Below are 912095 nucleotides of genomic sequence, written 5' to 3'. Positions count from 1 at the left end.
TTGCGGCTGACCATGTCGACGCGGCCGGCGGTGCGGATGCGCTTGCTGCCGGCGCGCGGGCCGACCGGTTCGGCGTCGGTGCGGGTGAGCGCCCCGGCCTTCTCGAAGGCCGCGCGGACCTGGCGGACGACCTTGTTGTGGTCGACGTTGCCGGCGGCGGCCACGACCAGGCGGGTCGGGTCGTAGTGCTTCTTGTAGAAGCGGCGGATCCGGTCGGCGCCCAGGGCGTTGATGGTGTCCACGGTGCCGAGGACGGGCCGGCCGAGGGGGGTGTCGCCGTACATGGTCTGCGCGAACAGGTCGTGTACGCAGTCGCCGGGGTCGTCCTCGGTCATCGCGATCTCTTCGAGGATGACTCCGCGTTCGGCGTCGACGTCCTCCTCGCGGATCAGCGAGCCGGTGAGCATGTCGCAGACCACGTCGATGGCCAGCGGCAGGTCGGTGTCGAGCACCCGTGCGTAGTAGCAGGTGTACTCCTTCGCCGTGAAGGCGTTCATCTCTCCGCCGACCGCGTCGATCGCGGAGGAGATGTCGAGGGCGCTGCGCTTGTCGGTGCCCTTGAAGAGGAGGTGCTCCAGGTAGTGCGTGGTGCCGCCGAGGGTGGGCGTCTCGTCACGGGAGCCGACGTTCGCCCAGATGCCGAAGGTGGCCGAGCGGACGGAGGGCAGGGTCTCGGTGACGATGCGCAGACCGCCGGGCAGGACGGTACGGCGGACGGTGCCGATGCCGTTCTGCCCCTTGAGCAGGGTTTGGGTACGGGCGACGGCCCGCCCCTCGGAAGAGGGGCGGGCCGTCACACGGGAACTACGCGACGTCACTTGTCGGAGTCGTCCTTCTCGGCGTCGGCAGCGTCTTCGCCCTCGATCACGGGGACGAGGGAGAGCTTGCCACGGGAGTCGATCTCGGCGATCTCGACCTGCACCTTGGTGCCGACCGCGAGCACGTCCTCGACGTTCTCCACGCGCTTGCCACCGGCGAGCTTGCGGATCTGCGAGATGTGCAGCAGACCGTCCTTGCCGGGCATGAGGGAGACGAAGGCACCGAAGGTGGTGGTCTTGACGACCGTACCCAGGTAGCGCTCGCCAACCTCCGGCATGGTCGGGTTGGCGATCTGGTTGATCGTGGCGCGGGCGGCCTCGGCGGCCGGGCCGTCGGCGGCACCGATGTAGATGGTGCCGTCGTCCTCGATCGTGATCTCGGCGCCGGTGTCCTCCTGGATCTGGTTGATCATCTTGCCCTTCGGGCCGATGACCTCGCCGATCTTGTCCACGGGGATCTTGACGGTGATGATCCGCGGGGCGTTGGGGGACATCTCGTCCGGCGTGTCGATCGCTTCCATCATCACGTCGAGGATGTGGAGGCGGGCGTCGCGGGCCTGCTTGAGGGCGGCGGCCAGGACGGAGGCCGGGATGCCGTCGAGCTTGGTGTCCAGCTGGAGCGCGGTGACGAACTCCTTGGTGCCGGCGACCTTGAAGTCCATGTCGCCGAACGCGTCCTCCGCACCGAGGATGTCGGTGAGGGCGACGTAGTGGGTCTTGCCGTCGATCTCCTGGGAGATCAGACCCATGGCGATACCGGCGACGGGGGCCTTGAGCGGCACACCGGCGTTCAGCAGCGACATGGTGGAGGCGCAGACCGAGCCCATGGACGTCGAACCGTTGGAGCCGAGGGCCTCGGACACCTGGCGGATCGCGTAGGGGAACTCCTCGCGCGTCGGCAGGACCGGCACGATCGCGCGCTCGGCGAGCGCGCCGTGGCCGATCTCGCGGCGCTTGGGGGAACCCACGCGGCCGGTCTCGCCGACCGAGTACGGCGGGAAGTTGTAGTTGTGCATGTAGCGCTTGCGGGTCACCGGGGAGAGGGTGTCCAGCTGCTGCTCCATGCGGAGCATGTTGAGGGTGGTGACGCCCAGGATCTGGGTCTCGCCACGCTCGAACAGCGCCGAGCCGTGCACGCGCGGGATGGCCTCGACCTCGGCGGCGAGGGTACGGATGTCCGTGATCCCGCGGCCGTCGATGCGGACCTTGTCCTTGATGACGCGCTCGCGCACCAGGGCCTTGGTCAGGCTGCGGTAGGCGGCGGAGATCTCCTTCTCGCGGCCCTCGAAGGCCGGGAGGAGCTTCTCGGCGGCGATGTCCTTGACGCGGTCCAGCTCGGCCTCGCGGTCCTGCTTGCCCGCGATGGTCAGCGCCTGGGAGAGGTCGCCCTTGACGGCGGCCGCGAGGGCCTCGTACACGTCGTCCTGGTAGTCCAGGAAGACCGGGAACTCGCCCTCGGGCTTGGCGGCCTTGGCGGCGAGGTCGGCCTGCGCCTTGCACAGGACCTTGATGAACGGCTTCGCGGCTTCGAGGCCGGCGGCCACGATCTCCTCGGTCGGCGCCTCGGCGCCGCCCTTGACGAGGGCGATGGTCTTCTCGGTGGCCTCGGCCTCGACCATCATGATCGCGACGTCGCCGTCCTCGAGGGTGCGACCGGCGACGACCATGTCGAAGACGGCGTCCTCGAGCTCGGTGTGCGTCGGGAACGCGACCCACTGACCGCGGATCAGCGCGACGCGGACGCCGCCGATCGGGCCGGAGAAGGGCAGACCGGCCAGCTGGGTGGACGCCGAGGCGGCGTTGATCGCCACGACGTCGTACAGGTGGTCGGGGTTGAGCGCCATGATCGTGGCGACGACCTGGATCTCGTTGCGCAGGCCCTTCTTGAAGGACGGGCGCAGCGGGCGGTCGATCAGGCGGCAGGTGAGGATCGCGTCCTCGGAGGGGCGGCCCTCGCGGCGGAAGAAGGAACCGGGGATCTTGCCGGCCGCGTACTGGCGCTCCTCGACGTCCACCGTCAGGGGGAAGAAGTCGAGCTGGTCCTTGGGCTTCTTCGACGCGGTGGTCGCGGAAAGCACCATCGTGTCGTCGTCCAGGTAGGCAACGGCGGAGCCGGCGGCCTGGCGGGCCAGACGGCCCGTCTCGAAGCGGATGGTGCGGGTGCCGAAGGAACCGTTGTCAATGACGGCCTCGGCGTAGTGGGTCTCGTTCTCCACTAGCGTTTTCTCCATTTTCGTCGTCTCCGTCCGCCACCCGTGTGGTGGTGGACGGTTGCGGAGAAGCGCTCCTGGCGTGCGGGCCGGTCTTCGATCGAAGCACCCGGTTCGTAGCCTTCCGGGGCTTTCCGGATGCCACTACCGAGGACCGGCGGCGTAGGGAGGGCGCTCCTCCTCTTCAGTTGTGCACCTGCGACCAGACTACAAAGCGTCCGGTACGTCTCGCACGTACAGCAAAGGGAGCGGCCCACTCAGTGTGGGAACCGCTCCCTTCACAGCGTCTTTACTTGGCGCCGGCCGCACCGCGGCGGATGCCGAGGCGCTCGACCAGCGTACGGAAGCGCTGGATGTCCTTCTTGGCCAGGTACTGCAGCAGGCGGCGACGCTGGCCGACCAGGATCAGCAGACCACGACGGGAGTGGTGGTCGTGCTTGTGGGTCTTGAGGTGCTCGGTCAGGTCCGAGATGCGCTTCGAGAGCATGGCGACCTGGACCTCGGGGGAGCCGGTGTCGCCCTCCTTGGCACCAAACTCTGCGATGATCTGCTTCTTCGTAGCGGCGTCGAGCGGCACGCGTACTCCTCGTTTAGGTCTTCGTAGCCACCGAGTGCCCCAGGTCGAATTCTCTGGGGATCTTCCGTAACTCGGGAGGCGGGGTCCGCTGAGCGCAGCCTCCAGAGGATCTCCGGGGGCGCGTACACAAACGGCCGTCACACAGCGTACCAGGCTGCCGGGCCGGGACCGTCTCAGCTGGTGAGGGAGCGGGCCCGGGAGTAGACGTCGAGCACGGCCAGGGTCAGCGGGACCAGGCTGAGCAGTACCGCCGCCTCGGTGAGGTCGAGCAGCCGTCCCCAGAAGGGTGACAGGCCCTTGCGGGGGATGACAAGCGCAATTCCGGCGAGGAGGGCCGCGCCTGCGGCGACGGCGGCGGAGAGCCAGATCGTGCGCAGGTCCAGCCCGCTGCGGTCGTGGTACTTGACGAGCTCCGCGAGCAGGTCGGCCGGCGGGTGCAGGGCCAGGCCCAGGACGAGCAGGGCGATCGCGCCGAACCCGGCCACCAGGGCGCACACGACCTGGGAGGTGTAGCGGAAGAGCCTGGCGCGCAGCAGCATCGCGAGGCCGGTGGCGAGGGCCAGCAGCCGGCCCCAGGTGTTGTCGGAGAAGCCGAGGACGGCGGCGGAGGCGACGACGACGGCGGCGCAGCCGCCCGCCAGGCCCAGCAGCATTTCGTGGCCGCGCCGGGCCTGGGCGGCGATGGCTTCAGCGTCGAGGGAGGCGCCCTGGTCGGAGCGGCCGTCGCCGGCCGGGTCCGCGGGGTCACCGTACGGGGTGGTGTCGTGACCGTCGGGCAGCTCGTAGTCGCTGGTCGAGCTCTGCGGGGCGGCGTAGCCGATGGGCAGGCGGGCGAAGCGGGCGGAGAGGCCGGGCAGGAAGGCGACGAGGCATATCGCGACGGGCGCGCAGACGGCGGCGGTGGCCGTCGCGGAGCCTGCGGTGGCGATGGCCGCGAAGGTGGCGAGGGTCCCGGTGGCGGCGAGGAAGGTGGCCGCGACGAAGGGGGCGTCGCCGTGCGGGGTGAGGGCGACCAGCGCGACGGAGGCGACGAGGGCGCAGACGCAGCCGAGCAGGAACTGCAGGCGGCCCGGTCCGTGGCCCGCGGCGGGGGCGACGATGCCGGAGCCGGCGATCAGCAGGTGCGGGAGCGCGGCGAGGCCGAGGGCGATGGCGGAGCCGCCGTCGCGGTAGACGCGGGCGCGGACGCCGGCCGCGGCGGTGAGCAGGACGGCGACGGCGGCGGCGATGACGCCGGGCAGGCCGTGGGTGTCGTGGCGGACCGGGTCGGCGTACCAGAGGACGAAGCCGAGCAGGACGAGCAGGACCGCGGAGCCGGCCAGGCCCGCGCCGCGCAGCATGTCGTCGCTCCAGCGGTGCCGGTCGCGGACGACGGCGGACGCGACGGCGTCGGAGACGTCGTCGAAGACGGCCGGCGGCAGGGACTCGGCGAAGGGGCGCAGGCTGAGCACCTCGCCGTCGAGCACCTGCTGGGCGGCGAGGGTGCGGGCGCCGTCGAGGACGGTGCCGGAGCGGCGTACGAGGTGGAAGCCGGTGGGGGCGCCGACGGGCTGGGTCTGGCCGGTCAGGCGCAGGAGTTCCGGGTAGACGTCCGCGACGGCGATGTCCTCGGGGAGGGCTACGTCGATACGGCTGTCCGGTGCCACGACGGTGACCCTGCAGAAGCCGGTCGCCTCGGCCGTACTCACCTGTGTGCTCCCCTGTTTGCCGTTCCGGCGCCCGCAGGTGCGGGGGGCGGATCCGCGGATGCGCAGACCGCGCGGGCCACCCTACCGGGCTTATGACGGACTGTAGGCAAGTAGGATCACCTCCCCCGGCCAGGCCGGGGAGTTGAGGGCGCCGGTTGGGACGTCCGTCTGTTTTCGAGGGATTGATGCTCCGGTGAGCCAGATCGTCGTGAAACGCCCGCCCAGGTCGCTGCCCCCGGAGGTGCCGTCGGACGAGGTGAGGCTGGAGGCTCCGCCGGAACTCCCGCGGGGGCAGCAGGAGGGCATGCTGATGCAGCTCCTGCCGATGCTCGGCATGGGCTCTTCGGTCGTCTTCTTCTTCATGCCGGGTGCGGCCCCGTTCATGCGCATCATGGGTGTGCTGATGCTGGTGTCCACGGTGGGCATGGTGATCGCCCAGCTGGTGCGTTACCGGCGCGGTACGCAGGGGCAGATGGCGGACGTGCGCCGTGACTACCTCAAGTACCTTGCGCAGACACGGCGTCAGGTGCGACGGACCGCGCGGGCGCAGCGCGACGCGCAGCTGTACCTGCACCCGGCCCCGGACCAGTTGTGGTCGGTGGTGGCGGAGGGCTCGCGGCTGTGGGAGCGGCGGGTCGGCGACGAGGACTTCGGGCAGGCCCGGCTGGGGCTTGGCGCACAGCGCCTGGCGACTGCGCTGGTGGCTCCGGACACCGCTCCGGTGGAGGAACTGGAGCCGTTGACGGCCGGGGCGATGCAGCGCTTCCTCAAGGTGCACTCCTCACTGGACGGGCTGCCGGTGGCGGTGTCGATCCGGGCGTTCTACCACGTGACGGTGTCCGGGGAGCCGGAGTCGGCGCGCGGTACGGCGCGGGCGCTGGTGGCACAGCTGGCGACGCTGCACTCCCCCGAGGACCTGATGGTCGCGGTGGTGGCGGCGCCGGGCGCGGTGCCCTCGTGGGACTGGACGAAGTGGCTGCCGCACACGCAGCTGCCCGGGCAGGTCGACGGGGCGGGCACCAAGCGGCTGTTCGGGGACGACCTGGGCGAGCTGGAGGGGCTGCTGGGGTCCCGGCTGGAGGGGCGGCCGCGGTTCAGCCGGGACGTTTCGCCGGTGCTGGACCAGCCGCACCTGGTGGTCGTGCTCGATGGCGGGATGGTGCCCCCGGACTCGGTGTTCGCGGCCGTCGAGGGCTTGCAGGGCGTAACCATCGTCGAGGTGGTTGCGGGCGAGCTCGACGAGCAGCGGGGCGGGCTCTCGGTCGTCGTGCGGCCGGGCCGGCTGCGGCTGGAGTCGGGCTCGGGCGTCGCGTACGAGGGGGTCCCGGACACGCTGTCGCTGCCGGCGGCGGAGGCCCTGGCACGGCAGTTGGCGCCGCTGCGGACCGGTGGCGGTGACGACGACGAGCCGCTGCTGGCGAACCTGGACTTCACGGACCTGCTGAACCTGGGCGACGCGGCGCAGGTCGACGTGTCGCGCACCTGGCGGCCGCGGTCGGCCGGCGAGCGGCTGCGCGTGCCGATCGGCGTCGGCGAGGACGGCACGCCGGTCATGCTGGACCTCAAGGAGGCCGCGCAGGAGGGCATGGGCCCGCACGGCCTGTGCGTGGGCGCGACGGGTTCGGGCAAGTCGGAGCTGCTGCGCACGCTGGTGCTGGGGCTGGCGGTCACGCACACCTCGGAGACGCTGAACTTCGTCCTCGCCGACTTCAAGGGCGGTGCGACGTTCACGGGCATGGGGCAACTGCCGCACGTGGCGGCCGTGATCACCAACCTGGCGGACGACCTGACGCTCGTGGACCGCATGGGCGACTCGATCCGCGGCGAGTTGCAGCGCCGCCAGGAGCTGCTGCGCTCGGCGGGCAACTACGCGAACATCCACGACTACGAGAAGGCGCGCGCGGCGGGTGCCCCGCTGGAGCCGCTGGCCTCGCTGGTGCTGGTCATCGACGAGTTCAGCGAGCTGCTGACGGCGAAGCCGGACTTCATCGACATGTTCATCCAGATCGGCCGGATCGGCCGTTCGCTGGGCGTGCACCTGCTGCTGGCCTCGCAGCGGCTGGAGGAGGGCAAGCTGCGCGGCCTGGACACGTACCTGTCGTACCGGATCGGTCTGCGGACGTTCTCGGCGGCGGAGTCCCGGACGGCGATCGGCGTGCCGGACGCGTACCACCTGCCGTCGGTCCCGGGTTCGGGGTACTTGAAGTTCGGCACCGACGAGATGACCCGCTTCAAGGCGGCGTACGTCTCGGGCACCTACCGCTCGGGCGGCCCGGACCTGGCGGTGGGGCCGTTCCCGGTGGAGCGGCGGCCCGCGCTGTTCACGGCGGCGCCGGTGCCGGTGGTGTACGCGGCTCCGGACCCGGCGTACCTCGCGGCGCAGGAGACGCGGGGCGACGACGCGCTCGCGGACACGGTGCTGGACGTGATCGTGGGCCGGCTGGAGGGGCAGGGCGTGCCGGCGCACCAGGTGTGGCTGCCGCCGCTCGACCAGGCGCCGCCGCTGGACCAGTTGCTGCCGGCGCTGGCGCCCAGCGGGACGAGGGGCCTGCACGCGCAGGGGTACACGCGGCCCGGCGGCCTCGTCGTACCGCTCGGCCTCATCGACAAGCCGTTCGAGCAGCGGCGCGAGGTGCTGTACCGGGACTTCTCGGGGGCGGCGGGCCACATGATGGTGGTCGGCGGCCCGCAGTCGGGCAAGTCGACGCTGATGCGGACGCTGATCTCCTCGTTCGCGCTGACGCACACCCCCGCAGAGGTGCAGTTCTACGGGCTGGACTTCGGCGGCGGCTCCCTCTCGTCGGTCGCGGACCTGCCGCACGTGGGCGGGATCGCCTCACGGCTGGACCCGGAACGGGTGCGGCGTACGGTCGCGGAGGTGGCGGGGGTGCTGAACCGCCGCGAGGAATTCTTCCGCGCCAACGGCATCGACTCGATCGGCACCTACCGGCGCCGGCGCGCGGCCGGGGAGCTGCCGGGCGAGGCGTGGGGCGACGTGTTCCTCGTGGTCGACGGCTGGGGCGGTTTCCGGGGCGAGTACGAGGGCCTGGAGCAGGTCGTCACGGACATCGCGTCCCGGGGTCTGGGATACGGCATCCACGTGGTGGTCACGGCAGCGCGGTACATGGAGGTCCGGGCCGCGCTCAAGGACCAGATCCTGAGCCGGCTGGAGCTGCGGCTCGGTGACGTCATGGACTCCGAGTTCGACCGCAGGGTCGCCGCGAACGTCCCGACGGGGATGCCGGGCCGCGGTCAGGTGCCGGAGAAGCTGCACTTCCTGGGCGCGCTGCCGCGCATCGACGGGTCGCACAGCGCGGAGGACCTCTCGGAGGGCACGGCCGCGTTCGTGGCGGCGGTCAAGGAGACCTGGGCGGGGCCCTCGGCCCCGGGGGTGCGGCTGCTGCCGAGGCTGCTGCACGCGGACCAGCTGCCCAAGGGCGGCGAGTTCCCGGGGCAGGGGATCTCGATCGGTGTGGACGAGACGGACCTGGAGCCGGTGTTCATCGACTTCGAGACCGACCCGTTCTTCCTGGTCTTCGGCGAGAGCGAGTCGGGCAAGACGAACCTGCTGCGGCTCATCGCGCAGCGGATCGCCGAGCGGTACAGCCCCGACCAGGCCAAGCTGGTCGTCGGCGACTACCGGCGCAGTCTGCTCGGGGCGCTGCCGGAGGAGCACCTCCTGGAGTACGCGCCGATGGCGAACTCGCTGCAGATGCACATGGAGGCGCTGGGCGGGGTGTTCTCCCGCAGGCAGCCGCCGGACGACGTCACCCCGCAGCAGCTGCGCGACCGCAGCTGGTGGACGGGCCCCGACGTCTTCATCATCATCGACGACTACGACCTCGTGGCCACCAGCCAGGGCAATCCGCTCACGCAGCTGGTGGAGTTCCTGCCCTTCGCCCGGGACACGGGCGTGCGCTTCATCATCGCGCGCAATTCCGCCGGTGCCTCGCGGGCGCTGTACGAGCCGTTCATGCAGCGGATCAAGGAGCTGGGGGCGCAGGGCGTGGTGCTCTCCGGCGACCCGTCCGAAGGGGACCTGCTGGGCAACGTCAGGCCGCGTCCGCTGCCTCCGGGGCGGGGCTACTCCGTCTCGCGCAGGCGCGGTACGTCACTGGTCCAGATCGGGCGGCTGCCCGTCCAGGGGGCGTGAGAAGCGCGAACGTCGCCCACTGCGCCGCCCCGGCACCGATAATCGGGGCAGAACGCTGCACCGCAGTCGCACGAAGGGAAGGCCGCGCCATGGGGTCCCAGCAGGAGAAGGACGAGCTGTACGCGCTCGACATCAGCGGCGTCGAGTGGGAGGGCCCGCCCGGGACCAGCCCCGACGAGGAGCGCGTGGAGATCGCGAAGCTGCCCGACGGGGCGGTGGCGATGCGGTCGTCGCTGGACCGGGAGACCGTGCTGCGGTACACGGCGGCCGAGTGGGAGGCGTTCGTGCTCGGCGCCCGGGACGGCGAGTTCGACCTGCGCTGACCCGGTTCGGGACGGCTCGGAACGCGCGAAGGGGCGCGCCCGGTGCGGGCGCGCCCCTTCGGGGTGTGGCGGGGGACTCAGTAGGCCTCGGTGAACAGGCGCGAGGCCTTGATGTCCGTGGCGTGGTAGTCGCCCTTGCCGCGCTCGATGAGCTGGGCGACGGTCTCCAGCTGCTTGTGCATGTGGTCGGCGGCGGCCTTGTACTTCTTCTGGAGGGCGACGTACTCGCGGTGCGCCTCACCGTCCCAGGTGTCCGTGACGACCTTGACGGCGGTGTCCATCTCGTCCAGGTCCTTGAGGATGTTCTGCGACACCACGCGGATGCGGTCCGCCATCTGCTGGACGCTTTCGTACCTGACCTTGGTGTGGCCGTCGTTACCGGACATGGTCTACTCCTTCGCGCTGGGGCGTTGTGGGCAACGGGGCCTTGATCAGAGGTTGTTGAGGCCGGACTTGTTGGCGGCGGCGAAAGCCTGACGCACGTCCTCGTCCTGGGCGTTGCTCAGGTTCTTCGTCTCCGACACCGCGTGGTGCAGGACGCCGAGCAGCCGGCGGATCTTGTCGTGGTCGGTGTTGATGTCCTCCTGCGCCTTGACGAAGCCTCCGGCGCCCACGCCGGTCCAGCCCGCGCTCACCGTCGCGATGATGTCGGCCAGTTCACGCGACTGCCGCGACACGGCCTCGGCCGTCTCGGAGATCCTGTTGGCCGCCTTGACGACCGGATCGTCCGCAAGTCCGAAATTGCTCGTCATCCGAAGCTCCTCACTTCTCAATTCGCCGGCCGAACCGGCGGACTGCGTGGCGGAGCGGGTGTTCCCGGCGCGGAAACGAGCACGCGCCCACGGAAATCCCCCTCCGCTCCACGCCATCCCCCGATCACAGTCGTGAAGCCTGCCGTCACTCTAGCCAGTTCACCGCGGGGCCCCAACACCGGTACTGCGTAGCGCCGGTGAACCGGTAGGCGGTCACCGCACGGGGCGTCGGCGCCTGCGGGCGTCGCGCATGACGGTGGCGGTACCCGCGATGACGGCGATGAGTACGACGGCGGTTCCCAGGGCGTACGTACCGAACCGCTCCTCCCGCTCCTGCACGGTCTCGGTGAGGTGCAGCCCGGCCGCTTGGGGCGCGGCCGCGGGCGGCGGGCCCGGGTCCGGGACGGGGGCCTTGGGGGCTTCGCCGTCCTGGGTGAGGGCCCGTACCGGGTCGACCACGCCCCAGCCGACGTAGTCGTCGTGGCCGTTCACGGAGCGTTCGGCGGTGTTCTCGATCTGCCAGACGATCTGCTGCACGCTCCAGTCCGGGTGCGCGGCCCGCAGCAGGGCGGCGACTCCGGCGACGTAGGGGGCGGAGAAGCTCGTGCCGTTGTCCAGGCACTGGCCGAAGCCGGGGACGGTGGAGACCATGTCGACGCCGGGGGCCGCGACGCCGATGAAGTCGCCGGGCTGGGAGAAGGCGGCCCGCTCGTTGTTGCGGTCGGAGGCGGCGACGGCGAGGACCCCGGGGAAGGCCGCCGGGTAGGTCTTGCGCTTCTGCCCGGTGAGGCCGTCGTTGCCGGCGGAGGCGACGACCACGACCTTCGCTTCGATGGCCCGCTGGACCGCCTTGGCGAGGTCGGAGTCCGCGCTCAGCGGGACGTCGGTGTCCTGGGAGATGTTGATGACCTGGGCGCCCTTGGACACCGCGTGGTCGATCGCCTGGGCGAGGGTGGCGGCGTTGCCGTTGCCCTGCCCGTCGTTCTGCCGGATCGGGATGACGGTGGCTTCCGGGGCGAGACCCACGAAGCCGGTGCCGGCCTGGGGTCGGGCGGCGATCAGGCCGGCGACCCTGGTGCCGTGACCCACGGTGTCGTTGGTGCCGTCACCGCCCTTGGGGTCGACGAAGTCCTTGCCCGCGCCGGTGTCGAGGGCGCCGCCGAGCTGCGGGTTGACCCGGTCCACGCCGGTGTCGATCACCGCGACGCGGACGCCCTTGCCGCGGGTGCGGGCCCACAGGGCGTCCAGGAGCAGCCGTTGCAGGGCCCAGGGCCGGTCGGCGATCTGCTGCTTCATCGGGAAGGTGCACTCGCCCCCGCCGGCGAGGGACAGCGCGCCCGGGGACCCCGGGGCGGCGGGGCCCGTACCGCACGCCGCGACGAGGGCCAGGACTGAGCTCAGGAGCAGGCTCCGCACGGCCGTGGCGCGGCGCCCGGACGGTTGCTGTGGCATCGGCGGCATCCTCACGAACCCTGCGGCTGACGGGCGGAGTTGGTGTCCAGGCGCGGCCCCTTGGAGAGGAACTCCGACCAGGCGATGGGCACCATGGCCGGGGTGACCCCGCCGTAGCCCAGCCGGATCTGCGCCTGGCTCGCCTCGGGCCGGCCGTCGCCCGCGCCCGGCTGCTTGGGGCCGCCGGCGCCGATCCCGGACTGCTCCGCGTCACTGTCGCCGTTGGCCTGGACGGCGTACCGCAGACCCGTGTCGGTGACCAGGAACGTGGAGCCGCCGGCCGTGGTCTGGCGGCCCTGGACCTGGGTGTAGAGCAGGCCCGAGCCCGGGGTGACGTACGCGCCGGTACCGCCGGCGGTGATGTCGACGGGGAAGCCGGTGCCCGCCCAGGTGCTCAGCGTGGGGTTGCCCTGGCCGTCGACGGAGCGCAGCACCGCGCAGACCGTGTCGCGCAGGGCGGCGCCGGACGCCGGGCCGGGGGCGGCGGTCACCCGGTTGACCTGGGAGACCCTGCGCTGGGGCCACTTGGCGTCGTTCTTGAACGGGGTGGCGTCCGGGTTGAGGGACTGCAGGTCCACCTCGTGGGCCTTGCCGTGCATGTCGAGGCCGTCGGCCGCGGGCGCCGAGATCAGCAGCCAGGCCACGAACTCCGAGACGGGTGCGACCCGGTCGGGCAGGACGACGTAGTACTGGGTGCCGGAACCGGTCTGGGCGGTCAGCACCATGCCGACCTTGCTGTCGGCGGTGCCCAGACCCTGCACGGCGGCCTTCTCGCCCGCCCTGCCGGGCAGTTGCGGGAAGGCCAGGTCGTCGCCGGGGGTGAGGGTGGCGAGCCACTGTTCGGTGACCGGCTGGGGAGTGGCGCCGGTGCCGACCAGGGCCGTCGTGATCGTCGCCGCGTCGGCGTTGCCCTCGGGGAACCGGTACTTGGTGCCGGCCGCGTCGACCAGGTAGCGCTCCTTGGCGCCGCCGGTGTTCTGCACGTACAGCACCTGCGTCTCGGTGGTCTTGCGGCCGTCGTCCATCAGACGCGCCTCCCGGTCGGCGAGGACGAACGCGGCGGTCTGGACGCCCTTGCCGTTGCCGCCGGGCTGCTGGCAGACGGCCCAGCGCTTGGCCTTGCCCGCGTCGGCCGGGGCGGGCAGCCGGTCGGGGGCGTAGGGGATGCCTATGATCGGGCCCCGCGGCGGCTTGCCCGCGTCAAGGATCTTGTCGTCGATCTGGACGACCTTGAACTTCGCGGGATCCAGCAGCAGTCGGGCGGACGCCAGGTTCAGCACGGGGTGCAGCCTGGTCTGGTCCTTGCCGTTGACCTTCGTGGTCAGGACCACGTACCGGGTGGTCGACTGCTTGCCGACGATGACCTGCGTGCCGGGCTCGTCCCAGCCCTTGGGCGCCTGCGGTTTGAACATCCCCCAGGCGCCGAAGCCCGCGACCACGAGGGCGCCGACCACCAGGCCGGGGACCACGGCGCGCAGCGGGCGGGGCGCGCCTTCCTCGGTACCGGTGGCGGAGGGCTGGAGGAACGCTGCCACCGTGCGCCGCTTCGCGAAGGTGTACGCGTTGAGTTCATCACGCCGTGATGCCATGACCGCCTGCTTCTCGCCGCACGGCCCGGCGGACTCCCGTGCCCCGGGCCTCGATGATCGGACCGGGGACCTACTATGCCTCTTGACGGACGGTATGCACGGCCCGGGTAGGCTCGGTCGGCCGCCGCGCGGCCTGCGGACCGGCGCGGTCAGGGCTCTTCGGGGCGGATCCGGCAGACTTCGAGAGGGCGGCGGCGACCCGCCGCGCCGCAGCGTACGGGGCCCGCCCCCGGGATGGGGAGGTGCGCGAGTGACGGCCACCGCGACGCAGCCACGAACGGCCCCGGCGGCACCGGCCACACCGGCGCGCACCGGGGTCACACCGCATCCGCGGTCCACCCCGGGCCGGTTCGGGCCGTTCCGGCTGCAACAGCTGGTGCTCCTCCAGATCGCGGCCGCCGCCCTGCTGGTGGCCTGGGTGGTGGAACCGCTGCTGCTGGTGCCCGCCGGGGTACTGGCGCTGGTCCTGGTGCCGCTCGCGCTCGTACGCCGGCACCAGCGCTCCCTGCCCGAGTGGATCGGGGGCGCGCTCGCCCTGCGCACGCGGCGCCGCCGGGCCGCGGCACGCTCCGTACCGGCCGGCGTCGAGCCGGGGCTGGCTCCGCTGGTCGAGGCCGAACCCGCCCTGCGGACGCTGACGTTCAGCGACCGTGACCGCCGGCCGGTCGGCATGGTCGGCGACGGCACGTTCCTGACGGCCGTCGTCCAGGTGGACATGGACGCCACCGCCCTGCGGCCCGACCGGGGGACGCGCCCGCTGCCGCTGGGGCTCGTCCGGGACGTCCTCGAAGTCGACGGGATCCGGCTGGAGAGCGCCCAGTTGGTGCAGCACACGCAGCCGGCGCCCGCCCCGCACCTGCCGCCCCAGGCGATGGCCACCCGCAACTACGCCCCGCTCCAGGCCAGTACGGGCGCGCCGGCGGTACGGCTGACGTGGATCGCGCTCAAGCTCGACCCGGAGCTGTGCCCGGAGGCGGTCACGGCGCGCGGCGGCGGACTGGGCGGCGCGCAGCGGTGCCTGGTGCGGATCGCGGACCAGCTGGCGAGCCGGCTGACCGGCGCCGGGTTCCGGGCGGTGGTGCTGACCGAGCAGGAGCTGACGGGCGCGCTGGCCACGTCCTCCTGCGCGAATCCGATGGCGATCACCCAGGCCGGCCGGTCCTCGGGCACGGGCCGCCGCACGGAGGAGACGGCGCGCACGTGGCGCTGCGACGACCGGCGGCACACGACGTACTGGATAGGCCGCTGGCCGCAGTTGGGCGGGGCGGGCGCGGCGGCGCTGCCGCAGTTCGTGGCGCTGCTCACGTCACTGCCCGCGCTCGCGACGAACTTCAGCCTGACGATCGCCCCCGCCGAGCGGCAGGGCGTGACGCTGACCGGGCACGTTCGGGTGACGGGGCGCAGCGACGAGGAACTGGTGGCCGCCCGCCGCGAACTGGAGCGGACGGCGCGCGGCATCAGGACCGGGCTCGTCCGGCTGGACCGCGAACAGGTACCGGGCCTGCTGGCCTCGCTGCCACTGGGAGGAGCACGATGAGGGGCGGTTTCGGGCTGATCGGGCCGCGCCGCGAACGGCACGTGGTCCCGGCGGCCGACCTGGACGCGCTGGCCCTGCCCGTCGCCGACGACGGCGTCGTCATCGGCGTGGACGCCGAGGGCCGTCCGGCGGTGCTGGGCGTCAACCGGCCCACGCCGTACGAGGTCACGCTGATCGGCGGCCTGTGGACGGCGCAGGTACTGGCGCTGCGCGCGGCGGCCACGGGGGCCCGGGTCGCGGTGGAGACCGGGCGCGGGCAGGCCTGGTCGGGGCTGGCCCAGGCCGCTGGCGGCGGCCAGCAGTGCGTGACCCTGCACGATGTGGGGCGGGTGCCGCCGCAGGGCGCGTCGGCCGGCAGCCCGGTGCTGGTGGTCCGGGACTGCGGGATGCGGCCGCCGCGCGGGCGGGTGGTGGCGGGGCCCTGGCAGTCGGTGCTGACGCTGCTGCCGTACCTGAGCCCGGCGGCGCCCCGGCTGATGGGCAACGCCTCGCTGGTGGGGGTGCAGCGGGTGTCGCCGGACGAGGCGGGGCAGGTCGGCCGCCTGATGCACCTTCCGCGGGCGGCGGTGGAGTCGCTGCCGACGCTGGGTGACGGGGTGACGCTGTGGTGCACGCCGAGGGACCGCAAGTTCGTCATGACGCAGGGCACGGACACCGAGACCGGCCTGTTGGGCGCCGCGCGGCGGATCGACTGACGGCCGGGGCGGCGGCGCCGTGGGGGCCGTGAGCCCGGACACGGGGTCGGGCGGGGCGACGCGGCGCGATTAGGCTGAGCGTGGGCGCGGCGTCGAGGTGGGCGCCTGACCGGTGTTCGACAGACCAGGAGGACTCAGTGAGCGGCGATCGGAACGAGAGGCGCGGCGGGACGTGGGACGTCCCGACGGACGATCAGTCCGATGCGGAGCCCGAGGTGACGGGCGAGTTCACCATCGACTACACCCCTCCGGCCTGGTACACCCAGGGTGCGGCGCAGGCTCCTGCCGCGTCCGTGCCGGGGCTGCCGGAGGGCAGCGGCTTCGAACCGCACCGCCCGTCGGACGTGACCTCGCCGCCGACGATGCGGATCGCCCCCTCGGCCCCGCGTACGCCGTCGGCCGACGCCGTGGTGCCGCCGCAGGTGTTCACGACCGCTCCCCCGGCGGCACCGGCCGACCGGGCGCCGGTCGCCACCGCCGACCCGGTGGCGGCCCCGGCGCCTGCTCCGCAACAGGGGCCGCCGGCCGCTCCGGCTCCCGCCGCGGACCAGGTGGCCGTTCCGGCTGCCGACCCGGCTGCGGTGGCTGCTCCGGCTCCCGCCGCGGACCAGGCGCCGGTCGCGGACCAGGCACCGGTCGCGGACCAGGTGCCGGTCGCGCCTGCGCCTGCGGCCGAAGACGCGGCCGCGCCGGCGGTGTTCACGATCGCTCCCCCGGCGGTCCCGGAGCCGGTGTTCCCCCCGGCGCCCGCTCCCGCGCCGCCGGTCGCCCAGGCACCGGATCCGGTGGTCCCCGCCGCTCCGGCCCCCGCCCCGGACCCGGTGGCCGCTCCCGCGCCGGTGGAGCCGACCCCGCCCCAGGCGGCGGCCCCCGCTCCCGCCCCGGTCGACGCGGCTGCGGCAGATGCCGTGCCGCCCGTACAGCTGTACCGGACCGCCACGCCGCCCGAGGGGACACCCGTGCCCCCCGCCGCGTACGCCCCGGCCCCGCCCGGGCCCTACGCGCCGCCCGCCACCCCCGCGGAGACCGCCGTACCCGCCGCCGAGCCCCCGTTCGCCGAAGCGGGGGGCGGGCTGCCGGCGCTGCCGCCCACGTACCAGGCCCCGGACGGCTACGGGTTCCCGCCGCCGGCCCCCGCTCCGGCGCAGCCCGCGCCGCAGCCCCAGCCCGCGCCGCAGCCCCAGCCGTCGCACGACCCCCGTTCCGGCGGCCAGTGGCCCCAGCCCCCGTACCAGGCCGGCCCGGCCACCGGCGGGGCGCCGCTCGGTTACACCGCCGCCGTCGAGCTGTCCTCCGAGCGCCTGCTGCGCGCCAAGCAGAAGCCCAAGCCCGCCCGCTCCGGCTTCCGCTTCGGCGGCAAGGCCGCCGAGGCCGAGCGCCTGCGCAAGCTCGAACTCATCCGTACCCCGGTCATGTCCTGCTACCGCATCGCCGTGATCAGCCTCAAGGGCGGTGTCGGCAAGACCACCACGACCACCGCGCTCGGCGCGACCCTCGCCACCGAGCGCCAGGACAAGATCCTGGCCATCGACGCGAACCCGGACGCCGGAACCCTCGGCCGCCGCGTCCGGCGCGAGACCGGGGCGACCATCCGCGACCTCGTCCAGGCGATCCCGTACCTCAACTCGTACATGGACATCCGGCGGTTCACCTCGCAGGCGCCCTCCGGCCTGGAGATCATCGCCAACGACGTGGACCCGGCCGTCTCGACCACGTTCAACGACGAGGACTACCGCCGCGCCATCGAGACGCTGGGCCGCCAGTACCCGATCATCCTCACCGACTCCGGCACGGGTCTGCTCTACTCCGCCATGCGCGGCGTCCTGGACCTCGCCGATCAGCTGATCATCATCTCGACCCCCTCCGTGGACGGTGCGAGCAGCGCCAGCACCACCCTCGACTGGCTGTCCGCACACGGGTACGGCGACCTCGTCTCCCGCTCCCTCACCGTCATCTCGGGGGTCCGCGAGACCAGCAAGATGATCAAGATCGAGGACATCGTGCAGCACTTCGAGACCCGCTGCCGCGGCGTCGTCGTGGTGCCGTTCGACGAGCACCTCGCGGCCGGCGCCGAAGTGGACCTCGACCTGATGCGGCCCAAGACCCGCGAGGCGTACTTCAACCTCTCCGCGCTGGTCGCCGAGGACTTCATCCGCGCCCAGCAGCAGGCCCCGCAAGGCCACTGGGGAGCGCCCCAGCCCGCCGCCCAGCCGCACGCCGCCCCGCCACAGCAACAGCCGCCGTACCAGCAGCCGCAGGCACCCCAGCCCTACGGCCAGCCGTACCCACAGCCCGGCCAGCCCTGGCAGCCCGCGCAGCAACAGCCCCCGCAACACCAGCCGCAGCCCGGTCAGCCGCCGCGCGACCCCCGGCTGGGCTGACCCGCCCGCGCCGGCCCCGGCGTGCGAAAGGGCCCGTACCGCCCCAGAGGGAGGTACGGGCCCTTTCGCGTCGTCCGGGCAGCCGCTCAGCGCTGCGCGTCGTAGCCTTCCGTCAGCACCCGGGCCCGCTTCACGTCGTCGGCGATGGCCTCCAGCAGCCCGTCCAGCGACTCGAACTTCGCCATCCCCCGCACGTAGGCGAGGAAGTCGACGGCCACGTGCATGCCGTACAGGTCCAGCCCGACGCGGTCGATCGCGTACGCCTCCACGGTCCGCTCGGTGGCGTCGAACTGCACGTTCGTGCCGACCGAGATGGCCGCCGGCATCCGCTCGCCGTCCGCCGTCAGCCAGCCCGCGTACACCCCGTCCGCCGGGATCGCGGTGTGCGGCTGCGTCTCGACGTTGGCCGTCGGGTAGCCGAGCTCCCGTCCGCGCTGCGCCCCGCGCACCACGACGCCCTCGACCCGGTGCGGGCGGCCGAGGATTTCCGCGACGCCCTCCATGTCCCCTTCGGCGACGAGCCTGCGCGCGAGCGTCGACGAGAACGGCACGCCGCCGCCCGCCTCTCCCCGCACCACCAGGTCCACGACCTCGACCTCGTAGTCGTACGTGGCGCCCAGCTCGCGCAGGAAGTCGACGTTCCCGGCGGCCTTGTGGCCGAAGCGGAAGTTCGGGCCTTCGATGACGGCGCGTGCGTGCAGCTTGTCGACCAGCACCTTCACGATGAAGTCGGCCGGGGACAGCTGGGAGAACTCGGCCGTGAACGGCAGGATCAGCAGCGCGTCGACGCCCAGCTCCGCCATCAGCTCGGCCCGCCGCTCGTAGGTGGCCAGGATCGGCGGGTGGCTGCCGGGGCGCACGACCTCGCTCGGGTGCGGGCTGAACGTCACGACGACCGACGGCACGCCGAGTTCGCGTGCCTGGGCCACGGCCCGTCCGATGATCAGCTGATGGCCGCGGTGCACTCCGTCGTAGGAGCCGATGGTGACGACGCTGCGTCCCCAGTCATCGGGGATGTCCTCCAAGCCACGCCAGCGCTGCACTGTGACCGCTCCTCGCCCGAACCCGTGGGTAGACCCTGTACTGATTGCCGATTGCAGGTCTAAGACTGCCATGCCACCCGCCGCGGCCCCGCATCGGCGTCGGACTCGCGGCCTTCCCCGCTCAGGTGATGTCCGGGGCGCCCCGCCCGAGGGTCTCGACCGTGCGCCGGGCGCCCGGCCCGAGCAGCGCGGCAGCCTCCGCCGTCGCCTCGCCCAGCCAGCGCGCGGTCACCGCGCCGAACGCCGGGTCCGCCCGTGACAGCTCCACGGTCCGCTGCTCGAACAGCGCGGGCCCGCCGGGGAGCCGCAGCAGTTGCCGGCCGGTACGCCTCAGCAGGTCACGGGTGCGCCGGTGCGGGCGGTCGGCGGCCCCGGACGCGACGGCCCCGAGGAACGCGTCGAGGACCGCCGGATCGGTCTCCTCACGCAGCAGTACGTCGGCCAGCTCGGCCCGCAAGGGGTACGAGGGCTCCCCGCCGGGCGCGGCCAGCACCGCGGCCAGGGCGGCCCGGACCGCCGTCGGCGCCGACCGCAGCAGCTCCAGGACGAGGGGGCGCAGCACGGGTTCGGCCGCCGGACCCTGCTCCAGGCGCCGGTCCACGAACGCGGCGGCGTGCGGGGCGTCCGACGGGCACCGCGCCAGGTGCCCCCGTACGAGGTCTCCCGCCCGCCGGGCCAGGGCCGGCGTGGTGAGCGCGGCCAGGGCGCGCAGCACCTCCCCGTCGGCCCGGGCGCGCAGGGCGGCGAAGACGGCGTCCGGATCCGGCAGCACCGGCAGGGCCGCCACCAGGGCCTCGGCGGGAAGCCGGGCGCCGCACCCGGGGTCGCGGAAGCAGGCCAGGGCGTCCGGCAGGTAGCGGGCGCGCACCTGGGGGTCGCGGAGCAGCGTCGCGAGGGCGCCGCCGTGCAGGGCGGCGTCGGCGGGGCGGGTGAGCAGCGCCTGGGCGGCCCGGCGCAGGAGCTCCCGGTCGGCGGGGGTGCGCACGTGCAGGGCGGTGGCCTGGCCGTAGGCGGCGGCCGCGACGCGGCGCCCCGGCTGCTCGTCGTGCGCCCAGCGGTGGACGGCCCGGCACAGTGCGGAGGGCTCGTCCTCGGCGAGTACGGCGAGCAGCTCGTCGGCGCGGGGGTGCGCGGCGGTGACGAGGGCCTCGGTGAGGTCGTCCACGGCGAGCCCGCGGTGGGTGTGCAGCAGGGCCTGGGCAGCGGTGGCCACGGTCGCGCCGGGGCGGCCCCGCAGCCGGCGTTCGTCGCCGAACCAGGCGCAGAGCAGGGGCTGGACGTACCGGGGGTCGCGGACCAGGCGGCGGCCCGCGGCTTCGAGGTAGCGGTGGTCCGAGGGCAGCAGGCTGCGCAGCAGGTCCAGCCGGTCGGGCTCGGGGAGCCGGAGCCGGTTCCAGAACCGGCCGTCGAAGTGGCCGGGGTCGCCGGGGTCCCGGACTGCGCACCCCCGCCCGGACAGGTGCTCCGCGAGGGCGTGCAGGACCGGCAGGTGCGGCGTGGCGTCGGGAACTCGCAGCAGGGTCTCGCGCAGCAGCCGGGCGGCCCACCAGGCCCGGTCCCCCTCCGGGGCCGGGACGGTGTCGGGGGCCGGGACGGTGTCGGAGGCCGCCACGGTGTCGGAGGCCGGGACGCCGTCGGGGGCCGAGACGGTGTCGGGGGCCGGTCCGAAGGCGTTCAGGGCCTCCAGCAGCCCGGTGAGCACCTTGCGCGCCTGGTCGGGCGGGAGCCTGCGCAGAGCTTCCAGGACGGGGCCGACGCGGTGGCGGGGCACGGGCGGGCCGGTGGTGGCCGGCCCCCGGTGCACGAGGGAGTCCAGCGCGGTCGGCACGTCGAGGCGACCGGCCTGGAGCCAGTCGGAAAGCTCCTCATGGGCGAAGCGGTAGCCGGACCCCGAAGGGACCAGCAGCCCCTCGGCCAGCGCGGCCGAGGCCCAGCCGGTGCGCCAGGGGAACAGCTCCTCGAAGGCGGCCCGGTCCAGCCTGCCCTGTCCCGGACCCAGGCACCGCCGGGCGGCCTCGTGCACCCGTCCCGAGACGCGCGCCGCCAGCCGTCGCACCCCGGGCGCGTGCACCCCGGCGCCCTGGGCGTCGGCGGCCGAGGCGGCGATGCGCACCGCCACCCGCAGGGCGAGGAGGTCCAGGTGGGCGGCGAACACCTCGTCGCGGCCCGGACGGCCCCCGGTGGCCCCGGCGGCCCGTACCCCGGCCAGCAGGCGCAGGGTCAACGGGTGCCGGGCGTCGGCCTCCCGGACGGCGTCGTCCGGGATACCGAGGCGGGCCCGCAGGGCAGCGGCCTCGGCCCGGGTCAGGTCTGCGACGGGCAGCGCGGGCGGCAGGCCTGGGGCGGGCCGCGCGGGGCGGTACAGCGCCTCGGGCGGGTAGAGGGCGCCGGCCCGCTCCCAGAACTCGGGCCGGGCGACGACGACCAGCCGGGCCCCGATCCCGCCGAGCCACCGGGCGGTGGCAGCCGTCCACGGCCCGAGGCCCTGCGCGAGTCCCGGCGGCATCTCCTCGGGCGCGTCCAGCACGACCACCAGCCTCCGCCCGGCCCCGGCGGCCAGCACCGCCACCGCCTCTCCGGACCCGCCCCACGCCTCCGCGGCGGCCGCCCCGGAACCGCCCGTACCCCCGGGCGCAGCCGCCTCGCCCGACCCCCCGACCACGGGCCCCGCCCCCGGCGTACCGGCCCGGGCCGAGCCCTCCGCGGCACGGGCCGCCCCTGCACCGCCCCGGGCGAAGTCCCCCGCCGGCGTGGCGCCACCGGCCCCTGCCCGGACACCGGCACTGGCACTGGCACCCATACCCGCGCCCACGCCCGCGCCGACGCCCGCCGCCACGATCCGTCCCGCCCCGGCCAGCGCCCGCGACACCGCGTCGGCCAGCGATCCGTCGCCCTCCCGGAGCTCCGCACCGCGCAGCCACAGCGTCGGCGCCGGGCGCTCCCCGCGCGCCCGGGCGGCGGCCAGGGCGCCGAGGGCGGTGGTCCGGCCGGTGCCGGGGTCGCCGACCACCCCGAGCACGAGCCGGTCCCCGGCGGTGAACGCCTCGAGCTCGGCGGCGATCCGGGGGCGCGCGACGGGACCCGGCCCGCCCGGCCCCGTGCCCAGCACCGGCCCGAGCGTCGTCCCGGTGAGTTCCAGTGCGCCCGCGAGGTTCAGTTCCGCCCCGTACCCCGGCACGGTGGCGGCGTTGCGCTCCAGCACCGCACGCAGCGGGCCCCCGCCGTCCGCCCCCGCCGCCGCGCGCAGCGGCACGGCGAAGGTGCCCCCGGCGACCACGACCGCGAGCACCGCCCCCGTCGTCGCGTCCAGGACCGGTGCTCCGCAGGCTTCACCGCCGCCCCGCAGGGCGTCCCGCCCGTCCGTCCCGATGGCCAGCTCCACCGCGGCCGGCAGCCCGTCGCACCGCTGCCCCGACCGGTGCACGACCTCCGCCCCGGCCGCGAGCACCCGCGCCTGGCGCCAGCCCCGCGCGGGCAGCCGTACGTACGTACCGGGCTCGACCACCTCGCGCCGGGCCGCCGGCAGCGGGCGGACCCCGAGCCCGTCGGTCCGTACGAGGGCCAGCGCGAGCCCCGGCAGGGCGGTCACATCGGCGGCACCGGCGAGCCAGGTCCGGCCCCCGGGCCCGTGCAGGACCAGCCGGTCCGATCCGTCGACGGCCTCGTGACCGGTGATCACCGTCCCGCGGTCGTCGGCGACGAAGCCGCTGCCCCGCACCCGCCCGGCGAGATCGCAGATCGTGACGAGCTCCGCCATTGCCGCACCACTTCCCGCCGCTTCCGTGCTCCGACGGTAGGCAGGTGAAGATCAGCGGCAAAAGCACACGAGGCGAAAGCGCCCCCTTGTGCTCCCTCCATTCACTCCGAGCGCCTGCTCGGACGGGTGAATAGAGGGCCCCGGGTGGATAAACACCTACCCGAGGGGGTCGTGGAGCGGTGAGCAGCGTCCATGTGCGCTCACCGCTCCACGTCAAGGCATCAACCTCAGGCATCAGACATCAGGCATCAGCCGTGCAGGGTCAGGCGTGAGGCGTCAGGCCTCACGGATCATCACGTCAGACGAAGACGGCGAGCGACTTCGCCTTCCCGCCCTTGTTCTCGGCCAGTCCGAGCAGCTGCCCCTGCGGGCCGAACACCGCGACCGTCCGGCCTTCGCCGTACTCGTCCGGCATCTCGATCCGCACGCCGTTGGCGAGCAGCGAGGCCCGCCGCGCATCCAGGTCCCAGCGCGGGAACGCCGCCGCGGCCGCCTCGCCGATCGGCATGACGGTCAACTCCTCCTGGAGCTGGTCGAGCGTCCGCGCCCGGTCCAGCTTGTACGGGCCCACCCGCGTGCGCCGCAGCGCGGTGAGGTGTCCGCCGACGCCGAGGTCGGCCCCCAGGTCGCGGGCGAGGGCGCGGATGTACGTACCGCTGGAGCAGACGACGGAGACGACGAGGTCGACGACCTTGGTGCCGTCCTCGGCTTCCGCGTCCCGCATGTCGTACACCTGGAACGAGGAGACGGTCACCGGCCGGGCCGGGATCTCGAAGTCCTCGCCGTCCCGCGCGCGCTTGTAGGAGCGCACGCCCTTGATCTTGATGGCGCTGACCTTCGACGGGACCTGCATGATCTCGCCGGTCAGCTTGGCGATGCCCTTGTCGACCGCCTCACGGGTCACCGCGGACGCGTCCGTCGAGGAGGTGATCTCGCCCTCGGCGTCGTCCGTCAGCGAGTTCTGGCCGAGGCGGATCGTGCCGAGGTACTCCTTCTCCGTCAGCGCGAGGTGGCCCAGCAGCTTGGTGGCCTTCTCGACGCCCAGGACGAGGACGCCCGTCGCCATCGGGTCCAGCGTGCCGGCGTGGCCGACGCGGCGGGTCTTGGCGATACCGCGCATCTTGGCGACCACGTCGTGCGAAGTGAATCCGGACGGCTTGTCGACGACGATCAGGCCGTCCGGAGTCTTCCCTGCCTGCGTGCTCATTCCGCCGCTGCGTCCTCGTCGTCGTCGCCCGGCTTCTTGTACGGGTCGGCGTCACCGGCGTAGGTGGCGCCGGAGGAGGCCTCGCGCACCTCGGCGTCCGAGGCGCGCACCTTGTCGAGGAGGTCCTCGATGGTCTTGGCGTTCTCCGGGAGGGCGTCCGCCACGAAGGTCAGGGTGGGCGTGAACTTGGTCCCCGCCGCCCGGCCGACCGCGGAGCGCAGTACGCCCTTGGCGCTCTCCAGGCCCGCTGCCGCGCTGGCCCGGTCCTCGTCGTCGCCGTAGACCGTGTAGAAGACCGTGGCCTCCCGCAGGTCGCCGGTGACGCGGGTGTCCGTGATGGTCACGTGCGTACCCAGGCGCGGGTCCTTGACGCCGCGCTGCAGCTTCTCGGCCACCACCTCCCGGATGAGGTCCGCCAGCTTCTTCGCCCGCGCATTGTCGGCCACTGGTCCGTCTCCTTCTTTTCTTGCAGACAAGCAATCAGTCTTCATCACCGTGCAGCCGCCGTCTCGCCGACAGCAGCTCCACTTCCGGACGCGCCGCGACCAGCCGCTCGCAGCGGTCGAGTACGTCCGACACGAACCCCGCGTCCCCGCTCACCAGGGCGACCCCGATACGGGCCCTGCGGTGCAGGTCCTGGTCGCCCACTTCGGCCGCGCTCACGGAGAACTTGCGCTGGAGCTCGGCGACGATGGGCCGGACGACGGAGCGTTTCTCCTTCAACGAGTGGACGTCGCCGAGGAGCAGATCGAAGGACAGAGTCCCCACGTACATGCAGTTCCGGATATCCCGCCGGTGCGGGTTCGGTGGCCTGCCGGCCAGACGCTCGGCAGGGTCACCTGAACCGTACACGCAACGGCCGGGGCCGATCGACGGATATTCCGCCGACCGGCCCCGGTGGTGCCCGTACGACCAACGGCCGTACGGGCCTTACGACACGGCGCGAACCGCCTCGCGCTTACGCGCGGGGCTTCTCGCGCATCTCGTACGTCGCGATGACGTCGTCGATCTTGATGTCGTTGAAGGAGCCGAGGTTGATACCGCCCTCGAAGCCTTCGCGGATCTCGGTGACGTCGTCCTTGAAGCGGCGCAGACCGGAGATGGTGAGGTTCTCGGCGATGACCTTGCCATCGCGCAGGAGCCGCGCCTTGGTGTTGCGCTTGACCTCGCCGGAGCGGATGAGGACACCGGCGATGTTGCCCAGCTTGGACGAGCGGAAGATCTCGCGGACCTCCGCCGTACCGAGCTCGACCTCTTCGTACTCGGGCTTGAGGAGACCCTTGAGGGCCGCCTCGATCTCCTCGATGGCCTGGTAGATCACCGAGTAGTAGCGGACGTCGACACCCTCGCGGTCCGCCATCTGCGCGGCACGGCCGGCCGCACGGACGTTGTAACCGATGACGATGGCGTCGGAGCCCATCGCCAGGGCGATGTCGGACTCGGTGACCGCACCCACACCGCGGTGCAGGACGCGGATGTCGACCTCTTCACCGACGTCGAGCTGGAGCAGCGAGGACTCGAGGGCCTCGACCGCACCGGACGCGTCGCCCTTGATGATGAGGTTGAGTTCCTGGACAAGACCGGCCTTGAGGACCGAGTCGAGGTCTTCCAGGGACACCCGGCGGACGCGCTTGGCGAAGTTGGCGTTGCGCTCACGCGCAGCACGCTTCTCGGCGATCTGACGGGCCGTACGGTCCTCGTCCACGACGAGGAAGTTGTCGCCGGCGCCGGGGACGTTGGTGAGACCCAGGACCAGGACGGGGGTCGAGGGACCCGCTTCCTCGACGTTGTTGCCCTTGTCGTCGAGCATGGCGCGCACTCGGCCGTAGGCGTCGCCCACGACCATCGTGTCGCCGACGCGGAGGGTACCGCGCTGGACGAGGACGGTGGCGACGGCACCGCGGCCGCGGTCGAGGTGGGACTCGATCGCAATACCCTGAGCGTCCTGCTCGGGGTTGGCGCGCAGGTCGAGCGAGGCGTCGGCGGTGAGGACGACGGCCTCCAGCAGGGAGTCGATGTGCAGACCCTGCTTGGCGGAGATGTCGACGAACATCGTGTCGCCGCCGTACTCCTCGGCGACCAGACCGAACTCGGTGAGCTGACCGCGCACCTTGACCGGGTCGGCACCCTCGACGTCGATCTTGTTGACCGCGACGACGATCGGGACGCCGGCGGCCTTGGCGTGGTTGAGCGCCTCGATCGTCTGCGGCATGACGCCGTCGTTGGCCGCGACCACGAGGATCGCGATGTCGGTCGACTTGGCACCACGGGCACGCATGGCGGTGAACGCCTCGTGACCCGGGGTGTCGATGAAGGTGATCTTGCGCTCTTCACCGTTGACCTCGGTACCGACCTGGTAGGCACCGATGTGCTGGGTGATGCCGCCGGCCTCGCCCGCAACGACGTTCGTCTTGCGGATGGCGTCGAGCAGTCGGGTCTTACCGTGGTCGACGTGACCCATGACGGTGACGACCGGGGGACGCGGCATGAGGTATTCCTCGCCGCCCTCGTCCTCGCCGAACTCGATGTCGAAGGTCTCGAGGAGCTCGCGGTCCTCCTCCTCCGGGCTGACGATCTGAACCTGGTAGTTCATCTCGCCCGCGAGGAGCTGGAGGGTCTCGTCGGACACGGACTGCGTGGCCGTGACCATCTCGCCGAGGTTCATCATCACGGCGACGAGCGACGCCGGGTTGGCGTTGATCTTCTCCGCGAAGTCGGTGAGCGAAGCACCGCGCGACAGGCGAACGGTCTCGCCGTTGCCGCGGGGCAGCATCACGCCGCCGACGGACGGGGCCTGCATGGCCTCGTACTCCTGGCGCCTCTGGCGCTTGGACTTGCGACCACGACGGGCCGGACCGCCGGGACGACCGAAGGCACCCTGCGTGCCACCACGGGCACCGGGACCACCGGGACGCCCGCCGAAGCCGGGACGACCGCCGCCACCGGCACCGGCCGGACCGCCGCCGAAGCCGCCGCCACCCGGACGGGGACCGCCGAAGCCGCCACCGCCGCCGGGACGCGAGCCGGGACCGGCCGGACGGCCGGCGAAGCCGCCGCCCGCGGGACGACCGGCGCCACCGGGACGCGGGCCACCCGCACCGGGACCACGGCCACCGGGGCCGCCGCCGGGACGCGGACCGGGACCACCCGCAGCGGGACGCTGCGGCATCATGCCCGGGTTCGGACGGTTACCACCGGGGGCACCGCCCGGACGCGGGGCGCCGCCCTGCGGACGGGGCATGCCACCGGGGGTGGGACGAGCACCGCCGGGACCCTGCGGACGCGGAGCGCCGGCCGGGCCGCCCTGCGGACGGGGAGCACCCTGGCCGCCGCCGGCGCCGGGGGCACCGGGACGGGGAGCGCCGGCCGGACGGGGCGCCTGCGGGCGCGCCATGCCGGTGGAGCCACCAGAGGTGAACGGGTTGTTGCCCGGACGGGGACCGGCCGGACGGGCGCCCTGCGGACGCGGGGCACCGGTGCCACCGGAAGGGCGCTGACCCTGGCCACCGGGGGCGGTGCCGGCCGGGCGCGGGGCGCCGGGACGGGCGCCCGACTGCGGGGCCTGACCACCCTGGGCCGCCGGGCGCTGCTGCGCCGGACGGGGACCGGGGGCGCCGGGACCGGCGGGACGGTCGGTACGCGCCGGGGCAGCGGCCGGAGCCGGTGCGGGCGCGGAGAACTCGGTCGCCACGGGCGCCGCCGGAGCGGGCTTCGGGGCGGCCGGAGCCTTGGGACCGGGACGCGGGCCGGGGGCGGCCGGAGTCACCGGGCCACCCGCGGCCGGGGCCTCGGCGGCGGCGGGCTTGGGGGCCACCGGTGCGCCGGGCTTGGGGGCGGCGGGACGTGCCGCGGCGGCCGGGGACGGCGCTGCGGACGTGGGGGAACCCGCGCGGCCTGCCGCTGCGGGGGAAGGCGCGGCCTTGCGGGGCGCGCCGGGCTTCGCAGCGGACTTGCCGGCGTTGCCGCCGGGCCCCTGCAGTGCGTCGGTCAACTTGCGTACAACCGGCGCCTCGATCGTCGAGGACGCCGAACGGACGAACTCACCGAGTTCCTGGAGCTTGGCCATGACGACCTTGCTCTCAACTCCGAACTCCTTGGCGAGTTCGTATACCCGGACCTTAGCCACTTCGCTCCTTTTAGGTCCGGGTTACGCCGGACCGTCGCTACTTCATGGGCGTACTCATCGCGTACTCATCGAGTGCTCATCGCAATCTCGACCTACTTCCAACTCGCGAGGTACCTGACCGCACGGGGTATCCGTGCCGTACTACTTCTTCTTACGGTGTCGCCCCGGCCTCACCGGCCAGGGCTTTGCGCAGTGCCTCCGTGTCGAGCGCTCCTGCGGACCTGAGGGCCCGGGGGAACGCCCGGCGGCGGACCGCCTGGTCGAGACAGACCACGGCGGGGTGCAGGTAGGCACCCCGGCCGGGCAGCGTACCGCGTGGATCGGGGACGCATTCGTCCTCGATCGCCACGATCCGCAGCAGATCGCTCTTGGCCGCTCGCTCCCGGCACCCCACACAGGTGCGTTCGGGGCATGCGCGGGCTTGCGTCCGGCCAGACACGCCTAAGTCTACCTCCCCGTACCGACCTCACCCCTTCAGGCGAAAAATCGAACGGACGTTGTCGTGATCCATTCGGAAACCTCCGGGCGGACCCGGAGCAGCTCCCGCGTGCCGGGGACCCCGGTTCCCGGGGTCCCTGTCTACCGGCCGGTGAGCACCGGCCGGTAATGGTTTTATTCCCCGCGCCGCTCGGCGTGCTCACCGTCACGGGCGCCGCGGCCGTCGCGGTCGGCGTCCCGGTCCGCGGGCTCCTCGGTGTCGGGGCGGATGTCGATGCGCCAGCCGGTGAGCCGCGCGGCGAGGCGGGCGTTCTGGCCCTCCTTGCCGATCGCGAGCGACAGCTGGTAGTCGGGCACGGTCACCCGTGCGGAGCGGGAGTCCCAGTCGACGACGTCGACCGCGCTCACCCGGGCGGGTGAGAGGGCGTTCGCGACCATCTCGGCCGGGTCGTCCGACCAGTCCACGATGTCGATCTTCTCGCCGTGCAGCTCCGCCATCACGTTGCGCACGCGGCTGCCCATCGGGCCGATGCAGGCACCCTTCGGGTTCAGGCCGGAGCGGGTGGAGCGGACGGCGATCTTGGTGCGGTGACCGGCCTCGCGGGCGATCGCCGAGATCTCGACGCTGCCGTCGGCGATCTCCGGGACCTCCAGCGCGAACAGCTTCTTCACCAGGTTGGGGTGGGTGCGCGACAGCGTCACCGAGGGGCCGCGGACGCCCTTCGCCACACGGACGACGTACGCCTTGAGGCGCAGGCCGTGCGTGTACTCCTCGCCCGGGACCTGCTCCTGCACGGGCAGGATGGCCTCCAGCTTGCCGATGTCGACGAGGACGTTCTTGGGGTCCTTGCCCTGCTGCACCACTCCGGTGATGACGTCGCCCTCACGGCCGGCGAACTCGCCGAAGGTCAGGTCGTCCTCGGCGTCGCGCAGACGCTGGAGGATCACCTGCTTGGCGGTCGTCGCGGCGATCCGGCCGAAGTCCGACGGGGTGTCGTCGAACTCCTTGGGCTCCTGGCCCTCTTCGAGATCCCTCGGGTCTTCCGTCGCCCACACGACCACGTGACCGTTGCTGCGGTCGAGCACGACGCGGGCACGCCGGTAGCTGCCCTCGGTGCGGTGGTACGCGATGAGGAGGGCCGACTCGATCGCCTCGACGAGCAGGTCGAAGGAGATCTCCTTCTCCCGGACCAGACCCCGCAGGGCACTCATGTCGATGTCCACGGCTACGCCTCCTCTTCCTTCTTGTCCTTGCGGTTGAACTCGATCTCGACACGCGCCTTGGCGATGTCGGTGAACGCGATGCGGCGGGCGGTCGCCTTGCGGCCCTTCACGCCCGGAACTTCGAGGTCCATGCCCTCGTCGTCGACGTCGAGGATGCGGGCGACCAGTTCGCCGCCCTCTGCAAGCTGGAACTTCACGAGACGGCCGGTTGCCCGGACGTAGTGACGGTGCTCGGTCAACGGACGGTCGGCGCCCGGAGAGCTCACTTCGAGGACGTACTCGTCGTCGCCCATCACGTCGGATTGGTCGAGCAGGTCGGAGACCTCACGGCTCAGCTCGGCGCATGCGTCCAGCTCCACGCCCTCGTCGGAATCCACGATGACCCGCAGCATCCGTCGCTTGCCCGCCTTCGACAGCTCGATCTCTTCGAGGTCCAGGCCCTTGGCGGCGACGAGCGGCTCCAGCAGCCCGCGCAGCCTGTCGCTCTGGGTGGTGCTCATCCGGGTGACTCCTCGGCCGCGTGTGCTGTTGTGGTTTTCCGTCGCGTGTCAGGTCAAAGGGTATCCGGTCGCGGAGGGTGTTGCCGTCCGCGCGCCCGGCGGGGGCCCCGGGTACGGTGATCACACCCTGCCCCGCCAGCACCTCCGGAGGTCGTCGCCGTGCCCTGGACCATGCCTTCGTTGCCCGCAGCGCCCCACGGGCCCTCACGACGCAGCGTGCTCGCCGGAGCCGCCGGGGCGGCCGGGGCCGCGCTGCTCACCGGATGCACGGGCGAAAGCGGCGCGAACCCCGAGGACAACGGGATTCCACTCGAACGGCGGATGCGGGAGAACGCCGTACGTGACACGGAGCGGCTGCTGGAACGTTACGACGCCACCACCGCCGCCCATCCGGACCTGGCGGGGCGGCTCGCGCCGCTGCGCGCGGCCGTCGCGGCGCACCACGCGGCGCTGGCCGTTTCCGGGTCCGCTCCCCCGGCCGGGGCCGGCGCCCCCTCCGCCTCGTCCTCCGGTTCGGCCCCCTCGGCCGGGACCCCGGCGCCGCGCTCCGCGCCCGTACCGGCGACGGCGGCCGAGGCGCTGACGGAGCTCGCTGACACCGAGCGGAGCCTGTCCGAGGCACGGACCATCGCGCTGGCGGGCGCGCCGGGGGAGCTGGCCCGGCTGCTGGCCTCGGTGGCGGCCTGCGGGGCCGTCCACGCGTACCTGCTGACCTCGACCACCCCCGGAGCCGCCTCGTGAAGCCCTCGCCCTCCCCCGCGAGCCGTCCGCTGGAAGCCGCGCAGTCGGCGCTGGCCGCCGAACACGCCGCCGCGTACGGCTACGGGGTGATCGGCGCGCGCACCTCGCCGGAGCGGGCGGCCGAGGCCCGGGAGGCGTACGGGAACCACCTCGCGCGGCGTGACGCGCTGACCCGGACGGTGCGGGAGATGGGCGGGGCCCCGCGGGCCGCGGAGGCCGCGTACGCGCTTCCGTACGAGGTGCGCGGCCCGGCCGACGCCGAGCGGCTGGCCGCCGAGATCGAGGAGCGCGTCGCGGGCGCCTACTCCGATCTGGTGCGGGCCGCGGACGGCCCGCTGCGCCGCGAGGCGGCCGACGCGCTGAGCGCCGCCGCGGTGCGGGCGGCACGGTGGCGCGGCGGCGGCGTAGCCTTCCCTGGGCTCGCCGAACGCGCGGACCGCGCCCAGACCGGCTGAAAGGGATCACGCACGCATGGCTTTCGAACCGCCGCAGCGGCTTGTACGGGCGCTCGGCGAGACGCCGGAACCGGCGCGGGACGCCGACTGGCTGGAGCGGCTGCCGCGGCTCGCCGAGGAGGCGATGACCCGGCGCGGGGTGGCGGCCCAGCGGGTGCAGGCACCCGGCGGACGCAGCAGCCTCGTGGTCCTCGTGCGGTACTCCGACGGGACTCCGGCGGCTTTGAAGCTCGCCCCGCCCGCGGCCCGGCCGGACCTCGAACTCGCGGCGCTCGCGCACTGGGGCGGCTTCGGCGCGGTCCGGATCCTCGACTCCCGCCACCACGAGCAGGACGGCGGGCTGCTGCTGGAGCGGCTGCACCCGGAGGTGTCGCTGCGCTCGCTCCCGGAGGCGAAGGCCCTGCTGGAGGCCTGCGGCACCCTGCGCCGGCTGTGGGTGGCGCCGGGCGCCGGGCACGGCTGGGAGACGGTGGCTCAGCGCACCGCCCGCCAGGCCGAGGCGCTGCGCAAGGCCCCGCCCGAGACGGAGGCGCTGGCGGCCGAAGCCCTCGCGGTCCGGGAGGAGCTGACGGCCGCCCCCGCCGAGGAGCTGCTGCTGCACGGCAACTTCCGGCAGGGCAAGGTACTGGCGGGCGAGCGGGCGCCGTGGCTGACGGTGGGCCCGGATCCGCTGGTCGGGGAGCGGGCGTACGACCTGGCCCGGCTGGTACGGGACCGGCTGGAGGACCAGGTCGCCTCCTCAGCGGGAGCCTCGGGTGCCCGGCGCCGGGTGAACAAGCTGGCGGATGCGCTGGACGTGGACCGGGACCGGCTGCGCGGCTGGACGGTCTTCCGCGCGGTGGAGTCCGGGAACCGGGCGCTGGCGGCCGGACGACGGCGCGACGCCGAGCTGTTGCTGGAATTCGCGGCCTGGCTGTAGGGCATACCGTAGATATCAGGATGTGTCCGCAGGGAGGCCGTCATGGTCCAGGAACTGCTGACAGCGATCATCGCGGCCGGCCTGGGCGCCGCCGCGGTCTCGGCCGCCGCCGCGCGGGTGGTCAGGCAGTACGAGCGGGGCGTGGTCTTCCGCTTCGGCCGGCTGCGTGAGGGCGTCCGCGGCCCGGGCTTCACCATGATCGTCCCGGGCGTCGACCGGCTGCGCAAGGTGAACATGCAGATCGTGACGATGCCGGTGCCCGCGCAGGAGGGCATCACGCGGGACAACGTCACGGTGCGGGTGGACGCGGTCGTGTACTTCAAGGTCGTCGACGCGGCCAGCGCGATCATCGAGGTCGAGGACTACCGTTTCGCGGTCTCGCAGATGGCGCAGACCTCGCTGCGGTCGATCATCGGCAAGTCGGACCTGGACGATCTGCTGTCGAACCGGGAGCAGCTCAACCAGGGCCTGGAGCTGATGATCGACAGTCCGGCGGTCGGGTGGGGCGTGCAGATCGACCGGGTGGAGATCAAGGACGTCTCCCTGCCGGAGACCATGAAGCGGTCGATGGCGCGGCAGGCGGAGGCGGACCGGGAGCGCCGGGCGCGGGTCATCAACGCGGACGCCGAACTGCAGGCGTCGAAGAAGCTGGCCGAGGCCGCCGAGGTGATGTCGGAGCAGCCCGCGGCGCTCCAGCTGCGGCTGCTCCAGACGGTGGTGGCGGTGGCCGCGGAGAAGAACTCGACGCTGGTGCTGCCCTTCCCGGTGGAGCTGCTCCGCTTCCTCGAACGCGCCGCCCCGGCGCCGCCGGACGCCGCCGCACCCCCGCCGGCACCCCGCCCGGCGCGGCCCGTGAAGGACGCGGACCCGCCGCAGGCCCTGGCGGCCGGGTCCGCCGCCGACCGTGTGAACGGCTCGCCGGAGCGCCCGGACCCGCAGGAACCCCCGGCACCCGGGCCCGGCTCCGACCGCGTGAACGGCTCGCCGGACCCGGACCCCGTCCTGCCTCCCGGCGACCCCGTGCCCCCGCCGTCGGCGCCGGACGAACCCGACGCCTGACGGGGGGTGCGGAGGGTCGTCTCCCGTCCGCGGCTGCCCGCGGCCACCCGCAGGTGCCGCCGCTGCCGGGGCAGGAGCACGCCGTCCGCAGGGGCCGCCCGGAACGTCCTGCGCGGGGCCGGGCCCTGCGCCGCACCGGGTCCGCCGGTGCGGCCCGTTCCCCCGGGCCGCCCGGACCGGCTCAGGCCAGGCGTGCCAGGGCTTCGGCGAGGGGGAGTTCCTCGCGGGTGCCGGTGGCGCGGTCCTGGAGCTCGACCACGCCGTCGGCGGAGCGGCGTCCCGCGACCAGGATCCACGGCACGCCGATCAGCTCCGCGTCCGTGAGCTTGACGCCGGGCGACAGGCCGGGCCGGTCGTCCAGCAGCACGCGGCGGCCGGCCTCCGCCAGGGCCGTGGCCGCCGATTCGGCCAGTGCCAGCGGAACGGCCTTGCCCGCCGCCACCACGTGGACGTCGGCGGGGGCGACCGAAGACGGCCAGCACAGCCCCCGCTCGTCGGCGGTCTGCTCGGCCAGCGCGGCGACCACGCGGGAGACGCCGATCCCGTAGGAGCCCATGGTCACCCGCACCGGCTTGCCCTCGCGGCCGAGCACGTCGAGCCCGAAGGCGTCTGCGTACTTGCGGCCCAGCTGGAAGATGTGCCCGATCTCGATCGCCCGGTCCAGGGTGAGTCCGCTCCCGCAGGCCGGGCAGGGGTCACCCGGCTCGACCACCACGACGTCCAGGTACCGGTCGACTTCGAAGTCCCGCCCGCAGACCACGTTACGGGCGTGCGTGTCCGGCTTGTTGGCGCCCGTCACCCAGGAAGTCCCGGGCGCGACACGGGGGTCGGCCAGGTAGCGCACCTTCTCCAGGCCCTGCGGGCCCACGTAGCCGCGTACCAGGTCGGGGCGGTCGGTGAAGTCCTCCGCCGTCACCAACTCCACGACGGCCGGGGCGAGGTGCTCGCCGAGCTTGCCCAGGTCCACTTCCCGGTCGCCGGGCACGCCGACGGCGACGATCTCGCCGTCCACCTTGACGAGGAGGTTCTTGAGCGTGGCCGAGGCGGGCACGCCCAGGTGCGCCGCCAGCGTCTCGATGGTCGGGGTGTCGGGGGTGGGGATCTCCTCCAGCGGGCCGTGCTGCGCCTCCACCGGGGTCAGGGCGAAGGTCACCGCCTCGGTGTTGGCCGCGTAGTCGCAGGAGGGGCAGTCCGCGAAGGTGTCCTCCCCCGCGGCCGCAGGCGCGAGGAACTCCTCGGACGCCGAGCCGCCCATCGCGCCGGAGACCGCCGAGACGATGCGGTGGTCCAGGCCGAGCCGCTCGAAGATCCGCTGGTAGGCGGCGCGGTGGAGGGCGTACGACTGCGCGAGCCCCTCGTCGCTGACGTCGAAGGAGTACGAGTCCTTCATCTGGAACTCGCGGCCCCGCAGCACGCCGGAGCGCGGCCGGGCCTCGTCGCGGTACTTGGTCTGGATCTGGTAGAGCATGACCGGCAGGTCCTTGTAGGACGTGCACTGGTCCTTCACGAGCAGGGTGAAGATCTCCTCGTGGGTGGGCCCGAGCAGGTAGTCCGCGCCCTTGCGGTCCTTGAGCCGGAAGAGCAGGTCCCCGTACTCCGACCAGCGGCCGCTCACCTCGTAGGGCTCCCTCGGCAGCAGCGCCGGCAGCAGCACCTCCTGCGCCCCGATGGCGTCCATCTCCTCGCGGACGATGCGGGAGACGTTCTCCAGGACCCGCTTGCCGAGCGGCAGCCAGGTCCACACGCCGGCGGAGCTGCGCCGGACGTAGCCCGCGCGGACGAGGAGGCGGTGGCTGAGGGTCTCCGCGTCGGCCGGGTCTTCGCGGAGGGTCTTGGCCAGGAGGCGGGACATGCGCTGCACGTGTTGCGTTGACATGGAGCGAGCCTACCGAGGCACCCCCCGGGTCGGTCACCGCATTCCGGGCCTGCGCAGCGGCAGCGGGGCGCCCATCACGGCGTACGGGAGGCTCGCGCTCGGGAAGTACACGCGGCGGGCCAGGTCGGTGTAGCCCAGCGCGCGGTACAGGGCGCGGGCCGGGCTGTCGGTGTCGATGGCGGACAGGATGGAGCGGGGTTCGGCGGCGGCGTCCGTGATCCTGGTGATCAGCTCCCGGCCGACGCCGTGGCCCTGGAAGCCGGGGTGCACGTGCAGTTCGGTGATGACGAAGGAGCCGTCGAGCCAGCCCTCGTTGTCACCGGCGCGCAGGTAGGGCTCGACGACGGTGGACCACCAGTGGTCGCGGTCGTTCGGCATGCCGTAGACGAAGCCGGCGAGCGCGCCGTCGTCGGTGTACGCGCCGAGCGCGCGGGCTCCCGGGCAGGTCATGTGGCGCTGGACGATGTAGCGCCGGATGCCGACTTCCTCGTCGCTGAGCCCGAAGGCGACGGCCTGCACGCGCAGGGCCTCGTCCACGCGGCCGGCGAGGTCGAGGGGGCCGATGCGGAGTCCGGCGGGCCGGTGGGGGCCGTCGCCTTCGGGGGTAGGCATCATGCGGTGACCTTACTCGGCGGTAGCGGCGAGGGGTACGGGGCCGGCGCCGGGTCTTGTGGCCCCCGGGCGGCGCGCAGGAGCACTCCCCGACGGGTCGCAAGAGCAGGCTGACGGGTCAGAAGAGCACGCTCATGAAGGCGCCGACCTCACGGAAGCCCACGCGCCGGTAGGCCGCCCGCGCGGCGGTGTTGTAGTCGTTGACGTAGAGGCTGACCACCGGGGCCACGTCGCGCAGCGCGTACTCCACGACGGCGGCCATCCCCGCCTCGGAGTGCCCGCGTCCGCGGAACTCGGGGTCGACCCACACGCCCTGGATCTGGCAGGCGCGCGGGGTGGCCGCGCCGATCTCGGCCTTGAAGACGACCCTGCCGTCGTCGACGCGGGCGAAGGAGCGGCCGGTGCCGACGAGTTCCGCGACGCGGGCCTGGTAGAGCAGTCCGCCGTCCCCGGCGAGCGGGGAGATGCCGACCTCTTCGGTGAACATGGCCACGCAGGCGGGCATGATCAGGTCCATCTCGTCCTTGCGGACGCGGCGGACCAGGGGGTCGGGCCGCACCTCGGCGGACGACTGTTCGGTGATCATCAGGGGCTGGTGGGAACGGACGTCGCGGGCGGGTCCCCAGCTGGGCTCCAGGAGGCGCCACAGCAGCCGGGTGGCTTCGGCGGGGCCGACGATGGAGGAACAGCGGCGGCCGGTGCGGCGGGCCCGGTCGGCGAAGGCGCGAACGGCGTCGGGGCCGGCGCAGACGGGGACGAGGTTGGCGCCCGCGTAGCAGAGGGAACGCAGCTCGCCGTCGCGGTACCAGCCCCACATCTCGCCGCCCAGGCGCCAGGGGTCGAGGCCTGCGACCTGGACCCGGGAGGTGACGAAGGCGTTCTCGACCGGCTCGCGTCCGAGGACTTCGAGCGCCAGGTCGAGATCACCGGGTTCAAGGACCCGGGTGGTGGTCTGCGTCAACACTGGGGGCCTCACCGTGCAAGTCTGCTGATCTCCGCACTGTACCCGGCGCCGCTCGGGGATGCCCGGTCCCACAGGTCACGAAAAACCCCGTCCCCGCCCCCCCTGCAGCGGGGGCGGGGACGGGGACGCGGGCGGGGGACGGCGGGAAACCGCGAGGTGCCCCGGGGTGCCTCAGACGCCGATGGCGACGGTGGGCTCGCCGGAGGGGATGCCGTCCTTCTCCATCTGCTCGGCGATCTTCATGGCCTCTTCGATGAGCGTCTCCACGATCTTCGACTCGGGGACGGTCTTGATGACCTCGCCCTTGACGAAGATCTGGCCCTTGCCGTTGCCGGAGGCGACACCGAGGTCGGCCTCACGGGCCTCGCCGGGGCCGTTCACGACGCAGCCCATGACCGCGACGCGCAGCGGGACCTCCATGCCCTCCAGGCCCGCGGTGACCTCCTCGGCCAGCTTGTACACGTCGACCTGGGCGCGGCCGCAGGAGGGGCAGGAGACGATCTCCAGGCGGCGGGGCTTGAGGTTCAGCGACTCCAGGATCTGGATGCCGACCTTGACCTCCTCGACCGGCGGCGCGGAGAGCGAGACGCGGATGGTGTCGCCGATGCCCTCGGAGAGCAGCGCGCCGAAGGCGACGGCGGACTTGATGGTGCCCTGGAAGGCGGGGCCGGCCTCGGTGACGCCCAGGTGCAGCGGGTAGTCGCACGCGGCGGCGAGCTGGCGGTAGGCGTTGACCATGACGACCGGGTCGTTGTGCTTGACCGAGATCTTGATGTCGCTGAAACCGTGCTCCTCGAAGAGGGAGGCCTCCCACAGCGCGGACTCGACCAGCGCCTCGGGGGTGGCCTTGCCGTACTTCTTGAGCAGCCGGGCGTCGAGCGAGCCCGCGTTGACGCCGATCCGGATCGGGGTGCGGGTCTCGTTGGCGGCCCGCGCGATCTCCTTGACCTTGTCGTCGAACTGCTTGATGTTGCCGGGGTTGACGCGGACGGCCGCGCAGCCGGCGTCGATGGCCGCGAACACGTACTTCGGCTGGAAGTGGATGTCGGCGATCACCGGGATCTGGGACTTCTTGGCGATCGTCGCGAGTGCGTCGGCGTCGTCCTGCGTGGGGCAGGCCACGCGGACGATGTTGCAGCCGGAGGCGGTCAGCTCGGCGATCTGCTGGAGCGTGGCGCCGATGTCGGAGGTGCGGGTCGTGGTCATGGACTGCACCGAGATGGGTGCGTCGCCGCCGACGGCCACGGAGCCGACCTGGATCTTGCGGCTGACCCGGCGGTCGGCAAGCTTCGTCGGCACGGACGGCATTCCGAGAGAGATGGCAGTCATCTGCTGTGCAACCCCAAGGTGTGGTTCAAGGTCCCGAGATCGGCGGGCTCCAGGCTTCGAGATTACGCCAAGGCGCGGGTGACCCACGCATCGCAGGGGTCCGCGCCACCCGAACGCGGGGAGCCGGGCACGGTGTGTGCCCGGCTCCGCAGGTGTGCCCGCGCGGCGGGCGCGCGCTAGCTGATCTTGATCGGGTTGACCACGTCGGCCACGAGCACCAGCAGCGTGAAGCAGACGAACAGTCCGGCGACGACGTACGCGGCGGGCATCAGCTTCGCCACGTCGAACGGGCCGGGGTCGGCGCGCCGGAAGACGCGGGCGACGCCCCGCCGCACGGACTCCCACAGGGCGCCGGCGATGTGGCCGCCGTCCAGCGGCAGCAGCGGCAGCATGTTGAACAGGAACAGCGAGAGGTTGAACATCCCGAGGACGCTCAGCATCGTGGCGAGGCGCTGCTCGCCGGGGATGTCGAGGGTGGCGATCTCACCGCTGATGCGGGCGGCGCCGACGATGCCCATCGGGGAGTCGGGCTGCCGTTCGGCGCCGTTGAAGGCCGCGTCCCACAGGGCGGGGATCTTCTCGGGCAGCCGCAGGAGGCCCTGCACGCTGCTCTGCGCGACGTCGCCCATGTGGTCCACGGACTCGCCGAAGGTGAGCGGCGCGATCACTTCCTTGGGGCCGAAGCCGAGCCAGCCGGCCGTCACGTACTGGCCCTTGACGTACCCGCCGTGACCGTCGGTCTTGGCGACCTTGTTCTCGATGAGCGTCGCCCGCAGGGTCAGCTCGTGCCCGTCCCGCACGACGGTGACGGTGGCCGGGCCGACGGTGTCGCGGATCTTCTTCTGGAGCACGGACCAGTCGGTCACCCGCTTGCCGTCGAAGGCCACGATCTTGTCGCCCGTCTGGAGGCCCGCCTTCTTGGCGGGGGCGACCGGGTCCCCGTCCTTGCAGACCTCGCGCTTCTCGCTCTGCTGGATGACACAGGGCGAGACGGACGCCACCTGGGTGGTGGTCTGGTTGACGCCGAAGGTCATCCACAGCCCGAAGAAGATCGCCAGCGCCAGGACGAGGTTCATGAACGGCCCGGCGAACATGACGATCACGCGCTTCCAGGGCTTGCGCGTGTAGAACAGCCGGCTCTCGTCCCCGGGCTGGAGTTCCTCGTACGCGGCCGAGCGCGCGTCCTCGATCATCGAGCGGAACGGGGAGGTCGAACGGGCGGTGACCTTGCCGTCCTCGCCGGGCGGGAACATCCCGATCATGCGGATGTAGCCGCCCATCGGGATGGCCTTGATGCCGTACTCCGTCTCGCCCTTCTTGCGGGACCAGACGGTGCGGCCGAAGCCGACCATGTACTGGGGCACGCGGATGCCGAAGAGCTTGGCCGTCGAGAGGTGGCCGAGCTCGTGCCAGGCGATGGAGAACAGCAGGCCGAACACGAAGACGACCACACCGATCAAGGTCAGCAAGATCGTCATGCGCGTGCCTCCACGGCGGCCCGTGCCGCCATCTCCCGTGCCCGGGCCCTGGCCCAGGTCTCCGCTTCAAGGACGTCCCGGACGGTGAGGGAAGTTCCCGCGTCCGGCGTTCCGTGCTCATCGACCACGGCAGAGACCGTATCCATGATTGCTGTGAACGGCAGCCGACCGGCCAGGAAGGCCGCCACGCACTCCTCGTTCGCCGCATTGAACACGGCGGGCGCGGTGGAGCCGAGGGTACCGACGTGGCGGGCCAGGCCGACCGCCGGGAAGGCCTCGGTGTCCAGCGGGAAGAACTCCCAGCCCATCGCCTTGGTCCAGTCGAAGGCGGGGGCCGCGTCGGGGATCCGCTCGGGCCAGCCGAGGCCGATCGCGATCGGGCCGCGCATGTCGGGCGGGGTGGCCTGGGCCAGGGTCGAACCGTCGGTGAACTCGACCATCGAGTGGACGTACGACTGGGGGTGGACCACGACCTCGATGCGGTCGAAGGGGATGTCGTAGAGCAGGTGCGCCTCGATGACCTCCAGCCCCTTGTTGACCAGCGTCGCCGAGTTGACGGTGATCACCGGGCCCATCGCCCAGGTCGGGTGGGCGAGGGCGTCCTCGACGGTGACCTTCGCCAGATCGGCGCGGGTACGGCCGCGGAAGGGGCCGCCCGAGGCCGTGACCACGAGCTTGCGGACATCGGCCCGGGTCCCGGCGGCCAGCGCCTGGAAGAGCGCGGCGTGCTCGGAGTCCACCGGGATGATCTGGCCCGGCCTCGCGAGGGCCTTGACCAGCGGGCCGCCGACGATCAGCGACTCCTTGTTGGCCAGGGCCAGGGTCCGGCCCGCACGCAGCGCGGCGAGGGTGGGCGCCAGGCCGATGGAACCGGTGATGCCGTTGAGGACGGTGTGGCACGGGGAAGCGGCGAGCGCGGCTGCCGCGTCCGGCCCGGCCAGGAGCTCGGGCAGCGGCTCGGACCCGCCGTACTGGGCGCCCAGCGCCTCTTTCAGCGCGGGGACGGCGTCCTCGTCGGCCACCGCGACCGCCTGGACCCGCAGCCTCCGGGCCTGCTCGGCCAGCAGTGCGACGCGGCCGCCGGCGGCGGAGAGCGCCGTGACCCGGAAGCGGTCCGGGTTGCGCAGGGCGAGGTCGATGGCCTGGGTGCCGATGGAGCCGGTGGAGCCGAGGATGACGATGTCCCGGCGGCCGACCGCGGGGTCGAAGAGGAGGTGCGGGTCGGCCAGGGGGGCTGGGCTGTCGGTCATGCCCCCCATTGTTGCCGCAACTCAGGAGCGGTTGGACACGGAGTCCCCCTGAACGACACCGGCCAGCAACTCCGGGAGGGTCCCGACGAAGTCGGGGAGCGTCAGGGCGGCCCGCCACCACGCTCCGGCGTCGGCGCCGAGGGCCGCCGTGAGCAGCCGGCCGGCCTCGGCGCGGGAGGCGAGCACGGCCGCCGGCCGATCGTGCCGGTCGGGGTAGTCGTCGTCGCCGAGCCAGTGGTCCTCGTCCAGGGCCCAGGCGGCGGGGGCCTTGTGCCGCAGTACGTCGGCGCCCGTGAGCAGGCCCGAGTCCAGACAGGCGCGGACCCAGCGGATGTCCTCGTGGAGGTCGCCCATCGCGTTGGGCACCGCCAGGCTGGCGAGGGCCAGCTCCCGGTCCACGCTGGGCTCGGGTTCCCGTACGGCGCCCGGCGCGAGGGCGTCGACGGCTTCGGCGAGGCCCTCCGGCGCGGGCCCGGGGTGCGTCGGCGCGCCGCCGCGGGCCACGGCCGCCGCCAGCTCGGGGAGGGTGCCGGCGAAACCGGGGGCGCTGCGGCGCAGTTGCGTCCACAGGCCGGGGTCGTCGCCGAGCACCGGGTGCAGGACGCGGACCAGGGCGGCCCGCATCCCGGCCCACTCGGCGAGGTTCCAGGCGAAGCGCCCGATCGCGTGGGCCTGTCCGAGCAGCAGGGTCCGGTGGGCGGGTGCGACGGCCGCCGCGAGTTCGTCGAAGGTCAGGGTTCCGGTGCGGACGGCCCGGACGGCGGGGCGGTGCCAGTGGGGCCCGTACGTGTCCTGCGCGCGGGTGTCGAGCAGGGCGAGGACGGCCGCCCGGTCCAGCCCGGCCACCAGGAGCAGCGCCTCGACCGAGCCGGGCGGGAGCGGGGCGCGGGAGTGCTCGCGCAGCAGGGTGTCCGGGTCGAGCTCGTACGGCAGGGTCAGCACGTCGAGCGGTATCCGTGGGCGGCGGCTGCCGTGGCGGCGCAGCAGGGCGATCAGTTCCGCGCTGCTCAGTGGCGGTCCGGGCTCCCCGGGCGCCGTGGGGGTGTGGCCCAGTTCGGCGCCGAGGGTGGCGAGGAGGCGCGGCGAGGGCCCGGGACGGCGCCGGTAGCGGGCGGGCCCGGGCAGGCCGGGCAGGGGGCGGCCGAGCACGTGCGGGTTGCGGGCGACGTGGCGGCGGTCCTCGTCGGTGCCGTCGCGTAGCAGCAGGGTGACGGCACCGGCGGGGAGGTGCTCGTCCCGGCACAGGTAGCGGCGGGCGGCCGGGTCGAGCCGGCCGAGGATCCCGGCCGCGACCGGGTCCGGTGCGTGGCGCAGCAGCAGTGCCACGCACCAGGCCAGCCGTCGGCTGTAGCGGTCTTCCTCGGCCGTCGCCATCGCTGTGCCGCCTCGTACTCGTGCCGGTTCCCGGGTCCGGGACCCGTGGCTCCCGTACACCAGTCTGACTGCACGCCGATCATGGCAGGTCAGCGCAGTGGACGGTGCACGTTTTCCTTCTGTGAGGGGCCGGGGGTGGCGTCCGCGATCCACGGGCCGTCGCCCGAGGGGTCGAGGACGCCCTCCTCCAGCCAGGTGTAGGTGCCGGAGAGGACTCCCGCGACGACCTTGCGGTCCAGGTCGTCGGTGTTGGACCAGAGCCGGCCGAAGAGTTCCTCGACGCGGATCCGGGACTGGCGGCAGAACGCGTCGGCGAGCTGGTAGGCCTCGCGGCCGTGTTCGCCGGTGGCCCGCAGGTGCTCGGCGCGGACGCAGGCCGCGCTCATCGCGAAGAGTTCCGCCCCGATGTCGACGATACGGCCGAGGAAGCCCTGCTTGGTCTCCATGCGGCCCTGCCAGCGGGCCATCGCCATGAACGTCATCCGGGCGAGTTTGCGGGCGCTGCGTTCGACGTACCGCAGGTGGGTGGCGAGGTCGGGGTGGCCGGCCGGGTGGAACTCCCGGTAGGTGCCGGGCACCTGCCCCGCGCCGGTGGCGAGCTGGGGCAGCCAGCGGGCGTAGAACCCGGCGGCGCGGGCTCCTGCCCTGGCCTTGTCGCCGAGGTCCTTCTCCGGGTCGATCAGGTCACCGGCGACCGACAGGTGGGCGTCGACGGCTTCCCGGGCGATCAGCAGGTGCATGATCTCGGTCGAGCCCTCGAAGATGCGGTTGATGCGCAGGTCCCGCAGCAGCTGCTCGGCGGGAACGGCCCGTTCACCACGCGCGGCGAGCGACTCGGCGGTCTCGAAGCCGCGTCCGCCGCGGATCTGGACCAGCTCGTCGGCCATCAGGCAGGCCATCTCGGAGCCGTAGAGCTTGGCGAGGGCGGCTTCGATGCGGATGTCGTTGCGGTCCTCGTCGGCCATCTGGGAGGCGAGGTCGACCACGGCCTCCAGGGCGAAGGTGGTCGCCGCGATGAAGGAGATCTTCGCGCCCACCGCCTCGTGCCGTGCGACCGGCCGGCCCCACTGCTCGCGGACCCCCGACCACTCACGGGCGATCTTGAGGCACCACTTCCCGGCGCCGACGCACATCGCGGGCAGCGAGAGGCGTCCGGTGTTCAGCGTGGTGAGCGCGATCTTCAGGCCGGCGCCCTCGGCGCCGATCCGCTGCGCGGCCGGGACCCGTACGCGGTGGAAGCGCGTGACGCCGTTCTCCAGACCGCGCAGGCCCATGAAGGCGTTGCGGTTCTCGACGGTGATGCCGGGCGAGTCGGCCTCCACGACGAAGGCGGTGATCCCGCCGCGGTGGTTCTCGCTCTTGGGGACCCGGGCCATAACCACGAGCAGGTCGGCCACGACCCCGTTGGTGGTCCAGAGCTTCACCCCGTCGAGTACGTACGCCTCCTCCCCGTCCTCCGTGACCGGGACCGCCGTGGTGGCCAGGCGGGCCGGGTCGGAGCCCACGTCGGGCTCGGTGAGGAGGAAGGCGCTGATGGCGCTGGTGGCACAGCGGGGCAGGTAGGCGTCCTTCTGCTCCTGGGTGCCGAACATCTTGAGCGGCTGGGGCACGCCGATCGACTGGTGGGCGGACAGGAGCGCCCCGATGGCGGGGCTGACGGAGCCGACGAGCGCGAGCGCCTTGTTGTAGTACACCTGGGTGAGGCCGAGCCCCCCGTACTTGGGGTCGATCTTCATCCCGAGGGCGCCGAGCTCCTTGAGGCCGCGCACGGTCTCGTCGGGGATCTTCGCCTCGCGCTCGATGCGCGGGCCGTCGATCTCGCGCTCGCAGAAGTCCCGCAACCGGGCGAGGAAGGCCTCGCCGCGCCGGACGTCCTCGTCGGCGGGAAGCGGGTGGGGGTGGATCAGGTCGAGCCGGAACCGTCCCAGGAACAGTTCCTTGGCGAAGCTGGGCTTGCGCCAGTCCTGCTGCCGGGCCGCTTCCGCGACCTGCCTGGCCTCGCGCTCGGTCACCTTGGGCTGTGTTGCGGACATGCGGGGACTCACCTCGCCGCCGAGTCGGATGACTTTCCGGAATACCGGTCGGTGCTACCTGTCAGTCGTACCCCCTCGGGGGCACCAGGAAAAGCGGGGCGGGGCAGGGTGGGGGAACGGGCGTGGGAAAAGGGGGACGGCCGGAGCCCCGCACGTGCGCTCTTCAGACCGCTTCCGACCGGTGGCGACCCCGGGCCTGCACGGATGATCCGCGCACCGGCCGGATCCTCAGCTCGCCCGCACCTTCCCTCCCGCCGGCCGCCTGCGTCCCGTGCGAACACGGCCTGGAGTACGGGAACACCGTCGGGAACGGCTGCGGAGGCCCGCCACGGCGGCAGATCTCGTGGCGAACGGCTCCGCCCTATCCGGCCACGTATCCCCGGCCCACGAATGCGCAGGGCCCCGCGCCCGGGTAGACGCCGCGAAATATCGGGTGTGAACTATATCTAGGGGCGGAGGTGGATTGAATGAAGGGTCTACCGTTCCAGCTCGAAATCATTGAAGCCGACACCAGCTGGATCGTGTCGTGCGCTTCCGAGTGCGGCGAAGCACTGATCCGCGTGCCGGCACCATATTCCGAGACCGACCTGCAATCCGCCCTTTCCAGGGTGGAGCTGTCACTTACCAAATCGTACAGTTCCCTGCCCGTTCGCGGCGCTCCCGCTACCGAAAGACCGGTCCGCGAATTCGGGGAACGCCTCACGCAGACCGTCTTCCAGAACGACATTTCCACTCAGTTCGACCTGTGCCGCCGCGAGGCGCGCAGGCATGGCGTCCCGGTGCGGATCCTGCTGCGGACGAACGGCCCGCATGTTGCGTCCATTCCGTGGGAGTACCTCGTCGATCCGTCTCGCGATGACTACCTGGCGCTTCGTGTCCCCATCGTCCGGTACTTGCGGCTGATGAACCCGGCACCGCCACTTCCCCTTACGCTCCCCTTGCGCGTACTGGGCATTACGGCGAATCCGCGCGACCTTCCCCTGCTGGACGGAAAACGGGAGGAGGGGCAGATATCGCAGGCGCTCGAACGGTACAGCTCCGACAACGTGGACGTCCACTGGCTGCCCGGGGATCAATGGCAGGATCTGGCGAGAGAGCTGCGGTTTGGCTCCTGGCACGTCCTGCACTGCGTCAGCCACGGCGGATTCGACGAGGAAAGGAATGCCGGTTTCATTCAGTTGTCCGGTGCCGACGGGGCTGCCAAAAAGATATATGCCAGTGACTTTGAGAGGCTGATCACCGACAGCCCGAACCTCCGTCTCATCGTGCTGAATTCCTGTGAATCCGCAGTCAGCGGGTCCGACGACGTCTTCGCGGGTACCGCCGCCAATCTCGTCCGTGCCGGCGTGCCGGCCGTCGTCGCCATGCAGTACGAGATCACCGACAGGGCCGCCCTCGTCTTCGCCTCCTCGTTCTACGAGCGGATCGCAGCAGGACTTCCCGTGGACCGCGCGGTGACCCTCGCGCGTGAAGACGTGAAGATGGACTTGGACAGCCTTGAGTGGGCCACTCCCGTGTTGTTCCTCGCATCCGACGAAACCCGGATCTTCTCGCTGCCGCACGCACCGCCGAACTCACAAGGGCCGCATCTGCGGACCACGGTGAACGTGCCCCCGCCCCCGGCCGCGCCGACGGCCCCCACGCGAGGACCCAGCCTCTCCCACCGCGCTCTGCTCGCGGAGATCGGTCCGTGCAACGACCTGGCGCTCGGACCGTCCGACCTCCTTGCCGCCGCTTGCCGCGATGGCGTGGTCCGCGTCGTGGACGGAGTCCATGGCGGCCTCGTGGCGCAGTGCCTGCCCGTGCAGCGCGAGAGCCCGATCCGTGTGGTCTGGGGCCCTTGGCGACGGCATGTGGCCAGTCGGCACAACGACGGAACCGTAATCGTGTGGGACCTCCAGACCTCGAACCCGGTGCGCGTGATGAACGTGGGAGGAGTGGGCTCCGCCGTGGCATTCAGCGCGGACGGCCACTGGCTCGCCGCGACCGTCCGGGACCACATCTACATCTACAACTCGTGGGGTGCCCGCGTACGGGATTTGGCGGCCTGGCCGGGGAAGGAGCCCAAAGGCTGGCAGCGCCGGGGTGGCCGCGGCAGGCTCGGCGCCCTTCGTTTCGCGCCGGGAGACCGGCATGTGGTCGTGGCGACCGGTGACGGCGTGGTACGCCAATTGGACGTGGCCGGGCAGCCGGTGATGACCTGGCCGCAACCCCACCCCATACTCTGCCTCGCGCTCACCGAACACCTCCTCGCCACCGGCTGCACGGACGGCCGGGTACGCCTCTGGTCCTGGGACGGCCGTCTCTTGCGGCGCACGGAGTACGGGCGCCAACCCTCCCATCTGGCCTTCTCCCCCGACTCCTCGGCGCTGGCCATCTCCGACGACGAGGGAATGGTCACCTTGTGGGACCTGAAGACGGGGGAGTTGACCGTTGCGGCGCAGCTGCCGCACCGGCTCGCGGGGCTGGCCTTCCTCGACGGTGGAAAAGGTCTGGTGACGGGCACCGGGGCGGGTGCCGTCGAGCGCTGGACGCTGCCTCATCGGGGATAGAGGGAGAAAGTCATGGAAAGTCCCGAGGTCGAGATCTTCTGGCCCTCGTCGCTCCCCGCCGAACCGGCCCTGGAAGGGCAAGATGCACTGCGCGAGGCCGGTGTTCCGACGACGTGCATGCTGCGGCCCACCCGGAGGGGGGCGGGCGACGTCGTTACGGTCCTGGTAACGACCGCTGTCATGCAGCCGTTCCTCAGCACTCTGTTCCAGCTCCTCGCCAAAGAGGCCCACACGGGATTGAAGACCTTCGTGGACCGACTGCTGGCAGGCCACTCGGAAAGAGAACAGGCACCCGAGGGCGTCGTGTTCGAGTCGGCAACCGGTGGGCGGGTCACCTTCGGCGCAGGTCTGCCCGAGCGGGCCTACGAGGAGGCGGTCCGTCTGGACGCCTACGGCGACAGCTGGATCTGGGACCCACGACGCTCGATGTGGACCCCTGCCTGAGGGGTCCGGACGCAGAGAGGTGCGCAGCCATGGCAGACCAACACCAGCCTCCTCCCCACGACGACAACTGGGGTCCGGAGACCCCTTGGCAGGAGCCGTTCATCGCACCGCAGCAGCCCCCGCCGTCCCAGTCTTCGCCTCCTTCGTCACCTCCTCCTGACGCGGAAGGCCGCCAGCAGCAGTGGGGAGCGGGAGTGCACAAAGGCCGCGCAGGAGCGCCGAGCTCCTACTTGACCCCTGCCATCCTCGTCACGCTCTTCTGCTTCCTGCCGACGGGGATCGCCGCCATCGTCTTCGCCTCACAGGTCCAAAGCAAATGGACCGTGGGTGACTTCGCGGGAGCCGCCGAAGCTTCGCGGAAGGCGAGGCTCTTCGTCATCGTGAGTGTCGCGGTCGGCTTCCTGGCGTGGGTGGTCTTTCTTGCCATCGGCTTCGCCAGTGGGCCGAGCACAACCACCGCGCCGACGCCGTGACCTCCCCACACGTCCGGGCCACCGGGCCGGCTCCCCGGGCTCCGACGGCGAAGACCCTCCGTGATGCCTGGCTGGGCGCGGCGATCTTCACAGCGGTCGCCGTCATCGTGGGGCTCGTGGACCCCACCCGACCGGGACGGTTCCCGAGCTGTCCGTTCCGATCCCTTACGGGCTTCGACTGTCCGGGCTGCGGCAGCCTGCGCGCACTCCACGAGCTCATTCACGCCCACGTGGCAGCCGCGGCCGACTACAACCTGCTGCTGGTCGCGTTCTTGCCCTACGCCGCTGTCGTGTGGCTGCGTGCCGTCACCGGCCGGACCGGCCGCAGAGGCATCCCCCGGTGGTGGGGGCCGCGCCTTGCGCTCATCGTGGTCGTCCTGTGGACGGTGCTGCGCAATCTTCCCGTCTTCGGAGGTGTGCTTGCCGCTTGACCTCCGGGGAGCGGGCGCGTCTCGGCCACCCCGGTCCGCCGGCGGCAGTCATCAGGCCGGGCAAGTCCGCGCCCGTTGTGCCGTGGAGAACAAACCGATACCCCGTTCTCACAGGTGAGAACGGGGTAGAGGGGGACGGCCGGAGCCCCCGCACAGTAGGCTCCGGCCGTCGGCTTTGGGCCGTACGAGTCGGCTCAGATGTCCAGGCCGGTGAGGACCAGGACGCGCTCGTAGGTGTAGTCGTCCATCGCGTAGCGGACGCCCTCGCGGCCGACACCCGACTGCTTGACGCCGCCGTAGGGCATCTGGTCGGCGCGGTAGGACGGCGCGTCGCCGACGATCACGCCGCCGACCTCCAGCTCCCGGTGGGCGCGGAACGCGGTCTGGATGTCGCGGGTGAAGACGCCGGTCTGGAGACCGAACTTCGAGTCGTTGACAGCGGCGAAGGCCTCGTCGGTGTTCTCGACCCTCTGCAGCGTCAGGACCGGCCCGAAGATCTCCTCGACGGCGAGCTTCACGCCGTCCGGCAGGTCGGCGACGACGGTGGGCTCGTACGAGGCACCCTCGCGCTTGCCGCCGGTCAGCAGCTTGGCGCCGGCCGAGACGGCCTCTTCGACCCAGGACTCGACGCGCTTGGCGGCGTCCTCGGAGACCAGGGGGCCGACGTCGGTCGCGGAGTCGGAGGGGTCACCGGTGACCTGCGCCTGGACCTTGGCGACGACCTTCTCCACGAGGCGGTCGTACACGGAGGCGTCGGCGATCACGCGCTGCACGGAGATGCAGGACTGGCCGGCCTGGTAGTTCGAGAAGGTCGCGATACGGGTCGCGGCCCAGTCGAGGTCGGCCTCGGAGGACCAGTCGGCCAGGACCACGGCCGCGGCGTTGCCGCCGAGCTCCAGGGTGCAGTGCTTGTGGGGCACCGACTGCTGGATGGCGTAGCCGACGGTGTCGGAGCCGGTGAAGGAGATGACGGGCAGGCGCTCGTCCTTCACCAGGGCCGGCATCTTGTCGTTCGCGACCGGCAGGACCGACCAGGAGCCGGCCGGCAGGTCGGTCTCGGCGAGCAGCTCGCCCAGGATCAGACCGGAGAGCGGGGTCGCCGGGGCCGGCTTGAGGATGATCGGCGCGCCGACGGCGATGGCGGGGGCCACCTTGTGGGCGCACAGGTTCAGCGGGAAGTTGAACGGGGCGATGCCGAGGACCGGGCCCTTGACGAAGCGGCGGGTCAGGGCGAGACGGCCGACGCCACCGGCGTCGGTGTCCAGGCGCTGGGCCTCTCCGCCGTTGAAGCGGCGGGCCTCTTCGGCGGCGAAGCGGAACACGGACACCGCACGGCCGACCTCACCGCGGGCCCACTTGATGGGCTTGCCGTTCTCGGCCGAGATCAGCTGGGCGATCTCCTCGGTGCGCTCGGCGAGGCGCTTCGAGACGTGGTCCAGGGCGGCGGCGCGCACGTGCGCGGGGGTCGCGGAGAACTCCGCCGTCACGGCGTGCGCCGCGGCCACGGCCTCTTCGACCTGGGCGTCGGTGGGCACGCTGACCGTGCCGACCAGCCGGCCGTCCCACGGGGAGTGGACGTCGAAGCTGTCCTCGCCGGTGGCCTGGCGGCCGGCGAGCCAGAAGGCGTGGGTGGAAGTCATGCGAATCCCGGCCCTTCGGGTTGTGCGGGTCCTTGTCCCCTCCACCGTAGGACTCCCTCCGGGATTCGGCGTTTAGCCGGGGTGGAGTACGCGCAGCCCCGGCCGCTCCGCTTTGTCACTGTCGCATCGGTCCACTCCGGCCCCGCGGGGCGAGTGGGGCGCGGGGCCCGGGCGGAGCTCCCCGGGAACGGGGAAAGGGCGGGCGGGGGGCGAGCCCCCGCGCGGCGGCACCCCGGAGCTACGCCGCGGGCGGGCTGGCCTTGAGGGCGAGCCACAGCTCCATGCGGACGTCCGGGTCGTCCAGGGAGCGCCCCAGGATCTCCTCCACCCTCCGCATCCGGTACCGCAGCGTGTGCCGGTGCACGCCGAGGTCGACCGCGGCGGCGTCCCACTGCCCGTGGCGCGACAGCCACGCGTACAGCGAGGCCACCAGGTCGCCCCGCCCCTTCGCGTCGTGCTCGCGCAGCGCCCGCAGCGTGCCGTCCGCGAAGGCCCGTACCGCGTCGTCGGCCAGCAGCGGGAGCACGGAGCCCGCCGCGAGGTCCTCGTGCTCCACCAGGGGCCGTCCGCGCCGCCGGGCCACCGCGAGGGCCTGGTCGGCCTGCTTGCAGGCGGCCGCCACCCCCGGGGGCCCCGCCGGGGCGGACAGGCCCACCACCAGTTCGTCCGGTTCCGGCCCGGCCGCGTCCCGCCCGCGCCGCCCCTCCAGCGCCTCCGCGTACTGCGCGCAGGCCTGCACCGCTGAGCCGGCCTCCGCCGCCAGGACCACCAACCGCCCGTCCTCGGGGACCACCAGCAGCGCCTCCCCCGTCCGGGCCGCCGCCGACTCGACCGCGTCGGCCAGCTGCGCGAGCCCCTCCGGCTGCGCCGTCCCCGCCAGCGCCGGCTCGGCGACGACGATGCGGAACGGGGCGTCCAGCAGGGCCCCGTACAGGTCCCCCGCCACGGCCCGGGCATGCTCCGCCTCGCCGGTCATCAGCATCCGCAGCACGGCCGCGCCGAGCCGTGACTCGGCGTCGTGCAGCGAGCGCGACCGCTCGGTGGTGAGGGTGAGCAGGGCCACCGCGGAGTGCACGGCGTACCGTTCGGCGGTGCCCAGCGGCGCTCCCGTGCCCACGGCCAGCGCGCCCCGGGGCCGCCGCCCGGTGCCGAGCGACTGGAGCTCGACGCGGTCCTCCGTCCCGCCCACCACGGCGCTCGCGGGCGCGGGCCGCTCCCGCAGCCGCTCCACGTCCGGGGTCAGCCGGGCGGCCCGGCGCGCGGCCCAGTCCGGCGCGGCGGCGACGACCGCGCCGGAGGTGTCGTAGAGCGCGGCCCAGCCGTGCACGTGGGCGGCCAGCTTCGCCAGCAGCTCGGCGGGCCCGTCGGCGGACAGCGCGGCCCGGGTCAGCTCCCGCTGCGCCTCGAAGCCGGCCGTCACGGCCCGGTACTGGTCGGCCGCCAGCGCCGCCGAGACGGCCTTGCTGATGGCGAGGAACGGGGTCCGGCGCGGTACCTCCAGCAGCGGCAGGTCCTCCGCCCGCGCCGCGTCGACCAGCGCCTCGGGGATCGCCTCGTAGTTGACGCCGATCGCGAAGCCGATGCCGACGACGCCGGCCGCCGCGAGCCGCCGTACGTAGCGGCGCATCTCCTCGGGGTCCTCCGCGTCCAGCTTCATGGCGGTGATCAGCAGCAGCTCGCCGCCCTCCATGTACGGGACGGGGTCGGCGAGCTCGCTGACGTGGGCCCAGCGCACGGGGGTGTCGAGGCGGCCCTCCCCCGCCCGGACGCCGAGTTTGAGGGCCGAGTGCTGGACGAGCGAGGCGAGGGTGAGCGGCATCGGTTTCCAGGGGCCTTGGGAGGGTGGGCGGAGGCGAGGAGGCGAGGCCACGGGGGCCCGCCCATTTCGCCGTGTCGTATGAACGACTCCCCTCGATTCTGCCACCTCGTACGGGTCCGCTCAGCTCGTTCCGGCCAGCCTGACCAGAAGCGGAGCTGCCCGTTCCCCTCGGACGGAGGTCAGTGACAGCACCGCGTGCCCCGGCGGCACCGCGTGCGCGAGCTCCGACGCCGACCACCGCTCCCGCTCCACCTGCCGCACGGTCACCGCGTCCGTGGTGACGGCCTTGCCGGTGATCAGCTTGCGGAAGGCGTGTACCGCCCGGGTCAGCGGCTGGTCCGCGAAGACCGTCCGGTGGGTCACGTCCCGCGTCTCGACCCACTCGGTGCCCCAGGCCTCGGCGAAGCGCTTGCCGTCCCAGGTGGTCACCCCCGAGAAGGCCATCCGGCAGCCGACCGCGCCGAGCAGCGGCGTCCGGAGCGCCTCCGGTACGTCGTCCAGCGTGCGCAGCGCCAGCAGCACCCCGGCGTTGGCCGAGCGCAGCCGCTGGATGCCGCGCACGGTCTCGGGGGTCAGGGTGTGGGAGGCGTCGTCGAAGGCGAGGAAGGCGAAGAGCGAGCGGTCGGTACGGGCCGCGGCGGAGGCGTTGAACTGGGCGAGCAGCAGCCGGGCCAGGACCCGGGAGGCCTCGGCGTGCGCCCGCTCGGGCAGGTCGACGCGCACCCGCAGCGGGTGTTCCAGCGAGCGCAGGGAGAACGGCCGTCCCTGCCCGGTGGTGTCGAAGAAGCCGGCGAAGGCGGGCCGGTCCAGCAGCGCCACCCGGTCGGCGAGCAGCGGCCCGGGGTCGCCGGGGGTGCCGTACTGGCGGGCGCGGGCGTCGAGCTCGCGGAGCATCACGTGCCGGCCAGTGTCCTCCAGGGCGGTGCGCAGGGCGTCGAGCGCGGCGGGCACCTGGTCGAGGAGCTCGCGCAGCTCGGGCACTCCGGGGAAGCGGCCGTAAGCGGCGTGGAAGGGGCCCAGCAGCTGGGCGAGGGCGGTCGCGGCCCGGCGGACCTCCGTCCCGGGGACGTCACCGGCGAAGGCCTCGGCGAGCAGGGAGGCGGCCTCGTCGGGGTCGGTGGTGCCGCCGTAGAGGTCGAGGTCGTAGACGGAGTCGGGGTCGCCGACGCGCACCACGACGTCGTAGGCGGTGTCGGGGCCCAGGGCGGTTCCGGCGGAGGCCACGACGATGACCGCGGCCTGGCCGGCCAGTGCCTGGAGGGCGAGCGTCTCCACGACGGGGCGGACCAGCCGCCGGGTCTTGCCGGAGCCGGAGGGGCCGACGGCGAGCAGGGAGGTGCCGAGCACGTCGGGGTCGAGCGCGAGCCCCGTCCCGCGGCGGGCCCAGGGGTTGCGCTCGCCGTCCTCCACGGTGCCCAGCAGCACCTGCCGGGCGGGCAGGTCGTGCCGCGCGGCCCGCGCGGGCAGGTCCCGCGCGCCGGACGGGTGCACGCACGCCGCCGCCCCCTTGTCCCGCACGGCCTGCGCGAAGGCCCGGGCACGCCCCGGGTCGGCCCGTACGCTCTCCCACGCCCGCCGGATCCGCGCGTAGTCCACGTCGTTCATCCGCCCGGCGCCGATCTCCCCGGCGAGCCGCTCGGCGGCCTCCGGGAGCCCGGCCGCGCGCAGCTCGTTCCAGGCGACCGGGTCCTCGGCGACGGGGGCGGCGACGGGGTCCGCCGGCCCGCGCCGCGCCCCGTCCGTCCGCCGGGCCAGCCGGACGAAGAAGACCACGACGGGCAGCCCGGTCACCACGTAGACGAGGTAGGCGACCAGGGTCTGCGTGCCCGCGCTCATGTCCTCGTACGGCAGGTGGTCGCCGACCAGGCCGAGCACCGTCAGCGTCTTCGTCCAGATGAGCATCAGGACGAACAGCGCCCCGGCCGTCGCGCCCGCCACCCGCGCCACCGGGCCGCGCGCGGCGACGAGCCGTTCGAAGGCCGGCCGCCAGGAGCCCAGGCGGCTGAACCACACCACGAGCACACCGGTGATCAGCAGCGCGTACGCCTGGAGCGCGGCGACGCCCCGGCCGTCGACCGGGTCGTCACCGAGCCGCCACCAGCTCTGCGGGGTGAGCGCCTTCACGGGCACGTCGACCTTCGGGATGTACCCGTTCGTCAGCAGGGACCAGACCAGCACGCACGCGAGGAACGAGATCACGGCCCCGCTCAGCAGCGCCCGGTCCTGGGCGGGTTCCGCCTCGGCCCTCGCGGGCGGCCGGTGACCGAACCGCCAGGTGCCGGGTTCTGCCTTCGGCCGCGGGACCCGCAGCCACTCGGCGAACGCGGGACCGGCGCCCGGGGCGTACCCGGGCTTCGGCGGCGCGGCCGGGGGGGCTGCGGGCATGGGCGGAGGACCGGCGGGCCTCGGCACGCGGCCGCCCCCCACCCGCTGCTCCTGGTACGCGCCGTCGGTGTCCATGAACCCTGCCCCCTGCCCGTGCCTGCGCTGCGTCGCTCAATGTAGTTGCCCGGCGGCGGCCGCGGGGGGCTACCGGTGCAGCGGAATCGTGTCCTTCCTATGTCCGTCACGGACAAGGACACGCGGGGACCACTCCCGAACGGAGCATGCCCTCGCCCCTCCCCCGGGCCTAGCCTGCGGACAAAGACACAAGTGCGTCCGAAAACACCCCCCAGGAGCCCCCTATGACCGCTGTCCCGCAGGAGCGCCGCATCGTCACCGCGATCCCCGGCCCCAAGTCGCAGGAGCTGCAGGCCCGCCGCCTCGAGACGGTGGCCGGCGGCGTGGGCTCCGTGCTCCCCGTCTTCACCGCCCGCGCGGGCGGCGGCATCATCGAGGACGTCGACGGCAACCGCCTGATCGACTTCGGTTCCGGCATCGCCGTGACCTCCGTCGGCGCCTCCGCCGAGGCCGTCGTGCGCCGCGCCTCCGCGCAGCTCGCCGACTTCACCCACACCTGCTTCATGGTCACCCCCTACGAGGGCTACGTGGAGGTCTGCGAGGCGCTCGCCGAGCTGACCCCGGGCGACCACGCGAAGAAGTCGGCGCTGTTCAACTCCGGCGCCGAGGCCGTCGAGAACGCCGTCAAGATCGCCCGTGCGTACACCAAGCGCCAGGCCGTCGTCGTCTTCGACCACGGCTACCACGGCCGTACGAACCTGACGATGGCGCTGACCTCGAAGAACATGCCGTACAAGAACGGCTTCGGCCCGTTCGCCCCCGAGGTCTACCGCGTCCCGGTCGCCTACGGCTACCGCTGGCCCACCGGCGCCGAGAACTGCGGCCCCGAGGCCGCCGCCCAGGCGATCGACCAGATCACCAAGCAGATCGGCGCCGACAACGTCGCCGCGATCATCATCGAGCCGGTCCTCGGCGAGGGCGGCTTCATCGAGCCGGCCAAGGGCTTCCTGCCGGAGATCGTGAAGTTCGCCAACGAGAACGGCATCGTCTTCGTCGCCGACGAGATCCAGTCCGGCTTCTGCCGTACCGGCCAGTGGTTCGCGTGCGAGGACGAGGGCATCGTCCCCGACCTGATCACCACCGCGAAGGGCATCGCGGGCGGTCTGCCGCTCGCCGCCGTGACCGGCCGCGCCGAGATCATGGACGCCGCGCACGCGGGTGGCCTGGGCGGCACCTACGGCGGCAACCCGGTGGCGTGCGCCGGTGCGCTCGGTTCCATCGAGACCATGAAGGAGCTCGACCTCAACGCCGCGGCGAAGAAGATCGAGAACGTCATGAAGGCCCGTCTGACGGCCATGCAGGAGAAGTACGACATCATCGGCGACATCCGCGGCCGCGGCGCCATGATCGCCATCGAGCTGGTCAAGGACCCCGCGTCCAAGACCCCGTTCCCGGAGGCGGCCGGCGCCCTCGCCAAGGCCTGCCACGCCGAGGGCCTGCTCGTCCTCACCTGTGGCACCTACGGCAACGTGCTCCGCTTCCTGCCGCCGATCGTCATCGGCGAGGACCTCCTGAACGAGGGCCTGGACATCATCGAGGCCGCTTTCGCGGGCATCTGAGCGAACGTCCGAACACGGGGACCCACCGGTACCGCCGGTAACGGTCGGGCGCTGTGAAGAAGATGTGGGGGGCCGATGGCAGGAGCGCGTTCCTGCTGTCGGTCCCCTTTTCGCTGCCGTACGGTTTCTGCAGATGAGTGAGACACCCCGCTCCCGGGAAACCGGGGGCGACACCAGTACCGGGCTTCCCCAGCGCCGCACTGGGCATGCGTTCGCGCACACTCCTCACCGATCGGACGGCCGTACGCCCCAAACCCCCCGGGGCGCACGGCAACCCGATCCGGGCGGCCGTCCCGGAACCACCCCCCCTGTTCCGGGACGGCCGGCCATTCTCCGAGCCGCGCTCTGCGCGCTCCTCTTCGCCCTGACCACCTGGCAGGTCCTGGTCTCGGGTCCGCTGCTCGCCCCGGACGCCCGGCTGAGCCGCGCGCTCGTCCGTACGGTCCCCGACCCCGTCACCGAACGCCTCGCGGACCTCGGCAACGTCCCCGTCGCCCTGCCCGTGCTCCTCCTCGCGCTCTGCTACGCCCTGTGGCGCGGCGACCGCGGAGGCGCCGCCGCAGCGGCGGTGGCCATGGCCGTGGTGCCGGCGCTGATCGTCCCGCTCAAGGAGTGGACCGGCCGCCCCGGCCCCCTGGAGCCGTGGGCCGCCGGCTACTACCCCTCGGGGCACACGGCGACGGCCCTCGTGGCGTACGGGGGCGCAGCCCTGCTCGTACGCCCGTACACCCGCGGCCCCTGGCCCACGGTGCTCGCCGTCCTCCTGGCGGGGCTGACGGCGGCGGGCCTGGTCGTGCGGGGCTTCCACTGGCCCTTGGACGTCCTGGCGAGCCTGCTGCTGTGCGCGCCGCTGCTGCTCGGGGTGCGGTGGGCCGTGGGCCGGTCCCGGTCCCGGTCCCGGGGGTAGCGCCGCCTCAGGGCGCCGGGTCCTCGCGCGCCGCCGACCGGGCCGCCGCCTCGTGCATGGCGAGTTCCAGCACCGCCGGGTCGGTGAGGGTGCCCCGGCCGTCCGGGGCCACGAGCCAGCGCAGGCCGCCCGTCGCCCGGCCCGGGTACGGGACCGCGATCCAGGTTCCGGGTCCTGCCCCCCGCACCCCCGTACCGACCCAGTGGCAGGCGGTGCCGGGGGGTACGAAGAAGCCGAGCCGGGTCATCGCCGTGCGGCCCCGCCGGGCGTCGGGGAAGTCGCCGAGCACCGGGCCGGGCCGCTCCACGAGCCGTGTCAGCACGTCGAGGGCGGGCCGGCCCAGGCAGCCGGGGGTGATCAGTACGTCCCAGTGCCGCCCGGCGGGCAGGAGGACGACCCCGAGGGGGTTGCGCTCCCATTCCCACCGGCAGGCGTCCGGGTCCGGCGCCACCGACACCAGCCATTCCACTGCCGTCTTGTCCCCCGGGAACGTCATCGCCCGGCCTCCGTTCGCTCCAGCTCGGTCAAGGTCCCTCGAACGGGGCCTCCGGCTGGAGAGAGCGGGGCGGGGCGCGGCTATGACGCGGGTTCGGCGACACCGTGGTGGTGAACCGGGCCACCGGTGCGGTGACGGTCGGCGCCGGGCGCGCGCCCGGCAGCCGCAGCCCCGGTCGCGCAGCCGGTCGGCTGTCGAATCCGTTCAGCCGCGCGTCCGTTCAGCTGTCGGGTCGGCTGTCGGGCCGGTCAGCTGTCGAAGCCCAGGCCGAAGCGGTCGAGCACCTTGAGCCAGAGGTTGCGGCGCCCGCCCCGGGCGTCGGCCCGGGCCAGCGACCACTTGGTGAGGGCGATGCCGGTCCAGGCGAAGGGCTCCGGCGGGAACGGCATCGGCTTGGACTTCACCATCTCCAGCTCGGTCCGCTCGGTGCGCGCGCCGTCCAGCAGGTCGAGCATCACGTCCGCGCCGAAGCGGGTGGCGCCGACGCCCAGTCCGGTGAACCCGGCCGCGTAGGCCACCTTGCCGGAGTGCGCGGTGCCGAAGAAGGCGGAGAACCGGGAGCAGGTGTCGATCGCCCCGCCCCAGGCGTGGCTGAACTTGATGCCTTCCAGCTGCGGGAAGGCGGTGAAGAAGTGCTGCGCGAGCTTGAGGTACGTCTCGGGGCGGTGGTCGTACTCGGAGTCCAGCTTGCCCTTGTAGGGGTAGATGGCGTCGTACCCGCCCCACAGGATGCGGTTCTCCGGGGTGATGCGGAAGTAGTGGAACTGGTTGGCGCTGTCGCCGAGGCCCTGGCGCTTGCCCCAGCCGATGGCCTTGAGCTGCTCGGGGGTGAGCGGCTCGGTCATCAGCGCGTAGTCGTAGACGGGGACGGTGAACGGCCGGATCCGCTTGACCAGCGACGGGAAGATGTTGGTCCCCAGCGCGACCCGGCGGGCGAAGATCCGCCCGTACGGGGTGCGTACGGCCATGCCGGCGCCGGAGGCGGTCAGCGAGAGCCCGCGGGTGTTCTCGTAGATCCGCACGCCGAGGCCCAGGCAGGCCCGCTTGAGGCCCCAGGCGAGCTTCGCGGGGTTGAGCATGGCGACGCCGTCGGTGTCCCACAGCCCCGCGAGGAAGGTCGGGGAGTCGACCTCGGCGCGGACCGCGTCGCGGTCCAGCCAGCGCGAGCCGTCGGCGAGACCCAGCTTGCGGGCCTCCTCGTACAGTTCGCGCAGTTCCTCGACCTGGTGGGGCTCGGTCGCCACGTCGATCTCGCCGGTGCGCTCGAAGTCGCAGTCGATGCCGTAACGGGCGATGGCCGCCTCGATCTCGTCGAGGTTGCGGGCGCCCAGCTCCTCCAGCTTCGCCAGCTCGCCGGGCCAGCGGGCCAGGCCGTTGGCGAAGCCGTGGGTGAGGGAGGCGGCGCAGAAACCGCCGTTGCGGCCGGAGGCGGCCCAGCCCGCCTCCTTGCCCTCGATCAGGACGACGTCCCGGGCGGGGTCGCGCTCCTTGGCGATGAGCGCGGTCCACAGACCGCTGTAGCCCCCGCCGATGACCAGCAGGTCGCAGGCCTCGTCGGAGGTCAGCGCCGGCTCGGCGGCGGGCTTGCCCGGGTCGTCCAGCCAGTACGAGACCGGCAGTGCTTCGGAAAGGGATTGCGCAACGCTTCGCATGGCGACTGGGGCCATGTCTTCCAACTCCCTACAGAGTTACTCGGGCTGTGCCTTCTTGCGGCGGTTGCCGATCGTCTGACCGGCGAGGACCACCAGCACCGCGATGACGAACATCGCCGTGCCGATGACGTTGATCTGGACGGGCGTACCGCGCTGCGCCGATCCCCACACGAACATGGGGAAGGTGACGGTGTTGCCCGAGTTGAAGTTGGTGATGATGAAGTCGTCGAAGGAGAGCGCGAAGGAGAGCAGCGCACCCGCCGCGATACCGGGGGCCGCGATCGGCAGGGTGACGCGCAGGAAGGTCTGCACCGGTCCCGCGTAGAGGTCGCGCGCGGCCTCCTCCAGCCGCGGGTCCATGGACAGGACGCGCGCCTTGACCGCGGCGACGACGAAGCTGAGGCAGAACATGATGTGGGCGATCAGGATCGTCCAGAAGCCCAGCCTGATGCCCATGTTGAGGAAGAGGGCCAGCAGCGAGGCGGCCATCACGATCTCGGGCATCGCCATGGGCAGGAAGATCAGCGAGTTGACCGCGCCGCGCGCCCGGAAGCGGTAGCGCACGAGCGCGAAGGCGATCGCCGTGCCGAGGACGGTGGCTCCGAGGGTGGCCCACACGGCGATCTGGAGCGAGAGCGACAGGGAGCCGCACAGGTCCGCGACCCCGCAGGGGTCCTTCCAGGCGTCGAGCGAGAACTCCTGCCAGGCGTAGTTGAAGCGCCCGGTGGGGTTGTTGAAGGAGAACACCGTCACGACGACGTTCGGCAGGATCAGGTAGGCGAGGGTGCCCAGACCCGCGATCACGACGAGGTTGCGGCGCAGCCACGCGATGGGGGTACGCATCAGACCAGGTCCTCCGTCCCCGCTCGGCGGATGTAGATGGTGACCATGATCAGCACGATGGCCATGAGGATGAAGGACAGCGCGGCCGCCGTCGGGTAGTCGAGGATGCGCAGGTACTGCGACTGGATGACGTTGCCGATCATCCGGGTGTCGGCCGAGCCGAGCAGTTCGGCGTTGACGTAGTCGCCGCTCGCCGGGATGAAGGTCAGCAGGGTCCCGGAGACCACGCCCGGCATCGAGAGCGGGAAGGTCACCTTCCGGAACACCGTGGCGGGACGGGCGTACAGGTCGCCGGCCGCCTCGTGGAGGCGGGTGTCGATGCGCTCCAGCGAGGTGTACAGCGGAAGGATCATGAAGGGGAGGAAGTTGTACGTCAGACCGCAGACCACCGCGAGCGGCGTGGCCAGGACCCGGTCGCCCTCGGTCATGCCCAGCCAGCTGGTGACGTCCAGGAAGCCGATCTTGTTGAGCACGCCGACGACCGGGCCGCCGTCGGCCAGGATCGTCTTCCAGGCCAGCGTGCGGATCAGGAAGCTGGTGAAGAACGGGGCGATGACCAGCACCAGCAGGAGGTTGCGCCAGCGGCCCGCCTTGAAGGCGATCAGGTAGGCGAGCGGGTACCCGAGCAGCAGGCACAGGACGGTCGCGGTGCCGGCGTACAGGAGCGAGCGGAGGAACTGCGGGACGTAGTCGGTGAAGGCGTCCCAGTACGTCTGGAAGTGCCAGGTGACCTTGAAGCCCTCTTCGAGGGAGCCGGTCTGTACCGAGGTCGAGGCCTGGTAGACCATCGGCAGGACGAAGAACACCAGCAGCCACAGGATGCCGGGCAGCAGCAGCCAGTACGGGACCAGCCGCTTGCGCATCGACGGCTTGTGGACCGGGGGGTCGGTCGCAGGGGCGGCCTGGGGCGGCGCGGTGGTGGCGCTCACGCGGACTCCTCGACCGTCTCGATGCCCGCGTCGATGTCCTGCGCCGCGTCGAGGCCGAACGTGTGGTCCGGGTTCCAGTGCAGGACGACCCGGGCTCCCGGGGTCAGGCGGACGTCGCGCTCGATGTTCTGGACGTAGACCTCGAGCTCCGGGCAGACGGGGCTGTCGATGACGAACTGGGTGGAGACCCCGATGAAGGAGGAGTCGGCGATCGTTCCGGTGATCTTGTTGCGGCCGGCCGCGATGGTGTCCTCCTCGTCCGCGTGGACCAGGGATATCTTCTCGGGGCGCACCCCGACCAGCAGCTTTCCGCCGGCCCGGGGCGTGGTCGAACATCGCGCGGCGGGCAGCCTGAGCTTCGCGCCCGCGCTGGAGACGACGACGTCGCCGGACCCGGACTCCAGCACCTCGGCCTCGATGAGGTTGGAGGTGCCGAGGAAGTTGGCCACGAAGGTGGTCTTCGGGTTCTCGTACAGCTCGGCGGGGGCGCCCAGCTGCTCCACCCGTCCGCCGTTCATCACCGCGACGGTGTCGGCCATCGTCATGGCCTCCTCCTGGTCGTGCGTGACGTGGACGAAGGTGATGCCGACCTCGGTCTGGATCCGCTTGAGCTCCAGCTGCATCTGGCGGCGCAGCTTGAGGTCGAGGGCGCCGAGCGGCTCGTCCAGGAGCAGCACCTGGGGGTGGTTGATCAGGGCGCGGGCGACCGCGACGCGCTGCTGCTGGCCGCCGGAGAGCTGGTGCGGTTTGCGCTCGGCGAACTGGCCGAGCTGGACCAGTTCCAGCATGTCGTCGACCTGCTTCTTGACCGACTTCACGCCGCGGCGGCGCAGCCCGAAGGCGACGTTCTCGTAGATGTTCAGGTGTGGGAAGAGCGCGTAGCTCTGGAAGACGGTGTTCACCGGGCGCTTGTACGGGGGCAGCTGGGTGACCTCGCGGTCACCGAGGCTGACGGTGCCGGTGGAGGGCTCCTCCAGACCGGCGATCATGCGCAGGGTGGTGGTCTTCCCGCAGCCCGAGGCGCCGAGCAGGGCGAAGAAGGAGCCCTGGGGGATGGTGAGATCGAGCGGGTGCACGGCGGTGAAGGATCCGTAGTGCTTGCTGATCCCGGCGAGGCGGACGTCGCCGCCCGCGGTCTTGTCAGTCATGGGCCTGGGCCTTCGGTGGTGGTGTCGTCAAAAAGGGCGGGGGCGCGGGTGCCGGTCGGGCCCCGTCAGGCGCCGATGAGCTTGGTGAACTTCTCCTCGTACGCCGTCTCTTCCTCGCTGGTGAGCGAGCGGAAGGCGTGCGATTTGGCGGCCATTTCCTTGTCCGGGACGATCAGTACGTTGTCCGCGAGGGCCGGGTCGATCTTGGCGAGGTCTTCCTTGACGCCGTCGACCGGGCAGACGTAGCTGATGAAGGCCGCGAGCTGGGCGGCCACCGCCGGCTCGTAGTAGTAGTCGATGAGCTTCTCGGCGTTGGCCTTGTGCCGGGCGTGCGCGGGGACCAGCAGGTTGTCGCTGGAGGAGAGGTAACCGGCGGCGGGGATCGCGTACTTGATGTCCGGGTTGCCGGCCTGGAGCTGGATGACGTCGCCCGCCCAGGCGAGGCAGGCCGCGAGGTCGCCCTTGTCGAGGTCCGCCGTGTAGTCGTTGCCGGTGAAGCGGCGGATCTGCTTGGTGTCGACGCCCTTCTGGAGCCGGCCGATGGCGCCGTCGAAGTCGGCGGTGGTGAAGTTCGCCGGGTCCTTGCCCTGGTCGAGCAGGGTCATGCCGACGCTGTCGCGCATCTCGGTGAGGAAGCCGACCCGGCCCTTGAGGGTGGGGTCGTCGAGCAGCTGCGTGACGGAGTCGACCTTCCTGCCGCCGGTGGCCTTGGCGTTGTAGGCGATGACGGTGTCGATGCCGGTCCAGGGGTAGCTGTGGGCGCGGCCGGGGTCCCAGTCGGGGTTGCGGAACTGGGGGATCAGGTTCGCGTAGGCGTGCGGGAGGTTGGCGGGGTCCAGTTTCTGCGCCCAGCCGAGGCGGATGATGCGGGCGGCGAGCCAGTCGGTGACGACGATCAGGTCCCGGCCGGTGTCCTGGCCGGCGGCCAGCTGGGGGCGTATCTTGCCGAAGAACTCGACGTTGTCGTTGATGTCCTCCGTGTACTTGACCTGGATTCCCGTGCGCTTGGTGAACGCCTCTAGCGTGGGCCGGGACTTCTCGTCGTCACTGGTGTCCATGTACTCGGTCCAGTTGGAGAAGTTGATCTCCTTCTCCGAGGCCGAGTGGTCGTCGGAGGCCGTCCCCGCGTCGCCTTCCCGCTTGGCGGGCGGGATGCCGCAGCCGGTCAGCCCGTACAGGCCGCCGACAGTGAGCGCCCCGATGCCGCAGGCGCGCAGCAGCGAACGCCGGGTGAGGGCGCCGCGGCCGCTGGTGAGGCTGCGTCGTATCGCGGCGAGTTGCGGCGGCGAGAGGCTGCCGGGCTCGAACTGCTCCATGCGCTGTGCCCTTTCGGGTGGTGTGCCGCTCGGTCGGGCGGTCTCGGCTATCGGTCCCCGAAGATCGTGCGGTGCCAGTCCTTCGCGGCGACCGCGGTGTTGTCGTACATCACGTGCTTGACCTGTGTGTACTCCTCGAAGGAGTAGGCACTCATGTCCTTGCCGAAGCCGCTCGCCTTGTAGCCCCCGTGCGGCATCTCGCTGATGATCGGAATGTGGTCGTTGACCCAGACGCAGCCGGCCTTGAGCTCGCGGGTGGCGCGGCCCGCCCGGTAGACGTCGCGGCTCCAGGCGGAGGCCGCGAGCCCGTAGGGGGTGTCGTTGGCCAGCGCGATGCCCTCGTCGTCGGTGTCGAAGGGCAGGACGACGAGGACCGGCCCGAAGATCTCGGACTGCACGACCTCGCTGTCCTGCGCGGCGCCGGAGATCAGGGTGGGCCGGTAGTAGGCGCCGTCGGCAAGGTCGCCCGAGGGGGACCCGCCGCCAGTGACGACGGTCGCGTACGCGCGGGCGCGCTCGACGAAGCCGGCGACGCGGTCGCGCTGGGCGTGGGAGACGAGCGGGCCGAGGTCGGTGTCCGGCGCGAAGGGGTCGCCGAGGCGGACGGTGTCCATCAGTTCGGCGACGCGGGCGACGAAGGCGTCGTGCAGGGGCCGCTGGACGTAGGCGCGGGTGGCGGCGGTGCAGTCCTGCCCGGTGTTGATGAGGGATGCGGCGACCGCGCCGTGCGCGGCGGCCTCCAGGTCGGCGTCGTCGAAGACGAGGAAGGGGGCCTTGCCGCCGAGCTCCAGGTGGAGGCGCTTGACGGTGGCGGTGGCGATCTCGGCGACGCGCTTGCCGACGGCGGTGGAGCCGGTGAAGGAGGTCATCACCACGTCCGGGTGCCCGACGAGGTGCTCGCCCGCGTCCCGGCCCGCACCGGTGACGATGTTGATCACACCGTCCGGGAGGCCCGCCTCCTTGGCCGCCTGCGCGAACATCAGCGAGGTCAGCGGCGTGAGCTCGGCGGGCTTGAGCACGATCGTGTTGCCCGCGGCGATCGCCGGGAGGATCTTCCAAGCCGCCATCTGGAGCGGATAGTTCCAGGGGGCGATCGAGCCGACGACGCCGATGGCCTCGCGGCGTACGTAGGAGGTGTGATCGCCCGAGTACTCGCCGGCCGCCTGGCCCTGGAGGTGACGGGCGGCGCCCGCGAAGAAGGCGGTGTTGTCGATGGTCCCCGGTACGTCGAACTCCGTGGACAGCTTGATGGGCTTGCCGCACTGGAGGGATTCCGCGTACGCGAAGTCGTCGGCCTGCTCGGCCAGTACGGCGGCCAGCCGGTGGAGCGCGTCCGAACGCTCGCCGGGAGCGGCGGCGGACCAGCCGGGGAAGGCCCGCTTCGCGGCGGCGACCGCCTCGTCCACGTCCGCCGGGCCCGCGAGCTCGTAGGTGAGCACGTCGGCGCCGGTGGCGGGGTCCACGACGGTGTGCGACCGCCCCGAGGTGCCGGGCCGGAGCCGGCCGTCGATGTACTGCGCGCCTTCTGCGAAGCGCTCCTTGACCTGGAAGCGGTTGCCCATCACGCTCTCACGCTCTCCGTAGCTACAGTTCGGGTAGACCCGAATTGAGTGCCGATCCTGACAGAGGTGCCCCTCTCGGCCAAGTGATTCCGTTGTTGCCTTTTGATTACGCGACGGAATCGGTCGACCATGTGTCGAGGCACACCCGAAATCCCGTACGAAGTGTCCGTGGCGACTGCCAGACTCGCGTGCATGGAGAAGATCGACGAACTGATCGGCCTGGTCAGCCGTGGTGAGCGGGTGAAGTACCTGCCTTTCTGGGGCCACCGCCCGAGGCCCGACGGCAGCCTGGGACCGAGCTGTCTCAGCCAGTGGTGGCCCGCGCCCTTCACTGTCGGTGAGGTCCGCTACGCCTCGGCGGAGCACTGGATGATGGCCGGGAAGGCCCGCCTGTTCGGGGACGCCGGAGCGGAGCGCGCCGCGGTGGGGGCGAAGACCGCGGCGGAGGCGAAGAAGGCCGGGCGGCTGGTGCGCGGCTTCGACGAAGGGGTCTGGGAGCGGGAGCGGTACGCGCTGGTCGTGGAGGGCAGCGTGCACAAGTTCGGCTCCGACCCCGCGCTGCGGGCGTACCTGCTGGGCACCGGCGACCGGGTCCTGGTCGAGGCGAGCCCGCTCGACCGGATCTGGGGCATCGGGCTGGCCGCGGACGACGAACGCGTGGGCGACCCGGCGCGCTGGCAGGGCCTCAACCTGCTGGGCTTCGCCCTGATGGACGCCCGGGAGCGGCTGCGGGCGGCGTGCCGCGCGTGAGCGGCGTGCCGCGCGTGAGCGGCGTGCCGCGCGTGAGCGGCGTGCCGGCGGACCGGCGCCGGGTCGCCGCGGTGATCATCAGGGACGGCCTGCTGCTCATGGTCCGCGAGCGCGGCCGCAGCCCTTCGGGGCGGCACGACGGGCCCGAGTACTGGACCCTGCCGGGCGGCGGCCTGGAGCCCGGGGAGGATCCGCAGGACGCCGTCCGGCGGGAGGTGGCCGAGGAGACGGGCCTGCGCCCCGTCGCCGTGCGGTACGCCTACGAGGCGCCCTACCCCTCCGGATGGACGTCCTGTTACCGCGTCGAGGTGGGCCCCGGTGAGCCCCGGCTCGGCGTGGACCCGGATCTGGAGTGTGACTGCCCCCGCATGGTGGGCCTGATCTGGGTCCCGCTCACCCGAGCCTTCGCCGCCACTGCGGACACGGCCGAGGTGATGGTCCCGACGCTGCTCATGCCGGCGCCGGTGTGACCCTGCCGCGCCGACGGGCCGGGGCCCGCCGACCGCGTCGACGGCCCGTCGGCGCCGTCATATCTTCTCTTGCACCTGGGAGTCCGACGACGGGCCGTGGTAGTCGCCGTCACCGGAACCGGGACCGAAGAACGGGCCCGGGCTGAACAGGAGGAGCAGGGTCAGGGCGGCGCCGATCACGATGCCCACCGCGCCGCAGATGAGGCCGGCCAGGGCGACACCGCCGTTGGTGGCCTCGCCGCGGCGGGCCTTGCCCCGGCCCAGCGCACCGAACACGACCGCCGTGATGCCGAACATGACGGACCCGATCATGGTGGGGCACGCCACGATCGCCAGTATCCCGAGGACCAGCGCGGCGATCCCGAAGCCGTTGCTGGGCTGGGCGTGGGGGTAGCCGGGATACCCCGGAGCGTAACCCTGGTAACCGGGCGCGTACCCGGGGTAGGCCCCGTACCCGGGCTGGGCCGGCGGCGTCGGCGGACCCGGGTGGGCGTAGCCTCCGGGGGCCGGCGGGGCCGGGTAGCCGTAGGCCGGCGGTGCCGGGTATCCGTAGGCAGGCGGCGGGCTGTCCGCCCCCGGCGTCTGCGACACCGTCGGGTGCTCGTGCGCCCCCGGGCCGCCCGGCGCGCCCCCTGGCGGCGGCGGTGCCCACGGGTCCCTCGGCTCAGGGCTCTGCTGTTCGGTCATACGGCGCCCCCCTCTCGTACGGCCATGCTATGCGCCGGCACGGACACCGCCCGGGCCTGCCTACGATGAAGCCGACCTGCCCGCACCCGTGTCCTCCCGGAGGCCTCCATGCCCGACCTGCACCCCTTCATCGCGGGGCTCCCCAAGGCCGAACTGCACGTCCACCACGTGGGGTCCGCCTCCCCCCGCATCGTGGCCGAACTCGCCGCCCGCCACCCCGACTCGAAGGTCCCCACCGACCCCGAGGCCCTCGTCGACTACTTCACCTTCACCGACTTCGCCCACTTCATCGAGGTCTACCTGTCGGTCGTCGACCTCGTCCGCACCCCCGACGACGTGCGCACCCTCACCTTCGAGGTTGCCCGCGACATGGCACGGCAGAACATCCGCTACGCCGAGCTGACCATCACCCCCTACTCCTCCACCCGCCGCGGCATCGACGAGGACGCCTTCATGGCGGCCATCGAGGACGCCCGCAAGGCGGCCGAGGCCGAGCTCGGCGTCGTCCTGCGCTGGTGCTTCGACATCCCCGGCGAGGCCGGCCTGGAGGCCGCCGCGGAGACCGCCCGGCTCGCCGTCGACCTGCGCCCGGAGGGCCTGGTCTCCTTCGGCCTCGGCGGCCCCGAGATCGGCGTGCCGCGTCCGCAGTTCAAGCCGTACTTCGACCGCGCCCGCGCGGCCGGCCTGCACAGCGTCCCGCACGCCGGCGAGACCACCGGCCCGGAGACGATCTGGGACGCCGTCAACGAGCTGGGCGCCCAGCGCATCGGCCACGGCACCAGTGCCACCCAGGACCCGGCGCTGCTCGCGTACCTCGCCGAGCACCGCATCGCGCTGGAGGTGTGCCCGACCTCGAACATCGCGACGCGCGCCGTCACCGATCTGGATCGGCACCCGATCAAGGAGATGGTGCAGGCCGGAGTGCTCGTCACCATCAACAGCGACGACCCGCCGATGTTCGGCACCGACCTCAACAACGAGTACGCGGTCGCCGCCCGGCTCCTCGACCTCGACGAGCGCGGGCTCGCCTCCCTCGCGAAGAACGCCGTCGAGGCCTCCTTCCTGGACCCGGCGGGCAAGGCGAGGCTCAGCGCGGAGATCGACACGTACACCGAGGCGTGGCTGGCTTCCTGACGCCCCAGCAGAATGGGGGCCATGCGCACCCTGACTGCCGTCGGCCACCGCGGCGATCCCTACCGAGTCCGTGAGAACACCCTCAACTCGATCCGCTCCGCCTTCGCCCGCGGGGCGGACGCGGTGGAGATCGACGTACGGCTGACCCGCGACGGGACCCCGGTCCTGCTCCACGACGAGACGCTCCGGCGGCTGTGGGGCCACGACGTACGGCTCGACGCCGTCACCGCCGCGCAGCTCAGGGAGCTGACGCAGGGCGGGGTCCCGGCCCTGCGGGAGGCGCTGGCGGTGGCGGGCTCCGGCCGGCTGATGCTGGACCTGCCGGGTGCCACGCCGGAAGCCGTACGGGCGGTCGTGGACGAGGTCCGCGCCTGCGGCGCGCGCGAGCGCACGTACTACTGCGCGGGCCCGAACTCGATGCTGGCCGTCCGCGCCGCCGATCCGGACGCGGAGATCGCCCTGACCTGGACCACGCTGTCCCCGCCGCGCCGGGTACTGATCGACGCGGTGCGGCCGGCCTGGCTCAACTACCGGTTCGGGCTCGTCAGCCGGGAGCTGACCGACGCCGTACACCGGGACGGGCTGAAGGTGTCCGCCTGGACGGCGGACACGAAGCGGACGATGCGCGCGCTGCTCCTGGCCGGCGTGGACTCCGTGACCACGAACCGGGTGGACGCGCTGGCCGCGGTACGGGCCGGGGCCGGGCGGTGATACGCACCTGGGGGCAGTGGATCCGGCGGGCCGATCCGCGGTGGCAGGACGTGGGGCTGACCCTGCTCGTGCAGCTGGCCGTCACGATGCCGTTCGTGGTGCCCCGGGCCGCGGACCTGCCGACGGCCGACTGGGCCTCGTACGGGATGACCACGCTCGGGGTGCTGCCGCTGGTCTGGCGGCGGCGGGCACCCGTGACGGTGCTGCTGGCCGTCCTCGCGGTCGGCGCGGTGTACGACCAGGCGCTCGACGGGCCGGGCCAGCCGCTGCCGTACGCGGGCCTGATCGCCTTCTACACGGTGGCCCTGCTGTGCACGGCCCGGCTGCGGCTGGCGGTGGCGCTGTTCACGGTGGTGGCGGTCGCCCTGTCGGTGTGGTGGAACACGGGGACGGCCCGCGAGTTGCTGTTCACGCTGTTCGTGTCGGTCGCCGCGTACGTGCTCGGCCGCCTCCAGGACACGCGCCAGGCGTACACGCGGGCCGTCGAGGCGCGGGCGGCGGAGCTGGAGCGGGCGAACCGGATCGAGGCGGAGCAGGCGGCGGCGCGCGAACGGGCGCGGATCGCCCGGGAGATGCACGACATCCTCTCGCACGCGGTCAGCATCATGATCGTGCAGGCGGAGGCCGGTCCGGTGGCGGTGCGCCGGGCCCCCGAGCGGGCGGAGGCGGCGTTCGACGCGATAGCCGGGACGGGGCGGGAGGCGATGACGCAGTTGCGTTCGATGCTGGGCGTGCTGCGCACGCAGGAAGCGGCGCCCCGCAGGCCGCAGCCGGGGGTGCAGGAGCTGGCGGGCCTGCTGGAGCGGGTGCGGGGCAGCGGCCTGGAGGTGTCGTACGCGCGCACCGGCGAGGTGCGTCCCCTGCCGGCCGCGCTGGAGGCGACGGTGCACCGCGTCGTGCAGGAGGCGCTGACCAATGTGGTGAAGCACGCCCGGGCGTCGCGGGCCGCGGTACGGCTCCACTACGCCCCGCGTGAGCTGACCGTGTCGGTGACGGACGACGGACGGGGGCCGGGCAGCGGCCCGTCGGGCGGCCACGGCCTGATCGGGATCCGCGAGCGGGCGGCCGCGCACGGCGGGACGGCCGAGTGCGGTCCGGGGCCCGGCGGCCGCGGGTTCCGGGTCCGGGCCACGCTCGTCATGTCGGTGCAGGAGGTGGCGGGTTGACGATCCGTGTGGTGGTGGCCGACGACCAGGAGCTGGTGCGCAGCGGTTTCGCGATGATCCTGGACGCGCAGGACGACGTCGAGGTCGTCGCGGAGGCCGGGGACGGCGCCGCGGCGGTGGCGGCGGTCCGGGAGCTGCGGCCGGACGTGGCGCTGCTGGACATCCGGATGCCGGTGACGGACGGGATCGAGGCGTGCCGGATGATCTCGGCGCAGAGCACCTGCCGGACGGTGATGCTGACGACCTTCGACTCCGACGAGTACGTGTACGAGGCGCTGCACGCGGGGGCGAGCGGGTTCCTGTTGAAGGACGTGCGGCGCGACGACCTGGTGCACGCGGTACGGGTGGTGGCGGCGGGCGACTCCCTGCTGGCGCCTTCGGTGGCGCGGCGCCTGATCGAGGAGTACACGGCGGTGACGGCGCGTCCGGCGGCCGGGGCGGCCCTTTCCGCGGGCCGGCTGGAGGCGCTGACGGCGCGGGAGCGGGAGACGCTGCTGCACCTGGGGCGGGGGCGGTCGAACGCGGAGATCGCGGCGGCGCTGACGGTGAGCGAGCACACGGTGAAGTCGCACGTGGGGAACGTGCTGGCCAAGCTGGGTCTGCGGGACCGGATCCAGGCGGTGATCTGCGCGTACGAGACGGGGCTGATCTCGGCGGGGGCGTGGTCCCCCGTGAGGGGTACTCGCTCTCGGGAGTGAGGTGCGGGGTGTCGGCTCCCTCGCGCCGGTGAGTCGTCGTACCGCAGAAGACCCCTCTTGTCGGGGATCCGTGACTACCCCTGTGACCGGGAGCATGGGTGTCACCGGAGCGGAAGTCGCCCGGGGAACGACAAGGGGGATCCCTCATGAACGCGCGTACCCGCACGCTGGTCGCCGCCACTTTGCTGCTGGGCATCGTGTCCGGCCCGGCCGTGGCCCAGGCCGCGCCGCGGCAGGTCGCCGTCCCGGCACGGGCACCGGTGTCGGCACCGGTCTACTCCCACGCGCCGGACGCGAAGGCGCTGACGGAGGCACTGGAGGGGGTCGGCGCCCACGACAAGGACGCGACCGCCGCCCTGGTACGGATCGGCGGGTCGAGCGGCGGCTGGCAGGGCGCCTTCGGCGTCGCGGACGTCGGCAGTGGGCGCCCGGCGCTGGAGCAGGGCCGGTTCCGGGCGGGGTCGGTGACCAAGACCTTCACCGCGGCGGTGGTCCTCCAGCTCGCCGCCGAGGGGAAGCTGGACCTTGACGAGCCGGTCCAGCAGTACCTGCCCGGGACCTTCCCGGACCGGTTCGAGCCCGTCTCCGTACGCCAGTTGCTGAACCACACGAGCGGCATCAAGCCGGCCGACGGCCCGGGGGACGACTTCGAGGCGCAGTGGCGGCACCGGTTCGATGTCGTCGATCCGCACGACCAGATCGCGGGCGCGCTCGCCCAGGGGCCGGAGTTCGTCCCGGGCCGGGCGCAGCACTACCTGAACATCAACTACACCGTGCTGGGCGTCCTCATAGAGAAGCTGACGGGCACGACGTACGAGGAGCAGGTCGACCGGCGGATCCTGCGTCCGCTGGGTCTGCGCCAGACCTCGTTCCCGGGGCGGACGCAGACCCGGATGGCCGGCCCCTACAACCACGGCTACCAGGCGGTGCCGCGCCCGGACGGCTCGACCGAACTGAGGGACGTGTCGGTGTGGAACAGCTCCGACCGCTGGGCGGCGGGCGACATCATCTCGACCACCGCGGACCTGGAGCGGTTCACCGTGGCCCTGTTCAGCGGCCGGGTCGTACCGCGGGCCCAGCTGGAGGAGATGTTCACCGTCCCGGCGGTGAAGGACATCGAGACCGGAAAGAAAGCCGTGTTGACGGCGGGTCTGTCGAGGATCGTGATGCCCGACGGCACCGAGCTGTGGGGCAAGACCGGCAGCCGCCTCGGTTACAGCACCGGTATGGGCGCCGCCCGCGACCTCTCCCGGACCCTGGTCTACTCGGTCAACTCCACTGACGCGAAGGGGGAGAACACCAATCCGGTGATCGATCGCCTCGTGCTGGCCGCCCTCGACCGTCGGCAGTCGTAGCCGGCCCGGCCCTAGGGGCGGTCGGCGGGCATCGCTTCCAGTCGCTTGATCAGGCGGCGCAGGACCAGCAGCGGGAGGACCCCGAAGACTCCGAACGACATGTCGATGACGCTCCAGCCGAAGGGGATGCCCCGGATCGGCCCGCAGATCAGGGCCAGGGGGATCACGCCGGCGCAGGCGATCATGCCGGCTTCCACGACCCAGACGTTGCGTACCGGGTCGCGGTGGACCCCGTAGAAGAAGACGGCGATCACCAGGTGGGCGAAGGCGAGCCAGTCGTTGCCGTAGAGGAGGAAGGGGTACTGCGCGTCGGCCTGGTCCAGCCCGTCGCCCACCCGCCGCAGCCATTCGTGGGACACCACGGAGTTCGCCCAGTGGAGCTCACTGACCAGGGGGAACGCCGTGAGCCCGCTGAGTACGAGGCAGACGATGAACAGGACCAGCCAGGCACGGATCCGCCGCTGGAGGGCGCTTCTCTCGCTCATGGGAGGAAGCGTACGCAGAATTCTGAACGCGTTCAGCCATATCGCTGAACACGTTCAGTTCTGTGGCCGTACCGTGACGTCGGCTCAGCGCCCGGAGTTCACAGGCCGACGATGCCGTTCCAGCGCTTGGCGAAGGACTGGCGCTCCGCGGAGGAGATGTCCCGGGCCACCACGAGCCGCTTGCGCATCTCGTCGTCCGGGAAGATCAGCGGGTTCTCGGCGAGTTCGGCGGTCTCCCTGTCCGGGGAGGCGGCCAGTACGTCGCGGGCGGCCGGGACGGGGCAGACGTAGTTGACGGCGGCGGCGAGTTCCGCGGCCACCGCCGGGTCGTAGTAGTAGTCGACCAGCGCCTCCGCATTGGCCTTGTGCAGGGCCAGGTTGGGCACCAGCAGGCTCTCCGCCCAGAGTTCGGCGCCCTCCTGCGGGACCACGAACTCGATGTCGGGGTTGTCGGCCTGCAGTTGCACGACGTCACCGGAGTAGGCCTGGCAGGCCAGCACGTCGCCCTTGCTGAGGTCGGAGGTGTAGTCGTTGCCCGTGAAGCGGCGGATGTGCTTCTTCTTCACCAGGGCCTCGACCTGGTCGCACATCCGGTGGAAGTCGCTCTCGGTCCAGCGGGTGACGTCCACGCCGTTGCCCTGCATCAGCAGGGCGAACGACTCGTCGAGTCCGGAGAAGAGCGTCACCCGGCCCGCCAGGTCCGGCTGCCACAGGTCTTTGACGGACTTGATCTCCCGGCCCATCGCCTTGCGGTTGTAGGCGATGCCGGTGATCCCCGACTGCCACGGCACGGTGTGCAGCCTGGCCGCGTCGAAGGCGGGGGAACGCAGCTGCGGGTCGAGGAACTTGGCGACGTTCGGCTGCGCCGAGCGGTCCATCTTCTGCGCCCAGCCCAGGCGGACGAAGCGGGCCGCCATCCAGTCGCTGACCACCACCAGGTCGTGGCCGGTCCGCTGGTGGTTCATGAGGGCCGGGCTGATCTTGCCGAAGAACTCGTCGTTGTCGTTGATCTCCTCCGTGTACCGGACCTCGATACCGGTCTTCTCGGAGAAGGCGTCCAGCGTCGGACGGCGCTGTTCGTCCTCGTCGTCGGTGTCGATGTAGAGCGGCCAGTTGGAGAAGGCGAGGCTGCGCTCACCGGCGGAGTGGTCCGGGCCCTCCCGGCGGTCCTCGGGGACGTAGGCGGCGGGCACGCCGCAGCCACTGAGGGCGGCCAGCAGGCCCGCGGCGCCGATGCCGCGCAGCGCGGCGCGGCGGGAGAAGGGGAGTTCAGGCATGCCCAAAGCCTCGGACAAGGCGAGGGGGCGGACAATAGACAACGTGTCTACTGCCCGCCCCCTCAGCCTTCTGCGCTGATCAGTGCGGAACGCCCGCCGGAACGGCCCCCGGAACAGCCGCCGGGACGGCCGCCGGCGCCATCGCCGTGGCTCAGCCGTCGAGCGAGGTCATCACGTGCTTGATGCGGGTGTAGTCCTCGAAGCCGTAGGCGGAGAGGTCCTTGCCGTAGCCGGACTTCTTGAAACCGCCGTGGGGCATCTCGGCGACGAGCGGGATGTGGGTGTTGATCCACACGCAGCCGAAGTCGAGGTTCTTGGACATCCGCATCGCGCGGCCGTGGTCCTTGGTCCACACGGAGGAGGCGAGGGCGAACTCGACGCCGTTCGCGTACTCCAGGGCCTGGGCCTCGTCCGTGAAGGACTGCACCGTGATGACGGGGCCGAAGACCTCGTTCTGGATGATCTCGTCGTCCTGCTTGAGGCCGGTGACCACGGTCGGCGCGTAGAAGTAGCCCTTCTCGCCGACCTGGTGGCCGCCCGCCTCGACCTTGGCGTGGGCGGGGAGGCGCTCGATGAAGCCCGCGACCTGCTTGAGCTGGTTCGGGTTGTTCAGCGGGCCGTACAGCACGTCCTCGTCGTCCGGCTGGCCGGTCTTGGTGTCGGCGGCGGCCTTGGCGAGCGCGGCCACGAACTCGTCGTGGATGGACTGGTGCACGAGCACGCGGGTGGCGGCGGTGCAGTCCTGGCCGGCGTTGAAGTAGCCGGCGACGGCGATGTCCTCGACGGCCTTGGCGAGGTCGGCGTCCTCGAAGACCACGACCGGGGCCTTGCCGCCCAGCTCCAGGTGGACGCGCTTGACGTCCTTGGAGGCGCTCTCGGCGACCTGCATGCCCGCGCGCACCGAGCCGGTGATGGAGGCCATCGCCGGGGTGGAGTGCTCGACCATGGCCTTGCCGGTCTCGCGGTCACCGCAGACGACGTTGAAGACGCCCTTGGGCAGGATCGAGTCGATGATCTCGGCCATCAGCACGGTCGAGGCCGGGGTGGTGTCGGAGGGCTTGAGCACCACGGTGTTGCCCGCGGCGATGGCCGGGGCGAACTTCCACACCGCCATCATCATCGGGTAGTTCCACGGCGCGACCTGGGCGCAGACGCCGACCGGCTCACGGCGGATGATCGAGGTCATCCCGTCCATGTACTCACCGGCGGAGCGGCCCTCCAGCAGGCGCGCGGCGCCCGCGAAGAAGCGGATCTGGTCCACCATCGGCGGCAGCTCCTCGCTGGCCGTCAGGCCCAGCGGCTTGCCGGTGTTCTCCGACTCGGCGGCCACCAGCTCGTCCGCGCGCGCCTCGAAGGCGTCCGCGATCTTGAGCAGGGCCTTCTGCCGCTCGGAGGGAGTGGTGTCGCGCCAGCCCGGGAAGGCGGCGGCCGCGGCCGCCATGGCCGCGTCCACATCGGCCTGGCCGGAGAGCGGGGCGGTGGCGTACACCTCGCCGGTGGCGGGGTTGACCACATCGGTGGTCCGGCCGTCGGCGGCGTCCTTGAACTCTCCGCCGATGTAGTTGCGCAGACGACGCAGTTCGGTGGTCACTACAGCCACTCTCCTGATCACATGTCCAACGATTGAGACGAAGCCCCAGCCTATCTCGTCCGCTGACGCTTTCGACAGGGCCGGATGCCACGAGCTGCGAAATCCGTGCAATCGGAGAGTCAAGACAACGAATTTCATCGGTTACGGGTTGCGGAACCGACGACTCCTCGTGCACAGTGAGGTCGTGGTCAGTCGAAGCGCAGATTCCAGGAACAGACAACCGTCCCCTTCGGTCGATGCTGTGTCCCTGGCGATCATCGAGCAACTGCAAGAGGACGGACGCCGTCCCTACGCGGCGATCGGCAAGGCCGTGGGCCTGTCGGAGGCAGCCGTACGCCAACGCGTACAGAAACTCCTCGACCAGGGCGTCATGCAGATCGTCGCCGTCACCGACCCGCTCACCGTGGGCCTGCGCCGTCAGGCCATGGTCGGCATCAACGTCGAGGGAGACCTCGACCCGGTGGCCGACGCGCTGACCGCGATGGCCGAATGCGAGTACGTGGTGATGACCGCGGGCTCCTTCGACCTGATGGTGGAGATCGTCTGCGAGGACGACGACCACCTGCTGGAGACGATCAACAAGAAGATCCGCGCGCTCCCCGGCGTGCGATCAACCGAAAGCTTCGTTTACTTGAAGCTGAAGAAGCAGACCTACATGTGGGGAACTCGATAGCCCGTGAGCCAAGACCTCTCCAAGACCGCGTACGACCACCTGTGGATGCACTTCACCCGCATGTCGTCGTACGAGAACTCCCCCGTCCCCACCATCGTGCGGGGTGAGGGCACTTACATCTTCGACGACAAGGGCAAGCGCTACCTGGACGGTCTCGCCGGACTGTTCGTGGTCAACGCCGGTCACGGCCGCAAGGAACTGGCCGAGGTCGCCTACAAGCAGGCGCAGAAGCTCGCGTTCTTCCCCATCTGGTCGTACGCACACCCGCAGGCCGTCGAGCTCGCCGAGCGTCTGGCCGGCTACGCCCCCGGCGACCTGAACAAGGTCTTCTTCACCACCGGTGGCGGCGAGGCCGTCGAGACCGCGTGGAAGCTCGCCAAGCAGTACTTCAAGCTGCAGGGCAAGCACACCAAGTACAAGGTCATCTCGCGCGCGGTCGCCTACCACGGCACCCCGCAGGGCGCCCTGTCCATCACCGGCCTGCCCGCCCTCAAGGCCCCCTTCGAGCCGCTGGTCCCCGGCGCGCACAAGGTGCCGAACACCAACATCTACCGCGCCCCGATCTACGGCGACGACCCCGAGGCCTTCGGCCGCTGGTGCGCCGACCAGATCGAGCAGGAGATCCTGTTCGAGGGCGCCGACACCGTCGCCGCCGTCTTCCTGGAGCCCGTGCAGAACGCCGGCGGCTGCTTCCCGCCGCCGCCCGGGTACTTCCAGCGGGTCCGCGAAATCTGCGACGAGTACGACGTGCTGCTCGTCTCCGACGAGACGATCTGTGCCTTCGGCCGCCTCGGCACGATGTTCGCCTGTGACAAGTTCGACTACGTGCCGGACATGATCACCTGCGCCAAGGGCATGACCTCGGGCTACTCCCCGATCGGTGCCTGCATCGTCTCGGACCGCATCGCCGAGCCGTTCTACAAGGGTGACAACACCTTCCTGCACGGCTACACCTTCGGCGGCCACCCGGTCTCCTCGGCGGTCGCGCTGGCCAACCTCGACATCTTCGACAAGGAAGGCCTCAACCAGCACGTGCTGGACAACGAGGGCGCCTTCCTGTCGACGCTGCAGAAGCTGCACGACCTGCCGATCGTCGGCGACGTCCGCGGCAACGGCTACTTCTACGGCATCGAGCTCGTCAAGGACAAGGTCACCAAGGAGTCCTTCACGGACGAGGAGACCGAGCGCGTGCTCTACGGCTTCCTCTCCAAGGCGCTCTTCGACAACGGCCTGTACTGCCGTGCCGACGACCGTGGCGACCCGGTCATCCAGCTGGCCCCGCCGCTGATCGCGGACCAGGGCACCTTCGACGAGATCGAAGGCATCCTGCGCTCGGTGCTCACCGAGGCGTGGACCAAGCTGTAACCAGCGGCTTCCACCGGCGGCACCGCCGACGGCAACCAGCGCCGCCACCGGCCCCGGCCTGGCAGTAAATAGTCCGAACCACACGGCCCGGATCCCCCGTTCGAGTGAGACCGCGGTGGTCCGGGCCGTGTGCTGTCACCATCCGGGCCGTTCGTCTCTTTACATCTCCTTGCGGCGCCAGTGACCGACGGGGCTCCGCTTCGTTCCCCCGGACGGAGGTGTACGCCATGGTGGCTCCCGCAGACGATGCCCCGCCCGACAATGACGTCTTGTGGGCACGGTCCCTTCACCACTCCCACGATGGCTCGCCCGGACTCATCGGCGTTTCCGTCGGCGTCCGCCAGGGCGAGATCCTGGCGCTGACCGGCCCGCGCGGAAGCGGCAAGACCACGCTGCTGCGCTGCCTGTCCGGCTCGCTCAAACCGGAGCAGGGCGAGGTCTGGTTCAACAGCGTCCCCGTCCACACCATGGGGGCCCTGGCCCGCGAACGGCTGCGCCGGGACCGGTTCGGCTGGATCGGCCCCGAGCCGCACCTCGTGCCCGAGCTCAGGGTGTGGGAGAACGCCGCCCTGCCCCTGCTGATCGCCGGCGCCTCGCACCGTACCGCCAAGCACACCGCCTGCGAATGGCTGGAGCGGCTCGACATCGCCGCCTTCGCCCGCAAGCGGCCCCGCGCGCTGACCCGCGCCGAGGCGCAGCGCGTCGCCCTGGCCCGGGCCCTGGTCAACGAGCCCGCGGTGATCTTCGCCGACGAGCCGACGGCCCCGCTGCACCGCGCCGAGCGGGCACTGCTGCTGCGGACGCTGACCACCGCGGCCCGCTCCCACGAGATCACCGTGCTGCTCGCCACCCACGACGAGGAGAGCGCGGCCGTGGCCGACCGCCGGTTCGCCCTGCTCGACGGCCGTACCGCCGGGGCCGCCGCCCCGGCCGGTCCCGCCGAGACCACGGAGGACCAGGCCGCGTGCTCGCTCTCCGCCTAGTCCGCGGCTCCGGCCCGCTGGTCCAGCTGCGCCGGCTCCTCGTCGCCGCCGCCTCGGCCTGCGCCGGGTTCCTGCTGCTGTACGTCCTCGCGGAGGCGACTGCCCGGCCCGCCGGATCGTTCCCTCGGCTGCTGTGGGCGCTGGTTCCGCTCGCCGCCACCGTCCAGTTCGCGGTCGCCGTGGCCCGGACCGACCCCGCGACCCGGCCCCGCGAGGGGATGGACGCCGCCGGGCTGGGTCCCCTGCGGCTCACCCTGGCCGCGGCCGTGTCCACCGCCGTCGCCTGCACCCTGGGCAGCGCCCTGGCCCTGGCCGTCTTCCTCCACCTGCGGGGCGAGCTGTCGGGGCTGCCCTTCGACGGGGCCGGCTCCGGGCTGCTGCACGCCGAGCAGCCGCTCCCCGTGGCGGCCGCGCTGACCCTGCTGACGCTGGTCCCGGTGGCCGCCTCCGCCGCGACGGCCCTGATCCTGCGCCCGCGCCCGACGGCGGCGGGGCTCTCGCCGCAGACCGGGGTGCCGTGGGGGGTCGCCCTGGGCGCCTGCGGACTCGCCCTCCAGGCGTACGCCGGGCAGGGCAGCCCCGCGCTGCCGTTCGGGTGGGCGCTGATCGCGCTCGGGCTGGCCCTCGCCGGCCCGGGCCTGACCTACGCCTGCGGGACCCTGGTGCTGGCCGTCCGCCCGGGCGCGCTGCGCCTGCTCGCCGGACGGGCGCTCCAGGAGGAAGCCCCCCGGCTGGGCCGCCCCCTCGGGATGCTGTGCGCGGTCGGGGCGGCCGCCCTCACGGCGCTGGCCCTGCGCGAGCGGGGCACGGTCTTCGCCCCGCTCGGCCCGCTGACCGGGGCCGCCGCTGCGCTCGTGGCGCTGTGCGCGGCCGCGACACTTCTCACATCGGCGGTGGAGTCCCGGCAGGCCCGGGCGGCCACCCGCGCGACCCTGAGCGGCCTCGGCGCGCCGGGCACGGTCCTGCGTACGGCCGCCACTTTGCGGGCTTCCGCGCTGGTCGTGGTGTGCGTACCGCTCAGCTGGGGTGTGGCACAACTGACGTCGCTCGCGCTGACCCGCTGACCCGGCCAGCCCTTAGGGTGGGCCGAATGGTCAACGCAGACATCGAGATCGAGACGCTCGCCGAATTCGACCAGGTCGTCGCCCGGGGCTCGCTGAACGGCTACCGCATCCAGTCGGTCAACCTGCTGGAGCGGACCTTCGCCCTGCTGTCCGCCGACACCTCGGCCACCGTCTTCCTGGGCTGCGCGATGGAACCCGACGCCGCGGCCAAGGTGCGCGCCGACGGCGCGCTGGTCTTCCCGCCGGTACCGGACCTGCCCTTCAACCCCTACCGGGGCCTGCTCTACACCGCCGACGAGCTGTTCGCCGGGCTGCCGCAGGGCTACGAAGCCACGCCGGACGCGCAGGCGTACGCCTGGTTGCAGGAGACGAAGTCGGACGGCGACGTCCTGTCCTCGATGCTGCGCTCCATCCACGACGACGCGATCTCCGACGCCCTCGACGAGCACCTCGCCGGCGCCCGGGTGGTCGGCGTGATGGGCGGCCATGCCATGACCCGCGGCGCCGTCGACTACCGGGGCGCGGCCGAGCTCGGCCGCACGCTGGCCCGGTCCGGGCTGACGGTGGCCACCGGCGGCGGCCCGGGTGCGATGGAGGCGGCCAACCTCGGCGCCTACCTGGCCCCCGCCCCCGACGACATCCTCCCCGAGGCCCTGGCACTGCTGGCCAAGGCACCGTCCTTCGTGCCGTCGGTGTCCGACTGGGCGCGGGCCGCCTTCGCCGTGCGGGAACTCTGGCCCGCCGGCGGTGACTCGGTGGGGATCCCGACCTGGTTCTACGGGCACGAGCCGCCGAACGCCTTCGCCGGCCACATAGCCAAGTACTTCGCGAACGCCACCCGCGAGGACGGGCTGCTCGCGCGCTCGAACGCGGGCGTGGTGTTCCTGCCGGGAGCGGCCGGGACGGTGCAGGAGATCTTCGACAACGCGACGCCGAACTACTACTCCTCGCGCGGCGAGCCGACGCCGATGGTCCTGGTCGACCGCCGGCACTGGACCGAGCAGCTGCCCGCCTGGCCCCTGCTCCAGGCGCTGGCGCGCGGCCGCGCCATGGAGTCGAAGATCGCCCTGGTCGAATCGGTGTCCGAGGTCCCGGCGGCGCTCGCCGCGATGAGCTGACCGGCCGAGGCAACTTCCCGGCCCGTATCGACGTCTGCCTTAGGTAATCAGACCGCAAAATCTGCCAGACGTGAACGGAGCCCCCGGTGCTCATAGGACTGCTGACCGCCATCGCGGCGTCCCTCTGCTACGGCACGGGCTCCGTCCTGCAAGCCGTGGGTTCCCGGCGGGCGGCCCGCTCGTCGGCGGCGGCCGCCGGGGTGACCGCGCACGGCGGCCCCAACCTGTCCTCGACCGCGAAAGCGGCGATGACCTGGGAGTTCATCGTCGGCACGGTCCTGGACTTCGTGGGCTTCGGACTGGGCGCGCTCGCCGCGCGGCTGCTTCCGCTGTTCCTGTCGCAGACGGTGATCAGCGCCAACCTGGTGATCACCGCGGTGCTGAGCGTCAAGCTGCTGGGCATCCGGCTCTCGCGCAAGGAGTGGACCTCCATCGGGGTCGTCTGCGCGGCGCTGGTGCTGCTGGCGACGGCCGCGGGCCACGAGGGCGGCCACCACGCGGCGACGTCCACGCACTGGTGGCTGCTGGCGGTCACCCTGCTGATCATCGTGGGCGGCACGGTGGCCGTACGTCTCCTCGGCGCGCGGGCCGCGATCCTGGCGGGCCTGTTGTCGGGCCTCGCCTTCGGCGCGCTGGGAGTCGGCGTACGGATCCTCGACGGGATCGAGCCGTTCTCGCTCGGAGGGCTCCTCGGCGACCCGGCCCTGTACGCGATCGTGCTGGCGGGCGTCGGCGGCATGTACCTGCACACGGTCGCGCTGCAGATCGGTTCGGTGAACGGGGCCACGGCCGCGCTGGTGGTCGGCGAGACCGTCCTGCCGGGCGCGATCGGCGTGCTGTGGCTGGGCGACGCGTCCCGCCCGGGTCTCGCCTGGCTGGCGGCCCTGGGCTTCGTCCTGGCGGTGACGGGCGCCGTGGCGGTGGCCTGGTACGGCAACCACGACGCGGCGGAACCCGCCGCGGAGGAACCCGTCCCCGCCGGCGTCTGAGCCGCGGGTCCGCTCAGCCCGTCCGGCGCCCCAGGACCGGGTCCGGGCCCGGGTCGGGATCCGGGCCCGGGTCCGCCCGCGCCCGCGCCCGCGCCCGGCGAACGGGAGAAGGGCGGGGGGACCGAGGCCCCGCGCAGCGGCTACGCCGTCGGCAGGACGACCACCTCCGACGGCGTGAAGGACACCGCGACCCGGTCCCCCACCGCCGGCGCCCCGGCCAGCCCCCACTCGGCTTCCAGCACCGGCCCCGCCTCCGGCCGCAGCAGCAGCGCGACGTGCGTGCCCCGGAAGGTGCGGGACAGCACCTCGCAGCGGAGCCCCCGCCCGTCCGCACCCGGCGTCACCCCGGCGGGCCGGACCAACAGCCGCTGCGGCCCCTCCGGCGTCCCGGCCGGCACCGGGACCTTGCCCCACGCCGTGTCCGCGACCCCGCCCGACACCACCGCCGGCACCACGTTCTCGAAGCCCAGGAACCGCGCCACGAACTCCGAAGCCGGCCGCTGCCAGACCTCCAGCGGGGTCCCTGCCTGCGCGATCCGCCCGTCCCGCATCACCACCACCCGGTCGGCCAGCGCGAAGGCCTCCCCCTGGTCGTGGGTCACGGCCAGCACGGTCGTCCCCAGCCGGGCGAACAGCCCCCGCAACTCGACCACCAGCCGCTCCCGCAGCCCCCGGTCCAGCTGTCCCAGCGGCTCGTCCAGCATCAGCAGCCTCGGCGACGGCGCCAGCGCCCGGGCCAGCGCCACCCGCTGCTGCTCGCCCCCGGACAGGGAGGCCACGGCCCGGTCCTGCGCCCCGGGCAGCCCGACCAGCTCCAGCAACTCCGCGACGCGGTCCCCGTAGGAACCCCGCCCGGCGCCCCGCGCAGCGCCCCGCATCCGCAGCCCGAACCCGACGTTCCCGCCCACGTCCCGGTGCGGGAACAGCTGGTGGTCCTGGAACATCAGGCCCACCCCCCGCCGGTGCACGGGCACCCCGGCCTGGTCCGCGCCGTCCAGCAGCACCCGCCCCCCGGACACCGGCTGGAGCCCGGCCACCACCCGCAGCAGCGTGGACTTGCCGCTGCCGCTCGGCCCCAGTACGCACACGGTCTCGTGCTCGGCGACCTCCAGGTCGACGCGGTCCACGGCGGCCCGCCCGCCGAAGCGGACCGACACCCCCTCCAACCGGAGCAACGTCATCAGAACTCTCCCGAGGTCTCGTCGGGCCGCAGCCGCTCCAGCACCAGCAGGGACACCGCGCACACCAGCATCAAGATCGTGCTCAGGGCCATCGCCTGCCCGTAGTTCATCTCCCCCGCCCGCCCCAGCAGCCGCGCCACGGCCACCGGCAGCGTCGGCCGGTCCGGGCGTGCGATGAAGACGGTCGCCCCGAACTCACCCAGGGACACGGCGAATGCGAACCCGGCCGCGATCAGCAGCGCCCGCCGCACCAGCGGCAGGTCCACCTCCCGCCACGCCCGCCACGGCGACGCCCCGAGTACCGCGGCCGCCTCCCGCAGCCGCCCGTCCACCGCGCGCAGCACCGGCAGCATGGTCCGTACGACGAACGGGACGCCCACCAGCGCCTGTGCGAGCGGTACCAGGATCCACGAGGTCCGCAGGTCCAGCGGCGGCTCGTCCAGGGTGATCAGGAAACCGAAGCCCACCGTCACCGCCGACACCCCGAGCGGCAGCATCAGCAGCGCATCGAACCCGCGCACGAACCGCCCCGCGCGCCGGGTGAGCGCTCCCGCCGCGAGCCCGCCGATCACCAGGGCGATGGCCGTCGCGGCCAGCGCGTACTCCAGCGAGTTGCCGATCGACTCCAGCGGCGGCACGAGGAACGTCCCGGAGCCGGCCTCCTCCAGTGCCCGGTAGAAACCGAGCCCGTACCCGCCGGGGGCGTCGAGGGAGCGCTCCACCAGCACACCGAGCGGGAGCACGATCAGCAGCGCCACCGTCAGCAGCACCCCGCCCAGCAGCACCCGCTCCCCCGGCCCGTGCGGCCGGTGCGCGGTCCGGCCGGGGTCCACCAGCCGCAGGGCGGTCTCCCGGCGGCGCACGGTCCGGGCGTGCACGGCCAGGACCAGCCCCATCGCGACGAACTGGACCATGGTCAGCACGGCGGCCGTCGGCAGGTCCAGCAGCTGCGCGGTCTGCCGGTAGACCTCCACCTCCAGCGTGGAGTACGAGGGGCCGCCCAGGATCTGCACGACGCCGAAGGAGGAGAAGGTGAACAGGAACACCATCAGCGCCGCCGCGGCCACCGCCGGGGCCAGCGCGGGCAGCGTCACCCTGCGCCACGCCGCGAACCGCCCGGCGCCCAGCACCCGCGCGGCCTCCTCCTGCCGCGGGTCGAGCTGCGCCCAGAGCCCCCCGACCGTCCGCACGACGACGGCGTAGTTGAAGAAGACGTGCGCGAGGAGGATCGCCCAGACGGTGGTGTCGAGCCGGATCCCCCACAGTTCGTCCAGCAGCCCGTTCCGGCCGACCAGCGCGAGGAAGGCCGTACCGACCACCACGGTCGGCAGTACGAACGGAACGGTGACCACCGCCCGCAGCAGACCCTTGCCCGGGAAGTCGAAGCGCGCGAAGGCGTACGCGCCGGGGAGCGCGATCAGCAAAGTCAGCCCCGTCGAGGCGAACGCCTGCCAGGTCGTGAACCACAGCACGCCGGCGATGTCCGGCCGGGCGAGCACCTCGCCGATGCGGCCGAACTGCCAGCCCGCGTCGGTCTTGAGCCCGCGCCCGACGATCGCGGCGACGGGATAGGCGAAGAACAGCCCGAAGAAGGCGAGCGGGACGGCCATCAGGGCGAACCTGACGACCGTGGCCCGCACGCCCTCTCGGGGGGAGTCGCGTACTACTTCACGACGAGCGAGGACCATGCCTTGACCCACTGCTCACGGTTCTTGGCGATGGTGTCCGGCGCGACGTTCTCCGGCTTGTCGATCACCACGCCGTGCTTCGTGAACAGTTCCGGCAGCTTGGCGTCCTTGACCACCGGATTCACGAACATCTGGAGCGGCATGTCCTCCTGGAACTTCTTGCTCACCAGGAAGTCGAGGAGCGCCTTGCCGCCCGCCTCGTTCTTCGCTCCCTTGAGCAGGCCCGCGAACTCGACCTGGCGGAAGCAGGTGCCGGTGGAGACGCCCGTGGGCGCCTCGGCCGGCTGCGGCTCGCCGTACAGGACCTCGACCGGCGGGCTGGAGGCGTAGGAGACGACCAGCGGACGGTCGCCCTTGGCCTTCTTGCCTCCGGCGGAACCGGAGAACCGCTCGTTGTAGGCCTGCTCCCAGCCGTCGACGACCTCGACGCCGTTGGCCTTGAGCTTGCTCCAGTAGTCCTTCCAGCCCGCGTCGCCGTACTTGCCGACGGAGGCGAGGAGGAAGCCGAGACCGGGCGAGGAGGTCGCGGCGTTCTCGGTGACCAGCAGGTTCTTGTACTCGGGCTTGATCAGGTCGTCCAGCGTCTGCGGCGGGGTGAGCTTCTTGTCCGCGAAGTACTGCTTGTCGTAGTTGACGCAGATGTCGCCGGAGTCCACCGGGGTGACCCGGTGCTTCTCGTCCAGCACGAACTCGGGCTTCACCTCGGCCAGGCCCTTGGCCTCGTACGGCGTGAAGATGCCGTTGTCGAGGGCGCGCGAGAGGAGCGTGTTGTCCACGCCGAAGAAGACGTCGCCGCGCGGCGAGCCCTTGGTGAGGATCTCCTGGTTGAGGGCGGCGCCGGCGTCGCCGGACTTGAGTACCTTGACGGTGTAGCCGCTCTGCTGCTCGAACTCCTTGAGGACCGGCTCGCTCACGGCGAAGGAGTCGTGGGAGACGAGGGTGACGGTCTTGGACTTCGGCGCCCCGCTCGCGCCCGCCGCGGGCTTGTCCTTGCCGTCGCCACAGGCGCCGAGCGTGGTGACGCCCAGCGCCGTCACGAGCAGGGCGCCCGCGAACTTCTTGGTGGTGCTCACTGGTGAATTCCTCCTGGGATGTCCAGGAGAAGACGCGGCCCCGCCCGGCGCTCGGTGGAGCGGTCGCCGGGCAGGGCGCAACAGCTTGAGTGAATGACCGAACTTCCTACCCCGAATGACCGGGGCGAGGTTCAGAGGGTCTGCGGATGACGGTTACCGCACTCTCAGCGCTGTGGCGCTCCCCTGTCGGAATATGCAATTGGTTCGGCCACAGGGTACCCCGTGGCCGATTCGGCCCCCAGGAGAGTCCACCGGGCTCCGTGCGGGCCCGCGCGACGCCGGGCCCGCGCGGGAAAACGGGCCGTCCTAGCGCTCGGACGCGGCGAGCTGCCCGCACGCGCCGTCGATCTCCTGGCCGCGGGTGTCGCGCACGGTCACCGGCACGCCGTGCCGGGCGATCGCCTCGACGAACGCCTTCTCGTCCTCGGGCCGCGAGGCGGTCCACTTCGAGCCGGGCGTCGGGTTCAGCGGGATGAGGTTGACGTGCACGCGCTTGCCCTTGAGCAGCCTGCCGAGCAGGTCACCTCGCCAGGCCTGGTCGTTGATGTCGCGGATCAGGGCGTACTCGATCGAGACCCGGCGACCGGACTTCTCGGCGTACTCCCACGCCGCGTCCAGCACCTCGCGCACCTTCCAGCGGGTGTTCACCGGCACCAGGGTGTCGCGCAGCTCGTCGTCGGGCGCGTGCAGCGAGACGGCGAGGCGGCACTTGAAGCCCTCGTCGGCGAAGCGCAGCATGGCCGGGACCAGGCCGACGGTGGAGACGGTGATCCCGCGCTGCGAAAGGCCCAGGCCGTCGGGCTCCGGGTCGGTCAGGCGGCGGATGGCGCCGACGACGCGGTTGTAGTTGGCCAGCGGTTCGCCCATGCCCATGAAGACGATGTTCGAGAGCCGGGCGGGGCCTCCGGGGACCTCCCCGTCGCGCAGGGCGCGCATGCCGTCGACGATCTGGTGCACGATCTCGGCGGTCGACAGGTTCCGGTCGAGCCCGGCCTGGCCCGTGGCGCAGAACGGGCAGTTCATCCCGCAGCCGGCCTGGGAGGAGATGCACATGGTGACCCGGTCGGGGTAGCGCATCAGCACCGACTCGACGAGGGTGCCGTCGTGCAGCTTCCACAGGGTCTTGCGGGTGGTGTCGTCGTCGCACGAGATGTGCCGCACGACGCTCATCAGGTCGGGCAGCAGCTCCTGCTGGAGCTTCTCCCGCGAGCCGGCCGGGATGTCGGTCCACTCGGCGGGGTCGTGGGCGTAGCGCGCGAAGTAGTGCTGTGAGAGCTGCTTGGCCCGGAACGGCTTCTCGCCGATCGCGGCGACCGCCTCGCGGCGTTCGGCCGGGGTCATGTCGGCGAGGTGCCGGGGCGGCTTCTTCGCCCCGCGAGGGGCGACGAAAGTGAGCTCTCCCGGAACGGGGCGGGCCATGGCGGGTACTCCTTGTAAGACGAAAGGCGCGCCGCAGAAGCAGCGCGCCTTCCAAGAGTAACCGCCCGGACCCACCCGAGGCCTTCGCACGTACGTCGCCCCTGCTCAGCAGGGGCTTTCCGGAGGAACGGCCCGCGGACCGGGTCCCCGGGAGCCCGTGTCAGCCGGTGCCGACGAACGCGGCCAGCAGCAGCCACACCACCGGGGCGGTCGGCAGCAGCGAGTCGAGCCGGTCCATGATGCCGCCGTGCCCGGGCAGCAGGGTGCCCATGTCCTTGATGCCCAGGTCCCGCTTGATCATGGACTCGCCCAGGTCGCCCAGGGTGGCACTGACCGCGACGGCCAGGCCCAGCAGCAGCCCCTGCCACCAGACACCGTCGTCGATGAGGAACTCCATGCACAGTGCGCCGGCCGCCATCGCGAACGCCACCGCGCCGACCAGCCCCTCGCGGGTCTTGCCGGGGCTGATGCGCGGCGCGAGCTTCGTCTTGCCGAAGCGCCAGCCCACGGCGTAGGCCCCGGTGTCACTGACCACGGTCAGCAGCAGGAAGGTCACGACCCGCTGGGGGCCGTCGTCGGCGGTGAGCAGCATCACCACGAAGGTGGCGAGGAACGGCACGTAGAACGCGGCGAAGACGCCCGCCGTGACGTCCTTGAGGTAGTCCTCGGGCGGCTCGGTCATCCGCCAGACCAGCACCGCCAGGGCGGTCAGCGCCATCGCCACCCAGGCGCCCTCGGCCCCCCGGACGTATCCGGCGATGACCATGGCGGCGCCACCGACCGCGAGCGGTACGAGGGGCGCCTTGATGCCCTTCTTCTCCTGGAGCCGGGAGGTGAGCTCCCACAGGCCGACCACGACCGCGACGACGATGACACCGACGAACACGGCCTTGACGATGAAGAGCGAGGCGAAGATCACCGCTCCGAGGCCGACGCCGACCCCTATGGCGGCCCGCAGGTCCCGCCCCGCGCGCTTCTTCGGCGGCGGGGAGGCGTCCTGGGGTGCCTGGGAAGGCGGGGGCGGGGGGCTGGGCATGGGCTCCTGCGGCGGCGTCTCGGCGCGGAAGAGGGGGCCGCTGTAGGCGGCGACCCCCCGATCGCGTGCTTCCCGGTCGTCGAAGTCACGGCCGGCGGCATCGGGCACGATGGGCATGGGCCGAGTCTGCGGGCCCACCTGCGCATCGTATGCGGGACCCGCCGGAACGGGCTCCGGCTGCCAGGAAGAGTCGTTCATCAGACTTCGAGGAGCTCGGCTTCCTTGTGCTTGAGCAGCTCGTCCACCTGCGTGACGTACTTCGCGGTGGTGTCGTCGAGCTCCTTCTCCGCGCGGCGCACCTCGTCCTCGCCGGACTCCTTGTCCTTGACGAGCTTGTCGAGGGCGTCCTTCGCCTTGCGGCGGATGGAGCGGATCGAGACCTTGGAGTCCTCGGCCTTGGTGCGCGCGACCTTGACGTACTCCTTGCGGCGCTCCTGCGTCAGCTCGGGGAAGGTCACCCGGATGATGCGGCCGTCGTTGCTCGGGTTGACGCCGAGGTCGGAGTCGCGGATGGCCTGCTCGATGTTGCGCAGCGCGGACGAGTCGAACGGCGTCACGACGGCCATGCGCGGCTCGGGCACCGCGAAGGAGGCGAGCTGGTTGATGGGCGTGATGGCACCGTAGTAGTCCGCCACGATCTTGTTGAACATCGCCGGGTGCGCACGGCCCGTGCGAATCGCGGCGAAGTCTTCCTTGGCGACGACGACGGCCTTCTCCATCTTCTCCTCGGCCTCGAGGAGGATTTCTTCGATCACCACGTGCTCCTGCATGTCAGATTTGGATGGTTCAGGCGGGGCGGCCCGGCCGGGCCGGTCCGCTGCGGGCCGGGCCCGGCGGCGGAGGTCAGACGCGGGTGCCCTGGTCGCTCACGAGCGTGCCGATCTTCTCACCCTTGACGGCGCGGGCGATATTGCCCTCGGCGAGGAGCTCGAAGACCAGGATCGGAAGCCGGTTGTCGCGGCACAGCGTGATGGCGGTGGCATCGGCGACCTTGAGGTCCCGGGACAGCACCTCGCTGTACTCCAGCGCGTCGAACTTCACCGCGTCGGGGTTGGTCTTCGGGTCGGAGTCGTAGACCCCGTCGACGCCGTTCTTGCCCATGAGCAGGGCTTCCGCGTCGATCTCCAGGGCGCGCTGGGCGGCCGTGGTGTCGGTGGAGAAGTACGGCATGCCCATGCCGGCGCCGAAGATGACGACGCGGCCCTTCTCCAGGTGCCGCACGGCACGCAGCGGGATGTACGGCTCCGCGACCTGGCCCATCGTGATGGCGGTCTGGACGCGGCTGTCGATGCCCTCCTTCTCCAGGAAGTCCTGGAGGGCGAGGCAGTTCATGACCGTGCCGAGCATGCCCATGTAGTCGGAACGGGCACGGTCCATGCCGCGCTGCTGGAGCTCGGCGCCGCGGAAGAAGTTGCCGCCGCCGATGACGATCGCGATCTCCGCGCCGTCACGGACCACGGCAGCGATCTCACGCGCGATGGCGTGCACGACGTCAGGGTCGACGCCCAGCCCGCCGCCGCCGGAGAAGGCCTCGCCCGACAGCTTCAGCATGAAGCGGCGGCCCTTCTTGTCGTGGTCGCTCTTGTCGTCGGAAGCGGTGTGGGGGTCCACGCCCTGATTCATGGGATCTCCTCGTGCACATACGAAGAAGGCCATTGCCGGTGGGTCCTCGCGGTTCCCTCTACGGCAATGGCCTCCTCGTCAGATCTGCGGTCGCCCTGCGCGAGCGCGGACGACTGCTTCAGACCCTACCGGGGTCCGGTGTCCGTCGCGTACGGACGGACTCAGATGCCGACCTTGATGCGGGTGAAGCGCACCAGGGTGACACCGGCCTCGTCCAGGACCTTCTGGACGGACTTCTTGTTGTCCAGCGCGTACGGCTGGCCGAGGAGCGTGGCTTCCTTGAAGAAGCCGTTGACGCGACCCTCGACGATCTTCGGCAGGGCAGCCTCGGGCTTGCCCTCCGCGCGGGTGGTCTCCTCGGCGACGCGACGCTCGCTCTCGACGACCTCGGCCGGGACGTCCTCCTTGGAGAGGTACTTCGGCGCGAAGGCGGCGATGTGCTGGGCGATGCCCTTGGCCAGGTCGGCGTCGGCCTTGTCCAGCTCGACCAGGACACCGATCTGCGGGGGCAGGTCGGGCATGGTGCGGTGCATGTACGCGGAGACGAAGGCACCCTGGTACTGCGCGAAGCGGTCCAGGACGATCTTCTCGCCGAGGTTGGCGTTGGCCTCGTCCACGAACGCCTGCACGGTCTGGCCGGGCTTGATCTCGGAGGCGAGCAGCGCCTCGATGTCCGCCGGGTTGGTGGCGGCCACGTGCTGGGCCAGCTCGTCGGCGACGGCGAGGAACTTCGGGCTCTTCGCGACGAAGTCGGTCTCGCACTTGAGCTCGAGCAGCACGCCGGAGGTGTTGTCGGCGGCGATGAGGGAGGCGACCGCGCCGTTCTCGGCGGAGCGGCCCTCACGCTTGGCAACGCCCTTGAGGCCCTTGACGCGCAGGATCTCGTTGGCCTTCTCGACGTCGCCGTCGGCCTCGACGAGCGCGTTCTTGCAGTCCAGCATGCCGGCGCCGGTGAGCTCGCGGAGCTTCTTGACGTCAGCGGCGGTGTAGTTCGCCATGAGTCTTGGATTCTCTCTCGAAGTCGTAGATCCAGGGTGAGCGGCGGAGGAGTCGCGCTCGTGGCGCGGCTCCCCCGCCGTCATCGTCCGTGCTGTGAGTGCCCGGCGCGTGAACGCCGGGCGCCCCCAGTGGGTCAGGCCTGCTCGGCGTCGGCGGCCGGAGCCTCGACGACGGTCTCGGCCTCGGCCTCGGCGGCCGGAGCCTCGACAGCGGCCTCGGCCGGGGCGGCCTCGGCGGCCGGCTCGTCGGCCTTCTTCTCGCCCTCGAGCAGGTCGCGCTCCCACTCGGCGAGCGGCTCGGCGGCGGCCTTCTCGCCCGGCTTCGAGTCACCGGTCGCAGCGCCGGAACGGGCGATGAGGCCCTCGGCGACGGCGTCGGCGATCACGCGGGTGAGCAGGGTGACGGAGCGGATCGCGTCGTCGTTGCCCGGGATCTTGTAGTCGACCTCGTCGGGGTCGCAGTTGGTGTCGAGGATCGCGACGACCGGGATGTGGAGCTTGCGCGCCTCACCGACGGCGATGTGCTCCTTCTTGGTGTCGACGATCCAGACGGCGCTGGGGACCTTCGACATCTCGCGGATACCACCGAGGGTCTTCTCCAGCTTGATCTTCTCGCGGGAGAGGACCAGGAGCTCCTTCTTGGTGAGACCCGAGGCGGCGACGTCCTCGAAGTCGATCGCCTCAAGCTCCTTCAGACGCTGGAGGCGCTTGTAGACGGTGGAGAAGTTGGTGAGCATGCCACCGAGCCAGCGCTGGTTGACGTACGGCATGCCGACGCGCGTCGCCTGCTCGGCGATCGCTTCCTGCGCCTGCTTCTTGGTACCGACGAACATGATGGAGCCACCGTGCGCGACGGTCTCCTTCACGAACTCGTAGGCGCGGTCGATGTACGACAGCGACTGGAGCAGGTCGATGATGTAGATGCCGTTGCGCTCGGTGAAGATGAAGCGCTTCATCTTCGGGTTCCAGCGACGGGTCTGGTGACCGAAGTGGACGCCGCTTTCCAGCAGCTCCCGCATCGTTACGACGGCCATGGCCATCTCCTTGTTTTCTCGGTTTGGTTCCTGACGCCCCGACGCGCCCTGCCCCCGAAGAAGGGGACCGAGAGACGCTCTCACCTGGCCTGACGGGCCGGTGCTGGGGCGTGCGAAGTCGACCCGGTGACCCGGATCGCCACAAGAAGTGTACGGGACCCGGCGGTATGCCGGGTGACGCGCTTGTCCACACCGTCCGGGTTGTCCACAGGCCCGGACGCCGCCCGGAGGCGGCGCGGGAGGCTGTCCCGCATGACGACACTGCTGCTCACCCTGCTCGTGGCGCTGTCCCAGGCGCTCACCTCCGCCGTCCGCCCGCTGCCGCCGCCCCTGGTGGTGGCGCGGTGGTGGGACCCGCCCCCGACGCCGTACGCGGCCGGTCACCGGGGGGTGGACCTGGCGGCGCCCGTGGGGGCGCGGCTGCGCGCCGTGGGGCCCGGCCGGGTGTACTACGCCGGGCAGGTCGCGGGGCGCGGGGTGCTGTCCCTGACCCTGCCGGGCGGCCTGCGCACCACGTACGAGCCGGTCCGGCCGCTCGTGGCGGAGGGCGAGGAGGTCGCGGCGGGGCAGGTGGTGGCGGTGCTGACGGAGGGCGCCCACTGCCAGGAGCCCTGCCTGCACTGGGGGCTGCTGGCGGGCGGTACGTACCTCAACCCGCTGACCCTGCTCCCGCGCCCGGCCCCGAGGCTGCTCCCGACGTCGCCGCCGGGCGGCGGCTGAGACCGGCGCCGCTCGGGCCCGGACCGCTCGGGCCACGACCGCTCGGGCCACGACCGCTCGGGCCACGACCGCTCAGGCCCGGACCGCCCAGCCCCGGACCGCCCAGCCCCGGACCGCCCAGCCCCGGACCGCTCAGCCCCGGACGCCGCGCAGGGCCATCGCGACCGCCGCCTCCGTCACCACGGCCGGGTCCTCGGCGGCGCCGAGCTCGATCCGCCGGACCGCCGCGTCCACGACCCCCTGGAGCAGCATCGCGGCCAGCTTCGGCTCCGCCTGGCCGAGGGCGCCCAGCGCCTCGACGATCATCGCGACCAGTCCGCCGTGCGCCGCGCGGATCTTCTCCCGCGCACCGGCGTCCAGCTCACTGGCCGAGATCGCCACCACCGCCCGGTGGCGGCGGTCCCCGACCAGCCCGAGCTGGCTGCGGACGTAGGCCTCGATCTTCGTCTCGGGCGTCGGGGCCGCCTCCATCGCCGCTTCGATCTCGGCGGCCCAGACGGGGAAGTCCACCGCGCACAGCTCCTCGACGACCGCCGCGCGGGAGCGGAAGTACTCGTACACGGAGGACCGGGCGAGCCCGGTGCGCTGGGCCAGGGCGGGGAAGGTCAGGGCCTCCGTACCGCCTTCGGACAGCAGGGAACGGGCGGCGTCCAACAGGGCGTCGCGCTGCATCGACCGGTGCTCGGCCACGGAGGCCGCTCGAATCCTTGGCACCCGACCACTCTACGGAGCAACGGCCGCCAGGACACGGGTCATCGACGCAAGGGGCGGCCGGCCGCGCCGCCGACCGTGCCCGTCGTCACCGGCCGACGTCCGCGAGCTTGGCCCGCAGCTGGAGCACGGACTTGGTGTGGATCTGGCTGACCCGGCTCTCGGTGACGCCCAGCACGTTGCCGATCTCCGCGAGGGTGAGGCCCTCGTAGTAGTACAGGGTGACGACCGTCTTCTCCCGCTCGGGCAGCGTGTTGATCGCGCGGGCCAGCAGTCTGCGCAGCTCGCGGTCCTCGGCCACCTCCACCGGGTCGTCGGCGGCGTGGTCCTCCAGGGTGTCCATGAGCGAGAGGCGGTCCCCGCCTTCGCCGCCGACGTGCAGCAGCTCCTCCAGGGCGACCACGTTCGCCAGCGACAGCTGGCTGAACACGGTGTGGAGCTCCTCCACCCCGATCCCCATCTCCCCGGCCACCTCGTGCTCGGTCGGGGTGCGCCGCAGCTGGGCCTCCAGCGTGGCGTACGCGCGCTCCACGGCCCGCGCCTTCTGCCGGACCGAGCGGGGGATCCAGTCCAGCGCCCGCAGTTCGTCGATCATCGCGCCGCGGATCCGGGTGATGGCGTACGTCTCGAACTTGATGGACCGCTCGATGTCGAACTTCTCGATGGCGTCGATGAGCCCGAAGACGCCGGAGGAGACGAAGTCGGCCTGTTCGACGTTGGGCGGCAGGCCCACGCTGACCCGGCCGGCCACGTACTTCACCAGCGGTGAGTAGTGCAGGATCAGCTGCTCCCGCAGCCTCTCGTCACCCGAGTCCTTGTACGAGCGCCACAGCACCTCCAGGGACGAGGGCGCGGTGGACCGCACACTGCCGCCGCGGGCAGCGGGGGGCACCGCAGCGCGGTCAGACCCTGAGGTGTGCTGGGGCATGCTTCGCCTTTGCCGGAGCCGGATTCCTTGGGAGCGTAGCGTGACGGAAGTGTCGCGGTGCGCGAAGAGTACGGGATGGCGCGGGGCCGCAAGAGCGCCCCGAACGGCACGGACGGGCCGGGACCGGCGCTTGGCGCACGGTCCCGGCGACCGCCCCCGGGAAGACCGCGTCTCTCATCGGCGTCACTCTTTCACCGGAACGCCCCAGGTCAACGACCGCCTCGCCGGGTGCCACCGGTTCGAGTGCCTCCCCGGGGCGTGCGCGCGGTCAACTGCCAGGCGTCGCCCTGCCGTTCGACGAACCCCAGAGAGTGAAGTTCGTACAGTCTGCCGATGACTTCATCGGTGCCGGTGCCGGCGGCGAGGGCCACCTCCGCCAACTGCGCCGGGCGGCCCGCCGGGAGGGCTTCGAGCACCCGGGCGGCGGCCGGGTCCAGCAGGTCCCGGGGCAACACCGGGCCCCGCCGTTCGGGGGCCAGCTCGCCCATGCCGCCGACCAGCTCGACCACCTCGGCCGCGTCCGTGACGAGCACCGCCTCGCCGCGCAGCAGTTCGTGGACACCGGCCGACAGGGAGCTGGTCGCGGGGCCCGGGACGCCCATCGTGAAGCGCCCCAGCTCACGGGCCCGTCTGGCGGTGACCAGGGAGCCGCTGCGCACGGCCGCCTCCACGACCACCGTGCCCCTGGTGAGGGCGGCGATGACCCGGTTGCGGAGCACGAACCGGCTCGGCGTGGGGTGGCTGCCGGGCGGCAGCTCGCCCAGCACCACACCTTGGCCCGCGATCCGGCCGAGCAGCCCGGCGTGGCCGCGCGGGTAGGCCACGTCCGCCCCGCAGGCCAGCACCGCGACCGTGGCTCCGCCCGAGGCGAGGGCCCCGCGGTGGGCCGCTCCGTCGATCCCGTAGGCCGCCCCGGAGACCACCACCCAGCCGCGCTCGGCGAGACCGGCCGCCAGGGTCTGCGCCATGTGGGCCCCGTACGGGGTGCAGGCCCGGGCCCCGACCAGGGCGACCGAGCGCAGCGCCCAGGTCCGCAGGTCCGCCCCGCCGCGCACCCACAGCCCGACCGGCCGGGCGTCACCGAGGTCGTCCAGCTGGGTCGGCCACTGCGCCGACCCGGGGCAGATGAACCGCACCCCTGCTTCGGCGGCCTCCGCCAGGTCGCGCCGGGGGTCGGCGAGGGCGGCCCGTCTGCGGTATCCGGCGAGCCGCTCCGGCCCCACCCCGGTCGGGCGCCGCTCCCCCGGCTCCGGGTCCGTTCCGGTCAGCAGCCGTATCAGGCCCACGGCGCCGAACTCCCGCAGCCAGCGCCCGCCGTGCTCGTCCCCGGGCTCCAGCACCCGGGTCAGCGCGGCCCGCGCCAACAGCTCCGCCCCGGGGCCGCCCGACCCCGCCGCACCGGGTTCCCGGGTCTCCGGCTCCGCCCCCTCCGCTCCGGCCGCCCGGGACCCACCGCCCGACTCCGGCTCCGCCGCTCCCGCCTGCCCGGGCCCGGCGTCCGGCTCTTCCCCGGGACTCATGACCCTGCCGCCATCGCCAGCGTCGCCCCGCGGGCGATCCCGGTGCGCAGCTCCAGCGCGACGGCCACGTCCAGGGCGTCGGGGCGCTCGTTGCCGCGCAGGTCGGCCACGGTCCAGGCGACCCGCAGCACCCGGTCCAGCCCCCGCGCCGTGAGCAGCCCCCGCTCCATGTCCCGCTCGGCCTGGGCCAGCGCGCCCGGGCCTGCCTGCCAGCGGGTGCGCAGCTCGTGCCCGGGCACCTCCGAGTTGAGCCGCCACGGGGTGCCGTCGAGCCGGGCGGCGGCCCGGTCGCGGGCTTCTCGGACCCGGTCGGCGACCACCGCGGTGGCTTCGCCCCGGCCGCCGTGCCCCAGCAGGTCGGAGCGGGTGACGGGTTCCACCTCCACGCGCAGGTCGACCCGGTCGAGCAGCGGCCCGGACAGTCTCGCCTGGTAGCGCCGGATCACCGAGGCCGGGCATTCGCAGCCGGCCCCTTGGAGCGTGTGCCGCCCGCACGGGCAGGGGTTGGCGGCGAGGACCATCAGGAAGCGGGCCGGCAGCCTTACCACCCCGGCGGCCCGGGCGATGACCACGTGCCCCGCTTCGAGGGGCTGGCGCAGCGCGTCCAGCGCCTTCGCGCCGAACTCGGCCGCCTCGTCCAGGAACAGCACGCCCCGGTGGGCCAGGGAGACCGCCCCGGGCCTGGGCACCCCCGCCCCGCCGCCGACCAGGGACTGCATGGTCGCGGAGTGGTGCGGGGCGCAGTAGGGCGGCCGGGCGAGCAGGGGTTCACCGGGCGGCAGGATTCCCGCGACCGAGTGGACAGCCGTCACCTCCAGGGAATCCTGTCGGGTGAGCGGCGGAAGGATCCAGGGCAGCCTTTCGGCGAGCATCGTCTTGCCCGCGCCCGGAGGCCCGCTGAGGAAGAGGTGGTGCCCTCCTGAGGCCGCCACCTCCAGGGCCCGGCGTGCCGCGTGCTGCCCGGCGACATCGGCGAGGTCCGGGAGGTCGGGGCCGTCCCCGCCGCCCCCGCGGGAGATTCCGGTGCCCAGCCCCGCGCCCGGTACCAGCAGCCCTGCCAGCATCGGATCGGGGCGCCCGGCGGCCGGGTCCTCTTCCTCGGGCACGACCCCGTCGGTCAGGACGGCGATCAGCTGCCGCAGGCTCCGTACCCCGAGCACCGAGACGTCCGGGACGAGCATCGCCTCGGCGGCGCACTGTTGCGGGACCACCACCTGCCGGTACCCGGCCTCGGCGGCGGCCAGGACGGCGGGCAGGACTCCCCGCACGGGCCGCACCCGGCCGTCCAGACCGAGCTCCCCGATCAGGACCAGATCGGCGATGGCGCCCGGGTCGACCACCTCGGCGGCACCGAGCACGGCCGCCGCCACCGCCAGGTCGAAGCCGGCCCCGGACTTGGGTACGGAGGCCGGACTGAGTCCGACCGTGAGCTTCTTCTGCGGCCAGGACGCGCCGGAGTTGACCACCGCGGCCCGCACCCGGTCCCGGCTCTCGACCAGCGTCTTGTCGGGAAGCCCCACCAGGGTGAAGGCCGCGACGCCCGGCTCCAGGTCGGCCTGGACCTCGACCACCACGCCCTCGACCCCCACCAGCGCCACCGAGCAGGCCCGCGCGAACCCCATCAGGCGGCCCCCCTGACGTGTTCCACCACGGGCGCACCGCGCCGCGGCAGCAGGATCCCGACGAGGTCGATCCGCACGCCGCCCGGAGGGGGTCCCCCGTGATCGGCCAGCCAGCGCCCCGCGAGCCGGCGCAGCCGCTCGGCCTTGCCGGGCCGGACCGCGGCCATGGGGTGCTCGAACACCCCCTGCCCGGCCTCCCCCGCCCTGCGCGTCTTCACCTCGCACACGACGAGGCAGTCACCGTCCCGCGCGACGATGTCGATCTCCCCGCTGCGGCACCGCCAGTTCCGGGCGATCACCGACATCCCGGACTCGGTGAGCCGCCGTACCGCCAGTTCCTCGCCGTACCGGCCCAATGCCTGCTGCTGCGCCACGCTCTTCGCGTTCATCCGGCACCACCTCCGGCACCGACGATCGCGCGTCCCCGTCCCCCGTGTGGATCTTGGTGGACAACAGGGGCGTTGTGGAAAACACGCTCACCCCTGCGGGTGACACGAGGCCCCCGGGCCGGCCCCGCCGCGGCTCCGGCGGCGGGCCGATCAGCTGCCGGGAAGTTCGAGGTCGCTCTTGTTGAGCTCCTCGATGTTCACGTCCTTGAAGGTCAGCACGCGCACCTGCTTGACGAAGCGGGCCGGACGGTACATGTCCCAGACCCACGCGTCGGCCATGGTGACCTCGAAGAAGACCTCCCCCTGGACCGAGTGCACCTGCATCTCGTAGTCGTTGGTGAGGTAGAAACGGCGTTCCGTCTCGATCACGTACTTGAACAGACCGACGACGTCGCGGTACTCCCGATAGAGCTTCAGCTCCATCTCGGTCTCGTACTTTTCGAGGTCCTCGGCACTCATGGCATGTTCCCCTTCAGCCGTGCGTCCCCCTATTGTGCGCCAGAGCCCCGGGCCCCTAAACGATTTCGGGGGCCAGGACCACCGGCGCACCCGGAGGACCGTCGTCGAGCAGCGTACGGAGCAACCCGGCGAGTCTGGTCGGGTACACCGTCTCACGTGCCGAGAGAAGTTCCTCGGAGGTCCACCACCTCGCTCCCGTGACGGTGCGCCGCTCCAGCTCCGTGAACCCGGTCGTCACCGTCGCGGTCCGGCTCGTCCGGGCGAGGAAGTACCACTCGTCCTGTTCCCAGCGCCGTCCGTCGAAGGGGAAGGCGCAGTACCGGTGCCACAGGACCGGCCCCAGCTCCACGTCGGTGATGCCGGTCTCCTCCGCGAGTTCCCGCAGTGCGGCCTCCGCACGCGTCTCGGTGCCCTCCACCCCGCCGCCGGGGGTGAACCACCAGTCGTTCGCGGGGTCGCCCGGTTCGAAGCCGTGCAGCAGCAGGATCCGGTCCTGCGGGTCCAGCAGGATGACCCGGGACACCTTGCGGACCTCGTCAGCGGGCATCGACGCGCTCCCGCCGGCGCCCGCGGCCCAGCACCCGCGTGACGGGCCCGTAGGCGGCCCCCAGCACCACGAGTGCGGCCCCGGCGACCACCGCGGCGAGCTGGAGCCGCAGCGGCCCCGGCCGGGAGGTCCCGCCGGGGAGCGCGGCGTACGTCCCGGGCCGCTCCACCATCGCCATCGACGGCCACGCCAGCGCGTCCACCCGGGCACTGACCGCCGAGCGGGCCACGGTCCCCTGTCCGCTCTCCTGGAGGTGGGCCCGGGAGTCCAGCGAGCCCGCGCGGTGGTCACCGAGCAGGAAGAGGTTGTCCTCGGGGACCTTCACCTCGAAGGTGGTGTCGGACGCGCCCCCGGGCACCGGGACGGTCGCCGGATCCAGGGGGGTGGGCCGGGCGTCGTCGAGGTAGGGCTCGTCCAGTTCCTTGCCGTTCACCGTGAGCTTGCCGCCCGTGCCGCAGCACTTCACGGTGTCGCCGCCGACCGCGACCACCCGCTTGACCATGGGCGAGTCACTCCACATGGAATCAGTGAAGATGACCACGTCGCCGCGGCGCACCTGGTCGCCGTCGATCCGCTGTGCAAGCACCCGGTCGCCGGGCCGCACGGTCGGCACCATCGAGTCGGTCGGCACCGTGTACGGCTGGTAGGTCAGCGCCCCCCAGACGAAACCTCCGAGGAAGAGCACAAAGCCGATGGCCACGGCGATTCCCGACAACACGTTGCCGAGACCACCGTGGCCCTTGCCGCCGGCCCGTATGCCGTGCGTACCGCTCGCTCTTGTTCCGCCCATTGCAGCAGCCCCCACACTCGGGATCGTCGACCTGGGCGGCACCCTACCCGGCGGTACGGCCGCCGGTCAGCTTCCGCCTGCGCCACAGGACGACGGGGACCGCGCCCGTCAGCCCCAGGGCCGCCGGCGCGAGTCCGACCGGCGCCAGCCCCGAGGCGTCGAGACCGAGTGCGGCGGCCTTGGCCTGGTGGCCGATGCCGGGCTGGTCGAAGGTGTCCGGAACCGGGAGGGTGGCCCAGCGGGTGACGGGCCACGCGACCACCACGGCCCGGCCGACGACGTCCTTGACCGGCACGAAGCCCTGGGTGGAGTCCTGCATGTGGTAGCGGGAGTCTTGCGAGTTCTGCCGGTGGTCGCCCATCACCCAGATCTTGCCCTTGGGGACGGTGATCGGGCCGAACGGGGCGTCGTCGCAGGGCGTGTTGCCGGGGTAGATGTACGGCTCGTCGAGCGCCTTGCCGTTGACGACGACCGGGCCGCCCCGCTTGCACTCGACCGTGTCACCGCCGATGGCGATGGTCCGCTTGATCAGGTCCTTCTCCTCGGCGGACGGCATCAGGCCGATCCAGCTGAGGGCCTTCTGCGCGAAGTTCGGCTCCGGGGTGGCCTCGCCCGCGAGCCAGTTGGCGGGGTCGTGGAAGACCACGACCTCACCGCGCTCGGGCTCCGAGCCGAACCACGGGGTCAGCTTGTCCACGAGCACCCGGTCACCGCGCTGGAGGGTGTTCTGCATCGACTCCGACGGGATCGAGAACGCCTGCACCAGGAAGGTCTTGATCAGCAGGGCCAGCAGCAGGGCGATGCCGATGAGGAGCGGCAGCTCCTTCCAGAACGAACGCTGGGGGCGCGCCCCGGCTCCGCCCTTCTCGGTCTCGCTCTCGACGCCGTCCTCCGGCCGCTCGGCACCTTCGTCGCGTCCGGACCGCGCGCCTACCGCCACATCCCCCACATCCACTCCCTCACTCGCAATCGCCGCCCGTGCCGGTACGGACACGGGCCCTCCCCTCCCTTAACGAGCGGGAGTTCCCTAAGGCGCGGGAGACCGAGGACACACTATGCGAACCGCGTGCCCCGACGCCGTCCACCGCGGCCGCGCCGTCCGCGCCGCGCCTGATCGGGCACCGTGAGGAAGGTGGCGGGCTGTTCCAGCTGCCGCCAGTGGGCGTAGGGCCAGGCGATCACCACGGCCCGCCCCACCACCCCGTTCTCGTCGATCGTGCCCTGGAACCCCTCGTCGAGGTGGTAGCGGGAATCGGCCGAGTTGGCCCGGTGGTCACCCATCACGAAGAGCCGGCCCTGCGGCACCTTCACCTCGAACGGGATCTCCGACGGGGCGTTGCCGGGATTCACGTAAGGCTCATCAAGCGGCGTCCCGTTGACGGTGATCCGCCCCCGGGAGTCGCAGCACTTGACGGTGTCGCCGCCGACGCCGATGACCCGCTTGATCAGGTCCTGTTCGTCCGCCGAGGGCAGCAGGCCGATGAAGGTCAGGGTCTCCTTGATCTGCTTGACGACGACCGGGTCCTTGCCCGGCCGGGCCGCCTCGCCCTTGAGCCAGCCGCCCGGGTCCTTGAACACCACGACGTCGCCCCGCTCCACCTTGGAGCCGAACCACGGCGTGAGCTTGTCCACCAGGACCCGGTCGCCGATCCGGATCGTCTGCTCCATGGAGCCCGACGGGATGAAGAAGGCCTGTACCAGGAAGGTCTTGAGGAGCAGGGCGATGCACAGCGCGACGACCACCAGCAGGGGCAGTTCCCCCGCCCTGCGGGTCCGTCTGCGCCGGCGGACCCGGCGCGCCAGCCGGCGGCGCTCGGCCCGGCCGCCCTCCGGTTGCGGCGGCGCCTGCGCCGCCCGTTCGGGCTCCGGCTCCGGCTCGGGGTCCCGCCCGCGGTCCTGCCTGCCCCTCGGCCGCCCCCGGCTACCCATGTCCGCCCCCCGCGGTTCCCGCCGCGCCCCAGCGCGACACGGGCCAGCCGATCCAGTCGGCCCGTCCGATCACCTCGTCCACCGGCACCATTCCCCCGCCCGGCTCGCCCAGGTGGTCCCGGGAGTCCCTCGACTGGGACCGGTGATCGCCCATGACCCACAGGGTCCCAAGGGGCACGACGATCCGGAAGGGCACCTTCGAGGAGGTGTCGCCCGGGTAGAGGTACGGCTCGTCCACCGGAACCCCGTTCACCTTCATCCGGCCGTTCTCGTCGCAGACCACGTCGTCGCCGCCGACGCCGATGACCCGCTTCACGAAATCGGTGTCGGAGGGCTCCGCCAGCCCGAGCACCGAGGCCGCGTCATGCAGGGCCGAGCCGATCGGATCGCCCTGCGGCCCCTCCGGGACGAAGGAGCCCCTGCCGTCGAAGACGACCACGTCCCCGCGCTTCGGCTGGTCGCCGAAACGGTACGCCAGCTTGTTGACCAGCACCCGGTCCCCGACCCGGAGCGTCGGCTCCATCGACCGGCTGGGGATCAGGAAGGGCTGCAGGACGAAGTTGCCGAGCAGCAGCACGAAGACCGTGCAGGCCAGCCCCAGCAGCCCGGCCCGCCGCCAGGTCAGCCCACGGGGGGCCAACGCACGGCGCGGCCGCCCCTCCCCCTGGTCGGGGGAAGGGCGGCCGCGCTGGGTGAGCTCTGCTTCGGTGTCCATCGTGGGGGAGCCTATCCGGCCGCCCCCGGGACCCGGAGGGGAGATCAGCGGTCGCGCTTCTCCTTGATCTTCGCGGCCTTGCCGCGGAGCTCACGGAGGAAGTACAGCTTGGCGCGACGCACGTCACCGCGGGTGACGACCTCGATCTTCTCGAAGATCGGGGAGTTCACCGGGAAGGTGCGCTCGACACCGACGCTGAAGGAGACCTTGCGAACGGTGAAGGTCTCGGAGACGCCAGAGCCCTGGCGACGGATGACAACACCCTTGAACTGCTGGATACGGGAGCGGTTGCCCTCGATGACGCGGACGTGCACGTTGATCGTGTCACCCGGGCGGAAGGCCGGGACGTCGGAGCGGATCGAGGCGGCGTTGACGCCATCGAGCAGGTGAGACATGTTCTTCGTCTGCTTTCTTCGCACGACGCCACAGGCCGCCGGTGCGGATTTCCGTAGAGAATTCGGGAGCTGCGCCCTCTCGCGGACGACGGTCCCCCTGTGGCAGGGGCGTACGCGAGCACACAACAGCCGCCTATTCTTCCACGGTCTGCGGCCTATGCCAAAACCGGCCGTCGGGGGTCGGCTTCCAGCCCAGGAGACTGAGGATCTCGCGGTCCTTCTTGTCGAAGGCGGAGGCCTCGCAGCGCTCGATCAGGTCGGGCCGGTTGCGGGCCGTCCTGCGGAAGGCCTCGTCCCGCCGCCACCGGGCGATCTTGCCGTGGTGCCCGCTCAGCAGGACGTCGGGGATGCCCCGGCCGCGCCACTGCGGGGGCTTGGTGTAGACGGGCCCCTCCAGCAGGTTCGCCATCTCACCGGGGGCGAAGGAGTCGTCCCGGTGAGATTCGGCGTTGCCGAGCACCCCGGGCAGCAGCCGGGCCACGGCCTCGGTGACGACGAGTACGGCCGCCTCGCCGCCCGCCAGCACGTAGTCGCCGATGGAGACCTCGTACACCGGCATCCGCGTCGCGTACTCGTCGATGACGCGGCGGTCGATGCCCTCGTACCGGGCCGGGGTGAAGATCAGCCACGGCCGCTCGGACAGTTCGACGGCCAGTTCCTGGGTGAACGGGCGCCCGCTGGGCGTGGGGACGACCAGGACCGGGCCGTGGGCGCCGGCCTCGTACCCGTCGGCCAGCGCCGCGTCCAGGGCCTCGCCCCACGGCTCGGTCTTCATGACCATGCCCGGCCCGCCGCCGTAGGGGGTGTCGTCGACCGTGTTGTGGCGGTCGTACGTCCAGTCCCGCAGGTCGTGGACGTGGACGTCGAGCTGGCCGCGCGCCCGCGCCTTGCCGACGAGCGAGACGTTCAGCGGCTCCAGGTATTCGGGGAAGATCGTGACGACGTCGAGACGCATCAGGCGTCGTCCCCGGCGGCCGCGGCCTCTTCGTCACGGCTCGAAACGACCTCGGCGCGGTCGTCGATCAGGCCGGGCGGCGGCGTGATGACGCAGCGCTGCTCCTCCAGGTCGATCTCGGCGACGATCTCCTCCACGAAGGGGATCATCACCTCGCTGCCGTCGGGCCGTTCCACGATGAAGAGGTCCTGCGAGGGCAGGTGCGAGATCTCGGTGATCCGGCCGATCTCCGTACCGTCCTCCAGCACTACGTCCAGGTCCATCAGCTGGTGGTCGTAGTACTCGTCCTCCTCCTCCGGAAGCTCCGTGGGGTCCACCTCGGCGATGAGCAGGATGTTGCGCAGCGCCTCGGCACCGGTGCGGTCCTTGACGCCCTCGAAGCGCAGCAGCAGCCGCCCGCTGTGCACCCGGCCCGTCTCGATGGTCAGCGGGCCCGCCGACGCCGGCTCCGTCTGGAGCACCGCGCCCGGTCCCAGCCGCAGTTCGGGCTCGTCGGTCCGCACCTCGACGGTGACCTCACCCTTGATCCCGTGGGCGCGGCCGATCCGCGCGACTACCAGCTGCACTGTCTTGTCTCCTGTTCAGACGACGACGGGCCGGGGCGGGCGCATTCGCCCTCCCCGGCCCGTGCCGGTGGTTCAACTCTTCAGCGGACCTGGTCCACGTCGACGAGGTCGACGCGGATCCCCCGCCCGCCGATCGCGCCCACGACGGTGCGCAGCGCACGTGCGGTGCGGCCGTTGCGGCCGATCACCTTCCCGAGGTCATCCGGGTGGACCCGGACCTCGAGCACCTGTCCGCGGCGCAGGTTGCGCGAGGCGACCTGCACTTCGTCGGGGTTGTCCACGATGCCCTTCACGAGGTGCTCAAGAGCCTCCTCGAGCATGATCAGGCCTCGGTCGACTCGGCGGCGGCCTCAGCCTCGTCCGCCTTCTTGTCGGCCTTCTTCGCCTTCTGGGTGATGGCCTCGCCCTTGCCCTCGCCGATGCCCTCGAGGGCCTTGGCGAACTCGTCGAAGGAGCGACGCTTGCTCTCCTTCGTCTCCGGCTGGAGCAGCGGCGCGGGGGCGGGGAGACCCTTGTGGGCCTGCCAGTCACCGGTCAGCTTCAGGATGGCGAGCACAGCCTCGGTGGGCTGGGCGCCGACGGACAGCCAGTACTGCGCACGCTCGGCGTTGACCTCGATGCGCGACGGGTTGTAGGTCGGCTGGTAGATACCGATCTCCTCGATCGCGCGACCGTCCCGGCGGGTGCGGGCGTCGGCGACGATGATGCGGTAGTGCGGCTGGCGAATCTTGCCGAGGCGCTTGAGCTTGATCTTGACTGCCACTGGAGTGGTGTCTCCTGAACTTGACGTGGTTGGGCACATGAGATGCCACGTGGGGTTGCGGTACTCGGGTGCCCGATGGACGCGTCAGCCGGAGGAGAGAGGGGTCCTGTGCGACTGTCGAGTACAGCTAGCCATTGTGCCACATGCCTGCGGCGCGCTCAGCCGTGAGGGGTGCCGGACGGAGGCCGGACGGAGCGTCCGGCGGGGGAACGGGCTCAGCCGCACGCGGCGGCCCGTTCGCGGCCGGACGGCCGGGCCCGTCGGCACGACTGTCCGTACGGCCGCGCCCGCGGCTCAGGAGGCGGCGGCCGAGACGGCCACCTCGGGGATGCGGAACGGCTTCATGCAGCCGCCGCAGACGATGGGCGCCTGGGCCAGCACCGACGGGACGACCCGCACGTTGCGCCCGCAGTCGCAGACCGCCTTGACCCGGACGCCGCCACCCGAGGAGCCGTGCCGCGCGGCCGGCCCGCGGAAGCTGCGCTTGGTGTCGGCGGCCGTGGCGACGGTGTGCGCCTTGAGCGCCCGCTGCAACCGCTCCATCGTGGGGCGGTAGCGCTTCTTCGCCTCGGGACTGAGCGAGACCAGCGAGAAACCGCTGCTGGCGTGCGGCTCTTCGGAGTGGTCCAGCCCCATCTCCTCGGCGATCGCGAGGAATCTGCGGTTGTGGTAGCGGCCGGCCCGCGAGGTGTCGCGGACTCCACGGGCGGCGGCGATGCCGTGGACTGCCTCGTGCAGCAGTCGCTCGAAGGAGAGTTCGGCGCCGCAAGCGGACGACGACTCTCCGATCAGGGACTCGGGCGCGGCAAGGTCAGGCAGCTCGGGGTGGTACCGCTGAATATCGGCCCACGCCTGCGCCAGCTCTGCGGCGAGAACAGGTGGTGTCGTGCTCACGTCGTGACAACGAGCCGAGGTGCCCTGGTGTTCCGATTCCGGGCCATTCCAAATTTTTTGCACGTACCAGTCAGTTCAGTCTGATGCGTCCCGACGAGGACGTGTGCGCATATCCCCGGAGGAGTCGGTACGTAACGAGGACCAAGTACGGCCACGCCCCCGGCGCGCGGCCGGGGCCGCACGCCGGGGGCGTGGCTGCGATCAACGGGCGATCAGTACGAGCGCGCCACGATGGCGAGGGTACCGGGAGCGTCGTCCGCCTCCGGGACCGAACCGTCCGCGGCGATCAGGCAGCGCACGGAGACGGCCTGCTCGGCCAGCTTCGCCTCGCCCTCCGGGCCGAGGTCCGCCCACGGGATGCGCGCCCAGCCACCGGCGACGGCGGCCTCGGCGGCCTCCTCGATCGTCGTGACGTCACAGGTGCGGGCCTCACGGCGCTCGCGGGACTCGCGCAGCAGCTGCGCCTGGTCCTCCTCCAGCACCTTGGGCAGGAGGTCGGCCAGCGCGGAGATCTGCACGGCCTCCTTGCCGCCGGGGATCCGGCGGGCCAGCATCGCGGTGCCGTTCTCCAGGTCGCGCGGGCCGATCTCGACGCGCACCGGCACGCCCTTGAGCTCCCAGTCCACGGCGCGGCGCCCGAAGGGCGTGTCCACGCGGTCGTCGACCTGGACGCGGATTCCGGCGGCCTTGAGCTGGGCCCCCAGCTCGCGGACCTTGGCCACGGCCTCGTCGCCCTTGATCGCCATGACGACGACCTGGACGTGCGCGAGGCGCGGCGGCACCCGCAGCCCGTTGTCGTCGCCGTGGGACATGATCAGACCGCCGACCATGCGGGTCGATACGCCCCACGAGGTCTGCCAGACGAGCTCCTGCTTGCCTTCCTTCGACAGGTACTGGGTGTGGAAGGCCTTGGCGAAGTTGGTGCCGAGCTCGTGGCTCGTGCCCAGCTGCAGGGCCTTGCCGTCGCCCATCATCCCCTCCAGCGTGAGGGTGTTGATGGCGCCGGCGAAGCGCTCCTTGGCGGTCTTGCGGCCGAGCACGACGTCGATGCCGAGCACGTTCGTCATGAAGTCGCCGTACACGTCGGTGTGGATGCGCGCCGCGTAGTCGCGGGCGTCCTCGTAGGTGGCGTGGGCGGTGTGGCCCTCCTGCCAGAGGAACTCGCTCGTACGCAGGAACACGCGCGGGCGCATCTCCCAGCGGACCACGTTGGCCCACTGGTTGATCAGCAGGGGCAGGTCCCGGTAGCTCTGGACCCACTTGGAGAAGTAGTCGTTGATGATCGTCTCGGAGGTGGGCCGGACGACGACCGGCTCTTCCAGCTCCTTGCCGCCGCCGTGCGTGACGACCGCGAGCTCGGGGGCGAAGCCCTCGACGTGCTCGGCTTCCTTCGTCAGGTAGGACTGCGGGATGAACAGCGGGAAGTACGCGTTCTGGGCACCCGCGTCCTTGATGCGCGCGTCCATCTCCTGCTGCATCCGCTCCCACAGCCCGTAGCCGTACGGCCGGATGACCATGGTGCCGCGTACCGGACCGTTGTCGGCCAGCTCGGCCTTGTTGATCAGATCCTGGTACCAGCGGGGGAAATCCTCCGCCTGGGGGGTGAGAACGGGTGCCTTTGCCATGGCGCGAATGGTACGGCGCCGGGCGCTCGATGCGTGAATCGGGTGGCGCACTCCTCTGGACGCGGGGGCCGATGGGGAGTTCCCTGGCAACGGGGGCAAGGGGGCGACATGGAATCAGGAGCGCTCATTCGATGACACCGATGCCGACGACGACGCTCGTCGCCCGGGACTGGGCCGAGATCCAGGAACGGATGCTGGTACCGCTGTACGAGGCGGTCTACGACCGGCTGGAGGTCGGGCCCGGGGCCCGGCTGCTCGGCCTGGGGTGCGGGGCCGGGCTGGCCCTCCTGCTGGCGCAGCGGCGCGGGGCCGCCGTCACGGGCGTGGAGGCGGATGCGGCGCGGCGTGCGCTGGCCCGTGAGCGGCTGCTGGAAGTGCGGGCGGACCCGCCGGCGGGTGCGCGGCCGTACGACGTCCTGCTGGCCTTCTCGCCCGGCTCCGGGGATCTGGGCGCGGCCGCCCCGGCGGTCCGCCGGGGCGGCGCGGTGGTCCTGGCGGGCTGGGGGCCCTCGGAACGGTGCACGGTTCCGGTGGTGCTCGGCGCCGGGCCCGCGCCGCGGGACCTGGACGCGCTGGTGGCCGGGGCGGGTCTGGTCCCGGACGGGTCGGGGCGGGTGTTCTGCCCGTTCGGCTACGCGGACGTGGACAGCGCCGTGCGCGGGCTGCTGTCGACGGGGCTGTACGAGTCGGCGTCCGACCCGGCGCAGGTGGAGAAGGAGCTGACCGAGGCGCTTCACCCGTACGAGCGGCCGGACGGCGCGGTGTGGCTGCCGAACATCTTCCGCTACGTCATCGCCCGCGTCCGCTGACCCGGCGGTTCCGCGCCTGACGCTCACTTCGACAGGCGCGGGATGCCGGCGGCGGCGTAGGCGGCGGCTTCGTCCAGGGTCTCGGCGGCGAGCAGGGCCTCGGCGAGGTCGTCGAGCTGCGAGCGGTGCTCCCGCAGGAGGCGGCAGGCCTCCACGTAGCACTCGTCCACGATCCGCCGCATCTCGGCGTCGACGGCGTCGAGCGTCGCGGGCGCGGCGGAGAGCCCGTAGGCGCTCTGTCCGTCGGAGGGGATCGCGGTCAGGCGGCCGACGCGTTCGCTCATCCCCCACCGGCCGACCATGCCGCGCACGAGGTTGGTGACCTGTTCGAGGTCGTTCTCGGCGCCCGTGGTGATCACGTCGTAGACGACCTGCTCGGCCGCCATGCCCCCGAGCGCGCCGATGATGCGCCCGCGCAGGTACTCCTCCGTGTACGCGTACCGGTCGGCGTCGGGGGTGGAAAGGGTGACGCCCAGGGCCCGCCCGCGCGGAACGATGGTGATCTTGCGGACGGGGTCGGCGCCCGGATGGAGCATGCCCAGCAGGGCGTGGCCGCTCTCGTGGTAGGCCGTGCGGCGGCGTTCCTCCAGCGGCATGACCAGCGGGCGTTCCGCGCCGAGCTGCACCTTCTCCAGGGCCTCGGAGAGGTCGGCCTGGGTGACCTCGGTCTGCTTGCGCTTGACGGCCAGCAGGGCGGCCTCGTTGGCCAGGTTGGCCAGTTCGGCGCCCGTCATGCCGGGAGTCGTACTGGCGACCCGGCCCAGGTCCACGCCCTCGGCGAGCGGGATCTCGCGGGTGTGGATGCGCAGGATCGCCTCGCGGCCGCTCTTGTCGGGCGGGGAGACCTGCACCAGGCGGTCGAAGCGGCCCGGCCGGGTCAGCGCCGGGTCCAGGACGTCGGCGCGGTTGGTGGCGGCGAGGACGACGACGCCCTCCGAGCCGGAGAAGCCGTCCATCTCGGTGAGGATCTGGTTCAGGGTCTGTTCGCGTTCGTCGTGGCCGCCGAGTCCGCCGCCGGCGCCGCGCACCCGCCCGATGGTGTCGATCTCGTCGATGAAGATGATCGCGGGGGCGACCTTGCGCGCCTCGGTGAACAGTTCGCGGACCCGCGAGGCGCCGACTCCGACGATCATCTCGATGAACTCGGACGCGGAGGCGGAGAAGAAGGGGACCCCGGCCTCCCCGGCGACGGCGCGGGCGAGCAGGGTCTTGCCGGTGCCGGGCAGGCCCGCGAGGAGGACCCCGCCGGGCATGCGGGCGCCCATCCGGCGGTAGGCCTGCGGGTTCTTGAGGAAGTCGACGACGTCGTTGAGCTCGCCCGCCACCTCGTCGATGCCCGCCACGTCCTCGAAGGTGGTGCGTTTGGCGCCCGTCTCCAGCTCCACCGGTTTCGGCGGGGCCTTGCGGCCCAGGCCGCCGAGGCCGCCGCCCATGGCCGAGCCCATCCGGCGGGCGATGACCACCCACAGCAGGACCAGCAGCAGCATGGGGGCGAGCGAGATGAGGAGGTTGGCGAGGAAGCTGCGCTGCACGACGACGGGCGAGGCGGTCACCGTGACCTGGTGTTTGGTGAGGTTGGCCCACAGGTCGTCGTCGGCGAAGGCGGGGCGCTGGGTGACGAACTTGGTGTAGTCGCCCTTGCCGCCGTCCGGCTTGGGCGCCTTGGCCTTGAGCTGCCCCTGGATGGCGTCGCCCTTGGAGTAGATCTTCGAGACGTTGCCGTCCGCGACCTGCCTGCTGAATTCGGTGTAGGAGACCGTCGGCTCGTCGCCCTCGTTGTAGAACGACAGCACCAGGTTGGCGACCAGGAAGACGATCAGGGCGGCGAGGATCAGCCCGCGCCATCCGCCGGGCATCTTCTTCCTCGGCGGCGGGGTGGGAGGCGCGCCCTCGGAACGCCAGGGGGTGTCGGCCCGGTCGCGGGGCGGTGCGGGGGTGGGGCTGGGCACGGGGCCTCCTTACTGCCGTCCTCCCGGCCGACCATAAGGGAGATACCGGACCATTGCCCCCTGGGGAGCCGCGCCCGGGAACGGCGCAGGGCCCCGGCCGGCTGGTCCCGCTCGGGCCGGCCAGGGCCCTTCCGGCGCGGTGCTCCGCGCACCGCGCCGCCGTCACGTGGCGAAGCGCGTCAGCTTCTTCACTTCATGAACTTCTTGAACTCGTCCGGAAGGTCGAAGTCCTGACCGGGCTGGGCCCCGCCCGCGGGCAGACCGAACGGGTTGCCGCCGGCGGCCGGCTCGGCCGCCTGCGGTCCCTGCTCGCGCCGGGCCGCAGCCGCGGCCTCCTCCTGCTTGCGCTTCATCGGGTTGCCGCTCTTGCGCTTGCCCTTGGCCTGCTTGACCTGCTTCTTCTGCCGGCCGGGTCCGCCGCCCATCCCGGGGATGCCGGGCATGCCCGGCATGCCGCCGCCCTGGGCCATGCGGGACATCATCTTGCGCGCCTCGAAGAACCGCTCGACCAGGTTCTTGACCGCGCTGACCTCGACGCCGGAACCCTTGGCCACACGGGCGCGGCGGGAGCCGTTGATGATGTGCGGGTCCTGGCGCTCTGCCGGGGTCATCGACTTGATGATGGCGGCCATGCGGTCGACGTCACGCTCGTCGATGTTGTTGATCTGCTCCTTGATCTGCCCCATGCCGGGCAGCATGCCGAGCAGCTTGGAGATGGAGCCCATCTTGCGGACCTGCTCCATCTGGGCCAGGAAGTCGTCGAGCGTGAACTCCTTGGGGCCCTTCGCCAGCTTGGCCGCCATCTTCTCGGCCTCGGCCTGCGAGAAGGTCTTCTCGGCCTGCTCGATGAGGGTGAGCATGTCACCCATGTCGAGGATCCGGCCCGCCATGCGGTCGGGGTGGAAGGCGTCGAACTCGTCGAGCTTCTCACCGTTCGAGGCGAACATGATCTGCTTGCCGGTGACGTGCGCGATGGAGAGCGCGGCACCGCCCCGGGCGTCGCCGTCGAGCTTGGAGAGCACCACGCCGTCGAAGCCGACGCCGTCGCGGAAGGCCTCGGCGGTGTTGACCGCGTCCTGGCCGATCATGGCGTCGACCACGAAGAGGATCTCGTCGGGGCTGACGGCGTCGCGGATGTCCGCGGCCTGCTGCATCAGCTCCTGGTCGATGCCGAGGCGGCCGGCGGTGTCGACGATGACGATGTCGTGCTGCCGGCTCCGCGCGTACTCGACGGAGTCCTTCGCGACCTGGACCGGGTCGCCGACGCCGTTGCCCGGCTGGGGGCCGTAGAACGCGACCCCGGCCCGCTCGGCGACGATGCTCAGCTGGTTGACGGCGTTGGGGCGCTGGAGGTCGCAGGCGACGAGCAGCGGGGTGTGGCCCTGCCCCTTGAGCCAGAGGCCGAGCTTTCCGGCGAGGGTGGTTTTACCGGCACCCTGGAGACCGGCGAGCATGATCACGGTGGGCGCGGTCTTGGCGTAGCGCAGCCGCCGGGTCTCGCCACCGAGGATCGAGACGAGCTCGTCGTTGACGATCTTGAGGACCTGCTGGCCGGGGTTGAGGGCCTTGCTGACCTCTTCGCCGCGGGCGCGTTCCTTGACGTTCGCGATGAAGGAACGGACGACGGGAAGCGCGACGTCGGCCTCGAGGAGGGCGATACGGATTTCCCGCGCCGCAGCGTCGATGTCCTGCTCGGAGAGGCGACCTTTGCCCCGGAGGGACTTGAAGGTCGCGCTGAGGCGGTCGGAAAGCGTATCGAACACGGTGGTCGCGATTCCTCGGGTCGGGGGCGTGTGGTCGTCCCCCAGGGTATCGGCCCTTTCCCGGTGGTGGGCCCTGCGGTCCGTCACCGGTCCGGGGCCCACCGCCGGGCGCGCTCAGTGCAGGGCGGTCCCGACCGCGCGGGCGAGGGAGGCGGCGGCCCCGGGAGACAGGGGTTTGCCGTCCGGGTCGGTCACGTACAGGGTGTCCACCGCGTTCGCGCCGAGCGTGGAGACGTGCGCGCTGCGGACCCGGACGCCGCCCGCGTCCAGCGCCCGGCCGATCCGGTGGAGCAGTCCCACGGCGTCGGGGGCCCGCACCTCCAGGACGGTGGCCAGCGAGGAGACGTCCGGCACCACCGTCACCCGGGGCGGCGGCGGGACCACCCCGCGCCGCCGCGGGTACGCGGCCTCGCGGTCGGCCAGCTTCGCCGGGACGTCCAGCGAGCCGTCCAGCGCCCGGACCAGGTCGGTGCGCAGCCGGGCGGCCTCCGGCAGGGCCCCGTACTCGGCGGCCACCCGCCAGCGGAACACGAGCACCTCCCCCAGCAGGTCCGGCAGCTCCAGCGAGCGCAGGTCGGCCGCCCGGACGGTGAGCCGGTGCAGCGCCAGCACCCCGGCCAGCGCGGGCAGCACCCCGGGCTGGTCGGGAACGGCGACGACCAGGTCCACCCCGACCGAATCCTCCTCGTGGCGGGCTTCCAGGGCCAGCACCGGCTCCCCGGTGCGCAGCGCCTCCACCGCCAGGCGTTCCTGTTCGGTGACCGGGATGCCCAGCTCGGTGGTCGCGGGGGCCGCGCCCGTGAGGACCGCTCCGACCCGGGCCACCAGGTCCGCCACGAGCGAACCCCGCCAGGAGCTCCACGCCGCCGGGCCGGTGGCCAGGGCGTCGGCCTCGGTGAGGGCGTGCAGGAGCTCCAGGGTGCCCGCCGACCCGACGGCTTCGGCAACGGACCGGACCGTGGCCGGGTCGTCCAGGTCGCGCCGGGTGGCGGTCTCGATGAGCAGCAGGTGGTGGCGTACGAGGACGCCGAGCACCGCCACGTCCTCGGCGTCGAAGCCGACCCGGGCGGCCATGTCGCGGGCGATGGTCTCCCCGGCCAGCGAGTGGTCGCCGGGCCAGCCCTTGCCGATGTCGTGGAGCAGGGCGGCCATCAGGAGCAGGTCCGGGCGGCTGACGCGGCGGGTGAGGGCGGCGGCCCGGACCGCCGTCTCCACCAGGTGCCGGTCCACCGTCCAGGTGTGCACGGGGTTGCGCTGCGGCCTGCAGCGCACCCGTTCCCAGTCGGGCAGCAGCCGGGTGATCAGCCCCTCCGCTTCGAGCGCCTCCCACACCCCGACCGTCGGCTCGCCCGCCCCCAGCAGGGTGACCAGCTGCTCCCGCGCCTCCGCGGGCCAGGGCACCGGGAGCGGCTTGCCTTGGGCGGCGAGGCGGCGTACGGAGTGCAGCGAGACCGGCAGACCGGCCTGTGCGGCGGCCGCCCCGAAGCGCAGCGCGAGCACCGGGTCCCGGTCGGGCCGGGCGGCGAGGGCCAGCACGGCCTCGCCGTCGGACTCCACGACGCCCTCGGCGAGCGGTGCCCGCTGCACGGCGGGCCCGCGCGTGCCCAGCAGCAGGCCGCGCAGCCTCGGCCGGGCCGCCCGGGAGCGCAGTACCCGCCCGACCTCCCGCCAGGTGACGTCGCCGGCGTACGAGATGACCCGGGCGGCCTCGTACACCTCGCGCAGCAGCGCGTCCGCGTCGAGCAGCCCGAGCCGGGCGGCGACCTGGTCCTGTTCCTGGAGGGAGAGCCGGTCGGTGGCCCGGCCCGTCACCAGGTGCAGGGCGTCCCGGGCGTCCAGGAGCCGCCGGCGCGCCTCCGCCAGCCCCTCGCGCGGGGCGTCGGCCAGCCACGACGCGGCGACGGCCCGCAGGGCGGCGGCGTCGCGGAGCCCGCCGCGCGCCTCCTTGAGGTCGGGCTCCAGCAGGAAGCGCAGCTCCCCGGCCTTCTCGGCCCGGTCCCGGCACAGGGCGTGCAGCTGCGGGAGCCGTCTGGCCGCCTGGTTGCGCCAGTCGGCCAGGACGGCGGTGCGCAGCCCGGCGAGGAGTCCCGCGTCGCCGGCGACGGGCCGCGCGTCGAGCAGCCCGAGCTGGACCTTGAGGTCCTCGGCGGCGGTCTTGCGGGCCTCGGCCGGGGTGCGCACGGAGTGGTCCAGGGCCACGCCGAGGTCCCACACGGGGTACCAGAGGCGGTCGGCGAGCGTGGCCAGTGCCTTGGTGCCGGTCTTGCCGTCGTGCAGGAGCAGCAGGTCGAGGTCGCTGCGCGGGGAGAGTTCCGCCCGGCCGTAGCCGCCGACCGCCACCAGGGCCGCCCCGCGCACGCCGGTCTCGCGTACGGCCCGCGCGAAGAGGGCGCCGAGCCAGTCATCGGTCAGTGCGGCCAGGGCGGAACGCCGGGAAGGCCCGGACCGCGCCTCCTCCTGGAGGAGGCGCAGCCGGGCCGCGGCGTAGCCGCCGGGTCCCGAGCCGTCCTGGCCGGACGGTTCGGCGGTCGTGTTCTCCACACTCGTCACCCGGGGCTCCCGTCGCTTAGAGCGCGTCCGCGCCGCGCTCGCCGGTGCGGACCCTGATGATCGAGTCCACGGGGACGCTCCACACCTTGCCGTCACCGATCTTGCCGGTGTGCGCCGCGGTGACCAGCACGTTCATCACGTCCTCGGCCGTGTCGTCCTCGACGACGACCTCGATGCGGATCTTCGGTACGAGGTCCACGGTGTACTCGGCGCCGCGGTAGACCTCGGTGTGGCCGCGCTGGCGGCCGTAGCCACTGGCCTCGGAGACGGTCAGTCCCTGGACCCCGAACCGCTGGAGGGCGTCCTTGATCTCGTCGAGGCGGTGCGGCTTGACGATCGCGGTGATCAGCTTCATGCGTCAACCTTCTTGGTCGCGGCGGCGGCGTGGGCGGGTACGGCGGTGCTCCGGGAGGAGGCGCCGCCGCCCGCCCCGCTGAAGTCGTAGGCGGTCTCGGCGTGCTCGACCTGGTCGATGCCCGAGACCTCGTCGTCCTCGGTGACCCTCATCCCGATCGTCTTGTCGAGCAGGAAGGCGAGGAGTGCGGAGGCGAGGAGAGAGTAGGCGAGGACGGCGAAGACGCCGATGGCCTGCTTGCCGAGCTGGTCCAGGCCGCCGCCGTAGAAGAGGCCCTTGGCGTCGGACTGGACGCCTCCGGTGGCGAAGAGGCCGACGAGGAGGGAGCCGATGATCCCGCCGACGAGGTGGACGCCGACCACGTCGAGGGAGTCGTCGAAGTTGAACCTGTACTTGAGGCCGACGGCCATGGCGCAGACGACGCCGGCGATGGCGCCGATGGCGATCGCGCCGAGCGGGGAGCAGGAGCCGCCGGAGGGGGTGATCGCGACGAGACCGGCGACCGCGCCGGACGCGGCGCCCAGGGTGGTGAAGGAGCCGTGGCGCAGCTTCTCGTAGCCGAGCCAGGCGAGCATGGCGGCGGCGGTGGCGACCTGGGTGTTGACGAACATGACGGCGCCGACGCCGTCGTCGTTGCCGAGCCAGGAGCCGGCGTTGAAGCCGAACCAGCCGAACCAGAGGAGACCGGCCCCGAGCATGACCAGCGGGAGGCTGTGCGGGCGCATCAGGTCCTTCTTGAAGCCCACGCGCTTGCCGATGACGAGGATCACGCCGAGGGCGGCGGCGCCGGCGTTGATGTGGACGGCGGTGCCGCCCGCGAAGTCGATGACGCCGAGCTTGAAGAGCCAGCCGCCGGTGCCCCAGACCCAGTGGGCGACGGGGAAGTAGACGAGGCTCACCCACAGGGCGGTGAACAGGGCCCAGGCGCTGAACTTGACGCGGTCGGCGAGGGCGCCGCTGATCAGGGCCGGGGTGATGACGGCGAACATCAGCTGGAAGACGGCGAAGACGTAGACCGGGATGGTGTAGCCGTCCCAGAGCTCGGTGATGCCGATGCCGCTGAGTCCGACGTAGTCGGAGTTCCATCCGATGAGCGAGCCCGCGTCGGTCCCGAAGGCGAGGCTGAATCCGTAGAGGACCCACAGGATCGTGACGATCCCGAGGCTGATGAAGCTCATCATGAGCATGTTGAGGCTGCTCTTGACGCGGACCATGCCCCCGTAGAAGAAGGCCAGTCCCGGGGTCATCAGCATGACCAGGGCGGAGCAGATGAGCATGAACCCGGTGTTCGCGGCAGACAGGGCCGGGGCGTCTGCCGCGAGGGTCGTGATGGCTGATGCCATCGGCGTCTCCTCGTCGTCGGTACGTTCGCGTGCGGGCGATCGTGGCTACCTAAGCGGCGCGGGGCATAAGGCCTGCTGGTGTGGGCCTAGAGGCTGGCCGGTTAATGACCCTGAGATTCGCGCAGCCCGGTTTCCGGCGCCACCGCTCGATGTTTCGCCGCCGTGACGAAGACGTCCGGGCTGTTACGGCACGATGAACACGGCAAGCATCATGTGAGGAGCCACGACGGCGAGCCGGCGCCTCCGCGAGAGCTGCGCCGGTTCAGGCACAAAGGCAGGCCGGCCGCGGCGGGGACCCGGGTGGCCTGGCTGGGGGAGCCTGTTCGGGCTTCACGGGGTCGGCCGCCGCGGCCGGGGCTTCGAAGGGACGGCTGCCAGGGCCGTCAGACGGCCTCCGCGGCTTCGGGGAGCCGGGAGGCGAGGTGGTCGGTCAGCCTGACCACGTCGGCGACGTCGCCGTACTCACGGGCCGCGGTGTCGACGGTCTTGCGCAGGCGGGTGTTCACCCGTTCGGACCGTACTTTTCGCGCCACGTCCAGGGCCTGGTCGACCAGGACGGTCGCCTGCTCGGGCTCGCGCTGGAGGAGGTGGACGGTGGCCATGCCGATGAGGTTCAGGGCGTACGAGCGCTGGTGCTCGGGGTCCTTGGCGAACAGCTCGACGGCCCGTTCCATGACGGGTTCGGCGAGGGAGGCGTAGGTGGGGCTGCGCCCGGCCACGTACGCCAGGTCCCGGTAGGAGTGGGAGTTCTCGCCGTTGAGCTCGGCTTCGGAGAAGAAACGGATCCAGTCGGGCTCGGGCTCGTCGCCGCCGAGACCGACGTCGCCGAAGGTGTCCTCGGCCATCCGCACGGCGCGCTTGCAGCGGCTGGGCTGGCCCATGTTGGCGTAGGCGCGGGCCTCCATCGCATACAGCATGGCCTGGGTGCGGGGCCCGGCGCAGTCGCGGCTTCCGTACTGGGCGAGGTGGATGAGTTCCAGGGCGTCCTCGGGGCGTCCGAGGTGGATCATCTGGCGGCCCATGTTGGAGAGGATGTACGAGCCGAGGGGCTTGTCACCGCCCTCCTTGGCGGCGTGCAGCGCGAGGACGAAGTACTTCTGCGCGGTGGGGTGCAGTCCGATGTCGTAGCTCATCCAGCCGGCCAGTTCGGCGAGTTCGGCCGCGACCTTGAACAGTCGTTTCATCACGGGGGCCGGGTGGCTCTCCTGGAGCAGGTCGGTGACCTCGTGGAGCTGTCCGACGACCGCCTTGCGGCGCAGACCACCGCCGCACTGGGCGTCCCACTGGCGGAACATCACGGTGGTGGCTTCGAGCAGGTCGAGTTCCGGATCGGAGAGCCCGGCCGGCCGGTAGCCCGCGAGGGCCGCGGGCCCGCTCTCGGTGCGCGATCCGGGGTCGGCGGCCGGGACCGGCACGAGCCAGCGCTGCATGGGCTCGATGAGGGCGGGACCTGCGGAAAGGGCGAGCGAGGTCCCGAGGAAGCCGCGGCGGGCGAGCATCAGGTCGCTGCGGGAGAACTCGCTGAGCAGCTCGACGGTCTGCGGTCCGGCCCAGGGCAGGTCGACGCCGGACACGGAGGGGGTCTGGTGCGCGGTGCGCAGGCCGAGCTGTTCGATGGCGACGACGGAGCCGAAGCGTTCGGAGAACAGTTCGGACAGGATGCGCGGGACGGGTTCGCGGGGCTGTTCGCCGTCGAGCCAGCGCCGCACGCGCGAGGTGTCGGTGCTGATGTGGTGGGCGCCCATCTGGCGGGCCCGGCGGTTGACCTGGCGGGCGAGTTCGCCCTTGGACCAGCCGCTGCGCACGAACCAGGAGGTCAACTGCTCGTTGCGGACGACCGTCTCGCAGGACGCCTCCGAAGGCGCGGGCGACTGCCCGTTCGTTCCGCTTGCGCCGTTGCCGCTCACTGGAACGCCCCCATCCGTTAAGCCTCTTCCGCACAAACCCTGGCCGGTTCGGCGGTCGCCGCCAGGGACTTCACAAGTCCTTCACCCATTGCCTCCGGCATAACCACGGATGGGCTTGCCGACGGGGTTCGTGCACCGAAAGTAATCCTACGATCACCCCTCGCGCGAGGCGGGCCGTGGAAACGCCACCATTCGCCACCCCTTCGAATGAACTCGCCACCGGCCAGGCGCGATTCACTTGACAGGAAGGCGAAACGGAATGGTTGGACGGGAGTGCGGCCGGGGCGCGCGCGGCGAGGAGTGCGCCGGGCGGCCCGGAGGCGAGCCGCACCCCCGCCCCACCGGACAGCAGGTCTCGCCGGCGTCGTAACCACCGGCGCGTCCGACCCGTTGGAGGGGGCATGGGCATGGGCTTCACGATCGGCATCAGCCGCAGCACCAAGGAGTTCCGTTCCGGCTCGCGGCGGCGCGGACGGGCCTCGGAGTGCACGGCGGTAGCGGAGTACACCGGACTGTGGGGCTGGGACGCGGTCCCCGGCGCCCGCGCCGCGGCGCCCGGCCGTGACTGCTCCTGCGGTCATACGAATTGCCCCGCGCCGGGGGCGCACCCGCTGGACTTCGCCCCCACCGTGCCCGCGGGGGCGACCCTGGACGAGGTCGCCGAGATCTGGGACGAATACCCGGGCGCCGCGGTCCTGCTCCCCGTCGGCCGCGTCTTCGACGTCATCGAGGTGTCCGAGGAGGCCGGCCGGCGCGCGCTGGTCCGGCTGGAGCGGATGGGCCTGCCGCTCGGACCGGTCACCGTGACCCCGGACGGCCGCGCGCAGTTCTTCGTGGCGCCGGGGGCGTCGGCCGGGCTGCCGCAGCTGCTCTACCGGATGGGCTGGGACGACGCCGATCTGGACCTGCGCGCCCTGGGGACCGGTGCCTTCCTGACGGCCCCGCCCTCCGACCACGCGGGCCTCGGCCCGGCGCTGTGGCTGCGCGCGCCCGCGCTCGACTGCGTGGGCGGCCCGCCGCAGGCCCGGCTGCTGCTCGGGACGCTCGCGTACATCTGCCACCGCTTCCGCCGCTGAACCCCGTCCGCAGACCAGTGCCCCCGCGTCCGGACCGGATGCGGGGGCACTGGCTGCGAGCGTACGGCGGTGCGGGCGCGGGCCCTCAGTCGCCGATCAGGGCGTCGACGAACGCCTGGGGCTCGAAGGGGGCCAGGTCGTCCGGGCCCTCGCCGAGGCCGATGAGCTTGACCGGGACGCCCAGCTCGCGCTGGACGGCCACGACGATGCCGCCCTTCGCGGTGCCGTCGAGCTTGGTCAGCACGATGCCGGTGATGTCCACGACCTCGGCGAACACGCGCGCCTGGGTCAGGCCGTTCTGCCCGGTGGTCGCGTCCAGGACCAGCAGGACCTCGTCCAGCGGCCCGTGCTTCTCCACGACGCGCTTGACCTTGCCGAGCTCGTCCATGAGCCCGGTCTTGGTGTGCAGCCGGCCGGCGGTGTCGATGAGCACGACGTCCGCACCCTCGGCGATGCCCTCCTTGACCGCGTCGTAGGCGATCGAGGCGGGGTCGCCCCCCTCGGGGCCGCGGATGGTGCGGGCGCCGACCCGGTCGCCCCAGGTCTGCAGCTGGTCGGCGGCGGCGGCGCGGAAGGTGTCGGCCGCGCCGAGCACGACGCTGCGGCCGTCGGCGACCAGCACCCGGGCCAGCTTGCCGGTGGTCGTGGTCTTGCCGGTGCCGTTGACGCCGACGACCATCACGACGCCGGGGGTGTCGACGCCGCTCTCGGTCTTCACCGCGCGGTCGAAGTCGGTGCCGACCAGGGTCAGCAGCTCCTCCTTCAACAGCGTGCGCAGTTCGGCGGGGGTGCGGGTGCCGAGCACCCGGACCCGCTCACGGAGCCGGTCGACCAGTTCCTGGGTCGGGACGACACCGACGTCGGCGATGAGGAGCGTCTCCTCGATCTCCTCCCAGGTGTCCTCGTCGAGGTGCTCGCGGGAGAGCAGCGTGAGCAGCCCCTTGCCGAGCGAGTTCTGCGAACGGGCGAGCCGCGCGCGCAGCCGGACCAGGCGGCCGGCGGTGGGCTCGGGCACCTCGATCTCGGGGGCGGGCGCCAGCCCGACCACGGGGTCCTCGACGGCGACCGGCGACTCGACGGCGGTCTGCGCGTCGGGGAGCTCGACCTCCTCGATCGTGCGGCGCGGCTCTTCCGCCGTCGGTGCGGCGTCCTCGCCCACCTGCGGTTCGGCGGGCGGGGCAGTGATGGTCGGCGTGCTCGGCGGCGCCGTGGGCGGCAGCTGCTTCTTCTTGCGGCTGCTGACCACGAGCCCGCTGATCGCGCCGACCGCGACCAGGGCGATGACTACAGCGAGAATGAGGATTTCCATAACCCACCCAGTATGGCGTGAGCCGCCCCGGGGCCCGTGAGCCGGAGCTGCGCCCGGGGTGCGAATCCTCAATTTGTGCTTTTCCGGACGAAAATACGATGATGTACGACTTCCCCACACCCCCCGGAGTCGTACATGCCTGCCGAGCCCGCAGAGTCCGCGGTGGAGACCCGCGGCCTGGAGCCCGTCCCCGACAGCGAGCGCGGCGGCCGTGTCCGCGAACTCGTCCCCACCTGGGTCGCCGCGAACATCAGCGTGCTGCTGCTGACCATGGGCGCCGGGCTGGTGATCTTCAACAAGCTGAACATCTGGCAGGTGCTCGTCGTCGCGCTCGCCGCGCCCGTCGTCTCGTACGGGCTGGTCGGGCTGATATCGATCGCGGGCAAGCGCGGCGGCGCCCCCGGCATGGCGCTCTCGCGGGCCGTTTTCGGGCAGCGCGGCAACCTCTTCCCCGGCGCGCTGATCTGGGTGGCCCGCTGGGGCTGGGAGACCATCAACGCGGTGAGCGGCGCCTACGCCGTCCTGACCGTGCTCGACCTGCTCTTCGGCGTGCGGGCGGGCACCCCGCTGATCGTCGTGACGCTGCTGTTCTTCGTGACCTGCACGTTCGTGGTCTCGGGGCTCGGCATCAACGCGCTGAGGGTCTGCTCGAAGTGGTCGACGTACCTCTTCGGCGCGTTCAGCCTGCTCGTGCTCGGCTACCTGGCCGTGACGACCGAATGGGCCGCCGTCTTCGACAAGCCGGCCGGCTCCACCGCCATGATGATCGCGGGTATCGGCACGATCGCGGCCGGCGGTATCAGCTGGGTCCCCTCCGGCCCGGACTTCACCCGCTACCTGCCGCGCACCGCCTCCGCGAAGGGCATGGTCGGCGCGACGATCGGCGGTGCGGGGATCGTCGTCCTGCCGATGGTGCTGATGGGCGCCGTGATGGCGGTCGGCACCCCCGACCTGGCCGGCGCCGCGGACCCGGTCTCCTTCATCGGGGAGCTGCTGCCGGTCTGGCTGGCGGTCCCGTACCTGCTCATCGCCCTCGTCGGCATGCTGCTGATCAACTCGATGTCCATGTACTCGGCCGGCTTCACCGCGCAGACGCTGGGCATCAAGGTGCCGCGCGCCTGGGCCGTGAGCGTCAACGCCGTCATCAGTCTGGTGTTCGGCTTCCTGCTGATGGTGGTGGCGAAGAGCTTCTTCGGTTCGTTCATCTCCTTCCTGACGCTGCTGGCCGTGGCCTTCTCCGCGTGGATCGGCGTCTTCGGCGTGGACATGCTGCGGCGGGGGAGCTATGACGGCCCCGCGCTGCTGGACACGACGCCGAGCAGTGCCTACTGGTACCGGGGCGGTTTCGCCTGGCAGGCCATGACGGCCTGGGGCGCGGCGCTGGTCGTGGGCCTGTTGTTCACCAAGGTGGACTGGTTCGCCGGACCGCTGTCCGACAGCTGGGCCGGGCGCAACGGACTCGGCTGGGTGGCTGGCATCCTCACCTCCGGCGCGCTGTACGCCGTACTGCCGCGGACCGCGCCGGCGGCGGGGGGCGAGGCGCAGGAGCCGGCGCTCGCCGGATCCCTGTCCAACTGACGCCACGTCAGCTAACGTCCCCCTTCGCCCGCGCATCCCACCGGCGAAGGGGGACTCCGCCATGCCCGTCACCGTGGCCCGGTTCAATCTGGTCGACCCGAACGGCACTCCCGAGAGCCTGCGCGCCCGCTACCGGGCCGCGCTGGAGATGGCCCGGTACGCGGACGACCGCGGGGTCGACACCATCCAGACCGAGGAGCACCACGGCACCGGCAACAACTGGCTGCCCTCGCCCTTCGCCTTCGCCGGCGCCCTGTTCGGGGCCACGCGCCGGATCGCCGTCACCGTCTCGGCGATCATCGGACCGCTCCACGACCCGTTGAAGGTGGCGGAGGACATCGCCGTCCTCGACCTGCTGGGCGGCGGCCGGCTGGTGACCGTCGCGGGCATCGGCTACCGCCCGCAGGAGTACGAGCAGCACGGGGTGGAGTGGGGCCGGCGCGGCAAGCTCCAGGACGAGCTGCTGGAGACGCTGCTCAAAGCGTGGACCGGCGAGCCCTTCACCTTCCGCGGCCGCACGGTACGGGTCACCCCGCGGCCGTTCACGCAGCCGCACCCGCTGCTGCTGGTCGGCGGCAGCTCCGAAGCGGCGGCCCGGCGCGCGGCCCGGCTGGGACTGCCGTTCTTCCCGAGCGCCCACCTCCCGGAGCTGGAGGCGTACTACCGGTCGAAGCTCGCGGAGTACGGCACGGAGGGCTTCTGCATGATGCCCGCCGCCGAGACCCCGCTGCTGCACGTCGCCGAGGACCCGGACCGCGTCTGGGCCGAGCACGGCGAGTGCTTCCTGCACGAGGCGGCCACGTACGCGTCCTGGCAGTCCAAGGACATCCGCAGCGCGGTGCGCTCGGCGGCGCGGTCGGTGGCGGAGCTGCGCGCGGAGGGCGTGTACCGGGTCCTGACCCCGGAGCAGGCGCTGGCGTACGCCCGTAGCGCGGGCGAGGCGGGGAACCTGGTGCTGCACCCGCTGTGCGGTGGGATGCCCGTCGACGAGGGCTGGCGCAGCCTGCAGCTGCTGTGCGAACAGGTACTGCCCCGGCTCAAGGGCTGAGCGGGGCAGTACCTGTCGAAGAGGAGAGGGGTGGTGGCGGGGAGGATTACCCCATCTCCTCCAACGCCTTGCCCTTGGTCTCCGGCACCCACTTGAGGATGAACGGGATCGAGAGCGCGGCGAAGACCGCGTAGATGACGTACGCCCCGGACAGGCTCCAGTCGGCCAGCGAGGGGAACGTGACGGTGATGAGCCAGTTGGCGATCCACTGGGCGGAGGCGGCGACACCGAGCGCGGCGGCGCGGATGCGGTTGGGGAACATCTCGCCGAGCAGCACCCAGACCACCACGCCCCAGGACAGGGCGAAGAAGAGGACGAACGAGTGCGCGGCGACCAGCGCCACCGTGCCCTGGGTGTCGGGCAGGGTGATGTTGTCCCCGGTGCCCTCCTTGAAGGAGAACGCCCACGCGGCGGTACCGAGGGAGATCGCCATGCCCACGGAGCCGATCAGGGCGAGCGGCTTGCGGCCGAGCCGGTCCACGAAGATCATCGCGATCACCGTGCCGACGATGTTGATCATCGAGGTGGTGAACGAGTAGAGGAACGAGCTGCTCGGGTCGATACCGACGGACTGCCACAGCGCGGAGCTGTAGTAGAAGATCACGTTGATGCCGACGAGCTGCTGGAAGACGGAGAGGCCGATACCGATCCAGACGATGGGCAGGAAGCCGAAGCGGCCGCCGAGCAGGTCCCGGAAGGTGGACTTGTGCTCGGAGCGCATCGCGTGCTCGATCTCGGCGGCCCGGGCGTCGAGGTCGACGCCGGAACCCTCGACCTCGCCCAACACCTTCTTGGCCTCGTCGGTACGGCCGACCGAGATCAGGAAGCGCGGGGACTCCGGGATGACGAAGGACATCAGCCCGTAGAGCACGGCCGGGACGACCATCACACCGAGCATCCACTGCCAGGCCTCCAGGCCCGCGATCTCGCCGCGCTGGTCGCCGCCGGCCAGGTTCAGGATGCCCCAGTTGACGAGCTGCGAGACGGCGATGCCGATGACGATGGCCGCCTGCTGGAAGGAGGCCAGCCGGCCGCGGTAGGCGGCCGGGGAGACCTCGGCGATGTAGGCGGGACCGATGACCGAGGCCATACCGATGCCGAAGCCGCCGATGACGCGCCACATGGCGAGGTCCCACAGGGCGAACGGCAGGGCGGAGCCGACGGCGCTGACGGTGAAGAGGGTGGCGGCGATCTGCATGCAGCGGATCCGGCCGATCCGGTCGGCGATGCGGCCGGCGGTGGCCGCGCCGATGGCGCAGCCGATCAGGGCCGCCGCGATCACCTGCGCGAGGGTTCCGGAACCCACGTCGAAGCGGTCGCGGATCGCGACGACGGCGCCGTTGATCACCGAGCTGTCGTATCCGAAGAGGAAGCCGCCCATGGCCGCGGCCGCGGTGATGAAGATGACGTGCCCGAGGTGGTCGGGGTGGGGCGCGCGTCCGCCGCCCGAGGCCGACGCCTGCTCTGTGCTGCTGGTCAAGGTCTGCTCCTGCGTGCCCGGCTGCGATGGCGGGTGGGGTGGTTCCTTCCAGTGGCGCACAGGTGGGGAACCGGCACCACCCGAAGGGAAAAGGCAGCGGAGCAGAGCTTATGTGTTCAGTTCATGAAGTCAACACCCCGGCAGAAGTGCATAGAGATGAGTGGACCTTCACTTCTTGAATGAACAGCGATCGGCTGCGACGATCCCGTCAGCGCAGCCGCTGGCTGATGACCTTCGACACGCCGTCGCCCTGCATCGAGACGCCGTAGAGGGCGTCCGCGATCTCCATCGTCCGCTTCTGGTGCGTGATGACGATCAGCTGGGAGCTCTCCTGGAGCTCCGCCATGATGCGGATGAGCCGCTGCAGGTTGGTGTCGTCAAGGGCTGCCTCCACTTCGTCCATCACGTAGAACGGGCTGGGCCGGGCCTTGAAGATGGAGACCAGCAGGGCCACGGCCGTCAGCGAACGCTCCCCGCCGGAGAGCAGGGAGAGCCGCTTGACCTTCTTGCCCGGCGGCCGGGCCTCCACGTCCACCCCGGTGGCCAGCATGTCGTCCGGATCAGTGAGGACGAGCCTGCCCTCGCCGCCCGGGAACAAACGCGCGAAGACGCCCTCGAACTCCCTGGCCGTGTCCTGGTACGCCTCGGTGAAGACCTGCTCCACCCGCTTGTCGACTTCCTTCACGACTTGAAGGAGGTCCGCCCGGGTCTTGCGGAGGTCCTCGAGCTGCTCGCTGAGGAACTTGTGGCGCTCCTCCAAGGCCGCGAACTCCTCCAGCGCGAGCGGGTTGACCTTGCCGAGCTGCTGGTACGCGCGCTCGGCCGCCTTGAGGCGTTTCTCCTGGCGGGCGCGGTCGAAGGGGCCGGGGCGGTTGCGGGGGTGCTCAGGGTCCTCGGGGAGCTCCTCGCCCTCGGCGGGCGGCGACGGGGGGACGGGCTGGTCCGGCCCGTACTCGGCCACCAGACCGGCCGCCTCCACCCCGAACTCCTCCAGGGCCCGGCTCTCCACCTGCTCGATCCGCATCCGCTTCTCGGCGCCGAGCACCTCGCCCCGGTGCACGGAGTCGGTGAGCTTGTCCAGCTCCCCCTTGAGGTCGCGCCCCCGGGCGCGGGCATCGGCCAGTTCCCGTTCCCGCAGGCCCTTGGCCTGCTCGGCGAGGGTGCGCTCCAGCTCCGCGCGCCCGATCGACACCTCCAGGTGCGCGAGCAGCTGCCGGGCCCCGTCGGTCACCGCCCGGCCCACCTCGGCCTCGTGGCGCAGCCGGCGGCGGCGGCGTTCCGCCCGGGTGCGGGCCTCGCGTTCGGCGCGGGCCGCGCGGTCGAGGGAGTCGGCGCGGCCGGCCAGGCCCTTGACCCGTTCCTCGTGGGTCCGCAGCTGGAGCCGTGCCTCCATCTCGGTCTGCCGGGCGTTGGCGCCATCGGCGGCGAGCCGGTCCCGGGAGGAGGTGTCGGGCTCTTCGTCCACCGGCGTCTCCTCGGCGATCGCGAGCCGCTCTGCGCACTCCTCGACCTCCAGGCGGGCCTGGTCCAGCGCGTCCTGCGCCCGGGCCGCGGCGGCGGCGCTGCGCTCGGCCTCGCCCGCGGCGCCCTTGGCCTGCCCGGCGAGCCGGCCGAGCTGCTGCGCGACCTGGGCCCTGGCCTGCTCCCCGGCGCGGCGCCGCTCGGCCAGCTCCTCCACGAGGGCTGCCGCGGCGCGGCGCCGGTCCTGCGCGGCGGCCTGGGCGGCGCCGAGTTCCGCGCAGGCGGCGTCCAGGCGGGTGAGCTCGGCGTCTGCCTCGTCGACGGCGGCCTGCACTTCGAGGAGGCTCGGCGCGCCGGCGGAGCCGCCGTGGGCGATGTGGGTCCCGAGCACGTCCCCGTCGGCGGTCACCGCGACCAGCTCGGGATGCTCGGCGACGACCGCCTCGGCCTGCGCCAGGGTCCCCACGACGACGTACCCCCGCAACACCCACCCCACGGCCCGCACGACCCCGGCGTCCCCGTCCACCAACTCCGCGGCGGGCACGGCCTGCTGCGTCCCCGCGTCCACCCGCACGCCGCCCGCCGGGCACGGCGCGCAGGCCCCGCCGGGGGCATGGGCCGCAGGACCGGCCTGCGGCGCGGACTGCGCCGGAGCCCCGTCGCGGGTCTCGACGCCCGCCCCGCCGGCGATCTCACCGGGGGCGTCGCCTCCGGCGCTGGGGCGCGGCCCGGAGGCGGCCGGGGGCCGCCCGCCGGGGGCGTCGCAGGCGGGGTCGCCGGCGGGGTCGCCCTCCGGCGCGCGCTGCGCCGGGGCTGCGCCCGGGGTGGCGGCCCGGGGGGCGGCGCCGGTCGCGGTGGCGGCGGGGGTGGCCGACTGGGGCGGGACCGTGGCAGGGGGCTGAGGGGTGATCAGGAGGGTGGCGCGGCCGGCGTCGCAGTCGCGCAGGTGGCGGAGGGCGTCGGCCGCCGCGGACGGGGAGGCGACCGCCACCGCGTCGGCCGCCGCGCCCAGCGCCGCCGCCACCGCGACCTCGTACCCCGCAGCCACCCGCACCCGTTCGGCCGCCGGCCCCAGCAGCCCGCCCAGCCGGGCCGCCAGCAGCGCTCCCGTACCGTCCTTGCGCCGCAGCCCCAGCGCCAGCGCGTCCCGCCGCGCCGACACCGCCGCCCGCGACCGCTCCGCCGCTGTCAGCGCCTCGCGCGCCGCGGCCAGCGCCGCCTCCGCCTGTTCCAGCCCGGTCCGCGCCGCCTGGTACTCCGCCTGCTCCGACGGTTCGTCCCCGCCCGCGACCTCCTCGGCCAGCGCCTCGTACTCCGCCTGCGCGGCCTCCGCCCGGCGGTGCGCCTCGTCCCGCGCCGCGACCAGCCGGTCGATCTCCGCCTGCGCCGCACCCGCCCGCGACCGCGCGGCGCCCAGCCGTCCGGTCAGCCGGGCCAGGCCCTCGCGCCGGTCGGCGATGGCCCGCGCCGCGTCCCGCAGCCGCCGCTCCTCCTCGGCCAGCGCCCGCTCCAGCTCCGCCCGGTGCTCGACGGTGTCCTCCAGCGCCCGCGACGCCGCCTCCAGCGCCGCCGTCAGCTCCGCCTCCTGCTCGCGGATCCGCTCGGCCTCCCGTTCCAGCTCCTCGGGGTCGCGGCCGCGCCGTTCCTCCTCCACCGGCGCCGAGGCCGACTTGACCCGTGCCTCGGCCAGCGACGCCGTCCCCCGTACCCGTTCGGCGAGCTGGGACAGCTCGTACCAGGTGCGCTGCGCCCGCTGCAGCCGTGGCGCGAGGTCACGTACCGCTTCCTCCAGCTCCGCCTCGCGCCGCACCGCACCCGCGAGTTCCCGCTCCGCCGACTCCTTGCGCTCCTTGAGCGCGGCCTCGTCGGCGATCTCCGCTTCCAGCGCCCCCCGCAGCGCGACGAGGTCGTCGGCGAGCAGCCTCAGCCGCGCGTCCCGCAGGTCCGCCTGGATCACCGCTGCCCGGCGGGCCACCGCCGCCTGCCGCCCGAGCGGCTTCAACTGGCGGCGCAGCTCGTCCCCCAGGTCCTGCACGCGGGCGAGGTTGGCCTGCATCGCGTCCAGCTTCCGCAGCGCCTTTTCCTTGCGCTTGCGGTGCTTCAACACCCCGGCCGCCTCCTCGATGAAGGCGCGGCGGCCCATCGGGTCGGCGTGCAGGACGGAGTCCAGCTGCCCCTGTCCGACGATCACGTGCATCTCGCGGCCGATGCCGGAGTCGGAGAGCAGCTCCTGGATGTCGAGCAGGCGGCAGGTGTCCCCGTTGATCTGGTACTCGCTGCTGCCGCCGCGGAACATGATCCGGGTGAGGGTGACCTCGGCGTACTCGATGGGCAGGGCGCCGTCGGAGTTGTCGATGGTCAGGGACACCTCGGCGCGGCCGAGCGGCGGCCGGCCCGTCGTGCCGGCGAAGATGACGTCCTCCATCTTTCCGCCGCGCAGGGACTTGGCCCCCTGTTCCCCCATGACCCAGGACAGCGCGTCCACCACGTTGGACTTGCCCGACCCGTTCGGGCCCACGACGCAGGTGATCCCGGGTTCGAACCGCAGGGTGGTGGCGGATGCGAAGGACTTGAAGCCACGCAGGGTCAGGGACTTGAGGTGCACGCCGCCGGACTCTACCTTTCACCTTCGGTTTCGCCCCGGAAGGTCTCGGGCAGATCAGACGCTGAAGGAAACGGCCCCCATCCGGCCCAGTGCCCCCGATCGGCGCACGGGTCACCGGCCCGGGACGGCTGCGCAGAGGAAGGGACGGCCGCGGAAGGGAAGAGGCGAGGGCGAAGAGGCCGCGGCGAAGAGGCGGCGGCAAGGAAGAAGGGACGCCGAAGCGTCCCTTGCAGATCGTGCTTGCTGGAGTCGAGCGTCGACGCGAGAGCGCGGATCAGGTGAGCGCAGGCTCCGCCTGGGATACGTCGAGGGTGTCCAGCAACGTGTCTCCGTGCTGAGCGGCGGCCGCATTCAGTGCGTCGTTTTCGGACTGGATCCGTCCGAGTTCGGACTCGAGGTCCTGGACGCGCTGCTGAAGCCGTCGCATCTCGGCGAGGAGTCGCGGGTCAGAACCGCCGACGTAACCGAGAAGCGCCTTTGCCATGATGGATGGTCCTCCACACTGAGTGACCGACCGAAGCGGTGTGGGTCGTGAGGGAATCGCACCCGCGGCGGTCCGGCAGCGACTGTCAGTCACTGCGCTTACTACTGTCAGCGCTGCCAAACAGCTCAGGTGCGCGGGGCTTCCAGCGTCTCACCAAAAAGTTTGACGGTCAACACGATCACGCCCTGTATCGGCGCGCAGCCCTGCCCTGGCACGGGAGGCGGAGATCGTCCACATCTCCGAGCCTTCCACGTTTCACCGGGCGCGGCAACGCCTCCGCGAGGAATCCGCAGTTCCGAGGCGGTGCGACCCGCCCGCGGATCCGATCAGCCCATGATCGGCTGATCGGTCACCGGATGGCGAAACCGTCGTAGCCACCGCGCGGTGTGCCCCAGATCTCTGTTACTCCGTCCACCCGCCCGGGCGTGTCGCCCGACCGCAGCCAGTCCAGCAGCCGGTGGCAATTCTCACGTTGACCCTCGGCCACGACCTGCACTCGGCCGTCGTCCAGGTTCAGTGCGAAGCCGACCACGCCTCCGATCTCCAGCGCATAGGCCCTGGTGAACCAGCGGAAGCCCACTCCCTGTACTCGGCCGCGCACCCATGCGGTCAGCCGGACGTCTTCGTTCATGCGTGAAAGCTAACCGGACGATCACTTTCCAGGCACATCACCCCCCTGGGCCCATGGCGTACAGTCGCGCACCAATGAACTCACCCATTTGGGTGTGTTAGGGATGATCTTGCAAGGAAGGCCAGCCGGATGGGACGCCACCGACTCCACGCCGCACCGCCCGGCGGCGGCAAGCGCCGCACCCTCGTGCGCAACGGTCTGCTGGGCGTCTCCGTGGCCGTGGTCCTCGGCACGGCGGCCGTCACCACCGGTCTCGTACCGGTCGGCGACTCCTTCCCCTACGTGGGTACGGACTCCGCCTCCAAGACGGAGGCCAAGGCTTCGCCGACGCCGGACGCCGGGAGCTCCCTCCAGCAGCAGGGCGGCCTCACCGGACTGCCGGGCCGGGCCGTTCCCTCCGCCGAAGCGAGCAGCGCCTCCCCCACCCCGTCCGCTTCGCCATCCCCCTCGGTCTCCGCCTCCCCCTCGCCCACGCCCTCGCCGTCCACCAAGGCCCCGGAGCCGGTGAAGACCACCGCCGCCCCCAAGCCCGCGGCACCCAAGCCCGCGGCACCCAAGCCCGCGGCTCCCAAGCCGGCCGCGCCCAAGCCCGTCGTCCCGGTCCCCGCGACGGGTGACGGCCACTCCTCGGAAGAGGCGGCCGTCCTCGCCCTGGTGAACCAGGAGCGCGCCCAGGCGGGGTGCGGCCCGGTCCGGGCGAACCCCCCGCTCGCCTCCCTGGCCGCGGCGTTCAGCAAGGACATGGCAGTACGGGGCTTCTTCGACCACACCGACCCCGACGGGCGCACCCCCTGGGACCGGGCCCAGGCCGCCGGCATCTCCGGCCTCGGCGGCGAGAACATAGCCCGGGGCCAGGGCGACGCGGCGTCGGTGATGAACGCCTGGATGAACAGCCCGGGCCACAAGGCGAACATCCTCAACTGTGAGTTCCGCACCCTGGGCGTCGGCGCCTACTTCGGCGCCGGCGGCCCCTGGTGGACCCAGGACTTCGGCTTCTAGCCCCGGCGCCCGGCCCCGGCCCGGCGCCCACCTCCGCCCGGGGATCCTTCCCCGAGCGGACTCAGGCGGCCAGCGCCGCGCGCCCCGCCACGATCACGCGCGCGTGCTGCGCAACGCGGCGGCCGAGGTGCTCGGCGGTGGCTATGTCGGCCTTGTGGACGTCCTCCACACCGTGGTCGGTGTGCGTCTGGGCGGCCGCACCGGCGAAGAAGCCGAGCCGGTTGAGGTCGTTCTCGGAGGCGGTGCTGGTGTTCCAGCCCGGCTTGAGACCGAGGTTGACCCAGCTCATGGCGTGCTGCGCGGCCAGGGTCTGGAAGTAGCCCAGCGTGCCGGACTTGTCGCCGCTCTTGGAACCGGAGTTCGTGAAGCCGGCGGCCACCTTGTCCTGCCAGACGTCCCCGAACCAGCGCTTCGCGGTGGCCTCGGCGAAGGTGTGGAAGGCCCCCGAGGCGGTGCCCATGTAGGTCGGCGAGCCGAAGACGATCGCGTCGGAGGCGTCGAGGAGCGCCCACTGGGCGTCGTCGATCTCATCGACCTTGATCAGGTGGACCGTGGCTCCGGCCTCGGCGGCGCCCGCCCGTACGGCCTCGGCGAGGACCGCGGTGTGCCCGTATCCGGAGTGGTAGGCGATGGAGACGACGGGGGCGTGGGCGAGAGCGGACATGACGGTTCTCCTCAGAAGTGCTCGCGGGACGTGCTCGTGGCGCCCGCCCCGCGGGGAGCGGTGGCGGCGAACACCAGAGAAGCACTAACTTTTGGAAAGCGCAAGCATTCGGTTAGCGCTGTGGAGGGGTACGCTGCTCCCATGGAGAAACCCCTCTGCCCCGAGACGACGTACACGGACCTCCCGTTCGACGTCTTCGCGCGTACGTGTCCCTCGCGGGAAACCCTGGAGCACGTCACCGGCCGCTGGGGCAGCCTCACTGTGGGCGCCCTGCGCGAAGGCCCCTGCCGGTTCAACGAGCTGCGCCGCCGGGTCGCCGGCGTGAGCGAGAAGATGCTCTCGCAGACGCTGCACGCGCTGGAGCGGGACGGCATCGTCAGCCGTGACGCCCAGCCCACCAACCCGCCCCGCGTGGACTACGAGCTGACCCCGCTCGGCCGGGAGGTGGCCGACCGGCTGCTGTCGCTGATCCACTTCGTGGAGGGCAGCATGCCCGAGGTCCTGGCCTCCCGGCAGTCCTACGACGGCAGCCGCGGCGGCCGCTGACAGCGCGGGCAGAAGTAGCTCGACCGGTTCATCCACGGCCGGCGCCGCATCGGCGTGCCGCAGCGCCGGCAGGGCTCGTCCTCGCGCCCGTACGCGTCGAGCGAGCGGTCGAAGTAGCCGGACTCCCCGTTCACGTTGACGTAGAGACTGTCGAAGCTGGTCCCGCCGACGTCGAGGGCGGCGTTCATGACGTCCCGGACGTGCGTGAGGAGTTCCGCGCTCCGGGGGCGCGTGAGCGTGGCGGTGGGGCGCTCGTAGTGCAGCCTCGCGCGCCACAGCGCCTCGTCCGCGTAGATGTTGCCGACCCCGCTGATCAGGGACTGGTCCAGCAGCGCCCGCTTGAGGGTGGTCCGCTTGGCCCGCAGGGCGAGGTGGTAGGAGGGCTCGTCGAAGAGGGGGTCCAGCGGGTCGCGTGCGATGTGCGCGATGACGTCGGGGAGCCCCTCGGCGCTCCCGGGGACACTCTCGTGCAGCGAGAGTCCGCCGAAGGTGCGCTGGTCGACGAAGCGCAGCTCGGTCCCGGCGTCGTCCGCGAAGCGCACCCGGATCCGCAGGTGCTTCTCGTCGGGCGCTCCGGTCGGCTGCACCAGCAGCTGCCCGCTCATCCCGAGGTGCCCGAGCACCGACAGGTCCCGGCCCTCCAGGGGCAGCCACAGGTACTTTCCGCGCCGCATCGGCACGCCGAAGGTCTGGCCGGTCAGCCGGGCGACGAAATCGGCCCCGCCGCCCGGGTGGCGGCGTACGGCGCGCGGATGCAGTACCTCCACGGCACCGACCGTCCGCCCGGCCACCCAGCGCTCCAACCCCCGCCGCACCACTTCGACTTCGGGAAGCTCGGGCACGGTGTTCCTCCGACGGGTGCGTTCTTGCGGCTCACTCGCGAGCCTACCGGCCTCCCCGCCGGCCCTCCCCCGAGGGCTCCGGAGGAGGGGTGCGAGGGCAAGACCCCGGAAAACAGGACGCCCGCCCCTGCGAGGCAGGGGCGGGCGGTGGTTCCCGAAGGAAACGTCAGGAGGAAGCGTCAGGCGCCCGACGCCGGACCGGCGGGCGTCGGCGCCCCGCCGTCCACGGCCGTGGCGTCGTCGGTCACGGCCGTGGCCGTGGCCGCCGCCGGAGCGGCTGCAGCCGCGGCCTGCGCCGCGATCCGCTCGTCCGCCGCGGCACGGATACCGCGCCACGCGGATTCCGCCGCCTGCTGTTCCGCTTCCTTCTTGCTGCGGCCGGTGCCGGTGCCGTACGAGACACCACCGACGCGAGCGGCAGCTGTGAAGGTCTTCTCGTGGTCCGGTCCGGTCTCGGTGACCAGGTACTCCGGTACACCAAGGCCTTCGGCCGCCGTGAGCTCCTGGAGACTGGTCTTCCAGTCCAGGCCGGCCCCGAGGTTGGAGGACTTCTCGATGAGCGGGTCGAAGAGCCGGTGCACCAGCTCCGAGGCCGCGTCGAGGCCCTTGTCGAGGTAGACCGCGCCGATCACCGCTTCAAGGGTGTCGGCGAGGATGGAGGCCTTGTCCCGGCCGCCCGTGCCCTCTTCGCCCCGGCCGAGCCGGATGAAGGAGCCGAGGTCGAGGCCGCGCCCGACCTCCGCCAGTGCGCGCGAGTTGACCACCGCGGCCCGCAGTTTGGCCAGCTGGCCTTCCGGCAGGTCGGGGTGGGTCGTGTACAGCGTGTCCGTGACCACCAGGCCGAGCACGGAGTCCCCGAGGAACTCCAGGCGCTCGTTGGTGGGCAGACCGCCGTTCTCGTACGCGTACGAGCGGTGGGTCAGCGCACGCACCAGAAGGGCGGACTCGAGTTGGTACCCGAGCCGCCCTTCCAGAAGCACGTGGGACGAGGCCGCGTTGTTACTGTCTGCCTGCTTCTCAGCGTTGGACAGCTCAGACATTGCGCCTCTCACCAGCCGCTCAGACCTCGAGGACCTGGCGCTTGTTGTAGGTGCCGCAGCTCGGGCACGCAATGTGCTGGAGCTTCGGCTCCTGGCAACGCTCACACGAAACCAGGGTGGGGACCGCAGCCTTCCACTGCGACCGGCGGTGGCGCGTGTTGCTGCGCGACATCTTCCGCTTCGGAACAGCCACGGCTACTTCTCCTGCTTCTCGGCGGCGCTCTGAACTCCGTCAGATGCAGTGCCGCTCATGTTGTCCTTCTCGTCGTCCTGATCGGTCACGACGAGTTCCTGCAGAGCCGCCCAACGGATGTCGACGGCGTCATGGTGGTGGTCCGGGTCCTCGTTCAGATTGAGCCCGCATTCGGGGCACAGTCCGAGACAGTCCTCCCGGCACACCGGCTGCAGCGGCAGTGCGAGCACCACCACGTCACGCAGCACGGGTTCGAGGTCGAACAAGCCGTCCTCAAGGTGGAGCGTGTCCTCGTCGTCCTCGGCGTCGTCGGCCGGCTCCGCCTTGGAGCGGGTCCGGTCGTCGGCGTCAGGGTACGAGAACATCTCCTGGAAGTCCGCCTTGAGCTCGCGCTCGACGGTCTCCAGACACCTTACGCACTCCCCCACGGCCCGGCCACGAGCGGTGCCTGTGACAAGCACCCCTTCCATGACCGACTCCATCCGGAGGTTGACCTTCAGCGGGGCGCCTTCCGGCACTCCGATGACGTCGGCGAGACCGAGGTCCGCCGGCGCCGCGATCTCGCGGGACAGCCGCTGCATGGCACCAGGACGCCGACCCAGCTCGTGCGTGTCGAACACGAGGGGGTTGCGGTGGTCGAGGTGGGTGTTCAGGGCCGGTTCCTGCTTTCACAGATCGCTGAAGAGCAAAGACTGCGCCACAAGTGGAGCACTTGAGGGCAGCATGGATCGCGGTGCATACGCGCGACCGAACAGCCAGGATACCCGGCGCCGCGCCCAGCGCCCAATCCGGCCTAGCGGTCCTGCTCGTACTGCCGCAGCTGGTCCAGGTTGATCATGCTCGTGTCGAAGAAGCTGGTCTCGTCGAGCGCGGGCTGCTGGGGGGCCTGGGGCTGCTGGTACGCCGCGTAAGGGTCGGGCTGCTGCTGGTAGGGCACCCCGTACGGGTCCGGCTGCTGGACCTGCTGCTGGTAGCCGTACGGGTCCTGGTAGCCGGAGTACGGGTCCTGCTGCGGCTGCTGCCCTTCGTAGGCGTAGGCGTCGTAGGCCGGTTCCTGCCGGGTCTGGGCGGGGACCGGGGCCGCGGCGGGTACGGGTACGGGTTCGGCGAGGCCCGCCAGGAAGTCCGCGTCGCTCGCCGAGCGGGACTGCGAGGCGTCCGCGGCGTCCTGGGCGGCCATGTGCGCGCCCAGGTCGTCCGTCGGCACCCGGCCCAGCAGCTTCTGGCGGCCCCGGCCGACGGCCTCCAGGGTCTTGGAGAGCACCGCCTCGAAGGTCGCCAGCTTGGTGTCGACGTACGCGTCCGCCTGCTCGCGCTGCGTCTGCGGGTCGCTGCTGCGCTCGGGGGCGTCGGTTTCGGGGTACCCGTGTTCGTCCAGCCCCGGGCCGCGGCCCAGCAGCTTCTCCCGGCCGCGGTCCACGGAGCCGATGGTCTTGCTGAGGACGACCTCGAAGTTCGCGAGCTTGCTGTCGACGTAGTCGTCCGCCTCGGCCCGGATCTCCCCGGCCTCCCGGCGGGCGTCCGCGAGGATCCGGTCGGCCTCGGCCTGCGCCCGCCGCGCGATCTCGGTGTCGGAGATCAGCGAACCGCGCTGGGCGTGGGCGGACTCGATGATGCGGTCCGCCTCCCGGCGTGCCTCCTCGACCATCTGGTCCCGGCCGCCGATGAGCTCCTGTGCCTGGGCGAGGGAGCCGGGGAGCGCCTTGCGGACCTCTTCCAGCTCGGCGAGCAGCTCCGCGCGGTTGATCACGCAGGAAGCCGACATGGGCATGGACCGGGCGCCGCTGACGGCCGCGACGATCTCGTCGAGCTTCTTCTGCACGTCCATGGGGGCTCGCACTCTCTCGGCCTCGGGCGGTTCCCGAGTCGGACGGGACGACTTTAAGGCCGCCGGGTGGACGCGCGGGACCGGCTGGGGGAACGCCCTGCGGTCAGCGCTCGGCGAGCCGCGCCAGGAGCGCCGCGTGTACGTGCGCGGGAAGCAGGTGGGCGACGTCGCCGCCCCAGGCCGCGACCTCCTTGACCAGCGAGGAGGACAGGAAGCTGTAGGTGGGGATGGTCGGGACGAACAGCGTCTCGACGCCCGACAGGCCCATGTTCATCTGCGCCATCTGGAGCTCGTAGTCGAAGTCGCTGACCGCGCGCAGGCCCTTGACGATGGCCGGGATGTCCCGCTGCTTGCAGAAGTCGACGAGCAGGCCGTGGAAGGCCTCGACCTGGATGTTGCCGTAGTCGGCCGTCGCCTCGCGGATCAGCTCGATCCGCTCCTCGACGGTGAACAGGCCCTGCTTCGACCGGTTGATCATCACGGCGACGTGCACGACGTCGTACAGCCTGGAGGCGCGTCCGATGATGTCGAGGTGTCCGTTGTGGATGGGATCGAAGGACCCCGGACAGACTGCGCGGCGCAACTGAACTCCCTCGTTCATGAGTCTTCGCTGGTGAAAGCGGCGCGTCCGTACCAAAGGGTGCCCTCACCGTACTTGCGCGACCGGAGCGGCTCGAAGCCCTCGGGCCACGGGAAGGCGCCGCTCCTGGTGCTGCGCTCCACGGTGACGAGCGCATCGTCCGTGATCCAGCCATTGGCCCGGAGTGTGAGGAGGATCTCCCGGAGATCATCGTGGCCCACGGCGTACGGGGGGTCGAGGAACACGACGTCGTAGGGCTCCCCCTGGGGGGCCGCCGCGACGATCTGTTCCGCCTTCCCGGCCCGGAAGTCGGCGCCCGGCAGGCCGACCGCCTTGATGTTGTCGCGGATCGCCTTGGCGGCCTTGGCGTCGGGCTCGACCAGCAGTGCGTGGTCGGCGCCGCGCGAGAGCGCCTCCAGGCCGACCGCGCCGGAGCCGGCGTACAGGTCCAGCACCCGGGACCCCTCGACGCCGTGCAGCGACTCCCAGGTGGAGAAGAGCCCTTCGCGCATCCGGTCCGAGGTCGGGCGGGTGCCGGTGCCGGGGGGCACGGCCAGCCGTCGCCCGCCGGCGCTGCCGGCGATCACGCGCGTCATCTGGGTCCTTCGGGTGGGGAATGCGGGAATGCCTGTGGGCTCCCACGATATGTCGTACCGGTCAGCCCTTCTCCAGGTACTGCTCGCGCTCGGTGTCCAGCAGGGCGTCGAGCGCGGTGCGCAGGCCCGGCAGACCGGTCAGTTCGGGGTCTTCGGCGACCACGCGGGTGGCTTCCTCGCGGGCCTGCGCGATGACCTCCTCGTCCTCGATGACCGCGAGCATCCGCAGCGAGGAGCGCACGCCCGACTGGGCCTGGCCGAGGACGTCGCCCTCGCGGCGCTGCTCCAGGTCGATCCGGGACAGCTCGAACCCGTCGAGGGTGGCGGCGACGGCGGCGAGGCGGGCCCGGGCGGGGCTGGCCTCGTGCATCTCGCTGACCAGGAGGCACAGCCCGGGCGCGGAGCCACGGCCGACCCGGCCGCGCAGCTGGTGGAGCTGCGAGACGCCGAACCGGTCGGCATCCATGATCACCATCACGGTGGAGTTCGGGACGTTCACCCCGACCTCGATGACGGTGGTGGCGACGAGCACCTTGACCTCGCCGGCGGCGAAGCGGCGCATCACGTCGTCCTTGTCGGCGGGGTCCATCCGGCCGTGGAGCACCTCGACCGACAGCCCGGCGAGCGGGCCCTTGACCAGCTGTTCGGCGATCTCCAGGACGGCCAGCGGAGGCCGCTTCTCGCTCTCGTCCTCGGCGGACTTCTTCTTCTCGTCCGCCTCGTCGCCGATCCGCGGGCACACCACGTACGCCTGGTGGCCCTTGTCGACCTCCTCGCGGACCCGTTCCCAGGCCCGGGCGAGGAAGTGCGGCTTGTCCTTGGCGGGGACCACGTGCGTGGCGATCGGGGAGCGGCCGGCGGGCAGCTGGTCCAGGACGGAGGTCTCCAGGTCGCCGAAGACGGTCATGGCGACCGTGCGCGGGATCGGGGTCGCCGTCATCACCAGCAGGTGCGGGGGCTGCTTCCCCTTGGAGCGCAGCGCGTCGCGCTGCTCCACCCCGAAACGGTGCTGCTCGTCCACGACGACCAGGCCGAGGTCGTGGAACTGCACCTTGTCCTCGATGAGCGCGTGGGTGCCGATGACGATGCCGGCCTCGCCGGTGACCAGGTCGAGGAGCGCCTGCCGCCGCGCGGGCATCCCCATCGAGCCGGTCAGCAGCACCACTTTGGTGCCCTGGTCGCAGCCGCCCAGCATCCCGCCCTCGGCGAGCTCGCCCATCATCTCGGTGATGGAGCGGTGGTGTTGCTGGGCGAGCACCTCGGTGGGCGCGAGCATCGCGGCCTGCCCGCCGGAGCCGACGACGGCGAGCATGGCCCGCAGCGCGACCAGCGTCTTGCCGGAGCCGACCTCGCCCTGCAGGAGGCGGTGCATGGGGTGTTCGGTGGCGAGGTCGTCGAAGATCTCCTTGGAGACGGTCTGCTGGCCCGCGGTGAGGGTGAAGGGCAGCTTCGCGTCGAAGGCGTCGAGCAGTCCGCCGGGGGCGGCGCGGCGCGGCACGGCGGGGAGCTGGGAGTCGGCGTGCCGGCGGCGGGCGAGGGCGACCTGGAGGACGAAGGCCTCGTCCCACTTGAGTCGCTGCCGGGCGTCCTCGATGTCGGCCTTGGTTCCCGGCCGGTGGATCTTGAGCAGCGCTTCGGGGAGCGGGACCAGGCCCCGGCCCTCGCGCAGCGCCGCGGGGAGCGGGTCCACGGTCTCCCGGGCCCGGGGCAGTACGGCGTCCACACACTTGGCGATCTTCCAGGACTCCAGCTTGGCGCAGGCCGGGTAGATCGGGATGAGCTGGTTGGCGAAGGCGGTGGCCGCGTCCCGGTCGGAGGCGTCGGCGCCGAGGGGCTCGTAGGCGGGGTGGGAGAGCTGGAGCTTGCGGTTGAACATGCCGACCTTGCCCGCGAACATGGCGCGGCTGCCGGGGAGCAGGTCCTTGTGCGGTTTGTGGACGCCCGCGCCGAAGAAGACGAGCTGGAGCCGGCCGCTGCCGTCGGTGATGGTGACTTCGAGGCGCTTGCCGCCGCCCCGGCTGCCCTGGTAGGTGAGGAGCCTCGCGTCGGCGACCTGTGCGACGACCGTCACGTGCTCGTCGATCTGGTCGGCGAGGTCGGCGAGGGGCGTGAGCTCGCCCCGCTCCGCGTACCGCCGCGGGTAGTGGTGGAGCAGGTCCAGGGCCGTGTGCAGGCCGAGCTGCTCGGCCAGCACCTTCGCGGTGGCGGGGCCGAGCGTCTTCTTGAGGTCTTCGTCGAGCGCGGGCACGTGTTCCATTGCACACCATGGCGCCGACAACGCGGCTATTCGACCCCGATGAGCAGCGGCGCCGAATACCGGCCGCCCCGGTAGGTGACGGTGTCGACGGCCAGGTGCCCGTGCTGGACGTACGCCTCCAGGCGCGCGGCGAGCGCGTCGGGGACCTCCGGTCCCAGGACGAGCGTGACGAGTTCGCCGCCGGAGCCCAGCATCCGCGCCAGGACGGCCTCCGCGGTCTCGGGCAGGCCGGATCCGATGACGGCGACGTCGCCGTCGATGAGGCCGAGCACGTCGCCTTCCTGGCAGATGCCGGCGGAGGTGAAGGACTGCCGTTCGGCGACGGCCAGTTCCCCGTAGCGGGTGGCGCCCGCGGCGGCGGTCATGGCCACCACGTCCTCGTCGAAGCTGGCGTCCCCGTCGTGCACGGCGAGGGCGGCCAGGCCCTGGACCGCCGAGCGCGTGGGGATCACGGCGACGCGTACGCCGTCGGCGCGGACCTCCTCGGCGGCCGCCGAGGCCGCCGCGCGCCATTCGCTGTCGTTGGGCAGCACGACCACCTCGCGGGCGTGGGCCCGCCGGATCGCGTCGGCCAGTTGCGCGACCGCCGGCGCCTCCCCGGGCCGGGCCAGGACGGTCGTCGCGCCCGCCTCCCCGCACAGACCGGCCAGCCCCTCGCCCGGGACCACGGCGACCACGGCCCGCTGGACGCGCTCGGTCCGCGCGCGGCGCCGCTCGTCGCCGAAGTGGGTGATGCGGATGCGGTAGGGCCGCCCGGCGACCACCCCGGCCTCCACGGCCGCCCCGGGATCGTCGACGTGGACGTGGACGTTCCAGAGCCCCTCGCCACCGACCACCACCAGCGAGTCGCCGAGCCCGTCGAGCCGGGTCCGCAGCGTGGCAACGGCGGCTTCGGTGGCCTCGAGCAGGTAGATCACCTCGTACGCGGGTCCGCCCTGGTCCTGCGCGTCGCAGGGCTGCGGCGGCTGCGGTACGGGCACGGCCCGCCCCCGGACGGGTTCCGGCGCGGGTTCCTGACCGGACAGCGCCTGCCACAGCGCCCCGAGTACGGCGACCACCCCGCAGCCTCCGGCATCGACCACGCCGGCCCGGCCCAGCGCGGCCAGCTGCCCGGGGGTCTCGGCGAGGGCCGCACGGGCCCCGTCGTAGGCGGCGCGGGCCACGTCGGCGGCGGTCCCGGCGGCGGCGCCCGCCGCCCGTGCCGCGGCGGTCGCCACGGTGAGCATGGTGCCCTCGACGGGGTGTGCGACGGCCTGGTACGCCTCTTCGGCGGCCCGGGCCAGCGCCTGCGCGAGCATCGGGCCGGGCGCCCGTTCCCCCGGTTCGGCGCCGAGGACGTCCGCCACCCCGCGCAGCAGCTGCGCCAGGATGGTGCCGGAGTTGCCCCGGGCGCCTATGAGGGCGCCGTGCGCGAAGGCCCGTACGGCTTCGGGGAGGGAGGGGGCGGCAGTGGTCCGCGTCTCGTCCTCGAAGGCGGCGGCCAGCTCGCGGTCGGCGGACTCGGCGGTGAGGTAGAGGTTGGTGCCGGTGTCGGCGTCGGCGACGGGGTAGACGTTGATGGCGTCGATGTCCTCGCGGGCCCGGTCCAGGGCGGCCAGGGCCAGCGAACTCCAGGCGCGCACCGCTTCGGCGTCGAGCTCGTCGGCGGACTGCGGCGCAGGCTCGTGCGGCACCGGGCGTTCCTCCTTGTGCGGGCCGGGGTTCACCGCAGGGTAACCAAGGCCGGCCGTCCGGGCGGGGCCGGCGGAGCCCATGGTAGTTTTCTTGGACGGGCGCAGTCGTTGTATGCTGCTCCGGTTGCCCGATGAGAGTCGGGCCATTCCCCCGGCAAACCACTTCGGATCTCTGATTCCGGTGCGCCGGATTCACTGTAAGTGCATCTGAAGTCTTTGGAGTGACCTGTGGCTGCCAACTGCGACGTTTGCGCCAAGGGGCCGAGCTTCGGCAACAACATCTCCCACTCGCACCGCCGCACCTCGCGTCGCTGGAACCCGAACATCCAGCGCGTCCGTGCCGTGGTCAATGGGACGCCGAAGCGCCTCAACGCCTGCACCTCGTGCATCAAGGCCGGCAAGGTCTCGCGCTGACGCCTTCCGTCGTCGTAGCGCAGCCCTTTCCGGTTGCCAAGAAGGCCGGTCCACCTCGTGGACCGGCCTTTTGCCTTTCCCGCGCGCGGTCCGGTGAGTTCACCGGCCCCGCGCGTCGTTGCCGGGCGGCCTAGGGGCGCCACCGCCAGGCGTGGTCCACGGGGCCGATGCCCGCGCCGAGCGCGAAGCCGGCCGCGAGGGCGCCGGTGACGTACTCCTTGGCCGCCTTGACGGCCGCGGGTACGTCCAGGCCCTGGGCGAGGCCCGCCGCGACGGCGCTGGCCAGGGTGCAGCCCGTGCCGTGGGTGTGCCGGTTGTCGTACCGGGGGGCGCGCAGCCAGTGTTCCGCGGCGCCGTCGGTCAGCAGGTCCACGGCCTCGTCGCCGTGTGCCGTCAGGTGGCCGCCCTTGATCAGGGCCCAGCGCGGGCCGTAACCGAGGACCGCGTCGGCGGCCCGGCGCATGTCGTCCTCGTTCTCGACGACGACCCCGGTGAGCTGCGTCACCTCGTCGAGGTTCGGTGTCGCCACCGTGGCCCTGGGCAGCAGTTCCCCGCGTACGGCGTCCAGCGCCGAGGCGGCGAGCAGCGCGTCGCCGTGCTTGGAGACCCCGACGGGGTCCACGACCGCAGGGGCCGCGGTGGAGGCGAGGAGTTCGGCCACCGTCTCCACGAGGGCCGCCGAGGACAGCATCCCGGTCTTGACGGCCTGCACCCCGATGTCGTCCACCACGGCCCGGTACTGGGCCCTGACGGCTTCGGCGGGCAGCTCCCAGACACCCTGCACGCCGAGCGAGTTCTGGGCGGTCACGGCGGTGACGACGCTCATCCCGTGCACGCCGAGCGCCAGCATCGTCTTGAGGTCCGCCTGGATGCCGGCGCCGCCGCCGGAGTCGGATCCGGCGACGGTCAGGCACAGCGGCGGGCGGTTCACCGGGAAGGCTCCTCGGCGGCCGGGTCGGCGCCGAAGTGGTCCCACCCGCCGGTGCTGGTCCAGGGGGCGCCGTCGACGGTCACCTGGGGCAGCGCGGAGCGGTTCTGCACCTCGCCGATGACCTTCCAGCGGGCGGGCAGTTTCACGTCGGGCGGGAAGGTCGCCACGATGGCGTGGTCCTCGCCTCCGGTGAGGACCCACTGGAGCGGGTCCACGCCGACGGCCTGGCCGATGTCGTACATCTGGCTCGGGATGTCGACGGCCGCCGAGCGCAGGTCGATCCGTACCTTGCTGGCCTCGGCGATGTGACCGAGGTCGGCGACCAGGCCGTCGCTGACGTCCGTCATGGCGGTGGCGCCGAGGCCGGCCGCGGCGGGACCGGCGTGGTAGGGCGGCTCGGGACGCCGGTGGGCCTCCACGAAGGCCCGCGGGGAGCGGAAGCCGCGCGAGAGCACGGCGAACCCGGCCGCGGACCAGCCCAGCCAGCCGGTGACGGCGACCACGTCGCCGGGCCGGGCGCCGGAGCGCAGCACGGGTTCGTGGTTGCGCAGGTCGCCGAGGGCGGTGATGGCGACGGTGATGGTGTCACCGCGTACGACGTCGCCGCCGACCACGGCCGCCCCGGCGACCTGGCACTCGTCGCGGATGCCGTCCATCAGCTCGGTGGGCCAGGTCACCGGCAGTTCCGCCGGTACCACGAGGCCGAGCAGGAGCGCGGTCGGCACCGCGCCCATGGCGGCGATGTCGGCGAGGTTCTGGGCGGCGGCCTTGCGGCCGACGTCGTAGGCCGTGGACCAGTCGCGCCGGAAGTGCCGGCCTTCCAGGAGGATGTCCGTACTCGCCACGACCCGTCGGTCGGGGGCCGACACCACCGCGGCGTCGTCCCCGGGTCCGAGCCGGACCGCCGGGGTGGTGGTGAGCCGTGAGGTGAGCTCCCGAATGAGCCCGAACTCCCCCAGCTCGCCCACAGTGCCCTTCATCGCTGTGCCCCTTCTTGCCCAGTCCGCTTGCGGTCGCGAGCCGTCACAGCTCTGGGTACCGTCAACAGATACGTCAACTTCTGCTCCATGTGCGCCCCGCCGTGCGTGGTGCCGGGCTCGCGGGTCTCCCCGCGGCGCTCGGCGACGCGGTACCGTGGCGTCCCTTCTTCCCCGGGCCCACCCGCAGTTCCAGGGCCCAACCGAAGGTTAGGGGAAATGATCCTCGTGGCCGCCCTGGAGGTTCCGTGGTACAGGCGTACATCCTCATCCAGACCGAGGTGGGCAAGGCGTCGTTCGTCGCCGAGTCCATCGGCCGGATCCCGGGGGTGATCCAAGCCGAGGACGTGACGGGCCCGTACGACGTGATCGTGCGCGCCCAGGCCGACACCGTCGACGATCTCGGCCGCATGGTGGTCGCCAAGGTCCAGCAGGTGGAGGGGATCACCCGCACCTTGACCTGCCCCGTGGTCCATCTGTAGCCCCGTCTACTCTTGGCCGGTGATGTCTGACCACCGCCGGCCGCTGCGTCTCCTGGCCCTGCCTGCCTGCACCGCCCTGCTGGCCCTCACGGGCTGCGCTCCGGACGGTTCGCCGGTCCGGCTGGAGCCACCGCCCACGCCGCCCGCCGAGGTCGCGGGACTCTGTGCGGCACTGCACGAGGAGCTCCCGGACACGGTGGCCGGTCTGGAGCGGACCGGCACCACACCGCAGTCGCCGCTGACCGCCGCGTGGGGCGGCTCGGCGATCGTACTGCGGTGCGGTATCCCCAAGCCGCCGCGGATGGCCGATCCGAAGCAGGACGGCGTCGAGGTCAACGGAGTGGGCTGGTTGGTGGAGAAGCTGCCCGACGGCGAGGGCGGCGGTTACCGGTTCACGACCGGGCTGCGGCTGGCGTACACCGAAGTCCGGGTGGACAAGGAACACGCCACCGACGCGCAGATGCTCGTCGGGCTCTCGGGGGCGGTAGCCAAGACCGTTCCGGAGGGCATCTCCTCCTACTGAGGCACCGCCCGCCCCCCGTTCCCACGAGGACCGCCCGCCGGAGATCCGGCGGGCGGTCCTTTCGTGCGTACGGCCTGGCCGGGCTCAGCGCAGTCCGGTGGAGCGGCGCAGGGCGGCCTGGATCAGGAGGTCGACCAGCTCCGGGTACTCGACGCCCGACTCCTGCCACATGCGGGGGTACATGGAGATCGGGGTGAAGCCCGGCATCGTGTTGATCTCGTTGATGACGAAGGTGCCGTCCTCGGTGAGGAAGAAGTCGGCGCGCACCAGTCCCTCGCAGGACGCTGCCTCGAAGGCCTCGATCGCGAGCCGCTGCACCTCGGCGGTCTGCTCGGGGGTGAGCGGGGCGGGCACGATCCCGGAAGCGGAGTCGATGTACTTCGCCTCGAAGTCGTAGAAGTCGTGGCTGGAGACCGGCGGGATCTCCGCCGGGGCGCTCGCACGGGGCCCGTCCTCGAATTCCAGCACGCCGCACTCGATCTCGCGGCCGCGCAGCAGCGCCTCGACGATGATCTTCGGGTCGTGGCGCTGGGCCTCGGCGACGGCCGCGTCGAGGGCGGCGGCGTCGTCGACCTTGGTGATGCCGATCGAGGATCCGGCCCGGGCGGGCTTGATGAACAGCGGCCAGCCGTGTTCGGCGGCGAAGTCCAGGATCTTGCCGCGGGCGGCGTCCGGGTCGGACCACTCGCGGGGGCGGATGGTCACGTACGGGCCGACGTTCAGCCCGAAGGAGGTGAACACCCGCTTCATGTAGTCCTTGTCCTGGCCGACGGCCGAGGCGAGGACTCCGGAGCCGACGTAGGGGACCCCGGCGAGTTCCAGGAGCCCCTGGAGGGTGCCGTCCTCTCCGTACGGGCCGTGCAGCACGGGGAAGACGACGTCGACCTCGCCCAGGGCCTTGGGAACGGCGCCCGGCTCGGTGTAGACGACCTCGCGGTTCGCCGGGTCGACGGAGAGGACGACGGCGCCGTCCTCGGAGTCCGCGAGCTCGTCGACGTTCGGGAGCTTCCGGTCGGCGATGGCCATCCGGGAGGGCTCGTCGGCGGTCAGCGCCCACCGGCCGTCCGTGGTGATGCCGATGGGCAGCACCTCGTACTTGGACCGGTCGATGGAGCGCAGCACGGCGCCGGCCGTGACGACCGAGATGGCGTGTTCCGAGCTGCGGCCGCCGAACACGACGGCCACGCGGGGCTTGCGGCCCTGCTGCTCAGGGGTCTGGGGGAGGTTCTCGCTGCTCATATCGCCACGAGAGTACCCGCTCGGACGTCCGGAAAGGACTCAGCGGCGTTCCGGTTTGGCGCTGCGGCCCATGAGTTCCTTCAATGCGACCAGCGTGGGCTTGCCGTGGTGCACGATGTCGACGACCGTCTCGGTGATCGGCATGTCCACTCCGTGCCGGTGGGCCAGATCCGCCACGGACTGGCAGGACTTGACCCCTTCCGCGGTCTGCTTGGTGACCGCGATGGTCTCCTCCAGGGTCATCCCGCGGCCGAGGTTGGTGCCGAAGGTGTGGTTCCGGGAGAGCGGCGAGGAGCAGGTGGCGACCAGGTCGCCGAGGCCGGCCAGGCCGGAGAAGGTGAGCGGGTCCGCGCCCATGGCGAGGCCGAGGCGGGTCGTCTCGGCGAGGCCGCGGGTGATGAGCGAGCCCTTGGTGTTGTCGCCCAGGCCCATGCCGTCCGCGATGCCGACGGCGAGGCCGATGACGTTCTTGACGGCGCCGCCGAGCTCGCAGCCGACCACGTCGGTGTTGGTGTAGGGGCGGAAGTAAGGGGTGTGGCAGGCGGCCTGGAGGCGCTGGGCGACGGCTTCGTCCACGCAGGCGACCACGGACGCGGCGGGCTGGCGGGCGGCGATCTCGCGGGCCAGGTTGGGGCCGGTGACCACGGCGACGCGCGCGGCCGGGACTCCGGCGACCTCTTCGATGACCTCGCTCATCCGCTTGGCGGTGCCGAGTTCGATGCCCTTCATCAGGGAGACGAGCACGGTGTCGGGGGCCAGCAGCGGCGCCCAGGCGGCCAGGTTGCCGCGCAGGGTCTGGGAGGGCACGGCGAGGACCGTGAAGTCGGCCCCCTCGGCGGCTTCGGCGGCGTCGGTGGTGGCCCGGATGCCGGCGGGGAGCTCGACGCCGGGCAGGTAGTCCGGGTTGCTCCGGCCGGTGTTGACGGCGTCGGCCAGCTCCTTGCGGCGGCCCCAGAGGGTCACCTCGCAGCCGGCGTCGGCGAGGACCATGGCGAACGCCGTGCCCCAGGAGCCGGTTCCGTACACGGCTGCCTTCACGGGACGTGTCACTTCATGCCCTCCCCCGCGGCCTTGCGCCGCTGTTCCGCCCTGGCCCTGCGGTGGTCGTACGGCTGCTCGGGCGCCTTCTCGCCGCGCAGCTCCTCCAGCAGCCCGGTGACCGCCGCCATGATGGCCTCGGTGGCCGCCTTGAGCACGTCGGGGGTGGGCTCGTGGTCGTAGAACTCGGAGAGGTCCACGGGCGGCCCGGCGAGCACCTGGAGGGTCTTGCGCGGGAAGAGGCTGACCTTGTTCTCCTTGGCGTACGGCGGCATCGCGAGGTTCGCGCCCCACTGGGCCACCGGGATGACGGGGGCCTTGGTCACCAGCGCCACCCTGGCCACTCCGGTCTTGCCGGCCATGGGCCACATCCCCGGGTCGCGGGTCAAAGTGCCCTCCGGGTAAAAGGCCACGCATTCCCCGCGTTCGATGGCGGCGACGGCCGCCCGGAACGCGTCGAGGGCGTTGGTGGTCTCCCGGTAGACGGGGATCTGTCCCGAGCCGCGCAGGATCATGCCGACGAAAGGCACCTTGAACAGGGCGGCCTTCGCGAGCAGCCGCGGAACCCGGCCGGTGTTGTACTGGAAGTGCGCGTAGGAGAGCGGGTCCAGATACGAGTTGTGATTGACGGCGGTGATAAAGCCGCCGTCGGCCGGAATGTGCTCCATTCCCCGCCAGTCCCGCTTGAAGAGCACTACCAGCGGCGGTTTCGCGATGACCGCCGCCAGGCGGTACCAGAAGCCGATTCTGCGGCGGGACACTCGGACACCTTCCTCTAAGACCGGGGCGCGCGGGCACCTCGCGGGCCGGACAAGTGTCGCCCCAGGTCCGGTCTCTGTCGAGAACACCGTACGCCCCGCTCAGGCCGCCCGACCCACCCGTGCCCGGGCTGAGGTGACAATAGGGCGACTGATGACCGGGCCGTGACCTGACCACGGCCCGAGCGCGTGCGGGGGCGCACCGGAGGGAAGGGGGGCCGTGACGAACGCCGTCTGGAGTCTGGTGGTCCCGTTGAAGCCGCTCGCGCTGGCCAAGAGCCGGCTCGCGGCGGCCGTCGGCGGCTGGCGCCCGGCGCTCGCCCTGGCCTTCGCCCAGGACACCGTGGCGGGGGCGCTGGCCTGCGCGGCGGTGGCCGATGTGGTGGTCGTCACGGACGACGCGGTGGCGGGCGCGGAACTGGCGCGGCTGGGGGCGCGGATAGTCCCCGACGCCCCCGGCGCCGGGCTCAACGCGGCGCTGGCCCACGGGGCACGGGCGGTGCGGTCGGGGCGGCCCGGGGCGGCGGTGGCCGCGCTGAACGCGGACCTGCCCGCGCTGCGGCCGCCGGAATTGCTACGCGTGCTCGATACCGCTTCGGTATTTCCGCGGGCTTTTCTGGCCGATGCGGCGGGAATCGGGACGACCCTGCTTTCCGCTGCGCCGGACGTGGAATTGGCGCCCTCGTTCGGCGGCCCGTCGCGGGCCCGGCATTCGGCGTCCGGGGCGGTGGAAATCGCCCTGACCGGCGTCGACAGCATCCGCCGGGACGTGGACACGGGCGCGGACCTGCGCACGGCCCTCGCCCTCGGGGTCGGCCGTCACACGGCCCGATACAGTGCCGGTATGCAGGCGACCGCGTACACGTACGACTCCCAGACCCGCAGCGGCAGTGTGCTGCTGGACGACGGCACCCCGGTGCCCTTCGAGGCCGCGGCGTTCGACGCGGGCGGCCTGCGGCTGCTGCGTCCGGGACAGCGCGTGCGGATCGAGACGGAGGGTTCGGGGACGGACCTGCGCATCACCCTGGTCACCCTGCAGACGTTCTGACGGGGCTGCGCGCCCACCACCGGGCCGTGCGGACGCACCGCGGGCCGGCTTCCCCGCCCTGGGGAAGCCGGCCCGGCGTGTGTGACTCGCGCCCCCGCTACTTCTTGCGGGCGGTGGTCTTCTTCGCGGTGGTCTTGCGCGCCGTCGTCTTCTTGGCGGGCGCCGTGGTCTTCGCGGTGGTCTTCTTGGCCGCCGGAGCCGTCTTCTTGGCCGTGGACGTGGCCTTCTTGGCGGTGGTCTTCTTCGCCGCGGCCGTGGTGGAGCCGGCCGCCGTCTTCTTCGTGGCGGGGGAGGTCTTCTTTGCGGCCGCGGTCGTCTTCTTGGCGGCGGCCTTCTTGGTGGTGGCGGCGGTCGTGGTCTTGCGCGCGGAGGTCGACTTGGCGGCCGTCTTCTTCGCGGTGGCCTTCTTGCCGACGGCCTTGGCGACGGTGGGCGGCGCGCCCGTGAGGCTGCCCTTCGGCGCCTTCTTGACGGCGACCTCTCCACCCTTGGGGAGCTTCTTGGTGCCGCTGACCAGGTCCTTGAAGCCCTGACCCGCGCGGAAACGGGGAACCGAGGTCTTCTTGACCCGGACGCGCTCACCCGTCTGCGGGTTGCGGGCGTAGCGGGCCGGACGGTCGACCTTCTCGAACGAGCCGAAGCCGGTGACCGAGACCCGGTCGCCCGCGACGACCGCGCGGACCATGGCGTCCAGTACCGCGTCGACCGCGTCCGCGGCCTGCTGGCGGCCGCCGAGCTTGTCGGCAATCGCTTCTACGAGCTGCGCCTTGTTCACGTCTTCCCCTTCGGAGACTTCGCCAGAACGAATGTGTTCAAGCTTATTTCGCACGTTAGGCGGATATATACCGCAAATCAAACACGAAACGGGCTAATCACCCTAGTGCCGCAACGTTGTAAGCCGTTACGGAGTTCCTTCGCATCAGTCGCCTTCAGGGAATCGACCCTCGTCGAGGTCCTTCATCAACCTGTCCAGGCGCCTTGCCGCATCGGCGAGATCATGCTTCGCCGCAGCCGTGACGACCAACAGCTTCCGGGACAGCGCCATCCGTACGCCCTCCGGGACTTGCAGCGTGCGCACCCTTGCGTGTGCTTCTTTCAGTCGGATCGCGACGACTTCGTAGAGCTCAAGTTGACTGTCGCGTTCCATGCACAGATTGTGCCATCTGGGGCGAGTTGTCGCCTCACGGGGCCTCAACACACGACTGTGCCCCCCGCCGGGAGGCGGAGGGCACAGTGGGGGCGTCGTGATCACCCGAGGGCGAATAAGCGCTGATCAGGCTGGAATCACGCCTGAATCGTGCGCGGCTTGAACGTGGGCCGGGTGCTTTCGTACGTGGCGATGTCCGCTTCGTTCTGAAGGGTGAGGGAGATGTCGTCCAGACCCTCCAGCAGGCGCCAGCGGGCGTTGTCGTCGAGTTCGAACTCCGCCTCGACGCCTTCGGCTCGGACCTTGCGGTCCACGAGGTCGACCGTGATCTCGGCGGTGGGGTCGGCCTCGGTCAGCTGCCACAGCCGCTCGACCGTCTCCTGGGGCAGGACGACGGTCAGCAAGCCGTTCTTCAACGAGTTGCCGCGGAAGATGTCGGCGAAGCGCGAGGAGATGACGGTCTTGAAGCCGAAGTTCTGCAGGGCCCAGACGGCGTGCTCGCGCGAGGAGCCGGTACCGAAGTCGGGGCCGGCGACCAGCACGGTCGCGCCGGCGCGCTCCGGACGGTTGGTGACGAACTCCGGGTCCTTGCGCCAGGCCTCGAAGAGCCCGTCCTCGAACCCGTCGCGGGTGATCTTCTTCAGCCAGTGCGCCGGGATGATCTGGTCGGTGTCGACGTTGCTGCGGCGCAGCGGCACGGCCCGGCCGGTGTGGGTGGTGAAAGCTTCCATGATTCAGACTCCGGCGGGGGCGGTGGCGTCGGACAGGTCGGCGGGCGAGGCCAGGTGGCCCAGTACCGCGGTCGCGGCGGCCACCTGCGGGGAGACCAGGTGGGTGCGCCCGCCCTTGCCCTGGCGGCCCTCGAAGTTGCGGTTGGAGGTGGACGCGGAACGCTCACCGGGGGCCAGTTGGTCGGGGTTCATGCCCAGACACATCGAGCAGCCCGCGTGCCGCCATTCGGCCCCGGCCTCCTTGAAGACCTTGTCCAGGCCCTCCTCCACGGCCTGGAGCGCGACGCGGACCGAGCCGGGGACGACCAGCATCCGTACGCCGTCGGCGACTTTGCGGCCCTCGACGATGCCCGCGACGGCGCGCAGGTCCTCGATCCGGCCGTTGGTGCAGGAACCTACGAAGACGGTGTCGACCTTGATGTCGCGCAGCGGCTGTCCGGCCGTCAACCCCATGTACTCCAGGGCCTTTTCGGCGGCGAGGCGCTCCGAAGCGTCCTCGTACGAAGCCGGGTCGGGGACGCTGGCCGACAGCGGCGCGCCCTGGCCCGGGTTGGTGCCCCAGGTGACGAACGGCGACAGCGAGGCGCCGTCGATGACGACCTCGGCGTCGAAGACGGCGTCGTCGTCGGTGCGCAGCGTCTTCCAGTAGGCGACCGCCGCGTCCCAGTCCTCGCCCTCGGGGGCGTGGTCGCGGCCCTGGAGGTAGTCGAAGGTGGTCTGGTCGGGGGCGATCATGCCCGCGCGGGCGCCGGCCTCGATCGACATGTTGCAGATGGTCATGCGGGCTTCCATCGAGAGCTCCTCGATGGCCTCGCCGCGGTATTCCAGGATGTAGCCCTGGCCGCCGCCGGTGCCGATCTTCGCGATGATCGCCAGGATCAGGTCCTTGGCGGTGACGCCCTCGGCCAGCGCGCCGGTGACGGTGATCGCCATCGTCTTGGGGCGGGCCAGAGGCAGCGTCTGGGTCGCCAGCACGTGCTCGACCTGGCTGGTGCCGATGCCGAAGGCCAGCGCACCGAAGGCGCCGTGCGTGGAGGTGTGCGAGTCGCCGCAGACCACGGTGGTGCCGGGCTGGGTCAGTCCGAGCTGCGGTCCCACCACGTGGACGACGCCCTGCTCGACGTCGCCCAGCGAGTGCAGGCGGACCCCGAACTCGGCGCAGTTGCGCCGCAGCGTCTCCAGCTGGGCCCGGGAAACCGGGTCCGCGATCGGCTTGTCGATGTCGATGGTGGGGGTGTTGTGGTCCTCGGTCGCGATGGTGAGGTCCAGGCGACGGACCTTGCGGCCGGCCTGGCGCAGACCCTCGAAGGCCTGGGGGCTGGTCACCTCGTGCAGCAGGTGCAGATCGATGAAGAGGAGGTCGGGCTCGCCCTCGGCGCGCCGGACGACATGGTCGTCCCAGACCTTCTCCGCGAGTGTCCTACCCATCGCTTTCCCTCCGGCTCACCGTCCCGGACCCAGTGGTTCGTGGACCCGTACATACAGACTCGCTGTTTCTTGGAAAAATTGAACTTGCGTTTCACAGTGTGAGACGTGAATATCGTTTCATGGACAACTCTAGCGGCGTCGGCGTTCTCGACAAGGCAGCTCTGGTACTGAGCGCACTGGAGTCCGGTCCGGCCACCCTCGCCGGGCTGGTCGCGGCGACAGGGCTCGCACGACCCACGGCACATCGCCTTGCCGTGGCACTGGAACACCACCGGATGGTGGCGAGGGACATGCAGGGCCGGTTCATCCTCGGCCCGCGGCTGGCAGAGCTTGCCGCCGCGGCCGGCGAGGACCGCCTGCTGGCCACGGCCGGACCGGTGCTCACCCACCTCCGCGACGTGACGGGCGAGAGCGCGCAGCTCTACCGGCGTCAGGGCGACATGCGCATCTGCGTGGCGGCGGCCGAGCGGCTGTCGGGCCTGCGGGACACCGTCCCGGTGGGCTCCACGCTCCCGATGAAGGCCGGCTCGGCCGCGCAGATCCTGATGGCCTGGGAGGAGCCCGAGCGGCTCCACCGCGGGCTCCAGGGCGCGCGCTTCACCGCGACGGCCCTGTCGGGCGTACGGCGCCGCGGCTGGGCCCAGTCGATCGGCGAACGGGAGCCCGGTGTGGCCTCCGTCTCGGCGCCGGTGCGCGGGCCCTCGAACCGGGTGGTGGCCGCGGTGTCGGTCTCCGGCCCGATCGAGCGCCTGACCCGCCACCCGGGCCGGATGCACGCACAGGCGGTCATCGATGCCGCGGGCCGGCTCACGGAGGCCCTGCGCCGCTCCGGCTGACCTTTCCCCGCCCTTCCCCCCGTCCCTCCGGGCCCGGGGCGCGTACGACGCCGCACACGTCCGAACACGCGCCCCCGGGCCCGTACTTATAGGCCCGCGCGGGTCCTCGCCAGACCCCGCACGCTTCCCGACATGACGAGTCCCGGACATGCGAAGAGGCCCTCCGCGATGATCGCGGAGGGCCTCTCCCGTACGTACCCCCGACCGGATTCGAACCGGCGCTACCGCCTTGAGAGGGCGGCGTGCTAGGCCGCTACACAACGGGGGCAAAGCACTGCGTTACTGCTGCACTGCGCTGGGCTACCAGGACTCGAACCTAGAATAAGGGAACCAGAAACCCTCGTGTTGCCAATTACACTATAGCCCATAGTGGTCTAGACCATGCTAGACGTAGTACCCCCGACCGGATTCGAACCGGCGCTACCGCCTTGAGAGGGCGGCGTGCTAGGCCGCTACACAACGGGGGCCCTAGCGATCCTGCATCAAGACGTCCGGGAGCTACCCAAGTGGAGGTCTTGCGGGAAGGATCTGTACCCCCGACCGGATTCGAACCGGCGCTACCGCCTTGAGAGGGCGGCGTGCTAGGCCGCTACACAACGGGGGCAAAGCACTGCGTTACTGCTGCACTGCGCTGGGCTACCAGGACTCGAACCTAGAATAAGGGAACCAGAAACCCTCGTGTTGCCAATTACACTATAGCCCACCAAAATGCAAGCCCCGGGGGGACTTTCATTCGGTTAGCGCCTCCGTCCGGCCTTCCGGCCCGCTCGGGCGGCGCAGAAAGAACATTACCGGATGGCTGACCGTGCTCCAAAACGGGTATCGGCGGCCAGGAGTGCGGGGAGCTGGGCAAGACCGGAGATCCGGTGCACTCCTTCGGGCGCCGGTCCTGGCGCGCCGTACCGGTCGAGCCACACGGCCACGAGACCGGCGTCCCGGGCTCCGCGGGCGTCGATCTCCGGTTGGTCGCCGACGTACGCCACCTCCTGCGGCGGGAGCCCGAGCGCCTCGCAGGCGCCGAGGAAGGCGGCGGCGTCCGGCTTGCTGACACCGAGCTCCGCGGCGCAGACCAGCACTTCGAAGCGCTCGCGCAGCCCGAGCCGGCGCAGCTTGGGGTCCTGGTTGGCCGTGGAGGAGTTCGAGAGCACTCCGTGCCGGTAGTCGCGGGCCAGGGCGTCCAGTACGGGCAGCACGTCCGGGAAGAGCGCCCAGGCCGCCTGGTAGTGCACGACGTACCGGTCGAACCAGCCGTCGGCCTCGGCGTCGCTCATCTCCGGGGCGCCCAGGAAGTCGCGTACCCGGTCCTGGCGCTGGGCCCGGAAGGTCGTCTCACCGGCGGCGAAGCGGGCCCAGTGGCGTTCGGTCGCGGCGCGCCACAGCGCGAGGGCCGCCGCCGGGGACCCGTAGCGTTCGGCCAGCCCGTTCTCGGCCAGGTGCCGCGCGAGACCGGCGGTGTCGGCCCCGGTGTAGTCGAACAGGGTGTCGTCGACGTCCCACAAAAACGCGCGGATCGGCATGCCGCCGACACTACGCCGGGCAGCCGCCTCGCGAAGGCGTGACGCAGAAGTCCGTCAGGTGCGCGTCCGGCAACGCCGAAGGGGCGGCTGCGCGGAGGCGGCCGCCCCTTCGGGGGGTGGTGCGGGTCAGGCGGCGAGCTTGGCCAGGGCCGCGTCGATCCGGGTCAGCGAGCGGTCCTTGCCCAGGATCTGGAGGGACTCGAAGAGCGGCAGGCCGACCGTACGGCCGGTGACCGCGACGCGGACCGGGGCCTGGGCCTTGCCCAGCTTGAGGCCGTGGGCCTCACCGGCGGTCAGCACGGCCTGCTTGAGCGACTCCGGGTCGCTCCAGTCGGCCGTCTCCAGATTGGCGCGGACGGTGGTCAGCAGGGCCGCGGGCTCGCCCTTCATCGCCTTGTCCCAGGACGCCTGGTCCTCGACCGGCTCCTTGCGGAAGAGGAAGTCGACGTTCGCGGTGATGTCCGACAGGACCGTCACCCGGGTCTGGGCGTAGGGCGCGATGGCCTCCCACGCCTGCGCGTCGAAGTCCTGCGGCTCCCAGTTGGCGTGCGGCGCCCGCAGCCACGGGGTGCACGCGTCGGCGAAGGCCTTCGGGTCCATCCGGCGGATGTGGTCGGCGTTGATCGCCTCGGCCTTCTTCAGGTCGAAGCGGGCCGGGTTGGCGTTCACGTCCGGGATGTCGAACTTCGCCACCATCTCCTCGATGGTGAAGATGTCCTGGTCCTTGGAGAACGACCAGCCGAGGAGCGAGAGGTAGTTCAGCAGGCCCTCGGGGAGGAAGCCGCGCTCGCGGTACAGGTTGAGCGAGGCCTCCGGGTCGCGCTTGGAGAGCTTCTTGTTCCCCTCGCCCATGACGTACGGCAGGTGGCCGAACTCCGGGACGCCGGTGGCGATGCCCAGCTCCATCAGGGCCTTGTACAGCGCGATCTGGCGCGGGGTGGAGGAGAGCAGGTCCTCGCCGCGCAGCACGTGCGTGATCTGCATCAGCGCGTCGTCGACCGGGTTGACGAGCGTGTACAGCGGAGCGCCGTTGGCCCGCAGGATGCCGAAGTCCGGGACGTTCTCCGGGGTGAAGGTCAGCTCGCCGCGGACCAGGTCGGTGAAGGTGATCGGCTCGTCGGGCATCCGGAAGCGGACGATCGAGAGCCGGCCCTCGGCCTGGTACGCGGCCACCTGCTCGGCGCTCAGGTCACGGCAGTGGCCGTCGTAGCCGGAGGGCTTGCCGGCCGCGCGGGCGGCGTTGCGGCGCTCCTCCAGCTCCTCCGTCGTGCAGTAGCAGTCGTAGGCGTAGCCGCCGTCCCGCAGGCGCTGGGCGACGTCCGCGTAGATGTCCATTCGCTGCGACTGGCGGTACGGGGCGTGCGGGCCGCCGACCTCGGGGCCCTCGTCCCAGGTGAAGCCCAGCCAGCGCAGCGAGTCGAGCAGCTGGCGGTAGGACTCCTCGGAGTCGCGGGCCGCGTCGGTGTCCTCGATGCGGAAGACGAACGTACCGCCGTGATGGCGGGCGAACGCCCAGTTGAACAGGGCGGTCCGGACCAGGCCCACGTGGGGGTTGCCGGTCGGGGAGGGACAGAAACGTACGCGGACGGGTCCGTTAGCCACGCTTGATCACCTTGTTGGTGAGAGTGCCGATGCCTTCGATGGTGACGGCGACCTCGTCGCCGACGCTGAGGGGGCCGACTCCGGCCGGGGTCCCCGTGAGGATGACGTCGCCCGGGAGCAGCGTCATGGCCTCGGTGATGTGCACGACCAGGTCCTCGATCGAGCGGACCATGTCGCTGGTGCGGCCGAGCTGGCGCTGTTCGCCGTTGACGGTGCACTGGATGGTCAGATCGGACGGGTCGAGGTCGGTCTCGATCCAGGGGCCCAGCGGGCAGGAGCTGTCGAAGCCCTTGGCGCGGGCCCACTGCTTCTCGCGCTGCTGGACGTCGCGCGCGGTGACGTCGTTGGCGCAGGTGTAGCCGAGGATCACGTCCTTGACGCGCTCCTTGGGGACCTCCCGGCACATCCGGCCGATGACCACGGCGAGCTCGGCCTCGTGGTGGAGGTCCTGGGAGAAGGAGGGGTACGTGATGGGGTCGCCCGGGCCGACCACCGAGGTGGAGGGCTTGAAGAAGGTGATGGGCGTCTCGGGGACCGTGTTGCCGAGCTCCGCCGCGTGCTCCGCGTAGTTGCGGCCGACGGCCACGACCTTGTTCGGGAGCACGGGCGGCAGGAGCCGGACCTTGTCCAGGGGGACCTTGGTGCCCGAGAGTTCGAAGTCCGCGAACGGGATGCCCTTGATGATGTCGAGGACGAGCTCGCCTTCGGCGCCGGGGGCAGTGCTGCCCTCGACCGCGCCGAACGCGACGTTGCCGTCGATCGAGAACCTGGCGATGCGCACCTGTTGCGTCTGCCCCTCTGTATTGCCCTACGTGTTTGCGCAGGCCGGAGTCTGCGGACTCCAGGCTAACGCGGTGGGCGGGGGCGCTTCGCGTCCTTCGGGGCGGGTCCTACTGCGCGGCGGCGGCGACCGGCGCGTCCATCAGGACGGTGCGGCGGGGGTTCGCGGTCTGCGCGGGGAGCTCGACGGAGTGTTCCGGAGCCGTGGCCGGCTGCAGTTCCTCGGCGTCCTGGAGGTGCGCCAGGGTGGTGCGGCGGGGGTTGGCTATGTTGCGGAACATCAGAGTCGTCTTCTGCGCGTTCATGGGAGTTCTGGGCCCTCGGCTCGCTCGTCGGTGTGGTGGTTGTCGGATGCGCCAACCCTGCAAAGGGAAAGGCTAAACATCTGAATCCCCCACCGAACCGGGAAGTAATGGCCACGGCTGTGTGAGTTTCCTCACCCGTCACCGGGCATTACGGGCATAATGGGCAGTCAATTCGGCGCCGCGAAACGGACATTGCGCCACTGAACGCTCCATTCCGCTCCTGATCATCTCGACTGGGACACCTTGACAGGCACGATGTTTGGTCGGTGTAAGTCCGGTTTAGCCCGAAAGGACATCCACGTCGCGTAGCGCCCCCGTCACGAGCCGTGACGGGCTCGCCGCGGCGACGCGCGCACCTTGTTGGAGATCCCCCACTGTGCTGGAATTCGCGGGACCGCCGCGGGAATCAGCCGGCGCGCAGGTGGCGCGACTCAGCGCCGAGCGCGGTGGCAAGGAGAGGGAGACGCGCCGGTCACCGACGACCACCATGGGGCCGTCAGTGCCCCACGACTCGACACCGTCCCACCGCTCCACCGGCGGGACGCCTGGTCCAGAGGTTGCGACGCTAGTGCAGGGACGATTCAAGAGGGATGGCAAGGGTTCTCCCCAGGCCCACGAGGGCCGAGGGGAAGCTGCGTCGGAGCAGGAGCCGCGCGGCGGGACCGACCGTGGCTCCTCGCCCCAGCACGCCCAGAACCGAGGGCCGGCTGTCGAAGGAGCGGGCCCCGATGCCGCCGGCCCCGTGAAGGGGAAGGCCAAGGGCCGGGCCAAGCCCAAGGGCATGGTGCGGACCAAGGGCAAGGGCGAGCCGGCTCCCGAGCAGGACGTGGCGATACCGAAGGCCCCCAGCGGGCCCGGCTCACGCCTCGCCATGCAGAACTGGCGCATCAGCACGCGACTGGTGTCGCTGCTGACCCTGCCGGTCGTCGCCGCCACCACGCTCGGTGGCTTCCGCATCAACGACTCGCTCAACGACATCGCACAGCTGGAGCACATGCAGCTGCTGACGACCATGACCCGGCAGGCCACCAACCTGGCCGCCGCGCTCCAGGAAGAGCGCGACAAGTCGGCCGGTCCGCTGTCGGTCGACAAGTCGGGCAAGTCGAACTCCCTCGTCGAGGGCGTCCGCGACCAGACGGACGTCGCCAAGAAGGCCTTCGACGCCGCGACCGACAAGGTCGACAGCACGCAGGACAAGGACGAGACCCTCAAGTCCATCCGCAACAACATCCTGCAGATCGGCCGCCAGCTCACCGGCATCGAGGACATCCGCAAGAAGGCGTACCAGAGCAGCGCCCAGCAGACGGTCACCGAGTACAACGCGCTGATCGTCTCGCTGCTCTCCCTCTCGCAGGACATGGCCCAGGCCACCTCCAACCCCGAGATGATCAAGCGTACGCGTGCCCTGGCGGCGTTCTCCTCCGCCAAGGAGTACGCCTCCATCCAGCGCGCGATGATCGCCGCCTCGCTCCCCGAGAGCGGCGACCACCCCGGCACGCTGTCCGAGAACGACCGCCTGTACGCGATGTCCGCGCTGCGCGGCGAGAGCCAGGCGAAGAAGACCTTCGAACTCGTCTACCAGGGCAAGCCCGAGGAACTCCTCGCGAGCCTCGGCGACGGCAACGCGGAGATCAGCAAGGCGGACCACTACACCCGCCGCGTGCTGTCCTCTCCCGGTCAGTTCTCCAAGGAGCAGGAGTACCGCTCCTGGATGGACTGGTACGACTCCGACGGCACCAAGCTGACGGCGATGAAGGTCATCGAGCTCACCCTCCTCGAGGACATGGAACAAAAGGCCCGCGAGCTCAAGAGCGAGTCCCAGCAGGACGCCATCATCAACGGTGCCCTGATCCTCCTCGTCCTCGGTGTCTCCCTCGTCGGCGCCTTCGTCATGGCCCGCTCCATGATCCGCTCGCTGCGCCGCCTCCAGGACACGGCGACCCGCGTCGCCCAGGACCGCCTGCCCGAGCTCGTCAAGCAGCTGTCCGAGACCGACCCGCAGGACGTCGACACCACGGTGGAGTCGGTCGGTCTGCACACCCGCGACGAGATCGGCCAGGTGGCCGCGGCCTTCGACGACGTGCACCGCGAGGCCGTCCGCCTCGCCGCCGAGCAGGCACTGCTGCGTGGCAACGTCAACGCGATGTTCACCAACCTCTCGCGCCGCTCGCAGGGTCTGATCCAGCGCCAGCTCTCGCTCATCTCCGAGCTGGAGTCGCGCGAGGCCGACCCGGACCAGCTGTCCTCGCTCTTCAAGCTCGACCACCTCGCGACCCGAATGCGCCGTAACGGCGAAAACCTCCTCGTCCTCGCGGGCGAGGAGCCGGGCCGCCGGTGGACCCGCCCCGTCCCGCTCGTCGACGTGCTCCGCGCCGCGGCGTCCGAGGTGGAGCAGTACGAGCGCATCGAACTGTCGTCGGTGCCCGGCACCGATGTCGCCGGCCGCGTCGTCAACGACCTCGTGCACCTCCTCGCCGAGCTGCTGGAGAACGCCACCTCGTTCTCCTCCCCGCAGACCAAGGTCAAGGTCACCGGTCACGCCCTGCCGGACGGCCGGGTGCTCGTCGAGATCCACGACACCGGTATCGGCCTCTCCCCCGAGGACCTCGCCGCGATCAACGAGCGGCTCGCGTCGCCGCCTACCGTGGACGTCTCCGTCTCCCGCCGCATGGGCCTGTTCGTGGTCGGCCGCCTGTCCCTGCGACACGGCATCCGGATCCAGCTGCGCCCCTCCGACTCGGGCGGTACCACCGCGCTCGTCATGCTGCCGGTGGACGTCGCCCAGGGCGCCAAGAAGCCCGGGCCGATGCCCGGCCAGGGCGGCCAGGGCGGTCCCGGTTCCGGCGCTCCCCAGGGCGGTCCGACCGGTTCCGCGGGCCAGGCTCCCGTCGGCGGCCCGGGCGGGCGTCCCCCCGTGGGCGCCGGTCCGCAGCGCGGTCAGGTCTCCGGCGCCGGACAGCGTGCCGCGCTGCCCGGGCGGGACGGTTCCGCAGGTCCGAAGGGCCGGCCCCAGGGCCAGGGCCCCGGCCCGCAGGGCGGTCAGGGTGGCCGGCCCCAGCAGGGCGGCCCGATGGCCCGACCGCAGGCCGGTCCGGGTGTCCCGACGGGACAGGGCGCGGGCGGTTTCACCCCCGGTGCCCCGCTCCCGGGCCGCAACCCGAACGGTGGCCCGGCGGGCGGTCCGCTCGGTGCGCCCGGCGGTCCGCAGCAGCGGCCCGGTGCCGGTCCCGCCGCCTTCCCGCAGGGCAACGGCTTCGAGCGGCCGCAGCAGCAGCCCGCTCCGGCCACCGCCCAGGGCCAGTTCCAGGGTCAGGGTCAGGGTCAGGGTCAGGCTCCCGTCCAGCGCAAGCGGCCGCAGCTGCCGCCGCGCGGCGGCGCCCCGCGTCCGGAGCTCCCGGGTGCGGGTACCGCGCCCGCCGGGGCTCCGCAGAGCACCAGCTGGGGCGCCGGCCAGGGCGGCCACGAGGTCCCGCGGGGCCACGACGAGCTGTCGGGCCCCGGTGCGACGGCGGAGTTCCCGCGGCCGGACTTCAACGCCCCGGCCCCGCGTGCCACCGGCGGCAACCCCGCGGGCAGCACCACCGGTCAGTTCGAGCGCCCCGACGTACGCGGTCCCCTGGATCCGTCCGCCACCGGGCAGTTCGAGCGCCCCGGGGACTTCCAGGCACCCCGCGGCGGCGGTCCGGGCGTGGGCGGCTACAACGGCCGCCAGGTCCAGACTCCCCAGAGCGGCGGCTACTCCCCGGCGCAGCGTCCGCAGCCGGAGGCACTGCCGCCGGCCACGGGCCCCGGTGAGGCCCGCAGCCCCATCTTCGACACGCTGGAGTCGAACTGGACCCGCCAGGACGGCGGTCCCTCCGTACCCCAGCAGCCGCAGCAGCAGTTCCAGCAGCAGGCTCCCGCCGCGCCGGCTCATCAGCAGCCGCTCCCCCAGCGCGGTCAGGAACTCGCGGCCGACCAGACGGCGACCGGCGCGGTGCCGACCGTCAGCTGGCGGTCCTCGCCGAACGACGAGCTGATGCGGCAGGCCGAGCGGGTGCGCCAGCCCGCCGCCGGCGGTATCACCACCTCGGGCCTGCCCAAGCGGGTGCCGCGGGCGAACCTCGTGGCCGGCACCGCCCAGCAGCAGGCCGAGTCCCAGACCGGCCCGCAGGTCTCGCGCGCCCCGGACGACGTCCGCGGCCGCCTCACCAACCTCCGACGCGGTATTCAGCAGGGGCGCCAGGCCGGCACCACCGGCCCCGCGACCGGCAGTTACCAGATCGACCCCACTTACCAGCAGGAGCGATAGTTGAGTTCGATGAGCCAGGCGGCACAGAACCTGAACTGGTTGATCACCAACTTCGTGGACAACACCCCCGGGGTGTCCCACACGGTGGTGGTCTCCGCCGACGGACTCCTTCTGGCGATGTCGGAAGGTTTCCCCCGTGACCGGGCCGATCAGCTGGCGGCCGTGGCCTCCGGCCTGACCTCGCTGACCGCCGGGGCCTCCCGCATCTTCGAGGGTGGCGCCGTCAACCAGACCGTGGTGGAGATGGACCGGGGATTCCTGTTCCTCATGTCCGTCTCCGACGGGTCCTCGCTGGCCGTACTGGCGCACCCCGAGTGCGACATCGGCCTCGTGGGCTACGAGATGGCCCTCCTCGTGGACCGGGCCGGCAGCGTCCTCACCCCGGAACTGCGCTCGGAACTCCAGGGCAGCCTCCTCGGCTGACCGTGACCCTCCCGGCCGGACGGTACTTCCGGCCGGGGGGCCGGGGCCCCCGCCCCGCAACCAAGTACCACCGCCAGGCCGTCATACCGTCCCCCCCACCGGCCGCCCCGTGAGACGGCACGCTGACCACTGCTGTCCAGCCCGGAGGATCAATGACCCCGCCCCCCGCCTACCCGGACTCGTACGGAGACTCGTACTCGGAAGGCGACCAGCCGCTGGTACGTCCGTACGCGATGACCGGCGGCCGGACCCGGCCCCGCTATCAGCTCGCCATAGAGGCGCTGGTCAGCACCACGGCCGATCCGATGCACCTGTCCGGCCTGCTGCCGGAGCACCAGCGCATCTGCACCCTGTGCCGTGAGGTGAAGTCGGTCGCGGAGGTCTCCGCACTGCTGTCGATGCCGCTCGGTGTCGCCCGGATCCTCGTCGCCGACCTGGCCGAGGCCGGAATGGTGGCCATCCACCAGCCGGGCAATGGAGAGGCCGGCGGAACGCCGGATGTAACGCTGCTCGAGAGGGTTCTCAGTGGACTTCGCAAGATCTGACGGCGGAGCGGCTCCTCGCTCCACCACCTCCGCGAAGATCGTGGTGGCGGGCGGCTTCGGCGTCGGCAAGACCACGTTCGTCGGCGCGGTCTCCGAGATCAATCCGCTGCGTACCGAGGCCGTGATGACGTCCGCGAGCGCGGGCATCGACGACCTGACCCACACCGGGGACAAGACGACCACCACGGTCGCCATGGACTTCGGCCGCATCACCTTGGACCAGGACCTGATCCTGTACCTCTTCGGTACCCCCGGTCAGGACCGCTTCTGGTTCATGTGGGACGACCTGGTCCGTGGCGCCATCGGCGCCATCGTCCTGGTCGACACCCGCCGCCTGGCCGACTGCTTCCCCGCGGTCGACTACTTCGAGAACAGCGGGCTGCCGTTCGTCGTGGCCCTCAACGGTTTCGAGGGGCACCAGCCGTACACCCCGGAGGAAGTCCGCGAGGCCCTGCAGATCGGCCCGGACGCCCCCATCATCACCACCGACGCCCGCCACCGCGCGGACGCCAAGAGCGCGCTCATCACGCTCGTGGAGCACGCGTTGATGGCGCGGCTCAAGTAGCGCCGCTCGCATGTCGGTTCCGGAGAGGGCGGGTTGTGTCATAGAACACGGCCCGCCCTCCTCGTTCATAACGTTTCGACAGACAATTGGCGCCAGTTGGGCACAGGGTGCGTTCACGCGGTACCGCTGCGCTCACAACCGGCCCGGTTTTTGCCGCAGGACGCTCTCTATGTCCGTTTTATGTGTGACATAAGGTTGTCGGAATGGCTGATTCCAACTGTTTGGAACAGGGCCGTCAACCGTGCTGGAATTCAACGAACTAGCTAGTAGCACCGCCGAGAGGTTGTTGGACGAGTGAGGCGAAGCAACGCGAGCCCCGGGGTCGAACCCGCGCGGGGCAACTTCACCCCGCCGCCGCGAGCGGCCGCGTCGCCCGTTGACGTACCCGTGGAGCCACCCACCGCCCAGGGCAGCGGCAGCAAGTTCGCCCCGCGCAACTGGCGTGTGCCGACCAAGCTGAACGCCATCCTCCTCGTGCCCGTCCTCGTCGGACTGGTCATGGGCGGGTTCCAGGTCAAGGGCTCGGTCGACAGCTGGAACGAGGCCAAGGACGCCGAGAAGACCGCCCGCATCGTCCAGGCGGCGGCCGAATACGGCCAGGCCCTCCTCAACGAACGTGACCTCACCGCCGAGCCGCTCCTCAAGGGCGACCGCAACAGCCCGGTCGTGCAGAAGGCGTACGCGGCCACGGACGCGGCCAAGGAGAAGTTCGCCGAGGCCTCCAAGGACCTTCCGAAGAACCAGGGCCTCGAACACCGCCTGGCGCTCTTCCACCAGGAAGAGCCCAAGCTGGAGCAGGTCCGCAAGACGGCCTACATAGCGCCGGAGACGCCGAAGAAGGCGCTGCCCAACTCGGCGGGTCCCATCCCGACCGAAGAGGGATACGTGCTGGTCCAGCACTACCTCATGACGTTCTCCAACGAACTGGGCCTGGGCACCGGCAACGTCACCAGCTACGGCCGCATGGTCTACGCGGTCGAGCTGGCCAAGGCCGCCAACTCGCTCCAGCGGTCGGTGGGTACGCACCTGCTGGTCCGCCCCAACGAGAACGAGGACACCCGCAAGGGCCAGCTCGTCGCGTTCTCCTCCTACGCCTACCTCGAAGAGATCGCCATCGGCGAGTACGTCGCCGCCGGCACCGACGCGGACACCAACCGCCTCAAAGAGGTCATGGCGGAGAAGTCCAAGGACGGCGCCGCCAAGCTGACCGCCGCCAAGCTGGCGGCCGAGCAGGCCGGTACCCCCTTCAAGGCCCCGCCCGTCGTCAACGGCTCCGCCCTCACCGGCATGACCGAGGCGATAGCCAGCGGCGTCAGCAAGGACAAGCTCGCCGCCGCCGGCACCACCGCCCCCGCCTGGCAGGCCGCCGCCACCGCCAAGTTCGACGGCTACGCCGAGATCGAGAAGGAACTGCTCGGCAAGGCCGTGCAGGACTCCGTCGCGCTCTCCGACGCCGCCCGCAACGACGCCATCATCACCGGTGCCGCCGTGGTCGTGGCCCTGCTCGCCGCCTTCATCCTGGCCGGCATGATGGCCCGGCAGATGAGCCGCTCCATGCGCCGCCTGCGCAGCGCCGCCTTCGACGTCGCCGAGCAGCGTCTGCCGACGCTCGTCGACCAGCTCTCGCGCACCGACCCCGGCAAGGTCGACACCCGCGTGACGCCGATCCCGATCAACTCCCAGGACGAGATCGGCGAGGTCGCCCGCGCCTTCGACCAGGTCCACCGGGAAGCGGTCCGGCTCGCCGCCGAGCAGGCGCTCCTGCGAGGGAACGTCAACGCGATCTTCACGAACCTCTCCATGCGCAACCAGTCGCTGATCGAGGGCCAGCTGACCCTCATCACCGACCTGGAGAACAACGAGGCCGACCCGGACCAGCTGGAGAACCTCTTCCGGCTGGACCACCTGGCCACCCGTATGCGCCGCAACGGCGAGAACCTCCTCATCCTCGCGGGTGAGGAGCCCGGCCGCCGCTGGGACCAGCCGGTGCCCCTCGTCGACGTGCTGCGCGCCGCCTCCTCCGAGGTGGAGCAGTACGAGCGCATCGAGCTCTCGGGCGTCTCCGAGGCGGAGATCCACGGCCAGGCCGTGACCGACCTCGTGCACCTGCTCGCCGAGCTGCTGGAGAACGCGACCACGTTCTCCTCCCCCCAGACCAAGGTCCGCGTCAACGCCACGCGTCTGCCCGACGGCCGCGTCATGGTGGAGATCCACGACAAGGGCATCGGCCTCACCGCCGAGGACTTCGCGGACATCAACCACAAGCTGGCCAACCCGCCGACCGTGGACGCCGCGATCTCGCAGCGCATGGGCCTGTTCGTGGTCGGCCGGCTGGCGGACCGCCACGGCATCCGCGTCCAGCTGCGTCCCTCCGGCGAAGCGGCCGGCACGACCTCGCTGGTCATGCTGCCGGACGCCATCACCCACGGTGGCGGTGGCGAGGGCATACCGGAGGACGACTTCACGGTCTCCTCGATCATCCCCGAGCAGCAGGCCCAGCTGGCCCCGCCGCTGCGCACGGCCGCCGAACTCGGCTTCGACGACTCGCGCTACGACGCCCAGGGCGACGGCGCGCAGGGCGGCGAGGAGCGCTCGCTCGACCCGGTCGGGCGGTCCCTGACCCAGCAGGAGCGCCGGGCCGCGCTGGCGGCCCAGGTGGGCTACCCGCAGGAGCAGGACCAGGACCAGCAGTCCGGGCCCGCCTCGCAGGAGTATCCGGAACCGCAGCCCGAGCACGGGTACCAGGAGTACCAGGGCTACGAGCAGCAGTCCGAGCAGGGCTACGAGTCCTCGTACGAAGAGCCGGCCGCCGAGCAGTCCTACGAGGGCTACCCGCAGCAGGGTTATGCGTATCCGGAAGCGGAATACCAGGACCAGGACCAGGGCGGACAGTCCTACGACGACGGTTACGGATCTCAGTCCCAGCAGGCCCAGTGGCCCGAACAGAACACCTACTCGGGCGCCTACCAGCAGGATTACGGGACCGAATCGGAATCCCAGGCCGCTCCCGAAGCGGCTCCGGACCGCGTAGGCTTCGATCGTCCGGGTGCCGCTGCCGACACCGGCCACCACATGACCGGGGCGGGCCTGCCGCGCCGCGGCAGCCAGCAGTGGCAGTCGGGACAGCAGAAAGCGGAGTCCACCGGATCCCTCTTCGAGCAGCGGCCGCAGCGTCAGCAGCAACCGGCCGGCGCGGAGCTGGAGCCGGAGGAGACGGCAGGCAGCGCGGCATGGCGTTCGAACAACGACGAGCGCTGGCAGCAGGCCGCCAAGCTCCGTGAGCCGAAGGCGGGCGGGGTCACCCCGTCCGGTCTCCCTCGGCGGGTGCCCAAGGCCAACCTGGTCGAGGGTGCTGCGGAGACGACCCCGCAGGGCGGCCCCCAGGTCTCCCGCGCCCCGGAGGACGTCCGCGGCAGGTTGAGCAACCTGCGGCGGGGTGTCCAGCAGGGACGCAGCGCGGGTTCCGAGCAGTCAAGTAACAGCTATGACCAGGAGCGTTAGTGTGAGCCCGATGAGCCAGGCGGCACAGAACCTGAACTGGTTGATCACCAACTTCGTGGACAACACCCCCGGGGTGTCCCACACGGTGGTGGTCTCCGCCGACGGCCTTCTTCTGGCGATGTCCGACGGATTCCCGCGCGACCGCGCCGATCAGCTGGCGGCCGTGGCCTCCGGTCTGACCTCGCTGACCGCCGGGGCCTCCCGCATCTTCGAGGGTGGCGCCGTCAACCAGACCGTGGTGGAGATGGACCGGGGATTCCTGTTCCTCATGTCCGTCTCCGACGGTTCGTCGCTCGCGGTGCTCGCGCACCCCGAGTGCGACATCGGCCTCGTGGGCTACGAGATGGCCCTCCTCGTGGACCGAGCCGGCAGTGTCCTCACCCCGGAACTGCGTTCGGAGCTGCAGGGAAGTCTTCTCAACTAGCAAACAGGCAGTGCGTTTCGCGTCATCGCACCATAGGGTGCGGTGGCGCGGTTCTACAGGGAGTACTGCGTTCTTGGAGCAGGAGGAGGAAGCGTGACAACACCCGGAGGACATCCTTATGGCGGCGCGCAGCAGCCGCAGGGTGGGCACGACCAGAACCGCTTCAACTTTCCCTCCGCTCCCAGCCGGCCCGTGCCGGAGCACAACCCCTACCAGCAGCAGCCGTACGGACAGCAGCCCCAACAGCCGCAGCAACCGCAGCAACCGCAGGCTCCGCACCGGCTTCCGCAGCAGCAGCCGCGGGCCTCGCGTCCGCAGGCCCCCAAGGCGCACAACCCGCTGGTGCGTCCGTACGCGATGACCGGCGGCCGTACCCGGCCGCGCTACCAGCTCGCCATCGAGGCGCTGGTCAGTACCACGGCCGATCCCGCTCGGCTGCAAGGGCAGTTGCCCGAGCACCAGCGCATCTGCCGTCTGTGCCAGGAGATCAAATCCGTCGCGGAGATCTCGGCACTCCTCTCCATTCCTCTTGGTGTCGCCCGCATCCTCGTCGCCGACCTGGCGGAGGCGGGCCTTGTCGCCATTCATCAGCCCGGCGGCGACGAGTCTGCCGGCGGCCAGCCAGATGTGACACTGCTCGAAAGGGTGCTCAGTGGACTTCGCAAGCTCTAACGGCGGAGCGGCTCCCCGCTCCACCACCTCCGCGAAGATCGTGGTGGCGGGCGGCTTCGGCGTGGGCAAGACCACGTTCGTCGGCGCGGTCTCCGAGATCAATCCGCTGCGTACCGAAGCCGTCATGACCAGCGCTTCCGCCGGTATCGACGACCTGACCCACACCGGGGACAAGACGACCACCACGGTCGCCATGGACTTCGGCCGCATCACCTTGGACCAGGACCTGATCCTGTACCTCTTCGGTACCCCCGGTCAGGACCGCTTCTGGTTCATGTGGGACGACCTGGTCCGTGGCGCCATCGGCGCCGTGGTGCTGGTCGACACGCGCCGTCTCGCGGACTGCTTCCCCGCGGTCGACTACTTCGAGAACAGCGGCCTGCCGTTCGTCATCGCCCTCAACGGCTTCGACGGCCACCAGCCGTACACCCCGGAGGAAGTCCGCGAGGCCCTGCAGATCGGCCCGGACGCCCCCATCATCACCACCGACGCCCGCCACCGCGGCGACGCCAAGAGCGCGCTCATCACCCTGGTCGAGCACGCCCTGATGGCCCGCCTGCGCTAGCCGGCCCGCCCGGCCCGCACGAAAGGGCCCCCGCACTCCGGGAGGAGTGCGGGGGCCCTTTCGTCGTTGTGCCGCTGCTGCTCGCGGTGCTAGCCGCGCCAGCTGTGGGCGGAGCGGAAGCCGGGGCTGCGCTCCAGACGCCGCCAGCGGGCCTGGGAGCCGATGCGGTGCACCGGGGCGGCCGCGGGGGTGGAGGCGGCGCGGGCCAGCAGGATGGCGGTGATCGCGGCCAGTTCCTCGGGCTCGGCGTGGCCCTTCTCGACCTTGAGCAGCGTGTCTGCGGTGACGCTCATGGGTGGCAGGTCTCCTTCGCTCTTACTGAGGCGGGTTGCCGTGCTTGCGGGACGGCAGATCGGCGTGCTTGGTGCGGAGCATCGCCAGCGCGCTGACGAGGACCTCACGGGTCTCGGCGGGGTCGATGACGTCGTCCACGAGACCGCGTTCGGCCGCGTAGTACGGGTGCATCAGTTCGGCCTTGTACTCCTTGACCATGCGGGCGCGCATGGCCTCGGGGTCCTCGGCGTCCGCGATCTGCCGGCGGAAGATGACGTTGGCCGCGCCCTCGGCGCCCATAACGGCGATCTCGTTGGTCGGCCAGGCGTAGGTGAGGTCGGCGCCGATGGACTGGGAGTCCATGACGATGTACGCGCCGCCGTACGCCTTGCGCAGGATCAGCGAGATCCGCGGAACGGTGGCGTTGCAGTACGCGTACAGCAGCTTGGCGCCGTGGCGGATGATGCCGCCGTGTTCCTGGTCGACGCCCGGCAGGAAGCCGGGGACGTCGAGCAGGGTGACGATCGGGATGTTGAAGGCGTCGCACATCTGGACGAAGCGGGCCGCCTTCTCGGAGGCCTCGATGTCCAGGACGCCGGCCAGGTGGCCGGGCTGGTTGGCGACGATGCCCGCGACCTGACCGTCGAGGCGGGCGAGCGCGCAGATGATGTTGCGGGCCCAGCGCTCGTGGACTTCGAGGACGTCGCCGTCGTCGACGAGCTCCTCGATGACCTTGAGCATGTCGTAGGGGCGGTTGCCGTCGGCGGGCACCAGGTCCAGCAGCACCTCCGAGCGGCGGTCGGCCGGGTCGGAGGTCGGGTGGAGCGGCGGGTTCTCCCGGTTGTTGGAGGGCAGCATCGTGATGAGGTAGCGGACCTCGGAGATGCAGGTCTCCTCGTCGTCGTACGCGAAGTGCGCGACGCCCGAGGTCTCGGCGTGCACGTCGGCGCCGCCGAGCCCGTTCTGGGTGATCTCCTCGCCGGTCACCGCGCGGACCACGTCAGGGCCGGTGATGAACATCTGCGAGGTCTCGCGGACCATGAAGACGAAGTCCGTCAGGGCCGGGGAGTACGCGGCACCGCCGGCGCAGGGGCCCAGCATGACCGAGATCTGCGGGATGACGCCGGAGGCCTTGGTGTTGCGCTGGAAGATGCCGCCGTAACCCGCGAGGGCGGAGACGCCCTCCTGGATACGGGCACCCGCGCCGTCGTTGAGGGAGACCAGCGGGGCACCGGCCGCGATGGCCATGTCCATGATCTTGTGGATCTTCGTGGCGTGGGCCTCGCCCAGTGCACCGCCGAAGATCCGGAAGTCGTGCGCGTAGACGAAGACCGTGCGGCCCTCGACGGTGCCCCAGCCGGTGATGACACCGTCGGTGTAGGGCTTCTTCCCCTCCAGGCCGAAGCCGCTCGCCCGGTGACGGCGCAGCTGCTCGACCTCCTTGAAGGAACCCTCGTCGAGCAGCAGCGCGATGCGCTCGCGCGCGGTCAGCTTGCCCTTGGCGTGCTGTGCCTCGGTCGCCCGGTCGCTCGGGCCGCGCCGCGCCTGCTCCCTGAGGGAGTGCAGTTCGGCCACGCGCCCGCGGGCGTCCGTCGGCTCGCTCGGAGTCTGGTCCACAACGGTCATGTACCGACCTTACGAAGTGACGGGCCGAAAACCCTCCGTTGGTTCCGCACAGTCTCGGGAGCGATCCGCTGTCCGGCCCGGACAGAACCGTCCGAAGATGCGCGGACTCCACCAGACGGGGGGTCCGGCCGTTGTGGAGATCCTATAAATCACTCCGCCGGAGGCAGAGAGGTTGAAATTTGAACCGAATAGGCCTAACGTCAATGTCGTTGAAACTTAAACGAAGTTTCGACCGTCGACGGACCCGCCGGCGCAGCAGTCACCAAAGGAGCGATCATGGGCATCTTCACCCGCCGGAGCAGCAGCCAGAACACCGCCACCGCAGCCGCCACCCCGGCAGCTGTCGCCACGCTGGACGTGGACCCGGCGCTCGCGGCACTCACCGGCGACTACGCCATCGACGCGGCGCACAGCAGCATCGGCTTCACCGTCCGGCACGCCATGGTCACCAACGTCCGCGGCGCCTTCACCGACCACGAGGGCGTCCTGCACCTGGACGGCGCCGACCCGGCCCGCTCGACGGCCACCATCGACGTGAAGACGGCCTCCGTGGACACCGGCATCGCCGACCGCGACGGCCACCTGCGCGGCGCCGACTTCTTCGACGCCGAGACCTTCCCGCTGATGAGCTTCCGCTCGACCGGGGCGGCCGCGCTCGGCGGCGACACGTACCGCATCACGGGCGACCTGACGATCAAGGACGTCACCCGTCCGCTCTCGATCGACCTGGAGTTCAACGGCTCCGCCACCGACGTCTACGGCAATCAGCGCGTCGGCTTCGAGGGGTCCGCGCAGATCCTGCGCTCCGACTGGGGCCTGACGTGGAACGCCGCCCTGGAGGCCGGCGGCGTGATGGTCAGCGACAAGGTGAAGCTGACCTTCGACATCTCGGCCGTCAAGCAGGCCTGACCCGGTCTGCGGACCGCCCGGTGGCGGCCCTGGGCCGTCTCTTCCGGATCTTGCCCGACCCGCAGGGTCCGGAAGAGAGGGCCTAGAAGCCGCCGCCGCCGTCGAAGCCGCCGCCGCCCCCGTCGAACCCGCCGCCCCCGTCGAACCCCCCGCCGAAGTCGCCCGGGTTGAAGTCGGCACCCGACACGTCCCCGCCTTCGAACCCGCCCGCCCCGCCGAAGTCGGACGCGTACGCGGGACCGGACATCATCGAACCGAGCACCGTGCCCACGAGCAGCCCCGGCAGGATGCCGCCGCCGAAGTACCCGCCGGCCCAGGGGCCGTACGCCGGGCCCGCGTCGTAGTAGGGCCGCGGGCCGTAGTCGGTGTCGACCGTGCGCACCGCCGGGTCCAGGCCGTCGCGCAGCCGCACGGCGTCAGCCGTGCAGACGGGCACGGTACGGGCCGTCCCGCCCGCCGGGGCCCAGGTGGCGTCCTCGGTGCTCGGGCCGTGCCGCGGGTCGAAGAAGCAGGGCGCCCGGCGCTCGGGCAGCGGCCTGCCCTGACGGCGCGCGTCGAGGCGGGCCAGGGCGAAGCGGCCGTCCTCCAGCGCCTGCGTGACTCCCTGCACCTCCTCCGGGTAGCGGACCTGCGCCATGATCTGCTTGGCCTTCTCGTACGCGTCCAGGGCCTGCGCGTAGTCCGCGCGCATGGCGTCGTCGGCGCCGGGCTCACCGGGCCGGAAGTCCAGCCGGTCGAGTTCCTCGCCGAAGGCGGTGATGTCCTCGTCCACCACCACGCCGAGGCGGGCGATCGCGTCGCGCCGCGCCTCCTCCTTCTTCTTCCGGTTGCGCCGGACCAGCGCGTAGGCGCCGCCGCCGCCGAGGACGGCCACCGCGCCCAGCGTGACCAGGCCGCCGACCGGGGTCCCGCCGTCCGCGCCCGTGTCGCCCCAGGAGGCCGGGGCCCTGCCCTTGGCCTGGGTGAGGGCCTGGTCGACGAAGTTGTTCAGCTCGGTCACGGCGTCGACCGGTCCGCCCGCCTTCACGGCGTCGGTGAGGTTGCGTACCGCGACCCTCGGCATGACGGAGGCGTCGGCCCCGGCGTCGAAGCCGTTGCCGAGGCGGATCGCGTACAGCCCCGTGATCCCCGTCTGGGCCCGGACGGCGCTCAACAGCCCCTGGGGCGGGAACTCGTCGGTGGCCGGGAGGACCGCGACGAAGACCGGCTTCCCGGCCTTCTCGATCTTCTGGGCCAGCGCGTCGGCCTGCGCCTTCGGCAGTTGCCCCGCGGCGCGGGGGTCGACGTAGACCGGGCCCTTCTTGAGGGCCTGCGCGACCTCTGCGGTTCCGGTGGCGGCGGACGCCTGCGGTACGCCCACGAAGGCGACCGAGAACAGTGCCAGCAGCAGACCGGACAATACGGACATGAGCCTGGTCCTCATGGTCCCGACGCTACCGGAACCCGGCTCGTGCCGTGTGAACGGGAAATAAGGACCGCGGGGAGGTGGGAGGGGCCGCGCCCCTCCCACCGTGCGGCTACTCGGCCGGTTCCACTCCCGCACGCAGGAGGCCGTAGGTGAAGGCGTCCTCCAGGGCCTGCCAGGAGGCAGCGATGACGTTCGGGGCGACGCCGACCGTGGACCATTCGCGGGCGCCGTCCGTCGTGGAGATCAGCACCCGGGTCGTGGACTCCGTGCCGTGCTTGCCCTCCAGGATGCGGACCTTGTAGTCCACCAGCTCGAACTTGGCCAGCTGAGGGTAGAACCGCTCCAGCGCCACCCGCAGCGCGCGGTCGAGCGCGTTGACGGGGCCGTTGCCCTCGGCCGTCGCCACGATCCGCTCCCCCTTGGCCCACAGCTTGACGGTGGCCTCGTTGGCGTGGGTGCCGTCCGGGCGGTCCTCGACGATCGCCCTCCAGGACTCGACCCGGAAGTACTTGCGGGCCCGGCCCTCGGCCTCGGCGCGCAGCAGCAGCTCGAAGGAGGCGTCGGCGGCCTCGTACGTGTAGCCCTGGAGCTCGCGCTCCTTGACCCGCTCCACGACCCGGGAGATCAGCGCGCGGTCGCCGCCGAGGTCGACGCCGAGTTCCTTGCCCTTGAGCTCGATGGAGGCGCGGCCGGCCATGTCGGAGACCAGCATCCGCATGGTGTTGCCGACGCGTTCGGGGTCGATGTGCTGGTAGAGGTCCGGGTCGACCTTGATGGCGGAGGCGTGCAGGCCCGCCTTGTGCGCAAAGGCGGAGACGCCCACGTACGGCTGGTGCGTGGACGGCGTCAGGTTGACGACCTCGGCGATGGCGTGCGAGATCCGGGTCATCTCGGCGAGCGCGCCCTCGGGCAGCACCCGCCGTCCGTACTTGATCTCCAGCGCGGCGACCACGGGGAACAGGTTGGCGTTGCCGACGCGCTCGCCGTAGCCGTTGGCGGTGCACTGGACGTGGGTGGCGCCCGCGTCGACGGCGGCCAGCGTGTTGGCCACCGCGCAGCCGGTGTCGTCCTGGGCGTGGATGCCCAGGCGCGCCCCGGTGTCGGCGAGGACGGTGGCGACGGTGGCGGTGATCTGGGCGGGGAGCATGCCGCCGTTGGTGTCGCAGAGGATGACGACGTCGGCGCCGGCCTCGTGGGCGGTCCGTACGACGGACTTCGCGTACTCGGCGTTGGCGCGGTAGCCGTCGAAGAAGTGCTCGCAGTCGACGAACACCCGGCGGCCCTGTGCCACCAGGTGGGAGACGGTGTCGCGGACCATCTCCAGGTTCTCGTCCAAGGTGGTGCGCAGCGCGAGTTCGACGTGCCGGTCGTGGGACTTCGCGACCAGGGTGATCACCGGTGCGCCGGACTCCAGCAGCGCGCGCACCTGCGGGTCCGCGGCGGCGGAGCCGCCGGCCCGGCGGGTCGCGCCGAAGGCGACGAGTTTGGCGTTCTTGAAGTCGATCTCGGCGCGGGCGCGGGCGAAGAACTCGGTGTCGCGGGGGTTGGCGCCGGGCCAGCCGCCCTCGATGAACCCCACCCCGAAGTCGTCCAGGTGCCGGGCGATCGTCAGCTTGTCCGCGACCGTGAGGTTGATGCCCTCACGCTGGGCGCCGTCGCGCAGGGTGGTGTCGAAGACGTGGAAGCCGTCGTCGAGGGCCTCTGCCGGCGCAGTCGCCTCTGTCGTCGTCATGCTGGTCTGACTCCTGTCGGATGAGTGGTTCCGGAGACCGGGGATCCACTGCCCCCATCATCGCGCGCTGCCGGGCCCCGGCAGGAATGGGCCGGGAAACGAAAAAACCCCTCGCGGGTGCGAGAGGTCTGCGCGCGGGTCTGGGGCACGGTGGCCGCCTTCCCGTGGTGGTTCCACGGCTCAGCGGTCACTGCGGACCGGCGCGCTGCTGGCGATAATCATGAGCTGAGCAGGCACGTCCGCAGTGTGCCACAGCGGTCCACGCACGCGGACCGACGTCTCACTATGCGAGCGGGCCGCCTCCTGGATCAGGCGGACGGCGCCGCGAGCGTCTCGTCCACGAATTCGGTGACGTGGTCGAGGATGTCGCCCCGTCCTATTCCGGGCAGGCCGACGGCGACCTGGATGCTGAACCCGTCGAGCAGGGCCCGCATCCGGGCCGCGAAGCGGTCGGCGTCCACCGGACGGAACTCGCCCCGCGAGATGCCCTCGGCGAGCAGGGCCACCAGGTCGCGGTGCCAGGCGCCCTCGATGGCGGCCTGCCGCTCGCGTTCGCGGGGACCTGCGTCCTGGGAACGGTTCCAGACCTCCAGCCACAGGGTCCAGTGCGGGTCCCGGGCGCCGTCGGGCACGTAGAGGTCCACGTAGGCGGCCAGCCGTTCGCGCGCCGGGCCGCGGCGGGAGAGCAGGGCCCGCCGCTCGGCGCCGAGCGCGGCCTCGCTCCACTCCAGGGTCTGGAGCAGCAGCTCGTCCTTGCTGCCGAAGTAGTAGAGGAGGTGGCCGCTGCTCATGCCGACCTGGCGGCCCAGACCGGCCATGGTGAGGCCGTCCAGACCGCGTTCGGCGATCGTGGCCATGGCGGCGACGAGTACGTCCTCGCGCGGCGGGGCGTTCTTCCGCGCCGGCCGTACTCCACCCGCCACCATGGGCCTCTCCTCACATCGGTCCGGCCGCCCGGGTCAGACCTTCGGCTGCTGCTGGGTGATGCAGTGGATACCGCCACCCCCAGCGAAAATCGTACGTGCGTCGACGAGGGTCACGGTCCGCCCGGGGAACAGACCCCGGAAGATTTCCGCCGCCTCCTCGTCGCGCGGGTCGTCGAAGGAGCACAGGACGACGCCGTCGTTGCACAGGTAGTGGTTGATGTACGAGTAGTCGACCCACTCGCCGTCCTCCTCCAGGACCGTCGGCGCCGGGATCTCCACGACCTCCAGCTGCCGGCCCCGGGCGTCGGTGGAGGCGCGCAGGATGGCGGCGATGGTCTTGCAGCGCTCGTGGTCCGGGTGGGCCGGGTCGGGCTGGCTGTGGACCATGACCACGCCGGGGCGGGCGAAGGCCGCCACGATGTCCACGTGGCCCTGGGTGCCGTAGGTGCCGTAGTCCCCGGCCAGGCCGTACGGCAGCCAGATGGCCTTGGTGGTGCCGAGGTGGGCGTGGATCTCCTCCTCGACCTGCTGGCGGGTCCAGCCGGGGTTGCGGCCCTCGCCGAGCTGCACGGTGTCGGTGAGGAGCACGGTGCCCTCGCCGTCGACGTGGATGGCGCCGCCCTCGTTGACCAGGGAGGTGCTGTACGTCCGGGTGCCGGTCAGGTCCGAGACGTGACGGGCGATCTTCTCGTCGTGGCCCCAGCGCGCCCAGCTCTGGGCGCCCCAGCCGTTGAAGGTCCAGTCGACGGCGGCCAGCTCGCCGGCGTCGTTGGTGACGAAGGTCGGGCCGATGTCCCGCATCCAGGCGTCGTCGAGCTCCCGCTCCACGATCTGTACGTCGTCGCCGACGATCGCGCGGGCGCTCGCGGTGTCACCGGGCGCGACCACCAGGGTCACGGGCTCGTACGAGCGGACCGCGCGGGCCACGGCGCCCCAGGCCCCGCGGGCCTCGGCGAGCTCCTGCTCGTTGGTGAAGGTGGGGTTGGGGCTGGGCCAGGCCATCCAGGTGCGCTCGTGGGGGGTCCACTCGGCGGGCATCCGGAATCCGTCGTCGGCGGGCTTCGTCATGAGGGGTCCTTAAAAGGGCTGTGCCGGGTCAGAGGCTGTGCCGGCCTGCAAGTTGTGCCGGGTCAGAGGAAGTACAGGCGGTTGAGGGAGACCGAATCGGCCGCTTCCGAGCGCAGCGGGTCACCGTCGAGCGTGACGAGACCACTGCGCGCGTCCACGTCGACCGCGCCCACCCGGGAGTTGAGGAGGAGGTCCCCGGGGCCGATGCCTCGGGTACCGCGTACGGCCACCCGGCGCCTGCGCGTGGGCATCTGGTCGGAGCCCAGCGCCGCGGCCGCGGCGGAGACGAAGGCGACGGAGATGTCGGCGGCCGTGGCCCCGTAGGCGCCGAACTGCGGTCCCAGTACGAGCGGTTCGCAGGTGTCGGTGGCGGCGTTGGGGTCACCGGTGACCCCGTACGCCGGGAAGCCGGATTTCAGGACCAGCTGGGGCTTGGCGCCGAAGAACTGCGGGCGCCACAGCACGATGTCGGCGAGCTTGCCGACCTCGATGGAGCCGATCTCGTGCGCCAGGCCGTGGGCGATGGCCGGGTTGATGGTCAGCTTGGCCATGTAGCGCAGCACGCGGGCGTTGTCGTCGCCCTCGCCGTCGCCTTCCAAGGGGCCCAGCTCGCCCTTCATCTTGGCGGCCATGGCGAAGGTGCGCCGGATGGTCTCGCCGGCGCGGCCCATGCCCTGTGCGTCGGAGGAGGTGATGCCGATCGCGCCCAGGTCGTGCAGGACGTCCTCGGCGCCCATCGTCCCCGCGCGGATCCGGTCGCGGGCCATGGCCGCGTCGCCCGGGAGGTCCGGCTTGAGGTCGTGGACGGAGACGATCATGCCGTAGTGCTCGGCGACCGCGTCCCGGCCGAAGGGCAGGGTGGGGTTGGTGGAGGAGCCGATGACGTTCGGCACGCCCGCCATCTTGAGCACGTTGGGGACGTGGCCGCCGCCGCAGCCCTCGATGTGGAAGGCGTGGATGGTGCGGCCGTCCAGGACGCGCAGGGTGTCTTCGACGGAGAGGCATTCGTTGAGGCCGTCGCTGTGCAGGGCGACCTGTACGTCGTGCTCCTCGGCCACCCGCAGGGCGGTGTCCAGGGCGCGGGTGTGGGCGCCCATGTCCTCGTGGACCTTGAACCCGCTCGCGCCGCCCTCGGCCAGCGCCTCGACGAGGGGCGCGGCGTCGGAGGAGGAGCCGCGGGCGAGGAAGCCGATGTTGACGGGCCAGGCGTCGAAGGCGTTGAAGGCGTGCTTGAGGGCCCACGGCGAGTTGACGCCCACGCCCCAGACCGGGCCGAACTCCTGACCGATGACGGTGGTGACACCGGCGGCGAGCGAGGCTTCCATGATCCGTGGGGAGAGCAGGTGGACGTGGGTGTCCACGGCCCCCGCGGTGGCGATCAGGCCCTCGCCGGAGACGATCGAGGTACCGGTGCCGACGACGACGTCCACGCCGTCGAGGGTGTCGGGGTTGCCGGCCCGGCCGATCGCGTGGATGCGGCCCTCGCGGATGCCGACGGAGACCTTGCGGATGCCGAGGACGGCATCGATGACCAGCACGTTGCTGATCACGACGTCACAGGTCTCGCGGACGGCGGCGGCCTTGAGGTGCAGGCCGTCGCGTGCCGTCTTGCCGAATCCGGCCAGGAACTCGTCGCCCGGCTTCTGCGCGTCGTGCTCGACCCGGACGGTCAGGCCCGAGTCGCCGAGCCGGACCCGGTCGCCGGCCCGGGGGCCGAACACGGAGGCGTACTCGTGCGGGTCGATGTGCCGGCTTCCCGGCGCGCAGTGGTCGCTGTGGGGGGTCTGGCGGCTCATGCCGGGTTCCCTTCCGGGCGCGGGCTGTCGGTGTCGGTGCCGGGGGCTCCGGCGGCTTCGCGGCCCTGGGGGTCCGCGCCCAGGTACCCGCACGCCGCCGCCCTGGCCAGTGCCTGCGCCTTGGCGCCCGGGGCGTCCAGCGGGCCGTCGACCAGCCCGGCGAAGCCGACCGCGATGCGGTCGCCGCCGATCGGGACCAGGCCGACCTCGCCCTCGCCGTGCGGGTCGAAGCGGACGGAGGAGCCCGCCGGCACGCACAGGCGCATGCCGTAGGCGGCGGCGCGGTCGAAGTCCAGGCGCGGGTTCGCCTCGAAGAAGTGGAAGTGGGAGGTGACGCTCACCGGCACGGGGGCCGTGTTGCGCACCCTCAGGTGCAGTACCGGCTCCGGCTGGGGCGCGCCCGGGCCGGGCACGACCGCGCCGGGCGCGTCGTCACCGAGGCCCACGGCGCCGCGGATCGGCGAGGAGACCACCGCGAGGCGGGATCCGTCGTCGAAGACGGCTTCGACGTGGACCTCGGTGACCACGTCGGACACGCCGGGCAGCACGTCGTCGGGGCCCAGCACGCTACGGGCCTCCTCGATGGCCTCGGCCAGCCGCTTGCCGTCGCGGGCCGCCTCGCAGACCGTGTCCGCGATGAGCGCGGTGGCCTCCGGGACGTTGAGCTGCAAGCCGCGGGCCCGCCGGGCCCTGGCCAGTTCCGCGGCGCCGCGCAGCAGCAGCCGGTCGCGCTCCGTAGGGGTCAGCCGCACGCCGATCCACCACCTTTTGGTTCGATGGGTTAGAGCATCACTCTAACTCTTCATTTCCCGGCAATGAAGCATTGACCTGACACCTTGGCTTAGGTCACATTGAATGTCGCTCAAACGAAGCGCATTCACCCCGCCCTGCACAAGGGAGCTCCCCCATGCCCATCGAACAGCGCGGAGTCGACACGATCCCCGAAGAGGAGCGGACGAGCGGTCCCCGGGACCTGGTCTCGATCCTGCTCGGCTCCAATCTCTGCCTCGGCGTGATCGTGTTCGGCTGGCTGCCCCCGTCCTTCGGACTGGGTCTGTGGCCCTCGCTGACGGCCATCGTGACCGGCACGGTCGTCGGCATCGCCTTCACCGCGCCGCTGGCGCTGGTCTCCCTGCGGACGGCCACCAACCTCTCCACCTCCAGCGGCGCCCAGTTCGGCGTCCGGGGACGGCTCGTCGGCTCGGTCGTGGGCCTGCTCCTCGCACTCGGCTACACGGCCCTGACCCTGTGGATCGGGGGTGACGTGATGGTCGGCACCCTGGCCCGGCTCGTCGGGCTCCCGGACACCGGCCTCACCCACGCGGTCATGTACGGCGTGCTGGCCGCCTTCACCGTCGTCGGGGCCGTCTTCGGCTACCGCCTGCTGCTGCGCATGAGCAAGGTCCTCTCCATCGGCATGGTGGTCCTGCTCGCCATCGGCCTCTACGCCTACGCGCCCGACTTCACCACCGCCGCGCCGTCCGGGACGGAGTACCTGCTCGGCTCGTTCTGGCCGACCTGGCTGCTGGCCGCCGTCGCGGCCGGTCTGAGCGGTCCCGTCGCCTTCATCACCCTGCTGGGCGACTACACCCGCTACATCTCCCCGAGCCGGCACAGCTCCCGCAAGGTCTTCTGGGGCACCTGCCTGGGGCTGGCGATCGGCCTCCTGGTCCCGCAGCTGTTCGGCACGTACACCGCGCTCGCCGCCGGGGCCGGCGCCGACTACGCCGGACCGCTCGTCGACGCGTCGCCCTTCTGGTACCTGGTACCGCTGCTCGCGGCGGCCGCTGCCGGTTCGGTGGGCAACGCCGGGCTGATGCTCTACTCCATGGGCCTCGACCTGGACGCGATCGTCCCCAAGGCCACTCGGACCAAGGCCACCGTGATCGCCGCCGCCGTCGCCACCGCGTTCGTCTTCGTCGGCTCCTTCGAGTGGGACGTCCAGTCCGCGATGACCTCGTTCGTCCTGCTGCTGACCGCGATCGGCACCCCGTGGGCCGTCATCACCCTGATCGGCTACGTCCGCTGCCGCGGGCAGTACGACGCCGACGCGCTCCAGGTCTTCAACCGCCGCTCGGTCGGCGGGATCTACTGGTACCGCGCGGGGTGGAACCTCCGGGCCACCGCCGCCTGGGCGATCGGCGCGGGCGTCGGCCTGCTCGCCGTGACCACCCCCTTCTACGAGGGCCCGCTGCTGGCCCTGACCGGCGGGGTGGACTGCTCCTTCGTCCTCTCGGGCCTCGCGGGCGGACTGGTCTACACGGCCCTGACCTTCCGCACGGCCGCGGCGCCCGCAGCCGCGCAGACGCCCGAACCGGCCGCCCGGGTCGCCGTCGCCGCCGACTGACGACGGCACACCGGAAGGAAGGGCCCCGGGGAGTTCCCTCCCCGGGGCCCGCCCGTTCCCCCTGCGGTCCGCGCCGGCGTCGCCGCCGTCAGCTGCTCGGGCACTGGGTGGTGGCCGCCTGCCTGACCGCGTCGTCGAGGCTCCGGATCTGCGGCTGGAGCTGGCTGAGGGCGTCCTTGCCCGTGGTGTCGCCGGGCAGGTTCTCGTAGGCCTTCTTCAGGTCCTCCGCGGAGGACTGGACGGCGTCCCGCTCGGCCGACTTCATGGTCTCGCGGCTGGCCTTGAGGTTCTTCCAGTCCGTCTGGACGGCGTTGTAGGCGTCCTGGATCTGGTCCTTCGTGGCCGTGGCCGGGTTGAGCGTCTTGAGCTTGGCGTTGTCCGCCCGCAGCTGCGTCAGGTTGCTGCACATCTCGGCGGCGGCCTTCGTGGCCTTCTCCTGCGGGGTGGTGTCGTCACTGGAGCATGCCGATACGCCGAGTACCACGGCCGCGCAGAGCAGGCCGGAGGCAATCAACCGCTTCATGGGGGTCCGCCTTTCCGCCGGCTGGCCGCCGGCGCACGAGAGAGTCACCCCGGTACGAGGGGCGTCCCGGGCCGCCCGGGCCGGTGTCCGGCGCCGGATCGGCGGGCGCGACCAAATTCGCACGCCGCTGGGCACCCCGCATCCGCGCACGAGCGGCCGTCCCGCCCGAGCGGGGACGGTGGCGCAGGGGCCGCACCGCCCCGTACGCAGGGCTCCGGGGCCGCCGCGGCACCACGGGCCGCGGCCGGCCGGGAGCCCCGCCCGGGTACGCCCGTACGGGTGGCCCGCCGGCCGCCGCGCGCCCGCACCGCCGGCCCCCGGCCCGCTCCCGGTCGCACGGGGCCGCGGGTACGACGAGGGCCCCGGCCTTGTGGCCGGGGCCCTCGTCACACGGTCGTGCCGACTAGCCGAGCGGGTGCATCCAGCCGTGGGTGTCGGCGGTGTGGCCGGTCTGGAGGTCCAGCAGCGCCTTGCGGAGCTTCATGGTGACCTCGCCCGGCTCGCCGGTGCCCTGGGTCCAGTTGGCGCGCTCCGACTTGACCGAGCCGACCGGGGTGATCACGGCGGCGGTACCGCAGGCGAACACCTCGGTCAGGGTGCCGTTCTCGTTGTCGCGCTTCCAGTCCTCGGTGCTGATCCGGCCCTCCTCGGCGGTGTAGCCGAGGTCGCGGGCGATGGTGAGGAGGGAGTCGCGGGTGATGCCCGGGAGCAGCGAGCCGGTGAGCTCGGGGGTGACGATGCGGTCGCCGTACACGAAGTACAGGTTCATGCCGCCCATCTCCTCGATCCAGCGGTGCTCGACGGCGTCGAGCCACACGACCTGGTCGCAGCCGTGGGAGGCGGCCTGGGCCTGGGCGACCAGGGAGGCCGCGTAGTTCCCGCCGGTCTTCGCCGCGCCCGTGCCGCCCTTGACGGCGCGGACGTACTCCTCCGAGAGCCAGACGGAGACGGGCTTGACCCCACCGGGGAAGTACGCGCCGGCCGGCGAGGCGATGACCATGAACAGGAACTCGTTGGCCGGACGGACCCCCAGGCCGACCTCGGACGCGAACATGAACGGCCGCAGGTACAGCGAGGCCTCGCCGGAGTCCGGCACCCAGGCGCGGTCCTGCGCGATGAGGGCGTCGCAGGCGGCGATGAACAGGTCGGCGGGAAGTTCCGGCATCGCCATGCGGCGCGCGGAGGCCTGGAAGCGCTCGGCGTTGGCCTCGGGGCGGAACGTGGCGACGGTGCCATCGGGCTGCTTGTAGGCCTTGAGGCCCTCGAAGATGGTCTGCGCGTAGTGCAGGGTCATGTTCGCCGGGTCGATCGACAGCGGCGCGTACGGGACCAGTTCGGCGTCGTGCCAGCCGCGGCCCTCGGTCCACTTGATCGTCACCATGTGATCGGTGAAGTGGCGGCCGAAACCGGGGCTGGCCAAGATCGCCTCGCGCTCCGCGTCGGACAGGGGGGTCGAGGAGGGCTTCAGCTCGATGGTGGGCGTCGTCATGAGTGCTTGTCCTTCACCGTTTGTGTATGGCGGACCGCGCTCACGCGTACTAGGACGTCCGAGCTTCCCCGTATTCCGCGGCCTCGCGTTCGATTATCGCGCGCGAGGTGTCCTCGGAGAAACGGGGTGATGCGGCCCAGGGGAGATGGTGGCACCCGGGGCCGCGCAGGAGAAGCCGCCGGGTGCGGTGATCGCGACCCGGCGGCTTCCTGGGTGTGGAGCTCTGCCGGGTCAGCCGGCTACGCGCGCGGCGAGGGCGTCGCCGATCACGTCGGTGGAGCGGAACGTGCCGTCGCGCTCGGCCAGGTCGGCGGAGACCGCTTCCTCGATGCGGACGGCCTGGGCCTCGTAGCCCAGGTGGCGCAGCAGGAGGGCGACGGAGAGGATCGTCGCGGTCGGGTCGGCCTTGCCGGTGCCGGCGATGTCCGGGGCCGAGCCGTGGACGGGCTCGAACATGGACGGGAAGGCGCCGGTCGGGTTGATGTTCCCGGAGGCGGCCAGGCCGATTCCGCCGGTCACGGCCGCGGCCAGGTCGGTGAGGATGTCACCGAAGAGGTTGTCCGTGACGATGACGTCGAAGCGCTCGGGCTGGGTGACGAAGAAGATCGTCGCGGCGTCGACGTGCAGGTAGTCGGTGGTGACCTCGGGGTACTCCCGGCCGACCTTGTCGAAGATGTTCTTCCACATGTGGCCCGCGTACACGAGGACGTTGTTCTTGTGGACCAGCGTCAGCTTCTTGCGGGGGCGGGAGTTCGCCCGCTCGTACGCGTCACGCACGACGCGCTCCACGCCGTACGCGGTGTTGATGCTGACCTCGGTGGCCACCTCGGCCGGCGTCCCCGTGCGCAGGCTGCCGCCGTTGCCGGTGTACGGGCCCTCGGTGCCCTCGCGGACCACGACGAAGTCGATCTCCGGACGGCCGGCCAGCGGGGTGGCCGTATTGGGGAAGAGCTTCGACGGGCGCAGGTTGATGAAGTGGTCGAACGCGAAGCGGAGCTTCAGCAGCAGCCCGCGCTCGAGGACCCCCGAGGGGACCGAGGGGTCGCCGATGGCGCCCAGCAGGATCGCGTCGTGGTGCTTGAGGCTTTCGAGCTCCGCGTCCGGGAGGGTCTCGCCGGTGCGGTGCCAGCGCTGGGCGCCGAGGTCGTATTCCTTGGTCTCCAGCTTCACATCCTGGGGCAGGACCGCGGTAAGGACCTTGAGGCCCTGAGCCACGACTTCCTGGCCGATGCCATCACCGGGGATCACTGCGAGATTGATGCTGGTCGACATGCCGGAACCGTACTCCCTGTCCCAGCCCTCAGACATCTTCCGTCCACCATGTGGACCAGTGGCTGCGGGGCCTCCCGGGGTTGCGGCCCGGGCGGCGGGGCTGGGACGGAGGGGGTGACGGCGGCCCCGCGAGGTGGCTCAGTGTCCGGTGGCGCCGCCGTTGTCGCGGCGGTCGAGCGCCCGCTGGAGCGCGGCGGCGGCGTTCTTGCGGTCGGCGTCGGCCGTGGAGGAGTGGCGGACGCGGCGGACCGCGGCGGTGGTGGGGGTCATGGTGATCGACTCCTTGAGATCACGGCGTGGCGGGGCCACGGATGAGGGGTTCCTTCAAGGCGCCGGAAGAGGCGGGGAGCGGTGCGCCGCAGGGGTTGCCTGCCAAGGGCGCGCTCTCGACCGCCATTCGCCGGATCGGCGAGACGTTCGGCTCCTACAAAGCTAGGGCAGGTGCCGCTGTCTGTCTCCGCAATTACTCGGACTTCCTAGTATCTGAGACGGGAATGACTCGAACACAGCGCCGGTGCGACGCCGATCCGGTTCCGCTTTTCAGCCGCTTACGAGCGGATTTCCCTGATCAGAGCCATGACAGCGAGCGTGGACGCTGATTCCGGGGTGGTGACGTATCCCACCCGCCTCGTGGGCCTCCCGGGCCCCAGGTCCGCGATCTCGACGGACCCGCCGGCCTCGCGCAGGGACAGCTCGGGCAGGATCGCCATCCCCAGTCCCCGGCCGACCATGGTCAGCACCATCCCGTCGTCCTCCGCCTTGACGGTGGCCCGCGGGATCCAGTCCTGGGCCGCCCACCAGGAGCGGGTGGAGGAGCCGCAGTTCTCGTCCCAGTCCAGCAGGGGCAGCGCCTTCGGGTCGGGGTGCCCCGCCGGATGGACCAGTGCGTACGCCTCCTCGGCGATCAACCCGCTCAGGAGGCCGGACGGCAGCTCCGCCGAGCCCCCGAGGGTGGCTATGCCCAGGTCGGCCCGGCCCGCCAGCACCTCACCGGCGGCGCCGGCGCCGAGTTCGCGCACGACCCGGACCTCGGGCCGCAGCCCCGGGTGGCGGGCCGTGAGGCGCTCCAGGACGGGCGGCAGCAGGTGCAGGGCCGCACTGCGGAACGCCGCGATGCGCAGCACCCCCTCGAGCGCCCCGGCCGCCCCGGCCGCCCCGTCCGGGGCCCGGCCGGCGCTCCGGGCTTCGGCGCCCAGTACCTCGTACAGGCGCAGGATGCGCCGGCCCACGGCGACGGCCCGCTCGCCCGCCGGGGTGGGCACCGCCCCTGCGCGCCCCCGCGCGAACAGCACCGCGCCGACCTTGGCCTCACTGCCGCGCACCGAGTGGGAGACGGCCGACTGTCCGATGCCGAGCGCGGCGGCCGCGGCGGAGAAGCCGCCGGTCTCGGCGACGGCGACCAGGATGCGCAGTTCCTGCGGAGCGAGCTCGGCCACGCCTGCTCTCACCTCGTTCTATGAGCGGGATTCATGGGTGTGCGGCTTCCATGAGCCCAACCCCCTGCCCGGCCCCGTGATTCCTTCCTACGGTCACTGCCATGACCACGCAGACCGGCTACGCCGTGCACCAGATCACCCGCCCCCGCGGCTTCCCCCTCGCCACCGACTTCGCCTACGTGCGCACCCCGGTCCCCTCCCCCGCTCCCGGGACCGCCGTGGTCCACAACCTCCTGCTCTCCGTGGACCCTTACCACCGCGGGCTGATGGACGGCGGCGAGGGCGGCTTCGAGCTGGACGCCCCGCTGGAGGGGCGCGCGGTCGGGCGGGTCATCGCCTCCCGGGACCCCGGGCTGGCCGAAGGCGACCTCGTCTTCCACCGGCAGGGCTGGCGCACCCACGCCCTGGTCGCCCTGGGCGCGGACGGCACCCGCAGACTCCGCGGCCACGAGGGCGTCCCGCTCGAGGCGTACCTCTCCATCCTCGGCGGCACCGGCCTGACCGCGTACGCCGCCCTGACCCGGACGGCGGCCCTGCGCGAGGGCGAGGACCTCTTCGTCTCCGCCGCCGCGGGCGGGGTGGGCACGGCGACCGGGCACATCGCCCGCCTGCTCGGCGCCCGCCGGATCATCGGCAGCGCGGGCTCGGCCGCCAAGGTCGCCCACCTGACCGGCCGGCTCGGCTTCGACGCCGCCTTCGACTACCACGACGGCCCGGTCGGCGAGCAGCTCGCGCAGGCCGCGCCCGGCGGTATCGACGTCTACGTGGACAACGTCGGCGGCGACCACCTCGCGGGGGCGATCGACGTGCTGCGCGAGTTCGGGCGGATCGCCTGGGTCGGCGGGATCTCGATGTACAACGGCGACCGCTCCCCCGCCGCGCCGCGCAACCTCTTCGAGATCGTGCACAAGTCGCTGCGGCTGGAAGGGGTATTGGTTCGCCATCACACCAATCTCCAGGACGAACTGGAGGAGTTCCTGGTCCCGCACCTGCGCAACGGGCGAATCGGTACGGATACCACGGTCGTCCAGGGATTCGAGCACACGGTGGACGCCTTCCTCGGCCTGCTCCGCGGGGAAAATCTGGGCAAGATGCTCGTTCGCGTCGACACCTGATTCCGGCCACCCGGAAGTTCACCGACTACTTGCCGCACGGATGTAGACCTTTGACCCGGCGCCCGCCACTCTTTCGCTCAACGTGCCAGCCGGGCACTTGAGTGGGAGGCGAGCAGCCAGTGACACCGATCAGCCGCAGGGGTTTCGTGGGTATCGGCGCCGGGCTGGTGGCGGGGGCCGCCCTGCCCGCGGTCACGCCGACGACGGCAGCCGCGGCGGCCGCGACCGGCACGATCACCGATGTGAAGCACGTGGTCATCCTCATGCAGGAGAACCGCAGCTTCGACCACTACTTCGGCAGGCTGAGGGGTGTCCGCGGCTTCGCCGACCGTGCGGCCGGCAACATCCCGGGCGGCTGGGGCACCTTCAACCAGTCCAACTGGGGCGGGCGCCAGCACCCCTGGAAGCTGAGCGCCACCCCGGCCGCCGGCGGCGTGGACGGCGAGACCCTCGCCCAGTGCAACGGCGACCTCCCGCACAGCTGGACCTCGCAGCACGCCGCCTGGAACAAGGGCCGGATGGACAACTGGGTCCTCGGCGTCGGCAACACCCGCACCCTCGGCTACCTCGACCGGGGCGACATACCCTTCCACTACGGGCTCGCCGACAACTACACGGTCTGCGACGCCTACTTCTGCTCCACCCTCAGCGCCACCGGCCCCAACCGCACCTTCCTGTGGAGCGGCAAGGTCGACGCGGGCAGCAAGGACGGCGGCGACGAGTCCGGGCTCACCTGGGAGACGTACGCCGAAGCCCTCCAGCGGGCCGGGATGAGCTGGAAGGTCTACCAGAACGCCCAGGACAACTACGGCGACAACGGCCTGGCCTACTTCAAGAAGTTCACGGACGCGGCCCCCGGCAACCCGCTGTGGGACCGGGGCATGGGCTCGGTCCCCAAGGTCACCGGCTCCACCCCCGATGACATCGCGGCGGCGATCCGCGCCGACGTGGTCGCCGGCACCCTCCCCCAGGTGTCCTGGGTCGTGGCCAGCGAGGCCTTCTCGGAGCACCCGTACGCGCCCCCCGGCGACGGCGCGCACTTCGTCGACCTGGTCTACCGGGCGCTCGCCGCGAACCCGGAGGTCTTCGACTCCACGGTCCTCTTCCTCAACTACGACGAGAACGACGGCTTCTTCGACCACGTCGCGCCGCCGATCGCCCCGCCCGGCACCCCCGGCGAGTACATCGACGGCACCCCCATCGGCCTCGGCTTCCGCGTGCCGATGATCGTGATGTCCCCGTGGACCCGGGGCGGCTGGGTCAGCTCCGAGGTCTTCGACCACACCTCCGTCCTGCGCTTCATGGAGACGTGGACCTCGGCCCTGGGCACTCCTGCCACCTGCCCCAACATCAGCGCGTGGCGCCGCAAGGTCACCGGCGACCTGACCGGGGTGTTCGACTTCGCGCACCCCGTCTACGGCGTCCCCTCCGGGCTGCCCCCGACGGCGAAGGTCATCGGCCAGTCGACCTGCGGCCCGCTGCCCAACCCCGCGCCGCAGGACAACGCCCTGCCGGCGCAGGAGGCCGGGACCCGTCCCGCGCGGGCCCTGCCGTACCAGGTCAACGGCAACCTCGACCGCTTCGAGTTCGGGGCGGCGGGCAAGATCCTGGCCTGGTTCTCGATGACCAACCAGGGTGCGCAGGCGAAGCAGGCGGCGCACTTCTCGATCCACCCGCACCAGTACCGGGACACGGCGGCCTGGCAGTACACGGTCGACCCCGGCTCCACGGCTACGGACTACTTCAACATCGGGCTCGGCAGCGGCTCCGGCAAGTACGACATCTCGATGTACGGGCCCAACCGCTTCCTGCGGCGCTTCATCGGCGACGCGTCGAAGGCCGGCAAGTCGGTTGAGGTCGCGGCCCGCTACGCGGTGGAGCCCGGCACGGGCAAGACGGCGCTCTACCTCAAGATGACCAACGCCTCGGCCGCGCCGGTCACCTTCACGATCCGCTCGAACGCCTACCGCACCGACGGCCCGTGGACGTACACCGTCCCGGCGAACTCCTCCCGCGAGGACTACTTCAACGCGGTCGCGTACAGCAACGGCTGGTACGACTTCACGATCCTGGCGGACTGCGACGGCACCTGGTCGCGCCGCTACACGGGCCACATCGAGACGGGCGCGCCGAGCATCTCGGGCTGACCGCGGTCGCTGCCGGCCGGCCCGGAGCAGGGCCGGCCGGAGCGCGCCCCGCCCGGAGGGCGTCCCGCCTACAGGACGTCCCCGTCGCGCCAGTCGAAGTCGAGCCGCCCGGCCGGGTCCAGCCGGACCCCGCCGGGCGGCGACCACACGTACGTGGACCCCTCCTCGTCGGGAAGCCGCACCGCCCCCTCGGGGGCGAGCACCCCGATCGGTCCCGGCCACACCGACCAGCCCCGGCCGAGGTAGAGCCGGGCGCCGTCCTGCGACGCCGAGAGGGCGCCGAGCACGTAGGCCCGTCCGATGACCGCCTCCAGGCCGGCCATCACGGCGCTCCCGATCCCGCTGCGCCGCCGGTCCGCCCGGACGGCCACGGCCTCGACGTACCCGGTGCGCAGGGCCCGCCCCCGGTGCAGCACCCGCCGCTGGACCACGCTCCCGTGCGCGACGAGTTCGCCGCCCTCGTGCACCAGGGCGTGCATCCCGCCGAGCGCGTGCTCGAAGTCCTCGTCGGCGAAGTCCCCGTCGAACGCGGCGTCCAGCAGCGCCCGGACCTCCTCCAGCGCGCCGGGCGCCAGTTGGGAGGTGTGCGCGAGGACTGTCCGTGTATCGGTCATGGAACCAGTGTCTCCCGGCCAGGGATCGACCGGCACGGCCCTGGCCTCCCCGCGGCCGCCCGCGCACACTCGCTGCATGGCTCCCGAGACCCAGCAGTGGACCCCGACCCACGGCGATCCCTACCGGCCCGTCCCCTACCGGCCCGAGCGGATGCCGAGCACCGAATCCCTCGCGCGCGCCGCGCAGTTGCGGGCGCGGATGGACGAGCGGCGGACCGTACGCCACTTCTCCACCGACCCCGTGCCGGAGCAGGCCGTCCGGGACGCCATCGCCTGCGCCGCGACCGCCCCCTCCGGCGCGCACCAGCAGCCGTGGACGTTCGTCCTGGTCAAGGACCCGGACGTCCGCCGGCAGATCCGCGCCGCGGCGGAGCGGGAGGAGCAGGTCTCCTACGACGGCCGCCTCGGCGAGGAGTGGCTCGCCGCGCTGCGCCCGATCGGCACGGACGCCGTCAAGACCCACCTCACTGACGCCCCCGCCCTGGTCGTGGTCTTCCAGCAGCGCTACTGGCTGGGGCCGGACGGCACGAAACACAAGCACTACTACGTCGACGAGTCGGTCGGCATCGCGGTCGGCATGCTGCTGTCAGCGCTCCACCTCAGCGGTCTTGCGGCGCTGGTCCACACCCCGAGCCCGATGCGGTTCCTCTCCCAGGTCCTGGACCGCCCGGCTAACGAGAAGGCCTTCGCCGTCATCCCGGTCGGCTACCCCGCGGACGACTGCGAGGTCCCGGACCTGGTGCGCAAGTCCCTGGACCAGGTCCTGGTCGAGGTCTGAGGGCCCCAGGCCGCCCCTATGGGGCGTCGTGGATCCGGTACGAGGCCTCGTGGAGCCGGCCGAGCAGCGCCAGCAGGGTGTCCCGCTCCGCCGGTTCCAGCGGCGCGAGGAACTCGGCGTTCGCCGCCTGCGCCAGGGCCGTGCAGCGGGCCAGGGTGTCCGCACCGGCCGGGGTGAGGCTGACGGCGTTCTTGCGGCGGTCGGCGGGATCCGGCGTGCGCAGGACGAGGCCCGCGCCCTGGAGGTGGTTGAGCAGGCCGACGAGGTCCTTGGGGTCGATGGCGAGCCGGCGGCCCAGGTCGGCCTGGGCGAGGGGGCCGTACTCGTCCGTCGCCGCGAGTACCGCGTGGTGCGCGAGCTTGAGCCCCTCCGTGGCGAGCGCGTCGGCGACCAGGGCCCGCCCGTGGGCGGCCACCCGGCCGACGAGCCAGCTCGGCAGGGTCTGGATGTGGGCGAGCGCTGAGGTCTTGGGCGCGGGGTTCATGGGCACAGCCTATCGAGAAACCGTTGGACATCCCCACGATCTCCGTTACCGTTGGGACATCCAACGAAATCGATCGAGGGAGGTTCCGTGCTGCGTGTCCGGTACGAGGTCAACGGCGGCCCCGAGGTGCTGTTCGGCGAGGAAGCCGAAGTCCCCCGCCCGTCGGCCGGCGAGCTGCTGGTCCGCGTGGAGGCGATCGGCGTCACCCTGCCCACCGTCCGCAAGGTGCGCGAGAGCAGCGAGCCGATGCCGCTGGGCGGCGAGGTCGCCGGCACCGTGGAGGCCCTCGGCGCCGGCGTGACGGGCTTCGCCGTCGGCGACCGCGTCACCGGACTCTGCTTCGCCCAGGCCTACGCGGAGTTCGCCGTCCTGCACACCGCCATGGCCTCACGCGTCCCCGACGGCGCGAGCGCCGTCGAGGCGATCGCCCTCGTGCGCAGCGGCCTGGTGGCGCGCGGGGCGTACGAGGCCGCCCGCCCGGAGCCCGGCGAGTCGGTCCTGGTGACGGCGGCGGCCAGCGCCACCGGCACGCTCGCGCTCCAGTACGCCAGGGCGGGTGGCGCCGGGCGGGTGGTGGCCGCCGTCAGCGACCCCGCCAAGGGGGACTTCGTCCGCTCCCTCGGCGCCGACGAGGTCGTGCTGTACCGGGACGACGACTGGGGAGACCCGTACGACATCGTCCTGGACGGCGTCGGAGGCGACCTGCTCTCCCCCGCCGTACGCGCCCTCGCGCCCGGCGGCCGCCTGGTGGCCTTCGGCTCCGGCGGCGGCACGGTGGAGGCGTACGAGCTGCTGGTCCGCGGCGCGTCGGTGATCGGCTTCCAGATGCGGGCCATCGCCCTCGGCAAGCCGGCGCTGTACGCCCGCTGGCTGCGCGAGGTGTGGCAGATGCGGGACGCGGGCACCCTGCGCGCGTCGGTCCACGAGGAGATCCCGCTGGCCGAGGCGGCCCGCGCGCACACGGTGGTCGAGCGGCGCCGCAACCTCGGCAAGGTGGTGCTCGTGCCGTGACCCCGCTCTCCCGGACATGGAAACCGCCCCCGATCCGGACTTGGGGGTACCGGAACGGGGGCGGGGTTCAGCGGGGGGCCGTCAGCCCATGTGGGGGTACGCGTAGTCCGTGGGCGGGACCAGCGTCTCCTTGATGGAGCGGGTCGAGGTCCAGCGCAGCAGGTTCGACGCCGCGCCGGCCTTGTCGTTCGTACCCGAGGCACGGCCGCCGCCGAAGGGCTGCTGGCCGACGACGGCGCCGGTCGACTTGTCGTTGATGTAGAAGTTGCCCGCCGCGAAGCGGAGCTTGTCCATCGCGTCGGCCACCGCGTAGCGGTCCTGCGCGATGACGGCGCCGGTCAGGGCGTACGCCGACACCGACTCCATCTGCTCCAGCATCGCGTCGAACTGCTCGTCCTCGTAGACGTGGACGGCCAGGATCGGGCCGAAGTACTCGGTCGTGAAGACCTCGTTCGCCGGGTCCGTGCACGCGATGACGGTCGGGCGGACGAAGTAGCCCTCCGAGTCGTCGTACGTGCCGCCCGCGACGATGGTGCAGGTCGGGTCGGCCTTGGCGCGGTCGATGGCGGCCTTGTTCTTGGCGAACGAGCGCTCGTCGATGACGGCGCCGATGAAGTTCGTCAGGTCGCGGACGTCACCCATGGCGATGCCGTCGACCTCGGCCGCGAAGGCCTCCTTGAAGCCGTCGTTCCAGATCGACGCCGGGATGTAGGCGCGGGAGGAGGCCGAGCACTTCTGGCCCTGGAACTCGAAGGAGCCGCGGGTCAGGGCCGTCTTGAGGATGTCGCGGTCCGCGGACGGGTGCGCGACGACGAAGTCCTTGCCGCCGGTCTCGCCGACCAGGCGCGGGTAGGAGCGGTACTTCTCGATGTTGTTGCCGACCGTCTTCCACAGGTACTGGAAGGTCTTGGTCGAGCCGGTGAAGTGGATGCCCGCCAGCTCGGGGTGGTTCAGGGCCACCTCGGAGACGGCGATGCCGTCGCCGGTCACCAGGTTGATGACGCCCTTGGGCAGACCGGCCGCCTCCAGGAGCTCCATCAGCAGGACCGCGGAGTGCGTCTGCGTCGGGGACGGCTTCCACACGACCACGTTGCCCATCAGGGCCGGGGCGGTCGGCAGGTTGCCGGCGATGGCCGTGAAGTTGAACGGGGTGATCGCGTAGACGAAGCCTTCGAGCGGGCGGTGGTCGCTGCGGTTCCACACGCCGGCGCTGTTCGCGGCCGGCTGCTCCGCCAGGATCTGGCGGGCGAAGTGGACGTTGAAGCGCCAGAAGTCGACGAGCTCGCAGGGGGTGTCGATCTCGGCCTGCTGGGCGGTCTTCGACTGGCCGAGCATCGTGGACGCGGCCAGCTTCTCGCGCCAGGGACCGGCCAGCAGGTCGGCGGCGCGCAGGATGATCGCGGCGCGGTCGTCGAAGGACATCGCGCGCCAGGCCGGGGCGGCGGCCAGGGCGGCGTCGACGGCCTCCTGGGCGTCGGCCTCGGTGGCGTTGGCGTAGGTGCCGAGCACCGACTTGTGGTCGTGCGGCTGCACGACGTCGAAGCGCTCGCCGCCGCCCATCCGCTTGACGCCGTTGATCGTCATGGGGAGGTCGACCGGGTTCTCGGACAGCTGCTTGAGCTGGATTTCGAGACGTGCGCGCTCCGGGCTGCCGGGGGCGTACGAGTGGACCGGCTCGTTGACCGGCGCGGGGACCTGGGTCACAGCATCCATGGGGCTGGTAACTCCTTGAGCTAGTTCTGGACCTAGTTCTTGGTGATCATCGAGCGGAGGAAGAAGAGGAGGTTGGCCGGCTTCTCCGCCAGGCGGCGCATGAAGTAGCCGTACCAGTCCGTCCCGTAGGCGGTGTAGACACGCATCCGGTGGCCCTCGGCGGCCAGCCGCAGGTGCTCTTCGCCGCGGATGCCGTACAGCATCTGGAACTCGTACTCGTCCAGTTTGCGCCCGGCCGCCCGCGCGAGCTCCTGTGCGATGGCGATCAGACGCGGGTCGTGGGACCCGATCATCGGGTACCCCTCGCCCTCCATCAGGACTTTCATGATCCGGACGTACGCCTTGTCGATCTCGGCTTTGTCCTGGTAGGCGACCTCGGCGGGCTCCTTGTAGGCACCCTTGACGATGCGCACGCGGCTGCCGGCGGCGGCGAGGCGCCGGGCGTCGGCCTCGGTGCGGAAGAGGTAGGCCTGGATCACGCAGCCGGTCTGCGGGAAGTCGCGGCGCAGCTCCTCGTGGATGGCGAACATCGAGTCGAGGGTGGTGTGGTCCTCGGCGTCCAGGGTGACGGTGGTGCCGATGGCGGCGGCGGCCTCGACGACGGGGCGGACGTTGGCGAGCGCCAGCTCGTGACCGCCCTCCAGCGCCTGTCCGAACATGGACAGCTTGACGGACATCTCGGCCTTGTCGCCCAGACCGAGGGCGCCGAGCCGCTCGATCAGCTCCAGGTAGGCGTCCCGCGCGGCGTGGGACTGCTCCACGGTGGTGATGTCCTCGCCGACCACGTCGAGGGTGACCTCAAGGCCCTTGCGCGTGAGGTCTTCGACGATCGGGATGACCTGGTCGACCGTCTCACCGGGGATGAACCGGTTCACCACGGGCTTGGTCACGGGGGCGGCAGAGACGATTCGGCGCATCTTGTCGCTGCGCGACGCGGCGAGGATCGCGGGACCCAGCACGGGGCACCTCCAACGGGTGGCAGAAGCGGACATACGATCCGTCGCCGGATGGGCGGAGGACGTAAGAAAAACGCAAGTAAAACCACCGTGAAACCTAAGGATCTCCACGATCCTCTGCTATCGACAGCTGTCACGCATCCGTGGCGGCTATCTCATACATATGTCTGACGACCGGTGCGCAGGGTGGGAGAATGTGCGGGTGAAGGGCGATTACCAGGACCTGGTGGACGAGATCTCGGCGCTGGTCGGCGCCCCGGCGACGCTGGAGAACCGGGACTTCCGCCTCATCGCCTTCGGCGCGCACGACAGCGACGACGATCTCGCCATGGACCCGGTACGGACCCGTTCGATCCTCACCCGGCAGTCCACCGCGGCCGTCCGCGCCTGGTTCGAGGCGTTCGGCATCGCCCGCGCCACCGGACCGGTACGGATCCCGGCGGCGCCCGACGCGGGGGTGCTCCGGGGCCGGACCTGCCTCCCCGTGCGGTACCGGGGCATCGTGCAGGGCTACGTGTGGCTCCTGGATCCGGAGCCCGGATCCGGCGAGGGACCCGGCCCGGCGGCGCTGGCCTCCGCCATGGAGGTCGCCGAGCGGATCGGGGTGCTGCTCGCGCAGGAGGCCAGGGCGGGGGCGGACCTCTCGCGGGAGTTCCGTACCGCCCTCACCGCCGGGCGGGGCTGGGAGCGGGAGATGGCGGAGGCCGCGCTGCGCTCCGCCCTCGGCCCGGACGGGGACGGCCTGCACACCGTGGTGTGCCTGACCCCGTGGGCCGCGGAGGCGCCGGGCTCGGTGGCGGGCGCGGCGGCGGTGTGCGTGGCCCCGTCCCCGGGGCCGCCGGGGCTGGCCGTGCTGGTCAGGCTCCGCTCGGCGGACGCGCTGACCCCGGCAGAGACGGTGGCGGCCCGGCTGCTGCCCCGGGACACCGCCGCGGCCACCGCCGGGATCGCGGAGCCCCGTCGCGGGACGGCGGGGCTCGCCGACGCCTGGTCCCAGGCCTGGGCCGCGGCCCGGGCGGCGGCCGCGCAGCCCCGGCTCGGCCCGGTGGCCCGCTGGTCGGCGATCGGCCCGTACCGGATGCTGGCCACCCTGGCGACGACCCCGCCGGACGACCCGGCGACCCGCGCACTCCTCGCCCCCGCCCACCGCGAACTGGCCCGCACGGCGGAGGTCTTCCTCGACTGCGCGGGCCAAGCCGGCCGCGCGGCAGCCGCCCTCGGCATCCACCGCCAGACCCTGTACTACCGCCTGGGCAGAGTGGAGCACCTGACGGGCCTCGACCTGGACGAGGGCGAGGACCGCCTCCTGCTCCACATGGCCCTCAAAACGGCCCGCCTGCGCTGACCGGGGCGGTCACTTGGCCGCGAACGGGCCGCCGGCTCCGAAGGCGTGTTCCGCGAAGCGTTCGCCGATGCGGCGGTGGCCGGTGGCGTCGGGGTGGATGCCGTCCGGGAGGGGGAGGCCGGCGAGGTCCGGCTCGCCGTAGAGGGCGCGGCCGTCCAGGTAGTGCAGGTGGGGGTCCTGCGCCGCCCGGGCCGCGGTGATCCGGGCCAGCTCGTCACGGATGACGTTGAGCGTCAGCCGCCCGGCGGCCCGCTCCGCCGGGTCGCCCGTCGCCCGGAACCTCAACGTCCCGCCCTCGAACTCCGGCGCGAGGGGCCCGGGAGTGTCCTCCTGGACCGGGCACAGGATCGGCGAGACGACGAGCAGCGGCACGCTCGGGTGCCCCTCGCGGAGGGTGTCGAGGAAGCCGTGGACCGCCGGACCGAAGGCGCGCAGCCGCATCAGGTCGGTGTTGACCAGGTTGATGCCGATCTTGACGCTGATCAGGTCGGCGGGGGTGTCCCGCATGGCCCGGGCGGTGAACGGGTCGAGCAGGGCGTTGCCGCCGAATCCGAGGTTGATCAGCTCCACGCCGCCCGCGCGCGCGGCGACGGCCGGCCACGTCCCGGTCGGACCGGAGTCCCTCGAACCGTGGCTGATCGAACTGCCGTGGTGCAGCCACACCCTGCGGCCGTGGCCGGCCGCCTCCCCGACGGGCGCGTCGGTGCGCAGGGCCACCAGCTCGGTGATCTCCGCCTGGGGCAGCCAGATCTCGATGTCCTTCTCCGCGGCGGCCAGCCCGGTGAACCGGACGGTGGCGACCGGCCCGGGCTCGGTCACCGTGGATCCGGTCGCCATGTCGACGGTGAGCACGTTCCCGCCGACGGCGGCGGCCCGGGCCGTCACGCGGCCGTCGACGACCAGTTCGTACACGCCGTCCGGCTGCGCCGGGGCGCCCCGATAGGCCACCTTCGTGGGCAGGACGTCCAGTTCGACGGCGGTGGTGCGACTGCGGAACGCGAGGCGGACACCGGAGGGCTGGGACTCGACCATCGCGAGGTAGGGGTCGGGGCACTGCCTGCGCGCCCAGCCCGGCAGCCGGTGGGGGAGCAAGCCGTGCGCGGTGCGCTCCAGTTCGAGCGCACCGCGCAGGATGTGGGGTCCGACAGGGGTGGTGGTCCAGTCCGCCACTTTGGCCTCCTTAAGGGGTGACCAGCGACGATAGCCACACGGCATGACGGGGCGCCGCATGGTTTTCCCCCGGCCCCCTGGCATCCCCCGGCTCCCTGGCATCCCCCGGCTTCGCCGCCCGCCCGGCCCGCTACGCGCCGTCGTCGCCCTTCGCCTGTCCCCCCGCGGCCCGGAAGATGCCCTCGGCGGCCATGCGCATGCCCTCGGTGAACTCCTCGGCCGTGGCCGCCGACTCGGGATCGAAGATCCACTGGATCATCAGGCCGTTCAGGAGCGCCTGGTAGAACGCTCCGAGCGTGCGTACGTCCCGGTCCGTCAGCTCGTCCTCCGGCCGGCCCGTCATCAGCGCGATCATGCCCTTGCGCCCCTCGCCCTGCGAGGCGGCGAGGAGTTGGCGCAGCTGCGGCAGCCGCTCGCCGCCGAGTGCGACCTCCATGCTCGCCGCCCACAGCGGGCCGCTCTGCTCGTGCCCGGACACGACGCCCTCCCACACCGAGCGGAACCGTTCCAGCGAGCCGTCCTCGCCGACCCGGTCGGCCGTCCAGGTGTCGCCCCACTGCTGGATGAGTTCGATGTAGGCCTGGGTCAGCAGCGCGTCCTTGGAGCCGTAGTGGTAACCGATGGACGCCAGGTTGGTACCCGAGGCGTTGACGATGTCGCGCGCGGTGGTCCGCACGAAACCCTTCTCCATCAGGCACTTCTTCGCGCCCACGAGCAGATCTTCACGATGTCCCATGGCCGCAGCATAACAAGACAAGCGTCCTAGACGAGCGTCTCTGACAAACGTTCCACACAGTCGTACTAGACAAGCGTTTATGACGTCTGTACATTTCTTCTCATGACGAACCCCGCTGCTACAGCACGCCTCGCCGGCCGCCGTGAATGGATCGCCTTCACCGTCCTCGTGCTGCCCCTGCTCCTGGTCTCGATGGACGTATCCGTCCTCTACTTCGCCATCCCCGCCATCACCCGGCAGCTGGACCCGAGCGCGACCCAGCAGCTGTGGATCTTCGACAGCTACGCCTTCGCCCTCTCCGGACTCCTCATCACCATGGGTTCGCTGGGCGACCGGATCGGCCGCCGCAAGCTGCTGCTGATGGGCGCGGCCGCCTTCGGCCTCGCCTCCGTCGGCGCCGCCTACGCCACCAGCCCCGAGATGCTCATCGCGGCCCGCGTCCTCCTCGGCATCGGCGGTGCGACCCTGATGCCGTCCACGCTGGCGCTGGTGCGCAACCTCTTCCAGGACGACAAGCAGCGCGGCCAGGCCATCGCGATCTGGTCCGGCGTCATGACCGGCGGCATCGCACTCGGTTCCGTGATGAGCGGCCTGATGCTGAACCACTTCTGGTGGGGTTCGGTCTTCCTCATCAACGTCCCCGCGATGCTGCTCCTGCTGCTCCTGGTCCCCGTGCTGGTCCCGGAGTTCAAGGACCCGGCCCCCGGCCGCTTCGACCTGCTGAGCGTCCCGCTCTCGATGGCCGCCGTCCTGCCGCTGGTGTACGGCCTCAAGGAGATCGCCGCCGAGGGCTTCGAGCCGCTCTACCTCGGCTGCGTCGCGGTCGGCCTGGTCTTCGGCTACGTCTTCCTGCGCCGCCAGCGCACCCGTGAGGACGCCATGATCAGCCGGGCGCTCTTCCGGGGCCGCGGCTTCGGCGCCGGCATCGGCCTCAACACCGTCGCCGCCTTCGCCATGATGGGTTCGGCCTACTTCACCACCCAGTACCTCCAGTCGGTCCTGGGCATGGGCACCCTCGAAGCGGCCCTGTGGAGCCTCGCCCCCTCGCTGGCCATCGGCGCCGCCGCCCCCGTCGGAGCGGCCCTCGCCCAGAAGACCGACCGGGCCCACGTCATCGCCGGCGGGTTCGTCCTCGCCGCGGTCGGATTCGCCCTGATGGGGCTCCTCGACACCGACTCGCTGTGGCTGCTGCTGGTCGCGGCCGGCGTCCTCGCCTCCGGCATCGTGACGGTGATGTCCCTCGTCTCCGACATGGCGCTGGGTTCGGCCCCCGCCGAGAAGGCCGGTTCGGCCGCCTCCCTGCTGGAGACGGGCCAGGAGTTCGGCGGGGCCCTCGGGATGGCGCTCCTCGGCAGCCTCGGCACCGCCGTCTACCGCGGTGACCTGGCCGGCTCGGACCCCGCCGTACGGGAGACCCTGGGCGGCGCGGTCGCGGTGGCCCAGCGGCTCGGCGGGGAGGCGGGCGGGCAGGTCCTCACGGTGGCCCGGGAGGCCTTCGTCCACGGGATGCGGTACGCGGCCTGGGGCGGCACGGCGTTGCTGCTCGCGGCGGCGGTGCTCGCGGTGGTCTCGATGCGGGGCATCGCCGCTCCTGCCCCGGCCGAGGCGGAGCCGGCCGAGGGTCCCGGAGCCCTCGTCCACTGAGCCTCGTACACGAAAAAAGCGGAAGGGCCCGGGGGAACCCGGGCCCTTCCGCCGCGCGTACGGCAGATCAGGTGAGGCTGACCGTGCGCGCCGAGACGGCGCCGATCTCGGCGGCGATGTCCGCGAGGACGTTGGCCGGGACCTCCGCGTCGACGGTGAGGACGCCGAGCGCCTCGCCGCCCTCCTCGGCGCGGGCGACCTGCATGCCCGCGATGTTCAGGCCGGCTTCGCCGAGGATGCGGCCGACGGTGCCGACGACGCCCGGGCGGTCGGCGTAGCGCAGGACGATCATCTGGTCGGCGAGCGCGAGGTCGAGGTCGTACTCGCCGATGCCGACGATCTTCTGCAGGTGCTTGGGGCCCGCGAGCGTGCCGGAGACCGAGATCTCCTGACCGTCCGACAGGGTGCCGCGCACGGTCACCACGTTGCGGTGGTCCGGGGACTCCGAGCTGGTGGTCAGCCGGACCTCGACGCCGCGCTCCTGCGCGAACAGCGGCGCGTTGACGTAGGAGACCGTCTCGTCGACGACGTCCTCGAACACACCCTTGAGGGCGGAGAGTTCCAGCACCTTGACGTCGTGCTGGGTGATCTCGCCGCAGACCTCGACGTCGAGGCGGACCGCGACCTCGCCCGCGAGGGCGGTGAAGATGCGGCCGAGCTTCTCGGCGAGCGGCAGACCGGGACGCACGTCCTCGGCGATGACGCCGCCCTGGACGTTGACCGCGTCGGGCACGAGCTCACCGGCGAGGGCGAGGCGCACCGACTTGGCGACCGAGACACCGGCCTTCTCCTGGGCCTCGTCCGTGGACGCGCCGAGGTGCGGGGTGCAGACGACCTGGTCGAGCTCGAACAGCGGGGAGTCCGTGCAGGGTTCCTTCGCGTACACGTCCAGGCCGGCGCCGGCGACGCGGCCCTCCTTGATGGCGGAGTACAGCGCGGCCTCGTCCACGATCCCGCCGCGGGCGGCGTTGACGATGCGGACGGACGGCTTCACCTTGTGCAGGGCCTCGTCCCCGATGAGACCGAGGGTCTCGGGGGTCTTGGGCAGGTGCACGGTGATGAAGTCCGCGACCTCCAGCAGCTCGTCCAGCGTCAGCATCTTGACGCCCATCTGGGCGGCGCGCGCGGGCTGTACGTAGGGGTCGTACGCGACGACCTTCATGCCGAAGGCGGACATGCGCTGGGCGACGAGGACGCCGATGCGGCCGAGGCCGACGACACCGAGGGTCTTCTCGCTCAGCTCGACGCCGGTGTACTTGTTCCGCTTCCACTCGCCGTTCTTGAGGGCGGTGTTGGCCTGCGGGATGTTGCGGGCGGTGGCGACGAGCAGGCCGCAGGCCAGTTCGGCGGCGGTCACGATGTTCGAGGTCGGCGCGTTCACGACCATCACGCCGGCCTTGGTGGCGGCGGAGACGTCGACGTTGTCCAGGCCGACACCGGCGCGGGCGACGACCTTGAGCTTCTTCGCGGCGGCGATGGCCTCGGCGTCGACCTTGGTGGCGGAGCGCACCAGGATCGCGTCGACGTCCGCGATCGCGGGCAGCAGTTCCGCGCGGTCGGCTCCGTTGACGTGCCGGATCTCGAAGTCAGGGCCGAGCGCGTCCACGGTGGCGGGCGACAGCTCTTCGGCGATGAGTACGACAGGTTTCGAGCTCACGTGGGTCCTCACAAGTCCAGTGCGGACGGCCGTCCCGACGGCCGCAGGCGGTGGAGGGGGTAGCCGCGTGGAAGACGCACGACACTGTGGGCCTGACGCGTTGTGTTGAGCAGTGTAGTAGCGCTTCCGGGCCGGAACTCCGCCTGTACGGAAGGATCACCCGTCCGTGATTGGCCGGGGTGGACAATCGGCGGCTTCGGAGGGTACCGATCCGGCCTGATCGGCTGCGCGGTGACACCGCGGCGGCCGGGGCCGGTGGTGTGCGGCGAGGCCGGGACACGGTCCCGGACCCGCCGCCTCACCGGATCAGCTCTCGTCGTTGTCGACCCAGCTCATCAGCTTGCGCAGCTTCTTGCCGGTGGTCTCCAGCAGGTGCGCCTCGTCGGCCTTCTTGTACTCGTTGTACTTCGGCAGACCGGCCTTGTACTCGGCCATCCAGGTGTTGGCGAACTCGCCGCTCTGGATCTCCGCGAGGACCTTCTTCATCTCGGCCTTGGTGGCGTCCGTGATGATGCGGGGGCCGGTGATGTAGTCGCCCCACTCGGCGGTCTCGGAGACCGACCAGCGCATCTTCTCCAGGCCGCCCTCGTACATGAGGTCCACGATGAGCTTGAGCTCGTGCAGGCACTCGAAGTACGCGATCTCCGGCTGGTAGCCGGCCTCGGTCAGGGTCTCGAAACCGGCCTTGACCAGGGCGGACGCGCCACCGCAGAGGACGGCCTGCTCGCCGAACAGGTCGGTCTCGGTCTCCTCGGTGAAGGTCGTCTTGATGACGCCGGCGCGGGTGCCGCCGATACCGGCCGCGTACGAGAGCGCGAGGGCGAAGGCGTTGCCGGTGTAGTCCTGCTCGACGGCGGCGATGCAGGGCACGCCGCGGCCTTCCTCGTACTGGCGGCGGACCAGGTGGCCCGGGCCCTTCGGCGCGACGAGGGCGACGTCCACGTTGGCCGGGGGCTTGATGAAGCCGTAGCGGACGTTGAAACCGTGACCGAAGAAGAGCGCGTCGCCGTCCTTGAGGTGGTCCTTGACGGACTCCTCGTAGATCTCGGCCTGGAGCGGGTCCGGGGTCAGGATCATGATGACGTCGGCCCACTCGGCGGCCTCGGCCACGGGGAGGACCTTGAGGCCCTGCTCCTCGGCCTTGGCCTTGGACTTAGAGCCTTCCTTCAGACCGACCACGACAGGGACGCCGGAGTCGCGCAGCGACAGCGCGTGGGCGTGGCCCTGGCTGCCGTAGCCGATGACCGCGACCTTGCGGCCCGCGATGATGGACAGGTCGGCGTCGTTCTCGTAGAACAGCTCGGCCACTGGGATATCTCCTTGGTGCGCTGGTGTTGCTCCCACCGTACGGCGGGGAACGGAATGTGAGTTTCTCGGTCTCGCCATGCGGGCGGCTTGCGTGTCGTCGCCGGGTCACCGGCGAGTCACATCGGGGGGCCGCCGCGCGGGGCGATCGGTCAGGCGCTGCGGTCGAGCGCGCGCAGGCTGCGGTCCGTGATGGACCGGCCGCCACGCCCTATGGCGATCGTGCCGGACTGCACGAGCTCCTTGATGCCGAAGGGCTCCAGCATCTTGAGCATGGCGCCGAGCTTGTCGCTGCCACCGGTCGCCTCGATGGTGACGGCCTCCGGGGAGACGTCGACCGTCTTGGCACGGAACAGCTGGACGATCTCGACGATCTGCGAGCGGGTCTCGTTGTCGGCGCGGACCTTCACCAGAACGAGTTCGCGCTCGATGGCGCTGTGCGGTTCCAGCTCGACGATCTTGAGCACGTTCACCAGCTTGTTCAGCTGCTTGGTCACCTGCTCCAGCGGAAGGTCCTCGACGTTCACGACGATGGTGATGCGGGAGATGTCGGGGTGCTCGGTGACGCCGACCGCGAGGGAGTCGATGTTGAACCCGCGGCGGGAGAACAGCGCGGCGATCCTGGCGAGGATGCCGGGCGTGTTCTCGACCAGGACGGAGAGCGTGTGCTTGGACATGTGGGGCGTTCTCTCTCTCGGCTCTCTCGGCTCAGTCGTCTTCGTTGTCGCCGAAGTCGGGACGGACGCCCCGGGCTGCCATGACCTCGTCGTTGGAGGTGCCGGCGGCGACCATCGGCCACACCATGGCGTCCTCGTGGACGATGAAGTCGACGACCACCGTACGGTCGTTGATCGCGTTGGCCTCGGCGATGACACGGTCCAGGTCGGCCGGGTCCTCACAGCGCAGGGCGACGCAGCCCATGGCCTCGGACAGCTTGACGAAGTCCGGGACGCGGGTGCCCTGGCGGGGGGCGACGGACTCTCCGAGCTGGGAGCCGACGGTGTCGTGGCCGGTCTCGTCCGCGTGCAGGACGGTGTTGGAGTACCGCTGGTTGTAGAACAGGGTCTGCCACTGGCGGACCATGCCCAGCGCGCCGTTGTTGATGATCGCGACCTTGATCGGGATGTTGTTCAGCGCGCAGGTGACCAGTTCCTGGTTGGTCATCTGGAAGCAGCCGTCGCCGTCGATCGCCCAGACGGTGCGCTCGGGCATGCCGACCTTGGCGCCCATGGCGGCCGGGACGGCGTAGCCCATGGTTCCGGCGCCGCCGGAGTTCAGCCAGGTACGGGGCTCCTCGTAGTTGACGAAGTGCGAGGCCCACATCTGGTGCTGGCCGACGCCGGCAGCGTAGATCGTGTGTTCGGGGGCCAGTTCGCCGATGCGCTGGATGACCTGCTGCGGGGAGAGCATGCCGTCCGAAGGCAGGTCGTAGCCCAGCGGGTACGTCTCGCGCCAGCGGTTGAGGTCCTTCCACCAGGCGCTGTAGTCGCCGGCGTTGCCCTCGGTGTGCTCGGCCTGGACGGCCTGGATCAGGTCGGCGATGACCTCGCGGGCGTCGCCGACAATCGGGACGTCCACCTCGCGGTTCTTGCCGATCTCCGCGGGGTCGATGTCCGCGTGGATGACCTTCGCGAAGGGGGCGAAGCTGTCCAGCTTGCCGGTGACGCGGTCGTCGAAGCGGGTACCGAGGGCGATCAGCAGGTCCGACTTCTGCAGCGCCGTGACGCCGGTGACCGAGCCGTGCATACCGGGCATGCCGACGTGCAGGGGGTGGCTGTCGGGGAACGAGCCGAGCGCCATCAGGGTGGTGCAGACCGGGACGCCGGTCAGCTCGGCGAGGACCTTGAGCTCGGCGGTCGCGCCGGACTTCATGACACCGCCGCCGACGTACAGGACCGGGCGCTTGGCCTGGCAGATGAGCTTGGCGGCCTCGCGGATCTGCTTGGCGTGCGGCTTGGTGACCGGCCGGTAGCCGGGCAGGTCGTGGGCGGGCGGCCAGGAGAAGGTCGTCTTCGCCTGGAGCGCGTCCTTGGCGATGTCGACCAGGACCGGGCCGGGGCGGCCGGTGGAGGCGATGTGGAACGCCTCGGAGATCGTCCGCGGGATGTCCTCGGCCTTGGTGACCAGGAAGTTGTGCTTGGTGATCGGCATGGTGATGCCGACGATGTCCGCCTCCTGGAATGCGTCGGTGCCGATCGCCTTGGAGGAGACCTGGCCGGTGATCGCGACCAGCGGGACGGAGTCCATGTGGGCGTCGGCGATCGGGGTGACCAGGTTGGTGGCGCCGGGGCCGGAGGTGGCCATGCAGACGCCGACCTTGCCGGTCGCCTGGGCGTAGCCGGTGGCGGCGTGGCCGGCGCCCTGCTCGTGGCGGACCAGGATGTGACGGACCTTCTTGCTGTCCATCATCGGGTCGTAGGCGGGAAGGATGGCGCCGCCCGGGATGCCGAATACGGTGTCGCACCCCACCTCTTCGAGAGAGCGGATGAGGGACTGCGCACCCGTGACGTGCTCAACTGCGGCGGACTGCTGTCCACCCGTACGGGGCCGCGGCTGCGGATGGTGGGCCCCGGTGGCCTGGTCGGTCATCGGCATTCTCTTCTCGAAGCTGAGGGTTTTACGAGGAGCGGGGATCCCCCGGACCGTGGCCGGGGGCGTGTGCCAGTGCAACAAAAAACCCCTCGTGCCGGGAGGCAAGCGAGGGGAGCGCGTCGGGCGTTGTGGAGCGGGGACATACCGACCCCGGCTTCAGCCGACGCGCTTTCCAAGTACGAGAATTCGGGTGCGCATGGCATTGACCCTCCCTCTGGCGGGAGGTCGATGTCAAGTAGGTGGGACGGGCGTCTCATTATGTGAGCCTCTAAGGGTGACCATCGAGCCACTGGGTGAGCCACCGGCCAAGGCCGGCTGGGCCAGCACGCCCGGTACTGGGAACGTACCGCGCACGAGGGCGCGCCGCAGCCTGTATTCGTCGAGTGGCCCGGAGAAGGCGATTCCCTGGCCGTGGGTGCACCCCATCGAGCGCAGCGCCATCACCTGCTCGGGCAGGTCCACCCCGTCGGCCACGGACTGCATGCCGAGGTCGTTTGCGATCCGCAAGAGCCCTGCGGTGATCTTGTGGAGGCGGGCCGACTCGACCACGCCCTCGACCAGGCCGCGGTCCAGCTTGAGCATGTCGACGGGCAGGCGGCGAAGGGCGCTGATGGCCGCGTAGCCGCTGCCGAAGCCGTCGAGGGCGATCAGCACGCCGAGCCTGCGCAGGGCCGCCAGACGCCGCTCCAGCTCGTCGAAGGGGACCCTGGGGTCGTTGTCGGCGAGCTCGATCACCAGCGAACCGGAAGGCAGCCCGTGGCGGGTCAGCAGGGCTTCCACCGAGGCCGCCGGCGCATCCCGGTCCAGCAGCCGTTCGGCGGTCATCCGGACGGCCACCGGGACGTCGTGCCCGGCCCGGTGCCGCTCGGCGGCCGCCTCCACGGCCTCCTCCAGCAGCCAGCGCCCCAGCTCGGCGGCGCGTACGGACGCGGCCCCGGCGAAGGCGCCCGGGGCGCCTTGGGATGCGGCGCGCGTGCCCTCGCCGGCCTCGGCGACGCGCAGGAACTCGGCCGGGGTGAAGAGGATCCCCTGGGCGGAGCGCCAGCGGGCCTGTGCGGCCACCGCCGTGACCTCCCCGGTGGCCAGCGACACCACGGGCTGGTGGAGCAGGGCGAACTCGCCCTCGTGGAGCGCGGTGCGCAGCCGGCCGGCCAGCTCCGCCTTGCGTACGACTTCGGTCTGCATCTGCGGCGCGTACAGCTCGACGCGGTCCTTGCCGCCCGCCTTGGCCCGGTACATCGCCAGATCCGCGTTGCGCATCAGGTCCGAAGGGGTGATGCCCGGATCCGCGAAGGCCACCCCGATGCTGGCGGCGACGCGTACCTCGCTCCCGGAGATCCGGTACGGCTGGGACAGCGTGGCGCGCAGCCGGTCGGCGATCTCGCGCACCTGGTACTCGCGGGCACTGCGGTCACGGCTGCCGTCACCGACGATCAACGCGGCGAACTCGTCCCCGCCGAGACGGGCCGCCGTGTCACCGGCCCGGACGGAGTCCTGGAGGCGGCGCCCGGCCTCGACGAGCAGTTCGTCGCCGGCCTGGTGCCCGATGGTGTCGTTGACGGCCTTGAAGCCGTCGAGGTCGATGAAGAGCACGGCGGTGCTGTGGTCGCCGGCCCGGCGGCCGGTGAGGGCCTGGCGGACGCGGCGGGTGAACAGGGCCCGGTTGGGCAGGTCGGTGAGGGCGTCGTGCTCGGCGCTGTGCTGCAGCTGGGCCTGGAGGCGGACCCGCTCGGTGACGTCCCGGCTGTTGAGGATGAGGCCGCCCTGGTGGCGGTTGACGGTGGACTCCACGTTGAGCCATTCGCCGGCGCCCGACTTGAACCGGCACTCGATGCGGGTGGTGGGCTCCTCGGCGGGCGGCGTGGCGAGGAAGCGGCGTACCTCGTGGACCACGCGGCCCAGGTCGTCGGGGTGGATCAAGGCGGCCAGTTCGGTGCCGACGAGGTCCTCCGCCTCGCGGCCGTAGACCCCGGCGGCGGCGGGGCTGACGTAGCGCAGCGTCCCCGTGGGCGCGGCGATCATGATGACGTCGCTCGAACCCTGGACCAGGGAGCGGAAGTGGTTCTCCTTCTGGGCCAGTTCCTGGGTGAGCGCGATGTTGTCGAGGAGCATGATGCCCTGGCGGATGACGAGGGCGAGCACGACGGTGCAGCCGGTGAAGACGACCACGCGGTCGACTTTGCGGCCGTCCACGACGTTGTACAGGATGCCCAGCGTGCAGACGGCGGCGGCGAGGTACGGGGTGAGGGCGGTCAGCGACCCGGTGATGGGACGGCTGACCGGGCGGTCTCCCCCGGGGTGCCGGGCGACGACGGGCGCCGGGTGGCTGCGCCGGGCGCCCCAGGGCGCGTACGCGAGCAGCAGCGAGCCGGCGAACCAGCCGGCGTCCAGCAGCTGACCGGACTTGTACTCGGCGCTGAGCAGCGGTGAGGTGAACAGCGCGTCGCTGAGCACGGTCAGGGCCAGCGCGGAAATGGCGGTGTTGACGGCGGACCGGTTGCTCTCGGAGCGCCGGAAGTGCAGCACCAGGACTATCGAGACGAGCGCGATGTCGAGGATCGGGTAGGCGAGGGTGAGCGCGGCGCTCAGCACGCTGCTGGGGGTGCCCGACTGGGCGGTGCGCGCGGCGTTGGCGAGGGCCAGGCTCCACGACAGGGTCAGGAGCGAGCCGCCGATGAGCCAGGAGTCGAGCCCGAGGCAGACCCATCCGGCACGGGTGACCGGGCGTTTGGCGAGGACGAGCAGGCCCACGATCGCGGGCGGCGCGAAGCAGAGGAAGGCGAAGTCGGCGAGCGAGTGCTTGGGCACCTCGGCGCCGAGAACCACCTCGTACCAGCCCCAGACGGCGTTCCCGCATGCACCCATGAGGGACGAGAAGGCGAAGAGCAGCCACGCGGGGCGCTCGCGCGGGTCGATGGTGCGCGCGTATCCGTAGCAGGAGACGGCGGCGAGTAACGCGGCCCCGCTGAGCCCGAAGTCGCCCATGAAGTCGGCGACTTGTTTGGATCCCCAGCCGAGGGCGGATCCGACGGCGTACCCGGCGCAGGCGCCGGCGAGGAGCAGCTGCATCGCCAGACCCCTGCCCCGGCCTCCGCCGCCGCCGGGCGGGCGGGTCAGGAGCGCGGCGCCCGGGGCGCTCACCGGTCCCCCTCGCCGACTGGTTCCGGTACACCCCGTCGTCGCTTCCGGCGGCTTTGCCGCAGCGGATCCTTCGTCCATTGGCCGTGCATCGCCCGTCGCCCCCCAAATGGTCCGATCACTCCCCAGCGCCAGACGTTCGTGGCGCAGCCCCTTCTTCCGGACGATACACCACTTTCGTCACTCAGCGACATAGAGCATCTACTCTCCGTGACCAGCGAGAGGGTTGTGACCACTGCGCGCACCCGCACGAACGCGCATGGTCACCATCCTGCCCTCAGTCGGTGATCAACACCGTGTTCTCCACGGGTTCCCCCGCGGCGAAACGGGTGAGCTGGCGGGCTACGAGGCGCTTCGCCCGTGGCTCGAAAGCGCTGCTGCTGCCGCCCACGTGAGGCGTGATCAGGAGGTTCGGGGCGTGCCAGAGCGGGTGTCCGGCGGGCAGCGGTTCCGGGTCGGTGACGTCGAGCGCCGCCCGCAGCCGTCCCGCACGCAGCTCCGCCAGCAGTGCCCCGGTGTCGACGACCGGTCCGCGGGCCACGTTGACGAGCAGGGCGCCGTCCTTCATGCGGCCGAGGAACCCGGCGTCCGCCAGGCCCCGGCTCTCCTCGGTCAGCGGCGTGCACAGGATGACCACGTCCGCCTCCGGCAGCAGCCGGGGCAGGTCGGCGAGGGCGTGCACCGGACCGCGCGGCACCGAGCGGGCCGAGCGGGCGACGCGCGTGATCCGCCTGCATTCGAACGGATCCAGGCGGTCCTCGACGGCCGCGCCGATCGACCCGTAGCCGACGATCAGGACGGACTTGTCGGCGAGCGCCTCGTAGAAACCGGAGCGCCACTCCTCGCGGTCCTGGCCGCGCACCATGCCCGGGATGCCGCGCAGGGACGCGAGGATCAGGGTGAGGGCCAGTTCGGCGGTGCTCGCCTCGTGGACGCCGCGCGCGTTGCACAGCCGTACGCCGGAGGGCAGGCCGGCGACGCCGGGGAGGACGTGGTCGATGCCGGCCGTCAGGGTCTGCACGACGCGCACCGCGGGCATGCCGGCCAGGGGGCGCAGGGTCACGGCCGGGGACTTCATGTAGGGCGTCACGTAGAAGACGCAGGGCCGCGGGTCCGCCGGGAACCGCTCCTCGCCGTCCCAGAGCCGGTAGCGGAAGCAGTCGGGGAGACCATCGACGTCTTCGGCGGGGAAGGGGAGCCAAACGTCCCCGGTCGTTGCAGTCATGATCACGAGGCTATGCGAAGGCATCGGGATCAAGCCGTTAGTTTGAGGGCCGGACCGGGAGGGGGACGCAGGGGTGGAGCGCAGGTCGATCGGGGCGGGACCGCTGACGGTGGGCGCCATCGGGCTCGGCTGCATGCCGATGAGCTGGGGGTACGCACCTTCGCACCGGCGGGGCGAGGAGTCGCTGCGCACCCTGCACACGGCGCTGGACCTGGGGGCCAGCCTGCTGGACACGGCCGACGTGTACGGGCCGTACACCAACGAGCTCGTGCTCGGGCGCGTGCTGCGGGAGCGGCGCTCCGATGCCTTCGTGTCCGCCAAGGTGGGGCTGCGGGCGGGTGAGCAGCACGTGGTGGCCGACGGCCGGCCGGGGTACGTGCGGCGGGCCTGCGACGCGTCGCTGCGGCGGCTGCGGACCGACGTCATAGACCTCTACCAGCTGCACCGGGTGGATCCCGACGTCCCGGTGGAGGAGACGTGGGGCGCCATGGCGGAGCTGGTGGGGGCGGGGAAGGTGCGGGCGCTCGGGTTCTGCGCGCTGGGGGCGGCGGCCGGCCCGGGGGCGGGTCGGCGCGGGGACCGGGAGTACCGGGCGACCGTGCGGCACCTGGAGCGGGCGCAGCAGGTGTTCCCCGTGAGCGCGGTGCAGGCGGAGCTGTCGGTGTGGTCGCCGGAGGCGGCGTGGCAGCTGCTGCCGTGGTGTGCGGCCCGGGGGGTGGGGGTGCTGGCGGCGATGCCCCTGGGCAGCGGGTTCCTGACGGGGACGCTGCGGCCGGGGGCGGGCTTCGAGCCGCAGGACGTGCGGGCCCGGCACCCCCGGTTCACGGCGGAGGCGATGGCCTCGAACCAGGTACTGGTGGCGGGGCTGCGGCGGGTGGCCCTGCGGCACGGGCCCGAGGTGACCGCCGCGCAGGTGGCGTTGGCGTGGGTGCTGGCGCAGGGGCCGCACGTGGTGCCGGTGCCGGGCGCGGACCGGGCGCACTGGGCGGCGGAGAACGCGCGGGCGGCGGAGGTGCGGCTGACGGCCGACGACCTGGCGGAGATAGCGGGGCTGCCGGCGGCGGTGGGGGCCTGGGACTGAGCGGGCCCGCTCAGGGGCGCCCCCGGCCCTCCCGGCCGGCGCTCCGGGGCCGCTCCGGGGCCACTTCCGGGCCGTCCCCGGGCCGCTCCCCGACCGCCCGGACATCCACTCGATCGAGTGTACGAGCGGTGGAACTTCGGGTAGGGCCGTGGCTGTTGAGTCAGATGGAAGGGCACAGTCGGAGGGCCGGAGGGGAGCAGGGCGATGCGATACGGACAGGGACCGGCGGGGGCGGCGCGGGGCCGTGAGCGGGCACGAGGGTCCGGGAGGGTGCCGCCACCGCACCTGCCTTACGAGGGCCCGCGCGCCCGGCCGCGAGGAGCACTGGCGGCTTTCGCCCTGGCGGGGTGCGGGGCCCTGCTGGCGGCCGGGTGTTCACCGCCGGGCGGCTCCACCGCGCGGCCGGGCACCTCACCACCGGACGCGGCGCCCACCGCGCGGGCGACGGCGGCCTCGGGCGGCCCGTCCGGTTCCCCGCAGTCTCCGGCGCCGCCCGCGAAGGGGTCGGTGACCGTGACGGGTGAGGTCGCCAAGGGCCTGGAGTCGCCGTGGGGCGTGGCGCCATTGCCGGAGGGCGACCTGCTGGTGGCGTCGCGGGACAAAGGGACCATCAGCAGGGTGCGGGTGGGCACGGGCACGGTGACGCAGATCGGCGAGGTGCCGGGGGTGGCTCCGGGCGGCGAGGGCGGACTGCTGGGCCTGGCCCTGTCCCCCTCCTTCGCCTCGGACCATCTGGTGTACGCGTACTTCACGACCGAGTCGGACAACCGCATCGCCCGGATGCGGTACGACCCCGACCGTGCACCCGGACAGCAATTGGGCGCTCCGGACACCATCTTGCGGGGCATCCCCAAGGGCGTCATACACAACGGCGGCCGGATCGCTTTCGGCCCGGACAAGATGCTCTACGCCGGGACCGGGGAGACGGGTGACACCGGGCTGGCGCAGGACAAGAAGTCGCTCGGCGGGAAGATCCTGCGGATGACCCCGGACGGTCAGCCGGTGCACGGCAATCCGGAGCCCGATTCCGTCGTCTACTCCTACGGCCACCGCAACGTGCAGGGACTGGCCTGGGACCAGGACAAACGGCTGTGGGCGACCGAGTTCGGGCAGCACACCTGGGACGAGCTCAATCTCATCGAGCCGGGCGGCAACTACGGCTGGCCCGAGGCCGAGGGGAAGGCGGGCAGACCCGGCCTGCGGGATCCGGTGGCGGTGTGGAAGACGGATGAGGCCTCGCCGAGCGGGATCGCGTGGGCGCAGGGCTCGATCTGGATGGCGGCCTTGAAGGGCGAACGGCTGTGGCGGATCCCCTTGTCGGGGGCGGCCCCGGTGGCGCAGCCGGAAGCCTTCCTCCAGGGCACTTACGGCCGCCTGCGGACGGTGGTGGCCCTGGGCGGGGACAGGTTGCTGCTGGTCACCAGTGAGACGGACGGGCGCGGGTCGCCGTCCGCCGGTGACGACAGGGTCCTGACACTGACGGTGCGGTGACCGCTCCCGGGGCGGTCGGCCCAGCCATCACGGCCGGCTGGGTACCGCCGGGGCGGGCGGGGCCGGGTGGAGGGCCGGGCCGAACAGCCGCAGCCGGTGGGCGAGGGCAGCCGCCTCACCCCGGCCGGAGACGCCCAGCTTGGCCAGGATGTTCGAGACGTGCACGCTCGCCGTCTTCGGGGAGATGAACAGCTCCTCGGCGATCTGCCGGTTGGTGCTTCCCGTCGCGACCAGCCGGAGCACGTCCCGCTCCCGGCTGGTCAGGCCGAGCGTCTCGACCGGGTCCGCCTCCGGTGCGGCCGGCTGCCCGGCCGGTTCGGGGGCGGTGAGGGGGAGCCGGGCCCGCTGCGCGAGCAGCACCAGGCACTCACTCAGCCGGCGGGCGCCCAGCCGCTCGGCGGTGGCGTAGGCGTCCCGGACCAGGCACGCGGCCCGTTCGCGGTCGCAGCCGGCCGCCAGCCGGGCCTCGGCGAGCCGGTGGCGGGCGCGGGCCAGCAGGTAGGGGCGGTCCAGCGGGGCGATCGCCTGCACGACCGAGGTCCAGTCGCGGACGGTGTCCTTGCCTTCGGCCCGGCGCAGCTCGGCGCGGAGGTACTCGGCGTGGGCGGCCCACACCGGCACCGGGGTGGCCAGGTTCCGGGCGGCTGCGCGCAGGGCGTCCACGGCGGCGTCGCGGCCGGCGTCGGCGGCGGGCAGGCCCCGGGCGTCGGCTTCCGCGGTGGCCGCGGCGAGGAGCAGCGGCCAGGCGTAACGGTGGTGGCCGAGCGGGAAGCCCGCGGCGATCGCCTCGGCGACCTCGGTGCGCACGTCGGCGATCCGGCCCTCCCCCGCGGCCAGTCCGACGGCGAGGCGGTACAGGGGTATCCGGTGCTGGGGCTGGGTGTCGTGCGTGCCGAAATGGGCGTGGGCCGCGGCGAGCTGCGTCGCGGTCTCGCTCAGCTCGCCCCGGGCGAGGGCCAGGTAGGCCAGGCGGGCGGCGCCGGAACCGCGCGGGGCGGCGCTCTGGCCGACCCGCAGGGTGCGCCGGGCCGCCTCTGCGGCCTCGTCCCAGCGGCCCAGGCTGTAGAGGCTCTCCGCCATGTTCCCGAACATCCAGGCCTGGATGTCCAGCATCCGGGCCCGGCCGACGAGTTCGACCCCCTGCTGGGCCAGTTCCACGGCCTCGGCGGACCTTCCCAGACTCTCCAGCTGGGAGCTGAGGTTGATGTGGGCCCGGCCCGCCAGCATGAAGTAACCGCGTGCGGTGGCCCGTTCCTTCACCTCGGCCATCACCGCGAGGCCCCGGTCGCGTTCCCCGGAGTCGGCGAGCAGGGAGCCCATGGTGATGCGGGCGTTGAGCTCGATCTCCTCGGCGCCCACCATGTGCGCGTACTCGACGGCGCGTTCGGCGGCCTCCAGGTTGCCGGGGCCGGGGTTGTGGAGCATGCCCCAGCCCGCGGCCCGGACCAGGACCTGGGCGTGGACGTGGGAGGGGGGCAGTCCCTGGACGAGCTCCTGCGCCTTGGCGAGCTCCTCCCACCCGTCGCCCCGGCCGAGGCCGGCGACCAGGGAGGAGCGCTCGGCCCAGAACCAGGCGGCCCGCAGGGGGTCCTGGTCCTCTTCGAGGAGCCTCAGCGCCATCTTGGTGATCTTGAGGGCGCGCTCGCGTTCGCCGCCGAACCGGGCCGCGACGGTCGCCTCGGCGAGCAGGTCGAGCCGGGCGAGCGCGGTGGTGGCCGGGTCGCAGCCGCACGGAGGGTACACGTCGGTGTAGTCCACCGGGCGCAGGGCGTCGCGGACCTCGGCGGGGGCGCTCTCCCACAGGTCCAGGGCGCGTTCCAGCAGCCGCAGCTGCTCCGAGTAGGCGTGCCGGCGCCGGGCGGCCACCGAGGCGGCGAGCACCGCGGGAAGCGCCTTCGCCGGATCGTTGGCGTGGTACCAGTAGGTGGCCATCCGGATGACCCGCTCCTCGGCGCGGACCAGCGAGTCGTCGGCTTCCATGGCCTCGGCGTAGCGGCGGTTGACGCGGGCCCGCTCCCCGGGCAGCAGGTCGTCGCTGACGGCTTCGCGCACCAGCGAGTGGCGGAACCGGTAGCCGTCCCCGTCGGGCGTCGCGAGCAGGATGTTGGCTCCGACGGCGGCCCGCAGGGCCTCGATCAGCTCGTCCTCGGTGAGTCCGGCGACGGCCCGCAGCAGTGGGTACTCGACGGTGGAGCCTCCCTCGGCGACGAGGCGCACCACGCGCTGGGCGGCGTCGGGCAGCACCTCGACCCGCACGAGCAGCAGGTCGCGCAGGGATTCGGTGAGCCCGGCGTGGCAGCCGCTCGCCCGGCAGGCGACGAGCTCCTCGACGAAGAAGGCGTTGCCGTCGGAGCGTTCGAAGACGGAGTCGACGAAGCTCTCGTCGGGCTCGGTGGCGAGGATCCCGGCGAGCTGGCGGCGTACCTCCGCCCGGTTGAAGCGGGACAGCTCGATCCGCTGGACGGTACGGAGGCGGTCCAGTTCGGCGAGGAGGGGCCGCAGCGGGTGGCGGCGGTGGACGTCGTCCGCACGGTAGGTGGCGACGACGACGAGACGCCCGCTGTCCAGGGTGCGGAAGAGGTAGGCGAGGAGGTGCCGGGTGGAGGTGTCGGCCCAGTGCAGGTCCTCCAGGACGAGCACGATGGTGCGGTCCGCGGCGAGCCGCTCCAGCATCCGGGCCGTCAGCTCGAACAGCCGGGCGGTGCTCTCCTCGTCGTGCGGGCCGCGGGGGGTGTCGCCGAGTTCGGGGAGGATCCGGGCCAGTTCGTCCTGCTGGCCGGCGGCCGCGGCGGTCAGCTCGTCGGGGAGCCGGCGGTGCAGACTGCGCAGGGCGGTCGAGAAGGGGGCGAAGGGCAGCCCCTCCGCCCCGATCTCGACGCAGCCTCCGACGGCCACCACGGCCCCTCGGCGGGCGGCCGTGTCGAGGAACTCCTCGGTGAGGCGGGTCTTGCCGACCCCCGCCTCTCCGCCGATGAGCAGGGCTTGCGGCTCGTTTCCGGCGGCGCGCGTCAAAGCGTCGACGAGTGCGGCCAGTTCATCGGCTCGGCCGACGAACACCGGGCTGACAGATCTGGTCTCCACGGCGTCGAGCATCGCACAGGGGTGCTGCCCTGCGGCACTCGTTATCGGTGCGCTCGTCATGTCGGGTCAGTGGAGCCGGTGTGCGGGGCGGTTCACGCGGCCGGTGTGAAGCGGCTGCGTTGGCTCGTCACCACCGTCCCTCCGGATTCCCGGCTCCGTGAGGAGGCGGCGCGGCGCGCCTTCCTGGCCTCGCGGACCAGCCGGTAGTTGTCGGCCTCGCGGATGAGGTCGGCGCGGCGGGCGGTGGCGATCTCGTAGGCGAACATCTCGTACTCCCTGGTTGCGTTTCTCGGGCACCTCGTTCGGTGTGGTCCAAGATTCGCGTCCCAGGGGGTACCAGCGCATCGGGCGCATGCCGCATCTGTACGGGCCGGGGTGCCTTAGGCGGGGGCCGTGGATGCCTGAGGCGGGGTGCGGAAGGGGTGAGGGGGCTCTAAGACGGTGCCTAGTCCCCCGCTCCCGGCGGTGTTCTCGGGTCCGGGCAGGACCTGGGCCGCCTCCTGCGGAGACGGCCTAGCTGTATTGACCCGCAGCGTTGTTCACTCGGCTGATGGGCGGCTTGCCGTCCAGTGCGGTGTGGCAGCGGTGGTGGTTGTAGGTGTGGAGGAAGTCTGCCAGGGCCGCTGTCCGCTCGTTGTTCGATTGGTAGGGCCGTAGGTAGGCCCATTCGTCGAGGAGGGTGCGGTTGAAGCGTTCGACTTTGCCGTTGGTCTGCGGCCGGTAGGGCCTGGTCTTCTTGTGGGTGATGCCGGCCGCGGCCAGGGTCTGGGTGAACTGCTTGGACTTGTAGCAGGAGCCGTTGTCGGTCAGGACGCGTTCAACGGTGATCCCGTGGGCGGTGAAGAACGCCTGGGCTCGCTGCCAGAAGGCGACGGCCGTCTGCTTGCGTTCGTCGGTGAGGACCTCGCTGTAGGCCAGGCGGGAGTGGTCGTCGACGGCGGAGTGGATGTAGCTGTAGCCGATGACCGGCGTGGAGCTTTTGCGCTGGTCGGTGGTGGCTTGGCGGTTGCGGTCGCCTGCCGCCCGGCCCACCACGCGCCATCCGCCGCCTTCGGGGATGTTCCCGAGCTTCTTGATGTCGACGTGGACCAGTTCGCCCGGTCGGGCCCGTTCGTAGCGGCGGATCGGCTGGCCGGTGGGCCGGTCCAGCCAGGCCAGCCGGTTCAGGCCGTGGCGGGCCAGGATCCGGTGGACGGTGGAGGCGGGCAGGCCCAGGACCGGGCCGATGCGGGCCGGCCCGAGCTTGCGGCTTCGGCGCAGGTCACAGACGCGGGCCTCGATCGTCGCGGGGGTGCGGTGCGGGGTCGTACGCGGCCTGCTGGAACGGTCGTGCAGGCCGCCCTCGCCTTCGGCCCGCCAGCGGCGGACCCATTTGTGGGCGGTGGGCCGGGATATGCCCATCTCGGCGGCCACGTGGGCGACCGGCCGCCCGGCCAGAACCCGCTCGACCAGGATCCGCCTGCCGTGAACCGTCAGCCGGGCATTACGGTGGGACACGAAGACCTCCGTGTGTGGTGTGGAGCCTAGACACCTCCACCACACCGGAGGTCTTCGCCATGATCAAGACCCGGCTCTGTTAACAACGCTCGTGATCAATACACCTAGCCGACGGGCTGGGCGGGGGCCGTCGGGACGGGGAGGAGGACGTCGAAGTACATGAGCGCGAAGAGCACGATCCCGAGGGCGGCGAGGGCGACGGCCGCCCAGGCGACGGACCTGACCCAGGTGGGGAGGGTACGGCCGGGGGCGCCGAACGCCGGGCGGGCCAGGACGAAGACGGCCACGAGGAGCGCGATGGTGGCGAGGACGCCGTTGACGAGCGCGGTCGCGTGCCACGGTGAGCTGTAGAGCGCGGCGATCTTCTCGTTGTTGTCGGCCCCGGCGCTCAGGTCGAGCTGGTTCGCCAGGTTCTCGCGCTCGGCGGCGACGCGGGAGACCCAGCTGCCGGAGAGGGCGACGGTGCCGAGCGCTGCGGCGACGACGGCGCTCGCGGCCGCTCCGACGCCGCCGGTGCGCTCCTCGGACGAGTCCGTTCCGCCGGCCGCGTGCGCCTCGTCGGTCTCGTCCACCGCGTCCGTCTCGTCATCGGTCTCGTCCACCGCGTCCGTCTCGTCCGCCTCGGCGGCGACGTCCTTGTCCAGGACGACGGGCTCGCCGGCCGTGGTGTCGGCCGCCGTCACGTCCTCGGGGGTCTCGGTGGCGGCGTCGGCGGGGGCGGGGGTCTTGGTGGTCTCCATGCGGGGCACCGTAGGCGGCGTTTCTGAGAGGTTCCTGAGAACCACCGCTCCGCATCGGCCCAGGTGGGCGCCCGCGGCGGGGCGCGGCTAGCGCCCGGCGGTTTCCGGCCACTCGGAGGCCAGCACCGCCCAGATCTCGGTGTCCTGACGGACGCCCCGGTGCGGGTAGCTCTCCCGCAGCACCGCCTCCCGCCGCATCCCGAGGCGCTCGGCCACGGCGAGGCTCTTGTGGTTGGCGGCGGAGGCCCGCCACTCCACACGGTGCATGCCGCGTTCCCGGAAGGCCCAGTCGATCAGGATCCGGCAGGCCGCCGTGACCAGGCCCCGGCCGGCCGCGGCGGGCTCCAGCCAGCAGCCGGCCTCACAGTTCCCGGTCTCCGTCTCGAAGATCCGGAAGAGGACCCCGCCCACGAGCTTCCCGTCGACCCGGATCCCGTAGAGCCGTCCGCCGTCGGCCGCCGTCTTCTGCGCGTAGCCGGACAGGAAGGCGCGTGCCGAGTCGATGTCGGTGACGAAGTCGGCGAGCTTGATGTGCTCACCGATGTACTCGCGGCCGCGGTCCATGTGCGCGAGGAACTCCTCGGCGTGCCAGGTCTCCAGCGGGAACAGCTGGGCGTCGGCGGCGAGGTCTATCGAGAACATGGGGCTCTTCCTTCGGATCGGTCGGACCGGTCGGGCGGTCGGTCGGCCCGGTCGGCCCGGTCGGTCGACCCGGGGTCACCGGGACGCGGTCGCGATGTCGGCGGCGGAGGGGGTGCCGGTACCGCCCCGCCGCGCCGGAAGTGTCGCACGGCCGCGGCATTCGGGCGGCTCGATGCTGAGGCGCGGCAGCCGGCGGTCCAGCCACGCGGGCAGCCACCAGTTGGCGCCGCCGAGCATGTGCATGAGCGCGGGGACCAGCAGCGTCCGCAGGACGAAGGCGTCGAGCGCGACGGCGGACGCGAGGGCGATCCCGAACATCGCGATGAGCCGGTCGCCACTGAGGACGAACGCCAGGAAGACGGAGATCATGATGACGGCAGCCGAGTTGATCACCCGGCTGGTCTCCGCGAGTCCCACGCGTACGGCGCGGCGGTTGTCGCCGGTCTCCAGCCACTCCTCGTACATCCGGCTCACCAGGAAGACCTGGTAGTCCATGGAGAGCCCGAAGAGCACCGACACCATGATCACGGGGAGGAACGGCTCGATCGGGCCCGCCCGGCCCAGGCCGAGAAGCTCGCTGCCGTAGCCCCACTGGAAGACGCCGACGACGATGCCGAAGGAGGAGACGACGGCCGCGACGTTCATGGCGGCGGCCTTGACCGGGATCCCGACGGACCGGAAGGCCAGCAGGAGCAGTACGCAGCCCAGGGCGATGACCACTGCGACGAAGAGCGGCAGTTTTCCGATGATCACCTCGGCGAAGTCGTCGAAGGAAGCGGTCACCCCGCCGACGTGGGCCTCCATCGAACTGCCCCGGGCGGCACGCGGTATGACGTCCTGGCGCAGCCTGTCGACCAGGGCGCTGGTGGCTCGGGACTGGGGCGCGGAGTCCGGTACGACGGTCAGGACGGCGGTGTCACCGCTCCGGTTGAACACGGGCGGGGCGGCGGAGGCCACGCCCTTCGTGGTGCGCAGCGCGTCGGCGAGCCGGTCCACGGCGATCCGGTCGCCGGCGCCGTCGAGCCGGGCGACGACGGTGAGCGGCCCGTTGGTCCCGGGACCGAAGCCCGGGGCGGGCGACGCGGGCGCCGCTTCCCGCGCGGGGCTCCCGGCCAGCAGGTCGTAGGCCTTGCGGGTGGTGGAGGTCGCCGGGTCGTTGCCCTGGTCGGAGGTGCCGAGGTGCAAGGAGGCGGTGGGCAGCGCCAGCACCACCATCACGGCCGCGGCGACGAGTCCGAGCAGCTTGGGGTGCCGTTCCACGAAAGCGGACCACCGGGCGGCGAAACCGCCGGCCGCCCCGGGCCGCGGCCCCTCCAGCGCCAGCCTGCGGCGCTCGCGGCGCGAGAGGGCGCGCGGGCCGATGACCGACAGGAGGGCGGGGAGCAGCGTGAGCGACGCGGCCACGGTGAGGAGCACCGTGAGGGAGGCCGCGATCGCGACGCCGTCGAGGAAGTCGAGCCGCAGCACGAGCATGCCGAGCAGCGCGATGCAGACGGTGGCCCCGGCGAAGACCACGGCCCGGCCGGTGGTGGCGACCGCGTGCGCGGCCGCGTCCTCCACGGGCAGGCCGCGGCCGAGGCCCTTGCGGTGCCGGGTGACGATGAACAGTGCGTAGTCGATGCCGACTCCCAGGCCCACGAGCGTGCCCAGCATCGGGGCGAAGTCGGCCACGGCCATGGCGTGCCCGAGAAGGGTGGTGGCGAAGTAGGCGGTGCCCACGCCGACCAGGGCGGTGGCGATGGGCAGCAGGCTCGCTGCGAGGGAGCCGAAGGCGAGGAAGAGGACGACGGCCGCGATGCCCACGCCGACGGCCTCGGCGTAGTGGGCGCCGGGCGCCTGGGTCAGGGCGATGGCGCGGCCGCCGAGTTCCACCTGGAGCCCGTCCGTCTCCGTGGCCGGGTTCTTGGCCGCGCGGACGACGGCCTCGGCCTGGGACTTGGGTACGGAGTCGGCCTGGAGGTCGAAGGTGACGACGGCGTAGGCGGTGCGCCCGTCGGGGCTGATCTGCGCGGCCTGCCCGGGGTGGGAGCCGTAGGGGCTGCTGACCGATCCGACGCCCGGCAGGTGCGAGACCGCCTCCAGCGCCGCCGTCATCCGCCGCTCGACGGCGGGGCTGCGGGCCGTCTGGTGGCCGGGGGTCCGCCAGACGATGGTGTCGGTGTCACCGCCCTGGCCGTGGAAGCCCTCGCGCAGGAGGGCGGTGGCCCGGCCGGACTCGGTCCCGGGGACCTCGTAGTCGTCGGAGAACGCCGATCCGGCGGCTCCGGCGGCGATCGCCGTCCCGACGAGGGCGAGCAGCCAGATCAGGACGGTGGCCAGGCGGTGCCGGACGCACCACCGTGCGAGTGCTGCCAACGGACGTGCTCCCTGTGGTTCGGATCTTCACGGGAGACAGCCCGTCGCAAAGAACGCCTGAACGCGTGAAGGCCCGGCCGGGGTTCCGGGCTTCGCCGGTTCCGGGTTTCGCCGGTTCCGGGTTTCGCCAGCGCGTACGCCGGGGCCCTACGGTCCACCTTCAAGGATCGCAGCGGTTCGTGATCGTTGGTCCCTTTCGTGCGCATCGTCACAAGCAGCCGGTTCCGGAGCCGGGACCCGATGCGGGGCCGTCTCCTCCGGCAGGCCCGGCGACGGCGCTTCGGCCCGGTACCCGGGGACCGAGGGCCAGCGGACCGTGAGGACCACCGTGTCCTCTTCCGCGTACCAGGAGTGGTCGACGCCGCGACCCCAGACGACGTAGTCGCCCTGTTCGGCGAGGACGACGCTGCGGCCGGGGAACTCCAGCCGGAACCGCCCGCTGATCAGCACCTGGAGCGCGGTGCGCTCCTCTCCGGTGACCCACTGCGCCCGCTCGTCGCCCTTGGGGTGGACGCCCCACTTGATCTCCACGTCCTCGCTGTGGCGGGGATCGCCGGGCGCCTTGAAGTGCCCGAGGAGCCAGCCGCGGTCGGCGGCGGCATCGGGAGCCGCCTTGCCGGTGTAGACGGCCGGGGCGGGAGCGGGGGGCGTCGAGTGGTCGTTCACGGGGCGAGGCTAATGCAGTTGTGCGGGGCGGCCGGCCAGTGGTGGGCTGGGCGGATGGAGACTGCGATGGATCGTGACGACCTGTTGGAGGTGCGCGCCCTGTACGACGCACAGATGCGCCGCGGGGCACAGCCCGACTCGGACCTGGCGCGGGTCGAGCGGGTGGGCGCCGTCGTCCGGTATACGACGCCGGGGCGGCAGGGCTGGAACGGCGTGCTCTGGTCGGAGCTGGACGAGGGGAACGCGGACGCGGAGATCGCGGCGCAGATCGCGCACTTCGGGCAGCGGGCGCGCAGCGGGCAGCCGGCGGACTTCGAGTGGAAGCTGTACGACTACGACCGCCCGGCCGACCTGGCGCAGCGACTGCGCGCGGCGGGCTTCGTACCGGAGCCGCCCGAGACCCTGCTGGTGGCCCGTACCGCCGACCTGGCCCGGCTGCCGGTGGAGCCGCCGGAGGGGATCACCCTGCGGGTGGTGCGGGACGAGGCGGGCGTGGACCTGATGATGGAGGCCCATGCCCGGGCCTTCGGCGTCGAGCGCCCGCGCATCCGTGAGCAGATCCTCGGCCTCCTGCGGGAGCGGCCGCAGACCATCGAAGCCGTGGTCGCCATGGCGGGCGAAACCCCGGTCAGCGCGGCCCGGATGGAGATGGTCCCGGGCTCCTCCTTCGCCGGCCTGTGGGGCGGCGGCACGGCCCCCGAGTGGCGCGGTCGCGGCATCTACCGCCTGCTGGTCGCCCACCGCGCCCGCCTGGCGGCGCAGCACGGCATCCCCTACCTCCAGGTGGACGCGTCGGCCGACAGCCGCCCGATCCTGGAGCGCCTGGGCTTCCGGGTGCTGGGGACGACGGTGCCGTACGTCTGGCAGGGCTGAGGGGGGCCGGGGACGCCCGGCGGTCCGGCCAGCCCACTAAATTGCCTTCCGTCCGCGGGGCCGCGCGGGGCAAGATCCGTACATGGAACGCATCCCACCCTCTCCGATCGCCTCCGAGCGCGAAAGCCTGCGCGCCTACCTCGACTTCCACCGCGCCACCCTCGCCATGAAGTGCGAGGGCCTGTCCGACGAGGAGCTGCGCCGCCAGGCGTCGCCGCCCTCCACGCTGTCGCTGCTGGGCCTCGTCCGGCACATGGCCGAGGTGGAGCGGCAGTGGTTCCGGCGCATCATCGGCGGCGCCGACGTACCGCACGTGTGGTCGGACCGGCACGACTTCCAGGCCGCCTACGACGCTTCGTCCTCCACCCGCGCCGAGGCCTTCGCGGCCTGGGAGGCGGAGGTCGAGCACTCGCGCGCCGTGGAGGCCGCCGCCGACTCCCTCGACGTGCGCCGCTACGTCCCCCGGTGGGAGGCGGAGGTCTCGCTCAGGCACCTGATGCTGCACATGATCCTCGAGTACGCCCGTCACAACGGCCACGCCGACCTCATCCGCGAGGCGGTCGACGGCACTGTCGGCGTCTGATCCCCTGCCCCTATAGTGGTCCCGACATTAGGGAAGCCTTACCTAAGCCACTACCGCGGGGGTACCCCAGCATGCGCAGCACGGACGACGCGGAGCTCTACCGCGACAGCTGGGGCGTCCCCCACCTCCGCGCCGGTGACCACCACGGCCTCGCCCGCGCCCAGGGCCGCGCCACCGCCCTGGACCGGGCCTGGCAGATCGAGGTGGAGCGGCACCGCGCCCAGGGGTCGAGCGCCGCGTTCCTCGGTCCCGGGGCCGTCGCCTGGGACCGCTTCGCGCGCCAGGCCCGGCTCGACGACACCGCGCGCCGCTGCCACGACTCCCTCGACCCGCAGACCGCCGCCTGGGTGGGGGCCTACGTCGACGGCGTCAACGACGGCCTCGCCGAAGGAGCCGCCCGCGACGAGCGGTTCGCGCGCACCGGACACCGGCCCACCCCCTGGGAGCCGTGGGTCCCGCTCTCCCTCTGGATCGCCACCCACATCCTCTTCGCAGGCTTCGCCACCAAGCTCTGGCGCGAGCGCGTCGCCCGCGCCCTCGGTGACGACGCCGCCACCCTCTTCGCCACCGACGGCCCCGGCACGGCCGGCAGCAACGGCTGGCTGGTCCCCGGGGAGCGCACCGCCTCCGGAGCGGCGATCATCGCGGGCGACCCCCACCGGTTCATCGAGGACCCGGGGGTCTACCAGCAGATACGCCTCTCGTGCCCCGAGTACGACGTCCTCGGCCTCGCCGTCCCCGGCGTCCCCGGCCTCGCGCACTTCGGCCACACCGGCAGCGCCGCCTGGGCCATCACCAACGCCATGGCCGACTACCAGGACCTGTACGTCGAGCAGTTGCGCCCGGCCGCCGACGGCGACGGCGTCGAGGCGCTGGGCCCGCACGGCGCCTGGGAGCCCGTCCACCGGCACACCGAGACCCTCACGGTCGCCGGCGCCGACCCCGTCACCGTCGAGGTGCTCGAAACCCCGCGCGGCCCGGTGATCACGCACACCCCCGCGGCACAGCAGACGCTCTCCCTGCGCTACCCGCCCCGCGTCCGCCGCGACCTCGGCTTCGCCGCCCTCCCCGCGCTGCTGCGCGCCCGCACCGTCGCCGACATCGACCACGCCCTCGACGGCTGGGCCGAGCCCGTCAACGTGGTGCACGCCGCCGACACCGGGGGCGGGCTCCTGCACCGCGTCGCCGGAGCCGTCCCGCTCCGCGACCCGGCCAACCGGCTGCGTCCCGTGCCCGCCTGGGAGGCGCGGTACGCGTGGCAGGGCTGGGCCACGACGCCCGCCGAACCCGTCCAGGGCTTCGCCGTGATGGCGAACGCGCGCGGCATCGCCTCCCCGCTCGGCGTGGAGTTCGCGCCCCCGCACCGCGCGAACCGCATCCGCGAGCTGCTCTCCGGCTCGGCCGACTGGTCCCCGGCGGCGATGGCCGACGTACACCGGGACACCCACCTGGCTTCGGCCGAACCCCTGCTGGCCCTGCTGCCGGGGCTCGACGGCCTCTCCCCCGGCGCGGAGCGGCTGAGGGAGCGCCTGCTCGCCTGGGACCGGCACATGGAGGCCGGCTCCACCGACGCCACCGTCTTCGCGGCCCTGCGGACCGCGACCGTACGCCGCTTCGCCGCAGACCCCGTCTTCGTCGGCCTGGCCGACGCGCCCACCGCCCCCGAGGTGTTCCACCCCTGGCTGTACCTCGTCCCGCGCGTCGGCTACGCCCTGGAGGGGCTGCTCACCACCTCCCTGCTGCCCGGCCTGGACCGTGCCGCCCACGTCCGCGCCGCCCTGGAGGAGACCGCGGCCGCGCACACCGCCGACACGCCCTGGTCGCAGGTGCACCGCCTCGCCCCGTGGTCGGCGCTCCCGGACCCGGACGTGCAGTGGCCCGGGCTCGGCGGCGACCACGACTGCGTGAACGCCACCAGCTCCGTCCCCGGCGTGACCGACCTCGCCGGCCGCGCGTCGGCGGCCCGCTACGTGTGGGACCTGGCCCGGCGCGAGGACAGCCTCTGGGCGGTCCCGCTGGGTGCGGACGGCGTCACCGGCTCCCCCCACCACCGCGACCAGCTCCCCCTGTGGGCGCGCTGCGCACTCGTCCCGGTCGTCACCGACTGGGCCCGACTCACCAAGGAATCCGCATGACCGCCCCCTCCGGCGCCCCCACCACCCGGCAGCCCGTGTTCACCCGTTCCGTCGAGGGCTTCGGCACCGTCACGCTCACCCCCGTCGACCCGGCCGCCGACTCCGCCCTCATCCACAGCTGGGTCATCGAGGAGCGGGCCGCGTTCTGGGGCATGGCCGAAGCCAGCCGCGAGCTGGTCCAGGAGATATACGAGGACGTCGACCGCCGCACCACCCACCACGCGTTCCTCGTCCGGCGGGACGGGGAGCCGGTCGCACTGTTCCAGACGTACGACTGCGCCGAGGACCGGATCAGCGAGTGCTACGAGGTCGAGCCGGGCGACGTCGGCATCCACCTGATGCTCGGCCCCGCGCACGGCGCCCCCGAGCACGGGTTCAGCGCCGCCCTGGTGGGGGTGTTCACGGCGTACCTCTTCACGGACGCGGGCGCCCGCCGCCTGGTCGGCGAGCCGGACGTGCGCAACGGCAAGGTGATGGCCTTCCTGGAACGTTCCGGTTTCGTCCTCGGGCGCGAGATCGAGCTCCCCGAGATCGACCTGCCCGAGGTGTACCTCCCGGCGAAGCGGGCCCGGCTCGCGTTCCTCGACGCCCCGGAAGGACGCTGACCGCTGCCGTCGCCCTCCCGGCGGCAAACTCACCGTTCCGATTGACCGTGTGATTCAGGCCACGCCAGACTGACCTCTCATCAGACCTGTTCCGCTGGGGGGAAATTGACCAGCCAGAATCTGCACATCGGACCGGATTCCGCAGCCGACCGCTACCGGCTGCTCCGGTCCATCGGGCGCGGCGGGGAGGCCGTGCTCTACCTCGCGGAGATCGAGCTCGCCGGCAGCAGCGAACCGGTGGTCGTCAAGGTGCTCGACTCCAAGACGACCATCACGCCGGACGTCTTCGACCGGATCAGCCAGAAGTGGAACGAGCAGGCCGAGCTGCTCCGCTTCGTCCACCGGCCCGGTGTCGTCGGCGTCCGGGAGCACTTCGAAGGGCCGCCGATCCACCGGCCCGGGGAGTCGGGGACCCTGACCGGGCGGGCCCTCGTCCTCGTCATGAACCACGTCGACGGGCTGGACCTGCGCGACTGGCGGGCCGAACGGACCCTCACCACCGCCGCCGAGCGGCGCGAGGTCATGCGCACGCTGGAGCAACTGGCCGACGTACTGGACTGGCTGCACTCGGGGAAGGCGACCCCCTCCGGGCGGCAGGTCATCCACGGGGACCTCTCCCCCGGCAACGTCATGGTCGACGCCCACGGACAGGCGACCCTGGTGGACTTCGGCCTCAGCAAGCTCACCGCCGACCACCAGACGGCCGAGGTCTGGTTCACCCCGGGCTACGCGGCTCCCGAGGTCTTCGACGGCAAGCGGACTCCGGGGACGGACCGGTACGCCTTCGGGGCCATCGCCTACTTCCTCCTCAGCGGGGAGTCCCCGCCCAGCTCACCCGAGCAGCTGGCCCGGGCCGTGCAGGCGCTGCCGCAGATCGCGGTGCTGGACGCCGAGCAGCGGAGCCGGATCACCGCGATCTACGCCTACGACCCGGCCGAGCGCCCGGTGAGCCTGACCGGCTGGATGAAGGAGGTCCGGCACGCGGTGGTGTCCACGACCGGCTCCACCTCCCAGCGGGCCACGGCCGCACAGGACGCCGTCCCGCCCAGGCCGGTGGCGGCGCCGGTCGTCCCGCCCCAGCCCGCCGCACCACCCGTCGCCGCCACGCCACCCGCCGCCGCACCACACGCCGCCACGCCACCGGCCGCGTACGCGCCCACGTACGCACTGCATTCGACTCCGCCCCCGGAGCCGGCGCGGAAGAAGAAGCGGCCCGGGCTCGTCCTGGGCTCGGTGGCCGCCGTGCTGGTCATCGCCGCGCTGGCGGTGATCGGCGTACAGCTGCTCCAGCACGACGACAAGGGGCGGGACAAGGCGACCGCCAACAGCAAGGCGGACGGCACCGCCTCCGACGAGACCACCGCGGAGGAGACACCGTCGCCCACCCCGTCACAGAGCGAGAGCGACGGGGTCGTGGCCGACCCGACCGCCTCGGGTACCAAGCCGGCGGGTGTCGCGCCGGGCATCAAGGCCGCCGACCTGACCGTCATGACGCCCGTGGACTCGCTGGGCGACTTCACCGTCGGCGCGGCGAAGATCAACACCCAGCAGTACGGCGCGGCCTTCATCGCCGACCTGGGCTGCAACGGCGACGCGATCGCGGAGTTCGACCTCAACCGGGAGTGGAAGTCCCTGGACTTCACGGCCGGGATCGATGACGGCTCCACCCACGAGAAGGGCCGCGTCAGCATCTCGCTCGACGGGCAGCCGGCCGCCTTCTCCGAGCTCGTCGAGCTCGGCAAACCGATCACCAAGAAGGTGGACGTGAGCGGCGCCCTGCGGCTGCGTCTCAAGGTGGACGCGGGGTGCGACATGGGCAAGGTCGTCATCGCCGCCCCGCAGCTGACGCGCTGAGGCGAAAGGGCGGCCCCGCACCGGGATTCCGGTGCGGGGCCGCCCTTTCGTCCGCGTACGGGTCGTGCGGGTCGTGCGGGTCGTGCGGGGTCTACTCCGAGACGCCCAGGCGCTCCAGGATGAGCTCCTTGACGCGCGCCGCGTCGGCCTGGCCGCGCGTGGTCTTCATGACCGCGCCGACCAGGGCGCCGACGGCCGCGATCTTGCCGCCGCGGATCTTGTCCGCGATGGCGGCGTTGCCCGCGATGGCCTCGTCCACGGCCGCGCCCAGCGCGCCCTCGTCCGAGACGACCTTCAGGCCGCGCTTCTCGACGACCTCGTCGGGGGTGCCCTCGCCGACGAGGACGCCCTCGATGACCTGACGGGCCAGCTTGTCGTTGAGCGAGCCCTCGGCGACCAGCGCCGCGACCCGGGCGACCTGCGCCGGGGTGATGGGCAGCTCGTCGACGGAGACGCCCTGCTCGTTGGCGTTGCGGGCCAGCTCGCCCATCCACCACTTGCGCGCGGCGGCCGAGTCGGCGCCCGCCTCGATGGTGGCGACGATGGAGTCCACCGCGCCGGCGTTGAGGATCGACTGCATGTCGTGCTCGCTCACGCCCCACTCCTCGCGGAGCCGGTTGCGGCGTACGCGCGGCATCTCGGGCAGACCGCCCCGCAGTTCCTCGACCCAGTCGCGGGCCGGGGCGACGGGGACCAGGTCGGGCTCCGGGAAGTACCGGTAGTCCTCGGCGTTGTCCTTGATGCGGCCGGCCGTGGTGGAGCCGTCCTCCTCGTGGAAGTGCCGGGTCTCCTGGATGATGGTGCCGCCGGAGGAGAGCACCGCCGCGTGGCGCTGGATCTCGAAGCGCGCCGCCCGCTCCACGGAGCGCAGCGAGTTGACGTTCTTCGTCTCCGAGCGGGTACCGAACTTCTCGGTGCCGTGCGGCCGCAGCGACAGGTTCACGTCGCAGCGCATCTGGCCCTTGTCCATCCGGGCCTCGGACACGCCGAGTGCCTTGATGACCTCGCGCAGCTCGGCGACGTACGCCTTGGCGACCTCGGGGGCCCGCTCGCCCGCGCCCTCGATGGGCTTGGTGACGATCTCGATGAGCGGGATGCCGGCGCGGTTGTAGTCCAGCAGGGAGTGGGACGCACCGTGGATACGGCCGGTGGCGCCGCCGACGTGCAGCGACTTGCCGGTGTCCTCCTCCATGTGGGCGCGCTCGATCTCCACGCGGAAGATCTCGCCGTCCTCCAGCTGGACGTCGAGGTAGCCGTTGAAGGCGATGGGCTCGTCGTACTGGGAGGTCTGGAAGTTCTTCGGCATGTCCGGATAGAAGTAGTTCTTCCGGGCGAAGCGGCACCACTCGGCGATCTCGCAGTTCAGCGCGAGGCCGATCTTGATGGCGGATTCGACGCCGATCGCGTTGACGACCGGCAGCGCGCCGGGCATGCCGAGGCAGACGGGGCAGGTCTGCGCGTTGGGCTCGGCGCCCAGCTCGGTCGAGCAGCCGCAGAACATCTTGGTCTTGGTGCCGAGCTCGACATGGACCTCCAGGCCCATGACGGGGTCGTACGACGCGAGGGCGTCCTCGTACGACAGCAGTTCGGTGACGGTCACAGTGAAACTTCCCTCTCAGCCCAGCAGGACGTCGTCGTCGCCGAGGCGCTTGAGCTCGCGGTACAGGATCGCGAGCCCGGTGACGATGGCGGCGGCGGACACAACGGCGTCGACCAGCTTCAGCGTGTCGTTCTCGGTGCGGGCCTTCTTGGCCTGCTTGATCACGCTGATGGCACCGAAGGCGGTGGTGCCGATCGACAGGTACGTACCGGACTTGGACTTCTTGAAGCCCTTGGCCTTGGACAGTGCGCTACCACTCACAGCGACGGAGCCTCCTCAAGCAGCGGGTGACCCCAGCGCGCGGTGAAGGCGGCCTCGACGGCGGCACCGACCTTGTACAGCCGGTCGTCCTTCATGGCGGGGGCGATGATCTGCAGTCCGACCGGCAGGCCGTCCTCCGGTGCCAGGCCGCAGGGGAGCGACATGGCGGAGTTGCCGGCCAGGTTGGTCGGGATGGTGCACAGGTCGGCGAGGTACATCGCCAGCGGGTCGTCGGTGCGCTCACCGATCGCGAAGGCGGTGGTCGGGGTCGTCGGGGAGACGATCACGTCCACCTGCTCGAAGGACTTCTCGAAGTCCTTCGAGATGAGCGTGCGCACCTTCTGGGCGGAGCCGTAGTACGCGTCGTAGTAGCCGGAGCTGAGCGCGTACGTGCCGAGGATGATGCGGCGCTTGACCTCGTCGCCGAAGCCGGCTTCGCGGGTCAGGGCGGTGACGTCCTCGGCGGACAGGGTGCCGTCGTCGCCGACGCGCAGGCCGTAGCGCAGGCCGTCGAAGCGGGCCAGGTTCGAGGAGGCCTCGGACGGGGCGATCAGGTAGTACGCGGCCATGGCGAGGTCGAAGGACGGGCAGTCCAGCTCGACGATCTCGGCGCCGAGTTCCTTGAGGAGCTCGACCGACTCGTTGAAGCGCTGGACGACACCGGCCTGGTAGCCCTCGCCCGCGAACTGCTTGACCACGCCGACGCGCATGCCGGCGACGGAGCCGTTGCGGGCCGCTTCGACGACGGGCGGGACCGGGGCGTCGATGGAGGTGGAGTCCATCGGGTCGTGGCCGGCGATGACCTCGTGGAGGAGCGCGGCGTCCAGGACCGTGCGGGCGCAGGGGCCGCCCTGGTCGAGGGAGGAGGAGAAGGCGACCATGCCGTAGCGGGACACCGAGCCGTACGTGGGCTTCACGCCGACGGTGGCCGTGACGGCGGCGGGCTGGCGGATGGAGCCGCCGGTGTCCGTGCCGATGGCGAGGGGCGCCTGGAAGGCCGCGAGGGCCGCGGCGGAGCCGCCGCCGGAGCCGCCGGGGATGCGGGTGAGGTCCCACGGGTTGCCGGTGGGGCCGTACGCGCTGTTCTCGGTGGAGGACCCCATGGCGAACTCGTCCATGTTGGTCTTGCCGAGGATGACGACGTCGGCTTCCTTGAGCCTGCGCGTCAAGGTGGCGTCGTAGGGCGGGATCCACCCTTCGAGCATCTTCGAGCCGACGGTGGTCGGGATGCCGACGGTCGTGAAGATGTCCTTGAGCGCGAGCGGCACGCCGGCCAGCGGGCCGAGCTTCTCGCCGCGCTCGCGCTTGGCGTCGACGGCGCGGGCCTGGGCGAGGGCGCCTTCACGGTCGACGTGGAGGAAGGCGTGGACCTTCTCGTCGGTCGCCTCGATGCGGGCCAGGTGGGCCTCGGTGACCTCGACGGCCGTGAGCTCGCCGGAGGCGATCTTCTCGGCGGTCTCGGCGGCCGTGAGCTTGATGATGACGGTGTCAGCCATGGTTGTTAGTCCTCCCCCAGGATCTGCGGCACCTTGAAACGCTGCTGCTCCTGGGCGGGAGCGCCGGAAAGCGCCTGCTCGGGGGTGAGCGACGGACGGACCTCGTCCGCGCGCATGACGTTGGTCAGCGGCAGCGGGTGGGAGGTCGGCGGGACGTCTTGGTCGGCGACCTCGGATACGCGGGCGACCGCGCCGATGATGTCGTCGAGCTGTCCGGCGAAGTGGTCGAGCTCTTCGCTCTTCAGTTCCAGACGTGCCAGCCGAGCGAGGTGGGCGACCTCCTCGCGCGTGATGCCAGGCATGCAGCGATCCTCTGGGGGTGGTGAGTGTGTAGGTTTCGCTGCCAATCCTATGGGGCGGGGGGCCGCAGCCACTAAACGGTTTGCCGCGTCGGCCGCCGGGAACGCCGACGGGAGCGCCGCGCGGGCCGCTGCGCGGTGCCTCGCCCGGCGCCGCCCGGACCCGCGCCTCGATCGCCGACGGGGCCGGAAGGGTCCGGCGGCGCGCCCGGGGCCTCGCCCGATCGGCGCCGGATCGGCGCCGGACCCCTCGCCCGGGGCGGGCGCGGGGCCCGTCCGTCCGGGCTCGGGGACGTGGGCCGGCGCCCGGGCGTGGGCTAGGAGGCGGCCTGGGATTCCTTGGCGGCCGCGGCGGCGAGTTCGGCCGTGATGTCCGCCGGGCGGCGCCAGCCGCGTTCGCCGCGGGCCAGGAGCCAGGCCGTGGCCTCCTGGGGAGGCATCGCGGCGGCGACCAGCCAGCCCTGGACGGCGTCGCAGCCCAGGTCGCGCAGGCGCTCCCAGGTCTCGTCGTCCTCGACGCCCTCCGCGACGACCAGCAGGCCCAGCGAATGCGCGAGGTCCACCGTGCACCGCACGATCTCGGCGTCCTGGGCGTCCACGGCCAGCCGCGCCACGAACGAGCGGTCGATCTTGAGCTCGCTGACCGGCAGCCGCCGCAGGTGCACCAGCGAGGAGTAGCCGGTGCCGAAGTCGTCCAGGGACATCTTCACCCCGTGGCCGGTCAGCCCGGCCATGGTGTCCGCCGCCCGCTGGGGGTCCTCCAGCAGGACGTGTTCCGTTATCTCCAGCTGGAGGCCGCTCGCCGGGACACCGTGCCGGGCGAGTCTGGCGGCCACCGCCCCCGCGAAGCCGGGGGTGTGGACGTCGCGCGGTGAGACGTTCACGGCGACCGGCACCTCGAGGCCCTGGGCGCGCCAGCGGGCCACCTGGGCCAGCGCCGTCTCCAGGACGTACTCCGTCAGGTGCGGCATGAGGCCGGAGGTCTCCGCGATGGCGATGAACTCGTCCGGGGAGACCCGCCCGCGTTCCGGGTGGACCCAGCGCACGAGCGCTTCGAGGCCGGCCACCTTCCCGTCGAAGCGGACCTTCGGCTGGTAGTGGAGTTCGACCTCGCCCGCGTCGAGCGCCCGCCGGAGGTCGCCCAGGAGGCCGAGCCGGTCGGGCGTGTTGCTGTCGCGCTTGGACTCGTACACCTCCACGCCGGTGCGGTCCCGCTTGGCCTGGTACATGGCGACGTCGGCCCGCCGCAGCAGGCCCTCCGCGTCCAGGGCGTGGTCGGGGAAGACGGCGAGGCCGGCGCTGGCCTCCAGGACGAGGGTGAGACCGTCCAGGTCGAGCGGGGAGCTGAGCTCGGAGACCAGGTGGCGGGCGACCCGCTGGGCACTGGTGGTGGAGTCGGCGAGGGGCAGCAGGACGGCGAACTCGTCGCCGCCCAGGCGCGCCGCCTCGGCGTCCGGCGGGAGCGCCTGGCGCAGCCGTTCGGCGATCTGGAGGAGCAGCCGGTCCCCGGCGAGGTGGCCGAGGGTGTCGTTGACGGCGCGGAAGCGGTCGAGGTCGATGAGGACCAGGGCGGAGCGGGTGCCCAAACGTTCAGCCTCGTCCAGTGCCGACCAGGTGCGCTCCAGCAGCCACTGCCGGTTCGGCAGGCCGGTCAGCGGGTCGCGCAGCTGTTCCTCGGCGCGGGCGCGGGCGATCCAGAGGGTGGAGTCCAGTGCGATGAGCGGTACGGCGAACAGCGGCAGCAGTACCGGCTGGTTGGAGGCGACGACGCAGATCAGCGGGGCGATGCCGAGCAGCGCGGCGGCGACCAGCGCCTGCCTGAGCAGGGCGGTGCGGGCGACGGTGGGCAGTCCGGCGCCGCGCGGGGCGAGCGCGAACCACAGCACGATCCGGGTCACCAGCAGGTAGGCCAGGGCTGCCAGGACCACTGCGGGGATCGCCGCCAGGTCCCAGGTGCCGGGCAGCCAGGGGGTCTCCACGGTCGGCGTCTCGCCGAAGGCGGCCAGGGCGAGGGCGCCCGCGCCGATGCCGAGGATGTCGGCGGAGCCGTGCAGCAGGCCCTGCCGCCAGCGGTGGCGGCGGGCGGCGCCCACGAGCGAGACCACCGCCAGCGAGACCAGTCCGGCGGGGACCCATCCGTACAGGAGGAGGACGCCGAGGGTGAGCGCGGCTCCCGAGCCGGTACCGCCCCACCAGCGGTCGCGGCCGAGCGCCACGAGGTGGCCGACGATGACGCCGGTGAGCAGGGCGAGGGCCCAGCCCACCGGGCCCCCGGGGAACAGGGCGTGACGGTCGGTCAGCGAGGTGACGACGCCCGACGCCAGTACGACGACGGCCAGGCCGACGACGGCGAAGGGCAGCACGGTACGCCCTTGTCCGTCGCCCGCGCCCGCCCCGGTGTCGAGCGTGCGGGTCTGCGGTGTCCTGGTACGCAGGAGACCGAGCCGGCCCGTCCGCACGGGCGGGGGTTCCCCGCCGGATTCGGGTGACGGGTCGGCGCTTTCGGTGGGTTTCATGCCCGTCCCTCTCACAGCCGGCAATGCCGATGTCACGCGATGGCCCCTGTGTCGTGCCACCACGGCTGACAGCACATCAGGCAGCCGTGGACGACGGGGCGCACCCCTCAACAGTAGGACGCGAGAGGGGCCCAGGGGCAGCGGTCGGCGGTGGTTGCCCGAATGCGACCCAGCCATCCTCATCAGTACCGTATCCGCCGAACAGGTGAGTTTGGACCAGGGCGACCCGGGCCACCCATCCGATGATCCGACAGCTCACGGGGGCGCCACCAGCCTTGTACCGGCCTTTTACCACTGGGAGCCGCGCCGGGCGTGCGCCCGCCCGTACGGCCGCACGCCACGCATCGGTTCGCCCTCGCCGCCACCGCGCGAGGACGTTCATCCGGTGCTTACTCCGCTCCGGTGGCGCCGTCCACCGGGAGGGCTACGGCGCGCGCGGCGTCGGGCCCCTGCTCCAGAAGCACCGCGAACCCCGCGTCGTCGAGGACCGGGAGCTTCAGCTGGACGGCCTTGTCGTACTTCGAGCCCGGGTTCTCGCCGACGACGACGAAGGAGGTCTTCTTCGAGACGGAGCCGGTGACCTTGGCGCCCCGGCTCTGCAGGGCCTCCTTGGCGCCGTCGCGGGTGTGGCTCTGCAACGTGCCGGTGACCACGACGGTCATGCCCTCCAGCGGCCGCGGCCCCTCGGCTTCGCCGGAACCTTCCTCCTCCATCCGGACACCGGCCTCGCGCCACTTGCGCACGATCTCCCGGTGCCACTCGACGGCGAACCACTCCTTGAGGGAGGCCGCGATGATCGCGCCGACCCCGTCGGTGGCGGCGAGTTCCGCCTCGGTGGCCTGCTCGATGCGCTCGATCGAGCGGAATTCCCGGGCGAGGGCCTCGGCGGCGACGGGCCCGACGTGGCGGATGGACAGCCCGTTGATGATGCGGGCCAGGGGGCGGTCCTTGGCGGCTTCGATGTTCTGGAGCATCGCCAAGGCGTTCTTCTTCGGTTCGCCCTTCTGGTTGGCGAAGACCCTGACGATCTTCTCTTCGCCCGTCTTGGGGTCCCGCTTGGGCAGCCCGCTGTCCTGGTCGAGCACGTACGCCTTGATGGGCAGCAGGTCCTCGATGGTGAGGGTGAACAGGTCCCCCTCGTCCCGCATCGGCGGGGAGGCCGGCTCCAGCGGCCGGGTCAGCGCGGCCGCGGCGACCTTGCCGAAGTTCTCGATGTCCAGGCACTGCCGGCCGACCAGGTAGAACAGCCGCTCGCGCAGCTGCGCGGGGCAGGTCTGCCCGTTGGGGCAGCGCAGGTCGATGTCGCCTTCCTTCATCGGCCGCAGCGGCGTACCGCACTCGGGGCACTCGGCGGGCATCACGAACTCGCGCTCGGTGCCGTCGCGCAGGTCCACCACCGGTCCGAGGATCTCGGGGATGACGTCGCCCGCCTTGCGCAGTACGACGGTGTCTCCGATCAGCACGCCCTTGGCCTTGACGACCTCCTGGTTGTGCAGGGTCGCGAACTCGACCTCCGAGCCGGCCACGGTCACCGGCTCGACCTGGGCGTACGGGGTGACGCGCCCGGTGCGGCCGACACCGACCTTGATGTCGACCAGCTTGGTGTTGACCTCTTCGGGGGCGTACTTCCAGGCGATGGCCCAGCGCGGGGCGCGCGCGGTGGAGCCGAGCCGGCCCTGGAGCGGGATCTCGTCGAGCTTGACGACGACGCCGTCGATCTCGTGCTCCACGGAGTGCCGGTTCTCGCCGAAGTAGGAGATGAACTCACGGACCTCTGCGAGCGAGGAGACCACCTTGTTGTGCCGGGCGGTCGGCAGCCCCCACTCGCCGAGCAGCCCGTACGCCTCGGAGAGCTTGCCGATGTCGAAGCCCTCGCGCGCGCCGATGCCGTGGACGACCATGTGCAGCGGGCGGGTCGCGGTGACCTTGGGGTCCTTCTGGCGCAGCGAACCGGCCGCCGCGTTGCGCGGGTTGGCGAAGGGCTTGTCGCCCGCCTCGACCAGGCGGGCGTTGAGCTCCTCGAACTTCTCCATCGGGAAGAAGACCTCGCCGCGGATCTCCACCAGCTTCGGGATCCGCTCGCCCTTGAGGCGGTCGGGGATCTCGGCGATGGTGCGGACGTTGGGCGTGATGTCCTCACCGGTGCGGCCGTCGCCGCGGGTGGCGGCGCGGGTGAGGCGGCCGTTCTCGTAGGTGAGGTTGACGGCCAGGCCGTCCACCTTGAGCTCGCACAGGTAGTGGTAGGCGCCGGTGTTCACGTCCCGGGCCACCCGCTCGGCCCAGGCCGCCAGTTCCTCGTCCTCGAAGGCGTTGTCGAGGGAGAGCATGCGCTCGCGGTGCTGCACGGAGGCGAAGTCCGTCTCGTACGCCCCGGCCACCTTCTGGGTGGGCGAGTCGGGGGTGCGCAGCTGCGGGTACTCCTCCTCCAGCACCTCCACCGAGCGCAGCAGCTGGTCGAACTCGGCGTCGCTGACGACGGGCTGGTCGTTCACGTAGTACCGGAAGCGGTGCTCCTCGACCTGCTCGGCGAGCAGCGCGTGCTGTTCGCGCACCGCCGCCGGTACCGTCGTGTCGCTTGCCTGCTTCTGTTCGGCTGCCATGCCGTGTCCTCCCGTGGCCCGTCTCGACCGTCACTCAGGGTTGTCGGCGAGCGACCTCGCCGCTCTGACGCAGTGCGCCTGTGCCGCGCGGGCGTAGGCGGGCGAGGCGCCCGCCAGACCGCACGACGGGGTGACCACGACGGACTCGGCCAGAGTCCCCGGGGCCAGCCCCAGCCTGCGCCAAAGCTTCCTGACACCCATGACGCTACCGCCCGGGTCTGACAACGGGGCATCCGTGCCCGGCACCACTCCGGCGAAGAGTTTCAGGCCGTCTTCGACCGCTTCCCCGATGGCGTCGTCCTCGCGCTCGGTGAGCAAGGAGAAATCGAACGACACCCCCGCGGCACCGGCTCGCCGCAGGAGGCCGAAGGGCACTTCGGGGGCGCAGGAGTGGACGATCACCTCGCCGCCCCCGACGGAGTCCGTGACGGCGAACAGCTCGCGGAGGGTGCCCTCGACCACCTGCCGGTCGACCGCCCGGTAGGTGCGGTAGCCGCTCGCGGAGCGGACCCGGCCGAGCAGGACGGCCGTCAGCGAGGGCTCGTCGAACTGGAGCACGATCTGGGCGCCGGGGACCCGCCGCCGGACGTCGGCCAGGTGCTCGCGCAGCCCCTCGGCGAGGGATCCGGCCAGGTCGCGGCAGGCGCCCGCGTCCTGGAGCACGGCCTCGCCGCCGTGCAGCTCCAGGGCGGCGGCCAGGGTCCACGGGCCGACGGCCTGGACCTTGAGCTTGCCCCGGTACCCCTGGGTGAACTCCTCCAGGGCGTCCAGGTCCTCCCCGAGCCAGGACCGCGCGCGCCTGGTGTCGCGGCCGGGCCGGTCGCTGATGCGCCAGCCGCTGGGTTCGACGTGGGCGTACATCTCCACGAGCAGCCCCAGGCTCCGGCCGATCATGTCGGCGCCCGGCCCGCGGGCGGGCAGCTCGGGGAGGTACGGGAACTCCTCGAAGGAGCCGGTGGCGGTCTTGGCGGCTTCGCGGGCGTCGCCGCCGGGCAGCGAACCGACGCCGGTGGCGTTCGCGGTCATCGGCCGGGCCTCACGGACAGGTCGTTGACCTCGGCGTCGCGGGGCAGGTCGACGGCCATGACGATGGTGGTGGCCACCGATTCGGGGTCGATCCAGTCGGCGGGGTCGTACTCCTTGCCCTCCTGCGAGTGCACCTTGGCCTGCATGGGGCTGGCGGTGCGGCCCGGGTAGACCGAGGTGACGCGGACGCCGTGGGGCTTCTCCTCGGCGCGCAGGGAGTCGGCGAGCGCCTTGAGGCCGTGCTTGGAGGCGGCGTACGCGCTCCAGTCGGCGTGGGCGGTCAGGCCGGCGCCGGAGTTCACGAAGACGACGGTGGCGCGTGAGGCGCGCAGGGTGGGCAGCAGCAGCCGGGTGACCTCGGCGGGGGCGATGAGGTTGACGTTGAGCTGCTGGTGCCAGGTCTTGGGGCGCAGCTCCCCGACGGGGCCGAGGTCGACGATGCCGGCGATGTGCAGCAGGGAGTCGATCCGCTCGGGGACGGCCTGCTTGGAGAACGCCCAGGAGAGCCGGTCGGGGTCGGCGAGGTCGCCGACGAGCGCGCGGGAGCCGGGGTAGCGGTCGGTGAGCTGCCTGGCGCGGCCGGCGTCGCGGGCCAGCAGGACGAGGTCGTCGCCGCGCGCGTGCAGGCGGGCGGCGACGGCGGCGCCGATGCCGGATCCGGCACCGGTGATCAGGTGAGTAGCCATACGGCCATGCTCGCACCCCGGGGCGGGCCGTCGTCCGTGCCGGGGTGCGGTGGGCGCGCGGTGCGGTGGGCGCGCGGTGCGTGGGGGCACGGTGCGGTGGGCGCGCGCGGTGCGGTGGGCGCCGCCCGGTCAGAGGCCGGCGGCCTCGCGCAGGCCGGCGGCGGTCTTGTGGGCGTCGTAGCCCGGCGGGACTCCGTCGACCAGGATGATCTCGCCGGGGATGTGACGGGCGCGGAGCGGGACGAGGGCCTGGTAGGCGGGGGACGCGTACCAGGCGCGGGCCCGCTCGATGTCCGGGAAGCCGATCACGACGAGCGTGCCGGGGAAGGTGCCTTCCATGACCTCCACCTCGGCCCCGTGGACGAGGAAGCGGCCTTCGAAGGGGTCCATGGTGGCCTGGACCTCCTCGATGTAGCGCAGGATCTCCTCGTTCATGGTCTCGGGACGCTGGAGGCCGATGGCGTACGCGGTCATGACTGTCTCCCCTCTCGGCTTTCCGGGTGGTCCGGGCCGTTGCCCCGATCCTGTCGCGCCGTGGCGTCGATGGCGATTACCTCGCGGGTCATGCCTCCACGAGGGCCGGGCGGAAGGTGCGCCGGTAGGCGATCGGGGAGATGCCCAGGGCGGCCCGCATGTGCTGGCGCAGGGAGTTCGCGGAGCCGAAGCCGGAGCGGTGGGCGACGAGGTCGACGGGCAGGTCGCTGGACTCCAGCAACTGCCTTGCCAGATCGAGGCGTTGTCCGGTGAGCCACTGGACGGGGGTCATGCCCACCTCGTCGCGGAAGCGCCGGGTGAAGGTGCGCAGGCTCATCCTCGCGTGCGCGGCCAGCTCGGCCAGGGTGAGCGGCTGGGCGAGCCGCTCCAGGGCCCAGGCCCGGGTGGCGGTGGTGGTGGCGACGGTGGGTTCGGGGACCGGCCGGTCGATGTACTGGGCCTGGCCGCCGTCGCGCCACGGCGGCACGACGCACAGCCGGGCGGCGCGGTTGGCGACGGCGGTGCCGTGGTCGGCGCGGACCAGGTACAGGCAGAGGTCGATGCCGGCGGCGACGCCGGCGGAGGTGAGGAGGTCGCCGTCGTCGACGAAGAGCACGTCCTCGTCGAGCTTGACGCGCGGGAAGGCCCGCTGGAACTCCGGTGCGTGCACCCAGTGGGTGGTGGCGGGCCGGCCGTCGAGGAGCCCGGCGGCGGCGAGCACCTCGGAGCCGGTGCAGATGGACACGATGCGGGTGCCGGGGCGGATGGCCGCGAGGGCGTCGGCGAGGGACTGCGGCAACGGTTCGCCGCGCAGCAGCCCGGGCATGGCGTGGGTCGGCGGGACGATCACGGTGTCGGCCGCGGCGAGGGCTTCGGGGCCCGCGGCGACACCGACGGTGAAGCCCGCGTCACTGGCGACCGGGAGTCCGTCCGCGGTGCAGACGGTGACCTCGTAGAGGGCGCTGCCGTCCTCGGCGCGGGCGTTGCCGAAGACGCGCGAGGGCATGCCGAGCTCGAAGGGGGCGACGCCGTCGAGGGCGAGTACGGCTACACGGTGCATGGCCAGATTCTGTCACATGGTGGCCGTCCGGCCACCACCATGAGCGTCTCCGGGCGGCCAAGCTGGTGCCATCGGCCGGTAAAACCGGCGCAGAACGCAACCAAGGAGACATACATGCGTGCCGTCGTCGTCAGCCGGTGGGGTGGACCCGAGGTTCTCACCGAGGTCGAGGCCGACCGGCCCGAGCCGGGTCCGAACGAGATCCTGGTACGGGTGCACGCGGCCGGCGTGAACCCGGTGGACTTCAAGACCCGGGCCAGTGGCGCCCTCATCGGCTGGGGCGAGGTCCCGATGGTCGGCTGGGACGTCTCGGGCACCGTCGAGGCCGTCGGCCCGGGCGTCACGCTCTACCGCGCGGGCGACGAGGTCTACGGCATGCCGAACTTCCCGCGCCAGGCGGGCGGCTACGCCGAGTACGTGGTCGCTCCGGCCCGGCACTTCGCGCGCAAGCCCGCCTCCCTGGACCACGTGCAGGCGGCGGCCCTGCCGCTGGCCGCGCTGACCGCCTGGCAGGCGCTGGTGGACACGGCCGGGGTCACCGAGGGCCAGCGGGTGCTGATCCACGCGGCGGCCGGCGGCGTCGGCCACCTGGCGGTGCAGATCGCCAAGGCCCGCGGCGCGTACGTGATCGGCACCGCGAGCGAGGGCAAGCACGAGCTGCTGCGCGAGCTGGGCGCCGACGAGCTGATCGACTACCGCTCCACCGACTTCGAGGACGCCGTCCGCGACGTGGACGTCGTGCTCGACGCGGTCGGCGGGGACCACGGGCAGCGCTCGCTGAAGGTGCTCAAGCAGGGCGGGCACCTGATCACCCTGCCCGGCCCGGACGGCCTGCCGCAGGACCCGCAGGGCGTGCACTGCGCCTGGATGCTCGTGGAGCCCGACCTCCACGGCCTGCGGGAGATCGCCGCGCTGGCCGACGCGGGCGAGCTCCGCGTGGTCATCGACACGGTGCTGCCGCTGGAGCAGGCGGCGAAGGCCCACGAGATCGGCGAGCAGGGGCGGACCACCGGCAAGATCGTCCTGACGGTGGCCTGAGCCGGGCGGGCCGGACCGCCCGGCCCCGGTCAGACGTGGGCGGTGGCGCGGGTGGTGGTGGCGATGGTGGCGGAGCCGACCACGCGCGTGCCGTCGTAGAGCACGACGGCCTGCCCGGGCGCCACGCCGCGCACCGGCTCCGTGAAGGAGACGCGCAGCTCGCCGTCCACGACCTCGGCGAAGACCTCGCTCTCGCCGCCGTGGGCGCGCAGCTGGGCGGTGTACGTCCCCGGGGCGGCCGGGGTGGAGCCGCACCAGCGGGGGCGGATGGCGGTGAGGGCGCTCACGTCGAGGGCTTCGACGGGGCCCACGGTCACGGTGTTGTTCACCGGCGAGATGTCGAGGACGTAGCGCGGCTTGCCGTCGGGGGCCGGGTGCCCGATGCGCAGGCCCTTGCGCTGGCCGATGGTGAAGCCGAAGGCCCCGTCGTGGCTGCCGACCTTCTCGCCGGTCGCCCCGTCCACGATGTCGCCCTCGGCCTTGCCCAGGCGGCTCGCGAGGAAGCCCTGGGTGTCCCCGTCGGCGATGAAGCAGATGTCGTGGCTGTCGGGCTTCTTCGCGACGGCCAGGCCCCGGCGCTCGGCCTCGGCGCGGATCTCGTCCTTGGTGGTGAGGGTGTCGCCGAGCGGGAAGAGGGCGTGGGCGAGCTGCTTCTCGTCCAGGACGCCGAGGACGTACGACTGGTCCTTGGCCATGTCGGAGGCGCGGTGCAGCTCGCGGGAGCCGTCGGGGTTCTCCACGACGGTGGCGTAGTGGCCGGTGCACACGGCGTCGAAGCCGAGGGCGAGGGCCTTGTCGAGCAGGGCCGCGAACTTGATTTTCTCGTTGCAGCGCAGGCAGGGGTTGGGGGTGCGGCCGGCCTCGTACTCGGAGATGAAGTCCTCCACGACGTCCTCGCGGAAGCGTTCGGCGAGGTCCCAGACGTAGAAGGGGATGCCGATGACGTCGGCGGCGCGCCGGGCGTCGCGGGAGTCCTCGATGGTGCAGCAGCCGCGGGCACCGGTCCGGAAGGACTGCGGGTTCGCGGAGAGGGCGAGGTGGACGCCGGTCACCTCGTGCCCGGCTTCGACCGCGCGGGCCGCGGCGACGGCGGAGTCCACACCGCCGGACATGGCGGCCAGGACGCGGAGGGGGCGGGGGGTGCGCGGCAGGTTCTCAGTCATAGCACCGTCCAGGGTACGGGGGAACCGCCCGGGGTCACAGCGCGTTGTGGGGAGCGGGGGGTGGATCACATGGGGAGCAGGGGCAGGACCCGCAGAGCCGTGCTGTTCGGGGGGCTCGGGATCTTCGCGGTGGCGGCGGTCGCCGGGCGGGAGGAGCTCGGGCGCGCGTGGTGGATGCTGCCGGGGGTGTCCCGGCCCCGCGAGGAGGGGGCGCTGGACCACGCGGGCGCGAGCTGGACGGCGGCCTCGCCGGCGAACTGGCGGATGGCGGACCGGCCCGAGGACTACCGGGTCGACCGGATCGTCATCCATGTCACCCAGGGCAGCTTCGACACCTCGGTGGACGCCTTCAAGAATCCTTGGCACAAGGCGTCGGCGCACTACATAGTCCGCCAGGACGGGCACGTGGAGCAGATGGTCCGCGAGCTGGACGTGGCCTTCCACTCCGGGAACCGCTCGATGAACGAGCGCAGCGTCGGCATCGAGCACGAGGGGTTCGTCGACCGGCCGCAGGACTTCACGGACGCGATGTACGCGGCGTCGGCCCGGCTGGCTGCGGACGTCTGCCACCGGTACGGCATACCGGTCGACCGCAAGCACCTGCTGGGCCACTCCGAGGTCCCGGGCACCGACCACACCGATCCGGGCCCCCTGTGGGACTGGGACCGGTACCTGCGCATGGTCGGTGAGGCGCTGCGGGAGCGGATACCCGGCTGAGGCCGGCGGTGCGGGAGCAGGTACCTAGCTGAGGCCGGCGGTGCGGGCGCGTGCCACGGCGGGGCCGATGGCGGCGGCCACGGCGGTGACGTCCTCCTTGGTGGAGGTGTGGCCGAGGGAGAACCGCAGGGTGCCGCGGGCAAGCTCGGGGTCGGTTCCGGTGGCGAGCAGGACGTGGCTGGGCTGGGCCACGCCCGCGGTGCAGGCGGAGCCGGTGGAGCATTCGATGCCCTGGGCGTCGAGGAGCAGCAGCAGCGAGTCGCCCTCGCACCCGGGGAAGCTGAAGTGCGCGTTGGCGGGAAGCCGCTCGACGGGGTCTCCGCCGAGGACGGCGTCGGGCACTTCCCGGAGCACGGCGGTGACCAGCTCGTCGCGCAGGGCGCCGATCCGGGTGGCGAAGTCCTCGCGCCGCTCGGCGGCGAGGACGGCGGCGACCGCGAAGGCCGCGATGGCGGGCACGTCCAGGGTGCCGGAGCGGACGTGCCGCTCCTGGCCGCCTCCGTGCAGGACGGGTACGGGGCTCTGGTCGCGGCCGAGCAGCAGCGCGCCGATGCCGTAGGGGCCGCCGACCTTGTGGCCGCTGACCGTCATGGCGGCGAGGCCGCTGCCGGCGAAGCCGACGTCGAGCTGCCCGAAGGCCTGGACGGCGTCGGAGTGCACCGGAATCCCGAACTCGGCTGCGATCGCGGCGAGTTCGGGGACCGGCAGTACGGTGCCGATCTCGTTGTTGGCCCACATGACGGTGGCGAGGGCGATGTCGTCGGGGCCCCGCTCCACCGCTTCCCGGAAGGCCTCGGGGTGTACGCGCCCGTACCGGTCCACGGGCAGGTACTCGACGCGGGCGCCCTCGTGCTCGGCGAGCCAGTCGACCGCGTCGAGGACGGCGTGGTGCTCGACCGGGCTGGCGAGGACACGGGTGCGGGCGGGGTCCTGGTCGCGGCGGGCCCAGTAGAGGCCCTTGACGGCGAGGTTGTCGGCCTCGGTGCCGCCGGCGGTGAAGACCACCTCGCTCGGGCGCGCGCCGAGGGCTTCGGCGAGTGCCTCGCGCGCCTCCTCGACGGTGCGGCGGGCGCGGCGGCCGGCGGCGTGGAGGGAGGACGCGTTACCCGTGGCGGCGAACTGCGCGGTCATCGCCGCAGCTGCCTCCGGCAGCATCGGCGTGGTAGCGGCGTGATCGAGGTAGGCCATGATCCCCCGATTCTACGAGCCCCCCGCCGCCACCGACCCCTCCGGGCCCCGAGCCGGCCGCGACCCGCCCTCCAGTGCGGTGCACCGGCCGGGGCTCGCGCCGCCCGGCGCGGCCGGGCGGAGCGAGAGCCGCGTCAAGAAGTGGTGCGCGGGGCGCGGGCCAGCTGGCGTGACTGGGCCACCAGGCGGTCGGCCGAGTCCCAGACCTCGGCGTCCTCCTCCAGGAAGCCGCCGGCCAGGTTGCGCGTGGTGATGGCGACCCGCAGCGGACCGGGGGCCGGGCGGTGGCGGATGTGCGTGGTGAGTTCGACCGTCGGCGTCCAGCCCATCAGGCCGAGGTCGAAGGCGGTCGGCGGCAGCGCGTCCACCGCCAGCAGCAGGGACAGCGGGTCCGCGTCCCGGCCGTCGGCCAGCTCGAACCAGGCCCGCATCTCGCCCTTGCCGGACGGTGCGCCGACGGCCCAGCCGGCCGTCGCGGGGTCCAGCCGCAGCCGCAGCCGGTCGACGATCTCGGAGCTGCCCGGGATGGGGGCGGGCCCGGCTTCGGTGCCGAGGCAGTCCTGGTACGCCGGGATGGCCGGGGGCCGCGCCGTGGTGTGGACGGAGTCGGGGAGCGAGTCGAGGTCGCCGTAGGAGGCGAGGACCCGGATGCGTTCGATCTCGGCGCCGCTCTCGTCGTACTGGAAGAGCGAGGCCTGCCCGGTGGAGAGGGTGCGCCCGGTCCGCACGACCTGCGTGCGGACGACGGCGGGGCCGGGCACGGAGGAGGTCAGGTAGTGGGCGGAGACGGTGAACGGGTCCGGGTGCGGCAGCGCCGCCGCCAGCGCCCGGCCGACCAGGGCCAGCAGGTATCCGCCGTTGACCGCGCTGATGATCGTCCAGCCGGCGGAGAGTTCCGTGTCGTACACCCCGGCCTCGCCCGCGCGGGGGGCGAGGGCGGTGTCGCGGTCGAACTCGCTGTCTCCGATGGCTGCCTGGGCCGCTGTGTGTGACATGAGGCGACGGTACACCGGCAAGCTACTAAGCGGTAGCTTTGGTCTGCTACGGCAGCGTCACGGCTCTTCGGTCACGGCGGAGCGGCGGTTCCAGGCCAGCGGCGCCCGCCAGTGGTAGCGGATCGCGAGGAGCCGGAGCACGAAGGCGGTGACGATGGCGACGCCCGTGGTGATGCCGTTCAGCACCTCGAACCCGATGAACAGGGCCACCATCGAGGCCCCGACCACGGCCGGGACCGCGTACATCTCCCGGTCGCGCAGCAGCGACGGCACCACGCCGGCGAGGACGTCCCGCATGACGCCGCCGCCGACCGCCGTCGCCACCCCCAGCGCGGCCGACGCGGTGAGGCCGAGCCCGTACTCGTAGGCCTTCGTGGTGCCGGACACGCAGAACAGTCCGAGCCCGGCGGCGTCGAAGACGTTGATGGCGCGGTTGATCCGCTGGACCTCGGGGTGCAGGAAGAAGACGAGCGCGGCGGCGACCAACGGGGTCGTGAAGAAGCTGAGCTCGCCGAACGCGGCCGGCGGGACGGCGCCGATCACCAGGTCGCGCAGCAGTCCGCCGCCGAGGGCGGTGACGAGCGCGAGCACGCAGATGCCGAAGACGTCGAAGTTCTTGCGGACGGCCAGCAGCGCGCCGGCGGTGGCGAAGACGAAAATGCCCGCGAGGTCCAGGGCGTGCTGGATACCGGGCGGGAAGAGATCCTGGGACACGCCCCCATTGTGCGTGCTGGCGGCGGTGGCCCCGGCAGGGCCCCGCCACGGCGGAACGGCAGCGCGTCCGGGGTCCCCGGGCGTGGCCGCCCCGGGACCCCGGACGCGCCGGACTAGACGGTCGGCGTCTCGACGGCTTCCGCCGCGCCGGGCAGGGCCTTGTCGCCCGGCGCCTGGTCGGGGGCGTTCTCCGGGTGGTGGCAGGCGACCTGGTGCCCGGTCTTGAGGGCGACCAGCGGCGGCTCCTGCGTGGTGCAGAGCTCGGTCGCCTTCCAGCAGCGGGTGTGGAAACGGCAGCCGCTCGGCGGTGAGATGGGCGAGGGCACGTCGCCCTTGAGCAGGATGCGGCCGCTCTTCGCGCCCCGCCGCCTCGGGTCCGGCACCGGCACGGCCGACATCAGCGCGGTCGTGTACGGGTGCATCGGCGCCTCGTACAGCGACTTGCGGTCCGCCAGCTCCACGATCTTGCCGAGGTACATCACCGCGATCCGGTCGGAGACGTGCCGGATGACCGACAGGTCGTGCGCGATGATGACGTAGGTCAGGCCCAGTTCCTCCTGGAGGTCGTCCAGCAGGTTCACCACCTGGGCCTGGATCGAGACGTCCAGCGCCGACACCGGCTCGTCCGCGACGACCAGCTTCGGCTTGAGGGCCAGCGCCCGTGCGATGCCGATGCGCTGGCGCTGGCCGCCGGAGAACTCGTGCGGATAGCGGTTGTAGTGCTCGGGGTTGAGGCCCACCAGCGAGAGCAGCCGCTGGACCTCCGCCTTGACCCCGCCCTCGGGGGTGACCTTCTGGAGGCGGAACGGCGCTCCGACGATCGTGCCGACCGTGTGGCGGGGGTTCAGCGAGCCGTACGGGTCCTGGAAGATCATCTGGACGTCGCGGCGCAGCGGCCGCATGCCGGCCACACCGAGGTGGGTGATGTCCTTGCCCTCGAACTCGACCTTCCCGCCGCTCGGTTCGAGCAGTCGCGTGATCAGCCGGCCCATCGTGGACTTGCCGCAGCCGGACTCGCCGACGATGCCGAGGGTCTCACCCCGGCGGACGTCGAAGTCGATGCCGTCGACGGCCTTGACCGCTCCGGCCTGGCGGCGCAGCAGCCCCTTGTTGATGGGGAAGTGCTTGACCAGCCCGGTCACCTTGAGGAGCGGCTCCTCGGCGGAGGCCGCCGCGGGGGCCGCAGGGACCTCGGAGAGCTCGGAGACCTCGGAGGCCCCCGGCTCACCCGTCTTGTTCATGTCGGTCACAGCTTCGGCGCAATCTCTTCGGTCCAGATCCGGGTCCGCTCCGCCTGCGACATGTGGCAGGCGGACCAGTGCCGGCTGTCGTCCTGGGTCAGCTCGGGGCGCTGGGTGCGGGTGATGCCGCCCTTGGGTACGTCGGCGTACGGGCACCGGGGGTTGAAGGCGCAGCCGCTCGGGATGTTGATGAGGCTGGGCGGGGAGCCCTTGACCGGGATCAGCCGCTCGGTCTGGTCGCGGTCGATGCGCGGCATCGAGCCGAGCAGGCCCCAGGTGTAGGGGTGGCGCGGCTCGTAGAAGACCTTCTCGGCGGTGCCGCGCTCGACGCACCGGCCGCCGTACATCACGAGGATGTCGTCGGCCATCTCGGCGACCACGCCGAGGTCGTGCGTGATCATGATGACGGCGGAGCCGAACTCCTTCTGGAGGTCCCGGATCAGGTCCAGGATCTGCGCCTGGACGGTGACGTCCAGGGCGGTCGTGGGTTCGTCCGCGATGAGCAGTTCGGGGTTGTTGACCAGCGCCATCGCGATCATCGCGCGCTGGCGCATGCCGCCGGAGAACTCGTGGGGGTACGCGTCCACGCGCCGGTGGGGCTCCGGGATGCCGACGCGGTCGAGCATCTCGACGGCCCGGGTGCGGGCCGCCTTCTTGTCGACGTCGTTGTGGGTCCGGTACGCCTCGACGATCTGCTTGCCGACCGAGTAGTACGGGTGCATCGCGGACAGCGGGTCCTGGAAGACCATCGCCATCTTGCGGCCGCGGAGCCTGCGCACGTGGTCGGCGTCGGCCCGGACGAGGTCCTCGCCGTCGAGCACGACCTCGCCGGAGATGTGCGGACGGCTGCGGGCCTGGCCGGTGCGGTGCAGGCCCATGATGGCCAGCGAGGTCACCGACTTGCCGGAGCCGGACTCACCGACGATGCCGAGCGTCTTGCCGCGTTCCAGGTCGAAGGAGAGCCCGTCGACCGACTTGACCAGCCCGTCGTCGGTCGGGAAGTGGACCTTGAGGTCGCGTACGGACAGGAAGGACGCCGCCGAGGCGCGGGACGCGGGCCCCGCCTGCTCGGGCACGAACGCGGGTCCGGCGGAGGTGGAGGGGTTGTCGGTCACGTCAGCCTCACGCGCGGGTCGATGACGGCGTACAGCAGGTCCACGATCAGGTTGGCCAGGACCACGAACAGCGCGGCGAGCAGGGTCACGCCCATGATGACGGGGAGGTCGCCCTGGCTGATGGCGGCGACGGCCGCCGTTCCCAGGCCCTGGAAGTTGAAGGTCGTCTCGGTGAGCACGGCGCCGCCGAGGAGGCCGCCGAGGTCGAGACCGAACATCGTGACGACCGGGGTGAGCGTGGAGCGCAGGGCGTGCTTGCGGATGACCACGCCCTCCTTGAGGCCCTTGGCGCGGGCCGTGCGGATGTAGTCCTCGCCGAGCACCTCCAGCATGGTGGCGCGGGTGATGCGGGCGTAGGTGGCGGCGAAGAGGAAGGCCAGGGTGACCCAGGGGAGGATCAGGCTGTTGAGCCAGGCCAGTGGATCCTCGGTCAGGGGTTTGTAGTTGGACACGTCCAGCCAGCCGAGGCCGTAGACGAAGATCGCGGGGGCCACCATGCCGGTGAAGAAGATCGGCAGGGAGACGCCGGCGAGGGCTCCGATCATCACGGTGCGGTCGATGGCGGTCCTGCGTTTGAGCGCGGAGACCACTCCGGTCGCCACACCGGCGATCACCCAGATCACGGCCGCGCCGAGGGCGAGCGAGAGGGTGACCGGCATGCGGTCGAGCATGGTCTCCCAGACGGGGGCCTCGCTCTTGAAGGAGTAGCCGAAGCACGGTGCCGCGCAGTGCGTGACCTCGGTGCCGGCGTCGTAGTCGCGGCCGACGAAGATGCCCTTGAGGAACACCCAGTACTGCTCGGAGATGGGCTTGTCGAAGCCCATCTTCACGCGGATGCCGGCCAGGGCGGTGGGATTGGTCTCGCGGCCGGCGTACATGAGCGCGGGATCGCTGCCGGTCAGTTTCGGGACCGCGAAGAAGATGCCGAAGGTGACCACGGAGACCACCAGCAGCGTGGCGGCGACGTTGAACAGCCGCCGTATGAGGTAGACGAGCACTGCAGTCGGCCGCCCGGGGCGGGCGGTCGCCGCCCCTCGTGGGGACGACGACCGCCGCCTGCGGCCTTCACCTGCCCTTCGGACTAGCGCACGTGCGGTGAAGGCACTTACTTACGTACTTGCTGACCTGCTGGTGTCCGGCGGCCGCCTCACGGGGCCGCCGGACGGTCGGACGACTGGGCGCCGACTACTGGCTGCCGTGCCCGGGGGCTACTTGGCGACGCCGACGACCGCGAGGTCGATCTTGCCCATGGAGTCGTTGAAGTAGACGTTCGTCAGGCGGGGGTTGTGGTAGACCAGCGCCTTGTCGAAGTTGATCGGCAGGTAGAGCGCCTTCTCCATGACCTTCTTGTTGATGTCCGTGTAGAACGGCGCTGCGGCGTCCGGCGTGGCGGCCGCGGCGGCCTTGTCGAACAGGCCGTTGACCTCGGGGTCGTCGAGCATCGTGTAGTTGTTGTTACCGGTCTGGGCGATGAACGAGCCGTCGACCAGCGGCTGGAGGAAGCCCGAGCCGGAGTTGTAGTCGGCGCCCCAGCCCATGACGATGATTCCGTAGTTCTTCTTCTTCACGTTCTCGGGCGAACCGATGGTGGAGGAGGAGAGCTTGCCGTCGTACTGGTCGATCGTGGCCTTGATGCCGACCTTCTGCAGCGCGGCCTGGAGCGACTCGGCGGTCTTGACCTCGGGGGCCTTGTTGTTGCGGACCGCGATGGTGGTCTCGAAGCCGTCCGGCTTGCCGCACGCCTTGAGGGCGGCCTTGGCCTTGTCGACCTGGGGCTTGCCCGCGGTCAGCTTCCACGGGTCGTAGGCCTTGTCGGCGCCGGGGACGCCGGGCGGCAGCATGTTCGCGCCGAGGTCACCGCTGGTCGGGCCGCCGCGGGCGTTCTGCAGCGACTTCGGGTCGGCCGCGTAGATGACGGCCTTGCGGCACTCGATGTTGTCGAACGGCGCGACCGTCTGCGGGAAGGCGAAGTAGCGGATGTAGCCCGTGAACGGGTTGTCCGCGTTCTTCTTGAGGTTCGCGTCCTTGAGGATCTTGTTCTTCGCGGCCTGCTGCACACCGGTGCCGTCGACGGCGAGGTCGATGTCGCCGGAGAGCAGGCGCTGGTCCATGTCGTCCGGGTTGGTGGTGACCGTGAAGGTGACCTTGTCCGGCAGACCCTTGCGGATCGTGTCGGTCTTCGGGTCCCAGTTCTCGTTGCGGACGAAGGTCGCGCCCTTGCCGGAGGCGAAGCTCTCGACCTTGTACGGACCCGTGGAGACCGGCTTGTTGGTGTACGTGGCACCCGTGTCCTTGCCCGCCGGGACGGGCGAGGAGGACGGCATGGCCAGCAGGTACTTGAAGTCGGAGTTCGCGCTCGCCAGGTTGAAGACGACCGTGTGGTCGTCCGGCGTCTGGACGGACTTGAGGCCCATCTTGTCCGGGTCGGTGTCCTTGTAGGGACCCTCGTACTTCTGGCCCTGGTCGAGCTGGTCGATCAGGTAGGTCGGGCCGCCGGCCAGCACGTCCTGCGCGAAGACGCGCTCGATGCCGTACTTGAAGTCCTTCGAGGTGATCGGCGTGCCGTCCTCGAACTTCACCCCGTCCTTGATCTTGACGGTGTACGTCTTCCCGTCGTTGCTCAGGACGGGCTCGCCCTCTGCGAGGTCCGGGACGAGCTTGGTGCCCGCGGCGCCCGGCTTGCTGTCGTACGCGTAGAGCTGGCGTATGAAGAGGCGCTGCATGTTCCACACGAAGCCGTAGTAGGCACGCGCCGGGTCGAGGAAGTCGACGTCCTGGGGGGACCAGAGCTTGAGCTCACCGCCCTTGGCGTCGGAGGCGTTCACGACGCCGGTGGCGGCACCGCTGTAGCCCTTGTCGCTCTTGTCGCCCCCCGCCGTCTTGGTGTCGTCGCCACCGCACGCGGCGGTCAGCGACAGGGCGGCGATCACGGCGGTGATCGCGAGTGCCTGCTTTCTGCGGATCACGGTTGTCCAACCTCCAGAAGTGGGTGAATCGAAAGAGCGGTTCAGCTGCCCTTGGGGTCGAGTGCGTCGCGCAGCCCGTCCCCGAAGAGGTTGAACGCCAGGACGGTGATGAAGATCGTGATACCGGGAACCACCATGTACATGGGGTCGTCCTGGTAGATGGGGATGGCGTCGGACAGCATCTTTCCCCAGGAGGCGGTGGGCGGTTTGACGCCGGCACCGAGGAAGCTGAGGGCCGCTTCCGTCAGGATGTTGGTCGGGATGATCAGCGTCGAGTAGACGAGGATCGGGGCGACCAGGTTCGGCAGCAGCTCCTTGATCAGGATGTAGCCGCGGCCCGCGCCGAGGCTGCGTGCCGCCTCCACGTACTCGCGCTCCCGCAGGGACATCGTCTGGCCACGGACGATGCGGCCGATGTAGGGCCAGCCGAAGAAGCCGATCACGAGGATCAGCACCGCCATGCGGACGCTGGAACCTTCGAGCCCGAGCAGGCTGTTGGGCACCACGGAGACGAGCGCGATGGTGAACAACAGCTGCGGGAAGGCCAGCAGCAGGTCCATCAGGCGGCTGATGAGGCCGTCGACCCAGCCGCCGAGGAATCCGGCGAGCGCGCCCAGCAGGCTGCCGATGACGACCGAGACGAAGGCCGCCAGGAAGGCGACGATCAGGGAGATGCGGGCGCCGTAGAGGATCCGGCTGAAGACGTCGCGGCCGTTGGTGGGTTCGACGCCCAGCAGGAAGTCGGAACTGACGCCGCCGAACGAGCCGATCGGCGTGCCGAGGTCGGGATCGATCATGTCCTCGTGGAACTCGTTGGGCGGGTGGCCCAGCAGGCTCACGATCTGCGGCGCGAAGACCGCCACCAGGATCAGGAAGATCACGACCACGCCGCCGGTCAGCGCGACCTTGTCGCGCTTGAGCCGCATCCAGGCGATGCGGCCGGGCGAGCGGCCTTCGATGGCCTTGGCAGGGACGTCGGCTACGGACACGGGTGCGGGCGTTTCCGCGCTCGTGTCATGCAGTGGTGCCGTCATCGTGGTGGGGACCCCTCTCGGCCGACGGGTGTGCCGGCCCATGCCCGCCGCTGTGGCGGCGTTGGTGCGGAGTGGCGCTCGGAGTGCGTGGGACACGCTGAACGCGTGTGAAGTGCAGGAAGTACAGGACGTGCGGGAAAAGCTGCGGGAAGAACGCGGTGTGCGGATGCAGGTGCCGATCACGTGCCGAACCGCGTCCTGGGAGGACTGACCGGCTCTTGGGTGGGGAGTCTTCATCGGGCGCTCGACCAGCCGCCAGACCCGCAGTTGAATGGATGCGCAACCGTGATCTGACGCCCCGATTCCCGTTATCCGGACTTCACTCCCACCTGAGCGGAGCAAGACCGTCTGTTCGGTACGCAAACGGGCATGTCGCCCAACTCACAAGAGTGCCACGCCTTTTGGGCGTACAACAGCGGCGAAAACGGGACAAGAAGAAGGCCGCCGGGAACCGTGGGATCCGGCGGCCTCAAAATGGCCGGTATGAGCTGTCTCAAAACATGAGCATGTTCCGGAAGGAGGGATTCCGGCGCTGGACCTGCACGAAGGGGCTAATAGGAGGGGGCCTGGCCCTCGCGGTCGTAGAACGGGCGGGTCTGCGAACGCAGCCACATCGCCACCGGGTCGTGCTCGTCGGCGAGCGCGACGGTGCACACCGGAACGCCCTCCGGGACCGCCCCGACCGACTGCCGCATCATCTCCCGTACGGATTCCAGGGCGGGCGCGGAAGCGTCGTACAGGTCCAGCCCCACCGCCAGGTACGCCGACCCCAGCGACGGCTGCACCCAGGCGCGGCGCAGCGAGCGGACGGCTGGCGTGCGGTGCGCGTGCTGGGTCAGCAGCCCGTAGAACTGCGGCAGCTCCAGGGCGGGCTCGGACAGCCGCAGCGGGCCGGCCGGCATCCGGTCGAGGCCGGTGGCGATGCGGCGCAGGTCCGCCCAGGGGAGGCCGAGGCCGCCGCCCTGGGCGTGGGGGTTGAGCCACAGGCCCCAGCGGTCCGGGTACAGGGCGCGGGCGATGTCCCGGCCGGTGACCACCTCGTAGCCGCGGTTCCATCCGCTGGCGGCCAGCTCCTGCGGGGAGGTCACGCAGGGCGCGTAGCCGAGGCCGTCGACCTCCATGCCGCCGTACTGGGCGTCCGGGGATCCCGGCCGGCCCTGCCAGAGCAGCATCCACAGGCGGCCCTCGGAGAGGGCGTGCAGGAGCGACTCGTAGCTCTCATAGCGCCCGGGAGTCACCTGGCGCAGCATGTGCTCGACCTGCCCGGCCGCGGCCGTGCCTGACGCACTCACCCGGTACCCCTCTTCGTCCGCCGTCATCCACGCGTATGGGCCCCCAGCTTAAGCGGCCCTACGGGAGGTAGAAGGGGCGTACGCGCTCACGGATGTAGTCGACCACCGGGTCCTGGGCGGCGTCGAGGAGGATCAACTGCACGGGCCAGGGCGCCGGTACGCGGGTCAGGGCCCGGCCGAGGGCCTCCAGCGGGGCGCTGCGCGCCTCGGGATCCCATCCCGCCAGCCGGACACCGATGTACAGCTGCGGGGCCCCGCCCTCGACGCTGGCGAGGCAGCGGTGGGCGGCGGTGACCACGCCGAGGGCGCGGAACTCCTCCGCGGCGGCGGTGAGGAAGTCGACCGGGTCGTCCTGCCAGTCGGGCTCGAAGAGCCGGACGCGGCCGCCGGTGGCGGGGCCGTCGAGGGGGGTCCGGCCGGTGCGGCAGAGCTCCGCGACGGCGGGCGGGGGGAGCGGGACGCCGACGGCGCCCTCGGGGTTGAGGGCGATGCCGAGCTGCGGGGGCAGGCCGCGGGCGAACTCGACGGCGGGGGCGACGGCGAAGTCCATGTCGGGGCCGGCGCAGACGCGGAACTGGGCCTCGGAGGTGTAGACGGGGACGTAGGCCTCGCCGCCGATGAGCATGGTCGGGAGGGTGAGGGCGGCGTGCGTGGGGCTCCCGCCGGCGGGCAGCGGCACCCATATCCGGCTGCGGCCGAGCACCTCCAGGATCCGCGCCCCGGCGTCCGCCTGCCCCAGGGCTGCGCCGAGCACCTGCTCCAGCTCGTTGTCGGGCCACCCGCTGCCGTGCATCCGCCGCCTCCTCGCTCCGCGCTACCCCGCAGACCCTAATCCGTCCCGACCCCCGGCCCCGCATCCCCACCCGCCGCCCGACCGGAGCCCCGGACCCCTTCACCCCCGCCCGGCACCAACCCCGCCGGGCAGCCCCGGCCAACTCCAGCCCCGCCGGCGTTCGAGGCGCGGGTCCGGATCCCCCTGTCGGGCCAGGCCCAGCCTCACCGGCCAACTCCAGCCTCGCCGGCGTTCGAGGCGCGGGTCCGGGCAGAGCCCGGTGCCCGGCGGAGCCGGATTCCCTGGGGCTCCGCCCCAGACCCCGCGCCTCAAACGCCGGCGAGGCTGCAAGTTGCCCCCGGCACCCGGAAGCGACGCGTCGGCGAGGCTGCAAGCGGCGCCCCCGAAGCCGGGCGGCCACGGGTCGGCGAGGCTGCAAGTTGCGCCCCCGGCACCCGGAAGCGACGCGCCGACGGGACTGCACAAGCGGCGCCCCGACACCGGGAAACGACGCGCCGGCGAGGCGGCAAGCGGCGCGCCCGAAGCCGGGTGGCACGGGTCGGCCACGCCGATGGGCTGAACGTTGCGCCCCCCGGCGCCGAGGCCAAAGGCAGGGGCGCGCCGACGGAGTCGAAGAGGCGTCCGCGGCGCCGGAAGACCGAGGGGCAGCCCACGCCGACGGGCCGGAAGATGCGCCCCGCCGGGAGGCCACGGGTCGCCCCACGTCGGCGGAGCCGAAGGACGTACCCCGGCGCCGCAAAGACCACGGGTCCCGGAAGCCCCCCCGCCGGGAGGTCACGGGGCGGGGGGCGGTCAGGGGAACGTGATCTGGGTGACCGCGGCAGCGGAAGGGCGGTCGAGGAGGGTGACCGTCGCGCAGCCCGGAGGGGGGTGGCCGGCTTCCGCGGAGCGCAGGAGACGGGTCACCGCCGCGCGGTGGCGGGCGAAGGCGTACGCCGAGACCCGCCGCCCCCGTTCCGCCTGCCCCGCCAGCGCCTCCTGCGCGGTGGTGTCCAGCAGCAGCAGGTGCAGCGCCCGCCCCCGCCGCCGCGCGGCCGCCGCCAGAAGCCCCCGCACCCATGCCTGGCTGCCGCAGTCGTGCACCACCACCGAGGCCCCGGACCGCAGGGTCCGCCACAGCCCCCAGTAGTGGGCGAAGCGGACCAGCGGCCGGTACACCCCGTACGGCAGCGCCCCCGGCATCCGCCGCTCCCACCGCTCCCGCGTGTCCTGCGAGTCGATCACCCCGGCCCCCGCGGCCCGCTTGATCAGCGTGCTCTTGCCCCCGCCGGGCAGGCCGGACACCACCACGATGTCCCCCGCTGCGAAGCAGAGCCGCGGCCCCGGCGCCCCGGCACCGCGCAGGTCCCGGACCCGCCCCGGCTGCACCGCCGCCGGCACCGGCACCGGCACCGCCGCCGGCACGTCCGCACGCCGCTGCGCCGGAACCCCCTCAAGGGTCCCCGTCAAAGCCGGCACTCCGAACCTCCGCACAGTGATCGCCTCCCCCGCCTCTGAATGTAAAGGGACGGCAATCCGCCCCACCCGGTTCCGCCCCACCCCGTGCCGCCCTCCCTCGAGCCCCGCTGGGGCCGGCCCGGACTTTCGGGCCCGCCCGCCCACACCCGCCCGCCTCGTGCAATGATGTGCGCCATCTGGACACCAACTGCATACCGGCCGCTTGAATCCGCGCGGGAGAGTCCCGGCAGGCCGCAAGGCCGTGCCCGGGCGCCGAAGGAGCAAGTTCCTCCCTTGAATCTCTCAGGCCCCGTACCGCGTGGATGAGGCAGATCTGAAAAGCGGGCTGCTCGACAGCTCCACCCAAGGTGCAAGCCGAAGACGCGTTCCGCCCGGTGCGGGAACTCTCGGCGAACCTCTCAGGTTCCGATGACAGATGGGGAGGATCGTCCTCGTCATGTCATGCCCTGGGACCCGGGAGCCACACCCATGAGCACTGCCCCCCGCCTGACCGCGCTCGACGCGCTGCACCGCTCGCTCGGTGCGACCATGACCGACTTCGCGGGCTGGGACATGCCGCTGCGCTACGCCAGTGAGCGCGACGAGCACAACGCCGTACGCACCAAGGCCGGTCTCTTCGACCTGTCCCACATGGGCGAGATCACCCTGACCGGCCCCGAGGCCGTCAAGGCGCTGGACTACGCGCTGGTCGGCAACATCTCCACCGTCGGCGTCGGCCGCGCCCGCTACACGCACATCTGCCAGGAGGACGGCGGGATCCTCGACGACCTGATCGTCTACCGCCTCGGCGAGAGCGAGTACATGGTCGTCGCCAACGCCTCCAACGCGCAGACCGTCCTGGACGCCCTCACCGAGCGCGCCGCCGGCTTCGACACCGAGGTCCGCGACGACCGTGACGCCTACGCGCTGATCGCCGTGCAGGGCCCGGAGTCCCCGGGGATCCTCGCCTCGCTCACCGACGCCGACCTGGACGGGCTCAAGTACTACGCGGGCCTGCCCGGCACCGTCGCGGGCGTGCCCGCGCTGATCGCACGTACGGGCTACACCGGCGAGGACGGCTTCGAGCTGTTCGTCGCCCCCGAGCACGCCGTGGAGCTGTGGCAGGCGCTCACGAAGGCCGGCGAGGGCGCGGGCCTGGTCCCGGCCGGCCTGTCCTGCCGCGACACGCTGCGCCTGGAGGCGGGCATGCCGCTGTACGGGCACGAGCTGACCACCTCCCTGACCCCGTTCGACGCGGGCCTGGGCCGGGTCGTGAAGTTCGAGAAGGAGGGCGACTTCGTCGGCCGCGCCGCACTGGAGGCCGCCGCCGAGCGCGCCGCCTCGAACCCGCCGCGCAAGCTGGTCGGCCTGATCGCCGAGGGCCGCCGGGTCCCGCGCGCCGGTTTCCCGGTGGTCGCCGACGGCAAGGTCGTCGGCGAGGTCACCTCGGGCGCCCCGTCGCCGACGCTGGGCAAGCCGATCGCGATGGCGTACGTGGACGCGGCGCACGCCGCGCCCGGCACCTCCGGCGTCGGCGTGGACATTCGCGGTACGCATGAGCCGTACGAGGTCGTGGCCCTGCCGTTCTACAAGCGGCAGAAGTAGTCCGCCCCTGCCCGTACAGCGTCACCGCCGCACGGAGGTCCGTACGGCGCTGTCCCGGTACCCCAGACCACTGTTCGTATCCACTCCCCCGCATCCAGGAGAATCAGGTCATGAGCAACCCCCAGCAGCTGCGTTTCAGCAAGGAGCACGAGTGGCTGTCGGCCGCCGAGGACGGCGTCTCGACGGTCGGCATCACGGAGTTCGCGGCCAACGCGCTCGGTGACGTCGTCTACGCCCAGCTCCCCGAGGTCGGCGACACGGTGACCGCGGGCGAGACCTGCGGCGAGCTGGAGTCGACCAAGTCGGTCAGCGACCTGTACTCCCCCGTGACCGGTGAGGTCGTCGCGGCCAACCAGGACGTCGTGGACGACCCTTCGCTCGTGAACTCGGCGCCGTTCGAGGGTGGCTGGCTCTTCAAGGTGCGCGTCACGGAGGAGCCGGCCGACCTGCTCTCCGATGCCGAGTACGCCAAGCTCACCGCCGGTAACTGACCCCAGGGGATCCTGATGTCCGTACTGAACACCCCGCTCCACGAGCTCGACCCCGACGTCGCCGCCGCCGTCGACGCCGAGCTCGTACGCCAGCAGTCGACCCTGGAAATGATCGCGTCGGAGAACTTCGCTCCGGTCGCCGTCATGGAGGCCCAGGGCTCGGTCCTGACCAACAAGTACGCCGAGGGCTACCCCGGCCGCCGCTACTACGGCGGCTGCGAGCACGTCGACGTCGTCGAGCAGATCGCGATCGACCGGATCAAGGCCCTGTTCGGCGCCGAGGCCGCGAACGTCCAGCCGCACTCGGGTGCGCAGGCGAACGCCGCCGCGATGTTCGCGCTGCTCAAGCCGGGCGACACGATCATGGGCCTGAACCTGGCCCACGGCGGTCACCTGACCCACGGTATGAAGATCAACTTCTCCGGCAAGCTCTACAACGTGGTCCCGTACCACGTGGACGAGACCGGCCAGGTCGACATGGCCGAGGTCGAGCGCCTCGCCAAGGAGTCCAAGCCGCAGCTGATCGTCGCCGGCTGGTCCGCGTACCCGCGCCAGCTGGACTTCGCCGCCTTCCGCCGCATCGCGGACGAGGTCGGCGCGTACCTGATGGTCGACATGGCACACTTCGCCGGCCTGGTCGCCGCGGGTCTGCACCCGAACCCGGTCCCGCACGCCCACGTCGTCACCACCACCACGCACAAGACCCTCGGCGGTCCGCGCGGCGGTGTCATCCTGTCGACGCAGGAGCTGGCGAAGAAGATCAACTCCGCGGTCTTCCCCGGTCAGCAGGGTGGCCCGCTGGAGCACGTGATCGCGGCGAAGGCCGTCTCCTTCAAGGTCGCCGCGTCGCCCGAGTTCAAGGAGCGCCAGGAGCGCACCCTGGAGGGCGCGAAGATCCTCGCCGCGCGCCTGGTCCAGGACGACGTCAAGGCCGTGGGCGTGGACGTCCTGACCGGCGGCACCGACGTGCACCTGGTCCTGGTCGACCTGCGCAACTCCGAGCTGGACGGCCAGCAGGCCGAGGACCGCCTCCACGAGGTCGGCATCACGGTCAACCGCAACGCCATCCCGAACGACCCGCGGCCGCCGATGGTCACCTCGGGCCTGCGGATCGGTACGCCGGCCCTGGCCACCCGTGGTTTCGACGCCGAGGCCTTCACCGAGGTCGCCGAGATCATCGCGCAGGCGCTCAAGCCCGCCTACGACGCCGAGTCCCTCAAGGCGCGCGTCTCCGCGCTCGCGGCGAAGTTCCCGCTGTACCCGACGCTCTGACGCGACCGGGCGGGGCCCGGTGCCTGTTCCCACAGGCCCGGGCCCCTTTTTCACGCCCGCCCGCCCGCCGGTCGGGGCCGGGGATGTGAGCCGACGCACACCCCGGCTTCCCCTTGTGGCCCCGTCCGGCAGGCGGGTCGTTCACCTCGCCGCGTTAAGCTCGACCGTCGGACAAAATCCGAACAAACCTCCCTGATCACCTCACCGCTGGTCCAACCCGCTCTCCTGTGCCCCTCTCCCACCCCACGAGCAGACAAGGGAGTCTCGCCACCGTGGCCATCTCCGTCTTCGACCTCTTCTCCATCGGCATCGGTCCCTCTTCCTCCCACACGGTCGGCCCGATGCGGGCGGCGCGCATGTTCGTGACCCGCTTGAAGAAGGAAGGCGTCCTCGCCCAGACGGCTTCCGTCCGCGCGGAGCTCTTCGGCTCGCTCGGCGCGACCGGCCACGGCCACGGCACCCCCAAGGCGGTCCTGCTGGGCCTCGAGGGCCACTCCCCCCGCACGGTGAACGTGGAGACCGCCGACGCCGAGGTCGAGCGGATCCGCCAGAGCGGCCGGCTGCGCCTGATGGGCGCCGAGATAGGCGAGGCGCACGAGATCGCCTTCGACGAGCCGAGCCAGCTCATCCTGCACCGCCGCCGGTCCCTGCCCTACCACGCGAACGGCATGACGCTCTTCGCGTACGACGCGGCCGGCGCCCCGCTGCTGGAGAAGACCTACTACTCGGTCGGCGGCGGCTTCGTCGTGGACGAGGACGCGGTCGGCGAGGACCGGATCAAGCTCGACGACACCGAGCTGAGGTACCCCTTCCGCAGCGGTGACGAGATGCTGCGCATGGCCCGGGAGAGCGGCCTGTCGATCTCCGCGATGATGCTGGAGAACGAGAAGGCCTGGCGTACGGAGGAGGAGATCCGCGAGGGCCTCCTGGAGATCTGGCGGGTCATGCAGGCCTGCGTCGCGCGCGGGATGTCGCGCGAGGGGATCCTGCCGGGCGGCCTCAAGGTCCGCCGGCGCGCCGCGAACACCGCGCGCAAGCTGCGCTCCGAGGGCGACCCGCAGGCGCTGTCGATGGAGTGGATCACCCTCTACGCGATGGCCGTGAACGAGGAGAACGCCGCGGGCGGCCGGGTGGTCACCGCCCCGACGAACGGCGCCGCGGGCATCATCCCGGCGGTGCTGCACTACTACATGAACTTCGTGCCCGGCGCCGACGAGGAGGGCGTGGTCCGCTTCCTGCTGTCGGCCGGCGCGATCGGCCTGCTCTTCAAGGAGAACGCCTCGATCTCGGGCGCCGAGGTCGGCTGCCAGGGCGAGGTCGGCTCCGCGTGCTCCATGGCGGCCGGCGCCCTCGCCGAGGTCCTGGGCGGCAGCCCCGAGCAGGTGGAGAACGCCGCCGAGATCGGCATGGAGCACAACCTGGGCCTGACCTGCGACCCGGTCGGCGGGCTGGTCCAGATCCCGTGCATCGAGCGCAACGGCATGGCGGCGGTCAAGGCCGTCACCGCGGCCCGGATGGCGATGCGCGGCGACGGCTCCCACAAGGTCTCCCTGGACAAGGTCATCAAGACCATGAAGGAGACCGGCGCCGACATGAAGGTCAAGTACAAGGAGACCGCCCGCGGCGGCCTCGCGGTCAACGTCATCGAGTGCTGAGCCGACGCCCGAGCCGCTGACGGCGGCCGGCGGGTACCGACGGGAGGGCCGGGCGCGGGTGCGCCCGGCCCTTTCCCCGTCCTCGCGCTACTTCCTGCGGATCGAGGTCAGACAGCCCTTGGCGAAGGCGTTCACGGCGTCGTCCAGCGTCTTGAGGCTCTCGGGAGTGGGGGGCTCGTCCGCCTCCCCGGTGACCGTGATGTCCAGCATGAGGTTGCTGTCCCGCACCCGTATCTGCCTGACCTGGCGCGGATCGTCCGGTTTGGTGTAGAGGAGGCGGTACGCCTCCTTGCCCACGCCCTTGACGTCGGCCGGGGCGCCGCCCGGCGAGTCCTTGCCCGCGTCGCCCCGCACCTTGGCGAAGACCGCCTTCGCGTCGTCGACGCTCGGGAGGTAGGCGAAGTCCAGCTCGACCTTGGCTCCCCCATAGGCCGCGGGGCCGCTCCGGACGAGCTTCTGGACGCACTCGGCGCCCGGGTAGCCCCCGGTGGTCCGGCGGGTGCGGTCGGCCACGTCCTCGCGGGCCCCGAGCGGGTCGGCCAGTTTGCCGTACGGCAGCGCGTTGCATATCTCGTCCGTGGCGACCCAGGGATAGCCGCCCTTGCCCTCCTGGGAGACCTCCTCGTCGCCGCTTCCGCAGGCGGTGGCCGCGAGGACGAGGACCGCGGTGATCACGGCATGACGGTGAAGGCGGGTGTGAAGGCGGTGACGGCGCATCCGGTGCTCCCCTGTCGCACGGTCCATGTCCAGGCCGCCACCCTGCCAGGAATGGCACGCCGCCACGGCGTGATCCGTGCAACCGTGACGGCGTCCCGGGTGTCTTCAGTGGTGTCACCCTTGTCCCCGTCTCTCAGAATCGGGGGGACGTCATGCAGAACGCACGACGCCGCCAGGTCACCGCCCTGCTCGCGGGCGCCCTGCTCACCGCCGGGGCCGCGTTCGCCGCGCCGGCCTCCGCCGCCTCCACCACGCTGGTCACCAACGCCCGCTGGGGCGGGCACTGCACCTACGACCGGCTCGTCATCGACCTCCAGGGAGCCGCCCCGCCGGTCACCGTCACGCCCGTCTCCGAGCTGGTCTACGACGGGTCCGGCAAGCCGGTCCCGCTGCCGGGCAAGTACTTCCTCGAGATCAGGCTGCACCCCGCCGCCGCGCACGACTCGGCCGGTCACAACGTCTACGTGGGGCCGGCGCTCCAGCAGATCGCCCTCCCCAAGCTCAAGGGCATGGCCAAGACCGGCGACTTCGAGGGGTACGTCACCTTCGGCGCGGCCTTCGACACCCCGCCCACCTATAACACGAGCGTGCTGCACGCCCCGGAGCGGTTCGTCCTGGACTTCCCGCACCCGGCCACCTGCTGACGCGACACCGGCCCGGCCCCGCGCTACCGGTGCTCGGGGTTCGGGAAGTCGAAGCGGCATCCGGCGTCCCACTCCGAGCGCTGGTTGCCGTGCGCCGGGATACCGCCCGCCCGTTTCAGCAGGGCGGCCAGGTGCATGAGGTTCCAGCTCATGAAGGTCGTGTTCCGGTTGGTGAAGTCGTTCTCGGGGCCGCCCGAGCCGGGGTCCAGGTACGAGGGCCCCGGCCCGGCCTCACCGATCCACCCGGCGTCGGCCTGCGGCGGGATCGCGTACCCGAGGTGCTGGAGGCTGTAGAGGACGTTCATGGCGCAGTGTTTGACGCCGTCCTCGTTGCCGGTGATGAGCGCCCCGCCGACCCGGCCGTAGTAGGCGTACTGGCCCCGGTCGTTCAGCAGCGAGGAGCAGGCGTACAGCCGCTCGATGACCTGCTTCATCACGGAGCTGTTGTCCCCGAGCCAGATGGGGCCGCACAGCACCAGGATGTCGGCGTCCATGATCCGGCTGTAGAGGACGGGCCACTCGTCGCTCTCCCAGCCGTGCTCGGTCATGTCGGGCCAGACGCCGGTGGCGATGTCGTGGTCGACGGCGCGGACGAGCTCGGTCCGGGCGCCGGCGGCCTCCATGACCGCCCGGCTCCGGGAGATCAGGCCCTCGGTGTTGCTGGTCTCGGGGGACCGCTTGAGGGTGCAGTTCACGAAGAGGGCGCTCAGGTCGCCGTAGCGGGGGGTCTGCGCGGTTGCGGAGTCGTCGGCCACCGCACCACCGTGCGTCGCACCGGACGCGGCCGCCAGCGGGCGCGCCCGGAAGGGGCGGGTTGTGACCCGTCCGGACGGGCGACTAGGGTCATGGGGCCTTGGTGTTCGGGAAACCGGTGGGAAACCGGTGCGGCCCTCGCCACTGTGATCGGGAAGTCCGGCTCCACTCTCCCCCAGACTCCGTCCGGGAGGTGCCCCCACCGCGGGAAGCCACTGGGACCTGCGCGGGAGACCGCACGGCCCCGGGAAGGCGGAGTCAGGGCATCAGTACCCGTGAGCCAGGAGACCGGCCGGGGCGCGTCGTCCATCCACGAGGTGCTGGAGAGGTCTCCACAGTCATGCATATCGCCGAGGGCTTCCTGCCCCCGTTGCACGCGGTCGCCTGGGGCGTCGCGTCCGCCCCCTTCGTCGTACACGGTGCCCGGGCCCTGTCCCGTGAGGTGAGGGCGAACCCGGAGAGCACGCTGCTGCTGGGCGCGTCGGGGGCGTTCACGTTCGTCCTGTCGGCCCTCAAGATCCCGTCGGTGACGGGCAGTTGTTCGCACCCCACCGGGACGGGGCTCGGCGCGATCCTGTTCCGGCCACCGGTCATGACGGTGCTCGGGACCATCACCCTGCTGTTCCAGGCCCTGCTGCTCGCGCACGGCGGGCTGACCACGCTCGGCGCGAACGCCTTCTCGATGGCGATCGCCGGACCCTGGGCGGGGTACGGCGTCTACCGGCTGCTCAAGCGGTTCGACGTGCCGCTGATGGTCACCGTCTTCTTCGGCGCGTTCTTCGCCGACCTCGTCACCTACTGCGTGACCAGCGTCCAGCTGGCGCTGGCCTTCCCGGACCCGTCGAGCGGGTTCCCCGGCGCGCTCGCGAAGTTCGGCGGGATATTTGCGCTCACGCAGATCCCGCTGGCCGTCAGCGAGGGGCTGCTGACCGTCCTGGTCATGCGGCTGCTGACGCAGTCCAGCAAGTCCGACCTGGTCCGGCTCGGTGTCGCCGGGCCGGCCGGTGGCGCCGCGCGCACGGAGGCCGCCCGATGAGCCGCAACGCGAAGATCAACGCCCTGCTGCTGCTCCTGGTCGCGGCGCTCGCCGTGCTGCCCGTCGCGCTGGGCATGGGCGACGGCAAGGAGGAACCGTTCGCCGGCGCCGACAGCCAGGCCGAATCGGCGATCACCGAGATCGAGCCGGGCTACGAGCCGTGGTTCTCGCCGCTGTACGAACCGCCGTCCGCGGAGGTGGAGTCGGCGCTGTTCGCCCTCCAGGCGGCCCTCGGCGCGGGCGTGCTCGCCTACTACTTCGGCCTGCGCAAGGGCCGCCGCCAGGGCCTCGCCCAGAGCCACCGCGAACAGTCGCCGGGCCGGCCGCCCCGCGACGAACAGTCCTAGCCGGTGCTGCCCATCGACGTGGCGGCGCACGGCAGCCGCTGGCGCCACCGCCACCCGCTGGAGAAGGCGCTGCTGGGGCTCGGGCTCACCGTCACCGCCGTCGCCCTGCCGCCCTGGCCCGGCGGGCCGCTGGTGGCGGCGGCGACCCTGGCCGTGCTGCTCGGTCCGGCCGGGGTCGCCGGACGGCAGCTGTGGCGGGCCTTCCGGATCCCGCTGGGCTTCTGCGTCACCGGGGCGCTGCCCCTGCTGTTCGCGGTGGGCGGCCCGGCGGGGCCGGTCTCCCTGGCTCCGGACGGCCCCCGGCACGCGGCGGAGCTGCTGCTGCGTACGTCGGCGGCCTCGCTCGGGGTGCTGCTGTTCGCCTTCACCACCCCGGTGTCGGACGTGCTTCCCCGGCTGGTGCGGGCGGGCGTCCCGGCCCCGGTGGTGGACGTGGCCCTGGTCATGTACCGGATCGGGTTCCTGCTGCTGGACTCGGTGGCCCGGGTGCGCCGGGCGCAGGCGGCCCGGCTCGGGCACACGGGCCGGGCCGCGCTGTGGCGTTCGCTGGCCGGGCTGGCCGCCACCTCGTTCGTACGGGCCTTCGACCGCGCGGCGCGGCTCCAGGAGGGGCTGGCCGGGCGGGGCTACGACGGGGCCCTGCGGGTGCTGGTGCCCGGGGCGGCGGTGTCGTGGCGGTTCCTGGCGGCGTCGGCGGCCCTGCTGGGCGCGCTGGTCACCGTGACTCTCACCCTGGAAGGGCGGTACCTGTGAACCCGTTGGTGGAACTGGTGGGCGCGGGCTACGCGTACGAGGACGGCCCCGAGGTGCTGTCCGGCGTCGACTTCGCCATCGCGCGGGGCCGGGCGCTGGTCCTGCTGGGCCGCAACGGCAGCGGCAAGACCACGCTCATGCGGCTGCTGAGCGGCGGCCTGCGGCCCGGCGCGGGCCAACTGCGGCTGGACGGCACGGCGGTGCGGTACGACCGCACGGGGCTGACCCGGCTGCGCAGCTGCGTGCAGCTGGTCGTGCAGGACCCGGACGACCAGCTGTTCGCGGCCTCGGTCGAGCAGGACGTGTCCTTCGGCCCCATGAACATGGGCCTGGCCCCGGCCGAGGTGAGGGAGCGGGTGGACTCGGCGCTGACCGCGCTGGACATCACCGCCCTGCGGGACCGGCCGACCCACCTGCTCTCGTACGGGCAGCGCAAGCGGGCGGCGATCGCGGGCGCGGTGGCGATGGCGCCGCGGGTGCTGATCCTGGACGAGCCGACGGCCGGACTCGACCCCGACGGGCAGGAACGGCTGCTGGAGGTGCTGGCGGGCCTGCGCGGGAACGGTACGACGGTGGTGATGGCCACGCACGACGTCGACCTCGCGGTGCGCTGGGCCGACGACGCGGCGGTCCTCACCCCGTCGGGCATCCGCTTCGGGCCGGCCGGGGCCCTGCTGTCGGACCCGGAGCTCCTGGCGTCCGCGGGGCTCCGCCAGGCGTGGTCCCCGGTGGTGACGGCGTTCCTGCGGGCGCGCGGCCTGCTGGAGGAGGACGCGCCGGGACCGCGGACGCCGCAGGCGCTGTCCGCGTGGGCCGGGGCCCCGTCCTGAACCGGGCCACGGCCCGGCGCCGGGGCGCGAACCTAGGATGAGCGCATGTCGCTCCCGCACGCCATCCTCACCGCCCTGCTCGAAAAGCCCTCGTCCGGGCTGGAGCTGACCCGGCGGTTCGACAAGTCGATCGGGTACTTCTGGTCCGCGACGCACCAGCAGATCTACCGTGAGCTGGGCCGGCTGGAGGAGGCCGGGCTGATCCGGGCGCTGCCCAGCGAGGTGCCCGTACGGGGGCAGAAGAAGGAGTACGAGGTACTGCCCGCGGGGAGCGCGGAGCTGACCCGGTGGGTCGGCGAGAGCCAGGACCCCAAGGCGATCCGGGATCCGCTGCTGCTGCGGGTGCGGGCGGCCGGCGTCGTCGGCCCGCAGGGGCTGGCAGGGGAGCTGCGGCGCCATCTGGAGCTGCACCGGGGGCAGCTGGCCGAGTACGAGGCGATCGAGGCGAAGGACTTCCCGCCGGGGCGGGACTCCGACGAGGACCGGCTGCGCCGGCTCGTGCTGCGCGGCGGGATCGGCCTGGAGACGTTCTGGCTGCGCTGGCTGGAGGAGGCGCTGGCCGAGGTCGACGACATGACGGGGCCGCCGAGGACATGACGGGGCCGCCCGCGTGACGCGGCCCCGTCCCGCGTCCGCTACTTGTTCAGGGCGTTCCAGAACTCGTCGAAGCTCAGCAGGCCGTCGCCGTTGGCGTCCTTGGCGGCGATGACGGCGTCCGCGACGGCGCCGGTGACGTACGCGTCACCCATGGCCTTCATGGCCGCGCTGTACTCGTCGGCCGTGACGAAGCCGTCGCCGTCCGCGTCGAACTTGCCGAACGTCGCCCGCGCGCTCTCGATGTCCGCCACTGGGTCCACCCCTTCTCGGTGCTTGTTGACGGCTCAGGGTAGCGCCCCCGGCGGGTCGTCCTCACCCCGGGTCCCGTTCGGCCGGCAGAAAGAAATGCAATTACTCTTCCGCCATCCGGAAGCGATAATTCCAGCCATCAAATCCAGCCGCCACTTGTCACGCTCCGGGATCACGGCATAACGTACCGGCATTGCCGCCACACCAGGAGCGCAGGGCTCCCAGGGACAAGCGGCATAAAGGGCGATCACAGGTGACGATCACAGCTGACGCATCATTCGAAGTTCTGCCCTTCACCCGCACTTGCCGCCATATCTGGGAAGACGGCGACCATGTGCTCATCGGAGTGAGCCCCGGCAACAGCTACTTCAGCTCCGAGCGCATCAGCAGTCTTGCCCGATGGGCTGCGACCCGCTTCGCGCAGGTCGACTTCGTCTACGCGGACCTCCACGTGGACCGGATGTTCGCCGCCTTCGGCTACACCCCGGAGCACGCGGAGAAGCGGGCCACGAAGGAGATCAAGGCAGTGCGGCGAAGGATTCTCAAAGGTGTCGAGGAGGCAGGATCCACTCACGCCGAGATACGCGTGAGGGCGCTTTCCGACTTCCAGTCGAACCCGGTGTACCAGCTCCTGCACCGGCGGGTTCTGCATTTCCTTGAGACGGACGACGCGTTCCGTAAGGGATGCGAGGAAATGGCTCTCCATTTCGTGGGGTCGAAGTTGCCGGAAGGTGAATCCATCACAGACGCACAGTTGCAGGTCTGTTTCGATTACATGGCGGCGGAGCTGCCGTTCTTCGTGGACACCCCGAGCATTCTCGACGTGCCGTCCTCCGTGGCGGCCTATCACGTCAAGATGCCCATGACCGACGTCCTCTTCGCGCGTGGCGGCGGCCTGCGCGCGACCCGCAACCAGGCGTACGCCGTCGTGCGCCCCGAGCACGCCAGAGCCGTGAACCACGCACCGACCGAAGGGACCGTCGATGAGCGTCGAGCAGCTTGAGGGACGGGAGGGCGGACGGGACGCGGCCGACGGTGGGGCGCTCCTCGACTTCCCGCTGTCGCGGCGGGGCGACGTGCTTCCCGAGGAGTGCGCCTGGCTGCGCGAGAAGGCGCCGGTCGCCAGGGTCCGCACCCTGACCGGGGACCCGGCGTGGCTCGTCAGCAGTTACGCGCTGGCCAAGCAGGTGCTGGAGGACGAGCGGTTCAGCCTCAAGGACACCGCGAACGCCGGAGTCCCCCGCCAGTACGCGCTGACGATCCCGCCCGAGGTCGTCAACAACATGGGCAACATCAACAGCGCCGGGCTGCGCAACGCGGTGATGAAGGCGCTGAACCCGCGCCAGAAGGGCCTGCAGGAGTGGCTGCGCGCCAAGGCCGGGGAGCTCATCGACCAGATCGTGGCAGAGGGCGGTCCGGCGGACCTCCGGGCGGGGTTCGCCGACCCCTTCTCGGCGGCGCTGCACTGTCAGGTGCTGGGCGTTCCCTTCGCGGACCACCGCCGGCTGATGTCGGGGCTGGACGTCGCGTTCATGACCGCGCGCGAACCGTTCGCCGACTCCGCACTGAACTGGTACAAGGACGTCGCCTATTTCGCCGGGCAGCTGAACGTCCAGCTGGCCCTGCCTGCCGAGGAGCGTACGGGGCTCCTCGGCAGGTTCGCCGAGCTCAAGGAGGCCGACCCCGAGTCGGCGCACCTGAGCGACGACATGTTCGCGACGGTCGCCGTCTCGCTCTTCGGGGCGGGCGCGGTGTCCACGTCCGCGTTCCTGGTGCTCGCGGTCCTCGCGCTGCTCCAGCGCCCCGAACTCATCGGGTACCTGCGGGCGCACCCGGAGCGGATGGGCGGTGCGGTGGAGGAGCTGCTGCGCTGGAACCTGTCCGTGGGCGACGGCCTGCCGCGCATCGCCCTGGCCGACGTGCAGGTCGGGGACGTGCTGGTGAAGGAGGGCGAGCTGGTCCTCGTCCTGCTGGAGGGGGCCAACTTCGACCCGGAGGCCTTCGAGGGCCCGGACGAGCTGGACCTGGAGCGGGAGGGCGCGGGCGCCCACCTCGCCTTCGGGGCCGGGCGGCACTTCTGCCCGGCGACCGCGCTGGCCCGGCTGCACGCGGAAATCGCGCTGGAGGTGCTGGTGGAGCGGTTGCCGGGGCTGCGGCTGGCCGTGCCGGCCGAGAACCTGGTCTGGCGCACGGGGTTCATCAAGCGGCTTCCCGAGCGGCTTCCCGTCGCCTGGTGAGGCCGCGTGCACAGGAGCGGTGGCGTCCCGGGAGCCGTGCGGGTTCCCTGGGCGCCACCGCTTCGCGCCCTAACGGAAGATGCCGGTGTGGCCGAGCGAGTAGCGGCCGGGCTGGGGGTAGACGGCGAGGCCGTGGGGGCCGGAGCCGACCGGGATCTTGGCCAGCTCCTCGCCGGTCTTCGTGTCGATCGCGTACACCTCCGAGTTGTAGCGGCCCGAAAGCCACAACACCTTGCCGTCGGCGGAGACCCCGCCCATGTCGGGGCTGCCTCCGTCGGGGAGCTCCCACTTCTTGGTGAGCTTGTTGGCCTTGAAGTCGAAGACGGAGATGCTGCCCTCGCCCCGGTTGGAGATGTACATCTCCTTCGAGTCGCGGCTGACGTACAGGCCGTGGCAGCCCTTCCCGGTGGGCAGCAGCTTCGGCGCCCCGAACTTGTCGCCGCTGAGCACCCACATGCCGTGCGCCATCATGTCCGCGACGTAGAAGGTCTTCCCGTCCGGCGAGACCTTGACGTCCTGCGGCATGGCGCCTTCGAAGGGCAGTTTCTGCTGGCCGACGACCTCCATCTTCTCGGTGTCGACCTTGAGCAGCTCGCCCGAGAACTCGCAGCTGACGATGAAGTACCGGCCGTCCAGCGAGAAGTCCGCGTGGTTGACGCCGTAACAGGTCACCGGGACCGTCTTGACCCGGTCCATGGTGTGCGGGTTGCGGAAGACCAGCTCGCGGTCCATGGAGGCCATCACGACGGCGTACTTGCCGTTGGGCGTGAAGTACAGGTTGTACGGGTCGTGCACCTCCACGGGTTCACCGGCCTCGCCGGTGGCCGGGTTGATGGGGGTGAGCGTGTGACCGCGGTTGTTGTTGACCCACAGCGTCTTCATGTCCCAGGACGGCACCACGTGCTGGGGCTGGACGCCCACCGGGATGGTGTCGATGACCTTGTACGTCTTCGGGTCGATGACGGACACGGTGTTGGAGCCGGTGTTCGGTACGTAGACACGGGAAGGGAAGTTCTTGACGACCGGGGAGAGCTGGTTCGGCCGGTCGGCCGCGTAGACGTCATGGGGGTCGAGCACCGGCGGCATTCCGGCCAGTCCGGGCGGCGCCGCGGGTTCCGCCTTGGCCGGCCGGGCGGGCCCCTTGGTGCCGAGCGCCTCGGTCGCGCCCTTTCCCCCGGCTCCGCACCCGGCCAGGGCCGCGAGAACCAGTCCGGCAAGCAGCACGGTGGCCTTCCGTGGAAGGCGATTCGTCGTCATGGGGTCAGCAGCTCCGTGGTGGTCACCGCGCGCAGTTGGCGTCGCGCGAGTTCTTCGAGGAGGGGCGGCATCGCGTCGACCGTGTCCGCGTAGCCGAAGTGCAGGCTCACCACCGATCCGGCGTGGATCGTCCCGGTGACGTTGCGGATGACGGCCGCGGCGCCGGGCGAGGTGAAGTCGAGGGAGTCCACGTCGTACGAGAGGACGTGCGGGTAGCCCGCGCGCTGGGCGAGCTTCTGGACGAGGGGGGTCGCGTACTGGGTCTGCGAGGGGCGGAACCAGGTGCCGATCGAGCCGGTGAGGCGCCGCAGGCGCTGGGCGCATCCGGTGATTTCCTCGTAGGCCTCGTCCTCGGACATGGAGTTGATGGCGAGGTGGTGCTGGGTGTGGTTGCCGAGCTCGTGGCCGCCGTCCAGGACCCGGCGGGCCATGTCGGGGTGCTCGTCGAGCCAGGTGCCGATCGCCAGTACGGTGACCCGCGCTCCCGCGCGCTCCGCCTCGGCGAGGACCGCGCGCCCGGTCGCGGGGTCGCCGTTGCCGTGGAAGGTGAGCGCGATGCGGGGGCGGTCCCGGGAGCCGTGCGCGATCTCCACGGGCTGGCCGGCGAACCGGCGCGGGCCGGGGGCGGCGGCCGCCGGGGCGGGTCTGGCCGGGGTGGGGGCGGCGGGGGCGGGCGCCTTGGGCGGCGTCGCGGTCCCACAGGCGGCGGTGACGGCACCGGCGGCGACCGCGGCACCGGCGAGGAGGGCGGATCGACGGTCCGGGTAGCAGTGCACCCGCCCATTTAAGGCGTGGATGTCCCTGTACGTGCTGATTGACCCAGTTCGGCACCCTGGCCAAGCGGGCTCCGGCGAGCGAGCCGTCCGCTATGTGATCAACGATTCACGCAGAGCGGTCGATACTTATTCATCGATTACGAGGCGGGTGGGTCATCTCACCTAGGATTTAACTGTGAACTCTTAGGTTATACACACTTATGTCCGAGTTTGCGGTTTTGGCATTTGGTCGCTCGTCTGCCATAGTCGGAATCACGGCTTCCCTTTGACCCGAGCGAAGTCCAACGCCGAGGATCACACCCCCCCAGATCCTCGGCGCACCCATGAAACCCCCGCGGCGCCCGACAGAGGCGACAGGGGGTTTCTGGCGTTCCGGCGACACTCGCGTTCCGGCGGCCCCGGCTCCTCAGCGGTCGGCCACCCGCATCTCGAACCAGGTGATCTTTCCACGCGGCAGCAGGTCGGCGCCCCAGCGGTCGGACAGCTTGTCCACGAGGAACAGCCCCCGGCCCGTGGTGTCCATCTCGTGGACCGGCATCAGACAGGGCAGCCCGCGGGAAGGGTCGCGCACCTCCACCCGGATCCACCCGCGACGGCGCACCAGCCGTAAGCCGAACGACCGCGCCCCGGTGTGCCGCACGGCGTTGCCGACGAGTTCGGAGACCAACAGGACGGTGTGCTCGGCGATCTGCGGCGACAGCCCCCACAGCCGGATCACCACGGACTGGGTCAGGCGGCGCGCCGTACCGGCGGATTCGGGCATGGACGGCAGCGTGACTTCCGCCTCGGCGGGGTTGCCGTACAACTCCAGGGCCCGCAGCCCCTGCTCCTCCTCAAGAGCCGCCGCGATCCGTACCGCCGAAGCGCTGCCGCGCTGCCGCGGCTGCTCCACACCCTCCAGGCCCGCCATGCACCCATCATGGACGGCCGCACCGCCGCTCCGGGCCGTTCCGCGGGAAAACACCCCCCGGGGTCCACTGGCCCCCGGGGGGCGTTCCGGCATATGCGCAAGGCAAACAGGGAGCCGCGCCACCGGTCCGACCTGGGGTGACACGGTGCGCACCGGTGATCACGGTGAGTGGATCACTGCTGCGCCTTAAGGCTCCCTTAAGGCCTGGCTAATCCACCCCCAAGGAGGAACCGGCCACAACCGGCCGCGCCTCAGAGGAACTTGGCCTTGCCCGGACCCTCCTCGACGAAGCTGCGCATACCGCGCTCGCGGTCCTCGGTGGCGAACAGACCGGCGAACCAGTTGCGTTCGATGGTGAGCCCGGTGTCGATGTCCGCCTCCAGCCCGGCGTCCACGCACTCCTTGGCGGCGCGCAGCGCCAGGGCCGGGCCCTGCGCGAGCTTCGCCGCCCAGGCGTGCGCCTGCTCGTACACCTCGGCCGCCGGCACGACCCGGTCCACGAGCCCCAGGGTGAGCGCCTCGTCCGCCTTGACCATGCGGCCGGTGAAGATGAGGTCCTTGGCCTTGGAGGGACCGATCAGCCGGGACAGCCGCTGCGTGCCGCCGGCGCCCGGGATCAGGCCGAGCAGGATCTCGGGCTGGCCGAGCTTGGCGTTGTCGGCCGCGATCCGGTAGTCGGCGCACAGCGCGAGCTCACAGCCGCCGCCCAGGGCGTAGCCGGTGACGGCCGCGACGACCGGCTTGGGAATGCGCGCGACGGCGGTGAAGGCGTCCTGGAGCCCGCGGGAGCGGGCGACCATGGCCGCGTGGTCCATCGTCTGCATCTCCTTGATGTCCGCGCCGGCCGCGAACACCTTCTCGCCGCCGTAGATGATCACCGCACGGACGTCGGCGCGGTCGGTGGCCTCCACCGCGAGCTCGCGCAGCCGGTCCTGGGTGGCGATGTCCAGGGCGTTCATGGGCGGCCGGTCCAGACGCAGGGTGCCGACGCCTTCGGAGACTTCGAGAGAGAGGGTCATACGGGGAAGGTTAGTGCCGGTTAACGCCGGGTGGCCCGGTGCTGTGGGTCACAGCACCGGGCCACCGCATCACGTACCGGAGCGGACTACTTGATCCACTCCGACCATTCCATGTTCCAGCCGTTGAGGCCGTTGTCCGGGGCGATCTGCTTGTCCTTGGAGTTCTTCACGACGACCACGTCGCCGACGAGGGACTCGTTGAAGAACCAGGCGGCGGGCTGCTCGTCGTCACCGGCGCCGCGCGCGTCCTTGAGGCCGACGCAGCCGTGGCTGACGTTCTCCGAGCCGAACGTGCTGCTGGAGGCCCAGTAGTTGCCGTGCACGAAGGTGCCGGAGTTCGACAGGCGCATGGCGTGGGGGACGTCGGAGATGTCGTACTCGCCGCCGAAGCCGACGGTGGCGCCGTTCATCCGGGTCACCTTGTACTTCTCGCTGATGACCATCTGCCCGTTGTACGTGGTGGTCGACGGGGCGCCCGCGGTGATCGGCAGGTTCCTGAGCACCTGGTTGTCGCGGACGACCTCCATCGTGTGCGCGCTCGCGTCGACCGTGGAGACCTGGGAGCGGCCGATGGTGAAGTGGACGGTACGGGTCTGCTTGCCGTAGACGCCCGGGCGGCCCTCGACGCCGTCGAGGGCGATCTTCACGGTGACCTTGGTACCCGCGGCCCAGTACTTCTCGGGACGGAAGTCGAGCCGGTCGTTGCCGAACCAGTGGCCCTCGACCGGCACGTTGGGCTCCGCCGTGACGGTGATGGCCTTCTCGACCGCCTCGGTGTTGGTGATGCCCCGGGTGAAGTTGATCGACACGGGCATGCCCACGCCGACGGTCTCGCCGTCCTCGGGGGTGTAGTGGCCGACGAAGGTGTTCGTCGGCGTGAGGGTGGTGAAGGTGGTGTCCTTCGCGGACTCCCGGCCGGCCTCGTCCTTGGCGACCACGTGCACCTTGTACTCGGTGGCCGCGGCCAGGTTGCGCGAGGGCTCCCAGCTGGCCCCGTCGGCGCCCATCTTGCCGTCGACCGCGTTGCCCTTGGTGTCGGCGACCGTCACCGTGGCGAGCTTGCCGCCGGTGCTGGATATCTTGAGGACGCCGCTCGTGGCGACCTCCTTGGAGCCGTCGTCCGGCTTGACGTTGACCACGGCCTTGGACGCCTCGGTGCCCGTCTTGCCGCCGCCCTTGCCGCCGGCGTTGTCACCGGCGCCGCCCCCGCTGTTTCCGCCGCCGCTGCACGCGCTGGTGAACAGCAGCGCCGCTCCCAGCAGGAGGGCCGGCAGGCCGGTGCGGACGCGGCCGCGAATCGGCTGCAGGTTCACTCTTGTTCTCCCCATGTCCCCCGCGCGGACAGTCGCGCGCTTGTCGACAGGAAATCACATGGGGAGATCACGTGAAGGCACGGTCTTGTCACCGTTCCGTCCCAACTGGTGTGCGGGCCGTGTCCCGCCCCCGCGCCCCGGTCCTCAGCCGGTGGCGGAACCCGCCGCCCAGTCGGCCCAGGAGAGGTTCCAGCCGCCCAGGCCGTTGTCCGCCGCCACCGTCTTGTCCTGCGAGTTGACCACCTCGACCACGTCCCCGACCAGCGAGCGGTCGAAGAACCAGCCCGCCGGGGTGTCCGAGCCGCCGCCCTTGTCGTCGCGCAGGCCCACGCAGCCGTGGCTGGTGTTGAGGGAGCCGAAGGTGTCCGGGCTGGCCCAGTAGTTGCCGTGCAGGAAGGTGCCCGAGGTGGTGAGCCGCATGGCGTGGGGGACGTCGGGGATGTCGTACTCGCCGCCGAAGCCGACCGTCTGACCGTTCATGCGCGTGACGTCGAACATCTCCATCACCACCATCTTGCCGTTGTAGGTGGTGTTCTTGGGCGCCCCCGCGGTGATGGGCAGCGTCTGCAGCAGCCGGCCCTCGCGGCGGACCTCCATGGTGTGCGCGGCCGCGTCCACGGTGGAGACCTGCGAACGGCCGACCTTGAAGGTGACCGTCTTGTCCTGGACGCCGTACGCGCCGGGCGAGCCCTCGACGTCGCGGAGGTTCATCCGGATGGTGACGTGGGTACCGGGCTTCCAGTACTCCTTGGGCCGGAAGTCGAGGCGGTCGTTGCCGAACCAGTGGCCGACGACCTTCACCGCGGGGACGGAGCTGACGGTGATGGCCCGTTCCACGGCGGCGCGCTGCCTGATGGAGCGGTTGAACCGGAAGGAGACGATCATTCCGGTGCCCACGGTGGAGCGGTTCTCGGGCCGGAAGTAGCCGATGAACCGCTCCTCCGGCACGTAGGTGGTGAAGGTGGTGTGCCGGGCCTGCCGGCGGTCGTGCCCGTCGACGGCCACCGCGTCGACGGTGTACTTGGCCGCGAGCGCGAGCCGTCCGGCCGCCGGGTCGGGGCTCCAGCTGAGCCCGTCTTCGGCGATGTCCCCCGGGACCCGCTCCTCCTGGGCGTCCTCGACCTTCGTGACCACCACCCGCTCCAGCCTCCCCTCGGTGATCTTGACGGTCAGCGGGCCGTCGGCGGGGACCCCCTTGGCGTTGTCCTCGGGGGTGATCCGGATGGCCTCGTCCGGCGACCGGGGTTTTCCGGGCAGCTGGATCTCGACCGGTGAACGGCCGTCCTCGGTGCAGCCGCTCAGGCCGCCCAGCAGGGCCGCCCACACCGCGACGGCCGCCGAGCCCGCCGCTGCCCGCCTCGTCAGAAGAGTCACGCCCTCTCAACGACCGGCCCCCTTGGGGGGAAACGTGGGGGCGGGCGACGTTCCGGGCCGGGCAGTTCGGGCAGAACAGTGTGAAGGACCAGACGGGGGCGGGCCCGGGCCGGGACGCCGGGGCCGCACTCCCCTGCCCCCGCAGGTACCGAGAGCCGTGGAGGCGGGCAGTGTCGAGCGCAGCCGAGCAAGAGGCGGTGGAAACCGTCGCCGGAGAGGTACGGGTCGACGTGAGCGCGCCCGCGCCGCCCGTCGACGGGCGACCGGACGGGCATCCGCAGGACCGGCCCAAGGGCCTCGCCGACGGCGTCGACGGCGCCCATGGCCGCAATGGCGCCCACGGGCAGATCGCCGGGCAGGTCGTCGGCCGCCCCAAGGCCCGGAGCGTGCGGGTACAGGCGCCCCCGGGGCCGCCGGTGTGGCCCGGCTCCTCGCACCCGCTGGGCGCCCGCTACCGGTCGGGCCCGGACGGGACCGCGGGCACCAACTTCGCGCTGTGGGCGCCGGGCGCCGAGGCGGTGGAACTGTGCCTGTTCGACGGGCAGGGCGCCGAGACGCGCTGCTCCCTGACGGAGCTCACCCACGAGATCTGGCACGGCTTCATCCCCGGCGTGCGGCCCGGGCAGCGGTACGGGTTCCGGGTGCACGGCCGCTGGGACCCGTGGACGGGGGCTCGCCACAATCCGGCGAAGCTGCTCCTGGACCCGTACGCCCGGGCCGTGGACGCGCGGCCGGGCAACGACTACGGCGCACTGCCGCCGGAGGTGTACGGCCACGTGCGGGACTGGCCGCAGCAGTACATCGCGGACACCGTGCGCGACGACCGGGACTCGGCCCCGCACGTCCCCAAGGGCGTCGTGGTCCACGATGACGACGACTGGGCGGATGACGTCCGGCCGAAGACCCCCTGGGCCGACTCGGTGATCTACGAGCTGCACGTGCGCGGGTTCACGATGCGCCATCCGGGCGTTCCCGAGCAGCTGCGCGGCACCTACGCGGGGCTCGCCCATCCCGCCGCAGTCGACCACCTGACCCGCCTCGGGGTGACGGCGGTGGAGCTGCTGCCGGTGCACCAGTTCGCGCACGAGGACCACCTGCTGCGCAGGGGGATGCGCAACTACTGGGGCTACAACTCGATCGGCTACTTCGCCCCGCACGCCGCGTACTCGTCGAGCGGTACGGCCGGCCAGCAGGTCGGCGAGTTCAAGCGGATGGTGCGGGCGCTGCACGCGGCCGGGATCGAGGTCATCCTCGACGTGGTCTACAACCACACGGCGGAGGCCGGCGAGCTGGGGCCGACCCTGTCGCTGCGCGGGATCGACAACCGGGGCTACTACCGGCTCCAGAACGACCAGCGCCGGTACGCGGACTACACGGGCTGCGGCAACACCCTGCACGCCGGGCGGCCGAACGTGCTGCGGCTGATCACCGATTCACTGCGGTACTGGGTGACGGAGATGGGGGTCGACGGCTTCCGCTTCGACCTGGCGGCGGCCCTGGCCCGCTCGATGCACGACGTGGACATGCTGTCGCCGTTCCTCGCGGTGATCGCCCAGGACCCGGTGCTGCGGCGGGTCAAGCTGATCGCGGAGCCCTGGGACGTGGGCTCGGGCGGCTACCAGGTGGGCGCGTTCCCGCCGCTGTGGACCGAGTGGAACGACCGCTACCGGGACGCCGTCCGGGACTTCTGGCGCGGCGCGCTGCCCGACGTGCGGGACCTGGGGTACCGGCTGTCGGGGTCGAGCGACCTGTACGCGTGGGGCGGGCGGCGCCCGTACGCGTCGGTGAACTTCGTGACCGCGCACGACGGTTTCACGCTGCGGGACCTGGTGTCGTACGAGCGCAAGCACAACGAGGCCAACGGGGAGGACGGCCGGGACGGCACCAACGACAACCGGTCGTGGAACTGCGGGGCGGAGGGCGAGACGGACGACCCCCGGATCGGGGCGCTGCGCCGGCGGCAGCTGCGCAACCTGCTCACCACGCTGCTGCTGTCGACCGGGGTGCCGATGCTGGTCGCGGGCGACGAGTTCGGCCGGACGCAGGGCGGCAACAACAACGCGTACTGCCAGGACAGCCCGACGAGCTGGCTGGACTGGTCACTGCTGGAGGACCCGTCCTGGCGGGAACTGTTCGCGCTGACCACCAGGCTGACCGCGCTGCGCCGGGAGCATCCGGTGCTGCGCAGGCGGGCGTTCTTCTCGGGGCGGGCGCAGGACGCGGACGGCCTGCGCGACCTGGCGTGGTTCACCCCGGCGGGCACGGAGATGACCGAGCGGGACTGGTACGCGCCCGCCGCGGCGCTGGGCCTGTACCTGTCGGGCCGGGACATCCCGGGCCGGGACGAGCGGGGGCGGCAGGTGAGCGACGACAGCTTCCTGGCGTTGCTGCACGCCGGGGACCGGCCGGTGGAGTGGATGCTGCCGGGCGCGCCGTGGGCGGCGTCGTACGAGCTCGTGCTCGACACCTCGCGGGAGGAGCAGGCGACGGCACCGGGTACCCGCCACCGGGGCGGCGAGCGGATGACGGTCCCCGCGCGGGCGGTGCTGCTGCTGCGGGTGGCGGGCTGAGGCGCGGGGCCCCCGCTCGCCCCTGTGCACCGCCGCTTCAAGACGTAAGGGCGCATCCGGAACCGAAAGCCGTGTGCGCCCTGCGATGATGTGCCCTTCGTACACACACGCGTCGCACACACGTGCGCGCCGCGAAGGGGGCTTACGTCCATGCCGACAGTCGGGACCGCGCTGCGGGAGCTGCGCGGAGCGCAGAAGTCGGCGAAGGGGGTGTCGCTCTACTCGCGGTTCGTCAACCGGCCCGCCGGGCGGTACCTGGCCGCCGGTTCGTACGCGCTCGGGCTCACCCCGAACCAGGTGACGCTGGTCAGCGCCGCGTTCAGCTTCGCCGCCGTGGCGGCGGTCGCACTGGCCGCACCCTCGTGGGGGCTGGGGGTCGCGGTGTGGGCCGCGCTCGCGGTGGGCTTCGCCTTCGACTCGGCGGACGGACAGCTGGCCCGGCTGCGCGGGGGCGGCAGCGCTGCGGGCGAGTGGCTCGACCACGTCGTGGACTGCGCCAAGCTGACCGCGCTCCACACCTGCGTACTGATCGCCTTCTACCGCTTCCCCGACGCGTACGGGATCGCGGGCGACGACGGGACGGGGTCCGGCGGCTGGCTGCTGGTGCCGCTCGGCTTCCAGTTCGCGGCCGTCGTCACCTTCTTCGGCGGCCTCCTCACCGAGAAGCTCAAGCCCCGGCCGGCGCCGGGGAGCCCCGCCGCCGCCCCCTCGACGCTGCGCGCGGTGGCCTTGCTGCCCGTGGACTACGGGGTGTTCTGTCTGGTGTTCCTGCTGCTCGGCGGCGGCGGGCTGTTCCGCTGGGCGTACGCGGCGCTGGGCGCGGTCGCCGCGCTGTTCCTGCTGGCGTTCCTCGCGAAGTGGTTCCGGGAGCTCAGCGCAGTTCCGCGGTGAGGGGTTCCGGGAGCGGCTGCGCCAGCGCGTCCAGCGCCCGGCGCAGCTGCGTGCTGGAGGTGTGCACCGTGTAGGGGAAGTAGACGACGTCGACCCCGTGCTCGGCGAAGTCCTTCTCCAGCCGGTCGCCCTTGGGCGTGCCGCGCCAGTCGTCGCCCTTGAAGATGACGTCGAAGCGGACCTGCTTCCAGGTCTCCACCTTGTCGGGGACCGTCTCCACGAAGGCGGCGTCCACGTACTTGACGCTGCGGACGATCTCCAGCCGTTCGACGAGCGGGATCATCGGCCGGCGGCCCTTGGCGAGCTCGGCCATCTCGTCGGAGACCACCCCGGCCACCAGGTAGTCGCACTGACTGCGGGCGTGCCGGAGGATGTTGAGATGTCCGATGTGGAACAGATCGTAGGCTCCGGGCGCGTAGCCGACGCGATACGGCCTGCGTGCGGGCGCGCCAAGGTCGGACATGTCCTGCTCCGTCATCTCTTACCCCCCAGAAGCCACACCCCCCGGCGTGGCGGATCAGCAGACAATAGCGTGCACGTTCCGCACCACGCCGGTGAACGAATAGGGTGACGAGCGCATCATCCAGGGGAGAAGGGGACGTTCAGTGTCCAGATCCGGTCACCGGCGACTGCTGCTGGTTTCCACCAATTACGCTCCCGAGCACGCGGGGATTGGGCCGTACGCCACCCAGATCGCGGAGCACTGGGCGGATCTCGGCCACGAGACGCACGTACTCGCGGGCATGCCGCACTACCCGGCCTGGTCGCTGGAGCCGGAGTACAAGGGGGCGCTCCGGCGCACGGAACGGCGCGCGGGTGTCACCGTGCACCGGCGTGCGCACACCGTGCCGCCCCGCCAGACCGCCGTACGCCGGGCCCTGTTCGAAGGATCGATCCTGCTGCACGGCGCGGTGGCCCCGCCCCGGATGCCGAAGCCCGACGCGGTCCTCGCCCAGATGCCCAGCCTGGCCGGCGGGGTGCTCGCCGCACGCCTCGCCGCGAAGTGGAGGGTCCCCTACGTCCCGGTCGTCCAGGACCTGATGGGCGCCGCCGCCGCGCAGAGCGGGATCAGCGGCGGCGACAAGGCGGCCGCGCTGGCCGGGCGTGCCGAGGCCTACGCGCTGAAACGCGCCACCCTGGTCGGTGTCATCCACGAGACCTTCGTGGACCGGGTCGTCGGGATGGGCGTGCCCGAGGAGAAGATCCGCCTGGTGCCCAACTGGTCGCACGTGGCCGTGCCGACCAAGCCGCGCGGCGAGACCCGCCGCCACCTCGGCTGGGCGCCGGGACAGACGGTGGTCCTGCACTCCGGGAACATGGGCCTCAAGCAGGGGCTCGAAGTCCTCGTGGGCGCCGCCCGGCTCGACCCGGACGTCCGCTTCGTCCTGATGGGGGACGGCAGTCAGCGCGCGGCCCTCGCCGACCTCGCCGCCGACGTACCGAACCTCGACATCATCCCTCCTGCCGCCGACGGGGAGTTCCCCGATATCCTCGCGGCGGCGGACGTGCTCGCGGTCACCCAGCACGCGGCGGTGCTCGACATGAGCGTGCCCTCCAAGCTGACCTCGTACTTCCAGGCCGGCCGGCCCGTCGTCGCGTCCGTCGCTGCGCAGGGCGGGACCGCCCAGGAGGTGGAACGTTCCGGCGCGGGGGTGCTCGTACCGCCGGAGGACCCGCACGCCCTGCTCGAGGCCGTACGGGCGCTGGCCGAGGACCCGGGGGCCGCGGACGCGCTGGGCGCCGCCGGACCCGTCCACGTCGCGGCCCACCTGAGCCGCGAAGCGGGGCTGGCCCGCATCGACGCACTGATGGACGAAGCACTTGGGGGTTCCCGGCCGTGATCGAGACGAACCGGCCGGCAGCGGCCCCCGCCGAGGACGAACCGGACCTCCTGCGGGACCAGTTCCGACAGCTCCTGCGCTACCGCCGCCTCCTCGGCGCGGGCGTCGGCATCGGACTGCTGGGCGGCGTCTACCTCGGCATATCGACGGCCGACACCTATGTCGCGACCGCCGACATCGTGCTGCGCGCACCCACGGACGACCCCTTCAACCCGAGCCTGGCGCCCGACAAGGCGATCAACATCGGCTCGGAACGCCAGGTGGCGCTCAGCTCCTCCACGGCCGACGAGGCGGCGAAGAAGCTCGGCGTCCCCGACTCCGGCGTCCCCGCCCTGCGCAGCGGCCTCCAGGTCACCAACCCGCCGCAGACGATGGTGCTCCGCTTCACGTACACCGCGTCCTCCCCCAGGGAAGCCGCGAAGCGCGCCAACGCGATGACCGCGGCCTACCTGCTCAAGCGGCAGGAGTCCCTGGACGTCACCCGCGACAAGATGGTCAAGGGCTACCAGGACCAGCGCGATCCGGTCGCCAAGCAGCTCGACGACCTCGTCAAGCAGATCAACGCCATGCCCTCGGGCCCCGGCCGCGACGCCGCGTACTCCTCCAAGACCGACCTCCAGAGCAAGGTCAACACCCTCAACAGCAACATCGCCAAGCTCCAGGCGCTGGACATGGCCCCGGGCCGGGTCACCAGCCCCGCGACCCCGCCCGGCGACTCCGACGGGCCGGGCCTGCCGATGTCCCTCGCGCTCGGCGCGGCCGTGGGTCTGGCGCTCGGCCTGCTCGCCGCCTGGGTCCGGCTCGTCTTCGACCCGGCGCCGCGTTCCGAGGGCGATGTGGCGCGGGCCCTGCGCGCGCCGGTACTGGGTTCCCTGCCGCGGGACAAGACCGGTGGCGGACCGCTGCTCGCCGCCGGCGAGGAAGACCCGCGCCTGGCGGAGGAGTTCCGGTCGGTGGCCTTCCGGCTCGCGTACGACTCCCGCTTCGCCGACCGGCGCCGGCTGCTGGTGGTCGCGCCGCGCGGCAGCAGCGAGACAGCCGCCGCCGTCGCCGTGAACCTGGCCGCCTCCTTCGCGGAGACCGGCAAGGACGTCCTGCTGATCGAGGCCGACCTGCGCACCCCGGTGCTGGCCAGCCAGTTGCCGACCGACGCCGGCGGGCGGCCGCGCTGGAGCCAGATGCCGGGCGGCCCGGGCGCGGGGGGCCGGCCCGGACAGCAGGGCGACTCCGACTGGCCCGACGGACGTCAGCTCGTCGTGGACGCCGGGGAGTCGGGCGCGTTCGACCTGATCCCCGGTGAGCCGGTCCGCAACGTCGCCCGCGCGCTGACCTCCCCGCGCGCCACCCGGCTGATCTCCGAGGCCGACTCGCCGAACTCCACCGTCGTGGTGCTCGCGCCGCCCGTGCTCTCGTACGCCGACGCGCTCGCGCTGGTCGACCGCGTGGACGGCGTGCTCGTGGTGTGCGACCCGCGGGCCGTGCACCGCAGCGACCTGTCCCGCATCCGGGAGCTCATCAGCGGCGCCGGCGGGACCGTGCTCGGCGCGGTGCTGCACGCGCCGCTGCCCGGCGAAAAGCGCGGCGGGCGCGGCAAGGGCAAGGGCAAGGCCGACCCCGCGGGACCGGCTCCGGCGCCCGCCCCGGCCCGCACGTCGGCGCCGCAGCCGATCCGGCACGAGGTCGCCGAGGCCGAGCAGCACATCGCCGGTGACGGCACCGACACCGTCGCGCTGCGCACGGTCCGCACGGGCCGGCGGTGAGGCGCGGGAGCCTCGCGGCGGTCGCCTCGGTCCTGGACCAGGCCGCTTCCAGCGCCACCAACATCCTGGTGCTGGTGCTGGCCGCCCGGCTTTCGTCGGCGTCCGGCTTCGCCGACTTCTCGATGGTCTACGTGACCTTCACGGTGCTCCTCGGGCTGAACATGGCCTACGTCGGCCAGACGGTGGTGCTGGAGAAGTCCGCGCAGCGCCTCGGCACGGTATGCCGTTCGGGTCTGGCCTTCACCGCGGCCGCCTCGGCCCTGGCCGGGGTGGTGCTGGCCCTGGTGGGCCTGGTGCTGCCGGGCACCGGGGGGTGGGCGTTCCTCGCGCTGGGGCTCGTCCTGCCGCTGGTGCTCGTACAGGACGGGCTGCGGTACTGCTTCTCGGCGCTGCGCGTGCCGGAGCGGGCGCTGGCCGCCGATGTGCTGCGGCTGGGCGGTGTGGTCGGCGCGCTGCTCGCGCAGCCCGAAGGGGCTTCGGCGGCGCGGCTGGTGCTGGTGTGGGGGGTGTCGGCGCTGCCGGCGCTCGGGCTGGGTCTGTGGCTGCTGCGGCCGTACGTGCGCGGGGCGCGGGTGGAGCTGCGCCCGTACGTGCGGCGCGGGCACCTGGGTCAGCGGTTCGTGGTCGAGTTCGCGGTGGGCAACGGTTCCAGCCAGCTGGCGGTGCTGGGGCTCGGGGTGTTCGCGACGCCGCTGGCGGTGGGCGCGCTGCGGGGTGCGACGACGTTGTTCGGACCCCTGAACGTGCTGTTCAACTCGGCGAACGCGTTCGGGCCGCCGGTGGTCGGGCGGGCGTCGGGCAAGCGGGGCGTGGTCCGGCTGACGCTGCTCATGGGCGGGGTGCTGGCGGCGCTCGGCGCGGGGTGGGGCGCGGTGCTGTACGCGCTGCCGGGGTCGGTGGGGCGGCAGTTGCTGGGCGACACGTGGGCGGCGGCGTCCGCCCTGCTCCCCGCGACGGGGGCGCAGTACGCGGTGATGGGCCTGGGCACCTGCGCCCTGCTGACGCTGCGGGTGCTGAACCCGAGGGCGACGCTGTCGTTGCAGGTGGTGTTCTCGCTGCTGTCGGTGGCGCTGCTGTTGGGCGGGTACGCGGTGTGGGGCGTGGCGGGCGCCGCCTGGGGCCTGGCCGCCGGCTCGGCCGCGAAGGCGGCGGCGGCCTGGGCCCGTGTCTCCCGCCTGCGGACCCCTGCTCCGGAACCGGCCCCGGAACCGGCCTGACGCCTGAGGGGCTGGCCGACGCGGGCCGCGACCTACCGGGCCGGGCCTGACGCCGGCTGCGGCCTCGTCGGCCCGACCGGTCCGAGCAGGGTCCGGTGCGCCGCCGCCGCACGAGTACCCCGGCTGCGCCGGGCCTTCCGGGGCTCCGCCCCGGACCCCGCGCCTCGAACGCCGGCGGGGCTGGATGTTGCCGCCCCGGCACAACCGGCCCGGCCCCGCACCTCGAACGCGGGCGGGGTGTCAGCGGAGGCGGGCCGACTTGTCCTCGCGGAACGTCGCGACCAGCGCCAGGCACAGGGCCGCGATGGCGATGCGGCCCGACGCCTGGAGCAGGGGGCCCCGCAGGAGGATGAAGGAGTAGCCCGCCACCAGCGGGACCACCACCGAGATGAGGCTGCCCGGCGGCGACCGCCTCGTGGCCCGCTTCGCGTACCGGCGGTCCACCCGGGCGGCCGCGTACCCCATCCCGAGCAGCCCCGCGCCCATGCCCAGCGAGCCGAAGTCCACCCACAGCTCTGCCCAGATCGGGGACGAGAGGTTGGTGTTGACCGTCCCCATCCACTCCCCGATCATCACGCCCGTGTCCTTCGGCTTCCCGGCCCACACCGACCGCGGCACCGCGAAGAACACCGACCCCGCGAGCTGACGCCCGTACAGGTGGCCCGGTCCGGAGTCCGAGTACGTGATGGTGTTCGCGAACATGCCGATCTGGTCGTAGTCCTTGAGGGCCATCGGCTCCAGGAAGGACGTCGTCTCGACCGGCTTGTAGTTCTTCTCGTCGTACCGGAAGCGGTCCGCGAACGGGAAGACGAGCAGCGCGATCACCACGGCCATCGACAGGGCCACCCGGTACATCGCCGCGCTCACCGGGAAGACGGTGAACAGCAGCGCGAACATGACCGTCAGGAACCAGTAGCGCGGGTTGGAGATCGGGTTGTTGACCACCAGGTTCAGCAGCGCGAGCCCGCCCCACGTCACGATGACCGACACCTTGCGGCGGGCGTACTTCGAGGTGATCAGCCAGCGCGTGTACAGCAGCAGCGCCAGCAGCGCCGGTACCGTGCCGAAACCGCGCAGCAGGGCCTGGCCCGCCTGGCCGTCGCCGTTGGAGACGCCCGCCTCCTCGATTCCCGCGATGATCTCCTGCCGGCTGGAGAAGAAGACCGCCGGACCGCCCAGCTTCACGATGAACGCCGCGCTGCACAGGAACGCGAGCGCGGTGAGCAGTTGCAGGCGCCGCCGGTGCGCGAGGACCGGGCGCTTCCCCTTCTGCGAGCCTCCCGCCCGCCCCGTCGGCCGGTGCCGGGCCAGCAGTACGCCGACGTCGAAGGCCGTACAGCCCAGCAGGACGAGGCCGATGGCGGTCGTCAGGTCGTAGCGGGGCCCGACGACGGGTGTCGGGACCCGGCCGAGGACGGCCTGGGCGAGCGGGGCCACGCCCATCGCCATGTAGACGAACAGCCAGAACGAGCCCTGGAGCAGTTTGCGCCGGCTGGTCAGGACCATCGCGGACAGCCGGGCGCCCGCGTACATCGTGAGCAGCAGCTGGAGCCAGAAGGCGGCGTCACGCTGGCCGTCGCCGGGCTGGACGGCGACGAAGAGCGGGAGGAAGACGGTGAACCCGAGGATCAGCGGGACGGACAGCGCGCGAGAGAGCAGGGTGCGGGGGGTGGTGACACGGCCCCACTGGGCCTCGTCCGGTGGCGCCGGGGCCGCGACGGCGGGGTTGCGTACGTCCGTTGCCACTGCTGCCCCCACCCCATGTGCCTGGTCCGCGCGCAGTCTAGTCTGAGCGGGCGGCGCCCGGGGAGGCGCGGCGGGGTGGTTGTCGGGGGCGGACGATGAGGGGCGACTGTTGCGTGATCTTCCTTCCTTCACGCTGGCCGGGTACGACAAGGGGCGCGGACTGCTGACGCAGGCGCTCTGGTTCGCGGTGATGAACACGCTCTTCATGGCGTGGTTCTGTCCGGCCCGGCTGCGGGTGGCGCTGCTGCGCGCGTTCGGCGCGCGGATCGGCGAGGGCGTGCTGATCCGGCACAAGGTGCGGGTGCTGTGGCCGTGGAAGCTGACGGTCGGCGACCACGCGTGGATCGGCGAGGGCGCCTGGCTGCTGAACCTGGAGCCGGTGACCATCGGTGCGCACGCGTGCGTCTCGCAGGAGGCGATGCTGTGCACCGGCTCGCACGACCACCGGGCCGCGGACTTCCGCTACCGCAACGCGCCCATCGTGGTGGAGGACGGTGCGTGGGTGGCCGTACGGGCCACCGTGCTGGCGGGTGTGACGATCGGTCGGTGCGCCGTGGCGGGCGCGGGCTCGGTGGTGCACAAGGACCTGCCCGCGCTGACCCTGCAGACCCAGGACGGGCGGCGCCGCCCGGTGGAGGAGCCCAAGTGAGTGCCGCTTTGAGAGTTCTGCACGCCGTCACCCTGCACTCCCCCTCGCACGCCTTCGGCGGACCGGTGCGGGTGGCGCTGAACCTGGCGAAGGGGCTGCGGGCGCGCGGTCACGAAGCGCGGTTGCTCGCCCTGGGCGAGGGGTTCCCCGATCCGTGGCCCACCTCCGTGGAGGGGGTGCCCGCCAAGCTGTTCCCCGCGCGCAGGCTGCTGCCGCTGGGCTTCAGCGGGATGACCTCCCCGGCGCTCCTCGCCTCGGCGGGGCGGCTGGTGCGGGACGCCGACGTGGTCCACGTCCACCTCGCCCGGGACCTGGTGACGCTGCCGGTGGCGCTGGCCGCGCTGCGGGCCCGCAAGCCGCTGGTGCTCCAGACCCACGGCATGGTGGACCCGAGCGGGAAGCTGCTGGCCAAGGTGCTGGACGCGGTGGCGGTACGCCGGCTGCTGCGCGGCGCGGACGCGGTGCTGTACCTGACCCCGCACGAGCGCGAGGGACTGGACGCGGTGGTGGGGCCGCCCGCGCTGGCCACGGCGGTACGGCTGGTCAACGGCACCCCGGCGCAGGAGGAGCGCCCGGCTCCGGCGGGGGCGCCGCGCATCCTCTACTCGGCGCGCCTGCAGGCCCGCAAGCGGCCGGTGGACTTCGTGGACGCGGCCCCGGCGGTGCTGGCGGCGCATCCGGACGCGGAGTTCGTGGTGGCGGGGCCGGACGAGGGCGAACTGGCGGCGGTCCGGGCGCGGATCGCGGAGCTGGGGCTGGACGCGCACTTCACGGTCCCCGGGGCCCTGTCGGGCGCGGAGGTCCTGGCGGAGCTGCGCCGGGCCCACGTGTACGTACTGCCGTCGGTGGAGGAGCCCTTCCCCATGTCGGTGCTGGAGGCGCTGGCGGTGGGCGTGCCGTCGGTGGTGACCCACTCCAACGGTCTGGCCCGGGACGTCGCCGCGGCGGGGGCCGGACGGGCGGTGGAACCGGGTCCGGCGGGGGTCGCCGAGGCGGTCCTCGCCCTCCTGGACCCGGACGCGAACCGGTCGGCCTCGGTCGCCGCCCGGAAGCTGGCGGCGCAGTCGTTCTCCATGGACGCGGTGCTGGACACCCTCCTGCCGGTGTACGGGTCCGCGCGCGGCGCGGGGGCGTAGCCGCCCCGCTCGGGGCGGGGCGGCGTCAGATGATGTCGCGGCCCCGCTCCTCGACCACCGGGAGCACCCCGGCCGCCCGGCGGCGGCGCAGCACGCTGGAGTACACGGCCAGGCCGATCGCGCCCGCCGCCATCATGATCAGGCCGACCAGGGGCAGGTTGACCCCCTCCATCCGCCAGTCGCTCGCGAAGGTGAGGATGGCCCCCACCACGATCAGGGCTATGCAGCCGCCGATGCCTCGCATGTCAAGTCGCCTCCACGCTCGTGGTGTTGTGACGGCGCGAGTACCCCCGCCCCGGACATGGAAACGCCCGGGCACGCAAACGCCCCCGCGACGGTGACGCCGTCCGCGGGGGCGTTCTCGTACGGCTGCCGCCGCTCAGGCGGGGATCCAGGCGTAGCAGGCGGTCGAGGTGAACTCGGCGGTGCCCGCCGGGACCGTCGCCGTGATCTTGTCGCCGGCCTTCGGCGGGGCGGCCGGGCCCGAGGCGAGGACCGAGCCGTCCTTGCCCTTCGCCTCCCAGGAGCAGGTGGTGCTCTGGGTCAGCGCCCGGTAGGTGCCCGGGGCGGGCGACTGGTGGCGGCCGTCGCCGAAGCCCTTCTCGGCGGCGGCCAGGATCGGCTTCTGCTCCGGGCACAGGAACGGGATGGCGTCCTTCGCCCCGGGGATCTCGCCGGCCACGATGGCCCCGGTGGCCGCGTCCTTGTCGTGCTTGGCCGTGCGCTCCACCCGCTGGCAGGACTCCTGGCCCGTCTGGAGGACGGCCGCGGGGTCCATCTTCTCCGGGACCCGGCCGCTCAGGTACTTCTTCTCCGTCTCGGTGAAACTGCCCGTCTTCGGGACGAGCTTCGCGTCGGGGAGGACCGGACCGGACGGCTTCGCCCCGGGTGAGGCGGGCGCGCCCGGGCTGTCCGCGGGGTCCGGCGCCGGGGAGGCGGCGGGCGGCTTCGGCTTGCCGGCCGCCGGATCGGCCTTCGCGTCGCCGTCCGAACTGCAGGCGGTCAGGGTCAGGGCGGCGGCCAGCAGAACAGCAGCCGCTGCGGAGCGTCGGTACATCAGGGGGCTCCCGTACTTGCCGGTGGTGGACAAAGGAGTACAGGGCCTGCCGCGCGGGCAGGCCCCGTACTCCGTCAGGCGGGTGGTGCCTCGGCCGTTACTTGGGGCCGAAGGTGAGGATCAGCTGCGGCGCGGCGTCCGCGGCCGTCGCCTCCGAGGACCAGAGCCACAGCGGGTCGGTGCCCGTGCTCGTCAGGGCCACGCTGTAGCCGTTGGTGCCCAGCACCGACGAGACGGCGGTGGTGTCCAGTTCGACGTTCTGGATCGCCGAGCCGTCCGGCACGCCCGCGAGGGATCCGAGCGGGGTGGTGCCGAGGGTGGGCTTGGTGTTGAACGTCGTGCCCGCCGCGCTCCAGGTGCCGGTGACCGGCACCACGGACACGGTGTCGGCCGTACCGGCACCGGTCTGCGTCGTGGTCTTGACCTGCAGCGAGGCCGCCTTGAGGACCGTCCCGGCCGGGGCGGCCGGCAGGTTGAAGCGCAGGTACGTCTCGTACGCCGAGGTGCCGCGCACCGCGAGCGAGGTGGACGTGCCGTAGGCCTGGCCGGGGGCGCCCTGGTTGATGTAGGTGTCCTCGGTCGTGACGACCTTGGAGACCGTGTCGGTGGGGGCCTTGGCGAGGTCGTAGTGGTTCTTGACCTGGGCCTGGGTCAGCGCCGTCGGGTAGACGGCCGTCTCGTCGATCTGTCCGGCGAAGAAGTTGCTCGTCGGACGGTTCGGCCAGCTGCTCAGGTTGTCGCCGCCCACGTGCCAGAAACCGGCGTACTGCTGGAAGCCGGTGACGTTGAGCGTGCCCTTGTTCTGCCCGTCCACGTACAGCGCCATGCCCGAGGGGCCCTGGGTGCCGACGACGTGGTGCCACTTGTTGTCGTTGTACGTCTCGAACAGGCCGGTGGAGAGGGTCCGGGTCGAGCCGTTGTACACGCCGAAGACCAGGCGGCCGGTGTTGGTCATGTACAGCTGCTTGTCGTACGAGCCGCTGTTGCGGTCGGTGTTGTTGCCGAAACCGATCAGCTTGCCGCCGCGCGTGGTGTTCGTCTTGAACCAGGTCTCGACGGTGTAGCTGCTGCCGACCGTCTGGCGGTGGTCGCTGTAGACCTGCTGGCTGGTGCCGTTGAAGCCCATCGCGGTGCTGGCACCGGAGACGGCGCCGGGCGTCTGGCGCAGGGCCGGGGCGTTCAGCTGGATGCCGCTGGTGTTGCCGCCCGCGGAGGAGTCGGCGACGTAGGGGCTGACGGTGTCGTCGTAGCGCCAGTACAGGTTGGCGCCGTCGGCGCGGACCTGGTTCGGGTACGACTGGACCGAGGCGGGGACCGTCACCGAGGCGGTGGCCGACAGCGCGCTGGTGTTGCCGGCGGCGTCGGTCGCGGTCACGCGGTAGGTGTAGGACTGGCCGGCCTTGACCGTGGTGTCGGTCCAGGAGGCCTGCTGCCGCTCGAACTCCAGGGAGTCGGCGGTCATCGTGTGCGCCGGGGTGGACGAGCCGTTCCGGTAGATCCGGTACGTCAGCTTGCTGTCGTCCTCGTCGTAGCTGGTGCGCCAGCGGACCTGGACCTCACCGGGCTTGACGCTCGCGGCGCTGGCGACCGGGGTGGTCGGGGCGCCGACGTCACCGGTGGAGGCGAAGCGGGTCAGGCCCTGCTGGGCGACGCCGTTGACGGTGGTGAACTCGCCACCGACCCACATGTACTTGGTGTCGCCCTTCTCCGCGACCGCCATGACGCGCGGGCCGATGCCCTCGCCGAGGCCGTCGTTGGTGTCGGGGAACCAGCCGAGCTTGCGGGGGCTGGCCACGAACCCGTCCACCGGGGCGGGGGGCGCGCCCTGGAAGTCGGTGGGCTGCGCCAGCAGGTGGTGACGGCGGCCGTCGGGGTACTCGCCGTTCAGGGAGCAGTCGTGCGCGTGCGAGGAGCTGTAGAGGACTCCGTCGTACGGCAGGACGAACTGGGTGGCACCGAGGCAGCGGTCGCGCCACTTCTCGCTGAAGTCACCGAGGTTGAGGCCGATGCGGCCGTCGAATACGCCGCCGCCGGAACCCTCGTTGCCGGTGTAGAAGCCCGTCGCGTCGGTGGCGATCGACTTGACGACCGAGTTGGACGGGATGGTGCCGTACGTCTTGGCGACGGCGCCGGTCGCGGAGTCCACGACCGCCAGCGCGTGCGTGTTCTGGCCGTTGACCGTGAAGAAGTCACCGCCCAGCAGCACGTTCTTGCCGTCGGGGGTGACCGCGACCGCCCGGCCCGGCTCGTCGGCGTTGGCGACGAAGGGCCTCAGCGCACCGGAGCCGGCGTCGACCGCGGCGAACCGCTCGCGGGTCTGGCCCTCGACGGTGGTGAAGTCGCCCGCCGCGTACAGCGTGTCGTCGGTGACGGCGAACGCGCGCACGGTGGAGGGGAAGCTGGGGTGGAACGACGCCTTGGGGGTGCAGGTGTCGATGTCGATCGCCGCGACGCTGGAGACCGGCGTGCCGTTGACGGCGCCGAAGTAGCCGCCCGCGTACAGGGTCTTCTTGTCCTTCGAGACGGCCAGGGCGCGCACGGTGGCGCTGCCGTCGCCGACGGTGAAGGCGAGCTTGCAGGAGGTCGGGGCGCCGGTCGCGGCGTCGAGCGCCACGAAGTTCACCGCTTCCTGCTCGGTGCCGCTGCCACTGCCGTCCGGCGGACGGACCGCCGAGAAGGTGCCGCCGGCGAAGACCGTGCCGCCGGCCTGGGCCATCGCCCAGACGATGCCGTTGGGCTGCCAGGTGGGCAGCTCGTCGGCGGTGAAGGCCACGGGCGGCGTGATGGCGGATGCCTCGGGCATCAGCACCAGGCCTATGCCGGTGCCGGCACCGGCCAGTGACAGGACGAGGGCAGCAGTCAGCCCTCTGGATCTACGCATGAGCCCCCCAGGGCAATCGCCCGGTTTTGATGGCTGGAACTATCCGATCAGCCATATGTACTGGCGCAGACTAGGGCTCACGCGAGGGCCCGGTCACCTCACTTGACCCATTGCATACCAACTTGGAATCAACGGGTTCCGCATGGAGGGCGCACGGCGGACATACGGCGGGTTCGCCCCGGTCACGCGGCAGGTACCCGCACGGCGTGACCGGGACGCAGCAAATCAACAGGCGAAATATACGTCCTCTAGCGGTCGATGCGGACCGTTGCGCCCGCCAACTGGTCCTCGACCTGGCGGATATCGGCGTCGACCATGATCCGGGCGAGTTCGGCCACCAGGACCGTCGGCTTCCAGCCGAGGATCTCCTGCGCCTTGGAGGCGTCGCCGATGAGGGCGTCGACCTCGCTGGGGCGCTCGTACTTGGGGTCGTAGCGCACGTGCTCGTTCCAGTCGAGGCCCGCGTGTCCGAAGGAGGACTCGACGAACTCGCGGACGGTCGCGGCGACGCCGGTGGCGACCACGTAGTCGGTGGGCTCGTCCTGCTGGAGCATCCGCCACATGGCGTCGACGTACTCCGGCGCGTAGCCCCAGTCGCGGACCGCGTCGAGGTTGCCGAGGTAGAGGTGGTCCTGGAGACCGGCCTTGATCCGGGCGACCGCGCGGGTGATCTTGCGGGTCACGAAGGTCTCGCCGCGGCGCGGGGACTCGTGGTTGAAGAGGATCCCGTTGACCGCGAACATGTCGTAGGCCTCGCGGTAGTTCACCGTGGTCCAGTACGCGAAGACCTTGGCGGCACCGTACGGGCTGCGCGGGTGGAACGGCGTCTGCTCGTTCTGCGGCGGCGGGGTAGAGCCGAACATCTCCGAGGACGAGGCCTGGTAGATACGGGTGTCCACGCCGCTGGCCCGGATGGCCTCCAGCAGGCGCAGCGCGCCGAGGCCGGTGACGTCACCGGTGTAGAGGGGTGCGTCGAAGGAGACGCGGACGTGGGACTGCGCACCCAGGTTGTAGACCTCGTCGGGGCGTATGTCGCGCAGCAGGTTCACCAGCGCCACGCCGTCGGACAGGTCCGCGTGGTGCAGCACGAGGGAGCGGTTCTCGGTCTGCGGGTCCTGGTAGATGTGGTCGATCCGCTCCGTGTTGAAGCTGGAGGAGCGCCGCACGAGCCCGTGCACCGTGTATCCCTTGGAGAGCAGGAGCTCGGCGAGGTACGAGCCGTCCTGCCCGGTGACGCCGGTGATCAGTGCGGTCTTGCCCATAGGGTCCCCCTGGGGGTCGTTGCGGTCTGTCGTGCCGGCCGGCGGTCTTCCGCCGGCCCTGTCGAGGCTGCGCCTCATGGTGTGTGGCGGGCCCGCCGCGCCGTGGAGGGCGGCGGCCCGGAGTGCGGGGCGGGCGGGCCCGCGGCCGCGGCGCGCGTACGGCCGCCGGCCCGGACCCGGGGGGCCGGATGGGTACCGTACACGCCTGTTGCGGAACCGATCCCCCCGCATTCGGCCCCGGCCACACCGCCGGAACCCGCTGCCGATCCGGGGCGCGCGGGCCCGTGGGCCGGGGCGGCCCCTCCCCCGCAAACCCGCGGCGGCGGACTGGCATCATCGGCGGTATGACAAGTTCGCTGCCGCTCCTGCCCCCGCACGCCCGCGTCTTCGTCGCCGGCCACCGCGGCCTCGTGGGGTCCGCGGTCGCCCGGCGGCTGACCGCCGACGGCCACGAGGTGCTCACCCGCAGCCGCGCCGAGCTCGACCTGCGCGACGGCGCCGCGACCGAGGCGTACCTGCGGGACGTCCGCCCGGACGCCGTGGTGCTGGCCGCCGCCAAGGTGGGCGGGATCATGGCCAACAGCACCTACCCGGTGCAGTTCCTGGAGGACAACCTCAAGATCCAGCTCAGCGTCATCGCCGGGGCGCACGCCGCCGGGGTGGGCCGGCTGCTGTTCCTCGGCTCGTCCTGCATCTACCCCAAGCTGGCCCCGCAGCCCATCAGCGAGGACGCCCTGCTGACCGGCCCGCTGGAGCCGACCAACGAGGCCTACGCCCTCGCCAAGATCGCCGGGATCGTGCAGGTCCAGTCGTACCGCAAGCAGTACGGCGCCTCGTACATCTCGGCCATGCCCACGAACCTGTACGGCCCGGGGGACAACTTCGACCTGGAGTCCTCGCACGTCCTGCCCGCGCTGATCCGCCGCTTCCACGAGGCCTCGGCCGAGGGGCGCGAGGAGGTGACGCTGTGGGGATCGGGCACCCCGCGCCGGGAGTTCCTGCACGTCGACGACCTCGCCGCCGCCTGCGCGGTGCTGCTGGAACGCTACGACGGCGACGAGCCCGTCAACATCGGCTGCGGCGAGGACCTCACCATCAGGGCACTGGCCGAGACGGTCGCCGAGGTGACCGGCTTCGAGGGCCGGCTCGCCTGGGACACCTCCAAGCCGGACGGGACGCCCCGCAAGCTGCTGGACGTCACCCGCCTGACCTCGCTGGGCTGGAAGCCCGGCATCCCGCTGCGCGACGGCATCGCGTCCACCTACCGCTGGTGGCTGGACTCCCCGATGTCGCGCTGATCGCAAGGCGGGCCCCTCAGTACGCTCCGCGGCCGTCGACGACGGCGCGGAGCGTACGGCCCATGACGTCGACATCGCTGGTGAAGGACCAGTTGTCGACGTACTGCAGATCAAGCTGAATCGTTTCGTCCCAGGACAGGTCCGACCGTCCGCTGATCTGCCACAGGCCCGTCATACCCGGCCGCACGCTCAGACGGCGCAGCTCGGTCTCGTCGTACCGGGCCACCTCCTCGGGCAGCGGCGGGCGCGGGCCGACGAGGGACATGCTGCCGGTCAGCACGTTGAACAGCTGCGGCAGTTCGTCCATCGAGGTCCGGCGCAGCAGCCGGCCCACCCGGGTCACCCGGGGGTCCCGGCGCATCTTGAACATCAGGCCGTCGTTCTCGTTGGCCCCCGCCAGTTCCGGCTTCAACCGGTCGGCGTCCACGACCATCGTGCGGAACTTCCACATGACGAACGGGACCCCGTCACGCCCGATCCGGCGCTGGCTGTAGAAGGCCGGCCCGCGCGAGCCGAAACGTATCGCCAGCACCAGCGCGAGGAAGAGCGGCGACAGCAACAGCAGCCCGACGGCGGCCCCCGCCCGGTCCAGCGCCGACTTGAGCAGCGGTTGCACGCCCCTGCGCACGGGCGGCGCGATCCGCAGCACGGCGAGCCCGCCGGCGGAAAGGGTCTCCAGCCGCTTGACGGATATCTCCACCAGGCCGGGGAAGACGGCCAGTTCGAGCCCGGCGTCGTGCAGCGCCCAGGCGACCCGGCGCAGCCGGTCCCCGGCGATCCGCACGCCCGGGGCGACGAGCACCAGGTCGGCGTGGTGGCTGCGGACGGCGCCCAGCACCGCGGTGGCGTCCTCGTTCGGACCGTAGGGGGCCGCGTCCAGGCGGGCCGCGACGGGTACGCCGCTGTCCAGCCGGCCTTCGCCGACCGGGACGACGCCGACGACCACGTAGGGGTGGTCGGTGCGCGAGGCGAGGTGCGCGATCACGCCTTCGGCGGCCTCGGGTTCGCCGACGACCAGGACCCGGCTGACCGCCTGGGCCTCCCGGCGGGCGGCGAAGAGGTGACGGTAGGTCAGTTTGTGGCAGGCGACGGTCACGAGCAGGGCGGGCAGCAGCGCCCCCAGCGCCGCCAGCCGCGGGGTGCTTTCGCCGGTCACCACACGGGCGACGGCAAGGACACCGATCAGAATCAGCCAGTCGTGGACGACGGGCAGCACTCCGCGGGACTCACCGAGCGTCCGGGTCGCGTACCGTCGGCGCAGCGCCTGTACCGCGGTCCACGCGAGGGCCGCACCGACCGCGCAGTAGACGGGCCGGGCCTGCTGCGCCGCGTCGAAGACGAGTCCTACGGGGACGGCCGCTCCCAGGAAGTCGGCCGTGACCGCCGCGGGAAGGTACCAGCGGGCCTTGTCGACGAGCCGGCGCGGAGGCGCCGAACTCGACGCGGTCGGATCGACGGCCGTCCCGGCCACTCTTTGCGCAGGAAAATGGACATGCCTCATGGGCCCCCCTGGCACGTGGTCTATGTCAGTGGCGTGTGCCCGCGGCTTCCCCTGGCGACGAGCATCTGACGCACCGGGAAACAGTACGACAAACACCCGTACGGTAAATGCCGTTTGCGTTAACGAGGTCCCCCGTTGCTCAAGTGTTAGCAACCGGTATCTGTAGTTCCGGCTGTTTCGGCTCCTCCTCTCACACAAAAGTGAATGGTTCGGATACCGGATACGTCTCTTCGGACAACGGACTGTTTCCAGCCAACCTTTTGATGTGGCCCTGACATCGACGCCCGCAGGTGACACTCTTCGACCGTTCATCGCACGAGCCCTGATCTGCCCGGAGGCCCACCCAGCCGTCCGGAACCCCCCTTGCAGAAGGAGTTTGCGTTGAGTCACACCCCCCAGCGGCGCGCCACCGCGGCCGGCGCCCTCGTCGCCGCCGCGGCCCTGCTCGCCGTAGGCATTCAGGCCGGAACCGCCAACGCCGACGCCACCGCGTCGTCGCAGTCCACCAAGGCGGCTCAGCCCAACCCGGGCGCGGCCGCCCGCCTGCTCAGCGCTTCGGAGCGTGCGACGCTCCTCGCCGATGCCAACTCGACCACGGTGCAGGCGGCCAAGGCCCTCGGCCTCGGCGGCAAGGAGCGCCTGGTCGTCCGCGATGTGGTCCAGGATGCCGACGGCACCACCCACACCACGTACGAGCGCACGTTCGACGGCATACCCGTGCTCGGCGGTGACCTGACGGTCCACGCCAAGGGCGGCGTCACCAAGAGCGTGACCAAGGCCACCAACCACGAGATCAGCGTGGCGGACACCAGCCCCTCCGTCGCCCCCTCGGCGGCCGAGAGCCAGGCCGTCTCCTCGGCCAACGCCGCGGGCGCCAAGCAGGCCAAGCCCTCCAAGAACGCCCGCAAGGTGATCTGGGCGGCCGAGGGCGCGCCGGTCCTCGCCTTCGAGACCGTCGTCGGCGGCCTCCAGGACGACGGCACCCCGAGCGAGCTGCACGTGGTCACCGATGCCAAGACCGGCGCGAAGATCACCCAGTGGCAGGCCATCGAGACCGGCACCGGCAACACCATGTACAGCGGCCAGGTCACGATGGGCACCTCGCAGTCGGGCAGCAGCTACACGCTGACCGACGCCGGGCGCGGCGGCCACAAGACCTACGACCTCAAGGGCGGCAGCTCCGGCACCGGCACGCTCTTCACCAACACCACGGACGTCTGGGGCAACGGCGCCGCCTCCAACCGCGAGACGGCCGGTGCGGACGCCCACTACGGCGCCCAGCTGACGTGGGACTACTACAAGAACGTGCACGGCCGCAACGGCCTGCGCAACGACGGTGTCGCCCCGTACAGCCGGGTGCACTACGGCAACGCCTACGTCAACGCGTTCTGGGACGACGGCTGCTTCTGCATGACGTACGGCGACGGCACCAGCAACACGCACCCGCTGACGTCCATCGACGTGGCCGCGCACGAGATGACGCACGGTCTGACCTCGGTCACCGGCAACATGACCTACAGCGGTGAGCCCGGCGGCCTGAACGAGGCGACCTCCGACATCATGGCGGCGAACGTCGAGTTCTACGCCAACAACCCGCAGGACGTCGGCGACTACCTGGTCGGCGAGAAGATCGACATCAACGGCGACGGCACCCCGCTGCGCTACATGGACAAGCCCAGCAAGGACGGCGGCTCCAAGGACTACTGGTCCTCCAGCCTCGGCGGCCTCGACGTCCACTACTCCTCGGGCCCGGCCAACCACGTCTTCTACCTGATGTCCGAGGGCTCCGGCGCCAAGGTCATCAACGGCGTCAGCTACAACTCGCCGACCTCGGACAACCTCCCGGTCACCGCGATCGGCCGCGACGCCGCCGCGAAGATCTGGTTCCGCGCGCTGACGGTCGGCTACTTCAAGTCGAACACCAACTACGCCGCCGCCCGCACGGCGACGCTGCAGGCCGCCGCCGACCTGTACGGCCAGGGCTCGACCACGTACAACAACGTGGCCAACGCCTGGGCCGGCATCAACGTCGGTGCCCGCATCACCTCCGGCGTCTCGGTCACCCCGATCGCCAACCAGACCACCCAGGTCAACACCGCCGTGAGCCTGCAGGTCCAGGCGACCAGCACCAACGCGGGTGCGCTGAGCTACGCGGCGACCGGTCTGCCGGCCGGCCTGTCGATCAACTCCTCGACGGGTCTGATCTCGGGCACCGCCACCACCGCGGGCACGTCCAACGTGACCGTCACGGTGACCGACTCCGCGGGCAAGACGGGTACGGCGTCCTTCACCTGGACCGTCGGCACGGTCCAGCAGAGCGTGTTCGAGAACACGAACGACTACCAGATCGCGGACAACTCGACCGTCGAGTCCCCGATCACGGTGACCCGCACGGGCAACGCCCCGAGCACCCTCAAGGTGGACGTCAACATCGTCCACACCTACGTCGGTGACCTGCGGGTCGACCTGGTCGCCCCCGACGGCTCCGTCTACAACCTGCGCAACCGCAGCGGCGGCAGCGCGGACAACATCGTCCAGAGCTTCACCGTGAACGCCTCCTCCGAGGTCGCGCAGGGTGTCTGGAAGCTGCGGGTGGCGGACCTCGCCTCCGCGGACACCGGCTACATCAACAGCTGGAAGCTCACGTTCTGACCCCGACAGGGGTGACGGGGGCCGAGCCGAACCCAGGCTCGTCCGATTGATCGCGGGGCCGCCCGGGAGACGACCTCCCCGGGCGGCCCTGTTCCATGACGGTTCCACGAACGGTTCCACGAACGGTTCCACGACGCGCAAGGGCCCGGCACCACGGGGGTGCCGGGCCCTTGCGCGTCATCCGGTCGGCAGGTCCCGCGGCTGCCGGCCAGGTCGGGTCAGTCAGGTCAGGTCAGGTCGGGTCAGTCGATGGCGCCGAAGATGCGGTCGAACATGTCGCCCTGCTCGCCGGTGCGGCCCTGCTCCTCTTCGCGCCGGTCCTGCTCCTCGCGGGCCTGCTGCTCCATACGGGCCTGCTCGTCCCGCTGGGCCTGGTCCTGACGGCCCCTCTCCTCCTGGCGGGTCTGCTCCTCGCGCTGGGCCTGGTCCTGGCGGCCCTGCTCGTCGCGGGCCTCCTCGTCGCGGGCCTCCTCGTCGCGCGCCTCCTCGTCGCGCGCCTGCTGGTCCTGAGGGGCCTGCTCGTCGCGGGCCTGCTCCTCACGGGCCTGCTCGTCGCCGGCCTGCTCGTCGGCCGGCTGCTCGTCGGCAGGTTCGTCCGTGCGCGGCTTCATCATCTCCTGCATGGCCGGCTTGGCGCCGTTGTGCACCGGCGCCCCCGCCATGCCCGGCCCGGCTTCGTGGCGGCGGCCCCGGTCCTCGTCGCCGTTGCCGGACTCGTCGTCATTTCCGTCGTGGCGCCCGCCGTTCCAGTCGTCGCCGCGTCCGTCGTGGCGGCCCTCGCGGTCGTCGTCGTCCGTCGGCTTGAAGAGCACCGAGCGGACCTGGACGCCGTGCGCCCGCTCCCCCGGCGCGAGCGCCCGCTCGGCCCGCTCGCCGCACTCACGGTCCCGGAACAACACCGCCAGCGACTCCGTCTCGTTGCGCACGGTGGTCGCCGGGTTCTCCCACGAGGTGCCCGTCAGCCTGTAGCAGGTGTCGTTGTCCGCCGGGCGGATCTGGCGGTGCTCGTTGCCGCCGGCCTCGTCGTCGTCATCGTCATCGACGAGGTACTCCAGGCGGCCGAGCGGGCGACGGCCGTCATCGTCGTCGTGATCCGCCGCCAGCGTGGCGCCGGCGGTGGGCAGGACGATGGCGAGGGCACCGAGGAGTGCGGCGGCGGTGGTACGAGCACGCATGAAGAGTCCGTTCTCTGGTCGGCTGGAACGCCGGGTCCGGTGGCTTCCAGCGGGCAGCGTAGGAGCGGACGATTCGGATGAAACGATTCAGCGTGCCCAGCGCGTTCGAAGGTTCACCCTCCTGGATCGGTCGGCGGGGCCCATACGGCAGTCACCGCGCCGACCGGCCCCACGGCCTCCGCCGCACCCCGCGCTCAGACCCGGTCCACCACCGCCACGGCCTCCGCGGGCCGGCCCCCGGCCTGCGGCCCGCCCGCGCTCCGCCCCGCCGAACGGATCAGCAGCACCGCGGCGAGGGCGCCCAGCAGACCCATCGCCCCCGAGGCCACGAAGGTCTCGCGCAGCCCGCTCACGAAGGCCGCCTCCACCCAGGCCTTCGCCGCCGGGGCGGCGGCCAGCAGCCGCCCCGCCCCGCCGGACGCCAACGCCTCCGCGGTCCCGCGCGCCCGACCGGAGCCGGCCAGCCCGTCCGCCAGCCCGGCGTGGAAGAGGGAGCCGAGCACCGCGATGCCGAAGGCCATCCCCAGCTGCCGCGCCGTGTTCAGCGCGCCGCCGGCCATGCCCGCCCGGGCCGGGGCCACCGCCCCCATCGCCGTGGCCGCCAGCGAGGGGATCGCCGCGCCCACCCCGGCCCCCGTCATCAGCAGGCCCGGGACCAGCGCCGGCCAGCCGTCGCCCGCGTCCAGCATCCAGGCCTGGAGCAGCGCGCCCGCCCCGATGAGCGCCAGCCCGCCGCCTATGGTCAGCCGCGCCGGGGCGCCGTGCAGGAGCCGGCCGGCCAGCGCCGAGACGAGGAACGAGGCGAGGCTCAGCGGTACCACCACCAGGCCCGCGCCGACCGGGCTCATCCCCTCGACGGACTGGAGCCAGAGGGAGACGTACATGAGGTACGAGAACGCCGCCCCGGACAGCAGCAGCGCGGCGGCCATGACCCCGACGAAGGTACTGCTGCGGAACAGCGAGAGGTCCAGCATCGGGCGGGCGGTGCGCAGTTCGACGAGCACGAAGACGGCGAAGGCGGCCGCGCCGAGGCCGAGGAGGCCGAGGGTGGAGGCGGAGGTCCAGCCGTTCTCGCCGGCCCGGATCAGCGCGTACGTGACGACCCCCGCGCCCGCGGTGAAGGCGGTCATACCGGGCAGGTCGAGGCCCTTGGCGTGCGGGTCGCGGGAGTCGGTGACCGCCTTGAGGGTGACGTACACCGCCAGGGCGCAGACGGGCAGGTTGATGTAGAAGATCCAGCGCCAGCCGAAGTGCTCGGTCAGCAGCCCGCCGATGATCGGCCCGGCCGCGGCGGCGGCGCCGTTGACCGCCCCCCACACGCCGAAGGCGATGCCGCGGTCGCGGCCCTGGTAGGCGGCGCTGAGCAGGGCCATGGTGGTGGCGAACATCGCCGCGCCGCCGAGGCCCTGTACGGCGCGGAAGGCGATCAGGGCGGCAGGGCCGGTGGCGAGGCCGCAGGCGAGCGAGGCGGCGGCGAAGAGCACGAGACCGCCGAGGTAGACGCGGCGCCGCCCGATCCGGTCGGCGAGGGAGCCCGCGCCGAGCAGCAGGGCGGCCAGCGCCAGGGCGTACACGTCCATCACCCACTGGAGGGCGGAGAACCCGGTGTGCATGTCGGCGGCCATGTCCGGCAGGGCGACGGTCACGATCGTGACGTCGACCAGGAGCATGAAGGCCCCCAGACAGACCGCCGTCAGCGGCAGCCACTTGCGCATGAATCTCTCCTCGTGGGGGTTTGGCGTCATCGGTGACCCCAAGTTCTCAGCGCGGTCCCGCATTCCACACCCGGCACCCGTCCGCCGACGGATTTCCGTCATGGACGGCTCTGGGATGATGGAAAGCATGAACCGAACCGCACCGAACGAGGAGCTCGACCTCCTCGACCGCTCCCTGATCCAGGCGTTGATGATCGACGGACGGGCCTCGTTCAGCCGGCTCGCCGAGGTGCTGGAGGTCTCCGACCAGACGGTGGTGCGCCGTTACCGGCGGATGCGGTCCGGGGGCCTGATCCGGGTGGTCGGACTCCCCCTGGGCCGCCGCGTCGGGCTGTTCGAGTCGTGGCTGCGCGTGCAGTGCGCGCCCGACGCGGCGCTGGTGGTGGCCGGGGCACTGGCCCGCCGGCCGGACATCTCCTGGGTGAAGCTGGGCTCGGGCGGGACGGAGATCCACTGCCTGACCAAGGCGCGCACCCGCGCCGACCGCGACGGCCTGCTGCTGGACAAGCTCCCCCGCACCCGCCGGGTGACCGGGGTCAGCGCGCACACGCTGCTGCGGGTCTTCGTCGGCGGCCCGGAGCGGTGGTGCGGGCTGGACGTGCTGCGGCCCGACCAGGCCGCGGCACTGGAGCGACCGCCGGTCCCGCAGGGGCGGGAACGGCACACCCTGGACGAGGTCGAGCTGGCGCTGCTGTCGGTGCTCGGCCGGGACGGGAGGGCCGGCTACCCCGAACTGGCGCGCGCCTCGGGCCTGTCGGAGTCCACCGCGCGTCGCCGCCTGGAACGGCTGCGGGATCTCGGGGCGCTCTACCTGGACGTGGAGCTCGTCCCCGCCCGGCTCGGCTACGAGGCGGAGGCCACCTTGATGCTGACGGCGGCGCCCTCGCGGCTGGCGGAGGCGGGCGCGGCGGTGGCCCGGCACGAGGAGGTGCCGTTCGCCGCCGCGGTGACCGGGGCGGCGAACCTGCTGGCCGTGGTGGTCTGCCGGGACACGGACGCGCTGTACACGTACCTGACGGAACGGATCGGCGCCGTGCCCGGCATCGAGCGGGTCGAGGTGATCCCGACCCTGCGCAACATCAAGCGGGCCGGGATGCTGGTCGAGGACGGACGGCTGGTCGACCCCTGAGTCCGGGTCCGGGCCCTGCCGCCCTGCCCCTGGGGCCTTCCCCGCCGCCCGTCCCCGCGTTCCTCACCTCAGCAGCATCCCGCCCGCCGCGTCCGCGTCGGCGCCGGCGTCCTGCGGGCCCGCGACCAGGCCGAGTTCGGCCGGGCTCGCCAGCAGCGGGTGCGCGGGCAGGATCCGTACGGTGTAGCCGAAGGGCCCCGTACGGTCGAGGGCGAGCGGGCCCTCGTAGACCCAGCGGCCCTCCAGGTCGGGCCCGGAGGCCGGTTTCAGCGGGAAGGTCCGGGCGGCCTGGATCACGTCCTGCGCGTCCACCCGGCCCGCGACGGCCTGCACCTCCACGTCCTCCGGCGCGAGCGCGTCCAGCGCCACCCGCACCCGCAGGGTGAGCGTGGCGCCCAGCTCGGCGGTCCCGCCGACGGGCGCGGCGGCGAGCGCCTCCACGTGCTCGACGGTGACCCGGGGCCAGCCCGCGCGGACCCGGCCCTTCCACCAGGCGAGGTCCCGGGCCGCCTCCGGGTCGAGGGCGCGGTGGGCGAGCGCGGCGGGGGCGTAGAGGCGCTCCACGTACTCCCGCACCATCCGCCCCGCCAGCACCTTGGGCCCCAGGGAGACCAGGGTCCGCCGGACCATCTCGATCCACCGTTCCGGCAGTCCGCTGCGCCCGGCCCGGTCGTAGAAGCGGGGCGCGACCCGGCTCTCGATCAGCTCGTAGAGGGCGTTCGCCTCCAGGTCGTCGCGCCGCTCGACGTCGGTCCCGGCCCCGTCGGCGGTGGGGATGGCCCAGCCGAAGTCGGGCTCGAACCACTCGTCCCACCAGCCGTCGAGCACGGAGAGGTTGAGGCAGCCGTTGAGCGCCGCCTTCATCCCGCTCGTGCCGCAGGCCTCCAGCGGGCGCAGCGGGTTGTTCAGCCAGATGTCGCAGCCCGGGTAGAGCTTCTGCGCCATGGCCATGCCGTAGTCGGGCAGGAAGACGATCCGGTGCCGCACCCGCGGGTCGTCGGAGAACCGCACCAGTTCCTGGACGAGTCGCTTGCCGCCGTCGTCGGCGGGGTGCGCCTTGCCCGCGACCACGATCTGCACCGGCCGGTCCGGGTCCAGCAGCAGCCGGCGCAGCCGCTCCGGGTCGCGCAGCATCAGCGTGAGCCGCTTGTAGGAGGGGACGCGGCGGGCGAAGCCGATGGTCAGCACGTCCGGATCGAGTACGCAGTCCACCCAGCCCAGCTCGGCGTCCGCGGCCCCGCGCTGCTTCCAGGAGGCCCGCAGCCGGTCGCGCACCTCCTGCACCAGCTGCTCCCTGAGCACCCGGCGCAGGTCCCACACCTCCTGGTCGGCGATGGCCGACACGGCGTCCCAGCGCGGGGACCCGCCGACGGACAGCGCGTCCTCGGTCCGGCCGGCCCCGATCTGGCGCGCGCCGAGCCGCATCACCTCGGGCGCCACCCAGGTCGGCGCGTGCACGCCGTTGGTGATGGAGGTGATCGGCACGTCGACCGGGTCGAAGCCGGGCCACAGCCCGGCGAACATGCCGCGGCTGACGGCGCCGTGCAGGGTGGAGACGCCGTTGGCGCGCTGGGCGAGGCGCAGGCCCATGACGGCCATGTTGAACACCCCGGGGTCGCCGCCGGGGTAGGACTCCGCGCCCAGTTCGAGGATCCGCTCGACGGGTACGCCGGGCAGTTCGCCGCCCTCGCCGAAGTGCCGGGCGACCAGGGCGCGGTCGAAGCGGTCGATGCCGGCGGGGACGGGGGTGTGCGTGGTGAACACGGTGCCGGCGCGGACCGCCTCGACGGCGGCGTCGAAACCGATACCCTGTTCACCTTCGAGTTCCCTTATGCGTTCAAGACCGAGGAAACCGGCGTGTCCCTCGTTGGTGTGGAACACCTCGGGGTCGGCGTGACCGGTCAGCCGGCAGTACGTCCGCACGGCGCGGACCCCGCCGATGCCGAGCAGCATCTCCTGGAGCAGCCGGTGGTCGCTGCCACCGCCGTAGAGCCGGTCGGTCACCTCGCGGGCGGCGGTGTCGTTGTCCTCGACGTCGGAGTCGAGCAGCAGCAGCGGGACCCGTCCGACGCGGGCTTGCCAGATGTGCGCGTGCAACGACCGGCCGCCGGGCAGGCCCAGGGTCACCCGGGCGGGCGTGGCGTCGGCCTCGCGGACGAGGGCGAGGGGGAGCTCGTTGGGATCGAGGACGGGGTAGTGCTCCTGCTGCCAGCCGTCACGGGAGAGGGACTGGCGGAAGTAGCCGTGGCGGTAGAGCAGTCCCACGCCGATGAGCGGGACGCCGAGGTCGCTGGCGGCCTTGAGGTGGTCGCCCGCGAGGATCCCGAGCCCGCCGGAGTACTGCGGCAGGGCTGCGGTGATGCCGAACTCGGGCGAGAAGTAGGCGATGGCGGCGGGCAGGTCCCCGCCGTTCTCGTGGGTCTGGTACCACCTCCCGCCGTGGACGTAGTCATCGAGGTCGGCGGCGGCCACGGCCAGCCGCCGCAGGAACCGCCGGTCGCCGGCGAGCTCCTCCAGGCGGCCGGCGGACACGGCGCCGAGCAGTCGCACGGGATCGCCGGCAGCGGCCTGCCAGCCCTCGGGGTCGACGGATTGGAAGAGTTCGCGGGTTTCCGCGTGCCAAGACCAGCGCAGGTTGCGCGCGAGGTCTGCCAGTGGCAGCAGCGGCTCGGGGAGGACGGGGCGCACGGTGAATCGACGGATAGCCTTCACGTGTTCCACCTTCGCAGGGGATTGCGGATCGGAGCGGCCGCACCACGCTGTGCACCCGCGCATCCGTCCACTTTGGATCCACTTCCGGAGCCACGAGGCTAGCCCGCCTGCGCGCCGCGCTGCCACGACGCCGACGCGCGCACGGGCCGCGAAGGGGGTATACCGGTGTAGGTCCGGGAGTTACCAACCGACTTGACGGAGCCTCGGCGGATGTCGAGCCGGGGCTTGGTTATCGGCGTGCCACTACGTACGAGTAGTTAACCAAGCGCACGGATTGGGTGGCACGAGAGTGGGAAGGGCTCCCCGGGTACACGCACGGCGCACACCGCACACCACCTCTCCCGCCACCCGAGTGAACGCGGACAGGAGCGGCCATGCCCGCAGCCCAGCCGTCTTCTGAACGGCTAGAAACAGAGCGAACAGAGCGTGCACTGCCGGCTGCCCCGTCAGCCGGACCGCCCACACCTAGCCCCGCGAACTGCCCCCAGGTGATCCCATCATGATCGGTCGCATTCCCGTGCTGGACGTCCGCCCCGCCGTCGACTGCGGCGCCAGACCCGCCAAGGCGGTCGTGGACGAGGTCTTCCGGATCTCGGCCACCGTGTTCCGCGAGGGCCACGACGCCGTTTCCGCCCACGTGGTACTCCGGGACCCGAGCGGACGGCTGCGGCCGCCCGTGCCGATGCACGAACTCGCTCCCGGTACCGACCGGTGGGGCGCCAGGGTCTGCGCCGACACCGAAGGGCGGTGGACGTACACCGTCGAGGCGTGGAGCGACCCCATCGCCACCTGGCGCGCGCACGCCGCCATCAAGATCCCCGCGGGGATCGACACCGGGCTGATGCTGCTCGAAGGCGCGGAGCTGTACGCGCGGGCCGGCGCGAAGATCCCCAAGAAGGACGGTCGCGCGCACGTGCTGGCCGCCGCCGAGGCGATGCGCGACGAGGACCGGGAGGTCTCCGTGCGGTACGCGGCCGCCCTCGCCGCCCCCGTGACCGAGGCCCTCGCGCGGCGCCCGTACCGGGAGCTGGTCAGCGCCGCCAAGCCGCTGCCGCTGCTCGTCGAGCGCAAGCGGGCCCTCTTCGGCTCCTGGTACGAGATGTTCCCCCGCTCCGAGGGAGCGGTGGTCGAGCCCGGCTCGGCTCCGGTGAGCGGGACCTTCCGGACGGCCGCCGAGCGGCTGCCGGCGATCGCCGCCATGGGCTTCGACGTGGTGTACCTGCCGCCCATCCACCCCATCGGCAGCACTTACCGCAAGGGCCCCAACAACACCTTGTCGGCCGGTAGTTGGGATCCGGGCGTGCCGTGGGCCATCGGGTCGACCGAGGGCGGCCACGACGCCGTCCACCCGGAGCTGGGCACCATCGAGGACTTCGACGCCTTCGTGGCGCGGGCCCGGGAACTGCGGATGGAGATCGCCCTGGACTTCGCGCTCCAGTGCTCGCCCGACCACCCCTGGGTGGAGAAGCGGCCGGAGTGGTTCCGCCACCGCGCGGACGGGACGATCGCGTACGCCGAGAACCCGCCGAAGAAGTACCAGGACATCTTCCCGATCCACTTCGACACCGACATGGCCGGGATCGTCGAGGAGACGGTACGGATCCTGCGGCACTGGATGGACCACGGCGTCCGGATCTTCCGGGTCGACAATCCGCACACCAAGCCCGTCGTCTTCTGGCAGAAGGTGATCGCGGACATCAACAAGACGGACCCCGACGTGATCTTCCTGGCGGAGGCCTTCACCCGCCCCGCGATGATGCGCGCCCTGGCCGCCGTCGGCTTCCAGCAGTCCTACACGTACTTCACCTGGCGCAACACCAAGGCAGAGCTGACCGAGTACCTGACCGAGCTCGCCGACGACCGCTCGGCGGCCGTCATGCGGCCGAATTTCTTCGTCAACACGCCGGACATCCTGCACGAGTACCTCCAGCACGGCGGACGTCCCGCCTTCGAGGTGCGGGCCGTGCTCGCCGCCACCCTCTCCCCCACCTGGGGGATCTACGCCGGGTACGAGCTCTGCGAGAACGAGCCGGTCAGGCCGGGCAGCGAGGAGTACATGAACTCCGAGAAGTACGAGTTCCGGCCACGCGACTGGGCCGCCGCCGAGCGCGAGGGCCGCACCATCGCCCCGCTGATCACCACCCTGAACCGGGTCCGCCGCCGCAACCCCGCCCTCCAGCAGCTGCGCGACCTGCACTTCCATTCGACCGACAACGAACAGGTGATCGCCTATTCGAAGCACGCCGGAGCCAATTCCGTACTGGTGGTCGTCAACCTCGATCCGCACCACACCCAGGAGGCGACCGTCTCGTTGGACATGCCGGTACTCGGCCTCGACTGGCACGGGTCCCTCGCGGTGCGCGACGAGCTCACCGGCGAGACCTATCACTGGGGCAGGGCGAACTACGTGCGCCTAGAGCCGGGCAGGACGCCCGCGCACGTGCTGGCCGCTCTGCGACCGTCCCCGCCCACCGGAGGGTCACCCATCACATGATGATCAACGATCCCGTCCCCGACATGTTCGAGGACACCCCCGCCAAGGACCGCGACCCCGACTGGTTCAAGCGGGCGGTGTTCTACGAAGTCCTCGTCCGCTCGTTCCAGGACAGCAACGGCGACGGCGTCGGCGACCTGCAGGGGCTCACCTCCAAACTCGACTACCTCCAGTGGCTGGGCGTGGACTGCCTCTGGCTTCCGCCGTTCTTCGCCTCGCCGCTGCGCGACGGGGGCTACGACGTCTCCGACTACACCTCCGTGCTGCCGGAGTTCGGCGATCTCGCCGACTTCGTGGAGTTCGTGGACGCCGCGCACCAGCGCGGCATGCGGGTAATCATCGACTTCGTCATGAACCACACGAGCGACCAGCACGAGTGGTTCCAGCAGTCGCGCAAGGACCCGGACGGACCGTACGGCGACTACTACATGTGGGCCGACAACGACAAGCAGTACCAGGACGCCCGCATCATCTTCGTCGACACCGAGACCTCGAACTGGACGTACGACCCCCTGCGCAAGCAGTACTACTGGCACCGCTTCTTCTCGCACCAGCCGGACCTCAACTACGAGAACCCGGCCGTGGTCGAGGAGATCATCTCGGCGCTGCGCTTCTGGCTGGACCTCGGCATCGACGGCTTCCGCCTCGACGCCGTGCCCTACCTGTACGCCGAGGAGGGCACCAACTGCGAGAACCTCCCGCGCACGCACGCGCTCCTCAAGCGGGTCCGGGCCGAGATCGACGCGCACTACCCCGACACCGTCCTGCTCGCCGAGGCCAACCAGTGGCCAGAGGACGTGGTCGACTACTTCGGGGACTTCGCCAAGGGCGGGGACGAGTGCCACATGGCGTTCCACTTCCCCGTCATGCCGCGCATCTTCATGGCGGTACGAAGAGAGTCCCGCTACCCCGTCTCCGAAATCCTGGCCAAGACCCCGGCGATCCCGGCGAACTGCCAGTGGGGCATCTTCCTGCGCAACCACGACGAGCTCACCCTCGAAATGGTCACGGACGAAGAGCGCGACTACATGTACTCCGAGTACGCCAAGGACCCGCGGATGCGGGCCAACATCGGCATCAGACGCCGGCTGGCACCGCTGCTGGACAACGACCGCAACCAGATGGAGCTGTTCACCGCCCTGCTCCTGTCGCTGCCCGGCTCGCCGGTGCTCTACTACGGCGACGAGATCGGCATGGGCGACAACATCTGGCTCGGTGACCGGGACGGCGTGCGCACGCCCATGCAGTGGACGCCGGACCGCAACGCCGGTTTCTCCTCCTGTGATCCGGGCAGGCTGAACCTGCCGGTCATCATGGACCCCGTCTACGGGTACCAGGTCACCAGCGTCGAGGCGGCGATGGCATCGCCCTCCTCGCTCCTGCACTGGACGCGCCGGCTCATCGAAGTCCGCAAGGCCAACCCCGCCTTCGGTCTCGGGTCGTACACCGAACTGCCGTCGAGCAACCCGGCGGTCCTCGCTTTCCTGCGCGAGTACGGGGACGACCTCGTGCTGTGCGTGCACAACTTCTCGCGCTTCGCCCAGCCCACCGAGCTGGACCTGCGCGCGTTCAACGGGCGGGTGCCCGTGGAACTCACGGGCGATGTGCGGTTCCCGCCGATCGGCGAGTGGCCGTACCTGCTGACGCTCGCGGGCCATGGCTTTCTGTGGTTCCGCCTGCGCACTGAGTAGTCCGGCACCGAAAAGCGGGTAACGGCGGTACGGGGCGGGCGCGCGAATGGGTCAATCGCCCGCCCCTGTACGGATCATCCTGACCCGACACTCGCACACCGCCGGACAGCAACCATCGCCATCCGGGACACTCTGCGCATTCTGTGACGGCCCGGGGAAAGGACGCGACGCCATGTCGGAGGCTGCATCCGCCCGGAGCCGCCAGGGAAGCCTGGCAGGAGTCCCGCTCGGACCGCTGGAGCCCATGCTGCGAGCCTGGCTGCCGAGACAGCGCTGGTTCGCCGGAAAGGGACGCCCCATCACCCGGCTCCGGATGGTCTCGGCCGTCGAACTGCTGCCTCCCGGGGCCTCGCCAGGGCTGCTCCACCTGCTCGTCGGAGTGGACGCCGAGGGCAGTTCGGACTGCTACCAGCTGCTGCTCGGGGTACGCCCCAACCTGCCTCCGGCGCTCGCGCCCGCGCTGATCGGGTACGCCGAACAGGGCCCGTACGCGGGGCACGCCGTGTACGAGGGCCTCGGCGATCCGAGGCTCGCGGCGCTGCTGCTGGAACGATTGCGCTCCCCGGGCGCGCTCGGCCCGCTGCGCTTCGAGCGGGACCCCCATGCGCTCATCCCGGCGGCGCCCACGCCCCGGCCGCTCTCCGGCGAACAGACCAACTCCTCGCTGATCTACGGGGATTCGCACATCCTCAAGGTGTTCCGCCGGGTCGGTCCGGGGATCAACCCGGACCTGGAACTGCCCCGGGCGCTGGCCGAGGTCGGCTGCGCGCGGGTACCCGCGCCCGTCGCCTGGTACGAGGCCGAACTGCCCGGCTCCGAACCGCTGACCCTGGGGGTGCTCCAGCCGTACCTGCGCGGCTCCGTCGACGGGTGGCAGCTCGCGCTGGGCCGGCTCGGCGCGGGGGCCGACTTCACCGCCGAGGCACACGCGCTGGGCCGGGCCACCGCCGAGGTGCACATCGCGCTCGCCGACGCCCTGCCCACCCTGGCGCTGGATCCGGAGCAGACCGCCCGGCTCGCCGCAGGGATGACGGCGCGGCTGGCCGCCACCGCCCGGGAAGTACCCGCGCTGCTGCCCTACGAGGCGGGGCTGCGGGGGGCGTTCGACGCGCTGGCCGCCTCCCGGGGCGCCGGGGTCGCCGCCCAGCGGATCCACGGGGACCTGCACCTGGGGCAGACCCTGCGCACCCCCGACGGCAGTTGGGCGCTCATCGACTTCGAGGGCGAACCGGCCCGGCCGCTGGCCGACCGCCGCCGCCCCGAACCGGCGGTGCGCGACATCGCCGGGATACTGCGTTCCTTCGACTACGCGGCCCGCTCGCACCGGCCGTTCGCCCCCGCGTGGGCCGACGACTGCCGGGCCGCGTTCTGCGAGGGCTACGCGCGCACCACCGGGCGGGACCCGCGCGAGGACCCGGTCCTGCTGCGGGCGTACGAGACCGACAAGGCGGTGTACGAGGCCCGCTACGAGTCCCGGCACCGCCCCGACTGGCTGCACGTCCCGATGGCGGCGATCCGGCGGCTTTCGGAGCCCCAGCGGCCGGCCCACCGGCTGCCGTCCGCCCCGGGCGGCGCCGCCCACACCCAGCCCCATCCGAAGCCCCCGAGGAGGCCGCTCGCGTGAGCGCCGCACGACAGCCGTCACCGACCGTCCGCGACGAAGCCGCTACCGCCCCCGAGCCCGCGAGGAAGGCTCGTACCCCCCGCGCCCGGCGGGCCGCCGCGCCCCAGGGCGTCTCGCCGGCGCCCGTGCTCGACGCCGGGGAGCGGGCCCGGCTGCTGGAGGGCCGCCACCACGACCCGCACGCCGTACTGGGCGCCCGCCCCGGGCCCGGCGGGGTGGTCTTCCGCGCGCTGCGCCCGTACGCGAAGTCCGTCACCGTCGTCACCGACGGGCTGCGGGCCGAGCTCCTCGACGAGGGCGACGGCCTGTTCTCGGGGCTGCTGCCGCTGACCGAGGTGCCCGAATACCGCCTGCTCGTCGGGTACGACGGCGACGGTGTCGAGGTCCACGACCCCTACCGGTTCTTGCCGGCGCTGGGCGAACTCGACCTGCACCTGATCGGCGAGGGCCGGCACGAGGAACTGTGGACGGCGCTGGGCTCGAGGGTCATGGAACACCAGGGCGTGAGCGGAACCCGCTTCACGGTGTGGGCGCCCAACGCCCAGGGCGTGCGGCTGATGGGCGACTTCTCGTACTGGGACCCGGGCGCGTACCCGATGCGCTCGCTGGGTTCGACCGGGGTGTGGGAGCTGTTCCTGCCGGGGATCGGCGAGGGCACCCTCTACAAGTACGACATCACCCGCCCCGACGGCGGCCACACGGTGCGCGCCGACCCGATGGCGAGGCGGACGGAGGTCCCGCCGGCGACCGCCTCGATCGTCACCGACTCCCACCACACGTGGCAGGACGCCGAGTGGATGGCCACACGCGGCGCCCGGCCGGCCCACCTGTCGCCGATGTCGGTCTACGAGGTGCACCTGGCGTCGTGGCGGCCGGGGCTCTCGTACCGCGAGCTCGCCGAGCAACTCCCGGCGTACGTAAGGGAGCTGGGCTTCACACACGTGGAGCTGATGCCCGTCGCCGAGCACCCCTTCGGCGGGTCCTGGGGCTACCAGGTCACCGGCTACTACGCACCGACCTCACGGATGGGCACCCCGGACGACTTCCGGTTCCTCGTGGACTCGCTGCACCGGGCCGGGATCGGCGTGATCGTCGACTGGGTCCCGGCGCACTTCCCGCGCGACGAGTGGGCGCTGGCCGAGTTCGACGGCCGGCCGCTGTACGAGCACCACGACCCGCGGCGGGCCGCACACCCGGACTGGGGGACGCTGGAGTTCGACTACGGCCGCAAGGAGGTGCGCAACTTCCTCGTCGCCAACGCCGTGTACTGGTGCCAGGAGTTCCACATCGACGGGCTGCGGGTGGACGCGGTGGCCTCCATGCTCTACCTCGACTACTCGCGCGAGGAGGGCCAGTGGCTCCCGAACGAGCAGGGCGGGCGGGAGAACTGGGACGCGGTCGCACTGCTCCAGGAGATGAACGCGACCGTGTACCGGCGCTGCCCGGGCGTGGTGACGATCGCCGAGGAGTCCACCGCCTGGGAGGGGGTGACCCGGCCGACGGACGCGGGCGGGCTGGGGTTCGGCCTCAAGTGGAACATGGGCTGGATGCACGACACCCTGCGCTACGTGTCGAAGGAGCCGGTGCACCGCAAGTACCACCACCACGACATGACCTTCGGGATGATCTACGCGTACAGCGAGAACTACGTGCTCCCGATCTCGCACGACGAGGTGGTGCACGGCAAGGGCGCGCTGGTGTCGAAGATGCCCGGCGACTGGTGGCAGCAGCGGGCCTCGCACCGCGCGTACCTGGGCTTCATGTGGGCCCACCCGGGTAAGCAACTGCTCTTCATGGGACAGGAGTTCGCACAGGGGGCGGAGTGGTCGGAGGAGCACGGGCCGGACTGGTGGCTGGTGGACCCCGGGTACTCGGCGGCCGGTGACCACCGGGGCGTGCGCGACCTCGTGCGGGACCTGAACCACACCTACACGGCCACGCCCGCGCTGTGGGAGCGGGACACCGTGCCGGAAGGGTTCGCGTGGGTGGAGGCGGACGCCTCGGACGACAACGTCTTCGCGTTCCTGCGGTACGCCGAGGACGGCTCGCCGCTGCTGGCGGTGTCGAACTTCTGCCCGGTGGTCCGGCACGGCTACCGGATCGGGGTGCCGGAGCAGGTGGCGCAGTGGCACGAGGTGCTCAACACGGACTCCGAGGCGTACGGCGGCAGCGGGGTGCGCCACCTCCAGCCGCTGCGCCCCGAGCCGGTCGCGGCCCAGGGGCGCCCGGTGAGTCTGCGCCTCACGCTGCCGCCGATGGCGACGGTCTGGTTCAAGCCGTAGCGAGCTCGGGCTCCAGCTCCTGGAGGAGCTTGCGCTTGGCGCGGGCCCCGACCATCTGCCGGACGGGCTCGCCGTCGCGGAAGAGGATGAGGGTCGGCAGGGACAGCACCCCGTACCGGATGACGGTGGCGGGGTTGCTGTCCGCGTCGATCTGCACGACCTTGAGCCGGTCGGCCTCCTCGGCGGCGACCGCGGAGATCACGGGTGCGATCTGCCGGCAGGGGCCGCACCAGCCGGCGGTGAACTCCAGGAGCACGGGCCGGCCGCGTTCGCCGAGCACCTCCGTCCCGAAGTCCGCATCGGTCACTTCGGCGACGCCTTGAGCCTTCATCTTCTTCTCCGTTCGTCCGGTCGGGCCTCTGGCGGCCCTCCGGTCGGGTCTGCGGTCGGGTCTGCGGTCGGGTCTGCGGTCGGGTCTGCGGTCGGGTCTGCGGTCAGCCCAGTTCACAGCGGGGTGCGGCGGCCCCTCCGGCCGCCTCCTCGGCTTCGGCCAGCTGGCGCGCGACCGTCTCCCGTACGTCGGCCAGCCGGCCGATGACGGCGTCGAGTTCGGCGAGCTTGCGCCGGTAGACGGCGAGCGAGGCCGGGCAGGAGTCCCCGGCCGGGTGTCCGGCGCGCAGGCACTCCACGAAGGGCCGGGTCTCCTCCAGCTCGAAGCCGAAGTCCTGGAGCACCCGGATCTGGCGCAGCAGGCGCAGGTCTTCCTCGTCGTAGGTGCGGTAGCCGTTGCCGGTCCGCCGGGCGGGCAGCAGCCCGCGCGACTCGTAGTACCTCAGGGTCCGCGTGCTGGTCCCGGCCCGCTCCGCCAGTTCGCCGATTCGCATGCCGAGACCGTAAGCCTTGACGTCGAGGTCAAGGCAAGGAGGCGTTCGGGGCCCTCGCCACCCCCGTATGCGAGGGCCCCGGTATGGATCACGCGGGCGACGGATGGCCGGTTCACGGCCGTGACGGGGATCACTCGGCCGTTGTTCCGGTAACCCTGAAATCGAGTGGCGAAATCCCTACGCTGAAATGGATCTTCGCTCCATCCGATTACCGGACGGTCGCCGGGAAACCCACCCAAAGCGGCGAACTCAATAGGACATTCCTACGAGTTATGAGCTTGTTTGAATGGTCTGTAGTCGCCACGCCTTGGCAACTCCTACCGTGTGCCCTGTGCATTCCAGCCCCCCTTTCAATGCCCCCGCCGCGCGTCGTCTCCGCGCGGCCCTGGGCATGGCTCCCGGCCACGTCGCCTTCGGCCTGCGCGCCCAGTACGGCCTGACGGTCGCGCCCGAGACGGTGATGGCGTGGGAGCGTGGCGAGATCTCGCCGTCGTCCGCCGAACTCACGGCGCTCGCCGGTGTGTTGTGGTGCGCCCCCGGGGAACTGCTCGCGGAGCCGGTGACCCTGAGGGAGCACCGGATGGCCCGGGGCCTGGCCCCCGACGAGCTGGCCCGGCGCATCGGGATGGAGACGAACGCCTACCAGAAGATGGAGGACTCCGGCCGCTGGAAGGGCAACGAGCGGCAGTCGGCCGCCCTCGCCGCGACGCTGGGGCTGAACCTGCCCCAGTTCGTGAGGGCCACCGGCAAGGAGCAGGAGCTGGCCGAGCTGCTGCGCAGCGCGGTGACCACCCGCTGGCAGGCGTACGCGAAGCCGCTCGGCAAGCTGCTGCCGGTGCCCCGGGCGGACCTGGACCGGGTGCTGGAGAAGATGCACGGCGAGTACCAGTCGCTGATGCTCACGACCTTGAGCTGGGGCGGAGGGGGCGCGACGGCGACGGGCGACGGCGGCCGGGAGTACCTCTCGCAGATCGTGGACCGCTTCTGGGCGGTGGCCGTCGGCACGATGTAGGACACCGCACGGGGTGCGGCCCCACGCCGGCGGCGGACCGGACCGGTCAGAAGACCGACTCGGCCTCGTACATCCGGTGGTCCGGGACCCGCTTGAGCTCGGTGACGGCAGAGGCCAGGGGGGCCATGACGATGTCGGTGCCGCGCAGGGCGGTCATGTTGCCGAAGTCGCCCCGGTGCACGGCCTCGACGGCGTGCCAGCCGAACCGGGTCGCGAGGACGCGGTCGTACGCGGTGGGCGTGCCGCCGCGCTGGACGTGGCCGAGGATGACCGGGCGGGCCTCCTTGCCCAGGCGGTGCTCCAGCTCGACGGCCAGGCGGTTGCCGATGCCGGCGAAGCGCTCGTGCCCGTACGCGTCGATCTCGCCCTTCTCGTACGGCATGGAGCCCTCGGCCGGGTGCGCGCCCTCGGCCACGCAGATCACCGCGAACTTCTTGCCACGGGAGAAGCGTTCCTCGACCATCTTGACCAGGGCGTCCACCTCGAAGGGGCGCTCCGGCAGGCAGATCCCGTGGGCGCCGCCGGCCATGCCGGACTCCAGGGCGATCCAGCCCGCGTGCCGGCCCATGACCTCGACGACCATGACCCGCTGGTGGGATTCGGCGGTGGTCTTGAGGCGGTCGATGGCCTCGGTGGCGACCATCACGGCGGTGTCGAACCCGAAGGTGCGGTCGGTGGAGGAGATGTCGTTGTCGATGGTCTTGGGCACCCCCACGACCGGCATCCCGGCGTCGGAGAGCATCCGGGCGGCGGTCAGCGTGCCCTCGCCGCCGATCGGGATCAGCGCGTCGATGCCGTACCGGGTGGACAATTCCTGCGCGTGCTCGGCGGCTTCGTGCAGCCGGGCACGCTCCATGCGCGCCGAGCCGAGGATGGTGCCTCCGCGGGCCAGGATGCCGCTGACGGCGTTGATGTCCAGGGGGCGGTAGTGGCCGTCGAGCAGGCCCTTGAAGCCGTCCTCGAAGCCGATGACTTCGTCTCCGTGTCCGACCAGCGCACGGTGTACGACCGACCGGATGACGGCGTTCAGCCCTGGGCAGTCGCCGCCTGCGGTGAGAACTCCGATACGCATCGTGCTGTGTCTCCTGCTCCTGGTCGTACCTGGCCGTACGCGTGCGGGCGGGCGGCCGTACATCTGAAAGGCGTATTACTGGGGCCTTGTCCGATTGTTCCACGGGGCGGGGGCGGGGCGCTCTTTCCCGGCAGGTGTCGTAGCTAGGCTCAGAGGTATTGTCAAGAGGTCAAGCCCACCCTAACCGGGACAACCGACCTACAAAGATCGACGAGCATGGACGGAGAGCACGCGTGACGCGCAGCGTGTATGTGACCGGTATCGAGCGGGGGGACGGCCGGCAGGTCGTCGAGCTGGGGATCATGGAGCTGCTGGCCCGGCAGACGGGCCGGGTGGGCGTCTACCGTCCGCTGCTGCACGACAGCCCCGACCGGCTCTTCGACCTCTTGAAGGCGCGCTACCGGATAGACCAGGACGCGGCGTCCGCGTACGGCATGGACTACCACGAGGCCTCGGCCGTCCTCGCCGAGAAGGGTACCGACGAGCTGGTGTCCCGGCTGGTCGAGCGCTACCACCGGGTGGCCCGCGACTACGAGGTCGTGCTGGTGCTGGGCACCGACTACGCCGACACCAACCTGCCGGACGAGCTCGCGCTGAACGCCCGCCTGGCCAACGAGCTGGGGGCCGTGGTCGTGCCCGTCGTGGGCGGTACGAAGCACTCCGCCGAGGCCGTCCGCGCGGAGGCCCGCAACGCCTACCGGGCGTACGAGGGCCTCGGCTGTCACGTCGTGGCCATGGCGGTCAACCGGGTGGCCGCCGAGGACCGCGACGTCATCGCCGAGTGGCTGGCCGCCCGCCTCCCCGTGCCCTGCTACGTCCTGCCGGACGACAAGTCCCTCTCCGCCCCGACCGTCGCCGAGATCACCCGGGCGCTGGGCGGCGAAGTACTGCTGGGGGACGACGCCGGGCTCGCGCGCGACGCCCTCGACTTCGTGTTCGGCGGCGCGATGCTGCCGAACTTCCTGGGCGCGCTGACCCCCGGCTGCCTGGTCGTCACCCCCGGGGACCGCTCCGACCTGGTGATCGGCGCGCTGGCCGCGCACACCTCCGGCACCCCGCCGATCGCCGGGGTGCTGCTGACGCTGAACGAGCGCCCGGGCCGGGACATCCTGACGCTGGCCTCCAAGCTGGCGCCCGGCACTCCCGTGGTGTCGGTGGCCGGGAACAGCTTCCCCACGGCCGCGGAACTCTTCTCGCTCCAGAGCCGTTTGAACTCCGCGACGCCGCGCAAGCTGGAGACCGCGCTCGGCCTCTTCGAGCGGCACGTGGACACCGCCGAGCTGCGCGACCTGCTGTCGGTCGCCCGCTCCGAGCGGGTCACGCCGATGATGTTCGAGAACGAGCTGCTGGAGCGGGCCCGCTCCGAGCGCCGCCGGGTCGTGCTGCCGGAGGGCACCGAGGAGCGCGTGCTGCGCGCCGCGGACGTGGTGCTGCGGCGGGGGGTCTGCGACCTGACCCTGCTCGGCGAGGAGCCGGCGATCCTCAAGAAGGCCGCCGACCTGGGCATCGACATCTCGGGCGCCCAGCTGATCGACCCGGCGACCTCGCCCCTGCGTGAACGTTTCGCCGAGTACTACGCCCAGGCCCGGGCCCACAAGGGCATGACCGTCGAGCTGGCCAACGACGTGGTCACCGACGTCAACTACTTCGGCACGCTGATGGTCCAGGAGGGCCTGGCGGACGGGATGGTCTCCGGCGCCGTGCACTCCACCGCCGCGACCATCCGCCCCGCCTTCGAGATCATCAAGACCAAGCCGGAGGCGTCCATCGTCTCCTCGGTCTTCTTCATGTGCCTGGCCGACCAGGTCCTCGTCTACGGGGACTGCGCGGTCAATCCGGACCCCGGTGCCGAGCAGCTCGCCGACATCGCCGTCCAGTCCGCCGCCACCGCCGCCGCCTTCGGCGTCGAGCCGCGGATCGCGATGCTCTCGTACTCCACCGGCACCTCAGGTACCGGCGCGGACGTGGAGAAGGTCCGCAAGGCGACCGAGACCGTCCGCGAGCGGCGGCCCGACCTGCTGATCGAGGGGCCGATCCAGTACGACGCGGCGGTGGAGCCCTCCGTCGCCGCGACGAAGCTGCCCGGGTCGGAGGTGGCCGGGCGGGCGAGCGTGCTGATCTTCCCCGACCTCAACACGGGCAACAACACGTACAAGGCCGTACAGCGCTCGGCGGGCGCCGTCGCGGTCGGTCCGGTGCTCCAGGGGCTGCGCAAGCCGGTCAACGACCTGTCGCGCGGCGCCCTGGTCCAGGACATCGTCACGACGGTGGCGATCACCGCGATCCAGGCCCAGTCGCCGGCCCCGTCGTCCGCCCGGCCGGCGTCGGCCGGCTGACCCGTACGTCCCACGTTTCCTTCGGCCACCCCCTCACCAGAGAAGGCATCCGCACCTGTGACCGCATCACGCATCCTCGTCCTCAACTCCGGCTCCTCCTCGCTCAAGTACCAGCTGCTCGACATGGCGGACTCCTCCCGCCTCGCCGTGGGCCTGGTCGAGCGGATCGGCGAGGAGACGTCCCGGCTGGTCCACGAGCCGCTGACCGGACCCGGGGCCGAGGGCGGCAAGCGCGAACGCGCCGGGGCGATAGCCGGCCACGAGGCCGCCCTGAGGGCCGTCGCGGCGGAGCTGGCCGCCGACGGACTGGGGCTGGACTCCCCCGAACTGGCCGCGGTGGGCCACCGGGTGGTGCACGGCGGCACCCGGTTCACCCGGCCGACGGTGATCGACGACGAGGTGCTGGCGGAGATCCGCAGCCTGATCCCGCTGGCCCCGCTGCACAACCCGGCGAACGTGACGGGCATCGAGGTGGCCCGCTCCCTGCGCGCCGATCTCCCGCAGGTCGCCGTCTTCGACACGGCGTTCCACGCGACGGTGCCGGAGTACGCGGCCCGGTACGCGATCGACGCCGAGACCGCGCGCAAGTACTCCATCCGTCGGTACGGGTTCCACGGCACCTCCCACGCCTGCGTGTCGCGGGCGACCGCCGCGCTGCTCGGCAGGCCGGTGGAGGACGTCAACGTGATCGTGCTGCACCTGGGCAACGGGGCGTCGGCCTCGGCCGTGCGGGGCGGGGTCTGCGTGGAGACCTCGATGGGCATGACCCCGCTGGAAGGACTGGTCATGGGAACCCGGTCGGGGGATCTGGATCCGGCCGTGATCTTCCACCTGGCGCGGGTAGGCGGCCTCTCGGTGGATGAGATCGATTCGCTACTGAACAAGAAGAGCGGTCTGCTGGGCATGTGCGGCGACAACGACATGCGCGAGGTGCTGCGGCGCGCGGGCGAGGGGGACGAGGCGGCGTCGACGGCGTTCGCCGCGTACGTGCACCGGCTGAAGAAGTACATAGGGGCCTACTCGGCGGTGCTCGGGCGGGTGGACGCGGTGACGTTCACGGCCGGGGTCGGCGAGAACGCCCACCAGGTCCGGGAAGCTGCGGTGGACGGGCTGGCCGAGCTGGGCCTGGTGCTCGACCTGGAGGCCAACGCGGTGCGCTCCTCGCAGCCGCGGCTGGTCTCGGCGGAGTACGCCCGGGTGGCCGTGGCCGTGGTACCGACGGATGAGGAGCTGGAGATCGCCACCCAGGCCTACGCGCTGGTTACCCAGTAGTCACTTTGGACTTTCCACCAGACGGAATATTCCGCTACGAAACAAACCGATAGGATCCGCTCCATGCGCCGTTCCAAAATCGTCTGCACGCTGGGCCCCGCCGTCGACTCGTATGAGCAGCTGAAAGCACTCATCGAGGCAGGCATGAACGTGGCCCGATTCAACTTCAGCCACGGATCCCAGGCAGAACACCAGGAGCGGTACGACCGCGTCCGGAAGGTCTCCGAGGACACCGGGCGCGCGGTCGGCGTCCTCGCCGACCTCCAGGGCCCGAAGATCCGTCTGGAGACCTTCGCCGAGGGTCCCGTCGAGCTGGTGCGCGGTGACGAGTTCACCATCACCGTCGAGGACGTCCCCGGTGACAAGTCCATCTGCGGCACCACCTACAAGGGCCTGCCGGGCGACGTCGCCAAGGGCGACCCGATCCTGATCAACGACGGCAACGTCGAGCTGCGGGTCACCGAGGTCGACGCCCTCCGCGTCAAGACCATCGTCATCGAGGGCGGTGTCATCTCCGACCACAAGGGCATCAACCTGCCCGGCGCGGCCGTGAACGTGCCGGCCCTGTCGGAGAAGGACATCGACGACCTGCGCTTCGCGCTGCGGATGGGCTGCGACATGGTCGCCCTGTCCTTCGTGCGCGACGCGAACGACGTCAAGGACGTCCACAAGGTGATGGACGAGGTCGGCCGCCGGGTCCCCGTGATCGCCAAGGTGGAGAAGCCGCAGGCCGTCGAGAACATGGCCGCCGTGGTGGACGCCTTCGACGCGGTCATGGTGGCCCGTGGTGACCTGGCCGTCGAGTACCCGCTCGAAAAGGTCCCGATGGTGCAGAAGCGGCTCATCGAGATGTGCCGCCGCAACGCCAAGCCGGTGATCGTCGCGACCCAGATGATGGAGTCGATGATCACGAACTCGCGTCCCACGCGCGCGGAGGCGTCCGACGTCGCCAACGCGATCCTGGACGGCGCGGACGCGGTCATGCTGTCGGCGGAGTCCTCGGTGGGCGCCTATCCGATCGAGACCGTCAAGACGATGTCGAAGATCGTCGCGGCTGCGGAGGAGGAGCTCCTGTCCAAGGGCCTCCAGCCGCTGGTGCCGGGCAAGAAGCCCCGTACGCAGGGCGGCTCCGTCGCCCGCGCGGCCTGCGAGATCGCCGACTTCCTCGGCGGCAAGGCGCTGATCGCCTTCACGCAGTCCGGCGACACGGCCCGGCGGCTGTCGCGCTACCGCGTGCAGCAGCCGATCCTGGCCTTCACCACGGACCAGAACACCCGCAACCAGCTCACGCTGAGCTGGGGCGTCGACTCCTACATCGTCCCCCACGTGGACACCACGGACGCGATGGTCGACCTGGTGGACGGCGAGCTGCTCAAGCTCGGCCGCTACAACACCGGCGACACCATGGTCATCACGGCCGGCTCTCCCCCCGGCGTCCCGGGCACGACCAACATGGTCCGCGTCCACCACCTCGGTGGCGCCACGCCCACCGCCTGACCCACCCGCTCCCCCTCTGCCGCACAGGGACCGAGGGCGGCGCCCGACCCCTCACGGGGTCCGGGTGCCGCCCTCGGTGCGTGGGAACGACGGAGCTCCCGGCAGCGCGACCGCTGCCGGGAGCTTCCGTTTGCCGCTCCGGGTTACTCCGGGGGGCCTACGTAGTTGTGCAGGCCCGGGACCGTGAGGTTGCCGCCGAACTGGCCGGCCTGGACGACCTTGACGTTGGTGAAGAACGCGAAGGGGACGTTCAGGGGCGGCGGGGAGTTCGGGGTGAACTCGATCGGGATCAGGCCGAACAGGTTCCCCTTGAGGCTTTCGGTGTACATCGTCACCTTGCCGCCGCGGATCGTGGACGTGGAGCCCGGCCGGGACTTGAGGTGGGCGACGTTCCCCGTCTTGCCGACCGTCTGGTAGAGGTCCTTGATGTCCAGGGAGTCCGCGGTGAACTTGAGGACCTTCTTGGTCTTGCCGCCCGCCGTCTTCACCTCCACGATGCCCGCGTAGTCCAGGCCGTAGAGGGTCAGCAGGGAGCTGTCGAGGTACCACGGCTCGTCCGGCAGCAGCGGGATGCCCTGCTCCAGGGAGGCGTCGGCGAGGGCCTTGGCGTCGTAGGTCGGGCAGGGGAAGGGTTCCTTCCCGTCCGCGTCCTTGGTCGCCGAGGGGGATCCGGACGGGGAGGGCGAGGCCGTCGGCTCGTCGTCGGCCGCCTTGGCCGTCTTGCCCGTCTCGTCCTTCGGGGCCTTGGCGGTGTCCTTGACGTCCTGCGGCAGCTCCTGGACCGAGGCGCCCGCCTTCTTCGCCGCCTCGCGGATCGCGTCCGCGGAGGGGTCGGGGGTGGGCGTGGCGGTCTTGGCGGACGCGGACGGCGCCGGGGGGGCCGGCTTCGTCGCGTCCTGGAGGGGCTTCGTGATTCCTCCGACCAGGCCCGAGAGCGCGTCGCCGACACCCAGCGGGTCCAGGGGGTTCTTCGGCTTCGCCGCCGGCGCGGAGGCCGAGGGCGAGGGAGAGGAGGGCTGCGGGGCGCTCTGCTTCGGCGCCGGCTTCGCCGCCTCGGCGGCCGGCTGCGACGCCGACGGGGTCGGCCCCGGCTTCGGCGCCTTGCTCCCGCCGGTCGGGGCGGACGCGCTCGGCGAGGGCGAGGCGGAGGGCGAACCGGACGGCGAACCGGACGGCGTCGGGGACTGCGACTCCTTGGGCTCGTCGGAGCGGGTCACGCACGGGCCGGGCGCGAAGGGGATGTCCTTGTCGTCGGCCAGGGCCAGCTTCGGGGCGAGACCCATTCCGACGAACACGGCCGTCGGCATCGCCGCCAGCGCCATCGTCTTGCCGACGGGTATCTGGATCTTGTTCAGCAGCGACTTCCGGGGCGCCGCGTGCCGCGGACCCCTTCTTTCGCGGGACTCCGCGCCAGGGGCCACGCCCTGCTGCGTCTCGTCACCCCGCACTGTTCCTCCCGCCATCGGCGTGGGCAGTCGTCTCGCTCGGGTAAGCCGTTTCCGTGCCGCGGGGTCCGGGGACGTAGCCCGCGGGGGCGTCCGCGTACGCCTGCGCCTCGTCCGCCGCCGCTTCCTGCGCGTCGGTGCGGTCCTCGGGACCGGCCGGCTTGCCCGGCACCCACGACAGGGCGAGCGCGCCGCCGAGCAGCGAGAACAGGAAGCCGATGAAGAAACCGCCGAGGTTGGAGACCGGCAGGGACACCAGGGCCAGCAGGATCGACGCCACGCCGGCGAAGACCCGGATGCCCTGCTGGAACCACAGGGCCACGCCGAGGGTCATCAGCAGGATGCCGATGATCAGCGAGCCCGCGCCCGCGGTGGTCGCCATGGCGATGGTGATGTTGCCCAGGCGGAGGTCCGCGTAGGGGAAGTACGCGATGGGAAAACCGCCGATGAGAGTGAACAGGCCCGCCCAGAAGGGCCGGCCGCCCCTCCAGGCGCGGAAGCGGTAGTACACCACGGTGAGCCAAGCGTCGTCTGCGGCGCGAACCGGGGCCTGGGGGTTCATGGACAACAGCTCCCTGGAAACGGTGGTACGGAGAACTCTGTGGTGCTCGGAGGGACGGGCGGCGACGGCCGCCACCGCCCGCCTCTACCGCTCACCTGCCAGGAACGACTACTTCTCGTCCTGGTAGCACGGCTGGTCACCGCTGAGCAGACGCAGCTTGAGGTCGGGCAGCGTGAAGGTGCCCGCCGTCGTCGCCCACGCCTTCTGGCGCACGTTCGTCAGCACGGCCTTCTTGGCGCGCTGCGAGAACAGGGCGCCGTTGGCCACCGTGCCGGCCTGCGGCGTGGTCGGGTGCTCCGCCGTGCCGCCGGCCGCGTCCACCGCGACACCGATGTCGAGGTTGCTGAACGTGGCGTCGGTGTCGAGCTCGGCGACGTCCAGGTAGATGTTCTCCGCGACCGCCGGCTTGCCCTTGTTGCCGGTCTGGAGCTTCATCGTGACCGCGCCGAGGCCGGGAATCGGCGTCACCAGCGACTGGCACATGTTGGTGATCTCGGCGTGCCGGAACCCGGAGATCGTGACCGGGTGCGCCGCGTCCTTGCCGTCGAGGCCCTTGCCCTTGGCGACGCTGCCGTACTGCAGCAGGTCGTCACCGTCCAGCTTGTCGGCCGAGACCTTGAAGTCCTGGCCGGAGACGCTGAAGGACGCCGCGAGGGCACCCTGCGCCAGACCGACACCGACCGCGGCCGTGGCCGCGATGCTCGGCACCATGACGAGCGCGAAGCGCTTCCATCTGGTCCCGCCACGAACCTGAGAACTCATCTTGTTCCTCCTTCTCGGACGTACATCTCCGGTCCGGGCCGTGCCCGTCCTGGGATGGGAGAAGTGCTACGTCCTCGGGAAGGAGCGCTGGCGGCCGAGCCGCAGCAGAGCCGCGTCGCGTACACCGGCGTTCACCCCCGAGCGACAACCACTGGGCCACGCGTTCGCGCAACCAGGAGGACAGGCTCCGCCGGTGCGGCGAAGACCCCCCTGTCCTACGGCCGGCGATACCGCCACCGGCCGGCTCGGTGGGGACCCTCGCCGCGGCTCCGGATGAGCGGCTCTGCGGGAAGGACCGAGCGTCGCCGATCGTGGTCCATTCCAGGCCGGTACACAAGGGGGTTCGTTACTGGCGGGTAACGGGTGGATAACCACGGTGCGGCGCGCCGTCGTCGGGCAGCAACACAGGGTGTTACCCAGGGCCACGACAATGAGGAGGAACACGAACCAACCGGACAGAACACGGGGTTCGATTTACTGGGAGTAACAGCAGCCGCGATTACCAAGTTTTGGCAAAGCGCGGCCGCTGTTTACCTCCGTGTCAACAAATCGCCGGTGGCGCACCACCCACGACGCAGCGCCTAGAACAGCACCCGGGCCAGCGCCGTCCGGGCCGCCGAAACCCGCGGGTCGTCCGCCCCGATGACCTCGAACAGCTCCAGCAGCCGCAGTCGCACGGCGTCCCGGTCCTCACCGAACGTCACGCGCACGGTGTCCACCAGGCGCCCGAAGGCGTCCTCCACATGACCGCCGACCAGGTCGAGGTCCGCTGCGGCGATCTGCGCCTGCGGGTCCCTCGGCCTCTCGGCCGCCGCCGCGCGCACCGCCTGCGGGTCCATGTGCTGGACCCTGGAGAGGAGCTCGGCCTGGGCCAGGCCCAGCTTGGCCTCGGTGTTGTTCGGGTCGTCGACCAGTACGTTCTTGTACGCCTGCACCGCTCCGGCCAGGTCACCCGCGTCCAGCGCCACGACCGCCGCCTCCAGCAGCGCGTCGTACGGACCGGCGGCGGGACCGGCTGCGGAAGCCGCGGCCGGGGCTTCGGCGCCCTCGGCGGCCGGGTCGACCTGGAGCCCGAGCAGACCGAAGCGCTCCTCGGCGACCTGGACCAGCTGGGCCAGCGTCGCGCGGATCTCCTGCTCCGGGGCCGCACCCTGGAACAGCGGCAGCACCTGGCCGGCCACCACGGCGAAGACCGCCGGGATGCCCTGGATGCCGAACTGCTGCATCAGCATCTGGTTGGCGTCGACGTCGATCTTCGCCAGCACGAGCCGGCCGTTCGCCTCGACGGTCAGCCGCTCCAGCAGCGGGCCGAGCTGCTTGCACGGCTCGCACCACTCGGCCCAGAAGTCGAGGACGACCGGAACCTGGTCGGAGAGGCGGATGACGGTGCTGTCGAAGGCGGCCTCGTCTACGTCGATGACGAGTGCGGACGGCGGTACGGCGCCGGCGGACGGGCCGGACGCGCCGCCGCCCTGCCGGGCCGCCTCGGCGCGCGCCTGTTCGGCCTTCGCCTTGGCGTCGGCGGCCGCCTTCACCGCGGCGAGGTCTACGACGCCGCTCATGGACATGTTTCTGGGCTGCATGCGTACATCCTCCCCCGTGTGCGCGCGCCGACGAAAAGGATCGGGCAAGCCGGCCGGGAAATTCCCGTGCCGGTATCCCCCGTGCGGCGCCGGGTCCCCACCTGGCGCCTGTAGCTTCGCGTGGTTGTCGCTCTTACGCTACGAGCCGTAGCGTAACTCCCCGCCGTCCCCTCCGGGCGTCCGGGGGCAGTGATCTGAACCACAGGGATCGGGGCCCGGGAGGTTCCGCTACTGACGGGTATGGTCTCGGCCATGCGCACCCCCAGCCCCGGCACCAGCTCCCCGCCCGGCCGCACCGGCCGCCCCCGCAGCGCTGCGGCGGACGCGGCGATCCTGGCGGCGACCCGGGAGGCGCTGGTGGATCTCGGCTGGTCGAAGCTGACGATGGGTGACGTGTCGGCCCGGGCAGGGGTCGCGAAGACCACCCTCTACCGGCGCTGGGCGGGCAAGAACGAGCTGGTCGTGGACGCGGTCGCGGAACTCTTCGACGCGCTGGAGCTTCCCGACCGGGGCTCGCTCGAAGCCGACATCGAGGACGTGGTGCTCCAGTTCGCGGAGCTGTTGCGACGCCCGGAGGCCCGTACCGCCCTGATGGCGGTGGTCGCCGAGTCCACCCGGGACCCGGCGCTGCGTGACCGGATCCGGTCGGCGATCGTGGACCGGCAGAAACGTCTCGTCGTACTGGGCCGCGAACGCGCGCAGGCCCGCGGCGAACTCCCGTACGAGGAGGACGAGTCCCTCACCGGGCACACCACCGACCTGATATTCGACGTGATCGCGGGCACGGTGGTGCACCGCGCCCTGGTGAGCTGCGAACCGGTCGACGAACTCTGGGTGGCCACCTTCACGGCGCTCCTGATGCACGGCCTGCGCGGCCCGGCCCAGGCGTAACCGGCTCCTGCGGGAACGGGCGGGCCGGGAACGGGAAGGCCGGTCGTCCGGGCACCGTGGAGGTGGGGACGACCGGCCGGCCAGGGGGTTCCCTCAGAAGCCGGGCGGCTCCGTGTAGGTGCCCCACTCGTCCCGGAGCGCGTTGCAGATCTCGCCCATCGTGGCCTCGGCGCGCACCGCGTCCAGCATCGCCGGGATCATGTTCGAGCCGTCCCGCGCGGCGGCCAGCATGGCCTGCAGCGACCGCTCGACCTTCGCCGCGTCGCGCCGCTCCTTGCGCTCCGCGAGTTCGCGCACCTGGACGCGCTCCACCTCGTGGCTGACGCGGAGGATCTCCAGGTCGCCGGTGACCGAGCCGTGGTGGACGTTGACGCCGACGACCCGCTTGTCGCCCTTCTCCAGCGCCCGTTGGTACTGGAACGCCGACTCGGCGATCTCGCCGGTGAACCAGCCGTCCTCGATGCCGCGCAGGATGCCGGAGGTGATCGGCCCGATCGGGTGCTGCCCGTCGGGGTGGGCGCGCAGGCCGCGCTCCTTGATCTGCTCGAAGATCTTCTCCGCGTCGGCCTCGATGCGGTCGGTGAGTTGCTCGACGTACCAGGAACCGCCCAGCGGGTCCGCCACGTTGGCGACGCCGGTCTCCTCCATCAGCACCTGCTGCGTGCGCAGGGCGATCTCGGCGGCCTGCTCGCTCGGCAGCGCGAGGGTCTCGTCCAGGGCGTTGGTGTGCAGGGAGTTGGTGCCGCCGAGGACCGCCGCGAGCGCCTCGACGGCGGTCCGTACGACGTTGTTGTACGGCTGCTGGGCGGTGAGGGAGACACCGGCGGTCTGGGTGTGGAAGCGCAGCCACATCGCCTTGTCGGACTTGGCCCCGTACACCTCCTTCATCCAGCGCGCCCAGATCCTGCGGGCGGCGCGGAACTTGGCGATCTCCTCGAAGAAGTCGAGGTGCGCGTCGAAGAAGAAGGAGAGACCGGAGGCGAAGTGGTCGACGTCCAGGCCGCGGGAGAGGCCCAGCTCCACGTAGCCGAAGCCGTCGGCGAGGGTGTACGCCAGCTCCTGCGCGGCCGTCGCCCCGGCCTCGCGGATGTGGTAGCCGGACACCGACAGCGGCTTGTAGGCCGGGATGCCGTGCGCGCAGTACTCCATGAGGTCGCCGATGAGGCGCAGGTGCGGCTCCGGTTCGAAGAGCCACTCCTTCTGGGCGATGTACTCCTTGAAGATGTCGGTCTGGAGCGTGCCGTTGAGTACGGCGGGATCGACGCCCTGCCGCTCGGCGGCGACCAGGTACATGCAGAACGCGGGCACGGCGGGTCCGCTGATGGTCATGGACGTGGTGACGTCGCCCAGCGGGATGTCCTTGAACAGGACCTCCATGTCGGCGGCGGAGTCTATGGCGACCCCGCAGTGGCCGACCTCGCCGAGCGCGCGGGGGTCGTCGGAGTCGCGGCCCATGAGGGTCGGCATGTCGAAGGCGACCGAGAGCCCGCCGCCGCCGGCGGCCAGGATCATCTTGTAGCGCTCGTTGGTCTGCTCGGCGTTCCCGAACCCGGCGAACTGCCGGATGGTCCAGGTCCGGCCGCGGTAGCCGGTGGCGTGCAGGCCCCGGGTGAAGGGGTACTCCCCGGGCCAGCCGATGCGCTCGAACCCCTCGTACGAGTCGCCGGGGCGGGGCCCGTAGACGGGGTCGACGTCATCTCCGGAGAGCGTCGTGAAATCGGCCTCGCGCTTGCGGGCCTTGTCATACCGGGCCTGCCAGCGTCGGCGGCCCTCCTCGATGGCGTCAGCGTCCATACCCATGAATTTACTAGGACGTCCTAGTAAATGTCGATGGCAAACCCCCGGGAGTCGTCCCGGGGGCAGGTGGATGCGAGTCCGGCGCGAGCCGGACGCCAGGCGCGGGCGGTCCGGCGGACGCTAGGCTCGGGCGGTGGCCAGGCCGTCGGTGACCAGCGGTTCGATCTCCGCGCGGACCTTGCGCTCGACGAAGAACGCGGCCAGCGGGATGGTGCCGCTCGCCAGGACCCAGACCATCTTGCCGAAGGGCCACTTCGCCTTGGAGCTCAGGTCGAAGGCGAAGACCAGGTAGATCATGAAGAGCACGCCGTGGATCTGGGAGACCACCAGGGTCAGGTCCGCGCCCTTGTCGAATCCGTACTTGAAGATCATGCAGGTGCAGAGCACCAGCAGCATCACGGCAGTGGCGAAGGCCATCACCCGGTACCGGGTCAGCACGCTCTTTTTCATGCCACCGAGACTAGCCGTCCGATATGCGCGATCTTGACGGGGGCCCCACGGCCGCCCCGTGACGCCGCGCTACCCCCTCGGCGTCACTTCTCGTCGAAGTCCCCCGCCGCCACCCGCAGCGGCCGCAGCAGCGCGAAGATCTCGCCGCACTCCTCGGAGTCGTACACGCCGAGCCCGAAGTCGATCTCCATCAGGTCCCGGGTGGCGGCCTCGACCACCTCGCGCCCCTTGTCCGTGATGGAGGCGAGGGTGCCCCGGCCGTCGTTCGGGTTCGGGCGCTTGTCCACGAGCCCCGAGCGCACCAGGCGGTCGACGGTGTTGGTCACGGAGGTCGGGTGGACCATGAGCCGCTCGCCGATCTTCGACATCGGCAGTTCGCCGGCCTGCGAGAAGGTGAGGAGCACCAGCGCCTCGTAGCGGGCGAAGGTCAGCCCGTACGGCTTCACGACGGCGTCGACCTCGCCGAGCAGGATCTGGTGCGCCCGCATGATCGAGGTGATGGCGGACATCGAGGGAACCGGCCCCCAGCGCTGCTGCCAGAGCTCGTCGGCGCGGGCGATCGGGTCGAAGGGAAGGCTGAGCGGCTTGGGCACCCACCAGACCCTACCGGGCGGTCATTTGGCGGTCAGCCCCGTCTCACGCTTCGGCACCCGCACCGGATCGGCCGTGGCCCTCAGCTCCGCGAGGAGCAGCAGGACGACGGCCGTGCCGAGTGCGCCCGAGGCGGTCACGACGAGGTGCACCGGCCAGTACTCGGCGGCCGCCCCGGCCAGCGCCATGCCCACGCCCTGGAGGGTCATCAGCCCCGTGCTGAGCAGGGTCATCGCCCGGCCGCGCAGCTCCTCGGGGACGGCGTCGAGGTACATCCGGTCGAGGCCGAGGGTGTACGCGTGCGCCAGTCCGGCCGCCAGCAGCGCCACCAGGACGCCGGCCACGCCCGGCCGCAGCGCGTACACCAGCAGCGGCACCAGGCCGACGGAGGCGAGCGGCGCCACGATCCGCGAACGCGTTCGGGCGGTGAGTGCGGAACCCGCCCAGACTTCACCCGCGATGGTGCCGACCGGCAGCGCGCACAGCATCAGCCCGAGGACCGCCGGGCCGGCGCCGATGCCGTCGGCGTAGGGGGCGAGCAGCGCCTCGGGGACGACGGCGAAGACGGGCGGCAGCCAGAACAGCAGGATCAGCACCCGCCTGCGGCGGTCCCCGAGGACGGCGCCCAGCCCGGCGAGCGGCGTGCCGCGGGCGGTACGCGCACCCGTGCGGGCGGGCCGGTCCGCCGTCCCGAAGCGCAACAGCAGCGCGGAGCCCAGCAATCCGGCGGCGGTCAGGGCGAGCGTCCCGCGCGGCGGGAGCACCGTGAGCAGCAGCCCGCCGAGGCCGAAGCCGACGAGCTGGGCGCTCTGGGCCACCATGCGCAGCAGCGAGCGGCCGAGCACGAACGCCTCGCCGGGCCCGAGGATGTCGGCGAGGGAGGCGTTGCGGGTGCCCTGGAACAGCGGCGCGACGAAGGCCATGGCGCAGCGCAGGACGAGCAGGCCCGCGACCGGGGTCCCCGGCAGGACCATGGCGCTCGCGCAGGCCGCGCAGACGAGGTCGCAGGTGACGAGCACCCGCCGGGCGGGGGTCCGGTCGGCGATGCCGGCGAGCAGCGTGCCGCCGAGGACGTAGGGGAGGAAGCCGAGCGCGAAGGTGAGCGCGCTCATCAGGGGCGAGCCGGTGACGCGGTAGACGAGGACGGTCAGGGAGATCTCGGCGACGACGAGACCGAGCACGGACAGCAGGTGCGCGGCGAAGACGGTCCGGAACTCCCCGCCCGCGAGGACGGAGCGGTAGCCGGGGGCGTCGGTGGTCTGGTTGACGGATGCCATGGCCGAAACCCTGGCCCGACGGCGCCCGCAGCGGCAGGGATTCGGCCCGGCCCGAATCTTGCGGGACGACCGGGACACTGTGCGGATGGCCTACCACTTCCGCTTCGGCCCCGTGGACCTGCTGCGCTGCCGCTTCTCGCTCTCCCCGCGCTGGGAGACGCAGGAGGCGGTGCGGGTGCTGCGCGACGCCCGCCGCCAGGCCTACCACCTGCCGTGGCTGCGGCGGATCCGGGCTGCGGCGGACACGCTGGACCTGCGGCCGCTGTGGCTGCTGATGCCCCGCAAGGGGCACCACCCGGACTTCCTCAGCCCGCCGCCGCTCGGCCCCTGCGTCACCATCGAGGAGGAGCTGGCCCGGGTCCGCGCCACCGACCCCGAGGCGGCCGGCGAGGAACTCCGGCGCTCCCTGGCCTGCACCCCGGGCGCCCTGGAGAGCGGGACCGGCCGGCGGATGCTGGCGGATCCCGCGCGGGCGGTGCGGGAGCTGGCCGATCTGCACGAGCGGGCCTGGGAGGCCCTGATCGCCCCTCACTGGCCGCGCCTGCGGGCCCTCCTGGAGGCCGACATCCTCTTCCACTCCCGGCGGCTGGCGGCCGGCGGCCTGGAGGCGCTCTTCGACGGGCTGCACCCCGACCTGGCCTGGTCCGGCGACACCCTCACCGTCGACCGGGCCGCGCACCACGACCGGCGCCTGGACGGGCAGGGGCTGCTGCTGATGCCGAGCGCGTTCGTGTGGCCGGAGGTGGTCGGGGGCTACGACCCGCCGTGGCAGCCGACGCTGGTCTACCCGGCCCGCGGGATCGGCGCGCTGTGGGCTGCACCGGCCGAGGCCGCCCCGGGGGCCCTGGCCGCCCTGCTGGGGCGGTCGCGGGCCGACATCCTGTGCGCCCTGGCCGAACCCGCCTCGACCACGGCCCTCGCCCACCGGTTGGGTCTGGCCCCGTCCACCGTCTCCGCCCACCTGGGAACCCTGCGGGCGGCGGGGCTGCTGCTCGCGGCCCGGCACGGCCACCAGGTGCTCTACGAACGCACGCCCCTGGCCATCGCCCTGACGGGCGGCGGGCCGCCGTAGCCGGGCGGCGCCGGTGTCGCGGCCCGGAACGTGTACGAACGCCCCCGGCGGGTGGGCCGGGGGCGTGGGCGGGTGGGGCGGGCGGTGGTCAGGCCGCCGCCGCCTCGCGCGCCCGGGCCGCCACCACGCTGTCGGCCTCGTCGCGCTTGAGCACCCGGTCGCCGTAGAGGCCGCCGAAGGGCACCAGGGCCAGCAGGAAGAACAGCGCGACCTTCTTGGCCGGCCACTTCGCCCGGTTCCAGACGTCCAGCAGGAACAGCACGTACAGGACGAAGAGGATGCCGTGCAGCGCGCCCAGCGGCATCACCAGGTTGACGTCCGAGATCCGGCTGAGCAGCGAGCCGAAGATCAGCAGGGCCGGGAACGACAGCGCCTCCGGTACGGAGACGAGGCGCAGCCGGTGCAGGGCGGAGGCGGTCTTGATGTCCACGAGGAACCTTCGGGGGGTCGAGGCGATGGTCCGAACCAGTCTCTCAGCCGCCCTTGGAGATCTTGACCGGGGCCCCGTGTGGCGGATAACGGCCAGGGTGCCCTGTTCGGCCCGGCCCGCTGCGGATAACGTCTCCCCGTGGCTCAGTTCCGACTCCAAGGCAGCAAGGTGCTCGCCGTCGACCTGACCGGGGAAGCCGTGAAAGCGAAGAACGGCTCCATGGTCGCGTACGACGGCCAGATGGCCTTCAAGAAGATGACCGGCGGCGGCGAAGGCCTGCGCGGCATGGTGACCCGCCGGCTGACCGGCGAACAGATGACCGTGATGGAGGTGCAGGGGCACGGCACCTGCTTCTTCGCCGACCGCGCGAGCGAGATCAACCTGGTCAACCTGCAGGGCGAGAAGCTCCACGTCGAGGCCAGCAACCTGCTGTGCACCGACGCCGGGCTGCGCACCGGCACCACCTTCACCGGCCTGCGCGGCGGGGCGACGGGCAACGGCCTGTTCACCACCACCGTCGAGGGCTCGGGCCAGGCGGCGATCATGTCGGACGGCCCGGCGGTGGTGCTGCGCGTCAGCGCCCAGTACCCGCTGTCCGTGGACCCGGGGGCGTACATCGCGCACACCGGCAACCTCCGGCAGTCGTTCCAGTCGGGGATCAACTTCCGCACGCTGATCGGAGAGGGCTCGGGCGAGTCCTTCCAGATCCGCTTCGAGGGCGAGGGCCTGGTGTACGTGCAGCCCAGCGAGCGCAACACCATCGGGGGCGACATCTGATGCCGTTCCGCGAGATCAACTCGAAGATGGTCGAGGCGCAGGTGGTGCCGGGCCAGAGGATGTACAGCCAGCGCGGGGCGATGCTCGCCTACCGCGGTGACGTGTCCTTCACCCCGAGCCTGACCGGCGGCCAGGGCGGGGTCATGGGCATGATCGGGCGCCGGGTGGCGAACGAGCAGACCCCGCTGATGACGGTCGAGGGCACCGGCACCGTGATGTTCGGCCACGGCGGCCACCACATCCAGGTGATCAACCTGTCCGGCGAGACCCTGTACGTGGAGGCGGACCGGCTGCTGGCCTTCGACGGGACCCTCCAGCAGGGCACGATGTTCATGGGCTCGCAGGGCGGCGTCATGGGCATGGTGCGCGGCCAGGTGACCGGCCAGGGGCTGTTCACCACCACTCTCAAGGGCCACGGTTCGGTCGCCGTGATGGCCCACGGCGGGGTCATCGAGCTGCCCATCACGCCCCAGCGGCCGGTCCACGTGGACCCGCAGGCGTACGTCGCCCACCACGGGGACGTGCGCAACAAGCTCTCCACGGCGCTCGGCTGGCGGGACATGGTCGGACGGGGTTCGGGCGAGGCGTTCCAGCTGGAGCTGTCCGGCCAGGGCGCGGTGTACGTACAGGCCTCGGAGGAGAAGCTGTGACCCATTACGCCGGCGCGAACGGCCCCGTGAGCGGCGGTCCGGGCGGCCCGACGGTCTTCGACCCGCACACCCTGCCCTCCGACGACAACGTGAACGCGTACACCTTCTGCGTGGAGCTCAAGGGCAGCCAGTGGTTCCTGCAGAAGGGCAAGATGATCTCGTACTACGGGAGCATCGAGTTCAACGGTGTCGGCAACGGCCGCTTCGACCGGCTGCTGCGCACGAGCTTCCACTCGCCCATGCACGCGAGCGACTGGGTGGTGGCCGAGGGCCAGGGCAAGATGCTGCTGGCCGACCGGGCCTTCGACGTCAACTCGTACGACCTGGACGAGGGGAACCTGACGATCCGGTCGGGGAACCTGCTGGCCTACCAGCCCACCCTCGCGCTCAAGCAGTCGATCGTCCCCGGCTTCCTCACCCTGATCGGGACCGGAAAGTTCGTGGCGGCGTCCAACGGGCCGGTGGTGTTCATGGAGCCGCCGCTGCGCGTGGACCCGCAGGCGCTGGTGGGCTGGGCGGACTGCCCCTCGCCGTGCCACCACTACGACCACGGGTACATGTCCGGGGTGATCGGCGGCCTGCGCTCGCTGACCGGCCTCGGGGGCTCCTCGGGCGAGGAGCACCAGTTCGAGTTCGTGGGGGCGGGGACGGTGCTGCTGCAGTCCTCGGAGACCCTGATGGCGGAGCAGGCGGTCGGGGCGGTCGGCACCGGCGCCGTCGGCGGCCAGAACCAGGGGGTACCGGGAGCGGGCCAGGGGCCGCTGGGACAGCTCGGCGTCCCGCGGATGCCGGGGCAGCTGGGTGATCTGCAACGGCGCTTCGGGCTGTGAGCGCGTACCGTGATCACGTTCCGCGATCGTCCCATTTTTGTACGTAATTCAACTTCTTAGGTAGAGTTCACTCATGGAGACCATGGAGACCGAGACGACCACGCGCTGGCTCACCGACGCGGAGCAGTGCGCCTGGCGCACTCACCTGGACGTCAGCCGACTGCTGATGCACCAGCTGGAAAAGGATCTTCAGCCCTTCGGACTCACCAACAACGACTACGAGATCCTCGTGAACCTCTCGGAGTCGGAGCACCACCGGATGCGGATGAGTGACCTCGCGACCGCCACCCTCCAGTCCAAGAGCCGGCTCTCCCACCAGATCACCCGGATGGAGGCGGCCGGACTGGTCACCCGGGTGAACTGCGAGTCCGACCGTCGCGGCCTGTACGCGGTGCTCACCGACGAGGGCATGGAGACGATGCGCAAGGTGGCCCCGCACCACGTGGCGTCCGTACGGCAGCACTTCATCGACCTGCTCAGCCCGCAGGACCTGGCGGCGCTGCGCGGCTTCCTCGCGCCGGTGGCCGACCACCTGCGCGAACAGCGCGGCAAGGCCTGACCGCGCGCCGCCCGCGCGGGTCTCCCCCGTCAGCGGGCCGCAGCCCCGCGCGCCGGCCGCCCGCCGGGAACCGGAAACGGCAGCGTCGGGAACGGTGACTGGGCCTGCGCGGCGGACCGGGCGGACCTAGACTGGCGGACGCCCGGAGTACCCGATCTTCGAGGGAGCGGCTCATGGCCAAGCGCGGCAACAAGAAGCGAGCACGCAAGAAGAAGAAGGCGAACCACGGCAAGCGTCCCAACGCCTGACCGCGGAGCCCACCGGTGTGACAGCGCCGCGCCCCCGCAACGACGGGGGCGCGGCGTTGTCGTGTGCCCGGCCCGTTCAGGCCTCCGTGAGCGTGTCCAGCAGCGCGTCGGAGGCGGCGTACGGGTCCAGCTCACCGGTGGCGACCTTGGCGGCCAGGGTTCCCAGGTGCGCGTCGCCGCGCAGGTCCGCCATGCGGGCCCGCAGGGCCGTCACCGCGATGGTCTCCACCTCCCGGGCGGCGCGGGCCGTCCGCCGCTCGGCCAGCACTCCCCGCTCGTCCATCCACGCCCGGTGCTTCTCCAGCGCCTCGACCAGTTCGTCGATGCCCTGGCCGCGGGCGGCGACCGTCTTGACGATCGGCGGCCGCCAGTCGCCCGGCCCGCGGGACTCCCCGAGGCCGAGCATGTGGTTCAGCTCCCGGGCGGTGGCGTCGGCGCCGTCCCGGTCGGCCTTGTTGACCACGTACACGTCGCCGATCTCCAAGATGCCCGCCTTCGCGGCCTGGATCCCGTCGCCCATGCCCGGCGCCAGCAGCACCACCGAGGTGTCGGCCTGCGAGGCGATCTCCACCTCCGACTGCCCGACCCCGACCGTCTCGACGAGGATCACCTCGCAGCCGGCCGCGTCCAGCACCCGGATCGCCTGCGGCGCCGCCCAGGCGAGACCGCCCAGGTGCCCGCGCGTGGCCATGGAGCGGATGTAGACCCCCGGGTCGGAGGCGTGGTCCGACATGCGCACCCGGTCGCCGAGCAGTGCGCCCCCGCTGAACGGCGAGGACGGGTCCACCGCGAGCACGCCGACGCGCTTGCCGGCCTTGCGGTACGCCGACACCAGGGCCGACGTGGACGTGGACTTGCCCACGCCCGGGGAGCCCGTCAGGCCCACCACGTACGCCCCGCCGGTCAGCGGGGCGAGGGCGGCCATCACCTCGCGCAACTGCGGGGACGCCCCCTCGACCAGGGAGATCAGCCGGGCCACGGCCCGCGGGCGGCCTTCTCGGGCCTGGGCCACCAGCGTGGGGACGTCCACCGTCGTCATCCTCGCGGTACCTACGCCTTCGCGCCGTTGCCGGGCACGCGGACGATCAGGGCGTCGCCCTGACCGCCGCCGCCACACAGGGCGGCCGCGCCGACCCCGCCGCCGCGCCGGGCCAGCTCCAGGGCCAGGTGCAGCACCACGCGGGCGCCGGACATGCCGATCGGGTGTCCCAGGGCGATGGCGCCGCCGTTGACGTTCACCTTTTCCGGCGTCACGCCGAGGTCCTTCATTGACTGCACGGCGACCGCCGCGAACGCCTCGTTGATCTCGATCAGGTCGAGGTCGGCGACCTCCAGGCCCTCCTTCTTGAGGGCGTGCAGGATGGCGTTGGAGGGCTGCGATTGGAGCGAGTTGTCCGGTCCGGCCACATTGCCGTGCGCGCCGATCTCGGCGATCCACTCCAGGCCCAGCTCTTCGGCCTTGGCCTTGCTCATCACGACCACGGCGGCGGCGCCGTCGCTGATCTGCGAGGAGGTGCCGGCGGTGATCGTGCCGTCCTTCGCGAACGCGGGGCGCAGCTTGCCGAGGGATTCGGCGGTGGTCTCGGGGCGGATCCCCTCGTCGTGCGCGAAGATCACCGGGTCGCCCTTGCGCTGCGGGATCTCGACGGGAGTGATCTCCGCCTCGAAGACGCCGTTCTTCTGGGCGGCCGCGGCCCGCTGGTGGGAGGCGGCGGCGAACTCGTCCTGCGGGGCGCGCTCGATGCCCAGGCGCGTGTTGTGCTTCTCGGTGGACTCGCCCATCGCGATGTTCTCGAACGCGTCGGTGAGGCCGTCGTAGGCCATCGCGTCGAGCATCTCGATGGCGCCGTACTTGAATCCCTCGCGGGACTTCGGCAGCAGGTGCGGGGCGTTGGTCATCGACTCCTGGCCGCCGGCGACCACGACGTCGAACTCGCCGGCGCGGATCAGCTGGTCGGCGAGGGCGATGGCGTCCAGGCCCGAGAGGCACACCTTGTTGATGGTGAGCGCGGGCACGTTCATGGGGATGCCGGCCTTGACCGCGGCCTGGCGGGCGGGGATCTGGCCCGCACCGGCCTGGAGCACCTGCCCCATGATCACGTACTGGACCTGGTCGCCGGAGATCCCGGCCCGTTCCAGCGCGGACTTGATGGCGAAGCCGCCGAGGTCCGCGCCCGAGAAGGACTTCAGCGAGCCGAGCAGTCGCCCCATGGGCGTGCGGGCCCCGGCGACGATCACGGAAGTGGTGTTGTTCGTTCCGGACATGAGGCACAGCCCCTTGGATGAGAGGAGTGAACGAGGGTTTACCCGAATGTACTGAGCGGTACCCGCCCAGTCACCGGGCTGTCGGTGTGATCGCTGGCACGTTGCGTGACCACCCTCCTCAGCTGTGCACTGTTCCCATGCTGACAAGAATCGACCACATCGGGATCGCCTGCTTCGACCTCGACAAGACCGTCGAGTTCTACCGTGCCACGTACGGCTTCGAGGTGTTCCACACCGAGGTCAACGAGGAGCAGGGTGTGCGCGAGGCCATGCTCAAGATCAACGAGACCTCCGACGGCGGGGCCTCGTACCTCCAGCTCCTGGAACCCACCCGCGAGGATTCGGCGGTCGGCAAGTGGCTGGCCAAGAACGGCGAGGGCGTCCACCACATCGCCTTCGGCACCGCCGACGTCGACGGCGACGCCGAAGCCATCCGCGGCAAGGGTGTCCGCGTCCTCTACGACGAGCCCCGGACCGGCTCGATGGGCTCCCGGATCACCTTCCTGCACCCCAAGGACTGCCACGGCGTACTCACCGAACTGGTCACCTCGAACCCTGACCACTGATGGCCCGATTCCCCGGCCGGTAGAGTGGCCATGGCTCGGCCGGGGTTCGGTGCGGAGACGGGGTCGGGGCCTGTGACCCCTGCCCCGGTATCTGACACCATTCCCCGGGGGCGTCGTTCAGCGGGCGAGCGATGCTCAATTGGGAGTGAGCTTGCGACCAGGGGACGGATGGGACCGCGCTGTGCGGGGCTACGAAAGCCAGGAGAGCCAACAGGGCGAGGCCGACCATCTCTCGCGCTTCGAGGCCGAGATGGAGCGGCTGAAGAAGGAACGCGGGAAGGCCGTCCAGCACGCCGAAGACCTGGGATACCAGGTCGAGGTGCTGCGTGCCAAGCTCCATGAGGTACGCCGCAATCTCGCGTCCCGCCCCGCCTACGACGGTGCGGACATGGGCTACCAGGCGGAGCAGCTGCTCCGCAATGCCCAGATCCAGGCCGACCAGATGCGCTCCGACGCCGAGCGCGAACTGCGCGACGCCCGGGCGCAGACCCAGCGCATCCTGCAGGAACACGCCGAACACCAGGCGCGTCTGCAGGCCGAGCTGCACGCCGAGGCCGTCAACCGGCGCCAGCGGCTGGACCAGGAACTCAACGAGCGCCGCCAGACGGTCGAGGCGCACGTCAACGAGAACGTCGCCTGGGCCGAACAGCTGCGCGCGCGCACCGAGTCCCAGGCCCGCCGGCTCATGGACGAGTCCCGCGCCGAGGCCGAGCAGACCCTGAACGCCGCGCGCGCCGAAGCCGCCCGGCACGCCGCCGAGGCCACCCGCCGGCTCGCCTCCGAGGCCGAGGCCACCCGCGCCGAGGCCGAGGCGACGCTGCTGCGCGCCCGCAAGGAGGCCGAGCGCCTGCTGGCCGCCGCGTCCGCGCAGGCGCAGGAGGCCACCGAGCACGCGGAGCGGCTGCGCACGAGCACCTCCGCCGAGGCCGAGCAGACCCGGCAGCAGACCCTCGACCTGGGCCGGGTCGCCGAATCCCGGGTCCAGGAGGCCGAGAGCGCGCTGCGCACCGCGCGCGCCGAGGCCGAGAAGGTCCTCGCGGAGGCCAAGGAGAGCGCGGCCCGCCAGCTCGCCTCGGCGGAGTCGGTCAACGAGCAGCGCACCCGCACCGCCAAGGAGCAGGTCGCCCGGCTGGTCGGCGAGGCGTCCAAGGAGGCCGAGGTCCTCAAGGCCGAGGCCGAGCAGGCGCTGGCCGACGCCCGCGCGGAGGCGGAACGGCTGCGCACCGAGGCCGGCGCACAGGCCCGTACGGCCGCCGCCGAGGAGATGGCGGCGCAGCTGGCGAAGGCCGCCCGCACCGCCGAGGACGTACTGAACAAGGCGTCGCAGGACGCCCAGGCCACGACCCGTGCCGCGTCCGAGGAGGCGGAGCGGATCCGCCGCGAGGCCGAGGCGGAGGCCGAGCGGCTGCGCGCCCAGGCCGCGGCCACGGCCGACGAGCTCAAGGGCGCCGCGAAGGACGACACCGAGGAGTACCGGGCCCGTACGGTCGAGCTCCAGGAGGAGGCCCGGCGGCTGCGCGGCGAGGCCGAGCAGCTGCGCGCGGAGGCCGTCGCCGAGGGCGAGCGGATCCGCGGCGAGGCGCGCCGCGAGGCGGTCCAGCAGATCGAGGAGGCGGCCCGCACCGCGGAGGGGCTGCTCGGCAAGGCCAAGGCCGACGCCGACGAACTGCGCGGCGGCGCCGCCACCGAGAGCGAGCGGGTCCGCGCGGAGGCCGTGGAACGGGCCACCACGCTGCGCAAGCAGGCCGAGGAGACCCTGGAGCGGACCCGCGCGGAGGCCGAGCGGCTGCGCACCGAGGCCGAGGAGCAGGCCGAGGCCGTACGCGCCGAGGCGGAGGCCGCGGCCGCGGCCCGGCGCGAGGAGGCCGAACAGGCCGTCGCCGCCAAGCGCGCGGAGGCCGACGAGGAACTGGTCCGGCTGCACTCGGAGGCGGAGAACCGGCTGTCCACGGCCGAGGTGACGCTGCGCGACGCCCGCACGGCGGCGGAGGGCATCCGCCGGGAGACCGCGGAGGAGACCGACCGGCTGCGCGCCGAGTCGGCGGAGCGGATCCGTACGCTGCAGGCGCAGTCGCAGGCGGAGGCCGAACAGCTGCGCACGGAGGCGGCGCAGGACGCCGGCCGGGTCCGGGCGGAGGCCGAGCAGGTCGCGGTGCGGCTGCGCGGCGAGGCCGAGGCCGAGGCGGAGCGGGTGCGTTCCGAGGCGCAGGAGACCGCGGACCGGCTGCGCGCGGAGGCGAAGGCCGCCGCCGAGCGGGTCTCCGCGGAGGCCGCGGAGGCGCTGTCCGCCGCCGCGGAGGAAGCCGCCCGGCGCCGCAGGGAGGCCGAGGAGACCCTCGCGTCGGCCCGTACCGACGCCGACAACGAGCGGGCCCAGGCCCGTGAGCAGAGCGAGGAGTTGCTGGCGCAGGCCCGCAAGCGCTCGGAGGAGGCGCAGGCCGAGGCGGCCCGGCTCACCGAGGAGGCGGAGCGGCGCGCGTCGGAGCTGGTGGCGGCCGCGGAGGTCACCGCCCAGCAGGTCCGCGACGCCGTGGCCGGGCTGCACGAGCAGGCCGAGGAGGAGATCGCCGGGCTGCGCAGCGCGGCCGAGCACGCGGCGGAGCGCACCCGGACGGAGTCGGAGGCCGAGGCCGGCCGGGTCCGTGCCGACGCCCACGCGGAGCGGGAGCGGGCCGCCGAGGACGCCGCCCGCATCCGCAGCGAAGCCCGGCAGGAGACGGACGCGGCGAAGGCGCTGGCCGAGCGCACGGTCGGCGAGGCGATCGCCGAGGCCGAGCAGTTGCGCGCCGACACCGCCGAGTACGCACAGCGGGTGCGTACGGAGGCGACGGACGCACTGGCCGCCGCCGAACGCGACGCGGCCCGGACCCGGGCGGACGCCCGGGACGACGCGAACCGGATCCGCGGCGAGGCGGCGGAGTCCCTGGAGTCCTCGCGCGCCGAGGGCGCCCGCATCGTCGCGGAGGCGACGCAGGAGGCCGAGCGGCTCACCGAGGAGACCCTCGCGGCCAACTCGGCGGCGGTCGCGGAGGCCACCGCGGAGGCGGAGCGGCTGCGCGCCGACGCCGAGGCGGCGGCGGAGGCGACCCGCGCCGAGGCGGCGGGCACGCTGGACGAGGCACGGGTGGAGGCCGGCCGGCTGCGCACCGAGGCCGCGGAGCAGGCGGACCGGCTGGTCACGGAGGCGATCTCCGAGGCGGAACGGCTCACCGAGGAGACGCGCACGGCGAGCGAGGCCGCGCTGGCCGCGGCGACGGCGAAGTCCGAGCGGCTCACCGCGCAGGCCGCCGACACCCTGGCCGCGGCCGAACGGGACGCGGCGCGCGTCCTGGTCGACGCCCGCACCGAGGGCGACCGGCTCGTCGAGGAGACCCGAGCGGCCAACGAGGCCACGGTCGGCGAGGCCGCGGCGGAAGCCGAGCGGCTGCGCACGGAGGCGGCGCGGGCGCTGGAGGAGGCGCGCGCGGAGGGCGGCCGGGTCATCGGCGAGGCCACCGCGGAGGCCGAGCGGGTCACGGCCGCGGCGGCGGAGACGCTGGCGAGCGCCGAGCGGGAGTCCGAGCGGATGCTGGACGAGGCCCGCGAGGAGGCGGGCCGGCGCCGCACCGAGGCGGCGGAGCAGGTGGACCGGCTCATCACCGAGGCCGCGGCGGAAGCCGACAAGCTCACCGAGCAGACCCGCAAGGACAACGAGCGCACCGTCGGCGAGGCCCAGACCGAGGCGGAGCGGCTGCGCGCCGAGGCCACCGAGGCACTGTCCTCGGCGCAGGAGCACGCGGCCCGCACCCGCTCGGAGGCCGAGCGCGTCAAGGCGCGGGCGGCGGCTGAAGCGGAGCGCATGCGCACCGAGGCACGGGCGGAGTCCGAGCGGCTGCTCGACGAGGCCCGCGAGGAGGCGGGCCGGCGCCGCACCGAGGCCGCGGAGCAGGTGGACCGGCTCATCACCGAGGCCGCGGCGGAAGCCGACAAGCTCACCGCCGACGCGCGGCAGCAGGCCCTGGCGGCCACCACGGCCGCCGAGGAACAGGCCGACGCGATGGTCGACGCGGCCCGCAAGGAGGCGGCGCGGATCACCTCGGAGGCGACCGTCGAGGGCAACTCCACGGTGGAGAAGGCCCGGACGGACGCGGACGAGCTGCTCGTCGGGGCGCGCAGCGACGCCGCCGCCATAAGGGAGCGGGCGGAGGAGCTGCGCGCCCGCGTGGAGTCCGAGGTGGAGGAGCTCCACGAGCGGGCCCGCCGGGAGTCGGCCGAGCAGATGAAGTCGGCCGGGGAGCGCGTGGACAAGCTGGTGCGCGCGGCGACGGAGCAGAGCGTCGAGGCCGAGGCGAAGGCCAAGGCGATGCTGTCCGACGCGAGCAGTGAGGCGAGCAAGGTCCGTATCGCCGCGGTCCGCAAGGCGGAGGCGCTGCTCAAGGAGGCCGAGCAGAAGAAGGCCGACCTGGCGCGTCAGGCGGAGCAGGCGCTCGCGGAGGCGAAGGCCGAGGCGGAGCAGCTGGTCGATGAGGGCCGCCGTGAGCTGGAAGTACTCGTGCGCAGGCGGGAGGACATTCAGGCGGAGATCTCCCGTGTCCAGGACGTTCTTGAGGCGTTGGAATCATTCGAGGCGCCTTCGGGCGGCGGAAAGCCGGCGATCGGTGGCCAGGGCGCGGGGGGCGTGAAGGCCGGAGCGGCGGCGGGTTCCACTCGTTCGGGTGGTAAGTCGTCGGAGGGCTAGTCAGTGTGAGGGAATGTGTGTACCTGATGAAGGTTCATCCGAACGAGTGACAAGCATTCTGTCGTCTTGCCACTCAAAAGGGGTGTCATTGTCCAGATCAAACGTGGATTGACTCGATGACACGCCGCTCGGGCGCCTAGGATTCCCCCAACACCTCACGTAGCACCTCATCGGTCTCATTCGACAGGAACCCCATGAGCGACACTTCCTCCCCCTTCGGCTTCGAGCTCGTGCGGCGTGGTTACGACCGCGGTCAGGTGGACGACCGCATCACCAAGCTGGTCTCCGACCGCGACAGCGCACTTGGACGTATCAACTCTCTGGAAAAGCGGATCGAGGAGCTGCACCTCGAAACGCAGAACGCCCAGGCCCAGGTGAGCGACGCCGAGCCGTCGTACGCCGGTCTCGGCGCCCGGGTCGAGAAGATCCTGCGCCTGGCCGAGGAGGAGGCGAAGGACCTGCGCGAGGAGGCCCGTCGCGCGGCCGAGCAGCACCGTGAGCTGGCGGAGTCGGCCGCCCAGCAGGTGCGCAACGACGCCGAGTCGTTCGCCGCCGACCGCAAGACGAAGGCGGAGGACGAGGGCGTCCGCATCGTCGAGAAGGCCAAGGGCGACGCGTCGACCCTGCGCGCCGAGGCCCAGAAGGACGCGGCCTCCAAGCGCGAGGAGGCCGACGCGCTCTTCGAGGAGACCCGCGCGAAGGCCGCCCAGGCCGCCGCCGACTTCGAGACCAACCTCGCCAAGCGCCGCGAGCAGTCCGAGCGCGACCTGGCCTCCCGTCAGGCCAAGGCCGAGAAGCGGCTCGCGGAGATCGAGCACCGCGCGGAGCAGCTGCGCCTGGAGGCCGAGAAGCTCCGTACGGACGCCGAGCGCCGCGCCCGCCAGACCGTGGAGACCGCGCAGCGCCAGGCCGAGGACATCGTGGCCGACGCCAACGCCAAGGCCGACCGGATCCGCAGCGAGTCCGAGCGCGAGCTGGCGGCGCTCACCAACCGCCGCGACTCCATCAACGCCCAGCTGACCAACGTCCGCGAGATGCTGGCGACGCTGACCGGTGCGGCCGTGGCCGCCGCCGGCTCCCCGATCGACGACGAGCCCGTCACCCGCGGCGTCCCGGCGCAGCAGACCCGCTGACCCCGTCACGGCGTCCGGCGCGTACACCCCCGATACTCGCCGGTAGGACCGCGGCCCGCAGCGCGTGCACAACGAGGGCCCTGTGTCACCTTTTGAGGTGGCGTAGGGCCCTCGGGCGTTCTAGCGTGGCCGCATGATCGAGCTTGAGGGCCTTACCAAACGATTCGGCGCCAAGACCGCGGTGGATAACCTCAGCTTCCAGGTCAGACCGGGGGTGGTGACGGGCTTCCTCGGCCCCAACGGGGCGGGGAAGTCCACCACCATGCGCATGATGCTCGACCTCGACAACCCGACCAGCGGCACGGTCCGGATCGACGGCAAGCACTACCGGGACCTGCCGGAACCGCTGAAGCACATCGGAGCACTGCTGGACGCGAAGTCCATGCACGGCGGACGCAGCGCCTACAACAACCTGCTCTGCCTCGCCCAGTCGAACCGGATCCCCGAACGCCGGGTGACGGAGGTGCTGGATCTCGTAGGGCTGACACCCGTGGCGAGGAAGAAGTCGAAAGGATTTTCGCTCGGCATGGGGCAGCGGCTGGGAATCGCCGCAGCGCTGCTCGGTGATCCGGAGATCCTGATGTTCGACGAACCCGTCAATGGTCTGGACCCGGAGGGAATTCACTGGATCCGCAATCTGATGAAGAGGCTGGCGTCAGAAGGCAGGACGATCTTCGTTTCCTCGCACTTGATGAGTGAAATGGCGTTGACCGCGGACCATTTGATCGTGATCGGGCAGGGCAGGCTGCTCGCCGACTTGTCGATGGCCGATTTCATCCACCAGAACTCGCGCAGCTACGTGCGCCTTCGCTCGCCGCAGCAGGAACGGCTCAAGGACGTCCTGCACGAGGCCGGCATCAACGCCGTCAGCGTCCCGGCCACCGGCACGCTGGAGATCGACGGCGTGGGGCCGGAACGGCTCGGCGAACTGGCCGCGCAGCACCAGATCGTGCTGCACGAACTCAGCCCCCAACGGGCCTCACTGGAAGAAGCGTTCATGCGTATGACGGCGGACTCCGTCGAGTACCACGCCCACGCGCCGGGGCGTCCCGGCGTCGCTCCCGCTCCCGGCACGGCGGTCGACAACCCGGCGCGCCCGGCCGACGTCCCGGCGTGGGGCGCCGGTTTCGACGCGACCCGCAAGGGCGGTGAGTGACCGTGGCCTTCCCCGCCGTCCTCAACTCCGAGTGGACGAAGATCCGTACGGTCTCCTCCACGGTCTGGACCCTGGCCATCGCCGTCATCGCCACCGTCGGCTTCGGCGCCGGGTTCTGCGCCCTGATCAGTTCGGCGTTCGACAGCATGCCCGAGATCGAACGCGCCACGTTCGACCCGACCCTGATGAGCTTCAGCGGGATGCAGTTCGGCCAGCTGGCGATGATCGTCTTCGGAGTGCTGGTGGTCAGCACCGAATACAGCACCGGCATGATCCGCTCCTCGCTGGCGGCCGTACCCGGCCGCGGGGGCTTCCTGCTGGGCAAGCTCACCGTGGCCACGGTGCTGGCCCTGCTGGTCGGGCTGCTGACCAGCTTCACGGCCTTCTTCGTCGGCCAGGCGATCCTGGGTGAGCACGGCATCGGCATCGGGCAGGAGCACGTCCTGCGGGCGGTGATCGGCGCCGGCGTGTACATGGCACTCCTCGCCCTGTTCTCGATGGGCGTGGCCACCATGCTGCGCAGCTCGGTCGCCTCGATCAGCATCCTGATCCCGTTCTTCCTGATCGTCTCGAACCTGCTCAGCGGCTTCGAAGCGACCCGGAAGTACGGCCAGTACCTGCCCGACAAGGCGGGTTCCAAGCTCATGCAGGTCGTGCCGGACGCCATGGGCCGCGGCGAGGCCCCCTACGGCCCCTGGGGCGGCCTCGCCATCATGCTGGTGTGGGTGGCCGCGTCGGTGCTCGGCGGCTACGTCGTCCTCAGGAAGAGGGACGCCTGACCCGTCCCCGGCGAAGGCCCGGGCCGGCGGGGAAGCCGGGGAGAGCCGGGGTCTCCGGGGAAACCCCGGGTCGGTCTCAGGGGCAGCTCAGGGATCCGGCCCGGGACGGAACCGTAGGCCACTCGATATCCTCTTAACCCTTACAGGGGCGAGAGCCGTCCCGGGCCTGCCGGCCTGTCGAGGGGCACATCCATGATCGAGGCAGTCGGCCTGACCAAGCGCTTCGGCGCCAAGACCGCCGTCGACCAGCTGTCCTTCCAGGTCAGGCCTGGTCACGTCACCGGATTCCTCGGACCCAACGGGTCGGGGAAGTCCACCACCATGCGCATGATCCTCGGGCTCGACCGGCCCACCGCCGGTCATGTGACGATCAACGGGCAGCCCTTCCGGGAGCTCGCGAACGCACAGCGGCACGTCGGCGCCCTGCTCGACGCGAAAGCCATGCACGGCGGCCGCCGGGCCCGCACCCACCTGCTGTCCATCGCCCAGCTCTCGGGCATCCCGGAGAAGCGGGTGGACGAGGTGCTGGCGGTCGTCGGCCTCCAGGACGCCGCCCGGCAGCGTACGAAGGGGTTCTCCCTCGGCATGGGCCAGCGGCTCGGCATCGCCACCGCCCTCCTCGGCGACCCCCAGGTGCTGCTCTTCGACGAGCCCGTCAACGGTCTCGACCCCGAGGGCATCCTCTGGGTCCGCAACCTCATGCGCCAGCTCGCCGCCGAGGGCCGCACCGTCTTCGTCTCCTCGCACCTGATGAGCGAGATGGCCCTGACCGCGGACCACCTGATAGTGATCGGGCGGGGCCGGCTGCTGGCCGACATGAGCACCCAGGAGTTCATCACCCACAACTCGGCCGGATTCGCTCGGGTGCGCGTGGCCGGGACCGGCCCCGATGGCCGGGACGCGTTCTCGGAGATCCTCCGCAAGGACGGCGCCCGCGTCCTCCAGGAGCCGGACGGCGCCCTGCGGGTGACGGGCCTGGAGCTGCCCCGGATCTCCGACCTGGCGCACGAGGGCGGCCTGCGGCTGTGGGAGCTGTCCCCCCACCGGGCCTCGCTGGAGGAGGCGTACATGCGGATGACCCGGTCCTCCGTCGAGTACACCTCCACCGAAGACCCCCGGGCCCAGCTGTGGGAGACGGACCCGCTGGCCCTGCCCGAGTGGGAGGAGGGCCCGGCGGCCCCCGAAGTCCCGCAGACGGGCTTCTTCGCGCCCCCGCCGCCCGCCGCGGGCGGCCCGGGGTTCCTCATGCCCAGCGAGCCCGGCGAGCTCGCCGCCTCCGTACAGAACAATCCCGAGGCTTCCAGATGAGCAGCGCACAGACCGACCCGACGACCCCCGCTGCGGCGGCCTACCTCTCGCCCATGGAGAGCCGGCGCCCGCACCTGGGGCACGCGCTGGCCTCGGAGTGGACCAAGCTCGTCTCGGTCCGCTCCACCCTGTGGACGCTCGGCTCGCTCGTGGTGGTCGTCGTCGGCATCGGCGTGGTCTTCATCGCCCAGACCACCTCGCGCGACTACACCAACATCCCCTTCACCACGCCGGCCCTCATCGGCATGTTCGTCGGGCAGCTCGCGGTGATGGTGCTCGGGGTGCTCACGATCACCTCCGAGCACGGCACGGGCCTGGTGCGCACCACCTTCACCGCCGCGCCCGACCGGCACCGGGTCCTCACCGCCAAGTACCTGGTCTTCGGCCTCACCGCCTTCCTCGCCAGCGCCGGTTCCGTCTTCGTGGTCGGCACGGCGGCGGCCATCGCCCACAACGGCCCCGCCGCGGGGAGCCACTCGGCGGGCGAATGGGCCGGGGCGCTCGCGGGGAGCTTCTACGTCACCCTGCTGGGGCTGCTCGCGCTGGCCGTCGGGGCGCTGGTGCGGCACTCGGCGGGCGCGATCGCCGTGATGATCGGCGTGGTGACGCTGCCGCCGGTGGCCGGGGCCATGCTCAGCATCTGGGAGGCCTCGGCGCCGCTGGGGCGGCTGGTGCTCCAGCACAACGCGCCGGTCGCTCTGATGCAGCTGTTCGGGATGCCGTCGGGCACCACGCCCACCGGCTCCCCGCAGGCGATGCCCGACGACCTGACGCAGATGGCGCTGATGCTGCTGGTGACGGGCGCCGCCATGGCGGCCTCGTTCGTGGTGGTCGGCCGCCGGGACGTGTGAGGAGCCCCCGCCGGGCCTACGGCCCGGCGCCTGTCCGGACGATCTCCGGGGCCCGGGAAGACCGCCCGGTCGGGACCTAGTACTTCGGCGCGTTCCTGGACCGCTGCACCCGTGAGGTGCGGCGGTCCTTCGCGTTCCAGCAGGCCTTGTGCCAGTGCCGGCGGTCGTCCACACCGCCGTACTCGGGCCAGGCCACCAGGTGCGGGGTGCCGGAGGGGATCTCCTGGTCGCAGCCGGGGCAGCGGTAGCGCTTGCCCGCCGCGCTCGCGCCGGCCACGTGCCGGACCTTCCACTCCTCGCCGAGGTACTCCTCGGTCTGCTCCAGACCGAACCGGTCCAGCCCTCCCGAACCGGACCCGGAACCGGACCCCGTACCCGAACGGTCGGCTGGATTCCCGCCGCCCCTGGGGCGGTTGTGGCGCGGTGACACGTATACCTCACGGATGGGCGGACGGCAGTGACTTTCTCCCAGACTACGCGCAGCGAGCCCGGGTACCCGCAGTGTGTCCGAGGACGGGGCTCGTTCACGGGCGCTGGCCTGACAATCCCAATAACTTTGGCGCCGGGCCGTGCCTTTGGCACGTGTCGGGCGTTGTTGCCATCAGACGTTGATGTCATGAACGGCGGAGAGCCGGTCCACCTGGGGAGGCCGCGTCAGCCGCGAGGAGGTTGAGCGCGATGCGCGTAGGAGCGTTTGTAGTGGCGGCCCAGTTCCCGGGCCAGGGGCCGGGGGAAGCGCTGCACCGGGCGGTGCGGACCGCGGAGGTCGCCGAGGAGGCCGGGCTGGACGCGGTCTGGCTCGCCGAGCACCATTTCGTGCCGTACGGGGTCTGCCCCTCCGCCGTGACCCTGGCGGCCCTGCTGCTCGGGCGGACCCGGCGGCTGCGCGTGGGCACCGCCGTGAGCGTGCTGCCGAACTCGCACCCCGTGGCCGTGGGCGAGCAGGCGGCCCTGCTGCACCTGACCTCGGGCGGCCGCTTCACGCTCGGCGTGGGCCGGGGCGGCCCCTGGGTCGACCTGGAGGTGTTCGGCGGCGGCTTGGACGCCTACGAGACCGGTTTCCCGGAAGCCCTGGACCTGCTGCGGCGCTGGCTGACCGAGGCGCGCGTGGGAGCGGCGGGCGAGCGGTACGGCTTCCGCGAGGTGGCCGTCGTACCGCGCCCCTCGGAGGCGCTCGACGGTGACGGGAAGGGGCCGGAAGTGATCGTCGCCTGCACCTCCCCGGCGTCGGTACGGCTGGCCGCGGAGCGGGGTCTGCCGATGCTGCTGGGCATGCACTGCGGGGACGAGGACAAGGCGGACATGGTCGCCCTGTGGCGGCGCACCGCACTGGCGGCCGGGCACGCGCCGGAGGCCGCCCACGTGTCGGCCGGGGTCTGCCAGCTCGCCGACCGCACGGCGGACGCGCGGGAAACGCTGGTGAAGGCGATGCCGGGCTGGCTGCGCCAGGGCCTGGACGCACACGTGACGGTGGACGGCCGGCAGCGCGCGATGCGGGACCCGGTGGCCTACACGGAGCTGCTGTGCCGGCTGCACCCCGTCGGCACCCCGAAGTTCGCGGCGGACCGGCTCGCCGCAACCTCCGAACGCACGGGGATCACGCGCTTCGCCCTGCTCGCGGAGGGTTCCGGCGACCTCGCCGCGACGGAGGAGAACGTACGGCGCATCGGCGCCGAGGTCCTGCCCCGCCTCGGCTGAGACCCGGCTGCCGCTCCGGTACCCGTCGCACCTCCCGCGATCGGAGCGGCAGCTGAAAGTCCTAGCAGTCCCGCAGCTCCGGCGATTGGTTGAGCAGCTGGCCGCGGATCGAGGTGAACTTGGCGAGCCGGTCGTCCACCGCCGGGTCCAGCGGGAACACCGCTACCCGGTGGCAGTTCTGGAATGCCAGGCGCACCCCGAAGTGCCGCTGCAGGGCACCGCGTATCGCGTCACTCGCGAGCGCGCGCAGCAGCTGCCCGCGCGCCTGCTCGTCCGGCGGCGGCGTCTGGTTGTCGGCGAACTCTCCGCCTTCAACCTCCAGCTGGGCCACCAGCGAGCTGACCATCTCCCATGCGTAAGGCAGGGAGGTCCGGACGCAGTCGACGAAAGCGGCTTCGTCGACCTCGCCTCGCTCGGCCTGTTCGAGTAGGGCCGGTGAGACGTCGAGCGACATGGGTTCTCCTCTCGTGACCCCGGCCGTCTGGGTGTCCGGAGTCCTACGGGCAGGGAAGGCGGCCGCGACGCAGCGTGCACGCTCGACGACCACCCGCTCACCACGGTAGGCGCCCCCGGGTTGCCGCACCAGGAGAATGCGCATACAACGCGCCATCGACGAAGGGGGCTTTCACGGGCGAATCGCGTGGAGGCCCATCGGTCGAGTAGCGTTGCCGTCCATGCGTCTCGTCATTGCCCGCTGCTCCGTCGACTACGCGGGCCGGCTCACCGCCCATCTGCCCTCCGCACCCCGTCTGATCCTCGTGAAGGCCGACGGCAGTGTCTCGATCCACGCGGACGACCGGGCGTACAAACCGCTCAACTGGATGTCTCCCCCGTGCACCCTCAAGGAGGGGACCGGCGCCGAAGAGGGTGTCTGGACCGTCGTCAACAAGGCGGGCGAGAAGCTCATCATCACCATGGAGGAAGTGCTGCACGACTCCTCCCACGAGCTGGGCGTCGACCCGGGTCTGATCAAGGACGGCGTGGAAGCGCACCTCCAGGAGCTGCTCGCCGACCGCATCGACACGCTGGGCGACGGCTACACGCTGATCCGCCGCGAGTACATGACGGCGATCGGCCCCGTGGACATCCTGTGCCGTGACGCCTCGGGCGCGACCGTGGCCGTGGAGATCAAGCGGCGCGGCGAGATCGACGGCGTGGAACAGCTCACCCGGTACCTCGAACTCCTCAACCGCGACCCGCACCTCGCGCCGGTCCGCGGCGTCTTCGCCGCGCAGGAGATCAAGCCGCAGGCCCGCGTACTGGCGACGGACCGCGGCATGGACTGCGTGGTGCTGGACTACAACGCGATGCGCGGCATCGAGGACGACAAGCTCCGCCTCTTCTGAGCCGCGGCCGGCGTCCTCACCCCGTGGACGACGGGGCCGTCCCGGAGGCGGACCCGGTCGCGCCCGGCCCCGTCGGGGGATCCGTCGGCGGGGTCGTCTGCGGCGAGGCAGAGGTGGCCGGCGGGTCCGGGACGACGACCGGGGCCGTCGAGGTCGGTGCCGTGGTGCCCGGCGCCGGCGGTGAGGCCTTGCGCGTCGGCGTCCGGCCCTGCGACGTGGTCCGCGGGCCCGGGGTGGTCCCTGGCCGGGGCTCCGCCGCCGGTTCGCCCGCCCGGGGCGCTGCGGGGTCGTCGGACGCGGCCGCCGTCGGGCCGTCGGTGGCCGGCTCCGGCGCGGTGGCGGGGTCGCTGGCGCCGGTGCCGGTGCCGGTGCTCAGGTCCGTGTCAGGCGTCGAGGAGACCGCCGGGTCACTCGGCGTCCGCCCGTCCGGTCCGGAGACCGCCAGACCGACGACGGTCCCGATCACGGCCACGGCCAGGGCTCCGGCCGCGGCGAGGAACGCCGTCCTGCGCCGGGAGTCGGGCTCCCCCGCGGAAGGCCGCACCACCCCCGGCACCGGGACCGTGACCGGCTCCTGCTTCGCCACGGGCGGGAAGGCGTCCTCGAACACCTCCGAGAAGGCCGACGGCGCCGTCGCAGCCCCGGGCCGCCGGACCGCCGGCACCACCTGGGTCACGGCGTCCGCCCCGACGGGGGGAACGAGGGGGCGGGCGAGGGGATTGGTCACGGGCCCGGCCGTCACCGGGGGCGCGGCAGGGGCCGCCGGAGCCTCCAGACGCAGCGGGGGCGACACTTCCACCTCCGCCGCCTCGCGGTCCGTGACCAGGGCCAGCGCCCGCCGCCCCGCGACGGTCCCGCGCTTGTCCGCGAGAGCGCCCCGCAGCCCGATCGAAGCCTCCAGCTCGGCGCGCGACCGCTCCAGCCGCCCCTCGCACAGCGCGAGCACGCCCAGCTCGTGGTGGAAGTAGGCCTGTTCCGCGACCTCCCCCGCCTTGCGGGCGGCCTCCGCGCCCGAGCGCAGCACCCGCTCCCACGCCTCCCAGTGCAAGGACGCCGCCAGGGCCGGGGCCGCGGTCCGGGCCAGCATGACGGCGGCCACCACGTCGGCGCCCGCGAGCGCCGCCAGCACCGCGTCCGCCTCGGCCGCGACCCGCTCGGGCGTCACCGAGGCGTGCCCGGTCCACCAGGCGTAGTGCCGGGCGGCGGTGCGGGCCTCCTCGGCCGCGCTGTCCCCGTACCCGGCCTCCTCCAGCTGCCGGGCGACCCCGGCGGAGAGCCGGTAGCGCGGGCCGACGGGGGTCAGCAGCCCGCAGTCCAGCAGTTCCGCGACCGCCGCGTCGGCGTGGGTGTCCCCGACCAGCGCCGGCAGGTGCGCGTGGTGCGGCATCTCCCCGCCGAGCGCGCACGCGATCCGCAGGGCGGCCCGCGCCGACTCGCTCACCCGTGAGGCCAGCAGTTCCGCCGGCGCCGCGGCTTCGGCCAGTGTCGGCAGCGGTACGTGGGCGGATTCGCGCGGCCGGCCCTCGAAGACGCCGGGCTCGTCCTCCTCGTCGGGCGCGTCGCGGTGGTTCAGCTCGTCCCGGCGGCGCAGCAGCGCGGCCGCCTGCACGAAGCGCAGGGGCAGCCCCTCGGAGGCGAACCGCAGGTCCCCCGCCCAGGCCGTCTCCTCCTCCGTCAGGGGCCGTCCGGTGAGGGCTTCCAGCAGCCGGACGCATTCGCCCCGGCCGAGGCCCCCGAGGAAGACCTCCTCCAGGTGCGCGTGCGCGGACGGGGCGTTGGTGTCGGGGGTGGCGGCCAGCAGGTACGCGCACTCGGGAGTGGCCCGCAGGAGTTCGTCGAGGGCGGCTCCGCCCAGCTCCAGGTCGTCCACGAGGACGATCGCGCCGACGTCCCGGACCCGCGCGAGGAGTTCCGCCCGGTCGGGCCGTTCGCCGGTGGTCCCGTACACGGCCGCGTGGAGGGCGTACAGCAGCTCCTGCGGCTGCTGCCGGCCGAAGCCGCTGAGCCGGACCACCCCGTCGGGCGCGAGGCCCGCGCACACGGCGGCAACGGAGTCGAGCAGCGCGGAACGGCCCGACCCGGCCGGTCCGGTCAGCCGTACGGAGCGGCCGCGGCCCAGCAGCCGCTCCAGGCGCTCCCGCTCCTCCTCGCGCTGGAGCAGGGGGCGGAGGGGGGCGGTGGAACCGGGGAGGGCGGGCGGCCGGCCGGCGGCCTCCCAGGCGGCCCGGGAGGCCGGGTCCCGCTTGGCGGGGCGGTGCGTCCGGGTGCCGGGCCGCAGGGGTTCTATCTCGCTGCCGTCGACGGGGTTGACGGTGAGGGTGAAGTCCCCCGTGGTCAGTGTGACGACGCGCGTGACACCGCCGGTGGGGGTGGCGGCCGCCGCTCCCGCGGACCCGGACCCCTTGGAACCGGGTCCCGAGCCGGCAGGGCCCGCGGAGCCCGCGGCCCGGAGTACCGGGTCCCCGCCGGGCTGCCCCTGCGTACCGTCCATGACCAAGTCCCCCGATCGCGTCGCGTGCTGCGCCGCTGCCGCCGTCGTACCGCCCGGCCTTCGCACGCACTCGCCGCTGTCGCTACTGGTCCGGTTTCCGCCCGGAGCCTAGACCGTGGCCGGGCGCGCGGGGAACCGTCAGAGGGCCTTCACCACCGGAACGTTACGTTTCCGCAGGAAAGAACGGCCCTCGCGTCACACCCGCGGCAGGGATTCCGCTTCCAGTCCGCCCTCGATGGCGAGGATCCGGTGGAGCCGGGTCGCCACGAGCAGCCGCTGCATCTGCGCGGGCACCCCGCGCAGCACGAGACGGCGCCCGGAGCGGCCCGCCCGCCGGTGGGCGCCCATGATGACGCCGAGTCCGGTCGCGTCCCAGGAGTCGAGCCCGGTGAGGTCGAGCACGAGGTCGCCGTGGCCGCGATCGAGGGCCGTGTGGAGGGCCGAACGGGCGTCCGCCGCGCTGCGCACGTCGAGGCGACCCCCGACAACGAGTTCGGCGTGGTCGCCCCTGATGTGCATATGTGCTCCCGCAGTCCCGCGTACGTGCCGCGTACGTATGGTCCGACTGGTCCGTGGTCGGCAACTCTCACTGGAACTGACTGCCCCGGGGGCAGGGAAGTTGCCGACTGTGAGCGAACCGATACTCTCATTCACACCAACGGGTGAAGGCGTTCGAAGGATGCGCTCAGTGCTTGTAGAAGCCCTGCCCGCTCTTGCGGCCGAAGTCGCCCGCGTCCACCATCCGGCGCATCAGCTCCGGCGGCGCGAACTTCTCGTCCTGCGACTCGGTGTAGATGTTGCTGGTGGCGTGCAGCAGGATGTCCACGCCCGTGAGGTCTGCGGTGGCCAGCGGCCCCATGGCGTGCCCGAAGCCCAGCTTGCAGGCGATGTCGATGTCCTCGGCGGTGGCGACGCCCGATTCGTAGAGCTTGGCGGCCTCGACCACCAGCGCGGAGATCAGACGGGTCGTCACGAAGCCGGCCACGTCGCGGTTGACGACGATGCAGGTCTTGCCGACGGACTCGGCGAACGCGCGCGTGGTGGCGAGGGTCTCGTCGCTGGTCTTGTAGCCGCGCACCAGCTCGCACAGCTGCATCATCGGGACGGGCGAGAAGAAGTGGGCGCCGACGACCCGCTCCGGGCGCTCCGTCACCGCGGCGATCTTGGTGATCGGGATGGCGGAGGTGTTGGACGCCAGGATCGCGTCGTCGCGCACCAGCTTGTCGAGGGCGCGGAAGATCTCGTGCTTGACTTCGAGCTTCTCGAAGACGGCCTCGACGACGATGTCCGCGTCCGCGACCGCGTCGAGGTCGGTGGTCGTGGTGATCCGGGCGAGCGCAGCCTCGGCGTCCTCGGCCGTCAGCTTGCCCTTGGAGACGAACTTGTCGTACGAGGCCTTGATCCCGTCCGTGCCGCGGGTCAGCGCGGCATCGGTGACATCGCGCAAGACGACGTCCCATCCCGCCTGAGCGGAGACCTGAGCGATCCCGGAACCCATGAGTCCGGCACCGATGACGGCGAGCTTCCCAGCCACTGCACACCCCTCGTTCTCGCTACGGCCCAGTCTCGTAGCCTCTCCGGCGGAGACTAGCGTCCGTGAGGGACGGTGTGACCGCGAAGTAACACGCGTCACGTCTCAGATGACGGACATCACACTGGTACGGCCCATCAGTGCGGCGGGGGAACGCAGTTGACGCTTGGGCACCTTTGTCCGGGAACGCGCCTTCCTCCCCCCGGGCCCGCACTCCGCCGTGTCACTACGCTGGACCCATGGTGAACCTCACGCGCATCTACACCCGCACCGGCGACAAGGGCACGACGGCCCTCGGCGACATGAGCCGCACGCACAAGACGGACCTGCGGATCTCCGCGTACGCCGACGCCAACGAGGCCAACGCGGCCATCGGGACGGCCATCGCCCTCGGCGGCCTGTCCGGCGACGTGGTGGAGGTCCTCGTCCGGGTGCAGAACGACCTGTTCGACGTGGGGGCCGATCTGTCCACCCCGGTCGTCGAGAACCCGCAGTACCCTCCACTGCGCGTCGAGCAGTTCTACATCGACAAGCTGGAGGCGGACTGCGACCGCTTCAACGAGCAGCTGGAGAAGCTGCGCAGCTTCATCCTCCCGGGCGGCACCCCCGGCGCGGCCCTCCTCCACCAGGCGTGCACGGTGGTCCGGCGCGCCGAGCGCTCGACGTGGGCGGCGCTGGAGGTGCACGGCGAGGTGATGAACCCCCTCACGGCGACCTACCTCAACCGCCTCTCGGACCTCCTGTTCATCCTGGCCCGCACGGCCAACAAGGAGGTCGGCGACGTCCTCTGGGTCCCGGGCGGGGACCGCTAGGGTCCGGCACGCCGCAGCGAAGGTCTGGACCTCTTGACGGTTGGTCCAGACCTTTCTACGCTCACCGCAACTGTGGTGAGCGTGCCATGACAAACAAGGCAGGCTCACGGGCGGCGCAGGTCCCACCCCCATGCCGAAGTCGGCCCCGCGACTTCGGCGGACCTACGGAGGACCACCTTGAGCACAGCACCCCCACCCCGTACCCGTCTGTTCAGGAGGCTCGCCGCCACGGTGGCCGCCTTCGCCCTGCCGGCCGCGGGACTCGTGGCCCTGGCCGGTCCCGCCGAGGCCGCCGGCTCCGCGACCGCGACGTACACGAAGGTCTCCGACTGGGGCTCCGGCTTCGAGGGCAAGTGGACGGTGAAGAACACCGGCACCACCACCCTGACCAGCTGGACCGTGGAGTGGGACTACCCCTCCGGCACGACGGTCACCTCCGCCTGGGACGCCACCGTCACCGGCTCCGGCACCCACTGGACCGGCAAGAACGTCGGCTGGAACGGCACCCTCTCCCCCGGCGCGACCATCAGCTTCGGCTTCAACGGCGCCGGCCCCGGCGCCCCCTCCGGCTGCAAGATCAACGGTGCGTCATGCGACGGCGGCACGACCCCCGCCGACTCCCCGCCGTCGGCCCCCGGCACCCCCACCGCCAGCGGCGTCACCGACACCTCCCTGACCCTCGGCTGGAGCGCCGCCACCGACGACAAGGGCGTCAAGAACTACGACGTCTTGCGCGACGGAGCCAAGGTCGCGACGGTCACCGGCACCAGCTACACCGACTCCGGCCTGACCAAGGGCACCTCCTACAGCTACGCCGTGACGGCCCGCGACACCGCCGACCAGACCGGCCCCTCCTCCGGCGCCCTCTCCGTCACCACCACCGGCGGCGGCACCACACCCCCACCCACCGGCAGCACGGTCAAGCTCGGCTACTTCACCGACTGGGGCGTCTACCAGCGCAACTACCACGTGAAGAACCTGGTCACCTCCGGCACCGCCTCGAAGATCACGCACATCAACTACGCCTTCGGCAACGTCACCGGCGGCAAGTGCGCGATCGGCGACGCCTACGCCGACTACCAGAAGACGTACGACGCCGCGTCGAGCGTCGACGGCACCGCCGACACCTGGGACCAGCCCGTCGCCGGCAACATCAACCAGCTGCGCGAGCTCAAGAAGAAGTACCCCGGCATCAAGGTGCTGTGGTCCTTCGGCGGCTGGACCTGGTCCGGCGGCTTCGGGCAGGCCGCCGCCAACCCGGCCGCCTTCGCCGACTCCTGCTACGGCCTGGTCGAGGACCCCCGCTGGGCGGACGTCTTCGACGGCATCGACATCGACTGGGAGTACCCGAACGCCTGCGGCCTGTCCTGCGACACCAGCGGCGCCGCCTCCCTCAAGAACCTGCTCTCCGCGCTCCGCGCCAAGTTCGGCGGCAGCAACCTGGTCACCGCCGCCATCTCCGCCGACGGCTCCAACGGCGGCAAGCTCGACCTCGCCGACTACGCGGGCGCGGCCCAGTACGTCGACTTCTACAACGTCATGACGTACGACTTCTTCGGCGCCTGGGACGCCAAGGGCCCGACCGCCCCGCACTCCCCGCTCACCTCCTACGCGGGCATCCCGATCGCCGGTTTCAACTCCGAAGCCGCCATCACCAAGCTCAAGGGCAAGGGCATCGCGGGCTCCAAGCTCAACCTGGGGATCGGCTTCTACGGACGCGGCTGGACCGGCGTCACGCAGGACGCCCCCGGCGGCGCAGCCACCGGTCCCGCCCCCGGCACGTACGAGCAGGGCATCGAGGACTACAAGGTGCTCAAGGGCAGCTGCCCGGCGACCGGCACCATCGCCGGCACCGCCTACGCGAAGTGCGGGAGCAACTGGTGGAGCTACGACACCCCCGCCACCATCGCCGGAAAGATGACCTGGACCAAGCAGCAGGGCCTGCGGGGCGCCTTCTTCTGGGAATTCAGCGGCGACACCGCGAACGGTGAGCTCGCGAACGCCATCCACACCGGTCTGCGGTAACCCCCGCCCACAGGACCGGTGAACGAACGGAGCCGGGGAGGAAGGGTCCGCCCCCTTCCTCCCCGGCTTCTCGTCAGGCCACGTTCACCCTCTGCCCCGGGGGCGCCGCCTCCAGCCAGGCCAGGAAACCGGTCAGCGCGTCGTCGCTCATCGCCAGCTCCAGGCGCGTCCCCCGGTGGGAACAGCCGAGCACGACGGCGTCGGACAGCAGCGCCAGCTCCTCCTCGCCCTCGGGGGCGCGACGGGCCAGCACCTCGATGGAGGAACGCTCCAGCAGCCGGCGCGGCCGCGGCGAGTAGCTGAACACCCGGAACCACTCGATCCGGTCACCGCTGTAGCGGGCCACCCCGTACACCCAGCCCTTGCCCGAGACGTCGGGCTCGTCGGCCACGCCCCAGCGCAGGCTGCAGTCGAAGGTCCCCCCGGACCGCTGGATGAGTCTGCGGCGCAGCCCGAAGACGAATAGCCCGATCACCACCAGGGCTACGACCAGGCCGCTCACAAGCAGAGCGAGGAGCATCTTCACCGACCTCCTCGCTCATCGAATACAGCACACGAAAAACTGATCCGCATCGCCTCAGCCGCGACCCGCTCTGGAAAATTCCAGACCGTGCCGCGGCTGAGGACGCACACTATTCGGTAAGGGGCTCAGTGCCCCGTCACCGCGCGCAGCCGGACATCGGCGCGACGCTCGGCGGCCGCATCGGCCTCCGCCTTCGCGCGCTCCAGTGCCCGCTCCGCCCGCTGGACGTCAATCTCGTCCGCGAGCTCGGCGATCTCGGCCAGCAGGGACAGCTTGTTGTCCGCGAACGAGATGAATCCGCCGTGCACCGCTACGACGACAGTGTTGCCCTCGCTGGTACGGATGGTCACCGGGCCCGATTCCAGCACACCGAGAAGCGGCTGGTGACCGGGCATGACGCCGATGTCGCCGGACGTGGTGCGCGCGACAACAAGGGTGGCCTCGCCGGACCAGACGTTGCGGTCCGCCGCGACCAGCTCGACGTGCAGCTCAGCAGCCAAGGTGGCTCCTCGGGTCACCACCCGGCGGGTCGGCCGGGTGTTGGGTCAAATTCTAATGGGCGTGGGGAGAGGGACGGGACGCACCCGCCCCTCTCCGGTCAGTCAGCGGCTCTGCTCACGAGGAGCGGGGCCTCAGGAGACGCCCAGCTCCTTGGCGTTGGCCTTGAGGTCCTCGATGCCACCGCACATGAAGAACGCCTGCTCGGGGAAGTGGTCGTAGTCACCGTCGCAGATCGCGTTGAACGCGGTGATCGACTCGTCGAGCGGAACGTCCGAACCGTCCACGCCGGTGAACTGCTTGGCGACGTGGGTGTTCTGCGACAGGAAGCGCTCGACGCGACGGGCACGGTGGACAACGAGCTTGTCCTCCTCGCCCAGCTCGTCGATACCGAGGATCGCGATGATGTCCTGGAGGTCCTTGTACTTCTGCAGGATCCCCTTGACACGCATGGCGGCCGCGTAGTGGTCCGCCGCGATGTACCGCGGGTCGAGGATGCGGGACGTCGAGTCCAGCGGGTCCACGGCCGGGTAGATGCCCTTCTCGGAGATCGGACGGGAGAGAACCGTCGTCGCGTCGAGGTGGGCGAAGGTGGTGGCCGGCGCCGGGTCGGTCAGGTCGTCCGCGGGGACGTAGATCGCCTGCATCGAGGTGATCGAGTGACCGCGGGTCGAGGTGATGCGCTCCTGCAGCAGACCCATCTCGTCAGCCAGGTTCGGCTGGTAACCCACCGCGGACGGCATGCGGCCGAGCAGCGTGGAGACCTCGGAACCGGCCTGGGTGTAACGGAAGATGTTGTCGATGAAGAAGAGCACGTCCTGCTTCTGAACATCGCGGAAGTACTCCGCCATGGTCAGACCGGCGAGCGCGACGCGCAGACGGGTGCCCGGGGGCTCGTCCATCTGGCCGAAGACGAGCGCCGTCTTGTCGATGACGCCCGAGTCGCCCATTTCCTCGATGAGGTCGTTGCCCTCACGGGTACGCTCACCGACGCCCGCGAAGACCGACACACCGTCGTGGTTGTTGGCGACGCGGTAGATCATTTCCTGGATCAGAACGGTCTTGCCGACACCGGCACCACCGAACAGACCGATCTTTCCACCCTTGACGTACGGGGTGAGGAGGTCGATGACCTTGACGCCGGTCTCGAACATCTCGGTCTTCGACTCGAGCTCGTCGAAGCTCGGCGCCTTGCGGTGGATCGGCCAGCGCTCGGTCACCTCGGAGTTGGCCTCCGGGTAGTTGAGCACCTCACCCAGGGTGTTGAACACCTTGCCCTTGGTGAAGTCGCCGACGGGGACGGTGATGCCCTCGCCCGTGTCGGTCACCGGGGCCTGGCGGACCAGACCGTCGGTGGGCTGCATGGAGATCGTGCGGACCAGGCCGTCACCCAGGTGCTGGGCGACTTCCAGGGTCAGCGTCTTGAGCTTGCCGTCCTCGGCCGGGTCGGCGACCTGGACCTTGAGGGCGTTGTAGATCTCGGGCATGGCGTCGACGGGGAACTCCACGTCGACGACCGGGCCGATGACCCGGGCGACGCGGCCCGTGGCAGCGGCCGTCACAGCGTTCTCGGTAGTCGTCGTCACTTACTTGTCACTCCCCGCGGTCGCGTCAGCCATGGCGCTCGCGCCACCGACGATCTCGCTGATTTCCTGGGTGATTTCGGCCTGGCGGGCCGCGTTGGCAAGCCGGGAGAGGCTCTTGATGAGGTCCCCGGCGTTGTCGGTGGCCGACTTCATCGCACGGCGGCGGGCGGCGTGCTCGGAAGCGGCCGACTGCAGCAGTGCGTTGTAGATGCGGCTCTCGACGTAGCGCGGCAGCAGGGCGTCGAGGACGTCCTCCGCCGACGGCTCGAACTCGAACAGCGGAAGGATCTCGCCCTTCGCGCCGGCCTCGTCCTGCGCCCCGGCGGAGGTCTCCGCGAGGCTGAGCGGCAGCATCCGGCCGTCCACGGCGTTCTGCGTCATCATCGACACGAATTCCGTGAAGACGATGTGCAGCTCGTCCACGCCGCCATCGGCCGTCTCCGTCTGGATGGCCTCGATCAGCGGCGCGGCGACGCGCTTGGCGTCCGCGTAGGCCGGGCTGTCGGTGAAGCCGGTCCACGAGTCCGCGATCTTGCGCTCGCGGAAGCCGTAGTAGGCGACACCCTTGCGGCCGACGATGTAGGCATCGACGTCCTTGCCCTCAGCGCGCAGCCGCTCGGTGAGCCGCTCCGCCTGCTTGATGGCGTTCGAGGAGTAGCCGCCGGCCAGACCGCGGTCGCTCGTGATGAGCAGGACCGCGGCGCGGGTCGGCGCCTCGACCTCGGTGGTCAGGGCGTGCTTGGTGTTCGAACCGGTCGCCACCGCGGTCACCGCACGGGTGAGCTCGGTCGCATACGGCATCGATGCCGCCACCTTGCGCTGCGCCTTGACGATGCGCGAGGCGGCGATCATCTCCATCGCCTTGGTGATCTTCTTGGTCGCCGTGACGGCACGGATGCGACGCTTGTAGACCCGGAGCTGCGCTCCCATGAGTCAGGTCCCTTCCGTCGTCACTTGGAGACGTTGACGGCCGGAGCGTCCTCGCCCAGGAGCTTGCCGTCAGACGTCTCGAACTGCTGCTTGAAGGCAGCGATGGCGTCCGCGATCGACGTCAGGGTGTCATCCGACATCTTGCCGCCCTCGGCGATCGAGGTGAGGAGGTCCTTGCGCTCGCGGCGCAGGTGCTCCAGCAGCTCGGACTCGAAGCGACGGATGTCGGCGACCGGGACGTCGTCCATCTTGCCGGTGGTGCCGGCCCAGACGGAGACGACCTGCTCCTCGACGGGCATCGGCTGGTACTGGCCCTGCTTGAGCAGCTCGACCATGCGCTTGCCGCGCTCCAGCGAAGCCTTCGACGCGGCGTCCAGGTCGGAACCGAAGGCGGCGAACGCCTCCAGCTCGCGGTACTGGGCGAGGTCGACGCGCAGACGGCCGGAGACCTGCTTCATGGCCTTGTGCTGCGCGGAACCACCGACGCGGGAGACCGAGATACCGACGTTCAGCGCCGGGCGCTGGCCCGCGTTGAACAGGTCGGACTCCAGGAAGCACTGGCCGTCGGTGATGGAGATGACGTTGGTCGGGATGAACGCCGACACGTCGTTCGCCTTGGTCTCGACGATCGGCAGACCGGTCATCGAACCGGCACCCATCTCGTCGGAGAGCTTCGCGCAGCGCTCCAGCAGACGCGAGTGCAGGTAGAAGACGTCACCCGGGTAGGCCTCACGGCCCGGCGGGCGGCGCAGCAGCAGCGAGACGGCGCGGTAGGCGTCGGCCTGCTTCGACAGGTCGTCGAAGATGATCAGGACGTGCTTGCCGGCGTACATCCAGTGCTGGCCGATGGCGGAGCCGGTGTACGGCGCCAGGTACTTGAAGCCGGCCGGGTCGGACGCCGGGGCGGCGACGATCGTCGTGTATTCGAGCGCGCCGGCCTCTTCCAGGGCGCCGCGAACGGACGCGATGGTCGAGCCCTTCTGGCCGATGGCGACGTAGATGCAGCGGACCTGCTTGTTCACGTCGCCCGAGCGCCAGTTGTCGCGCTGGTTGATGATCGTGTCGACGGCAAGAGCGGTCTTGCCGGTCTGACGGTCACCGATGATCAGCTGACGCTGGCCACGGCCGATCGGCACCATCGCGTCGACGGCCTTGTAGCCGGTCTGCATGGGCTCGTGCACCGACTTACGGACCATGACGCCCGGGGCCTGCAGCTCAAGGGCGCGGCGGCCCTCGGTCGCGATCTCGCCGAGGCCGTCGATCGGGTTGCCGAGCGGGTCGACAACGCGGCCGAGGTAGCCCTCGCCGACACCTACGGAGAGAACCTCACCGGTGCGCTGCACCGGCTGGCCCTCCTCGATACCGCTGAACTCGCCGAGGACGATCGCACCGATCTCGCGCTCCTCGAGGTTGAGGGCGAGACCGAGGGTGCCGTCCTCGAACTTCAGCAGCTCGTTCGCCATGGCGGAGGGCAGACCCTCCACCTTCGCGATGCCGTCGCCGGCAACGCTGACCGTTCCGACCTCCTCGCGCGAGGCCGCGTCCGGCTGGTACGACTGGACAAAGTTCTCCAGTGCGTCCCGGATCTCCTCCGGCCGGATCGTGAGCTCCGCCATCTGGGTTCCCTGCTCTCCTTGTTGGGCCTGAAGCTTCTTAGGGGTCTGGGGGCGACCCCCAGGAATCTTCTGCAAGTTCTGCACGGCCCAACCGGGCCGCTAGGAATGCGTTGTTCTATTGGTGGCTGGTCAGCCGGCCATGCGGCGGGACGCCTCTGCGAGGCGGTCCGCGATGGTGCCGTCGATGACCTCGTCGCCGACCCGCACCGAGATCCCGCCGAGGACCGCCGGGTCCACGTCGAGGTTCAGGTGCATCTGGCGGCCGTACAGCTTGGCCAGCACCGCGCCGAGACGCTGCTTCTGCGCGTCGCTGAGCGGAACCGCGCTGGTCACGGTGGCGACCATGCGGTTGCGGCGCTCGGCGGCGAGCGTGGAAAGGGACTCCAGTCCCGCTTCCAGGCTACGTCCACGCGGGTGGGTGGCGAGACGGATGACCAGACGCTCGGTGGTGGCGTTCACCTTGCCGCCGAGCAGACGGTGCAGCAGCTCGCTCTTGGCGGCGGCGGTGGCCGCCCGGTCGGTCAGCGCGGAGCGCAGCTCGGTGTTCGAGGAGACGATCCGGCCGAACCGGAACAGCTCGTCCTCGACGTTGTCGAGCGCACCCGCACGCTGGGCCGCCGTGAGGTCGGCGGTGGCCGCCAGTTCCTCCAGCGCGTCGACCAGGTCACGCGACTGCGACCAGCGGGACCGGGCCATGCCGGACACCAGGTCGAGGGTTTCCCCGCTCACCTGGCCTCCCAGCAGGCGGCCCACCAGCTCGGCCTTGGCCTCGCCGGGCTGCGCCGGGTCCGTGATGACCCGACGCAGCGAGACCTCACGGTCGAGCAGCGCGGTGACGGAGGCCAGCTCGCCGGCGAGCTCCACCGCGTCGACGGACGTGTTGTCCGTCAGCGCGTCGAGACGCTCACGCGCGGAGGCCAGCGCCTCGCGGCTCGCTCCGTTCATCGCGCGGCCTCGGCCTTCTCCTCAAGCTCGCTGAGGAAACGGTCGATCGTGCGGCTCTGCCGGGCGTGGTCCTCGAGGGACTCGCCGACGAGCTTTCCGGCCAGGTCGGTGGCGAGCTTGCCCACGTCCTGACGCAGCGACTGCGAGGCAGCCTTGCGGTCGGCCGCGATCTGGGCGTGGCCGGCAGCGATGATCTCCTCACGCTGCCGCTGGCCCTCTGCGCGCAGTTCTTCCTTGAGCGCAGTGCCCTGCTCCAGCGCTTCCTGGCGCAGGCGCGCGGCCTCGTGCCGGGCTTCGGCGAGCTGGGCCTTGTACTGCTCCAGCACGCTCTGGGCCTCGGTCTGAGCGGCCTCAGCCTTCTCGATACCGCCCTCGATGGCCTCGCGACGCTCGTCCAGAACCTTGTTGATGTTCGGGAGGAGCTTCTTCGCGAGGAAGCCGAAGACGATGACGAAGGCGATCAGACCGATGACGAGCTCGGGGATCGGCGGAACGAGCGGGTTTTCCGTCTCGGCCGCGAGAACCAGGAGGTTCACATCAGTGCCTTTCGTCTAATCGGACTAGTGGTCGCGGTTCGTCAGCTGTAGACGAACGGCATGACCAGACCGATGAGGGCGAGCGCCTCACAGAAGGCGAAGCCGAGGATCTGGTTGGCGCGGATCAGACCGGCAGCCTCGGGCTGACGGGCGAGAGCCTGCGTGCCGTTACCGAAGATGATGCCGACGCCGACGCCCGGGCCGATGGCCGCGAGGCCGTAACCGACGGAGCTGAGGGAACCGGTGACGCCTTCGGCGGCAGCAAGGATCTGGGACATGCCAGTTCTTCCTTCTCTTTCACGAACCGGTGGGGGTTGGCCACCGGACGACAAGGGGGTCTTGGGGAGTGGGCCGGACTCAGTGGTGCTCGGCGAGCGCGCCCTGGATGAAGCTGCAGGCCAGGAGGACGAAGACGTACGCCTGGACGGCCTGGATGAAGAGTTCGAAGGCCGTCATTACGATGACCATGATGAACGAGACGCCCGCGTAGGCGATCCCGATGCCGTTCAGCAGGTACCAGCTGGCGATGGTGAACAGCAGCAGCAGGGTGTGACCGGCGAACATGTTCGCGAACAGTCGGACCGCGTGGGTGAAGGGGCGGACCAGGACGTTCGAGAAGAACTCGATGACCATGACCAGCGGGAGGACGCCGCCGAGGCTCTTGTCGTAGCCCGTCAGGTTCTTGAGGCCGCCGACGAATCCGTGACGCTTGAACGTCACCGACATCCAGATGAAGTACACGATCGCAGCGAGGATCGCCGGGTAGGCGATGATCGCGGTCACCGGGAACTGGGCCACGGGGACGATCGACCAGACGTTCAGGATCCAGACGAAGAAGAACAGCGACACCATGAAGGGGACGTACTTCTCCCCCTCCTTCTTGCCCAGCGTCTCGTACACGATGCCGCGGCGCACGAAGTCATAACCGGATTCGGCGACCATCTGCATCTTGCCGGGGACGACCTTCGGCTTGCGGAAGGCGGCCCAGAAGAAAGCGACGATGACGATGCTGCCCAGAAGGGCCAGCAGCATCGGCTTGTTGAAGTACGCGTTGGTAAGGCCGGCTTCGCCCCACAGCGGCTCGAAGAGGAACGAGTGCAGGCCCGGGCCGGGGAAGCCACATCCTTCGAAGATGTGACAGTCGGTCTCGAAGGCGAGCACCTGCGTCGGGTCAGGACTCACCGCGGGCTCCTTCAGCGTGGCGCATGGGTACGGCAACCTCGTTGTGTCGGCGCGGCGCGCAGCCGCGGTTCGGCACTGGACTGGTGTAACGGATGTGGGGGCGGCGGTCAGGCATCGCGCCTCGCGATGGAACAGGCGTCAGCTCAGATGCCCGCGCCCGCAGTGCCGCAGTTTGAACCGGACGATAGCAGGATCTCGAACGCACACTTATCCCGGCCCTACCCCTCACGGCTTCGACCCCGGATTTCCGGGCTTGTCGCCCTTCGTGGACTCGGGTTCGACGTAGAGAATCTTGGCCTTCATGTGGGCGCGCGTCTGTGCACCGATCCACACGAGGGTGGTGGCCACAAGCGTGATGGCGAACGCCCGGGGGTGGAACAGCGTCGTGTTCTTGAACACGGCGAGAAAGACGAAGAGCAGCAGGATCTGGGCCGCGTAGAGCATGAGGCCCATCGCCTGGAACAAGTGCGGCAGTGATTTCGCCGTGCGCTGGAGAACCAGGAATCCGAGACCCATGAACACGATGACGAGCAGCGTCGCGACGACCGCTCCGACCGCACCCTTGCCACCGACGACCGCACCACTGATCGCGGCGGCTACAGCGCCGGCGACAGCCGTGGGTACGGCGGTTTGCAGGAGGGATCGGACGTCATCTGACCGCATGGCGGTTTGCTCCGCGTGGTGGTGGGGGCACGGACTCGTACGGGACTCGTACGGGGACGAGCGTAAGCCCGGTCCGAGGCAGCGCCTCGGGCCGTTGGACCGTCGCACTACGGTCCTTCGGCTCTGTCGCCGGGTTTAGTGAACGGTATCACAAAGTATTTGATGAGAGCTTTACCCGGTGGGTGTGCTGACTGTCACACATGAGGGCTAACGCGCCCGTGTGTGCAGGACAACGGGGCACCTTGTCTGGTAAAGGGCGTTCATGTCGGACATGCGTTCCGGGCGTCAGCGAGCCGATCCGGCCTTACGCCGGTCGGGGAAGCGCGAACGGGGGCCAATGGCGGTCGCCCCGTTGACGCCGGAGACTCCCGCGGCGATCGGCCTGGCCGGCTCCGGCTCGGTGCCCGAGGCGTCCAGCAGCGCCGCTTCCGCCGCCCGGTCCGCGTGCCGGTAGCGCGGCGGGACCAGGGCCTGCGCCCAGCGCGGGGCGCGGGGGGTGAAGCGCGGCAGGAGGAGCAGGACGAGGCCCAGGGCGCTCAGCCCCGCGATGCCGAGCACGATCCACATCGAGGTCGAGTGCACCGAGTAGGCCACCGCGCCGAAGGCGATCAGGCCCGACCAGAAGTACATGATCAGTACAGCGCGGCTGTGGGAGTGCCCGAGTTCCAGCAGCCGGTGGTGCAGGTGGCCGCGGTCGGCCGCGAAGGGCGACTGTCCGTTCCAGGTGCGCCGGACGATCGCCAGGAACAGGTCCGCCATCGGGATCGCGATGATCGTCAGCGGCAGCACCAGCGGGATGAAGACCGGCAGCATCGCGTGCGTCGCGTTGCGCTCACCACCCGCGAAGAGCTTCAGCGTGTCCGGGTCCACCTGCCCGGTGATGGAGATCGCGCCGGCGGCCAGCACCAGCCCGATCAGCATCGACCCCGAGTCGCCCATGAAGATCCGGGCGGGGTGCATGTTGTGCGGCAGGAAGCCCAGGCACATGCCCATCAGGATGGCGGCGAACAGCGTCGCGGGCGCCGCCGACTCGATCCCGTAGCCGAACCAGATCCGGTACGCGTACAGGAAGAACGCCGCGGCGGCGATGCACACGGTGCCGGCCGCCAGGCCGTCGAGGCCGTCCACGAAGTTCACCGCGTTGATGGTGAGCACCACGAGGGCCACCGTCAGCAGGTTGCCCTGCCACGGGGTGACCGAGACCGTGCCGATGAACGGCACCGGGATCCACAGGATCGTCAGACCCTGGATGACCATCACACCGGCGGCGATCATCTGGGCGCCGAGCTTGATCAGTGCGTCGATCTCGAACTTGTCGTCCAGCACGCCGATCAGCCAGATCAGCGCCGCACCGGACAGCAGCGCCCGGGGCTCGTTCGACCCCGTGAACACCCCGTTGAGGTTCTGCAGGTGATCGGCGACCAGCAGCCCCGCGCACAGGCCGCCGAACATCGCGATCCCGCCGAGACGCGGGGTCGGCTCCCGGTGCACGTCACGGGCGCGGATCTCCGGCATGGCCCCGACCGCGATCGCGAACTTCCGCACGGGCCCGGTCAGCAGGTAGGTCACCGCGACCGTGACGCAAAGCGTCAGCAGATATTCACGCACTGGCAGCCCCAGATGTATCGCCGGCCATCTCAGCCCCACACATTAGCCGCGATGTCACCGCTATCGAGGACGCGAGGGGCCCCTACCCCGGTTGCGGTACGCCCCGCTCGTCCGCGTTACGCCCCATAAGGAGGAAATTGACCGGCCAGCTCGCCGACGTCCGTACGGGTCTGCGCGGTTTCCCCGCGCAGCGCCGCCGCAAACAGCGCGGCGATGCGGACCATCTCCGTCTGCCCCATGCCCTGGGTGGTCACCGCCGCCGTACCGAAGCGGATCCCGCGCTGGTCCCCGTACGGCAGGGCGCAGGTGTCCAGCACGATCCCGGCGGCCGCGAGCCGGCCCCGGGCGGTGGGGCCGTCGATGCCGAGGGGAGCGGGGTCGGCGCAGATCAGGTGCGTGTCGGTGCCGCCGGTCGTCACGGCGAAGCCCGCGGCTTCCAGCACCTGCGCGAGGGTCCGGGCGTTGGCGACGACCCGGTGGGCGTAGGTGGTGAACGCGGGGGCGGCGGCCTCGCCGAAGGCCACGGCCTTGGCGGCGATCGTGTGCATCTGGGCGCCGCCCTGGGTGAAGGGGAACACCGCCCGGTCCACGCGCTCGGCCAGTTCGGCGGTGCACAGGAGCATGCCGCCGCGCGGGCCGCGCAGGACCTTGTGCGTGGTCGCGCAGACGATGTCCGCGTAGGGGACGGGGCTGGGGGCCGCGCCGCCGGCGACGAGCCCGATGGGGTGCGCGGCGTCGGCGATCAGGTACGCGCCGACCTCGTCGGCGATCTCCCGGAAGACGGAGTACTCGGGGTGGCGGGGGTAGCAGATCGAGCCGCAGACGATGGCCTTGGGGCGGTGGGTGCGGGCCAGTTCCTGAACCTGCTGGTAGTCGATCAGGCCGGTCTCGGCGTCGACGCCGTACCCGACGAAGGAGAACCAGCGGCCGGAGAAGTTGGCGGGAGAGCCGTGGGTGAGGTGTCCGCCGTAGGGGAGGCCCATGGCGAGCACCGTGTCCCCGGGGCGCAGGAGCGCGGCGTAGGCGGCGAGCACGGCCGAGGATCCGGAGTGCGGCTGTACGTTGGCGTGCTCGGCGCCGAACAGGGCCATGGCCCGTTCCACCGCGATGCGTTCGGCGAGGTCGGCGTATTCGCAGCCGCCGTGGTGGCGGGCGCCGGGGTAGCCCTCGGCGTACTTGTTGGCGAGCGCGGAGCCGAGCGCGGCCAGAACGGCGGGCGAGCAGAAGTTCTCGGCGGCGATCAGTTGCAGGGAACCGGCCTGGCGCTGGGCCTCCCCCGCGAGCACGTCGGCCATCTTCGGATCCTGCTGCCGCAGCAGGTCCGTGGGCGGGGTGATGACGCTCATGGCGCGGCTCCCAGTGCTGTCCCGGATACGGCCACTGTAGGCCCGCCCCCGCGATCGCGCCCCTCGCGCTCTCGACGCGCCGCCGGCACTGCTCGGTCCCAGGGGGGGCCTTCGGAGCTTCGCGCCGCTGCGCCGGCCTGCGGCCTGCGGCCCTGTGCGGGCTCTGCCGGGCGACGTCGGGCGTCCTGCGGCCGACGTCGGCGGGTGGGGCCGTCAGCGGGAAGCGGTGACGCCCGTCAGGGCCGTGACCACCGGGTCGAGCGCCTGGTTGATCTCGTCGCCGATCGAGCGGAAGAACGTGATCGGCGCCCCGTACGGGTCGTACACCTCGTCCGCGTCGGCGGAAGGCGCCAGCAGCCAGCCGCGCAGCGCCGCGGCCGCCCGCACCAGGGCCCGCGCGCGCTGCGCCATGCCGTCGTCCAGCGGCGGCAGCGTGGCCGGGTCTATCGCCCGCACCAGCCGGGTGAACTCCTTGAGGGTGAACGTCCGCAGTCCCGCCGAGTGGCCCATGGAGATGACCTGCGCACGGTGGTCCCGGGTGGCGGTCAGCACCAGGTCGGCCCGGATGACGTGCTCGTCCAGCAGCTCCCGCCCCGTGAAGCCGGACGCGTCCGCCCCGAAGTCCGCGAGCACGGCCGCCGCGTTGGCCTCCATCGGGGCCCCCTCGTGGCCCCACGTGCCGGCGCTCTCCACGATGAGGTCGCCACTGACCAGGCCGCCCAGCCGGTGCGCCAGGGCGTGCCGCGTCAGCCGCTCGGTGATGGGCGAGCGGCACACGTTCCCGGTGCTGACGTGGAGGATGCGGAAGCAGTCTCCCCCAGCCTCCGCCGGAAGACGCCCCGTTGCTATGCCACGCCCCTGAGGGCTCACGGGGCCACCTCGAGGTCGGGCACGACCTCCCGCAGCTGCTCGGCGGTCAGCGCCCCCTCGCGCAGCAGGACGGGAACCTTCCCCGTGACGTCGACGATGGAGGAGGGCTGGATGCCCGGGGTGGGGCCGCCGTCCAGGTACACGGACACCGCGTCGCCCAGCATCGCGCGGGCCGCGTCGCAGTCCTCCGGCGCCGGGTGCCCGGTCAGGTTCGCCGAGGAGACGGCCATCGGGCCGACCTCGGTCAGCAGCTCGATCGCCACGGGGTGCAGCGGCATGCGTACGGCGACCGTCCCGCGGGTCTCGCCCAGGTCCCAGGCCAGCGACGGCTGGTGCTTGGCGACGAGCGTCAGCGCGCCCGGCCAGAACGCGTCGACCAGCTCCCACGCCTGCTCGGAGAAGTCCGTGACCAGGCCGTGCAGGGTGTTCGGCGAGCCGATGAGGACGGGGGTGGGCATGTTGCGGCCACGGCCCTTGGCGGCGAGGAGGTCACCGACCGCCTCGGGGCTGAAGGCGTCCGCGCCGATCCCGTACAGGGTGTCGGTGGGCAGCACGACGAGCTCGCCGCGGCGCACGGCGGATGCGGCTTCACGCAGACCCGTCTTGCGGTCCGTAGCGTCGTTGCAGTCGTATCGCCGGGCCATCAGCGGGCCTCCTCAAGCAGCGGGGTGGTGACGTCGTCCGGGAGCGGGGTCGCGCTGATCACGGCATGGCCTTGCGGGCGGTCGCGAAGCGCGGACGGTTGTTCAGGTCGGGGTGGTCGGCGGCATCGGCCCAGCCCCGTTCCTCGGCGAAGATCCACGGGACCTGGCCGCCCTGGGTGTCGGCGTGCTCGATGACGACGATGCCGCCGGGCCGCAGCAGCCGGTGGGCGGTGCGCTCGATGCCCCGGATGGTGTCCAGGCCGTCCTCGCCGGAGAACAGCGCCATCTCGGGGTCGTGGTCACGGGCTTCGGGGGCGACGTACTCCCACTCCGTGAGCGGGATGTACGGCGGGTTGGAGATCACGAGGTCGACCTGGCCGTCCAGCTCGGGCAGCGCGCTGAGCGCGTCGCCCTGGTGGACGGTGACCCGTGAGCCCTCGGCGTTTTTACGGGTCCACCGCAGGGCTTCCTCGGACAGCTCTACCGCGTGGACGCGCGAGCGCGGCACCTCCTGCGCCATGGCCAGCGCGATGGCACCGGAGCCCGTGCAGAGGTCGACGATCAGCGGCTCGACCACGTCCATGGCCCGGACGGCGTGTATGGCCCAGTCCACGACCGACTCGGTCTCGGGCCGGGGCACGAAGACCCCGGGCCCCACCTGGAGCTCCAGGTAGCGGAAGAAGGCGCGCCCGGTGATGTGCTGGAGCGGCTCGCGCGCCTCGCGGCGGGCGACGGCCTCCCAGTAGCGGGCGTCGAAGTCCGCGTCCTTGACGTGGTGCAGTTCCCCCCGCTTGACGCCGTGCACGAAGGCCGCGAGCTCCTCCGCGTCGAAGCGCGGTGAGGGCACGCCGGCGGCGGCCAGCCGCTGGGTGGCCTGGGCCACCTCGGCAAGCAGCAAGTTCACGCTGGTCCTCCGGGCTGCTGTCGTACGGGGGTGGAGCGGGGGGTCAGGCAGACGTCAGGGTCACGGGGTCGGACGGCTCAGTGCGCGGCGGCGAGCTTGGCGGCGGAGTCCGTGTCCACGCAGGCCTGGATGACCGCGTCGAGGTCCCCGTCGAGCACCTGGTCCAAGTTGTACGCCTTGAAGCCGGTCCGGTGGTCCGAGATCCGGTTTTCCGGGTAGTTGTACGTGCGGATCTTCTCGGAGCGGTCCACGGAGCGCACCTGGCTGCGGCGCACGTCGGAGGCTTCCTGCTCGGCGGCTTCCTGGGCCGCGGCGAGCAGCCTGGACCGCAGGATACGCATCGCCTGCTCCTTGTTCTGGAGCTGGCTCTTCTCGTTCTGGCAGGAGGCGACCACACCGGTCGGGAGGTGCGTGATGCGCACGGCCGAGTCGGTGGTGTTGACGGACTGGCCGCCGGGGCCCGAGGAGCGGTACACGTCGATGCGGAGGTCGTTCATGTTGATCTCGACCTCGACCTCCTCGGCCTCCGGGGTGACGAGCACGCCCGCGGCGGAGGTGTGGATGCGGCCCTGGGACTCGGTGGCCGGAACCCGCTGGACGCGGTGCACGCCGCCCTCGTACTTGAGGCGGGCCCAGACGCCCTGGCCGGGCTCGGTGGCGCCGTTGCCGCCCTTGGTGCGGACGGAGACCTGGACGTCCTTGTAGCCGCCGAGTTCGGACTCGGTGGCGTCGATGATCTCGGTCTTCCAGCCCACGCGCTCGGCGTAGCGCAGGTACATGCGCAGCAGGTCGCCCGCGAAGAGGGCGGACTCGTCGCCGCCCGCGCCGGCTTTGACCTCCAGGAGCACGTCCTTGTCGTCGCTGGGGTCGCGCGGGACGAGCAGCAGGCGGAGCTTCTCGGTGAGCTCTTCGCGCTGGGCGGCCAGTTCCTTGGCCTCGGCGGCGAAGTCGGGGTCGTCGGCCGCGAACTCCTTGGCCGTCTCGATGTCCTCGGCGGTCTGCTTCCAGGCGCGGAAGGTCGCCACGATCGGGGTCAGCTCCGCGTAGCGCTTGTTGAGCTTGCGCGCGTTGGCCTGATCCGAGTGGACCGAAGGGTCGGCGAGCTTCTTCTCAAGGTCGGCGTGCTCGCCGACCAGTTCCTCGACCGCCTCGAACATCGGGGGCTCCTGTGGTGAAAGTGAAAAAAGGGCTGCGGGACGAGAAAGGCGCCGGCCCGGCTGCCCGCGTGTGACGCGGTGCAGCCGGGGTCCGGCGCCGGAGGCTCGCTACTTCGAGCCGGCAGCCTTGCCGAAGCGGGCCTCGAAGCGGGCCACACGGCCACCGGTGTCGAGGATCTTCTGCTTGCCCGTGTAGAACGGGTGGCACTCGGAGCAGACCTCGGCACGGATGGTGCCCTCGGTCAGCGTGCTACGGGTGGTGAACGACGCGCCACAGGTGCAGCTGACCTGGGTCTCGACGTACTCGGGGTGAACATCGCGCTTCAAGGTGTCTCCTAGATTCGGGAGGGCGCCGGGTCGCAGGGGCCGAATTGCGCGCTGCGTGAACCGGGGCCGACAGACCAGTCTGCCAGGACCGGGCCGCCTGTCAAAATTCTGAGGACACCCTCCTCAACGGGGAGGGGTGGGCATCTATTCCACTGGGCCGGGAAACCCCTGTGACCAGGCTTTCGAGGTGTGCGGCGGGCCGGTCACGGCTGCTGGACGATGCCCCCGGCGGTGCCCTTGTCCCCCATGGAGTTCGCCGTCGCCTCGGCCGGGACCGGCTGGTCCGCGAGCAGGGCGTCCCAGACCATCTTGGACTCCTTGGCGAGCGGGGCGACGCGGTCGGGGTCGCGGGCGTCCGCCGTCACCGGCATGGTGATCATCTGGAGGTTCTGGGCGTCGATGCCGCGCAGGCTCTCGGCGAAGCCGAGCAGCGACTTCACGTCACCGAGCTGCTTGTCGGTGGTGAGCGCCTTGGTGCCGGTGTCGGCGAGGTCGAGCAGCCGCTTGGGGTTGTCGAAGACGCCGATGCCCTTGACCTGCTTGATCAGGGCCTTCATGAAGGCCTGCTGGAGCTGTATTCGGCCGAGGTCGCTGCCGTCGCCGACGCTCTTGCGGGTACGGACGAGGCCGAGGGCCTGTTCGCCATTGAGCTTGTTCGGGCCCGCCGGCAGGTCGAGGTGGCTGGAGCCGTCCTTGATCGGCTTGGTGGTGGTGATCTGGACGCCGCCGAGGTTGTCGATGATCTTCTTGAAGCCCGTGAAGTCGACCTCGATGTAGTGGTCCATGCGGATCCCCGACATCTTCTCGACGGTCTTGACCGCGCAGGCGGCCCCGCCGATGGTGAACGACTCGTTGAACTGGGAGCGCGAGCTGCCGCGGTCCGTCTTCCCGTTCGCCGTCTGGCAGGCGGGGCGGTTGACCATGGTGTCGCGCGGTATCGATATGACGCTGGCCTTGTGGTGGCCCTCGTAGAGGTGGACGATCATCGCCGTGTCGGAGCGGGCGGACCCGCCGTCGTCCTGGCCGTACTCGCTGTTCGCCCCGCCGCGGGAGTCCGAGCCGAGGACGAGGATGTCCATCGAGCCGTTGTCCACGTTCTGCGGGCGGTCCTTGCCGAGCGCCGCGTCGATGTCGACCGTTTTCAGGTTGCCGTTGAACTTGAAGTAGAAGTAGCCCACGCCCGCGCCGCCCAGCACCACCACGCCGGCGGCCGTCCACGCGACGACTCTGAGGCCCTTGCGGCGCTTGGGCGCCTTCCGTCGGCGCCGGGCGCCCGCGGCCCGGCGGCCGGCCCTCGTGTCCTCGCTCATGCTCTCCTCGGTCCCCGGCCCGCTCCCGCGGCCCGTTCGGCCTGTCTGCGACCTCCGCTGGTCTCTGACACAGACGGAGGAACGTCTTCCAGGGTTCCACGGCCCCGGGGCGGCGACGTACGACGGCCCTCGGACCGCCGTCGCCGGGGCCGACGCGCTGTGACGACGCGCCTACCCACGCGGGCCTGAACCGGGACGAAAGCGACGGGGTACCTGCCCGTCGGCGGGTCGCGGCTGTGGCGAAGGTCGCAGGCCCGGCCGCAAAAGGGGACCGCCCCCGTCGCGGCTGCGACGGGGGCGGTTCCGTGGGACGTCCGGCTACGGCGACGGTCAGTCGTCGTTCTTGCCCGCCGGGGTCGTCTTGGCGATCTGCATCAGGAACTCGGCGTTCGACTTCGTCTGCTTCATCTTGTCGAGGAGCAGCTCGATCGCCTGCTGCGAGTCGAGCGCGTGCAGCACCCGGCGCAGCTTCCACACGATGGCGAGCTCTTCCGCGTTGAGGAGGATCTCCTCCTTGCGCGTACCCGACGGGTCGACGTCGACGGCCGGGAAGATGCGCTTGTCGGCGAGCTTGCGGTCGAGCTTGAGCTCCATGTTGCCGGTGCCCTTGAACTCCTCGAAGATCACCTCGTCCATGCGCGAGCCGGTGTCGACCAGCGCGGTGGCCAGGATGGTCAGCGAGCCGCCGTCCTCGATGTTGCGCGCGGCACCGAAGAAGCGCTTCGGCGGGTAGAGCGCGGTCGAGTCGACACCACCGGACAGGATGCGGCCGGAGGCGGGGGCGGCGAGGTTGTACGCGCGGCCCAGACGGGTGATGGAGTCCAGCAGGACGACCACGTCGTGACCCAGCTCCACGAGACGCTTGGCGCGCTCGATGGCCAGCTCGGCGACGGTGGTGTGGTCCTCGGCCGGACGGTCGAAGGTCGAGGAGATGACCTCGCCCTTGACCGACCGCTGCATGTCGGTGACCTCTTCCGGACGCTCGTCGACCAGGACGACCATCAGGTGGCACTCGGGGTTGTTGGTGGTGATCGCGTTGGCGATCGCCTGCATGATCATGGTCTTGCCGGTCTTCGGCGGGGCCACGATCAGGCCTCGCTGGCCCTTGCCGATCGGCGACACGAGGTCGATGATGCGGGTCGTCAGCACGCCCGGGTCGGTCTCCAGACGGAGCCGGTCCTGCGGGTAGAGCGGGGTCAGCTTCTGGAACTCCGGGCGGCCGCGGCCGGATTCGGGCGCCATGCCGTTCACCGAGTCCAGACGCACGAGGGCGTTGAACTTCTCGCGGCGCTCGCCGTCCTTGGGCTGGCGCACGGCACCGGTGGTGTGGTCGCCCTTGCGCAGCCCCGCCTTGCGGACCTGGGCGAGGGAGACGTACACGTCGTTCGGGCCGGGCAGGTAGCCGGAGGTCCGGATGAACGCGTAGTTGTCGAGGATGTCGAGGATGCCCGCGACGGGGATCAGGACGTCGTCGTCGGCGACCTGCGGCTCGCTCGGCGCGAACTCGTCGCGGCCACGACGGCCACGGCGGTCGCGGTAGCGTCCGCGACGGCCGCGACGGCCGTCCTCGGAGTCGAAGTCGTCCTGGGGGCCGTTGTCCTGACGGTCCTGACGCCCCTGGCCGCGGCCGCCCTGCTGCTGACGGTCGCCGCGGTCCTGACGGTCCTGACGGCTGCCGCCCTGACCACCCTGGCCCTGGCCGCCCTGAGCCTGGCCCTGGCCCTGCTGGGCCTGGCCGCCCTGGCCCTGGCCGGTCTGGTCGTCGGTCTTGGCGCCACGGTCGCGGCGGTCGCGCTGGCGCTCGCCGCGCTCGCCCCGGTCGCGGTCGCGGCGGTCCCGGCGGCCGCGGCCCTCGCCGGCCTCCTGGAGCTGCGTCTGACCCTGGCCCTGGCCCTGCGCGGAGACGGCGGTCGCGGCCTCCACCTTGACGTCGCTCTGCGTCGCGGGGGCGGTCTCGGTCTTCTGCTCGACCTGTACGGCGACGGGCGCCGTGGACTCCGGGCTGCCGGAGGGGGCGGTGGCCCGACGGCGGCGGCGCTCGCCCACCGGGGCGTCGTCGCTGGCCGGCTGGCCGGGGATCTCAATCTGGGCCTGCGTGGCAGGCTTCTCGGCGGGCGCCTCGGCGGCGGCCTCGCCCGTGCGGGCCTTGCTGGTGGCGCGGCGCTTCGGCTTGGCCTCGGCGGTGTCCGCGGCGGAGGCGGCGGCCTTGGGGGCGCCTGCGCCCGCCTGCGCCTCCTTGATGACCTCGATCAGCTGGCTCTTGCGCATGCGCGCGGTGCCCCTGATGCCGAGGCCCGACGCGACCTGCTGGAGCTCGGCCAGGACCATGCCGTCAAGGCCGGTGCCGGAGCGGCGCCGCCGGCCGGCAGTGGCAGCCGCGGCGCCCGCGGCGGGGGCACTGGTGTCGACGTTGGTGTCGGCAGCGCCCATCAGATCGGTGGTGTCGCTCACGAAGGGTCCTTCCCTGGAGCGGACGTCGGCCTGTCTGGCTCGGCGACCGGTTGTGCTGTCCGACGACGTTCCATTACCTGATGGGTCATGGACCGCAGCCGGGGCGGTGGTCCGCCGGTAGAGATACGGCGGAGAGAAAACGTGCGTGCTTGTTCCGGCGAGAAGCCCCCGAGCTGGAAGCGTGGGAATGTCACGCCGATTCCGGAGCGTGCTCGAAACTGCTGGAAGCGATCAGAGCAGTCGGGGAGGCTCCCGGAAGAAATGTGGTCCCGAATGGGGACACTGAGCACCGAGCCATGGCGGCTTCGGATGCGCACTTGAGATTAACACTACCGGATCCAACAGACATTCCCCCTCTCAATCACCGGCAATCACGCCCTTCCGCGCGGTCGGCCTGCCCAGCCGCCGCACCGGCCCCCTGGCCGGCCGGGCCCCGTGGGCCTAGCCGCCCTGGGTGCCCAGCGGAAGAACGCTCGCCCCCGGGACGTCGAGGGCCAGCCGATTGGCCGCCCACCCCTCGCCCGCGAGCTGCGCGACCTTGTCGGCCGCACCGTTGTCGACCAGCGCGAGGACCGTGGGGCCCGCGCCGGAGATGACCGCGGGGATACCGTCCGCCCGCAGCCGGGCCACGAGAGCCACGCTCTCGGGCATCGCCGGGGACCTGTACTCCTGGTGGAGCCGGTCCTCGGTGGCGGGCAGCAGCAACTCGGGACGCCTGGTCAGGGCTTCGACGAGCAGGGCCGCGCGACCCGCGTTGACGGCCGCGTCCACGTGCGGAACGGTGCGCGGCAGCAGGCCGCGCGCCGTTTCCGTGAGGACCGGCTTGGAAGGTACGAAGACCACCGGAACGATGGAATCGGCCGGGTCCATCCGGATCGCCTTGGCGCTGCCGCCGTCCATCCAGGCGAGGGTGAAGCCGCCGAGCAGGCAGGCGGCGACGTTGTCGGGATGGCCCTCGATCTCGGTGGCGAGTTCCAGCAGCGCCGCGTCGTCGAGCCGGGCCTCCGCGCCTATGGTCACGGCGCGGGCGGCGACGATGCCCGCGCAGATCGCCGCGGAGGACGAACCGAGCCCGCGGCCGTGCGGGATGCGGTTGGCGCACACGACCTCCAGGCCGCGCGGCTGCCCGCCCAGCAGGTCGAAAGCGGTGCGCATGGAGCGTACGAGGAGGTGGCTCTCGTCGCGCGGGAGGTTGTCGGCGCCCTCACCGGCGATGTCGATGTTCAGGCCGGAGTCGGCGACGCGGACGACCACGTCGTCGTAGAGCCCCAGGGCCAGGCCGAGGGCGTCGAAGCCGGGGCCGAGGTTGGCACTGCTGGCGGGGACGCGCACTCGTACGGCGGCGGCGCGGAACGCTGGACCTGCCATCGGTCGATGACACTCCTTGTGACTGTGCGAGATCTGGTGCTGAGCGGGATCTTCGCTGCGAATGTACTGGAGAACGTACGACACCCGAAGGCACTCGGGGCAGCACCGCGGTCATATGCGCGGTGGCGGATGTAAGTACAGCCTATCGAAGGAAGGTTCTCTCGCGACATAGGGCGCACAGGAGGCGCACGATGCGTGTCGCGGGTCTTCCGCCGGCTTCGGTTGCCGTACGGACCGGGGCGCCGGATCCCGGGGGTTCCCGGAATCCGGCGACGCGGCGTGGAGCCCGCGCGGGGCGGGCTCCGGGTCAGACCAGGCCGAGCCGGACGGCCGCGGCCTCGGCGTCCACCGGGACGGTGACCGGCTGCGGGGCCCCGGCGACCGCCCAGTCGGGGTCCTTGAGGCCGTTGCCGGTGACGGTGCACACGATCTTCTGGCCGGGGTCGACCAGTCCGGCCTCGGCGGCCTTGAGCAGACCGGCCACCGACGCGGCGGAGGCGGGCTCCACGAAGACGCCCTCCTGTGCGGCCAACAGGCGGTAGGCGGCCAGGATCTGGCGGTCCGTCACCTCGTCGATGAAACCGCCGGACTCCTCGCGGGCCGCGAGGGCGTACTCCCAGGAGGCCGGGTTGCCGATGCGGATCGCCGTCGCGATGGTGTGCGGCTCCTTGACGACCTCGCCGCGCACGATGGGCGCGGAACCGGAGGCCTGGAAACCCCACACGCGGGGCGTACGGGAGGCCAGGCCGTCGGCCTTGTACTCCTTGAAGCCCTTCCAGTACGCGGTGATGTTGCCCGCGTTGCCGACCGGCAGCACGTGGATGTCGGGGGCGTCGCCCAGCGCGTCGACGATCTCGAACGCGGCCGTCTTCTGGCCCTCGATACGGACCGGGTTGACGGAATTGACCAGCGCCACCGGGTAGTTGTCCGAGAGCGCGCGGGCCAGGTTCAGGCAGTCGTCGAAGTTGCCGTCCACCTGGAGGATCTTGGCACCGTGCACCAGCGCCTGGCCCATCTTGCCGAGCGCGATCTTGCCGCGGGGCACGAGGACCGCCGAGACCATCCCGGCGCGCACCGCGTACGCGGCGGCGGACGCCGAGGTGTTGCCCGTGGAGGCGCAGATGACCGCCTTGGCGCCCTCCTCCTTGGCCCGGGTGATCGCCATCGTCATGCCGCGGTCCTTGAAGGACCCGGTGGGGTTCGCGCCCTCGACCTTGAGGTGCACCTCACAGCCGGTGCGCTCCGAGAGCACCTGGGCCGGTACGAGGGGAGTGCCGCCCTCGCGGAGCGTGACCACGGGCGTCGCGTCCGTCACCGGCAGGCGGTCCCGGTACTCCTCGATGATGCCGCGCCACTGGTGGGTGCGATTGCTGGTCATGGGTCCTTACTCCCCTTCAACACGCATGATGCTGGCGACACCGCGCACGGTGTCCAGCTTCCGCAGCGCCTCGACGGTCCCGGAAAGGGCGGCGTCGGGTGCGCGGTGGGTGACGACGACGAGGGAGGCCTCGCCGTCCTTGCCCTGCTGGCGGACGGTGTCGATGCTGACCCCGTGCTCCGCGAACGTCGTCGCGACCTGGGCGAGGACGCCCGGCTTGTCGGCCACATCGAGGCTGATGTGGTAGCGCGTGACGACGTCCCCCATGGGGCTGACCGGCAGCTGGGTGTACGCCGACTCGCCGGGCCCCGTTGCCTCGGCGAGCTTGTTGCGGCAGACGGCGACGAGGTCGCCGAGGACCGCGGAGGCGGTCGGCGAGCCGCCCGCGCCCGGGCCGTAGAACATCAGCCGCCCGGCGGCTTCCGCCTCGACGAAGACGGCGTTGTACGCCTCGCGCACCGAGGCCAGCGGGTGGCTGAGCGGGATCATCGCCGGGTGCACGCGGGCGGTCACCGACCGGCCGTCGGCGGCGCGCTCCAGGATGGCCAGGAGCTTGATGGTGCAGCCCATGCGCTTGGCGGAGGCGAAGTCCGCGGAGCTGACCTCGGTCATGCCCTCGCGGTAGACGTCGTCGAGCCGCACCCGGGTGTGGAAGGCGATGCCGGCCAGGATCGCGGCCTTGGCGGCGGCGTCGTAGCCCTCGACGTCGGCGGTCGGGTCGGCCTCGGCGTACCCGAGGGCGGTGGCCTCGTCGAGCGCCTCCTGGTAGCCGGCGCCCGTCGAGTCCATCTTGTCGAGGATGAAGTTGGTCGTGCCGTTGACGATGCCCATGACCCGGTTGATCTTGTCGCCCGCGAGGGACTCGCGCATAGGGCGGACCAGCGGGATCGCGCCGGCGACGGCGGCCTCGTAGTACAGGTCGAGGCCGGCCTCGTCGGCCGCGGCGTGCAGCGCGGCGCCGTCCTGGGCCAGCAGGGCCTTGTTCGCGGAGACGACCGAGATGCCGTGCCGGAAAGCGGTGGTGATCAGGCCGCGGGCCGGCTCGATGCCGCCGATGACCTCGATGGCGACGTCGATGTCGCCGCGCTTGAGGAGGGCGGTCGCATCGGTGGTGATCAGGGCCGGGTCGATGCCCTCGCGGACCTTGGAGGGGCGGCGCACGGCGACGCCGGCCAGTTCGACGGGCGCGCCGATCCTGGCCGTCAGGTCCTCGGCGTGCGTCGTCATGATGCGCGCCACCTCTGAGCCGACCACACCACAGCCCAGCAGCGCCACCTTCAGCGGACGCGTACGCATCATTCGACCTACGCCTTTCGATCTTCCAACGCCACCCGGCGCGCGGTTTGCCCGCCGGGCCTGACCAGTCTCACGCTCACCAGTCTCATGCAATGGACAGTAGTTTCCATCCTCGGTCCATTGGGTGAGACGTCCATTTTGGGGGTCTGGGGGCCCCGCCCAGAAATAGGGGCCTCATCCGAGGTCCAGACGCAGGAGATCTTCCTCCGTCTCGCGCCGGACGATCTCCCGCGCCCGTCCGTCGCGCACGGCGACGACGGGCGGGCGGAGCGCGTGGTTGTAGTTGCTGGCCATGGAGCGGCAGTACGCGCCGGTCGCCGGGACCGCGATCAGGTCGCCGGGGGCGAGGTCCGCCGGGAGGAAGGCGTCCTTGACCACGATGTCGCCGCTCTCGCAGTGCTTGCCGACGACGCGCACCAGCATCGGCTCGGCGTCGGAGACGCGGGAGACGAGCGTGACCGCGTATTCGGCGTCGTAGAGGGCGGTGCGGATGTTGTCCGACATGCCCCCGTCGACGCTGACGTACGTCCGCAGCCCTTCGAGCGGCTTGATGGTGCCGACCTCGTAGAGGGTGAAGGCGGTCGGGCCGACGATCGCCCGGCCCGGCTCGACGGAGATCCGGGGGGCGCGCAGCCCCGCCGCCTCGCACTCCCGCGCCACGATCTCGTGCAGGGCCTTGGCGATCTCGTGCGGTTCGCGGGGGTCGTCGGCGGAGGTGTAGGCGATGCCGAGGCCGCCGCCGAGGTCGATCTCGGGCAGCTCGACGCCGTGCTCGTCGCGGACGGCGGCGAGCAGCCGCACGACCCGCTTCGCGGAGACCTCGAACCCGGCCATGTCGAAGATCTGCGAGCCGATGTGGGAGTGGACGCCGAGCAGGTCGAGGCTGTCGTGCCCGAGGGCGCGGCGCACGGCCTCGGCGGCGGAGCCGTCGGCGACGGCGATGCCGAACTTCTGGTCCTCGTGCGCGGTGGCGATGAACTCGTGCGTGTGCGCTTCCACGCCGACGGTCACGCGGATCTGGACGGGCTGGCGCACCCCCAGCTCACGGGCGATGTGGGCGACGCGGGCGATCTCCTGGAAGGAGTCGAGCACGATGCGCCCGACGCCGGCCGTGACGGCCCGCCGGATCTCGTCCTGCGACTTGTTGTTGCCGTGGAAGGCGATCCGCTCGGCGGGCATCCCCGCGGCGAGGGCGGTGGCCAGCTCCCCGCCGGAGCAGACGTCGAGGTTGAGCCCCTCTTCCTTGAGCCACTTCACGACGGCCTTGGAGAGGAACGCCTTCCCCGCGTAGAACACGTCGGCGTCGGCCCCGAAGGCGTGCGCCCAGGCGCGGCAGCGGGCCCGGAAGTCCTCTTCGTCCATGAAGTAGGCGGGCGTCCCGAACTCCTCGGCCAGCTTGGTGACCGAGATGCCCCCCACGTGCACCACGCCGTCGGCGTCACGCGTGACCGTGCGCGACCAGACCTTCTCGTCCAAGGCGTTGAGGTCGGCGGGCGGCGGCGCGTAGTGGCCCTCGGGCAGGACGTCGGCGTGGCGGGGCCCGGCGGGGTGCGCGGAACGGCTCATCGGAATCTCTCTTCGCAGGTCACAGGCGTTCGGGGGCTGCTATGCCGAGCAGGGACAGGCCGCCGGCCAGCACCGTCCCGGCGGCTTCGGCGAGTGCCAGCCGGGCGCGGTGGGCGGCCGAGGGTTTCTCGTCTCCCTTGGGGAGGACCTCGTACTGGAAGTCGAGCAGCGCGTCGGCCAGCCGGACCAGCTGCCGCACGAGCCGCTCGGGCGCGCGGTGGTGGGCGGCCGCTTCGAGGACGAGGGGGTGGTCGGCGAGGGCGCGCAGCAGCGCGTCCGCGCCGTCGACGGCGCCCGGCTCGGCGTGGAAACCGAGCAGGGCGGCGTTGCGCAGCAGGGCCCGGCTGCGCGCGTATCCGTACCGCACGCGGAAGAACTCGTTGGACTCGTCCTGGACGAGGAGCCGAGCGGAGAACGAGGGGGTCTCGTGCGGCGCGACGGCGAGCACGGCCCAGCGGGCGGCGTCGGCGCCGTAGGCGGCGAAGACGTCCCCTTCCTTCTTGGGCACGGGCGCGACGCGGAGCGCGCCGCGTCCGGCGTCCCCCGGCTCCCCGCCGAGGCGCAGGACCGCACCGCGCACGACGGCGTCGCGGGTCACCGCGTCGCCTTGCGGGGGGAACCCGTAGCGGGCGCCGCGCTCTTGCACGTCCCGTACGAGGGACTCGGCGGACGGCAGGCCCATGACGAAGTTCAGGAACCCCGCGCCCGTGACCTCGACCCTCTCGATCCCGGGCGCCCGCTCCAGCCGGCGGGCGAGCAGGCGCGCGACGTCCCCGGGGGCCCGTCCGGCGCTCTTGGCGAGGGGGAAGGCGACGGCGGTGGCGTACTCCCCCACCCCGCCGGGCCGCGTCCGGTCGACGACCACCCGCTGCGGCAGCTCCGCCCCGTCGGGCAGCTCCCCATCCTCGACGGCGCGGCGCACGGCGTGCGCGACGGTACGGGAGAGGTCGGCGGGGGTCACGGGACCCAGCCTAGGGGAGAACCTTCCGCGTCATGCGAAGGGTTTCGCCATGTGAACAGCGCCTGCGCGCCGTCGGCCTCACCCTCTGCCGCTCCCGGCGGGAGCCCCTTCCCGCTCACGCCGGTCGCGCCGCTCGACGAGCCGCCGTACGACGCGGACCAGCTCGGCGGGCTCGAAGGGCTTGGCGAGGAACGCGTCGACCCCGGCGGTGATGCCGGCCTCGACCTCGTGCTGCGTGCAGGCGCTGACCATGGCGAGCGGCACGTCGCGCGTCCGCGGATCGGCCCGCAGCCGCGCGGCGGCCCCGAACCCGTCGAGGCGGGGCATGACCACATCGAGGGTGATCACGTCGGGACACACGTGATGGACGACGTCCAGGCACTCGGCACCATCGTTCGCGGTCACGACCTCGAAGCCCTCCAGTTCGAGATTGACCTTGATCAGCTGCCGGATGACCTTGTTGTCGTCGACAACAAGCACCCGGCGCGAGGCGCCTGGCACAACTCGAGAGTAGGTCCGCCCCGGCCCCCGCGTCCGGGTTTTCCCCACTTCCACCCCCTCCGGGCGACCGCCCTCCCCCACCCCCGCAAACCGTTTCTGATCACTGCCCGCGAGCTGGTAGTGTTCAACCCGTCGCCGCAAAGCGAACGACACGCCCCCGTAGCTCAGGGGATAGAGCAACGGCCTCCGGAGCCGTGTGCGCAGGTTCGAATCCTGCCGGGGGCACTCCAGCCGGACCAGCGCGATCACGCCGCTGACCAGCTGAAGTGCCAAGTATGAAGGCCCGAACTCAGTCCAGCTGAGTCCGGGCCTTTGTCGTTGTTACGCACTGGTCCCGTGTGAGCGGCGTGTGAGTTTCGCGTGGGTGACACGGAGCTCACCTGCTCTTAGTCGTCGCCTCTCGAACGACGCCCGTTAGCCCGCGCGGCGCCGTGTGGCATGGACCTTTCACGGTGAGCCTTCTGTCGCTCGCTCTTCTTAGGGGCAGCAGCTTTACTCCCACTGCTCTGGGACCCAGAAGGACGCAGCTCTCGGGGCGAGACGCCGGCCTCCATGAGAAGGCGTCGGACAGTCCCCCTCTTAAGGCCCACACGAGCCGCGATCTGACTGATGGAGATCTCGTCCTGGTAGAGGCGAAGCACCTGGTCTCGCGCCACCGCCCGGGAACGACCTTGCTCTCCGCTTGTTGCGCGCACTGGACCTACAGAACCACCAAGCGCCGCCCCAAACCGCTCGCCGAATGACCTAGCGTCTGCCGCCGTCGGGGCTCTATGCATACCTACGCTGAGTACCGCTTGCGCGGCACTTCGAACTGTCTCGTCGGCAGCATCTGGGCAGGCAGAAGCGATCATCTCCTCGATGAGTTGTTCCACAGGCACTTTCTGTCGCATGTCGTCCACCGTACGCCTCACTTGATGAGTTTTTCACATGCCCAGCATTTGCCCACCTGCAGGAGATCCCAACACAGGGCCTGAGTAAGCTCCGCGACGCGTTCCTCCGCTTCACTCTCGGTGAGTCGCTCAAGCTCGGAAGCACGGCCTGCGATGTGCTCCCAAGTGAAGCTCCAGTGATCCTTCGTTGGATGCCAGACCCCATTGTGGAGAGCGCGGAAGCGTCTGACGAAGAGCGCCGCGGCACCGCCTTCGGCATACAAGTCCATGATCGTCTTCACCCACCCGCCTCCCGCTTCATCCTATGGATGACCGTTGCCCCGGGCTCCGAGCGCCGTCGTTCGATGTCCTGGCTGACGAGATATCCAGCGGCCCCACCCACGGTCGCCGGGACTAGCAGCCAGCCTGTAACCGAAAGAACCCATGCGATAGCACGGCAGTCGACACGATCCGGCGGGGTGATTCCGACCATTACCTGATAGGCAGTCGAATATCCCATCAGGCAGCCCGCCAGAACGTAGAGGAGTGCAAATCCCAGCCCCATCCAAGTCCCGCGCGATCGTAGCCAGCGTTGCAATCGACTTCGCTTGGACCGTTTATCCCGGCCACGATCCCGTCTTTGCTCCGCCCGCGTGTCCGGTGGTGGCCTATCGGGGTCGACTGGAGGGAAACTAGTCACTGCATGAACATAGCGAGATCATTCAGTCACAGCACGCGACACGTCGCCCCCGCTCTACCCTCGTAACCCAAACGCCCAACACGGCACGGGCCTGCACTCCAATTGCCCCTGCCCGCTGAGACGTTCCAAAGGGATGACCCTGACACCGCGTCTGTCGTGGGCAGGTATGACACCAGATCGAATCCGCGCCGAGTGGCAATCCAACAGTCAACTCCTTCTCGACCTGAACGAGAGCATCATGACGCCGGCCCCGCGTTTGGATCAGCGCCTGCCGACCCCCCTGTTTTCAAAGGTATTCCAGCCCATGGCCATTTCGATCTTCTTGTTATTCAGCTCCTCGTGGCCGTCGATGCAGCCTTCGTAGCGCCGGTGGATGACCTCCGGAGAGTTGCCGGCACGCCGGGCGACCTCGGCGACCGGAACTCCGGCGTTCAGCCAGTTCGTGATGCAGGTGTGCCGCAGGTCGTACGGCCGACGCGCGAGCGGCGAGGCGGCCCGGTCCGGGGGAAGCGCGAATGCCCGCGCCTCCTGCCAGACCCTCCAGTAGCTGGAGGTGCCCAGCACGGCGCCACGCTCGTTGGCGAAGAGACGGCCATCCTGAGCCGTGCCGAACTCATCGATGTGCTCGCGGAGCATCGCCACCAGGATCGGCGGAATGGGCACTGGCCGGTCGGCCTTGGCCTCGCGCGACTTGAGGCCGCGCTTGTCATGGCGCTTCCCGGAGTCGGTCCACCTCTTGCCAGATACCGGCAGCGTCTCCCGGAGCGTGAGCGTGCCCCACCCCGTTTCGGGGAGGTGGCAGTCCTGCTCCCTCAGGCCGACCGCTTCCGCCGGCCGCATCGCCGCGTACAGCTGGCAGGCGAAGAACGCGACGAGCCGCCGCCCGCGATTGCGGTGGACGGAGCCGACGTAGGAGACCGAGGTCAGGAGCTGGCTTCCCTGGACGGCATTGACCAGGACCCTGGGGTCCACAGCGTCACCGCCCTTGGGCCCGGCCCGCTTCACCCCGGCGAGAGGGTTCGCGTCCAGATAGCCCGACTCGATCGCGTATTCCATGGCGGTGTTGAAGCCGCGGCGCCGGCGCTTGTAGGTCTCCCCCGCCGCCGGGGTGTCGTCCAGCTTGAACGAAAGCCGGTACTGGACGTCCCGGAGCACCCTCGGGTCCTGGAGGTCCGAGAGGGGCCGGGACCGCTGCGACAGCCACGTACAGGGCCGCAGGAGCTCCGGCGGAGGCTCCTCGCCCTTGTGGGACGGTACGACGGCCCAGCGCACTGCCAGCCGTACTTCTTCCGGGGTGGGCGCCTTGACGCCGTCGCCCATCATCGCGATGGCTACTGTGGCGAGGCTGTCCGCCAGCCCCTCGCGGGTCTTCGCCGCAGCGGTCCGCCACCGGACCGCCATGTAGTCGCGGCTGAACTCCCACCAGGTGGGATCGGGGCGGACGTTCTCTTTGGCGGCGGCCTTCCGGACCTCGGATTCCGGCAAGCCCGATTCGACGTCGAAAGGCTGCCCTTTCGTCATCGCGTTCCAGAGTTCCGAACGGCGGCTTTCGGCAAGCGCCACGGTGGCGAACGTCGCGTGACGGACTTGCCCGGCCACGACCCAGCGCAGCTGGTAGGGAGCGGACTTGCTCGAAAGCTTGCTGATCTTCCAAATCCGGACATCCGTAGTCAAGGTGAGTTCCGCCGTGGGGACCGGGCCCCCGCTCTTGCGGGGGCCCGGCACGTTCGCGGTCTTGCGGTTGGTCACGCTGCCTCTTCCAAGGTTGCGATCCAGCGCTCCAGCTCAGAGCGCCGGATTCGTACCGAGCCGTTCGGAAGCTTGATGGCTTTGGGGCCCTTCCTCAGCTGCCGCCAGCGGTAGAACGTGGCGAGAGGTACGCCGATCTCTGCAACGACTTGGGGGATGGTCAACATCTCGTCACGCGGTGCGGCCACTGTTCCTCCACGGGGCAGGTCGTTGAGCTACGGGACGGCGAGGCGCCGCAGAAACCGCAGAATCCGCATAAATACGGGGATCTATGGCCTGACCTGCGGCGTTGGGGTCCTGGCGGTATGCGCCGCAGAAACCGTTGGAATCTCCGCAGAAATGGGTGGTGGCCCGTGGTGCCAGGCGGCGCCAGCTGCGGGCGCTGATTTCTGCGGGACTTCCAAGGCTTTCTGCGGCCGTCACGCTGCTGGGGCGTCGCCGCTGGTCAGAGGGGGCACCAGCGGGTTTCTGCGGATTCTGCGGTTTGTGCGGCGGAGTCCAGGGGGTGCAGCTCCATCGAGGGCTCACGCCTTGGGCTCCCGGACGTTGGGGTGGATGACGTACCGAGGGGCCGGCGGACGTCCGCGCTTGCCGGTCCGGGGCGGGGTGTCGGTGCGGAGGTAGCCGTGTTCTTCCAGGAGCGCGAGGGCAGGCTCCAGCTCGGCGACCGTGGGGAATTCGGAGCGGGACAGCTTGGCGAACAGGTCACGGCGGGTGATGCTCTCCCAGCCGTTGTGCTCCAGAGCCGTCAGCAGGACGCGGGCCCTGGCCAGCGACGTGTCCGCGCCCATGAGATCGAAGACCGTCAGGGCATGGGCGGTGAAGTAGTCCGCGATCTCGGTGGCGGCACGCAGGGTGGCTTCGCTGATGGGCTCGTGGTGCCCACCGTCGATGTGGGTGGCGAGGTGGAGGAGTCCGGCGATACGCGCGGTGGCGCCGACGAGCTTGCCCGCCCACTTGTCGATGTGGCCGAGCCTGCCGCCCTTGGCCCTGAGCTGCGGCTCCAGCCGCTCTTCGTAGGCGATCAGGGCCCGATCGGCTTCGGGCGTGAGCTGGATGACGAGAGGGTCGGTCCAGTCAGCCAGCTGCAGGGTGAGGGCGTACACGTTGCGCTCGTACGTCGCCGCCACGGCGGCCGGCACCTGCTCCGGATTGATCCTCCGGCGACCGACCAGGGATTCGGGCAAGCAGTACAGGAAGCGGGCCAGCAGGCCGCGGCCGTCGAAGCCGCGGTTCTTGCCAATCTCCTCCAGAACGCTGGGCTGGACGGCCAGGCCCATGGTCAGGGCCGGGGCTTCGATGAACTCCTCGCGGCTCCGGCGGTCCACACGGAGCCGGTCGCCGGCGTGGCCCTTGAGGAAGACCTCCATGTTGGGGATGCCCGAGTAGCGCCCGGCGATGATGTCGAAGATGCCGCCCTCGGCAGACATGACCGCGAGCCTGCCGCCCTGCTCGGCGAGCAGAGTGGTGATGACCTCGGGAGTGGCGTCATCGGCGAGGAGTCGCGGGCTGGCCGGCACGGTCAGGGTTTCGGCGACCTGGGCGAGGCCGATGGCCTCGGCAATCAGGTTATCCCGCTCCGGGCCCTCCGCCTTCGCGGCCTGGGCTGCGGCCTTGTCGGCCGCTTCGCGGGCCATCTTCGCGGTGACCTCCGCCTCCACGATCGTGAGGTTCGCCCCCTCCACGAGGCTCTTCTCCGCCTCGTACAGGGGGCGGGTCATCGCGGCGAAGACTGAGGACTTTCGGTTGGCGGGACCGAGCGCGACCACCACGAAGAGGTTGGTGGGCTCCCTCCAGCGACCGCGCACCTGAACCACGGCCCGACCGCCCGAGGCGGCGGACAAGACAGAGAGGGCCAGAGCTCCAGCCATGTCGGGTGGGGTCTGGGTCTCCTCCGCCACGGCGGCAACGTAGTCGGCGAGCCACCCAGGGAGGGCGTGCGTCGGGAAGGGCGGGAGCGTGGGCTGGACGTTGAGGGGGATGGGATCCGCCCACGTGCCGGGGATCGTCTCGGCGCCCAGGGCCAGAGCCTCACGCAGGTCTTCGTCCGTGGCATCCGGGGACATACCGGCCTGGACGATGCGGGTCCCGGCCTCGATGCTGCGGCGGCGGCGCGCCAGCTGGTGGACGATCCCGGCGTAGTACTCGGCATTGGCCGTGCTGGGGACCGCCTGCACCAGAGAGTGAAGGTAGGGCCGTCCGCCGACCTTGCCGAGGACACCGGCGTGGTCGAGGTGGTGGCCGAGCGTAATGGGGTCCGCGGCCTGGCCCTGGCCATGCAGGTCCAGAATGGCGCGGTGGATCGTCTCGTGGGCCGGGCGGTAGTGGTCAGCGGGGTCCATCGCCGCGGCCACCTGTGCGGTGACCTCGGGGGCCAGCATTAGGGCTCCGACGACGGCCTGTTCGGCCTCCAGGTCGTGCGGCGGGACGCGCTCCAGGCTGCCGGTGGGTGCTGCCCGCAGGGGCAGCACGGAGGCGTACTGCTCCGACTCGGGTTCGGGTGTCATGCTGGTGGTCTCCTGTTTCTGTCGAAGGGACGGAGAACCGGGGCGGTCGCGGTCTTTGGCGAGAGGCGACCGCCCCGGGCACAGCTAGTGGTGCCGGTTCCAGAGGGCGTACTCCTGGCGGACGTAGCCGCGGGGGTCCCGGGTGCTGTCCGGGTGGTCCGGGGTGTACGGGCCGTCGGCGAAGCAGCTGGGGCCGAGGCCGGCGGTCTGGTCGATGTCCATCAGGCGCCGGGCCGCTTCGACGGCGAGAGTGGCGGCGTCGCCGCCCACGGGGTCGTCGTCGGTGAGCGCGATCCGGTCCAGGAGCGCGGCCTTACGGAGCCAGAACTCGCGGACGTGAACGTCGTGCAGGCAGTCCCGGACTCCTCGTGCGGTCCAGCCGATCTCGCTGATGACGCTCGGCGCGGTGGCATAGGCCGTCTCGGGAGCGGGCCAGTGGCTCGGCTGCTGCTCAGCGATGACGTACAGGCGGACGTGCTCGCCGTCGCGGGTGACATGCCGACGCACCGGCCCGGTCGTGAACGTCTCGGCCAGTGCCTTGGTGATCTCGGGTACCTCGGTCGGGCTGCAAATGACGCGGATCTCGAACATGGATGGCTCCTTCACGCTCGGAAGTTGTTGCGCTTGAAGACGGCCCGGCGGATGTTGACGACCGTCCCGCCGTTGTCGCGGCCGTGGTTGGTGCCGAGGACCTGGATGGCGATGAAGCCGCCGAAGATGACGGCGGCCAGGATGACGAGCTGCTGGATGAGCGCGGCGACGGCAGCGATGAAGGTGGTCAGGAGCATCAGCCCGCCGCAGGCCGCGGCGAACCCGATCCCGCCGAGGGCGATGTTGATGGCGAGCGGGTTGATGGCCGGCCGTTCCGGGACGGGCTGGGGGGCCTTGGCGGGAGCGATGGCGTAGCCCGTAATGATGCGGCCGTCCGGGAGCTGGATGGTCTGGATGTCCGGGACGGCGTGTGGGTGGTGGACGGCCAGCGGAGCGGGAGCGAGGGGGATCGGGTGGTGGGTCTCGGTGGTCTCCCGGCGAGCGGGGGTGTGGTTGTCCACGGCGGTGCCTCCTACTCGGCGATGTCAGTGACCGCGACGGCGGCGGACTTCACGAGGTTGGTGATGGGCTCGTACGCGCCGGTCCCGGCGGTGAAGAAGCCGAAGAGGAACAGGACGATCGCGGCTCCGGCTCCGGCGGACTTGGACTTGAGGACGACGAACGATCCGGCGCCGAAGAGCAGGACCGCGGAGATGGTGAAGGTCATTGCGACTCCAGTCGGTGTGGGGTTCAGCGGGTGCCGTTGCGGTAGGTGCGGGCCCACAGGTTGTAGAGGTGGCGGCCGACCCGGATGCGGATGCCGTGGCCGTCGCAGCGGCGGCAGTGCTTGCCGCGCTTGGGCTTGCCCTTGCGGTCGTGGGCGAGGGCGAAGCCGAGTCCGTTGCACTTGCGGCAGCGTCCGAACGGCGAGGCCGCACACAGGCAGACGTAACTGAGCGTGAAGAGCAGGGTGAAGGCGCTAGCGAGCAGGAAGAGGGTCACAAGAGGCCTCCAGGGCCGGATTCGGCGGTTTCCGCAGGTGGGCCGCTATCTGCTAGCGACCTGATCAGGTGGCGTACGGGCCGCTAGCGGGGTCGCTAGCGCTAGCGACGTCCGCTGCTAGCACCAGCGACCCTGTGGGGCTACCCGGCGTCCTGCTTCTTGTTGCGCTCCGTAATCACCTTGGCGATGTGGGCGCGCTCGATGCCGCGCTTGTTGACGGTCTTGCCGTCGATGCGGCGGCCGATCTGGTCGGTGCCGATGCCGTACGGCTTGAGCGCTGCCGTGAGCTGTTCGGCCTTGGGCTTGGGATCCATCTCCGCCCACGGCCCGTAGACCTCGGGCCGGTGCTGGGCGAGCCGGTCCACGATGGTCTCGGACCAGATTTTGGCCTCACCCTTGCCGATGACAGCGGCGATGTCATCCAGGATCGTGGCGAGCGCGGCATCAGCCGGCGCCTCTCCGGCAGCGTCGCCGCTGAGTGTGCCCTCCGCCTGCCGGAGTGCCTGGGCGCGGCTGAGGATGGTCTCCGCGTCGCGGCCGTCGGCGAGGTAGGTGCGGACGATGCCGGCGTCGTCGGACATGCCCTTGAGCAGGCCCACTCCCTTGTGGGACTTCAAAAGCCGGGAGGCGTCCAGGCCTTCGCCGTACGATCCGGCGCCGAGGATGGTCTCCGACACCTGGTAGGCGCCGACGCGCAGGGCGAATCGGGCCTGGTGCTGGTCACGGAGCACGGACGGGCAGGCGGTGTCGTCGGGCTTCTGCGTCGCGGTCATCACCGAGACGCCGACCGCGGGGGCGACCCTGGCGAGGAAGACCAGCAGGTCAAGGATGGTCTTCCCGTGGACGGGGTGCATCAGGTACTCCTGCACCTCATCCACCACGAAGAGCACGAGCGGCATGTCGTACTTCTTGTCCCGCGAGATGGCCGGGGTCAGCTTGCCCTCGGGGCATACGTGCAGCGGCAGTTCGGAGAGCCGGTGGTAGCGGTCCTCCACGTCGGCCTTGAGCTCCTGGAGCGAGTTGACCAGGTGCATGACCGGGTCCACGCCGCTCTGCGGGACGGTGCCGAAGCCGACGCGGTGGGCGACCATCGCGAACTTCCGCCAGTCCGGGGATGCCTTGCCGTCGAACACGTACAGGCGGACGTACGGGTCCAACGCCGCGGCGAGGGCGATGGTGCGGGCGGAGAACGTCTTGCCCTGCCGCGGGACGGCGCCGACGAGGAGCGAGAGCCACAGCATGCTGATTTCGACCTCGACTCCGCGCTCGTCTCGGCCCCAGGGGAAGGGCTTCCAGAAGTCCACGCGGTCCGCGCCGAGGAGCGGGGTGCGGCCGGTCGGGACGGCGAGCGGGTCGCGGTTGGCCACCCACATGGAGACCCGGCGCGAGCTGGTCGTATCGCGGTCGAGGAACACCTGTGTCTCGGCGACGTCGATGCCCGAGGCGAGCGCGTCGCGCTTCTTGACCGCGTCGGAGAACGTCTTGCCGTACGGGAGGTCCACGACCACGCGCCAGCCGTCGCCGTCCTGCCGGATGGGCTGCGGGAAGGCGATGCCCTGGTCCGGCTTGGTCAGTCCGGCGGCCAGGAAGGCGCGGGTGACGATGTCGGAGGTCAGCTTGCGGTGGCGGAACTTCACCTTGGCCGCATCGATCAGCGGCCGGTCCGCCGGCGTGCCCGCCCACCCGAGAGCTCCGGTCAGAGCGATCAGGGCCAGGGTCAGGAGCCAGGCCGGGGCCAGCACCCACATGGCCAGAGCCGCGCCGAGGCCGATCACGCCGGCCAGGGTGGCGATGATGCTGCGCAGCTTCACCCGGGCGTCCCGCTGCCGGGAGAGCTTGAGGTACTCCCCCGCGTCCTCGGTACGGACGGCAGCGAGGCGGACCGGGAGGCCCTCGGCGTCGGAGACCCATCGGCCGCTCGCACCCACCCAGCGGAAGGCACCGCGCGGGGCGTAGGCCAAGAGCTTCGCCGAGTACACGGGGGTTCGCACCAGGTGGTAGGCGGTCGTCCGGCCGTAGTGGCCGGCCGCCCACTTGGCGACGGCGGCACGCTGTTTGGCGCTGGTCAGCCAGTCCGGGAGCACGGGCCGGCGGGCTTTGTCCTTGGCTTCGATCACCTCGGCGATCGAGGGCGGGAACTCGTGCTTGGGCGGGTCCACCGGATCGCCCTCGGCGACCTCGCCGTTGTCGTCCGGCTGGTCGTCGGGAAGTTCGGCCTCCCACTCCCCCGGCCTGGCCTCGCCGGGGGCCAACGGCTGGGTCTTGCCCTTCTGCCCGGGGAACGGCAGGACTGACGCCGACCCCGGGGAGTTCTGTGTGCGGTCCGGCTCTTCGGCCGGCTGCTCGATGACGTGGATCTCAGACACGATGGGTCTGCTCCCTCTGTGGAGTTGAGAAGGGGGCCCGGACGGTGCTTTGGACGGCCTTCCGTCCGGGCCCCGCACGACGTGATCGGTGCGGGTCAGGCGGCGCGCTGTTCTTCCGGGTAGGCGCAGGGCACGCACATACCGAGCGAGGCCGGGATGACGTATCCGGCGTCGGTGGAGCACTGAGGGCAGGTGCGGCGGGCGAGCATCGCCAGAGCGAGCGCACCCCACTTGCGCGAGGTCATCGGCCGAACGGGCTTGGCCAGGTCGACGCGGTACAGGTAGGCCACCAGCGGCTCGCGCCGGAACCGGGGCCGCACGAGCTGCGCGGCGATCGGCTGGCCGCCGGGCCGCAGCCCCTCGGCGCGGAGCTGGCGGCGGGTCGCCAGGCCCTCGGGAGCAAGGCGCCACGGGTAGGTCGGTATCCCGAAACGGGCGCCGTCCGGGTCGAAGCACTTGGCGAACGTCAGCGACGTCATCAGGCTGCCTCGGGCTCGGCCCGCTCGGCCCTGAGCGCATCACGCAGCGTCCGGCCGTTGGCGGACGACGTACGAACCGCCTTGCGGATCCTCTCCGCGGTCAACTCGACGTCGGGCCAGTCGGCCGTGACCGACCGGGCCTCGACGAGGAGCTCCTCCGGGGTGCGAGTCGGTCGGGGCGTCCGGGCTGACTGCGGTACCCGACCGGTCGCCCTACGCGGAGCGGACTCCGTGGCCGCGACCGCCTTCGCAGGAGCCGACTGGGGAAGCCCGACTGTCTCGGCTACTGGCACCGGCTCAACCGGTTCGGCTGACTCAATGGCCGGAGCCGGGTCCGCCGACTCCGAAGAGGGCAGTTCGGCGACCATGGTCGGGGGCTCAGCGGTCGACTCGTGCTGGTCAGACCCCAACCGGTTTACAGTGAGCTCAGGCGTTCCATCCTGGTTTGCGGGTCCGGTGAACATGGCGGCGAGGGCGGCATCCGCGCCGCTGGTCAGCCGGTCGCGCTGGACGTCCAGGAGCCTGGCACCCAGCGATGCATCACCGAGCCCGACCTTCCGGGCCAGCCGCCAGGATGTCCGGTCGGACCACTTCCGCACCCAACCCGACGGATGGTTCTTGGCACGACCCCGGTGGTAGGCCAGGGCACGCACCACGGCGGCCGCCTTGGCTTCGGCCTCGGCGTCGCGGCCGTCCTGGTGGACCACGATCCGCCGGGCAAGGAACGCCATGCCCTCGGCCGACACGCACATACCCATCGGCGTCACGGCGTAGATCACGGTGCGGCCCGGGTCATCGGCGGCCATCGCGGCCATCACCGACGCGGCGGCGGGCAGTGCCCACAGGCCCACCCGGATGATCCCCGGGGAGGACTGCCCCAGCATCGTCAGCCCGAGCAGGACCAGCGCCAGAACGGCGGTCGCTCCCTCACCGGCCGCGACCGCTCCCATCGCCGTACCTGAGCCGTAGGCACTCCTGATGTTGCTGAATGTGCCCGCTCCGCCGGCGACGCCAGTGGCCACCATGGGAACGAACGCGGCCGTGAGGACGACCCTCTGCGCCTTGGTCAGTGACCTGCGAGTCGTCATCACGCCGCCTCACCGCCGGTGCCGCGGCGGCCGTCCCGACGGCCGTTGACCGTCCGCATCTCCGGGACGGTCAACCGCTGAGCGATGCGCCAGCCTCCGCCGCGCTGCTTGGCCCGGTACATCTGCTCATCCGCACGGCGCAGCAGCGTGGAGAGCTCCCCGGCGCCGGCGCGGTAGTACGCGGCGCCGATCGACGTGTGCACCTCGACCGGGTGGCCATCGAACGGCACCGGCCGGTCCAGTCGAGCGGTGAGCATGTGCAGGTCTGCGCGCAGCTTGTCGATGCCGTAGCCGGGGATGACAGCGGCGAACTCGTCCCCGCCCAGGCGCCCGGCTACGCCAGCGTGCTCCTCGGCCCACTGGCCCAGGCGCTGCCCGGTCGCGCGGATGACCGCGTCTCCGGCCGCGTGGCCTAGGGTGTCGTTGATCTCCTTGAAGCGGTTGAGGTCCAAGACGAGCACGGCGAGCTGGCGCCTCCGGGCGAGGCTCTTGCGCGCACGGACCTCGAACGGATCCCGCGTCCACAGGCCGGTGAGCGGGTCGCGGCGGGCCGTCTCGATCCGGCGCCGCATCCACAGGCTGTGAACCGACCAGCCGGACGCGAGCGGTAAGGCGGCCGACAGGGCGGTCAGGGTGTGGCTCATGCCGCGGCCCCCTTGCCGCCCTTGTGCGCCGGACGACGACCGGCCGGCCGTCGCACGAGCGGGGCGATGTTGAACAGCTCCGGGGCGTTGGCCTCGATCACCTGGGCAGCGACCCGGCTCACGTCGTCGGGCAGGTCCGGGAATTCGGCGAGGATGTCGCGGGCCGCGTCCAGGCGGGCCGCGCGCTCTTCCTCACTCTCCCCGTCCACCCCGAGCCAGAGCTCCAGCGGGGTACCGAGGGCCAGTTCGATGAACTCGTCGACGCTCACGGCCTCCTGGCCGCCGATGTACGTACGCATCGTCGTTCTCCTGAAGTCGAAGGGATGCCGAGGCGGTCGCGGTCTTTGGCGAGAGGCGACCAGCCCGGGGGTGAAGCCCGAATCTCGCGGCTCCCCGCAGCCCTGCCCGTAGGGCGCGAGGGCGCCGTACGGGCAGGGGAGGCAACCGGCCGCAGCGTTGGAGAACTGCGGAGGGCGTGAGGGCCTCGCGAAGCAGTACCGGACGTGATGCCGGGCCGCGCCGCGAGGCAGTTCAGCGGTGACGCATGGGGCGCGGCTGGCCGTACCGGTCCAGCACGGGCAGCGCCCACGTAGGTCGTGGGAACACAGCGGCCTCCCGATCGGAGGGGCGAGGCTTCACCGGCGCACCGTTGCCACGGCATGCCGGTCCCGAGCCTGAGAGTCGGGTGCACCATCGTCACTGCTCTGGCGCCAGCAGGGCGGCGCGTACCGGGTGGCACCCCGAGGGGTGTTCTCCAGAGCCAGCACGCGGAAGAAGTGGCCGCCGGCGACGTCCCGTCGCCGTGGGGACGGGGATCACGCCCCGTCTCGTCTCACTTGGCACGCTGTTGAGTTCTCAAGGAACAAGTGCTTCGTTCAGACCCCTTTCGAGGGCCCTCCGGGCACGGCGAAGCAGGGCTCGATCGCGCTTGCCTACGCGGCATTTGCGGCCGATCAGGTCGGGCTTCCAGCGAAGCTCAACTCTGCCTCAGAGTGCACTGTGAGGCAGAGTTGCGCAAGTGCTTCTCCGCGGAAGAGAAGGGCGGGTCCTAGCTCTCCCTGTGCCACTTGGGCACACTGAGGCAGTGACAGCGAAGAGACATGAGGTGCAGATGGTCGAGTGGACCGGCAAGCCCGCCTACCAGCAGGTGGCTGAGCAGCTGCGACGGAGGATCGCGGCCGGAGAGTTCGCGGAGTCGCGCAAGCTGCCGTCCCTGGCGGACCTCCAGGCGACGTACGGCGTCACCGTGACCGTGGCTCGCGACGCCATCCGCCAGCTCAAGACGGACGGTCTCGCGGTAAGCCACCAGGGCAAGGGGGCGTTCCTGACCGCCGAGGCCTCCGACGCTGCCAAGCTCGCCGGCCCCGAGACCGCCATCGCGGAGCTCCGCGAGCAGGTGGCGCGGCTCCAAGGCGAGGTCACCGACCTCCGCGAGCGGGTTGCGGAGCTGGAGGAGAAGTAGCTCCTGCCCCACGCCTCCCCGGGTATCACCGTCGTGCCCCGCGCCGGAATCACGATCAGCTGCCGTTGCCACAATCTGCCCCCTTCACTCGGATCGAATGGAGGGCTCCGACCTGCGCCGCTAGGCTGTCGCTGCCCTCTGCATCCTTTGTAGACCAGGTATTTGATGGACCGACAGATCTGCTATGTGGCCGCCCTCGGGCGGCCACATAGGCCGCATGAGGGGGGACGAGTGGGGCAGCGACCGAACGATCTGACACCGCATGCAAGCCCTCAGCATTACCTCGGCGCCGAGATGCGCGCCTGGCGCACGCAGAGGGGCTTATCGCTGGGCAAGCTCAGCCGATCGATCCTGTTCAACACCAGCTACATGGCACGAGTGGAGCGCGGCGGGCAGGCCGCATCCGCCGATCTGGTCCGGGCGTACGACGACGCGCTCGGCGCGAGCGGCTCGCTCGTCCGGCTCCACGCAACGATCCTCGAAGGGGTCAGCGTTGAGGCCCTCCCTACAGGGGATGTGGCTAATCGAGGGCCCCATGTGGCCAACGGCTCTGTGGCTCTAGCTGGGGAATCGGAGCCTCGGGCACCGTCGGAGGAGGGGATGTCCATCCCCGTACGTTCCGATGACGGAAGGATCATCTTCGTGTCCCTGTCTCGAAGGGCTCTGATCGGCGCACTCGGCGCTGGTGCCGCGATCGCTGCGACCTCCGACCTTGCAGCGGCCGCGAGCCCTGCCCCACGGTCCGATCTCATCGCCTCAGGGGCCGACCCGATCGAGCTGCTCCAGGCAACCCGACGGGTGCTGATCGACAACGACAACCTGTTCGGTCCCCATCGGGTGATACCGACGGTCCAGCAGCAGATCGCCGCCATCAAGGAACTCCGCGCGGATCGCCGCGGCACCGATCGTCGGCAACTGCTCCAGCTGCAGACCCAGTACTCCGAGCTGTGCGGCTGGCTTTACCAGGACCTCGGGGACTTCCGAGCTGCCCAGCACTGGATGCGAGAGGCCCTGGAGGCCTCCCACATGGCGGGCGACGACGAACTGACCACGTACATCCTGGCGCGCCGCAGCCAGCTGGCTGGCGACATGAAGGATCCGATCGAGGCCGTCGACGTCGCCGAGGCCGCGGAGGACCGCGCTGCGCCGAGGAGTCGCCTCGCCGCAGTGGCCGCTACGTACGGGGCCCACGGACACGCTCTGCGGAAAGACCCGCTCATGGCGCAGCGGGCCTACGAACACGCGCGGGAGCTCCACGCCTCGATGGATCCGGACCCTTCCTCGCCGTGGGGTGTCTGGCTCGACGGCGCGTACATAGACGTGCAGCGAGCACACAGTCTCGCGGCACTCGGAGACCACCACGGAGCAGCGGCCGGCTTCCGGAACGCCATCAGCCGACTGCCCGCCAGCTTCCATCGAGACCGCGGGGTCTACCTGGGTCGGGAGGCCGTCTCACTGGCCCACGCGGGCGAGGCCGAGCAGGCAGCTTCCATCGGACTGCAGGCCCTGGCCATCGCGAAGGAGACCGGCTCCGACCGCATCTCGCGCGAGCTGGCCCAGCTCGACGGCGCACTTGATCAATGGCGTACGGTCCCTGGCGTGAGCGACTTCAAGGACGCTTTGACCGAGGCAGTACTGCGCCAGGCCTGAACAGGCTCCCTCCGCCCTGACCAGCCCATGAAGGAGACCCAATGCCCCGCCCGTACGTCCTCCTGAGCGTGGCCACGTCCGTGGACGGCTACATCGACGACACCAGCACCGACCGTCTACTGCTGAGCAACAGCGAGGACTTCGACCGGGTAGACCAGGTGCGCGCCGAGTCCGACGCCATCCTGATCGGCGCCGGCACGATGCGGTCCGACAACCCCCGGCTCCTGGTAAACAGTGAGGAGCGGCGCGCGGCACGGGTCGCCTCAGGAAAGCCCGCGTACCCCTTGAAGGTCACCATCTCCGCGAGCGGAGACCTCGATGCCGACCTGAAGTTCTGGCACCACGGCGGCGAGAAGCTCGCCTACACCACGGACGCGGGCGAGGAAAAGCTCCGCGGACGCCTCGCCGGTCTGGCGGACGTCGTCTCCACGGGCCCGGCCATCGACTTCGGCGCCCTGCTGGACGACCTCGGAGCCCGTGGCATAAAACGGCTGATGGTGGAGGGCGGCGGACAGATCCACACCGCTTTCCTCTCGCAGGGCCTGGCGGACGAGATTCACCTCGCCATCGCCCCGCTGGTCGTCGGCGACCCCGGCGCCCCCCGCTTCCTTAACCCCGCCACCTACCCCGGAGGCTCCACCCGCCGCATGCACCTGGCAGAGGCCAGCACCATCGGCGACGTCGTCCTTCTCCGCTACCTGCCCAAGCAGGAGGGCTCCGCATGACGCACGCCGACGATGTGACCTGGATGGAACGGGCCATCGAACTCTCCCGCAAGTGCCCGCCAGCCGAGGGTGCTTTCTCCGTCGGCGCCATCATCGTGAGCGCCGACGGCGAGGAGCTCGCCACCGGCTACTCCCGCGAGACGGACGCTCACGTCCACGCCGAGGAATCAGCCCTGGCCAAGCTCCCAGCGGACGACCCCCGCCTGGCCGGCGCCACGCTCTACAGCACGCTGGAACCCTGCTCGGAGCGCAAGTCCCGCCCCCTCACCTGCACCCAGCTGATCCTCCGCTCCCCCATCGGCCGAGTAGTGATCGCCTGGCGCGAACCGAGCCTCCTGGTAGCTGACTGCGTGGGCGTGGAGACCCTTGAGGCCGAAGGTATAGACGTCATCGAACTACGGAAGCTGGCGAACCAAGCTCGGAGAGTAAACGCTCACCTGTTCAGGGGGGTCTAACTCAGCCCGAGAAATGCCATTGAAACAACGGTCGGAGCAGCCCTCAAAGGTGAACTGGACCTGATCCCGTGAACCCGAAAAGCATCGGTGTCTCGACCACTTGCGGACCGAATCGCCAGGGGTCATCATCAGCCGCTGAACGCGCCGTGAAGTCGGCGCCATCCCGTAGCGAGCTACGTCATCGAGCCCGCTAGGCCAGTCCCAACGGCGGTCAGCAACCGGGGCTGCCGCCACAAGAGCCCTTGCAAACCTTCACCCTGCTAAATCTTTCGCGCAGACCGGTTTATAAACGGCGTACGGCACCTCAGTGCGCTCAACCCACTGGGTAGACATCGGTGAAAACCGCTCCATCTAGAGGCCGTTGGACTACGCTCAGGGCATGCCATGGAACGAAAAGCACACCTTCCGTGATTGCCCCTGGTGTGGACTCACGAACACGCGACTAAGCGTCGCAGAGTCAAACCAAGCATTCAAGACCAGAACGGGGATCAGTCGATACTGGGCTACGCTCGGATGCCCCAGCTGCGGAGGCGCAGTCCTATTGGAACACAGTCCCCCGAAATCTGACGACGAGTCCGTTTTCATGGTCGTACCGAGGGATTCAGACAGCGGAAACACTGTGAATCATCTGCCGCAGGATGTAAGTCGCTACTATTCGGATGCGATCCGAGTGCTGCGCGCCGGAGTTCCTGATGCTGCGGCCGTGCAATTGCGACGAACTCTGGAGGCCGCCGCAGCCCACTTCGAAATCAAAGAAAAGGTTCTCGTCAAAAGTATTGAGAAACTGATCTCCGCAGGGCACGTTACGCAGAGTTTCGGGCCTGTTCTACATCACATTCGGGCAGTGGGAAACGTGGGGGCCCACGCGAGCGACGAATACGTTGACCAAGAGACGGCGGAAGGTGCTCTACGCTTCACGACGCTCTTGCTGCGCAACCTCTTCGAAGTTCCTGGAGAACTTAACTCGCTGACCAATAAGTCAGCCGATCAGGGATCCAGCAAGTAGCTCGCATGATTGGCAAGCCCGGGGTGTCGGCGCCCCGGGCCAGACCCGCGAACCTCAGGATCGCGCCTCTACTTCTTCGAGAACCTTAGAAGGTCCACAGAAACCTTCACGGCGGAATCCGTCATTTCGAGATCACGCAGCTGCGACCTTGAGATCCCAAGAGCGGCAAATTTCGCGAAATCTAGCAGGTACATACTCCTGGAGAGATTCACACACCCGATCTCTTGGAGGTAATCAAGCACCTTTCGAGCCCTCGCATTTCCGCCGATCACGAGATTGTCCATGAAGGGCTGAAAAACGGCCGCCTCACCGTCCTTGGCATCCTTAAAGCGTAGTACGATTCGACGCAACTCTAGATAGAGTGCACGCTGCTCTCGGGAATCTGCGGCAAGCCCACCCAGGTCAATCCGACGCTGATATTTCGACCACGGAAACGAAAGTTCCTCCTCGCATATAACCATAAATTTCGGCGCGTCTGCCTGGATCTTGAGGCTATCGCTAGTCAGCGTCTTCGCTGTCAGCAGAACGGGGGTCTCTTCGCTCCCCACGTAGACCTGAATTTCACTCGAAGAGAAGAGCAGGTCTGCGGAGGAAATATAGACCGAGGGACCGAACTTGAACGAGGGCTGGTCTCCGCCAAGAATAACCTCTGGGATTTCCCAGATGTTTGCATAGCTCAACTCTCGCGGAAATGTAATGCTTGTGGTGCCCTCATGCGTAAGGAACATGAGTGGCCCGACGCTCTCTTCGTTCCCGCGTGCGATAGAGAACGTAGCTACGAGCCTGTTGGCAAACCGTCCAACTGAGGTAACTAGCTGATCCTCTGTCTCGCAAATCGATTTGAAGGATTCATACAGGGCCCCAACGTCCTCTGAATGACAGTACGAGCTTCGACCGGCGGAAGCCCTGCCCAAGGCATGCGAGAAGAAGGCGTACATCGGTGAATGTTTCCAGCCAGAGGAAAGCAAGTTAGTCCTGATCGCCTTCGCCGCACTTTCAGAAGTATGCGGCGCTCGTTGCGCCCGCGCAGTGACATAGTCCCGAAAAATGACGTTGAACCATCCATCGCCTCGCAAGAATGGATGGTTCGAAAGCTGCGTATCTGCAGCCGTCTCGTAGCCATCTCGAAGCGCGATCGGCAATCCCGCCGGCAGCTCGAGAGGAAGACTCATGTTTTCTACGTAGTCGAGCAGACGGGCGCACTGCTCTTCAGGCGAGTAGAGAATGGAATGCAGGGACGGGTTCCCATACTGTTGAAATATATCCACCATCGTGAACTGGGCGACAAATTTCGACTGCTCCCGCAAGAGCAATTGATCGATCACCGTGGCCACAAGCCCCCACTGATCGAAACCTGACCCCTGAGAGAACCCGATGGCGCTCCCGAGTGTGGCGAAGTTGTCAACCGCGAGGTATTCGGCAGCTACGTCGAGGACTGGGGCGTAACCGAGAAAGTCGCGTACATCGGACTCCGTCCAGAAATCCTCCACCTTGGCGTCAATGGCAGACGCCAACACTCGAAAAAGAACGTTGCGAGCTTCGGCAAATGGCTCGACGTGCTTAAGGTGCAGCAGTTCTTTTTCTCGGCTTCGATACACATCACTGACCCGTCGCTCAAGGTACCGCTGCGCCTGCTCCTTCCCGAATGGCCTGATCTCAAAATGGGCGTACTGCAAATGCCGCTCATCGAATACCTCTTGAAGAAGTCGTGAACTTTCGGCGCGCGAGAAGATCACAATTGCCGCACGATCACCAGAAACCTGCGAGGCAGTGTCTGCCAAGCCGCGTACGAACGCCCTGAAGTTGGCCTGTCCCGACCGTACCTCTGCTTCGTCCAAAGCATCGATAATAAGAGTCGCCTGGCTCCCCATTAGCGACTCTAGGAACTCGGCACACTTCCTAATTCCGAACGACTTAGAGAGCGCACCCTCGAGCGTCCCATCCCCAACTTGAAGAGAAGACAGATCAAGAATCGGGCATTTGAGAGAGTTGCTCATAAAATCTGCTGCTGTGCTCTTTCCTACTGCGGCTGGCGCAGTGATAAGAACCAGCGAGGGCGTGAGTGGCTCGCAGATACGCACTTCGCGCACCTCTGGCACTTCGTAGCTTAGGTTCTCCTGCTTAGATTCACGCACCCCGTACTGCTCGCTCAGAAGTCCATACCAGTCAATCGGCCCACGCAGCGAGTTGCAGAGATCTGAGAGCAACACGTTTGTCTCCTAAGTAGCGAGTGGTGTGACATGCGTAGCACGCAGGGTGGGTACGCCACACCAAGAATGGCGAAATAGGAGCTCTGAGGCTTCTTCCCCGTTTTACGCGCAAATGGGAGGGGCCTGGGGCTCTTAGCGGCAACGGCTGGATCGAGCGCAGCGGGATACGTGGGGCGTCGGCAGCCAGGCATGCCGAACGCGCTGGCCACTTGCCTCGCATGCGCTGCTGATCCAGCAGGGGGAGAGGCGACCGCTCATCCATGCCGCGAGGGATCAAGAGGGGGGACGTAAGCGTGTGACCGACGTGTGAACTCACCGCTAGCCCGAACCACTCGCCCTAATGGTGCAGGTCAGGTCTCTGCAGTGCCGCATCCACGGTTGCCCTCCGGAGCCGTGTGCGCAGGTTCGAATCCTGCCGGGGGCACCTTAGGTGCCAAGGCCCTGACCAGCGGAAACGCGGGTCGGGGCCTTTGTCGTACCCGGGCGCCTGTCGCACCCGGGCACCCCCGCGGCGGGGCCGACGGCCACGGTCCGGCCGTCCCGGAGCCGGCCCCGGTTGTCACCCCCGGCGCCGAGGGCCGCGCGGACCCGTGCGGAACGGGCGCCGCCGTGATGACCGGCTAGAGGGGCACCGAGGAGCGGTTGCGGTCGAGGCGCCGCTTCTGCAACTCCGTGCGCGCTTCGGCCAAGAGGCCGAGGGTCGAGTCCGAGATCTCCGGGATCCGCTTGGCCAACTGCCCGTCGGTTTCGCGGATCAAGACCTCCTCGACATCGCCGGAGGCGGAACGCGAAATCCGGTCCAGCCGGTCCAGTTCCTCGCTCATCGACGGGTGCGCCATGACCCGCAGTCGCGCCACCTCGCTGGGGACCAGTTCCAGCACCCCACCGCCGAAGCTCCTGCCCTCGATCTCCGCGGACAGCAGGGTCAGCGAGTTGTGGAAGGAGGCGGCGAACGAACGCGCCGGCATCGCCTCCGGCGCCAGCATCTTCCCCTGGTAGATGGTGTCCGTGGTGATGGCCGACACTTCGTTGACCACGACTCGGGGGTAGAGGTGGGACCTCTTCGAAAGGAGCAGGTCTCCGGCCGCCACCACCGGCACGCAGTACCAGGGTTCGCGAATCCTGCACTTGTACCGCGTGTGCAGCTCGGCCTGCTCTCCCGCGTGGATGTAGCGCAGGGCGCCGTCGTGCCCGAGCGGGCTGGATTCCCCGCGCGAGAAGTCGATCAGGCCGGCGCGAGCGCCTTCGTCGACGTTCCTCTCATGGTCTTCGGGGGTGAAGACCAGGCCTTCGGCATTCCGGATCCTCGGCAGCAAGGGGAGGATCCACCCTTCGAGGCCGTACTGTTCGATCGTTTCGCGGTCGACGGAGAAGTAGTCGTTGGCGCCGGTGACGGTCGCGACCCCGAAGCGGACCCAGCTTCCCGCACTCCGTACGCAGGACAGCGAGGAAACCTCGTCGAGGGCCTCCAACTGCGCGGGGGAAAGGAGATAACGGGTCCAGGTGGGCGCGTCCGGGGAGGCCGAGTGATGCCAGGCACGCCCGGCGGCGCTGTGGTCCCACACCGTCAACCGGGCATCGGCGGCCGAAGGTTCCCGGCGGCCGCTGAGGACGACCACTTCCTGGAGGACGCCGGGAAAGGAACCCGGACCGAACAGGTCGACGCGAACGGAAGAGCAGTTGCGCAGCAGCCACCGCCGCACGGCCCCGGCCGAAATTCCCGTGAGGCATTCAGCCGGGATGATGAAGGCGAAAGCGCCCCCTTCGCGCACCTTGTTCAGAGCGCAGAGGAAGATGGGAATCCACAGGTTGGAAACCCCCTTGAGGGTCACTCCCATACCCGTCGCGACCTGGTCGGCATAGCTCCGTTCCGTGTCGCTGACGAATTGGAACCGGACGAAGGGCGGATTTCCCACCGCCGCGTCGAATCCTTCTTCGGGGACCAGGTCGGGGTCGAGGAAACTCCCGTGCCTGATGTCCGTCTCGAACGGAGCCCGACCGCCGGCCTCCTCGCAGCGCCGCGCTTCCGTCTCCAGGAGTTCGACGGCCACCAGGTCCCGGACCCGCTTACCCAGGGGGTCGGCGTCGAGACCGCGGATGAAGGCACCGTCACCCGCGCTGGGTTCGAGCAGACGCAGGGAGTCCAGGGAGTCGGGCAGCAGGTCGCGCAGCCGGTCGAGGCACACGGCGACCAGGGCCTGAGGCGAGTAGAACCCGCCGCGCAGCTTGTCGGCGGACACCTGTTGCATGGTCTTCACGTGTGCTGTGCCCTCCAGGCGTCGGTCGATCGCCAGTCGAGTCTAGAGGCTGGGACAGACAGAAGGGACCAGCCGTAATAAGTCGGAATCCCGCTTGCCACCCGGAGCCGCTTACGGCACGGTGATCATCCATGCGAATCAGTCTCGTGGGCCAGCCGTATGCAAGCTCGCCGAATCTTCACCAGTTCCTGGCCTCCCGCTGCGCAGATGACAGGTATGCCGAATTGCGCATGGCAACGGCCTGGGCGAAACAGAGCGGACTCTCGCGGGTGGAGGGCGACTTCCGCGCCTTCCGCGATCGGGGAAACAAGATCACGGCAGTGGTGGGCATCAGCGAGGGTGGCGCCACCCGTCAGGGACTTCACCTGGTGCACAAAATCTGCGATGCGTCCTACGTATTCCACGAAACGGGTCGCACGTTCCACCCCAAAATCTACTTCTTCACCGGCGCCGACGACTGGTCCGTGTTCATCGGGTCGAACAACCTCACCGCCGGTGGCGTCTTCTGGAACTACGAAGCCGCCGTCGAGATCTCCGGATCCTTCGCCTCACCGGATGACGTGGCACTCGCCGGTCAGTTCACCGCCCTCTTCGACCAGCTCCTCGAAGACAGCGATGTCTGCAAGCCCCTTGACGACGCCTTGATCAAGCTGCTGATCGAGTCCCCCGTCTTCCGGATCGGTGACGAGATCCGCATGGCCGGACGGCAACGGTCCGGGGCCACCCGCACCGAAGGGGGTGAGCCGGTCTTCGGCCGGTCCCGGCACCCCAAGACGGCCGATCCGGGAAAGCCCGCAAAGACCGGAAAGATCGGAAAGAAGGGATCGGCCGGCCCTCCACAGGACCTCCTCGACCATGTGGACGGTCTCGACCAGGTGGACGGGGTCGACGTCGTGGACGATCAGCCGGCCACGCCGTCGGAGCTGCTGAGCCATTCCTGGTGCAAGAAGATGTCGGCCAGCGATGCCCAACGGCCTCCGAAGGCGGAGACCAAAATCACCGGGAACCTCAAGCTTTCGCGGGCGCAGCATCCCATCGACCAGAAGACCTACTTCCGCAAGGTCTTCTTCGGGGACGCGCAGTGGGTGGCGAAGGAGACCTCCAGAGGAGTGCAGGAGAAGGCCAAAGTGCCGTTCGAAGTCTTCGTCGGCACGAAGCCCTTGGGTGTGTACGAAGTCGTCATCGATCACGCCGATTTCCGGATCGCGGGCCAGGACAACGTTCCGACCTGGCTCCACTGGGGAAAGGAACTGACGGCGTACCTGAAAGCCCACGACCACACGGGGCACTACGTCACGCTCGAGACCTTCGAGGACGGCTCGCGGCGCCTCACCCTTTCCGCGGACCCGATCGGGGAGATCAAGGTGAGCTGACGGCTGTCTGGTAACCCCCGGCGGGCGCCGGCAGCGCTCCCGTGGCAGGCGGTGCGCGCGGCCGCAGGATCAGCCCGGGTCTTGTGGGGCCCCGGGGCTCAGGAGGGTGACGACCTGGGCGTCCGAGGTCTGGGAGAAGTCGCGGTACCACTCGCCCACGGAGGAGAAGCCCGGCGGAGTGGAGAGGCAGACGAGTTCGTCCGCCGAGGCGCGCAGGCGCGCGGCGGCGTCCGGCGGGGCGACCGGGGTGGCCATGACGACGTGGGTCGCGCCCTGGGCGCGGACGACTTCGCAGGCGGCGGCCGCCGTCGCGCCGGTGGCGATGCCGTCGTCCACCAGGATCGCCGTGCGGCCGGCGACGGGCAGACGGGGGCGGCCCCCGCGGAAGCGGTCGGCCTGGACGGCGAGCGAGGCCCGCTCCGCCCGTTCGACCTCCGCCATGTCCTCGGGGCGCAGCCGGGCGCGGCGGACGATGTCCTCGTTGATCACCCGTACGCCGCCTTCGCCGAGGGCGCCGAACGCCAGCTCGCGGTGGCCCGGGACCCCCAGCTTCCGTACGACGACCACATCGAGCGGGGCGTCGAGCGCCCGGGCCACGTGGGACGCCACCGGGACCCCGCCGCGGGGCAGGCCGAGCACCACCGGTCGGCGGGGCCCGTAGGGGCGCAGGGCCTCGGCCAGGCGGCGGCCGGCGTCGTCTCGGTCGGTGAACAGCACCCTTCGAACCAACGCCCCCGGGCGCCGTGGCGCAACTCGGACGAAGGGGCCGGGGACGCCCTGCGCGTCAGACGCACAACTCGTACGAAGGAGGTGGTGCCGGGTCTGTGGGTTCGGGGGATGGGTAGCCGTGAGCGGTGTGCATAGGTTTTGCGGACAAGGCCGTCGGACGCCGCCGACCAGGCGCCGGCCGGTGGCGGCTCTGACGACGAGGATGGGGCGGACGCGATGCGTGAGCTGGTGGGTACGGCGCTGCAGTGGGTGGCCGAGGGCCGGAACGGGTACCTGGCGCGGCCCGTCACCGAGCAGGGGTTCGGGCCGCGGGACCCGGCCGGGGCGGTGCTCGTGGACGCCCGGGGGGAATGCGTCGGGGCCCTGTACCGCGGGGTGTTCGACGCCGAACTCGTCGCGGAGGCGGGTGCGATGGGGGCCGGGGACACCGCGCGGGTGTGTGAGGTCTCCGTCGGCGGCGCGGAGGCGGTGGGGGCGAAGCTGACCTGTGGCGGCCGGGCGGAGGTCCTGCTCCAGCCGCTGGCGCAGATCCCGGCCGAGTGGTGGGAGCTGCTGGAGGCCGGGCACGGGGCGGCTCTGGTCACCCGGCTGAACGAGGCCGCGGACCGGGCGGTGAGCGAGGTCGTGCGGGCCGTCGACGCCCCGGCCGACGACGCCGCGCGGCGGGCCGGCGAGCTGCTGCGCACGCGGCGGCCGGGGCGGGACGCCCTGTACGGGGGCTCGGGGCTGGTGCTGGTGGAGGCGTACCCGTCCGCGCCGCAGGTGGTGATCGGCGGGGCCGGTGAGCTCGCGGAGATCATCGCGCGGCAGGCCGGGCTGCTGGAGTGGGGCGCGGTGGCGGTGGAGTCGGCCGCCGAGGCGGAGAAGGTGCTGAGCGCCCACCGGGACGCCGCCTGCCTGGTGCTGCTCAGCCACGAGCCGGAGTTCGACGTGCCGGCCCTGCGCACGGCGCTCGCGCTGGGCGTCCCGTACGTGGGCGCGCTCGGCTCCCGCCGCACCACCGCCCGGCGCCGTGAGGGGCTGCTGGCGGCCGGGGTGACGGAGGCCGAACTGGCCCGGGTGCACGGCCCGATCGGCCTCGACCTCGGCGCGCGGACGCCGCAGGAGACGGCCCTGGCCATCTGTGCGGAGATCCTCGGGGTGCTCGGCGGCCGGGACGGCGGCGGGCTGCGGGACTCGGACAGGCCGGTGAGCGGGTAGCGCAGGGGCGCGGCCGCCGCGAGGGGCCTGCGGCCCTGTCCCCGTGTTGGGCGAACACATCGGGTGATTACGTACTGAATGCGGGAAAATAGTACGTATGAACACGATCGCACTGGAAGACGCGCAAAATTCCGTTTGGTTCGTCTTCGTCGGGCTGATCATCGTCGCGTTCCTCCTCGCCGCCTTCAAGCTGGGCCAGCGGGTGCGCGCCAAGGAGCCGCCGCCGCCCACTCCCGAGAGCCACCCGCACCTGCCCGAGGGCGGTGCGGTGTACGAAGTGCGCGAGGAGAGGGACCCCGTGGAGTTCCCCGAGGGAGGTCTGCGCCCGCACGAGATGCAGGGCTTCGGCAACTTCGGGTCCACCACCTCGACCCACCCCGACGACGTCCGCGCGGCCCGCGAGTCCGGGTACCAGCACTCCCACCCGCACGCCGGCCAGCGGCCCTCCTCCGAGGTGACCGAGCCTCCGCCGCCCGCCCCACCGACCCCGCCGGAGCCGCCGGTGGCCCCGCCCCACGGGGGGGCGGGCCACTCCTAGCGGGGCCTCCTCGCGGGCCGCTCCCGACCTGCCCCCTGACAGGTCGGAGCGCAGCCGACCCCTGACAGGTCGGTGCGCAGCCGACCCCTCACAGGTCGGTGCGCAGCCGGAGCACCTCGGGCGGCGGGTGCCGCAGCGAGGTGTGCCGGACCTCCGCCGACAGGGGCGGGTCGAGCGGCCGGTACGCCACTTCCCCGAGCCCGACCGCCGTGACGGTCGGGCTCGGCGCCGTCCAGGCCGGGGCGTCGTCCGTACGGGCGGCCAGGGTCTGGGCCAGTTCCCTGCGCAGCGGCGCCGAGAGCGGGCTCGACACCAGCGGGGCCTCGTCGTCGCCCGGCACCACCAGCACCAGCGCCGACGGCCGGCGCGGCGTACCGGTGTAGCCGATCACCGCCGCGTCCCGGACGTCGGTGTGGCGCAGCTTCTGCCAGGCGCGCCTGCCCGCCGGGTAGGCCTGGTCCAGCCGTTTGACGACCAGGCCCTCGATACCGCTGGCGGGCAGCGTCTCGAACCAGGTCGCGGCGAGCTCCGGGTCGGTCGTCATCGGCACCGGCTGGAGCGGCGGCCCGAGCGGGAGCAGCAGGTCCACCAGCAGCGCCCGGCGCCGTTCGTACGGGCGGCCGCGTACGTCGACCCCGGCCAGCTCCAGCACGTCGAACGCGGCGTACGAGGCCGGCAGGCTCTGCGCGAGCAGCGGCGCGCGGGCCGCCGTGGCCGCCGCGCGCCGCTGGACGAGGGCGAAGTCGGTACGGCCCTCGTGCCAGACCACGACCTCCCCGTCGAGGACGGTCCCGGCGGGCAGCCGCTGGGCGGCCAGTGCCAGGTCGGGGAACGCGCTCGTCACGATCCGGCCGGAGCGGGCCTGGAGGACCACGGCGTCCGTGGTGCGCAGGATGACCAGGCGGTGGCCGTCGAACTTCGGCTCGTACGCCAGTCCCGCCGCCAGCGGAAGGGTCCGTACGGCGGCGGCGAGCGCGACCCGTACCCGGCTCACGGCAGCGCCCCGGCCTGCGCGGGGTCGGTGAGCGGGGCGAAGAGGTCGCCGTAGCGGGCGAGCCGGGGCGCGATGTCGTCGGCGAGGAACACCAGCTGGGAGGGGTCGGAGCAGGCCTCCACCTCCGCCCAGGTCAGGGGCGCGGAGACGGTCGGACGGGCGCGGGCGCGCAGCGTGTAGGGCGCGGCGGTGGTCTTGGCGGCGGCGTTCTGGCTGTGGTCGACGAAGACCTTGCCGGGCCGCAGCGCCTTGGCCATGCGGTGCACCACGAGTTCCGGGAGTTCCCGTTCGGCTTCCTGGGCGAGCTTCTTGGCGTACGCGGACACCTTGGCGGAGGGCGTCGGCTCCAGGGGCGCGGACAGGTGGAGGCCTTTGGCGCCGGAGGTCTTGGGGTAGGCGTGCAGGCCGTCGGCGGCGAGCCGGTCGCGCAGCCAGAGGGCGGCGGCGCAGCACTCCACGACGGTGGCGGGCGCTCCGGGGTCGAGGTCGAGGATCAGCCGGTCGGCGAGGGCGGGGCTTCCCGCGGTCCACTGGTGGACGTGGAACTCGACGACGAGGTTGGCGGCCCACATGAGGGAGGGCATGTCGGCGATGAGCACCTGTTCGGCGGAGGGGTCCTCCGACCGCGGGACGGGGCTGGTCTTCACCCAGTCGGGGGTACCGGGTGGCGGGTTCTTGGTGAAGAAGAGCTGCCCGTCGGGGCCGTCGGGATAGCGCAGGAACGACACCGGCCGGTTGTGGACGTGGGCCAGCAAGGGCTGCGCGACGGTGGCGTAGTAGTGCAGCACCTCGCCCTTGGTGAAGCCGGTCTCCGGATAGAGGACCTTGTGCAGGTTGCTGAGAGCGATGCGCCGCCCCTCCACCACGGTGATCGGCGTCATACGATGAGATTGCCATGAAACGGGAGGAACTGTGCGATCCATCTGGAATGGGGCGATTTCCTTCGGCTTGGTCAGCATCCCGATCAAGCTCGTGAACGCCACCGAGAGCCACTCGATCTCGTTCCGCCAGATCCACGTGACCGACGGCGGCCGCGTGCGGTACCGCAAGGTGTGCGAGCTGGACGGCGAGGAGGTGTCGCAGGCCGAGATCGGCAAGGGGTACGAGGAGGCGGACGGCTCGATCATCCCGATCACGGACGAGGACCTGGGGCAGCTGCCGATCGCCACGGCGAAGACGATCGAGATCGTGTCGTTCGTACCGGCCGACGAGATCGATCCGCTCCAGATGGACGCGGCGTACTACCTCGCGGCGAACGGGGCGACGGCCGCCAAGCCGTACACGCTGCTGCGGGAGGCGCTCAAGCGGAGCCGGAAGGTGGCGATCGCCAAGTTCGCACTGCGGGGGCGGGAGCGGCTGGGAATGCTGCGGGTCGTCGACGACGTCATCGCGATGCACGGACTGCTGTGGCCGGACGAGATCCGCCGGCCGGAGGGGGTGGCGCCGGAGACGTCGGTGACGGTCCGGGACGCCGAACTGGACCTGGCGGACGCGCTGATGGCGACGCTGGGGGAGGTGGACATCTCCTCGCTGCACGACGACTACCGGGAGGCCCTGGAGGAGATGATCGCGGCGAAGGCGGGCGGCGCGTACGAGCCGGCGGAGGCCGCGACGGAACCGGCCGCGGGCCAGGTGATCGACCTGATGGCGGCGCTGGAGCGGAGCGTGCAGGCGGCGAAGGCCTCGCGGGGAGAGGCGGGCGCGGCCGCTCCCGCGGAGGCGGAGGCGGACGTGACGCCGATCCGGCGGAAGTCGACGGCCGCGCCCAAGGCGGTGGGCGGGAAGAAGTCCACGTCGGCGTCGGGGTCGGCGGCGGCGAAGAAGACGGCATCGGGACGGAAGTCGACCTCGGCGGCGGCGAAGAAGACGGGCTCCGCGTCGGCCAAGTCGGGCGGGACCAAGTCCACTTCGGCGGCCACGAAGAAGACTGCCTCCGCCAAGAAGGCCACGCCACCCCGCAAACGCCGCTCGGCCTGACGGCCGGGGCGGCCGGGGCGGGCGCCCGACGGCCTACGGGAGCCAGGTACGGGTGTCGCGGGCCAGGGAGAAGAGGGCGTCGGTGTCCGGGGGTTTCAGGATGGGGGTGGCGGTCGTGAAGTAAGGCGTCGCCGAGGCGGGTTGCAGGACGCGGACGTCGCGCAGCGTCGGGGCCACCTCGACGGTGGAGGCCCCGACCACGGCCACGACCGGCGTGACCGGCGACCGCAGGGCGTGCGCGGCGAGGGCGGCCGCCCGGCGGACTCGGCGCACCTCGGGGAGCGGGTCGGCCCGGCCCACCGTGAGCAGCAGGTCGCCCGCCCTGACCCGCTGGCGCCGGCCCGGCACCGTCACGACGCAGAACACCCCGGCCGGGCCGATCAGCACGTGGTCGATCAGGCCGCCGCCCGGCAGCGGCACGGCGTGCAGGACCCGCCAGTCCATCGCTTCGAGGACGTCCAGCTCCGCCCCCATCAGCTCCCGCGCCCCGATCTCGCGGCGCAGCCGGTGACGGGCCCTGGTGCCCGGCGAGCCGTACGCCAGCTCCCCCAGCAGTGGCTCGCCGGGGCGGTTCGGGGCCAGGTCCCGGTCGGGGGGAAGGGCCAGCCGGAGCCGTTCCACGGGCGTGGGTACCGGCGGGGGCCCGACGGCCACCTCGCCGCTCAGGTAGGGGCGCAGGGCGGCCAGCACCGCCTCCCGCCGGTCCGCCTCCAGCAGGCTGACCCGGTTGGTCCGCCGGTCGTACCAGGCCACCGCCCGGCCGTCCGGCAGGTTGACGAACAGCCGCCCCCGTCCGGCCCGGCCGCTCGGCAGCACCGTGAGTCCGTGCATCTCCCCCACCCCCCGGCGTCCATGGGAGCAGGCGTTGTGCCGCCCGGCAATCCCCCGTACGCGGCGCGGTGCGTGAACGCCGGCGTCGTGTGGCGCCGGTGTGTAACGACTCCGACGGGGCGCCGTCGGCTGACCGTTACAAAGTCATGGCCCTACTGCAACGGCGCGACCCTACGTTGGGACGCCCGGGCCGACCGACCCGCAGAAGGAGTTCCGTGACCAGCGTCAGCCGCCGCACCCTCGTCCGCGCCACCGCCGTGACCGCATGCGCCGGCGCCCTGCTGGCCCTGCCCACCGCCGCCGCGCTCGCCGAAGGACTGCCGGCCGCCTCGGTCGGGGCGCGGACCCTGGTCGGCAGCCTCGCCCTGGCCGACGGGCGGTCCACCGCCCGGGTGTACCGGCTCGCCGGGAACACGTACGAGGCCGACGTGCTGCGCGACGGCTCCCGCGTGGCGTCGCTGACCAGCCACCCCGGCGCCCCCGCCGTCGGCGAGGCGCAGGGGCTGCACCTCGCGCTGCGGGCCGACGGCCGGCTCTCGTCCTGGGTCGGCGCCCTCGCCCCCGGGCCGCAGGGGCACGCGTTGGCCGGCGACGGGCACAAGACCGCGACCCGCAGCCGGCCCCTCCCGGCGGCCGCCGCTCCCCGGGGCGCGGCCGTCGAGGCTCTGCGCTCGTACGCCGTGCCCGACGGGCCGGGCAACGGCGCGCTGCTGCTCGCCGCGGGCGGCGGCATCGCGGCCGTCGGCGCCGCCGGGCTGGGGTTCGCGATGCTGCGCCGGGGGCGCAGCGACGCCTGACCCGCGCGCCCGGCGACCGCCGCGCCACCGGGGCGCCGCTCCCCCGTCGCCCGGGCATCGCCCATGTGTGCGGGCGAAACGGGACCGGGTCGGCCTAAGGTTGGCTGGAACCGACCGTCATCCCCGGCACCGAGAAGAGGAGGCCCGCCGCTGTGCGCACCCTCCCCTTCCGCGCGGGCGCCGGGCTGCTCCTGGCCGGCTGCGTGCTGCTGCTGGCGTCGGCGTGCGGCGACCCGGGCGGGCTGGCCGCCGCCGGATCGGCCCCGACGGCGCGTGGACCCGTACAGCTGTGGCCGTGGCGCAAGGGCGCCGAAGTGCCGCCCGCCCCGCCGGGGGGCGTGCCGCCGGTGTACGTACAGGGGCTGCCGCTCGTGCACGACCAGAACGTGCACGAGGTGGACGCGGTGGCCCTGGTGCAGGCGGAGCTGCGGGCCCACCGGGGCGCCGTCACCGGCGCCGACGGGATGCCGAAGGAGACCGCCGACGCGATCCGGTCCTGCGGGACGGAGGCCTCGGAGAAGTGCCCCGTGCTCACCCCGTACTACCGGGACCTCACGGGGAACGGCAAGGACGAGGTCATCGTCGGGATCGAACTGCCGGGCAGCATGATGTCGGTGCGCGCCTACACGGCCGACCCCGACGGGCGGCTCAACCGGATCATGGCGACCACCGAGACCGTCATCCGCGTCGAGCTGGCCGGCCAGAACGTGGTCCTGCACGTGCCGAGCGGGCATCCCGGGTACGAGCTGATCACCACGTGGTCGTGGGACGAGAAGCAGCGGAGCATGATGGCGACGCGCGAGCAGATCGTCCGGGTGCCGGCGCGCCCGCGGACGTCATGAGGGCCCGGCTGCCCGCGTGGACCGCCACGCTCACCTGGAAGTCGGCGTGTTTCATCGTCGTCATGTGCTGTGCGCTGGCGGCGGCGCTCGGCGCGCTCGTGCACGTGGAGGTCACCCGGCAGACGGTCGACAACGCGCGTGACCGGGCCCTGGAGAAGCTGAGCGACGCCACGCGGGCGTACGAGGCGGGCGAGGCTCTGCCGCCGCGCTCCTCCCTCGATCCGGCAGGCCTGCCGGCGTCCCTGCGCAAGCTGGCCGTGGGGGGACGGCGGGGCACCGTCGTGGCCGAGTTCCGGGGACGGCAGGTGATGTGGGCGGCGGCCCCCGCGGACGGCCGGGCCCTGGCCACGGCCGTGGACTACAGCCAGGCGGCGCGCACGATCAGCGGGCTGGACCACGCGATCATCGGCTCCTCGATGGTGGCGATCGGCGGCACGCTCCTGCTGGGCGCGTTCGCGGTGACGCGGGTGACCCGGCGGCTCCAGCAGACGGCGGCGGTCGCGCGTCGGATCTCGCAGGGCGACCTGGACGCGCGGGTGGACGACCCGCGGACGGGGAACCCCTCGCGTCACCAGGACGAGGTGGCGACGGTGGCGGCCGCGCTCGACACGATGGCGGCGACCCTCCAGGGGAAGCTGGAGCGCGAGCAGCGGTTCACCGCGGACGTCGCGCACGAGCTGCGGACTCCGCTGACCGGGCTGCAGGCGGCGTCGGAACTCCTGCCGGAGGGGCGGGCGACGGAGCTGGTGCGCGAGCGGGTGCGGACGATGCGCGGGCTGACGGAGGACCTGCTGGAGATCTCGCGGCTGGATTCGGGGCGCGAGGTGGTGGAGACGGACCTGCACCAGCTGGCGCGGCTCGCGCGGCGGGTGGTGCGGGCGTCGGGCACGCCGACGGAGGTGGTCGTGGTGCGGGACGCGATGGTGGAGACGGACCGGCGGCGGCTGGAACGGGTGCTGGGGAACCTGGTGGCGAACGCCCATGGGCACGGGCGGGAGCCGGTCGTCCTGACGGTGGACGGGCCGGTGGTGACGGTGCGGGACCACGGGGACGGGTTTCCGGAGTACCTGGTGACGCAGGGGCCGCAGCGGTTCCGCAGTGGGGACGGGAACGCGGGAGCGGGGGCCGGCTCCGGGAAGGGGCACGGGCTGGGGTTGACCATCGCCGTCGGGCAGGCCGCGGTGATCGGTGCGCGGCTGGAGTTCCGGCAGGCCGAGGGGGGCGGCGCGGAGGCGGTGGTGACGCTGCCGTAGCCCTGGCCGGGCGGTTCGCGGGCGCGCGGCGGGGCAGCCCTGGCCGGGCGCGTGGGGGTGGCGGCGTTGCGCGGAGCGTCTCCCGGGCCGCGCCGGGCGCCGCGAACTTCCCCGGCTGCCGCCGGGGTTGGGGCGGGTGCGCCCGGGCCGGGCGCGGTGGGCCGATGGCCGGCCGGTGGGCCGATGGCCGGCCCTGCCCCCCGTCACCGCCTGGGTGCTCCCGGCACCGCGACCGCGAGGGCGAAGCCCGCCGGTGGGTTCCGTCAGGCGTCCGGCTGGGCGCGGCGCCAGGGCCAGCGGGGGCGGGGGCGGACTCCGTCGGGGCGGAAGGTGTACTTCCAGCCCTTGAGGAGGCCCAGGCGTCTGGTCTGGCCCGCCGGGACGCGTTCGTACAGCAGGACCGTCGGGGCGGCGCCGTCCGGGTTCGGGACCGGGATCTCGTACCACTTCGGCGGGTGGCCGGTCGGGCCCAGGAGGATCGGCAGGGACCGGCCGTCCATGGGGCCGCCCTCGAACGGGGTGGATTCGCTTCTCACCCCTCCAGTGTCACAGCAGGTGGGCCGCCCCGGAGACCAGCGGGACCACCCGCCGGGCAAGCACGCCGACCGGGCCGTCCACCGGTTCCAGGGCCAGGGCCGCCCGCGCCGCCGCGGCCGTCTCGGGGTCGGTGGCCGCGGTGGCGGTGAGGAGGGCGATGAACTGGTCCACCAGCCAGTCGCGGAGCGAGGCCACGTCCGGCTGCTTGCCCTCGTCGATCCAGATCAGCGAGGCCCCTTCCACGGCCGTGATCCAGGTGCGGACCATCATCCGCAGCCGCGGGCCGGGGTCGGGGACGGCCAGGTGGACGAGGATCTGCTGCGCCGCCGCCCGGCGGATGCCGTCCACGGTCGCCGTCGTGCGGGAGGTCTCCACGACGCTGCCGCCCTGGAGGAGCGCCGCGAAGCCGGTGTCGTGCTCGTCGACGAAGGCCAGGTAGCGGTCCAGGGCCCGGGACAGCCGCTGGGTCAGCGGGCCGGCCTGGGGCTGGGCGAAGCACTGTTCCAGCAGCTCCGCGGCCGAGCGCAGCGCGGCCTCGTAGAGCTGCTGCTTGCCGCCGGGGAAGTAGCGGTAGACCAGCGGGCGCGAGACCCCGGCGGCCTCGGCGACGTCGTCGAGGGAGACCTCCTCCGGCGCGCGGTGCGCGAACAGCGACAGGGCCGCGTCGAGGAGTTGGGCCCGCCGCTCCTCGACGCTCAGCCTGCGGTACGCCCGTACGGTCGTCATGCCCGCAGGGTAACCCCGTGGGAGGCCGGTCAGGCGAGGAGTCCCGAGCTCCGCCACAGCCTGCGGCCGACACCGCGCAGGACGCCGATGTCGTCGAGGAAGTCCGTCAGCCGCTTGGCGCCGGTCTGCATGACCTCGCGCCGGTGGCCGCTCGCCTTGACCTGGGCGACGGCTTCGCGCCGGTCCAGGCCGATGTTCTCGTAGACCTGGGGGTTGACGAAGGCCAGCGAGAAGACGCGGGCGGCCTCACCGCAGCTGATCCGGGTGAGTTCCTGCTCCCAGCGCGGGGCCGTCAGCATCTGGCGGCGCAGTTCCTCGCGGGCGTAGCGGACGTGCCGGGCCTCCTCGATGACGTGGATGCGGGTGACTCCGCGTACGAGCGGCTGGATGCGCTCGTCGGGGAAGGTCAGGCGCTGCATCCAGTCGAGGATCTCCTCGCCGAGCAGGGTGCAGGCGAAGGAGCCGGGGGTGGTGGAGACCGTCTTGAGGACGCGGGCGAGGTTGTGGTGGGTGCGCGAGACCGGATAGGCGGGGGTGTCCGCCTTGCGGATCATGCGGGCGAACATCATGGAGTGCCGGCATTCGTCGGCTATCTCGGTGAGTGCGTAGCGGACGTGGTCGCTGACCAGCGACTTGTCGTAGATGTGCCGGACGAGCAGCTGCATCAGGATGATCTCGAACCAGATGCCGAGGGAGCCGAGCGCGGCCGCCTCGTGGCGGGAGAGGTCGATGCGCTGTTCCTCGCCCATCTTCTTCCACAGCGGGGTGTCGTAGAGCGAGAGCAGTTCGGGCGGCCAGTAGTACTTGCCGTCGATCGGCGGGGCGTCCCAGTCGAGTTCCCTGTCGGGGTCGAAGGAGTGTTTGGCCGACGATTCGAGCAGTCGCGCGGCGGTTTCCTCGCGGTCCTTGAGGAGGCCGAATGCGTCCCTCGGCGCTGCTCGGTCGGTCACGGTCGTCATGGCTTCGGACACCTCGCTCGTGGAGTTACCGGCGGTCACTGCTTATGAGACTGCTTGTCAGCAAGGCCGTCAATCCCTCCGGCGCGACTTGTTGACCCCGCGTCTACCAACGTGTGACGCTGCGCACGGTGGCCAACTGGCCGGTCCGGTACGCGAGTACACGAGGCAAGGGGGCGTCAGTGTCGACGCACGAGCTCTACACCAAGGACCCGGGCGAGGGCGTCTGGCAGGTTCCGGCCTCCGGCTCCGCGCGCTTCAGCTGGGAGTACGACGGCGGCCGGGAGCGGCTGCTCGCCCTGTACCAGAAGGGCAAGGACAAGCAGTGGGACGGCGCCAAGCGCATCGCGTGGGACCTGGAAGTGGACCCGTACGACCCGCTCGGCACCCCCGACGAGGCGCTGACGCTCTACGGCACCCCGTACTGGGCCAAACTCACCGACAAGGACAAGGGCGAGCTGCGCCGCCACTACGCGGCGTGGAATTTCAGCCAGTTCCTGCACGGGGAGCAGGGGGCGATGGTGTGCGCGGCGCGGATCGTGGAATCCGTACCCGACCTGGACGCGAAGTTCTACTCGGCCACCCAGACCATGGACGAGGCCCGGCACGCGGAGGTCTTCGGGCGCTTCCTGCACGAGAAGGTCGGGATGCTCTACCCGATCAACGACAGCCTCCAGGGGCTGCTCGGCGACACCCTGCGCGACTCCCGCTGGGACATGCCGTACCTGGGCATGCAGGTGCTGATCGAGGGGCTGGCGCTGGCCGCGTTCGGGATGATCCGCGACACGACGGACAAGCCGCTGCCCAAGCAGATCCTCGCCTACGTGATGCAGGACGAGGCCCGGCACGTGGCGTTCGGGCGGATGGCGCTGCGGGACTACTACAAGCAGCTGACGGACGCCGAGTTGCGCGAGCGCGAGGAGTTCGTGATCGAGGGCTGCTACCTCATGCGGGACCGGCTGCGCGGGGTGGAGGTGCTGGAGAACTTCGGCATCCCGAGGAAGGAGGCGGAGGACTTCAGCGAGCAGTCGGAGTTCCTGCACCTGTTCCGCAGGCTGCTGTTCAGCCGGATCGTGCCGTGCGTGAAGGACATCGGGCTGTGGGGTGACCGGCTGCAGCGGGCCTACCTGGAGATGGGCGTCTTCGAGATGGGCAACTCCAACCTCGACCTGCTGATGAGCGAGGACGAGGAGATCGCCGAGGCGATGGACCGCGAGCGGTTCGCCGCCGAGGAACGCGACCGGGTGGCGGAGGTCCGGGCCACCATCGCCGAGGGAGCGGAGAGCGGCGACCCGAGCGCCTGAGCGGCGGCGCGCCCGGACAGCCCCGACCGCCCGGACAGCCCCGACCGCCCGGACAGCCCCGACCGCCCGGACAGCGGCGCCGGCGAACGACCGCCCGAGCGGCGCCCCGGTCACGGCGTGGGCTTCGCCGCCAGCGCCGCGGCCATCACGGCGCGCGCGATCGGGGCCGCCGCGCTGTTGCCGCTGATGCCGCCGCGGTCCGCCGCCGCGTCCTCGACGACCACCGCCACCGCGACCGCCGGCAGCGGCGCGCCCTGCGCCCTGGCCCAGGCGATGAACCAGGCGTAGGGCGTGCCCGCGTTGCCGACGCCGTGCTGCGCGGTGCCGGTCTTGCCTCCGACCACCGCGCCGGGGATGGCGGCGTTGCGTCCCGTGCCGTTCTCCACCACCTTGACCATCAGCTCCTGCATGCGCAGCGCCGTCGCCGGGCTCATCGCCCGGCCGAGGGTGTGCTGTTCGCCGCGGCGGACCTGACTGCCGTCGTCCCGGGTGGTGCGCTCCACCAGGTACGGGCGTTTCAGCTCCCCGCCGCCCGCGACGGCCGACGCCACCATCGCCATCTGGAGCGGGGTCGCCTTGGTGTTGAACTGCCCGATCGACGACAGCGCCAGCTGATCCGGACTCATGTCGGTGTCGAAGGCCGAGGGCGACACCCACGACGGCACCCGCAGCCCGTCGTCGTTGAAGCCGAAGCGCCGCGCCGCTTCGACCATGCCGCGCAGACCCACCTGTACGCCGATCTTGGCCATCACCGTGTTGCAGGACCACTGCACCGCCTCCGCCATCGAGGCGTCCTCGCAGCCGGTCGCCTCGTTCGGCAGCAGGGTGCTGGTCCCCGGCAGCGGGTACGGGTCGGGCGTCCGGGTCGGGGCGTCCACGTCCTCGACCACCCCGGCGTCGAGCGCGGCCGCCGCCGTCACGATCTTGAAGGTGGAACCGGGCGGGTACGTCTCGCGCAGCGCCCGGTTGAGCATCGGCCTGGCGGGGTCCGCGTTGAGCCGCGTCCACGCCTCCTTGACCCGCGCGCCCGTCCCCGAGAGCGCCGCCGGGTCGTACGAGGGGCTGCTGACCAGGGTCAGGATCGCGCCGGTCGCGGGCTCCAGGGCCACGACCGCGCCCCGCCGGCCCGCCAGCCCCGTGTACGCGGCCCGCTGCATCGCGGCCCGGATGGTGGTCACCGCGTTCCCGCCGGGCGGGTGGCCGCGCGCGAGGTCGTACCAGAGCGGGAAGGCGGACAGGCCCGGGTCGGTGCCGCCGAGGACGGCGTCCTCGGCGCGCTCGACGAAGCTGGTCCCGTACGTCTGGGAGGAGAACCCGGTGACGGGAGCGTAGAGCGGGCCGTTGGCGTAGGTGCGCTCGTAGCGGAGCAGTTGGCCGCTGTCGCGGGATCCGGTGACGGGCCGGCCGTCGACCAGGACGTCCCCGCGCGGCTTCGCGTACCGCTCGACGGCGGTGCGCTTGTTGGCCGGGTTGGCTCCGTAGGCGGAGGCCTCCCAGACCTGCACCCGGCCCATGTTGACCAGCAGGGCGACGAGCAGGGCCGCGCAGAAGTACGCGCACCAGCGGATGTAGCGGATCACGCGGGGCCCCCCTCTCGCGCCGGAAAGGGCGACGACGGGGGCGCCGGAACGGGCGGCGGCACCGGCCTGCGGGCGCTGTCCCCGAGCCGGATCAGCAGGGCGACGATGATCCAGTTGGTGACGACGGACGAACCGCCCTGCGCCAGGAAGGGCATGGCCATGCCGGTGAGCGGGATCAGTCCGGTGACGCCGCCGGCGATGACGAACACCTGGAGGGCGAGGATCGAGGCGAGCCCGGTGGCCAGGAGCCGCCCGAAGGGGTCGCGCAGCGCGAGTCCGGCCCTGAATCCCCGGTCCACGAGGAGCCCGTAGAGCAGCAGGATCGCGCTGAGGCCGACGAGCCCGAGTTCCTCACCGGCGGTGGCCAGGATGAAGTCGGACTTGGCGGCGAAGCCGATGAGGAAGGACTGGCCGTGGCCGAGTCCGGCGCCGAGGAGGCCGCCGGCGCCGAAGGCGAAGAGGGACTGGGCGAGCTGGCCGGGTCCCTCGCCCCGCGCGATGGAGGCGAAAGGATTCAGCCAGTCCTCCACGCGGGTGTGCACGTGCGGCTCGAACGTCCCCACGGCGTACGCCCCGACGGCCGCGAGCAGCAGCCCGATCGCGATCCAGCCGATCCGCCCGGTGGCGGTGAACAGCATGATCACGAAGAGGCCGAAGAAGAGCAGGGACGTGCCGAGGTCCCGTTCCAGCACCAGTACGCCGACGCTGAGCAGCCAGATCGTGAGGATCGGGCCGAGGACGCGGCCGGGCAGCAGGCGCAGCTTCCACAGCAGCCGGCGCCCGGTCAGGGCGAGGGCGGTGCGGTTCGCGGCGAGGTAGGCGGCGAAGAAGACGGCGAGCAGGATCTTGGCGAACTCCCCCGGCTGGAAGGAGTACCCGGCGAACCGGATCCAGATGTGGGCGCCGTTGACGGCAGGGAAGAAGACCGGGACGAGCATCAGCGCGAGCGCGGCGGTGACGGAGAGGTACGCGTACCGCTGGAGGACGCGGTGGTCCCGCAGCACCCCGACGACCAGCACGAACAGGGCCAGTCCGATGCCGGACCAGCGCAGCTGCTCGTCGGCGGTGTGGTGGCCCGCGGTGGTGAGGTCGAGCCGCTCGATCAGGACGAGGCCGAGTCCGTTGAGCAGGACGGCGATGGGCAGCACGAGCGGATCGGCGTACGGGGCGCGCAGGCGCACGGCGAGGTGTGCGATCAGCGCGGCGGCGGCGAACCCGACGGTGTGGCGGGTGACGGCCTCGGGGAAGCGTCCGGTGGCGGCGAAGCCCACGTAGAGGTGACCGAGTACGGAGATCAGGACCGCCCCGGTCAGCAGGGTCAGCTCGATGCCGCGGCCCCCCGGGATCCGGGCGTCGGGAGGCGGGGGCGGGGAGGGCTCCGTCACCTTCGCCGTCAGAGCGGTCATAGGGGGAACGTAGCAAGCACGAGAACCCTATGTCCGCTTATGTCACAGTGCGCCGAAGAGTCGCCACGAACGGTCGGGACCTGGGGAGAGCGCGAGCGGCGGCAGCGACGGCCCGGACCCCCGCCGCGCCCCTCCGAACAGGTGACGCGGCCTCACCCCGCCGCCTCCGGTGGAGGATTCGTCATACCGGGCATGGCAACATCGGCCTGCCCCGGAGGTGATTACATGACAAACCGACCACGTCTTGTCCGCACCGTCTGCATCGCCGCCGCCGTCCTCCTCACGGCCGCCGGCCCGCCCGCCACCGCCCGCGCCGAACCCCTCCCCGCGACGGAACCCGTCGGAGCACCCCGGCCCGCCTCCGCGCCCCGGAAAGCCCCGGCCCTCCGGCCGGCCGCGGCGCCCGCCACCGAACCCGTCGGCGTGCTGCTCACCCGCCTCCAGGACCTGTACCAGAAGGCCGAGCAGGCCTCCGAGGCGTACAACGCCACCGAAGTCGCCCTCAAGGCACGCCAGGAGCAGGAGCGCCGGCTCACCACCGAGCTGGGCAAAGCCCGTACCGCCCTCAGCGCCGAACGGGCCCTCGCCGGCCGGCTGGCCCGCGAGCAGTACCAGCACGCCCGCGGCGGCCTCTCCCCCTACCTGCGGATGCTCCTCACCGGAGACCTCCGCCACGCCTCCGACCAGCGCCGCCTCACCGCCCTCCAGGGCGCCCGCACCGCCGGGGTCCTCGCCCGCCTCGAACACGGCGAGCAGCACGCCGGGACCCTCGCCGGCGCCGCCCGCAGAGCCCTGGACGCACAGCGGAACCTGGCCGCCGAGCGGAAACGGCACAAGGACGAGGTCACCGGCCGGCTCAAGGAGGTCGAGCGGCTCCTGGCCTCCCTGACGCCCGGGCAACTCGCCCAGCTCGACGCCCGCGAGGACGCGGTCACCGCCGAAGCGCAACGGGAGCTCGTCGGCTCCGGCCGCCTGGGCCGGGCGGGCGCCCCCTCCGCCTCCGCGCAGGCCTCCACCCCCACCGCCGCGGGCGGCGCGGCCCTCGCCTACGCGGCGGCCCAGATCGGCAAGCCGTACGTCTGGGGCGCCGAGGGCCCGGCCTCCTTCGACTGCTCCGGGCTCACCTCCCGGGCCTGGGAGCACGCCGGGCGGTCCATCCCCCGCACGAGCCAGGAGCAGTGGGCACAGCTGCCGAAGGTGCCGCTGGACCGGCTGCGCCCCGGGGACCTGGTGGTGTACTTCCCCACCGCCACCCACGTCGCCCTGTACATCGGCGGCGGCAAGGTCATCCAGGCGCCCCGTCCGGGAACCCGCGTCAAGGTGTCGCCGATCGCCGCGAACCCGGTCCTGGGCGCCGTACGGCCCGACCCCGGCGGGACCCCGCTCGCCTCGTTCACCCTCCCGCCGCTGCCCGAATCGGCCACGGAGGGGGACGACACCGGCTACTCGGGGGCCGGGCCCGACGCGGACACCGAAGCCGAGACCTCGGCCAGGTAGTCCGCCGTGTCCTCGGGGTCGTAGAAGTAGGCGTCGAAGTCGGCCGGGTTGTCGAAGCCGTTGGCGAATCGATCCGCCACCGGCGGCAGCTGCCCGGCCGCCCCGATCAGGTTCAGCACGTGCTCCGGGGGGACGCCCAGCATCGCGTTGGTCCACTGGGTCACCGGCTTGCCGGTCGTGAACCAGTACTTGTCGAAGGTGGCCTTCATCCACGCCTCGTCGAACGGCTTGTCACCGTGCATGAGGATCGAGGAGAGGTAGGAGGCCGCGCACTTCGCGGCGGAGTTCGAGCCCTGCCCGGTGATCGGGTCGTTCGCCACGACCACGTCGGCGACGCCCAGTACCAGGCCGCCGCCCGGCAGCCGCCCGATCGGGTTGCGCACGACGGGCGCGTAGCGCCCGGCGAGGGTGCCGCCGCCGTCCGTCAGGTCCACCTTGGTGGCGCGCGCGTACTCCCAGGGCGTGAACCGCTCCATCAGCTCCAGCGTCAGCGCCAGGTGCTCCGACGGGTCCTTGACGCCCTTGAAGGCGTCCACCGGACCGCCCGGCAGGCCCTCCCAGAACAGGATGTCCGCCCGCCCGGAGGTGGTCAGGGTCGGCATGACGAACAGCTCCCCGACGCCGGGCACCAGGTTGCAGCGCACCGCCTCGGTGTCCGGGTGCTCCGGGCGCGGCCCGAGCCCGTGCACGTAGGAGACGGCCAGCGCGCGCTGCGGCGCGTCGTACGGGGACCGCGCCGCGTCCCGTCCGAACATCGACACCAGTTCGCCCTTGCCGGCGGCGACGAGCACCAGGTCGTACGTGCGGGAGAAGAAGTCCAGGTCGGCGACGGACGCGCCGTGGATGACCAGCTGCCCGCCCCGCTGCACGAACGTGTCGATCCAGCCCGCCATCTTCACCCGCTGGTCGACGGACTGCGCGAAGCCCTTCAAGCGGCCCAGCCAGTCGACGGCGCGCCCGCCGTCCGGGCCGGCGACCGAGACGCCGACGCCCTCGATCCTCGGGGCCTGCCGCTCCCAGAAGGCCAGCTCGAGGTCCCGCTCGTGCTGGAGCGCCGTGTCGAACATGCATTGGGTGGACATGACCCGGCCGGTGCGGATCTCGTCCGCCGTCCGGTTGGACATGAGGGTGACCTCGTACCCCTTCGACTGGAGTCCGAGGGCGAGCTGGAGACCGGACTGGCCGGCCCCGACGACGAGTATCTTGCGCATCTCACGTTCTCGATTCGGGGGCTGCGGTGCTACGGGCTGCGGTTGTGGGAGCTGCGGTTCCTCGGGGCTGCGGTGTGCACGCCGGGCCGCGCCGCGCGCTATTCGGGCGTGGCGTCCAGGGCGTGCGACACCAGGGCCAGCAGGGACTCGACCACCGTGGCCCGGCGTCGGGCGTCCATGATCACGACGGGTACGGTCGGTGCGATGCCGAGCGCCTCCCGCACGTCACGCTCCTCGTACTCCCGCGAGCCCTCGAAGTGGTTGACGGCGACGGCGTACGGCAGTCCGCAGCTCTCGAAGTAGTCCAGGGCCGGGAAGCAGTCGCGCAGCCGGCGCGTGTCGGCCAGCACCAGCCCGCCGATCGCCCCCCGCACCAGGTCGTCCCACATGAACCAGAAGCGCTCCTGGCCCGGCGTCCCGTACACGTACAGGACGAGGTCGTCGGCGAGCGTGACGCGGCCGAAGTCCATGGCGACGGTGGTGGTGTTCTTGTCCGGGGTCGCGGACAGGTCGTCGGTGGGCAGGCTCGCCCGGGTCATCACCGCCTCGGTGCGCAGCGGGGTGATCTCGGAGACGGAGGACACGAAGGTGGTCTTGCCGACACCGAAGCCCCCCGCGACCAGGACCTTGACCGCGACGGGCGCGCGCGAACGGTCGTACTGCCACGGCTGGACGGGCTCGTCCACGGCCGGGGCCCGGTCAGAGACGGCGGAGGCCATCGAGCACCCTTTCCAGCAGCGCGCGGTCGGGACGGCCGGTGCCGTGGCCCGTGCCGTAGACGCGGACGCGCCCCTGGTCGGCGAGGTCGCTGACCAGGACGCGGACCACACCGAGCGGCAGTTTCAGCAGCGCGGCGATCTCGGCGATCGTGCGCATGCGGCGGCACACCTCGACTATGGCCGGCATCTCCGGCATCCGGTCCGCCGTCTCGGCCGGACCGGTGTCGAGGGTGGCGACGAAGGTCTCCACCAGCAGGATCTGCGCGAAGCGGGTCCGGCCGCCCGTGAGGGAGTACGGGCGGACCCGGGCGGGGCGGCGGTCGGCGCCGCGTATGGGCAGCCGGTCGGTGGCCGGACTCCTCACGGGGTGTTCTCCATCGACTGGCGCAGCTCACTGCGGACTTCGGGGGTCAGGACGTGCCCGGCCCGCCCCACGAACAGGGCCATGTGGTAGGCGACGACGCTCATGTCGCAGTCGGGGGTGGCGTGCACGCCCAGCAGCGAGCCGTCGCTGATGACCATGACGAAGACGGAGCCGTGCTCCATGGCCACCATGGTCTGCTTCACGGAGCCGAACTCCATGAGGTCGGCGGCGCCGCTGGTGAGGCTGCCGAGCCCGGAGACGATGGTGGCGAGGTCGGCGGAGGCTCCCCGCGGGCCCTTGGGCCGGTCGACGGCCGTGGGGGGCGCGGGCTCGGAGGAGAGCAGCAGGAGCCCGTCCGAGGAGACGACGGCGACGGAGTTGACTCCGGGTACCTCCTCGACCAGGTCGGTCAGCAGCCATTGCAGGTTGCGGGCCTGGGTGCTCAGTCCGTACGTACTGGGCGCGGTCATGTGCGTGCCTCCTGTGCGGTGTCCCCCCGGTCGGTCTGCCCTTGCTGCCGGCCCTGGTCGGGGGCCTGGTCCTGGGCCAGTTCGGCTGCGGCGACGCGCCGCCCGTCCTGGGAGCCCTGGTAGAAGCCGCCGAGCCGGCGGCGCAGCTCTTCGGCGTCCACCCGGCGCGGTTCGGGCCGTACGTCGACGGGCCGCCCGGCCGTCGCGGCCCTGGCCGCGGGGCGCGGGGTCCGCTTCGGCAGGCCCTTGTCGGTGACGGCCTCCTCGGGGTGCCCGTGGCTGCCCTGGCGCGGGAGCCAGCTCTCCTCGGCGGCCGCCCGGCCGTGGGGGTCGGGCTCCGCCGGGGCGGCGTCGGGCCGCGCGGGCGGGGGCGGTGTCTCCTGCTGTACGACGGCCCCGGGTGCGGTCCCCGGCAGCGGCTCGGCGCCCTCCGGCTCGGGGTCGGGCACCGCGAAGGCCGCCGGGTCCGGCTCGGGCACGACCCTCGCGAGGAGCTCCTCCCCCGGGTCCACCCCGCCCGGCTCCCCGCCGGCGGGGGCGCCCACCGTGAACACCTGCGCCTCGGGGGGCAACTGCCCTGCGGAATCCCCGAAGGCCCCGTCCTGGGCGGACGGCTCCTCGGCGGGGGCCGCCGCCTGCCCGTCCGGTCCCTCGCCCGGGGCGCGGCGGTCCGCTGCGGCGGACTCGGCGTCCCCGGCCGGGCTTTCGCCCACTGCGGCGGGGTCGGCGTCGTCGGCCGGGCCCCCGCCCGCTGCGGCGGAGGCGCCGTCCTCGACTCCCTGAACCACCGGAGGGATCCGCGGGGGCAGCGTGTTCTCGTTGGCCTCCGCGACCACCCCGGGCAGCCGGAACTCCGGCAGCCCCGGCGTGGCCAGCGTGTGCACGGGCGAGGTCGGCGGCGCGAGGGGCAGCAGCGCGGCCGGGACCACCACCAGCGCCTCCGTCCCGCCGTACCGGCCGGCCCGGAGCTCCGCGGTCACCCCGTGGCGTGCCGCGAGGCGGCCGGCCACGTACAGGCCGAGGCCCAGCCCGTGTTCCGCCTCCGGCTCCTCGTCGTAGGCGTCCGGTGTCGCCAGCCGGGCGTTCAGCGTCTCCAGCCGGTCGGCGGTGACCCCGATGCCCTCGTCCACCACGGACAGCACCACTTCACCGGAGTCCAGCAGCCGTCCGGACACCTTCACCTTGGCGTCCGGCGGCGAGAACGTCGTCGCGTTCTCCAGGAGTTCCGCGAGCACGTGCGAGATGTCGTCGGCCGCGTGCCCGGCGACCTGCGTGTACGACGGCATCGCCGCCAGGTCGACCCGCTCGTAGCGTTCGATCTCGCTGACCGCGGCCCGCATGACGTCGACCAGCGGCACCGGCAGCGCCTGCCCGTGGCCGTGTTCCTGTCCGGCCAGCACCAGCAGGTTCTCGTTGTGGCGGCGCATCACGGTCGCCAGGTGGTCCAGCTTGAACAGGGTCGAGAGCCGTTCCGGGTCCTGTTCCTTGGACTCCAGTTCCTCGATCACGGCCAGCTGCCGCTCGACCAGGCCCAGGGTCCGCAGCGAGAGCGAGACGGAGGTCGTCGACATGACGCGCCGGTGCTCCTCCAGCCCTGCCCGCAGCTCCACCAGTTCCGCTTCCAGCCGGGCGCGGACGTCCGCCAGCTCGGTTTCCAGCGCGCCCCGGCCCGAGGACAGCGCCTCGTTGCGGCCGATGAGCCGGCGCCGGTCGGCGTCGAGCCCGGCGATCTTGGTGTGCAGGGCGACGGTCTGGTCCCGTACCGCGTTGAGGTGGCGTACGACCTCGGCGAACTCGTCGTTGCGGCCGGTGAACCGGACCGGCTCCACCGAGCCCTCGGGCGTCGCCAGCCGCGCCGCGCCGCGGCGCAGTACCGACAGCGGCCGGGTCAGCGAGCGGGCGACGGCCGTCGAGACGCCCACGACGAACAGGAACAGCACGCCGAGGAAGGCGACCAGCAGCTCCAGCCGCTGGACGTCGTCGTCGCGCAGCGTGGCGAGGGAGGTGGAGCGCCGGCCGGCCAGCGTGGACTCCACCGAACGCATCCGGTCGATGCGGGCGGTGAGGGCCGAACCGACGGAACCGGCGTCGGCCCTGCGGTCGGCGGTGGACAGCGTCGGCCGCTCGGTGAGGCGCTTGAGGTAGTCGTCGGCCGCCTTGACCTCGGGGCCGGTGACGGTGACGGTCAGCGTCTGCCGTACGTCGGGCCGGGCCGCCCGCGCGAAGTCGTCGAGTGCGGCCTGTTCCCGGACCCGGGAGCGCTGGGCGGCGGCGGTGAGTTCGTCCGCGGCCAAGGTGCCGGTGGGCTGGTCGCCGCGGGGGGCGGGAACGGCCAGGGCGGCGAGCAGCAGCCCCCGGGTCGCCGAGGCCTGTTCGACGGCCTGGCCGAGGGGGGCGAGCGGGCGGGTGGTGGCCAGGGCGGCCTCCGCGCGCGGCGGGGTCAGTTCGGCGAGCCGGTCGCCCGGTGCGAGGAGATCCGCGATGACGGCGCTGTAGGCCTGGTGCGCGGCGAGGGCGCTGCCCTTGCCGTCCACGGCCTCGGTGCGCACGGCGGGGATCCGGCCGAGTACGCCGGCGAGTTGCTCGTCCGCGTCGGGCCGGACCTCGGACAGCTGCCGGTCGGTGCCGGCGACGCGCTCCTGCACGGCGGCCTTGGCGCCCGCGGGGCGGCCCTTGGCGGCGTACTCGACCACGGCGTCGCGCTCGTCTCCGAGGAGGTGCGCCAGGGTGAGGCTCGCCTGCGCCTGCTCGGCGAGGGTCACCAGCCGCTGGGAGTCGTTCAGTTCTCTGGTTGCGGAGACGACGGCGGGAGCGCCTGCCGCGAGGACGGTGAGGCCCGCGACGGCCACGCCGACCACCAGCCTGCTGCGCACGCGGACGCGACGTCCTGCGGGGGCGGGTCCGTCTGCGCTGGCGGTGCCGTTCTTCCGAGACCGCTTCTTCTGCACCGGTGCTCGCAATCCTGTACGTGTGCTCGTGCTCGTCTACTCGTGTGGCCGAGGTAACGGCCGGTCAACAAGTAAACGCCCCCTGCCCCCTCGTACCGCCTCAGACCTTCGCAGTGCGATGGGAACAGAGCCGCACATCGCCCACCCCGCCACTCGAAGGAGTGAACATCACAGAGGAGTGGCCGACCAACTCGGGCCGCGTGTGCCAGGTGCCGTCCGTGGACGGGTGGTTGAAAGAACGAGGCGCGCTTTGGCAAGATGCCCCGCCCTCCTGCCCCGCGGGCTCCGCGCCGGGCCGTCCCACCCCTCCCGATTTGGTACGGACCTGGCCTGGCGGGGGCCCCTTCCACTACCGGGCCGCCGGGGCAGAATGTCCGTATGCGCATCGACTTGGCCTCGGTGGCCGGCAGCCCGGAACGCCCCAACGAGGACTGGGTCTCAGCTGCGATACCCGCGTTGGGCGGCGGAGTTGTGGTGCTCCTCGACGGAGTCACGCCGCCGCGCGGCGACGACGGCTGTGTGCACGGGGTGCCGTGGTTCACGGCCCGGCTCGGCGGCTGTCTGGCCGAACTGTCGGGCTCGCGGCGGGACATGCCGCTGGACCGGATCCTGGCGGAGGCCATCAGGGAAACCGGCGCGGCGCACGGCGGCGGCTGTGACCTTTCTCACGTGCGCACCCCTCAGGCGACGGTGGTGATGGCGCGCTGGGACGAGACGCAGGTGGAGCATCTGGTGCTGTCGGACTCCGTACTGCTGTTGCAGGCGCCCGGCGGCGGGGTCACGGCGGTGGTGGACGACCGGCTGGACCGGATACCGCGTGCCGCGCTGCGCTCGGTGGCCACGGCGGACGCGCTGCGCAACGCGGAGGGCGGCTTCTTCACGGCGGCCGCGGATCCGGCGGTGGCCGCCCGGGCGGTGACGGGACGTACGCCGCGCGGGGAGGTGCGGGCTGTGGCCGCGCTCACGGACGGGGCCAGCCGGTGGACGGACACGTTCCGGGAGGGCGACTGGGCCGACTGCATGGCGGTGCTGCGCAAGGAGGGCGCCGAGGGCCTGATCGGCCGGGTCCGTGCGGCGGAGTCCGACCCGGCCCGCCCGCCGGCCCGCCACAAGCGCCATGACGACGCGTCGGCGGTCTACGCGGAGCTGTGACCCGTGCGCCCATGCGGCGTACGGGGCCTATTCGGCGCCCTGGTTGAGCTGGTGGAGCAGCCGGGCCAGCTCGGCGACCTCGCCGCGGTCCCAGTCGGCCAGCTTGCGCATGTACTGCTCGCGCCGGGCGCCCCGCACCCGCAGGAACCGGGCCCGGCCCTCGTCGGTGAGCCCGACGAGGAAGGCCCGGCCGTCGGCGGGGTCCGGCTCGCGGGCCACCAGGCCGAGTACCTCCAGGGCGCGCAGCTGGCGGCTCATGGTGGCCTTGCCGACGCCGAAGTAGGCGGCGAGCTCGGTGGCCCGCTGCCGGCCCGCGGCCTCCAGCCGGACGAGGAGTCCGTACGCGGCCGGCTCCAGCTCGGGGTGGAGGGCACGGGCCATCTCGCCGGAGGAGGCGCGGGCACGCCGGAGGAAGACGGACAGCTCCCGCTCCAGGGCAAGGAACTCCTGGTCTTCTCTCCCGTGCACGTCCGGCTCCCGTCGATGGTGTGGTCACGCTGCGTCGGCCCAGTATTTCGCAGCGCACCCCCCGTACGGCACGACGCCCCCGGCAACCGGCGGATCGGGCCCCGCCGGCGATCGGGACGGTGGCGGATCCCGCCCGTGGGGGCACCTGCCGGCAGCGGGGAGGAGCGGGGCGCGGGGCGGGCCCCGCAGCACCCGGCGCAGCCGGGGCCGCCCCGCGCGACCGCCGCAACGGCCGGGCCGTCACCCCGGTCCCCGCCGGGGTGACGGGCCGGGTCAGGCCGCGGTGACCACCGCCACCTCCGCCTCGGCCAGCGCCAGCTCCAGGACCTGCCGCACGTCCGTGACGGGGTGCACCTCCAGCCCCTCCAGAACCTCCGCCGGCACGTCATCCAGATCCGCTTCGTTCCGCTTCGGGATGATCACCGTCGTCAGCCCCGCCCGGTGCGCGGCCAGCAGCTTCTGCTTGACCCCGCCGATCGGCAGCACGCGCCCGGTCAGCGAGACCTCCCCGGTCATCGCCACGTCCGTCCGCACCTGCCGCCCCGACAGCAGCGACGCCAGCGCGGTCGTCATCGTGATGCCCGCGCTGGGACCGTCCTTCGGTACCGCTCCCGCCGGGAAGTGGATGTGCACGCCCCGGTCCTTGAGGTCGGCCACCGGAAGCTCCAGCTCGGCGCCGTGCGAGCGCAGGAAGCTGAGGGCGATCTGCGCCGACTCCTTCATCACGTCACCCAGCTGCCCGGTCAGGGTCAGCCCGGCCGCCCCGGTCTCCGGATCGGCCAGGGACGCCTCCACGAACAGCACGTCGCCGCCCGCTCCCGTCACGGCGAGGCCGGTGGCCACGCCCGGTACGGCGGTGCGCCGCTCGGCCGGGTCCTGCGCGGACTCCGGGACGTGGTGCGGCCGCCCGATGAGCGCCCGCAGGTCGTCCGCGCCGATGGTGAACGGCAGGTCCCGCTCCCCCAGCTCGTGCTGCGAGGCGACCTTGCGCAGCAGACGTGCCAGCGACCGCTCCAGCGTGCGGACGCCCGCCTCCCGGGTGTACTCCCCGGCCAGCTTGCGCAGCGCGTCCTCCTCCAGGACCACCTCGTCGGCGGCGAGCCCGGCCCGCTCCAGCTGGCGCGGCAGCAGGTGGTCCCGGGCGATGACGATCTTCTCGTCCTCGGTGTAGCCGTCGAGCCTGACGAGTTCCATGCGGTCGGCGAGCGCCTCGGGGATGGATTCGAGCACGTTCGCGGTGGCCAGGAACACCACGTCGCTCAGGTCCAGCTCCACCTCCAGGTAGTGGTCGCGGAACGTGTGGTTCTGCGCGGGGTCCAGCACCTCCAGCAGGGCGGCCGCGGGGTCCCCCCGGAAGTCGGACCCGACCTTGTCGATCTCGTCCAGGAGCACGACCGGGTTCATCGACCCGGCCTCCTTGATGGCCCGCACGATGCGGCCGGGCAGCGCGCCGACGTACGTCCTCCGGTGGCCGCGGATCTCGGCCTCGTCCCGTACGCCGCCGAGGGCGACCCGGACGAACTTGCGGCCCATGGCGTGCGCGACCGATTCGCCGAGGGAGGTCTTTCCCACGCCGGGCGGCCCCACCAGGGCCAGTACGGCGCCGCCGCGGCGTCCGCCGATGACGCCCATGCCGCGCTCGGAGCGCCGCTTGCGGACGGCGAGGTACTCGGTGATGCGGTCCTTCACGTCGCTGAGCCCGGCGTGTTCGGCGTCGAGCACCGCGCGGGCGCCGCGGATGTCGTACTCGTCCTCGGTGCGCTCGTTCCAGGGCAGTTCCAGGACGGTGTCCAGCCACGTCCGGATCCAGGAGCCCTCGGGGGACTGGTCGCTGGCCCGCTCCAGCTTCTCGACCTCCTTGAGCGCGGCCTCCCGTACCTTTTCGGGCAGGTCGGCGGCCTCGACGCGGGCCCGGTAGTCGTCGGACTCCTCGCCCTCCTTCTCCCCGCCCAGTTCGCGCAGTTCCTTGCGGACGGCCTCCAGCTGGCGGCGGAGCAGGAACTCGCGCTGCTGCTTGTCGACGCCGTCCTGGACGTCCTTGGCGATGGACTCGGCGACGTCCTGTTCGGCGAGGTGGTCGCTGAGCGCCTTGATGGCGAGCCTCAGCCGGGCCACGGGGTCGGCCGTCTCCAGCAGCTCGACCTTCTGGGCCACCGTCAGGAACGGCGAGTACCCGGAGTTGTCGGCGAGCGCCGAGACCCCTTCGATCTGCTGGACCCGGTCCACGACCTGCCAGGCGCCGCGCTTCTTGAGCCAGCTGGTGGCGAGGGCCTTGTACTCCTTGACGAGCTCGGCGACGGCTCCGGGCAGCGGGTCGGGCACCTGTTCGTCGACGGTCTCCCCCTCCACCCACAGCGCGGCCCCCGGGCCGGTGGTGCCCGCGCCGATGCGGACGCGGCCGCGGCCGCGGATCAGCGCCCCGGGGTCACCGTCGGAGAGCCGTCCCACCTGCTCGACGGTCCCGAGCACACCCGTCGCGGCGTACTTGCCGTCGATGCGCGGTACGAGCAGCACCCGCGGCTTCCCGCTGCCCGCGGCGGCCTGCGCGGCCTCCACGGCGCCCCGCACCTCGGCGTCGGACAGGTCCAGCGGTACCACCATCCCGGGCAGGACGACCTCGTCATCGAGCGGCAACACGGGCAGGGTGAGCGTTACGGGCGTCGAAGCCATGATCTTCCCTCCGGCAGTGAAGTTGAGCTATGCCGACTCAATGTCCCGGAGCCCGGCAATGTTCCCCAACCTCAGTTCGCCGGGGGCGAACACGTGCGCCCGGGTCAGTCTGCCGACAGGTGCAGATCGCCCGAGGTGGTCTTCACCGAGAGGCTCGACGGGGCGGCCGGGTCGGCGGGGAGGGTGATGTCACGGGTGCCGGAGGAGGTGGTGGCCGCGATCCGGTAGGAGCCCCGGGGCACCCGGAGCGTCAGGTCGCCCGAGCCGGTGTCGGTGGCGACCGAGGCCGGGGGCGTGGTGAAGGCCAGGCGGGCGTCGCCCGAACCGGAGCGGACCTCGGCCTGCGCGCCGGACAGTTCCGCGGCCCGGATGTCGCCCGAGGAGGTACGGATCCTCAGCGGGCCCGCGACGCGCCCGGCCCCGACGTCGCCGGAGGAGGTGCGGACCGTCAGCGGGCCCGCGACGCGATCGGCTGTGACGGTGCCCGAGGAGGTGGTGAGCTCGGCGGCCGCGACGCCGGTGACCGTGAGGCGGCCGCTGTCGGTCCGCAGCTTCACCGTCGCCGAGGCGGGCACCTCCAGCCGGTAGTCGACGTAGCAGGTGTCGGAGCAGCCCGCGGTGAAGGTGAGCACGCCCGCGGTGACCCGCTGGTCCGGCCGGGGCGGGGTGTCCCCGCGGTAATGGACCGTGCGGTGGACGGTGACGCCCGTGCCGCTGCCCGGGACGACCTCGACGGAGCCGTGCCGTCCGTCGGTCACCTCGACGGCCTGGACGGCCTCGCCCACGGTGGCGTCGTCGGTCGCCGTCTTCTGCCCGCCCTCGGTGAGACGGCCGAGGGAACAGCCGGTCAGGAGCAGTGCCGCCGACACGGCCAGGGCGGGTAACGCGAGGGCGGGCCGGGCGGGGAAGGTGCGGGAGCGATACGTCATGAGCGGAAGTCTGACGGGGCCCGCCCCCTCGCCACGAGGGGGCCGCTACCCGGACGGGCCGGGGGGTTATCCCCCCGTCGCCACCGGGCGCTCCCGGGGCCCGCCGGGCAGCTCCGGGAGGCCCCATTCGCTCCAGGAGCCGTCGTACACGGCCGTCTCCCGGTAGCCGGCCAGCTCCGCGCCCAGCGCGAGGACGCAGGCCGTCACCCCCGAGCCGCAGCTGAGGTAGAGGCGCTCCCGGTCCCCCGCCGCCGCACGGAACGCCTCCCGGAGTTGCGCAGCGGGCCTCATCAGGCCGCCGGGGGCCTGGAGTTCGGTGAAGGGGAGGCTGACCGCCCCCGGCATGTGGCCGCCGCGCAGGCCCGGCCGGGGCTCCGGGGCGGTGCCCGCGAACCGGCCCCGGGTGCGGGCGTCCAGTACCGCGGCGCCCGGATCCGCCAGGGCCGCGGCCACGGCGGCGGCGTCCACCAGCAGCCCGGGGCGCGGCCGGGCGGTGAAGGAGCCGCGCGGGCCCTCGTACGCCGGGCCGGTGTCCTCCAGCGGCAGCCCGGCGGCCTGCCAGGCGGGCAGCCCGCCGTCCAGGACGGCGGCCCGGTCGAAGCCCATCGCGCGCAGCATCCACCAGGCCCGGGCGCTGGAGTGGATCCCGGCGCCGTCGTACACGACCACCGTGTCGCCGTCGCCGAGTCCGAGCGCGCGCACCGCCTCCTCGAACCGCGCGGCGGCGGGCATGGTGTGCGGGAGGGACGAGCCGTGGTCGGACAGCGCCCCGTCGAGGTCGAAGGGGCGGGCCCCCGGGATGCGCCGGTCCGCGCCGCGCAGCGCGCCGACGGAGGCGTCGAACAGCACCAGGTCCGGTTCCAGGAGCAGGACGGCGAGCTGCTCGGCCCCGATCAGGGGTCCGAAGGGGGGTTCTGGCGCGCTCATTCGGGTTCCTCCGGCCGGGTCTGCGTCGGGATCGACCCGCCCATCCAAGCACCGTGGCCCGACGGCCCTTTCAGCGGCAGTCGGCTCCCGTCCGGCCGTACACCGCGACCTGCGCCCCGCGCACCTGCGCGAGCGAGCACAGCCGGAACCCGGCCGCCAGCGCCTCCCGCTTCGCGGCCTCCGCCGGGTACGGGTCCAGCGGCTGCCCCTGCGGGTCGAGCAGGGCCACCACCCTCGGCGTCCCGGCCAGCCTGGCCCGGATCTCCCCGGCGGGCAGCTCGGTCCCCCACAGGCTGCGCGAGTCCGCCGGGGTCCGGGCCAGGGCCACGTCCCGCAGCGGCGCGTACGTCCCGGGTGAGGACAGCAGCCACTCGCGCCGCCGCGACGGCATGAACAGCACCGCGTCCCCCGGCCGGGCCCGCTCCCGGACGGCCGCGGCCACCGCCAGGACGTCGTCCTTGCGGCTCTCGGGGGTCCTCAGCCACCCCGACCACCATCCCCAGGGCGCCAGCAGCGCCCCCGCCAGCACCCAGGGCCACACCGCCCGCGCCCGCACCCGGCCGGCCCGCGCGAGCCGCAGCCCGATCAGCAGCGCGAGCCCGGCCAGCGCGTAGAGCACGTACCGGTCGACGTACCAGGGGTGCACCAGCGAGACCGCCATCAGCAGCCCCGGCGGCAGCAGCGCGAGCGGTACCGCGACCCGCAGCGCCTCCCGCTCGTCGCGCACGCCCCGCGCCAGGAGCACCACGGCGAGCGCGAGCACCCCGTAGGCCGCCCAGTCCTGCCAGCCCGGCCGCCCGAGCCAGCCGAGCTGCTGCTGCGCCTGCCGGGCGCTGACGAGGGCCAGCGGCAGCAGCGCGGCCAGGACGGCCGCGGCGCTCCACCGCCAGCCGCGCGAGCGCCGGGCGGCGCAGCCGTGCGCGAGGAGGGCGAGCACCGCGAACTCGTGCAGCCAGCAGCCGAGCAGCAGCACCACCGCGTACGCCACCCACCGCTCGGCCAGCATCAGGTACGTGGCCCACACCGCGGCGCAGGCGACGAGGGCGTACGAGCGCCCCTCCTGGGCGTACATCTGCACCGGCGGCAGCAGGGCGTAGGCGGCTCCGGCGATCACCGCGGCCCGCGGCCCGGCGAGCCGGTGCGCCACCGCGGCCACTCCGGCGGCGGCCAGGGCGGTGGCGGCGACGGAGGGCAGGCGCAGCGCCCACAGGCCCGCGTCCCACAGGCCGTACACCCCGTGCATCAGCAGGTAGTACAGCCCGTGGACGGCGTCGACCCGCCCGAGGAGCCCGGCGAGGTCGGGCAGCGGACGGTGCGCCACTTGGACGGTCACGGATTCGTCGCGCCACATGCTGCCGCCGCCGGGGCCGCGTTCCAGGCCCCAGAGGCCGAGGACGACGGCGAGGAGCGGCGGCAGCCCGCGCCACAGGGCTGTGCGGCTGATGTCGGCCTCCGGGTGCTTCCGTGCGGGTGGTGCGGACTCCATACTCGGGGTTCGGGTCGGCCCCCGTTCCAGCGGAGGTGGGTTGTGCGAGTGTTCCGGGCGATGGCGGCGGCACTACTGGGCGCGGTGCTCCTGGGCGGATGCGGTCTGGCCAGACCCGACCACTCGCTGGTCACCCTGAGCGCGGAGGCGTCGGCCGGCGGCAGCCTGCCCTCCCGGCAGGACCCGCCCTCCCCCGGCCCCGGCGGGCCCTCGCAGCCCGCGCCCGACCCCGGTGCGTCCTCCCCGCCGCCCGCCGCCACCGAGACACTGGTCACAGTCACCCGCAGCGGCGGCTTCGCCGGCCGGACGCACACCCTGGCCGTCGCCTCGGACGGAGCCTGGACCCGGCAGGGCGCGCGCGCCGAACCCGAGGGCACCGGCCGCCTCTCGGCGGCCCAGCTCACCCGGCTGCGCACGGCCGTCCAGGAGGCCGACTTCGCGCACCTGCCCCGGCCGGCCAAGAGCGGCGGGACGGTCTTCGACGGGTTCACGTACACCTTCGTGCGCGGCACGCTCAGGGTCGTCACCGACGACGGCTCCGTCCCGCCCGCCCTGACGAAGGTGCTGGACGCCCTGCCCCCCCTTCGAGGGCTGAGCCGGTCCGGGCGGGTCCGGGCGGGTTCCGGACGCCCGCGGCGGTCCGTGGGAACCCCACATGGCCGCGGGCCGGTGCCTCCTCTACGCTGCACCCCATCACGCGGGATCTTCAGGGGCGGGACATGGAACAGACACACACCACCCACAGCGGCGCCGCGGCCACCCCCGGTGCCCAGCGGCGCGTGCTCGTGGTCGAGGACGACCGCACCATCGCCGACGCCATCTCGGCCCGGCTGCGCGCCGAGGGATTCCAGGTGCAGACGGCGTACGACGGCCCGGCCGCGGTCGCGGCAGCCGAGAGCTGGCTGCCCGAGCTGCTGGTGCTGGACGTCATGCTGCCCGGCTTCGACGGGCTGGAGGTCTGCCGCAGGGTCCAGGCGCAGCGGCCGGTCCCGGTCCTGATGCTCACCGCCCGGGACGACGAGACCGACATGCTGGTCGGGCTCGGGGTCGGCGCGGACGACTACATGACGAAGCCGTTCTCGATGCGGGAGCTGGCCGCGCGCGTCCACGTGCTGCTGCGGCGGGTGGAGCGGGCCACCCAGGCGGCGAGCGCCCCCCGCGGGGCGACGCTGCGCCTGGGTGACCTGGAGATCGACCACGCACAGCGGCGGGTGCGGGTGCAGGCCGAGGACGTGCACCTGACGCCGACCGAGTTCGACCTGCTGGTGTGCCTGGCGGGGACGCCGCGCGCGGTCCTCTCCCGCGAGCAGTTGCTGGCCGAGGTGTGGGACTGGGCCGACGCGTCGGGCACGCGCACGGTCGACAGCCACATCAAGGCGCTGCGCCGGAAGATCGGCGCCGAGCGGATCCGTACGGTCCACGGCGTCGGGTACGCCCTGGAGACCCCGGCCCAGTCGTGAGCGGCGCCCGCCCCGGTCGGGGGCGCGGCACCGGCCGCACCGGCGGAGCGGGTGACCGCCCCGGAGAACGGCTCGGTGACCGCGCCGGTGACCGCGCCGGAGGGCTGCGCCCGTTCTCGCCGTTCTCGATCAAGACGAAGCTGGGCTCGCTCGTCGTGGTGTCCGTGTTCATCACGACCGGGCTGCTGATGGTGGCCCTGCGCACCGACACGGAGCTGCGGTTCATCACCGTGTTCTCGGTGATCGCCTCGATGCTGATCACACAGTTCGTGGCGCACAGCCTGACGGCGCCGCTGGACGACATGACGACGGTGGCCGGGGCGATCTCCCGCGGGGACTACACCCGCCGGGTGCGCGGGGCCGGGCGCCGCGACGAGCTGGGCGACCTCGCCTCGACGATCAACCTGATGGCGGACGACCTGGAGGCGGTGGACCGCCACCGCAAGGAACTGGTCGCCAACGTCTCGCACGAGCTGCGCACGCCGATCGCGGCGCTGCGCGCGGTGCTGGAGAACGTGGTGGACGGGGTCTCCCAGGCCGACCCGGAGACCATGCGGACGGCGCTCAAGCAGACGGAGCGGCTGGGCCGGCTCGTGGAGACCCTGCTGGACCTGTCCCGGGTGGACAACGGGGTGGTGCCGCTGCGGGCACGCCGCTTCGAGGTGTGGCCGTACCTGTCCGGGGTGCTCAAGGAGTCGGGTCTCGCGGCGGCGGGCCGCCCGGGGCTGGCCACGGGTTCGGGCGGCCACACCCGCAACGACGTCCACCTCCACCTGGACGTGCACCCGTCGGGACTGACCGCGTACGCGGACGCGGAGCGGCTGCACCAGGTGGTGGCGAACCTGATCGACAACGCGGTCAAGCACAGCCCGCCGCACGGCCGGGTCACGGTCCGCGCCCGGGCCGGCGACGCGCCCGACAGCCTGGTGGTCGAGGTCCGGGACGAAGGCCCTGGAATCCCGGAAGAGGAACGCCACAGGGTCTTCGAGCGCTTCAACCGGGGCAGCGCGGGCGGCGGCGACGGCGGTACGGGGCTGGGCCTCGCGATCGCCCGCTGGGCCGTCGGCCTGCACGGTGGCGACATCCGCGTGGCCGAATCGTCACGGGGCTGCCGCATCCTCGTCACGCTTCCGGGCAGCTCGCCGGCGTCGCGTTGACGTAGGGTTCGAGTGGGAGAAGACATGATCTCGGCCACACCAGGCAGGGATCGTAAGGGGTGCGAAGCCAAGGGGGCCGCAACCTCGGTGCCCCCTACCCGAACCACGCTTGTTTCCCGCCATTCCCGGCGGTGAAACCCGCCGTTCGATGTGACCTGCGCGACGTAAGTCCCGCCCGGCCTGCATCACCCCTCCCGGGAGGCGTAGCCTTTATTCCCGCTGTCCATACCTTGTGAAGCGGAAGAGGGCGGTTGCCGCCGTGTCGCCACAGTCCCCCAGTAACCCGAGCACCACGACCGAAGCAGCAGAGGGCGGGAAGACCCCTGCCTCAGGCTTCGGTGCCAACGAGTGGCTCGTCGACGAGATCTATCAGCAGTACCTCCAGGACCCCAACTCGGTCGACCGGGCCTGGTGGGACTTCTTCGCCGACTACAAGCCGGGGGGCGCTGCCGCTCCCGTGAAGGCGGACGGTCCCGAGAAGTCCACGACGACGGACGGCGCCTCCGCACAGGCCGCCGCCACCGTCCCCGCCGAGGTCCCGCGGGCCAGCGTCGCAGCCGCCACGGGGGCGGCGAGCGCCGCACCTCCCGTGGCGAACACCGGCTCCACCGGAGCCCCTGCCGCCGCCGCGCCCGCGCCAGCTCCTGCCCCTGCTCCTGCCACCCCCTCTGGTGCCCCTGCTGTGACTGTCACCTCCCAGGCCCCGGCCGCCGCACCGGCCGCGCCCTCCCCTCAGGCCGCTCCGGTCGCCCCGCAGAAGTCCGCGCCCACCACCGAGGCCCCCGCCGGGCCCGAGCTGGTGACGCTCCGCGGTCCGGCTGCGGCCGTCGCCAAGAACATGAACGCCTCCCTCGACGTCCCGACGGCCACGTCCGTCCGCGCCGTCCCGGTGAAGCTGCTGTTCGACAACCGCATCGTCATCAACAACCACCTCAAGCGCGCCCGGGGCGGGAAGATCTCCTTCACGCACCTCATCGGCTACGCGATGGTGCAGGCCATCAAGGCCATGCCGTCCATGAACTACTCCTTCGCGGAGAAGGACGGCAAGCCGACCCTGGTCAAGCCGGAGCACGTGAACTTCGGCCTCGCGATCGACCTGGTGAAGGCCAACGGCGACCGGCAGCTCGTCGTCGCCGGCATCAAGAAGGCCGAGACCCTCAACTTCTTCGAGTTCTGGCAGGCGTACGAGGACATCGTCCGCCGCGCCCGCGTCGGCAAGCTGACGATGGACGACTTCACCGGCGTCACCGTCTCGCTGACCAACCCCGGCGGCCTGGGCACCGTCCACTCCGTGCCGCGTCTGATGCCCGGTCAGTCGGTCATCATGGGCGTCGGCTCGATGGACTACCCCGCCGAGTTCCAGGGCACCTCGCAGGACACCCTGAACAAGCTGGGCATCTCCAAGGTCATGACCCTGACCTCGACCTACGACCACCGGGTCATCCAGGGCGCGGCCTCCGGCGAGTTCCTGCGCATCGTCGCGAACCTCCTCCTCGGCGAGAACGGCTTCTACGACGACGTCTTCGAGGCCCTGCGCATCCCGTACGAGCCGGTCCGCTGGCTCCGGGACATCGACGCCTCGCACGACGACGACGTCACCAAGGCCGCCCGCGTCTTCGAGCTGATCCACTCCTACCGGGTCCGCGGCCACGTCATGGCCGACACCGACCCGCTGGAGTACAAGCAGCGCAAGCACCCCGACCTCGACATCACCGAGCACGGCCTCACCCTGTGGGACCTGGAGCGCGAGTTCGCGGTCGGCGGCTTCTCCGGCAAGTCGATGATGAAGCTGCGCGACATCCTCGGCGTGCTGCGCGACTCGTACTGCCGCACCACCGGCGTCGAGTTCATGCACATCCAGGACCCCAAGCAGCGCAAGTGGATCCAGGACCGCATCGAGCGCCCGCACTCCAAGCCGGAGCGCGAGGAGCAGCTGCGCATCCTGCGCCGCCTGAACGCGGCGGAGGCCTTCGAGACGTTCCTGCAGACGAAGTACGTCGGCCAGAAGCGCTTCTCCCTGGAGGGCGGCGAGTCCGTCATCCCGCTGCTGGACGCCGTCATCGACTCGGCCGCCGAGGCCCGCCTCGAAGAGGTCGTCATCGGCATGGCCCACCGCGGCCGTCTGAACGTCCTCGCGAACATCGTCGGCAAGTCCTACGCGCAGATCTTCCGGGAGTTCGAGGGCAACCTCGACCCGAAGTCGATGCACGGCTCCGGCGACGTCAAGTACCACCTGGGCGCCGAGGGCACCTTCACGGGCCTGGACGGCGAGCAGATCAAGGTCTCGCTCGTCGCGAACCCCTCGCACCTGGAGGCCGTCGACCCGGTCCTGGAGGGTGTCGCCCGCGCCAAGCAGGACGTCATCAACAAGGGCGGCACGGACTTCACGGTCCTGCCCCTGGCCCTGCACGGCGACGCGGCCTTCGCCGGCCAGGGTGTCGTCGCCGAGACGCTGAACATGTCGCAGCTGCGCGGCTACCGCACCGGCGGTACCGTCCACGTCGTCATCAACAACCAGGTCGGCTTCACCGCCGCCCCGGAGTCCTCGCGTTCGTCCATGTACGCGACCGACGTGGCCCGCATGATCGAGGCGCCGATCTTCCACGTGAACGGTGACGACCCGGAGGCCGTGGTCCGCGTCGCGCGGCTCGCCTTCGAGTTCCGTCAGGCGTTCAACAAGGACGTGGTCATCGACCTCATCTGCTACCGCCGTCGCGGCCACAACGAGTCCGACAACCCGGCGTTCACGCAGCCGCTGATGTACGACCTGATCGACAAGAAGCGCTCGGTGCGCAAGCTGTACACCGAGTCCCTCATCGGTCGCGGCGACATCACGCTGGAAGAGGCCGAGCAGGCGCTCCAGGACTTCCAGGGCCAGCTGGAGAAGGTCTTCGCGGAGGTCCGCGAGGCCGCCACGCAGCCCGCCATCGGCACGCCGGCCCCGGTCGCGCAGCAGCAGTTCCCCGTCCCGGTGAACACCGCGGTCTCCCAGGAGGTCGTCAAGCGGATCGCCGAGGCGCAGGTCAACATCCCGGAGAACGTCACCGTCCACCCGCGTCTGCTGCCGCAGCTCCAGCGCCGCGCGGCGATGATCGACGAGGGCACCATCGACTGGGGCATGGGCGAGACCCTCGCCTTCGGCTCGCTGCTGATGGAGGGCACCCCGGTCCGCCTGTCGGGCCAGGACTCCCGCCGCGGCACGTTCGGCCAGCGCCACGCGGTCCTCATCGACCGGGAGACGGGCGAGGACTACACCCCGCTGCAGTACCTGTCGGACGACCAGGCCCGCTACAACGTCTACGACTCGCTGCTCTCCGAGTACGCGGCCATGGGCTTCGAGTACGGCTACTCGCTGGCCCGTCCGGACGCGCTGGTCCTCTGGGAGGCCCAGTTCGGTGACTTCGTCAACGGCGCGCAGACCGTCGTCGACGAGTTCATCTCCTCGGCCGAGCAGAAGTGGGGCCAGACCTCCGGCGTCACGCTGCTCCTGCCGCACGGCTACGAGGGCCAGGGCCCGGACCACTCGTCCGCCCGCCCGGAGCGCTTCCTGCAGATGTGCGCGCAGGACAACATGACGGTCGCGATGCCGACCCTGCCGTCGAACTACTTCCACCTGCTGCGCTGGCAGGTCCACAACCCGCACCACAAGCCGCTGATCGTCTTCACGCCGAAGTCGATGCTGCGTCTCAAGGCGGCGGCCTCCAAGGCGGAGGAGTTCACGACCGGTTCGTTCCGTCCGGTCATCGGCGACACGCGCGTCTCCTCCGGAGCGGGTGACCCGAACGAGATCCGCAAGGTCGTCTTCTGCGCGGGCAAGGTCTACTACGACCTGGAGGCCGAGCGGGAGAAGCGCGGCATCACGGACACGGCCATCATCCGCATCGAGCGGCTGTACCCGCTGCCGGGTGCGGAGCTCCAGGCGGAGATCGCCAAGTTCCCGAACGCGGCGAAGTACATCTGGGCGCAGGAGGAGCCGGCGAACCAGGGTGCGTGGCCGTTCATCGCGCTGAACCTGATCGACCACCTCGACCTGGCGGTCGGCGCGGACATCCCGGCGGGCGAGCGCCTGCGGCGCATCTCGCGCCCGCACGGCTCCTCCCCCGCGGTGGGCTCCGCCAAGCGCCACCAGGCGGAGCAGCAGCAGCTGCTGAACGAGGTCTTCGAGGCCTGATCGGCGCTCCTGCCCGACGTGTGAAGGCCCGGACCCCCTCGGGGGTCCGGGCCTTCCGGCTGCACCGGGCGGCCCGGCTGCCCCGCGCCCGGCCCGGCCCCGGCCCGCGCCCGGCCGGGGTTACGGCTGGGGTTCGAAGTCCCAGTACGGGCGCGTTTGTTGGCGGGCCGAGACCGTGTGGACGTGCTGGGCGCCCAGGGTGCGGGTCAGGGCCTTGAGGCCCGCGTCCTCGTGCTTCGCCGCCTCCGCGTCCTCCCGTACCGCCCTCAGGTCCGCGGCCAGGGCGATCTGTGCGCTCAGCGTCATCGGGTGGTCCGGGCCCAGCACCTGTTCCGCTCCCCGCAAGGTCTCCCGGCTCAGCTCCACCGCGTCCTCCAGCCGCCCGGTGATGTTGCGGTGGCCGGTGGCGTTGAGCGCACAGCCCAGTGTCCACGGGTGCCGGTCGCCCAGCGCGCCCCGCATTCCGACCAGTGCCTGCTCCGCCAGGCTCAGCGCCTCCACCCGCTCGCCCTGGGCCCTCAGCACCAGCCCCAGGTTTCCGACCGTGCCGATGCTGTACGGGTGGGCCAGGCCCAGCTGCGACTGGTAGCCCCGTACGACGTCCTCCGAGATCCGCCGGGCCTCGTCCACGTCGCCGTACTCGCGCAGGTAGGTGGCGTAGTCGGAGGCGACCATCAGCGTCCAGGGGAACTCCGCGCCGAACACCCGCGTCGAGCGTTCCAGCACGCTGCGCAGCCGGGCCCCGGCGCCCGGGATGTCCCCGGAGCGGCGCAGGCACATGCCCAGGTTGTGTTCGGCGCGCAGGGTCTGCGGGTGGTTGGTGCCCAGCACCTGGGCGTTGACCTTGAGGCCTTGCTCCTGGCGGGCCAGGGCCTCCCGGTAGCGGCCCATCAGGCGCAGCCCCATCGCGCAGCCGATCCCGGACGACAGGGTGGCGATGTGCCGTACCCGCAGGACGCGTTCGCGGCGCCGCAGGGTGTCGAGGTCGGTGTCGTAGGCCTCCTGGTAGCGCCCGAGGAGGCGCAGGACGACGGCGACGTTGTTCTGCGCGGCGAGGGTGGTGGCGTCGTCCTCGCCGAGCAGCTCGCGGTAGCTGGCGAAGGCGTGTTCCAGCAGGTCGCGGGCCTGCTCGAACTTGGCGGTGTTGAGCAGGACGCCGGCGTACGAGCTGGTGGCGCGCAGCGATTCGAGGTCGCGCGGGCCGCGTTCGGCCACCAGTCGCTCGGCCCGGGCCTTGGCGAGGCTCTCGGCCTGGCGGAAGTGGCCGAGCATCCGCAGGGCGCTGCCGTAGTGGTAGCTGAGCTCGCGGACCTGGTCGTGGTCCTCGCCGAGCATGGGCCGCCAGATCCCGTCGGTCTCCTCGGCCAGCCGCAGGCAGGTGCGGTACTCGCCGGCGCGCAGCAGGTAGCGCAGGCAGTGCAGCAGGAAGTTCTGGATGCGCGGGTTGGAGCTGCGCAGGACCCCGGCGGGCTCCAGGTGCGGGATGAGTTCGGCGTAGCGGGGCCACAGGCGGGAGTCGGAGGGCCGCCCGGGGTCGGCGGCGGCGAGGACCTGGCGCACGACGCGGGACAGTTCCTCGGCCTCGTCGTCGCCGAGGTCCCCGCGGACGATGTTGTGGACCATGCGGTGCAGCTGGACCGTCTCCAGGCCGCCGCCCTCCTCGACGGCGAGGTCGGAGTACTCCAGCCGGACGACGGAGAACTGCACGAGCTTGTTGAGGGCGGCGTTCCACCGGATCTGGTCGTTGATCAGCCCGGCGAGCTGCTCGGGCACGTCGTCCGCGGGGAACTCGCTCAGCAGCCGCAGCGGGACCCGGCCGGGGGCGAAGAAGACGAACAGCCGCAGCAGGGCGAGGGCGTCGGGGAAGTTCTCCCGTACGTTGTTGAGGAGTATCGCCAGGGCGGTGGGGAAGGGCAGCGGGTAGTCGTCGGAGAGGGTGACGGCCTCGTGGGAGTCGAGCCGGCTCTGCAGCAGGTGCAGGTACTCGCCGACGCCGATCGGTGAGTCGGCGAGCCAGCCGGCGGTCTGGTCGAGGGCGAGCGGGTAGTCCTCCAGGGCCTCCGCGAGCTGGTGGGCCTCGGCCGTGGTGAGCCGACCGGCCCGGCGGCGGATGAAGGTCACCGACTCCGGGCGCGCGTACAGGGGGACTTCGACGAGGCTGGTGTGGCGGGCCGCCCACTCCCGGTTGCGGGAGGTGATGATGACGTCGCCGGCGCCGGAGGGCAGCAGGTCGGTGAGGTCGTCGGGGTTGTCGCAGCCGTCGAAGACCAGCAGCCAGCGGTAGTACGGGTTCCCGCGCCGCAGCGCTTCCAGCACGGCCCGGATCTGCTCGCCGTAGCTGCCGGCGCCTTCGGGCAGGCCGAGTGCGGGCGCCAGGTCGGCGAGCCGCTCGCGCAGGGTGGGCCGGTCCTCGGCCGGGACCCACCACACCACGTCGTACTCGGAGGCGAAGCGGTAGGCGTACTCGGTGGCGACCTGCGTCTTGCCCACCCCGGACAGGCCGAGCAGGGTGACGGTGGAGGCGCCGGGCGGGGCTTCGGTGAGGGCGGCGCGCAGGCGGCCGATGACGTCGTTGCGGCCGGTGAAGCGCGGGTTGCGGCGCGGTACCCGGCCCCAGATCTCGGGCGGGTCGTTGGGGAAGCGGGGGCCCCGGCGGCCGCTCTCGATGCCGATCCGGTCGGTGGGCAGCTCCAGCCGGCGCAGCACCCGGTACTCGGCTTCGTAGGCGTCCAGCCCCCACAGGTCGGTCTTCTCCAGGGCGGCCACTGCGCTGGGCAGCGGGGCGTCGGTGAGGCAGACGGCGGCGAACCGGTCGGGGTGGTGCTCGGTGACGGTGCGCAGGGCCGCGTTCCACTCCTCCTCGGTGTGGGTGCCGGCGGAGAAGTAGCGTTCGCTGAGGACGACGAGGACCTTGCCCCCGGCCCGGGCCAGGTCGTCGAGGGCTTCGGTGACTCCGGGGCTGCTCTGCGGGTCCCAGCGCTGGAGGGCCACGCGGTGGCCGTGCTCCTCCAGGCGGTGGGCGATCCACACGGCCCAGGGCCGGTTGAAGCCCGCGAAGCTGATGACGAAGCGCTGCGGCGGCTGCGCCGCTCCGTCGCGGTCCTGCCGAATACCGGTGGTCATGCGGCCGTCTCCCTGGAACCGGGCGGTGGACGGGGTTGAAAAGGTACCGCAACGGACGGTTCGTCAGGGCCCCTCAGGAACCGGTGAACTCGGCGAGTCCGGGATGCTTCTCGCACCAGGCGCGGCGTTCCCGTTCCAGGGTCCGGCGGGCGGTCGCGTGCTGGTCGCCGGGTGGTGGCAGTTCGTCCATGGCCCGCTCCGCCGCGGCCATCGCGTCGGTGAACTCGCGGCCCGTGCCGGTCAGTTGCGGGTGGGCGCGGATGGCGGGCAGGACGGCCGCCACCTGGGCGCGCAGTCGTGCGTGCCGGGCCCAGGCGCCGCGCGCCCCGTACAGGGCGGCGCGCTGCCAGTAGCCGGCGAGGGCCAGGTGGGCGTACGCGCCGTGCAGCAGCCCGTCGAGCGGCCGGGGGTCGCTGCGCCAGGGGGCCCAGTGGCGTGGCGTGCGGTCGGCGGTGTGCAGGGTCAGGACGTCGGCGAGGGCGGTGAGCTTCCCGTGCTGGACCTCGTGGACGAGGGTGGCGGCCAGGGCGGGCGGGGCCTGTGCCCGGGCCAGCACGGATCCGGCGGCGGCGGGCAGGGTCGCGCCGCTGGAGCGCGCCCCGCCGGCCAGGGGGACGACGGAGCGCAGCAGGCGGCCGATCTCGTCGGCGCGGGCGGAGTCGTAGCGCCGCAGCAGGGTGAGGGCGCCGGACCACTGGGTGTCCCAGCGCTTGTGCCCCTTGGGGGTGAGCCGCCGGGCCGGGCGCACGTGGGCGGGCTCGTCGCGGGCGGGGGCGCGGTAGGGGTCGAGGTCGTCGAGGGCGGTACGGCCGTCGGGCAGGGCGTGCAGCGGGAGCGGGTCGGGGGCGGTGGCCCAGGACCGCTCGGTGACGGCGAGGAGGCCGGGCCGGTCGGGCCGCAGCAGTCCGAGGGTGGGCAGGACGAGCCGGCCGCCCGCGGGGCGCAGGGTGACCTTGAAGGTGATCCCGGCGCGCAGCGCGGCGGCGGCGGCGAGCGCCCCGAGGTGCCCGAGGTCGGCGGGGGGACCGTCCGGCGCGGCCAGCCGGCGCAGGGTCTCCTCGGCCCACACCCCGGTGGCGGGGTAGTGCAGTACGTCCCGTACCGCGCCGGGGTCGTGCCGTTCGGCTTCCTCCAGCAGCGCCCAGTGCTCCGCGGCCTCGGCGCCGGGGGCCCGGTCGAGTACCGCGCGCAGCAGGAGCAGCCGCTTGGAGCGGCGTACGTCGCGCACGAGCCGGGTGCCTTCCGGCGAGGGTTCGGTGGAGGCGAGGGCGCGCAGGGTCGGGGAGCTGACGGCGAACGGGGCGAGGGTGGCCGGGGCTTCGCTCATGAGGCGGCCCGCCCGGTGACGGCGGCGGCGTGCAGGGCGCGCGCGATGTGCCGGATGAGGGCCTGGAGGTCGGCGCAGTACACCGAGGGCCGGCGGAACCCCTCACCGGCGCGGTAGCGGTGCGGGTAGTGTCCGCCGCCGCACACTTCGACGAGTTCGCAGGCGCGGCAGTCGGCGGCGAGGGCGTCCCGCCCGAGCTGGCGGGCGGCGAACCCGGGGTGGTCCAGCAGCCGGTCGAAGCCGTCGGTGTCGAGGTGGAGGCCGGTCGCGGCGGCGCCCTCGTAGGCGGATTTCAGCGAATCGGCCTGTTCGATGCTGCCGTCCGTCTCGATGACGGCGGTGGTGGCGGGAGCCAGGCCGAGGGTCTCGGTGGCGGTGGGCAGTCCGAGCAGCAGGGCGATGATCTCCTCGAAGACGCGCACACGGGTGCGGTGCACGCCGTCGTGCCACCAGCGTTCGAAGACCGCGATCAACCAGTCGGCGTACGGGGTCGCGTGCGGGGAGTGGGCGGGCGGCGGTTCGCTCCAGTTGGCCAGCGGCAGGAGCAGGCCGATGGCGGGCGGGGCGAAGTCGAGCAGCGACTCGTACACCTCGACGGGGTCCTGGGCGAGGTCGATGACGCAGAGCACCCCCGCGTAGCCGGCGGGATTGCGGGCGAGCAGCCGCAGCCCGCGTGCCGCGGCCGCGAACCCGGGGCGTCCGGCGTGGTCGGCGCGGCGGGTGTTGTGCGCGGGCAGACCGCCGTCGAGGCTGACGCCGACGCGGATGCCGGCGGCGGTGAGCGCGTCGAGCCGGCCGCGGGTGAGGAGGGTGGCGTTGGTCTGGACGGTGGCGGTGACCCGGGTGCCGGGGGCGACGGCGGCCCGTACCGCCTCGACGGGAGCGGCGAGCGCGGCGGGGCCGGTGAGCAGCGGCTCGCCGCCGTGCAGGACGAGGTCGACGCGGGTCAGCCGGTGGGCGGCGGCGTGTTCGGCGATCCGCTCGGCGGCGCGGCGGACGGTTGCGGCGGACATCACGGCGGGGCGGTCGCGCCAGGACTGGTCGGCCATCTCATAGACGTAGCAGTAGGTGCAGGCGAGGTTGCAGCGGCTGTGCGTCTTGAGCACGAACTGCCGGACGGGGAAGGCGCGGTGCCCGGCGGCGCGCAGGGCGGGCACGTCGAGCCGGGCGTAGGGCCAGGGAGCGTGGCGCACGTGCGCGTCGCCGGGGTCCGCTCCCGCCGGTGGCGGCCGGTGCGCGGGCAGCACGGTGTCGCTCGTGATCGCTTGCGTCATCGGCCTGCGCCTCCCTCCCCCGCCGCCTCCCCGGAGGTACCCCGGCGGACGGTGCATCCCTGCCCTGCGGACGAGCCGGACTAACGGCGGAAAGTGGTCAACTCCCCTCGCTCACACCACCCCCGAGTCGAAGGCGTTGAGTATCTCGGCGGGGTGCGTGACCCGCTCCACCAGGCCTTCGATCACCTCGGCGAGCACCGGGTGCCCGATCCCGCGCAGCCCGGCCAGATCCAGTCCGGACAGGTCCGGCAACCGCCCGCCGCACTCCCGCCGGACCGTCGGCGCTTCCTGACCCTGAGTCACCATGTGTCGCCCGTCCCCCTCTTGGCCGTATGGTCCACTGCCCCTTCCCTTCCCGTGGCCGTCGGAAACGGCCGGGGCGGTACCCGGCCCCGGCCGGTCACGGGCCCGCCTCCAAGGCGCGGATGCGTTCGCCCACCCAGGCCACACGGGCTTCCGGGGCGCCCGCCCGCAGCCACAGCTCCAGCGCCGCCCGGTAGGCCTCCAGCGCGCCCCTCGGCCGCTCCAGCCGTTCCAGCACCTCGCCGCGCAGCTCCTGCACCCGCGCGGCCAGTTCCACGGCCACCCGCTCCAGGTCGTCGCCGCCGGCCAGGGCCGCGCGCCACGCCCTGCGGTAGGAGTCGGCGGCCCTGTCGAGCCGGTCCACGCCCCGCGTGTGGGCGTGGATCTCCTGCTGCACGTCCCCGTGCTCCCGCCAGGCCTGCGCCTGTTCCAGCGGGCTGCGGCTCTGCCGGGCGGCCAGCTCCAGCAGGTGCTCGGCCTCCCGCAGGTCGACCAGGTCGCCCTCGTAGGAGTGGCGCAGCCGCAGCCCCGCCGCCAGCCGCAGCAGCCGCCGCGCCGAGCGGGGGTCCGACTGGGGCACCGCGGCCCGGCTCTCGCGCAGCACCCGTACGGCGGTGGACGCGTACCGCCGCCCGTCGGCGCCGGCGGCCGCGGCGCGTTCCAGGAGCACGTCGCCCCACTCGGGCAGCAGCTCCCCGTAGGCGTCCCCGTCCCTGGGGATCAGCCTGCGGGCCCGCGCGTACGCCCCGGCCGCGTCGTCCAGGGCCGCCGGGTCCGAGTCCCGCGCGTACCGGGCCCGGTGCACCCGCGCGAGGCAGACCAGCGCCGCCAGCCGCAGCTGCGGCTCGCCGTCCTCCTCCGGCCCGGCGTCCTCACCCGCCTCCTGCGCCTCCTGCAGGGCGCGGGCCAGCTGCCCGGCCGCCTCCTCCAGCCGCGCGGGCAGGTACCGCAGCGCCGAGGCCTGCTCCACCCTGGCCCGGGCCCGCTCCTCCGGGCCGGCGTCCGGGTCCACGAGCAGCCGGCCCGCGGCCAGTTCCGCCAGTGCGGCGCGTTCCGCGGGGTCGGCGGTGTGGGGCAGCAGGGCGAGCAGGACCCGCCCGAGGGCCGGGCCGACCCCGGGCTCGTCCTCCCCGGCGGCCTCCAGCGCGGCCCGGGCCTCCCGCAGCGGCCCCGGGTCGCCGCGCAGCTCGCCGAGGCGGACCAGGGCCCGGGTCCGGCGTACGACGCAGTCGAGCCGGAACTCCCGGTCCGCGCCGGGAGCGGCCGCGACCGCCGCGAACTCCCGCTCGGCCGCCGCCAGGAGCTCCGCGTCCGGTACGTCCGCGGCCAGGGCCCGCTCGTACAGCACCTTGCCCCGCGCCGCCCGGGCCGACGGGCTGCCCAGCCCGGTCAGGGTCCGCTCGGCCTCCGCGAGCAGCTCCGGGTCGCGCTGGAGCGCCCACAGCCGAAGCAGCGCACCCGCGAGTTCCAGCTCGGCCTCCTCCGCCGCATCGGCGGGGCCGGGCGGCGCCGACACGGCCCGGCGCAGCAGGGTCACGGCCTCGTACAGGCCGCGCCGCCCGCCCTCGGTGATCCGGGCCCGGGCCGTCCGTACGGCCCACTCCCGGGCGGGCGCGGCGGGCGGCGGTTCGGTCTCCGGCCCGTCGGGCGGCGGCCCGGGCAGGTAGCGGCGCACGACCTTCGCCGAGACCTGGGCGAAGGCCTGCGGGAGGCGGCCGGCGGGCACCCGTTCGCCGTCGGGCTCCAGGGGGGCGCCGGTCAGCTGCGAGACGGCGAGGGCCGGGAAGTTGCGCACGCCCCGCCCGAAGTGGGCCCGTACGTACGCGGAGCAGTGCTTGAGCACCAGTGCGGCCTCGTCCCGGCCGAGCGGCCCCAGCAGCACGTCCTGCACGCCGGGGGTGAACTCGTACCACCCGGCGTCCGGCGCGCGCCGCAGCAGTCCGCTCAGCAGCACCTCGGCGAGGTCGGAGGGTTCCGAGTCGGGCAGCATCGTGCGCTGTACGAGCCGCATCACGGGCAGTGTCAGGGGGGCCGCCGCCAGGTACAGGGCGAGTTGCACCGCGCCGGGCGCGGCCGAGGAGCGGAAACGCTGTACGAGCTCCCGCGGCGGCCGTGCGGCCCGGGGCGGGGGTTCGGCCCCGGCGGGGTGGCGGGGCAGTACCCGCCCGACCTCGGCCGGTACGGGCCCGGTCCCGAGCCCTGCGACGAGGCGGGCCCAGGCGCCGAGGGCGGCGGCGTTCGGCGGGAGCACGGGCACGGTGAGCCCGCCCGTGGGGCGCCCGGGCCGGGGCGGCCGGTCCGGGTGGAACTCCAGCTTGCGGGGGCCGCCTTCCGTACGGGTCAGCACCCCGCGCTCGGTCGGCAGCCGGCTGCGGTTCCACAGGCGCTGCGGCAGCGGCTGCACCACCGCGCAGGGCGTGCACTGGGCCCACCGGTACAGCAGGCGCTGCGCCCGGCCCTCCCGCCACACGGGCCCGGCGCAGTCGGAGACGACCATGGTCAGCGCCCGGCCGGTGGGGTCGCGCACCTGGTCACCGGAGCGGAGCCCGGCGGTGGGGTGCGGGCCCCGGCCGACGGCGACGGCGCCGTCGGCCGACCGGTGCAGGTAGTAGACCTGGACGTCGCGGAAGGCCCCCAGCCGTTCGCACACGGACCGCAGTTCCTCGAACATGTCGTGCCACACCGCCATCGACGGTGAGGCGTCCATGACCAGGCGTACGGTCGCCTCGCGCCGGCTCTCCGGCCGGAACACCGGGATGACCAGCCCGAGGGCCCGGGCGCTGGCCTCGGCGGTGGCGGCCTCGTCGAGGACGGTCCGGGTGGGCGGCCCGGGCGGCCGGTGCCGCTGGAGGGCGCGCAGGGCCCGCTGGATCTCCAGGACCCTGGGCAGCGCCGCCGCGCCGGGCACCCGTACGGGCACCCCGCCCGCGGCGGGGAGTTCCGCGTCGCCGTCCGCCGTCCCGCCGCCCCTGGTGGCGTACAGCCGGACCGCGTCCCGCGGATCGGGCTCTTCCCGTACGGGGTCCTGCGCGCGCGGGGCCGCCTCCTGCGGGCCCGCCTGCGGTCCGGGCCCCGGTGCCGGCTCCCGGACCGGGGCGTCACCGGCGTCCGGCGCCCCGGCCGGCCCCCGAGTCCGCCCGGCGAGCCACAGCGCGTCGGCGAGCTCCTCGGCGGACGGGTCGAGCCCGGCGCCCCGCAGCAGCGCGGCGAGGTCGCGGATGGGCTCGGCCGGGGGCACGGGGGCGGGGGCGGGGGGCACGGGCGTCACCTCGGCCGGTCGAGGCGCTGGATGAGCAGGTCGGCGAGGTCCTCCCGGGTGGGCGGGGCGGCGTAGTGGGTCAGGTAGATGGCGTTGAGCAGTTGGTCGGCGGCGACCAGTTCGGACTGCGAGCGGCTGAGGAACTCCCGGATCAGCTCGGCGCCCAGCTGGGCGGCCTCCTCCCCCAAGTGCGCCCGCACCAGGGTGGCGAGCCGTTTCTCGCCGGGCTGGCCGAGCTTGAGCTGGATGCACCGCCTGAGCAGCGCGGCGGGGAAGTCCCGTTCGCCGTTGCTGGTCAGGATGATGAAGGGGAAGGCCCGGCAGCGGATCCGGCCGTCCCGGACGGTCACTTTGGTGCCGTCGTCGGTGAGGACCCGTACCTCGGGTTCGGAGTCCGCCACCCGTTCCAGCTCGGGGAGGGTGAACTCCCCCTCCTCCAGCACGTTGAGGAGGTCGTTGGGGAGGTCTATGTCGCTCTTGTCGAGTTCGTCGATGAGGAGCACCCGGGGGCGCGCGGTGGGCAGCAGCGCCGTCCCCAGCGGTCCCAGCCGGATGTACTTCCCGATGCCGGGCGCCGCGCCCTCGGCCGCTCCCCCGCTGGCGGCGATCTGTACGTCCTGCAGGCGCGCTATGGCGTCGTAGCGGTAGAGCCCCTCCTGGAGGACGGTGCGCGAGACGACGGGCCAGCGCAGGACGCGGCCCAGTTTCAGTTCGTGGGCGACGGCGTGCGCGAGGGTGGACTTCCCCGTTCCCGGGTAGCCCGTCACGAGCAGCGGCCGCCGCAGGTACAGCGCGGCGTTGATGGCCTCCAGCTCCTCGGGTTCGGGGCGGTGCAGCTCGGCGGCCTGCCGGTGCGCGCCGAGGCGGCGGGCCACGTTCTCGTCGGGGGTGCCCGCGGCTCCCGGGCCGTCCGCGACGGGACCGCCGTCGAAGTCCCGCCAGGGCGGCGGGTCCGGCAGGGCGTCGATCCCGTCGTGGGGGTCCCCGACGCCCCGGTAGATGAGCCACTCCTCGGTCATGTGCCCGCCCCCTCGATCATGTGCCCGCGCCCCTCGGCCATGGGCCCGCCCCTGCGTGGTCGATCCGGTGGTGTCCCGCCGGACGCGTGCCCCTCACAGGTCGCCCTGCAACGGTTCGTCCTCCGGGAGCGGCCGCCGCGGGTCCTGCCACAGCAGCGCCGTCCCCACCGCCCAGTACGCGTCCGGGTCCGCCCCGTACGCCCGTCCCCGCAGCGTCTGGAGCCGGGCCGGGAGCACCGCTCCCCGTCCGGCTTCGGCCAGTTCCTCGCGCAGGCCGCGGTGGAACGGTTCGCAGGACGCCCTGGGGTCGGCCGGGGGCCGGCGGCACACCACCACCCCGTACCCGGCGTCCCGCGCGTCGTGCAGCATCGCGAGCGTCGGGTCCTCGCCCGCGGCCCGGCACAGCACCGGCACCGTGTGGTCCACCAGGGCGGCCAGCCACCCGGGCGCCGGGCGCCACTTGCGGCCCCGCGAGCAGTCGGCCCGCCGGTCCAGCAGCGGGCCCGCCTGCACCCTCGTCCACCGCTCGGCGGCTTCCGCGGGCGGGTCGCCGCCCGGGTGGCGCAGCACGACCGGCCGCTGCACGCCGACCGGGACCCCGCCCGACACCGTCCACTCGTCCACCGGGAGCCCGAACAGCTCCTCCGCCACGACCACCTCCAGCAGCGCGGCCGCCTCGTGGGTGTCGCACCGCCGGAACCCCTCGGCGAGCGGGGCCCGCACCGCCTCGGGCAGGTCCGCCAGCGTGACCCGGGTTCCGGAGGCCACCGGGGTCGCCTGCCCGGGCCGGTCCGGGCCGGCCAGGACGGAGACCCGCCAGTCGTAGACGTCCTCCCACACCTGGGCCCAGGCCTCCAGCAGGACCGACGGCGCCGGGGGCGGGAGTCCCACGGCCGGGCGGAAGGGACCGTGCACCATCTGCCCGGCCGAGGTGCGCCGGCGCCGTTCACGTTCCGCGAGGCCGCGTTCGTGGCGCTCGCCCAGTTCGCGGCGCAGCGGCCGCCACAGCCGCGCGGCGGTGGCCCGTACCCAGTCCCACAGTTCCTCGTCGGCGCCGGGCGCGGGCGGCTCGCGGTGGTCGGCGACGCTGACGTCGGTGGCGTAGCGCAGCATCGCGGCGGCCTCGCCGCCGGTCCCGGGCGGGTCGTGGAGCAGGCCGAGTCCGTCGCGCCAGGTCAGCGGGGCCGGTAAGCCCGTGTCGGGTTCGTCGCCGCGGGCGGCTTCGGCGAGGGCGCGGACGGCCTCGGAGGAGCCGGGCGGCGGCAGTTCGGCGAGCAGACCGCACAGGGTGGTGCGTTCGCCCGGGGTGAGGCGGGTGAGACGGCTGAGGCGGGTGGGGCGCTCAGGTCCGCCGTTGGTGTCCTCGTCCTCCGAGGGCAGCTCGTCGTGGACGTCCGTCCAGGTGCGGCGGCTGTCCAGGTCGCTGACGTGCTGGTCGTAGTGGTACAGGTCGTGGCCCTGCATCACCCGCCGGTACAGGCCGACCTGTCCGGTCGGGCCCGTCGGCAGGGTCCGCAGCTGGGCCACCGACACCGCGATGCCCCCGCCGCCCGCCTGCCGGCGGGCCTTGACGATCCCGATGACCTCGCCGCGCGCCAGGTCCACCAGGGGGCCGCCGGACATGCCGGGTTCGATCTCGTCGTCGTCGCCGAGGCGGATCGCCGCGCCGTTCGCGGCGGTGCCGCGCAGCCGGGTGGTGCGGCCGGTGATCTCCCGTACCCCGAGGTCCTCGGTGACGCCGAAGTACGCGGCCTCGTCGAGGCGGGGCCTGGCCCGGTCGGTGAGGTAGACGCAGGCGTGCGAGATGGGCGCGAGTACCCGTACGAGGGCCAGGTCGGGCAGGTCCCACAGGGCGCGCGGGGCGGGCCGGCGTTCCTCCAGCCGTTCCGGCAGTACGCATTCCACGCGGCCGGCGACCGTGCCGGTGGCTCCCGCCGCCCCGGGGGAGCCGGCGACGGAGAAGGTGATGCCGACCTCGCGGCCCGCCAGACGCACCGCAGCACCCCCTTCGCCGATCACGTGGGCACACGTGAGGACCCACCCGGGGGCGATGAAGAAGCCGCTGCCCCAGGTCGGACCGGTCCCAGGGGTTCCATACCCGTCCGCGGGCGCGTGGACGCGTACGGTGGCCGCCTTGACGAGGGGTTCGAGAAGCTCGAAGGCGCGCGCGGAGCCGCCCGTGCGCCCGTCCGGCATCCCCTGCCCCCCTCAGGTCGAGTCTGTCAAGGCTAGCGCCGGGGCAGGGAGGACGGGAGGTGTCTGTGATACGCGGATTATCCTGGCGGGAAACACCCCCTCACGTCTTACGGAGCCGGACTTGTACTTCACCGATCGCGGCATCGAGGAGCTGGAGAAGCGGCGCGGCGAGGAGGAGGTCACCTTCGAGTGGCTCGCCGAGCAGCTCCGCACCTTCGTCGATCTCAACCCGGACTTCGAGGTCCCGGTGGAACGCCTGGCGACCTGGCTGGCCCGCCTCGACGACGCCGAGGACGACGAGTAACCCACCCCCGCGTACGCCGAAGGGGCCCGACCGTCACCGGTCGGGCCCCTTCTGCACCGGGCTGCTCCATCGGGCCGGGGGCCCGGATCAGGCGGCCTTGGTCTCCCAGAAGATGCGGTCGATCTCGGCGATGAGTTCGAGGGCCTTCTGGCCGGTCGCCGGGTCGTTGGACGCCTTCGCGGCCGAGAGGGCCTTGAGGGTGTCGTTGACCAGGGTGTGCAGCTGGGGGTACTTCTCGAAGTGCGGCGGCTTGAAGTAGTCGCTCCACAGCACCGAGACGTGGTGCTTGGCGAGCTCGGCGCGCTGCTCCTTGATGGTGATGGCGCGCGCGCGGAAGTCGGCGTCCTCGTTGGCCTGGTACTTCTCCTGTACGGCCTTGACCGACTCGGCCTCGATGCGGGCCTGGGCCGGGTCGTACACGCCGCACGGCAGGTCACAGTGGGCGGAGACCTTCGCCTTGGGGGCGAAGAGGCGGGTAAGCATGGAGTTTGTCCTCCTCGTGATCGTCTTCTCAAGGGCGAGATTACTCGCTCGGGATGCGGAATTCGCGGGCGGCCCCGTGGGCTTCGGACAAAAGTCCAGCGTCGTGCCGGCGGCGGTGAGCGAACCTACGGCGGCGTGCGGCAGCATGCGGGTGGGACGAGGAGGTCGTACATGGTGGACAGGGCGCGCCAGGGCGGGCAGTTCGGGCTGGCCGAGGTGTCGGGGCCCTCGATGGTCCCCACCCTGCTGCACGGGGACCGGCTGGTGGTCCGCTACGGGGCGCCCGTGCGCCCGGGGGCCGTGGTGGTGCTGCGGCACCCCTTCCAGCAGGACCTGCTGGTGGTGAAGCGGGCGGTGGAGCGGCGGCCGGGCGGCTGGTGGGTGCTGGGTGACAACCCGTACAACGCGACCGGCGACAGCACCGACTACGGGACGGTGCCCGAGGAACTGGTGCTGGCGACGGCCGTGCTGCGGCTGCGGCCGCCGCCCGCCGGTCAGCGCTCGCTGAGGGCGCGGCTGTCCTGGGCGGTTTCGGCGCTGCGGCCGCTGCGCGCGGACTCCTCGGCCTCCAGCCGCTTGCGGGCGCGGTAGGCCGCCACGTTCGCCCGGGTGGCGCAGCGGTCGGAGCAGTAGCGCCGGGACCGGTTGGTGGAGGTGTCGAGGTAGGCGTTGCGGCAGGGCGCCGCCTGGCACAGGCCGAGCCGGTCGGGGCCGTGCTCGGTGAGGTGGAAGGCCAGCCCGAAGGAGGCGAGGGCGGCGTATCCCGCGGAGGCGTTCGAGGGGTGATCGGCGAGGTGGATGTGCCAGTGGGGGCGGCCGTCCTCGTCGAGCGAGTCGTGGCCGGTCACCTGGGGGCTGACCGGGAACTCCATCAGCAGGGAGTTCAGCAGGTCGACGGCGAGCACGTGGTCCCCGCCGTCGGCGGCCTCGAAGACGGAGCGCAGCCGGCCCCGGACGTTGCGGAAGCGCGTGACGTCGGCGTCCGTGACGCGGCGTGCGGCCTGGACCCCGGCGCCGAAGAGGGCGCGTACGGCGTCCACCGAGGTGAGGGCGTCCTTGTTGCGGGCCGGCTCCTCGGTGTTGACCAGGCGCACGGCGTAGTCCGAGTAATGGGCCAGTTCCACGTCGAGTCCTTACGGCTGCGGATGAGGTCCCGGTAACGGCTGAGACAGCTACAAGGGTATTACGACCGCAGGGGTGCGCCGGGCAGCGCGGAGGGGCGGTACGGGAATCCGTACCGCCCCTCTCACAGCACCCGCAGAGCAGCGCTCGACGCAGTTACAGCACCTTGGACAGGAACGCCTTCGTCCGGTCGTGCTGCGGGTTGCCCAGGACCTCGCGCGGGTGGCCGGATTCGACCACCACGCCGCCGTCCATGAAGACGAGGTTGTCGCCGACCTCGCGGGCGAAGCCCATCTCGTGGGTCACGACGATCATCGTCATGCCCGATTCGGCGAGGTCCCGCATGACGTCCAGGACGTCACCGACGAGCTCCGGGTCGAGCGCCGAGGTGGGCTCGTCGAAGAGCATCAGCTTGGGCTCCATGGCCAGCGCGCGGGCGATCGCCACGCGCTGCTGCTGGCCGCCGGACAGCTGCGAGGGGTAGTTCCCGCCCTTGTCGCCGAGGCCGACGCGGTCGAGCAGCTTGACGGCGCGCTCGCGCGCCACCGCCTTGCTCTCGCCCTTGACCTGGACCGGCGCCTCCATGACGTTCTCAATGGCCGTCATGTGCGGGAACAGGTTGAAGCGCTGGAAGACCATGCCGATCTCGCGGCGCTGCGCGGCGACCTCGCTGTCCTTGAGCTCGTAGAGCTTGTCGCCCTTCTGGCGGTAACCCACCAGCTGGCCGTCCACCGACAGCCGCCCGGAGTTGATGCGCTCCAGGTGGTTGATGCACCGCAGGAAGGTCGACTTGCCGGAGCCGGACGGGCCGACCAGGCAGAAGACCTCGCGCGGGGCGACTTCGAGGTCGATGCCCCGGAGGATGTGGGCGGCGCCGTACGACTTGTGGACGCCTTCTGCCTTGACCATCGGCTGGGCGGTCATCGCGCGACCTCCGTACGGCGGAACATGTTGAGGTTGGCACGCAGGCGCTGGAACGGCGTCGGCGGCAGGCTCCGCGTGGAACCTCGGGCGAAGCGGCGCTCCAGGTAGTACTGGCCGACGCTGAACACGCTGGTCAGGGCGAGGTACCAGACGGATGCCACGAACAGCATCTCCATGATGGCACCGGCCGTGTTGCCGATGTTCGACGAGGCCCGCAGGAGCTCGGTGTACTGCACCGCCGAAACCAGTGAGGAGGTTTTCAGCATGTTGATGAACTCGTTGCCGGTCGGCGGGATGATCACCCGCATCGCCTGCGGCAGCACGACACGGCGCATCGTCTTGGTCTGGGGCATGCCGAGCGCGTGCGCGGCCTCGGTCTGGCCCTCGTCGACGGACTGGATGCCGGCCCGGACGATCTCCGCCATGTAGGCGCCCTCGTTCAGGCCCAGGCCCAGCAGGGCGACCATGAACGGGGTCATGACGGCGACGGTGTAGTTCTTGTAGATCGGCCCGAGGTTGATGTACTCGAAGATCAGCGACAGGTTGAACCACACCAGCAGCTGGACGTACACCGGGGTGCCGCGGAAGAACCAGATGTAGAGCCAGGAGACGGCGCTGGTCACCGGGTTCTTCGAGAGGCGCATCACCGCGAACACGATGCCGAGCACGAGGCCCAGCGCCATGGCGGCGACGCTGATGAGGATGGTGTTCCACAGGCCGCCGAGGACGGCCGGGTCGAACAGCTTGTCCCCGACCGTCGCCCAGATGACGTTGCCCTGGGAGAAGGCGTAGACGAGCCACGCCAGGAGCGCGACGACGATGACACCGCTGATCCAGCGGCCGTAGTGCCGTACGGGAATTGCCTTGATCGCCTCGTACGGGGTTCCCGAGGCGCCGGGTCCGGCCGGCGGGGTTGCGGCCGGACCCTTGTCGATCTTGTCAGTCACAATGACTGCCCTTCAGTGGAGCGTGGAGCGCGGGACTTACTGACCGGCGTTGACCGTCGCGGACTTGACGGCACTGTCCTGCACGTTCCACTTCTCCAGGGCCTTGGCGTAGGAGCCGTCCTTGATGGCGGCGTCGAGGGCCTGCTTGAGAGCGTCGCGCAGCTGCGTGTTGTCCTTGCTCACGCCGATGCCGAAGAGGCCGACGCCGGTCTGCTGGCCGGCGATCTCGAAGTCGTTGCCGCCGCCGGAGGTCTTCACGGTGTACGCGGCGACCGGGTAGTCGTTCAGGTCCGCGACGGCGCCGCCGGCCTTGACGCGGGTCTGCGCCTCGGCGTCGGTGTCGAAGGCCTGGATGGTGAGCTTCTTGTCACCGCACTTGTCGGCCTGCTTCTTGAACTCGTCCTCGTAGGTCGTTCCGCGCTGGACGGCGACGGTCTTGCCGCACAGGTCGTCCAGGGTCTTGACGCCCTCGGGGTTGCCCTTCTTGACGAGGAGCGAGAGACCGGAGGAGAAGTAGTCGACGAAGTCGATCCCCTTGCCGATCTTCTGGCCCTTGTCGTCCAGGCCCTCCTGGCGCTGCTTGTTGTCCGTGATCGAGGACATGATCGCGTCCTCGCGGCCGGTGTAGATCGAGGTGATCAGGCCGTCGAAGGTGCCGGCGGTGAACTGGACCTTCACACCGAGCTGCTTGGAGAGCGCGTCCGCGATATCCGGGTCGACACCGACGATCTTGCCGTTCTCGACGAATTCCATCGGGGCGTACGCGGAGTCGGTGCCGATCTTGATGACACCGGCGTCCTGGATCTTCTTCGGGAGGGCCGAGAAGAGCGGGGCGCTGCTGGACTTGGTGCCCGAGGAGGCCGAGTTCCCGGAGCCGCTCTTGGTCTGGTCGCCACAGCCGGTGAGGATCAGGGCGCCGGCGACCGCGATCGCACCGACCGCGGCGATCCGGGACCGTGCGGCGGTCGAACGACGGGTGGTGCTTGCGGTCATGAGCTGGTTCCTCCGGCAGTGGGGAAAAAAGCATCCGAGAAGGGTCGGGCACGCACCATCGAGTGCAGCGACCTGTGTGATTACGGCATCTTGCCATTCGGACTGCGACATTCAGGGTGGTCGTCAGGTCAAAATCGGATAACGGGCCACCCGGGGTTCCGATCAGGACTGCGGCTGCGGGGCCGTGCGGCCGCACTATGCACTGCCGACCCGCTGTTTGGCCGCAGTTTTTGCGGTGGGTCTCGCCCCTCGGACGGTAACGTCCGGACTTTTAGGTGAAACCGGGGCAAGAGACCTGCGAACGTGAGGCAATCGACTCGTCCGGGCGGGCGTTTTTCAGGTAGAACAGATCCTTACACCCCTCATCCGGGGCCCAGGGCGCGTGTGCGGCGCGCCCGCGCGTACGAAACCTCCCCTTCGCGGAGGCGGGACGAACCCGTCGATGCGGAGACGGACGCGGTGCCCGCCCACCCCTTAACCAGGAGTGGCCACCCTCAACGATTAAAGACTTAAGGGGTCAAACAAGTGGCAGCGGAGATCGTCAATCCTCGCAGCGACAGCGTGACGGACAACAACCCCGACGCGGTGTTCGCACTGCACCGGGGCGGCAAGATGGCCGTGCAGGCCACCGTGCCGGTCCGCGACAAGGACGACTTGTCCCTCGCCTACACGCCCGGCGTGGCGAAGGTCTGCAGCGCCATCGCGGAGAACCCGGAACTCGTCAACGAGTACACGTGGAAGTCCAACGTGGTCGCCGTCGTCACCGACGGCACGGCCGTGCTCGGCCTCGGGGACATCGGTCCCGAGGCCTCCCTCCCGGTGATGGAGGGCAAGGCCATCCTGTTCAAGCAGTTCGGTGGAGTGGACGCGGTCCCGATCGCGCTCGCCACCAAGGACACGGACGAGATCATCGAGACGGTCATCCGTCTCGCCCCGTCCTTCGGCGGGGTGAACCTGGAGGACATCTCCGCCCCCCGCTGCTTCGAGATCGAGCGCCGGCTCCAGGAAGCCCTGGACATCCCGATCTTCCACGACGACCAGCACGGCACGGCCATCGTGACGCTGGCCGCCCTGCGCAACGCGGCGAAGCTCACCGGCCGCACCCTCGGCGACCTGCGCGCCGTGATCTCGGGTGCGGGCGCGGCGGGCATCGCCATCGCCAAGATCCTCGTGGACGCCGGCATCGGCGACGTGTGCGTCACCGACCGCAAGGGCGTCGTCTCGGCGGACCGCTCGGACCTGACGGACGTCAAGGCCGAGATCGCGGGCCTCACGAACAGGACCGGCCAATCCGGCCCCCTGGAAGCGGCCCTGTCCGGCGCGGACGTCTTCATCGGCGTCTCCGGCGGCACGGTCCCCGAGGAGGCGGTGGCGACCATGGCGAAGGACTGCTTCGTCTTCGCCATGGCCAACCCGAACCCGGAGGTCCATCCCGACGTCGCGCACAAGTACGCGGCGGTCGTGGCCACCGGCCGGTCGGACTTCCCGAACCAGATCAACAACGTGCTGGCCTTCCCGGGCATCTTCGCGGGCGCCCTCAAGGTGCGCGCGACCCGGATCACCGAGGGCATGAAGATCGCCGCCGCCGACGCCATCGCGGGCGTCGTGGGTGACGAGCTCGCCGCCGACTACGTGATCCCCTCGCCGTTCGACGAGCGCGTCGCCGAGGCCGTCGCGGCCGCGGTCGCCGCCGCGGCGAAGGCGGACGGCGTGGCCCGCCTGGCCTGATCGCCGCTCCGGCGGGACGCGTGACCGTACGGGCAAGGGCCCGGCCTGATGGATCCCATCCGGCCGGGCCCTTCCCGTTGTACTCGAACCTGTCGCGGACGCACCCTCCTGGCCCCCGAACCGGGAGGGGTCGCCGCGCCAATCGTGTGTCCGGGCGCACGGCGAAGCGGCGTACGGCCACACGAAGAGAACCGCGGCGCAGAGGACAGGCTGCAGATGGCAGGCTCATGACGAGCGCGCCGCATGGCCAGAATGTTACCCCTGCCGGAGGGCTTGAATGACATTCCGGTTCACCGCCGGGACACCTCAAACCGACTGGTGCAGGTGGAAGTTGAGGGATGGACTACTCCTTCCGCCTGGACGCAGCGGATGGCCCGTTCCAGACGCGGAAAACCCCCTGTCCGGTTCCCACGCTCGGCGGTGGTCGTCCGAGGTGGATGCGGCGAAGGCCTCGGGCCACTGCGACGAAGGCCTCACCCGCCGCGCCCCGACAGGGGTGGCCCCTCGCGCTACCGGGCGGTAGCGTCGCGGCATGTTCGCTGCCTATGCCGCCCGAATCGACCGCGACCAGCCGCTGAACGGCCTTGAACTGGGCGAACGCCCGGCTCCCGGGGCCCGCCCCGGCTGGGTGACCGTCAACGTCAAGGCCGCCTCCCTCAACCACCACGACCTGTGGTCGCTGCGCGGGGTGGGCCTCGGCGAGGACAAGCTCCCCATGATCCTCGGCTGCGACGCCGCCGGGACCGACCAGGACGGCAACGAGGTCGTCCTGCACTCCGTCATCGGCCAGAGCGGCCACGGGGTCGGCCCGGACGAGCCGCGGTCGATCCTGACCGAGCGTTACCAGGGCACCTTCGCGGAGCAGGTGACGGTCCCCGCCTGGAACGTGCTGCGCAAGCCCGCCGAGCTGTCCTTCGAGGAGGCCGCCTGCCTGCCGACGGCGTGGCTGACGGCCTACCGGATGCTGTTCACCAACGCCGGTGTGCGGCCGGGGGACTCGGTCCTCGTCCAGGGCGCGGGCGGCGGCGTCGCCACCGCCGCGATCGTCCTCGGCAAGGCGGCCGGCCTGCGGGTCTTCGCCACGAGCCGGGACGAGGCGAAGCGCAAGCGCGCGGTGGAACTGGGCGCGGTGGAGGCGTACGAGCCGGGCGCGCGGCTGCCGCAGCGGGTGGACGCCGTCATCGAGACGGTGGGCGCGGCCACCTGGTCGCACTCGGTGAAGTCCCTGCGCCCGGGCGGCACCCTGGTCATCTCGGGCGCGACGAGCGGGGACCGGCCGGCGCACGCGGAACTGACGCGGATCTTCTTCCTGGAGCTGCGGGTGGTCGGCTCCACGATGGGCTCGAAGGACGAGCTGGAGGACCTGCTGTCGTTCTGCGCGGCCACCGGAGTGCGGCCCGTCATCGACGAGGTCCTCCCCCTGGACCGCGCCCGCGAGGGCTTCGGAAAGCTCGCCTCGGGCGACCTGTTCGGCAAGATCGTCCTCACGGTCTGACGAAGACCCGGGCCACCGCTTCCGGCCTCGCCGGCGATCGAGGCGCGGCGTGCGGGTGCGGGGTGCGGGTGCGGGGCGGAGCCCCGGGAGGCCCCGGGAGGCCCGGCGCAGCGAGGGCCCACCCACCGGCCGGGGCCGACCGGGCCCAGCCGGACCGGGCCGCCCCGGCCGGGGCCTGCGCCCGGTCGGGGCCTACGCCCGGTCGGGGCGGAGCGCCGCCGTGACGCGGGCCGCCGCCGCGGCCAGGTGGGCGCGGGCCTCGGCCAGCTGCGCCGGCGACACCCCGTGGTCCCGCGCGGCGTCGCGGATGTCGTCGCGGAAGCGGTCCAGCAGCCGGTCCAGGTCCCGCGTCGGGTCGGCCGTCGGGGCCAGGTCCTCGGCCCAGTCCGACGGTGGCGTCGGGGCGCTCGGCCGACCGGCCTGCGCATCCGTACCTCCGTGGCCGCCCGCGCCACCCAGCCACGCACCCGCCAGGCTCCCCAGCACGCCGCCCGACTTCGCGAACTGCTCCTGGAGCTGGCTCGCGATCCGCTGGACCTCCTCGCGCGCCCGCTCCTGCGCCTCCTTCGCCTGGCGGCGCGCCTGCTGCGCCTCCTCGCGCGCCCGGCGGCTCTCGTCCTTCGCCCGCCGCGCCTGCTCCTTCCACTCCGCCTTGGCCTTGCGGAGCTCCTCCTTGGCCGCCTTCCAGCCCTCGTCCTCGACGTGGTCGGCCGTCGCCGAGGCGGCCGCCGCCCGCATCTCGCGCCGCAGGTCCCCGGCCGCGCCCCGGACGTCGTCCCGGATCTCCGCGGCCAGTTCGGAGACCGAGTCGCGGATCTCCAGCTCCAGGTCGGCGAGTTCACCGACCCGGTCGGCCAGTTCGGCGCGGCCCGCCTCGGTGATGGAGTACACCTTGCGCCCGCCTTCGGTGGCGTGCGTGACCAGCCCCTCCGCCTCCAGCTTGGCGAGCCGGGGGTACACCGTTCCCGCGGAGGGCGCGTACAGCCCCTGGAACCGTTCCTCCAGCAGGCGGATCACCTCGTACCCGTGGCGCGGTGCCTCGTCCAGCAGCTTGAGCAGGTACAGGCGCAGGCGTCCGTGGGCGAAGACGGGCGGCATTCAGAGCACCTTCTTGTCGAGCGCGAGCGGGGCGGGGGCGTCGGGGCCCTCGGCCGCCGGGCGGCGCAGCAGGGCGATGGCGCCGGAGACGGTGGTGGCGCGCAGCGTCCCGGTGCCGGCGCCGAGCGTGCCGGTGATCCGCTTGGCGGCCCACTGGCCGGTGATCCGCAGGTCCTCGAAGGCGTTGGAGACGCCGCCGGTAGCGGTGTTGGCCTCCACGCGGGCGTCGGCGGGGTGCGGGAGGCGGATCGCCACCTGTCCGGAGACGGAGTTCAGGGTGATGTCCACGGGCCGCGTGTCGGCCGGGTCGAGCACGAGGTCGATGAGCATGTCACCACTGACCGAGTCGGCCCGGACGCTGCCGCCCGCGCCGTCGACGACGGTCAGGCCGCCGGAGACGGAGTGGAAGGCGAGTTCGCCGTTCACGGACTGCGCCTCGACGCTCCCGGACACGGTGTTGGCCTTGACCCTGCCGGAGAGCCCGACCAGCGTCGTGTCGCCGCTGACGCCGTTGACGTCGGTGGCACCGCTGATGCCGGAGACGAAGGCGGCCGCGCTGACGGTGGCCAGCTGGACGAGGGTGGCGGCGGGCACGGTCAGGGTGACGGTGGCGCTGCGCTCCCAGGCCTTGCGGCCGTCGGCGGAGCCGGTCCAGGCCTTCCAGGGCTTGCCCTCGAACCACTTCTTGAAGCCCTGGGAACCGTTCCAGGGCAGGTCCTCGTAGGAGAGGGTGAGGGTGCCGCCCTCCTGTACGACGTGCAGGGGCGGCCCCTCGACCTCGGCCACTTCGAGGCGGGCCGGCCCGTCGTCTGCGGCGACGACGTTCACGGTGCCGCCGACGACGCGGACGCGGAGTTCGGTCACCGGCTGCTCGAAGGTGAGCTTCTGCGGTTCGGCGACGGACCACGTCATCTGCTCTGCCATGGTTCTGATCCTCCTCGTGGACGCACGAACGGGGCTCGACGCTCGCAACATATCGCGTCTTCTGAGAACACGATATATCGCGGATCGGCGAAGTCAAGCGGCCGACACGCCGGCACGCGCGGGCAGCCCGGCGACCGGACGGGGTCCGGGGCCGGGGGACGTGGGTGAGGAGCGGGGTTACGCGGCCAGCAGCGGGCTCGCGTGGTGGTGCAGCCACGCCCGGTAGGGCGGGGTGCGCAGGGCTGCTTCGCGATAGGCGGCGCGGAGGTCCTCGTACACCTCGGCGTGCGCGCCCGGCCGGCTCGCCAGCAGCAGCCGTACGGCGAGCGGGTCGCCGGAGAGCGGCCGGATCGCCATGTCGTCGCGGGGGCCGGAGGTGGGCTGGCAGGGGGCGACGGCCTCGCCGGAGATGATCAGCGAGGTCGCGGTGTGGTAATCGGCGTGCAGCACCGGCGGGTCCACGCCGGCGCCGGCGAAGACCCGCCGCAGGCCGTCCCACTCGCCGTCCACCGACGGGTCGACCGTCCAGCGGTCGGCGGCGAGTTCCCGTAACTCCACCACCGGCCGCCGCGCGGCGGGATGGTCCCGGGACATGGACACGAACTGCGGCTCCCGCTCCATCAGCACGCGCAGTTCCAGCCCCGGCGGCACCCGCAGCGGACACCCCTCGACCTCGTGCACGAACGCCACGTCCAGTTGCCCCGCGTCCACCATCCGCAGCAGGGCGTTGGCCGACACGTCGACCACCAGCGAGGTCTCCGTCTCGGGCGAGCGCCGGTGCAGCCGGCGCAGCCACCCGGGCAGCGCCCGGCTCGCCGTGGAGCCGATCCGCAGGCGCGGCCCGCGGGCCACCGCGCGGGCGTCGGCCACCAGGGCGGCCATCTCGGCCAGCAGCGGGCGCGCCCGCCCCAGTACGGTGCGCCCGAACGGCGTGGGCCGGCAGCCGGTCCGTTCGCGGAGGAACAGCTCGCCCTCCAGGGCCCGTTCGATCCGGCGGAGCTGAGTGGTCAGCGAGGGCTGGCTCACGCCGAGCTGCCGCGCGGCCTTGTGCAGGCTGCCGGCGTCGGCGATGGCGCACAGTGCGCGCAGATGCCTGACCTCAAGCTCCATGACCAGAGGGTAGGGCGGCCCCCGTCGGCCGCACCAGCCACCGGTATCCCCCCTAATCCCGCCAATTTTACGGAAGTTGACCTACCGAAAACCTACCGATAACCCGGTGTTATCGGTGGCTGACATCATCCGCCGAGCGGTGACGCTCCCGCAGACTCCGGTACCGAACGACCCACCCCCCACACCGGATGAGTAGGAGCTCCCCCACATGCGCCACTCCCGCACGGCCGTTCCGGCCGCCACCGCAGGTCTCGTACTGGCCGCCGCCCTGGCCGGTATCGCCCCCACCGCCAGCGCCGCCCCGGCCCCGTCCGGCAACCCCGCGAGTTACGCCGCCTACGAGCACTCGCAGGAGAACCAGGCCGCCAACCGCGCCTTCTTCGACGCCGTCCAGCGCTCGGTGGCGGAGCAGCGCGCCGCCAACCCCGGCATCCAGTCCGTCACCGTCACCTACAACACGCGCAACGCGCCCAGCTTCCGTACCGTGATAGCCCGTTCCACGCAGATCTGGAACGGCTCGGTGTCCAACGTCAAGCTCCAGGAGGTGTCCTCGGGCGGGAACTTCTCCTACCGCGAGGGCAACGACTCACGGGGTTCCTACGCGAGCACCGACGGCCACGGCCGCGGCTACATCTTCCTCGACTACGCGCAGAACCAGCAGTACGACTCCACCCGGGTGACCGCCCACGAGACCGGACACGTGCTGGGTCTGCCGGACCACTACTCGGGCCCGTGCAGCGAGCTGATGTCGGGCGGCGGGCCGGGCACCTCGTGCACCAACCCCTACCCGAACTCCACCGAGCGCTCCCGGGTGAACCAGCTGTGGGCGAACGGCCTGGTCGCCTCGGGCCTGGGCACCAAGAGCTGACCCGCCGGGACCCTCCGCTGCGTTGGCCGCTGGGCCCACCCGCGGACAACCCGCCGGTATAACCCGCCGGACCAACCCGCCGGTCTAACCCGCCGAGCCCTGGTACCGGGGGCAGTCGGGGTCCGGGCAGGGCCCCGGACCCCAGTTCGGTACGAAGATCCCGAGGGACTTGCGCCGCCCGACGATCACCCGCTCGACGGGGCGCCCGCAGACCGGGCACGACTCCTGCTCGTGCCCGGTCTGCGCGGCGCCCGCCGCACCCGCACTCTGTCGCTCTTCACCGGCCATACCTCCACGGTAGGCCGGTTCGGCGCATCCGGCGGCGCGGGAGGGGGCGGGGAACCTCACGGCTGCGGCTTGCGCCACATCGGCCACATCAGCGGCCCGTCGGGCAGCCGCACCGCCGAGCCCGTGAACTGCCACCCGAGCCGCTCGTACAGCGCCTTGCTCCGCTCGCTGCTGGCCTCCAGGTACGCCGGCACGCCCTCGCGGTCGCACCGTTCCAGCACCGGCCGCATCAGCTCCGTACCCAGGCCCTCGCCCTGCCGTCCCGGCGCCACCGCGATCATCAGCAGGTACTCGTGCTCCTCGGCGGTGGGGTGCACCTCGCCCGTCAGCCGGCCGACCAGCTCGCAGCGCTCGTTGTCCGGGTCGGCCACCGCGCGCATCCTGGCCGGGACGTCGTCCTCGGCCGCCTCCCCCTCGTGGTCCCCGGCCGGGACCCGCAGCCACAGCGCCGCCGCCGAGCCGTCGGCCGCGTAGTCGATCCGGCCCTCCGCCAGCGCCACGTCCACGAACACGCCGAGGAACTTGCCGTGCACCGCCGCCCGGTGCGCCGGGTCGGGGAAGACCCAGCTGCTCACCGGGTCGTCGCGGAACGCCTCGTCCAGCAGCCGGGCCACGGCGTCCCGGTCCGACTGATCCGCCCTACGTATCTCCAGCACCACGGAACCCACCCCTCGCTCACGTTGCAACAACAGTGAGTGATCCTAGAGTTGGGCCCCGGGCGCGGACAGGCCTGTTCCGGCACCATGCGGTGCCGGAACAGGCCTGTCGCTCGCGGTCCTACGGAGCCTCCGGGTGCGGCGCGGTCACCCGGTGCGGCGAAGTCACCGGGTGCGGCGAAGTCACCGGGTGCGGCGCGTGACGAACTCCGCCAGCGCCAGCAGGCCGCCCGCCGCCCCGTGGTCCGGTACGGCCCGCGACAGCTGCTGCACCGCCCGTCCCATCCGGTCCGCCGCGTGGGCCTGCGCCCAGTCGCGGCCGCCCGCCCGCTCCACCGCGTCGGCGGCCCTGCGCACGTCGTCCCCGGTCATCGGGCCGGCGTACAGCTCGGCCAGCTCCGCCCCGGCCGTCGTGCCCGAGGTGAGGGCGGCCACGACCGGGAGGGACTTCTTGCGGGCGATCAGGTCCGCCCCGGCGGGCTTGCCGGTGTGCCCGGGGTCGCCCCAGATGCCGATCAGGTCGTCGATCAGCTGGAAGGCCAGCCCGGCCTCCCTGCCGAAGCCGTCCATCGCGTCGACCTCGTCCGGACCGGCCCCCGCGTACAGGGCGCCCAGCGCGCAGGCGCACCCCAGCAGGGCTCCGGTCTTGGCGGTGGCCATCGTCAGGCACTCGTCGAGCGAGACGTCCGGCCGCGCTTCGAAGGCGCAGTCCGCCTGCTGCCCCGCGCACAGCTCGATGACGCAGGCCGCGAGCCGGGCGGCGGCCGCCGCCGAGGCGGGGTGCGGGTCCTCCGCCAGCTGTTTCAGCGCGAGCGCCATCATGGCGTCGCCCGTGATGAGCGCGTCCGGTATGCCGAAGACGGTCCAGGCCGTGGCGCGGCCCCGCCTCCTGACGTCCTTGTCGATGATGTCGTCGTGCAGGAGCGTGAAGTTGTGCGCGAGTTCCACGGCCACCGCAGCGCGTACGGCGTCCTCCGCCTCCCCGTCGCCCGGCCCGCGCAGGGCCCGCGTCGCCGCGAGGACCAGGGCCGGGCGGATGGCCTTGCCCGGGTTGCCCGCGGCGGGGGTGCCGTCCGCGTGCTCCCATCCGAAGTGGTACATCGCCACGCGCCGCATGGAGCCGGGCAGGAGCTCGACCGTCCGGCGCAGTCGCGGGTTGACCGTCTCCCTCGTCCGTTCCAGCAGGGCCGCCGCTTCCTGGCCCTCGCCCGTGGTGACCGCACCGGTCGTCGCCATCGTGTGCCCCGCCGTGCCCCGAGCCGGCCGGCTCAGCGCCAGCGGCCGATCTCGACGTTCTCCAGGATGCCGAGCGCGTCCGGCACCAGGACCGCGGCGGAGAAGTAGGCGGTCACGAGGTAGGAGATGATCGCCTGCTCGCTGATCCCCATGAACCGCACCGACATGCTCGGCTCGATCTCGTCCGGGATGCCCGGCTGGTGGAGGCCGATCACACCGGAGGCGTCCTCGCCGGTGCGCATGCACAGGATCGAGGTCGTACGGGCGTCGCTGATCGGGATCTTGCTGCACGGGAAGATCGGTACTCCGCGCCAGGACGGTACGCGGTGGCCGCCGATGTCGACCGCCTCGGGGTAGAGGCCGCGCTTGTTGCACTCGCGTCCGAAGGCCGCGATGGCCTTGGGGTGGGCGAGGAAGAGGTTGGAGTCGCGCCGCATGCTGAGCAGCTGGTCCATGTCGTCCGGGCTGGGCGCGCCGTCGTGCGGCTGGATGCGCTGGTCGTAGTCGGCGTTGTGGAGCAGACCGAAGTCGGGGTTGTTGACCATCTCGTGCTCCTGGCGCTCGCGCAGCGCCTCGACCGTGAGCCGCAACTGCTGCTCGGTCTGGTTCATCGGCTGGTTGTACAGGTCGGCGACGCGCGTGTGGACCCGGAGAACCGTTTGTGCGATGGAGAGTTCGTACTCGCGCGGGCGCGCCTCGTAGTCCACGAACGTGCCGGGGAGGACGGCTTCGCCCTGGTGGCCGGAGGAGAGCTCGATCGCGGCTTCGCCGTGCTTGTTGGTCCGCTGGGGCGGCAGCGAGCGCTGCGTGTCCACGTGCGCGCGCAGGGAGTCGACGCGGTCGGCGAGGAGCTGGAAGTCCTGGCGGGTCAGGACGAGCGCGGTTCCGGAGGTGACCGCCCTTGCCGTGTACTCCCAGATCGCCTCCTCGTCGACGAGGGCGTCCTCGCCGAAGAAGGCGCCGTCGGCGACGGTGCGCAGCACCGCGTCCTCGCCGTAGGGGCCGGGGCCGACCTGTTCGATGCGGCCGTGGGCGAGGAGGAAGACCTTGTCGGAGGGGCTGCCGAAGGAGGTCAGCTCCTGGCCGGGCGCGAAGTCGACCTGCTGGCAGCGGGCGGCGAGTTCGGTGAGGACGTCGAGGTCCTCGTAGTCGCGCAGGAGCGGCAATTCGCCGAGCTCGGCCGGGATCACCTGGACCTGGGTGCCGGTCTTGATGAACTCCACGATGCCGTTGCCGACGGAGTAGCTCAGCCGGCGGTTGACACGGTACGTGCCGCCCTGCACCGACACCCACGGGAGCATCTTCAGCAGCCACCGTGAGGTGATCTCCTGCATCTGCGGCGCGGACTTGGTCGTGGTTGCCAAGTTCCGCGCGGCCGAGGTGCCGAGACTCCGCTGGGGGCTCTGCGTCTGGGCCTCGGACTCGGAACCTGCCTGGACCGACATGTGTTTCCCTTTCGATCACTCCATGGATCTGCGGGTCCAGGCTGTCAGTACGGGGCGTAGTGGGACCATTACACAAAAGGGTGGGACTACTCCGTCTGCGGGATGGGCACTGTCATGGGCCGTTCGCGACGGGGCCGACGGGACGGGAGTGACGGGGCGGGAGCGACGCCGTCTGGCCGGATCCGCTCGCTCGCCGTACGAACCCCCTGGCTCGGAGTGACCGCTTCCACTACACCGGTACGTAACGAGGCGAGCACGTAAGGTGACCGCCACGCGCGTACTGCGAAGGAGGCGGCCATGTCCGCACCCATGTCCGCGGACCGGTTCATCGAAGCGCTGCGGGACGAGGGCCTGACCGTGGTGGAGGTCGGGGCCTGGCGCACCCACAACCGCAACCACAAGGGGCCCTGGGGCCCGGTGCACGGCGTGATGATCCACCACACCGTCACGCACGGCAGCGCGTACACCGTCTCGCTCTGCCGCGACGGCGACGAGGAGCTGCCGGGCCCCCTGTGCCACGGCGTGATCACCAAGGACGGCCGCGTCCACCTGGTCGGCTACGGCCGCGCCAACCACGCGGGCGCGGGCGACTCCGACGTCCTGGCGGCGGTGATCGCGGAGAAGCGCCTCCCGCCCGACCACCACGCCGACACCGACGGCAACCGCTACTTCTACGGCTTCGAGTGCGAGAACCTCGGCAGCGGCGACGACCCCTGGCCGAAGGTCCAGCTGGACGCGATGGCCAAGGCGGCGGCCGCGGTGTGCCGGGTCCACGGCTGGGGCGAGCGCTCGGTGATCGGCCACCTCGAATGGCAACCCGGCAAGATCGACCCGAAGGGCTTCACGATGGACTGGTTCCGCGCCCGCGTGGCGGACCGGCTCAAGTAGCGAACCGTCCGCCCGCCCACGCCCGACAACGGCTCCACCGCCACCGTCATCGCCCGTATCCTCCCCGCCCACCGCCGCCGGGGTCTGGGCGCCGGCCTCTACGCCCACGGCCTCGCCCAGGCCCGCGCCCTCGCCCCGGCCGCCGTCGAAACGGTGGTCCTGGCCTCCAACCCCGCCGGCCTGCGCTTCGCCCTCGCCCACGGCTTCACCGAAACCGACCGCTACCTGCTCCCGGGCGCCACCGTCCCGTACATCGACCTCCGCCTGGCCTGACGCCGCCCCGCACGACTCGGCCGAGGTACGGCGCGGAGCAGGTGTGGACAGGGCTGTGACGTGCGACGGCACGGGCACGAGCGCCCCACAATGGGAGGCGTGAACCGCCCCCCGAACCCCGACGCGCTCCTGCAGCAACGCCCGCCGTCCCCGGTGCAGGAGGTCCATGACGAGCGGTTCGGGCGGCACGGCGTCCGGCTGCTGCTGAAGCGGGACGACCTCGTGCATCCGGAGCTGCCCGGGAACAAGTGGCGCAAGCTCGCGCCCAATCTGCGGGCTGCCGTGGAGGGCGGGTACTGCGGGCTGGTGACCTTCGGTGGGGCCTACTCCAACCACCTGCGGGCCACCGCCGCGGCCGGGCGGTTGCTGGGGATGGCGACCGTCGGGGTGGTGCGCGGGGACGAGCTGGCCGGGCGGCCGCTCAACGCCTCGCTGGCCCGCTGCGCGGCCGACGGGATGCGGCTGCACTTCGTCTCCCGCTCCGAGTACCGCCGCAAGGCCGAGCCCGGGGTGCAGGCCGGGTTGCTCGCCGCGGCCGGCGCGGACGGCGCGTACGTGATCCCGGAGGGCGGCAGCAACGCCCTCGCCCTGCTCGGCTGCGCCGAACTCGGCCGCGAGCTGCGCGGGGCCGGCGACGTCGTCGCCGTGGCCTGCGGTACCGGCGGCACGCTGGCCGGCCTCGCGGCGGGACTCGGGCCCGGCCAGCGGGCCGTCGGCGTCCCGGTGCTGGCCGGCGGCTTCCTGGACGCGGAGATACGTTCCCTCCAGCGGCAGGCCTTCGGCGGCCCGGCGGGCGACTGGACGCTGGCCGAGGGCTTCCACCACGGCGGCTACGCCCGGGTCCCCGCCGAGCTGGAGGCCTTCGCCGCCGGGTTCGAGGCTCGGCACCGCATCCCCGTCGAGCGGGTCTACGTCGCGAAGCTGCTCTGGGCCCTGACGGCGCTGACCGGGTGCGGGGCCTTCCCCCGCGGCACCACCCTCGCCGCGGTCGTCACGGGAGCGCCGGAGCCGTCAGCACCGGAGCCGTCAGTGCCGGAGCCATCGGCGCCGGGGCCGCCAGTCCCGGACCCGTCAGCCCCCGCCCCCTCCGGCACGGCTCAGACCGAGTCCTCCCGGTAGGCCGCGGCCTCCTCCAGGTCCAGCCGGCGCAGCAGCACCCGTAGCATCTCGTCGTCGATCTGCCGCCGGTCGCGCAGCGTCACGAACACCTCCCGCTCGGCCTCGATCATCTCCCCGGCCAGCCGCCGGTAGATGTCGTCGGCGGACTCCCCCGTCACGGGGTTGACCTCGCCGAGCCGTTCCCACACCGCGTTGCGCCGTCGCTCCATCACCGTCCGCAGCCGGTCAGCCAGCGGCCCCGGCAGGGCGTTGCGCGCTTCGGCCAGCAGCTCGTCCAGCCGGTCCTCCGCCGCCCGCGAGGCCTCGCTCTGCGCCTGGGCCTCCGCCAGCGTCTCCGCCTGGACGTCGCGCGGCGGCAGCCGCAGCAGCCGGATCAGCGGCGGCAGGGTCAGGCCCTGCACCACCAGCGTCGCGATGACCGTCGTGAAGGTCAGGAACAGGATCAGGTTCCGGTGCGGCACGCTGATCGGCACGGAGAAGGCGATGGCCAGCGAGACCACCCCGCGCATCCCCGCCCAGCCCACGATGACGGGCGCCTTCCAGGTCGTCTCGGGCTCGCGCCTGCGGATCCGCTCGGACAGCACCCTGGGCAGGAACGTCGTGGGGAACACCCAGACGTACCGCGCCACCACCACGGCCAGGAACACCGCCAGCGCGTACCAGGCCGCGCGCCAGCCCTCGTACTCGCCCAGCCCCTTGAGGACCACCGGCAGCTGGAGGCCGATCAGCGCGAAGACCACCGACTCCAGCAGGAAGGAGACCATCTTCCACACCGCGGTTTCCTGGAGCCTCGTCGCGAAGTCGACCTGCCAGTTGCGGTGCCCGAGGTACAGCGCGACCACGACGACCGCGAGCACGCCCGAGGCGTGCACCCGCTCGGCCGCCGCGTACGCGACGAACGGGATCAGCAGCGACAGGGTGTTCTGCAGCAGCGGCTCCCGCAGCCGCTTGCGCAGCAGGTGGATCGGCACCATCAGCACCAGCCCGACCCCGACGCCGCCCACGGAAGCGAGCAGGAACTCCGCGATCCCGCCGGCCCAGCCGGAGCTGAGGCCGACGGCGGCGGCCAGCGCCACCTTGTAGGCCGTGATCGCGGTGGCGTCGTTGACCAGCGACTCGCCCTGCAGGATGGTCGTGATCCGGTTCGGCAGTCCGAGCCGGCGCGCGATCGCCGTCGCCGCGACCGCGTCCGGCGGTGCGATCACCGCGCCGAGCACCAGCGCCACGGGCAGCGACAGCCCCGGCACCACGAGGTAGGCCACGTACCCCACGGCGATCGTCGCGAAGAGCACGTACCCCACGGAGAGCAGCGCGACGGGCCGTACGTTGGCCCGCAGGTCCAGGTACGAGCTCTCCACGGCGGCCGTGTACAGCAGCGGCGGAAGCAGCAGCGGCAGCACGATGTGGGGGTCGAGGGTGTACGAGGGCACGCCCGGGACGTACGAGGCGATCAGGCCGACGGCGACGAGCAGCAGCGGTGCGGGCACCGGGGTGCGTCGGGCCACCCCGGCGACGATCGCGCTGCCCGCCACCAGGCCCACCAGCGGCAATACCTCCATCGAAGATCGACCCTCCTCGGTATCAACCGTCCTGTGCGCCCGCACGTCAGTACGCTGGCCATCATGAGCGAGTGCACCCACGTTGCCGAACTGCCGCGCCCCGAGCCCGTCCCGCTTGCCCTGACCTGCCCGGAATGTCTGGCGGTCGGCAGCCATCCCGTGCAACTCCGGATGTGTCTGGGGTGCGGACACGTGGCGTGCTGCGATTCCTCGCCCTACCGGCACGCCACGGCGCACCACCACGAGACGGGCCATCCGGTGATGCGCAGCTTCGAACCGGGCGAGACGTGGCGGTGGTGTTTTGTCGACGGTTCGATCGTCTGAGGCGGGGTAGGTCAACCCTCCGCCGGTTCCCCCGAATTGGGCCCGCAGACCCCTAGCCACTGTGTGTACCCGTGGGCTTACCATCGGTCACCGGCCGCAGGAACGGCGGGTGTCCCGGGCACTCCCAGCGGGTGCCGTGAGGGGTGCCGCGACACGATCACCCGGATCGCGATAGCGTCACCGGCGAACAGAGCTCGTACCACCTTGGAGGTGAGGGTGTCCCAGATCGCAGGCGAGCCCGCGACCCAGGACTTCGTCGAAGTCCGGCTGCCGGCTGCGGGTGCCTACCTGTCGGTGCTGCGCACGGCGACAGCCGGTCTCGCGGCACGGTTGGACTTCACCCTCGACGAGATCGAGGACCTCCGCATCGCGGTGGACGAGGCCTGCGCGATCCTGCTCCAGCAGGCCGTGCCCGGCTCCGTCCTCAGCTGTGTGTTCCGGCTGATCGACGATTCGCTGGAAGTCACCGTCTCGGCGCCGACCACGGACGGCCGCGCACCCGAGCGCGACACGTTCGCGTGGACGGTGCTGTCCGCCCTCGCCGGCAAGGTCGAGGCGACGGTCGAGGAGAACCGCACGGTGTGCATCAGCCTTTACAAACAGCGCGGCGCGGGGCCAGGCCCGGCGTGAGCGGCGGGGAGATCCCGGTGCGGGGCGGGGATCGGCCCCGGGTACGGCATGAGGTCGACGGCGGCATCCCGGAGCAGCAACACGCCCGGCCGCACCCGGCTGACGCGGATGCGGAAAGCGGCTTTTTGGACTCGGCGGAGCGACGGGCGGGCCCTATGAGCGAGAACCAGCACGACGAACCACAATCCTCACAGCCACCCGCGGCCGTGGCCCAGGCGGCTCCGGCGCTGCCGGATCCGCGCGACCGCAGTGGCGCGCGGGCGCTGTTCTTCGAACTGCGGGAGCTGCCCGACGGTTCCCCGGAGCGGGCGGAGCTGCGCAACCGCCTGGTCCGGATGCACCTGCCGCTGGTGGAGCACCTGGCCCGGCGGTTCCGCAACCGCGGCGAGCCGCTCGACGACCTGACCCAGGTGGCGACGATCGGCCTGATCAAGTCGGTGGACCGGTTCGACCCGGACCGGGGCGTGGAGTTCTCCACATACGCCACGCCCACGGTCGTCGGCGAGATCAAGCGGCACTTCCGCGACAAGGGCTGGGCGGTACGGGTGCCCCGGCGCCTGCAGGAGCTGCGGCTCTCGCTGACCACGGCCACGGCGGAACTCTCCCAGCAGCACGGCCGCTCCCCCACGGTCCACGAGCTGGCGGAGCGGCTCGGGATCTCCGAGGAGGAGGTGCTGGAGGGGCTGGAATCGGCCAATGCCTACAGCACGCTCTCGCTGGACGTCCCCGACACCGACGACGAGTCGCCGGCGGTCGCGGACACGCTGGGCTCGGAGGACGAGGCGCTGGAGGGCGTCGAGTACCGCGAGTCCCTCAAACCGCTGCTGGAAGGGCTGCCGCCCAGGGAGAAGCGGATCTTGTTGCTCCGGTTCTTCGGCAACATGACGCAGTCGCAGATCGCCCAGGAGGTCGGCATCTCCCAGATGCACGTCTCCCGCCTGCTGGCCCGCACCTTGGCCCAGCTGCGCGACAAGCTCCTCGTGGAGGAGTGAGCGGGGAGCCCGGTGGGACTCAGGCGGCGGGCCCGATGCCCAGCGCCTCGGTCGCCGTCGGGTTCACCAGCAGGACCACGACCGCCAGCGCGGCCGCCGCCAGGGCCACCGCGGCGGCGGTCAGCGCACCTCCGGCGGTCCACAGCGTCCACGCCACCGGCAGCGCCATCAGCTGGGTGATCAACGCCGGGCCCCGGCTCCACCGGCGGCCCAGGCGCAGCCCCCGCGCCGCGATCAGCGGCAGCGCGGCGAGCGCGAGCAGGGTCAGGCCGCCGGTCTCTGACTGCTGCGCGGAGTCGACGTGGCCTGCGACGCCGACGAACAGCAGGTAGCCGCCGAGGCCGGCCAGGGCCAGACCCTGGAGCGCGCACAGGACGGCGGCGGCGGTCAGCCGGCCGGGCAGCGCGGCGGCGGGCGCGTCGGGGGCCGGGGCATTCGGGGTCGGCTTCTCACTCACTCCAGCAGGGTAGCCGCGCGCCGCCCGCGCCGGGGCGGACGGTGCCCGGGGACGGGCAGTATGGGCCGCCTCCGAGCGGGTGGGTAGGCTGGCGCTCATGCGTGCACTTCTCGTGGCCAATCCAGCAGCGACGACCACCAGTGCGCGTACGCGTGACGTCCTGACCCACGCCCTGGCCAGTGAGATGAAGCTGGAGGCGGTGACCACCGAGTACCGGGGTCACGCCCGTGACCTGGGACGCAAGGCGGCCCACGAGGGTCTGGACCTCGTCGTGGCCCTGGGCGGCGACGGCACGGTCAACGAGGTGGTCAACGGCCTCCTGCACGACGGGCCCGACCCGGACCGGCTGCCGGGGCTCGCGGTGGTCCCGGGCGGTTCGACGAACGTGTTCGCCCGCGCGCTCGGACTGCCCAACGACGCGGTCGAGGCGACCGGCGCCCTGCTGGACGCGCTGCGGGAACGGCGCGAGCGCACGGTGGGTCTGGGTCTGGCGGCCGGGGCCCCCGGCACGGAGGACGAGTCCGTCCCGGCGCGCTGGTTCACCTTCTGCGCGGGCTTCGGTTTCGACGCCGGGGTCGTGGGCAGGGTCGAGCAGCAGCGGGAACGCGGCAAGCGTTCGACGCACGCCCTGTACGTACGACAGCTCGTGCGCCAGTTCCTCGACGAACCCAACCGGCGGCACGGAACGGTCACCCTGGAGCGGCCCGGCGAGGAGCCCGTGCGGGACCTGGTGCTGTCGATAGTCTGCAACACCTCGCCCTGGACCTACCTGGGGAACCGTCCCCTGTACGCCTCCCCCGACGCGTCGTTCGATACCGCACTTGACGTATTGGCGCTGGACCGTTTGTCAACTCCGGCGGTCGCCAAGTACGCCACTCAGCTCCTGACCTCGACTCCTGAGCGCGGTCCACAGGGCAAGCACGCGGTGACTCTGCACGATCTGACCGACTTCACCTTGCATTCGAAGGTTCCGCTCCCCTTCCAGATGGACGGGGACCACCTGGGATTGCGGACCAGCGTTCGGTTCACAGGCGTTCGCCGTGCACTGCGTGTGATTGTGTGAGTAGAAGAGCTAAAAATCCTTTCACTCGAACGTTTACACGCCGGTACACCCCCAGGAACTAGGGCTGTGACCTAGTCGACACCGACGAATCCAAAAAAACTTTCCGGAAGGGGTTGTATCCCCGTCCGAGGTTTGCGAATCTCTACATGGCGATCGGGACAGCCCGCACAACCCGGCACCCACACAGACCGCCAGAACCCCACCACGAATCTTCGGACCCCCCAGTCGTCTTCTGGGGGCCAGCCCTTCCCTCACGGGGGGATTCGTGAAAGCGTTCACATTCACAAGCCACCTGTTCGCAATACAAGGAGATGGAGCAGCCATGGACTGGCGTCACAACGCCGTTTGCCGCGAGGAAGACCCGGAGCTCTTCTTCCCCATCGGCAACACCGGTCCTGCGCTGCTGCAGATCGAGGAAGCCAAGGCCGTCTGCCGCCGTTGCCCCGTCATGGAGCAGTGCCTGCAGTGGGCGCTCGAGTCCGGTCAGGACTCCGGCGTCTGGGGCGGTCTCAGCGAGGACGAGCGCCGCGCCATGAAGCGCCGCGCCGCTCGCAACCGGGCGCGCAACGCCAGCGCCTGACATCGACTTTCGAGCCTCGAGCCGCAGCGCGTAGAACCCTGAGAAGCGCTCAGCAACGTGCTCTTGAGCCCCGGACCGGGAACCATCGGTCCGGGGCTCAGTGCTGTGCGGGGCAGGTTCCGTAACCCTGAGTAAGGGTGCGGTCGCTGCGCTGCGTTACCGTCGGTCGCCCTACTTCTGCGGGCTGGCGGGGATGTCGAGGACGACCCGGGTGCCGCGCGGCTCGGCCCGGACCATGTCGAACGTGCCGCCGAGCTCTCCCTCGACCAGGGTGCGCACGATCTGGAGCCCGAGGTTGCCGGCCCGCTGCGGGTCGAAGCCCTCGGGCAGACCGCATCCGTCGTCCAGCACCTTGATCAGCAGCCGCGCATCGGCGCGGCCGGTGCCCGAGCGGGCTGCGGACACCTCGACCGTGCCGCCCTCCCCCTGGGTGAAGGCGTGCTCCAGGGCGTTCTGCAGGACCTCGGTCAGCACCATCGACAGCGGAGTGGCTACCTCCGCGTCCAGGATCCCGAACCGGCCGGTGCGCCGGCAGGCGACCTTGCCCGGCGAGATCTCGGCGACCATCGCGATGACCCGGTCGGCGATCTCGTCGAACTCCACGCGCTCGTCCAGGTTCTGGGAGAGCGTCTCGTGCACGATCGCGATCGAACCGACGCGCCGCACGGCCTCGTTCAGCGCCTCGCGGCCCTGGGGCGAATCCATCCTGCGGGCCTGGAGGCGCAGGAGCGCGGCCACCGTCTGGAGGTTGTTCTTCACCCGGTGGTGGATCTCCCGGATGGTCGCGTCCTTGGTGATCAGTTCACGTTCGCGACGGCGCAGTTCGGTGACGTCGCGGCACAGCACCAGGGAACCGATGCGGGTGCCCTTGGGCTTGAGCGGGATGGCGCGCAGCTGGATCACCCCGCCGTTGCCCTCGATCTCCGTCTCGCGCGGGGCCCAGCCGCTGGCCAGCTTCACCAGGGCCTCGTCCACCGGGCCGCGCGAGGGCGCCAGTTCGGCGGTGGTGGTGCCCAGGTGCTGGCCGACCAGGTCGGAGGCGAGCCCGAGGCGGTGATAGGCGGAGAGCGCGTTCGGGGACGCGTACGTCACCACGCCCTCGGCGTCGAGCCGGATCAACCCGTCCCCGACGCGCGGGGAGGCGTCCATGTCGACCTGCTGGCCGGGGAAGGGGAAGGAGCCCGCCGCGATCATCTGGGCCAGGTCGGAGGCGGACTGGAGGTAGGTGAGCTCCAGCCGGCTCGGTGTACGCACGGTGAGCAGGTTGGTGTTGCGGGCGATCACTCCGAGTACGCGGCCCTCGCGCCGTACGGGGATCGACTCGACGCGCACCGGGACCTCCTCGCGCCACTCCGGGTCGCCCTCGCGGACGATCCGGCCCTCGTCGAGGGCGGCGTCGAGGAGCGGGCGGCGGCCGCGCGGCACCAGGTGGCCGACCATGTCGTCCTGGTACGAGGTGGGGCCGGTGTTCGGGCGCATCTGCGCGACCGAGACGTAGCGGGTGCCGTCGAGGGTGGGGACCCAGAGCACGAGGTCCGCGAAGGACAGGTCGGAGAGCAGCTGCCACTCCGAGACCAGCAGGTGCAGCCACTCCAGGTCGGTTTCACTGAGAGCGGTGTGCTGGCGTACGAGGTCGTTCATGGAGGGCACGGGGCGAGCGTACCCCGGGTATGGCCATGACTTTCCCCACGGCGAATACCAGGGAGTATCCAGGAGGGCCCTGCTCCGCGTACTGTTGGAGGAAGTGACGGGATTACAACCCCTGTCCTTGGATGGACAGGACAGATTGGTCTAGTCCACAATGGTTTAAGCTTCCGCCCTCCCCGCACAGGAGGACGGATCGAGGTAAGCCGCGCGCTCTGCCCTGACCGCGCAGGCCCCTCCCACCGGCCGCCGGGAACCGCACACCCGCCGGCCGTAAGTACTCCGGGCTACGGTGCCGGGCGGGCTGAGGGTCCCGTCCTGCACCGTGGCCCAGAGGAAACACGACGACCCCGGGCAAGACCGTGGCGCGGAGGAAGCACTCCCCGCGGACCCCTACCCCGGCCAGGCCCGCATCGCCGTCTCCGCGACCGCTTCCAGCTCCTCGCGGCCCGCCCCGTCGCGCGCCTGCTGGGACATCCCCTGGAGCACCGCCCCGACGTAGCGGGCGAGTGCCCTCGCGTCCGTGCCGACGGGCAGCGCACCGGTGGCGACGTCCGCCGCGATCCGGCTCTCGAAGGTCGCCAGGTTCTCGTTGCGCCGCTCCCGCAGGGCCTCGGCCACCTCGTCCGAGGTGGTGTTGATCGCCGCGCTGATGACCAGGCAGCCCTTGGGGTGGGCCGGATCGGTGTAGATGTCGGCGGCCTCGCGCAGCACGCGGCGTACGGCCGCGGCGGCGGTGGGCTCCTCGGCGAGGGCGACGGCCGCGAAGCCGCCGTACCGGCCGCCGTAGGCGGTGACGACCTCCTCGAAGAGCGTGCGCTTGTCGCCGAAGGCCGCGTAGAGGCTGGGCGCGCCGATGCCCAGCTCCCGGGTGAGGTCGGCGATGGAGGTCGCCTCGTAGCCGCGCTCCCAGAAGACGCGCAAGGCCGTGTCGAGGGCGGCGTCGCGGTCGAAGGAGCGGGGCCTGCCGCGCTGTCCGGTCACCATGCGCACATTCTATAGCGGCCATTAGGAAATCTGTTACGGTTCCTTCTGTAGCGATCACTAGAGATTTTGGAAGGGGGCGCGTCATGGGCGTGCTCGAGGGGAAGACGGCTCTGGTCACGGGTGGCAGCCGGGGCATCGGCCGGGCCGTGTCCCGGCGCTTGGCGCGGGACGGGGCGCTGGTCGCGGTGCACTACGGCCACGACGGGGAGGCCGCGCGGGAGACGGTCGCCTCGATCGAGGCGGAGGGCGGCCGGGCCTTCGCGATCGGGGCGGAGCTGGGGGTCCCGGGCGACGCGCGGGCGCTGTGGGCCGCGTACGACTCCCACCCGGGGGCGGAGGAGGGGCTGGACATCCTGGTCAACAACGCGGGGGCCGCGGACTTCGCGGGGATCGAGGACACGGACGAGGAGACCTACGACCGCGCGCACGCGCTCAACGCGAAGGCGCCGTTCTTCGTGATCAAGCACGGGCTGTCGCGCCTGCGGGACGGGGGCCGGATCGTCAACGTGACGGGCACGCCGGACCTCGCGCTGCCGGCGATCCTGGCGACGATCACGGCCAAGGGGGCGGTGAACGCGCTGACGGTGTCACTGGCCGCGGCGCTCGCGCCGCGCGGCATCACCGTCAACTCGGTGGGTCCGGGCGTCATCGAAACCGACCTCAACGCGGGCTGGCTGGCCGACCCGGCCGCCCGCGCGCACGTATCGGCCCGCTCGGTCTTCGGTCGGACCGGCACGGCGGAGGAGGTCGCGGACATCGTCGCCTTCCTGGCCTCGCCGGACTCCCGCTGGATGACGGGCAAGCACCTGGACGCGACGGGCGGCCTCCAGCTCGCGCTGCTGTAGGCGGCCGCCGCGGGGGCCGTCGGGACCGCGCCGAGAGCCGCGCCGAGAGGCCGCCGGACGGGGATCGGATCACCATGGAAGAGGGGCGCAAGGCCCGCCACGAACGGGTCGATTCTGCTAGATTGGTCTATACCACATCACCTCTCCAGATCGGCAGGCCCCGCGTGGAAGTTGTCATCGTCCCGAACGCCAAGGCAGGCGGCGAGCTCATCGCGGAGGCCATGGCCGCCCTGGTCCGCCGCAAGGCCGACGCCCTGCTCGGGGTGGCGACCGGCTCCACCCCGCTGCCGGTCTACGAGGCCCTCGCCGCCAAGGTCAAGGCCGGGGAGGCCGACGTCTCGAAGGCCCGCATCTGCCAGCTCGACGAGTACGTGGGCCTGCCGGCCGGGCACCCGGAGTCCTACCGCGCCGTCGTGCTGCGCGAGGTCGTCGAACCGCTCGGACTGTCCGAGGCGTCCTTCATGGGCCCCGACGGCTCGGCGGACGACATCGTGGCCGCCTGCGACGCGTACGACCGCGCCCTCGCCGCAGCGGGGGGCGTCGACCTCCAGCTGCTCGGCATCGGCACGGACGGGCACATCGGCTTCAACGAGCCCTGCTCCTCGCTGGCCTCGCGCACGCGGATCAAGACGCTGACCCACCAGACGCGCGTCGACAACGCCCGCTTCTTCGACGACGACATAGACCAGGTACCGCACCACGTCATCACCCAGGGCATCGGCACCATCCTCGACGCCCGCCACCTGGTGCTGCTCGCCACCGGCGAAGGCAAGGCGGAGGCCGTCGCGCAGACCGTCGAGGGGCCGCTGTCCGCGCTGGTCCCGGCCTCCGCGCTGCAGCTGCACCGGCACGCCACGGTGGTCGTGGACGAGGCGGCGGCGTCGAAGCTGAAGCTGGCCGACTACTTCCGGCAGACGTACGCCGACAAGCCCGCGTGGCAGGGGCTCTAAGCGGCGCCTCCCCCACGCGCCCCCGAAGGGCCGGACCCCCGTTTCGGGTGCCCGGCCCTTCGTCGTCGGCGGCGCGCGCTAGACGCCCGCGATGACCTCCGCCGCCGCGCGCCCGCACACCCGGGACGCGCCGTGCGTCGCGATGTGCAGCGCACCCCGCGGCCCGGCCTGCGGCACGCCCATCTCCACCACCACCGTGTCCGGCCGCGCGGCGACCAGCGCGTCCAGGGCCTGCGTCATCCACCGGTGGCGGTGCGCGTCGCGGACCACCGCGACGACCGTGCGGCTGCCCGCCGCGGCCAGGATGTCCGCGGCCGTGGAGCCCTGCGGGTACACCGCCGAGGCGGTCTTCGGCAGCAGCGCCGCGAGCTCGGCGGCCACGCCCCACGGGGTCTCGTCGCCCACCGCGATGTTCGCGACGGGCGCGAGCGTGGCCACGTACGGGGCTTCGACGGCGCTCGCCCGTCCGGTCAGGACCAGCGCCCGTCGGGCCGCCGTCAGGCCGATGCCGGGCGCGCTCCCCTCCGGCGCGCCCGGCACCGCGGCGGCCCGCTTCCCGCGGGTCCATTCGGCGAGTTCACGGACCCGGGCGGCCGCGTCGGCGAGCCGTTCCTCGGGAAGCGTGCCCTCGCGCACGGCCGCGACCAGCGCGTCGCGCAGCCGCAGGACGGTGGCCTCGTCGGCGAGTCCGCCGCCCACGCAGATCGCGTCGGCGCCTGCCGCGATGGCGAGGACGGAGCCGCGTTCGATCCCGTACGTCCCCGCGATGGCGTTCATCTCCATGCCGTCGGTGACGATCAGGCCCTCGTAGCCGAGTTCCCCCCGCAGCAGCCCGGTCAGGATGCGCGGGCTGAGCGTGGCCGGGCGGGTGGCGTCGAGGGCGGGCACCAGGATGTGCGCGCTCATCACGGCCTTGGTCCCGGCTTCCACGGCGGCCTTGAACGGTACGAGTTCACGTGCCGCCAGGGTGTCCGGATCGGCGTCGATGCGCGGCAGGGCGAGGTGCGAGTCGACGTTGGTGTCGCCGTGGCCCGGGAAGTGCTTGGTGCAGGCGGCGACCCCGGCGGCCTGCAGGCCCTCGACGTAGGCGGCGGTGTGCCGGGCGGCGAGGTGGGTGTCGGCGCCGAAGGACCGTACGCCGATGACCGGGTTGTCGGGGTTGGAGTTGACGTCCGCGGAGGGTGCCCAGTTGAGGTTGACCCCGCAGGCGGCGAGGCGGCGGCCCAGTTCGCGGGCGACGTCCCGGGTCAGGCCGGTGTCGTCGACGGTGCCCAGGGCCAGGTTGCCGGGGAAGGAGGAGCCTTCGCGGACCTCCAGGCGGGTGACGTCGCCGCCCTCCTCGTCGATGGCGACCAGGACGTCGTCCCGCTCGGCGCGCAGCTGGGCGGTGAGCCGGGCCAGTTGTCCTGGGGAGGTGATGTTGCGGCCGAACAGGCCGACGGAGTGCAGGCCTTCGCCGAGCCTGCGCAGCAGCCAGGCGGGGGCCGTGGTGCCCTCGAAGCCGGGCTGGAGGACCGCGAGGGCGTCGCGGGTGAGCGTGTCCGTCTGGTGCGCAAGGACAGTCATGGGCCGTTATCCCTTCACGGCGCCGGCCGTGAGGCCCGCGGCCATCTTGCGCTGGACGATGAGGAAGAGGATGACGATGGGCAGCGCCATCATGGTGGAGCCGGCCATCATCGGGGCGAACTCCGTGCCGTTCTTGGTGGTGAAGTTGCCGAGCCAGACGGTGGCCGTCTGGTTCTGCTGGCTCATCAGCATCAGGGCGTAGAGGTACTCGTTCCACGCCTGGATGAAGCCGTAGACGGACGTGGCGACCATGCCCGGGGCGAGCAGCGGGAAGACGACGCGCAGGAAGGCGCCGGCGGGGGTGCAGCCGTCGACCATGGCCGCTTCTTCCAGCTCCTTGGGGATGTTGACGATGAAGCCGCGCAGCGTCCAGACGGTGAAGGGCAGGATGAAGGTCAGGTAGGTGATGATCAGGCCGCTGAGCTTGTCGTACTGGCCGAGGTCGTTGAGCAGCAGGAAGACCGGGATGATCATCGCGACGAGCGGGATCATCTGGACCGCGAGGATGCCGACGATCACGATCTTGCGGCCGCGGAAGGCGAACCGGGAGATGGCCAGGGCGGCCAGCATGCCGACGGCGATTCCGATGACGACCACCGTGAGCGAGACGATCATGCTGCGTCCGACCGGTCCCCAGAAGTCGGAGATCTCCAGCGCGCGCCGGAAGTTGTCCAGCGTGAAGGTGGCCGGGAAGAAGTGCGGGTTCGGGTCGATCGCGTCCTTGGCCGGTTTGAGGGCCGTGTTCAGCATCCAGTAGACCGGGAACCCGGCGGTCACGAAGACGAGCAGGCCGAGGAGGTTCCAGCCGAGCCGGGACTTCTTCCTCTGCTTGTGGCGGCGGGAGCCGGGGGGCGCGGTGGCCGGGGCGGCCGCGGTGGTCGAGGTCACTCCACCTCTCCGATCTTGAGCATCTGGCGCATGTAGACGGCGACCACGCCGAGCAGCAGCAGGACGGTGACGAGCGCGATCGCGGAGCCGCCCGAGTAGTCGTTGACCACGAAGGCCTGCTTGTACGAGTAGGTGGTCAGCAACTGGAACTCGGCCTCGGGGTTGCCGTTGCGCATGACGAAGACCTGCGGGAAGACACCCATGTCCCAGATGACCGAGAGGGTCGTCAGCATGACGATGATCGGCTTGAGGATGGGGAGGGTGACGTGGCGGAACACGCCCCAGGCGCCCGCGCCGTCGAGGCGCGCGGCCTCTTCCAGCTCCTTGGGCACCTGGGTGAGGCCTGCGCTGAGGGTGATGACGACGAAGGGCACCGCGCCCCAGACCACGAGAAGCATGATCACGGCGAGGCCCTGGGGGCCGCTGGCGAACCAGTTGTGGCCGATCATGTCGACGCCGGGGAGCCTGCTCATCAGGTAGTTGAGGACGCCGTAGTCGGCGTCGAAGATCCACTTGAAGATGGCGGTGGCGACGATGATGGGCATGCCCCAGCTCGCGACCAGGGCGATGCTGATGAGCGCCTTGACCCAGCCGGAGACCTTCTGGAGCAGCAGGGCGACGAGCATTCCGATGACCATGGTCAGGATGACCGCGCCGGCCGCGAAGACGAGGGTGCGCAGCACGACGGACCAGAAGACGCCGTCGCCGAGGACCTTGGTGAAGTTGTCGAGGCCGACGAACTCCGCGTCCTTGAAGCCCCAGAGCTCGGACTTGCCGAAGCTCTGGAAGGAGAGGGACACCAGCCTGAACAGCGGGTAGCCCATGACGAGGACGATGATCAGCAGGCAGGGGGCCAGCAGCAGCCAGGGGGTCGCGCCGGGGCCCTTGCGCCCCCGCTGCCCCGGCGCGGAGGTCTTGCCCGTCCCGGGTCCGGTGGAAGTCCGCTGCCGTGCCGGCGGCAGATCGGCGGTGGTTGTCTGTGCGGCACTCATCGCGTGCTCCTCGGGGGTCCCTCTCTTGACGGGCAGCGGGGCCCCGCCGGTCCGGCGGGGCCCCGCACCCGGGTCACTTGGTGTTGATGACCTTGTCGATCTCGGCGTCGGCGGCCTTGGCCGCGTCCTCGACCGACTTCTTGCCGGTGCCGATGTCCTGGAGCATGGTCTGCAGGACCTTGCCCTTCTCGACCTGGCCCCAGCCGGGCGCGGTCGGGACGAACCAGGAGGACTCGGCGGCGGTGGCCGGGACCTGGGTCTTGGGGTCGGCCTTGAGCGGGCCGAGGTCCGTCTTGTTGTTCGGCAGGTTGCCCTTGGCGATCAGGCCCTGCTGGCCCTGGGAGCCGGTGAAGGCGTTGATCCACTCGGAGGCGATGTCCTTGGCCTTGGACTTCGAGGGGACCGCGAGGTCCGAACCGCCGAGGAAGACGGGGAGGTTCTTGCCGCTCGGGCCGGGCATCACGAAGTTCTCGAGCTTGTCCTTGAGCCCGCCGACCTTGTCGCTCTTCGGGTCGGCCGCGGTGGAGCCCTCCCAGGCGGCGGCGAAGATGGCGGCGGAGTTGCCCTGGCCGAAGACGACCGGGCGGTCGGCCTCGTCCTTGGTCTTGTCCGCGTGCATGTACTTGTCGAGGAGTTCCTTGTACTGCTTGAGGCCCTTGACCGCCTCGGGGGAGGACAGGGAGCCCTTCCACGAGCCGCCGTCCTTCTTGGCGATGGCGCCGCCGTTGTCGTAGACGAAGGACATCGCGCCGTACCAGTCCGGCGAGGGCTGGTAGAGGGCGCTGAACTTGTCGCCCTTCGCGGCCTGGATCTTGTCGAGGGCGGAGGTCAGCTCGGCCCAGCTCTTGGGGGCGGCGGTGACGCCGACCTCCGCGGCCAGGTCCTTGCGCCAGGTGCCGACGCGGCCGCCGGCGTAGTACGGGACGCCGTAGGTCTTGCCGTCGTAGGTGACGGACTGCTTCAAGGCGTCGAGCCAGGCGGCGGAGTTGTCGAACTTCGACGGGTCGATCTCGGAGAAGGCACCGGTCGACATGTAGCCGATCATCTCGGAGTTGCCCATCTCGACCACGTCGGGGGCCTTGTCCGTGGCGAGGACGGCATCGAGCTTGGCGTTCTTGTCCGGCCAGCCGTAGTACTCGTGCTTGACCGTCAGACCGGGGTGCTTGGCGACTATCGCGTCATCGGCCGCCTTGACCAGCTCCGGCCAGTTGTTCTGGGCGTCGACCGTCAGCCAGACGGTCAGCTCCTTGGCGCCGGACGCCTTGTCGGCCGTGTCGCCGCCCTTGCCGTCCGAGCCACCGCACGCCGCCAGGCCGATCACCATGCCCGCGACTCCAACCGCCGCGATGAGCTTGCGCTTCACGCCACCCTCCTCAGGGATGCCTTCCTGCACTTCCCTTGCCCACCGCGGTGACATACGCGAAGTACTGAGCGTGGGGCCGGGATCCGATCCATATTGGTGTAGACCAGTAACCGGAGCTTGGCCTAGACCTTTAGGGGTGTCAAGGGTCTAATGAGCGGGTGATCGGTCCGTTACCGGACCGACACCTGGGGGAGGGAGGAGGCCTGTCCTCCCACCCGTGTCACGATGTGACCGCACATATCGGAGGAGCCGGTGACGGCAGCGAAACTGGAGTCGGGAAGGCGGGCGGCGATGGCCACCGAAGGGGCGACCACGGAGCCGGAAGGCGGGCCGGCCACTCGCACGGCGCGGGTTCCCAAGTACTACCGACTCAAGCGGCACTTGCTCGACATGACCGAGACCATGCCGCCCGGCACGCCGGTACCGCCCGAGCGCACGCTCGCGGCCGAGTTCGACACCTCGCGGACCACCGTCCGTCAGGCCCTGCAGGAGCTCGTCGTGGAGGGCCGGCTCGAACGCATCCAGGGCAAGGGCACCTTCGTCGCCAAGCCCAAGGTCTCCCAGCCGCTGCAACTGTCCTCCTACACGGAGGACATGCGCGCCCAGGGCCTGGAACCGACCTCCCAGCTCCTGGACATCGGCTACGTGACGGCCGACGACACCCTCGCCGGACTCCTCAAGATCTCCGCCGGCGGGCGCGTCCTGCGGATCGAACGGCTGCGCCTGGCCAGCGGCGAGCCGATGGCCATCGAGACCACCCACCTGTCGGCCAAGCGCTTCCCCGCGCTGCGCCGTTCGCTGGCCAAGTACACCTCCCTCTACACCGCCCTCGCCGAGGTGTACGACGTGCGCCTCGCCGAGGCCGAGGAGACCATCGAGACCTCGCTGGCCACCCCGCGCGAGGCCGGACTCCTCGGCACGGACGTCGGCCTGCCGATGCTGATGCTCTCGCGGCACTCGCTGGACGCCGACGGCGAGCCGGTCGAATGGGTACGTTCGGTGTATCGCGGCGACCGTTACAAGTTCGTTGCCCGTCTCAAGCGGCCCGCCCCCTGATACCTCATTGACTCTTGATCGGCCCTCGGTGGACGCTCGTACCGCTATACGGACGGGGGCTTACGTCCACCGATCGGGCCCCCGTAGATTCCCTGCGCTCAGCAGTGATCAACGAGGGGACGAGGATCATGCCGGAACCGGAAGCAACGGGCACGTCACGGGACACGGCGGGAGCCTCGTCAGGGGGGCTCTCGCCCAAGTCGGTCGCCGTGTGGGTGCTCGTCGCCCTCATCGGGGCCATCGGCTGGGGCGTGCTCGCGCTCTCGCGCGGTGAGGAGATCTCGGCGGCGTGGCTGCTCGCCGCCGCGCTGGGCTCGTACGCCATCGGCTACCGCTTCTACGCACGCTTCATCGCCGAACGCGTCCTGCGGGTGGACAAGACCCGGGCCACCCCGGCCGAACGCCTCGACAACGGTGTCGACTTCCACCCCACCGACCGCCGCGTGCTCTTCGGCCACCACTTCGCCGCCGTCGCCGGCGCGGGCCCGCTGGTCGGTCCCGTCCTCGCCTCGCAGATGGGCTACCTGCCGGGGACCATCTGGATCGTGGCGGGCGTGATCTTCGCGGGCGCCGTCCAGGACATGGTGACGCTGTTCTTCTCCACCCGCCGCAACGGCCGTTCGCTCGGCCAGATGGCCCGTGACGAGATCGGCCCCGTCGGCGGAGCGGCCGCGCTGGTCGCCGTCTTCGTCATCATGATCATCCTGCTGGCGGTGCTGGCCCTGGTCATCGTCAACGCGCTGGCCGACTCCCCCTGGGGCGTCTTCTCCATCGGCATGACCATCCCGATCGCCCTCTTCATGGGCTTCTACCTGCGCGTCCTGCGTCCGGGCCGGATCACCGAGGTCTCCCTGATCGGCGTCGCCCTGCTGCTGCTCGCCATCGTCGCGGGCGGCTGGGTCGCCGACTCCTCGTTCGCCGACGTCTTCACCCTGGACAAGCAGACCCTGGTCATCTGGATGGTCGCCTACGGCTTCGTGGCCTCCGTGCTGCCCGTGTGGATGCTGCTCGCCCCGCGCGACTACCTGTCCACCTTCATGAAGGTCGGCACCATCGCCCTGCTGGCCATCGGCGTGGTCATCGCGATGCCCGTGCTCAAGATGCCCTCCGTCACCGACTTCGCCTCGCGCGGCGACGGCCCCGTCTTCGCCGGCTCGATGTTCCCGTTCGTCTTCATCACCATCGCGTGCGGCGCGCTGTCCGGGTTCCACGCGCTGGTCTCCTCGGGGACCACCCCGAAGATGATCCAGAAGGAGACCCAGGTCCGGGTCATCGGCTACGGCGCGATGCTCACCGAGTCCTTCATCGCCGTCATGGCCGTGATCGCGGCCTGCATCATCGAGCCGGGCCTGTTCTTCGCGGTGAACTCCCCTGCCGGGGTCGTCGGCGCCACCGTCGAGAGCGCCTCCCAGGCGGTCACGCACTTCGGGTTCGCCATCTCCCCCGACGCCCTCGCCCAGGCCGCGAAGGACGTCGAGGAGACCACCCTGCTGTCCCGTACCGGCGGCGCGCCGACCTTCGCACTCGGAATGTCGCAGATCTTCTCCTCCGTCATCGGCGGCGCCGGGATGAAGGCCTTCTGGTACCACTTCGCCATCATGTTCGAGGCCCTGTTCATCCTCACCACCGTCGACGCGGGCACCCGCGTCGGCCGCTTCATGCTCCAGGACACCCTCGGGAACGTGCACAAGTCCTTCAAGGACGTCAGCTGGAAGCCGGGCGTGTGGATCGCGAGCGCGGTCGTCGTCGGCGGCTGGGGCTACTTCCTGTGGGTCGGCGTGGAGGACCCGCTGGGTGGCATCAACCAGCTGTTCCCGCTGTTCGGGATCGCGAACCAGCTGCTGGCGGCGGTCGCCCTGGCGGTCTGCACCACGCTGCTCGTCAAGTCCGGCCGGCTCAAGTGGGCGTGGGTGACGGGCGTCCCGCTGGCCTGGGACGTGGCGGTGACCCTCACCGCCAGCTACCAGAAGGTCTTCTCCGACAACCCGAAGATCGGCTTCTTCGCGCAGCGCGACCTGTACCAGGACGGCATCGACGCCGGGAAGGTCATCAAGCCGGCGAAGGACCTCGACCAGATGCACACCGTGGTCACCAACGCCACCGTGGACGGCGTACTTTCCGTGCTGTTCGCCCTGCTGATCCTCATCGTGCTGGTCGACGCTGCCCGGACCTGCGTCAAGGCGGTCCGCGCGCCGCAGGGCGTGACCCTCACCGAGGCCCCCTGGACCGAGTCGAAGATCGTCGCCCCGGCGGGGCTGATCGCGACCGCCGAGGAGCGGGCGGAGCTGGCCGCCGCCGGCCTCGACTCGGGCGGCGGCAAGACCAAGGAGCCGGTGGCGTGAGCGGCGTCCGGGAGGCGCTGGCCAAGGCCCGGTACTACGTACGGGAGTTCTCCGGCGAGGCCGCCTACGACCGCTACGTGGCCCACGCCCGCTCCCACGACCCGGACGCCGAGGTCCTCACCCGGCGCGCCTTCGAGCGCGCCCGCACCGACGCCCGCGAAGCCGACCCGCGCGAGGGCTTCCGCTGCTGCTGAACCGGCCACGGGCCGCCGCGTATCTCCCGGAAACGCGGCGGCCTTTTCCGTGCCCCCGCGGCACACTCGGTGCCATGGACATCACCATCAGACGGGCGCTGCCGGCGGAGTACGAGACGCTCGGGGACATCACCGCCCGGGCCTACCTCGACGACGGCCTGCTCACGTACGGCGAGGACGATCCGTACCTCGCCAGGCTCCGGGACGTGGCCGGCCGCGCCGCGGCGGCCGAGGTGCTCGTCGCCGTGCTCGGCGACGGGCGCGTCGTCGGCGGTGTGACCTTCGCCGCGCCCGGCAGCGCGCTGTGCGACATCGCCCGCGCGGACGAAGCCGAGTTCCGCATGCTGGCGGTCGCCCGCGAGGGCCGCGGCCGGGGCGCGGGCGAGGCGTTGGTACGGGCCTGCGTGGACCGCGCCCGGGCCCTGGAGGGGGTACGCAGGCTCGTGCTGTCGACCACCGAGGACATGCCGGCCGCACACCGGATCTACGAGCGCCTGGGCTTCGTACGGTCGCCGGATCGGGACTGGGAGCCCGTCCCCGAACTCGGTTTGCTCACGTACGGTCTCGCGCTGTAGTCGGCGCGCGACACAACATCTAGGGGGTCCCCCAGGAGGGGGCCCCCACATGTATGCTCGTGCTCGCTGTCGCCGCAGGGGAATCCGGTGTGAATCCGGAACTGTCCCGCAACGGTATGAAAGGCACCCATAGGTGCGTCCGAAGTCCGAGGACCTGCCGACAGCACGCCCGGCTCGACCGAACCGGGAACAGCCACGTCCGGGCCTCGCGGTTGGGCCGGTGGACGCCGCGCGGCGCAAGCGTGCCCTGATGGGGGACGGCCCGTGCGCGCCCACTCGCGCCCCGCGCCGAAGGTGCCCCGGAGCCGAGTGAGGGAGAGCTCCCCCCGTGACCATCGCGCCCGCCGCACCGCGCGCCGAGTCCGACCCGTCCGACAACGCAACCACCGGCGGGGGCCATGGGGCCGCGCTGCTGCGTACCCTCACCGAGCTGACGGCTGACCTCCCCGACACCGACCCCGGCCGGGTCGCCGCCGCCGCCCTGCGCGGCCGCAGCGCCACCGCGGACGAGGCCGAACTGCGCTCGCTGGCCACCGAGGCCGCCGCCGGGCTGATCTCCGAGGACCCGGCGTACTCCCGGCTGGCCGCGCGCCTGCTCACGCTGGCCGTGCGCGACGAGGCTGCGGGCCAGGGCGCCACCTCCTTCGCCGCGTCCGTCGCGGTCGGCCACCGCGAGGGCCTGATCGCCGACCGTACGGCCGAGTTCGTGGCCGCCCACGCGAACCGCCTCGACGCGCTGGTCGAGCACGCGCTCGCCGAGGGCGCCGACGACCGCTTCGGCTTCTTCGGCCTGCGCACCCTGCACAGCCGCTACCTGCTGCGCCACCCCCTCACCCGTCAGGTGATCGAGACCCCGCAGTACTTCATGCTGCGCGTGGCCTGCGGTCTCGCCGCGGACGAGAGCGTGACGGCCGTCGAGGAAGTGGCCTCGCTGTACCGGCTGATGAGCCGCCTGGACTACCTGCCGTCCTCCCCCACCCTCTTCAACTCCGGCACCCGGCACCCGCAGATGTCCTCCTGCTACCTGCTGGACTCCCCGCTGGACGAGCTCGACTCGATCTACGACCGCTACCACCAGGTCGCCCGCCTGTCCAAGCACGCCGGCGGCATCGGTCTGTCGTACTCCCGCATCCGCGCCCGCGGTTCGCTGATCCGCGGCACCAACGGCCACTCCAACGGCATCGTCCCGTTCCTCAAGACCCTCGACGCCTCCGTCGCCGCCGTCAACCAGGGCGGCCGCCGCAAGGGTGCCGCCGCCGTCTACCTGGAGACCTGGCACGCGGACATCGAGGAGTTCCTGGAACTGCGCGACAACACCGGTGAGGACCAGCGCCGTACGCACAACCTGAACCTCGCGCACTGGGTGCCGGACGAGTTCATGCGCCGCGTCAACGCCGACGCCGACTGGTCGCTGTTCTCGCCCGCCGACGTCCCCGAGCTGGTCGACCTGTGGGGCGACGACTTCGACGCCGCCTACCGCAAGGCCGAGGCGGCGGGCCTCGCCCGCAAGACGATGCCCGCCCGCGACCTGTACGGCCGGATGATGCGCACCCTCGCGCAGACCGGCCAGGGCTGGATGACCTTCAAGGACGCCTCCAACCGGACGGCGAACCAGACCGCCGAGCCCGGCACGGTCGTCCACTCCTCGAACCTCTGCACCGAGATCATCGAGGTCACCAACGACGGCGAGACGGCCGTCTGCAACCTGGGCTCGGTCAACCTGGGCGCCTTCGTCCTGGCGGAGTCGGGCGAGATCGACTGGGAGCGGCTGGACGAGACCGTCCGCACCGCCGTCACCTTCCTCGACCGCGTCGTGGACATCAACTTCTACCCGACCGAGCAGGCCGGCCGCTCCAACGCCCGCTGGCGCCCGGTCGGTCTGGGCGCGATGGGCCTCCAGGACGTCTTCTTCCAGCTGAAGCTGCCCTTCGACTCCCCCGAGGCGAAGGCCCTGTCCACGAAGCTCTCCGAGCGGATCATGCTGGCCGCGTACGAGGCCTCGTGCGACCTGGCCGAGCGCAGCGGTCCGCTCCCCGCCTGGGAGCAGACCCGTACGGCCCGAGGTGTCCTGCACCCCGACCACTACGACGTCGAGCTGAACTGGCCGGAGCGCTGGGCCGCACTGCGCGCCCGCGTCGCCGAGACCGGCATGCGCAACTCGCTGCTGCTCGCCATCGCCCCGACGGCGACGATCGCCTCGATCGCGGGCGTGTACGAGTGCATCGAGCCGCAGGTCTCCAACCTCTTCAAGCGCGAGACGCTGAGCGGTGAGTTCCTCCAGGTCAACGCCTACCTGGTGGACGAGCTCAAGAAGCTCGGCGTGTGGGACGCGCAGACCCGCGAGGCGCTGCGCGAGGCCAGTGGCTCCGTGCAGGGCTTCGGCTGGATCCCCGCCGAGGTGCGCGAGCTGTACCGCACGGCGTGGGAGATCCCGCAGCGCGGCCTGATCGACATGGCGGCGGCCCGTACCCCGTTCCTGGACCAGTCGCAGTCGCTGAACCTGTTCCTGGAGACGCCGACCATCGGGAAGCTGTCCTCGATGTACGCGTACGCCTGGAAGCAGGGCCTCAAGACCACGTACTACCTGCGCTCGCGCCCGGCGACGAAGATCGCGCGCGCGGCCTCCGCCAGCGCCGTGCCGGCCGCCGCCACCCCCCTTCCGCAGGCCGTCGACGCCGATGCGCTGGCCTGCTCCCTTGAGAACCCCGAGTCCTGCGAGGCCTGCCAGTAATGAGCTCCACCGACACCGATGTTGCAACGAGCAAGAACCTGCTCGACCCGGGCTTCGAACTGACCCTGCGCCCCATGCGCTACCCGGACTTCTACGAGCGCTACCGGGACGCGATCAAGAACACCTGGACGGTCGAGGAGGTCGACCTCCACTCGGACGTCGCCGACCTCGCGAAGCTGACGCCGGGCGAGCAGCACATGATCGGCCGTCTGGTCGCGTTCTTCGCGACGGGCGACTCGATCGTCTCGAACAACCTCGTGCTGACCCTGTACAAGCACATCAACTCCCCGGAGGCGCGCCTGTACCTGTCGCGCCAGCTGTTCGAGGAGGCCGTGCACGTCCAGTTCTACCTGACGCTGCTCGACACCTACCTGCCCGACCCGGACGACCGTGCGGCCGCCTTCGACGCGGTCGAGGAGATCCCGTCGATCCGCGAGAAGGCGCAGTTCTGCTTCAAGTGGATGGACTCGGTCGAGAAGATCGAGCGCCTGGAGACCCAGGCCGACCGCCGCCGCTTCCTGCTGAACCTGATCTGCTTCGCCGCCTGCATCGAGGGCCTGTTCTTCTACGGTGCGTTCGCGTACGTGTACTGGTTCCGCTCGCGCGGCCTGCTGCACGGTCTGGCCACCGGCACCAACTGGGTGTTCCGCGACGAGACCATGCACATGAACTTCGCGTTCGAGGTCGTGGACACGGTCCGCAAGGAGGAGCCGGAGCTCTTCGACGACGCCCTCCAGCAGCAGGTCACCGACATGCTCAAGGAGGCCGTGGAGGCGGAGCTGCAGTTCGGCCGCGACCTGTGCGGTGACGGCCTGCCGGGCATGAACACCGAGTCGATGCGCGAGTACCTGGAGTGCGTCGCGGACCAGCGCCTGGTCCGTCTCGGCTTCCCGCCGGTGTACGGCTCGCAGAACCCGTTCTCGTTCATGGAGCTCCAGGGCGTCCAGGAGCTGACGAACTTCTTCGAGCGCCGCCCGTCGGCCTACCAGGTGGCGGTCGAGGGCACGGTCGACCTGGACGAGGACTTCTGAGTCCCCGCTCCAACGGCTTGGTAGCGTCCCCGCCCATGGGGAGAACGACGACCCGGGTGACCGGGGTCCAGGGCGGGGGCGCTTCCTCGTGTCCGGGCTCGACGGCATGACCGGCTCCGGGTGGGCCGGGCGGGCCCGGCTGCGGCCCGGGGGCCTGCTGTACGGGGGCACCGTCGGGTCCGCGACCGCGCACGCGCACCACTCCGTGCAGGTCATCGCCGCGCTGGGCGGGGACGGGCTGCTGATGGCCGGGCCGGACGGGGAGCCCTTCCGGTGCCGGGCGTACGTGGTCCCGGCCGGGGTGCGTCATTGCGTGCTGGCGGGCGCCGCGCGCGGGGTGGTGCTGCACTACGACCCGCTCTCCTCGGCCGGCCGCGGGCTCGCGGCCCTGGCAGGGGATGCGGGAGGGCTCGTACCGGCCGCCGCGGACCTGCCCGCCGACCCCTTCGAGGCGGCGTGCGCGCTGGACCTGCTGCTCCCCGGCGGCCCGACGGCGCAGGCCGCCGCGCATCCGGGGCTGGCCCGGGTACTGGCGTGGCTGCCCGGGCGGGACGGCGTACGGCTGTCCCAGGCGGCCGAGGTGGCCTGCCTGTCGGAGAGCCGCCTCGCGCACCTGTTCCGGGCGGAGCTGGGGCTGCCGTTCCGCCCGTACGTCCTGTGGCTGCGACTGATGCGGGCCGCCGAACTCGCCTCCCGGGGGCACACCCTGACGGACGCGGCGCACGGCGCGGGCTTCGCCGACGGGGCTCACCTCAGCCGGGTGTGGCGGCGCATGTTCGGGATCCCGCCGTCGGACTTCGGCCGCACCATCCAGTGGATGTAGCAGGTTCGTTCAAGCGCCGACGGGCCCTGTGGCCGCACCGTTGACGCATGACGAACTTGCTGAGGACCTGCATCACCGCGTGTACGCCGAAGGCCATGCCGGCCGCCGTGCGCACGGCCTTCGAGGCCGAGCTGCGCCGCGCCCGCGACGCCGCGCCCGACACGGACACCATGTGGGACGCCCTGGAGCGGGCGCACATCATCTCCCAGGCCTGGGCCTGGCCCCACACCCGTGCCCACTGGCACATGTTCCGGCTCGCGGTGCGCTGCCGGGACCGTGCGGAGACGGTGGGGCAGGTGGTGCGGATCCTGGTGGCGGGGGCGGGATCGGTGACCGGGCGCGTGCCGTACGGCAACACGGGGCGTACGGCGGCGGGGCTGCGCACGCCGATGCCCCTCCCGGAGGACCTGCTGGTGCTGCTGGGCCGCGCCCCGGCGCGGCCCGCGGACGCTCAGGCGTTGGGGACGGTCTCGTAGCGGGGGGTGCCCTCTTCCATCTGGCGCAGGGCGTCCTTGCGGTCGCGCTTGGAGAGGCGGTCGATGTAGAGGTACCCGTAGAGGTGGTCGGTCTCGTGCTGGAGGCAGCGGGCGAAGTAGCCCGTACCGCGCACCTTGATCGGGTTGCCCTGGGCGTCCTGGCCCGTGACCTCCGCGTAGTCCGGGCGGGCCAGCGACGCGTAGGCGGTCGGGACCGACAGGCAGCCCTCGTTCGAGTCGTCCAGCACCCGCGTGGAGGCGGGCAGTTCGACCAGCTTCGGGTTGACCACGACACCGGTGTGGCGCACGCCCTCGTCGTCGGGGCAGTCGTAGACGAAGACCTTGGCGTCCACGCCGATCTGGTTCGCGGCCAGGCCGACGCCCTCGGCGGTCTTCTGGCTGGCGAACATGTCGTCGATCAGCTGCGCCAGTTCGTCGCCGAACTCGGTGACGTCCTTGCACTCCCGGTGCAGGACGGGGTTGCCGACCACCGTGATCGGGCGGGAGGTGCCGCGCTCGCGGTGGGCGAGCTCGCGCGCCTCACAGTCCTCCGTGTCCACGACGTAGCCTTCGTCGTCGACCGGGACCACCTGGTTCTCCTGCTGCGCCATGTCCGCCGTACGCCTTCCGTAAGTCCGCGAGTCACCGATGTGACCGGTACAGCCTACGGCCCCGGCTCAGCAGACTTCTTCGAGATCGCGCCACTCGCGGCTGTCCGGGTTGTCCGCGACCCACCCGTCCAGCAGGCCGCGCACCAGACCGGCCGGCGCGGCGATGCCGCATTCCCGCTCGGGCACCCACAGGGATCCCGAGCCGGCCGTACGGTGCCCCAGCGGGCCGGGGTGGCCGGGTTCGCTGTGGTCGTGGGGGTCCAGGTGCTCGCCGTCGCCCTCGTCGCTCGGCATCGCGCTCTCCGAACAAGTGCGGCACAACAGGCGCACCGACGAGGACCAGTCCTCGGCGGCGAAGCCCGCGTCCGAGGCCAGCTGCTCCAGCGCGTCCCGGTCGGTCTCGGTCGCCGCTTCCAGCAGGACCACCCAGGTCGGCACCGGCGAGGGCGCCCACAGCTCGATCTCGTCGAAGACCGGGTACGAGGGCCCCGCGGCGGTGATCCGCTCGCCGTGCGGGACGCCGTCGTGCAGGACCACCTCGCCCCAGCGCCGCCCCGAGGAGGGCAGCGGGATCGAGAGGACCTCTATCCGCGCCGGATCGAGCCTGCGGCCCCACACCACCTCGGCCTCGCCCTCCGGCGAGAGCCGCACGGCGGCGCTGCCCAGCTCCATGCCGACGGGCTCACCCGCTCCGGCGGCGTCGCCCGGCACCTTGAGCCCGTAGGCCTGCCAGGCCCGCCGGGCCAGCGGCCAGTCCTGGAGGGCGGTCGCCGCGATCCCCACGTTCCACCAGTCCGGGGCACCGGTCCCGCGGTCCAGCAGGGCCACCGCGCGCAGCCCGGCGGCCCGCGCCTGCTCCCAGTCGTGGCGGAACTTGTGCAGCAGGGCCAGGTTGAACCAGGACTCGGACAGCCAGGGTTCCAGGTCCGCCGCTCTGGTCAGGAGCGCGCCCGCGTCCTCGTACCGCCCGTCGCCGATCAGCGTGAACGCGCGGTCGGTGGCCTGCCGCCACGAGGCGGAGGGCCGATGCCGTACCTTCCCGAAGATCCTCACAATTCCCGCCTGCCTGGGGGCACCTCCCAGCGGTGGCTGGGGGACTACGGTGCAGCCTTGCGGACACCCTCTCGGACACTCCTACTCGCATCCAACCATGCCCACTCGGACGGCCGCTCATTACCCATGGGTTACCCCGGTGGGAGCGGCCCGACTCCGGCCCGTCCGTCCCTGGCCAGAACCCTTGCCAGGCACTCCACGACCTCGGGCTGGAAGTCGCGCCCGGTACCGAGGCGCAGCCGTGCCAGGGCGGCCAGTGAGCCGCCCGGGTGACCTCCCCCGCCGCAGAGGTCCTCGTACGCGTTGACCGCGCGCACGATCCGCGCGGCGACGGGCTGCTCCCGGTAGGGGTCCGCCTGGCGCTCCACCACGACGGCGACCTCCGCCGGCACCCCGGTCTGCCGGGCCACCTCCCCGCCGAGCCCCGCGATCCGGCGGGCCTCGGCGGCGGGCAGCGGGGCCGTCGCCCCGTCCGGGACGGGGTCGACGAGGGAGAGCTGGCCGATGTCGTGCATCAGGGCGGCGTACTCCAGCACCGTGAGCTCCCGCTCCGAGAGCCCCAGCTCCCGCCCGACGGCGCAGCTCAGGGCGGCCACCCGGCGGGAGTGCCCCGGGCGGGTGCAGCCGGCGATCTCGGTGGCGCGGGCGAGGGAGGTGATGGTCTGGCGGTAGGTGGTGCGCACGGCGGTGATCCGGTGGAAGGACATCTGGGTCAGCAGCAGCGGCACGCTGAACACGGGCAGCGCCCACAGCCCGGCCACGGCCGTCCCCAGCGCCATCACCAGGCCGGTCGCGCAGACCGCGGAGCCGATCCCGGCCGGCGCGCGCAGCTCGTCGCGGAGCAGGCTGCAGTGGGGCCGGCCGGTGCGGGCCCCCGCCAGCGCGGCGGCGAGCACAGCGTCGCACAGGGCGGTGAGGCCGAGCAGCAGCACCAGGAACAGCACGAGGTACGGGCCCTGCCCGACCCGCCCCTCCAGCCGGCCGGAGTTGTGGAGCGGCTGGAAGCAGGCTCCGGCGAAGGCGACGGCCAGTACCCGCCGGGCCACGTGGTCGAAGGCGGGCCCGTGGCCCCGGGCGATGTGCGGGACGGTCCCGACGAGGGCCGCGGCGACGAAGACGGCGACGACCTGGAGCACCCCGTGGTGGGTGGGGTGCCCGGCGGTCCGGCCGAGCAGCGCGTAGGCGAGGGCGCCCGCGGAGCCCAGCGGCGCGGGCAGGCGGTCCTGCGCGCCGTCCGGTCGGCGGTCCGGCGGGCGGTCCCCGGCCGGGGCGGCCGCGTCGCGGTGGTCGCTGCGCGCGAGCTCGCCGATGCCGATGAGGGTGCCGAACGCGAGGGCGGTGGCGCCTTCCACGACCCCGTTCCACAGGGTGTGGCCGAGCGCCGCGAGGGCGAGCAGCGCGGCGGCCGCCCTGACGGCCCCGGCGGCGCCGGCCCTCACGCCCCGCCCCCGAGGCCCCGGGCGGGGGCGGGGGCACCGCTGCGCGGGGCCGCCACCTGCACGTCGTCGTCGGAGGTCACCACCGGGTGCCAGCCGTGCCGCCCGATGGCGTCGACCAGGGCCCGCACCATGGCGGGGTCGAAATGCGTCCCGGCGCAGCGTTCCAGCTCGGCCAGGGCGACGGGGACCGGCCGGGCCCGGCTGTAGGAGCGGGTCGAGGTCATCGCGTCGAAGGCGTCGGCCACCGCCACGACCCGGGCCGGCTCCGGGATCTGCTCTCCGGCCAGCCCGTACGGGTACCCGGAGCCGTCGACGCGCTCGTGGTGGTGCAGGATCGCGGACCGGGCCTCCCCCAGGAAACCGATGCCGCGCACCATCTCGTGCCCGTACTCGGGGTGCAGCTCGATGACCCGCCGTTCCTCGGGGGTCAGCGGCCCGTTCTTGCGCAGCAGCCGGGTGGGGACGCCGAGCTTGCCGACGTCGTGCAGGATCCCGGCGATCCGGACGACCTCCATCCGCTCGTCCGGCATGCCCAGCTCGCGGGCGATCATCGCGGAGGCCTGTCCGACGCGCTCACTGTGCCCGCGCGTGTAGCGGTCCTTGATGTCGACGGCCTGGACCAGCGCCCGGATCGTGGCCTGGTGGGCGGTGCGCTCGCGGGTGTACTGGGCGAAGACCCGGGAGGAGACGTACATCGGCAGCAGCACCAGCAGGGCGGCCGGCAGCCCGTAGGGGCTGCGCCACATCACGGCCGTCATCAGCCCGGCCAGGCCGTGGACGCAGTACGGGGCGAGGGACCGGCCGGGCAGTCCGCGCCAGGCGGTGGCCGCGGGGCGGCGTTCGGCGGTGGCCAGGATGCCGGCGTCGAGGGCGGTGAGCACCAGGCAGAAGACGACCGCGGCGGCCCCCGCGGGGAGCAGGGCGTACGGGAAATCCGCCACCCGGTACGCGGCGCCGGGCGCGGCGCCGCCGAGGCTGGCCGGCCCGTCCAGCAGCCGGTAGACCTGCCCGGCCGCCCAGGCGGCGTTCGCCTGCTGGGCGGCGTGCCAGGTCCGGCGCACCGCCACGGGCCGCTGCACCACGGCAGCGGCGAATCCGGCGGGCAGCGCCACGAGCGCGGCTGCCGCCGGCGGCAGCAGGAACACGGCGGCCGGCACGACGGGGAAGAAGGCGCCCATCCCCTCGGGCTCCCGGCTGCCGGGCAGCCGCCGGCTCCCGGTGAGTTCGCAGCCGACGCCCAGGACGCACAGCAGGGCGACGGCGGCCCACGGCGTAGCGGAACCGGTGAGCGCGGGGGCTGCGCACGCGCAGGCGGCGAGCACGGCGCACAGGATGAGGGCGCGCGCCCCCGGCGGAAGTGTCCGCACGGCACCCTCCTCCCCTGCACGGGCCGGGCCGGCACCGAAACCGACCGGTACCGGAAGGGGAGGATAAGTGGGGGCCGCGGCACAGCGGGCCGCATTCGCGTATCGGGGCATACGGACGCCCCCGGATTAGCGCCTTCGAGTGAACGAAGGCTGCTTCCGGGGGCGGTTCACGCCGTTCGGGTCGCCGCCGCTCAGCCGGAGGACGGATCCGCGGTGACGTCGGTGTCCGGGACGGCCTGTCCCGAACGGATCAGTTCGATCCGTCCCATCACCTTCGAGCGCAGGTCGCTCGGTACGTCGTCCGACCCGCAGCACCGCTTGACCAGCTTCTTGACGGCCTGCTCCAGACCGTACTTCTCAAGACAGGGATTGCACTCGCCGAAGTGGGTCTCGAACTTCGTGCAGTCGCTGTCGGGCATCTCGTGGTCCAGGAACTCGTAAAGGTGGTCCAGGACCTCGGCGCACTCCGTCTCGTGCGGCTCTCCGCAGCTCATGAGCCCGAGCCTTTCAGGTCGTTCGACTCTCCCGCTCCGGCCGGGACGAGCCCGCGCTCGCGGGCGTAGTCCTCCAGCATTCCGCGGAGTTGACGGCGGCCACGGTGCAGCCGGGACATGACCGTACCGATGGGTGTACCCATGATGTCCGCGATCTCCTTGTACGCAAAGCCCTCTACGTCGGCAAGATAGACCGCGATGCGGAATTCCTCCGGAATGGCCTGGAGCGCTTCCTTCACGTCCGAATCGGGCAGGTGGTCGAGCGCCTGCGATTCGGCGGAGCGCAGCCCGGTCGACATGTGCGACTCGGCGCGCGCCAGCTGCCAGTCCTCGATCTCCTCCGCCGCACTGCGCTGGGGCTCGCGCTGCTTCTTGCGGTAGGAGTTGATGAACGTGTTGGTCAGGATGCGGTACAGCCACGCCTTGAGGTTGGTGCCCTCGCGGAACTGGTGGAAGGACGCGTACGCCTTCGCGTACGTCTCCTGGACCAGGTCCTCGGCGTCGGCCGGGTTGCGCGTCATGCGCAGCGCGGCGGAGTACATCTGGTCGAGGTAGCCGAGGGCGTCCCGCTCGAAGCGCGCGTTGCGCTCCGGGGTCGTCTCCTGCGCGTGGCCTTCGTCGGTCCCAGCGACAGGACCCACCTCCTCCGACAGCGTGGCGACTCCGAAAGCGGATCCGCTCGAATCGGAGAATAGTCGACCTTCCCGACCCTCCGCCGCTTGAAGCGTTCCGCGCTTGGGCGCGGGCAGCACCGTCCAGTCCAGGTCAGCGGCCTGCCGACGGTTCTGGCTGATGACCTGGGTCATGCGCTCCCTCTCCTCAGACGAAGTTCCCGTACGTACCGACACCCGGTTAACGACAGGTCCGGGCGCCGCATTCCCGGGCGGGACAAGGGTTTCGGGCCCGCGGGGCCGCCCCGGGCGGCCGGCGGGGGCGGAGTGAGCGGGATCACCCGGGAATCCGTCAGATCGGTCTCAGACGGGGAGCCGGCCGAGCCATCCGGCGACCGCCCCGGTGATCACCGTCAGCGCCTCCTCCTGGGTCACGCCGGCCCGTTTCGGCACTGCGAAGCCGTGGTCGCCGTGCGGGACGGGGACCAGTTCGTACGGGGTGTCCGGGCCGGGCGGCGGGAACTCCCCGGGGTGTCCGAAGGGGTCCCGGCCGCCTTGGACCACCAGGGTGGGCCGCCCCGCGCCCAGCAGCTCGTCGGCCCGGGACTTCTCGGGCCGGCCCGGCGGGTGCAGCGGGAACGCCAGGGCCAGCACCCCGGCCGCGTCCAGCTCGTCGGCGGTCCGGCAGGCCACGCGGGCACCGGCGCTGCGCCCGCCCGCGACGACGGGCAGCCCCGGCGCCAGCAGGGCGGGCCACAGGGCGCGCCAGCCCTCGTCCAGGACCTTGGGCGCGGCGGCGACCTTCTTCCCGGCGACCCGCCAGGGCTGCTCGACCAGTGCGACGGTGACCCCCTGGCCGGGCAGGGAGGCGGCCAGCGCCTGGAGGTCGCGGGCCTCGATCCCGCCCCCCGCGCCGTGGCTGACGGCGAGTACGAGCCGGGCCGCGCCGGCGGTGGCGGGACGCCAGGTGATCCGGGCCTCGCCCGCCGGGGTGTCGACGCTTTCGGTACGCGTGGTCATGGCGCCCATCCTGCCCGGGCGGGGAGCACGGGCTAGAACAGCGTGGCCTCTTCCGGCGCGGCGAGCTCGGTCAGCAGCTCCGGCCCGTTGTTGCGTACGTTGCTCACGGCGGTGGAGACCGGGTAGGCGCGCATCAGCCCGCCCGGCGGCGGCGCCAGCAGCGCCCGGAGTTCGTCCACGTCGCTGCGGGCCGGGTCCAGCCAGGGGTCCCACTTGTCGGGGGTCAGCATCAGCGGCATCCGGGGGTGGATGTCGGCGAGCGAGCGCGGGCCGTCCTCGGGCGCCACGGCCAGCGGAGCGGTCTCGGCCTCGGTGGTGATCACCGAACAGGTGGCCCACCAGGCGTTCGGGTGCTCGTCGGGCAGTGTCCGGTCGCGCCAGAACTCGTATATGCCGGCCATGGCGAACGGGGCGCCGTCGGCGGGGAGCACGAAGTACGGCTGCTTGCGCGCCCGCTTCTTCTTCCCCTCGACCTCCAGCTGCCGCTCGTCGTGGGCGGTGACCCACTCGAAGTAGCCGTCGGCCGGGATGATGCAGCGGCGCTGCGCGAAGGGGCGGCGGAAGGAGGGCTTCTCGGCGACCGTCTCGGCCCTGGCGTTGATCATCCGGGCCGCGCCCTCGGGGCCGCTCGCCCAGGAGGGCACGAGCCCCCACCTCAGCACCCGCAGTTGGCGAACCGGTCGCGGGCTCGGCGCGTCCTTCACAGGACGGTCGAGGACCACGTGGACCTCTTTCGTCGGCGCCACGTTGAAGTCGGGGGCCAGGGACTCCGTCGGCTCCCACCGCTCGACGCCGAAGATCCGCGCCAGTTCCTCGGGCGCCCGGCTCGCTGCATACCTTCCGCACATGGCTGACACACTGCCATGGCCCTCTCCCCCTACCGCAAGGAGTCCGCCACTCCATGGACAGCACGATGACGGCCGGTCTGTGGGACCGGCTGAGCGGTATACAGACCGAGCCCGCGTGGTGGCTGGTGGTCGCGACGGGACTCGCGGCGCTGGCCGCCGTGGCACCCCGGCCCGTGTGGCGGCTGTCGCGGAACGCGATCACCATCGCGCACGAGGGCGGCCACGGACTGCTGGCGCTGCTGACCGGGCGCCGGCTCGACGGGATCCGGCTGCACTCCGACACCAGCGGCGTCACCGTGAGCCGGGGCAAGCCCAGCGGGCTCGGGATGGTGCTGACCGCCGCCGCCGGGTACACGGCGCCCTCGCTGCTCGGCCTCGGCGGGGCCGCCCTGCTGTCGGCGCACCGGATCACCCTGCTGCTGTGGGCGGCGACCGCGCTGCTGCTCGCGATGCTGGTGATGATCCGGAACGCGTACGGGCTGCTGACGGTGGTGCTGACCGGCGCGGTCTTCGTCCTGGTGTCCTGGCTGACGCCGGCCCAGGTGCAGGCGGTGTTCGCGTACGGGGTGGTGTGGTTCCTCCTGCTGGGCGGGGTCCGGCCGGTGTTCGAGCTCCAGGTCAAACGCCGCCACGGCGGCGCCCCGGACTCCGACGCGGACCAGCTGGGGCGGCTCACCCACGTCCACCCGGTGGTATGGCTGCTGTTCTTCCACGCCGTCGCGCTGTGCGCGCTGACCGGCGGGGCACGCTGGCTTCTCGGCCTCTGAGACGGCGCCGGTGGCGCCCGCCCGGCAGGTCCCCGAACGGGCCCCGGCCACGATCCGGGCTTGGGCGAAGCCACTAAAGTGGAGGCCATGACCGAGACCCCCGCGCCCCACGCCCTCTGGCCCGCCCCGCTCGCGGACGGCGCCGTCCACGCCACCGTCACCGTGCCGGGCTCCAAGTCGGTCACCAACCGGGCCCTCGTGCTCGCCGCGCTGGCCTCCGAGCCGGGCTGGGTGCGCCGCCCGCTGCGCTCGCGCGACTCCCAGCTGATGTCGGACGCGCTGCGCGCCATGGGCGTCGGCATCGAGGAGACCGTCTCCTCCAGCTCCGCGGGCGAGGGCGCCGGCGGGGAGGCCTGGCGGGTCATCCCGGCGGCCCTGCACGGCCCGGCCACCGTCGACGTCGGCAACGCGGGCACGGTCATGCGCTTCCTGCCGCCCGTCGCCACGCTCGCCTCCGGCGACATCCGCTTCGACGGCGACCCGCGCTCCTACGAGCGCCCGCTGGGCGAGGTCATCAACGCCCTGCGCGTCCTCGGCGCCCGGATCGACGACGACGGCCGGGGCGCGCTGCCCCTGACCGTGCAGGGCGGCGGGGCGCTCGAGGGCGGCACCGTCGAGATCGACGCCTCCAACTCCTCGCAGTTCGTCTCGGCGCTGCTGCTGTCCGCGCCGCGCTTCAACCAGGGCGTGGAGGTCCGCCACACCGGTGACAACCTGCCCTCCATGCCGCACATCCGGATGACGGTCGAGATGCTGCGCGCGGCGGGCGCCCAGGTCGACACCCCCGAGGCGGGCGGCGAGAAGAACGTGTGGCGGGTCACCCCCGGCGCACTCCTGGGCCGCGACCTGGTCGTGGAGCCGGACCTCTCCAACGCGCAGCCCTTCATGGCGGCGGCCCTGATCACCGGCGGCACGGTGACCATCCCGGACTGGCCGCGCCGCACCACCCAGCCCGGGGACGCGCTGCGCCGGATCTTCACGGAGATGGGCGGCTCCTGCGAGCTGACCGACGCGGGCCTGGTCTTCACCGGCAGCGGCAAGATCCACGGCATCGACGTGGACCTGGGCGAGGTCGGCGAGCTGACGCCGGGCATCGCGGCGGTCGCGGCGCTGGCGGACTCCGAGTCCGTGCTGCGGGGCGTGCGCCACCTGCGACTGCACGAGACGGACCGGCTGGCGGCGCTCACCGCCGAGATCAACGGCCTGGGCGGCGACGTCACCGAGACCGAGGACGGGCTGCGCATCCGCCCGCGCCCGCTGCACGGCGGCGTGTTCCACACGTACGACGACCACCGGATGGCGACGGCCGGCGCGGTGATCGGCCTGGCGGTGGAGGGCGTACTGATCGAGAACGTGGCGACGACCGCGAAGACCCTGCCGGACTTCCCCTCGATGTGGGCCGGGATGCTCGGCCTTCCGTCGCGGGGCGCGGGAGCGTAGGGCCCGTCATGCGCAGGTACGGCAAGCACACCGACGAAGACGACATCCGCTCGCGCCCCAACCCCAAGGGCAACCGGCCGCGTACGAACATCCGCCCCAAGCACGAGGACGCGGCCGAGGGCTTCGTCCTGACCGTCGACCGGGGCCGGCTGACCTGCCTGGTCGGCGACCGCACGGTGCACGCGATGAAGGCCCGCGAACTGGGCCGCAAGGCGGCGGTGGTCGGTGACCGGGTCTGGATCGTCGGCGACCTGACCGGCAAGAAGGACACCCTCGCCCGGATCGTGCGGATCGAGGAGCGCAAGTCCGTCCTGCGGCGTACCGCGGACGACGACGACCCGTACGAGCGGGTGGTCGTCGCCAACGCCGACCAGCTGGCCATCGTGACGGCGCTGGCCGACCCGGAGCCGCGGCCCCGGATGATCGACCGCTGTCTGGTGGCCGCGTACGACGCCGGCCTGGAGCCGCTGCTGGTGCTCACCAAGTCGGACCTGACCTCCGCGGACAAGATCCTGGAGATCTATTCGACGCTCGGCGTGAACTACGTCGTCACCAACCGCGAGGAGCTGGCGGCCGGCGACGCGGCCGAGCGGGTGCGCGAGCGGCTGAACGGCCGGATCACCGCCTTCGTCGGCCACTCGGGCGTCGGCAAGACGACCCTGGTCAACTCCCTCGTCGCGGCGGGCCGCCAGCGCGCGACCGGACACGTCAACGCCGTCACCGGCCGGGGCCGGCACACCACCACCTCCGCACTCGCGCTGCCGCTGCCCGGCGGGGACGGCTGGGTCATCGACACCCCCGGCGTGCGCTCCTTCGGCCTGCACCACGTCGACCCGTCGCGGGTGATCCTGGCCTTCCCGGACCTGGTCGGCGGCACGGAGGAGTGCCCGCGCGCGTGCAGCCACGACGAGCCGGACTGCGCGCTCGACCAATGGGTACAGGACGGTCACGCGGACCCGGCGCGGCTGTACTCGCTGCGGCGGCTGCTGGAGACGCGGGAGCGCCGCGAGGGCGACTGACCGCGCGGGCGGCCGACCGTGCGGGCGACCGTGCGGGTGGCCCGCCGGCCCGGCGGGACGCTCGTGTTTGCCGAAGATCGTGTCGGGAAAAATGCATAATCGCACCAGGTGACACGACGTCACGTGACGCGGGACGCGGGGAGGCACATGCCATGGCGTGGCTGCTGGTCGTGGTCGCCGGGATCCTGGAGACCGGTTTCGCGGTGTGCCTCAAGCTCTCCCACGGGTTCACCCGGCTGTGGCCCACGATCGCCTTCGCCTCCTTCGCGCTCGGCAGCTTCGGCCTGCTGACCCTCGCGCTCAAGAAGCTCGACGTGGGCCCCGCGTATGCGGTGTGGACCGGCATCGGGGCCGCCGGCACCGCCATCTACGGCATGGTCTTCCTCGGCGACCTGGTCTCCACGCTGAAACTCGTCTCGATCTCGCTGGTCATCCTCGGCGTGATCGGGCTCCAGCTGTCCGGTTCGGCGCACTGACCAGCCCGAGCAGCCCGGCCGCCGCCGGCTCCTCGCCGGGGCCGGACGGGGCGACCACGTAGGACAGCGCCAGCCGTACGACCAGCTCGCACCGCTGCGCCGGCTCCGCCGGGAGCGCGGCGGCAGCCCGGTCCCGGACGGCGCGCACCAGCTCCCCGGGCCCGAGCGCGGGCAGGCCCGGCCGGGCGCCCCGCACGGGCGGAGCGGGCAGGCTGCCGTTCCACGACCCCGTCAGCAGGGCCCGTACGACGGGACGCGCGCGGGCCGCCCGCACGGTCCACTCGGCGATCGCCGCCAGCCCTTCGGCGGTGTCCGGCGACGCCTCCAGGGCGCGGTCCACGCCCGTGAGGTACCAGTCGGCCTCCCGGCGCACCAGGGCGCGCCCCAGGCCCGCCTTCCCGCCGAACTCGTTGTACAGGGTCTGCCGGGACACCCCGGCGGCCGCCGCCACCTCGACCATCCGCACGGCGGGCCAGGCGCGCGCCCCCAGCGCCGCACCCGCCGCTTCCAGCAAGGACTCCCGCGCCGCCGCCATCGTCGCCTCCCCCGCTCCCCTCCCCCGGTCGTCCTCCCGTCAGAGTTGACGGGGCGCCAGGTCCTGTCAAGGGCGCCCACCGGCCGCACCGTGGACGGCGTTCGCCGGTCGGCCGCGGTCTCGATACTGTTCGGCCATGCCCGAGTATGACGATGACCTCCGCCTCGCCCTCGAACTCGCCGACGCCGCCGACGCCGCCACCACGCAGCGTTTCCGCGCCCTGGACCTCCAGGTGGAGACGAAGCCGGACATGACCCCGGTGAGCGAGGCCGACAAGGCCGCCGAGGAGATCATCCGGGCCGGGATCCTGGCCGCGCGGCCCGACGACGCCATCCTGGGCGAGGAGTACGGGCTCAAGGGCGAGGGCCCGCGCCGCTGGGTCGTGGACCCGATCGACGGTACGAAGAACTACGTCCGGGGCGTCCCCGTGTGGGCGACGCTGATCTCGCTGATGGCCGAGGGCGCGGACGGGGTGTTCCGCCCGGTGGTCGGGGTGGTCTCCGCCCCGGCGCTGGGCCGTCGCTGGTGGGCGGCGAAGGGCGGCGGCGCCTTTGCGGGCGGCGCGCTCGGTGAGGCCACCGCGATCGGCGTCTCGAAGGTCAGGGCCCTGGGCGACGCGTCGTTCGCGTACTCCTCGCTGACGGGCTGGGAGGAGCAGGGCCGGCTGCCCGGCTTCCTGGACCTGACCCGCGCGTGCTGGCGCACCCGGGGCTACGGCGACTTCTGGCCGTACATGATGGTCGCCGAGGGCTCGCTCGACCTGTGCGCCGAGCCGGAGCTGAACCTGTGGGACATGGCCGCGATCGCGGTCGTCGTAGAAGAGGCGGGCGGCCGTTTCACCAGCCTCGACGGGGTCGACGGCGTGCACGGCGGCAACGCGGCCGCCTCCAACGGCCTGCTGCACGAGGAGATGCTGACGCGCCTGCGTCCGCGCCCCTGAGGCGCGCTGACGCGCCGTCGGTGCGCTCGGCCGGGCGGGTGTTGCCGGGCGCGCCCCTCTTGATGACCCTGCGTACGCGTGGGAATCTGGGACTCCCCCGCTTGTGCGTTTGTGAAGCCCTTCTCTTGAGGCGGGCCCCTCGACCGGCGCACCCACCCGGGCGGGGGCTCACCCAGGAGGTGGCTCTCTTCATGCTCGTCCGCGACGCCATGAGCACCGTGATCCTCACCCTCGGACCCGCCCACACCCTGCGACAGGCGGCCTGCCTGATGTCCGGCCGGCGCGTCGGCGCGGCCGTCGTCCTCGATCCCGACCACAGCGGCATCGGCATCCTGACCGAGCGCGACATCCTCAACTCCCTCGGCGCCGGCCACGACCCCGACCGGGAGTCGGTGGGCGCGCACACCACCAACAACGTCGTCTTCTGCACCCCGGACGCGACGGTCCAGGAAGCCGCCGAGGCCATGGCGCACGGCGGCTTCCGCCACCTGATCGTGCTGGAGGACGGCGGCCCGGTGGGCATCGTCTCGGTGCGCGACGTCATCCGCTGCTGGGCACCGGCGCGGCGCAGCGCCGTACTGGCGTAGCGGCGCAGCGGCTCCCCGTGGCAGGTACGGCGACGGGCCGGCGCTCCGAGGAGTACCGGCCCGTCGTCTCGCTACGGCAAGCGTCCGTCAGCCGCGCAGGGCCTGGACCGCGGCGTCCAGCCGCTTGCCGAAGTCACCGTCCGCCTGGCGGAAGTTGTTGACCGCGCGGTCGACTATGTCGTCACGGGAGACCTTGGCGAGGAAGCCGGAGAGGTTCTCGATCAGACGGCCCTTCTCGTCCTCCGACATCAGGCGGTAGAGGTTGCCCGCCTGGACGAAGTCGTTGTCCTCGCGGTGGACCGGGGTGGCGTGGTTGCCCGTGCCACCGGTCAGCGGGACGGGCTGCCACAGCGGACGGTCCGTCTGGAAGGGGCCGCCGAAGCTGTTCGGCTCGTAGTTCTTCGCACCCTTGTGGCGGCCGTCGTACAGGGCGCCGTCGCGGGAGTGGGTGCGCGCCTCGGTGGCGTGCGGACGGTTCACCGGCAGGTGGTCGGCGTTGATGCCGACGCGGTAGCGGTGGGCGTCGCCGTACGCGAAGAGGCGGCCCTGGAGCATCTTGTCCGGGGACGGACCGATGCCGGGGACGAAGTGGGCCGGGCTGAAGATGCTCTGCTCGACCTCGGCGAAGATGTTCTCCGGGTTGCGGTTGAGCTCCAGCTTGCCGATCTCGATCGGCGGGTAGTCCGCGTGCGGCCACACCTTGGTGAGGTCGAACGGGTTGAAGCGGTACTCGGCCGCCTCGGCCGCCGGCATGATCTGGACCTGCACGGTCCAGCTCGGGAAGTCGCCGCGTTCGATGGCCTCGCGCAGGTCGCGCTGGTGCGAGTCGGGGTCCTCGCCGGCGAGCCGGTTGGCCTCGGCCTGGGTGAGGTTCTTGATCCCCTGGTCGGTCTTGAAGTGGTACTTGACCCAGAAGACCTCGCCGGCCTCGTTGTTCCACTGGAAGGTGTGCGAGCCGAAGCCGTCCATGTGGCGGTAGGAGGACGGGATGCCGCGGTCGCCGAAGAGCCAGGTCACCTGGTGGGTGGACTCGGGGCTCAGACCCCAGAAGTCCCACACGTTGTCGGCTTCCTGCGAGCCGGTGTACGGGTCGCGCTTCTGCGTGTGGATGAAGTCGGGGAACTTGATCGCGTCGCGGATGAAGAAGACGGGGGTGTTGTTGCCGACGAGGTCGTAGTTGCCCTCTTCGGTGTAGAACTTCAACGCCCAGCCGCGCGGGTCCCGGCGGGCGTCGGCGCCGCCGAGGCTGTCGGCGACGGTGGAGAAGCGCAGGAACGTCTCGGTCTGCTTGCCGACCTCGGACAGGAACTTCGCCCGGGTCCACTGCGAGACGTCACGGGTGACGGTGAAGGTGCCGTACGCACCGGCGCCGCGGGCGTGCACGACGCGCTCCGGGATGCGCTCGCGGTTGAAGTGGGCGAGCTTCTCCAGCAGCAGCTGGTCCTGGACGAGTACGGGGCCACCGACGCCGGCGGTCTCACTGTTCTGGTTGTCGGCGACCGGGGCTCCGGCCTCCGTGGTGAGCGGTCCCTGCGTCACGTGCGCCTCCTGCGTCATTTCCTGCGTGTCCTGTCCTCGTGGTCAGCCGTACTCGATCCTACAATGGACATTGTCTAAGTCAAGCAGTCATCTAACTCCGCACGGGTTCGGGAGTTACACCGAATCAGCCGCACTGTTAGGCTTGGACTCATGAGTGACCTGCTGGAACGACTTCGCGGACGCGGATGGCGCATGACCGCACAGCGGCGCGTCGTGGCCGAGGTGCTCGACGGTGACCACGTTCACCTGACGGCCGACGAGGTGCACGCGCGCGCGGTGGCCAAGCTGCCGGAGATCTCCCGGGCAACGGTGTACAACACCCTGGGCGAGCTGGTCAGCCTCGGCGAGGTGCTGGAGGTGTCCACGGACCGCCGCGCCAAGCGGTACGACCCGAACGCCCACCGCGCGCACCAGCACCTGGTGTGCGCCCAGTGCGGCGCGATCCGCGACGTCCACCCCTCGGGGGACCCGCTGGCCGACCTGCCGGATGCGGAGCGGTTCGGCTTCGTGGTCTCGGCGGTCGAGGTGACGTACCGGGGTGTGTGCCCGAACTGCGCGGGCGCGTAGCCGTACACGGAAGAAGGACCCGGAACCAGTCGGTTCCGGGCCCTTCCGCTTTCCGCTTCGCTTCCGTATTCGCTTCGCTTCCGTTTCCGGTCGCGAAATGACCGAAGGCCCGGATCCATGGGATCCGGGCCTTCGGTTTCAGTAGCGGGGACAGGATTTGAACCTGCGACCTCTGGGTTATGAGCCCAGCGAGCTACCGAGCTGCTCCACCCCGCGTCGGTAAACACGACTTTACGTGACGCACCCCGGCAGATGCAAATCGCTTAACGATCGACCGGCTCGGCCCCGCGGGGGCACCTGCGGCGCCCCCGCACGCCCCCGCCGAAACCCCCGCGCACCCTCGCCAGGGCTACGCCGAGAGCTCCTCCGCCAGCGCGTCCCGCAGCCGCCCCGCCCGCTCGGAGACCTCTGCCGGCCCCAGCTCCATGGCCCGCACGCACCACTTCTGCCCCTCGTTGAGGTCCCCCTGCCGCGCCGCCAGCAGTGCCAGCCGCAGCGCCGCCCGCCCGTGGCCGGCCACCGCCGCCCGCGTCCACCACAGCGCCGCCTCCGGTTCGTTCCCCTCCCGGGCCAGCAGGAGCCCCAGGTTGAACGCCCCGTTGCGCGAGCCGGCCTCCGCCGCCTCCCGGTACCACCGCGCGGCCGCCGCCAGGTCACCCCGCGCCGCCGCCAGCATCCCGACCCTGACCTGGGCACGCCGGTGGCCCTGCTCGGCCGCGCGCTCGTACCACTCCTCGCTCTCGGTCCGCGCCGCCCCGCCGACCGGCTCGCCCAGCGCCACCGGCTCCGGCGGCGGGGCCAGCGACTCCAGCAGCGCGGCCAGCCTGAACGCCGCCTCCGCGCTGCCGCCGCCCGCCGCGCAGCGCAGGTGCCGTTCCGCCGCCCGCTCCTCGCCGTCCCGCACCAAGGCGATGCCGACCTGGAGCGCCGCGTCGGTGTGGCCCGCCGACGCGGCCCGCTCGTACCACTTGAGCGCCGTGCGGTCCTCGTCCCGGCTGGCGAACAGGATCCCGAGGTTGAAGGCGGCGTCCACGCTGCCCGCCTCGGCCGCCTTGGAGAACCACGGCTCGGCCCCTTCCGCGTCCCCGCCCTGGAGCAGGAGGATCGCCAGGGCGTTGGCCGCCTCGCGGTGGCCCGCGTAGGCCGCCCGGCGGTACCACTGCTCGGCCTGCGCCGTCCGCTCCTGCGCGGCGCACAGCAGGGCGAGGTTGTACGCCCCGTTGTGGTCGCCCGCGTCCGTGGCGACCCGGTACCACTTCTCGGCCGTCTGGGTCTCGCCCCGCGCCGCGTGCAGGGCGCCCAGGGCGTTGGCCGCGTTGCCGTCGCCGTCCTCGGCGGCCCGCCGCCACCAGGTGGCCGCGCTCTCCTCGTCCCCGGCGTCGCGCAGCAGGAAGCCGAGGGCGCACGCGGCCCGCGCCTCCCCCTGCTTCGCCGAGGTCAGGTACCAGCGCCCCGCCTCCTTGAGCTCCCCGCGGGCCTCCAGCAGCGCGCCCAGGTGCAGCGCGGCGCGGCGGTGCCCGCGCGCGGCGGCCTGCCGGTACCACTGCTCGGCCTCGACGGGGTCGCCCTTCCTCAGGTGCCGGGCCAGCCGGTACGCGGCTTCGCGGTGCCCCTGTTCGGCCGCGGCGCGGAACCACCGCTCGACACCCTTGTCCCCCCGGTGTTCCAGCAGGTCGGCCAGCCCGTAGGCACCCAGGGCGTGACCGGACTCCGCCGCCTGGCGCATCCAGTACTCGGCCGCGGGTTCGTCGCCGCGCTCGCGGTAGTGCCGGCCCAGGGCGTGCGCGGCGGGCGCGGAACCGGCGACGGCGGCGACCCGCCACCAGCCGGCCGCCTCGTCGGGGTAGCCGCGCTGGTGCAGCAGCACCCCGAGGTTGTTGGCGGCGGCGCGGTCCCCCTCGGCGGTGGCCCCCCGCAGGTACGGCTCGGCCCCGGCCAGGTCGCCCCGGCGCAGCAGCAACGCCCCGAGCACGCTCATGGCGCCCGGGTCCCCCTTGTCGGCGGCCACGCGGTGCCGGGCCTCCAGCTCCGCGTCACTGGCCACGTCGGCTTCGACGAACGCTTCGTCCGCGAAATCCGCATCGGTCAATGCGGTCTGCGCGTTAACGGTCTGAGCCCCCTTTTCGGCTTCCCTGCCCGACTCGACCCCCGACCTCACAAACCGCCCTGTCTCCAGCAGAGTTGACCTGTCCCCCATAAATCCCATCGTCGCATCACCTGCTACCCGCGTACACCTGGTATGTCGCAGCCAGTGAGGTCACTACAGCGTTTTGTCGACATGCCCACAGAGAGACAAGTCAAACACGCTCCCACCCCAACTCACCCGCCCCAGTGACCCCGTGTGCTGCCGGGTCGGTCCCCCCGGACACGACGAAGGCCCGGATCCCATGGATCCGGGCCTTCGTTTTCAGTAGCGGGGACAGGATTTGAACCTGCGACCTCTGGGTTATGAGCCCAGCGAGCTACCGAGCTGCTCCACCCCGCGTCGGTGAAACCACAGTATCACGACGCGGGGCCGGGCCATTACCCGGTGATCATCAGCTGCTCGGCTTGGGGGCCGTCAGCTTCGCCTCGGCTTCGACCGCACGCTGGAGCGCCGCCTTGATGTCGTCCTGCGCCTTGCCGAATGCCGTCCAGTCGCCCGCCTGGCGTGCCTTCTCCGCCGCCTCGATGGCCTTCTGCGCATCGGACAGGGCCGCCTTGACCGTCGGGTCCTGCGTACCCGGCGTGGTGGTGCCCTCGCCCGGCGGGGTCGTGGGGGTGGTCGGCGTCGTCGGCGCGCTCGGCGCCTCCGCCCCGAACACCACGTTCAGCGCCTTCTCCAGCGTGTCCTCGAAGGCCGTCTGGCCGCCGTACGTCACCAGCACCTTGCGCAGCGTCGGGTACTTGAGGCCGCCGCCCTTGACGTACACCGGCTCCACGTTCAGCACGCCGTCGTCCAGCGGCACCGTCAGCAGGTTTCCGTACTCCACCTGGGAGTCGCCCCGGCTCAGGATGTTGATCTCCTGGGCGATCTCCGGCTTGGAGTTGAACTTGCTCTGGACCTGCTTGGGTCCGTCGACCGGGGTACTGGTCGGCAGTTTCAGGATGCGGATCTTGCCGTAGTCCGGGGTGCCCGGATCGGCGTTGACCGCCATGAAGGCGCTCAGGTTGTCCCGGCCGTTCGGCGTGAACGTCGTCGTCAGCGAGAACGCCTGGTCCTTCTGTCCCGGCATCTTCATCGACAGGTAGTACGGCGGCACCGCGCTGCCCGTCTTGGTGGTCGGGTCGTCCGGAACGGCCCAGACCTCCGAGCCGCTGAGGAACGTCTGGGCGTCGGTGACGTGGTAGCGGGTGAGCAGTTCGCGCTGCACCTTGTAGAGGTCCTGCGGATAGCGCATGTGGTCGATGAGCGCCTTGGGGATCTCGCTCTTGGCCTTGACGGTGCCGGGGAACGCCTTCATCCAGGTCTTGAGGACCGGGTCCTGGGTGTCCCACTGGTACAACTTGATCGTTCCGTCGTAGGCGTCGACGGTGGCCTTCACCGAGTTCCGGATGTAGTTGACCCGGTTCTCCTGAGCGACGACGGCGCGCTGGCTGTTGGTGAGCGAGTCCGCCGTGGAGTCGCCGAGCGTGGTGCGCGAGGCGTACGGGTAGCCGTTCGTCGTCGTGTAGGCGTCCACGATCCACTGGATGCGGCCGTCGACCACGGCCGGGTAGGCCGCGCCGTCGATGGTCAGCCAGGGGGCCACGGCCTCGACGCGCTCCTTGGGCGTGCGGTTGTACAGGATCCGCGAACCGTCGCCGATGGCGCCGGAGTACAGGATCTGCGGTTCGCTGAACGCGAGGGCGTAGGCGGCCCGGTTGACCGGGTTGTCGAGGCTGACACCGCTCTTGCCGGTGTAGCTCGTCTCCTTCTCGCCCTTGTCGTCGGAGTAGTCGAGCTCCTTCTGCGGACCGCCGACGATCGAGTACTGCTTCGTCTGCTCGCCGTAGTAGATCTGCTGCTTGAAGGCGTTCCCGGTACCGAACTCTCCCTTGGAGGGCAGGTCGGACTGGATGAAGACCGGGTCGCCGTTCTTGGTGACCTCGGTGCCCTTGGCGGCGACCACGCCGTAGCCGTGCGTGTACCGGAAGTGGTCGTTGATCCAGTTGTTCTTCGGGATGCCCGCGAGGTTCAGCTCGCGCAGGCCGATGACGGTGTCCTGGCCCTTGTAGCGGTCGACGGCGAGCGTCGCGGGGAAGCCGTAGTAGCCCTTGACCTGCTGGAGCTGCTGGAAGGCCGGCGAGACGATGTTCGGGTCGAGCAGGCGGATGCTCGCCGTGGTGTCCGCGTTGGCCCGCAGCTTCGCCTGGTCCGTGTTGGACCCGGTTCCCGGGTAGTCCTTCACCTCGGCGTTGGCGATGCCGTACGCGTTCCGCGTCGCCTCGATGTTCTTCTCGACGTACGGCGACTCCTTGGCCTGCTCGTTCGGCTGGACCTGGAACTTCTGCACGATCGCCGGGTACAGCCCGCCGATGAGGATCGCCGAGAGGACCATCAGGCCGAAGCCGATGACCGGCAGCTGCCAGGTCCGGCGCCACAGCGTGGCGAAGAACAGCAGGGCGCAGATCGCGGCGATGGCGACGAGGATCGTCTTGGCCGGGAGGTAGGCGTTGGCGTCGACGTACCGCAGGCCGGTCCAGTTGTCGGCGGCCTTGAAGTCACTGGACTTCACCGCGAGGCCGTACCGGTCGAGCCAGTACGCGATCGCCTTGAAGGTCACGAACAGCCCGAGCAGCACCGACAGGTGGCCCGTGGCGGCGGCGGTGGCCCGGGCGCCGGGGCTGGTCACGCGCAGGCCGCCGTACAGGTAGTGAACGACGACGGCGGCGATCACCGACAGCACGACCGCCGCGAACCCGAAGCCCAGCAGGAAGCGGTACCAGGGCAGGTCGAAGGTGTAGAAGGACACGTCCAGACCGAACTGGGGGTCCTTCTGCCCGAAGGGCACCCCGTTCACATACATCAGCCAGGTCTTCCACTGGCCGGCCGCGGACGCCCCCGCGATCAGCCCGACGATCGCGGCGATGCCCAGGAGCAGCCACTTCTTGTACGGCGCGACGCTCATCCGGTAGCGGTCGAGGCTCTGCTGCTCCATCGACATCGCGCTGAGCGGCGGCCTCAGCCGGTGCGCCAGCCAGATGTTGAACCCGACGGCTCCCGCCATCAGCAGTCCGAACACCGCGAAGAGGCCGGTCTTGGTCCACAGGGTGGTGGTGAACACACTGGAGAAGGCGACGGAGCGGAACCAGAGCCAGTCGGTCCAAAAGCCCGCGAACATGATGAACGCCATGGCCAGCACGGCCAGAACGCCCAGAGTCATCAGAAGAGTGCGGGCACGCCGGGAGGGGCGGCCGACTCTCATCCGTGGCCCGGAGGGGCCTGCGCCGCGGTCCGGCATCTGGAAAGCCAAGGTGCGCACCTCTGAAAGTCGCTGGGGCTGGTCATCGACGGGCCCCCGATCGTAGAGCCCACTCATGCAACTTACTGAGGCTTTGGTCAGTTCCCGCTATCCGGTCCGAAGGAGGCAGGATGTTGTCCATGTCCAACCTTTCGCCTTCCGGCACTCCCATGGCGGCCGGCCCGCTGACCCGCGCCTGCCTCGAAATCGACGAGTACGCGGCCGGCCTCGGCTGGGACCGGCCGGCCCGGCTGTTCGCCCTCGTCGACACCGCCCGCCTGCGCAGGCAGGAGCCCCGGCTGGCCGGCCAGCTCGGTCTCGACCAGGACGACACCGGCAAGTCCTCCCTGACCCCGATCGAGCAGGAGGAGGTGCCCGCCGACACCCCGCTCGACAAGTTCCTGGGCACCATCGCCTGGCCCGACGCGGTCGTGGGCTGCGCGCTGACCGTGGAGCGGCTGATGCTGCCGCCGTCCGCGGAGGCCTCCGTACCGGAGGGGCTGAGCGACAAGCAGCTCGCGAAGTGGGTCGCCTCGCACCCCGAGCGGCAGGAGGTCCGCCTCACGGTGGCGGTGCTGCGGGACGGGTCGCGCGAGTCGGCGGTCCGGCTGCGGGAGAAGGACTCGTCGAGCGAGGTACTCACCGGCGAGGGGCTGGTGCCCGGGCTGGCGGAGGCGCTGGCGGCGACCTTCGCGTAGCCGCGCGGGCCGGGGGGCCTGGGGGCCGGTCAGTGCGTGGTGCAGCCGGGCAGCCCGGCCGTGTCCCCCTTGCCGATCTTCTCCAGTGCCTGTTCGGCGTCGCCGATGGTGGAGACCTTGACCAGGGTCAGGCCGTCGGGGACGTGCGCGGCGGCGGAGGCGCAGTTCTCGGCGGGCGTGAGGAAGTACCGGGCGCCCGCCTTGCGGGCCCCGATGGTCTTCATCTGGATGCCGCCGATCGGGCCCACCTTGCCCGCGTCGTCGATGGTGCCGGTGCCCGCGATGAACTTCCCGCCGGTCAGGTCGGCGGGGGTGAGCTTGTCGACGATGCCGAGCGCGAACATCAGGCCGGCGCTGGGGCCGCCGACGTCGGCGAGCTTGATGTCGATGGGGAACGGGAAGGTGTGGTCGACGCCGGCGCGGATGCCGACGATGGCGTGACCGTCGTCCTGCGCCTTCCCGGCGACGATCGTGACCTTGGCCGTGGTGGCGGGCTCGCGGCCCGCCTTCTCGGCCTCGGCCGCGTCGGCGGCGGGAACGATGGTGAACTCGACCGGCTCCCCGGGCTTGTGCTTGGTCACGAGCTTGGCCACGTCGCCCGGTTCCGTCACCGGGGCGCCGTCCACGGACTTGATCACGTCACCGGCGTGCAGCTTGCCCTCGGAGGGGCTGCCCTTGACCACGGTGGAGACGACGACACGGACCGGGACCTCGATGCCCAGCTGCTTGAGGGCCGCCACCTTCGCGCTCTCCTGCGACTGGCTGAACTCCTCGGCGTTCTCCTGCGTGGACTGCTTGTCCGTCTTGCCGTCCGGATAGAGGTTCTCGTGCGGCACGACGATGTTGTCCCCGGCCAGCCAGCCGTACACCGCTTCCAGCAGGTTCATGTCGTAGTCCGCCCCGGTGACGCGGACCGTCGTCATGTTGAGGTGCCCGGTGGTGGGGTAGGTCTTGTGCCCCGAGATGTTCAGGACGGGCTCGCCGTGCGATTCGCCGAGCGTGTTCACGGTGGGGCCGGGGCTCATCTCGGAGTACGGGACCTTGAGGAAAACCCCTGCGCAGAGCAGTGCGAACAGCATGAGGGTGGAAGCGAGCATCGTCGCAGTGCGGCGTGGCATGGACCGACAGTACGGGACGCCTTGGACGGGCTGCCCGTGGGGCCGGTCCGTACGTGGTTCGTCCGCGGACTTCTCAGGGGATTCTCAGGCGGACCTCGCGGGACGCGTCAGACGGCGTCGGAACCGGAGTGCGCCTTCTCCCTCTTTTCGGTGCCGCTCGTGGTGGTGCGGATCGTTGCGGGACGGGTCTGCTCGACCTGGTCCATGGCCTCACGGAAACGTGCGTAGCCGGTGAGCTCGGATATGTCGCCGGTCGTGCGGTCGCGCGCCGCCCAGCTCCCCCATATCGCCGCTCCGATGGCGGCGAACAGCGGAATCAGCAACCACGCCAGTGACGCCATGGACGTGCCTCCCTGCCCCGAAAGTACGTGTCGTTGGTGGCTTCAACGCTCGTGCCCGGAAAGGGGTTACGCAAATCGAGGGCGTGTTGCGCGGCCGAACGGGTGTGAGGCTACCCCCTTACGGGGGCTGTACCGGAGCCGGGGGTTCAGCAGGCCCCGACCCACTCCTCCGTGCCGTCGGCGAAGGTCTGGTGCTTCCAGATGGGGACCTCGTGCTTGAGGTCGTCGATCAGCATCCGGCAGGCCTCGAAGGCCTCCCCGCGGTGCGGGCAGGACACGGCCACGACCACCGCCAGGTCGCCCACCGACAGGTCGCCGACGCGGTGCACGGCGGCGAGGGCACGGACCGGGTACTTCTCCACGACGTGCTCGGCGATCCGGCGCATCTCGGCCTCGGCCGTGGGGTGGCAGGAGTAGCCGAGGGAGTCGACGTCGGCGCCGCCGTCGTGGTTGCGCACCGTACCGACGAAGAGGGTCGTGCCGCCCGTCGCGTCGTCGCCGACCGCCTCGAAGACCTCGTCGATCGAGAGCGGGGTCTCGCGGATCGCGAGCAGCCGGATCGGATCCTGGGCGGCCTGCTCGCCGGGGTGGTCGAAGTGCGGTGCCATACAGCCCATCGTGCCCTAGCGGGGGCCTCGGCGAAATAGCCGATTCACCCGGCCCTCGGCGGCCGCCTTGGGAGCCTCCTACAGGAAGCCGTGGTGGCGGCCGCCCGGCGAGGTGGCCGTCCGGGCCCGGGGACACCGGAACGCCGGGACGCCGGAGCGCCGGGACGCCGGAGCGCCGGGGCGGGCCGCGGTGCGGGGCCGGCCGGCCCGCTCGGATACCGCGGCGCTCGCGGGCCCGGGGCGCCCGGCCGGCTCAGATACCGCGGCGCTCGCGGGCCCGGGGCGCCCGGCCGGCTCAGATACCGCGGCGCTTGCGGGCCCGGCGCACCGCGGCGGCGGCGCCCAGCAGGGCGACCGTCGCGCCCGCCGCACCGGCGGCCGTGGCGGCGTCCTTGCGGCCCAGGCGGCGGCCCGCGACCGTGTGGCGGCCCGCGACCTCCTGGAGCAGCTCGGCGAGCACCTCCTCGTTGGTCCAGCGCGGCCGCCACCCCGCGGCGTGCAGCGCGCTCACGCTGACCACCCACGGGTGCATCGTGTAGGCGAGGTCGCCCGCCGGGGACGGGGTCAGGCCGATCCGGTGCAGCCGGGCCGCGGCCCCCAGGGCGACGGCGGAGGGGAGCTCCATGCGGCGGATGCCGCTCAGCTGCTCGACCTCCTCCTGCTCCAGCCAGCCCTCGCAGCCGACGGCCAGCTCCCCGTCGACCTTCTCCAGGGCGGCGTACTCCAGGGCGCTGACCAGGTCCTCGACGTGACAGAACTGCCAGGTGGGCCGGGATCCCGCGACGACCAGCAGCCGGGGCGACTCGAAGTACCGGGTCAGGGCGGTGTCGGTACCGCCGACCAGCACCGCGGGGCGCACCACGGTGACGTTGAGCCCGGGGTGCGCGCGGGGGGCGCGCCGGCCCAGGCGCTCGATCTCCAGCAGGTCGCCGACGCCGGTGGCCTCGGCGGTGGCCCGCAGCTCGGAGTCCTCCGCGAGCGGGATGTCGTTGTCGGGCAGCGCCCCGTAGACCATCGCGGAGGTGCAGAGCACGACGCGGTGCACCCCGGCCGCCGCCGCGGCGGTCAGCACGGTCTGGGTGCCGCGCACGTTGTACGCCGTGCGGGCCGCCGGGTCCGTCTCCAGGTCCAGGTCCAGGGCGAGGTGGACGACCACGTCGGCGCCCCGGAGCTTCTCGGCGATCGCGGGGTCCCGGACGTCCAGGACGTGCCAGGTCGCCGCCGCGCACTCGCCGCGCCGCTCGTCGATCGCCACGACTTGCTTGACCTCGTCAGATGCGGCGAGGCGGCCCACCAGCGCCGCGCCGACCCCCGACGCGGCGCCGGTCACCGCGATCACGGGCCCGCGGACCGCCGGGTTTCGCGGCGGGCGAACGCCGCTTTCACCGGGCTCCACGTCGTCCTCGGCGGGCGCCGCGGGGTCGGGCTCGTGCGAGCTGTCTTTGTCCAAAGCGTACGGATCTCGGGAACTCACCGGGCGTCTCCAGCGGTTGTCTTCAGTGGGGACGCGCCGTGACGCGTACCCACCAGGTGATGTCCATCCTGCCGCAGCCCAGGACCCGACGGAGCACCGAGCCCGGAAGCGGGCCGGGTGTCTACGCTGGGTGGTGTTGTCGGACCATCGCCCGTCGGCACCCGCCGACGGCCCTACGAGCCGAGGAAACCCGTGAGCGACACCCCATTCGGATTCGGCCTTCCGCCGGAGGAGCCGGAGAACGGCGACGAGGGCAAGAAGAAGGGCAACGAGGGCGGTCGAGGCGGCCCGAATCCGTTCGGGTTCGGCACGGGCCTGCCGGGCGGCGCCGGGACCCCCGGCGGCGGCGCGGACAACCCGTTCGCCGCGATGTTCGGTGCCATGAACCCGAACGACCTCGGTGCGGCCTTCCAGCAGCTCGGCCAGATGCTGAGCTACGAGGGCGGTCCCGTGAACTGGGACATGGCCAAGGACATCGCCCGCCAGACCGTCGCCCAGGGCACGGCGGACGGCGTCAAGGACGCCAGCGTCGGCATCGCCGAGAAGTCGGCCGTCGAGGAGGCCGTGCGCCTGGCCGACCACTGGCTGGACGGGGCCACCTCGCTGCCCTCGGGCGCCACGACCGCCGTGGCGTGGAGCCGGGCCGAGTGGGTCGAGGCCACCCTTCCCGTGTGGAAGGAGCTCGTCGACCCGGTCGCCGAGCGCGTCGGCGTCGCCATGGGCAGCGTGCTGCCCGAGGAGATGCAGGCGATGGCGGGTCCGCTGCTGGGCATGATGCGCTCCATGGGCGGGGCGATGTTCGGCCAGCAGATCGGCCAGGCCGTGGGCGTGCTCGCGGGCGAGGTCGTCGGCTCGACCGACATCGGTCTGCCGCTGGGTCCGGCCGGCAAGGCCGCGCTGCTCCCCCTGAACATCCAGAGCTTCGGCAAGGACCTGGGCGTCCCCTCCGATGAGGTGCGGCTGTACTTGGCGCTGCGCGAGGCGGCGCACGCCCGTCTCTTCGCGCACGTGCCGTGGCTGCGCTCGCACCTGTTCGGCGCGGTCGAGGGCTACGCCCGCGGGATCAAGGTCGACACCTCGAAGCTGGAGGACGTGGTCGGCCAGATCGACCCGTCGAACCCGGAGCAGCTCCAGGAGGCCCTCCAGGGCGGCATGTTCCAGCCGCAGGACACCCCGGAGCAGAAGGCGGCGCTGGCCCGGCTGGAGACGGCGCTCGCGCTGGTCGAGGGCTGGGTCGACACAGTGGTGCACGAGGCGGCCAAGCCCCGGCTGGCCTCGGCGGACGCCATGCGCGAGACGATGCGCCGGCGGCGCGCCTCGGGCGGCCCCGCGGAGCAGACCTTCGCGACGCTGATCGGGCTGGAGCTGCGCCCGCGGCGGCTGCGCGACGCCTCGCGGCTGTGGGCCTCGCTCACCGACGCCCGCGGGATGGACGGCCGCGACGGGCTCTGGGAGCACCCGGACATGCTGCCCACCGCCTCCGACCTGGACGACCCGGACGGGTTCGTGCACCGGGAGCAGCTGGACTTCTCCGAGATCGACAAGATGCTCGGCGAGGCCGCCGAGAAGCGCGGGCAGGGCGCCCCGGGTGACCAGGGTGCGCGGGGCGAAACCGACGGCTCCGACGGCTCTGACCGCTCCGACGGCGAGGGCGAAGAGAAGAAGTGAGCCTCTACGACGACGCGGTCCTCGTCCTCAAGGGGTACGAGGACCAGCCCGAGCTGCGCGACCTGTACCTGGAGCACCTCGCGGCGCATCCCGACGGGGTCTACAAGCCCTGCCGGGCCGGGCACCTCACCGGCAGCGCGCTGGTGATCGACCCGGCGCGCGGGCGGGTGCTGCTGACCCTGCACAAGAAGCTCGGCATGTGGCTGCAGATGGGCGGCCACTGCGAGCCGGGCGACGCGACCCTCGCGGATGCGGCGCTGCGCGAGGCGCGCGAGGAGTCGGGGATCCCGGCGGGGCTGACGCTGCTGGCGGGCGGACCCGTACGACTGGACCGGCACCCGATCCCGGAGCCGTGCAACTGGCACCTGGACGTGCAGTACGCGGCGCTGGCCCCGGCCGACGCGGTGGCGGCGATCAGCGAGGAGTCGCTGGACCTGCGCTGGTTCCCGTACGACCAGGTGGCGGCGGTGGCCGACGCCTCGGTGGTGCGGCTGGTGGAGGCCACGCGGGCGCGCCTGTGACGATGTGACGCGCGTGCAGGAAGGGGCGGTCCTGCGGGACCGCCCCTTCCGCATGGCCTGCCGTCCGGCCGGATCAGTTCCAGGCGTTGTTCTGGTTCTGGGCGTGGGCGCCGTGCTGGCCCATGCCGTACTGGGCCGCCAGGCCCTGCCCGAGCTGGGCGTTCTGCGGCGGCAGCAGCTCGCTGGGCTGCACCAGCGCGAAGCCGGTGCCGAGGAAGCTGAGCTCCCAGCCCTCGCCGGTGTTGCCGCGCCGCCGCCAGACACCGGTGGAGTGCGTCTGGGCCTGCATCTGCACGCGCAGCGACGTGGACCAGGCGACGATGGCATCCGCGTCGGCGTTGACGTACTTGTCGGGCGTGACCTGCATCATCAGCGGCTGTCCGGAGGTCATGAGGGCGACCTTGCCGCGGCCGGTGATGTTGAGCTGGTACTTGCCCGAGCCCGAGATCCCGTACTGGCTGTCCACCGCGACGGCTTCGGTGTGCAGGGTGGAGTCCAGGGCCAGCACGTAGCTGCTGTCCACGGTCAGCCCGTCCTGGTCGACGTCCACGACGTGGACGTACTGGGCGAGGTTGGCCAGGTAGACCGTGCCCTGCCCCGAGCAGCGCATGAGGTCCAGGCCCTCGCCGGTGCGGGCGCGGGCCGTGCGCTGGGTGGTGCTCTGGTACTCGCCGTCGAAGTCGATGATCCCCTGGTAGGCGACCATCGCTCCCTTGCGGGCGAGCACGTCGTCGGAGCCGCTCAGGCAGACCCGCAGCAGCTGCGGGTTCTGGACGGCGTACCGGTCCTGGGACTGCGCCTCGGCGTGGGCGAAAAGTGAACTCTGCATGATGTGTCCGCTCCCCCTCAGCCCCGGGCCCGGAGCCGGTCGGTGCTGTCCTCGCTGGGCTGTACGACGACGATGCCCTGCCCTGAGAAGGCCATCTGGTAGGCCTCCCCGCTGCCCCGGCCGATCATCGACGAGGCCTTGAAGCTGCGCTTGCCCTTGACCTTGAGGTTGGGGGACCAGGCGACGAGCGCGTCCGGGTCGACGTACGTCTCGTCCTCCCCGCGGCCGCAGTCGACCACGACCGGCGTGCCGCGCGAGGTGATGGCGACCCAGCCGGTGCCGGAGATCTGTACGTTGAACAGGCCCTGACCGGCGAATTTGGCCATGCCCTTGACCCGCTCGACGCCCCACTGGAGCTGGGCGTCGAAGGCCAGCAGGTTGGTGCCGTTCACGGAGAGGGCGTCGTTGTTGAGGTTGATGACGACGACGTCCGCGCCGTAGTCGGCGAGGTAGAGCAGGCCGTCGCCGGTGCACTTCATCAGCGGGGCGCCTTCGCCGGTGAGCCACTGCGAGGCCATCTGGCGCACGGCGGGCGGGTTGGGCTCGTACTGCACGAAGCCCTCGTAGGCGACCATCGAGCCGGTGCGCGCGAAGAGGTCGTGGCCGCTTTGCATGGCGACCTTGAGCATGGCCGGGCCGTGGTTCTCCATGCGGGCCGTGACGGGGGTCGGGGCGTAGCCCGCGAGCTGCTGGTTCATTGCGTTCATGGCATTCATGTGGGGCTCCCTCAGACCTCGTACGGCTGGACGACGATGAAGTTGCCGGGGGCGCCGCGGAACTGGAGGTTCACGGTCTCCCCGCTGTGGCCGGGGTAGGCGTTGCGGCGCAGCCGGACCTGGCTGGAAATGATCACCTGCGAGGCGGCGGACCAGGCGACGATGGCGTTGCTGTCGGCGAAGGTGGTCGGGGTGACGGGCAGGACGACCGGGGTGCCGTGCGTCTTGACGACCACCGTGCCGGTGCCTTGGAACAGCATGGTGAACAGGGCGCCGCCCGGGATTCCGTGGCCCTCGATCCGGCGGACCTCGTGCTGGAGGGACTCGTCGAAGGCGAGGACGCTCTCGGCGGAGACGCAGATGCCGTCGCCCTGGAGCTCGATGGCGTGCAGGTGGGCGCCGTTCTCGGCGAGGAAGACCTGGCCGCGGCCGGTGCAGCGCATGAGCTGCATCTCCTGGCCGGTGGCATTGCCGACGATGCGGCCGGCGAAACCGGCGCCCTTGTAGCTGAAATCGACCTTGCCCTGGTAGAGGACCATGCTGCCCTGCCGGGCGAGGACGGGCTGGCCGCCGCCCGAGGCGAGGTCGACCCGCATCAGCTGGTGGTTCTGCGCGGTCCAGCGGGCCCCGGTGGGGGCCTCCTTGTACCGGCTGAGCGCGGCGGTGAGTCCCGGGGCGGCTGCCGCGGCGGCCGGCTGGGGGTAGCCGGGCTGCTGGCCGTAGGGGACGGGCTGGCCGTACGGGGCCTGCTGGGGGTGGCCCGGCTGCCGGCCGTAGGGGGCCGGCTGGCCGTGCGGCGCGGGGACGGGGCCGGGCGGGGGCACCTGGCCGCCGTACGAGGGCTGCTGGTTCGGGACGTGGCCGTACGAGGGCGGCCCCGGCGGCTGCGGCGCGTGCGGCGGCTGGCCGTAGGGGGTCGTCGGGGGCGCGGGCACCAGGGGGCCGACCATGGTGGGGGCCGAGTGCACCGGCTGGTGCGGGGCGGGTGCGGGGACGGGGGCGCCGAAGGACGGCTGCGGGGGCGCGGGCGGGGCCTGGAGTGCGGGCGCGCCGAACGCGGGGGCCGGGGCCTGCGGGGGCGCGCCGAACGCGGGGGCCGGGGCCTGCGGGGGCGGGGCGAAGCCGGGCGCCGCGGCCTGGGGCTGCTGCGGCTGCGGGGCGGACTGGGCCTCGGGCTGGGGTTCGTCCTCGGCCACCTCGCCGCCGAAGTTCTCGAGCAGGGCGGCGAGTCCGCCGTCGAAGCCCTGGCCGACGGCGGCGAAGCGCCACACGTCCTTGAGGTAGAGGTCACCGATCATCAGCGCGCGCTCGGTGCTGAACTCCGCGCCCGTGAACGAGTACCGGACGACTTCCTCGCCGCCCGCCACGACCCGGATGTAGCCGGGACCGATCTGAGACATCTGTCCGGCGCCGTCGATGGAGGCGGCGAAGGACAGCCTGTGGATGTGGGCGGGCACGCGGTCGAGCGTCACCCGGAAGGACTCGGTGTCGCCGGCCTGGGCGCCGAGCTGCTGGATGGACTCCTCGGGCGACTTCGGCTGGTTGTAGAAGACGAAGTACCGGTCGTCCGAAAGCTGCTCCTCGGCGTCGAGGCCGAAGCAGCTGATGTCGATGGAGAGGCCCGCACCGGCGATCTGCACGCCCACGTACAGATCGGTGCCCGCCGTCAGATCACTGATCTTGGCCTTGTGGCCGCGTTGGAATTCCCTGGCCATGCGTACGACCGTCCCCCATCCCGACTGTGAATGCGTGCACCCGGTCCCGAATGCGTGCCGCTCAGGCTAACGGCTGGGGCGGACATCCGGCCAAGTCGGTACCGAGCCGGTACACATCGCGCCGGCACCGCCCCTGAGGGGGCGCGGCGGGATCCTCGGGCGGGCTCATTCCTCGCGGGCGGCGGGGACCGCGGGGGCGGCCGGGGCGGCGGGGAGGCGTTCCGCCGCGACGACCCCTTCCAGATATCCGCGGGCGCGTTCGGTCTTCGGGTACGCCTCCAGCAACTGCCAGAAACGGGCGCCGTGTCCGGGTACCAGGAGGTGCGCGAGCTCGTGCAGCAGTACGTAGTCGACGACGTACTCGGGCATGCCCTGGAGGCGGTGCGAGAGCCGGATGCTGCCCTCGGCGGGGGTGCAGGAGCCCCAGCGGGTGTTCTGGTTGGTGACCCAGCGCACCGAGCGGGGGCGGGCGCGGGAGTCGAAGTACTGCTCGGACAAATGCTCGGCACGTGCGGTGAGTTCCGTGTCGCCGAGGGTGCGCTTGCTCTCCTGGGCGGCGAGTTTGTCGAGCATCACGCCCACCCAGCGCTTCTCCTCCGCCTCGGACATGCGGGCGGGGATGAGGACGACCGTCCGCTCGCCTTCGCGGTAGGCGGACACGGTCCTGCGGCGGCGCGCGCTCCGGCGTACTTCGACGGCGCGCTGCGAAGGGTCGGCTGACACGCATCGACGGTACCCGCTCGTCGGGGCGGCCGTACCGTCCGTCCGGGGTTCGAACAAGATCGATTCGCCGGGCGCCCGGTAAGTCCTCTTTCTGTATCTCATATGCCTAATACCCCTCGCCTGTGGACAAGTTTCCGCACGCGTTTCGAGGGACGGGCACTGTGGCGGAAGACGCGAAGGGGTCGCGGAGGAAGAACCGGACGGGAAGCGGGGGGACTGTCATGTATCCGAAGGTGAAGCCGGCGCTGGCGCGGGCCTGGCGGGATCTGCTCACCGTGCAATGCGGGGTGACTCCCGCCCACGCCGTGGCGCTGGGCCCGGTGGACACGGCGACCGCATCGCTGATCGACCGGATCGACGGGACGCGGGGCATGGAGCTGCTGCGGGAGGAGGCCGGGAGGATCGGACTGCCGCGGGGCCAGGCGGACGAACTGGTCCGGCGCCTGGCGGGGGCCGGGCTGCTCGATGACGCCACCGCGGGCGGGCCCCGGGCGCAGGCGGTCCGCAAGCGGCCGGAGACGCTGGAGCGGCTCGGGCCGGATCTGGCGTCGCTGTCCCTGGTACACCGGGAGCCCGGCGGGGAGTTACGGGCGGTCGCTGCCCGGCGGGCGATACGGGTACAGGTGCGCGGGAGCGGCCGGGTGGGCGGGGTGATCGCCGCCGTCCTGGCGGGAGCCGGGGTGGGGCGGGTCGAGGTGCTCGACGGGGGGCGGGTGCAGCCGGGTGATGTGGCGCCGGGCGGGCTGGGTCCGGCCAGCGTGGGGCGGCTGCGGGCCGAAGCCGCGGCGGCGGTGGTCCGGGAGGCGGCGCCCGGGAGGGCACCACGGTCCGGGGAGGGCGGCGGGCCCGAACCGGGGCTGGCCCTGGTGGTGGTCGCGCCCCGGGACGGGCTCCAGGCGTGGGCCCCCGATCCCGAAGCGGCCGCCGACTGGGTCGCGGCCGGCATCCCGCACCTGTACGCGGGGGTGCTGGAGGGCACGGGGGTGGTCGGACCGCTGGTGCTGCCGGGGGCCTCGGCCTGCGCGGGGTGCATGGAGCGGGAGCGCATCGGGCGGGATCCGGCCTGGCCGCGGATGCTGGTCCAGTGGCGGTCGGCGCACCGTCGCAGGGCCGTCGCCGCCTGCGACCTGGGCCTGGCCACGGCGGTGGCCGGTCTCGCCGCCGCGCACGCCCTGTCGTTCCTCGACGGCCGGCTGCCCGCTTCGACGGCCGCCCGCTGGGAGGTGACCCTGCCGGGCTTGCACTGGGAGCGCTGCGAGGTCCTTCCCCATCCGGACTGCCCTTGCGCGGCCGGGGCGGTGGGCCCCGGCGGCACCGGGAGTGGTCCAGCGGTACTGGACGGGCGGGAGGCAGGATCGGGCTGACTCGCGTACAGAGGGCCATGACAGGATGCGTTGACCGAGGGCCAGAGGGGACACCCCCCGAACCGCCGCTGGCGGCGCAGCTGTCTGGGAACTGGAGGGGCGCATGTCTGATCTTCCCCGGAAGGCGGTCACCCGCACCGTCAAGCTGGCCGCGTTGCCGTTGGGCATGGCCGGCCGGGCCACGTGGGGCCTGGGCAAGCTGATCGGCGGCAAGTCCGCGGAGATCGTCGCCCGCGAGCTGCAACAGCGCACCGCCGACCAGCTGTTCCGCACCCTCGGGGAACTGAAAGGCGGCGCCATGAAGTTCGGGCAGGCGCTGTCGGTCTTCGAGTCGGCCCTGCCCGAGGAGGTCGCCGGACCGTACCGGGCGGCGCTGACCAAACTCCAGGAGGCGGCCCCGCCGCTGCCCGTGGCGACGGTGCACCAGGTGCTGGCGGAGCGGCTGGGTGAGGACTGGCGGGAGCTGTTCGAGGAGTTCGACGACAAGCCGGCCGCGGCGGCTTCGATCGGGCAGGTGCACCGGGCGGTGTGGCACGACGGCCGGCAGGTGGCGGTCAAGGTCCAGTACCCGGGGGCCGGGGAGGCGCTGCTCTCCGACCTCAAGCAGCTGGGCCGGTTCGCCGGGCTGCTGGGGCCGCTGGTCCCGGGCATGGACATCAAGCCGCTGATCACCGAACTGCGTGACCGGGTGGCGGAGGAGCTGGACTACGAGCTGGAGGCCGAGGCACAGCGGACGCACGCCGAGGCGTTCGAGGGCGACGAGGACGTGCTGGTACCGGCCGTCGTGCACCAGGGTGAGCAGGTCCTGGTGAGCGAGTGGATGGAAGGGACCCCGCTGTCGGAGGTGATAGCCGACGGCACCCAGGAGGAGCGCGACCGTGCGGGGCAGTTGCTGGCCCGGTTCCTCTTCTCGGGGCCCGCGCGCACCGGACTCCTGCACGCCGATCCGCACCCGGGGAACTTCCGGCTGATCAAGGCCCCCGACGGCACGGCCCGGCTGGGGGTGCTGGACTTCGGCACGGTCGACCGGCTGCCGGGAGGCTGGCCCGAGCCCATCGGCCGGTCGCTGCGGATGACGCTGGACGGTGACGCCCAGGGAGTGTACGGGCACCTGTGCGCGGAGGGCTTCGTGAAGAAGTCCATAGAGCTCGACCCGGCCGAGGTGCTGGACTACCTCAAGCCGATCATCGAGCCCGCGGAGGCGGAGGAGTTCACCTTCACCCGCCCGTGGCTGCGCGGCCAGGCTGCCCGGATCGCCGATCCCCGCTCCCCCGCCCACCAGTTGGGCCGGCAGATCAACCTGCCGCCCTCGTACCTGCTGATCCACCGGGTGACGCTGAGCACCATCGGCGTGCTGTGCCAGCTCGGCGCGACGGTGCGCCTGCGCGACGAACTGGATTCCTGGCTCCCCGGGTTCCTCCCCGAGGGCCAGGGCCAGGGCTAGCCGGGGCGGGGCCGGCTGGGCGGGGTCACCACCAGGAGGAGTCGAGGCGGCCCTCGATCGCCCTGAGGTTGGCGCGCGCGCAGGCGACGCAGAAGTACTGACGGGTCCCGTTCTCCACCGAGCAGGTCCAGGTGGGCGGGGCGCCGTCGGGGGACAGGGTGCCGCAGCGCGCACACACGACGGGCTGGGCCTTGGGCCCCGGCTGGGTGGGGCGGGGAGTCGGCTGGTCCACCTCCCGACGATATCCCCGTAGGGCGGCCGGGGCGCGTCCGCAACGCCCCGGGGGGACCGGTCCGTGCGGACCGGTCCCCCCGGGGGTGCCTGTGGGGCTGTCAGTGCATGACGGCCATGGCCAGCGCGCGCCGGGCGCGCATGGAGACGCGCTCGGCTCGACGCTGCATGCGCCGGGCGGAGACCAGGCGCAGGGCGTGACGCTCGGCGTCGGCCTCACGCATGCGGTCGTCCATATGGGCACGAGCCATGGCTTCTGGGATGAGTTGCATTTCGCGGGTCCTGTTCTGACGCGAGGTGATCGCGCCGGCGGTGATGAAGTCTGCGGTGGCGGAGCCGTGCGGCTGCTCGCTCGTGGTGGCGAAGGGGGACATGGGGGCCTGCTTCAAGGGGTCGTGCGTCAGGGGGCGGTCGATGGTTCCGATGGCGGTCATGCCGCGACAACCGGGTTCTTGCGCGGACGGCCACGGGGCCGCTTCCGGGCGACGACCACGCCCTGGACGAAGAGCTCTCCGCCCCAGACACCCCAGGGCTCGCGGCGCTCCTTCGCCCCGGCGAGGCAGGCCTCGACCAGCGGGCAGGTGCCGCAGAGGGACTTGGCGTACTCGACGTCGGCCGGGGACTCGGCGAAGAAGACCTCGGGGTCGAAGGTGCGGCAGGGGACGGGTACGCCGAGGTTCTCGATGGCGTCGTCGAGCGCGGTCAGCGCGGTGAGGGGAGTCAAGGTGGAGTCCTCCGGGACTGCGGGCGGGGAGATCGTTTGGGTCTGCGGTACGGACGGGGCGTGCGCTTCGAGTTGCACGGTGGTTTCTTCCTCGTCTTTGTTGACTAGTCGTTCCGGCCGGGTTCGGCCGGGGTCGGCTGGTACCTGTTCTTGCCAGTCCCGAGGCCCCTTCGCTCTGTCGTCCCCGTTCGGGGACAAACAGAAGGGCCGCGGATCCCGGGTGGGGTTCCGCGGCCCTGAAGGCGCCGGCCTGATCTTGAGATCAGACTGGATCACTCCAGGGTTCGAGCCCACGGAAGGCCCACATCAGGTGGTGCTGCTGCTTCGTCTGCGTCGTCTTGGATCCGGCACCGGCTGCGGCCGCGAAGCCATAGGCGCCATGCGCCTGGGCTTCCGCAGCCTGTACTGCCACCGGTGCCTGGGTCGGTCGCTCATTCCGGTCGCTGACGAGCAGCGCGCAGGGCGCGGCCGTCAGGACAGGGCTGTCCGCGGAAATCCGGGACGGACCGGTCGCGAGGATCGGGAGGAGCGAGGAGGAGCCGAGCGTGCAGGAAGCGGCGACCGAGCGATCGGTCATTTTGGTGAAGGTCATGAAGCTGGTCACTGGTCTCGCCTCCTCTCGGCGTCTCGGGGACCCGGCCCGAGGGCCTGTCCCATGCGTATTCGGATAAGTACAGCCAAGTACAGCACGGATCAGGGGCTTCGGAGAAGCCACCGTTTCCGTTGCTAAGAACCTATGGGGATCCGCTGGGCATGTGCAAACTATTTTTCCGACGAGTTTCTACGCGTCGTCAGAATCCTCGCCCTCCGGCTCCTGGCCTGCGCAGATGGCCAGCACGTCGGCTCCGTACCGCTCGAGCTTGCGGCCGCCCACTCCGGAGATCATCGAGAGCTCGCCCTCCTCGGACGGCCCGGCCTCCGCGATCGCCATCAGCGTCTTGTCGGTGAAGACGCAGTAGGCCGGCAGGCCCTGCTCCTTCGCCTGGGCCGCACGCCACTCCCGCAGCCGCTCGTACAGGCCCTCGTCCATGTCGGACGGGCAGTCCTCGCAGCGCATCAGTTTGAGCTCGCCCGCCTCGGTGAGGGTCTTGCCGCAGACCCGGCACAGCACCGGGCCGCGGCGGCCGCGTTTGCGGGCCGCCCGCTCGCCCGCGGCGCCCGCCTTGGCTCCGGGGGCCGGCGAGCCGGGCCGCAGGCCGTTCAGGAACCGGCTGGGGCGCCGGGAGGCCCGCCCGCCGGGCGCGCGGGACAGGCCCCAGGAGAGCGTCAGGTGCAGCCGCGCCCGGGTGACGCCGACGTACAGCAGCCGGCGTTCCTCCTCGACCTGCTCATCGGTCTTGGCGTAGGTGATCGGCATCATGCCGTCGGTGAGGCCCACGAGGAACACCGCGTCCCACTCCAGGCCCTTCGCGGCGTGCAGCGAGGCGAGGGTGACGCCCTGCACGGTCGGCGCGTGCTGGGCGGCCTTGCGTTCCTCCAGCTCGACGGTGAGCTCGGCCAGGGTGGCGCCGGGGCGGCTGCGGGCGAAGTCCTCGGCGAGACGGACCAGCGCGGCCACCGATTCCCACTGGTCGCGGACGGCTCCGGAGCCGGCGGGCGGCTCGCTGGTCCAGCCGGTGGAGCTGAGCACCGCACGGACCTGGGAGCCCAGCTCCACGACGTCTTCGAGCAGCGGGTCGTTGCCACCGGAGCGGGCGGCGCCGCGCAGCGCGAGGATCGCCTTCTGGACCTCGGCCCGCTCGAAGAAGCGTTCGGCGCCGCGCAGCTGGTAGGGCACCCCGGCGTCGGCGAGGGCCTGCTCGTAGACCTCGGACTGGGCGTTGATGCGGTAGAGGACCGCGATCTCGCCGGCCGGGACCCCGGCGGCGATCAGGTCACGGATGCGGGCGGCGACGCCCTCGGCCTCGGCGGGCTCGTCGGGGTACTCGGCGTAGACCGGGTCGGGGCCGGGCTCGCGCTGGGAGACCAGCTCCAGCCGGTGTTCGGCGGCCCGGCCCTTGGCCTGGTTCAGCAGGCCGTTGGCGAGGTGGACCACCTGGGGGGTCGAGCGGTAGTCGCGGATCAGCTTGACCAGGGTGGCCTGCGGGTACTTGGCGCGGAAGTTCAGCAGGTGGTCGGGGGTGGCGCCGGTGAAGGAGTAGATGGTCTGGCTGGCGTCGCCGACGACGCAGAGGCTGTCGCGGTCGCCGAGCCACAGGTCCAGCAGGCGCTGCTGGAGCGGGCTGACGTCCTGGTACTCGTCCACCACGAAGTGCTGGTACTGGGCGCGGATCTGCGCGGCGATGTCGTGGCGGTCCTGGAGGATGCCGACGGTGAGGAGCAGCACGTCCTCGAAGTCGATCATGTTCCGGTCGCGCTTGAGCTGCTCGTAGGTGCCGTAGATCTGGGCGATCTCCGCCATGTCCCGGGGCGCCTCGCGGCCCGCCTTGAGGGCGGCCGCCGGGTAGTCGGCGGGGACGGTCTGGGTGACCTTGGCCCACTCGATCTCGCCGGTGACGTCGCGCAGCTCGCCCCGGTCGAGGCGGATGCGGCAGCGCGACCCCGCCTCGGCCACGAACTGGATCTTGCGCTCCAGCAGCCGGGGCACCTCCCCGCCGATGGCCCGGGGCCAGAAGTACTGGAGCTGGCGCAGGGCGGCGGCATGGAAGGTCCGGGCCTGTACCCCGCCCGCGCCCAGGGTGCGCAGCCGGCCGCGCATCTCGCCGGCCGCGCGGTTGGTGAAGGTGACGGCCAGCACGCTGGCGGGCATGAGCTGCCCCGAGGCGACACCGTAGGCGATGCGGTGGGTGATGGCGCGGGTCTTGCCCGTACCGGCTCCGGCGAGCACGCACACCGGCCCGCGCAGGGTCGTCGCGACCTCGCGCTGCTCCGGGTCGAGGCCCTGGAGCACCGCGTCGGCCGAGTCGGCGCCGGACGGGAAGGATGAGGAGTGCGTTGCTGATGTCACCCCGCCATGCTGCCAGGTCCGGTGTGCCGGGCGGGAACGTTGTCCACAGGCCGCCGGTATCCGTCGTACTTATCCGAAGCCCTACCCGCCGCCCCGCCCGCGGTCCCGCCCACGGCCCCACCTGCGCCTCCACCCCGGCTTCGCCCCGGCTCCGTCCGCAGCGGGCGCAGCGGCCGGGGCGGGCGCAGCGGCCGGGGCGGGCGGGGCGCTCGTCCGGGAATGGCGGGGCGGTCGCGTACGTTCGAGTACTCGGACCACCGAGCCCCACGAAGGAGAGCGCAGCATGCAGGACACGGGTTCCGTCACGATGTACAGCACGACCTGGTGCGGCTACTGCCGCCGGCTGAAGACCCAGCTGGACCGGGAAGGCATCGCGTACGACGAGATCAACATCGAGCTCGACCCGGCGTCCGCGGCCTTCGTGGAGCAGGCGAACGGTGGCAACCAGACCGTTCCGACCGTGCTCGTGAAGTCCGCCACGGGCAACGAGTCCGTCATGACGAACCCGAGCCTGGCCCAGGTCAAGCAGGCCCTCGCCGTCTGACCGGACCGCGCACCGCACGCAGGAAGGCCCCCGCCGCGGCGGGGGCCTTCCGCTGTGACGAACGTTACGGCCGGGCCGCGGGCCGCGGCAGCGGCTCGCCGTACCAGAGCTCGACCAGCCGGGCCGCGATGGAGATCCCCGACGGCGGGAGCACCTCACCCGACTCGATCGCCCCGCGCAGGTCCTCGCGGGAGAACCAGCGGGCCTCCTGGATCTCCTCGCCGTCCACCGTGATCTCCGAGGTGACGGCGCGCGCCGTGAACCCGAGCATCAGGCTGTACGGGAACGGCCAGGGCTGGCTGGCGACGTACTCGACCTCGCCCACCTTGACGCCCGCCTCCTCCCACACCTCGCGGATCACCGACTGCTCGATGGACTCGCCCGGCTCCACGAACCCGGCCAGCGTCGAGAAACGGCCCTCCGGCCAGTGCACCTGGCGGCCCAGCAGCGCGCGGTCCTGCTCGTCGGTGACCAGCATGATCACCGCCGGGTCGGTGCGCGGGTAGTGCTCGGCGCCGCAGCCCGGGCAGCGCCGGATGTGCCCGGCCGCCGCCACGACGGTGCGCTCGCCGCAGCGGGAGCAGAAACGGTGCATCCGCTGCCAGTTCTCCAGCGCCACCGCGTGCACCATCAGCCCGGCGTCGCGCGGCGACAGCAGCAGCCCCGCCTCCCGCAGCCCGGCCGCGCGCGCCGACTGGTCCATGCGGCCCGGCAGGGAGTCCTTCTGCAGCGCGAAGTACCGTACGCCGTCCTCGTCGGTGCCCAGGAAGTAACGGTGGGTCTGGGTGACGGGGGCCTCGAAGGCGGGGGTCATCACGATGCCCGTGCCGCCGTCGGGGGTGTCGTCGATCAGGACCTGGCCGCCGGAGACGACGAAGACGCGGGTCGTCGGGTGGCTCCAGGCGGCGGCGAGCCAGGCCTCGTCGAGGCGGTGGTGCGCGGCGCGGTCGATGCCGCTGGGCGCGGCGAGCGAGAGCGGGCGCTCGGTACGGGTGCTCACAGGTACTTCCAACTCCCCCGGTGGTGGACAGGCGGGCTAGGCAGGCGGCGCGGGTGTGGGCAGGCGGGTGGCTTCGTGTGGTCCGGTCCCTCAGGCGGGCTTCCCGTGGGCGGCGAGGTCCCCCCAGAGGTAGGCGGCCGTCTCCACGCCCTTGAAGAGCAGGTCCAGCTCGACCTTCTCGTTCGGCGAGTGCCAGCCGTCCGACGGGACGGAGATGCCGAGGAAGAGGACCGGGGCGTCCAGGACGTCCTGGAGGTCGGCGGCGGGGCCGGAGCCGCCCTCGCGCGTGAACAGGACCGGCTGACCGAAGGCGCGGCCCATGGCCCGTACGACGGACTGCAGGGCGGGGTGGTCCAGCGGGGTCAGGCACGGCCGCGTCGGGGCGCCGAAGACGATGGAGTGCCGGATCCCCTCGGGGACCCGGGCCGCGACCCAGTCCCGGACGGCGGCCTCGACCTCGTACGGGTCCTGCCCCGACACCAGGCGGAACGAAAGCTTCACGTGGGCGGAGGCGGGCACGATGGTCTTGCCGCCGGGCCCCTGGTAGCCGCCGCCGATGCCGTTGACCTCGGCGGTCGGGCGGGCCCAGACGCGCTCCAGCGTCGAGTAGCCCTTCTCGCCGGCGGCCACGTGCGACTTGGCGGTGCGCAGCCACTGCGCCTCGTCGAAGGGCAGCTCGGCGATCAGCCGGCGTTCGGCGTCGCTGAGCTCGGCGATGCCGTCGTAGAAGCCGGGGATGGTGACCCGGCCGTCCGCGTCGTGCAGCGCGGCGACGAGGCGGGCGGCGGCGGTGGCCGGGTTGGGCACGGCCCCGCCGAAGGCGCCGGAGTGGATGTCCTGGTCGGGTCCGTGGAAGTCGATCTCGCAGTCCGCGACGCCGCGCATGCCGGTGCAGACGGTGGGGGTGGTCTCCGACCACATGCCGGTGTCGGAGACGATCACGACATCGGCGGCGAGGCGGGCGGCCTCGCGCTCGACCAGGGCCCGGAAGTTGACGGAGCCGGACTCCTCCTCGCCCTCGATGAGGAGCTTGAGGTGCACGGCGGGGGCGTCGGCGCCGGTGGCGGCGAGGTGTGCGCGCACCCCGAGGGTGTGGAAGAACACCTGGCCCTTGTCGTCGGCCGCGCCGCGCCCGTACATCCGGCCGTCCTTGACGACCGGCTCGAACGGGTCGGTGTGCCAGCCGTCCTCGCGGGCGGCGGGCTGCACGTCGTGGTGCCCGTAGACGAGGACGGTGGGGGCGTCCGGGTCGGCGCTCGGCCACTGTGCGAAAACGGCGGGGGCGCCCGGGGTTTCCAGGACCTCGGCGACCGGGAAGCCGGTCTCCTTGAGCTTGGCGGCGAGCCATTCGGCACTGGCCCGTACATCGCCCGCGTGCTCGGGCTGGGCCGAGACGGACGGGATGCGCAGCCACTCCGCGAGGTCGGCCAGGAAGGCGGCGCGGTGGGTGTCGATGTACGTGCGGACGACGCTGTCCGCCGGGTTTTCGCTCATGCCTACGAGCCTAACCGTCCGCCTGGGGGGCGCCGTCCGTGCCCGATGTGCCTTGGAGGATCCGCTCAAGACGGGCCCTGTCGGGCAGGTCGCGGGGACGGATCACGCGCCCGCTGCGGACGTGGAGGAACGCGGCGGAGACCCGGTCGAGCGGGGTCCGGGTGGCCTCGGCCCAGGCCAGGCGGTAGACGGCGAGCTGGAGGGGGTCGGCCTCGGTGGTCCGGCCGGTCTTCCAGTCGACGATCTCGTACGAGCCGTCGGGGTTCTTGTAGACCGCGTCGATCCGGCCGCGGACGACGCGGCCGGCGAGGGTGAGCTGGACCGGGGCCTCCATCCGGTGCGGGGTGCGGTCGGCGAACTCGCTGCGCTCGAAGGCGGCCTTGAGGGAGGCGAGGTCGGCCTCGTCGGCGATGTCCTGGTCGGAGGCGGCGCCGGGGAGCTCGGTGGCGGGGTCGAGGACGTCGAGGAGGGGCAGCGGGAGCTCGTCGAAGCGGGACTCGACCCAGGCGTGGAAGCGGGTGCCCTGGCGCGCGGCGGGCTGGGGCGGCTTGGGCATGGGGCGGGCGAGCTCGCGGGCGAAGCCCTCCTCGTCGGCGGCGAGGCGCAGCAGCTGGCTGGCGGAGAGGGAGGCCGGCAGCTCGACGTCGCGCACCGCCGTACGGGCACGGCGGAGCTCGCCTTCGAGCGCGTCGAGATCCCGGTCCCAGGAGGCCACGGTCCGCGCCTCTTCGGCTCCCGGCGCTTGCGCGCCGCCCCCGCCGGGGCCCTGGGCCCGGGCGGGGGCCTCCGGCCACGGATCCTCGCCGGGCGCGCGGGGGCCGGCCCAGGGCCCGGGGCCGTCGGCGGGTACGGCGGAGCCGGGCCGTGGCGCTTCGCCGTGTGCGGCACGGGGCGAGGGCCCCGCCGGAGGGGCCTGCGGCCACAGGTCGTCCGCGGGCGCGGTGGCCCAGGCCTCGGCCTCCCAGAGGTCCTCGGCGGGGGCGGTCCGGGGGCCGGGCAGGGCGGTCCGGGGGCGCGGGAGCTCGGGGGCGGCGGCGCCCGGGTCGGGGTCCTGGCCCGGGCCCGGCTCCGGGTCCGGGTCCGGAACGGGGTCCCGGTCCGGGTCCAGGTCCGGGTCCAGGTCCAGGCCAGGCTCCAGGTCCAGGTCCGGGTCCGGCCACGGGGGGTCGTCGTAGGACGGCTCCTCGCAGTGCGGGGGCCAGAGGTGGGCGGTCGAGAGGTGGGACTCCACCAGGGCCGCCGCGCGGCGGCGACGCGCCAGCGAGGCCGGGTCCAACGGGAGCGGCCAGGCGTGGTCCGCGCTCGCGGCGGCCGTCAGGGCCGGGTTCTCCGCGTCGCGCTCCGGCTCGTCCGCCCAGGCCTCGATCTCCCCGTGGCCCGCCTCGCAGTGCGCGTACAGGGCCTCCAGGAAGGCCGACGGCCCCCGCGGCTTCTTCTGCGTCGGGCCCCACCAGTGCCCGGAGGCCAGCAGGAGCGAGCGCGGCCGCGTGAACGTCACGTACCCCAGGCGGAGTTCCTCCACCGCCTTGTGCTCTTTCAGCCCGGCCTTGAACGACTTGAGGCCCGCCGAGGTCCACGCCGGATCCGCCGGCAGGGTCGCGGCGTCGCCGCGCAGCGCGTACGGCAGGACCTTCGCGTACGAGGTCCAGGCCTCCGGCGGCTTCTCCTTCGGGAACGCCCCCGCGCACAGGCCCGGTACGACCACCACGTCCCACTCCAGCCCCTTGGACTTGTGGGCCGTCAGCACCTTGACCGTGTTCTCCCCGCCCGGCAGGGCGTGGTCCAGGCCCTTCTCGTACTGCGCGGCCGTGCGCAGGAAGGCGAGGAACGCCAGCAGCGACGCCTCTCCGTCCAGCGAGGCGAACCCGGCCGCGACGTCCAGGAACCCGGACAGCGTCTCGCGCCGCCGGGCGGCCAGCGCGTGCGGGGAGGCGGACAGCTCCACCTCCAGCCCGGTCACCGCCAGCACCCGGTGCAGTACGTCCATCAGCGGGTCGGCGAGCGAACGCCGCAGGTCGCGCAGCTCCTGCGCGAGGTACGCGAAGCGGACCCGGGCCTCCGCGGAGAACGGCAGGTCCTCGCCCGGGACGGCCCCGGCGGAGTCCAGGAACGTCTCCAGCGCGTCCGCGAGCGAGATGACCTCCACCGGGTCCACGCCCTCGACGGCCGCCGCGAGGCGCTCGTCGGGATCCACCGCACCGGGCGCGCGGCCGACCAGCTGCCGCGCCCGCCGCCCCAGCAGCGCCAGGTCGCGGGCGCCGATCCGCCAGCGCGGGCCGGTCAGCAGGCGCACCAGCGGGGCGTTGGCCCCCGGGTCCTGGAGCACCTCGCACACCGCGACCAGGTCCGCGACCTCGGGCAGGTGCAGCAGGCCGGACAGCCCGACCACCTCGACCGGCACCTCGCGGGCCACCAGTACCGCCTGGATCCGCGCGAAGTCCCCGGCCGAGCGGCACAGCACCGCGATCTCGCCCGGCGCCGTCCCGGTACGGACCAGGTGCGCGACGGAGTCGCCGAGCCACTCCAGTTCCTCCGCGTGCGTGGGCAGCAGGGCGCAGCGGACCGAGCCGGCCCGCTCCTCCCCCGGCGCGGGCCGCAGCGCCTCGACGCCCTCGTGCATGGCGCGCAGGGGCGCGGCGAGGCCGTTGGCCAGGTCGAGCAGCCGTCCGCCGCTGCGCCGGTTCTCGCTGAGGGAGTACCGGGTGGCGGGGCTGCCGTCCGCGTTCGGGAAGTGCTCGGGGAAGTCGTCGAGGTTGGCGACGGAGGCGCCGCGCCAGCCGTAGATCGCCTGGCAGGGGTCGCCGACGGCGGTCACGGCGTGCCCCGTGCCGGCGCCGAACAGTGCGGACAGCAGCAGCCGCTGCGCGACGGAGGTGTCCTGGTACTCGTCGAGCAGGACGACCCGGAACTCCTCGCGCAGCAGCGCCCCCACCTCGGGCCGGGTGGTGGCGAGCCGCGCGGAGAGGGCCATCTGGTCGCTGAAGTCGTACAGGTCCCGGGAGCGTTTGGCTTCGCGGTAGCGCTCGGTCAGCTCCAGCAGTTCGAGCCGGCCGCGCACCGCCTCGGGGACCTTGCGCAGGTCGTCGTTGGTGAGTCTGGTGCCGGCGAGTTCGTCCAGGAGCCGGGTGTCGTACGTACGCAGTTCCTCGGGGCCGACCAGGTGCTCGGACAGCTCGGCGTCGAGCGCGAGCAGGTCGCTGACCAGGTCGGGCAGGGATTTCGTCAGCGACGGGTACGGGCCGGGGGCCTCGCGCAGCACGCGGGCGGCGAGCTGGAAGCGGGTGGCGTCCGCGAGCAGCCGGGAGCTGGGTTCCAGGCCGATGCGCAGGCCGTGGTCCTTGAGGAGCTGTCCGGCGAAGGAGTGGTAGGTGGAGATGCGGGGCTCGCCGGCGGCCGCGCCGCCCTCGGCCGGGGCGGAGCCCGAGGACGGGTCCGGGGAAGGGTCCGGGTCGCTGATGCCGGCGCCGGCGAGGGCCTTGCGCACGCGCTCCGCGAGCTCGCCGGCGGCCTTGTTGGTGAAGGTCAGGCCGAGGACCTGTTCGGGGGCGACCGCGCCGGTGCCGACCAGCCACACCACGCGCGCGGCCATGACGGTGGTCTTGCCGGAGCCGGCTCCGGCGACGATGACCTGGGGGGCGGCCGGGGCGGTCGCACAGGCCAGCTGTTCCGGCGTGAAGGGGATCCCGAGGAGCTCCTTGAGCTGCTCGGGATCGGTGAGGGCCGGTGGGCCGGACGGACGCGCGGACACCCCGAAAGGCTAGCCGCCCGCACTGACAGCCCCCGCCGCCCGGACCGTCATTCCACGGTGTGACGGCCCTCCGGGCGGGCGCTGCACGCGCTGCGGAAGGAGCAGTGGTCGCAGTGCTGGCCGGTAGTGGGCGTGAAGCGCTCGTCCAGCACCCGGCCGGCGGCGGTGGCGAGCAGGTCGGTGGCCCACTCGCCGTCCGGCGGCGGCTGCGCCTGGACCTTCGGCACCTCGTCGCCGCCGTCGCGCTTGGCGGCGCCCTGGCGCAGCTGCACGAGCTCGGCGCCGCCGGGTTCGGGGCGTCGGCCGTCGAAGACCTCGTCGACGGCACCCCCTCGGACCGCGAGCTGGTAGACGGCGAGCTGGGGGTGCCGCGCGACCTCGTCCTTGGTGGGCGCGGCCTTGCCGGTCTTGAAGTCGACGACGTACGCACGCCCCTGGGGGTCGGATTCGACCCGGTCCATGGAACCCCGGATGCGAACGGCGAAGTCGCCCGCTTCGAGCGTGACGTCGAAGTCGTGCTCGGTGGCCACGGCCGCCCTGCCGCCCCGGTCGGTGGCGTGCCAGCGCAGGAAGCGTTCGAGGGCGGCGCGGGCGTTGTCCTTCTCCTGGCGGGACTTCCAGGGGGCGTCGAAGGCGAGGGCGTCCCAGACGGAGTCGAGGCGTTCCATCAGGACGGCGAGGTCGGCGGGGGTCCGGCCGGAGGCGACTTCGTCGGCGAGGACGTGGACGACGTTGCCGAAGCCCTGGGCGGCGGTGGAGGGGGCGTCGGCCTTGACCTCGCGGCCGAGGAACCACTGGAGGGAGCAGGTGTTGGCGAGCTGGTCCAGGGCGCTGCCGGACAGGGCGACGGGCCGGTCGCGGTCGCGCAGCGGGACGCTGCTGCGGGTGGGTTCGTACAGGCCCCACCAGCGCTGCGGGTGCGCGGCGGGGACCAGGGGGCGGCCCTCGTCGTCGGTGAGGGCGGCGAGGCGGGCGAGGCGCCGGGCGGCGGCGTCGCGCATCGCCTCGGAGGCCTCGGGGTCGACGGTGGTGGCGCGGAGTTCCGCGACGAGCGCGGGGACGGAGAGGGGGCGGCGGGGGCGGCCGGTGACGTCCTTGACCGGTACGCCGAGTTCGGTGAGGAAACGGGAGGGCTGGTCGCCGTCCTCGGCGGGGGCCTTGACGGCGGTGACGACGAGGCGGTGGCGGGCGCGGGTGGTGGCGACGTAGAAGAGCCGGCGCTCCTCGGCGAGGAGCGCGCCGGGGGTGAGCGGGTCGGCGAGGCCGTCGCGGCCGATGCGGTCGGCCTCCAGGAGGGAGCCGCGGCGGCGGAGGTCGGGCCAGAGCCCTTCCTGGACGCCGGCGACGACCACGAGGCCCCATTCGAGGCCCTTGGAGCGGTGGGCGGTCATCAGCCGGACGGCGTCGCGGCGGTGGGCCTTGCGGGTGAGGGTGTCGGCGGCGATGTCCTCGGCTTCGAGCTGTTCGAGGAAGTTGAGGGCGCCGCGGCCGCCGGTGCGTTCCTCCGCGCGGGCGGCGGTGTCGAAGAGGGCGCAGACGGCGTCGAGGTCGCGGTCGGCGTTGCGGCCTGCGGCGCCGCCGCGGCGGGCGCTGCGTTCGAGGCGCTGGGGCCAGGGGGTGCCGTCCCAGAGGAGCCAGAGGGCCTCTTCGGCGGTGCCGCCGCCTTCGAGGAGTTCGCGGGCCTTGCGCAGGAGCAGGCCGAGGCGTTGCGCTCCGCGGGCGTAGGCGGGGTCGTGGGCGACGAGCCGCTCGGGCTCGGCGAGGGCGCGCGCGAGCAGCACGTCGGAGGGCGCGGGCACGGCGACCCCGGCGGCCCGCTCCTCGTCCCGCAGCGCCCGCCCGAGCCGGCGCAGGTCGGCCGCGTCCATCCCCCCGAGCGGCGACCCCAGCAACGCCACGGCCGCCTCGACACCGACCCACCCCGCGCCGGCCGCCTCCGGATCGGCGGCGTCGCCGGACGGGGCGGGGCCCTCGCCCGGCCCGGCGGTGGGACCGGCCGGCTCGGCCAAGGCGCTGCGGCCGGCCGCGTCGGCGTCGTCGGCACCGCAGGCCACGGTCGAGCCCGCCCCCGGGCCGGCCGGAGCCGCGACCGGCTGCGCCGGGACGGCGGCAAGGGGGTGGCCGCCGGAGTCCGCCGGGGCCGGGACGCCGGCCGCCGGCCCACCGGAATCGGCGGCCGGGGTACCGACGGAGCCGGCGGCCGGGGTGCTGACGGGCTCCTCGCCCTGGCCGGGCAGCGCCGCGGGGGCGGCCGAGGCGGCGGCCGTCGCGGTGAGGCGGAGGGCGGTCAGGAGGGGGGCGACGGCCGGCTCGTGGCGGAGGGGGGTGTCCGAGCCGTCCGTCTCCGCCGGGACCCCCGCCGAGATCAGCGCGCGGCGCATCGCCGGGAGCGTGCGGCCGCCCGCGCGGACCAGGACGGCCATGTCCCGCCACGGCACGCCGTCCTCCAGGTGGGCCCGCCGCAGGATGTCGGCGATGTTGTCGAGCTCGGCGCCGGCCGTCGGGTACGTGTACACCTCCACCCGGCCCCCCTCCCGTACGGGCTGCAGCGCCCGGTGCGCCCGGACGGCGGCCGACGGCAGGCGCGGCACCGGCATGCGGGTGGTGAGCAGGCGGGTGGCGGCCAGCAGGGCGGAGCCCGAGCGGCGGCCGACCGTCAGGGCCCGTACCTCCGCCCCCGGGAAGGAGCCCTCGAAGTCGAGGATGTTGTTGATGTCGGCGCCCCGGAACGCGTAGATCGACTGGTCCGGGTCGCCGAAGGCGACCAGCGTGCCGCCCGGCCCGTTCAGCGCGCGCAGCAGCCGCAGCTGCGAGGCGTCCGTGTCCTGGTACTCGTCGACGTAGATCACGTCGTACGCGCAGGCCAGTGCCGGCGTGCGCTCCGCGAGGAGCACGGCGCGGTGCAGGAGCTCCGCGTAGTCCAGGGCGCCTTGGAGGTCCAGGACGTCGAGGTACTCGGAGAGGAACGCGGCGGCCGCCTTCCAGTCGGGGCGGCCGATGCGGTCGGCGAAGTCCGACAGGGCGTCCGGTCCCAGGCCCAGCTCCCGCGCGCGGGCCAGGACGGCCCGGACCTCGTCCGCGAACCCCCGGGTGGTCAGCGCGGCCCGCAGGTCGTCCGGCCAGCGGATGGAGCGGATCCGGCGCTGGCCCTCCAGCAGGGTGCGGACCATCACGTCCTGCTCCGGCCCGGACAGCAGCCGCAGGGGGTCGGCGAACAGGTCGGTGTCCTGGTGGGCGCGGACCAGGCCGTAGCAGAAGGAGTGGAAGGTGGTGGCCTGCGGGGCGCGGGCGCCGCCGAGCCGCAGGGCGGCCCGGTCGCGCAGCTCGACGGCCGCCTTGCGGCTGAAGGTCAGGATCAGGATGCGGGCCGGGTCGGTCCCCGCCTCGACCCGGGCGGCCGCCGCCTCGATCAGCGTGGTGGTCTTGCCGGTGCCCGGCCCGGCCAGCACCAGCAGAGGTCCCCGGGTGTGCTCAACCACCGCGCGTTGCGCTGCGTCCAGGACAGGGGGAGCCACCCGTTCCGGCCCGGTGCGCACCAGGCGGTACGCGTCGGAGGCACGCGTGCGCCGCTCAGAGCGGTCGGAGGGGGAGGTGATCACGTGGGGTGCCGGTCCTGGTGGGTCTGCGGGCGGTACGGGTGGTTCGGCTGGCGCGGATGCGCCGGGCGGTGCGTCCGGGGCGTCGCTCGCGGCGGCGCCGGGCGGGACGGCCGAAGAGGCAACGCTACGCCACCGGCACCGCCCGCCGCAGTCGTCCCGCGGGCACCGGCGCGGTACGCAGGGCGCGCCGCCGACCCCTCGTGCCGTCCTCCGTACGAGCCTTCGACCTCCCGCCCGGGCCACGAATGGCCGAAGCTGTCAGATGTGAGCCTCGTCGCCTCCGTCACGTCCGTCCCGGCCGTCCCAGCGCGCCCGCCGCATCACCAGCCGCGGCTCGCCGCCGGCGCCCTCGCGCAGCGGTGTGCCCTCGGCCCGGTAGTGCTCCAGGGCCCGGTGCTCGCTGCCCGGCAGCGGCCGGCCGTCCGCGCGCACCACGCGCCACCAGGGCACGGCGCCGCCGTACAGGGCCATGACGCGGCCGACTTGGCGTGGTCCGCCCACGCCGAGCCACTCCGCGACGTCCCCGTACGTCATCACCCGGCCGGGCGGAATCCGCTCGGCCACCTCCAGCACCCGCTCCGCGTACTCGGGCAGTTCTGCGCTCATCCGGACCATGGTGCCGCACTCCACCGACAGGGCCGTGGAAGGTTTCCTTCCGCACCGGCGCGCACCCTGCTGCCCCGCACGCACGCCGGTCCGTGCCACCATCTTCCGGGCGGTGACTGGTGATACGTGATCAAGAAGAGACGGAAGTGACGGCGAAGGAGCAGGGTGTGAGCCCTCCGGACGGCGCGACGTCGAACGACGGCGCACGCCCAGACACGCCCCGCGACGACCGCCGGGAGCCGGGCCCGGAGCCCGTCGGCAAAGGTGGCGACGGCGGCCCCGACGGCGGTCACGGCCGGCCCGACGACATCCCCGCTGCCCGGGACGACGGTGACGACGACGGCCTCGACAGCCCCGAGCGCCCGCACGGCCACACCCCGACGGACGCCGACCGGGTGGAGGTCGACGAGCCGCTCCTCGCCGCCCGCGTCCACCGGCCCTCCGACCTCGTCCGCCTGCTGGTCGGCATCCTCGGCATCGCCATCGTCCTCGGCATCTCCGCCTTCGCCCACGGCACCACCGCCGGCCTCGAACAGGACATCTCCAACGGCACCGGCCAGGCGCCCGACGTACTGATCAAGGTCGCCGGTCTGGTGTCGAGCATCGCCGTTCTGCTCGTGCCCGTCGCCTTCGCCATCGAACGGCTGATCAAGCGCGACGGCCTGCGCATCGCCGACGGCGTACTGGCCGCGGTCCTCGCGCACGGCGTCACCCTCGCCACCGACCTCTGGGTCTCCCAGGCCGCGCCGGGGACGATCCAGGACGCCCTCACCCGCGCCACCGGCGTCGGCGGCACCCTCACCGACCCGGTGCACGGCTACCTCGCCCCCGTCATCGCGTACATGACCGCCGTCGGGATGACCCGGCGACCGCGCTGGCGGGTCGCGCTGTGGGTGGTCCTGCTGCTCGACGCCTTCGCGATGCTGGTCAGCGGCTACACGACGCCCTTCTCGATCATCCTGACGGTGCTGATCGGCTGGAGCGTGGCGTACGGGACGCTGTACGCGGTCGGCTCCCCGAACGTCCGCCCCACCGGGCAGAACCTGCTGGCTGGGCTCCGCCGGGTCGGCTTCCAGCCGGTCAGCGCGATGCGCGCCGAGGCGCCGGACGGCGCCGAGGCCTCCGAGGTCAGCGACCGGGGCCGCCGGTACCACGTGACGCTGGAGGACGGGCCGCCGCTGGACGTCACCGTCGTCGACCGGGAGCAGCAGGCGCAGGGCTTCTTCTACCGGGTCTGGCGCCGGCTCACCCTGCGCGGCATCACGACCCGGCGCAGCCTGCAGTCGCTGCGCCAGGCCCTGGAGCAGGAGGCCCTCCTCGCGTACGCCGCCATCGCGGCCGGCGCCAACGCGCCGAAGCTGATCGCGACCTCCGAACTCGGGCCGGACGCCGTGATGCTCGTGTACGAGCACCTGGGCGGCCGGACGCTGGACTCCCTCCACGACGAGGAGATCACCGACGAGCTGACGCGCAACGCGTGGGAGCAGGTGCGGGCGCTGCAGTCGCGGCGGATCGCGCACCGGCGGCTCACCGGGGACGCGCTGGTGGTGGATCGTTCCGGCAATGTCATCCTCACCGACCTGCGGGGCGGCGAGATCGCGGCCGGCGACCTGGTCCTGCGGATGGACATCGCACAGCTGCTGACCACGCTCGGCCTGCGGGTGGGCGCGGAGCGGTCGGTCGCCTCGGCGGTGTCGGTGCTCGGCCCGGACGCGGTGGCGGACTGCCTGCCGCTGCTCCAGCCGATCGCGCTGAGCCGCTCCACCCGGGCGACGCTGCGCAGGCTGGCGCGGGAGCGGGCCGACCGGGAGCGGGAGGCGGTACTGGAGTCCTCGCGGGCGGCGAAGGCGGCGCGCGAGGCGGACTCCGCCGCGAGCCCGGCAGCCGACCGGAAGGCGGAGAAGCGGGCGCTGGACGACGCGCTCGACGGGGCCCGCGAGGAGGACCTGCTGAGCCAGATCCGCCGGCAGGTGCTGCTGATCCGCCCGCAGGCGCCGGTGGAGCCGGCCCGGCTGGAGCGGATCCGGCCGCGCACGCTGGTCTCGTTCATCGCGGGGGCGTTCGGGGCGTACTTCCTGCTCACGCAGCTGGCCCACGTGGACTTCGGGACCATCATCGGGCAGGCCCGGTGGGGCTGGGTGGGCGCGGCACTGGCGTTCTCGGCGCTCAGCTACTTCGCGGCGGCGATGAGCCTGCTGGGGTTCGTACCGGAGCGGGTGTCGTTCCCGCGCACGGTGGTGGCGCAGGTGGCCGGGTCGTTCGTGAAGCTGGTGGCCCCGGCGGCGGTGGGCGGTGTCGCGCTGAACACCCGGTTCCTCCAGCGGGCCGGGGTCCGGCCGGGCCTGGCGGTGGCGAGCGTGGGCGCCTCACAGCTGTTCGGGCTGGCCAGCCACATCCTGCTGCTGCTGTCCTTCGGCTACCTGACGGGGACGGAGAAGACCCCGGAGATGACCCCGTCCAGGACGGTCATCGCGGGTCTGCTGACGGTGGCGGTACTGGTGCTGGTGGTGACGGCGGTGCCGCTCCTGCGGAAGTTCGTCGTGACACGGGTACGGGCGCTGTTCGCGGGCGTGGTGCCGCGGATGCTGGACGTGCTCCAGCGGCCGCAGAAGCTGATGACGGGCATCGGCGGGATGCTGCTGCTGACGGCGTGCTTCGTGATGTGCCTGGACGCGTCGATCCGCGCGTTCGGCGGCGGGCAGGCCATCAGCTACGCGAGCATCGCGGTGGTCTTCCTCGCGGGCAACGCGCTGGGTTCGGCGGCGCCGACGCCGGGCGGTATCGGCGCGGTGGAGACGACCCTGACGCTGGGCCTGATCGCGGCGGGACTGGAGAAGGAGGTCGCCATCTCGGCGGTGCTGCTGTTCCGCCTGATGACCTTCTGGCTCCCGGTCCTCCCGGGCTGGCTGTCGTTCAACTTCCTGACCCGCAAGGAAGCCATCTAGCTCCGCACTTTCTACGCATCCCCCCCCCCCCCCCCCCCCCCCCCCCGCGCCGGGGCCACCGGCCCCGGCGCGGGGCCGGGACCGGCCGGGGAGGCGGTGCCGGGCCGGAGCCGGGGTCAGCCGGTTTCCGGGTGGCCCGTGAGGAGCCGGGCCAGGCGGGACAGGGCCGGGGACATGGTGGGTGGGAGGGGCAGAGAGGCCGGCAGTGGGGCGGTGGGGGCGGGCGGGGAGTCGATGAAGTCCGGCTCCGGGAAGTCCGCCGCGCGTTCCGCCGCCTCCAGGGCCAGCAGGTGGACCGAGAAGTCGTGGGCCAGCTCGACGACGCGGGGGTCGTCCGGCGGGAACTGCGGGTCGGAGAGCACCTCGATCTCCAGCTCCAGCCGCCGCTGCTCCGCCTGCAGCCGCGGGTGCAGGGCGGTCGTGCGGTGCGCCCTCGCCGGCGAGGGGGGCGAGGACGGCACCAGTCGCAGGTCGCTCCCGCACGCCCGCAGGCGGCGTACCGTCGACAGGAGCATCCGGGCACGCTCCCGGTGCCGCTCCAGCGACGCCTCCAGCTCCGTCAGCAGGTCGCCCCGCCCGGCCGCCGCGGCCTCCATGGCCGCCCGCACCTCGGCCGGCGGCGTCCCCAGTTCGGTCATCCCCCGCACCCACAGGATCCGGACGACGTCCTCGTACCCGTACCTGCGCCGCTCGCCCGGGCCCCGCTCGGGCTCCGGCAGCAGCCCGCTCCGGTGCAGGTGCCGGATGGCGTTCGGCGTCGTACCGGCCAGGGCGGCGGCTTCGCCGATCCCGACCCACTGGGCGTGTTCCATGGATACAGGTGACCACGTACGGGCCCGCTCCGCACACCCCCGAACGGCCCATCACCCGCGCGCCGCGGCCCGTCCGACCACAGGATGGGGTACATGCCGACACACGCACTGCGGGTCACCGCCGCCGCAGCCGTCACCGCCGCGCTGCTCACCGCCAGCGCCTGTTCCTCCGGCGACGGCAAGGAGAAGGACAAGTCGACCTCAGGCAGCAACGCCCCCAAGGCCCTGGAATGGGGGGCGTGCGACGCCCCCACCGCCGCCGAGGGCGGCGGGCAGGCCCCCGGCAAGGACTGGCAGTGCGCCACCCTCGACGTACCCCTCGATTACGCGAAACCCGAGGGAGAAACGATTCAGCTGGCCCTGATCCGTGCCAAGGCGCGCGACAAGGACAAGCGCATCGGCTCCCTCCTCTTCAACTTCGGCGGCCCCGGCGGCTCCGGCATCACCACCCTCCCGGGCGCAGCCAAGGAGTACGAGGCACTGCGCTCCCGCTACGACCTGGTCAGCTTCGACCCGCGCGGCGTGGGCCGCAGCGCCCCCGTGCGCTGCGAGAACGACCGGCAGCTGGACGCGTACTACGCCTCGGACTCCACGCCCGCGACACCGCAGCAGGAGAAGACGTTCGTCGACAACATCCAGCGGTACCGGCAGGCCTGCGAGCAGAACTCCGGCAAGATCCTCCCCTACGTCGGCACCGAGAACGCCGCCCGCGACATGGACCGGATCCGCCAGGCGCTCGGCGACGAGAAGCTGAACTACTTCGGCATCTCCTACGGGACCGAACTCGGCGGGGTCTACGCCCACCTCTTCCCGAAGAACGTCGGCCGGGCCGTCTTCGACGCCGTCGTGGACCCGAGCCAGACCTCGGAGCAGGGGGCGCTCGGCCAGGCCAAGGGCTTCCAGTTGGCGCTCGGCAACTTCGCGCAGGACTGCGTGAACCGCGGTGACGCCTGCCGCCTCCAGGGCAGCACCGCGAAGGAGGTCGAGCAGAACGTCACCCGGCTCCAGAAGAAGCTGGCGGCCAAGCCGATCCCCGGTCTCCCCGGCCGGCAGCTCACCGATTCCGCCGCCACCAACGGCATCGCCCAGGCGCTCTACTCCAAGGAGCTCTGGCCCCTGCTGGAACAGGGGCTGGACGAGGCCGAGGGCGGGCAGGGGCAGTTGCTGATGGCGCTGTCGGACGCCCTCAACGGCCGTGACCAGCAGGGCCGCTACAGCAACATCGGCGCGGCGAACACGGCGATCAACTGCGCCGACTCCAAGCAGCGCTTCACGCTGGAGCAGACCAAGTCGAAGCTCCCGCAGTTCCGTTCGGCCTCGCCCGTCTTCGGAGACTTCCTCGGCTGGGCGCTGATGAGCTGCACGGACTGGCCGGTCGCGGGCGCCTGGGACACCCCGGACGTCTCCGCCCGCGGATCCGCCCCGATCCTGGTGATCGGCAACACCGGCGACCCGGCTACCCCGTACGAGGGCGCGCGCAAGATGGTGGAGCGGCTCGGCCCCGGCGTCGGCGTGGAGCTGACGTACAAGGGCCAGGGGCACGGCGCGTACAACAGCGGCGACCCGTGCGTGCAGCAGGCGACGAACGCCTACCTGCTGGACGGGAAGGTGCCGGGCGCGGGCAAGGTCTGCACCCCCGGTGAGAACCCGTCGGGCCGGCCGTCGCTGCCGGAGCAGCCGGACGACGCCTGAGCCGCCAACCGCCGCCCCGGCCCCGGCCCCAGCCGCAGCCGCAGTCGCAGCCGTGGCCGTGCAACCGCAGCCGTGTGGCCGTACACGCCGAGGGGCCGTACCACGCGCGTGCGCGGTACGGCCCCTCGGCTGCGTGGACGGTCAGTAGACCGGCTTCTCCGGCTCGATCTGGTGGACCCAGCCGATGACCCCGCCGCCGACGTGCACCGCGTCGGAGAAGCCCGCGGACTTCAAGACCGCGAGGACTTCCGCACTGCGGACACCCGTCTTGCAATGCAAGACGATGCGCTTGTCCTGCGGGAGGTCCTGGAGGGCCGTGCCCATCAGGAACTCGCCCTTGGGGATCAGCCTCGCGCCCGGGATCGAGACGATCTCGTACTCGTTCTTCTCGCGGACGTCGATGATCTCGATCGGCTCGTCGTTGTCGATCCACTCCTTGAGCTGCTTGGGAGTGATCGTCGAACCGGCCGCCGCCTCCTGGGCCTCTTCCGACACCACGCCGCAGAAGGCCTCGTAGTCGATGAGCTCGGTGACGGTCGCGTTCGGGCCGCAGACGGCGCAGTCGGGGTCCTTGCGGACCTTGACCTGGCGGTACTGCATCTCCAGGGCGTCGTAGATCATCAGGCGGCCGACCAGCGGCTCGCCGACACCCGTGAGGACCTTGATCGCCTCGGTGACCTGGATGGAACCGATGGACGCGCAGAGCACGCCCAGCACGCCGCCCTCGGCGCAGCTCGGGACCATGCCCGGCGGCGGCGGCTCCGGGTACAGGCAGCGGTAGCAGGGCCCGTGCTCGGACCAGAAGACGGAGGCCTGGCCGTCGAAGCGGTAGATGGAGCCCCACACGTACGGCTTGTTCAGCAGCACGCAGGCGTCGTTGACGAGGTAGCGGGTGGCGAAGTTGTCCGTGCCGTCGACGATGAGGTCGTACTGGCTGAAGATCTCCATCACGTTCTCGGCTTCGAGCCGCTCTTCGTGAAGGACCACGTTCACGTACGGGTTGATGCCCAGCACGCTGTCGCGGGCCGACTCGGCCTTCGAACGGCCGATGTCCGCCTGGCTGTGGATGATCTGACGCTGGAGGTTCGACTCGTCGACCTCGTCGAACTCCACGATGCCCAGCGTGCCGACGCCGGCCGCGGCCAGGTACATGAGGGCGGGCGAGCCGAGGCCGCCGGCGCCCACGGCGAGCACCTTGGCGTTCTTGAGGCGCTTCTGGCCGTCCATCCCGACATCGGGGATGATCAGGTGACGCGAGTACCGGCGGACCTCGTCAACGGTGAGCTCAGCTGCTGGCTCGACCAGGGGTGGCAGCGACACGGGGACTCCAGGGTCATCCCCGCGGACGCGGGGAGCATTTGTGGGTTGTTCTCTCCCGTAACACTGCCACGCCCTTCTTCATTCCGAGACACCCGGTCCGATACGCGAGACGATTTCGTCCCAGTACCCGGGCATCGACGCCCAGGGGTCGCGGTCGGCGGTGCCGCGCCGGTCGGTGAACCAGATCGTCCCGGCGCCCTGCCAGCGGGCGATCCGCAGCGCCTCGTCCAGGTGCGTGCGCGGCACCCCGTGCACCAGGTGGCAGAAGAGCTCCGGCGGGTACTCGGCCGTCCACTCCGCCACCAGTGACCAGCGGTAGTCGGCCCAGGCGCCGCAGAAGGTGACCAGCTGGTCGGCGGTCTCGACGTAGCCCTCATAGGGGTGGGTGCCGTGGCCGAGCACGATGCGGAGCCCGTCGCCGAGGCCGCGCAGGGCGTCCACCACGCGGCGCACCGCGGGCAGGTCCTCCCGGTCGGCGGGGGTGTCGGCCAGGTAGAAGCCGCCGACCCCGTACCAGTCGCGGAAGCGGTGGGCGTCGCCGATCAGCTCCCCGAAGGACCGTGCCCCGTCCCGCATGGCGAGATGGCCGAGGAGACGGCCGCCCGCGCCGCCCGGGTCCCCCGCGTCGCGCAGCCGCCCGGCCGCCTCCGCGCAGTGTGCGTCGGGCCGTCCCCCGGGGCCGTCCGTGACGTTGAGCACCGCCCAGTGCAGCGGCGTCCCGGGACGGGTCAGCTCGGCCCACTCCACCGGGGCGAGCAGCGGGTGCGCGTACCCGGGGGTGCCCAGGCCCAGGCGGCCCGCCCCGGTCGCGGCGGCCTGGGGCGGCGTCGTCAGATGCGGCACGCCGCCTCCATCCAGATGTCGGCCAGGGACTCCTCCAGGTTGATCCGGGGCCGCCAGCCGAGCCGGTCGCGGGCGGTGCGGACGTCGGCCTGCTGCCAGCTGCCGCATCCGTCGGGGTACGGGGGCTGGGGGGCGGCGGCGAGTTGCTCGGCCGTGGCCTCGGCGCGGGGGGAGCCGATCGCGGGCAGGCCCTGCGGCCGTCCCGGGTGCCCGTGCGCCTGGGGGTGCTGCGCGCCGCCGTGCGGTACGTCGAGTTCGTGCAGGGAGCCGCCGTATCCCGCGACCCGGGCCAGTACGGCCGCCGCGTCGCGCAGCCGGACCGCGCGGCCGGTGCCGATGTTGACGACGCCCTGGGCGGCGGAGAGGGAGGCCGCGTGCACCGCCCGGGCGACGTCGCGTACGTCGACGAAGTCGCGCTGCACCCCGAGCCCGCTGAGCTTGAGTTCGCCGTCGCCGGACTGCATGGCCCGCCTCATGGCTTCGGCGAGCCGGCCGAGGGGGGATCCGGCGGGGGTGCCGGGGCCGACGGGCGAGAAGATCCGCAGTACGACGGCGTCCAGCCCGGAGCCGAGCACCAGCTCGGTCGCGGCCAGCTTGCTGACGCCGTACGGTCCGCCCGGTCTCGGGACGGCGTCCTCGGCCGTGGAGGACCCGGGCTGGCTGGGCCCGTACTCGGCGGCGCAGCCGAGCTGGACGAGCCGGGCCCCGCAGCCGCTGCGGCGCAGCGACTCGCAGATGGTGGCGACGGCGACGGTGTTGTGGCGGGTCAGCTCCCGGGCGCCGCCGCGGGTGGCGCCCGCGCAGTTGATGACGACGCCCGGGTGGACGGCGTCGAGGAACCGGGTGAGGGCCCCCGGGCTGCCGGTGGCGAGGTCGAAGCGGACGTCGGCGTCGTCGCCCCGGCCGAGCGCGGTGAGCTGTACGGCGGGGTCGGCGAGCAGCCGGTCGGCGACGTAGCGGCCGAGGTATCCGTTGGCTCCGATCAGCAGCACCCTCATCGCGCGGCCCCTTGGTTGGTTGGCTGGCCGGTCATCCTGTTTCTCCTTGGTCTGGGTGGGGTGGTGGGGGTACGGCGCTCCGGGGTCGGTTTCCGAAGGCTCAGGGACGCGCGTGTGCGGAGGCACGGGACAGCGCGAAGACGGCGTGTACGAGGAGTCCCGCGGCGGCGGCGAGCGGGGCCGCGGGGACCGGTACGAGGGCCACGGCCAGGGCGGCCGCGACGGGCGCCCGGTGTGCGCCGTGGGCGAGCAGCAGCCGGGTCAGGAAGAGCAGCGCCGCGAGCGGGACGGCCACGGCCGGTGGTGCCGTGGCGAGTACGGCGGCCCCCGCGGCGGCGGCGGTGAAGGCGGCGACGGCGGCGACCAGCAGCGGCCGCACCCCGGCGGCGAAGTCCTCCAGGACGCGGCTCCCGGCCAGGCCGCGCCGGGCGCGGGCCGCGAAGGCGGTGGCGGCCAGGTGTCCGGGGGCGACGGCCAGGGCGAGGGCGACACCGAGGGCGGGGCCGTGCCGGTGGACGGCCCAGCCGACGGCGGCCGCCGCGAGCAGGTGCGGCAGGCCGGGGAACCGCCCCCCGGCGGTCCGCCCGGGCCACACGAGCGCGGCGACGGTGACGGCCACCGCGACGGCGCCGGCCGACGGCAGCCGGGCGGCGGCGGCCCCGAGGGCGACGGCCCCGGGCAGCAGGGCGCAGCCGAAGCGGCGCAGCGCGCCCGGGGTGACGGCGCCGGCCGGGGCCGGCACGGCCCGGGTCTCGCCTCGCGGGGTGCGGGCGTAGAGCTCCTCGGCGAGGGAGAAGACGTCCCGGTGGCGGAAGCGCGCGGCGGTGCGGTCGGTGATGCCGTGGGCTTCGAGCCCGGCGGCGATCTCCAGCGGGTCGACGGCGCGTTCGCACAGGTCGCGGTGGCGGTGCAGCAGCGCCTTGACGGGGTCCCCGGCGGCCCGCCGGCGCGGGGCGGCCGCGGGCTCGGGCCGCAGCCCGGTGTCGTCGAGGGTCATGCCGCCGCCTCCGCGGCCGACGCGGACCCCGCCAGGGGTGCGGCCACGGGCCCGGGCACCGGATCCGGTCCCGGCGCGAGACCCGGCCCGGGCGCGGGAGCCGGTTCCGGCGCGGGCACGGCATCCCGTCCCGGCGCGCGGTCCGCCGGCTCCGCGGCGTCGTGCGGCGCCGTCGCCCAGGTCGGCGACGTCCAGTGCCCCGGCACCCGCGCCTCCGGCGGCTGGGCGAAGGGGATCCCCCCTTCGGGCCGGGCCGGCCCCTGCGCGAGCAGGAGCAGGTAGACGTCCCTGAACGCGGCCACGTTCTGCTCGACGGTGAACAGCTCCAGGGCCCGCGCCCGGGCGGCCGCCCCGAGCCGCTGCGCCCGCTCGGGGTCCCGCAGCAGCGACAGGCAGGCCTCGGCCAGGGCCTTGGGGTTGCGCGGCGGTACGACCAGGCCGGTCCCGCCGATGACCTCGCGCACCGCGCCGACGTCGGTGGAGACGGTGGCCCGGCCGCAGAACATCGCTTCGGCGAGGGTGAGCGGGAAGCCCTCGATCACCGAGGACAGCAGCACCACCCGTCCCGCACCGTAGGCGTCGGCCGCCGACGGTGCCTCGGGTCCGCCGATCTCCTCGAAGGTCACCGGGTTCTCCCCCATCGTGAGCGCGTCGGCGGCCTCGTCGGGGAAGAGCTGCGCGGCCAGGGAGCGGCATTCGGCCAGGTAGCCGGGGAGGGCGGCGGTGGCGAAGATGCGCAGCCGCGTCTGCGGCGCGGCCCTGCGCACCTCGGCGAACGCGTGCAGCAGGGCGACGAGGTCCTTGGCCGGCTCCATCCGGCCGACCCACACGAGGGTGTCCGCCTCGCCGCAGCCGGGGTCCTCCCCGACGGTGGCGAATCGGTCCGCCTCCATCCCCGGGTGGACGGTGCGCACCCGCTCCCGCGCGGCCCCGCACCGCTCCTGCCAGCGGCGGGCGTGGGCGTTGCCGGGGGTCAGCAGGTCGGCCCGGGCGTAGATCTCGGCGGCCAGGCGGATGTGGAAGGCCGCCAGCAGGGCGCGTACGGCGGGCCGCTCGTCCGGGGAGTGCTCCAGGTAGTGGGCCCGCAGCCGCACCCCGTACTCGGTGACCAGCAGCGGGACCCCGAAGAAGCGTTTGGCCAGCAGCCCGGGGAGCGCCGCGGTCCCGCCGGCGGTGGCGTGGCAGACGTCCACCCGGCCGAGGTCCTCGTACCAGTCGAGGGACAAGGGCCGCAGGAGGCGCTCCAGTCCGTCCACGAACTCCAGCAGGTCCTGGACCCGGGCCGCCCGTAAGGCACGGCCCGCACCCGGTGCGCGGCAGCCGGCCTCCACTGCCCGTACGGCGGTTTCCGAGCGCAGGGCGGCGTACAGCCCGCCCTGGTCGCGGGCGAGTTCGGCCAGTCCGTACAGCCCTGCGGCGAAGGGGCCGGGCTCGCCGGCACAGATTCCGCGGACGAGGTCCCCGAAACAGTCGGCGAAGCGGCGGCGCTCACGCCGGGAGCGGCCGCGTCCGTCGTCGGCGGGGGCCCACAGCGGGGCGGTCCGCACCAGGGTGACGTTGCCGGGCAGCGGCACGCGGCCGCGCCCTTCCTGCTCGGCGCTGCGGCTCAGCGCGTAGAGCTCGAACGCGTGCTGCGGCAGCCCGCGCACGAGCCGGTCGCACCACGCTCCGGCCTCTCCCGTCGCATACGGATAACCACCTTCCGTGAGCAGTCCGATCCGCACGAGTGGCACCCCCGATCTCCCGTTACAGGCGGTCTCCGTCGGTCCGTCGACCCGCCGCGGGAGAACTCAAGCCGATATGCCGAAGGCGCGACGGACGGTTGTCCATCGCGCCACCGGAAGGGGTGAAGAGTCGTAACTTTCCCCTGCGGCCCGCGTTCGAGCACGCTAAAAAGGGCCGGCCCCGCCCGGGGGCGTGCGGCGGGTTTCAATTACCGGGGAAGACCCAGGGATTGGGCTTGCAGGCGATGTCGTCGATGTCGAGGGACTTCGTCTGCTGCTGCATGATCGGGGCGAGCGCGCCGGGCGTCCGGCAGTTGACGTGACCGTGTCCGAGCCGGTGCCCGACCTCGTGGTTGATGAGCATCTGGCGGTAGGCGAACATCTGGTCCGCGCCGTACGTCGGGGAACCCTGGGCCCAGCGGAAAGCGTTGATCATCACGCGCTCGGTGGCCGCGGAGTCGCAGGAGACGTTGTCGACGGTGGTGTCCAGCCCGGACTTGGCGCACCAGACGCCCGTGGTACCGGGGCTCGCGAGGGTGATCACGAAGTCGGCTTCGCCGCCCGGTACCCGCTCGAAGGTCATCTCCCCGTTGTGTGCCCAGCTGCGCGGGTCGTTGAGGGTGCGTTGCACCGCCTCCGCGAACAGCTGCGGGTCCAGCCCCAGCCCCTGCTCCACGTCGACCCGGTAGCGCAGCAGCTTCCCCTTGCCCGGGGCCTTGGCGATGCCGGGGACGGTGTCGAAGAGGCCGGGACCGGTGAGCTTCGCGTCGATCGGCAGCTGCTGGGCCATCTTCTGCTCGTACGTCAGCTCCGCCGGAACCACCTCGGGCGTCGCCCGGCCCTCGGAACGGGACGCCGGCGACTGCCCGGTGGCCGGCCGGTCCTTCGCGCTGCCCGCGGCGGCCCGGGCCGGCTCGGCATCGCGGTCCCCCTGGCCGATCACTTGTCCGGCCACGACGACGGCGAGCACGGTGGTCACCGCCGCCGCGGCCATGCCGGTGTAGGTACGGATCTTCGTGCCGCGGCCGGACCCGGGCGCGGGCCCGGACTCCTGTCCGGTCCCGGCCTGCGGTCCGGGTTCGGCCTGCGGTCCGGGTTCGGGCTCCGGCGCGGCGAGCGGCGCACGGGGTCCGGGGAAGCCGACCGCGGGGGTGCCGAACGCCGGGGTCTCGGTGTCCCGCGCGGGCGGCGGCGCTGCCACGCGCGCCCGCGGCACCCCGCGCCAGTCCCCGTAGACGGTGCCGGTGCCGGTCGGCGGCCCGGCGCCCCAGGCGCCCCCGGGCTCCCGCTGTTCCGGGTGCCCGGCCGGCCGCTCCTCGCGCGGCGGTGCGCCGGAGCCGAACGCGTCGAAGGGGGCGCCGTGCGCCGGTACCCGGACGGACTCGCGCGGGCGCTCGTCCGGCGCGGACTCCCCCGGCGGCGCGGGCCTGGTGGGGGCGGAGCCCTTGCGACTATGTCGTCCCACGCGTCTCAGCCTCTGCCGTCTTCGGTGTCTGCCGTGTCTTGGCCCTGCTCGTTCTGTTCGCACTGCCCGGGGTGTTCCGCCTGCCCGGCCGCACGCCCCGCCGTCGGCTTCCCGGCAGCAGTCTGGCGCGCGCGTTCGGTGTCCCGCAGCAGTTCCCGGAAGGCGGTGGCCACCACCTCCGGGTACTCCATCATCGCCACGTGTCCCGCCTCGGGCAGACTCAGCAGCCGCGAACCACGGAAGGCCGCGGCCGCCTTGTGCGCCTTGCGGAACGACACCAGCTGGTCGCGGCCGCCGTAGATCAGCAGGGTCGGCGCGAGCACCCGCTGCGCCTGCCGCCACAGTCCGTGCTGGCCACCGAGGGTGTAGGCGTCGACGATGCCGCGCGAGGAGCGGGTCATCGCGTCCCAGAAGTACGGCAGGGCCATCCGCCGTTCCATCTCCTCGACGGCGGCCTCGAAGCCCTCGGACGTCACCCGGGAGGGGTCTCCGTAACAGAGGGCCGTCACCCCCTTGGTGCGCTGTTCGGCGCTCATGCCGCGGGTGAGGCGCCCGAACAAGGTGGCCACCCCGGGCAGCGCCAGCAGGGCGGTGGGCACGGCCGACCTCTGCACGCGCAGCTCCGGCAGCGCGGGCGAAACGAGCGTCAGGGTCCGTACGAGGTCGGGCCGGACGGCGGCGACCCGGGTGGAGACGGCGCCGCCCAGGGAGTTCCCGAACAGGTGCACCGGCCCGCGTCCGGCGGCGTCGAGGTAGCGGATGACCACGCGGGCCAGGCCCGTGACGGAGTAGTCCCGGTCGGCGGGCGGCGGCGACCAGCCGAACCCGGGCAGGTCGATGGCTTCGCAGTCCACGTCGCCGGCGAGCTGCTCCATGAGCGCCGACCAGTTCTGCGAGGACCCGCCGAGACCGTGCACGAACAGGGCGGGCGGCAGCCCTTCCCGTACCGGTGGCCGGAACCGTACGTTCAGCTCCAGACCGGACAGCGGGGCCGTGCGCAGCCGCTCCCCCTCGGCCACCCGGCCGCCCCCCACCTGGGAGGTCAGCTCGGCTGCGGCCTTCACACCCGGCAGCTCCGTCGAAGACATGCGGCCAATGTTACGAGACGATCACACCCGGCCCCTTGTGTCGGCGGTCACAGGACCACCTGGCGGCGTAACCGCGTTCCTCCTAGGCTCATAGGGAGACGAGCGAAGGCGAGGGGAGCGGTATGACGGTCGATCCTGCCGAACCGGACAGTTTCCAGGAGGAGCTCCGGGAGTTTCCCGACCCGGAGACGCCCGAGGCGGATGCCGCGGAGCAGCACACCGACGTCCAGCCGCACGACGACGACCGGCCGACCGGCGTGGACCGGGACGAGGCCACCGACGGCGATGCCTTCGAGCAGGCCCGGGTGGTCCCGCTGGACGAGGACGACTACCGCTGACCAGCGTGTCCGGGGGGTCGGGAGTGGTCCGTACAGCGAGAAAACTCGGCCTGAACCCACCAGATTCGGTTACCGAAAAGTACGATGGCGGCGCGGCGCAGAGCGCAGTGTGTTCTTAGAGAAAGTGGGAGGCGGCGTGACAGCCATCGAGCAGACGGACGCAGCGCGTCCCCGGGGCACGCGACTGCCGCGCCGCGCCCGACGCAACCAGCTCCTGGGCGCGGCCCAGGAGGTTTTCGTCGCGCAGGGGTACCACGCGGCGGCGATGGACGACATCGCCGAGCGCGCGGGTGTCAGCAAGCCGGTGCTCTACCAGCACTTCCCCGGCAAGCTCGACCTCTACCTCGCGCTGCTGGACCAGCACTGCGAGGCGCTGCTGCTGGCGGTGCGCACGGCGCTGGAGTCGACGAGCGACAACAAGCTGCGCGTCGAGGCGACCATGGACGCCTACTTCGCGTACGTGGAGGACGAGGGCGGCGCGTTCCGGCTGGTGTTCGAGTCCGACCTGACGAACGAGCCGGCGGTGCGCGAGCGCGTCGACCGGGTCTCGCTCCAGTGCGCGGAGGCGATCTCCGACGTCATCGCGGAGGACACCGGCCTGTCGAAGGACGAATCGATGCTGCTGGCGGTGGGGCTGGGCGGCGTCTCGCAGGTCGTGGCGCGGTACTGGCTGTCGAGCGAGAGCCCCGTCGCACGGGACACCGCGGTGGGTCTGCTGACCTCGCTCGCCTGGCGCGGCATCGCCGGTTTCCCGCTGCACGGCACCGAGGGCTGAGGCCGGGGCGCGGGCCCGCGGCGAGGGGGGGCTGTTCGCTGCGAGCGTGTCCGCCGCAAGCCGATCGTGTCCCCTCTCCGGGCTAATGTGGACCGGGTACGGCGCGGCTGATCGCGCGAACCGGATCGTCGGAGGGACAAAGCCGTGGAGGTCAAGATCGGCGTGCAGCACGCACCCCGGGAGATCGTGCTGGAGAGCGACCTGAGCGCCGAGGAGCTGGAGGGCATCGTCACGGCGGCGCTGTCCGGCACGGTGCCGCTGCTGAGCCTGACCGACGCCAAGGGCCGCAAGGTCCTGGTGCCGTCCGACCGCCTGTCGTACGTCGACCTGGGCGAGCCGAGCGGACGCAAGGTGGGCTTCGGCGCGCTCTGAGTGCGCGGACGGGGCGTGACTTGAGTCCCGGCAGACCGAGAGTGACGGCCCGGCGGATGCATCCGCCGGGCCGTTTCCCTTTCTTCCGCTTCGGGTAGGAGCGCACTGCTGCACCCCGCACACGCCCGCCGACGTATGGAAGGGACCTCATGCTGCTGATGGAAGCGCTCGGCTCCGGTCTGCTGGGACTCGCCCTTGCCGGGGCGGCGGTGCGCGCGCTCGGGGAGCGGCTGCCCTCTTCCAGAACGGTGCTGGTCAGCGGAGTGGCGGGGGCGTTGTTCGGGGCGTACCTCACGCACATGTCGCTGGGCCCGGGGCACAACACGCTGGCGGCGACGCTGCTGGGCTCCGTGATGGTGTCCGCGGTGGTGCTGTCCTTGCTGCTGCGGCCCGCGGGGCGCTCCGGCCCCTCCCGCAGGCGGCCTCCGTTTTCACTTCCGACGCGGGGCTGACCCCTAGGGACCACCCGGGACACCCGGGACCAGTCGCAGAGAGCAGAGACCGGTCGGGACCCCTCTGACACCGCACGCGCACGCACGGCCCCGGGCGGGGAATTCCGCTCCGGGGCCGTGCGTGTCTGCGGGCGGCTCAGGCGGCGAGGCCGAGGGCCGCCATCCGCTTGGTGTGGGCCTTGGTGATCCGGGTGAACATCTCGCCGACGGCCGCGAGGTCGAAGCCGGCCGCCATCCCGTCGACACCGCCGACCAGCATGGTCGACAGCGCGTCGCGTTCGGCGACCACGCGCTGGGCCTGCGAGAGCGCCTCGCCCATCAGCCGGCGGGCCCACAGCGCGAGCCGGCCGCCGACGCGCGGGTCGGCCTCGATCGCGGCGCGCACCTTCTCGACGGCGAAGCCGCCGTGGCCGGTGTCGTCGAGCACGCCGACCACGAGGGCGCGGGTGTCGGTGTCCAGGTGGGTGGCCACCTCGCGGTAGAAGTCACTGGCGATGGAGTCGCCGACGTATGCCTTGACCAGGCCTTCCAGCCAGTCCGAAGGGGCGGTCTGGCGGTGGAAGTCGTCGACGCCCTTGGCGAAGGGCTCCATCGCGGCGGTGGGCTCGGCGTCGATCGCCGACAGCCGGTCGCGGAGCCGCTCGAAGTGGTGGAACTCGGCGGAGGCCATCTTCGCGAGTTCGGCCTTGTCGGAAAGCGTGGGCGCGAGCTTCGCGTCCTCGGCCAGGCGCTCGAACGCCGCGAGTTCTCCGTATGCGAGCGCGCCGAGCAGGTCCACGACGGCTGCCCGGTACTGCGGTGAGGCCGAGGCGGTCGCCCAGTCCTGGGCGGCGATTCCGGCCGCCTCCGCGGGGGTGCCGTCGTCGGCGGGCGATGCGTTTTCTACGGTCGACATGCACCGCACAATAGCCCGCCGAAACCCGCCGCGAACCACCTGCTCAGTCCACCTAAACGCGACTACCAGGTGAATTCACCCGACACAGCTGCGCGATTCCGGGGTACAGTGGTAATGCGCCTGCCGGAAACTCGGCGGGCCATCCGAATGAGGATGCCCGGTCGGTGGCCCGATCGGCTCCACCCGACCGCCCTCTGTGTCGTGCGTACGTTCATGCGTACCGCCCGCACGAGGGGCCCCCTCAGCGGCAGAAGCGCTTGAGCGAAGGCTAGTGGTCCCGCGCAGCTTTGTACGGCTCGCCCGAACGTGGGCGGGTGTAGTACTGCAAGCCCGGCACGGTACGACCCCCCTCGCCGCCTCGCGCCGCGTCTCACAGAAGAGGCAGCACCCTGACTACGTTCCGTGAACTCGGGATCCTTCCCGAGACCGCCGAAGCCCTTGAAGCCGTCGGCATCGTGTCCCCCTTCCCCATCCAGGAGATGACCCTCCCCGTAGCCCTCTCCGGCTCGGACGTCATCGGCCAGGCCAAGACCGGAACCGGCAAGACGCTCGGTTTCGGCCTTCCGCTGCTGGAGCGGGTCACCGTCCCCGCCGACGTCGAGTCGGGCCGGGCCCGGCCCGACCAGCTGACCGACGCCCCGCAGGCGCTCGTGGTGGTTCCCACCCGCGAGCTGTGCACCCAGGTCACCAACGACCTGCTGACCGCGGGCAAGGTCCGTAACGTCCGCGTCCTCGCCATATACGGCGGCCGCGCGTACGAGCCGCAGGTCGAGGCCCTCAAGAAGGGCGTCGACATCATCGTCGGCACCCCGGGCCGCCTCCTCGACCTGGCCGGTCAGCGCAAGCTGGACCTCTCCCACGTCAAGGCCCTCGTCCTGGACGAGGCCGACGAGATGCTCGACCTGGGCTTCCTGCCCGATGTCGAGAAGATCATCAACTACCTGCCGCCGAAGCGTCAGACCATGCTGTTCTCGGCGACCATGCCGGGAGCGGTCATCGGCCTGGCCCGCCGGTACATGTCGCAGCCGACGCACATCCGCGCCACCTCCCCCGAGGGCGAGGGCGTGACCGTCGCCAACATCAAGCAGCACGTCTTCCGTGCGCACAACATGGACAAGCCGGAGCTCGTCTCCCGCATCCTGCAGGCCGAGGGCCGCGGTCTGGCCATGATCTTCTGCCGTACGAAGCGCACGGCGGCCGACATCGCCGAGCAGCTGGAGAAGCGCGGCTTCGCCTCCGGCGCCGTCCACGGCGACCTGGGCCAGGGCGCGCGCGAGCAGGCGCTGCGGGCGTTCCGCAACGGCAAGGTCGACGTGCTGGTGTGCACCGACGTGGCCGCGCGCGGCATCGACGTCGAGGGCGTGACCCACGTCATCAACTACCAGGCGCCGGAGGACGAGAAGACCTTCCTGCACCGCGTGGGCCGTACCGGTCGCGCGGGCAACAAGGGCATCGCCGTCACCCTGGTCGACTGGGACGACATCCCGCGCTGGCAGCTGATCAACAAGGCGCTGGAGCTGGACTTCCACGAGCCGGTCGAGACGTACTCCACGTCCCCGCACCTGTTCGAGGAGCTGAACATCCCGGCCGGGACCAAGGGCATCCTGCCGCGTGCCGAGCGCACGCGTGAGGGCCTCAAGGCCGAGCAGCTGGAGGACCTGGGCGAGACCGGCGGCCGTGGTGGCCGTGGCGGTCGCGGCCCGGCCGCCGCCGCCGCGCCGGCCGAGGAGCGTCCGGCGCGTACGCGGACCCCGCGTCAGCGCCGCCGTACGCGCGGTGGTGCCGAGACGGGCGCCGAGACGGTGGCCGCGGCCGCCGCGGTGGCCCCCGTCGCCGAGGCTCCGGCAGCTGCGGCCCCCGCCGCAGTGGCCCCCGCCGCCGACGAGCCGCGCAGGCCGCGCAGGCGCCGGACCCGTGCGGCCGCGCCGTCGGCGAACGCCGCCGCGGTGACCCCGGTCGCCGAGGCGCCGGCCGCCGCCCCCGAGCCGGACTTCCAGATGGCCCCGGCCGTCGAGCCCGTCCGGCCGGCGCGCCGCCCGGTCCGCCGGCCCGTGACCCCGTCCGCCGCGGAGCCCGACTTCCAGATGGCCCCGCCGGTGGAGCCCGCCCCGGCCCGCCGCACCCGGACCCGCAAGGCCGTGGCTCCGGTGGCCGAAGCCGTCGCCGAAGCCGCCGTGGTCACCGCCCCGGCTGCGGTCGTGGAGGAGGCTCCGGTCAAGCCGAAGCGCACCCGGACCCGCAAGGCCGCGGAGGCCGCCCCCGCGGTGACCGAGGCCGCTCCGGTTGCCGCTCCGGTCGCGGAGGAGGTCCCGGCGAAGCCGAAGCGCACGCGCACCCGCAAGGTCGCGGAGGCCGCCCCCGCGGTGACCGAGGCCGCGCCCGAGGCTGCCGCGGTTGCCGAGGAGGCCCCGGCGAAGCCGAAGCGCACCCGGACCCGCAAGGCCGCGGAGGCCGCCCCCGTGGCGACCGAGGCCGCCGCCGAGGAGGCTCCCGCCAAGCCGAAGCGCACGCGTACCCGCAAGGCCGTCGCGCCGACGCCGGAGGCGTAACGACGCCCGATGGGCCCCGGTCCCCTCTTCGGAGGGGACCGGGGCCCTTCGCGTGCCAGGGGCTGTACCGCACGCTACGGGCCGGTAACCTCGGCCCCATGAGCAAGCCGCCCCGCCTGACCCTGCCGTCCGTCGCCCGCGCGTACCGTCTCGGGACCGCGCGCGGGGAGTTCGCCGTGCACGAGGCGGGCGAGCCGCTGCGCGGCACGGCCCTGCTGGTACCGGGCTTCACCGGCAGCAAGGAGGACTTCATCGGCCTGCTGGAGCCGCTGGCCGCCGCCGGATACCGGGTGGTCGCGGTCGACGGGCGGGGCCAGTACGAGAGCCCCGGCCCGCGCGACGAGTCCGCGTACGGCTGCGAGGAGCTGGCCCGGGACCTGCTCGCCCAGGCCAGGGCGCTGGACGCCGGACCGGTGCACCTCGTCGGCCACTCCCTGGGCGGCCTGATCTGCCGCGCGGCCGTGCTGCGCGACCCCGCCCCCTTCGCCTCCCTCACCCTGATGAGCAGCGGCCCGGCGGCGATCACCGAGAACCAGCAGGCCCGTACGAAGCTGCTGATCGCGGCGTTGGAGACGCTGCGGGACGACATGGCGGCCGTGTGGGACGCGATGCGCGCCCAGGACCCGCCGAACGCCGTGCCCGACCCCCCCGCGCTGGCGGGCTTCCTGCGCGAGCGGTGGCTGGCGACGGTACCGGAGCAGCTGATCGGCACGGGGCGGGTGCTGATCTCGGAGCCCGACCGGGTGGCGGAGCTGGCGCAGGTGCCGCTGCGCAAGCTGGTCCTGTCGGGGGAGGTCGACTACGCCTGGCCGGTGCCGCTGATGGACGAGATGGCGCGGCGCTTGAGGGCGGCGCGAGTCATCGTCGAGGACGCGGAACACTCCCCCAACGCCGAGAACCCGCAGGTCACCGCGGGTGCGCTGGCCGCCTTCTGGGGTACGGAAGCGGTACCGGCCCCAGAGGTTCGTTAGCGAGTGAAAAAATTTCCTTAGCGTAGGGAATGTTTGCGGCTTACACTTCGTTATGCCAGTGCAAGTGAAACACTGACGAAGGGAGAAGCCCGTGCGCTTCGAGATTCTGCGCCTGGACGATGTCAACGGAAGCGCCGTGGACAGCACCGTCGTGGACGCGGCCTCCGTCAACCGGATCGTGCAGCACGCCGCCTCCGTGGGCCAGCGCATTCTGATCCGCCCGGCGGAGACCGCGTCCAACTGACCCGCTTCACGCGATTGCCCGCTGCTACGTACGCGAGGGACGACGCAATGCCCCGCACCGGACCGGTGCGGGGCATTCGCATGTGCAGCGGGCGGCGCACCATGGCGGGCCGCCGGCGTCTCAGGCGTGCACGACCTGGAGCACACCGTTGATGATCTGCTGGACGGCGATCGCGGACAGCATCATGCCGGCGAGGCGCGTCACCAGGACGACGCCGCCGTCCTTGATCACCCGGATGATCACCAGCGAGTAGCGCATCGTGATCCACAGGACGACGTGCATGGCGATGATCGCCGACCAGACCGAGACCTGTCCCCCGAAGCCGTCGGCCTTCTGCACGGCCAGGATGACGGAGACGATCGCACCCGGACCCGCCAGGAGCGGCATGCCGAGCGGCACGAGCGCGACGTTCACGTCCTTGGTCTGCTTGGGCTCGTCCGTCTTGCCGGTGAGCAGGTCCAGCGCGATCAGCAGGAGGAGCAGCCCGCCGGCGATCATCAGCGCCGGCACGGAGACGTGCAGGTAGTCGAGGATCTGCTGACCGCAGATGCCGAAGACGGCGATGACACCGAAGGCCACGCAGACGGCCTGCCAGGCCATGCGGCGCTGCACCTTGGTGGCGCGGCCGGAGGTCAGGGCGAGGAAGATCGGCGTGATCCCCGGGGGGTCCATAATCACGAAAAGCGTGAGAAATAGGGATCCGAAGACGGCGAAATCAAACACAGTGATGCCTTGCAGGAGAGAGGGGTGTAGCAAAAAGGAGCGGGGGCGGGCGAGGGCTCAGCCCTCGTGGCGCCGTCCACCGGCACCGGGGACGGGGAAGGCCCCGGTGGCGCGGCGCGTGATCTCGCCGTAGATCTCGGGGTCGGTCGTGTGTTCCCCGAGGCGGCAGGTCTTGCGGCTGCCGTGGTAGTCGCTGGACCCGGTGGTCAGCAGACCCAGCTCGTCCGCGAGGCCCCGCAGCCGGGCGCGCGTCGCGGCGTCGTGGTCCATGTGGTCGACCTCGATGCCGTCGAGTCCGGCCGCCGCCAGTTCGGCGATGGCGCTCTCGGGCACGCAGGCGCCGCGCTTGGCGGCGCCGGGGTGGGCGAAGACGGTGACCCCGCCGGCCGCCTTCACCAGGCGTATCGCGTCGAAGGGGTCGAGCTCGTGCTTCTCGGCGTAGGCGCGGCCGCCGTCGGCGAGCCAGTCGGGCGTGAACGCGTCGGAGACGGTGGGCACGACGCCGAGCTCGACGAGGGCGGTGGCGATGTGCGGCCGGCCCACGGAGCCCGCACCGGCGATCCGGGCGACCTGCTCCCAGGTGACGTCGACGCCGAGCGCCTGGAGCTTGCCGATCATGGCCTGGGCGCGGGGGGTGCGGTCGTCGCGGACCAGCTCCCGCTCGGCGTGCAGCTCGGGCTCTTCGGGGTCGAAGAGGTAGGCGAGCATGTGCATCCCGATGCCGTCGAGCCGGCAGCTGAGCTCGGCGCCGGTGACGAGGGTGAGCCCCTGCGGCACGGCCGCGACGGCCTCGGCGTATCCGCCGACGGTGTCGTGGTCGGTCAGCGCGATGACGTCCAGCCCGGCGGCGGCCGCGTTCCGCACCAGCTCGGCGGGGGTGTCGGTGCCGTCGGAAGCCGTGGAGTGGGCGTGCAGGTCGATGCGCACAGCCATGCTCCAGGGTTCGGGACGTACGGGGGGACACTCAAGGGTACCCCTGCCCCGGCCGGGCCTTGACGTGCGCGAACGCGGGGCGTCGCGGGACGGGGCGGCCCCGGCTGCCACGGGGGCGCGGCCGCCAGGGGTTGCGGCTGTCCGGATGCGGCCGCCCGGCTGCCCGGGGCTGCGGGTGGGCCGCTGCGCGGGGCGGTTCCCCTACCCGCCCTTCCTCCGTTCCCCGGGGCTCCGCCCCGGACCCCGGGCGCCGCTCGCACGGCTCGGCCCCGAGCCCTCCCGGCTTTCCGCGGCCGCGCCGGACTCCAGCCGTCGGCCCAGGGCCGGTGGCCGGCGCTCGCAGCGGCGCATGCCATCGGCCCCCACGAACGCCGGGCCGGAGCTGCCGGGCGAGACGCGCTGACCACCGCTCGGCCCTGGCGGGCTCCCGTGGGGGCACGCGCGTACCCCGAGGGTCGATGCGGGCGGGGGACCCGCCGGATGGCAGCGCGCCCGGCCGGGGGTTACGGACGGCGCGGCGCCGGGAAGCCGGGAGCCCTCGGGGCCGAGCCGTGCGAGCGGCGCGTCAAGAGGTCAAGAGGAAGGGGCTACCGGCCCGGGACCGGCGGACGGAGTCCGGCGCAGCGGCGCGAAGCCGGTGAGGCCGGCCAGGGCCGAGCCGTGCGGGCGGCGCGTCAAGAGGACAGAATGCGGGGGCTCAGCGCGCCGCACGGGACCAGTTCGACCTCGGCGCCCGCCTCGCGCAGGTCGGTCAGGACGAGTTCGTCGTACATGAGCAGCCCCGTCTGCTCCGGCCAGACCACCGCCCACAGCCACAGCCCGCGCGCCTCGCCCGCGAACACGGCCCGGTCGTCGGGGGCTCCCTTGACGTGCCACAGCGGGGTCGGCCGGCCGGCCGCGACGACCTTGGCGTGCGGCGGCGCGGAGACGTCCATGTAGGGGCCGGGGTCGGGTGCGTCGATCCCCGCGTACCGCGCGCCGAGGCCTACCCCCAGTTCCTCCGCGACGAGCACCAGCTCACCCATTCCGCCGAGCGGCCCGGGACCCGAGCAGGCGACGGCGGTGGCGCGGCCCCCGCTGCGGTCGTCCCCGGCGGCGGCGACGCCGGTGAACAGCCACCCCACCGGCAGGGGCCACGGCATCCACACCGGTACGTGCGCCCGGTGCACTATGACGCCCAGCCCTTCGACGCTGGGCGGGATCACGGGCTGCAGGGGATGGACGGCGCCGTGCACCGCGCACTGCCAGGAGTCGGCGAAAAGACCGGGCGCTCGGACCCGGCCACCGCACTTCGGGCAACTCGGTTCGCCCCTCATAAGAAGCACGCTCCTCCCCGCCCGGCGCCCCGTCAAGGCACGCTCACCCGTCCGGATGCCATCCATCCGTACCCCGGGCGACGGGAGCTCAGTCCAGTGCGACGGCCGTACGCAGAGGATCCCGCAGATCCGTGCCGCGCGCGAGCCAGCGTTCCTGGAGGGCGGCCGCGCCGTGCACCCGCTTCCAGGCGGCCTCGTTGGCCGTCATCGGGAGCAGCGGCAGGAACCGCACCGGCTCCAGCGGCTCGTCCAGTACGAGGTCCTCCACCAGCCCTCCCGGTTCGGCGACCAGGACGGAGCTGAACGGCGCGCCCTCCCAAAGGGGTTCACCCACGTCCAGCGAGGCACCGGGCGCCACGACCAGCCCCTCGACCATCGGGGACGCGGCCAGCACGGCGAGCGGACGCAGCAGCTTGTCGGTGGGCGCCAGACCCGCCCGCACGGTCAGCACCAGCTCGGCGCGGGGGCCGCGCAGCGGGTCGGCGACCACGGCGGTCGGGTCGGTCATCGGGTGCGCGGACATGCCGAGGGTCGCGTACCGCACGAGGTCGCCCTCGGCGAAACGGAGTACCTCGATGCGGTCGGTGCCGAGGAAGGTGACGGCGGCGCGGGCGTCGGGTTCGCCGAACGCGGTGCGCAGCCGGGCCTCCACAAGGGCGAGAATTTCTGCCATGGAGCGAGCATAGAACTCGTATCCGGCGGGTAAAGGCGCGGTCCTGACCATCCGTCGGCTGATAGTGTTGACAGCTGGTCGGGACCGCACGCAGACGCGTTGTTTCCAGGGTCCGGGCGACAGGACGTCCCTCACGGGGGACCGGCCGGAGGAGGTGGGGCTGCGATGGATCGAAGTCGATCGTGCAGTACCAATCGCTCTTCCACTTCTATGCCGGGCGTTCCGCGCCCCCTGTGATCTTCCCCCGGTGGCCTGCCGGGCGCCGGAAGGTCAGTAGAAGAGCGACGGCAGAACGTTTGTCCTCTCCGTCCTGTTTCCCTCCGTCTGCCCGGGGCTGACTGCCCGTGCGCAGCCGCGGAGGGCCTCCCACCCGTACGGTCCGCAGCCGTGCGCGCGAAGGAGCCTGCCATGTCGATGCTGCCCTACCTCCGTGCCGCCGTCCGTCCGGCCCTGCGCCGGTCCACCCCCGCGCAACCCGGCTACGACACCACCCGCGACCCGTCCGCCAGCAGCGCGGTGGTCGACTGCGCCGTCTACCGCGACGGGCGGCGCGAGCCGCGCGAGCCGGGCACTGCGTGCCTGACGCCCCGTGAGGCGATCCGCCGGGTCCGCGAGGAGGGCGGCTTCGCCTGGATCGGTCTGCACGAGCCCACCGAGGCCGAGTTCGCCGGGATCGCCGCCACCTTCGGGCTGCACCCGCTCGCCGTGGAGGACGCGGTGCACGCGCACCAGCGGCCGAAGCTGGAGCGCTACGACGACACCCTGTTCACCGTCTTCAAGACGATCCACTACGTCGAGCACACCGAACTGACCGCCACCAGCGAGGTAGTGGAGACCGGCGAGGTGATGTGCTTCACCGGCCCGGACTTCGTCATCACCGTCCGGCACGGCGGCCAGGGCTCCCTCAAGGGCCTGCGCCACCGCCTGCAGGACGACACCGAACTGCTGGCCCGGGGACCCTCGGCGGTGCTGCACTCCCTCGCCGACCACGTCGTCGACGGCTACATCGCGGTCGCGGCGGCGGTGCAGGACGACATCGACGAGGTGGAGAGCGCGGTCTTCGCCGCGCCCGCCAAGGGCAGCGGCCGCGGCGGCGACGCGGGCCGCATCTACCAGCTCAAGCGCGAGGTGCTGGAGTTCAAGCGGGCCGTCTCCCCGCTGCTGCGGCCGATGGAACTGCTCTCCGAGCGCCCGATGCGGCTGGTGGACCCCGGCATCCAGAAGTACTTCCGCGACGTCGCCGACCACCTGGCGCGGGTGCACGAGCAGGTCGTCGGCTTCGACGAGCTGCTGAACTCGATCCTCCAGGCCAGCCTCGCGCAGGCGTCGGTCGCGCAGAACGAGGACATGCGCAAGATCACCTCGTGGGCGGCGATCATCGCGGTCCCGACGATGATCTGCGGCGTGTACGGGATGAACTTCGAGCACATGCCGGAGCTGCACTGGCGCTACGGCTACCCGATGGTGATGACCGCCATCGCCGGGGCCTGTCTCACCATCCACCGCGCCCTGCGCCGCAACGGCTGGCTGTAGCCCCTCACCGGCCGCTGGCTACCCTGTGCGCATGACTCTCAGCGCGCTCGACCTGGCCCTCGTCGAGGAGGCCACCAAGAAGTCCGGGCTCATCTGGGTCCGCGGCTCCGGCGCCGACCGGGCCCTGTGGCACGCCTGGGTGGACGGCGCCGCCCACGTGGTGGGCGACGGTCCCGGTGAGCAGCCGTTCCCCGGGCTCACCGACGGCGGCGGCGCCGAGGTGACCGTGCGCAGCAAGGACAAGGGCGGCCGGCTGGTCGCCTGGACGGCCACGGTACGGGAGCTCGCTCCGGGCGGCGAGGCGTGGCAGGCGGCGGTGGCGGAGCTCAAGGGCAAGCGGCTGAACGCGCCCGACGCCGAGCGGATGACGGAGCGGTGGGCGCGGGAGTGCCGGCTGCTGCGGCTGGAGCCGGCGGCGGTACGGGACTCCCTGCCGGGCGGGTCGCTGGCCGCGCCGCCGCTGCCGTCCCCGGCGATCACGCGCCGCGAGGTCCCGGCCGGGCTGCCGAAGCTGCTGCTCAAGCGGAAGAAGGCGGCCCGCTAGAGGCCCGCGCTGCCCCGGGCGGAGGAGGCTGCCGGGCCGGGCGGAGGCCGCCGGGTGCGGGGCGGACTGCCCGGGCCCGGCGGGGTCAGCCTTCGGTGGGGTCGGAGCCCTGGCCGGAGCTCTTGCTCGGGCCGGGCGTGGCGCCGCCCGCGTCCTTGGTGGTGGGCAGCTGGGAACCGTAATCCACCGTCTGGTCCTGCGCGGGCGCGCTCAGCTGGAAGCTCTGGCCCCACTCCGCGAGTTCCACCCGCCCGGCGCCGCCCGCGCGTTCCATGAGCAGCGGGTACGGGGTCCCCTCCAGGGACACCGAGAGCCGCCCGCCCTTGCCGCCCGCCGCGAGGACCGGCACCACGCGGCCGTGGCCCACCTTGCCGTAGGGGGCCTTGGTGAGCTTGCCGTCGAGGCCGAGGAGCCCGTCGAGCAGGACGTGCATGTCGGTGAAACCGCGGAACTGCTTGTACGTGGGGTCGCTCTGGGGCACCTTGACGAACTTGTCGCCGAGCTTCCCGGCCGAGTCGGACTTCCCCCAGAAGGCGGAGTTGGCCTTCAAGTACAGCTGTTCGCCGATGCGCAGCACCTGGAAGGTGTCCTGCTGGGACTTGACCTCGCCGGAACCGCCGTCGCCCTTGAGGCGCATGTCGAGGGTGAAGGTCTTGCCGCCGGTGACCACCGAGCCCGACAGGTGCACCGAGCTCGCCGCGGTGGCCGCCGCCTTCGCCTTCGCCTCGATCTGGTCGGCGGGCAGCTTGCCGACGCCGTTCGTGCCCTTGTCGGGGTCCTCGCCGCCGCCGCAGCCCGTGACGGTGACGGTGAGACCCGCGCACAGCGCGCCGATGAAGGCGGCCCGGCGCAGGCGCGCGGCGGGGAAGTAGGCGGTCACGTGCGGGTGCCTCCCGGTCGGTCGTCTGGGGCAGCAGGCAGCGTACCCGCCCCTCCCGCGCGGCCCGCGCCCGGTGTGGAAGCCGCCCGTCCGGCCCCGTACGGACGCCGTACGACGGCCCCACCAGGACGCCCTCCCGGGCCACGGGCTAGCCTGAGGCTCGGCAGGACTGTTGATCGACGGTCGGTTCACGTTCTAGGAGGCGCTCGGATGGTTGCTGGCGCCCCGCGGATCTTCGTCTCGCATCTGTCGGGTGTGCCCGTCTTCGACCCCAACGGCGACCAGGTGGGCCGGGTGCGCGACCTCGTCGCCATGCTGCGCGTCGGCGGGCGGCCGCCGCGGCTGCTGGGGCTGGTGGTCGAGGTGGTCAGCCGACGGCGCATCTTCCTGCCCATGACCCGGGTGACCGGCGTGGAGTCCGGGCAGGTCATCACCACCGGAGTCGTCAACATGCGGCGCTTCGAACAGCGCCCCACCGAGCGGCTGATCCTCGGCGAGCTGCTGGACCGCCGCGTGAAGCTGGTGTCGACCGGCGAGGAGGTCACCGTCCTGGACGTGGCCATCCAGCAGCTGCCGGCCCGCCGGGACTGGGAGATCGACCGCATCTTCGTCCGCAAGGGCAAGGGCGGCGCGCTGCGCCGGCGCGGCGAGACCCTGACCGTGGAGTGGTCGGCGGTGACCGGGTTCTCGCTGGAGGAGGAGGGCCAGGGCGCCGAGAACCTGGTGGCCACCTTCGAGCAGATGCGGCCGGCGGACGTGGCGAACGTACTGCACCACCTGACGCCGAAGCGGCGCGCCGAGGTGGCCAGCGCCCTCGACGACGACCGGCTCGCCGACGTCATGGAGGAGCTGCCCGAGGACGAGCAGGTGGAGATCCTCGGCAAGCTCAAGGAGGAGCGGGCGGCCGACGTCCTGGAGGCGATGGACCCGGACGACGCGGCCGACCTGCTGTCCGAACTCCCGGAGGACGACAAGGAGCGGCTGCTGACGCTCATGAAGCCGGACGACGCGGCGGACGTGCGGCGTCTGATGTCGTACGAGGAGCGCACGGCGGGCGGTCTGATGACCACGGAGCCGATCGTGCTGCGCCCGGACGCGACGGTCGCGGACGCGCTGGCCCGGGTCCGGCAGTCGGACCTGTCCCCCGCGCTGGCGGCGCAGGTGTACGTGTGCCGGCCGCCGGACGAGACGCCGACGGGCAAGTACCTGGGGACGGTGCACTTCCAGCGGCTGCTGCGCGATCCGCCGTTCACCCTGATCAGCTCGATCGTGGACACGGACCTGCCGCCGCTGCGGCCGGACGCCTCACTGCCGGTGGTCACCAGCTACCTGGCCGCGTACAACATGGTCGCGGTGCCCGTGGTCGACGAGAGCGGCTCGCTGCTGGGCGCGGTGACCGTGGACGACGTGCTCGACCACCTGCTGCCGGACGACTGGCGGGAGACGGACTTCCACTCCGAGGAGGCCGTACGTGGGCACTGAACGGCGGCGTGACCCGGCGCGCGACCGGCGCCGCGAGCAGACCCGCGTGCGGCGCGAGCTGGCGCGCGAACACGCCCGCGAGTACGCGCGCGAGCAGGGCCTGACGGGGCGGGAGGAAGAGATCGCCGAGCGGATGCGGGCCAAGACGACCGCTTCCGCGACCGGGGCGAGCGCGCTGACCCGCTCACCGCGGGCCCGGCTGGACCAGCCGCGCAGCGACCGGCGGCGGCTGCTGCCGGTGTACGACCCGGAGGCGTTCGGGCGGCTCTCGGAGCGGGTCGCCCGGTTCCTGGGCACGGGCCGCTTCATCGTCTGGATGACGATCGTCATCATCGCCTGGGTGCTGTGGAACGTCTTCGCGCCGGACCACCTGCGCTTCGACAAGTACCCCTTCATCTTCCTGACCCTGATGCTCTCGCTCCAGGCCTCTTACGCGGCCCCGCTGATCCTGCTGGCGCAGAACCGGCAGGACGACCGGGACCGGGTCAACCTGGAGCAGGACCGCAAGCAGAACGAGCGCTCCATCGCCGACACCGAGTACCTGACGCGCGAGATCGCCTCGCTGCGGATGGGCCTGGGCGAGGTCGCGACCCGCGACTGGATCCGCTCGGAGTTCCAGGACCTGATCAAGGAGATGGACGAGCGGCGACTGCTCCCGCCCGAACGTGACGAAGGCGACCGCTGACGGGCTTACCGGCGGCGTGCTACCGAGCCGTACCATCGGGGCATGGCTACCGACACAAGCTCCGCCGCTGCGCCTGGGCAGGACGCGATCCTGGACGCGCTGGCGACGGTGAACGACCCCGAGATCCACAAGCCGATCACCGACCTCGGCATGGTCAAATCGGTGGAGATCGGCGACGGCGGCGCGGTCGCGGTCACGGTGTACCTGACGGTGTCGGGCTGTCCGATGCGCGAGACCATCACCAAGAACGTCACCGAGGCCGTCGAGCGCGTCTCGGGCGTCACCTCCGTCGCCGTCACCCTCGACGTGATGAGCGACGAGCAGCGCAAGGACCTCGCCGCCACCCTGCGCGGCGGCACCGCCGAGCGGGAGGTGCCCTTCGCCAAGCCGGGTTCGCTGACCCGCGTGTACGCGGTCGCGTCCGGCAAGGGCGGCGTCGGCAAGTCCTCCGTCACGGTCAACCTGGCCGCGGCGATGGCGGCGGACGGCCTCAAGGTCGGCGTCGTGGACGCGGACATCTACGGCCACAGCGTGCCGCGCATGCTCGGCGTCGACGGCCGGCCCACCCAGGTCGAGAACATGATCATGCCGCCGTCGGCGCACGGCGTGAAGGTCATCTCCATCGGCATGTTCACCCCGGGCAACGCGCCGGTCGTCTGGCGCGGTCCGATGCTGCACCGGGCGCTCCAGCAGTTCCTCGCGGACGTCTTCTGGGGTGACCTGGACGTCCTGCTGCTGGACCTGCCGCCGGGCACGGGTGACATCGCGATCTCCGTGGCGCAGCTGGTGCCGAACGCCGAGATCCTGGTCGTGACCACCCCGCAGCAGGCCGCGGCCGAGGTCGCCGAGCGGGCCGGCTCGATCGCCGTGCAGACCCACCAGAAGATCGTCGGTGTCGTCGAGAACATGTCGGGCCTGCCCTGCCCGCACTGCGACGAGATGGTCGACGTGTTCGGCTCGGGCGGCGGCCAGAAGGTGGCCGACGGCCTGACCAAGACGGTCGGGGCGAGCGTGCCGGTGCTGGGCAGCATCCCGATCGACGTGCGGCTGCGCGAGGGCGGCGACGACGGCAAGCCGGTCGTGCTGTCCGACCCCGACTCCCCGGCGGGTGCGGCGCTGCGCGCGATCGCCGGGAAGCTGGGCGGGCGCGCGCGCGGCCTGTCGGGCATGTCGCTGGGGATCACGCCGCGCAACAAGTTCTGAGAGCACAGGGCCGTGAGGCCCCAGGGACACGGCACCGCGGACCCGGTCCGCGGTGCCGCTCGTTTCCGCGCGGCTACTCGTACGTGCCGAGGTCGGAGATGGCCGAGAAGCCGAGGCCGTAGGCGCTCATCCCGCGCCCGTACGCGCCCAGGTGCACGCCCGCCCGGGTGGAGCCGGCGAGCACCCAGCCGAATTCCGACTCGCGGTAGTGGAAGGTGGTCGGCTCCCCGTCGACCGGCAGCGACAGCGTCGACCAGTCGGCGCCGTCGAGGTCGTCGGCGAGTTCCCAGGCCGCTTCGGTCTGCTGGTCGAGCCAGTCGTTGCGCAGGGTGTGGTCCATCTGGCCGGGCCAGCTGTACGCGAGCAGGCCCGAGCCGGCCAGCCAGGCGGCGGAGGCGACGGAGGTCGCCTCCAGGACGCCGGTGCCGTCGCCGCTGCGGCGCAGCGGGTTGCTCGCCACGGTGATCACCACCGCGAAGCGTTCCTTCTCGCCGGTGGCGATCTCGCCCCGGGCGGAGGGCTCGTCCCCGTGGCCGGTGGAGCCGTGCTCGACGGTGCCGTCGGCGGCGGCCCCCACCTGCATGAGCCAGCGGGGTCCGGTGAAGGCCTCGTCCAGCCCGTACCAGGGGAAGTCGGCCCTCAGGTAGCCGTCGAGGGCCCGGCGGGCCGTGGCATGGGGCGCGGACTGCTCCTGGGTTCCCGGTGCGGGGGGCCGCTCGGGCTCCGGGGTGGGCTGTGGTGCGGCGGCGGGGGCCTCGGCGGTGGCTTCCGCGGGCTGTGTCCCTACGCGGCTGCTGGTCGTCTCCATCTGGGCGCCTCTCGTTCCGTGGGGTCCGGAACGGCTCTCCCCTCGCTTCGCGGGGGAATCCCCTCCTCGGGTGCCCTGCGTCCGGACAGATGGAGAGGATAGCCATCCGGTCCCGGATCGCCGGGCAGGCCGTCGCCTAGGTCGTGTCCGGGCGACGTCCGAGGCCGGAAAGAACGCCTAGGTGGCGTCGGCGTCGAAGGGCGTGCGCTGTTCGGCCGAGGGAGCGGCGGGCTTCTTGAGCAGGTCCGGACCCGTGCCGGCGGCGGGCGTGGCGGCCGCGGCGGCGGCCGGCCCGGGCTGCACGTCCCTGCCGTTGACGGCGTCCGTGACCTCGTTCAGCTCCTTGCGGAGGTCGAAGCTGCCGCGGATCTCCTTGAGGTCCTCGTTCTCCGCCAGGTGCTTGCGGATGAAGGTCTTGGGATTGAGGTCCTCGAACTCGAAGTCCTTGAACTCCGGGCCCAGTTCGGAGCGGATGTCCTGCTTGGCGCTGTCCGAGAAAGACCGGATCTTGCGGATGACGCCGCTGACGTCCTGGATCACCTTCGGCAGCTTGTCCGGGCCGAAGACGAGGATGGCGAGCACCACGATCGTGACCACTTCGAGTGCGCCTATGTCGTTGAACACCTTGCCGCTCCTCGGCTCTTTCCACGTCCGGCCCCACAACGGTACCCGGCCCCGCCTCGATGCCCCTACGTCAGGAGGCTCCCGATCGCGTCGGGAGGCCCCCGCTCCTGCTTTCAGCCCCGCGCCCCGGCGGACCGGCGGTCATGATCCGGCGGACCGGCGGACCGGCGGTCAGGATCCGGCAGCCGAGCCGAGGACCACTTCCAGCGCGTGTTCCTTGCCGTCGCGCAGCACCGTCAGGCGCAGCGCGTCGCCGGGGCGGTGGGCGCGGATCTTGATGATCAGCTCGTCACCGCCGTGCACGCGCTGTCCGTCCACCTTCGTGATCACGTCGCCCGCCTTGATCCCGGCCCGGGCGCCCGGGCCGTCCGCCACGACCGACGGCTTGCCGTCCTCGCCCTTGGCCCCGACCCGGGCTCCGTCGCCGGTGTACTGCATGTCGAGGGTGACGCCGATGACGGGGTGCGTGGCGTGGCCGGTGCGGATCAGTTCTTCGGCGACCCGCTTGCCCTGGTTGACGGGGATGGCGAAGCCGAGGCCGATGCTGCCGCTCTGGCGGGCGCCCTCGTCCCCGTCCTTCGCCTTGTCCGCGCCGCGGATGGCGCTGTTGATGCCGATCACGTGGGCCTGGGAGTCCAGGAGCGGGCCGCCGGAGTTGCCGGGGTTGATGGGGGCGTCGGTCTGGAGGGCGTCGACGTAGCTGATGTCGCTGCCGTCGCCCTTGTCCCCGCCGGCCGTGATGGGGCGGCCGGTGGCGCTGATGATGCCGGCGGTGACCGTGTTGGAGAGGTCGAACGGCGCGCCGATGGCCACCACCGGATCACCGACCTGCACGTTCTCGGAGTTCCCGAGGGCCAGCGGGCGCAGCCCCCGTACTCCGTTGACCTTCACCACGGCCAGGTCGTAGCCGCCGTCGCGGCCCACCAGTTCGGCGGGAACGCTGTCACCCGTACTGAAAGTGACCGTTATGTCCTTGGCGTCGGCGACGACGTGGTTGTTGGTGAGGATGTGGCCCTCGCCGTCGAGTACGAAGCCGGTACCGGTACTGCCGCCGCTGCCGCTGCTGACGTGGAGGGTGACCACGCCGGGCAGGGCGGTGGCCGCGATCCCGGCCACGCTCTCGGGGGCGCGGCCCTTGTGGTCGGCGGCGGCCTGCGGGAGTTCGAGGCGGGCGTTGCCCCGGCGTTCGGTGAGGACGCCGACGTAGCCGCCGATGCCCCCGGCGAGGAGCGCGGTGATGACACCGGCGGCCACGAGCTGCCACATCCGCGGCCCGGGGCGGGGCGCCCGGCCCGGGTCGGCCACCTGCAAGGGGACGACGGCCCACGGGTCGTAGCGGGGCTCCGCGGCCGGTACGGGCACCTGCCCCGACTCGGCCGCCGGTACGGGCACCTGCCCCGCCGCGCGCGGCGCCGGCACGTCCGCCGGGCTCGCGGGACGGCTCCACCAGCGGGGCGCCGCCGGAACCGGATCGGTGTGCTGGCTGTCGGACATGGGCGCTCCCCCGCGGCTGGCGGACTTCCACAAGCTGTCGCACCGCCGGGCGGCGCCACTGGCGCCGATTCAATCAGGTCCGCCCCCGGCCCGGGGCCTGCGGCCCCGGCGTCAGTGCGCCAGGGAGACCACCGGCCGGGCCGAGACCGGCGCGGAGGGGCTCAACACCCCCCTGGGCGCGAAGGTGGGCAGCACGCCCGGGCTCGGGAGCCGGTCGCGGACCACCGCGTCGGTCAGCGGCAGGTAGGGCTCGGGCCGCGCGGCGGGAGCCTCGCCCCGCGAGCCGCCCGGCTCGACGGAGTCCAGCGGCAGGGCGCCGCCCAGGGCGAGCGCGGCGAGCGAGACCGCACCGGCCGCGACGAACGCGAACCGGCGTCTGGGGCGGCCCGGCTCGTGGGCACGGCCGACCTCATGGATACGGAGCGCTTCGCGCGGCGCGGCCGGAGCCACGTACCCGAAGGCGGCCGTGGGGGCGCCGCCGCCCGGCGCCCCGGAGGAAGGACCCGCGGGATCGCCACCCGGCAGGCCCTGCAGCCGGGCGAGCAGCCCCGCGGACAGCGGCGGCGGCGCGCTCTCCACGAACATGGTCTTGAGCCGGCGCTGGGCGTCGGCTTCGGCCTTGCACTTGGGGCAGGTCGCCAGATGCGCGAGCACCCGCTCGCGCGCGTCATGGCTCAGCTCCCCGTCGACCAGGGCGGCGAGACGGTCGCCCAGGTGCTGTTCGGCGGGGGAAGGTCGGGCTCCGCTCACTCGGTTCCGCCCTCTCCTCCGGCGCCGGGGGCGCCCACCGCCGCCCCTGCCAGCGCGCGCTGCTCCGCGCGGGCCTCGGGAGACCGGTGCTTGAGCGCCTTGCGCAGGTGCGAGCGGCCTCGGTGGATACGGCTGCGCACGGTGCCGAGCTTCACGCCGAGCGTCGCGGCGATCTCCTCGTACGACAGGCCCTCGATGTCACAGAGCACGACGGCCGCGCGGAACTCGGGCGCGAGGGTGTCCAGCGCCTGCTGCACGTCCGCGTCGAAGTGGGTGTCGTGGAGCACCTGCTGGGGGGACGGCTCGCGGCTGGGGAGCCGCTCGGCGGCGTCGTCGGCGAGCGCGTCGAACCGGATCCGCTGCTTGCGGCGGACCATGTCCAGGAAGAGGTTGGTGGTGATGCGGTGCAGCCAGCCCTCGAAGGTGCCGGGCGTGTACGTGGACAGCGAGCGGAAGACGCGGACGAAGACCTCCTGCGTCAGGTCCTCGGCGTCGTGCTGGTTGCCCGTCAGGCGGTAGGCGAGGCGGTAGACCCGCGCGCTGTGCGTGCTGACGATCTCCTCCCAGGAGGGAGGCGTCCACGCCTGCGATCCCGCTTCGGCGGCAAAGGTCGCGGTGGTTGCGGGGTCGGCGGTGTGGAAGCGGTCAGCAGTCTCGGTCACGGATTTCGGCTCACCTGCCGACCAGAAGAGACGTCGGAATACGCCTCCACGATCCGTAGGCGCAGCCGCACCTCCCCTATCGGCTCTGGTGGTGTCCAGTGGAGCCCCTACCATAGCCACCCCTCCCGTCAGCTCCGGATAAGCATTTTTGCAGTAACTTTGCACGAGTCTTATGGGTCCGCGGGCTCCCCGACTGCCGATCTGCCCTCCGCCGTCCCCTCTATCCCGCATGCGTCCCGCGTCTACCTCTCCCAACGCCCGGTCCCATCTGCGGGTTCCCGACGTCAACGGATACAGTCACCGTTGCGCCAACTATGGGGACAGGAGAGGGTCATTAGCGGCAACCGGCAGACGAGCTGGGCGTTCGCCGACGCGTTTGTCGCCGAGGACGACGCTCTGCGATGGGCCCGCGACCGGTCCAGGGAAGCGGGGCTGCGCTCCGTCTCCCCGGGCACCGGGGCCGCGCTGCGCCTGCTGGCCGCGACCGCCGACGCCAAGGCGGTGGCGGAGATCGGCACCGGGACCGGGGTCTCCGGCATCCACCTCCTGTACGGGATGCGCCCGGACGGGGTGCTGACCACCGTCGACCCGGAGCCGGACCGGCAGGCGTTCGCCCGCCAGGCCTTCCGCGCCGCCGGCTTCGCGGGCAACCGGGCCCGCTTCATCCCCGGCCGCGCCCTGGACGTACTGCCGCGGCTCGCCGACGGCGGCTACGACCTCGTCTTCTGCGACGGCGACCCCACCGAGTCCCTCGACTACCTCGCCGAATCGTTGCGGCTGCTGCGGCCGGGCGGTCTAGTGTGCTTCGAAGGCGTCTTCTCCGACGGCCGTACCGTCGACTCCGCCGCCCAACCGGTGGAGGTGCTCCGGGTCCGCGAGCTGCTGCGCAGCGTGCGCGAGAGCCCGGCCCTGGAGGCCGCGCTGCTCCCGGTGGGTGACGGCCTGCTGTGCGCGGTCCGCCGCTGACCCGGCGGCCCGGCAGGAGGTACGACGCCGCCCCGGCCGCGCGAGGCGGCCGGGGCGGCGTGGAGTTTCGCAGGCGAAGTGCCTGTCAGCGTCCTCGGAGGATCAGCCGACGACCTTCTTCAGGGCGTCACCCAGGGCGTCCGCCTCGTCCGGAGTCAGCTCGACGACGAGCCGACCGCCGCCCTCGAGCGGTACGCGCATGACGATGCCTCGCCCCTCCTTGGTGACCTCGAGCGGGCCGTCGCCCGTCCGCGGCTTCATGGCCGCCATGCTCGTTCCCCTTCCTGAAACCAGCTCATCGTCGCCGACGGCCCCATTCAGGCGCCTAGTACCCGGCATCGAACACATTGCTTCCCAGCCATTATCCCGCATGTCAGGACCCGATGACCAACATCGGCGGGGAACGCTTGTGCAACGCGCTTGACCAAAACCACTCATTTCGGGGATCCGCCTGCGATACTTCGCCGCTGCGCCCGGCGGGCGGCCCCCTCTTTCTTTGACGCACATCACATGCCCGGTGCGCGCCCCGTCCGCCATGCTGGCCCTTGCACCGGCCGGTACCGGCCGGTAGCCAAGCCCGCGACGAAGGGGGACCCCCGCCATGGCCGACAGCGTGCTCTACGAAGTGACCGACGGACTCGCCACCATCACGATCAACCGTCCCGACGCGATGAACGCCATGAACACGGAGGCCAAGGTCGCCCTGCGCGACGCGGTCCAGGCCGCCGGGGCCGATCCGCAGGTGCGGGCGGTCCTGCTCACGGCGGCCGGGAGCCGGGCCTTCTGCGTCGGCCAGGACCTCAAGGAGCACATCGGCAACCTCGCGGCCGACCGAGAGAGCGGCTCCTCGCTGACGATGAGCACGGTCGCCGAGCACTACAACCCGATCGTGCGGGCCCTGACGGAGATGCCGAAGCCCGTGGTGGCGGGCGTGAACGGGGTAGCGGCGGGGGCCGGCTTCGGTTTCGCGCTCGCGGCGGACTTCCGGGTCGTCGCCGACACGGCCTCCTTCAACACCTCGTTCGCCGGGGTGGCGCTGACCGCCGACTCGGGCGTCTCCTGGACCCTGCCGCGGCTGATCGGCGCCTCCCGCGCCTCGGACCTCCTGCTGTTCCCGCGCTCGGTCAAGGCGCAGGAGGCGTACGAGCTCGGCATCGCGAACCGCGTCGTCCCGTCGGACGCGCTCGCCGCCGAGGCCGAGTCGGTGGCCCGGACCCTCGCCTCGGGCCCGACCGTGGCCTACGCGGCCCTCAAGGAGTCCCTCGCGTACGGGGCGTCCCACTCGCTGCCCGAGGCCCTGGCCCACGAGGACGTGCTCCAGACCCGCGCGGGCGCCTCCGCGGACCACGGCATCGCGGTCGAGGCGTTCCTGGCGAAGCAGCCGCCGAAGTACCTGGGCCGCTGACGGGCGCGTCCGGGCGGCCGCCGAGGGCCGCCCGGACGGTCAGGTCAGGTGAGGTCAGGTCAGGTCGGATCAGGTCCGGGCAGGTCAGGTCCGGTGCCGGAAACCGCAGGCCGCGAGGTGGTCGTCGACCAGGCCGCAGGCCTGCATCAGGGCGTACGCCGTCGTCGGCCCGACGAAGCGGATGCCGGCCTTCTTGAGCGCCTTGGCGAGCGCCGTGGACTGCGCCGTCACCGCCGGGACGTCGGAGAGCGTCTCGGGGGCCTTGCCCGGCTCGGGGGCGTGCGACCAGATCAGCGCGTCCAGCTCGCCCGGCTCCCACTGGGCGAGCACCTTCGCGTTCGCCAGCGTCGCCTCGATCTTCATCCGGTTGCGGATGATGCCCGCGTCCAGCATCAGCCGCTCCGCGTCGCTCTCGTCGAAGCGCGCGACCGCATCGATCGCGAAGTCCGCGAACGCCTTGCGGAAGCCCTCGCGCCTCCGCAGGATCGTGATCCACGACAGCCCCGACTGGAACGCCTCCAGGCACAGCCGCTCGTACAGCGCGTCGTCCCCGTGGACCGGGCGGCCCCACTCCGTGTCGTGGTAGGCGACGTAGTCCTGCGTCGACAGCGCCCACGGGCAGCGCAGGATCCCGTCCGGGCCGGCCATCGCCGGGGCGCCGCTCACCGGTCCTCCTTCGTGAGGTCGACGCGGCCGTGGGCCGAGACGGCGGCGGTCAGTTCCGCGATCCGCGCGTCCCGCTCGGCCAGCTCGGCCGCCAGCCGGTCCAGTACGTCGTCCACCTCGGCCATCCGGTAGCCGCGCGGCGCGACCGGCAGGCGCAGCGCGTCGATGTCGGCCCGTACCACCGGCCGGGATTCCGGCAGGGAGTCCGCCACCCGGTCCGGCTCCGCCTCGGGCAGCACGGCCTGCGAACCTCCGCCGACCACCGCGAGGGTGACCGCGGCCACGACCACGACCAGCGCGATCAGCAAGAACCAGAACACGATCAACTCCCCTGAGAGACTCCGGCCACCAGGTTAAGGTCGCAGACGAGGCGCGAGGGCCGCCGAAGGAGGAAAGAGCAGGATGCTGCGACTGGGCAGGCGCGAGTTCGACACGCACGAGCCGGTGATCATGGCCATTGTGAACCGGACCCCGGACTCCTTCTACGACCAGGGCGCGACGTTCCACGACGAGCCCGCGCTGGAGCGGGTCGGGCAGGCGGTGGCCGAGGGCGCCGCGATCATCGACATCGGCGGGGTCAAGGCGGGCCCCGGCGAACACGTCGACGCGGCCGAGGAGGCCCGTCGTACGGTCGGCTTCGTGGCCGAGGTGCGCCGCCGCCACCCCGACGTGGTGATCAGTGTGGACACCTGGCGCCACGAGGTCGGCGAAGCGGTGTGCGAGGCCGGCGCCGACGTCCTGAACGACGCGTGGGGCGGGGTCGACCCCAAGCTGGCGGAGGTCGCCGCCCGTTACGGCGCCGGGCTGGTCTGCACCCACGCGGGCGGGATCGAGCCGCGTACCCGGCCGCATCGGATCGCGTACGAGGACGTGATGGCGGACGTCCTGCGGGTCACGGTCGGCCTGGCCGACCGGGCCGTCGCGCTCGGGGTGCGCCGCGACGCCATCATGATCGACCCGGGGCACGACTTCGGGAAGAACACCCGCCACTCCCTGGAAGCCACCCGGCGGCTCGGCGAGATGACCGCTACGGGCTGGCCGGTGCTGGTGTCGCTGTCCAACAAGGACTTCGTCGGCGAGACCCTCGACAAGCCGGTCAAGGAACGCCTGCTCGGCACCCTCGCCACCACGGCCGTCTCGGCCTGGCTCGGCGCGCAGGTCTACCGCGTGCACGAGGTCGCCGAGACCCGGCAGGTCCTCGACATGGTGGCGTCCATCCAGGGCCACCGGCCCCCGGCGGTCGCCCGCCGGGGGCTCGCCTGACCGGACACCCGGCCGGCCGGGCCCCGGCAGGGCGCTGCTAGTCGCCCGCCTCCCGGGCGGCCTCTTCGGTCGCGGCGCGGGCGGCGCGTTCGTTCGTACCCTCGCCGACCTCCTTGCTGACCAGCGTCACGGCCTCCTCCACGTCGTCCGTCACGTGGAAGAGGCACAGGTCGTACTCGGACGCCTTGCCCTGCGCGATGACGGTGTTGCGGAGCCAGTCGACCAGCCCGCCCCAGTACTCCGTGCCGAAGAGCACGATCGGGAAGCGGGTGATCTTCTGGGTCTGGACCAGGGTCAGGGCCTCGAACATCTCGTCCAGCGTGCCGAGCCCGCCCGGCAGCACCACGAAGCCCTGGCTGTACTTCACGAACATCGTCTTGCGGACGAAGAAGTACCGGAAGTTCAGCCCCAGGTCGACGTGCTGGTTCAGCCCCTGCTCGAAGGGCAGCTCGATGCCGAGCCCCACCGAGATGCCGCCCGCCTCCCGGGCGCCCTTGTTGGCCGCCTCCATCGCGCCCGGGCCACCGCCCGTGATGACGGCGAAGCCGGCGTCGACGAGCGCGTGCCCGATCCGTACGCCCGCCTCGTACTCCGGCGAGTCCTCGGGGGTACGGGCCGATCCGAACACGCTGATCGCCGGCGGCAGCTCCGCCAGCGTGCCGAACCCCTCGATGAACTCCGACTGGATGCGCAGGACCCGCCAGGGATCGGTGTGCACCCACTCGGAGGGCCCGGCGGAGTCCAGCAGCCGCTGGTCCGTCGTACTGCCCGCCTGCACCTGGCTCCGCCTGCGCAGCACCGGCCCGAGCTGCTGCTCCTCGGGCCGGCGAGCGGAACGTTCGGGGTTGCCCATGATGTGCTCCCTCCAGCTGATCGTCCGATCAGGTTAGGCGCAGGAAGGTGACGGCAAGCGGAATTCAGGAGGTCAGCCAGGCGCGGAGTCGCTCCTCGCAGTGCAGGATCGCCTTCGTCTCGACCCGTTCGTCGACCTTGTGCGCCAGCAGCGCGTCGCCCGGGCCGTAGTTGACCGCCGGGACGCCCAGCGCGCTGAACCGGGCCACGTCCGTCCAGCCGAACTTGGGCATGGCGCGTCCGCCGACCGCCTCCATGAAGGCCGCGGCCGCCGGATGGGACAGGCCCGGGAGGGCTCCGCCGGAGAAGTCGTCGACCACGAACTCGGCGATGTCGCAGCCTTCGAAGACCTCCTTCACGTGTGCCAGCGCCTCTTCCTCGCTCCGGTCCGGGGCGTAGCGGAAGTTGACCGTCACCGTGCAGGAGTCCGGGATGACGTTGTTGGCGACGCCGCCCTCGATGCGCACCGCGTTGAGGCCCTCGTGGTACTCCAGTCCGTCGATGACCGGCCTGCGGGCCTCGTACGCCGCGAGCCGCACGAGGATGGGGGCGGCGCCGTGGATGGCGTTGGAGCCCATCCAGCTGCGCGCGGAGTGGGCGCGCTCACCGGCAGTGCGCAGCAGCACGCGCAGGGTGCCCTGGCAGCCGCCCTCGACCTCGGCGTTCGACGGCTCCAGCAGGACCGCGAAGTCGCCCCGCAGCCAGTCGGGGTGGGCCTCGGCGACCTTGCCCAGCCCGTTGAGGTCGGCGGCGACCTCCTCCTGGTCGTAGAACACGAAGGTGAGGTCCCGGTTGGGCCGGGGCACCGTCGCGGCGATGCGCAGCTGCACGGCGACGCCGGACTTCATGTCCGTGGTGCCGCAGCCCCACAGGACGTCGTTCTCGTCCAGGCGGGAGGGCACGTTGTCGGCGATCGGGACCGTGTCGAGATGGCCGGCGAGCACGACGCGCTCGGCGCGGCCGAGGTTCGTACGGGCCACGACGTTGTTCCCGAAGCGGTCGACCGTCAGGTGCGGCAGGCCGCGCAGCGCGTGCTCCACGAGGTCGGCGAGGACCTTCTCGTCGCCGCTCACGGAAGGGATGTCGACGAGCCGGGCGGTCAGCTCGGCAGCGTCCAGGGTGAGGTCCAGCTCGGATTCGGACATGAGCCGACCCTAACGCCCGGGCGGTGTGGCGGCCCGGCCGGTCCGGCGGGTGGACGGGTCCGGCGAGGGCCCGGCGATCACCTCGCGCGGCTCAAGTACGGTGGGCCGCGTGTCCCCCACCGATCACTCCAGCCCGCGCCGCCGCCGACCGCTGCTCAAGGTCGCCGGCCTGCTCGTTCTGCTCGCGCTCGGCGGCTACCTCGTCGTGCAGTACGAGTCCAACGGCGGTGGTGGCGCCCCGCACTGCACGGCCGGCGCGCCCGGCGAGCAGGGCGGCAGCGGTACGTACGAGATGTCGCCGGAGCAGGCCGGGAACGCGGCGACCATAGCCGCCGTCGGCGTGGCCAAGGGCGTCCCGGACCGGGCGCTCACCATCGCACTGGCCACCGCCATGCAGGAGTCGGGCCTGCGCAACCTCGACCACGGCGACCGGGACTCGCTCGGGCTGTTCCAGCAGCGTCCCTCGCAGGGCTGGGGCACGCCGCAGGAGATCCGCGACCCGGTGTACGCGGCGGGGATCTTCTACGACCGGCTGCTGGAGGTCAGGGGCTGGGCGCAGCTGCCGCTGACGGAGGCCGCGCAGGAGGTGCAGCTCAGCGGTTTCCCGCAGGCGTACGCGAAGCACGAGCCGAACGCGACGGTCCTCACGGCGGCCTTCGCGGGCGGCGGTTCGGTCATCTGCGGCGGGCCGGCGCCCACCGAGCCCGGCCGGCCGGAGCAGGTGCGGGCGGAGCTGGTGCGGATCTTCGGCAAGCAGGTCCGGGTGGACGCCGCGGCCGCGCCCGCCCCCGCGAAGGAGGGCGCGGGCTCCCCGGAGGCCGAGATCACCGTGGCGCAGCCGCAGGGCTCCGCCGAAGCGGCGTTCCGGCGCGCGCGGGTGGTGGCGTACTGGGCGGTGGCGCACTCCGGCGACATGGGCATCGCGCGGGTCTCCTACGCCTCGCGGGGCTGGACCGCGGGCGAGGCGGAGGGCAAGTGGCAGGCGGAGCGCGTCGCGTCGCCGCGGCCCGATGCGCCGCAGCCCCGCACCGCACAAGCGGATGAGGTACGGATCTTCGTGCACCGCTGACCCCCGCTGTGAACCGCCCCCCGGCCCGGATACCGCTCGGGTGTGCGGTACGTCCCCCGCCCGGGGGTGGCCGGCGCGGGGGCGCCCGGGGCGCGAAAGGGGCGGAAGGCCTGGTCGCGCGCGTCCGATGCGGTTGTCGCGGAACCCGATTAAACGATGCGTTACCGATCCTTTACCCACCGGGTCCGCAACTTGGAACGCCCCGCAAGCGGTTGTACCGGTGTACTCAGCCGCTACCGCTTAGGAGCATCATGTCCCTCCCCCTGACCCGTCGGATCGCCCGTGCCGCGCTGCTTCTCGCAGCCGGGACAGCTCCCGTGGTCGGTGCGGCCGGCGCGGCCAGCGCCGCGGGCCTGGAGTCCGTGCCGCAGCTGGGCGCGCTCACGTCCCCCGACGCCGGTGTCGCCGCCGTCGGCGACACCGCCGCCACCGCCACGGACACCGCGGCGAAGGCCGCCCCCGCCCAGCTGACCGAGGCGGCCGGCCCGCTGCTGGCCGGTCTGCCCACCTCAGGCCTGCCCACCTCGGGCCTGCCCACCTCGAGCCTGCCCACGTCGGCCCTGCCCGCGGCGCCCACCTCGGGGCTGCCCGCCGCGCCGGAGCTGCCGCTGAACGCCGTGCCGCTGGGCGGTCTCGGCCACTGACCCGCCGCCGCGGGAACGCCGAGGGGCCGGGAGTGCGCACTCCCGGCCCCTCGGGCTGTTCCTGGGCCTGACCTGGGCGTCACCGGGGCCGGAGCCGTACCCGGGTGTGATCCGGGTGTGATCCGGGCCTGGTCCGGATCCGGACTAAGCGCCGAGCCGCTTGACCGCGGCCGCGACCCGTTCGTCGGTGGCGGTGAAGGCGACGCGGACGAAGTTCGCCCCCGCCTCGCCGTAGAAGTCGCCCGGTGCGACCAGGACGCCCCGCTCGGCGAGGTACGCCACCGTCTGCCAGCAGGGCTCGTCGCGGGTCGCCCACAGGTACAGGCTGGCCTCGCTGTGCTCGATGCGGAAGCCGTGGGCCTCCAGTGCCCCGCGCAGCGCCTCGCGGCGGGCCGCGTAACGGCCGCGCTGCTCCTGCACGTGCGCGTCGTCGCCCAGGGCGGCGACGACGGCGGCCTGGACCGGCGCGGGGGTCATCATTCCGCCGTGCTTGCGGATCTCCAGCAGCTCGCCGAGCACGTCCGCGTCACCGGCGATGAAGGCCGCGCGGTAGCCCGCCAGGTTGGACCGCTTGGACAGCGAGTGGACGGCGACGATGCCCTCGTAGGAGCCGCCGCACACCTCGTCGTGCAGGACGGAGACGGGCTCGGCCTCCCAGCCCAGCTCCAGGTAGCACTCGTCGCTGAAGACGAGGATCCCGTGCGCGCGCGCCCAGGCCACGATCCGGATCAGCTCTTCCTTCGGAAGGACCCGGCCGGTGGGGTTGGAGGGGGAGTTGAGCCACAGCAGCTTCACGCCCGCCGGGTCGAGCTCGGTCGGGTCGTCGTAGACCACCGGCTCCGCTCCGCACAGCCGGGCGCCGACCTCGTAGGTCGGGTAGGCGAGGCGGGGGTAGGCGACCTTGTCCCCGGCGCCCAGCCCCAGCTGGGTCGGCAGCCACGCCACCAGCTCCTTGGAGCCGACCACCGGCAGGACGTTGCGGTGGCCGACGGCGCTCGCGCCGAGGCGCCCGCGCAGCCAGCCCGTGATCGCGTCGCGCAGCGCGACCGTCCCCCACACCGTCGGGTAGCCCGGGGAGTCGGCGGCGCCGACGAGCGCGCCGCGGATCAGCTCCGGCACCGGGTCGACCGGGGTGCCGACCGACAGGTCGACGATGCCGTCCGCGTGGGCGGCCGCCGTCGCCTTGTACGGCTCCAGCTTGTCCCAGGGGAAGGCGGGAAGGCGGGCGGAAACTGCGGCCACGGTGCTCTCTGCTCTCTGCTCGCTACTTGTCCTGCTGCCTGCTGCCCACTGCCTGCCTGCCGTGGGCCCGCGCCAGTGGTCCGCGTACGGACCGCGGCGCGCAAACGGCTCGGTCCCGCGCGGCACGGGGCCGTACGGGACCGAAGCTCACCGCGCCGGGGCGACGGCCGTCAGTGGCCCTCGCCCATCGGCGGCAGCGCTGCGATGAAGGGGTGGTCCCGCTCGATCAGGCCGAGCTTGGAGGCGCCACCGGGCGAACCGAGCTCGTCGAAGAACTCGACGTTCGCCTTGTAGTAGTCCTTCCACTCCTCCGGGGTGTCGTCCTCGTAGAAGATGGCCTCGACCGGGCAGACCGGCTCACAGGCACCACAGTCGACGCATTCGTCCGGGTGGATGTACAAGGACCGCTGGCCCTCGTAGATGCAGTCGACGGGGCACTCTTCGATGCATGCCTTGTCCTTGACGTCGACACAAGGCTCCGCGATGACGTAGGTCACGCTCTCGTTCCTCCTCGGTAGGGCTTTCCATATCGCGCGGGAGCGCGGCGTCGTCGATGCCCACGCCTAGTATCTCCGTTCCCGGGCACGATCCGAACAGGAGGGGCGGACAGAGCTGTGGAAATCACTGCCGGTGGACTGCTGGAGATTCGTATTACCCCGGCTGACGTGGGTAAACGGGTTTCTGTGCGACGGGTGGAGGCGGACCGGAGCGGTCCCCCCTCGTTCATGGACGCGGTCGGGGTTCTCACATCCTGGACCGGGGGTGTGCTCACGATCACACGCAAGGACGGGCGGTCCGTCCACATCGCGGAATCGACGCTGGTAGCAGGCAAGATCGTCCCTCCGGCGCCCGCCCGGCGCAAGGGGCCTAGAGCGTCTTTCGAGGAGCTGGCCCGGGTCACCGCGCGGGCCTGGCAGCCCCTGGAGAGCGAGCCGCTGGGCGAGTGGACCTTGCGGGCGGCCGCCGGATTCACCCGGCGGGCCAACTCGGTGCTGGCACTGGGCGAGCCGGGGACACCGCTGGACGAAGCACTCGCGCGAGTGACCTCCTGGTACGCGCGACGCCGCCTTCCGGCGTACATACAGGCCGCGACCGGCGCGCTCGGCACCCAGGAGCGGCTGTGCGCCGAGCTGGAGCGGCGGGGCTGGGTGAACGAGGTCTCGGCGGAGGTCCGCACCGCGGCGTTGGCCCCGATCGGGGACGTGGAGGCGGCCGCGGCGTCCCGGGTGCGGCTGACCCGCGCGCCCGACGAGGAATGGCTCGGGCGGTACGGGCGGGTCAAGGACCCCGAGGTGGCCCGGAAGGTGCTGGTCGCGGGGCCCTCGGTGTGGTTCGCGACGCTACCCGGACAGGCGATCGGACGCATGGTGGTGGACGGCCGCTGGGCCGGGTTCGCGGCGGTCGAGGTCGATCCCGGTCAGCGGCGCGGGGGCCTCGCGACGGCGGTGATGACGGCGCTGGCCCGGCGGGCGCTGGAGGAGGGCGCCTCGGCGGCGTGGCTCCAAGTGGAGGCTGACAACGTGGGGGCGCGGGCCCTGTACGACGGGATGGGCTTCGCGACGCACCACGCCTACCACCACTTCCGGGCGGCGGCGTGAGCGCCGAGGGACGGGCCCGGTTCGCGGCGGAGGCCCGCTCGGAGCGGCCGGACCTGGCGCTGTTGTGCCTGCTGCTGGCGACCGAGGCGGACCCGGAGCTGGACGAACGGGCCATGGACCGGGCGCAGATCGAGCTGGACCGGCTCGCGGGGATGCTGCCGTACGGGCTGCGCGGCGGGGCGGCGTGGGCGTCTGCGGTGACGGAACTGCTGGGCGGCCGGCTCGGTTTCCACGGGACTCCGGCGGACTACGACCGGCTGTCGTCCTCGCTGCTCCACGAGGTGCTGCTGCGCCGCCGGGGCCTGCCGATCCTGCTGTCGGTCGTATGGCTGGAGGTGGCGCGGCGCGCGGGTGCGCCGGTGTACGGGCTGGGGCTGCCGGGCCACTTCGTGGTGGGTTTCGGGGACCCGGAGGAGGGGGTCGTGGTGGACCCCTTCGCGGGCGGCGCCTCGCTCGGGGTGGGTCCGGCGGAGCCGGCGGGCGGACCGCGGACGCCGGCCCGGACGCTGGACATCGTGCTGCGGATCCTGAACAACATCCGGGCATGGGCCGCCACCCGGCCCGAGCAGTCGGGGGTCGCACTGTGGGCGCTGGACCTGTCGCTGCTCCTGCCCTCGCACCCGGCGTCGCTGCGGTACGAGCGGGCCCGGGTGCTGGTGGAGCGGGGGCAGTTCGTGGCGGGCGCGGCGGAGCTGGACGCTTACGCGGAGGTGGTCGACGCCGTGGACGCGGCAGCGGCGGCCCGCGTCCGCGCGGAGGCCCTCTCGGCCCGCGCCCTGCTGAACTGACCTGCCGAACGGGCCCGCCGAACCGACCCGCTGAACGGGCCCGCTGGACGGGCCCGCTCTGCACGGAGCCGCCCGGACCGGCCTTCCGCACCCGCGGGACTGCTACAGCCAGCCCTTTTCGCGGGCCACGCGGACGGCTTCGGCACGGTTGCGGGCGGCCAGCTTCTGGATCGCCGTCGAGAGGTAGTTGCGGACGGTTCCCTGCGACAGGTGCAGCCGGGCCGCGAGCTCCGCGTTGGTCGCGCCGAACTCCGCCGCGCGCAGCACCTCCCGCTCGCGGTCGGTCAGCGGGTTCGCCCCCTCGGCGAGGGCTGCCGCCGCCAACGTCGGGTCGATGACGCGCTCGCCCGTGAGGACCTTGCGCACCGCCTCCGCCAACTGTGCGGCCGGGGCGTCCTTCACGAGGAACGCCGACGCCCCCGCCTCCATCGCCCCACGAAGGTAGCCGGGGCGGCCGAAGGTGGTCAGGATGACGATCCGCAGGGCCGGCAGGGCGTCCCGCAGGGCCGCCGCCGCCTCGATGCCCGTCATGCCCGGCATCTCGATGTCGAGCAGCGCCACGTTCACGTCGTGCGCGCGGGCCGCCGCCAACACCTCGTCGCCGCGGGCGACTTGGGCCAGCACCTCGATGTCCGGCTCCAGGCCGAGCAGCGCGGCGAGGGCCTCACGGACCATGGACTGGTCCTCGGCGAGGAGGATCCGGATGGGCCGTGGCGTCATGAGTCAGATCCTAGGGGGACGCGGGCCAGCAACCGGAAGCCGGTCCTGCCCACCGGGCCCGCCTCCAGGGTGCCGCCCACCGCCTCCAGGCGCTCCGTCAGGCCGGTCAGGCCGTTGCCGTGGGTTGCCGCACCGCCCGCCCCGTCGTCGAAGACGGTCAGTTCGACCATCTTGCCGGCGAGGGTCTGACGGGCGGCGAGGGTGATCGTGCAGCGTTTGGCGCCGCTGTGGCGTACCGCGTTCGTCACCGCCTCGCGCAGCGACCACGCGAGCGCCGATTCGACCTCCTGCGGGAGGTCCTCCGGGACCTCTTGGGGAAGGTCGGCGAGGACGCCCGCCGCGGTCAGGGCGGTTCGTGCGCCGGCCAGTTCGCCCGGCAGGGTCGGCCGCCGGTAGCCGCTCACCGCTTCCCGTACGTCGACCAGCGCCTGGCGGCTGACCTGCTCGATGTCCGCCACCTGCTGGGCGGCGAGCTCCGGGCGGTCCGGAAGCATCCGGCCCGCCAGTTCGCTCTTGAGCGTGATCAGCGACAGCGAGTGCCCGAGCAGGTCGTGCAGGTCCCGGGCCATCCGCAGCCGTTCCTCGTTGGCCGCGAGCTGCGCCACGGTCGCCCGGGCCTCGCGCAGTTCGATGGTGGTACGGATCATCGCGCGGATGCCGACCATCGCGTAGCCGCCCATCACCGCCGGGATCAGCAGGCCGGCCAGGTAGGCGTCGCCGCCCGGCACCGCGAGGGCCGTCACCGTCAGCAGCGCGGTCGCGCCCGGCACCGTCCAGCGGGAGATTCCCCCCGGCAGCGCGGCGCCGGAGGAGATGGAGACGTAGACGAAGAGGACGAGCCATTCGCGGCCCAGGCTCAGGGACAGGACGGTCGCCTGGGCGGAGAGGGCCGCGACCGAGATCAGCAGCCAGCGCACCTGGCTTTCCCGGGCGGTGCGGAAGACCAGGGCCAGGTACCAGGAGACGAAGGCCGCGAGGCCCAGGCCGCCGAGCAGCCGGGCCTGCAGGCTGTGTCCGCCGCTGACCAGATCGGCTACGGGGGCGCTGAGGTAGAACAGCCACAGGCTGATCCACATCGACTTGACGATCTTGTGGCGCCGGGTCTCGGGGCGCACGCCCACCCTGGGTCCGTCGCCTCCCCCCGTCATGCTGTCGTTCATGAATCTGGCCGCTCTGGTCACTTGCGTCGTCACGCCTTCAACGAGTCCTTCCGGTACAGCCAGGCGGCAGCACCCGTGAACAGTACGAAGTAGACCGCGAGTATCGCCACGTCCTTCATGTGGGGCGCGCCACCCAGTTCTATCGCCTGTCCGAGGCCGGCGTAGGCGTGGGTCGGCAGCCACTCGCAGATGTTGCGGAGCCACTGCGGGAAGGCCGCGGTGGGCGTCCACAGGCCGCCGAGGATGGAGAGGCCGAAGTAGAACAGCATGGTGATGGGGCGGACGGTGTCCCCGCTGGCCAAGTAGCCGAGGGCCACGCCGAGGGCGGCGAAGACGAGGCTGCCGGCCCAGATGGAGCCCGTCAGGGCGAGCCACTGCCAGGCCTCGAACCGTACGCCCTTGACCAGTGCGGCCACCGCGAAGACGACGAGGATCGCGGGCAGGGACAGCACACCGGCGCTGGCGGTCTTGGCCAGGACGTAGCCGCGGCCCGGCAGGGAGGTCAGGCGCAGCTGGCGGACCCAGCCCGCCTCACGCTCCTTGGCTATTCGCTCGCTGTTGCCCATGAGGACGGCGGTCAGGGCGCCGAAGGAGGCCATGGCGACCATGTAGAAGGCGGGCATGGCCAGGTCCGTGCCCATGACCTTGGTCGTGCCGTTCAGGGTGCCGCCGAGCATCAGGAAGAGCGCGGCCGGATAGAGGACGGTGAAGAACAGGTACTTCTTGTTGCGCAGGGCGCGGGTGACTTCGAGCTTGACGAGCTTGAGCGTTCCGGTGGTCATGATGCGTTGGCCTCCTCGGCCTCGGTGAGGGCGATGAAGGCCTGTTCCAGGCCCAGCCCGGCGACTTCCAGGTTCCGGGGGTAGAGCCCCAGGGCGTAGACCGCGTGTACGGTCGCGTCGGCGTCACGCGACTGGAGCTTCACGGTTTCGCCGTGCCGCTCGTAGGAGGTGAGGTGCGGCAGGGCGCGCAGCGCCTGCTCGTCGACCTGGCCGTCCGCGAGGTCGAAGGCGATCCGGCGGGCGCCGGCCTTGGCCTTGATCTCGGCGGCGGTGCCGTCGGCGAGGAGCCGGCCCTTGCTGAGGACCAGGACGCGGTCGGCTATCGCGTCCGCCTCTTCCAGGTAGTGCGTGGCGAAGAGGACGGTACGGCCCCGGGCGGCCTGTTCCCGCATGGTGGCCCAGAAGGCCTGGCGGGAGGTGACGTCCATGCCGGTCGTCGGTTCGTCCAGCACGATCAGCTCGTTGTCCCCGGCGGTGGCGAGCGCGAAGCGCACGCGCTGCTCCTGCCCGCCGGAGAGCTTGTTGACGAGCCGGCCCGCGATGTCGGAGATCCCGGCGCGGCTGAGCACCTCTTCGACCGGGTACGGGCGGGGGTGGAGCGCACAGGTGAGGGCGACTATCTCGCGGACGGTCACTTCCTCCATCAGACCGCCGGTCTGGAGCATGGCCCCGACCCGCCCGGCGGCTATCGCCTCGCGGGGCGAGCTCCCGAAGAGCCGGACCGAACCGGCGTCGGCGGGGCGCAGACCCAGCAGGAGGTCGAGGGTGGAGGACTTGCCGGCGCCGTTGGGGCCGAGGAGCGCGACGGTCTCGCCCGGGTGGAGGTCGAGGGACAGGCCGTCGACCGCACGGACGGCGCCGTAGGCCTTGGTCACGTTCTGGAAGCTCACCACAGGAGCGGTGGTGGCTCCGGGGCCCGGGGCGGCGGCTGTTTGCGTCGCGGTCGTCGTCTTCATGGCTCAAGATTCGCCCGCCACGGGGGTTCCGCGTCAGTGTCTCCCGTCGTGACTGCCGCATGACAGTTGTCATGCGGCAGATGTGACGGTGCGCCGGGCCCAAGCCGAAGCCCCCGCCGCCCCTCTCGCACGAGAGGGATGACAGGGGCTCTGACCTGCGGTTCCAGCAGCCTGTGATCAGTTGGCGTCCGTGTCGATGACCGCGGTCCGCTCCGCGGGCGTCTTGCCGCGCAGGGCCTTGCCGAGGGCGCCCGCGACGTCCTGCGGGGTGACGGCGGTCTTCGCTCCGGTGCCCCTGGCGATCAGGATCCCGTCGAAGGTGTCGCTGTAGGCGGCCTTCAACGCTTCGAGGTCGTACTTCTCGACGAGGTGCCCCTGGACGGGGGACATGCTGAGGATCTTGGGCAGCGTCTTGGCGCCGAACGCGATGGACTTGTTGCCCGCCTTGACCGTGGCGATGCCGGACATCGCGGGTTCCGCGAACTCCTTCATGGCACGGTTCAGTTCGGCCTGGTCGACGGAGGGTTCCCGGGTGGCGGTGGGCAGTTCGACGGGGGTGGCCTTGCCGCTGGCGATGGTGTTGCGGAAGGCCTTGACCACCGGGTCGATGGAACCGTCGACGTCCAGGCTGGTACCCGCCTGGCCGGGGACGGCGACGGCCTTGCCGCTGTCGAACTTGATCGTGCCCTCGGTCGCCGTGCCGGCGCTGCCCGCCAGTTGCTGGAGCGCGACCCGCAGCTTCTCCTCGTCCACCGGCATCACCGCTTCGGCGGTGCGCGACCGGCCGAGGAGGGAGCCGATGACGGTGACGGGGTTGTAGTCGCTGCCCGTGGCGTTGCGGACGGTGGTCTGGGTGTCGAGGGTCAGCCCGGCCTTGTCGGGCTTGAGCTCGACCTGCTTGCCGCCGACCGTGAACTGGAGCGGGGCGGAGGCGCGGGTACCGAAGACGGCCTGGAGCCTGGTCACGGCCTCGTCGCGGCTGCCGCTGATGTCGACGCCGAGGACGGTCGTGCCCTTGGGGACGTCGGAGTGGTTCAGGAGCAGCCCGGCGCCGTAGGCCACGCCGAGCAGGGCGATGAGGCCGCCGCCGGCCATGACGAGCTTGGAGCGCTTCTTGGCGGGCTTCGCGGGGGCCTTGGGGGCCGGCCGGGCCTGCTTGGGCGGCTGCGGGGCCGCCGTGGGCACGACCGGTCCGGGCCCGGGGCCACCGGGGAACGGGCTGCCGGGCAGCGGACCGGGCCCCTCGGCCCGCGGGCCGGGGAACGGGTCCCCGGGCACCGTGCCACCGGGCCTCGGGCCGGCGGCGAAGGGGTCCGCGGCGAACGGGTCCCCGGCGAAGGGGTCCCCGGGCACCGGGCCGTCCTGCCGCGGGCCGCCCGGGAACGGGCCACCCGCCGGCGGGGCCTCCGGCCCGGGCCAGCGCGGCGCGTCGTCGGCGCGTACGGGGGCGGTCCCGAACGCGGGGCCGGTGGTCGGCCCGGCGGGCCCGGCCTGCGGCGCGGGCTCCTCGTAGGCGGGGAACGCCTCGGTGGACGGACCGTTGTCGAACTCGGGGTAGGCCTGGGGCACTCCCGGGGCGGGCGGACCGGGCGGGAACCCCCGGTCGGAGCCGAAGCCGGACGCGGGACCCTGCGGCCGCGGCACGCCGCCGCTGCGGGGCCCGTCGGGCGCGGCGGACCCCGCCGGACCGGACTGCCCCGTCGGCGCGCCGCCCGCAGCCGGGGCGTAGCCCGCGCCGCCCGGCGTCGGACCGGACTCGGTCCGTACGCCCGCCGGCGGGGTCGCGGCGGCCTTGCGCGGCGCGAACCAGTTGCTGGACGCCTCGTCCGAGCCGCCCTGGGCCTGCGCCCGGCCGGACTGGGAGGCCGAGGGGGTGCGCGTGGGCAGCGGCGCGGGCGGCGACTGCGCCCCGGCCCCCGCCCCGGCCTTCGGACCGGTCCCCGAACCGGCGGACGGCGCCGGCGCCGGGCCGGGCGCCTGACCGGCCGCGTCCTCGGGCGCGCCGGACCGCGACTGCGCGGACCCCTCGGCGTCCTTCACCGGCTTGCGCACGACGACGGGCGGGATCGGCCGGGACCCGGGGATGTTGATCCGGATCCGGGTCGTCAGGGTGGTCTCGGTCTTCGGCCCGTCGGAGTCGGGCGTGGACGGCTTCGAAGTCACAGGGTTCTCCTCCGTGGCGGTCGCCGCGCCAGGCCCGGGTGGCTCGGTCGTGGACGGATTCCGGCCGGTTCCATACGGCGGCGTGCCCGAGGGGTAGGCGGCTCCACCGTGCCCTTGGGGCCCGGGGGACGAACTGTCAGTTTCACGACTCAAGGCAGGTTCTCCCGGTTGGCTCCGCCGCCCGTCAACCTTGCGCGGGCAGCTCGGCGGCCCGTCCACCATACTGGCCGCCGCGCACGCGCAACTGTCCGTCGGGAATCAGGGATTCCTCTTGGGCTCCGCAGGGTCACCCTTACACGGACCGTCAAACCGCCTCAAGCCGTCCCCGATCAGAGCCCGGCCGCGTCCGACAGCACGTCAGCGCCGGGGCCGCGCGGCCGAAACCGGCCGGTCCGGGCCGCCCTTCATCGTGGCGCAGATCACAGCGGCGACGACCCCGCCCAAAAGGTAGACGTACAGGCCGATTCCGGACGAACCGAGCAGGAAGTCCCCTTCGGGGCGCGGCAGGCTGAGCAGTACGTACGCCAGGAACCAGCCGACCGCGGCCGCGCCCACCCCGAGCCCGGTCCCGGTCGCGAGCCGGCCGGCGAGGAAGACCCCGAAGAGGGCGAGCAGTGCCAGCAGCAGCCCGCCGGGGAACCAGAGGTCGACCACGAGCCATCCGGCCGCGCCCGTCACCGCCCCGGCGACGAGCAGGCCGAGGAGGGCGGCGATCCGCCCGGGGGTCAGCGTCCCGGTCATGCCGGCACCCCCGCGAACAGGTCGCGCTCCCGCTCGCCTTCCGGGGCGCCCGGCTCCCCCGCGACGAGTTCGTAGTACTCGCGGGCGAAGAGCGGCTGGGCCAAGTCGTTCGACAGGGCGAAGAAGGGCTCGTCCACGGCGATCTGCGTGGCGTGCGCCCGCATCGCGGCGGCCTTGGCCCGCACGAAGGCGTCCCGGCCGTCCTCGTCGCCGATCTCGGCGGTGATCCGCTCGTCCGGGACGACGCCCGGCACGTCCTGCGGGGACGCGACGCCGGGGAAGGGCACCGCCGCACCGGCCGCGCGGAGCCGCTCGAAGCCCTCCTCGACCACGGACCGCGGCACCCGGTTCCAGTAGACCTTGCGGATCTCGTACGGATCCCCGAGGTCACGCCGGTAGGTGGTCTCCGCCGCGAGTTCGGCGGCGCGCGTGGCGACCCGGTGCGCCTGGATGTGGTCCGGGTGGCCGTATCCGCCGTCGGGGTCGTAGGTGACCAGCACCTGCGGCCGCAGCTCGCGGATGACCTCCACGAGGTACGCGGCGGCCTCGTCCACTTCGGCTGACCAGAAGGCTCCGGGCCGGTGGTTCTGCTCGGCGCCCATCATCCCGGAGTCCCGGAAGCGGCCCGGGCCGCCGAGGAACCGGTGGTCGGTGACGCCCAGTTCCTTCATGGCGGCGGCGAGCTCGCCGACCCGGTGCGCGCCGAGGGTGTCGTCGCGGTCGGGGGCCAGGTGGGCGAGGCCGGGCGGGATGACCTCGCCCTCCTCGCCGAGCGTGCAGGTCACCAACGCGACGTGGGCGCCCTCGGCCGCGTACTTGGCCATGGTGACGCCGTTGTTGATCGACTCGTCGTCCGGGTGCGCGTGCACGAGGAGCAGACGACGGGCGGGAAGACCGTTCATGGGGTCAGCCTACGAGCTGGGCCCTACAGCTTGAGGCCACTGATCATGCTCGCCACGTTGGACGTCAGCTGGCTGAGGGTGGGCGCGATGGTCGAACTCGCCAGATAGAAGCCGAGGAGCACACAGACGAAGGCGTGTCCCGCCTTCAGCCCCGACTTCCGCACCAGCAGGAAGACGACGATCGCCAGCAGCACCACGGCCGAGATCGAGAGTGCCACGGCGTTTCACCTCCACGTCGAGCGGACATCGGGTACGTACTCGTGCACGGCGGACTCATACCCACCGTGCGCTACGGATCATAACTATCCGTACCAGCGCATCGATCGAATTCCGGCAGCACGAAGGGCGCACGCCGCGCACGAGCAGGGGCACGGGGAGCCCGGCCGGACAGGCAGTACGCCCACCCGGCCGGCCGTCCGGACCCCCACGGCCACACGCGCACCAGCCTGCCGGGCAGGTGCATCGGGACAGACTCGGTCAAGTCGCCGCGAAGTAAACGGAGTTGCGGCAACCGCAGAGATATTCGGACGTACGCTCGGGGGTGGCCGGAAATCATCGGTCCTCCGGGGGCCGTTCCCCCTCCGCGAGCCCCTTCGGCGGCGGGGCGGGCGGCGGAGCCGTCACCGGCACCACCCGTTTCTCCGCCGCGAAGTGACAGGCGGACGGGTGCGCCCTCGGCCCGGACGGGAACCACTCGGGCACCGCGAGCGGCGGCACCTCCACCGCGCACCGCTCCTGGGCCTTCCAGCAGCGCGTACGGAAGCGGCACCCCGACGGCGGGTTGGCGGGGGACGGGACGTCGCCGGCCAGGATGATCCGCTCGCGCACCGCCCGGGCGCGCGGGTCGGGCACGGGGACGGCCGAGAGCAGCGCCTGCGTGTAGGGGTGGGTGGGGTGCTCGTAGATCTCGGTGTCGGTGCCGATCTCCACGATGCGGCCCAGGTACATGACGCCGACGCGGTCGGAGATGTGCCGCACGATCGAGAGGTCGTGCGCGATGAACACGTAGGACAGGCTGAACTCGTCCTGGAGGCGCTCCAGCAGGTTGACGACCTGCGCCTGGACCGAGACGTCGAGGGCGGAGACGGGCTCGTCCGCGACGATGACCTCCGGGCGCAGGGCCAGGCCGCGGGCGATGCCGATGCGCTGGCGCTGGCCGCCGGAGAACTGGTGCGGGTACCGGTTGATGTACTCCGGGTTCAGCCCGACCACGTCGAGGAGTTCCTGCACCTTGCGGCGCCGGTCGCCCTTGGGGGCCACCTCGGGGTGGATCTCGTACGGCTCGCCGATGATGTCGCCGACCGTCATGCGCGGGTTCAGCGAGGTGTACGGATCCTGGAACACCATCTGGATGTTGCGGCGCACGGCCTTGAGGGCCCGGGCCGAGAGCCGGGTGATGTCCTCGCCCTTGTACGAGATCGTGCCGGCCGTCGGCCGCTCCAGGTTGACCAGCATCTTGGCGACGGTGGACTTGCCGCAGCCCGATTCGCCGACGATGCCGAGGGTCTCGCCCCGGTGCAGGTCGAAGGAGACGCCGTCCACCGCCCTGACCGCGCCGATCTGCCGCTTGAAGAGGATGCCCTGGGTCAGCGGGTAGTGCTTGACCAGCTCCTTCACCTCCAGGATCGGCTCAGGCATGCAGGCATTCCTTCCAGAAGTGGCAGGCGGTGGTGCGCGGTACGGGCGACTCGGTCACCTCGTACAGCGGCGGGACGTCGGTGCGGCAGACGGGCTGCGCCATGGGGCAGCGCGGGTTGAAGGCGCAGCCGGGCGGGATGTGCAGCAGGTTGGGCGGCAGCCCCTTGATGGCGTAGAGCTCCTGGCCCTTCTGGTCCAGGCGCGGGATCGAGTCCAGCAGACCCCGGGTGTACGGATGGGCGGGTGCGGCGTAGATCTCGTGCACGGGGGCCGATTCGACGATCCGGCCGGCGTACATGACGGCGATCTTGTCGGCGACGTCCGCGACGACGCCGAGGTCGTGGGTGATCAGGATCAGCCCCATGTTCAGTTCGCGCTGGAGCTCCGCGAGCAGGTCCATGACCTGGGCCTGGACCGTGACGTCCAGGGCGGTGGTGGGCTCGTCGGCGATGATCAGCGCGGGTTCCAGGGCCAGCGCCATGGCGATCATGATGCGCTGGCGCATGCCGCCGGAGAACTGGTGCGGGTAGTCCCCCACGCGCTGCCTGGCCGCCGGGATCTTCACCCGGTCCATCAGCTCGACCGCCTTGGCCCTGGCGGCCTTGCGGGAGAGGCCGCGGTGGACCTCGTACATCTCGCCGAGCTGGGCGCCGACGCTCAGGACGGGGTTCAGGGAGGAGAGGGCGTCCTGGAAGATCATGGCCATTTCGTTCCCGCGGATCTTGCGGCGCTCTTCCTCCCGCATCCCGAGCAGGTCCTTGCCCTGGAACAGGATCTCGCCGCCCGCGATCCGGCCCGGCGGCACTTCGAGGATCCCCATCACGGCCTGCGCGGTCACCGACTTCCCGGAGCCGGACTCGCCGAGCACGGCGAGGGTCTCGCCCGCGTCCACCGAGTAGTCGACGCCGTTGACGGCCTTGGCGACCCCGTCGCGGGTCGTGAACTCCACGTGCAGGTCGCGCACTTCGAGCAGCATGGGCGGGGGCTCCTCAGCGCAGCTTGGGGTCGAGGGCGTCGCGCACCGCGTCGCCGAGCATGATGAAGGCCAGCACGGTCAGGCTCAGCGCTCCCGCCGGGTAGAGGAGCATGTGCGGGGCGTTGCGGATCTGCGGGGCGGCGTTGGAGATGTCGATGCCCCAGGAGACGGTCGGCGGCCGCAGGCCCACCCCGAGGAACGACAGGGTGGCCTCCAGGGCGATGTAGGTGCCCAGGGCGATGGTGGCGACGACGATGACGGGGGCGACGGCGTTCGGCGCGACGTGCCGCAGCAGCATCCGCGTGTTTCCGGCGCCGAGGGCCCGGGCGGCCTGCACGTAGTCGTTCTGCTTGGCGGTGATCACCGATCCGCGGGCGATGCGGGCGAGCTGGGGCCAGCCGAGCAGCACGATGAATCCGACGACGGGCCACACGGTGGTGCTGGTGACGACGGACAGGAAGACCAGCCCGCCGAGGACGACGGGGATGCCGAAGAAGATGTCGGCGGTCCGGGAGAGCAGGGCGTCGCCCCAGCTGCCGAAGAACCCGGCCAGGCCGCCGAGCGCCGAGCCGAGCAGCGCGGCGCCGAGGGTGGCGCAGACGCCGACGGTGATGGAGGCGCGGGCCCCGTAGACGGTACGGGTGTACACGTCGCAGCCCTGGGTGTCGTAGCCGAAGGGGTGGCCGGGTGCGGGGCCCTGCTGGGACTTAGACAGCTCGCAGTGCAGCGGGTCGCCGCTCGCGATGAGCTGCGGCCAGATGGCGATGACGACGAGGAAGAGGATCAGCAGCGCGGAGACGACGAAGACGGGGTTGCGGCGCAGTTGGTGCCAGGCGTCGGACCACAGGGAGCGGGCCGGCTGCTGCGGGCCGCTCCCGGAGCCGGTACTGCCGTCCCCCAGCGGCTTCTCCAGGCTTTCGCCCTCTTCCAGGGCCAGGTCCATGGCGCCTCCCTGCCCCGTCGGCGCGATGGCTTCGTTGTCACCGGGCTGGAGCGGGTCGTAGTGCTCAGGCATAACGGATCCTCGGGTCCAGGACCGCGTAGAGCAGGTCGACGAGCAGGTTCGCGAGCAGGAAGACGATGACGAGGATCGTCACGAAGCCGACCACGGTCGGGGAGTTGTTGCGCAGGATGCCCTGGTACAGCTGGTAGCCGACGCCGTGGATGTTGAAGATCCGCTCGGTGACGATGGCGCCGCCCATCAGGGCGCCGATGTCGGTGCCGATGAAGGTGACGACGGGGATGAGCGAGTTGCGCAGCAGGTGCCGGGTGATGACGCGCCTGCGCGGGAGGCCCTTGGCGACGGCGGTGCGGACGTAGTCGGCCTTGACGTTCTCGGCGATGGAGGTGCGCGAGAGCCGGGTGACGTAGGCGAGGGAGACGAGCGCGAGGACGACGCCGGGCAGGAGCAGCTCGCCGAAGGGGGCGTCGGCGGAGACGGTGGGCCGGACCCAGCCCCATTCGACGCCGAAGAGGTACTGGAGGAGGTAGCCCGTCACGAAGGTGGGCACGGAGATGACGACCAGCGTGAGCACCAGCAGGCTCGTGTCGACCGCCTTGCCCCGGCGCAGCCCGCTGACCACGCCCAGCGTGATCCCGACGACGATCTCGATGACGATGGCGACCATGGTCAGGCGCAGGGTGACGGGGAAGGCCGTGGCCATCAGCTCGGTGACCTCCTGACCGTTGAAGGCGGTGCCGAAGTCGCCCTGGAAGATCTGCCCCATGTAGTGGAGGTACTGCTTCCACAGGGGTTGGTCGAGGAAGAGGTCCTTGCGGATGCGGGCCGCGGTGGCGGGGTCGGGCGCCTTGTCGCCGAAGAGGGCCGCGACGGGGTCACCGAGCGCGTACACCATGAAGAAGATCAGGAACGTGCTGCCGATGAACACCGGGATCATCTGGAGCAGCCGCCGGATCACATAACGTCCCATGGACTGCTCCAGGATCGGTCCGAAGGCGGGTCAGCTGACCTTGATCTCGTTGTAGACCGGGACGCTGAACTGGTTGAGGGTGACGTCGGAGATCCGTTCGGAGTGCCCGGCGCTGCCGTTCTGGTACCAGAGCGGGATGGAGGGCATCTGTTCGCCGAGGATCTTCTCCGCGTCCTGGAACTTGGCGATCGCCTTGGCCGCGTCGCTCTCCTGGTTGGCCTCGTCGATGAGCTTGTCGAAGTCCGGGTTGCTGAACTTGCCGTAGTTGGAGGAGGCGCCGGTGTAGTAGAGCGGCTCCAGGAAGTTCTGGATCAACGGGTAGTCGGCCTGCCAGCCGGAGCGGAAGGGGCCGGTCAGCTTGAAGGCGCTCTGCTGGTTGCGGAAGTCGGCGAAGGTACCGACCGGGTTGACGGTGCAGACGGGGCCTTCGCCGATGGCGTTGTTGATGCTGTTGCAGACGGCGTCCATCCACTCGCGGTGCGAGCCCGTGTCCACGTTGGACGTCAGCGTGACCTTGCCGCCGGGAATCCCGCCGGCGTCCTGGATGAGCTTCTTGGCCGCCACCGGGTCGTAGGTGCACAGGTCGCCGCAGACGTCCTTGAAGCCGCCCTTGGCGCCGAGGGCCGGGGAGGTCCAGTCCTTGGCGGGGGTGCGGGTCTCGCGGAAGATCTGCCGGGTGATCTCGTCACGGTTGATGGCGCGCGAGATGCCCTGGCGGACCTTCTCCATCCCGGCCTTGCCCCAGTTCGGGTCGTACAGGGGGAAGGTGAGGGTCTGGATGATGAGGGCCGGCTGGTTGATGTAGCGGTCCCCGAGGTCGTTCTTGACGTTCTTGAGCTGCTGCGCGGGCACGTCGTCGACGAGGTCGAGGTTGCCGGAGATCAGATCGGTGTAGGCGGTGTTGTTGTCGGTGTAGACCTTGAGGTCCACACCTCCGTTCTGCGCCTTGTCGGGGCCCGGGTAGCCGTCCCACTTGCGCAGCTTCATGCCGGTGCCCTTGGTGTACGAGTCCACCGTGTACGGGCCGTTGCCCACGGGCTTGTTCAGCCAGGCGGCGTGGTCGGTGAAGAAGGACTTGGGCAGCGGGGAGAAGGCCTGGTAGCCGAGGGTCTCGGGCCAGGTGGAGAACTTCGCCTTCAGGGCGACCGTGAAGGTCTTGGCGTCCTTGACGACGAGCCCGGACATCGTCTTGGCCTTCGGCTCGCCGGAGGCCGGGTGCAGGTCGGCGTATCCGACGATGTCCGCGAAGAAGGGCGCGTTGTTCTGTTTGTTGCGCACGTCCGCCGCGTAGTTCCAGGCGTCCACGAAGGACTGGGCGGTGACCGGCTCGTCGTTGCTGAACTTCCAGCCGTCCTTCAAGGTGATCGTGAAGTTCTGGCTGTCGGTCGTGTCGATCTTGTCGGCGAGCATGTTGACGGCCTCGCCCGTCTTCGGGTCGTACCGCTTGAGGCCCCGGAAGAGCATGTCGAGGACCTTGCCGCCCTGCACCTCGTTGGTGTTGGCCGGCTCCAGCGGGTTCTGCGGGTCACCCCAGGAGGAGCTGACGATGCCCGCGTCCCCGCCGCCCGCGCCGCTGTCGCTTCCGCCGCCGCAGGCCGTCGCCGCGAGGGCGACGGCCGCCGCGCATGCGGCCCACTTGACGTGGGTGGCTCCGCGCATGGAGTGCCTCCTAGGTCCCAAGACTCACGTAGGCCCCAATGTCACCCCAGGTGGGGGCCTGCGCACTCATGGTTGGACCGATTGCACCCGGGCGATACGCGCGCGTCACCCCTGTGGGTGCAAACCAAGCTCCCAGGTGTCGAGGGCGTAGTGCGGCCGCATGCCGTGCGCCTCGTAGAGCGCCAACGCGCCGGTTTCGTTGCCGGTGTCGACGCCGAGGCCCACGGTGTTCCGGCAGCGTCCGGCGTAGACGGCGAAGGCGTGGCGCAGCAGGAATCCGCCGATGCCCCGCTCCCGTACGTCCTCGCGTACGCCGAGGTGGCTGATCCAGCCCATGCCGGTGTGGTCGTCGCGGGTGAGGAGGACGGCTACGTCGCCCCGCGCGGGCAGGGCCGCGATCCAGACCAGGGTCCAGTCCAGCCCGCGGGCGTCGAGGTGGTCGAGCCAGGGCTCGTACGCCCGCTCCACGTGCCCGAAGTGCGCGGCGAAGGTCTCCTCCACCAGGGCGTGCGCCCGCCGCCGGTCGGCCTCGTCCGTGCCGCAGTGGCGCAGCGTCAGCCCTGCCGGGGGCCGCGGCGCCGGGTCCCCCGACCGGTCCAGCGGGCGGGTCATGACCTGGTGGCGGCGCACGGTGCGGTAGCCGCGCCGGGCCAGGACCCCCGGGTGGAGGGCGGGTTCCGCGTTCAGCTGGATGCGCAACACGGCGCCCCGGTCGGCGCCCGCCATCCGCCGGGCCCGGATCTCCATCAGCTCCAGCAGCCGCACGGCCGCCCAGGTGTGGCCGGGCAGGACGTAGTGGTCGCCGTCGACCCTGCCGGGCCCGGAGTCGGCCCGGACCAGCGCGTAGGCGACGGGCCGGCCGCCCTGGAGGGCGAGCCAGGAGTCGGTGGCGAGGTGCACGAGGGGGTGGTGGAGGTCGGCCTCGACGCTGCCGAGGTCCGTCTCCGGTCTGCCGATCTCGATCACGTCGACGGCGTTGAGCAGCGCACAGATGTCGGCGGCGTCCCCCGGCCCGGCGGGGCGGACGGTCAGCGTGTCGGTCATCCGGACACTCTCGGCCGGGCCCCGGCGCGGCCGCAACCGCCTCCGCCCGAGTACCGGAGCCGAAAACGCGGGCGCGCCCGGCACCGGAGGAATCCGGTGCCGGGCGCGCCCCGTGGAACGTACGCCTCGTGGGATCAGACGGCCAGGATGGCCTTCTCCTCCGCGAAGTGGCAGGCCGACTCGTGCGCGGCCGGGGTGTTCACGGTCTTGAAACGCTCCGGGACCGCCAGCAGCGGCTCCTCGGTCGCGCACTTGTCCTCGGCCTTCCAGCAGCGGGTGCGGAAGCGGCAGCCCGACGGCGGGTTGGCCGGCGACGGGACGTCACCGGTGAGGATGATCCGCTCGCGGCCCTCGCGGGCCTCCGGGTCGGGGACCGGGACGGCCGACAGCAGCGCCTGCGTGTACGGGTGCGTCGGGTGGTCGTAGATCTGGGCGTCGGTGCCGATCTCGGCCATCTTGCCCAGGTACATGACGCCGACGCGGTCCGAGATGTGCCGGACGATCGACAGGTCGTGCGCGATGAAGATGTAGGAGAGGTTGAACTCGTCCTGCAGCTTCGCCATCAGGTTGATGACCTGCGCCTGCACCGACACGTCGAGCGCGGAGACCGGCTCGTCGCAGATGATGATCTCCGGGTTGAGCGCGAGGCCGCGGGCGATGCCGATGCGCTGGCGCTGGCCGCCGGAGAACTGGTGCGGGTACCGGTTGATGTACTCCGGGTTCAGGCCCACGACGTCCAGGAGCTCCTGGACCTTGCGGCGCCGGTCGCCCTTGGGAGCCACCTCGGGGTGGATCTCGTACGGCTCGCCGATGATGTCGCCGACCGTCATGCGCGGGTTCAGCGAGGTGTACGGGTCCTGGAACACCATCTGGATGTTGCGGCGCACGGCCTTGAGGGCCTTGCCGGACAGCTTGGTGATGTCCTGGCCCTTGTAGAAGACCTCGCCGGACGTCGCCGTCTCCAGCAGCATCAGCAGCTTGGCGACGGTCGACTTGCCGCAGCCCGACTCGCCGACGATGCCGAGGGTCTCGCCCTGGTGCAGGTCGAAGGAGACCCCGTCGACCGCGCGGACGGCGCCGATCTGCTTCTTGAACAGGATGCCCTGGGTCAGCGGGAAGTGCTTGACCAGGTTGCGCACCTGCAGGATGGGCTCGCCGCGGTCGACGGGCGCCTCGATGGCGGCCAGGGCCGCCGTCTCGGTCGCCGCGTCGACGACCTCGACCTCGCTGATACCGGGGGTCGCGTCCACGGCGTCATCCTTCTTGTCCAACTCAGCCATGGAGCTGCTCCTCCCGGAAGTGGCAGGCGCTGATGCGGCCGGCCAGCTCGGTGCCGTCCTGCTCGGCCACCGGCAGCAGGGCCGGGACCTCGGTGCGGCAGATGTCCTGCGCCTTCGGGCAGCGCGGGTTGAAGGCGCAGCCCGAGGGGGTCTTGAGCAGGTTGGGCGGCAGGCCCTTGATCGCGTAGAGCTCCTGGCCCTTCTGGTCCAGGCGCGGGATCGAGTCCAGCAGCCCTCGGGTGTACGGGTGCGCGGGGCGCTTGTACAGCTCGTGGACCGGTGCCTGCTCGACGATGCGGCCCGCGTACATGACGGCGATCTTGTCGGCCACGTCGGCGACGACGCCGAGGTCGTGGGTGATCAGGATCAGACCCATGTTGTACTCGCGCTGCAGGTCCGCCAGCAGGTCCATGACCTGGGCCTGGACCGTCACGTCGAGCGCCGTGGTGGGCTCGTCCGCGATGATCAGGTCCGGCTCCAGGGCGAGCGCCATGGCGATCATGATGCGCTGGCGCATACCGCCGGAGAACTGGTGCGGGTAGTCGTTGACCCGGCTGCGGGCCGCCGGGATCTTCACCCGGTCCATCAGCTCGATGGACTTGGCCTTGGCGTCCTTCTTCGACATGCCCTGGTGGACGCGGAACATCTCGCCCAGCTGGTTTCCGACGGAGAAGACCGGGTTCAGCGCCGACAGCGCGTCCTGGAAGATCATCGCCATCTTGGGGCCGCGCAGCTTGCGCCGCTCGCTCTCCGGGAGCTGGAGGATGTCCTGCCCCTGGAAGAGGATCTCTCCCTTGGAGACCCGCCCGGGGGGCGAGTCGAGGATGCCCATGATGGCCTGCGCGGTCACGGACTTGCCGGAGCCGGACTCGCCGAGCACGGCCAGCGTCTCGCCCGAGGACACGCTGTAGTTGACGCCGTTGACGGCCTTGACGATGCCTTCGCGGGTCTTGAACTCGACGTGCAGGTCGCGCACTTCGAGTACGGGGCCCTCGGCGCCCCCACCCCTCTGGCGGGGCACTTCTGCGGTGATGCTTGAAGTAGTCATGTGATGGTGCCGCCCTTCTAGCGCAGCTTCGGGTCAAGGGCGTCGCGGAGCCCGTCACCAACGAAAACGAAGCCGAGAACCGTCAGCACGATCGCGATGCTGGGGTACGTCCAGAGGTAGTCCTTGACGCCCATGAAGTCCTTGGCGGCGGCGAGCATGTTGCCCCACTCCGGGACCTCCGGGCTCACGCCCACGCCCAGGAAGGACAGCGAGGCCTCGGCCACGATGGCGCCACCGACGTTGAAGGCGGCGTAGGCCATCACGGCGGCGATGGAGTTGGGAAGGATGTGACGCAGGATGATCCGGCGGGTGTTGGCACCCAGCGCGCGCGCCGCCAGCACGTAGTCGGCCTCGCGGACCGACAGGATCGAGCTGCGCAGCAGGCGGGAGACCGTCGGCCAGGAGAACACGGCCAACGAGATGATCACCGGTGTCACTCCGCGGCCCATCACGATGATGATCACGATGGCGCCGATGAGCAGCGGGAAGGCGAAGAAGACGTCGGCGATGCGCATCAGCACCGAGTCGGTGCCGCGACCGAAGTAACCGGCCAGCGCGCCGACGACGATGCCGATGACGCAGGCCAGGAAGATCGAGGCGAGACCGACGACGACGGCGATGCGGCTGCCGTAGAGGATGCGCGAGAGCTGGTCGCGGCCGAGCGCGTCAGTGCCGAGGAGGTGGTCGCCGCCCGGACCCTGCAGCGTGTTGGTGAGGTCCTGGGCGTACGGGTCGTGCGGGGACAGCAGGGGCGCGAATATCGCGACCAGGAAGAGCAGCGCGACCAGCACGAGGCCGACGACTGCGAGCTTGTTGGCCAGGAAGCGGTGGCGGATCTCGCCCCACTGCGTGACGCGGGCGATCGCCGGCTCGGCGGGGGCTGCCGGCGCCGTTTGAGCGGGCCCCGCCCCAGCTGTGCTCTTGGTGAGCTCGGACATGGGTGTGACTCCTAGAACAGGCTGCCTGGAATCAGGCGAGACGGATGCGCGGGTCGAGGACCGCGTACAAGAGGTCGACGATCAGGTTGAGCAGAACGAACACGGCGACGCCGAAGCTCACCACGCCGATGATGATCGGGTTGTTCTGCTGCTGGACCGCTTGCACGAGCGCGAGTCCGATGCCGTCCCAGTTGAAGATCGCCTCGGTGATGAGCGCACCGCCGAGCAGCGTTCCGAACGAGATGCCGAGGTAGGTGACGACCGGGATGATCGAGTTGCGCATCACATGCTTGAAGAGCACCGTCCGCCGGGGCAGACCCTTGGCGATGGCCGTCTTGACGTAGTCGGCGCGCAGCACCTCCAGCATGGTGCCGCGCATGAGGCGGGCGACCAGTGCGGCGTCGAGGATCGCCAGGGTGAAGGCCGGAAGGATCAGGGAGTTGAACGATCCGTCGGAGATCAGGGGGAACCAGGGCAGCTCCACCACGAACGCCTTCTGCAGCACCATGCCGATGACGAAGGACGGGAATCCCACGGCCATCGTCGTGAGCAGCGTGATCAACACGTCCCAGAACGAGTATCTGAACAGCGCCGCGACCAGGCCCGCCAGGAGGCCGATCACGATGTCGATGACGATGGCGGTGATGGCCAGCTCGGCGGTGTTGACGAGCTTGGGCTGCAGGATCTCGGTCACCGGTCGGCGCTGGGTGAAGTCCTCGCCGAGGTCACCCTGGGCCAGGTTCTTCACGAAGTTCCCGTACTGGACGGGGAGCGGATCGTTGAGTCCGTAGCGCTCCCTGAGCTGTTCGACGACAGCCGGGTCGCGGGCCTTGTCACCGCCGAGCGAACCCACGGGGTCGCCGGGGAGGACGAACAGACAGCAGAAGAGCACGACCGTCGCACCGAAGAGGACGACCACCATCTGCCCGAGCCGGCGGATCACATATCTGCCCACGATGCCTCCTTCACATACTGAGCGTGGGAATGGGCGGCGTCATCCGATCGGGAGAGGGGCCGCCGCCGGGCGCCGGTTAAGGGGTGCGCCCGTGACTGAACGAAGGCCGTGGAGAGAGGAAGTAGCTCCGCCCCCACGGCCTTCGCTTACCTGCTGTGTGTGGAGGGGCCGCTACTTGAGCGAGATCTCCGCGAGGGTCGGGTCCTCGTAGAAGTCCATCTTGATGTTCTTGAACTTCTTGCTGTTGACCAGGCGGTACTGGGTGCGCTGCCACAGCGGGATGACGCCCTGGTCGGTGTCGACCGCGAGCTTCTCGGCCTGCTTGTACAGCGCGGCGCGCGCGGCGTCGTCCTTGGTGGCCTTGGCCGTGACGAGCAGCTTGTCGAACTCCGGGTTGGAGTAACGGCCGCGGTTGTCGCCCTGCGCCTTGCCCGTCGCCGGGTCCTCACCGATGCCGGTGGTGCTCAGCAGCGGGGTCATGAAGTTGTCCGCGGTCGGGTAGTCGGCGGTCCACGCCTGACGCCACAGACCGGAGGTCGCCTTGTCCTGCTGGGTGGCCAGCGCCTCCTTGAACGGCTTGCCGTCCAGCTTGACGTCGAGACCGAGGACGTCCTTGAGCTGCTGCGCGACGGCCTGGACCCACTCTTCGTGGCCGGCGCCGGTGTTGTAGCCGAAGTTGACGACGGTGCCCGGCTTGAGGCCGCCCTTCTCGGCGAACTCCTTGGCCTTCGCCACGTCCTGCTTGACGCAGGAGGAGCAGACACCGGCCTGGTAGACGTCGGCGAACGACGGCGGCAGGAAGGCCGAGGCCGGCTTCTGCAGACCCTGGAAGACGCCCTTGGCGATCGCCTCGCGGTCGATCGCGTACGAGATCGCCTTGCGCGCGTCCGGATTGTTGAAGGGCGCGTTCTGGTTGAAGATGTTCAGGTAGTTGATGCCGGAGAAGTCACCGGAGATCCACTCGCCCTGCGGGTCGTACTTGGCCTTGGCCGAGGTCAGCTGCGGCGTGGGCATACGGGCGTAGTCGAACTGACCCGACTGGAAGCCCTGGTACTCCAGCGTGGAGCCGTTGGCCGGGTTCAGGATCTTCGCCTCGACCTTGGCGAGGTGCGCCTTCTCCAGGCCGTAGTCGTCGTTGCGGACCAGCGTGATCGACGTGTTGTGCTGCCACGGGCTCGTCATCTTGAACGCGCCGTTGCCGATGGGCTGGTCGTTGAACGCCTTGTTGTCACCGGCGCCGGCCACCTTCGGCACGGGGCTGAAGACGGAGTGCGCGGTCTTCTTGACGAACTCGAAGTCCGGGATGGACAGCTCCACCTTGAGGGTGGTCGCGTCCACGGCCGTCAGGCCGGCGAACTTGTCGCTCTTGCCGCTGTGGAGGTCCTCGTAGCCGGCGATGTCGGCCATGTGGTACGAGACGTCGGAGGCGGACGCCTTGGCGGAAACGCGGGTCCAGCCACGGACGAAGGACTCGGCGTCGACCGGCTCACCGTTGGTGAACTTGGTGCCGGCCTTGATCTTGAACGTCCAGGTCTTGCCGTCGTCGCTCGGCGTGCCGGACTCGGCCAGCTTCGGGATCAGCTTGCCGTCGTTGGACGTGTCGTACAGCCCGGTGAAGAGCGCACGGGCGATGACGATGCCCTCCGACTCCTGTGCGTTCACGGGGTCGATGGCGGTCGGCTCGGTGATACCGAAGCGGAACGTACCGCCTGATTCACCATCAGCCTTGGTGTCGCCACCGCCACACGCCGTGGCAGACATCGCCACGATGACGGCACCCACGACCCACTTGGCGCTCGTTGCTCCGCGCATGGGTAATTGCCTCCTCAGGAGTCACTGTCGATAGTGATGGGCCGTCCCCGCTGACACCCCTGACAGCGAAATCCGGTCCCGTCGTGTGTGCTCGTGAGTCGACGCTCCCCACAGCGTGTGACCCATTGACCCGAGCTCAATGGAGCAATCCTCGGCGACACCCAGACCGTAAACCACACTTACGGGGTCTCGTTTTCACAACATCACCGCATGGCGAAAACCCGAAATCCGGACAAACGGATAGGAGACAGACACGTGCGAAACGGACGGTTAGCTCACCATCCGGTGCGTCACGGTCGGTATGCGGACGCCGGGAGCGCCAAATCCGCTTGACAAAAGCGAACAGCCCCTCCCCTCACGGACATCGTGAGGGAAGGGGCCGGTCGACCGATCGGCTTTCAGCCGCCGCAGCAGCGGGGCTCGTTCAATCGGGTTGTCACTTACCGGACTTGGCGCGCGACGCGGTGCGCGAGCGCTCCTTCTGGTCCAGGACGACCTTGCGGATGCGGACCGCCTCCGGGGTCACCTCGACGCACTCGTCGTCGCGGCAGAACTCCAGGGACTGCTCCAGGGAGAGCCTGCGGGGCGGCACCACGTTCTCGGTGTTGTCCGCGGAAGCCGCACGCATGTTGGTGAGCTTCTTCTCCTTGGTGATGTTCACGTCCATGTCGTCGGAGCGCGAGTTCTCACCGACGATCATGCCCTCGTACACCTCGGTACCGGGCTCGGTGAACAGCACACCGCGCTCCTGGAGGTTGATCATGGCGAAGGGCGTGACCGCGCCGGCGCGGTCGGCGACCAGCGAACCGTTGTTACGGGTCACCAGCGGGCCGAACCACGGCTCGTGGCCCTCGTGGATCGAGTGGGCGATACCGGTGCCGCGGGTGTTCGTCAGGAACTCCGTGCGGAAGCCGATGAGGCCGCGGGACGGGACGACGAACTCCATGCGGACCCAGCCGGAGCCGTGGTTCGACATGTTGTCCATGCGGCCCTTGCGGACGCCCATGAGCTGCGTGACGGCGCCCATGTGCTCCTCGGGCACGTCGATCGTCATGCGCTCGACCGGCTCGTGCACCTTGCCGTCGATCTCCTGGGTGACGACCTGCGGCTTGCCGATGGTCAGCTCGAAGCCCTCGCGGCGCATCTGCTCGACCAGGATGGCCAGCGCGAGCTCACCACGGCCCTGGACCTCCCAGGCGTCCGGACGCTCGGTGTCGAGCACGCGGAGCGAGACGTTGCCGATGAGCTCGCGGTCCAGGCGGTCCTTGACCTGGCGGGCGGTGACCTTGCGGTCCTTGACCGCGGACTTGGCGTCCGCGCCCTTGCCCGTGCCGCCGCGACCGACGAGCGGCGAGGTGTTGGTGCCGATGGTCATGGAGATGGCCGGCTCGTCCACCGAGATCAGCGGCAGCGCGATCGGGTTCTCCGGGTCGGCCAGCGTCTCGCCGATCATGATCTCCGGGAAACCGGCCACCGCGCAGATGTCACCGGGGCCGGCGACCTCCGCCGGCTTGCGGGTCAGGGCTTCGGTCATCATCAGCTCGGTGATGCGGACGTTGGAGATCGTGCCGTCACGCTTGATCCACGCGACGGTCTGGCCCTTGCGCAGCTCGCCCTGCTCGACGCGCACCAGGGCGATGCGGCCGAGGAAGTTGTCGGCGTCCAGGTTGGTGACGTGGGCCTGGAGGGGGGCCTCCTCGTCGTACACCGGGGCGGGGACGTGCTCCAGGATGGTGGAGAAGAACGGCTCCAGGCTGTCGCTGTCCGCGGGGACGGTGCCGTCCTCCGGCTTGGTCAGCGAGGCGATGCCGTCACGGCCGCAGGCGTAGACGATCGGGAACTCGATCTGCTCCTCGGTCGCGTCCAGGTCCAGGAACAGGTCGTACGTCTCGTTGACGACGTCGTCGATCCGGGAGTCCGGGCGGTCGGTCTTGTTGATGCAGAGGATGACCGGCATCTTCGCCTGCAGGGCCTTGCGCAGGACGAAACGGGTCTGGGGCAGCGGACCCTCGGAGGCGTCCACCAGCAGGACGACCGCGTCCACCATCGACAGACCGCGCTCGACCTCACCACCGAAGTCGGCGTGGCCGGGGGTGTCGATGATGTTGATCGTGATGGGCGCCCCGCCGTCCTTGGGGTGGTACTTCACCGCCGTGTTCTTGGCGAGGATCGTGATGCCCTTCTCACGCTCCAGGTCGTTCGAGTCCATCATGCGGTCGTCGAGGTGCTGGTGGGCGGCGAAGGCACCGGCCTGCTTGAGCATGGCATCGACGATGGTCGTCTTGCCATGGTCGACGTGGGCGACGATGGCGACGTTACGGATGTCGTGGCGCGTGGGCACTTCGGCGCTTCTCCCGGGATCGTGGATGGCGGCGCGTACGGTCCGGCACGCGAGCCTTTGAGCCGGGCGGAAACCTGCCACGGCCTTACCCCATCGTACGTCGAATGGCGGGAACCGCCTGCCGTGGGGTCTGTCAAGAGGCCGGACGACTGAGCGGGGCCGGGTGTGGAGTGGGGTGCCGCGGCCTCGGCAGTCGCCCGCATCCACCTGGGATTCATGCGGGTCAACGGGTACTCACGACCTTGCCCGCCGGGTGTCCGGCGGGCAAGGCAATTGAGTCACATCTGAGCTTGTGACCCGTGGGTCAACCCGCTCGGCACCTCTGCGTCACCACTTCTTCCCCCTGTGTGCTCCTCCTGGGCTCCTCCTGGGCTCCTCCTGTGCTCTCCCGGGGTCCCCACGCTCCTCGGCCGGTTCTCGTTCCCCGCTACTTCTTGTTCTTCCCGCCGGGCGCGTCCGCCTTCTTCCATCCGATGTCCTGGAAGCGGGGGGTGCCGAGGCCGAAGGCGCCCGCGTTGACCAGGTTCGGCTTGACGGCCACCAGCTCCGGGCGCTGGTAGAGCGGGATGGACCCTGCGGCGGCCCAGATCCGGGCGTCCGCCTTGCGGATCAACTCGCGGGACTGGTCCTCGTCCAGCTCGCCCAGCGCCTGGTCGAAGAGCTGGTCGATGTGGTCGGTGCCCACGCGGGTGTAGTTCTGCTCCACGAGCAGCGACCCGTCGGCGGCCGGCGCCGGCTTGGCGAAGATGGGCCGGGCGTCGGTGGCGGGGTAGGCGGTCGCGGGCCAGGAGTAGAGGGCGAGGTCGTACTGGCCCGAGGCGATGTGGTCCTTGAAGAAGCTCTCGTCGGCGACCTTGGTCAGCTCGGTCTGGATGCCGACCTTCTGGAGCATCTGGGAGATCCGCTCGCCCACCGTGCGCAGGGCCTCCGAACCGGGGCCCGACGGGAGCACGAACCGCAGGGTCAGCGGCTTGCCGTCCTTGGCGAGCGGGGCGCCGGCCCGGTTCTGCTTGGCCGGTGCCGCCGGGGCGGGGCTGGCCGTCGCCGGGGCCTGGGCGGGATCCTTGGCGTCGGCTGAGTCCTTCGCGTCCGCGGCGTCGGCGGCGTCCTTGGCGTCCGCGCCCTCCTCGCCGTCCCGGGCCGCCGCGGCCCGCTTGGCGTCGTCCACGACCTTCGCCGCCTGGGCCAGCAGGGCCCGCTCCTGCTGGGCCGCGAGCGGCGCCGGGGCCAGCACCGGCGAGGGCCGGCCGGCGGCGTCCGGCGCGAAGCGGTCCGCGTCCGCGATCTCCCCGTCCGGGGCGTAGAGCCCCTCGGGCAGGCTCGCCTCGGCGGGCAGCATGCCCGCGCGGCGCAGGCCGCCGTGGGTCAGGTGGTCGCCGGGGCTGCCCGTCCGGGCCCGGCCGGCGCCCGCGGGCTTGTCGTCGCCGTTGCGGTCGTCCTGGCCCACGATGTACAGGCCGTCGTTGCCCGTGCCCGGCCCGGCGGGGGTCTTGCCGTCGTCCTTCGCGGTCCCCTCCTCGCCCTCCGGGCCCGCCTTGGCCGCCGGCTCCTTGATCTTCCCGCCCCGGTGCCACCCCGCGTCGGCGAGCAGCGCCTGCGCGGCCTGGGTGTCCTGGCCGCCGAGGGCGTCGCTGTTGTCGGCGTACGCACGCTGCCCGGCCAGCGCCAGGTGGCTGCCGACGGGCTTCGCGGGCAGTCCGAGCGGCTTGAGCACCGTCTCGGCGAGGGCCTTGCGGTCGATGGCCCGGGCCACCGCGCGCCGGACCCGCTCGTCGGACAGGGGCCCCGAGGCGCCGTTCATGGCCAGTTGCGTGTAGGCCGGCTCCAGGGACTTGCGGACGGTGAAGCCGCGCAGGGCCGCCTGCTCGTCGGCGTACTTCTTGGCCGCGTCCGCGTTCCTGGCCCGGCGCTCCTGCTCCTCCCGGGCCCGGTTCTCGTCGGCGCCGTAGGCGATCGCCCAGGACGAGGTTGCCTCCGCGGCCGTCACCGAGGCGCCGGGCCCGTGGGCGCCGCCCGGGTCGCCCGCGTCCCGGTGGGCGAGCGCGATCCGGTCGACGCCCGCGCGGTCGATCTCCGCCAGGTCGAGCCGGCCCGCGGCGAGGGCGGCCGGGCGCTCGGAGCGGGGCACGGCGGTCAGGACGAGGCTGTCCAGCTTGGCCGGGCGGCCCCACCAGCGGGCGTTGCGGGTCAGCGCCGCGGTGCCGGTCTTCTTGTCGATGGTGCCGAGGTTGAAGGGTCCGGCGGTGACCTTGAGGGCGCCGCGCGCCCCCTCGTTGAAGGACTCGGGGGTGCCGGTGACCTGCTTCGGGTAGAGCGGGCTGAACAGCGAGCGCCAGTCGGTGTACGGCTTGGCGAAGGTGACCTTCACCTCCAGGTCGTTCTTGCCGCGCTCGATCTTCTCGATCCGGTCGTAACCCGCGTTGCGCGCGGTCCAGTACGCCGAGTCCTTGCCGTTCAGGGCCCGCCACTGGGCGACGAAGTCGGCGGCGCCGATCTCCCGGCCGTCGCTCCACACCGCCTGCTGGTTCAGCTTGTACAGCACGACCTGCTTGGGCTCCCGGGCGACGATCTCCGCCTTCTCCAGGTAGTCGGGATCGGCCACCGGCCGTCCCTTGTCGTCGAGCGTGAAGAGTTGCGGCAGCACCGCCCCGGCGATCCGGGACGTGGTGGCGTCGGCGTCGGCCTGGAAGGTGTTCAGGGTGTCCGGCAGGGTGTCGACGGCCCAGCGCAGCACCCCGCCGTCGGCGACCCGGTCGCGCGCCGTCGCCGCGATGTCCTGGCCGGCCGCGACCGGACCGCCCTCGTCTTCACCCGCGCCGCAGCCCGCGAGCAGCGGCAGTGCGAGGACTCCCGAGGTCAGGAGCGCCAAGGACCTGCGCCTTCTCTGGGTCATGGGTGGTACCTCCGGGGCGGGGCGTGGGGGTGAGCCTGAGCGTGGAGCTTGATCAATTTGGCGGTATATGGAGCTGATCACACTGCGTGCGAAACCCACTGAAATCGACGGCGCTCCGAGTGCCCCGGAGGGGAACCGCGCCACGCCGCGAACCCCACCCGTGCGGACCAATCCGGCTTGCGTCAGGGGGGTGATCGCAGCGATCGCCGCAGGAGCGTTCCCCCGTTCGAGGGATGAGAATGGGGGCAGGGAGGGGCGCACACATCGCGCCTGTGCGCCCGCAATCGCTGCACGTCCCTTCACAACGGGGGAAGGGAAGAGCGACACTCGCAGGCGCCCAGGAGCAATGCCACCGCACGCGCGGAAGTGAGGGCACCTCATGTCCCTGCAAGACGATTTGACCGCCGTACGACGGAACCTGAACGAGCTGGTCCGCTCGGTCGAGCGGCTGGAGCGCGACGTCGCCCGCCAGGGCCCGGCCGCCTCCGGGCCCGCCGGGAGGGAGGGCATGGTCACCGTCCCGGACACCCCGTACGACAGCTCGCTGTGGACGGATTCCGACGACGAGGGCCTCGGCGCCCGTGACCGCCGGGCGCCCTGACCCGGCATACTCCCCCGCACATCCACACCCCATCTGACCCGGCCGGCGCAGCGCGCGGCCGGGTCTCCTGGGCCACCCCTCATCACTCCACCCGGAGTCCCCCTTGGCCACAGGCACGGACTTGCCCCCATCCCACCGGCCCCCGCAGGCCGGCGGCGTCCACGGACCCTTCCGGGCCGCGATCGCGGCCCCGCACCTGCGGACCGACCGGTGGTGGCTCTCGCCCGCCGGCACCGCGGCCGGACTGCTCGCCTTCATCGCGTACTCGACCTGGCGGGCCTTCGCTAACGCCGACTACTACGCGGCCCCCTACGTCTCGCCCTTCTACTCCCCCTGCCTGGCGGAGAACTGCACGGTGATGCGCGGCGGGCCCAACCTGGACGTGTTCGGCAGCTGGTGGGGTCTGTCCCCCGCCCTGCTGATCCTGATCTTCCCGCTCGGCTTCCGGCTGACCTGCTACTACTACCGCAAGGCCTACTACCGGGGCTTCTGGGCCTCGCCGCCCGCCTGCGCCGTCGCCGAGCCGCACTCCGCGTACACGGGCGAGACCCGGTTCCCGCTGATCCTGCAGAACCTGCACCGGTACTTCTTCTACGCGGCGCTGCCGGTCGCGGCGATCCTCACGTACGACACCGCGCTGACCTTCCGCAACGACCGCTACGAGTGGGGCCACATGGGCCTCGGCACGCTGGTGTTCCTCGTCAACATCGTGCTGATCTGGGCCTACACCCTCTCCTGCCACTCCTGCCGGCACATCATCGGCGGCCGTCTCAAGCACTTCTCCAAGCATCCCGTCCGCTACCGGCTGTGGGGCTGGGTGAGCCGGCTGAACGCCCGCCACATGCAGCTGGCCTGGGCGTCGCTGATCAGCGTCGCCCTGTGCGACCTGTACGTCTACCTGGTGGCCAGCGGCGCCTTCACCGACCCGAGGATCTTCTGACATGGCTCAAGTCGACCGGCAGCAGTGGGACGTGGTCGTGGTCGGCGCGGGCGGCGCCGGGCTGCGGGCCGCGATCGAGGCCCGCGAACGCGGCGCCCGTACGGCGGTGATCTGCAAGTCCCTCTTCGGCAAGGCCCACACGGTGATGGCCGAGGGCGGGATCGCCGCCTCCATGGGCAACGTCAACGAGGGCGACAACTGGCAGGTGCACTTCCGCGACACCATGCGCGGGGGCAAGTTCCTCAACCAGTGGCGCATGGCGGAGCTGCACGCGAAGGAGGCGCCCGACCGGGTCTGGGAGCTGGAGACCTGGGGTGCCCTGTTCGACCGGACTCCGGACGGGAAGATCTCGCAGCGCAACTTCGGCGGCCACGAGTACCCGCGCCTCGCCCACGTCGGGGACCGCACCGGCCTGGAGCTGATCCGCACCCTCCAGCAGAAGATCGTGGCACTCCAGCAGGAGGACTTCAAGGAGTACGGGGACTACGAGGCCCGGCTCAAGGTCTTCCAGGAGTGCACGGTCACGAGGGTCTTGAAGAGCGGGTCCGCCGGCGGCTCCGACGCGGGTGCGGAGCCGAGGGTCTCGGGGGTCTTCTGCTACGAGCGCGAGACGGGCCGGTTCTTCGTACTGGAGGCCCCGGCGGTGGTGCTGGCCACGGGCGGGATCGGCAAGTCCTTCAAGACGACCTCCAACTCCTGGGAGTACACCGGCGACGGCCACGCGCTGGCCCTGCTCGCCGGGGCGCCGCTGGTGAACATGGAGTTCGTGCAGTTCCACCCGACCGGAATGGTCTGGCCGCCCTCGGTGAAGGGCATCCTCGTCACCGAGTCGGTGCGCGGCGACGGCGGGGTGCTGCGCAACAGCGAGGGCAAGCGGTTCATGTTCGACTACATCCCGGACGTCTTCAAGGAGAAGTACGCGCAGACCGAGGACGAGGGCGACCGCTGGTACGAGGACCCGGACAACAACCGGCGCCCGCCCGAGCTGCTGCCGCGCGACGAGGTGGCGCGTGCCATCAACTCCGAGGTCAAGGCCGGGCGCGGGTCACCGCACGGCGGGGTGTTCCTGGACGTGTCCACGCGGATGCCGGCCGAGACCATCAAGCGGCGGCTGCCCTCGATGTACCACCAGTTCAAGGAGCTGGCGGACGTGGACATCACCGCGGAGGCGATGGAGGTCGGCCCGACCTGCCACTACGTGATGGGCGGGATCGCGGTGGAGTCGGACACCGCCGCCACCCCGGGCGTGCCGGGGCTGTTCGCGGCCGGTGAGGTGGCGGGCGGCATGCACGGCTCGAACCGGCTGGGCGGCAACTCCCTCTCCGACCTGCTGGTGTTCGGCCGACGGGCGGGGCTGCACGCGGCGCAGTACGCCTCCGCACTGGCCGCTCCCCCGGCCGTCTCCCAGGCGGAGGTGGACGCGGCGGCCGCGGAGGCGCTGGCCCCCTTCCACGCCGACGAGGGCGCGGAGAACCCGTACACGCTCCACCAGGAGCTCCAGACGGCCATGAACGACCTGGTCGGCATCATCCGCCGCGAGGCGGAGATGGCCGAGGCGCTGGAGCGGCTGCGCGGGCTGCGGGCGCGGGCCGCCCGGGCCGGGGTCGAGGGCCACCGCCAGTTCAACCCGGGCTGGCACCTGTCGCTGGACCTGCGGAACATGCTGCTGGTCAGCGAGTGCGTGGCACGGGCCGCCCTGGAGCGCACGGAGAGCCGTGGCGGCCACACCCGCGAGGACTGCCCGTCGATGGAGCGGGACTGGCGGCCGGTGAACCTGCTGTGCCGGCTCGTGGAACCCGCGGCCGGCGACGGCCCGGACGCGGACCGGATCCGCCTGGAGCGGACCCGTACCGAACCCATCCGCCCTGATCTGCTCGCCCTCTTCGAAAAGGACGAGCTGGCCAAGTACCTCGCCGAAGAGGAGCTCTACGAGTGACTACCTACGACGCCCGCTTCCGGATCTGGCGGGGCGACGCGGAGGGCGGTGGGCTGCGGGACTTCACCGTCGCGGTGAACGACGGCGAGGTGGTGCTGGACATCGTCCACCGCTTGCAGGCCACGCAGGCCTCGGACCTCGCCGTCCGCTGGAACTGCAAGGCGGGCAAGTGCGGCTCGTGCAGCGCGGAGGTCAACGGCCGGCCGCGGCTGATGTGCATGACCCGCATGTCCACCTTCTCGCGGGAGGAGACCATCACGGTGACCCCCCTGCGGGCCTTCCCGGTGATCCGCGACCTGGTGACGGACGTGTCCTTCAACTACTCCAAGGCGCGGGAGGTGCCGGCCTTCGTGCCGCCGCCCGGGGTCGCGGCGGGCGCGTACCGGATGCAGCAGGTGGACGTGGAGCGCTCGCAGGAGTTCCGCAAGTGCATCGAGTGCTTCCTGTGCCAGGACACCTGCCATGTGGTGCGTGACCACGAGGAGAACAAGAGCGCGTTCGCCGGTCCGCGGTTCCTGATGCGGGTCGCGGAGCTGGACATGCATCCGCTGGACGCGGCCGCCGGGGAGGGCCTGGACCGCAAGCGCACGGCGCAGGAGGAACACGGGCTGGGCTACTGCAACATCACCAAGTGCTGCACGGAGGTCTGCCCCGAGGGCATCAAGATCACCGACAATGCGCTGATCCCGCTGAAGGAGCGGGTGGTGGACCGCAAGTACGACCCGCTGGTGTGGCTGGGGAACAAGATCCGCCGGCGCTCGGAGGCTTAGCACCCCGCTGTTCCCTCCACCGGACACGGTGCCCCCCGGGGACGTCATCGACGTGGCGCCGGGGGCACCCGCGGTGCGGGCGGGGGTCACCCGTGCCCGCTCAGCCGTACATGCCGAGCAGTTGCTCCGCCGACAGTTCGGTCACCGGTTCGGCGGCTGCGCCCGGCAGCGGGAGTTCGAACCACACCGTCTTGCCCCGGTGGGTGCGCCGCGTGCCCCACCCGGCGGACAGCAGCCCGACCAGTTGGAGCCCGCGGCCGCCCTCGTCGGTGTCGCGGGCCCGGCGCCGGCGCGGCTGCGCCAGGTTCGCGTCCCACACCTCGCAGACCAGGGTGCGGTCCAGCAGCAGCCGCAGCCGGATCTCCCCCTCCCCGTACCGCAGGGCGTTGGTCACCAGCTCGCTCACCAGCAGCTCGGTGGTGTCCAGCAGCCCCTCCAGGCCCCACGCCGGCAGCTTCGCCCGCGCCAGTTCCCGGGCGCGTCCCACCGAGCGGGCCTCGCGCGGCAGCTGCCAGTCCCCGACCGCGTCGACCGGGAGCCCCTGCACCCGTGCCATCAACAGCGCGATGTCGTCCTCGCCGTGCCGGGTCTCCAGGGTGTTCAGCACGTGGTCGCAGACCTCCTCCAGCGGGCGGGCCGGGTCGGCCAGCGCGTCGCGCAGCCCGCTCAGGCCCTCCTCCAGCGGATGGTCCCGCGATTCGACGAGCCCGTCGGTGTACAGGGCGAGCAGGGCCCCCTCGGGGAGGTCGATCTCCACCTCCTCGAACGGTTCGCCGCCCACGCCCAGCGGCATCCCGGGCGGCACCTCCAGCAGCAGCCCGGGCCGGGGCGCGACGCCCTCCTCGGGGGGTTCGACCAGGACCGGCGGCATGTGGCCGGCGTTGGCGATGGTGCAGCGCCGGGTCACCGGGTCGTAGACGGCGTAGACGCAGGTGGCGAGGTAGACCTCCGAGCGGTCGGCGTCGCGCGAGTGCAGCGCCGCCCGCGAGGCCTGCTGTGCGCCTCCGGGGGCGCCGAGGCCGCGGGCGACCTCGTCCAGCGCGGAGAGCACCTCGGCCGGCTCCAGGTCCAGCAGGGCCAGTGTCCGTACGGCGGTCCGCAGTTCACCCATCGCGACGGCGGCGCGCAGCCCCCGGCCCATCACGTCCCCGACGACCAGCGCCGTGCGGTGCCCGGGCAGTTCGATGACGTCGAACCAGTCGCCGCCGACCTCGGTCGCCGCGTTCCCGGGCAGGTAGCGGCAGGCGATGTCCAGGCCGGCCGCCTCGGGGTCGCCGGGGGGCAGCAGGCTCCGCTGGAGGATCAGTGCCCGCTCGTGCTCGCGCCGGTAGAGGCGGGCGTTGTCGATGCAGACGGCGGCGCGCGCGGCGAGTTCCACCGCGACGGCCCGGTCGCGTTCGCCGAACGGTTCGCTGCCCTTCGTGCGGGAGAACTGGGCGAGTCCGACCACCGTGTCGTGGGCGAGCATCGGCACGACCAGCGTCGACTGCACGAGGTCGTCGCTCCCGGCACCCTCGACGAGCCGGGGCCTGGCCGTCCGCAGGGCCAGCGCGCCCGGCGACCCGGCCGGGTAGCGGTGGACCTCTCCTACGGAGACCAGCGCGCCCGGCCCCGACAGCGGGGCGTCGGACACGGCGGAGGCGAAGGCCACCCTCCGCAGCGGCGCGGACGGCGCGCGCCCGGAGCCCTGCCCGGGCACGGCCGGCAGCTCCCGCCGCCGGCCCTGCGGCCGGGCCGGGCGGTCGTCGTCGCCGAGCAGCAGCCCCTGGTAGAGGTCGACCGCGGCCAGGTCGCAGAAGCCGGGGACGGTGACGTCGAGGAGTTCCCGGGCGGTGGTCTCCAGGTCGAGGGAGTTGCCGATCCGGTGCCCGGCCTCGTTGAGGAGGGCGAGGTTGCGCCGGACCCCGGCGGCTTCACGGGCCGCGAGGTGGCGGCGGGTGACGTCGATGCCGATCCCCGCGATACCGATGGGACTGCCGGTGCCGTCGTGCACCCGGTAGAGGTTGATCGACCAGTGGCGGTCCTCGCGGCTGCGCGGGGTGGCGCCGGTGATCCGCAGGTCGTTGACGGACTCGCCGGTCTCCAGCACCCGCCGCAGGGCCTCGGCCATCCGGTCGGCCTCGTGCGGCGGCAGGTAGTCGTGGACCGTGCGGCCCCGGTGCTCCTCGGCCGCGCCGCCGAACACGGTCGCGAAGCGGCGGTTCGCGCGCTGCACCGTGAGGTCCGTACCGAACAGCAGGAAGCCGAAGGGAGATTGACCGAATATGGCCTGCGAGGCGGCGAGGTCGGATTCGATCCGGCGCAGCTGGCGTACGTCGACGACGACGCACAGGGCGGCTCGCCGGCCCGTCTCCGTGCGGGTGGGCATCACGTAGATCTCGGCGACGCCGTGCGCGCCGTCCCCGCCGGGGATGCGGAAGGGGATGAGGCCGGTCCACTCCTCGCCGTCGAGGATCTCGGCGACCTTGCGGTGACCGCCGGCCCGCAGCTCCGGCGGCATGAAGGCGTCGACCGGGTCGCGTCCCACCGCCTGCGCGGCGGTCAGCCCGAAGAGCTCCTCGGCGCGCAGACTCCACTGGTCGATGAGACCGTCCGGTCCGATCGAGAAGGAGGCGACTCTTATGTAGTCATATATCGAGCCAGGCGGGCTGCTGTGCCACAGGGAGTCGTGCCACGTCTCCCCGCGCTCGCGGGCCTGATGTGCCTGTGCAGGTATCTCGCTCACGCGACCGTCCCCTCCAGCTCACCGCAACCGGACCGGCCATGACCGAAGTATTCAGCACCACGGCCCGGGACGGCACGGCGTTCACGATCACAAAAAGGTCCCGTTGTTTTTGAGCCATTGTGGATGGTGGTCGGCAACCCTTCTCCTTGTTACTCACCAGGAAGTGCCAACTCGAACCACACGGTCTTGCCCGACTTCCCGTGCCGCGTGCCCCAGCGGCGCGCCGACATGGCCACGAGGTGCAGGCCCCGGCCTCCCTCGTCGTCGGGGTTCGCGACCCGCTCACGGGGCGGATCCGGAAGCGGATCGGAAACCTCCACGATAAGCGCCGGACCCGTGGCGGTGTCCCCGGTGTCGGGTCCGCGCCTCTCCAGGCGCACGCCGATGGGGCCGGAAGCGTAGCGCAGGGAGTTGGTCACCAGCTCGCTGACCAGCAAGACGGTGACGTCACCGACGGAGTCCAGACCCCAGGCGCGCAGCTTTCCGCGCACGGCGTGGCGAGCGGTGCGGACGGAACCGGGCTCGGCCGGGAAGGCCCACTCGGCGCACTCACCGTCTGTGTCGATCACGCCGATCACTTCCCGGGCCGCGGCGACCCCAGTCGGGTTCAGCAGGGACGTTTCGGAGACGAGATACGGATTAATAGCGACATACCCGATATCCGAGGCGTCGTACCACGCGTTCGTCCACCACCGGCGCACTGTGGCGCAGACGGCCTACAGCGCGAGCCGCCGTGCGCCCCTCGGCGAAGGAAAGCCCCCGAAGTGCCCTCAGTCGCGCCCGCGCAGGGACAGGCGGCGGCCGGCTTCCGCGACGGCCGGGCGGTCCTGGTCGAGCCAGTCCACACAGTCCAGCTCGTCCGGGCCCAGCCAGCGCAGTTCGTCGTGGTCCTCCAGTGGCGCCGGCACCCCCGACAGCAGCCGGGCCGTCCACACGTGCAGGACCAGGCCGGGCCCGAGCGGCCACTCGCCCGGGATCCGCTCCAGCGCCTCGGTCTCCACGCCGAGCTCCTCGCGCAGTTCGCGCACCAGCGCCTCGGGGACCGACTCGCCCGGTTCGGTCTTCCCGCCCGGGAGTTCCCACCGGCCGGCCACCTCGGGGGGCGCGCTGCGCCGGGCCGCCAGCAGGCGCCCGTCATGACAAAGGGCTCCGCCCACGACCACGCGTACAGTCATGGGCCGAGCCTATGCCAGTGCGCCGGCGGGGCCGGCGCCCGGTTGGTCACTCGGTTCCTCGCTCGCTCCGTCGTTCGGTCCGTCGCTCAGTTGGCCACTCAGTTCGTCGTCGCGGTCTTGGTGTCCTGACCGACCCGCTCGACCCAGTAGAGCTGCTTGTGTCCTCGGTCTTCGAGACTGTCGGCGACCTTCTGGGCCTCGGCCTCGGAGGCGTACCGGCCCACCCGGTAGCGGTTGCCGTTGTCGTCCTGACGTATGACCAGCCATGAGAGCAGGGCACCGCTGTCGTTCATCGCGTTTCACCCTCCGCCGATGTGCCTGCCCGGGAAACCGCATTGCGCATATGCCGGAGCCTACGCCCGACCTTTACTGAGCGGATACGGTTTTTCACGAAGAGGCACCTGGCAGGCGTACGCATCCGGCCACGCGTGCGAACACACCGTGCGTACACCGGCGCACATCCAGTGCCGCGGGGTCACACGGCGCACCACCCGGCGGGCGTCGCGCGCAGCGCGAGCCGGTCCGCCGGCTACCGCACGGGCAGGTGGTAGGCCAGCCGGTAACGGTCCGCCGGAACGACCACGTCGGCGGTCTCGACGGCCAGCCCGGAGGCGTAGTAGGTGCGGCTCACCACCAGGACCACGTGCCCCGGGACGCCGCCCAGCAGGGAGATCTCCTCCGCGAGGCCCGGGCGCGCCCCGACCTCCTCCACCACGTTGTCCACGACGACGTCGATCGCGGCCATCCGCTCCACCACCCCGGACCCGGCCAGCGGCCCCTCCTCGGGCAGCATCACCGGGGTCCGGCCGGTCACGGCCAGGGGCTCCCAGGAGGTGGAGAGCATCATCGCCTCCCCCGCGTCGCGGAAGACGTACCGCGTCCGCATCACCCTGTCCCCCGGCGCGACGCCCAGCCGCTTGGCGATCTCCGGCGGGGCGTCGGCCTGATCGCTGTTCGACTCCCACGTGCCGCGGGCCGCCGCGTCCGCCTGCTCCTGGCGGAACGGCGTGGACGGGCCGCCGGTGCGGTAGCCGGAGCGGGCGACCCGGCGCGGCACGGGCTGTTCGCGCACGTACGTACCGGAGCCGGAGCGGCCCTCCACGAGCCCCTCCGCCATGAGCACCTTGCGTGCCTCCAGCGCCACGGTGTCGGACACCCCGTACTCCTCGCGGATGCGGGCCTGCGAGGGGAGCCGGGCGTGCGGGGGCAGGGACCCATCGACGATCTTCCGTCGCAGATCACCGGCGACGCGCAGATAGGCCGGCTGCTCACCGAAAGTCACTGGCCACTCCCATCAGGTTGACAGACAGCTACAGCCTGGCAACCGATGGTTGTGCGCCGCAACCAAGGGCCAGAGTTTCACCCGAAGTGATGAAGGCAGGTCACTCAAACCCATTACCGTGCGTGACTCACCGACGCGCCGTCACACGCGCTCGGCCGACGGACCCTTCGCGGGACCGCCGCCACCCTGGCCACCCGGACCGCCCGGGCCCGACCGCAGCCACTGCGGAACCTCCGTCGAGAGTCCGTACGCCCCGCGCAACGCCTTCTCCGAGTCGATCGTGACCGCCTCCACCGCCCGGTCCCACGCCTCCTCGAACTGGTCCGGGGTCGTCGCCGCCGCCGCCCGCCGCCACTCCTTGCGCGCCGCCTCGACCTCCCTGAGCCGCGCGGCCGCCGCGGCCGCCCCCTCGGGGCGCGCAGACGGGACGGCGCCCAGCATCCGCGACTCCTCCCCCAGCGCCGCCTCGACCTCCCGCGCCCAGATCCGGTACTGCGCGAACGCGCCGTCGACGTCCTCCTCGGGCTCGCGCCCCACCGCCTGGTCGGCCGCGTTCATCGCCCGCAGGAACGTCACCTGGTCCGGCCTCAGGGCCCCCTCGTCCTTGCGCAGGCTGCCCCGGTGCTCCCGGGACGAGGTGCCTATGACGCACACCAGCCGCCGGTCGCCGAGCCGCCACGCCTCGCGCGAGGGGGCGAAGTAGTACATCTCGGCGTAAGCGGGCACCGCCCAGCTGTCCATGGCGTACGCGTCCTGCGCCTTCCAGCACGCGGCCGTGGCCTGCTCCTTGAGCCGCTCCGCACCGGGGAAGGAGCCGTCCTTCATGGGGCCCGAGGACGTCACCTCCGCGTGGTGCACGCCCGCGCAGGGCGTCCGGTAGGCGACCGCGCGCCCGGCGAGCAGGTCGCCGCCGGGGACGTTGAAGCAGTCGCCGGGCCGCAGGGCGTCCATGTCAGTCAGCCGGCCCTCGACGTGCGCGCGGGCACTCTGCGCGCCCAGGCGCCGGAAGAAGGGGTCGGCGTACCGGCCCGTGGCGTAGACCAGGACCGCGCTCATCAGCAGGGACACCACCAGGCCCACCACGGCCAGCGCCTTGCCGCGGTCGCCCTTGCGCGCGATCTGTACCAGCGCGACGACGGCGAAGACCACGCCCAGCGGCGGCAGGCAGAGCAGCCCGACCGGCAGCGAGGCGGCGGCGAAGCCGTTGAGGGCGGGCGGCAGCGGGGCCGCCGCGGGCGAGCCCCACACCGAGGGAGGGGACGGCGGGGGCCAGTGGTGGCCCGGACCGGTGGGCGGGAACGGTGGGGGCGGAGTGGTCACGGGGGGCGGTGCTCCATACACAAGGGCGCGCGGGGTGCGAACGAATGCGCGCATCGTACGAGGCAGGGGCGGCTCGTTCGCCGGTGGGGCCGGGCGCGGACACGTAACATCCGCACATGACCCACGAACTGCCGGGCTACGTATGCCCCTTGGACGGAACGCGGGCGGACGTGGCGACCGCGCGGTGGTGCTGCCCGGCGTGCGGCGGCCCCTGGGACCTCGACTTCACGCCGGACCCGGCCGCGCCGCTGGAACCGGCGGCCGGTCCCTGGTCGTTGTGGCGGTACGCGCCCGTGCTGCCGCTTTCCGGGGAGGTCCCCGTCTCGCTCGGCGAGGGGCACACCCCGCTGGTGCCGCTGACGGACCGGATCCGGGCCAAGCTCGACTTCCTGATGCCGACGCTGTCCTTCAAGGACCGGGGCACGGTGATGCTGGTGGAACTGGCCCGCAGGCTCGGGCCCGAGCGGGTGGTCGCGGACAGCAGCGGCAACGCGGGGACGGCGTTCGCGGCGTACTGCGCGCGGGCCGGGCTGCCCTGTGAGGTCTTCGTGCCGGAAGGCACCGCGGAGAAGAAGACCGAGCGGATGCGGGCCCACGGCGCGGCCGTCCGGGTCGTGCCGGGCGGGCGCGAGGCGGCGGCGCGGGCGGCGCGGGAGGCCGCCGACGAGCCGGGGGTCTTCTACGCGAGCCACGTCTTCAACCCGTACTTCCTGCACGGGACGAAGACGTACGTGTACGAGGTCTGGGAGGAGCTCGGGGGCCGGCTCCCCGAGGTGCTGGTGGTGCCTGTGGGCAACGGCACGCTGCTGCTGGGCGCGGCGCTGGCGGCGGAGGAACTGGCGCGGCGCGGGGTACGGCCGCCGGCGCTGATCGGCGTCCAGGCGGAGGCGGTGGCCCCGCTGGCGGCGGCGTTCGCTGCGGGCGCGCAGGACGCGGAGCCGGTGGCGCAGCGGCCGACCCTGGCGGAGGGCATCGCGATCCCGGCCCCGCCGCGGGCGCGGCAGATCCTGGCAGCGGTCCGCCGGTCGGGCGGCGCCATCGTGACGGTCCCGGACGACCGCCTCCGCGCGGCGCGCGCCGACCTCGCCCGGCGCGGTCTCTCGGTCGAGCCCACAGCTGCCGCCTGCTGGGCGGCGGTCGCCCCCTCCTCACCCGCCGACCTCCTCCGCTCCCGCACGGCGGTCCTCCCCCTGTGCGGAGCAGCCACCTCCGGGCCGGCCTAGGCCCCACCTCCGCTTGAGGCGCGAGCGACCCAGGCCCGCCCGACACCGCACCTCGCCGCGGTGTCGGGGGCGCCGGGGTCCGAAAACCCGGGGTCCGAACCCGGTCCGGCCCGGGCCGCCCCGCGCAGCGGTGGCGCACCCCGGCAGCCGCACGACCGCGTCGGAAAATGGCCAGCCCCACCACCCCCCTTCTGGTGGACTGACCCCATGACAGCCACCCGCGCCACCGCCGCCGCGTTCGCCGCTCTGCACACCCCCGCCCGCCCCCTGGCCCTCGCCAACGCCTGGGACGTCGCCAGCGCCCGCCTCGTCGAGGCCGCCGGGGCCGCCGCCGTGGCCACCACCAGCGCCGGCGTCGCCTGGTCCCTCGGCGCGCCCGACGGCGACGCCCTCGCCCGCGACCGCGCGCTCGACCTCATCGCCCGCGTGGCCGCCGCCGTCTCCGTGCCCGTCACCGCCGACATCGAGGGCGGCTTCGCCGCCGACCCCGCCGGCGTCGGCGAGACCGTCACCGGGGTCCTGGCCGCCGGCGCGGTGGGGATCAACATCGAGGACGGCAACCGCGCCCCCGCCGACCACGCCGCCCGCATCGCCGCCGCCCGCGCCGCCGCGGAGGCCGCCGGGATCCCCCTCTTCATCAACGCCCGCGTGGACACGTACCTCTTCGGCCTCGGCGAACCGCACACCCGCCTCGACGAGACCCTCGCCCGCGCCGCCGCCTACCTCCGCGCCGGCGCCTCCGGCATCTTCGTCCCGGGCGTCACCGACCCCTCCACCATCGCGGAACTCGCCAAGGGCATCGACGCCCCGCTCAACGTCCTCGTCGGCCCCGGCGCCCCGGCCGTCGCCGAACTCGGCGCCCTCGGCGCGGCCCGCGTCAGCCTCGGGTCCGGGGTGGCCGAGGCCGCGTACGCCGTCGTCCGCCGCGCCACCGAGGAGCTGCTCACCGCCGGAACCTACGAGACGCTCGGCGGCTCCCTCCCATACGGCGAGCTGAACGCCCTGCTCAAGGGCTGACCCCCGGGCGCACCACCGTAGGCTCCTGACGTGCGCACATCGAAGATCTCCGGCTCGGTCTGGATCGCCCTCACCCTCGTGTACGTCCTGTGGGGCTCGACCTACCTCGCCATCCGCATCGTCGTGCAGACGATGCCCCCGTTCCTCTCGGCCGGGGCCCGGTTCATCACGGCCGGGCTCCTGCTGGCCGCGATCGTCGCCTGGCGCTTCGGACCGTCCGCGCTCCGCGTCACCCGCGCGCAGCTCGGTTCGGCGGCGCTGGTGGGCCTGCTGCTGGTCCTCGGCGGCAACGGCCTGGTGGTGCTCGGCGAGACCTCGGTCCCGTCCGGCCTCGCCGCCCTCCTGATCGCCGCCGTGCCGGTGTGGCTCGTGGTGCTGCGGGCGGCCACCGGGGACCGGCCGCCGGTGCGCACCGTGGCCGGGGTGCTGCTGGGACTGGCCGGTCTGGCGGTGCTGACCAGTCCCGCGTTCGGCGGCGAGGTACGTCTGTCGGGGGTGCTGCTGGTGCTGACCGCCTCGGTGCTGTGGGCGCTCGGCTCGTTCTCCTCCTCCAAGCTGTCGCTGCCCGCCAATCCGTTCGCGGGCAGTGCGTACCAGATGCTCGCGGGCGGGATCGGCGGCGTCCTCACCGGTGTCGCCCGGGGCGAGCTGCACGCCCTGCGCCCGTCGGAGTTCTCCACCGCCTCGTGGCTGGCGCTCGGCTACCTCGTGGTCTTCGGCTCGCTCGTCGCCTTCACCTCGTACGTGTGGCTGCTGAGCTCGGCGCCGCTGTCGCTGGTGGCCACGTACGCCTACGTCAATCCGGTCGTCGCCGTCGCGCTGGGCTCGCTGATCCTGGACGAGCCGCTGACCTGGCCGATCGTGACAGGCGGGGCGATCGTGGTGGCGGGAGTGGGTCTGATCGTGAGCACCGAACGCGGCTGAGGGGCCGGTCAGCCGCGCGCCGCCCGGTCGTACAGGGCCTTCGCCCGTTCGTCGAAGAGCGCGGCCGTGGAGTCCACGTCCGTGTCGCCGCCGCTGAGCACCCCGATCAGCCGTCCCGGCCGCCCGGGGCCGCCCCGGTCGGCGATCCAGGGGCTGCCGCTGGTACCCGTCCAGAATCCCGAGCAGCTGATGTACAGCATGGCGGGGTCGTCCTCGTCGTGGCGGGTCTGCGTCGTGCAGGAGACCGGCTTGTTCTGCGGGTTGCGGTCGGCCTCCGGGTAACCGACGACGGTGACCTCCCTCTCGTACCCGGAGGTCCAGTCGGGCTTCGGCACCTCGTCGCGTCCGACCCGGTCCTGCAGGCTGCGGCCGTCCTCGTCGGGCTCGACGGTGAGGAAGGCGAAGTCGGCGGTCTCGTCGCCCCACTTCGTCCAGCGGTCGTCGACGTGGATGGACCGCACCTTCCACAGCCCGAGGGGCCGGGTGCCCGCGCCCGCGCCGGAGAAGGCGGGCGCGAAGGCGAGCTCACCGATGGCGAGGCCGTCGTGCGCGACCTCACCCGGCTGTCCGTCCTCGCCGGCGGGGGCCACGCAGTGCGCGGCGGTGGCGACGACGTTGCCCTTGGGGCTGTCGACCACGCTGGCCGTGCACCAGTGCTCCCCGTTGGCCATCAGGACCCCGACGGTGGGGAAGGGGTGCACCGCCCGGTCGCCCGTCGCCTCGACGAACGCGACGCCGAACACCGCCGCGATCCCGGCGGCGGCCAGCGCGGCGACGACGCGTCCCCTCACCGCCGGGCTCACGGCACGTCGGGGTCTGGGGTCGGGGCGAGCATCACCTTGCTGATCCACTCCAACGAACCCTCCCGCATGCCGCGCACGTACGACTTGCCATTGTGCTCGCCATCCTGGATCACCTGGAGCCGGGTGTGCACGGGGCCCTTCCCGTACTGCCGCATGAACTTCTCGGCGAGGTCGCGGCCGCTCTCCTTGGTGCCGATCTGGAAGTTGACGTAGACGTCCGGGCCGCCCTCCCCGATCAGCTGCTCGGCGAGCTTCTCGGGGTTGTTCTCGTCCATGGCCCTCCGGTTCCCCTTCCACAGCGGGGAGTCGGGGACGAAGTCCACGCCGCTCGCGATGACGGCCTTGAAGCGGTCGGGGTATTTGAGGACGTGCTTGAAGGCGCCGAAGCCGCCCGAGGAGGAGCCCATGAAGGCCCAGCCGTCGCGGGAGGTGAAGGTGCGGAAATTGGCCTTGGTGAAGTCCGGGACGTCATCGGCCATCCAGGTGCCCATCTTGGGCTGGCCGGGGATGTCGGAGCCGTCGTAGTGGTGCTTGGTGTCGGCGTTGATCACCGGCATGACCAGGATGAACGGCAGGCTGGTGCCGGCCTTCACCCCGTCGGCGACGGCCTGCTGGAGGCCGAGGCCCGGGCCGGTACCCCAGTAGTTGGTGGGGTAGCCGCGGCCGCCGGGCAGCGAGATCAGGACCGGGAAGGCGCTCTTGGCGTACCTCGGCTCGTCGTACTCCTTCGGGACCCACACCCACACGTCGCCGGTGAAGCCGGACTTCGCCCCGGTCAGGGTGGTCTTGGCGATCTGGGTGCCGTCGGGCAGCCGGGCGGCGCGCACGAACGCGGCCTTCGGGCCGGTGGGCATGCGGACCCCCTTGGGCATGTCCACGGTGGCCGCGGCGGTCTCCTGCGTCTTGCCGAACGCGACCGGTTCGCCCACGCCCGAGAAGAAGCCGGTCTTGTACGCCGCCACGCCGCCCCCGGCGACGAGGGCGAGGGCGAGGCCGCCGCCGAGGAGGATCAGCCGACGGCGCCGGCCGGTCGTTCCGCTCGTTGTGGCCGCTCCCGGAGCCGCACCCGTGGTCGCACCCGGAGCCGCACCCGTGGTCGTCGGGCCGGCGTCGCCTTGCTGGTCTTGCTGCACGGATATTTTCCCGTTCCTTCTCCGGCGCTCGTCGCGAGCGCGGGTCGGACCGATAGGTCCCCCTCACACCCCTGACAGAGGTGTGAACGACGCTATGGGTTGCCCGGGACGGGTGCGACGTGGTGAGAGCCACGCGGGGGACGGACGCCCCCGCGCGGGCCGGGGTGCCGGCGCAGGGCCGCCAGACCGCCCCGGGAACCGGCGCGGCAGCCGTTTGCGCAGGTGGGGGGCAGTGGAGCGGACGTACGACCAGCCGACTAGCCCGCTGCGGGCTGGGGGCCCTTCAACACCTTGCTGATCCACTCCAGGGAGCTCTCCTTCATCCCCCTGACGTAATGCCAGCCGTTGTGTTCGCCGTTCTGGATGTCGTGGATGGTCGTCTTCACCGGGCCCGTGCCGAACTCGCGCTGGAAGCGCAGCATCCGGTCCTTGCCGGTCTCCTTCGTTCCGACCTGGAAGTTGATGTAGACGTCCGGCCCGTTGCTGTCGATCAGCTTCTGGGCGAGCTTCTCCGGGTTGTTCTCGTCCATCTCCCTCTGGTGGCCCTTCCAGAGCGGGGAGTCGGGAACTATCTCCCCGCCACTGGCTATCACGGCCTTGAACCGGTCCGGGTGCTGGAGCACCTGCTTCATGCCGACGAAGCCGCCCGAGGAGGAGCCCATGAAGGCCCAGCCGTCGCGGGACTTGTACGTACGGAAGTTGGCGCGGGTGAAGTCCGGGACGTCCTCGGCGAGCCAGGTGCCCATCTTCGGCTGGCCGGGGATGTCCGAGCCGTCGTAGTAGTACTTGTTGTCCGGGTTGAGCACCGGCATGATCAGGATGAACGGCAGGCTGGTACCGGCGGCCACCCCTTCCTCGACCGCCTTCTGGAGGCCGAGGCTGCGGTCGGACCAGTAGTTGGCCGGGAAGCCGTTGCCGCCGGGCAGCGAGATCAGGACCGGGAAGGCGCTCTTGGCGTACTTCGGGTCGCCGTACTCCTTGGGCGTCCAGACCCAGACGTCGCCCTCGAACCCGGACTTGGCGCCCGCGAGGCGCGTCTTGGCGATGACCGTCCCGTCGTCCAGCTTGGCGGTCTGCTTGAACTCGGACCGCGGGCCGGTCTCCATGAGGACGTCCGGGTCGCCGGTGGGCGCCGCCGGGGCGGACGGGGCCGACGGTGCCTGCGGCTGCGGGCTCTGCCGCGCCTTGCCGTCGCCGTGCGCGGCCCCGGCCGGCGGGGCGGTCCTGCCGGAGGTGACGGCCCGACCGTTGCCCGAGAACCACTCGGCCTTCCAGGCGGCGAAGCCGCCGCCCCCGAGGAGCAGCACGGCCGCGAGACCGGAACTGATCCATACGGCGCGACGGGACCGCTCGGGCGCGGGGCCGTCGGCGGCCGAGTCCCGGGACCGCGGGCTTCGTGGGTACAGGGGCACGGTCTTCGCTCCGAACGCTGAACGGGGTGGGGCTTGCCCGGGGTGCCCTGGGGCTCCGTGGGCTTGCCCGGGCATGCCCGGGCTTCCCTAGTGCTGATGTACGAATCCTGCCGGGAGTTCCCGACCCGGCCAAAAGCCGGGGACCAGCACCCCGCCGACCGCCTCACTTCAAGGCGTCGAGGACCTGTGCGCACCGCCCCAGCAGCTCGATGAGCCGCTCCCGCTCCTCAGCGCTGAACTCGGCCGCCAACGCCCGCTCCACCCGCACCGCGCCGGCGTCCGCCAGCTCCATCGCGGCCCGGCCCTGCTCGGTGAGCCGGGTCTCCAGCACGTTGCCGTGCCACTCGTGCGGCCTGCGCTCGATGAACCCGCGTTCCTGGAGGTTCTTGAGCACGGTGTTCATCGTCGGCGGCGTCACCCCGCACAGGCGCGAGAGCGCGGCGGCGGAGATGCCCGGCTTCTCGGCGAGCCAGAGCAGGGCGGCGTACTGGGGAACCGTTACCGCGGCCGGCTTGCACGCCGTGTTCTTCGCCGCGAGGAGCGCTTGCTCGGCGCGCTTGAGGTGCGAGCCGATGCGCTCCTGGGCGGGCATGGACGTCATCCCCACATCCTAGGCTCCTTGCACTCATTAGAGCTCTAACTTACATTCGACCTCACATCATCAAACGAGCTCACACTGAACGAGGACGTGTCCAGATGCGCTTCTCCGCCCTAACCACCTCTCGTACCACTTCTCGAATCACCTCCCGGGCCACCTCCCGGGCCATCCCCCTCGCCGCCGCCCTCGCCGCGGTCCTCACCCTGGGCGCCGCCCCTGCCGACGCGACCACCGCGCCCCGGCTCTCCACCGCCTTCGTCCTGCCCGGCGCCAAGGTCTACCCCGAGGGCATCACCTCCGACCCCCGCACCGGCACGGTCTACGTCGGCTCGTACGCGGACGGCACCGTCTACCGCGCCCGCCCCGGCCAGGACACGGCCGAGGTCTTCCTCCCGGCCGGGACCGACGGCCGCCACACCGCGAACGGCCTCTCCGTGGACGCCCACGGCCGGCTGTGGGTCACCGACTCCACCAACGGCGTCGCGGTGTACGACACCCGCACCGGGTCCCGCCTCGCCCGGTTCGGCATCCCGGGCGGCGCGCCGTCCTTCGTCAACGACCTCGCGCTGACCCCGGACGGCACGGCCTACCTCACCGACAGCCTCCGCGCGGCGGTCTACCGCGTCACCCCGGCGCAGCTGGCCGCCGGCTCCGGCGTGCTGGAGGTGGCGTACGACCTGAGCGGCGGGATCACCCCGCCACCGGGGGGCGGTGTCTTCCTGAACGGCATCGTCGCCGACCCGGCGGGCCGCTTCCTGCTGACCGTCGACATGACCGCCGGCGACCTCCACCGCATCGACCTCCGCACGGGCGCCCTGTCCCGCGTCACCCTCCGCGGCGGCGACCTCAAGCACGGGGACGGCCTCCAGCTCTCCCCCGGCGGCGTCCTGCGCGTGGCCCACAACACCACCAACACCCTGACCCGCTGGCAGCTCACCCCGAGCGGCACCGCCGCCCGCCTCACCCGCACCCTGACGGACCCGGCCCTGCAGATCCCCACCACCCTCACCCACACCCCGGGCCGCACCCTGGTGGTCCGCTCCCAGTTCGACAAGGACGGCCCCATGACCCCCTCCACCGGCACCCCCACCACCTTCACGGTGGCCTCCGTCCGCGGCCTCTGACCCGAAGCCCCCACCGCACCAAAGGCGGCGGAGGACCGAGAGCCGTTGTGTACACATGAGACACTCGGTACGCTTGTGCGCATGACGCAGCCGCTGCCCATAGAGTCCATCCGCGACGTACGCGCACACCTGGCAGAGGTGGTGGAGCGCGCAGACCGCGACGACGTGCCCACGGTCATCACGCGCCGGGGCAAGGAGGTCGCCGCCGTCGTCTCCATCGAGGTGCTGCGCAAGTACCAGGAGTGGGAAGAGCGCGAGATCAACCGGATCATCGACGAGCGCATGGCCAACCCGGCCCCCGGCATCCCGATCGAGCACATCATGAGGGAGAGTCTGGCGCGCGGTGAGTGAGTACCGAACCGTCTTCCGCCCCGAGGCGCAGGCCGAGCTTCGGAAGATCCCTCGCGACATGGCGCTCCGCATCCTGGCCAAGCTGACCGAGCTGGAGACCGACCCTCTCGGCTTCGACACCACCGCACTCGTGTCCCAGCCAGAGCGACGCCGTCTGCGCGTCGGCGACTACCGCGTCGTCTACACGCTCGACGACGGAGAGCTGGTGGCGTGGGCCGTTCATGGGGGACACCGATCCACCGCCTACGGGACCTGATTGCCGCTGATCTCCCGTCAGAACATCCGGCACCCACCCCACACGGTGACGACGAAGGGGTCGGACTCGACAGAGTCCGACCCCTTCTGACCTGCCTGTTTGCCACGTCAGCGACGTGGCGTCACTTCATCCGCTCAGACGTTGAAGCGGAACTCCACCACGTCGCCGTCCTGCATGATGTAGTCCTTGCCCTCCATGCGGGCCTTGCCCTTGGCGCGGGCTTCGGTGACCGAGCCGCATTCCACCAGGTCGGCGAAGGAGATGACCTCCGCCTTGATGAAGCCGCGCTGGAAGTCGGTGTGGATGACGCCGGCCGCCTCGGGGGCGGTGGCGCCCTTCTTGATGGTCCAGGCGCGGGTTTCCTTCGGGCCGGCCGTCAGGTAGGTCTGGAGGCCCAGGGTGTCGAAGCCGACGCGGCCGAGGGTGGCGAGGCCGGGCTCGTCCTGGCCGACCGACTGGAGGAGCTCCAGGGCCTCCTCGTCGTCCAGCTCCGAGAGGTCCTGCTCCAGCTTCGCGTTCAGGAAGATGGCCTCGGCCGGGGCGACCAGGGCGGACTGCTCCGCCTTGAAGGCGTCGTCCGTCAGCTCGTCCTCGTCGACGTTGAAGACGTACAGGAACGGCTTGGTGGTCAGCAGGTGCAGCTCGTGGAGGAGGTCGCCCTTCTCCGTGCCCTTGGTGATGCCCTTCGAGAAGAGGGTGTCGCCGGCTTCGAGGATCTTCTGCGCCTCGGTGACCGCAGCGAGGACGGCGACCTTCTCCTTCTGGAGGCGGGACTCCTTCGTCAGGCGCGGCACCGCCTTCTCGATCGACTGGAGGTCGGCGAGGATCAGCTCGGTGTTGATCGTCTCGATGTCGTCCTTGGGCGAGACCTTGCCGTCGACGTGGACGACGTTCTCGTCCTTGAAGGCACGGATGACTTGGCAGATCGCGTCCGACTCGCGGATGTTCGCGAGGAACTTGTTGCCGAGGCCCTCACCCTCCGACGCGCCGCGCACGATGCCCGCGATGTCGACGAAGTCGACCGTCGCCGGGAGGACCTTCTGCGAGCCGAAGATGCCCGCGAGGACGGCCAGACGCGCATCCGGGACACCGACGACGCCGACGTTCGGCTCGATGGTGGCGAACGGGTAGTTGGCCGCCAGCACGTCGTTCTTGGTCAGGGCGTTGAACAGGGTCGACTTGCCGACATTCGGCAGGCCGACGATTCCGATCGTGAGCGACACGTTGGCGACTTCCCGTAGCTGGAGGGGGCGGCGGCCCGGGGATGGGCCACCTGACAGTTTACTTTCCGCTGAGTGGCACTCGATGTACGCGTGTCCAGGGCGCCCCGGAGGGCCCCTCCCGCCTAGTTTGGTGGCGTGGAGCCATACAGGGTGGAGCAGTACAGCAGCGGCCGGCGGTACGGGACGAAGCGCCCCGTGCGCCGGCCCCGGACGTCCCCGCCGCCGGGGCCGACGCCCGTACGACGGCTGCCCCGGCCCCGGCTGACCGGGCTCGGCGGGGGGCTCTTCGCCTGTGCCGCGATGGTGTTGGTCGGCGGGATCGACTGGCTGCTGTTCGGCTCCTCGCTGTTCGCCTACGGGCTGCTCTTCCTGCCCGTCGCCGCCTCGACCGCGCTCTGGGTCCGCCCGGCGGACCTGATCACCGCGCCGGTGTCCGTGCCGATCGCGTTCGCCGTCGGGGTCTGGCCCGTCTCGGGGGGCTCGGGCGGCTTCGGCGGGGAGCTGATGGGCATCGTGTCGGCCCTGTCCCTGCACGCCGGCTGGCTGTACGCGGGCACCGTGGTCGCCGCGCTGATCGCGCTGGTGCGCAAGGCCGCGCTGATCGGGAAGCGGAGGCTGCCCAGGCGCACGGCCTAGGCAACCGCCCCCGGTACCGGCCTACCCCGCCGGGCGGGCCGCCATCGCCGCGCCGACGATGCCCGCGTTGTTCTGCAGCTGCGCCGGGACGATCTCCGCCCGGATGCCCTCGATCAGCGGGAGGAACTTCTCGGGCTTGCGGCTGACGCCGCCGCCGATGATGAACAGCTGCGGCGAGAACAGCATCTCCACGTGGGCCAGGTACTTCTGTACCCGCCGCGCCCAGCGCTCCCAGGTCATGTCGGCGTCCTCCTTGGCCTTGACCGAGGCCCGCTTCTCCGCGTCGTGCCCGTGCAGCTCCAGGTGCCCCAGCTCGGTGTTCGCCACCAGCCGGCCGTCCGTGAAGAGGGCGCTGCCGATGCCCGTGCCCAGCGTCAGCAGGATGACGGTGCCGTCGCGGCCGCGGCCGGCCCCGTACGTCATCTCCGCGACCCCGGCCGCGTCCGCGTCGTTCAGCACCGTGACCGGGCGCCCGCCCAGCCGGCTCGCGAGCAGGCCCTCCGTGTCCATGCCGACCCAGGCGGGGTCCATGTTGGCCGCGGTGCGCGTGACGCCGTCCGTGACGACGCCGGGGAAGGTGACGCCGACCGGGCCGTCCCACTCGAAGTGGCGGACGACCTCGACCACGACGTCGGCCACCCCCTCGGGGGTGGCCGGGTGCGGTGTCGCAAGTTTGAGGCGCTCGTGCACCGGCTCGCCGCGGTCCAGGTCCACGGGAGCGCCCTTGATGCCGGTTCCGCCGATGTCCACGCCGAAGATCTCCATGGGACCACCGTAGAGAACGGCGCGGCCCGTGGCCTACTCGTCGGCGGTGCCCGTGTTCCCCGCGGCCCCGCCGCGTCCGGCGATCAGCTCGGCGGCCTCGGCGCGAAGATCACGTCGCAGCTCCTTCGGCAGCGAGAAGACGATCGACTCCTCGGCCGTCTTGACGATCTCCACGTCCCCGTAGCCGCGCTGGGCCAGCCACTCCAGCACCTCCTCGACCAGCACCTCCGGCACCGAGGCGCCCGAGGTCAGACCGACCGTGGTGACGCCCTCCAGCCATGCCTCGTCGATCTCGCTCGCGAAGTCCACGAGGTACGCGGCGCCCGCGCCCGCGTCCAGGGCGACCTCGACGAGGCGGATGGAGTTCGAGGAGTTCTTGGAGCCGACGACGATGACCAGGTCGGAGTCGGCGCCCATCTGCTTGACGGCGGCCTGCCGGTTGGAGGTGGCGTAGCAGATGTCGTCGCTCGGCGGCGAGACCAGCAGCGGGAACTTGGTCTTGAGCGCGTCGACCGTCTCCATCGTCTCGTCCACCGAGAGGGTGGTCTGCGACAGCCAGACGACCTTCGACTCGTCCCGGACGGTGACCTTCTCCACGTCGTGCGGACCGTCCACGATCGTGATGTGGTCGGGGGCCTCGCCGGAGGTGCCGATGACCTCCTCGTGGCCCTCGTGGCCGATGAGGAGGATGTCGAAGTCCTCGTTGGCGTAGCGGATGGCTTCCTTGTGCACCTTGGTGACCAGCGGGCAGGTCGCGTCGATCGTCGCGAGCTTGCCGCGCGCCGCCTCCTCGTGGACCACGGGGGCCACGCCGTGCGCGGAGAACATGACGATGGAGCCCTCGGGGACCTCCTCCGTCCGCTCGACGAAGATGGCGCCCTTCTTCTCCAGCGTCTGCACCACGTACTTGTTGTGCACGATCTCGTGGCGTACGTAGACCGGCGCGCCGTACTGCTCAAGGGCTTTCTCGACGGCGATCACGGCTCGGTCGACACCCGCGCAGTAGCCGCGCGGGGCGGCGAGCAGGACGCGGCGGGAAGCGGGAGCAGGGGCGGGAGCAGTCATGTGCTCCATCGTACGGGGGTCTCCGGCAGGCCGGTCGTCGCCCGTTCGGCACAGACTGGGTCGCACGTACGTACCGGCTATCCCCCGGAGGAACGATGGCGTCCGCGACGGACACCCCCACCGCGCCCGCCGCCCTGCGGCGGACCCTCGGCTTCCGGGACCTGGTCGTCTACGGGCTGCTCTTCATCGCGCCGATGGCGCCGGTCGGAATCTTCGGGACGCTCGACGCGAAGTCGCACGGCGCGGTCGCCCTGGTCTACGTCGCCGCGACCGTGGCGATGGCCTTCACCGCCTCCTCCTACGCCCAGATGGTGCGGGTGGCGCCGCGTGCCGGGTCGGTGTTCACGTACGCCCGCCGGGGGCTGGGCGAGGGGCCGGGGCTGATCGCCGGATGGATGGCGATGCTGGACTACCTGCTGATCCCGGCGGTCGCCTACCTCTTCTCCGGCATCGCGATGAACGCCCTGGTCCCGGAGGTGTCCCGGTGGATGTGGACGGCGCTGGCGGTGGTGGTGACCACCCTGCTGAACCTGTGGGGCGTACGGGCGGCCGCGCGCGTCGGCTTCGCCGTGCTGGCGATGGAGATCCTGGTGCTGCTGGTGTTCGTGGTGGCGGCGGTGACCGTGCTGGCCGAGGGCGGTGAGCGGCGCGGCTGGCTGTCCCCGCTGACGGGTGACGGCTCCTTGGGGTTCTCGGTGGCGGCCGTGCTGGGCGCGGTGTCGGTCGCGGTCCTGTCGTACCTGGGCTTCGACGCCATCGCGTCCTTCGCGGAGGAGGTGACCGGGGGCTCCGAACGGGTCGCGCGGGCGGTGCTGTTCTGTCTGGCGCTCGCCGGGGTGCTGTTCCTGGTGCAGAGCTACCTGGCGGCGCTGCTGATGCCCGTGTCCTCGGCGGAGCTGGCGGCCGACCCGTCGCTCCAGGGGGCCGCGTTCTACACCGCGGTGGAGTCGGCGGCCGGGACCTGGCTGCACGACCTGGTCGCGGCGAGCAAGGCGATCGGGGCGGCGTTCGCGGCGCTGGCGGGGCAGGCGGCGGCGGGCCGGCTGGTCTTCGCGATGGCCCGGGAGCGGCGGCTGCCGCGGGTGCTGGCGGGGACCTCGGACGGGACGCCCCGGGCGGCCCTGCTGGTGGCGGCGACGGTGACGCTGGTGGCGGCGGTGTGGGCGGCCCGGCGCGACGACGGCCTGGACCAGCTGGTGTCGGTGGTGGACATCGGGGCGCTGGTGGCGTTCACCCTGCTGCACGCCTCGGTAGTGGGATGGTTCGTCGTACGGCGCGGGTCCGGGGCCCCGAACTGGTGGCTGCACCTGGTGGTCCCGGTGCTGGGGGCGGCGGTGACCGTCGCGGTGATCGTGGAGGCGGCCTGGACGGCGCAGCTGGTGGGGGCCGTGTGGCTGGTGGTGGGGCTGGGGGTGCTGCTGGCCCAGCGGGGCCGGCGCGCGCGGGAGCGGGCGGCCGGCCCCGGCGCCCGCACGGGTACCGGCCTCGATAACACGGGTACCGGCCCGGGCGACACGGGTACCGGCCCCGGCTACACGGGTACCAGCCCCGGCGCGGGTACCGGTCCGGGCCCGGGTGTCGGTCCTGGCGGCTAGCCTGCCTGCATGGGTCTGAATACGTCGGCCGAGGCGCCGCTGCCGGTCGGTCAGGTGTCCCGGCTCATCGGGAGCTGGATCGACCGGCTCGGTCAGGTGTGGGTGGAGGGGCAGATCACGCAGCTGTCCCGGCGGCCGGGGGCGGGGGTGGTCTTCCTGACGCTGCGCGACCCGTCGCAGGACATCTCGCTCAGCGTCACCTGCTTCCGGCAGGTCTACGACGATGTCGCGGACGCCGTTTCGGAGGGCGCGCGCGTCGTCGTACGGGCCAAGCCGGAGTGGTACGCGCCGCGCGGGCAGCTGTCGCTGCGGGCGACGGAGATACGGCCGGTCGGCATCGGTGAGCTGCTGGCGCGCCTGGAGAAACTCAAGCGCTCGCTGGCCGCCGAAGGCCTGTTCGCGCTGGACCGCAAGCGGCCGCTGCCGTTCCTGCCGCAGCTGATCGGGCTGGTCGTGGGCCGGGCGTCGGCGGCCGAGCGGGACGTGCTGGAGAACGCGCGGCGCCGGTGGCCGGCGGTCCGCTTCGAGGTGCGCAACGTCGCCGTGCAGGGGGTGAACGCGGTGCCGCAGGTGATCTCGGCGGTCAGGGAACTCGACGCCCTGGACGAGGTCGACGTGATCATCGTGGCGCGCGGCGGCGGCAGCGTGGAGGACCTGCTGCCGTTCTCCGACGAAGAGGTCGTACGGACGGTCGCGGCCGCCCGTACCCCCGTCGTCTCGGCGATCGGGCACGAGCCGGACTCCCCCCTGCTCGACCTGGTCGCGGACCTGCGGGCCTCCACGCCCACGGACGCGGCGAAGAAGGTGGTCCCGGACGTCGGCGAGGAGCTGGAGCGGGTGCGCCAGCTCCAGGACCGGGGACTGCGCGCGCTGCGCGGGCTGCTCGACCGGGAGGAGCGCGGGCTCGCCCATGCGCTCGGCCGGCCGGTGTTCGTCCACCCGCAGCGGATGGTGGAGACCCGGGAGGCGGAGGTGGAGGCCCTGCTGGCGCGCAGCCGGCGGACGCTGGGGCACCTGCTGGACCGGGCGGAGTCGGAGCTCACCCACACCCGGGCCCGGGTCGTGGCGCTGTCCCCGGCGGCGACCCTGGAGCGCGGGTACGCGGTGCTCCAGCGGGCCGACGGGCACGTGGTGCGCTCGCCGGAGGACGTCGCGGCGGGGGACGCACTGCGCGCGAGGGTGGCGGCCGGGGAGTTCTCCGTACGCGTGGCGGGCGCGCAGGCGGGACGAGAGCCGGCCGTGGACGCCGATTGACGGGTGCCGGCCCACCGCAGGATCCGCTGCACCGGAAATCAAGCAGGACCCGAGTCGATGCACAGAAAGTGGTACTGGGAATGACTGAGGCCGATACGGCGCTGGGCTACGAGCAGGCCCGGGACGAGCTCATCGAGGTCGTCCGCAAGCTGGAGGCCGGCGGCACCTCGCTGGAGGACTCGCTCGCGCTCTGGGAGCGGGGCGAGGAGCTGGCGAAGGTGTGCCGGCACTGGCTCGAAGGCGCGCGGGCGCGGCTCGATTCGGCGCTCGCCGGGCGCGACCGGGCCGAGGACGGCGTCGAGGGCGGCAGCGCCGAGTGATCCCGGTCACCCCGAGCCAATTTAGTTGAAAATTCATCTATCTCTGCGTAGAGTCGGAGACATCGCGCTCCACCTCCGCATGGAAGAAGGCTTTCCGATGTCTCTCGTTCTCGACGCCGCCGCTCAGGACCTGCTGTTCCGCGAGGCCCGTACCGCCAACACCTTCTCGGACGAGCCGGTGACCGAGGAGCAGGTCCAGGCGATCTACGACCTGGTGAAGTACGGCCCCACCGCGTTCAACCAGACGCCGCTGCGCATCACCCTGGTCCGCTCCCCCGAGGCCCGCGAGCGCCTCGTGAAGCACATGGCCGAGGGCAACCAGGCCAAGACCGCCTCCGCCCCGCTGGTCGCGATCCTCTCCGCCGACAACGAGTTCCACGAGGAGCTGCCGCAGCTGCTCCCGCACTTCCCGCAGGCCAAGGACGCCTTCTTCTCCGAGCGCCCGGTCCGCGAGCAGGCCGCCCTGCTGAACGCCGCGCTGCAGGCCGGCTACTTCATCATCGGCGTCCGCGCCGCAGGTCTGGCCGCCGGCCCGATGACGGGTCTGGACTTCGCCGGTGTCCAGAAGGAGTTCCTGGACGCCGACCACACCCCGCTGATGGTCGTCAACATCGGCAAGCCGGGCGAGGACGCCTGGTTCCCGCGCTCGCCGCGCCTGGAGTTCGACCAGGTCATCACGACCGTCTGAGCCCGGCCCCGCAGCAACGCCAGAGGCCGCCCACCCCGGATCCCGGAGTGGGCGGCCTCTCGCACGTCCGTCGGGGCGGCCGCCCCACACGTCGGCCGGCCCGGCTGCAACTACCCGCCGGCGCGGCTGCTGCTGCCGGGGGGCGGCTACTGCCCCTGCTTGTACTCCAGCGCCGCCGCCATCGCGCCGAGCTTCTCGAAGGAGACCGTCCCCGTCACCACCGTGACGTGACCCTGCTCCTGGCGCACCAGCGCGTCGTACTTGTCGCCGTCCCAGCGCTCCCAGCTCTGGTCCCCGACCTGCTGCGACTGCCCGGTCGGCTTCGCCTGCTGGGTCACCTTGGCGACGTTCTTCGCGGAGGCGTCACTGGACTGCTCCACCGCCACGTACTGCTTGTCCGGGTCGAGGAAGCCCAGGTGCCAGGCGTTGGCGTTCTTGCGCTCGAAGGACACGGAGGTCGCCCGCCACTCGGCCGGCAGCCCCACGGGCGCCGCGACCGGGTACGGAGCCGCGCGCCGGGCCGTCGCCGTCTCCACCCGGTAGTCGACCACGTGCGTCGGGTCGGCGTTCTCGTCATGCGGGACGAACATGTAGACCCCCGCCACGACGACACCGATCACCGCCAGCGACCGGACCATGTCCAAGACCGTCTGCTTGCCCTTCATACCTGCCACGGCTCCATAGTCCCGCATGGGCGGGAGCGATCACCGCCGGGGTAGGGCGCGGCGACCTGGCGAAGCTGCTCGGCAAGGCGCAAGATGTCCGCTCAGGCCAACACCCTGACCGATATTCCGCTCATACGTGACCCGCTCTGCTCAATATGTCGACGTACCGATAGAGTTCCAGCACCCTCACATCCCGGCCGTCGTCGTACAGAAAGGTGCGCTCCGATGACCGAGCACAACCTGCCGCCCCAGCTCGAAGTCTCCCCGGAGGCCCCCGACCGCAACCTCGCCCTGGAACTCGTCCGGGTCACCGAAGCCGCCGCCATGGCCGCCGGCCGCTGGGTGGGCCGTGGCGACAAGCTCGGCGCGGACGGCGCGGCGGTCAACGCCATGCGCACCCTGATCTCCACCGTCTCGATGAACGGCGTCGTCGTCATCGGCGAGGGCGAGAAGGACGAAGCCCCGATGCTCTTCAACGGCGAGCAGGTCGGCGACGGCACGGGCGCCGAGGTCGACATCGCCGTGGACCCGATCGACGGCACCACCCTGAACGCCAAGGGCATGCCGAACGCCATCGCCGTCCTGGCCGCCGCCGACCGCGGCACCATGTTCGACCCGTCGGCGGTCTTCTACATGGAGAAGCTGGTCACCGGCCCCGAGGCCGCCGACTTCGTCGACATCAACGCGCCCGTTTCGGTCAACATCCGCCGGGTCGCCAAAGCCAAGAACATGGCCGTCGAGGACGTCACCGTGGTCATCCTCGACCGCCCCCGCCACGAGGGCATCGTCAAGGAGATCCGCGAGACCGGCGCCCGCATCAAGTTCATCTCGGACGGCGACGTCGCGGGCTCGGTCATGGCCGTGCGCGAGGGCACCGGCGTCGACCTCCTCCTCGGCATCGGCGGCACCCCCGAGGGCATCATCTCGGCCTGCGCCATCAAGTGCCTGGGCGGAACCATCCAGGGCAAGCTGTGGCCGAAGGACGACGCCGAGCGCCAGAAGGCCATCGACGCCGGACACGACCTGGACCGCGTCCTGCACACCAACGACCTGGTGTCCGGCGACAACGTCTTCTTCGTCGCCACCGGCATCACGGACGGCGAGCTGCTGCGCGGCGTCCACTACCGCTCCGAGACCGCGACCACGTCCTCGCTGGTCATGCGGTCGAAGTCGGGCACGATCCGGCAGATCGACTCCACCCACCGGCTGTCGAAGCTGCGCGCCTACAGCGCGATCGACTTCCACCACGCCCGGTAGGAGCGTGCGGCCGGCAGCCGACGCGCGTGGGGCGGTCCTCCTGGTGGAGGACCGCCCCACGCGCGTGCTGTCCGCTCACGTTCCTTCGTACGCCCACGTCCGGAAGGGGCACACCGCCTCGGCGGCCCCGGCTCACCCCGCGGCCGCGACCGGGCCCGCCCCGCCGCTCTGGCGCAGTTCCGCCGACCGGCGCCGCCGCCGGGCCAGTACGACGCGCCGCTCGGCCGCGGTCAGTCCGCCCCACACCCCGTAGGGCTCGGGCTGCAGGAGTGCGTGTTCCCGGCAGGCGACCATCACCGGACACCGCGCGCAGACCCGCTTGGCGGCCTCCTCACGGGCGAGCCGCGCCGCGGTGGGCTCCTTGGAGGGGGCGAAGAACAGCCCCGCCTCGTCCCTGCGGCACACCGCCTCCGCATGCCATGGACCGTCCTCTTCCCTCGCCGGCACCCGCGGCCTCGGCACGGCGGACGGACGCGCCTGGAGCGTCTTGACGGCGGCTACCTGCAGGGACTGATGCGGCGGATGCGGCACGGTCTACTCCTGACGACGTATACGCGAGCGAGAGACGATGCGTCAGTCCCTACCCGCTGTGCGTGCCCCTAAGCACTGCGTGCCGCGCGTCGGCCGCTCCACCGAACTTCGACCGAAACGCGTCCCTCCGCCCCCACGGGTGCCGGTCCGCACGCGTGCCCGTCCGTACGCGTTCCCGTCCGTAGGCGTGCCGGTCCGCACGCCTCCCGGACCACAGGCGTGCCGGTCCTCGGGCCGCAGCGTTCAGGCGCCCAGCCGCCCGCGCAGCTTGCGCGCGAGGTCCGTGACCCGCGAGCCGCGCTTGGGCCGGGCCTCGATGTTGCCCAGCAGTGCGAAGCCGCGCACGATCACCACCGGCGCCTGCGGGTCGGCCCCCGCGGCGCTCTCGTCGGTCACCTCGAAGTTGCCGAGCACGCCGCCGCCGTAGCCGCGCAGCGTCACGTTCTCCGGGACGACGATGTCGACGTTGCCGAGGACGCAGCTCACGTTGATCTCGGTGACCTGCTGCTCGAACACCGCCTCGGTCAGGTCGAGGGAGACGTCGCCGAGGACCGAGATCGCCCGGATGTGCGCGCCCGGGCGCCAGCGGCCCTTGCGCGCGGCGGAACTGCAGACGGCCAGCACCGTCTCCGCCGCGGCGCCCTGCGGGCCGGCGGCGGGAGAGGGCGGCGGCGCGCTCGCCGCGGGCAGCCGGGCAGCGCCGTGTGCCGCCGGGAGGTCGCGTACGAGCACGTCCAGCTCCCCGACGGTCTTCACGGCGTAGAGGGAGTCCAGGCGGCCGGAGTGCTCCTCGGCGGTCAGCCGGCCTTCGGCCAGGGCGTCGGCGAGGATCTGTGCGATCCGGTCCCGGTCGGCGTCGGAGGCGCGCAGCCCGACGACCGGGGGGACGGCGGGCGCGGCAGGGGCGGCGGGGTGCTTTTCCAGGTCCACACCGCCAGCATAACGAAACACGATAGATCGCGATACTCCCCGAGTCGCGAGCGTCGGCGCGGCCCAGTGAGCCTTACCTCACAAGCACAGCCGTCCGGGGAGGTCCTACGCTGGTGGACTGCGCTGCCAATTGGTCGTCAGTGCTGTCTGCCGAGTGAGGAATGGCCACGATGCCGGAGTTCGCGTACACCGACCTGCTGCCCTTGGGCGAGGACACCACCCCCTACCGGCTGGTGACCTCCGAAGGCGTCTCCACCTTCGAGGCCGACGGCCGTACGTTCCTCAAGGTCGAGCCCGAGGCGCTGCGCAAGCTCGCCGAAGAGGCCATCCACGACATCCAGCACTTCCTGCGCCCCGCGCACCTCGCGCAGCTGCGCCGCATCATCGACGACCCCGAGGCCTCCTCGAACGACAAGTTCGTCGCCCTCGACCTGCTCAAGAACGCGAACATCGCGGCCGCCGGCGTGCTCCCCATGTGCCAGGACACCGGCACCGCGATCGTGATGGGCAAGCGCGGCCAGAACGTCCTGACCGAGGGCGGCGACGAGGCGGCCCTCTCGCGCGGCATCTACGACGCGTACACGCGCCTGAACCTGCGCTACTCGCAGATGGCCCCGCTCACCATGTGGGAGGAGAAGAACACCGGCTCGAACCTGCCCGCGCAGATCGAGCTGTACGCGACCGACGGCGGCGCGTACAAGTTCCTCTTCATGGCGAAGGGCGGCGGCAGCGCCAACAAGTCCTTCCTGTACCAGGAGACCAAGGCGGTCCTCAACGAGGGCTCCATGATGAAGTTCCTGGAAGAGAAGATCCGCTCGCTGGGTACGGCGGCCTGCCCGCCCTACCACCTGGCGATCGTGGTCGGCGGCACGTCGGCGGAGCACGCGCTCAAGACGGCCAAGTACGCCTCGGCCCACTACCTGGACGAGCTGCCCACCGAAGGCTCCCCCCTCGGCCACGGCTTCCGCGACCTCGACCTCGAACAGCAGGTCTTCGAGCTGACGCAGAAGATCGGCATCGGCGCGCAGTTCGGCGGCAAGTACTTCTGCCACGACGTGCGCGTGGTCCGGCTGCCGCGCCACGGCGCGTCCCTGCCGGTCGCCATCGCCGTCTCCTGCTCGGCCGACCGCCAGGCGGTCGCGAAGATCACCGCCGAGGGCGTCTTCCTGGAGCAGCTGGAGCGCGACCCGGCCCGCTTCCTGCCCGACACCACGGACGAGCACCTCGCCGAATCGGCGGACGTCGTCTCCATCGACCTGAACCAGCCGATGGACGAGATCCTGGCGACCCTGACCAAGCACCCGGTCAAGACCCGCCTGAGCCTGACCGGCCCGCTGGTCGTGGCGCGCGACATCGCGCACGCCAAGATCAAGGAACGGCTGGACGCGGGCGAGGGCATGCCGCAGTACCTCAAGGACCACCCGGTCTACTACGCCGGCCCCGCCAAGACCCCCGAGGGCTACGCCTCCGGCTCCTTCGGCCCGACCACGGCCGGACGCATGGACTCCTACGTCGAGCAGTTCCAGGCGGCGGGCGGTTCGAAGGTCATGCTGGCCAAGGGCAACCGCTCGCAGCAGGTGACGGACGCCTGCGGTACGCACGGCGGCTTCTACCTCGGCTCGATCGGCGGCCCGGCGGCGCGCCTGGCGCAGGACTGCATCAAGAAGGTCGAGGTCCTGGAGTACGAGGAGCTCGGCATGGAGGCGGTCTGGAAGATCGAGGTCGAGGACTTCCCGGCCTTCATCGTCGTCGACGACAAGGGCAACGACTTCTTCCAGAACCCCGCCCCGGAGCCCACCTTCACCCACATCCCGGTCCGCGGCCCGGGCCTGGGCTGACCACCTCGCTGCGCCCCGCCCGTCGTGGGCGGGGCGCAGCCGTGTGGTGGGGCGGGGGTCGGTTAACGTCGGGGTGGCGGGGAGGCGGCTTCCCGTTCACTCCGGTTCGCAAGGATCCCCGTATGACTGTGACGTCTTCCCACCGCACCGGTCGCACGGTGCGGGTCATCGCCCATCGCGGGGCTTCGTTCGCGCATCCCGAGCACACGCTGGCCGCCTACCGGCAGGCCATTGCCGACGGGGCCGACGCGCTGGAGTGCGACGTGCGGCTGAGCGCCGACGGGCGGCTGGTGTGCGTGCACGACCGGCGGGTGGAGCGGACGTCGGACGGGCGCGGGGTCGTTTCCGCGATGTCCTACGAGGAGCTGGCCGCGCTCGACTTCGGCCGGTGGAAGGGCGAGGAGCACCGTGGGGCGCAGGTGCTGCTCTTCGAGGACCTGCTCAAGGAGGCGCTGGGCGCCGGGCGGCCCGTCGGGCTGGCCGTCGAGACCAAGCACCCCACCCGCGCCGGCGGCCGGCTGGAGACCGAGCTCGTACGGGTGCTCAAGGAGCACGGGCTGGCCGACGGCAAGGACGGCCTCGTCGAGGTGATGAGCTTTTCGCGGACCGCCCTGACCCGGTTGCACCGGCTCGCGCCCGGCCTTCCCGCCGTGTACCTGATCGAGCGGACGCTCCGCCCCCCGCGCCCGCCGTACGCCACGCACGCGGGCCCGGGCATCGACCTGGTGCGGCGCGATCCGGGGCTGGTGGGGCGGCTGCGGGCCAAGGGGCTCGCGGTGCGGGTGTGGACGGTCGACGAGCCCGAGGACGTGGAGCTGTGCCTGCGCCTGGGCGTGGACACGCTGATCACCAACCGGCCCCGGCAGGTACGGGAGCTCGTGGAGCGACTGGAGGGGCTGGAGGGGCTGGAGGGGCTGGAGCGGCGGTGAAGGACACCCGGCCGGGGACCGGCCGGGTGTGGGGGGTGTACGGGGACGGGTCAGACGAAGCGCTGGCCGGGCGAGCCGTTGCAGGTCTGCAGGCGCAGCGGTTCGTGCGGGGCGGCGACGGTCAGGCACATGCCGGTGGCGGCCGCCGGGCGCAGGGTGGCGCCGTCACGGACGAACTGCTGGTTCGCTCCGCCGTGGCAGTTGTAGATGATCAGGGCGGTGCCGTTGCCGTAGTTGGCGCCGGGTGCGTCCAGGCAGCGGTCCTGCGTCAGTTCGGTGTGCAGGGCCTTGCGGGTGGTGTCGTACCACCAGCCCTGGTTGCGGCCGCCGTGGCAGTCCCAGCCCACAACCTTGGTGTCGTTGGCGCTGGACCCGCCGAAGGTGTCCAGGCAGTTGCCGGTCGCCTCGTTCTTGAGGGGCCGGTAAAGGGAGTCCCAGGCGCCGGCGGTCAGGACCGGGGTGCCCGTGCTCGCCGGGTCGGCGCAGGAGGCTTCGCGCAGGCCGGAGTCGTAGAGCTGGGTCAGACAGGAGGCGAAGGCGCCGTGGCCCCGGTAGTTGGGGTGGAAGGACTGCCGGGCGGTGTTCTCGTCCCACGGGAAGTGGTCCCCGAGGTCGAGGTAGAGGCCGCGGGCCCAGGCGTCCTCCATGCACACCTCGTGGCCGTGGAAGAGCCGCGAGTTGTCCAGGTAAGTGGCGCCGGAGGCGAGGGCCGCCTCGCGCATGCCCTTCTCGAACGTGGGTACCGCGTAGTTGCGGCCCCAGGCGGCGTCGGAGTCGTAGCCGGCGCATCCTCCGGGGAGCTTGCCGGGGAAGCCGGGGTTGTCGTTGAAGTCGGGGCCGATGGGGCTCGGGTAGCCCATGACCACCAGTTTGTAGTCGGAGTCGGCGTAGCCGGCTTGGCGCATGACCGTCTTGAGGTCGGCGACGGTGGCCTCCACCTTGGGCTTGAGGCCGTCGACGCGGGCCTGCCAGCCGGGGCCGTACTTGGGCTCGCAGGCGCCCTGGCTGAGGACCCAGCGGGTGACGCAGTCCGTCATCACGGGGCCGAACTGGAGGTCGTCGTTGGCGCCGGCGACCAGCAGCACCATCTTGATGCGGGTGTTGCGGGCCTTGATGGCGAGGTTGTCGCTCTGGACCAGCTCGTCGGGGTACTGCTTGCTGCCGCCGATCCGGATGTTGCCGGTGTACCCGCCCGAGCAGGCGACGTTGAAGGTGAGGTCGGCCGGGATGCCGGTGCGGTGGATCGCCGAGTCCGGCGAGCGGTGGCACTGGTTGGCGGACGTGTTGGTGGCGGGGTCGTAGTTGCCGACGCCCTCGCCCGAGATCTCGCTGTCCCCGAGCGAGATCAGGCCGGTTTTGCGGTCGGCCACCGGGCGGACGGCCGGGTCCCCGTAGATCTTGGTGGCCTCGGCCGCCCGGATGGCCTCCAGTTCGGGCGACAGGGGGGTGGCGGCCGGTCCGGCGGCGGGTGCCGCCTGGGCCAGGGGGGTGATGGCGGTGACGCCCCCGAGGGCGGCCGCGATCGCCGCGACGGCGGCGACGGTAGATCTGAGCCTGGGTTTCGTACGTGCACGTGCCATGAACGCCTCCCCGATATCAGTGTTACCCCCGGTATTTACTGGCCGGTAGGGGAGTTGGGAACACTTCTAACAAGACAATTGCTCAACTTTTTGAGGAGACAACGAACATGACCGACGATCAGCAGCCCACGGACAGCGCCGCCGAGTTCCGGATCGAGCACGACTCCATGGGTGAGGTACGGGTCCCCGCACACGCCAAATGGCGGGCCCAGACGCAGCGCGCGGTGGAGAACTTCCCCGTGTCCGGCCAGCGGCTGGAGCGCGCCCACATCGCCGCACTGGCCCGCGTCAAGGCCGCGGCCGCGCTGGTGAACGCCCGGCTCGGCGTCCTGGACGAGGACGTCGCCGGGGCGATCCGCTCCGCCGCCGAGGAGGTCGCCGACGGCCGCTGGGACGAGCACTTCCCCGTGGACGTGTTCCAGACCGGCTCGGGGACCTCGTCCAACATGAACACCAACGAGGTCATCGCCACGCTGGCGAGCGAGCGGCTCGGCCGCCCGGTGCACCCCAACGACCACGTCAACGCATCGCAGAGCTCCAACGACGTCTTCCCCTCCTCCGTGCACATCGCGGCGACCGCCGCCGTCACCGGTGAGCTGATCCCGGCACTGGAACACCTCGCCGCCGCGCTGGAGCGCAAGTCCGCGGAGTTCGCGGAGGTGGTCAAGGCCGGGCGTACGCACCTGATGGACGCGACCCCGGTCACCCTGGGCCAGGAGTTCGGCGGGTACGCCGCCCAGGTGCGCCACGGCGTCGAGCGGTTGCGCGCGGCCCTGCCCCGGCTCGCCGAACTCCCCCTGGGCGGGACGGCGGTGGGTACCGGGATCAACACCCCGCCCGGGTTCTCCGCCGCGGTGATCGCGGAGGTGGCCGCCGCGACGGGGCTGCCGCTGACCGAGGCGCGGGACCACTTCGAGGCCCAGGGCGCCCGGGACGCGCTGGTGGAGACCTCGGGGATGCTCCGTACGGTCGCCGTCTCCCTCACCAAGATCTGCAACGACCTGCGCTGGATGGCTTCGGGTCCGCGCACCGGATTGGCCGAAATCAATCTCCCGGATCTCCAGCCGGGGTCCTCGATCATGCCGGGGAAGGTCAATCCGGTCATCCCGGAGGCCGTCCTGATGGTCGCCGCGCAGGTGACGGGCAACGACGCGGCGGTCGCCGTGGCGGGCGCGTCCGGCAACTTCGAGCTCAACGTGATGATCCCGCTGATGGCCCGGAACCTGCTCGAATCGATCCGGCTGCTGGGCAACGCGAGCCGGCTGCTGGCCGACCGGACGGTGGACGGGATCACCGCCAACTCCGAGCGGGCCAGGGAGTACGCGGAATCCTCGCCCTCGGTGGTGACCCCGCTGAACCGCTACATCGGCTACGAGGAGGCCGCCAAGGTGGCCAAGCGGGCCCTGGCCGAACGCAAGACGATCCGGGAGGTCGTCCTCGAATCCGGCTACGTCGAGCAGGGCGCGCTCACCCTCGCCCAGCTGGACGAGGCGCTGGACGTGCTGCGCATGACCCGGCCCTGAACACCCGGGGGGCGGGGGCCGGATCCGGTCGTTTCCCGTCCCCGGACGAGGCCGTGACCTGCACCGCAGCACAGGGGCGGGCCCCCGCCCTAAGATCTGCGCATGACAGGTACCGCAGGCCGCGGGGACGGCGGCGCGCACGGCCCCGCGCAGGACGTCACGCACGGCAGGACGCACGGCGGCGCACAGGGCGGCCCGAACGACGGGGCGCCCGACGGGGCGTCGGACGCGCGCTGGGCGCCCGGGGAACAGATCCTGTGGCGCTACCGCGACCACGCCCCGGCCCGCGCGGCGGGCCCGGTCCACATCTGCCGGCCGGTGACGGTGGTGCAGGACACCGCCGAGCTGCTGGCGGTGTGGATGGCGCCCGGCACCGAATGCGTCAAGCCGGTGCTCGCCGACGGCACCCCGGTGCACCAGGAACCCCTCGCCACCCGCTACACCGCGCCCCGGACCACCGTGCGCTCGCGCTGGTTCGGGGCGGGGGTGCTGAAACTGGCCCGGCCCGGGGAGCCGTGGTCGGTGTGGCTGTTCTGGGAACACGGCTGGCGGTTCAAGAACTGGTACGTCAACCTGGAGGAGCCCCTGACCCGTTGGGCGGGCGGGGTGGACTCCGTGGACCACTTCCTCGACATCTGCGTGTACCCCGACCGCAGCTGGGTGTGGCGCGACGAGGACGAGTTCGCGCAGGCGCGGCGGGTCGGGCTGGTGGACCCCCCGCTGGCGCGCCGGGTGGAGGACGCGGGCCGCGCCGCCGTGGAGACCGTCAAGGAGTGGGGCCCTCCGTTCCGCGACGGCTGGCAGGACTGGCGCCCCGATCCACGTTGGCCGGTTCCGGTACTGCCGGAGGACTGGGACCGCACCCCGGCGCATATGACGTCATGAGACCCTTGATGCGCCCCCGGGGTTCAACCGTAGGATCGTCCTCCGCCGGGCTCGACATCCGTAATCGACGTGCCGCGCAGGGGACTTGGCGCCGGACCGACGCGAGGTGAGGTAACGAGCGGGACGCGGAACCGCGGGGTGGTGGTGCCCCTGCCGCTGAGCGGGTATACCGCGACTGAACCGAGTTGAGTGCAGCGCACATCGAGCGCAAACGGACGGAAATCCACGCGTGACGGAGTACCCCACCTCCCAGGAGGGCCCGCAGCCCGTCGCCTCCGGCGGAGGTACGGACGACGCCGGCCACGGCAAGGCCCCGATCGTGGCCGCCGAGGCCGTGCGCACGCATGCGCAGAACGCGGCCGGTGACCCGGACGGCGCCCGCGCGCCCGGCCGTTCCGCCGGACTGCCCCGGCCCAGGGGCGGCAGCGCCGGCAAAGGCGGCGGCAGCGGTATGGGAGGCGGCGCCCGTCCGGCCCTCGACGGGACGTCCGCGGTGAGCGGCGCGGGCGCCGCCGGGGCCGGTTCCGGCGGACCGGGCGGCGCCGGGACGACGGAGGTCACCGCCTCGCGCCGCGAGGGCGACCGGCTGCGCTTCGTCGGCGCGGCCACCCGCAGGATCGCGCGCGGCATCGACCTGGACGAGATCGTGCTCGGCCTGTGCCGGGCCACCGTGCCGACGTTCTCCGACGCCATCCTCGTCTACCTGCGCGATCCCCTGCCGGTCGGCGACGAACGTCCCGTCGGCCCGGTCGTCTTAAGGCTGCGCCGCACCGACCGGCTCCGGCCCCTGGACGACCTGACGGGCGGCGAGTTCGCCGGGGCGGCCGGGTCGGGCGGCGAACTCGATTTCAGCCGGCTGCCGCTGGTCGGCCCGCAGGGTGACCTGCCCGCGTCCGAGCTGTGCGAGATCCGGCCGGGCGGCCCGCTCGCCGAGGTGCTGCGCGGCGTCCGCCCCGTGTTCGGCTCCTCCGTCGCCGCGAACGACGCCCTGTCGGAGCTGCTGGGCGGCGACCACCCCGTACCGCGCGGGCAGCGGGCGATCCTCGCGCCGCTGCGCGGGCGGCGCCGGGTGATCGGCGCGGCGGTGTTCCTGCGTACCCCCGAGCGGCCCGCCTTCGAGACCAACGACCTGCTGGTGGCGGCCCAGCTGGCCACGCACACCGCGCTCGGCATCGACAAGGCGGTGCTGTACGGCCGCGAGGCGTACATCGCCGACGAACTCCAGCGCACCATGCTCCCCGACAGCCTCCCCCAGCCCACCGGGGTCCGCCTCGCCTCCCGGTACCTGCCGGCCGCCGAGACGGCCCGGGTCGGCGGCGACTGGTACGACGCCATACCGCTGCCCGGCAGCCGCGTCGCGCTGGTCGTCGGTGACGTCATGGGCCACTCCATGACCTCCGCCGCGATCATGGGGCAGCTCCGCACCACCGCGCAGACCCTGGCGCAGCTCGACCTGCCGCCCGCGGAGGTCCTGCACCACCTGGACGAGCAGGCCCAGCGCCTGGGTTCCGACCGGATGGCGACCTGCCTCTACGCGGTCTACGACCCCGTCTCGCACCGGATCACCATCGCCAACGCCGGTCACCCCCCGCCGGTGCTCCTGCACCTGGGCGGCCGCGCGGAGGTGCTGCGCGTACCGCCGGGCGCCCCCATCGGCGTCGGCGGCGTGGACTTCGAGGCGGTGGAGCTGGACGCCCCGGCCGGGGCCACCTTGCTGCTGTACACCGACGGGCTGGTGGAGTCCCGGCTCCGCGACGTCTGGACCGGCATCGAGCAGCTGCGGGAGCGGCTGGCCACCACCGCGCAGCTGACCGGCGTGGACCACCCGCCGCCGCTGGAGGCGCTGTGCGACGACGTGCTGGACATGCTCGGCCCCGGCGACCGGGACGACGACATCGCGCTGCTGGCGGCCCGCTTCGACGGGATCGCGCCCAGTGACGTGGCGTACTGGTTCCTGGACCCGGAGGAGACCGCTCCGGGCCGGGCCCGCCGCTTCGCCCGCCGCGCGCTCGCCCGTTGGGGTCTGGAGGAGCTCCAGGACTCCCTCGAACTGCTGGTCAGCGAGGTGGTGACGAACGCCGTCCGGTACGCGGAGCGGCCCGTGACGCTGCGCCTGCTGCGGACGGACGTGCTGCGCTGCGAGGTCGGCGACGACTCACCGCAGCTGCCGCGCCAGCGCCGGGCCCGGGACACGGACGAGGGCGGCCGTGGCCTGTTCCTGGTAAACCGGATGGCCCGCCGATGGGGTGCCACCCGGCTGAGCAGCGGAAAGGTCGTGTGGTTCGAACTCACGCTGCCGCGCGGCGACGCGGGCTGAGCCGCCTCGGCCACGACACGGCGCCGACAGGACACCCCCGACACGACACCGCCGACAGGACACCGCCGAAACGGCCCCGCAGAAACGACACCGCCCCGCGACGATCACGTCGCGGGGCGGTTTCCCGTTCTCCGGCCCGTCAGGGCTGTCGCTGCTGCTCCTGCGGCGGCGGCGGGAAGAGGAACGACTTCGTCGGATCCGGGGTCTTCGTCGGGTCCTTCGTCGGCTTGGTCGGGTCGGCCGTCTTCGTCGGGTCCTTGGTGTGGCTGCTCGGGTCGCCGGTCTTCGTGGGGCTCGTGGTGGTCGTCGGCGACTTGGTGCTCCCCGTCGCCGTGGCGGTCGGGCTCGGGTCCTTGGTGGGCGCCGCACTGCGGGTGGGCGCCTGGACGGGGCCCATGTCCGCGTCCGACAGGTCGAACTCGTCGGTGCTCACGCCGCTGAGGGCGGACTGGGTGTACGCCTTCCAGATGTCGGCGGGGAAGCTGGAGCCGCCCGCGCGGCCACCGCCGGCGGTACCGGTCAGGGTGACCTGCTTGTGCGAGTTGGGGTCCTCACCGAACATCGCGACGACGGTGACGAGCTCCGGGGTGTAACCGGTGAACCAGGCCGCCACGTTGGACTCGGTGGTGCCGGTCTTGCCGGCGGCCTCGTAGGCGTCGCTCTTCACGGCTCGGCCGGAGCCGTTCTCGACCACGCCCGTGAGCACCTTGGTGACGGTGTCGGCGGTCTTGTGGCTGAGGACCTGGCCGCCGATGGGACTGCCCGGGTTGTACGTGGCGTCCTTGCGCTCGGCCTTCTTGACGATGGTCGGGGTGACCTTCTTGCCGTGGTTGTCGAAGGTGGCGTAGACGCCGGCCATTTCCACGGTGTCGGCGCTCATGGTGCCCAGCGACATGGCCGGCTTGTCCTCGGGCCAGCCGTCGCGGTCCTGCATGCCGAGGGCGAGCGCCTGCTTCTTCACGTTCGGCGGCTTGGCGTCCACGATCATCTGGGCGTAGACGGAGTTCACGGAGGAGTTGGTGGCCTCCTGGACCGTGAGCATCGGGTCGCCGTAGTTGTGGTCGTCCTGGTTCTGCGGGGCGAACGCGACGGGGCTGCCGACGACGGGGCGCTTGCTCGTGCCGTCGTAGAGGGTGTTCGGGGTGATCTTGCGGCCGTCCTGGGTGGTCGCCCCGGTCTCCAGCGCGGTGGCCAGCACGACCGGCTTGAAGGTCGAGCCGGGCTGGAAGTCCTTGCGCAGCGCGTTGCTGTCGTACTTCTCGCTCAGGCCCGTGCCGCCGTACATCGCGACGATCGCGCCGGTCTTCGGGTCCACCGAGGTGGCGCCGGCCTGCACGCTCTGGTCCTGCGGCCTTTGCTCGACGTTCTTGCGTTCGAGCTGGGACTCCAACTTGTCCTGGACCGCCTTCTCCAGGGCGGCCTGCTTCTTCTTGTCGATGTTGAGCGTGAAGGTCCAGCCGCCGGCCGCGATCTGCTCGTCCTTGACGCCGTGGGCGTTCAGCTCGGCGTTGGCCGCCTGGATCAGGTAGCCCTTCTGGCCGTCCATCCCGGGGGCGGGCTTGGGCTTGATGGGCTCCGGCAGCTGGATCGTCTTGCGCGTGGCGGGGTCCAGTTTGCCCATCTCGACCATGTTGTCGAGCACGGCGTTGAAGCGGACGTTCACCAGGTGCCTGCCGTTGGGGCCCGCGAACGCCAGGTCGTACTGGCTGGGGGCCTGGATGACGGCGGCGAGGTACGCGCCCTGCGCGAGGGTCAGCTTGTCGGCGTCGACGCCGTAGAAGGCCTGGGCGGCGGCCTGGATGCCGTAGGCGTTGCGGCCGTAGAAGTTGGTGTTGAGGTAGCCGGCGAGGATGTCGTTCTTCGACATGCGCTGGTCGACCTTGATGGCGATCACCAGCTCGCGGAGCTTGCGGGACGCCGACTGGTCCTGGGTGAGGTAGTAGTTCTTGACGTACTGCTGGGTGATCGTCGAACCGCCGGCCGTGCCCTTGCCGCGGAGGGTGTTGAACAGGCCGCGGCCCACACCCATCAGGTCGACGCCGCTGTCCTTGTAGAAGGACTTGTTCTCGATGGCGATGAACGCCGTCCGCACGTCCTCGGGGATCTTGTCGAGCGGGACGATGACACGGTTCTTCTCTCCCGTGCGCGCCATGATCGAGCCGTCGGCGTACTTGTAGGTGTTGCTCTGGAGCACCGCGTCGTTGCGGGGGTCCGGCGGCTCCACCATGAAGTAGGCGGCGATCGCACCCGCCACCAGGAGCAGGATCGTCCCGAAGAAGGCTCCGAGGATCTTCTTCCAGGTGAAGAAGCGGCGTATGCCGGTGCGTTTACCGGACGCCTTGTCCGCGCGCCCGCCTGGGCGCCCGCTCGGTGCCTTCTGCGCACCGCGCTGCTGCTGCGCCCGTCGCGCTTCTGCTCGGCCCATCGCTCCCGCTCCGCTCGATTACCCCCCCGACGTCAGCTCAGAAAACTAACACCGCAGGCTGTGACAAAGGTTGGCTAACCCTGATCAATTCCGGTCATTTCGGACGTGAGAATCAGCACCCACATCACTGGAACCGACGCACTTGAGGCCCCAAGGGTTGCGGTGGGGGCAAAAAGTGATATCACTTTGCTAGAAGCTCCGGCCGAACCGGGCCGGGCATCACCGACAAACGGGGGCGCACCATGACCACTGCATCCGGCCGGATCGACGGTTCGTCCGGTGACATAAGGGAGTTCACCGCGCACAGCATCGGCGGCGGCCCGGCCCTGCTGCTCGGCCTGGCGGGCCTCGCGGGCGGTGCCGGCCTGGTGCTCCTCGGCTCGGTGATGGGCTCGGACGCGCTCAAGGTGGCCTTGATCGCGGTGGGCATCCTGCTGGCCGTCTCGGCGTTCTTCGCGATGAGCGGGCTCAACACGATCGCCCCCGGGCAGGCGCGGGTCGTACAGCTCTTCGGCCGCTACCGGGGGACGATCCGGACCGAGGGGCTGCGCTGGGTCAACCCGCTGACCAGCCGCGAGAAGGTCTCCACCCGCGTCCGCAACCACGAGACGAACGTCCTCAAGGTCAACGACGCGTACGGCAACCCCATCGAGCTGGCGGCGGTCGTGGTGTGGCGGGTGGAGGACACGGCCCGCGCGGTGTTCGAGGTCCAGGACTTCACCGAGTTCGTCGAGACGCAGACCGAGACGGCCGTGCGGCACATCGCCATCGAGTACCCCTACGACGCCCACGAAGAGGGCGGCCTCTCGCTGCGCGGCAACGCCGAGGAGATCACCCGCAAGCTCGCGGACGAGCTCTCGACCCGCGTCGAAGCCGCGGGCGTGCACATCATCGAGTCCCGCTTCACGCATCTCGCGTACGCTCCCGAGATCGCCTCCGCGATGCTCCAGCGCCAGCAGGCCGGGGCCGTGGTGGCGGCCCGCCGGGAGATCGTCGAGGGCGCGGTGGGCATGGTGGAGCTGGCCCTGACCCGCCTGGCGGAGGAGGACATCGTGGACCTGGACCCGGAGCGCAAGGCCTCCATGGTGTCGAACCTGATGGTGGTCCTCTGCGGCGACCGCGCGGCCCAGCCCGTCCTCAACACCGGCACGCTCTACCAGTGAGTCCCGCCGGCGGCGCGCCCCGCTCCGGACCCGGCCCGGCCGAGGAGCCGGAGCGGGGCGCGCGTGCGGGGCGCCAGGCGCGCAAGCAGGTGCTGCTGCGGCTGGACCCGCAGGTGTACGAGGCGCTGGCGCGCTGGGCGGGTGAGGAGCTGCGCAGCGCGAACGCCCAGATCGAGTTCCTGCTCCGGCGCGCCCTCGCCGAGTCCGGCCGCCTCCCGGGCGGCGCGGCCCCGATCCCGCCCCGCGGCCGGCCCCGGGCCGATCCCGAGTCCTGAACGGGCCGGCGGGTGCGGGGCCGGCTCAGGCCTGGTCGGTCGGCCAGACCGGGAGCGGGCGTACTGCTTCCCGCAGCGAGGCGGCGATCGCCGTGAACTCCTCCTGGCGGGCGGTCCCGGTCCGCATGGCCAGCGCGATGCGCCGCGAGGGGGCCGGCTCGGCGAAGTAACCGGTGGCCAGGTATTCGTTGCGGGCGGTCTCCAGGCGCAGCGCCGTACGCGGCAGCAGCGTCACCCCGAGTCCCCCGGCGACGAGTTGCACGAGCGTGGAGAGCCCGGCCGCGGTGGTGGTGACGTCCGCCCCGGCCGTGCGCCCGGCCTCCCGGCAGATGTCCAGGGCCTGGTCCCGCAGGCAGTGGCCCTCGTCGAGCAACAGCAGCTGGAGCTCGCGCAGTTCCTCGCGGGGGATGTCCCTGCGCCCGGCGAGGGGGTGCTCCCTGGGTGCGAGCAGGACGAAGTCCTCGTCGAAGAGCGGGAGTTCGGTGACCCCGGGGACGCCGAGCGGTACCGCGAGCAGCAGCAGGTCGAGGCGTCCGCCGGCCAGTCCCTCCAGCAGCGAGGCCGTCTGCTCCTCGTGCACCTGGAGGTCCATGCCGGGGTAGCGGCGGTGGAACAGCCCGAGCACGGTCGGCAGCAGGTACGGGGCCACGGTGGGGATCACACCGAGCCGCAGCATCCCCGTGAAGGGCGCGCGCACCGCCTCGGACTCCTCCAGCAGGGCGCCCATCGCGTCGAGCACGGCCCGCGCCCGGGCGGCGATCCGCTCGCCGGCCGGGGACAGCAGCACCTTGCGGGTGGTGCGCTCCAGCAACCGGACGCCGAGGGCCTCCTCCAGGGCGGAGACGGCACCGGACAGGGCCGGCTGGCTCATCCCGATCGCCGCGGCGGCGTCGCGGAAGTGCAGGTGCTCGGCGACGGCGGCGAAGGCGCGCAGCTGCGCGAGCGTCGCCTGCCGGGCCGAACCGTTCTTCGGTCCGAGCTTCGCTCCCCTATTACCGATAGCCACTGATAGGCACCTCCGATCACCAAGCACAAGAGTAGCTATTTCTGTAATCAATGCAGCTGTGCCAGCATGTGAGATCCGTCCAACCCCCTTGGAAAGCCCCCAAAAGGGTTACTTTCCTGTCCGCAAGGAGAGCACGTGCTCACTGTCGGTGACAAGTTCCCCACCTACGATCTGACCGCCTGCGTCTCGCTCGAAGCCGGCAGCGAGTTCGCGCAGATCGACCACAAGACCTACGAGGGCAAGTGGCGCGTGGTGTTCTTCTGGCCGAAGGACTTCACCTTCGTCTGCCCGACCGAGATCGCCGCCTTCGGCAAGCTCAACGAGGAGTTCCAGGACCGGGACGCCCAGATCCTCGGCGTCTCCGGCGACTCGGAGTTCGTCCACCACGCCTGGCGCAAGGACCACGCCGACCTGCGTGACCTGCCCTTCCCGATGCTGGCCGACTCCAAGCACGAGCTCATGCAGGCCTGTGGCGTGCAGGGCGAGGACGGCTTCGCGCAGCGCGCCGTCTTCATCGTCGACCAGAACAACGAGATCCAGTTCACGATGGTGACCGCCGGTTCCGTGGGCCGTAACCCCAAGGAGGTCCTGCGGGTCCTCGACGCCCTGCAGACCGACGAGCTGTGCCCCTGCAACTGGAACAAGGGCGAGGGCACCCTGGACGCCGGCGCGCTGCTGGCCGGTGAGTGACGATGTCCCTCGACTCCCTCAAGGCCGCCGTCCCGGACTTCGCCAAGGACCTGAGGCTGAACCTCGGTTCGGTCATCGGCAACAGCGACCTGCCGCAGCAGCAGCTGTGGGGCACGGTCCTGGCCTGCGCGATCGCCGCCCGCTCCGCGCGCGTCCTGCGTGAGCTGGAGCCGGAGGCGAAGGCGGCCCTGTCGCCGGAGGCGTACACCGCCGCCAAGTCCGCGGCCGCGGTCATGGCGATGAACAACGTCTTCTACCGGACCCGGCACCTGCTGTCCGACCCGGAGTACGGCACCCTGCGCGCGGGCCTGCGGATGAACATCATCGGCAACCCGGGTGTGGAGAAGGTCGACTTCGAGCTGTGGTCGCTCGCGGTCTCCGCGATCAACGGCTGCGGCCAGTGCCTCGACTCGCACGAGCAGGTGCTGCGCAAGGCCGGTGTCGGCCGCGAGACGGTCCAGGAGGCCTTCAAGATCGCCTCGGTGATCCAGGCCGTCGCCGTCACCCTCGACGCCGAGGACGCCCTCGCCGCCGAGTAGGCACCCCTCGTACGCGTACGACCACCAAGGCCCCCGCCGCCGTCCACCGGCAGCGGGGGCCTTGTCGGTTCCGCGGACCCGAGGAGCCCGCCCCGACGGGGACTACGCGTGCGCGCCCTGGTCCCGCTCGGCCTGCGGCAGGGCCGTGGCGCCGTGCGGGCCCGGGCCCGTCGCGGCGGCCGCCGCGCGCTGCTGGTCGCGCGAGTACGCCCGCAGGTACACCACGACGGTGTTGGTGACGGCCACCAGCGGCACGGCGACCACCGCACCGCCGATGCCGGCGACCATCCCGCCGGCCGCCACCGCCAGCACCACCGCGAGCGGGTGCACCCGTACGGCGCGGCCCAGGATGAACGGCTGGAGCACGTGCCCCTCCAGCTGCTGCACCGCCAGCACCACCGCGAGGACCATCAGGGCGATGAACGGCCCCTGGGTCACCAGGGCCACCACCACGGCCAGGGCGCCGGAGACGACCGCGCCGACGAGCGGGATGAAGGCGAACAGGAAGATGAAGACGGCGAGCGGTACCGCCATCGTGACGTCGAGGAAGTACAGCCCGAGGCCGATGAAGACGGCGTCGATGAGGGCGACGAGCACGGTGCCCCGGACGTATGCGGTCAGCGTGCGCCAGGCACGCGGGCCGGCGCCGGCGACCCCGGGGCGGGCCGCGCGCGGGACCAGGCCGAGCACCCAGGTCCAGATGCGCTTGCCGTCGTAGAGCAGGAAGAGCGTCGAGAACATCGAGAGCAGGATGCCCGTGAGTACCTCGACGAGCACCGTCACGCCCTGCAGGCCGGCGGAGGTGATCTGCTCGGTGTTGGTGCCGATGGTGTCGGTGAGGCTCTTCGCGATGTCGTTGATCTGCTTCTCGGTGACGTGGAACGGGCTGTCCAGCAACCAGAGTTTGAGTTCGTCGATGCCCTCGCGCACCCGGGCGGAGAGGGTGTCGAGGTTCTCCATGACCTGCCAGACCACGAACCAGCCGACCAGGCCGATCACGACGAAACCGAGGATCGCGGTCACGGCCGTGGCGAGCCCGCGCGGCAGCCCGAGCCTGCGCAGTCGTACGACGAAGGGCTGGAGCAGGGCGGTGACGAGCAGGGCGGCGGAGAAGGCGAGCACCACGAGGCGGACCTCGCTGATCACCTTCATCAGCACCCAGAGCATCCCGGCCAGGAGCAGCAGCCGCCAACTGGCCTCGGCGGCCACCCGCATGCCCCACGGGATGACCGTCACCGGGTCGGGCCGCTCCCGCCAGCCGGAGGCGCCACCGGGGGCCACCACGGTCGCGGGCACCGGTCCGTCCATGGGGAGCGGGACGGGGACGGGCACGTCGACGGCGGTCTCCGCCTCGACCTCGGCCCGCCGTTCGTCCAGCCGCGCGCCGATCTGGCTGAGCCCTCTGCCGATCCGGCCGAGCCAGCCTGCCCTCTTCGTCATGTCTTTCCCTTTCCCCCCGACCGCGGACGCACTCGCCCGACCGTACACGCGCGGGAGCCCCGCACCGTAGGACGGTGCGGGGCTCCCCGAGGTTGTTCGCCGCAGCCGGGTTCCCGAGGCGGCTCGCAGACTCAGTACCAGCCGTTGCTCTGGTGGAAGCTCCAGGCGCTGCACGGGCTGCCGTACCGGTCGTTCATGTAGCCCAGGCCCCACTGGATCTGCGTGGCCGGGTTGGTGCGCCAGTCGGCGCCCGCCGAGGCCATCTTGGAGCCGGGCAGGGCCTGGACCAGGCCGTAGGCGCCCGAGGAGGAGTTCACGGCCTGGTAGTTCCAGGTCGATTCCTCGTTGATGATGTTGGAGAAGCACTGGAACTGGCCGGCCGGCACGATCTGGCGGGCGATTTCCTTGACCTGGGCGACCGTGTAGGAGCCCTGGACGGCGAAGTCTCCGGCGCTGCGCGTCGCGGAGCGGCTGGCGACCTGCTCCTCGTCGCGCTTCTTCGCTTCCGCTTCGGCCTGCTTCTTCTTCTCCGCGGCCTCGGCGTCCGTCTTCTTCGCCTTGGCGTCCTGCGCGGCCTGGACGCGTGCCGCTTCCTCGGCCGAGCGCTTGGCGTCGGCGTCGGCGGCGTGGGCGATGGCGTCGGCCTGCTGCGTCAGGGACGCGCTCTGGACCTGCGCCTGGTCGCCGACCGGGATGTCAGTGAGGAGAGTCGTTCCGGCGGCGGTCGTTTCGATGTCGTTCGGGGTGGCGTCGCCCGCTGCAACGCCTACGACTGCGCCGACGGTGGTGACCGCGGTGGCCGAAGCCACTGCGAACCCCCGGACCGAGATCCGGCTCACACGGTGTCCTTCCAGCAGCGTCCGCAGTGACCGCGCGGGCGCAATAGTGCCCCTCGACACTGGCCTCCATGAATCTGCGGTCACTGGAGGCGCGGACCCGGGGCAACTCCCTCGCGGGAGCTGCCGTCTAGCTCGGGCGGCATACGGCGACCGGCTCTGGAGTTGTTGGTGTGCGCGTACCTCGCGAGAGGTACAGAAGTGCCGTATGCGGGGCCTGACGGAAAGCAGACTCTGCCGGACCGCGACGCCGCAGGGCAATTCCACGTTGCGTGGGAAAGGTCACACCTGCCCGAACGCCCCCGATTGCGGCGAAGACCTGTGCAGCACGACGCCGCCCGGCTAGGCTGCTGGACCTTTGTCGGGCGGCGCCAACTCATCGTGCACCTATGGGGTTTCTGCCCCTTTTCGCCGTCAGGGCCGACGGGCGGCCCCCGTCACAGCGCCTCCAGCATCTCGGTGACGAGCGCGGCGATCGGGGAGCGCTCGGAACGCGTCAGCGTGACGTGCGCGAACAGCGGGTGCCCCTTGAGCTTCTCAACGACCGCGACCACCCCGTCGTACCGGCCGACCCTCAAGTTGTCCCGCTGGGCCACGTCGTGGGTCAGGACGACCCGCGAGTTGGCACCGATCCGGGACAGCACGGTCAGCAGGACGTTGCGCTCCAGCGACTGGGCCTCGTCCACGATCACGAAGGCGTCGTGCAGCGAACGGCCCCGGATGTGCGTGAGGGGCAGGACCTCCAGCATCCCGCGGTTCAGCACCTCCTCGATGACCTCCCGCCCGGCGACGGAGGAGAGGGTGTCGAAGACCGCCTGCGCCCAGGGGCTCATCTTCTCGGCGGCGTCGCCCGGCAGGTAGCCGAGGTCCTGCCCGCCCACCGCGTACAGCGGCCGGAAGACCATCACCTTCTGGTGCTGCCTGCGCTCCAGGACCGCCTCCAGGCCCGCGCACAGCGCCAGCGCCGACTTTCCGGTGCCGGCCCGGCCGCCCATGGAGAGGATCCCGATCTCGGGATCGAGCAGCAGGTCCAGGGCGATGCGCTGCTCGGCGCTGCGGCCGTGCAGCCCGAAGGCCTCGCGGTCGCCGCGCACGAGGCGGACGTTGCCGTCCGCCGTGACCCGGCCGAGCGCCTTGCCCCGCTCGGACTGGAGGACGAGCCCGGTGTGGACCGGCAGTTCGGCGGCCTCCGGCACGTAGAGCCGCTCCTCCGAGAAGAGCAGGTCGACCTGTTCCCCGGAGAGCGCGAGCTCGCTCATGCCGGTCCAGCCGCTGTCGGTGATCGCGAGCTCGGCCCGGTACTCCTCGGCGAGCAGCCCCACCGAGGAGGCCTTGATGCGCAGCGGCAGGTCCTTCGAGACCACCGTGACGTCGTAGCCCTCGGCCTGGAGGTTGCGGGCGACGGCCAGGATGCGGGAGTCGTTGTCCCCCAGCCGGAAGCCCGCCGGCAGGACGCCGGGGTCGGAGTGGTTGAGTTCGACGCGCAGGGTGCCGCCCAGATCGCCCAGCGGGATGGGGGCGTCGAGGCGACCGTAGCGGACCCGGAAGTCGTCGAGCAGGCGCAGGGCCTGGCGCGCGAAGTAGCCGAGTTCGGGATGGTGCCTCTTGGCCTCCAGCTCGGTGATCACCACGATCGGGAGCACGACCTCGTGCTCCTCGAAGCGGGATACCGCGTTGGGGTCTGCCAGCAGGACGCTGGTGTCGAGGACGTAGGTCCGCCTGTCGGGCAGGCGGCGCTTTGTGCTGGTCACCACGGAAGGACGTACCCCCTCGGAAGAGGTCGGGCCATGAAGACCGGACCGGTCATCGGCACCCATGCGCGGGCCGAATTCCGGCCCTCCACTACGTCCGTGCGAACCGCACGCGCGTCCTGGTGCAAAGGGCCTCCCGGGCGGACGGCCCCATGCCGTCCGCTGAGACTCGACACCCGTGGATCGGGCGTCGACCTGCTAGGGGTATGCCCTCGAACCGGTGCGCCCATGCCATGGCATATGACGGACGCTCGGTGAACCGCTGGTGAAGGCTTCGCGACGGGAGGGGGAGGCACCCGGACGGCCCCGAGGGGGCGTCAGGTCCCGCGGCTCAGGTGCCGTACCGGCGGTGGCGCGCGGCGTAGTCGCGCAGGGCCCGCAGGAAGTCGACCTTGCGGAAGGCCGGCCAGAAGACCTCGCAGAAGTAGTACTCCGAATGGGCGCTCTGCCACAGCATGAAACCGGACAACCGCTGCTCGCCGCTGGTGCGGATCACCAGGTCGGGGTCGGGCTGGCCGCGCGTGTAGAGGTGCTCGGCGATGTGGTCGATGTCCAGGACCTCGGCGAGCTCCTCGAACGAGGTGCCCTTCTCGGCGTGCTCCAGCAGCAGCGAGCGGACCGCGTCCGCGATCTCCTGCCGGCCGCCGTAGCCCACCGCGACGTTGACGAGTATCCCCTCGACGTCGTGCGTGGCCTGCTCGGCCTCCTTGAGCACCGTCTGGGTTCCGGCCGGGAGGATGTCCAGGTTGCCGACGTGGTGGACCCGCCAGCGGCCGTCCGCGGCGAGGCCCCGCACGGTGTTCTCGATGATGTTGAGCAGCGGACGGAGCTCGACTTCCGGCCGGTCCAGGTTGTCGGTGGAGAGCATCCACAAGGTGACGACCTCGACGTCCGTCTCGGTGCACCAGCCCAGCATTTCGGAGATCTTGTCGGCCCCGGCCTGGTGGCCCTGTTCCGTCGTGCCTCCGGACGCCTTCGCCCAGCGCCTGTTCCCGTCCAGGATCACGCCGATGTGCTTGGGCGACGCGTCGTGGTCGAGGCGGCCTTCCACCCGGCGTGCGTAGAGCCTGTACACCAGGTCGCGCAGCTTCACGATCTTCCAGCCCCTCCGTGCGTCCCCCGTGCGGATTGCGGTCCCTACCCCCGAGCCGCCACATTACTGCGCGCCGGGATCGGGTACCCAACTCGGCCGGTCACAGGTCCGTGATAGGGAGGACAACGTGACTGATACCAATCCCTATCGGGCAGAGCCCTCGCGCTACGACTCCATGGAGTACCGCCGCACCGGCCGCAGCGGCCTCAAACTCCCCGCCGTCTCCCTCGGCCTGTGGCACAACTTCGGCGACGACAAGTCGCTCGAGTCGCAGCGTTCCATCCTGCGCCGCGCCTTCGACCTCGGCGTCACCCACTTCGACCTCGCCAACAACTACGGCCCGCCGCCCGGTTCGGCCGAGCTGAACTTCGGCAAGATCTTCGCGCAGGACTTCGCGTCCCACCGCGAGGAACTGGTGCTCTCCACCAAGGCCGGCTACCTGATGCACCCGGGCCCGTACGGCGAATGGGGCAGCCGCAAGTACCTGCTCGGTTCGCTCGACGCCTCGCTCGAGCGGATGGGCGTCGACTACGTCGACATCTTCTACTCGCACCGCTTCGACCCCGAGACCCCGCTGGAGGAGACCATGGGCGCCCTGGCGTCCGCGGTGCAGCAGGGCAAGGCGCTGTACGTCGGCGTCTCCTCCTACACGGCCGAGCAGACGGCCGAGGCGGCGCGGATCCTCACGGAGATGGGCGTACGTCCCCTCATCCACCAGCCCTCCTACTCCATGATCAACCGCTGGACGGAGGAGGACGGGCTGCTGGACGTCCTGGAGGACGCCGGCATGGGCTGCATCTCCTTCGTGCCGCTCGCGCAGGGGCTGCTGACGGGCAAGTACCTCAAGGGCATCCCCGAGGGCTCGCGGGCCGCCCAGGGCAAGTCGCTGGACCCGGGCCTGCTCTCGGACGACGTCGTGCGCAGGCTCAACGGCCTGAACGACATCGCCGGCCGGCGCGGGCAGTCGCTGGCGCAGCTGGCGCTGAACTGGGTCCTCCGGGACGGCCGGATGACCTCGGCCCTCATCGGCGCGTCGAGCGTGGCGCAGCTGGAGGAGAACGTGGCCGCGCTGGCCGGTCCGCCGCTGAGCCCACAGGAACTGGAGGAGATCGACTCCTACGCGGTCTCGACTCCGGGCACCAACATCTGGGCCCAGCGGGGCTGAGGTCTCCCCGCGGCACTGACCTGCGATTTCGCGGCGGTGCCCGCAGGGGCGGCGAAAAACGAAAAACGGGCCGGTCCGTGGGGGGGATACGGACCGGCCCGAGGGGGGGGTTCCACCATAACCCTTCGTAAAGCATCCTGCGTGCATCGGCGCGAAACGATTACGCTCCGAATCCGCCCAGCAGCATTCCGGTGAGAGCGCCGGCGGCCATGAAGGGTCCGAAGGGGAAGGCCGCCCCGGGTCCCCCGCGGCCGCGCAGCACAAGGGCGAGGCCGTATGCGGCGCCGTAGAGGAAGCCGAGGAACGCCCCCGCGATCCATACCCCCCACCCGTACCACCCAAGAGCGACCCCGAGCGAGAGCGCCAGTTTGACGTCGCCGAAGCCCATCCCGGCGGGGTTGATCAGGAACAGCACGAGGTACGAGGCCCCGAGCGCCGCCCCGCCGAGCAGGGCGAGCCGCCACGACCCGGCGGCGCCGGGCAAGAGGGCCGCGCCGCCGAGCAGTGCGGCGGTGAGCGCGGCGAGCGGCAGGGTCAGCGGGTCGGGCAGCCGGTGCACGGCGAGGTCCACGAGGGCGAGCAGGACCAGGGCGGGCGCGAGCACCACGAAGGCGGCCACCTCGGGGCGCGGGCCCCCGGCCGCGGCGAGGGCGGCGCAGACCGCGCCGGTCAGCGCGGCGGTGCGGGCCCAGGAGGGCCCGTACGGGTGCGGCCGCGCGGGTGACGAGCCCCCCGGGCAGCGGGCGAGGCCGAGCCAGCCGGGCAGCGGGTGGCCCTCGGGGCAGCGGTCCCGCCAGGGCCGGTCCGGCTCCACGGACAGCCGGTAGGCGGCGCGGGGCAGCAGCAGCCCGCCGGTCACGCCGTAGACGGCGGCGAGGATGATCACGGCCAGGCCCATCCGCCGACCGTAGGCCCCGGCGGGCGGCGGGGACATGGGCCCGGGGGCCCATCGGCCGGGACGCGTCGGCGCCTACCCTGACGGACATGGCGATCAGGCGGCACTGGACGGACGGCGAAGCCACCCTCAGGGTCTGCGCACCGCCCGGAGCCGGGGAGTCGGGGGCGGCGGGGTCCCTCGTGGAGGTCCCGCTGGAGATCGCGGCCTCGTACCGGGCCCGCACCCGCGGCCTGCTCGGCCGGGACGGGGTCACCGGGGCCCTGCTGCTGACCCCCGCGGGCAGCGTCCACACCTTCCGGATGCGCTTCGCCATCGACGTGGCGTACCTCGACCGGAACCTCACCGTGATCGCCGTGACCACGATGCCCCCCGGCCGCCTCGGCCTGCCCCGCCCCCGCTCCCGCCACGTCCTGGAAGCCGCGGCCGGCGCCATGGCGGAGTGGCACCTGCGCCCCGGATGCCGGGTGGAAGTGGTGACCGCCGAGCGGGACCGCCTAGGCGACGCGACGCCCCGGGGGTAGGTTGAGGCGGTTGAGCTGGGGTGGCAGGGGAGCGGCATGACGGAGAACGTTGCGGTCAAGGCGCTGGAGCAGATCATGCCCGCGACGCACGGCGCCGACGAGGACATCGACTGGCCCGCCGCGGAGGCGGCCTGGGGGACCCGGTTCCCGGCCGATTTCATCGCGTTCATGGGCCGTTTCGGCTCCGGCTCCATCAACGGCGAGGCCGGCATCCTGCTGCCGCTCCCCAAGCCCGGACTCCAGTGGGCCCCCGCCGAGATGGCGGAGGAGACCGAGAACGCCCGGCAGGTGTGGGAGGCGGAGGGCGGCCGGGCCGCCTTCGACGTGGACCCCGAGTCGATCATCGCCTGGGGCGTCACCGGCGGCTCCGACATCCTGTGCTGGCTGACCGTCGACCCCGACCCGGACCGGTGGCCCGTCCTCGTCATCGGACGGCACAACGCGGACCCGTTCGCCCTCTACCCGTACGGCATGGCCGAATTCCTCTACCGGCTCTGCTCCGACGAGTTCGACGTCAGCCCCGTCAGCATCACGTTCTGGGACGGCGGGCACCTCAGCTTCGTGCACTGGCGCAAGGCCCAGCGCCGCTGGCAGGAGGGCCGCAACCCCGAGACGGGCGAGCCCGACCCGTACGCGGGCGACTTCGCCGACTGAGCGGCGCCGCCGCCGCGGACCCCGGCGGCCCTGACCGACCATCGACCCGTTTCCCAGGCCGGAAACGGGCGTTTCGCCATGTCTACGCGCGTCGGATTTGTTGATCAGATATCGGAAAACACCATAGGGAATAACGCCAGTTGGAGCATTGCCCACAACTGCCGCCCCAATGGGACCAACCGCCCTGCCGTCAGGAGAGAATTCCGGCCAACGGGCCATGAAGGGGACACCTCGGCCCGGAGTAACTCATAAGTAACACCGGGAATCAGAAGAAACTCAGGGGAATCCACCCGTGCGACGAAGAATGTTCGGCCCAACCGCCGGTGCGGCCGTAATCGGCCTATTGATACCTCTCGCAGGCTGTGGCAGCTCCGACGACGGCGCAGGTGACAGCGGCACGCTGCGCCTGGTCGCCGCGGAATACGGCGACAGTCCGGCCACCAGTTCCAAGGTGTACTGGGACAAGGTGACGCAGGACTTCACCGCCGCCAATCCCGGCATCAAAGTCGAGGTGCAGCTGCTTCCCTGGGCCGACATCGACCGCGAGGTCTCCCGCATGGTCAAGGCCGGCCACGCGCCGGACATGGCACTCATGGGCTCGTACTCCGACTTCGCGGCGCAGGGCAAGCTCTATACCGCCGATGACCTCCTCGCCATCACCGCCGAGGCGAACTTCCTCCAGCCCCTCGCCGAGGCCGGTTCGATCGGCAACACCCTCTACGGCCTGCCCTTCGTGGCGAGCAGCCGTCTGCTCTTCTACAACGAGGGCCTGTTCAAGCAGGCCGGAATCCCGGCCCCCAAGACGTGGAACGACCTCAAGGCCGACGCCAAGGCCCTCAAGGAGAAGGGCGTGAAGGTTCCGTACGCCCTTCCCCTGGGCCCTGAGGAGGCGCACGCGGAGGCGCTCATCTGGGAGCTGAGCAACGGCGGCGGCTACGCCGACAGCAGCGGCAACTACAGCCTCGCGTCGGAGCAGAACATAGAGACCTTCGAGTGGGTCAAGGACAACCTGGTCACCCCCGGTCTGACCGGACCCGTCGCTCCGTCGCAGCTCAACCGCGCCGACGCCTTCACCGCGTTCCTGCGCGGCGAGGTCGGCATGGTCAACGGCTACCCGTCGCTCGCCTACGAGGCCCGCGCCAAGGGCATCAGCGTCGGCACCGTCCCCATGCCGGTCTCGAACACGCTCGGGTCGGGCGAGACCCCGCCGACCGTCGGCGTGGCGGACTGGATGATGGCGTTCAAGCAGAACGGCAAGGGGCCGGAGATCGGCAAGTTCCTGGACTTCGTCTACCAGGACAAGAACCTGTCGGACTTCGCCAACCGCTACCACCTGCTGCCCGCGACCGTCACCGCCTCGCGCACCCCGGCGGGCGGCGGCCTCGACAGGAACGACGAGCAGTTCCTGACCGCGCTGCGCGGCGCCCAGCTGTACCCGGTGAACGACCCGTCCTGGGTGACGGTCAGCGACACCATCAAGCGCAACATCGGCCGTGCGGTGGAACCGTCGGGCGACGCCAAGAGCGTCCTGGAGGACATCTCCGCCAAGGCCGCCGCGGCCCGCAAGAAGCACTGAGCGCGATACGCGCTCCTCACCGCACGCCGCCCCCACCCCATGCGGCATCATGACTTCCACGGCCCTTGATCCGAGGCCGCGGCCCCAGCCGCCCTGCGACCACCCACAAGGTGCGCGGGCGGCCGGCCTTCCGAACTCGGCCCGCCCCGGCCCGTTCTACTTGATGTGCCCGTTGTCGTCCGAGAACGCCGTACGGTACTGCTCGCAGCCGGAGTCCCAGGGCAGGGTTCCCCGGAGCGTCCCGTAGCCGGAGCGGGTGAGCGACCACTCCACCGTGTACCGACCGGTGTCGCAGGCGATCCGCTTCCCGCCCGGGACCTTGACCCGGCCCGTGGCCGGCCGGCCGGTCAGCTCCTGGTCCACCTCCGCCGCCTTCGCCCGGCCGGGGGTGAGCAGCACGGCGTGCAGGACGATCGGGTGCTTGCCGTCCTTCGTCGTCACCGCCTTCTTGACGAGCTGGGAGTCGGCGACCGACCACGCGAACTCGTACGAGGGCATCCAGGCGAGCGTCTTGGGGTCGGGGACGTCCCGCTCCCACTGCTGGCCGCCCTTGGATTCGGTCCGCTTGACGGTCTTGTACTGGATGGTCGGGTAGAGGCGGAACTGGGCTTCCACCTTGTGCATGTCGTCCTTCGTCCACATCGACTTCATCGCCTTCTCGCCGCCTGCCGGGTCCTGCAGGTAGGTGCCCTGGGCGGCGGTGGCGGCGGACTGGGCGAGGGCCGGGGCGAGGGCCGCCAGGGCGGCGGAGAGGGCGAGGGCGGCGGTGCGGGTGCGGTTCATGCCCGGACCAACGGGGGCTCGGGGCGGGCCGGAACGACGCCGCGGGCGCGTTCACCCGTAAGGGAGCCGGGGCCGGAGGCGGAGGTGACGGATTCGCGCAGACCCAGGAATACCAGCTGATGAGCGCCAGTTGGGCCGTGCATTCGATACGTACGGGTACCACAGGGGGATTACATGAGCGTGCAGGTGAACGGCACCGTGGCGGCGGGCTGGGAGACGGTCCGGGCCGAGTTCGAGGCCGTGGTGGCGGCCGAGCGGCACTCGCCGGAGGCACAGCTGGCCGTACGCCACCACGGGCGCACGGTCGTCGACCTGTGGGCGGGCGAGGACACCGACGGCGAGACCCTCACCGGCGTCTTCTCGATCAGCAAGGGCGCGGCTCACCTGGTGGTGGCGCTGCTCGTCCAGGACGGCGTGCTGGAACTGGACCGGCCGGTCGTCTCGTACTGGCCGGAGTTCACCGGCGACGGCAAGGAGCGGCTGACGGTGCGGGAGCTGGTCTCGCACCGGGCCGGCCTGGTCAACACCCCCGAGGGCTTCACCATCGAGGAGCTGGCCGACGACGCGCTGGTCGCGGCCCGGCTGGCGGCCACGAAGCCGTACTGGGAGCCGGGGACGGCGTACGGGTACCACGCACTCGTCATCGCCGCGCTGACCGGTGAGGTCGTACGGCGGGTCACCGGCCGCTCGGTCCAGGAGGTCTACGAGGAGCGCGTGCGCGCGCCGTACGGGCTGGACCTGTACCTGGGGTTGCCGGCGGAGGCGGAGTCCCGCTGGAAGCCGGTCCTGGAGGCGCTGCCGACGCCCGCGCAGCTGGAGATCGCGGCGGCGGCGCCGCGGCCCGAGCTGATGCCGATCGCGTTCAACTGGCACACCGATCCGCCGCTGGACCTCGTCGCGTACGCCAACCACCCCCTGGTGAAGGCGCAGGGTCCGGCGTCGGCGGGCGGTGTCGGCACGGCGGCCGCGATCGCGGGCATGTACGCGGCGGCGATCAGCGGGGTCGACGGCCGGCCGGCGCTGCTGCTGCCGCAGACGGTCGCCGAGATCGCGAAGCCGCACACCCCGGGCGAGGACCGGGTGACCTCGGAGGCGGACCACTTCGCGCTGGGCTTCGAACGGCAGCCGGCGGTGGGTCCGGAGGCGTTCGGGCACTGCGGCGCGGCGGGCGCGAACGGCTTCGCGGACCCCGTCACGGGCATCGCGTACGGGTACACGCGCCGCCGCTTCGGCTTCCCGGGCGGTACGGCCCCGGAGAACCTCCCCCTGACCGCGGCGGTGCTGAAGGTGGCCCGGGCGGCCTCCTGACGGCCGGGGCGCGGGTCAGGGCGCGGTGCGGGGCGCGGTGCGGGGCGCAGGCCGCGGCGCGGTGCGGGGCGCAGGCCGGGGCGCGGGTCAGGGCGCGGTGCGGACCGGGAAGCCGGTCGGCCGGCCCTGGCCGGCGAGCCGGTCGAGCACCAGGTCGAGGGCCTGGACGGTCTGGGAGCGGTTGCCCCCGCCGTCGTGGAAGAGCAGGGTCGGCCCGTTCTTCATCTCCCGCTCGACGGTGGCGACGATCGCCGCGACGCCCGGCTTGGCGAAGTCCTTGCTGTCGACGTTCCAGCCGAGCGGGCGCATGCCGTTCTCGGCGGCGAGGCGACGGCTCTGCGGGGTGAAGGCGCCGCCGGGCGCCCGGTAGTACGCGACCTCGGCGGCGCCGCCCGCCGCCCGCTCTATCTGCCGCTTCGCGGCCAGGATCTGCTCCTGCTGGTAGGCGGTGGGCTTCTTGTCCATCGCCGTGTCGTGCGAGGTGGTGTGGTCACAGAGCCGGTGGCCCCCCGCGACGACCTGCTCGACGAGGTCGGGGCGGGCCTCGGCCTGGGGCCCGATCATGCAGAAGGTGGCCTTCACGTCGTGCCGCTTGAGCACGTCGAGGACCTGCGGGGTCCAGCGGGGGTCGGGCCCGTCGTCGATGGTGATGTTGACGGCCCGCGCTCCGCCTTCGGAGGCGTGGGCTATGCCCTCGGGTATGCGCCGGGACGTGTCGTGGGGAGCGGTGGCCCCTGGCGCCGCGGAGGGCCCCCCACCCGCCCGGGGGCTGTCCTGGACCGGTCCGGTGAGGGTCGTCGCTCCCCACACCGTCGCCGCGGCGGCCGCCGCCACTGCCGCTGTCGCGATGGCCGGCCGGGCCGTCGTCGTTCCCCGTCGCCGTCCGCCTGCCGTGAACTTCATGAGCCGTTTCAACTCCCCGCATCGCGTCCGCTTTGTGTGATCCGTCCATAGATCATGACGTCCGCCGCCGGTGAGGAGTTCCGCCCGAAAGGGCGTCAAGTGCCGTGTCGGAGATTTGTCGGTGATCGTCCTTGCGGTGGCGGGGAGTTGGACGCGCGAAAAAAGCCCGGCCCCGGGGGATCGGCGGATCCCCGGGGCCGGGCCTTCATGAGGCACGACTCAGTGGGCGAGGGACTCCTGCGGAGCCTGGGCGGGCTTGCCGCCCTCACCGGCGCCGGCCGCGGCCGGGCCCGCGCCCCGCAGCGGGACCTCCTTGACGAACCAGGCCGCCAGGAAGCCCAGTACGGCGATGGCCGCGCCGAGCAGGAAGGCCGAGTGCGTACCGGCGGCGACCGCGTGCTGGTAGGCCTCGCGCATCACCGCGGGCAGCTTGGCCAGGCTCGCCGCGTCGAGCTGCGCCGAACCCGCCTTGGCGGCGGCGGCCGGCCCGAGCCGGTCGGTCATGGTGTCGGTGACCTGCGAGGTGAACAGCGAACCCATCAGGGCCACGCCGAAGGAACCGCCGAGCGTACGGAAGAGGGTGGCGGAGGACGAGGCGACGCCCATGTCCTTCATGTCCACGCTGTTCTGCGCGACCAGCATCGTGATCTGCATCAGGAAGCCGAGGCCGGCGCCGAGCACCGCCATGTACAGGCCGGAGACCAGTCGGGTGGTGCCGGTGTCCATCGTCGCGAGCAGGAAGAGCCCGACGACCATGAGCGCGCCACCGGCGATCGGGAAGACCTTGTACTTGCCGGTGTTGGTGGTGACCCGGCCCGCGATCAGCGAGACGACCATCATCGAGAGGAGCATCGGCAGGAGCAGCAGGCCCGAGTTGGTGGCGGAGGCGCCCTGCACGGCCTGCTGGAACAGCGGCAGGTAGAGCACGCCGCCGAACATCGCGAAGCCGACGAGGAAGCCGATCACCGACATGAGGGTGAAGTTGCGGCTGCGGAAGATGTGCAGCGGCATGACGGGCTCGGCGGCCTTGGTCTCGGCGTAGAGGAACGCGGCGATCGCGACGACGCCGACGACGATCAGGCCGATGATCTCACCGGAACCCCACGCGTACTCGGTCCCGCCCCAGGTGGTGACCAGCACGGTGGAGGTGATCGCGAGGGTCAGCAGGGCGGCACCCAAGTAGTCGATCTTGCCTTGCGCCTTCTTCTTGGGCAGGTGCAGGACCGCGCTCACCATCGCCAGCGCCACGGCGCCGAGCGGGAGGTTGATGTAGAAGGACCAGCGCCAGCCCATGTGGTCGGTGATGGTGCCGCCGACCAGCGGGCCGCCGATCATGGCCAGGGCCATGACGCCGGCCATCATGCCCTGGTACTTGCCGCGTTCGCGGGGCGGGATCAGGTCGCCGATGATCGCCATGACGCCGACCATCAGACCGCCGGCGCCCAGACCCTGGATCGCGCGGAAACCGATCAGCTGGCCCATGTCCTGGGCCATGCCGCTGAGGGCGGAACCGATCAGGAAGATCACGATGGAGGTGAGGAACGAGCCCTTGCGGCCGTACATGTCGCCGACCTTGCCCCAGATGGGCGTGGAGGCCGCGGTGGCCAGCGTGTACGCCGTGACCACCCAGGACAGGTGCTCCAGCCCGCCGAGCTCGCCGACGATCGTCGGCATCGCCGTACCGATGATCATGTTGTCGAGCATGGCCAGCAACATCGCGATCATGAGGGCCATGAGTACGACGCGGACACTGCGGGGCTTCACCTCCCCGGAGGTCTCCGTATTTTTCGTCATCTCCACCATGTCGTCCACTCCCCTGGCACTTTCCGCACCCGGCCACTTACTTGCCGCCCGGCTAGTTCACTACACTGGTGAAGGTAGACGCGTCACTAGCCGGGCGTCAAGTAAGTTTCTTGGGAGAGTCATGTCCAGCAGCAGTCCGCACCAGCGGCGCGGGAACACGCGCCAGCGCATCCAGGACGTCGCGCTGGAGCTCTTCGCCGAGCAGGGGTACGAGAAGACGTCGCTGCGCGAGATCGCGGAGCGGCTCGATGTCACGAAGGCGGCGCTGTACTACCACTTCAAGACCAAGGAAGACATCATCATCAGCGTCTTCGAGGACCTGACCCAGCCCATCGACGACTTGATCGGCTGGGCCGAGGGCGAGCCGCGCACCCTGGAGACCAAGCGGGAGGTGCTGCGCCGCTACAGCGAGGCGATGGCGGCGGGAACCTCGCTCTACCGGTTCATGCAGGAGAACCAGGCGACGGTGCGGGAGCTCAGCATCGGCGACACCATGAAGAAGCGGCTCTTCGCCCTGGTGGAACTCCTCAGGGCGCCGGACGCACCCCTGGCCGACCAAGTCCGCTGCATCAGCGCGCTGTTCACCCTGCATGCCGGAATGATGTTCCTCCAGCACGTGGAGGGCGACCCCGAGGAGACCCGTAAAGCTGCCCTGGAGGTCGCCACGGACCTCATCGTCCAGGCCCACCACCAGCAGCCGTAACCCCTGGGGGCCGGTCAGGCGGCAAGGTAGCCGACCGCGCCCGTCGCGGGCAGGGCCGCCCACGTGCGCGTACCGCCACCGGGCTCACGCGATCCCTCGATCCCCCAGGCCCCGCCGCACTCCCGGACGACCGCCGCCATCAGCCGCAGCGCGGAGCGCCGGCGCGCCTCGCAGTGCGCGGCGAGGCGGGGGTGCGCGTGGGGGGCGTGGCCGTCGTAGACGGTGAGCCGGAGCGCGCCCTCGCGGTGCCGGACGGACAGGTACAGACTTCGCGCGGGGTCCAAGTACCAGGTCGCCCCGACCAGTTCGCCGGTGACCTGCACGGCGGCCGGCGCGAGCGGGTCGAGCCCGTGGGCGTGCAGGGCGGCGCGTACGGCGCTGCGGGCGATCTGCGCGCTGTGCGGCTCGCCGGGGAGGGTGAGGCTGCACGAGAGGTCGTCGGGGACCGGAGGTCCGGTGGGGGCGGTGGGCACGACCGGGCAGGCGGTGAACCCGCCGGTGGGGGTGGCGGCCGGGTCGAAGGGGCTGGGCATCGGTGACTCCCTGGTGCGACGTTGCTGTTCGGCTGACGTGACTTCGGTGAGTTCGACGCGCACGGGTGGCTGACGCGGGCGGGGAGCGTGGCTCGTCGCCGAGGCCCGAGGCATGCTGCGGCGGTGCACTTCAACTCCCCTGCGTGAGCGGTGCGTTACCCAATGTAGTGCCTGGGTGGACTATTGACCACCTCCTTGCGATGATTCGTTCACTTCTGGAGGCGAAGGTCCCGACACGGCAGACTGCACCCATGCCGCCGAGGATTGCGCCCACCGAACGACAGAAGCGACTGGGCGCCGAGCTGCGCAGGATGAGGCTGGCGGCGGACGTGTCCGCCGAATCCGCCGCAGGGCTGCTCGGCGTCGACCGCTCCAAGGTGTCGGCCATCGAGCAGGGCATCCGGACCATCAGTGAGGAACGGCTCCGGACGCTGGCCTGCCACTGCGACTGCGCGGACGAGGAGTACATCGATGCGCTCGTGGCCATGGCCCAGCCGCGGAAGCGAGGTTGGTGGGAGCGCTACCGGGGCACCCTGTCCGCCGCCATGCTCGACATCGCCGAGACGGAGGCGCACGCCACCCGCATGCGGTGCGCACACTCGGTGCACGTTCCGGGGCTGCTCCAGACCAGCGACCACGCACTCGCCCTCTTCCGGTTCGTCGTACCGACCCTCCCGGAACAAGAGATCGCCCTGCGCTTGGCCCATCGTCTGGAGCGACAGCAGGTGTTGGAGGGTGACTCGGCACCCGAGTACGTCGCGGTCGTCCACGAGGCGGCTCTGCGGATGCGCTTCGGCGGCCGGAAGGTGGCGCGGGCCCAGCTGGAGCACCTGCTGACCGCGTCGGACAGGCCCAACGTGGTCCTGCGCGTCCTCCCCTTCGAGGCGGAAGGGTTCCCCGGCGCGGGCCAGACGGTCAACTACCTGGAGGGCCCGGTCCCGCGGCTGGACACGGTCCAGGTCGACAGCACGCACGGCGCGGACTTCCTGCACACCGAGGCGCAACTGGCGCAGTACCGTTGCCAATTGGACTGGACGGAACGGCTCAGCCTGCCACCCGGCCCGTCCCGGGACTTCATCCACCACCTGGCTCGCGAACTCTGAGGGGACACCGATGGCAGACATCACCTGGGAAGACGCCTTCTGCGGCGAGGGCGCGAGCTGCTACCGGATCGGGGTGGACGGGGACGGCAACAGCTACATCGCCCTCTCCGGCCAAGAGGACACGTACCTCACCGACACCACGGACGCCCTGCGCCAGCTCATCCGGGACATCAAGGCCGGCAAGGCCGACCACCTCCTATGACCGCAGGAACCCCGTGAGGGTGTCGACGTAGGCGTCCGGGTGGGTGACGTGGGGGACGTGACCGGCGCCCTCCAGGGTGACGACCCGCGCCCCCCGCAGCGCCTTGCCGAGCTTGGCGACGATTCCCGGGAACCAGGGCATGCCCTCGCTGCCCGTGGTCAGCAGGGCGGGGCCGGTGTAGCCGGCGGCGAGGCGCGGCAGGTCGATCATGGCCCAAGACGGGTCCGACTGCTCGTCGAGGAAGGTGGGGGCGTTGGCGATGAACGTCTCGCGGATCGGCTCAGGCACCCTGCCCCACTCGCCCGGCCCGGAGACCACCTCTTCCACGAAGCGCCGGGCCGCGGCCGCGTGGTCACCGCCGCGGATGTCCGCGAAGACCGCGTCCAGGCGCAGGCGGGCGGCTTGCGCTTCCTCATCGCCCTCGACGAGACCCAGCAGCGGGGGCTCGTGGGCGGCGAGGGTGCGGAACAGCTCGGGGCGGCGGGCGGCGAGCCCGAGGGCGGTGGACCCGCCGAAGGAACTCCCCGCGACGTGGGCCGGGGCGAGGTCCAGGGTCTCGATGAGCGCCGCGAGGTCGTCCTCGTCTTCCCTGCGGGTCCCCTGGCCGGGCGGGCGCTCGCTGCCGCTGTGACCGCGGCGGTCGTAGACCACCACCCGGTACGACCCGGCCAGGCGCGGGGCGACCAGGCGCCAGGAGTGGTGGTCGACCCAGGACCCGTGGACCAGTACGAGGGGATCACCCTCGCCCGTGACCTCGTAGAACAGTTCCACGCCGTTCACCCGGGTCCGTGGCATGCCGAGTCTCCTCCTCCGCCGGTAGGTCCGCCGGGACACATACCTCGGACGGCGCCCCCTCACACGCGGCGTTAGCCCGGGTGGCGGTGCGCGTGCGGGGGCGAGCGGGCGGCCTACTTCTCGCTGCGGGGGAAGGTGATCTCGACGCGGCGGTTCTTCTTGCGGCCCTCTTCAGTGCCGTTGTCGGCGATCGGGTAGTCCTCGCTGTAACCCCGGACGTCGAAGATGACCCCGGGGCTGGTCACCGTCTTGGCGAGTTCCGCCTGTACGGCGTCGGCGCGCTGCTTGGACAGTTCCTTGCCGTGCTCGTAGCTGCCCTGGTCGTCGGTGAACCCGAAGACCCGGACGCGGGTCGCCTTCTGCTGGTTGATCTCCTGTGCGATGGCCTGGATGCGGGCGGCGGCCTGGGCGTTGAAGACGGCGCTGTCCTCGGGGAAGAGCACCTCGGCCTGCAGGGCCATCATGACGGTCTGGTTGGTCTCCTGCCGCCGCTGCTCCCCGCCGAGGTCCTCGACGACCTCGGCGATGTCGAGCACCTTGATGGGGGCCAGCGTTCCGCCCTGCGGGATCTTGAGGCCGGGCGCGTTGGAGTCGATGGCCACGGGCGCGGCGGCGGAGGGCTCGGTCCCGGGCGGCACGGAAGGCTTGACGTCGTCGGCGTACGCGGTGGTCGCGCCGAGGATGTGGGCGCCGGCGATGACGAGGCCGGCGACGGCGGTCGCGGCGGAGACGCGGTGGCGTTTGGTCATGGGGTCACCCGGAGATTTTGACGGTGGCCGTGGCGAAGGTGGGGAGGCTGAAGTCCACCTCGGTGGTGGCGGCGGGGGGTGCGGGGAACTGGGCGAAGAACGGGATCGATTCCCCGGGGCCGACACTGGAGACGCCCGTTGTGCAGAGGCAGCGGGACTCCGTGTCCCGAAGTACGTAGTAGCGCTTCTTGCCCGCCTTATCGACCAGAGTCGCCCCCGCAACTGACTCTCCGGTGCCGTTGAGCTCGACACCACGCCAGGTCGCCGTGTCGTTGTAGGACTGGGACCCCGTGTTCTTGATCTGACCGTTGACAGTGAGGAAGCCACCTTGGTCACGCCGCACTGAGTTGAGTTCCAACACCATCCCGCTGGCCCCCTTGGCGGTCGCCAAGATCTCAGTCGGTGCTGAGCTCTGGCCGTTGCTCGGTGCGGCGGACTGCTTCCCCGCCCCCGGAGATTGCGGAGAGGGTGGATTCTTCGACTTGCCCTCCCCGCCGTCGTCACCGCCGCATCCGGCCAACGCGAGGGCCAGGACCGCCGCAATCGCGACGACCGTTCCCCTGCGAACCTTCGCCTTCTGCCGCATGCTCATTTGTGCTGCTTCCTTGTCGATTCGTTGTGGGTCAGTCGGTCAGGCGCACGTCGAAGAGCTTTCTTGCCAGCACATGCCAGGGGTCGGGCTTGGACGGCTCAAAGCTGAGCTCCACCCCACCCTTGCACTCGATCTTTACGGGGCCCGAGTTCAGCACCCCACTATCGACAGGACTCTGTGGTGCGCCGGGCGCCGCCGACGCCCCCAGGTGGCAGCGTGGTGTGATCAAAGCAGTGGCGTGGGCCGTGCCGTGCATGGATTCAGTACCGGGGATGACCGAGGTCCCCACCGTGCCGTTGGTCTGTACCTTGACGGTGAAGCTGAGCCCGGACGATGTGCAGGTCGCACTTGCGTCGTTCCGCGTGGCGAAGCTCGTGGCCTCCCCGCATGCGCCCGCTGGGTCGAATAGGTTGCCGAGAACGAGCTTCTCCCAGTCCTTGGGCTGGAGATCAGTTAGGACCACACCTGGAACCAACGTGTCCCTGGCCTTTTGAGCCGCTGCCAATGCCGCGGCATCAGCCGCTCCTTGTGCATCACTGCGGGTGACTCCGGCTTGGCCGATGACAAAAAACGCGAGCGCGGCGAAGAGCAGTCCCGCCACCATCACCACATATATGGGAAAGGCCTGCCCGCGGTCGCGGTCACGCACCCGGCGTGCGGCCACTAGCCGGCTTTGATGCTCGTCACCGCGTCCTTGATGCGCTTGGTGATCTCCGAACCGATACCCGAGCCGACGATCGCGCCGATGATGACCACCACGACCAGGATGATCCCCAGGTACTCGAAGGCCGTTTGGCCGCGGTCCAGGCCCGCGTATCGCTTGCGGAGGCTCGCCACCGCCGTGTCCGTCCACCCACTTACCCGGACCTTCGTCTGAACGGTGGCCTTGAGCAGGGTGTTGTGTGACATGGGGGTTTCCTCCCGGGCCGGTGCCGCTGTCGATGGGCGGACAATACGGGGAGTTAGCGGTGGTGACCAAGGGTCCCGGGGCCCAAATACGGACCCACTGCGTCAGGCGTCTACCCATGGCCGGTCACTCCTGGACGGGCCGTTCCGAGCCAGCGGGCTATCGCTTCGCTGCGGGTGGTGGTCTGGAGCTTCGCGAAGATGCGGTTGATGTGGTTCTTGACCGTCTTCTCGCTGATGAAGCAGGCCGCCGCGATCTGTTGGTTGTTCATCCCGGATGCGATCAGGTCCATGACCTCCTCCTCCCGGGAACTCAGGCCGTAGGCCATCTGGTTGACGAGTTGCTGAGAAGACTGTGCCACAACTGGTTGCGTTTGCGAAGAGGCGCGGAGTTCCGCGAGCAGGGCGTTCGCCGCCGTCGGGGTGAGGTGGGCGCGGCCGGCGTGGGTGTCGTGGATGGCCCGGATCAGGTGGTCCGGGGTGAATTCGCCGTGGACCAGGTAGCCGCCCGCGCCCAGGAGCAGGGCCTCCCGGACGACCTCCGCCTCCTGGCTGTACGTCAGCATCAGGACCGGCGCCAGCCGGACGAGGTGCGGGAGGGCCGAGATGCCGTCGACGCCCGGCATGCGGACGTCGAGTAGGACGACGTCGGGCCGGTGGAGGCGGGTCAGGTTCAGCGCCTCGCGGCCGTCCGCCGCCTGGGCGGTGACCTCCAGGCCCTCGGCGGTCGCCAGCAGGGCGGCCAGGCCCGCCCGGACGACGGGGTTGTCGTCGGCGATCAGGATCCGCAGCGGGGGCATCACGGGCTCCCCAAGGGGAGGTCGACCCGGACCAGGGTGCCGGGGCCGCCGTCCGGGCGGCCGCCGATGCGCAGGCCGGCCCCGATCGTCGCCGCGCGCTCCGTCATACCGAGCAGGCCGTAGTGGCCGGCGTCCGCCAGGGCGGTGACGTCGATCCCGGCGGGAGGCAGGCCCCGGCCGTCGTCCTCGACGGTCAGGGTCAGGGACGGGCCGGACACCGCCGCTTCCACCACGACCCGGGACGCGCACGCGTGGCGCCGGGCGTTCTCCAGGGCCTCGGAGGCCACCGCCAGGAGGTGCCCGGCGACGTCCGGGGGGAGCAGCGGCAGCGGCCCGGTGATACGGAGCTCCGCGCCCCCGCGCGCCAGCGCCCGCAGCTCCGCCGCGAGCGGGACGCCCGGGGCGTCCAGGTCCCGGCGCAGGTCCCGGCGCAGGTCCCGGCGCAGGTCCCGGCGCAGGTCCGTCAGCAGCTCCCGGGACTCCGCCGCCGCCCGGCGGGCCGCCTCCGCGACCGCCCGGGCCCGGCGGCGGGTGGCCTCCGGGTCGTCGGCGGTGCGGGAGAGGGCGTCGGCGGACAGGGCCAGGCCGTGCAGGGTCTTCGCCACCGAGTCGTGCATCTCGCGGGCCAGGCGCTCCCGTTCGGCCCGTACCGCTTCGGCCGCCGCCAGCCGCGCCCGGGTCTCCGTCAGGGCCTGGCTCGCCGCCCCGAAGCGGAAGAGGAGGTCCCGCAGCGAGGCCCCCGCCGCGCCCGCCAGCAGGCACAGCGCGGCAAGCGTGAACCCGCCGGTGACGGCCGCCACCCACGCCACCCACGCCACCAACGCCGCCTGCGCGGCCGCGTAGAGCGCCGAGCCGCGCCACCCGTAGACCAGCCCGGCCAGCAGCGGTGTGCAGAGCGAGAGCAGGCCGAGCGGGGAGGAGGGGGTGGCGGTGATCAGGAGCAGCGCGCTGAACGCCGTGTCCACGGCCAGCAGCCAGGGGTGGCGCAGCAGCAGCGGCCCGAAGCGCTCCCAGTCGCGGAACAGGACGTAGGACAGCATGAAGGTGAGCAGGACCGCGCCGCCCACCAGGTACACGGGGGCGCCGGGCGCGGTGCGGCCGAGGGCCACGGGCGCGCCCAGGCCGAGCATCACCATCCGGAACGCGAAGACCCGACGGCACAGTGCCTGCAACGCGTTCACCTGGAGGGCGAGCGGAGGGGCCGGCCGCGCCGCGGCACCACGCGCGGCCGTAACCGGGGCCGAGACCGGGGCCGGGGCGGTGGACGTGGCCGGGGCCGAGGCGGTGGACGTGGCCGGGGCCGAGGCGGTGGACGTGGCCGGGGCCGGGGCCGGGGCCCCGAAATCGATCGTGGCGGCCATGGCTCACCCGCTCCCGAACAGGGCGCCGAAGTCGATGTCCGCCCCGTAGACGAACCCGCACACGAGCAGGATCAGCGTGCCCGGCAGCATGAACATGGTGACGGTGAAGGTGGCCTTGGGGACCGCCCGCGCAGCCCGGCGGCGGGCGTTCTGCGCGTCCGTGCGGCGCATGTCCTCCGCGATCGCGATCAGCGTCTCCACGATCGGGGAGCCCAGCTCCTCGCCCTGCTGGAGGGCGGTGACGAACTGCGCCACCTGCTCGGAGTCGTTGCGCCGGCGCAGCTCGTCGAAGGCCTGGCGGCGGCTGACGCCCATGTCCATCTGCTGGAGGGTGATACGGATCTCGTCCGACCAGGGCCCCTCGTACTTGCCCGCGACCCGGTCCAGCGCCTGCCGGAAACCGAGCCCGGCGCTGACGACGACCGCCAGCACGTCCAGGAAGTCCGGCAGCGTCCGCTCGATGTGGTCCCGGCGCACCCGGATCGCCGACCACAGGCCCGCCTCGATCCAGAACAGGCCGAAGGCGACCATGAGCAGGGCGGCCACCAACTGCCCGTTGACCAGCATCGCGAAGGCGCCGAGCGCGCCGAGGAACCCGTAGACGGCGCGCCGGGCCGCGTACCGGTCGATGGTCAGGCCGGCCGGGTTGCCCGCCATGTCGATCTGACGGCGCTTGCGGGCCACCCGGTCCGGGCCCATCAGCCGCAGCACCAGGGGGGCCCAGCGGATGCCCGTGCGGTCGACGAGCGAGCCGACGGCCGTGGTGCGGGTCGCGCCGACTTCGAGGGCGAGGGCGAGGTCGCTGGGCAGTTTGACGTCGGCGCGGTAGAGGCGGACCCCGTACAGGGCCCCGAAGACCGACAGCCCGAGGGCCGCGGCGAGCAGCAGTGCGGTCACGTCGTCCCCCTCACACGTCGATCTTCGACAGCCGGCGGATGAGGACGAACCCCAGGGTGAACAGGCCGAGGGCGATGATGACCGCCGTCTGCCCGATGAACGCACCCGTCATGCGGTCCAGGGCGCCCGGCATCATCATGTCCACGAGCAGCAGCGACCCGAGCCCGATGGCCGGGACCAGGTACGCCGTCACCGTCACCTGCGAGAGCTGCGTACGGATCTCCCTGCGCGTCTCCTTGCGCTGCTCCAGCGTCACCGTGAGGTTGCGCAGGCTCCCCACGAGGGCGCCGCCCGCGCGCGCGGACAGGACCAGGGTGGAGACGAGCACGACGAGTTCGCGCGAGGGCAGGCGTTCGGTCAGTTCGCCCAGGGACTCCTCGATGGAGTGGCCGACGGCGAGGCGGTCGGCGACGCGGCCGAGCTCCTCGCCGGCCGGTGCCTCCAGTTCCTCCGCCGCCATGCCGATGGCGGTACGCAGCGCCAGGCCGGCCTGGGTGGCGTTGGCCAGGATGCGGGCGAGTTCGGGGAGCTGGTTGATGAACCGCTCCGTGCGGCGCGTGCGCTGCCAGTTGAGGAAGGCGTTGCCCGCCCACAGCCCGATCAGGCCCGCCACCGGGCCGAAGAACGGGGCCAGCAGGGACGCCGAGACGAGCCAGACCCCGGTCACGGACATCAGCATGTAGACGAGGAACTCGCCGGGGGTGAGGTCCAGGCCCGTGGTCGCCAGCTTCACCTCGATCCGGCGGCCCAGCCGGGTGCGGCGCAGCCGGCGGTCGACCCCGCGGAAGCGGCGCCGGCGGCCGAGCGGCTCCGGGGTTCCGCTCGCGGAGAGGCGTTCGACGAGGGCGGCGCGCTGGGCGCGGCCGGCGGCGTAGGCGTGTACGCCGAGGACCACGAGCAGGCAGGCGAGCAGCGTGGCGCCGAGGGTGAGGAGGATCAAAGGGTTCACAGGACGGTCCGGGTGGTCCGAGCGGTACGGGCGGCGAGCTGGTCGTCGGACATGGCGACCCCGAAGGCCTGCGGGATCGGCTGGTTGTTCATGTAGAGGCGGTCGGCGATCGTGCGCGGCAGCGGGTAGTACGCGAAGTGGCCGTGCACGCGCCCGTCCGCGGCCATCGGGCGGGCGGCGAACCGGCACACGGTGATGATCCGGAAGGGTTCGCGGCCGTGCGAGTCGAGGATGGAGATCTCGGTGATGCGGCGCGAGCCGTCGCCGAAGCGGGTGAGCTGGACGACGACGTTCACCGCGCTGTTGATCTGGTCCTGGAGCGCCTCGAACGGGATCTCCACCTCGGACATGGACGCCAGGGTCTGCAGGCGCATCAGGGCGTCCTCGGCGCTGTTGGCGTGGACGGTGGCCAGGGAGCCGTCGTGTCCGGTCGACATGGCCTGGAGCATGTCGAGGGTCTCGCCGCCGCGGACCTCGCCGACGATGATGCGGTCTGGGCGCATGCGCAGGGAGTTGCGCACGAGGTCGCGGATGGTGATCCGGCCGCTGCCCTCGACGTTGGCGGGGCGCGATTCGAGGCGGATGACGTGCGCCTGCTGGAGCTGGAGTTCGGCCGAGTCCTCGATGGTGATGATCCGCTCGCCCTCCGGGATCAGGCCGGAGAGGGCGTTGAGGAGGGTGGTCTTGCCGGTGCCGGTGGCCCCGGAGACGATCACGTTCATCTTCGCCTGCACCAGGCCGGACAACAGGAGCAGCATCTGCTCGTCCAGCGAACCGAGGCTGATCATCTCGTGCAGGGTGAACGCGCGCGGGAAGCGGCGGATGGTGAGCGTGGCGCCGGTGAGGGAGAGCGGGGGGATGATCACGTTGACGCGCTCACCGCTGGGCAGGCGGGCGTCGACCATCGGATTGGCCTCGTCCACGCGGCGGTTGACGGTGGAGACGATGCGCTCGATGGTCTGCATGAGCTGCTCGTGCGAGGCGAAGCGCAGCGGCAGCTGTTCGACGCGTCCGGCGCGCTCCACGAAGATCTGGTCGGGGCCGTTGACCATGATCTCGGAGATCGACGGGTCTTCGAGGAGCGGTTCCAGGACGCCGAGGCCGAGCGCCTCGTCGACGACGCGCCGGATGAGCTGGGCGCGTTCGACGGTGGACAGAACGGGGCCCTCGCGGCTGATGATGTGGCCCAGTACGCGTTCCAGCCGGGCCCGGCGCTCGGCGGGCGCGAGCGCCGACATCTCGGCGAGGTCGATCTCCTCCAGCAGCTTGGCGCGGTAGGAGGAGACCAGCCGGCCGTCCTCGCGCGGGTTGTGGCGGTCGTCGGGGGTGTTGACCCGGGAACGCAGGCTCATCGTCAGGGTCCCTTCGGGTCGTCGTTGGGCATGACGGCGGTGGCGGTGGCGGGGTCGAGCGCGAGCCCGGGGATGATCGAGGTGACCGGGATGGAGACGTTGGCGGTGACCGCGTCCCCGCCGCCGGACACCGTGATGGTGGCCGCGAGCCCCGAACGGATCGCCGCGTGGCCGGCCGCCTCCCCCGACCCCGGTTTGCGGGCTTCCACCCGGGCCGCCGTGCGCGCCGCCGTCTCGGCCTGCTGGTGGACGTAGCCGACCCAGCCGAGTTGGATGCCGCACAGCGCGACGAAGAGCAGGATGGGGATGAAGCCGATGTACTCCAGGGCCACTTGACCCCGGTCCCGAAAGGCGCGCCGGGTCCCTGTCATCTCACTCCCCTCCCCTCTCCTGCTCCTGTGGCGAGCCGCCCTCGCCCGTGATGGGAACGCCGATGTCCAGCCCGGGGAACAGCACGGGGACGTGGAGCCTGACGGTCGCCTTGTAGACGTCCCCCGCGTTCCCGCAGTCCACCTCCACGGCCCAGGCGCCCCCGATGTGCCTGCGGGCCGCCGTCCCGCACGCGGCGTCGCCGTGCACGGCCCCGGCCCGCGCCGCCTCGTCGGCCGCATTGCCCGCCAGCGAGAACGCGTACCCGATCAGGACGCACTCCCACACCGCCGCGACGAGCAGCAGGATCAGCGGCACCATGCCGACGAACTCGACGGCCACCTGTCCACGGTCCCGGCTCCGCGCGGCCACGGCCTCACCCCTCCCGGCCCCGGCGGAGCCGGGCCAGTGGTCCGGCCGCCGCCCGTACGGCCAGTTCGGCGGAGGGGGGTTCGGCGGTGGTGGTGGCCGGGGCGGACAGCAGGCCGAGTTCCCCCGCCAGCTTCCACAGAGCCTGCTTGACCGTCGAGCGGTTGTCGAGGTCCTGGACGCGGCCCGCGTCCACCACCGCCTGGAGCTCCTTGAAGGCGGCGGGGACCGGGGTGCGGGTGACCCGGGTCCCGGTGATCTTCTCGATGAGGGCGGGCTGGATCTCGGTGTGCCTGCTCCAGCGGTTGACGACCATCACGGTGTCCTCGGCCTTGCGGACCTGGAGCCGCTCCCACATCCGCACCAGCCGTTTGGCGGCCCGTACCGCGACCACGTCGGGGGTGGTGACCAGGACCGCGACCTCGGCCAGCTCCACGGCGGCCGCGTTCGCCCCGGTGACCTGGGTCCCGCAGTCGATGACGACCAGCTCGTAGCGGGCGCGCAGGGCGGCGATGACGAGCCGGGCGGCCCGTTCGTCGACCTCCTCGCCCCGTTCGCCGTCGCCCGGGGCCAGCAGCAGCGCGAGCCCGGTGCGGTCGTCGTACACGGCGTCCTGGAGGACGCGGGGGGAGATGTCCTGGATCCCGGCGAGGTCGGCGACCGAGCGGCGGAACTGCACGTCGAGGTAAGAACCGACGTCCCCGGCCTGGAGGTCCAGGTCCATCAGGGCCGTACGGCGCCCGGAGGCGGCCGCGGCGAGGGCGAACTGCACCGCCGTGAAGGTGGTCCCGACGCCGCCCTTGGCTCCGGCGACGGTCACCACCCGGCCGCCGGGACCGGACGGCTGCTGCTGGCCACCGCCCAGGTGGCGGCGTACGCCCGCGGACCACTGGGCGGCGGCCTGGACGCGGGCGGCCAGTTCCTCGTAGGTGACGGGCAGTCCGATCAGGCCCCGCGCCCCGGAGTCCATGGCGGCGGAGAACAGGGCGGGCCCGGCGTCGGACGACAGCAGGACCACGCCCACCGCCGGGAAGCGCAGGGCGACCTCCCGGACGAGTTCCAGGGCGGGCAGCGGGCCGATCCGCTCGTGGACGAGGACCACCTCGGGCAGTGCGTCGACGGACTCGGCGGCGAGCCGTGCCAGCGTGTCGAGCAGGGCCGTCGAGTCGGTGACGGGCCCGGCCGGTTCGGCGTCGGGGAGCCGGCCCAGGAGGGTGGCGATGAGGCGGGCGGCGTCCGGGTCGCCGGCCGCGGGGAGGATTCGGGTGCTCATCCGGGCCTCACTTGTCCCCGTCGAGGGTGTACGTGCGGTCGCCCGGGCCGGGGGCCGACTCGGTGCCGGGGGCCACCAGGGCCAGCCGTACGTGCTCCGCGAACGACTCGGCGTACGCGACGCGCTGGGTGTCCTTGGTGTTCAGGGCGAAGGTGATCGGGACCGCCTCGGCGGGGCCCTTCTTGTCGCTGTCCTTGTCCAGGGGGGTGAGCTTGCCGACGTTCAGGACGCGGGCGTTGGCGACGATGATCACCGAGCGGGAGGGATCGGTGTCCTTCGCGCCCTTGAAGGTGGCGATGATGTTGACCTTGGCACCGGAGGTGATCTTGCCGGCCACCCCGGTCGCGGCGTCGATCATGATCGCGATCTCCTGCTCGCCCGGCTGGAGCTGGGGCTTGTCGACGAACATGTCCTCCTGGAGGAGGGAGCCCTTCTTGAGCGTGGTGAGGGCGATCTTGCCCTTGAGCGCGCCGAGGTCGGTGACGGCGGTCTCGGACAGCCATCGCTTGGGGACCTTGACCTCCTCGAACTGGCCCGCGCCGAGGGGGCTGTACGGGGCGATGTCCCCCTTCACGCGGTACGCGACGACCTCGGACCCGACCTTGGAGTTGACGTCGCCGATCACCACGAGGACCCCGGCGAACGCCGCGAGCGCGCACAGGACGGACAGCAGCAGCAGGATGACGCCGCGGCGCTGGCGTGAGTTCATGAGCCGTACTACCTCGCCGTTCTTCGTTCGTTCGGGCCGGTCAGAGTCGGGATCTGGACGGTGCTGCGCTCTGCCCGCCGGCGGGCGGCGGCGCCGGTGGCGGCGCGGTCAGCGGGGCCGAGCAGAAGCCGCAGCGGTCGCCGATGAGTTCCATGCCGCACCAGCGGCACTCCTCGCGGCGGACCGAGGCGACGAGCTGGTAGAGCACGGACGGGTCCGGGATGGCGGCGGCGAACTCGACGAGCTTCGGGGTCGCCCACCAGGCGGCCGAGTCGGCGGGCAGCGGGTTCTCCATGACGCCGGCGACCTGCCAGGCGGGCGCCAGTTCGGCCGCCACCCAGTCGGAGGCGAGCTGGCCGCGGGCGAAGGTGAGGTGCGTGACGAAACCGGGGCCGGGCGGCAGTACGGCGGCGCCGCCCGCGTGCGCACCCGAGGAGGCCGAGGGCGCCAGCCTGGCGAGGTGGGGCGTGGGGTGCGCGAGTACGGCGAACTGGGCACCCGGTGACCAGGAGCGGGCGTGGGCCTTGAGCCCGACCGGCACCCGGTCCAGTTTGGCGACGCTGCCCAGCAGGGCGCCCGCGTAGATGTAGTGGGACAGCAGCCTGGCCGCCGAGGCGAGGACCCCGGGGCTGAACTCGCAGACGCTGAGCTGGCGCAGCTGACGGACCAGCAGGGCGGTGCCCAGCGGGGGCAGGTCGGCCTCGACCAGCGCCATGCGGTCGGTTTCCAGGATGGCCCGTACGGTGTGCAGCCGCCGCACGGTGGCGGCGGGCAGCCAGGACGGTACGACCACCACGAGGTGGCCGTGCGCCTCCAGCAGGGCGGTGGTCTCGGCGAGCGCCCCTTCGAGGTCGAGCTGTCCGGGCGGGCGCAGCACGGCGGCGCCCGGGGTGTGCCGGTCGGGGGCGGGCAGCACCAGGTCGGCGCTGGTGACAGCAATGGCGGTCGGCACGCGAATCCCCCCGTTCACCCCGTACACCGCGGTCTTCGCCCGTCCGTCACGCGGCCTTCACCTGCGCTGCACGGACGGCGCGACCGCACACGACCAGCGCCTTCCCCCCTGCGTCAGCACCATATCCGCGTCGTCCGCGGTGGGGCAGGGCCTTGGTGATTCCCGTGCCGCGAGCACATGTCACAGGTGACCGGAAACCGGGACAACGGGGACCGGACGACAAGGGGAACTGCGCTGATTTCAGGCCAGATTGACAAGAGCCTTGACACCGCGATTGGTCTGGACCAACTTGGCTCCCGGGGGTCCCCCACACGCCCCCGTCACCCCGTTCACATCCCCCTCTCCCCCCACCGGAGCCTTCGTGAACCGCATACGCTCCCTCGCCCTGCCCCTCGCCGCCACGCTCGCCGCCGGCGCCCTGACCGCCGCCGGCGCCGGTACGGCACAAGCCGCCGACGTCAACGTCGCCCGTAACGGAGGCTTCGAGTCCGGCCTGGCCGACTGGTCCTGTTCGGGCGGCAGCGGCGCCGCCGTCACCTCCCCCGTCTTCTCGGGCAGCGGCGCCCTCAGGGCCACCCCGGCCGGCCAGGACGAGGCCCGGTGTTCCCAGACCGTCACGGTCAAGCCGAATTCCACGTACACGCTCAGCGCGCAGGTGCAGGGCTCGTACGTGTACCTCGGCGCGACCGGGACCGGCACCCAGGACGTGTCCACCTGGACCCCGGGGTCCGGCGGCGGCTGGCAGAAGCTGTCCACCACCTTCTCCACCGGGCCGAACACCACCAAGGTCACCGTCTGGACGCACGGCTGGTACGGCCAGCCGGCCTACGTGGCGGACGAGTTCAGCGTCTTCGGCCCGGACGGGGGCGGCGGCACCGACCCCGGTCCGAGCGTCCCGGGGGCGCCCTCGGCGCCCGCCGTTTCCGGTCAGAGCGCGAGCGCCCTCACCCTTTCGTGGAACGCGGTCGGCGGCGCGAGCGGCTACCACGTGTATCAGGACGGCGTCCGCGTCCGGACCGTCACCGCCTCCCCCGTCCAGCTCACCGGGCTCGCCGCCGCCACCTCGTACTCGTTCCAGGTGAGCGCGTACAACGCGGCGGGCGAGGGCCCGAGGTCGGCGGCGGTGACCGGGACCACCACCGGCGGCGGCAACCCGAACCCCAACCCGGCGGTACCCAAGCACGCCCTGACGGGCTACTGGCAGAACTTCAACAACGGTGCGACCGTCCAGAAGATCTCGGACGTCTCCGCCCAGTACGACATCATCGCCGTCTCCTTCGCCGACGCCACGACCACGCCGGGTGCCATCTCCTTCACCCTGGACTCGGCCGGCCTGGGCGGGTACACGCCGGCGCAGTTCAAGGCGGACGTCGCGGCGAAGAAGGCGGCCGGGAAGTCCGTCGTCCTCTCGATCGGCGGCGAGAAGGGCACCATCTCGGTGGGCGACTCCGCCTCCGCGAACAACCTGGCGAACTCGGCGTACGCACTGATGCAGGAGTACGGGTTCAGCGGCATCGACATCGACCTGGAGAACGGCCTCAACCCGACCTACATGACGCAGGCGCTGCGCTCGCTGTCCGCCAAGGCCGGATCGTCGTTCGTGCTGACGATGGCGCCGCAGACGATCGACATGCAGTCGACCGCGGGCGGCTATTTCAAGACGGCCCTGAACGTCAAGGACATCCTGACCGTCGTCAACATGCAGTACTACAACAGCGGCTCGATGAACGGCTGTGACGGCAAGGTCTACTCCCAGGGGACGGTGGACTTCCTGACCGCCCTCGCCTGCATCCAGCTGGAGGGCGGCCTCGACCCCTCGCAGGTGGGACTCGGCGTCCCCGCCTCGCCCAGCGGCGCGGGCAGCGGCTACGTCTCGCCGACCACGGTGAACAACGCCCTGGACTGCCTCGCGCGGGGCACGAACTGCGGGTCCTTCAAGCCGTCGAAGACCTACCCCGGGCTGCGCGGCGCAATGACCTGGTCGACCAACTGGGACGCCAAGGCGGGTAGCGCTTGGTCCGACACGGTGGGTCCGAAGGTCCACGCGCTCCCTTAGGCGGTACGTGTGGGGGTGACCGGTGACCGACCGGCCCGACCGCATTCTGGCCGGTTTCGGATTCTTGACCCGGACATGCCACGAGAGCACGCTGTGCGCGTCCGCACGGCTACCCCCACACTCCCACCCAGGAGAACGCATGCGGCTCCACAACCGTCGGAGGGCCGCCGTCACGGCGGCCCTCCTGGCCCTGGCGCTCGGCGCACCCGCCTACGGGATGAGCGCGACGGCCGCCCCGCCACCCACCCCCTCCACCGCCACCCAGGACGAGTCCGTCGCCCAGTACGAGGTCCGGGGCCCGGCAACGGCGGCCGAACGCACCGCCCTGCTGCGCACCGGCGTCTCGATCGACGAGGTGGACGCCCGCTCCGTCGTCGTCAGCGCGGACCCCGCCCAGGCCAAGCACCTCCGTGCGCTCGGCTACGAGATCACCCCGCTGCCCGGGCCGCCCGACCGCTCGCTGAGCGGCGTGGCCACGGGAGTGAACGACTTCCCGTCCGCCGACTCGAATTACCACAACTACGCCGAGGCGACGGCGGAGATCAACCAGCGCATCGCCCAGTACCCGTCGATCATGAGCAAGCAGGTCATCGGGAAGTCGTACCAGGGCCGGGACATCATCGCGATCAAGATCAGCGACAACGTCGGGACCGACGAGGCCGAGCCCGAAGTGCTCTTCACGCACCACCAGCACGCCCGTGAGCACCTGACCGTGGAAATGGCCCTGTACCTGCTCAAGGAGTTCGGCTCCAAGTACGGCTCCGACGCCCGGGTCACCAACATGGTCAACAGCCGCGAGATCTGGATCGTCCCGGACCTCAACCCCGACGGCGGCGAGTACGACATCGCCTCCGGCTCCTACCGCTCGTGGCGCAAGAACCGGCAGCCCAACTCCGGCTCCTCCTACGTCGGCACGGACCTGAACCGGAACTGGGACTACAAGTGGGGCTGCTGCGGCGGCTCCAGCGGCAGCAAGAGCTCCGAGACCTACCGCGGCACGGCCGGCGAGTCGGCCCCCGAGGTGAAGGTCGTCGCGGACTTCGTCCGCAGCCGCGTGGTCGGCGGCAAGCAGCAGATCAAGGCCGCCATCGACTTCCACACCTACAGCGAGCTCGTGCTGTGGCCGTTCGGGTGGACGTACAACGACACGGCGCCCGGCATGACCGCCGACGACCTCGCCGCGTACAAGAAGATCGGCACCAGCATGGCCACCAGCAACGGCTACACGCCGGAGCAGTCCAGCGACCTGTACATCACCGACGGCACGATCGACGACTGGCTGTGGGGCAACCAGAAGGTCTTCGCCTACACCTTCGAGATGTACCCGAGCGACACGGGCGGCGGGGGCGGCTTCTACCCGCCCGACGAGGTGATCGACCGCGAGACGGCGCGCAACCGGGACGCCGTGCTCCAACTGCTGGAGAACGCGGACTGCATGTACCGCTCGATCGGCAAGGAGGCGCAGTACTGCGCCTAGCCGGCGCGTGACCGGCCGGGCCGGGGCGCCCCACCGCCAGGGGGGCGCCCTTCGCGCGGGAGCTAACCGAGGACCGCCAGCGCGTCGATCTCGACCAGCATCCCGGCGGGCAGACCCACGTAGACCGTGGTCCGGGCGGCCGGGGCCTGCTTGATGCCCTGCTCCTCGAAGTACGCGTCGTAGATCTCGTTCATCTCGGCGAAGTGCCCGGTGTCGGTGAGGTACACGCGGATCATCACCGCGTCCTCCCAGCTCGCGCCGCCCGCCTCCAGCACGGAGCGGACGTTCTCCAGCGTCCGCAGCGTCTGCTCGCGCAGCGACGGGCCCGCGAGGGCGGCCGGCTGCCCCTCCACATGCGGCAGGTAGCCGACCTGGCCCGCGACCTGGAGGATGTTCCCCTTGCGCACGCCGTGCGAGAACCTCGCGGGCGGGGCGTTGTGGGTCTCGGGCGTGACGGCGGTCTTCTCGGTCATGGGGTGCCTTCCTGTAGGGCTCGTACGGTCCCGTACGGCTCGCCGCCGCTGGCGGCGTCGGGAACCGGCCCCCGTTGCCCCGTCGTCAACGGGGATGTTAGACAGCAACAGGCACCACCTGCAACGAACGTCGCGCCCAGCGCGACGCGAGAGGATTCCGCATGGGCAGCGACGCAGTCCGACGGCTCGCCGACGAACCGGTGGACCACCGCTTCAAGGGCCTCCCCCCGGACGCGGAGCGCTCCGCCCTGACCGTGGGCCGGCTCGCGGCCGAGCGCCGCGACCTGTTCACGGGCGGCTTCACCACACCCGTCCTCACCCTCGACGCGGACGCGCTCGCCCACAACCTGGCCGCACTGGAGACGTACGCCCAGCGCCACGGGCTGTCCTTCGCCCCGCACGGCAAGACCTGCATGGCCCCGCAGCTGTTCCGGCGCCAGCTGGAGCACGGCGCCTGGGGCATCACGGCCGCCGTCCCGCACCAGGCCCGCGTCTACCGCGCGTTCGGCATCCAGCGGATCTTCCTCGCCAACGAGCTCGTCGACGCCGCCGCCCTGCACTGGGTCGCCGCGGAACTCGCCGCCGACCCCTCGTTCCGCTTCGTCTGCTACGTCGACTCCGTGCGCGGCGTCCGCCTGATGGACCGGGCCCTCGCGGGCCGGGGCGCCACCGTCGACGTCGTCGTGGAACTCGGCGCCGGGGAGGGTGCCCGCACGGGCGCCCGCACCGAGGACGACTGCCGCGCCGTCGCCGACGCCGTCGCACAGAGCGACACCCTGCGCCTGGTCGGCGTCGCCGGGTACGAGGCGGAGGTGCCCGGGGCCGATCCGGACTCCGTGCACGCCTACCTGCGCCGGCTCACCGGTCTCGCCGTCGAGTTCGACAAGGCGGGCCGCTTCTCGGGGGACACGGAGGAGATCGTCGTCAGCGCGGGCGGCTCGGCCTGGTTCGACGCCGTCGCCGACGTGTTCGCGGAGCTGCCGCAGCTGTCGCGGCCGACGCTGCGGCTCCTGCGCTCGGGCGCGTACGTCTCCCACGACCACGGCTGGTACACCCGCCTAACGCCCTTCAACCGTCACCCCGACGAGGGCGGGCTGCGCCCCGCGTTCCGGCTGTGGACGCAGGTCGTCTCGCGCCCCTCCCCCACCCAGGCCTTCGTCAACGCCGGCAAGCGGGACATCGCCTACGACCTCGGGCTGCCCGGGGCGGAGCTGGTGCGGGACCCGCTCGACGGCACCGAGCGGCCCGCCACCGGGATCCGGGTGGTCAAACTCTCCGACCAGCACGCCTGGCTGGAGACCGACTCGGCCGACGACCTCCAGGTGGGCGACTGGGTGGCGCTGGGCATGTCCCACCCCTGCACCATCTTCGAGAAGTGGCCGCTGATCCCCTTGGTGGAGGCGGACGGCACCGTCACCGACTACGTCCGCACCTTCTTCTAGGCCCGGGGCCCGGCGTGGACCTGGTGGTCCGGGGGGCCCGTGTCGTGGACGGCACGGGCGGCCCCTCGTACACCGCGGACGTCGCCGTCCACGAGGGCCGGATCGAGGCGGTCGGCCGGATCCGGGCGGGCGGCCGGCGCACCCTCGACGCGCACGGCCTGGTGCTGGCCCCCGGCTTCGTGGACATGCACGCCCACAGCGACCTGGCCCTGCTGCGCGATCCGGACCACAGCGCGAAGGCCGCCCAGGGCGTGACCCTGGAGGTCCTCGGCCAGGACGGCATGTCCTACGCGCCCGCCGACGACCGCACCCTGGCCGGGGTCCGGGCGGCGATCGCGGGCTGGAACGGTCCCGGGGACGACGCCGACTTCGGCTGGCGCACCGTCGGCGGGTACCTGGACCGGCTCGACTCCACCGGCATCGCCGTCAACGCCGCCTACCTCGTGCCGCAGGGCACCGTGCGCGCGTACGCGGTCGGCTGGGACGACCGCCCCGCCACCCCCGCCGAGCTCGACCGGATGCGCACGCTCGTCGCCGAGGGCCTTGCCGAGGGCGCCGTCGGCATGTCCTCCGGGCTCACCTACACGCCCGGCATGTACGCCGACGGCGCCGAACTGACCGAGCTGTGCCGGGTGGTGGCCCGGTACGGCGGTTACTACTGCCCGCACCACCGCTCGTACGGGCGCGGCGCCCTGGCGGCCTACGCCGAGATGATCGCCCTGGCCCGCGGAGCGGGCTGCGCCCTGCACCTCGCGCACGCCACCATGAACTTCGCGGAGAACCGGGGCCGGGCGGGGGAACTCCTCGCCCTCCTCGACCGGGCGCTGGCCGAGGGCGCCGACCTCACCCTCGACAGCTACCCGTACACCCCCGGCTGCACCACCCTCGTCGCCCTGCTGCCGAGCTGGGCGGGCGCGGGCGGCCCCGAAGCCGTGCTCGCCCGGCTCCGGGACGACGCCGAGGCCGGGCGGATCCGGCACGCGCTGGAGGTCACCGGCTCCGACGGCTGCCACGGGGTACCGGTGGACTGGGCGGCGGTCGAGGTGTCCGGGGTCGTGGACCCCGCCTTCGGCGCGCACGTCGGCACCCGCCTGCGCGACTGGGAGCAGGCGCGGCGGCTGCTCCTCGGGGACCGGCTGCGGCCCACCGTCCTGCAGCACGTGGGCCACGAGGAGAACGTCCGGGCGATCATGCGCCACCCCGCGCACACCGGCGGTTCCGACGGCATCCTCCAGGGCGCCAAGCCCCACCCGAGGGCGTACGGCACGTTCCCGCACTACCTCGGCCGCTACGTGCGCGAACTGGGCGTGCTGTCGCTGGAGGAGTGCGTGGCGCACCTCGCGGGGCGCCCGGCGGCCCGGCTGCGCCTGCCCGACCGGGGGCAGGTCCGCCCCGGCTACCGCGCCGACCTGGTGCTCTTCGACGGGGACACGGTGGCCGCGGGGTCGACGTACGAGAACCCGCGGGCGCTGCCGACGGGTATCCCGCACGTCCTGATCGACGGCCGCTTCGTGATGCGCGACGGCCGCAGGACGGACGTGCTGGCCGGGCGAGCGGTCCGCAGGACGCCGCCGCGGGGCTGATGGCCCCTCGCCCTGGGGCCGTTCACGGGCGGCGCCTACGATGACCGGCATGATCGCTTTTGCCCCGGCCGCAGCGCTGTTCGTCTTCCTCTGTCTGAGCGTGCGCGAGGACCGGCGGCGCTTTCGCAACGCCGTCCTGCTGGGGCTCACCTTCATCAGCCTGGCGCTGGGGCTGCTCTCGCGGATCTCGCAGCTGCCGCAGGCCCTCGCGGCGCCCCTGGTGGCCGCCGTGTTCCTGCTGCCGGCGCTCGGGGTGGTGGCGCTCGCCTGCTTCCTCGTCGCCAACGGCGTGACGATGGTGCGCAAGGAGGGCCGGAGCCTCGGCAACCTGCTGTCGCTGCTGGCCGGCCTCGGGATCTTCGGGGTGCTCGGGCTGGCCCTGGTCACCGTGCTGAGCGGCTCGGGGAAGCTGGCCGGGATGACCGCGATGGTGGTCATGACCGCCGCCTACGTCTCGTTCCTCTTCCTCTGCTTCCTCGCGTACGCCTACCTCTACGGCCGGATCAAGGTGCGCGGCGACGTCGACTACGTGGTCATGCTGGGCTCCGGCCTGGTGTGCGGCGACCAGGTGCCGCCCCTGCTGGCCTCCCGGCTGCGCAAGGGCAAGCAGATCTACGAGGCCCAGCGCGCCCGGGGCGGCCGGACGCCGGTGCTGCTGCCGTCGGGCGGCAAGGGCTCGGACGAGAAGGTCGCCGAGGCGCGCGCCATGGCGGACTGGCTGATCGCGGAGGGCGTCCCCGAGGAGCACGTGCGCCTGGAGGACCGCTCCCGCACGACGGAGGAGAACCTGTCCCTCAGCGCGGCCATCATGGCCGGGACCACCCCGGGGTACAGGTGCGTGGTGGTGACCAACAACTTCCACGCCTTCCGGGCGGCGATGATGGCCCGCAAGGCCGGGGTCAACGGACAGGTGCTGGGTTCGCCGACGGCCGCGTACTTCTGGCCGAGCGCGACGATCCGCGAGTTCGCGGCGGTGTTCATGGAGCACAAGGGGGTCAACCTGGCCGTGTGCGGGTCGCTGCTCGCGCTGGGTGTGGTGCTGACGCTGGTGGTGCACTGAGGGCGGTTCTGTACCCTTTCCTAATGATTTGTCGGTCGACGTGCGTTCATGGCGTGCGCGCCGGAGGATGATGGGAAACGGGGACCCCCCGAGGAGGTACGCGATGGAACGTGAATCGGACCAGCAGCCCCAGAACGCGGACCGCCCGTCCAAGCTGTGGACCGGCGGCGAGCGGCCCTACGACCCCGAGGACCTCGTCATGGCGACGGGCGCCGACCTGACTCCGGAGCGGGTCGAGAAGGCCCGGAAGATGATCGAGCGCGAGGGGCCGTCGGTCATCGAACGCTACCTGCCGTAGCTACGGGGCAGGTCCACGACGCCGCTCCCGGTCCGCGCCCGCCGGCCGGACCCGGGGCGGCGCTCTTGTGCGGCGCACCGCGCGAAACCAGGTGGCGCCCGGCGTCGTTAGGCCGCAGGGGGACCCCGGGGGGCCGAAGCCGGAGGACGCCGTGTTGCAGACCGCCACCCTGTCGCAGACCGCCAGCATCGACTGGGACCACCCCGTCGACCCACGGGCGGGCCGCGCCCTGGACCACGTACGGGCCTACGTCGGTTCGGGGGGCCTCGACGGCCATCTCTGGCACGGGGTCCCGACCCTGCTGCTCACCACGGTCGACCGCGAGCGGCACCGTACCGTGCGCACCCCGCTGCTCTACGCCCGTGACGGCGCCCGCCACCTCGTCGTGGCCGCGGGCCCGGCCCCGGGCTCGCCTGCCCCGCAGTGGTACGCGCACCTCACCGCCCACCCCGAGGTGCGGCTCCAGGTCGGCGCCCTCTCCTTCCAGGCGGTGGCCCGCACCGCGGACGCGGTGGAGCGGGAGACGTACTGGGAGGCGCTGACCGCGCTGTGGCCCGCGTACGAGGACCACCAGGCGGCCGCGGCGCCCCGCGAGGTCCCGCTCGTGCTCCTGGACCGGCTCGCGGGGTGATCCGCGCAACACCTGGGCGGGAAATCGGGTTCGGCGCCGGGCGTTCCGCAGGGTGGAGCGGGGGGTGGGCCACGGTTTCCAAGGAGGGTGCGCGGCCTGGCCTCCGCATCCCGCGAAACGGGGCAAAGCGACCGTGCATCCGGTGCCGGAATGAAGCGGCGCGTGCGGCGCGGGGCCCGTAAGCTCCCGTCATGCAGGTGATCCAGTCAACGAAACTCGCCAATGTCTGCTACGAGATCCGCGGCCCCGTCCTCGAAGAGGCGATGCGGCTCGAAGCGGCAGGTCATCGCATCCTCAAGCTGAACACCGGCAACCCCGCGGCCTTCGGCTTCGAGTGCCCGCCGGAGATCCTCGAGGACATGCTCCGCAACCTGGGCACCGCCCACGGATACGGGGACGCGAAGGGGCTGCTCTCCGCGCGCCGCGCGGTCATGCAGCACTACCAGACCAAGGGCATCGAGCTGGACGTCGAGGACGTCTACCTCGGCAACGGCGTCTCCGAGCTGATCCAGATGTCGATGCAGGCACTGCTGGACGACGGGGACGAGGTGCTGGTCCCGGCGCCGGACTACCCGCTGTGGACGGCCTCGGTCAGCCTCGCGGGCGGCACGGCCGTGCACTACCGGTGCGACGAGCAGTCCGACTGGATGCCGGACCTCGCGGACATCGAGCGCAAGATCACCGACCGCACCCGCGCCCTCGTGATCATCAACCCGAACAACCCGACCGGCGCCGTCTACGACGACGAGATGCTGCGCGGCCTCACCGACATCGCGCGCCGCCACGACCTGGTCGTCTGCTCGGACGAGATCTACGACCGGATCCTGTTCGACGGGGCCACCCACACCAACACCGCCGCGATCGCGCCGGACGTGCTGACCCTCACCTTCAACGGGCTCTCCAAGAACTACCGCGTCGCCGGCTACCGGGCCGGCTGGATGGCGGTCTGCGGCCCCAAGAAGCACGCCTCGTCGTACATCGAGGGTCTGACGATCCTGGCGAACATGCGGCTGTGCGCCAACATGCCCTCCCAGCACGCCGTCGCCACCGCCCTCGGCGGCCGGCAGTCGATCAACGACCTCGTACTGCCCGGCGGACGGCTGCGCGAGCAGCGCGACACGGCCTACGACCTGCTGACGCAGATCCCCGGCATCAGCTGCGTGAAGCCCAAGGGCGCGCTGTACCTGTTCCCGAAGCTGGACCCGGCGGTCTACAAGATCAAGGACGACCGGCAGATGGTCCTCGACCTGCTGCGGGCCGAGAAGATCATGGTCGTGCACGGTACGGGCTTCAACTGGCCGGAACCCGACCACTTCCGGATCGTCACGCTGCCGAACGCCAAGGACCTGGCGGACGCGGTCACCCGGATCGGCAACTTCCTGGACGGGTACGGGCAGCTCTGACCCCCGCGCGGCCCTGCTCCTGACTCGCCGGAGACTCGAGTCTCGCCAGATCGAGCACAACTTTAGAACGGATCCAATGTAGGATGGTCTCCTGACCCCGCAGGAGGCCTCCTCATGTACGAGCCGATCCGCACCAAGTCGGTCGTCCACCGCATGGCCGGCGGCCGCACCGACTACCCGCACCGCAGCCGCGGCGAAGCCCTGGACATCCAGCTCGCCGGGCACCTCGCGGCGCTGCTGGCCGTCACCGACGAGCTCGGGCTCGGCGACGCCGCCGCCCGCATCGCCGACCAGGTCACGCGGCTGCGCGGGGCCCGCCCCGCGCGGGCGGCCCACGGGAAGCCGTCGGACACCGCGGACCTGCACCGGCGGGCCCACGACCTCGCCGGCCGGGCGCTGCTCGTCGCCGCGTCCCGGGCCGACACCACCGTCGCGATCCTCGCCGCCGAGCGCATGGACGCCCACGCCGCCGCCCTGGAGTCCCAGGACCGGGCCGGCGCCCACTGACGGCCCCGGTCCGGGGCCGCCAAGGCTCCGGACCGGGCGCCATGCACGCCTTCCCGCAACAGCGGCCGACGCCACCGGCGTCCGGCTGATCAGCGGGAAGGGCGCAGGTTCCAGGTGGTGAGTTCGCCTTCGATCAGGCCGTACGAGCCCTCGTCGTAGCGGGTCCCGGTGACCTTCAGGACACCGATCGGCGACTTCTCGTTGACCAGGCACACGCTGTCGCCCTCGGCGACCGTCACCGCGGAGCGCGACTGGGTCGCCAGCAGGTCCCTGCAGCCCTGGGCGGTGGGGGCCTCGGCGTTCGTCCACAGTGCGACGGTGCCCTTGACCTCCATCGAGGTTTCGCCGCTGCGCCCGGCCGCCGGGCGGATGCCGAAGCCGGACGTGCCGCTGTGCGGCGGGATCGAGTTGAGGTCGATGCCTTCCAGCCCGAGGACCACCTTGCCGGTCCACCGGACCGAACCGGCCGCCGACCCGGCGGCAGACGGGGCGGCCGACGGGGCGGTGCCACCGGCCGGGGGCTGGCCCGCCACGGTCACCGACGAAGCGGGCGGTACCGCCGAAGGCGTGGGCGGGGGCGAGCCGTTGGAGAAGGCGGCGATGGCGCTCGCCACACCCGCGATGGCACTGACCACGGCGGCCCCGGCCGCCCACAGCTTCGCGTGGGAGCGGCCCGTGGACACCGGTACCGACGCGGCCGACGGCAAGTACGGCGGCGGCGCCGGATGTTGCGACGGATGTTGCGACGGATCCTGCACGTTTCCCCCTGAGCGATCGACCTCCGTGACGATAGCAATTCCACCACGCGGATCCGAGCACCGTTCGGCGATCAGGTGCGCCCGGAGCGGCCTTGCGACGGGCCCGCCGGAACCCGGCTCACAGAGCCCGCCCCTCACCCCGGCCCGACCCCCGCCACCCCGCACCACGGCCGGGTCGAGGGGGGCCAGACCGGGCCGATGGCTTCCGTGCGGGAGGGGGTGTCGGGGGTGAGGCCCGGGAGGGCGGCGAGGGCACGGGCGGTGCGGGCGTCGGCGGCGGGCGGCGGACCGTCGCGGAACTCGACCGTGACCACGTACGAGCCCTCACCCCGGCCCTCGACCACCGCCACCACCCGCCGGCTCGGCGGGTCGACGCGGCACTCGGTGATCCGGACGTCCGGCGGCGCCACAGCCGCACGGGCCCCGTCGCCGCCGCTCGCCCACACGTACAGCCCCAGCGGGGCGAACACCAGGAGCCCGGCCAGCACCACCAGGCCGACCAGCCAGCCCTGCCACTTCAACGCGCTCACGCCCATGGCCCGATCCTCCCCGGAGCCCGCCCGCCCCACCAGCACCCACGGGCCCACACAGCATTTCGAAGTGGGTCCGTCCGCCCCGCTCGACGAGTCGGAACGCGCGACGGCGGGCCTCCGGGAAACGGAGGCCCGCCGTCGGCAGACGCATACGAGGTACCTGGAGGACCGGGGCGGGCCCTGATCAGGCGGTGCTCCCCCGGGAGTTCAGGGGATCACCGGGGGCAGGGGCATCAGCCCAGGCGCTCGACCAGCGCGTGGTACTGGTCCCACAGCTCCTTCGGCGTGTGGTCGCCGTAGGTGTTCAGGTGCTCGGGGACCAGGGCGGCCTCGTCGCGCCAGACCTCCTTGTCGACCGTCAGCAGGAACTCCAGGTCCTCGGCCGGCAGGTCGAGGCCCTCGGTGTCGAGGGAGTCCACGGTCGGCAGGATGCCGATGGGGGTCTCGACGCCGTCGGCCTTGCCGTCGAGGCGCTCGACGACCCACTTGAGGACGCGGCTGTTCTCGCCGAAGCCCGGCCACACGAACTTGCCCGCGTCGTTCTTGCGGAACCAGTTCACGTAGTAGATCTTCGGGAGCTTCGCCGGGTCCGCGGAGGCGCCGACCTTGATCCAGTGGCCCATGTAGTCGCCCATGTTGTAGCCGCAGAACGGCAGCATGGCGAACGGGTCGCGGCGCAGCTCACCGACCTTGCCCTCGGCGGCGGCGGTCTTCTCGGAGGCGATGTTCGAGCCGATGAAGACGCCGTGGTTCCAGTCGAAGGACTCGGTCACCAGCGGCACGGCGGAGGCGCGGCGACCGCCGAAGAGGATCGCGGAGATCGGGACGCCCTTGGGGTCCTCCCACTCGGGGGCGATCGTCGGGCACTGCGAGGCCGGGACGGCGAAACGGGCGTTGGGGTGGGCGGCCGGGGTCTCGGACGCCGGGGTCCAGGGGTTGCCCTTCCAGTCGATGAGCTCGGCCGGGGGCTCCTCGGTCATGCCCTCCCACCAGACGTCGGAGCCGTCCGGGGTGAGCGCGACGTTGGTGAAGACGGTGTTCGCGTACATCGTCTTCATGGCGTTGGCGTTGGTGTGCTCGCCGGTGCCGGGCGCGACGCCGAAGAAGCCGGCCTCGGGGTTGATCGCGTAGAGGCGGCCGTCCTCACCGAACCGCATCCAGGCGATGTCGTCGCCGATGGTCTCGACCGTCCAGCCGGGGATCGTGGGCTCCAGCATGGCGAGGTTGGTCTTGCCACAGGCGGAGGGGAACGCGGCGGCGACGTACTTCGCCTCACCCTGCGGCGGGGTGAGCTTGAGGATCAGCATGTGCTCGGCGAGCCAGCCCTCGTCGCGGGCCATGACGGAGGCGATGCGCAGCGCGTAGCACTTCTTGCCGAGCAGGGCGTTGCCGCCGTAGCCGGAGCCGTAGGACCAGATCTCGCGGGTCTCGGGGAAGTGCGAGATGTACTTGGTGGTGTTGCACGGCCACGGCACGTCGGCCTCGCCCTCGGCGAGCGGAGCGCCGAGGGTGTGCACGGCCTTGACGAAGAACCCGTCGGTGCCGAGCTCGTCGAGGACGGCCTTGCCCATGCGGGTCATGGTGCGCATGGCGACGGCGACGTAGGCGGAGTCGGTGATCTCGACGCCGATCGCGGAGAGCTCGGAGCCGAGGGGGCCCATGCAGAACGGCACGACGTACATCGTGCGGCCCTTCATGGAACCGCGGAAGATCCCCTTCTCCCCCGCGAACAGCTCCTTCATCTCGGAAGGGGCCTTCCAGTGGTTGGTCGGGCCCGCGTCCTCCTCCTTCTCGGAGCAGATGAAGGTCCGGTCCTCGACGCGCGCGACGTCGGACGGGTCGGAGGCGGCGTAGTACGAGTTCGGGCGCTTGGCCGGGTCGAGCTTCTTGAACGTGCCCTTGGAGACGAGCTCCTCGCACAGGCGCTCGTACTCGGCCTCGGAGCCGTCGCACCAGACGACCTGGTCCGGCTCGGTGAGGGCCGCGATCTCGTCGACCCAGGAAATGAGCTCCGTGTGGTTCGTCGGGAGGGAAGTGGTGGGAGCCGCGTTGTCGCGCGCCACGATTGCTCCTTGTTGAGGGGTTTGTTTGGTGTATGCCCCGTGGGGGCTGCGACCCGGACGCTTCGCGCTCCGCTCATCCGGTGCCGACCGCACTCATCTGATCATCCGGTGCGTATGCGCATATGTCCAGAGGGCTTCTCACGTGAGCATCGCCACTCGCGTCAATCTTCCGTAAAGAGCATTAGCGGAAACCTACGGACCCGTAGGTAGCATGTGCGGTATGACTTCTGATGCCGCCGCCGTGGCCGAAACAGCCCCCCGGGCTCCGGTGGTCCCAACGGAACTCAAGCCGCTCATGCGCGGCTGGTTGCACACAGGAATGTTCCCCGCCGTGGTGGTCGCCGGACTCGCGCTGATGGCCTTCACCGACTCCACCAGGGCCCGAGTGGCCTGCGGTGTCTACGTACTGACGGCCTGCCTGCTCTTCGGCGTGAGCGCCGTCTACCACCGCGGCACCTGGGGGCCGCGGGGCGAGGCCGTGCTGCGGCGGCTCGATCACGCCAACATTTTCCTGATCATCGCAGGCACCTATACCCCGCTGACGGTGCTCCTCCTCCCCGCCTCCACCGGACGGACGCTCCTGTGGGCGGTCTGGATCGCCGCGGCGGCCGGGATCGCCTTCCGCGTCTTCTGGGTCGGCGCACCGCGCTGGCTCTACACGCCCTGCTACATAGCGATGGGGTGGGCAGCGGTCTTCTTCCTGCCCGACTTCCTGCGGACCGGCGGCATCACGGTCCTCGTCCTCGTGATCGCCGGCGGCCTGCTCTACAGCGTCGGGGGCGTCATCTACGGGATGAAGCGCCCCAACCCCTCGCCCCGCTTCTTCGGCTTCCACGAGGTGTTCCACTCGCTGACCCTCGCCGCGTTCGTCGCGCACTACGTCGGCATCTCGATCGCCGCGTACCAGCACTGACGGCGGCCGTCGGGGCGTAGCCGTCGAGGTGCGGGTGCGCGGCCGTCAGTGCGGGGGTCGGGGCGCGGCCGTCAGTGCGGGGGTCGGGACCCAGGCCGTCAGGGCGCGGCCGGGCCCAACTGCTCCGCGAGCTCGGCCGGTTCCGTCGTGGGCCGCGAGCAGACGAAGTGCCGGCAGACGTACGCAGCCGGCCGGTCCCCGACCAGGCCCCGGCCGGCCAGCAGCGGGAACTCCCCGCTGCCGTCCGTCCCCTGCGGCGGCCCCACCGCCACCACCGCCCCCGGCGCCGTCCCCAGCAGCGCCGTCCGGTGCAGCGCGGCCGTCGCCGGATCGTCCGGGTGCCCCACCACGGCCACTTCGCGCGGCCCGTCCAGCAACGCCTCGGCGACCGCCAGCCCGTGCCCGATGAACCGCGGCACGCGCGGCCCGAGGGCGTGCACCACACCCAGCGCCCGCTCGGCCGCCGTACGGTGCGCCTCGGACCCGGTGTGCGCGGCGTACGACAGCAGCGCCCCGGCCGCAGCCGTCCAACCCGAGGGCGCGGCGGTGTCCGTGGGGTCCTGCGGGCGCCGGATCAGCTGCTCGGCGTCGTGCGCGGTGTCGTACAGGGAGCCGTCCTCGGCGGTGAACCCGTCCAGCACCAGGTCCAGGAGGAACCCGGCGAACTCCAGCCAGACCCCCTCACCGGTGACGGCCCCCAGCGCGAGGAAGCCCTCCGCGACATCGCCGTAGTCCTCCAGCACCCCCGCGTTGGCGCCCACCCGGCCGTCCCTGCTGGTCCGCGCCAGGCGGGCCCTGCCGTCCATGTGCACCCGCACCAGGAGGTCGGCGGCCTCGGTGGCCCGCTCGATCAGGTCGGGCCGCTCGAAGTACGCCCCGCACTCGGCGAGCGCCGCGATGGCCAGCCCGTTCCAGGCGGCGACCACCTTGTCGTCCCGGCCCGGCGCCGGACGCCGCGACCGCGCGGCGAGCAGCCGCTCCCTGATCCCGGCCGCCTTCGCCGCGTCCAGGACGGGCCCCTCCTGCGGCAGCCTCAGCACGGAAGTGCCGTGCTCGAAGTTCCCCTCGTCGGTGACCCCGAAGTACACGGCGGCCAGCGCCCCGTCGTCCTCCCCGAGCACCTCCGTCAGCTGCGCGGGGGTCCAGGCGTAGTAGGCCCCCTCGACGTGCTTGCCGGTGGCCGGGTCCTCACTGTCGGCGTCGAGCGCGGAGGCGAACCCGCCCTCGCGGGTGCGCAGCTCGCGGACCATGAAGTCGGCGGTCTCCAGCGCGACGCGCCGCGCGAGGCCGGACCCGGTGGTGCGCCACAGGTGGGCGTAGACCCGGCACAGGAGCGCGTTGTCGTAGAGCATCTTCTCGAAGTGCGGCACCACCCAGTCCCGGTCCACCGAGTACCGGGCGAACCCGCCGCCGAGCTGGTCGTAGATCCCGCCGCGCGCCATGGCCTCGCAGGTGTCGGCCGCCATCTGGAGGGCGCCTTCGGATCCGGTGCGGGCGTGGTGGCGCAGCAGGAACTCCAGCACCATGGACGGCGGGAACTTCGGCGCGCCGCCGAACCCGCCGCGGGTGGCGTCGTACTCCCGGGTCAGCGCGAGCAGCGCCTGCGCCAGCTCCTCGCCACCGGGTGCGCCGGCCTTCCCGTAGTCGAGCGTGCGCCCGGCGAGGTCCCGCACGACGCGCTGGGCGACGTCGGCCACCTCCTCGCGGCGATCACCCCAGGCGGCGGACACGCCCTGGAGGACTTGCGTGAAGGAGGGCATCCCGTGCCGCGGCTCGGGCGGGTAGTAGGTGCCGAAGTAGAACGGCTCGGCGTCGGGCGTCAGGAAGACGGTCATGGGCCACCCGCCCTGCCCGGTCGCGGCCTGCACCGCCTCCATGTAGACGGCGTCGACATCGGGCCGCTCCTCGCGGTCCACCTTGATGTTCACGAAGTGCTCGTTCATGTACGCGGCGGTCGGATCGTCCTCGAACGACTCTTGGGCCATGACATGGCACCAGTGGCAACTCGAATAGCCGACGCTCAGCAGCACCGGCACGTCCCGCTCCCGCGCCTGCGCGAACGCCTCCGGCGACCAGGGCCACCAGTCGACGGGGTTGTCGGCGTGCTGGAGGAGGTAGGGGGAGGTCTCGTGCGCGAGGCGGTTCGACATGAGACCAATCCTGCCTCACACCACGCGCCGCGGCCCGCGACGGGGCCATCAGGCCACCACGACAGGCGTCCGTAGACGATCAGCCCATTTCCATACGGGAACCACCCGCGCGTAGTCCCAGACATGGTTCCCTTTCCTTCCGGGCTTGATCACCAGGCAGTCGAAGACCGAGGCGACCACCCTCCGCTTCTCGTCGAACGCCATCTCGCCGTACAGCCACCGCAGCCGCATCGGGTCCGGAAGCCGGACCCCTCCCTGGCCGCCCTCGGTGAAGAGCAGTCGTTCGATGGCGTCGTCGACGAGAGGGCCGCTGATGGCACAGCGCCCGCAACCACGGCCCGCGGCCCCGTTGCAGACGTAGTTGTACGGGCTCTTGCGACTGCGCGTGGTGCTCCTGCCGCTCATCGGCCGGCCGCAGGTGCCGCCGGCGACCAGATCAGCGCCGCAGCGCAGGAACCCACTGGCGAGGTACTTGGGTCCGCCCTTCCGGTCGGTCGAACGGGGGCCGAGCGGGCCCCGGTGCAGTTGCACGGTGCCCGCGGAGAAGGTCGCGCGGACCGCAGTCACTGCTCGGGCGTCACGATCGCCTGCCAGGCTCCGACCAGCGGCTTCTTCGTGTGCGCATCCCTCATCAGCTCCCCCCTGTTGGCGCGGAAGCCGCACACGCGCGGGGCCGTGATGATCTGCGTGACGGTCTGCGGATTGGGGCGGCCCCCGCGGGTGCCGGTGACACCCAGCGCGGTCCACTCCCGCGCCACCTCTGCGACGGCCTTCCCTTCGATGCGGTCCTCGATCGCCTTGCGTACGAGCGCCGACTCCGACGGGTGCAGGGTGAGCCGGTCCTCCAGCCAGCCGAACGGCCTGGGCCCACTGTGTGGCTTTCCGTCCATGGCGCGCGACCAGTGCCAGTCCTGCACGCGGCGGCTACGCATCCGCCCCTCGACAACCGCTCCTCGGAGGGCTCCGGCCGCGGCCAGGATCCCTTCCTTGCTGTACGGATCCCGCAGCCCGTCCCGGTCGAAGTACACCCGCCCGGGGTTCGCGGTCAGCGCGGCCATGAAACGGATCAGGTCCTCGGCCCTGCGGTAGAGCCGGTCGTCGGCGACGGCGACGACACCCATCAGCGGACCGGCGGTGAAGGCGTGGCCGCGCTGGAGGTCCCCGAGCAGGCGGTCGAAGGCGGGGCGCTCCCGGTCGTCCTTGGTCGCGTTGCGTGCGTTGTCCGTGTACGTCGCGACGACGACGCAGCCGTGCTGCGTGGCGGTGCGTTCGTTGATGCGGTGCTGATCCCGCACCCCTCGCGCGTCGCGTTGGCGCGTGTCCTGCGAGGTGCGTGCGTACGAGGCGACCGGTATGGGACCCATGGCCCCCTTCCCCTTCGAGAGTTCGTCCGATGCTCGGCTCAACGCACGAATCGGTGATCGGGTTACGTGGACCGTGGGCCCCGGTCGCGCGCGGGCGGTGGGGTGGATATATGCGCTGTGGAGGGTGGGTGGGGGGGCAACTGGCTCTGAAATAGCTCAGATTGCTCGCGTGGGTGCAGGGTGCGCAGGAGACTTGGGGCTCGTTGCCGGAGCGCTGGGAGGGGGACGCCGATGCGGGATGGTCATCGTGGTGAGGCCGAACGGCTGTTGGAGCGGGCCGTGGAGGAGGAGGCGCGGCGGGGGCCGGTGGACAAGGCGGCGCTGCTCGCGCGGGGGCGGGAGGCGCTGGAGCAGATCGCGGTGGCCGCCGCCGAGGAGTACGAGGCGTACGTGCGGGCGCTGGACGAGGCGGCCGCCGGGGAGGAGTCCCTGGCCGAGGCGTTCCGGCGGGCGAACACCTCCACCGCCCTGCTGGTGACCGGAGTCGCCGCGGTGGCCGCCGCCGGGGCCGACCTGGCCTTCGGCGTGGCGGCCGGGAGCGCCCTCGGTGCCGGGCTGGCGGCGGGAGTTGCCGGGGCCGCGGCGACGGTGGCCAAGGTGACGGCCCTGCACCTGCCGGCCGCGAACCGGCGGGCCGGCGTCCTGGGCCGGCCGGGCGGCGCCGAGCAGCTGAGGCTGCATTGGCTGTCGGTGCTGGAGGTGCGCGGGATCCGTCCGTTCCTGGAGCAGCAGCGGCTGGTGGTGGCGGCGGTGCGCACCGGTCCGCGCGGCTCGGGCGGGGCGGGGGGCGGCGTGGTGGGCCTCGCGAAGCAGCCGGGCGGGAGCGGGCCCGCGCTGCGCGGTACGGACCGCAGTGCGCAGGCCCGTCGGCGCAGCGCGCTGGAGCAGTCGTTCGGGCAGCTCCCGCAGTCGGAAGCGGTGTTCGCGGGGCGGCGGGCGGAGCTGGCCCGGATCGTGCAGTGGGTGCAGGCGGCCCGGGCCGGTACGGAGACCCGGCCGGTGGTCGTGGTGCTGCACGGCGAGCCGGGTTCGGGCCGTACGGCCCTGGCGTTGCGGGCGGCGCACGCGCTGCGGGACCAGTTCCGGGGCGCGTGCGTGGTGGACCTGCGGGGCGGGGCGGCCGAGGCGGGTCAGGCCCCGCTGCCGACGCGGGAGGCGTTGCTGCACCTGCTGAACCGGCTCGGGGCCCCGCGGGAGCAGTTGCTGTTCCGGGAGGGGGCGTCGGCGGAGCAGCAGGTGCGGCGGCTCGGCGAGCTGTACCACCAGCACCTGCAGGGGCAGCCGGTGACGGTGGTGCTGGACGACGCGGTGGATCCGGCGCAGGTCCGCGCGCTGGTGCCGGAGCGGTCGGAGAGCCTGGTGCTGGTGACGGCGCCGGGGCCGCTGGAGCTGCCGGCGGACCTCGCGGCGTGGGTGCACCAGCTGCCCGTCACACGGCTGGCGCGGACGGAGGCGGCCGAGTTGGTCGGGGCCGCGGGCGGCGCCCCGTACGACGAGGAGGCGCAGGCGGTCCTGCTGGAGCTCGGAGCCGGGCTGCCGCTCGCGCTGCGCGTGCTGGCGCCGCTGGGTCCGGTGGGTCCGGTGGCGGAGCCCGGCCCGGCGGGATCCGGGCTCGAAGCGGCGCTGGCCCTGGCCTACGCGCGCATGCCCGAGGAGCGGCGCCGGCTGCTGCGGCGCCTGACCCTGGCGGGGCGCGCCTCGCTCGGCCCGTCGGCAGCGGCGGCGTTGATCGACGCCGACCCGGTGGAGGCCGGGCGGCTGCTGCGCGAACTGGCGGACGCCGGGCTGCTGGACCACGTACGCGGCGAGCGGTACCGGATGCACGACGCGGTGCGCGCGTACGCGGCGGCGCGGCTCGCTGCGGACGAGGACAGGGCGCATGCGGCGGCCGCGCACGAGCGGCTGATCCGCAATTACGCGCACCTCGCGGACTCGGTGATCCGGATGGTCGACGGGAAGATGTCGACGCGCGCGCACCACTTCGGCGGTCACGGCTTCGCTTCCCTCGACGCGGCGCTGCGCTGGCTGGACGACGAGTCGAGCTTCATCACGGCGGCGCTGCGGCACTCGCAGGACGTGGACCAGCAGGCGGTACTGGACCTGCTGGGCGCGCTCTGCGACTTCTGCCTGCTGCGCGGGGACCTGTACCGGCTCGGGGAGATCAACGAGCTGGCCCGGGCGGTGGAGGGCGGCCGGCCGGGCCCGGACGGGCGGCTGGCGCGTTCGGTGCAGTGGCGCACGGGGATCGCGGCGCGCCAGCTCGGCGACCTGGACAAGGCGCGCACGACGCTGACGTCGGTGGTCGACCAGTACATGGAGGCCAGGCAGGAGGCGGGCGCGGCGATGGCGCTGGTCTCGCTCGGCATCACGCTGCACCACCAGGGCAACCTGCCGGAGGCGGCGGCCCGGCTCCGTGAGGCGCTGGCCCTGCAGGAAGGGGACGACCTGGCGGGCGACCGCGCGTGGGGTCTGCACGCGCTCGCGGCGGTGGAGCGTGACCGGGGGCTGCTGGCGGAGGCACTGTCCCTGCTGGAGCGTTCGCTGGTGCTGCACCGGGAGAGCGAGAGCGTGCACGGCGAGGCGTGGGCGCACCTCCAACTCGGGCAGGTGCACCTGCGTCTGGGCGGGGTGGAACGGGCGGAGGAGGAGCTGCGCTCGGCCCTGGAGCTGTACGGGCGCACCCGTGACGACCGCGGTGAGGCGTGGGCGCGGACGCAGCTGGGGCGGGCCCGGGTCGTCGCGGGGGATCCGGATCCGGCGCTGGAGCGGCTGCGGGACGCGCTGGCCCGTCACCGGCTCGCGGAGGACGCGCGGGGTGAGGCGTGGACGCTGTACTACCTCGGGCAGGCGCTGGAGGAGGGGGGTGAGCGGGACGCGGCGGTGCGGGAGCTGGAGCGGGCCCGGGCGATGTTCTCGCGGATGCGGGACGTGTACGGGCTGGCGCACGCCCGGCACCATTCGGGCCGGGTGACCCGCGACCAGCGGGCGGCGCAGACGGGGAACCTGCGCAACTCCGGCTACGCCCGGCAGCTGCTGGTGGACGCGCGCGCGGACTTCCGGCGGATCGGGCTGGCGCACGGCGAGGCGTGGACGTGCCTGGAGCTGGCGGTGATCGACGCGGGCAACGCGCGGGTGCCGCAGGCCGTGGTGCTGTGCGAGGAGGCCGCGCGGCTGTTCGTTTCGTACGGGGACCTGCGGGGCGAGGACTGGGCCCGCTTCCTGCGCTGCACGCTGCTGCCGTACGCCGCCGAGGGCGATCCGCAGGAGGCGGCGGCGGAACTGGCACGGCTGTCGGCGGCCCCGCATCCGCTGCGGGACGGCCGGCTGGCGGACTGCCTGGACGCGTACGCGGTGATCGTGGACCGGGGCGTCGATCCGGCGGAGGGCTGGCAGGCGTGGCGCCTGGGCCTGGTGCCGAACCTCCACTCCCGGGAGGTCATGGGCGTGCGGGTGCCGTGACCCCGCCCGGGGGCGGGGTCACGGCACCCGTCCCGGCACCCGCGCGGGCGTCACGACGCCACGGCGCGGTCCGGGGCGGCGGACGCTACGGCTCGGCCGCTACGGCTTGCGGGTGTCGGGGGCGGAGGCGGCCGGCTCGGGCGCCTCCTGGAAGTCCACCCGGCCCATGTGCCGGCTCATGGACTTCATCAGGCCCCACACCCCGAGGGCGAGGGCGGCGAACACGATGAAGCCCAGGAGCCCGGGCGTCACCTTGTTCTTGTCGAAGGTGTCGGCGGCCAGCGGAAGGAGCTGGGTGACTGCTGCCTGCGTAGCGCTCATAGCTACGCATTCTCCCGGATGCCCGCGAAGAGGTCGGACTCGGGGAGGGAAGTGTCCACGAACGACTTCACGAGCTCGTACTCCTCGGTGGGCCAGACCTCCCGCTGGATGTCCATCGGGACGCGGAACCAGCCGCCGTCGGGGTCGATCTGCGTGGCGTGCGCGATGAGCGCCTTGTCACGGATCTCGAAGAAGTCGGCGCAGGGGACGTGGGTGGTCAGCGTCCGCTCCTTGCGCTCGAACTCCTTCCAGCGCTCCAGCCACTCTCCGTAGGGGGACTCCAGGCCGCGCGCGAGCAGCGCCTCGTGCAGGGCGATGGTGCGCGGCTTGTTGAAGCCCTGGTTGTAGTAGAGCTTCTGCGGCTGGTAGGCGGGGCCGAACTCGGCCTCGGGGAACTTCTCGGTGTCGGCCGCGCCGTCGAAGGCGACCATGGTGACCTTGTGGGTCATGATGTGGTCGGGGTGCGGGTACCCGCCGTTCTCGTCGTACGTGGTGATCACCTGCGGCCGGAAGGCGCGGATCTTCTTCACCAGGCGGCCGGCGGCCTCCTCGACGTCGGCGAGCGCGAAGCAGCCCTCGGGCAGCGGCGGCAGCGGGTCGCCCTCGGGAAGGCCGGAGTCGACGTAGCCGAGCCACTCCTGCTCGATGCCGAGGATCTCGCGCGCCTCGTCCATCTCCTTCGCGCGCACCTCGTGGATGTGCTCCTCGATGTACTTGTCACCCTGGAGCTTGGGGTTCAGGATCGAGCCGCGCTCGCCACCGGTGCAGGTCACGACGAGTACCGGCACCCCCTCGGACACGTACTTGGCCATGGTGGCCGCGCCCTTGCTCGACTCGTCGTCGGGGTGGGCATGGACGGCCATCAGTCGAAGCTGCTCGGTCAAGACAGGATCCTCTGTGATTCGTCAGGGCGGAGGCTTCTATAGTGACCGAATCGGGGGACGGAAAATTCCTGGGGTGGGATCCGGCGGCGGTGCCGCTCCCCGGCCCGCTGGGCCCTCTCGAAAGGATCGGTCGATGAGCACGGTGCGCGAGGGACTGCCCGAGGGCCGGTACGGCCGTTCGGCGGACGAGCGGGCGGACCGGAAGCTCAAGATCGTCGGCTCGGTGCTCGGGGTTGCGTTGCTGGGTGTCGTGGGCTGGATCGGCTGGGACTACGTCGCCGGTCAGAGCGTCACCGCCGAGGTGATCAAGTTCCGGATCGTGTCCGCGAACGAGGTGAAGGTGCACCTGGAGGTCCGCAAGGACGCCGGTGTGACCGGGGTGTGCACCCTCAGCTCCCAGGACAAGGACCACGGTGAGGTCGGCCGGGCCGATTTCACCTTCGCCGGGCGCGACACGCGCGTGGACGAGGTCGTCTCGCTCAAGACCACCGGGCGCGCGACGATGGTGGAGCTGGTGGGCTGCCAGGCGGCTCCGGCGGGCTGACCCTGCGGCCGCCGCAAGGCGACCCGGCCGGTGCGCGCGGGTTGCGTGACCGTTCGCGGCGGGGCCGCGTGAGCGGCCGCGCCGGGTTTCGTGACTGGCGATGACGCACTTCATACGGAAGGTGTCCTCCCCCTTTTCTTCCCGAATTGTTAGGCTCGTGGTTTCGTCCGCCGCTGGCGGCTTTGTAGTCCCCTGTACCGACGAGGAGCACCCGTGACCCAGACGAGCGAGAGCGTCACCTGGCTGACCCAGGCGGCGTACGACCAGCTGAAGGCGGAGCTGGACTACCTCTCTGGTCCTGCCCGCACGGAGATCGCGGCGAAGATCGCGGCCGCGCGCGAAGAGGGCGACCTCCGGGAGAACGGCGGCTACCACGCGGCCAAGGAGGAGCAGGGCAAGCAGGAGCTGCGCGTGCGCCAGCTGACGCAGCTGCTGGAGAACGCCAAGGTCGGCACCGCGCCCGCCTCCGACGGCGTGGTGGCCCCCGGCACCCTCGTCAAGATCGCCTTCGACGGCGACGAGGACGACACCATGGAGTTCCTGCTGGCCTCGCGCGAGTACGCGTCCTCGGACTTCGAGACGTACTCCCCGCAGTCGCCGCTGGGCATGGGCGTGATGGGCAAGACGATCGGCGAGAACGCCGAGTACGAGCTGCCGAACGGCAAGAAGGCGGCCGTCAAGATCCTCGACGTCAAGCCGTTCAGCGGCTGATCACCCCCTGCCTCCCTCCGGGACGTGTCGTTCCGGGACATGCGAACGCCCGGCCGGAATGTTCCGGCCGGGCGTTCGCATGTCCGGCGGGGAGCGCGCCTACGCACTCGCCGAGCGGTACTTGCGGACGGCGAGCGTGCGGAACACCCCGATGATCAGCACCGACCACAGGACGGATGCGAGGACGGCGTGCTGCATCGGCCAGGCCGCGGGCGCCAGGTAGCCGGGCGGCAGGTTGCCGAACAGTTCGCGGGCCGCCTGGACGGTGGCGCTGAACGGGTTCCACTCCGCGATGTGCTGCAGGAAGGGCGGCATGTTGTCGGAGGGCACGAAGGCGTTGGAGATGAACGTGAGCGGGAAGAGCCAGATCAGCCCGCCGGAGGTGGCCGCCTCGGGGGTCCGCACGGACAGGCCGATGAGCGCGCCGATCCAGGAGAAGGCGTAGCCGAGCAGGAGCAGCAGCCCGAAGCCGGCCAGGACCTTGCCGAGGCTCTCGTGGGTGCGCCAGCCGACGATCAGGGCGACCACGGCCAGGACGATCACCGTGAGCGTGGTCTGGACGAGGTCGGCGAGGGTGCGCCCGGTCAGGACGGCGCCGCGGGCCATCGGCAGGGAGCGGAACCGGTCGATGAGGCCCTTGTGCATGTCGTCGGCGATGCCCGCGCCGGCGCCGGCCGTGGCGAAGGTGACGGTCTGGGCGAAGATGCCGGCCATGAGGAACTCGCGGTAGGCGGCGGGCGAGGTGCTGCCGCCGAGACTGATCGATCCGCCGAAGACGTAGCTGAACAGCACGACGAACATGACCGGCTGGATCACGCCGAAGACGATCATCTCGGGGATGCGGGACATCCGGATCAGGTTCCGTTTGGCGATGACCAGGGAGTCGTTGACGCCCTGGACGATCCCGCCGCGCGGGCGGGGCGCCGCGAGCCGCGGGGCCGGGGAGGGGGTGGCGCTCACTTCACGGCCTCCTTGCGTGCCTTGCCCTTGCGGCCCTTCGCGTCGGCGGGGTCGGCGGCGGCCGGTTCCGCGTCGCTCGCCGCCGCGTCCGCCGAATGGGCCGCGTGGCCGGTGAGGGAGATGAAGACGTCGTCCAGGGTGGGGCGGCGCAGGCCGATGTCGTCGATCTCGATCCCGCGTCCGTCGAGTTCGCGGATGACCTCGGCGAGCAGCTTGGCGCCGCCGGTGACCGGGACGGTCAGCTTGCGGGTGTGCTCCTCGACGGTGGTCCCGCCCTTGCCGAAGCCGGCCAGGACGGCGCGGGCCTCGGTCATGTGGTCCCGTTCGTGGACCACGACCTCGACGCGTTCGCCGCCGGTCTGCGCCTTGAGCTGGTCGGAGGTGCCGCGGGCGATGACCTTGCCGTGGTCGACCACGCAGATGTCGTGCGCGAGGTGGTCGGCCTCCTCCAGGTACTGGGTGGTGAGCAGCAAGGTGGTGCCGCCGGCCACGAGTTCCTGGATGACGTCCCACAGTTGCTGGCGGTTGCGGGGGTCGAGGCCGGTGGTCGGCTCGTCCATGAACATCACGGGCGGCCGGACCACGAGTGCGGCGGCGAGGTCCAGGCGCCTGCGCATGCCGCCGGAGTAGGTCTTGGCCGTGCGGTCGGCGGCGTCGGCGAGGCGGAAGCGTTCGAGGAGTTCGGCGGCGCGGGCCTTGGCCGCCTTGGAGCTCATCTGGTAGAGCCGGCCGACCATCTGGAGGTTCTCGCGGCCCGTGAGGTACTCGTCGACGGCCGCGAACTGGCCTGAGAGGCCTATGGAGCGGCGGACTTCGTTGGGGTGCTCGAGCACGTCGATCCCGGCGACGAAGGCCTTGCCGCTGTCGGGCTGGAGCAGCGTGGTGAGGACGCGCACGGCCGTCGTCTTGCCCGCGCCGTTCGGACCGAGAAGGCCCAGGACGGTTCCTTCCGGGACGTCGAGGTCCACGCCGTCCAATGCCCGTACGTCGCCGAAGGTCTTCACCAGGCCTTCGGCGTAGATGGCGCCTGGCATGTGGGTCTCCCTGTGCGGATCAGGTGTTTCCTCGGCAAATCCTATGGTCGGGGCGGACTCGCCGCCCGGTCTTCCGCACAAGTGACGCCCCGGCTCAGCCGCCGATGACCGTGTAGCCCGCCCCGTGGAGCGACCGTGCGACCTCCGTGCAGTGCTCGGGCCCCTTGGTCTCCAGGTGCAGTTCGACCTCCACCTCCGTGAGGCCGAGGCGCGGGTCGGTCCGTACGTGGCTGACGTCCAGCACGTTCGCGTCCACCGTCGACAACACCCCCAGCAGCCCGGCCAGCGCCCCCGGCCGGTCCGCGACGCGCAGCCGCAAGGACAGGTAGCGGCCCGCCGCCGCCATGCCGTGGCGCAGGATCCGCTGGAGCAGCAGCGGGTCGATGTTGCCGCCCGACAGCACGGCGACGACCGGGCCCGTGCCGTACAGTTCGGGCTCGCTCAGCAGGGCCGCGACCGGGCTGCACCCGGCCGGCTCGACGACGAGCTTGGCCCGCTCCAGGCACAGCAGCAGGGCGCTGGAGAGCGCGTCCTCCGACACCGTGCGGACCTCGTCAAGCAGTTCGCCGATGATGCGGAAGGGGACGTCGCCGGGGCGGCCGACCTTGATGCCGTCGGCCATCGTGACCGGGTTGTCGACCGCCACCGGGTGGCCGGCCCTGAGCGAGGGCGGGTACGCGGCCGCGCCCGCCGCCTGGACACCGACGACCCGTACGTCCGGCCGCAGCGCCTTCACCGCGACCGCGATCCCGGCCGCCAGCCCGCCGCCGCCCACTCCGACCAGGATGGTCCGCACCTCCGGGCACTGCTCCAGGATCTCCAGGCCGACCGTGCCCTGGCCGGCGATGATGTCGCGGTGGTCGAAGGGGTGAATGAACTCCGCCCCGGTGCGGTCCGCGTACTCCTGGGCCGCGGCGAGGGTCTCGTCGACGACCTGGCCGTGCAGCCGTACCTCGGCCCCGTACTCCTGGGTCGCGGCGACCTTGGGCAGCGGCGCGCCGACGGGCATGAACACCGTCGAGCGGACCCCGAGCAGCGACGAGGCAAGGGCCACGCCCTGCGCGTGGTTGCCGGCACTGGCCGCGACGACCCCCGCCGCCCGCTGCTCGGGCCGCAGCCCCGCGATGCGCACGTACGCCCCGCGCAGCTTGAAGGAACCCGTCCGCTGGAGGTTCTCGCACTTGAAGTGCACCGGGGAGCCGGTGAGCGCGGACAGGTGGCGGCTGCCCTCCATCGGGGTCACCCGCGAGACGCCCGACAGCATCTTCTGGGCACCCCGCACGTCGTCGAGGATGACCTGCGGCACGGGCTGGGGAACGCGGTAGTTCATGCCGCCAGTCTCGCAGGACCCCGCCCGCCCGCCCTGCCGGAAACCCCGCCCTTCGCGCGGCCGGAAGCCCCGCCCTCCTGCCGGGCCGAAGTCGGCACGGACCGAGCCCGGAAGAAGGGTTCTCGAACGGGGCGTACGGGCCGCCGTGGGGCCGCGTACTCTGTCCCCCATCCTTGTCGGACCCACGCGAAGAGAGCTCACGGCCATGCCCTCCATCCCGGCCAGTTCCGACCTGTCCCCGGCGGCCGAAACGCCCGCCGAAGCCGGTCTCCTCGACGCGCTCCAGCACCAGGTGGCGGTCTTCGCCCGCCGGGCGGAGCAGACCCGCCTCGGTGGGGTGGGCCAGGCCCGCAACTCGATGGACCGCGCCGCCTACCTGCTGCTGAACCGGCTGGACCTGGAAGGGCCCATGGGCGTCAAGGCGCTCGCGGGCGGCATGGGCATCGACTCCTCCACCGTCACCCGGCAGGTCGCCCCCCTCGTCGACGCCGGCCTGGTCAAGCGCACCTCCCACCCCGAGGACGGCCGGGCCGTGGTCCTCGCGCTGTCCCCGCGCGGGCTGGCGCGGCTGGAGGAGGTGCGTTCCTCGCGGCGGGAGCTGATGGCGCGGGTGACGCAGGACTGGACCGAGAAGGAGCGCGAGGCGTTCACCGCGCTGCTGACCCGGTTCAACGTGTCGCTCTCGGAGCTGATGGCCTCCGTCGCGGAGGCGGGCCCCGCGTCCTGAACCCGCCGGGACGGGCGCCCGCGCATCCGGCCCCGTCGCACCCCTTGACCGGGGTGGTCCCCCCGGCCGCACTATGTGGGCCATGGGGGCTGTGGACCACCGGGCGGGAACCTTCACGGAGTTCGAGGCGTTCGTCGCGGGCGCGGCGGGCCGGCTCCTGCACGTCGCGGTCCTGCTGACGGGCGAGCCCGAAACCGATCCGCCCACCGCGCGCCGTCTCCTCGCGGGCGCGCTGGCCCGGACGTACGCGCAGTGGCGCCGGCTGCGCGCGGACGACCCGTACGAGTTCACGCGCCGACAGCTGTGCGCCGCGTACGCCCGCACCGCCTGGCGGCACCCCGCCGGCACCGGGATCCTGGCCCGGCTGAGTCCGCAGGAGCGGCTCGTGCTGGTGCTGCGGGTCTACGAGGGCGTCGCGGAGGAGGTCACGGCAGCGCAGCTGGGGCTGCCGGCCGAGCGGGTGCAGGCGCTGCGCGCAGGGGCCCTGGCCAAGCTCCGCACGGGGACGGCCGACGGGGGCGCCGCGGCGTGAGCCGGTTCCCCGATCCCAAGGAAGACCAGGTCAGGCAGCTGCTGGAGGGGCCGCACCCGCCGGTGCCGACCGGGCTGGCGGCGGCCGCGGCGGCTCGCGGGGCCCGGCTGCTGCGCCGCTACCGGGCGCTGCGGCGGTTGGGTTGGGCGGTGCTCTTCGCGGCGGCCGCGGCCTTCACCGTGTGGGCCGTCGTGACCCGGCCCTGGGTGACGCCGCCGAGCGGTGTCTCCCCGCCCCTGGAGGGCTGGTAGCACCGCCCGGCGCCGTCGGTGACCGCGCCGGGCGGCGACGCGGAGGTGCGGTGCCGGGCGGCGCGGGCCGGATCCGGAAGCGACTGCCTAGCCGAGGGCCTGCGTCAGGTCCGCGACGAGGTCGTCGCCGTTCTCGATGCCGACCGAGAGGCGGATCAGGTCCGACGGGACCTCCAGCGCCGATCCGACGACGGAAGCGTGGGTCATCCGGCCCGGGTGCTCGATGAGGGACTCGACGCCGCCCAGGGACTCGCCCAGCGTGAAGAGCTTCGCGCGGTTGCAGACGGCGACGGCCGCCTCCTCGCCGCCCTCGACCTGGAAGGAGATCATGCCGCCGAAGTTGCGCATCTGCTTGGCGGCGACCTCGTGGCCGGGGTGCTCGGGCAGGCCCGGGTAGAGGACCTTGGTGACCTTCGGGTGCCGCTTGAGCACCTCCACGATCTTCGCCGCGTTCTCGGCGTGCCGGTCCATGCGGACGGCGAGGGTCTTGATGCCGCGCAGCACGATCCAGGAGTCGAAGGGGCCGGCGACGGCGCCCATCGCGTTCTGGTGGTAGGCCAGTTCCTCGCCCAGCGCCGCGTCGGCGGTGACGAGCGCACCGCCGACGACGTCGGAGTGGCCGCCCATGTACTTCGTCAGGGAGTGCACGACCACGTCGGCGCCCAGGGCCAGCGGCTGCTGCAGGTAGGGCGAGGCGAAGGTGTTGTCGACGACCAGCTTGGCGCCGGCCGTGCGCGCGATGTCGGCCACCATGGCGATGTCGGTGATGCCGAGCAGCGGGTTCGAGGGGGTCTCGACCCAGATGACCTTGGTCTTCGGGGTCAGCGCCGCGCGGATGGAGTCCGCGTCGGAGGTGTCGGCCACCGACCACTCGACGCCCCAGCGGGAGACGACCTTCGCGAAGAGGCGGAAGGTGCCGCCGTAGGCGTCGTTCGGGATGACCACGTGGTCGCCCGGGGCCAGCAGCGTACGCAGCAGGCAGTCCTCGGCGGCGAGCCCGGACGCGAAGGCGAGGCCGCGCCGGCCGCCCTCCAGTGCCGCGAGGTTCTCCTCCAAGGCGGTGCGGGTCGGGTTGGCGCTGCGGCTGTACTCGTAGCCGCCGCGCAGGCCGCCGACGCCGTCCTGCTTGTAGGTGGACACCTGGTAGATCGGGGGCACGACCGCGCCGGTCAGCGGGTCCGCCGTGTTGCCCGCGTGGATCGCGCGGGTCTCGAAGCTCTGGTGCTCGTGGCTGTCGTCGCTCATGTGGCAGATGCTATGCCCCGCACCGCCCCCGGGTCCTGCCGGGCCGGGCGGCCCGGGGAGGGCATTCGCGCCGGTGCGGGTGCGTCTGGTTCGCTGGGGTCATGGAGATTCTGTGGTTCCTGATCGCGGTCGGGCTCGTCGTGGCCGCCCTCGGCCCGTACATCCGGCGCAGGCGGGGCGGTGTGCGGCTGGTTTCGCCCGCCAGCCCCGACGCCGCCGACCCGGCGGACTACGGATTCGACCGGCAGGAGGACCTCGACGTCCGGGTGCCCGGGCCCGACGAGGACCTGATGGACGCCTTGGAGAACGTGCGCCGCACCGGCGGCTGGCAGGCCGCCTCGCAGCTGCTGGCCGGCACCCCCGCGGCCGGGGAGCTGCGCTGGCAGCGCGTCCAGGCCTTCGGCGGCGCGGCCGCGTTGGAGCTCGCGGAGCGTCCGGGGCAGGGCGCACCGTGGCTCAAGGCGTGGCGGCTCGACGCCCCGAAGGACGCGGGTGGCGCGCAGGTGCACGCGGAGCTGCTGGTGCAGCAGGCGTGGCGCAACTCGGGCGGGGTCGGCTCGCGGGACCACCGGATCATCCTGGAGGAGGCCCGGGAGGCGTGCGGCCGGGCGGCGCTGCTGGCGCCCGGCGACCCGGTCCCGTACATCACGGAGCTGGCGGTGGGGCGGGCGCTCGGGTACTCCGAGGCGGAGTACGACGCGCTGTGGGCGAAGGTCATCGACGTGGCGCCGGCGCACATGGGCGCGCACCTGGCCGCGCTGAACTACTGGTGCGAGAAGTGGCACGGCTCGCGGGAGAAGGCCGACGCGTTCGCGCACGCGGCGGCGGCCCGCGCCCCGCAGGGCTCGCTGCTGGCGGCGCTGCCTCTGTTCGCGGTGTACGAGCACCTGCCGGAGGTGGTGCTCGTGTCGACGTTCTGGCGCAGCGCGGTGGTGACCCGGGCGGTGGAGGGGGCCATGTACGCGGTGCGTACGGCGCGACCGGACGACCCGATGCTGGCGCACGTCCGGCACATGCTGCTGCTGTTCCTGGTGCGGATGGAGCGCTGGGCGGAGGCGATGGAGCAGGTGCGGCACGTGGACGGGTACGTGGGCGCCCTCCCGTGGTCGGCTTCCCCGGACCCCGCGGCGTCGTACGCGATCCACCGTGCCCTGGCTGTCGCGGGCTACGAGGCGAACGGCGGCTCCCCGGCGACCCTGCCCCACTGACCGGCCGTCGCCCGCCGGGCCGTCGGCCCGCAGACCCCCGACTGCTGCGCCTCCACAACCGGCCGGAGGTCGTCGCGGCCCGGGACTCCTGCGTGCGCCGGGCGGGCGTCTGACGACAGGGGCGGCGCCGGGGCCGGAAGGCTGGGGGCGGCCCCGCCGGGGCCGGACGGCTGGGTGCGGGTGCTGGGGGCGGGCCGGGGAATCCCGGCCCGCCCCCAGCCGTTGAACGGAGACCACTAGGAGGGAATCCATGTTCTCGTACCGCCGTACGCCCGAGCTCCCCACCCGAGAGGAGGCCCTCAAGGGCCGCCCCCAGCCCCTCTTCGACGTGCCGGCCGTGCACACGGTGCTCGGCAACCCGCTCTCCGGCCCGTACCCCGCCCACCTGGCCGTGGCCGACTTCGGGCTGGGCTGTTTCTGGGGCGCGGAGCGCAAGTTCTGGCAGACGCCGGGGGTGTGGACGACCCTGGCCGGCTACCAGGGCGGTTTCACGGAGAACCCGACGTACGAGGAGGTGTGCTCGGGCCTGACCGGCCACACCGAGGTCGTCCGGGTGGTCTTCGACCCGTCGCAGGTCTCCTACGCCGCGCTCCTCAAGCTGTTCTGGGAGTCCCACGACCCCACCCAGGGCTTCCGCCAGGGCAACGACGTCGGCACCCAGTACCGCTCGGCGATCTACACCCACTCCCCCGCCCAGCAGGCGGAGGCCGAGGCGTCCCGCGCCGCCTACCAGCGCGTCCTCACCGCCGCGGGCCACGGGGAGATCACCACGGCCGTCCTCCCGGCCTCGGACCGCCCCTTCTGGCCCGCGGAGGCCCACCACCAGCAGTACCTCGACAAGAACCCGTCCGGCTACTGCGGCATCGGGGGCACGGGCGTCTCCTGCCCCATCGGCGTGGCCGCCGCCGACGGCTGAGTCGGGCGGCCGGCGGCGGGCCGGCCGGCCGGCCGGCCGGCCGGCCGGTCAGATGGTGGAGGTGTCGATCACGAAGCGGTAGCGGACGTCGCTCGACCGGACGCGGTCGTAGGCCTCGTTGACGGTGTCGGCGCTGATGAGTTCGATCTCGGCGCCGAGGCCGTGCTCGGCGCAGAAGTCGAGCATCTCCTGCGTCTCGGCGATGCCGCCGATCATGGAGCCGGCGAGGGTCTTGCGGCCGCCGATGACCGAGAACAGGTTCAGCGAGACCGGCTCCTCCGGCGCGCCGACGTTCACCAGCGCGCCGTCGACCTTGAGCAGGCCGAGGTACGCGTCGAGGTCCAGCGGGGCGGAGACGGTGGACACCACCAGGTCGAAGGTGCCGGTGAGCTCCTCGAAGGTGCTCTCGTCGCTCGTCGCGTAGTAGTGGGCGGCGCCCAGCCTCAGGCCGTCCTCCCGCTTGCGCAGCGACTGCGACAGGACGGTGACCTCCGCGCCCAGCGCGTGCGCGATCTTCACGCCGATGTGGCCCAGCCCGCCGAGGCCGACGATCGCGACCTTCTTGCCGGGGCCCGCCTGCCAGTGCCGCAGCGGCGAGTAGAGGGTGATGCCCGCGCACAGCAGCGGGGCGGCGACGTCGAGGGCGAGACCGTCGGGGATGCGGACGGTGTAGTTCTCGTCGACGACGATGTGCGTGGAGTAGCCGCCGTACGTGGGCTGCCCGTCCTTGCCGAGGGAGTTGTACGTGCCGGTCATGCCCCGGACGCAGAACTGCTCCTGGCCGCGCAGGCAGTACTCGCAGGTGCGGCAGGAGTCGACGAAGCAGCCGACGCCGACGCGGTCGCCGACCGCGAACTTCGTGACGCCCGCGCCGACCTCGGTGACGACGCCGGCGATCTCGTGGCCCGGGACCATGGGGTAGATGCCCTCGCCCCAGCCGTCGGTGACCTGGTGGATGTCGGAGTGGCAGATGCCGGCGTACTTGATGTCGATGAGGACGTCGTGCTCGCCCACCGCACGGCGCGCGATGGTGGTGCGCTCCAGCGGCGCCTTGGGGGCGGGGGCGGCGTACGCGGCGACCTGGGTGAGCGGGGTGTGCTGAGTGGCGGACATGCGCTGCTTCTCCTGAGTTCCGTGGTGCGGTGCGTCCCACGATGCCCGGGGCGGCGGCGCCCACCCAGCCCCCTGCAGAGCATAGGACCGCTGGTCCTACCACTGGCGGGGTCAGGCTGCCGGTCCGCCGCCCGGCGATACTGGCGCTATGGACCAGCTTGATCAGCGCGCCGAACTGGGCGAGTTCCTCCGCTCCCGCCGCGCGCGCCTGCGCCCCGAGGACGTGGGCCTGCCGGAGTACGGGCGCCACCGCCGGGTGCCGGGTCTGCGCCGGGAGGAACTGGCGCAGCTGGCGGGCGTGTCGGTGGCGTACTACACGCGCCTGGAGCAGGGCCACGGCCAGAACGTGTCGGCGGACGTACTGGACGCGATCGCGCGCGCCCTGCGCCTGGACGGCACCGAGTCGGCGCACCTGACCCGTCTGGCGAGCCCTCGGCCGCGCAGGCGCCGTACCCCCCGGCGCCCGGAGCAGGTCCGCCCGGAGCTGCGCGTGCTGCTGGACGCGATGGAGGGCGTACCGGCGTACCTGGTGGGCCGGCGTCAGGACGTCCTGGCCTGGAACCGGATGGCGACGGCGGTGTTCGGCGACTTCGGCGCGCTGCCCGCGCAGGAGCGGAACCTGGTCCGGATGGTGTTCCTGGATCCGGCGACGGCCGAGCTGTACAGGGACTGGGAGTGCCGGGCCTGCCAGGTGGTGAGCTACCTTCGCCTGTACGCGGGCCGGCACCCCGAGGACGAGCAGCTCTCCGCGCTGGTCGGGGAGTTGTCGGTGAAGAGCGAGGAGTTCCGGCGGCTGTGGGCCGCGCACACGCTGGCGGACGACAAGACGCGCGGCGTGAAGCGGCTGCGGCACCCCCTGGTGGGCGACGTGAGCCTGGCGTTCGAGACGCTGGCCCTGCCGGACGACTCAGAGCAGTCCCTGATCACCTTCCACGCCGCGCCGGGCTCCCCGTCGGCGGACGCGCTGCGCCTGCTGTCGTCCTGGTCGGCGGCGGGCCCGGTCCCGTCGCCGGCAGTGGGGACGGGCGGGCCCGCCGGGCAGTGACGCCGTCCGCTCAGGGGTTTTCGGTCACCGTCACCCGCCCCTGGCGGATCGTCGCCACGCGCGGCGCCCGCTTGGCGAGCGCGCTGTCGTGGGTGACCATGACGAAGGTCAGGCCGTGTTCCTTCCACAGCCCTTCCAGCAGGTCCATGACCTCGTCGCGCATCGACTCGTCCAGGTTTCCGGTCGGTTCGTCGGCCAGCAGCACCTTCGGCCGCTTGACCAGTGCACGTGCGATCGCCACGCGCTGCTGCTGGCCGCCCGACATCTCGCCGGGCAGGTGGCCCGCGCGTTCGCCGAGGCCGACCGACTCCAGCGCCCCGGCCGCCCGCGAGCGCCGCTCGCGCGCCTTGAGGCCGAGGGGGACGAGGGCCGTTTCGACGTTCTCCTGCGCCGTCAGCGTCGGGATCAGGTTGAAGGACTGGAAGACGAAGCCGATGGTCTCGGCCCGGACCCGGGTGAGCCGGGCCTCGGAGACGCCGGCCAGGTCCAGGCCGTCGAGGACGACCTGGCCCTCGGTCGGCCGGTCGAGGGCGCCGAGCATCTGGAGCAGGGTGGACTTGCCGCCGCCGGTGGGGCCCTGGATGACGAGCCGGCCGCCGTCCTCGATGGTCAGGTCCACGCCGGCGAGCGCGTCGACGGTCTGCTTGCCGCGCCGGTAGCGCTTGGTGACTTGGCTGAGCTGGTACATCTCGTTGCCTCGCTCGATCAGAAAGCTCGATCAGGAATGGGGGGAGGGTCGCGCCTGCGGGCTATTCGACGCGCCGCAGCGCGTCCGCCGGCCGCAGCCGCGACGCCCGCCAGCCGCCGAAACCGCCCGCGATCAGCCCGCCCGCCACGGCCAGGGCGACGGCCAGGCCGATGACCGACGGGGACACGGGCGCGGTGAGGGCCACGTCCAGGGCCTTGCCGGCGCTCTGGCGGGCGGCGCGCATCCCGCCGAATCCGCCCTGTCCGCCGGCCCGCATTCCCGCGCGGCCCGCGGCGCCGGCGAGCCGGGCGGTGAGGGTGGGGCCGGCGGCGGTGATCGCGTACGCGGCGCCCAGGCCGACGCCGATGCCGAGGACGCCACCGATCAGGCCGTTGACCAGGGCTTCCCCGACGACCTGGAGGGTGACGCGGCTGCTCTTCCAGCCGAGCGCCTTGAGGGTGCCGAACTCCCGCACGCGCCGGGAGACTGCGGAGGAGGTCAGCAACCCGGCGACCAGGAAGGCGGCGGCGAGCACGAGGTAGGAGAGCCAGGTGCCGACGGTGGAGGCGAGCGAGGCGGCCGTCGACAGCGAGCCGGAGACGGTGTCGGCGAGGTCGGCGGAGGTGGTGACGGTGGTGTCGGGGACGTTCTTCTGGATGGCCCGCTTGACGGAGCCGATGGCCTGGGAGTCCCGGGCCTGGACGTAGACCGTGGTGATCTTGTCGGGGGTCTCGGCGAGCGTCTGGGCCTGGTGCAGGGGGACGTAGAGGTTGGCGGTGGCGTCCCCGCTGTCGGCGGTGGCGATCCCGAGGACCTTGAACGGGGTGTTCTTGACGGTGAGTTCGGAGCCGACGGCCAGGTTGTTCTTCTTGGCGTAGGCGCTGTCGACGACGGTGACGGCCGCGTCCTTGTCGCCCGCCGCGAAACCACGGCCCGAGGTGATCTTGGAGGTGGTCAGCGGGCCCAGCTCCGGCCGGGTGACGTCCGTGCCGTACACGGAGAAGGAGTTGACGTCGAAGTCGGCGCCACCGCCCTCGACGGTGTTCCCGCCGCCCGCGCCGCCCGCGCCCGGCTTGCCGGCCGTACCGCCCGCTGCCCCGCCGCCGCCCTGGCCCCGGCGGAACTCGCCCCGCTTGAACTGCCCGTTGACCTTCATCACCTGGAGGCTGAGGCCGCCGACCGCCCGGGCGACGCCGTCCTGTCCGGCCACCTTGGCGACGGTCGCGGAGTCGAGGGTCTGGAAGCCCTGGGGCATCACCAGGTCACGGCTCTGCTGGGCGTCGGCGTCCGCGTCCCCTTCGCCGCGTGCGTCGAACTTGAAGCGCGGGCGGCCGGCGGAGCCCCCTTCACCCTGCGGCGACTGGGCCTTGGTGACCGTCATGTCGGTACCCAGTCCGTAGAGGGACTGCAGGACCTCGCCCTGGGCCCGGGACATGCCCGCCGATACGGAGTTGACGACGATGACGAGGGCGATGCCGAGGGCGAGGCCGGACGCGACGACCAGCGCCGCCTTGCGGCGGCGGCGCAACTCGCGCCGCAGGTAGGTGAAGAACATGGCGCCGAACGTAGGCAGCGCCCCTGATGGCCGGGTAAGCCGCGGATAAGAGTCGGATGAGAACGGCGAACGGCGGGGAACCCGTCAGGGTTCCCCGCCGTTCACACACGCCTACGCGTCGGCGCGTCCGGCGCCGGCGCAGCCGGTCGGCGCGTCAGGAGGCCGTGCCGGCCTTCCACTCCGCCCAGCTCATGTTCCAGCCGTTGAGCCCGTTGTCGGGCTTGATGGTCTTGTCGGGGGAGTTGACGACGGTGACCACGTCGCCGATGAGCGAGTTGTCGAAGAACCACGCGCCCGCGGTGTTCGGGTCGTTGGCGCCCTGGGTGTCGTTCAGGCCGACACAGCCGTGACTGGTGTTGACGTTGCCGAAGATCGAGTCCGATCCCCAGTAGTTGCCGTGGATGAACGTGCCCGAGGTGGACAGCCGCATCGCGTGCGGGACGTCCTTGATGTCGTACTCGCCCTTGCCCTCGCCGTTCTTGAAGCCGACGGTGGCGCCGTCCATCCGGGTCTCCTTGAACTTCTCGGAGATCACCATCTGGCCGTTGTACGTCGGGTTCGCGGGGGAGCCGGCCGAGATCGGGATGGTCTTGATGACCTGGCCGTCGCGGGTGACCGTCATCTTCTTGGTCTTCGCGTCGACCGTGGAGACCTGGCTCCGGCCGATCTTGAAGGTGACGGTCTTGCTCTGGACGCCCTTGATGCCCGGGGCGCCCTGGACGCCGTCCAGCGCGAGCTTGAGCGTGACGGTGGAGTTCGCCTGCCAGTACTGCTCCGGCCGGAAGTCCAGCCGCTGCGCGTCGAACCAGTGGCCGACCACTTCCTGGCCGCTGCTGGAGGAGACGTTGATGGCGGCCTGGACGGCCTTCTGGTCCTTGATCGGCTTGTTGAAGGTGATCGAGACCGGCATGCCCACGCCGACGGTCTGGCCCTCGTCCGGCACGAACGAGCCGATGAAGCTGTTCTCCGGGGAGACGGTGGTGAAGGAGGCGTTCTCGTGCGCCTCGTGACCCGCCTCGTCCTTGGCGCTCGCCGACAGGGCGTACTTGGTCGAGCGCTTGAGGGCGGCGTCCGGCTTCCAGCTCTTGCCGTCGGCGGCTATCTTGCCCGGCACGTCCGCGCCGTCGGAGCTCTTGAGCTCGACCTTGGTGAGGGTGCCGTCACTGACGGTCACGCTCGTGGCGTCGTTCAGGCCGATGTTGGTGGCGCCGTCCTTGGGCGTGATGGCTATTCGGGCCTTCGAGGCGTCCTTGGCCGCCGCCGCGTCGACATCGGCCTGCGACTTGCCCGACGCCTGGCCGTTGCCCTTTGGCTGGTCACCTCCGCCGTCGCACGCCGAAAGCACCAGTACGCCACCGAGGACGGCGGAAATGGCCACCAGGGACCTCTTCCGCCGCTTGCTGTCCGTCCTCACACGCCACTCCATCGTTGCCGGAACCCCCGAGCTCCCTCCCAGCTGCCGCTGAAAGGTACCCACCGGGCAGGAGGCCATGCCCCCTGCCCACGGTTGTGACAACGCGTGAACGGCCCGTTTCGGTTCCACATTCCGTTGGGATGTGGGCAACCCCACGGTCAGGCGTTGTCGGTCACCTCTTCGTCGAAGTCCCCATCTTCCTCGTCCATGTCCCACTCCATGGACTCGGGGTCGTATTCGACGGGCTCACTGCTCCAGGAAGCCTGCGCCAGATCCACCCCGGGGATCTCCGCGACCAGGTCAGTGGGGTCGACGAGGTAGGCCAGCGCCTCCGACTCGTCCTCGCCCACCGCCGACTCGGCGTGGCCGCGCTCCTCGTCCGGCATGAACTCGTCGGCCTTGATGTGGGCGAGGGCGGCGCCGGTGAGTGCTGTGGTGTCGGTCACTTCAAGGACCAAATCCACCCGAAGTCGTACGTACCGTGAGGTGTCAGAAGAGTTCATACGACGGAGAGTAAGCCCCGAACCTGTCCCGACTTTCCCACGACCCGCCCCTTTCACTAGCATCGGCGCACACGGCCAATTCGCTGCTGCCACAAGGGGGATCGCACCGTGTCCGCACGTCGATCGCTGCTCACCGCTCTCGGAGCGACCACCCTCCTCGCCGCCCTCTGGTTCGTGCCCTCGGCGAACGCCACCGCACCGGACCGGACGCCGGTCCGCTCCGGCCTGTCCGACCAGCGGAGCCTGCCCGCCCAGGAGAACCGGGCCACCCTCACCGACACCGCCGCGGTCGTGGACGCCTCGGCGCCCCGCGAGGCCGCCGCCCTGCCCCTCTCGCTCGCCGACACCGGCAGCGTCGACACCAGCCCCTACCTGCTGGGCGGCACGCTCTTCCTGGGCGTGGGCGCCGGCTTCGTCACCTTCTCCGTACGCCGCTCACGCGCGCAGTAGGCGGCGCACCGGCGCACGCGAAAGGGCCGCGCCCGGGGGAGTCCCGGACGCGGCCCTCGTCGCGTCAGGTCGTGCTCACGTCAGGTCGTGCTCAGGCGAGCGGACCGGTGACCGCTTCCACGGCGTCGACGAGCGCACCGGAGCGCACGAACGCGTCGGCTGCGGCCAGGTCGGGGGCGAGGAAACGATCCGGCCCGGGGCCCTGGACGCCTGCCTCCCGCACCGCCGCGATGGCGGCCCGGCTGGCCGGGGACGGGGTGAGCCCGTGGCGCAGCTCGATCGCGCGGGTGGCCGCGTACAGCTCGATCGCGACGATCCGGGTCAGGTTGTCGATCGCGGTACGGAGCTTGCGCGCGCCCGACCACCCCATGGAGACGTGGTCCTCCTGCATGGCGGAGGAGGGGATCGAGTCGGCGGAGGCGGGGACCGCGAGCCGCTTCATCTCGCTGACCAGAGCGGCCTGCGTGTACTGGGCGATCATCAGACCGGAGTCGACGCCGGCGTCGTCCGCCAGGAACGGCGGCAGGCCGTGCGAGCGGTTCTTGTCGAGCAGCCGGTCGGTGCGGCGCTCGGCGATGGAGCCCAGGTCTGCGGCGGCGATGGCCAGGAAGTCCAGTACGTACGCCACGGGCGCGCCGTGGAAGTTGCCGTTGGACTCGACCCGGCCGTCGGGCAGCACCACCGGGTTGTCGACGGCCGAGGCCAGCTCGCGCGAGGCCACCAGGGCGGCGTGCGCCATGGTGTCGCGGCCGGCGCCGGCCACCTGCGGGGCGCAGCGCACCGAGTAGGCGTCCTGGACGCGCGGGGCGGTCTCCTCCTGGTAGTGCCGGACCAGGCCCGAGCCCTCCAGGACGGCGGCCATGTTGGCGGCGGAGGCGCCCTGCCCGGGGTGCGGGCGGATGGCGTGCAGCTCGGGCGCGAGCACCTTCTCGGTGCCGAGCAGCGCCTCCAGGGTCAGCGCGGCGGTGATGTCGGCGGAGGTGTACAGCTTGCCGAGGTCGGCGAGGGCCATGATCAGCATGCCGAGCATGCCGTCGGTGCCGTTGAGGAGGGCCAGGCCCTCCTTCTCGCGCAGCTCGACCGGCTCGATCCCGGCTTCGGCGAGCAGCTCGCCCGCCGGGCGCACGACCCCGTCGGGGCCCTCCGCGTCGCCTTCGCCCATGAGGGTGAGGGCGCAGTGGGAGAGCGGGGCGAGGTCCCCGGAGCAGCCGAGGGAGCCGTACTCGTGCACGACCGGCGTGATCCCGGCGTTCAGTACGTCGGCCATCGTCTGCGCGACGGAGGGCCGGACGCCGGTGTACCCGGAGGCCACGGTCTTGAGCCGCAGGAACATCAGGGCGCGCACGACCTCGCGCTCGACGCGCGGGCCCATGCCGGCGGCGTGCGAGCGGACGATGTTCCGCTGGAGCTGGGCGCGCAGCTCGGGGCTGATGTGCCGGGAGGCGAGGGCGCCGAAGCCGGTGGAGACCCCGTAGACCGGCTCGGGCTTGGCGGCGAGCGCGTCGACGATCTCGCGGGCGCGGGCCAGGGCGTCCAGCGCCTCGCCGGACAGCTCGACCCGCGCGTTGCCGCGGGCGACGGCGATGACGTCCTCGGCGGTGGTCCCGGACGTTCCCACCACGACAGTGTGCATATCCATATTCAGCAGCCTACGGACTGAATCTCTTCATGTCACTAGCAACTTGGTGGAGCAGTCGTTACAGGCTGCTACGCCCTGCCGCGGAACCGGCGCCGCTCCCCCCGGCCGGCCTGTGCCGCGTCGGCGAGCCGCACCACCGCGCTGTCCCGGCCGGCCACCACGGGCCCCCGCGAGCGCGCGGCCTTGGCCTTGTACTGGGCCGCGTCGGCGAGCCGGAACAGCCGCCGCGAGGACTTCACCGGCCCGATCGGGTCCCCCGTGGAGGCGACCCCGCAAGCCACCCCCTCGCCCAGTTCCAGCTCGGCGGCGCGCAGGCACACCTCCTCGGTCACCCGCACCACCTCGTCCGCCGACGGACCGACGCTGACCAGGCAGAACTCGTCACCACCGAGCCTGGCCACGAGCGCACCGGGCAGTATGGCCCCGCACAGGCTCAGCACGGACCCGAACCGCTCCAGCAGCCGGTCCCCCATGGCGTGGCCGAGGGTGTCGTTGACCCGCTTGAGCCCGTTCAGGTCACATACCACGAGACTGACCACGGCGCCGCTGCGCCGGTGCTCCTCCAGGGCCTCGTCGAGCCGCATGTCGACGGCCCGCCGGTTGGCCAGTCCCGTCAGCGGGTCGGCGAACGCCAGGCGCCGGGCCTCTTCGAGGCGCTCGTTCTGCGCGAGCCCGGCGGCCACGACGGCGGCCAGTACGGTCGCGAACTCCGCGTCGTCCTCGTCGAAGTCGGGCAGGCCCTCGTCCCGGGCGACGTACAGCTCCCCCCAGGCCCGGCCGCTGAGCACGATCGGCGCGACCACGCAGGTGCCGCGTCCGCGCCGGCGCAGCGCTTCGCCGCGCCTGCCCGGGCGGCCGCCGCCCGCGGCCTCGACCCAGGCGTGGGGGCCGGCGCCGCCGACCCAGCGCTCGTGCAGGAACTCGGTGATCTCGGGGAATTCGTGGACGGGGTAGGACTCGTCCTCGGGGAACTCCTCCTCCCCCGCCCGCCGCTCGCCTTCGTTCACGAGGACGCGCAGCCGGCCGTGCTCGCGCTCCCAGGCGGAGATGGCGGCGAACGACCCGTCCATGGCCAGCCGGGCGCCCCGCGCGGCCGCCCGCACGCTGTCCCGTGGCGCGCACGCCGCGGCCATGGCCTGCGCGAGGCCCACGACGGCCCGAAGCCGCCCGTCAACTCCCATCACAACAGGTTAGGGAGTTCTATCCGATTTGGTGACAATCGCCGCGATTTTCCGGACCGGCCAAGATCACGGCTGCCGAGCGGACCACACGCCGGCCACCCGCGCCACTACCCGCACGGCTGCGCGCACGGCCACCCGCGACGCTCACGCGCCCCGCTACACACCCGGCCACTGGGGCCTGCGCTTCTCGTTGAACGCCGCCACGCCCTCGGCCCGGTCGCCGGAGAAGGCCACCGTCCGCCACGCCGCGTCCTCGATCTCCAGGCCGGCCGCCAGGTCCATCCCGTGCCCCAGCCGCAGCGCCCGCTTCGCCGCCCGCAGCCCGACCGGCGAGTTCGACGCCATCCGGGCGGCCAGCGCCAGCGCCTCCGCGCGGTCCGTGCCGGCCGCGACCACCGAGTCCACCAGACCCAGCTCCAGCGCCTCCGGCGCCTCCACCCGGCGCGCCGTGAAGATGAGCTCCGCCGCGCGGGCCGCACCGACCCGCCTGGGCAGCAGCTGCGTGCCGCCGCCGCCCGGGATCACCCCGACCGACACCTCCGGCAGGCCGACCACGGCGGTCTCGTCGGCCACGATCACATCGCAGGCCAGCGCGAGCTCGAAGCCGCCGCCGAGCGCGAAGCCGTGCACCGCCGCGATCGTCGGCATCGGCAGCTCCAGCACGCCCCCGTACGCACCCCGCGTCGTCGGCCGCTGCCGCACCAGCTCGGCGTCCGACATCGCGTTGCGCTCCTTGAGGTCGGCGCCCACGCAAAACGCCCGGTCCACCGCCGAGGACAGCACGACCACCCGTACCGAGGCGTCCGCCGCCAGCCGCGCGCACGCGTCCCCGATGGCCCGGGCCATGCCCGTCGACACCGCGTTCATCGCCTTGGGCCGGTCCAGGACCAGCTCGGCGACCCCGTCCTCATGCCGGCGCACGGCCAGGAACTCCGACTCCACGGTCTCCGCCGCCACGCTCTTCGACGCCACAGGACAGCCCTCCCGGTTAACGAACGTTACCCGGGGATCCTAGGCGTCCGCCGCGTCAGCGACCAGGGCTCCACGACCCCGAGCCCGCGCACCGGACGCTGCCACATCGGCTGGAGCGCGAACCGGTAGGTTCCGCCGCCCTCCTCCGACTCGGACTCCTTCTCCGAGACCGGCGCGGCGCCCGTCCGGCCGAGTTCCTCGGCCATGGCCCCGTCCACCAGCACCGCGTTCTTGGGGGCTATGGACGTCAGCCGGCTCGCCAGGTTCACCGTCGTCCCGAAGACGTCGCCCATCCGGGTCGTCACCGTCCCGAACGCGATCCCGACCCGCAGCTCCGGCATCTGCGGGTCCGCCTCCATCGTCTCGATCAGCCGCATCGCGATCTCCGCCGCCGTCGCCGCGTCGTCCGCCGCGTACAGCACCTCGTCGCCCAGCGTCTTGATCAGCCGTCCGCCGTGCGCGGCGATCAGGTCCGCCGCCGTCGTCTCGAAGGCCTCGACCAGCTCGCCGAGCTCCTCCTCCTCCAGCCGCCGGGTCAGCCGGGTGAAGCCCACCAGGTCCGCGAAGCCCACCGCGAGCCGCCGGTCGACCATCTCCTCGTCGTCCGCCACCTGCACCACGCGCCCGGTCGCGGCCGCCAGCTGGCGCCGCCACACGTAGACGAGGAACTCCTCCAGCTCCGGCAGCAGCAGCTCGACCAGCGGGTACGTGACCTCCGTACGGGTCATTCCCGGCTCCGGCGGCTCCGTCAGCCCCTCCAGGAAGGAGTCGATCTGCCATTCCGCCAGCCGGGCGGTGGTCTGCCCGGTGGACCGCGCGACCTGCACCGCCATCGGCTCGCTCAGCAGCCCGGCCTCCACCAGACCGGCGAGTCGGCGCAGCGCCAGTACGTCCGCCTCCGTGAGGGCCTTGGCCTGGCCGATGTCCGCGAAGCCCATGGCCCGCCAGAAGCGGGAGGCGAGCTCCATCGACACCCCGGCGCTGCGGGCGGCCTGGAAGGGGGTGTACCGGCGCTCGGCGCCCAGGATCAGCTGCTCCAGGCGGATGGCCAGCGGGTCGGCCGTCGGCTGGACCGTGTGGTCCACCTCGTGGTGGGGAGTGTGCTGGTCCCGCCCGATCGGGGTGGTGCCCGAACCGGCCTGGGTCGCACCTGCGCCGGACCCGGACGCGCCGGACGTAGGGTCGTCGACGGTCAAGGGCCGCCTCCTGTCCATTCCGTACGCAATTCCGACTACCGAACCGGTTGATCACCGCATGGACCGGGACCTTCGCCGGCTACCGCTGGGTGCTGCCCCCAAAACCATACGGCAGGTGTGCCGTAGCTCACTCCCCGCTCCGCCCGCCCGGCCGGGCCGCCCGGCCGCTAGTGGACCGACCGCAGGTGGACCACGTCCCCGGCCCCCACGGCCAGCCGCTCGTCCTGCGCCGTGCGGATCACGAGCCGCCCTTCCGCGTCGACCGCTTCGGCCGTCCCGGTGATCGTGCGGCCGCCGGGCAGGTCCGCCCGGACGTGCCGGCCCAGCGTCGCGCAGCCCGCCGCGTACGTCTCCTGGAGGCCGCTGGCCGCCGGATCGCCGCCCGCCGCGCGCCAGGTCTCGTACCACTGCTCCAGGGAGCGCAGTACGGCCTTGAGCAGCGGTTCCCGGTCGGTGACGGTGGCCTTGGCGAGGGCGAGGGAGCCCGCGGTGTCGACGGGCAGCTCGTCCTCGGTGAGGGTGACGTTCAGCCCGATGCCGACGACGACCCCGTCACCGACGCGCTCGGAGAGGATGCCGCCCGCCTTGCGCTCCTCGCCCTCGACGGTGACCAGCAGGTCGTTCGGCCACTTGAGGGCGGTGTCGACGCCCGCCGCCCGGGACAGTCCGGTCGCGGTGGCCACCCCGGCGAGCAGGGTCAGCCACCCCCACCGCTCCTCGGGCACCCCGGGGCCGGGCTTGAGCAGCACCGAGAAGAACAGCCCGGACCGGGCGGGCGCGACCCAGCTCCGGTCCAGCCGCCCGCGCCCGGCGCTCTGCTCCTCGGCGACGAGCACGGCTCCCTCGCCCAGCTCCCCGGCCCGCGCGGCGAGATCGGTGTTCGTGGACCCGGTGGACGAAACCACCTCCAGCGAACTCCACAACCCCTCCCCCACGAGATGCCGCCGCAAGGCGGCGGCATTCAACGGCGGCCGGTCCAGGCTGGACCAACGTCCCGCGGAAGCTCCCGAGGGAGTTCCTCCTGATGCATCTGATGGCGTCATGCAACCCACAGTAGGTGTGTCAAACGCCGCACTGCCGAGCGCCATGCCCGCCGATACGCTACGCACGAGTAGCCAGCAGCAGTCCATCAATTGACCAGGCAGTTGACACCACACAGGGAGCCGCGCCCCGATGTCACAACCCTCAGAGCCGATCGACATGCACACCACCGCGGGGAAGATCGCGGATCTGCAGCGCCGGATCGACGAAGCCACCCACGCCGGGTCCGCGCGGGCGGTGGAGAAGCAGCACGCCAAGGGGAAGCTGACGGCGCGTGAGCGGATCGGTCTGCTGCTGGACGAGGGGTCCTTCGTCGAGCTCGACGAGTTCGCCCGGCACCGCTCGACCAACTTCGGGCTGGAGCAGACCCGCCCCTACGGCGACGGCGTCGTGACCGGCTACGGCACGGTCGACGGCCGGCCGGTGGCCGTGTTCTCGCAGGACTTCACCGTCTTCGGCGGGGCCCTCGGCGAGGTCTACGGCCAGAAGATCATCAAGGTGATGGACTTCGCGCTGAAGACCGGCTGCCCGGTCATCGGCATCAACGACTCCGGCGGCGCCCGCATCCAGGAGGGCGTCAGCGCGCTCGGCATGTACGGCGAGATCTTCCGCCGCAACGTCCACGCGTCGGGCGTGATCCCGCAGATCAGCCTCGTCGTGGGCCCCTGCGCCGGCGGCGCCGTGTACTCCCCCGCCATCACCGACTTCACCGTGATGGTCGACCAGACCTCGCACATGTTCATCACCGGCCCGGACGTCATCAAGACGGTCACCGGCGAGGACGTGGGCTTCGAGGAGCTCGGCGGCGCCCGCACCCACAACTCCACCTCGGGTGTCGCCCACCACATGGCCGGGGACGAGAAGGACGCCATCGAGTACGTCAAGTCACTCCTGGCCTACCTGCCGTCCAACAACCTCTCCGAGGCGCCCGCCTTCCCCGAGGAGGCGGACACCGAGGTCTCCGACCTCGACCGCGAGCTGGACGTACTGATCCCGGACAGCGCGAACCAGCCGTACGACATGCACACGGTGATCGAGCACGTCGTCGACGACGGCGAGTTCCTGGAGACGCAGTCGCTGTTCGCGCCGAACATCCTCACCGGCTTCGGCCGCGTCGAGGGCCACCCGGTGGGCATCGTCGCGAACCAGCCGATGCAGTTCGCCGGCTGCCTGGACATCAACGCCTCCGAGAAGGCCGCCCGCTTCGTGCGGACCTGCGACGCCTTCAACATCCCGGTGCTGACGTTCGTGGACGTACCGGGCTTCCTGCCGGGCACCGACCAGGAGTACAACGGAATCATCCGGCGCGGCGCGAAGCTGATCTACGCCTACGCCGAGGCCACCGTCCCCCTGATCACCGTCATCACCCGCAAGGCCTTCGGCGGTGCGTACGACGTCATGGGCTCCAAGCACCTCGGCGCGGACCTGAACCTGGCCTGGCCGACCGCGCAGATCGCCGTCATGGGCGCGCAGGGCGCGGTGAACATCCTGCACCGCCGCACGATCGCCGAGGCCGAGGCCGCCGGTCAGGGGGAGGAGACGCGGGCCCGGCTGATCGCCGAGTACGAGGACACCCTGCTGAACCCGTACACCGCCGCCGAGCGCGGGTACATCGACGCGGTGGCCATGCCGTCGGAGACCCGGGCACACGTGGTGAAGGGGCTGCGGCAGCTGCGGACCAAGCGGGAGTCCCTGCCCCCGAAGAAGCACGGCAACATCCCCCTCTAGGAGGTCAGTCCTGTGGTGATCAAGGTCGTCAAGGGGAATCCGACGCCGGAGGAGCTGGCCGCCGCACTGGCGGTGGTCCAAGCGCGCGCGGCGGCGCTGGCTTCCGCGCCGTCGGGCGCGCCCGGGGTGCCGGACGAGTGGTCGGCGCCCGCGCGGGTGGCGCGCCGGACGCTGCCCCAGCCGGGTCCGCGCGCCTGGGGCCGTACGTACTGGCCCGCTTAGGACCCGCGTGGGACCCGTACAGGGACCGGGTACGGACCGTGTACGGGCGCAGGGGCCGCGCGGGGACGCGCGGGCCGGCGTTGCGAAAGATGGCGTGAACGGACGGTGGCGCTTGAGTACGCGTACTCAGGCGCCACCGTCCTGCGTGGGGCAAGGATCGGAGGATGCTCTGGTCAGACCCGAAGGACGAGCCGCCGAAGGACATGCGCGACGCGCAAGCCATGCTCCGGCGGCTCATGGTGGTGCTCGCCCTCGCCATGGTCGTCGTGGTGTACGTCCTCGGCGTCGGCCCGTTCTGAGGCGGGTTCCGGGGCCCCTCCGGAGCCGTCCGCACGCCCGCCCGCGGGCCCCCTACGATGGCTGGCATGACTGCTGCCGCGCCCCGCTCCCTCGTCCTCGCCTCCGCCTCACCCGCCCGGCTGAACCTGCTGCGGCAGGCGGGGCTCGCCCCGCACGTGATCGTCAGCGGCTTCGACGAGGACACCCTCTCCGCCGACACGCCGTCCGAGCTGGCGCTCGCACTGGCCGAGGCGAAGGCCGGCGTGGTGGCGGCGCTGGACGAGGCCGCGGGGGCGCTGGTGATCGGCTGCGACTCCGTCCTGGAGCTCGACGGGGAGGCGCTCGGCAAGCCGGCCGACGCCGAGGAGGCAACGGCCCGCTGGAAGTCGATGCGGGGCCGGGCCGGGGTGCTGCGCACCGGGCACTGCGTGATCGACACGGCGAGCGGCCGTCAGGTTTCGGCCACGGCGTCCACGACGGTCCGCTTCGGCGAGCCGACGGACGCGGAGGTCGCCGCGTACGTGGCCAGCGGTGAGCCGCTGCACGTGGCGGGCGCCTTCACCCTGGACGGCCTGTCGGCGCCCTTCATCGACGGCATCGACGGGGACCACGGCAACGTGATCGGCATCTCCCTGCCCCTGCTGCGCTCCCTGCTGGCCGAACTGGGCGTGTCCCTCACGGATTTGTGGGCCTGAGCCCCCCTGACCCGGTCGGCGGGGCGTCCTGGACGTCTGGGGCGTCCTCCACGGGTGGCGCGGCGTAGAGCATCAGGGCCAGCACGAGCAGGCACAGGACCAGCATCAGGGCGGCGAAGGCGCCCCAGCCCACCAGCCCGAGGGCGAGGGCGCCGAGCACCGCGTGGGTGACGGCGGCGACCACCAGGACCACGCGGGTGAAGCGGCCGGGCGCCCGGTCCCGTACGGCGAGGACGGCGAGCAGGACGGCGCAGAGCAGCAGGAAGGCGCCCATCACCGCCCCGAGGCCGTAGGTCGCCCGGGCCATCAGCTCCGGATCGCTGCCGGCGATCGACATCGACTGGTTCTGCGTCGCCTTCCCCAGCACGACGTGCACGAGAACGAGCACCGCCGCTTCCACGACGAGCACGATCGCGGCCAGTGCGGCCACGAGTCTGCGCAGCACGACGCCCCCATCCCCAGAAGCCACAGGCCGGGATCCAGAAGCCTGTTCGACGCCTGGAGGCTACTCATGGGTAAACGCGCGGACAAGGGGTGCGGGCAGCTTGGTTGCCGACGGGCCCGCGTGACGGCTCTCACGCAAAGAATGCATAGGCCGTTCGTAGGGACTCCACAAAGATTCACCAGGGGCCGCTGACCCGGTGAACAGAGACCTCGGCTGCGCCACGGGGTTACTGTGCAGTCGGGGATCTCCCTGACCTGGGGCGACACAAGGGTTTCTGGGCTCGGGCAAGCCTCGCTATCACGCTCTGTGTGGGGAAGCTCACCTGCGGATAGGGGTCGAAAGGCCGTGTCAGCTGTCCCTAAACTCAGCTTGTTTCTAGGAGGAGCCATCGTGCGCAAGGTGCTCATCGCCAACCGTGGCGAAATCGCTGTCCGCGTTGCCCGTGCCTGCCGGGATGCCGGGATCGCGAGCGTAGCCGTCTACGCCGACCCGGACCGGGACGCGCTGCACGTCCGCGCGGCAGACGAAGCGTTCGCGTTGGGCGGTGACACCCCGGCCGCCAGCTACCTGGACATCAAGAAGGTCCTCCAGGCAGCAGCCGACTCCGGTGCTGACGCCATCCACCCCGGATACGGCTTCCTGTCCGAGAACGCGGACTTCGCCCAAGCCGTTCTCGACGCGGGCCTGACCTGGATCGGCCCGCCGCCGCAGGCGATCCGCGACCTCGGCGACAAGGTCGCCGCCCGTCACATCGCCCAGCGCGCCGGCGCCCCGCTGGTGGCCGGCACCCCGGACCCGGTGTCCGGGGCCGACGAGGTCGTGGCCTTCGCCGAGGAGCACGGCCTGCCCATCGCCATCAAGGCCGCCTTCGGTGGCGGCGGTCGCGGCCTCAAGGTCGCCCGCACGCTCGAAGAGGTCCCGGAGCTGTACGACTCCGCCGTGCGCGAGGCCGTCGCCGCGTTCGGCCGGGGCGAGTGCTTCGTGGAGCGCTACCTCGACAAGCCGCGCCACGTCGAGACGCAGTGCCTGGCCGACTCGCACGGCAACGTGGTGGTCGTCTCCACCCGTGACTGCTCGCTCCAGCGCCGCCACCAGAAGCTCGTCGAGGAGGCGCCCGCGCCGTTCCTCACCGAGGCGCAGAACGCCGAGCTGTACGCGGCGTCCAAGGCGATCCTCAAGGAGGCCGGCTACCAGGGCGCCGGCACCGTCGAGTTCCTCGTGGGGACCGACGGCACCATCTCCTTCCTCGAGGTGAACACCCGCCTCCAGGTCGAGCACCCCGTCACCGAGGAGGTCACCGGCATCGACCTCGTGCGCGAGATGTTCCGCATCGCCGACGGTGAGGCGCTCGGCTACGACGACCCGCAGCTGCGCGGCCACTCCTTCGAGTTCCGCATCAACGGCGAGGACCCGGGCCGCGGCTTCCTGCCGGCCCCGGGCACGGTGACGAAGTTCGCCCCGCCCTCGGGCCCCGGTGTCCGCCTGGACGCGGGTGTCGAGTCGGGCTCGGTCATCGGCCCGGCGTGGGACTCGCTGCTGGCCAAGCTGATCGTCACGGGTGCCACCCGCGAGCAGGCCCTCCAGCGCGCCGCCCGCGCCCTGGCGGAGTTCGAGGTGGAGGGCATGGCCACCGCCATCCCGTTCCACCGCGCGGTCGTCGCCGACCCGGCGTTCGCCCCGACCGACGGCACTCCGTTCAAGATCCACACGCGGTGGATCGAGACCGAGTTCGTCAACGAGATCCCGGCCTTCACGGCGCCCGCCGCCGAGGAGGCCGACGAGGAGCCGGGCCGCGAGACCGTGGTGGTCGAGGTCGGCGGCAAGCGGCTGGAGGTCTCCCTCCCGTCCTCGCTGGGCATGACGCTTGCCCGCACGGCCGCAGCGGGCGGTGCCAAGCCGAAGCGCCGCGCCGCGAAGAAGTCGGGGCCGGCCGCCTCGGGCGACACGCTGGCGTCCCCGATGCAGGGCACGATCGTCAAGATCGCCGTGGAGGAGGGCCAGCAGGTCAACGAGGGCGACCTGGTCGTCGTCCTGGAGGCCATGAAGATGGAGCAGCCGCTGAACGCGCACCGCTCGGGCACGATCGTCGGCCTGACGGCCGAGGTCGGCGCCTCCCTGACGTCGGGCGCCACCATCTGCGAGATCAAGGACTGATCCGCCACGCGAAGGCCCCCGCCCGGAAGGGCGGGGGCCTTCGCGTGCTCCCGGAACCGGCCCGGCCGGCGAGGGGGCTCGCAGTCCGAGGTGCGGGGCTGCGCCCCGCGACGCCCGGTGCGGCGGCGCGACGTCCCGCGCAGCGGCACCGCACCCGGCCACCGCACCGCCGCGTCCCGTCAGCGTCGGCGCATGTCCGCCACCCGCCCCCGCTCCCTCTCCCCCGCCTGCTGCTCCAGCAGCCCGGCCGGCGCGCTGCGCAGCTGCGCCGTCGGACCGCCGCGGCGCTGCACCGGCAGGGGCGACTCGCGCCGGGGCCGGCGCCCCGCCATCCCGTCGCCGCCGGAGGCCGCCGCGCCGCCCGCCACCGTGATCTGCACGCCCTGGTCGGCCAGCGCCTGGAGTTCGGTGGCGGCCCGGTCGTCGTGCGGGGGCGGCTCGTCGGTGACCAGCCGCGTCATGACGTCCGTCGGCACGGTCTGGAACATGGTGTCGGTGCCCAGCTTGGTGTGGTCGGCGAGGACCACGACCTCCGCGGCCGCCTGCACCAGCGCCCGGTCCACGCTCGCGGAGAGCATGTTGGACGTGGACAGCCCGCGCTCGGCCGTCAGGCCGCTCCCGCTCAGGAAGGCCCGCGATACCCGCAGCCCCTGGAGGGACTGCTCGGCGCCGCTGCCGACGAGCGCGTAGTTGGAGCCGCGCAGGGTCCCGCCGGTCATCACCACTTCGACCCGGTTGGCATGGGCCAGCGCCTGGGCGACGAGCAGCGAGTTGGTGACCACGGTCAGCCCGGGCACCCGCGCGAGCCGGCGGGCCAGCTCCTGGGTCGTGGTGCCCGCTCCGACGACGACGGCCTCGCCCTCTTCCACGAGGGAGGCCGCCACGTCGGCGATGGCGGTCTTCTCCGCCGTCGCGAGATGGGACTTTTGCGGGAAGCCGGATTCACGGGTGAACCCGCCCGGCAGCACCGCACCGCCGTGCCGGCGGTCGAGGAGTCCTTCTGCCTCCAGTGCCCGCACGTCCCGCCGTACGGTCACTTCGGAGGTCTGGACGACGCGGGCGAGCTCCCGGAGCGACACCGCTCCGTTGGCCCGCACCATTTCGAGGATCAATTGGCGACGTTCTGCAGCGAACACGAAACTGACAGTAACCCGGACGACCGACTGCTTTCAGCTCCTTCCGCCGGAATACCGAAGTTGTCCATAAGGTGGGGCGACAAGTGGTATACGCGGCCGGACAGTTGCGTGAACAGTCCGCTACGACCCCACCCGCCACCCCAAATCCCTTGCGGAACAGGGCGGTTCGCGGCGGTTACGCCTCCCCGGCGACCTTGCGGGTGTGCAACTGGCGTGCCACCTCGGCGATCGAGCCGGACAGCGAGGGGTACACGGTGAACGCGTTTGCGATCTGCTCGACCGTCAGGTTGTTGTCCACGGCGATCGAGATGGGGTGGATGAGCTCGCTGGCGCGCGGCGCGACGACCACGCCGCCGACCACGATGCCGGTGCCGGGGCGGCAGAACAGCTTCACGAAGCCGTCCCGGATGCCCTGCATCTTCGCCCGCGCGTTGCGCAGCAGCGGGAGCTTCACGACGCGGGCGTCGATCTTGCCGGCGTCCACGTCGGCCTGGGTGTAACCGACGGTGGCGATCTCCGGGTCGGTGAAGACGTTCGAGGAGACCGTCTTGAGGTTCAGCGGGGCCACCGCGTCCCCGAGGAAGTGGTACATCGCGATCCGGCCCTGCATGGCGGCGACGGAGGCCAGCGCGAAGACCCCGGTCACGTCACCGGCGGCGTACACGCCCGGCGAGGACGTGCGCGACACCTTGTCGGTCCAGATGTGGCCGGACTCCTTGAGCCGGACCCCGGACTCCTCCAGGTTCATGCCCTGCGTGTTGGGGACGGCGCCGACCGCCATCAGGCAGTGGGTGCCGCTGATGACCCGGCCGTCGGAGAGGGTGACCTCGACCCGGTCGCCGACCCGCTTGGCGGACTCGGCGCGCGAGCGGCCGATGACGTTCATCCCGCGGCGGCGGAAGACGTCCTCCAGGACGGCGGCGGCGTCGGGGTCCTCGCCCGGCAGCACCCGGTCGCGGGACGACACCAGGGTCACGCGGGAGCCGAGGGCCTGGTAGGCGCCGGCGAACTCCGCGCCGGTCACACCGGAGCCGACGACGATGAGCTCCTCGGGGAGCTCGTCGAGGTCGTAGACCTGGGTCCAGTTGAGGATGCGCTCGCCGTCGGGCATCGCGTCGGGGATCTCGCGGGGGTGGCCGCCGGTCGCGATCAGCACCGCGTCGGCGGTCAGGATCGTCTCGGTGCCGTCGGCGGCGGTGACGATGACGTCCCGCGTGCCGTCGATACCCTGGGGGCCGCCGAGCTTGCCGCGACCGCGCATGACGCGTGCGCCCGCCCGGGTGACGGAGGCGGTGATGTCGTGCGACTGGGCGAGCGCGAGGCGCTTGACGCGCCGGTTCACCTTGCCGAGGTCGACGCCGACGACGCGCGCGGCCTGCTCGATGTGCGGGGTGTCGTCCGCGACGACGATGCCGAGCTCCTCGTACGACGAGTCGAAGGTCGTCATGACCTCGGCGGTCGCGATGAGGGTCTTGGAGGGCACGCAGTCGGTCAGGACCGAGGCGCCGCCGAGTCCGTCGCAGTCCACGACGGTCACCTCCGCGCCGAGCTGAGCCCCTACGAGGGCCGCCTCATACCCGCCGGGTCCGCCGCCGATGATCACGATCCGGGTCACGAAAACTCCGCCTCACGTCTACCCGGCCGGCTGCCGCCCCGGCCGGGGCTTCCGGGGGGTCTCCCCGGGGGATGCATTCCGTGCCCCATTGTCCCGCACGCTTCAAGGTGCTTCACGCCCGGTCCCGCCGTCGGCTCCGCCGAACCGGTCATCCCGTGGCCGGCCCCCGGTCATCCGCCTGGCACGCCGCCCGGGCCGCCCCTCCCGTACCCTCGACCTCATGTCGCTCTACGCCGCGTACGCCGGCAACCTCGACCCGCGGCTGATGACGCGCCGCGCTCCGCATTCGCCGCTGCGCGGCACGGGCTGGATCAACGACTGGCGGCTGACCTTCGGCGGCGAGCAGATGGGCTGGGAGGGTGCCCTCGCCACGATCGTCGAAGCGCCGCGCCATCAGGTCTTCGTGGCGCTGTACGACATCGCGCCGCTCGACGAGGACTCGATGGACCGGTGGGAGGGCGTCGGGCTCGACATCTACCGCCGGATGCGGATCCGGGTGCACACCCTGGACGGCGAGGAGGCCGCCTGGGTGTACGTCCTGAACGGCTACGAGGGCGGTCTGCCCTCGGCGCGCTACCTCGGCGAGATCGCGGACGCGGCCGAGTCGGCGGGCGCGCCGCACGACTACGTGATGGAACTGCGCAAGCGCCCCTGCTGAGGCCCTTCCGCCCGGCAGGTGCCATTTCGGCGGAAACGACAAGGCAACGATCCGAACACCGTGACCTGTGCCATCTACGCGCGTAGGCCAGGAACGGTTACGCTCGTCAGCGTGAACGCATCTGTTACCGACCCCTTCGCCGACGCCACCGCCGCGGCCGCCCGCCTGCGGGAGCTGACCGGCGCCGAAACCCACGATGTCGCCCTCGTCATGGGCTCCGGCTGGGCCCCCGCCGCAGAGGCGCTCGGTGCGCCCGAGGCCGAGTTCCCGGTCACCGAGCTGCCCGGCTTCCCGCCGCCCGCCGTGGAGGGCCACGGCGGCAAGATCCGCTCGTACAAGATCGGCGACAAGCGCGCGCTGCTCTTCCTCGGCCGGACCCACTTCTACGAGGGCCGCGGCGTCGCCGCCGTCGCCCACGGCGTCCGTACCGCCGTCGCCGCCGGCTGCAAGACCGTCGTGCTGACCAACGGCTGCGGCGGCCTGCGCGAGGGCATGAAGCCCGGCCAGCCGGTCCTGATCAGCGACCACCTCAACCTGACGGCCACCTCGCCGATCGTCGGCGCCAACTTCGTGGACCTCACCGACCTCTACTCGCCGCGCCTGCGCGCGCTGTGCAAGGAGATCGACGAGACCCTCGAAGAAGGCGTCTACGTCCAGTTCCCCGGCCCGCACTACGAGACCCCGGCCGAGATCAACATGATCCGCGTCATGGGCGCGGACCTGGTCGGCATGTCCACCGTCCTGGAGGCCATCGCCGCCCGTGAGGCCGGCGCCGAGGTGCTGGGCATCTCCCTGGTCACCAACCTGGCGGCGGGCCTGTCCGGCGAGCCGCTGAACCACGAAGAGGTGCTCCAGGCCGGCCGTGACTCGGCCTCGCGCATGGGCAAGCTGCTGACCCAGGTCCTCGCCCGCATCTGAGGACCGTACGAGAGGTAAGGCGGAAGTAGTGCAGGAAGTGCAGGACGACCTGATCACCCGGGCCCGGGCGTGGCTGGCCGAGGACCCGGACCCGCAGACGGCGGCCGAACTGGGCGAGCTCATCGAGGCCGGCGACACGGCGGAACTCGCCGACCGCTTCTCCGGCATGCTGCAGTTCGGCACCGCCGGACTCCGCGGCGAGCTGGGCGCGGGCCCGATGCGGATGAACCGCGCCGTGGTCATCCGGGCCGCGGCGGGCCTCGCCGCCTACCTCAAGGCCCAGGGCCACGCCGGCGGCCTGGTCGTCGTCGGCTACGACGCGCGGTACAAGTCGGCGGACTTCGCCCGTGACACCGCGGCCGTCATGACCGGCGCCGGTCTGCGCGCGGCCGTCCTGCCCCGCCCCCTGCCGACGCCCGTCCTCGCGTACGCCATAAGGCACCTGGGCGCCGTCGCCGGCGTCGAGGTGACCGCGAGCCACAACCCGCCCCGGGACAACGGCTACAAGGTCTACCTCGGCGACGGCTCCCAGATCGTCTCCCCGGCGGACGCCGAGATCGCTGCGGAGATCGAGCGGATCACCACCCTCGACTCCGTGCCCCGCCCCGAGTCCGGCTGGGAAGACCTCGGCGACGAGGTCCTGGAGGCCTACCTGGCGCGTACGGACGCCGTCCTGACCCCCGGCTCCCCCCGGGGCGTGCGGACCGTCTACACGGCCATGCACGGCGTCGGCAAGGACGTCGTGATGGCCGCCTTCGCCCGGCACGGCTTCCCCACCCCGGTCCTGGTGGCCGAGCAGGCGGAACCGGACCCGGCCTTCCCGACGGTCGCCTTCCCCAACCCGGAGGAGCCGGGCGCGATGGACCTGTCCTTCGCGAAGGCGGCCGAGGTGAACCCGGACATCGTCATCGCCAACGACCCGGACGCCGACCGCTGCGCGGTGGCGGTCCCGGACGACGGCGCCTGGCGGATGCTCCGCGGCGACGAGGTCGGCGCGCTCCTGGCCGCCCACCTGGTCCACAAGGGCGCCCGCGGCGTCTTCGCCGAGTCCATCGTCTCCTCCAGCCTCCTGGGCCGGATCGCGGACGCGGCGGGCCTCCCCTACGAGGAGACGCTCACCGGCTTCAAGTGGATCTCCCGCGTCGAGGGCCTGCGCTACGGCTACGAGGAGGCGCTCGGCTACTGCGTGGACCCCGAGGGCGTCCGCGACAAGGACGGCATCACCGCCGCCCTCCTGATCGCCGAACTCGCCTCGGAGCTCAAGGAGCAGGGCCGCACCCTGAGCGACCTGCTGGACGACCTGGCGATGGCCCACGGCCTGCACGCCACCGACCAGCTGTCGGTACGGGTCTCGGACCTGTCGGTCATCGCCTCCGCCATGGCCGCCCTGCGCGCGCAGCCTCCGGTGTCCCTGGCGGGCCTGCGGGTCACCTCGGCGGAGGACCTCAGCCACGGCACGCAGTCCCTGCCCCCCACGGACGGCCTGCGCTACTACCTGGAGGGCGACTACCGGGCCCGCGTGATCGTCCGCCCGTCGGGCACGGAGCCGAAGCTCAAGTGCTACCTGGAGGTCGTGGTCCCGGTCTCCGAGGCCTCCGACCTCACCTCGTCCCGCACCCGCGGCCAGGAGATCCTCGACGCCGTCAAGAAGGACCTCTCCGCCGCGATGGGCCTCTAGCCCCTCTCGTCCGGATCCTGCCTGACCGGCACGATCCGGAAGAGACGGCCCAGCCCGAAGAGCCCCGCCCACCGGGCGGGGCTCTTCCACGTGCACACGGTCCCACCGGCGAGGACCGGACACCCACCCACCGGGCCGGGGACGGGTGGGGCCCGCCTCAGGACGCGCTCGGCGTCGGTCTCACCACGTCCCCCAGCGTCGGCACCGACTCCGGCCTGGAGCGGACGGCGTCACTGCACTCCCACGCCCTCGGCGGATCCGCATCCGGCCCGCCCAGAACCACCGGCCCCGGCCCCGCCGACACCGCCTCGCTCTCCGCCAGCGTGCACACGATCTGCGACAGCGCCACCGGCGGAAGGTCCTCCGGCTTGCGGCTCAGCCGCACCGTCCCCGCCGGGTCACCCGGCCGCGTCGGCGCCGCCGAGAGCCCGTCCGGCACCCCGGTGGTGAATCCGGCGTCCCGCTCCTGCGCCGACGGCTCCCGCTCCAGCGCCTCCAGCAGCGCCTGCGCCGCCAGCACCACCGGGTCGCGCGCCGGCCGCTTCTCGGGCACGGGGACCACCCGTTCCACGCCCACCAACTGCGACCCGCACACCAGCTCCACCGTGGCCCGGAACCCCGGCACCCCGCTCGGCTGCTGCCCGCTCGGCTGCGCCGGGGTGTCGCACGACACCCGCGACGGCGCCGCGCCCACGTCCACCGGCACGGTCGTCGCCCGGATCCCGCAGCCCCCCGCGCCGACCGCCGTCACGGCCGCCACCAGCAGCAGCCCCGTCATCCGCACCGCGCCACGTACCGTGCCGCGCCCCGCCCTACGCCTCACCGGCGATCACCTTCCCCACGTCCACCGGCAGCCGCAGTGTGAACAGCGCCCCGCCCCCGCTGCCGTTGGCGGCCGTGATGTCGCCGCCGTGGATGTGCGCGTTCTCCCTCGCGATGGACAGGCCCAGCCCGCTCCCGTCCGACTTCGGCCGGGACGCGCTCGCCTTGTAGAACCGGTCGAAGACGTGCGGCAGCACCTCCTCCGGAATGCCCGGACCGTTGTCCTTGACCGCGATCAGCAGCCACTCCCCCTCCACCCGCACCGACACCCGCACCGGCGAGCCGCCGTGCTTGAGCGCGTTGCCGATGAGGTTGGCCAGGATCACGTCGAGCCGCCGCGGGTCCAGCCGCACCACGATCCCGCGCTCCGCGTCGAGTTCCACGGCGTCGAGCCACGCCCGCGCGTCGATGCAGGCCGTGACCTGGTCGGCGACGTCCACGTCGTCCAGTACGAGGCGCGCCGTCCCCGCGTCGAAGCGGGTGACCTCCATCAGGTTCTCCACCAGGTCGTTCAGCCGCCGGGTCTCGCTGACCACCAGCGCCACCGCCGGTGCGATCATCGGATCGAGGTCGTCGACCTCCTCCTCCAGCACCTCGGCGACCGCCGTCAACGCCGTCAGCGGCGTCCGCAGTTCGTGCGACATGTCCGCGACGAAGCGCCGACTGGCCTCCTCCCGGGCGCTCATGTCGGCGACCTTCTTCTCCAGCGCCTCCGCCGTCTTGTTGAAGGTGTGCGACAGGTCGGCGAGCTCGTCGGTCCCCGACACGTCGAGCCGGTGGTCCAGTTCGCCCTCCCCGAGCCGCCGCGCCGCGTCCCCCAGCCGTTGTACGGGCTTGAGCACGGTCCGGGCGGCGGCCTGCGCCAGCAGCGCGGAGCCGAGCAGCGCGAGACCCGTCGCGATGGTCAGCGACCAGCCCAGCGCGTTGAGGTCGTCGCGTTCCTGCGCGAGCGACTTGTACATGTAACCCGTCGGGCCGCCGCCCACGATCCGTGTCCCGCCCACCAGGTACGGGTTGCCGCGCGGCTTCGTGCGCTGCCAGTACATGTGGTACTCGGCGTCGTTGGCGGCCGTCGTCTTCTGTCGGTCGTTCACTGCGTGCTGGAGGGATGCGGGTACGTCGTCCAGCCCGAAGGAGTCGGGGCCGGCCGCGCCGAACACCTTGCGGCCGTTCTTGAGTTCGTCCACCAGCAGCACGCTGTACCCGGGGCTGCTGCCCGCCATCAGCTCGGCGGTGCGCTGCAACTCCTCGGGGGTCGGGTCGGCGGGCAGCGCCGCGGCCCGGTTCTGCATCTCCTGCCGGAAGTCGCCGAGGGCCGCGTCCTGGGTACGGGTGAGCACCGCCTCGCGGTTGAGCCAGTAGGCGATCCCGGAGGCGGACACGGCGGCCGTCAGCGCGACGAGGGCGAACACGACGAGGAGCCGCAGCCGCAGACTGGTCCAGCGCCGGCCCGCGAACACGCCCCGCACGAACTGCTTGGTCACTGCGGGGAGTCCAGGCGGTAGCCGACGCCGCGGACCGTACGGATCAGCGTGGGCGAGGACGGGACCTCCTCGACCTTCGCGCGCAGCCGCTGCACGCAGGCGTCGACGAGGCGCGAGTCACCGAGGTAGTCGTGCTCCCAGACCAGGCGCAGCAACTGCTGCCGCGACAGGGCCTGGCCGGGCCTGCGGCTGAGCTCCAGCAGCAGGCGCAGCTCGGTCGGGGTGAGTTGGAGGTCGTCGCCGTTCTTCGTCACCGTCATGGCGGCGCGGTCGATGACCAGGGACCCGAACACGGCGGAGTCACTGGCCTCGCGTTCGCCGCGGCGCAGCACGGCCCGGATCCGGGCGTCGAGCACCCGGCCCTGGACGGGTTTGACAACGTAGTCATCGGCTCCGGACTCCAGCCCGACCACCACGTCGATGTCGTCGCTGCGCGCGGTCAGCAAGATGATCGGCAGCTGGTCGGTGCGCCGGATCCGCCGGCACACCTCGAAGCCGTCGATCCCGGGCAGCATCACGTCCAGCACGATCAGGTCCGGCCGCTGCTCGCGCAGCAGTTTCAGGCCGTCCTCGCCCGTCGCCGCGGTGGCCACACGGTGGCCCTGGCGGGACAGGGAGAGTTCGAGGGCCGTGCGGATGGCGTCGTCGTCCTCGATCAGCAACAGGAAAGGCACGGGCTCATTCTGTCCCATCGGCCGTCGGGACTCGACCGTCCGTCGTACGGGGACGCGGACGCGGGCCGCTGTGACAGGGCTGTGACAGTCGCAGGACACCGCGGTTAAGTCGGCGGGGCAGGCTTCTACCAGAGACGGACCGAAGCAGACTCCACGACGGGGGGCGCGAGATGAACACGCTGCACAGCACCACGACCAGCGCGGTCGTCACGCGGCTGCACGATGCGAACCGCCGGGCGGGTGTCCGTACGGCGACGGTCGCCCGTCAGCGGCCGACGCATCCTGTAGCCATTGACGCGAACACGTACCAGGCGGTTCCCGCCCCGCGACTTCCTTCCGCCTCGGAGGCGGAATTCACGGCGTACGTGCAGGAACGCCGGGCCGCGCTGTACGCGACGGCGTTCCACCTCACCGGCGACCGGTACGAGGCGGAGGACCTGCTGCAGAGCGCGCTGTTCTCGACGTACCGGGCGTGGGACCGGATCAGCGACAAGGCGGCCGTCGGCGGGTACCTGCGGCGCACGATGACGAACCTGCACATCAGCGCGTGGCGTCGGCGGAAGCTGAACGAGTACCCGACGGAGGAGCTGCCGGAGACGGCCTCGGACACGGACGCGATGCGGGGTACGGAGCTGCGGGCGGTGCTGTGGCAGGCGCTGGCCCGGATCCCGGAGCCGCAGCGGACGATGCTGGTGCTGCGGTACTACGAGGGCCGCACGGACCCGGAGATCGCGGAGATCCTGGGCATCAGCGTCGGCACGGTGAAGTCCAGCATCTGGCGGTCGCTGCGGCGGCTGCGCGAGGACGACGCCCTGAGCTTCGGCCGGGACGAGGCGGAGTCCTTCGGGGAGCTCGTCGCCTGACGAAGACCATCGGGCCGAGGGGGCCCGTCCTACGGGGGTGGGGCGGGGGCCGCGGGGGGAAGAGGCGGGATCAAGCGGTCGGGGGTCCGCATGATCCCGCCTCTTCGCATGCGCGGCGACGTTCGGGGCGCGGATCCGGGCCTCACGGGGCGACCCCGGCCAACCCCAGCCCCGCCGGCGTTTGAGGCGCGGGGTCTGGGGCCTCACCGGGCCAACCCCGGCCAACCCCAGCCCCGCCGGCGTTTGAGGCGCGGGGTCGGGGGCGGAGCCCCAGGAAACCCGGCTCCGCCGGGCACCGGGCTCTGCCCGGACCCGCGCCTCAAACGCCGGCGAGGCTGAAAGTTACGCCCCCGGCACCGGGAAGCCAGGCCGGTGGGGCTGAAAGTTTGCCCCCGGCACCGGGAAGCCGAAGGCCGGTGGGGCTGGGTTGGCCCGGCCCGGCGCCCCGAACCCCAGCGGGGCTGGAGTTGGCCCGGTCCGCTCCTCAAACGCCCGCGAGGCTGCGAGTTGCGCCCCCGGCACCGGGAAGCCGAAGGCCGACGGGGCTGGTGCGGCGCGGCGGAGCCGTGAAGTGCACGGGGGCGCAGGCGCGAGGAGAACGCGGGCGGTGGCGCAGGGGGGCCGAGCAAACCCCCCGGCCAGGGGTTAGGCGGGGGCTGCCGTGCGGTGGCGGCCCGCCGCGCAGGCAGCCAGGCGGCCGAGCGCCTCGTCGCGGGCGCAGGCGTACGCGCCGAGCGCGGTGTGCCGGGCCACGATGCCCCGCTCCGCCCGCATCAGCCGCCAACCCCTGCGCAGCAGGAACGGCACCGACTTGCGCCCCTCGCGCAGATCCCGCGCCAGCCGCCGGCGGAACGTCGTCGACGGCCGCCCCCGCAGGCAGATCGCGTCCGCCAGCAGCCCCAGCTCCTGGCACCGGGCCACGATGTCGGCCGCGAAGATCCCCTCCGCGATGAACAGCGGCGTCCGGGCGATGTCCAGCGTCTCCGACCCCGTCCGCGAGGACGTCGCGATGGAGTACACCGGCACCTCGGTACGCCCCTCCCCGCACAGTTCCGCGATCGCGGCGACCGCCGCCTGCGCGTCCCACGACAGCGGCGAGTCCCAGTCGATGTCGGAGCTGCCCTCCACCAGCGGCAGCGTCGGGTCGTCGCCCTCCTTGTAGAAGTCGTCCAGGCGCAGCACGGGCAGGCCCGAGCGGGCCGCGAGCGAGGACTTGCCGGAGCCCGAGGGCCCGGTCAGCAGGACGACGCGCGTGGGGAGGGGGGAGGAGGAGCTCACGGGACACCAGTTTGAGTCCTCCCCCACGAAAAAACAAAAGGGGAGCTCCGGCCCACGCGCCCTGACGGCCCTACCGGTCCGTCAGGGGAGGAGGTCTCCACGAACGAGTGACCTCAGCGGCTCCGGGATCCGGCGGGTTGGTGTCCGGCACGCCACCTCAACTACGCTGCGTGCGCACGCGACTACGACCTCAGGCGGGATCCCCATGGCACGTCACGCAGCCCCCGGCAGCTCCACGCTGCGCTCCGCAGGCATCACGCTCTCCATGGCCGGTGCGGCCCTGGCCATGGCCGCCGGCGGCGCCCAGGCGGGCGAACTCTCCGTCCCGGCGGCCCTGGCCGGCGTCACCGACCCGATCGCGAACCTCAAGGTGAACCCGCTCGCCCACACCGGCGTGGACCCCCTCGACAACGGCGTGGGCACCAAGGTCGCGGACTTCCCGGCGGTCGGCACCACCATGGTCACCGGCATCCTGACCCAGGGCCCCTCGGTCGGTGAACTGCCCACCGCCGCCGCGGGCTCGCTCCTCGGCCCGCTGCTGCCCGGAGCGAAGTGACACGAAGGCCCCGGCAGCGCGGGGGACGCTGCCGGGGCCGGTTCGCGAGTGCCCCTAGTACGAGGAGCCGGACGCGCCCAGCGAACCCGTGGGGTGCCAGACCGTCTTGGTCTCCAGGAACGCCGTCATGCGCGACGTGCCCGGGTCGGCGGTCCAGTCGTCCACAGGCTGTGGACGCAGGACGCGCTTGAGGTTGTCGGCCGCGGCGATCTCCAGCTCCTTGGCAAGCGCCGCGCCGGCGCCCGCCAGGTCGATCGCGTTGACGTCCTGGTGGGACGCCAGGTGCGGGCCCATCTCGGCGGCCTTGCCGGACAGGATGTTGACCACGCCGCCGGGCAGGTCGGACGTCGCCAGCACCTCGCCCAGCGAGAGGGCGGGCAGCGGGGACTTCTCCGAGGCGATCACCACGACCGTGTTGCCCGTGGCGATGACCGGCGCGATCACCGAGACCAGGCCCAGGAACGACGAGTCCTGCGGGGCGACGACGGTGACGACACCGGTCGGCTCCGGCGTGGACAGGTTGAAGAACGGACCCGCGACCGGGTTGGCGGCTCCCACGACCTGGCCGATCTTGTCGGTCCAGCCCGCGTACCAGACCCAGCGGTCGATGGCCGCGTCCACGACGGCGGCGGCCTTCACCTTGGACAGGCCCTCCGCCTCGCGGACCTCGTGGACGAACTGCCCGCGGCGGCCCTCCAGCATCTCGGCGATGCGGTAGAGGATCTGGCCGCGGTTGTACGCGGTCGCGCCCGCCCAGCCGCCGAAGGCCTTGCGCGCGGCGACGACCGCGTCACGGGCGTCCTTGCGGGAGGACAGGGGGGCGTTGGCCAGCCACTTGCCGTTGGAGTCCGTCACCTCGTACACCCGGCCGCTCTCGGAGCGGGGGAACTTGCCCCCGACGTACAGCTTGTAGGTCTTGAAGACGTTCAGACGCGTGGTCGTCTCAGACATCGAGGTAAGCCTCCAGGCCGTGGCGACCGCCCTCGCGGCCGAAGCCCGACTCCTTGTAGCCGCCGAAGGGCGAGGTCGGGTCGAACTTGTTGAACGTGTTGGCCCACACCACACCCGCGCGGAGCTTGTTCGCGACCGCGAGGATGCGCGAGCCCTTCTCCGTCCAGATGCCGGCGGACAGGCCGTACTGGCTGTTGTTGGCCTTCGCCACGGCCTCGTCGGGCGTACGGAAGGTCAGTACGGACAGCACCGGGCCGAAGATCTCGTCGCGGGCGACGGTGTGCGCCTGGGTGACGTTGGTGAACAGCGTCGGGGCGAACCAGTAGCCGGAGGACGGCAGCTCGCACGCCGGGGACCAGCGCTCGGCGCCCTCGGCCTCGCCGGTGTCGGCGAGCGCGGTGATCCGGGCCAGCTGCTCGGCGGAGTTGATCGCGCCGATGTCGGTGTTCTTGTCGAGCGGGTCACCGAGGCGCAGCGTCGAGAGGCGGCGCTTGAGGGAGTCCAGCAGCTCGTCGTGGATCGACTCCTGGACCAGCAGGCGCGAGCCCGCGCAGCAGACCTGGCCCTGGTTGAAGAAGATGCCGGTGACGATGCCCTCGACGGCCTGGTCGATGGGGGCGTCGTCGAAGACGATGTTGGCGCCCTTGCCGCCCAGCTCCAGGGTGACCTTCTTGTCGGTGCCGGCGACGTGGCGGGCGATCTTCTTGCCCACCGCCGTGGAGCCGGTGAAGGCGACCTTGTTGACGTCGGGGTGCTCGACGAGGGCCGCGCCCGCGTCGCCGTACCCCGTGAGGATGTTGACGACGCCCTTGGGCAGACCGGCCTGGCGGCAGATGTCCGCGAAGAACAGGGCGGACAGCGGGGTGGTCTCGGCGGGCTTGAGGACGACCGTGTTGCCGGTGGCGAGCGCGGGGGCGATCTTCCACGCGAGCATCAGCAGCGGGAAGTTCCACGGGATGACCTGGCCGGCCACGCCGAGCGGGCGCGGGTTCGCGCCGTAGCCGGCGTGGTCGAGCTTGTCGGCCCAGCCCGCGTAGTAGAAGAAGTGCGCGGCGACCAGGGGGAGGTCCGCGTCGCGGGTCTCCTTGATCGGCTTGCCGTTGTCCAGGGTCTCCAGGACGGCCAGCTCGCGGCTGCGCTCCTGGATGATCCGGGCGATGCGGAAGAGGTACTTGGCGCGCTCGGAGCCCGGCAGCGCGGACCACTTCTCGAAGGCCTTGCGGGCGGCCTTGACGGCGCGGTCGACATCGGCGGCGCCGGCCTGGGCGACCTCGGAGAGGACTTCCTCGGACGACGGCGAGACGGTCTTGAAGACCTTGCCGTCGGCGGCGTCGGTGAACTCGCCGTCGATGAAGAGGCCGTAGGAGGGGGCGATGTCGACGACCGAGCGGGACTCGGGGGCCGGCGCGTACTCGAAGGGGGAAGGCTTGTTCATGAGGGTCTCAGTCCACCGTCACGTAGTCGGGACCGGAGTAACGCCCGGTGCTCAGCTTCTGGCGCTGCATCAGCAGGTCGTTGAGCAGGCTGGAGGCGCCGAAGCGGAACCAGTGGTTGCTCAGCCAGTCCTCGCCCACGGTCTCGTTGACCAGGACCAGGAACTTGATCGCGTCCTTGGTGGTGCGGATGCCGCCGGCCGGCTTCACGCCGATCTGGATTCCAGTCTGCTCCTTGAAGTCGCGTACGGCTTCGAGCATGAGCAGGGTGTTGGCGGGGGTGGCGTTGACGCCGACCTTGCCGGTGGAGGTCTTGATGAAGTCGGCGCCCGCGAGCATGCCGATCCAGGAGGCGCGGCGGATGTTGTCGTAGGTCGACAGCTCGCCGGTCTCGAAGATGACCTTCAGCCGGGCGGCGCTGCCGTCCTCTCGGACGCACGCCTCCTTGACGGCCTTGATCAGCTCGTACGTCTCCAGGTAGCGGCCGGCGAGGAAGGCGCCACGGTCGATGACCATGTCGATCTCGTCGGCGCCGGCGGCGACGGCGTCCCGGGTGTCCGCGAGCTTGACGGGCAGGGCGGCGCGGCCGGCCGGGAAGGCGGTCGCGACGGACGCCACCTTGACGTCGGCGCCGTTCAGGGCGGCCTTGGCGGTGGCCACCATGTCCGGGTAGACGCAGACCGCGGCGGTCATGGGCGTCGTCCGGTCGGTCGGGTCGGGGTTGACGGCCTTGGCGGAGAGCGCCCGCACCTTGCCCGGGGTGTCCGCACCCTCAAGCGTGGTCAGGTCGATCATCGAGATGGCCAGGTCGATGGCGTACGCCTTGGCCGTCGTCTTGATCGAGCGGGTGCCGAGGGAGGCCGCGCGGGCCTCCAGTCCGACTGCGTCTACGCCGGGCAGCCCGTGCAGGAAGCGGCGCAGCGCACTGTCGGACGTCGTCACGTCAGCGAATGCGGTGAGGGTGGTGGGCATGGTCACCAGATGAGCATATCTACGCGCGTAGCGACATGTCACCCCCCGCCGGTGCACATCTGTGCGCGGCCTCCCGCATCCGGGCACGGCGGGCGTCCGGCCGCAGACCACCCTGCGGACCGCTGACCTCCGCTTTTGCTGTTACACGGCACGGACACAAACCCCACCGTCCGGTCGCACAAGATCCGTAAATTTCTCTTCAGCAGCCCGCCAGACCTCACCGGATGAAAGCCTCGGCAGAGAACCCGTAGAGAAAAAGGGGCATGCGACTCTCCCACCTTCCCGCGACAATGCTTCCTGGAGTCGTTATGCGTTCCGCCCTCCGCACCTCGATCGTCACCGCCGCCCTCGCCGGCGCCCTGCTCGCGCCGGCCGCGACGGCGCTCGCCGCGCCCGCCCCGCAGACCACCGCCGGGGCCGCGGCAACCGGATCGGTGTCGGACGACGACCGCTACGCGGGCGAGCCGGTCTACATCGGCGAGGGCCTCGTCGCGGTGCTGCGCAACAAGGCCGAGGGCCCCGAGGCCTGGATCCGCGCCGTGGGCCCGGACTGGAAGCCGGGCGACGACTACATGGTCCGCGTGGTGGCGGTGGTGGACCGCACGCACCCGGCCCTGACGGCCGACGGGCTGCAGCTCAAGCTCACCAAGGCGGACACGGCCGCCCCGGTGCTCGTCGTCACCACGGACGGGGTGGCCAAGTCCTACCCGCTGCCGAAGGGCAGGACCGGCCCGGTGTGCGGGACCGAGGCCAAGCAGGTCGCCCTCGGCGGGGCCTTCTTCGCCGACGTGTCGATGTCCACCGCGGGCCCGGAGGTCACCATCCGGACGGACGTCACCGACAACTGGCGCCACCTGGACCGCACCTTCCCCGCGCTGCCCGCGTCCGACGGCATCATCGCCCGCATCGTCAACCCGAGCGGCGCCGCGCCCACCTTCGAGTGGAAGGCCCAGGGCGGTGACACGCCGCTCGGCCACACCTCCTTCCCGGCCCTGCCCAAGGGCTGCAAGCCGGACTACAAGGTCACGGAGGACCGGGGCGCCGACGAGCCCGCTCCGAAGCCCACCCCGTCCACCACCGCCACGGCCGCCGCCAAGCCGGCCACCCCGGTCAGCGTCAAGCCGGTGGCCGACGTGAAGCCGCAGACGGGTGCGCAGACCTCCGTCGTGCCCCAGGGCGGGGTCGCCGCCGGGGCCGAGATCGCCGCCGAGGACACCGGCAGCACCACCACGGCGGCCCTCGGCGCCGGGCTGGCAGCCGTCCTGGCCGCGATCGGGGCCGCCTTCCTGATCCGCCGCCGCGCCCAGCGCTGACGCGCACGGCACGTCCCTCCTCGTCCTGCCTCCGGCGGGCCACCTCGCGGTGGCCCGCCGGCCCTCGTTTCCCGGAGCCCCCATGACCCGCCGCGTCCGCCCGCTCCTGGCCGCCGCGCTCCTCGCCGCCGCCCTGACCGGCTGCGGCGGCGCCACCACCGCCGCTTCCGTCCCCGCCGCGCCGCCCGCCGTCACCCCCACGACCGCTCCCGCCGCTCCGGCGACGGCCGCACCCCTGCCCGCCTCCACGCCCGTACGCGTACGCATCCCCTCCGCCGGGGTGGACGCCTCCCCCGTGCTGCGGCTGGGCCTCGCCGCCGACGGCACCGTCGAGGTGCCCCCGGTCTCCGACGGGGACAAGATCGGCTGGTACACCAAGGGCGTCACCCCCGGCGAAACCGGTCCGGCCGTGCTGATCGGGCACTTCGACACGGCCCGCGGGCCCGGCGTGCTCAAGGACGTCTCGCGCGTCCGCACCGGCGACGAGGTCAGCGTCACCCGGGCCGACGGCAGCACCGCGGTCTTCCGGGTGCGCGAACTGGAACAGGTGGACAAGAAGACGTTCCCCACCGCCAAGGTGTACGGGGACACCACCCGCCCGGAGCTGCGCGTCATCACCTGCGGCGGCGAGCTCACCGACGGCCACCGGCCCGACAACATCATCCTGTACGCCGATCTCGTCGGCTGAGACGGCGTGAGGCAGAATCGGGCGCATGAGCAGCCAGCAGCCCGCCGACGGTCCGGTCTACGCCGATCGCGTCTACCGCTCGTCCCCGGCCGTCGTGACCGGGGTACTGACCCTCGCGCTGATCGTGTGGCTGTGCGGGGACGCCGTCGTGTTCGGGGACGGCAGCACGCGCTGGATCGGCCTGGCCGTCGCGCTGTGCGCCGTGCCGCTGACCGTCGCGTTCACCATCCGGCCGGCCGTCTTCGCCAACGACGACCGGATGCGGGTCCGCAACCCCTTCCGGGTCATCGAGCTGCCCTGGGCCTCCGTGGACGTGGTGCGCGCCGGGTACTCGGCGGAGGTACTGGCCGAGGGCGAGAAGTACCAGCTGTGGTCGGTCCCGGTGTCCCTGCGGGAGCGCAAGAAGGCGCAGCGCCGGCAGGGCCGGGGCGTCGGGGCGGCCACCGGGGCGGCGCAGCCGGCGTCGGGCGCGGCCGCCCAGGGCCCGCCGCGCGCCCTCGCCGACAAGGTCGTGGACGAGCTGCAGGAGCTGGCCGAACGCGGAGCGGCGCGCGAGGGTGCCCAGGGCCCGGTGAAGGTGCGGTGGTCGTACGAGGTCATCGCACCGGCCGCGGCGGGCGCGGTGCTGCTGATCGTGCTGCTGGCGCTGCGGTAGGTGGGTCCCGTCACACCGGAGCGGAGCGGAACCGCGGCCACCGGGGGCTGCGTCCTCCCAGGTGTGCAGCGTCATGAGGCAGGCGACAACGCCGCCACAGCCATCCACCTCCGGCTCCGGTTCCTCGGCGGGGCCCTGCTGGCCGCCCACCTCCTCCTCGTCGGCTGGCTGACCTTGCGGCCGCTGGACGTGCCCTGGGCGGCGGCCGCGAACCTGACACCGCTGGAGGGCATCCGGGCCGATCTGTCCTACGGGCCCCTGGAGGCGGCCCGGCGGATCGGCGGGGGGCTCGCCCTGTTGGCACCGCTCGGGGTGCTGCTGCCGCTGGCCGGCGGGCGGCTCGCCCGGTCACCGCTGGCGGCGTGGTCCTCGCTCGCCCGTGCGGGAGCCGCGGCCGCGCTGATCTCGCTGAGCATCGCGATGCTCCAGAGCGGGGTGCCGGGGCAGGTCGTCGACGTCGACTCGGTGCTGCTGAACACCGCCGGGGTGCTGCTGGTGCACGCGGCGGTGGTGCCGGCCCTGAGGGCCAGGCTGCGGCGCTCTCAGGGGCCCACCCCGAGAATTACCAGGGTCGACGTGAGCCCCTGGACCGAGGTCCTTTCGGCGGTTCCCCGCGAGTATTGAGGCATCGCAAGAAAGCGGTTCCCGGATACGAGGAGAAACCCCATGAGCGCGATTACCCGCCCCCGTGACGGACGGATGATCGGTGGTGTCTGCGCCGGTCTCGCGCGACGCTTCGGAATGCGGACACGGACGATGCGGATCATCTTCGTCCTGTCGTGCCTGCTGCCCGGCCCGCAGTTCCTGATCTACCTGGCGCTGTGGCTGCTGCTGCCCAACGACAAGCAGGGCGCGGGCTCGGCGCAGACCGCCTGGTAGCCGGCGCCCGGCAGCCGCGCGTCCGCTCAGCCCGCCTTGCGGACCTTTTCGAGCTGCTTGTCGGCCACCTCTTGCGGCAGCTGCGCCTTCTTCGCGGCATCGGCCACGTTGAGGGCCATCAGCCGCACGACGGTGGCGCCCTGGCGCACGACGACGAGGTGGACCTGCGCCGAGACGCCCCCGGCGACGGCGGTGGTGGTCCAGCTGACGTTCTCGTCGCCACCGGTCTTGTACGCGACGGGTTTCACGTCGCGGTAGCTGCCGGTCTGCTTCTGGACGGTGGCGGAGAAGCCCGTACCGCATTCGGCGACGGCGTCGCGCAGCCGGTCCATCAGCCGCTTGGCGTCGGCTTCGGCGTAGGAGCTGACCGAGGCGGAGATCGCGAGGCCGACTTGCTTCTGCGAGCCGAGGCCCCGGTTGACGGTTTCCCGCGCGGCCGGGTCGGGCTTGTCGCCCATGACGTCGGCGAGGGGCTGGCAGGCCTTCCGGTCGGCCTGGGGCTGGCCGGAGGGGGCGTTGGGGTTCTTGCCCTGCGCGGAGATCTGGTAGCCGTCGAGGTCGCCCGGTTCCAGGGCGGAGCGCTCCAGCCTGCTCGCTGCGGCCTTGGGGGAGGCCGGGGCGGCGGAGCCGGCGGGGGGCGTGGCCGTGGCGCGCGGCGCTGCGGAGCCCTTCGCGTCGGGTGCCCCGCCGGATCCGTCCGCGGCGCCGCCGCATCCCGTGGCGGCGAGGAGCAGGGAGGGGAGCAGGGCGGCGCTCGCCGTCCACGTCCGCGTCCGTGCCGTGAACCGTGCCTTCATGCGCATGACCGAGACCCCAAACACTGTGCTCCGGCGGGCAGTTGCCGGTGATCGTGGCACACCGCGCGACGTGGCGCACACCTGGTCGAAAGGGTGTGCGCCACGGGTCCGCGCGTGCGGATGACGCGTGCGGATCACGCGTGCGGGCAGGGCCTGCGCGTCAGCTGCCGAGGTTGCTGAGCGGCACGCCGCCGAGGAGGCTGGTGACCGTACCGAGCGCCTCGCCCGGGTCGCTCGCGTCCCGGCCTTCCTTGGCACCCATGTGCTGCTGGCTGGTGAGCCCCTGGACGGCGCCGGTGGCGGTGCCCAGCGCGTCGGTCAGACCGACGGCCGGGACGGCGGCGGAGGCGGAACCGGCGGCGACGGCGGCGAAGGCGGCACCCAGGGCGGCGGCACCGAGCGTCTTGGCAGCTGACTTCTTCATCAAAATCGTCCTTGCGACGGGGAATTGAGCGGCTCCGCAAACTAGTCACTTCAAACCCCGGCCTGCAAACATCCTTAAATATGAGGAAGCGTCCGGGAATAACTCTTCCCGGACGCCCCACTCATGTCATGCCACGGCCTAAGCCGAGACGGATCCGCTGGTGGAAGCGGTCTGACGGAAGAGCCACTCGGACTTGAGCTCCGCATAGCCCGGCTTGATCACGTCGTTGATCATCGCCAGTCGTTCATCGAAAGGAATGAACGCGGACTTCATCGCATTGACGGTGAACCACTGCATGTCTTCCAGCGTGTAACCGAAAGTCTCGACCAGGTGCTCGAACTCGCGGCTCATGCTGGTACCGCTCATCAGCCGGTTGTCGGTGTTGACGGTCAGCCGGAAGTGCAGTTTGCGCAGCAGGCCGATCGGGTGCTCGGCGTACGAGGCGGCGGCGGCCGTCTGCAGGTTCGAGGTCGGGCACATCTCCAGGGGGATGCGCTTGTCCCGGACGTAGGACGCCAGACGGCCGAGCTTCACGGAGCCGTCGGCGGAGACCTCGATGTCGTCGATGATCTTCACGCCGTGACCCAGGCGGTCGGCGCCGCACCACTGCAGGGCCTGCCAGATCGACGGCAGGCCGAAGGCCTCGCCCGCGTGGATCGTGAAGTGGTTGTTCTCGCGCTTGAGGTACTCGAAGGCGTCGAGGTGGCGGGTGGGGGGGAACCCGGCCTCGGCGCCGGCGATGTCGAAGCCGACCACGCCGTTGTCGCGGTAGCGGTTGGCCAGCTCGGCGATCTCCAGGGCGCGGGCCGCGTGGCGCATCGCGGTCAGCAGGGCCCCGATGCGGATGCGGTGGCCGTTCGCCTTGGCGCGGCGCTCTCCCTCGCGGAAGCCGTCGTTCACCGCCTCGACGACCTCTTCGAGGGTCAGGCCGGCTTCCAGGTGCTGCTCGGGGGCGTAGCGGATCTCGGCGTACACGACGCCGTCCTCGGCCAGGTCCTCGGCGCACTCGGCGGCCACGCGGAAGAGCGCCGCCTTCGTCTGCATGACGGCGCAGGTGTGCGCGAACGTCTCCAGGTAGCGCGGCAGGGAGCCGGAGTCGGCGGCTTCCCGGAACCAGACGCCCAGCTTGTCGGCGTCGTTCTCGGGGAGGTTCTCGTAGCCGACCTCGCGGGCCAGCTCGATGATGGTCCCGGGGCGCAGGCCACCGTCGAGGTGGTCGTGGAGGAGCACCTTGGGGGCACGGCGGATCTGATCCGGGGTGGGCAGGTTCGGGGTGTCGCTCGTCATCTGGGCACTCTAGCTCCTACGCGCGTAGAGCGCGGGCTCGGCGTGAGCCGTCGATACGTAACAGTGACCGTACGGAGGGGTGGCGTACACCTGTCGGTCTGAGACTGTTCCGCCATGGCACAGCATGCGCCGCCGGCGCGCGGTGCCCGCCTCGGGCGGGCGGCCGGCGCGAACGGCTCGGTCTCGACGGTCAGTGGTGTGGTGCTCCTGCTTCCCGGGGGGTCCAGATTCTCCCCCGGTCCGGTGCGTCCGCTCGCGCGGGCGCTGGCCCGGGCGGGCGGGGCGCACGGCCTGGCCGCGCACCCGGTGCTGCACGGGACGGGCGCCCGCGAGGACGACGCCCGGTGGGCGGCGGACGAGGCGGTACGCAGGTACGGGGACGTGCCGGTCTGCCTGGCGGGGTACGACGCCGGCGGCCTGGCGGCCCTGCGGGCGGCCGGGCACGGGGCAGTGCAGGCGGTGCTGGCGCTGGCCCCCTCCACCGACGCGACGACGGACTCCCCGGAGCCGGTGAAGCAGCTGGCGGGGCGGCAGGTGCTGATCGTGCACGGGACCAACGACGGGCGCTGCGATCCGGAGTCGTCCTTCCTGCTGGCGGCGCGGGCGAAGAAGGCGAATCGTTCCACGTGCCGGTTCGAGGTGCATTCCGACGGGCACGGGCTGCGCGAGCACCAGGCGGAAGTGGTCGCCCTCGGGGTGGACTTCGTTCTGGGCGCGATGTTCTCGGGGCGGTACTCGCGGCCGGTGACGGACGCGCTCGCCGCGCCTCCGCCGCTGGGGCTGCGAATGCCGCTGGCCTCGGGTTTCGGGCGCTCGCTGCGGGGCTGAGCCACCCGGCCCCCAGCGCCGTCCGCGGGTAAAGTGGGAAATGGACTCGGGTGGTTGTCCTCGGGGGTTTCTTCCACGGGAGGTGACCGGGCATGGCCCAGATCCTGCGCAAGAACTTCGACGACGCGGACGAGACGCGTCCGTTCGAGGGCGGCATGGGCCGGCTGGACGTGATCCAGGCGGAGGGCGGGGCCATCGGCCGCGCGGTCTTCGAGCCCGGCTGGCGCTGGTCGGAGCACATCAAGCCGCTGGCCGGCACGGACAGCTGCCAGGCCGCGCACACCGGGTACGTGGTGAGCGGCCGGATGAAGGTCGTCATGGACGACGGCGCGAGCGAGGAGTACGGCCCCGGGGACCTCATGCAGATCGCGCCCGGGCACGACGCCTGGGTCGTGGGCGACGAGCGGGTGGTCGCCGTCGACTGGACGGGCTTCGGGGACTACGCGAAGTCGTCCGGCTGAGGCGCCTCCCCCACGACGGGCGACGCGCCGGACGCGACCGAGCCCGCCGATCCGCCCCCTCACGGTCGGAGGGCTGCGGCCCGTCCGGCGCGCCTTCCGCTGCTCTCCCCTGCGGCCCTTCCCCCTCGGGCCGCACCCCACTGTGCCGGTCCGGCATACGTCCCAGGGCCCCGGCCAGGCATCGTCTTGCCGCCTTGCGGGAATACGAGGGGTTTACAAATCCTCACCTACAGGGAGAAATTGGTCCATGCCGGCCGACGACCTCGAAGCGAGCGCCCGGGGCGACGGACTGAGCCCCGCCGCGCGGCGCCTGTACGCGTACGCCGTGGAGCGGCGCGACTTCGCGGCCGAGGAAGCCGCCGCTGCCCTGGGTGCGCGCGCCGGTACCGCCCTGACCGAGCTGGCCGCCGCCCACCTGCTCCAACGGGCTGCGGGTCCGGGCGCGGAGCGGTGGAGCGCGGTGGCGCCCCGGGCGGCCGCGGCCCGGGCCCTGGCCCCCTTGGCGCTGCTCGTCCGGGAGACGCACGACGAGATGGACCGGCTGCGCGGGCGGCTGGAGGAGCTGGTCCCGGCCTACGAGGCGGGGGCCGCGCAGCGGGACCCGGGCGGCTCGGGGCACCTGGAGCTGGTGACCGACCTCGGGGCGGTACGGGGGCTGATCGCCGAGCTCGTTGCGGACGCCGAGTGCGAGTTGCTGACCTCGCAGCCCGGCGGGGGACGACCCCCGGAGTCACTGGAGGAGGCGATCGGGCGGGACGAGGCGCTGCTGGCGCGCGGGGTGCGGATGCGGACCGTCTACCAGCACACGGCCCGCTACTCGCGCCCGACGGCGGCCTACGTGGAGCGGGTGACGGCGCTGGGCGCGCAGGTCCGCACCCTGGGCGACGGGCTGATGCGGATGCTGGTCTTCGACGGCCACACGGGGCTGATGGAGGTGCCGGACCGCAGCGGGGCGGCGCTGGTGGTGCGCGAGCCGAACGTCGTGCACTTCATGAAGGCGGCGTTCGAACGGTCCTGGGTCGCGGCGGAGCCCTTCCCCGTGACGGTGGGTCCGGACGCGGCCCGTTCGCTGACGGACGAGCTGCGGCAGACGATCGTACGGCTGCTGGCGGAGGGGCTGGAGGACAAGGTGATCGCGCGCCGGCTCGGCATGTCGGAGCGGACCTGCCAACGGCACATCGCCGGGATCATGCGGGCGGTCGGGGCCAAGTCGCGCTTCCAGGCGGGGTACTTGCTGTCGGCCGAGCCCCGGGCGGGCGCGGGCGCCCCGCTCACGGCTCGGGAAGCAGCCGGCCCCTGCGGGACATCAGGAACCGCTTGAACTCCGCCACCGGCGGCGTGTCGGGGTGTCCGTCGAGCCAGGCGACGCCGATCTCGCGGACCGCGCGGGGCGCCGTCACCGTCAGCTCCACCACACCGGGCCGGGCCACGGCGGGCGGCGGCAGCAGGGCCACGCCGAGACCGGCCGCGACGAGACCGCGCAGGGTTTCCGCCTCCTCGCCCTCGAAGGCGACCCGCGGGGTGAACCCGGCTTCCGCGCACAGGTCGTCGGTGATGCGGCGCAGCCCGTAGCCGGGCTCCAGCGTGACGAAGGTTTCCTCGGCGGCCTCGGCGAGGCGGATGCGCTTGCGTCCCGCGAGGCGGTGGTCGTCGGGCACGACCAGGCGCAGCCGCTGTTCGTCGAGCCGGCGGGCCACCAGGTCGGGGGCGTCGGGGAGCGGGGAGGTCAGGCAGAGGTCGAGTTCCCCGGCCCGCAGCCGCTCCAGCATCGCCTCGCCGTAGTTCTGGACGAGGGAGAACCGGATCCTGGGGTGGTGGGCGCGGAAGGCGCGGATCAGGCCGGGCACGGTCTCGGAACCCAGGGTGTGCAGGAAGCCGAAGGCGACCTTGCCGGAGGCCGGGTCGGCGTCCTGCTGCACGGATTCGGCGGCGCGGGCGATCTCGCCGAGCGCCCGCTGGGCGGAGGCGAGGAAGGTGCGCCCGGCGGTGGTGAGGGCGACGGTGCGGCCCTTGCGGGCGAACAGCGTGACGGCCAGGTCCTGTTCGAGGCGGACCATGGCCCGGGACAGGGTGGACTGCGGCACGCCCAGTTCGTGCGCGGCGCGGGTGACGTGCTCGTGCCGGGCGACCGCGACGAAGTAGGCGAGCCGGGGGGCCAGCAGACTTGTCACGGGGATGTCTTCTTCGTAACGACTCATTGACATGCACCTCTCTGAGCTGTGTTGATGCATGAGTGGATCGATTATCGCGAATCTGTGCATTGGACGCATGAAACGGCCCGGGTCTACGGTCGGTACATGCCTCCCGCTCATACCGGGGCACCCGCCATCCCGGGTGCCTCCACCCCGTCGTCCCCCGCACCGCAGCCCCTCTCGCCCGGCCGCCCCGGCCACCGCCGGATGAGCTTCGCGCTCTTCGCCGCGGGACTGGCGACCTTCGCCCTCCTCTACTCCACGCAGGCGCTGCTGCCCGCGATCTCCGGTGACTTCGGCGTGACGGCCGGTCAGGCGAGCTGGACGGTGTCCGCCGCCACCGGCGCGCTCGCGCTGTTCGTCCTGCCGCTCAGCGCCCTGTCCGAGCGGTTCGGGCGGACCCGGATGATGACCTGCGCGATGGCCCTGGCCGTCGGGGTAGGCCTGCTCGTCCCGTTCGCCCCGAGCCTGGAGTGGCTGGTGGCGCTGCGCGCGGTCCAGGGCGCGGCGATCGCCGGCATCCCCGCCTCCGCGATGGCGTACCTCGCCGAGGAGGTCCGGCCCAAGGCGCTGGTCGGCGCGATCGGCCTGTTCGTGGCGGGCAACTCGATCGGCGGGATGAGCGGCCGGATCGTCACCGGCTGGGCGGCGCAGCTGTGGGGCTGGCGGGCCGGGCTGCTGACGGTCGGACTGATGGCGCTGGGCTGCGCGGTGGCGTTCGCGGTGCTGCTGCCCCGGGCGCGGTTCTTCCGGCCGGCGTCGCTGAACCCGCGCGCGGTGGGACGTACCGTCGCCGGGCACCTGCGCGATCCGCTGCTGCTGCGGCTGTACGGGATCGGCGCGCTGTTCATGACGGTGTTCGGGGCGGTGTACACGGTCATCGGGTACCGCCTGGTGGACGAGCCGTTCTCGCTGGGGCAGGGCGTCGTCGGGTCGGTGTTCCTGGTCTACCTGGTCGGTACGGTCTCCTCGGCGGCCGCGGGGCAGTTGGTGGCCCGGATAGGCCGGCGCGGCGCGCTGTACCTGGCGGTGACCACGACCGCGCTCGGGCTGCTGCTCTCGCTGGCGGACGCGCTGGCCGCCGTGCTGGCGGGCCTGGTGCTGATCACGGCCGGGTTCTTCGCGGGCCACGCGGTGGCCTCCGCGGCGGTGAGCCGGACCGCCACGTCGGGGCGTGCGCAGGCGTCGGCGCTCTACCAGTCGGCGTACTACCTCGGTTCGAGCGCGGGCGGCACCCTCGGCGCGCTGGCCTACCACGCCTCCGGGTGGGCGGCCACGGTCGGGATCGCGCTGGTGGCGGTGGTGGGCGTCGCGTCGATCACCCTGTACGGGTCGCGCGTGGCGCGCGCCGAGCGCCGCCTGACCTCCCTGGCCGCGATGCGCTGATACGACGTGCGATGCGCCGATACGACGGCGTGCCCACGCGCCCGTACGACATCGGTACGAGGTGATTTACGAAAGCCCGGAGCCCATCACGCTCCGGGCTCCGGCACGTTCGGCCCCCGGGCGGGGAAGGGATGCGGTGGGGAGGCGCATGTGGAATCCACACGGAACCGACGGACGCGTACGAGGGGCCGGGCGGCGGCACTGGTGGCCGCGGCGGTGGCCCTGGCGGCGCCGCTGCTGGTCGTCGGGGGCGGGACGGCGCGGGCCGCTTCCTGCACCGCGACCACCGGGCCCTACCAGCGGCAGGTCGAGCAGTTCCTGGGGCGGCCGGTGGACGGCGTGCAGTCGGCGGCCGACTGCACGGCCATCAGGTCGTTCCAGGCGACGTACGGCATCACCCCGGCCGCGGGGTACGCCGGGCCGCTGACCTGGCAGACGATGAGCGTGATGCTGGCGCAGCGGGCGGCCGGCACCACCCCCAACCGGGACGGCTCGTGCCCGGTCGACCTGGGGCGGATCGCCTGCGTGGACCTGACGCGCCAGCTGAGCTGGGTGCAGGACGGCGGGAAACTGGTCTACGGCCCGGTGCCGGTGCGCACGGGCAAGGACGGGACCGAGACCCGGACCGGTCACAAGAAGATCTACTACCGCGACATCGACTTCTGGTCGACGCTCTACGACGTGGCGATGCCGTACGCGCAGTTCTTCGACGGCGGCATCGCCTTCCACTCCGTCGAGAAGAGCATGTGGAGCCCGCCCGGCTCCGGCGGCTGCGTCAACATGCGCCCGGCGGACGCCAAGGCCTACTGGAACCTGCTCCGCAACGGGGACGACGTCTACGTGTACGGGCGCAAGCCCGGCACCTGAGCGTCCCCCCGGGCGGCACCCGAACCGTTCCCCGCGCGGCGCCGGACGGCCGGGCTGCCGTTGTCAGACACCTCCGGTAGTTTTCGACGTAGTGGAACTACTGGGGGACGGCAGCCATGAGTGACCTCGCGACCAGCCCGGATCTCGATTCGGCGATGGACCGCTACCGGGTCGAGCTCACCGGTTACTGCTACCGGATGCTCGGCTCGTCCTTCGACGCCGAGGACGCGGTGCAGGACACGTACCTGCGCGCCTGGCGCGCCTACGACAAGTTCGAGGGCCGCTCCTCGCTGCGGTCCTGGCTGTACCGGATCGCCACCAACGTCTGCCTGGACCTGCTGAACGCCGGGAACAAGCGCGCCCGGCCGATGGACCTCGGCGCGCCGCAGCACCAGGCGTCGGCCGTGCTGAGCGAGCGGCCCGAGGTGACGTGGCTGGAGCCGGTGCCGGACGGACGGGTGCTGCCGCAGACCGCCGATCCGGCCGAGGCGGCGCTGGCGAAGGAGTCCGTCCGGCTCGCCTTCGTGGCCGCGCTCCAGCACCTGCCGGCGAAGCAGCGGGCCGTGCTGATCCTGCGCGAGGTGCTGGCCTGGAAGGCGGACGAGGTCGCGACGCTGCTGGACACGACGGTGGCGTCGGTCAACAGCGCCCTCCAGCGGGCGCGGGCCACCCTCGCCGGCCGGGGGATCCGGGCGAGCGATCCGGCGGACCCTTTGGACGCGGACCAGGCGAAGCTGCTGGAGCGGTACCTGAGTGCCTTCGAGGCGTACGACATCTCCCGGCTGACCGCCCTGCTGCACGAGGACGCGGTGCTGTCGATGCCTCCGTTCGACCTGTGGCTCCAGGGGCACGCGGACATCGCCGCGTGGCACCTGAACCAGGGCATCGGCTGCAAGGGGTCCCGGCTCGTCCCGACGACGGCGAACGGCATGCCGGCCTTCGGCCAGTACCGCCCGCGGGAGGACGGCCGGCCGGGGCACGAGCCGTGGGCGCTCCAGGTGCTGGAGATATCAGAGGGGAAGATCGTCGGCCTGAACGCCTTCCTGGACACCGCCCGGTGGTTCCCGCTGTTCGGGCTCCCCGAGCAGCTCGACGAGTCCTACGAGGTCCAGCAGGGCGCGTAGCTGCGGCGCGGCCCCGGCCAGGCTGAGGCGGACCCCGGCACGGCGGGCGGCGAGCGCCAGGCGGGCGAGCCCGTCCACCTCGGCGAGCCCGGTGGCGGTGAGCGCCCCGGCTGCGCACACCACCCACAGGGGGCGGGGGCCGTCGCGGCACAGAGCGTCGAGCCGCCCGGCGTCCTCGGGCGTCACGCCGGGGCCGGGCAGCACCAGTCTTCTGATCTCCACGAGGGGTTGACCGGGCCACGCCCCCGAACTCATCGGTACCGGCCCGTCGGCCGGGCGGACAGCCGTCGGCGCGGCTCCGGACGGGGAGCCGCGCCGACGGGGTTCAGTGCCCTTTCCGGGTGCCGGTCAGGCGATGCGGTCCAGCACGATCGGGTTCGCGGTGAAGGCGGTGCCCGCCGGGGCGATGTCGTAGGAGCCTTCCAGGGCGGCCAGCGCGTACTCGAACTTCTCCGGGGTGTCGGTGTGCAGGGTCATCAGGGCCTGTCCCGCGGTGACCGTCTCGCCCGGCTTCGCGTGGAGCTCGATGCCCGCACCCGCCTGGACGGGGTCCTCCTTGCGGGCGCGGCCAGCGCCCAGGCGCCAGGCGCCGACGCCCACCGCGTAGGCGTCCAGCCGGGTCAGGACACCGGAGGCGGGGGCGGTGACGACGTGGTGCTCGCGGGCGACGGGCAGGGTGGCGTCGGGGTCGCCGCCCTGGGCCGCGATCATCCGGCGCCACACGTCCATGGCGGAGCCGTCGGCGAGGGCCTTCGCCGGGTCGGCGTCCTTGATGCCCGCCGCGTCCAGCATCTCCCGGGCCAGGGCCAGGGTCAGCTCCACGACGTCGGCGGGACCGCCGCCGGCGAGGACCTCGACCGACTCACGGACCTCCAGCGCGTTGCCTGCGGTCAGGCCGAGCGGGGTGGACATGTCGGTGAGCAGGGCGATCGTCTTGACGCCGCTGTCGGTGCCGAGGGCGACCATGGTGGAGGCGAGCTCGCGCGCGTCCTCGATGTTCTTCATGAAGGCGCCGGAGCCGACCTTCACGTCCAGGACCAGCGAACCGGTGCCCTCCGCGATCTTCTTCGACATGATCGAGGAGGCGATCAGCGGGATCGCCTCGACCGTGCCGGTCACGTCGCGCAGCGCGTACAGCTTCTTGTCGGCGGGGGCCAGGCCGTCGCCCGCCGCGCAGATGACCGCGCCGGTGGTGTCGAGGACGTTCAGCATCTCCTCGTTGGAGAGCAGCGCCCGCCAGCCGGGGATGGACTCCAGCTTGTCCAGGGTTCCGCCGGTGTGGCCGAGACCCCGGCCGGAGAGCTGCGGCACGGCAGCGCCGCAGGCGGCGACGAGCGGGGCCAGGGGCAGGGTGATCTTGTCGCCGACGCCGCCCGTGGAGTGCTTGTCGGCGGTCGGGCGGGAGAGCGAGTCGAAGTTCATCCGCTCGCCGGAGGCGATCATCGCGGCGGTCCAGCGGGCGATCTCGGCCCGGTTCATGCCGTTCAGCAGGATGGCCATCGCCAGCGCCGACATCTGCTCGTCGGCCACGACTCCGCGCGTGTACGCGTCGATGACCCAGTCGATCTGTTCGGGGCTCAGTTCGCCGCGGTCGCGCTTGGTGCGGATGACGGAGATGACGTCCATGGAGTGCTTCCTTCTACGCGCATAGAGAGAGGTGGGGAGGATGTGACGGAAGAAAGACGACGGTCCTCCGCCCGGGAGGGGCGAAGGACCGTCGCTGCGGCTATCTCAGGTGGTCGGGCCCGAAGGCCTGCGGGAGCATCGCCGCGAGCGGCAGGACGCCTTCCGGCGTCTCCACCTGGAGTTCGGGGCCGCCGAACTCGAAGAGCAGCTGCCGGCAGCGGCCGCACGGGACCAGGATCTCGCCCTTGCCGTCCACGCAGGTGAAGTGCGTGAGCCGGCCGCCGCCGGTGGCCTGGAGGGCGGACACCAGCCCGCACTCGGCGCACAGGCCCAGCCCGTAGCTGGCGTTCTCCACGTTGCAGCCGACGACCGTACGGCCGTCGTCGACCAGGGCGGCCACGCCGACCGGGAAGCCCGAGTACGGGGCGTACGCCCGTGCCATCGCCTCCCGGGCGGCCGTCCGCAGGGCCTCCCAGTCCACCGTGGCGTGCGGGCTCACTTGCCCTGGCCCTTGCGGTACGGCAGGCCGTCCGCCTTCGGCATCCGCAGCCGCTGCGCCGACAGGGCGAGCACGAGCAGCGTCGTGACGTACGGGGCGGCGTCCACGAACTGGCTCGGGACGGCGTCGGTGAGCGCGTACCAGAGGAAGAGGCCGGCGGCGCAGGCGGCGGCGATGCCCGCCTGTACGTGCTTCTTCTTGTACAGCTGCCAGGCGACGACGAGCACGAGCAGGATCGCCAGGAGCAGGAGCATGGCGTGGACGTTCTCGGAGCCGCCGCGCAGCCGGAGGCTGTAGGTGAAGCCGAAGAGGCCCGAGCCGAGGGCCATGCCGCCCGGCATCCAGTTGCCGAAGATCATCGCGGCGAGACCGATGTAGCCGCGGCCGCCGGTCTGGCCCTCCTGGTAGATGCCGGTGGAGACGATCGCGAGGAACGCGCCGCCGAGACCGGCCATCGCGCCGGAGACGACGACGGCGATGTACTTGTACTTGTAGACGTTGACGCCGAGGGACTCGGCGGCGATCGGGTTCTCACCGCAGGAGCGCAGGCGCAGACCGAAGGAGGTCCGCCACAGGACCCACCAGGTGGCCGGGACCAGCAGGACCGCGACCACGGTCAGCAGCGAGAGGTTGGTGACCAGCCCGCCGAGGATCCCGGCGATGTCCGAGAGCAGGAACCAGTGCTTGCCCTGGAGGGTGGACAGCCAGTGCGAGAGCCCCGGGATGGTGATCTCGGTGATCGGCTCGATGCGCGGGGACTGCTTGGAGGAACCGCCCGGGACCGTGTCGAAGGTGAAGTTCGACAGGTACTGGGTGAAGCCGACCGCCAGGATGTTCACGGCCACACCGGAGACGATGTGGTTGACGTTGAACGTCACGGTGATGATCGCGTGCAGCAGGCCGCCGATGGCGCCGCCGACGATGCCCATGAGGACACCGGTCCACGGACCCCACTGGTAGCCGGCCCAGGCGCCGAACCAGGTGCCCAGGATCATCATGCCTTCGAGGCCGATGTTGACCACGCCCGCGCGCTCGGCCCACAGACCGCCGAGGCCCGCGAGGGCGATCGGCACGGCGAGCTGGAGGGCGCCGGAGACCTGACCGACGGAGGTCAGGTCGTCGGCTCCGGAAATGATCCGGACCAGGGAGATCAGGGCGATTCCGCCCGCGATCATCAGCAGGATCCAGGGCAGGGTGAGCTTGCGGCGGCCGCCGCCCTTCTTGGGCGCGGCGCTCGTCGCGGAAACGGTGCTGGTGCTCACGCCGCGACCTCCTTGTTGTCGGTCTTGAGGGCGTGGCCGGCGGCCAGCTCTTCGCCGACCTTCTGCTGCTGGCGGCGGATGCCGTAGCGGCGGACGAGCTCGTAGCTGACGACGACGGCGATCACGATCAGGCCCTGCAGGATCGTGCCGATCTCCTTGGCGTAGCCGTTCTGGTCGAGACCGGCGGAGGCCTTGTCGATGAAGGCGATCAGGAGTGCCGAGAAGAAGATGCCGAGGGGGTTGTTCCGGCCGAGCAGGGCGATGGTGATGCCGGTGAAGCCGATGCCCAGCGGGAAGGACAGGTTGTAGGTGTGCGACTCGCCGAGCAGCAGCGGCATGCCCGTCAGGCCGGCGACCGCGCCGGAGATGAGCATCGACGTCATGATCATCTTCTTGGCGTCCACACCGGAGGCCTGGGCGGCGGTCTCACTGGCGCCCGTGGCGCGCAGGTCGAAGCCGAAGCGGGTCCGGTTCAGCACGAACCAGTAGACGATGCCGAGGGCGAAGGCCACGAAGGTGAAGCCGTAGATGTCGCCGCCGGACAGCGGGAGCGACGGGAACCAGCCCGACTCGGGGATGTCACCGGTGGTGAGGTCGTTGGAACCGGCCGGCTGGACGCCGAAGTTCTTCGGCAGGATCAGCCAGGCGATCAGCGAGGTCGCGATGGCGTTGAGCATGATCGTGGAGACGACCTCGCTCACGCCGCGGCGCGCCTTGAGGGCGCCCGCGATACCGGCCCAGAAGGCACCCGTGAGCATGGCGACGACCACGATCAGCAGGACGTGCAGCGGACCGGGCAGCGAGACCGCCGTGCCGACCACCGCGGAGATCATCGCCGCGAGGCGGTACTGGCCGTCGACGCCGATGTTGAAGAGGTTCATCCGGAAGCCGATGGCGACGGCCAGGGCTGCCAGGTAGTAAATGCCGGCCTGGTTGATGATCAGGACCTGGATGTCCTCGTAACCGGCCTGTTCGATCATGATGCGCAGCGGGTCGATCGGGTCGACACCCGACGCGGCCAGCACGATCACGGTCAGCACCAAGGCGCTGACCAGCGCGAGCACCGGTCCGGCGACCGAGAGCAGCAGCCGGTCCTTGTCGAGTTTCTTCATCGGGCCTCGTCCTCCGTCGTGTCACCGTCGGCAGCGGCGGAGCCTTCAACGTGGTCGTTGTTCGCTTCCAGGTGCCCGGTGGCGGCACCCGTCATGGCGGTGCCCAGCTCCTCGGGCGTGATGGTCGCCGGATCGGCGTCCGCGACCAGGCGGCCGCGGTAGATGACGCGCAGGGTGTCGGACAGGCCGATCAGCTCGTCGAGGTCGGCGGAGATGAGCAGCACGGCCAGGCCCTCGCGCCGGGCCTCGCGGATGGCGTCCCAGATCTGCGCCTGCGCACCGACGTCCACACCGCGGGTGGGGTGGGCGGCGATGAGGAACTTGGGGTTGTGGCTCATCTCGCGGCCGACGATCAGCTTCTGCTGGTTGCCGCCGGACAGGGAGGCCGCGGTGACGTCGATGCCCGGGGTGCGGACGTCGTACTCGCGCACGATGCGCTCGGTGTCCTTGCGGGCGGCCTTGGGGTCGAGGACACCGCGCTTGGAGTTCGGCGCCTCGGTGACGTGGCCGAGGATGCGGTTCTCCCACAGCGGGGACTCCAGCAGCAGGCCGTGCCGGTGGCGGTCCTCGGGGATGTAACCGATGCCTCCCTCGCGGCGCTTTCGCGTCGGGGTGGTGGAGATGTCCCGGCCGTCGAGGGTGATGACGCCGCCGTCGGGGATGCTCATGCCCATGAGGGCGTCGATGAGCTCCGTCTGGCCGTTGCCCTCCACACCGGCGATGCCGAGGACCTCGCCCTTGTGGATGGTGAAGTTGATGCCGGCGAGCACCTCGCGGACGATCCCGTCCGGGTCGACGGCGGCCAGCCGCAGGTCCTGGACCTGGAGCATCGGCGTCTCGGTCACCGTGGACTCGCGGGTCTCCGGCGAGGGCAGCTCGCTGCCGACCATCAGCTCGGCGAGCTGCTTGGTGGTGGCGGTGCGGGGGTCGGCGGTGCCGACCGTGGTGCCGCGGCGGATGACGGTGATGTCGTCGGCGACCTTGAGCACCTCGCCCAGCTTGTGCGAGATGAAGATGACGGTCAGGCCCTCGGCCTTGAGCTCGCGCAGGTTGTCGAAGAGCGCGTCCACTTCCTGCGGCACGAGCACGGCGGTCGGCTCGTCGAGGATCAGTGTGCGGGCGCCGCGGTAGAGGACCTTGAGGATCTCCACGCGCTGGCGGTCGGCGACGCCGAGCTCCTCGACGAGGGCGTCGGGGCGGACCCCGAGACCGTACGCGTCGGAGATCTCCATGATCTTCTTGCGGGCCTTGCCGCCGATCCCGTACAGCTTCTCGCCGCCGAGGACGACGTTCTCCAGGACGGTGAGGTTGTCGGCGAGCATGAAGTGCTGGTGCACCATGCCGATGCCGCGGGCGATGGCGTCGCCCGGGTTGGCGAAGGAGACCTGCTCCCCGTCGACGGCGATGGTGCCCTCGTCCGGCTTCTGCATGCCGTAGAGGATCTTCATCAGGGTCGACTTGCCGGCACCGTTCTCACCGATGAGGGCGTGGACCGTGCCCTTGCGGACGGTGATGTCGATGTCCTTGTTGGCGACGACGCCGGGGAAACGCTTGGTGATGCCGTGCAGTTCTACGGCGGGGGGGCTGGACGCGTTGATGACGCACTCTCCTTGGCGCGAAGGAGCGGAAGGCAGGGGGACAGGGCGGGGAGAGAAGGTACCGCGTCCACGGTTCCTCTACGCGCGTAGCACTGTCGGAAGTGAAAAGTCGTGACCAGGTGGCCACGTGACGCGGGCCGGGGCCCGGATGACGGCAGAGCCGCTACCCGGACCCCGGAAAAACCGATCGGCGCTCAGGCCGTCCCTTACGGGGCGGTCTTGACGGTGATCTTCTTGGCGATGATGTCGGCCTTGGCCTTCTCCACCGCGGCGGTGACGTCGGCCATCGCCTTGTACTGCGGGTTGGAGTCGGCCAGGGCGACTCCGTTCTTGTCCAGGCCGTAGCGGACCTCGCCGGACTCCGGCTTGCCGTCCTTGACCGACTTGATCAGGTCGAAGACCGAGAGGGACACGTCCTTGGTGACCGAGGTCAGGATGTGGTCCTTGTACTTGGCGAGACCGGGCTGGTTGTACTGGTCCGAGTCGACACCGATGGCCCACTTGCCGGCGGTGGCGGCGGCCTCGATGGCACCCGAGCCCGCGAGGCCGGCGGCGGCGTAGACCACGTCGGCGCCACCGTCGAGCTGGCCCTTGGCGGCGGCCTTGCCGAGGTCGGGCTTGGCGAAGCCCGAGAAGTCCGGCGGCTGGGTCAGGTAGGTCGACAGCACCTTGGCGTTCGGGTTGGTGTCCTTGACGCCCTGCTCGAAGCCCGCCTGGAACTTCTTGATCAGCGGGACCTCGACACCGCCGATGAAGCCGACCGTGCCGGTCTTCGACGTCTTGGCGGCGGCGACGCCGGCCAGGTAGGAGCCCTGCTCCTCGTTGAAGACCAGGTTCGCGATGTTCTTGTCGGTCTGCGAGGTGTCGTCGATGATGCCGAACGTGGTGTCCGGGAACTTCGCCGCGACCTTCTTGATGGCCGGCGCGTAGGAGAAACCGACGCCGATGACCGGGTTGTTGCCCTTGCGCGCGAGCTCGGTCAGGCGCTGGACCTTGTCGGCCTCGGACTCGCCCTCGGTGGGCTCCGCCTCGGCGGTCTTGATCTTGAGTTCGGTCTTCGCCTTCTCAAGACCGGCGTAAGCGGCGTCGTTGAACGACTGGTCGCCGCGGCCGCCGATGTCGTACGCGATGGCGGCGCTGGCCTCCTTCGTCCCGGAGGAGGAGGCGGACGAACCGGCGTCCGACGACTTCTTTCCGCCACAGGCGGTGGCCGAGAGGGCCAGCGCCGCGGACGCGAGGCCCACGGTGGCGATCCTGGTGATCCGGCGCAAGGGGAGGCTCCTTCAAAACCTGACCGAAGCGCCACGACCGGCGCTGGTTTCGCGGCGATCGTAACGCGCGTAGATGTCAGTTAAGAGCCCGTTCATGAGTCGTTATCGGATCGTCGCGAACCGGACAGTGACCGATTGGTAACCGGTCGAGCGTCCAGCCCTTGCGTATCAAGGGCTGGACAGGTGCGCCGGGTGCCGCTCAGATGTTGTACAGATTTTGCCCTGGCTTTTACCTGGAGGGCTTGGCACGCCGCCCGTCGAGCAGTGCGGCGGCCGTGAAGAACTCCACGCCCACCGTGATCGCCGACTCGTCCACGTCGAAGTCGCCGCGGTGCAGGTCGCGCTTGGCCGGATCACCGGGCTTGTGCACCCCGAGGCGGGCCATGGCGCCCGGCACGTGCTCCAGGTACCAGGAGAAGTCCTCGCCGCCCAGGCTCTGCTCGGTGTCCTCGATCGCCTCCGGACCGCGGCGGGCCGCCATCGCCTCCCGCAGCAGCTCGGTGACCACCGGGTCGTTGACCACCGGCGGCACGCCCCGTACGTAGGTGATCTCGGACTTGGCCCCGTGCAGGGCCGCGACCTCGTCGATCGCCGCGTGGATCTGGTCGGGGGCCCCGTGCCAGGCGTTCAGGTCCAGGCACCGCACGGTTCCGGACAGCTCCGCGTGCATCGGGATGACGTTGCAGGCGTGCCCCGCCTCGATCCGGCCCCAGGTGACCGACATGCCCGAGCGGGCGTCCATCCGCCGGGCCAGCACGGCCGGTACGTCGACCGCGACGCGGGCGGCCGCCGTGACCAGGTCGGTGGTCAGGTGGGGGCGGGCGGTGTGGCCGCCGGGGCCCGCCAGGGTGACCTCCAGCCGGTCGCAGGCCGAGGTGATGGGGCCGGGGCGCAGCCCGATCTTCCCGGCGTCGACGCGGGGGTCGCAGTGCACGGCGATGATCTGGCCGACGCCGTCCAGCACCCCGTCCTCGATGGCGTCGCTCGCGCCGCCCGGCAGGACCTCCTCGGCGGGCTGGAACAGCAGCCGGACGGGACGCGGCAGCAGCCCCTGGCGGTCGAGCTCGGCGAGCACCAGGCCGGCGCCGAGCACGGTCACGGTGTGGACGTCGTGGCCGCAGGCGTGCGCCCGGTCGGGGACGGTCGAGCGGTAGGGGACGTGGGTCTTGGTGTCCGGGATGGGCAGGGCGTCGATGTCCGCGCGCAGGGCCAGCACGGGCTCTACGCCGTCCCAGGTGCCGACGTCACAGATCAGGCCGGTGCCCGTGCTCAGCACCCGTGGGCGCAGGCCGGCTTTTTCCAGCCGGGCCTTGATCGCCGCCGTGGTGCGGAACTCCTGGTGCCCGAGCTCGGGATGCATGTGCAGGTCCCGGCGGAAGGCGATCAGTTCGGCACGCAGGTGGTCCGGAAGCGTGCCGGGCAGCTCGGGCCGGTCGGGCGTGCCGGGCAGGGCGGTCTGGGACTCGCGGGACATCAACTGGTTCACCCGTTGAAGGGTAGGCGCACGGATGGGTCAACTGGCCGGAGATCACAAAAAGTTCATGCCGTTAGGGGATAGAAACCCGGCCTCCGGACGCATGACCGGATGCGCCGGAGGGTAAACTCGCGCGCTCATCCGGCCGCAGGAGCCGCCTGAGCGGGGAGTCTGCGCACACCGCGGGCCGTGCCGGTGACCCCGGCGAGGAAGCCGCGGGCCCGGGGGGATGCGGCCGCCGTGAGCCAGCCCGGTTCGACGTCGCACACGGCGACGGTGACGCCGGTGCCGGCCAGGGCGTACGGCAGGGTGTGGACGACCGTGGACGGGAAGCTGACGATGGTCCGGCCCACCGGTCCCCGCCGGGCGATCAGCTCCAGGGGCAGGTCCGGCCGTACGATCTCCAGCCCGGCCGCCTCGCTCAGCGTCCGCAGCTTCTCCGGGGACTCCCGGCGGTGCGCGAAGTACCGCGTCGCGCCGTGCTCCCGGGTCAGCGCGCACACGGCGTCGAGGTAGCGGGCCGGGTCCACCACGCCGGTCTCCACGAGCGAGGTGCCGACCAGGTCGGTGCCCTTGGTCAGGCGGGGCGGGCCGAAGCGGGAGCGGGTCCAGGCGAAGTCGTTGACCTCCAGCTCCATCCCGGGCAGCGCGGTGACCGGCATCGAGGTGAACACCCGTACCCGGCGGCGCCCGCCCGGGGTGAGGCGGCGCCGCGCGGTCCCGGAGACCGGGGCGTACGCGAGCTCCCGCACCCGGGACGCGGTGCCGCCGCCGGTGCGGTGCCAGCGGCGCAGCCGTTCGCCGCGGCCGAGCTGCGCGACGAACTCCATGGTGGCGGTGCCGTCGTCGACGACGACCAGTTCGGCGGTGCGGGCCGCCGGGGCGAGCAGGAGCTGGACGAAGCGGGAGAAGGGGTCGCCGACCACGATCCGCTCGGCCCGGCGCACTTCCCCGGCGAGCGCCCTCACCGCCCGCAGCGGGGCCCCGGCGCCCCCGCGCGCCTCCTGCCACCGGACGGTGAACCCCTCGTCGCGGGCCAGGGCGGCGACGCGGCGCAGCTGGCCGCGGGACATGGGGTCGGTGGGCGGCAGGACGGTGATCAGCGGAGTGCGGGACGGCCGGCCGGCCGCGTCGCGGGAGGCGGCGGTGGGCTGACGGGGCACGGCGCCGAGGAGCGGGGCGCGGCCGGGGCCGTTCTCGGCGTGGGCCCATTCCAGGACGTTGAGCAGCTGGACCGGGCTCTCCACGAAGGCCAGGGTCGGGGCGGGGGCGGCGGAGGGGGCGGGGGCGGAGGCTGAGGGGGCGGAGGCTGAGGGGGTCACCACGTACTCCTCGTCAGAGGCGGGCGGGGTCAGACGGCGGCGGGGACCTGGCCGGAGAAGCGGCGGAGCTTCTTCATCGGCGCCAGCTCGGAGTCGTAGACGCGCTTGACGCCGTCCCCGAGGGCGGTCTCGATGGTGCGGATGTCGCGGACCAGGCGGGCGAGGCCGCCTGGTTCCACGGAGGCGGCCTGGTCGGAGCCCCACATCGCCCGGTCGAGGGTGATGTGCCGCTCGACGAACGCGGCGCCGAGGGCGACGGCGGCCAGGGTGGTCTGCAGGCCCGTCTCGTGGCCGGAGTAGCCGATCGGGACGTTGGGGTACTCCTCCCGCAGGGTGTTGATCACCCGCAGGTTGAGCTCCTCCGCCTTGGCGGGGTACGTCGAAGTGGCGTGACAGAGCAGGATGTTGTCACTGCCGAGCACCTCGACGGCGTGCCGGATCTGCTTCGGGGTGGACATGCCGGTGGACAGCACGACGGTCCGGCCGGTGGCGCGCAGGGCGCGCAGCAGCTCGTCGTCCGTGAGGCAGGCGGAGGCCACCTTGTGGGCGGGAGGGTCGAACTTCTCCAGGAAGGCGAGGGCCTCGGTGTCCCAGGGGGAGGCGAACCAGTCGATGCCGCGCGCGGCGCAGTGCGCGTCGATGGCGCGGTAGCCGTCCTCGTCGAACTCGACGCGGTGGCGGTAGTCGATGTAGGTCATCCGGCCCCAGGGCGTGTCGCGCTCTATGTCCCACTGGTCGCGGGGGGTGCAGATCTCCGGGGTGCGCTTTTGGAACTTCACGGCGTCGCAGCTGGCGTCGGCGGCGGCGTCGATCAGGGCGAAGGCGTTGCCGAGGTCGCCGTTGTGGTTGATGCCGATCTCGCCGACGACGTAGACGGGCCGACCGGGGCCGGCGAGGCGCTCGCCGAAGCCGCGCAGACGGGTGGTGGAGCTCATGGCGGGTGACGTCCTTCGTACGGGGGGCGGGTTGTCGAGGGGGTCGAGGGGGGTGTCGAGCAGGGGGGCGAGGAGGCGGGCGCGGGCCAGGTCGTGGGGGTCGTCGACCTCCAGGACGCGCGCCGGATCGGTGACGACGGGCCGGGTCCGCCCGAAGAAGCGGTGCCGGGCGACGCGGAAGCCGTCGGCGGCCATGGCGTAGGCGGCGCCGGTCTCCAGCAGGTCCTCGGGGCGGTCCTGGCGGCGGGGGCGGTAGGCGGCCTCGTGGTTGACGCCGGCTCCGCTGCCGTCGGGCCCCGCCCGCCAGAGGAAGCCGTGGAACGGGGCCACGGTCAGGGCGGAGTCGGCGGCGCCGGAAGCGACGGCCGTGGCCACGGATTCGATGTCGGACGGGGTCAGGAAGGGGCTGGTGCACTGGACCAGGAGGACCACGTCGACGGTGAGGGAGTGCAGCTCCTCGAAGGAGTCCAGCGCGTGGAGCAGGGCGGCTTCGCTGCTCGCGGTGTCCCCCGCGAGGGCGGCGGGCCGGCGCAGGGCGACCGCCCCGGCGGCCCGGGCGGCGGCGGCGACGGCCTCGGAGTCGGTGGAGACGAGCACGTCGGTGACGGCGGGGGCCGCCCGGCAGGCCCGCACGGCGCGGGCCACGAGCGGGATCCCCCCGACCTCGGCGAGGTTCTTGCCCGGCACCCCCTTGGACCCGCCCCGGGCCGGGATCACGGCGAGCACCCGGGGGGCGGGGGCGGCGTCCCCGGGCGCGGGCGGGGGCGCTGCGGCCACGGGTGCGGGCGCGTCGGGCCGCCGTCCGGCCACGGGCACGGGCGGGGGCGCTGCGGCCGCGGGCGCGTCGGGCCGCGGTCCGGCCACGGGCACGGGCGCGTCGGGCCGCCGTCCGGCCACGGGCGCGGGCGGGGGCGCTGCGGCCACGGGTGCGGGCGCGTCGGGCCGCGGTCCGGGGCGGCGGCTCACAGCTCCCCCAGGCGGCGGATCACCGGGGCCACCCGCTGGACCCCGTGCCGGTACGCCCCCCGTGCGGCCTCGCGCAGCCGGCCCCGGAGCCAGCGGCCGGCCCGGGACTCCCCGGAGCCGCGCCGGACGGCGCCGGGCAGCGGGGTGCCGTCGGGGGCGAGGTGGTGGCGGGCCAGGATCCCGGGCAGGTAACCGGGCGCGGTGGCCCGTGTGTAGTACGGGGCGACGGGCGGGAGTTGCTCCCGGGCGAGCAGCTGCGCGAGCCGGGTCCGGGCGGCGGCGAAGGGCTCCCCGGCAGGGGACACGCCCTGCTGCGCGAGCCAGGCCGGGTCGGCAACCGGCAGGAACCCCTCGTCCAGCCGGTCCCAGGAGGCGAGGCAACCGGAGCCGAGGAAGTGGTGGTTGCCGAGCGCCTCGCGGATGCCGAGGTCGGTCAGCACGGCGGTCGGGACGCCCCGGTGCATGGCTTCCAGGGCGGCGGTGGACGAGACCGTGACCAGCAGGTCGGCGCCGTCCAGTACGGCGCCCATGTTCCCGTACACCAGACGGCAGTTACGTGGCAGCCCGCCGGGCAGCCGCTCCGCCAGCCGCTGGTACGGGTGCTCCTCCAGGTGCGTGGTGTGCTCCCCGGGCCGGCTGCGCAGCTTGACCAGTACCTCCCGGCCGGGGTGGAGCCGGGCATGGGCGGCGGCCCGCGCGAGCAGGTACGTACGGTCGGCGCGGCTCTCGGGCACGGAGGGCTGCACGGCGAAGACGACGGTGCGTGCGGCGGCGCCCGGTTCGTGCGGGGCCCCTTCGAGGAAGGGCAGCGCGGTCTCGGTGACGGAGTCCGACACGGCCCCGGCCCCCTCGTACACGGCGCGGAAACGGGCGGCGTCGTAGGGGGAGTTCGCGAGGACCAGGTCGGCTCCGTGCCGCAGCAGCAGCCCGTCGGTGAGCTTCTCGTAGACCACGCCGACGTAACCGGTGACGAGGACGGGGCGGGTGGCCGGCTCGGGCCACAGGGCGCGCACCCCGTGCAGGACGGCCTGGACGGCGCCGCCGACGAGGGCCAGGACGATCACGTCGTAGCGCTCGGCGCCGCGCGCCCGCCCGATCTCGGCGAGGAACTCCGCGCAGGTCACCTCGGCCGGGCCGGCCGGGCCCGTCCCGATGCCGACCTCACCGAGCTGGCGTGCGGTCGGGGTGGCCCGGCCGCGCAGCAGGAATCCGGCGGGCCGGTGGTCGGGCGCGAGGCGCCGGGCGGTGAGCGCGCCCCATTTCCATCGCGTATCGGAATCGGCGAGTACGGCGATGCGGAGATCGCCACGATTACTGGTGGCTGGCACCCGGCAGAAGCTATTGCGCATTTCCGCTGACCGGCCCAACGACCGCACAACAGCTGGTTAACAACCCGTCGACGTCATGCGAAAGCGCACGGGTTAACGCGACCGCCCGGCGTCGTTCACACGCAGTCCTCGTACGGGCCATGGTGAATGCCGGGCGGCGTCCTAAGGTCACGCGGGTGCCCAAGCTCTCTGTCGTCGTGCCGTTCTACAACGTGCAGACATATGCGCCGGACGCCCTGCGGAGTCTCGAACTGAACGCCCGGGAGGATTTCGAGTTCCTCCTCGTGGACGACTGTTCGACGGACGGGACGGCCGCCCTGCTGGAGCGGGCGGCGGACCGGCTGCCCGGCGCCGTACTCCTCGCGCGGGAGGGGAACGGCGGTCTCGCCACGGCGCGCAACACCGGTCTGGACGCGGCGCGCGGGGAGTACCTCGCCTTCCTGGACGGCGACGACTGGCTCGCGCCGGGCCATCTGGCCCGCACCCTGGCCGCGGTCGAGGCGCTCGGCTGCGATTTCGTGCGGACCGACCACGTGCAGGTGACCGGCCGGGCGCGGAGCGTGCAGCGGGTGCCGTTCGGGCCGCAGGCAGTCGTGGCCGGCCCCCGCTCCGCGATCCTGCCCGCCTCGCGGGCGACGGCGGTCGACTATCCGTACGCCTGGGCGGGGATGTACCACCGGCGGCTGCTGGACCGGGGACTGCTGCATTTCACGGACGGGCTGCGGACGGCGGAGGACCGGCCGTGGATCTGGCGGCTGCACCGTGGGGCGAAATCCTTCGCCGCGATCGGGGAAGCCGGAATCTTCTACCGGCGCGGCATTTCCACCTCGCTGACCCAGATCGGGGACGAGCGTCAGCTCGATTTCATTCGCGCATTCGATCAAGTCCTGTCGGATACCGCCACGGACCCGGAATCTGCACTGCTCCTGCCGAAAGCCGTTCGAACGTATTGCGCGATCATCGCCCATCAGATCGGATCCATCGAGAGGTTCGAACCGGCCGTGGCCCGAAAACTCCGCTCACTGAGCGCCGCCGCGCTGACGCGCATGCCCGGCGCGCTGCTGGACCAGGCGCTGGACTCGATGGACGCCGACCGCTCCGCCCTGCTGCGCCGGCTGCGCCGCCGCGCCACCCCTGCGGGGGCCGCCGCGTGAGCGTCACCCAGGTCTTCCTCGCCTCCACCCCGTACGGGACGGCCACCCTCGCGGCGGCCCTCGACGCGAAACGCTTTCCGCCGGCCGGCCGCCGCATCCTGCTGACCAGCAACCACTCCCCCGCCCCCGAGGTCACCCCGGGGCTCACCGCCGTGCCGGGCTTCGCCGCGCTGCGCTCCCGTTTCGACGAGGTGATCGACTGGAACGCCGTCATCGCGCCGCAGCACCCGGGCGTCTGGGCGCCGCGCGAGGAGGACGTGCCGATGTGGGAGCGGCAGTTGCGCGCGCTGTGGGGGCTCGGGGAGGACCGGGTCGAGCTCGTCGTGGAGTCGCTGCAGGTCCCTCCCGCGCAGAGCCTGTGCCGACTGTTCCCCGGCGCCGCAGTCGACGTCTACGCCGACGGGCTGATGAGCTACGGTCCCACCCGCTTCCGGCTCGACCCGCAGATCGGGACGCGGGTGCGGCGGGTGCTGCACCTGGACCTGGTGCCCGGGCTGGAGCCGCTGCTGCTGACGGAGTTCGGGGTCCCCGGGGAACTGGTGCCCACCGCCCACTTCTTGGAGGTGGTGGCCGAACTCGCGTCCTGCGCGCAGCCGGTGCCGGCCGTCGGCGGTGGCCCGGCACTGCTGCTCGGGCAGTACCTGTCGGCGCTGGAGCTGATGTCGGCGGCCGAGGAGGAGGAACTGCACGCGCAGATGGTGCGCGGCGCGTTCGCGCGGGGCCACCGGGAGCTGGTCTTCAAACCGCACCCGAGCGCCCCGGCGCGGTACTCGCTGCGGGCCGAGGTGGAGGCACGGCGGCTGGGGGCGCGGCTGACGGTGATCGGGGAGCCGGTACTGGCGGAGACGCTGTACGAGCGGCTGCGGCCGGCGCTGGTGGTGGGGTGCTTCTCGACGGCGCTGCTCACCGCGGCGACGCTGTACGGGATCCCGGTCGCGCGGACGGGGACGGAGGCCGTGCTGGCCCGCCTGGAGCCCTACCAGAACAGCAACCGGATCCCGCTGACGCTGGTGGACGCGCTGCTGCCGGAGCTGTCCGGGGCCGCGTCCCCCGCCGTGGCGGACGTGGCCGCCCTGGTCGCGGCGGTCGGTTTCACGATGCAGCCGCGCGTCCTCGCGGCGCGGCGCGGGGAGGCACAGACGTACCTCTCGGGGTCGCTGACCCCGCGGACCCGGCGGTACTTCACGCGCCGCCGTCTGACGGTGCTGGGGCTGCCGGGCGGTGTCCCGGCGCGGCTGGCCTTCCTGCCGCGCAACCCGCGGCTGCGCCGGGCGGCCCGCCGCGTGCTGCGCCGTCTGCGCTGAACGGCGGGCGCGGCGACCGGCGCGCGGCGACCGGACCGTCGGCCCGTTGCCCGCCCGTCAGCCGGTGGCGAGCTTGGCGGCGAAGCCCAGGAAGAGGACGCCCGCCGCCGAGGTGGCCCCGGCCGAGAGCCGCTTGCGGCGGCGGAAGGCCGCCGACAGCCGGGTCCCGGTGAATATCAGCGTCGACAGGTACAGGAAGCTCGCCAGCTGCGACAGCGCCCCCAGCAGCAGGAACGACAGCGCGGGGTAGGCGTACCCCGGGTCCACGAACTGCACGAAGAACGAGAGCAGGAACAAGATCGCCTTCGGGTTGAACAGGCTCACCACCAGCGCCCGCCGGTACGGGCGCTCGCCCGGCACCTCCGGCTCGGCCAGGGCCTCCTCCTGCCGGGCCGCCCGGTCGCGCCACATGCCCCACGCGGCCCGCATCATGCCGAGCGCGAGCCACGCCAGGTATCCGGCCCCGAGGAACTTGACCAGGGTGAACACCACCGGGCTGGCCTTGAGCAGCGCCCCGGCCCCGGCGGCGGTGAGGACCATGAGGACGGTGTCACCGGTGAACACCCCGCAGGCGGCCTTGTACCCCTCGCGGACCCCCTTGCGCGCGGCGACCGACAGCACGTAGAGGGAGTTCGGCCCCGGCAGGAGGACGATGAGGACGAGGCCGGCGAGATAGGTCGGCAGATCGGTGACACCCAGCATGGGAGGGAGTGTTTCACGCCGTCCGAACGCCCGGTATCCGTGGTGCGGCCCGTGGAAGCAAGGTCACAGGGTCAGAAGGCGTCCGCGGGGACGTACGTGCCCCACACCTCCCGCAGCGCCCCGCACACCTCCCCCACGGTGGCCCGGGCCCGCAGCGCCTCCTTCATCGGGTAGAGGACGTTCACCGAGGCGTCGGCGGCCGCCGCCCGGAGCCCGTCCAGCGCCGCCGACACCGCCGCCCCGTCGCGTCCCGCGCGCAGCCGCGCCAGCGCCTCGCACTGGCGCGCCTCGATGGCCGGGTCCACCCGCAGCGGCTCGTACCGCTCCTCCTCGGCGAGCGCGAACCGGTTGACGCCGACCACGACCCGTTCGCCCGCCTCCTGCTCCCGCGCGAGGCGGTACGCGTTCCGTTCGATCTCGCCCTTCTGGAACCCGGCCTCGATCGCGGCCACCGCTCCGCCCAGGTCCTCCACGCGCCGCATGAGCGCGAGTACGGCCTCCTCCAGTTCGTCCGTCATCCGCTCCACCGCGTACGACCCCGCGAAGGGGTCCGCCGTGTGCGGTACGTCCGTCTCGTGGGCGAGCACCTGCTGGGTGCGCAGCGCGAGCCGCGCCGACTTCTCCGTGGGCAGCGCGATCGCCTCGTCGAAGGCGTTGGTGTGCAGGGACTGGGTGCCGCCCAGTACCGCGGCCAGCGCCTGGACGGCCACCCGTACGAGGTTCAGTTCGGGCTGCTGCGCGGTCAGCTGGACCCCGGCGGTCTGGGTGTGGAAGCGCAGCATCAGCGACTTCGGGTCCCGGGCCCCGAACTCCTCGCGCATCACCCGCGCCCAGATCCGCCGGGCGGCACGGAACTTGGCGACCTCCTCCAGCAGGGTGGTCCGGGCGACGAAGAAGAAGGACAGCCGGGGGGCGAAGTCGTCGACCGGCATGCCCGCGGCCAGTGCGGTACGGACGTACGCGATCGCGTCGGCCAGGGTGAAGGCGATCTCCTGCGCGGGCGAGGCCCCTGCCTCCGCCATGTGGTAGCCCGAGATGGAGATGGTGTTCCACTTCGGGATCTCGGCCCGGCAGTAGCGGAAGACGTCCGCCGTCAGCCGCAGGGACGGACCGGGCGGGAAGATGTACGTCCCGCGCGCGACGTACTCCTTGAGTACGTCGTTCTGGATCGTCCCGGTGAGCCGGTCGGCCGCGATGCCCTCCTCTTCGGCCACGAGCTGGTACATCAGCAGCAGCAGCGCCGCCGGGGCGTTGATGGTCATGGAGGTCGAGACCCGGTCCAAGGGGATCCCGTGGAAGAGCAGCCGCATGTCCTCGACGGAGTCGACGGCGACGCCGACCTTGCCGACCTCGCCGTGGGCGAGCGGTGCGTCGGAGTCGTGTCCCATCTGGGTCGGCAGGTCGAAGGCCACCGACAGGCCGGTGCCGCCGCCCTCGATCAGGGCCCGGTAGCGGGCGTTGGACTCGGCGGCGGTGCCGAAGCCCGCGTACTGGCGCATCGTCCAGGGCCGTCCGGTGTACATCGTGGGATAGACCCCGCGGGTGTAGGGGTAGTCCCCCGGTGCGCCGAGGCTCGTGGCCGGATCCCAGTCCGCCAGGGCCTCGGGGCCGTAGACCGGCTCGATGGGGATTCCGCTTTCGGTACGTGCTGGGGGACGAACCATGACCACTCCTCCGTGGTGGCGGCCGGCCGGGGGTCACCGCCCGGACCCCGCCGCGACGGGCGCTGGTCACAATGGCGCAACATCGCGGAGGCGTCCGCAACTGTCCACGCCCGTCACGCATCACCTACATACACAACGGAGAACAAACGGGGGACGCCATGAACCGCCAGAGAGCCATAGTCCGCACGCTGGGAATCGCCACCGCCGTCGCGCTCGCCGCGACCGCTTGCGGGCCGCAGAAGTCGGGGGCCGCCGGTTCCCCGTCCTCGGCCGCATCCGCGCCCACGGCGGTCGCTTCACCCTCGGAGTCCGCCACCGACGACGGCAAGGCCGCCTCTCCGTCGGCGTCGGCCTCCTCTTCGACGTCCGCTTCCCCTTCCGCGTCGGCTCCGCAGTCGCCCGGCGTCAAGCCGATCATGGCCAACGGTGACGAGAGCGACCAGATCCGCGAACTCCAGGCACGGCTGCGCCAGCTCAAGCTGATGTCGGTGGCGCCGACCGGCTTCTACGGTTCGAAGACGACCGCGGCCGTCCGTACCTTCCAGTCCGGGCACGGCCTGGAGGCGACGGGCTCGGTGGACGCGGCGACCTGGAAGAAGATCGAGGGCGCCAGCAAGAAGCCGACCGAGGACGAACTCCGTCCGCCGACCACCAACGAGGTGGACGCCCCGGACCCGCGCTGCATGCACGGCCGGGTCATGTGCATCAGCAAGGAGAGCCGCACCCTCGCCTGGATGATCGACGGCAAGATCGTCTCCACGATGGACGTGCGCTTCGGGTCGGAGAACACGCCGACGCGCGAGGGCGAGTTCAAGGTGGAGTGGAAGGCCAAGGACTGGGTGTCGACGATCTACCACACGCCGATGCCCTACTCGATGTTCTTCAGCGAGGGCCAGGCGGTGCACTACTCGTCGGACTTCGCCGCCCGCGGTTACGCCGGGGCCTCGCACGGCTGTGTGAACGTCCGGGACAAGGGGAAGCTGTCGTCCCTGTTCGACCAGGTCCAGGTCGGCGACAAGGTCGTCGTCTACTGGTGAGGACGGTGACCCGGGCCGGGACCGACCGCTTCGGCCGGGGTCTGCGTAGAGGGCGCGGGCGGGGCCGGGGGAACGTGCCCCGCCCGCGCCGGTTGCGCAGAGCCCAGGGGTACGGGGGGAACCCCGGCTCATGCGCGGCCGATGACCAGTCGGCTCGTTATGTACTGCGCCGCCGGGTCGGAAAGTGTTACACCCGGGTGTGGCGGTGTCCGTCAGGCCGGCGTGCGGAAGCCCAGCGCCCCGCCCGGGAGCAGGGTCGGCGCCGGCAGGACGCCTCCCTTGTCACCGCCGGGGGTGCTCGCGCCGGGGCCGGCCGAGCCGCTCTTGGTGGTGCCGCCGGGCCCGTCGAGCAGGTCCGCGCAGTAGTGCGGGATCTGCGCCACGGTCTTGGCGAGCTTGATCAGCTTCTCCCGCCGGTCGCCGGTGAGCCGGCCCGCGCGGTAGTCGCCGCACAGGTCCTTCCCCTGGAGCCGCAGCTCCCCGTCCTTCTTGTCCTTGTCCCTGTCGCCACCGTCGGTGGAGCTGCCGTCGGTGGCGCCGGACGTGCCGCCGGTGAAGTCGTTGCGGCCGCCGGAGCCGTCCGTGCCCGTGCCGGCGGTGCCGGTGCCCGCCGGGCCCGGGGTGGAGCCGGGGACGCCGGGGTCCTTGCGCCCCTCCGTGCCCGGGAGCCGCGAGGCGCCCGGGGAGGGTGCGGCGCCCTCGCGGTCCCGAAGCGGGGTCGGCTGCGGGCCGGGCGTGGGGGCCGTGACGTCGCCGGACGGTGTCGGATCCGCGTCGGCGCTGACCGAGACGGCCGGCCCCGGAGCAGCGGAATCGTGGGTGGAGCCGTCCAGCAGGCCGCTGGCCGCCGCCGCGAGGCCGCCGACCGCGACGCTCGCCAGTGCGGCCGCGAGACCGAAGCGCAGCGGGGCGGACCGGCGCCGCTGCGCGGGTGTCCGTACGAGCGGTGCGGGCGACAGGTCGATGAGGGGTTCGCGGGCGTCAGCCGCCGCGTGCGGATCCACGTCCGTGAGCCTCGCGGGGGCGGCGTGGAACGTGCGGAAGGCGGCCAGCGCGGCGGCCTCGCCGGGCAGCTCCCGCCCGGCGGGCGCCGGGGCCAGTGCCGCGAGGGCAGCGCGCAGCCGTGCGGCGTCGGCCCGGGCCTGCTCGTCGGCGTCCGGCCCGACCGGCGGTTCGCCGCGCAGCAGTCGTTCCGCCGCGGCTCTGTCCAGCCACCTGTTGCGCTCGTCGGCCATCACATGTCCTTCTGCGTCCGCCAACGTGAATGCGTCACACCGGTTTGTTCCACGAGGCCCGCGCCCCGGCCGCGCTGCGCCGGTACGGCGTCGAGATCGCGCACGCCCGCGCCGCTCCGTGGCGGGCTCCCGGCATTATGACCGAAAGGGAGGGCCGCTCCGGTGTCCACCGCGTCCCGGCCGGCGCCGCCGTTCCCGTCCGCGGCGGCCGCGAGCTCCGTGCCCAGCAGTTCCGCCAGCTTCTTGAGTCCCCGATGGGCTGCGGTGCGTACGGCGCCGGGCCGCTTGCCGAGCGTCTCGGCGGCGCTCTTCGCGTCCAGGCCTACGACGACGCGCAGGACGACGGCCTCGGCCTGGTCCTGCGGCAGCTGCGCTATCAGCGCCATGGTCGAGCTGGTCGAGAGCGACTCCATCGCCGCGACCGCGGTGTCGCTGTCGGCGGCATGGCCGGTGAGTTCGCTGTCGTCCCCGCCGATGGCGGGGCGGCGGCCGCGCATGCGGATGTGGTCGAGGGCCCGGTTGCGGGCGATCCGGGCGGCCCAGCCCCGGAACCGGTCGGCGTCGCCGGTGAAGGAGTCGAGGTCGCGGGCGATCTGCAGCCAGGCCTCGGACGTGACGTCCTCCGCGTCGCCGTCGCCGACGAGCGTGCGTACGTATCCGAGCAGGCGCGGGTGCACGGCGCGGTACACAGTACGGAACGCGTTCTCGTCGCCGTCTTGTGCCGCGAGCACCGCGGCGGTCAGCTCCGCGTCGTCCCCCAGCAAAGTCCCCAACCCGTTCACTGTCCTGTACGTGTGGCGCAAATCCGCACGTTACGGCTTTCAAGTACGTCTCGTCCACGCGTTGTACAACCAGCAACCAACCCTGTGCGGAGCGGGGTGTGACAGAAAACGCATCCGGGGCGCTGACATGAGTACGGGCTTGTCGCACGAGCCCGTGTCGGACGGCGACCGGGGCCTCTCCTGTGGGGGGTGGCGGCCTCGGTCGTCTTCCCCTGTTCGTCCTGGTCATGCATGCCAGGCGTCATCCTTTCGGCTCACTTCCGGGTGAAATCCGCGAATCGGCACGCCACACGGTGCCCGGCATCGCTAGCGTGGCGGTACACCCGCGCCGCGCCCCGAGGAGCCCCCCGCTGTCCAGCCACTTTCCGGCACAGGCCAAAGGGAGCACCTCCTTGGGGGCCCCTCCCGGAGGGAGCCCGGGGGAGAAGTCTCGGGGAAGCTCCGGCGTTCCGGTACCCACAAGCGACCACGGCTCGGGGCTCGCCCGGTTCAACTCCCTGCCGCACGACACGGCCCAGACGGCCCTGCTGCACTGCTGCGGCAGCGGGCGCTGGGCCCACCGGCTGGCCACCCACCGCCCCTACCCCGACCGCGCCGCGCTGCTGGCGGCGGCGGACGAGGCCTCGTACGACCTCTCGCAGAGCGACCTGACGGGCGCGCTGGCCCGCGAGTGCTCGGCGGAACTGGGGCACGGCGCGCCGTACGCCGCGCTCCTCGCGCTGGACGCGGCGCGGGCGGAGTACGAACGGACCTTCGGCCACGCCTTCGTGATCTGCCTGGACGGGCATCCGCCGGAGGAGCGGGCGGACGTGCTGCTGGCCGCGATCCGGCGGCGGATGGCCCACGAGACGGACGAGGAGCGGGCGATCTCGGCGGACGAGCTGCGGCGCCTCGCGCAGGCCCGGCTCGTGCGGCTGCTGGACCGGCTGCCGGCCCTCATGACCGGGCCGGTCCCGCCCGACGGTCCGCCGGCGGCTGATTTCGGGCTATTTGCCCCTGTGGGATAGCCCGTCCGTGCCTGTTTGATCACACCGATGGACCCGGCGCAAGGGAACCGACAAAGCGTCGCTACGATGTCCGGGGCCGGTGGACCGTACCCGGCCGGGCCCGACCGACAAAGAAGCCGGCTGGCCCCCGCCCCGCTTCCGGAGGGTTTTCCGTGCCGGCTGGAACGTTGTACCGCGGCCGGGAAGGAATGTGGTCCTGGGTGGCTCATCGAGTCACCGGCGTCCTCATCTTCTTCTTCCTGTTCGTACACGTCCTCGACACCGCTCTCGTCCGCGTCTCCCCCGAGGCGTACGACGATGTCGTGGCTACCTATAAGACTCCGATCGTCGCGCTGCTGGAGTACGGCCTCGTGGCCGCCATCCTCTTCCACGCGCTCAACGGTCTGCGTGTGATCGCCGTGGACTTCTGGTCCAAGGGCCCCCGTTACCAGAAGACGATGTTCTGGTGGGTCGGGGGCATCTGGATCGTGCTGATGGCCGGAGCTGTTTACCCGGTCCTGCACCACGCCTACCTCGAACTGTTCGGGAAGTGACACGCATGTCTTCTGACACTTCTTCCGCCCAGGCCATCGGCGCCGTAGAGGGCGTCTCCCTCTACGACGTCGAGAACCCGGCGCCGTACATCGAGGCCCCGCGCAAGCGCACCGGCAAGACGCCGCGCTCGACCCGCGGCAACTTCGAGATGGCCGCGTGGCTCTTCATGCGCCTGTCGGGCATCGTCCTGGTGGTGCTGGTCATCGGCCACCTGCTCATCCAGCTGGTGCTGGACGGCGGCGTCACCAAGATCGGTTTCGCCTTCGTGGCGGGCCGCTGGGCGTCCCCGTTCTGGCAGGTCTGGGACCTGCTGATGCTGTGGCTGGCCATGCTGCACGGCTCCAACGGTCTGCGTACGGTCATCAACGACTACGCGGAACGCCCGGGCACGCGGCTGTGGCTGAAGGGCCTGCTCTACACCGCCACGGTGTTCACCATCCTTCTGGGCACGCTGGTGATCTTCACCTTCGACCCGAACATCCGCTAGGCACGGGCTGAGGCGAATCGACTCATGAAGATCCACAAGTACGACACCGTCATCGTCGGCGCCGGTGGCGCCGGCATGCGCGCCGCCATCGAGGCGACGAAGCGCAGCCGCACCGCCGTGCTGACGAAGCTCTACCCCACCCGCTCCCACACGGGCGCCGCGCAGGGCGGCATGGCCGCCGCGCTCGCCAACGTGGAGGACGACAACTGGGAGTGGCACACCTTCGACACGGTCAAGGGCGGTGACTACCTGGTCGACCAGGACGCCGCCGAGATCCTGGCGAAGGAGGCCATCGACGCGGTCCTCGACCTGGAGAAGATGGGCCTGCCGTTCAACCGCACCCCGGACGGCACCATCGACCAGCGCCGCTTCGGCGGCCACTCCCGCAACCACGGCGAGGCGCCGGTCCGCCGGTCCTGCTACGCCGCGGACCGCACCGGACACATGATCCTCCAGACGCTGTACCAGAACTGCGTCAAGGAGGGCGTGGAGTTCTTCAACGAGTTCTACGTCCTGGACCAGCTCCTGGTCGAGGAGGACGGCGTCAAGAAGTCGGCCGGCGTGGTCGCGTACGAGCTCGCCACCGGCGAGATCCACGTGTTCCAGGCGAAGTCCGTCATCTACGCCTCCGGCGGCACCGGCAAGTTCTTCAAGGTGACCTCCAACGCGCACACCCTCACGGGTGACGGCCAGGCGGCCTGCTACCGCCGCGGCCTGCCGCTGGAGGACATGGAGTTCTTCCAGTTCCACCCGACGGGCATCTGGCGCATGGGCATCCTGCTGACGGAGGGCGCCCGTGGTGAGGGCGGCATCCTCCGCAACAAGGACGGCGAGCGCTTCATGGAGAAGTACGCGCCGGTCATGAAGGACCTCGCGTCCCGTGACGTCGTCTCGCGCTCCATCTACACCGAGATCCGCGAGGGCCGCGGCTGCGGTCCGGCCGGTGACCACGTGTACCTGGACCTGACGCACCTGCCGCCGGAGCAGCTCGACGCGAAGCTCCCGGACATCACCGAGTTCGCGCGTACGTACCTTGGCATCGAGCCGTACACGGACCCGATCCCGATCCAGCCCACCGCGCACTACGCCATGGGCGGCATCCCGACCAACGTCGAGGGTGAGGTCCTGGCGGACAACACCACCGTCGTCCCGGGCCTGTACGCGGCCGGCGAGGTCGCCTGTGTCTCCGTGCACGGCGCGAACCGTCTGGGCACCAACTCGCTGCTGGACATCAACGTCTTCGGCAAGCGCTCGGGCATCGCCGCGGCCGAGTACGCGCACGAGAACGACTACGTCGAGCTGCCCGAGAACCCGGCGCAGCAGGTCATCGACCTGGTCGAGCGGCTGCGTTCCTCCACGGGCAACGAGCGGGTCGCGGACCTGCGCCTGGAGCTCCAGGAGACGATGGACGCGTGCGTGATGGTGTTCCGTACGGAGCAGACCATCAAGACCGCGGTCGAGAAGATCGCGGAACTGCGCGAGCGCTACAAGAACGTGTCCGTCCAGGACAAGGGCAAGCGCTTCAACACGGACCTGCTGGAAGCCATCGAGCTGGGCAACCTGCTCGACCTGGCTGAGGTCATGGCCGTGTCCGCGCTGGCGCGCAAGGAGTCCCGCGGCGGTCACTACCGCGAGGACTACCCGAACCGCGACGACGTCAACTTCATGCGCCACACCATGGCGTACCGCGAGGTCGGCGACGACGGTAAGGACAGCGTCCGGCTGGACTACAAGCCCGTCGTCGTCACCCGCTACCAGCCGATGGAGCGTAAGTACTGATGGCCACCCCGACCCTGTCCAAGACGGACGCGATGGAGGCCGCGGCCGCGGCCTCGCCCTTCATCACGGTCACGTTCCGGATCCGCCGCTTCAACCCCGAGATCTCGGACGAGGCGCAGTGGCAGGACTTCCAGATCGAGATCGACCCGAAGGAGCGCGTGCTCGACGGTCTCCACAAGATCAAGTGGGACCTCGACGGCACGCTGACCTTCCGCCGCTCGTGCGCGCACGGCATCTGCGGCTCCGACGCGATGCGGATCAACGGCAAGAACAGGCTCGCCTGCAAGACGCTGATCAAGGACATCAACCCGGAGAAGCCCATCACCGTCGAGGCCATCAAGGGCCTCACGGTGATGAAGGACCTCGTGGTCGACATGGAGCCCTTCTTCCAGGCCTACCGCGACGTCATGCCGTTCCTGGTGACGACGGGCAACGAGCCGACGCGCGAGCGCCTGCAGTCCGCCGAGGACCGCGAGCGCTTCGACGACACCACCAAGTGCATCCTGTGCGCCGCGTGCACGTCCTCGTGCCCGGTGTTCTGGAACGACGGCCAGTACTTCGGCCCGGCGGCGATCGTCAACGCGCACCGCTTCATCTTCGACTCGCGTGACGAGGCCGGCGAGCAGCGGCTGGAGATCCTGAACGACAAGGACGGCGTGTGGCGCTGCCGCACGACCTTCAACTGCACCGACGCGTGCCCGCGTGGCATCGAGGTCACGAAGGCCATCCAGGAAGTCAAGCGGGCGCTGATCACCCGCCGCTTCTGATCCTTTGACGCGCCGGACTCCGTCCGGCGGTCCCGGCTGAGACCGCCGGCCGTCTGAGGCCCGTGCCCCCTTGAGGGGGTGCGGGCCTTTGCCGTTGCCGAAGCGAGGGCGTGGACGGCCCCTCGGTGGGCCCGTCGTAGTGCTGCCGCATTCCGCCTCGAACCGCACCCTCCACCACCCTTGAACCTGTTCAAAAAGAGGACTAGAGTCAGCGACGTCAGCAGTTGAACACGTTCAAAGGGGCTGGGCCATGGATCTCACCGTGGTTGCGTACGTCATCTACCTGGTCATCAGCATCGGGCTCACCGTCTGGGTCGCCCGGACCCTGACGCGCAACGGGCGGGTCTTCATCGCCGATGTGCTCCAGGGCAACGAGAAGCTCGCCGACGCCGTGAACCACCTGCTGGTCGTCGGGTTCTACCTGGTGAACATCGGCTTCGTGACCCTCTACCTGCGCTCGGCCGACACCATCCAGGAGGCCCGGGGGCTGTTCGAGGCGCTCTCGGTGAAGCTCGGCGTCGTCCTGCTCGTGCTCGGCGTGATGCACCTCGGCAACGTGTGGGTGCTCAACAAGATGCGCCGCCGCGGCATCATGGAGCGCCAGCAGACCCCGCCGGTCGCCCCCCAGGGGTGGACCGCCCCGGCCGGGGCCTGAGCCCCCGTGGCCGGCGCGACCGCACCGATCCGGCACCTGACCGTGCTCTACGACGCGCACTGCCCGCTGTGCGTGCACATCCGGCACTGGCTCCTCGGACAGCGGTGGCTCGTGCCGCTGCGGCTGGTCCCCGCCGGATCGTACGGGGCCCGGCAGCGGTTCCCCGGCCTGGACCACGCGGCGACGCTGCGCCGGATCACCGTGGTCGGGGACACCGGCCAGATCTGGACCGGCACCGACGCCTTCATCGTGTGCCTGTGGGCCCTGGCCGAGCACCGGCCGAGGGCCAACTGGCTGGCCACCCCCGCGGGCCGCCCCTTCGCCCGCGCCGCCATGTACACCGCCTCCGCCTGGCGGGCCGCGGTCCGTACCAACGGCGGTGCGGGGGCGGAAGAACCGGCCTGTGACGACCACTGCGCCGTACCCCGATAGGGTCGTACACCGTGACCGACCAGAAGGCTCCGAAGAGCGAACAGACCCGCACCCTCATCCTCGAAACCGCCCTCCGCCTGTTCCAGGAGCGCGGGTTCGACAAGACGACGATGCGGGTCATCGCCAAGGAGGCGGGGGTCTCGGTCGGCAACGCGTACTACTACTTCGCTTCGAAGGAACACCTGGTCCAGGGGTTCTACGACCGGATCGGCGCCGCCCACCAGGCGGCGGTCCGGCCGATCCTGGACAACGAGAGCGACTTGCAGAAGCGGCTGGCGGGCGTCCTGACCAGCTGGCTGGACATCGCGGCCCCGTACCACGAGTTCGCCTCGCAGTTCTTCAAGAACGCCGCCGACCCGGAGAGCCCGCTCAGCCCCTTCTCGCCCGAATCGGAACCCGCGCGCAAGGCGGCGATCGACATGCACCGCGAGGTGCTGGCGGGCGCGAAGACGAAGGTACCGGAGGAACTGGCCGACGTACTGCCCGAGCTGATGTGGCTCTCGCAGATGGGGCTGGTCCTGTACTGGGTCTTCGACCGCTCACCGGACAGCGAGAAGACCCGCCGGCTCGCCGAGCGCGGCGCGCAGCTCACGACGCGGGGCATCGTCCTCGCCCGGTTCCGGGTGCTGCGGCCGCTGGTGCGCGAGGTGCACGAACTGTTCGCGGACTTCCTGCCGGGCATGGCCCAGACCGCGGTCTCCCGCAAGAAGCGCGCCTCCGACCCGTATCCGGAGGAGACGTCCTAGTCCGCGGGAGTCACGGTCCGCGGGAGTCCTGGTCCGCGGGAGACGGCAGGGACGGCCTGAGGCCGTCTCTTCCTAGAGCCAGTTGAGTTCCGACAGGCGCCACACGCCCGTCCCGTCGGACAGGTACTGCGCTCCCCCGACGGCCTCGCGGGACATCACGTAGTCCTTCTTCTGCCAGATCGGCAGGATCGGGACCTGCTGCGAGACCAGCTTCTGGAGCTCGCGGAAGTCGGGGGCCGCCTCGCCCCGGGTCGAGTGGCCGCGGGTGCGGGCGATCAGGTCGTCCACGGCCTTGTCGGAGTAGCCGTTGTTCATGCTGGAGCCGGTGGCGACGAGCGGCGCGAGGAAGTTGTCCGCGTCCGGGAAGTCGGCGATCCACCCCAGGGTGTAGGCGTCGAACTCGCCGGCCGCGTACTGCTTCTGGTAGTCCTGGAACGTGGCGACCGTCTTGATCTTCAACTGGAACAGGCCGGTCGCCGACAGCTGCTTGGCGATCGCGTCGGCCTCCTGCACGTTGGCGCCCCGCTCGTTGACACCCAGGGTCAGCGAGACGGGCGTGGTGATCCCGGCGTCCTTGAGGATCTTCTTCGCCGCCGCCTCGTCGGGCTTGGGGTAGGTGTCGAAGAACGGCGTGCTGTGCCCGGCGACTCCGGCCGGCACGAGCGAGTAGAGCGGGGTGACCGTGCCCTTGTGGATGTCGGCGGCCAGCTTGGAGCGGTCCAGCAGGGCGGCGATGGCCTGGCGCACGGCGGGCCGGGCGGTGGCCGATCCGGGCCGCACGTTGAAGATCATGATGCGGGTCTCGGTACCGCCGGAGACCTGGTAGCGGGTGTCCTGCAGGCCGGGGCCGAGGCCGGCGAGCACCTCGGGCGGCATGTCGCGGTGGGCGACGTCGATCTTCCGGTCCGTCCAGGCCTTGTTGAGTTCCGCGGAGCCCTTGAAGTACTTGACGGTGACGCCCGCGAGGGCCGGCTTGGCCTGGCCCTTGTACGTCGGGTTGGGCCTCAGCTCGGCGCTCGCGCCGGCCTCGTAGCCGGCGAGGGTGAAGGGGCCCGAGCCGTCGACCTTGTCCCCCTCGCGCAGGGCCTTGGCCGGGTACGCGTCCTTGTCGACGATCGAGGCCGCGCCCGTCGCGATCTTGAAGGGGAAGGTGGCGTCGGGAGCCTTGAGGGTGAAGGTGACGGTGCCGCCGTCGGCCTTGACCGACGCCAGGGTGTCGAAGAGCGAGGCCGGACCCTGGTCGGCGTTGATCGCCTTGATCCGGTCGAAGGAGTACTTGACGTCCTCGGCGGTGACGGCACGCCCGTTGGAGAACTTCACCTCCGGACGGAGGCGGCACTGGTACGTGGTGAGCTGCTGCCCGACGAACGCGCAGTCGGAGGCCGCGTCCGGTACCGGCGTGTCCGAGCCGGGCTTGATGGTCAGCAGCGACTGGTAGACGTTGCTGAACAGGGCCCAGGACCCCGCGTCGTACGCCCCGGCCGGGTCGAGGCTGGAGACCGAATCGCTGGTGCCGACCCTGATCGCGCCGCGGCCTTCGCCGTCGGGCAGGAGCTGCCAGGCCGCGATGCCCGCGGCCGCCGCGAGGACGAGACCGGCCGCAATGACCCCAGGTCTGACAGACCCCATCCTCTGACCCCGCAATTCACGTTAGGCGCACCGATTATCGGTCAGCCAATCACGGAATATCAGCCACCGGAAGGCCCGCGATGCCTGCTCAAGCCTGGTATGAGGCGAGTTCGACCACAGTGATGTCCGACGGAGCGCCCACCCGGACGGGCGGTCCCCAGGCACCCGCTCCGCGCGACACGTACAGCTGTGTGTCCCCGTAGCGTTCGAGTCCGGCGACGGTGGGGTTGGCGAGTTCGGCGATGTAGTTGCCCGGCCAGAGCTGGCCCCCGTGGGTGTGGCCGGAGAGCTGGAGGTCGACGCCGTGCCGGACGGCGTCGTGGATGACGATCGGCTGGTGGGCCAGGAGCACGGCGGTCCGGCTGCGGTCGCGGTCGCCGAGGGCCGCCTGGAAGTCGGGGCCGTGGCCCTCGCCCTCCCCCTGGACGTCGTTGACCCCGGCGAGGTCGAAGTACGGCAGGGCGCGGCGGGCGTTCTCCAGCGGCTGGAGGCCGAGCTCGCGCACGTGGTCGATCCACTGCTGCGCGCCGGAGAAGTACTCGTGGTTGCCGGTGACGAAGAAGGAGCCGTGCCGGGCCCTGAGTCCGCGCAGCGGTTCGGCGGCCGGGCCGAGGTCGTGCACGTTGCCGTCCACGAGGTCGCCGACGACGGCGATGAGGTCGGGCTGGGTGCGGTTGACGGTCTCCACGATGCGGGCGGTGTGCGCCCGGCCGAGGATCGGGCCGAGGTGGACGTCGCTGACGACCGCGATCCGGAAGCCGTGCGCCGCGCGGGGCAGCCGGGCGAGGGGCACCTGCACGCGCTTGACGCGCGGGCCGCGCAGCACCCCGTACGTCCCGGCGCCGACGGTGGCGAGGGCCGCGGCCGCCGCGGCCCCGCCGACGGTACGGGCGACGAACCGCCGCCGGGTGAAGTCGACGGGGGCGGGAGCGGGGGCGGCCTCCGGCCCGGACCCCGGCGGGGACGACGGCTCCGGCCCGGGCTCCGGGGACACGGCGGCCGGTACGGGCGCCGGCACCGGCGCGGGCGTACGCGCCGCGGTCCGGCGCAGCCACAGCCGGCGCACCGGCTCGGCCACCAGCATCGCCATCGTCAGGTACAGCAGCACCGCCAGCCACATGAACCCCGGCCAGGCCACCGCGCGCTGGAGCCAGAACGGCGCCCCCGCGTGCCCCGCCACCAGCGCCGTGACCGCGAGCACCGGCAGGGCGAAGGCGAGCACGGTCCCCGCCCTGCGCGCGGGACCACCCGGTCGGGTGGTGTCACGGACCAGCCGGGCCCACAGCCACCGGTGCACCAGGGCCAACAGGAGCAGCACCGCGAGCGCGACCACCGCGAGGACGAATACGGTCATCGTGACTCACGCCGCAGCGCCCGCACACCACGCAACCCGATCACCCCAACGGCCGTCCCCAGGAGAAAGGACGTGACCGCGAGGAGAAGGTGGACCCAGAAGTACGCCGTAGGGTCCCCGGCCGCGTCGAAGGACAGGCCGCTTCCGTTCTTCCACAGATTCCGGACGAAGGTCACCCAGATGAACCAGCTCCACACTCCGAAGGCGAGCAGGAACCAGGAGGCGGCGCGGCTGAGTTTCATGCCCTCAGTATCGGTTTCCTCGCCCGTACCGACGCGCCGGGGTGGGCTGTACCGGCGTCGGATGCGGCGGGTTGACCTCCGCGCGGCTGCCGTCAGCCCATCGGGATGTACTTTCACCTGCGTGTCTGCCAAGAAGACCGCCCTGACGGTCCTTTCCGCCGCACTCCTGGTCCCCGCGATGCTCTCGGCGCCCGCACACGCCCGCCCGGCGGTTCCGTCGGCGCCGCCGGCGGACGGGAAGGGCAAGCTTCCCAGGTCCGCCGCACCGCCCTCGTCGATGTCCAGCGTCGGCGGCGCCGCGCTGGGGCAGCCCGGCACCCAGGTGAACCTGCTGCCCGGGGCCCCGGCCCTGCCGGCGAACCTCACGGGGCGGTCCTGGATCGTGGCGGACGCCGACACCGGCGAGGTGCTGGCCGCGCACAACGCGCACTGGCGGCTCCCGCCGGCCTCCACGATGAAGATGCTGTTCGCGGACACGGTGCTGCCGACCCTGCCCAAGGACCAGGTGCACAAGGTGACCGAGGAGGAGATGGCCGACGTCGGCGCGGGCAGCAGTCTGGTCGGGGTCAAGGAGGACGCCGAGTACACCGTCCACGACCTGTGGCTCGGGGTCTTCCTCCGTTCGGGCAACGACGCGGTGCACGTGCTGTCGGCGATGAACGGCGGCATCGAGAAGACCGTCAAGGACATGCAGGCGCACGCCGAGGAGCTCCAGGCCCTCGACACCCACGTGGTCTCCCCCGACGGGTACGACGCCCCCGGCCAGGTGTCGAGCGCCTACGACCTGACCCTCATCGCCCGCTCCGGGCTCCAGAAGAAGGACTTCCGGGAGTACTGCGGCACTGCGAGCGCGCAGTTCCCCGGTGGCCGGCAGCTGGGCAAGGCGCGCGACTCCTTCGAGATCCAGAACACCAACCGGCTGATGACCGGCGCGGGCGGCATCTCCCCCTACAAGGGCATCGCCGGGGTGAAGAACGGCAACACCAGCATGGCCGGTTCCACCTTCACCGGCGTGGCGAAGCGCGGCGAGAAGAGCCTGCTGGTCACGGTGATGGACCCGGGCGCCGGTGGGATCAACTCGGTGTACGAGGAGACCGCAGAACTCTTCGACTGGGGCTTCTCGGCGGTCGGGAAGGTCAAGCCGGTCGGTGAGCTGGTGCCGCCGAAGAGTGCGGACACCAAGTCGAAGGGGGCGCCCGCCCTGTCGCACGAGCAGAGCCGGGCGGCGGCCGGCGGTGACCCGGGCGACAGCGGGCTCGGTACCGCGCTGGGCATCGCGGGCGGGGCGCTGGCCGCGCTGGCGGGCGGCGCGTTCGCCTTCAACCGGCGGTGGCCGCTCGGCCGGCGCGGGCGCCGGCCGGCGGACGAGGAGCTGTTGTAGGGACGGGGAGCCGGTATAGGGACGGGGAGCCGGTGTCGGGGACGAGGGGCTGGTGGGGGAACGGGGCTGGTGGGGGCCTTCGGCCCTCAGGCCCGCTCGGCCACGGGCGCCTCGTGCGTGTCGCCCGGCTGCTCGGCGCGGTCGTCGTCCCGGGTGGCCGTCCAGGCGGCGCAGAACAGCAGCAGCTTCGCCGTGAAGTTGATCCAGAGCAGCAGGGCGATCGGCACGCCGAAGGCCCCGTACATGCTCTTCCCGGCGACCTCCCGGATGTAGCCGCTGAGCAGCAGTTTCAGCAGCTCGAAACCGGCCGCGCCGATGAGGGCCGCCTGGATCAGGCGCCCGCGCGGCGGGTGGACCCCGGGGAGCAGGGTCAGGAGGTAGAGCAGCAGCAGGAAGGCGGCCAGGACGCTGACGAGGAAGGCGCCCGTACGCAGGACCACGCCGCCCGCGCCGTGCCGGGGGACGCCGAGCACGTCGCCGAACTTGCCGACCGCGCTGGAACCGATGATCGAGGCGGTGGCCGAGGCCAGGCCGGCGCCGCCGAGGCCGAGCAGTACCAGCGCGTCCTTGCCCTTGCGGACGACGGGATTGCCCTGGTCCTCGTCGTCCTTCCGCCAGACGGCGCGCAGGCAGTCGCGCATCGAGCCGACCCAGCCGATGCCGGTGAAGAGCAGCAGGCCGCCCGCCACGAGGCCGACGGTGCCCGCGTTGGCGACGAGTCCGTTGAGGTCGAGCTGGTCGGAGATGCCGGGGACCTGGTGGGCCAGGTTCTGCTGGAGGCGGTCCAGCTGCTCCTGGCTGAGGAGTGCCGCGCCGATGGCGGCGGCCACCGTGATCAGCGGGAACAGTGCGAGGAAGCTGATGAAAGTGATCGCCGCTGCGAGCCGGGTCCAGTGGACGCGGTCGAGCCGCTCGTACGAGTGCCAGGCGTGCGTACGCATCAGGGCGGCCGCCAGCGGCCCGATCACCGGGATCTTCGTCAGCCAGTCCATGGGGTCACCGTAAATGGGATGCCGGAAATAGCCGGATTTGCACCGCTAGGGGACTACGGTCGTCGATTGTGACTTTTCGCCAAGCGCACTCGATGGGACGGCCGTTTCACGCCCTGGTCCTACGGAGGCTCAGGTTCCGCACCTTCCAGGCCCTGCGGCCCCTCCGTCAGGAGCGCCGTATGGCCGCCCCGGCCGCCTCGTTCGCCGGACCCGACTGCGCCGGGAGGCCCGCCGGGCCGGGGCCGAAAGGGTACTCGCGCAGCTTCCGCCAGACGCCGTCCGAGCCCTGCTCGTAGAGCGCGAAGCCTTCGCACAGCCACTCGGCGCAGTAGTCGGCGAGCGTACTGAACGCCACGTCCATCGCTTCCTCGGAGATCCCGTGGGCGACGGTGACGTGCGGGTGGTACGGGAACGCCAGCTCGCGCTCCAGCGGCCCCTCGGGGTCGCGGAGCCGGCCCTGGAGGAGGGTGCAGCCGGAGCCGCCCTCCACCACCTTGACGAAGACGACCGGCGAGAGCGGGCGGAAGGTTCCCGTGCCCTCCAGCCGCATCGCGAAGGCGCGGAAGCCCGCCGCGACCTCGGCGAGGTGGGCCCGGATCGCCGGGAGCCGGTCGGCGGCGACCTCGGTGGGCGGGACGAGGGTGACGTGCGTGGGGATGCCGTGCGCGGCGGCGTCCCCGAAGCCCGCGCGCAGCTCCTGGAGGCGGCTGCCGTACGGCTCCGGGACCGCGATCGAAACGCCGAGCGTTACGGTCCCCACGTGTGTCTCCTCCGTCTGTCGCTTCTGTCTGTCCCCGATGGGGTGGTGCCGCCTCAGTGTGGCGCCACCACCCCCCGGACCGCCAGGGCTCTCGTCGGTCAGTGCTTGGCGGGCAGGAAACCGAGCCGGTCGTACGCCTGGGCCAGGGTCTCGGCGGCGACCGCGCGGGCCTTCTCCGCACCCTTGGCCAGGACGGAGTCCAGCGTCTCCGGGTCGTCCAGGTATTCCTGCGTGCGCTGGCGGAACGGTGTGACGAAGTCGACCATCACGCCGGCGAGGTCCGTCTTGAGCGCGCCGTACCCCTTGCCCTCGTAGGAGGCTTCCAGGGCGGGGATCGACTCGCCCGTGAGGGTGGAGTAGATCGTGAGCAGGTTGCTGACGCCGGGCTTGTTCGCCGTGTCGAAGCGGATCTCGGCCTCGGTGTCGGTGACCGCGCTCTTGATCTTCTTCTCGGTGACCTTGGGCTCGTCGAGGAGGTTGATCAGGCCCTTGGGGGACGACGCGGACTTCGACATCTTGCTGGCCGGGTCCTGGAGGTCGTAGATCTTCGCGACCTCCTTGACGATGTGCGCGGCGGGCAGCGTGAAGGTCGGTCCGAAACGCTGGTTGAAGCGCTCGGCCAGGTCCCGGGTGAGCTCGATGTGCTGGCGCTGGTCCTCGCCGACGGGGACGGCGTTGGCCTGGTAGAGCAGGATGTCGGCGACCTGGAGGATCGGGTACGTGAACAGGCCGACGGTGGCGTTGTTCACGCCGCCCTTGGCGGACTTGTCCTTGAACTGGGTCATCCGGCTGGCCTCGCCGAAGCCGGTGATGCAGTTCATGACCCAGCCGAGCTGCGCGTGCTCGGGGACGTGGCTCTGGATGAAGAGCGTGCAGCGCTCGGGGTCCAGACCGGCGGCGAGCAGCTGCGCGGCGGAGAGCCGGGTGTTCGCGCGGAGGTCCTTCGGATCCTGCGGCATGGTGATCGCGTGCAGGTCGACGACCATGTAGAAGGCGTCGTGCGTTTCCTGCAGGGCGACGTACTGCCGGATGGCTCCGAGGTAGTTCCCGAGGTGGAACGAACCGGAGGTGGGCTGGATGCCGGAGAGCGCGCGAGGACGATCAGAAGCCATGGGTTCATTCTCTCAGGTGCGGGGGCGGGCTCGGGCCCGCCGCTGGCCGGAACCTTCCGGGTCGCGACCCCTGCCCCGCCGAGCCGGCCCCGGTACCGACCGGTAGCGCCCCGACCGGATCCCGCCCCGGCCGAGCGACCGCTTTCCGCTGGTCGTGCGGGCTGGGACGGGACCGCGGGGCGCCCGCACCACACAGCCCCGCCGGCCCCACCCGGCCCCGCCGGCGCTTGAGGCGCGGGTCCGGGCGGAGCCCGGTGCCCGGCGGAGCCGGGTTCCCAGGGGGCTCCGCCCCGGACCCCGCGCCTGCCCCGCGCGGCGGGGCTGGTTCGCCGCGTCAGGAGAGGGGGAGCCCCGGGGCCGGGAAGGCGGCCATGAGGTCCGAGACCTCCGCGCGGATCGCGGTCAGCGTCCGCTCGTCCGCGGAACCGGCCGCGTCGACCGCCCGCGCGATCCAGTCCGCCACCACCGGCATGTGCTCCACCGACAGCCCCCGCGACGTCAGCGACGGCGTCCCGATCCGGATCCCCGACGGGTCGAACGGCTTGCGCGGGTCGAACGGCACCGTGTTGTAGTTCACCACGATCCCCGCCCGGTCCAGCGCCTTCGCCGCCACCTTCCCCGGCACCCCCCGCGAGGTCAGGTCCATCAGGATCAGGTGGTTGTCCGTACCCCCGGACACCAGGTCGAACCCCCGCTCCAGCAACGACGCGGCCAGCGCCTTCGCGTTGGCGACGACCGCGTGCGCGTACGTGACGAAGGCCGGCTGCGCCGCCTCGTGCAGGGCCACCGCGATGCCCGCCGTCGTCTGGTTGTGCGGGCCGCCCTGGAGGCCCGGGAAGACCGCCTTGTCGATGGCCTTCGCGTGCTCCTCCCGGCACATCAGCATCGCGCCGCGCGGACCCCGCAGGGTCTTGTGGGTGGTCGTGGAGATGACGTCCACGTGACCCGCCGGGCTCGGGTGCGCCCCGCCCGCGATCAGGCCCGCGATGTGCGCCACGTCCGCGACCAGGAGGGCGCCCGCCTCCTTGGCGATCGACGCGAAGGCCGCGAAGTCGATCGTGCGCGGGAGCGCGGTACCGCCGCAGAACATGATCTTCGGCCGCTCGGCGAGGGCGAGGTCGCGGACCGCGTCGTAGTCGACGAGCCCGGTGTCGGCGCGGACCCCGTACTGCACGCCCCGGAACCAGGAGCCCGTCGCCGAGACGCCCCAGCCGTGCGTGAGGTGCCCGCCCATCGGCAGCGCCATGCCCATCACCGTGTCGCCCGGCCGGGCGAAGGCCAGGTACACGGCCAGGTTCGCCGGGGAACCGGAGTACGGCTGCACGTTCGCGTGGTCGACGCCGAACAGGCCCTTGGCCCGCTCGACGGCGAGGGCCTCGACGCGATCGATGTTCTGCTGGCCCTCGTAGTAACGGCGGCCCGGGTAGCCCTCGCTGTACTTGTTCTGCAGGACGGTGCCGGAGGCCTCCAGCACCGCCGCCGACACGTAGTTCTCGCTCGGGATGAGGCGGAGCGTCTGCGCCTGGAGGGTTTCCTCGGCCGCGACGAACGACGCCAGCTCGGGGTCGGTCGCGGAAAGGGCGGGATGGCGGCGCGCTGTCATGGCGGTCCTCCGGGGTCGATGTCTGGTCTCGTCCCCGCGAGGCCCAGGCGAGCGGCCCTGTGTGCGGTCCTGCCCGCACGACTCCCCCGGAGTCGTTTCCCCGTGCGCCAGTCGCCGTGCGTACGGCCCACCTTAGCGGGCACGCCACGAGAAAGGTTTCTCCGTCCGGTATACGAGCGAACATGGAAAGTGACGCCACCCTCGTCGACTGCCTGACGGACGATCGGAGACCCCGTGTCGAAGACTGCTGATGCCATCCGCTCCGCCGACGCGCACAGCGCGCACAACTACCACCCGCTCCCGATCGTCGTCTCGTCGGCGCAGGGCGCGTGGATGACCGACGTGGAGGGCCGCAGGTACCTCGACATGCTCGCCGGCTACTCGGCGCTCAACTTCGGCCACGGCAACCGCCGTCTGATCGACGCCGCCCGCGCGCAGCTGGAGCGGGTCACCCTCACCTCCCGCGCCTTCCACCACGACCGCTTCGCGGACTTCTGCACCGAACTCGCCGCCCTGTGCGGCAAGGAGATGGTGCTGCCGATGAACACGGGTGCGGAGGCCGTGGAGACGGCGGTCAAGACCGCCCGCAAGTGGGGGTACGAGGTCAAGGGCGTCCCGGACGGACATGCCAAGATCGTCGTGGCGGCCGACAACTTCCACGGCCGGACCACCACCATCGTGTCCTTCTCGACGGACCACGAGGCCCGCGACCACTTCGGGCCGTACACCCCCGGGTTCGAGATCGTGCCGTACGGGGACCTCACCGCGCTCTCCCACGCCCTGACCTCGAACACCGTGGCCGTGCTGCTGGAGCCGGTCCAGGGCGAGGCGGGCGTCCTCGTCCCGCCGGCCGGCTACCTCCAGGGCGTACGGGAACTCACGCGCGAGCGGAACGTCCTGTTCATGGCGGACGAGATCCAGTCGGGCCTCGGCCGTACCGGCGAGACCTTCGCGTGCGCGCACGAGGGGGTCGTGCCGGACGTGTACATCCTCGGCAAGGCGCTGGGCGGCGGCGTGGTCCCCGTCTCCGCCGTGGTCGCCGACCGGGACGTGCTGGGGGTGTTCCGGCCCGGCGAGCACGGGTCCACCTTCGGCGGGAACCCGCTGGCCTGTGCCGTCGCCCTGGAGGTGATCGCGATGCTGCGGACCGGCGAGTACCAGCAGCGCGCCACCGAGCTCGGCGACCACCTGCACCGGGAGCTGAACCTGCTGGTGGGCAGTGGCGCCGTGACCGCCGTACGGGGCCGCGGCCTGTGGGCGGGCGTCGACATCGACCCGGCGCGCGGCACGGGCCGGGAGATCTCCGAGAAGCTGATGGAGCTGGGGGTGCTGGTGAAGGACACCCACGGATCGACCATCCGGATCGCCCCTCCGCTGGTGATCAGCAAGGAGGACCTGGACTGGGGCCTGGACCGGCTGCGGACGGTGCTGGCCGTCTGACGGGACCCGTCCGAGGGGCCTAGAGGATGACGTGGGGCAGGAAGCGGGCGTACTCGTCCGTGACCGGCCCCGCCGATTCCCGGATGCCCAGTCCCGCCGCCTCCTCCTCGACGACCCACGCGCCGAGCACCACCCGGTTGCCGTCGAAGTCCGGCAGCGGGGCCAGGGCCTGGAAGACGTACGTCTCGTCCTCCTCCGGCGCGAACGGCTCCCCGCCCACCGGGTGCAGGGTGACGCCCGCGCCCTCGCGGCCCAGCAGCGGCTTGGCCGCGAACCCGGTGGTTCCCGCGAGCTCGCGCGGCCCGTCGAGATAGGCGGGCAGCAGGTTGGGATGCTCGGGGAAGAGCTCCCACAGGATCGCCAGCAGCGCCTTGTTGGCGAGCAGCATCTTCCACAGGGGCTCGATCCAGCAGGTGCTGCCGGAGCCGCCGCCGTGGTCGTACGTGGCGAGGACCTGCGGGCCGAACGCGTCCTCGGCCAGCCACTCCCACGGGTAGAGCTTGAAGCAGCTGCGGATGAACCGCAGCCTGTCGTCGACGAACCGGCCGGACAGGCTGTCCCAGCCGATCTGTTCCACGGACAGGGCGTGCGTGGCCAGACCGGCCTGCTCGGCGGTCTCCTGGAGGTAGGCGACCGTCATCAGGTCCTCGCCGAGCTCATCGGTCTCGGAGTGCGCGAAGTGGACGGGCCCGGGGGGCAGCAGTTCCGCCTGCCGGCGCCACGCTTCGACGAGGCGCTCGTGCAGCGAGTTCCACTGGTCGGCGCCGGGGAAGCGTTCCTCCATCCAGAACCACTGCGGGCTCGCCGCCTCGACCAGGGAGGTGGGGGTGTCCGCGTTGTACTCCAGCAGCTTGGCCGGGGCGCCGCAGTCGTCGTAGCGCAGGTCGAAACGGCCGTAGAGGGACGGCTGTTCGGCGCGGCGCCGCCAGGACTCGGCGATGCGGGCGGCGAGTTCGGCATCGTTGATGCCGAGGTCCGCGAAACGGTTCTGCTCGACGATGTGGGCGGCCGCGGCGAGGCACATGGCGTGCAGCTCCTCGACCACGTTCTCCAGCGCCTCGACCTCGGGGAGCGAGAAGGAGTAGTACGCGCTCTCGTCCCAGTAGGGGCGCAGGGAGTCGTCGGGGTAGCGGGTCAGGGGGTAGATCAGGCCCTGCTCCTCGACGGTCTTCTGCCAGTCGGGGCGGGGCTCGATGGTGTGCCGCTTCACGGGGGCCTTCCTCAGCCGCCGCTGGAGCTGCCGTGGCCGCCGATGCCGCCGCGGGTGACGGCGGACTTGTCGAAGCTGCCGCCCTTGACCCTGCCGCTGCTGGTGGTGCCGCCGTAGTAGTACGCGCCGCGGCCGCCGCTGCTGCACTCCTTCTCGTTCAGCTTCTGCAGGGTGGCGCGGTCGGCGCAGCGCTTGTCGGGCTCGCTGCTGCCGCACGCCACGAGGGTGGCGGCGAGCAGTCCCATGCCGCCGAGGGCGACGGCGCCCGAGCGCATGCGGCGCCGGGTCGTGGTGTCGGTGGTGTCCATGTACGGGTTCGCTCCCCCTGGGTTGCGTTGCCCGACAGCCTAGAGCGGTGGGGCGGGGGGATGGAATCCGGCCGTCGTCACACCCTTGTCACGACGGTGACCTACAGTCTGTTCGTGCTGATTGGGATGGTTTGCGCGCTGGGGGCGGCGGTCTGTTTCGGGACGGCGTCGGTCTTGCAGGCGGTGGCCGCGCGGGCGGCGGAGCCGGGCACGGGGTCGGGGGTGGACGCGGCCCTGCTGCTGCGGGCGGTGCGGCAGTGGCGGTACCTGGCGGGGCTGGGCCTGGACGCGATCGGGTTCGTCCTCCAGATCGTGGCGCTGCGGCACATTCCCATCTACGTCGTGGGGGCCGCCCTCGCGGCGAGCCTGGCGGTGACGGCGGTGGTCGCGGCGCGGCTGCTGCGGGTACGGCTGAGCCGGGCGGAGTGGGGGGCCGTCGCGGTGGTGTGCGGGGGGCTCGTGATGCTGGGGCTGGCCTCCGGCGAGGAGGGCGCGCAGACGGGGCTGCCCTGGCTGGGGCCGGCGCTGCTGGTCGTGGCGGCGCTGGTGCTGCTCGCCGGGGCGGCTGCGGGCCGTCTCCCCGGGCGCGCCCGGGCCCTCGCGCTGGGCCTGGCGGCGGGGACCGGCTTCGGGGTGGTGGAGGTGGCGGTCCGCCTCATCGACGGCCCGGACCTCTCGAACCCGGCGCTGTACGCCCTGCTGTTGGGCGGGGGCGCGGCGTTCCTGCTGCTCACGTCGGCGCTCCAGCGGGGTTCGGTGACGGCGGCGACGGCGGGGATGGTCCTGGGCGAGACGGTCGGCCCGGCGGTGGTGGGCGTGGCCTGGCTCGGGGACCGCACCCGGGAGGGCCTGACGTGGCTGGCCGTCCTCGGCTTCGCGGTGGCGGTCGCGGGATCGCTGGCGCTGGCCCGCTTCGGCGAACCGTGACGCGGGCCGGGTACCCGGCCGGTGACCGAGGGGGGTGCCGGGTGCCCGACCGGTGACCGCAGGAGTCAGCCGAACCCGGCGCCCGCCGGCACCTACGGGAGGGCCGCCAGGAGGGCCGACAGGGTCGGCGACCACGCGCTGTCCGGCGGGTTGCCGTAGCCGACCACCACCGCCTCACGCGGCGGCAGGTCCGAAAGGGGGTGGCGGAAGGCCGACAGGCCCTCCAGGGCGAGGCCCTGCCCGGCCGCCGCCTGGAGCACCGGCCGCTCCATGCCCCGCGCGAGGTCCAGGACCACGTGCAGCCCCGCCGCGATGCCGGCGACCCCCGTCACCGACGCCCTGGCGGAAACCGCCTCGACCACCGCGTCCCGGCGCCTGCGGTACCGCGTGCGCATCCCCCGCACGTGCCGGTCGTACGCCCCGGACCGGATGAACTCGGCCAGCGTCAGCTGCTCCACCGCGCCGGAGGTCCAGTCGGTGTGGCCCTTGGCCGCGAGCACCTCCTCCAGCAGCGCTTGCGGCACCACCATCCACCCCATCCGCAGCCCCGGCGCCAGGGACTTGCTCGCCGTCCCCAGGTAGACCACGCGGTCCGGGTCCAGCCCCTGGAGCGCGCCGACCGGCTGGCGGTCGTAGCGGAACTCCCCGTCGTAGTCGTCCTCCAGGATCAGGCCGCCCGTGGTACGCGCCCAGTCGACCGCCGCCGTCCGCCGCTCCGGCGTCAGCGCGACCCCCGTCGGGAATTGGTGCGCCGGGGTGAGCAGTACCGCGCCCACCGCCTTGCCGGGCAGTTCGTCCGTCCGCGCCCCGGCTGCGTCCAGCCGCAGCGGGTGCGTCCGCAGCCCGGCCCCCGTGAGCAGTTCCCGGTGTACGCCGAGGCCGTACCCCTCCACCGCCACGTCCCGTACCCGCCGCCCCCGCAGCACCTTCGACAGCAGCATCAGCCCGTGCGCGAACCCCGCGCACAGCACGATGCGCCCGGGGTCCGCGTAGACGCCGCGCGCCCGCGCCAGGTACCCGGCCAGCGCCTCGCGCAGCTCCACCCGGCCCCGTGCGTCCACCGCGTACCCGAGCGCCTCGTTCGGGGCGCCCACGAGCGCCCGTCGGGTCGCCGCCGCCCAGGCCGCGCGGGGGAAGCCGCCCAGGTCCGGCGAGCCGGAGATCAGGCTGTACGCGGGCCCCCGGTGCACGGGGGGACGTACCCGGGCGGCGGGCGCAGCAGCGGTGCGGCGCGGTCTGGCCCGCTCCGCGACCCGGGTGCCGGAGCCCTGGCGGGCCGTCAGCCAGCCCTCGGCCACGAGTTCCGCGTACGCCTCCGCGACCGTGTTGCGGGCGATGGCCAGGTCCGCCGCGAGGGAGCGCGAGGACGGCAGCCGGGTCCCGGGCGCCAGCCGCCCGCTGCGCGCCGCCTCGCGCAGGGCCTCGGCCAGCCCGGCCCGCAGACCCCTTCCGGTGGCGAGGTCGAGGTGCAGGTCGGCGCCGAAAGTGGCCCAGGATTCCGTCATGGATGTGGACCATATCGGCGGGCTGCCCGCCTCATACGGTGGGGGCATGACGACGAACGAAGCCACCGGATACGCCCCCGAAGAGCCCGCCCGCCTGAACTGGTACAAGCACGCCCCCGAGGTCTACAAGGCGATGGTCGCCCTGGAGATCGCGTCCAAGAAGGACCTCGACCCGGTCCTGGTGGAGCTGGTCAAGACCCGTGCCTCGCAGCTCAACAACTGCGCCTTCTGCCTGGACATGCACACCAAGGACGCCCTGGCGGCCGGCGAGCGCGTCGAGCGCCTCGTCCAGCTCTCCGCCTGGCGCGAGTCCCGGCACTTCTACACCGAGAAGGAGCTGGCGGCGCTCGCACTGACGGACTCGGTGACCGTCCTCACGGACGGTTTCGTTCCCGACGAGGTCTACGCGGCCGCCGCCGGGCACTTCGAGGACACCGAGCTGGTCCAGCTGATCGCCGTGATCACGACGATCAACGCCTGGAACCGGTTCGGCGTCACCTGCCGGCTGGTCCCGGGCCACTACAAGCCGGGCTCCATGGGGCACTGAACCCCAACCGGCGGGTACCGGCGCTCGCCTCAGCCGCCCGGCCGGAAGGCTTCCAGCGCCGCCGTGTGGTGGCGGAGGGTGACCGTCCAGTCGGCGGCCGGGCCGGCGGTCAGGACGGCCCACTTGGCGCCGTCCTGGGTGCGCGAGACGCGCTCCACGCCCCGGCGCCGCCCGTGGGACTCCACGCTGTCGTACTCGTAGACCAGTTCCGCGGCGTCCGCGGAGCCCGGCACCTGTCCGACGCGGATCTCCTCGTAGCCCGAGGTGCGGGCGCGCAGGTCGGTGGAGGCGCCTTGGACGGCCCCGAGCGGGCTGAGATCCGCTTCGCTGACGCGGAAGACCTGGAGCAGGGAAGTCCGGTCGGGTGAGCGGTAGAAGACGCCGCTCTCGGCCTCCTCCCGAAGCCAGCCGGTGGGCACGGCGAGGGTGAACCCCTTGGGATCCCGGACCGTCTCGTGCGCCGCGTCCGCACTGGGGCCGCTGCTCGCGGACGGGCTCCCGGAGGGGCTCCCGGACGACGAGCCGAGCGGCGACCGCGACCCGGACGCGCCGCCGTCCGCCGGGGCGCTCGACGCCGACGCCCCCGCGTGCGGTGACGGCTGACCGGAGCCGCGCTCGACGAACCAGACGGCGGCCGCCCCGATCGCGAGGGCGGCCACCGCGATGCCGGCCGTGGTCGGCGTCAGCCACCGCCCGCCCGGCCCCCCGGGGCGCGGGGGCCCCGGCGGTACGGGCGGCGGTGGCGGCGGGCCCGGCAGCAGGTGCGGGTCGTACGGGGGCGGCACCGAAGGCAGGCCCCCCTCGTGCACCGGCGGCCGGCTCCCGTCGTAGGCCTGCGGTGCGGTCGGCGCCAGCGGGTCGTACGCCGGCGGTGCCTGCGGCGTCGCGGCGGGGGCGGAAGCGGGGCCCGGGGCCGGGGTACCGGCGGGGGCGCCGGCCGGGGCGTCCCACACCCAGCGCTGCGTGCGCGCGTCCCAGCGGGGTGCACCCTGCGGCTGCGGGGCCACGGCTCAGCCCCCCAGCGTGATCAGCAGCTCGCCCAGCGCGGTCGCCGCACTGACCGACTCCACCAGCGGGGCCCAGCGCTCCAGCGCCCCGCGCAGCCGGGCGGCGAGCCCGGGCCGGATCTCCCGCGCCGTCTCCAGCTCCTCGGCGGCCCCGTCCAGTTCGGCGTCCAGCGCCGACCGGTCCTCGCCCCGGGGCAGCCGTACGAGGGCGGCGCGCAGCTCCAGTACGGCGTCGAGCAGCACCTGCGGCGTGGGCGCCTCGGCGCCGGCGCCCCCGTGCCGGACGGTGTTCGTGTTGTTGCTGCCGCCGATGCTGAACGCGCTGCCGGTGATGTCGCCGAGCGTCACGGACGGCTCCGCCGGGCCCCCGCCCGTCGTGCCCGCACTGTTCCCGTCAGTTGCCACCGCTGCTCCCCTTGCCCCTGCCGCTGTTGTGGTGACCGGTGTTGGTGTTGTTGCTGCCGCCGACGCTGAACGCGCTGCCGTTCACCGACTGGATGAACACCCCGCCCTCGGCGACGTTGACGGCGCGCTTCGCGAACTCCTCGGTGTGCCAGCCCGCTTCGTGCAAGGCGACGATAACGCCGCCGACCACACGGTCCTGAACCGTTTTCAGGAAGCGGTCCAGGTCCATCAGGTGGAACAGCGACCCGTTGTCCTCGGAGGCGAGTTCGCGCACCGACAGGCGCGGCCCCTCGGGCCGGGCGCCGCCGTGGCCGCCGGTCACGATCCGCCACCAGCTCGCGAGGCCACGGCCCAGGGTGGTGACGGAGGCCGCGATGGAGCCCGGGGTCTGCCGCAGGGCCGCGACCGCCTTCCCGAAGCCGTTGTTGTTGCGGTAGCGCTGGGCGTCGGCGTCCGCGTTGTGGAAGGCGACGTCCACGGGGAGCAGCACGTGCGGCGCCACTTCCAGCATCATCATGCCGCCCTGGGTGTGGACCCGTACGAAGACGGTGACGACGAGGTTCTCGTCCCAGCCGCCCACCCGCACGCGCAGGAAGTGCCTGCGGCGCTCGCCGCCCTCCTCGACGGCTGCGGCCCGCTGCTCCGCGTACTGGGCGTGGATGGCCTGGGCCGCGTCCCGGTGCGGCAGCCCGTTGGCGGGCAGGAACACGCACTCGTCGACGACGAGTTCCCGCAGCCGGTCACCGACGGCCGCCTCGGCCTCCAGGGAGCCGTGCGGCGAGGGCACCCGCAGCCGCTCCAGCAGCGGCGCGATCTTGGAGATGAGGTGGGCGTTGGTGACCGGCGTCGGCTTGCGGTCGGGGCCGAGGTCCTCGCGCGGGCGCAGTTCGACGGAGAGCTGCCAGGGCCGGTAGGCGTCACCGGCGCCGCAGAACGGGTCGTTGACGTCGTACATGATCACCGGCGCGTGCTGCTCGGCCCGGATACGGGCGCGCACGCGATGGAAGCGCACACCCGGGGCCGCTTCGGCCGGGTCGCCGGCGTGGTCGGCGTAGCGGCGCTCGTTGAGGTCGGTGGCGATGGTCCGGTAGACGTGGCCGCGCTGGAGGCCCACGACGACGACCACGGCGGCGAAGACGACGGGCACCCACCAGAAGACGGCGGTGGCCGCCGCGGTGTTCCCGAAGGACGGGGTGAAGAACAGGGCGCCGGGGCCGCCCGAGTCGCCGAGCATGCTCATCAGGGCGAATCCGCCGAAGGCGAGGAAGAGCAGGGTGAAGGCGAGCACCACGAAGACGTAGACGCGCAGGATCACGGCCAGCGCCCGCAGCAGCGGCGTGCCCCGGCCGCGCAGCCAGTCGGCGAAGCTCAGCAGGAGGAACGGGACGAGCAGCAGCATGAGCGCGCCACCGGTGAGGAGGGAGCCGACGAACCAGGCTCCGAGCACCCCGGCCGCCCAGCCGAGTTCGGCGCGGCGCGCGCGCAGCGCGTGGGCGAGCACCCGGGAGGCGTCGAAGCCGTAGGAGGGGGCGACGATGCGCTCTTCGTGGACGTAGAGCTCGTCGATGACCCGGTCGCGGAATCCGGCGTCGAGGTACGTACCCGCGCAGAGGAACCGGCCGGCCTCGCTGAGCGAGGGGTGTACCGGCGGGCGGCCGGCGCGGGGATCGCCCCAGCCGGCCGGACCGGTCGACTGGTGGGGAATCGGGGTCTCGGTCACCGACCGACCTTAGGTTCCCCCTACATCACGCGATAGGCCGAATCGCGCCAAAACGCCCCGACCAGGTTTGGCCGGGGCGTTTCGTCGTTCGTATTGGTTCGAACGGGCCTGACCGGTCAGCGGTCCGGCCCGGCCGGTCAGATCAGACCGAGCTCGCGCACCGCGTCGCGCTCCTCGACCAGCTCCGCCACGGACGCGTCGATGCGCGTACGGGAGAACTCGTTGATGTCCAGGCCCTGGACGATCTCGTACTTGCCGTCCTTGGTGGTGACGGGGAACGAGGAGATGATGCCCTCGGGGACGCCGTAGGAGCCGTCCGACGGGACACCCATCGAGGTCCAGTCGCCGGCGGCGGTGCCGTTGACCCACGTGTGGACGTGGTCGAGGGCGGCGTTGGCGGCGGAGGCGGCCGAGGACGCGCCACGGGCCTCGATGATCGCGGCACCGCGCTTGGCGACGGTCGGGATGAAGGTCTCGGCGAGCCACTGCTCGTCGTTGACGACCTCGGCGGCGTTCTTGCCGGCGATCTCCGCGTGGAAGATGTCCGGGTACTGGGTCGCCGAGTGGTTGCCCCAGATGGTGAGGCGCTTGATGTCGGAGACGGCGGCGCCGGTACGGGCGGCCAGCTGCGAGATCGCGCGGTTGTGGTCCAGGCGGGTCATCGCGGTGAACCGCTCGGCCGGTACGTCCGGGGCGGCGGCCTGCGCGATGAGCGCGTTGGTGTTGGCCGGGTTGCCCACGACCAGGACCTTGATGTCGTCCGCGGCGTGCGCGTTGATCGCGGCGCCCTGCGGCTTGAAGATGCCGCCGTTGGCGGAGAGCAGGTCACCGCGCTCCATGCCCTTGGTGCGCGGGCGGGCGCCCACGAGCAGCGCGACGTTGGCACCCTCGAAGCCCTTGTTCGGGTCGTCGAAGATGTCGATGCCGCGGAGCAGCGGGAAGGCGCAGTCGTCGAGCTCCATGGCGGTTCCCTCGGCGGCCTTCATGCCCTGGGGGATTTCGAGGAGCCGGAGCTTGACCGGCACGTCCGCGCCGAGGAGGTGACCGGACGCGATGCGGAAGAGCAGCGCGTAGCCGATCTGGCCGGCGGCGCCGGTGACGGTGACATTCACGGGAGTGCGGGTCATGGCCTTCTCCGTTAGACAGCTGGCGGTGGGGCGTCCCTGCCCCATGTGCTGGAGGACGCCGCTCCCCTGTCCTCTAAATCTTGACGTGAAGAGACATCCGCGGTCAGGCTATCCGACCCCGGGGGCGGCTAACCCACAGGCCCGTGTGGTGCGTGGCACACGGACCCGGATGTTCGAAGGCCGGACGGCCGCCCGGGCCCCGAATCCACCCCGCCGCGCGGCTAGCGGACCGTGAAGCGGACCGCCGTCTCCAGGAACGGGACGTGCAGCGGCGGCTTGGGTTCCATCACCAGCGCGAGCAGGGTGATGGCCACGCCGAGCACCCCGTAGGTCAGCAGGTCCGTGAACCGGGAGCGGACGGCGAGCATCCCCACCGACGGCAGCACGCGCCGCATCACGGCGGCCGCGATCAGGGCGATCCCGATGATCAGGCAGCCCACCCGCGGGTGGCCCGTCGCCGTCGTCAGCAGCCCGGCCGCGGTGGCGGCGAGGACGCTGAGCATCGGCCACTGCCGTGCGGGCGCCGGGGCGTCCCCCGGAGCGGCCCGGCCGCCGCCCTCGGGCCGGGCGGTGTCCCGGGTGACGGAAGGGAACCGGCGGGACTTGGGGGCCTCGGCAGGCCCCTGGTCCCCCTCGCCCCCGGCCGGGCCGGTGGTGTGCTCAACCCGCACTGGTGGTCCGTTCCGCCGCCTCGACGACATTGACGAGCAGCTGGGCGCGGGTCATCGGGCCGACGCCGCCGGGGTTCGGGGACAGCCAGCCCGCCACCTCCGCGACCCCCGGGTGCACGTCGCCGACGATCTTCCCGCTCTCGTCGCGGCTGACGCCGACGTCGAGCACCGCCGCGCCCGGCTTCACGTCCTCCGGCTTGACCAGGTGCGGGACCCCGGCGGCCGCGACGATGACGTCCGCCTGCCGCAGCAGGCGCGGCAGGTCGCGGGTACCGGTGTGGCACAGGGTGACCGTGGCGTTCTCGGACTTGCGGGTCAGGAGCAGCCCGATGGAGCGCCCGACGGTGACGCCGCGGCCCAGGACGACGACGTGGGCGCCGTTGATCTCCACGCCGTGGTGACGCAGCAGCGCCACGATCCCGTACGGGGTGCAGGGCAGCGGGCCGGGCTCGTTGAGCACCAGCCGGCCCAGGGACATGGGGTGCAGTCCGTCGGCGTCCTTGAGCGGATCCATCAGCTCCAGGACGCGGTTGGTGTCGATGCCCTTGGGGAGCGGGAGTTGCACGATGTAACCCGTGCACTCCGGGTTCTCGTTGAGTTCCCGGACGACCGCCTCGATGTCCTCCTGGGAGGCGGTGGCCGGGAGTTCGCGCTGGATGGAGGCGATGCCGACCTCCGCGCAGTCCTTGTGCTTGCCGTTGACGTACCAGCGGCTGCCCGGATCGTCACCGACCAGCAGGGTGCCGAGGCCGGGGGTGACACCCCGGGCTTTCAGCGCCGACACGCGGGCGGTCAGTTCGGACTTGATCGCGGCTGCGGTGGCCTTGCCATCGAGAATCTGGGCGGTCATGCCCCCATCCTCCCGGATGGAGCGGCCCCGGTTCCACTCAAGGCCCCCGGCGGGCGTCCGGCGGGCGTCCGGCGGCGTCCCGGACCCTCTTGGTCATTTCATTGCACTTGCACAACAAGTCCCGACCGCTGTGCGAACCGGCTGGACAATCCCCCTGCGCCGGGACCACGATGACGGGCAATGAGTGCCGCGGGCAGTGCCGGGGGGTGACCGCAAAACGCAGTGTTTCCTCCGAAAGTGCCGTGCGTCCCCGCACTTCCACGGAGGAACAACCCAAAGATGAGCTTCGGCGACCCGAACAACCCGTACGGACAGCAGCAGCAGCCGCCGCAGGGCCAGCCCGGCTACGGTTACCCGCAGCAGGCCCCCCAGGGCATTCCGCCGCAGGGCGTCCCCCCGCAGGGCCAGCCCGGTTACGGCTACCCGCAGCAGCCGGGCCAGCCGCCCTACGGTGCGATGCCCCCGGCCCCCGGCACGCTCCAGGCGAACAACGGCTACATCAACGTGGCCGGCCTCGGCACCGTCGAGGTGGCGACGATGGGCCGCCGCTTCGGCGCCCGTCTGATCGACGGCCTGGTCATCGGTGTCCTGTACTCGATCCTCAGCGCGATCGGTGTCGCGAGCGCCTTCGGCGCGTCGAAGAGCATCCAGGACTGCACCGGCCTGGACTACGCGTCTTCCGCGTACCAGAGCTGCGTCAACGACCAGGCCGAGGCCGCCGGCGGCATCATCGCCACCTTCTTCGGCGTGATCCTCGTCTTCTTCGTCGCCACCCTGCTCTACGAATGGCTGATGATCGCGTTCGTGGGCGCGACGGTCGGCAAGCTGGCCCTGGGCCTGAAGGTCGTCAAGGAGAACACCGGCCAGGTCCCCGGCATCGGCGGCGGCTTCATCCGCTGGATCATCCCGATGGTCGGCGCGTTCCTCTGCGGCATCGGCCAGATCCTGGTCTACCTCTCCCCCTTCTTCGACAACTCCGGCAAGCTGCAGGGCTGGCACGACCGTGCCGCCGGCACGATCGTCGTGAAGAAGTAAGCGGTACCGCTCGCAAGACGGCGAAGGCCGCGCTCCCCGGACGGGGGGCGCGGCCTTCGCCGTGTGCGGGGTGCGATCAGTGGAAGAAGTGACGGGTACCGGTGAAGTACATGGTCACGCCGGCCGCCTTCGCGGCCTCGATGACCAGCTCGTCACGGACCGAACCGCCCGGCTGCACGACGGCCTTGATGCCGGCCGCCGTCAGGATCTCCAGCCCGTCCGGGAACGGGAAGAAGGCGTCGGAGGCCGCGTACGAGCCCTGCGCGCGCTCGGCGCCGGCCCGCTCGACCGCGAGCTTCGCGGAGTCGACCCGGTTGACCTGGCCCATGCCGACGCCGACCGAGGCGCCGTCCTTGGCCAGCAGGATCGCGTTGGACTTGACGGCCCGGCAGGCCTTCCAGGCGAAGGCGAGCTCGGCGAGCTCCTCGGCGGAGAGGGGCTCGCCGGTCGCGAGGGTCCAGTTCCGCGGGTCGTCGCCCTCAGCCTGGAACAGGTCGCTCTGCTGGAGCAGCGCGCCGCCGGAGACGGGCTTGAGGTCACCCGGCTGGTGCGGGGTGCCGTCGACCTTCAAGACGCGGATGTTCTTCTTCTTGGCCAGGACCTCGACCGCGCCGTCCTCGTAGCCGGGGGCGGCGATGACCTCGGTGAAGATCTCCGCGACCTGCTCGGCGAGCTCGACGGTCACCGGGCGGTTGACGGCGATGACGCCGCCGAACGCGGAGAGCGGGTCACAGGCGTGCGCCTTGCGGTGGGCGGCGGCGACGTCCGCGCCGACGGCGATCCCGCACGGGTTGGCGTGCTTGATGATCGCGACGCAGGGCTCTTCGTGGTCGTAGGCGGCGCGGCGGGCCGCCTCGGTGTCCACGTAGTTGTTGAAGGACATCTCCTTGCCGTGCAGCTGCTCGGCGTTGGCGATCCCGCCCGGCTGACCGTCCGTGTAGAGGGCGGCCGCCTGGTGGGGGTTCTCGCCGTAACGGAGGGTGGACTTGCGCTGCCAGGCACCGGCCAGGAACTCGGGCAGGACGGCCTCGGGCTCGGGCGCGTAGCCGTTCGTGAACCAGGAGGCGACGGCCACGTCGTAGGCGGCGGTGTGCTGGAAGGCCTCGGCCGCGAGCCGCTTGCGGGCGGTCAGGTCGAAGCCGCCGCCCCGGGCTGCGGTCAGGACGTCGGCGTAGCGCTCGGGGCTGGTCACGACGGCGACCGAGGGGTGGTTCTTGGCGGCTGCGCGGACCATCGAGGGGCCGCCGATGTCGATCTGCTCGACGCACTCGTCGGGCGTGGCACCGGACTGCACGGTGGCGAGGAAGGGGTAGAGGTTGACGACGACCAGGTCGAAGGGCTCCACGCCCAGCTCGGCCAGCTGGCGCCGGTGGTCCTCCAGGCGCAGGTCGGCGAGGATGCCCGCGTGCACGCGGGGGTGCAGGGTCTTGACCCGGCCGTCCAGGCACTCGGGGAAGCCGGTCAGCTCCTCGACCTTGGTGACGGGCACCCCGGCCGCGGCGATCTTGGAGGCGGTGGAGCCGGTGGAGACGAGCGCGACGCCCGCCTCGTGCAGGCCGCGGGCCAGCTCTTCCAGTCCCGTCTTGTCGTAGACGCTGATCAGCGCACGACGGATCGGCCGCTGGGTCGTGGTCGGGTCGTTGCTGCTGTCTGCGGTCTCTACGGCGGTCACTGGATTGTTACCTTTCGTCCCTCAATGCGGTAGCCGTGCCGGGCCAGGCGCCCCACGACGTCGACGAGCAGCGTGCGCTCGACTTCCTTGATGCGCTCATGGAGAGCGGCTTCGTCTTCCCCGTCCCGGATCTCGACGACACCCTGGGCGATGATGGGGCCGGTGTCCACGCCGCTGTCCACGAAATGGACGGTGCAGCCGGTGAACTTGGCGCCGTAGGCGAGGGCGTCGCGGACGCCGTGCGCGCCCGGGAAGGCGGGCAGCAGGGCGGGGTGGGTGTTGATGAACCGGCCGCCGAAGCGGTCCAGGAACTCCGGCCCGACGATCTTCATGAACCCGGCGGAGACCACCAGGTCCGGCTCGTGGGCGGCGGTGGCCGCGGTGAGTGCGGCGTCCCACTCCGCGCGGGTGGCGTACGCCTTGACCGGGCACACGAAGGTCGGGATCCCCGCCTTTTCCGCGCGCTCCAGGCCGACGATGCCGTCGCGGTCGGCGCCGACGGCGACGACCCGGGCGCCGAAGCCCTCGGGGCCGTCGGGGTGGGCGTCGATGGCGTCGAGCAGGGCCTGGAGGTTGGTGCCGGAACCGGAGACCAGCACGACCAGGCGAGAGGCGGCCATGGGAGGCCCTTTCTTGGGGGGCATCGCTTGCACTTGTACGGTCATACGAAACTCCGGGTCCCCGATATACGGGGAACCATACGAAGCGGCGGACCGCCTGCAACGATACCGGCACACGGGACCGCCCCCGGGGGACGGGGGCACGGCCGGGCGGTAGCGTGAGGCGACGCGACGTGGCTCACGCCGACGCGCCGACGCCACGCCCACGACACAGGGGAAGTAACGCACTCGATGCCGGACCGCCGTCAGCCCGACTCTTCGACCGACGACAACCCCTTCGCAGCGCCGCCCGAGGGCAGGCCCGACGAGCCGTGGCAGCCGCGCGGCGGCCCCGGTCACACCGGCCCCGGCGGCCCCGGCCAGGACCCGGCCCCCGGGGGTCCGGCCCGCTGGGACCCGACGGACCCGCTCCAGCGCCGCGCCCGCTACGCGTTGTTCGCAGGCATGTGGGGGTTCTTCTTCGGCGTTTTCGGGATCCCGTCGGTGGGCCTCCTGCTGGGCGCACTCGCGCTGTACTGGGGCATCAGCGCCCTCCGCGCCGGCGTCGCCGACCTCGGCCCGGCGGCCCGCCCCCAGCGCACGGCGGCGGTCAGCGGCCTGGTGACGGCGACGCTCGCCCTGCTGCTGGCGTCGAGCTCGTACGCGGTCCAGCTGGCGTACAAGGACTTCTACGTCTGCCGCGACGACGCCCTGACGCGCACGGCCGAACTCGAATGCAACACCCTCCTCCCGGACAACCTGGTGGGCAAGGCCCTCAAGGTCCGCCAGTAACCGACCGACGGGGGTTACCGGCCCGCCGGGGCAGCCTCAGCCCCGCGGGGCCAATCCCAGCCCCGCCGACAATTCCAGGCCCGCCGGGGCAATTGCAGGCCCGGCGGGGCATTTTCAGCCCCGCCGGCGTTTGAGGCGCGGGGTCCGGGGCGGAGCCCCGGCAACGGCGCCGCGCCCGTCAGACCGCCGGCCGCCGCGACAGCACCCGCGCCCCGGACACCCCCGGCACCAACTCCGCCGCAACCGGCACGGCCGCCACCGCCCCCGACGGCGCGTCACCATCCGCGGCCGCCACCGCCCCCGACGGTACGTCACCATCCGCGGCCGCCACCGCCGCAGGCGACCCACCACCCTCCCCCTCAACCGCCGCCACCGCCGGCGGCTCGGCAACCCCCACCGACTCCACCGCCGGGGCGACCATCGGCACGGCCGCCTCCCGCAACGCCGCCCACCTCAGCTCCCGCACACCCGGGTCGTGCCACTCGTCCGCCACTTCCACCGCCCCCGCCCCCCTCACCGGCCGCACCCGCCACCCGTGCACCGCCACGGCCACCGGCACGGCCAGCACCACCGCCCACCCCACCGCCGCTCCCCCCACCTGCCACCACACCGGCCCGAACCGCACCAGCTCCCGCGATCCCAGCGGCCCCGCCGCCACCGCCGCGAGCCCCGCCATCAGCACCCCGCACACCACCGCCCCCAGCACCGCCGTCCACGCGGTCTCCCCGTACGAGACCTCCCGCGCCCGCCGCACCGCGAACCACCCCACCGCCAGCCCCGCCACGACCGGCACGGCGAACGCCGCCCACGTCAGCGGCGTCCCCGCCCCCGCCCCCGGCAGCGCCGCCAGCAGCGGGAACCTCGGCAGCGCCGCATGCGATCCCACAGAGCCGAACGGTGTCGCCGTCGCCCCCGCACCCAGCGCGAAGCCCGGCCCCAGGCCGTAGGCCGCGCCCCACACCATCGCGTTCGGGACCAGCGTCACCGCCAGCAGCAACACCGCGAACCGCCCCGACCACACCCCGGTCAGCCCCAGGAACGACCCCCGCACCTCCGCCCCGTGCCACACCAGCGACGCCCCGACCAGCAGCACGCCACCGCCCACCAGCACCAGGGCCCCCGCCGCACCCGAGCGCAGCGCCAGCTCGTAACGGGGGCGCGCGATGGCCCTCCGTACGCCCCCCGCCGCCCAGCCCGGCACCCACCGCGGGAACTCGCCCAGCGGCCTCCCCCGCGCCGCCCACACCCCGCTCGCTGCGGCCAGTACGGCCACCAGCGGCACGTGCCACGCCGCGCTCAGCGGGTCGGCCGGCATGGGACCGACCGAGGCGTAGACCGTCGCCAGCGCCCCGACGCCGAGGTAGCCGCAGGTCACCGCCGAGAACACGACACCGGCCGGCAGCACCTCGTCGTCGCCCGGGCCGTCCGCCCGGCCGTCGCCCGAGGCGCTGCCCAGCCGCGCGGCCCGCCGCATCAGCAGCACCGGCAGGGCCACCAGCAGCAACGGCGTCACCCCGACGGGTGCGGGCACCCCCGACAGGGTTTCGTAGCGCACGAGTTCGGTCCCGTGGGCGAGCAGCCACAGCCCGGCCGCGAGGTGCAGCGCGCCGCCGGGGCCGCTGTCCGGATAGGGGGAGCTGATCCACAGCACGATCACGAGCACGGCCAGGAAGCCGAGCCCCAGTCCTGCGGCCACGGCGCCGCCCAGCACACACGCGGCGGCCGCCGGCGAGCGGCGCCGCACGGAGGCCGGCGGGGCCGCCGGCAACGAGGTACCGCGTTCGGTCACTTGGGTCACCCCGTCATGGTGCCAACGACACGCGCTATGGGTGGGTAACAGGCGAATGTCCGTGGTGTCGCCCAATATACGTTTATGTACTTTTTCGCGCAGAGCTACCGGGTCGCGGGGAGAGTGGCATGACACAAGGCGTCGGAACGACCTCCGCCTCAGGAGAGGCCGACCTGCCCTCCCCCCAGGAACGCCGAAGGCTGCGCGAATCCGCGGAACTGACGCACGGTGAGGTGGCGGCGGCCGTCGGGGTCAGCCCTGCCACGGTCCGCTCGTGGGAGAACGGGCGGACGCAGCCGCGGGGCCGGAAACGAAAGGCCTACGCCCGTTTCCTCACCCGCCTCGCGGCGTCCGCCGACCCCGCCGAACCCGCAGCCCCGGCCCCGGCCGCCGGGCCTCCCGACACCGCAACCCCCCGAGCCCAGACCTCGGCCACCCGGGCCCCGGCCGCCGACGCCCCCGCGGCCCACGCCCCCGACACCCCGAAGGGTTCCGGCCCCGGCGCCGTACGGGTCTCCCCGGCCCCGGCGCGGCCCGTCGGCTCCCGCAAACGGCCCAAGGTGGCGGCCAAGCGGGCCCCGAAGCCGCCGGCCGGCTCCTCGCGCCACGACGGCAAGACGCCCGGCAAGGCCGCCGGGAGCAACCACATCCCGCTCCCCCCGGAGCCCCCGGAGCCGCGGCCCGAGCCCCAGCCCCGGCCGCCCGCACCGCAGGCCCCCACCAACCCCGCTCCCGCCCCCGGGTCAGACACGCCCACCGCCACGGCAGAGCCCGACGCCACGGCAGAGCCCACCGCCACGCCAGAGTCCGATGCCGTTGCCGAGCCCGAAGCCCCCGTCGACAGCGGCCCCCTGACCCCCGCCCAGGTGTACGACGCCCTGTACGCCTACGCCGCCCCGGCCCTCGTCCGCCAGGCGTACCTGCTCACCGGCCGCCGCTCCCTCGCCCTGGAGGCCGTCGAAAAGGCGTTCCTCCAGGCCTGGGCGCGCTGGCCGGAGGTCGCCACCGACCCCGATCCGGTGGGGTGGGTGCGCGCGGCCTCGTACGAGTACGCCCTCTCCCCCTGGCACCGGTTCCGACGGGCCTTCCGCCACCCCGACAAGGCCCCGGCCGAAGCCGCCGACCGGATCACGATGGACGCCCTGCTCGCGCTGCCGACCGCGTACCGCCGCGCCGTCCTGCTCTACGACGGCGTCGGCCTCGACCTCCCCGACACGGCCGCCGAGATCGAGGCGTCGACGCCCACGGCGGGCCTGCGCCTGCTGAACGCGCACGCCGCACTGGTCGCCCGGATCCCCGAGCTGGCCGCCCTGCCGCCCGCGCAGCGGTCCGCCCGGCTGCGCGAACGCATGGGTTCGGTCCGCCCGGCCGTCTCCCTCGAACCGCGCCCGGCAGCCGCCGTACGCACCTCCTGCGAGCGCCGCTCGCGCGCGCTGAGCCGGGCGGCGCTCGGGCTGACGGCGGTGATCGCGGTGGCGACGGCGTACACGGCGACCACGGCTCCGACCCAGTACATCCCGCCGCTCGCACCGGGTTCGAGCGTCTCCGGGGTCCCCCCGCTCAGCGGGCCCCAGCGGTTCACCGAGCAGAGCAAGGAGCTGCACGACAGGCTCCGCTCCGAGCCGGCGGCCGGACCGGCCCGCCTCGCTCCGAAGTCCGAGTGAGCCGGGGCCGCACACGGCAGGAACGGGCGTGGCCCGCACCCGTGAGGGGTGCGGGCCACGCCCGTAGGCACGTACGGCTCCTGCTTACTGAGCGGCGTTCAGGATCTCGCGCGCCAGCTTGGCCGTCTCGGTCGGCGTCTTGCCGACCTTGACGCCCGCGGCCTCGAGGGCCTCCTTCTTGGCCTGTGCGGTGCCGGAAGAACCGGAGACGATGGCGCCCGCGTGACCCATGGTCTTGCCCTCGGGGGCGGTGAAGCCCGCGACGTAGCCGACGACCGGCTTGCTGACGTTCTTCGCGATGAAGTCCGCCGCACGCTCCTCGGCGTCGCCGCCGATCTCGCCGATCATGACGATGAGGTCGGTCTCGGGGTCCGCCTCGAACGCCGCGAGGGCGTCGATGTGCGTGGTGCCGATGACCGGGTCGCCACCGATGCCGACGGCGGAGGAGAAGCCGATGTCACGGAGCTCGTACATCATCTGGTAGGTCAGCGTGCCGGACTTCGACACGAGACCGATGCGGCCGGGCTTGGTGATGTCGCCCGGGATGATGCCGGCGTTGGACTGGCCGGGGGTGATCAGACCCGGGCAGTTCGGGCCGATGATCCGGGTCTTGTTGCCCTTGGCGGTCGCGTACGCCCAGAAGGCGGCGGAGTCGTGCACCGCGATGCCCTCGGTGATGACGACGGCCAGCGGGATCTCGGCGTCGATGGCCTCGACGACGGCGGCCTTGGCGAAGGCCGGCGGGACGAAGAGGACGGAGACGTTGGCGCCCGTCTTCTCCATCGCCTCGGCGACCGAGCCGAAGACCGGGACCTCGGTGCCGTCGAAGTCGACGGTGGTGCCGGCCTTGCGCGGGTTCACGCCGCCGACGATGTTGGTGCCGTCAGCCAGCATCAGCTTGGTGTGCTTCATGCCCGTGGCACCGGTCATGCCCTGGACGATGACCTTGCTGTCCTTGTTGAGGAAGATAGCCATGTGAGTCTGTGACCTCTGCCCTTACTTCGCAGCCGCGAGCTCGGCGGCCTTGTCGGCCGCGCCGTCCATGGTGTCCACGCGCTGCACCAGCGGGTGGTTGGCGTCCGAGAGGATCTTGCGACCCAGCTCGGCGTTGTTGCCGTCGAGACGGACGACGAGCGGCTTGGTGACCGCCTCGCCCTTCTCCTCCAGCAGTGCCAGCGCCTGGACGATGCCGTTGGCGACCTCGTCACAGGCGGTGATGCCACCGAAGACGTTGACGAAGACGGACTTGACGTCCGGGTCGCCGAGGATGATCTCAAGGCCGTTGGCCATGACGGCGGCGGAGGCGCCACCGCCGATGTCCAGGAAGTTGGCGGGCTTGACGCCGCCGTGGTTCTCACCGGCGTAGGCGACGACGTCGAGGGTGCTCATGACGAGACCCGCGCCGTTGCCGATGATGCCGACCTCACCGTCGAGCTTGACGTAGTTGAGGTTCTTCGCCTTGGCGGCGGCCTCGAGCGGGTTCGCGGCCGCGTGGTCCACGAACTCCTCGTGACCCGGCTGGCGGAACTCGGCGTTCTCGTCGAGCGAGACCTTGCCGTCGAGCGCGATGACGTCGCCGTTGGCGACCTTCGCGAGCGGGTTGACCTCGACGAGGAGCGCGTCCTCGGCGATGAAGGTCTGCCACAGGGTCACGAGGACCTCGGCGACCTTCTCGGCGACCTCGGCCGGGAACTTCGCGAGCGCGACGATCTCGCGGGCCTTCTCGATGGTCACGCCCTCGTTGGCGTTGACCGGCACCTTCGCGAGGGCCTCGGGGGTCTTCTCCGCGACCTCCTCGATGTCCATGCCGCCCTGCACCGAGGCCATGGCCAGGAAGGTGCGGTTGGTGCGGTCGAGGAGGTACGAGACGTAGTACTCCTCGAGGATCTCGGGAGCGGTCTCGGCGATCATCACCTTGTGGACCGTGTGGCCCTTGATGTCCATGCCGAGGATGTCCGTCGCCCGGGCGACGGCCTCGTCCGGGGTGGCGGCGAGCTTGACGCCGCCGGCCTTGCCTCGGCCACCGACCTTCACCTGCGCCTTGACGACCGACTTGCCGCCCAGCCGCTCGGTGGCCTCGCGAGCCGCCTCAGGCGTGTCGATCACTTCACCGGCCAGCACCGGTACACCGTGCTTGGCGAAGAGGTCCCTCGCCTGGTACTCGAACAGGTCCACGCGCGTCCGTCCCTTGTCTTCAAAGATTCGCAGTGATTCGCGGTTGTCTGCTATCTGCGTGGGCGTGCCGCGGAGGGCAACGTGACGGCGCTGTCACAAGGAAGGCGCACACGGTGACCGTGGACGCGGCATGTCCGTCTCGCAGGTTATCCCCGTGGGACGTGGGTCCCTAAATCACAGGTCGCACCAGAGCGGTGATACCTGTCACAGATCGCCTCACGGTTGAGCTGCGCATTCGTACGATCCACCGACTGGCGGCCGCGGGTGCGGGGCAGGGACGCCGGGCGCGGCGGGGGCGTTCACGGGACGGGCAGCGGCCGCTTCTCCAGGGCGGCGGCCATCACGTCGGGGAAGAGGTCGGGGGTGCAGGCGAAGGCGGGTGCGCCGAGTGCGGCCAGAGCCGCCGCGTGCTCGCGGTCGTAGGCCGGGGCGCCTTCGTCGGACAGGGCGAGCAGGGTCACGAACTCCACCCCGGCGGCCTTCATCGCGGCGACCCGCTTGAGCATCCCGTCGCGTATCCCGCCCTCGTAGAGATCACTGATCAGGACCACGACGGTGTCGGCCGGCCGGGTGATCCTGGACTGGCAGTAGGCGAGGGCCCGGTTGATGTCGGTGCCGCCGCCGAGCTGGGTGCCGAAGAGCACGTCGACGGGATCGTCGAGCTGGTCCGTGAGGTCCACGACGGCGGTGTCGAACACCACCAGCCGGGTGGCGATCGTCCGCATCGAGGCGAGCACCGCCCCGAAGACCGAGGCGTAGACGACGGAGGCCGCCATCGAACCCGACTGGTCGATGCAGAGGATGACCTCCTTCTTCATGGACTGCGCCGCCCGGCCGTATCCGACCAGCCGTTCCGGGACGACGGTGCGGTACTCGGGGAGGTAGTTCTTGAGGTTGGCGCGGATCGTCCGGTCCCAGTCGATGTCCCGGTGACGGGGGCGGCTGATGCGGGCGGAGCGGTCGAGGGCTCCGGTGAGGGTGGCGCGGGTACGGGTCGCGAGGCGCTCCTCCAGCTGCCGGACCACCTTGGCGACCACCGTGCGGGCGGTCTCGCGGGTCGTCTCCGGCATGGCCTTGTTGAGGGAGAGCAGGGTGCCGACGAGGTGGACGTCCGGTTCCACCGCCTCCAGCATCTCCGGCTCCAGCAGCAGGGAGGACAGGCCGAGCCGCTCGATGGCGTCCCGCTGCATGACCTGCACCACGGAGCCGGGGAAATACGTCCTGATGTCCCCGAGCCAGCGGGCCACCTGCGGCGCGGACCCGCCGAGCCCGGCCGACCGCTCCCCCGTCCTCTTGCGGGAGCCGCCGCCGCTCTGGCCGTACAGCGCCGTGAGCGCGGCGTCCATCTCCGCGTCGCGGCCGGAGAGCGAGCAGCCGGTGCCCTCGCCCTCGCCTCCCCCGAGCACCATCCGCCACCGCCGCAGCCGCTCGCCCGCGTCCGTCGGCCGTCCCGTACCGGTCTCCATCTGTCCGTCCCCCTCGTCCCGTGTCCTGAGCCGCCCGGCCCCTCGCCGGCGGCGCCTTCGCCGTGCCTTCTGCTGCGCGGCGCCCCACGTCAGTCCGCTCCCACCCCCGCCCCGGCGAGCAGCATGCGGACCACGTCCGCCACCGCGTCCGCGCGGACGGGGTCCAACTCCCGGCCGAAGCCCTCGGGGGCCGGGCCGGGCCCCGCGGTGCGCGCCCGGGCGGCCGGTCCCCGCCGGACCAGTTCGCCCAGGGCCCGCTTCACGCCCGGCTCGTACGCCCCGAAGGTCCGCCGCAGCAGGGGCAGTACGTCGACGAAGGCACCCGCCGGCACCGACACCAGCCAGGCGTCGATCAGGCCGAGCAGCCGCTCGTCGTGGACCAGCAGGGTGCCGCCGCCCGCGCTGCCGCCGGCGAAGCCCTCGATCCAGCCCGCGGCGTCGGCCGGGGTGGCCGCCGGGGACAGCGCGAGCCCCATCAGCCGCGCCGTCTCCTCGGGCGGGAGCCTGCCGTCGTCCAGGAGCAGCCGTACGGCCCGGCCCCTGATCAGCCCGGGCACGGTGTCCCGGCCGGCCAGCGTCCGCAGCACCGCCGCCCAGCGCTCGCGCAGCCCCTCGTCGGCGTCGGCCAGCAGGGCGATCGCCCCGTGGACGGCGTCGACGTGCCCCCGTAGCTCCGCCGCACCGTCGGCGTCCGCCCCGGCCGCGCAGGCGGGTGGCAGGGCCACGCATATCCGCTCCGCGAGCCCGGCGGCCACGGTGGCGAGCGCCTGCGCGTCGGTGCCCCGTACGTCCCCGTACCGCAGCGAGCGGGCCAGCGCGGGCAGCGCCTCGGCGAGGCGTGCCACATCGGTGTCGAGTGCGGCCCGGTCCGCGAGGGCCCGCAGTACGGCGGGCAGGGCCTCGGAAAGCCCGGCCAGGAGGCACTGTTCGGCCAGGGCGGTGACCTCGCCCAGTTCGGCGGCGTCCGCCGCGAGCGCCTCGGCCCGGGCGGTGGCCGCCCCCAGGACGGTCGTGCCCCAGATCCCCGCCTCCGCGACCCGCACCGACAGCTCGGGCTCCCAGCGCAGCCGCCACGTCTCCCGGAACGTGCCGGTGCTGCCGCGGGAGGCGGTGGGTACGCCCCAGTCGATGCCGAGCAGCCGCAGCCGGTGCAGCAGCGAGGACTTGGCCGCGTCGGTGTCCTTGCGCAGGTCCAGTTCCAGCTCGCGGTCCTGTGCCTCCGCCTTGAGGCGCAGGGACCGCTGTCTGCGGGTGAGGTCCCGCTGGAGCGGTACGACGGGCGCCGCGTCCGGGACTTCGCCCAGTACGTCCCCGACCACCAGGCGGTCCTCGATCAGGGCGAGCGGTATGTCGGAGCCGTCGCACATGACCGCCCGTACCGCTTCGAGGGTCTCGGTGAGGCCGGGCACCGGCCGCCCCCGCACGGCGGCGAGGGTCTGCGCGAGCCGTACCGCCTCTATGACGTGGGCGGAGGAGACCTGCCGGTCCTCCTCCCGGAGCAGGCCCGCGACCTTGGTCAGCCAGCGCTCGACGGGCCGGTCGCGGGCGGTGAAGAGGTGCGCGTACCAGCCGGGCGAGGTGATGCCGGCGCCGTATCCCCCGGCGCGGGCGAGCCGGCGGTGCGTCCAGGGAACCCAGGTGGTCTCCACCTTGATCTTGGGGAGTCCGGTCAGCAGTGCCTTGTCGGCGGAGGCCGTGGCCGGGGCGCGCAGGGCCGGGACGTGCCAGGCCCCGCAGACCACGGCGTAGCTGTCGCCGAACTCGCGGCGGGCGGCCCGCATCCGCTGGCGCATGTACGCCTCCCGCACCAGGTCGCGCGGGTTGCCGCCGCAGCCGTACGCCTCGCGCAGCGCGCCCATCGCTTCACCGAGGGCTTCGAACGCGGCCAGGGGGTCTTCCCGTACGGCGTCACGGTGCTCGACGACGTCCTCCCACCAGCGCTCGGGGTCGTCGTACCCGGCGCTTTCGGCGAGCACCGCGAGCGGCTCGACCCGTACGGAGTCGGGCCGCTCCTCCTGGTCCTCGGTCACGGCCAGCGAGTGCGCGGCGGGGAGGTCGATGAACCGGACGGGCACCTCCCGCTCCTGGGCCCAGCGGATGGCGGCCCACTCCGGGGAGAACCCGGCCAGCGGCCAGAACGCGGCCCGCCCCGGATCGTCCGCGGCGTGGGCGAGCAGGGCGACGGGCGGTCGCATCTGCGGGTCGGCGGCGAGCGGCAGCAGCGCGTCCCCTTCCGGCGGCCCCTCTATGAGCACCGCCGCCGGCCGGACTCGGTCCAGCGCGGCCCGCACCGCGCGGGCGGAGCCCGGTCCGTGGTGGCGGACCCCCAGCAGGAGGGGTCCCCCGGTGCGCGGGTTCATGCCGTCACCTCCCGGCAGGCGCGGTAGAAGTCCTTCCAGCCGTCCCGCTCGCGGACGACGGCTTCGAGGTACTCCTGCCAGACCACCCGGTCGGCGGCCGGGTCGCGGACCACGGCACCGAGGATGCCGGCCGCCACGTCGGAGGGGCGCAGGACGCCGTCCCCGAAGTGGGCGGCCAGGGCCAGGCCGCCGGTGACCACGGAGATGGCCTCGGCGGTGGACAGGGTGCCGCTGGGTGACTTGACCTTGGTCCGGCCGTCGCCGGTGACCCCGTCGCGCAGCTCGCGGAAGACGGTGACGACGCGGCGGATCTCCTCCAGGCCCTCGGGCGCCGCCGGCAGGTCCAGGGCGCGGCCCATCTGGTCGACGCGGCGGGCGACGATGTCGACCTCGGCGTCCGCGGTGGCGGGCAGGGGCAGCACCACTGTGTTGAAGCGGCGGCGCAGCGCGCTGGAGAGCTCGTTGACCCCGCGGTCACGGTCGTTGGCGGTGGCGATGAGGTTGAAGCCGCGCACGGCCTGCACCTCCTGGCCGAGCTCCGGTATGGGGAGCGTCTTCTCGGACAGGACGGTGATGAGGGTGTCCTGGACATCTGCGGGGATACGGGTGAGTTCCTCGACGCGGGCGGTCATGCCGTCGGCCATGGCCCGCATGACGGGGCTGGGGACGAGGGCTTCGCGGCTGGGGCCGTGGGCCAGGAGACGGGCGTAGTTCCAGCCGTAGCGGATGGCTTCCTCGGGGGTGCCGGCGGTGCCTTGCACCAGGAGGGTGGAGTCCCCGCTGACGGCTGCGGCGAGGTGCTCGGACACCCAGGTCTTCGCGGTGCCGGGGACTCCGAGCAGGAGCAGCGCGCGGTCGGTGGCCAGCGTGGTGACGGCGACTTCGACGATGCGGCGCGGACCGACGTACTTGGGCGTGATCACGGTGCCGTCGTCCAGTGTGCCGCCGAGCAGGTAGGTGGCGACGGCCCACGGGGAGAGCTTCCAGCGGGTCGGGCGGGGCCGGTCGTCGGCGGCCGCCAGGGCTTTCAGTTCGTGTGCGAAGGCGTCTTCGGCGTGCGGTCGCAGTGCCTCTGCGCGGTGTTCGGTCTCGGGCGTGCTCATGGTCCCCCTCCAATGCTCGGCAGCCGCTTCCGACTGCTGACACCACGGTGCACCACCCCACTGACAACGGCCTTCGCTGGAGGCGTCGTTGCAGGTCAGGGCGATTGTCAGTGGGGGTCTCTACGGTGGGACACATGACTGAGCAGGGGGTCCGCTGGACAGCGGAACAGGTACTGGCTCTGGCTCCTGACGATGCGTCGCGCAAGGCGGGGGGCAAGCTGGGTGGGGCGGGTCCGTGGTCGCAGACCGGAGGTTCCGCTTCCGGTGCGGTGTGGGGGTTGTGCAAGGGCAGCGGCAAGACGCCGTACCGGACGGTCGTGGATCTGACGGGCCCGGCGTACAAGTGCTCGTGCCCGAGCCGGAAGTTCCCGTGCAAGCACGCGCTGGGGCTGCTGTTGCTCTGGGCAGCGGAGGGGGTGGGTGATCCGGCACCGGAACCGGAGTGGGCCGGCGAGTGGCTGGCGGAGCGGGCGGCGAAGGCGGCCCGGCCGGCGGTCGCCAAGCCGGTGGACGAGGAGGCGGCCAGGAAGCGGGCGGAGCGGCGGGCGGCCCGGATCGGGGCGGGGGTCACCGAGCTGGAGCAGCGGCTCCTGGATCTGCTGCGGGGCGGGCTCGCCGGCCAGGAGCAGGCGGGGTACGGGGCGTGGGAGGAGACGGCGGCCCGCATGGTCGACGCCCAGGCGCCCGGACTGGCCTCCAGGGTAAGGGAGTTGGCGACAATACCCGGTTGCGGCCCCGGCTGGCCCGCCCGGATGCTTGAGGAGTTCGCGCTGCTGCACCTGCTCGACCAGGCCTGGCTGGGGGTGTCCGGGCTGCCGGAACAGCTGGCCGCGACGGTGAGGACCCGGGTGGGGCTCGCGCCTTCGGCGGAGGGCGAAGCCGTCCGGGACCACTGGCTCGTGCTGTCGCAGTACGACTCGGTGTCCCCGGACGGCCGGCTCATCACCCGTCGGATATGGCTGCGTGGGCTGGCGGGCGGGCGGCCGGCCCTCGTGCTGGACTTCGGACCGCCGGGGCGGCCTCCGGGGCTGGCGCTGCCGGTCGGACTGGTATTGGAGGCGGAAGTCCGCTTCCGGCCCGGTTCGGCGGGACTGAGGGCGGATCTCGGGGAACGGTGTGCGGCGGCGGTGCCGGGCGGGCGGGCGCCGGTCGGGGTGAGTGCGGAGGCGGCGCTGGAGGCGTACGGTGCCGCACTGCGGGAGGACCCCTGGCTGGAGTCGTGGCCGGTGGTGCTGGGGCCGGTGGTTCCCGTACCGGGTGAGTGGGGCTGGCAGTTGGCGGACCTGGAGGGGACGTCGGCGCTGCCGGTACCGCTCGCGGGGCCGGGCGGCAGGTCCCGCTCGGGACTGTGGCAGCTCGCCGCGGTCTCCGGCGGGGGGCCGGTGACGGTGTTCGGGGAGGTCGGTCACCGGGGGTTCACGCCCCTGACGGCCTGGCAGCCGGATTCGCCGGAACCGGTGGCGCTGGTCTGACGGGTCGGCGCGACCGGCGCGGGCACAGCAAGAGGCGGGCGACGCGGGGGAGCGTCGGCGCTGGGGAGGGAACGGCGGCGCGGGGGCGCCGTCGTGCAGGACCGAGATGAGCCGGGGGGCTTCGATGAACGACAACCACGCCAGCTGACGCGCGATTTGAGACGACATTTCACCATTGTGCTCCGGTCCCGCGGAGGGGGCGGGACCGGAGCACCGCACGGCACGACACGAGGGAGGGGTCCGATGGAGACGGCTGGGGCGGAGCGCACCGGACGCACGGCGCACGAGGGACACGCGGGGCAGCAGGGGCAGGAGGCGTACGCCGACTGGGACGGGCTGGTCGGTGCCGCACTGCTCGGCACCGAACGGCGCCGGGGCGGCTCACCTCGGGCGCTGTTGGACGAAGCGGCCGTCCAGACGCTGCGGCGCCGGGCCGGGCTGCGGCCCGCGCAGGCGCAGGAGCGCCCCGAGCCGGCGCCGCGCGATCCGCGCCCCGAACCGCCGGAAGCGGCCCGGCGGCGGTTCACGCAACTGCTGGCCGGCCGCGGCGCGGGCGGCTCGGGCGGGCGGCGGGGGGCCGCCCCGGATCTGACGGAGCTGCTGCCGCAGTGGCTGGCCGCCGCCGTACGGCACGGCTACCGCGCTCCGGCAGCGCTGGCCCCGGCGCTGCTGGACGCGGCCAAGGCCCGTACCGACCTCCGGCCGCACGCACTGGCCCTGGCCGGGAGCCGGGGACTGTGGCTGGCCCGGCTGAATCCGGACTGGCGGTTCGCGCTGCGCGGCGGCGCGGCCGGCACGCCGGAGCTGCCCGGCCCGGAGGACCGCGAGGGGGTCGAACGGCTCGGGCAGGAGGGCCTGTTCGCCGAGCGGGTGGCTCTCCTGGGTGCCGTACGGGCGCACGACCCGGCCGCCGCGACCGCCCTGCTCACCACCACCTGGACCGCCGAACGGGCCGAGGACCGGCTGATGTTCCTGGACTCGCTGAGGGTGGGGCTGTCCGATCTGGACGAGCCGTTCCTGGAGGCGGCCCTGGGCGACCGCAGCCGCAACGTCCGGGCGACGGCGGCCGAGCTGCTGTCGGCGCTGACGGGTTCCGCGCTGGCGGGGCGGATGGCGGAGCGGGCGCTGGCCTGCGTGGGGCCGGAGGGGATCGACCCCCCGACGGAGTGCGACGCGGGGATGCTGCGGGACGGCGTGGTCAAGCGGCCGCCCGCGGGGCGCGGGGAGCGGGCCTGGTGGCTGGGCCAGCTGGTGGAGGCGGCTCCGCTGTCCCGCTGGCGGGAGCGGTTCGGGGGGCTCGACCCGGCGGCGATAGTGGCCCTGCCCGTGGGCGACGGCTGGGCTGAGGAACTGCATGCGGCGTGGTGCCGGGCGGCGGTGCGCCAGCGTGACCCGCAGTGGTCGAAGGCGCTGCTCGGCTCGGCCTCGGCCCCGCCCGCGGCCGGCCCGGGCACGGCGTCGCTGGCGGAACGGGCGAAGCTGCTGTCGGTCCTGCCGGACGGGGAGCGGGCCGAATGGGTGGCGGAATTCGTACGGGCACACGGGCTGTCGGAAGCGTTCCAGCTGCTCGGGGTGTGCGTGGTGCCGTGGGCGGGGGCGCTGGGCCTGGCCGTGGTGGACGCGCTCGACGCGGCCCGGCAGGCGGGCAGCTACCCGTGGAGCTTCAGCGGGGTGATGGGCCTCGCGGAACGCTGCCTGGACCCTGCGGACGCCTCACGGCTGGAGGCCCTGACCAGGGCGCCCGGGGACACCGTCGAGGTCTCCCCCGGCGCGGCGGCGTACTGGGAGGAGGCCTTCCAGCGCCTGGCCTCCACCCTCCACCTCCGCGCGACCATGCTGGCGGAGCTGACACCGCCGTCCTGAGCCCGGCCGCGCCCGCGCCGGGCGGGGTACGCCACCCGGGCGGGGCCCGCCACCGGGGCGGAGCACCGGCCAGCTCAGCACCGCCGGGCACTGGGCCGCCGGGCTCAGCACCGCCGGGCCCAGGGCCGGCGGCTCAGTGCTGGCGGACGTTCGCGTTGACCCAGTCCACGATCGCGGTGGTGGTGGCGCCCGGAGTGAAGATCTCCGCCACGCCCTTGTCCTTGAGGGGGGCGATGTCGTCCTCGGGGATGATGCCGCCGCCGAAGACCTTGATGTCCTCCGCGTCACGCTCCTTCAACAGCTCCAGCACCCGCACGAACAGCGTGTTGTGGGCGCCCGAGAGGATCGAGAGGCCGATCGCGTCGGCGTCCTCCTGGATCGCGGTGTCCACGATCTGCTCGGGGGTCTGGTGCAGGCCCGTGTAGATGACTTCCATGCCCGCGTCCCGCAGCGCACGCGCGATCACCTTGGCCCCGCGGTCGTGGCCGTCGAGACCCGGCTTGGCCACCACCACACGGATCGGACCGGTCACACCCATCGCACTGCCTCCCGAGTGAACGAACGTTAAGTACAGCATCGCGCACCAGCCCGTTTCACAGTCAAGCAGGAGGGGGAAATCACACAGAGGGAGCGTGGAGCCACTGCCACTGGTTCACCGCCCCCACCAACTGGTTCATGCCGGCGGATACGCCACGGTGGAGCCGCACCGAGTCGTCCCGCCACCGCGCCGTCAGCCGCACGGCACGGAGGCGGGCCGTCGGCGGTACGGCCCAGTACCCAAGAGGCCCGGAGGCCGCCATGGGGCTGTCGATCACGCCGATATCCGTACCCTTACCGCTCGCCGCCTTCCGGTCGCCGGCGGCCCTTCGGGCAGCCGTCCTGGAGGCGGTGGTGCTCAGCGGGCACCTGCTCCTGTACCCCACCGGGGTTCTCGCGGAGCGGCTCGCCGCCGACACCGCGGCCGGGGCCGCCGGGCAGCGCCCCCCGGTGCTGCTGCTGCACGGCTTCACCGACAACCGCTCGGTATTCGTCCTGCTGCGCCGCGCCCTCGCGTCGGACGGCCTGCGCCGGGTGGAGACGTACAACTACTCTCCGTTCACCCGCGACCTCCGCGACACCGCCCGACAGCTGGCCCGTCGTGTCGGGGAGCTGTGCGAGCGCACCGGGCAGGAGCGGATCGACCTGGTCGGCCACAGCCTCGGCGGCCTGGTCGCCCGGTACTACATCCAGCGGCTCGGCGGCGACGCCCACGTGCGCACCCTCGTCACGCTCGGTACCCCGCACGCCGGCACCATCGTGGCGCCCTTCATGGACGCCCACCCGCTGGTCCGCCAGATGCGGCCGGGCTCCGAGGTCATGGCGGAACTGGGCGCACCCGCTCCGGGCTGCCGGACCCGTTGCGTGGCCTTCTGGAGCGAGTTCGACGGGCTGATGTCGCCGCCGGGGACGGCCCGCCTCGACCACCCCGACCTGATCGCCGAGAACGTGCTGGTCACCGGCATCGGCCACCTGGCGCTCCCGGTCCACCCCACCGTCATCAATGCGATCAGGCGCACTCTGGACGCCCCGCTCGCCCGCCCGTCGTCCGGCACCGACGGTGCCGAAGTGCGCCGCATCGCCATCTGAGGTACGGGCAACGCCACACGGCGCGGAGTCGAACGCATATCGAACTCAAGGCCAAGGCTCGGTGTTCAGTCGACCGAAAGACAGCCGAATGCCCGGTTCCCGTGAGGCCGAAACCCTTCGAAGATTGTCGTCGCCAGTAACCGCCGGGTACAGTCGCGCCACTGCTCTCCTCCGGGGAACCTCTCATTCCCCGGCCACCCAGGCCCCCACTGCCGAGGCGAAAGAGAAGTTGGTGAACGACCGCCCCTCGTCGGGCCAGTACCCCGAAAACGGGTACGACGGCCTCTCCACCACCACTTTCGCTGGTGACCAGGCCTACGTTTCCTATGAAACGCAGGGCCAGGGCTACAACTACGGTGCTTCCGCGGCGTATGACGCCTACGGTTCGTACCAGTCGACCGGCACCTACGACGCCACCGCGTGGACGGGCCAGGAGAGTTACCTCTCCACCGTCCCCAGCCAGGCCATGCCCGAGGACACCACGGGCCAGTGGGACGCCAACGCCTGGAACGGCGCGAACACCGCCGAGTACCAGCCGACTTCCTTCGGCTACGAGTCGGCGGGCGCCGAGCAGACCGCCGAGCAGACCGTCGACCAGACCGCGCAGTGGAACACCTTCACCGCGTACGGGCAGCAGGACACCGGCGCCTACGACGCCACCGCCTGGAACACCGGCCACGGCGACGGCGGATACGACGACACGTCGCTCCACGCGGCCCACCACGGCTACGAGACCTACGCGTACGAGGCGACCAGCGTCGTCCCGGTGGTCATGCCGGAGGACGGCGCCCCTGACACCGCAGGTCTCCACGCCGATACCGCCGATACCGCCGACATCCACGCCGCCGAGACCGCCGTCTTCGAGGCCCTCTCCGACGATGACGCGCCGGAGCCGTCGGCCGGCGTGCACGCCATGGCCACGCAGACCATGCCGGTCACGCCCGGTGCGACGCCGGCTGAGCCGCGCGCCTCACGCCGGGCCGGGAGCGCGAAGAGCGGGAGCGCGAAGAGCGGGACCGGGAAGTCCGGCAGCGCGAAGACGAGCGGCGCGAAGTCCGGCAACTCCAAGGCTTCGGGCGGCAGTAGCCGTCGCCGCACCCCGGCGAAGCGTTCCGCCCTCCTGACCGTCGCCGTTCCCTCGGCCTGCGTCATGGGGGTCGCGGGAGTCGCGGCCGCCTCGGTCGGCGGGCTCACCGGCACCGACAAGCCCGCCCAGGACACCACCACGATGGCCGCGGCCGACCCGGCCTCGGTGAAACCCGTCGCGGCGAACAACAAGCTCGACACCCAGCTCACCGCCCTCAGCGCGGACGCCGGCGACTTCGCGGACCGCGCGAGCCGCACCCAGGAACGCCTGGACCTGAGGCAGCGTCAGGAAGAGGAGAAGAAGAAGCGGGCCGAGGAGGCCGCGGCCAAGGAGGCCGCCCGCCCCAAGTTCGCCATTCCGGTCACCCAGCACGGCCTGAGCGCCGGGTTCGGGCAGGCCGGCGGCATGTGGATGTCCGTGCACACCGGCATCGACTTCCCGGTCTCCTACGGCACTCCGGTCATGGCCGCCACCGACGGCACCGTGCGCACCCAGTGGAACAGCGCTTACGGGAACATGGCCATAGTGACCTCGCCCGACGGCACCGAGACCTGGTACTGCCACCTCAGCAGCACCAAGATCCGGTCCGGCAAGGTCAAGGCCGGTGACGTCATCGCGTACTCCGGCAACTCCGGCAACTCCACCGGTCCGCACCTCCACTTCGAGGTGCGCCCCGGCGCCGGATCGCCGATCGACCCCCAGGCGTGGCTGCGCAGCCACGGTCTCGACCCGACGTAAGCGCGGGTCCCGGTCCCCGCCCCCGGCAACTCCGTAGCTCAGCGCTCCCTGCCTCAGCGCTCCCTGCCTCGGCACACTCCGCCTCGGCCCGCTGTTGACCCTCGACTTGGTCCAGGGCCCACAGTCCCGGGTGTGGAGAACGAGATGCGCAGTATCGGCGAGATGGCCCGCGACAGCGGACTGGGCGTGAGCGCCCTGCGGTTCTACGACGGCGCCGGCGTTCTGGTACCGGCGCGGGTGGATCCGGTGACCGGCTACCGCTGGTACGGCCCGGAGCAGCTCGAAGAGTCCCGGTTGCTGGCCCGGCTGCGCCGTACCGGTATGCCGCTGGCCGACATCCGGCTCGTCCTGGCCGGATGGTCCGGCAGGGACACCGACTTGGTACGCCGGCTGCTCCAGGCGCATCTGCGCCGTCTCGAACTGGGGCTGTCCGACGCCCGCAACGAGTTCTCCACGATCCGAGCGCTACTCGAAAACAGGGAGAACCCGATGGCTTCGCTCCACACCGCCCCGATCCGGCTGACCGTCTCCGCACCCGAACTGGCCGCCGCCCTGGACGCGGTGCGCTTCGCCGTCGGCAGCGACCCGGAACTGCCGGTGCTCGGCGGCGTCCTGTTCGACATCGAGGGCGACGGACTCCGTGTCGTGGCCACCGACCGGTACCGGATGGCTGTCGCAGCGGCCCGTACCGCCGGCCACGGCGGCCCCCGAGTGCAGGTCGTCGTGCCGTCCCCGCTCGCCGACGCGATGCGGGCGCTGCTCGGTGACGACGCCTCCGCCGAACTCACCGTGGACGCAGACCGCGTGGCCCTGGAGACGGCGGACCGTGAAGTGGCCGGCCGACGCCTCGACCACGACTTTCCCGACTACCGTCGCCTCGTTCGCCTGCCGGCGGGCCGGCGGGCCCTCGTCGACGTCCCGGCCCTCCGCGAGGCGGTGGAAACCGGCCCCGTCCGCGCGGGCGTGGTGCGGGAGCCGGACGGCGTGCCCTGCGAGCTGACCGTGCTCAAGGTGGCGGCCGACGGCGTGGTCACCGTGTGCGAAGACGGTGACGACGACCGGGACCAGGTCGCCGTCAACCGCGAGTTCCTGCTGCACGCCCTCGCCGCCGGAGCCCGGGACCGGCTGGTCCTGGAGTTCGGCGCGCCGACGGCGCCCCTGGCGATCCGCCGGAGCGACAGCGAGGACACGTTCTCCCTGCTGATGCCGTTCCGCCTGGACGACTGACCCGCGCCTCAGGGTCCCCGGGTCCCGTGGAGCCGGGGACCCGGCGGAGCCCCGGCGCGCTACAGCTTCTGCACCGGCGCGTAGCGCAGCAGCAGTCGCTTCGGCTTGTCGTCCCCGAAGTCGATCGTCGCCTGCGCGTCGGCGCCCGCTCCCCGGACCTCCATGACGGTGCCGAGACCGAACTGGTCGTGCGTGACCCGGTCTCCGACGGTCAGCGCGACGACCGGCTTGTCGGCGGCCCGGCGCGTCGCGAACCCCGAGGGGCCCGCCTTCGTACGCGACGAGGACAGGAACGCCTCGGGCGAGGTCCCGAACGAGGCCTTGCCGCCGCCGGAACCACGCAGGGGACCGGCCGGCTTCTGGGACGCGCCCGTCCGCTTCCACTGCAGGTACTCCGGCGGGATCTCCTCCAGGAAGCGCGAGGGCGGGTTGTACGAGGGGGTGCCCCATGCGCTGCGCATCGAGGAGCGGGTCAGGTAGAGCCGCTCGCGCGCCCGGGTGATGCCCACGTACGCGAGGCGTCGCTCCTCCTCCAGTTCCTTGGTCTGGCCGAGCGCGCGCATGTGCGGGAAGACCCCGTCCTCCATGCCGGTCAGGAAGACCACCGGGAACTCCAGGCCCTTCGCCGTGTGCAGGGTCATCAGCGTGATGACGCCAGAACCGTCCTCGTCCTCGTCCGGGATCTGGTCGGAGTCGGCGACGAGCGCGACCTGTTCCAGGAACTCGGCGAGCGTGCCGCCCGTGGCGCCGGCCGCCGATGTCCCGGCGGCGTCGTCGCCCTCACGGGCCTGCTCGAATTCGAGTGCCACCGCCGCGAGTTCCTGGAGGTTCTCGATCCGCGTCTCGTCCTGCGGGTCGGTCGACGCCTGGAGTTCGGCGAGGTAGCCCGTACGCTCCAGCACCGCTTCCAGTACCACCGCGGGGCCCGCGCCGGACTCGACGATCGTACGCAGCTCCTCCATCAGCGCGTTGAAGCGCTTGACGGCGTTGGTGGAACGCGCGGCCATGCCGAAGGCCTCGTCCACCCGCCGCAGCGCCTGCGGGAAGGTGATCTTCTCGCGCATCGCGAGGGCGTCGATCATCGCCTCCGCGCGCTCGCCGATGCCGCGCTTGGGGACGTTGAGGATGCGGCGGAGCGGGACGTTGTCCTCGGGGTTCGCCAGCACGCGCAGGTACGCGAGGACGTCGCGGACCTCCTTGCGCTCGTAGAAGCGGACGCCGCCGACGACCTTGTAGGGGAGGCCGACGCGGATGAAGATCTCCTCGAACACGCGCGACTGCGCGTTGGTCCGGTAGAAGATCGCGACGTCGCCCGCCTTGGCGTCGCCGGCGTCCGTCAGCCGGTCGATCTCGTCGGCGACGAACTGGGCCTCGTCGTGCTCGGTGTCCGCGACGTAGCCGGTGATGACGGCGCCGGTCCCGGCCTCGGTCCACAGGTTCTTCGCGCGGCGGTTCTCGTTGCGTTCGATGACCGCGTTGGCGGCGGAGAGGATCGTCTGGGTGGAGCGGTAGTTCTGCTCCAGCAGGATCGTCGTCGCGTTCGGATAGTCCTCCTCGAACTGGAGGATGTTGCGGATGGTCGCGCCGCGGAAGGCGTAGATCGACTGGTCGGCGTCACCCACGACGCACAGCTCGGCGGGCGGCAGGTCCGGGTATCCGGTGCCCACGAGCTCGCGCACCAGCGTGTACTGGGCGTGGTTGGTGTCCTGGTACTCGTCCACCAGGACGTGCCGGAAGCGGCGCCGGTAGTGCTCGGCGACGTCCGGGAACGCCTGGAGCAGGTGGACGGTGGTCATGATGATGTCGTCGAAGTCGAGCGCGTTCGCCTCGCGCAGCCGTCCCTGGTACATCGCGTACGCCTGCGCCAGGGTCTTCTCGAAGCCGTCCACGGCCTGGTCGGCGAAGGCTTCCTCGTCGATCAGCTCGTTCTTGAGGTTCGAGATCTTGGCGTTGAAGGCCTTCGGCGGGAACTTCTTCGGGTCCAGGTCGAGGTCCCGGCAGACGAGCGCCATCAGGCGCTTCGAGTCGGCCGCGTCGTAGATCGAGAAGGACGAGGTGAAACCGAGGCGCTTGGACTCGCGGCGCAGGATGCGGACGCACGCGCTGTGGAAGGTGGAGACCCACATGGCGTTCGCGCGGGGGCCGACGAGGCCTTCGACGCGCTCCTTCATCTCGCCGGCGGCCTTGTTGGTGAAGGTGATCGCCAGGATCTGACCGGGGTGGACCCCGCGCGCGGCCAGCAGGTGCCCGATGCGGTGGGTCAGCACCCGGGTCTTGCCGGAGCCGGCGCCGGCCACGATGAGCAGCGGGGAGCCCGCGTGCACCACGGCGGCGCGCTGCTCCGCGTTCAGCCCCTCCAGGAGCGCCGCCGGGTCGATGACCGGCTTGGGCGCCCCGTTGCGGTAGTAGGCGTCCCCGGTCATGGGCACGTCGAACCGGCCCCCGAAGAGGTCGTCCGCGCCCGGCTCGGGGGCGGGGTGGTCCTCGGGTGGCGGGGGGACCTCGTCGGAGGGGGTGAGGTCCGCCAGGAAACTGTCGTCAAAGAGGCTGCTCATCGCTTTCCGAGTCTAGAGGCCGGGACCGACAAGCCAGTACGAGTTCCAGCAGACCGGGGAAACGCAGGTCCAGGTCGGCCCGGCGCAGCGTGAGGTAGAGCTTGCGGCCCTGCGGGCGCTGGCAGATCACGCCGCTCTCGCGGAGCGTCTTGAGGTGGTGCGTCACGCTCGACCGGGGCAGGTCCGGCGCCACCTCGCCGCAGAACGCCTCCCCGCCGGACGCGAGCTTGCGGACGATCTCCAGCCGGACGGGATGCCCGAGGGCCGCGAGGACCTCGGTGATCTCGAGGTCCTCGGCGGCGGGGTGGGTCAGCTCAGCAGCGGCAGCCATGGCCCAACTGTACGCAGATGTCGTAAGGACCTTGCCGGACCGTTCGAACATCTCGTACAGTCGCACCCACGGCGACCGTACGAAATATTCGAACGGTTGCCATTGCCCCGTTGCCCCGTTGTCCGTCACCCGCGCTCCGGAAGGACCCCCATGACCGACGCCGCCGTGCCCGACGCCGCCATGACCCACGCCACGCCCGACGCCGCCACGCCCGACGCCCTGTCCGACCCCCTGTCCGACGCCGCCCTCGCCGCCTCCCTCGACGGCGGCTTCACCAGCCACCACGCCGACGTCAACGGCACCCGCCTGCACTACGTCCAGGGCGGCAGCGGCGATCCGCTCGTGCTCCTCGGAGGCTGGCCGCAGACCTGGTGGCAGTGGCGCAAGGTGCTGCCCGCTCTCGCCGCCCGCTATCGCGTGCTCGCCGTCGACCTGCGCGGCATGGGCGGCTCCGCCAAGCCCGCGGCCGGCTACGACAAGAAGACCCTGGCCCACGACCTCCACGCGCTGCTCGGCCGGCTCGGCATCGGCTCCGCGCACGTCGTCGGCCACGACATCGGCGCGATGGTGGCCTACGCGCACGCCGCCAACCACCCCGGGGCGACCCGCAAGATCGCCCTCCTGGACGTGTCCCACCCCGAGGAGAGCTGGGCCCACGAGACCCTGCTCCCGCGACAAGGGGTGTTCCACAAGTGGTGGTTCGCCTTCAACCAGGTCCACGGCCTGCCCGAGCAGCTGCTCGCCGGCCGCTCCCGCGTCCTGCTGGACTGGCTCTTCGACCACGCCTGCGCCGACCCCGACTCCGTCGACGCGCACGCCCGCGCGGTGTACGCCCGCGCCTACGATGCACCGGAGGCCGTGCGGGCGGCCAACGACTGGTACCGGACCTTCACCCAGGACATCGCCGACCTCGCGACGTACGACCCGGTGACCGCGCCGCTCCTGGCCCTCGGCGGCGAGTACAGCAACTACGAGAGCCTGGTCACGGCCGTTCCCGCCCTCGGGACCGACACCCGCGTCGTCCGCGTCGACGGCAGCGGCCACTACCTGCCGGAGGAGCGGCCGGAGGCCGTCGTGGAGCAGCTGACCCGCTTCCTGGGGTGACCGGGAGCCCCCGTACGCTCGACGCCATGGACGTACTGATCAGCGTTTTCCTCGGCCTTCACATCATCGGCATAGCCTCGCTCCTCGGCGGTTTCCTCACGCAGATGAAGGCGATGGGCGCCGGCACCGCCCGCTTCGTGCCCGCGATGCTGCACGGCGCGCTGACGATGCTGGTGACCGGCGTGCTGCTGGTGGGCTTCCGCGAGATGGACGGCGGCACCGTCGACAACGTCAAGATCGGTGTGAAGCTGGCGGTCCTGTTCGTCGTCCTGGCGCTGGTCTACGTCAAGCGCGACGAGGAGCGGGTGGACAAGGCGTTGTTCGGCGCGGTCGGCGGTCTGACCATGGCCAATATCTTTATCGCCGTCCTCTGGCACTGACCGTTCACTAACGGTCAGTTCGGAGCATCCCGTCATCTCTCCGTTACCTCCAGGCTTAGCGTCCTCCCCCAAGACCAACGGAAGGACGTGACGCCCCCGTGGCCAGTCATCGAAAGCCCAGGCAGCGCCCGCTCTCCGGCGGCCCCGTACGGACCGCGGCCACCACCCTCGCCCTTGCGGGCGCTGCCACCGCCACCGCCTTCGAAGGCACCTCGCAGGCCGAGCCCCGCCAGACGCCCACCCAGGTCAAGGCGGAGGTGGACCGGCTCTACCAGGACGCCGAAGCGGCAACGGAGCAGTACAACGGGGCGAAGGTGAAGGCCGACGAGGCCGAGCGCGCGCTGTCGGGCCTGCGCGACGAGGCCGCCCGCAAGGCCGACCGCCTGAACGCGGCCCGCAGCGCGCTCGGTGCGCTCGCCGCCGGCCAGTACCGCAGCGGCGGTCTGGGGCCCGCCGTCCAACTGGCGATGTCCGGGAACCCGCAGGAGTACCTCGACCGGGCCGCGTTCCTCGCCCGGACCGGCAACCGCACGGCCGCGGAGGTGGCCTCCGTACGCCGCGGGCTCGACGAGGCCGACCGGGTGCGCGACCAGGCGGCCGGGCGGCTCGCGGACCTGCGGGCGCGCCAGGACGAACTCGCCGCCGCCAAGGCCGCCGTCGAGGGCAAGCTGAACGCCGCCGAGCGGCTGCTGGACAAGCTCACCGCCGAGGAACGGGCCGCCTACGAGGCGCAGTCCGCGCCCGCCTCCGGACCGCAGAGCCCGTCGTCCGTCCCGGTGGGGGACGGGAGCCGCGCCGCCCGCGCGGTGGCGTTCGCGTACGGGGCCGTCGGCAAGCCGTACGTGTGGGGCGCCACCGGACCGGCTTCCTTCGACTGCTCGGGCCTGACCCAGGCGGCCTGGGGCGCGGCCGGGGTCTCGCTGCCCCGCACCACCTACACCCAGATCAACGCCGGACAGCGCGTCTCCCGCGACCGGCTGGCCCCCGGCGACCTGGTGTTCTTCTACTCCGGCATCACGCACGTGGGCCTCTACATCGGCGACGGCAAGATGATCCACGCCCCGCACCCCGGCGCGACGGTCCGCGTCGCCCCCATCGACTCGATGCCCTGGGCCGGGGCGGCCCGCCCCGCGTAGCCGACGGCCGGGTCCTACGGCGCCTTGACCGTCTTGCTCAGCCAGCCGAAGGTCTGCGGGATCTGCTTGGACCACGAGTCGAGGTTGTGGCCCCCGGTCACCCGCTCCGCGTGCACGGTGGTCGGGCTCTTCGCGATCGCCTGGAGGTCCAGGCCGGACAGGTAGCCGTCCTGCTCGGCCCCCGACATCCACAGCGACACGGCCGGCGGCGCGGGCGCGGCCGTCAGCACGTTCTTGAGGTTGTGGGTGCGGCGCAGCTCCGGGTCCTTGGCGATCAGCGACGAGGGCTCCTGGCCCGGGTCGTTGTAGCCGGACAGGGACACGGCCGCGCCGTACCGGTCCGGGTGGTTGATCGCCAGCTTGGCGGCGCAGTACGCGCCGGCCGAATACCCGGCGACGCCCCAGGTGCGGGGCTCCGCCGAGACCCGGAAGTTGTCGGTGACCATCTTGCGGACGTCGACGCTGAACCAACTGTCGGCGTTGACCTTGCCCGGGATGTTCGCGCAGCCGGTGTCCGCGTTGCCGAGCAGCATGGCGCGCGGCGAGACCAGGACGAACGGCTGCACCTTGCCGCTCTTCATCAGCGGTTCCAGTACCTCGTGCGCCTTGAGGCCCTGGAACCAGGACTTGCCCGTTCCCGGTATGCCCGGGATCAGCTCGACCACGGGGAACTTCTTGTCCTTGAAGGCGGGGTCGTCGTACTGGGGCGGCAGCCACACCATGACGTCGCCCTTGACCCCGGAGACCTTGCCGTCGAGCTCGGTCTTCCTGACGCGGCCGCCGAGTCCCTCGACCGGCTGGAAGTCCTGGCGCACCTTCGGCTCGGCCTCGACCTTCTTGCCGCCGAGCCCGTCCGCGCCGAGGTCGGGGGCGGCGGTGACGTAGCTGCCGGTGCCCAGCAGATCGCTCCAGGAGGCGTAGAAGGTCTCCTGCCGGTTCACCGCGACGAACACCAGCGCGACGGCGGTGAGCTGGGCGAAGGCCACCATCAGGCAGCGCGTGGCGACGCGTACGAGGACCGGCCCGCGCGCCCTGCCCCACAGCAGCAGCGGCAGCAGTACGGCGAGCACGGTCAGGGCGATCGCCGTGGCGAACAGGGGGGTGCCGGTCAAGCTCATCACGCCTGCCAAGAGGCGCGGCGGACGCACCGGGGTTCCCGTTCCCCGGTGCGTCGTTGATCACAGCCGCCGCGGCGGAGGACCGCCCGGCGGCGGGCCCCTCAGACCAGGCGGCGGGCCGTCGCCCAGCGGGTCAGCTCGTGCCGGTTGGAGAGCTGGAGCTTGCGAAGGACCGCGGAGACGTGCGATTCGACCGTCTTGACGGAGATGAACAGCTGCTTGGCGATCTCCTTGTACGCGTAGCCGCGCGCGATCAGCCGCAGCACCTCGCGCTCGCGCTGGGTGAGCCGGTCCAGGTCCTCGTCCACCGGCGGGGCGTCCGTCGAGGCGAACGCGTCGAGCACGAAGCCCGCGAGGCGCGGCGAGAACACCGCGTCGCCGTCCTGCACGCGGAAGACGGAGTCCACCAGGTCGGTGCCGGTGATGGTCTTGGTGACGTAGCCGCGGGCACCGCCGCGGATGACCCCGATGACGTCCTCGGCGGCGTCCGACACCGACAGGGCCAGGAACCGCACCGGGTTCTCGGCCGCCGCCATCAACGGGGCGCAGCGCCGCAGCACCTCCACTCCGCCGCCGCCGGGCAGGTGCACGTCGAGGAGCACCACCTCGGGGCGGGTGGCGGTGATGACGGTGACGGCCTGGTCCACGTCGGCCGCCTCGCCTACGACCTCGACGCCGGTCCGGGCGGTGTCGCCGATCTCGGCCTGCACGCCGGTGCGGAACATCCGGTGGTCGTCGACGAGCACCACCCGGACGTTCCTGGTCTGCTGCGCCCCGCTGTCGTCGGTCATGCCGCCCTCTCCATCTCCAGCTCGACTTCCGTGCCGCCGTCGGGCGCGGACCGCAGCCGTGCGGTCCCGCCGTGGCGCCGCATCCGGCCGATGATCGATTCTCGTACGCCCATGCGGTCGTCAGGTACCGCGTCGATGTCGAAGCCCGGCCCCCGGTCCCGTACGGAGACGAACACCGTGCGGCCCTCGACTTCCGCGTAGACCTGTACCGGCCCGCCGTCGCCACCGTACTTGGCGGCGTTGACCATCGCCTCGCGCGCGGCCTGGATCTGGGCGGCCAGCTTCTCGTCGAGCGGGCAGTCGCCGACGACGACGACCTCGATGGGGACGCCGTGGTGGTCCTCCACCTCGGCGGCCGTCTTCTTCACGGCCTCCGCGAGGGTGGCGGGTTCCTCGGCCTCGTCCTTGCCGGTGCCCTCGGGCTTGTACAGCCAGTTCCGCAGCTCGCGTTCCTGGGCGCGGGCGAGGCGGCGCACCTCGCCGACGTCCTCGGCGTTGCGCTGGATCAGGGTCAGGGTGTGCAGCACCGAGTCGTGGACGTGGGCGGCGACTTCGGCGCGTTCCTGGGCGCGGATGCGCATCAGGCGTTCCTCGGAGAGGTCCTGGGTCATCCGGATCAGCCAGGGCCCGGCGAGCAGGGCCACGCCGACGAGGACGGCGAGCGTGGCGGTGAGTACGTTGCCCAGCTGCGCGGCGGAGCCCCGTACGACGATGAAGACGGTCAGGCCCACTCCGACGAGTGCCACCCCCGCGAGCGCCCGGCCGGCCTGGAGCAGGCGCTTCTGGCGGCCCGCGGCGGCGCTCCAGTGGGCGCGGCGGGCGTTGTCGGCCTGCCGCCACACCAGGACGACCCCGGCGCCGACCAGCAGCGTCGGCCAGATGTAGCGGCCGTTGGAGCCGCCGACGCGCAGCTGGGAGAAGTAGATGGCGGCGCCCACGCACAGCGCGACCAGTGCGGTGACCTGGCCCTTGTCGGGCTTGCGCAGCCGCCGGGTGCCGTCGGGGAGGGTCTCGAAGTAGGAGCGGTGGCCGGTGCGGCCGCCCACGCCGAGCGGTACGAAGACCCAGAACGCGGCGTACAGCAGCACGCCGAGGCCGTCCCCCCACATGAACATGGCGAGGAACACGAGCCGGACCCAGATCACGGGCAGCCCGAGGTGCCCGGCGAGTCCGCGCGCGACCCCACCGAGCATCCGGCCGTCGGCGCTGCGGTAGAGCTTGCGGTGCGGGGCGTCCTCCGGGTCCTTCGGCGCGTTCGGGATGCGGGGGGCGGCGGCTACGGGCATGTCACCGATGGTCACATGCCCGGAGGTCCGGGGGCATCAGGGCGTTCCCCCAGTTCAACCCGGGGGATATCAGGGTTGTGCCAGGGTCGGGCCTGATGCCGGGGGTCCGGGCGGCCCGTCAACATGGACCCATGACCGAAGTACACGACTCCCCGCCGCAGGATGCCGGGGCCGCCGCCCCGGACGGGCGTCCTGCGCTGCGCCGCAGCAAACGCGACAAGGTCCTCGCGGGCGTGTGCGGCGGTCTCGGCCGGTATTTCGACCTGGACCCGGTGGTCTTCCGCATCGTGCTCGGTGTGCTCGCGGTCACCGGAGGCGTCGGCCTGATCTTCTACGGGTTCGCCTGGCTGTTCCTCCCGCTGGACGGCGAGGAGGACTCCGAGGCGAAGAAGCTGCTCACGGGCCGGGTCGAGGGGGCGACGCTCGCGGCGCTGTTCGCGGCGCTGGTCGGATGCGCGCTGTTCCTGTCGATGCTGGACAACGGCGGCCTCGGCATCTTCTCGATCCTCGTGGTGCTGGCGCTCGGCGGGGCCGCCTACTGGTCCCGGCGCCACCGCGCCTCGGCGCCGCCGGAGCCGGCTTCGCCCGAGGCCCAGCGGTCGGCGGCCGCGCACCGGCCGGTGCCGCCGCCCGAGACCCAGGCGCCGCCCGTGCCCGGCACTCCTTCCTGGTGGCGGGATCCGCTGGTGAAGGACGGCACCACCGGCCCCGTCGGCTCGACGGGTTACCTGTGGGGGCCGGACGACAGCGCGGCCCCGAGCGGCCCGGCCCCGGCGGCCGCCGCGTCCCCCTCCCGGGCGGCGGTCCGGTCGGGCGGGATCGGCGGCAGGGTGTTCGTCCTGGCGCTGCTGGCGGGCGGGGGTTCCTGCGCGGCGGTGTGGCAGGGCAGCACCCTCTCGCACGCCCTCCAGGTCGGGCTGGCAGCGGCGCTGGCCGTCTTCGGACTGGGCCTCGCGGTCAGCTCGCTCAAGGGCCGCACCGGCTTCGGCACGATCCTGCTGTCCTTGATCACCGCCGGTCTGCTGGCGGGGGCGGCGGCGCTGCCCCGCGACGTGAGTACGGACTGGCACGACGTGCGGTGGCGGCCGGCCGCGGTGGCCGACGTACGGCCGCAGTACACCTCGGGGACCGGGCTCGCCACCTTGGACCTGAGCCGCCTGGACGTGGCGAAGGGCAGCACCCTGAGCATCCGGGCGTCGATCGACGCGGGCCGGCTCAAGGTGGTCGTGCCCCGCGAGGTCACCGCGCAGACGGACATCTCGATCCGGGTGGGCGACATCCGGCTGCCCGGCGAGTCGAGCCGGGACGTGCGGATCAAGAGCGGTGGCGAGACACGGCGGGCGACGCTGCCCCCGGCCGCCGGCACCGAAGCCGGCGGAACGATCGAGCTGCACCTGGACGCGGGTGTGGGACAGGTGGAGGTGGCCCGTGCGGCGTCATGAGTTCCAGCCTGGACGGCTGATCGCGGGCCTGGTGCTGCTCGCGGGCGGGGTGCTCTACCTGCTCGACGCGACCGGCGAGACCGACGCGCCGTGGTACGCCGTCGTCCCGCTCACGGTCGGCGGTTTCACCCTGGCCGCCCTGGCCGGTCTGGTGACCTACGCCGTGCGCCGCGACCGGCGCGAGCGCAGCAGCGCGTCCAGCGACCAGTAGGGCGCCCCGGCCAGGACCAGCGGCAGCCAGGCCATCAGGTAGGCCAGGTCATTGCCGTAGTAGTACGGGGAGACGGCCCAGGAGACGGTGAGCCACAGGCTGAGCGAGATCAGCGCGCCGCCGGTGGCCGCCAGCCGGGTCAGCAGGCCCGCGAGGACGCCGAGGCCGACGAGCAGTTCACCGACGCCGATGGCCGCGGCGAAGCCGACGGGGGCGTTGAGGGCCAGGTCCACCAGGGCGGGGACCGCGGAGGTGTCCCGTACGCCGTGCATCAGCTCGCCGATGGAACCGGGGCCGGAGGCGGACAGGAACGCGGAGTCGGTCAGCTTGTCCAGACCCGCGTAGACGAAGGTCACGCCGAGGAAGATCCGCAGCGGGAGGAGCGCGTACCGGGCGGCGCGGTCCCGCGGGCCGGAAGGGGCGGCGGAAGCAACATCAGTTCGGGTCACGCCCCATGTGTACCCGGTTCACTCGGCCACGTCGATGGTGCAGCGGTTGGATTCCACTCCTGCGGCGGTGACCACTTGGACCTCGATGCGCCCGGGTTCCACTTCCGCGGGGACCGGCACCGTCAGGACCGTGTCCGACGGGTTGGCGAAGCCGCCCGCCACCGGCACCAGCGGCACGTGGACGTGCACGGCCCCGATCCGCACCACCAGCCGGGCCAGCATCTCCGGCGTCTGCGCCCCGGGCGGCACGAATCCCACGCCCCGGATCTCGATGTCGTCGCCGGGGCGGACGGCCGCGTCCAGGTCCCCGGGCTCCCGTCTGCGCACCACCGACAACACCAGCGGTCGGCTGCCCTCCGCGTACTTCGCCGCGAGGTACACCGCCGCCGACAGCGCCACCAGCAGGGTCAGCGCCCACGGCAGCCGCGGCAGCCGGTCGGGGAAGCGGGCCAGCGACACCGCCGCGAAGGCCAGCACCACCGTGGAGACCAGCACGTACTGGGCGTCGGGGAAGCTGCCCCGCCCGGCGTCGTCGGTCAGCAGGTCGGCGCCGCTGGGCTGGTCCGCGGGGAGCTTCTGGAGCCGCTGGCCCATGATGCGTACGCACACCACCCGGCGCACCAGCACCGCCACGCCGGAGGTCAGCGCGAGCACCGCCAGCAGCGGCAGCGCCCGCCCGAGCGCGAGCCCCTGGTACAGGGCCTGGCGTTCCGGTCCCGGCGAGGAGGCGGCCAGGCGCAGCGCGGGCAGCAGTGCGGCGAAGGCGGTCAGCACCAGCCAGGCGACCGGTACCGCCTTGGAGGTGGACAGCCGGTTGTCCTCGCCGACCAGCGGGGCCAGCAGTCCGCCGCGCAGCGACTGCGCCCGTGCGGCGACGGTCAGCAGCCCGGCCAGCACCAGCGCCGCCAGCAGCCCCGCGGTGCGGGCGGTGGACCAGCCGGTGCCGAGCGCGGTGCCGATCTGGACCACCAGCAGCACTCCGGCGGCGATCCACAGGGTGAGGACGGCCCGGCGGGAGAGCAGGTACAGCCAGGAGTGACCGGCCTCGCGGCCCCGGTCGGCGACGGTGCGCGCGGACAGGGTCAGCTCGTCGGAGACCCACTGCCGCGACGCCCCGGCGGAACGGGCCACCGCGGCCGGCAGGCCCTGCCCGGCGGCGAACTCCTCCCGCTTCTCCAGGAACGCGGCCACCGCGCGGCGGTGGCCCTCCCGTGCGCCGTGCGGGCAGTCGTCGCAGGTGCAGGTGCCGCCGTGGGTGCTTCGGGGGATCTCTTGGACAGCCACGTGCGTGCCGCCTCTCTGAACTTCGGTGCAATGCCAGCGAATTGTGCACCACTGCGGCAGTGCTCCGGATTGCGCACGATGTCAGAGCAGGTGATTAACCGTTCATGATGTTGACGTCACCCGTCCGGCTGCCCTCCGTGCCGTGCGGCGGGGGCGCGTCCGCCACCGTCTGGCGCAGCGGCTGGTAGCTCACCCAGGCGGCCAGATCCGTCCCGAACCGCTCCCGCGTCGCCACCGCCGCGCGGTGCTCGATGGGCACCGGTTTCCCCGCAGCCCGCGCGATCAGCTGCACCTGCGCCGCCCGCTCGGCGGCGATGAACCACCACAGCGCCGCCTCCACGGAGTCCCCGACGGTCAGCAGGCCCCGGTTGCGCAGGATCAGCGCCTTGTACGGGCCGAGCGCGCGCCCGATCCGCGCCGGGTCGTCCGCCCCCGCGAACGCGTCCAGCAGCGCGTGGTCCTCGTAGAAGGCGCAGGCCTCCTCCGTGACCGGGGCCAGCAGTTCACCGAGGCAGGCCAGCGCCCTGCCGTACGGGCCCTGCGTGCGTACGACGGCCACCACTGCGGGCCGCTCCCGGTGGACGGCGGCGTGCACGGCGAAGGCCAGCTGGTTCACCCGCCGTTCCCCCCGCAGCACCCGGCCCTCCCCGTCGACCAGCAGCAGGTCGTCGGCGGTGAGCGAGCCGAAGGCCCGCCCGAAGGGGTTCACCCAGTAGCAGTCCTCGAACTCCGGGTCCCGTACGGAGACCTGCCCGGCCACCCCGTCCTCGTACCCCAGCCGCCCCAGCAGCCGCAGCCCCTCGGTGAGCCGCTCCCTGCGGTGCGCCCGGGCCTCCCTGGCGGTGGCGAAGACCGGCGGCATCGCGAAGCCGAGCCGCTCCGCGGGCACGGGTACGGGTACCGGTACGGGTCGTTCGGCCACGGCCCCCCTCCTTCGTCTCGGGTCGCGGCGCAAGGTACCGGCGCCCGCCCGAAGAGGCCATACACGCGGCGGAGCCGCCGCTCCCCCCAGGGAACGGCGGCTCCGTCAGGCGCTTCGGAAGGGGCTGCCCCCCTCCGCGGGCGGCCCTACTCCCACTCGATGGTGCCCGGCGGCTTGCTGGTGCAGTCCAGGACCACGCGGTTCACGTCCGCCACCTCGTTGGTGATGCGGGTGGAGATCTTCGCGAGGACCTCGTACGGCATGCGCGTCCAGTCCGCGGTCATCGCGTCCTCGGACGACACGGGACGCAGCACGATCGGGTGGCCGTAGGTGCGGCCGTCACCCTGCACGCCCACGCTGCGCACGTCGGCGAGCAGGACGACCGGGCACTGCCAGATCTCCCGGTCCAGGCCGGCCGCGGTGAGCTCCTCGCGGGCGATGGCGTCGGCCTCGCGCAGCAGGTCCAGGCGCTCCTTGGTGACCTCGCCGACGATGCGGATGCCGAGGCCGGGGCCAGGGAAGGGCTGGCGGTGGACGATCTCGTCCGGCAGGCCGAGCTCCTGGCCGACCATCCGGACCTCGTCCTTGAACAGCTGGCGCAGCGGCTCGACGAGCTCGAACTCGATGTCGTCGGGGAGGCCGCCCACGTTGTGGTGGGACTTGATGTTGGCGGTGCCGGTGCCGCCGCCGGACTCCACGACGTCCGGGTACAGGGTGCCCTGGACCAGGAAGGCCACCGCCGGGCCGCCCTCGGCCTCCGCGATGATCTCGGCCTGGGCCTGCTCGAAGACGCGGATGAACTCGCGGCCGATGATCTTCCGCTTGGTCTCCGGGTCGGAGACGCCGGCGAGCGCGTTCAGGAAGCGCTCCTGTGCGTCGACGACCTTGAGCTGGACGCCCGTTGCGGCGACGAAGTCCTTCTCGACCTGCTCGGTCTCGCCCTTGCGCATCAGACCGTGGTCGACGTACACACAGGTCAGCTGCGAGCCGATGGCCTTCTGGACGAGGGCCGCGGCGACGGCGGAGTCCACGCCGCCGGAGAGGCCGCAGATGGCGCGCTTGTCGCCGACCTGCTCGCGGATGGCCTCGACCTGCTCCTCGACGATGTTGCCGGTGGTCCAGGTGGGCTTGAGGTTCGCCCCGCGGTAGAGGAAGTGCTCCAGCACCTGCTGGCCGTGCGTGGAGTGCATGACCTCGGGGTGGTACTGCACGCCGTACAGCTTCTTCTCGTCGTTCTCGAACGCGGCGACGGGGACGACGTCGGTCGAGGCGGTGACGGAGAAGCCCTCGGGGGCGGCGGAGCAGGCGTCGCCGTGCGACATCCACACCGACTGGTTCTCGGGGGTGCCCTCGAAGAGGGTGGAGCCGGACTTGGAGACGGCAAGGGGGGTGCGGCCGTACTCGCGGGCGCCGGTGTTGTCGACCTGCCCGCCGAGGGTGGTCGCCATCAGCTGGAAGCCGTAGCACATGCCGAAGACGGGAACCCCGGCCTCGAAGATGGCGCGGTCGAGCTGCGGGGCGCCCTCTTCGTACACGGACGACGGGCCGCCGGAGAGGATGATCGCCTTGGGGTCCTTGGCCAGCATTTCGGCCACGGGCATGGTGCTGGGCACGATCTCGCTGTAGACCCGTGCCTCGCGGACGCGGCGGGCGATGAGCTGGGCGTACTGCGCGCCGAAGTCGACGACGAGAACGGTGTCCGGGGCGTTGTCGTGGGCGGCGGAGGGTGCTTCTGGCACGGGGGCGGCCTTCCGGCGGAGAAAAGGTGGCTGTTTTGTCGATTCTAACGGCGGTGGCACCCCCCGGTTCGTCGTACCGTCCGAAGGTCTGCGGCCGTCACCCAAGGTGACGGGCGGCTCACGAAAAGCACCCGGGGACGCGTCTCACCATCCGGGCCGGGTTGGCCGCGAGGGGTGCGGAGGGTAATAATCCGTCCCATGCGCAAGCAGCTGAGCTTCCTCTTTACCTATGGCACCGGCCGGTCCGGTCGCCATGGGTCCTCGTGATGCTCGCTTGAGCCGCTGAATTCCCAGAGCGCCCCGGTCCGACAGGACCGGGGCGCTCCGCGTTTCCGCTCCTGACGGCACGACCCACAGGAGAACCCCCATGACCACGATCACCACCACCCCCGAGCAGCTGATCGCCGACTCCCGCGAGCGCATCGACGCGATCGACGACCGGATCATCGGCCTGATCCACGAGCGGATGGCCGTCTCGACGGTCATCCAGGAGGCCCGGATCTCCTCCGGCGGCCGACGGGTGCACCTGTCCCGCGAGATGGAGGTGCTCTCCCATTGGAGCGACGCCCTCGGCAAGCCCGGCACCTCGCTCGCCATGACCCTGCTGGAGCTGTGCCGCGGCCGCGTCTGAGGCCTTCGGGCGCCCCGGTGGCCGGTTGTTCTTCACCCGTCCGGAGCGTGACCGGCACCGCGGGCCTTCGTTGATGCCGGTGACCGCGCCAGCCAGGCGCGGGTCGGCACCACCACGCGTGGCTCCACGGGAGCGATGAGACGCACCGCCCGGCGGGCGTGCGTCGTGGGACCTCGCTCCCGCGCGTGACCGGACGGCAGGGGACAGCAGCCCGGTCACCCCCAAGAGGACGGCCGGCCCGGGGGACGCCCCGGACCGGCCGTTCTCACCTCACTCCCCGGGGGCGACCGCAAGGCCCTGCCCCCAGGACCGCCGGGCCCTGTCCCGGCGACAGGAATTAGCCGCGGACGCCCCGCCGACGGACGGCCACGTACAGCGCGCCGCCCGCCGCGACCAGCGCCGCGGCGCCGACGGCGATCGGTGCGACCGTGCTGCCGGTGGAGGCCAGGTTGCCGCCCTGCGCGGTGGTTCCCGTACCGGCGGCGGACGCCTTCGCCGAGGGCGAGGCGCTCGCCGACGCGCTCGCGCTCGGCGTCGGGGACGGAGACGGGCTGCCGCTCGCCGACGGGCTCGGGCTCGGGCCGGTGCCCGTACCGCCCTTGGCGTTGATGACGACGGCCGCGGTGTTGTCCGCCGCGTTCGGGTCGAAGGCGTGCGGGCGCGGCGCGCTCGTGCCCCAGTCGCCGACGGTGACGGTGCCCTTGGCGTCCTCCACCACCTTCTCGATCTTCACGTCGAAGGGGTAGACGACCTTCTCGTTCTCGCCGACCCGGCTGCCGAGCGCGCACTCGTAGCGCGGCGCGCCGAGCTGCTCGGCGCGCTTGGTGCCGTCCGCGTCGACGGCGAGGCACTCCTGCGGCTTGGCGGTGACCTTCGCGCCCTCGGGGACGACGACGACCGTACGGGCCAGGGAGTCGGCCGGGTTCGCGGCGTGGATCCAGGCCGGGCCCTTGTTCTCGAACACGAACGCGGTGGAGAGGGTGTCGCCCACCTTGCCCTTGAGGGACACCGGGCTCGTCGTGAAGTCGGCGGTGTTCTCGGTGTGGAACGCGAACTCGCGCCGGTTGTCCCCCGGGTTCAGGTCCGAGGCGCGCAGCGCGGGCGCTGCCGGGGCGCTCTTGGCGGGGCTCACGCCCAGCTTCCGGCCGGCCCGGGCCTTGCTGCTCGACGCCGCGGCCTTCGGCTCGTCGCCGGCCGGGTAGATGCCGTAGCGCAAGACGTCGTCGTAGGCGCGCTTCGTGGCCTTGATGTGGAGCGGGCTGTCACCGGCCAGCTCGTAGACCGCGCCGGGGACGAAGTCCCCCTCGACGGTGCACAGGACGGTGGTCAGGTCACCGGCGGTGCGGGTGCGGCAGTTGTCGTACGCCTCGACGAGCTCCATGCCGCGCGTCGTGCCCAGTTCGAGGACCACGCCCTTCGCCGCCTGCGTGCCCTCGTTGGCGAACACGAGGGGCATGGGCTGGCTTTCGCCCGGCTTGAGGTCCTTCTTGAGCTGCATCTCCCGCATCACCAGGTCGGGGCCCCCGACGCTGACCTTGGTGGTGAGGGGGGTGACGGTGGCGCCGGGAACCTTGCCCGTCACCGTGATCTCGCCCGTCGCTCCCTTCGCGGCGCCCTTCGCGGCGGCGACGTCCAGTTCGAGGCTGACCGGCAGGCCCTTGTAGGCGCAGACCAGCTCGCCGTCCTTCTCCTCGCACTGGTGGGAGGAGTCACTCGCGTGGTCCCTGACGGTCGCGACCCCGGCCACCTTGCGCAGGTCGACCGTGAACAGGCCGGCGAAGGGGGCGCCGGTGGCGGGGTGGTCCAGGGTGATGCTCAGCCGCTGTTCCCTGGCGCCGGCGCCGTCCATGGGCAGCGGGAGTTCCAGGGCGGAGGGGCCGACGAGGGGAAAGACGGAGTCCGCGGCGTTCGCGGGAATGGCGGCCGTCCCCAGGGCCACCAGGCCGCACGCGGCCAGCAGGGAGATGCGCTTTCTCATGTCCCCCTTGACCCCCGAACGTGCGGTCCAGTTGCCCGCCCCGCTGTGTGATGGACACCACAGCCCCCTTGAGGGGATTCCGCTACAACCTTCTACGTCGGCCACCGGTCACTCATGTGTGATCGGCGGGTACCGCGCTCGGAGGGGGAGCGCGGTGCCCGCCGCTGTCGTACCGGGGTCCCGAGCCGTCAGTTCCCGGATTCCGTTTGCCGCGGCGGAACCTGCGGCACCGCGAGGAACGGCAGCCGCAACGCGCCGAAGGCCTCCTTCGGGACGGCCGGGGCGACCGGTTCCACCGCGGCGAGACGGACGTATCCGGCGCCCTGCTCGGGACGCGGGTCGGGCTCACCGTTGTTGGGCCAGTACGACATCGCCCGCTCCGCCTGCGCCGTGATCGTCAGCGACGGATTGACGCCGAGGTTCGCGGAGACGGCCGCACCGTCGACCACCGAGATGCCCGGGTGCCCGTACAGCCGGTGGTAGGGGTCCACGACGCCCTCCTCGGGCGAGGCGCCGATCGGGCAGCCGCCGAGGAAGTGCGCGGTCAACGGGGTGCCCATGAGCTCGCCGACGTTGCTGCCGGGGAAGCCGTTGATCTCCTCGGCGAGCAGGGTGGCGGCTTCGGTGGCTTCCGCGATCTGTACCGGGTTGGGCGCGCCGTGGCCCTGGCGGGCGGTCAGCAGGCCCTTGCCCAGACCGCCGGGCTTGCGGTACGTGGTCAGGGAGTTGTCCAGCGACTGCATGACGAGGCCGATGATGGTCCGCTCCGACCAGCGGCGGTTGGAGAGCGAACGCAGCAGCTGCACCGGGTGGGTGGCGGTCCGGGCGAACCAGGACCGTACCCGGTGCTTGTGGTGGGGGACTTGGAGGATGGTCAGGAACCCCATGGCGTTGGAGCCCTTGCCGTAGCGGACGGGCTCGATGTGGGTGTCCGCGTTGGGGTGCACCGACGAGGTGATGGCCACGCCCCTGGTGAAGTCGGCCCGGGCGGCGGCACCGTGGCGCCTGCGGTAGCGGCGGTCGTCGGTCTGGGCGCCGACCAGGCCCTCGGAGTTGGTGCGGGTGAGGTCGCCGAGCCGGTCGGAGACGCGGGGAAGTTCACCGCGGTCCTTCATCGCGTGCAAGAGGGTCTGGGTGCCGTACGTACCCGCGGCGACGACCACGTACCGGGCGCGCAGCACCTTCGCCGGACCCCTGCGCCGGTTGTCGGTCGGCACGGTGCGCACGCGGTGGCCGCCGTCTGGGTGTTCGGACAGGGCGGTGACGGTGGTCATGGGGTGGATGACGGCGCCCGCGCGTTCCGCGAGGTGGAGGTAGTTCTCGGCGAGGGTGTTCTTGGCGCCGTGGCGGCAGCCGGTCATGCACTCGCCGCATTCGGTGCAGGCCTTGCGGGCGGGCCCGGCGCCGCCGAAGTACGGGTCGGGCACCTCCTCGCCCGGCCGGGCCTTCCCGTGCCCGTCGGCGTCCTCGCCGTCCCCGAAGAAGACGCCGACCGGGGCCATGTGGAAGGAGTCCCCGACGCCCATCTTCTCCGCGACGGCCTTGAGGTGGACGTCGGAGGGGGTCATCGTCGGGTTGAGCCGTACGCCGAGCATCCGCTTGGCCTGGTCGTAGTACGGGGCGAGTTCCTCGCGCCAGTCGGTGATGGACGCCCACTGCCGGTCCTCGAAGAAGGCGGCGGGCGGCACGTACAGGGTGTTGGCGTAGTTGAGGGAGCCGCCGCCCACCCCGGCGCCCGCGAGCACCATCACGTTGCCGAGCAGGTGGATGCGCTGGATCCCGTACAGCCCGAGCGCCGGGGCCCACAGGTAGTTGCGCAGGTCCCAGCTGGTGCGGGGCAGGCTCTCGCGGGTGAAGCGGCGTCCTGCCTCCAGGACGCCGACCCGGTACCCCTTCTCGGTGAGCCGCAGTGCCGAGACCGACCCCCCGAAGCCCGATCCGATGACGATGACGTCGTAGTCGTATGCGTTGCCGTGGTCGTGCGACACTGCCGTGCCTCCCGGTCGGTGCTGCTAGCGCAGGCGGAGAGCCTTCATGATCTTGAGGCTGCGGGTCATGAACTCGGCGTACTTCTCGTCGTCCATGCCCAGCGAGGGCGCCATCGGCAGCAGCCGCTGGTGGGCGACGGTCTGTGCCTCGGTGTACTTGAGGATGCCCTCGGAGCCGTGCCTGCGGCCGAGGCCGGACTCCTTCATCCCGCCCATGGGCGACTGGGCGCTGCCGTAGGCCGGCGCGTACCCCTCGTTGATGTTGACGGTGCCGGTGCGCAGGCGGGCGGCGACGGCGTGGCCGCGGCGGGCGTCCTTGGTCCACACGCTGGAGTTGAGCCCGTACGGGGTCGCGTTGGCCAGGGCGACGGCCTCGTCCTCGTCGGTGAACCGGTAGACGGAGACGACGGGCCCGAAGGTCTCCTCCCCGCACACCGCCATCGGGGCGTCGACGCCGTCGAGGATGGTCGGCTCGTAGAAGAGCGGGCCGATGTCGGGGCGGGCGACGCCGCCCGCGACCAGGGTGGCGCCCTTGGCGACGGCTTCGTCCACGTGCCGCCGTACCGTCTCCAGCTGGCGCTCTCCGACGAGGGAGCCCATGTCGGCGCCATAGGCGAGGGAGTTGCCGAGCCGCATGGCCTTCGTACGGGCGGCGAAGCGCTCGACGAACGCGTCCGCGACCGAGGCGTGGACGTAGATCCGCTCGATGGAGATGCACAGCTGGCCCGCGGAGGAGAAGCAGGCGCGGACGGCGCCCGCGGCCGCCTTCTCCACGTCGGCGTCGTGCAGGACGAGCATGGCGTTCTTGCCGCCGAGCTCCAGGCTGACGCCGACCAGGCGGGCGGCCGCGCCCTGGGCCACCTCGCGGCCGGTGCGGGTGGAGCCGGTGAAGGAGACGTAGTCGGCGTGCCGGACCACCTCGGGGCCGACGACGGGGCCCTCGCCGAGCACGATCTGGAACACCTCGGCGGGCAGTCCCGCCTCGATCAGCAGGTCACGGGCCCACAGCGCGGTGAGCGCGGTCTCCGTGTCGGGCTTCATCACGACCGCGTTGCCGGCGACGAAGGCGGGCAGCGCGTCGCCGACGGACAGTTCGAGGGGGTAGTTCCACGGGGCGATCTGACCGACGACACCGCGCGGCTGGCGCAGCTCGGTGACCTTGGTCAACGTGGGCATCGCCCCCGTGTGGCTCTTGGGCCGCAGGTAGGAGGCGGCCTTGCGGCCGTAGTGGCGGGCGCCGACGGCGACGGCCTGGACCTCTTCGTGGGCGTGCAGGCGGGCCTTGCCGGTCTCCAGCTGGATCAGGTCGAGCACCTCGGCCTGCCGCTCCAGGACCAGGTCGTGGAAGCGGAGCAGGACGGCCGCGCGCCTGCGTACGGGGACGGCCGCCCAGGCGCCCTGTGCGGCCCGGGCCCGGTCGAAGGCCGTGGCCACCTCCTCGGGGGTGGCCTCGGGCAGGTCCGCGAGCTTGGCGCCGGTGAAGGGCGAGTGGTTCGCGGTACGGCCGGAGCCGATCACCCCGCGGGTCAGCCGGGTGACCAGATCGGGGGTCACCACGTCGGCCGCGGTGCGGGCGCCGGCCGGGGCGGCGGCCACCGGGTTGGTGGGCTGGGGTGCGGAGCAGAGGGGGGCGGCGGGGGCCTGCGAGTCCGTCATGGCGGTGAGCGTATGCCGCCCCGGGGCCTTTGGGTACCCGTGGGTAACCGGATTTTGCCATGAACGCCAGTGTTCACTGGCAGGATGACCGGTCGGCGCCGGTTCCGGCGGCCGGCCGGGGCGGGTCCGGCCACCGGCCGGGGCGGGTCCGGCCACCGGCCGGGGCGGATTCAGCTCCCGTTCGCGGCGGGCTGCCAGCCGCTGAGGACCGTGTCGAACTGCTGGCGGGTCGTCGCCCAGTCGGCCGCGGGCCCCGACATGTACACCGCGTACTCGGTGTTCTCGGGCGTCACGTACATCTGCTCGATGGCCCGGCGCGGCCCGGCCTGGACGCCCTTCTCGGTCCAGCTGAACTCCCACAGGGCCGCGTGCGTGGTGTTCCGGAAGGTGTTCCCGTGCAGGTCGTGGCGCTTGTAGTCGGTCCGCTGGCTCACCTGCTTCTCCAGCTCGAGCTGGTGCACGTACGGGTTCTCGTAGTCCGGGCTCTTGTCGACGGCGATCCGGATGAAGTGCCTGCCACCGTCCGGCGTGTAGTCGATCTGGTCGCCGTCCATCCGGCGCGACCAGGAGTTCGGCACGAACAGCGAGAAACCGGCCGGGTCGACGACCTTCTTCCAGCCGGACGGCGGGACGACGGCATCGTTGTCACCCTTCGCCTGCCCGTCCGGGGCGCTCACGTTCTTGTCGGAGCCGCCGCCCTCCTGGGTGTCCCCCGTCAGCTTGAGCACGCCGAAGACCCCGCCGCCGCCGAGCAGCGCCGCCACCAGGGCCACGATGGCGGCCCGCCGGACCCGGCCGCCCGCCGGGACGACGGGCGCCGGAGCCGGCCCGGGCTGTTCCTCGAGGTGGGCCGTCCGCGTCTCGGGGGCCCGCTCCGCGTGCGCCTCCTGCGCCGGGGCGAGCTCCTCCGCAGAGACCGCGCGGGTGGGTACGTACGCCTGCGCCGCCTTCGGCTCCCGGCCCTCCATCGCCTCCAGCAGCATCCGCTCGGCCTCCTGGGCCGAGGGCCGCTCGGCCGGGTCCTTGCGCAGCAGGGCGGTGATGACCGGACCCAGCGCGCCCGACTGGCGCAGTGCGGGCGGCTCGTCGTTGACGACGGCCTGGAGACTGGAGATGGGCGACGTGCGGCGGAACGGCGAACGGGCCTCCACGGCCGTGTAGAGGGTCGCGCCCAGCGACCACAGGTCGGAAGCCGGATCCGGGGCCCCGCCCGTGACCCGCTCGGGGGCCAGGTAGTCGATGGAGCCGACCAGTTCGCCGGTACGGGTGATCGAGGTGTCCCCCTCGATCGCCGCGATCCCGAAGTCGGTGAGCAGCACCCGGCCGTCCTTGGCGAGCAGCACGTTGCCCGGCTTCACGTCCCGGTGCAGCACGCCGACCGCGTGCGCGGCGCGCAGGGCGCCCAGCACGTGCAGCCCGATCCGGGCCGCCTCACGGGGCTCGATCCGGCCCGCGGCCTTGGCCGCTTCGGCCAGCGAGGGGCCGTCGATGTACTCCATGACGATCCAGGGCCGGTCGTCGTGCTCCAGCACGTCGTGGACGGTGACCACCGCCGGATGCTGGATCCGGGCGGCCGCCCGGGCCTCCTTCTGCGTCCGCGCGTGCAGGACCTCCCGGTCGGCCTGCGCGACGTACAGACCCGCCGTCAGTTCCTTGACGGCCACCGTGCGGTGCAGCAGCTCGTCATGCGCGCGCCACACCTTGCCCATGCCGCCGCTGCCGATCGGCTCGACGAGCCGGTACCGACTCGCGAGCACCGCGCCCGCACCTGTCTGCTGTTCCACGAAACCCCGCCACTCTGTGCACCTCGGGCCAGATTACGGAGCACCCGGCCGATGCTCCCACCACGCGGGGGCGGTGAGACAGCACTGTGACGCAATCGCCGTACTGACTGTCCGTCAATCTGCGGTCAACCGCCGGTACGGTAACTCGCCGTGGCCTTGTCGAAGACCTCGGTCACCTTGCCCTCTTCGTCCTGCGGACCCGTCACCAGCACCACGTGGTAGCTGCCGCCGAGCGCGACGACGAAGTTGCGCGCGACGACGGACCGGCCGGTGGCGTCGATCCACGTGTACCGGCCGGTGGCCCGCAGCTGGTTGCCGACCTTGGTGGTCTTCACGTCGCCGCCGCTCGCCCAGGTGGAGGAGCGGTACGGGGACAGTTCCGGCTCCTTGTCCTTCTGGTACGTCGCCGGGTCGGGGCCGCCCTCCACCTTGTCCCGGCCCGGCACGACGGTCAGCGTGAACTGGCCGTCGGTGTAGCGGACCTGGCCCGCTTCGTTGATGCCGCGCCGCTCCCAGCCCTGGGGGACGGCGATCTCGAAGTGCTCGGGGTCCTGTTGCGTGGTGTACCCGGGCGGCGCCGGGGCGTTGGTCTGCGGGGCCGGCTTGGACTCGGGGCTGCCCGAGGGCGTGCCGGCGCTCGCCTTGGGCGGGGCCTGGCCGGGCGGGGCCGTCGTGGGCGCGCCGGTGGCGGCCCGGGGGGGCTCCGCCGCCCCCGGACCGGCGGACCGGGGCATGAACAGCACCGCGTACGCCACCGCCGCGGCGAGGACGGCGAGGATCCCGACCAGCAGGGTCCGCCCGAGGGAGCGCGGGGCGCGGGAGGTGTCCGCGCTGCGGTGGCGGCCGTGCAGGTCACCGCGCCTGCGCACGACGGGCAGCCGTGCCGGGTCCGGCTCCGCCATCGGCAGCACCCCGAAGCCGGCGTCGGGCTCGGGGGCGGAACGGATCAGGGACCGCAGCCAGCCGCGGAGCTCCTCGAAGTCGGGCCGCTCGGTGGGGTCCTGGCGCAGCAGTGACTCCACGACGGGGCGCAGCGGGCCGCACTCCTCGGCGAAGGCGGGCGGCTCCGCGCACACCATCTCGACCAGCTCGGCGACGCTGTCCTCGGGGTACGGGGCGTGTCCCTGGACGGCGCGGTACAGCAGCGCGCCGAGCGCCCACAGGTCGGTGGCGGGGCCGACGGGCGGGGCCAGCTGCCAGTGTCCGTGCACGGGGCCGGCCTGTTCGGGCGCCCACCGCTCGGTGACGGCCCCCACGACGGCCATCCGGGTCTGCCGCGCGCGCTCGGCGTCGAGGCCGGTGCGGGGGCCGCCGGCCCAGCCGTCGGCAGCGGCCTGCGGGGCGGGGTGCGGCGCGGGGCCGGCGTCGGGGTGGAGGCCGGTGTCGGGGTCGGCGTCGGGGTCGGCGTCGGGGTGGAGGCCGGTGTCGGGGGCTTCGGCTTGGCGGTAGCCCCGGGGCAGGGCGAGTTGCGCGGGCAGCCCGGACGCGGGCCGGGGCGCGGGCAGCTCGGCGGGACCCGGCCGGGGGCCGGTCGCGCGCGGGGTGGCGCCGTGCCAGGGCGCGGCGGCGGTGTCCGGGCCGCCGTACGGGTACGAGTACCCCTGCGGCAGGTTCGACCCCCCGGGCAGGGCTTCCGGCAGAGCTCCGGGCAGGGCGTCCGGTAGGTCCGCAGCCGCGGCCCGGCGCTCCTCCTCCACCCGGGCGGCGGCGGCCCGCGCCCCGGCCCGGTAGGCGGCGATGGTCCCGGCGCGCGCGGCGGCCTCCCGGTCGGCCCCGTCCTGGGTCCGGTCGTCGGGGCGGATGTGGTCGGAGTACCGCGGCCCGGTGTCGTACCCCGGTGCCACCAGCGGCGCGTAGACCGGCGCGTACGGCTCGGCCTGCGGGGCGGGGGCGTACGGCTCGGCCTGCGGGGCGGGGGCGTACGGCTCGGGGGCGGGCGCGTACGGCTCGGCCTCGGGGGCGTACGGCTCTTCCGCGTGCGCACCGCCGTCCGGAGCCTCCCATTCGGCGACACCGCCGCCGCCGGGATCCTCCGGTACCGGGTCGTACCCGCACAGGGCCTCCTCGGCGGCGCCGGCCGCCAGGCCCGTCAGGACGACGCGGCCGTCCTCGCATATCAACACGGTCCGGACCGTGATGTTCCGGTGGGTCCAGCCGTGGGCGTGCAGCACCCGCAGCGCGGTCAGCACGTCGGAGGCCACCTCCGCCGCCCTGTACGGGCTCAGCGGCTCATCGGCGATCAGCGCGGCCAGCGGCCTCGCCGGGACCAGCTCGCTGACTATCCACAGCGACCCGTCCTCCGGGAACACGTCGAAGACCTGGTCCAGTCGCGGATGGTCCGGCACCGAAGCCGCCGCCTGCGCCGCCGCGATCGCCCGGCGCACCGCGGGGAGTTCCCCCGACGGGCGCCGGCCATTGACCGGCCCGCGCGTCCCGTCCAGCAGCTCCGCGTCCACGACCTCCGGCAACGGCACCTGCCGGACGAGGACTTCCTGCCCGCTGCGCGTGTCGAAGGCACGCGTCTCGACCAGCTCGTACTCGTCCGACGGCGGCAGCGGCAGACGGTAGCGGTCGGCCAGGATCCGCCCCGCGTAGTCCTCCACTCCGCCTCCCCCGAGTGCGCGCCGGGCCCCTTTGGTACCCGTGGACACGATACGTCGCCCGAGCCGCCCGCGTCCCGGGCCTGAAGAGGCCCGCCCCGACGGGGGGACCCGCCGGGCCCCGGCTCAGCCCAGGGGCTGGAAGGTCTGGAACGCCGCGTTGCGCAGCTGGGTGCACTCCGGCCCGTCCCACTGGTCGGCGGCGCAGCTGATCATGATGGCGAAGCCGTGGTTGGGGTCGGCCCGGAAACCCCGGTCGAGCACCCGGACCCGGGTGCCCTGCTGCTCCCGTTCGAACTCGTAGTCGGCGACGGTGGGGTAGCCGCGGTAGTCGACGGTTTCGAGGCGCAGCAAGCGGTAGCCCGTGCTGCTGGACTTGACGCCGGAGGCCATCTCGACCCAGGCGGCGCGGGCGTCCTTGCCGGGACTGCCGGTGAAGTCGACCTGCACGCGCGGGAAGCCGCCGTCGCGGCTGTAGATGACGCCGGAGTTCTCGCCCGCGATCCCGGTCTGGTGGAAGCCGTCGGGCATGGCCATGGAGAAGTGGAACCGAACGTCCGTCACCTGCGTGTAGCCGGACGGAAGTCCGCCGCCGCCCGGCGACCCCGGGGTGGACCCCTGCCCCTGGCCCTGGCCCTGCCCCGGTTTGTTGGGCTGAGCACTCGGGGTGGGGGTCGGGGTCGGCGTCGGAGTGGGCGTCGGGGTCGGGTTGGCGGCCGGGGAACCGTTCGCGGAACCGTGGGGCGACGGGGTCCTGGACGCCGACGGCTGCGGGCCGCCCTTGCCCTCGTTCTTGTGCGCGTCGTCACCGCTGAGCGCGTAGGCGATCAGGGAGCCGACCAGTGCCAGCACCACCACCAGGCCGGCTATCGCCAGGGCTATGGTGCGGCGCGGCATCACATCGGTCAGCGGCGCCACGGCCTTCGCGGGCCGCGCGGGCGGCGCCTCGGCGGCCGCGGCGGCGGCAGCCGCCTTGCGGGCGGACCTCAGTGCGGCGCGGGCCCGCTCACGCTGCTCCCGCTCGCGTTCCTTCTTCTCCGCCTTCGCCGCCCTCTCCGCCTTCTCGGCGGCGGCCTTGTCCGCCTTGTCCGCCGCGGCCTTCTCGGCCGCGGCCTTGGTGTCGGCAAGGGATATGGCGCGCGTCTGCTCGACGGCCGGGGGCAGCACCTCCGCGACGGGCGCCGGCTCCGGGGCGTTGATGACGGCGGTGAGCATGGCCCGCGCCCCGGCGTCGTCCAGCCGCTGGGCCGGGTCCTTGGCCAGCAGTCCGTAAATCAGCTCGGTCAGCGGCCCGGCGTTCTTCGGCGGGTCCACCTGCTCGGTCATCACGGCGGTGAGGGTGGCGAGCGCGGAGCCCTTGTCGTACGGGGGCACTCCCTCGACGGAGGCGTACAGCAGGCCGCCGAGCGACCACATGTCGGCGGGCGGGCCCGGCTTGTAGCCGCGTGCGCGCTCGGGGGAGATGTAGGAGGGGGCGCCGACGAGCATGCCGGTGGAGGTGATGGACGGGTCGCCCTCAACCTGGGCGATGCCGAAGTCGGTCAGGACGACGCGGCCGTTGGCGGCCATGAGCACATTGGACGGCTTCACGTCCCGGTGCAGGATGCCCTGGCGGTGGGCGGCGCGCAGCACGTCGAGCACGGCGAGCCCGACCTCGGCCGCGCGACGCGGGGTCAGGGTGCCGTGCTCGCGTATGAACTCCGCGAGCGAGGGCCCCTCGATGAGCTCCATGACGATCCACGGCCGGGCGTCCTCGTCCACGACGTCGTAGACGGTGACGGCGCCGCCGCTGCGGATGCGGGCGATGGCCTTGGCCTCGCGGAGGGTACGGGTGATGAGGCGGCGCTTCTCGTCCTCGTCGACACCGTTGCCGAAGCGGAGCTCCTTGACGGCGACCGTCCGCCCGAGGACCTCGTCCTCGGCGCGCCACACGGTGCCCATCCCGCCCTTCCCGAGCACGGCCCCCAACCGGTACCGCCCGGCCAGCAGCCGACCGCGGTCCGCCGCCTCCGCCTTGGCGTCCCCGGGGCCGGCACCCGCCACCCCGGCCACGGGAGCGGCCTTGTTCAGGTCCGCCTTCCCGGCACCCTTCGGCTTCGCCGCAACGTCCTCGGCCTCCACAGGCGCAGCCTTCGCCGGCCCGGCGTCAGCCGGCTCGTCGGAGCCGCGCTTCCCCGCCACGGGGGTCGCCTTGTTCAGGTCCGCCTTCCCGGCACTCTTCGGCTTCGCCGCAACGTCCTCGGCCTCCACAGGCGCAGCCTTCGCCGGCCCGGCGTCAGCCGGCTCGTCGGAGCCGCGCTTCCCCGCCACGGGGGTCGCCTTGTCCGGCCCGGCCTTCGCAACACCTGCGGCGGCCACCGGCTTGGCGCTCCGCGCCTTCACCCCGACGGGCTCGCCCTCCGCAAGCGCGCTCCCGCCATCCTTGGGCGCGCCGCCCGCAGCCTCGGCGTCCTGCGCCTCCGCGGCCGCCGGCTCGGCGTCAGCCGACTCCCCGGGCGCGGGCTTGCGCGCCGCGGGGACCGCCTTGTCCGGCCCGGCCTTCGCAACACCTGCGGCAGGCACCGGCTTCGGCGCAACTTCCTCGGCGTCCACAGGGGCAGCCTTCGCCGACTCGGCGTCAGCCCTCTCCCCGGGCGCGGGCTTGCGCGCCGCAGGGACCGCCTTGTCCAGGCGGCCCTTCACGGCGCCACCGGCATCCGCCGGCTCGGGCGCGGGGCGGCCCGCCGCCCGGTCCTGCTTCCCCGCGGCAGCGGGATCCGCGTCGGCGTGCTCGGACCCCGCCCTACCCCGGTCCGGCTTCGCGGCGCCAGCGCCAGCGACACCGGCAGGCGATTCGGTGTGATCCGGCTTCGACATGCGTCCCCTCTGCGTTCGTGCAGCCTGCCCCGGCTGCCCCGGCAGCCGCCGGGGGGCACGGTAAACCGCCCCGGCAGAACCCTCATTGTTGCTCACTCCGCAACGGACGGACGCCCCGGGTCCGCGGTTCCCCCTCCCGGATCCCGGAGTTACAACGGAACGATGTCGGGCGCCCCCAGCCGCGCCGCGTCCGCCGTCTGGTCGTCCGGCTGGCGCTGCGATTCCCTTTCGGCTTCCACCCGCTTCTCGTAGTGCTCGACCTCCTTCTCGATCTGCTGCTTGTCCCACCCCAGAACCGGAGCCATCAACTCCGCGCACTCCCGCGCCGATCGCGTCCCACGGTCGAACGTCTCGATCGAGATCCGCGTGCGCCGCGTGAGCACGTCCTCCAGGTGCCGCGCGCCCTCGTGCGACGCGGCATACACCACTTCTGCCCGCAAGTAGTCGTCCGCACCCGACAACGGCTCCCCCAACCCGGGATCGGCCGCGATCAGGTCGAGCAGTTCCTCCGTCAGCGACCCGTACCGGTTCAACAGGTGTTCGACCCGCACGACGTGCAGGCCCGTCCGGCCGGCGATCCGCGCGCGCCCGTTCCACAGCGCCCGGTAGCCCTCCGCCCCGACCAGCGGGACGTCCTCCGTCACGCAGTCGGCGACCCGCTGGTCCAGCCCGTGTACGGCCTCGTCCACCGCGTCCTTCGCCATGACCCGGTACGTCGTGTACTTGCCGCCCGCGACCACCACCAGCCCCGGCACCGGGTGCGCGACCGTGTGCTCGCGCGAGAGCTTGCTCGTCGCGTCCGACTCGCCCGCCAGCAGGGGCCGCAGGCCCGCGTACACGCCTTCGACGTCGTCCCGTGTCAGCGGCACCGCCAGCACCGAGTTCACGTGCTCCAACAGGTAGTCGATGTCGGCGCTCGACGCCGCCGGATGCGCCTTGTCGAGGTCCCAGTCGGTGTCCGTGGTCCCCACGATCCAGTGCCGGCCCCACGGGATGACGAACAGCACGGACTTCTCGGTCCGCAGGATCAGCCCGGTGGAGGAGTTGATCCGGTCCTTCGGTACGACCAGGTGGATGCCCTTCGACGCCCGGACGTGGAACTGGCCCCGCTCCCCGATCAGCGCCTGCGTGTCGTCCGTCCACACCCCGGTGGCGTTCACGATCTGCTTGGCGCGGATCTCGTACTCCCCGCCGCCCTCGACGTCCCGCACCCGCGCCCCGACCACCCGTTCGCCCTCGCGCAGGAAGCCGATGACCCGCGCCCCGTTGGCGCAGTGCGCCCCGTAGACCGCGGCCGTCCGGACCAGCGTCGTCACGTACCGGGCGTCGTCCATCTGGGCGTCGTAGTACTGCAGGGCCCCCACCAGGGCGTCCTTGCGCAGCGCGGGCGCGATCCGCAGGGCGTGCTTGCGCGAGAGGTGCCGGTGGGTCGGCAGGCCCCGTCCGTGCCCGCTGGAGACCGACATCGCGTCGTAGAGGGCCACGCCCGAACCGGCGTAGAACCGCTCCCAGGCCTTGTGCTGGAGCGGGTAGAGGAACGGCACGGGCTTGACCAGGTGCGGGGCCAGCCGCCCCAGCAGCAGGCCGCGCTCTTTCAGCGCCTCGCGCACGAGCGCGAAGTCCAGCATCTCCAGGTACCTGAGGCCGCCGTGGATCAGCTTGCTCGACCTGCTCGACGTGCCCGACGCCCAGTCCCTGGCCTCCACCAGGCCGGTCGAGAGGCCTCTGGTCACGGCGTCGAGCGCGGTTCCGGCGCCGACCACGCCCGCGCCGACCACCAACACGTCCAGTTCGCGTTCGGCCATTGCGGCGAGCGCCTCGGCGCGCTGCGCCGGTCCCAGTGTCGCTGTCCTCACGGCTGCCTCCCGTTGTGCGGGCGTACCCGCCTGCTGCGGGCGAACCTGCTCGATGCGGGCGTACCCGCCTGCTGCGGGCGAACCCGCACCCACCCCCGTCCACGATTCTCACCGGCCGCTCCCGACTCGGCCACCGGCTGTGGACAACACAACGGTAGCCATCACCGCGGAATGCGACATTTCAGTCATATATACGCCTAGTCTGACATTGCGCCAGCCTTGGTCATCCACAGGACTTGCGCGCCCAGCCCGCTCATGCAAGGGAAGGGAAGGGACGGCTACCCCCATGCCCGCAGATCTCGCCGTCATCGGACTCGGCCACCTCGGCCTCCCCCTCGCCCAGGCGGCTGTCGCCGCCGGAATCGAGACAGTCGGCTACGACAGCGGTCCGGCCACGGACAGCAGCCTCACCGCCGCCGAAATCCGCCGCATGTCGGCGGCCGGCTTCCGCATCACCACCAACCCCGCCGAGCTCGGCCGGGTCCGCACCGCCGTCATCTGCGCCCCCACCCAGCTCGGCGCCGACCGGGCACTGGACCTCTCCGCCGTCGGCGAGGCCGGCCACGCGCTCGCCGCCCGGCTGCGGCCCCACACCACCGTCATCCTCGAATCCGCGGCCCACCCCGGCGTCACCGAGGACTACCTGCGCCCGATCCTCGAAGCCGGCTCCGGACTGCGCGCCGGCCGGGACTTCCACCTGGCCTACTCCCCCAGCCGCCTCGACCCCGGCAACCGCACCCACGGCATCGCCAACACCCCCAAGGTCATCGGCGGCCTCACCCCCGCCTGCACCGAGTCGGCGCACGCCTTCTACGCCCGCATCACCGAGAAGGTGGTCCGCGCCCGGGGCCTGCGCGAGGCGGAGACCGTACAGCTGCTGGAGACCAACTACCGGCACGTCAACATCGCCCTCATGAACGAGATGGCGGTCCTGTGCCACGACATCGGCGTCGACCTGTGGGACGTCATCCGCTGCGCCGAGACGAAGCCGTACGGGTTCCAGGCGTTCCGACCCGGCCCCGGCGTCGGCGGCCACGGCGTCCCCCTGGACCCCACCTATCTCCCCCACACCACCCGCACCCCGGGCCACCCGCTGCGCATGGTCGGTCTGGCCCAGGAGATCAACACCCGGATGCCGCAGTACGTCATCCAGCGCTCCGCCACCCTGCTGAACGAGCACGGAAAATCCGCCCGCGGCGCCCGCGTCCTGCTGCTCGGGGTCACCTACAAGCCGGACCTCGCGGACCAGGAGGGTTCCCCGGCCCCGGAGATCGCCAGCCGGCTCATCGACCTCGGCGCGCTGATCAGCTACCACGATCCGTACATCTCGGGCTGGCGCGTCCGGGACCGGCCGGTCCCGCGGGCCGAATCGTTGTACGAGGCCGCCGCCAACGCCGACCTGACGATCCTGCTCCAGCACCACCGCACGTACGACCTCCAAGGCCTCGCGGTCAAAGCCCAGTTGCTGCTGGACACCCGCGGGGCCAGTCCGGCCGGCGCGGCCCATCGGCTCTGACCTGCCGGGAAATCCCCCCTGCGATCGTCGGAGCGGCCTGCTAGCCTGCGGCGTCGCTTATCTCGCACTTACGTCCGATGGACACCCGTGCGTCCGCATCCCTGGGGGGACCTTCTTCATGAGCCAGCAGTTCCAGCCGCCCGCGCCCTCGTCCTACACCCCGGCCCCCGACCAGGCGCCGGCCCGCACGGGCAACGTCGGTCTCGGCATCCTCGCGGCCGTCGTGGCGGCCCTGGTCGCGGCCGGCGTCTACGGCGCGATCATGAACGCCATCGAGCGCCAGATCGGCTACGCCGCGGTCGGTGTCGGCCTCCTCGTCGGCCTCGCGGCCGGCAAGCTCGGCGGCCGGAACCCGGTCCTGCCCGTGGTCGGTGCGGTCCTGTCGATCGGGGCCGTCTACCTCGGCCAGCTGTTCTTCCTCGCGCTCGCGCTCGCCGACTACACCCACATCGGCGTCGTCGACGTGCTGAGCGACCCGGGCATCGGCGGCCTGAACGACATCTGGAAGGAAGCGGCCGAGCCGATGGACTACCTCTTCCTCGCCATCGGCGGCTTCATCTCCTTCGGCGCGGCCAAGAAGGCCGCCGCCTGACCCGCCCGCAGACGCCGGAGGGCCGGCACCCCACCCGGGGTGCCGGCCCTCCGGCGTACGTACGGAAGAAAACGTCCGGTCAGCGGCTGTGCTGCGAGTCCGCGACCGTGACCTCGACCCGCTGGAACTCCTTGAGCTCGCTGTAGCCGGTGGTGGCCATCGAGCGGCGCAGCGCGCCGAAGAGGTTCATCGAACCGTCCGGGGAGTGCGACGGGCCGGTGAGGATCTCCTCGGTGGTGCCGACCGTACCGAGGTCGACCTTCTTGCCGCGCGGCACGTCCTCGTGGACGGCCTCCATGCCCCAGTGGTTGCCCTTGCCGGGCGCGTCCGTGGCACGGGCCAGCGGGGAGCCCATCATCACCGCGTCCGCGCCGCAGGCGACGGCCTTGGGGATGTCCCCGGACCAGCCCACGCCGCCGTCGGCGATGACGTGCACGTAGCGGCCGCCGGACTCGTCCATGTAGTCGCGGCGGGCCGCGGCCACGTCCGCGACGGCGGTGGCCATCGGGACCTGGATGCCGAGCACGTTGCGCGTGGTGTGCGCGGCGCCGCCGCCGAAGCCGACCAGGACGCCCGCCGCGCCGGTGCGCATCAGGTGCAGGGCCGCGGTGTAGGTGGCGCAGCCGCCGACGATGACCGGCACGTCGAGCTCGTAGATGAACTGCTTGAGGTTCAGCGGCTCGGCGGCGCCGGAGACGTGCTCCGCCGACACGGTGGTGCCGCGGATCACGAAGATGTCCACGCCCGCCTCGACGACGGCCTTGGAGAACTCGGCGGTGCGCTGCGGGGAGAGCGCGGCGGCGGTGACGACACCGGAGTCGCGCACCTCCTTGATGCGCCGGCGGATCAGGTCCGCCTGGATCGGCGCGGAGTAGATCTCCTGGAGGCGGCGGGTCGCGGCCGCCTCGTCCAGCTCCGCGATCTCGTCCAGCAGCGGCTGCGGGTCCTCGTAGCGGGTCCACAGACCTTCGAGGTTCAGCACGCCGAGGCCGCCGAGCTCGCCGATGCGGATCGCGGTCTGCGGGGATACCACCGAGTCCATGGGAGCGGCCAGGAAGGGGAGCTCGAAGCGGTACGCATCGATCTGCCAGGCGATCGAGACCTCCTTCGGGTCCCGCGTACGCCGGCTCGGGACGATGGCGATGTCGTCGAACGCGTACGCCCTGCGGCCGCGCTTGCCGCGCCCGATCTCGATCTCAGTCACGTGTGGTGGCCTTTCCTCTGGGTCTGCCCGTCCAGTATCCCCGAACCCCGGGGGCCCGCGTTCCGGTGACCGCTGTACGGACGCACGACGAAGGGGCGGACCCCCGTCAGCGGGTCCGCCCCTGTCCGGAACCGATCAGCCCTTGCGGGAGTAGTTCGGCGCCTCGACCGTCATCTGGATGTCGTGCGGGTGGCTCTCCTTGAGCCCCGCCGAGGTGATCCGGACGAAGCGGCCCCGTTCCTGCAGCTCGGGGACCGTGCGGCCGCCGACGTAGAACATCGACTGGCGCAGGCCGCCGACCAGCTGGTGCACGACCGCGGACAGCGGACCGCGGTAGGGGACCTGACCCTCGATGCCCTCGGGGATCAGCTTGTCGTCGCCGCCGACGCCCTCCTGGAAGTAGCGGTCCTTGGAGAAGGAACGCTGGTCGCCGCGGGACTGCATCGCGCCGAGCGAGCCCATGCCGCGGTACGACTTGAACTGCTTGCCGTTGATGAAGAGCAGCTCGCCCGGGGACTCCTCGCAGCCCGCCAGCAGCGAGCCGAGCATCACGGTGTCGGCGCCGGCGACGAGCGCCTTGGCGATGTCGCCGGAGTACTGGAGGCCGCCGTCGCCGATGACCGGGACGCCCGCGGCCTTCGCGGCGAGCGCGGCCTCGTAGATGGCGGTGACCTGCGGGACGCCGATGCCGGCGACGACGCGGGTGGTGCAGATGGAGCCGGGGCCGACACCGACCTTGATGCCGTCGCAGCCGGCGTCGATGAGCGCCTGGGCGCCGTCGCGGGTGGCGACGTTGCCGCCGATGACGTCGACGCCGGAGTTCGACTTGATCTTGGCGACCATGTCGCCGACCAGGCGGGAGTGGCCGTGGGCGGTGTCGACGACGATGAAGTCGGCGCCCGCCTCGATCAGGGCCTGGGCACGCTCGTACGCGTCACCGGCGACACCGACGGCCGCGCCGACGAGCAGCCGGCCGTCCTTGTCCTTCGCGGCGTTCGGGTACTTCTCGGCCTTGACGAAGTCCTTGACCGTGATGAGGCCCTTGAGGATGCCCGCGTCGTCGACCAGCGGCAGCTTCTCGATCTTGTGGCGGCGCAGCAGCTCCATGGCGTCGACGCCGGAGATGCCGACCTTGCCGGTGACCAGCGGCATCGGGGTCATGACCTCGCGCACCTGGCGGCTGCGGTCCGACTCGAAGGCCATGTCGCGGTTGGTGACGATGCCCAGCAGCTTGCCGGCGGCGTCGGTGACCGGGACACCGGAGATGCGGAACTTCGCGCAGAGCTGGTCCGCCTCGCCGAGCGTGGCGTCGGGGTGGACCGTGATCGGGTCGGTGACCATGCCCGACTCGGAGCGCTTGACCAGGTCGACCTGGTTGGCCTGGTCGGCGATGGAGAGGTTGCGGTGCAGTACGCCGACGCCGCCCTGGCGGGCCATCGCGATGGCCATGCGGGCCTCGGTGACCTTGTCCATGGCCGCGGAGAGCAGCGGGACGTTCACCCGGACGTTGCGGGAGATGAGGGAGGAGGTGTCGATCTGCTCCGGCGCCATGTCCGACGCGCCCGGCAGCAGCAGGACGTCGTCGTAGGTCAGTCCGAGCGTGGCGAATTTGTCGGGCACTCCGGTCGAACCGCTCTCGGTCATGACACCTTCCCAATGGTCTTGCTCAGCGCGGATGTCCATGCTAACGGGATCCTGGGGCGTCTCATTCCACGACCAACATCAACCGTCAGTTTCGTGGGTTCCTACGACCACCTGCCGTGACGGGACGGGCGCCTACTGCTCGGCGAGGGCGCGCAGCCGGCTGAGGGCACGGTGCTGGGCCACGCGTACCGCGCCGGGCGACATCCCGAGCATCTGCCCGGTCTCCTCGGCGGTGAGGCCCACCGCCACCCGCAGGACGAGCAGCTCGCGCTGGTTCTCCGGGAGGTTGGCCAGCAGTTTCTTGGCCCAGGCGGCGTCGCTGCTGAGCAGCGCCCGCTCCTCGGGGCCCAGCGAGTCGTCGGGCCGCTCCGGCATCTCGTCGGACGGGACGGCGGTGCTCCCGGGGTGGCGCATGGCTGCCCGCTGGAGGTCGGCGACCTTGTGCGCGGCGATGGCGAAGACGAAGGCCTCGAAGGGGCGGCCGGTGTCCCGGTAGCGGGGCAGCGCCATCAGGACGGCGACGCACACCTCTTGCGCCAGGTCCTCCACGAAGTGACGAGCGTCACCGGGAAGCCGGGACAGCCGGGTGCGGCAGTAGCGGATGGCGAGGGGGTGCACGAAGGCGAGCAGGTCGTGAGTGGCCTGCTCGTCGCCTTCCACCGCTCGGCGTACGAGCGCGCTGACGGCCCCGGCACCGCCGCCTTTGGCGGCGTCCGTGTGGCTTGTGGCCGTGGGTGACCCCTGGGCCTCGTCGTCGCGCATCGATCCATGGTGCCTTGGCGCGGGACCGTTCGTGGCACCGCGGCCCTGGTTGTGCGTCGAAGCGTTATGAGCGGGTGCGCCGGAACTCATGGTGTGCGCCCTCCCCTCCGCTCGGCCCGAATGGTCCCTGAGGCCACATCTTCGAAAATGCGGCACACCCTCAAGGATGCGGCATCGCGCCCGAAGCGACACGTCCCCCGGATTGTGCCCCGCCAACCCCCGCTTGCGCACCGGGTACGGCGGGACACTCTGGGTGCTCCGCCGTCAGCGGACCAGGCCCCAGCGGAACCCGAGTGCCACGGCGTGCGCCCGGTCCGAGGCGCCGAGCTTCTTGAAGAGCCTGCGGGCGTGCGTCTTGACCGTGTCCTCGGAGAGGAAGAGCTCGCGCCCGATCTCCGCGTTGGAACGGCCGTGGCTCATGCCCTCCAGCACCTGGATCTCGCGCGCGGTGAGGGTGGGCGCGGCGCCCATCTCGGCCGAGCGGAGCCGGCGCGGTGCCAGTCGCCAGGTCGGGTCGGCGAGCGCCTGGGTGACCGTGGCCCGCAGTTCGGCGCGCGAGGCGTCCTTGTGCAGATAGCCCCGGGCTCCGGCGGCGACCGCGAGGGCCACGCCGTCCAGGTCCTCGGCGACCGTCAGCATGATGATGCGGGCGCCCGGATCGGCCGAGAGCAGCCGGCGAACCGTCTCCACACCGCCGAGGCCCGGCATCCGGACGTCCATCAGAATGAGATCGGAGCGGTCGGCACCCCAGCGGCGGAGGACTTCCTCGCCGTTGGCAGCCGTCGTCACACGCTCGACGCCGGGCACGGTGGCAACCGCGCGACGGAGCGCCTCTCGGGCAAGCGGGGAGTCGTCGCAGACGAGGACGGAAGTCATGACCGCCCTCCGCAGCTGATGCGCGTCACCTTGAGCCTCCAGGCTGGTACGTATCGTCACCTGTGCGGTCGATGCCCCCGGACACCTGTCCGAGAACTTCTTGGTTCAACCGCCTTCGCACTCTCAACGATGGTCACTCGAAAGAGTTACGGGTCGGACGGACACCTTCGGCACTCTACGTGAGGATGCGATCACGGCGCAGGAGCCACGAGCCCCCGGTCCTCCATCTGGAGCTATGCCCTATTTGGCGGCTTTCCTTCCGTTCGCCCTGTGTCTGAGGCTAGATTCCCAATGAGTCATATTTACATCTACTACGACTGTAGATGTGGAGACATGGACCCTACCCGCCTCAGTACCGGCACCAAGAGGACTACCCATGGCAGATTTCTCCAGGCTCCCCGGACCGAACGCCGACCTCTGGGACTGGCAGCTACTGGCTGCCTGCCGCGGGGTCGACAGCTCCCTCTTCTTCCACCCGGAGGGCGAGCGGGGTGCGGCCAGGAGCGCGCGCGAGGCCTCGGCTAAAGAGGTCTGCATGCGCTGTCCGGTGCGCGCGGAATGCGCCGCGCACGCACTCGCCGTCCGTGAGCCCTACGGGGTGTGGGGCGGCCTCACCGAGGACGAACGCGAGGAACTGATGGGGCGCGCACGGCACCGGCTGATCCCCGCGTCAAGCGCCACCGGGCCGGCCGCTCCGCGCTGACCCCCACCCTCCGAGCCGTCCGAAGGAACGTTTCTTCACTCCAAGGGCGGATCATCCGAAGATCACCTCATCCCACCCGGAACCTTTGCGGCGAACCTCCGGAAGCCCCTTCCACGGAACTCTGCCGACGCGGCGCGCCCGGGCGTGTCGCACCGCCCCCGGACCGGGACCGTCACGCCCCCATGGACGCGGCGGCCCGCTCCAGTTCCACCAGGGTCGCGGCCACCGCCGGGACCCGCGCGAGGTCGGGCAGGGTCAGCGCCACGACCTCCCGCTCGACGGCCGGTTCGACCACCACGGCGCTGACCCCCTTGGCCCGCACGGACTCCACCGCGAGCTCCGGCAGCACCGCCACCCCCAGCCCCGCCCCGACCAGGCCGACCACCGCCGGGTAGTCGTCGGTCGCGAAGTCGATGCGCGGGGTGAACCCGGCCTCCTCGCACACCTCCACCAGATGGCGGCGGCAGCGCGGGCAGCCCGCGATCCACGGCTCCCCGGCCAGCTCGGCCATGCCCACCCGGCCGGCTCCGGCCAGCCGGTGCGCCTCGGGGACCAGCCCCACGAGCCGGTCGGTCAGCAGGGGCCGCACCACCAGGTCCTCCCACTCGGCGGCGGGCCCGGCCGAAGCCCCGTACCGGAAGGCCAGCGCCAGGTCGCAGTCCCCCTCGCGCAGCATCTCCACCGAGCGCGGCGGTTCCGCCTCGACCAGCGAGATCCGGGTGCCGGGGTGCTCGGCGCGCATGGCCGCCAGCGCCGTGGGGACCAGCGTGGAACTGCCGCTGGGGAACGACACGAGCCGCACCCGGCCCGCGCGCAGCCCGGCGATCGCCGCGACCTCCTCCTCGGCGGCGGTCAGCCCGGCCAGGATGCCGGCGGCATGCCTGACCAGCGCCTCGCCGGCCTGGGTGAGCCGCATCTCGCGGCCGGTCCGGATCAGCAGCGGAGTGCCGGCCGACTGCTCCAGCGCCTTCATCTGCTGGGAGACGGCCGGCTGGGTGCAGCCCAGTTCGCGGGCTGCGGCGGAGAAGGAACCGGTCCCGGCGACGGCGCGCAGGACCCGTAGATGACGTGCCTCGATCACCCTTCGAGCATAAGCCCAGCTTTGACCGGAGCGGCAATGCTCCAGGCTCACTTTGGGGTGCGGGGCGTGCGGGGACCGACGGAAGACCCCCGTCCGGAATGAAGCTAGGTTGCGCCTATGACGACTGCGTTGATTACGGGATCCACGGCGGGCATCGGCGCCGCCTTCGCCCGGCGGCTCGCCGCCCAGGGGCACAACCTGGTGCTGGTGGCGCGGGACACCGAGCGCCTGGGCGAGCAGGCCACCGAACTGCACGACCGGCACGGCATCGAGGCCGAGGTGCTGGCCGCCGACCTGTCCACGGACAAGGGCATCGCCGCGGTCGAGGCACGCCTCGGCGACCGCACGCACCCGGTGGACCTGCTGGTCAACAACGCCGGCTTCGGCAACAAGGGCAGCTACCTCCAGGTCTCCATGGCGGACGAACTGACGATGCTGAAGGTGCACGTCGAAGCGGTGCTGCGGCTGACCTCGGCGGCGGCCGAGTCGATGCGCTCGCGCGGGCGCGGCGGTGTCGTCAACGTGGCCTCGGTGGCCGCCTTCGTACCGCGCGGGACCTACGGGGCGAGCAAGGCCTGGGTCGTGCAGTTCACCCAGGGCGCGGCGAAGGACCTGGCCGGGAGCGGGGTGCGGCTGATGGCGCTGTGCCCGGGCTTCGTACGGACCGAGTTCCACGAGCGGGCCGGGATGGGCACCGACAACATCCCGGGCTGGATGTGGCTGGACGCCGACAAGTTGGTGGCGGCGGCGCTGGCCGACCTGGCGCGCGGCAAGACCGTGTCCATCCCCGACCCCCGGTACAAGGCGCTGATGGGCGTGGTGAAACTGACGCCGCGCGGGCTCCTGGGTGGGGTGTCGTCGCGCACGGGCCGCAAGTACGGGCCCCGGTAAGTCCCTGCACGCGGCGCCGAACGGGGCAAATCTCCCTAAACTGGATGTGTCTCATCCACCCGGGAGGCGACGCGATGACTTTCGTGCAGGTAATTGATTACGAAACCAAGCGGTTCGAGGAGATGAACGCGCTCATCGACCGCTGGGCGGAGCAGGCGAGCGGCCGGCGGACGGTCACCCACACGATGATCGGACGGGACCGCGACGCCAAGACGCACTACGTCGATCTCGTCGAATTCCCCTCGTACGAGGAGGCCATGAGGAACTCTCAGCTGCCCGAGACGGACCGGATGTTCCAGGAAATGGTGTCCCTCTGCGACGGAATGCCGAAGTTCATGAACCTGGACGTCGTCCGCGACGAGTACCTCAACAAGCTGCTCGTGAACCGGATCTTCGAGGACCTGGCGGAGAAGGGGGACTTCGACGTCATGGAGGAGTGCGTCGCGGCCGGCTACATGGACCACGACATGATGCAGATGCCCGGCAATGCCGACGGCCGCGAGGGGCTGCGCCGGAGCATGACGATGTGGCGCGACGCCTTCGACTTCACCTTCGACCTGCACCGCCAGATCGCCGAAGGCGACTGCGTCAGCACCCTGTGGAACTGGACCGGCAGGCAGAAGGGCGAGTTCATGGGGGTCCCCTCGACGGGACAGGAAGTCAGCATGTCGGGCTGCACCACCTTCCGGATCGAGAACGGCCAGGTCGCGGAGGGCTGGTGGTACTACGACGCCCCCGGCCTGATGCGCCAGCTGGGCATGAACATGGGCATGACCTCGGGCGGCACCACCCGGGACATGGGCATGTGACGGCACACGGGGTGCGCACGCCGCGCCCCGCGGCACGGGAAAGCCCCGGTCACCACCGCTTCGCAGCGGCGGGAACCGGGGCCTTCTCGGTTCAGCTCAGCTCTGACGGGGTCAGTGGCTGTGGCCGTGACCGTGGCCGTGACCGGCGTCGGCCTCTTCCTCGGCCGGCTTCTCGACGACCAGGGTCTCGGTCGTGAGCAGCAGGGAGGCGATGGAAGCGGCGTTCTCCAGCGCGGAACGGGTGACCTTGACCGGGTCGATGACGCCGGCCTTCACCAGGTCGCCGTACTCGCCGGTCGCGGCGTTGAAGCCCTGGCCCTTGTCGAGCTCGGCGACCTTGGCGGTGATCACGTAGCCCTCGAGGCCCGCGTTCTCGGCGATCCAGCGCAGCGGCTCGACCGCGGCGCGGCGGACGACGGAGACACCGGTGGCCTCGTCGCCGGTGAGGCCGAGGTTGCCCTCCAGCACCTTCACGGCGTGGACGAGGGAGGAGCCACCGCCGGAGACGATGCCCTCCTCGACCGCGGCGCGGGTCGCCGAGATGGCGTCCTCGAGGCGGTGCTTCTTCTCCTTGAGCTCCACCTCGGTGGCGGCGCCGACCTTGATGACGCAGACGCCGCCGGCGAGCTTCGCCAGGCGCTCCTGCAGCTTCTCGCGGTCCCAGTCGGAGTCCGTGGACTCGATCTCGGCCTTGATCTGGTTGACGCGGCCGAGGACCTCGTCGGAGCTGCCGCCACCGTCGACGATGGTGGTGTCGTCCTTGGTGATGGTCACGCGGCGCGCGGTGCCGAGGACGTCCAGACCGGCCTGGTCGAGCTTGAGGCCGACCTCCTCGGCGATGACGGTGGCACCGGTGAGGGTGGCCATGTCCTGGAGCATCGCCTTGCGGCGGTCACCGAAGCCGGGGGCCTTGACGGCGACGGCGTTGAAGGTGCCACGGATCTTGTTGACGACCAGGGTCGACAGGGCCTCGCCCTCGACGTCCTCGGCGATGATCAGCAGCGGCTTGGAGGCGCCGGCCTGGATGACCTTCTCCAGCAGCGGCAGGAGGTCCTGGATGGAGGAGATCTTGCCCTGGTTGATCAGGATGTACGGGTCGTCGAGGACGGCCTCCATACGCTCCTGGTCGGAGACCATGTACGGCGAGAGGTAGCCCTTGTCGAAGGCCATGCCCTCGGTGAACTCCAGCTCCAGGCCGAAGGTGTTGGACTCCTCGACGGTGATGACACCGTCCTTGCCGACCTTGTCCATCGCCTCGGCGATGAGCTCGCCGACCTGCTGGTCCTGCGCGGAGAGCGCGGCCACGGCGGCGATGTCGGACTTGTCCTCGATCGGGCGGGCGGTCGCGAGGAGCTCCTGCGACACGGCCTTGACGGCGGCGTCGATGCCCTTCTTGAGGGCGGCCGGGGAGGCGCCGGCGGCGACGTTGCGCAGACCCTCGCGGACCAGCGCCTGGGCCAGCACGGTGGCGGTGGTGGTGCCGTCACCCGCGATGTCGTTGGTCTTGGTCGCCACCTCCTTCACGAGCTGGGCGCCCAGGTTCTCGTACGGGTCGTCCAGCTCGACCTCGCGGGCGATGGTGACACCGTCGTTGGTGATGGTGGGCGCGCCGAACTTCTTGTCGATGACGACGTTGCGGCCCTTGGGGCCGATCGTCACCTTCACCGTGTCGGCAAGCTTGTTCACACCGCGCTCGAGGGCGCGACGGGCGTCCTCATCGAACTTCAGAATCTTCGGCATGGGAGCGGTTCAGTCCTCTCGTTGCGATCCTCGGCCGCTCACCGCGACCGCCACCGCCTAGAACGAACTACGCCCCTCGCCCCCCGGCATCAGCAGGGTGACCAGGGGCGCAGCTCAAAGCAAAACTGGAGAAGTGTCTTACTTCTCGACGATCGCGAGCACGTCGCGGGCCGAGAGGACGAGGTACTCCTCGCCGCTGTACTTCACTTCGGTGCCGCCGTACTTGCTGTACAGCACGATGTCGCCGACGCTGACGTCCAGCGGGAGACGCTGGCCGTCCTCGAAGCGACCCGGACCGACCGCAAGGACGACGCCCTCCTGGGGCTTCTCCTTCGCGGTGTCCGGGATGACCAGGCCGGAGGCCGTGGTCTGCTCGGCGTCGAGCGGCTGGACCACAATGCGGTCCTCAAGCGGCTTGATGGCAACCTTGGAGCTGGCGGTCGTCACGATCCGACCTCCCCCTTCGGAGATCCGGGGTTAACTGTCTGAGGTGGCGACCAGGTCGATCCGTCGTCGCGGGTGCCGGACCTGCCTGTCGCTGTGTTGGCACTCACCAGGGGCGAGTGCCAGGTGCGAGACTATTCCGGCGATTAGCACTCGGTCAAGCGGAGTGCCAACACACCACCCGACGGAATGCGGATCACCCCCCTCCGGACGGCTCCGGAGGGCGCCGGACCGGCCCCCAGGAACCATCGTCAGGGCTTCCTCGTCGTAGTGGATATGAAGATAAAACGCCCGAATACCGACGGCGAAGGCATCCCGTGAGGGGACTGAGGCCGCTGACGGTGGCCGGCGCCCGCCGTCGTACCGAAGCATTGCTGCTCGTCCTCGTCACCGGCATCGCCGTTCTCGGTCATGCCGCGGCCGGTCTGGCGATGAACGGCGCACTGCCGCCGAAGCTCACCGGATTCACCATCAGCCTGACGCTGCTGTCGCTGGTGGGACACCTGGGCATCCGCCGGTTCGCGCCGTATGCGGATCCGCTCGTCTTCCCGCTCGCCATGCTGCTGACCGGGCTCGGGCTCGTCCTCATCAACCGCCTCGACCAGGGGTACATCGAGCGCTACGGTTCCGACGCGAACGCCCCCGGCCAGCTGATGTGGACCGTGGTCGGGGTCGCCGCCTGCCTGCTGGTGGTGGCGCTGCTGCGCGACCACAGACTCCTGCAGCGCTTCATCTACATCACCATGGCCGTCGCGCTGGTGCTGCTCATCGCGCCGGCCTTCTTCGGCGCGGACACCTACGGGGCCAAGCGCTGGATCATCCTGTTCGGGTTCTCGCTCCAGCCCGGCGAGTTCGTGAAGATCATGATCGCGGTCTTCTTCGCGGGCTACCTGGTCGTCCACCGGGACTCGCTGGCCCTGACGGGCCGCAAGTTCCTGGGCATGCGGCTGCCGCCGATGCGGCAGCTCGGGCCTATCGTCACCGTGTGGGTCCTGTCGCTGCTCGTGCTCGTCTTCGAACGGGACCTCGGTACGTCGCTCATCTTCTTCGGCGTGTTCGTGGTGATGCTGTACGTCGCCACGGAACGCACCAGCTGGATCGTCTGCGGCCTCGTCATGGCGGCGGGCGGCGCCTTCGTGGTGGGGTCCACCGAGCCGCACGTGAAGGCGCGCGTGGCCGCCTGGCTCAACCCGCTGTCCTACTACTGGACGGACCGGCCGCCGGGCGTCACCTCCGACCAGTCGGCCCAGGCGCTGTTCAGCTTCGGCACGGGCGGCATCACCGGCACCGGACTCGGCATGGGACACCCTGAGCTGATCAAGTTCGCGGGGCGCAGCGACTTCATCCTGACCACCGTGGGCGAGGAACTGGGCCTCGCGGGGGTGATGGCGGTCCTGCTGCTCTACGGGCTGCTCGTCCAGCGGGGCCTGCGGATGGCGCTTGCGGCGCGGGACCCGTTCGGCAAACTCCTGGCGGTGGGCCTGGCGGCGGCGCTGGCGCTCCAGGTGTTCGTTGTCGCGGGCGGCGTCACGGGCCTGATCCCCCTGACGGGCAAGGCCCTGCCCTTCCTGGCGAAGGGCGGCTCGTCCCTCCTGGCGAACTGGCTCATGATCGCCCTGCTGCTCCGCATCAGCGACAGCGCGGAACGCCAACGCGAGGCGGACGCCCACGACCCGGCGGAAACGACGCTGACCCCGGCGGGGGTGGGGGTGTAGAGGCGGGGTGTGGGGTGCGGGGGTGCCGGCCGGGGTACCGGCCGGGGCGCTCGGCCCGCCGGGCGGGTTGCGGGGGCGGGGTGTTCACCGGACGGCCTCAGAGAGGGCATGGGGGTTTCCCGTCAGTCCGATCGTCTCTCCGCGTCGGCCCGGTCCCTCAAGAGCGCTCGCTGCGCTCGCGTCGCTTCGCGATGGCCTTCGGCCACCCTTGACCGACCGGCCCGCCACGGATCAACGAAGACTGACGGGAAACCCCCAGAGGAACGGGCCGGTGCCTGCTTTCTGCCCATCCCCCTCACAGCTGCAGGGGCCCCACCCCGAGATGCCGCGCCAGATCGCTACGCGCTCCCCCCATCTCAGCGACTGCAGGCCGTCTGGGGCTGGACATAAGCCGCCCACGACCTCGTCCACCGGCCCCGGACTGCGATCGCGGGCCGAGTCAGCCGGCGCGTTCGGCGAGGCTGCGTTCCACGCAGAACTCGTTGCCTTCCGGGTCGGCGAGAGTCACCCATCCGGTTCCGTCGGGCCTGCGGTGGTCGCCCACCAGGGTGGCACCCAACGCGAGGATGCGGTCCACCTCTTCGTCCCGCGACCGGTCCTGCGGTTGCAGGTCCACGTGCACCCGATTCTTCACCGTCTTGGCATCGGCCACTGTCACGAAGAGCAGAGTCGTGCCCGGCGCCTTGACCAATGCCTCGGGGTCGCCGGGGAAGTCGTCGTCAGCGAGCGAGCCGTCGAGGACGGCGGCCCAGAACTGCGCCAGGCGGTAGGCGTCGGAGCAGTCGATGGTGAGGTGTCGTATGAGAGAAGACATTGACGCACTATCGATCACGCGCGTCACCGATGTCCACGGACTTTGCCACCGATGCGGTCCCTCCGGAGTGGAGGGGTCCATGACCGGCCCAAGACGGTCTGGAGACGCCGGGACGGGAGGAGCGCGTAGCGATCTGGTGCGCGCGGACCCCGCCGCGGATCGCTGACGGGGCCGCTCCTCCGGGTCTCTGCCCGGTGATCGTTCTTTTGGGGGGTTCCCGGCAGTCTTCGTTGATCCGTGGCGGGCCGGTCGGTCAAGGGTGGCCGAAGGCCATCGCGAAGCGACGCGAGCGCAGCGAGCGCCCTTGAGGGACCGGGCCGACGCGGAGAGACGATCGGACTGACGGGAAACCCCCATGCCCTCTCTGAGGCCGTCCGGTGAACACCCCGCCCCCGCAACCCGGCCCGGCGGGCCGAGCACCCCGGCCGACACCCCGCCCCCAAGAGCCCCCGAGAGCCCCGAAACCCCGCCCCCCTACAGGTAGTCCTCCAAGCGGGCGATCTTGAAGCCCTGCTCCTGGATGCGCTTGAGCATGTTGGCGGTCATCTGGGTTTCCGTCTCGCCCTTGAGTTCCGACGGGCCGCGGAAGTGGGCGAGGATGATGTCGCCCGGGCGCAGCGCGGAGCCTTCGGCGTACTGGAAGCCGGTGATCTGCATCGACACGCGCCACAGGATGACCTGGGAGATGCCGCACTCGGAGGCGGCCTTGAGGGTGTCGTCGTTGTAGTTGCCGAACGGCGGCCGGAAGCGGGTCGGTTTGGTGCCGAAGCGCTTTTCCAGGCGTTCCTGCTGACCGCATATCTCCTTCTTCTGCGCCGCGAAGCCCAGCGTGCGCAGGTTGGGGTGGGTCAGCGTGTGGTTGTTTATCGTGCTGCCGCTGCCGTTGTCGCGCAGCGTCTGGAAGTGGCCGTAGTCGGACGAGGCCACGTTGTCCGTCAGGAACATGCTGATCGGCAGCTTGAGGTCGGCCGCCATCTTGAGGAACTGCGGGTTCTTCTCCGCGCCGTCGTCGAAGGTCAGGAAGACGACCTTGTCGGTCGGCGCGACGGGTATTCGGTCTATGACGGCCGGCTTGCCCGGCGCGGCCTGGGGGATCTGCGGCTTCTGGGAGGGCTTCGGCGCGTACTGGACCGGGGCGTTCAGCCCCCACTTGCGGTACGCGTCGTCCACCGGTGCCACCGGCGCCGGAGAAGGGGAGGCGGCGGAGGATGCGGACGGGGAGGCCGAGGGCTTCCCCGTCTCCTGCTTGGTCTTGCGCCCCAGTCGTTCGATGGGGTCCACGCTGTTCCCGCACCCCGAGAGGGAAAGCGCGAGCGCGCCGGCTGCGAGCGTCCCGGCTACCAACCGGCGCGCGTACTTCACAAGTAGTCCTCCAGGCGGGCCACGGCGTATCCCTTGTCCGTGACGGTCTTCATGACATGACGGATCATGTCAGGCATGGTGCCCTTCCAGTCTTCCCGGCCCCGGAAGTGCGTGAGGATGATGTCACCAGGGTGGAGGTCCCGGTCCCATTCCCGCCAGTCCATCCGGTTGGGGAACGCCTCGGCGTTCCACAGCGGGACGGCCTTGATGCCGCAGGACTTCGCCGCGCGCAGGGTGTCCTGGTTGTAGTTGCCGTACGGCGGCCGGAAGAGTGACGGCCGCTTGCCGAACTGCTTCTGGATGGTGTCCTGCTGGCCGCAGATCTCCTCGCGCTGCTGTTCGTAGTCGAGGGCCGGCAGGTAGCGGTGGTTGAGCGTGTGGTTGTTCAGGGTGACGCCCGCGGCCTGCATCTTCTTGAAGTACGGGTAGTTGTCCCGGACCAGGTAGTCGCTGAGGAACGCCGTGTAGGGGAGGTGGAGCTCCTCCATCATCGTGAGGAACTCGGGGTCCTTCTCCGCGCCGTCGTCGATCGTCAGGAAGACGACCTTGTCCTCGGTGGGGACCGTGGTGAAGACGGGCGGGAGGTTCTCCTGGCCCTCGACCTCGAAGCCGTCGCGGGTGGTGATCTCCGGCTTGGTCTTGGGCGCGGGCGGGGCGGTCAGCGGCGGCTTGGCCAGTTTCCACTTCTTCGCGGCGGCGATCCGGGCCTGCTGGGCGGCCTTCTGCTGCTCGGCGGGGTTCGCGAGCGCGCCCGCCGCGCCGGCGCCCTCGGCGCCCGAGCCGCCCTTGGGCTTGGTGGCCGGCGGGTTCGAGGAGCCGCAAGCGGTGCCCAGCGCGGCGACCAGCAGCGCGGCGAGGGCCACCCCGTACCGGCCGAGCGGACGCGCCGCGGGCCGATGACCTTGTTGCGTCTTATTTCCCTTTTGTCGTACAGGCTGCATAGCGCGGATACTCCCAGGACACTCCCCCGGGCCCCGGAAGACACCGCGAGCGGAGCTCGACCTTCCATCGACTGGCCCACACTGGCCGACAATGGTCCCCGTGACCCCCGAAGACTTCGCCGCCCTGCTCACCCCCGAGGGGCGCGCCCTCCTCGACTCGCTCCACGACTACGACCCCGCCCAGGAGCTGGCCGTGGCCACCCGGCTGCGCCGCGAGCACCCCGCCGCCCTGGTCTCCGCCGCGCTCGGGCAGGCCCGGCTGCGGCAGCGGGCGTCCGTGAAGTTCGGGGCCGAGGACGCCTTCCGGATGTACTTCACCCCCGGCGGCGGCGAGATGGCCACGCGCGCCTCCGTCGCGTCCTACCGCGCCGGCCGGCTCGCGGCCCTCGGCGTACGCAGCGTCGCGGACCTGTGCTGCGGCATCGGCGGGGACGCCCTGGCCCTGGCCCGCCTGGGCATCCGGGTGCTGGCGGTGGACCACGACCCGCTGACGGTCGCCGTCGCCCGGGCCAATGCCGAAGCGCTGGGGCTCGCGGACCTGATCGAGGTCAGGGAGGCGGACGTGACCACCGTCGACACCGCCGGCTACGACGCCGTTTTCATCGACCCGGCCCGGCGCGGCGGCAGGGGCCGGATCTTCGACCCCGAGAGCTACTCCCCGCCGCTGTCCTGGGCCGTCGCGGCCGCGCGCAGCGCCCCGTACGCCGCCATCAAGATCGCGCCGGGGATCCCGCACGAGGCCGTCCCGGCGGAGGCCGAGGCCGAGTGGATCTCCGACCAGGGGGACGTGAAGGAGGCCGTGCTGTGGTTCGGGACGGAGCCCGGCAGCGTACGGGCCACCCTGCTCCCGGGGCCGCGCGCGCTGCGCACCGCCGATCCGCTGCCCGACCCCGAGGCGGGGCCGGTGGGCCGGTACCTGTACGAGCCCGACGGCGCCGTGATCCGCGCCCACCTGGTCGCGGAGGTCGCCGAGCAGCTGGGCGGACGGCTGATCGACCCCACCATCGCCTACATCACCGCGGACGAGCTGCGCGCCACCCCGTACGCGACCGCGTACGAGATCACCGACGTGCTGCCCTTCGGCTTGAAGAAGCTCAAGGCCCTGCTGCGCGAGCGCGGCGTCGGCGTCCTGACGGTGAAGAAGCGCGGTTCGGCGATCGAGCCCGAGGAGCTTCGCAAGAAGGTCAAACCCCAGGGGCCGCACTCGGCGACCGTGATCCTGACCCGCGTCGACGGCGCTCCCTCGATGCTGATCGGGGCGCCCGTGGAAAGGCGGTGAACGGCCCGGTCGCCCGGGGATCCGGACCGCCCGTGGCCGGTTGCGCCGCCGGCGTCCGCGCCGAGCTCCTACGCCCTTTCACCGAAGGCGCGCACGGCCCAGCGGTGGTGCGCGCCTGCCTTGCCGAGGCCGAGGAGCGCGGTGACCCACAGGATCAGGCCGAGCCCCATCAGATACGTGACCTCGCCGTACGTCACCTCGCCCGGCCGGGCCTCCAGCGCCGTCCCGAACGTCACCCACAGCCCGACGGCGCCGAGGGCGAACGAGGCGAGCAGCCAGGTCAGGCTCCGCCAGGGGGCGCGCACCAGGGCGGCCGCGGCGGGGTCCCGGTCGGATTCGGCCCACGCGCACAGCAGCCGGCGCAGCTGCCGGTCCCGTTCGGCGCCCTTGGCGAACCAGATCCCGGCGGGGACCAGCACGCCCGCTCCGAGCGCGCCGAAGACGGCCCCGAAGAAGTACGAGAGCGGGTCGTGGCTCTCGATCGCCCTCAGGGCCATGCCGATGAAGCTCCAGCCGAGCGCGAAGACGGCGGCCACCGCCCAGAGCGTCAGCAGCCGGCCGGGGCCGAGGATGCGCCGGCCCAGTTCCTGGAGGAAGCGCGCCCGCTCGGCGCGCACGACGGACTCGTCCAGCCACTCCCGCAGGTGCGCGGGCGGCGGCGGGGGAGGCAGCTCACGACGGGACATGCACATGACCGTACGAGGACCTGATACAAAGTCACTCGACCGGCGCTCAGCCGCCGGCGACCTCCACCGACTCGAACCGCCAGCGGTGCACGGCCCGGGTGATCAGGTCCGCGGCCGGCTCGGGCAGCTCGGGCAGCTCCGCCGCCACGCCCTCCGCGGCCTCCCACCAGGTGACCACCAGCACCCGGTCCTGCGGGGCCCGCAGCACCTCGCGGCGCACCGGCTCCCGGGACAGGACCTGGGCGCGGGCCCATTCCAGCAGCTCGTTGCCCCGGCCGGGCACCGCCCGGGCCTCCCACATCAGCACGACCGTGCTCATGAGTAGAGGTTGTCCTTGCTCAGCTCGTGCACGTGGTCGTGGTCATGCGTGTGCCCGTGCCCTTGCCCGTGCCCGTCACCGCCCCGCGTGCCCGGGACGTGCGGGTCCGTCACCGGCAGCGAGGAGTCCGCCGACAGGTCCCAGTCCGAGGCCGGACGGTTCCGCTTGACCATCTCCGCACCGAGCGCGGCCACCATCGCTCCGTTGTCGGTGCACAGCTTGGGCCGCGGCACGCGCAGGATGATCCCCGCGTCGTCGCACCGCTCCTGGGCCAGCGCCCGCAGCCGGGAATTGGCCGCGACACCCCCGCCGATCATCAGGTGGTCGACGCCCTCGTCCTTGCAGGCGCGGATCGCCTTGCGGGTCAGCACGTCCACCACGGCCTCCTGGAAGGACGCCGCCACGTCGCGCACCGGCACCTCCTCGCCCGCCTTCCGCTTCGCCTCGATCCAGCGGGCCACCGCCGTCTTGAGGCCGGAGAAGGAGAAGTCGTACGCCGCGTCGCGCGGCCCGGTCAGACCGCGCGGGAAGTTGATCGCCTTCGGGTCGCCCTCCCGCGCGAGCCGGTCGATGACCGGACCGCCGGGGAAGCCCAGCTGGAGCACGCGGGCGATCTTGTCGAAGGCCTCGCCGGCCGCGTCGTCGATGGTCGCGCCGAGCGGCCGTACGTCGGCGGTGATGTCCGGCGCGAGCAGCAGCGAGGAGTGGCCGCCCGACACCAGGAGCGCCATGGTGGGCTCGGGCAGCGGCCCGTGCTCCAGCTGGTCGACGCAGATGTGCGAGGCGAGGTGGTTGACCCCGTACAGCGGCTTGCCCAGCGCGTACGCGTACGCCTTGGCCGCCGAGACGCCCACCAGCAGCGCCCCCGCCAGGCCCGGGCCCGCGGTGACGGCGATGCCGTCGAGGTCGCGGGCGCTGACGCCGGCTTCCTTGAGGGCGCGGTCGATGGTCGGGACCATGGCCTCCAGGTGCGCGCGGGAGGCCACCTCGGGTACGACACCGCCGAAGCGGGCGTGCTCGTCGACGCTGGAGGCGATCGCGTCGGCCAGCAGGGTGGTGCCGCGGACGACGCCGACGCCGGTCTCGTCGCAGGAGGTCTCGATGCCGAGGACGAGGGGTTCGTCAGCCATGGGTCTCACCTTGTACGGGTCCGTCCGCGAGGACGGAGTGTGCGGGATCGGAAAGTCGCATCACGAGCGCGTCGACGTTGCCGGGCTGGTAGTACCCCCGGCGGAAGCCGATCGGCTCGAAACCGAAGCGCTCGTAGAGCTTCTGGGCGCGGGTGTTGTCCACCCGCACCTCCAGCAGCACCTCGGCGCACTCGAAGGCGGTCGCGGCGCGCAGCAGGTCGTCGAGCAGCCGGGCGCCGAGGCCGGTGCCCCACTGGTCGCGGGCCGCGGCGATGGTCTGGACGTCACCCAGGTCCCCGGCGGCGGCCAGCCCGGCGTAACCGACGATGCGGCCGGCGGCCCCGTCCGCCGCGGCGGAGCCGCCGTCGGGAGGGATCTCGGCGACGACGTAGCGGCGGGTGGCGTGCGGGCCGCGCGCGTGGGCGAGTTCGGACCAGAACATTCCGGCGGACCAGGCGTCCTCGGGGAACAGCTCGTGTTCCAGTTCCAGCACGGGCCCGATGTCCCACCAGCGCATCTCACGCAGTACCGCGGTCACTTGGGGGTGACCACCTTGTAGTTCTTGGGCACCTGGGCGTCGGGCCGGCGCAGGTACATCGGTGTCGGGGGCAGGAACTCCAGGCCGTCGGCGATCCGCTGCGCCGCCAGGGCCGCGAGGGCGGCGGCGCTCTGGTGCTCGGGCCCGCGGGCGTCGGTGAAGACGTCCGGGTACAGCAGGGCGCCCTGTCCGACCGCGGGCAGCCCCGCGACCTGCTCGGCGATGTCGGCGGGGCGGTCCACGGCGGGGTCGCCTACGCGCGTGCGCGGGTCCTCGTACCGGGCCCAGTAGACCTCCTTGCGCCGCGCGTCGGTGGCGACGGTGAAGGGGCCCTCGATCCCGGCGGCGCCGGCCGCGTGGGCCAGGCCGTCCAGGGTGCACAGGCCGTGCACCGGGACGCCGAGGACGGCGGCGAAGGTGGACGCGGTGACGAGGCCGACGCGCAGTCCGGTGTAGGGGCCGGGGCCGACGCCGACGACGATGCCGGTGACGGCTTCGAGTTTCACCCCGGCCTCGGCGAGGACCTTGTCGACGGAGGGCAGCAGCAGCTCCCCGTGTCGGCGGGCGTCGACCTGGTTGGACTCGGCGAGGACGGACTCGCCGTCGTGCAGGGCGACGGTGACGGCGGGCGTGGCGGTATCTACAGCGAGCAAGAGCACGCGAACAGCCTACGACTCCCGGGGCCCCGGCCCTTGCGGCCGGTCGCGGGCCACCCCGGCTGCTACCTTTCGACCGAGGCAGTCAGTGCGGTGTTCGACCGGGCATTCCAGTGCCCGTCGGGACCGGGAACCCATGACGCAGGCCCGACGAGGACGTACACGCGGGGAGACCGCGGGAAGGCGGAGCAAGGTGGCACGCAGCAGCTCGGGAATCGTGGCCGGGCTCACCGTCGCGGCGCTGGCCGTCGTCGGTTTCCTCGGCTACCAGGCCTCGGCCACGGCGCCCGCCCGCCCCGCGAAGGCGGCCCCGCAGGCCCCCGCGCCGGCCCCGGGCCCCGCCCGGCAGGACCCGTCGAAGCCCGCCGCGGTACCGGCCGACTCCGGGACCGGGATGCGGGTCGTCTACTCGGTGTCCCAAAAGCGCGTCTGGCTGGTCGGCGAGGACGGCCAGGCGCCGAAGTCCTTCGCGGTCATGCCGAGCACGGTCCACCCGGTACCGGGCAGCTACCCGGTGGGCTCGCGCTCGGGCACGGTCACCGGCTCGGACGGGGTGCCGATCGAGCACGTCGTGCGGTTCGCCACCACCGACGGCATCGCGATCGGTTTCAGCGCGCGGGTCGACGGAACGGTGCCGGAGCCGGACCAGTCGAAGAAGACGGGCGGCATCCGCATGTCGCGGGCCGACGGCGACGCGATGTGGGCCTTCGCGACGATCAACACGAAGGTGGTCGTCGTTCCCTGACGGGCACCCTTCATGTTTCACCCGTACGGGGGTGCCCGTCGGTAACCTCAGGCCGCTTCGGACGCCGGAGCGGCCTGTTCCGCGTCGTGGGCCCCGGCTGCGTCGGCCCCGGCTCCACGGCCCCCGGCGGCCCCGTCCTGGGGCAGCGGCCGTACGGGGATGCGCGCGGGCGGCCTGGACACGGCGTCGGCGGCCGCGCAGGAGGCGAGCAGCGCCCCCACGGACACGGCCGTGCCGGGCGCCCGCCCTGCTCCCGTTGCTGCGCGTGCTGCTCCTGCTGCCGACATGGCTGCCTCCTGGACCGGCCCGGGGCGCCGTACTTAGGTACACCTAACCAGCGCTCGGTACCATGTCACCACGACCATCCGCCCTCGCGCAACGTTTTCCCGACGCGGTGTCGGAACGATCGGCCCGGCGCCACCCCGCTACCGGGCGGCGCGCTCCGCCAGCGCGGCCAGGCCGTCCGCCGCACCGGCCCAGCGCGCACCGATCCCGCGCACCGAGACCTCCCGTACGTCGTCCAGGACCTCCTCGTGGCCGACCGCGCGCGCGATCACCACGTGGAGCCGGTCGTCGGAGAGCTCCTCGACCTTGCCGTCGCCCCATTCGACGACGACCACGGACTCGGGCAGCGAGACGTCGAGGTCCAGGTCCTCCATCTCCTCCAGCCCGCCGCCGAGCCGGTACGCGTCCACGTGCACCAGGGCCGGCCCGTCGCCCAGCGGCGGGTGCACGCGGGCGATCACGAAGGTCGGGGAGGTGACGGCCCCGCGCACGCCGAGGCCCTCGCCGAGGCCGCGCGTCAGGGTGGTCTTGCCTGCGCCGAGCTCGCCCGTCAGCAGGACGAGGTCGCCGGGCCGCAGCAGGCCGGCGAGCCGACGGCCCAGCTCGCTCATGGAGTCGGGCGAGTCGACGGTGATCAGGGTCTCGGTGACGGCGCCTTCGGCCGTCACGGACGCGAAGGCCTCAGGAGCCGGGCTGCGCGGCGCTTCTCGCGGTACTTCTTCCATGCGCGCCAACGTTAGTCGCTCCGGAGCCCCCGGCGGATACGGCGCCGGACGCGTCCCCGGGCCCGTCCGCGGACAGCGCCTGCGGTACGGCGCCGGTGCGCGCCAGCAGCCCGGTCAGCAGTGCGGTCACCTCGTCCGGGCGCTCCAGCATCATGAGGTGCCCGGTGTCCTCCAGGACGACCAGTTCCGCGGCCGGCAGCACGTCCTTGATGGCGGCGCTGTGTTCGGGCGGGGTGATCATGTCGTGGTCCCCGGCTATGACGGTGACCGGGATGTCCGTGAACCGCTGGAGGGCGATGGACTTGTCGTGGACCTGGAAGGCCGGGTAGAACTCGGCGACCACGTCGATCGGTGTCGCCTCGATCAGCCGTTCGGCGAAGCGGGCGACGCCCGGGTCGACCTCCCTGGAGCCGAACGAGTACTGCTTGATCATGCCCGCGAAGAGGTCGGCGGTGGCCCGGCGGCCCCGTTCCACCAGCTCCACCTGTGACCCGAGCACCCTGAGCACCCCGGGGAGGAGACGGCGTACGGCGCCCATGCCGAGGGCCGGGAGCCCGTACGTGACCTCGTCCAGCCGGCCGCTGGAGGTGCCGACCAGGGCCACGCCCAGCACGCGTTCGCGCACCAGCTCCGGGAACTGCTCGGCCAGGGCCATGATGGTCATGCCGCCCATGGAGTGGCCGACCAGCACCAGCGGGCCCTCGGGGGTGGTGGCGTCGATCACCGCCTTGAGGTCGCGTCCGAGCAACTCGATGGTCACCGGTTCGCCGTCCGCCTGGGAGAGGCCGCGCATGCTGCGTCCGTGGCTGCGCTGGTCCCAGTAGACGGCGCGGACGGTTCCGCGCAGGGCGGCGCGCTGGAAGTGCCAGGAGTCCTGGCCGAGGCAGTAGCCGTGGCAGAAGACGACGGTCGCGGCGGGCGGCTTCTTGCGGCGCAGCCGTCCGCGCCGGCCCGGCTCCTCGGGCAGCTCGTCGACCTCGTAGTACAGCTCGGTGCCGTCCTCGGCGAGGCAGACGCCCTCCGCCCCGCGCAGGGAGCCGTAGTCCCCGGCGGCGTCGAGTGCGAGCCGCGCCTTCCTGCGGATGCCGCGCCCCACGGTGATCCGTTCGACCGCGACACCGGCGGCCGCGCCGGCGGCTATGACACCGATGGCCGCGCCGGCCCAGCCGGCCTTGCGCCAGTTCTCGCTCACGCGGTCGCCGTCCTCACTCAGCCGTACTTCGGTCGTACGCAGCCGCATTCAGCCGTTGCGGTACACCCTGGGCACTCTGCCCCCGATACGGGTGACGATCTCATACGCGATGGTGCCCGCTGCCCCGGCCCAGTCCTCGGCGGTCGGTTCTCCCAGGTCACCGGGCCCGAAGAGGACTGCCGGATCCCCGGCGCCGACGTCGGCGTCCTCGATGTCGACCACGAACTGGTCCATGGCCACCCGCCCGGCGACCCGGCGGACCGCGCCGCCGACGAGGACCGGGCCGCTCCCGGAGGCGTGGCGCGGGATGCCGTCCGCGTACCCCACGGGGATGAGGGCCAGCCGCGTCTCACGTTCCGTCACGTAGTGGTGGCCGTAGCTGACTCCGTGACCGGCGGGCACCGTCTTGACCAGCGCGACGGAGGCCTTGAGGGTCATCGCGGGGCGCAGGCCGAGCTGTTCGGGCGTGCCCAACTCGGGCGCGGGCGATACGCCGTAGACGGCGATGCCGCAGCGGACGAGGTCGAAGTGGCTCTCGGGGAGGGTGAGCGTGGCGGGCGAGTTGGCGATGTGCCGGACCTCGGGCTCGATGCCCTCCTTCTCGGCGTGGGCGAGCATCTCGCGGAAGGCCGTGAGCTGGAGGGCGATGGAGGGGTGGCCGGGCTCGTCGGCGCAGGCGAAGTGCGACCAGACGCCGGTGACGAGGACGGTCCCCTCGGCCTGCGCGGCGACGGCGGCGCCCACCAGTTCCGCCCAGTCCGCGGGCTGGCAGCCGGCCCGGCCGAGGCCGGTGTCGGCCTTGAGCTGCACGCGTGCGACCCGACCGGCCTCGCGGGCGGCGGCCCGTACCTCGTCCAGGGCCCACATCCCGCTGACGGACACGTCCAGATCGGCCTCGATGGCCTCCCGCCAGGGGCCGCCGGGCGTCCACAGCCAGCACATGATCCTGGACCGGATCCCGGCGGCGCGCAGTGCGAGCGCTTCCCCGGGGGTGGCGGTGCCCAGCCAGGTCGCCCCGGCGTCGAGGGCGGCGCGGGCGCAGGGGACGGCCCCGTGCCCGTAGGCGTCCGACTTGACGACGGCCATGAGCTCGGCCCGGGGCGCCCGCGCGCGCAAGGCGCGCACGTTGCTCCGCACGGCGGCTAGGTCGATCTCGGCGTACGCGCGCGTCGGTGTCTCGTTCATCGAGCACAGTCTCTCAGAACCCCCCGCCGCGCCCCGCGCCGTGCGGGTCGGGGCGCAGCGGGCGGCCCGGGGCCTGGGTGCGGGTCAGGGCGTGCGGACGTCGCGCCAGGCGGCCGGGAGGGCTTCGGCCACCTCGTGGGCGAGGAGCGGGGCCCCCGATGCCGCGCGTCGGGCCGCCAGGCCGTGGAGGTACGCCGCCACGGAAGCGGCGTCCGGGCCGGACAGGCCCGCCGCCAGCAGGGAGCCCGTCAGGCCCGAGAGCACGTCGCCGCTGCCGGCCGTGGCCAGCCACGGGGTCCCGGTCGGGTTGACCCGGACGGGGGCCGCGCCGTCGCAGACCAGGGTGGTCGAGCCTTTCAGCAGCACCGTCGCCCCGTACCGCTGCGCCAGTGCCCGTACGGAGGCCAGCCGGCCCGCCTCGACCTCCTCGCGCCGCACGCCCAGCAGCGCCGCGGCCTCGCCCGCGTGCGGGGTCAGCACCGTCGGCGCCGTCCGGGCCCGCAGCGCCCCCGGGTCCAGCCCGCGCAGCCCGTCGGCGTCGACCAGCACCGGCACCGGGTCCTCGAGGACCTCCGCGCCCCGCTCGTCCCCGAGCCCGGGTCCGATCACCCAGGCCTGCACCCGGCCCCGCCCGATCAGCGTCTCCGGGTACCTGGCCAGCACCGCCTCCCCGACCGCCGCCGGACCCACGTACCGCACCGCTCCGGCGCCGCCGCGCAGCGCCCCCGCGACGGCCAGCACCGCGGCCCCCGGGTACCGGGCCGACCCGGCGACGATGCCGACCACGCCCCGGCGGTACTTGTCGCTGGCCGCGCCCGGCTCCGGCAGCAGCTGCGCCACCTCGGCGTGTTGCAGCGCCTCCGCGTCCGGCGCCGGGAGGGTGAGCCCGATGTCCACCAGCCGTACCGCACCGGCCCGCGAGGCTCCCGGGTCGATCAGCAGCCCCGGCTTGTAGGCCCCGAAGGTCACCGTGACGTCGGCCCGGACCGCTGCCCCGGCCACCTCGCCCGTATCCGCGTCCACCCCGCTCGGCAGGTCCGCGGCGACCACCACCGCGCCCGGCGGGATCCGCTCCACCAGCGCGGCGGCCGCGGCCCGCAGGCCGCCGCGGCCGCCGATGCCGAGCAGTCCGTCCACCACCAGGTCCGCCCGCCCGGGCACCGCCGGCTCCACCCGGCCGCCCGCGCCCAGCAGGGCGGCCAGGCCGCCCCGGTGCATCCGCCCGGGGTCCATCGGCACGGCCGTCACCCCGGCGCCGCGCCGGGCCAGCCGCGCGCCCGCGTACAGGGCGTCGCCGCCGTTGTCCCCGGGGCCGACCAGCAGCACGATCCGCGCGCCGTACACCCTCCCCAGCAGCCCGGCGCACACGGCGGCCAGCCCGGCCGCCGCCCGCCGCATCAAGGTGCCCTCCGGCAGCCGCGCCATCAGCTCGCGCTCGGCGGCCCGTACGGTCTCCACGCTGTAAGCAGTACGCATGCCACCACCCTGCCCGAAAAGGCCGCCGGGACGACGGGGGCGGTCCCCGGCTGCCGGTCGCTGCCCGGCGGTCCGTCCCCCTCCGGCCCTCCCCCGGCGGTTCCTATCCCTCGGCGGTTCCTATCCCTCGGCGATGACCACGGCGGAGGCGACCCCCGCGTCGTGGCTCAGGGAGATGTGCCACGACTTCACGCCGAGCGCCGACGCCCGTGCCTCCACCGTCCCGGACACCCGCACGCGCGGCTGCCCGGTCCCCTCGACGTACACCTCGGCGTCGGTCCACAGCATCCCGCCGGGGGCGCCGAGCGCCTTGGCGAGTGCCTCCTTGGCCGCGAACCGGGCGGCGAGCGAGGCGATCCCGCGCCGCTCGCCGCTCGGCAGGGTCAACTCGGCGTCGACGAAGAGCCGTTGCGCGAGGTGCGGCGTCCGCTCCAGGGCGGCGCCGAACCGCTCGATCTCGGCAACGTCAATGCCCACACCGATAATCACAACACCATGCCCCTATTCGACCGTGACGGATTTGGCGAGGTTACGCGGCTGGTCCACCTCGTTCCCCCGCGCGGTCGCCAGCTCGCACGCGAACACCTGCAACGGCACCGCCGCCACCAGCGGCTGGAGCAGCGTGGGCGTCGCCGGGATGCGGATGAGGTGGTCCGCGTACGGCACCACCGCCTCGTCCCCCTCCTCCGCGATCACGATCGTACGAGCCCCGCGGGCCCGGATCTCCTGGATGTTCGACACGATCTTGTCGTGCAGCACCGAACGCCCGCGCGGCGACGGCACCACGACCACCACCGGCAGGTCCTCCTCGATCAGCGCGATCGGCCCGTGCTTGAGCTCGCCCGCCGCGAACCCCTCCGCGTGCATGTACGCCAGCTCCTTGAGCTTGAGCGCACCCTCCAGCGCCACCGGGTACCCGACGTGGCGTCCGAGGAACAGCACGGTGTTCTTGTCGGCGAGCGAGCGCGCCAGCGCCCGTACCGGCTCCATCGTCTCCAGCACCGTGTCCACGGCCGCGGCGATGTCCGACAGCTCCCGGATCACCGCGCGGATCTCGTCGCCCCACTTCGTACCCCGCACCTGCCCGAGGTACAGCGCGACCAGGTAGCAGGCCACCAGCTGCGTCAGGAACGCCTTGGTCGAGGCGACGGCCACCTCCGGACCGGCGTGCGTGTACAGCACGGCGTCCGATTCGCGGGGGATCGTCGACCCGTTCGTATTGCAGACGGCCAGCACCTTGGCGCCCTGCTCACGCGCGTGCCGCAGCGCCATGAGGGTGTCCATGGTCTCGCCCGACTGCGAGATCGCGATCACCAGCGTCCGCTGGTCCAGGATCGGATCGCGGTAGCGGAACTCGCTGGCCAGTTCCGTCTCGCACGGGATGCGGGTCCAGTGCTCGATGGCCAGCTTCGCGATCATGCCCGCGTGGTACGCCGTGCCGCACGCCACGATCACCACCTTGTCGACCTCGCGGAGCACCGAGGCGGGGATGCGCACCTCGTCCAGGGTCAGCAGGCCGCTCGCGTCGATCCTGCCCAGGAGGGTGTCGGCGACGGCCTTCGGCTGCTCGGCGATCTCCTTGAGCATGAAGTAGTCATATCCCCCCTTCTCGGCCGCCGAGGCGTCCCAGTCCACGTGGTACGCCCGCACCGTCGCGGCCGAACCGTCGAAGTTGGTCACCGTCACCCCCTCGCGGCGGAGCTCGACGACCTGGTCCTGCCCCAGCTCGATCGCGGACCGGGTGTGGGCGATGAACGCGGCCACGTCCGAGGCGAGGAAGTTCTCTCCCTCTCCCACGCCCACCACCAGGGGGGAGTTCCGGCGCGCCCCCACCACCACCTCCGGCGCGTCGGCGTGCACCGCGACCAGCGTGAACGCGCCCTCCAGCCGACGGCAGACCCGCCGCATGGCCTCCGCCAGGTCCCCGGACACGGCCTCGAACTGCTCGGCGAGCAGGTGCGCCACGACCTCGGTGTCCGTCTCGGACTCCAGCTTGTGGCCGCGCTCGGCGAGTTCGGCGCGCAGCTCGGCGAAGTTCTCGATGATCCCGTTGTGCACGACCGCCACGCGCCCCGAGTTGTCGAGGTGCGGGTGGGCGTTGACGTCGGTGGGCCCGCCGTGGGTCGCCCACCGGGTGTGCCCCAGGCCCGTGGACCCGGCCGGCAGGGGATGCCCGACCAGTTCCTTCTCCAGGTTGACCAGCTTGCCCGCCTTCTTGACGGCGTCCAGTCCGCCGTCCGCGAGCACGGCGACACCGGCCGAGTCGTAGCCGCGGTACTCCAGCCGCTTGAGTCCGGCGATGACCACATCGAGCGCCGACTGCGCTCCCACGTAACCCACAATTCCGCACATAGGCGGCAGGGTACGCCGGTGCCGGGCTCCTGCCCCGTACCTGAACCGGACGAAAACCCCGCCCCGGCGAATGTGCCGGAGCGGGGTTGACGCGTGACCGCGGGTCAGGCCCGTCAGCCGAGCTTCCTCACCTGCGCGTCCACGACGGCCTTCGGCTGCTCGGCCTCGTCGCTCACGCTCAGCGCGGTGAACGTCGCGAGGGTGTTGCCCTTGCGCAGGACCACCACCCGGGTCACGTTCCTGTCGCCGTCCCCCAGGTCCATCACGGTGCTGAAGGAGACCGTCTCGTCGCCTCCGGTGAGCGCGGTGTCCGAGGTGACGCTGTCGATGTCCGTCTTCTCCCCCGCCTGCGTCACCGAGAAGCCGCCCGCGCACGCCCGCACCCCGTCCTTGACGGCGGAGAAGGCCTCCTCGGCGCCCTTGCCGTCGTAGGACACCAGCGCGACCGACGTGGCCGTCACCTTGAGGCCGGCGCCTCCGGCCGCTTCCGGCGTCTGCGCCGCACCGGCGCCCCCGGCCGCCGGCCGCGCCTTCCCGCCGGCGACGACGCGGGCGACCCCGGTGGAGGCGCCGATCGGCTGCATCCCCTCGGCCTGGGCCAGCGGCTTGCAGGCGGCCGTGTCGGTCTCGATCGGGTCGTTCTGCGCCTCGTCGTCCGTCACCGGCTCCAGCTTGTGGTCGGGCAGGTCCGCCGGGGTGACCAGCAGCGTGCCCAGCTCGGCGGCCGTCTTCCCCTTGGGCCCCGCCGCGGACGCGCTCGAAGCCGCGGCCGACGGCTGCGCGCCGCTCCGGGGGCCGGCCTTGAAATCGGCCCCGGCGCCGCCGGGCCCGCCCGATCCGCAGGCGGTGGCCACCAGGGTCAAGGACACCGCCGAAGCGGTCAGGACAGCACGACGGACAAGCACGGTACGCAACGGAAATCTCCCCCGGAACAAAGAACGCACAGAGACAGCCCCGGTCGGCGTGCCCTCGGTCGGGGGCGCGCACCGGAGCTGCGGCGATCAGCAATGTACGGGTGGAAGGACGGTCGGACGATCGGGTTTTCACACAGCCTTGCCAATCGTGACCACCGCGAGACCGACACGACACTCCAATCGAGATCCGGCCACCCACGTCCCGCCCGGGCCCGCTCCCCACGTGACCGACCACACCACCCATAAGCGAGCGCGAGCCCCGACAATGGCTCTGTGATCACTTCGCCGCCACGAAGCACGCCGGGCCGCCCGACGGACCGCGCCGGCCACCGCCGGCCCGCCGAGGCCTCCCCCTACGTCGACCTCACCCGGGCCGAATGGAGCGCCCTGCGCGAGCGCACCCCCCTCCCGCTCACCGCCGACGAGGTCGAACGGCTCCGCGGCCTGGGCGACGTCATCGACCTCGACGAGGTCCGCGACGTCTACCTCCCCCTCTCCCGCCTGCTGAACCTCTACGTCGGCGCCACCAGCAACCTCCGCGGCACCCTCAACACCTTCCTCGGCGACGCCGGCAACGGCCACGGCGCCCAGCAGGGCACCCCCTTCGTCATAGGGGTCGCCGGTTCCGTCGCCGTCGGCAAGTCCACCGTCGCCCGTCTGCTCCAGGCCCTGCTCGCCCGCTGGCCCGAGCACCCGCGCGTCGAGCTCGTCACCACCGACGGCTTCCTGTACCCGATGAAGGAACTCCAGCGCCGCGGCCTGACCGCCCGCAAGGGTTTCCCCGAGTCCTACGACCGGCGCGCGCTCACCCGCTTCGTCGCCGACATCAAGGCGGGCAAGGACGAGGTCACGGCCCCGGTCTACTCCCACCTGATCTACGACATCGTCCCCGGCGAGCAGCTCGTCGTCCGCCGCCCGGACATCCTCATCGTCGAGGGGCTCAACGTCCTCCAGCCGGCCCTGCCCGGCAAGGACGGCCGGACCCGCGTGGGTCTCGCCGACTACTTCGACTTCAGCGTGTACGTGGACGCGCGCCCCGAGGACATCGAGCGCTGGTACCTCAACCGCTTCCGGAAGCTGCGCGAGACCGCGTTCCAGAATCCTTTCTCCTACTTCCGCAAGTACACACAGGTCTCCGAGGAGGAGGCCCTGGAGTACGCGCAGACGATGTGGCGGACCATCAACAAGCCCAACCTGATGGAGAACGTGGCCCCGACCCGCGGCCGCGCCACCCTCGTCGTGCGCAAGGGCCCGGACCACAAGGTGCAGAAGCTCAGCCTGCGCAAACTGTGAAAGCTACTGTTCGGGCATGCTGCACCTGCGGATGATCACCCCGCCCGACCGGACGCACGCCGTACTGCGCCTCATCGAGGACACGGTCGGCACCACCCACCTGGTGGTGCTGACCGGCGCGGCCCTCGCCCCCGCGGGTGACCTCGTCACCTGCGACGTCGCGCGCGAGGCGGGCGACGAGCTGCTGCACGCGCTGCGGGAGCTGGGCATCGACGAAGACGGCTCGATCACCGTCGAGAACATCGACCTGACCCTCTCCAAGAGCGCCGACCGGGCCGAGGAGGAGGCTCCCGGCGAGGGGGCCGACGCCGTGCTGTGGGAGCAGCTGAGCGAGGCGACGCACGAGGAGTCGACCCTCACGATCACCTACACCGCATTCATGATCATCGCGACGCTGATCGCCGCCTGCGGTGTGGTCCTGGACAACGCCGTCCTGATCGTGGGCGCGATGGCCGTCGGCCCGGAGTTCGGCCCGCTCGCCGGCGTGTGCACGGGCCTGGTCCGGCGGGCTCCGAAACCGGCCGCGCGCTCGCTGGTCGCCCTGCTGATCGGCTTCGCCGCCGCGATGGCGGCGACCACCCTGTTCAGCCTGGCCATGGACGCGCTGGGCCTGTTCGAGCAGTCGATGCTGGAGAACCCGCGCCCCAACACCAGCTTCATCTGGCAGCCGGACTCGTTCTCCTTCGTGGTGTCCCTGCTCGCCGGGGTGGCCGGGGTGCTGTCCCTGACGTCCGCCAAATCGGGCGCGCTGGTCGGCGTGGCGATCTCGGTGACCACCGTCCCTGCGGCCGCCAACGCCGCGGTGGCCCTCAGCTACGGCGACGTGGGCCAGATGTGGGGCTCGGCGGAGCAGCTGCTGGTGAACCTGGGCGGGATCATGCTGGCCGGCACCCTGACCCTGTACGCGCAGAAGCAGCTGTGGCGCAGCCGGCGCGGCCTCCGGCGCCGCAACCCGCCCGGAACGGCCTGAGCCCCGCCGCCCGCGAGGGGCGACGGGGCTCGGGAACGGCCGCTGCTAACCGAGCGCCGACTTCACGACGTCCGCGAGGCGTCCCGCGACCGCGCGGGCCTGCTCGATGTCGGCGGCCTCGACCATCACCCGTACGAGCGGCTCCGTACCGGAGGGACGGAGCAGCACCCGCCCGGTGGCGCCCAGCTCGCGCTCGGCCTCACCCACCGCGGCCGCCAGCTCACCGGAGGTCCCGACGCGGGACTTGTCCACATCGGGCACGTTGATCAGCACCTGCGGCAGCCGCTGCATCACGCCCGCCAGCTCCGCCAGGGACCGCCCGGTCGCCGCGACGCGGGCCGCCAGCAGCAGCCCGGTGAGCGTGCCGTCGCCGGTCGTGGCGTGGTCGAGGATGATCACGTGGCCGGACTGCTCGCCGCCGAGCGCGTAGCCGTGCTCCTTCATCGACTCCAGCACGTAGCGGTCGCCGACCCCGGTCTGGACGACCTGGATGCCCTCGGCCTCCATGGCCAGCTTGAACCCCAGGTTCGACATGACGGTGCCGACCACGGTGTTCTCGCGCAGCTGCCCCGCCTCGCGCATGGCCAGTGCCAGCACCGCGAGGATCTGGTCCCCGTCGACCTCCGCGCCCGAGGCGTCCACGGCCAGGCAGCGGTCGGCGTCGCCGTCGTGCGCGATGCCGAAGTCGGCGCCGTGCTCGACGACGGCCTGCTTGAGCAGACCGAGGTGGGTGGAGCCGCAGCCGTCGTTGATGTTCAGGCCGTCGGGCTCGGCGCCGATCGTGACGATCTCCGCGCCGGCCCGGGCGAAGGCCTCGGGGGAGACGTAGGCGGCCGCGCCGTGGGCCTCGTCCAGGACGACCTTGAGGCCTTCGAGGCGGTTGGGAAGGGCCCCGATGAGGTGCGCGACGTACTTCTCGAAGCCCTCGGTGTAGTCCGAGACCCGGCCGACGCCCGCGCCGGTGGGACGGTCCCAGGGGGCGCCGGTGCGGTGCTCGTCGTAGACGGACTCGATCCGGTCCTCCAGCTCGTCGGCGAGTTTGTGGCCGCCGCGCGCGAAGAACTTGATGCCGTTGTCGGGCATCGCGTTGTGGCTGGCGGAGAGCATCACGCCGAGGTCGGCGCCCAGCGCACCGGTGAGATACGCCACCGCCGGGGTGGGCAGCACACCGACGCGCAGGACGTCCACGCCCGCGCTCGCGAGGCCCGCGACGACCGCGGCCTCCAGGAACTCGCCGGAAGCTCGGGGGTCCCGGCCGACCACGGCGGTGGCCCGGTGACCGGCGAAAGTGCCCGCCTCGGCCAGTACGTGCGCGGCCGCCACGGAGAGACCGAGCGCGAGCTCGGCCGTCAGATCCGCGTTCGCGACGCCTCGTACACCGTCCGTCCCGAAGAGTCGTCCCACTGTTGTCCTCCCGAGTTCACGCTTCGCTTAGTGCCGCTGTGTGACAGGTATGTGCCGCTTGTGGCGGTAAACGAACCGCCCCGACAGCACAGAGAGTGCTGCCGGGGCGGTTTCGTTGCAGAACAGCAGGCGCAGATTAACGCTTGCTGTACTGCGGAGCCTTACGGGCCTTCTTGAGACCGGCCTTCTTGCGCTCGACCGCACGGTCGTCGCGGGAGAGGAAGCCGGCCTTCTTGAGCGCCGGGCGGTTGTTGTCGACGTCCGCCTCGTTCAGCGCACGGGCCACACCGAGGCGCAGGGCGCCGGCCTGGCCGGAGACGCCGCCACCCGAGATGCGGGCGATGACGTCGTAGCGGTTGTCCAGCTCGAGGAGCTTGAACGGCTCGTTGACTTCCTGCTGGTGCACCTTGTTGGGGAAGTAGTCCTCAAGGGTGCGACCGTTGATCTTCCACTTGCCGGTGCCCGGGACGATCCGGACGCGCGCGATGGCGTTCTTGCGACGGCCCAGGCCGGCGGCCGGCTGCGGGTCGCCGAAGCGGCCGGCGAGGGACTCGGAGGTGTAGTCACCCTCCGGCGCCTCGGACTCGAAAGTGGTAACAGCGTCGTACGTCTCGTCGCCCTCGATGGGGGTCTCGACGGTGGTCTCGGCCACGATTCTCCTCAGAATTCTCTACGTCTTAGGGGGTGGCCGGAACTACTGCGCGACCTGGGTGATCTCGAACGGCACCGGCTGCTGGGCAGCGTGGGGGTGCTGGTCGCCCGAGTAGACCTTCAGCTTCGAGAGCATCTGACGGCCCAGGGTGTTCTTGGGGAGCATGCCCTTGACGGCCTTCTCGACGGCCTTCTCCGGGTTGTTCGCCAGGAGGTCGTCGTAACGCACGGAACGCAGACCACCCGGGAAGCCGGAGTGGCGGTACGCCATCTTCTGGGACGCCTTGTTGCCGGACAGGTGAACCTTGTCGGCGTTGACGATGATGACGAAGTCGCCCATGTCCATGTGGGGCGCATAGGTCGGCTTGTGCTTGCCGCGCAGGAGGGCAGCGGCCTGGGTCGCCAGACGGCCGAGGACGACGTCCTGGGCGTCAATGACGAGCCACTGGCGCGAGATGTCGCCGGGCTTGGGGCTGTACGTACGCACGCGTATGCCTTCGCTTCTTCAGTGGTGGGTCATCCCATAGGGCACGAGCCCCGCGGGAAGGGTCCTGACAGGGTCACCACGGACGATCACGACAGCCGCTTGTCCACATCGGGGACGCAACCCGTGTGAACCGCTGGTCATCGGTCCGGTGGACCGGCGTAAGGCCCTTTCACGTGAGAATGAGAAAGCCAATACGCATAACAAACCAGCAGAGTACCCAAGAGGACCCGTACGGGTCAAAACGCGGTCCGCGATGCCGATGCAGCTGACGTCGCGGCGCACTCCGGTTCGGTCCTGGGTGGGGACCCCGCAGTTGTTACTGGACCCAGAATAACCCGACCGGAGCGCAGGGTACGACGCACCAGCAGAGCCGCCAGCCCGCACAGGGCCAGCATGTCCCGGAATGCCCGCCTCTTGTGGGCCAGCTCCGAGGGCCACGGGAACAGGGCCAGCTGGGGCGCCAGGGCCGCCCAGAACCAGGGCGAGCGGGCCGCCGAGCCCTCCCGCACCCCCGAAACGATCAGCAGCGGCAGCACCACCAGCAGGTAGTGGTCGAAGGACGGCCGCGACACCAGGAATGCGGCGAGCATCACCATGCAGGCCGTCTCCGCGAGGCGCAGTTCGTCGCCCCCCGGCGCGTCCGTCCGCCGCCAGCGCACCCACACCGCCCACAGCCCGCCCAGCGCCCCCGCCCCGGCCAGCACCACCGCGACCGGCTGCGGCACCCCCAGCCGCGGCAGCACCGCGATCGGCGAGGCGTCCCAGGGCAGCGCGTACGCGTCCTGCCCCTGGAAGAGGAACGGCAGCGTCTTGGTGAAGAACAGCGTCGGGCTCGGCATCATCAGCGCCCCCGCCAGCGACATCGCCACCGGCACCAGCACCGCCACGGCCAGCCCCCGCCACTGCCGGGCCAGTACGAACAGCAGCCCGACCGGCACGAGCATCGGCTTGCAGGCGATGGCCAGCCCCACCACCAGGCCCGCCCCGGCCCACCGCCGCCGGTGGGCGAGCAGCAGCGCCAGCGGCAGGGCGGCCGCCGAGATCGCCGTCCAGTTCCCGATCAGCACCAGGTTCACGTACGGCTTGTAGGCCAGCGCGAACAAGGCGAAACCCCCGACCGCCAAGCGGGAGCGCACCGGTACGGAGAACAGCCGCAGCGCAGCCCACCAGCCGGCGCCGATCAGCGCGGTCATGCCCAGCGGCAGGAGCCAGCGCAGCGCCCAGTGCGGCAGCAGCGCCTCCGGCACGGCCATGATCACGGCGCTGGGCAGGTACAGGAACCGCTTGTCCTCGTAGGGCGAGGCACCCGACAGCAGCGCGTCCGCGGCCTTGACCACGAACGCGTTGTCCGAGCCCCAGTTCTCACGCAGGCTCGTGGAGACGGCGATCGACAGCAGGATCACGAGGGACACCGCCTGCCAGGAGCGCGGCGCGGGCCGCAGCAGCCAGTCGACCCGCCGCCCGGCCGGAACCGGACGGGCCCACTTCATGAGCCAGATGCCAGACCGCAGCCCCACAACGCCTCCCTCGACCCCGCGGGGGGCGGTTCACCCCCTCAACGCTCGCGCTCGACCCTACGTTCGTCCCATACGGGTTCCCGAGTCTCCCGTACAACACCGTCTGAACCGAAGACCAAGTAACGGTCAAATGTTCGCGCGAACCAGCGGTCGTGCGTCACGCACAGCACCGTGCCGTCGTACGCCTCCAGGCCGTCCTGGAGGGCCTCCGCCGACTCCAGGTCCAGGTTGTCGGTCGGCTCGTCCAGCAGCAGCGCGGTGGTGCCGGCCAGCTCCAGCAGCAGGATCTGGAACCGCGCCTGCTGGCCGCCCGACAGCTTCTCGAACGGCTGCTCCGCCTGCCGCTCCAGCTCGTAGCGGCGCAGGGCCCCCATCGCCTGGCCCAGGGGCTTGGCCGCCTCCGTCCACAGGATGTCGACGAGCGTGCGGCCGAACAGCTCCGGATGGGCGTGCGTCTGCGCGAAGTGGCCGGGAACCACCCGTGCGCCCAGCTTCCAGTCACCGGTGTGCTTGACGTCCTCGCCCGCCAGCAGCCGCAGGAAGTGCGACTTGCCGGAGCCGTTCGAGCCCAGCACCGCGACCCGCTCCCCGTAGAAGACCTCCAGCGAGAACGGCTTCATCAGGCCGGTCAGCTCCAGGTTCTCCACCGTCAGCGCGCGCACGCCCGTACGGCCGCCCTTGAGCCGCATCGTGATGTCCTGCTCCCGCGGCGGCTCCGGCGGCGGGCCGGCTTCCTCGAACTTCTGGAAGCGGGTCTGCATCGCCCGGTAGCGCGAGGCCATGTCGGGGCTGCTCGCGGCCTGGTTGCGCAGCCGCAGCACCAGCGCCTTCAGCCGGGCGTGCTCCTCGTCCCAGCGCCGCTTGAGCTCCTCGAAACGGGCGAAGCGCTCCTTGCGGGCCTCGTGGTAGGTGCCGAAACCCGCGCCGTGCACCCAGACGTCGGAGCCCATCGGGCTCGCCTCCAGGCTGATGATCTTCTGGGCGGCCTGGGTCAGCAGCTCCCGGTCGTGGCTGATGAACAGCACCGTCTTGCGCGTCGCGCGCAGCTGCTCCTCGAGCCACCGCTTGCCGGGCACGTCGAGGTAGTTGTCGGGTTCGTCGAGCAGCAGCACCTCGTCCGGGCCCCGCAGCAGCGCCTCCAGGACGAGCCGCTTCTGCTCACCGCCCGACAGCGTGCGCACCTCCCGGAACTGCGCCTTGTCGTACGGCATCCCCAGCGCTGCCGTGGTGCAGACGTCCCACAGGGTCTCCGCCTCGTAGCCCTGGACGTCGGCCCAGTCGCTGAGCGCCTGCGCGTACGCCATCTGGGCGGCCTCGTCGTCCACCGTCATGATCAGGTGCTCGGCCCGGTCCACGGCCCCCGCCGCCTCCCGGATCCGCGGCTGGGCCACCGAGACCAGCAGGTCGCGGACGGTCGTCTCGTCCCGGACCGAGCCCACGAACTGTGACATCACCCCGAGGCCGCCGCTGACGGTGACCGACCCGCCGTGCGGCTGGAGCTCGCCCGAGATCAGCTTGAGCAGGGTGGTCTTGCCGGCCCCGTTCGCCCCCACCAGGGCGACGACCGACCCCTCCCCCACGCGGAAGGAGACGTCGGGGAGCAGCACCCGCCCGTCGGGAAGGTAGTACTCCAGGTGGCTGGCTTCGAGATGTCCCATGGGGCGCATTGTCCAGGCCGGGCCGCGATCCGCCCAAATGGATTAGCCGGCGCTCAGCAGCAGCCGGCTCCCGGCAGGGTGCGCATGTTGCGCGCTTCCTTGCTGCGGGCCGCCAGGAGCTCGTCGGCCGGGTAGCCGACCTCCTCCAGCGTGAGGCCGTGGGGCTTGACCACGTGCACCGAGGAATCCCGTACGGCGGCCCTCAGCACCTCGCCGGGCCAGCTCACGGGCCGGTGCCCGTCACCCACGTGCAGCATCGCGCCGACCAGCGAGCGGACCATGTTGTGGCAGAACGCGTCGGCGCGCACCGTGGCGGTGATGACGCCGTCCTGCGCGCGTTCCCAGCTGAGCTGCTGGAGCGTGCGGATGGTCGTGGCGCCCTCGCGCTTCTTGCAGTACGCGGCGAAGTCGTGCTCGCCGAGCAGCGCGGTGGAGGCCTCGTTCATGGCGTCCACGTCCAGCGGCCACTGGTGCCACAGCACGTGCCCGCGGCGCAGCGGGTCCACCCCGGCCTGGTGGTCGCCCACCCGGTAGGCGTAGCGGCGCCAGACGGCCGAGAACCGGGCGTTGAAGCCCTCGGGGGCCTGCGCGGCCTTCCACACCCGTACGTCGTGCGGCAGCCGCCCCGCGAGGCGGCGCAGCAGCTTGTCCTGGTGCTCCGCCCACACCTCTTCGCGTACGTCGAACTGGGCGACCTGCCCGCGCGCGTGCACGCCGGCATCGGTCCGCCCGGCCACGGTCAGCTCCACCGGCTCCGGCAGCCGCATCACGGTCCGCAGGGCCGACTCCAGCTCCCCCTGTACGGTCCGCAGCTCGCGCTGCTTCGCCCAGCCGGAGAAGTCCTTGCCGTCGTACGACAGGTCCAGCCGTACCCGGACGTGCCCGGGCTCCACCTCGTCACTCACGTGAGTGATCCTCTCAGCTGCGTCTTTCGAACGAATGCAGAACGGGCCCGCCCCGGGAAGGGGCGGGCCCGTTCAGAGCCGATCAAGCAAGCTCGATCCCAGAACGGGATCAGGCCTCCTTGGTCTCCTCGGCGGCGGGAGCCTCGGCCACGGCCTCGGCGTCCTTCGCGGCACGCTTGGTGGCGGCCTCGGCCTCACCAGTGGCCTGCTGCGCGACCGTCAGGGCCTCGACCAGCTCGATGACCGCCATCGGGGCGTTGTCGCCACGACGGTTGCCGATCTTGGTGATGCGCGTGTAACCACCGGGGCGGTTCTCGTAGCGCGGGGCGATCTCGGTGAACAGCGTGTGCACGATGCTCTTGTCCGTGATCGTC

General features: G+C 72.0%; 818 protein-coding genes, 8 tRNA genes, 6 pseudogenes and 4 riboswitches (2 of these 836 only partly in view). Of the genes and pseudogenes, 302 read left to right on the top strand and 530 right to left on the bottom strand.

The features are described from left to right. The 4 genes from OHA81_RS23210 to eccD form a co-directional block, all read right to left on the bottom strand. Positions 1-818 carry the 5' portion of a M16 family metallopeptidase gene (locus OHA81_RS23210; RefSeq protein WP_329198815.1) on the bottom strand. Its footprint begins 562 nt before the window's first position, so only the first 818 of its 1380 coding nucleotides appear in the window; it begins with the start codon at positions 816-818; the stop codon falls past the left edge of the window. After that, entirely contained in the window at positions 815-3034 is a 2220-nt protein-coding gene (locus OHA81_RS23205; RefSeq protein WP_329202491.1) for a polyribonucleotide nucleotidyltransferase, read from the bottom strand. Before OHA81_RS23205 ends, OHA81_RS23210 begins: the two co-directional genes overlap by 4 nt. Positions 3035-3317: 283 nt before the next feature. Next, complete coding sequence (gene rpsO, locus OHA81_RS23200; protein ID WP_136213493.1) at positions 3318-3605, bottom strand: 30S ribosomal protein S15; 288 nt, start codon at positions 3603-3605, stop codon at positions 3318-3320. 173 nt (positions 3606-3778) lie between these two features. Then, positions 3779-5293: a type VII secretion integral membrane protein EccD gene (gene eccD, locus OHA81_RS23195; RefSeq protein ID WP_329198813.1), complete on the bottom strand. Its 1515-nt coding sequence runs from the start codon at positions 5291-5293 to the stop codon at positions 3779-3781. A gap of 193 nt (positions 5294-5486) precedes the next feature. Between eccD and eccCa the strand changes: the two genes are divergently transcribed. Together eccCa and OHA81_RS23185 are read left to right on the top strand one after the other, a co-directional pair. Beyond that, complete coding sequence (gene eccCa, locus OHA81_RS23190) at positions 5487-9446, top strand: type VII secretion protein EccCa (protein ID WP_329198812.1); 3960 nt, start codon at positions 5487-5489, stop codon at positions 9444-9446. 89 nt (positions 9447-9535) lie between these two features. Further along, positions 9536-9769, top strand: coding sequence for a DUF397 domain-containing protein (locus OHA81_RS23185; RefSeq protein ID WP_329198811.1), 234 nt, complete (start codon positions 9536-9538; stop codon positions 9767-9769). Positions 9770-9846: 77 nt separating this feature from the next. On the opposite strand, the gene OHA81_RS23180 is transcribed toward OHA81_RS23185, so the two are convergent. From OHA81_RS23180 to eccB, 4 genes are all read right to left on the bottom strand, one after another. Next, positions 9847-10155: a WXG100 family type VII secretion target gene (locus tag OHA81_RS23180; protein ID WP_329198808.1), complete on the bottom strand. Its 309-nt coding sequence runs from the start codon at positions 10153-10155 to the stop codon at positions 9847-9849. A gap of 45 nt (positions 10156-10200) precedes the next feature. Beyond that, positions 10201-10521 (bottom strand): WXG100 family type VII secretion target, encoded by a 321-nt coding sequence (locus OHA81_RS23175; RefSeq protein WP_329198806.1) that lies wholly within the window; start codon positions 10519-10521, stop codon positions 10201-10203. A 213-nt stretch (positions 10522-10734) separates the two neighbouring features. Continuing rightward, positions 10735-11973: a type VII secretion-associated serine protease mycosin gene (gene mycP, locus OHA81_RS23170; RefSeq protein WP_329198804.1), complete on the bottom strand. Its 1239-nt coding sequence runs from the start codon at positions 11971-11973 to the stop codon at positions 10735-10737. A gap of 11 nt (positions 11974-11984) precedes the next feature. Next, positions 11985-13562, bottom strand: coding sequence for a type VII secretion protein EccB (gene eccB, locus OHA81_RS23165; protein ID WP_329198802.1), 1578 nt, complete (start codon positions 13560-13562; stop codon positions 11985-11987). Between the two features lie 250 nt (positions 13563-13812). Between eccB and eccE the strand changes: the two genes are divergently transcribed. The 3 genes from eccE (at position 13813) to OHA81_RS23150 (ending at position 18175) form a co-directional block, all read left to right on the top strand. Next, complete coding sequence (gene eccE, locus OHA81_RS23160; protein ID WP_329198800.1) at positions 13813-15099, top strand: type VII secretion protein EccE; 1287 nt, start codon at positions 13813-13815, stop codon at positions 15097-15099. Further along, complete coding sequence (locus OHA81_RS23155; RefSeq protein ID WP_329198798.1) at positions 15096-15794, top strand: hypothetical protein; 699 nt, start codon at positions 15096-15098, stop codon at positions 15792-15794. Before eccE ends, OHA81_RS23155 begins: the two co-directional genes overlap by 4 nt. Before the next feature lie 137 nt (positions 15795-15931). After that, a complete protein-coding gene (locus OHA81_RS23150; protein ID WP_329198795.1) occupies positions 15932-18175 on the top strand; it encodes an SCO5717 family growth-regulating ATPase in 2244 nt (747 codons plus the stop codon). A gap of 86 nt (positions 18176-18261) precedes the next feature. On the opposite strand, the gene OHA81_RS23145 is transcribed toward OHA81_RS23150, so the two are convergent. The 9 genes from OHA81_RS23145 to rimP all read right to left on the bottom strand — a co-directional run bounded on the left by OHA81_RS23145 (position 18262) and on the right by rimP (position 30470). Continuing rightward, the gene (locus OHA81_RS23145) at positions 18262-19218 is read right to left on the bottom strand and encodes a bifunctional riboflavin kinase/FAD synthetase (protein ID WP_329198793.1); all 957 of its coding nucleotides are present in this window, start codon (positions 19216-19218) and stop codon (positions 18262-18264) included. Positions 19219-19339: 121 nt separating this feature from the next. Then, positions 19340-22975, bottom strand: coding sequence for a serine protease (locus tag OHA81_RS23140; protein WP_329198791.1), 3636 nt, complete (start codon positions 22973-22975; stop codon positions 19340-19342). 298 nt (positions 22976-23273) lie between these two features. Further along, positions 23274-24182, bottom strand: a complete 909-nt coding sequence (truB, locus tag OHA81_RS23135; protein WP_329198789.1) for a tRNA pseudouridine(55) synthase TruB — start codon at positions 24180-24182, stop codon at positions 23274-23276. Further along, complete coding sequence (gene rbfA, locus OHA81_RS23130; protein WP_329198787.1) at positions 24179-24628, bottom strand: 30S ribosome-binding factor RbfA; 450 nt, start codon at positions 24626-24628, stop codon at positions 24179-24181. Before rbfA ends, truB begins: the two co-directional genes overlap by 4 nt. A 34-nt stretch (positions 24629-24662) precedes the next feature. Further along, on the bottom strand, positions 24663-24956 hold the full coding sequence (locus OHA81_RS23125) for a DUF503 domain-containing protein (protein WP_136213480.1): 294 nt from the start codon (positions 24954-24956) through the stop codon (positions 24663-24665). 184 nt (positions 24957-25140) lie between these two features. Next, the gene (gene infB, locus OHA81_RS23120) at positions 25141-28308 is read right to left on the bottom strand and encodes a translation initiation factor IF-2 (protein WP_329198785.1); all 3168 of its coding nucleotides are present in this window, start codon (positions 28306-28308) and stop codon (positions 25141-25143) included. Positions 28309-28459: 151 nt separating this feature from the next. Further along, positions 28460-28747, bottom strand: coding sequence for a YlxR family protein (locus OHA81_RS23115; protein WP_329198784.1), 288 nt, complete (start codon positions 28745-28747; stop codon positions 28460-28462). Between the two features lie 173 nt (positions 28748-28920). Beyond that, positions 28921-29970: a transcription termination factor NusA gene (nusA, locus tag OHA81_RS23110; RefSeq protein WP_329198783.1), complete on the bottom strand. Its 1050-nt coding sequence runs from the start codon at positions 29968-29970 to the stop codon at positions 28921-28923. A gap of 2 nt (positions 29971-29972) precedes the next feature. After that, positions 29973-30470 carry a ribosome maturation factor RimP gene (rimP, locus tag OHA81_RS23105; protein ID WP_329198782.1) on the bottom strand — a complete coding sequence of 166 codons (498 nt, stop codon included), beginning with the start codon at positions 30468-30470 and terminating at the stop codon, positions 29973-29975. 171 nt (positions 30471-30641) lie between these two features. Between rimP and OHA81_RS23100 the strand changes: the two genes are divergently transcribed. The 4 genes from OHA81_RS23100 to OHA81_RS23085 are packed head-to-tail and all read left to right on the top strand — an operon-like array spanning position 30642 to position 33644. Continuing rightward, positions 30642-31211: a hypothetical protein gene (locus OHA81_RS23100; protein ID WP_329198780.1), complete on the top strand. Its 570-nt coding sequence runs from the start codon at positions 30642-30644 to the stop codon at positions 31209-31211. Continuing rightward, positions 31208-31666, top strand: coding sequence for a ferritin-like domain-containing protein (locus OHA81_RS23095; RefSeq protein WP_329198779.1), 459 nt, complete (start codon positions 31208-31210; stop codon positions 31664-31666). The genes OHA81_RS23100 and OHA81_RS23095 overlap by 4 nt, the downstream gene beginning before the upstream one ends. 16 nt (positions 31667-31682) lie before the next feature. Further along, positions 31683-32585 (top strand): aminoglycoside phosphotransferase family protein, encoded by a 903-nt coding sequence (locus OHA81_RS23090; RefSeq protein WP_329198776.1) that lies wholly within the window; start codon positions 31683-31685, stop codon positions 32583-32585. Between the two features lie 42 nt (positions 32586-32627). Next, the gene (locus OHA81_RS23085; protein WP_329198775.1) at positions 32628-33644 is read left to right on the top strand and encodes a slipin family protein; all 1017 of its coding nucleotides are present in this window, start codon (positions 32628-32630) and stop codon (positions 33642-33644) included. Between the two features lie 181 nt (positions 33645-33825). On the opposite strand, the gene OHA81_RS23080 is transcribed toward OHA81_RS23085, so the two are convergent. From OHA81_RS23080 to OHA81_RS23045, 8 genes are all read right to left on the bottom strand, one after another. Next, positions 33826-35520, bottom strand: a complete 1695-nt coding sequence (locus OHA81_RS23080; protein ID WP_329198773.1) for a proline--tRNA ligase — start codon at positions 35518-35520, stop codon at positions 33826-33828. Positions 35521-35553: 33 nt separating this feature from the next. After that, positions 35554-36132: a GNAT family N-acetyltransferase gene (locus tag OHA81_RS23075; protein WP_329202490.1), complete on the bottom strand. Its 579-nt coding sequence runs from the start codon at positions 36130-36132 to the stop codon at positions 35554-35556. A gap of 118 nt (positions 36133-36250) precedes the next feature. Continuing rightward, entirely contained in the window at positions 36251-37093 is an 843-nt protein-coding gene (locus tag OHA81_RS23070) for a GNAT family N-acetyltransferase (RefSeq protein ID WP_329202488.1), read from the bottom strand. 174 nt (positions 37094-37267) lie between these two features. Further along, a complete protein-coding gene (ispG, locus tag OHA81_RS23065) occupies positions 37268-38425 on the bottom strand; it encodes a flavodoxin-dependent (E)-4-hydroxy-3-methylbut-2-enyl-diphosphate synthase (RefSeq protein ID WP_190186818.1) in 1158 nt (385 codons plus the stop codon). Between the two features lie 176 nt (positions 38426-38601). Next, positions 38602-39903 (bottom strand): M50 family metallopeptidase, encoded by a 1302-nt coding sequence (locus tag OHA81_RS23060; RefSeq protein ID WP_329198770.1) that lies wholly within the window; start codon positions 39901-39903, stop codon positions 38602-38604. Beyond that, on the bottom strand, positions 39900-41153 hold the full coding sequence (dxr, locus tag OHA81_RS23055; protein ID WP_329198768.1) for a 1-deoxy-D-xylulose-5-phosphate reductoisomerase: 1254 nt from the start codon (positions 41151-41153) through the stop codon (positions 39900-39902). The genes OHA81_RS23060 and dxr overlap by 4 nt, the downstream gene beginning before the upstream one ends. A 21-nt stretch (positions 41154-41174) precedes the next feature. Then, positions 41175-42527: a hypothetical protein gene (locus OHA81_RS23050; RefSeq protein WP_329198766.1), complete on the bottom strand. Its 1353-nt coding sequence runs from the start codon at positions 42525-42527 to the stop codon at positions 41175-41177. Positions 42528-42616: 89 nt separating this feature from the next. Next, complete coding sequence (locus OHA81_RS23045) at positions 42617-44560, bottom strand: acyl-CoA dehydrogenase family protein (RefSeq protein WP_329198764.1); 1944 nt, start codon at positions 44558-44560, stop codon at positions 42617-42619. 467 nt (positions 44561-45027) lie between these two features. On the opposite strand from OHA81_RS23045, the gene OHA81_RS23040 reads away from it, so the two are divergent. The 4 genes from OHA81_RS23040 (at position 45028) to OHA81_RS23025 (ending at position 48460) form a co-directional block, all read left to right on the top strand. Then, positions 45028-47112, top strand: a complete 2085-nt coding sequence (locus tag OHA81_RS23040; protein ID WP_329198762.1) for a CHAT domain-containing protein — start codon at positions 45028-45030, stop codon at positions 47110-47112. Between the two features lie 12 nt (positions 47113-47124). After that, complete coding sequence (locus OHA81_RS23035) at positions 47125-47556, top strand: hypothetical protein (protein ID WP_329198760.1); 432 nt, start codon at positions 47125-47127, stop codon at positions 47554-47556. A gap of 230 nt (positions 47557-47786) precedes the next feature. Next, a complete protein-coding gene (locus tag OHA81_RS23030; RefSeq protein WP_329198758.1) occupies positions 47787-48029 on the top strand; it encodes a CD225/dispanin family protein in 243 nt (80 codons plus the stop codon). Next, positions 48026-48460 carry a DUF2752 domain-containing protein gene (locus tag OHA81_RS23025; protein WP_329198757.1) on the top strand — a complete coding sequence of 145 codons (435 nt, stop codon included), beginning with the start codon at positions 48026-48028 and terminating at the stop codon, positions 48458-48460. Before OHA81_RS23030 ends, OHA81_RS23025 begins: the two co-directional genes overlap by 4 nt. A gap of 194 nt (positions 48461-48654) precedes the next feature. Here the strand turns inward: OHA81_RS23025 and OHA81_RS23020 are convergent, their stop codons facing one another. The 3 genes from OHA81_RS23020 to OHA81_RS23010 form a co-directional block, all read right to left on the bottom strand. Then, complete coding sequence (locus OHA81_RS23020; protein ID WP_329198755.1) at positions 48655-50100, bottom strand: aldehyde dehydrogenase family protein; 1446 nt, start codon at positions 50098-50100, stop codon at positions 48655-48657. Positions 50101-50338: 238 nt separating this feature from the next. Then, entirely contained in the window at positions 50339-51919 is a 1581-nt protein-coding gene (locus OHA81_RS23015; RefSeq protein ID WP_329198753.1) for a PucR family transcriptional regulator, read from the bottom strand. Between the two features lie 120 nt (positions 51920-52039). Then, the gene (locus tag OHA81_RS23010) at positions 52040-54304 is read right to left on the bottom strand and encodes an ATP/GTP-binding protein (protein ID WP_443056623.1); all 2265 of its coding nucleotides are present in this window, start codon (positions 54302-54304) and stop codon (positions 52040-52042) included. A 299-nt stretch (positions 54305-54603) separates the two neighbouring features. Here OHA81_RS23010 and gabT point away from each other — a divergent pair, with 299 nt between their 5' ends. Both gabT and OHA81_RS23000 read left to right on the top strand, forming a co-directional pair. Continuing rightward, positions 54604-55938 (top strand): 4-aminobutyrate--2-oxoglutarate transaminase, encoded by a 1335-nt coding sequence (gene gabT, locus OHA81_RS23005; protein WP_329198751.1) that lies wholly within the window; start codon positions 54604-54606, stop codon positions 55936-55938. A gap of 133 nt (positions 55939-56071) precedes the next feature. Beyond that, positions 56072-56845, top strand: a complete 774-nt coding sequence (locus tag OHA81_RS23000; RefSeq protein ID WP_329198750.1) for a phosphatase PAP2 family protein — start codon at positions 56072-56074, stop codon at positions 56843-56845. A gap of 7 nt (positions 56846-56852) precedes the next feature. On the opposite strand, the gene OHA81_RS22995 is transcribed toward OHA81_RS23000, so the two are convergent. From OHA81_RS22995 to OHA81_RS22965, 7 genes are all read right to left on the bottom strand, one after another. After that, the gene (locus OHA81_RS22995) at positions 56853-57341 is read right to left on the bottom strand and encodes a hypothetical protein (RefSeq protein WP_329198748.1); all 489 of its coding nucleotides are present in this window, start codon (positions 57339-57341) and stop codon (positions 56853-56855) included. Positions 57342-57589: 248 nt separating this feature from the next. After that, the gene (locus OHA81_RS22990) at positions 57590-59008 is read right to left on the bottom strand and encodes an NAD(P)/FAD-dependent oxidoreductase (protein WP_329198746.1); all 1419 of its coding nucleotides are present in this window, start codon (positions 59006-59008) and stop codon (positions 57590-57592) included. A gap of 21 nt (positions 59009-59029) precedes the next feature. Beyond that, positions 59030-59836, bottom strand: coding sequence for an ABC transporter permease (locus OHA81_RS22985; protein WP_329198744.1), 807 nt, complete (start codon positions 59834-59836; stop codon positions 59030-59032). Continuing rightward, positions 59836-60765, bottom strand: coding sequence for an ABC transporter permease (locus tag OHA81_RS22980; RefSeq protein WP_329198742.1), 930 nt, complete (start codon positions 60763-60765; stop codon positions 59836-59838). The genes OHA81_RS22985 and OHA81_RS22980 overlap by 1 nt, the downstream gene beginning before the upstream one ends. Continuing rightward, a complete protein-coding gene (locus OHA81_RS22975; RefSeq protein ID WP_329198741.1) occupies positions 60762-61913 on the bottom strand; it encodes an ABC transporter ATP-binding protein in 1152 nt (383 codons plus the stop codon). The genes OHA81_RS22980 and OHA81_RS22975 overlap by 4 nt, the downstream gene beginning before the upstream one ends. Before the next feature lie 65 nt (positions 61914-61978). Beyond that, complete coding sequence (locus tag OHA81_RS22970; RefSeq protein ID WP_329198740.1) at positions 61979-63229, bottom strand: polyamine ABC transporter substrate-binding protein; 1251 nt, start codon at positions 63227-63229, stop codon at positions 61979-61981. 47 nt (positions 63230-63276) lie between these two features. Beyond that, positions 63277-64791: a gamma-aminobutyraldehyde dehydrogenase gene (locus tag OHA81_RS22965; protein ID WP_329202486.1), complete on the bottom strand. Its 1515-nt coding sequence runs from the start codon at positions 64789-64791 to the stop codon at positions 63277-63279. Positions 64792-64983: 192 nt separating this feature from the next. On the opposite strand from OHA81_RS22965, the gene OHA81_RS22960 reads away from it, so the two are divergent. After that, complete coding sequence (locus tag OHA81_RS22960) at positions 64984-65541, top strand: NADAR family protein (protein WP_329198737.1); 558 nt, start codon at positions 64984-64986, stop codon at positions 65539-65541. A gap of 32 nt (positions 65542-65573) precedes the next feature. After that, complete coding sequence (locus OHA81_RS22955) at positions 65574-66011, top strand: NUDIX hydrolase (protein WP_329198735.1); 438 nt, start codon at positions 65574-65576, stop codon at positions 66009-66011. Positions 66012-66068: 57 nt separating this feature from the next. On the opposite strand, the gene OHA81_RS22950 is transcribed toward OHA81_RS22955, so the two are convergent. Next, the gene (locus OHA81_RS22950) at positions 66069-66698 is read right to left on the bottom strand and encodes a DUF4190 domain-containing protein (RefSeq protein ID WP_329198733.1); all 630 of its coding nucleotides are present in this window, start codon (positions 66696-66698) and stop codon (positions 66069-66071) included. 108 nt (positions 66699-66806) lie between these two features. Between OHA81_RS22950 and OHA81_RS22945 the strand changes: the two genes are divergently transcribed. The 5 genes from OHA81_RS22945 to OHA81_RS22925 all read left to right on the top strand — a co-directional run bounded on the left by OHA81_RS22945 (position 66807) and on the right by OHA81_RS22925 (position 71762). Beyond that, positions 66807-67832 (top strand): adenosine deaminase, encoded by a 1026-nt coding sequence (locus tag OHA81_RS22945; RefSeq protein WP_329198731.1) that lies wholly within the window; start codon positions 66807-66809, stop codon positions 67830-67832. A gap of 21 nt (positions 67833-67853) precedes the next feature. Next, positions 67854-68543 carry a glycerophosphodiester phosphodiesterase gene (locus OHA81_RS22940; RefSeq protein ID WP_329198730.1) on the top strand — a complete coding sequence of 230 codons (690 nt, stop codon included), beginning with the start codon at positions 67854-67856 and terminating at the stop codon, positions 68541-68543. Further along, positions 68543-69709: a sensor histidine kinase gene (locus OHA81_RS22935; protein WP_443056787.1), complete on the top strand. Its 1167-nt coding sequence runs from the start codon at positions 68543-68545 to the stop codon at positions 69707-69709. Before OHA81_RS22940 ends, OHA81_RS22935 begins: the two co-directional genes overlap by 1 nt. Next, on the top strand, positions 69706-70407 hold the full coding sequence (locus tag OHA81_RS22930) for a response regulator transcription factor (RefSeq protein WP_329198728.1): 702 nt from the start codon (positions 69706-69708) through the stop codon (positions 70405-70407). Before OHA81_RS22935 ends, OHA81_RS22930 begins: the two co-directional genes overlap by 4 nt. A 146-nt stretch (positions 70408-70553) precedes the next feature. Next, positions 70554-71762: a serine hydrolase domain-containing protein gene (locus OHA81_RS22925; protein WP_329198726.1), complete on the top strand. Its 1209-nt coding sequence runs from the start codon at positions 70554-70556 to the stop codon at positions 71760-71762. An 11-nt stretch (positions 71763-71773) separates the two neighbouring features. On the opposite strand, the gene OHA81_RS22920 is transcribed toward OHA81_RS22925, so the two are convergent. The 3 genes from OHA81_RS22920 to OHA81_RS22910 form a co-directional block, all read right to left on the bottom strand. Continuing rightward, positions 71774-72247, bottom strand: a complete 474-nt coding sequence (locus tag OHA81_RS22920) for a hypothetical protein (protein ID WP_329198724.1) — start codon at positions 72245-72247, stop codon at positions 71774-71776. 98 nt (positions 72248-72345) lie between these two features. Then, positions 72346-73524, bottom strand: a complete 1179-nt coding sequence (locus OHA81_RS22915; protein WP_329198722.1) for an ABC transporter substrate-binding protein — start codon at positions 73522-73524, stop codon at positions 72346-72348. A 151-nt stretch (positions 73525-73675) separates the two neighbouring features. Next, positions 73676-75115 carry a gamma-aminobutyraldehyde dehydrogenase gene (locus tag OHA81_RS22910; RefSeq protein WP_329198719.1) on the bottom strand — a complete coding sequence of 480 codons (1440 nt, stop codon included), beginning with the start codon at positions 75113-75115 and terminating at the stop codon, positions 73676-73678. 169 nt (positions 75116-75284) lie between these two features. On the opposite strand from OHA81_RS22910, the gene OHA81_RS22905 reads away from it, so the two are divergent. The 6 genes from OHA81_RS22905 to OHA81_RS22880 all read left to right on the top strand — a co-directional run bounded on the left by OHA81_RS22905 (position 75285) and on the right by OHA81_RS22880 (position 81307). Then, the gene (locus OHA81_RS22905; RefSeq protein WP_073910973.1) at positions 75285-75788 is read left to right on the top strand and encodes an Lrp/AsnC family transcriptional regulator; all 504 of its coding nucleotides are present in this window, start codon (positions 75285-75287) and stop codon (positions 75786-75788) included. 3 nt (positions 75789-75791) lie between these two features. Next, positions 75792-77153: an aspartate aminotransferase family protein gene (locus OHA81_RS22900; protein WP_329198717.1), complete on the top strand. Its 1362-nt coding sequence runs from the start codon at positions 75792-75794 to the stop codon at positions 77151-77153. 227 nt (positions 77154-77380) lie between these two features. Then, positions 77381-78136 (top strand): ABC transporter ATP-binding protein, encoded by a 756-nt coding sequence (locus OHA81_RS22895; protein ID WP_329198715.1) that lies wholly within the window; start codon positions 77381-77383, stop codon positions 78134-78136. Further along, complete coding sequence (locus OHA81_RS22890) at positions 78118-79200, top strand: hypothetical protein (RefSeq protein WP_329198714.1); 1083 nt, start codon at positions 78118-78120, stop codon at positions 79198-79200. Before OHA81_RS22895 ends, OHA81_RS22890 begins: the two co-directional genes overlap by 19 nt. Positions 79201-79226: 26 nt before the next feature. Then, positions 79227-80318, top strand: coding sequence for an LOG family protein (locus OHA81_RS22885; RefSeq protein ID WP_329198712.1), 1092 nt, complete (start codon positions 79227-79229; stop codon positions 80316-80318). An 86-nt stretch (positions 80319-80404) separates the two neighbouring features. Next, positions 80405-81307 (top strand): hypothetical protein, encoded by a 903-nt coding sequence (locus tag OHA81_RS22880; protein ID WP_329198711.1) that lies wholly within the window; start codon positions 80405-80407, stop codon positions 81305-81307. Between the two features lie 140 nt (positions 81308-81447). Here OHA81_RS22880 and OHA81_RS22875 read toward each other — a convergent pair whose 3' ends face one another. The 9 genes from OHA81_RS22875 to rpsB form a co-directional block, all read right to left on the bottom strand. Further along, positions 81448-82488, bottom strand: a complete 1041-nt coding sequence (locus OHA81_RS22875; RefSeq protein WP_329198709.1) for an ABC transporter ATP-binding protein — start codon at positions 82486-82488, stop codon at positions 81448-81450. Further along, positions 82488-84098, bottom strand: a complete 1611-nt coding sequence (locus tag OHA81_RS22870) for an ABC transporter permease (protein WP_329202482.1) — start codon at positions 84096-84098, stop codon at positions 82488-82490. The genes OHA81_RS22875 and OHA81_RS22870 overlap by 1 nt, the downstream gene beginning before the upstream one ends. 53 nt (positions 84099-84151) lie before the next feature. Then, the gene (locus tag OHA81_RS22865) at positions 84152-85249 is read right to left on the bottom strand and encodes a thiamine ABC transporter substrate-binding protein (protein WP_329198708.1); all 1098 of its coding nucleotides are present in this window, start codon (positions 85247-85249) and stop codon (positions 84152-84154) included. 306 nt (positions 85250-85555) lie between these two features. After that, the gene (gene rlmN, locus OHA81_RS22860; RefSeq protein ID WP_136213436.1) at positions 85556-86668 is read right to left on the bottom strand and encodes a 23S rRNA (adenine(2503)-C(2))-methyltransferase RlmN; all 1113 of its coding nucleotides are present in this window, start codon (positions 86666-86668) and stop codon (positions 85556-85558) included. Between the two features lie 160 nt (positions 86669-86828). Continuing rightward, complete coding sequence (locus tag OHA81_RS22855) at positions 86829-87902, bottom strand: phosphatidate cytidylyltransferase (RefSeq protein ID WP_329198706.1); 1074 nt, start codon at positions 87900-87902, stop codon at positions 86829-86831. Continuing rightward, on the bottom strand, positions 87902-88459 hold the full coding sequence (gene frr / locus OHA81_RS22850) for a ribosome recycling factor (protein WP_329198704.1): 558 nt from the start codon (positions 88457-88459) through the stop codon (positions 87902-87904). The genes OHA81_RS22855 and frr overlap by 1 nt, the downstream gene beginning before the upstream one ends. 88 nt (positions 88460-88547) lie before the next feature. After that, complete coding sequence (gene pyrH, locus OHA81_RS22845) at positions 88548-89327, bottom strand: UMP kinase (RefSeq protein WP_136213434.1); 780 nt, start codon at positions 89325-89327, stop codon at positions 88548-88550. Positions 89328-89488: 161 nt separating this feature from the next. Beyond that, positions 89489-90325, bottom strand: coding sequence for a translation elongation factor Ts (tsf, locus tag OHA81_RS22840; RefSeq protein WP_136213433.1), 837 nt, complete (start codon positions 90323-90325; stop codon positions 89489-89491). A 134-nt stretch (positions 90326-90459) separates the two neighbouring features. Next, positions 90460-91359, bottom strand: coding sequence for a 30S ribosomal protein S2 (rpsB, locus tag OHA81_RS22835; RefSeq protein WP_329198701.1), 900 nt, complete (start codon positions 91357-91359; stop codon positions 90460-90462). 252 nt (positions 91360-91611) lie between these two features. On the opposite strand from rpsB, the gene OHA81_RS22830 reads away from it, so the two are divergent. Continuing rightward, positions 91612-92079, top strand: a complete 468-nt coding sequence (locus OHA81_RS22830) for a M23 family metallopeptidase (RefSeq protein ID WP_329198699.1) — start codon at positions 91612-91614, stop codon at positions 92077-92079. Positions 92080-92211: 132 nt separating this feature from the next. Here OHA81_RS22830 and OHA81_RS22825 read toward each other — a convergent pair whose 3' ends face one another. The 18 genes from OHA81_RS22825 to proS all read right to left on the bottom strand — a co-directional run bounded on the left by OHA81_RS22825 (position 92212) and on the right by proS (position 106887). After that, a complete protein-coding gene (locus OHA81_RS22825; protein ID WP_329202481.1) occupies positions 92212-92769 on the bottom strand; it encodes a TetR/AcrR family transcriptional regulator in 558 nt (185 codons plus the stop codon). A gap of 109 nt (positions 92770-92878) precedes the next feature. Further along, on the bottom strand, positions 92879-93718 hold the full coding sequence (whiG, locus tag OHA81_RS22820) for an RNA polymerase sigma factor WhiG (RefSeq protein WP_136213430.1): 840 nt from the start codon (positions 93716-93718) through the stop codon (positions 92879-92881). Between the two features lie 209 nt (positions 93719-93927). Further along, positions 93928-95238: a DNA-processing protein DprA gene (gene dprA, locus OHA81_RS22815; protein ID WP_329198697.1), complete on the bottom strand. Its 1311-nt coding sequence runs from the start codon at positions 95236-95238 to the stop codon at positions 93928-93930. Next, complete coding sequence (locus OHA81_RS22810) at positions 95235-96860, bottom strand: YifB family Mg chelatase-like AAA ATPase (protein ID WP_329198696.1); 1626 nt, start codon at positions 96858-96860, stop codon at positions 95235-95237. Before OHA81_RS22810 ends, dprA begins: the two co-directional genes overlap by 4 nt. Further along, on the bottom strand, positions 96860-97249 hold the full coding sequence (locus OHA81_RS22805) for a YraN family protein (RefSeq protein WP_329198694.1): 390 nt from the start codon (positions 97247-97249) through the stop codon (positions 96860-96862). The genes OHA81_RS22810 and OHA81_RS22805 overlap by 1 nt, the downstream gene beginning before the upstream one ends. Positions 97250-97399: 150 nt before the next feature. Beyond that, positions 97400-97708: a DUF2469 domain-containing protein gene (locus OHA81_RS22800; protein WP_006139554.1), complete on the bottom strand. Its 309-nt coding sequence runs from the start codon at positions 97706-97708 to the stop codon at positions 97400-97402. A gap of 55 nt (positions 97709-97763) precedes the next feature. Continuing rightward, on the bottom strand, positions 97764-98255 hold the full coding sequence (locus OHA81_RS22795; protein ID WP_329198692.1) for an NUDIX hydrolase: 492 nt from the start codon (positions 98253-98255) through the stop codon (positions 97764-97766). Beyond that, positions 98245-99045, bottom strand: a complete 801-nt coding sequence (gene lepB / locus OHA81_RS22790; RefSeq protein ID WP_329202479.1) for a signal peptidase I — start codon at positions 99043-99045, stop codon at positions 98245-98247. Before lepB (OHA81_RS22790) ends, OHA81_RS22795 begins: the two co-directional genes overlap by 11 nt. A gap of 43 nt (positions 99046-99088) precedes the next feature. Further along, on the bottom strand, positions 99089-99994 hold the full coding sequence (gene lepB, locus OHA81_RS22785; RefSeq protein ID WP_443056622.1) for a signal peptidase I: 906 nt from the start codon (positions 99992-99994) through the stop codon (positions 99089-99091). Positions 99995-100098: 104 nt separating this feature from the next. Further along, a complete protein-coding gene (gene lepB / locus OHA81_RS22780; RefSeq protein ID WP_329198690.1) occupies positions 100099-100974 on the bottom strand; it encodes a signal peptidase I in 876 nt (291 codons plus the stop codon). Next, a complete protein-coding gene (lepB, locus tag OHA81_RS22775; protein WP_329198688.1) occupies positions 100967-101689 on the bottom strand; it encodes a signal peptidase I in 723 nt (240 codons plus the stop codon). The genes lepB (OHA81_RS22780) and lepB (OHA81_RS22775) overlap by 8 nt, the downstream gene beginning before the upstream one ends. A 44-nt stretch (positions 101690-101733) precedes the next feature. Next, positions 101734-102084 (bottom strand): 50S ribosomal protein L19, encoded by a 351-nt coding sequence (gene rplS, locus OHA81_RS22770; protein WP_136213356.1) that lies wholly within the window; start codon positions 102082-102084, stop codon positions 101734-101736. Between the two features lie 133 nt (positions 102085-102217). After that, complete coding sequence (gene trmD / locus OHA81_RS22765) at positions 102218-103039, bottom strand: tRNA (guanosine(37)-N1)-methyltransferase TrmD (protein ID WP_329198685.1); 822 nt, start codon at positions 103037-103039, stop codon at positions 102218-102220. Then, positions 103039-103605 carry a ribosome maturation factor RimM gene (gene rimM / locus OHA81_RS22760; protein WP_329198683.1) on the bottom strand — a complete coding sequence of 189 codons (567 nt, stop codon included), beginning with the start codon at positions 103603-103605 and terminating at the stop codon, positions 103039-103041. Before rimM ends, trmD begins: the two co-directional genes overlap by 1 nt. A gap of 80 nt (positions 103606-103685) precedes the next feature. Next, a complete protein-coding gene (locus tag OHA81_RS22755) occupies positions 103686-103925 on the bottom strand; it encodes an RNA-binding protein (protein ID WP_030011889.1) in 240 nt (79 codons plus the stop codon). 2 nt (positions 103926-103927) lie between these two features. Beyond that, positions 103928-104368 (bottom strand): 30S ribosomal protein S16, encoded by a 441-nt coding sequence (gene rpsP, locus OHA81_RS22750; RefSeq protein ID WP_136213353.1) that lies wholly within the window; start codon positions 104366-104368, stop codon positions 103928-103930. A gap of 294 nt (positions 104369-104662) precedes the next feature. Further along, positions 104663-105262 (bottom strand): hypothetical protein, encoded by a 600-nt coding sequence (locus tag OHA81_RS22745; RefSeq protein ID WP_136213352.1) that lies wholly within the window; start codon positions 105260-105262, stop codon positions 104663-104665. Between the two features lie 212 nt (positions 105263-105474). After that, complete coding sequence (gene proS / locus OHA81_RS22740; protein WP_329198680.1) at positions 105475-106887, bottom strand: proline--tRNA ligase; 1413 nt, start codon at positions 106885-106887, stop codon at positions 105475-105477. 140 nt (positions 106888-107027) lie between these two features. Here proS and OHA81_RS22735 point away from each other — a divergent pair, with 140 nt between their 5' ends. Beyond that, positions 107028-107696 carry a methyltransferase type 11 gene (locus OHA81_RS22735; RefSeq protein WP_329198678.1) on the top strand — a complete coding sequence of 223 codons (669 nt, stop codon included), beginning with the start codon at positions 107028-107030 and terminating at the stop codon, positions 107694-107696. Between the two features lie 23 nt (positions 107697-107719). Here the strand turns inward: OHA81_RS22735 and ftsH are convergent, their stop codons facing one another. From ftsH to nsdA, 6 genes are all read right to left on the bottom strand, one after another. Continuing rightward, positions 107720-109645, bottom strand: a complete 1926-nt coding sequence (gene ftsH, locus OHA81_RS22730) for an ATP-dependent zinc metalloprotease FtsH (protein ID WP_329198676.1) — start codon at positions 109643-109645, stop codon at positions 107720-107722. Between the two features lie 188 nt (positions 109646-109833). Beyond that, the gene (gene ffh, locus OHA81_RS22725) at positions 109834-111408 is read right to left on the bottom strand and encodes a signal recognition particle protein (RefSeq protein ID WP_329198674.1); all 1575 of its coding nucleotides are present in this window, start codon (positions 111406-111408) and stop codon (positions 109834-109836) included. A 114-nt stretch (positions 111409-111522) separates the two neighbouring features. Further along, positions 111523-113958, bottom strand: a complete 2436-nt coding sequence (locus OHA81_RS22720; RefSeq protein WP_329198672.1) for a [protein-PII] uridylyltransferase — start codon at positions 113956-113958, stop codon at positions 111523-111525. Positions 113959-113974: 16 nt separating this feature from the next. Next, positions 113975-114313, bottom strand: a complete 339-nt coding sequence (locus tag OHA81_RS22715; protein WP_329198671.1) for a P-II family nitrogen regulator — start codon at positions 114311-114313, stop codon at positions 113975-113977. Beyond that, positions 114310-115656 carry an ammonium transporter gene (locus OHA81_RS22710; RefSeq protein ID WP_329198669.1) on the bottom strand — a complete coding sequence of 449 codons (1347 nt, stop codon included), beginning with the start codon at positions 115654-115656 and terminating at the stop codon, positions 114310-114312. The genes OHA81_RS22715 and OHA81_RS22710 overlap by 4 nt, the downstream gene beginning before the upstream one ends. 383 nt (positions 115657-116039) lie before the next feature. Next, positions 116040-117563, bottom strand: coding sequence for a transcriptional repressor NsdA (gene nsdA, locus OHA81_RS22705; protein ID WP_329198668.1), 1524 nt, complete (start codon positions 117561-117563; stop codon positions 116040-116042). A 407-nt stretch (positions 117564-117970) separates the two neighbouring features. Here nsdA and OHA81_RS22700 point away from each other — a divergent pair, with 407 nt between their 5' ends. Then, the gene (locus OHA81_RS22700) at positions 117971-118639 is read left to right on the top strand and encodes a bifunctional DNA primase/polymerase (RefSeq protein WP_329198666.1); all 669 of its coding nucleotides are present in this window, start codon (positions 117971-117973) and stop codon (positions 118637-118639) included. An 85-nt stretch (positions 118640-118724) separates the two neighbouring features. Here OHA81_RS22700 and ftsY read toward each other — a convergent pair whose 3' ends face one another. Then, positions 118725-119948 carry a signal recognition particle-docking protein FtsY gene (gene ftsY, locus OHA81_RS22695; protein ID WP_329198664.1) on the bottom strand — a complete coding sequence of 408 codons (1224 nt, stop codon included), beginning with the start codon at positions 119946-119948 and terminating at the stop codon, positions 118725-118727. A 135-nt stretch (positions 119949-120083) separates the two neighbouring features. Here ftsY and OHA81_RS22690 point away from each other — a divergent pair, with 135 nt between their 5' ends. Together OHA81_RS22690 and OHA81_RS22685 are read left to right on the top strand one after the other, a co-directional pair. Next, positions 120084-121526: a cytosine permease gene (locus tag OHA81_RS22690; protein WP_329198662.1), complete on the top strand. Its 1443-nt coding sequence runs from the start codon at positions 120084-120086 to the stop codon at positions 121524-121526. Positions 121527-121587: 61 nt separating this feature from the next. Then, positions 121588-122574, top strand: a complete 987-nt coding sequence (locus tag OHA81_RS22685) for an LLM class flavin-dependent oxidoreductase (protein ID WP_329198660.1) — start codon at positions 121588-121590, stop codon at positions 122572-122574. 46 nt (positions 122575-122620) lie between these two features. Here OHA81_RS22685 and OHA81_RS22680 read toward each other — a convergent pair whose 3' ends face one another. The 4 genes from OHA81_RS22680 to OHA81_RS22665 form a co-directional block, all read right to left on the bottom strand. Next, positions 122621-124054: a sugar porter family MFS transporter gene (locus OHA81_RS22680; RefSeq protein ID WP_329198658.1), complete on the bottom strand. Its 1434-nt coding sequence runs from the start codon at positions 124052-124054 to the stop codon at positions 122621-122623. 208 nt (positions 124055-124262) lie between these two features. Continuing rightward, on the bottom strand, positions 124263-128120 hold the full coding sequence (locus OHA81_RS22675; RefSeq protein WP_329198656.1) for a chromosome segregation SMC family protein: 3858 nt from the start codon (positions 128118-128120) through the stop codon (positions 124263-124265). Between the two features lie 274 nt (positions 128121-128394). Beyond that, entirely contained in the window at positions 128395-128604 is a 210-nt protein-coding gene (locus OHA81_RS22670) for a hypothetical protein (RefSeq protein WP_136213338.1), read from the bottom strand. Between the two features lie 349 nt (positions 128605-128953). After that, on the bottom strand, positions 128954-129235 hold the full coding sequence (locus tag OHA81_RS22665; RefSeq protein WP_329198655.1) for an acylphosphatase: 282 nt from the start codon (positions 129233-129235) through the stop codon (positions 128954-128956). Between the two features lie 129 nt (positions 129236-129364). Between OHA81_RS22665 and OHA81_RS22660 the strand changes: the two genes are divergently transcribed. Beyond that, positions 129365-130234 carry a CAP domain-containing protein gene (locus OHA81_RS22660; RefSeq protein WP_329198653.1) on the top strand — a complete coding sequence of 290 codons (870 nt, stop codon included), beginning with the start codon at positions 129365-129367 and terminating at the stop codon, positions 130232-130234. A gap of 61 nt (positions 130235-130295) precedes the next feature. Here OHA81_RS22660 and OHA81_RS22655 read toward each other — a convergent pair whose 3' ends face one another. Next, complete coding sequence (locus tag OHA81_RS22655; protein ID WP_329198651.1) at positions 130296-130898, bottom strand: flavodoxin family protein; 603 nt, start codon at positions 130896-130898, stop codon at positions 130296-130298. 141 nt (positions 130899-131039) lie between these two features. Here OHA81_RS22655 and OHA81_RS22650 point away from each other — a divergent pair, with 141 nt between their 5' ends. Further along, positions 131040-131444, top strand: a complete 405-nt coding sequence (locus OHA81_RS22650) for a winged helix-turn-helix transcriptional regulator (RefSeq protein ID WP_329198649.1) — start codon at positions 131040-131042, stop codon at positions 131442-131444. Here the strand turns inward: OHA81_RS22650 and mutM are convergent. The 9 genes from mutM to OHA81_RS22605 all read right to left on the bottom strand — a co-directional run bounded on the left by mutM (position 131417) and on the right by OHA81_RS22605 (position 140534). Next, complete coding sequence (gene mutM / locus OHA81_RS22645) at positions 131417-132286, bottom strand: bifunctional DNA-formamidopyrimidine glycosylase/DNA-(apurinic or apyrimidinic site) lyase (RefSeq protein WP_329198647.1); 870 nt, start codon at positions 132284-132286, stop codon at positions 131417-131419. The genes OHA81_RS22650 and mutM overlap by 28 nt on opposite strands. Positions 132287-132465: 179 nt before the next feature. Next, on the bottom strand, positions 132466-133326 hold the full coding sequence (gene rnc, locus OHA81_RS22640) for a ribonuclease III (protein ID WP_329198645.1): 861 nt from the start codon (positions 133324-133326) through the stop codon (positions 132466-132468). Positions 133327-133345: 19 nt separating this feature from the next. Then, positions 133346-133519 carry a 50S ribosomal protein L32 gene (rpmF, locus tag OHA81_RS22635; protein WP_003965982.1) on the bottom strand — a complete coding sequence of 58 codons (174 nt, stop codon included), beginning with the start codon at positions 133517-133519 and terminating at the stop codon, positions 133346-133348. Positions 133520-133521: 2 nt separating this feature from the next. Further along, positions 133522-134172: a YceD family protein gene (locus tag OHA81_RS22630; protein ID WP_329202475.1), complete on the bottom strand. Its 651-nt coding sequence runs from the start codon at positions 134170-134172 to the stop codon at positions 133522-133524. Between the two features lie 140 nt (positions 134173-134312). Beyond that, positions 134313-135347 carry an ATP synthase F0 subunit B gene (locus OHA81_RS22625; protein WP_329198643.1) on the bottom strand — a complete coding sequence of 345 codons (1035 nt, stop codon included), beginning with the start codon at positions 135345-135347 and terminating at the stop codon, positions 134313-134315. A 103-nt stretch (positions 135348-135450) separates the two neighbouring features. Further along, positions 135451-135930: a pantetheine-phosphate adenylyltransferase gene (coaD, locus tag OHA81_RS22620; RefSeq protein ID WP_329202473.1), complete on the bottom strand. Its 480-nt coding sequence runs from the start codon at positions 135928-135930 to the stop codon at positions 135451-135453. A gap of 14 nt (positions 135931-135944) precedes the next feature. Beyond that, positions 135945-136523: a 16S rRNA (guanine(966)-N(2))-methyltransferase RsmD gene (rsmD, locus tag OHA81_RS22615; protein ID WP_329198641.1), complete on the bottom strand. Its 579-nt coding sequence runs from the start codon at positions 136521-136523 to the stop codon at positions 135945-135947. A 61-nt stretch (positions 136524-136584) separates the two neighbouring features. Beyond that, a complete protein-coding gene (gene recG, locus OHA81_RS22610; protein WP_329198640.1) occupies positions 136585-138780 on the bottom strand; it encodes an ATP-dependent DNA helicase RecG in 2196 nt (731 codons plus the stop codon). A gap of 26 nt (positions 138781-138806) precedes the next feature. After that, positions 138807-140534 carry a DAK2 domain-containing protein gene (locus tag OHA81_RS22605; RefSeq protein WP_329198639.1) on the bottom strand — a complete coding sequence of 576 codons (1728 nt, stop codon included), beginning with the start codon at positions 140532-140534 and terminating at the stop codon, positions 138807-138809. 147 nt (positions 140535-140681) lie between these two features. On the opposite strand from OHA81_RS22605, the gene rpmB reads away from it, so the two are divergent. Beyond that, positions 140682-140867: a 50S ribosomal protein L28 gene (gene rpmB, locus OHA81_RS22600; protein ID WP_007266795.1), complete on the top strand. Its 186-nt coding sequence runs from the start codon at positions 140682-140684 to the stop codon at positions 140865-140867. Between the two features lie 130 nt (positions 140868-140997). On the opposite strand, the gene thiD is transcribed toward rpmB, so the two are convergent. Together thiD and OHA81_RS22590 are read right to left on the bottom strand one after the other, a co-directional pair. Next, a complete protein-coding gene (gene thiD, locus OHA81_RS22595) occupies positions 140998-141798 on the bottom strand; it encodes a bifunctional hydroxymethylpyrimidine kinase/phosphomethylpyrimidine kinase (RefSeq protein ID WP_329198637.1) in 801 nt (266 codons plus the stop codon). Continuing rightward, positions 141795-142778: a thiamine-phosphate kinase gene (locus OHA81_RS22590; RefSeq protein ID WP_329198635.1), complete on the bottom strand. Its 984-nt coding sequence runs from the start codon at positions 142776-142778 to the stop codon at positions 141795-141797. The genes thiD and OHA81_RS22590 overlap by 4 nt, the downstream gene beginning before the upstream one ends. A gap of 245 nt (positions 142779-143023) precedes the next feature. Here OHA81_RS22590 and OHA81_RS22585 point away from each other — a divergent pair, with 245 nt between their 5' ends. Both OHA81_RS22585 and OHA81_RS22580 read left to right on the top strand, forming a co-directional pair. Beyond that, on the top strand, positions 143024-143257 hold the full coding sequence (locus OHA81_RS22585) for an Lrp/AsnC family transcriptional regulator (protein ID WP_190186891.1): 234 nt from the start codon (positions 143024-143026) through the stop codon (positions 143255-143257). A 22-nt stretch (positions 143258-143279) separates the two neighbouring features. Beyond that, on the top strand, positions 143280-143780 hold the full coding sequence (locus tag OHA81_RS22580) for a DUF3515 domain-containing protein (RefSeq protein ID WP_329198632.1): 501 nt from the start codon (positions 143280-143282) through the stop codon (positions 143778-143780). A gap of 84 nt (positions 143781-143864) precedes the next feature. Here OHA81_RS22580 and OHA81_RS22575 read toward each other — a convergent pair whose 3' ends face one another. From OHA81_RS22575 to OHA81_RS22565, 3 genes are read right to left on the bottom strand one after another with little or no spacing between them, the layout of a single operon-like run. Beyond that, positions 143865-145019 (bottom strand): D-alanine--D-alanine ligase family protein, encoded by a 1155-nt coding sequence (locus OHA81_RS22575; RefSeq protein WP_329198631.1) that lies wholly within the window; start codon positions 145017-145019, stop codon positions 143865-143867. 39 nt (positions 145020-145058) lie between these two features. Beyond that, positions 145059-146069, bottom strand: a complete 1011-nt coding sequence (locus tag OHA81_RS22570) for an NAD(P)H-dependent glycerol-3-phosphate dehydrogenase (RefSeq protein WP_329198629.1) — start codon at positions 146067-146069, stop codon at positions 145059-145061. Continuing rightward, a complete protein-coding gene (locus OHA81_RS22565) occupies positions 146066-146818 on the bottom strand; it encodes a lysophospholipid acyltransferase family protein (RefSeq protein WP_329198627.1) in 753 nt (250 codons plus the stop codon). The genes OHA81_RS22570 and OHA81_RS22565 overlap by 4 nt, the downstream gene beginning before the upstream one ends. A gap of 217 nt (positions 146819-147035) precedes the next feature. Here OHA81_RS22565 and cofC point away from each other — a divergent pair. Then, positions 147036-147662 (top strand): annotated as a pseudogene (gene cofC, locus OHA81_RS22560) (2-phospho-L-lactate guanylyltransferase); the annotation flags it as partial. Between the two features lie 298 nt (positions 147663-147960). Here cofC and OHA81_RS22555 read toward each other — a convergent pair. The 4 genes from OHA81_RS22555 to leuC all read right to left on the bottom strand — a co-directional run bounded on the left by OHA81_RS22555 (position 147961) and on the right by leuC (position 151169). After that, entirely contained in the window at positions 147961-148638 is a 678-nt protein-coding gene (locus tag OHA81_RS22555) for an HU family DNA-binding protein (RefSeq protein WP_329198625.1), read from the bottom strand. Positions 148639-148782: 144 nt separating this feature from the next. Then, entirely contained in the window at positions 148783-149010 is a 228-nt protein-coding gene (locus tag OHA81_RS22550) for a hypothetical protein (protein ID WP_329198623.1), read from the bottom strand. Between the two features lie 137 nt (positions 149011-149147). Continuing rightward, entirely contained in the window at positions 149148-149741 is a 594-nt protein-coding gene (gene leuD / locus OHA81_RS22545) for a 3-isopropylmalate dehydratase small subunit (protein ID WP_329198621.1), read from the bottom strand. 3 nt (positions 149742-149744) lie between these two features. Beyond that, positions 149745-151169, bottom strand: a complete 1425-nt coding sequence (gene leuC, locus OHA81_RS22540) for a 3-isopropylmalate dehydratase large subunit (RefSeq protein ID WP_329198619.1) — start codon at positions 151167-151169, stop codon at positions 149745-149747. 119 nt (positions 151170-151288) lie between these two features. Between leuC and ndgR the strand changes: the two genes are divergently transcribed. Further along, the gene (ndgR, locus tag OHA81_RS22535) at positions 151289-152005 is read left to right on the top strand and encodes an IclR family transcriptional regulator NdgR (RefSeq protein ID WP_136213317.1); all 717 of its coding nucleotides are present in this window, start codon (positions 151289-151291) and stop codon (positions 152003-152005) included. 195 nt (positions 152006-152200) lie between these two features. Here the strand turns inward: ndgR and OHA81_RS22530 are convergent. The 9 genes from OHA81_RS22530 to OHA81_RS22490 form a co-directional block, all read right to left on the bottom strand. Next, positions 152201-152273, bottom strand: a tRNA-Glu gene (locus OHA81_RS22530). A 27-nt stretch (positions 152274-152300) separates the two neighbouring features. Further along, a tRNA-Gln gene (locus tag OHA81_RS22525) sits at positions 152301-152372 on the bottom strand. Positions 152373-152399: 27 nt separating this feature from the next. Continuing rightward, positions 152400-152472: transfer RNA gene (locus tag OHA81_RS22520), tRNA-Glu, on the bottom strand. 64 nt (positions 152473-152536) lie between these two features. Continuing rightward, a tRNA-Glu gene (locus OHA81_RS22515) sits at positions 152537-152609 on the bottom strand. A 27-nt stretch (positions 152610-152636) separates the two neighbouring features. Continuing rightward, positions 152637-152708 (bottom strand) — tRNA-Gln (locus OHA81_RS22510). An 85-nt stretch (positions 152709-152793) separates the two neighbouring features. Next, entirely contained in the window at positions 152794-153522 is a 729-nt protein-coding gene (locus OHA81_RS22505; protein WP_329198617.1) for an HAD family hydrolase, read from the bottom strand. Between the two features lie 126 nt (positions 153523-153648). Further along, a complete protein-coding gene (gene gltX / locus OHA81_RS22500; protein ID WP_329198615.1) occupies positions 153649-155124 on the bottom strand; it encodes a glutamate--tRNA ligase in 1476 nt (491 codons plus the stop codon). Next, complete coding sequence (locus OHA81_RS22495; RefSeq protein ID WP_329198613.1) at positions 155117-155905, bottom strand: fumarylacetoacetate hydrolase family protein; 789 nt, start codon at positions 155903-155905, stop codon at positions 155117-155119. The genes gltX and OHA81_RS22495 overlap by 8 nt, the downstream gene beginning before the upstream one ends. A gap of 109 nt (positions 155906-156014) precedes the next feature. Beyond that, complete coding sequence (locus OHA81_RS22490) at positions 156015-156209, bottom strand: hypothetical protein (RefSeq protein ID WP_329198611.1); 195 nt, start codon at positions 156207-156209, stop codon at positions 156015-156017. A gap of 568 nt (positions 156210-156777) precedes the next feature. On the opposite strand from OHA81_RS22490, the gene OHA81_RS22485 reads away from it, so the two are divergent. From OHA81_RS22485 to OHA81_RS22450, 8 genes are all read left to right on the top strand, one after another. Further along, positions 156778-160500 carry a nitrate- and nitrite sensing domain-containing protein gene (locus OHA81_RS22485; protein ID WP_443056620.1) on the top strand — a complete coding sequence of 1241 codons (3723 nt, stop codon included), beginning with the start codon at positions 156778-156780 and terminating at the stop codon, positions 160498-160500. 9 nt (positions 160501-160509) lie between these two features. After that, positions 160510-160923, top strand: coding sequence for a roadblock/LC7 domain-containing protein (locus tag OHA81_RS22480; RefSeq protein ID WP_306432442.1), 414 nt, complete (start codon positions 160510-160512; stop codon positions 160921-160923). A gap of 152 nt (positions 160924-161075) precedes the next feature. Beyond that, complete coding sequence (locus tag OHA81_RS22475; protein WP_136214587.1) at positions 161076-161468, top strand: DUF742 domain-containing protein; 393 nt, start codon at positions 161076-161078, stop codon at positions 161466-161468. Further along, a complete protein-coding gene (locus OHA81_RS22470; protein ID WP_136214586.1) occupies positions 161449-162033 on the top strand; it encodes a GTP-binding protein in 585 nt (194 codons plus the stop codon). The genes OHA81_RS22475 and OHA81_RS22470 overlap by 20 nt, the downstream gene beginning before the upstream one ends. A gap of 294 nt (positions 162034-162327) precedes the next feature. Further along, on the top strand, positions 162328-165534 hold the full coding sequence (locus OHA81_RS22465; protein ID WP_329198606.1) for a sensor histidine kinase: 3207 nt from the start codon (positions 162328-162330) through the stop codon (positions 165532-165534). Positions 165535-165544: 10 nt separating this feature from the next. Beyond that, positions 165545-165958, top strand: a complete 414-nt coding sequence (locus tag OHA81_RS22460) for a roadblock/LC7 domain-containing protein (RefSeq protein ID WP_008739857.1) — start codon at positions 165545-165547, stop codon at positions 165956-165958. Positions 165959-166051: 93 nt separating this feature from the next. Continuing rightward, on the top strand, positions 166052-166630 hold the full coding sequence (locus tag OHA81_RS22455) for a DUF742 domain-containing protein (RefSeq protein WP_329198605.1): 579 nt from the start codon (positions 166052-166054) through the stop codon (positions 166628-166630). Further along, positions 166611-167195, top strand: a complete 585-nt coding sequence (locus tag OHA81_RS22450; protein ID WP_136214583.1) for a GTP-binding protein — start codon at positions 166611-166613, stop codon at positions 167193-167195. Before OHA81_RS22455 ends, OHA81_RS22450 begins: the two co-directional genes overlap by 20 nt. An 89-nt stretch (positions 167196-167284) precedes the next feature. Here the strand turns inward: OHA81_RS22450 and OHA81_RS22445 are convergent, their stop codons facing one another. Both OHA81_RS22445 and OHA81_RS22440 read right to left on the bottom strand, forming a co-directional pair. Then, entirely contained in the window at positions 167285-167488 is a 204-nt protein-coding gene (locus OHA81_RS22445; RefSeq protein WP_329198602.1) for an acyl-CoA carboxylase subunit epsilon, read from the bottom strand. A gap of 22 nt (positions 167489-167510) precedes the next feature. Further along, complete coding sequence (locus tag OHA81_RS22440) at positions 167511-169094, bottom strand: acyl-CoA carboxylase subunit beta (RefSeq protein ID WP_329198600.1); 1584 nt, start codon at positions 169092-169094, stop codon at positions 167511-167513. A gap of 276 nt (positions 169095-169370) precedes the next feature. On the opposite strand from OHA81_RS22440, the gene OHA81_RS22435 reads away from it, so the two are divergent. After that, a complete protein-coding gene (locus tag OHA81_RS22435) occupies positions 169371-170003 on the top strand; it encodes a YceI family protein (protein WP_329198598.1) in 633 nt (210 codons plus the stop codon). A gap of 82 nt (positions 170004-170085) precedes the next feature. Here the strand turns inward: OHA81_RS22435 and OHA81_RS22430 are convergent, their stop codons facing one another. The 6 genes from OHA81_RS22430 to ureA form a co-directional block, all read right to left on the bottom strand. After that, complete coding sequence (locus OHA81_RS22430) at positions 170086-171411, bottom strand: hypothetical protein (protein ID WP_329198596.1); 1326 nt, start codon at positions 171409-171411, stop codon at positions 170086-170088. Positions 171412-171520: 109 nt separating this feature from the next. Next, entirely contained in the window at positions 171521-173143 is a 1623-nt protein-coding gene (cimA, locus tag OHA81_RS22425; protein ID WP_329198594.1) for a citramalate synthase, read from the bottom strand. A gap of 308 nt (positions 173144-173451) precedes the next feature. After that, positions 173452-174069 carry a TetR/AcrR family transcriptional regulator gene (locus OHA81_RS22420; protein WP_329198592.1) on the bottom strand — a complete coding sequence of 206 codons (618 nt, stop codon included), beginning with the start codon at positions 174067-174069 and terminating at the stop codon, positions 173452-173454. Positions 174070-174102: 33 nt separating this feature from the next. Further along, positions 174103-175137, bottom strand: a complete 1035-nt coding sequence (locus OHA81_RS22415; RefSeq protein ID WP_329198589.1) for an agmatine deiminase family protein — start codon at positions 175135-175137, stop codon at positions 174103-174105. A 62-nt stretch (positions 175138-175199) separates the two neighbouring features. Then, entirely contained in the window at positions 175200-176933 is a 1734-nt protein-coding gene (locus tag OHA81_RS22410) for an urease subunit alpha (RefSeq protein WP_329198587.1), read from the bottom strand. Beyond that, the gene (gene ureA / locus OHA81_RS22405) at positions 176930-177685 is read right to left on the bottom strand and encodes an urease subunit gamma (protein ID WP_329198585.1); all 756 of its coding nucleotides are present in this window, start codon (positions 177683-177685) and stop codon (positions 176930-176932) included. Before ureA ends, OHA81_RS22410 begins: the two co-directional genes overlap by 4 nt. 155 nt (positions 177686-177840) lie before the next feature. Here ureA and OHA81_RS22400 point away from each other — a divergent pair, with 155 nt between their 5' ends. Then, positions 177841-179280: a cytosine permease gene (locus OHA81_RS22400; RefSeq protein WP_329198583.1), complete on the top strand. Its 1440-nt coding sequence runs from the start codon at positions 177841-177843 to the stop codon at positions 179278-179280. A gap of 88 nt (positions 179281-179368) precedes the next feature. Here the strand turns inward: OHA81_RS22400 and OHA81_RS22395 are convergent, their stop codons facing one another. From OHA81_RS22395 to OHA81_RS22375, 5 genes are all read right to left on the bottom strand, one after another. Beyond that, positions 179369-179803 carry a hypothetical protein gene (locus tag OHA81_RS22395; RefSeq protein ID WP_329198581.1) on the bottom strand — a complete coding sequence of 145 codons (435 nt, stop codon included), beginning with the start codon at positions 179801-179803 and terminating at the stop codon, positions 179369-179371. A gap of 403 nt (positions 179804-180206) precedes the next feature. Next, positions 180207-181292 carry a branched-chain amino acid aminotransferase gene (locus OHA81_RS22390; protein WP_329198580.1) on the bottom strand — a complete coding sequence of 362 codons (1086 nt, stop codon included), beginning with the start codon at positions 181290-181292 and terminating at the stop codon, positions 180207-180209. A 231-nt stretch (positions 181293-181523) separates the two neighbouring features. Beyond that, positions 181524-182564, bottom strand: a complete 1041-nt coding sequence (locus OHA81_RS22385; RefSeq protein WP_329198578.1) for a 3-isopropylmalate dehydrogenase — start codon at positions 182562-182564, stop codon at positions 181524-181526. Positions 182565-182702: 138 nt separating this feature from the next. Then, a complete protein-coding gene (locus OHA81_RS22380; protein ID WP_107417083.1) occupies positions 182703-182834 on the bottom strand; it encodes a hypothetical protein in 132 nt (43 codons plus the stop codon). 278 nt (positions 182835-183112) lie between these two features. Continuing rightward, positions 183113-184000, bottom strand: coding sequence for a LysR family transcriptional regulator (locus OHA81_RS22375; protein ID WP_329198573.1), 888 nt, complete (start codon positions 183998-184000; stop codon positions 183113-183115). Positions 184001-184101: 101 nt separating this feature from the next. Here OHA81_RS22375 and OHA81_RS22370 point away from each other — a divergent pair, with 101 nt between their 5' ends. Continuing rightward, positions 184102-185115: an NADP-dependent oxidoreductase gene (locus OHA81_RS22370; RefSeq protein WP_329198571.1), complete on the top strand. Its 1014-nt coding sequence runs from the start codon at positions 184102-184104 to the stop codon at positions 185113-185115. A 119-nt stretch (positions 185116-185234) separates the two neighbouring features. Beyond that, complete coding sequence (locus OHA81_RS22365; RefSeq protein WP_329198569.1) at positions 185235-187262, top strand: phosphocholine-specific phospholipase C; 2028 nt, start codon at positions 185235-185237, stop codon at positions 187260-187262. Positions 187263-187330: 68 nt separating this feature from the next. Here OHA81_RS22365 and OHA81_RS22360 read toward each other — a convergent pair whose 3' ends face one another. Beyond that, entirely contained in the window at positions 187331-187876 is a 546-nt protein-coding gene (locus OHA81_RS22360) for a GNAT family N-acetyltransferase (RefSeq protein ID WP_329198568.1), read from the bottom strand. Positions 187877-187952: 76 nt separating this feature from the next. On the opposite strand from OHA81_RS22360, the gene OHA81_RS22355 reads away from it, so the two are divergent. Beyond that, entirely contained in the window at positions 187953-188654 is a 702-nt protein-coding gene (locus OHA81_RS22355; protein WP_329198566.1) for a nitroreductase family protein, read from the top strand. Between the two features lie 16 nt (positions 188655-188670). Here OHA81_RS22355 and OHA81_RS22350 read toward each other — a convergent pair whose 3' ends face one another. After that, entirely contained in the window at positions 188671-189138 is a 468-nt protein-coding gene (locus OHA81_RS22350; protein WP_329198564.1) for a MarR family winged helix-turn-helix transcriptional regulator, read from the bottom strand. Positions 189139-189225: 87 nt separating this feature from the next. Here OHA81_RS22350 and OHA81_RS22345 point away from each other — a divergent pair, with 87 nt between their 5' ends. Beyond that, positions 189226-190149: a quinone oxidoreductase family protein gene (locus OHA81_RS22345; RefSeq protein WP_329198562.1), complete on the top strand. Its 924-nt coding sequence runs from the start codon at positions 189226-189228 to the stop codon at positions 190147-190149. 81 nt (positions 190150-190230) lie between these two features. On the opposite strand, the gene pruA is transcribed toward OHA81_RS22345, so the two are convergent. Together pruA and OHA81_RS22335 are read right to left on the bottom strand one after the other, a co-directional pair. Beyond that, entirely contained in the window at positions 190231-191862 is a 1632-nt protein-coding gene (pruA, locus tag OHA81_RS22340) for an L-glutamate gamma-semialdehyde dehydrogenase (RefSeq protein WP_329198560.1), read from the bottom strand. Positions 191863-191894: 32 nt separating this feature from the next. Next, a complete protein-coding gene (locus OHA81_RS22335) occupies positions 191895-192821 on the bottom strand; it encodes a proline dehydrogenase family protein (protein WP_329198558.1) in 927 nt (308 codons plus the stop codon). A 199-nt stretch (positions 192822-193020) separates the two neighbouring features. On the opposite strand from OHA81_RS22335, the gene OHA81_RS22330 reads away from it, so the two are divergent. Further along, positions 193021-194163 (top strand): PucR family transcriptional regulator, encoded by a 1143-nt coding sequence (locus OHA81_RS22330; RefSeq protein WP_329198557.1) that lies wholly within the window; start codon positions 193021-193023, stop codon positions 194161-194163. Positions 194164-194172: 9 nt separating this feature from the next. On the opposite strand, the gene OHA81_RS22325 is transcribed toward OHA81_RS22330, so the two are convergent. Together OHA81_RS22325 and OHA81_RS22320 are read right to left on the bottom strand one after the other, a co-directional pair. Beyond that, the gene (locus OHA81_RS22325) at positions 194173-195333 is read right to left on the bottom strand and encodes a GDSL-type esterase/lipase family protein (RefSeq protein ID WP_443056618.1); all 1161 of its coding nucleotides are present in this window, start codon (positions 195331-195333) and stop codon (positions 194173-194175) included. Positions 195334-195463: 130 nt separating this feature from the next. Next, positions 195464-196069, bottom strand: coding sequence for a TetR/AcrR family transcriptional regulator (locus tag OHA81_RS22320; protein WP_329198553.1), 606 nt, complete (start codon positions 196067-196069; stop codon positions 195464-195466). 102 nt (positions 196070-196171) lie between these two features. Here OHA81_RS22320 and OHA81_RS22315 point away from each other — a divergent pair, with 102 nt between their 5' ends. Then, positions 196172-197713, top strand: coding sequence for an MFS transporter (locus OHA81_RS22315; RefSeq protein WP_329198551.1), 1542 nt, complete (start codon positions 196172-196174; stop codon positions 197711-197713). A gap of 67 nt (positions 197714-197780) precedes the next feature. Here OHA81_RS22315 and serA read toward each other — a convergent pair whose 3' ends face one another. The 6 genes from serA to OHA81_RS22285 form a co-directional block, all read right to left on the bottom strand. Beyond that, positions 197781-199370: a phosphoglycerate dehydrogenase gene (gene serA / locus OHA81_RS22310; protein WP_329198549.1), complete on the bottom strand. Its 1590-nt coding sequence runs from the start codon at positions 199368-199370 to the stop codon at positions 197781-197783. A 306-nt stretch (positions 199371-199676) separates the two neighbouring features. Next, positions 199677-200678, bottom strand: coding sequence for a ketol-acid reductoisomerase (ilvC, locus tag OHA81_RS22305; protein WP_136214557.1), 1002 nt, complete (start codon positions 200676-200678; stop codon positions 199677-199679). 149 nt (positions 200679-200827) lie between these two features. Further along, positions 200828-201352 (bottom strand): acetolactate synthase small subunit, encoded by a 525-nt coding sequence (ilvN, locus tag OHA81_RS22300; protein ID WP_136214556.1) that lies wholly within the window; start codon positions 201350-201352, stop codon positions 200828-200830. 31 nt (positions 201353-201383) lie between these two features. Then, a complete protein-coding gene (locus OHA81_RS22295) occupies positions 201384-203270 on the bottom strand; it encodes an acetolactate synthase large subunit (protein WP_329198546.1) in 1887 nt (628 codons plus the stop codon). A 228-nt stretch (positions 203271-203498) separates the two neighbouring features. Continuing rightward, complete coding sequence (locus OHA81_RS22290) at positions 203499-206408, bottom strand: putative bifunctional diguanylate cyclase/phosphodiesterase (RefSeq protein ID WP_443056617.1); 2910 nt, start codon at positions 206406-206408, stop codon at positions 203499-203501. Positions 206409-206682: 274 nt separating this feature from the next. Next, on the bottom strand, positions 206683-207630 hold the full coding sequence (locus OHA81_RS22285) for a 2-hydroxyacid dehydrogenase (protein WP_329198544.1): 948 nt from the start codon (positions 207628-207630) through the stop codon (positions 206683-206685). A gap of 73 nt (positions 207631-207703) precedes the next feature. Here OHA81_RS22285 and OHA81_RS22280 point away from each other — a divergent pair, with 73 nt between their 5' ends. Beyond that, positions 207704-208711 (top strand): aldo/keto reductase, encoded by a 1008-nt coding sequence (locus OHA81_RS22280; RefSeq protein ID WP_329198542.1) that lies wholly within the window; start codon positions 207704-207706, stop codon positions 208709-208711. A 204-nt stretch (positions 208712-208915) separates the two neighbouring features. Beyond that, positions 208916-210202, top strand: a complete 1287-nt coding sequence (locus tag OHA81_RS22275) for a PQQ-dependent sugar dehydrogenase (protein ID WP_329198540.1) — start codon at positions 208916-208918, stop codon at positions 210200-210202. 27 nt (positions 210203-210229) lie between these two features. On the opposite strand, the gene OHA81_RS22270 is transcribed toward OHA81_RS22275, so the two are convergent. From OHA81_RS22270 to OHA81_RS22240, 7 genes and pseudogenes are all read right to left on the bottom strand, one after another. Next, a complete protein-coding gene (locus OHA81_RS22270; RefSeq protein ID WP_329202470.1) occupies positions 210230-213295 on the bottom strand; it encodes a helix-turn-helix transcriptional regulator in 3066 nt (1021 codons plus the stop codon). Positions 213296-213375: 80 nt separating this feature from the next. Continuing rightward, positions 213376-213549, bottom strand: coding sequence for a hypothetical protein (locus tag OHA81_RS22265; RefSeq protein ID WP_329198538.1), 174 nt, complete (start codon positions 213547-213549; stop codon positions 213376-213378). 247 nt (positions 213550-213796) lie between these two features. Continuing rightward, positions 213797-214780 (bottom strand): IS481 family transposase, encoded by a 984-nt coding sequence (locus tag OHA81_RS22260; protein ID WP_329195633.1) that lies wholly within the window; start codon positions 214778-214780, stop codon positions 213797-213799. A gap of 104 nt (positions 214781-214884) precedes the next feature. Continuing rightward, on the bottom strand, positions 214885-215520 hold the full coding sequence (locus tag OHA81_RS22255) for a hypothetical protein (protein WP_329198536.1): 636 nt from the start codon (positions 215518-215520) through the stop codon (positions 214885-214887). 87 nt (positions 215521-215607) lie between these two features. Next, a complete protein-coding gene (locus OHA81_RS22250) occupies positions 215608-216162 on the bottom strand; it encodes a GNAT family N-acetyltransferase (protein WP_329198534.1) in 555 nt (184 codons plus the stop codon). A 75-nt stretch (positions 216163-216237) separates the two neighbouring features. After that, positions 216238-218517, bottom strand: a complete 2280-nt coding sequence (locus OHA81_RS22245; RefSeq protein WP_329198532.1) for an MMPL family transporter — start codon at positions 218515-218517, stop codon at positions 216238-216240. A 276-nt stretch (positions 218518-218793) separates the two neighbouring features. Next, positions 218794-219183 (bottom strand): annotated as a pseudogene (locus OHA81_RS22240) (signal peptidase I); the annotation flags it as partial. Positions 219184-219249: 66 nt separating this feature from the next. Here OHA81_RS22240 and OHA81_RS22235 point away from each other — a divergent pair. From OHA81_RS22235 to OHA81_RS22215, 5 genes are all read left to right on the top strand, one after another. Further along, entirely contained in the window at positions 219250-220056 is an 807-nt protein-coding gene (locus OHA81_RS22235; RefSeq protein WP_329198530.1) for a GNAT family N-acetyltransferase, read from the top strand. Positions 220057-220138: 82 nt separating this feature from the next. Continuing rightward, positions 220139-220639 (top strand): DinB family protein, encoded by a 501-nt coding sequence (locus OHA81_RS22230; RefSeq protein ID WP_329198528.1) that lies wholly within the window; start codon positions 220139-220141, stop codon positions 220637-220639. A gap of 71 nt (positions 220640-220710) precedes the next feature. Then, a complete protein-coding gene (locus tag OHA81_RS22225) occupies positions 220711-222774 on the top strand; it encodes a penicillin acylase family protein (RefSeq protein ID WP_329198526.1) in 2064 nt (687 codons plus the stop codon). Further along, positions 222771-223379 (top strand): GNAT family N-acetyltransferase, encoded by a 609-nt coding sequence (locus OHA81_RS22220; RefSeq protein WP_329198524.1) that lies wholly within the window; start codon positions 222771-222773, stop codon positions 223377-223379. The genes OHA81_RS22225 and OHA81_RS22220 overlap by 4 nt, the downstream gene beginning before the upstream one ends. A gap of 105 nt (positions 223380-223484) precedes the next feature. Continuing rightward, positions 223485-225233, top strand: a complete 1749-nt coding sequence (locus OHA81_RS22215) for a protein kinase domain-containing protein (RefSeq protein ID WP_329198522.1) — start codon at positions 223485-223487, stop codon at positions 225231-225233. Between the two features lie 91 nt (positions 225234-225324). On the opposite strand, the gene gatB is transcribed toward OHA81_RS22215, so the two are convergent. The 10 genes from gatB to OHA81_RS22165 all read right to left on the bottom strand — a co-directional run bounded on the left by gatB (position 225325) and on the right by OHA81_RS22165 (position 237251). Beyond that, the gene (gene gatB, locus OHA81_RS22210; protein ID WP_329198521.1) at positions 225325-226833 is read right to left on the bottom strand and encodes an Asp-tRNA(Asn)/Glu-tRNA(Gln) amidotransferase subunit GatB; all 1509 of its coding nucleotides are present in this window, start codon (positions 226831-226833) and stop codon (positions 225325-225327) included. 15 nt (positions 226834-226848) lie between these two features. Then, positions 226849-227094 (bottom strand): hypothetical protein, encoded by a 246-nt coding sequence (locus OHA81_RS22205; RefSeq protein ID WP_136214541.1) that lies wholly within the window; start codon positions 227092-227094, stop codon positions 226849-226851. Next, the gene (gatA, locus tag OHA81_RS22200; RefSeq protein WP_329198518.1) at positions 227091-228590 is read right to left on the bottom strand and encodes an Asp-tRNA(Asn)/Glu-tRNA(Gln) amidotransferase subunit GatA; all 1500 of its coding nucleotides are present in this window, start codon (positions 228588-228590) and stop codon (positions 227091-227093) included. The genes OHA81_RS22205 and gatA overlap by 4 nt, the downstream gene beginning before the upstream one ends. Positions 228591-228595: 5 nt before the next feature. Next, on the bottom strand, positions 228596-228892 hold the full coding sequence (gatC, locus tag OHA81_RS22195) for an Asp-tRNA(Asn)/Glu-tRNA(Gln) amidotransferase subunit GatC (RefSeq protein ID WP_007266718.1): 297 nt from the start codon (positions 228890-228892) through the stop codon (positions 228596-228598). 314 nt (positions 228893-229206) lie between these two features. Continuing rightward, on the bottom strand, positions 229207-231405 hold the full coding sequence (locus OHA81_RS22190; RefSeq protein ID WP_329198516.1) for a putative bifunctional diguanylate cyclase/phosphodiesterase: 2199 nt from the start codon (positions 231403-231405) through the stop codon (positions 229207-229209). Between the two features lie 389 nt (positions 231406-231794). Beyond that, positions 231795-234005, bottom strand: a complete 2211-nt coding sequence (ligA, locus tag OHA81_RS22185; RefSeq protein WP_329198514.1) for an NAD-dependent DNA ligase LigA — start codon at positions 234003-234005, stop codon at positions 231795-231797. A 30-nt stretch (positions 234006-234035) separates the two neighbouring features. Beyond that, positions 234036-235031 carry a methionine synthase gene (locus OHA81_RS22180; RefSeq protein WP_329198512.1) on the bottom strand — a complete coding sequence of 332 codons (996 nt, stop codon included), beginning with the start codon at positions 235029-235031 and terminating at the stop codon, positions 234036-234038. Next, a complete protein-coding gene (locus tag OHA81_RS22175) occupies positions 235028-235717 on the bottom strand; it encodes an SDR family oxidoreductase (RefSeq protein WP_329198510.1) in 690 nt (229 codons plus the stop codon). The genes OHA81_RS22180 and OHA81_RS22175 overlap by 4 nt, the downstream gene beginning before the upstream one ends. A gap of 129 nt (positions 235718-235846) precedes the next feature. Beyond that, positions 235847-236191, bottom strand: coding sequence for a DUF1330 domain-containing protein (locus OHA81_RS22170; protein WP_329198508.1), 345 nt, complete (start codon positions 236189-236191; stop codon positions 235847-235849). Positions 236192-236279: 88 nt separating this feature from the next. Continuing rightward, positions 236280-237251, bottom strand: coding sequence for a GlxA family transcriptional regulator (locus OHA81_RS22165; RefSeq protein WP_329198506.1), 972 nt, complete (start codon positions 237249-237251; stop codon positions 236280-236282). Between the two features lie 114 nt (positions 237252-237365). Between OHA81_RS22165 and OHA81_RS22160 the strand changes: the two genes are divergently transcribed. Continuing rightward, on the top strand, positions 237366-238289 hold the full coding sequence (locus OHA81_RS22160) for an NADP-dependent oxidoreductase (RefSeq protein ID WP_329198504.1): 924 nt from the start codon (positions 237366-237368) through the stop codon (positions 238287-238289). Between the two features lie 29 nt (positions 238290-238318). On the opposite strand, the gene mnmA is transcribed toward OHA81_RS22160, so the two are convergent. Beyond that, positions 238319-239452 (bottom strand): tRNA 2-thiouridine(34) synthase MnmA, encoded by a 1134-nt coding sequence (mnmA, locus tag OHA81_RS22155; protein ID WP_329198502.1) that lies wholly within the window; start codon positions 239450-239452, stop codon positions 238319-238321. Between the two features lie 69 nt (positions 239453-239521). Here mnmA and OHA81_RS22150 point away from each other — a divergent pair, with 69 nt between their 5' ends. After that, the gene (locus OHA81_RS22150; protein WP_329198500.1) at positions 239522-240169 is read left to right on the top strand and encodes an N-acetylmuramoyl-L-alanine amidase; all 648 of its coding nucleotides are present in this window, start codon (positions 239522-239524) and stop codon (positions 240167-240169) included. A gap of 24 nt (positions 240170-240193) precedes the next feature. Here the strand turns inward: OHA81_RS22150 and OHA81_RS22145 are convergent, their stop codons facing one another. From OHA81_RS22145 to OHA81_RS22095, 11 genes are all read right to left on the bottom strand, one after another. Continuing rightward, entirely contained in the window at positions 240194-241357 is a 1164-nt protein-coding gene (locus tag OHA81_RS22145) for a cysteine desulfurase family protein (RefSeq protein WP_329198498.1), read from the bottom strand. A gap of 134 nt (positions 241358-241491) precedes the next feature. Further along, complete coding sequence (locus OHA81_RS22140) at positions 241492-242352, bottom strand: thioesterase family protein (protein ID WP_329198496.1); 861 nt, start codon at positions 242350-242352, stop codon at positions 241492-241494. 57 nt (positions 242353-242409) lie between these two features. Then, positions 242410-243066 carry a trimeric intracellular cation channel family protein gene (locus OHA81_RS22135; RefSeq protein ID WP_329198494.1) on the bottom strand — a complete coding sequence of 219 codons (657 nt, stop codon included), beginning with the start codon at positions 243064-243066 and terminating at the stop codon, positions 242410-242412. Between the two features lie 113 nt (positions 243067-243179). Beyond that, the gene (locus OHA81_RS22130; protein WP_329198492.1) at positions 243180-244307 is read right to left on the bottom strand and encodes an ABC transporter ATP-binding protein; all 1128 of its coding nucleotides are present in this window, start codon (positions 244305-244307) and stop codon (positions 243180-243182) included. Between the two features lie 5 nt (positions 244308-244312). Continuing rightward, positions 244313-245383, bottom strand: a complete 1071-nt coding sequence (locus OHA81_RS22125) for an ABC transporter ATP-binding protein (RefSeq protein ID WP_329202468.1) — start codon at positions 245381-245383, stop codon at positions 244313-244315. Between the two features lie 35 nt (positions 245384-245418). Beyond that, entirely contained in the window at positions 245419-246420 is a 1002-nt protein-coding gene (locus OHA81_RS22120; protein ID WP_329198490.1) for an ABC transporter permease, read from the bottom strand. A gap of 210 nt (positions 246421-246630) precedes the next feature. Beyond that, positions 246631-248388 carry an ABC transporter substrate-binding protein gene (locus OHA81_RS22115; RefSeq protein WP_329198488.1) on the bottom strand — a complete coding sequence of 586 codons (1758 nt, stop codon included), beginning with the start codon at positions 248386-248388 and terminating at the stop codon, positions 246631-246633. Between the two features lie 41 nt (positions 248389-248429). Further along, positions 248430-249422: an ABC transporter permease gene (locus tag OHA81_RS22110; protein ID WP_329198487.1), complete on the bottom strand. Its 993-nt coding sequence runs from the start codon at positions 249420-249422 to the stop codon at positions 248430-248432. Between the two features lie 551 nt (positions 249423-249973). Further along, the gene (locus OHA81_RS22105) at positions 249974-250714 is read right to left on the bottom strand and encodes an enhanced serine sensitivity protein SseB C-terminal domain-containing protein (protein WP_329198485.1); all 741 of its coding nucleotides are present in this window, start codon (positions 250712-250714) and stop codon (positions 249974-249976) included. Between the two features lie 58 nt (positions 250715-250772). Then, on the bottom strand, positions 250773-251507 hold the full coding sequence (locus tag OHA81_RS22100) for an enhanced serine sensitivity protein SseB (protein WP_329198483.1): 735 nt from the start codon (positions 251505-251507) through the stop codon (positions 250773-250775). A gap of 792 nt (positions 251508-252299) precedes the next feature. Beyond that, entirely contained in the window at positions 252300-252956 is a 657-nt protein-coding gene (locus OHA81_RS22095; RefSeq protein WP_443056616.1) for an AAA family ATPase, read from the bottom strand. Positions 252957-253168: 212 nt separating this feature from the next. Beyond that, positions 253169-253272, top strand: a riboswitch (glycine riboswitch). Positions 253273-253433: 161 nt separating this feature from the next. Here OHA81_RS22095 and gcvT point away from each other — a divergent pair. The 4 genes from gcvT (at position 253434) to OHA81_RS22075 (ending at position 257967) form a co-directional block, all read left to right on the top strand. Continuing rightward, entirely contained in the window at positions 253434-254549 is a 1116-nt protein-coding gene (gcvT, locus tag OHA81_RS22090) for a glycine cleavage system aminomethyltransferase GcvT (protein WP_329198482.1), read from the top strand. Between the two features lie 110 nt (positions 254550-254659). After that, positions 254660-255040: a glycine cleavage system protein GcvH gene (gcvH, locus tag OHA81_RS22085; RefSeq protein WP_329198480.1), complete on the top strand. Its 381-nt coding sequence runs from the start codon at positions 254660-254662 to the stop codon at positions 255038-255040. Positions 255041-255055: 15 nt separating this feature from the next. After that, positions 255056-256312, top strand: a complete 1257-nt coding sequence (gene glyA / locus OHA81_RS22080; protein WP_190183516.1) for a serine hydroxymethyltransferase — start codon at positions 255056-255058, stop codon at positions 256310-256312. Between the two features lie 272 nt (positions 256313-256584). Then, positions 256585-257967 (top strand): L-serine ammonia-lyase, encoded by a 1383-nt coding sequence (locus OHA81_RS22075; protein ID WP_329198478.1) that lies wholly within the window; start codon positions 256585-256587, stop codon positions 257965-257967. An 87-nt stretch (positions 257968-258054) separates the two neighbouring features. Here the strand turns inward: OHA81_RS22075 and OHA81_RS22070 are convergent, their stop codons facing one another. Beyond that, the gene (locus tag OHA81_RS22070; protein WP_329198475.1) at positions 258055-258642 is read right to left on the bottom strand and encodes a hypothetical protein; all 588 of its coding nucleotides are present in this window, start codon (positions 258640-258642) and stop codon (positions 258055-258057) included. Between the two features lie 194 nt (positions 258643-258836). Between OHA81_RS22070 and OHA81_RS22065 the strand changes: the two genes are divergently transcribed. Beyond that, positions 258837-259328, top strand: coding sequence for an AMIN-like domain-containing (lipo)protein (locus OHA81_RS22065; protein ID WP_329198473.1), 492 nt, complete (start codon positions 258837-258839; stop codon positions 259326-259328). A gap of 23 nt (positions 259329-259351) precedes the next feature. Here the strand turns inward: OHA81_RS22065 and OHA81_RS22060 are convergent, their stop codons facing one another. Next, positions 259352-260083, bottom strand: a complete 732-nt coding sequence (locus OHA81_RS22060) for a flavodoxin family protein (RefSeq protein WP_329198471.1) — start codon at positions 260081-260083, stop codon at positions 259352-259354. Positions 260084-260165: 82 nt separating this feature from the next. Further along, positions 260166-260392, top strand: a riboswitch (cobalamin riboswitch). A 29-nt stretch (positions 260393-260421) separates the two neighbouring features. Here OHA81_RS22060 and OHA81_RS22055 point away from each other — a divergent pair. Genes OHA81_RS22055 through OHA81_RS22035 form a run of 5 tightly spaced genes read left to right on the top strand, consistent with a single transcriptional unit; the run spans position 260422 to position 263644 of the window. Further along, complete coding sequence (locus tag OHA81_RS22055) at positions 260422-261117, top strand: energy-coupling factor ABC transporter permease (RefSeq protein WP_329198469.1); 696 nt, start codon at positions 260422-260424, stop codon at positions 261115-261117. Next, positions 261114-261464, top strand: coding sequence for an energy-coupling factor ABC transporter substrate-binding protein (locus tag OHA81_RS22050; protein WP_329198467.1), 351 nt, complete (start codon positions 261114-261116; stop codon positions 261462-261464). Before OHA81_RS22055 ends, OHA81_RS22050 begins: the two co-directional genes overlap by 4 nt. Positions 261465-261467: 3 nt before the next feature. Further along, entirely contained in the window at positions 261468-262217 is a 750-nt protein-coding gene (cbiQ, locus tag OHA81_RS22045; RefSeq protein ID WP_329198465.1) for a cobalt ECF transporter T component CbiQ, read from the top strand. Then, on the top strand, positions 262214-263047 hold the full coding sequence (locus OHA81_RS22040) for an ATP-binding cassette domain-containing protein (RefSeq protein WP_329198464.1): 834 nt from the start codon (positions 262214-262216) through the stop codon (positions 263045-263047). The genes cbiQ and OHA81_RS22040 overlap by 4 nt, the downstream gene beginning before the upstream one ends. A 45-nt stretch (positions 263048-263092) precedes the next feature. Beyond that, positions 263093-263644 (top strand): PadR family transcriptional regulator, encoded by a 552-nt coding sequence (locus OHA81_RS22035; RefSeq protein WP_329198462.1) that lies wholly within the window; start codon positions 263093-263095, stop codon positions 263642-263644. Between the two features lie 38 nt (positions 263645-263682). On the opposite strand, the gene OHA81_RS22030 is transcribed toward OHA81_RS22035, so the two are convergent. Continuing rightward, positions 263683-263895, bottom strand: coding sequence for an EF-hand domain-containing protein (locus tag OHA81_RS22030; protein ID WP_190183507.1), 213 nt, complete (start codon positions 263893-263895; stop codon positions 263683-263685). A 251-nt stretch (positions 263896-264146) separates the two neighbouring features. On the opposite strand from OHA81_RS22030, the gene OHA81_RS22025 reads away from it, so the two are divergent. Both OHA81_RS22025 and OHA81_RS22020 read left to right on the top strand, forming a co-directional pair. Continuing rightward, positions 264147-264896: a tRNA-dependent cyclodipeptide synthase gene (locus OHA81_RS22025; RefSeq protein ID WP_329198459.1), complete on the top strand. Its 750-nt coding sequence runs from the start codon at positions 264147-264149 to the stop codon at positions 264894-264896. Beyond that, the gene (locus OHA81_RS22020) at positions 264877-266130 is read left to right on the top strand and encodes a cytochrome P450 (RefSeq protein ID WP_329198457.1); all 1254 of its coding nucleotides are present in this window, start codon (positions 264877-264879) and stop codon (positions 266128-266130) included. Before OHA81_RS22025 ends, OHA81_RS22020 begins: the two co-directional genes overlap by 20 nt. Positions 266131-266199: 69 nt before the next feature. Here OHA81_RS22020 and OHA81_RS22015 read toward each other — a convergent pair whose 3' ends face one another. From OHA81_RS22015 to OHA81_RS21990, 6 genes are all read right to left on the bottom strand, one after another. Then, a complete protein-coding gene (locus tag OHA81_RS22015; RefSeq protein WP_329198456.1) occupies positions 266200-267387 on the bottom strand; it encodes a YncE family protein in 1188 nt (395 codons plus the stop codon). Beyond that, positions 267384-268163, bottom strand: coding sequence for a polysaccharide deacetylase family protein (locus OHA81_RS22010; protein WP_329198454.1), 780 nt, complete (start codon positions 268161-268163; stop codon positions 267384-267386). The genes OHA81_RS22015 and OHA81_RS22010 overlap by 4 nt, the downstream gene beginning before the upstream one ends. A 406-nt stretch (positions 268164-268569) precedes the next feature. Then, entirely contained in the window at positions 268570-269073 is a 504-nt protein-coding gene (locus OHA81_RS22005; RefSeq protein ID WP_329198452.1) for an ATP-binding protein, read from the bottom strand. A gap of 251 nt (positions 269074-269324) precedes the next feature. Further along, complete coding sequence (locus OHA81_RS22000) at positions 269325-270092, bottom strand: enoyl-CoA hydratase/isomerase family protein (RefSeq protein WP_329198450.1); 768 nt, start codon at positions 270090-270092, stop codon at positions 269325-269327. Between the two features lie 86 nt (positions 270093-270178). Next, positions 270179-271420, bottom strand: a complete 1242-nt coding sequence (locus OHA81_RS21995) for a L,D-transpeptidase (protein ID WP_443056614.1) — start codon at positions 271418-271420, stop codon at positions 270179-270181. Between the two features lie 129 nt (positions 271421-271549). After that, a complete protein-coding gene (locus OHA81_RS21990) occupies positions 271550-272770 on the bottom strand; it encodes a L,D-transpeptidase (protein ID WP_329202462.1) in 1221 nt (406 codons plus the stop codon). Between the two features lie 179 nt (positions 272771-272949). Between OHA81_RS21990 and glgX the strand changes: the two genes are divergently transcribed. Together glgX and OHA81_RS21980 are read left to right on the top strand one after the other, a co-directional pair. After that, positions 272950-275349, top strand: a complete 2400-nt coding sequence (gene glgX / locus OHA81_RS21985) for a glycogen debranching protein GlgX (protein WP_443056613.1) — start codon at positions 272950-272952, stop codon at positions 275347-275349. A gap of 150 nt (positions 275350-275499) precedes the next feature. After that, positions 275500-276240, top strand: a complete 741-nt coding sequence (locus OHA81_RS21980; protein ID WP_329198448.1) for a CDP-alcohol phosphatidyltransferase family protein — start codon at positions 275500-275502, stop codon at positions 276238-276240. Here OHA81_RS21980 and OHA81_RS21975 read toward each other — a convergent pair. Further along, the gene (locus OHA81_RS21975) at positions 276221-276703 is read right to left on the bottom strand and encodes an adenylyltransferase/cytidyltransferase family protein (protein ID WP_329198447.1); all 483 of its coding nucleotides are present in this window, start codon (positions 276701-276703) and stop codon (positions 276221-276223) included. The two genes, OHA81_RS21980 and OHA81_RS21975, sit on opposite strands and share 20 nt — an antisense overlap. A 172-nt stretch (positions 276704-276875) precedes the next feature. On the opposite strand from OHA81_RS21975, the gene OHA81_RS21970 reads away from it, so the two are divergent. The 3 genes from OHA81_RS21970 to OHA81_RS21960 are packed head-to-tail and all read left to right on the top strand — an operon-like array spanning position 276876 to position 281058. Further along, positions 276876-278081, top strand: coding sequence for a glycosyltransferase family 4 protein (locus OHA81_RS21970; protein ID WP_329202457.1), 1206 nt, complete (start codon positions 276876-276878; stop codon positions 278079-278081). Continuing rightward, positions 278078-279841 carry a lipopolysaccharide biosynthesis protein gene (locus OHA81_RS21965; protein ID WP_329198445.1) on the top strand — a complete coding sequence of 588 codons (1764 nt, stop codon included), beginning with the start codon at positions 278078-278080 and terminating at the stop codon, positions 279839-279841. Before OHA81_RS21970 ends, OHA81_RS21965 begins: the two co-directional genes overlap by 4 nt. Beyond that, the gene (locus tag OHA81_RS21960; RefSeq protein ID WP_329198443.1) at positions 279838-281058 is read left to right on the top strand and encodes a hypothetical protein; all 1221 of its coding nucleotides are present in this window, start codon (positions 279838-279840) and stop codon (positions 281056-281058) included. The genes OHA81_RS21965 and OHA81_RS21960 overlap by 4 nt, the downstream gene beginning before the upstream one ends. A 240-nt stretch (positions 281059-281298) precedes the next feature. On the opposite strand, the gene OHA81_RS21955 is transcribed toward OHA81_RS21960, so the two are convergent. Then, complete coding sequence (locus tag OHA81_RS21955; RefSeq protein ID WP_329198441.1) at positions 281299-282804, bottom strand: hypothetical protein; 1506 nt, start codon at positions 282802-282804, stop codon at positions 281299-281301. Between the two features lie 109 nt (positions 282805-282913). Between OHA81_RS21955 and OHA81_RS21950 the strand changes: the two genes are divergently transcribed. Together OHA81_RS21950 and OHA81_RS21945 are read left to right on the top strand one after the other, a co-directional pair. Next, on the top strand, positions 282914-283453 hold the full coding sequence (locus OHA81_RS21950; RefSeq protein ID WP_329198439.1) for a WcaF family extracellular polysaccharide biosynthesis acetyltransferase: 540 nt from the start codon (positions 282914-282916) through the stop codon (positions 283451-283453). An 8-nt stretch (positions 283454-283461) separates the two neighbouring features. Next, positions 283462-284589 carry a glycosyltransferase gene (locus tag OHA81_RS21945; protein WP_329202455.1) on the top strand — a complete coding sequence of 376 codons (1128 nt, stop codon included), beginning with the start codon at positions 283462-283464 and terminating at the stop codon, positions 284587-284589. Between the two features lie 25 nt (positions 284590-284614). On the opposite strand, the gene OHA81_RS21940 is transcribed toward OHA81_RS21945, so the two are convergent. The 4 genes from OHA81_RS21940 to gmd form a co-directional block, all read right to left on the bottom strand. Continuing rightward, positions 284615-284833 (bottom strand): hypothetical protein, encoded by a 219-nt coding sequence (locus tag OHA81_RS21940; RefSeq protein ID WP_329198438.1) that lies wholly within the window; start codon positions 284831-284833, stop codon positions 284615-284617. A 135-nt stretch (positions 284834-284968) separates the two neighbouring features. Then, positions 284969-285646 (bottom strand): hypothetical protein, encoded by a 678-nt coding sequence (locus tag OHA81_RS21935; protein WP_329198435.1) that lies wholly within the window; start codon positions 285644-285646, stop codon positions 284969-284971. 97 nt (positions 285647-285743) lie between these two features. Beyond that, positions 285744-288527 carry a CBM96 family carbohydrate-binding protein gene (locus OHA81_RS21930; protein WP_329198433.1) on the bottom strand — a complete coding sequence of 928 codons (2784 nt, stop codon included), beginning with the start codon at positions 288525-288527 and terminating at the stop codon, positions 285744-285746. Between the two features lie 248 nt (positions 288528-288775). Next, the gene (gene gmd, locus OHA81_RS21925) at positions 288776-289789 is read right to left on the bottom strand and encodes a GDP-mannose 4,6-dehydratase (RefSeq protein ID WP_329198431.1); all 1014 of its coding nucleotides are present in this window, start codon (positions 289787-289789) and stop codon (positions 288776-288778) included. Between the two features lie 344 nt (positions 289790-290133). On the opposite strand from gmd, the gene OHA81_RS21920 reads away from it, so the two are divergent. Continuing rightward, complete coding sequence (locus OHA81_RS21920; RefSeq protein ID WP_329198429.1) at positions 290134-291087, top strand: GDP-L-fucose synthase family protein; 954 nt, start codon at positions 290134-290136, stop codon at positions 291085-291087. A gap of 16 nt (positions 291088-291103) precedes the next feature. Here OHA81_RS21920 and OHA81_RS21915 read toward each other — a convergent pair whose 3' ends face one another. Next, entirely contained in the window at positions 291104-292588 is a 1485-nt protein-coding gene (locus tag OHA81_RS21915; RefSeq protein WP_329198427.1) for a sugar transferase, read from the bottom strand. Between the two features lie 381 nt (positions 292589-292969). On the opposite strand from OHA81_RS21915, the gene OHA81_RS21910 reads away from it, so the two are divergent. Beyond that, entirely contained in the window at positions 292970-295240 is a 2271-nt protein-coding gene (locus OHA81_RS21910) for a M4 family metallopeptidase (RefSeq protein ID WP_329198425.1), read from the top strand. Positions 295241-295482: 242 nt separating this feature from the next. On the opposite strand, the gene OHA81_RS21905 is transcribed toward OHA81_RS21910, so the two are convergent. Together OHA81_RS21905 and OHA81_RS21900 are read right to left on the bottom strand one after the other, a co-directional pair. After that, on the bottom strand, positions 295483-296415 hold the full coding sequence (locus OHA81_RS21905; RefSeq protein WP_329198424.1) for a hypothetical protein: 933 nt from the start codon (positions 296413-296415) through the stop codon (positions 295483-295485). A gap of 194 nt (positions 296416-296609) precedes the next feature. Further along, the gene (locus OHA81_RS21900) at positions 296610-298130 is read right to left on the bottom strand and encodes an MFS transporter (RefSeq protein WP_329198422.1); all 1521 of its coding nucleotides are present in this window, start codon (positions 298128-298130) and stop codon (positions 296610-296612) included. 127 nt (positions 298131-298257) lie between these two features. On the opposite strand from OHA81_RS21900, the gene OHA81_RS21895 reads away from it, so the two are divergent. Then, positions 298258-299259 (top strand): Lrp/AsnC family transcriptional regulator, encoded by a 1002-nt coding sequence (locus OHA81_RS21895; RefSeq protein ID WP_329198420.1) that lies wholly within the window; start codon positions 298258-298260, stop codon positions 299257-299259. Between the two features lie 63 nt (positions 299260-299322). Here OHA81_RS21895 and glgP read toward each other — a convergent pair whose 3' ends face one another. Then, positions 299323-301971 carry an alpha-glucan family phosphorylase gene (gene glgP, locus OHA81_RS21890; RefSeq protein ID WP_329198418.1) on the bottom strand — a complete coding sequence of 883 codons (2649 nt, stop codon included), beginning with the start codon at positions 301969-301971 and terminating at the stop codon, positions 299323-299325. A 499-nt stretch (positions 301972-302470) separates the two neighbouring features. Here glgP and OHA81_RS21885 point away from each other — a divergent pair, with 499 nt between their 5' ends. The 4 genes from OHA81_RS21885 to glgB all read left to right on the top strand — a co-directional run bounded on the left by OHA81_RS21885 (position 302471) and on the right by glgB (position 310062). After that, positions 302471-304465 (top strand): alpha-1,4-glucan--maltose-1-phosphate maltosyltransferase, encoded by a 1995-nt coding sequence (locus tag OHA81_RS21885; protein ID WP_329198417.1) that lies wholly within the window; start codon positions 302471-302473, stop codon positions 304463-304465. Next, positions 304462-306156, top strand: coding sequence for a maltose alpha-D-glucosyltransferase (treS, locus tag OHA81_RS21880; protein ID WP_329198414.1), 1695 nt, complete (start codon positions 304462-304464; stop codon positions 306154-306156). The genes OHA81_RS21885 and treS overlap by 4 nt, the downstream gene beginning before the upstream one ends. Positions 306157-306328: 172 nt before the next feature. Continuing rightward, complete coding sequence (locus tag OHA81_RS21875) at positions 306329-307780, top strand: maltokinase N-terminal cap-like domain-containing protein (protein WP_329198412.1); 1452 nt, start codon at positions 306329-306331, stop codon at positions 307778-307780. Further along, positions 307777-310062, top strand: a complete 2286-nt coding sequence (glgB, locus tag OHA81_RS21870) for a 1,4-alpha-glucan branching enzyme (RefSeq protein WP_329198409.1) — start codon at positions 307777-307779, stop codon at positions 310060-310062. The genes OHA81_RS21875 and glgB overlap by 4 nt, the downstream gene beginning before the upstream one ends. On the opposite strand, the gene OHA81_RS21865 is transcribed toward glgB, so the two are convergent. Continuing rightward, positions 310052-310393, bottom strand: coding sequence for a thioredoxin family protein (locus tag OHA81_RS21865; protein ID WP_329198407.1), 342 nt, complete (start codon positions 310391-310393; stop codon positions 310052-310054). The genes glgB and OHA81_RS21865 overlap by 11 nt on opposite strands. Before the next feature lie 103 nt (positions 310394-310496). Beyond that, positions 310497-310886, bottom strand: a complete 390-nt coding sequence (locus OHA81_RS21860; RefSeq protein WP_329198405.1) for a MerR family transcriptional regulator — start codon at positions 310884-310886, stop codon at positions 310497-310499. A 286-nt stretch (positions 310887-311172) separates the two neighbouring features. Here OHA81_RS21860 and OHA81_RS21855 point away from each other — a divergent pair, with 286 nt between their 5' ends. After that, positions 311173-311898 carry a helix-turn-helix transcriptional regulator gene (locus OHA81_RS21855; RefSeq protein ID WP_329198403.1) on the top strand — a complete coding sequence of 242 codons (726 nt, stop codon included), beginning with the start codon at positions 311173-311175 and terminating at the stop codon, positions 311896-311898. 46 nt (positions 311899-311944) lie between these two features. Here the strand turns inward: OHA81_RS21855 and OHA81_RS21850 are convergent, their stop codons facing one another. Continuing rightward, the gene (locus OHA81_RS21850; RefSeq protein WP_329198402.1) at positions 311945-312970 is read right to left on the bottom strand and encodes an ATP-dependent 6-phosphofructokinase; all 1026 of its coding nucleotides are present in this window, start codon (positions 312968-312970) and stop codon (positions 311945-311947) included. Between the two features lie 233 nt (positions 312971-313203). Between OHA81_RS21850 and pta the strand changes: the two genes are divergently transcribed. The 3 genes from pta (at position 313204) to pyk (ending at position 318075) form a co-directional block, all read left to right on the top strand. Continuing rightward, a complete protein-coding gene (pta, locus tag OHA81_RS21845) occupies positions 313204-315306 on the top strand; it encodes a phosphate acetyltransferase (RefSeq protein WP_329198400.1) in 2103 nt (700 codons plus the stop codon). 57 nt (positions 315307-315363) lie between these two features. Beyond that, entirely contained in the window at positions 315364-316578 is a 1215-nt protein-coding gene (locus OHA81_RS21840) for an acetate kinase (protein WP_329198398.1), read from the top strand. Positions 316579-316641: 63 nt separating this feature from the next. After that, positions 316642-318075, top strand: coding sequence for a pyruvate kinase (pyk, locus tag OHA81_RS21835; protein WP_329198396.1), 1434 nt, complete (start codon positions 316642-316644; stop codon positions 318073-318075). Between the two features lie 143 nt (positions 318076-318218). On the opposite strand, the gene OHA81_RS21830 is transcribed toward pyk, so the two are convergent. The 4 genes from OHA81_RS21830 to OHA81_RS21815 all read right to left on the bottom strand — a co-directional run bounded on the left by OHA81_RS21830 (position 318219) and on the right by OHA81_RS21815 (position 322427). After that, positions 318219-319523 (bottom strand): hypothetical protein, encoded by a 1305-nt coding sequence (locus tag OHA81_RS21830; RefSeq protein WP_329198394.1) that lies wholly within the window; start codon positions 319521-319523, stop codon positions 318219-318221. Further along, positions 319513-320082, bottom strand: coding sequence for a DUF6114 domain-containing protein (locus OHA81_RS21825; protein WP_329198392.1), 570 nt, complete (start codon positions 320080-320082; stop codon positions 319513-319515). Before OHA81_RS21825 ends, OHA81_RS21830 begins: the two co-directional genes overlap by 11 nt. 108 nt (positions 320083-320190) lie before the next feature. Then, entirely contained in the window at positions 320191-320844 is a 654-nt protein-coding gene (locus OHA81_RS21820) for a DUF6230 family protein (RefSeq protein ID WP_329198390.1), read from the bottom strand. A gap of 581 nt (positions 320845-321425) precedes the next feature. Then, on the bottom strand, positions 321426-322427 hold the full coding sequence (locus OHA81_RS21815; protein WP_329198388.1) for a tetratricopeptide repeat protein: 1002 nt from the start codon (positions 322425-322427) through the stop codon (positions 321426-321428). A gap of 252 nt (positions 322428-322679) precedes the next feature. On the opposite strand from OHA81_RS21815, the gene OHA81_RS21810 reads away from it, so the two are divergent. Continuing rightward, positions 322680-323318, top strand: a complete 639-nt coding sequence (locus OHA81_RS21810) for a TetR/AcrR family transcriptional regulator (RefSeq protein ID WP_329198386.1) — start codon at positions 322680-322682, stop codon at positions 323316-323318. A gap of 93 nt (positions 323319-323411) precedes the next feature. On the opposite strand, the gene OHA81_RS21805 is transcribed toward OHA81_RS21810, so the two are convergent. From OHA81_RS21805 to OHA81_RS21790, 4 genes are all read right to left on the bottom strand, one after another. Further along, complete coding sequence (locus OHA81_RS21805; protein WP_329198384.1) at positions 323412-325112, bottom strand: acyl-CoA mutase large subunit family protein; 1701 nt, start codon at positions 325110-325112, stop codon at positions 323412-323414. A 123-nt stretch (positions 325113-325235) separates the two neighbouring features. After that, positions 325236-325565: a DUF3817 domain-containing protein gene (locus OHA81_RS21800; protein WP_329198382.1), complete on the bottom strand. Its 330-nt coding sequence runs from the start codon at positions 325563-325565 to the stop codon at positions 325236-325238. 83 nt (positions 325566-325648) lie between these two features. Then, positions 325649-326158 (bottom strand): MarR family winged helix-turn-helix transcriptional regulator, encoded by a 510-nt coding sequence (locus tag OHA81_RS21795; RefSeq protein WP_329198380.1) that lies wholly within the window; start codon positions 326156-326158, stop codon positions 325649-325651. Between the two features lie 21 nt (positions 326159-326179). Then, positions 326180-327433 (bottom strand): MFS transporter, encoded by a 1254-nt coding sequence (locus OHA81_RS21790; RefSeq protein WP_329198378.1) that lies wholly within the window; start codon positions 327431-327433, stop codon positions 326180-326182. An 85-nt stretch (positions 327434-327518) separates the two neighbouring features. On the opposite strand from OHA81_RS21790, the gene OHA81_RS21785 reads away from it, so the two are divergent. Next, positions 327519-328505: a DUF5937 family protein gene (locus tag OHA81_RS21785; protein WP_329198376.1), complete on the top strand. Its 987-nt coding sequence runs from the start codon at positions 327519-327521 to the stop codon at positions 328503-328505. Between the two features lie 88 nt (positions 328506-328593). On the opposite strand, the gene OHA81_RS21780 is transcribed toward OHA81_RS21785, so the two are convergent. Then, complete coding sequence (locus OHA81_RS21780; protein ID WP_329198375.1) at positions 328594-328935, bottom strand: DUF3817 domain-containing protein; 342 nt, start codon at positions 328933-328935, stop codon at positions 328594-328596. Between the two features lie 138 nt (positions 328936-329073). Between OHA81_RS21780 and OHA81_RS21775 the strand changes: the two genes are divergently transcribed. From OHA81_RS21775 to OHA81_RS34635, 5 genes are all read left to right on the top strand, one after another. After that, positions 329074-329712: an AIM24 family protein gene (locus OHA81_RS21775; RefSeq protein ID WP_329198374.1), complete on the top strand. Its 639-nt coding sequence runs from the start codon at positions 329074-329076 to the stop codon at positions 329710-329712. Further along, positions 329712-330362, top strand: coding sequence for an AIM24 family protein (locus OHA81_RS21770; protein ID WP_329198373.1), 651 nt, complete (start codon positions 329712-329714; stop codon positions 330360-330362). The genes OHA81_RS21775 and OHA81_RS21770 overlap by 1 nt, the downstream gene beginning before the upstream one ends. Beyond that, complete coding sequence (locus OHA81_RS21765; protein WP_443056612.1) at positions 330359-331192, top strand: AIM24 family protein; 834 nt, start codon at positions 330359-330361, stop codon at positions 331190-331192. Before OHA81_RS21770 ends, OHA81_RS21765 begins: the two co-directional genes overlap by 4 nt. Positions 331193-331274: 82 nt before the next feature. Continuing rightward, entirely contained in the window at positions 331275-331751 is a 477-nt protein-coding gene (locus tag OHA81_RS21760) for a MarR family winged helix-turn-helix transcriptional regulator (RefSeq protein ID WP_329202451.1), read from the top strand. A gap of 173 nt (positions 331752-331924) precedes the next feature. Beyond that, the gene (locus OHA81_RS34635; protein WP_099895366.1) at positions 331925-331999 is read left to right on the top strand and encodes a 50S ribosomal protein bL37; all 75 of its coding nucleotides are present in this window, start codon (positions 331925-331927) and stop codon (positions 331997-331999) included. Between the two features lie 76 nt (positions 332000-332075). Here OHA81_RS34635 and meaB read toward each other — a convergent pair whose 3' ends face one another. Continuing rightward, positions 332076-333038, bottom strand: a complete 963-nt coding sequence (gene meaB, locus OHA81_RS21755; protein ID WP_329198371.1) for a methylmalonyl Co-A mutase-associated GTPase MeaB — start codon at positions 333036-333038, stop codon at positions 332076-332078. Positions 333039-333049: 11 nt separating this feature from the next. Continuing rightward, positions 333050-334264: an acetyl-CoA C-acetyltransferase gene (locus tag OHA81_RS21750; protein WP_329198369.1), complete on the bottom strand. Its 1215-nt coding sequence runs from the start codon at positions 334262-334264 to the stop codon at positions 333050-333052. Positions 334265-334401: 137 nt separating this feature from the next. Between OHA81_RS21750 and mce the strand changes: the two genes are divergently transcribed. From mce to OHA81_RS21715, 7 genes are all read left to right on the top strand, one after another. After that, on the top strand, positions 334402-334830 hold the full coding sequence (gene mce, locus OHA81_RS21745) for a methylmalonyl-CoA epimerase (protein WP_190183461.1): 429 nt from the start codon (positions 334402-334404) through the stop codon (positions 334828-334830). A gap of 181 nt (positions 334831-335011) precedes the next feature. Then, positions 335012-339547, top strand: coding sequence for a polarized growth protein Scy (scy, locus tag OHA81_RS21740; protein WP_329198367.1), 4536 nt, complete (start codon positions 335012-335014; stop codon positions 339545-339547). A gap of 194 nt (positions 339548-339741) precedes the next feature. Then, the gene (locus OHA81_RS21735) at positions 339742-340680 is read left to right on the top strand and encodes a cellulose-binding protein (protein WP_190183459.1); all 939 of its coding nucleotides are present in this window, start codon (positions 339742-339744) and stop codon (positions 340678-340680) included. Between the two features lie 133 nt (positions 340681-340813). Continuing rightward, on the top strand, positions 340814-341836 hold the full coding sequence (locus OHA81_RS21730) for an ABC transporter ATP-binding protein (RefSeq protein WP_329198364.1): 1023 nt from the start codon (positions 340814-340816) through the stop codon (positions 341834-341836). Beyond that, positions 341833-342615 (top strand): ABC transporter permease, encoded by a 783-nt coding sequence (locus OHA81_RS21725; RefSeq protein WP_329198363.1) that lies wholly within the window; start codon positions 341833-341835, stop codon positions 342613-342615. The genes OHA81_RS21730 and OHA81_RS21725 overlap by 4 nt, the downstream gene beginning before the upstream one ends. Before the next feature lie 192 nt (positions 342616-342807). Next, entirely contained in the window at positions 342808-343923 is a 1116-nt protein-coding gene (locus tag OHA81_RS21720; RefSeq protein WP_329198361.1) for an ABC transporter ATP-binding protein, read from the top strand. Beyond that, positions 343920-344774: an ABC transporter permease gene (locus tag OHA81_RS21715; RefSeq protein WP_329198359.1), complete on the top strand. Its 855-nt coding sequence runs from the start codon at positions 343920-343922 to the stop codon at positions 344772-344774. Before OHA81_RS21720 ends, OHA81_RS21715 begins: the two co-directional genes overlap by 4 nt. A gap of 76 nt (positions 344775-344850) precedes the next feature. Here OHA81_RS21715 and OHA81_RS21710 read toward each other — a convergent pair whose 3' ends face one another. Beyond that, positions 344851-345204, bottom strand: coding sequence for an ATP/GTP-binding protein (locus tag OHA81_RS21710; RefSeq protein WP_329198357.1), 354 nt, complete (start codon positions 345202-345204; stop codon positions 344851-344853). 248 nt (positions 345205-345452) lie between these two features. Between OHA81_RS21710 and OHA81_RS21705 the strand changes: the two genes are divergently transcribed. Then, positions 345453-346472: an LLM class flavin-dependent oxidoreductase gene (locus OHA81_RS21705; RefSeq protein ID WP_329198355.1), complete on the top strand. Its 1020-nt coding sequence runs from the start codon at positions 345453-345455 to the stop codon at positions 346470-346472. A gap of 61 nt (positions 346473-346533) precedes the next feature. Here the strand turns inward: OHA81_RS21705 and OHA81_RS21700 are convergent, their stop codons facing one another. Then, entirely contained in the window at positions 346534-346926 is a 393-nt protein-coding gene (locus OHA81_RS21700) for an SCO5389 family protein (RefSeq protein WP_136215131.1), read from the bottom strand. Positions 346927-347146: 220 nt separating this feature from the next. On the opposite strand from OHA81_RS21700, the gene nucS reads away from it, so the two are divergent. Next, a complete protein-coding gene (gene nucS, locus OHA81_RS21695) occupies positions 347147-347818 on the top strand; it encodes an endonuclease NucS (protein WP_190183452.1) in 672 nt (223 codons plus the stop codon). A 16-nt stretch (positions 347819-347834) separates the two neighbouring features. On the opposite strand, the gene OHA81_RS21690 is transcribed toward nucS, so the two are convergent. From OHA81_RS21690 to OHA81_RS21680, 3 genes are all read right to left on the bottom strand, one after another. Next, the gene (locus tag OHA81_RS21690) at positions 347835-350309 is read right to left on the bottom strand and encodes an ATP-binding protein (protein WP_329198351.1); all 2475 of its coding nucleotides are present in this window, start codon (positions 350307-350309) and stop codon (positions 347835-347837) included. A 195-nt stretch (positions 350310-350504) separates the two neighbouring features. Next, the gene (locus OHA81_RS21685; protein WP_329198349.1) at positions 350505-350828 is read right to left on the bottom strand and encodes an STAS domain-containing protein; all 324 of its coding nucleotides are present in this window, start codon (positions 350826-350828) and stop codon (positions 350505-350507) included. A 166-nt stretch (positions 350829-350994) separates the two neighbouring features. Continuing rightward, entirely contained in the window at positions 350995-351843 is an 849-nt protein-coding gene (locus OHA81_RS21680; RefSeq protein ID WP_190183449.1) for a 3-hydroxyacyl-CoA dehydrogenase family protein, read from the bottom strand. A gap of 236 nt (positions 351844-352079) precedes the next feature. Here OHA81_RS21680 and OHA81_RS21675 point away from each other — a divergent pair, with 236 nt between their 5' ends. Together OHA81_RS21675 and OHA81_RS21670 are read left to right on the top strand one after the other, a co-directional pair. Further along, positions 352080-352652, top strand: a complete 573-nt coding sequence (locus OHA81_RS21675) for a cob(I)yrinic acid a,c-diamide adenosyltransferase (protein ID WP_329198346.1) — start codon at positions 352080-352082, stop codon at positions 352650-352652. A 177-nt stretch (positions 352653-352829) separates the two neighbouring features. Then, complete coding sequence (locus OHA81_RS21670; RefSeq protein ID WP_443056611.1) at positions 352830-354677, top strand: glycosyl hydrolase family 18 protein; 1848 nt, start codon at positions 352830-352832, stop codon at positions 354675-354677. A 73-nt stretch (positions 354678-354750) separates the two neighbouring features. Here the strand turns inward: OHA81_RS21670 and OHA81_RS21665 are convergent, their stop codons facing one another. The 25 genes from OHA81_RS21665 to OHA81_RS21545 form a co-directional block, all read right to left on the bottom strand. Next, positions 354751-355197 carry a DUF2550 domain-containing protein gene (locus tag OHA81_RS21665; protein WP_329198344.1) on the bottom strand — a complete coding sequence of 149 codons (447 nt, stop codon included), beginning with the start codon at positions 355195-355197 and terminating at the stop codon, positions 354751-354753. 128 nt (positions 355198-355325) lie between these two features. After that, a complete protein-coding gene (locus tag OHA81_RS21660) occupies positions 355326-355700 on the bottom strand; it encodes a F0F1 ATP synthase subunit epsilon (RefSeq protein ID WP_329198342.1) in 375 nt (124 codons plus the stop codon). Positions 355701-355832: 132 nt separating this feature from the next. Further along, positions 355833-357284: a F0F1 ATP synthase subunit beta gene (gene atpD / locus OHA81_RS21655; RefSeq protein WP_329198340.1), complete on the bottom strand. Its 1452-nt coding sequence runs from the start codon at positions 357282-357284 to the stop codon at positions 355833-355835. Next, on the bottom strand, positions 357285-358214 hold the full coding sequence (locus OHA81_RS21650) for a F0F1 ATP synthase subunit gamma (RefSeq protein WP_329198338.1): 930 nt from the start codon (positions 358212-358214) through the stop codon (positions 357285-357287). 20 nt (positions 358215-358234) lie between these two features. Further along, the gene (gene atpA / locus OHA81_RS21645; protein WP_136224962.1) at positions 358235-359830 is read right to left on the bottom strand and encodes a F0F1 ATP synthase subunit alpha; all 1596 of its coding nucleotides are present in this window, start codon (positions 359828-359830) and stop codon (positions 358235-358237) included. 129 nt (positions 359831-359959) lie between these two features. Continuing rightward, on the bottom strand, positions 359960-360775 hold the full coding sequence (locus OHA81_RS21640) for a F0F1 ATP synthase subunit delta (protein ID WP_329198334.1): 816 nt from the start codon (positions 360773-360775) through the stop codon (positions 359960-359962). After that, positions 360772-361311 carry a F0F1 ATP synthase subunit B gene (locus OHA81_RS21635; RefSeq protein WP_329198332.1) on the bottom strand — a complete coding sequence of 180 codons (540 nt, stop codon included), beginning with the start codon at positions 361309-361311 and terminating at the stop codon, positions 360772-360774. The genes OHA81_RS21640 and OHA81_RS21635 overlap by 4 nt, the downstream gene beginning before the upstream one ends. Before the next feature lie 41 nt (positions 361312-361352). Continuing rightward, positions 361353-361589: an ATP synthase subunit C gene (locus OHA81_RS21630; protein ID WP_030295275.1), complete on the bottom strand. Its 237-nt coding sequence runs from the start codon at positions 361587-361589 to the stop codon at positions 361353-361355. A 79-nt stretch (positions 361590-361668) separates the two neighbouring features. Then, positions 361669-362508 carry a F0F1 ATP synthase subunit A gene (atpB, locus tag OHA81_RS21625; RefSeq protein WP_329202448.1) on the bottom strand — a complete coding sequence of 280 codons (840 nt, stop codon included), beginning with the start codon at positions 362506-362508 and terminating at the stop codon, positions 361669-361671. Between the two features lie 210 nt (positions 362509-362718). Next, on the bottom strand, positions 362719-363156 hold the full coding sequence (locus OHA81_RS21620; RefSeq protein ID WP_329198329.1) for a hypothetical protein: 438 nt from the start codon (positions 363154-363156) through the stop codon (positions 362719-362721). Between the two features lie 285 nt (positions 363157-363441). Beyond that, the gene (locus tag OHA81_RS21615) at positions 363442-364776 is read right to left on the bottom strand and encodes an MraY family glycosyltransferase (protein ID WP_329202446.1); all 1335 of its coding nucleotides are present in this window, start codon (positions 364774-364776) and stop codon (positions 363442-363444) included. A 104-nt stretch (positions 364777-364880) separates the two neighbouring features. Next, entirely contained in the window at positions 364881-366110 is a 1230-nt protein-coding gene (glyA, locus tag OHA81_RS21610) for a serine hydroxymethyltransferase (RefSeq protein ID WP_329198327.1), read from the bottom strand. Positions 366111-366323: 213 nt separating this feature from the next. Then, positions 366324-366980 (bottom strand): arsenate reductase/protein-tyrosine-phosphatase family protein, encoded by a 657-nt coding sequence (locus OHA81_RS21605; protein ID WP_329198326.1) that lies wholly within the window; start codon positions 366978-366980, stop codon positions 366324-366326. Beyond that, entirely contained in the window at positions 366977-367624 is a 648-nt protein-coding gene (locus OHA81_RS21600; protein ID WP_329198324.1) for an L-threonylcarbamoyladenylate synthase, read from the bottom strand. The genes OHA81_RS21605 and OHA81_RS21600 overlap by 4 nt, the downstream gene beginning before the upstream one ends. A 58-nt stretch (positions 367625-367682) precedes the next feature. Then, positions 367683-368528 (bottom strand): peptide chain release factor N(5)-glutamine methyltransferase, encoded by an 846-nt coding sequence (gene prmC / locus OHA81_RS21595; RefSeq protein ID WP_329198322.1) that lies wholly within the window; start codon positions 368526-368528, stop codon positions 367683-367685. 77 nt (positions 368529-368605) lie between these two features. Next, a complete protein-coding gene (gene prfA, locus OHA81_RS21590; RefSeq protein WP_329198320.1) occupies positions 368606-369685 on the bottom strand; it encodes a peptide chain release factor 1 in 1080 nt (359 codons plus the stop codon). 108 nt (positions 369686-369793) lie between these two features. Next, entirely contained in the window at positions 369794-370012 is a 219-nt protein-coding gene (gene rpmE / locus OHA81_RS21585; RefSeq protein ID WP_030153765.1) for a 50S ribosomal protein L31, read from the bottom strand. A 203-nt stretch (positions 370013-370215) separates the two neighbouring features. Further along, positions 370216-371322, bottom strand: coding sequence for an LCP family protein (locus tag OHA81_RS21580; protein ID WP_329198318.1), 1107 nt, complete (start codon positions 371320-371322; stop codon positions 370216-370218). 330 nt (positions 371323-371652) lie between these two features. Continuing rightward, a complete protein-coding gene (rho, locus tag OHA81_RS21575; RefSeq protein ID WP_329198316.1) occupies positions 371653-373773 on the bottom strand; it encodes a transcription termination factor Rho in 2121 nt (706 codons plus the stop codon). 441 nt (positions 373774-374214) lie between these two features. Beyond that, positions 374215-375141: a homoserine kinase gene (thrB, locus tag OHA81_RS21570; RefSeq protein ID WP_190183428.1), complete on the bottom strand. Its 927-nt coding sequence runs from the start codon at positions 375139-375141 to the stop codon at positions 374215-374217. 307 nt (positions 375142-375448) lie between these two features. Next, entirely contained in the window at positions 375449-376519 is a 1071-nt protein-coding gene (gene thrC, locus OHA81_RS21565; RefSeq protein WP_329198313.1) for a threonine synthase, read from the bottom strand. A gap of 6 nt (positions 376520-376525) precedes the next feature. Then, positions 376526-377818: a homoserine dehydrogenase gene (locus OHA81_RS21560; RefSeq protein WP_329198312.1), complete on the bottom strand. Its 1293-nt coding sequence runs from the start codon at positions 377816-377818 to the stop codon at positions 376526-376528. 171 nt (positions 377819-377989) lie between these two features. Then, complete coding sequence (lysA, locus tag OHA81_RS21555; RefSeq protein WP_329198310.1) at positions 377990-379381, bottom strand: diaminopimelate decarboxylase; 1392 nt, start codon at positions 379379-379381, stop codon at positions 377990-377992. A gap of 19 nt (positions 379382-379400) precedes the next feature. Further along, positions 379401-380342: an ArgS-related anticodon-binding protein NrtL gene (gene nrtL / locus OHA81_RS21550; RefSeq protein ID WP_329198308.1), complete on the bottom strand. Its 942-nt coding sequence runs from the start codon at positions 380340-380342 to the stop codon at positions 379401-379403. 78 nt (positions 380343-380420) lie between these two features. Then, complete coding sequence (locus OHA81_RS21545) at positions 380421-380924, bottom strand: response regulator (RefSeq protein WP_443056786.1); 504 nt, start codon at positions 380922-380924, stop codon at positions 380421-380423. A 72-nt stretch (positions 380925-380996) separates the two neighbouring features. Here OHA81_RS21545 and OHA81_RS21540 point away from each other — a divergent pair. Continuing rightward, positions 380997-381068: transfer RNA gene (locus tag OHA81_RS21540), tRNA-Arg, on the top strand. Positions 381069-381750: 682 nt separating this feature from the next. Here the strand turns inward: OHA81_RS21540 and OHA81_RS21535 are convergent. From OHA81_RS21535 to OHA81_RS21475, 14 genes are all read right to left on the bottom strand, one after another. Beyond that, on the bottom strand, positions 381751-382014 hold the full coding sequence (locus tag OHA81_RS21535) for a hypothetical protein (protein WP_329198303.1): 264 nt from the start codon (positions 382012-382014) through the stop codon (positions 381751-381753). Then, positions 382011-382277, bottom strand: coding sequence for a DUF6313 family protein (locus tag OHA81_RS34630; protein WP_443056609.1), 267 nt, complete (start codon positions 382275-382277; stop codon positions 382011-382013). Before OHA81_RS34630 ends, OHA81_RS21535 begins: the two co-directional genes overlap by 4 nt. A 396-nt stretch (positions 382278-382673) precedes the next feature. Continuing rightward, on the bottom strand, positions 382674-384161 hold the full coding sequence (locus OHA81_RS21530) for a tyrosine-type recombinase/integrase (RefSeq protein WP_329198301.1): 1488 nt from the start codon (positions 384159-384161) through the stop codon (positions 382674-382676). Next, positions 384158-384328, bottom strand: coding sequence for a helix-turn-helix transcriptional regulator (locus tag OHA81_RS21525; protein WP_376017787.1), 171 nt, complete (start codon positions 384326-384328; stop codon positions 384158-384160). Before OHA81_RS21525 ends, OHA81_RS21530 begins: the two co-directional genes overlap by 4 nt. Positions 384329-384685: 357 nt before the next feature. Beyond that, entirely contained in the window at positions 384686-386668 is a 1983-nt protein-coding gene (locus OHA81_RS21520) for a DUF3987 domain-containing protein (protein ID WP_329198298.1), read from the bottom strand. An 84-nt stretch (positions 386669-386752) separates the two neighbouring features. Continuing rightward, a complete protein-coding gene (locus tag OHA81_RS21515; RefSeq protein WP_329198296.1) occupies positions 386753-387259 on the bottom strand; it encodes a hypothetical protein in 507 nt (168 codons plus the stop codon). An 11-nt stretch (positions 387260-387270) separates the two neighbouring features. Continuing rightward, positions 387271-387720, bottom strand: coding sequence for a hypothetical protein (locus OHA81_RS21510; RefSeq protein ID WP_329198295.1), 450 nt, complete (start codon positions 387718-387720; stop codon positions 387271-387273). An 11-nt stretch (positions 387721-387731) separates the two neighbouring features. Beyond that, positions 387732-387926 (bottom strand): hypothetical protein, encoded by a 195-nt coding sequence (locus tag OHA81_RS21505; protein ID WP_030708098.1) that lies wholly within the window; start codon positions 387924-387926, stop codon positions 387732-387734. 23 nt (positions 387927-387949) lie between these two features. After that, entirely contained in the window at positions 387950-388201 is a 252-nt protein-coding gene (locus OHA81_RS21500; RefSeq protein WP_329198291.1) for a hypothetical protein, read from the bottom strand. Between the two features lie 140 nt (positions 388202-388341). Continuing rightward, positions 388342-390567: a cell division protein FtsK gene (locus OHA81_RS21495; RefSeq protein ID WP_329198289.1), complete on the bottom strand. Its 2226-nt coding sequence runs from the start codon at positions 390565-390567 to the stop codon at positions 388342-388344. Between the two features lie 95 nt (positions 390568-390662). Further along, positions 390663-391046: an RRQRL motif-containing zinc-binding protein gene (locus OHA81_RS21490; protein WP_329198287.1), complete on the bottom strand. Its 384-nt coding sequence runs from the start codon at positions 391044-391046 to the stop codon at positions 390663-390665. Continuing rightward, positions 391046-392134, bottom strand: coding sequence for a conjugal transfer protein (locus tag OHA81_RS21485; RefSeq protein WP_329198285.1), 1089 nt, complete (start codon positions 392132-392134; stop codon positions 391046-391048). Before OHA81_RS21485 ends, OHA81_RS21490 begins: the two co-directional genes overlap by 1 nt. After that, entirely contained in the window at positions 392134-392778 is a 645-nt protein-coding gene (locus OHA81_RS21480) for a GGDEF domain-containing protein (RefSeq protein WP_329198283.1), read from the bottom strand. Before OHA81_RS21480 ends, OHA81_RS21485 begins: the two co-directional genes overlap by 1 nt. After that, a complete protein-coding gene (locus OHA81_RS21475) occupies positions 392775-393077 on the bottom strand; it encodes a hypothetical protein (protein ID WP_329198282.1) in 303 nt (100 codons plus the stop codon). The genes OHA81_RS21480 and OHA81_RS21475 overlap by 4 nt, the downstream gene beginning before the upstream one ends. 785 nt (positions 393078-393862) lie before the next feature. On the opposite strand from OHA81_RS21475, the gene OHA81_RS21470 reads away from it, so the two are divergent. The 5 genes from OHA81_RS21470 (at position 393863) to OHA81_RS21450 (ending at position 398076) form a co-directional block, all read left to right on the top strand. Beyond that, positions 393863-394240, top strand: coding sequence for a winged helix-turn-helix domain-containing protein (locus OHA81_RS21470; protein ID WP_329198281.1), 378 nt, complete (start codon positions 393863-393865; stop codon positions 394238-394240). A gap of 231 nt (positions 394241-394471) precedes the next feature. Continuing rightward, positions 394472-395890 carry a helix-turn-helix domain-containing protein gene (locus tag OHA81_RS21465; protein ID WP_329198280.1) on the top strand — a complete coding sequence of 473 codons (1419 nt, stop codon included), beginning with the start codon at positions 394472-394474 and terminating at the stop codon, positions 395888-395890. A 41-nt stretch (positions 395891-395931) separates the two neighbouring features. Then, positions 395932-396615, top strand: a complete 684-nt coding sequence (locus tag OHA81_RS21460; RefSeq protein ID WP_329198279.1) for a RibD family protein — start codon at positions 395932-395934, stop codon at positions 396613-396615. Further along, complete coding sequence (locus tag OHA81_RS21455) at positions 396612-397070, top strand: deaminase (protein WP_329198276.1); 459 nt, start codon at positions 396612-396614, stop codon at positions 397068-397070. Before OHA81_RS21460 ends, OHA81_RS21455 begins: the two co-directional genes overlap by 4 nt. Positions 397071-397689: 619 nt before the next feature. Further along, a complete protein-coding gene (locus OHA81_RS21450; RefSeq protein ID WP_329198274.1) occupies positions 397690-398076 on the top strand; it encodes a DUF4145 domain-containing protein in 387 nt (128 codons plus the stop codon). Between the two features lie 68 nt (positions 398077-398144). Here the strand turns inward: OHA81_RS21450 and OHA81_RS21445 are convergent, their stop codons facing one another. Both OHA81_RS21445 and OHA81_RS21440 read right to left on the bottom strand, forming a co-directional pair. Next, on the bottom strand, positions 398145-400286 hold the full coding sequence (locus tag OHA81_RS21445; RefSeq protein WP_329198272.1) for a hypothetical protein: 2142 nt from the start codon (positions 400284-400286) through the stop codon (positions 398145-398147). Positions 400287-400906: 620 nt separating this feature from the next. After that, complete coding sequence (locus OHA81_RS21440) at positions 400907-402535, bottom strand: Eco57I restriction-modification methylase domain-containing protein (RefSeq protein ID WP_443056785.1); 1629 nt, start codon at positions 402533-402535, stop codon at positions 400907-400909. A 140-nt stretch (positions 402536-402675) separates the two neighbouring features. On the opposite strand from OHA81_RS21440, the gene OHA81_RS21435 reads away from it, so the two are divergent. Continuing rightward, complete coding sequence (locus OHA81_RS21435; protein WP_329198269.1) at positions 402676-403917, top strand: phospholipase D family protein; 1242 nt, start codon at positions 402676-402678, stop codon at positions 403915-403917. A gap of 81 nt (positions 403918-403998) precedes the next feature. Here OHA81_RS21435 and OHA81_RS21430 read toward each other — a convergent pair. Beyond that, positions 403999-404634: pseudogene (locus tag OHA81_RS21430) on the bottom strand (phosphoribosyltransferase); the annotation flags it as partial. Between the two features lie 228 nt (positions 404635-404862). Here OHA81_RS21430 and OHA81_RS21425 point away from each other — a divergent pair. Beyond that, a complete protein-coding gene (locus OHA81_RS21425; RefSeq protein ID WP_329198267.1) occupies positions 404863-405846 on the top strand; it encodes an XdhC family protein in 984 nt (327 codons plus the stop codon). Positions 405847-405943: 97 nt separating this feature from the next. After that, complete coding sequence (locus tag OHA81_RS21420) at positions 405944-406384, top strand: DUF6479 family protein (protein WP_329198265.1); 441 nt, start codon at positions 405944-405946, stop codon at positions 406382-406384. Positions 406385-406472: 88 nt separating this feature from the next. On the opposite strand, the gene OHA81_RS21415 is transcribed toward OHA81_RS21420, so the two are convergent. Beyond that, the gene (locus OHA81_RS21415; RefSeq protein WP_329198263.1) at positions 406473-407378 is read right to left on the bottom strand and encodes an ATP-dependent DNA ligase; all 906 of its coding nucleotides are present in this window, start codon (positions 407376-407378) and stop codon (positions 406473-406475) included. Beyond that, complete coding sequence (gene ligD / locus OHA81_RS21410; RefSeq protein WP_329198261.1) at positions 407375-408259, bottom strand: non-homologous end-joining DNA ligase; 885 nt, start codon at positions 408257-408259, stop codon at positions 407375-407377. Before ligD ends, OHA81_RS21415 begins: the two co-directional genes overlap by 4 nt. 31 nt (positions 408260-408290) lie before the next feature. Here ligD and ku point away from each other — a divergent pair, with 31 nt between their 5' ends. Continuing rightward, the gene (ku, locus tag OHA81_RS21405) at positions 408291-409355 is read left to right on the top strand and encodes a non-homologous end joining protein Ku (RefSeq protein WP_329198259.1); all 1065 of its coding nucleotides are present in this window, start codon (positions 408291-408293) and stop codon (positions 409353-409355) included. A 33-nt stretch (positions 409356-409388) separates the two neighbouring features. Here ku and OHA81_RS21400 read toward each other — a convergent pair whose 3' ends face one another. Continuing rightward, positions 409389-410186, bottom strand: coding sequence for a nuclease-related domain-containing protein (locus tag OHA81_RS21400; protein ID WP_329198257.1), 798 nt, complete (start codon positions 410184-410186; stop codon positions 409389-409391). Positions 410187-410401: 215 nt separating this feature from the next. Here OHA81_RS21400 and OHA81_RS21395 point away from each other — a divergent pair, with 215 nt between their 5' ends. From OHA81_RS21395 to OHA81_RS21385, 3 genes are all read left to right on the top strand, one after another. Continuing rightward, positions 410402-410983 carry a hypothetical protein gene (locus OHA81_RS21395; RefSeq protein ID WP_329198255.1) on the top strand — a complete coding sequence of 194 codons (582 nt, stop codon included), beginning with the start codon at positions 410402-410404 and terminating at the stop codon, positions 410981-410983. Between the two features lie 152 nt (positions 410984-411135). Continuing rightward, positions 411136-411825, top strand: coding sequence for a hypothetical protein (locus tag OHA81_RS21390; RefSeq protein WP_329198253.1), 690 nt, complete (start codon positions 411136-411138; stop codon positions 411823-411825). Next, positions 411822-413078, top strand: coding sequence for a HAMP domain-containing sensor histidine kinase (locus tag OHA81_RS21385; RefSeq protein ID WP_329198251.1), 1257 nt, complete (start codon positions 411822-411824; stop codon positions 413076-413078). The genes OHA81_RS21390 and OHA81_RS21385 overlap by 4 nt, the downstream gene beginning before the upstream one ends. Positions 413079-413341: 263 nt before the next feature. On the opposite strand, the gene OHA81_RS21380 is transcribed toward OHA81_RS21385, so the two are convergent. From OHA81_RS21380 to OHA81_RS21370, 3 genes are read right to left on the bottom strand one after another with little or no spacing between them, the layout of a single operon-like run. Next, a complete protein-coding gene (locus OHA81_RS21380) occupies positions 413342-413614 on the bottom strand; it encodes a hypothetical protein (RefSeq protein ID WP_329198249.1) in 273 nt (90 codons plus the stop codon). Between the two features lie 10 nt (positions 413615-413624). Further along, a complete protein-coding gene (locus OHA81_RS21375) occupies positions 413625-414341 on the bottom strand; it encodes a TetR/AcrR family transcriptional regulator (protein WP_329198247.1) in 717 nt (238 codons plus the stop codon). A gap of 29 nt (positions 414342-414370) precedes the next feature. After that, a complete protein-coding gene (locus OHA81_RS21370; protein WP_329198245.1) occupies positions 414371-415300 on the bottom strand; it encodes an AurF N-oxygenase family protein in 930 nt (309 codons plus the stop codon). A gap of 179 nt (positions 415301-415479) precedes the next feature. On the opposite strand from OHA81_RS21370, the gene OHA81_RS21365 reads away from it, so the two are divergent. After that, positions 415480-416601 (top strand): ferritin-like domain-containing protein, encoded by a 1122-nt coding sequence (locus OHA81_RS21365; protein WP_329198243.1) that lies wholly within the window; start codon positions 415480-415482, stop codon positions 416599-416601. A 110-nt stretch (positions 416602-416711) separates the two neighbouring features. Here the strand turns inward: OHA81_RS21365 and OHA81_RS21360 are convergent, their stop codons facing one another. Continuing rightward, positions 416712-418181: a penicillin-binding transpeptidase domain-containing protein gene (locus OHA81_RS21360; RefSeq protein WP_329198241.1), complete on the bottom strand. Its 1470-nt coding sequence runs from the start codon at positions 418179-418181 to the stop codon at positions 416712-416714. After that, positions 418178-419587, bottom strand: coding sequence for an FtsW/RodA/SpoVE family cell cycle protein (locus tag OHA81_RS21355; RefSeq protein ID WP_329198239.1), 1410 nt, complete (start codon positions 419585-419587; stop codon positions 418178-418180). The genes OHA81_RS21360 and OHA81_RS21355 overlap by 4 nt, the downstream gene beginning before the upstream one ends. A gap of 225 nt (positions 419588-419812) precedes the next feature. Between OHA81_RS21355 and OHA81_RS21350 the strand changes: the two genes are divergently transcribed. Further along, entirely contained in the window at positions 419813-421084 is a 1272-nt protein-coding gene (locus OHA81_RS21350; RefSeq protein WP_329198238.1) for a C40 family peptidase, read from the top strand. Here the strand turns inward: OHA81_RS21350 and OHA81_RS21345 are convergent. The 5 genes from OHA81_RS21345 to OHA81_RS21325 all read right to left on the bottom strand — a co-directional run bounded on the left by OHA81_RS21345 (position 421030) and on the right by OHA81_RS21325 (position 426721). After that, positions 421030-422295 carry a styrene monooxygenase/indole monooxygenase family protein gene (locus tag OHA81_RS21345; protein ID WP_329198236.1) on the bottom strand — a complete coding sequence of 422 codons (1266 nt, stop codon included), beginning with the start codon at positions 422293-422295 and terminating at the stop codon, positions 421030-421032. The two genes, OHA81_RS21350 and OHA81_RS21345, sit on opposite strands and share 55 nt — an antisense overlap. 98 nt (positions 422296-422393) lie before the next feature. Then, positions 422394-423014, bottom strand: coding sequence for a GTP-binding protein (locus OHA81_RS21340; RefSeq protein WP_329198234.1), 621 nt, complete (start codon positions 423012-423014; stop codon positions 422394-422396). Further along, complete coding sequence (locus OHA81_RS21335) at positions 422995-423378, bottom strand: DUF742 domain-containing protein (protein WP_329198232.1); 384 nt, start codon at positions 423376-423378, stop codon at positions 422995-422997. Before OHA81_RS21335 ends, OHA81_RS21340 begins: the two co-directional genes overlap by 20 nt. Continuing rightward, positions 423375-423848: a roadblock/LC7 domain-containing protein gene (locus OHA81_RS21330; RefSeq protein WP_329198230.1), complete on the bottom strand. Its 474-nt coding sequence runs from the start codon at positions 423846-423848 to the stop codon at positions 423375-423377. Before OHA81_RS21330 ends, OHA81_RS21335 begins: the two co-directional genes overlap by 4 nt. Continuing rightward, complete coding sequence (locus OHA81_RS21325) at positions 423845-426721, bottom strand: sensor histidine kinase (protein ID WP_329198229.1); 2877 nt, start codon at positions 426719-426721, stop codon at positions 423845-423847. The genes OHA81_RS21330 and OHA81_RS21325 overlap by 4 nt, the downstream gene beginning before the upstream one ends. Before the next feature lie 453 nt (positions 426722-427174). Between OHA81_RS21325 and OHA81_RS21320 the strand changes: the two genes are divergently transcribed. After that, the gene (locus tag OHA81_RS21320) at positions 427175-427948 is read left to right on the top strand and encodes a hypothetical protein (RefSeq protein ID WP_329198228.1); all 774 of its coding nucleotides are present in this window, start codon (positions 427175-427177) and stop codon (positions 427946-427948) included. A gap of 27 nt (positions 427949-427975) precedes the next feature. On the opposite strand, the gene OHA81_RS21315 is transcribed toward OHA81_RS21320, so the two are convergent. The 5 genes from OHA81_RS21315 to OHA81_RS21295 all read right to left on the bottom strand — a co-directional run bounded on the left by OHA81_RS21315 (position 427976) and on the right by OHA81_RS21295 (position 434428). Continuing rightward, entirely contained in the window at positions 427976-428416 is a 441-nt protein-coding gene (locus tag OHA81_RS21315; protein WP_329198227.1) for a MarR family winged helix-turn-helix transcriptional regulator, read from the bottom strand. Between the two features lie 273 nt (positions 428417-428689). Continuing rightward, positions 428690-431086 carry an endopeptidase La gene (gene lon / locus OHA81_RS21310; RefSeq protein WP_329198225.1) on the bottom strand — a complete coding sequence of 799 codons (2397 nt, stop codon included), beginning with the start codon at positions 431084-431086 and terminating at the stop codon, positions 428690-428692. 104 nt (positions 431087-431190) lie between these two features. Further along, positions 431191-432015, bottom strand: a complete 825-nt coding sequence (locus tag OHA81_RS21305) for a DUF4097 family beta strand repeat-containing protein (protein WP_329198223.1) — start codon at positions 432013-432015, stop codon at positions 431191-431193. 66 nt (positions 432016-432081) lie between these two features. Beyond that, positions 432082-432942: a sulfurtransferase gene (locus OHA81_RS21300; RefSeq protein ID WP_329198221.1), complete on the bottom strand. Its 861-nt coding sequence runs from the start codon at positions 432940-432942 to the stop codon at positions 432082-432084. A 70-nt stretch (positions 432943-433012) separates the two neighbouring features. Next, positions 433013-434428 (bottom strand): hypothetical protein, encoded by a 1416-nt coding sequence (locus tag OHA81_RS21295; protein WP_329198219.1) that lies wholly within the window; start codon positions 434426-434428, stop codon positions 433013-433015. A gap of 719 nt (positions 434429-435147) precedes the next feature. Here OHA81_RS21295 and OHA81_RS21290 point away from each other — a divergent pair. The 3 genes from OHA81_RS21290 to OHA81_RS21280 all read left to right on the top strand — a co-directional run bounded on the left by OHA81_RS21290 (position 435148) and on the right by OHA81_RS21280 (position 441216). Then, on the top strand, positions 435148-435888 hold the full coding sequence (locus OHA81_RS21290) for a response regulator transcription factor (RefSeq protein WP_329198217.1): 741 nt from the start codon (positions 435148-435150) through the stop codon (positions 435886-435888). 104 nt (positions 435889-435992) lie between these two features. Next, positions 435993-437045, top strand: a complete 1053-nt coding sequence (locus OHA81_RS21285) for a HAMP domain-containing sensor histidine kinase (RefSeq protein ID WP_329202445.1) — start codon at positions 435993-435995, stop codon at positions 437043-437045. Between the two features lie 259 nt (positions 437046-437304). After that, positions 437305-441216, top strand: a complete 3912-nt coding sequence (locus tag OHA81_RS21280; protein ID WP_329198215.1) for a multifunctional oxoglutarate decarboxylase/oxoglutarate dehydrogenase thiamine pyrophosphate-binding subunit/dihydrolipoyllysine-residue succinyltransferase subunit — start codon at positions 437305-437307, stop codon at positions 441214-441216. A gap of 120 nt (positions 441217-441336) precedes the next feature. On the opposite strand, the gene fxsT is transcribed toward OHA81_RS21280, so the two are convergent. The 7 genes from fxsT to OHA81_RS21245 all read right to left on the bottom strand — a co-directional run bounded on the left by fxsT (position 441337) and on the right by OHA81_RS21245 (position 453717). Next, positions 441337-444339 (bottom strand): FxSxx-COOH system tetratricopeptide repeat protein, encoded by a 3003-nt coding sequence (fxsT, locus tag OHA81_RS21275; RefSeq protein ID WP_329198213.1) that lies wholly within the window; start codon positions 444337-444339, stop codon positions 441337-441339. Positions 444340-444412: 73 nt separating this feature from the next. After that, positions 444413-445666, bottom strand: coding sequence for an aKG-HExxH-type peptide beta-hydroxylase (locus OHA81_RS21270; RefSeq protein ID WP_329198212.1), 1254 nt, complete (start codon positions 445664-445666; stop codon positions 444413-444415). Beyond that, the gene (locus tag OHA81_RS21265) at positions 445663-446940 is read right to left on the bottom strand and encodes an FxsB family cyclophane-forming radical SAM/SPASM peptide maturase (RefSeq protein WP_329198210.1); all 1278 of its coding nucleotides are present in this window, start codon (positions 446938-446940) and stop codon (positions 445663-445665) included. Before OHA81_RS21265 ends, OHA81_RS21270 begins: the two co-directional genes overlap by 4 nt. Positions 446941-447051: 111 nt before the next feature. Beyond that, positions 447052-447246 carry an FxSxx-COOH cyclophane-containing RiPP peptide gene (gene fxsA / locus OHA81_RS21260; protein ID WP_329198209.1) on the bottom strand — a complete coding sequence of 65 codons (195 nt, stop codon included), beginning with the start codon at positions 447244-447246 and terminating at the stop codon, positions 447052-447054. Positions 447247-447340: 94 nt separating this feature from the next. After that, positions 447341-450502, bottom strand: coding sequence for an SAV_2336 N-terminal domain-related protein (locus OHA81_RS21255; RefSeq protein ID WP_329198208.1), 3162 nt, complete (start codon positions 450500-450502; stop codon positions 447341-447343). A gap of 5 nt (positions 450503-450507) precedes the next feature. Continuing rightward, positions 450508-451521, bottom strand: coding sequence for an AAA family ATPase (locus OHA81_RS21250; protein WP_329198206.1), 1014 nt, complete (start codon positions 451519-451521; stop codon positions 450508-450510). Between the two features lie 93 nt (positions 451522-451614). Continuing rightward, on the bottom strand, positions 451615-453717 hold the full coding sequence (locus OHA81_RS21245) for a VMAP-C domain-containing protein (protein ID WP_329198204.1): 2103 nt from the start codon (positions 453715-453717) through the stop codon (positions 451615-451617). Positions 453718-453838: 121 nt separating this feature from the next. Here OHA81_RS21245 and OHA81_RS21240 point away from each other — a divergent pair, with 121 nt between their 5' ends. Next, positions 453839-454021, top strand: coding sequence for a DUF6104 family protein (locus OHA81_RS21240; protein WP_136215066.1), 183 nt, complete (start codon positions 453839-453841; stop codon positions 454019-454021). A gap of 87 nt (positions 454022-454108) precedes the next feature. On the opposite strand, the gene sodN is transcribed toward OHA81_RS21240, so the two are convergent. Then, positions 454109-454504 (bottom strand): superoxide dismutase, Ni, encoded by a 396-nt coding sequence (gene sodN, locus OHA81_RS21235; protein WP_190183382.1) that lies wholly within the window; start codon positions 454502-454504, stop codon positions 454109-454111. 171 nt (positions 454505-454675) lie between these two features. On the opposite strand from sodN, the gene sodX reads away from it, so the two are divergent. Further along, positions 454676-455095 carry a nickel-type superoxide dismutase maturation protease gene (gene sodX / locus OHA81_RS21230; protein WP_329198202.1) on the top strand — a complete coding sequence of 140 codons (420 nt, stop codon included), beginning with the start codon at positions 454676-454678 and terminating at the stop codon, positions 455093-455095. On the opposite strand, the gene OHA81_RS21225 is transcribed toward sodX, so the two are convergent. The 4 genes from OHA81_RS21225 to OHA81_RS21210 all read right to left on the bottom strand — a co-directional run bounded on the left by OHA81_RS21225 (position 454999) and on the right by OHA81_RS21210 (position 458490). Next, complete coding sequence (locus tag OHA81_RS21225; protein ID WP_329198201.1) at positions 454999-455628, bottom strand: CGNR zinc finger domain-containing protein; 630 nt, start codon at positions 455626-455628, stop codon at positions 454999-455001. The genes sodX and OHA81_RS21225 overlap by 97 nt on opposite strands. A 154-nt stretch (positions 455629-455782) precedes the next feature. Then, positions 455783-456550, bottom strand: coding sequence for an amino acid ABC transporter ATP-binding protein (locus OHA81_RS21220; protein ID WP_136215062.1), 768 nt, complete (start codon positions 456548-456550; stop codon positions 455783-455785). Beyond that, positions 456547-457497, bottom strand: a complete 951-nt coding sequence (locus OHA81_RS21215; RefSeq protein WP_329198198.1) for an amino acid ABC transporter permease — start codon at positions 457495-457497, stop codon at positions 456547-456549. The genes OHA81_RS21220 and OHA81_RS21215 overlap by 4 nt, the downstream gene beginning before the upstream one ends. A gap of 36 nt (positions 457498-457533) precedes the next feature. Further along, complete coding sequence (locus OHA81_RS21210; protein ID WP_329198196.1) at positions 457534-458490, bottom strand: ABC transporter substrate-binding protein; 957 nt, start codon at positions 458488-458490, stop codon at positions 457534-457536. A gap of 525 nt (positions 458491-459015) precedes the next feature. Between OHA81_RS21210 and OHA81_RS21205 the strand changes: the two genes are divergently transcribed. Together OHA81_RS21205 and OHA81_RS21200 are read left to right on the top strand one after the other, a co-directional pair. Next, complete coding sequence (locus OHA81_RS21205) at positions 459016-460218, top strand: NAD(P)-dependent malic enzyme (RefSeq protein ID WP_443056605.1); 1203 nt, start codon at positions 459016-459018, stop codon at positions 460216-460218. 532 nt (positions 460219-460750) lie between these two features. Then, positions 460751-461713 (top strand): zinc-binding dehydrogenase, encoded by a 963-nt coding sequence (locus OHA81_RS21200; protein ID WP_329198195.1) that lies wholly within the window; start codon positions 460751-460753, stop codon positions 461711-461713. A gap of 192 nt (positions 461714-461905) precedes the next feature. Here the strand turns inward: OHA81_RS21200 and OHA81_RS21195 are convergent, their stop codons facing one another. The 3 genes from OHA81_RS21195 to OHA81_RS21185 form a co-directional block, all read right to left on the bottom strand. After that, complete coding sequence (locus OHA81_RS21195; RefSeq protein ID WP_329198194.1) at positions 461906-462811, bottom strand: helix-turn-helix transcriptional regulator; 906 nt, start codon at positions 462809-462811, stop codon at positions 461906-461908. Next, positions 462812-463735 carry a DUF4097 family beta strand repeat-containing protein gene (locus tag OHA81_RS21190; protein ID WP_329198192.1) on the bottom strand — a complete coding sequence of 308 codons (924 nt, stop codon included), beginning with the start codon at positions 463733-463735 and terminating at the stop codon, positions 462812-462814. A 177-nt stretch (positions 463736-463912) separates the two neighbouring features. Next, entirely contained in the window at positions 463913-464845 is a 933-nt protein-coding gene (locus OHA81_RS21185; RefSeq protein ID WP_329198190.1) for a LysR family transcriptional regulator, read from the bottom strand. Between the two features lie 208 nt (positions 464846-465053). Here OHA81_RS21185 and snpA point away from each other — a divergent pair, with 208 nt between their 5' ends. After that, positions 465054-465713 (top strand): snapalysin, encoded by a 660-nt coding sequence (snpA, locus tag OHA81_RS21180; RefSeq protein WP_329198189.1) that lies wholly within the window; start codon positions 465054-465056, stop codon positions 465711-465713. Between the two features lie 84 nt (positions 465714-465797). Here the strand turns inward: snpA and OHA81_RS21175 are convergent, their stop codons facing one another. The 4 genes from OHA81_RS21175 to OHA81_RS21160 form a co-directional block, all read right to left on the bottom strand. Continuing rightward, a complete protein-coding gene (locus OHA81_RS21175) occupies positions 465798-466001 on the bottom strand; it encodes a hypothetical protein (protein ID WP_329198187.1) in 204 nt (67 codons plus the stop codon). Between the two features lie 56 nt (positions 466002-466057). Beyond that, positions 466058-466660 carry a GNAT family N-acetyltransferase gene (locus tag OHA81_RS21170; protein WP_329202442.1) on the bottom strand — a complete coding sequence of 201 codons (603 nt, stop codon included), beginning with the start codon at positions 466658-466660 and terminating at the stop codon, positions 466058-466060. A 180-nt stretch (positions 466661-466840) separates the two neighbouring features. Beyond that, complete coding sequence (locus tag OHA81_RS21165) at positions 466841-467893, bottom strand: family 2 encapsulin nanocompartment cargo protein polyprenyl transferase (RefSeq protein ID WP_329198185.1); 1053 nt, start codon at positions 467891-467893, stop codon at positions 466841-466843. A gap of 32 nt (positions 467894-467925) precedes the next feature. Further along, positions 467926-469338, bottom strand: a complete 1413-nt coding sequence (locus OHA81_RS21160) for a family 2B encapsulin nanocompartment shell protein (RefSeq protein WP_329198184.1) — start codon at positions 469336-469338, stop codon at positions 467926-467928. Positions 469339-469635: 297 nt separating this feature from the next. On the opposite strand from OHA81_RS21160, the gene OHA81_RS21155 reads away from it, so the two are divergent. From OHA81_RS21155 to OHA81_RS21145, 3 genes and pseudogenes are all read left to right on the top strand, one after another. After that, positions 469636-470226 (top strand): N-acetylmuramoyl-L-alanine amidase, encoded by a 591-nt coding sequence (locus tag OHA81_RS21155; RefSeq protein WP_329198182.1) that lies wholly within the window; start codon positions 469636-469638, stop codon positions 470224-470226. 3 nt (positions 470227-470229) lie between these two features. After that, positions 470230-470499, top strand: a pseudogene (locus tag OHA81_RS21150) (GNAT family N-acetyltransferase); the annotation flags it as partial. Positions 470500-470589: 90 nt separating this feature from the next. After that, positions 470590-471618: a 1-aminocyclopropane-1-carboxylate deaminase/D-cysteine desulfhydrase gene (locus tag OHA81_RS21145; RefSeq protein WP_329198180.1), complete on the top strand. Its 1029-nt coding sequence runs from the start codon at positions 470590-470592 to the stop codon at positions 471616-471618. Here OHA81_RS21145 and OHA81_RS21140 read toward each other — a convergent pair. Beyond that, the gene (locus OHA81_RS21140) at positions 471597-473177 is read right to left on the bottom strand and encodes a Na+/H+ antiporter (protein WP_329198179.1); all 1581 of its coding nucleotides are present in this window, start codon (positions 473175-473177) and stop codon (positions 471597-471599) included. The genes OHA81_RS21145 and OHA81_RS21140 overlap by 22 nt on opposite strands. A 63-nt stretch (positions 473178-473240) precedes the next feature. Here OHA81_RS21140 and OHA81_RS21135 point away from each other — a divergent pair, with 63 nt between their 5' ends. From OHA81_RS21135 to OHA81_RS21125, 3 genes are all read left to right on the top strand, one after another. Then, entirely contained in the window at positions 473241-473501 is a 261-nt protein-coding gene (locus tag OHA81_RS21135) for a UBP-type zinc finger domain-containing protein (protein WP_329198177.1), read from the top strand. Positions 473502-473717: 216 nt separating this feature from the next. Beyond that, positions 473718-474131: an anti-sigma regulatory factor gene (locus OHA81_RS21130; protein ID WP_329198175.1), complete on the top strand. Its 414-nt coding sequence runs from the start codon at positions 473718-473720 to the stop codon at positions 474129-474131. Positions 474132-474142: 11 nt separating this feature from the next. Further along, positions 474143-475123, top strand: coding sequence for an RNA polymerase sigma factor SigF (locus tag OHA81_RS21125; protein WP_443056784.1), 981 nt, complete (start codon positions 474143-474145; stop codon positions 475121-475123). Positions 475124-475142: 19 nt separating this feature from the next. On the opposite strand, the gene OHA81_RS21120 is transcribed toward OHA81_RS21125, so the two are convergent. Continuing rightward, a complete protein-coding gene (locus OHA81_RS21120) occupies positions 475143-475580 on the bottom strand; it encodes a hypothetical protein (protein ID WP_329198171.1) in 438 nt (145 codons plus the stop codon). 97 nt (positions 475581-475677) lie between these two features. Between OHA81_RS21120 and OHA81_RS21115 the strand changes: the two genes are divergently transcribed. Together OHA81_RS21115 and OHA81_RS21110 are read left to right on the top strand one after the other, a co-directional pair. Beyond that, complete coding sequence (locus OHA81_RS21115; RefSeq protein ID WP_329198169.1) at positions 475678-476643, top strand: diacylglycerol/lipid kinase family protein; 966 nt, start codon at positions 475678-475680, stop codon at positions 476641-476643. A 322-nt stretch (positions 476644-476965) separates the two neighbouring features. Continuing rightward, positions 476966-477223, top strand: coding sequence for a WhiB family transcriptional regulator (locus tag OHA81_RS21110; RefSeq protein ID WP_003953983.1), 258 nt, complete (start codon positions 476966-476968; stop codon positions 477221-477223). A gap of 171 nt (positions 477224-477394) precedes the next feature. On the opposite strand, the gene OHA81_RS21105 is transcribed toward OHA81_RS21110, so the two are convergent. Both OHA81_RS21105 and OHA81_RS21100 read right to left on the bottom strand, forming a co-directional pair. Next, a complete protein-coding gene (locus OHA81_RS21105; RefSeq protein ID WP_329202440.1) occupies positions 477395-478864 on the bottom strand; it encodes a sensor histidine kinase in 1470 nt (489 codons plus the stop codon). A 396-nt stretch (positions 478865-479260) separates the two neighbouring features. After that, complete coding sequence (locus tag OHA81_RS21100; RefSeq protein WP_329198168.1) at positions 479261-479854, bottom strand: TetR/AcrR family transcriptional regulator; 594 nt, start codon at positions 479852-479854, stop codon at positions 479261-479263. Between the two features lie 83 nt (positions 479855-479937). Here OHA81_RS21100 and OHA81_RS21095 point away from each other — a divergent pair, with 83 nt between their 5' ends. Continuing rightward, entirely contained in the window at positions 479938-480699 is a 762-nt protein-coding gene (locus tag OHA81_RS21095; RefSeq protein ID WP_329198166.1) for an SDR family oxidoreductase, read from the top strand. Between the two features lie 164 nt (positions 480700-480863). Next, the gene (gene nagB, locus OHA81_RS21090; protein ID WP_329198164.1) at positions 480864-481649 is read left to right on the top strand and encodes a glucosamine-6-phosphate deaminase; all 786 of its coding nucleotides are present in this window, start codon (positions 480864-480866) and stop codon (positions 481647-481649) included. 78 nt (positions 481650-481727) lie between these two features. On the opposite strand, the gene OHA81_RS21085 is transcribed toward nagB, so the two are convergent. The 4 genes from OHA81_RS21085 to OHA81_RS21070 all read right to left on the bottom strand — a co-directional run bounded on the left by OHA81_RS21085 (position 481728) and on the right by OHA81_RS21070 (position 486458). Next, positions 481728-483215, bottom strand: a complete 1488-nt coding sequence (locus tag OHA81_RS21085; RefSeq protein WP_329198162.1) for a glycoside hydrolase family 3 protein — start codon at positions 483213-483215, stop codon at positions 481728-481730. Positions 483216-483221: 6 nt separating this feature from the next. Continuing rightward, entirely contained in the window at positions 483222-484103 is an 882-nt protein-coding gene (locus OHA81_RS21080) for a carbohydrate ABC transporter permease (RefSeq protein ID WP_329198159.1), read from the bottom strand. Next, positions 484100-485095 carry a carbohydrate ABC transporter permease gene (locus tag OHA81_RS21075; RefSeq protein WP_329198157.1) on the bottom strand — a complete coding sequence of 332 codons (996 nt, stop codon included), beginning with the start codon at positions 485093-485095 and terminating at the stop codon, positions 484100-484102. Before OHA81_RS21075 ends, OHA81_RS21080 begins: the two co-directional genes overlap by 4 nt. Before the next feature lie 73 nt (positions 485096-485168). After that, positions 485169-486458, bottom strand: a complete 1290-nt coding sequence (locus OHA81_RS21070; protein WP_329198156.1) for an extracellular solute-binding protein — start codon at positions 486456-486458, stop codon at positions 485169-485171. A gap of 291 nt (positions 486459-486749) precedes the next feature. Here OHA81_RS21070 and OHA81_RS21065 point away from each other — a divergent pair, with 291 nt between their 5' ends. The 8 genes from OHA81_RS21065 to OHA81_RS21030 all read left to right on the top strand — a co-directional run bounded on the left by OHA81_RS21065 (position 486750) and on the right by OHA81_RS21030 (position 495686). Next, positions 486750-487514, top strand: a complete 765-nt coding sequence (locus OHA81_RS21065; RefSeq protein ID WP_329202439.1) for a GntR family transcriptional regulator — start codon at positions 486750-486752, stop codon at positions 487512-487514. A gap of 128 nt (positions 487515-487642) precedes the next feature. Further along, on the top strand, positions 487643-489856 hold the full coding sequence (locus tag OHA81_RS21060) for a carbon starvation CstA family protein (protein WP_329198154.1): 2214 nt from the start codon (positions 487643-487645) through the stop codon (positions 489854-489856). Further along, a complete protein-coding gene (locus OHA81_RS21055) occupies positions 489853-490050 on the top strand; it encodes a YbdD/YjiX family protein (protein WP_190183352.1) in 198 nt (65 codons plus the stop codon). Before OHA81_RS21060 ends, OHA81_RS21055 begins: the two co-directional genes overlap by 4 nt. 74 nt (positions 490051-490124) lie before the next feature. Next, positions 490125-490625 carry a GNAT family N-acetyltransferase gene (locus OHA81_RS21050; RefSeq protein WP_329198150.1) on the top strand — a complete coding sequence of 167 codons (501 nt, stop codon included), beginning with the start codon at positions 490125-490127 and terminating at the stop codon, positions 490623-490625. Positions 490626-490678: 53 nt separating this feature from the next. Further along, positions 490679-490801, top strand: a riboswitch (cobalamin riboswitch). Positions 490802-490953: 152 nt separating this feature from the next. Then, the gene (locus tag OHA81_RS21045; protein WP_329198149.1) at positions 490954-493356 is read left to right on the top strand and encodes a ribonucleoside-diphosphate reductase subunit alpha; all 2403 of its coding nucleotides are present in this window, start codon (positions 490954-490956) and stop codon (positions 493354-493356) included. Next, positions 493356-494387: a ribonucleotide-diphosphate reductase subunit beta gene (locus OHA81_RS21040; protein WP_329198148.1), complete on the top strand. Its 1032-nt coding sequence runs from the start codon at positions 493356-493358 to the stop codon at positions 494385-494387. The genes OHA81_RS21045 and OHA81_RS21040 overlap by 1 nt, the downstream gene beginning before the upstream one ends. Before the next feature lie 88 nt (positions 494388-494475). After that, the gene (locus OHA81_RS21035; protein WP_329198147.1) at positions 494476-495210 is read left to right on the top strand and encodes a helix-turn-helix domain-containing protein; all 735 of its coding nucleotides are present in this window, start codon (positions 494476-494478) and stop codon (positions 495208-495210) included. Between the two features lie 47 nt (positions 495211-495257). After that, entirely contained in the window at positions 495258-495686 is a 429-nt protein-coding gene (locus tag OHA81_RS21030; protein ID WP_329198146.1) for a DUF3703 domain-containing protein, read from the top strand. On the opposite strand, the gene def is transcribed toward OHA81_RS21030, so the two are convergent. The 8 genes from def to OHA81_RS20990 all read right to left on the bottom strand — a co-directional run bounded on the left by def (position 495662) and on the right by OHA81_RS20990 (position 503129). Next, entirely contained in the window at positions 495662-496297 is a 636-nt protein-coding gene (def, locus tag OHA81_RS21025) for a peptide deformylase (RefSeq protein WP_329198144.1), read from the bottom strand. The genes OHA81_RS21030 and def overlap by 25 nt on opposite strands. 66 nt (positions 496298-496363) lie before the next feature. Further along, entirely contained in the window at positions 496364-497350 is a 987-nt protein-coding gene (locus tag OHA81_RS21020; protein ID WP_329198142.1) for a tetratricopeptide repeat protein, read from the bottom strand. A gap of 131 nt (positions 497351-497481) precedes the next feature. Next, complete coding sequence (locus tag OHA81_RS21015) at positions 497482-498789, bottom strand: HD-GYP domain-containing protein (RefSeq protein ID WP_329198140.1); 1308 nt, start codon at positions 498787-498789, stop codon at positions 497482-497484. After that, positions 498786-500156, bottom strand: a complete 1371-nt coding sequence (locus OHA81_RS21010) for an HD-GYP domain-containing protein (protein ID WP_329198138.1) — start codon at positions 500154-500156, stop codon at positions 498786-498788. The genes OHA81_RS21015 and OHA81_RS21010 overlap by 4 nt, the downstream gene beginning before the upstream one ends. A 191-nt stretch (positions 500157-500347) precedes the next feature. After that, entirely contained in the window at positions 500348-500650 is a 303-nt protein-coding gene (gene rsrA / locus OHA81_RS21005; RefSeq protein WP_329198135.1) for a mycothiol system anti-sigma-R factor, read from the bottom strand. Beyond that, positions 500647-501291 (bottom strand): sigma-70 family RNA polymerase sigma factor, encoded by a 645-nt coding sequence (locus tag OHA81_RS21000; RefSeq protein ID WP_443056783.1) that lies wholly within the window; start codon positions 501289-501291, stop codon positions 500647-500649. The genes rsrA and OHA81_RS21000 overlap by 4 nt, the downstream gene beginning before the upstream one ends. 333 nt (positions 501292-501624) lie before the next feature. Continuing rightward, positions 501625-502281, bottom strand: coding sequence for an alpha/beta hydrolase family protein (locus OHA81_RS20995; protein ID WP_329198130.1), 657 nt, complete (start codon positions 502279-502281; stop codon positions 501625-501627). 32 nt (positions 502282-502313) lie between these two features. Further along, positions 502314-503129, bottom strand: coding sequence for an SOS response-associated peptidase (locus OHA81_RS20990; RefSeq protein WP_329198129.1), 816 nt, complete (start codon positions 503127-503129; stop codon positions 502314-502316). A 53-nt stretch (positions 503130-503182) separates the two neighbouring features. Between OHA81_RS20990 and OHA81_RS20985 the strand changes: the two genes are divergently transcribed. From OHA81_RS20985 to OHA81_RS20970, 4 genes are all read left to right on the top strand, one after another. Further along, on the top strand, positions 503183-503896 hold the full coding sequence (locus OHA81_RS20985) for a M50 family metallopeptidase (protein ID WP_329198127.1): 714 nt from the start codon (positions 503183-503185) through the stop codon (positions 503894-503896). A gap of 87 nt (positions 503897-503983) precedes the next feature. After that, a complete protein-coding gene (aroA, locus tag OHA81_RS20980; RefSeq protein ID WP_329198125.1) occupies positions 503984-505336 on the top strand; it encodes a 3-phosphoshikimate 1-carboxyvinyltransferase in 1353 nt (450 codons plus the stop codon). 8 nt (positions 505337-505344) lie between these two features. Then, positions 505345-506355 carry a ribosome small subunit-dependent GTPase A gene (rsgA, locus tag OHA81_RS20975; protein WP_329198124.1) on the top strand — a complete coding sequence of 337 codons (1011 nt, stop codon included), beginning with the start codon at positions 505345-505347 and terminating at the stop codon, positions 506353-506355. 152 nt (positions 506356-506507) lie between these two features. Continuing rightward, on the top strand, positions 506508-506831 hold the full coding sequence (locus OHA81_RS20970; protein ID WP_190183336.1) for a DMT family transporter: 324 nt from the start codon (positions 506508-506510) through the stop codon (positions 506829-506831). Here the strand turns inward: OHA81_RS20970 and OHA81_RS20965 are convergent. Continuing rightward, positions 506785-507366 (bottom strand): TetR/AcrR family transcriptional regulator, encoded by a 582-nt coding sequence (locus tag OHA81_RS20965; protein ID WP_329198121.1) that lies wholly within the window; start codon positions 507364-507366, stop codon positions 506785-506787. The two genes, OHA81_RS20970 and OHA81_RS20965, sit on opposite strands and share 47 nt — an antisense overlap. 136 nt (positions 507367-507502) lie before the next feature. Here OHA81_RS20965 and hisN point away from each other — a divergent pair, with 136 nt between their 5' ends. Continuing rightward, positions 507503-508306: a histidinol-phosphatase gene (hisN, locus tag OHA81_RS20960; RefSeq protein ID WP_329198119.1), complete on the top strand. Its 804-nt coding sequence runs from the start codon at positions 507503-507505 to the stop codon at positions 508304-508306. Positions 508307-508497: 191 nt separating this feature from the next. Beyond that, entirely contained in the window at positions 508498-508893 is a 396-nt protein-coding gene (locus OHA81_RS20955) for a CBS domain-containing protein (RefSeq protein WP_190183333.1), read from the top strand. Between the two features lie 87 nt (positions 508894-508980). On the opposite strand, the gene OHA81_RS20950 is transcribed toward OHA81_RS20955, so the two are convergent. Beyond that, positions 508981-510450 carry a catalase gene (locus OHA81_RS20950; protein ID WP_329198117.1) on the bottom strand — a complete coding sequence of 490 codons (1470 nt, stop codon included), beginning with the start codon at positions 510448-510450 and terminating at the stop codon, positions 508981-508983. 132 nt (positions 510451-510582) lie between these two features. On the opposite strand from OHA81_RS20950, the gene OHA81_RS20945 reads away from it, so the two are divergent. After that, positions 510583-510999, top strand: coding sequence for a Fur family transcriptional regulator (locus tag OHA81_RS20945; protein ID WP_329198116.1), 417 nt, complete (start codon positions 510583-510585; stop codon positions 510997-510999). Positions 511000-511141: 142 nt separating this feature from the next. On the opposite strand, the gene OHA81_RS20940 is transcribed toward OHA81_RS20945, so the two are convergent. The 4 genes from OHA81_RS20940 to OHA81_RS20925 form a co-directional block, all read right to left on the bottom strand. Next, a tRNA-Met gene (locus OHA81_RS20940) sits at positions 511142-511215 on the bottom strand. Positions 511216-511348: 133 nt separating this feature from the next. Further along, positions 511349-513196: a tetratricopeptide repeat protein gene (locus OHA81_RS20935; RefSeq protein WP_443056601.1), complete on the bottom strand. Its 1848-nt coding sequence runs from the start codon at positions 513194-513196 to the stop codon at positions 511349-511351. Between the two features lie 214 nt (positions 513197-513410). Further along, positions 513411-513484, bottom strand: a tRNA-Met gene (locus tag OHA81_RS20930). Positions 513485-513536: 52 nt separating this feature from the next. Then, the gene (locus OHA81_RS20925) at positions 513537-516422 is read right to left on the bottom strand and encodes a UPF0182 family membrane protein (protein ID WP_329202438.1); all 2886 of its coding nucleotides are present in this window, start codon (positions 516420-516422) and stop codon (positions 513537-513539) included. Positions 516423-516553: 131 nt separating this feature from the next. On the opposite strand from OHA81_RS20925, the gene OHA81_RS20920 reads away from it, so the two are divergent. After that, on the top strand, positions 516554-517120 hold the full coding sequence (locus OHA81_RS20920; protein WP_329198112.1) for a PPA1309 family protein: 567 nt from the start codon (positions 516554-516556) through the stop codon (positions 517118-517120). Positions 517121-517149: 29 nt separating this feature from the next. On the opposite strand, the gene OHA81_RS20915 is transcribed toward OHA81_RS20920, so the two are convergent. The 4 genes from OHA81_RS20915 to OHA81_RS20900 form a co-directional block, all read right to left on the bottom strand. Next, positions 517150-518238, bottom strand: a complete 1089-nt coding sequence (locus OHA81_RS20915; protein WP_329198110.1) for a YlbL family protein — start codon at positions 518236-518238, stop codon at positions 517150-517152. Between the two features lie 107 nt (positions 518239-518345). Then, positions 518346-518579, bottom strand: a complete 234-nt coding sequence (locus OHA81_RS20910; protein ID WP_329198108.1) for a hypothetical protein — start codon at positions 518577-518579, stop codon at positions 518346-518348. Between the two features lie 146 nt (positions 518580-518725). Beyond that, positions 518726-519187 carry a molybdenum cofactor biosynthesis protein MoaE gene (locus OHA81_RS20905; protein WP_329198106.1) on the bottom strand — a complete coding sequence of 154 codons (462 nt, stop codon included), beginning with the start codon at positions 519185-519187 and terminating at the stop codon, positions 518726-518728. 295 nt (positions 519188-519482) lie between these two features. Beyond that, entirely contained in the window at positions 519483-520583 is a 1101-nt protein-coding gene (locus OHA81_RS20900) for an SDR family oxidoreductase (protein WP_329202437.1), read from the bottom strand. A gap of 270 nt (positions 520584-520853) precedes the next feature. On the opposite strand from OHA81_RS20900, the gene OHA81_RS20895 reads away from it, so the two are divergent. Beyond that, the gene (locus OHA81_RS20895) at positions 520854-522329 is read left to right on the top strand and encodes a zinc-dependent metalloprotease (RefSeq protein WP_329198104.1); all 1476 of its coding nucleotides are present in this window, start codon (positions 520854-520856) and stop codon (positions 522327-522329) included. Further along, a complete protein-coding gene (locus OHA81_RS20890) occupies positions 522326-522850 on the top strand; it encodes an NUDIX hydrolase (RefSeq protein ID WP_329198102.1) in 525 nt (174 codons plus the stop codon). Before OHA81_RS20895 ends, OHA81_RS20890 begins: the two co-directional genes overlap by 4 nt. A 73-nt stretch (positions 522851-522923) precedes the next feature. Here OHA81_RS20890 and OHA81_RS20885 read toward each other — a convergent pair whose 3' ends face one another. The 4 genes from OHA81_RS20885 to OHA81_RS20870 form a co-directional block, all read right to left on the bottom strand. Then, on the bottom strand, positions 522924-523679 hold the full coding sequence (locus tag OHA81_RS20885) for an AIM24 family protein (RefSeq protein WP_329198100.1): 756 nt from the start codon (positions 523677-523679) through the stop codon (positions 522924-522926). A gap of 17 nt (positions 523680-523696) precedes the next feature. Further along, the gene (locus tag OHA81_RS20880) at positions 523697-524377 is read right to left on the bottom strand and encodes an AIM24 family protein (RefSeq protein WP_329202435.1); all 681 of its coding nucleotides are present in this window, start codon (positions 524375-524377) and stop codon (positions 523697-523699) included. 29 nt (positions 524378-524406) lie between these two features. Further along, positions 524407-526110, bottom strand: a complete 1704-nt coding sequence (locus OHA81_RS20875) for a TerD family protein (protein ID WP_329198098.1) — start codon at positions 526108-526110, stop codon at positions 524407-524409. A 165-nt stretch (positions 526111-526275) separates the two neighbouring features. After that, a complete protein-coding gene (locus OHA81_RS20870) occupies positions 526276-526833 on the bottom strand; it encodes a M48 metallopeptidase family protein (protein ID WP_329198096.1) in 558 nt (185 codons plus the stop codon). Between the two features lie 221 nt (positions 526834-527054). On the opposite strand from OHA81_RS20870, the gene OHA81_RS20865 reads away from it, so the two are divergent. Together OHA81_RS20865 and OHA81_RS20860 are read left to right on the top strand one after the other, a co-directional pair. Further along, a complete protein-coding gene (locus OHA81_RS20865; RefSeq protein ID WP_329198094.1) occupies positions 527055-528197 on the top strand; it encodes a ThiF family adenylyltransferase in 1143 nt (380 codons plus the stop codon). A gap of 103 nt (positions 528198-528300) precedes the next feature. Then, entirely contained in the window at positions 528301-529641 is a 1341-nt protein-coding gene (locus OHA81_RS20860) for an ABC1 kinase family protein (RefSeq protein WP_329198092.1), read from the top strand. Between the two features lie 25 nt (positions 529642-529666). Here OHA81_RS20860 and OHA81_RS20855 read toward each other — a convergent pair whose 3' ends face one another. From OHA81_RS20855 to OHA81_RS20835, 5 genes are all read right to left on the bottom strand, one after another. Continuing rightward, positions 529667-529873, bottom strand: coding sequence for a hypothetical protein (locus tag OHA81_RS20855; protein ID WP_329198090.1), 207 nt, complete (start codon positions 529871-529873; stop codon positions 529667-529669). A 100-nt stretch (positions 529874-529973) separates the two neighbouring features. Next, positions 529974-530306 (bottom strand): hypothetical protein, encoded by a 333-nt coding sequence (locus OHA81_RS20850; protein ID WP_329198087.1) that lies wholly within the window; start codon positions 530304-530306, stop codon positions 529974-529976. Beyond that, a complete protein-coding gene (locus OHA81_RS20845; protein WP_053676354.1) occupies positions 530303-530674 on the bottom strand; it encodes a WhiB family transcriptional regulator in 372 nt (123 codons plus the stop codon). The genes OHA81_RS20850 and OHA81_RS20845 overlap by 4 nt, the downstream gene beginning before the upstream one ends. A gap of 184 nt (positions 530675-530858) precedes the next feature. After that, positions 530859-531200: a hypothetical protein gene (locus OHA81_RS20840; protein ID WP_329198085.1), complete on the bottom strand. Its 342-nt coding sequence runs from the start codon at positions 531198-531200 to the stop codon at positions 530859-530861. 177 nt (positions 531201-531377) lie between these two features. After that, entirely contained in the window at positions 531378-533543 is a 2166-nt protein-coding gene (locus tag OHA81_RS20835) for an ATP-dependent DNA helicase UvrD2 (RefSeq protein WP_329198084.1), read from the bottom strand. A gap of 283 nt (positions 533544-533826) precedes the next feature. Here OHA81_RS20835 and OHA81_RS20830 point away from each other — a divergent pair, with 283 nt between their 5' ends. Further along, complete coding sequence (locus OHA81_RS20830; RefSeq protein WP_329198083.1) at positions 533827-534087, top strand: mycoredoxin; 261 nt, start codon at positions 533827-533829, stop codon at positions 534085-534087. 64 nt (positions 534088-534151) lie between these two features. Here the strand turns inward: OHA81_RS20830 and nudC are convergent, their stop codons facing one another. The 5 genes from nudC to OHA81_RS20805 form a co-directional block, all read right to left on the bottom strand. Further along, positions 534152-535099 (bottom strand): NAD(+) diphosphatase, encoded by a 948-nt coding sequence (gene nudC / locus OHA81_RS20825; protein ID WP_329198081.1) that lies wholly within the window; start codon positions 535097-535099, stop codon positions 534152-534154. Between the two features lie 78 nt (positions 535100-535177). Beyond that, positions 535178-536581 carry a dipeptidase gene (locus OHA81_RS20820; protein WP_329198080.1) on the bottom strand — a complete coding sequence of 468 codons (1404 nt, stop codon included), beginning with the start codon at positions 536579-536581 and terminating at the stop codon, positions 535178-535180. 10 nt (positions 536582-536591) lie between these two features. Then, positions 536592-540329 carry a UvrD-helicase domain-containing protein gene (locus OHA81_RS20815; protein ID WP_329198078.1) on the bottom strand — a complete coding sequence of 1246 codons (3738 nt, stop codon included), beginning with the start codon at positions 540327-540329 and terminating at the stop codon, positions 536592-536594. Between the two features lie 47 nt (positions 540330-540376). Next, positions 540377-543925, bottom strand: coding sequence for a UvrD-helicase domain-containing protein (locus OHA81_RS20810; protein WP_329202432.1), 3549 nt, complete (start codon positions 543923-543925; stop codon positions 540377-540379). Between the two features lie 261 nt (positions 543926-544186). Beyond that, on the bottom strand, positions 544187-544534 hold the full coding sequence (locus OHA81_RS20805; RefSeq protein ID WP_329198076.1) for an MGMT family protein: 348 nt from the start codon (positions 544532-544534) through the stop codon (positions 544187-544189). A gap of 119 nt (positions 544535-544653) precedes the next feature. Here OHA81_RS20805 and OHA81_RS20800 point away from each other — a divergent pair, with 119 nt between their 5' ends. Then, positions 544654-547479, top strand: coding sequence for a lysylphosphatidylglycerol synthase transmembrane domain-containing protein (locus tag OHA81_RS20800; RefSeq protein ID WP_329198074.1), 2826 nt, complete (start codon positions 544654-544656; stop codon positions 547477-547479). 116 nt (positions 547480-547595) lie between these two features. Here OHA81_RS20800 and OHA81_RS20795 read toward each other — a convergent pair whose 3' ends face one another. Beyond that, entirely contained in the window at positions 547596-548291 is a 696-nt protein-coding gene (locus tag OHA81_RS20795) for a helix-turn-helix domain-containing protein (protein WP_329198072.1), read from the bottom strand. 93 nt (positions 548292-548384) lie between these two features. On the opposite strand from OHA81_RS20795, the gene OHA81_RS20790 reads away from it, so the two are divergent. Beyond that, entirely contained in the window at positions 548385-549983 is a 1599-nt protein-coding gene (locus OHA81_RS20790; RefSeq protein ID WP_329198070.1) for an alpha/beta hydrolase, read from the top strand. Between the two features lie 141 nt (positions 549984-550124). On the opposite strand, the gene moeZ is transcribed toward OHA81_RS20790, so the two are convergent. From moeZ to OHA81_RS20755, 7 genes are all read right to left on the bottom strand, one after another. Continuing rightward, positions 550125-551303 (bottom strand): adenylyltransferase/sulfurtransferase MoeZ, encoded by a 1179-nt coding sequence (gene moeZ, locus OHA81_RS20785; protein WP_329198069.1) that lies wholly within the window; start codon positions 551301-551303, stop codon positions 550125-550127. 78 nt (positions 551304-551381) lie between these two features. Beyond that, positions 551382-552146: a spherulation-specific family 4 protein gene (locus tag OHA81_RS20780; RefSeq protein ID WP_329198067.1), complete on the bottom strand. Its 765-nt coding sequence runs from the start codon at positions 552144-552146 to the stop codon at positions 551382-551384. Further along, positions 552134-553144, bottom strand: coding sequence for an NAD-dependent epimerase/dehydratase (locus OHA81_RS20775; RefSeq protein ID WP_329198065.1), 1011 nt, complete (start codon positions 553142-553144; stop codon positions 552134-552136). The genes OHA81_RS20780 and OHA81_RS20775 overlap by 13 nt, the downstream gene beginning before the upstream one ends. A gap of 100 nt (positions 553145-553244) precedes the next feature. Then, positions 553245-554141, bottom strand: a complete 897-nt coding sequence (locus OHA81_RS20770; protein ID WP_329198063.1) for a hypothetical protein — start codon at positions 554139-554141, stop codon at positions 553245-553247. Next, positions 554138-555865, bottom strand: coding sequence for a DUF3492 domain-containing protein (locus OHA81_RS20765; RefSeq protein ID WP_329198061.1), 1728 nt, complete (start codon positions 555863-555865; stop codon positions 554138-554140). The genes OHA81_RS20770 and OHA81_RS20765 overlap by 4 nt, the downstream gene beginning before the upstream one ends. Positions 555866-556070: 205 nt before the next feature. Then, positions 556071-557330, bottom strand: a complete 1260-nt coding sequence (locus OHA81_RS20760) for a DUF3152 domain-containing protein (RefSeq protein WP_329198059.1) — start codon at positions 557328-557330, stop codon at positions 556071-556073. Positions 557331-557335: 5 nt separating this feature from the next. Then, positions 557336-558418, bottom strand: coding sequence for an alpha/beta fold hydrolase (locus OHA81_RS20755; RefSeq protein WP_329198057.1), 1083 nt, complete (start codon positions 558416-558418; stop codon positions 557336-557338). A gap of 122 nt (positions 558419-558540) precedes the next feature. On the opposite strand from OHA81_RS20755, the gene OHA81_RS20750 reads away from it, so the two are divergent. From OHA81_RS20750 to OHA81_RS20735, 4 genes are all read left to right on the top strand, one after another. Beyond that, entirely contained in the window at positions 558541-558756 is a 216-nt protein-coding gene (locus OHA81_RS20750) for a hypothetical protein (protein ID WP_329198055.1), read from the top strand. Between the two features lie 136 nt (positions 558757-558892). Next, positions 558893-559531 (top strand): TetR/AcrR family transcriptional regulator, encoded by a 639-nt coding sequence (locus tag OHA81_RS20745; RefSeq protein ID WP_329198053.1) that lies wholly within the window; start codon positions 558893-558895, stop codon positions 559529-559531. A gap of 144 nt (positions 559532-559675) precedes the next feature. Beyond that, positions 559676-559903, top strand: coding sequence for a DUF3107 domain-containing protein (locus OHA81_RS20740; protein WP_329198051.1), 228 nt, complete (start codon positions 559676-559678; stop codon positions 559901-559903). Between the two features lie 149 nt (positions 559904-560052). Next, the gene (locus tag OHA81_RS20735; protein WP_329198049.1) at positions 560053-560355 is read left to right on the top strand and encodes a hypothetical protein; all 303 of its coding nucleotides are present in this window, start codon (positions 560053-560055) and stop codon (positions 560353-560355) included. 136 nt (positions 560356-560491) lie between these two features. Here OHA81_RS20735 and OHA81_RS20730 read toward each other — a convergent pair whose 3' ends face one another. After that, positions 560492-561250, bottom strand: coding sequence for a ferritin-like fold-containing protein (locus OHA81_RS20730; protein ID WP_329198047.1), 759 nt, complete (start codon positions 561248-561250; stop codon positions 560492-560494). A gap of 479 nt (positions 561251-561729) precedes the next feature. Here OHA81_RS20730 and OHA81_RS20725 point away from each other — a divergent pair, with 479 nt between their 5' ends. The 3 genes from OHA81_RS20725 (at position 561730) to OHA81_RS20715 (ending at position 565014) form a co-directional block, all read left to right on the top strand. Further along, the gene (locus OHA81_RS20725) at positions 561730-563799 is read left to right on the top strand and encodes a DEAD/DEAH box helicase (protein ID WP_329198046.1); all 2070 of its coding nucleotides are present in this window, start codon (positions 561730-561732) and stop codon (positions 563797-563799) included. Between the two features lie 98 nt (positions 563800-563897). Beyond that, positions 563898-564770, top strand: a complete 873-nt coding sequence (locus OHA81_RS20720; protein ID WP_329198044.1) for an alpha/beta fold hydrolase — start codon at positions 563898-563900, stop codon at positions 564768-564770. Positions 564771-564861: 91 nt separating this feature from the next. Continuing rightward, positions 564862-565014, top strand: coding sequence for a hypothetical protein (locus OHA81_RS20715; RefSeq protein WP_168714059.1), 153 nt, complete (start codon positions 564862-564864; stop codon positions 565012-565014). A 120-nt stretch (positions 565015-565134) separates the two neighbouring features. Here the strand turns inward: OHA81_RS20715 and OHA81_RS20710 are convergent, their stop codons facing one another. The 4 genes from OHA81_RS20710 to OHA81_RS20695 all read right to left on the bottom strand — a co-directional run bounded on the left by OHA81_RS20710 (position 565135) and on the right by OHA81_RS20695 (position 568659). Then, positions 565135-565737, bottom strand: coding sequence for a MarC family protein (locus OHA81_RS20710; RefSeq protein ID WP_329198042.1), 603 nt, complete (start codon positions 565735-565737; stop codon positions 565135-565137). 57 nt (positions 565738-565794) lie between these two features. Continuing rightward, on the bottom strand, positions 565795-566664 hold the full coding sequence (locus OHA81_RS20705) for a PHP domain-containing protein (RefSeq protein ID WP_329202430.1): 870 nt from the start codon (positions 566662-566664) through the stop codon (positions 565795-565797). Between the two features lie 680 nt (positions 566665-567344). Continuing rightward, positions 567345-567986, bottom strand: a complete 642-nt coding sequence (locus tag OHA81_RS20700) for a DUF6758 family protein (protein WP_329198040.1) — start codon at positions 567984-567986, stop codon at positions 567345-567347. Between the two features lie 88 nt (positions 567987-568074). Continuing rightward, entirely contained in the window at positions 568075-568659 is a 585-nt protein-coding gene (locus OHA81_RS20695) for a suppressor of fused domain protein (protein ID WP_190183294.1), read from the bottom strand. Positions 568660-569067: 408 nt separating this feature from the next. Here OHA81_RS20695 and OHA81_RS20690 point away from each other — a divergent pair, with 408 nt between their 5' ends. Next, positions 569068-570192, top strand: coding sequence for a magnesium and cobalt transport protein CorA (locus OHA81_RS20690; protein WP_329198037.1), 1125 nt, complete (start codon positions 569068-569070; stop codon positions 570190-570192). A gap of 31 nt (positions 570193-570223) precedes the next feature. Beyond that, positions 570224-570736 (top strand): hypothetical protein, encoded by a 513-nt coding sequence (locus tag OHA81_RS20685; protein ID WP_329198035.1) that lies wholly within the window; start codon positions 570224-570226, stop codon positions 570734-570736. Between the two features lie 85 nt (positions 570737-570821). Here the strand turns inward: OHA81_RS20685 and OHA81_RS20680 are convergent, their stop codons facing one another. Continuing rightward, the gene (locus tag OHA81_RS20680) at positions 570822-571616 is read right to left on the bottom strand and encodes a hypothetical protein (RefSeq protein ID WP_329198033.1); all 795 of its coding nucleotides are present in this window, start codon (positions 571614-571616) and stop codon (positions 570822-570824) included. Positions 571617-571826: 210 nt separating this feature from the next. On the opposite strand from OHA81_RS20680, the gene OHA81_RS20675 reads away from it, so the two are divergent. The 3 genes from OHA81_RS20675 (at position 571827) to OHA81_RS20665 (ending at position 574986) form a co-directional block, all read left to right on the top strand. Continuing rightward, positions 571827-573098, top strand: coding sequence for a magnesium transporter MgtE N-terminal domain-containing protein (locus OHA81_RS20675; RefSeq protein ID WP_329198031.1), 1272 nt, complete (start codon positions 571827-571829; stop codon positions 573096-573098). 121 nt (positions 573099-573219) lie between these two features. Continuing rightward, positions 573220-573783 carry a DUF1003 domain-containing protein gene (locus tag OHA81_RS20670; RefSeq protein ID WP_329202429.1) on the top strand — a complete coding sequence of 188 codons (564 nt, stop codon included), beginning with the start codon at positions 573220-573222 and terminating at the stop codon, positions 573781-573783. Between the two features lie 42 nt (positions 573784-573825). Beyond that, positions 573826-574986: an Mrp/NBP35 family ATP-binding protein gene (locus OHA81_RS20665; protein WP_329198030.1), complete on the top strand. Its 1161-nt coding sequence runs from the start codon at positions 573826-573828 to the stop codon at positions 574984-574986. Between the two features lie 73 nt (positions 574987-575059). Here the strand turns inward: OHA81_RS20665 and OHA81_RS20660 are convergent, their stop codons facing one another. From OHA81_RS20660 to sigE, 5 genes are all read right to left on the bottom strand, one after another. Next, complete coding sequence (locus OHA81_RS20660) at positions 575060-575794, bottom strand: hypothetical protein (protein WP_329198028.1); 735 nt, start codon at positions 575792-575794, stop codon at positions 575060-575062. A gap of 177 nt (positions 575795-575971) precedes the next feature. Continuing rightward, on the bottom strand, positions 575972-576418 hold the full coding sequence (locus OHA81_RS20655) for a sec-independent translocase (protein ID WP_329198026.1): 447 nt from the start codon (positions 576416-576418) through the stop codon (positions 575972-575974). Positions 576419-576589: 171 nt separating this feature from the next. Beyond that, positions 576590-577912, bottom strand: a complete 1323-nt coding sequence (locus OHA81_RS20650; RefSeq protein WP_329198024.1) for a S1C family serine protease — start codon at positions 577910-577912, stop codon at positions 576590-576592. A gap of 111 nt (positions 577913-578023) precedes the next feature. Then, positions 578024-578662 (bottom strand): anti-sigma factor family protein, encoded by a 639-nt coding sequence (locus tag OHA81_RS20645; RefSeq protein ID WP_443056598.1) that lies wholly within the window; start codon positions 578660-578662, stop codon positions 578024-578026. Beyond that, positions 578659-579438: an RNA polymerase sigma factor SigE gene (sigE, locus tag OHA81_RS20640; protein ID WP_329198022.1), complete on the bottom strand. Its 780-nt coding sequence runs from the start codon at positions 579436-579438 to the stop codon at positions 578659-578661. The genes OHA81_RS20645 and sigE overlap by 4 nt, the downstream gene beginning before the upstream one ends. Positions 579439-579627: 189 nt before the next feature. Between sigE and OHA81_RS20635 the strand changes: the two genes are divergently transcribed. Then, positions 579628-580290, top strand: coding sequence for an O-methyltransferase (locus tag OHA81_RS20635; protein WP_329198019.1), 663 nt, complete (start codon positions 579628-579630; stop codon positions 580288-580290). A 102-nt stretch (positions 580291-580392) separates the two neighbouring features. Here the strand turns inward: OHA81_RS20635 and OHA81_RS20630 are convergent, their stop codons facing one another. After that, positions 580393-580560: a DUF3117 domain-containing protein gene (locus tag OHA81_RS20630; RefSeq protein WP_003966491.1), complete on the bottom strand. Its 168-nt coding sequence runs from the start codon at positions 580558-580560 to the stop codon at positions 580393-580395. A 331-nt stretch (positions 580561-580891) separates the two neighbouring features. Between OHA81_RS20630 and OHA81_RS20625 the strand changes: the two genes are divergently transcribed. Beyond that, entirely contained in the window at positions 580892-581695 is an 804-nt protein-coding gene (locus tag OHA81_RS20625; RefSeq protein ID WP_329198017.1) for an enoyl-CoA hydratase/isomerase family protein, read from the top strand. An 84-nt stretch (positions 581696-581779) separates the two neighbouring features. On the opposite strand, the gene OHA81_RS20620 is transcribed toward OHA81_RS20625, so the two are convergent. Next, positions 581780-582343, bottom strand: a complete 564-nt coding sequence (locus tag OHA81_RS20620; RefSeq protein ID WP_443056782.1) for a DNA-3-methyladenine glycosylase I — start codon at positions 582341-582343, stop codon at positions 581780-581782. Between the two features lie 14 nt (positions 582344-582357). Then, positions 582358-582681, bottom strand: coding sequence for a DivIVA domain-containing protein (locus OHA81_RS20615; RefSeq protein ID WP_399273549.1), 324 nt, complete (start codon positions 582679-582681; stop codon positions 582358-582360). A gap of 82 nt (positions 582682-582763) precedes the next feature. Between OHA81_RS20615 and folP the strand changes: the two genes are divergently transcribed. Then, complete coding sequence (gene folP / locus OHA81_RS20610; protein ID WP_329198013.1) at positions 582764-583624, top strand: dihydropteroate synthase; 861 nt, start codon at positions 582764-582766, stop codon at positions 583622-583624. 103 nt (positions 583625-583727) lie between these two features. Here the strand turns inward: folP and OHA81_RS20605 are convergent. Together OHA81_RS20605 and dapE are read right to left on the bottom strand one after the other, a co-directional pair. Beyond that, positions 583728-584477 (bottom strand): annotated as a pseudogene (locus OHA81_RS20605) (TIGR00730 family Rossman fold protein); the annotation flags it as partial. A 64-nt stretch (positions 584478-584541) separates the two neighbouring features. Next, positions 584542-585621 (bottom strand): succinyl-diaminopimelate desuccinylase, encoded by a 1080-nt coding sequence (gene dapE, locus OHA81_RS20600; protein ID WP_329198009.1) that lies wholly within the window; start codon positions 585619-585621, stop codon positions 584542-584544. A 109-nt stretch (positions 585622-585730) separates the two neighbouring features. Between dapE and OHA81_RS20595 the strand changes: the two genes are divergently transcribed. Both OHA81_RS20595 and OHA81_RS20590 read left to right on the top strand, forming a co-directional pair. After that, positions 585731-586690, top strand: a complete 960-nt coding sequence (locus tag OHA81_RS20595; RefSeq protein WP_329198008.1) for a hypothetical protein — start codon at positions 585731-585733, stop codon at positions 586688-586690. Positions 586691-586941: 251 nt separating this feature from the next. After that, positions 586942-587334: an ATP-binding protein gene (locus OHA81_RS20590; protein WP_329198006.1), complete on the top strand. Its 393-nt coding sequence runs from the start codon at positions 586942-586944 to the stop codon at positions 587332-587334. A gap of 144 nt (positions 587335-587478) precedes the next feature. On the opposite strand, the gene dapC is transcribed toward OHA81_RS20590, so the two are convergent. Beyond that, the gene (gene dapC / locus OHA81_RS20585) at positions 587479-588576 is read right to left on the bottom strand and encodes a succinyldiaminopimelate transaminase (protein WP_329198004.1); all 1098 of its coding nucleotides are present in this window, start codon (positions 588574-588576) and stop codon (positions 587479-587481) included. Positions 588577-588746: 170 nt separating this feature from the next. Further along, complete coding sequence (fdxA, locus tag OHA81_RS20580) at positions 588747-589073, bottom strand: ferredoxin (protein ID WP_030291119.1); 327 nt, start codon at positions 589071-589073, stop codon at positions 588747-588749. A gap of 117 nt (positions 589074-589190) precedes the next feature. Here fdxA and OHA81_RS20575 point away from each other — a divergent pair, with 117 nt between their 5' ends. Then, positions 589191-590174, top strand: a complete 984-nt coding sequence (locus OHA81_RS20575) for a GNAT family N-acetyltransferase (protein WP_329198003.1) — start codon at positions 589191-589193, stop codon at positions 590172-590174. Next, positions 590171-590962, top strand: a complete 792-nt coding sequence (locus tag OHA81_RS20570) for a transglutaminase-like domain-containing protein (RefSeq protein WP_329198002.1) — start codon at positions 590171-590173, stop codon at positions 590960-590962. The genes OHA81_RS20575 and OHA81_RS20570 overlap by 4 nt, the downstream gene beginning before the upstream one ends. Before the next feature lie 102 nt (positions 590963-591064). Here OHA81_RS20570 and OHA81_RS20565 read toward each other — a convergent pair whose 3' ends face one another. The 21 genes from OHA81_RS20565 to OHA81_RS20465 form a co-directional block, all read right to left on the bottom strand. Next, positions 591065-591682, bottom strand: coding sequence for a response regulator transcription factor (locus tag OHA81_RS20565; protein ID WP_329198001.1), 618 nt, complete (start codon positions 591680-591682; stop codon positions 591065-591067). Further along, entirely contained in the window at positions 591679-592830 is a 1152-nt protein-coding gene (locus tag OHA81_RS20560; protein WP_329202427.1) for a sensor histidine kinase, read from the bottom strand. The genes OHA81_RS20565 and OHA81_RS20560 overlap by 4 nt, the downstream gene beginning before the upstream one ends. Positions 592831-592871: 41 nt before the next feature. Next, positions 592872-593624 (bottom strand): ABC transporter permease, encoded by a 753-nt coding sequence (locus OHA81_RS20555; RefSeq protein ID WP_329198000.1) that lies wholly within the window; start codon positions 593622-593624, stop codon positions 592872-592874. Continuing rightward, a complete protein-coding gene (locus OHA81_RS20550) occupies positions 593621-594580 on the bottom strand; it encodes an ABC transporter ATP-binding protein (protein WP_329197998.1) in 960 nt (319 codons plus the stop codon). The genes OHA81_RS20555 and OHA81_RS20550 overlap by 4 nt, the downstream gene beginning before the upstream one ends. A 177-nt stretch (positions 594581-594757) precedes the next feature. Further along, complete coding sequence (locus OHA81_RS20545; protein ID WP_443056597.1) at positions 594758-596896, bottom strand: hypothetical protein; 2139 nt, start codon at positions 596894-596896, stop codon at positions 594758-594760. Between the two features lie 204 nt (positions 596897-597100). Continuing rightward, complete coding sequence (locus OHA81_RS20540; RefSeq protein ID WP_329197996.1) at positions 597101-597484, bottom strand: DUF6113 family protein; 384 nt, start codon at positions 597482-597484, stop codon at positions 597101-597103. Beyond that, complete coding sequence (mshB, locus tag OHA81_RS20535) at positions 597481-598386, bottom strand: N-acetyl-1-D-myo-inositol-2-amino-2-deoxy-alpha-D-glucopyranoside deacetylase (protein WP_329197995.1); 906 nt, start codon at positions 598384-598386, stop codon at positions 597481-597483. Before mshB ends, OHA81_RS20540 begins: the two co-directional genes overlap by 4 nt. A gap of 23 nt (positions 598387-598409) precedes the next feature. Continuing rightward, positions 598410-598604 (bottom strand): hypothetical protein, encoded by a 195-nt coding sequence (locus OHA81_RS20530; protein WP_136213899.1) that lies wholly within the window; start codon positions 598602-598604, stop codon positions 598410-598412. Between the two features lie 334 nt (positions 598605-598938). Beyond that, positions 598939-600024, bottom strand: a complete 1086-nt coding sequence (locus OHA81_RS20525) for an ABC transporter ATP-binding protein (RefSeq protein WP_329197992.1) — start codon at positions 600022-600024, stop codon at positions 598939-598941. Next, a complete protein-coding gene (locus OHA81_RS20520) occupies positions 600017-601000 on the bottom strand; it encodes an ABC transporter ATP-binding protein (RefSeq protein ID WP_329197990.1) in 984 nt (327 codons plus the stop codon). Before OHA81_RS20520 ends, OHA81_RS20525 begins: the two co-directional genes overlap by 8 nt. Positions 601001-601013: 13 nt before the next feature. After that, positions 601014-602015, bottom strand: a complete 1002-nt coding sequence (locus tag OHA81_RS20515; protein ID WP_329197988.1) for an ABC transporter permease — start codon at positions 602013-602015, stop codon at positions 601014-601016. Beyond that, on the bottom strand, positions 602008-602931 hold the full coding sequence (locus OHA81_RS20510; RefSeq protein ID WP_329197986.1) for an ABC transporter permease: 924 nt from the start codon (positions 602929-602931) through the stop codon (positions 602008-602010). The genes OHA81_RS20515 and OHA81_RS20510 overlap by 8 nt, the downstream gene beginning before the upstream one ends. A 30-nt stretch (positions 602932-602961) precedes the next feature. Next, on the bottom strand, positions 602962-604590 hold the full coding sequence (locus OHA81_RS20505; protein ID WP_329197984.1) for a peptide ABC transporter substrate-binding protein: 1629 nt from the start codon (positions 604588-604590) through the stop codon (positions 602962-602964). A 105-nt stretch (positions 604591-604695) separates the two neighbouring features. Further along, complete coding sequence (locus OHA81_RS20500) at positions 604696-605634, bottom strand: GNAT family N-acetyltransferase (RefSeq protein WP_329197982.1); 939 nt, start codon at positions 605632-605634, stop codon at positions 604696-604698. 134 nt (positions 605635-605768) lie between these two features. Beyond that, positions 605769-606914 (bottom strand): ABC transporter ATP-binding protein, encoded by a 1146-nt coding sequence (locus OHA81_RS20495; protein ID WP_329197980.1) that lies wholly within the window; start codon positions 606912-606914, stop codon positions 605769-605771. Next, positions 606907-607962, bottom strand: coding sequence for an ABC transporter ATP-binding protein (locus OHA81_RS20490; RefSeq protein ID WP_329197978.1), 1056 nt, complete (start codon positions 607960-607962; stop codon positions 606907-606909). The genes OHA81_RS20495 and OHA81_RS20490 overlap by 8 nt, the downstream gene beginning before the upstream one ends. A 17-nt stretch (positions 607963-607979) precedes the next feature. Beyond that, positions 607980-608900 carry an ABC transporter permease gene (locus OHA81_RS20485; protein WP_329197976.1) on the bottom strand — a complete coding sequence of 307 codons (921 nt, stop codon included), beginning with the start codon at positions 608898-608900 and terminating at the stop codon, positions 607980-607982. 31 nt (positions 608901-608931) lie between these two features. After that, complete coding sequence (locus tag OHA81_RS20480; RefSeq protein WP_329197974.1) at positions 608932-609855, bottom strand: ABC transporter permease; 924 nt, start codon at positions 609853-609855, stop codon at positions 608932-608934. Positions 609856-610026: 171 nt separating this feature from the next. Continuing rightward, positions 610027-611667, bottom strand: a complete 1641-nt coding sequence (locus OHA81_RS20475; RefSeq protein WP_329197972.1) for a peptide ABC transporter substrate-binding protein — start codon at positions 611665-611667, stop codon at positions 610027-610029. A 436-nt stretch (positions 611668-612103) separates the two neighbouring features. Beyond that, the gene (typA, locus tag OHA81_RS20470; RefSeq protein ID WP_329197970.1) at positions 612104-614008 is read right to left on the bottom strand and encodes a translational GTPase TypA; all 1905 of its coding nucleotides are present in this window, start codon (positions 614006-614008) and stop codon (positions 612104-612106) included. 427 nt (positions 614009-614435) lie between these two features. After that, entirely contained in the window at positions 614436-616901 is a 2466-nt protein-coding gene (locus OHA81_RS20465) for an ABC transporter family substrate-binding protein (protein WP_329197967.1), read from the bottom strand. A 379-nt stretch (positions 616902-617280) separates the two neighbouring features. Between OHA81_RS20465 and OHA81_RS20460 the strand changes: the two genes are divergently transcribed. From OHA81_RS20460 to OHA81_RS20445, 4 genes are all read left to right on the top strand, one after another. After that, positions 617281-617502: a hypothetical protein gene (locus OHA81_RS20460; protein ID WP_329197966.1), complete on the top strand. Its 222-nt coding sequence runs from the start codon at positions 617281-617283 to the stop codon at positions 617500-617502. Between the two features lie 103 nt (positions 617503-617605). Next, positions 617606-618442 (top strand): hypothetical protein, encoded by an 837-nt coding sequence (locus OHA81_RS20455; RefSeq protein WP_329197964.1) that lies wholly within the window; start codon positions 617606-617608, stop codon positions 618440-618442. A 1-nt stretch (position 618443) separates the two neighbouring features. Further along, the gene (locus OHA81_RS20450) at positions 618444-620378 is read left to right on the top strand and encodes a fumarate reductase/succinate dehydrogenase flavoprotein subunit (protein WP_329197962.1); all 1935 of its coding nucleotides are present in this window, start codon (positions 618444-618446) and stop codon (positions 620376-620378) included. Then, complete coding sequence (locus tag OHA81_RS20445) at positions 620375-621148, top strand: succinate dehydrogenase/fumarate reductase iron-sulfur subunit (RefSeq protein WP_329197960.1); 774 nt, start codon at positions 620375-620377, stop codon at positions 621146-621148. Before OHA81_RS20450 ends, OHA81_RS20445 begins: the two co-directional genes overlap by 4 nt. A 100-nt stretch (positions 621149-621248) precedes the next feature. On the opposite strand, the gene OHA81_RS20440 is transcribed toward OHA81_RS20445, so the two are convergent. The 6 genes from OHA81_RS20440 to OHA81_RS20415 form a co-directional block, all read right to left on the bottom strand. Further along, positions 621249-623873 carry a SpoIIE family protein phosphatase gene (locus OHA81_RS20440; RefSeq protein ID WP_443056595.1) on the bottom strand — a complete coding sequence of 875 codons (2625 nt, stop codon included), beginning with the start codon at positions 623871-623873 and terminating at the stop codon, positions 621249-621251. 149 nt (positions 623874-624022) lie between these two features. Further along, on the bottom strand, positions 624023-624451 hold the full coding sequence (locus OHA81_RS20435; protein ID WP_329197958.1) for an ATP-binding protein: 429 nt from the start codon (positions 624449-624451) through the stop codon (positions 624023-624025). 192 nt (positions 624452-624643) lie between these two features. Continuing rightward, the gene (locus tag OHA81_RS20430) at positions 624644-625048 is read right to left on the bottom strand and encodes a (deoxy)nucleoside triphosphate pyrophosphohydrolase (RefSeq protein WP_329197956.1); all 405 of its coding nucleotides are present in this window, start codon (positions 625046-625048) and stop codon (positions 624644-624646) included. Positions 625049-625146: 98 nt separating this feature from the next. Further along, complete coding sequence (locus OHA81_RS20425) at positions 625147-625341, bottom strand: SPOR domain-containing protein (protein WP_329197954.1); 195 nt, start codon at positions 625339-625341, stop codon at positions 625147-625149. Positions 625342-625577: 236 nt separating this feature from the next. Further along, positions 625578-626330 (bottom strand): GntR family transcriptional regulator, encoded by a 753-nt coding sequence (locus OHA81_RS20420; RefSeq protein ID WP_329197952.1) that lies wholly within the window; start codon positions 626328-626330, stop codon positions 625578-625580. Between the two features lie 141 nt (positions 626331-626471). After that, entirely contained in the window at positions 626472-627650 is a 1179-nt protein-coding gene (locus OHA81_RS20415; protein ID WP_329197950.1) for a DUF4190 domain-containing protein, read from the bottom strand. A 116-nt stretch (positions 627651-627766) separates the two neighbouring features. Here OHA81_RS20415 and OHA81_RS20410 point away from each other — a divergent pair, with 116 nt between their 5' ends. The 3 genes from OHA81_RS20410 to OHA81_RS20400 all read left to right on the top strand — a co-directional run bounded on the left by OHA81_RS20410 (position 627767) and on the right by OHA81_RS20400 (position 630814). Next, the gene (locus OHA81_RS20410; RefSeq protein WP_329197949.1) at positions 627767-628873 is read left to right on the top strand and encodes a pyridoxal-phosphate dependent enzyme; all 1107 of its coding nucleotides are present in this window, start codon (positions 627767-627769) and stop codon (positions 628871-628873) included. Between the two features lie 207 nt (positions 628874-629080). Then, on the top strand, positions 629081-629890 hold the full coding sequence (locus tag OHA81_RS20405) for an isocitrate lyase/PEP mutase family protein (protein WP_329197948.1): 810 nt from the start codon (positions 629081-629083) through the stop codon (positions 629888-629890). A 30-nt stretch (positions 629891-629920) separates the two neighbouring features. Beyond that, positions 629921-630814: an EamA family transporter gene (locus OHA81_RS20400; protein ID WP_329197946.1), complete on the top strand. Its 894-nt coding sequence runs from the start codon at positions 629921-629923 to the stop codon at positions 630812-630814. Positions 630815-630822: 8 nt separating this feature from the next. Here the strand turns inward: OHA81_RS20400 and OHA81_RS20395 are convergent, their stop codons facing one another. From OHA81_RS20395 to OHA81_RS20380, 4 genes are all read right to left on the bottom strand, one after another. Continuing rightward, positions 630823-631605: a trypsin-like serine peptidase gene (locus OHA81_RS20395; protein ID WP_329197945.1), complete on the bottom strand. Its 783-nt coding sequence runs from the start codon at positions 631603-631605 to the stop codon at positions 630823-630825. An 8-nt stretch (positions 631606-631613) separates the two neighbouring features. Beyond that, the gene (locus OHA81_RS20390; protein ID WP_329197943.1) at positions 631614-632750 is read right to left on the bottom strand and encodes an alpha/beta hydrolase; all 1137 of its coding nucleotides are present in this window, start codon (positions 632748-632750) and stop codon (positions 631614-631616) included. 257 nt (positions 632751-633007) lie between these two features. Further along, the gene (locus tag OHA81_RS20385; RefSeq protein ID WP_443056594.1) at positions 633008-634162 is read right to left on the bottom strand and encodes an alpha/beta hydrolase-fold protein; all 1155 of its coding nucleotides are present in this window, start codon (positions 634160-634162) and stop codon (positions 633008-633010) included. A gap of 163 nt (positions 634163-634325) precedes the next feature. Continuing rightward, positions 634326-634763, bottom strand: coding sequence for a MarR family winged helix-turn-helix transcriptional regulator (locus tag OHA81_RS20380; RefSeq protein ID WP_329197941.1), 438 nt, complete (start codon positions 634761-634763; stop codon positions 634326-634328). A gap of 95 nt (positions 634764-634858) precedes the next feature. On the opposite strand from OHA81_RS20380, the gene OHA81_RS20375 reads away from it, so the two are divergent. From OHA81_RS20375 to OHA81_RS20365, 3 genes are all read left to right on the top strand, one after another. Further along, positions 634859-635884: an SMP-30/gluconolactonase/LRE family protein gene (locus tag OHA81_RS20375; RefSeq protein ID WP_329197939.1), complete on the top strand. Its 1026-nt coding sequence runs from the start codon at positions 634859-634861 to the stop codon at positions 635882-635884. Between the two features lie 81 nt (positions 635885-635965). Beyond that, positions 635966-636235, top strand: a complete 270-nt coding sequence (locus OHA81_RS20370) for a type II toxin-antitoxin system Phd/YefM family antitoxin (RefSeq protein WP_329197937.1) — start codon at positions 635966-635968, stop codon at positions 636233-636235. Beyond that, positions 636228-636491 (top strand): type II toxin-antitoxin system RelE family toxin, encoded by a 264-nt coding sequence (locus OHA81_RS20365; protein ID WP_329197935.1) that lies wholly within the window; start codon positions 636228-636230, stop codon positions 636489-636491. The genes OHA81_RS20370 and OHA81_RS20365 overlap by 8 nt, the downstream gene beginning before the upstream one ends. Positions 636492-636625: 134 nt before the next feature. On the opposite strand, the gene ychF is transcribed toward OHA81_RS20365, so the two are convergent. Next, positions 636626-637714 carry a redox-regulated ATPase YchF gene (gene ychF, locus OHA81_RS20360; protein ID WP_329197933.1) on the bottom strand — a complete coding sequence of 363 codons (1089 nt, stop codon included), beginning with the start codon at positions 637712-637714 and terminating at the stop codon, positions 636626-636628. Positions 637715-637849: 135 nt separating this feature from the next. Between ychF and OHA81_RS20355 the strand changes: the two genes are divergently transcribed. Further along, positions 637850-638350, top strand: coding sequence for a DUF6542 domain-containing protein (locus tag OHA81_RS20355; RefSeq protein WP_443056593.1), 501 nt, complete (start codon positions 637850-637852; stop codon positions 638348-638350). Positions 638351-638371: 21 nt separating this feature from the next. Here the strand turns inward: OHA81_RS20355 and ppgK are convergent, their stop codons facing one another. Both ppgK and OHA81_RS20345 read right to left on the bottom strand, forming a co-directional pair. After that, complete coding sequence (gene ppgK / locus OHA81_RS20350) at positions 638372-639115, bottom strand: polyphosphate--glucose phosphotransferase (RefSeq protein WP_329197932.1); 744 nt, start codon at positions 639113-639115, stop codon at positions 638372-638374. A gap of 33 nt (positions 639116-639148) precedes the next feature. Continuing rightward, positions 639149-640189: a 4-hydroxy-3-methylbut-2-enyl diphosphate reductase gene (locus OHA81_RS20345; RefSeq protein ID WP_329197930.1), complete on the bottom strand. Its 1041-nt coding sequence runs from the start codon at positions 640187-640189 to the stop codon at positions 639149-639151. An 86-nt stretch (positions 640190-640275) separates the two neighbouring features. On the opposite strand from OHA81_RS20345, the gene OHA81_RS20340 reads away from it, so the two are divergent. The 4 genes from OHA81_RS20340 to OHA81_RS20325 all read left to right on the top strand — a co-directional run bounded on the left by OHA81_RS20340 (position 640276) and on the right by OHA81_RS20325 (position 644037). Further along, the gene (locus tag OHA81_RS20340; RefSeq protein ID WP_329197928.1) at positions 640276-641775 is read left to right on the top strand and encodes an APC family permease; all 1500 of its coding nucleotides are present in this window, start codon (positions 640276-640278) and stop codon (positions 641773-641775) included. A 9-nt stretch (positions 641776-641784) separates the two neighbouring features. Continuing rightward, entirely contained in the window at positions 641785-643029 is a 1245-nt protein-coding gene (gene xseA, locus OHA81_RS20335; protein WP_329197927.1) for an exodeoxyribonuclease VII large subunit, read from the top strand. Positions 643030-643109: 80 nt separating this feature from the next. Next, a complete protein-coding gene (locus tag OHA81_RS20330) occupies positions 643110-643349 on the top strand; it encodes an exodeoxyribonuclease VII small subunit (protein WP_329197925.1) in 240 nt (79 codons plus the stop codon). Between the two features lie 97 nt (positions 643350-643446). Continuing rightward, positions 643447-644037 carry a malonic semialdehyde reductase gene (locus OHA81_RS20325; protein ID WP_329197923.1) on the top strand — a complete coding sequence of 197 codons (591 nt, stop codon included), beginning with the start codon at positions 643447-643449 and terminating at the stop codon, positions 644035-644037. 146 nt (positions 644038-644183) lie between these two features. Here OHA81_RS20325 and OHA81_RS20320 read toward each other — a convergent pair whose 3' ends face one another. Continuing rightward, positions 644184-644702, bottom strand: a complete 519-nt coding sequence (locus tag OHA81_RS20320; RefSeq protein WP_329202419.1) for a DUF4245 domain-containing protein — start codon at positions 644700-644702, stop codon at positions 644184-644186. A 225-nt stretch (positions 644703-644927) separates the two neighbouring features. On the opposite strand from OHA81_RS20320, the gene glpX reads away from it, so the two are divergent. After that, on the top strand, positions 644928-645959 hold the full coding sequence (glpX, locus tag OHA81_RS20315; protein ID WP_329197921.1) for a class II fructose-bisphosphatase: 1032 nt from the start codon (positions 644928-644930) through the stop codon (positions 645957-645959). A gap of 132 nt (positions 645960-646091) precedes the next feature. On the opposite strand, the gene OHA81_RS20310 is transcribed toward glpX, so the two are convergent. Both OHA81_RS20310 and OHA81_RS20305 read right to left on the bottom strand, forming a co-directional pair. Further along, on the bottom strand, positions 646092-646490 hold the full coding sequence (locus tag OHA81_RS20310; RefSeq protein ID WP_443056592.1) for a WhiB family transcriptional regulator: 399 nt from the start codon (positions 646488-646490) through the stop codon (positions 646092-646094). Between the two features lie 243 nt (positions 646491-646733). Next, positions 646734-647420 (bottom strand): DUF1707 SHOCT-like domain-containing protein, encoded by a 687-nt coding sequence (locus OHA81_RS20305; protein WP_329197919.1) that lies wholly within the window; start codon positions 647418-647420, stop codon positions 646734-646736. A gap of 170 nt (positions 647421-647590) precedes the next feature. On the opposite strand from OHA81_RS20305, the gene OHA81_RS20300 reads away from it, so the two are divergent. Both OHA81_RS20300 and OHA81_RS20295 read left to right on the top strand, forming a co-directional pair. Next, positions 647591-649258: a fumarate hydratase gene (locus tag OHA81_RS20300; RefSeq protein WP_329197917.1), complete on the top strand. Its 1668-nt coding sequence runs from the start codon at positions 647591-647593 to the stop codon at positions 649256-649258. Positions 649259-649380: 122 nt separating this feature from the next. Next, entirely contained in the window at positions 649381-650187 is an 807-nt protein-coding gene (locus OHA81_RS20295) for a glycerophosphodiester phosphodiesterase (RefSeq protein ID WP_329197916.1), read from the top strand. Positions 650188-650237: 50 nt separating this feature from the next. Here the strand turns inward: OHA81_RS20295 and OHA81_RS20290 are convergent, their stop codons facing one another. Then, a complete protein-coding gene (locus tag OHA81_RS20290; RefSeq protein ID WP_329197915.1) occupies positions 650238-651767 on the bottom strand; it encodes a ricin-type beta-trefoil lectin domain protein in 1530 nt (509 codons plus the stop codon). A 107-nt stretch (positions 651768-651874) separates the two neighbouring features. On the opposite strand from OHA81_RS20290, the gene OHA81_RS20285 reads away from it, so the two are divergent. The 3 genes from OHA81_RS20285 (at position 651875) to OHA81_RS20275 (ending at position 656492) form a co-directional block, all read left to right on the top strand. Beyond that, positions 651875-653290: a class II fumarate hydratase gene (locus OHA81_RS20285; RefSeq protein WP_329197914.1), complete on the top strand. Its 1416-nt coding sequence runs from the start codon at positions 651875-651877 to the stop codon at positions 653288-653290. A 102-nt stretch (positions 653291-653392) separates the two neighbouring features. Next, positions 653393-654175 (top strand): cytidylyl-2-hydroxypropylphosphonate hydrolase, encoded by a 783-nt coding sequence (fomD, locus tag OHA81_RS20280; protein WP_329197912.1) that lies wholly within the window; start codon positions 653393-653395, stop codon positions 654173-654175. 229 nt (positions 654176-654404) lie between these two features. Next, positions 654405-656492 carry a SpoIIE family protein phosphatase gene (locus OHA81_RS20275; RefSeq protein ID WP_329197910.1) on the top strand — a complete coding sequence of 696 codons (2088 nt, stop codon included), beginning with the start codon at positions 654405-654407 and terminating at the stop codon, positions 656490-656492. A 139-nt stretch (positions 656493-656631) separates the two neighbouring features. Here OHA81_RS20275 and OHA81_RS20270 read toward each other — a convergent pair whose 3' ends face one another. Further along, positions 656632-658917, bottom strand: coding sequence for a transglycosylase domain-containing protein (locus OHA81_RS20270; RefSeq protein WP_329197908.1), 2286 nt, complete (start codon positions 658915-658917; stop codon positions 656632-656634). Positions 658918-659159: 242 nt separating this feature from the next. Here OHA81_RS20270 and OHA81_RS20265 point away from each other — a divergent pair, with 242 nt between their 5' ends. After that, on the top strand, positions 659160-660080 hold the full coding sequence (locus OHA81_RS20265; RefSeq protein ID WP_329197906.1) for an SPFH domain-containing protein: 921 nt from the start codon (positions 659160-659162) through the stop codon (positions 660078-660080). Beyond that, entirely contained in the window at positions 660077-660355 is a 279-nt protein-coding gene (locus tag OHA81_RS20260) for a hypothetical protein (protein WP_229873444.1), read from the top strand. The genes OHA81_RS20265 and OHA81_RS20260 overlap by 4 nt, the downstream gene beginning before the upstream one ends. Positions 660356-660380: 25 nt before the next feature. Here OHA81_RS20260 and OHA81_RS20255 read toward each other — a convergent pair whose 3' ends face one another. Continuing rightward, the gene (locus tag OHA81_RS20255; RefSeq protein ID WP_329197903.1) at positions 660381-661361 is read right to left on the bottom strand and encodes a hydrogen peroxide-inducible genes activator; all 981 of its coding nucleotides are present in this window, start codon (positions 661359-661361) and stop codon (positions 660381-660383) included. A gap of 135 nt (positions 661362-661496) precedes the next feature. On the opposite strand from OHA81_RS20255, the gene OHA81_RS20250 reads away from it, so the two are divergent. Next, a complete protein-coding gene (locus OHA81_RS20250; protein WP_030159560.1) occupies positions 661497-662051 on the top strand; it encodes a peroxiredoxin in 555 nt (184 codons plus the stop codon). Positions 662052-662053: 2 nt separating this feature from the next. Continuing rightward, on the top strand, positions 662054-662590 hold the full coding sequence (locus tag OHA81_RS20245; RefSeq protein ID WP_329197901.1) for an alkyl hydroperoxide reductase: 537 nt from the start codon (positions 662054-662056) through the stop codon (positions 662588-662590). A gap of 102 nt (positions 662591-662692) precedes the next feature. On the opposite strand, the gene OHA81_RS20240 is transcribed toward OHA81_RS20245, so the two are convergent. From OHA81_RS20240 to OHA81_RS20225, 4 genes are all read right to left on the bottom strand, one after another. Continuing rightward, entirely contained in the window at positions 662693-664030 is a 1338-nt protein-coding gene (locus tag OHA81_RS20240) for an AI-2E family transporter (RefSeq protein ID WP_329197899.1), read from the bottom strand. A gap of 131 nt (positions 664031-664161) precedes the next feature. Then, positions 664162-664869: a transglycosylase SLT domain-containing protein gene (locus OHA81_RS20235; protein ID WP_329197897.1), complete on the bottom strand. Its 708-nt coding sequence runs from the start codon at positions 664867-664869 to the stop codon at positions 664162-664164. Positions 664870-665303: 434 nt separating this feature from the next. Then, on the bottom strand, positions 665304-666620 hold the full coding sequence (locus OHA81_RS20230; RefSeq protein WP_329197895.1) for a PhoH family protein: 1317 nt from the start codon (positions 666618-666620) through the stop codon (positions 665304-665306). Positions 666621-666948: 328 nt separating this feature from the next. Then, positions 666949-667710 carry an isoprenyl transferase gene (locus OHA81_RS20225; RefSeq protein WP_136216151.1) on the bottom strand — a complete coding sequence of 254 codons (762 nt, stop codon included), beginning with the start codon at positions 667708-667710 and terminating at the stop codon, positions 666949-666951. Positions 667711-667837: 127 nt separating this feature from the next. On the opposite strand from OHA81_RS20225, the gene mgrA reads away from it, so the two are divergent. After that, complete coding sequence (gene mgrA, locus OHA81_RS20220; protein ID WP_329197891.1) at positions 667838-668875, top strand: L-glyceraldehyde 3-phosphate reductase; 1038 nt, start codon at positions 667838-667840, stop codon at positions 668873-668875. Positions 668876-669035: 160 nt separating this feature from the next. Here the strand turns inward: mgrA and OHA81_RS20215 are convergent, their stop codons facing one another. Next, complete coding sequence (locus tag OHA81_RS20215; RefSeq protein ID WP_329197889.1) at positions 669036-669773, bottom strand: A24 family peptidase; 738 nt, start codon at positions 669771-669773, stop codon at positions 669036-669038. Between the two features lie 92 nt (positions 669774-669865). Between OHA81_RS20215 and OHA81_RS20210 the strand changes: the two genes are divergently transcribed. The 3 genes from OHA81_RS20210 to OHA81_RS20200 all read left to right on the top strand — a co-directional run bounded on the left by OHA81_RS20210 (position 669866) and on the right by OHA81_RS20200 (position 672524). After that, positions 669866-670294, top strand: coding sequence for a DUF192 domain-containing protein (locus tag OHA81_RS20210; protein WP_329202415.1), 429 nt, complete (start codon positions 669866-669868; stop codon positions 670292-670294). A gap of 36 nt (positions 670295-670330) precedes the next feature. Next, complete coding sequence (locus OHA81_RS20205) at positions 670331-670948, top strand: SMI1/KNR4 family protein (RefSeq protein ID WP_329197887.1); 618 nt, start codon at positions 670331-670333, stop codon at positions 670946-670948. Positions 670949-671252: 304 nt separating this feature from the next. After that, positions 671253-672524, top strand: coding sequence for an extracellular solute-binding protein (locus OHA81_RS20200; RefSeq protein WP_329202413.1), 1272 nt, complete (start codon positions 671253-671255; stop codon positions 672522-672524). A 156-nt stretch (positions 672525-672680) separates the two neighbouring features. Here the strand turns inward: OHA81_RS20200 and OHA81_RS20195 are convergent, their stop codons facing one another. Beyond that, complete coding sequence (locus tag OHA81_RS20195; RefSeq protein WP_329197885.1) at positions 672681-673307, bottom strand: hypothetical protein; 627 nt, start codon at positions 673305-673307, stop codon at positions 672681-672683. Between the two features lie 174 nt (positions 673308-673481). Here OHA81_RS20195 and OHA81_RS20190 point away from each other — a divergent pair, with 174 nt between their 5' ends. Next, positions 673482-674615, top strand: a complete 1134-nt coding sequence (locus OHA81_RS20190; protein ID WP_329197883.1) for a serine hydrolase domain-containing protein — start codon at positions 673482-673484, stop codon at positions 674613-674615. An 87-nt stretch (positions 674616-674702) separates the two neighbouring features. Here OHA81_RS20190 and OHA81_RS20185 read toward each other — a convergent pair whose 3' ends face one another. Continuing rightward, positions 674703-675518 carry a polysaccharide deacetylase family protein gene (locus OHA81_RS20185; RefSeq protein WP_329197881.1) on the bottom strand — a complete coding sequence of 272 codons (816 nt, stop codon included), beginning with the start codon at positions 675516-675518 and terminating at the stop codon, positions 674703-674705. 219 nt (positions 675519-675737) lie between these two features. After that, entirely contained in the window at positions 675738-677312 is a 1575-nt protein-coding gene (locus OHA81_RS20180; RefSeq protein WP_443056590.1) for an MDR family MFS transporter, read from the bottom strand. A gap of 130 nt (positions 677313-677442) precedes the next feature. Here OHA81_RS20180 and OHA81_RS20175 point away from each other — a divergent pair, with 130 nt between their 5' ends. After that, positions 677443-678024: a TetR/AcrR family transcriptional regulator gene (locus OHA81_RS20175; protein ID WP_329197879.1), complete on the top strand. Its 582-nt coding sequence runs from the start codon at positions 677443-677445 to the stop codon at positions 678022-678024. A 14-nt stretch (positions 678025-678038) separates the two neighbouring features. Here OHA81_RS20175 and OHA81_RS20170 read toward each other — a convergent pair whose 3' ends face one another. Next, positions 678039-678557 carry an ATP-binding protein gene (locus OHA81_RS20170; RefSeq protein WP_329197877.1) on the bottom strand — a complete coding sequence of 173 codons (519 nt, stop codon included), beginning with the start codon at positions 678555-678557 and terminating at the stop codon, positions 678039-678041. A 251-nt stretch (positions 678558-678808) separates the two neighbouring features. On the opposite strand from OHA81_RS20170, the gene OHA81_RS20165 reads away from it, so the two are divergent. Together OHA81_RS20165 and OHA81_RS20160 are read left to right on the top strand one after the other, a co-directional pair. Continuing rightward, entirely contained in the window at positions 678809-679660 is an 852-nt protein-coding gene (locus tag OHA81_RS20165; protein WP_329197875.1) for a helix-turn-helix domain-containing protein, read from the top strand. 10 nt (positions 679661-679670) lie between these two features. Beyond that, positions 679671-679862 carry a hypothetical protein gene (locus OHA81_RS20160; RefSeq protein ID WP_329197873.1) on the top strand — a complete coding sequence of 64 codons (192 nt, stop codon included), beginning with the start codon at positions 679671-679673 and terminating at the stop codon, positions 679860-679862. Here OHA81_RS20160 and OHA81_RS20155 read toward each other — a convergent pair. The 15 genes from OHA81_RS20155 to OHA81_RS20085 all read right to left on the bottom strand — a co-directional run bounded on the left by OHA81_RS20155 (position 679857) and on the right by OHA81_RS20085 (position 691935). Continuing rightward, on the bottom strand, positions 679857-680657 hold the full coding sequence (locus OHA81_RS20155; protein ID WP_329197871.1) for an alpha/beta fold hydrolase: 801 nt from the start codon (positions 680655-680657) through the stop codon (positions 679857-679859). The genes OHA81_RS20160 and OHA81_RS20155 overlap by 6 nt on opposite strands. A gap of 113 nt (positions 680658-680770) precedes the next feature. Beyond that, positions 680771-681406 (bottom strand): OmpA family protein, encoded by a 636-nt coding sequence (locus OHA81_RS20150; protein ID WP_329197869.1) that lies wholly within the window; start codon positions 681404-681406, stop codon positions 680771-680773. Between the two features lie 4 nt (positions 681407-681410). Further along, positions 681411-681998, bottom strand: a complete 588-nt coding sequence (locus tag OHA81_RS20145) for a hypothetical protein (RefSeq protein WP_329197868.1) — start codon at positions 681996-681998, stop codon at positions 681411-681413. Between the two features lie 31 nt (positions 681999-682029). Then, entirely contained in the window at positions 682030-682662 is a 633-nt protein-coding gene (locus OHA81_RS20140; protein ID WP_329197866.1) for a pilus assembly protein TadG-related protein, read from the bottom strand. Beyond that, positions 682662-682907, bottom strand: a complete 246-nt coding sequence (locus tag OHA81_RS20135; protein WP_443056589.1) for a hypothetical protein — start codon at positions 682905-682907, stop codon at positions 682662-682664. The genes OHA81_RS20140 and OHA81_RS20135 overlap by 1 nt, the downstream gene beginning before the upstream one ends. A 110-nt stretch (positions 682908-683017) precedes the next feature. Next, positions 683018-683704: a response regulator transcription factor gene (locus OHA81_RS20130; protein WP_329197864.1), complete on the bottom strand. Its 687-nt coding sequence runs from the start codon at positions 683702-683704 to the stop codon at positions 683018-683020. Next, complete coding sequence (locus OHA81_RS20125) at positions 683704-685065, bottom strand: sensor histidine kinase (protein ID WP_329197861.1); 1362 nt, start codon at positions 685063-685065, stop codon at positions 683704-683706. The genes OHA81_RS20130 and OHA81_RS20125 overlap by 1 nt, the downstream gene beginning before the upstream one ends. Positions 685066-685068: 3 nt before the next feature. Continuing rightward, on the bottom strand, positions 685069-685962 hold the full coding sequence (locus OHA81_RS20120) for a DUF5936 domain-containing protein (RefSeq protein ID WP_329197859.1): 894 nt from the start codon (positions 685960-685962) through the stop codon (positions 685069-685071). A 10-nt stretch (positions 685963-685972) separates the two neighbouring features. Further along, positions 685973-686911, bottom strand: coding sequence for a type II secretion system F family protein (locus OHA81_RS20115; RefSeq protein WP_329197857.1), 939 nt, complete (start codon positions 686909-686911; stop codon positions 685973-685975). Continuing rightward, positions 686908-688263 (bottom strand): CpaF family protein, encoded by a 1356-nt coding sequence (locus OHA81_RS20110; RefSeq protein ID WP_329197855.1) that lies wholly within the window; start codon positions 688261-688263, stop codon positions 686908-686910. The genes OHA81_RS20115 and OHA81_RS20110 overlap by 4 nt, the downstream gene beginning before the upstream one ends. Before the next feature lie 2 nt (positions 688264-688265). After that, positions 688266-688634 (bottom strand): TadE/TadG family type IV pilus assembly protein, encoded by a 369-nt coding sequence (locus OHA81_RS20105; RefSeq protein ID WP_329197854.1) that lies wholly within the window; start codon positions 688632-688634, stop codon positions 688266-688268. A 1-nt stretch (position 688635) separates the two neighbouring features. Beyond that, a complete protein-coding gene (locus OHA81_RS20100; protein ID WP_329197852.1) occupies positions 688636-688974 on the bottom strand; it encodes a TadE/TadG family type IV pilus assembly protein in 339 nt (112 codons plus the stop codon). Positions 688975-689008: 34 nt separating this feature from the next. Continuing rightward, positions 689009-690274, bottom strand: a complete 1266-nt coding sequence (locus OHA81_RS20095) for an AAA family ATPase (RefSeq protein WP_329197851.1) — start codon at positions 690272-690274, stop codon at positions 689009-689011. A gap of 7 nt (positions 690275-690281) precedes the next feature. After that, positions 690282-690983 carry a Flp pilus assembly protein CpaB gene (gene cpaB / locus OHA81_RS20090; protein ID WP_329197849.1) on the bottom strand — a complete coding sequence of 234 codons (702 nt, stop codon included), beginning with the start codon at positions 690981-690983 and terminating at the stop codon, positions 690282-690284. A 40-nt stretch (positions 690984-691023) separates the two neighbouring features. Next, positions 691024-691935 carry a hypothetical protein gene (locus OHA81_RS20085; RefSeq protein WP_329197848.1) on the bottom strand — a complete coding sequence of 304 codons (912 nt, stop codon included), beginning with the start codon at positions 691933-691935 and terminating at the stop codon, positions 691024-691026. Between the two features lie 361 nt (positions 691936-692296). Between OHA81_RS20085 and OHA81_RS20080 the strand changes: the two genes are divergently transcribed. Both OHA81_RS20080 and OHA81_RS20075 read left to right on the top strand, forming a co-directional pair. Beyond that, complete coding sequence (locus tag OHA81_RS20080) at positions 692297-693991, top strand: chitinase (protein WP_329197846.1); 1695 nt, start codon at positions 692297-692299, stop codon at positions 693989-693991. Positions 693992-694130: 139 nt separating this feature from the next. After that, the gene (locus OHA81_RS20075; protein WP_329197844.1) at positions 694131-695468 is read left to right on the top strand and encodes a M14 family metallopeptidase; all 1338 of its coding nucleotides are present in this window, start codon (positions 694131-694133) and stop codon (positions 695466-695468) included. Between the two features lie 62 nt (positions 695469-695530). On the opposite strand, the gene OHA81_RS20070 is transcribed toward OHA81_RS20075, so the two are convergent. Further along, the gene (locus OHA81_RS20070; protein ID WP_329197842.1) at positions 695531-695941 is read right to left on the bottom strand and encodes a RidA family protein; all 411 of its coding nucleotides are present in this window, start codon (positions 695939-695941) and stop codon (positions 695531-695533) included. Positions 695942-696102: 161 nt separating this feature from the next. Between OHA81_RS20070 and OHA81_RS20065 the strand changes: the two genes are divergently transcribed. The 7 genes from OHA81_RS20065 (at position 696103) to OHA81_RS20035 (ending at position 702865) form a co-directional block, all read left to right on the top strand. After that, positions 696103-697383 (top strand): amino acid deaminase, encoded by a 1281-nt coding sequence (locus OHA81_RS20065; RefSeq protein WP_329197840.1) that lies wholly within the window; start codon positions 696103-696105, stop codon positions 697381-697383. Positions 697384-697397: 14 nt separating this feature from the next. After that, entirely contained in the window at positions 697398-698966 is a 1569-nt protein-coding gene (locus OHA81_RS20060; RefSeq protein ID WP_329197837.1) for an N-acyl-D-amino-acid deacylase family protein, read from the top strand. A gap of 49 nt (positions 698967-699015) precedes the next feature. After that, positions 699016-700026 (top strand): YdcF family protein, encoded by a 1011-nt coding sequence (locus OHA81_RS20055; protein WP_329197835.1) that lies wholly within the window; start codon positions 699016-699018, stop codon positions 700024-700026. A gap of 103 nt (positions 700027-700129) precedes the next feature. Then, entirely contained in the window at positions 700130-700324 is a 195-nt protein-coding gene (locus tag OHA81_RS20050; protein WP_329197833.1) for a hypothetical protein, read from the top strand. Between the two features lie 151 nt (positions 700325-700475). Beyond that, a complete protein-coding gene (locus OHA81_RS20045) occupies positions 700476-700955 on the top strand; it encodes a nitroreductase/quinone reductase family protein (RefSeq protein ID WP_329197831.1) in 480 nt (159 codons plus the stop codon). A gap of 191 nt (positions 700956-701146) precedes the next feature. Continuing rightward, on the top strand, positions 701147-702358 hold the full coding sequence (locus tag OHA81_RS20040) for a pyridoxal phosphate-dependent aminotransferase (protein ID WP_329197829.1): 1212 nt from the start codon (positions 701147-701149) through the stop codon (positions 702356-702358). A gap of 114 nt (positions 702359-702472) precedes the next feature. Next, positions 702473-702865, top strand: a complete 393-nt coding sequence (locus OHA81_RS20035) for an SCO4983 family protein (protein WP_329197827.1) — start codon at positions 702473-702475, stop codon at positions 702863-702865. Positions 702866-702954: 89 nt separating this feature from the next. On the opposite strand, the gene OHA81_RS20030 is transcribed toward OHA81_RS20035, so the two are convergent. The 3 genes from OHA81_RS20030 to OHA81_RS20020 all read right to left on the bottom strand — a co-directional run bounded on the left by OHA81_RS20030 (position 702955) and on the right by OHA81_RS20020 (position 706219). Next, positions 702955-703548 (bottom strand): hypothetical protein, encoded by a 594-nt coding sequence (locus tag OHA81_RS20030; protein WP_329197825.1) that lies wholly within the window; start codon positions 703546-703548, stop codon positions 702955-702957. Positions 703549-703757: 209 nt separating this feature from the next. Beyond that, positions 703758-704153, bottom strand: coding sequence for a hypothetical protein (locus tag OHA81_RS20025; RefSeq protein WP_329197824.1), 396 nt, complete (start codon positions 704151-704153; stop codon positions 703758-703760). Positions 704154-704389: 236 nt separating this feature from the next. Next, on the bottom strand, positions 704390-706219 hold the full coding sequence (locus OHA81_RS20020; RefSeq protein WP_329197823.1) for a phosphoenolpyruvate carboxykinase (GTP): 1830 nt from the start codon (positions 706217-706219) through the stop codon (positions 704390-704392). Positions 706220-706439: 220 nt separating this feature from the next. Here OHA81_RS20020 and trhA point away from each other — a divergent pair, with 220 nt between their 5' ends. Then, positions 706440-707132, top strand: a complete 693-nt coding sequence (gene trhA, locus OHA81_RS20015; protein WP_329197821.1) for a PAQR family membrane homeostasis protein TrhA — start codon at positions 706440-706442, stop codon at positions 707130-707132. A 98-nt stretch (positions 707133-707230) separates the two neighbouring features. Here trhA and OHA81_RS20010 read toward each other — a convergent pair whose 3' ends face one another. Genes OHA81_RS20010 through OHA81_RS20000 form a run of 3 tightly spaced genes read right to left on the bottom strand, consistent with a single transcriptional unit; the run spans position 707231 to position 710646 of the window. Further along, complete coding sequence (locus tag OHA81_RS20010) at positions 707231-709282, bottom strand: thioredoxin domain-containing protein (RefSeq protein WP_329197819.1); 2052 nt, start codon at positions 709280-709282, stop codon at positions 707231-707233. Between the two features lie 48 nt (positions 709283-709330). Then, the gene (locus OHA81_RS20005; protein ID WP_329197817.1) at positions 709331-709849 is read right to left on the bottom strand and encodes a zinc ribbon domain-containing protein; all 519 of its coding nucleotides are present in this window, start codon (positions 709847-709849) and stop codon (positions 709331-709333) included. After that, the gene (locus tag OHA81_RS20000; RefSeq protein ID WP_329197816.1) at positions 709846-710646 is read right to left on the bottom strand and encodes a recombinase family protein; all 801 of its coding nucleotides are present in this window, start codon (positions 710644-710646) and stop codon (positions 709846-709848) included. The genes OHA81_RS20005 and OHA81_RS20000 overlap by 4 nt, the downstream gene beginning before the upstream one ends. A 231-nt stretch (positions 710647-710877) precedes the next feature. Between OHA81_RS20000 and OHA81_RS19995 the strand changes: the two genes are divergently transcribed. Next, positions 710878-714105 carry a tetratricopeptide repeat protein gene (locus OHA81_RS19995; protein ID WP_329197815.1) on the top strand — a complete coding sequence of 1076 codons (3228 nt, stop codon included), beginning with the start codon at positions 710878-710880 and terminating at the stop codon, positions 714103-714105. A gap of 99 nt (positions 714106-714204) precedes the next feature. On the opposite strand, the gene OHA81_RS19990 is transcribed toward OHA81_RS19995, so the two are convergent. After that, positions 714205-714426 carry a hypothetical protein gene (locus tag OHA81_RS19990; protein ID WP_329197814.1) on the bottom strand — a complete coding sequence of 74 codons (222 nt, stop codon included), beginning with the start codon at positions 714424-714426 and terminating at the stop codon, positions 714205-714207. A gap of 2 nt (positions 714427-714428) precedes the next feature. Continuing rightward, positions 714429-715310 (bottom strand): mycothiol conjugate amidase Mca, encoded by an 882-nt coding sequence (gene mca, locus OHA81_RS19985; RefSeq protein WP_329197812.1) that lies wholly within the window; start codon positions 715308-715310, stop codon positions 714429-714431. A 133-nt stretch (positions 715311-715443) separates the two neighbouring features. On the opposite strand from mca, the gene OHA81_RS19980 reads away from it, so the two are divergent. Beyond that, positions 715444-715854 carry a DUF4307 domain-containing protein gene (locus OHA81_RS19980; protein WP_329197810.1) on the top strand — a complete coding sequence of 137 codons (411 nt, stop codon included), beginning with the start codon at positions 715444-715446 and terminating at the stop codon, positions 715852-715854. A gap of 213 nt (positions 715855-716067) precedes the next feature. Then, positions 716068-716565 carry a transcription elongation factor GreA gene (gene greA / locus OHA81_RS19975; RefSeq protein ID WP_329197808.1) on the top strand — a complete coding sequence of 166 codons (498 nt, stop codon included), beginning with the start codon at positions 716068-716070 and terminating at the stop codon, positions 716563-716565. 99 nt (positions 716566-716664) lie between these two features. Here greA and OHA81_RS19970 read toward each other — a convergent pair whose 3' ends face one another. From OHA81_RS19970 to ilvA, 3 genes are all read right to left on the bottom strand, one after another. Further along, positions 716665-717525, bottom strand: coding sequence for an ABC transporter permease (locus OHA81_RS19970; RefSeq protein WP_329197806.1), 861 nt, complete (start codon positions 717523-717525; stop codon positions 716665-716667). Beyond that, positions 717522-718559: an ATP-binding cassette domain-containing protein gene (locus tag OHA81_RS19965; protein ID WP_329197804.1), complete on the bottom strand. Its 1038-nt coding sequence runs from the start codon at positions 718557-718559 to the stop codon at positions 717522-717524. Before OHA81_RS19965 ends, OHA81_RS19970 begins: the two co-directional genes overlap by 4 nt. A gap of 94 nt (positions 718560-718653) precedes the next feature. Continuing rightward, on the bottom strand, positions 718654-719889 hold the full coding sequence (gene ilvA, locus OHA81_RS19960; protein WP_329197801.1) for a threonine ammonia-lyase: 1236 nt from the start codon (positions 719887-719889) through the stop codon (positions 718654-718656). 205 nt (positions 719890-720094) lie between these two features. On the opposite strand from ilvA, the gene OHA81_RS19955 reads away from it, so the two are divergent. The 3 genes from OHA81_RS19955 to OHA81_RS19945 all read left to right on the top strand — a co-directional run bounded on the left by OHA81_RS19955 (position 720095) and on the right by OHA81_RS19945 (position 721399). Continuing rightward, the gene (locus OHA81_RS19955; RefSeq protein ID WP_329197799.1) at positions 720095-720616 is read left to right on the top strand and encodes a MarR family winged helix-turn-helix transcriptional regulator; all 522 of its coding nucleotides are present in this window, start codon (positions 720095-720097) and stop codon (positions 720614-720616) included. 82 nt (positions 720617-720698) lie between these two features. Beyond that, complete coding sequence (locus tag OHA81_RS19950) at positions 720699-721148, top strand: sigma factor-like helix-turn-helix DNA-binding protein (protein ID WP_329197797.1); 450 nt, start codon at positions 720699-720701, stop codon at positions 721146-721148. Continuing rightward, positions 721145-721399 carry a hypothetical protein gene (locus OHA81_RS19945; RefSeq protein ID WP_329197795.1) on the top strand — a complete coding sequence of 85 codons (255 nt, stop codon included), beginning with the start codon at positions 721145-721147 and terminating at the stop codon, positions 721397-721399. Before OHA81_RS19950 ends, OHA81_RS19945 begins: the two co-directional genes overlap by 4 nt. A gap of 87 nt (positions 721400-721486) precedes the next feature. Here OHA81_RS19945 and OHA81_RS19940 read toward each other — a convergent pair whose 3' ends face one another. Beyond that, positions 721487-722644, bottom strand: coding sequence for a cystathionine gamma-synthase (locus OHA81_RS19940; RefSeq protein WP_329197793.1), 1158 nt, complete (start codon positions 722642-722644; stop codon positions 721487-721489). Positions 722645-722745: 101 nt separating this feature from the next. Between OHA81_RS19940 and OHA81_RS19935 the strand changes: the two genes are divergently transcribed. Together OHA81_RS19935 and msrA are read left to right on the top strand one after the other, a co-directional pair. Next, the gene (locus OHA81_RS19935) at positions 722746-723852 is read left to right on the top strand and encodes a hypothetical protein (RefSeq protein ID WP_329197790.1); all 1107 of its coding nucleotides are present in this window, start codon (positions 722746-722748) and stop codon (positions 723850-723852) included. A gap of 250 nt (positions 723853-724102) precedes the next feature. Beyond that, a complete protein-coding gene (gene msrA / locus OHA81_RS19930; protein WP_329197788.1) occupies positions 724103-724768 on the top strand; it encodes a peptide-methionine (S)-S-oxide reductase MsrA in 666 nt (221 codons plus the stop codon). A gap of 48 nt (positions 724769-724816) precedes the next feature. Here msrA and OHA81_RS19925 read toward each other — a convergent pair whose 3' ends face one another. Then, positions 724817-725881, bottom strand: coding sequence for an NAD(P)-dependent alcohol dehydrogenase (locus tag OHA81_RS19925; RefSeq protein WP_329197786.1), 1065 nt, complete (start codon positions 725879-725881; stop codon positions 724817-724819). A gap of 148 nt (positions 725882-726029) precedes the next feature. On the opposite strand from OHA81_RS19925, the gene OHA81_RS19920 reads away from it, so the two are divergent. After that, the gene (locus tag OHA81_RS19920; RefSeq protein ID WP_329197784.1) at positions 726030-726926 is read left to right on the top strand and encodes a helix-turn-helix domain-containing protein; all 897 of its coding nucleotides are present in this window, start codon (positions 726030-726032) and stop codon (positions 726924-726926) included. A gap of 10 nt (positions 726927-726936) precedes the next feature. Here the strand turns inward: OHA81_RS19920 and OHA81_RS19915 are convergent, their stop codons facing one another. From OHA81_RS19915 to OHA81_RS19900, 4 genes are all read right to left on the bottom strand, one after another. Next, entirely contained in the window at positions 726937-727614 is a 678-nt protein-coding gene (locus OHA81_RS19915) for an ABC transporter ATP-binding protein (protein ID WP_329197782.1), read from the bottom strand. Positions 727615-727675: 61 nt separating this feature from the next. After that, positions 727676-729169 (bottom strand): ABC transporter permease, encoded by a 1494-nt coding sequence (locus OHA81_RS19910; RefSeq protein ID WP_329197780.1) that lies wholly within the window; start codon positions 729167-729169, stop codon positions 727676-727678. A 154-nt stretch (positions 729170-729323) separates the two neighbouring features. Further along, entirely contained in the window at positions 729324-730595 is a 1272-nt protein-coding gene (locus OHA81_RS19905; RefSeq protein WP_329197778.1) for a L,D-transpeptidase, read from the bottom strand. Between the two features lie 146 nt (positions 730596-730741). Then, on the bottom strand, positions 730742-731029 hold the full coding sequence (locus OHA81_RS19900; protein WP_329197776.1) for a hypothetical protein: 288 nt from the start codon (positions 731027-731029) through the stop codon (positions 730742-730744). Between the two features lie 165 nt (positions 731030-731194). On the opposite strand from OHA81_RS19900, the gene OHA81_RS19895 reads away from it, so the two are divergent. Next, positions 731195-731536 (top strand): hypothetical protein, encoded by a 342-nt coding sequence (locus tag OHA81_RS19895; protein WP_329197774.1) that lies wholly within the window; start codon positions 731195-731197, stop codon positions 731534-731536. A 91-nt stretch (positions 731537-731627) separates the two neighbouring features. Here OHA81_RS19895 and hutH read toward each other — a convergent pair whose 3' ends face one another. The 5 genes from hutH to OHA81_RS19870 form a co-directional block, all read right to left on the bottom strand. After that, entirely contained in the window at positions 731628-733169 is a 1542-nt protein-coding gene (gene hutH / locus OHA81_RS19890) for a histidine ammonia-lyase (protein ID WP_329202407.1), read from the bottom strand. A gap of 74 nt (positions 733170-733243) precedes the next feature. Continuing rightward, positions 733244-734356, bottom strand: coding sequence for a GGDEF domain-containing protein (locus tag OHA81_RS19885; RefSeq protein ID WP_329197772.1), 1113 nt, complete (start codon positions 734354-734356; stop codon positions 733244-733246). Between the two features lie 156 nt (positions 734357-734512). After that, the gene (locus OHA81_RS19880) at positions 734513-735328 is read right to left on the bottom strand and encodes an enoyl-CoA hydratase/isomerase family protein (RefSeq protein WP_443056588.1); all 816 of its coding nucleotides are present in this window, start codon (positions 735326-735328) and stop codon (positions 734513-734515) included. A gap of 26 nt (positions 735329-735354) precedes the next feature. Beyond that, on the bottom strand, positions 735355-736524 hold the full coding sequence (locus OHA81_RS19875) for an adenylate/guanylate cyclase domain-containing protein (RefSeq protein WP_329197770.1): 1170 nt from the start codon (positions 736522-736524) through the stop codon (positions 735355-735357). Between the two features lie 167 nt (positions 736525-736691). Next, positions 736692-737567 (bottom strand): biotin--[acetyl-CoA-carboxylase] ligase, encoded by an 876-nt coding sequence (locus tag OHA81_RS19870; RefSeq protein ID WP_329197768.1) that lies wholly within the window; start codon positions 737565-737567, stop codon positions 736692-736694. A 130-nt stretch (positions 737568-737697) separates the two neighbouring features. On the opposite strand from OHA81_RS19870, the gene OHA81_RS19865 reads away from it, so the two are divergent. From OHA81_RS19865 to OHA81_RS19850, 4 genes are all read left to right on the top strand, one after another. Further along, the gene (locus tag OHA81_RS19865; RefSeq protein WP_329197766.1) at positions 737698-739293 is read left to right on the top strand and encodes an acyl-CoA carboxylase subunit beta; all 1596 of its coding nucleotides are present in this window, start codon (positions 737698-737700) and stop codon (positions 739291-739293) included. Between the two features lie 15 nt (positions 739294-739308). Next, on the top strand, positions 739309-739515 hold the full coding sequence (locus OHA81_RS19860; RefSeq protein WP_190183608.1) for an acyl-CoA carboxylase epsilon subunit: 207 nt from the start codon (positions 739309-739311) through the stop codon (positions 739513-739515). Positions 739516-739679: 164 nt separating this feature from the next. Continuing rightward, positions 739680-739814 (top strand): morphogenic membrane protein MmpB, encoded by a 135-nt coding sequence (gene mmpB / locus OHA81_RS19855; protein ID WP_329197764.1) that lies wholly within the window; start codon positions 739680-739682, stop codon positions 739812-739814. 66 nt (positions 739815-739880) lie between these two features. After that, positions 739881-740489: a Maf family protein gene (locus OHA81_RS19850; RefSeq protein ID WP_329197762.1), complete on the top strand. Its 609-nt coding sequence runs from the start codon at positions 739881-739883 to the stop codon at positions 740487-740489. Here the strand turns inward: OHA81_RS19850 and OHA81_RS19845 are convergent. Continuing rightward, positions 740470-740934: a hypothetical protein gene (locus OHA81_RS19845; RefSeq protein WP_329197760.1), complete on the bottom strand. Its 465-nt coding sequence runs from the start codon at positions 740932-740934 to the stop codon at positions 740470-740472. The genes OHA81_RS19850 and OHA81_RS19845 overlap by 20 nt on opposite strands. 390 nt (positions 740935-741324) lie before the next feature. Between OHA81_RS19845 and OHA81_RS19840 the strand changes: the two genes are divergently transcribed. After that, positions 741325-743088, top strand: a complete 1764-nt coding sequence (locus OHA81_RS19840; protein ID WP_329197758.1) for an acetyl/propionyl/methylcrotonyl-CoA carboxylase subunit alpha — start codon at positions 741325-741327, stop codon at positions 743086-743088. Between the two features lie 179 nt (positions 743089-743267). Here the strand turns inward: OHA81_RS19840 and OHA81_RS19835 are convergent, their stop codons facing one another. Together OHA81_RS19835 and OHA81_RS19830 are read right to left on the bottom strand one after the other, a co-directional pair. Beyond that, a complete protein-coding gene (locus OHA81_RS19835) occupies positions 743268-744188 on the bottom strand; it encodes a DeoR/GlpR family DNA-binding transcription regulator (protein ID WP_443056781.1) in 921 nt (306 codons plus the stop codon). Positions 744189-744399: 211 nt separating this feature from the next. Continuing rightward, positions 744400-745839, bottom strand: coding sequence for an NAD(P)H-quinone dehydrogenase (locus tag OHA81_RS19830; protein ID WP_136217135.1), 1440 nt, complete (start codon positions 745837-745839; stop codon positions 744400-744402). A 220-nt stretch (positions 745840-746059) separates the two neighbouring features. Here OHA81_RS19830 and OHA81_RS19825 point away from each other — a divergent pair, with 220 nt between their 5' ends. The 3 genes from OHA81_RS19825 to OHA81_RS19815 all read left to right on the top strand — a co-directional run bounded on the left by OHA81_RS19825 (position 746060) and on the right by OHA81_RS19815 (position 749093). Continuing rightward, positions 746060-746497, top strand: coding sequence for a gamma-glutamylcyclotransferase (locus tag OHA81_RS19825; RefSeq protein WP_030231145.1), 438 nt, complete (start codon positions 746060-746062; stop codon positions 746495-746497). 111 nt (positions 746498-746608) lie between these two features. Then, positions 746609-747415, top strand: coding sequence for a purine-nucleoside phosphorylase (locus OHA81_RS19820; RefSeq protein ID WP_329197751.1), 807 nt, complete (start codon positions 746609-746611; stop codon positions 747413-747415). Between the two features lie 37 nt (positions 747416-747452). Continuing rightward, positions 747453-749093 carry a phospho-sugar mutase gene (locus OHA81_RS19815; RefSeq protein ID WP_329202403.1) on the top strand — a complete coding sequence of 547 codons (1641 nt, stop codon included), beginning with the start codon at positions 747453-747455 and terminating at the stop codon, positions 749091-749093. 157 nt (positions 749094-749250) lie between these two features. Here OHA81_RS19815 and OHA81_RS19810 read toward each other — a convergent pair whose 3' ends face one another. Genes OHA81_RS19810 through afsQ1 form a run of 3 tightly spaced genes read right to left on the bottom strand, consistent with a single transcriptional unit; the run spans position 749251 to position 752073 of the window. Further along, the gene (locus tag OHA81_RS19810; protein WP_329197750.1) at positions 749251-749916 is read right to left on the bottom strand and encodes a hypothetical protein; all 666 of its coding nucleotides are present in this window, start codon (positions 749914-749916) and stop codon (positions 749251-749253) included. Then, entirely contained in the window at positions 749906-751399 is a 1494-nt protein-coding gene (locus OHA81_RS19805) for a sensor histidine kinase (RefSeq protein WP_329197749.1), read from the bottom strand. Before OHA81_RS19805 ends, OHA81_RS19810 begins: the two co-directional genes overlap by 11 nt. After that, positions 751396-752073 carry a two-component system response regulator AfsQ1 gene (afsQ1, locus tag OHA81_RS19800; RefSeq protein WP_329197748.1) on the bottom strand — a complete coding sequence of 226 codons (678 nt, stop codon included), beginning with the start codon at positions 752071-752073 and terminating at the stop codon, positions 751396-751398. Before afsQ1 ends, OHA81_RS19805 begins: the two co-directional genes overlap by 4 nt. Positions 752074-752243: 170 nt before the next feature. Here afsQ1 and OHA81_RS19795 point away from each other — a divergent pair, with 170 nt between their 5' ends. Next, positions 752244-752936 carry a SigE family RNA polymerase sigma factor gene (locus tag OHA81_RS19795; protein WP_329197746.1) on the top strand — a complete coding sequence of 231 codons (693 nt, stop codon included), beginning with the start codon at positions 752244-752246 and terminating at the stop codon, positions 752934-752936. Positions 752937-753581: 645 nt separating this feature from the next. Here the strand turns inward: OHA81_RS19795 and OHA81_RS19790 are convergent. After that, positions 753582-754214 carry a uridine kinase family protein gene (locus OHA81_RS19790; RefSeq protein ID WP_329197744.1) on the bottom strand — a complete coding sequence of 211 codons (633 nt, stop codon included), beginning with the start codon at positions 754212-754214 and terminating at the stop codon, positions 753582-753584. Positions 754215-754419: 205 nt separating this feature from the next. On the opposite strand from OHA81_RS19790, the gene OHA81_RS19785 reads away from it, so the two are divergent. After that, a complete protein-coding gene (locus tag OHA81_RS19785) occupies positions 754420-754770 on the top strand; it encodes a hypothetical protein (protein WP_329197742.1) in 351 nt (116 codons plus the stop codon). A gap of 54 nt (positions 754771-754824) precedes the next feature. On the opposite strand, the gene OHA81_RS19780 is transcribed toward OHA81_RS19785, so the two are convergent. From OHA81_RS19780 to deoC, 3 genes are read right to left on the bottom strand one after another with little or no spacing between them, the layout of a single operon-like run. Further along, positions 754825-755721, bottom strand: a complete 897-nt coding sequence (locus OHA81_RS19780; RefSeq protein ID WP_329197740.1) for an aldehyde dehydrogenase family protein — start codon at positions 755719-755721, stop codon at positions 754825-754827. Next, the gene (locus OHA81_RS19775; protein ID WP_329197737.1) at positions 755714-757156 is read right to left on the bottom strand and encodes an aldehyde dehydrogenase family protein; all 1443 of its coding nucleotides are present in this window, start codon (positions 757154-757156) and stop codon (positions 755714-755716) included. Before OHA81_RS19775 ends, OHA81_RS19780 begins: the two co-directional genes overlap by 8 nt. 7 nt (positions 757157-757163) lie before the next feature. Then, a complete protein-coding gene (deoC, locus tag OHA81_RS19770; RefSeq protein WP_329202401.1) occupies positions 757164-758126 on the bottom strand; it encodes a deoxyribose-phosphate aldolase in 963 nt (320 codons plus the stop codon). 308 nt (positions 758127-758434) lie between these two features. Here deoC and OHA81_RS19765 point away from each other — a divergent pair, with 308 nt between their 5' ends. The 5 genes from OHA81_RS19765 to OHA81_RS19745 all read left to right on the top strand — a co-directional run bounded on the left by OHA81_RS19765 (position 758435) and on the right by OHA81_RS19745 (position 761661). Continuing rightward, entirely contained in the window at positions 758435-759439 is a 1005-nt protein-coding gene (locus OHA81_RS19765) for a hypothetical protein (protein WP_329197735.1), read from the top strand. A gap of 82 nt (positions 759440-759521) precedes the next feature. Continuing rightward, entirely contained in the window at positions 759522-760127 is a 606-nt protein-coding gene (locus tag OHA81_RS19760) for a class F sortase (protein WP_329197734.1), read from the top strand. 25 nt (positions 760128-760152) lie between these two features. After that, positions 760153-760782 (top strand): PH domain-containing protein, encoded by a 630-nt coding sequence (locus tag OHA81_RS19755; protein ID WP_329197733.1) that lies wholly within the window; start codon positions 760153-760155, stop codon positions 760780-760782. 63 nt (positions 760783-760845) lie between these two features. Then, positions 760846-761406 (top strand): VanZ family protein, encoded by a 561-nt coding sequence (locus tag OHA81_RS19750; protein ID WP_329197731.1) that lies wholly within the window; start codon positions 760846-760848, stop codon positions 761404-761406. A 42-nt stretch (positions 761407-761448) separates the two neighbouring features. Then, positions 761449-761661, top strand: a complete 213-nt coding sequence (locus OHA81_RS19745; protein ID WP_329197729.1) for a PspC domain-containing protein — start codon at positions 761449-761451, stop codon at positions 761659-761661. Between the two features lie 26 nt (positions 761662-761687). On the opposite strand, the gene OHA81_RS19740 is transcribed toward OHA81_RS19745, so the two are convergent. The 3 genes from OHA81_RS19740 to OHA81_RS19730 all read right to left on the bottom strand — a co-directional run bounded on the left by OHA81_RS19740 (position 761688) and on the right by OHA81_RS19730 (position 764169). Further along, positions 761688-762464 (bottom strand): hypothetical protein, encoded by a 777-nt coding sequence (locus tag OHA81_RS19740; protein ID WP_329197727.1) that lies wholly within the window; start codon positions 762462-762464, stop codon positions 761688-761690. Between the two features lie 154 nt (positions 762465-762618). Beyond that, entirely contained in the window at positions 762619-762882 is a 264-nt protein-coding gene (locus tag OHA81_RS19735; protein WP_190183124.1) for a hypothetical protein, read from the bottom strand. 138 nt (positions 762883-763020) lie between these two features. Further along, positions 763021-764169 carry an adenosine deaminase gene (locus tag OHA81_RS19730; RefSeq protein WP_329197724.1) on the bottom strand — a complete coding sequence of 383 codons (1149 nt, stop codon included), beginning with the start codon at positions 764167-764169 and terminating at the stop codon, positions 763021-763023. A gap of 114 nt (positions 764170-764283) precedes the next feature. On the opposite strand from OHA81_RS19730, the gene OHA81_RS19725 reads away from it, so the two are divergent. The 3 genes from OHA81_RS19725 to OHA81_RS19715 all read left to right on the top strand — a co-directional run bounded on the left by OHA81_RS19725 (position 764284) and on the right by OHA81_RS19715 (position 766779). After that, positions 764284-764997, top strand: a complete 714-nt coding sequence (locus OHA81_RS19725; protein WP_329197722.1) for an alpha/beta hydrolase — start codon at positions 764284-764286, stop codon at positions 764995-764997. 92 nt (positions 764998-765089) lie between these two features. Continuing rightward, positions 765090-765458, top strand: a complete 369-nt coding sequence (locus OHA81_RS19720; RefSeq protein WP_329197720.1) for a cupin domain-containing protein — start codon at positions 765090-765092, stop codon at positions 765456-765458. A gap of 247 nt (positions 765459-765705) precedes the next feature. Then, positions 765706-766779: a helix-turn-helix transcriptional regulator gene (locus OHA81_RS19715; protein WP_329197718.1), complete on the top strand. Its 1074-nt coding sequence runs from the start codon at positions 765706-765708 to the stop codon at positions 766777-766779. Here OHA81_RS19715 and OHA81_RS19710 read toward each other — a convergent pair. Further along, the gene (locus OHA81_RS19710) at positions 766730-767656 is read right to left on the bottom strand and encodes a LysR family transcriptional regulator (RefSeq protein WP_329197716.1); all 927 of its coding nucleotides are present in this window, start codon (positions 767654-767656) and stop codon (positions 766730-766732) included. The two genes, OHA81_RS19715 and OHA81_RS19710, sit on opposite strands and share 50 nt — an antisense overlap. A 99-nt stretch (positions 767657-767755) precedes the next feature. Between OHA81_RS19710 and OHA81_RS19705 the strand changes: the two genes are divergently transcribed. The 3 genes from OHA81_RS19705 to OHA81_RS19695 all read left to right on the top strand — a co-directional run bounded on the left by OHA81_RS19705 (position 767756) and on the right by OHA81_RS19695 (position 771027). Further along, entirely contained in the window at positions 767756-769036 is a 1281-nt protein-coding gene (locus OHA81_RS19705; protein ID WP_329197714.1) for an MFS transporter, read from the top strand. 201 nt (positions 769037-769237) lie between these two features. Beyond that, positions 769238-769903, top strand: coding sequence for a L,D-transpeptidase family protein (locus tag OHA81_RS19700; protein WP_443056780.1), 666 nt, complete (start codon positions 769238-769240; stop codon positions 769901-769903). 116 nt (positions 769904-770019) lie between these two features. Then, positions 770020-771027: a sigma-70 family RNA polymerase sigma factor gene (locus tag OHA81_RS19695; RefSeq protein ID WP_329197712.1), complete on the top strand. Its 1008-nt coding sequence runs from the start codon at positions 770020-770022 to the stop codon at positions 771025-771027. Here OHA81_RS19695 and OHA81_RS19690 read toward each other — a convergent pair. The 12 genes and pseudogenes from OHA81_RS19690 to OHA81_RS19635 all read right to left on the bottom strand — a co-directional run bounded on the left by OHA81_RS19690 (position 770914) and on the right by OHA81_RS19635 (position 784441). Then, complete coding sequence (locus OHA81_RS19690) at positions 770914-771249, bottom strand: hypothetical protein (RefSeq protein WP_329197710.1); 336 nt, start codon at positions 771247-771249, stop codon at positions 770914-770916. The two genes, OHA81_RS19695 and OHA81_RS19690, sit on opposite strands and share 114 nt — an antisense overlap. A gap of 126 nt (positions 771250-771375) precedes the next feature. Further along, positions 771376-772653, bottom strand: coding sequence for a thymidine phosphorylase (locus tag OHA81_RS19685; protein ID WP_329197708.1), 1278 nt, complete (start codon positions 772651-772653; stop codon positions 771376-771378). Positions 772654-772753: 100 nt separating this feature from the next. Then, positions 772754-773152 carry a cytidine deaminase gene (locus tag OHA81_RS19680; RefSeq protein ID WP_329197707.1) on the bottom strand — a complete coding sequence of 133 codons (399 nt, stop codon included), beginning with the start codon at positions 773150-773152 and terminating at the stop codon, positions 772754-772756. Then, entirely contained in the window at positions 773149-774414 is a 1266-nt protein-coding gene (locus tag OHA81_RS19675) for an ABC transporter permease (protein WP_329197706.1), read from the bottom strand. Before OHA81_RS19675 ends, OHA81_RS19680 begins: the two co-directional genes overlap by 4 nt. Then, positions 774411-775526, bottom strand: a complete 1116-nt coding sequence (locus OHA81_RS19670; RefSeq protein WP_329197705.1) for an ABC transporter permease — start codon at positions 775524-775526, stop codon at positions 774411-774413. Before OHA81_RS19670 ends, OHA81_RS19675 begins: the two co-directional genes overlap by 4 nt. Next, positions 775523-777094 (bottom strand): ABC transporter ATP-binding protein, encoded by a 1572-nt coding sequence (locus OHA81_RS19665; RefSeq protein ID WP_329202397.1) that lies wholly within the window; start codon positions 777092-777094, stop codon positions 775523-775525. Before OHA81_RS19665 ends, OHA81_RS19670 begins: the two co-directional genes overlap by 4 nt. Before the next feature lie 236 nt (positions 777095-777330). After that, positions 777331-778395, bottom strand: coding sequence for a BMP family lipoprotein (locus OHA81_RS19660; RefSeq protein WP_329197704.1), 1065 nt, complete (start codon positions 778393-778395; stop codon positions 777331-777333). Positions 778396-778624: 229 nt separating this feature from the next. Further along, on the bottom strand, positions 778625-779869 hold the full coding sequence (locus tag OHA81_RS19655) for an amidohydrolase (RefSeq protein WP_329202395.1): 1245 nt from the start codon (positions 779867-779869) through the stop codon (positions 778625-778627). Between the two features lie 137 nt (positions 779870-780006). Further along, on the bottom strand, positions 780007-781125 hold the full coding sequence (locus OHA81_RS19650; protein ID WP_329202393.1) for a hypothetical protein: 1119 nt from the start codon (positions 781123-781125) through the stop codon (positions 780007-780009). A gap of 95 nt (positions 781126-781220) precedes the next feature. Further along, complete coding sequence (locus OHA81_RS19645) at positions 781221-782126, bottom strand: N-acetylneuraminate synthase family protein (RefSeq protein WP_329202391.1); 906 nt, start codon at positions 782124-782126, stop codon at positions 781221-781223. 339 nt (positions 782127-782465) lie between these two features. Continuing rightward, positions 782466-782843, bottom strand: a pseudogene (locus OHA81_RS19640) (cytidylyltransferase domain-containing protein); the annotation flags it as partial. Positions 782844-783088: 245 nt separating this feature from the next. Further along, the gene (locus tag OHA81_RS19635; protein WP_329197703.1) at positions 783089-784441 is read right to left on the bottom strand and encodes a DUF6716 putative glycosyltransferase; all 1353 of its coding nucleotides are present in this window, start codon (positions 784439-784441) and stop codon (positions 783089-783091) included. A 155-nt stretch (positions 784442-784596) separates the two neighbouring features. Between OHA81_RS19635 and OHA81_RS19630 the strand changes: the two genes are divergently transcribed. Together OHA81_RS19630 and OHA81_RS19625 are read left to right on the top strand one after the other, a co-directional pair. Next, positions 784597-785574, top strand: a complete 978-nt coding sequence (locus OHA81_RS19630; protein ID WP_329197702.1) for a glycosyltransferase family 2 protein — start codon at positions 784597-784599, stop codon at positions 785572-785574. Continuing rightward, on the top strand, positions 785571-786878 hold the full coding sequence (locus OHA81_RS19625) for a polysialyltransferase family glycosyltransferase (protein WP_329197701.1): 1308 nt from the start codon (positions 785571-785573) through the stop codon (positions 786876-786878). The genes OHA81_RS19630 and OHA81_RS19625 overlap by 4 nt, the downstream gene beginning before the upstream one ends. 57 nt (positions 786879-786935) lie before the next feature. Here the strand turns inward: OHA81_RS19625 and leuE are convergent, their stop codons facing one another. Together leuE and OHA81_RS19615 are read right to left on the bottom strand one after the other, a co-directional pair. Next, positions 786936-787580 (bottom strand): leucine efflux protein LeuE, encoded by a 645-nt coding sequence (gene leuE, locus OHA81_RS19620; protein ID WP_329197700.1) that lies wholly within the window; start codon positions 787578-787580, stop codon positions 786936-786938. A 71-nt stretch (positions 787581-787651) separates the two neighbouring features. Continuing rightward, positions 787652-789244 (bottom strand): acyl-CoA mutase large subunit family protein, encoded by a 1593-nt coding sequence (locus tag OHA81_RS19615; RefSeq protein WP_329197699.1) that lies wholly within the window; start codon positions 789242-789244, stop codon positions 787652-787654. Between the two features lie 158 nt (positions 789245-789402). Here OHA81_RS19615 and OHA81_RS19610 point away from each other — a divergent pair, with 158 nt between their 5' ends. Then, positions 789403-790281, top strand: coding sequence for a L,D-transpeptidase family protein (locus OHA81_RS19610; RefSeq protein WP_329197698.1), 879 nt, complete (start codon positions 789403-789405; stop codon positions 790279-790281). Between the two features lie 212 nt (positions 790282-790493). Here the strand turns inward: OHA81_RS19610 and OHA81_RS19605 are convergent, their stop codons facing one another. Then, the gene (locus OHA81_RS19605; protein ID WP_329197696.1) at positions 790494-791516 is read right to left on the bottom strand and encodes a hypothetical protein; all 1023 of its coding nucleotides are present in this window, start codon (positions 791514-791516) and stop codon (positions 790494-790496) included. After that, positions 791516-792280: an RNA polymerase sigma factor gene (locus OHA81_RS19600; protein ID WP_329202389.1), complete on the bottom strand. Its 765-nt coding sequence runs from the start codon at positions 792278-792280 to the stop codon at positions 791516-791518. Before OHA81_RS19600 ends, OHA81_RS19605 begins: the two co-directional genes overlap by 1 nt. A gap of 410 nt (positions 792281-792690) precedes the next feature. Here OHA81_RS19600 and OHA81_RS19595 point away from each other — a divergent pair, with 410 nt between their 5' ends. The 8 genes from OHA81_RS19595 to OHA81_RS19560 all read left to right on the top strand — a co-directional run bounded on the left by OHA81_RS19595 (position 792691) and on the right by OHA81_RS19560 (position 798705). After that, the gene (locus OHA81_RS19595) at positions 792691-793305 is read left to right on the top strand and encodes a 2-oxo-4-hydroxy-4-carboxy-5-ureidoimidazoline decarboxylase (protein ID WP_329197695.1); all 615 of its coding nucleotides are present in this window, start codon (positions 792691-792693) and stop codon (positions 793303-793305) included. 152 nt (positions 793306-793457) lie between these two features. Next, a complete protein-coding gene (gene sdhC / locus OHA81_RS19590) occupies positions 793458-793838 on the top strand; it encodes a succinate dehydrogenase, cytochrome b556 subunit (RefSeq protein WP_329197694.1) in 381 nt (126 codons plus the stop codon). Positions 793839-793843: 5 nt separating this feature from the next. Then, the gene (locus OHA81_RS19585; RefSeq protein WP_190183100.1) at positions 793844-794326 is read left to right on the top strand and encodes a succinate dehydrogenase hydrophobic membrane anchor subunit; all 483 of its coding nucleotides are present in this window, start codon (positions 793844-793846) and stop codon (positions 794324-794326) included. 24 nt (positions 794327-794350) lie between these two features. Continuing rightward, on the top strand, positions 794351-796105 hold the full coding sequence (gene sdhA, locus OHA81_RS19580; protein WP_329197690.1) for a succinate dehydrogenase flavoprotein subunit: 1755 nt from the start codon (positions 794351-794353) through the stop codon (positions 796103-796105). Next, positions 796105-796872, top strand: coding sequence for a succinate dehydrogenase iron-sulfur subunit (locus OHA81_RS19575; RefSeq protein ID WP_329197689.1), 768 nt, complete (start codon positions 796105-796107; stop codon positions 796870-796872). Before sdhA ends, OHA81_RS19575 begins: the two co-directional genes overlap by 1 nt. A gap of 250 nt (positions 796873-797122) precedes the next feature. Beyond that, positions 797123-797527: a hypothetical protein gene (locus OHA81_RS19570; RefSeq protein WP_329197687.1), complete on the top strand. Its 405-nt coding sequence runs from the start codon at positions 797123-797125 to the stop codon at positions 797525-797527. Positions 797528-797533: 6 nt separating this feature from the next. Next, positions 797534-797959, top strand: a complete 426-nt coding sequence (locus tag OHA81_RS19565; RefSeq protein ID WP_329197685.1) for a thiol-disulfide oxidoreductase DCC family protein — start codon at positions 797534-797536, stop codon at positions 797957-797959. A gap of 11 nt (positions 797960-797970) precedes the next feature. Beyond that, the gene (locus OHA81_RS19560) at positions 797971-798705 is read left to right on the top strand and encodes a TetR family transcriptional regulator (protein WP_329197683.1); all 735 of its coding nucleotides are present in this window, start codon (positions 797971-797973) and stop codon (positions 798703-798705) included. A 72-nt stretch (positions 798706-798777) separates the two neighbouring features. Here the strand turns inward: OHA81_RS19560 and OHA81_RS19555 are convergent, their stop codons facing one another. The 3 genes from OHA81_RS19555 to OHA81_RS19545 all read right to left on the bottom strand — a co-directional run bounded on the left by OHA81_RS19555 (position 798778) and on the right by OHA81_RS19545 (position 801930). Further along, positions 798778-800334 (bottom strand): ABC transporter substrate-binding protein, encoded by a 1557-nt coding sequence (locus OHA81_RS19555; protein WP_329197681.1) that lies wholly within the window; start codon positions 800332-800334, stop codon positions 798778-798780. 88 nt (positions 800335-800422) lie between these two features. Next, entirely contained in the window at positions 800423-801688 is a 1266-nt protein-coding gene (locus tag OHA81_RS19550) for a metallophosphoesterase (protein WP_329197679.1), read from the bottom strand. Next, positions 801685-801930 (bottom strand): SCO4848 family membrane protein, encoded by a 246-nt coding sequence (locus OHA81_RS19545; RefSeq protein ID WP_136217236.1) that lies wholly within the window; start codon positions 801928-801930, stop codon positions 801685-801687. Before OHA81_RS19545 ends, OHA81_RS19550 begins: the two co-directional genes overlap by 4 nt. A gap of 121 nt (positions 801931-802051) precedes the next feature. Between OHA81_RS19545 and OHA81_RS19540 the strand changes: the two genes are divergently transcribed. After that, positions 802052-803311 (top strand): D-alanyl-D-alanine carboxypeptidase family protein, encoded by a 1260-nt coding sequence (locus OHA81_RS19540; RefSeq protein WP_329197676.1) that lies wholly within the window; start codon positions 802052-802054, stop codon positions 803309-803311. 86 nt (positions 803312-803397) lie between these two features. On the opposite strand, the gene OHA81_RS19535 is transcribed toward OHA81_RS19540, so the two are convergent. The 4 genes from OHA81_RS19535 to glyA (OHA81_RS19520) all read right to left on the bottom strand — a co-directional run bounded on the left by OHA81_RS19535 (position 803398) and on the right by glyA (OHA81_RS19520) (position 807778). Continuing rightward, positions 803398-804303, bottom strand: a complete 906-nt coding sequence (locus tag OHA81_RS19535; protein WP_329197675.1) for a YihY/virulence factor BrkB family protein — start codon at positions 804301-804303, stop codon at positions 803398-803400. Positions 804304-804469: 166 nt separating this feature from the next. After that, the gene (locus OHA81_RS19530) at positions 804470-805063 is read right to left on the bottom strand and encodes a 2'-5' RNA ligase family protein (protein WP_329197673.1); all 594 of its coding nucleotides are present in this window, start codon (positions 805061-805063) and stop codon (positions 804470-804472) included. Positions 805064-805161: 98 nt separating this feature from the next. After that, positions 805162-806175, bottom strand: a complete 1014-nt coding sequence (gene trpS / locus OHA81_RS19525) for a tryptophan--tRNA ligase (RefSeq protein WP_329197671.1) — start codon at positions 806173-806175, stop codon at positions 805162-805164. Between the two features lie 334 nt (positions 806176-806509). Continuing rightward, positions 806510-807778, bottom strand: a complete 1269-nt coding sequence (gene glyA / locus OHA81_RS19520; RefSeq protein WP_329197670.1) for a serine hydroxymethyltransferase — start codon at positions 807776-807778, stop codon at positions 806510-806512. A gap of 34 nt (positions 807779-807812) precedes the next feature. Beyond that, positions 807813-807903, bottom strand: a riboswitch (ZMP/ZTP riboswitch). 109 nt (positions 807904-808012) lie between these two features. Here glyA (OHA81_RS19520) and rocD point away from each other — a divergent pair. Then, positions 808013-809218 (top strand): ornithine--oxo-acid transaminase, encoded by a 1206-nt coding sequence (rocD, locus tag OHA81_RS19515; protein WP_329197668.1) that lies wholly within the window; start codon positions 808013-808015, stop codon positions 809216-809218. 19 nt (positions 809219-809237) lie between these two features. Here rocD and OHA81_RS19510 read toward each other — a convergent pair whose 3' ends face one another. Then, positions 809238-810428 carry a glutathionylspermidine synthase family protein gene (locus OHA81_RS19510; protein WP_329197666.1) on the bottom strand — a complete coding sequence of 397 codons (1191 nt, stop codon included), beginning with the start codon at positions 810426-810428 and terminating at the stop codon, positions 809238-809240. 11 nt (positions 810429-810439) lie between these two features. Then, a complete protein-coding gene (locus OHA81_RS19505) occupies positions 810440-810736 on the bottom strand; it encodes a hypothetical protein (RefSeq protein ID WP_329197664.1) in 297 nt (98 codons plus the stop codon). Positions 810737-810862: 126 nt separating this feature from the next. On the opposite strand from OHA81_RS19505, the gene OHA81_RS19500 reads away from it, so the two are divergent. After that, positions 810863-811663 carry a hypothetical protein gene (locus tag OHA81_RS19500; RefSeq protein ID WP_329202387.1) on the top strand — a complete coding sequence of 267 codons (801 nt, stop codon included), beginning with the start codon at positions 810863-810865 and terminating at the stop codon, positions 811661-811663. Positions 811664-811755: 92 nt separating this feature from the next. On the opposite strand, the gene pdxR is transcribed toward OHA81_RS19500, so the two are convergent. Further along, on the bottom strand, positions 811756-813168 hold the full coding sequence (gene pdxR / locus OHA81_RS19495) for a MocR-like pyridoxine biosynthesis transcription factor PdxR (protein ID WP_329197663.1): 1413 nt from the start codon (positions 813166-813168) through the stop codon (positions 811756-811758). Positions 813169-813214: 46 nt separating this feature from the next. On the opposite strand from pdxR, the gene OHA81_RS19490 reads away from it, so the two are divergent. Then, positions 813215-813715, top strand: a complete 501-nt coding sequence (locus OHA81_RS19490; RefSeq protein WP_329197662.1) for a carboxymuconolactone decarboxylase family protein — start codon at positions 813215-813217, stop codon at positions 813713-813715. A gap of 29 nt (positions 813716-813744) precedes the next feature. Here OHA81_RS19490 and OHA81_RS19485 read toward each other — a convergent pair whose 3' ends face one another. From OHA81_RS19485 to OHA81_RS19460, 6 genes are all read right to left on the bottom strand, one after another. Continuing rightward, positions 813745-814722, bottom strand: a complete 978-nt coding sequence (locus OHA81_RS19485; protein ID WP_329197660.1) for a hypothetical protein — start codon at positions 814720-814722, stop codon at positions 813745-813747. Between the two features lie 3 nt (positions 814723-814725). After that, entirely contained in the window at positions 814726-815127 is a 402-nt protein-coding gene (locus OHA81_RS19480) for a hypothetical protein (RefSeq protein WP_329197657.1), read from the bottom strand. Further along, complete coding sequence (locus OHA81_RS19475) at positions 815117-816847, bottom strand: hypothetical protein (protein WP_329197655.1); 1731 nt, start codon at positions 816845-816847, stop codon at positions 815117-815119. Before OHA81_RS19475 ends, OHA81_RS19480 begins: the two co-directional genes overlap by 11 nt. Before the next feature lie 137 nt (positions 816848-816984). Continuing rightward, a complete protein-coding gene (locus tag OHA81_RS19470; RefSeq protein ID WP_329197653.1) occupies positions 816985-817974 on the bottom strand; it encodes a malate dehydrogenase in 990 nt (329 codons plus the stop codon). Positions 817975-818195: 221 nt separating this feature from the next. Then, entirely contained in the window at positions 818196-818645 is a 450-nt protein-coding gene (locus OHA81_RS19465; protein WP_329197650.1) for a DUF3017 domain-containing protein, read from the bottom strand. Beyond that, a complete protein-coding gene (locus OHA81_RS19460; RefSeq protein ID WP_329197648.1) occupies positions 818635-819495 on the bottom strand; it encodes a bifunctional methylenetetrahydrofolate dehydrogenase/methenyltetrahydrofolate cyclohydrolase in 861 nt (286 codons plus the stop codon). The genes OHA81_RS19465 and OHA81_RS19460 overlap by 11 nt, the downstream gene beginning before the upstream one ends. A 279-nt stretch (positions 819496-819774) precedes the next feature. Here OHA81_RS19460 and OHA81_RS19455 point away from each other — a divergent pair, with 279 nt between their 5' ends. Further along, entirely contained in the window at positions 819775-820530 is a 756-nt protein-coding gene (locus OHA81_RS19455) for an RDD family protein (RefSeq protein ID WP_329197646.1), read from the top strand. 76 nt (positions 820531-820606) lie between these two features. Here the strand turns inward: OHA81_RS19455 and purH are convergent, their stop codons facing one another. Beyond that, a complete protein-coding gene (gene purH / locus OHA81_RS19450; RefSeq protein WP_329197644.1) occupies positions 820607-822202 on the bottom strand; it encodes a bifunctional phosphoribosylaminoimidazolecarboxamide formyltransferase/IMP cyclohydrolase in 1596 nt (531 codons plus the stop codon). Continuing rightward, positions 822199-822822, bottom strand: coding sequence for a phosphoribosylglycinamide formyltransferase (gene purN / locus OHA81_RS19445; protein WP_329197642.1), 624 nt, complete (start codon positions 822820-822822; stop codon positions 822199-822201). Before purN ends, purH begins: the two co-directional genes overlap by 4 nt. A gap of 231 nt (positions 822823-823053) precedes the next feature. Here purN and OHA81_RS19440 point away from each other — a divergent pair, with 231 nt between their 5' ends. Then, on the top strand, positions 823054-823593 hold the full coding sequence (locus OHA81_RS19440; protein WP_329197640.1) for a hypothetical protein: 540 nt from the start codon (positions 823054-823056) through the stop codon (positions 823591-823593). Positions 823594-823771: 178 nt separating this feature from the next. Here OHA81_RS19440 and OHA81_RS19435 read toward each other — a convergent pair whose 3' ends face one another. Then, the gene (locus OHA81_RS19435; RefSeq protein WP_329197638.1) at positions 823772-825391 is read right to left on the bottom strand and encodes a cell division protein PerM; all 1620 of its coding nucleotides are present in this window, start codon (positions 825389-825391) and stop codon (positions 823772-823774) included. A 119-nt stretch (positions 825392-825510) separates the two neighbouring features. Here OHA81_RS19435 and OHA81_RS19430 point away from each other — a divergent pair, with 119 nt between their 5' ends. Continuing rightward, on the top strand, positions 825511-827046 hold the full coding sequence (locus OHA81_RS19430) for a helix-turn-helix domain-containing protein (protein ID WP_329197636.1): 1536 nt from the start codon (positions 825511-825513) through the stop codon (positions 827044-827046). Positions 827047-827130: 84 nt separating this feature from the next. On the opposite strand, the gene sucD is transcribed toward OHA81_RS19430, so the two are convergent. The 5 genes from sucD to OHA81_RS19405 form a co-directional block, all read right to left on the bottom strand. Further along, complete coding sequence (gene sucD, locus OHA81_RS19425) at positions 827131-828021, bottom strand: succinate--CoA ligase subunit alpha (RefSeq protein ID WP_329197634.1); 891 nt, start codon at positions 828019-828021, stop codon at positions 827131-827133. Between the two features lie 21 nt (positions 828022-828042). After that, a complete protein-coding gene (sucC, locus tag OHA81_RS19420) occupies positions 828043-829221 on the bottom strand; it encodes an ADP-forming succinate--CoA ligase subunit beta (RefSeq protein ID WP_329197633.1) in 1179 nt (392 codons plus the stop codon). A gap of 299 nt (positions 829222-829520) precedes the next feature. Then, positions 829521-830687 (bottom strand): VWA domain-containing protein, encoded by a 1167-nt coding sequence (locus OHA81_RS19415; RefSeq protein WP_329197631.1) that lies wholly within the window; start codon positions 830685-830687, stop codon positions 829521-829523. A gap of 89 nt (positions 830688-830776) precedes the next feature. Next, positions 830777-833047, bottom strand: a complete 2271-nt coding sequence (locus tag OHA81_RS19410) for a DUF5682 family protein (protein WP_329197629.1) — start codon at positions 833045-833047, stop codon at positions 830777-830779. Beyond that, the gene (locus OHA81_RS19405) at positions 833044-834150 is read right to left on the bottom strand and encodes an ATP-binding protein (RefSeq protein WP_329197627.1); all 1107 of its coding nucleotides are present in this window, start codon (positions 834148-834150) and stop codon (positions 833044-833046) included. Before OHA81_RS19405 ends, OHA81_RS19410 begins: the two co-directional genes overlap by 4 nt. Before the next feature lie 134 nt (positions 834151-834284). Here OHA81_RS19405 and OHA81_RS19400 point away from each other — a divergent pair, with 134 nt between their 5' ends. Next, positions 834285-835622, top strand: coding sequence for an SWIM zinc finger family protein (locus tag OHA81_RS19400; protein WP_329197625.1), 1338 nt, complete (start codon positions 834285-834287; stop codon positions 835620-835622). A 243-nt stretch (positions 835623-835865) separates the two neighbouring features. After that, a complete protein-coding gene (locus tag OHA81_RS19395) occupies positions 835866-837485 on the top strand; it encodes a DUF5691 domain-containing protein (protein WP_329197623.1) in 1620 nt (539 codons plus the stop codon). 133 nt (positions 837486-837618) lie between these two features. On the opposite strand, the gene OHA81_RS19390 is transcribed toward OHA81_RS19395, so the two are convergent. After that, positions 837619-838023 carry a cobalamin B12-binding domain-containing protein gene (locus OHA81_RS19390; RefSeq protein WP_329197621.1) on the bottom strand — a complete coding sequence of 135 codons (405 nt, stop codon included), beginning with the start codon at positions 838021-838023 and terminating at the stop codon, positions 837619-837621. 260 nt (positions 838024-838283) lie between these two features. On the opposite strand from OHA81_RS19390, the gene OHA81_RS19385 reads away from it, so the two are divergent. The 3 genes from OHA81_RS19385 to OHA81_RS19375 all read left to right on the top strand — a co-directional run bounded on the left by OHA81_RS19385 (position 838284) and on the right by OHA81_RS19375 (position 842163). After that, positions 838284-839111 carry an alpha/beta fold hydrolase gene (locus OHA81_RS19385; RefSeq protein ID WP_329197619.1) on the top strand — a complete coding sequence of 276 codons (828 nt, stop codon included), beginning with the start codon at positions 838284-838286 and terminating at the stop codon, positions 839109-839111. An 88-nt stretch (positions 839112-839199) separates the two neighbouring features. After that, entirely contained in the window at positions 839200-840936 is a 1737-nt protein-coding gene (locus OHA81_RS19380) for a M23 family metallopeptidase (protein WP_329197617.1), read from the top strand. Between the two features lie 144 nt (positions 840937-841080). Further along, a complete protein-coding gene (locus OHA81_RS19375) occupies positions 841081-842163 on the top strand; it encodes a DNA polymerase III subunit beta family protein (protein ID WP_329197615.1) in 1083 nt (360 codons plus the stop codon). Between the two features lie 59 nt (positions 842164-842222). On the opposite strand, the gene pcrA is transcribed toward OHA81_RS19375, so the two are convergent. Together pcrA and OHA81_RS19365 are read right to left on the bottom strand one after the other, a co-directional pair. After that, a complete protein-coding gene (pcrA, locus tag OHA81_RS19370; RefSeq protein WP_329197613.1) occupies positions 842223-844718 on the bottom strand; it encodes a DNA helicase PcrA in 2496 nt (831 codons plus the stop codon). Beyond that, positions 844702-845049, bottom strand: coding sequence for an ArsR/SmtB family transcription factor (locus OHA81_RS19365; protein WP_329197612.1), 348 nt, complete (start codon positions 845047-845049; stop codon positions 844702-844704). Before OHA81_RS19365 ends, pcrA begins: the two co-directional genes overlap by 17 nt. 150 nt (positions 845050-845199) lie before the next feature. Between OHA81_RS19365 and OHA81_RS19360 the strand changes: the two genes are divergently transcribed. From OHA81_RS19360 to OHA81_RS19350, 3 genes are all read left to right on the top strand, one after another. Beyond that, positions 845200-846153: an alpha/beta fold hydrolase gene (locus OHA81_RS19360; protein ID WP_329197610.1), complete on the top strand. Its 954-nt coding sequence runs from the start codon at positions 845200-845202 to the stop codon at positions 846151-846153. Positions 846154-846179: 26 nt separating this feature from the next. Further along, a complete protein-coding gene (locus tag OHA81_RS19355; RefSeq protein WP_329197609.1) occupies positions 846180-846533 on the top strand; it encodes a hypothetical protein in 354 nt (117 codons plus the stop codon). A gap of 98 nt (positions 846534-846631) precedes the next feature. Then, positions 846632-847669: a C40 family peptidase gene (locus OHA81_RS19350; RefSeq protein ID WP_329197607.1), complete on the top strand. Its 1038-nt coding sequence runs from the start codon at positions 846632-846634 to the stop codon at positions 847667-847669. Positions 847670-847683: 14 nt separating this feature from the next. Here the strand turns inward: OHA81_RS19350 and OHA81_RS19345 are convergent, their stop codons facing one another. The 3 genes from OHA81_RS19345 to OHA81_RS19335 all read right to left on the bottom strand — a co-directional run bounded on the left by OHA81_RS19345 (position 847684) and on the right by OHA81_RS19335 (position 850864). Beyond that, positions 847684-848787 carry an alpha/beta hydrolase gene (locus tag OHA81_RS19345; RefSeq protein ID WP_329197605.1) on the bottom strand — a complete coding sequence of 368 codons (1104 nt, stop codon included), beginning with the start codon at positions 848785-848787 and terminating at the stop codon, positions 847684-847686. A gap of 101 nt (positions 848788-848888) precedes the next feature. Then, entirely contained in the window at positions 848889-849578 is a 690-nt protein-coding gene (locus tag OHA81_RS19340) for a response regulator transcription factor (protein ID WP_329197603.1), read from the bottom strand. Beyond that, positions 849575-850864, bottom strand: a complete 1290-nt coding sequence (locus OHA81_RS19335; protein ID WP_329197601.1) for a PspC domain-containing protein — start codon at positions 850862-850864, stop codon at positions 849575-849577. The genes OHA81_RS19340 and OHA81_RS19335 overlap by 4 nt, the downstream gene beginning before the upstream one ends. A gap of 131 nt (positions 850865-850995) precedes the next feature. Between OHA81_RS19335 and OHA81_RS19330 the strand changes: the two genes are divergently transcribed. Together OHA81_RS19330 and OHA81_RS19325 are read left to right on the top strand one after the other, a co-directional pair. Next, a complete protein-coding gene (locus OHA81_RS19330) occupies positions 850996-852306 on the top strand; it encodes a PspC domain-containing protein (protein ID WP_329197599.1) in 1311 nt (436 codons plus the stop codon). Further along, positions 852293-852517, top strand: coding sequence for a hypothetical protein (locus OHA81_RS19325; protein WP_329197597.1), 225 nt, complete (start codon positions 852293-852295; stop codon positions 852515-852517). The genes OHA81_RS19330 and OHA81_RS19325 overlap by 14 nt, the downstream gene beginning before the upstream one ends. On the opposite strand, the gene OHA81_RS19320 is transcribed toward OHA81_RS19325, so the two are convergent. The 4 genes from OHA81_RS19320 to guaA all read right to left on the bottom strand — a co-directional run bounded on the left by OHA81_RS19320 (position 852463) and on the right by guaA (position 856911). Then, the gene (locus OHA81_RS19320) at positions 852463-852966 is read right to left on the bottom strand and encodes a DoxX family protein (protein ID WP_329197595.1); all 504 of its coding nucleotides are present in this window, start codon (positions 852964-852966) and stop codon (positions 852463-852465) included. The genes OHA81_RS19325 and OHA81_RS19320 overlap by 55 nt on opposite strands. Positions 852967-852984: 18 nt before the next feature. Next, positions 852985-854250, bottom strand: coding sequence for a hypothetical protein (locus OHA81_RS19315; RefSeq protein ID WP_329197593.1), 1266 nt, complete (start codon positions 854248-854250; stop codon positions 852985-852987). 94 nt (positions 854251-854344) lie between these two features. After that, positions 854345-855172 (bottom strand): class II aldolase/adducin family protein, encoded by an 828-nt coding sequence (locus OHA81_RS19310; protein ID WP_329197591.1) that lies wholly within the window; start codon positions 855170-855172, stop codon positions 854345-854347. A 146-nt stretch (positions 855173-855318) separates the two neighbouring features. Beyond that, positions 855319-856911 carry a glutamine-hydrolyzing GMP synthase gene (guaA, locus tag OHA81_RS19305; protein ID WP_329197588.1) on the bottom strand — a complete coding sequence of 531 codons (1593 nt, stop codon included), beginning with the start codon at positions 856909-856911 and terminating at the stop codon, positions 855319-855321. Positions 856912-857197: 286 nt separating this feature from the next. Here guaA and OHA81_RS19300 point away from each other — a divergent pair, with 286 nt between their 5' ends. Next, entirely contained in the window at positions 857198-857542 is a 345-nt protein-coding gene (locus tag OHA81_RS19300; RefSeq protein WP_329202385.1) for a chorismate mutase, read from the top strand. 337 nt (positions 857543-857879) lie between these two features. On the opposite strand, the gene OHA81_RS19295 is transcribed toward OHA81_RS19300, so the two are convergent. The 7 genes from OHA81_RS19295 to OHA81_RS19265 all read right to left on the bottom strand — a co-directional run bounded on the left by OHA81_RS19295 (position 857880) and on the right by OHA81_RS19265 (position 872260). Then, positions 857880-859520 (bottom strand): peptidase, encoded by a 1641-nt coding sequence (locus tag OHA81_RS19295; RefSeq protein WP_329197586.1) that lies wholly within the window; start codon positions 859518-859520, stop codon positions 857880-857882. A gap of 188 nt (positions 859521-859708) precedes the next feature. Then, positions 859709-861508, bottom strand: coding sequence for a GMC family oxidoreductase (locus OHA81_RS19290; protein WP_329197585.1), 1800 nt, complete (start codon positions 861506-861508; stop codon positions 859709-859711). A 24-nt stretch (positions 861509-861532) separates the two neighbouring features. Further along, entirely contained in the window at positions 861533-863164 is a 1632-nt protein-coding gene (locus tag OHA81_RS19285) for a succinic semialdehyde dehydrogenase (protein WP_329197583.1), read from the bottom strand. 170 nt (positions 863165-863334) lie between these two features. Then, positions 863335-864948, bottom strand: coding sequence for a serine/threonine-protein kinase (locus OHA81_RS19280; RefSeq protein WP_329197581.1), 1614 nt, complete (start codon positions 864946-864948; stop codon positions 863335-863337). Between the two features lie 125 nt (positions 864949-865073). After that, positions 865074-867551 (bottom strand): serine/threonine protein kinase, encoded by a 2478-nt coding sequence (locus tag OHA81_RS19275; protein ID WP_329197580.1) that lies wholly within the window; start codon positions 867549-867551, stop codon positions 865074-865076. A gap of 123 nt (positions 867552-867674) precedes the next feature. Beyond that, the gene (locus OHA81_RS19270; protein ID WP_329197578.1) at positions 867675-870140 is read right to left on the bottom strand and encodes a serine/threonine-protein kinase; all 2466 of its coding nucleotides are present in this window, start codon (positions 870138-870140) and stop codon (positions 867675-867677) included. A gap of 413 nt (positions 870141-870553) precedes the next feature. Next, positions 870554-872260 carry a glycerol-3-phosphate dehydrogenase/oxidase gene (locus tag OHA81_RS19265; RefSeq protein ID WP_329197576.1) on the bottom strand — a complete coding sequence of 569 codons (1707 nt, stop codon included), beginning with the start codon at positions 872258-872260 and terminating at the stop codon, positions 870554-870556. A gap of 286 nt (positions 872261-872546) precedes the next feature. Between OHA81_RS19265 and OHA81_RS19260 the strand changes: the two genes are divergently transcribed. Together OHA81_RS19260 and OHA81_RS19255 are read left to right on the top strand one after the other, a co-directional pair. After that, positions 872547-873776 (top strand): nucleotide sugar dehydrogenase, encoded by a 1230-nt coding sequence (locus OHA81_RS19260; protein WP_329197575.1) that lies wholly within the window; start codon positions 872547-872549, stop codon positions 873774-873776. Positions 873777-873894: 118 nt separating this feature from the next. Continuing rightward, a complete protein-coding gene (locus tag OHA81_RS19255; RefSeq protein WP_329197573.1) occupies positions 873895-874368 on the top strand; it encodes a hypothetical protein in 474 nt (157 codons plus the stop codon). Between the two features lie 79 nt (positions 874369-874447). Here OHA81_RS19255 and OHA81_RS19250 read toward each other — a convergent pair whose 3' ends face one another. The 4 genes from OHA81_RS19250 to OHA81_RS19235 form a co-directional block, all read right to left on the bottom strand. Next, positions 874448-875572: a GuaB3 family IMP dehydrogenase-related protein gene (locus tag OHA81_RS19250; RefSeq protein WP_329197571.1), complete on the bottom strand. Its 1125-nt coding sequence runs from the start codon at positions 875570-875572 to the stop codon at positions 874448-874450. A gap of 135 nt (positions 875573-875707) precedes the next feature. After that, a complete protein-coding gene (gene guaB / locus OHA81_RS19245; RefSeq protein WP_329197569.1) occupies positions 875708-877216 on the bottom strand; it encodes an IMP dehydrogenase in 1509 nt (502 codons plus the stop codon). 132 nt (positions 877217-877348) lie between these two features. Next, on the bottom strand, positions 877349-877978 hold the full coding sequence (locus OHA81_RS19240) for a sigma-70 family RNA polymerase sigma factor (RefSeq protein ID WP_329197567.1): 630 nt from the start codon (positions 877976-877978) through the stop codon (positions 877349-877351). 264 nt (positions 877979-878242) lie between these two features. After that, positions 878243-878854 (bottom strand): response regulator transcription factor, encoded by a 612-nt coding sequence (locus OHA81_RS19235; RefSeq protein ID WP_003948568.1) that lies wholly within the window; start codon positions 878852-878854, stop codon positions 878243-878245. Between the two features lie 376 nt (positions 878855-879230). Here OHA81_RS19235 and OHA81_RS19230 point away from each other — a divergent pair, with 376 nt between their 5' ends. Next, positions 879231-879557: a WhiB family transcriptional regulator gene (locus OHA81_RS19230; RefSeq protein WP_329197566.1), complete on the top strand. Its 327-nt coding sequence runs from the start codon at positions 879231-879233 to the stop codon at positions 879555-879557. A gap of 172 nt (positions 879558-879729) precedes the next feature. On the opposite strand, the gene OHA81_RS19225 is transcribed toward OHA81_RS19230, so the two are convergent. Next, a complete protein-coding gene (locus tag OHA81_RS19225; RefSeq protein ID WP_329197564.1) occupies positions 879730-880638 on the bottom strand; it encodes a LysR family transcriptional regulator in 909 nt (302 codons plus the stop codon). A gap of 117 nt (positions 880639-880755) precedes the next feature. Here OHA81_RS19225 and OHA81_RS19220 point away from each other — a divergent pair, with 117 nt between their 5' ends. Both OHA81_RS19220 and OHA81_RS19215 read left to right on the top strand, forming a co-directional pair. Beyond that, complete coding sequence (locus OHA81_RS19220; protein ID WP_329197562.1) at positions 880756-881529, top strand: SDR family NAD(P)-dependent oxidoreductase; 774 nt, start codon at positions 880756-880758, stop codon at positions 881527-881529. Positions 881530-881603: 74 nt separating this feature from the next. After that, positions 881604-882338, top strand: a complete 735-nt coding sequence (locus OHA81_RS19215; RefSeq protein WP_329197560.1) for an ester cyclase — start codon at positions 881604-881606, stop codon at positions 882336-882338. Between the two features lie 111 nt (positions 882339-882449). On the opposite strand, the gene groL is transcribed toward OHA81_RS19215, so the two are convergent. Then, the gene (gene groL / locus OHA81_RS19210) at positions 882450-884078 is read right to left on the bottom strand and encodes a chaperonin GroEL (protein ID WP_136213256.1); all 1629 of its coding nucleotides are present in this window, start codon (positions 884076-884078) and stop codon (positions 882450-882452) included. Between the two features lie 138 nt (positions 884079-884216). After that, on the bottom strand, positions 884217-884525 hold the full coding sequence (gene groES, locus OHA81_RS19205; protein WP_030230757.1) for a co-chaperone GroES: 309 nt from the start codon (positions 884523-884525) through the stop codon (positions 884217-884219). Between the two features lie 314 nt (positions 884526-884839). Here groES and OHA81_RS19200 point away from each other — a divergent pair, with 314 nt between their 5' ends. Next, positions 884840-886237 (top strand): FtsW/RodA/SpoVE family cell cycle protein, encoded by a 1398-nt coding sequence (locus OHA81_RS19200; RefSeq protein ID WP_329197555.1) that lies wholly within the window; start codon positions 884840-884842, stop codon positions 886235-886237. A gap of 439 nt (positions 886238-886676) precedes the next feature. On the opposite strand, the gene OHA81_RS19195 is transcribed toward OHA81_RS19200, so the two are convergent. The 3 genes from OHA81_RS19195 to OHA81_RS19185 form a co-directional block, all read right to left on the bottom strand. Continuing rightward, complete coding sequence (locus OHA81_RS19195; RefSeq protein ID WP_329197552.1) at positions 886677-887051, bottom strand: VOC family protein; 375 nt, start codon at positions 887049-887051, stop codon at positions 886677-886679. Positions 887052-887525: 474 nt separating this feature from the next. Continuing rightward, a complete protein-coding gene (locus OHA81_RS19190; protein ID WP_443056585.1) occupies positions 887526-888332 on the bottom strand; it encodes a polysaccharide deacetylase family protein in 807 nt (268 codons plus the stop codon). A gap of 77 nt (positions 888333-888409) precedes the next feature. Further along, on the bottom strand, positions 888410-889354 hold the full coding sequence (locus OHA81_RS19185; protein ID WP_443056584.1) for a polysaccharide deacetylase family protein: 945 nt from the start codon (positions 889352-889354) through the stop codon (positions 888410-888412). 91 nt (positions 889355-889445) lie between these two features. Between OHA81_RS19185 and OHA81_RS19180 the strand changes: the two genes are divergently transcribed. Continuing rightward, positions 889446-890633: a class I SAM-dependent methyltransferase gene (locus OHA81_RS19180; protein ID WP_443056583.1), complete on the top strand. Its 1188-nt coding sequence runs from the start codon at positions 889446-889448 to the stop codon at positions 890631-890633. A gap of 68 nt (positions 890634-890701) precedes the next feature. Here OHA81_RS19180 and OHA81_RS19175 read toward each other — a convergent pair whose 3' ends face one another. From OHA81_RS19175 to tsaB, 5 genes are read right to left on the bottom strand one after another with little or no spacing between them, the layout of a single operon-like run. Then, positions 890702-891319 carry a hypothetical protein gene (locus tag OHA81_RS19175; RefSeq protein ID WP_329197546.1) on the bottom strand — a complete coding sequence of 206 codons (618 nt, stop codon included), beginning with the start codon at positions 891317-891319 and terminating at the stop codon, positions 890702-890704. A 46-nt stretch (positions 891320-891365) separates the two neighbouring features. After that, positions 891366-891638 carry a hypothetical protein gene (locus OHA81_RS19170; RefSeq protein WP_329197544.1) on the bottom strand — a complete coding sequence of 91 codons (273 nt, stop codon included), beginning with the start codon at positions 891636-891638 and terminating at the stop codon, positions 891366-891368. Continuing rightward, complete coding sequence (tsaD, locus tag OHA81_RS19165) at positions 891635-892768, bottom strand: tRNA (adenosine(37)-N6)-threonylcarbamoyltransferase complex transferase subunit TsaD (RefSeq protein WP_329197542.1); 1134 nt, start codon at positions 892766-892768, stop codon at positions 891635-891637. The genes OHA81_RS19170 and tsaD overlap by 4 nt, the downstream gene beginning before the upstream one ends. After that, on the bottom strand, positions 892761-893285 hold the full coding sequence (locus OHA81_RS19160; protein ID WP_329202381.1) for a GNAT family N-acetyltransferase: 525 nt from the start codon (positions 893283-893285) through the stop codon (positions 892761-892763). Before OHA81_RS19160 ends, tsaD begins: the two co-directional genes overlap by 8 nt. A 17-nt stretch (positions 893286-893302) precedes the next feature. After that, positions 893303-893965 (bottom strand): tRNA (adenosine(37)-N6)-threonylcarbamoyltransferase complex dimerization subunit type 1 TsaB, encoded by a 663-nt coding sequence (gene tsaB, locus OHA81_RS19155; RefSeq protein WP_329197540.1) that lies wholly within the window; start codon positions 893963-893965, stop codon positions 893303-893305. A 190-nt stretch (positions 893966-894155) separates the two neighbouring features. On the opposite strand from tsaB, the gene OHA81_RS19150 reads away from it, so the two are divergent. Further along, a complete protein-coding gene (locus OHA81_RS19150) occupies positions 894156-894707 on the top strand; it encodes a hypothetical protein (RefSeq protein WP_329197538.1) in 552 nt (183 codons plus the stop codon). 47 nt (positions 894708-894754) lie between these two features. Here the strand turns inward: OHA81_RS19150 and OHA81_RS19145 are convergent, their stop codons facing one another. The 8 genes from OHA81_RS19145 to OHA81_RS19110 form a co-directional block, all read right to left on the bottom strand. Continuing rightward, a complete protein-coding gene (locus tag OHA81_RS19145) occupies positions 894755-894994 on the bottom strand; it encodes a hypothetical protein (RefSeq protein ID WP_329197537.1) in 240 nt (79 codons plus the stop codon). Positions 894995-895132: 138 nt separating this feature from the next. After that, complete coding sequence (gene tsaE / locus OHA81_RS19140) at positions 895133-895717, bottom strand: tRNA (adenosine(37)-N6)-threonylcarbamoyltransferase complex ATPase subunit type 1 TsaE (RefSeq protein ID WP_443056580.1); 585 nt, start codon at positions 895715-895717, stop codon at positions 895133-895135. Beyond that, a complete protein-coding gene (locus tag OHA81_RS19135) occupies positions 895674-896957 on the bottom strand; it encodes an alpha/beta fold hydrolase (protein ID WP_329197535.1) in 1284 nt (427 codons plus the stop codon). Before OHA81_RS19135 ends, tsaE begins: the two co-directional genes overlap by 44 nt. Further along, positions 896958-898094, bottom strand: coding sequence for an alanine racemase (gene alr, locus OHA81_RS19130; RefSeq protein ID WP_329197533.1), 1137 nt, complete (start codon positions 898092-898094; stop codon positions 896958-896960). Positions 898095-898178: 84 nt separating this feature from the next. Next, positions 898179-899570, bottom strand: a complete 1392-nt coding sequence (locus OHA81_RS19125) for an NAD(P)H-hydrate dehydratase (RefSeq protein WP_329197532.1) — start codon at positions 899568-899570, stop codon at positions 898179-898181. A 120-nt stretch (positions 899571-899690) separates the two neighbouring features. Then, positions 899691-900059, bottom strand: a complete 369-nt coding sequence (locus tag OHA81_RS19120; RefSeq protein WP_329197530.1) for a holo-ACP synthase — start codon at positions 900057-900059, stop codon at positions 899691-899693. A gap of 12 nt (positions 900060-900071) precedes the next feature. Further along, positions 900072-901922, bottom strand: a complete 1851-nt coding sequence (glmS, locus tag OHA81_RS19115; RefSeq protein WP_329197528.1) for a glutamine--fructose-6-phosphate transaminase (isomerizing) — start codon at positions 901920-901922, stop codon at positions 900072-900074. Between the two features lie 113 nt (positions 901923-902035). After that, positions 902036-902836 carry a hypothetical protein gene (locus OHA81_RS19110; protein WP_329197526.1) on the bottom strand — a complete coding sequence of 267 codons (801 nt, stop codon included), beginning with the start codon at positions 902834-902836 and terminating at the stop codon, positions 902036-902038. A gap of 273 nt (positions 902837-903109) precedes the next feature. Between OHA81_RS19110 and coaA the strand changes: the two genes are divergently transcribed. Together coaA and OHA81_RS19100 are read left to right on the top strand one after the other, a co-directional pair. Continuing rightward, positions 903110-904129 carry a type I pantothenate kinase gene (coaA, locus tag OHA81_RS19105; RefSeq protein WP_329197524.1) on the top strand — a complete coding sequence of 340 codons (1020 nt, stop codon included), beginning with the start codon at positions 903110-903112 and terminating at the stop codon, positions 904127-904129. A 16-nt stretch (positions 904130-904145) separates the two neighbouring features. Beyond that, positions 904146-905099, top strand: coding sequence for a DUF389 domain-containing protein (locus tag OHA81_RS19100; RefSeq protein WP_329197521.1), 954 nt, complete (start codon positions 904146-904148; stop codon positions 905097-905099). Between the two features lie 45 nt (positions 905100-905144). Here the strand turns inward: OHA81_RS19100 and glmM are convergent, their stop codons facing one another. The 7 genes from glmM to rplQ all read right to left on the bottom strand — a co-directional run. Then, positions 905145-906503, bottom strand: a complete 1359-nt coding sequence (gene glmM, locus OHA81_RS19095; protein ID WP_329197519.1) for a phosphoglucosamine mutase — start codon at positions 906501-906503, stop codon at positions 905145-905147. 136 nt (positions 906504-906639) lie between these two features. After that, complete coding sequence (gene rpsI, locus OHA81_RS19090) at positions 906640-907155, bottom strand: 30S ribosomal protein S9 (RefSeq protein ID WP_190183008.1); 516 nt, start codon at positions 907153-907155, stop codon at positions 906640-906642. Between the two features lie 42 nt (positions 907156-907197). After that, a complete protein-coding gene (gene rplM / locus OHA81_RS19085) occupies positions 907198-907641 on the bottom strand; it encodes a 50S ribosomal protein L13 (RefSeq protein WP_329197517.1) in 444 nt (147 codons plus the stop codon). A gap of 236 nt (positions 907642-907877) precedes the next feature. Next, entirely contained in the window at positions 907878-909158 is a 1281-nt protein-coding gene (locus tag OHA81_RS19080; protein WP_329197515.1) for a glycosyltransferase family 87 protein, read from the bottom strand. A gap of 38 nt (positions 909159-909196) precedes the next feature. After that, positions 909197-910816, bottom strand: coding sequence for an ABC-F family ATP-binding cassette domain-containing protein (locus OHA81_RS19075; RefSeq protein WP_443056579.1), 1620 nt, complete (start codon positions 910814-910816; stop codon positions 909197-909199). A gap of 53 nt (positions 910817-910869) precedes the next feature. Further along, positions 910870-911721 carry a tRNA pseudouridine(38-40) synthase TruA gene (gene truA / locus OHA81_RS19070; protein ID WP_329197512.1) on the bottom strand — a complete coding sequence of 284 codons (852 nt, stop codon included), beginning with the start codon at positions 911719-911721 and terminating at the stop codon, positions 910870-910872. 109 nt (positions 911722-911830) lie between these two features. Beyond that, on the bottom strand, positions 911831-912095 hold the 3' portion of the coding sequence (rplQ, locus tag OHA81_RS19065) for a 50S ribosomal protein L17 (protein WP_030298228.1). It continues 203 nt past the right edge of the window; only the last 265 of its 468 coding nucleotides appear in the window; its start codon lies beyond the right edge, outside the window; its stop codon occupies positions 911831-911833.

This window comes from Streptomyces sp. NBC_00667, from assembly GCF_036226825.1.
In the GTDB taxonomy this organism is placed as follows: Bacteria; Actinomycetota; Actinomycetes; order Streptomycetales; family Streptomycetaceae; genus Streptomyces.
This window is presented reverse-complemented; position numbering and strand designations above follow the sequence as displayed.

Coding starts and splice junctions, on each gene's coding strand:
- OHA81_RS23185 (WP_329198811.1), top strand. CDS start 9,536: ATGGGGTCCCAGCAGGAGAAGGACGAGCTGTACGCGCTCGACATCAGC.
- OHA81_RS23180 (WP_329198808.1), bottom strand. CDS start 10,155: ATGTCCGGTAACGACGGCCACACCAAGGTCAGGTACGAAAGCGTCCAG.
- OHA81_RS23175 (WP_329198806.1), bottom strand. CDS start 10,521: ATGACGAGCAATTTCGGACTTGCGGACGATCCGGTCGTCAAGGCGGCC.
- mycP (WP_329198804.1), bottom strand. CDS start 11,973: ATGCCACAGCAACCGTCCGGGCGCCGCGCCACGGCCGTGCGGAGCCTG.
- eccB (WP_329198802.1), bottom strand. CDS start 13,562: ATGGCATCACGGCGTGATGAACTCAACGCGTACACCTTCGCGAAGCGG.
- OHA81_RS23155 (WP_329198798.1), top strand. CDS start 15,096: ATGAGGGGCGGTTTCGGGCTGATCGGGCCGCGCCGCGAACGGCACGTG.
- OHA81_RS23140 (WP_329198791.1), bottom strand. CDS start 22,975: ATGGCGGAGCTCGTCACGATCTGCGATCTCGCCGGGCGGGTGCGGGGC.
- truB (WP_329198789.1), bottom strand. CDS start 24,182: ATGAGCACGCAGGCAGGGAAGACTCCGGACGGCCTGATCGTCGTCGAC.
- OHA81_RS23125 (WP_136213480.1), bottom strand. CDS start 24,956: ATGTACGTGGGGACTCTGTCCTTCGATCTGCTCCTCGGCGACGTCCAC.
- rimP (WP_329198782.1), bottom strand. CDS start 30,470: ATGAGCACCACCCAGAGCGACAGGCTGCGCGGGCTGCTGGAGCCGCTC.
- OHA81_RS23100 (WP_329198780.1), top strand. CDS start 30,642: ATGCCTTCGTTGCCCGCAGCGCCCCACGGGCCCTCACGACGCAGCGTG.
- OHA81_RS23090 (WP_329198776.1), top strand. CDS start 31,683: ATGGCTTTCGAACCGCCGCAGCGGCTTGTACGGGCGCTCGGCGAGACG.
- OHA81_RS23085 (WP_329198775.1), top strand. CDS start 32,628: ATGGTCCAGGAACTGCTGACAGCGATCATCGCGGCCGGCCTGGGCGCC.
- OHA81_RS23080 (WP_329198773.1), bottom strand. CDS start 35,520: ATGTCAACGCAACACGTGCAGCGCATGTCCCGCCTCCTGGCCAAGACC.
- OHA81_RS23075 (WP_329202490.1), bottom strand. CDS start 36,132: ATGCCTACCCCCGAAGGCGACGGCCCCCACCGGCCCGCCGGACTCCGC.
- ispG (WP_190186818.1), bottom strand. CDS start 38,425: ATGACTGCCATCTCTCTCGGAATGCCGTCCGTGCCGACGAAGCTTGCC.
- OHA81_RS23060 (WP_329198770.1), bottom strand. CDS start 39,903: ATGACGATCTTGCTGACCTTGATCGGTGTGGTCGTCTTCGTGTTCGGC.
- dxr (WP_329198768.1), bottom strand. CDS start 41,153: ATGACCGACAGCCCAGCCCCCCTGGCCGACCCGCACCTCCTCTTCGAC.
- OHA81_RS23050 (WP_329198766.1), bottom strand. CDS start 42,527: ATGGCGACGGCCGAGGAAGACCGCTACAGCCGACGGCTGGCCTGGTGC.
- OHA81_RS23045 (WP_329198764.1), bottom strand. CDS start 44,560: ATGTCCGCAACACAGCCCAAGGTGACCGAGCGCGAGGCCAGGCAGGTC.
- OHA81_RS23040 (WP_329198762.1), top strand. CDS start 45,028: ATGAAGGGTCTACCGTTCCAGCTCGAAATCATTGAAGCCGACACCAGC.
- OHA81_RS23035 (WP_329198760.1), top strand. CDS start 47,125: ATGGAAAGTCCCGAGGTCGAGATCTTCTGGCCCTCGTCGCTCCCCGCC.
- OHA81_RS23020 (WP_329198755.1), bottom strand. CDS start 50,100: ATGACTTCCACCCACGCCTTCTGGCTCGCCGGCCGCCAGGCCACCGGC.
- OHA81_RS23015 (WP_329198753.1), bottom strand. CDS start 51,919: ATGCCGCTCACCCTCGCCTCGCTCGTCCAGCACTCGGCCCTCAAACTC.
- OHA81_RS23010 (WP_443056623.1), bottom strand. CDS start 54,304: ATGCCCGCAGCCCCCCCGGCCGCGCCGCCGAAGCCCGGGTACGCCCCG.
- gabT (WP_329198751.1), top strand. CDS start 54,604: ATGACCGCTGTCCCGCAGGAGCGCCGCATCGTCACCGCGATCCCCGGC.
- OHA81_RS23000 (WP_329198750.1), top strand. CDS start 56,072: ATGAGTGAGACACCCCGCTCCCGGGAAACCGGGGGCGACACCAGTACC.
- OHA81_RS22995 (WP_329198748.1), bottom strand. CDS start 57,341: ATGACGTTCCCGGGGGACAAGACGGCAGTGGAATGGCTGGTGTCGGTG.
- OHA81_RS22990 (WP_329198746.1), bottom strand. CDS start 59,008: ATGGCCCCAGTCGCCATGCGAAGCGTTGCGCAATCCCTTTCCGAAGCA.
- OHA81_RS22985 (WP_329198744.1), bottom strand. CDS start 59,836: ATGCGTACCCCCATCGCGTGGCTGCGCCGCAACCTCGTCGTGATCGCG.
- OHA81_RS22975 (WP_329198741.1), bottom strand. CDS start 61,913: ATGACTGACAAGACCGCGGGCGGCGACGTCCGCCTCGCCGGGATCAGC.
- OHA81_RS22970 (WP_329198740.1), bottom strand. CDS start 63,229: ATGGAGCAGTTCGAGCCCGGCAGCCTCTCGCCGCCGCAACTCGCCGCG.
- OHA81_RS22965 (WP_329202486.1), bottom strand. CDS start 64,791: ATGGGCAACCGCTTCCAGGTCAAGGAGCGCTTCGCAGAAGGCGCGCAG.
- OHA81_RS22960 (WP_329198737.1), top strand. CDS start 64,984: ATGGAGAAGATCGACGAACTGATCGGCCTGGTCAGCCGTGGTGAGCGG.
- OHA81_RS22950 (WP_329198733.1), bottom strand. CDS start 66,698: ATGACCGAACAGCAGAGCCCTGAGCCGAGGGACCCGTGGGCACCGCCG.
- OHA81_RS22945 (WP_329198731.1), top strand. CDS start 66,807: ATGCCCGACCTGCACCCCTTCATCGCGGGGCTCCCCAAGGCCGAACTG.
- OHA81_RS22940 (WP_329198730.1), top strand. CDS start 67,854: ATGCGCACCCTGACTGCCGTCGGCCACCGCGGCGATCCCTACCGAGTC.
- OHA81_RS22925 (WP_329198726.1), top strand. CDS start 70,554: ATGAACGCGCGTACCCGCACGCTGGTCGCCGCCACTTTGCTGCTGGGC.
- OHA81_RS22920 (WP_329198724.1), bottom strand. CDS start 72,247: ATGAGCGAGAGAAGCGCCCTCCAGCGGCGGATCCGTGCCTGGCTGGTC.
- OHA81_RS22915 (WP_329198722.1), bottom strand. CDS start 73,524: ATGCCTGAACTCCCCTTCTCCCGCCGCGCCGCGCTGCGCGGCATCGGC.
- OHA81_RS22895 (WP_329198715.1), top strand. CDS start 77,381: ATGGTGGCTCCCGCAGACGATGCCCCGCCCGACAATGACGTCTTGTGG.
- OHA81_RS22885 (WP_329198712.1), top strand. CDS start 79,227: ATGGTCAACGCAGACATCGAGATCGAGACGCTCGCCGAATTCGACCAG.
- OHA81_RS22875 (WP_329198709.1), bottom strand. CDS start 82,488: ATGACGTTGCTCCGGTTGGAGGGGGTGTCGGTCCGCTTCGGCGGGCGG.
- OHA81_RS22870 (WP_329202482.1), bottom strand. CDS start 84,098: ATGGCCGTCCCGCTCGCCTTCTTCGGGCTGTTCTTCGCCTATCCCGTC.
- rlmN (WP_136213436.1), bottom strand. CDS start 86,668: ATGGCCCGCCCCGTTCCGGGAGAGCTCACTTTCGTCGCCCCTCGCGGG.
- OHA81_RS22855 (WP_329198706.1), bottom strand. CDS start 87,902: ATGAACGACTCTTCCTGGCAGCCGGAGCCCGTTCCGGCGGGTCCCGCA.
- pyrH (WP_136213434.1), bottom strand. CDS start 89,327: ATGAATCAGGGCGTGGACCCCCACACCGCTTCCGACGACAAGAGCGAC.
- tsf (WP_136213433.1), bottom strand. CDS start 90,325: ATGGCGAACTACACCGCCGCTGACGTCAAGAAGCTCCGCGAGCTCACC.
- rpsB (WP_329198701.1), bottom strand. CDS start 91,359: ATGGCCGTCGTAACGATGCGGGAGCTGCTGGAAAGCGGCGTCCACTTC.
- OHA81_RS22830 (WP_329198699.1), top strand. CDS start 91,612: ATGACGACACTGCTGCTCACCCTGCTCGTGGCGCTGTCCCAGGCGCTC.
- whiG (WP_136213430.1), bottom strand. CDS start 93,718: ATGCCCCAGCACACCTCAGGGTCTGACCGCGCTGCGGTGCCCCCCGCT.
- dprA (WP_329198697.1), bottom strand. CDS start 95,238: ATGAGTCCCGGGGAAGAGCCGGACGCCGGGCCCGGGCAGGCGGGAGCG.
- OHA81_RS22810 (WP_329198696.1), bottom strand. CDS start 96,860: ATGGGGTTCGCGCGGGCCTGCTCGGTGGCGCTGGTGGGGGTCGAGGGC.
- OHA81_RS22805 (WP_329198694.1), bottom strand. CDS start 97,249: ATGAACGCGAAGAGCGTGGCGCAGCAGCAGGCATTGGGCCGGTACGGC.
- OHA81_RS22800 (WP_006139554.1), bottom strand. CDS start 97,708: ATGAGTGCCGAGGACCTCGAAAAGTACGAGACCGAGATGGAGCTGAAG.
- OHA81_RS22795 (WP_329198692.1), bottom strand. CDS start 98,255: ATGCCCGCTGACGAGGTCCGCAAGGTGTCCCGGGTCATCCTGCTGGAC.
- lepB (WP_329202479.1), bottom strand. CDS start 99,045: ATGGGCGGAACAAGAGCGAGCGGTACGCACGGCATACGGGCCGGCGGC.
- lepB (WP_329198690.1), bottom strand. CDS start 100,974: ATGGGTAGCCGGGGGCGGCCGAGGGGCAGGCAGGACCGCGGGCGGGAC.
- lepB (WP_329198688.1), bottom strand. CDS start 101,689: ATGGACACCGAAGCAGAGCTCACCCAGCGCGGCCGCCCTTCCCCCGAC.
- rplS (WP_136213356.1), bottom strand. CDS start 102,084: ATGTCTCACCTGCTCGATGGCGTCAACGCCGCCTCGATCCGCTCCGAC.
- trmD (WP_329198685.1), bottom strand. CDS start 103,039: ATGCGTCTCGACGTCGTCACGATCTTCCCCGAATACCTGGAGCCGCTG.
- OHA81_RS22755 (WP_030011889.1), bottom strand. CDS start 103,925: ATGCTCGAGGAGGCTCTTGAGCACCTCGTGAAGGGCATCGTGGACAAC.
- proS (WP_329198680.1), bottom strand. CDS start 106,887: ATGGCAAAGGCACCCGTTCTCACCCCCCAGGCGGAGGATTTCCCCCGC.
- OHA81_RS22735 (WP_329198678.1), top strand. CDS start 107,028: ATGCCGACGACGACGCTCGTCGCCCGGGACTGGGCCGAGATCCAGGAA.
- OHA81_RS22715 (WP_329198671.1), bottom strand. CDS start 114,313: ATGAAGCTGATCACCGCGATCGTCAAGCCGCACCGCCTCGACGAGATC.
- OHA81_RS22710 (WP_329198669.1), bottom strand. CDS start 115,656: ATGGCATCAGCCATCACGACCCTCGCGGCAGACGCCCCGGCCCTGTCT.
- OHA81_RS22700 (WP_329198666.1), top strand. CDS start 117,971: ATGGGCTTCACGATCGGCATCAGCCGCAGCACCAAGGAGTTCCGTTCC.
- ftsY (WP_329198664.1), bottom strand. CDS start 119,948: ATGGAAATCCTCATTCTCGCTGTAGTCATCGCCCTGGTCGCGGTCGGC.
- OHA81_RS22690 (WP_329198662.1), top strand. CDS start 120,084: ATGCCTGCCGAGCCCGCAGAGTCCGCGGTGGAGACCCGCGGCCTGGAG.
- OHA81_RS22685 (WP_329198660.1), top strand. CDS start 121,588: ATGCCCGTCACCGTGGCCCGGTTCAATCTGGTCGACCCGAACGGCACT.
- OHA81_RS22670 (WP_136213338.1), bottom strand. CDS start 128,604: ATGGCAAAGGCGCTTCTCGGTTACGTCGGCGGTTCTGACCCGCGACTC.
- OHA81_RS22665 (WP_329198655.1), bottom strand. CDS start 129,235: ATGAACGAAGACGTCCGGCTGACCGCATGGGTGCGCGGCCGAGTACAG.
- OHA81_RS22660 (WP_329198653.1), top strand. CDS start 129,365: ATGGGACGCCACCGACTCCACGCCGCACCGCCCGGCGGCGGCAAGCGC.
- OHA81_RS22655 (WP_329198651.1), bottom strand. CDS start 130,898: ATGTCCGCTCTCGCCCACGCCCCCGTCGTCTCCATCGCCTACCACTCC.
- OHA81_RS22650 (WP_329198649.1), top strand. CDS start 131,040: ATGGAGAAACCCCTCTGCCCCGAGACGACGTACACGGACCTCCCGTTC.
- rnc (WP_329198645.1), bottom strand. CDS start 133,326: ATGTCTGAGCTGTCCAACGCTGAGAAGCAGGCAGACAGTAACAACGCG.
- OHA81_RS22625 (WP_329198643.1), bottom strand. CDS start 135,347: ATGGACGTGCAGAAGAAGCTCGACGAGATCGTCGCGGCCGTCAGCGGC.
- rsmD (WP_329198641.1), bottom strand. CDS start 136,523: ATGACGCGCGTGATCGCCGGCAGCGCCGGCGGGCGACGGCTGGCCGTG.
- recG (WP_329198640.1), bottom strand. CDS start 138,780: ATGGAACACGTGCCCGCGCTCGACGAAGACCTCAAGAAGACGCTCGGC.
- OHA81_RS22605 (WP_329198639.1), bottom strand. CDS start 140,534: ATGGGCTCCGCCGGCCCCGCCCGGACGGCCGGCCTTGGTTACCCTGCG.
- OHA81_RS22590 (WP_329198635.1), bottom strand. CDS start 142,778: ATGAAGGGCACTGTGGGCGAGCTGGGGGAGTTCGGGCTCATTCGGGAG.
- OHA81_RS22580 (WP_329198632.1), top strand. CDS start 143,280: ATGTCTGACCACCGCCGGCCGCTGCGTCTCCTGGCCCTGCCTGCCTGC.
- OHA81_RS22575 (WP_329198631.1), bottom strand. CDS start 145,019: ATGAGCAGCGAGAACCTCCCCCAGACCCCTGAGCAGCAGGGCCGCAAG.
- OHA81_RS22550 (WP_329198623.1), bottom strand. CDS start 149,010: ATGGAACGCGACAGTCAACTTGAGCTCTACGAAGTCGTCGCGATCCGA.
- leuD (WP_329198621.1), bottom strand. CDS start 149,741: ATGGAAGCTTTCACCACCCACACCGGCCGGGCCGTGCCGCTGCGCCGC.
- leuC (WP_329198619.1), bottom strand. CDS start 151,169: ATGGGTAGGACACTCGCGGAGAAGGTCTGGGACGACCATGTCGTCCGG.
- ndgR (WP_136213317.1), top strand. CDS start 151,289: ATGGACAACTCTAGCGGCGTCGGCGTTCTCGACAAGGCAGCTCTGGTA.
- OHA81_RS22505 (WP_329198617.1), bottom strand. CDS start 153,522: ATGCCGATCCGCGCGTTTTTGTGGGACGTCGACGACACCCTGTTCGAC.
- OHA81_RS22490 (WP_329198611.1), bottom strand. CDS start 156,209: ATGAACGCGCAGAAGACGACTCTGATGTTCCGCAACATAGCCAACCCC.
- OHA81_RS22480 (WP_306432442.1), top strand. CDS start 160,510: ATGAGCCAGGCGGCACAGAACCTGAACTGGTTGATCACCAACTTCGTG.
- OHA81_RS22475 (WP_136214587.1), top strand. CDS start 161,076: ATGACCCCGCCCCCCGCCTACCCGGACTCGTACGGAGACTCGTACTCG.
- OHA81_RS22460 (WP_008739857.1), top strand. CDS start 165,545: ATGAGCCAGGCGGCACAGAACCTGAACTGGTTGATCACCAACTTCGTG.
- OHA81_RS22445 (WP_329198602.1), bottom strand. CDS start 167,488: ATGAGCGTCACCGCAGACACGCTGCTCAAGGTCGAGAAGGGCCACGCC.
- OHA81_RS22440 (WP_329198600.1), bottom strand. CDS start 169,094: ATGACCGTTGTGGACCAGACTCCGAGCGAGCCGACGGACGCCCGCGGG.
- OHA81_RS22435 (WP_329198598.1), top strand. CDS start 169,371: ATGGGCATCTTCACCCGCCGGAGCAGCAGCCAGAACACCGCCACCGCA.
- OHA81_RS22430 (WP_329198596.1), bottom strand. CDS start 171,411: ATGTCCGTATTGTCCGGTCTGCTGCTGGCACTGTTCTCGGTCGCCTTC.
- cimA (WP_329198594.1), bottom strand. CDS start 173,143: ATGACGACGACAGAGGCGACTGCGCCGGCAGAGGCCCTCGACGACGGC.
- OHA81_RS22420 (WP_329198592.1), bottom strand. CDS start 174,069: ATGGTGGCGGGTGGAGTACGGCCGGCGCGGAAGAACGCCCCGCCGCGC.
- OHA81_RS22415 (WP_329198589.1), bottom strand. CDS start 175,137: ATGACGAAGCCCGCCGACGACGGATTCCGGATGCCCGCCGAGTGGACC.
- OHA81_RS22410 (WP_329198587.1), bottom strand. CDS start 176,933: ATGAGCCGCCAGACCCCCCACAGCGACCACTGCGCGCCGGGAAGCCGG.
- OHA81_RS22400 (WP_329198583.1), top strand. CDS start 177,841: ATGCCCATCGAACAGCGCGGAGTCGACACGATCCCCGAAGAGGAGCGG.
- OHA81_RS22395 (WP_329198581.1), bottom strand. CDS start 179,803: ATGAAGCGGTTGATTGCCTCCGGCCTGCTCTGCGCGGCCGTGGTACTC.
- OHA81_RS22390 (WP_329198580.1), bottom strand. CDS start 181,292: ATGACGACGCCCACCATCGAGCTGAAGCCCTCCTCGACCCCCCTGTCC.
- OHA81_RS22385 (WP_329198578.1), bottom strand. CDS start 182,564: ATGTCGACCAGCATCAATCTCGCAGTGATCCCCGGTGATGGCATCGGC.
- OHA81_RS22380 (WP_107417083.1), bottom strand. CDS start 182,834: ATGACCCCCACCACCGCCGCGGTCCGCCGCGTCCGCCACTCCTCCACG.
- OHA81_RS22370 (WP_329198571.1), top strand. CDS start 184,102: ATGACCACGCAGACCGGCTACGCCGTGCACCAGATCACCCGCCCCCGC.
- OHA81_RS22360 (WP_329198568.1), bottom strand. CDS start 187,876: ATGACCGATACACGGACAGTCCTCGCGCACACCTCCCAACTGGCGCCC.
- OHA81_RS22355 (WP_329198566.1), top strand. CDS start 187,953: ATGGCTCCCGAGACCCAGCAGTGGACCCCGACCCACGGCGATCCCTAC.
- OHA81_RS22350 (WP_329198564.1), bottom strand. CDS start 189,138: ATGAACCCCGCGCCCAAGACCTCAGCGCTCGCCCACATCCAGACCCTG.
- pruA (WP_329198560.1), bottom strand. CDS start 191,862: ATGGATGCTGTGACCCAGGTCCCCGCGCCGGTCAACGAGCCGGTCCAC.
- OHA81_RS22320 (WP_329198553.1), bottom strand. CDS start 196,069: ATGGGACATCGTGAAGATCTGCTCGTGGGCGCGAAGAAGTGCCTGATG.
- OHA81_RS22315 (WP_329198551.1), top strand. CDS start 196,172: ATGACGAACCCCGCTGCTACAGCACGCCTCGCCGGCCGCCGTGAATGG.
- ilvN (WP_136214556.1), bottom strand. CDS start 201,352: ATGTCCAAGCACACGCTCTCCGTCCTGGTCGAGAACACGCCCGGCATC.
- OHA81_RS22295 (WP_329198546.1), bottom strand. CDS start 203,270: ATGCCGATGACCGACCAGGCCACCGGGGCCCACCATCCGCAGCCGCGG.
- OHA81_RS22285 (WP_329198544.1), bottom strand. CDS start 207,630: ATGACTGCAACGACCGGGGACGTTTGGCTCCCCTTCCCCGCCGAAGAC.
- OHA81_RS22275 (WP_329198540.1), top strand. CDS start 208,916: ATGCGATACGGACAGGGACCGGCGGGGGCGGCGCGGGGCCGTGAGCGG.
- OHA81_RS22270 (WP_329202470.1), bottom strand. CDS start 213,295: ATGCTCGACGCCGTGGAGACCAGATCTGTCAGCCCGGTGTTCGTCGGC.
- OHA81_RS22265 (WP_329198538.1), bottom strand. CDS start 213,549: ATGTTCGCCTACGAGATCGCCACCGCCCGCCGCGCCGACCTCATCCGC.
- OHA81_RS22255 (WP_329198536.1), bottom strand. CDS start 215,520: ATGGAGACCACCAAGACCCCCGCCCCCGCCGACGCCGCCACCGAGACC.
- OHA81_RS22250 (WP_329198534.1), bottom strand. CDS start 216,162: ATGTTCTCGATAGACCTCGCCGCCGACGCCCAGCTGTTCCCGCTGGAG.
- OHA81_RS22235 (WP_329198530.1), top strand. CDS start 219,250: ATGGATCGTGACGACCTGTTGGAGGTGCGCGCCCTGTACGACGCACAG.
- OHA81_RS22230 (WP_329198528.1), top strand. CDS start 220,139: ATGGAACGCATCCCACCCTCTCCGATCGCCTCCGAGCGCGAAAGCCTG.
- OHA81_RS22225 (WP_329198526.1), top strand. CDS start 220,711: ATGCGCAGCACGGACGACGCGGAGCTCTACCGCGACAGCTGGGGCGTC.
- OHA81_RS22220 (WP_329198524.1), top strand. CDS start 222,771: ATGACCGCCCCCTCCGGCGCCCCCACCACCCGGCAGCCCGTGTTCACC.
- gatA (WP_329198518.1), bottom strand. CDS start 228,590: ATGGCTGACACCGTCATCATCAAGCTCACGGCCGCCGAGACCGCCGAG.
- gatC (WP_007266718.1), bottom strand. CDS start 228,892: ATGCCTGGCATCACGCGCGAGGAGGTCGCCCACCTCGCTCGGCTGGCA.
- OHA81_RS22190 (WP_329198516.1), bottom strand. CDS start 231,405: ATGAAACCCACCGAAAGCGCCGACCCGTCACCCGAATCCGGCGGGGAA.
- ligA (WP_329198514.1), bottom strand. CDS start 234,005: ATGGCAGCCGAACAGAAGCAGGCAAGCGACACGACGGTACCGGCGGCG.
- OHA81_RS22180 (WP_329198512.1), bottom strand. CDS start 235,031: ATGACCGCGAACGCCACCGGCGTCGGTTCGCTGCCCGGCGGCGACGCC.
- OHA81_RS22175 (WP_329198510.1), bottom strand. CDS start 235,717: ATGGCTACTCACCTGATCACCGGTGCCGGATCCGGCATCGGCGCCGCC.
- OHA81_RS22170 (WP_329198508.1), bottom strand. CDS start 236,191: ATGACCGCGTACGCCATCGGCCTCCAGCGTCCCGAGACCATGAACGAG.
- OHA81_RS22165 (WP_329198506.1), bottom strand. CDS start 237,251: ATGCACCGTGTAGCCGTACTCGCCCTCGACGGCGTCGCCCCCTTCGAG.
- OHA81_RS22160 (WP_329198504.1), top strand. CDS start 237,366: ATGCGTGCCGTCGTCGTCAGCCGGTGGGGTGGACCCGAGGTTCTCACC.
- mnmA (WP_329198502.1), bottom strand. CDS start 239,452: ATGACTGAGAACCTGCCGCGCACCCCCCGCCCCCTCCGCGTCCTGGCC.
- OHA81_RS22150 (WP_329198500.1), top strand. CDS start 239,522: ATGGGGAGCAGGGGCAGGACCCGCAGAGCCGTGCTGTTCGGGGGGCTC.
- OHA81_RS22145 (WP_329198498.1), bottom strand. CDS start 241,357: ATGGCCTACCTCGATCACGCCGCTACCACGCCGATGCTGCCGGAGGCA.
- OHA81_RS22140 (WP_329198496.1), bottom strand. CDS start 242,352: ATGTCACACACAGCGGCCCAGGCAGCCATCGGAGACAGCGAGTTCGAC.
- OHA81_RS22130 (WP_329198492.1), bottom strand. CDS start 244,307: ATGAACAAGACGGGTGAGCCGGGGGCCTCCGAGGTCTCCGAGCTCTCC.
- OHA81_RS22110 (WP_329198487.1), bottom strand. CDS start 249,422: ATGACGGCACCACTGCATGACACGAGCGCGGAAACGCCCGCACCCGTG.
- OHA81_RS22100 (WP_329198483.1), bottom strand. CDS start 251,507: ATGCACGGCAGCGGGTGGCCCGACAACGAGCTGGAGCAGGTGCTCGGC.
- gcvT (WP_329198482.1), top strand. CDS start 253,434: ATGAGCACTGCCCCCCGCCTGACCGCGCTCGACGCGCTGCACCGCTCG.
- gcvH (WP_329198480.1), top strand. CDS start 254,660: ATGAGCAACCCCCAGCAGCTGCGTTTCAGCAAGGAGCACGAGTGGCTG.
- glyA (WP_190183516.1), top strand. CDS start 255,056: ATGTCCGTACTGAACACCCCGCTCCACGAGCTCGACCCCGACGTCGCC.
- OHA81_RS22065 (WP_329198473.1), top strand. CDS start 258,837: ATGCAGAACGCACGACGCCGCCAGGTCACCGCCCTGCTCGCGGGCGCC.
- OHA81_RS22055 (WP_329198469.1), top strand. CDS start 260,422: ATGCATATCGCCGAGGGCTTCCTGCCCCCGTTGCACGCGGTCGCCTGG.
- OHA81_RS22050 (WP_329198467.1), top strand. CDS start 261,114: ATGAGCCGCAACGCGAAGATCAACGCCCTGCTGCTGCTCCTGGTCGCG.
- OHA81_RS22035 (WP_329198462.1), top strand. CDS start 263,093: ATGTCGCTCCCGCACGCCATCCTCACCGCCCTGCTCGAAAAGCCCTCG.
- OHA81_RS22020 (WP_329198457.1), top strand. CDS start 264,877: ATGAGCGTCGAGCAGCTTGAGGGACGGGAGGGCGGACGGGACGCGGCC.
- OHA81_RS22015 (WP_329198456.1), bottom strand. CDS start 267,387: ATGACGACGAATCGCCTTCCACGGAAGGCCACCGTGCTGCTTGCCGGA.
- OHA81_RS22005 (WP_329198452.1), bottom strand. CDS start 269,073: ATGGCGGGCCTGGAGGGTGTGGAGCAGCCGCGGCAGCGCGGCAGCGCT.
- OHA81_RS22000 (WP_329198450.1), bottom strand. CDS start 270,092: ATGACCCTCTCTCTCGAAGTCTCCGAAGGCGTCGGCACCCTGCGTCTG.
- OHA81_RS21995 (WP_443056614.1), bottom strand. CDS start 271,420: ATGGGGAGAACAAGAGTGAACCTGCAGCCGATTCGCGGCCGCGTCCGC.
- OHA81_RS21980 (WP_329198448.1), top strand. CDS start 275,500: ATGCCGACAGTCGGGACCGCGCTGCGGGAGCTGCGCGGAGCGCAGAAG.
- OHA81_RS21975 (WP_329198447.1), bottom strand. CDS start 276,703: ATGTCCGACCTTGGCGCGCCCGCACGCAGGCCGTATCGCGTCGGCTAC.
- OHA81_RS21940 (WP_329198438.1), bottom strand. CDS start 284,833: ATGCGAGGCATCGGCGGCTGCATAGCCCTGATCGTGGTGGGGGCCATC.
- OHA81_RS21935 (WP_329198435.1), bottom strand. CDS start 285,646: ATGTACCGACGCTCCGCAGCGGCTGCTGTTCTGCTGGCCGCCGCCCTG.
- OHA81_RS21930 (WP_329198433.1), bottom strand. CDS start 288,527: ATGCGTAGATCCAGAGGGCTGACTGCTGCCCTCGTCCTGTCACTGGCC.
- gmd (WP_329198431.1), bottom strand. CDS start 289,789: ATGGGCAAGACCGCACTGATCACCGGCGTCACCGGGCAGGACGGCTCG.
- OHA81_RS21920 (WP_329198429.1), top strand. CDS start 290,134: ATGACAAGTTCGCTGCCGCTCCTGCCCCCGCACGCCCGCGTCTTCGTC.
- OHA81_RS21915 (WP_329198427.1), bottom strand. CDS start 292,588: ATGAGGCATGTCCATTTTCCTGCGCAAAGAGTGGCCGGGACGGCCGTC.
- OHA81_RS21905 (WP_329198424.1), bottom strand. CDS start 296,415: ATGCGTGCTCGTACCACCGCCGCCGCACTCCTCGGTGCCCTCGCCATC.
- OHA81_RS21900 (WP_329198422.1), bottom strand. CDS start 298,130: ATGCGCAAGTGGCTGCCGCTGACGGCGGTCTGTCTGGGGGCCTTCATG.
- OHA81_RS21895 (WP_329198420.1), top strand. CDS start 298,258: ATGAACCGAACCGCACCGAACGAGGAGCTCGACCTCCTCGACCGCTCC.
- OHA81_RS21885 (WP_329198417.1), top strand. CDS start 302,471: ATGATCGGTCGCATTCCCGTGCTGGACGTCCGCCCCGCCGTCGACTGC.
- treS (WP_329198414.1), top strand. CDS start 304,462: ATGATGATCAACGATCCCGTCCCCGACATGTTCGAGGACACCCCCGCC.
- OHA81_RS21875 (WP_329198412.1), top strand. CDS start 306,329: ATGTCGGAGGCTGCATCCGCCCGGAGCCGCCAGGGAAGCCTGGCAGGA.
- OHA81_RS21865 (WP_329198407.1), bottom strand. CDS start 310,393: ATGAAGGCTCAAGGCGTCGCCGAAGTGACCGATGCGGACTTCGGGACG.
- OHA81_RS21860 (WP_329198405.1), bottom strand. CDS start 310,886: ATGCGAATCGGCGAACTGGCGGAGCGGGCCGGGACCAGCACGCGGACC.
- OHA81_RS21855 (WP_329198403.1), top strand. CDS start 311,173: ATGGTCTGTAGTCGCCACGCCTTGGCAACTCCTACCGTGTGCCCTGTG.
- OHA81_RS21850 (WP_329198402.1), bottom strand. CDS start 312,970: ATGCGTATCGGAGTTCTCACCGCAGGCGGCGACTGCCCAGGGCTGAAC.
- pyk (WP_329198396.1), top strand. CDS start 316,642: ATGCGCCGTTCCAAAATCGTCTGCACGCTGGGCCCCGCCGTCGACTCG.
- OHA81_RS21825 (WP_329198392.1), bottom strand. CDS start 320,082: ATGAACCCCCAGGCCCCGGTTCGCGCCGCAGACGACGCTTGGCTCACC.
- OHA81_RS21820 (WP_329198390.1), bottom strand. CDS start 320,844: ATGAGTTCTCAGGTTCGTGGCGGGACCAGATGGAAGCGCTTCGCGCTC.
- OHA81_RS21815 (WP_329198388.1), bottom strand. CDS start 322,427: ATGCAGCCCAGAAACATGTCCATGAGCGGCGTCGTAGACCTCGCCGCG.
- OHA81_RS21810 (WP_329198386.1), top strand. CDS start 322,680: ATGCGCACCCCCAGCCCCGGCACCAGCTCCCCGCCCGGCCGCACCGGC.
- OHA81_RS21805 (WP_329198384.1), bottom strand. CDS start 325,112: ATGGACGCTGACGCCATCGAGGAGGGCCGCCGACGCTGGCAGGCCCGG.
- OHA81_RS21800 (WP_329198382.1), bottom strand. CDS start 325,565: ATGAAAAAGAGCGTGCTGACCCGGTACCGGGTGATGGCCTTCGCCACT.
- OHA81_RS21790 (WP_329198378.1), bottom strand. CDS start 327,433: ATGGCATCCGTCAACCAGACCACCGACGCCCCCGGCTACCGCTCCGTC.
- OHA81_RS21785 (WP_329198376.1), top strand. CDS start 327,519: ATGGCCTACCACTTCCGCTTCGGCCCCGTGGACCTGCTGCGCTGCCGC.
- OHA81_RS21770 (WP_329198373.1), top strand. CDS start 329,712: ATGCCGTTCCGCGAGATCAACTCGAAGATGGTCGAGGCGCAGGTGGTG.
- OHA81_RS21760 (WP_329202451.1), top strand. CDS start 331,275: ATGGAGACCGAGACGACCACGCGCTGGCTCACCGACGCGGAGCAGTGC.
- meaB (WP_329198371.1), bottom strand. CDS start 333,038: ATGACGACGGTGGACGTCCCCACGCTGGTGGCCCAGGCCCGAGAAGGC.
- OHA81_RS21750 (WP_329198369.1), bottom strand. CDS start 334,264: ATGTCCGGAACGAACAACACCACTTCCGTGATCGTCGCCGGGGCCCGC.
- mce (WP_190183461.1), top strand. CDS start 334,402: ATGCTGACAAGAATCGACCACATCGGGATCGCCTGCTTCGACCTCGAC.
- OHA81_RS21735 (WP_190183459.1), top strand. CDS start 339,742: ATGAGCGACACTTCCTCCCCCTTCGGCTTCGAGCTCGTGCGGCGTGGT.
- OHA81_RS21730 (WP_329198364.1), top strand. CDS start 340,814: ATGATCGAGCTTGAGGGCCTTACCAAACGATTCGGCGCCAAGACCGCG.
- OHA81_RS21720 (WP_329198361.1), top strand. CDS start 342,808: ATGATCGAGGCAGTCGGCCTGACCAAGCGCTTCGGCGCCAAGACCGCC.
- OHA81_RS21715 (WP_329198359.1), top strand. CDS start 343,920: ATGAGCAGCGCACAGACCGACCCGACGACCCCCGCTGCGGCGGCCTAC.
- OHA81_RS21705 (WP_329198355.1), top strand. CDS start 345,453: ATGCGCGTAGGAGCGTTTGTAGTGGCGGCCCAGTTCCCGGGCCAGGGG.
- OHA81_RS21700 (WP_136215131.1), bottom strand. CDS start 346,926: ATGTCGCTCGACGTCTCACCGGCCCTACTCGAACAGGCCGAGCGAGGC.
- nucS (WP_190183452.1), top strand. CDS start 347,147: ATGCGTCTCGTCATTGCCCGCTGCTCCGTCGACTACGCGGGCCGGCTC.
- OHA81_RS21690 (WP_329198351.1), bottom strand. CDS start 350,309: ATGGACGGTACGCAGGGGCAGCCCGGCGGGGACCCGGTACTCCGGGCC.
- OHA81_RS21685 (WP_329198349.1), bottom strand. CDS start 350,828: ATGCACATCAGGGGCGACCACGCCGAACTCGTTGTCGGGGGTCGCCTC.
- OHA81_RS21675 (WP_329198346.1), top strand. CDS start 352,080: ATGGTGAACCTCACGCGCATCTACACCCGCACCGGCGACAAGGGCACG.
- OHA81_RS21665 (WP_329198344.1), bottom strand. CDS start 355,197: ATGCTCCTCGCTCTGCTTGTGAGCGGCCTGGTCGTAGCCCTGGTGGTG.
- OHA81_RS21650 (WP_329198338.1), bottom strand. CDS start 358,214: ATGGGAGCGCAGCTCCGGGTCTACAAGCGTCGCATCCGTGCCGTCACG.
- atpA (WP_136224962.1), bottom strand. CDS start 359,830: ATGGCGGAGCTCACGATCCGGCCGGAGGAGATCCGGGACGCACTGGAG.
- OHA81_RS21640 (WP_329198334.1), bottom strand. CDS start 360,775: ATGAACGGAGCGAGCCGCGAGGCGCTGGCCTCCGCGCGTGAGCGTCTC.
- OHA81_RS21630 (WP_030295275.1), bottom strand. CDS start 361,589: ATGTCCCAGATCCTTGCTGCCGCCGAAGGCGTCACCGGTTCCCTCAGC.
- OHA81_RS21620 (WP_329198329.1), bottom strand. CDS start 363,156: ATGCGGTCAGATGACGTCCGATCCCTCCTGCAAACCGCCGTACCCACG.
- glyA (WP_329198327.1), bottom strand. CDS start 366,110: ATGAGCGTCATCACCCCGCCCACGGACCTGCTGCGGCAGCAGGATCCG.
- OHA81_RS21600 (WP_329198324.1), bottom strand. CDS start 367,624: ATGGCCCGGCGATACGACTGCAACGACGCTACGGACCGCAAGACGGGT.
- prfA (WP_329198320.1), bottom strand. CDS start 369,685: ATGTTCGAGGCGGTCGAGGAACTGGTCGGCGAGCACGCCGACCTTGAG.
- OHA81_RS21580 (WP_329198318.1), bottom strand. CDS start 371,322: ATGAGCGAGGACACGAGGGCCGGCCGCCGGGCCGCGGGCGCCCGGCGC.
- thrB (WP_190183428.1), bottom strand. CDS start 375,141: ATGGCAGGTCCAGCGTTCCGCGCCGCCGCCGTACGAGTGCGCGTCCCC.
- thrC (WP_329198313.1), bottom strand. CDS start 376,519: ATGACCAGCAATCGCACCCACCAGTGGCGCGGCATCATCGAGGAGTAC.
- OHA81_RS21560 (WP_329198312.1), bottom strand. CDS start 377,818: ATGATGCGTACGCGTCCGCTGAAGGTGGCGCTGCTGGGCTGTGGTGTG.
- lysA (WP_329198310.1), bottom strand. CDS start 379,381: ATGAGCCGTTCCGCGCACCCCGCCGGGCCCCGCCACGCCGACGTCCTG.
- OHA81_RS34630 (WP_443056609.1), bottom strand. CDS start 382,277: ATGGGGCTGGGATTTGCACTCCTCTACGTTCTGGCGGGCTGCCTGATG.
- OHA81_RS21525 (WP_376017787.1), bottom strand. CDS start 384,328: ATGTTGACCATCCCCCAAGTCGTTGCAGAGATCGGCGTACCTCTCGCC.
- OHA81_RS21520 (WP_329198298.1), bottom strand. CDS start 386,668: ATGACACCCGAACCCGAGTCGGAGCAGTACGCCTCCGTGCTGCCCCTG.
- OHA81_RS21515 (WP_329198296.1), bottom strand. CDS start 387,259: ATGTTCGAGATCCGCGTCATTTGCAGCCCGACCGAGGTACCCGAGATC.
- OHA81_RS21505 (WP_030708098.1), bottom strand. CDS start 387,926: ATGACCTTCACCATCTCCGCGGTCCTGCTCTTCGGCGCCGGATCGTTC.
- OHA81_RS21490 (WP_329198287.1), bottom strand. CDS start 391,046: ATGACGTCGCTGACGTTCGCCAAGTGCTTCGACCCGGACGGCGCCCGT.
- OHA81_RS21485 (WP_329198285.1), bottom strand. CDS start 392,134: ATGACGACTCGCAGGTCACTGACCAAGGCGCAGAGGGTCGTCCTCACG.
- OHA81_RS21480 (WP_329198283.1), bottom strand. CDS start 392,778: ATGAGCCACACCCTGACCGCCCTGTCGGCCGCCTTACCGCTCGCGTCC.
- OHA81_RS21475 (WP_329198282.1), bottom strand. CDS start 393,077: ATGCGTACGTACATCGGCGGCCAGGAGGCCGTGAGCGTCGACGAGTTC.
- OHA81_RS21460 (WP_329198279.1), top strand. CDS start 395,932: ATGCCCCGCCCGTACGTCCTCCTGAGCGTGGCCACGTCCGTGGACGGC.
- OHA81_RS21455 (WP_329198276.1), top strand. CDS start 396,612: ATGACGCACGCCGACGATGTGACCTGGATGGAACGGGCCATCGAACTC.
- OHA81_RS21440 (WP_443056785.1), bottom strand. CDS start 402,535: ATGCAACAGGTGTCCGCCGACAAGCTGCGCGGCGGGTTCTACTCGCCT.
- OHA81_RS21435 (WP_329198269.1), top strand. CDS start 402,676: ATGCGAATCAGTCTCGTGGGCCAGCCGTATGCAAGCTCGCCGAATCTT.
- OHA81_RS21425 (WP_329198267.1), top strand. CDS start 404,863: ATGCGTGAGCTGGTGGGTACGGCGCTGCAGTGGGTGGCCGAGGGCCGG.
- OHA81_RS21420 (WP_329198265.1), top strand. CDS start 405,944: ATGAACACGATCGCACTGGAAGACGCGCAAAATTCCGTTTGGTTCGTC.
- ligD (WP_329198261.1), bottom strand. CDS start 408,259: ATGACGCCGATCACCGTGGTGGAGGGGCGGCGCATCGCTCTCAGCAAC.
- OHA81_RS21400 (WP_329198257.1), bottom strand. CDS start 410,186: ATGCACGGACTCACGGTGCTGCCGAGCGGCCGGGCCGGACGGGGGCGG.
- OHA81_RS21385 (WP_329198251.1), top strand. CDS start 411,822: ATGAGGGCCCGGCTGCCCGCGTGGACCGCCACGCTCACCTGGAAGTCG.
- OHA81_RS21375 (WP_329198247.1), bottom strand. CDS start 414,341: ATGACGACCGTACGGGCGTACCGCAGGCTGAGCGTCGAGGAGCGGCGG.
- OHA81_RS21370 (WP_329198245.1), bottom strand. CDS start 415,300: ATGACGACCGTGACCGACCGAGCAGCGCCGAGGGACGCATTCGGCCTC.
- OHA81_RS21355 (WP_329198239.1), bottom strand. CDS start 419,587: ATGACCGCTCTGACGGCGAAGGTGACGGAGCCCTCCCCGCCCCCGCCT.
- OHA81_RS21350 (WP_329198238.1), top strand. CDS start 419,813: ATGACAAACCGACCACGTCTTGTCCGCACCGTCTGCATCGCCGCCGCC.
- OHA81_RS21345 (WP_329198236.1), bottom strand. CDS start 422,295: ATGCGCAAGATACTCGTCGTCGGGGCCGGCCAGTCCGGTCTCCAGCTC.
- OHA81_RS21340 (WP_329198234.1), bottom strand. CDS start 423,014: ATGGCCTCCGCCGTCTCTGACCGGGCCCCGGCCGTGGACGAGCCCGTC.
- OHA81_RS21330 (WP_329198230.1), bottom strand. CDS start 423,848: ATGACCGCGCCCAGTACGTACGGACTGAGCACCCAGGCCCGCAACCTG.
- OHA81_RS21320 (WP_329198228.1), top strand. CDS start 427,175: ATGCGCATCGACTTGGCCTCGGTGGCCGGCAGCCCGGAACGCCCCAAC.
- lon (WP_329198225.1), bottom strand. CDS start 431,086: ATGGCTTCGACGCCCGTAACGCTCACCCTGCCCGTGTTGCCGCTCGAT.
- OHA81_RS21305 (WP_329198223.1), bottom strand. CDS start 432,015: ATGACGTATCGCTCCCGCACCTTCCCCGCCCGGCCCGCCCTCGCGTTA.
- OHA81_RS21300 (WP_329198221.1), bottom strand. CDS start 432,942: ATGAGCGCGCCAGAACCCCCCTTCGGACCCCTGATCGGGGCCGAGCAG.
- OHA81_RS21295 (WP_329198219.1), bottom strand. CDS start 434,428: ATGGAGTCCGCACCACCCGCACGGAAGCACCCGGAGGCCGACATCAGC.
- OHA81_RS21290 (WP_329198217.1), top strand. CDS start 435,148: ATGGAACAGACACACACCACCCACAGCGGCGCCGCGGCCACCCCCGGT.
- fxsT (WP_329198213.1), bottom strand. CDS start 444,339: ATGACCACCGGTATTCGGCAGGACCGCGACGGAGCGGCGCAGCCGCCG.
- OHA81_RS21270 (WP_329198212.1), bottom strand. CDS start 445,666: ATGAGCGAAGCCCCGGCCACCCTCGCCCCGTTCGCCGTCAGCTCCCCG.
- OHA81_RS21265 (WP_329198210.1), bottom strand. CDS start 446,940: ATGACGCAAGCGATCACGAGCGACACCGTGCTGCCCGCGCACCGGCCG.
- fxsA (WP_329198209.1), bottom strand. CDS start 447,246: ATGGTGACTCAGGGTCAGGAAGCGCCGACGGTCCGGCGGGAGTGCGGC.
- OHA81_RS21250 (WP_329198206.1), bottom strand. CDS start 451,521: ATGACCGAGGAGTGGCTCATCTACCGGGGCGTCGGGGACCCCCACGAC.
- OHA81_RS21245 (WP_329198204.1), bottom strand. CDS start 453,717: ATGCCGGACGGGCGCACGGGCGGCTCCGCGCGCGCCTTCGAGCTTCTC.
- sodN (WP_190183382.1), bottom strand. CDS start 454,504: ATGCTTACCCGCCTCTTCGCCCCCAAGGCGAAGGTCTCCGCCCACTGT.
- sodX (WP_329198202.1), top strand. CDS start 454,676: ATGGTGGACAGGGCGCGCCAGGGCGGGCAGTTCGGGCTGGCCGAGGTG.
- OHA81_RS21220 (WP_136215062.1), bottom strand. CDS start 456,550: ATGACCGCCCAGCCGATGGTCAAGGCAGAAGGCGTCCACAAGTCGTAC.
- OHA81_RS21210 (WP_329198196.1), bottom strand. CDS start 458,490: ATGACCGCAAGCACCACCCGTCGTTCGACCGCCGCACGGTCCCGGATC.
- OHA81_RS21200 (WP_329198195.1), top strand. CDS start 460,751: ATGTTCGCTGCCTATGCCGCCCGAATCGACCGCGACCAGCCGCTGAAC.
- OHA81_RS21195 (WP_329198194.1), bottom strand. CDS start 462,811: ATGCCGCCCGTCTTCGCCCACGGACGCCTGCGCCTGTACCTGCTCAAG.
- OHA81_RS21190 (WP_329198192.1), bottom strand. CDS start 463,735: ATGGCAGAGCAGATGACGTGGTCCGTCGCCGAACCGCAGAAGCTCACC.
- OHA81_RS21185 (WP_329198190.1), bottom strand. CDS start 464,845: ATGGAGCTTGAGGTCAGGCATCTGCGCGCACTGTGCGCCATCGCCGAC.
- snpA (WP_329198189.1), top strand. CDS start 465,054: ATGCGCCACTCCCGCACGGCCGTTCCGGCCGCCACCGCAGGTCTCGTA.
- OHA81_RS21175 (WP_329198187.1), bottom strand. CDS start 466,001: ATGGCCGGTGAAGAGCGACAGAGTGCGGGTGCGGCGGGCGCCGCGCAG.
- OHA81_RS21165 (WP_329198185.1), bottom strand. CDS start 467,893: ATGGCGACGACCGGTGCGGTCACCACGGGCGAGGGCCAGGAAGCGGCG.
- OHA81_RS21160 (WP_329198184.1), bottom strand. CDS start 469,338: ATGTCGGTCCAGGCAGGTTCCGAGTCCGAGGCCCAGACGCAGAGCCCC.
- OHA81_RS21155 (WP_329198182.1), top strand. CDS start 469,636: ATGTCCGCACCCATGTCCGCGGACCGGTTCATCGAAGCGCTGCGGGAC.
- OHA81_RS21145 (WP_329198180.1), top strand. CDS start 470,590: ATGGGAGGCGTGAACCGCCCCCCGAACCCCGACGCGCTCCTGCAGCAA.
- OHA81_RS21140 (WP_329198179.1), bottom strand. CDS start 473,177: ATGGAGGTATTGCCGCTGGTGGGCCTGGTGGCGGGCAGCGCGATCGTC.
- OHA81_RS21135 (WP_329198177.1), top strand. CDS start 473,241: ATGAGCGAGTGCACCCACGTTGCCGAACTGCCGCGCCCCGAGCCCGTC.
- OHA81_RS21115 (WP_329198169.1), top strand. CDS start 475,678: ATGCGTGCACTTCTCGTGGCCAATCCAGCAGCGACGACCACCAGTGCG.
- OHA81_RS21110 (WP_003953983.1), top strand. CDS start 476,966: ATGGACTGGCGTCACAACGCCGTTTGCCGCGAGGAAGACCCGGAGCTC.
- OHA81_RS21105 (WP_329202440.1), bottom strand. CDS start 478,864: ATGAACGACCTCGTACGCCAGCACACCGCTCTCAGTGAAACCGACCTG.
- OHA81_RS21100 (WP_329198168.1), bottom strand. CDS start 479,854: ATGGTGACCGGACAGCGCGGCAGGCCCCGCTCCTTCGACCGCGACGCC.
- OHA81_RS21095 (WP_329198166.1), top strand. CDS start 479,938: ATGGGCGTGCTCGAGGGGAAGACGGCTCTGGTCACGGGTGGCAGCCGG.
- OHA81_RS21085 (WP_329198162.1), bottom strand. CDS start 483,215: ATGACTGTCCTTGCGCACCAGACGGACACGCTCACCCGCGACGCCCTC.
- OHA81_RS21075 (WP_329198157.1), bottom strand. CDS start 485,095: ATGAGTGCCGCACAGACAACCACCGCCGATCTGCCGCCGGCACGGCAG.
- OHA81_RS21065 (WP_329202439.1), top strand. CDS start 486,750: ATGGCCACCGAAGGGGCGACCACGGAGCCGGAAGGCGGGCCGGCCACT.
- OHA81_RS21060 (WP_329198154.1), top strand. CDS start 487,643: ATGCCGGAACCGGAAGCAACGGGCACGTCACGGGACACGGCGGGAGCC.
- OHA81_RS21050 (WP_329198150.1), top strand. CDS start 490,125: ATGGACATCACCATCAGACGGGCGCTGCCGGCGGAGTACGAGACGCTC.
- OHA81_RS21040 (WP_329198148.1), top strand. CDS start 493,356: ATGAGCTCCACCGACACCGATGTTGCAACGAGCAAGAACCTGCTCGAC.
- OHA81_RS21030 (WP_329198146.1), top strand. CDS start 495,258: ATGACGAACTTGCTGAGGACCTGCATCACCGCGTGTACGCCGAAGGCC.
- def (WP_329198144.1), bottom strand. CDS start 496,297: ATGGCGCAGCAGGAGAACCAGGTGGTCCCGGTCGACGACGAAGGCTAC.
- rsrA (WP_329198135.1), bottom strand. CDS start 500,650: ATGAGCTGCGGAGAGCCGCACGAGACGGAGTGCGCCGAGGTCCTGGAC.
- OHA81_RS20995 (WP_329198130.1), bottom strand. CDS start 502,281: ATGACCACGCGTACCGAAAGCGTCGACACCCCGGCGGGCGAGGCCCGG.
- OHA81_RS20990 (WP_329198129.1), bottom strand. CDS start 503,129: ATGTGCGGAAGGTATGCAGCGAGCCGGGCGCCCGAGGAACTGGCGCGG.
- OHA81_RS20985 (WP_329198127.1), top strand. CDS start 503,183: ATGGACAGCACGATGACGGCCGGTCTGTGGGACCGGCTGAGCGGTATA.
- aroA (WP_329198125.1), top strand. CDS start 503,984: ATGACCGAGACCCCCGCGCCCCACGCCCTCTGGCCCGCCCCGCTCGCG.
- rsgA (WP_329198124.1), top strand. CDS start 505,345: ATGCGCAGGTACGGCAAGCACACCGACGAAGACGACATCCGCTCGCGC.
- OHA81_RS20970 (WP_190183336.1), top strand. CDS start 506,508: ATGGCGTGGCTGCTGGTCGTGGTCGCCGGGATCCTGGAGACCGGTTTC.
- OHA81_RS20965 (WP_329198121.1), bottom strand. CDS start 507,366: ATGGCGGCGGCGCGGGAGTCCTTGCTGGAAGCGGCGGGTGCGGCGCTG.
- hisN (WP_329198119.1), top strand. CDS start 507,503: ATGCCCGAGTATGACGATGACCTCCGCCTCGCCCTCGAACTCGCCGAC.
- OHA81_RS20955 (WP_190183333.1), top strand. CDS start 508,498: ATGCTCGTCCGCGACGCCATGAGCACCGTGATCCTCACCCTCGGACCC.
- OHA81_RS20950 (WP_329198117.1), bottom strand. CDS start 510,450: ATGACGCAGGAGGCGCACGTGACGCAGGGACCGCTCACCACGGAGGCC.
- OHA81_RS20945 (WP_329198116.1), top strand. CDS start 510,583: ATGAGTGACCTGCTGGAACGACTTCGCGGACGCGGATGGCGCATGACC.
- OHA81_RS20935 (WP_443056601.1), bottom strand. CDS start 513,196: ATGGGGGACAGGTCAACTCTGCTGGAGACAGGGCGGTTTGTGAGGTCG.
- OHA81_RS20925 (WP_329202438.1), bottom strand. CDS start 516,422: ATGCCGGACCGCGGCGCAGGCCCCTCCGGGCCACGGATGAGAGTCGGC.
- OHA81_RS20920 (WP_329198112.1), top strand. CDS start 516,554: ATGTTGTCCATGTCCAACCTTTCGCCTTCCGGCACTCCCATGGCGGCC.
- OHA81_RS20915 (WP_329198110.1), bottom strand. CDS start 518,238: ATGCCACGCCGCACTGCGACGATGCTCGCTTCCACCCTCATGCTGTTC.
- OHA81_RS20910 (WP_329198108.1), bottom strand. CDS start 518,579: ATGGCGTCACTGGCGTGGTTGCTGATTCCGCTGTTCGCCGCCATCGGA.
- OHA81_RS20905 (WP_329198106.1), bottom strand. CDS start 519,187: ATGGCACCGCACTTCGACCACCCCGGCGAGCAGGCCGCCCAGGATCCG.
- OHA81_RS20885 (WP_329198100.1), bottom strand. CDS start 523,679: ATGCAGAGTTCACTTTTCGCCCACGCCGAGGCGCAGTCCCAGGACCGG.
- OHA81_RS20880 (WP_329202435.1), bottom strand. CDS start 524,377: ATGAACCAGCAGCTCGCGGGCTACGCCCCGACCCCCGTCACGGCCCGC.
- OHA81_RS20875 (WP_329198098.1), bottom strand. CDS start 526,110: ATGGCCAGGGAATTCCAACGCGGCCACAAGGCCAAGATCAGTGATCTG.
- OHA81_RS20865 (WP_329198094.1), top strand. CDS start 527,055: ATGTATCCGAAGGTGAAGCCGGCGCTGGCGCGGGCCTGGCGGGATCTG.
- OHA81_RS20860 (WP_329198092.1), top strand. CDS start 528,301: ATGTCTGATCTTCCCCGGAAGGCGGTCACCCGCACCGTCAAGCTGGCC.
- OHA81_RS20850 (WP_329198087.1), bottom strand. CDS start 530,306: ATGACCGCCATCGGAACCATCGACCGCCCCCTGACGCACGACCCCTTG.
- OHA81_RS20830 (WP_329198083.1), top strand. CDS start 533,827: ATGCAGGACACGGGTTCCGTCACGATGTACAGCACGACCTGGTGCGGC.
- OHA81_RS20820 (WP_329198080.1), bottom strand. CDS start 536,581: ATGAGCGAAAACCCGGCGGACAGCGTCGTCCGCACGTACATCGACACC.
- OHA81_RS20805 (WP_329198076.1), bottom strand. CDS start 544,534: ATGAGCGCAGAACTGCCCGAGTACGCGGAGCGGGTGCTGGAGGTGGCC.
- OHA81_RS20795 (WP_329198072.1), bottom strand. CDS start 548,291: ATGGAACACGCCCAGTGGGTCGGGATCGGCGAAGCCGCCGCCCTGGCC.
- OHA81_RS20790 (WP_329198070.1), top strand. CDS start 548,385: ATGCCGACACACGCACTGCGGGTCACCGCCGCCGCAGCCGTCACCGCC.
- OHA81_RS20775 (WP_329198065.1), bottom strand. CDS start 553,144: ATGAGGGTGCTGCTGATCGGAGCCAACGGATACCTCGGCCGCTACGTC.
- OHA81_RS20770 (WP_329198063.1), bottom strand. CDS start 554,141: ATGACCCTCGACGACACCGGGCTGCGGCCCGAGCCCGCGGCCGCCCCG.
- OHA81_RS20755 (WP_329198057.1), bottom strand. CDS start 558,418: ATGTCTTCGACGGAGCTGCCGGGTGTGAAGGCCGCAGCCGAGCTGACC.
- OHA81_RS20750 (WP_329198055.1), top strand. CDS start 558,541: ATGACGGTCGATCCTGCCGAACCGGACAGTTTCCAGGAGGAGCTCCGG.
- OHA81_RS20735 (WP_329198049.1), top strand. CDS start 560,053: ATGCTGCTGATGGAAGCGCTCGGCTCCGGTCTGCTGGGACTCGCCCTT.
- OHA81_RS20730 (WP_329198047.1), bottom strand. CDS start 561,250: ATGTCGACCGTAGAAAACGCATCGCCCGCCGACGACGGCACCCCCGCG.
- OHA81_RS20725 (WP_329198046.1), top strand. CDS start 561,730: ATGACCCTCCCCGTAGCCCTCTCCGGCTCGGACGTCATCGGCCAGGCC.
- OHA81_RS20720 (WP_329198044.1), top strand. CDS start 563,898: ATGAGCAAGCCGCCCCGCCTGACCCTGCCGTCCGTCGCCCGCGCGTAC.
- OHA81_RS20700 (WP_329198040.1), bottom strand. CDS start 567,986: ATGAGGGGCGAACCGAGTTGCCCGAAGTGCGGTGGCCGGGTCCGAGCG.
- OHA81_RS20695 (WP_190183294.1), bottom strand. CDS start 568,659: ATGGCAGAAATTCTCGCCCTTGTGGAGGCCCGGCTGCGCACCGCGTTC.
- OHA81_RS20690 (WP_329198037.1), top strand. CDS start 569,068: ATGTCGATGCTGCCCTACCTCCGTGCCGCCGTCCGTCCGGCCCTGCGC.
- OHA81_RS20685 (WP_329198035.1), top strand. CDS start 570,224: ATGACTCTCAGCGCGCTCGACCTGGCCCTCGTCGAGGAGGCCACCAAG.
- OHA81_RS20675 (WP_329198031.1), top strand. CDS start 571,827: ATGGTTGCTGGCGCCCCGCGGATCTTCGTCTCGCATCTGTCGGGTGTG.
- OHA81_RS20665 (WP_329198030.1), top strand. CDS start 573,826: ATGGCTACCGACACAAGCTCCGCCGCTGCGCCTGGGCAGGACGCGATC.
- OHA81_RS20660 (WP_329198028.1), bottom strand. CDS start 575,794: ATGGAGACGACCAGCAGCCGCGTAGGGACACAGCCCGCGGAAGCCACC.
- OHA81_RS20650 (WP_329198024.1), bottom strand. CDS start 577,912: ATGTCCGACAGCCAGCACACCGATCCGGTTCCGGCGGCGCCCCGCTGG.
- sigE (WP_329198022.1), bottom strand. CDS start 579,438: ATGGTAGGGGCTCCACTGGACACCACCAGAGCCGATAGGGGAGGTGCG.
- OHA81_RS20630 (WP_003966491.1), bottom strand. CDS start 580,560: ATGGCGGCCATGAAGCCGCGGACGGGCGACGGCCCGCTCGAGGTCACC.
- OHA81_RS20625 (WP_329198017.1), top strand. CDS start 580,892: ATGGCCGACAGCGTGCTCTACGAAGTGACCGACGGACTCGCCACCATC.
- OHA81_RS20620 (WP_443056782.1), bottom strand. CDS start 582,343: ATGGCCGGCCCGGACGGGATCCTGCGCTGCCCGTGGGCGCTGTCGACG.
- folP (WP_329198013.1), top strand. CDS start 582,764: ATGCTGCGACTGGGCAGGCGCGAGTTCGACACGCACGAGCCGGTGATC.
- dapE (WP_329198009.1), bottom strand. CDS start 585,621: ATGTCCGAATCCGAGCTGGACCTCACCCTGGACGCTGCCGAGCTGACC.
- OHA81_RS20590 (WP_329198006.1), top strand. CDS start 586,942: ATGTCCCTCCCCCTGACCCGTCGGATCGCCCGTGCCGCGCTGCTTCTC.
- OHA81_RS20565 (WP_329198001.1), bottom strand. CDS start 591,682: ATGACGCCACGGCCCATCCGGATCCTCCTCGCCGAGGACCAGTCCATG.
- OHA81_RS20560 (WP_329202427.1), bottom strand. CDS start 592,830: ATGACGGGGGGAGGCGACGGACCCAGGGTGGGCGTGCGCCCCGAGACC.
- OHA81_RS20555 (WP_329198000.1), bottom strand. CDS start 593,624: ATGACCACCGGAACGCTCAAGCTCGTCAAGCTCGAAGTCACCCGCGCC.
- OHA81_RS20550 (WP_329197998.1), bottom strand. CDS start 594,580: ATGAAGACGACGACCGCGACGCAAACAGCCGCCGCCCCGGGCCCCGGA.
- OHA81_RS20540 (WP_329197996.1), bottom strand. CDS start 597,484: ATGACCGGGACGCTGACCCCCGGGCGGATCGCCGCCCTCCTCGGCCTG.
- mshB (WP_329197995.1), bottom strand. CDS start 598,386: ATGAACGGTCTTCCCGCCCGTCGTCTGCTCCTCGTGCACGCGCACCCG.
- OHA81_RS20525 (WP_329197992.1), bottom strand. CDS start 600,024: ATGCCTGAGCCGATCCTGGAGGTGAAGGAGCTGGTCAAGCACTACCCG.
- OHA81_RS20520 (WP_329197990.1), bottom strand. CDS start 601,000: ATGCTGCTCGAAGTGCGCGACCTGCACGTGGAGTTCACGACCCGCGAC.
- OHA81_RS20515 (WP_329197988.1), bottom strand. CDS start 602,015: ATGCCTGAGCACTACGACCCGCTCCAGCCCGGTGACAACGAAGCCATC.
- OHA81_RS20510 (WP_329197986.1), bottom strand. CDS start 602,931: ATGGGACGTTATGTGATCCGGCGGCTGCTCCAGATGATCCCGGTGTTC.
- OHA81_RS20505 (WP_329197984.1), bottom strand. CDS start 604,590: ATGCGCGGAGCCACCCACGTCAAGTGGGCCGCATGCGCGGCGGCCGTC.
- OHA81_RS20500 (WP_329197982.1), bottom strand. CDS start 605,634: ATGACCGACACGCTGACCGTCCGCCCCGCCGGGCCGGGGGACGCCGCC.
- OHA81_RS20495 (WP_329197980.1), bottom strand. CDS start 606,914: ATGGCTGAGTTGGACAAGAAGGATGACGCCGTGGACGCGACCCCCGGT.
- OHA81_RS20490 (WP_329197978.1), bottom strand. CDS start 607,962: ATGACTACTTCAAGCATCACCGCAGAAGTGCCCCGCCAGAGGGGTGGG.
- OHA81_RS20485 (WP_329197976.1), bottom strand. CDS start 608,900: ATGTCCGAGCTCACCAAGAGCACAGCTGGGGCGGGGCCCGCTCAAACG.
- OHA81_RS20475 (WP_329197972.1), bottom strand. CDS start 611,667: ATGCGCGGAGCAACGAGCGCCAAGTGGGTCGTGGGTGCCGTCATCGTG.
- OHA81_RS20465 (WP_329197967.1), bottom strand. CDS start 616,901: ATGACCCAGAGAAGGCGCAGGTCCTTGGCGCTCCTGACCTCGGGAGTC.
- OHA81_RS20460 (WP_329197966.1), top strand. CDS start 617,281: ATGTCCCTGCAAGACGATTTGACCGCCGTACGACGGAACCTGAACGAG.
- OHA81_RS20450 (WP_329197962.1), top strand. CDS start 618,444: ATGGCTCAAGTCGACCGGCAGCAGTGGGACGTGGTCGTGGTCGGCGCG.
- OHA81_RS20430 (WP_329197956.1), bottom strand. CDS start 625,048: ATGACTGTACGCGTGGTCGTGGGCGGAGCCCTTTGTCATGACGGGCGC.
- OHA81_RS20425 (WP_329197954.1), bottom strand. CDS start 625,341: ATGAACGACAGCGGTGCCCTGCTCTCATGGCTGGTCATACGTCAGGAC.
- OHA81_RS20410 (WP_329197949.1), top strand. CDS start 627,767: ATGACCCACGAACTGCCGGGCTACGTATGCCCCTTGGACGGAACGCGG.
- OHA81_RS20405 (WP_329197948.1), top strand. CDS start 629,081: ATGACAGCCACCCGCGCCACCGCCGCCGCGTTCGCCGCTCTGCACACC.
- OHA81_RS20380 (WP_329197941.1), bottom strand. CDS start 634,763: ATGACGTCCATGCCCGCCCAGGAGCGCATCGGCTCGCACCTCAAGCGC.
- OHA81_RS20375 (WP_329197939.1), top strand. CDS start 634,859: ATGCGCTTCTCCGCCCTAACCACCTCTCGTACCACTTCTCGAATCACC.
- OHA81_RS20370 (WP_329197937.1), top strand. CDS start 635,966: ATGACGCAGCCGCTGCCCATAGAGTCCATCCGCGACGTACGCGCACAC.
- ppgK (WP_329197932.1), bottom strand. CDS start 639,115: ATGGAGATCTTCGGCGTGGACATCGGCGGAACCGGCATCAAGGGCGCT.
- OHA81_RS20345 (WP_329197930.1), bottom strand. CDS start 640,189: ATGGAGCACATGACTGCTCCCGCCCCTGCTCCCGCTTCCCGCCGCGTC.
- OHA81_RS20340 (WP_329197928.1), top strand. CDS start 640,276: ATGGCGTCCGCGACGGACACCCCCACCGCGCCCGCCGCCCTGCGGCGG.
- xseA (WP_329197927.1), top strand. CDS start 641,785: ATGGGTCTGAATACGTCGGCCGAGGCGCCGCTGCCGGTCGGTCAGGTG.
- OHA81_RS20330 (WP_329197925.1), top strand. CDS start 643,110: ATGACTGAGGCCGATACGGCGCTGGGCTACGAGCAGGCCCGGGACGAG.
- OHA81_RS20325 (WP_329197923.1), top strand. CDS start 643,447: ATGTCTCTCGTTCTCGACGCCGCCGCTCAGGACCTGCTGTTCCGCGAG.
- OHA81_RS20320 (WP_329202419.1), bottom strand. CDS start 644,702: ATGAAGGGCAAGCAGACGGTCTTGGACATGGTCCGGTCGCTGGCGGTG.
- glpX (WP_329197921.1), top strand. CDS start 644,928: ATGACCGAGCACAACCTGCCGCCCCAGCTCGAAGTCTCCCCGGAGGCC.
- OHA81_RS20300 (WP_329197917.1), top strand. CDS start 647,591: ATGCCGGAGTTCGCGTACACCGACCTGCTGCCCTTGGGCGAGGACACC.
- OHA81_RS20295 (WP_329197916.1), top strand. CDS start 649,381: ATGACTGTGACGTCTTCCCACCGCACCGGTCGCACGGTGCGGGTCATC.
- OHA81_RS20290 (WP_329197915.1), bottom strand. CDS start 651,767: ATGGCACGTGCACGTACGAAACCCAGGCTCAGATCTACCGTCGCCGCC.
- OHA81_RS20285 (WP_329197914.1), top strand. CDS start 651,875: ATGACCGACGATCAGCAGCCCACGGACAGCGCCGCCGAGTTCCGGATC.
- fomD (WP_329197912.1), top strand. CDS start 653,393: ATGACAGGTACCGCAGGCCGCGGGGACGGCGGCGCGCACGGCCCCGCG.
- OHA81_RS20270 (WP_329197908.1), bottom strand. CDS start 658,917: ATGGGCCGAGCAGAAGCGCGACGGGCGCAGCAGCAGCGCGGTGCGCAG.
- OHA81_RS20265 (WP_329197906.1), top strand. CDS start 659,160: ATGACCACTGCATCCGGCCGGATCGACGGTTCGTCCGGTGACATAAGG.
- OHA81_RS20245 (WP_329197901.1), top strand. CDS start 662,054: ATGTCCCTCGACTCCCTCAAGGCCGCCGTCCCGGACTTCGCCAAGGAC.
- OHA81_RS20240 (WP_329197899.1), bottom strand. CDS start 664,030: ATGACGAAGAGGGCAGGCTGGCTCGGCCGGATCGGCAGAGGGCTCAGC.
- OHA81_RS20215 (WP_329197889.1), bottom strand. CDS start 669,773: ATGGGCCTGGCCGTGATCATCCTCGCCGCCGTCTACGGCGTGACCGGC.
- OHA81_RS20205 (WP_329197887.1), top strand. CDS start 670,331: ATGACGGAGAACGTTGCGGTCAAGGCGCTGGAGCAGATCATGCCCGCG.
- OHA81_RS20200 (WP_329202413.1), top strand. CDS start 671,253: ATGTTCGGCCCAACCGCCGGTGCGGCCGTAATCGGCCTATTGATACCT.
- OHA81_RS20195 (WP_329197885.1), bottom strand. CDS start 673,307: ATGAACCGCACCCGCACCGCCGCCCTCGCCCTCTCCGCCGCCCTGGCG.
- OHA81_RS20190 (WP_329197883.1), top strand. CDS start 673,482: ATGAGCGTGCAGGTGAACGGCACCGTGGCGGCGGGCTGGGAGACGGTC.
- OHA81_RS20185 (WP_329197881.1), bottom strand. CDS start 675,518: ATGAAGTTCACGGCAGGCGGACGGCGACGGGGAACGACGACGGCCCGG.
- OHA81_RS20180 (WP_443056590.1), bottom strand. CDS start 677,312: ATGACGAAAAATACGGAGACCTCCGGGGAGGTGAAGCCCCGCAGTGTC.
- OHA81_RS20175 (WP_329197879.1), top strand. CDS start 677,443: ATGTCCAGCAGCAGTCCGCACCAGCGGCGCGGGAACACGCGCCAGCGC.
- OHA81_RS20170 (WP_329197877.1), bottom strand. CDS start 678,557: ATGCCCAGCCCCTTCGACCCGGCCGCCACCCCCACCGGCGGGTTCACC.
- OHA81_RS20165 (WP_329197875.1), top strand. CDS start 678,809: ATGCCGCCGAGGATTGCGCCCACCGAACGACAGAAGCGACTGGGCGCC.
- OHA81_RS20160 (WP_329197873.1), top strand. CDS start 679,671: ATGGCAGACATCACCTGGGAAGACGCCTTCTGCGGCGAGGGCGCGAGC.
- OHA81_RS20155 (WP_329197871.1), bottom strand. CDS start 680,657: ATGCCACGGACCCGGGTGAACGGCGTGGAACTGTTCTACGAGGTCACG.
- OHA81_RS20150 (WP_329197869.1), bottom strand. CDS start 681,406: ATGACCAAACGCCACCGCGTCTCCGCCGCGACCGCCGTCGCCGGCCTC.
- OHA81_RS20145 (WP_329197868.1), bottom strand. CDS start 681,998: ATGAGCATGCGGCAGAAGGCGAAGGTTCGCAGGGGAACGGTCGTCGCG.
- OHA81_RS20135 (WP_443056589.1), bottom strand. CDS start 682,907: ATGTCACACAACACCCTGCTCAAGGCCACCGTTCAGACGAAGGTCCGG.
- OHA81_RS20130 (WP_329197864.1), bottom strand. CDS start 683,704: ATGCCCCCGCTGCGGATCCTGATCGCCGACGACAACCCCGTCGTCCGG.
- OHA81_RS20125 (WP_329197861.1), bottom strand. CDS start 685,065: ATGGCCGCCACGATCGATTTCGGGGCCCCGGCCCCGGCCCCGGCCACG.
- OHA81_RS20110 (WP_329197855.1), bottom strand. CDS start 688,263: ATGAGCCTGCGTTCCCGGGTCAACACCCCCGACGACCGCCACAACCCG.
- OHA81_RS20105 (WP_329197854.1), bottom strand. CDS start 688,634: ATGACAGGGACCCGGCGCGCCTTTCGGGACCGGGGTCAAGTGGCCCTG.
- OHA81_RS20095 (WP_329197851.1), bottom strand. CDS start 690,274: ATGAGCACCCGAATCCTCCCCGCGGCCGGCGACCCGGACGCCGCCCGC.
- cpaB (WP_329197849.1), bottom strand. CDS start 690,983: ATGAACTCACGCCAGCGCCGCGGCGTCATCCTGCTGCTGCTGTCCGTC.
- OHA81_RS20075 (WP_329197844.1), top strand. CDS start 694,131: ATGCGGCTCCACAACCGTCGGAGGGCCGCCGTCACGGCGGCCCTCCTG.
- OHA81_RS20070 (WP_329197842.1), bottom strand. CDS start 695,941: ATGACCGAGAAGACCGCCGTCACGCCCGAGACCCACAACGCCCCGCCC.
- OHA81_RS20065 (WP_329197840.1), top strand. CDS start 696,103: ATGGGCAGCGACGCAGTCCGACGGCTCGCCGACGAACCGGTGGACCAC.
- OHA81_RS20055 (WP_329197835.1), top strand. CDS start 699,016: ATGATCGCTTTTGCCCCGGCCGCAGCGCTGTTCGTCTTCCTCTGTCTG.
- OHA81_RS20050 (WP_329197833.1), top strand. CDS start 700,130: ATGGAACGTGAATCGGACCAGCAGCCCCAGAACGCGGACCGCCCGTCC.
- OHA81_RS20040 (WP_329197829.1), top strand. CDS start 701,147: ATGCAGGTGATCCAGTCAACGAAACTCGCCAATGTCTGCTACGAGATC.
- OHA81_RS20035 (WP_329197827.1), top strand. CDS start 702,473: ATGTACGAGCCGATCCGCACCAAGTCGGTCGTCCACCGCATGGCCGGC.
- trhA (WP_329197821.1), top strand. CDS start 706,440: ATGACTTCTGATGCCGCCGCCGTGGCCGAAACAGCCCCCCGGGCTCCG.
- OHA81_RS20010 (WP_329197819.1), bottom strand. CDS start 709,282: ATGTCGAACCGCCTCGCGCACGAGACCTCCCCCTACCTCCTCCAGCAC.
- OHA81_RS20000 (WP_329197816.1), bottom strand. CDS start 710,646: ATGGGTCCCATACCGGTCGCCTCGTACGCACGCACCTCGCAGGACACG.
- OHA81_RS19995 (WP_329197815.1), top strand. CDS start 710,878: ATGCGGGATGGTCATCGTGGTGAGGCCGAACGGCTGTTGGAGCGGGCC.
- OHA81_RS19990 (WP_329197814.1), bottom strand. CDS start 714,426: ATGAGCGCTACGCAGGCAGCAGTCACCCAGCTCCTTCCGCTGGCCGCC.
- OHA81_RS19980 (WP_329197810.1), top strand. CDS start 715,444: ATGAGCACGGTGCGCGAGGGACTGCCCGAGGGCCGGTACGGCCGTTCG.
- OHA81_RS19965 (WP_329197804.1), bottom strand. CDS start 718,559: ATGCCAGGCGCCATCTACGCCGAAGGCCTGGTGAAGACCTTCGGCGAC.
- ilvA (WP_329197801.1), bottom strand. CDS start 719,889: ATGAACTACCGCGTTCCCCAGCCCGTGCCGCAGGTCATCCTCGACGAC.
- OHA81_RS19955 (WP_329197799.1), top strand. CDS start 720,095: ATGCCCTCCATCCCGGCCAGTTCCGACCTGTCCCCGGCGGCCGAAACG.
- OHA81_RS19950 (WP_329197797.1), top strand. CDS start 720,699: ATGGGGGCTGTGGACCACCGGGCGGGAACCTTCACGGAGTTCGAGGCG.
- OHA81_RS19940 (WP_329197793.1), bottom strand. CDS start 722,644: ATGAGCGACGACAGCCACGAGCACCAGAGCTTCGAGACCCGCGCGATC.
- OHA81_RS19935 (WP_329197790.1), top strand. CDS start 722,746: ATGGAGATTCTGTGGTTCCTGATCGCGGTCGGGCTCGTCGTGGCCGCC.
- msrA (WP_329197788.1), top strand. CDS start 724,103: ATGTTCTCGTACCGCCGTACGCCCGAGCTCCCCACCCGAGAGGAGGCC.
- OHA81_RS19925 (WP_329197786.1), bottom strand. CDS start 725,881: ATGTCCGCCACTCAGCACACCCCGCTCACCCAGGTCGCCGCGTACGCC.
- OHA81_RS19920 (WP_329197784.1), top strand. CDS start 726,030: ATGGACCAGCTTGATCAGCGCGCCGAACTGGGCGAGTTCCTCCGCTCC.
- OHA81_RS19915 (WP_329197782.1), bottom strand. CDS start 727,614: ATGTACCAGCTCAGCCAAGTCACCAAGCGCTACCGGCGCGGCAAGCAG.
- OHA81_RS19910 (WP_329197780.1), bottom strand. CDS start 729,169: ATGTTCTTCACCTACCTGCGGCGCGAGTTGCGCCGCCGCCGCAAGGCG.
- OHA81_RS19905 (WP_329197778.1), bottom strand. CDS start 730,595: ATGGAGTGGCGTGTGAGGACGGACAGCAAGCGGCGGAAGAGGTCCCTG.
- hutH (WP_329202407.1), bottom strand. CDS start 733,169: ATGCACACTGTCGTGGTGGGAACGTCCGGGACCACCGCCGAGGACGTC.
- OHA81_RS19885 (WP_329197772.1), bottom strand. CDS start 734,356: ATGGGAGTTGACGGGCGGCTTCGGGCCGTCGTGGGCCTCGCGCAGGCC.
- OHA81_RS19870 (WP_329197768.1), bottom strand. CDS start 737,567: ATGACGCCATCAGATGCATCAGGAGGAACTCCCTCGGGAGCTTCCGCG.
- OHA81_RS19865 (WP_329197766.1), top strand. CDS start 737,698: ATGTCACAACCCTCAGAGCCGATCGACATGCACACCACCGCGGGGAAG.
- mmpB (WP_329197764.1), top strand. CDS start 739,680: ATGCTCTGGTCAGACCCGAAGGACGAGCCGCCGAAGGACATGCGCGAC.
- OHA81_RS19850 (WP_329197762.1), top strand. CDS start 739,881: ATGACTGCTGCCGCGCCCCGCTCCCTCGTCCTCGCCTCCGCCTCACCC.
- OHA81_RS19835 (WP_443056781.1), bottom strand. CDS start 744,188: ATGGTGCGGGCCAACGGAGCGGTGTCGCTCCGGGAGCTCGCCCGCGTC.
- OHA81_RS19825 (WP_030231145.1), top strand. CDS start 746,060: ATGTCGCTCTACGCCGCGTACGCCGGCAACCTCGACCCGCGGCTGATG.
- OHA81_RS19795 (WP_329197746.1), top strand. CDS start 752,244: ATGAACACGCTGCACAGCACCACGACCAGCGCGGTCGTCACGCGGCTG.
- OHA81_RS19785 (WP_329197742.1), top strand. CDS start 754,420: ATGGCACGTCACGCAGCCCCCGGCAGCTCCACGCTGCGCTCCGCAGGC.
- OHA81_RS19780 (WP_329197740.1), bottom strand. CDS start 755,721: ATGTCTGAGACGACCACGCGTCTGAACGTCTTCAAGACCTACAAGCTG.
- OHA81_RS19775 (WP_329197737.1), bottom strand. CDS start 757,156: ATGAACAAGCCTTCCCCCTTCGAGTACGCGCCGGCCCCCGAGTCCCGC.
- deoC (WP_329202401.1), bottom strand. CDS start 758,126: ATGCCCACCACCCTCACCGCATTCGCTGACGTGACGACGTCCGACAGT.
- OHA81_RS19765 (WP_329197735.1), top strand. CDS start 758,435: ATGCGTTCCGCCCTCCGCACCTCGATCGTCACCGCCGCCCTCGCCGGC.
- OHA81_RS19760 (WP_329197734.1), top strand. CDS start 759,522: ATGACCCGCCGCGTCCGCCCGCTCCTGGCCGCCGCGCTCCTCGCCGCC.
- OHA81_RS19755 (WP_329197733.1), top strand. CDS start 760,153: ATGAGCAGCCAGCAGCCCGCCGACGGTCCGGTCTACGCCGATCGCGTC.
- OHA81_RS19745 (WP_329197729.1), top strand. CDS start 761,449: ATGAGCGCGATTACCCGCCCCCGTGACGGACGGATGATCGGTGGTGTC.
- OHA81_RS19740 (WP_329197727.1), bottom strand. CDS start 762,464: ATGCGCATGAAGGCACGGTTCACGGCACGGACGCGGACGTGGACGGCG.
- OHA81_RS19735 (WP_190183124.1), bottom strand. CDS start 762,882: ATGAAGAAGTCAGCTGCCAAGACGCTCGGTGCCGCCGCCCTGGGTGCC.
- OHA81_RS19730 (WP_329197724.1), bottom strand. CDS start 764,169: ATGACGAGCGACACCCCGAACCTGCCCACCCCGGATCAGATCCGCCGT.
- OHA81_RS19725 (WP_329197722.1), top strand. CDS start 764,284: ATGGCACAGCATGCGCCGCCGGCGCGCGGTGCCCGCCTCGGGCGGGCG.
- OHA81_RS19720 (WP_329197720.1), top strand. CDS start 765,090: ATGGCCCAGATCCTGCGCAAGAACTTCGACGACGCGGACGAGACGCGT.
- OHA81_RS19715 (WP_329197718.1), top strand. CDS start 765,706: ATGCCGGCCGACGACCTCGAAGCGAGCGCCCGGGGCGACGGACTGAGC.
- OHA81_RS19710 (WP_329197716.1), bottom strand. CDS start 767,656: ATGAGTCGTTACGAAGAAGACATCCCCGTGACAAGTCTGCTGGCCCCC.
- OHA81_RS19705 (WP_329197714.1), top strand. CDS start 767,756: ATGCCTCCCGCTCATACCGGGGCACCCGCCATCCCGGGTGCCTCCACC.
- OHA81_RS19695 (WP_329197712.1), top strand. CDS start 770,020: ATGAGTGACCTCGCGACCAGCCCGGATCTCGATTCGGCGATGGACCGC.
- OHA81_RS19685 (WP_329197708.1), bottom strand. CDS start 772,653: ATGGACGTCATCTCCGTCATCCGCACCAAGCGCGACCGCGGCGAACTG.
- OHA81_RS19670 (WP_329197705.1), bottom strand. CDS start 775,526: ATGAAGAAACTCGACAAGGACCGGCTGCTGCTCTCGGTCGCCGGACCG.
- OHA81_RS19655 (WP_329202395.1), bottom strand. CDS start 779,869: ATGTCCCGCGAGTCCCAGACCGCCCTGCCCGGCACGCCCGACCGGCCC.
- OHA81_RS19645 (WP_329202391.1), bottom strand. CDS start 782,126: ATGAGCTCCACCACCCGTCTGCGCGGCTTCGGCGAGCGCCTCGCCGGC.
- OHA81_RS19635 (WP_329197703.1), bottom strand. CDS start 784,441: ATGCGCAATAGCTTCTGCCGGGTGCCAGCCACCAGTAATCGTGGCGAT.
- leuE (WP_329197700.1), bottom strand. CDS start 787,580: ATGCTGGGTGTCACCGATCTGCCGACCTATCTCGCCGGCCTCGTCCTC.
- OHA81_RS19615 (WP_329197699.1), bottom strand. CDS start 789,244: ATGGTTCGTCCCCCAGCACGTACCGAAAGCGGAATCCCCATCGAGCCG.
- OHA81_RS19610 (WP_329197698.1), top strand. CDS start 789,403: ATGAACCGCCAGAGAGCCATAGTCCGCACGCTGGGAATCGCCACCGCC.
- OHA81_RS19605 (WP_329197696.1), bottom strand. CDS start 791,516: ATGGCCGACGAGCGCAACAGGTGGCTGGACAGAGCCGCGGCGGAACGA.
- OHA81_RS19585 (WP_190183100.1), top strand. CDS start 793,844: ATGTCTTCTGACACTTCTTCCGCCCAGGCCATCGGCGCCGTAGAGGGC.
- sdhA (WP_329197690.1), top strand. CDS start 794,351: ATGAAGATCCACAAGTACGACACCGTCATCGTCGGCGCCGGTGGCGCC.
- OHA81_RS19575 (WP_329197689.1), top strand. CDS start 796,105: ATGGCCACCCCGACCCTGTCCAAGACGGACGCGATGGAGGCCGCGGCC.
- OHA81_RS19570 (WP_329197687.1), top strand. CDS start 797,123: ATGGATCTCACCGTGGTTGCGTACGTCATCTACCTGGTCATCAGCATC.
- OHA81_RS19555 (WP_329197681.1), bottom strand. CDS start 800,334: ATGGGGTCTGTCAGACCTGGGGTCATTGCGGCCGGTCTCGTCCTCGCG.
- OHA81_RS19550 (WP_329197679.1), bottom strand. CDS start 801,688: ATGACCGTATTCGTCCTCGCGGTGGTCGCGCTCGCGGTGCTGCTCCTG.
- OHA81_RS19545 (WP_136217236.1), bottom strand. CDS start 801,930: ATGAAACTCAGCCGCGCCGCCTCCTGGTTCCTGCTCGCCTTCGGAGTG.
- OHA81_RS19535 (WP_329197675.1), bottom strand. CDS start 804,303: ATGGACTGGCTGACGAAGATCCCGGTGATCGGGCCGCTGGCGGCCGCC.
- trpS (WP_329197671.1), bottom strand. CDS start 806,175: ATGGCTTCTGATCGTCCTCGCGCGCTCTCCGGCATCCAGCCCACCTCC.
- glyA (WP_329197670.1), bottom strand. CDS start 807,778: ATGACAGCGCGCCGCCATCCCGCCCTTTCCGCGACCGACCCCGAGCTG.
- OHA81_RS19505 (WP_329197664.1), bottom strand. CDS start 810,736: ATGGACACCACCGACACCACGACCCGGCGCCGCATGCGCTCGGGCGCC.
- OHA81_RS19500 (WP_329202387.1), top strand. CDS start 810,863: ATGGTTTGCGCGCTGGGGGCGGCGGTCTGTTTCGGGACGGCGTCGGTC.
- pdxR (WP_329197663.1), bottom strand. CDS start 813,168: ATGACGGAATCCTGGGCCACTTTCGGCGCCGACCTGCACCTCGACCTC.
- OHA81_RS19490 (WP_329197662.1), top strand. CDS start 813,215: ATGACGACGAACGAAGCCACCGGATACGCCCCCGAAGAGCCCGCCCGC.
- OHA81_RS19470 (WP_329197653.1), bottom strand. CDS start 817,974: ATGACCCGCACTCCCGTGAATGTCACCGTCACCGGCGCCGCCGGCCAG.
- OHA81_RS19460 (WP_329197648.1), bottom strand. CDS start 819,495: ATGACCGCCCAGATTCTCGATGGCAAGGCCACCGCAGCCGCGATCAAG.
- OHA81_RS19455 (WP_329197646.1), top strand. CDS start 819,775: ATGAGCTTCGGCGACCCGAACAACCCGTACGGACAGCAGCAGCAGCCG.
- purN (WP_329197642.1), bottom strand. CDS start 822,822: ATGGCCGCCTCTCGCCTGGTCGTGCTGGTCTCCGGTTCCGGCACCAAC.
- OHA81_RS19440 (WP_329197640.1), top strand. CDS start 823,054: ATGCCGGACCGCCGTCAGCCCGACTCTTCGACCGACGACAACCCCTTC.
- OHA81_RS19430 (WP_329197636.1), top strand. CDS start 825,511: ATGACACAAGGCGTCGGAACGACCTCCGCCTCAGGAGAGGCCGACCTG.
- sucD (WP_329197634.1), bottom strand. CDS start 828,021: ATGGCTATCTTCCTCAACAAGGACAGCAAGGTCATCGTCCAGGGCATG.
- OHA81_RS19415 (WP_329197631.1), bottom strand. CDS start 830,687: ATGGAGACCGGTACGGGACGGCCGACGGACGCGGGCGAGCGGCTGCGG.
- OHA81_RS19410 (WP_329197629.1), bottom strand. CDS start 833,047: ATGAACCCGCGCACCGGGGGACCCCTCCTGCTGGGGGTCCGCCACCAC.
- OHA81_RS19405 (WP_329197627.1), bottom strand. CDS start 834,150: ATGAGCACGCCCGAGACCGAACACCGCGCAGAGGCACTGCGACCGCAC.
- OHA81_RS19400 (WP_329197625.1), top strand. CDS start 834,285: ATGACTGAGCAGGGGGTCCGCTGGACAGCGGAACAGGTACTGGCTCTG.
- OHA81_RS19395 (WP_329197623.1), top strand. CDS start 835,866: ATGGAGACGGCTGGGGCGGAGCGCACCGGACGCACGGCGCACGAGGGA.
- OHA81_RS19390 (WP_329197621.1), bottom strand. CDS start 838,023: ATGGGTGTGACCGGTCCGATCCGTGTGGTGGTGGCCAAGCCGGGTCTC.
- OHA81_RS19385 (WP_329197619.1), top strand. CDS start 838,284: ATGGGGCTGTCGATCACGCCGATATCCGTACCCTTACCGCTCGCCGCC.
- OHA81_RS19380 (WP_329197617.1), top strand. CDS start 839,200: ATGCCCGGTTCCCGTGAGGCCGAAACCCTTCGAAGATTGTCGTCGCCA.
- OHA81_RS19375 (WP_329197615.1), top strand. CDS start 841,081: ATGCGCAGTATCGGCGAGATGGCCCGCGACAGCGGACTGGGCGTGAGC.
- pcrA (WP_329197613.1), bottom strand. CDS start 844,718: ATGAGCAGCCTCTTTGACGACAGTTTCCTGGCGGACCTCACCCCCTCC.
- OHA81_RS19365 (WP_329197612.1), bottom strand. CDS start 845,049: ATGGCTGCCGCTGCTGAGCTGACCCACCCCGCCGCCGAGGACCTCGAG.
- OHA81_RS19360 (WP_329197610.1), top strand. CDS start 845,200: ATGACCGACGCCGCCGTGCCCGACGCCGCCATGACCCACGCCACGCCC.
- OHA81_RS19355 (WP_329197609.1), top strand. CDS start 846,180: ATGGACGTACTGATCAGCGTTTTCCTCGGCCTTCACATCATCGGCATA.
- OHA81_RS19345 (WP_329197605.1), bottom strand. CDS start 848,787: ATGAGCTTGACCGGCACCCCCCTGTTCGCCACGGCGATCGCCCTGACC.
- OHA81_RS19340 (WP_329197603.1), bottom strand. CDS start 849,578: ATGACCGACGACAGCGGGGCGCAGCAGACCAGGAACGTCCGGGTGGTG.
- OHA81_RS19335 (WP_329197601.1), bottom strand. CDS start 850,864: ATGCCCGTAGCCGCCGCCCCCCGCATCCCGAACGCGCCGAAGGACCCG.
- OHA81_RS19330 (WP_329197599.1), top strand. CDS start 850,996: ATGACCGAAGTACACGACTCCCCGCCGCAGGATGCCGGGGCCGCCGCC.
- OHA81_RS19295 (WP_329197586.1), bottom strand. CDS start 859,520: ATGAGAAAGCGCATCTCCCTGCTGGCCGCGTGCGGCCTGGTGGCCCTG.
- OHA81_RS19285 (WP_329197583.1), bottom strand. CDS start 863,164: ATGACGGACTCGCAGGCCCCCGCCGCCCCCCTCTGCTCCGCACCCCAG.
- OHA81_RS19260 (WP_329197575.1), top strand. CDS start 872,547: ATGCCCGCAGATCTCGCCGTCATCGGACTCGGCCACCTCGGCCTCCCC.
- OHA81_RS19255 (WP_329197573.1), top strand. CDS start 873,895: ATGAGCCAGCAGTTCCAGCCGCCCGCGCCCTCGTCCTACACCCCGGCC.
- guaB (WP_329197569.1), bottom strand. CDS start 877,216: ATGACCGAGAGCGGTTCGACCGGAGTGCCCGACAAATTCGCCACGCTC.
- OHA81_RS19240 (WP_329197567.1), bottom strand. CDS start 877,978: ATGCGCGACGACGAGGCCCAGGGGTCACCCACGGCCACAAGCCACACG.
- OHA81_RS19235 (WP_003948568.1), bottom strand. CDS start 878,854: ATGACTTCCGTCCTCGTCTGCGACGACTCCCCGCTTGCCCGAGAGGCG.
- OHA81_RS19230 (WP_329197566.1), top strand. CDS start 879,231: ATGGCAGATTTCTCCAGGCTCCCCGGACCGAACGCCGACCTCTGGGAC.
- OHA81_RS19220 (WP_329197562.1), top strand. CDS start 880,756: ATGACGACTGCGTTGATTACGGGATCCACGGCGGGCATCGGCGCCGCC.
- OHA81_RS19215 (WP_329197560.1), top strand. CDS start 881,604: ATGACTTTCGTGCAGGTAATTGATTACGAAACCAAGCGGTTCGAGGAG.
- groL (WP_136213256.1), bottom strand. CDS start 884,078: ATGCCGAAGATTCTGAAGTTCGATGAGGACGCCCGTCGCGCCCTCGAG.
- OHA81_RS19195 (WP_329197552.1), bottom strand. CDS start 887,051: ATGTCTTCTCTCATACGACACCTCACCATCGACTGCTCCGACGCCTAC.
- OHA81_RS19185 (WP_443056584.1), bottom strand. CDS start 889,354: ATGCAGCCTGTACGACAAAAGGGAAATAAGACGCAACAAGGTCATCGG.
- OHA81_RS19180 (WP_443056583.1), top strand. CDS start 889,446: ATGGTCCCCGTGACCCCCGAAGACTTCGCCGCCCTGCTCACCCCCGAG.
- OHA81_RS19175 (WP_329197546.1), bottom strand. CDS start 891,319: ATGTCCCGTCGTGAGCTGCCTCCCCCGCCGCCGCCCGCGCACCTGCGG.
- OHA81_RS19170 (WP_329197544.1), bottom strand. CDS start 891,638: ATGAGCACGGTCGTGCTGATGTGGGAGGCCCGGGCGGTGCCCGGCCGG.
- tsaD (WP_329197542.1), bottom strand. CDS start 892,768: ATGGCTGACGAACCCCTCGTCCTCGGCATCGAGACCTCCTGCGACGAG.
- OHA81_RS19160 (WP_329202381.1), bottom strand. CDS start 893,285: ATGCGCTGGTGGGACATCGGGCCCGTGCTGGAACTGGAACACGAGCTG.
- OHA81_RS19145 (WP_329197537.1), bottom strand. CDS start 894,994: ATGTCGGCAGCAGGAGCAGCACGCGCAGCAACGGGAGCAGGGCGGGCG.
- tsaE (WP_443056580.1), bottom strand. CDS start 895,717: ATGGAAGAAGTACCGCGAGAAGCGCCGCGCAGCCCGGCTCCTGAGGCC.
- OHA81_RS19135 (WP_329197535.1), bottom strand. CDS start 896,957: ATGCGGCTGCGTACGACCGAAGTACGGCTGAGTGAGGACGGCGACCGC.
- alr (WP_329197533.1), bottom strand. CDS start 898,094: ATGAACGAGACACCGACGCGCGCGTACGCCGAGATCGACCTAGCCGCC.
- OHA81_RS19125 (WP_329197532.1), bottom strand. CDS start 899,570: ATGCGTACTGCTTACAGCGTGGAGACCGTACGGGCCGCCGAGCGCGAG.
- glmS (WP_329197528.1), bottom strand. CDS start 901,922: ATGTGCGGAATTGTGGGTTACGTGGGAGCGCAGTCGGCGCTCGATGTG.
- OHA81_RS19100 (WP_329197521.1), top strand. CDS start 904,146: ATGCTGCACCTGCGGATGATCACCCCGCCCGACCGGACGCACGCCGTA.
- OHA81_RS19075 (WP_443056579.1), bottom strand. CDS start 910,816: ATGGGACATCTCGAAGCCAGCCACCTGGAGTACTACCTTCCCGACGGG.